General features: G+C 59.8%; 814 protein-coding genes, 15 tRNA genes, 1 other RNA gene, 15 pseudogenes and 2 riboswitches (2 of these 847 running past the window's edge). Of the genes and pseudogenes, 396 read left to right on the top strand and 449 right to left on the bottom strand.

Features of this window, described 5'->3' with window-relative positions; translation table 11 throughout:
- From ASG55_RS08750 to ASG55_RS08735, 4 genes are all read right to left on the bottom strand, one after another.
- Window positions 1–665, bottom strand: partial view of a universal stress protein gene (locus ASG55_RS08750; protein WP_056785564.1) — the 5' portion only. The gene continues 259 nt to the left of window position 1, outside the view; the window shows 665 of its 924 coding nt (coding positions 1–665); the start codon lies at window positions 663–665; its stop codon lies off the left edge, out of view.
- Between the two features lie 100 nt (window positions 666–765).
- A complete protein-coding gene (locus ASG55_RS08745) occupies window positions 766–2007 on the bottom strand; it encodes an MgtC/SapB family protein (protein ID WP_056785562.1) in 1242 nt (413 codons plus the stop codon).
- A 47-nt stretch (window positions 2008–2054) separates the two neighbouring features.
- Window positions 2055–2279 (bottom strand): hypothetical protein, encoded by a 225-nt coding sequence (locus ASG55_RS08740; RefSeq protein WP_056785559.1) that lies wholly within the window; start codon window positions 2277–2279, stop codon window positions 2055–2057.
- A gap of 35 nt (window positions 2280–2314) precedes the next feature.
- A complete protein-coding gene (locus ASG55_RS08735) occupies window positions 2315–3388 on the bottom strand; it encodes an NAD(P)-dependent alcohol dehydrogenase (protein WP_056785557.1) in 1074 nt (357 codons plus the stop codon).
- Window positions 3389–3643: 255 nt separating this feature from the next.
- Here ASG55_RS08735 and ASG55_RS08730 point away from each other — a divergent pair, with 255 nt between their 5' ends.
- The gene (locus ASG55_RS08730; RefSeq protein WP_056785554.1) at window positions 3644–4570 is read left to right on the top strand and encodes a universal stress protein; all 927 of its coding nucleotides are present in this window, start codon (window positions 3644–3646) and stop codon (window positions 4568–4570) included.
- Window positions 4571–5353: 783 nt separating this feature from the next.
- Here the strand turns inward: ASG55_RS08730 and ASG55_RS08725 are convergent.
- Window positions 5354–5719 carry a hypothetical protein gene (locus tag ASG55_RS08725; protein WP_056785552.1) on the bottom strand — a complete coding sequence of 122 codons (366 nt, stop codon included), beginning with the start codon at window positions 5717–5719 and terminating at the stop codon, window positions 5354–5356.
- 455 nt (window positions 5720–6174) lie between these two features.
- Here ASG55_RS08725 and ASG55_RS08720 point away from each other — a divergent pair, with 455 nt between their 5' ends.
- The 3 genes from ASG55_RS08720 (at window position 6175) to ASG55_RS08710 (ending at window position 8244) form a co-directional block, all read left to right on the top strand.
- Complete coding sequence (locus ASG55_RS08720) at window positions 6175–6897, top strand: XRE family transcriptional regulator (RefSeq protein ID WP_056786846.1); 723 nt, start codon at window positions 6175–6177, stop codon at window positions 6895–6897.
- A 16-nt stretch (window positions 6898–6913) separates the two neighbouring features.
- Complete coding sequence (locus tag ASG55_RS08715; protein WP_041478741.1) at window positions 6914–7495, top strand: hypothetical protein; 582 nt, start codon at window positions 6914–6916, stop codon at window positions 7493–7495.
- A 551-nt stretch (window positions 7496–8046) separates the two neighbouring features.
- A complete protein-coding gene (locus ASG55_RS08710; RefSeq protein WP_056785549.1) occupies window positions 8047–8244 on the top strand; it encodes a hypothetical protein in 198 nt (65 codons plus the stop codon).
- Between the two features lie 192 nt (window positions 8245–8436).
- Here the strand turns inward: ASG55_RS08710 and ASG55_RS08705 are convergent, their stop codons facing one another.
- Window positions 8437–8787 (bottom strand): hypothetical protein, encoded by a 351-nt coding sequence (locus ASG55_RS08705; RefSeq protein WP_041478739.1) that lies wholly within the window; start codon window positions 8785–8787, stop codon window positions 8437–8439.
- Window positions 8788–8918: 131 nt separating this feature from the next.
- On the opposite strand from ASG55_RS08705, the gene ASG55_RS27170 reads away from it, so the two are divergent.
- On the top strand, window positions 8919–9524 hold the full coding sequence (locus tag ASG55_RS27170; protein ID WP_056785546.1) for a hypothetical protein: 606 nt from the start codon (window positions 8919–8921) through the stop codon (window positions 9522–9524).
- A gap of 31 nt (window positions 9525–9555) precedes the next feature.
- A pseudogene (locus ASG55_RS27475) lies at window positions 9556–9702 on the top strand (integrase); the annotation flags it as partial.
- A 927-nt stretch (window positions 9703–10629) separates the two neighbouring features.
- Here ASG55_RS27475 and ASG55_RS08695 read toward each other — a convergent pair.
- The gene (locus ASG55_RS08695; protein WP_236708163.1) at window positions 10630–10773 is read right to left on the bottom strand and encodes a hypothetical protein; all 144 of its coding nucleotides are present in this window, start codon (window positions 10771–10773) and stop codon (window positions 10630–10632) included.
- Window positions 10774–11119: 346 nt separating this feature from the next.
- On the opposite strand from ASG55_RS08695, the gene dndB reads away from it, so the two are divergent.
- The 6 genes from dndB to ASG55_RS26235 all read left to right on the top strand — a co-directional run bounded on the left by dndB (window position 11120) and on the right by ASG55_RS26235 (window position 18049).
- A complete protein-coding gene (gene dndB, locus ASG55_RS08690) occupies window positions 11120–12202 on the top strand; it encodes a DNA sulfur modification protein DndB (protein ID WP_056785538.1) in 1083 nt (360 codons plus the stop codon).
- The gene (gene dndC, locus ASG55_RS08685; RefSeq protein WP_056785534.1) at window positions 12199–13725 is read left to right on the top strand and encodes a DNA phosphorothioation system sulfurtransferase DndC; all 1527 of its coding nucleotides are present in this window, start codon (window positions 12199–12201) and stop codon (window positions 13723–13725) included. The genes dndB and dndC overlap by 4 nt, the downstream gene beginning before the upstream one ends.
- On the top strand, window positions 13722–15734 hold the full coding sequence (dndD, locus tag ASG55_RS08680) for a DNA sulfur modification protein DndD (protein WP_056785532.1): 2013 nt from the start codon (window positions 13722–13724) through the stop codon (window positions 15732–15734). The genes dndC and dndD overlap by 4 nt, the downstream gene beginning before the upstream one ends.
- Window positions 15731–16096: a DndE family protein gene (locus tag ASG55_RS08675; RefSeq protein ID WP_056785530.1), complete on the top strand. Its 366-nt coding sequence runs from the start codon at window positions 15731–15733 to the stop codon at window positions 16094–16096. The genes dndD and ASG55_RS08675 overlap by 4 nt, the downstream gene beginning before the upstream one ends.
- Before the next feature lie 232 nt (window positions 16097–16328).
- Window positions 16329–17432: a hypothetical protein gene (locus ASG55_RS08670; protein ID WP_156388175.1), complete on the top strand. Its 1104-nt coding sequence runs from the start codon at window positions 16329–16331 to the stop codon at window positions 17430–17432.
- On the top strand, window positions 17396–18049 hold the full coding sequence (locus ASG55_RS26235) for a class I SAM-dependent methyltransferase (RefSeq protein WP_082530273.1): 654 nt from the start codon (window positions 17396–17398) through the stop codon (window positions 18047–18049). The genes ASG55_RS08670 and ASG55_RS26235 overlap by 37 nt, the downstream gene beginning before the upstream one ends.
- A gap of 777 nt (window positions 18050–18826) precedes the next feature.
- Here ASG55_RS26235 and ASG55_RS08665 read toward each other — a convergent pair.
- From ASG55_RS08665 to ASG55_RS08640, 6 genes are all read right to left on the bottom strand, one after another.
- A complete protein-coding gene (locus ASG55_RS08665) occupies window positions 18827–19717 on the bottom strand; it encodes a hypothetical protein (protein WP_056785525.1) in 891 nt (296 codons plus the stop codon).
- Between the two features lie 3 nt (window positions 19718–19720).
- On the bottom strand, window positions 19721–20851 hold the full coding sequence (locus ASG55_RS08660) for an AAA family ATPase (RefSeq protein ID WP_056785522.1): 1131 nt from the start codon (window positions 20849–20851) through the stop codon (window positions 19721–19723).
- Window positions 20851–22356 (bottom strand): FtsK/SpoIIIE domain-containing protein, encoded by a 1506-nt coding sequence (locus ASG55_RS08655; RefSeq protein ID WP_056785519.1) that lies wholly within the window; start codon window positions 22354–22356, stop codon window positions 20851–20853. Before ASG55_RS08655 ends, ASG55_RS08660 begins: the two co-directional genes overlap by 1 nt.
- The gene (locus tag ASG55_RS08650) at window positions 22356–24419 is read right to left on the bottom strand and encodes an AAA family ATPase (RefSeq protein ID WP_056785517.1); all 2064 of its coding nucleotides are present in this window, start codon (window positions 24417–24419) and stop codon (window positions 22356–22358) included. Before ASG55_RS08650 ends, ASG55_RS08655 begins: the two co-directional genes overlap by 1 nt.
- On the bottom strand, window positions 24416–24613 hold the full coding sequence (locus ASG55_RS08645) for a hypothetical protein (RefSeq protein WP_056785514.1): 198 nt from the start codon (window positions 24611–24613) through the stop codon (window positions 24416–24418). The genes ASG55_RS08650 and ASG55_RS08645 overlap by 4 nt, the downstream gene beginning before the upstream one ends.
- 738 nt (window positions 24614–25351) lie before the next feature.
- On the bottom strand, window positions 25352–25564 hold the full coding sequence (locus tag ASG55_RS08640; protein WP_056785513.1) for a hypothetical protein: 213 nt from the start codon (window positions 25562–25564) through the stop codon (window positions 25352–25354).
- A 395-nt stretch (window positions 25565–25959) separates the two neighbouring features.
- Between ASG55_RS08640 and ASG55_RS08635 the strand changes: the two genes are divergently transcribed.
- From ASG55_RS08635 to ASG55_RS08625, 3 genes are all read left to right on the top strand, one after another.
- On the top strand, window positions 25960–32484 hold the full coding sequence (locus ASG55_RS08635; protein WP_056785509.1) for a hypothetical protein: 6525 nt from the start codon (window positions 25960–25962) through the stop codon (window positions 32482–32484).
- The gene (locus ASG55_RS08630) at window positions 32471–37000 is read left to right on the top strand and encodes a hypothetical protein (protein WP_056785506.1); all 4530 of its coding nucleotides are present in this window, start codon (window positions 32471–32473) and stop codon (window positions 36998–37000) included. The genes ASG55_RS08635 and ASG55_RS08630 overlap by 14 nt, the downstream gene beginning before the upstream one ends.
- A 109-nt stretch (window positions 37001–37109) precedes the next feature.
- Window positions 37110–37829, top strand: a complete 720-nt coding sequence (locus tag ASG55_RS08625) for a hypothetical protein (RefSeq protein ID WP_056785503.1) — start codon at window positions 37110–37112, stop codon at window positions 37827–37829.
- A gap of 779 nt (window positions 37830–38608) precedes the next feature.
- Here the strand turns inward: ASG55_RS08625 and ASG55_RS08620 are convergent.
- Window positions 38609–39208, bottom strand: coding sequence for a hypothetical protein (locus tag ASG55_RS08620; protein ID WP_056785500.1), 600 nt, complete (start codon window positions 39206–39208; stop codon window positions 38609–38611).
- A 220-nt stretch (window positions 39209–39428) separates the two neighbouring features.
- Between ASG55_RS08620 and ASG55_RS08615 the strand changes: the two genes are divergently transcribed.
- On the top strand, window positions 39429–39629 hold the full coding sequence (locus ASG55_RS08615; protein WP_056785498.1) for a KTSC domain-containing protein: 201 nt from the start codon (window positions 39429–39431) through the stop codon (window positions 39627–39629).
- A gap of 138 nt (window positions 39630–39767) precedes the next feature.
- On the opposite strand, the gene ASG55_RS08610 is transcribed toward ASG55_RS08615, so the two are convergent.
- The 6 genes from ASG55_RS08610 to ASG55_RS26230 form a co-directional block, all read right to left on the bottom strand.
- Window positions 39768–40100 carry a phage holin family protein gene (locus ASG55_RS08610; protein WP_008080174.1) on the bottom strand — a complete coding sequence of 111 codons (333 nt, stop codon included), beginning with the start codon at window positions 40098–40100 and terminating at the stop codon, window positions 39768–39770.
- 529 nt (window positions 40101–40629) lie between these two features.
- Window positions 40630–40989, bottom strand: coding sequence for a PA0613 family protein (locus ASG55_RS08605; RefSeq protein ID WP_056785494.1), 360 nt, complete (start codon window positions 40987–40989; stop codon window positions 40630–40632).
- Complete coding sequence (locus ASG55_RS08600) at window positions 40982–43201, bottom strand: VapE domain-containing protein (RefSeq protein WP_056785492.1); 2220 nt, start codon at window positions 43199–43201, stop codon at window positions 40982–40984. The genes ASG55_RS08605 and ASG55_RS08600 overlap by 8 nt, the downstream gene beginning before the upstream one ends.
- Entirely contained in the window at window positions 43191–43415 is a 225-nt protein-coding gene (locus tag ASG55_RS08595; RefSeq protein ID WP_008080171.1) for a TraR/DksA family transcriptional regulator, read from the bottom strand. Before ASG55_RS08595 ends, ASG55_RS08600 begins: the two co-directional genes overlap by 11 nt.
- Window positions 43408–43926, bottom strand: a complete 519-nt coding sequence (locus ASG55_RS08590; protein ID WP_009049401.1) for a phage regulatory CII family protein — start codon at window positions 43924–43926, stop codon at window positions 43408–43410. Before ASG55_RS08590 ends, ASG55_RS08595 begins: the two co-directional genes overlap by 8 nt.
- 319 nt (window positions 43927–44245) lie before the next feature.
- Complete coding sequence (locus tag ASG55_RS26230; RefSeq protein ID WP_045123078.1) at window positions 44246–44470, bottom strand: helix-turn-helix transcriptional regulator; 225 nt, start codon at window positions 44468–44470, stop codon at window positions 44246–44248.
- 100 nt (window positions 44471–44570) lie between these two features.
- On the opposite strand from ASG55_RS26230, the gene ASG55_RS08585 reads away from it, so the two are divergent.
- The 7 genes from ASG55_RS08585 (at window position 44571) to ASG55_RS08555 (ending at window position 48700) form a co-directional block, all read left to right on the top strand.
- Window positions 44571–45320 (top strand): XRE family transcriptional regulator, encoded by a 750-nt coding sequence (locus ASG55_RS08585; RefSeq protein WP_056785489.1) that lies wholly within the window; start codon window positions 44571–44573, stop codon window positions 45318–45320.
- 253 nt (window positions 45321–45573) lie between these two features.
- Window positions 45574–46164, top strand: coding sequence for a hypothetical protein (locus ASG55_RS08580; protein ID WP_056785486.1), 591 nt, complete (start codon window positions 45574–45576; stop codon window positions 46162–46164).
- Window positions 46165–46174: 10 nt separating this feature from the next.
- On the top strand, window positions 46175–46456 hold the full coding sequence (locus ASG55_RS08575; RefSeq protein ID WP_056785483.1) for a phage antirepressor KilAC domain-containing protein: 282 nt from the start codon (window positions 46175–46177) through the stop codon (window positions 46454–46456).
- A 158-nt stretch (window positions 46457–46614) separates the two neighbouring features.
- Window positions 46615–46995 (top strand): pyocin activator PrtN family protein, encoded by a 381-nt coding sequence (locus ASG55_RS08570; protein ID WP_056785479.1) that lies wholly within the window; start codon window positions 46615–46617, stop codon window positions 46993–46995.
- Window positions 46995–47465, top strand: coding sequence for a hypothetical protein (locus ASG55_RS08565; RefSeq protein ID WP_236708162.1), 471 nt, complete (start codon window positions 46995–46997; stop codon window positions 47463–47465). The genes ASG55_RS08570 and ASG55_RS08565 overlap by 1 nt, the downstream gene beginning before the upstream one ends.
- Window positions 47462–47668: a DUF4224 domain-containing protein gene (locus tag ASG55_RS08560; protein ID WP_056785475.1), complete on the top strand. Its 207-nt coding sequence runs from the start codon at window positions 47462–47464 to the stop codon at window positions 47666–47668. The genes ASG55_RS08565 and ASG55_RS08560 overlap by 4 nt, the downstream gene beginning before the upstream one ends.
- Complete coding sequence (locus ASG55_RS08555) at window positions 47669–48700, top strand: site-specific integrase (protein ID WP_056785472.1); 1032 nt, start codon at window positions 47669–47671, stop codon at window positions 48698–48700.
- A gap of 93 nt (window positions 48701–48793) precedes the next feature.
- On the opposite strand, the gene ASG55_RS26795 is transcribed toward ASG55_RS08555, so the two are convergent.
- Window positions 48794–48871, bottom strand: a tRNA-OTHER gene (locus ASG55_RS26795).
- Window positions 48872–49280: 409 nt separating this feature from the next.
- Entirely contained in the window at window positions 49281–49448 is a 168-nt protein-coding gene (locus ASG55_RS26790; protein WP_156388174.1) for a hypothetical protein, read from the bottom strand.
- Between the two features lie 319 nt (window positions 49449–49767).
- Here ASG55_RS26790 and ASG55_RS08550 point away from each other — a divergent pair, with 319 nt between their 5' ends.
- From ASG55_RS08550 to ASG55_RS08540, 3 genes are all read left to right on the top strand, one after another.
- Window positions 49768–49977: a hypothetical protein gene (locus ASG55_RS08550; RefSeq protein ID WP_041481023.1), complete on the top strand. Its 210-nt coding sequence runs from the start codon at window positions 49768–49770 to the stop codon at window positions 49975–49977.
- A gap of 78 nt (window positions 49978–50055) precedes the next feature.
- Entirely contained in the window at window positions 50056–50421 is a 366-nt protein-coding gene (locus tag ASG55_RS08545) for a hypothetical protein (RefSeq protein ID WP_056785467.1), read from the top strand.
- A 54-nt stretch (window positions 50422–50475) separates the two neighbouring features.
- Window positions 50476–51168 carry an SOS response-associated peptidase family protein gene (locus ASG55_RS08540; RefSeq protein WP_056785464.1) on the top strand — a complete coding sequence of 231 codons (693 nt, stop codon included), beginning with the start codon at window positions 50476–50478 and terminating at the stop codon, window positions 51166–51168.
- 1 nt (window position 51169) lies between these two features.
- Here the strand turns inward: ASG55_RS08540 and ASG55_RS08535 are convergent, their stop codons facing one another.
- The 32 genes from ASG55_RS08535 to ASG55_RS08380 all read right to left on the bottom strand — a co-directional run bounded on the left by ASG55_RS08535 (window position 51170) and on the right by ASG55_RS08380 (window position 76928).
- The gene (locus ASG55_RS08535) at window positions 51170–51385 is read right to left on the bottom strand and encodes a hypothetical protein (protein WP_221264806.1); all 216 of its coding nucleotides are present in this window, start codon (window positions 51383–51385) and stop codon (window positions 51170–51172) included.
- Between the two features lie 195 nt (window positions 51386–51580).
- Window positions 51581–52084, bottom strand: a complete 504-nt coding sequence (locus tag ASG55_RS08530; protein WP_056785461.1) for a lysis system i-spanin subunit Rz — start codon at window positions 52082–52084, stop codon at window positions 51581–51583.
- Window positions 52084–52506, bottom strand: a complete 423-nt coding sequence (locus tag ASG55_RS08525) for a cell wall hydrolase (protein ID WP_056785458.1) — start codon at window positions 52504–52506, stop codon at window positions 52084–52086. The genes ASG55_RS08530 and ASG55_RS08525 overlap by 1 nt, the downstream gene beginning before the upstream one ends.
- Window positions 52507–52565: 59 nt before the next feature.
- Entirely contained in the window at window positions 52566–52934 is a 369-nt protein-coding gene (locus ASG55_RS26915) for a hypothetical protein (RefSeq protein ID WP_056785455.1), read from the bottom strand.
- Window positions 52931–53266, bottom strand: a complete 336-nt coding sequence (locus tag ASG55_RS26910; protein ID WP_056785451.1) for a hypothetical protein — start codon at window positions 53264–53266, stop codon at window positions 52931–52933. The genes ASG55_RS26915 and ASG55_RS26910 overlap by 4 nt, the downstream gene beginning before the upstream one ends.
- Entirely contained in the window at window positions 53266–54258 is a 993-nt protein-coding gene (locus ASG55_RS27165; protein ID WP_056785449.1) for a hypothetical protein, read from the bottom strand. Before ASG55_RS27165 ends, ASG55_RS26910 begins: the two co-directional genes overlap by 1 nt.
- 21 nt (window positions 54259–54279) lie before the next feature.
- The gene (locus ASG55_RS08505) at window positions 54280–54960 is read right to left on the bottom strand and encodes a hypothetical protein (RefSeq protein WP_056785447.1); all 681 of its coding nucleotides are present in this window, start codon (window positions 54958–54960) and stop codon (window positions 54280–54282) included.
- The gene (locus ASG55_RS08500; RefSeq protein ID WP_056786843.1) at window positions 54960–55271 is read right to left on the bottom strand and encodes a hypothetical protein; all 312 of its coding nucleotides are present in this window, start codon (window positions 55269–55271) and stop codon (window positions 54960–54962) included. The genes ASG55_RS08505 and ASG55_RS08500 overlap by 1 nt, the downstream gene beginning before the upstream one ends.
- An 8-nt stretch (window positions 55272–55279) precedes the next feature.
- The gene (locus ASG55_RS08495; RefSeq protein ID WP_056785446.1) at window positions 55280–58846 is read right to left on the bottom strand and encodes a phage tail protein; all 3567 of its coding nucleotides are present in this window, start codon (window positions 58844–58846) and stop codon (window positions 55280–55282) included.
- 58 nt (window positions 58847–58904) lie between these two features.
- Window positions 58905–59507 (bottom strand): tail assembly protein, encoded by a 603-nt coding sequence (locus tag ASG55_RS08490; RefSeq protein WP_056785443.1) that lies wholly within the window; start codon window positions 59505–59507, stop codon window positions 58905–58907.
- Between the two features lie 53 nt (window positions 59508–59560).
- A complete protein-coding gene (locus ASG55_RS08485; protein WP_056785440.1) occupies window positions 59561–59983 on the bottom strand; it encodes a hypothetical protein in 423 nt (140 codons plus the stop codon).
- 37 nt (window positions 59984–60020) lie between these two features.
- On the bottom strand, window positions 60021–61088 hold the full coding sequence (locus tag ASG55_RS08480) for a DUF6161 domain-containing protein (RefSeq protein ID WP_056785437.1): 1068 nt from the start codon (window positions 61086–61088) through the stop codon (window positions 60021–60023).
- 101 nt (window positions 61089–61189) lie between these two features.
- On the bottom strand, window positions 61190–61951 hold the full coding sequence (locus tag ASG55_RS08475) for a C40 family peptidase (protein WP_056785435.1): 762 nt from the start codon (window positions 61949–61951) through the stop codon (window positions 61190–61192).
- A gap of 1 nt (window position 61952) precedes the next feature.
- On the bottom strand, window positions 61953–62702 hold the full coding sequence (locus tag ASG55_RS08470) for a phage minor tail protein L (RefSeq protein WP_056785432.1): 750 nt from the start codon (window positions 62700–62702) through the stop codon (window positions 61953–61955).
- Window positions 62703–62711: 9 nt separating this feature from the next.
- Entirely contained in the window at window positions 62712–63050 is a 339-nt protein-coding gene (locus tag ASG55_RS08465; protein ID WP_056785429.1) for a phage tail protein, read from the bottom strand.
- Complete coding sequence (locus tag ASG55_RS08460) at window positions 63050–66100, bottom strand: phage tail tape measure protein (RefSeq protein ID WP_056785425.1); 3051 nt, start codon at window positions 66098–66100, stop codon at window positions 63050–63052. Before ASG55_RS08460 ends, ASG55_RS08465 begins: the two co-directional genes overlap by 1 nt.
- Window positions 66101–66127: 27 nt before the next feature.
- Entirely contained in the window at window positions 66128–66430 is a 303-nt protein-coding gene (locus ASG55_RS08455) for a DUF1799 domain-containing protein (protein ID WP_056785423.1), read from the bottom strand.
- A gap of 17 nt (window positions 66431–66447) precedes the next feature.
- Entirely contained in the window at window positions 66448–66828 is a 381-nt protein-coding gene (locus ASG55_RS08450) for a phage tail assembly chaperone (protein ID WP_056785420.1), read from the bottom strand.
- 2 nt (window positions 66829–66830) lie between these two features.
- Window positions 66831–67502 (bottom strand): phage tail protein, encoded by a 672-nt coding sequence (locus ASG55_RS08445; RefSeq protein WP_056785418.1) that lies wholly within the window; start codon window positions 67500–67502, stop codon window positions 66831–66833.
- A gap of 68 nt (window positions 67503–67570) precedes the next feature.
- Window positions 67571–67990, bottom strand: a complete 420-nt coding sequence (locus ASG55_RS08440; RefSeq protein WP_056785416.1) for a phage tail terminator-like protein — start codon at window positions 67988–67990, stop codon at window positions 67571–67573.
- Complete coding sequence (locus ASG55_RS08435) at window positions 67987–68571, bottom strand: hypothetical protein (protein ID WP_056785414.1); 585 nt, start codon at window positions 68569–68571, stop codon at window positions 67987–67989. The genes ASG55_RS08440 and ASG55_RS08435 overlap by 4 nt, the downstream gene beginning before the upstream one ends.
- A 1-nt stretch (window position 68572) precedes the next feature.
- Window positions 68573–68965 carry a hypothetical protein gene (locus ASG55_RS08430; protein WP_056785413.1) on the bottom strand — a complete coding sequence of 131 codons (393 nt, stop codon included), beginning with the start codon at window positions 68963–68965 and terminating at the stop codon, window positions 68573–68575.
- Between the two features lie 2 nt (window positions 68966–68967).
- Entirely contained in the window at window positions 68968–69345 is a 378-nt protein-coding gene (locus ASG55_RS08425; RefSeq protein WP_056785409.1) for a hypothetical protein, read from the bottom strand.
- A 10-nt stretch (window positions 69346–69355) separates the two neighbouring features.
- Window positions 69356–69661: a HeH/LEM domain-containing protein gene (locus tag ASG55_RS08420; RefSeq protein ID WP_056785407.1), complete on the bottom strand. Its 306-nt coding sequence runs from the start codon at window positions 69659–69661 to the stop codon at window positions 69356–69358.
- Between the two features lie 58 nt (window positions 69662–69719).
- A complete protein-coding gene (locus tag ASG55_RS08415) occupies window positions 69720–70697 on the bottom strand; it encodes a major capsid protein (protein ID WP_056785404.1) in 978 nt (325 codons plus the stop codon).
- Between the two features lie 3 nt (window positions 70698–70700).
- A complete protein-coding gene (locus tag ASG55_RS08410; RefSeq protein WP_047280233.1) occupies window positions 70701–71438 on the bottom strand; it encodes a hypothetical protein in 738 nt (245 codons plus the stop codon).
- Between the two features lie 81 nt (window positions 71439–71519).
- Entirely contained in the window at window positions 71520–72005 is a 486-nt protein-coding gene (locus ASG55_RS08405) for a DnaT-like ssDNA-binding protein (RefSeq protein WP_056785401.1), read from the bottom strand.
- A gap of 8 nt (window positions 72006–72013) precedes the next feature.
- Complete coding sequence (locus ASG55_RS08400; protein ID WP_177342712.1) at window positions 72014–73126, bottom strand: minor capsid protein; 1113 nt, start codon at window positions 73124–73126, stop codon at window positions 72014–72016.
- Window positions 73044–74504, bottom strand: coding sequence for a DUF4055 domain-containing protein (locus ASG55_RS08395; RefSeq protein WP_056785397.1), 1461 nt, complete (start codon window positions 74502–74504; stop codon window positions 73044–73046). The genes ASG55_RS08400 and ASG55_RS08395 overlap by 83 nt, the downstream gene beginning before the upstream one ends.
- Entirely contained in the window at window positions 74504–75823 is a 1320-nt protein-coding gene (locus ASG55_RS08390; RefSeq protein ID WP_056785394.1) for a phage terminase large subunit family protein, read from the bottom strand. The genes ASG55_RS08395 and ASG55_RS08390 overlap by 1 nt, the downstream gene beginning before the upstream one ends.
- Window positions 75798–76274 carry a DUF2280 domain-containing protein gene (locus ASG55_RS08385; protein WP_056785392.1) on the bottom strand — a complete coding sequence of 159 codons (477 nt, stop codon included), beginning with the start codon at window positions 76272–76274 and terminating at the stop codon, window positions 75798–75800. The genes ASG55_RS08390 and ASG55_RS08385 overlap by 26 nt, the downstream gene beginning before the upstream one ends.
- 30 nt (window positions 76275–76304) lie before the next feature.
- Complete coding sequence (locus tag ASG55_RS08380) at window positions 76305–76928, bottom strand: putative metallopeptidase (protein WP_056785389.1); 624 nt, start codon at window positions 76926–76928, stop codon at window positions 76305–76307.
- Between the two features lie 428 nt (window positions 76929–77356).
- Between ASG55_RS08380 and ASG55_RS08370 the strand changes: the two genes are divergently transcribed.
- Entirely contained in the window at window positions 77357–77845 is a 489-nt protein-coding gene (locus ASG55_RS08370) for a DUF6530 family protein (protein WP_056785385.1), read from the top strand.
- 54 nt (window positions 77846–77899) lie between these two features.
- On the opposite strand, the gene ASG55_RS08365 is transcribed toward ASG55_RS08370, so the two are convergent.
- The 15 genes from ASG55_RS08365 to ASG55_RS08295 all read right to left on the bottom strand — a co-directional run bounded on the left by ASG55_RS08365 (window position 77900) and on the right by ASG55_RS08295 (window position 86763).
- On the bottom strand, window positions 77900–78400 hold the full coding sequence (locus ASG55_RS08365) for a DUF2514 family protein (protein ID WP_056785382.1): 501 nt from the start codon (window positions 78398–78400) through the stop codon (window positions 77900–77902).
- Window positions 78397–78735, bottom strand: a complete 339-nt coding sequence (locus tag ASG55_RS08360; protein ID WP_056785380.1) for a hypothetical protein — start codon at window positions 78733–78735, stop codon at window positions 78397–78399. Before ASG55_RS08360 ends, ASG55_RS08365 begins: the two co-directional genes overlap by 4 nt.
- Window positions 78735–79106 (bottom strand): hypothetical protein, encoded by a 372-nt coding sequence (locus ASG55_RS08355; RefSeq protein WP_056785377.1) that lies wholly within the window; start codon window positions 79104–79106, stop codon window positions 78735–78737. Before ASG55_RS08355 ends, ASG55_RS08360 begins: the two co-directional genes overlap by 1 nt.
- A gap of 210 nt (window positions 79107–79316) precedes the next feature.
- Entirely contained in the window at window positions 79317–80171 is an 855-nt protein-coding gene (locus ASG55_RS08350) for a putidacin L1 family lectin-like bacteriocin (RefSeq protein WP_038861471.1), read from the bottom strand.
- An 8-nt stretch (window positions 80172–80179) separates the two neighbouring features.
- Entirely contained in the window at window positions 80180–80365 is a 186-nt protein-coding gene (locus ASG55_RS08345) for a Com family DNA-binding transcriptional regulator (protein WP_038861995.1), read from the bottom strand.
- 537 nt (window positions 80366–80902) lie between these two features.
- Entirely contained in the window at window positions 80903–81193 is a 291-nt protein-coding gene (locus tag ASG55_RS08340) for a hypothetical protein (protein WP_056785375.1), read from the bottom strand.
- A 152-nt stretch (window positions 81194–81345) separates the two neighbouring features.
- The gene (locus ASG55_RS08335) at window positions 81346–82026 is read right to left on the bottom strand and encodes a hypothetical protein (protein WP_056785372.1); all 681 of its coding nucleotides are present in this window, start codon (window positions 82024–82026) and stop codon (window positions 81346–81348) included.
- Complete coding sequence (locus ASG55_RS08330) at window positions 82023–82622, bottom strand: recombination protein NinG (protein WP_056785370.1); 600 nt, start codon at window positions 82620–82622, stop codon at window positions 82023–82025. The genes ASG55_RS08335 and ASG55_RS08330 overlap by 4 nt, the downstream gene beginning before the upstream one ends.
- Window positions 82622–83020 carry a recombination protein NinB gene (locus ASG55_RS08325; RefSeq protein WP_056785368.1) on the bottom strand — a complete coding sequence of 133 codons (399 nt, stop codon included), beginning with the start codon at window positions 83018–83020 and terminating at the stop codon, window positions 82622–82624. Before ASG55_RS08325 ends, ASG55_RS08330 begins: the two co-directional genes overlap by 1 nt.
- Complete coding sequence (locus ASG55_RS26780; protein ID WP_156388172.1) at window positions 83017–83424, bottom strand: hypothetical protein; 408 nt, start codon at window positions 83422–83424, stop codon at window positions 83017–83019. The genes ASG55_RS08325 and ASG55_RS26780 overlap by 4 nt, the downstream gene beginning before the upstream one ends.
- Window positions 83421–84218, bottom strand: a complete 798-nt coding sequence (locus tag ASG55_RS08315; RefSeq protein WP_056785366.1) for a hypothetical protein — start codon at window positions 84216–84218, stop codon at window positions 83421–83423. The genes ASG55_RS26780 and ASG55_RS08315 overlap by 4 nt, the downstream gene beginning before the upstream one ends.
- Entirely contained in the window at window positions 84205–85176 is a 972-nt protein-coding gene (locus ASG55_RS08310) for a hypothetical protein (RefSeq protein ID WP_056785363.1), read from the bottom strand. The genes ASG55_RS08315 and ASG55_RS08310 overlap by 14 nt, the downstream gene beginning before the upstream one ends.
- A gap of 1 nt (window position 85177) precedes the next feature.
- Window positions 85178–85900 carry a Rha family transcriptional regulator gene (locus ASG55_RS08305; RefSeq protein ID WP_082530289.1) on the bottom strand — a complete coding sequence of 241 codons (723 nt, stop codon included), beginning with the start codon at window positions 85898–85900 and terminating at the stop codon, window positions 85178–85180.
- Between the two features lie 151 nt (window positions 85901–86051).
- Window positions 86052–86477 (bottom strand): phage regulatory CII family protein, encoded by a 426-nt coding sequence (locus tag ASG55_RS08300; RefSeq protein WP_056785358.1) that lies wholly within the window; start codon window positions 86475–86477, stop codon window positions 86052–86054.
- 79 nt (window positions 86478–86556) lie between these two features.
- On the bottom strand, window positions 86557–86763 hold the full coding sequence (locus tag ASG55_RS08295) for a Cro/CI family transcriptional regulator (protein WP_056785355.1): 207 nt from the start codon (window positions 86761–86763) through the stop codon (window positions 86557–86559).
- A 107-nt stretch (window positions 86764–86870) separates the two neighbouring features.
- Between ASG55_RS08295 and ASG55_RS08290 the strand changes: the two genes are divergently transcribed.
- The 3 genes from ASG55_RS08290 to ASG55_RS27160 all read left to right on the top strand — a co-directional run bounded on the left by ASG55_RS08290 (window position 86871) and on the right by ASG55_RS27160 (window position 88960).
- Window positions 86871–87737 (top strand): S24 family peptidase, encoded by an 867-nt coding sequence (locus ASG55_RS08290; protein ID WP_056785351.1) that lies wholly within the window; start codon window positions 86871–86873, stop codon window positions 87735–87737.
- 97 nt (window positions 87738–87834) lie between these two features.
- A complete protein-coding gene (locus tag ASG55_RS08285) occupies window positions 87835–88194 on the top strand; it encodes a hypothetical protein (protein WP_056785348.1) in 360 nt (119 codons plus the stop codon).
- Window positions 88184–88960, top strand: a complete 777-nt coding sequence (locus ASG55_RS27160) for a hypothetical protein (RefSeq protein ID WP_236708161.1) — start codon at window positions 88184–88186, stop codon at window positions 88958–88960. Before ASG55_RS08285 ends, ASG55_RS27160 begins: the two co-directional genes overlap by 11 nt.
- Window positions 88961–88994: 34 nt before the next feature.
- On the opposite strand, the gene ASG55_RS08275 is transcribed toward ASG55_RS27160, so the two are convergent.
- Window positions 88995–89315 (bottom strand): DUF1654 domain-containing protein, encoded by a 321-nt coding sequence (locus ASG55_RS08275; protein WP_056785342.1) that lies wholly within the window; start codon window positions 89313–89315, stop codon window positions 88995–88997.
- 556 nt (window positions 89316–89871) lie between these two features.
- Here ASG55_RS08275 and ASG55_RS08270 point away from each other — a divergent pair.
- The 8 genes from ASG55_RS08270 to ASG55_RS08240 all read left to right on the top strand — a co-directional run bounded on the left by ASG55_RS08270 (window position 89872) and on the right by ASG55_RS08240 (window position 95128).
- A complete protein-coding gene (locus tag ASG55_RS08270) occupies window positions 89872–90651 on the top strand; it encodes a hypothetical protein (RefSeq protein WP_056785339.1) in 780 nt (259 codons plus the stop codon).
- A gap of 356 nt (window positions 90652–91007) precedes the next feature.
- Complete coding sequence (locus ASG55_RS08265; protein ID WP_236708160.1) at window positions 91008–91436, top strand: hypothetical protein; 429 nt, start codon at window positions 91008–91010, stop codon at window positions 91434–91436.
- Between the two features lie 192 nt (window positions 91437–91628).
- Window positions 91629–92033 carry a hypothetical protein gene (locus ASG55_RS08260; RefSeq protein ID WP_056785336.1) on the top strand — a complete coding sequence of 135 codons (405 nt, stop codon included), beginning with the start codon at window positions 91629–91631 and terminating at the stop codon, window positions 92031–92033.
- Window positions 92030–92236: a hypothetical protein gene (locus ASG55_RS08255; protein WP_056785334.1), complete on the top strand. Its 207-nt coding sequence runs from the start codon at window positions 92030–92032 to the stop codon at window positions 92234–92236. The genes ASG55_RS08260 and ASG55_RS08255 overlap by 4 nt, the downstream gene beginning before the upstream one ends.
- On the top strand, window positions 92218–92412 hold the full coding sequence (locus ASG55_RS08250) for a hypothetical protein (protein WP_056785331.1): 195 nt from the start codon (window positions 92218–92220) through the stop codon (window positions 92410–92412). Before ASG55_RS08255 ends, ASG55_RS08250 begins: the two co-directional genes overlap by 19 nt.
- Window positions 92409–92534, top strand: a complete 126-nt coding sequence (locus ASG55_RS27415) for a hypothetical protein (protein WP_269085000.1) — start codon at window positions 92409–92411, stop codon at window positions 92532–92534. The genes ASG55_RS08250 and ASG55_RS27415 overlap by 4 nt, the downstream gene beginning before the upstream one ends.
- Before the next feature lie 168 nt (window positions 92535–92702).
- On the top strand, window positions 92703–93509 hold the full coding sequence (bet, locus tag ASG55_RS08245) for a phage recombination protein Bet (protein WP_056785329.1): 807 nt from the start codon (window positions 92703–92705) through the stop codon (window positions 93507–93509).
- A complete protein-coding gene (locus tag ASG55_RS08240) occupies window positions 93506–95128 on the top strand; it encodes a YqaJ viral recombinase family protein (protein ID WP_056785326.1) in 1623 nt (540 codons plus the stop codon). Before bet ends, ASG55_RS08240 begins: the two co-directional genes overlap by 4 nt.
- A gap of 93 nt (window positions 95129–95221) precedes the next feature.
- Here the strand turns inward: ASG55_RS08240 and ASG55_RS08235 are convergent, their stop codons facing one another.
- Window positions 95222–96055, bottom strand: a complete 834-nt coding sequence (locus ASG55_RS08235) for a hypothetical protein (RefSeq protein ID WP_056785323.1) — start codon at window positions 96053–96055, stop codon at window positions 95222–95224.
- Window positions 96056–96373: 318 nt separating this feature from the next.
- On the opposite strand from ASG55_RS08235, the gene ASG55_RS08230 reads away from it, so the two are divergent.
- Entirely contained in the window at window positions 96374–96703 is a 330-nt protein-coding gene (locus ASG55_RS08230) for a hypothetical protein (protein ID WP_056785320.1), read from the top strand.
- Here ASG55_RS08230 and ASG55_RS08225 read toward each other — a convergent pair.
- Window positions 96696–97262 (bottom strand): hypothetical protein, encoded by a 567-nt coding sequence (locus ASG55_RS08225; RefSeq protein WP_056785317.1) that lies wholly within the window; start codon window positions 97260–97262, stop codon window positions 96696–96698. The two genes, ASG55_RS08230 and ASG55_RS08225, sit on opposite strands and share 8 nt — an antisense overlap.
- 80 nt (window positions 97263–97342) lie before the next feature.
- A complete protein-coding gene (locus ASG55_RS08220) occupies window positions 97343–97531 on the bottom strand; it encodes a hypothetical protein (RefSeq protein WP_056785315.1) in 189 nt (62 codons plus the stop codon).
- 91 nt (window positions 97532–97622) lie between these two features.
- Here ASG55_RS08220 and ASG55_RS08215 point away from each other — a divergent pair, with 91 nt between their 5' ends.
- Window positions 97623–98492: a hypothetical protein gene (locus tag ASG55_RS08215; protein ID WP_056785312.1), complete on the top strand. Its 870-nt coding sequence runs from the start codon at window positions 97623–97625 to the stop codon at window positions 98490–98492.
- Here ASG55_RS08215 and ASG55_RS08210 read toward each other — a convergent pair.
- Entirely contained in the window at window positions 98489–99169 is a 681-nt protein-coding gene (locus tag ASG55_RS08210) for a hypothetical protein (RefSeq protein ID WP_056785309.1), read from the bottom strand. The two genes, ASG55_RS08215 and ASG55_RS08210, sit on opposite strands and share 4 nt — an antisense overlap.
- Before the next feature lie 58 nt (window positions 99170–99227).
- Here ASG55_RS08210 and ASG55_RS08205 point away from each other — a divergent pair, with 58 nt between their 5' ends.
- A complete protein-coding gene (locus tag ASG55_RS08205; RefSeq protein WP_056785308.1) occupies window positions 99228–99878 on the top strand; it encodes a DUF4406 domain-containing protein in 651 nt (216 codons plus the stop codon).
- A gap of 47 nt (window positions 99879–99925) precedes the next feature.
- Here ASG55_RS08205 and ASG55_RS08200 read toward each other — a convergent pair whose 3' ends face one another.
- On the bottom strand, window positions 99926–100375 hold the full coding sequence (locus tag ASG55_RS08200) for a hypothetical protein (protein ID WP_056785306.1): 450 nt from the start codon (window positions 100373–100375) through the stop codon (window positions 99926–99928).
- A 106-nt stretch (window positions 100376–100481) separates the two neighbouring features.
- Here ASG55_RS08200 and ASG55_RS08195 point away from each other — a divergent pair, with 106 nt between their 5' ends.
- From ASG55_RS08195 to ASG55_RS08165, 7 genes are read left to right on the top strand one after another with little or no spacing between them, the layout of a single operon-like run.
- Window positions 100482–101045, top strand: a complete 564-nt coding sequence (locus ASG55_RS08195) for a hypothetical protein (RefSeq protein ID WP_056785303.1) — start codon at window positions 100482–100484, stop codon at window positions 101043–101045.
- A 4-nt stretch (window positions 101046–101049) separates the two neighbouring features.
- The gene (locus ASG55_RS08190; RefSeq protein ID WP_156388171.1) at window positions 101050–101424 is read left to right on the top strand and encodes a hypothetical protein; all 375 of its coding nucleotides are present in this window, start codon (window positions 101050–101052) and stop codon (window positions 101422–101424) included.
- A 49-nt stretch (window positions 101425–101473) separates the two neighbouring features.
- Window positions 101474–101806, top strand: a complete 333-nt coding sequence (locus ASG55_RS08185; RefSeq protein ID WP_056785299.1) for a hypothetical protein — start codon at window positions 101474–101476, stop codon at window positions 101804–101806.
- Window positions 101803–102120, top strand: a complete 318-nt coding sequence (locus ASG55_RS08180) for a hypothetical protein (RefSeq protein ID WP_056785297.1) — start codon at window positions 101803–101805, stop codon at window positions 102118–102120. Before ASG55_RS08185 ends, ASG55_RS08180 begins: the two co-directional genes overlap by 4 nt.
- A 53-nt stretch (window positions 102121–102173) precedes the next feature.
- Window positions 102174–102824: an HMG-box domain-containing protein gene (locus tag ASG55_RS08175; RefSeq protein WP_056785294.1), complete on the top strand. Its 651-nt coding sequence runs from the start codon at window positions 102174–102176 to the stop codon at window positions 102822–102824.
- A gap of 43 nt (window positions 102825–102867) precedes the next feature.
- Window positions 102868–103074 (top strand): DUF4224 domain-containing protein, encoded by a 207-nt coding sequence (locus tag ASG55_RS08170; RefSeq protein ID WP_056785291.1) that lies wholly within the window; start codon window positions 102868–102870, stop codon window positions 103072–103074.
- 1 nt (window position 103075) lies between these two features.
- The gene (locus tag ASG55_RS08165) at window positions 103076–104107 is read left to right on the top strand and encodes a site-specific integrase (RefSeq protein WP_056785289.1); all 1032 of its coding nucleotides are present in this window, start codon (window positions 103076–103078) and stop codon (window positions 104105–104107) included.
- A gap of 82 nt (window positions 104108–104189) precedes the next feature.
- Here the strand turns inward: ASG55_RS08165 and ASG55_RS08160 are convergent.
- Window positions 104190–104276, bottom strand: a tRNA-Leu gene (locus ASG55_RS08160).
- A 490-nt stretch (window positions 104277–104766) separates the two neighbouring features.
- On the opposite strand from ASG55_RS08160, the gene ASG55_RS08155 reads away from it, so the two are divergent.
- Window positions 104767–105300: a GAF domain-containing protein gene (locus tag ASG55_RS08155; protein WP_164488345.1), complete on the top strand. Its 534-nt coding sequence runs from the start codon at window positions 104767–104769 to the stop codon at window positions 105298–105300.
- Window positions 105301–105386: 86 nt separating this feature from the next.
- Here the strand turns inward: ASG55_RS08155 and ASG55_RS08150 are convergent.
- The 6 genes from ASG55_RS08150 to ASG55_RS08125 form a co-directional block, all read right to left on the bottom strand.
- Window positions 105387–105460 (bottom strand) — tRNA-Cys (locus tag ASG55_RS08150).
- 46 nt (window positions 105461–105506) lie between these two features.
- Window positions 105507–105582, bottom strand: a tRNA-Gly gene (locus ASG55_RS08145).
- Window positions 105583–105642: 60 nt separating this feature from the next.
- Window positions 105643–106203 carry a CDP-diacylglycerol--glycerol-3-phosphate 3-phosphatidyltransferase gene (gene pgsA, locus ASG55_RS08140; RefSeq protein ID WP_056785283.1) on the bottom strand — a complete coding sequence of 187 codons (561 nt, stop codon included), beginning with the start codon at window positions 106201–106203 and terminating at the stop codon, window positions 105643–105645.
- Between the two features lie 32 nt (window positions 106204–106235).
- Window positions 106236–108059: an excinuclease ABC subunit UvrC gene (uvrC, locus tag ASG55_RS08135; protein WP_056785282.1), complete on the bottom strand. Its 1824-nt coding sequence runs from the start codon at window positions 108057–108059 to the stop codon at window positions 106236–106238.
- A gap of 2 nt (window positions 108060–108061) precedes the next feature.
- Window positions 108062–108703: a response regulator transcription factor GacA gene (gene gacA, locus ASG55_RS08130; RefSeq protein WP_024012761.1), complete on the bottom strand. Its 642-nt coding sequence runs from the start codon at window positions 108701–108703 to the stop codon at window positions 108062–108064.
- 127 nt (window positions 108704–108830) lie between these two features.
- A complete protein-coding gene (locus tag ASG55_RS08125) occupies window positions 108831–109274 on the bottom strand; it encodes a GNAT family N-acetyltransferase (RefSeq protein ID WP_056785278.1) in 444 nt (147 codons plus the stop codon).
- A 605-nt stretch (window positions 109275–109879) separates the two neighbouring features.
- On the opposite strand from ASG55_RS08125, the gene ASG55_RS08120 reads away from it, so the two are divergent.
- Entirely contained in the window at window positions 109880–110953 is a 1074-nt protein-coding gene (locus tag ASG55_RS08120) for a 3-deoxy-7-phosphoheptulonate synthase (protein ID WP_056785275.1), read from the top strand.
- Window positions 110954–111007: 54 nt separating this feature from the next.
- Here ASG55_RS08120 and ASG55_RS08115 read toward each other — a convergent pair whose 3' ends face one another.
- A complete protein-coding gene (locus ASG55_RS08115) occupies window positions 111008–112087 on the bottom strand; it encodes a hypothetical protein (protein WP_056785272.1) in 1080 nt (359 codons plus the stop codon).
- A gap of 334 nt (window positions 112088–112421) precedes the next feature.
- On the opposite strand from ASG55_RS08115, the gene ASG55_RS08110 reads away from it, so the two are divergent.
- From ASG55_RS08110 to ASG55_RS08065, 10 genes are all read left to right on the top strand, one after another.
- Entirely contained in the window at window positions 112422–113291 is an 870-nt protein-coding gene (locus ASG55_RS08110; protein ID WP_056786840.1) for an esterase/lipase family protein, read from the top strand.
- Between the two features lie 95 nt (window positions 113292–113386).
- Window positions 113387–113668: a peptidylprolyl isomerase gene (locus ASG55_RS08105; protein ID WP_041478733.1), complete on the top strand. Its 282-nt coding sequence runs from the start codon at window positions 113387–113389 to the stop codon at window positions 113666–113668.
- A gap of 131 nt (window positions 113669–113799) precedes the next feature.
- Window positions 113800–115668, top strand: coding sequence for an extracellular solute-binding protein (locus ASG55_RS08100; protein ID WP_056785270.1), 1869 nt, complete (start codon window positions 113800–113802; stop codon window positions 115666–115668).
- Entirely contained in the window at window positions 115668–116729 is a 1062-nt protein-coding gene (locus tag ASG55_RS08095; protein ID WP_056785267.1) for a microcin C ABC transporter permease YejB, read from the top strand. The genes ASG55_RS08100 and ASG55_RS08095 overlap by 1 nt, the downstream gene beginning before the upstream one ends.
- Window positions 116729–117751 (top strand): ABC transporter permease, encoded by a 1023-nt coding sequence (locus ASG55_RS08090; protein ID WP_041478730.1) that lies wholly within the window; start codon window positions 116729–116731, stop codon window positions 117749–117751. The genes ASG55_RS08095 and ASG55_RS08090 overlap by 1 nt, the downstream gene beginning before the upstream one ends.
- A gap of 9 nt (window positions 117752–117760) precedes the next feature.
- Window positions 117761–119335: an ABC transporter ATP-binding protein gene (locus ASG55_RS08085; protein ID WP_056785265.1), complete on the top strand. Its 1575-nt coding sequence runs from the start codon at window positions 117761–117763 to the stop codon at window positions 119333–119335.
- Between the two features lie 133 nt (window positions 119336–119468).
- Entirely contained in the window at window positions 119469–120884 is a 1416-nt protein-coding gene (locus tag ASG55_RS08080; RefSeq protein WP_056785262.1) for a sigma-54 interaction domain-containing protein, read from the top strand.
- Window positions 120885–121159: 275 nt separating this feature from the next.
- On the top strand, window positions 121160–122551 hold the full coding sequence (locus tag ASG55_RS08075) for a GntP family permease (protein ID WP_056785258.1): 1392 nt from the start codon (window positions 121160–121162) through the stop codon (window positions 122549–122551).
- A gap of 7 nt (window positions 122552–122558) precedes the next feature.
- Window positions 122559–123332 (top strand): 3-hydroxybutyrate dehydrogenase, encoded by a 774-nt coding sequence (gene hbdH / locus ASG55_RS08070; RefSeq protein ID WP_056785256.1) that lies wholly within the window; start codon window positions 122559–122561, stop codon window positions 123330–123332.
- Between the two features lie 150 nt (window positions 123333–123482).
- Window positions 123483–125456 carry an acetoacetate--CoA ligase gene (locus tag ASG55_RS08065; protein ID WP_056785254.1) on the top strand — a complete coding sequence of 658 codons (1974 nt, stop codon included), beginning with the start codon at window positions 123483–123485 and terminating at the stop codon, window positions 125454–125456.
- Between the two features lie 18 nt (window positions 125457–125474).
- Here ASG55_RS08065 and ASG55_RS08060 read toward each other — a convergent pair whose 3' ends face one another.
- Both ASG55_RS08060 and ASG55_RS08055 read right to left on the bottom strand, forming a co-directional pair.
- Entirely contained in the window at window positions 125475–129164 is a 3690-nt protein-coding gene (locus ASG55_RS08060) for a hypothetical protein (RefSeq protein WP_156388170.1), read from the bottom strand.
- A 142-nt stretch (window positions 129165–129306) separates the two neighbouring features.
- On the bottom strand, window positions 129307–130416 hold the full coding sequence (locus tag ASG55_RS08055) for a PilT/PilU family type 4a pilus ATPase (RefSeq protein WP_056785248.1): 1110 nt from the start codon (window positions 130414–130416) through the stop codon (window positions 129307–129309).
- A 109-nt stretch (window positions 130417–130525) separates the two neighbouring features.
- Between ASG55_RS08055 and ASG55_RS08050 the strand changes: the two genes are divergently transcribed.
- Window positions 130526–133063: a PAS domain-containing hybrid sensor histidine kinase/response regulator gene (locus ASG55_RS08050; protein WP_041478717.1), complete on the top strand. Its 2538-nt coding sequence runs from the start codon at window positions 130526–130528 to the stop codon at window positions 133061–133063.
- 52 nt (window positions 133064–133115) lie between these two features.
- Complete coding sequence (locus ASG55_RS08045; RefSeq protein ID WP_007912322.1) at window positions 133116–133391, top strand: peptidylprolyl isomerase; 276 nt, start codon at window positions 133116–133118, stop codon at window positions 133389–133391.
- A gap of 116 nt (window positions 133392–133507) precedes the next feature.
- Here the strand turns inward: ASG55_RS08045 and ASG55_RS08040 are convergent, their stop codons facing one another.
- From ASG55_RS08040 to ASG55_RS08005, 8 genes are all read right to left on the bottom strand, one after another.
- The gene (locus tag ASG55_RS08040) at window positions 133508–134428 is read right to left on the bottom strand and encodes a sugar kinase (protein WP_056785245.1); all 921 of its coding nucleotides are present in this window, start codon (window positions 134426–134428) and stop codon (window positions 133508–133510) included.
- A gap of 133 nt (window positions 134429–134561) precedes the next feature.
- The gene (locus ASG55_RS08035) at window positions 134562–135776 is read right to left on the bottom strand and encodes an amino acid deaminase (RefSeq protein WP_056785243.1); all 1215 of its coding nucleotides are present in this window, start codon (window positions 135774–135776) and stop codon (window positions 134562–134564) included.
- Between the two features lie 38 nt (window positions 135777–135814).
- A complete protein-coding gene (locus tag ASG55_RS08030) occupies window positions 135815–136579 on the bottom strand; it encodes an IclR family transcriptional regulator (RefSeq protein WP_041478714.1) in 765 nt (254 codons plus the stop codon).
- Window positions 136580–136726: 147 nt separating this feature from the next.
- Complete coding sequence (locus ASG55_RS08025; RefSeq protein ID WP_016774497.1) at window positions 136727–137116, bottom strand: RidA family protein; 390 nt, start codon at window positions 137114–137116, stop codon at window positions 136727–136729.
- A gap of 31 nt (window positions 137117–137147) precedes the next feature.
- On the bottom strand, window positions 137148–137939 hold the full coding sequence (locus tag ASG55_RS08020) for an amino acid ABC transporter ATP-binding protein (RefSeq protein ID WP_041478713.1): 792 nt from the start codon (window positions 137937–137939) through the stop codon (window positions 137148–137150).
- Complete coding sequence (locus ASG55_RS08015) at window positions 137936–138598, bottom strand: amino acid ABC transporter permease (protein ID WP_056785240.1); 663 nt, start codon at window positions 138596–138598, stop codon at window positions 137936–137938. The genes ASG55_RS08020 and ASG55_RS08015 overlap by 4 nt, the downstream gene beginning before the upstream one ends.
- A 9-nt stretch (window positions 138599–138607) precedes the next feature.
- Window positions 138608–139270 (bottom strand): amino acid ABC transporter permease, encoded by a 663-nt coding sequence (locus ASG55_RS08010; RefSeq protein WP_056785237.1) that lies wholly within the window; start codon window positions 139268–139270, stop codon window positions 138608–138610.
- Window positions 139271–139321: 51 nt separating this feature from the next.
- Window positions 139322–140170: a transporter substrate-binding domain-containing protein gene (locus tag ASG55_RS08005; protein ID WP_041478710.1), complete on the bottom strand. Its 849-nt coding sequence runs from the start codon at window positions 140168–140170 to the stop codon at window positions 139322–139324.
- Window positions 140171–140628: 458 nt separating this feature from the next.
- Here ASG55_RS08005 and ASG55_RS08000 point away from each other — a divergent pair, with 458 nt between their 5' ends.
- A complete protein-coding gene (locus tag ASG55_RS08000) occupies window positions 140629–141060 on the top strand; it encodes a thioredoxin family protein (protein WP_056785234.1) in 432 nt (143 codons plus the stop codon).
- A gap of 136 nt (window positions 141061–141196) precedes the next feature.
- On the opposite strand, the gene ASG55_RS07995 is transcribed toward ASG55_RS08000, so the two are convergent.
- The 5 genes from ASG55_RS07995 to cobW all read right to left on the bottom strand — a co-directional run bounded on the left by ASG55_RS07995 (window position 141197) and on the right by cobW (window position 149922).
- Window positions 141197–142756: a TerC family protein gene (locus ASG55_RS07995; protein ID WP_041478708.1), complete on the bottom strand. Its 1560-nt coding sequence runs from the start codon at window positions 142754–142756 to the stop codon at window positions 141197–141199.
- Between the two features lie 357 nt (window positions 142757–143113).
- Window positions 143114–143806, bottom strand: a complete 693-nt coding sequence (locus ASG55_RS07990) for a vWA domain-containing protein (RefSeq protein ID WP_236708175.1) — start codon at window positions 143804–143806, stop codon at window positions 143114–143116.
- Complete coding sequence (locus ASG55_RS07985; protein WP_056785232.1) at window positions 143779–144789, bottom strand: ATP-binding protein; 1011 nt, start codon at window positions 144787–144789, stop codon at window positions 143779–143781. Before ASG55_RS07985 ends, ASG55_RS07990 begins: the two co-directional genes overlap by 28 nt.
- A 216-nt stretch (window positions 144790–145005) precedes the next feature.
- On the bottom strand, window positions 145006–148854 hold the full coding sequence (cobN, locus tag ASG55_RS07980; RefSeq protein ID WP_056785230.1) for a cobaltochelatase subunit CobN: 3849 nt from the start codon (window positions 148852–148854) through the stop codon (window positions 145006–145008).
- Window positions 148855–148857: 3 nt separating this feature from the next.
- A complete protein-coding gene (cobW, locus tag ASG55_RS07975; protein WP_056785227.1) occupies window positions 148858–149922 on the bottom strand; it encodes a cobalamin biosynthesis protein CobW in 1065 nt (354 codons plus the stop codon).
- 99 nt (window positions 149923–150021) lie between these two features.
- A riboswitch (cobalamin riboswitch) is annotated at window positions 150022–150233 on the bottom strand.
- A 904-nt stretch (window positions 150234–151137) separates the two neighbouring features.
- A riboswitch (cobalamin riboswitch) is annotated at window positions 151138–151356 on the top strand.
- A gap of 122 nt (window positions 151357–151478) precedes the next feature.
- On the opposite strand from cobW, the gene ASG55_RS07970 reads away from it, so the two are divergent.
- From ASG55_RS07970 to cobM, 4 genes are all read left to right on the top strand, one after another.
- Window positions 151479–151676 carry a CbtB domain-containing protein gene (locus ASG55_RS07970; RefSeq protein WP_016774486.1) on the top strand — a complete coding sequence of 66 codons (198 nt, stop codon included), beginning with the start codon at window positions 151479–151481 and terminating at the stop codon, window positions 151674–151676.
- An 11-nt stretch (window positions 151677–151687) separates the two neighbouring features.
- Window positions 151688–152389 carry a CbtA family protein gene (locus ASG55_RS07965; RefSeq protein WP_056785224.1) on the top strand — a complete coding sequence of 234 codons (702 nt, stop codon included), beginning with the start codon at window positions 151688–151690 and terminating at the stop codon, window positions 152387–152389.
- The gene (locus ASG55_RS07960) at window positions 152386–152799 is read left to right on the top strand and encodes a cobalamin biosynthesis protein (protein WP_056785220.1); all 414 of its coding nucleotides are present in this window, start codon (window positions 152386–152388) and stop codon (window positions 152797–152799) included. Before ASG55_RS07965 ends, ASG55_RS07960 begins: the two co-directional genes overlap by 4 nt.
- Before the next feature lie 78 nt (window positions 152800–152877).
- Complete coding sequence (cobM, locus tag ASG55_RS07955; protein ID WP_056785217.1) at window positions 152878–153624, top strand: precorrin-4 C(11)-methyltransferase; 747 nt, start codon at window positions 152878–152880, stop codon at window positions 153622–153624.
- Between the two features lie 144 nt (window positions 153625–153768).
- Here cobM and nfuA read toward each other — a convergent pair whose 3' ends face one another.
- Both nfuA and ASG55_RS07945 read right to left on the bottom strand, forming a co-directional pair.
- The gene (nfuA, locus tag ASG55_RS07950; protein WP_003225494.1) at window positions 153769–154353 is read right to left on the bottom strand and encodes a Fe-S biogenesis protein NfuA; all 585 of its coding nucleotides are present in this window, start codon (window positions 154351–154353) and stop codon (window positions 153769–153771) included.
- Window positions 154354–154456: 103 nt separating this feature from the next.
- Entirely contained in the window at window positions 154457–156751 is a 2295-nt protein-coding gene (locus tag ASG55_RS07945) for a fatty acid cis/trans isomerase (protein ID WP_056786837.1), read from the bottom strand.
- A 155-nt stretch (window positions 156752–156906) separates the two neighbouring features.
- On the opposite strand from ASG55_RS07945, the gene metH reads away from it, so the two are divergent.
- Window positions 156907–160617, top strand: a complete 3711-nt coding sequence (gene metH / locus ASG55_RS07940; protein ID WP_056785214.1) for a methionine synthase — start codon at window positions 156907–156909, stop codon at window positions 160615–160617.
- 54 nt (window positions 160618–160671) lie between these two features.
- Here metH and ASG55_RS07935 read toward each other — a convergent pair whose 3' ends face one another.
- Window positions 160672–167964 carry an NEL-type E3 ubiquitin ligase domain-containing protein gene (locus tag ASG55_RS07935; RefSeq protein WP_056785211.1) on the bottom strand — a complete coding sequence of 2431 codons (7293 nt, stop codon included), beginning with the start codon at window positions 167962–167964 and terminating at the stop codon, window positions 160672–160674.
- Window positions 167965–168121: 157 nt separating this feature from the next.
- Here ASG55_RS07935 and ASG55_RS07930 point away from each other — a divergent pair, with 157 nt between their 5' ends.
- The 3 genes from ASG55_RS07930 (at window position 168122) to ASG55_RS07920 (ending at window position 170949) form a co-directional block, all read left to right on the top strand.
- Window positions 168122–168340: a DUF2970 domain-containing protein gene (locus ASG55_RS07930; RefSeq protein WP_016774481.1), complete on the top strand. Its 219-nt coding sequence runs from the start codon at window positions 168122–168124 to the stop codon at window positions 168338–168340.
- A gap of 472 nt (window positions 168341–168812) precedes the next feature.
- Window positions 168813–170471 (top strand): nitrite/sulfite reductase, encoded by a 1659-nt coding sequence (locus ASG55_RS07925; RefSeq protein WP_056785207.1) that lies wholly within the window; start codon window positions 168813–168815, stop codon window positions 170469–170471.
- A complete protein-coding gene (locus ASG55_RS07920) occupies window positions 170455–170949 on the top strand; it encodes a DUF934 domain-containing protein (RefSeq protein WP_041478697.1) in 495 nt (164 codons plus the stop codon). Before ASG55_RS07925 ends, ASG55_RS07920 begins: the two co-directional genes overlap by 17 nt.
- A 65-nt stretch (window positions 170950–171014) precedes the next feature.
- Here ASG55_RS07920 and sohB read toward each other — a convergent pair whose 3' ends face one another.
- Window positions 171015–172046, bottom strand: coding sequence for a protease SohB (gene sohB / locus ASG55_RS07915; RefSeq protein WP_016774479.1), 1032 nt, complete (start codon window positions 172044–172046; stop codon window positions 171015–171017).
- 204 nt (window positions 172047–172250) lie between these two features.
- Here sohB and ASG55_RS07910 point away from each other — a divergent pair, with 204 nt between their 5' ends.
- Both ASG55_RS07910 and ASG55_RS07905 read left to right on the top strand, forming a co-directional pair.
- Window positions 172251–172961 carry a histidine phosphatase family protein gene (locus tag ASG55_RS07910; RefSeq protein ID WP_041478696.1) on the top strand — a complete coding sequence of 237 codons (711 nt, stop codon included), beginning with the start codon at window positions 172251–172253 and terminating at the stop codon, window positions 172959–172961.
- Window positions 172962–173024: 63 nt separating this feature from the next.
- The gene (locus tag ASG55_RS07905) at window positions 173025–173342 is read left to right on the top strand and encodes an SCP2 sterol-binding domain-containing protein (protein ID WP_056785204.1); all 318 of its coding nucleotides are present in this window, start codon (window positions 173025–173027) and stop codon (window positions 173340–173342) included.
- Between the two features lie 78 nt (window positions 173343–173420).
- Here ASG55_RS07905 and ASG55_RS07900 read toward each other — a convergent pair whose 3' ends face one another.
- The 5 genes from ASG55_RS07900 to ASG55_RS07880 all read right to left on the bottom strand — a co-directional run bounded on the left by ASG55_RS07900 (window position 173421) and on the right by ASG55_RS07880 (window position 176751).
- Window positions 173421–174026: a hypothetical protein gene (locus ASG55_RS07900; protein ID WP_056785201.1), complete on the bottom strand. Its 606-nt coding sequence runs from the start codon at window positions 174024–174026 to the stop codon at window positions 173421–173423.
- Entirely contained in the window at window positions 174023–175060 is a 1038-nt protein-coding gene (locus ASG55_RS07895) for a hypothetical protein (RefSeq protein ID WP_156388169.1), read from the bottom strand. The genes ASG55_RS07900 and ASG55_RS07895 overlap by 4 nt, the downstream gene beginning before the upstream one ends.
- 12 nt (window positions 175061–175072) lie before the next feature.
- The gene (locus ASG55_RS07890) at window positions 175073–175600 is read right to left on the bottom strand and encodes a PAAR domain-containing protein (RefSeq protein ID WP_041478692.1); all 528 of its coding nucleotides are present in this window, start codon (window positions 175598–175600) and stop codon (window positions 175073–175075) included.
- Window positions 175601–175783: 183 nt separating this feature from the next.
- A complete protein-coding gene (locus ASG55_RS07885; protein WP_056785195.1) occupies window positions 175784–176278 on the bottom strand; it encodes an RES family NAD+ phosphorylase in 495 nt (164 codons plus the stop codon).
- Window positions 176275–176751, bottom strand: coding sequence for an MbcA/ParS/Xre antitoxin family protein (locus tag ASG55_RS07880; RefSeq protein WP_041478690.1), 477 nt, complete (start codon window positions 176749–176751; stop codon window positions 176275–176277). Before ASG55_RS07880 ends, ASG55_RS07885 begins: the two co-directional genes overlap by 4 nt.
- Window positions 176752–177101: 350 nt before the next feature.
- Here ASG55_RS07880 and ASG55_RS07875 point away from each other — a divergent pair, with 350 nt between their 5' ends.
- The 3 genes from ASG55_RS07875 to ASG55_RS07865 all read left to right on the top strand — a co-directional run bounded on the left by ASG55_RS07875 (window position 177102) and on the right by ASG55_RS07865 (window position 180295).
- A complete protein-coding gene (locus ASG55_RS07875; protein WP_056785192.1) occupies window positions 177102–177965 on the top strand; it encodes a LysR family transcriptional regulator in 864 nt (287 codons plus the stop codon).
- A gap of 111 nt (window positions 177966–178076) precedes the next feature.
- Window positions 178077–179222 carry a sterol desaturase/SRPBCC family protein gene (locus tag ASG55_RS07870; RefSeq protein ID WP_056785190.1) on the top strand — a complete coding sequence of 382 codons (1146 nt, stop codon included), beginning with the start codon at window positions 178077–178079 and terminating at the stop codon, window positions 179220–179222.
- Complete coding sequence (locus ASG55_RS07865) at window positions 179219–180295, top strand: SMP-30/gluconolactonase/LRE family protein (protein WP_056785187.1); 1077 nt, start codon at window positions 179219–179221, stop codon at window positions 180293–180295. The genes ASG55_RS07870 and ASG55_RS07865 overlap by 4 nt, the downstream gene beginning before the upstream one ends.
- A 131-nt stretch (window positions 180296–180426) precedes the next feature.
- Here the strand turns inward: ASG55_RS07865 and ASG55_RS26975 are convergent, their stop codons facing one another.
- Window positions 180427–180591 carry a hypothetical protein gene (locus ASG55_RS26975; protein ID WP_016774471.1) on the bottom strand — a complete coding sequence of 55 codons (165 nt, stop codon included), beginning with the start codon at window positions 180589–180591 and terminating at the stop codon, window positions 180427–180429.
- Between the two features lie 98 nt (window positions 180592–180689).
- On the bottom strand, window positions 180690–180944 hold the full coding sequence (locus tag ASG55_RS07860; RefSeq protein ID WP_041478686.1) for a DUF465 domain-containing protein: 255 nt from the start codon (window positions 180942–180944) through the stop codon (window positions 180690–180692).
- 204 nt (window positions 180945–181148) lie between these two features.
- On the opposite strand from ASG55_RS07860, the gene ASG55_RS07855 reads away from it, so the two are divergent.
- Entirely contained in the window at window positions 181149–181670 is a 522-nt protein-coding gene (locus ASG55_RS07855) for a DUF4142 domain-containing protein (RefSeq protein ID WP_056785185.1), read from the top strand.
- A 56-nt stretch (window positions 181671–181726) separates the two neighbouring features.
- Here the strand turns inward: ASG55_RS07855 and ASG55_RS07850 are convergent, their stop codons facing one another.
- On the bottom strand, window positions 181727–181990 hold the full coding sequence (locus ASG55_RS07850; RefSeq protein ID WP_056786835.1) for a hypothetical protein: 264 nt from the start codon (window positions 181988–181990) through the stop codon (window positions 181727–181729).
- Window positions 181991–182250: 260 nt separating this feature from the next.
- On the opposite strand from ASG55_RS07850, the gene ASG55_RS07845 reads away from it, so the two are divergent.
- The 7 genes and pseudogenes from ASG55_RS07845 to ASG55_RS27585 all read left to right on the top strand — a co-directional run bounded on the left by ASG55_RS07845 (window position 182251) and on the right by ASG55_RS27585 (window position 187679).
- Window positions 182251–183102 carry an STAS domain-containing protein gene (locus tag ASG55_RS07845; RefSeq protein WP_041478684.1) on the top strand — a complete coding sequence of 284 codons (852 nt, stop codon included), beginning with the start codon at window positions 182251–182253 and terminating at the stop codon, window positions 183100–183102.
- Window positions 183103–183104: 2 nt separating this feature from the next.
- Window positions 183105–183467 (top strand): STAS domain-containing protein, encoded by a 363-nt coding sequence (locus ASG55_RS07840; RefSeq protein ID WP_056785183.1) that lies wholly within the window; start codon window positions 183105–183107, stop codon window positions 183465–183467.
- The gene (locus tag ASG55_RS07835) at window positions 183464–183868 is read left to right on the top strand and encodes an anti-sigma regulatory factor (protein ID WP_016774465.1); all 405 of its coding nucleotides are present in this window, start codon (window positions 183464–183466) and stop codon (window positions 183866–183868) included. Before ASG55_RS07840 ends, ASG55_RS07835 begins: the two co-directional genes overlap by 4 nt.
- Window positions 183865–184878 (top strand): ATP-binding protein, encoded by a 1014-nt coding sequence (locus tag ASG55_RS07830; protein ID WP_056786833.1) that lies wholly within the window; start codon window positions 183865–183867, stop codon window positions 184876–184878. The genes ASG55_RS07835 and ASG55_RS07830 overlap by 4 nt, the downstream gene beginning before the upstream one ends.
- Window positions 184871–185746: a sensor histidine kinase gene (locus tag ASG55_RS07825; protein ID WP_041478682.1), complete on the top strand. Its 876-nt coding sequence runs from the start codon at window positions 184871–184873 to the stop codon at window positions 185744–185746. The genes ASG55_RS07830 and ASG55_RS07825 overlap by 8 nt, the downstream gene beginning before the upstream one ends.
- Window positions 185736–186767, top strand: a pseudogene (locus tag ASG55_RS27590) (response regulator); the annotation flags it as partial. The gene ASG55_RS07825 and the pseudogene ASG55_RS27590, both read left to right, overlap by 11 nt.
- 165 nt (window positions 186768–186932) lie before the next feature.
- Complete coding sequence (locus ASG55_RS27585; RefSeq protein WP_409037442.1) at window positions 186933–187679, top strand: response regulator; 747 nt, start codon at window positions 186933–186935, stop codon at window positions 187677–187679.
- 123 nt (window positions 187680–187802) lie between these two features.
- On the opposite strand, the gene ASG55_RS07815 is transcribed toward ASG55_RS27585, so the two are convergent.
- The 19 genes from ASG55_RS07815 to ASG55_RS07725 form a co-directional block, all read right to left on the bottom strand.
- A complete protein-coding gene (locus ASG55_RS07815; RefSeq protein WP_056786831.1) occupies window positions 187803–190436 on the bottom strand; it encodes an excinuclease ABC subunit UvrA in 2634 nt (877 codons plus the stop codon).
- 38 nt (window positions 190437–190474) lie between these two features.
- A complete protein-coding gene (locus ASG55_RS07810; protein WP_056785178.1) occupies window positions 190475–192586 on the bottom strand; it encodes an ATP-binding protein in 2112 nt (703 codons plus the stop codon).
- A gap of 135 nt (window positions 192587–192721) precedes the next feature.
- Entirely contained in the window at window positions 192722–193411 is a 690-nt protein-coding gene (locus tag ASG55_RS07805; RefSeq protein WP_016774461.1) for a GntR family transcriptional regulator, read from the bottom strand.
- 517 nt (window positions 193412–193928) lie between these two features.
- On the bottom strand, window positions 193929–197006 hold the full coding sequence (locus ASG55_RS07800) for an error-prone DNA polymerase (protein WP_056785175.1): 3078 nt from the start codon (window positions 197004–197006) through the stop codon (window positions 193929–193931).
- Window positions 197003–198418 carry a Y-family DNA polymerase gene (locus ASG55_RS07795; RefSeq protein WP_056785172.1) on the bottom strand — a complete coding sequence of 472 codons (1416 nt, stop codon included), beginning with the start codon at window positions 198416–198418 and terminating at the stop codon, window positions 197003–197005. The genes ASG55_RS07800 and ASG55_RS07795 overlap by 4 nt, the downstream gene beginning before the upstream one ends.
- A 5-nt stretch (window positions 198419–198423) precedes the next feature.
- A complete protein-coding gene (gene imuA, locus ASG55_RS07790; RefSeq protein WP_041478676.1) occupies window positions 198424–199041 on the bottom strand; it encodes a translesion DNA synthesis-associated protein ImuA in 618 nt (205 codons plus the stop codon).
- Window positions 199041–199658 (bottom strand): transcriptional repressor LexA, encoded by a 618-nt coding sequence (gene lexA / locus ASG55_RS07785; RefSeq protein ID WP_041478675.1) that lies wholly within the window; start codon window positions 199656–199658, stop codon window positions 199041–199043. Before lexA ends, imuA begins: the two co-directional genes overlap by 1 nt.
- A gap of 179 nt (window positions 199659–199837) precedes the next feature.
- Complete coding sequence (locus ASG55_RS07780; protein WP_056785168.1) at window positions 199838–200125, bottom strand: DUF971 domain-containing protein; 288 nt, start codon at window positions 200123–200125, stop codon at window positions 199838–199840.
- Complete coding sequence (locus ASG55_RS07775; protein WP_056785166.1) at window positions 200122–201084, bottom strand: HEAT repeat domain-containing protein; 963 nt, start codon at window positions 201082–201084, stop codon at window positions 200122–200124. Before ASG55_RS07775 ends, ASG55_RS07780 begins: the two co-directional genes overlap by 4 nt.
- Window positions 201081–201929 carry an ABC transporter ATP-binding protein gene (locus tag ASG55_RS07770; RefSeq protein WP_056785164.1) on the bottom strand — a complete coding sequence of 283 codons (849 nt, stop codon included), beginning with the start codon at window positions 201927–201929 and terminating at the stop codon, window positions 201081–201083. Before ASG55_RS07770 ends, ASG55_RS07775 begins: the two co-directional genes overlap by 4 nt.
- Entirely contained in the window at window positions 201929–202708 is a 780-nt protein-coding gene (locus ASG55_RS07765) for an ABC transporter permease (RefSeq protein WP_056785162.1), read from the bottom strand. Before ASG55_RS07765 ends, ASG55_RS07770 begins: the two co-directional genes overlap by 1 nt.
- A gap of 445 nt (window positions 202709–203153) precedes the next feature.
- A complete protein-coding gene (locus ASG55_RS07760; protein ID WP_177342711.1) occupies window positions 203154–204578 on the bottom strand; it encodes an ABC transporter substrate-binding protein in 1425 nt (474 codons plus the stop codon).
- Window positions 204579–204789: 211 nt separating this feature from the next.
- A complete protein-coding gene (locus tag ASG55_RS07755) occupies window positions 204790–205035 on the bottom strand; it encodes a 4Fe-4S dicluster domain-containing protein (RefSeq protein WP_003225615.1) in 246 nt (81 codons plus the stop codon).
- Window positions 205036–205062: 27 nt separating this feature from the next.
- Complete coding sequence (locus ASG55_RS07750) at window positions 205063–206793, bottom strand: fumarate reductase/succinate dehydrogenase flavoprotein subunit (protein WP_056785159.1); 1731 nt, start codon at window positions 206791–206793, stop codon at window positions 205063–205065.
- Window positions 206790–207542, bottom strand: coding sequence for a GntR family transcriptional regulator (locus ASG55_RS07745; protein ID WP_056785156.1), 753 nt, complete (start codon window positions 207540–207542; stop codon window positions 206790–206792). The genes ASG55_RS07750 and ASG55_RS07745 overlap by 4 nt, the downstream gene beginning before the upstream one ends.
- A 225-nt stretch (window positions 207543–207767) precedes the next feature.
- A complete protein-coding gene (locus ASG55_RS07740) occupies window positions 207768–208733 on the bottom strand; it encodes a Gfo/Idh/MocA family protein (RefSeq protein ID WP_056785153.1) in 966 nt (321 codons plus the stop codon).
- Window positions 208734–208742: 9 nt separating this feature from the next.
- Window positions 208743–209630, bottom strand: a complete 888-nt coding sequence (locus tag ASG55_RS07735) for a Dyp-type peroxidase (protein WP_056785150.1) — start codon at window positions 209628–209630, stop codon at window positions 208743–208745.
- A 74-nt stretch (window positions 209631–209704) separates the two neighbouring features.
- Entirely contained in the window at window positions 209705–210442 is a 738-nt protein-coding gene (locus tag ASG55_RS07730) for a DUF72 domain-containing protein (protein WP_164488342.1), read from the bottom strand.
- Between the two features lie 10 nt (window positions 210443–210452).
- On the bottom strand, window positions 210453–212240 hold the full coding sequence (locus tag ASG55_RS07725) for a thiamine pyrophosphate-requiring protein (RefSeq protein ID WP_056785147.1): 1788 nt from the start codon (window positions 212238–212240) through the stop codon (window positions 210453–210455).
- Window positions 212241–212420: 180 nt separating this feature from the next.
- On the opposite strand from ASG55_RS07725, the gene ASG55_RS07720 reads away from it, so the two are divergent.
- From ASG55_RS07720 to ASG55_RS07705, 4 genes are all read left to right on the top strand, one after another.
- Window positions 212421–212924 (top strand): cupin, encoded by a 504-nt coding sequence (locus ASG55_RS07720; protein ID WP_082530268.1) that lies wholly within the window; start codon window positions 212421–212423, stop codon window positions 212922–212924.
- A gap of 229 nt (window positions 212925–213153) precedes the next feature.
- The gene (yghU, locus tag ASG55_RS07715; RefSeq protein ID WP_041478663.1) at window positions 213154–213993 is read left to right on the top strand and encodes a glutathione-dependent disulfide-bond oxidoreductase; all 840 of its coding nucleotides are present in this window, start codon (window positions 213154–213156) and stop codon (window positions 213991–213993) included.
- 268 nt (window positions 213994–214261) lie between these two features.
- Entirely contained in the window at window positions 214262–216430 is a 2169-nt protein-coding gene (locus ASG55_RS07710) for a TonB-dependent siderophore receptor (protein ID WP_056785140.1), read from the top strand.
- Window positions 216431–216557: 127 nt separating this feature from the next.
- A complete protein-coding gene (locus ASG55_RS07705) occupies window positions 216558–217751 on the top strand; it encodes a GAF domain-containing sensor histidine kinase (protein ID WP_056785136.1) in 1194 nt (397 codons plus the stop codon).
- Between the two features lie 8 nt (window positions 217752–217759).
- On the opposite strand, the gene ASG55_RS07700 is transcribed toward ASG55_RS07705, so the two are convergent.
- Entirely contained in the window at window positions 217760–218692 is a 933-nt protein-coding gene (locus ASG55_RS07700) for a helix-turn-helix transcriptional regulator (RefSeq protein WP_041478660.1), read from the bottom strand.
- 541 nt (window positions 218693–219233) lie between these two features.
- On the opposite strand from ASG55_RS07700, the gene ASG55_RS07695 reads away from it, so the two are divergent.
- The 4 genes from ASG55_RS07695 to ASG55_RS07680 all read left to right on the top strand — a co-directional run bounded on the left by ASG55_RS07695 (window position 219234) and on the right by ASG55_RS07680 (window position 223154).
- A complete protein-coding gene (locus ASG55_RS07695) occupies window positions 219234–220583 on the top strand; it encodes an MFS transporter (RefSeq protein WP_056785134.1) in 1350 nt (449 codons plus the stop codon).
- A 99-nt stretch (window positions 220584–220682) separates the two neighbouring features.
- Window positions 220683–221375: a fumarylacetoacetate hydrolase family protein gene (locus ASG55_RS07690; RefSeq protein ID WP_056785132.1), complete on the top strand. Its 693-nt coding sequence runs from the start codon at window positions 220683–220685 to the stop codon at window positions 221373–221375.
- 32 nt (window positions 221376–221407) lie between these two features.
- Window positions 221408–222166: an SDR family oxidoreductase gene (locus tag ASG55_RS07685; RefSeq protein ID WP_056785129.1), complete on the top strand. Its 759-nt coding sequence runs from the start codon at window positions 221408–221410 to the stop codon at window positions 222164–222166.
- Window positions 222167–222197: 31 nt separating this feature from the next.
- Window positions 222198–223154: a 2-hydroxyacid dehydrogenase gene (locus ASG55_RS07680; RefSeq protein WP_056785128.1), complete on the top strand. Its 957-nt coding sequence runs from the start codon at window positions 222198–222200 to the stop codon at window positions 223152–223154.
- Window positions 223155–223903: 749 nt separating this feature from the next.
- Here the strand turns inward: ASG55_RS07680 and ASG55_RS07675 are convergent.
- Both ASG55_RS07675 and ASG55_RS07670 read right to left on the bottom strand, forming a co-directional pair.
- Entirely contained in the window at window positions 223904–224245 is a 342-nt protein-coding gene (locus ASG55_RS07675; protein WP_041480431.1) for a hypothetical protein, read from the bottom strand.
- A gap of 85 nt (window positions 224246–224330) precedes the next feature.
- On the bottom strand, window positions 224331–224972 hold the full coding sequence (locus ASG55_RS07670) for a hypothetical protein (RefSeq protein ID WP_056786827.1): 642 nt from the start codon (window positions 224970–224972) through the stop codon (window positions 224331–224333).
- A gap of 167 nt (window positions 224973–225139) precedes the next feature.
- On the opposite strand from ASG55_RS07670, the gene ASG55_RS07665 reads away from it, so the two are divergent.
- From ASG55_RS07665 to ASG55_RS07650, 4 genes are all read left to right on the top strand, one after another.
- Window positions 225140–225388, top strand: a complete 249-nt coding sequence (locus ASG55_RS07665; RefSeq protein ID WP_056785124.1) for a hypothetical protein — start codon at window positions 225140–225142, stop codon at window positions 225386–225388.
- 105 nt (window positions 225389–225493) lie between these two features.
- Complete coding sequence (locus tag ASG55_RS07660) at window positions 225494–226651, top strand: GGDEF domain-containing protein (protein ID WP_056785122.1); 1158 nt, start codon at window positions 225494–225496, stop codon at window positions 226649–226651.
- A gap of 8 nt (window positions 226652–226659) precedes the next feature.
- Window positions 226660–227175 (top strand): PaaI family thioesterase, encoded by a 516-nt coding sequence (locus tag ASG55_RS07655; RefSeq protein ID WP_056785119.1) that lies wholly within the window; start codon window positions 226660–226662, stop codon window positions 227173–227175.
- Window positions 227176–227207: 32 nt separating this feature from the next.
- Window positions 227208–227612, top strand: coding sequence for a hypothetical protein (locus tag ASG55_RS07650; RefSeq protein ID WP_056785115.1), 405 nt, complete (start codon window positions 227208–227210; stop codon window positions 227610–227612).
- Window positions 227613–227676: 64 nt separating this feature from the next.
- On the opposite strand, the gene ASG55_RS07645 is transcribed toward ASG55_RS07650, so the two are convergent.
- Window positions 227677–229881, bottom strand: a complete 2205-nt coding sequence (locus ASG55_RS07645; protein ID WP_056785113.1) for an OsmC domain/YcaO domain-containing protein — start codon at window positions 229879–229881, stop codon at window positions 227677–227679.
- Window positions 229882–230101: 220 nt separating this feature from the next.
- Here ASG55_RS07645 and ASG55_RS07640 point away from each other — a divergent pair, with 220 nt between their 5' ends.
- Window positions 230102–232711 (top strand): bifunctional diguanylate cyclase/phosphodiesterase, encoded by a 2610-nt coding sequence (locus tag ASG55_RS07640; protein ID WP_056785110.1) that lies wholly within the window; start codon window positions 230102–230104, stop codon window positions 232709–232711.
- A gap of 3 nt (window positions 232712–232714) precedes the next feature.
- Here ASG55_RS07640 and cydB read toward each other — a convergent pair whose 3' ends face one another.
- From cydB to ppk2, 5 genes are all read right to left on the bottom strand, one after another.
- Complete coding sequence (cydB, locus tag ASG55_RS07635) at window positions 232715–233716, bottom strand: cytochrome d ubiquinol oxidase subunit II (protein WP_056785108.1); 1002 nt, start codon at window positions 233714–233716, stop codon at window positions 232715–232717.
- Window positions 233717–233728: 12 nt separating this feature from the next.
- Complete coding sequence (locus tag ASG55_RS07630) at window positions 233729–235078, bottom strand: cytochrome ubiquinol oxidase subunit I (protein WP_236708159.1); 1350 nt, start codon at window positions 235076–235078, stop codon at window positions 233729–233731.
- Between the two features lie 27 nt (window positions 235079–235105).
- A complete protein-coding gene (locus ASG55_RS07625; RefSeq protein ID WP_056785105.1) occupies window positions 235106–235495 on the bottom strand; it encodes a VOC family protein in 390 nt (129 codons plus the stop codon).
- A gap of 23 nt (window positions 235496–235518) precedes the next feature.
- Complete coding sequence (locus ASG55_RS07620) at window positions 235519–235734, bottom strand: hypothetical protein (RefSeq protein ID WP_041480440.1); 216 nt, start codon at window positions 235732–235734, stop codon at window positions 235519–235521.
- Window positions 235735–236441: 707 nt separating this feature from the next.
- The gene (gene ppk2, locus ASG55_RS07615; RefSeq protein WP_056785103.1) at window positions 236442–237257 is read right to left on the bottom strand and encodes a polyphosphate kinase 2; all 816 of its coding nucleotides are present in this window, start codon (window positions 237255–237257) and stop codon (window positions 236442–236444) included.
- A 190-nt stretch (window positions 237258–237447) separates the two neighbouring features.
- Here ppk2 and ASG55_RS07610 point away from each other — a divergent pair, with 190 nt between their 5' ends.
- The 3 genes from ASG55_RS07610 to msrA all read left to right on the top strand — a co-directional run bounded on the left by ASG55_RS07610 (window position 237448) and on the right by msrA (window position 241251).
- A complete protein-coding gene (locus ASG55_RS07610; protein WP_056785099.1) occupies window positions 237448–239574 on the top strand; it encodes a TonB-dependent receptor family protein in 2127 nt (708 codons plus the stop codon).
- A gap of 238 nt (window positions 239575–239812) precedes the next feature.
- A complete protein-coding gene (gene sseB / locus ASG55_RS07605) occupies window positions 239813–240598 on the top strand; it encodes an enhanced serine sensitivity protein SseB (protein ID WP_056785098.1) in 786 nt (261 codons plus the stop codon).
- A 146-nt stretch (window positions 240599–240744) separates the two neighbouring features.
- Entirely contained in the window at window positions 240745–241251 is a 507-nt protein-coding gene (msrA, locus tag ASG55_RS07600) for a peptide-methionine (S)-S-oxide reductase MsrA (protein ID WP_016774420.1), read from the top strand.
- A gap of 18 nt (window positions 241252–241269) precedes the next feature.
- On the opposite strand, the gene ASG55_RS07595 is transcribed toward msrA, so the two are convergent.
- A complete protein-coding gene (locus ASG55_RS07595) occupies window positions 241270–242487 on the bottom strand; it encodes an MFS transporter (RefSeq protein ID WP_056785096.1) in 1218 nt (405 codons plus the stop codon).
- A gap of 130 nt (window positions 242488–242617) precedes the next feature.
- On the opposite strand from ASG55_RS07595, the gene ASG55_RS07590 reads away from it, so the two are divergent.
- On the top strand, window positions 242618–243241 hold the full coding sequence (locus tag ASG55_RS07590; protein ID WP_056785092.1) for a TetR/AcrR family transcriptional regulator: 624 nt from the start codon (window positions 242618–242620) through the stop codon (window positions 243239–243241).
- A gap of 5 nt (window positions 243242–243246) precedes the next feature.
- Here the strand turns inward: ASG55_RS07590 and ASG55_RS07585 are convergent, their stop codons facing one another.
- On the bottom strand, window positions 243247–244473 hold the full coding sequence (locus ASG55_RS07585) for an MFS transporter (RefSeq protein WP_056785091.1): 1227 nt from the start codon (window positions 244471–244473) through the stop codon (window positions 243247–243249).
- Window positions 244474–244532: 59 nt separating this feature from the next.
- Between ASG55_RS07585 and ASG55_RS07580 the strand changes: the two genes are divergently transcribed.
- Window positions 244533–245534, top strand: coding sequence for a cupin domain-containing protein (locus tag ASG55_RS07580; RefSeq protein ID WP_442101729.1), 1002 nt, complete (start codon window positions 244533–244535; stop codon window positions 245532–245534).
- A gap of 40 nt (window positions 245535–245574) precedes the next feature.
- Here the strand turns inward: ASG55_RS07580 and ASG55_RS07575 are convergent, their stop codons facing one another.
- The 3 genes from ASG55_RS07575 to ASG55_RS07565 form a co-directional block, all read right to left on the bottom strand.
- Entirely contained in the window at window positions 245575–246207 is a 633-nt protein-coding gene (locus ASG55_RS07575) for a carboxymuconolactone decarboxylase family protein (RefSeq protein WP_056786824.1), read from the bottom strand.
- 141 nt (window positions 246208–246348) lie between these two features.
- Window positions 246349–246783, bottom strand: a complete 435-nt coding sequence (locus tag ASG55_RS07570) for a cyclophilin-like fold protein (protein WP_236708158.1) — start codon at window positions 246781–246783, stop codon at window positions 246349–246351.
- A gap of 24 nt (window positions 246784–246807) precedes the next feature.
- Entirely contained in the window at window positions 246808–247836 is a 1029-nt protein-coding gene (locus ASG55_RS07565; RefSeq protein WP_056785084.1) for an alpha/beta hydrolase, read from the bottom strand.
- 134 nt (window positions 247837–247970) lie between these two features.
- Here ASG55_RS07565 and ASG55_RS07560 point away from each other — a divergent pair, with 134 nt between their 5' ends.
- Window positions 247971–248879, top strand: a complete 909-nt coding sequence (locus ASG55_RS07560) for a LysR family transcriptional regulator (RefSeq protein WP_056785081.1) — start codon at window positions 247971–247973, stop codon at window positions 248877–248879.
- Window positions 248880–249079: 200 nt separating this feature from the next.
- Here the strand turns inward: ASG55_RS07560 and ASG55_RS07555 are convergent, their stop codons facing one another.
- Both ASG55_RS07555 and ASG55_RS07550 read right to left on the bottom strand, forming a co-directional pair.
- Window positions 249080–249322: a hypothetical protein gene (locus tag ASG55_RS07555; RefSeq protein WP_041480449.1), complete on the bottom strand. Its 243-nt coding sequence runs from the start codon at window positions 249320–249322 to the stop codon at window positions 249080–249082.
- A 223-nt stretch (window positions 249323–249545) separates the two neighbouring features.
- Window positions 249546–250463: a LysR substrate-binding domain-containing protein gene (locus tag ASG55_RS07550; RefSeq protein WP_024012668.1), complete on the bottom strand. Its 918-nt coding sequence runs from the start codon at window positions 250461–250463 to the stop codon at window positions 249546–249548.
- 194 nt (window positions 250464–250657) lie between these two features.
- Here ASG55_RS07550 and ASG55_RS07545 point away from each other — a divergent pair, with 194 nt between their 5' ends.
- The 9 genes from ASG55_RS07545 to ASG55_RS07505 all read left to right on the top strand — a co-directional run bounded on the left by ASG55_RS07545 (window position 250658) and on the right by ASG55_RS07505 (window position 272682).
- Window positions 250658–251407: an SDR family NAD(P)-dependent oxidoreductase gene (locus tag ASG55_RS07545; protein WP_024012667.1), complete on the top strand. Its 750-nt coding sequence runs from the start codon at window positions 250658–250660 to the stop codon at window positions 251405–251407.
- A 100-nt stretch (window positions 251408–251507) separates the two neighbouring features.
- Window positions 251508–252806, top strand: a complete 1299-nt coding sequence (locus ASG55_RS07540; RefSeq protein ID WP_041480451.1) for an MFS transporter — start codon at window positions 251508–251510, stop codon at window positions 252804–252806.
- 17 nt (window positions 252807–252823) lie between these two features.
- A complete protein-coding gene (locus ASG55_RS07535; RefSeq protein ID WP_056785078.1) occupies window positions 252824–253672 on the top strand; it encodes a transketolase in 849 nt (282 codons plus the stop codon).
- Window positions 253669–254697 (top strand): transketolase family protein, encoded by a 1029-nt coding sequence (locus ASG55_RS07530; RefSeq protein ID WP_056785075.1) that lies wholly within the window; start codon window positions 253669–253671, stop codon window positions 254695–254697. The genes ASG55_RS07535 and ASG55_RS07530 overlap by 4 nt, the downstream gene beginning before the upstream one ends.
- A gap of 61 nt (window positions 254698–254758) precedes the next feature.
- Entirely contained in the window at window positions 254759–255718 is a 960-nt protein-coding gene (locus ASG55_RS07525; RefSeq protein WP_056785072.1) for an alpha/beta hydrolase, read from the top strand.
- 408 nt (window positions 255719–256126) lie between these two features.
- Complete coding sequence (locus ASG55_RS07520) at window positions 256127–267850, top strand: BapA/Bap/LapF family large adhesin (protein WP_056785071.1); 11724 nt, start codon at window positions 256127–256129, stop codon at window positions 267848–267850.
- 43 nt (window positions 267851–267893) lie between these two features.
- Complete coding sequence (locus ASG55_RS07515; protein WP_143978997.1) at window positions 267894–269330, top strand: TolC family outer membrane protein; 1437 nt, start codon at window positions 267894–267896, stop codon at window positions 269328–269330.
- Window positions 269327–271489 (top strand): type I secretion system permease/ATPase, encoded by a 2163-nt coding sequence (locus tag ASG55_RS07510; RefSeq protein WP_056785069.1) that lies wholly within the window; start codon window positions 269327–269329, stop codon window positions 271487–271489. Before ASG55_RS07515 ends, ASG55_RS07510 begins: the two co-directional genes overlap by 4 nt.
- The gene (locus tag ASG55_RS07505; protein WP_442101727.1) at window positions 271486–272682 is read left to right on the top strand and encodes an HlyD family type I secretion periplasmic adaptor subunit; all 1197 of its coding nucleotides are present in this window, start codon (window positions 271486–271488) and stop codon (window positions 272680–272682) included. The genes ASG55_RS07510 and ASG55_RS07505 overlap by 4 nt, the downstream gene beginning before the upstream one ends.
- Here the strand turns inward: ASG55_RS07505 and ASG55_RS07500 are convergent, their stop codons facing one another.
- Window positions 272683–273279, bottom strand: coding sequence for a trypsin-like peptidase domain-containing protein (locus ASG55_RS07500; protein ID WP_156388168.1), 597 nt, complete (start codon window positions 273277–273279; stop codon window positions 272683–272685).
- 238 nt (window positions 273280–273517) lie between these two features.
- The gene (locus ASG55_RS07495) at window positions 273518–275407 is read right to left on the bottom strand and encodes a sigma-54-dependent Fis family transcriptional regulator (RefSeq protein ID WP_056785066.1); all 1890 of its coding nucleotides are present in this window, start codon (window positions 275405–275407) and stop codon (window positions 273518–273520) included.
- A gap of 246 nt (window positions 275408–275653) precedes the next feature.
- Here ASG55_RS07495 and ASG55_RS07490 point away from each other — a divergent pair, with 246 nt between their 5' ends.
- The 5 genes from ASG55_RS07490 (at window position 275654) to ASG55_RS07470 (ending at window position 280934) form a co-directional block, all read left to right on the top strand.
- Window positions 275654–277477: an NAD(P)/FAD-dependent oxidoreductase gene (locus ASG55_RS07490; RefSeq protein ID WP_056786821.1), complete on the top strand. Its 1824-nt coding sequence runs from the start codon at window positions 275654–275656 to the stop codon at window positions 277475–277477.
- A gap of 114 nt (window positions 277478–277591) precedes the next feature.
- A complete protein-coding gene (locus ASG55_RS07485; RefSeq protein WP_056785065.1) occupies window positions 277592–278596 on the top strand; it encodes a hypothetical protein in 1005 nt (334 codons plus the stop codon).
- Window positions 278597–278682: 86 nt separating this feature from the next.
- On the top strand, window positions 278683–279249 hold the full coding sequence (locus tag ASG55_RS07480) for a GNAT family N-acetyltransferase (RefSeq protein ID WP_056785063.1): 567 nt from the start codon (window positions 278683–278685) through the stop codon (window positions 279247–279249).
- 84 nt (window positions 279250–279333) lie between these two features.
- Complete coding sequence (locus tag ASG55_RS07475; RefSeq protein ID WP_024012654.1) at window positions 279334–280239, top strand: LysR family transcriptional regulator; 906 nt, start codon at window positions 279334–279336, stop codon at window positions 280237–280239.
- 137 nt (window positions 280240–280376) lie between these two features.
- Complete coding sequence (locus ASG55_RS07470) at window positions 280377–280934, top strand: flavin reductase family protein (protein ID WP_056785061.1); 558 nt, start codon at window positions 280377–280379, stop codon at window positions 280932–280934.
- Window positions 280935–280979: 45 nt separating this feature from the next.
- Here the strand turns inward: ASG55_RS07470 and ASG55_RS07465 are convergent, their stop codons facing one another.
- Window positions 280980–281195 (bottom strand): Atu4866 domain-containing protein, encoded by a 216-nt coding sequence (locus ASG55_RS07465; protein WP_056786820.1) that lies wholly within the window; start codon window positions 281193–281195, stop codon window positions 280980–280982.
- 235 nt (window positions 281196–281430) lie between these two features.
- Window positions 281431–282000 carry an NAD(P)H-dependent oxidoreductase gene (locus tag ASG55_RS07460; RefSeq protein ID WP_056785058.1) on the bottom strand — a complete coding sequence of 190 codons (570 nt, stop codon included), beginning with the start codon at window positions 281998–282000 and terminating at the stop codon, window positions 281431–281433.
- A gap of 204 nt (window positions 282001–282204) precedes the next feature.
- Between ASG55_RS07460 and ASG55_RS07455 the strand changes: the two genes are divergently transcribed.
- Window positions 282205–283113, top strand: coding sequence for a LysR family transcriptional regulator (locus ASG55_RS07455; RefSeq protein ID WP_056785056.1), 909 nt, complete (start codon window positions 282205–282207; stop codon window positions 283111–283113).
- On the opposite strand, the gene ASG55_RS07450 is transcribed toward ASG55_RS07455, so the two are convergent.
- Window positions 283107–284297 (bottom strand): MFS transporter, encoded by a 1191-nt coding sequence (locus tag ASG55_RS07450; protein WP_056785053.1) that lies wholly within the window; start codon window positions 284295–284297, stop codon window positions 283107–283109. The genes ASG55_RS07455 and ASG55_RS07450 overlap by 7 nt on opposite strands.
- Window positions 284298–284447: 150 nt before the next feature.
- The gene (locus ASG55_RS07445) at window positions 284448–285281 is read right to left on the bottom strand and encodes an oxidoreductase (RefSeq protein WP_056785051.1); all 834 of its coding nucleotides are present in this window, start codon (window positions 285279–285281) and stop codon (window positions 284448–284450) included.
- A 295-nt stretch (window positions 285282–285576) separates the two neighbouring features.
- Between ASG55_RS07445 and ASG55_RS07440 the strand changes: the two genes are divergently transcribed.
- On the top strand, window positions 285577–286008 hold the full coding sequence (locus tag ASG55_RS07440) for a DoxX family protein (protein WP_082228565.1): 432 nt from the start codon (window positions 285577–285579) through the stop codon (window positions 286006–286008).
- Between the two features lie 60 nt (window positions 286009–286068).
- The gene (locus ASG55_RS07435; RefSeq protein ID WP_056785049.1) at window positions 286069–287004 is read left to right on the top strand and encodes an NADP-dependent oxidoreductase; all 936 of its coding nucleotides are present in this window, start codon (window positions 286069–286071) and stop codon (window positions 287002–287004) included.
- Here the strand turns inward: ASG55_RS07435 and ASG55_RS07430 are convergent.
- The 5 genes from ASG55_RS07430 to ASG55_RS07410 form a co-directional block, all read right to left on the bottom strand.
- Window positions 286982–290041 (bottom strand): efflux RND transporter permease subunit, encoded by a 3060-nt coding sequence (locus ASG55_RS07430; protein ID WP_056785046.1) that lies wholly within the window; start codon window positions 290039–290041, stop codon window positions 286982–286984. The two genes, ASG55_RS07435 and ASG55_RS07430, sit on opposite strands and share 23 nt — an antisense overlap.
- Window positions 290038–291147 (bottom strand): efflux RND transporter periplasmic adaptor subunit, encoded by a 1110-nt coding sequence (locus tag ASG55_RS07425; RefSeq protein WP_056785042.1) that lies wholly within the window; start codon window positions 291145–291147, stop codon window positions 290038–290040. Before ASG55_RS07425 ends, ASG55_RS07430 begins: the two co-directional genes overlap by 4 nt.
- Window positions 291148–291247: 100 nt before the next feature.
- Window positions 291248–292519 carry an OmpP1/FadL family transporter gene (locus ASG55_RS07420; RefSeq protein ID WP_056785039.1) on the bottom strand — a complete coding sequence of 424 codons (1272 nt, stop codon included), beginning with the start codon at window positions 292517–292519 and terminating at the stop codon, window positions 291248–291250.
- Window positions 292520–292687: 168 nt separating this feature from the next.
- Complete coding sequence (locus ASG55_RS07415; RefSeq protein WP_016774383.1) at window positions 292688–293314, bottom strand: TetR/AcrR family transcriptional regulator; 627 nt, start codon at window positions 293312–293314, stop codon at window positions 292688–292690.
- A 134-nt stretch (window positions 293315–293448) separates the two neighbouring features.
- The gene (locus ASG55_RS07410) at window positions 293449–294771 is read right to left on the bottom strand and encodes an APC family permease (protein ID WP_056785036.1); all 1323 of its coding nucleotides are present in this window, start codon (window positions 294769–294771) and stop codon (window positions 293449–293451) included.
- A gap of 545 nt (window positions 294772–295316) precedes the next feature.
- Here ASG55_RS07410 and ASG55_RS07405 point away from each other — a divergent pair.
- Window positions 295317–295679 (top strand): DUF6124 family protein, encoded by a 363-nt coding sequence (locus ASG55_RS07405; RefSeq protein WP_056785034.1) that lies wholly within the window; start codon window positions 295317–295319, stop codon window positions 295677–295679.
- Window positions 295680–295807: 128 nt separating this feature from the next.
- On the opposite strand, the gene ASG55_RS26775 is transcribed toward ASG55_RS07405, so the two are convergent.
- The 3 genes from ASG55_RS26775 to ASG55_RS07395 form a co-directional block, all read right to left on the bottom strand.
- Window positions 295808–295939: a YHYH domain-containing protein gene (locus ASG55_RS26775; RefSeq protein WP_116657708.1), complete on the bottom strand. Its 132-nt coding sequence runs from the start codon at window positions 295937–295939 to the stop codon at window positions 295808–295810.
- A 237-nt stretch (window positions 295940–296176) separates the two neighbouring features.
- Complete coding sequence (locus ASG55_RS07400; RefSeq protein ID WP_056785032.1) at window positions 296177–297313, bottom strand: nickel/cobalt efflux protein RcnA; 1137 nt, start codon at window positions 297311–297313, stop codon at window positions 296177–296179.
- A gap of 7 nt (window positions 297314–297320) precedes the next feature.
- Entirely contained in the window at window positions 297321–297620 is a 300-nt protein-coding gene (locus ASG55_RS07395) for a metal-sensing transcriptional repressor (RefSeq protein ID WP_016774379.1), read from the bottom strand.
- Window positions 297621–298133: 513 nt separating this feature from the next.
- Here ASG55_RS07395 and ASG55_RS07390 point away from each other — a divergent pair.
- Window positions 298134–298871, top strand: coding sequence for a HupE/UreJ family protein (locus ASG55_RS07390; RefSeq protein ID WP_056785030.1), 738 nt, complete (start codon window positions 298134–298136; stop codon window positions 298869–298871).
- A gap of 12 nt (window positions 298872–298883) precedes the next feature.
- A complete protein-coding gene (locus ASG55_RS07385; protein WP_056785026.1) occupies window positions 298884–299549 on the top strand; it encodes a hypothetical protein in 666 nt (221 codons plus the stop codon).
- 70 nt (window positions 299550–299619) lie between these two features.
- Here ASG55_RS07385 and ASG55_RS07380 read toward each other — a convergent pair whose 3' ends face one another.
- Window positions 299620–300513, bottom strand: coding sequence for an AraC family transcriptional regulator (locus ASG55_RS07380; RefSeq protein ID WP_082530265.1), 894 nt, complete (start codon window positions 300511–300513; stop codon window positions 299620–299622).
- Between the two features lie 283 nt (window positions 300514–300796).
- Here ASG55_RS07380 and ASG55_RS07375 point away from each other — a divergent pair, with 283 nt between their 5' ends.
- From ASG55_RS07375 to ASG55_RS07345, 6 genes are all read left to right on the top strand, one after another.
- On the top strand, window positions 300797–301309 hold the full coding sequence (locus ASG55_RS07375; protein WP_056785021.1) for a nuclear transport factor 2 family protein: 513 nt from the start codon (window positions 300797–300799) through the stop codon (window positions 301307–301309).
- Window positions 301310–301483: 174 nt separating this feature from the next.
- Window positions 301484–301885 (top strand): hypothetical protein, encoded by a 402-nt coding sequence (locus tag ASG55_RS07370; protein WP_056785018.1) that lies wholly within the window; start codon window positions 301484–301486, stop codon window positions 301883–301885.
- 185 nt (window positions 301886–302070) lie between these two features.
- Window positions 302071–302673 carry a hypothetical protein gene (locus ASG55_RS07365; RefSeq protein ID WP_056785016.1) on the top strand — a complete coding sequence of 201 codons (603 nt, stop codon included), beginning with the start codon at window positions 302071–302073 and terminating at the stop codon, window positions 302671–302673.
- Window positions 302674–303156: 483 nt separating this feature from the next.
- On the top strand, window positions 303157–304785 hold the full coding sequence (locus tag ASG55_RS07360; RefSeq protein ID WP_056785013.1) for a DUF6119 family protein: 1629 nt from the start codon (window positions 303157–303159) through the stop codon (window positions 304783–304785).
- Between the two features lie 119 nt (window positions 304786–304904).
- Window positions 304905–305372, top strand: coding sequence for a hypothetical protein (locus ASG55_RS07355; protein ID WP_039593390.1), 468 nt, complete (start codon window positions 304905–304907; stop codon window positions 305370–305372).
- A 503-nt stretch (window positions 305373–305875) separates the two neighbouring features.
- Window positions 305876–306256, top strand: a complete 381-nt coding sequence (locus tag ASG55_RS07345) for a hypothetical protein (RefSeq protein ID WP_056785005.1) — start codon at window positions 305876–305878, stop codon at window positions 306254–306256.
- A 517-nt stretch (window positions 306257–306773) separates the two neighbouring features.
- Here the strand turns inward: ASG55_RS07345 and ASG55_RS07340 are convergent.
- Window positions 306774–307691, bottom strand: a complete 918-nt coding sequence (locus tag ASG55_RS07340; protein ID WP_056785002.1) for a LysR family transcriptional regulator — start codon at window positions 307689–307691, stop codon at window positions 306774–306776.
- A gap of 145 nt (window positions 307692–307836) precedes the next feature.
- Here ASG55_RS07340 and ASG55_RS07335 point away from each other — a divergent pair, with 145 nt between their 5' ends.
- The 4 genes from ASG55_RS07335 (at window position 307837) to ASG55_RS07320 (ending at window position 311866) form a co-directional block, all read left to right on the top strand.
- Window positions 307837–308883 (top strand): SDR family oxidoreductase, encoded by a 1047-nt coding sequence (locus ASG55_RS07335; RefSeq protein WP_056784999.1) that lies wholly within the window; start codon window positions 307837–307839, stop codon window positions 308881–308883.
- Between the two features lie 58 nt (window positions 308884–308941).
- A complete protein-coding gene (locus ASG55_RS07330) occupies window positions 308942–310252 on the top strand; it encodes an NTP/NDP exchange transporter (protein WP_056784995.1) in 1311 nt (436 codons plus the stop codon).
- Window positions 310253–310336: 84 nt separating this feature from the next.
- Window positions 310337–310882, top strand: coding sequence for an AAA family ATPase (locus ASG55_RS07325; protein ID WP_056784992.1), 546 nt, complete (start codon window positions 310337–310339; stop codon window positions 310880–310882).
- 81 nt (window positions 310883–310963) lie between these two features.
- A complete protein-coding gene (locus ASG55_RS07320; RefSeq protein ID WP_056784990.1) occupies window positions 310964–311866 on the top strand; it encodes a bestrophin family protein in 903 nt (300 codons plus the stop codon).
- 43 nt (window positions 311867–311909) lie between these two features.
- On the opposite strand, the gene ASG55_RS07315 is transcribed toward ASG55_RS07320, so the two are convergent.
- Window positions 311910–312209 (bottom strand): hypothetical protein, encoded by a 300-nt coding sequence (locus ASG55_RS07315; RefSeq protein ID WP_056784988.1) that lies wholly within the window; start codon window positions 312207–312209, stop codon window positions 311910–311912.
- 110 nt (window positions 312210–312319) lie between these two features.
- Here ASG55_RS07315 and ASG55_RS07310 point away from each other — a divergent pair, with 110 nt between their 5' ends.
- Entirely contained in the window at window positions 312320–312931 is a 612-nt protein-coding gene (locus ASG55_RS07310; protein ID WP_056784986.1) for a transferase, read from the top strand.
- Between the two features lie 117 nt (window positions 312932–313048).
- Here the strand turns inward: ASG55_RS07310 and ASG55_RS07305 are convergent, their stop codons facing one another.
- The 6 genes from ASG55_RS07305 to ASG55_RS07285 all read right to left on the bottom strand — a co-directional run bounded on the left by ASG55_RS07305 (window position 313049) and on the right by ASG55_RS07285 (window position 319100).
- Window positions 313049–313504 (bottom strand): hypothetical protein, encoded by a 456-nt coding sequence (locus ASG55_RS07305; RefSeq protein WP_056784984.1) that lies wholly within the window; start codon window positions 313502–313504, stop codon window positions 313049–313051.
- Between the two features lie 113 nt (window positions 313505–313617).
- Window positions 313618–313794, bottom strand: a complete 177-nt coding sequence (locus tag ASG55_RS26200) for a hypothetical protein (protein ID WP_177342710.1) — start codon at window positions 313792–313794, stop codon at window positions 313618–313620.
- Between the two features lie 1064 nt (window positions 313795–314858).
- On the bottom strand, window positions 314859–315983 hold the full coding sequence (locus tag ASG55_RS07300; RefSeq protein WP_056784981.1) for a hypothetical protein: 1125 nt from the start codon (window positions 315981–315983) through the stop codon (window positions 314859–314861).
- Window positions 315984–315986: 3 nt separating this feature from the next.
- Entirely contained in the window at window positions 315987–317159 is a 1173-nt protein-coding gene (locus ASG55_RS07295; RefSeq protein ID WP_056784979.1) for a hypothetical protein, read from the bottom strand.
- 341 nt (window positions 317160–317500) lie between these two features.
- Window positions 317501–318256 carry a class I SAM-dependent methyltransferase gene (locus ASG55_RS07290; protein ID WP_056784976.1) on the bottom strand — a complete coding sequence of 252 codons (756 nt, stop codon included), beginning with the start codon at window positions 318254–318256 and terminating at the stop codon, window positions 317501–317503.
- Window positions 318257–318302: 46 nt separating this feature from the next.
- Window positions 318303–319100, bottom strand: a complete 798-nt coding sequence (locus ASG55_RS07285; RefSeq protein ID WP_201783054.1) for a glutathione S-transferase family protein — start codon at window positions 319098–319100, stop codon at window positions 318303–318305.
- Window positions 319101–319130: 30 nt separating this feature from the next.
- Between ASG55_RS07285 and ASG55_RS07280 the strand changes: the two genes are divergently transcribed.
- Window positions 319131–320144 (top strand): AraC family transcriptional regulator, encoded by a 1014-nt coding sequence (locus ASG55_RS07280; protein ID WP_082530264.1) that lies wholly within the window; start codon window positions 319131–319133, stop codon window positions 320142–320144.
- A gap of 51 nt (window positions 320145–320195) precedes the next feature.
- Here the strand turns inward: ASG55_RS07280 and ASG55_RS07275 are convergent, their stop codons facing one another.
- Window positions 320196–320594: a hypothetical protein gene (locus ASG55_RS07275; RefSeq protein ID WP_056784974.1), complete on the bottom strand. Its 399-nt coding sequence runs from the start codon at window positions 320592–320594 to the stop codon at window positions 320196–320198.
- A 357-nt stretch (window positions 320595–320951) separates the two neighbouring features.
- Between ASG55_RS07275 and ASG55_RS07270 the strand changes: the two genes are divergently transcribed.
- Window positions 320952–321935 (top strand): helix-turn-helix transcriptional regulator, encoded by a 984-nt coding sequence (locus tag ASG55_RS07270; RefSeq protein WP_056784971.1) that lies wholly within the window; start codon window positions 320952–320954, stop codon window positions 321933–321935.
- A gap of 168 nt (window positions 321936–322103) precedes the next feature.
- Window positions 322104–323231: a mechanosensitive ion channel family protein gene (locus tag ASG55_RS07265; protein ID WP_056784968.1), complete on the top strand. Its 1128-nt coding sequence runs from the start codon at window positions 322104–322106 to the stop codon at window positions 323229–323231.
- A gap of 36 nt (window positions 323232–323267) precedes the next feature.
- Here ASG55_RS07265 and ASG55_RS07260 read toward each other — a convergent pair whose 3' ends face one another.
- Window positions 323268–325187, bottom strand: a complete 1920-nt coding sequence (locus tag ASG55_RS07260; protein WP_056784966.1) for a tyrosine-protein phosphatase — start codon at window positions 325185–325187, stop codon at window positions 323268–323270.
- Window positions 325188–325525: 338 nt separating this feature from the next.
- On the opposite strand from ASG55_RS07260, the gene ASG55_RS07255 reads away from it, so the two are divergent.
- The 3 genes from ASG55_RS07255 (at window position 325526) to ASG55_RS07245 (ending at window position 328490) form a co-directional block, all read left to right on the top strand.
- Complete coding sequence (locus ASG55_RS07255; protein WP_056784962.1) at window positions 325526–327064, top strand: class I SAM-dependent methyltransferase; 1539 nt, start codon at window positions 325526–325528, stop codon at window positions 327062–327064.
- 280 nt (window positions 327065–327344) lie between these two features.
- Entirely contained in the window at window positions 327345–328226 is an 882-nt protein-coding gene (locus ASG55_RS07250) for a manganese catalase family protein (RefSeq protein ID WP_041480494.1), read from the top strand.
- A gap of 51 nt (window positions 328227–328277) precedes the next feature.
- On the top strand, window positions 328278–328490 hold the full coding sequence (locus ASG55_RS07245; RefSeq protein ID WP_041480496.1) for a hypothetical protein: 213 nt from the start codon (window positions 328278–328280) through the stop codon (window positions 328488–328490).
- 73 nt (window positions 328491–328563) lie between these two features.
- Here ASG55_RS07245 and ASG55_RS07240 read toward each other — a convergent pair whose 3' ends face one another.
- Window positions 328564–328995 (bottom strand): hypothetical protein, encoded by a 432-nt coding sequence (locus ASG55_RS07240; RefSeq protein ID WP_056784959.1) that lies wholly within the window; start codon window positions 328993–328995, stop codon window positions 328564–328566.
- A gap of 160 nt (window positions 328996–329155) precedes the next feature.
- Between ASG55_RS07240 and ASG55_RS07235 the strand changes: the two genes are divergently transcribed.
- Window positions 329156–330727 (top strand): sensor domain-containing diguanylate cyclase, encoded by a 1572-nt coding sequence (locus ASG55_RS07235; protein ID WP_082530263.1) that lies wholly within the window; start codon window positions 329156–329158, stop codon window positions 330725–330727.
- A gap of 9 nt (window positions 330728–330736) precedes the next feature.
- On the opposite strand, the gene ASG55_RS07230 is transcribed toward ASG55_RS07235, so the two are convergent.
- Complete coding sequence (locus ASG55_RS07230; RefSeq protein ID WP_056784956.1) at window positions 330737–331831, bottom strand: GNAT family N-acetyltransferase/peptidase C39 family protein; 1095 nt, start codon at window positions 331829–331831, stop codon at window positions 330737–330739.
- Window positions 331832–331925: 94 nt separating this feature from the next.
- Here ASG55_RS07230 and ASG55_RS07225 point away from each other — a divergent pair, with 94 nt between their 5' ends.
- Complete coding sequence (locus ASG55_RS07225) at window positions 331926–333506, top strand: RimK family protein (RefSeq protein WP_056784954.1); 1581 nt, start codon at window positions 331926–331928, stop codon at window positions 333504–333506.
- A 3-nt stretch (window positions 333507–333509) separates the two neighbouring features.
- Window positions 333510–334421, top strand: a complete 912-nt coding sequence (locus ASG55_RS07220) for a magnesium transporter CorA family protein (protein WP_056784952.1) — start codon at window positions 333510–333512, stop codon at window positions 334419–334421.
- Between the two features lie 42 nt (window positions 334422–334463).
- Here ASG55_RS07220 and ASG55_RS07215 read toward each other — a convergent pair whose 3' ends face one another.
- On the bottom strand, window positions 334464–334730 hold the full coding sequence (locus ASG55_RS07215; protein WP_041480507.1) for a hypothetical protein: 267 nt from the start codon (window positions 334728–334730) through the stop codon (window positions 334464–334466).
- Between the two features lie 133 nt (window positions 334731–334863).
- On the opposite strand from ASG55_RS07215, the gene tspO reads away from it, so the two are divergent.
- Entirely contained in the window at window positions 334864–335307 is a 444-nt protein-coding gene (gene tspO / locus ASG55_RS07210; RefSeq protein ID WP_041480509.1) for a tryptophan-rich sensory protein TspO, read from the top strand.
- On the top strand, window positions 335304–336287 hold the full coding sequence (locus ASG55_RS07205) for an alpha/beta hydrolase (protein WP_056784949.1): 984 nt from the start codon (window positions 335304–335306) through the stop codon (window positions 336285–336287). The genes tspO and ASG55_RS07205 overlap by 4 nt, the downstream gene beginning before the upstream one ends.
- Here the strand turns inward: ASG55_RS07205 and ASG55_RS07200 are convergent.
- Window positions 336245–336820 carry a TetR/AcrR family transcriptional regulator gene (locus ASG55_RS07200; RefSeq protein WP_056784946.1) on the bottom strand — a complete coding sequence of 192 codons (576 nt, stop codon included), beginning with the start codon at window positions 336818–336820 and terminating at the stop codon, window positions 336245–336247. The genes ASG55_RS07205 and ASG55_RS07200 overlap by 43 nt on opposite strands.
- 141 nt (window positions 336821–336961) lie before the next feature.
- Here ASG55_RS07200 and ASG55_RS07195 point away from each other — a divergent pair, with 141 nt between their 5' ends.
- Window positions 336962–337657 (top strand): glutathione S-transferase, encoded by a 696-nt coding sequence (locus ASG55_RS07195; RefSeq protein WP_056784944.1) that lies wholly within the window; start codon window positions 336962–336964, stop codon window positions 337655–337657.
- A 48-nt stretch (window positions 337658–337705) separates the two neighbouring features.
- Here the strand turns inward: ASG55_RS07195 and ASG55_RS07190 are convergent, their stop codons facing one another.
- A complete protein-coding gene (locus tag ASG55_RS07190) occupies window positions 337706–338716 on the bottom strand; it encodes a zinc-dependent alcohol dehydrogenase family protein (protein ID WP_056784940.1) in 1011 nt (336 codons plus the stop codon).
- Between the two features lie 157 nt (window positions 338717–338873).
- Between ASG55_RS07190 and ASG55_RS07185 the strand changes: the two genes are divergently transcribed.
- The gene (locus ASG55_RS07185; RefSeq protein WP_056784938.1) at window positions 338874–339788 is read left to right on the top strand and encodes a LysR family transcriptional regulator; all 915 of its coding nucleotides are present in this window, start codon (window positions 338874–338876) and stop codon (window positions 339786–339788) included.
- Between the two features lie 37 nt (window positions 339789–339825).
- Here the strand turns inward: ASG55_RS07185 and ASG55_RS07180 are convergent, their stop codons facing one another.
- On the bottom strand, window positions 339826–340218 hold the full coding sequence (locus ASG55_RS07180; protein WP_370593534.1) for a carboxymuconolactone decarboxylase family protein: 393 nt from the start codon (window positions 340216–340218) through the stop codon (window positions 339826–339828).
- 70 nt (window positions 340219–340288) lie between these two features.
- Complete coding sequence (locus tag ASG55_RS07175) at window positions 340289–340675, bottom strand: MerR family transcriptional regulator (RefSeq protein WP_056784936.1); 387 nt, start codon at window positions 340673–340675, stop codon at window positions 340289–340291.
- A 281-nt stretch (window positions 340676–340956) separates the two neighbouring features.
- Between ASG55_RS07175 and ASG55_RS07170 the strand changes: the two genes are divergently transcribed.
- The 8 genes from ASG55_RS07170 to ASG55_RS07135 all read left to right on the top strand — a co-directional run bounded on the left by ASG55_RS07170 (window position 340957) and on the right by ASG55_RS07135 (window position 346987).
- The gene (locus tag ASG55_RS07170) at window positions 340957–341313 is read left to right on the top strand and encodes a metalloregulator ArsR/SmtB family transcription factor (RefSeq protein WP_056784934.1); all 357 of its coding nucleotides are present in this window, start codon (window positions 340957–340959) and stop codon (window positions 341311–341313) included.
- 64 nt (window positions 341314–341377) lie between these two features.
- Entirely contained in the window at window positions 341378–341848 is a 471-nt protein-coding gene (locus ASG55_RS07165; RefSeq protein WP_056784931.1) for an arsenate reductase ArsC, read from the top strand.
- A 47-nt stretch (window positions 341849–341895) separates the two neighbouring features.
- Window positions 341896–342609, top strand: coding sequence for an arsenical resistance protein ArsH (arsH, locus tag ASG55_RS07160; RefSeq protein ID WP_041480526.1), 714 nt, complete (start codon window positions 341896–341898; stop codon window positions 342607–342609).
- A gap of 68 nt (window positions 342610–342677) precedes the next feature.
- The gene (locus ASG55_RS07155; protein ID WP_056784929.1) at window positions 342678–343751 is read left to right on the top strand and encodes an ArsO family NAD(P)H-dependent flavin-containing monooxygenase; all 1074 of its coding nucleotides are present in this window, start codon (window positions 342678–342680) and stop codon (window positions 343749–343751) included.
- A gap of 211 nt (window positions 343752–343962) precedes the next feature.
- Entirely contained in the window at window positions 343963–344214 is a 252-nt protein-coding gene (locus ASG55_RS07150) for a hypothetical protein (RefSeq protein WP_056784925.1), read from the top strand.
- Between the two features lie 189 nt (window positions 344215–344403).
- Window positions 344404–345228 carry an oxidoreductase gene (locus ASG55_RS07145; protein ID WP_056784921.1) on the top strand — a complete coding sequence of 275 codons (825 nt, stop codon included), beginning with the start codon at window positions 344404–344406 and terminating at the stop codon, window positions 345226–345228.
- 284 nt (window positions 345229–345512) lie between these two features.
- Window positions 345513–346454, top strand: coding sequence for an AraC family transcriptional regulator (locus ASG55_RS07140; protein WP_056784919.1), 942 nt, complete (start codon window positions 345513–345515; stop codon window positions 346452–346454).
- Window positions 346455–346573: 119 nt separating this feature from the next.
- Complete coding sequence (locus tag ASG55_RS07135; RefSeq protein WP_056784917.1) at window positions 346574–346987, top strand: PaaI family thioesterase; 414 nt, start codon at window positions 346574–346576, stop codon at window positions 346985–346987.
- A 69-nt stretch (window positions 346988–347056) separates the two neighbouring features.
- Here ASG55_RS07135 and ASG55_RS07130 read toward each other — a convergent pair whose 3' ends face one another.
- Entirely contained in the window at window positions 347057–348634 is a 1578-nt protein-coding gene (locus tag ASG55_RS07130) for a GMC family oxidoreductase (RefSeq protein ID WP_056784914.1), read from the bottom strand.
- 26 nt (window positions 348635–348660) lie between these two features.
- Complete coding sequence (locus ASG55_RS07125; RefSeq protein ID WP_056784912.1) at window positions 348661–349434, bottom strand: alpha/beta fold hydrolase; 774 nt, start codon at window positions 349432–349434, stop codon at window positions 348661–348663.
- An 88-nt stretch (window positions 349435–349522) separates the two neighbouring features.
- Here ASG55_RS07125 and ASG55_RS07120 point away from each other — a divergent pair, with 88 nt between their 5' ends.
- On the top strand, window positions 349523–350962 hold the full coding sequence (locus ASG55_RS07120; protein ID WP_056786813.1) for an HD domain-containing phosphohydrolase: 1440 nt from the start codon (window positions 349523–349525) through the stop codon (window positions 350960–350962).
- A gap of 14 nt (window positions 350963–350976) precedes the next feature.
- Here the strand turns inward: ASG55_RS07120 and ASG55_RS07115 are convergent, their stop codons facing one another.
- A complete protein-coding gene (locus ASG55_RS07115) occupies window positions 350977–351876 on the bottom strand; it encodes a LysR family transcriptional regulator (protein WP_056784909.1) in 900 nt (299 codons plus the stop codon).
- A 208-nt stretch (window positions 351877–352084) separates the two neighbouring features.
- Between ASG55_RS07115 and ASG55_RS07110 the strand changes: the two genes are divergently transcribed.
- A complete protein-coding gene (locus ASG55_RS07110) occupies window positions 352085–352861 on the top strand; it encodes an SDR family oxidoreductase (RefSeq protein ID WP_056784906.1) in 777 nt (258 codons plus the stop codon).
- Window positions 352862–352909: 48 nt separating this feature from the next.
- Here the strand turns inward: ASG55_RS07110 and ASG55_RS07105 are convergent, their stop codons facing one another.
- On the bottom strand, window positions 352910–353803 hold the full coding sequence (locus tag ASG55_RS07105; protein WP_177342709.1) for a LysR family transcriptional regulator: 894 nt from the start codon (window positions 353801–353803) through the stop codon (window positions 352910–352912).
- Between the two features lie 95 nt (window positions 353804–353898).
- Here ASG55_RS07105 and ASG55_RS07100 point away from each other — a divergent pair, with 95 nt between their 5' ends.
- A complete protein-coding gene (locus tag ASG55_RS07100) occupies window positions 353899–355065 on the top strand; it encodes an MFS transporter (protein WP_056784905.1) in 1167 nt (388 codons plus the stop codon).
- A 13-nt stretch (window positions 355066–355078) separates the two neighbouring features.
- Here ASG55_RS07100 and ASG55_RS07095 read toward each other — a convergent pair whose 3' ends face one another.
- Window positions 355079–356254, bottom strand: a complete 1176-nt coding sequence (locus ASG55_RS07095) for a XylR family transcriptional regulator (RefSeq protein ID WP_016774329.1) — start codon at window positions 356252–356254, stop codon at window positions 355079–355081.
- Between the two features lie 283 nt (window positions 356255–356537).
- On the opposite strand from ASG55_RS07095, the gene xylA reads away from it, so the two are divergent.
- The 4 genes from xylA to ASG55_RS07075 all read left to right on the top strand — a co-directional run bounded on the left by xylA (window position 356538) and on the right by ASG55_RS07075 (window position 361855).
- Entirely contained in the window at window positions 356538–357854 is a 1317-nt protein-coding gene (xylA, locus tag ASG55_RS07090; RefSeq protein WP_056784902.1) for a xylose isomerase, read from the top strand.
- A gap of 148 nt (window positions 357855–358002) precedes the next feature.
- Entirely contained in the window at window positions 358003–359004 is a 1002-nt protein-coding gene (xylF, locus tag ASG55_RS07085) for a D-xylose ABC transporter substrate-binding protein (RefSeq protein WP_016774327.1), read from the top strand.
- 157 nt (window positions 359005–359161) lie between these two features.
- The gene (gene xylG / locus ASG55_RS07080) at window positions 359162–360718 is read left to right on the top strand and encodes a D-xylose ABC transporter ATP-binding protein (protein ID WP_056784901.1); all 1557 of its coding nucleotides are present in this window, start codon (window positions 359162–359164) and stop codon (window positions 360716–360718) included.
- On the top strand, window positions 360719–361855 hold the full coding sequence (locus ASG55_RS07075) for a sugar ABC transporter permease (protein WP_056784898.1): 1137 nt from the start codon (window positions 360719–360721) through the stop codon (window positions 361853–361855).
- 167 nt (window positions 361856–362022) lie between these two features.
- Here the strand turns inward: ASG55_RS07075 and ASG55_RS07070 are convergent, their stop codons facing one another.
- Both ASG55_RS07070 and ASG55_RS07065 read right to left on the bottom strand, forming a co-directional pair.
- Window positions 362023–363105: an alkene reductase gene (locus ASG55_RS07070; RefSeq protein WP_056784897.1), complete on the bottom strand. Its 1083-nt coding sequence runs from the start codon at window positions 363103–363105 to the stop codon at window positions 362023–362025.
- A gap of 28 nt (window positions 363106–363133) precedes the next feature.
- A complete protein-coding gene (locus ASG55_RS07065) occupies window positions 363134–363874 on the bottom strand; it encodes an SDR family oxidoreductase (protein ID WP_056784894.1) in 741 nt (246 codons plus the stop codon).
- A gap of 26 nt (window positions 363875–363900) precedes the next feature.
- Here ASG55_RS07065 and ASG55_RS07060 point away from each other — a divergent pair, with 26 nt between their 5' ends.
- Window positions 363901–364938, top strand: a complete 1038-nt coding sequence (locus ASG55_RS07060; protein WP_236708157.1) for a LysR family transcriptional regulator — start codon at window positions 363901–363903, stop codon at window positions 364936–364938.
- 338 nt (window positions 364939–365276) lie between these two features.
- Here the strand turns inward: ASG55_RS07060 and dctA are convergent, their stop codons facing one another.
- Together dctA and ASG55_RS07050 are read right to left on the bottom strand one after the other, a co-directional pair.
- Window positions 365277–366584, bottom strand: a complete 1308-nt coding sequence (gene dctA / locus ASG55_RS07055) for a C4-dicarboxylate transporter DctA (RefSeq protein WP_056784889.1) — start codon at window positions 366582–366584, stop codon at window positions 365277–365279.
- Window positions 366585–366686: 102 nt separating this feature from the next.
- Window positions 366687–367856 carry a mandelate racemase/muconate lactonizing enzyme family protein gene (locus tag ASG55_RS07050; RefSeq protein WP_056784884.1) on the bottom strand — a complete coding sequence of 390 codons (1170 nt, stop codon included), beginning with the start codon at window positions 367854–367856 and terminating at the stop codon, window positions 366687–366689.
- Window positions 367857–367954: 98 nt separating this feature from the next.
- On the opposite strand from ASG55_RS07050, the gene ASG55_RS07045 reads away from it, so the two are divergent.
- Window positions 367955–368830 carry a LysR family transcriptional regulator gene (locus ASG55_RS07045; protein WP_056784881.1) on the top strand — a complete coding sequence of 292 codons (876 nt, stop codon included), beginning with the start codon at window positions 367955–367957 and terminating at the stop codon, window positions 368828–368830.
- A 182-nt stretch (window positions 368831–369012) separates the two neighbouring features.
- Here ASG55_RS07045 and ASG55_RS07040 read toward each other — a convergent pair whose 3' ends face one another.
- Window positions 369013–369981 (bottom strand): oxidoreductase, encoded by a 969-nt coding sequence (locus tag ASG55_RS07040; protein ID WP_056784878.1) that lies wholly within the window; start codon window positions 369979–369981, stop codon window positions 369013–369015.
- Between the two features lie 88 nt (window positions 369982–370069).
- On the opposite strand from ASG55_RS07040, the gene ASG55_RS07035 reads away from it, so the two are divergent.
- Both ASG55_RS07035 and ASG55_RS07030 read left to right on the top strand, forming a co-directional pair.
- Window positions 370070–370990, top strand: a complete 921-nt coding sequence (locus tag ASG55_RS07035) for an AraC family transcriptional regulator (RefSeq protein WP_236708156.1) — start codon at window positions 370070–370072, stop codon at window positions 370988–370990.
- A gap of 51 nt (window positions 370991–371041) precedes the next feature.
- Window positions 371042–371494 (top strand): thiol-disulfide oxidoreductase DCC family protein, encoded by a 453-nt coding sequence (locus ASG55_RS07030; protein ID WP_056784876.1) that lies wholly within the window; start codon window positions 371042–371044, stop codon window positions 371492–371494.
- Here the strand turns inward: ASG55_RS07030 and ASG55_RS07025 are convergent.
- Window positions 371477–371974 (bottom strand): DUF2269 family protein, encoded by a 498-nt coding sequence (locus tag ASG55_RS07025; protein WP_056784873.1) that lies wholly within the window; start codon window positions 371972–371974, stop codon window positions 371477–371479. The two genes, ASG55_RS07030 and ASG55_RS07025, sit on opposite strands and share 18 nt — an antisense overlap.
- A gap of 1 nt (window position 371975) precedes the next feature.
- On the bottom strand, window positions 371976–373103 hold the full coding sequence (locus ASG55_RS07020) for a saccharopine dehydrogenase family protein (protein WP_056784871.1): 1128 nt from the start codon (window positions 373101–373103) through the stop codon (window positions 371976–371978).
- A 169-nt stretch (window positions 373104–373272) separates the two neighbouring features.
- Here ASG55_RS07020 and ASG55_RS07015 point away from each other — a divergent pair, with 169 nt between their 5' ends.
- The gene (locus ASG55_RS07015; RefSeq protein ID WP_056784868.1) at window positions 373273–373488 is read left to right on the top strand and encodes a PLD nuclease N-terminal domain-containing protein; all 216 of its coding nucleotides are present in this window, start codon (window positions 373273–373275) and stop codon (window positions 373486–373488) included.
- A gap of 258 nt (window positions 373489–373746) precedes the next feature.
- Window positions 373747–374223: a hemerythrin domain-containing protein gene (locus tag ASG55_RS07010; RefSeq protein WP_056784865.1), complete on the top strand. Its 477-nt coding sequence runs from the start codon at window positions 373747–373749 to the stop codon at window positions 374221–374223.
- 373 nt (window positions 374224–374596) lie between these two features.
- Here the strand turns inward: ASG55_RS07010 and ASG55_RS07005 are convergent, their stop codons facing one another.
- The 3 genes from ASG55_RS07005 to ASG55_RS06995 form a co-directional block, all read right to left on the bottom strand.
- Complete coding sequence (locus ASG55_RS07005; RefSeq protein WP_056784862.1) at window positions 374597–375523, bottom strand: LysR family transcriptional regulator; 927 nt, start codon at window positions 375521–375523, stop codon at window positions 374597–374599.
- Window positions 375520–376494 (bottom strand): quinone oxidoreductase family protein, encoded by a 975-nt coding sequence (locus tag ASG55_RS07000; RefSeq protein ID WP_056786806.1) that lies wholly within the window; start codon window positions 376492–376494, stop codon window positions 375520–375522. Before ASG55_RS07000 ends, ASG55_RS07005 begins: the two co-directional genes overlap by 4 nt.
- A gap of 153 nt (window positions 376495–376647) precedes the next feature.
- The gene (locus tag ASG55_RS06995) at window positions 376648–377139 is read right to left on the bottom strand and encodes an anti-virulence regulator CigR family protein (RefSeq protein WP_056784860.1); all 492 of its coding nucleotides are present in this window, start codon (window positions 377137–377139) and stop codon (window positions 376648–376650) included.
- A 126-nt stretch (window positions 377140–377265) separates the two neighbouring features.
- Here ASG55_RS06995 and ASG55_RS26195 point away from each other — a divergent pair, with 126 nt between their 5' ends.
- Complete coding sequence (locus ASG55_RS26195; protein ID WP_081932631.1) at window positions 377266–377424, top strand: DUF2986 domain-containing protein; 159 nt, start codon at window positions 377266–377268, stop codon at window positions 377422–377424.
- Between the two features lies 1 nt (window position 377425).
- Here ASG55_RS26195 and ASG55_RS06990 read toward each other — a convergent pair whose 3' ends face one another.
- Window positions 377426–378637: an MFS transporter gene (locus ASG55_RS06990; RefSeq protein WP_201783053.1), complete on the bottom strand. Its 1212-nt coding sequence runs from the start codon at window positions 378635–378637 to the stop codon at window positions 377426–377428.
- Window positions 378638–378768: 131 nt separating this feature from the next.
- Here ASG55_RS06990 and ASG55_RS06985 point away from each other — a divergent pair, with 131 nt between their 5' ends.
- On the top strand, window positions 378769–379671 hold the full coding sequence (locus ASG55_RS06985; RefSeq protein WP_056784858.1) for a LysR family transcriptional regulator: 903 nt from the start codon (window positions 378769–378771) through the stop codon (window positions 379669–379671).
- A 330-nt stretch (window positions 379672–380001) separates the two neighbouring features.
- Here the strand turns inward: ASG55_RS06985 and ASG55_RS06980 are convergent, their stop codons facing one another.
- Genes ASG55_RS06980 through ASG55_RS06970 form a run of 3 tightly spaced genes read right to left on the bottom strand, consistent with a single transcriptional unit; the run spans window position 380002 to window position 381889 of the window.
- Entirely contained in the window at window positions 380002–380814 is an 813-nt protein-coding gene (locus ASG55_RS06980) for a DUF3618 domain-containing protein (RefSeq protein WP_056784856.1), read from the bottom strand.
- Entirely contained in the window at window positions 380811–381239 is a 429-nt protein-coding gene (locus ASG55_RS06975; protein WP_052392217.1) for a phage holin family protein, read from the bottom strand. The genes ASG55_RS06980 and ASG55_RS06975 overlap by 4 nt, the downstream gene beginning before the upstream one ends.
- Entirely contained in the window at window positions 381239–381889 is a 651-nt protein-coding gene (locus ASG55_RS06970) for a hypothetical protein (protein WP_056784853.1), read from the bottom strand. Before ASG55_RS06970 ends, ASG55_RS06975 begins: the two co-directional genes overlap by 1 nt.
- Window positions 381890–382187: 298 nt before the next feature.
- Between ASG55_RS06970 and ASG55_RS06965 the strand changes: the two genes are divergently transcribed.
- Window positions 382188–384044, top strand: coding sequence for an ABC transporter ATP-binding protein (locus ASG55_RS06965; RefSeq protein ID WP_056784851.1), 1857 nt, complete (start codon window positions 382188–382190; stop codon window positions 384042–384044).
- A gap of 39 nt (window positions 384045–384083) precedes the next feature.
- Here ASG55_RS06965 and ASG55_RS06960 read toward each other — a convergent pair whose 3' ends face one another.
- From ASG55_RS06960 to ASG55_RS06925, 8 genes are all read right to left on the bottom strand, one after another.
- Entirely contained in the window at window positions 384084–385229 is a 1146-nt protein-coding gene (locus tag ASG55_RS06960) for a sensor histidine kinase (protein WP_056784849.1), read from the bottom strand.
- A gap of 274 nt (window positions 385230–385503) precedes the next feature.
- Window positions 385504–386205, bottom strand: coding sequence for a DUF695 domain-containing protein (locus ASG55_RS06955; protein ID WP_056784847.1), 702 nt, complete (start codon window positions 386203–386205; stop codon window positions 385504–385506).
- A 164-nt stretch (window positions 386206–386369) separates the two neighbouring features.
- Window positions 386370–386711 (bottom strand): antibiotic biosynthesis monooxygenase family protein, encoded by a 342-nt coding sequence (locus ASG55_RS06950; RefSeq protein ID WP_056784844.1) that lies wholly within the window; start codon window positions 386709–386711, stop codon window positions 386370–386372.
- 28 nt (window positions 386712–386739) lie between these two features.
- Window positions 386740–387714: a zinc-dependent alcohol dehydrogenase family protein gene (locus tag ASG55_RS06945; RefSeq protein ID WP_056784841.1), complete on the bottom strand. Its 975-nt coding sequence runs from the start codon at window positions 387712–387714 to the stop codon at window positions 386740–386742.
- A gap of 63 nt (window positions 387715–387777) precedes the next feature.
- Window positions 387778–388080 (bottom strand): ArsR/SmtB family transcription factor, encoded by a 303-nt coding sequence (locus tag ASG55_RS06940; RefSeq protein WP_024012559.1) that lies wholly within the window; start codon window positions 388078–388080, stop codon window positions 387778–387780.
- Window positions 388081–388187: 107 nt separating this feature from the next.
- Window positions 388188–388586, bottom strand: coding sequence for a nuclear transport factor 2 family protein (locus ASG55_RS06935; protein WP_056784839.1), 399 nt, complete (start codon window positions 388584–388586; stop codon window positions 388188–388190).
- Window positions 388587–388635: 49 nt separating this feature from the next.
- Window positions 388636–389232, bottom strand: a complete 597-nt coding sequence (locus tag ASG55_RS06930; RefSeq protein WP_201783056.1) for an NADPH-dependent F420 reductase — start codon at window positions 389230–389232, stop codon at window positions 388636–388638.
- Between the two features lie 7 nt (window positions 389233–389239).
- Window positions 389240–389992, bottom strand: a complete 753-nt coding sequence (locus ASG55_RS06925) for a 3-oxoacyl-ACP reductase family protein (protein WP_056784835.1) — start codon at window positions 389990–389992, stop codon at window positions 389240–389242.
- 112 nt (window positions 389993–390104) lie between these two features.
- On the opposite strand from ASG55_RS06925, the gene ASG55_RS06920 reads away from it, so the two are divergent.
- Window positions 390105–391031 carry a LysR family transcriptional regulator gene (locus ASG55_RS06920; RefSeq protein WP_056784832.1) on the top strand — a complete coding sequence of 309 codons (927 nt, stop codon included), beginning with the start codon at window positions 390105–390107 and terminating at the stop codon, window positions 391029–391031.
- 168 nt (window positions 391032–391199) lie between these two features.
- Complete coding sequence (locus ASG55_RS06915) at window positions 391200–392159, top strand: EamA family transporter (RefSeq protein WP_056784828.1); 960 nt, start codon at window positions 391200–391202, stop codon at window positions 392157–392159.
- Window positions 392160–392223: 64 nt separating this feature from the next.
- Here ASG55_RS06915 and ASG55_RS06910 read toward each other — a convergent pair whose 3' ends face one another.
- The 6 genes from ASG55_RS06910 to ASG55_RS06885 all read right to left on the bottom strand — a co-directional run bounded on the left by ASG55_RS06910 (window position 392224) and on the right by ASG55_RS06885 (window position 397459).
- On the bottom strand, window positions 392224–392514 hold the full coding sequence (locus ASG55_RS06910) for a hypothetical protein (protein ID WP_056784826.1): 291 nt from the start codon (window positions 392512–392514) through the stop codon (window positions 392224–392226).
- 80 nt (window positions 392515–392594) lie between these two features.
- On the bottom strand, window positions 392595–393251 hold the full coding sequence (locus ASG55_RS06905) for a DUF2931 family protein (protein ID WP_056784823.1): 657 nt from the start codon (window positions 393249–393251) through the stop codon (window positions 392595–392597).
- Entirely contained in the window at window positions 393251–394792 is a 1542-nt protein-coding gene (locus ASG55_RS06900; protein WP_056784821.1) for a phospholipase effector Tle1 domain-containing protein, read from the bottom strand. Before ASG55_RS06900 ends, ASG55_RS06905 begins: the two co-directional genes overlap by 1 nt.
- Window positions 394793–394930: 138 nt before the next feature.
- Window positions 394931–395290, bottom strand: coding sequence for a DUF6124 family protein (locus ASG55_RS06895; RefSeq protein ID WP_024012551.1), 360 nt, complete (start codon window positions 395288–395290; stop codon window positions 394931–394933).
- A 617-nt stretch (window positions 395291–395907) separates the two neighbouring features.
- Complete coding sequence (locus tag ASG55_RS06890; protein ID WP_056784818.1) at window positions 395908–396468, bottom strand: nucleotidyltransferase family protein; 561 nt, start codon at window positions 396466–396468, stop codon at window positions 395908–395910.
- Window positions 396469–396592: 124 nt separating this feature from the next.
- Window positions 396593–397459 (bottom strand): LysR family transcriptional regulator, encoded by an 867-nt coding sequence (locus tag ASG55_RS06885; protein ID WP_056784815.1) that lies wholly within the window; start codon window positions 397457–397459, stop codon window positions 396593–396595.
- A gap of 143 nt (window positions 397460–397602) precedes the next feature.
- On the opposite strand from ASG55_RS06885, the gene ASG55_RS06880 reads away from it, so the two are divergent.
- On the top strand, window positions 397603–398577 hold the full coding sequence (locus ASG55_RS06880; RefSeq protein WP_056784812.1) for a hypothetical protein: 975 nt from the start codon (window positions 397603–397605) through the stop codon (window positions 398575–398577).
- A 143-nt stretch (window positions 398578–398720) separates the two neighbouring features.
- A complete protein-coding gene (locus ASG55_RS06875; RefSeq protein ID WP_056784810.1) occupies window positions 398721–399488 on the top strand; it encodes a sulfite exporter TauE/SafE family protein in 768 nt (255 codons plus the stop codon).
- 12 nt (window positions 399489–399500) lie between these two features.
- On the opposite strand, the gene ASG55_RS06870 is transcribed toward ASG55_RS06875, so the two are convergent.
- Complete coding sequence (locus tag ASG55_RS06870; RefSeq protein ID WP_056784807.1) at window positions 399501–400445, bottom strand: GlxA family transcriptional regulator; 945 nt, start codon at window positions 400443–400445, stop codon at window positions 399501–399503.
- A 116-nt stretch (window positions 400446–400561) separates the two neighbouring features.
- On the opposite strand from ASG55_RS06870, the gene ASG55_RS06865 reads away from it, so the two are divergent.
- Window positions 400562–401326, top strand: coding sequence for an SDR family oxidoreductase (locus ASG55_RS06865; protein WP_041480578.1), 765 nt, complete (start codon window positions 400562–400564; stop codon window positions 401324–401326).
- A 57-nt stretch (window positions 401327–401383) separates the two neighbouring features.
- On the opposite strand, the gene ASG55_RS06860 is transcribed toward ASG55_RS06865, so the two are convergent.
- A complete protein-coding gene (locus tag ASG55_RS06860; protein ID WP_056784805.1) occupies window positions 401384–406846 on the bottom strand; it encodes a trifunctional serine/threonine-protein kinase/ATP-binding protein/sensor histidine kinase in 5463 nt (1820 codons plus the stop codon).
- A 56-nt stretch (window positions 406847–406902) separates the two neighbouring features.
- The gene (locus ASG55_RS06855; protein WP_056784803.1) at window positions 406903–407574 is read right to left on the bottom strand and encodes a response regulator transcription factor; all 672 of its coding nucleotides are present in this window, start codon (window positions 407572–407574) and stop codon (window positions 406903–406905) included.
- A gap of 199 nt (window positions 407575–407773) precedes the next feature.
- Here ASG55_RS06855 and ASG55_RS06850 point away from each other — a divergent pair, with 199 nt between their 5' ends.
- From ASG55_RS06850 to ASG55_RS06825, 6 genes are all read left to right on the top strand, one after another.
- Window positions 407774–408778 carry a GlxA family transcriptional regulator gene (locus tag ASG55_RS06850; RefSeq protein WP_056784802.1) on the top strand — a complete coding sequence of 335 codons (1005 nt, stop codon included), beginning with the start codon at window positions 407774–407776 and terminating at the stop codon, window positions 408776–408778.
- Window positions 408779–408874: 96 nt separating this feature from the next.
- Window positions 408875–409231, top strand: coding sequence for a response regulator transcription factor (locus ASG55_RS06845; protein ID WP_056784799.1), 357 nt, complete (start codon window positions 408875–408877; stop codon window positions 409229–409231).
- 223 nt (window positions 409232–409454) lie between these two features.
- Window positions 409455–410657: an NAD(P)/FAD-dependent oxidoreductase gene (locus tag ASG55_RS06840; RefSeq protein WP_056784796.1), complete on the top strand. Its 1203-nt coding sequence runs from the start codon at window positions 409455–409457 to the stop codon at window positions 410655–410657.
- A gap of 40 nt (window positions 410658–410697) precedes the next feature.
- Entirely contained in the window at window positions 410698–411630 is a 933-nt protein-coding gene (locus ASG55_RS06835) for an MBL fold metallo-hydrolase (protein WP_056784793.1), read from the top strand.
- A gap of 178 nt (window positions 411631–411808) precedes the next feature.
- Window positions 411809–412015, top strand: coding sequence for a hypothetical protein (locus ASG55_RS06830; RefSeq protein ID WP_435406087.1), 207 nt, complete (start codon window positions 411809–411811; stop codon window positions 412013–412015).
- Between the two features lie 84 nt (window positions 412016–412099).
- Window positions 412100–412348, top strand: a complete 249-nt coding sequence (locus tag ASG55_RS06825) for a DUF6555 family protein (protein ID WP_041480580.1) — start codon at window positions 412100–412102, stop codon at window positions 412346–412348.
- 169 nt (window positions 412349–412517) lie between these two features.
- Here the strand turns inward: ASG55_RS06825 and ASG55_RS06820 are convergent, their stop codons facing one another.
- Window positions 412518–413027 carry a nucleoside deaminase gene (locus ASG55_RS06820; RefSeq protein WP_056784788.1) on the bottom strand — a complete coding sequence of 170 codons (510 nt, stop codon included), beginning with the start codon at window positions 413025–413027 and terminating at the stop codon, window positions 412518–412520.
- Between the two features lie 33 nt (window positions 413028–413060).
- Window positions 413061–414401: a nucleobase:cation symporter-2 family protein gene (locus ASG55_RS06815; RefSeq protein ID WP_056784786.1), complete on the bottom strand. Its 1341-nt coding sequence runs from the start codon at window positions 414399–414401 to the stop codon at window positions 413061–413063.
- Between the two features lie 202 nt (window positions 414402–414603).
- On the opposite strand from ASG55_RS06815, the gene ASG55_RS06810 reads away from it, so the two are divergent.
- Window positions 414604–415518 (top strand): LysR family transcriptional regulator, encoded by a 915-nt coding sequence (locus ASG55_RS06810; protein WP_056786800.1) that lies wholly within the window; start codon window positions 414604–414606, stop codon window positions 415516–415518.
- Here the strand turns inward: ASG55_RS06810 and ASG55_RS06805 are convergent, their stop codons facing one another.
- Both ASG55_RS06805 and ASG55_RS06800 read right to left on the bottom strand, forming a co-directional pair.
- Window positions 415519–415944, bottom strand: coding sequence for a VOC family protein (locus ASG55_RS06805; protein WP_056784782.1), 426 nt, complete (start codon window positions 415942–415944; stop codon window positions 415519–415521).
- A gap of 168 nt (window positions 415945–416112) precedes the next feature.
- Window positions 416113–416565, bottom strand: coding sequence for a winged helix-turn-helix transcriptional regulator (locus tag ASG55_RS06800; RefSeq protein ID WP_056784779.1), 453 nt, complete (start codon window positions 416563–416565; stop codon window positions 416113–416115).
- A 107-nt stretch (window positions 416566–416672) separates the two neighbouring features.
- On the opposite strand from ASG55_RS06800, the gene ASG55_RS06795 reads away from it, so the two are divergent.
- On the top strand, window positions 416673–417899 hold the full coding sequence (locus ASG55_RS06795; protein ID WP_056784776.1) for an MFS transporter: 1227 nt from the start codon (window positions 416673–416675) through the stop codon (window positions 417897–417899).
- Between the two features lie 112 nt (window positions 417900–418011).
- Here the strand turns inward: ASG55_RS06795 and ASG55_RS26970 are convergent, their stop codons facing one another.
- The 5 genes from ASG55_RS26970 to ASG55_RS06775 form a co-directional block, all read right to left on the bottom strand.
- A complete protein-coding gene (locus tag ASG55_RS26970; protein WP_164488341.1) occupies window positions 418012–418158 on the bottom strand; it encodes a hypothetical protein in 147 nt (48 codons plus the stop codon).
- 108 nt (window positions 418159–418266) lie between these two features.
- Complete coding sequence (locus tag ASG55_RS06790) at window positions 418267–418494, bottom strand: PLD nuclease N-terminal domain-containing protein (protein WP_056784773.1); 228 nt, start codon at window positions 418492–418494, stop codon at window positions 418267–418269.
- Window positions 418495–418580: 86 nt separating this feature from the next.
- A complete protein-coding gene (locus tag ASG55_RS06785; protein WP_016774256.1) occupies window positions 418581–419036 on the bottom strand; it encodes a DUF421 domain-containing protein in 456 nt (151 codons plus the stop codon).
- Between the two features lie 7 nt (window positions 419037–419043).
- Window positions 419044–419562, bottom strand: coding sequence for a hypothetical protein (locus ASG55_RS06780; RefSeq protein WP_056784771.1), 519 nt, complete (start codon window positions 419560–419562; stop codon window positions 419044–419046).
- On the bottom strand, window positions 419559–420068 hold the full coding sequence (locus tag ASG55_RS06775) for a CinA family protein (protein WP_056784769.1): 510 nt from the start codon (window positions 420066–420068) through the stop codon (window positions 419559–419561). Before ASG55_RS06775 ends, ASG55_RS06780 begins: the two co-directional genes overlap by 4 nt.
- Window positions 420069–420233: 165 nt before the next feature.
- Here ASG55_RS06775 and ASG55_RS06770 point away from each other — a divergent pair, with 165 nt between their 5' ends.
- On the top strand, window positions 420234–422615 hold the full coding sequence (locus tag ASG55_RS06770) for a DUF3772 domain-containing protein (protein WP_056784764.1): 2382 nt from the start codon (window positions 420234–420236) through the stop codon (window positions 422613–422615).
- Between the two features lie 5 nt (window positions 422616–422620).
- Here the strand turns inward: ASG55_RS06770 and ASG55_RS06765 are convergent, their stop codons facing one another.
- Window positions 422621–423634: a LacI family DNA-binding transcriptional regulator gene (locus ASG55_RS06765; RefSeq protein ID WP_056786798.1), complete on the bottom strand. Its 1014-nt coding sequence runs from the start codon at window positions 423632–423634 to the stop codon at window positions 422621–422623.
- Window positions 423635–423837: 203 nt separating this feature from the next.
- On the opposite strand from ASG55_RS06765, the gene ASG55_RS06760 reads away from it, so the two are divergent.
- From ASG55_RS06760 to ASG55_RS06750, 3 genes are read left to right on the top strand one after another with little or no spacing between them, the layout of a single operon-like run.
- Window positions 423838–425001: a Gfo/Idh/MocA family protein gene (locus ASG55_RS06760; RefSeq protein ID WP_082530261.1), complete on the top strand. Its 1164-nt coding sequence runs from the start codon at window positions 423838–423840 to the stop codon at window positions 424999–425001.
- On the top strand, window positions 424991–426073 hold the full coding sequence (locus ASG55_RS06755) for a sugar phosphate isomerase/epimerase family protein (protein WP_056784758.1): 1083 nt from the start codon (window positions 424991–424993) through the stop codon (window positions 426071–426073). Before ASG55_RS06760 ends, ASG55_RS06755 begins: the two co-directional genes overlap by 11 nt.
- A gap of 42 nt (window positions 426074–426115) precedes the next feature.
- Window positions 426116–427354 (top strand): nucleoside permease, encoded by a 1239-nt coding sequence (locus ASG55_RS06750; RefSeq protein WP_056784755.1) that lies wholly within the window; start codon window positions 426116–426118, stop codon window positions 427352–427354.
- Between the two features lie 79 nt (window positions 427355–427433).
- On the opposite strand, the gene ASG55_RS06745 is transcribed toward ASG55_RS06750, so the two are convergent.
- On the bottom strand, window positions 427434–427730 hold the full coding sequence (locus ASG55_RS06745) for a hypothetical protein (RefSeq protein WP_056784752.1): 297 nt from the start codon (window positions 427728–427730) through the stop codon (window positions 427434–427436).
- A gap of 1033 nt (window positions 427731–428763) precedes the next feature.
- Here ASG55_RS06745 and ASG55_RS06740 point away from each other — a divergent pair.
- Window positions 428764–429600, top strand: a complete 837-nt coding sequence (locus ASG55_RS06740; protein ID WP_056784749.1) for an AraC family transcriptional regulator — start codon at window positions 428764–428766, stop codon at window positions 429598–429600.
- 54 nt (window positions 429601–429654) lie between these two features.
- Window positions 429655–430251, top strand: a complete 597-nt coding sequence (locus tag ASG55_RS06735; protein WP_056784746.1) for a LysE family translocator — start codon at window positions 429655–429657, stop codon at window positions 430249–430251.
- On the opposite strand, the gene ASG55_RS06730 is transcribed toward ASG55_RS06735, so the two are convergent.
- Entirely contained in the window at window positions 430248–431018 is a 771-nt protein-coding gene (locus ASG55_RS06730) for an AraC family transcriptional regulator (protein WP_056786795.1), read from the bottom strand. The two genes, ASG55_RS06735 and ASG55_RS06730, sit on opposite strands and share 4 nt — an antisense overlap.
- Window positions 431019–431239: 221 nt before the next feature.
- Between ASG55_RS06730 and ASG55_RS06725 the strand changes: the two genes are divergently transcribed.
- The 5 genes from ASG55_RS06725 (at window position 431240) to ASG55_RS06705 (ending at window position 437715) form a co-directional block, all read left to right on the top strand.
- The gene (locus ASG55_RS06725) at window positions 431240–432865 is read left to right on the top strand and encodes an APC family permease (protein ID WP_056784744.1); all 1626 of its coding nucleotides are present in this window, start codon (window positions 431240–431242) and stop codon (window positions 432863–432865) included.
- Window positions 432866–432887: 22 nt separating this feature from the next.
- The gene (locus ASG55_RS06720) at window positions 432888–433814 is read left to right on the top strand and encodes a 4-hydroxyproline epimerase (protein WP_056784741.1); all 927 of its coding nucleotides are present in this window, start codon (window positions 432888–432890) and stop codon (window positions 433812–433814) included.
- Window positions 433815–433868: 54 nt separating this feature from the next.
- Window positions 433869–434816 (top strand): dihydrodipicolinate synthase family protein, encoded by a 948-nt coding sequence (locus tag ASG55_RS06715; protein ID WP_056784739.1) that lies wholly within the window; start codon window positions 433869–433871, stop codon window positions 434814–434816.
- A gap of 63 nt (window positions 434817–434879) precedes the next feature.
- Entirely contained in the window at window positions 434880–436472 is a 1593-nt protein-coding gene (locus tag ASG55_RS06710) for an aldehyde dehydrogenase (NADP(+)) (protein WP_056784738.1), read from the top strand.
- The gene (locus ASG55_RS06705; protein WP_056784735.1) at window positions 436462–437715 is read left to right on the top strand and encodes an NAD(P)/FAD-dependent oxidoreductase; all 1254 of its coding nucleotides are present in this window, start codon (window positions 436462–436464) and stop codon (window positions 437713–437715) included. Before ASG55_RS06710 ends, ASG55_RS06705 begins: the two co-directional genes overlap by 11 nt.
- On the opposite strand, the gene ASG55_RS06700 is transcribed toward ASG55_RS06705, so the two are convergent.
- Window positions 437712–437921, bottom strand: a complete 210-nt coding sequence (locus ASG55_RS06700; RefSeq protein ID WP_041480600.1) for a DUF2945 domain-containing protein — start codon at window positions 437919–437921, stop codon at window positions 437712–437714. The two genes, ASG55_RS06705 and ASG55_RS06700, sit on opposite strands and share 4 nt — an antisense overlap.
- Before the next feature lie 164 nt (window positions 437922–438085).
- Between ASG55_RS06700 and ASG55_RS06695 the strand changes: the two genes are divergently transcribed.
- From ASG55_RS06695 to ASG55_RS06685, 3 genes are all read left to right on the top strand, one after another.
- Entirely contained in the window at window positions 438086–438313 is a 228-nt protein-coding gene (locus tag ASG55_RS06695; RefSeq protein WP_056784730.1) for a hypothetical protein, read from the top strand.
- Window positions 438314–438461: 148 nt separating this feature from the next.
- Window positions 438462–439511 (top strand): NAD(P)-dependent alcohol dehydrogenase, encoded by a 1050-nt coding sequence (locus ASG55_RS06690; RefSeq protein ID WP_056784726.1) that lies wholly within the window; start codon window positions 438462–438464, stop codon window positions 439509–439511.
- A gap of 129 nt (window positions 439512–439640) precedes the next feature.
- The gene (locus ASG55_RS06685; RefSeq protein ID WP_305382682.1) at window positions 439641–440339 is read left to right on the top strand and encodes a tRNA (adenine(22)-N(1))-methyltransferase; all 699 of its coding nucleotides are present in this window, start codon (window positions 439641–439643) and stop codon (window positions 440337–440339) included.
- Between the two features lie 190 nt (window positions 440340–440529).
- Here ASG55_RS06685 and ycaC (ASG55_RS06680) read toward each other — a convergent pair.
- Window positions 440530–441144 (bottom strand): annotated as a pseudogene (gene ycaC / locus ASG55_RS06680) (isochorismate family cysteine hydrolase YcaC); the annotation flags it as partial.
- 379 nt (window positions 441145–441523) lie between these two features.
- On the opposite strand from ycaC (ASG55_RS06680), the gene ASG55_RS06675 reads away from it, so the two are divergent.
- Both ASG55_RS06675 and ASG55_RS06670 read left to right on the top strand, forming a co-directional pair.
- Window positions 441524–442234, top strand: a complete 711-nt coding sequence (locus ASG55_RS06675) for an SDR family NAD(P)-dependent oxidoreductase (protein WP_016774234.1) — start codon at window positions 441524–441526, stop codon at window positions 442232–442234.
- Window positions 442235–442328: 94 nt separating this feature from the next.
- Window positions 442329–443258 carry a LysR family transcriptional regulator gene (locus tag ASG55_RS06670; protein ID WP_056784720.1) on the top strand — a complete coding sequence of 310 codons (930 nt, stop codon included), beginning with the start codon at window positions 442329–442331 and terminating at the stop codon, window positions 443256–443258.
- On the opposite strand, the gene ASG55_RS06665 is transcribed toward ASG55_RS06670, so the two are convergent.
- Both ASG55_RS06665 and ASG55_RS06660 read right to left on the bottom strand, forming a co-directional pair.
- Window positions 443259–444176: an AraC family transcriptional regulator gene (locus tag ASG55_RS06665; RefSeq protein ID WP_056784717.1), complete on the bottom strand. Its 918-nt coding sequence runs from the start codon at window positions 444174–444176 to the stop codon at window positions 443259–443261. It abuts the gene before it with no gap.
- Between the two features lie 173 nt (window positions 444177–444349).
- Complete coding sequence (locus ASG55_RS06660) at window positions 444350–445114, bottom strand: SDR family NAD(P)-dependent oxidoreductase (RefSeq protein WP_056784713.1); 765 nt, start codon at window positions 445112–445114, stop codon at window positions 444350–444352.
- Window positions 445115–445372: 258 nt separating this feature from the next.
- On the opposite strand from ASG55_RS06660, the gene ASG55_RS06655 reads away from it, so the two are divergent.
- Together ASG55_RS06655 and ASG55_RS06650 are read left to right on the top strand one after the other, a co-directional pair.
- Window positions 445373–446254: a helix-turn-helix domain-containing protein gene (locus tag ASG55_RS06655; RefSeq protein ID WP_082530287.1), complete on the top strand. Its 882-nt coding sequence runs from the start codon at window positions 445373–445375 to the stop codon at window positions 446252–446254.
- 127 nt (window positions 446255–446381) lie between these two features.
- Window positions 446382–447119, top strand: coding sequence for an SDR family oxidoreductase (locus tag ASG55_RS06650; protein ID WP_056784708.1), 738 nt, complete (start codon window positions 446382–446384; stop codon window positions 447117–447119).
- 516 nt (window positions 447120–447635) lie between these two features.
- Here the strand turns inward: ASG55_RS06650 and ASG55_RS06645 are convergent.
- Window positions 447636–447836: a hypothetical protein gene (locus tag ASG55_RS06645; protein WP_016774226.1), complete on the bottom strand. Its 201-nt coding sequence runs from the start codon at window positions 447834–447836 to the stop codon at window positions 447636–447638.
- Between the two features lie 143 nt (window positions 447837–447979).
- Window positions 447980–448595 (bottom strand): annotated as a pseudogene (gene ycaC / locus ASG55_RS06640) (isochorismate family cysteine hydrolase YcaC); the annotation flags it as partial.
- Window positions 448596–448915: 320 nt separating this feature from the next.
- On the opposite strand from ycaC (ASG55_RS06640), the gene ASG55_RS06635 reads away from it, so the two are divergent.
- Together ASG55_RS06635 and ASG55_RS06630 are read left to right on the top strand one after the other, a co-directional pair.
- Window positions 448916–449179, top strand: a complete 264-nt coding sequence (locus ASG55_RS06635) for a hypothetical protein (protein WP_016774224.1) — start codon at window positions 448916–448918, stop codon at window positions 449177–449179.
- Entirely contained in the window at window positions 449176–449913 is a 738-nt protein-coding gene (locus ASG55_RS06630) for a Fic/DOC family protein (protein WP_056784702.1), read from the top strand. The genes ASG55_RS06635 and ASG55_RS06630 overlap by 4 nt, the downstream gene beginning before the upstream one ends.
- A gap of 96 nt (window positions 449914–450009) precedes the next feature.
- Here ASG55_RS06630 and ASG55_RS06625 read toward each other — a convergent pair whose 3' ends face one another.
- Entirely contained in the window at window positions 450010–450936 is a 927-nt protein-coding gene (locus tag ASG55_RS06625; RefSeq protein WP_056784700.1) for a Gfo/Idh/MocA family protein, read from the bottom strand.
- Between the two features lie 273 nt (window positions 450937–451209).
- Between ASG55_RS06625 and ASG55_RS06620 the strand changes: the two genes are divergently transcribed.
- Both ASG55_RS06620 and ASG55_RS06615 read left to right on the top strand, forming a co-directional pair.
- Window positions 451210–451815, top strand: coding sequence for an SCO family protein (locus ASG55_RS06620; protein ID WP_016774221.1), 606 nt, complete (start codon window positions 451210–451212; stop codon window positions 451813–451815).
- The gene (locus tag ASG55_RS06615) at window positions 451815–452294 is read left to right on the top strand and encodes a copper chaperone PCu(A)C (protein ID WP_056784698.1); all 480 of its coding nucleotides are present in this window, start codon (window positions 451815–451817) and stop codon (window positions 452292–452294) included. The genes ASG55_RS06620 and ASG55_RS06615 overlap by 1 nt, the downstream gene beginning before the upstream one ends.
- A 220-nt stretch (window positions 452295–452514) precedes the next feature.
- On the opposite strand, the gene ASG55_RS06610 is transcribed toward ASG55_RS06615, so the two are convergent.
- Complete coding sequence (locus ASG55_RS06610; RefSeq protein ID WP_056784695.1) at window positions 452515–453531, bottom strand: ABC transporter substrate-binding protein; 1017 nt, start codon at window positions 453529–453531, stop codon at window positions 452515–452517.
- Window positions 453532–453856: 325 nt separating this feature from the next.
- Here ASG55_RS06610 and ASG55_RS06605 point away from each other — a divergent pair, with 325 nt between their 5' ends.
- Window positions 453857–456067 carry an LTA synthase family protein gene (locus ASG55_RS06605; protein ID WP_056784692.1) on the top strand — a complete coding sequence of 737 codons (2211 nt, stop codon included), beginning with the start codon at window positions 453857–453859 and terminating at the stop codon, window positions 456065–456067.
- A gap of 9 nt (window positions 456068–456076) precedes the next feature.
- Here ASG55_RS06605 and ASG55_RS06600 read toward each other — a convergent pair whose 3' ends face one another.
- The gene (locus ASG55_RS06600; protein ID WP_056784689.1) at window positions 456077–456505 is read right to left on the bottom strand and encodes a hypothetical protein; all 429 of its coding nucleotides are present in this window, start codon (window positions 456503–456505) and stop codon (window positions 456077–456079) included.
- A 260-nt stretch (window positions 456506–456765) separates the two neighbouring features.
- Here ASG55_RS06600 and katG point away from each other — a divergent pair, with 260 nt between their 5' ends.
- Complete coding sequence (gene katG, locus ASG55_RS06595; protein WP_056784686.1) at window positions 456766–459042, top strand: catalase/peroxidase HPI; 2277 nt, start codon at window positions 456766–456768, stop codon at window positions 459040–459042.
- A 107-nt stretch (window positions 459043–459149) separates the two neighbouring features.
- Here the strand turns inward: katG and pepN are convergent, their stop codons facing one another.
- From pepN to ASG55_RS06565, 6 genes are read right to left on the bottom strand one after another with little or no spacing between them, the layout of a single operon-like run.
- Window positions 459150–461807: an aminopeptidase N gene (pepN, locus tag ASG55_RS06590; RefSeq protein WP_056784682.1), complete on the bottom strand. Its 2658-nt coding sequence runs from the start codon at window positions 461805–461807 to the stop codon at window positions 459150–459152.
- A gap of 10 nt (window positions 461808–461817) precedes the next feature.
- Window positions 461818–462648, bottom strand: coding sequence for a DUF2797 domain-containing protein (locus ASG55_RS06585; RefSeq protein ID WP_016774216.1), 831 nt, complete (start codon window positions 462646–462648; stop codon window positions 461818–461820).
- Complete coding sequence (locus tag ASG55_RS06580) at window positions 462645–462905, bottom strand: YeaC family protein (protein WP_016774215.1); 261 nt, start codon at window positions 462903–462905, stop codon at window positions 462645–462647. The genes ASG55_RS06585 and ASG55_RS06580 overlap by 4 nt, the downstream gene beginning before the upstream one ends.
- 34 nt (window positions 462906–462939) lie before the next feature.
- Window positions 462940–463809: a rhomboid family intramembrane serine protease gene (locus tag ASG55_RS06575; RefSeq protein ID WP_056784680.1), complete on the bottom strand. Its 870-nt coding sequence runs from the start codon at window positions 463807–463809 to the stop codon at window positions 462940–462942.
- Window positions 463806–464777, bottom strand: a complete 972-nt coding sequence (locus ASG55_RS06570) for a metallophosphoesterase (RefSeq protein WP_024012499.1) — start codon at window positions 464775–464777, stop codon at window positions 463806–463808. The genes ASG55_RS06575 and ASG55_RS06570 overlap by 4 nt, the downstream gene beginning before the upstream one ends.
- The gene (locus ASG55_RS06565; RefSeq protein ID WP_041480619.1) at window positions 464777–465667 is read right to left on the bottom strand and encodes an NAD(+) kinase; all 891 of its coding nucleotides are present in this window, start codon (window positions 465665–465667) and stop codon (window positions 464777–464779) included. Before ASG55_RS06565 ends, ASG55_RS06570 begins: the two co-directional genes overlap by 1 nt.
- A 114-nt stretch (window positions 465668–465781) precedes the next feature.
- On the opposite strand from ASG55_RS06565, the gene ASG55_RS06560 reads away from it, so the two are divergent.
- Window positions 465782–466732 carry a DUF1853 family protein gene (locus ASG55_RS06560; protein WP_056784677.1) on the top strand — a complete coding sequence of 317 codons (951 nt, stop codon included), beginning with the start codon at window positions 465782–465784 and terminating at the stop codon, window positions 466730–466732.
- 115 nt (window positions 466733–466847) lie between these two features.
- Here ASG55_RS06560 and ASG55_RS06555 read toward each other — a convergent pair whose 3' ends face one another.
- On the bottom strand, window positions 466848–468131 hold the full coding sequence (locus tag ASG55_RS06555) for an arsenic transporter (protein ID WP_056784674.1): 1284 nt from the start codon (window positions 468129–468131) through the stop codon (window positions 466848–466850).
- 149 nt (window positions 468132–468280) lie between these two features.
- Window positions 468281–468838, bottom strand: coding sequence for an NADPH-dependent FMN reductase (locus ASG55_RS06550; protein WP_024012496.1), 558 nt, complete (start codon window positions 468836–468838; stop codon window positions 468281–468283).
- A 183-nt stretch (window positions 468839–469021) separates the two neighbouring features.
- Here ASG55_RS06550 and ASG55_RS06545 point away from each other — a divergent pair, with 183 nt between their 5' ends.
- Window positions 469022–469252 carry a hypothetical protein gene (locus ASG55_RS06545; RefSeq protein WP_056784673.1) on the top strand — a complete coding sequence of 77 codons (231 nt, stop codon included), beginning with the start codon at window positions 469022–469024 and terminating at the stop codon, window positions 469250–469252.
- An 85-nt stretch (window positions 469253–469337) separates the two neighbouring features.
- Window positions 469338–470231 carry a LysR family transcriptional regulator gene (locus ASG55_RS06540; protein WP_056784670.1) on the top strand — a complete coding sequence of 298 codons (894 nt, stop codon included), beginning with the start codon at window positions 469338–469340 and terminating at the stop codon, window positions 470229–470231.
- Here ASG55_RS06540 and ASG55_RS06535 read toward each other — a convergent pair.
- The 4 genes from ASG55_RS06535 to ASG55_RS06520 all read right to left on the bottom strand — a co-directional run bounded on the left by ASG55_RS06535 (window position 470197) and on the right by ASG55_RS06520 (window position 473401).
- Complete coding sequence (locus ASG55_RS06535; protein WP_016774208.1) at window positions 470197–470811, bottom strand: GNAT family N-acetyltransferase; 615 nt, start codon at window positions 470809–470811, stop codon at window positions 470197–470199. The genes ASG55_RS06540 and ASG55_RS06535 overlap by 35 nt on opposite strands.
- A 298-nt stretch (window positions 470812–471109) precedes the next feature.
- A complete protein-coding gene (dnaQ, locus tag ASG55_RS06530; protein WP_041480624.1) occupies window positions 471110–471868 on the bottom strand; it encodes a DNA polymerase III subunit epsilon in 759 nt (252 codons plus the stop codon).
- Window positions 471869–472080: 212 nt separating this feature from the next.
- Window positions 472081–472551: a ribonuclease HI gene (gene rnhA / locus ASG55_RS06525; protein WP_007910572.1), complete on the bottom strand. Its 471-nt coding sequence runs from the start codon at window positions 472549–472551 to the stop codon at window positions 472081–472083.
- Window positions 472552–472642: 91 nt separating this feature from the next.
- Window positions 472643–473401 (bottom strand): class I SAM-dependent methyltransferase, encoded by a 759-nt coding sequence (locus ASG55_RS06520; protein WP_041480625.1) that lies wholly within the window; start codon window positions 473399–473401, stop codon window positions 472643–472645.
- Between the two features lie 66 nt (window positions 473402–473467).
- Here ASG55_RS06520 and gloB point away from each other — a divergent pair, with 66 nt between their 5' ends.
- The 9 genes from gloB (at window position 473468) to ASG55_RS06475 (ending at window position 487601) form a co-directional block, all read left to right on the top strand.
- A complete protein-coding gene (gene gloB, locus ASG55_RS06515) occupies window positions 473468–474235 on the top strand; it encodes a hydroxyacylglutathione hydrolase (protein WP_056786790.1) in 768 nt (255 codons plus the stop codon).
- Window positions 474236–474334: 99 nt separating this feature from the next.
- Complete coding sequence (locus ASG55_RS06510) at window positions 474335–475798, top strand: transglycosylase SLT domain-containing protein (protein ID WP_041480626.1); 1464 nt, start codon at window positions 474335–474337, stop codon at window positions 475796–475798.
- A 334-nt stretch (window positions 475799–476132) separates the two neighbouring features.
- Entirely contained in the window at window positions 476133–477965 is a 1833-nt protein-coding gene (locus ASG55_RS06505) for an extracellular solute-binding protein (RefSeq protein ID WP_056784667.1), read from the top strand.
- The gene (locus ASG55_RS06500) at window positions 477962–479803 is read left to right on the top strand and encodes an extracellular solute-binding protein (RefSeq protein ID WP_056784665.1); all 1842 of its coding nucleotides are present in this window, start codon (window positions 477962–477964) and stop codon (window positions 479801–479803) included. The genes ASG55_RS06505 and ASG55_RS06500 overlap by 4 nt, the downstream gene beginning before the upstream one ends.
- 4 nt (window positions 479804–479807) lie before the next feature.
- A complete protein-coding gene (locus ASG55_RS06495) occupies window positions 479808–480881 on the top strand; it encodes a microcin C ABC transporter permease YejB (protein ID WP_016774154.1) in 1074 nt (357 codons plus the stop codon).
- A 1-nt stretch (window position 480882) separates the two neighbouring features.
- Window positions 480883–481902 (top strand): ABC transporter permease, encoded by a 1020-nt coding sequence (locus tag ASG55_RS06490; RefSeq protein ID WP_016774153.1) that lies wholly within the window; start codon window positions 480883–480885, stop codon window positions 481900–481902.
- 1 nt (window position 481903) lies between these two features.
- On the top strand, window positions 481904–483514 hold the full coding sequence (locus ASG55_RS06485; RefSeq protein WP_056784662.1) for an ABC transporter ATP-binding protein: 1611 nt from the start codon (window positions 481904–481906) through the stop codon (window positions 483512–483514).
- Window positions 483515–483533: 19 nt separating this feature from the next.
- Complete coding sequence (gene fabI, locus ASG55_RS06480; RefSeq protein WP_014339032.1) at window positions 483534–484328, top strand: enoyl-ACP reductase FabI; 795 nt, start codon at window positions 483534–483536, stop codon at window positions 484326–484328.
- A gap of 150 nt (window positions 484329–484478) precedes the next feature.
- Window positions 484479–487601, top strand: a complete 3123-nt coding sequence (locus ASG55_RS06475; RefSeq protein WP_056784658.1) for a hypothetical protein — start codon at window positions 484479–484481, stop codon at window positions 487599–487601.
- Window positions 487602–487868: 267 nt separating this feature from the next.
- On the opposite strand, the gene ASG55_RS06470 is transcribed toward ASG55_RS06475, so the two are convergent.
- The 4 genes from ASG55_RS06470 to ASG55_RS06455 are packed head-to-tail and all read right to left on the bottom strand — an operon-like array spanning window position 487869 to window position 492106.
- On the bottom strand, window positions 487869–488831 hold the full coding sequence (locus ASG55_RS06470; RefSeq protein ID WP_056784655.1) for a sensor domain-containing diguanylate cyclase: 963 nt from the start codon (window positions 488829–488831) through the stop codon (window positions 487869–487871).
- A gap of 54 nt (window positions 488832–488885) precedes the next feature.
- Window positions 488886–489464, bottom strand: a complete 579-nt coding sequence (locus tag ASG55_RS06465) for a hypothetical protein (protein ID WP_056784654.1) — start codon at window positions 489462–489464, stop codon at window positions 488886–488888.
- Between the two features lies 1 nt (window position 489465).
- A complete protein-coding gene (locus ASG55_RS06460; protein ID WP_056784651.1) occupies window positions 489466–491628 on the bottom strand; it encodes a xanthine dehydrogenase family protein molybdopterin-binding subunit in 2163 nt (720 codons plus the stop codon).
- Window positions 491629–491650: 22 nt separating this feature from the next.
- On the bottom strand, window positions 491651–492106 hold the full coding sequence (locus tag ASG55_RS06455; RefSeq protein WP_041478642.1) for a (2Fe-2S)-binding protein: 456 nt from the start codon (window positions 492104–492106) through the stop codon (window positions 491651–491653).
- 247 nt (window positions 492107–492353) lie between these two features.
- Here ASG55_RS06455 and ASG55_RS06450 point away from each other — a divergent pair, with 247 nt between their 5' ends.
- Window positions 492354–493184 (top strand): alpha/beta fold hydrolase, encoded by an 831-nt coding sequence (locus tag ASG55_RS06450; protein WP_041478641.1) that lies wholly within the window; start codon window positions 492354–492356, stop codon window positions 493182–493184.
- A 680-nt stretch (window positions 493185–493864) separates the two neighbouring features.
- Here ASG55_RS06450 and ASG55_RS06445 read toward each other — a convergent pair.
- A pseudogene (locus ASG55_RS06445) lies at window positions 493865–494065 on the bottom strand (GFA family protein); the annotation flags it as partial.
- Between the two features lie 164 nt (window positions 494066–494229).
- Here ASG55_RS06445 and ASG55_RS06440 point away from each other — a divergent pair.
- Window positions 494230–495063 (top strand): AraC family transcriptional regulator, encoded by an 834-nt coding sequence (locus ASG55_RS06440; protein ID WP_056784649.1) that lies wholly within the window; start codon window positions 494230–494232, stop codon window positions 495061–495063.
- 52 nt (window positions 495064–495115) lie between these two features.
- Here ASG55_RS06440 and ASG55_RS06435 read toward each other — a convergent pair whose 3' ends face one another.
- The 4 genes from ASG55_RS06435 to ASG55_RS06420 form a co-directional block, all read right to left on the bottom strand.
- Entirely contained in the window at window positions 495116–495703 is a 588-nt protein-coding gene (locus ASG55_RS06435) for a LysE family translocator (RefSeq protein ID WP_056784646.1), read from the bottom strand.
- A 299-nt stretch (window positions 495704–496002) separates the two neighbouring features.
- On the bottom strand, window positions 496003–498240 hold the full coding sequence (locus tag ASG55_RS06430) for an ATP-binding protein (protein WP_056784641.1): 2238 nt from the start codon (window positions 498238–498240) through the stop codon (window positions 496003–496005).
- Window positions 498237–498842: a biliverdin-producing heme oxygenase gene (locus ASG55_RS06425; protein ID WP_056784637.1), complete on the bottom strand. Its 606-nt coding sequence runs from the start codon at window positions 498840–498842 to the stop codon at window positions 498237–498239. The genes ASG55_RS06430 and ASG55_RS06425 overlap by 4 nt, the downstream gene beginning before the upstream one ends.
- A gap of 194 nt (window positions 498843–499036) precedes the next feature.
- Window positions 499037–499312, bottom strand: coding sequence for a hypothetical protein (locus ASG55_RS06420; protein ID WP_056784634.1), 276 nt, complete (start codon window positions 499310–499312; stop codon window positions 499037–499039).
- A gap of 161 nt (window positions 499313–499473) precedes the next feature.
- Here ASG55_RS06420 and ASG55_RS06415 point away from each other — a divergent pair, with 161 nt between their 5' ends.
- A complete protein-coding gene (locus ASG55_RS06415; protein ID WP_056784631.1) occupies window positions 499474–500592 on the top strand; it encodes a carboxylate-amine ligase in 1119 nt (372 codons plus the stop codon).
- Here ASG55_RS06415 and ASG55_RS06410 read toward each other — a convergent pair.
- Complete coding sequence (locus ASG55_RS06410) at window positions 500574–501005, bottom strand: VOC family protein (protein ID WP_056784628.1); 432 nt, start codon at window positions 501003–501005, stop codon at window positions 500574–500576. The genes ASG55_RS06415 and ASG55_RS06410 overlap by 19 nt on opposite strands.
- 109 nt (window positions 501006–501114) lie before the next feature.
- On the opposite strand from ASG55_RS06410, the gene ASG55_RS06405 reads away from it, so the two are divergent.
- Both ASG55_RS06405 and ASG55_RS06400 read left to right on the top strand, forming a co-directional pair.
- Window positions 501115–502197 (top strand): bifunctional transcriptional activator/DNA repair enzyme AdaA, encoded by a 1083-nt coding sequence (locus ASG55_RS06405; RefSeq protein WP_056784625.1) that lies wholly within the window; start codon window positions 501115–501117, stop codon window positions 502195–502197.
- A gap of 58 nt (window positions 502198–502255) precedes the next feature.
- A complete protein-coding gene (locus ASG55_RS06400; protein ID WP_056784624.1) occupies window positions 502256–502873 on the top strand; it encodes a DNA-3-methyladenine glycosylase family protein in 618 nt (205 codons plus the stop codon).
- 44 nt (window positions 502874–502917) lie between these two features.
- Here ASG55_RS06400 and ASG55_RS06395 read toward each other — a convergent pair whose 3' ends face one another.
- Window positions 502918–503853: a LysR family transcriptional regulator gene (locus ASG55_RS06395; protein ID WP_056784621.1), complete on the bottom strand. Its 936-nt coding sequence runs from the start codon at window positions 503851–503853 to the stop codon at window positions 502918–502920.
- Between the two features lie 225 nt (window positions 503854–504078).
- Between ASG55_RS06395 and ASG55_RS06390 the strand changes: the two genes are divergently transcribed.
- The 3 genes from ASG55_RS06390 to ASG55_RS06380 are packed head-to-tail and all read left to right on the top strand — an operon-like array spanning window position 504079 to window position 506660.
- Window positions 504079–504777: a CoA transferase subunit A gene (locus ASG55_RS06390; protein WP_016774135.1), complete on the top strand. Its 699-nt coding sequence runs from the start codon at window positions 504079–504081 to the stop codon at window positions 504775–504777.
- Window positions 504778–504801: 24 nt separating this feature from the next.
- The gene (locus ASG55_RS06385) at window positions 504802–505467 is read left to right on the top strand and encodes a CoA transferase subunit B (RefSeq protein WP_016774134.1); all 666 of its coding nucleotides are present in this window, start codon (window positions 504802–504804) and stop codon (window positions 505465–505467) included.
- An 11-nt stretch (window positions 505468–505478) separates the two neighbouring features.
- Complete coding sequence (locus tag ASG55_RS06380) at window positions 505479–506660, top strand: acetyl-CoA C-acetyltransferase (RefSeq protein WP_056784618.1); 1182 nt, start codon at window positions 505479–505481, stop codon at window positions 506658–506660.
- 219 nt (window positions 506661–506879) lie between these two features.
- Here ASG55_RS06380 and cobF read toward each other — a convergent pair whose 3' ends face one another.
- Entirely contained in the window at window positions 506880–507635 is a 756-nt protein-coding gene (gene cobF, locus ASG55_RS06375; RefSeq protein WP_056784616.1) for a precorrin-6A synthase (deacetylating), read from the bottom strand.
- Window positions 507635–508264 carry a histidine phosphatase family protein gene (locus ASG55_RS06370; RefSeq protein ID WP_236708155.1) on the bottom strand — a complete coding sequence of 210 codons (630 nt, stop codon included), beginning with the start codon at window positions 508262–508264 and terminating at the stop codon, window positions 507635–507637. The genes cobF and ASG55_RS06370 overlap by 1 nt, the downstream gene beginning before the upstream one ends.
- Window positions 508265–508522: 258 nt before the next feature.
- Here ASG55_RS06370 and ASG55_RS06365 point away from each other — a divergent pair, with 258 nt between their 5' ends.
- The 8 genes from ASG55_RS06365 (at window position 508523) to ASG55_RS06330 (ending at window position 516735) form a co-directional block, all read left to right on the top strand.
- On the top strand, window positions 508523–509377 hold the full coding sequence (locus ASG55_RS06365; RefSeq protein ID WP_056784613.1) for a MurR/RpiR family transcriptional regulator: 855 nt from the start codon (window positions 508523–508525) through the stop codon (window positions 509375–509377).
- A 2-nt stretch (window positions 509378–509379) separates the two neighbouring features.
- Window positions 509380–510024 carry an isochorismatase family cysteine hydrolase gene (locus ASG55_RS06360; protein WP_056784610.1) on the top strand — a complete coding sequence of 215 codons (645 nt, stop codon included), beginning with the start codon at window positions 509380–509382 and terminating at the stop codon, window positions 510022–510024.
- The gene (locus ASG55_RS06355) at window positions 510021–511352 is read left to right on the top strand and encodes a glutamine synthetase (protein ID WP_041478625.1); all 1332 of its coding nucleotides are present in this window, start codon (window positions 510021–510023) and stop codon (window positions 511350–511352) included. The genes ASG55_RS06360 and ASG55_RS06355 overlap by 4 nt, the downstream gene beginning before the upstream one ends.
- A complete protein-coding gene (locus tag ASG55_RS06350) occupies window positions 511336–512088 on the top strand; it encodes an N-formylglutamate amidohydrolase (RefSeq protein WP_056784608.1) in 753 nt (250 codons plus the stop codon). Before ASG55_RS06355 ends, ASG55_RS06350 begins: the two co-directional genes overlap by 17 nt.
- Window positions 512089–512142: 54 nt before the next feature.
- Window positions 512143–513492 carry an APC family permease gene (locus ASG55_RS06345; RefSeq protein ID WP_056784605.1) on the top strand — a complete coding sequence of 450 codons (1350 nt, stop codon included), beginning with the start codon at window positions 512143–512145 and terminating at the stop codon, window positions 513490–513492.
- 118 nt (window positions 513493–513610) lie between these two features.
- On the top strand, window positions 513611–514627 hold the full coding sequence (locus ASG55_RS06340; RefSeq protein ID WP_056784603.1) for an arginine N-succinyltransferase: 1017 nt from the start codon (window positions 513611–513613) through the stop codon (window positions 514625–514627).
- A gap of 49 nt (window positions 514628–514676) precedes the next feature.
- A complete protein-coding gene (astA, locus tag ASG55_RS06335) occupies window positions 514677–515711 on the top strand; it encodes an arginine N-succinyltransferase (protein WP_056784601.1) in 1035 nt (344 codons plus the stop codon).
- Window positions 515712–515865: 154 nt separating this feature from the next.
- On the top strand, window positions 515866–516735 hold the full coding sequence (locus tag ASG55_RS06330; RefSeq protein WP_016774123.1) for an isocitrate lyase/PEP mutase family protein: 870 nt from the start codon (window positions 515866–515868) through the stop codon (window positions 516733–516735).
- Between the two features lie 105 nt (window positions 516736–516840).
- Here the strand turns inward: ASG55_RS06330 and ASG55_RS06325 are convergent, their stop codons facing one another.
- The 3 genes from ASG55_RS06325 to ASG55_RS06315 all read right to left on the bottom strand — a co-directional run bounded on the left by ASG55_RS06325 (window position 516841) and on the right by ASG55_RS06315 (window position 520062).
- Entirely contained in the window at window positions 516841–517143 is a 303-nt protein-coding gene (locus tag ASG55_RS06325; RefSeq protein WP_056784599.1) for a hypothetical protein, read from the bottom strand.
- Window positions 517144–517544: 401 nt separating this feature from the next.
- The gene (locus tag ASG55_RS06320) at window positions 517545–518780 is read right to left on the bottom strand and encodes a M20/M25/M40 family metallo-hydrolase (RefSeq protein ID WP_056784596.1); all 1236 of its coding nucleotides are present in this window, start codon (window positions 518778–518780) and stop codon (window positions 517545–517547) included.
- A gap of 208 nt (window positions 518781–518988) precedes the next feature.
- Window positions 518989–520062, bottom strand: a complete 1074-nt coding sequence (locus ASG55_RS06315; RefSeq protein ID WP_056786785.1) for a diguanylate cyclase — start codon at window positions 520060–520062, stop codon at window positions 518989–518991.
- Between the two features lie 188 nt (window positions 520063–520250).
- Between ASG55_RS06315 and ASG55_RS06310 the strand changes: the two genes are divergently transcribed.
- The 7 genes from ASG55_RS06310 (at window position 520251) to ASG55_RS06280 (ending at window position 529200) form a co-directional block, all read left to right on the top strand.
- Window positions 520251–521705, top strand: a complete 1455-nt coding sequence (locus ASG55_RS06310; RefSeq protein ID WP_056784592.1) for a flavin-containing monooxygenase — start codon at window positions 520251–520253, stop codon at window positions 521703–521705.
- A 21-nt stretch (window positions 521706–521726) separates the two neighbouring features.
- Complete coding sequence (locus ASG55_RS06305; RefSeq protein WP_056784590.1) at window positions 521727–522653, top strand: alpha/beta fold hydrolase; 927 nt, start codon at window positions 521727–521729, stop codon at window positions 522651–522653.
- A 163-nt stretch (window positions 522654–522816) separates the two neighbouring features.
- A complete protein-coding gene (gene glcD, locus ASG55_RS06300; RefSeq protein ID WP_056784587.1) occupies window positions 522817–524316 on the top strand; it encodes a glycolate oxidase subunit GlcD in 1500 nt (499 codons plus the stop codon).
- Window positions 524316–525365, top strand: a complete 1050-nt coding sequence (glcE, locus tag ASG55_RS06295; protein WP_056784585.1) for a glycolate oxidase subunit GlcE — start codon at window positions 524316–524318, stop codon at window positions 525363–525365. Before glcD ends, glcE begins: the two co-directional genes overlap by 1 nt.
- 2 nt (window positions 525366–525367) lie before the next feature.
- Entirely contained in the window at window positions 525368–526588 is a 1221-nt protein-coding gene (glcF, locus tag ASG55_RS06290) for a glycolate oxidase subunit GlcF (protein ID WP_056784582.1), read from the top strand.
- A gap of 88 nt (window positions 526589–526676) precedes the next feature.
- Window positions 526677–528065: a 2-oxoadipate dioxygenase/decarboxylase HglS gene (hglS, locus tag ASG55_RS06285; protein ID WP_056784579.1), complete on the top strand. Its 1389-nt coding sequence runs from the start codon at window positions 526677–526679 to the stop codon at window positions 528063–528065.
- A gap of 307 nt (window positions 528066–528372) precedes the next feature.
- Window positions 528373–529200 (top strand): glycosyltransferase family 2 protein, encoded by an 828-nt coding sequence (locus ASG55_RS06280; RefSeq protein ID WP_056784574.1) that lies wholly within the window; start codon window positions 528373–528375, stop codon window positions 529198–529200.
- A gap of 323 nt (window positions 529201–529523) precedes the next feature.
- Here ASG55_RS06280 and ASG55_RS06275 read toward each other — a convergent pair whose 3' ends face one another.
- The 6 genes from ASG55_RS06275 to ASG55_RS06250 form a co-directional block, all read right to left on the bottom strand.
- On the bottom strand, window positions 529524–530108 hold the full coding sequence (locus ASG55_RS06275; RefSeq protein ID WP_056784570.1) for a hypothetical protein: 585 nt from the start codon (window positions 530106–530108) through the stop codon (window positions 529524–529526).
- 86 nt (window positions 530109–530194) lie between these two features.
- On the bottom strand, window positions 530195–530395 hold the full coding sequence (locus ASG55_RS06270) for a hypothetical protein (RefSeq protein WP_056784567.1): 201 nt from the start codon (window positions 530393–530395) through the stop codon (window positions 530195–530197).
- An 11-nt stretch (window positions 530396–530406) separates the two neighbouring features.
- Window positions 530407–530649, bottom strand: a complete 243-nt coding sequence (locus tag ASG55_RS06265) for a hypothetical protein (RefSeq protein WP_056784562.1) — start codon at window positions 530647–530649, stop codon at window positions 530407–530409.
- Window positions 530650–530786: 137 nt separating this feature from the next.
- The gene (locus ASG55_RS06260) at window positions 530787–531854 is read right to left on the bottom strand and encodes a lipocalin-like domain-containing protein (protein WP_056784558.1); all 1068 of its coding nucleotides are present in this window, start codon (window positions 531852–531854) and stop codon (window positions 530787–530789) included.
- Complete coding sequence (locus ASG55_RS06255) at window positions 531844–534312, bottom strand: FtsX-like permease family protein (RefSeq protein ID WP_442101722.1); 2469 nt, start codon at window positions 534310–534312, stop codon at window positions 531844–531846. The genes ASG55_RS06260 and ASG55_RS06255 overlap by 11 nt, the downstream gene beginning before the upstream one ends.
- Entirely contained in the window at window positions 534312–534965 is a 654-nt protein-coding gene (locus ASG55_RS06250; RefSeq protein WP_016774109.1) for an ABC transporter ATP-binding protein, read from the bottom strand. Before ASG55_RS06250 ends, ASG55_RS06255 begins: the two co-directional genes overlap by 1 nt.
- Window positions 534966–535104: 139 nt before the next feature.
- On the opposite strand from ASG55_RS06250, the gene ASG55_RS06245 reads away from it, so the two are divergent.
- Window positions 535105–537078: an alkyl/aryl-sulfatase gene (locus tag ASG55_RS06245; RefSeq protein ID WP_056784553.1), complete on the top strand. Its 1974-nt coding sequence runs from the start codon at window positions 535105–535107 to the stop codon at window positions 537076–537078.
- A gap of 207 nt (window positions 537079–537285) precedes the next feature.
- Here ASG55_RS06245 and ASG55_RS06240 read toward each other — a convergent pair whose 3' ends face one another.
- Window positions 537286–538137 carry a helix-turn-helix domain-containing protein gene (locus tag ASG55_RS06240; protein ID WP_056786782.1) on the bottom strand — a complete coding sequence of 284 codons (852 nt, stop codon included), beginning with the start codon at window positions 538135–538137 and terminating at the stop codon, window positions 537286–537288.
- Window positions 538138–538233: 96 nt separating this feature from the next.
- Here ASG55_RS06240 and ASG55_RS06235 point away from each other — a divergent pair, with 96 nt between their 5' ends.
- Entirely contained in the window at window positions 538234–539178 is a 945-nt protein-coding gene (locus ASG55_RS06235) for a LysR family transcriptional regulator (RefSeq protein ID WP_056784547.1), read from the top strand.
- Entirely contained in the window at window positions 539175–540194 is a 1020-nt protein-coding gene (locus ASG55_RS06230; RefSeq protein ID WP_056784544.1) for an AraC family transcriptional regulator, read from the top strand. The genes ASG55_RS06235 and ASG55_RS06230 overlap by 4 nt, the downstream gene beginning before the upstream one ends.
- A gap of 140 nt (window positions 540195–540334) precedes the next feature.
- On the opposite strand, the gene ASG55_RS06225 is transcribed toward ASG55_RS06230, so the two are convergent.
- Window positions 540335–542032, bottom strand: coding sequence for a sulfatase-like hydrolase/transferase (locus ASG55_RS06225; protein ID WP_056784542.1), 1698 nt, complete (start codon window positions 542030–542032; stop codon window positions 540335–540337).
- Between the two features lie 389 nt (window positions 542033–542421).
- Between ASG55_RS06225 and ASG55_RS06220 the strand changes: the two genes are divergently transcribed.
- From ASG55_RS06220 to ASG55_RS06145, 16 genes are all read left to right on the top strand, one after another.
- Window positions 542422–543774, top strand: coding sequence for a UDP-glucose dehydrogenase family protein (locus ASG55_RS06220; protein WP_056784540.1), 1353 nt, complete (start codon window positions 542422–542424; stop codon window positions 543772–543774).
- A complete protein-coding gene (locus tag ASG55_RS06215; protein ID WP_041478601.1) occupies window positions 543771–544805 on the top strand; it encodes an NAD-dependent epimerase in 1035 nt (344 codons plus the stop codon). Before ASG55_RS06220 ends, ASG55_RS06215 begins: the two co-directional genes overlap by 4 nt.
- A gap of 14 nt (window positions 544806–544819) precedes the next feature.
- Window positions 544820–545566, top strand: a complete 747-nt coding sequence (locus tag ASG55_RS06210; protein WP_041478600.1) for a sugar transferase — start codon at window positions 544820–544822, stop codon at window positions 545564–545566.
- On the top strand, window positions 545566–546213 hold the full coding sequence (locus tag ASG55_RS06205) for a CpsD/CapB family tyrosine-protein kinase (protein WP_024012451.1): 648 nt from the start codon (window positions 545566–545568) through the stop codon (window positions 546211–546213). The genes ASG55_RS06210 and ASG55_RS06205 overlap by 1 nt, the downstream gene beginning before the upstream one ends.
- A gap of 21 nt (window positions 546214–546234) precedes the next feature.
- Window positions 546235–547257 carry a polysaccharide biosynthesis/export family protein gene (locus ASG55_RS06200; RefSeq protein ID WP_016774099.1) on the top strand — a complete coding sequence of 341 codons (1023 nt, stop codon included), beginning with the start codon at window positions 546235–546237 and terminating at the stop codon, window positions 547255–547257.
- Between the two features lie 16 nt (window positions 547258–547273).
- Window positions 547274–548866, top strand: coding sequence for a GumC family protein (locus ASG55_RS06195; protein ID WP_056784537.1), 1593 nt, complete (start codon window positions 547274–547276; stop codon window positions 548864–548866).
- On the top strand, window positions 548863–549954 hold the full coding sequence (locus tag ASG55_RS06190; RefSeq protein WP_056784534.1) for a glycosyltransferase family 4 protein: 1092 nt from the start codon (window positions 548863–548865) through the stop codon (window positions 549952–549954). The genes ASG55_RS06195 and ASG55_RS06190 overlap by 4 nt, the downstream gene beginning before the upstream one ends.
- Window positions 549951–551318: an O-antigen ligase family protein gene (locus tag ASG55_RS06185; protein WP_056784531.1), complete on the top strand. Its 1368-nt coding sequence runs from the start codon at window positions 549951–549953 to the stop codon at window positions 551316–551318. The genes ASG55_RS06190 and ASG55_RS06185 overlap by 4 nt, the downstream gene beginning before the upstream one ends.
- Window positions 551315–552283 (top strand): glycosyltransferase, encoded by a 969-nt coding sequence (locus ASG55_RS06180; protein ID WP_056784528.1) that lies wholly within the window; start codon window positions 551315–551317, stop codon window positions 552281–552283. Before ASG55_RS06185 ends, ASG55_RS06180 begins: the two co-directional genes overlap by 4 nt.
- Window positions 552276–553412 (top strand): glycosyltransferase, encoded by a 1137-nt coding sequence (locus ASG55_RS06175; protein ID WP_056784525.1) that lies wholly within the window; start codon window positions 552276–552278, stop codon window positions 553410–553412. Before ASG55_RS06180 ends, ASG55_RS06175 begins: the two co-directional genes overlap by 8 nt.
- A gap of 13 nt (window positions 553413–553425) precedes the next feature.
- Window positions 553426–554427, top strand: coding sequence for a polysaccharide deacetylase family protein (locus ASG55_RS06170; protein ID WP_024012445.1), 1002 nt, complete (start codon window positions 553426–553428; stop codon window positions 554425–554427).
- Window positions 554424–555731, top strand: a complete 1308-nt coding sequence (locus ASG55_RS06165) for an oligosaccharide flippase family protein (RefSeq protein WP_056784521.1) — start codon at window positions 554424–554426, stop codon at window positions 555729–555731. The genes ASG55_RS06170 and ASG55_RS06165 overlap by 4 nt, the downstream gene beginning before the upstream one ends.
- The gene (locus ASG55_RS06160) at window positions 555728–557647 is read left to right on the top strand and encodes a hypothetical protein (protein WP_056784518.1); all 1920 of its coding nucleotides are present in this window, start codon (window positions 555728–555730) and stop codon (window positions 557645–557647) included. Before ASG55_RS06165 ends, ASG55_RS06160 begins: the two co-directional genes overlap by 4 nt.
- Window positions 557648–557708: 61 nt before the next feature.
- Window positions 557709–558398, top strand: coding sequence for a GNAT family N-acetyltransferase (locus ASG55_RS06155; protein WP_056784514.1), 690 nt, complete (start codon window positions 557709–557711; stop codon window positions 558396–558398).
- Window positions 558399–558402: 4 nt separating this feature from the next.
- The gene (locus ASG55_RS06150; RefSeq protein WP_056784511.1) at window positions 558403–559593 is read left to right on the top strand and encodes a GNAT family N-acetyltransferase; all 1191 of its coding nucleotides are present in this window, start codon (window positions 558403–558405) and stop codon (window positions 559591–559593) included.
- Window positions 559590–560282 (top strand): hypothetical protein, encoded by a 693-nt coding sequence (locus ASG55_RS06145; protein ID WP_056784508.1) that lies wholly within the window; start codon window positions 559590–559592, stop codon window positions 560280–560282. Before ASG55_RS06150 ends, ASG55_RS06145 begins: the two co-directional genes overlap by 4 nt.
- Window positions 560283–560419: 137 nt before the next feature.
- On the opposite strand, the gene ASG55_RS06140 is transcribed toward ASG55_RS06145, so the two are convergent.
- Window positions 560420–561217, bottom strand: a complete 798-nt coding sequence (locus ASG55_RS06140; RefSeq protein WP_056784504.1) for a class I SAM-dependent methyltransferase — start codon at window positions 561215–561217, stop codon at window positions 560420–560422.
- A gap of 308 nt (window positions 561218–561525) precedes the next feature.
- Between ASG55_RS06140 and relB the strand changes: the two genes are divergently transcribed.
- Window positions 561526–561717 carry a type II toxin-antitoxin system RelB family antitoxin gene (gene relB, locus ASG55_RS06135; RefSeq protein WP_056786779.1) on the top strand — a complete coding sequence of 64 codons (192 nt, stop codon included), beginning with the start codon at window positions 561526–561528 and terminating at the stop codon, window positions 561715–561717.
- A complete protein-coding gene (locus ASG55_RS26190; RefSeq protein WP_082228561.1) occupies window positions 561707–561976 on the top strand; it encodes a type II toxin-antitoxin system RelE/ParE family toxin in 270 nt (89 codons plus the stop codon). The genes relB and ASG55_RS26190 overlap by 11 nt, the downstream gene beginning before the upstream one ends.
- Before the next feature lie 72 nt (window positions 561977–562048).
- On the opposite strand, the gene ASG55_RS06130 is transcribed toward ASG55_RS26190, so the two are convergent.
- Window positions 562049–562948: a LysR family transcriptional regulator gene (locus ASG55_RS06130; RefSeq protein ID WP_056784501.1), complete on the bottom strand. Its 900-nt coding sequence runs from the start codon at window positions 562946–562948 to the stop codon at window positions 562049–562051.
- 160 nt (window positions 562949–563108) lie between these two features.
- Here ASG55_RS06130 and ASG55_RS06125 point away from each other — a divergent pair.
- Window positions 563109–564130: pseudogene (locus tag ASG55_RS06125) on the top strand (alpha/beta hydrolase).
- Between the two features lie 108 nt (window positions 564131–564238).
- Entirely contained in the window at window positions 564239–565666 is a 1428-nt protein-coding gene (locus ASG55_RS06120) for a mechanosensitive ion channel family protein (RefSeq protein WP_056784497.1), read from the top strand.
- Window positions 565667–565890: 224 nt separating this feature from the next.
- On the opposite strand, the gene ycaC (ASG55_RS06115) is transcribed toward ASG55_RS06120, so the two are convergent.
- The 6 genes from ycaC (ASG55_RS06115) to ASG55_RS06090 all read right to left on the bottom strand — a co-directional run bounded on the left by ycaC (ASG55_RS06115) (window position 565891) and on the right by ASG55_RS06090 (window position 571958).
- Entirely contained in the window at window positions 565891–566514 is a 624-nt protein-coding gene (gene ycaC, locus ASG55_RS06115) for an isochorismate family cysteine hydrolase YcaC (RefSeq protein WP_056784494.1), read from the bottom strand.
- A 68-nt stretch (window positions 566515–566582) separates the two neighbouring features.
- Window positions 566583–568421, bottom strand: coding sequence for an amidohydrolase (locus ASG55_RS06110; RefSeq protein ID WP_056784491.1), 1839 nt, complete (start codon window positions 568419–568421; stop codon window positions 566583–566585).
- Between the two features lie 40 nt (window positions 568422–568461).
- A complete protein-coding gene (locus tag ASG55_RS06105) occupies window positions 568462–569088 on the bottom strand; it encodes an antibiotic biosynthesis monooxygenase (RefSeq protein ID WP_041478579.1) in 627 nt (208 codons plus the stop codon).
- Window positions 569081–569494, bottom strand: coding sequence for a DoxX family protein (locus tag ASG55_RS06100; protein ID WP_024012430.1), 414 nt, complete (start codon window positions 569492–569494; stop codon window positions 569081–569083). The genes ASG55_RS06105 and ASG55_RS06100 overlap by 8 nt, the downstream gene beginning before the upstream one ends.
- A gap of 502 nt (window positions 569495–569996) precedes the next feature.
- Complete coding sequence (locus ASG55_RS06095) at window positions 569997–570920, bottom strand: LysR family transcriptional regulator (RefSeq protein WP_039762138.1); 924 nt, start codon at window positions 570918–570920, stop codon at window positions 569997–569999.
- A 54-nt stretch (window positions 570921–570974) separates the two neighbouring features.
- Window positions 570975–571958 carry an MBL fold metallo-hydrolase gene (locus ASG55_RS06090; protein ID WP_056784490.1) on the bottom strand — a complete coding sequence of 328 codons (984 nt, stop codon included), beginning with the start codon at window positions 571956–571958 and terminating at the stop codon, window positions 570975–570977.
- 236 nt (window positions 571959–572194) lie between these two features.
- Here ASG55_RS06090 and ASG55_RS06085 point away from each other — a divergent pair, with 236 nt between their 5' ends.
- The gene (locus ASG55_RS06085) at window positions 572195–572626 is read left to right on the top strand and encodes a helix-turn-helix domain-containing protein (protein WP_056784487.1); all 432 of its coding nucleotides are present in this window, start codon (window positions 572195–572197) and stop codon (window positions 572624–572626) included.
- A 134-nt stretch (window positions 572627–572760) separates the two neighbouring features.
- Window positions 572761–575610: an ATP-binding protein gene (locus tag ASG55_RS06080; RefSeq protein ID WP_056784483.1), complete on the top strand. Its 2850-nt coding sequence runs from the start codon at window positions 572761–572763 to the stop codon at window positions 575608–575610.
- On the opposite strand, the gene ASG55_RS06075 is transcribed toward ASG55_RS06080, so the two are convergent.
- Complete coding sequence (locus tag ASG55_RS06075) at window positions 575575–577047, bottom strand: ATP-binding protein (RefSeq protein ID WP_056784480.1); 1473 nt, start codon at window positions 577045–577047, stop codon at window positions 575575–575577. The two genes, ASG55_RS06080 and ASG55_RS06075, sit on opposite strands and share 36 nt — an antisense overlap.
- Before the next feature lie 90 nt (window positions 577048–577137).
- Entirely contained in the window at window positions 577138–578088 is a 951-nt protein-coding gene (locus ASG55_RS06070; protein ID WP_056784478.1) for a GlxA family transcriptional regulator, read from the bottom strand.
- A 220-nt stretch (window positions 578089–578308) separates the two neighbouring features.
- Between ASG55_RS06070 and ASG55_RS06065 the strand changes: the two genes are divergently transcribed.
- The gene (locus ASG55_RS06065; RefSeq protein ID WP_056784475.1) at window positions 578309–579031 is read left to right on the top strand and encodes a pirin family protein; all 723 of its coding nucleotides are present in this window, start codon (window positions 578309–578311) and stop codon (window positions 579029–579031) included.
- Between the two features lie 41 nt (window positions 579032–579072).
- On the opposite strand, the gene ASG55_RS06060 is transcribed toward ASG55_RS06065, so the two are convergent.
- Entirely contained in the window at window positions 579073–579510 is a 438-nt protein-coding gene (locus tag ASG55_RS06060) for a hypothetical protein (RefSeq protein ID WP_056784473.1), read from the bottom strand.
- Between the two features lie 249 nt (window positions 579511–579759).
- Window positions 579760–580635 (bottom strand): LysR family transcriptional regulator, encoded by an 876-nt coding sequence (locus ASG55_RS06055; RefSeq protein WP_056784468.1) that lies wholly within the window; start codon window positions 580633–580635, stop codon window positions 579760–579762.
- 111 nt (window positions 580636–580746) lie between these two features.
- Here ASG55_RS06055 and ASG55_RS06050 point away from each other — a divergent pair, with 111 nt between their 5' ends.
- The 3 genes from ASG55_RS06050 (at window position 580747) to ASG55_RS06040 (ending at window position 584064) form a co-directional block, all read left to right on the top strand.
- Window positions 580747–581946, top strand: coding sequence for a YbfB/YjiJ family MFS transporter (locus ASG55_RS06050; protein ID WP_056784465.1), 1200 nt, complete (start codon window positions 580747–580749; stop codon window positions 581944–581946).
- A gap of 60 nt (window positions 581947–582006) precedes the next feature.
- Entirely contained in the window at window positions 582007–583005 is a 999-nt protein-coding gene (locus tag ASG55_RS06045; protein WP_056784462.1) for an NAD(P)H-quinone oxidoreductase, read from the top strand.
- A gap of 114 nt (window positions 583006–583119) precedes the next feature.
- Window positions 583120–584064 (top strand): alpha/beta hydrolase, encoded by a 945-nt coding sequence (locus ASG55_RS06040; RefSeq protein ID WP_041478569.1) that lies wholly within the window; start codon window positions 583120–583122, stop codon window positions 584062–584064.
- 30 nt (window positions 584065–584094) lie between these two features.
- Here ASG55_RS06040 and ASG55_RS06035 read toward each other — a convergent pair whose 3' ends face one another.
- Window positions 584095–584424, bottom strand: coding sequence for a hypothetical protein (locus tag ASG55_RS06035; protein WP_041478568.1), 330 nt, complete (start codon window positions 584422–584424; stop codon window positions 584095–584097).
- Between the two features lie 196 nt (window positions 584425–584620).
- On the opposite strand from ASG55_RS06035, the gene ASG55_RS06030 reads away from it, so the two are divergent.
- Together ASG55_RS06030 and ASG55_RS06025 are read left to right on the top strand one after the other, a co-directional pair.
- Complete coding sequence (locus ASG55_RS06030) at window positions 584621–584896, top strand: hypothetical protein (RefSeq protein WP_056784459.1); 276 nt, start codon at window positions 584621–584623, stop codon at window positions 584894–584896.
- Between the two features lie 127 nt (window positions 584897–585023).
- On the top strand, window positions 585024–585239 hold the full coding sequence (locus ASG55_RS06025; RefSeq protein ID WP_041478566.1) for a hypothetical protein: 216 nt from the start codon (window positions 585024–585026) through the stop codon (window positions 585237–585239).
- An 82-nt stretch (window positions 585240–585321) separates the two neighbouring features.
- Here ASG55_RS06025 and ASG55_RS06020 read toward each other — a convergent pair whose 3' ends face one another.
- The 3 genes from ASG55_RS06020 to ASG55_RS06010 form a co-directional block, all read right to left on the bottom strand.
- Window positions 585322–585609, bottom strand: coding sequence for a hypothetical protein (locus tag ASG55_RS06020; RefSeq protein ID WP_041478565.1), 288 nt, complete (start codon window positions 585607–585609; stop codon window positions 585322–585324).
- A gap of 174 nt (window positions 585610–585783) precedes the next feature.
- On the bottom strand, window positions 585784–586809 hold the full coding sequence (gene rtcA / locus ASG55_RS06015) for an RNA 3'-terminal phosphate cyclase (protein ID WP_056784456.1): 1026 nt from the start codon (window positions 586807–586809) through the stop codon (window positions 585784–585786).
- Between the two features lie 161 nt (window positions 586810–586970).
- Entirely contained in the window at window positions 586971–588197 is a 1227-nt protein-coding gene (locus ASG55_RS06010) for an RtcB family protein (protein WP_056784452.1), read from the bottom strand.
- Window positions 588198–588392: 195 nt separating this feature from the next.
- On the opposite strand from ASG55_RS06010, the gene rtcR reads away from it, so the two are divergent.
- On the top strand, window positions 588393–589997 hold the full coding sequence (gene rtcR / locus ASG55_RS06005) for an RNA repair transcriptional activator RtcR (RefSeq protein WP_056784449.1): 1605 nt from the start codon (window positions 588393–588395) through the stop codon (window positions 589995–589997).
- Between the two features lie 419 nt (window positions 589998–590416).
- On the opposite strand, the gene ASG55_RS06000 is transcribed toward rtcR, so the two are convergent.
- From ASG55_RS06000 to thrS, 10 genes are all read right to left on the bottom strand, one after another.
- On the bottom strand, window positions 590417–590632 hold the full coding sequence (locus ASG55_RS06000) for a hypothetical protein (RefSeq protein WP_082530259.1): 216 nt from the start codon (window positions 590630–590632) through the stop codon (window positions 590417–590419).
- 209 nt (window positions 590633–590841) lie between these two features.
- Window positions 590842–590918, bottom strand: a tRNA-Pro gene (locus ASG55_RS05995).
- A gap of 89 nt (window positions 590919–591007) precedes the next feature.
- The gene (locus tag ASG55_RS05990; RefSeq protein ID WP_003179985.1) at window positions 591008–591364 is read right to left on the bottom strand and encodes a MerR family transcriptional regulator; all 357 of its coding nucleotides are present in this window, start codon (window positions 591362–591364) and stop codon (window positions 591008–591010) included.
- A complete protein-coding gene (gene ihfA, locus ASG55_RS05985; protein ID WP_002553164.1) occupies window positions 591345–591647 on the bottom strand; it encodes an integration host factor subunit alpha in 303 nt (100 codons plus the stop codon). The genes ASG55_RS05990 and ihfA overlap by 20 nt, the downstream gene beginning before the upstream one ends.
- A 3-nt stretch (window positions 591648–591650) precedes the next feature.
- Window positions 591651–594029: a phenylalanine--tRNA ligase subunit beta gene (gene pheT, locus ASG55_RS05980; RefSeq protein WP_056784444.1), complete on the bottom strand. Its 2379-nt coding sequence runs from the start codon at window positions 594027–594029 to the stop codon at window positions 591651–591653.
- Window positions 594030–594055: 26 nt separating this feature from the next.
- The gene (gene pheS, locus ASG55_RS05975; RefSeq protein WP_003226365.1) at window positions 594056–595072 is read right to left on the bottom strand and encodes a phenylalanine--tRNA ligase subunit alpha; all 1017 of its coding nucleotides are present in this window, start codon (window positions 595070–595072) and stop codon (window positions 594056–594058) included.
- Between the two features lie 109 nt (window positions 595073–595181).
- Window positions 595182–595538 carry a 50S ribosomal protein L20 gene (gene rplT, locus ASG55_RS05970; protein WP_002553161.1) on the bottom strand — a complete coding sequence of 119 codons (357 nt, stop codon included), beginning with the start codon at window positions 595536–595538 and terminating at the stop codon, window positions 595182–595184.
- 27 nt (window positions 595539–595565) lie between these two features.
- Window positions 595566–595760, bottom strand: coding sequence for a 50S ribosomal protein L35 (gene rpmI, locus ASG55_RS05965; RefSeq protein ID WP_002553160.1), 195 nt, complete (start codon window positions 595758–595760; stop codon window positions 595566–595568).
- Between the two features lie 60 nt (window positions 595761–595820).
- Complete coding sequence (gene infC / locus ASG55_RS05960) at window positions 595821–596372, bottom strand: translation initiation factor IF-3 (protein WP_169432615.1); 552 nt, start codon at window positions 596370–596372, stop codon at window positions 595821–595823.
- A complete protein-coding gene (thrS, locus tag ASG55_RS05955) occupies window positions 596372–598294 on the bottom strand; it encodes a threonine--tRNA ligase (protein ID WP_024012407.1) in 1923 nt (640 codons plus the stop codon). The genes infC and thrS overlap by 1 nt, the downstream gene beginning before the upstream one ends.
- A 370-nt stretch (window positions 598295–598664) precedes the next feature.
- Between thrS and ASG55_RS05950 the strand changes: the two genes are divergently transcribed.
- Window positions 598665–598967: a hypothetical protein gene (locus ASG55_RS05950; RefSeq protein WP_056784441.1), complete on the top strand. Its 303-nt coding sequence runs from the start codon at window positions 598665–598667 to the stop codon at window positions 598965–598967.
- Window positions 598968–599257: 290 nt separating this feature from the next.
- Window positions 599258–599470 carry a cold-shock protein gene (locus ASG55_RS05945; protein ID WP_003179963.1) on the top strand — a complete coding sequence of 71 codons (213 nt, stop codon included), beginning with the start codon at window positions 599258–599260 and terminating at the stop codon, window positions 599468–599470.
- A gap of 65 nt (window positions 599471–599535) precedes the next feature.
- On the opposite strand, the gene ASG55_RS05940 is transcribed toward ASG55_RS05945, so the two are convergent.
- Window positions 599536–599853, bottom strand: coding sequence for an I78 family peptidase inhibitor (locus ASG55_RS05940; RefSeq protein ID WP_016774047.1), 318 nt, complete (start codon window positions 599851–599853; stop codon window positions 599536–599538).
- A gap of 166 nt (window positions 599854–600019) precedes the next feature.
- Window positions 600020–600322 carry a hypothetical protein gene (locus tag ASG55_RS05935; RefSeq protein ID WP_056784439.1) on the bottom strand — a complete coding sequence of 101 codons (303 nt, stop codon included), beginning with the start codon at window positions 600320–600322 and terminating at the stop codon, window positions 600020–600022.
- 129 nt (window positions 600323–600451) lie between these two features.
- On the opposite strand from ASG55_RS05935, the gene ASG55_RS05930 reads away from it, so the two are divergent.
- Entirely contained in the window at window positions 600452–600652 is a 201-nt protein-coding gene (locus ASG55_RS05930; protein WP_056784436.1) for a hypothetical protein, read from the top strand.
- Between the two features lie 34 nt (window positions 600653–600686).
- Here the strand turns inward: ASG55_RS05930 and ASG55_RS05925 are convergent, their stop codons facing one another.
- The 8 genes from ASG55_RS05925 to ASG55_RS05890 all read right to left on the bottom strand — a co-directional run bounded on the left by ASG55_RS05925 (window position 600687) and on the right by ASG55_RS05890 (window position 608300).
- A complete protein-coding gene (locus ASG55_RS05925; protein ID WP_056784434.1) occupies window positions 600687–601715 on the bottom strand; it encodes a nucleoside hydrolase in 1029 nt (342 codons plus the stop codon).
- Between the two features lie 31 nt (window positions 601716–601746).
- Window positions 601747–602151 carry a D-ribose pyranase gene (gene rbsD / locus ASG55_RS05920; RefSeq protein WP_041478553.1) on the bottom strand — a complete coding sequence of 135 codons (405 nt, stop codon included), beginning with the start codon at window positions 602149–602151 and terminating at the stop codon, window positions 601747–601749.
- Complete coding sequence (rbsK, locus tag ASG55_RS05915; protein ID WP_056784430.1) at window positions 602148–603065, bottom strand: ribokinase; 918 nt, start codon at window positions 603063–603065, stop codon at window positions 602148–602150. Before rbsK ends, rbsD begins: the two co-directional genes overlap by 4 nt.
- A gap of 24 nt (window positions 603066–603089) precedes the next feature.
- Complete coding sequence (locus ASG55_RS05910; RefSeq protein WP_056784428.1) at window positions 603090–604109, bottom strand: LacI family DNA-binding transcriptional regulator; 1020 nt, start codon at window positions 604107–604109, stop codon at window positions 603090–603092.
- 3 nt (window positions 604110–604112) lie between these two features.
- The gene (locus tag ASG55_RS05905) at window positions 604113–605090 is read right to left on the bottom strand and encodes an ABC transporter permease (RefSeq protein WP_056784425.1); all 978 of its coding nucleotides are present in this window, start codon (window positions 605088–605090) and stop codon (window positions 604113–604115) included.
- Window positions 605087–606640: a sugar ABC transporter ATP-binding protein gene (locus ASG55_RS05900; RefSeq protein ID WP_056784422.1), complete on the bottom strand. Its 1554-nt coding sequence runs from the start codon at window positions 606638–606640 to the stop codon at window positions 605087–605089. The genes ASG55_RS05905 and ASG55_RS05900 overlap by 4 nt, the downstream gene beginning before the upstream one ends.
- A gap of 55 nt (window positions 606641–606695) precedes the next feature.
- Window positions 606696–607652 (bottom strand): sugar ABC transporter substrate-binding protein, encoded by a 957-nt coding sequence (locus ASG55_RS05895; RefSeq protein ID WP_056784417.1) that lies wholly within the window; start codon window positions 607650–607652, stop codon window positions 606696–606698.
- Window positions 607653–607850: 198 nt separating this feature from the next.
- Window positions 607851–608300 carry a hypothetical protein gene (locus ASG55_RS05890; RefSeq protein ID WP_041478549.1) on the bottom strand — a complete coding sequence of 150 codons (450 nt, stop codon included), beginning with the start codon at window positions 608298–608300 and terminating at the stop codon, window positions 607851–607853.
- 336 nt (window positions 608301–608636) lie between these two features.
- Here ASG55_RS05890 and ASG55_RS05885 point away from each other — a divergent pair, with 336 nt between their 5' ends.
- The 3 genes from ASG55_RS05885 to ASG55_RS05875 all read left to right on the top strand — a co-directional run bounded on the left by ASG55_RS05885 (window position 608637) and on the right by ASG55_RS05875 (window position 610886).
- Entirely contained in the window at window positions 608637–609725 is a 1089-nt protein-coding gene (locus ASG55_RS05885) for an asparaginase (RefSeq protein ID WP_056784414.1), read from the top strand.
- 197 nt (window positions 609726–609922) lie between these two features.
- Window positions 609923–610192, top strand: coding sequence for a DUF1654 domain-containing protein (locus ASG55_RS05880; RefSeq protein WP_016774035.1), 270 nt, complete (start codon window positions 609923–609925; stop codon window positions 610190–610192).
- 4 nt (window positions 610193–610196) lie between these two features.
- Window positions 610197–610886, top strand: a complete 690-nt coding sequence (locus ASG55_RS05875; RefSeq protein ID WP_041478547.1) for an endonuclease — start codon at window positions 610197–610199, stop codon at window positions 610884–610886.
- 85 nt (window positions 610887–610971) lie between these two features.
- Here the strand turns inward: ASG55_RS05875 and ASG55_RS05870 are convergent, their stop codons facing one another.
- Window positions 610972–611337 carry an SPOR domain-containing protein gene (locus ASG55_RS05870; protein WP_056784413.1) on the bottom strand — a complete coding sequence of 122 codons (366 nt, stop codon included), beginning with the start codon at window positions 611335–611337 and terminating at the stop codon, window positions 610972–610974.
- A gap of 250 nt (window positions 611338–611587) precedes the next feature.
- Here ASG55_RS05870 and csrA point away from each other — a divergent pair, with 250 nt between their 5' ends.
- Window positions 611588–611782, top strand: a complete 195-nt coding sequence (gene csrA, locus ASG55_RS05865) for a carbon storage regulator CsrA (protein ID WP_003179932.1) — start codon at window positions 611588–611590, stop codon at window positions 611780–611782.
- A gap of 219 nt (window positions 611783–612001) precedes the next feature.
- On the opposite strand, the gene ASG55_RS05860 is transcribed toward csrA, so the two are convergent.
- Both ASG55_RS05860 and ASG55_RS05855 read right to left on the bottom strand, forming a co-directional pair.
- The gene (locus ASG55_RS05860) at window positions 612002–612457 is read right to left on the bottom strand and encodes a DUF2214 family protein (RefSeq protein ID WP_056784409.1); all 456 of its coding nucleotides are present in this window, start codon (window positions 612455–612457) and stop codon (window positions 612002–612004) included.
- A 464-nt stretch (window positions 612458–612921) separates the two neighbouring features.
- Window positions 612922–612998, bottom strand: a tRNA-Val gene (locus ASG55_RS05855).
- Window positions 612999–613181: 183 nt separating this feature from the next.
- Here ASG55_RS05855 and ASG55_RS05850 point away from each other — a divergent pair.
- On the top strand, window positions 613182–614465 hold the full coding sequence (locus ASG55_RS05850; RefSeq protein WP_041478544.1) for an NAD(P)/FAD-dependent oxidoreductase: 1284 nt from the start codon (window positions 613182–613184) through the stop codon (window positions 614463–614465).
- Window positions 614466–614594: 129 nt separating this feature from the next.
- On the opposite strand, the gene ASG55_RS05845 is transcribed toward ASG55_RS05850, so the two are convergent.
- The 23 genes from ASG55_RS05845 to leuC form a co-directional block, all read right to left on the bottom strand.
- Entirely contained in the window at window positions 614595–615566 is a 972-nt protein-coding gene (locus tag ASG55_RS05845; RefSeq protein WP_056784406.1) for an XdhC family protein, read from the bottom strand.
- Window position 615567: 1 nt separating this feature from the next.
- Window positions 615568–616803, bottom strand: a complete 1236-nt coding sequence (locus tag ASG55_RS05840) for a c-type cytochrome (protein WP_056784403.1) — start codon at window positions 616801–616803, stop codon at window positions 615568–615570.
- Window positions 616804–616805: 2 nt separating this feature from the next.
- Window positions 616806–617345, bottom strand: coding sequence for a (2Fe-2S)-binding protein (locus ASG55_RS05835; RefSeq protein WP_016773947.1), 540 nt, complete (start codon window positions 617343–617345; stop codon window positions 616806–616808).
- Window positions 617338–620169 carry a xanthine dehydrogenase family protein molybdopterin-binding subunit gene (locus tag ASG55_RS05830; RefSeq protein ID WP_056784400.1) on the bottom strand — a complete coding sequence of 944 codons (2832 nt, stop codon included), beginning with the start codon at window positions 620167–620169 and terminating at the stop codon, window positions 617338–617340. Before ASG55_RS05830 ends, ASG55_RS05835 begins: the two co-directional genes overlap by 8 nt.
- A 475-nt stretch (window positions 620170–620644) precedes the next feature.
- Window positions 620645–620721, bottom strand: a tRNA-Asp gene (locus tag ASG55_RS05825).
- Between the two features lie 93 nt (window positions 620722–620814).
- Window positions 620815–620891, bottom strand: a tRNA-Asp gene (locus ASG55_RS05820).
- Window positions 620892–620946: 55 nt separating this feature from the next.
- Window positions 620947–621022, bottom strand: a tRNA-Val gene (locus ASG55_RS05815).
- A gap of 166 nt (window positions 621023–621188) precedes the next feature.
- Window positions 621189–621965 (bottom strand): SDR family oxidoreductase, encoded by a 777-nt coding sequence (locus tag ASG55_RS05810; protein WP_056784397.1) that lies wholly within the window; start codon window positions 621963–621965, stop codon window positions 621189–621191.
- A complete protein-coding gene (locus ASG55_RS05805; protein ID WP_056784395.1) occupies window positions 621962–623173 on the bottom strand; it encodes an O-succinylhomoserine sulfhydrylase in 1212 nt (403 codons plus the stop codon). Before ASG55_RS05805 ends, ASG55_RS05810 begins: the two co-directional genes overlap by 4 nt.
- Window positions 623174–623244: 71 nt before the next feature.
- Entirely contained in the window at window positions 623245–624750 is a 1506-nt protein-coding gene (gene purF, locus ASG55_RS05800) for an amidophosphoribosyltransferase (RefSeq protein ID WP_016773943.1), read from the bottom strand.
- A gap of 41 nt (window positions 624751–624791) precedes the next feature.
- The gene (locus ASG55_RS05795; protein WP_016773942.1) at window positions 624792–625352 is read right to left on the bottom strand and encodes a CvpA family protein; all 561 of its coding nucleotides are present in this window, start codon (window positions 625350–625352) and stop codon (window positions 624792–624794) included.
- Window positions 625353–625450: 98 nt separating this feature from the next.
- On the bottom strand, window positions 625451–626119 hold the full coding sequence (locus ASG55_RS05790) for an SPOR domain-containing protein (protein ID WP_056784392.1): 669 nt from the start codon (window positions 626117–626119) through the stop codon (window positions 625451–625453).
- Window positions 626103–627410 carry a bifunctional tetrahydrofolate synthase/dihydrofolate synthase gene (folC, locus tag ASG55_RS05785; RefSeq protein WP_056784389.1) on the bottom strand — a complete coding sequence of 436 codons (1308 nt, stop codon included), beginning with the start codon at window positions 627408–627410 and terminating at the stop codon, window positions 626103–626105. Before folC ends, ASG55_RS05790 begins: the two co-directional genes overlap by 17 nt.
- A complete protein-coding gene (gene accD, locus ASG55_RS05780) occupies window positions 627407–628327 on the bottom strand; it encodes an acetyl-CoA carboxylase, carboxyltransferase subunit beta (protein ID WP_016773939.1) in 921 nt (306 codons plus the stop codon). Before accD ends, folC begins: the two co-directional genes overlap by 4 nt.
- A 199-nt stretch (window positions 628328–628526) precedes the next feature.
- Window positions 628527–629159, bottom strand: a complete 633-nt coding sequence (locus ASG55_RS05775; protein WP_056784388.1) for a phosphoribosylanthranilate isomerase — start codon at window positions 629157–629159, stop codon at window positions 628527–628529.
- Window positions 629160–629223: 64 nt separating this feature from the next.
- On the bottom strand, window positions 629224–630048 hold the full coding sequence (gene truA, locus ASG55_RS05770; protein WP_056784385.1) for a tRNA pseudouridine(38-40) synthase TruA: 825 nt from the start codon (window positions 630046–630048) through the stop codon (window positions 629224–629226).
- Window positions 630049–630314: 266 nt separating this feature from the next.
- Window positions 630315–632975 carry a FimV/HubP family polar landmark protein gene (locus tag ASG55_RS05765; RefSeq protein WP_056784383.1) on the bottom strand — a complete coding sequence of 887 codons (2661 nt, stop codon included), beginning with the start codon at window positions 632973–632975 and terminating at the stop codon, window positions 630315–630317.
- A 209-nt stretch (window positions 632976–633184) separates the two neighbouring features.
- Entirely contained in the window at window positions 633185–634195 is a 1011-nt protein-coding gene (locus ASG55_RS05760) for an aspartate-semialdehyde dehydrogenase (protein ID WP_041478533.1), read from the bottom strand.
- A gap of 245 nt (window positions 634196–634440) precedes the next feature.
- Window positions 634441–635553, bottom strand: a complete 1113-nt coding sequence (gene asd / locus ASG55_RS05755) for an aspartate-semialdehyde dehydrogenase (RefSeq protein WP_016773934.1) — start codon at window positions 635551–635553, stop codon at window positions 634441–634443.
- A gap of 66 nt (window positions 635554–635619) precedes the next feature.
- Window positions 635620–636702: a 3-isopropylmalate dehydrogenase gene (gene leuB / locus ASG55_RS05750; protein WP_016773933.1), complete on the bottom strand. Its 1083-nt coding sequence runs from the start codon at window positions 636700–636702 to the stop codon at window positions 635620–635622.
- A 55-nt stretch (window positions 636703–636757) separates the two neighbouring features.
- On the bottom strand, window positions 636758–637525 hold the full coding sequence (locus ASG55_RS05745; RefSeq protein ID WP_056784380.1) for a class I SAM-dependent methyltransferase: 768 nt from the start codon (window positions 637523–637525) through the stop codon (window positions 636758–636760).
- Between the two features lie 132 nt (window positions 637526–637657).
- On the bottom strand, window positions 637658–638302 hold the full coding sequence (gene leuD / locus ASG55_RS05740; RefSeq protein ID WP_056784378.1) for a 3-isopropylmalate dehydratase small subunit: 645 nt from the start codon (window positions 638300–638302) through the stop codon (window positions 637658–637660).
- A 2-nt stretch (window positions 638303–638304) separates the two neighbouring features.
- A complete protein-coding gene (gene leuC / locus ASG55_RS05735; protein ID WP_041478531.1) occupies window positions 638305–639735 on the bottom strand; it encodes a 3-isopropylmalate dehydratase large subunit in 1431 nt (476 codons plus the stop codon).
- 139 nt (window positions 639736–639874) lie between these two features.
- Here leuC and ASG55_RS05730 point away from each other — a divergent pair, with 139 nt between their 5' ends.
- From ASG55_RS05730 to ASG55_RS05720, 3 genes are all read left to right on the top strand, one after another.
- Entirely contained in the window at window positions 639875–640765 is an 891-nt protein-coding gene (locus ASG55_RS05730; protein WP_024012384.1) for a LysR family transcriptional regulator, read from the top strand.
- A 63-nt stretch (window positions 640766–640828) separates the two neighbouring features.
- Window positions 640829–644107: a PAS domain S-box protein gene (locus ASG55_RS05725; RefSeq protein WP_024012383.1), complete on the top strand. Its 3279-nt coding sequence runs from the start codon at window positions 640829–640831 to the stop codon at window positions 644105–644107.
- 94 nt (window positions 644108–644201) lie between these two features.
- Window positions 644202–645893: a molecular chaperone HscC gene (locus ASG55_RS05720; protein ID WP_056784375.1), complete on the top strand. Its 1692-nt coding sequence runs from the start codon at window positions 644202–644204 to the stop codon at window positions 645891–645893.
- Here ASG55_RS05720 and ASG55_RS05715 read toward each other — a convergent pair.
- The 13 genes from ASG55_RS05715 to uvrB all read right to left on the bottom strand — a co-directional run bounded on the left by ASG55_RS05715 (window position 645890) and on the right by uvrB (window position 657701).
- Window positions 645890–648562, bottom strand: a complete 2673-nt coding sequence (locus ASG55_RS05715) for a DUF805 domain-containing protein (RefSeq protein WP_056784373.1) — start codon at window positions 648560–648562, stop codon at window positions 645890–645892. The two genes, ASG55_RS05720 and ASG55_RS05715, sit on opposite strands and share 4 nt — an antisense overlap.
- Window positions 648559–649254: a DUF1266 domain-containing protein gene (locus tag ASG55_RS05710; protein WP_056784370.1), complete on the bottom strand. Its 696-nt coding sequence runs from the start codon at window positions 649252–649254 to the stop codon at window positions 648559–648561. The genes ASG55_RS05715 and ASG55_RS05710 overlap by 4 nt, the downstream gene beginning before the upstream one ends.
- 192 nt (window positions 649255–649446) lie before the next feature.
- The gene (locus tag ASG55_RS05705; RefSeq protein ID WP_016773925.1) at window positions 649447–649893 is read right to left on the bottom strand and encodes an Hsp20 family protein; all 447 of its coding nucleotides are present in this window, start codon (window positions 649891–649893) and stop codon (window positions 649447–649449) included.
- A 119-nt stretch (window positions 649894–650012) separates the two neighbouring features.
- Window positions 650013–650972 (bottom strand): tRNA dihydrouridine synthase, encoded by a 960-nt coding sequence (locus ASG55_RS05700; protein WP_056784367.1) that lies wholly within the window; start codon window positions 650970–650972, stop codon window positions 650013–650015.
- A gap of 174 nt (window positions 650973–651146) precedes the next feature.
- Window positions 651147–651590 (bottom strand): acyl-CoA thioesterase, encoded by a 444-nt coding sequence (locus tag ASG55_RS05695; RefSeq protein WP_056784363.1) that lies wholly within the window; start codon window positions 651588–651590, stop codon window positions 651147–651149.
- A 46-nt stretch (window positions 651591–651636) separates the two neighbouring features.
- A complete protein-coding gene (locus ASG55_RS05690) occupies window positions 651637–652470 on the bottom strand; it encodes an alpha/beta fold hydrolase (RefSeq protein ID WP_056784361.1) in 834 nt (277 codons plus the stop codon).
- Between the two features lie 30 nt (window positions 652471–652500).
- Complete coding sequence (locus ASG55_RS05685) at window positions 652501–653040, bottom strand: TetR/AcrR family transcriptional regulator (protein ID WP_041478525.1); 540 nt, start codon at window positions 653038–653040, stop codon at window positions 652501–652503.
- 182 nt (window positions 653041–653222) lie between these two features.
- A tRNA-Glu gene (locus tag ASG55_RS05680) sits at window positions 653223–653298 on the bottom strand.
- 80 nt (window positions 653299–653378) lie between these two features.
- A tRNA-Ala gene (locus tag ASG55_RS05675) sits at window positions 653379–653454 on the bottom strand.
- Window positions 653455–653507: 53 nt separating this feature from the next.
- A tRNA-Glu gene (locus tag ASG55_RS05670) sits at window positions 653508–653583 on the bottom strand.
- Between the two features lie 79 nt (window positions 653584–653662).
- Window positions 653663–653738: transfer RNA gene (locus ASG55_RS05665), tRNA-Ala, on the bottom strand.
- Window positions 653739–653926: 188 nt separating this feature from the next.
- Entirely contained in the window at window positions 653927–655408 is a 1482-nt protein-coding gene (gene gltX / locus ASG55_RS05660) for a glutamate--tRNA ligase (RefSeq protein ID WP_056786776.1), read from the bottom strand.
- A gap of 277 nt (window positions 655409–655685) precedes the next feature.
- A complete protein-coding gene (gene uvrB / locus ASG55_RS05655) occupies window positions 655686–657701 on the bottom strand; it encodes an excinuclease ABC subunit UvrB (RefSeq protein ID WP_016773919.1) in 2016 nt (671 codons plus the stop codon).
- A gap of 337 nt (window positions 657702–658038) precedes the next feature.
- Here uvrB and ASG55_RS05650 point away from each other — a divergent pair, with 337 nt between their 5' ends.
- Both ASG55_RS05650 and ASG55_RS05645 read left to right on the top strand, forming a co-directional pair.
- Window positions 658039–659235 (top strand): amino acid aminotransferase, encoded by a 1197-nt coding sequence (locus tag ASG55_RS05650; protein ID WP_056784357.1) that lies wholly within the window; start codon window positions 658039–658041, stop codon window positions 659233–659235.
- Between the two features lie 227 nt (window positions 659236–659462).
- On the top strand, window positions 659463–659663 hold the full coding sequence (locus tag ASG55_RS05645; RefSeq protein ID WP_056784354.1) for a hypothetical protein: 201 nt from the start codon (window positions 659463–659465) through the stop codon (window positions 659661–659663).
- On the opposite strand, the gene ASG55_RS05640 is transcribed toward ASG55_RS05645, so the two are convergent.
- Entirely contained in the window at window positions 659660–659890 is a 231-nt protein-coding gene (locus tag ASG55_RS05640; RefSeq protein WP_024012377.1) for a hypothetical protein, read from the bottom strand. The two genes, ASG55_RS05645 and ASG55_RS05640, sit on opposite strands and share 4 nt — an antisense overlap.
- A 219-nt stretch (window positions 659891–660109) precedes the next feature.
- Between ASG55_RS05640 and ASG55_RS05635 the strand changes: the two genes are divergently transcribed.
- Window positions 660110–660185 (top strand) — tRNA-Asn (locus tag ASG55_RS05635).
- Window positions 660186–660384: 199 nt separating this feature from the next.
- Here the strand turns inward: ASG55_RS05635 and ASG55_RS05630 are convergent.
- The 11 genes from ASG55_RS05630 to ASG55_RS05580 form a co-directional block, all read right to left on the bottom strand.
- The gene (locus ASG55_RS05630; protein WP_024012376.1) at window positions 660385–661908 is read right to left on the bottom strand and encodes a nucleobase:cation symporter-2 family protein; all 1524 of its coding nucleotides are present in this window, start codon (window positions 661906–661908) and stop codon (window positions 660385–660387) included.
- Window positions 661909–662186: 278 nt separating this feature from the next.
- On the bottom strand, window positions 662187–663020 hold the full coding sequence (locus tag ASG55_RS05625) for an arylamine N-acetyltransferase family protein (protein WP_056784351.1): 834 nt from the start codon (window positions 663018–663020) through the stop codon (window positions 662187–662189).
- 100 nt (window positions 663021–663120) lie between these two features.
- Entirely contained in the window at window positions 663121–663915 is a 795-nt protein-coding gene (gene xth, locus ASG55_RS05620) for an exodeoxyribonuclease III (protein WP_056784348.1), read from the bottom strand.
- 83 nt (window positions 663916–663998) lie between these two features.
- Window positions 663999–665441 (bottom strand): mechanosensitive ion channel family protein, encoded by a 1443-nt coding sequence (locus ASG55_RS05615; RefSeq protein ID WP_041478518.1) that lies wholly within the window; start codon window positions 665439–665441, stop codon window positions 663999–664001.
- A gap of 330 nt (window positions 665442–665771) precedes the next feature.
- Window positions 665772–666638: a pirin family protein gene (locus ASG55_RS05610; protein ID WP_056784343.1), complete on the bottom strand. Its 867-nt coding sequence runs from the start codon at window positions 666636–666638 to the stop codon at window positions 665772–665774.
- A 158-nt stretch (window positions 666639–666796) separates the two neighbouring features.
- Window positions 666797–670003, bottom strand: a complete 3207-nt coding sequence (locus ASG55_RS05605) for a transporter substrate-binding domain-containing protein (RefSeq protein ID WP_056784340.1) — start codon at window positions 670001–670003, stop codon at window positions 666797–666799.
- 10 nt (window positions 670004–670013) lie between these two features.
- A complete protein-coding gene (locus tag ASG55_RS05600; protein ID WP_056784337.1) occupies window positions 670014–670646 on the bottom strand; it encodes a response regulator transcription factor in 633 nt (210 codons plus the stop codon).
- Between the two features lie 125 nt (window positions 670647–670771).
- Window positions 670772–671206 carry a hypothetical protein gene (locus ASG55_RS05595; RefSeq protein WP_056784333.1) on the bottom strand — a complete coding sequence of 145 codons (435 nt, stop codon included), beginning with the start codon at window positions 671204–671206 and terminating at the stop codon, window positions 670772–670774.
- A 230-nt stretch (window positions 671207–671436) separates the two neighbouring features.
- On the bottom strand, window positions 671437–674136 hold the full coding sequence (mgtA, locus tag ASG55_RS05590) for a magnesium-translocating P-type ATPase (RefSeq protein WP_056784330.1): 2700 nt from the start codon (window positions 674134–674136) through the stop codon (window positions 671437–671439).
- 675 nt (window positions 674137–674811) lie between these two features.
- Complete coding sequence (locus tag ASG55_RS05585) at window positions 674812–676149, bottom strand: lysine N(6)-hydroxylase/L-ornithine N(5)-oxygenase family protein (protein ID WP_041478512.1); 1338 nt, start codon at window positions 676147–676149, stop codon at window positions 674812–674814.
- Between the two features lie 133 nt (window positions 676150–676282).
- Window positions 676283–676765 (bottom strand): sigma-70 family RNA polymerase sigma factor, encoded by a 483-nt coding sequence (locus ASG55_RS05580; protein WP_016773904.1) that lies wholly within the window; start codon window positions 676763–676765, stop codon window positions 676283–676285.
- A 279-nt stretch (window positions 676766–677044) separates the two neighbouring features.
- Here ASG55_RS05580 and ASG55_RS05575 point away from each other — a divergent pair, with 279 nt between their 5' ends.
- Genes ASG55_RS05575 through ASG55_RS05565 form a run of 3 tightly spaced genes read left to right on the top strand, consistent with a single transcriptional unit; the run spans window position 677045 to window position 681581 of the window.
- Window positions 677045–678208: an efflux RND transporter periplasmic adaptor subunit gene (locus ASG55_RS05575; protein ID WP_056784327.1), complete on the top strand. Its 1164-nt coding sequence runs from the start codon at window positions 677045–677047 to the stop codon at window positions 678206–678208.
- Entirely contained in the window at window positions 678209–680179 is a 1971-nt protein-coding gene (locus ASG55_RS05570) for a MacB family efflux pump subunit (RefSeq protein ID WP_056784326.1), read from the top strand.
- A gap of 7 nt (window positions 680180–680186) precedes the next feature.
- Window positions 680187–681581, top strand: a complete 1395-nt coding sequence (locus ASG55_RS05565; RefSeq protein WP_056784323.1) for an efflux transporter outer membrane subunit — start codon at window positions 680187–680189, stop codon at window positions 681579–681581.
- 667 nt (window positions 681582–682248) lie between these two features.
- On the opposite strand, the gene pvdP is transcribed toward ASG55_RS05565, so the two are convergent.
- On the bottom strand, window positions 682249–683874 hold the full coding sequence (gene pvdP, locus ASG55_RS05560; protein WP_056784320.1) for a pyoverdine maturation tyrosinase PvdP: 1626 nt from the start codon (window positions 683872–683874) through the stop codon (window positions 682249–682251).
- A 207-nt stretch (window positions 683875–684081) separates the two neighbouring features.
- Between pvdP and pvdM the strand changes: the two genes are divergently transcribed.
- The 5 genes from pvdM (at window position 684082) to ASG55_RS05535 (ending at window position 692011) form a co-directional block, all read left to right on the top strand.
- Complete coding sequence (gene pvdM / locus ASG55_RS05555) at window positions 684082–685446, top strand: pyoverdine-tailoring dipeptidase-like protein PvdM (RefSeq protein WP_056784318.1); 1365 nt, start codon at window positions 684082–684084, stop codon at window positions 685444–685446.
- Window positions 685443–686729, top strand: coding sequence for a pyoverdine-tailoring periplasmic protein PvdN (gene pvdN / locus ASG55_RS05550; RefSeq protein ID WP_056784315.1), 1287 nt, complete (start codon window positions 685443–685445; stop codon window positions 686727–686729). Before pvdM ends, pvdN begins: the two co-directional genes overlap by 4 nt.
- A gap of 36 nt (window positions 686730–686765) precedes the next feature.
- Window positions 686766–687653, top strand: coding sequence for a dihydropyoverdine dehydrogenase (pvdO, locus tag ASG55_RS05545; RefSeq protein WP_056784312.1), 888 nt, complete (start codon window positions 686766–686768; stop codon window positions 687651–687653).
- Window positions 687654–687762: 109 nt separating this feature from the next.
- A complete protein-coding gene (locus tag ASG55_RS05540) occupies window positions 687763–689412 on the top strand; it encodes a cyclic peptide export ABC transporter (RefSeq protein WP_056784309.1) in 1650 nt (549 codons plus the stop codon).
- 115 nt (window positions 689413–689527) lie between these two features.
- Window positions 689528–692011, top strand: coding sequence for a TonB-dependent siderophore receptor (locus ASG55_RS05535; protein ID WP_177342708.1), 2484 nt, complete (start codon window positions 689528–689530; stop codon window positions 692009–692011).
- A gap of 790 nt (window positions 692012–692801) precedes the next feature.
- Here ASG55_RS05535 and ASG55_RS05530 read toward each other — a convergent pair.
- The 6 genes from ASG55_RS05530 to ASG55_RS05505 all read right to left on the bottom strand — a co-directional run bounded on the left by ASG55_RS05530 (window position 692802) and on the right by ASG55_RS05505 (window position 719330).
- A complete protein-coding gene (locus tag ASG55_RS05530; RefSeq protein WP_056784304.1) occupies window positions 692802–693764 on the bottom strand; it encodes an alpha/beta hydrolase in 963 nt (320 codons plus the stop codon).
- 69 nt (window positions 693765–693833) lie between these two features.
- Window positions 693834–706148, bottom strand: a complete 12315-nt coding sequence (locus ASG55_RS05525) for a non-ribosomal peptide synthetase (RefSeq protein WP_056784302.1) — start codon at window positions 706146–706148, stop codon at window positions 693834–693836.
- A 13-nt stretch (window positions 706149–706161) separates the two neighbouring features.
- Complete coding sequence (locus ASG55_RS05520) at window positions 706162–713985, bottom strand: non-ribosomal peptide synthetase (protein ID WP_056784300.1); 7824 nt, start codon at window positions 713983–713985, stop codon at window positions 706162–706164.
- Window positions 713982–717383, bottom strand: a complete 3402-nt coding sequence (locus ASG55_RS05515) for a non-ribosomal peptide synthetase (RefSeq protein ID WP_056784297.1) — start codon at window positions 717381–717383, stop codon at window positions 713982–713984. The genes ASG55_RS05520 and ASG55_RS05515 overlap by 4 nt, the downstream gene beginning before the upstream one ends.
- A 187-nt stretch (window positions 717384–717570) precedes the next feature.
- Window positions 717571–718554: a TauD/TfdA family dioxygenase gene (locus ASG55_RS05510; protein ID WP_056784293.1), complete on the bottom strand. Its 984-nt coding sequence runs from the start codon at window positions 718552–718554 to the stop codon at window positions 717571–717573.
- A gap of 35 nt (window positions 718555–718589) precedes the next feature.
- Window positions 718590–719330, bottom strand: coding sequence for a thioesterase II family protein (locus tag ASG55_RS05505; protein WP_056784290.1), 741 nt, complete (start codon window positions 719328–719330; stop codon window positions 718590–718592).
- Between the two features lie 136 nt (window positions 719331–719466).
- Here ASG55_RS05505 and ASG55_RS05500 point away from each other — a divergent pair, with 136 nt between their 5' ends.
- Window positions 719467–720600: a cupin-like domain-containing protein gene (locus ASG55_RS05500; protein ID WP_056784287.1), complete on the top strand. Its 1134-nt coding sequence runs from the start codon at window positions 719467–719469 to the stop codon at window positions 720598–720600.
- Between the two features lie 111 nt (window positions 720601–720711).
- Here the strand turns inward: ASG55_RS05500 and ASG55_RS05495 are convergent, their stop codons facing one another.
- The gene (locus ASG55_RS05495; RefSeq protein WP_056784284.1) at window positions 720712–721884 is read right to left on the bottom strand and encodes an MFS transporter; all 1173 of its coding nucleotides are present in this window, start codon (window positions 721882–721884) and stop codon (window positions 720712–720714) included.
- A gap of 234 nt (window positions 721885–722118) precedes the next feature.
- Between ASG55_RS05495 and ASG55_RS05490 the strand changes: the two genes are divergently transcribed.
- The 3 genes from ASG55_RS05490 (at window position 722119) to ASG55_RS05480 (ending at window position 725808) form a co-directional block, all read left to right on the top strand.
- Window positions 722119–722919 (top strand): glucose 1-dehydrogenase, encoded by an 801-nt coding sequence (locus ASG55_RS05490; protein ID WP_056784282.1) that lies wholly within the window; start codon window positions 722119–722121, stop codon window positions 722917–722919.
- The gene (locus tag ASG55_RS05485) at window positions 722912–724738 is read left to right on the top strand and encodes a glycoside hydrolase family 15 protein (protein ID WP_056784279.1); all 1827 of its coding nucleotides are present in this window, start codon (window positions 722912–722914) and stop codon (window positions 724736–724738) included. The genes ASG55_RS05490 and ASG55_RS05485 overlap by 8 nt, the downstream gene beginning before the upstream one ends.
- Before the next feature lie 182 nt (window positions 724739–724920).
- Complete coding sequence (locus ASG55_RS05480) at window positions 724921–725808, top strand: alpha/beta fold hydrolase (protein ID WP_056784275.1); 888 nt, start codon at window positions 724921–724923, stop codon at window positions 725806–725808.
- On the opposite strand, the gene ASG55_RS05475 is transcribed toward ASG55_RS05480, so the two are convergent.
- Entirely contained in the window at window positions 725777–726760 is a 984-nt protein-coding gene (locus tag ASG55_RS05475; protein ID WP_056784272.1) for a GlxA family transcriptional regulator, read from the bottom strand. The genes ASG55_RS05480 and ASG55_RS05475 overlap by 32 nt on opposite strands.
- An 89-nt stretch (window positions 726761–726849) precedes the next feature.
- Between ASG55_RS05475 and inhA the strand changes: the two genes are divergently transcribed.
- From inhA to ASG55_RS05455, 4 genes are all read left to right on the top strand, one after another.
- Entirely contained in the window at window positions 726850–727536 is a 687-nt protein-coding gene (gene inhA, locus ASG55_RS05470; protein WP_056784269.1) for an isonitrile hydratase, read from the top strand.
- Between the two features lie 209 nt (window positions 727537–727745).
- Window positions 727746–728537, top strand: coding sequence for a CPBP family intramembrane glutamic endopeptidase (locus ASG55_RS05465; protein ID WP_056784265.1), 792 nt, complete (start codon window positions 727746–727748; stop codon window positions 728535–728537).
- A 102-nt stretch (window positions 728538–728639) separates the two neighbouring features.
- Entirely contained in the window at window positions 728640–730205 is a 1566-nt protein-coding gene (locus tag ASG55_RS05460; protein ID WP_056784262.1) for a methyl-accepting chemotaxis protein, read from the top strand.
- Window positions 730206–730533: 328 nt separating this feature from the next.
- The gene (locus ASG55_RS05455; protein ID WP_052392185.1) at window positions 730534–731004 is read left to right on the top strand and encodes a hypothetical protein; all 471 of its coding nucleotides are present in this window, start codon (window positions 730534–730536) and stop codon (window positions 731002–731004) included.
- Window positions 731005–731176: 172 nt separating this feature from the next.
- Here the strand turns inward: ASG55_RS05455 and ASG55_RS05450 are convergent, their stop codons facing one another.
- Together ASG55_RS05450 and ASG55_RS05445 are read right to left on the bottom strand one after the other, a co-directional pair.
- Complete coding sequence (locus ASG55_RS05450) at window positions 731177–731530, bottom strand: DUF6124 family protein (RefSeq protein WP_056784258.1); 354 nt, start codon at window positions 731528–731530, stop codon at window positions 731177–731179.
- Window positions 731531–732449: 919 nt separating this feature from the next.
- Window positions 732450–733130, bottom strand: a complete 681-nt coding sequence (locus ASG55_RS05445) for an alpha/beta family hydrolase (protein WP_056784255.1) — start codon at window positions 733128–733130, stop codon at window positions 732450–732452.
- Window positions 733131–733220: 90 nt separating this feature from the next.
- On the opposite strand from ASG55_RS05445, the gene ccoN (ASG55_RS05440) reads away from it, so the two are divergent.
- From ccoN (ASG55_RS05440) to ASG55_RS05395, 10 genes are all read left to right on the top strand, one after another.
- Window positions 733221–734645 carry a cytochrome-c oxidase, cbb3-type subunit I gene (gene ccoN / locus ASG55_RS05440; protein ID WP_056784252.1) on the top strand — a complete coding sequence of 475 codons (1425 nt, stop codon included), beginning with the start codon at window positions 733221–733223 and terminating at the stop codon, window positions 734643–734645.
- 10 nt (window positions 734646–734655) lie between these two features.
- Window positions 734656–735264 (top strand): cytochrome-c oxidase, cbb3-type subunit II, encoded by a 609-nt coding sequence (ccoO, locus tag ASG55_RS05435; RefSeq protein ID WP_056784249.1) that lies wholly within the window; start codon window positions 734656–734658, stop codon window positions 735262–735264.
- A 3-nt stretch (window positions 735265–735267) separates the two neighbouring features.
- Window positions 735268–735465 (top strand): cbb3-type cytochrome oxidase subunit 3, encoded by a 198-nt coding sequence (locus tag ASG55_RS05430; RefSeq protein ID WP_016773878.1) that lies wholly within the window; start codon window positions 735268–735270, stop codon window positions 735463–735465.
- A complete protein-coding gene (gene ccoP / locus ASG55_RS05425; RefSeq protein ID WP_056784245.1) occupies window positions 735462–736418 on the top strand; it encodes a cytochrome-c oxidase, cbb3-type subunit III in 957 nt (318 codons plus the stop codon). The genes ASG55_RS05430 and ccoP (ASG55_RS05425) overlap by 4 nt, the downstream gene beginning before the upstream one ends.
- Window positions 736419–736896: 478 nt before the next feature.
- On the top strand, window positions 736897–738339 hold the full coding sequence (gene ccoN, locus ASG55_RS05420; protein WP_024012334.1) for a cytochrome-c oxidase, cbb3-type subunit I: 1443 nt from the start codon (window positions 736897–736899) through the stop codon (window positions 738337–738339).
- Complete coding sequence (gene ccoO / locus ASG55_RS05415) at window positions 738339–738947, top strand: cytochrome-c oxidase, cbb3-type subunit II (protein ID WP_007917161.1); 609 nt, start codon at window positions 738339–738341, stop codon at window positions 738945–738947. Before ccoN (ASG55_RS05420) ends, ccoO (ASG55_RS05415) begins: the two co-directional genes overlap by 1 nt.
- A 5-nt stretch (window positions 738948–738952) precedes the next feature.
- The gene (locus ASG55_RS05410; protein ID WP_016775513.1) at window positions 738953–739138 is read left to right on the top strand and encodes a CcoQ/FixQ family Cbb3-type cytochrome c oxidase assembly chaperone; all 186 of its coding nucleotides are present in this window, start codon (window positions 738953–738955) and stop codon (window positions 739136–739138) included.
- Entirely contained in the window at window positions 739135–740118 is a 984-nt protein-coding gene (gene ccoP, locus ASG55_RS05405; RefSeq protein WP_024012333.1) for a cytochrome-c oxidase, cbb3-type subunit III, read from the top strand. Before ASG55_RS05410 ends, ccoP (ASG55_RS05405) begins: the two co-directional genes overlap by 4 nt.
- Before the next feature lie 526 nt (window positions 740119–740644).
- Window positions 740645–740899 carry a type II toxin-antitoxin system Phd/YefM family antitoxin gene (locus tag ASG55_RS05400; protein WP_056786773.1) on the top strand — a complete coding sequence of 85 codons (255 nt, stop codon included), beginning with the start codon at window positions 740645–740647 and terminating at the stop codon, window positions 740897–740899.
- A complete protein-coding gene (locus ASG55_RS05395) occupies window positions 740899–741318 on the top strand; it encodes a type II toxin-antitoxin system VapC family toxin (RefSeq protein ID WP_056784242.1) in 420 nt (139 codons plus the stop codon). The genes ASG55_RS05400 and ASG55_RS05395 overlap by 1 nt, the downstream gene beginning before the upstream one ends.
- A gap of 38 nt (window positions 741319–741356) precedes the next feature.
- On the opposite strand, the gene ASG55_RS05390 is transcribed toward ASG55_RS05395, so the two are convergent.
- Window positions 741357–742361 carry a metallophosphoesterase family protein gene (locus tag ASG55_RS05390; protein WP_056784240.1) on the bottom strand — a complete coding sequence of 335 codons (1005 nt, stop codon included), beginning with the start codon at window positions 742359–742361 and terminating at the stop codon, window positions 741357–741359.
- Window positions 742362–742844: 483 nt separating this feature from the next.
- Between ASG55_RS05390 and ccoG the strand changes: the two genes are divergently transcribed.
- From ccoG to hemN, 6 genes are all read left to right on the top strand, one after another.
- Window positions 742845–744260, top strand: coding sequence for a cytochrome c oxidase accessory protein CcoG (gene ccoG, locus ASG55_RS05385; protein WP_016773872.1), 1416 nt, complete (start codon window positions 742845–742847; stop codon window positions 744258–744260).
- A 13-nt stretch (window positions 744261–744273) separates the two neighbouring features.
- Entirely contained in the window at window positions 744274–744813 is a 540-nt protein-coding gene (locus ASG55_RS05380; protein ID WP_056784237.1) for a FixH family protein, read from the top strand.
- A gap of 213 nt (window positions 744814–745026) precedes the next feature.
- Entirely contained in the window at window positions 745027–747480 is a 2454-nt protein-coding gene (locus ASG55_RS05375) for a heavy metal translocating P-type ATPase (protein WP_056784234.1), read from the top strand.
- Between the two features lie 23 nt (window positions 747481–747503).
- Complete coding sequence (gene ccoS / locus ASG55_RS05370) at window positions 747504–747716, top strand: cbb3-type cytochrome oxidase assembly protein CcoS (protein WP_039763029.1); 213 nt, start codon at window positions 747504–747506, stop codon at window positions 747714–747716.
- A complete protein-coding gene (locus ASG55_RS05365; RefSeq protein WP_041479091.1) occupies window positions 747709–748392 on the top strand; it encodes a sulfite exporter TauE/SafE family protein in 684 nt (227 codons plus the stop codon). Before ccoS ends, ASG55_RS05365 begins: the two co-directional genes overlap by 8 nt.
- Window positions 748393–748589: 197 nt before the next feature.
- Complete coding sequence (hemN, locus tag ASG55_RS05360; protein ID WP_056784230.1) at window positions 748590–749972, top strand: oxygen-independent coproporphyrinogen III oxidase; 1383 nt, start codon at window positions 748590–748592, stop codon at window positions 749970–749972.
- Here hemN and ASG55_RS05355 read toward each other — a convergent pair.
- The gene (locus tag ASG55_RS05355; protein WP_056784227.1) at window positions 749969–750451 is read right to left on the bottom strand and encodes a hypothetical protein; all 483 of its coding nucleotides are present in this window, start codon (window positions 750449–750451) and stop codon (window positions 749969–749971) included. The genes hemN and ASG55_RS05355 overlap by 4 nt on opposite strands.
- Window positions 750452–750605: 154 nt before the next feature.
- Here ASG55_RS05355 and fnr point away from each other — a divergent pair, with 154 nt between their 5' ends.
- Both fnr and ASG55_RS05345 read left to right on the top strand, forming a co-directional pair.
- Window positions 750606–751340, top strand: a complete 735-nt coding sequence (gene fnr, locus ASG55_RS05350) for a fumarate/nitrate reduction transcriptional regulator Fnr (protein ID WP_016773865.1) — start codon at window positions 750606–750608, stop codon at window positions 751338–751340.
- A 75-nt stretch (window positions 751341–751415) separates the two neighbouring features.
- The gene (locus tag ASG55_RS05345; RefSeq protein ID WP_024012326.1) at window positions 751416–751964 is read left to right on the top strand and encodes an adenine phosphoribosyltransferase; all 549 of its coding nucleotides are present in this window, start codon (window positions 751416–751418) and stop codon (window positions 751962–751964) included.
- A gap of 110 nt (window positions 751965–752074) precedes the next feature.
- Here the strand turns inward: ASG55_RS05345 and ASG55_RS05340 are convergent, their stop codons facing one another.
- From ASG55_RS05340 to dnaX, 5 genes are all read right to left on the bottom strand, one after another.
- Window positions 752075–753223, bottom strand: coding sequence for an acyl-CoA dehydrogenase family protein (locus tag ASG55_RS05340; RefSeq protein ID WP_056784224.1), 1149 nt, complete (start codon window positions 753221–753223; stop codon window positions 752075–752077).
- Window positions 753224–753430: 207 nt separating this feature from the next.
- Entirely contained in the window at window positions 753431–754033 is a 603-nt protein-coding gene (gene recR / locus ASG55_RS05335) for a recombination mediator RecR (RefSeq protein WP_056784219.1), read from the bottom strand.
- 66 nt (window positions 754034–754099) lie between these two features.
- Complete coding sequence (locus ASG55_RS05330; protein ID WP_056784217.1) at window positions 754100–755134, bottom strand: NADP-dependent oxidoreductase; 1035 nt, start codon at window positions 755132–755134, stop codon at window positions 754100–754102.
- A 262-nt stretch (window positions 755135–755396) separates the two neighbouring features.
- On the bottom strand, window positions 755397–755735 hold the full coding sequence (locus ASG55_RS05325; protein ID WP_003223337.1) for a YbaB/EbfC family nucleoid-associated protein: 339 nt from the start codon (window positions 755733–755735) through the stop codon (window positions 755397–755399).
- A gap of 66 nt (window positions 755736–755801) precedes the next feature.
- Window positions 755802–757886 (bottom strand): DNA polymerase III subunit gamma/tau, encoded by a 2085-nt coding sequence (dnaX, locus tag ASG55_RS05320; protein ID WP_056784214.1) that lies wholly within the window; start codon window positions 757884–757886, stop codon window positions 755802–755804.
- Window positions 757887–758031: 145 nt separating this feature from the next.
- On the opposite strand from dnaX, the gene ASG55_RS05315 reads away from it, so the two are divergent.
- Window positions 758032–758781, top strand: a complete 750-nt coding sequence (locus ASG55_RS05315) for a substrate-binding periplasmic protein (RefSeq protein WP_056784211.1) — start codon at window positions 758032–758034, stop codon at window positions 758779–758781.
- 107 nt (window positions 758782–758888) lie between these two features.
- Here ASG55_RS05315 and ASG55_RS05310 read toward each other — a convergent pair whose 3' ends face one another.
- The 8 genes from ASG55_RS05310 to ASG55_RS05280 all read right to left on the bottom strand — a co-directional run bounded on the left by ASG55_RS05310 (window position 758889) and on the right by ASG55_RS05280 (window position 771036).
- Complete coding sequence (locus tag ASG55_RS05310; RefSeq protein ID WP_056784209.1) at window positions 758889–760856, bottom strand: hypothetical protein; 1968 nt, start codon at window positions 760854–760856, stop codon at window positions 758889–758891.
- A gap of 36 nt (window positions 760857–760892) precedes the next feature.
- On the bottom strand, window positions 760893–761393 hold the full coding sequence (locus tag ASG55_RS27065; RefSeq protein WP_177342707.1) for a hypothetical protein: 501 nt from the start codon (window positions 761391–761393) through the stop codon (window positions 760893–760895).
- Window positions 761394–761597: 204 nt separating this feature from the next.
- Window positions 761598–761694, bottom strand: an RNA gene (ffs, locus tag ASG55_RS26175) — signal recognition particle sRNA small type.
- A 146-nt stretch (window positions 761695–761840) separates the two neighbouring features.
- Window positions 761841–763004, bottom strand: a complete 1164-nt coding sequence (locus ASG55_RS05300) for a zinc-binding metallopeptidase family protein (protein ID WP_056784207.1) — start codon at window positions 763002–763004, stop codon at window positions 761841–761843.
- Window positions 763005–763242: 238 nt separating this feature from the next.
- A complete protein-coding gene (ligA, locus tag ASG55_RS05295; protein WP_056784201.1) occupies window positions 763243–765600 on the bottom strand; it encodes an NAD-dependent DNA ligase LigA in 2358 nt (785 codons plus the stop codon).
- 162 nt (window positions 765601–765762) lie between these two features.
- The gene (gene zipA / locus ASG55_RS05290; protein WP_016773851.1) at window positions 765763–766626 is read right to left on the bottom strand and encodes a cell division protein ZipA; all 864 of its coding nucleotides are present in this window, start codon (window positions 766624–766626) and stop codon (window positions 765763–765765) included.
- Between the two features lie 259 nt (window positions 766627–766885).
- Window positions 766886–770374, bottom strand: a complete 3489-nt coding sequence (gene smc, locus ASG55_RS05285) for a chromosome segregation protein SMC (RefSeq protein WP_056784198.1) — start codon at window positions 770372–770374, stop codon at window positions 766886–766888.
- Between the two features lie 2 nt (window positions 770375–770376).
- Window positions 770377–771036 carry a GntR family transcriptional regulator gene (locus tag ASG55_RS05280; protein ID WP_039763015.1) on the bottom strand — a complete coding sequence of 220 codons (660 nt, stop codon included), beginning with the start codon at window positions 771034–771036 and terminating at the stop codon, window positions 770377–770379.
- A gap of 268 nt (window positions 771037–771304) precedes the next feature.
- Between ASG55_RS05280 and xdhA the strand changes: the two genes are divergently transcribed.
- From xdhA to guaD, 4 genes are all read left to right on the top strand, one after another.
- The gene (gene xdhA, locus ASG55_RS05275) at window positions 771305–772759 is read left to right on the top strand and encodes a xanthine dehydrogenase small subunit (protein ID WP_056784194.1); all 1455 of its coding nucleotides are present in this window, start codon (window positions 771305–771307) and stop codon (window positions 772757–772759) included.
- Window positions 772752–775151, top strand: coding sequence for a xanthine dehydrogenase molybdopterin binding subunit (xdhB, locus tag ASG55_RS05270; protein WP_056784191.1), 2400 nt, complete (start codon window positions 772752–772754; stop codon window positions 775149–775151). Before xdhA ends, xdhB begins: the two co-directional genes overlap by 8 nt.
- Before the next feature lie 118 nt (window positions 775152–775269).
- A complete protein-coding gene (xdhC, locus tag ASG55_RS05265; RefSeq protein WP_024012316.1) occupies window positions 775270–776127 on the top strand; it encodes a xanthine dehydrogenase accessory protein XdhC in 858 nt (285 codons plus the stop codon).
- 13 nt (window positions 776128–776140) lie between these two features.
- The gene (gene guaD, locus ASG55_RS05260) at window positions 776141–777445 is read left to right on the top strand and encodes a guanine deaminase (RefSeq protein WP_056784189.1); all 1305 of its coding nucleotides are present in this window, start codon (window positions 776141–776143) and stop codon (window positions 777443–777445) included.
- A 249-nt stretch (window positions 777446–777694) separates the two neighbouring features.
- Here guaD and ASG55_RS05255 read toward each other — a convergent pair whose 3' ends face one another.
- Window positions 777695–778459 (bottom strand): GntR family transcriptional regulator, encoded by a 765-nt coding sequence (locus ASG55_RS05255; RefSeq protein ID WP_007918375.1) that lies wholly within the window; start codon window positions 778457–778459, stop codon window positions 777695–777697.
- Between the two features lie 358 nt (window positions 778460–778817).
- Between ASG55_RS05255 and ASG55_RS05250 the strand changes: the two genes are divergently transcribed.
- On the top strand, window positions 778818–780008 hold the full coding sequence (locus tag ASG55_RS05250) for a benzoate/H(+) symporter BenE family transporter (protein WP_056784186.1): 1191 nt from the start codon (window positions 778818–778820) through the stop codon (window positions 780006–780008).
- 243 nt (window positions 780009–780251) lie between these two features.
- Here ASG55_RS05250 and ASG55_RS05245 read toward each other — a convergent pair whose 3' ends face one another.
- Complete coding sequence (locus ASG55_RS05245) at window positions 780252–780596, bottom strand: YggL family protein (RefSeq protein ID WP_056784184.1); 345 nt, start codon at window positions 780594–780596, stop codon at window positions 780252–780254.
- A 234-nt stretch (window positions 780597–780830) separates the two neighbouring features.
- Between ASG55_RS05245 and dacB the strand changes: the two genes are divergently transcribed.
- On the top strand, window positions 780831–782291 hold the full coding sequence (gene dacB / locus ASG55_RS05240; protein WP_056784182.1) for a D-alanyl-D-alanine carboxypeptidase/D-alanyl-D-alanine endopeptidase: 1461 nt from the start codon (window positions 780831–780833) through the stop codon (window positions 782289–782291).
- 159 nt (window positions 782292–782450) lie between these two features.
- Here the strand turns inward: dacB and ASG55_RS05235 are convergent, their stop codons facing one another.
- Both ASG55_RS05235 and rlmKL read right to left on the bottom strand, forming a co-directional pair.
- Window positions 782451–784835 carry a sensor domain-containing diguanylate cyclase gene (locus ASG55_RS05235; RefSeq protein WP_056784179.1) on the bottom strand — a complete coding sequence of 795 codons (2385 nt, stop codon included), beginning with the start codon at window positions 784833–784835 and terminating at the stop codon, window positions 782451–782453.
- Window positions 784836–784979: 144 nt separating this feature from the next.
- A complete protein-coding gene (gene rlmKL / locus ASG55_RS05230; protein WP_056784176.1) occupies window positions 784980–787250 on the bottom strand; it encodes a bifunctional 23S rRNA (guanine(2069)-N(7))-methyltransferase RlmK/23S rRNA (guanine(2445)-N(2))-methyltransferase RlmL in 2271 nt (756 codons plus the stop codon).
- 530 nt (window positions 787251–787780) lie between these two features.
- Here rlmKL and rmf point away from each other — a divergent pair.
- Window positions 787781–787996, top strand: a complete 216-nt coding sequence (rmf, locus tag ASG55_RS26165; RefSeq protein WP_003223300.1) for a ribosome modulation factor — start codon at window positions 787781–787783, stop codon at window positions 787994–787996.
- 300 nt (window positions 787997–788296) lie between these two features.
- Here rmf and ASG55_RS05225 read toward each other — a convergent pair whose 3' ends face one another.
- Window positions 788297–789316 (bottom strand): quinone-dependent dihydroorotate dehydrogenase, encoded by a 1020-nt coding sequence (locus ASG55_RS05225; protein WP_056784173.1) that lies wholly within the window; start codon window positions 789314–789316, stop codon window positions 788297–788299.
- A 218-nt stretch (window positions 789317–789534) separates the two neighbouring features.
- Between ASG55_RS05225 and ASG55_RS05220 the strand changes: the two genes are divergently transcribed.
- From ASG55_RS05220 to cobA, 8 genes are all read left to right on the top strand, one after another.
- Window positions 789535–790746 (top strand): CmpA/NrtA family ABC transporter substrate-binding protein, encoded by a 1212-nt coding sequence (locus ASG55_RS05220; RefSeq protein WP_056784170.1) that lies wholly within the window; start codon window positions 789535–789537, stop codon window positions 790744–790746.
- A 15-nt stretch (window positions 790747–790761) separates the two neighbouring features.
- Window positions 790762–791337 (top strand): ANTAR domain-containing response regulator, encoded by a 576-nt coding sequence (locus ASG55_RS05215; RefSeq protein WP_056784167.1) that lies wholly within the window; start codon window positions 790762–790764, stop codon window positions 791335–791337.
- Window positions 791338–791768: 431 nt separating this feature from the next.
- The gene (locus ASG55_RS05210) at window positions 791769–792980 is read left to right on the top strand and encodes a nitrate/nitrite transporter (RefSeq protein WP_056784165.1); all 1212 of its coding nucleotides are present in this window, start codon (window positions 791769–791771) and stop codon (window positions 792978–792980) included.
- A 7-nt stretch (window positions 792981–792987) separates the two neighbouring features.
- Complete coding sequence (locus ASG55_RS05205) at window positions 792988–794661, top strand: bifunctional protein-serine/threonine kinase/phosphatase (protein WP_056784160.1); 1674 nt, start codon at window positions 792988–792990, stop codon at window positions 794659–794661.
- Window positions 794662–795036: 375 nt separating this feature from the next.
- Window positions 795037–797490: a nitrite reductase large subunit NirB gene (gene nirB, locus ASG55_RS05200; RefSeq protein ID WP_056784156.1), complete on the top strand. Its 2454-nt coding sequence runs from the start codon at window positions 795037–795039 to the stop codon at window positions 797488–797490.
- Window positions 797487–797804 (top strand): nitrite reductase small subunit NirD, encoded by a 318-nt coding sequence (gene nirD, locus ASG55_RS05195; RefSeq protein ID WP_041479130.1) that lies wholly within the window; start codon window positions 797487–797489, stop codon window positions 797802–797804. The genes nirB and nirD overlap by 4 nt, the downstream gene beginning before the upstream one ends.
- On the top strand, window positions 797804–800515 hold the full coding sequence (locus tag ASG55_RS05190) for a nitrate reductase (RefSeq protein WP_056784153.1): 2712 nt from the start codon (window positions 797804–797806) through the stop codon (window positions 800513–800515). The genes nirD and ASG55_RS05190 overlap by 1 nt, the downstream gene beginning before the upstream one ends.
- 13 nt (window positions 800516–800528) lie before the next feature.
- Window positions 800529–801299, top strand: a complete 771-nt coding sequence (gene cobA, locus ASG55_RS05185) for a uroporphyrinogen-III C-methyltransferase (RefSeq protein WP_056784150.1) — start codon at window positions 800529–800531, stop codon at window positions 801297–801299.
- A gap of 69 nt (window positions 801300–801368) precedes the next feature.
- Here cobA and ASG55_RS05180 read toward each other — a convergent pair whose 3' ends face one another.
- The 8 genes from ASG55_RS05180 to ppsA all read right to left on the bottom strand — a co-directional run bounded on the left by ASG55_RS05180 (window position 801369) and on the right by ppsA (window position 809600).
- Window positions 801369–802403: an OmpA family protein gene (locus ASG55_RS05180; RefSeq protein ID WP_039762998.1), complete on the bottom strand. Its 1035-nt coding sequence runs from the start codon at window positions 802401–802403 to the stop codon at window positions 801369–801371.
- 107 nt (window positions 802404–802510) lie between these two features.
- Window positions 802511–803101: an RNA polymerase sigma factor SigX gene (gene sigX, locus ASG55_RS05175; RefSeq protein WP_016773832.1), complete on the bottom strand. Its 591-nt coding sequence runs from the start codon at window positions 803099–803101 to the stop codon at window positions 802511–802513.
- A gap of 90 nt (window positions 803102–803191) precedes the next feature.
- Window positions 803192–804016: a mechanosensitive ion channel family protein gene (locus tag ASG55_RS05170; protein WP_016773831.1), complete on the bottom strand. Its 825-nt coding sequence runs from the start codon at window positions 804014–804016 to the stop codon at window positions 803192–803194.
- Window positions 804017–804018: 2 nt separating this feature from the next.
- Complete coding sequence (locus tag ASG55_RS05165) at window positions 804019–804267, bottom strand: hypothetical protein (RefSeq protein ID WP_056784148.1); 249 nt, start codon at window positions 804265–804267, stop codon at window positions 804019–804021.
- Between the two features lie 63 nt (window positions 804268–804330).
- Window positions 804331–805326, bottom strand: coding sequence for a zinc transporter ZntB (locus ASG55_RS05160; RefSeq protein WP_016773830.1), 996 nt, complete (start codon window positions 805324–805326; stop codon window positions 804331–804333).
- A 21-nt stretch (window positions 805327–805347) separates the two neighbouring features.
- Entirely contained in the window at window positions 805348–805839 is a 492-nt protein-coding gene (rraA, locus tag ASG55_RS05155) for a ribonuclease E activity regulator RraA (protein WP_016773829.1), read from the bottom strand.
- Window positions 805840–806049: 210 nt separating this feature from the next.
- A complete protein-coding gene (locus tag ASG55_RS05150) occupies window positions 806050–807039 on the bottom strand; it encodes an alpha/beta fold hydrolase (RefSeq protein ID WP_041479138.1) in 990 nt (329 codons plus the stop codon).
- A 185-nt stretch (window positions 807040–807224) separates the two neighbouring features.
- On the bottom strand, window positions 807225–809600 hold the full coding sequence (ppsA, locus tag ASG55_RS05145) for a phosphoenolpyruvate synthase (RefSeq protein WP_056784146.1): 2376 nt from the start codon (window positions 809598–809600) through the stop codon (window positions 807225–807227).
- Between the two features lie 174 nt (window positions 809601–809774).
- On the opposite strand from ppsA, the gene ppsR reads away from it, so the two are divergent.
- Window positions 809775–810593, top strand: a complete 819-nt coding sequence (ppsR, locus tag ASG55_RS05140) for a posphoenolpyruvate synthetase regulatory kinase/phosphorylase PpsR (RefSeq protein ID WP_016773826.1) — start codon at window positions 809775–809777, stop codon at window positions 810591–810593.
- Window positions 810594–810726: 133 nt separating this feature from the next.
- Here the strand turns inward: ppsR and prpD are convergent, their stop codons facing one another.
- The 6 genes from prpD to ASG55_RS05110 form a co-directional block, all read right to left on the bottom strand.
- Window positions 810727–812211 (bottom strand): 2-methylcitrate dehydratase, encoded by a 1485-nt coding sequence (gene prpD, locus ASG55_RS05135; protein WP_056784143.1) that lies wholly within the window; start codon window positions 812209–812211, stop codon window positions 810727–810729.
- A 186-nt stretch (window positions 812212–812397) separates the two neighbouring features.
- Window positions 812398–813588, bottom strand: coding sequence for a 2-methylaconitate cis-trans isomerase PrpF (gene prpF, locus ASG55_RS05130; protein ID WP_056784140.1), 1191 nt, complete (start codon window positions 813586–813588; stop codon window positions 812398–812400).
- 53 nt (window positions 813589–813641) lie between these two features.
- Window positions 813642–816236 (bottom strand): Fe/S-dependent 2-methylisocitrate dehydratase AcnD, encoded by a 2595-nt coding sequence (gene acnD, locus ASG55_RS05125; RefSeq protein ID WP_056784137.1) that lies wholly within the window; start codon window positions 816234–816236, stop codon window positions 813642–813644.
- A gap of 198 nt (window positions 816237–816434) precedes the next feature.
- The gene (gene prpC / locus ASG55_RS05120) at window positions 816435–817562 is read right to left on the bottom strand and encodes a bifunctional 2-methylcitrate synthase/citrate synthase (protein WP_056784134.1); all 1128 of its coding nucleotides are present in this window, start codon (window positions 817560–817562) and stop codon (window positions 816435–816437) included.
- Between the two features lie 138 nt (window positions 817563–817700).
- Window positions 817701–818594, bottom strand: a complete 894-nt coding sequence (prpB, locus tag ASG55_RS05115; RefSeq protein WP_024012298.1) for a methylisocitrate lyase — start codon at window positions 818592–818594, stop codon at window positions 817701–817703.
- Window positions 818591–819313, bottom strand: coding sequence for a GntR family transcriptional regulator (locus tag ASG55_RS05110; protein ID WP_177180867.1), 723 nt, complete (start codon window positions 819311–819313; stop codon window positions 818591–818593). Before ASG55_RS05110 ends, prpB begins: the two co-directional genes overlap by 4 nt.
- Before the next feature lie 403 nt (window positions 819314–819716).
- On the opposite strand from ASG55_RS05110, the gene rloA reads away from it, so the two are divergent.
- From rloA to pabB, 4 genes are all read left to right on the top strand, one after another.
- Window positions 819717–820253, top strand: coding sequence for a retropepsin-like aspartic peptidase RloA (rloA, locus tag ASG55_RS05105; protein WP_016773819.1), 537 nt, complete (start codon window positions 819717–819719; stop codon window positions 820251–820253).
- A 5-nt stretch (window positions 820254–820258) separates the two neighbouring features.
- The gene (rloB, locus tag ASG55_RS05100) at window positions 820259–821794 is read left to right on the top strand and encodes an osmotic stress tolerance membrane protein RloB (RefSeq protein ID WP_024012295.1); all 1536 of its coding nucleotides are present in this window, start codon (window positions 820259–820261) and stop codon (window positions 821792–821794) included.
- Complete coding sequence (locus ASG55_RS05095) at window positions 821794–822780, top strand: alpha-L-glutamate ligase-like protein (protein WP_056784132.1); 987 nt, start codon at window positions 821794–821796, stop codon at window positions 822778–822780. Before rloB ends, ASG55_RS05095 begins: the two co-directional genes overlap by 1 nt.
- Window positions 822781–823083: 303 nt before the next feature.
- On the top strand, window positions 823084–824427 hold the full coding sequence (gene pabB, locus ASG55_RS05090; protein ID WP_056784129.1) for an aminodeoxychorismate synthase component I: 1344 nt from the start codon (window positions 823084–823086) through the stop codon (window positions 824425–824427).
- Window positions 824428–824599: 172 nt separating this feature from the next.
- On the opposite strand, the gene thrH is transcribed toward pabB, so the two are convergent.
- Complete coding sequence (gene thrH / locus ASG55_RS05085; RefSeq protein WP_016773816.1) at window positions 824600–825217, bottom strand: bifunctional phosphoserine phosphatase/homoserine phosphotransferase ThrH; 618 nt, start codon at window positions 825215–825217, stop codon at window positions 824600–824602.
- A 165-nt stretch (window positions 825218–825382) separates the two neighbouring features.
- Here thrH and ASG55_RS05080 point away from each other — a divergent pair, with 165 nt between their 5' ends.
- The 3 genes from ASG55_RS05080 to ASG55_RS05070 all read left to right on the top strand — a co-directional run bounded on the left by ASG55_RS05080 (window position 825383) and on the right by ASG55_RS05070 (window position 829018).
- Window positions 825383–826123: a phosphoadenylyl-sulfate reductase gene (locus tag ASG55_RS05080; RefSeq protein WP_056784126.1), complete on the top strand. Its 741-nt coding sequence runs from the start codon at window positions 825383–825385 to the stop codon at window positions 826121–826123.
- Window positions 826124–826697: 574 nt separating this feature from the next.
- The gene (locus ASG55_RS05075; RefSeq protein WP_056784121.1) at window positions 826698–828236 is read left to right on the top strand and encodes an NCS1 family nucleobase:cation symporter-1; all 1539 of its coding nucleotides are present in this window, start codon (window positions 826698–826700) and stop codon (window positions 828234–828236) included.
- A 53-nt stretch (window positions 828237–828289) separates the two neighbouring features.
- On the top strand, window positions 828290–829018 hold the full coding sequence (locus ASG55_RS05070; RefSeq protein ID WP_041479158.1) for an aspartate/glutamate racemase family protein: 729 nt from the start codon (window positions 828290–828292) through the stop codon (window positions 829016–829018).
- 131 nt (window positions 829019–829149) lie between these two features.
- Here ASG55_RS05070 and ASG55_RS05065 read toward each other — a convergent pair whose 3' ends face one another.
- On the bottom strand, window positions 829150–830073 hold the full coding sequence (locus ASG55_RS05065) for a LysR family transcriptional regulator (RefSeq protein WP_056786769.1): 924 nt from the start codon (window positions 830071–830073) through the stop codon (window positions 829150–829152).
- Between the two features lie 125 nt (window positions 830074–830198).
- Here ASG55_RS05065 and ASG55_RS05060 point away from each other — a divergent pair, with 125 nt between their 5' ends.
- The gene (locus ASG55_RS05060; RefSeq protein ID WP_056784118.1) at window positions 830199–830945 is read left to right on the top strand and encodes a 3-oxoacyl-ACP reductase family protein; all 747 of its coding nucleotides are present in this window, start codon (window positions 830199–830201) and stop codon (window positions 830943–830945) included.
- 62 nt (window positions 830946–831007) lie between these two features.
- On the opposite strand, the gene ASG55_RS05055 is transcribed toward ASG55_RS05060, so the two are convergent.
- The gene (locus tag ASG55_RS05055) at window positions 831008–831703 is read right to left on the bottom strand and encodes an HAD-IA family hydrolase (RefSeq protein WP_056784114.1); all 696 of its coding nucleotides are present in this window, start codon (window positions 831701–831703) and stop codon (window positions 831008–831010) included.
- A 239-nt stretch (window positions 831704–831942) separates the two neighbouring features.
- Here ASG55_RS05055 and ASG55_RS27155 point away from each other — a divergent pair.
- From ASG55_RS27155 to ASG55_RS05030, 4 genes and pseudogenes are all read left to right on the top strand, one after another.
- Window positions 831943–833964 (top strand): annotated as a pseudogene (locus tag ASG55_RS27155) (DUF6531 domain-containing protein); the annotation flags it as partial.
- A gap of 1 nt (window position 833965) precedes the next feature.
- Window positions 833966–834808 (top strand): annotated as a pseudogene (locus ASG55_RS27150) (type IV secretion protein Rhs); the annotation flags it as partial.
- Window position 834809: 1 nt separating this feature from the next.
- Window positions 834810–836529, top strand: a pseudogene (locus tag ASG55_RS27470) (RHS repeat-associated core domain-containing protein); the annotation flags it as partial.
- 329 nt (window positions 836530–836858) lie between these two features.
- Window positions 836859–837287: a DUF6896 domain-containing protein gene (locus ASG55_RS05030; RefSeq protein ID WP_056784098.1), complete on the top strand. Its 429-nt coding sequence runs from the start codon at window positions 836859–836861 to the stop codon at window positions 837285–837287.
- 76 nt (window positions 837288–837363) lie between these two features.
- On the opposite strand, the gene ASG55_RS26965 is transcribed toward ASG55_RS05030, so the two are convergent.
- From ASG55_RS26965 to ASG55_RS27125, 4 genes are all read right to left on the bottom strand, one after another.
- On the bottom strand, window positions 837364–837531 hold the full coding sequence (locus ASG55_RS26965) for a hypothetical protein (RefSeq protein WP_016773805.1): 168 nt from the start codon (window positions 837529–837531) through the stop codon (window positions 837364–837366).
- A gap of 118 nt (window positions 837532–837649) precedes the next feature.
- Window positions 837650–838069 (bottom strand): YMGG-like glycine zipper-containing protein, encoded by a 420-nt coding sequence (locus ASG55_RS05025; RefSeq protein ID WP_024012287.1) that lies wholly within the window; start codon window positions 838067–838069, stop codon window positions 837650–837652.
- Between the two features lie 135 nt (window positions 838070–838204).
- A complete protein-coding gene (locus ASG55_RS05020) occupies window positions 838205–838576 on the bottom strand; it encodes a hypothetical protein (RefSeq protein ID WP_016773803.1) in 372 nt (123 codons plus the stop codon).
- A gap of 312 nt (window positions 838577–838888) precedes the next feature.
- The gene (locus tag ASG55_RS27125; protein ID WP_024012286.1) at window positions 838889–839077 is read right to left on the bottom strand and encodes a hypothetical protein; all 189 of its coding nucleotides are present in this window, start codon (window positions 839075–839077) and stop codon (window positions 838889–838891) included.
- 221 nt (window positions 839078–839298) lie between these two features.
- On the opposite strand from ASG55_RS27125, the gene ASG55_RS05015 reads away from it, so the two are divergent.
- Entirely contained in the window at window positions 839299–839577 is a 279-nt protein-coding gene (locus ASG55_RS05015; protein WP_056784095.1) for a hypothetical protein, read from the top strand.
- Window positions 839578–839632: 55 nt separating this feature from the next.
- Here ASG55_RS05015 and ASG55_RS05010 read toward each other — a convergent pair whose 3' ends face one another.
- The 7 genes and pseudogenes from ASG55_RS05010 to ASG55_RS26750 all read right to left on the bottom strand — a co-directional run bounded on the left by ASG55_RS05010 (window position 839633) and on the right by ASG55_RS26750 (window position 843635).
- Window positions 839633–839953 carry a YbjQ family protein gene (locus tag ASG55_RS05010; protein WP_016773801.1) on the bottom strand — a complete coding sequence of 107 codons (321 nt, stop codon included), beginning with the start codon at window positions 839951–839953 and terminating at the stop codon, window positions 839633–839635.
- 68 nt (window positions 839954–840021) lie between these two features.
- Window positions 840022–841302, bottom strand: a complete 1281-nt coding sequence (locus tag ASG55_RS05005; protein WP_056784092.1) for a Y-family DNA polymerase — start codon at window positions 841300–841302, stop codon at window positions 840022–840024.
- Complete coding sequence (locus ASG55_RS05000) at window positions 841289–841720, bottom strand: LexA family protein (RefSeq protein WP_056784089.1); 432 nt, start codon at window positions 841718–841720, stop codon at window positions 841289–841291. Before ASG55_RS05000 ends, ASG55_RS05005 begins: the two co-directional genes overlap by 14 nt.
- A gap of 137 nt (window positions 841721–841857) precedes the next feature.
- A pseudogene (locus tag ASG55_RS26150) lies at window positions 841858–841974 on the bottom strand (toxin-antitoxin system HicB family antitoxin); the annotation flags it as partial.
- Between the two features lie 146 nt (window positions 841975–842120).
- On the bottom strand, window positions 842121–843206 hold the full coding sequence (locus ASG55_RS26755) for a hypothetical protein (RefSeq protein WP_156388166.1): 1086 nt from the start codon (window positions 843204–843206) through the stop codon (window positions 842121–842123).
- Between the two features lie 107 nt (window positions 843207–843313).
- Window positions 843314–843403 (bottom strand) — tRNA-Ser (locus tag ASG55_RS04995).
- Complete coding sequence (locus ASG55_RS26750; protein WP_156388165.1) at window positions 843399–843635, bottom strand: hypothetical protein; 237 nt, start codon at window positions 843633–843635, stop codon at window positions 843399–843401. The genes ASG55_RS04995 and ASG55_RS26750 overlap by 5 nt, the downstream gene beginning before the upstream one ends.
- Window positions 843636–843699: 64 nt before the next feature.
- Here ASG55_RS26750 and ASG55_RS04990 point away from each other — a divergent pair, with 64 nt between their 5' ends.
- The 3 genes from ASG55_RS04990 (at window position 843700) to ASG55_RS04980 (ending at window position 846435) form a co-directional block, all read left to right on the top strand.
- Complete coding sequence (locus tag ASG55_RS04990; protein WP_056784086.1) at window positions 843700–844389, top strand: crotonase/enoyl-CoA hydratase family protein; 690 nt, start codon at window positions 843700–843702, stop codon at window positions 844387–844389.
- A 219-nt stretch (window positions 844390–844608) separates the two neighbouring features.
- Window positions 844609–845331: a 1-acylglycerol-3-phosphate O-acyltransferase gene (locus tag ASG55_RS04985; RefSeq protein ID WP_056784083.1), complete on the top strand. Its 723-nt coding sequence runs from the start codon at window positions 844609–844611 to the stop codon at window positions 845329–845331.
- 132 nt (window positions 845332–845463) lie between these two features.
- A complete protein-coding gene (locus ASG55_RS04980) occupies window positions 845464–846435 on the top strand; it encodes a magnesium and cobalt transport protein CorA (protein ID WP_056784082.1) in 972 nt (323 codons plus the stop codon).
- A 69-nt stretch (window positions 846436–846504) separates the two neighbouring features.
- Here ASG55_RS04980 and ASG55_RS04975 read toward each other — a convergent pair whose 3' ends face one another.
- The 3 genes from ASG55_RS04975 to ASG55_RS04965 all read right to left on the bottom strand — a co-directional run bounded on the left by ASG55_RS04975 (window position 846505) and on the right by ASG55_RS04965 (window position 850699).
- Entirely contained in the window at window positions 846505–847233 is a 729-nt protein-coding gene (locus ASG55_RS04975; RefSeq protein WP_056784079.1) for an amidotransferase, read from the bottom strand.
- 91 nt (window positions 847234–847324) lie between these two features.
- On the bottom strand, window positions 847325–849469 hold the full coding sequence (locus ASG55_RS04970) for a 3-hydroxyacyl-CoA dehydrogenase NAD-binding domain-containing protein (RefSeq protein WP_056784076.1): 2145 nt from the start codon (window positions 849467–849469) through the stop codon (window positions 847325–847327).
- A 24-nt stretch (window positions 849470–849493) separates the two neighbouring features.
- The gene (locus ASG55_RS04965; protein WP_056784072.1) at window positions 849494–850699 is read right to left on the bottom strand and encodes an acetyl-CoA C-acetyltransferase; all 1206 of its coding nucleotides are present in this window, start codon (window positions 850697–850699) and stop codon (window positions 849494–849496) included.
- Between the two features lie 577 nt (window positions 850700–851276).
- Between ASG55_RS04965 and ASG55_RS04960 the strand changes: the two genes are divergently transcribed.
- Window positions 851277–852098 carry a c-type cytochrome gene (locus ASG55_RS04960; protein ID WP_056784070.1) on the top strand — a complete coding sequence of 274 codons (822 nt, stop codon included), beginning with the start codon at window positions 851277–851279 and terminating at the stop codon, window positions 852096–852098.
- Between the two features lie 121 nt (window positions 852099–852219).
- Here the strand turns inward: ASG55_RS04960 and ASG55_RS04955 are convergent, their stop codons facing one another.
- The 10 genes from ASG55_RS04955 to ASG55_RS04910 form a co-directional block, all read right to left on the bottom strand.
- A complete protein-coding gene (locus ASG55_RS04955; RefSeq protein ID WP_056784068.1) occupies window positions 852220–853023 on the bottom strand; it encodes a transglutaminase family protein in 804 nt (267 codons plus the stop codon).
- On the bottom strand, window positions 853020–853970 hold the full coding sequence (locus ASG55_RS04950; protein WP_016773788.1) for an alpha-E domain-containing protein: 951 nt from the start codon (window positions 853968–853970) through the stop codon (window positions 853020–853022). The genes ASG55_RS04955 and ASG55_RS04950 overlap by 4 nt, the downstream gene beginning before the upstream one ends.
- 12 nt (window positions 853971–853982) lie before the next feature.
- Window positions 853983–855392, bottom strand: a complete 1410-nt coding sequence (locus ASG55_RS04945; RefSeq protein ID WP_056784066.1) for a circularly permuted type 2 ATP-grasp protein — start codon at window positions 855390–855392, stop codon at window positions 853983–853985.
- A gap of 476 nt (window positions 855393–855868) precedes the next feature.
- Window positions 855869–856216 carry a ribonuclease E inhibitor RraB gene (locus ASG55_RS04940; RefSeq protein ID WP_003223226.1) on the bottom strand — a complete coding sequence of 116 codons (348 nt, stop codon included), beginning with the start codon at window positions 856214–856216 and terminating at the stop codon, window positions 855869–855871.
- Window positions 856217–856425: 209 nt separating this feature from the next.
- Window positions 856426–856659, bottom strand: a complete 234-nt coding sequence (locus ASG55_RS04935; protein ID WP_056784063.1) for a hypothetical protein — start codon at window positions 856657–856659, stop codon at window positions 856426–856428.
- Window positions 856660–856947: 288 nt separating this feature from the next.
- The gene (speE, locus tag ASG55_RS04930; RefSeq protein WP_016773785.1) at window positions 856948–857823 is read right to left on the bottom strand and encodes a polyamine aminopropyltransferase; all 876 of its coding nucleotides are present in this window, start codon (window positions 857821–857823) and stop codon (window positions 856948–856950) included.
- Between the two features lie 241 nt (window positions 857824–858064).
- On the bottom strand, window positions 858065–858256 hold the full coding sequence (locus tag ASG55_RS04925) for a PLDc N-terminal domain-containing protein (RefSeq protein WP_016773784.1): 192 nt from the start codon (window positions 858254–858256) through the stop codon (window positions 858065–858067).
- Between the two features lie 71 nt (window positions 858257–858327).
- The gene (locus ASG55_RS04920) at window positions 858328–858858 is read right to left on the bottom strand and encodes a hypothetical protein (protein ID WP_056784060.1); all 531 of its coding nucleotides are present in this window, start codon (window positions 858856–858858) and stop codon (window positions 858328–858330) included.
- Window positions 858859–859016: 158 nt separating this feature from the next.
- A complete protein-coding gene (locus ASG55_RS04915) occupies window positions 859017–859535 on the bottom strand; it encodes an ankyrin repeat domain-containing protein (protein WP_056784059.1) in 519 nt (172 codons plus the stop codon).
- A gap of 94 nt (window positions 859536–859629) precedes the next feature.
- Window positions 859630–861468: a long-chain-acyl-CoA synthetase gene (locus tag ASG55_RS04910; protein WP_056784056.1), complete on the bottom strand. Its 1839-nt coding sequence runs from the start codon at window positions 861466–861468 to the stop codon at window positions 859630–859632.
- Window positions 861469–861853: 385 nt separating this feature from the next.
- Here ASG55_RS04910 and ASG55_RS04905 point away from each other — a divergent pair, with 385 nt between their 5' ends.
- On the top strand, window positions 861854–862132 hold the full coding sequence (locus ASG55_RS04905) for a DUF3509 domain-containing protein (protein WP_016773780.1): 279 nt from the start codon (window positions 861854–861856) through the stop codon (window positions 862130–862132).
- A 175-nt stretch (window positions 862133–862307) separates the two neighbouring features.
- Here the strand turns inward: ASG55_RS04905 and mtnC are convergent, their stop codons facing one another.
- From mtnC to aroC, 5 genes are all read right to left on the bottom strand, one after another.
- Window positions 862308–862991, bottom strand: coding sequence for an acireductone synthase (gene mtnC, locus ASG55_RS04900; protein ID WP_056784055.1), 684 nt, complete (start codon window positions 862989–862991; stop codon window positions 862308–862310).
- 4 nt (window positions 862992–862995) lie between these two features.
- A complete protein-coding gene (locus tag ASG55_RS04895) occupies window positions 862996–863541 on the bottom strand; it encodes a 1,2-dihydroxy-3-keto-5-methylthiopentene dioxygenase (RefSeq protein WP_038861971.1) in 546 nt (181 codons plus the stop codon).
- A 92-nt stretch (window positions 863542–863633) separates the two neighbouring features.
- Window positions 863634–864260 (bottom strand): methylthioribulose 1-phosphate dehydratase, encoded by a 627-nt coding sequence (locus ASG55_RS04890; protein WP_024012225.1) that lies wholly within the window; start codon window positions 864258–864260, stop codon window positions 863634–863636.
- Window positions 864257–865402 carry an MFS transporter gene (locus tag ASG55_RS04885; protein ID WP_024012224.1) on the bottom strand — a complete coding sequence of 382 codons (1146 nt, stop codon included), beginning with the start codon at window positions 865400–865402 and terminating at the stop codon, window positions 864257–864259. Before ASG55_RS04885 ends, ASG55_RS04890 begins: the two co-directional genes overlap by 4 nt.
- Before the next feature lie 34 nt (window positions 865403–865436).
- On the bottom strand, window positions 865437–866528 hold the full coding sequence (gene aroC, locus ASG55_RS04880) for a chorismate synthase (RefSeq protein ID WP_056784052.1): 1092 nt from the start codon (window positions 866526–866528) through the stop codon (window positions 865437–865439).
- A gap of 130 nt (window positions 866529–866658) precedes the next feature.
- Here aroC and ASG55_RS04875 point away from each other — a divergent pair, with 130 nt between their 5' ends.
- On the top strand, window positions 866659–867612 hold the full coding sequence (locus tag ASG55_RS04875) for an alpha/beta hydrolase (protein WP_056786766.1): 954 nt from the start codon (window positions 866659–866661) through the stop codon (window positions 867610–867612).
- A 99-nt stretch (window positions 867613–867711) separates the two neighbouring features.
- Window positions 867712–868503, top strand: coding sequence for a hypothetical protein (locus ASG55_RS04870; protein ID WP_056784049.1), 792 nt, complete (start codon window positions 867712–867714; stop codon window positions 868501–868503).
- 134 nt (window positions 868504–868637) lie between these two features.
- Here ASG55_RS04870 and prmB read toward each other — a convergent pair whose 3' ends face one another.
- Window positions 868638–869546 (bottom strand): 50S ribosomal protein L3 N(5)-glutamine methyltransferase, encoded by a 909-nt coding sequence (prmB, locus tag ASG55_RS04865; RefSeq protein ID WP_056784046.1) that lies wholly within the window; start codon window positions 869544–869546, stop codon window positions 868638–868640.
- Window positions 869547–869785: 239 nt separating this feature from the next.
- On the opposite strand from prmB, the gene ASG55_RS04860 reads away from it, so the two are divergent.
- The 5 genes from ASG55_RS04860 (at window position 869786) to ASG55_RS04840 (ending at window position 872557) form a co-directional block, all read left to right on the top strand.
- The gene (locus ASG55_RS04860) at window positions 869786–870376 is read left to right on the top strand and encodes a cysteine hydrolase family protein (protein WP_056784043.1); all 591 of its coding nucleotides are present in this window, start codon (window positions 869786–869788) and stop codon (window positions 870374–870376) included.
- A 131-nt stretch (window positions 870377–870507) separates the two neighbouring features.
- The gene (locus ASG55_RS04855) at window positions 870508–870828 is read left to right on the top strand and encodes a hypothetical protein (protein WP_056784040.1); all 321 of its coding nucleotides are present in this window, start codon (window positions 870508–870510) and stop codon (window positions 870826–870828) included.
- 74 nt (window positions 870829–870902) lie between these two features.
- Window positions 870903–871460: a Smr/MutS family protein gene (locus ASG55_RS04850; RefSeq protein ID WP_016773770.1), complete on the top strand. Its 558-nt coding sequence runs from the start codon at window positions 870903–870905 to the stop codon at window positions 871458–871460.
- Between the two features lie 77 nt (window positions 871461–871537).
- Window positions 871538–872083: a GTP cyclohydrolase I FolE gene (gene folE, locus ASG55_RS04845; RefSeq protein ID WP_011062625.1), complete on the top strand. Its 546-nt coding sequence runs from the start codon at window positions 871538–871540 to the stop codon at window positions 872081–872083.
- 102 nt (window positions 872084–872185) lie between these two features.
- Window positions 872186–872557 carry a glutathione S-transferase N-terminal domain-containing protein gene (locus ASG55_RS04840; RefSeq protein WP_056784038.1) on the top strand — a complete coding sequence of 124 codons (372 nt, stop codon included), beginning with the start codon at window positions 872186–872188 and terminating at the stop codon, window positions 872555–872557.
- Between the two features lie 167 nt (window positions 872558–872724).
- Here the strand turns inward: ASG55_RS04840 and ASG55_RS04835 are convergent, their stop codons facing one another.
- Window positions 872725–873891 carry an aminotransferase-like domain-containing protein gene (locus ASG55_RS04835; RefSeq protein WP_056784035.1) on the bottom strand — a complete coding sequence of 389 codons (1167 nt, stop codon included), beginning with the start codon at window positions 873889–873891 and terminating at the stop codon, window positions 872725–872727.
- Window positions 873892–873972: 81 nt separating this feature from the next.
- Here ASG55_RS04835 and ASG55_RS04830 point away from each other — a divergent pair, with 81 nt between their 5' ends.
- From ASG55_RS04830 to ASG55_RS04810, 5 genes are all read left to right on the top strand, one after another.
- Window positions 873973–874419, top strand: coding sequence for a MarR family winged helix-turn-helix transcriptional regulator (locus ASG55_RS04830; protein ID WP_056786765.1), 447 nt, complete (start codon window positions 873973–873975; stop codon window positions 874417–874419).
- 289 nt (window positions 874420–874708) lie between these two features.
- Window positions 874709–876058, top strand: coding sequence for an NCS2 family permease (locus ASG55_RS04825; RefSeq protein ID WP_024012217.1), 1350 nt, complete (start codon window positions 874709–874711; stop codon window positions 876056–876058).
- Between the two features lie 85 nt (window positions 876059–876143).
- Window positions 876144–876773 carry a LysE family translocator gene (locus ASG55_RS04820; RefSeq protein ID WP_056784033.1) on the top strand — a complete coding sequence of 210 codons (630 nt, stop codon included), beginning with the start codon at window positions 876144–876146 and terminating at the stop codon, window positions 876771–876773.
- 193 nt (window positions 876774–876966) lie between these two features.
- Complete coding sequence (locus ASG55_RS04815) at window positions 876967–880488, top strand: calcium-binding protein (RefSeq protein WP_156388164.1); 3522 nt, start codon at window positions 876967–876969, stop codon at window positions 880486–880488.
- A 96-nt stretch (window positions 880489–880584) separates the two neighbouring features.
- Window positions 880585–882423 (top strand): hypothetical protein, encoded by a 1839-nt coding sequence (locus ASG55_RS04810; protein WP_156388163.1) that lies wholly within the window; start codon window positions 880585–880587, stop codon window positions 882421–882423.
- A 127-nt stretch (window positions 882424–882550) separates the two neighbouring features.
- On the opposite strand, the gene uraH is transcribed toward ASG55_RS04810, so the two are convergent.
- The gene (uraH, locus tag ASG55_RS04805; protein ID WP_041479332.1) at window positions 882551–882904 is read right to left on the bottom strand and encodes a hydroxyisourate hydrolase; all 354 of its coding nucleotides are present in this window, start codon (window positions 882902–882904) and stop codon (window positions 882551–882553) included.
- 420 nt (window positions 882905–883324) lie between these two features.
- Between uraH and puuE the strand changes: the two genes are divergently transcribed.
- From puuE to ASG55_RS04760, 8 genes are all read left to right on the top strand, one after another.
- Window positions 883325–884251: an allantoinase PuuE gene (puuE, locus tag ASG55_RS04795; RefSeq protein WP_056784025.1), complete on the top strand. Its 927-nt coding sequence runs from the start codon at window positions 883325–883327 to the stop codon at window positions 884249–884251.
- Window positions 884248–884763, top strand: coding sequence for a 2-oxo-4-hydroxy-4-carboxy-5-ureidoimidazoline decarboxylase (gene uraD, locus ASG55_RS04790; protein WP_016773760.1), 516 nt, complete (start codon window positions 884248–884250; stop codon window positions 884761–884763). The genes puuE and uraD overlap by 4 nt, the downstream gene beginning before the upstream one ends.
- Window positions 884764–884850: 87 nt before the next feature.
- The gene (gene alc, locus ASG55_RS04785) at window positions 884851–885846 is read left to right on the top strand and encodes an allantoicase (protein WP_016773759.1); all 996 of its coding nucleotides are present in this window, start codon (window positions 884851–884853) and stop codon (window positions 885844–885846) included.
- 119 nt (window positions 885847–885965) lie between these two features.
- On the top strand, window positions 885966–886469 hold the full coding sequence (locus tag ASG55_RS04780; RefSeq protein WP_016773758.1) for an ureidoglycolate lyase: 504 nt from the start codon (window positions 885966–885968) through the stop codon (window positions 886467–886469).
- Between the two features lie 51 nt (window positions 886470–886520).
- Window positions 886521–887834: a urate hydroxylase PuuD gene (locus ASG55_RS04775; RefSeq protein WP_056784023.1), complete on the top strand. Its 1314-nt coding sequence runs from the start codon at window positions 886521–886523 to the stop codon at window positions 887832–887834.
- Between the two features lie 161 nt (window positions 887835–887995).
- Window positions 887996–889348, top strand: coding sequence for a nucleobase:cation symporter-2 family protein (locus tag ASG55_RS04770; protein ID WP_039763799.1), 1353 nt, complete (start codon window positions 887996–887998; stop codon window positions 889346–889348).
- Between the two features lie 162 nt (window positions 889349–889510).
- Window positions 889511–890296, top strand: a complete 786-nt coding sequence (locus ASG55_RS04765; protein ID WP_056784021.1) for an outer membrane protein OmpK — start codon at window positions 889511–889513, stop codon at window positions 890294–890296.
- A 371-nt stretch (window positions 890297–890667) separates the two neighbouring features.
- Window positions 890668–891453, top strand: coding sequence for an outer membrane protein OmpK (locus ASG55_RS04760; protein ID WP_056784020.1), 786 nt, complete (start codon window positions 890668–890670; stop codon window positions 891451–891453).
- A gap of 91 nt (window positions 891454–891544) precedes the next feature.
- Here ASG55_RS04760 and ASG55_RS04755 read toward each other — a convergent pair whose 3' ends face one another.
- A complete protein-coding gene (locus ASG55_RS04755; RefSeq protein WP_041479321.1) occupies window positions 891545–892717 on the bottom strand; it encodes a patatin-like phospholipase family protein in 1173 nt (390 codons plus the stop codon).
- Between the two features lie 35 nt (window positions 892718–892752).
- Entirely contained in the window at window positions 892753–893685 is a 933-nt protein-coding gene (locus tag ASG55_RS04750; protein ID WP_041479319.1) for a lipid A biosynthesis lauroyl acyltransferase, read from the bottom strand.
- A 117-nt stretch (window positions 893686–893802) separates the two neighbouring features.
- Between ASG55_RS04750 and minC the strand changes: the two genes are divergently transcribed.
- The 9 genes from minC (at window position 893803) to ASG55_RS04710 (ending at window position 902733) form a co-directional block, all read left to right on the top strand.
- Window positions 893803–894540 (top strand): septum site-determining protein MinC, encoded by a 738-nt coding sequence (gene minC, locus ASG55_RS04745; RefSeq protein WP_041479318.1) that lies wholly within the window; start codon window positions 893803–893805, stop codon window positions 894538–894540.
- A gap of 169 nt (window positions 894541–894709) precedes the next feature.
- Complete coding sequence (gene minD, locus ASG55_RS04740) at window positions 894710–895522, top strand: septum site-determining protein MinD (RefSeq protein WP_056784017.1); 813 nt, start codon at window positions 894710–894712, stop codon at window positions 895520–895522.
- Entirely contained in the window at window positions 895522–895776 is a 255-nt protein-coding gene (minE, locus tag ASG55_RS04735) for a cell division topological specificity factor MinE (protein WP_003223146.1), read from the top strand. Before minD ends, minE begins: the two co-directional genes overlap by 1 nt.
- Before the next feature lie 169 nt (window positions 895777–895945).
- A complete protein-coding gene (locus ASG55_RS04730; protein WP_024012204.1) occupies window positions 895946–896581 on the top strand; it encodes an RluA family pseudouridine synthase in 636 nt (211 codons plus the stop codon).
- Window positions 896582–896733: 152 nt separating this feature from the next.
- Window positions 896734–897576, top strand: coding sequence for a hypothetical protein (locus ASG55_RS04725; RefSeq protein ID WP_056784015.1), 843 nt, complete (start codon window positions 896734–896736; stop codon window positions 897574–897576).
- A 94-nt stretch (window positions 897577–897670) separates the two neighbouring features.
- Window positions 897671–898765 (top strand): hypothetical protein, encoded by a 1095-nt coding sequence (locus ASG55_RS04720; protein WP_056784013.1) that lies wholly within the window; start codon window positions 897671–897673, stop codon window positions 898763–898765.
- 78 nt (window positions 898766–898843) lie between these two features.
- Window positions 898844–900133 carry a M18 family aminopeptidase gene (locus ASG55_RS04715; RefSeq protein WP_016773748.1) on the top strand — a complete coding sequence of 430 codons (1290 nt, stop codon included), beginning with the start codon at window positions 898844–898846 and terminating at the stop codon, window positions 900131–900133.
- A 192-nt stretch (window positions 900134–900325) separates the two neighbouring features.
- Window positions 900326–900502 carry a hypothetical protein gene (locus ASG55_RS26960; RefSeq protein ID WP_016773747.1) on the top strand — a complete coding sequence of 59 codons (177 nt, stop codon included), beginning with the start codon at window positions 900326–900328 and terminating at the stop codon, window positions 900500–900502.
- A 74-nt stretch (window positions 900503–900576) separates the two neighbouring features.
- Entirely contained in the window at window positions 900577–902733 is a 2157-nt protein-coding gene (locus ASG55_RS04710) for a mechanosensitive ion channel family protein (RefSeq protein WP_041479310.1), read from the top strand.
- A gap of 47 nt (window positions 902734–902780) precedes the next feature.
- Here the strand turns inward: ASG55_RS04710 and ASG55_RS04705 are convergent, their stop codons facing one another.
- The gene (locus tag ASG55_RS04705) at window positions 902781–903056 is read right to left on the bottom strand and encodes a bacteriocin immunity protein (RefSeq protein ID WP_290127533.1); all 276 of its coding nucleotides are present in this window, start codon (window positions 903054–903056) and stop codon (window positions 902781–902783) included.
- Window positions 903031–904938, bottom strand: coding sequence for an S-type pyocin domain-containing protein (locus tag ASG55_RS04700; RefSeq protein ID WP_056784010.1), 1908 nt, complete (start codon window positions 904936–904938; stop codon window positions 903031–903033). The genes ASG55_RS04705 and ASG55_RS04700 overlap by 26 nt, the downstream gene beginning before the upstream one ends.
- 304 nt (window positions 904939–905242) lie before the next feature.
- On the opposite strand from ASG55_RS04700, the gene ASG55_RS04695 reads away from it, so the two are divergent.
- Entirely contained in the window at window positions 905243–906577 is a 1335-nt protein-coding gene (locus tag ASG55_RS04695; RefSeq protein WP_041479306.1) for an amidohydrolase, read from the top strand.
- A 536-nt stretch (window positions 906578–907113) separates the two neighbouring features.
- On the opposite strand, the gene phnR is transcribed toward ASG55_RS04695, so the two are convergent.
- Window positions 907114–907827 (bottom strand): phosphonate utilization transcriptional regulator PhnR, encoded by a 714-nt coding sequence (phnR, locus tag ASG55_RS04690; RefSeq protein WP_016773745.1) that lies wholly within the window; start codon window positions 907825–907827, stop codon window positions 907114–907116.
- A 350-nt stretch (window positions 907828–908177) separates the two neighbouring features.
- Between phnR and ASG55_RS04685 the strand changes: the two genes are divergently transcribed.
- From ASG55_RS04685 to ASG55_RS04660, 6 genes are all read left to right on the top strand, one after another.
- Window positions 908178–909245 carry an ABC transporter substrate-binding protein gene (locus ASG55_RS04685; RefSeq protein WP_041479304.1) on the top strand — a complete coding sequence of 356 codons (1068 nt, stop codon included), beginning with the start codon at window positions 908178–908180 and terminating at the stop codon, window positions 909243–909245.
- A gap of 181 nt (window positions 909246–909426) precedes the next feature.
- Complete coding sequence (locus ASG55_RS04680) at window positions 909427–910233, top strand: alkaline phosphatase family protein (protein WP_056784007.1); 807 nt, start codon at window positions 909427–909429, stop codon at window positions 910231–910233.
- A 5-nt stretch (window positions 910234–910238) separates the two neighbouring features.
- Window positions 910239–911075 carry an ABC transporter permease gene (locus ASG55_RS04675; protein WP_162245414.1) on the top strand — a complete coding sequence of 279 codons (837 nt, stop codon included), beginning with the start codon at window positions 910239–910241 and terminating at the stop codon, window positions 911073–911075.
- Window positions 911062–911862 (top strand): ABC transporter permease, encoded by an 801-nt coding sequence (locus ASG55_RS04670; RefSeq protein WP_056784005.1) that lies wholly within the window; start codon window positions 911062–911064, stop codon window positions 911860–911862. The genes ASG55_RS04675 and ASG55_RS04670 overlap by 14 nt, the downstream gene beginning before the upstream one ends.
- Window positions 911859–912848, top strand: a complete 990-nt coding sequence (locus tag ASG55_RS04665) for an ABC transporter ATP-binding protein (RefSeq protein ID WP_056784001.1) — start codon at window positions 911859–911861, stop codon at window positions 912846–912848. The genes ASG55_RS04670 and ASG55_RS04665 overlap by 4 nt, the downstream gene beginning before the upstream one ends.
- 34 nt (window positions 912849–912882) lie before the next feature.
- Window positions 912883–913536 carry an HAD family hydrolase gene (locus ASG55_RS04660; protein WP_056783998.1) on the top strand — a complete coding sequence of 218 codons (654 nt, stop codon included), beginning with the start codon at window positions 912883–912885 and terminating at the stop codon, window positions 913534–913536.
- A gap of 96 nt (window positions 913537–913632) precedes the next feature.
- On the opposite strand, the gene ASG55_RS04655 is transcribed toward ASG55_RS04660, so the two are convergent.
- Entirely contained in the window at window positions 913633–914595 is a 963-nt protein-coding gene (locus ASG55_RS04655; protein WP_056783996.1) for a zinc-binding dehydrogenase, read from the bottom strand.
- A 138-nt stretch (window positions 914596–914733) separates the two neighbouring features.
- On the opposite strand from ASG55_RS04655, the gene ASG55_RS04650 reads away from it, so the two are divergent.
- Window positions 914734–916818, top strand: coding sequence for a carboxy terminal-processing peptidase (locus ASG55_RS04650; RefSeq protein WP_162245411.1), 2085 nt, complete (start codon window positions 914734–914736; stop codon window positions 916816–916818).
- A 118-nt stretch (window positions 916819–916936) separates the two neighbouring features.
- Window positions 916937–918709: a bifunctional diguanylate cyclase/phosphodiesterase gene (locus ASG55_RS04645; RefSeq protein ID WP_056783993.1), complete on the top strand. Its 1773-nt coding sequence runs from the start codon at window positions 916937–916939 to the stop codon at window positions 918707–918709.
- Window positions 918710–918740: 31 nt separating this feature from the next.
- On the opposite strand, the gene ASG55_RS04640 is transcribed toward ASG55_RS04645, so the two are convergent.
- The 6 genes and pseudogenes from ASG55_RS04640 to ASG55_RS26745 form a co-directional block, all read right to left on the bottom strand.
- On the bottom strand, window positions 918741–919160 hold the full coding sequence (locus tag ASG55_RS04640; RefSeq protein ID WP_056783991.1) for a hypothetical protein: 420 nt from the start codon (window positions 919158–919160) through the stop codon (window positions 918741–918743).
- Window positions 919157–920423: pseudogene (locus tag ASG55_RS27580) on the bottom strand (RHS repeat domain-containing protein); the annotation flags it as partial. The pseudogene ASG55_RS27580 and the gene ASG55_RS04640, both read right to left, overlap by 4 nt.
- Before the next feature lie 82 nt (window positions 920424–920505).
- Window positions 920506–921389: pseudogene (locus ASG55_RS27105) on the bottom strand (RHS repeat domain-containing protein); the annotation flags it as partial.
- 1 nt (window position 921390) lies between these two features.
- Window positions 921391–921677: pseudogene (locus ASG55_RS27100) on the bottom strand (hypothetical protein); the annotation flags it as partial.
- Window position 921678: 1 nt separating this feature from the next.
- Window positions 921679–921980 (bottom strand): annotated as a pseudogene (locus ASG55_RS27095) (hypothetical protein); the annotation flags it as partial.
- A 1-nt stretch (window position 921981) separates the two neighbouring features.
- Window positions 921982–922746: pseudogene (locus ASG55_RS26745) on the bottom strand (hypothetical protein); its annotated part runs 103 nt beyond the window's last position; the annotation flags it as partial.

Here is a 922746-nt window from a genome sequence, read left to right as displayed (position 1 = left end):
AGCGTTTCATGGATCCCGGTGGCCAATGTCAGTGCGCCGAACCCGATGTCCGTGGCGTAAGCCGCCGTCCAGTCGTAAACATGCACCACATCAAGACTGGCATCGCACTGCGCGGCCAGTTGGGTGGCGGCATCGATGATTTGATCGTTGAACAGGCAGTCCTGCTCTTCGCTGCGCAAGACATCGACGATGGCCAGCACACGGCGTGGGCGCGGATGAGTGTCGTCGGTCACCAAATGCACCGGCACCGGGCAATCGCGTAACAGTTGCCAGTCCAGCGGGGTGTAGAAAATACGCTCCAGCACGGACTCGTGCTGCACATCCTTGATGATCAATAGCAACGGCATCTCGTTGATGAACTGCAGGATCTCGGCGAAGGGATCCTGAACCCACATCACCTCGCTGGTGACCATGATCTGATGCCTTGCCAGCAACGACGCCTGCTCTGTGAGCCACTGCCGGTGAGTGCGCAGATAACCATCGCGGGCGAGGCGGATCTGCTCGGGGGCAAACAGCCCTGCCACTGCCAGCGCCTGCAAGTAATCGAAGGCCACGATGTGCAGCGGCAACTGCATGGCCTGGGCCAGCGCAGCCGCGCGCTCGAACGCAGGCGTGTGCTCCATGGCGCAGGGAGCGATCAACAGTAAACGCGGAATCTGTGACATGGGATACCTCGGCATGCGGCCAGCCAGGAGAAACAGACTTCAGGGTGAATGCTGTGGCCACTGGCAGCTTGATCTTTGTCAGCAAGAGCACCGATTGCGCTCAAAACAGCACAGTGCCCGCCCACATGGCCAAGGTCAGCAACAACTGCCCCGGGATCACGCAGGCAGCGAAACGCCTGCCGCCGCTGACCCACGCCACCACGCATTTGCTCAACGAGTTACTGCTGACGGCAATCAGCGCTGGCACGACTATCGAGTCATAAGGCACCTGGCCCGCCTTGGCCAGGCTTGCGATGGACGCTGTGGCAGAGTGCGCATCGGCAAAGCCCGAAAGCATTGCGGTAAGCCACAAGCCTGCCTGACCAAAGTGGCTGAGCATGGCCGAGGAGACGAATGTGATGCCGGTAAGCGTCAATGTCACGATGACCGCGAGTTTCAGATTGAACGCCCCTGCCGTATCGACCGGTTTGCTGCGGCTCCCTCGCGTGGGGTCGGGAAACATCAGGCAGGCGCCGTACAACAACGTAGCGATCAGGCCGAAAAGCAGAGGCGTCCATATACTGTTCAGCAGATTCGGATCAACCATCATGAGGATCAGTCCGACCTGTATCACCGTTGCCAGATTGGAGAAAATCGCGGCCGCGCTGAGGATGCGGATATTGCCCGGCTCATGGGCAAGGCGTTGGCCCATGGTCGCGATCGTCACGGTACTGGAGGCGAAGCCGGATGCAATCGCGCTGATGACGTAGCCATAGCGCGAGCCCAAAGCGCGCACGGCAACGTGGCCGAACGCGCCGACCAGCATCAGCAACACCGTCACGGTACAAATGGTGCGCAGATTGATCGCGGCGTACGGGCCGATATATCGGTCCGGTGCCAATGGCAGTATGACCAGCGCGGCGATCAGCAGGATCAGGCCATCACGCATTTCAGTTTCGGACAACTGGCTGTTGGCAAAGTGATGCAGCGTCTGGCGATACGCCAAAAGGCCCGCAATCACCACGCCAAGGGCAATGGCCAGCGCCGGCGCAGTTGCGCACAACGCGCCCAGGATCAGCACCGCGATCAACGCCACCTCGCTGGTCACCCCGGGATCGTCGCTCTGACTGCGCCAGTACGCGACGCTGGTCAGCAACGTGACACAGACGGCGATGAACCCCAGCAGCAGACCACCGCCGACTTGTAGCGCGACATATCCCAACAGTGCGGTAATGGCGAACGTGCGCAAGCCGGCGCAGTGTCGCGCATCGCCGGTGCCCTTGTGCCGTTCACGCTCAAGACCGATGAGCATGCCGATCCCCAACGCCGCAGCGGCGCCGGACAGATCAAAAACCTCATTCATGATGGGTAGCGTCCCGCAGGGTTTGCGCACCCTGCTCTGCACTTGGCTTATGGCGAGCATCCAGCACTTGCGCTGATGCGGCGAGCCGTTGCCGGCCTCGCTGGCAACGGCTGGGCAAACGCATTCGGCCACTCATGAGGAGCGTTGATACGGGCCTCAAGCACCTCGACAAACTCCTGCGCAGCCTTGAGGCTCCTGAAGCCCACATCCCAGTCATCCATGTGCACGACCCAGCCATGGGGAGCGTGTTTTTCAGCGATCTTGATGTTCATGCAAACCCCGGTTTCAGCGGCACGCCAAGGTGCTTTCAAGGAGTGATTGCGACTTTCATGACCCCGTCGCGTTGATGAGCGAACAACTCATACGCCTGCTCGATGTCGTCCAGCCTGAAACGGTGAGTCACCAGCGGTGACAGATCGACGGCGCCGCTCTGCACCACCGCCATCAGGCGCCGCATGCGCTCCTTGCCGCCGGGGCACAGGGTGGAAACGATGCTGTAATCGCCCAGTCCGGCGGCAAACGCGCCGAGCGGGATGTGCAGATCGCTGGAATACACCCCGAGGCTGGACAAGCGCCCACCCGGGCGCAGCACCCGCAATGCCGACTCGAACGTGCCTTGGGTGCCCAGCGCTTCGATGGACACATCCACGCCACGGCCATCGGTCAACGCCATGATCTGCTCCACCACATTGCCGTCCTTGAAATTGATGGTATGGGTCGCGCCCAGTTGGCGCGCCATGGCCATGCGTTCGGGCACCGCGTCGACACCGATAATCGTGGTGGCGCCCTTCAGGCGCGCTCCGGCCACGGCGCAGAGGCCGATGGGACCCAATGCAAATACTGCGACAGCGTCGCCGATGGCGATCTCGCCCCGCTCCGCCCCCGAGAACCCGGTGGACATGATGTCCGGGCACATCAGCACCTGTTCATCGCTCAACTCATCGGGGATCGGGCACAGGTTGGCCTGTGCATCCGGCACCAATACGTACTCGGCCTGGCAACCGTCGATCGTGTTGCCAAACTTCCAGCCGCCAATGGCCTTGAAGCCGTGCCGGGTGTCCGGGCCGTCCTGCGAGCCGCAGCCACACAGGCACGCGTAACTGTGCCCGCTGGGGGTGATGGCACCGGCGATCACTCGCTGCCCTTCGATAAAACCGCGTACTTGCGAGCCCAATCGCTCAATGATGCCGACCGGTTCGTGGCCGATGATCAGTCCTCTTGCCACAGGGTATTCGCCGCGCAGGATATGCACGTCGGTGCCGCAAATGGTGGTGGTGGTCACGCGGATCAACGCATCCAGCGGACCGACTTCGGGGATTGGCTTGTCATCGAGCACGATGCGGTTTTTTTCAACGAATATTGCGGCTTTCATGGTGGCCATGATGACTTTCCCTCCGCCGACAGGTGAGTGCAGAGCAGAGCTTGAGCCGCGGCGACAGGGTCGTAGTTGATAATGGTCAACTATCCGAGGATCAGTGGTCTTGCTCGACCGTACATCCGCTCACGACCACGCGCTGATGTCTGGTTGATAAATATCAACCCCGCCCTGCTGGCTCGCTCCAGGATAAGCGCATGCGCCACTACTCACTCCAGGCATGCAGCGCAATGCTTGGGTGACTGCCTCGGGAGTTCTGTCATGTCTGAGCAATCGCGTTTCATGCTGGTCGTGTCGCCGCTGATGAAAAACAGTCCCGCATTCGACGGCGCCGCCGCACTGGCCAAAGCGTCGGATGCCGCACTGCATATTGTCGCGTTTGATTATCTGGAGGGCCTGGCGACCGCAGGAATGGTCAACGAGCAAGCCCTGGAGCAGATGCGTCTGGGCTATGTCGAACGCCATCATCAATGGCTCGAAGACCAGGCCCGGCCGCTGCGCAAGATCGGAGTGACCGTCACCACCGAGGTCGTCTGGGTGGACAATCCTTTGAAGGAGATCCTCATCCATTTGAAGGAACAGCCGATGGCCGCCCTTGTAAAGGCTCTGGAGCACGAATCAGTTCTGTCGCGACTGATGTTCACCCCGCTGGACATCCACCTGTTGCGCGAATGCCCGGTGCCGCTGCATTTTGTCAGCCACGCTCAAAACGCACTGCCACGCCGAATCGTCGCGGCGGTCGACCCCTTCCATCGTGATGGCCAATACCAGGGCCTCAACGACCGGATCCTGCGCGAAGCAGCAAGACTGGCCGGTATCTGCAATGGCAGCCTGGACGTAATTTATGCTCATGACCTGTCATCGATCAGCGCTGCCGAATTCGGCTTCAATAACGCGTCCGCGATCTTTTCTTCCAGCGCAGCCAAGAAACTGTTCGATGCCCAAGGCGAAGCTTTCCAGGCGCTGGCTGCACGCAACAATATTCCGGCAGAAAACCAGCACATGATTGTGGGCGATCCCGCCAAGGTGCTTTCCAGCTATGCCGATGCTTACGACATCGATGTGATCGTAATGGGCCGCGTCACTCATCGAGGAATAGGCCGACTGGTTGGCAGCACGGTCGAGCATCTGTTGTACAAAATGCCCTGTAGCGTATGGGTGGTAGCGCCAGAAACGCTTACTCGCTGATGGATGCAGTCGACGCTGAAGAAAGGAGTGGAACTCCAGGCACCAGACGGCGACGGAATGGCCAGTCAGGAGCGTGGAAAACATTTCCACGGCACAAAAAATAAGGGCTTGCATGACATATGTCATGCAAGCCCTTGATATTTATGGTGCCCGAAGCCGGAACCGAACCGGCACGCCCTTACGAGCGGGGGATTTTAAGTCCCGCGCCAGAATCAAGCGCCTTGATAGGCGCGATTTTGGTGACTCCGTCTAATGGAGGCGTAATTCCCTTCGTTTTCACAATGGTTACTTTGCTTTGCACGATCACCGTCTGGCTGGGATCATATCAAGGCGGATACTTATTCCCAGAAGGGAAAATCAGAAGTATCTTGGCATATGTCGGCGCGCGATCTTTTGCAATATATCTTGTTCACAACCCGTCATTTTGGCTGACCAGAGAAATCTGGTCGCGAATTGAAGGGGTAGGATTCGAGTTCAACTCTCATTACAACATTAGATTTTGCGTAACCGCTATTATCCTAATCGCAGTCTTCGCTGAGCTGAACTACCGGCTTATCGAAACGCCACTCCGGAAGCGAGGCATTGAGAAGTCCAAAAGATATCTAGCTTCCAAAGCCAGCACTCGGGAGCCTGTACTTGCTTAGTCCGTGAACGGTATCCCTTAAGGGGCGGCGGCAAGTATGCCGGCGCTCCGCAGGACCAGCATAAACTTCAGGTGATTAATGAACAGCGTTTATTAACGCACCCAAATTCGCTCATTTCGTGTATCGGCATTCGATCCTTTTAGAGCTCATTCGACTCACTCAGCAGCGGCGCAGCAATGATTTCCGGGATGGGCGGTTCGATCGGCCATATCGGCGCCTGACACCAGGTCGGCTGCACAGTGACCTTGCCCAGTGCAAACTGATAGCTCTTCCACGCTTTCAGGTTCAGCGTCAGTGCGGCCTGCTCGGCCTCGTCTTCTGCAGCGGCTTCACCGATCTCAATGCCGAAATTGATCGTATCGATGCGGTCTTGTATTCGCGAGATCTGGGCGATCGCCTGTGCATTTCGTGAGGCGAGCAATGTCTTCGCGGCTGCCAGTTCAGCGGCCTGAATGGCGGCGTCCTTCATGGCCTTGGTGATCAGTTGAGTCCAGTCGATGTTCATGCTTGTTCTCCTGGCTCTGGCAGAGGCATGGGCAAGGGAATTACGCCGTCACGCACATCCTCAAGCGGTGACGGGAATGCCTGATCTGGGCTGTAATAGATCGGGAGCGGAAGGATCAGAGTAAGCTCAAGCTCCCCGTCGACGCGGCTGACATCGCCTGCAAACCATGACGATTTGATCGCGGCACTAGGCAAGGTGTCGCCTTCGCCCACGTTTTACAATTGAAGACTTCACCATTCACGGTTAGAACATCACCAGCACGCACGACCTCAAGACTGGCATCCATTCTGCTAGATGATAGCTTTATGCGCATCAGAACCACCTCCCGATGTGCGTTCTGTTCCATAGCGTCCTCGTTAAACTGGTAATTACAACGCACAGTTACAGATTTTAAATCGAAACTACAATTTATAATTGCAATGCTAGCTACAAGTTCGAGTTGTATTCTCGCTGCCATGACTATTACCTCCTCCCGAATCGCTGCGGCCCGCGAGGCTGCTGGGCTAAATCAGTCCGAGCTGGCGCGAAAGCTCGATGTGAGCCCGCAATCCGTCCAAGCCTGGGAATCCGGGCGAACTGTCCCGAGAAACCCGAAGATCAAAATGCTGAGCGACGTGCTTGGAGTTTCGGTCGCCTATCTGATGGGCGAGGCTGGCCCGCTCGAAAGTCAGAGCCGCACTGCCGACACTTCATTGGGCTCAATCGAAACGTGGGATGAAGAGACGCCACCTGGCGACGACGAGGTCTACGTCCCCTTCCTCAAGGAAGTCGAACTGGCGGCGGGCACTGGGCGATTCGCGATAGAAGAAAGCGACAGTGCAAGGCTTCGCTTCTTCAAGAAGGATTTACGCAACAACGGCGTTCAATTCAGCAACGCCAAGTGCGTGACGGTGAGCGGCAACAGCATGATGCCGGTGCTGCGGGATGGCGCCACAGTGGGCGTCAACATGGGCAAAAACTCGCTCGGCGATATCGTCGATGGCGAGATGTATGCGGTGAACCATAAGGGTCAGCTTCGTGTGAAGCAGGTTTACCGGACTCCGACGGGCATCAAGCTTCGCAGCTTCAACCACGACGAACATCCGGACGAGAACTACACCTTCGAGCAAATCCAGGAGCAGCAGATAGCGATTCTTGGACATGTTTTTTGGTGGGCGATGTACTCCCGCGCGAATTGAATTCAGAGGCTTCAACATGGAAGAAGCGGTAAAAGCCTGCCCCTATTGCGCAGAAACGATCAAAGCCGAGGCCATCAAGTGTAAGCACTGCGGTGCTGATGTTCCTTCGCAGGCAGTGGAGGGTGGTGTTTGCCACTCGCGGCCCGACGAGAAACCTCTTCTGAAAATTTTAGGCACTCACTGGACAGTGATTCTGTGTGCCTTCCTGGTTTGCGTGACCCTTTGTGCATTCGTCTACCGCGAGACCTCCGCTAGCTCAGCGGTTCCTGTTCAGCAAAAATCTGTCGCCTATAAGCTGAAGGCGAAAGATCTCATTCATCTCGACATAGAGGCTTTCGGCTGCATCACTCCTGACGATTTTGATCGAGCGTATTCCAGCTACACACATGGCGATTATGCGTTGAGCGCTGTTATGGTCACGCGCGGATTATGCTTTGAGCAGATGGATATCAGCCAAAATACCTCGTGGACGGTTGTACAAATGCGCGATGACCGAATGGAGATCGAACTGAAGAACGGGGCCGAGTATTCGAAAGCGCCCGGCCTAAGCCGATCTACTTACTGGACACATACCCGATGGGCCTCTCGCGCAAAATAATCTAGTGCCCTACAAAGCCCGCCAAGCGCGGGCTTTTTTACGCCTGCAGGAAATCCTTCCATGCATAAATGCAAAACCAATTACAACTCACGCCTGCATATTACAATTTTTGTTGTAGCTTGCCTCAACGCCAAAGCAATCCGGCGCCAGGGTCGACAGACCCGCCGCTCTTTAAAAACCCGCGGCATGAACCACTACCCGGCCAGTCCGGTTAGGTCACTCCCGGCTCCATCGGTGGGAGGTCAGTAAACCGATGAACAAAACGGCACTTGCCTCTACCGGCGACCGGCGATCCGACAGGCCCGAAAGCCTGCCCACGCGCAGCCCACTGCGACGGCGGACGAGGTGTTGACCGAACTGAGTGATGCCTCTACCGGCGACCGGCGATCCGACAGGCCCGAAAGCCTGCCCACGCGCAGCCCACTGCGACGGCGGACGAGGTGTTGACCGAACTGAGTGAATGACCTGTTAAGCGGGTGCGGAGAAACACGGAATTTTTCAGTGATGCACCTGGTGACGGGGGCATTGGGAAAACAACCGAGGGCAAGACAATGAACAAAATCATCCACATCACCCTGCGCGGAGAGCGGCAGGACTTCGCCGACGCCGACTTGAACGCCTGCATCCGAGAGGCGAACAGGCTCAACGCTGAACGTGGACTCACCAGCGGCGTGCGCGTAGTTGAGTGCGAAGACGGCCATCGAATGACGGCGGCTGATTGCAAGGCTGCTGCCCGATCCTCTCTATGAGAGCGCATCGGGGTGTGATCTGAGGCTAAGTCTGGGGCAGCGGATGTGCCAACCGGTCGCCTTCAGGGCTACCCCTTCCGCTGAATGCCGGTTGAGCCCCGGCCAGATCACACCCCGATGCGGAAAGACAGCGGCCTGTAACCGCCGACATGCATCAGGCATCGCTCTCAGCAAAGTAAGAAAGCGAGGCAATTACTTAGCAGTAATCAATCCACCGCAGAGGCTTTCCAGCAAATCCTGGCCGCCTTTGGAATTGAAAAATTCAGTCGACTGCTTCACTTCCATTTCGTACCGAGGATTTGTAGCAACATCACGGATGTGTTTCGCCATCTCGTCAGTCATGCCCTCTTTCTGCTCCGTCAGGAATTTTTCTAGAGTGATACCTGCTTCTGGATGTTTCTTTGCGCACGCCTGGGTGGATGCGACAGCCATAACCGCAGTGTTGTGGTCTGCGACAACGTCGGTGGTAGCCGAAGCTGGGACAGCATAAGCGAGGGCAATCACCGCGATGGCTGTCGCGCTGCGAACTTTACTCAGAAACATTCAGATCTCCAGATCTCAATTATTTGGCATTGATGCCAAGACGTATCGGCCAAGCTCGCTGGTTCCTTTAGCGATTTAGTCATCCTCCCCCGACACCACCCGAATGCACTCCCCTCGGCGTCGAGGCCAAGATGCAGTTGAACGCCAAAGTTGCCGACCAGATCCTGCCCTGTCGCGGCGACGACCTTTACGGGCGCGCCGGCCCAGATTATCGGCTGGTGATCGTGAGCAAAATCACCGATGCCAGCAAAGGCATCGTGAAGATGCTGGAACACCTCGGCGTCAGAGTGATGGTGCCGAGACAGAGCTGGACCCGACAAGGCAACTGCCTGACCTTCAGCCTCGACCATTCTCTGCTGGAGGTAAGCGGGCACAAGCCTTTCTACGACTGGTACATGTTCGACTGGAACCCGCCTGAGCGCTGCCAGGTGCCGGCTGGCGTGCCATCCCCTGTGCGCCTGACACCGTGGAAAGAGTCAGCGTTGAAGGTGCTGGCCCAGCTCCGGCGCCAAGGCTTCATCACCGCCAAACAGATCACCAGCCACGGCATCGGCGTCAGCGCGTGGACGCAGGCACCGGGAAGCAAACCGGCATGGCCGGCAGAGGGCGCCGTGCGCGGTACCTGGATCGAAACTGAACATCTGCCGGCCTTCGACAAGCAGCCCCCGGACGTGTACGCCTTGACCGTCCAAACCCTGGCCGCAACAGCGCCAGCAGAATTGGAGCTGTCGCCATGATCACCAAGTGCGCAATCGGCTGCACCCTCTTCTTCTGGCTTCCATTGGTACTGACCATAAGGCTGAATCCAGTGGCGATATCTTGCAAGCCAGAGATCAACTTGGGCATACGACGGTGGTTATGACCGAGCAGTACATCCGCAATCGAAAAGGCAAAAAGGTCATGCCTACCAAGTGAATTGCGGACCAAGTTCAAAATAGCGGACCAGAAACAAACAAGGGTTTGCATCAGCTTTCGCCCGCAAACCCTTGATTTAAGATGGTGCCCGAAGCCGGAATCGAACCGGCACGCCCTTACGAGCGGGGGATTTTAAGTCCGAGATTTTTTACTTATAAATCATAAACTTAGGACCTTACTCTTTCCGCACCCCACTAATTTTCTCTCCGTTTTAATCTAGTAAAACCAGCAGCTCGAAATAAATTGCGGAAAGAAATCGGCTGTAGTATCTCGCTTCTGAGACAAGACGGACGCCTCTATCTAAAACGGTCTAGACCCTCACCCGGCGCCGGTCGACTGTATCGTCAATCAGTTGAGTCCCACCTACGGCCCGTTAATCCTTGAGCACTGCGAACGTGGATCAACGAGGATGGGCCGGACGTGGTGGGTAAGCTGCAAATGGACTGCAAGCTGTCGTCGGTTTCAGCTCTACACTGAATCCACTCAATCCCACGTTATCAGCAAAGCGCCCCACCGCCCTCAGACTGGCCCGGGGGGCGCAGCAGTTGACGTCGCGAGCGCACCGGCCGAATCGAAGGCCTCAGTCGGGGCTGCCGTCGATCCTGGCCACGAGGTATTCCCGCACCGCGTGTTGTTAAATCAGGGCGCGCAACACCTCTTCGGGAATGCCTTCGCCGACCACTGTTCGTGCTCCTGACGCCGCGCCGTGACGGAACTGACGAAGAATTCATAAATCGCCTTATGCGCACCGCGTCTAGCGCCTCGACGGTCTCAAGGCCCAGCACGAAACCTTCGGCGCGAGCACTGACGCGAACAGATCGTCCGCCGTCTGCGCCTGGGCAATATACTGCAGAAGTTTCAGGGTTTACTCTCCGCAGCCTACGGCAGGTCTAGCGCGGCCCATTCTTTCTCAGGGTTATCTCTTTGCTAATCGGAGTCGTCCACCGGCGGCGCAAACTCCGGATCGTCGGATTCGACATCAATCAGCAACCAGCCGCCCAGCAGTGCGTTGCAGCTATTAACGATCGGGCCTTGCACCATCTTCCTGTCGGGCAGAATCACCCGCAACATATTGGCATCCTCGGGGCCTTTCAAATAGCGCGCGAGTTCGACGCGGGAATGGTCCGTGCCGGCCGTTTTCAAACGTACTGGAAATTCGAGGTCGTCAGTTCGGCCTGCGGCTTCCCCGCGTAGCGGGCAATCACGGTAAAAGTGGCTAAGCCTTCAAAGACGTGAAACATGAATCGAGTTCCTAGGCGAGTCTTTGCCCCCGCGTAGGTATCCGTTGTTTGCAGCTTCCCTGACTGACCCGTACCTCAAAGCCAACGAGCCAGACCTACCATCCGGTCATCCAGACTTGTGTGTATGTTAATATTATGCAAAATAACGTACCTACCGTGAAAAAACATGCGAACACATGATGACCTATATCCACTCTTTCCCCTGTGTTAGAGGCATTCAAGCCGGTAGGCCGTGCTACATAGCCATGTGCCCTATGCGCCTCGTGCCAAAGATCTTCATTTTTAACGAGGACAATGTGCCTGCGGATTTGCGCGCACAACGCACATTGAACTTGGCTAGAGTTCCCGAGATTTCCGCATATTTACTTGATAATCGCGACGACTACACCTTGTCCGCAATCACCGCATCGGTTGATGGAGTCGTCCAATTCAATCCTGCTTCCGACACGGGCCTAGAACAAAGTATTGGCACACTGACCATACCAATGGATGCTCAAATCCTTATCAACGATGGCCAGCACCGTCGGGCAGCCATTGAGCAAGCCATTCGGGAAAATCCAGAACTTGGCTACGACAACATCCCAGTCCTTTTTTTTATCGATGAAGGACTCAATCGCAGCCAGCAAATGTTCGCCGACCTCAACAAGCATGCCGTACGGCCAAGCAACTCAATCAGCACCCTGTACGACCACCGCGACCAGATTTCTGACTTGGCCAGGTATCTAGCAAAAAATGTAGAAGTCTTTTCCAGGATGACTGAGCTAGAGAAGTCGAGTCTCTCCCCTCGCAGCTCCAAGCTTTTTACCCTCAGTGCCATCAAAAATGCGTCCCGCGTGCTGCTGAAGAAAGGAAAAGGTGACCTCATCGCGCAAAACGAGAGAGAGCTCGCAAAGTCTTTCTGGGAAGAGCTCTCTCTGCAGATGCCCGATTGGATCAGGGCAAAAAACAAAGAGGTGTCGACTTCTGAGCTACGTGACAACTACATCCATGCTCACGGCGTGATGCTGCAAGCGATGGGACTTGTCGGGTCTGAGCTGATTATTCGCAAAGAATCCGAGTGGAAAAAAACCATCAGCCAGCTACACAGCATCGACTGGTCCAGAGCCAATCCTGAATGGGAAGGCCGGGCCATGGTTCACGGTCGAATCTCCAAAGCCACAACGAACGTTGCACTCACCGCCAGTCTCATCAAGAAGAAGCTTGGTGTCCCGCTGTCCACGGTTGAACGAGAGTTAGAAAACAGGTTTCCTCAACAATGAGTAATGATCAATTTCTCTATCCATCGCACGATGACTTCGTCCAAGAAGCGATCATTGCTGGTAGACCATTAGCGGACGCTCTCCGCGAGCTTCAAAGCATCTACAAGGCCGATAATCGCCCATGGGTAGTGGGTTTCAGCGGCGGCAAGGACTCTACCGTCATCCTGTCGCTCACCTACTATGCCCTGAAGATGTTGCCGCCTGAAGAACGCCATAAGCACGTGTATGTGGTCTCGTCCGACACTCGAGTGGAGACCCCTGTAGTTGTTGATATGATTCGCCAGGTGCTTGATTCGGTAAACGCCCAGGCGATTCAGGATCAGCTTCCCATGACAGCTCACTCTGTCACTCCCGAAGTCGGCGAGACGTTTTGGGCCAACCTGTTGGGCAAAGGCTACCCAGCCCCAACCAAAGCATTCCGCTGGTGTACTGAGCGGATGAAAATCGACCCTGTCAGCGAGTTCATCAAGGACAAGGTAGCTCGCTTCGGTGAAGTCGTGGTTGTGCTTGGCTCCAGGCGAGAAGAAAGCTCCACGCGTGCCCAGGTAATCACACGCCACAAAATCGATGGTTCTGCATTAGGTCGACACACGACATTGCACAATGCGTATACCTACATGCCCATTGAGCTCTGGCACGCTGATGATGTCTGGGAATATCTCATGAGCGCTGCCAGACCTTGGGGTGGCTCCAACCGAGTACTGTTTGAGCTCTACAAAGACTCCAATGCTGGAGAGTGCCCGCTCGTTATCGATACCAATACACCATCGTGTGGCAACTCGCGTTTCGGATGCTGGACCTGCACAGTCGTGACACACGACAAAGCGATCGAAGGACTAGTGAACAGCGGAGAGGACTGGATGCTACCGCTGCTTCAGTTCCGCAACCAACTGCACGCCAGCTCCCTGCCGGAAAATAAAACCGAATTCCGTAACTACAAACGTCGCACCGGGAAAGTGACCTTCGCAAGAGGGGCTATTGATGACGACTCCAGTACCGCCGCCAAGCACGTGCCTGGTCCGTACTGGATGAAATACCGCCGCGAGTGGCTAAAGCTACTTTTGGAAATTGAGAAGGGCATTCGTGAGTCCGATCGCGAGATTGAGCTGATCGGCCGCGACGAGCTGCAAGTGATCCGTCAGCAGTGGCTCAAGGATCCAAATGAACCGGACTGGATTGATTCGCTTCCTAAAATCTACGGAGAGGTTTACCCCGAAGAGACAGTCGACTGGATCAAAAATGATGCCGGCGCGTTTACTGAACCTGATGCAGCCATTCTCAACGCACTCGAGGCTGAGCGCGGCGTTCCAGCAGTGCTGATCATGAAACTCATCGATACAGAGTTGTCATTCTCCGGACTTTCACGCCGAAAAGGCATTCTGGACGAGCTGCAGAAAGTCTTGGAGCAAGACTGGGGTGGACTGGACGAAGCGATGGAACGACGCGCAATACCTAAAGTTACCGACACGTACAAGACAGCTTTCGAATCTCTGAAAGCTGACATAGATGGCTTGCTGCAATGATTATTGACTCCCTTTCAGTACTAGATTTCCGCGTGTTTAGCGGAGCCCATGACTTTGATCTGGTTCCGAAGATCAAAAGAGGAAAAAACGCACCTATCGTTTTGTTTGGCGGCCTAAACGGCGGCGGCAAAACAACTATCCTGAGCGCGCTGAAGCTTGCCTTGTACGGCAAAGGCGTACTGAGCTCCGGCGCAACCGTTGCCGAGTACCATCAGTATCTCCGCGAATGCATACATAGAGCTCATAACAGCATCGCCAAGCCTACGAGAGCTGCTGTCGAGCTAACCTTCCGTTACGCACAATATGGCGTTATTTCGAGCTATCAACTGACACGTGATTGGTTTGTTGATCACGCTGGCAAGGTAAAAGAAGGCCTGATCATTTCAAGGGACGGACACGCCTTGACCGAGCTTTCCTATGATCAGGCACAAGCATTTCTCAACGAGCTGATCCCGATCGGCGTTTCCGAGCTGTTTTTCTTCGACGGCGAAAAAATCGCGAGCCTTGCCGAAGAAACATCCGGAGATGCTTTGCGTGAGTCGATCAACAAGCTGTTGGGCTTGGATCTCATAGATAGATTGCACTCCGACCTCTCCGTTATTATCAGAGGGCGCTCGGTCAAAAAGGCTTCTGAAGATCGCAAGCAAAAAATTGCCGATGCAGAACGGACATATAACGATCTGAAGCAGCAACTGGCAAAAATACGCGAAAAGCTTCTCCTCATGCGCGTGAATACTGCCGAGGCCAGCAAGAACCTTGGCAACATCGAGGCGAGCATCAATGCACGCGGGGGCGCCTGGAGCGCCGCTAGGCAAGAGGAAACGGTCAACCTCGATGCATTGGTCAGCGAAAAAAAGGCTATAGAGCACACCCTGCATGACATGCTCAGCGGCCTGCTACCTTTCGCAATAACTCAAAGCCTCAACCAGAAGCTGCTAGCGCAGATAGACGCTGAGCAACGCGCAGAAAAAGCGCAAGTACTCTCCGAATACTTGCAACGTCAGCAAAGCAATTTTCTAGCAGAAGTCGAATCTGCCTTCGCTATGGCAAAGGATCAGCTCCCTGCCCTTCAAGATATTTTTCTAAGGACATTCGGCTCAGAAGTCTCGAACAGCGCGGAACAACAAACGCCAGTTCACGAGCTCTCGGACACCCAACGTTTCAGTATCTCCCACAGGCTGCTGAATGATGTTGGCTCACTGCAACAACGAGCCTCCGGCTTGGTGATGACGCTTCAGAAAACTGATAACCAAATCGAATCTGCCCGGGAAAATATCGCTAGAGCACCCGACGAAAAAATACTGATCCCATTGTTCAACGAACAAGGGCGGTTACAGGGACGGCTGTCCGCTCTTGAGGACCAGAGATCCGCAATGGCTGAGGAAGCAAAGGCCCTCCTCGCCCGTCTGTCGGTCGCGGCACGCCAGTTAGACGATTTCTATACCGAAATAGCTGAGTCCCAAGAAGAGGAGCGCCTGACCGGGCTCGCACAAAATGCCAAAGATGTACTGAAAGAGTTCTCTACGCGCGCCCGAATTGAGAAACTCAAAGAGCTCGAGTCGCAGTTTTACACGTCGTTCAATGGCCTGGCCCGCAAAGAAGATAGAAATCTCAGCATCCGGATTGATCCAAACTCCTTCGAGGTCGTTCTGATTGACGATGAAGGCGTAATACTCCGTAAAGAAGAGCTATCGGCCGGCGAGAAGCAGATATTTGCAATCTCTATTTTGGAAGCGCTGGCCCGCACTTCAGGGCGAAGCCTGCCAGTTGTGATCGACACGCCACTAGGTCGACTGGACTCGGTTCATCGGAAAAAACTCGTGGAAAACTATTTCCCCAAAACGAGTCACCAAGTCATCATTCTCTCGACAGATACGGAAATTGACTACGCCTTCTATGAAGGCCTGCAAGATAGCATTTCGCACTCTTATCATCTGGTATACAACCCAGAAACTCGCTCTACTCAAGCTGAGGAAGGCTATTTCTGGCGGTGGGCACAAGACGCATGAATTTATTTCCGCACAAATTTAAAATATCAGCCTCATCCACTGCGAAACTGAAGTTCCTAAAATCGAAAACAGGCCTGACGCCTAATATTTTGAGCAGATTTGCGATTGCGCTTGCACTGGCTGATGAGAATGGGCTCGGTAATGCCAGCGTATCAGACCTGGACGGGCAGGAATTCAATGCCCCAACTCTATTTGGCGAGCACTTGGATATCTACGAAGCACTACTTAGGCAGTTCACGCACCAAAGTTCATTAAATTGGGACCCAGTCAGGCATGTAGCGTCACTGATAGAGGTGGGCTTGCATAAAATGGGTCATGTCAGATCAGTTAAGGACGTCGCACTTTTGATTACCAAGGACTGAATAATCCTGGCCTTACTAGATGAGCGTTTCCTCGTACCAACCTAACGCTCACTTATTCTGAGGCCGCTCAGACTATCACCATTCGGCATCTTTTCTCTTTACACCTGCGATGCTCTATTTACCCGCTCCAATCGTTCAAGCGATCAGAAGCGGGTACAATCGCATCTATCATTTGTAGAAAAAATAGCGTAGCCATGGCTTAATATTAGCTCTTGCGGATAGGAGATTCTCTATGAAAATCGGATTCAGCTTACTGTCCTTTCTCTTAATCATCGGCGGCTCACTATCAGCCGCTGAGGTCTCGTCTCCAGGTAGTTCACTATCTAGTGTCCAGGTAGCTGGTTCGACGAATCCGCCTTCGGCATCTCAGCCAACGGAATCAAAGCCTCCATCGGCTACGCCGCAATCAACAGAGTCGCAATATCGATCTGCGGCACAAACGCCAGCCGAACCTGTACCTGTACCTGTACCTGTACCTGTACCTGTACCTGCCGCGCTATCACGAACTGAGACCGCCCCCCCAATAAAAGTGGGTCAGTTAATTCAAGCTCAGGACAGCCTCTTGGCAAAGCTGAGTTCGCTTTCACGCGAGAATGAAGAAATAAGCAAGAAAATTGATTCCTTGAAGCAATCCATGATTGAAAAACTTTACCCAGCAATCTTTGGCTTTATGGGGATTTTGTTTGGAGGATTGTTAAATTTCTATCTACACAGAAGCCAGCTTTCGTACAATCGAGAGGAACGCAAAGAAAACTTTTCGTTCGAAGTAAAACAAAAGATATTTGAATACAGAAACAAGCAAAATAATGAATTCTACGGCCCACTTCTAATACTTCTAGCTCAAAGCAAAGAACTTAGCTCTCAGCTGCATGATCAAATTCAAAAATTCGACGGTATTCGTTACGCATACAGAACAAACATAACTGAATCTCGACCCAAGAAAACCTTACATGTCTTTACTAGAGGAAGAGCAATCCCATTCCGGTTAATCGAAGAACTTCCTCACCTGGGCAAGTACATACAAGCTTCCCTTCCTCAGGTAGCAGTTATCATCGAAGTTGGAGAGCAGCTGTCTGCACTAATCGAGCGGTCATCCGGACTCGCAAATCCTAATAACCTGGAACTAATTGGATGCCTTGGCAATTATCTTGCACACCTAAGAGCATTGAAAGACTCATACATACAAGCCACAGAACCAACCTCTTCTGAGCCGACCAGGCTGTATAGTGCGGTATTTCCGCGCCAGATCTATGACCTAGCGAAAAAAGATTATGATGATATAAACACTCAAATCTCCGAATGGGAACTTCAATCCAAACCTGCTATAAAGGCCTAACATTGAAATCAATAATAGCAGATTCTGAAACCATAGACTATTATGAAAAATCATTCGAGATTTATGACTCAAAAACATTCAACTTAGACTTAAGTCCTCAATGGGATTATTTCGCCAATACAATAAGGCCTGGTGGTAAAATTCTAGATATCGGCTGCGGAACAGGCCGAGACATAATACATTTTAAAAATCAAGGGTTCTCAGTAGACGGCCTTGAACCTTCAAAAAACATGGCATCAATTGCCAGCAAAAGGACGCACGCCAATATTTTCAACATCCCGGTGGAGAGCCTTGACATTGTAGAACACTATGATGGTATATGGGCATGCGCCTCACTGTTACATGTTAAAAAGGAGTCATTCCCCTATGTTATCAAAGCAATCCTGAGAGCCCTTAAATATGATGGCTATCTGTATATTTCGCTAAAAAAAGGTGACGAACAAATTCGATTAGAGGATGGAAGACTATTCAGTCTTTTCACAGAAGAGCAAATATCTAGAATTTTTGAAAATCTTCCTAGTGCAAGCATAATTAAGTCTTGGTCGACTACAGATTCCGCAGGTCGCGGAGACGTAGCATGGTTAAATATAATGGTAAAAAAGGGACAACCACTTTAAATACGACTTAGGACTCACGCATTGTAGTAGAAATACCGACTGCATCTCTAGAGGCGTTCACTTGACCTCCCAGACAGCCCATCCGGTAATTTTGTAAATTTCAAAAACATATATAGACCGACCACATAGAACGAAATAATTGAAGGTATCGCGCCTCAAGCCTACTGGAGCAGCTCGGACCATATTGATTCGCATAGCTATGTGGCCAAAAGCCAAACTGGCTAGGTAAGTGTTTTTTTCCTTCAAATAGAAGGGCTCATAGCAGTGCACGGCACACGTCGTTTGACATCAGTGCAATAAAAGTACAGAAGTTTGAATAGTGATTTCCTGTACTGCAGCGGCCTCCAGTGGGCATAATTGTAATTATTCCTGGGCTTTAAAGGGTTTCGGGTAAGAGCTTCGTTGGCGCATGAACACTTGGCGATAAGGGTGACCGCGTCCCAAAAAATAGTCGGACATACATCGCCCTTAATGCAGTTTTTGTTACAGCAGTGTCGTGAAACCCAGCTTCACTCATCTTGTCGGAACTACCTATCCGATACGTGCACATCGTGTGACCGAAACCATCTACGTGCGCGGCTAGAAACCTATGGGAAATCACAACGTAAATCGTGTTCCTGAGCTACGAGCGAACCCGCTGCAAATCCGGTACAGCGCGCGCGTCCTGGCTACCATTCCGCTCGCGATAGAATATTCGAGCAGTTTCCGTGGGAGATTTTTATCAGGAAGCCTTCACCTTAGACCTAATAGTACTCCACCCCCTCCTACGCCATTATCTCAATAGACTGAAAGGCGCTGCCTTGCCTGCTCCAGCACCCTTTCAAACTCTTGAGGTCGACGTCCTAGAGTACCTTGCAGTGTAGAAAGCGTCCATTTTGACGCCTCTCTCAACGTGAGAGTATGCGTGAGGCGCTGCAGCAGGCGCTTGGTATCTACATACCGCAGATAAATTGGCAACTGTTCGGTTGGATCAGTAGGCATTTGCAATTTGATCGAATTTATTAAATCGATGACCTCGGTCGCCACGTTGTGCCCTTCTTGATCCAATGATTGCAGTTTCTGTGCAATACCCTCTCTTACAGCAGGATCGGCGACGCTGCACATGAATCCAGCAGGAACTTTTGTTCCCGCACGGTGACTGGCGGCAAAAAACGGTGAGGCATCGAGTAAGAGATTACAGTCTGCCAGGGTTCTGGAAAGTGCAGTATCCACCTCAACCTGTGACCCGGGTGGATTGCGGTGGCAAGCCTCAATCCATCGCCCAAGCAGATCATGATCTAGCAGATAAGCCTCAATCTCCCAGCGTGAGGAGACATGCACACTCCCATTAGCAGTATTATAGGTAAGTGCATCATTCTCAAACTGATATAGCGCAGCCCAGTTATGCTCGCGAAAAAAAACATCGCGATCAACAATACCAATTGTGGGAACGCCATCTACATTGATGCTGTGCTCAACCGCAGCCTGGACACTAGTACAACCACTACCAGCGACGACACTGCGGGCTTCAACAAACTCGAAAGAGTCAAGCAGCGACATGAACCAGAAGCGATAGAAAAGATCCACGTCATCTCTACCCTCCAATATTACTCGGATCAGACAAGATTGATGCGCCTCAATCTGGTCAACGGAATCAAACTCATCGAATGATTGGAGTTCAATAGACATGCTCTACACCTTAACTTTTGGTTTGAGCAGAACACCACCCTTGATAAGTCCGGGCTCAACAAGTTTCGGAGCCAGAACACGTAACGAGTCGACCTGGTGAGAAGTCAATACGAACGAAAGACCTGGATGCTCTTGTGCCCACTGTTTTATCAATTTCATAAGCCGACGTCGCATGACTAGGTGCAAATGCTGTTCGGTTTCATCGATAAGCACAATTGTCGATCCGGTCATGTGACTGGCGATACGAACGAGTAGTTGCACTAGTTGGCGTTCGCCGCTACTGAGTTGATCGATACGGTGCACACCGGATTCCACCTCCACTGGAACAGACAATGTGGGACGATCTACTGCTCCGAGCCTTTTTATCCCTCTGAAAATCAAACGGTTGACCAGCTCCCGGCACTCTTCCTCCCTGCCATCGTCTAGCCAAGCAAACCAGACGAACAGATTGTCAACTGAAGCGTCCCACCTTTCACCATCCGCACCAAAACGATGCGCGGCACGATATGACCAGCCGCTTGGGCGCGTAACCGCTCTCTCTGCCTCTGGCGGTCTACGAATGCCACGATCAGATGGAAAATAAAGAACTGACGGATATCCATTTGCCGAATCAAATAGTGCTGCCGGCGGTTCACCAGCACGTTCTAGAATCGCCTCAGCGAAGGCTAATGCTTCATGGTCCGATTCAGCACTGCGTTCCAACCCCGGTCCGTTGATGCGATTTTTGAACGATAAGAAAATTTGCTTTTCGACACCAACACCTTCTAGAGCTTCGGCTGTCCAGCGTTTCAACAGCCCGGGTCGACCAACAAATATGGACAGAAGATAAACCTTAGATCGAGCGCCATCATCGAGAGCAACTCGAGCGTCAAGCTGCAGCCCTCCATCCTTACTATCAATATCATCAATCCCGGTGCTTTCATGTTCACGCGCATCCAGTAAGCGCATGCCCGCATAAATTGACTCAAGGACCGTAGTCTTACCAGCCCCGTTGGTCCCCATGATCATGAAGATATTCGTGGCTCCCCCTTGTCCGTCCCTTAACAAGAACGACTTTTGCCCCCGAAGCGCTCCCAGGTCTAACAAGGTTAATTCCAACAATTCGAATCGGGTGGGCCTCAGCTTCATGGCCATTACTTGCTCCTTGTAGATAATGCGGCCCTGACTTCTGAAGGACTGACTTTTACACCGTGAACGCGCACAGTAGCGCGCCCAGAAAGTTTAACCAGCATGTCGCCGCGCATAAGCAGCTTCTCTGCGCCTCCCTCGTCAAGAATGATGCGCGAGTCCGAAGCCTTCTGAACCGTCAGGGCAATTCGTGCAGGCACATTTGCACGAAGCAACCCGGAAAACGTTGCAGCTTCAGGACGCTGAGTAGCAAGCACTAAATGAATGCCGGTCGCACGAGCCTTCTGAGCAAGACGCACGAGTGGTTCTTCTGCACCTGTCCGGCCCAACATAAAGTCTGCCAACTCATCGATAACAACCACCAAACGCTCCATGGGAACGCCCAGCGCCTGGGCCTCAGCGATGTTCCGAACGTTGTTTCTGCGCAATAGCTCCTGGCGTTCCTCCATCTCGATAACAACCTCCCGCAAGGCTTCAATTGCTATTGCCATGTCAGTAATAACCGCACCTGTTCTTAAACGGGAATAGCTGTTGAAATCGCTGAAGTCGACTCCCTTGGGATCGATCATCAAAAGCTCGGGGGGGCGAGCAGAGATCACCAAGGAAAGCAAAAGAGCATTCAGACACACACTTTTACCGCTACCAGTTGCCCCGGCAACAAATAAATGCGGAGCCTCTGCGAGATCGAAAATAATCGGCTGCCCTAGTACATCAACGCCAGGCGACACAGGCATGGCTTCAGCGCGATTGACTAGTGCCGCTCCAATGGACTGCCAAGTAACTTCATGCCATAGCGCACCAGGTCGGGGAACATCCAGTATCACACGTCGCTCACCGAAGTCTTTGGATAACCCGATACCTGTATTACCCAAGCCGATTGCAAATGCCAAATCATCTAGGCCACGCTTCAAGCGGTCGTAATCTTCAACTCCAGCCAGCGTCAACTGGAAGCGCGACAGTCGCGGCCCCTCTTGAACATCGGCAGCCGCTGTTGCAGCAATACCCAACTGCTTCAATCCCTGTGCCAAGGTCGCAAAATCCAAAACGCTTAAGCCATCAGCTTCGTCCTGCCCATGCTCGGCGCGCTCGGCATTTACGTATAGCTCGTCCAGAAGATAATCGTAGAAACTGCGAGCTGGGGTCCAAGCACCTCGCATGAACTCTAGGCCACGTCGAGCGTGTCGCTGTACAAGTTCGACGTAGCGCCGATTGTTGTCAAACAGCTCTTCATCATGAATCACACCCAAAAGAATTCTGAGTGCGTCGTCGTAATTTTGGCTTTCTTCTTTTCCCATGCCCGTAATCTGCTCGATACTGAGCTCACTGCCACGATCCCCTCTCTTTGTGGATGGCGGGCCATACCTCTCATCTGGCTCCCCTCCCAACTTCAATGATTGAGCAATCGCGAAGCGGACAACCCACCAGTAGTGCCCGCTAGGTTGATGTAGCCCGTCACGCAGAACGGTTTCAAAAAAAGACTTTTCATCAGAAGAGAAGTACAGGCTTATCATCAGCTTGAAATCCCGTTATAGCGCGCCCTATCGATCTCTTCGATCCTTGCTCGCGTCCCACCGTCATTTTTAATCTCGTAACGACGGCGAATACGCTCGCCTAAGTGACAAAGAACGTCTTCGTCCATTTCACTATTGGTTGGCAGCAGTAAAAGTGGCCTTCCGGCCTTTGGGAAGTACTCGCTCATAAGCAAAGCTCGATTCTCTCGATCAATTCTTCCCAAAGGGGTATCGATTACCACCGGGAGATCCCGCCCCGCCTCATCCCTTAGAGCCCAAAGCATTCCCATAGCAACAAGCTGTCGCATGCCTGCAGAGATGCTCCTACGTGCTACCTCCTCGAGTTGCTCATCGAAGTATTTCATCGCAAACAAGTCATCGAGAGTTACTGATTTGATCAGTTGACTAGGTGCCAGAAGGATTCCAATTCTTTCATTCAAATGCTGTTCCACCGATTGGCGGATGTATGTCCTGCGCCTATCGCGGTATGCCTCGAGGGCACGCCTCACCTTTACACTCAATTGATAGGCCTGGTTCTCTTTTGTCACTGATTCATACTTTTGCTCACATTGGCGAATGCGCTGCTTGGCTTGCTCTGCGTTTTCCAGAGTCTGCCGCTCCTTAACCCTAAGTTCGGCAAGCCTTTCAGTGAAGTCACGAATCTGCTGATCGAGCTCTAAAATCGTTTGGCTCAACGATTCAAACTGATTCCTGGCCTCGTCAGTGGTGAGCTCGGCTTCATCCAGATCCCGCCGTGCTTGCTCAGATTCTTGGGCGAGTTGTCGCAAAAGGCGAAGCTTCTCGACATGAGATGACACCAAGCTCGGGCCTCGCTCTGTCCATACCAAGTACCGATCTCGCAGGAGTTTTGCTTGGCGAGGACTCAACGCAGAAAGCAGGGGGCTCACATGTGCTCCGACTGCAAGCCCTCGCCTCACCAGAGCTTCTTTGATATCCAAAGAAAAATTTTCGTACTGTGAATTTGTCAGCATGACCGGAGGACTTAAATGAGCCAAGCTACCTTTTAGGGCTTCTGGCAGCTCTCCATGAAGCTTCGCGGACAACGATAAATCCGTGCTGGTTGAAAACTGATCATCCAACAAGTTATAGGCGTCTCGGACTGCCGATAGATTAGTTAGCCAAGGAGCTTCTGGTGCAAGCAGTTCGGAGAGCTCAGCATCTAGCTTTTCGGTCTGGGAATTTATAACTTCTATCCTATTGACCATACGACGACGGTCTGACTCGGATATTCCAGTACGCAAAGCGTTGCGCTGATCGTCAAGACGTGTCCGCCTTCGCTCGAGATCGGAGTACTCAGCTTCAATGTCCACCCGTGAACGTTGAAGCGACTCAATCTGGGCCTCGGCCGAGCGAAGGTCATTCTCTGCTTGTACAACCTGACTTTGAGCATCCGCCGGCAAACCTGAACGGCGTTTGATTTTGCCATAGCCCTCTAACTCGCGAAGAATGTCTCCGATGAAAGATAGCTTCAGTAAGCGCTCTATCTCGGCACGCTCACGCCCCTCCTCTGCATCTGCAAACGATTGGACTTGCTCGCCGTCAAAGAAGTAGAAAGGCACAATTTCGCTAGGGGCCAACCCTGAGAGGAATGAATCGGCCTCTTCAGGGCCGAGTTGCTCTGCACCTCGAATGACTATCAGCCGCTCGACAAATCCCGCGGTTGTGTTGGACCTGGAGAAGGTGCGTTCAATCTTTACTTTCAGCGTTCCTTGAGTCCAACAAAGCATCGCACGTGCATGATCGTCGGCATCGCGTGCACCTTTGTTGAATACACCATACCAGCGGCCCGGCTGACCTAGTACAAATTGCTTTGAGCTTAATGGAGCTCCACCAAAGCCTACCCTGCGAATCTCTTCGTTATCAGAACCTAAAAACAAGAGTTTGATCGCATTCAGCAGGCTCGTCTTCCCGGCACCATTGCGCCCAGATATGACGACCATGTTGCGCTCAGCGGTACAACCACTCAAGTCAATTTGGCTGAGCCCTTCGTATGCGAAGATATTTTCGACTTCCAGCGAAGTGAACTCAATAGGAGCACTCACGATTCACTCTGCCTTAAGGCTGCTTGGTCAAGGATATGACCAACTTGGCGGGAGAACTCTGCCTTCGCACCGTAAGTAGAAAAGGTGGTAAATTTTTCGGCTAGTCCAAGCAGCTCTTCAAGCACATATGGGTCAACGCCAAACTCCGCAGACGCTTCAGCGATCAGCTCGCGGTCCTTGTTCTCACCGGTCATCCGGCCCCCTCTAATCACCATGTCAGAACTGATGGAAATCCCTTTGAAACGGCGTGACACGTGTTATGAAGTAAAGCCGCCAAAGCATGATGCCACAAGACATTCAGCGCATAGGATGAACGGCAACCGTTTCTGCTGCAAGTCGCCTGAGTGGTTTACCATGCATGACGATTACCTAGCGTTCAAACAACATATCCGTGATAGGGGGCTATCGCACCACAGCTCCATCAAAAACCAACCCCATTGAACTGGCCGGTCACCCCACGGGCAAGGTTCCGAACGACCCAAACCTTATTTCGGCGTATGGCAGCGCATTTGAACAGCGAACCTAACTGCTTGCGGTAGGTTGGCGTTTCACTGTGCAGCCTTCCACTACTGATTCAGCCTCGGACATTGCCGTAGGTATGATGCGCCGATAGTTCAACCATGAGGGTTGCCTCGAGCTGAGCTGTTGCCAAATGTTGGCGCACACAGCAATGGCAACTCCTTCGTGTGACTGTTCGGGTTTAGCCGGTGACCTCACTATCGGGACATCGCAGACGCGGGGATACACCCCCGAATGTGTGGGTGGTAGCTATTGCGATGGTGGCGCCTAGCCTCGATGGGCGACGCGTGCCGCCCCCCCTGTCCCGGCGCTGGTTGAACATCATCTAGCGGAGTTGCCGGACCTAGCAGCAAACAGACGACGATGCCATGCAGGATCAGCGGTGCCAGGTGCTGGAACGGACAGCGGTATGCTCACGGGCATCGGGTACCTGGAGCGAATACCGGAATGGCGCCACAGGTTTTGGCTGCGGCATCGCACTGTCGGGAGGTCATATCGTCGAAACATGGCTGCACCGGGGCCTTGATCAGTGTGCAGCAGCCTTTGGGTGAGAGCAGGTCCTCGATGGCATCCTTGGCTTCTTTGGCCGCTTGACGCATTTCTTCGATGATGTCGGCATCGCTCATGATCGTTCACCTTGATATTTAGCCGTTGCCCGTAGGTGTTTGAAGTACTTTCACAATACAAGGCCGCTCCCACAGGTTCGATACTGCCGTGAAGAACAACGAGAACGCCGGATACTTCTGCAAGTAACTGTAGAACTCTTTGACACTTGTCACACCGTGCCGAATCATTTTTTAGTTAGCTAATTCGTCTCACAATTGAAACACCCGCTGTTCCCACACACTCTCCTTTGTCTTTTGACGCGCTGGGATAGCCTTATCCGCGCCATTTGACGCCCTGCCTTTTTCAGCTAGACCTAGATCGTAACGCGCTACGCAAACCCCGCGTGTCGTTATCGGAAGTTGGAATACACCTAACGCGTTGCCGCTCGAACAACGACAAGTACCAGGGAGCTTGCATGTTGTTTTCCAACTTGAGGCAACGCCTTGCCCACGCGCCCGAGCGCCTCTCCAGCGCCTGTCGCGACAATCTGAACTATCGCGCCGGGCTGATCGAAAAATTGATCGGCTCGCAGGTGTCCCGGCGCGACGTCTTGCGCCTTTCCCTGACTGCCACCCTCGTCGCACCGATCTTCGGCCCCCTCGCTCGGGCTGCCTCCCGCTTCGAGATCCAGGCACAGGCGCCGCAGCGTGCCGCCATTTTGGTGGCCAATGAAGTGCTCTTCGAAGTCCGAGCCAGGGATTTCGGCCCGGACGCGCGGGTCGAATTTCAACAGCCCAGCGCCGATGAGTTCGCGATCCGTCTACACAGCGGCTGGCTGCCTGGAACGCGGCTCGCCGCCGACTTCGAGCTGCGGGTCGCGCGCGGCAAAAGCGGTTGGCAGGCCGGACTAGTATGGCCGGCGCTGGGTTATGCCGCGTTCTTCGACTTCGAGCCCTGGCTGTTGGGTTTTCCGGTGGCCAGTGGTGCGCTCGATGCCTCCAGGCTGCTCTCGGGCCTCGATCTGGCCGGTGGCACGACAACCTCCGCAAACGCGGTATTCCTGCCCGACTGGACCTTCGAGATCAGCCTGGCTCCGGCGATCCAGGTCAGTCTGGCGGCGGGCACGATCGCCGCCGCGAACCTTCAGCTGGAGTTGGTCCGAGCCGATGCGCCGGTGCTGCTGGTAGACGGCTCGACACTGCGCACCCGCCTGTGGTTCGAAGGCCCGCTGCTCGGCGCCAAGCCGGTTCAGCTGGCGCACTGCCAGGCAGCCTTTGCCAATGGCCAGGTCGAGGCGGTCGTCGAGTGCCGCACGGACGCGCCCATGGCCTGGGCCATGGAAGCCTATGGTGGGGCACGCGATACCGGTTTCATCACACCGCACACCCTGGCCAACGGTCAAATGGAGGGATTTGGCACACGTCAGCTGCGCCTCATCAGCCTGGATACCGAGCAGTACCAGGTCCAGGCCTCGTTCACGACGCGCTCGCGCTGGTACGAGGCGCCGGGCATCCACATCGAAGTCACGGCTTCGAGCACGACTTTACAAGCCAGTTCGCAGCTGGACCAGGCGCAAGTCGATAGCTTCCGGGTCACCCGTATGATCGTTCCCCTGCGCGACGTCGACCAAGCGGTTTTCGTGCGTATGCCTAGGTCAGATAGCGGTGCGGCAGAGGTCGATCAGCTAGCTTGGTTCGACGGCGTACACCTGTTCGGGCGCAGTGTTCCCCTGGATGAGTTCGAACTACACCTGACCCGTGGCAGCGACGCCCTGCAGGTGATCGTGCGCTTTCATGACGTGCGCCTGAAAGTCACGGGTAGTAGCAGACAGCTGCTTTGCGCAGGCAACGCCAGACTGGAATTCGCCTTCGCCAGCCAGCATGTAAGTGAGCAAACCCTGTACGTGACGCAATTGCCGGACGCTGCCAACGTGGCCGATCACTTCATTGCCGACGACCAGATCTGCCAGTTGCTCAACCCCCAGGAGCCGAACTGCACGCAATGGCTGGCCGAGATTCGCGCCAAGGGCCTCTACGAAACCAAGCGCAAAGATGCCATCGCCCTGCGTGCGAAAAGCCCTAAGCAACTCCCCGAATTCATCGCTGCGCGCTTCGCCGACTCCTCCTGGCTGACCTTCGACTTCTCTCCTGTTAAGGGCCGCAGGCAACGTCGGGTGCCGCTCACCCTCCAGGCACTATTCGCCTGGGCAACCACCGGTGCAAGACCAGCAGCCACAGACCTGCAGCCCGTGCTTCACCCACTGGCTTTGCCTGCCGACGCGCCTTTGTGCAAGCAACTGCAAAACCGCGGCAAGAATGAGCAGCCCGCCAGGAGTCTGCGCCAAGCAATGGACGACCAGCTGGACTCGTTCGCCACCATGATCCAAGCCCCCTACCGCCTCGGTTTGTCACCGATTGGGCAACATCGCTGGCAAGCCCCGCCGCAGCTCAAGGAAGCCCCGGGGCGCCGTGAACTGTGGACTCTGCGCATTGAGCGCGCAGCCCTGAGGGCGATCTGGTCCCCCGATTATCAGAAGGGCTTTTGGCCGAGCAAGTATCCGCATTTCTCAGAGCTGGATGGCAGTTTCCGCACCCCCCTCGACGGACGCGATCGCCACGAGATCGTTGCCCTGTCGAGCGGCTTCGGCGAACCCGCCAAGCTTGGCAGCGCCCAAGTGGTGCCCTTTGCGTTTGGCGAAGACCAGCAGACCAGCTCGACAGAAGGTCTGTTCGTGCCCAGGCCGATCCAGGCGCAACTGCTGCAACTGAGCGCCTATGGTGCTTCCCTGCGGCTCAAGGCCAACTGGGCGCCTCCATCTACAGCCGGCAACCGGGGGGCCCTGACCATCTCCTTCTGGAACCAGAACAGCCAGTTGGGCCGAGATACCCTCCCCATCATCGAGTACAAGGGCTTCCTGTTCCCGCTGGGGTTGCCGGCCACGTTGGTCAAGGACACCCAGCGACGCCTGGTGTTCATCGACGGCAGCTATTGCGCGTGCCTGGTACAACGCTTCTATATCAAGGTGCCAGCGTTCAACCGTCCCACACCAATGCTGCAACAGCCCTTCGGCGGTCGAGGCTGGCCCTTCGCGAACATCCGCTGCCACGACTACCTCTCGCCGGACCTGGCTGTGCCTGAGCAATGCAGCCTCCAATGGCTCGATGGACGACTCACCGGCCAGCAGGTGTTCTGGCCAAGCGTGACGAAGCAAGGGGACGCTACACTGCCGGTGGACTTTGCCTTCGAGGATTCGGTCACCGGGGTGAAAGCCAGGGCGCCGCTGTTATTCATCGACAACGACGTAGTCCATGACCAAGAAAACCTGGCCAAGGTCGCCAGGGCCTACCGCAAAGGCGTGAACGCCATCTATTCTCCCGTCGATGGTAACAACGCCGGCCTGCGTGACGAAAGCGGCGCCAGCACGCCGCACCACTTCATCGCCCGGATCGACAGCGGCGCCATCCGTTTTGCACCGGAAATCAAGCCAGGCTCCACGCGCTTCAAGGCTTCGTGCCTGCTGCTGGACTTCGATGTCCCCGGACCGCCGCCGCTCGACAGCGTCTTCGACGCCGCGCCCAATAGCGGCGAAGACGCACTGGCAAAAGTGCTGTGCTTCTCAACTTCGATGGAGGCGCAGGACCAGCCGCCATTCTATCCCCATCTGCGTCAGGCCCTGGCCAATGCCGACAGCGTGACGCGCCTGGCGGGTACGCCGGCAGTGGAGTCTCAGGTGGAGATCTACGGGCCCTATCTGCGACATGGATTCGACGCTGACAACGTCGGCGAGATCTACCTGCGCTTCGTCGACGACCGGACCAAGCTGGCCTTCAGCAGCAATACGACCAATTCCGGCGCCTTTGCCAATGCAAGCACTGTGATCGCCGCAGCTTCGCGCAAGGACGGGCCAATTGGCGGCGCTGGCCCGCTGGTGCCGCAACGCGAGTTCTACCGCCATGAGCCACCCGCAGCCCCTCAAGGCCTCAGCGCGCTCACCAGCAGCAACATTACGATTGCAGACCCCGTGGCCAACGCCCGTAAAGGCACCGCCGACCCCAGGGAGTTCTTCGGCCAGACCCTGGGCGAAGCCAAGCTCTGCGGCGTGGTGGCCTTTGCCGACATCATCGACAGCGTTACCCAGGCGGCCGGCGCCCGCGCACCACGGATCCGCGAGGCGCTAGAGCATGCGGTACCACCTGAGCTGCTTACCCCCATTGCCGGCGCCCTGCGCAGCGCCCTGAAGCGCCTGCTCGACGCACTCGCCAAGCTCTCGGCAAAAGGCTTGCACGCCCCGGCGTTACTGGCGGCGGCCCAAACCCTGGACGGCAAGCTGGCCGAAGTGCCGGACGCGACAGGTGCGCGGTTGTTGCAGTTGGCCAGCGAAATCGTCAAGGCCGGCGAAACCTTGCGCGACCAAGTCAGTACCGCGATCGAATCACCTGCCAACCTGCTGCCACCCGATGTGCTGGAGCGAGTCGAGGCCCTGAAGGAGTTGAGCAAGAACTGGCAGGCTTTCCTGAAAGATGGGCCGATCCAGGAGATCAAGAACCAATTGCTCAAGGGACTGGGCGTGACGGAGGCCATTCAGAAACTGGCCTCCCTGAAAGCGACGCTGGAACAAACGCTCAAAAAAGACCCTCGGTATAAGGGGCTGGCGGCACAGGTTGAGCAGCTCCAGGCAGTCTACGCAGCACTTGAACAGGCCACCCGGCAAGCCCCCCAGGAGTTTCTGTCGACCCTGTTCGAGAAGCTGCAACCCCTGCTCGATGGCCTGGACAACTTCGCCGGCTGGTCGAGTTGGCTCGCCGTCAACAGCCAGAAGGTCCAGGAAATGCTGAGCAAAGGGGCTGAGCAATTCCTCGATAATGTCAAAAAATCCCCCTCTGCCCTGCTCGAGGACGCGCAGTCACTGAAGCGCCAGGCCGACACCTTCAAGCAGACCCTGGCCACGTATAGCCCGGTCGCTGACCAAGCCATCCTGCAAGTCTCCGAAATAACCCTGGCGGCCATTGCACACGCCGAAGCGGTTCAGACAACGTTCGAGCGTTATGAAAAGGAAAGCGCGGCAGATGTGCAGCAGCGGATCATGGCCGGACTGTTCACCGGCGCGCTGCGTTTTAGCCAGGAGACGCTAGGCAAGGTCTCGCGCCTGCTGGAACTGGAGCTCAAGCTCGAGGAGATCAAACCTGGACTAGCCATTACCTTTCAGGCGGCCTACCTAGCTTGGACCCGCGCGGTCGTCACATATAGCCAGCTCTCGTCTGTGCGGGAAAAAGTGACTGAGCTATCTCAGTCGGTTGTATCGATCAACCTACGGGCTGATCAGATCAAACAATTGCTGCGCAACCTGGACTCCGCGAACAAGCTCGCGGACCTGGCCCCGCAGCTACGAGCGCTCGACGCCTTCTCCCAACTCAACGAGCTGATCAACGCTGCACTGCTGCCAGAGCAAGCCATCCGTGCCGCACTCGACCAGTTCCACAATCTGGCCGAAGAGCAGCTCACTGTGGCACTCGTCCCGGTCTGCACTGCACTCCAGAGCGTTATCGAAGGAGTCGGAACGCTGGCCAACCCGGACCAAAGCCCCACTCCAACGTGGTTCTCCCCGGCTCTGCGAGCCCAGATCGACGAGCTGCGTGGCTTGCTGCAAGCGCTATCGAAGAAGCCTGCGCAGACCCGCGAGGCCATCAGGAAGTATCTTGCGGATTTCGACCAGGCTAGGGTGCTACTGACCACTCTGGTCGACGACGTGTCGCGCATGTTCTCGACGGGAGACCTTGCCGCACTTGTCGATATCCAGGGTGCGCTGGACGAAGCACTGGCCTCGATCGGTCTTCCAACCAAGGCGCGCCTCAACTATGACTGGGATACCCGGGTCAACCCCTATCCTGCCGGCAGCAACCCGGTCTTCGAGCCCATCGGCGAGGGACGCCTGACGGTGAGCAGCCTGCTCGAAGCCGACCTGCGCGGCACCACCTCGCCAGTGTTCAGCCTCAGCGCCAGCCTCGACCCATTCGCCATCAACCTGTTCGGAGCAGCGCCGTTCCTGAGCATTGTCTTCAAGCCGCTGTCATTCAGTGCGGGCACCGGCCGCGAGGCCAAGCTCGAGGTGAATATCGACCATGTCGACTTCAAGGGTGCACTGACCTTCGTCAAGACGCTCCAGGAGTACCTCAAGGAAACCTTCGGCATTATTGTCGAGCCGCGCAAAGCGGGCCCCGGGCTGGTGGTGGGGTACAGTTTCAGCAAGGATCTCATCACCCTCGCCGCCTTCCAGTTGCAAATGGTGAGTTTCAACATCACCTGCGATTTGCCGTTCGACAACGAGCCGGCGCGGTTCCGTTTCGGCCTGTCGCGCCCGGACCAGCCCTTCCTGATCTCCGCCGGTATCTATGGCGGTGGAGGCCATGTCGCCATTCAGTCCCGGGCCGATACCCTTGAAGCCCTCGATGCCTCCTTCGAGTACGGCGTGGTGACTGCGTTCCAGTTCGGCCCGGCGGTTGGCCGCGGACGTATCACTGCCGGCATCTACATCCGCCTTTCGGCCCGTGAGGCGACCCTGTCGGGGTACTTCAACGCCTCGGGGGTGGCCAATATCGCCGGCTTGATCACCGTCAGTGCGCAGTTTCGCGTACAGCTTTGGTACGACCTCAAGTCTGGGCGAACGGCAGGTGCGGCCACCTTCAGCATTAGCTTCTCCATTGGCTTCTTCGAATACGAGTACGACGTGAACGTGGCCTATGCCTCGCAGGGCGACAAGCCGGGCGCCGACAAAGGCTCGCGGGTCAGTGCATCGCTGCTGCCGCTGCCCGCAGCAGCGGCGCAACCTGAACAGGAGCAAAAGCAGACCTCGAAAGAGGCGAAGCTCGCTGCGCTGAAAACCAAGATCGCCAGCGGTATCGAACCGTCATCTTTCAAGCATGACAGCGACTGTCTGCTGGACTCATCTGTATGGCAAGCATACTGGGCCGCCTTCGAGGATCCTGCCGATGGATGCGCATGAACCCCGCGCTGTGTTGCAACAGGGATATCAGTGGTACGTGATTCCCCACGGATTGAACCCCGACGATCCGAAAAAACTGCGGATCAGCGTGCGCATTGTGCCGCAGTTCGCTCTAGGCGCCGACGAGACGGTGCACAGCTTTGCCCGCCGCGCCGCCGGACAGTTGCTACGTGACTGGCCGGCCTTCGTGGAGCGCGGCATCACGCTGCGCATCGCCGCCTGCGCAGCGGACGATGCGGCGCCCGCTACACCCGGCACCACCTGCCCGCTGGACCTCACGGCTGGATGGCGCGAATGCCTTGCGCAATGGGGCTTGGCGCCAAGACAGGCGAGCCGGCTGTGGAAAGCCATCGTTCGCCCCGAACTGCGTATCGCGGAACAAACCTCGGAACCGGCAAAGATATTTTCGGAATTGCCGCAATCCAAAGGCTCCAAGATTTTGCGCCATGTCCTGGGCGGGATATACGCGAAAGGGTTGGCCGAGGCGGACCTGCCGCGCGGCCTTGGCACACCGATGCCAGAGCAGATTGATCTGGCATTGCGCCAAGCCCAGGAGCACCTGTTGCGACCACTCAGCGCAAGCCTCGGCACCCTGGAGCCTGCCCGCGCGGAACAGCAGAGCAACCTTGATTGGTATCTCCAGCGCTTGCGCGTGGCGGGCTTGAATCTGAGCCAAGCCTGGCAGGAAAACCTTGTAGGCGGTCTGAGCTCCCTAAGCATGACGGGGACGGATCCCTACCAGTTGCGTGTGAACAGCGAAGCGCTACCGCACTACATCCTCCTTCGCTACCTGACCCTGATCCCTGAACTGCGCGCAGCTCATCCCCCTGCCCCGCAGGAGGATGAGCTGCATAGCGAGCTGTCCAAACTGACCCTGCATCCCTGGCTTTTGCAGAGCCTGGGCCTGAGTATTCCCGGCGAAATCCAGGCCGGCCTGCTGGACGCCAAAGCCGATGCCCTCTACGTGGCCTCGATCGACAGCGCATTCGGCACCGGGTTGGTGCCGGCACAAGGCGTGAAGGTGGTTTGCAGCCTTGACACGCAGAACTCCTACTACCCAGCTGAAAAGTCCACCGCCTCGCGCCGCTACAGCCACGGCTGCGTGAACCTTGCCGCGACAGATAGCGGCAAGGCGATCTTCACGCTGGAGCAGCTGGACACCGACAGTCTTGCGGAGAAGTTGGTCCAGGCCGCGCAGAACCTCAATTGCCAACTCGACGCTGGCGTCAGGGCCAGCCAGCGTGAGATCAGCATGCCGCCGTTGCCGACCACCGGCATTTCATTGCTGATGAGAGGCACCGCACAACAGATGGTCATCCAGCAGCGACAGCGCGCCAGCCTTCTAGCCGACACCTGGCAGACCTTCCACGCCGAAGACCTGGTCATTGGCTACCGCCCGGATATCGCCCCACTGGTTCCCGACAGCATGGGTGGCGCCTGCCTCGGCCCCTGGAAGAGCCTGGTAGGACGCAAGCTTGAATCCCTGCGCGCCGATGGTCACGACTGGACCGAGCGCTTCGTCCACCAGCCGCGCGACGAGGGCATCGTGACCCAGGCAGCGCGCAAGCTCCGGACGCCTGGCCAGCAGGAGTCCGACGAGCCGCAAGACACCCGCATTCCTTCCCAGGAGGTGTTTCGCTGGCAAGGCTGGAGCCTGGCAGCCAATACCCTGGAATGTCACCCGGGCCGCACGGCACTTGCCAACGCCCGCTTTGCGGTCGACTACCGCAGCGACGGCGGCCTACCCAGACAAAGGGTCGGCTGGGGCTACCGTGTTGGCCTGCGGGCGGTGTTCATGGATGGCCTCAGCCTGTCGCTTGACGAAGCACGCCAGGTCTACCAGCAGCATCCGCATCTGACCCTCGGCACCACGAAGACAGGCGGCGAGGACGGCGATTACTTCCTGCCGTTCTGGCGCTATGAACCGATCCTTGCGCCAAGCCTTTTGCTGCGCGGCAAACTCGATCGTCAGGCCCTGCCTACCCAACGCCTGGATTTCCTGGCGATCGCAAGCCAGCGCCGTGGCAAGCCTGACAGCACCGCCACCGAGCGGGTCTTGGTGCCGCCACGAGTGGACCTGCAGGCCGTCATTCGCCTAGGCATGTACGACCAGGATCACCAACACCTGCCCAAGGGTGCCTTCGCCGGCGTCAGGCTCAACCCTGACGGTAGCTTCCCCAGTACGGGCAACAAATGCCTGGCGGACCTGTTCGGCGAGGAACCGACTGGCGATACCTGTTACATCGAGGACAGCTCTGCCCCGCCAGCCAAGGTGCCCTATTTGCCAGATCCGTGGGCCCAGCGCGTGGTGATCGGTATCTATCGCAGCGACGGCAAGCTGTTGGCGCTGGAGTACCACGACTACTATTCGCCGCAGCGCCGCTGGCCCGACTGCAATCCACTGATGTTGCGCCTGGAGGCAGCCTCCTTCGATACCCTGCGCAGCGAGGGCTACGACCTCGAATGGCGTGGCTCGACCCTGGTGGTCAAGCTTGCCCCCGGCATCGCCCTGCGAGTGTGCTGCTGGCATGAGATCACCGAGCGCATGCTGGCCAACTCCGGCATCGTCGAAATGATGGCTCATTACATTAGCGGCGATAGAGCCTGCGCCGAGGCGCTGTGCCGAGCACCTGCCGTCGATGACATACCAGTCCCTGTGGGTGACCGCCGCGACCAGTTGATCCAGTGTCTGAGCCAGTGGCACCGGCGTCGCGCGTTTCAGTTGCAGCCATTCCTGGCCTCCGGCCGGCCTGCCCGCGACATCAACCTGACGTCGTTCTCCATGCTCAACCCGGCCTGCCGTCTGGAGCTTGCCCATCTGGTGCCGCTACCCGTGCGCGCCGCTCAGTTCTGCGAAGCCACTCCGCTGGACAAGCCCAGGGTCGCCTTACTGCCCACCCGGGACAGTCGCATTGCCCAGCGTTTCGGCGTAAAGCGCGAACTGTACGGGCAGACAGTGGCAACCTTCCATGGCGATATCGAGTTCCACCGTTCCAGTACCGTGCGCCTGGAATGCCTGGGACAGTGGCAGGAGTTCAACGACCAGGCTGCCAGCAAGCCGCAAGAGCAGACCCAGCGCCATTCGCTATTCACCTTTGAAGCCATCGCTCCAGCACTGGAAGAAGCAAACCTGTCCGGCGCCGGCGAACCTGCCGCCGACCAGGACCTGCTGCTGCTCGAAGGCGTGCGCAGTACCCTGGGTCGCACCAGCAACGCCGACCTGCAGGCGCGCTTCCCCGATGCGTTGCAGGATCGCTGGCTGCTACAGCATGACTTCGTCGACGCAAAGGCGCGCCGAGTGACGTTCAGCCTTCGGGCCACCAGCCGCTTTCTCAAGCACCTCACCAAAGCCGAGCAGGATGTGTTCAGCGACACGGGGCCGCAGACCTCGCACTGGGTCAAGGCGACCAAGCCGCCAGCACCGCCCGCCGTGGCCTATGTAGTGCCCCTGCTGCAATCGTCGGAACGCTCACAACCTGGCTTACAAGTACACAAGCGCCAGGGCAACTGGATCAGGATCTGGCTGGAGCGGCCCTGGTATAGCTCCGGCGAGGCCGAGCTGCTAGCCCTGGTGTGCTGGCCTGGCGACCTGCTGCGACCACGGGGCGGCGCCAAGGACTATCTGATGGACCAGGCCAACCGCGCCTGGGGCTCTGTTTCCTCGCCGGCCGGCGCCGGTAAGGCTGAACCCGTCATACCGGACCGTCTCAAGGAGCTCTACACCGGCTGGGGCCACGATCCGATCTGGGAGCAGAAAGGCAAGTTGCGCCTGATGCCGGCAGGCGCGTTCGCCAACCGCCTGGACACCGGTATGGTGCGTGTCGTGCCCTCGCAACTACTGGCAGGGCGCGCGCCCACCGATCGGGACGAACGGGTCGGCCTTGCCCTGTACCAACCGCAGTATCACAAAGCCGAGCAGCGTTGGTATGCCGACGTTTTGATCGCCCCCGATAAAGACGCCTACTTCCCATTCCTGCGCCTGTGCCTGGCGCGCTACCAACCCAATGCCATTGCTGGCTGCGAACTGTCGGAAATCGTCAACAGCGAATTCGTCCAGCTGCTGCCCGAGCGCGTGGCCTCGATCCAGGTGAGCAAGGTTGCCCGCAAGGTCACCCGCGTGCAGGTGAGCATTGCGGGGCCAGGGTCGCTACGCCTGAGCGAGTTCGCAAAGCCGGCAACCGCCAAACCTGACCGGGTAAACCGGATGCTGCTGCGCGTCGATCGTGCCCATGGCGATCCGCACCAGGGTACGGCCTGGCTTCCCGTGCTCGATGATCACGGGCGCGAAGTCACAGAGCTGGCCTATAAAGATGGCATCTGGACCCTCCCCCGCAGTCAGCAGCCACTCTATGAATTGGAGGACGATGCACTTTACTCGGTGTATCTCGAGGAGCGTCAACTCGTCATCGTCGATGGCGACGAGCCCACTGATGATCATTACCCACACCGGCCCAATGAGCGCTGCAGTGAACGCTTGGTGTATGTCGACCGACTCATGATGCCTGCACGCCAATGACCAGGGCTGGCTGTACTGCCAGGCATGTGCAAAGGCTATTTGTGCGCTCGGCAATGCCAACGATGGTCTTTACAGCTTCAAACTCACGCACCTTAGAGAGGGTTTAACAATGCTGGCCACCCAGTTGAAATATCAACAACGGATCCTTTCGCAAATTTTGCTCTGCAGGCAGATACTCCAAATTGGCCCGCACTCCAGCGAAGTAAGCGAGTGCCTAGAGCGGCTCTTACGGCTCCTGGACCTAACGCAGCAAGACCAGGTCTTTGCTGAATTCAAGGATCTGGGCTTAAACGAAGTTTTAGCGACCAAACCGATCGATTTCGAACTACCTCGCGCCCCGGACGAGCAGTTGCTCGTTGGCATGCTTTTCGCCGAGTCGTCATCAGGCTCAGCCGCCAGCGATGATGAGAAACGCTGCATCGCTGAATGCGTTGTAAATATGGCCTTTTACGCGACGTACGCCGTGCAGAATAAGAAGTGCTACAACTCATCCTTCGGCGACGGGAAAATACTCTCTGCGATCAAAATGGGTTCGCTCGCATACGCTGGTCCACAGTGGAATCGAGTGATGAATGGTAACGTCCTGTTATCAAAAGCTGAGCTCGAGAAGAAGCTGGTTCCGTCTGAAGTTGACAAACTTAAAATGTGCGTCTCTGCCGTACAAGGAACTGTCAACCTCGTGACACCTGTGACGGACGTTGGAAGCAACCGCGTCCTCATACAGTTCAACGGAGCGGAAAACGCTCCGCCTAGCCCTCGTCAGGAGAAAGCCGCTCGCTACAGTGGTCACAGCTTCTACGCTTTCAAATCTGGCCGGGAATGTCAGTAAACACCACGAAATCCTAGGTCTGCTTGAGGCATCTCATCGTTTTTGACGAGGATCGGTGGAGAGACAGAACGCCCTCTTGCATTCGCTTCTCGCATGCCCCGTAGAGCCCTCAGATTTACGCTTTCGGTAGCGGTTAGCCACGGCGCCCCTGAAAGTCTCTAACATTGGATCGCGTCCTCCAAAGGGCCCTCTCTGCGGGCTCCTGCATTACTCCCTAGCACCTGCAGGGAGGGATTACCCTCGATTCACATTGAGTCCAGGGTAGTAAATAGGGGCAGACACTTTTCATCGAAAAATGAATGCCCCGGCTATGAGACCTGCATGCGCAGTTGGCAGCTGGTCCGATTGATCAATGGATTACACGCTGGCCAGATGCACCTACTCATACTCATCCACTGCAATGAACTGCTCGTTACCATCACTGAGGTGCGCTAATCCTTCTGCCCCACCGTCAGCAATTCGCTGAAGTTCCTCAAGGGTGAAAATGATCAGGTCAAACTAACTGAGCCGAAAAGGCGGTTCCGCATCTCGAAAAAATTAAAGCACGCTTTCCGGTGCAGAAATGCGTCAACTCTCGATCAGATATCCATGTGCTCGATTCGTCTAAGCTGCTCGAACGTCAGATGTGTCTATTCGCATAAAAGGCGTATAACTCCGCGACCTGCTGCCGCCCCCCGCTTACAGGGATAAAGTCGTGCATCCAGGCACCTCGGCCTGGTACGCCAATGCGCAGCGCTCTCTACCGGCTCAATCTGCCGGCAAGGCTCGGCGTGATTCAGTCACTCGCTCAAAGCGAATCCAAAGTCGTCACTCGACACTTGAGCCGCTTCGTGGAGTCGTTGGCGAAGCGCAGCGGTCAGCTGCCTCTCTACCTCCCACGTATCCGACAGCGCAGCGAGCTGCGGGGCCAATTGAGGCGACAGGCTCATCAATGATTGATTGAGCGAACATGCCGTTTCATACGCGGCTTTCTGAACGAAGCTGATCTCGACCAGCTCGCCCTGGGCCTTGCGAAACTCCATTTCCGCCATCCGCGCAAGGTAATGCTCGCGATGCGCCCGCGCTTTCTGAAAATCCGAAGTCTGCCCGTGGGCGGGATCAGCGGGCGGCGGCGCAGCCATATTAGTCGGCTCGGATTGGGCTGCGACGTGACTGTACACATCACGCTGAAGCCGTTCCTGTTGGTGGCGAGCAGCGACGGCAGCCTTGCTCGGGTCGGCAGTCTCGCGGATCAACGCTTCAGTGGCAAGCACGTCCACCTGCTTGCCATTGGGCGACAGGACCAGTCGGCCGTTCTCTTTCAGCCAGGTGATGTAGCTCGGTGATCGGCCGATATGCGCAGCGAAGGCGCTCTTTGACAGGTATTCAGCTGTGCTCATAAGCCCTCCTTTTCAGTGGCTTTTCAATGAATCCTTTCAAGATTTCAGTGATTGAAATTTCAGTAACCTAGCGAGCCTCCCACTAACAAGATCCCGCGGGTTTCCGACCCCGTGTCCTTCGAAAGTCCTCGGGGTCCCCGGCGACTTTTCGGTGGCCTGGGCTGCAGATCCACCTCGCTCGACTAGCATCAGTGGACGATCCGTCAGAGGGAGAGCTGTTATGGAAATGATTGCCGTGCGTTCCAGTGCGATGACCGCCGTTGGCTATGACCCAGCAACGAGACGAATGAGGATCCGCTTTGAACAGGGTCACTCTTACGATTTCTGCGGAGTTCCATCGGCCATCCACAATGGCTTGATGGCCGCGGTGTCCAAAGGCGCTTACTACAACCAGCACATCCGTGATCGTTATCAGTGCTGAGACCCGTCTTCCACTTGGAAAGACGGACATCCCTGCAATGGTTTCAGCTAGAGAGAATCCGCGAGTTCGATAACCCGTGTAGGGGGCGGCCCTTGGGGAGGACCCGTAAAAATCGGCGCCCCATCCGGCCTGCCCGGTTCATGCCTTCGGCTCGGCCTCACTCAGGTCCAGCCGCTTGGCGACCCAGCGTTCGTACAAGCCGATGGCGACATCCGCGCCGGCCATTGCGGTCAGGCAACCCAGGGCGCCCGCTGTCCAGATCGACAGGCCTGCACCGAACAGCAACATCATCGCTGACACGCCGCAGACGATGCAGGCACCGGATCGAAGTGCGAGGCGGCGCAGTAAGGCCCAGCCTCGCGCCCCGTCCTTGTCGGCGCGCCACATCTCGCCAGACACACCACCAACCAATGACAGGGCAATCACCAACCAGATCGGCATCTCTGCCAGTGCCTGTTGCTCGTTCGTCATTGCCCTACCCCTTAAACAAAAAGACCCGGCGCATTGGCCGGGTCAGGTGGTGGGTTGCCTGCCGCGCTTTGCGGTCGCACCCATCGAAGATGGCCCCTTTTTACAGGTCGATTCTGGTGGCAGCAAGACCGTTTTAATGCCATCCGGTGAATGTGTGGCTTACGTCCGGTGAACGGCTGGCGAATGTCGGTGAATATCTCAACCCGGCTGTCTTTTGCTTTCTGGCGTCCCATGCGTCCCACCTCTCTAAAACTAGGTGGGACGTCTGAAAGCCCCGCAGATTGGGGCCTTGCCCCACCGTCCTACTTTTAACTCTCCTTTCTCGTGTATAGAGAGAATATTTAAAAACACGCGTGCGCGTGAACACGCGCATTGATGCCCGCTACGCATACACGGGCGGGATGCATGAAAAAGGTGGGACGGTGGGACAGCCCAGCAATGACGCGGCCTGCGCCCGTCCCACCACCGCAAAAAGCGGTGGGACGGATGCAGGCCGGTGGGACGGCGTGAGCCATAGGAATGCCCACGATCAAGCCGCCTCCCCCAGGAGGAAGTGCTCGACCACGATGTGAGCGTCATGCAGGCGCTGGTAGTAAAGGTTGCGTGTGCAGCCACTCTGAGCCAGACGCGCAGTCAAAGGCGCATGAGGCTGGAAGTAATGCACCTGCACCACTGTCATCAGCTCAGGATCGAGGCGTTTCTTGACGATGCGCTCGATGTCCAGAGAGGCTTCCAGCGGCACCCTGCTCCCGCGCCTGCCGCGCACGAGCTGACCACCGCTCTCCATCATCATGGCGACCATGTTGCCGCCCGAATAACCAGCGGCCACCTCGTCGCTGTGCAGTTCCTGCGCCCATTGCTTGAGGGCCATATCGATTGCCTTAATCATCGAAGCACGGCTCCTCGAACTCAGGTTGTTCCAGCGCAGGCGCCCTGCCCCAACCCTCCGGTTTCTTGTACGCCCATGGCCGCTGACCGCTCTTGCTCAAAGCGCCCAGACGGAACCGTCGCCAGCCCAGTCGATGGAGGATTGCTCCCACACGCATCTGCTCCGGTTTACCCCAGTGACCCGGATCGAGCTTGAGCGCCTGACTCATCACTTCACTGCCGGTGGTGGTCTCGCCGATCTGCGACTCTTCAAGCCAGGTCAGGATGGGCGTTTCCCATTCGTCCACCACAAAGCGTTCGTCCTGCTCCTCGCTGAACATTGGCGCTTCCTCTCGCGTCACCCACCAGAGGTCGCCGGCCTCAAAGCAGAACATCGCTTCAGCCCACAGCTGATCGCGGATCTCGCGCAGCAACGCCACGTCGACCTTGGTACAGGCCACCGGCCAATAACGTCGGTTGCCGGTGGCGTCCTTGAGGTACTCGTCCTGGTTGGTGGTACCGACGAAAACACACTGGCGTGGCACGTCCAGGGTTCTGCGGCCATAGCTTTCGCGGTAGGTGTCGGTCGACGCTGAGAAGAACTGCTTGGCCTTGGTGCTTTCAGCCTTGTTGAAGCTGTCCAGTTCGCCCAGCTCGACGATCCACTTGCCACGAATCGCCTGAAAGCCGTCCTTGTCGCCGAGTGCAAACGGCGTGTCCATGAACCACTCGCCGCCGAGCACACTCATGGCGGTCGACTTACCGGCGCCTTGTACGCCTTCGAGGATCATTACCGAGTCCGCCTTGCAGCCCGGCTTCATCACCCGCGCCACGGCCGAGATCATCCAGCGCTTGCCGACCTTGGACGTGTAGTCAGTTGTCTTCACCCCCATGACATCCGTCAGCCAACGCTCCAGGCGCGGCACGCGATCCCATTCCAGCGTTTTCAGGTACTCACGCACCGGGTGAAACGCGTGGTCGTGAGCAACTACACTCACTGCCTCAATTACGTGCGATGACTTCACGCGCAGGTTGTACTGCTGTGCAAGCCACTTCATCACACGCACGTCGTCAATGTCGGCCCACTCGCCGGTGCCACCGCCATAAGGCGCGGCACGCAACTTGACGATCTTCGAGCTGAAGGCGCAGTAGCTGATCACCCCGGCCCAGCGTTCGTCGTGAGCGAGGATCAATTCGACGTTCTGCATGTGCGCGATCAGGGCGCCGCTCTCGCTGCGGGCCAGCTGATCTTTCCAGCCACCGGCAGCGGGTGGGCGGACCACGGCGAGCACTTGTCGGCGAACCGCGTCCAAACCTTCGGCGACGTGCAGGTCGTTGAAGTCGGTCCACTTGTCGTGACGCTCGACCGAGAAGATCGGCGCAACGACCTGGGCACCGACGATCAGCGCGGCGTTGCTGGCCTTCTCCTCGCCCGGGTTCCATGCATCGCCGTTGGGCTTGATGGTCTTCCAGTCATCATCGCGGCAGATGATCAGCGGGCAGCCCGCAAAGCGCTCGCGCATGACCTTGCACACGGCCAGCAGGTTGCCCGCATCGAAGGCCACCGCCACAGCGAGCGACGTCGCCATGTGCAGGCTGGCGCCGGTGGCGTAACCCTCACAGACCAGCACCGGTTCGCCCGGTACTGGGTGCGGACCGAGCAGGTGGAAAGTGCCCTCCTTCGCCATCCCGTAAGGCCAGTAGGATTTGTCGCGGCCGGTGTCTTCCTGCTTTTTTGGGAAGATCACCTGAAGGCCCATGATCTGATCACGGGCATTGTTCATCGGCACCAGTACCGCACCGGTGCGCGGCGCGTAACGCACCTTGATGCCAACGATCTGCTTGCGGTCCAGGTATTCGCTGCGGCCGGTGGTCGGCATGCGCTCGAACAAACCCTGCGCCCTTTTCGCGGCCCGCCGCGCAGCGTTTCTCGCGATTTCGGCGGCGCGGCGCTTGGCTTCTTCCTGGCGAGCGCGCATCACTTCGCGCTCTTCCAGCGACATGCGCCCGGCCTTGACCTTGATCTTCTGCGTCTCACCCGAGCGCCAGTCACCGAAAGCGCCGAAGATCAGGGTGTCGCCCTTCTCCGTGCGCTGCTCGTGGACCACGTACCAGCCGTTCTTTTCCTTGCCCTTGTCCTGCGATGTCTTGCAGCGGGTCAGCTTGCCGAACACCAGCGGTTGCGCTGGCTCCAGACCGTAATCGGCGAATTGGCCCAATACCTCATCGAGCATGCTGAATACCCCGCTCAGAGAGGGACTGGCAGCTGATGCATTGCGAGCAACCCGGTTGAGCCAGGCGGCGTGCTTCCGGGATCGGATCGTCACAAGCCTCACAGAACAGCAAGGAATGGGCAGCGCTTTCTGCTTTGGCAGCGCTACGCGCGGCCATGGCCTGATCGATGCGTTCCTGCACCAGATCATTAGCGAAATCGGCGATGTCAGCCACGGTCGGCACCTCGCGTCGTCTGGTTGACGTAGGTGGCGCGGTTGAACAACCCGAGTAGCCCTTGAATGCCTCGGAACACCTGCAGACGAATCGCCGCGAGTTCCTGATCAGTCACCACACCGTCGCCGATGCTCTTGGCCCAGGTCTCGGCCAGATCGGCGACCTGGCGGAAGTATTCGGCGATGCCGGTGGTCAAGGTCTCGGGCATGTCGTTGGTATAGGTGTCGGCCAGCTCCTGCCAGATCGTGTCGCCGACCAGCGCATGCACCGCATCGAGAATGCGGCGATCCTTGGTCAGTTCGAGGATCTCGCCGAATTCCTGAATGTTTATGGAGTGGCTCGGGTGGGTCGGCGACAGTTTATGTTGCAGCGTGGTCGGGTTACGACCGGTCGTGGCTGCGATGGCAGCAGCGCCGCCCGGGTAATCGCGAGCGGCGTGGTACAGCGCTAAATCGAGCGGCAGGATTTCCCGCTGCGCCCGTTCCAGAGAACTGAGAGCGATACGGCTCATGGCATTAATCCTAAAAGTTGCCAGTGCCGCGCGACAGAAGTTGGTGATACATTTGCCGCGTGGTCTGGAGAGGCCCAAAGCCGGCTAGGTTCGTAAGACCAACACCGGCACCGTGCCGGGGCGAACAATCCGTTGTTCACCCCTGGCGCAACAGCTGCCAGCTCTGTGGTAAGAACGGCAGCAACACCAAGGCTTCCGAGCCTTGGAAACGCGATGAAAGTCGGCGGCATGTGGTGTGCTCGCCTGCTGACATCGCGACCCGATAGCATTGTGGTGATGCTATTGGGAGAAACTGGGCGACCCTTGGGTCGCCTTTTTTCTATGCGGCTTGGGACTCTTCCATTTCCGGAGGAAATACGTCATCAAGACTGCACGGCGCTCCTAACTTATTGAGCGCTCTGACTATGGCTCTGCACTCCGTAAGCCCTGCGATTCGACGTCCTGCTTCGTAATTGCTTATACGTGCCTGAGTCCATCCAAGAGCTACAACGAGTTCCTTTTGCTTGATCCCAGCTTTCTCTCGATGTTCAGCGATCAGATTCATGATGCCCTCCAATTAGCCGGAGCCATCTTAATCACGAATCGTAGATATTTCAACACGCAAAGTGATGATAAATAATTTCAGAGCGTGGTAAAAAAAGCACATGAACACACTCGGCGAACGTATTAAGCAATACCGCAAAGCCAAGGGCATGAGCCAACAAGCCCTTGCTTTCGCTTGCGGTTGGGAATCCCAGTCTCGGATAGGCAATTACGAGAAAGGGGCTCGTCAGCCCAATCTCCACGACTTGCAAAAGATAGCGACAGCACTGGGAGTATCTTTTCCAGACCTGGTAGCAGGAAAAAATCGTTCCGACGTTGAGTCGTACTCAGACGCCATTCAAGGTCGGATTCGGTCTGAAGACCGTCTTGTGAGGGACTACGGAAGATCGAAAGACAAAGACCAACCTGTTAGCAGCCTTGTAGGCTGGGCCAAGGATGGAAAGGTGCCTGTGCTATCAAACGCGCAGCTTGGGAATGAGGGCTTCTTCGACACGGTAGAACCGCCACCAGGGCAAGGTGACGGCTACCTAAACATACATAGCGATGACCCAGATGCCTATGGCATAAGAGTCATGGGCGATAGCCTGATGCCCCGCATAAAAAATGGCGAGTTCGTTCTTATAGAGCCGAACAAACGCTTCAGTAGCGGTGACGAGGTCATAGTTCGAACGTCCTCCGGCAAAGCGATGATCAGAGAGTTTATTTATCTCCGAGACGGAATGTACCGGTTGGATAGCGTCAATACCGATCACGAAACTCTTCACATTGCAGAACAAGAGGTGGAGGAAATCCATCTCGTAGGCGGAATATTGAAGTCATCACGTTTTCTACACAGTGCCGCGCTATTTTAATCACACTATGTGTTGACACAAACAAGCACATTGCGTGATATTTGCCTCACTCTTTACCACAGAGCGAGGCAACACCAATGCATACCACCGCAACCTTGCATGTCCATCCGGCATGCGTCAGCAATCGCAAACTGATCGAACAGTTGCAGCTCGCCACGGGCTGTCTGGTCGTCATTCATAACAGCAAACCCAAGCTTGTTGCCAAGTCCTGCCAGCCCTCTCCTATCGATCCAAACGGTGGAGGGCACGCGGCATGACCAAGTACAAAATCGACAACCGCACCCTGCAGTTGCTCAACGCCCAGGTCAACCTGACCGAGACCTTCAACCACGTCCTGCGCACAGCACCGAAGCGTGAATGCCTGGCATTCCGTCTCAAAGTTGAGCGCGGCGCAGTGGAAAGCACTTTTGTCGTCGAACTGGGCTGCGAACGCCACACGCTAACCCTGCCAAACGACAAGAAGATGCACCTCAAACTGGCCGACTTTATTGAAGAGATTGCCAACGGTCCGTTCGACGCGAGCAACTCCAGCGACCTGGTGCCTCTCCCGCATGCCGATCGTCAATACGGTCGCTTTGAAGTCCAGGACAAGCAGCGCGTGTTCGAACTGGTGCACACCGGCGGCGTGCTGAGCCTCGACATGGGTTTTGAACTTCCCCTGCATGTGGCGCTGCATCGCACCCATACACGCCGCGGCGTCACCGCGATCTTGAGCATCGGCAACAAGAGTCCGCACACACGCTGCTTCACCTTGTACGACTCCGATGCCGAGATTTACGCAAAGGTGATTGAGTCCATCAACCACCTTGCTGCAGCGGCCACTCCAGCTGCGCACGCAGCATGAGGAGGACGCTATGGAACGCACTCTCGCCCAAGCAGCCGCTCAACTCGGCCTCACTCGCCCCAAACTGATCGCTCTCATGCGGGAAAAAGGTTTGCTCAAGGGAAACCTGCCGGCGGATCCGAAGCGCGACAAAGCGTACCTGCGGGTCAAGGACAGTCCCTGGTATGACGAGAAACACGGAATGCAGTACAGCCAGTCGACTCGGGTGAAGCAGGCCGGTATCCGTTGGCTGGCCGAGCAGTTGGACATTGATCTTCCTGCCATCCCGGCAGATCGCCGTGACGTGGCCTAGGGAGTACGCCCGCCAGATCGTTGCCATGCGCACACGCGAGGAGCGTAACGCCGCGCTCCTCGAAGTGCCCGAACATCTGCGCGAGCTGACCAGACGCCACTGCCTGAACGCCTGGAACCACCCGGCACGACAACAACGCAAGGAGGCTCGACAAGGCCATGAGTAACACTGCACAGAATCCGCTTCGCCTGCATCCGGCGCCCGAATCGGCCACCGTCGAACTGCTCTATCGAATCTTCGGTGACGTCCTGATCCCGCTGGAAAAAGTCCGCGAACAGTACTTTCGCAACCTCAACGAGCAATCGTTCGTGACGGAGATCAACAGCGGCCGGATCCAGCTTCCCATAACCACACTGGACACCAGCCGCAAGGCGCTGAAGTACGCGCACATCCGCCATGTCGCCTCGCTGATCGATATCCGCGCCTACAAGGCGGATGAAGACATGCAGCGACAGCAGGACGGCCAACGCCCTGTTGCCCCCACACCACTGACGGCTGTCACCACCAGCCAACGACAATCCCAGGAGCACACCACTTGATGACCCCAATACAAATCGGTGCACTCGTCACCCTGATAGTTCTGGCCGCCCTGCTGCTCTGGGGCGGTTACATCATGGGCCGCAGCGATGGCCTGGAAACAGGCCTGCGCGAGGGTGAAGACATCCAGCGCGCTGCAAGCGCCAAAACCATCCGCGAGCTCCAGGCCTCCCTGCAGTTCATCCGGGCCGATCACACGCGCTTGGCACACACCTGCAAACGATTTGAAGCAGGTCCACTCTTCGGCCCGGCCGAGCACCAGACGCTGGTCGATATCGGCGAGCTGCTGCGGATCGCCGCCGAGACCTTCAGCGCCTTTCGTACCGGCAAGAAGCATGGGCGTGATGCCCGCTCCCTGCGCGAACAGGCGCTTGCAATGGCTGCGCTGCTGTACCCAGGAACCGGGGGCAGCGAGGCCGCAATGCAAGCGCATTCGAAGCGCTCTGCACTTCCTAGCAAGGAGCCAGCATGAGTATTCAATTTCTTAGCCATGAGCAAGTCTGCGAACTGACCGGAGCTAAAACTAAAGCCGGTCAGATTATGGTGCTGAAGCGCAATGGCATTCGTCATACCATCAAGCGCAATGGCTGGCCTTGCGTGATTACGTCCGCGTTGACAGGAGCAACTACCAACATGGCAGAAACTCCAACGTGGCAGCCGCGCCTGGTGGGATGAATGGGACGAAGACCAACAAAGCCGGGGAGCATTCCTCGCCTGCGCGAGAGAAAACGCGGCAACACAACCTATTACCTTTACGACACTGGCGGGAAACCACGCAAGGAAATCCCGCTAGGTACGGATTACGGCCTGGCCATCTTAGAGTACGCAAAGCTCGAAAAAAGCCGCGTCTCTCAAGCCCTGACACAAACCGTACTTACCTTTGCTTACGTAGCCGAGCTTTATATGAATGAGGTGGTTCCCACAAAAGCCCACGCCACCCAAAAAGACAACGCGCGCGAACTCAAAAACCTTCTTCTGTTCTTCAACGACCCGCCCGCCCCTCTAGAAGCTATCGAACCGAAACATGTCAGCCAGTACCTTCGTCATCGTGGCAAGACAGCACCTATTCGCGCGAATCGGGAGAAGGCATTACTCAGCTCCATCTGGAACTTTGCTCGCGAGAATGGCTATACATCCTTGGCAAATCCTTGCTCAGGCGTGAAAGGCAATAAAGAAACCGGTCGCGACATATATGTTGAAGACGACGTACTTGCCAGAGCCTACCGGCATGCCGATCAGCCATTGAGGGACGCTTTGGACCTGTTCTACCTAACAGGTCAGAGGATCGCAGACACATTGAAGATGGATGAGCGAGACATAAAAGACGGAAAGCTCTCCGTTCAGCAAGGCAAGACCGGGGCAAAACGAAGGATCGAGATCATTGGTGAGCTCAAAGTCGTAATCGATCGAATCATGACACGAAAGGCTGGACACAAAATCCGATCAACACGTCTGGTAGTTATCGACTCTGGGCAGCCAATGACGACCAGCATGCTCAGAAAGCGGTTTGATGACGCCAGGGAAGCAGCCGGAATTCCAAAAGCAGAATTTCAGATGCGCGACCTAAGAGCAAAAGCGGCGACGGATAAGGAGGAGTCAACGGGGAGCATCCGAGAAGCTAGGGACCAGCTAGGACATACAACCGTTGGGATGACAGAACAGTACATCCGAATGCGCAAGGGGATGAAGGTTACCCCTACGAAGTGACTGACGGTCACGAATTGCGGAAAAGATTTTTTGATTGCGGAAAAAAGAACAAAGGGCTTGCATGAGGTATGTCATGCAAGCCCTTGATATTCATGGTGCCCGAAGCCGGAATCGAACCGGCACGCCCTTACGAGCGGGGGATTTTAAGTCCCAAGAGGAAATCAATCAGGCCGCGCCTTGTGATAGATTTTCCGGTCCGCAATCAGGTTCCAGAGCCTGCCATACAGCCCAATGTTTCCGCATACCTTAGAATCATTGCGGCCCGAAAATTCACGTGTTTGAATTGTAAAAATTCGCTTCAACTAAGCCTAATAGCCAGGTCACATTATGCCGATTCTGCATATTACGAGCGATCCCTGAGTGCCTGTTCAGTCCCTAGCACCCCATGCTGGGGACTGTAGCGACCCAAGCAATTGTTTTGTAAGGATAAAGCCCTGTTTTCAGGGTAGCAAAACATTCGTTTTTTTGTGCTTATGCAAACGGAAACAAGCGGCCTGCAGAGGCGGTTTTGCGCAGAAATGAGAAATACGAATGACACATAGATTACTGGCGCGGCGGGTCAGACAGCGCCAGATCACACTCACTTTTTGGCCGGCGTAGGGGACGGTTCAACCTTGAAATCGTCGCCCGCTTTGTCAGCATCTTTAATCCCCTTAGCTGCTCCCGCATTCGAAGTACCTGTTTTTCCTTCCCGGACCTTCCCTTCAACCCCTGCTTTTACATCGCTGGGTAAATCTTTAGAGACCATTTCGCTGCTCCATATGTATTAACTACGCAATTAAGTTAATCAGGTATTGTCGAGGGTGCAGATAAAATTAAAGATTGTTTGGCTATCATTGAGATAGCGATGGCAAAAAACGCCACCATGTCAAGGTGACCCCGAAACACACGCAACCCATTGATGCATAAAGGAAACACACCGAAATTGGCAGGGTCAAAAACTGACCTTACCCGCTATAAGAATCAACAACTTAGCGCTGTATTTTCCTACAGTGCTCTACCCTTCTCCGGCGTTCTGCCGATCAAATTTCTCTCTGCTATTCTGGTTTCGTCCAAGGAGGAAACCAATGCCAAACTCTGATCTGCTCCCTTCCCTACTGTTCAAAATCAACGAAAACCAGCTCGCCCTTGAAGCCGCCATCATGGAGCTCACTTTATGGGTCGAGCAGCGCGGATCCGCCGATGTCGCCGAAAACGTCCGAAGCTCTCTCGCCGCGATCGATCGAAATGAAGAATTCATCAAAATGACGTTGGCTGTTTTGATGGCGCCGGACTGACAGTTCGTCGCCGCAGCCTCGCCTACGTTCCGCCTCTCGATTACTGTATATGCAACCAGTATCCAGTAAGGCACTCACGTGGACCCCCTCTATATAGAAGACACCGACGATTGGCTCGGCAACCCGACCCCGCTTGAAACCTGCCGACACCAGCTCAGGATGTATGAAAACGAATTCGAGGCTCTCATCCTAAAGCTCGCTCGCGCGCTGGCGAATATCGAAGGACTGGTCAGAGACAATGACGCCCTCACGCAGGAGAGAAACTCTCTCAAGGCCAAGCTTCAGCACGCCGAAGGGGCTTTGCTAAGCGAGAGGCGACGATTCGCCGACGTCGAGCACAACAGGAACCATCTGTTAAATGAAAACCAGCGCCTTTTCAGAGAAGCTCGAGATCGGGGGGAATTCGCAGGTCATTGCGAATGCTGCGCCGAAAAAGGTTTGTGACGAAGCCTTCCCTTATGGGTCTACGCTGAATCAGATCCAGCCGAGGGCATGGCAATGTGCGGACGACTTTCCCAGTACAGCGGCATTCACGACTTCGTGGCGGCGCTCAGCATGCCGAACGCGCTCATCAACTCGACCGGCGAGCAACCCTTTGAGCGGTACAACGCCGCGCCAACCACTCAGCTCGCCCTCTTCCATCAGGAAGGCGAGTTTCTGCATGCAGATATGGTCCGCTGGGGATGGCGACCGCATTGGGCAAAAGGCCGAGCCGCGCCAATCAATGCACGCGTCGAGAAAGTCGCCCATGGCCCTTTCTTTCGCGCGATCTGGCCGCACCGGGCAATCATCGCGATCAACAACTGGTTCGAGTGGGTAGACGAAGGTGGGCCGAAGAAGCAGCCCTACCTGATCAGGCATCGCGACCAGTCCCCGATCCTCTGCGCCGCGATCGGCCAGTACCCGAACGAAGAGCACGGCCCCGGCGAGCACGACGGCTTTGTAATCATCACCGCCGACAGCGCCGGCGGCATGGTCGACATCCACGACCGCCGCCCGGTCGCTCTTCCGCCAGAGCTCGCGCGGGAATGGTTGGACCCAGCCACGCCCAAAGAGCGCGCCGAACAGATGGTGCTGCATGAGGGCGAGCCATCAGAGGCTTTCGAATGGTTCAAGGTCGATCGCGCCGTGGGCAATGTACGCAATCAACAAAGCGGATTGATCAATCCGATTGATGAAAAAGCTGAATGATTTAATGCTGAGAAAGTGTCTTCAGGTGCTCCACCAGCGCAGATTCGAAAATGATATAGAGCCTTTCAGCATCGCCAGCGCGCAGGGCGCCGGCGGTTTCCAGCCCAAGCACGAAGCCTTCTGCCCGTGCTCCCGCCTTTACCGCCGTGATCATCGAATCCGTCCGGACGATCTGCGCCAGCAGGCGATCGGCCTCTCGCTGCATTTTGTCGCCCATCACTACGCCTTCCACAACGATTCACCCTTTGTATTCACTGCGACATCCAATACATCACCGCCAGGACGACCGTAACCCAAACGAGGGTCATCAAAAACGAAAGCCCTGCGAGTCGCTTGTCCACGTACATATCGCCATCATCAAAAAGGAATGATGGTTCAAGACCAAAGGCCCTGCAAGCGTGGCGGAGGGCCATCAATGTTGCAAGTTTCGCACATAGTCCTGGCACGCCTGCAGCGAGATCAGTCCGCGGTCACCGGTGTCGGTGATGGCGATAATTCGTTGAGCATGCGCCGCGTCAAGTCGGGCTCGTACGGCTGCATGATCCACGCCGCCGGCGCCGGAGGCTTTTGGCACGTCACTGCTACCGGCTGAATCCGCGTCGATGAGGACTGACATCCGCAGATCAGCAGTGGCAAGGCGATCGCGCAGGCGATTCTGGTCACGTTGGGCATCACTCAATTTCCTGTAATGGGTTTGCTCACTGGCTGCCAGCTTTTGTTCGAGCGCAAGTCGCTTGTCTTGCTCGGCCTTCTGCGCATCGGCGCCGGCCTTGGCAAGTTGGTTCAGGGTCTCGCCGTGCAGCCTGGACTGCTCGGCCAACTGCCTTTCATAGCGCCATCCCTGAAACTGCCATGCACCGCCGAAGCCGGCGAGCATCAGCGACAGCATGCCGATCAACCGCCAAGGCACGACCATCACGGCACATCCCTGAAGAAAACGTGGCCGCCGAGCCTCAGCGTCTGTTTCGCCTTTGCCGTCCAACCCGGTGCCTTGATGCTGGCGGCGTAATAGTGGGTGGCGCCGCCGGTAGGATCAGGCACCTTGCCGTCGATCACCTGGTCAGCCGCGATACGGCACTGCGCCAGCTCGCGGAACGGGATCTGCTTCACTCCGATCAGGAACTGATAGTTCGGGTCGGTCTTGTTCCAGCAACTGAACTGGTACGGCTTCTGGCACACGCCGGCGTAGCCCTCGCCCCACCACGACTTTTCCTTTCCATCGAACACGCGGTTGCGGATCGTCCAGGCCACGGCGACTTGGCCGGCCGCCCCTTCGCCTCGCGCCTCACCCCAAATCGTACGGGCGAGGATGTCGCGGTCTTTCTCGGTTACTGGCATCACTTTTCTCCAGGCAAAAAAATACCCGCTCGATGGCGGGTTGCAGTTTTTGATGCGGCTCAGATCGACTCGGCCTCACTCAGTAACGGCGCAGCAATGATTTCCGGGATGGGCGGTTCGATCGGCCATATCGGCGCCTGATACCAGGTCGGCTGCACAGTGACCTTGCCGAGTGCAAACTTATAGGTCTTCCACGCTTTCAGGTTCAGCGTCAGTGCGGCCTGCTCGGCCTCGTCTTCTGCCGTGGCTTCGCCGATATCAATGCCGAAATTGATCGTATCGATGCGGTCTTGAATTCGCGAGATTTGGGCAATCGCCTGTGCATTTCGTGAGGCGAGCAATGCCTTCGCGGCTGCCAATTCAGCGGCCTGAATGGCGGCGTCCTTCATGGCCTTGGTGATCAGTTGAGTCCAGTCGATATTGCTCATGCTCGCAGCCTACCTTCGTCAGTTGCAGGTTCGTCGGGCAGCGGCGCAGGAAACGCGACCGGGCCGTCAGCTACGTTTTCTAAAGGAACAGGAAATGCTTGTTCTTGGCTGTAGTTCCAAGGATTGGGCAGCAGAAGAGTGAGGATCAGCTGGCCATCAATGCGCTCCACACTGCCTGCAAACCAGATGGAGGAGATTGCTTCACGCGGGAGCGTGTCGCCCTCGCCGACTGGACTGAAGTCGAAGTCCTCCCCGTTGACGGTAAGAATGTCTCCCCTCTTCACAACTTCAAGGGTGTCGTCACGGCGCTGCGGACTCAAATAAAACTTCATTAGAACCACCTGCCGATCGCGATTAGAGGGACATCAAATTGAGTACCGCCTTCGGCTACCGCACTGATCATGAAATAGGACGGCCATTGCGTACTAGTGCCTTTGGCGCTTAGCACAGGCCAACCCAGTCCGAACGTGCATTTGATGCCGGGAAGAGGAAAGAACGGGGTTGTGCCAGATTTAAATGGGACTGGAAGGGTACCGCCGCCAAATGCGGGGCTGTTGAACAGCCCGGCCGCATAAGAGGAGTTCATTGTCAAAGAGGCTGTATTGAGCCTATAGGTACAAATCTGCGTACCGTCTGCCCAACGAATACATTCACCGTTGGTGTTCGACACAAATTCAACTATCGCCCCTGTCGGAATTCCCCCGGTTTGCGATACCGCGCCAACGATCGCAGCGACAGCGGCCGATCCGAGACCAAGACCCGAGCGAGCAGCGGCTTGGGTTTTCCCGCCAGTGCCTCCCATGGCGACCGGAACAGCAGTGGTGAGCGCAGTCAGCTCTGTGATATCTGAATTCTGACCGCTCTTGGCGGCAACAAGCGTCTCCCTGGCAGCTGAAGCGTTGACGTCGTCAACCATCGTCTTCATAAAGCTCGAGAAGCCAAGCCCGGTAAGGGCGTCACCTGAATTGCTCGCTCCAGTTCCGCCCTTCAAAAGCGGCAATATGTCGTAATTACCAGTGGTCCCCAAAGCTGCCAGCTTGTCGCCGTAGTCATTGAGGATTGCTCGCACTCGGTCGGATAGATCCTTCTGGTACCCCTGCACCGGCATGATCGAATAGAAGCCGCCAGTCACTGTCGGGCCTTCGTAGTTCGGCGAGATCGACAATGCAGTATTGCTGGCAATGTTGGTCACTTCGTACCAGCGACCGTCAGGCCCGCGAAACCCGTCGCCGACCCGGCTGTTGGCAATGAAGGCAGTGCCTGTGCCGATCACCGCATTGGAATTTTGGGTGACAGAAACCGTTCCCGTCTTGTACCAGGGCATGGAATGCATCCTATAAATGGGTTATGCGGCTTGTTTTGCGAACACTGCCGGCAGGAAGAAAGCGAAGGGGTTCGATGCCGCAATAGTGATGGCGTAGAGCGTGTTGTTTGGGAAATCCCACCAGCAATAAAGATCGCGAGGGATACCGCTTCCGGAAGTCATCGGCATGCCGAATGTGTTGAGCAACATGTACTCGTTCTCAGGGAAGTTGAACGGAACGCTATAGAAGATCCGCGTCAGGCCCTGAGGGGTGGTGTCGTAGCGAACATACGTCCAGTTCTGAAACGCGCGGGTAAACGTTGCGTTCGGCGTGCCGGAGTCAAACAGCAAATTGCTCGCACCATCCCACAAGCGCATCCCGTACTGAGCAACAGGCTGGGCACCAAAGGCGGCGACGAAATAACGCCCACTCAGGCCGGCAACGCTGACGTCGTACGCCCTGACATAAAAGCCAGTCCAGTTACCCGCAGAGCCGAGAAGACTCATCCGGCAAAGTCCTGCTACCCCGTTTATAGTGTCAGGTCGCACGAATACGAGCGGAGGCTCTTGCGAGGTGACGGGGCGTGCAAACGTGGTAACCGAGCCAAGCCCAGACTCTTGGTTTGGTGCATATCGCCCTGAAGCAATGACCATCAGCCGTGCATACTCTGAATCCAAAGTGACGACGTTATTGTTGTTTGTGAACTGAACGCCGTAGCTCATCAGCTCCACCTCATTACTATCAAGCGCATGGTTCCGGAAGACGTGGTACTCGCCGCGTACGTCCGGGTGTAGTTGTAGACGCGGACGACTCCGTCGAGCATCTCGGTTTCGAACTGCATCTGGTTCTGCGAATAGGTGCCGATCGGGATCACGATCGCCGTTCCGTTACCAGGGCCTACACCGGGAACGGCGAAATCCTGCGTTCCTTTGCTGGCTCCAAGCGCGAAGGTCACTTGCACTGAAAGCACGACTCGAATCGTGAATGAGTTCTCGTCCAGCTGGAGCGCCCCATCGGCGCCCCATATCCTTATGCCGAAGCTCATGCGTTCAAGTTCCCCCACTGATAGCGCTTCACGCCGTTCTCGTCGAACACTTTGCCGCCGTTGTTGTTGATGACTTGGCGAGCGCCACCACCCAGCGGGCTGTTCAACTCGAAGTTGCCGGCCTTGTCGATGCGCCAGCCCTGAACACCTGCGATGTAGTTGTCTGACTGGATGAAGAAACCGATCTTGGCGTTTCCGATAGAGGCGTCCTGAATGAACGCCGAGTTCATGAACACCTGTCCGCCCTGCACCGCAAACGGCACCGCGATGGCGCCGCCGGCGATGGTGTTGACGATGGCGAAGCGGTCGGCACTGACCAAGAACTGGCTCTGCAAGCCGGCACCAGTGTTCTCGATGCCAAGACCGATACCGGCCGCAACGTACTGCCCATTCGCCGTGACCTGCATCTTCACCGACCACATCGTGCTCAGCTTGCCAGTGGTGTCCGCATAGGCGGTCGAGGTTTGTTGAATCGCTGCCGAGTTCTCCCCGACAGAAACATTCAACTGGTCGATCTTCGTCGCGGTCGCCGATTCGTTCGTGGCCACCACCTGCTCAAGCTCGGTGATGTTCGCTGCGTTCTCGCCGATTTTCGCGTCGAAGGTCGTTACACGGCTCGCCATTGCCTCGTTTTGGGAGGCGCGAACCTTCGATTCGGACGCAATCGCCGCCGTGTTGGTATAGCTTTTGATGGCGTCCGCGAGATCGCCAGCGCCGTCGTCGTCTCGATAGGAGGCGCGAAGCGCTTCGAACGCTGTGGCTTGAGCGGTGACCACGCCGTCGAGTTCGGAGATCTCCGTGGTGTTGGTCGCTACCTGCTGCGCAAGACCATTCGCCGTCTCCACTGTCTGCCCAACGTCGAGCCAGTACAGCGGGTTCGGCGGCGGCGTTTCGATAGGTACCGGGCCGGTGGCTTGATAGATCCGCTTGCCCTGCACCACCAGGTCGTACTCTTCGTAAGTGGCGTCTGGGTTGTAGCCTTTCAGGCCGTCTAGGGCATCGATCTGCGCTTGCAGGCCCGGGATCTTGTCGATCTCGTCGAGGATGTCTTGCCCCAACTCGGTACGGCCGATCTCGCCCGCGATCATCTCCAGAATGGCCGCAGCATCCGAACTGGATTGCCCCTGCACACCAAGCCCGATCGGATACCACGGCCCGATGTTGCCGATCTTGTCGACGATGCGTCCCCAGAAATAGAAGGTAACCCCGGCGCGCAGGCCGAGCATGGAGAAATCACTCTGCGGATAGGCCAGGTCTGTCAGCTTGGTCGCAGCTTCCAGATCAGTCGTAGGCCCGTACCAGATTTCCGTGCGCTGGCTGTCCTCGGCGCCAGCTGGGAAACCCCACTTGAGATAGATGCCGAACAACAGCGGAGTCGCGGTCAGGAACGCAAGTGCCGGCGGCAGCCCTTGCTTACCGCTGAGGCTGGTCAGGATCGAGTTGCGCCACGGCGACGTGATGTCGAATGCACTTACCGCGCGGACGCGAGCCACGTAGGCGCCCGCGTAGATGCCGACCACGTCCGCGTTGGTCATGCCGGTGCGCTGCAGCTTGATCCAGTTGCCGCTGTCCTTGCGCCATTCGACGTCGTAGCCGACCGCGCCATCCACGGCCGGCCAGGTGATGGTCATGGTGGCCACGGCCAACCCCTGCACGACCGATGAAGTCGACGACAGCGAAACGCTGGCCGGCGCCGGCACAACGGTGATCGGGATCACGCTGATCGGGCGTTCCTCCAGGCGTGCGCCGGTGTCGATGAAAGCAAACTTGCTCGGCTCGAACTGGAGCGCGCTGATCTCGTAGTCGCCCTCGGTGGTGCGCTTGGTGCGCAGCACTCGGTACAGCGGAATGGCCAGATCGTCGGCATCAAGCGCCCATTGCAACTGCGCAACCGGCGGTTCGCTGTAGGCAACCGTGACTGTCACTGCGCGGCCGTTGGCGCTCTGCACGGTACGCCCTTCGGCGCGACCGCCCGGCAGATTAATGATCAGCCTGTCACCTGCCTTGGCCTGGGTGTCGCGATCGAGCGTAATTACCCGCCCCGCCACGGCCGAGATCCGGCCGCCCACTTCACGACCAGCCAGCAAAGAATCCGCCACCGGAATGATATGCCCCGGCAGTGGGATCACGCCTTCCATACCAGTCTTGAACGAGACGGTGCGGTCTTGGTTGTTGCTGAGAATCGCCCACTTGCCACGGCGCTGGGCCTCGGATGCGCGGGTGCAGCCTATGGCGCTCAGCTCGGTCGGACGATCGCCGTAACGGCGTTGCAGATCCAGGTCAGCGAACGGAATGACATCGGTGTCGTAGTTGTTCGCCGGGTTGTCGTAGCTGACCAGCGCCCGGGTGTAACGGGTTTTCGCCGAGGCGCTGCCGTAGGAGAACTTGCCGTCGATGACGTTCGACCGGGTGAACACGTAGTCGAAGTCCTGCGCGCGCGGCATGTCCGCCTGCATCACCAAATGGCCCTGCGCCCAGTACGTCATGCCCCGGTAGATCGCCGAGATATCGCGCAGCAGCGACCACGCATCAGCCTTGCCCTGCAGGTTCATATCGCAGAGGAAACGCGGCTCCTGACCGCCGAGCCCGTTCGGCACCAACTGGTCGCAGTATTGCGCGATGCGGTACAGCTCCCACTTGTCGACCATGAACGGCTTGATACGCTTGCCCAGGCCGAACCGGTCTTCGGTGCAGATGCCGTAGGTGATCCACGCCGGGTTATTGGTCCAGGCCGATTTCATCGAGCCGTCCCACGTCCCGGTGTAGGTGCGCGCGATCGGGTCGTAGTTGCTCGGGACCATCCAGCGGCGCGCCTTGCACTTCACGGTGACGGCCGGGATGTTGGTGAACTGCTCAGCGTCGAATTCGATGTAGAGCAGCGCAGTGTTCGGATAGCGCAGCTTGGCGTCGATGACTTCGGTGTAACCGGCCACCAGCATGGTGTCGGCGATTTTGTTGGTGTTCTGGTTTGGCGTCAGGCGGCGCACACGGATCTGCCAGCCAGTGGTGGCGTCAGGCAGATCGATGCGGCGCGAGCGCTCATAGCGCGTGGTGGTCTTGCCGTCGACGGCGTCCACCAGCACCTGCTGATAGGCGCCGCCGTCGGTGGCGACGTCGATTGCGTACTCGATGCGGTAGCCGCCGACGTTGCCTTGGTCATCCGAGCGTTGCAGCGCTGGCCAGGCCAAGCGCATGCGCACAGCCGAAAGTTGGGTATTGGTGATCGAGCGCACCCACGGCGAATCGCTGCGCAGCTCGATGTTCAGCGACGTCTCGTTCTCAACGGACGGGATGCCCGGGATGTAGGTCTGATCTACCGAGCCCGGGCGCCAATCCCACTTCACGTTGGGGAAGTTGTAGTTGCCGCTGGCATCGCGGATCGGCGTGTTGTCCAGGTAGATGTCGTAATCGGTCGGGACGCTGTCGAACTCACCCTCGCCTACGGCGATCAGCAGCTTTGCCAGGTTGGTCGAGCGCAGGCTGTCGCTGGCTTCGGTCGGCGACTTCGGCTTACTGCTGCCGCCCTTCTCGCCGTGGATATCGATCTGTGCTGCTGCGCCCATGCTTTCCTCCAGGCATAAAAAAACCGCCTCGCGGGCGGTCGCTGTGCTGCTGTCCTGATTACACTTTGTCTTCGGCCAGGATCGAGGCCGAGATGATCATCCCGCCCCACCGGCGTTCGCCGATGCAGATCGGTACCGGGTTTCCGCTGGCGGTGGTGTTCTTGGCGCTGCCGAAGGCGTAGGAAGGGGAGTTTTCGGGGGATGCGCTTTGCTTCAGGCCTGACGCCTGCGGGCTGAGCATCTGGATGACGCCGCCGGCGACCAAGCCAATACCAGCACCGATCAGAGGCGCACCGAATGGAGTGGTGGAAAGGAACGTACCTGCAACGATCAAGACTGCGCCAATAATGGTTTGGATGAGCCCGGCTTTTTTGCTCCCCTGAATGATCGGCACAATGCGGATATCAGTTGCTCCACCCAATCCAAATTCCGCCTCGCCGACGTTTTTTCGATTGCGAAACACGGCGAAGCGCATGCCCAGCCGATCGAGGCGCTGAATTTCTTCCTTAAATCCTACGAGCGTTGCCTTCAGCGCTCTGAATGCTTCCCATGCTTGGCCGGAGTCCAAGACTCGACGGTGAGCCCTGCCAAACTTCGACGCCAAGGATCCTGACAATTTGATCGTAGTCATTGGCTGATAGTGAGCGACGGTGCAATACATGCTTTTCTCCGGACATAAAAAAACCGCCCGAAGGCGGCTGTTTGAAAATTTACTTACTGATAATCGACGTATGGGCCAATAAAAAACCCGCTCATGTCCCCACTGATTCGGTAGAGGCTTTCTTTGCCGCTTTTCACATTGGCAGAGATCGTGCGGATGGCAGCCCCGCCACAAAGCCCAGAGCCAGCAAGACCCGCTCCGATACTTGGATTGCCCGGCGGTAGGTAAAAGGATGCGCGCTGCCCGGTGCCGATTTTCGCTGCCTTCCGGCCATCGACATACACGACTATGTCACAACCAGATCCCACCATTCCCGCGTCGCGGACTACCGTTACCTTGCCGCTTTCACCGGCAGGCCTGCTCTGAAACGCATATATCTCATCATTTGGTACCGGATCCGCCTGGAGTAGTGGAATTGCAGAAGACGCGCACCCGGCTAACAGCGCACCTGAAAACGCACTTATCAGAATTCGCATTCCAATTTTCCTTCTTGATTTTGATATAACGCTTTTACTAGACAGGCTTGTCTCCACCTCTACTTTTTAGGACCGCATCTAAAATCTTCCCATACTCTGGGGCAGTGGACTCTTCCGAAATAGTATTATTCGAAGGCCGAAACAACGTCGTATAGAATAGAAGCTGACTCTCGTGTGATATTGATGAGTCAAGCGCTTGCATCGCCACAAAAGTCTTTATCATAGTTGACCTTTCAAGCGACTCTGCCTCAGAAGTTAAATTCACCATCATCAGTTTAACAAAAATTCGAGTCGCCCAAATCCCTCCCGTGGTGACCAACAAAATCACAGCGACCCCGGCAAGCGTTTTTGGTAGAGTAATCTCATAATCAAAAACTGTGTGCGTCACGCCTGCTGCATACCCATAAAGCATAGAAAAAAATAATAAGATCGCAAACACACCGCCGGAAATTACAGCATATTTGCTATAGTTTTTTGCGTTATCCTTGTGGATTTTTCGTCGCTCCTCCCAAAACCGTACAGGTTCTGAAAGCGCTATTGCCGACGTTGCAGCCTCCACCAAACTCGATACTTTTGAACTTGCTGAATCAACTTGAAACTTTATATCTTTTGAAACTTCAATTGAGACTTCCTTAACGCTCTCAATTGATTTATCGATAATTTTCACATACTCCTCGAAACTAGCTGTCACTCCCTTTTCATAGCCTTTCAGATACCCTTCATCTAAAGCATCAGAAACAGAGCGATACGCATAGACGACGGGCATCGCCAACCCACCAACAAACGACGCACGAAATTCCTCCGCCTGTTTGTCATCATGCATCGGCAGCCTAGCTGTGCTATTTGCATCTACAAAATCAGAGTACGCCGCATCGTGAAATAGACTCTCCACAGCGCTAAATCTAGCAACTATTTTCTTTAAGCTTTCAATGTATGCGTCAACCACTCCATGAAGAAAGGGATGAACTTTATTACCGTTCATATTCGCCCCTCTAAAAATATCACTCCAGTATTTAACTTCCTCTTTTAGCCACCTCCCAAATTCCTCTTCAGTTAGATACTTTACATTGGCATACCGCGAACTGCCCGCCTCGAGATCAACCATTTCAACACCCTTAAACCCATCCTTGGCAACATGCCATCACACCTATTTACCACACCCTTCGATATTTTTGTATCGCTGAAGATGTGACGCATGAGCCAAACTTATGATTGCAGGACAAAACGATGCCGCAGCACCAGTCGAGTTCGCTCAAGCCACGGCCCACCGAAGACAATGACTTCGGAAGGCCGCCCGTACAGGTGGTGCAGCAAGAAAGGCCCGGGACCAAACGTGGCAGCACCCTCGCTAGGCAGCGCTGGATCACTGCCGAGGAAAATCCCGGCATGATTCGGGTAAACGGTGCGCCCCACTTCCATCACGATCATGTCGCCGCGCTGCGGTTGGTCGACGCGATAGAAGCCGGCGGACTCGTAGTTCGCTTCGTACAGGCTGGTGTTTTCCTTGTTCTCCCACCAGCCATCGGCGCGCTTGAAGGCTTCGAACTCCAGCCCCCACTCGCGCTTGTACCAGTCGGCGCAGACCTGCCAGCAGTCCCAGGCGCCGTGCACGAACGGTCGCTTCAGCAGCGGCACTTCACCGGTGGGAACAATGGTGCGCAGGTCGCCTTCCGGCCAGCTCAGAATGTGCCAGGGCATCGCCGTCGCTTCGCACATGGCGAGGTCGCGCGGTGACGGCCTGCTGGTTGCGTCCGGATGTGAATGCACCACGCCGATCACTTCACCGACGTCCTCGGCCGTCGCGTACTCCTCGGGATCGATTCGAAACTCTTCGTTCGGCTCCGTCGAGACGTTGATGCAGGGGAAGTATTGCTGCTTGCGCCCAATCGCCAGCAGGAGCCCGCAGCACTCTTTCGGGTACTCGGCGGCCGCGTGCGCCTGGATCGCGTTCAAGATGTGCTTTCGCATGTCAGCTCCGTGCGATCAGGGAAACGGCCGGGAAGCCACCGAACGGCAGCGGGTTGCCCTCGCCGAAGCGCGGAATGCAGCCCTTGCCCAGCGTGGCGTCGCATTGGTCCAGTTCAGGGTTATCGGTGATGACGCCGTCCTTCGTGACATACGGGCCGGTGTAGCCACAGTTCGGCCCGCGATACCCACCGGTGAGGCACCAGTGGCACAGCGTTGTCGCTTGCCGCCCGATCGACTCATTGCCCACGTCGCCCGGGCTGGCCAGCTCCCAACTGACATTCTCCCCGTCCTCGTTCGTTTTCTGGTCGATGTACCAGACCTCGATCGTCTCTTGGGTTGGGTCTGCTGTAGGGTTGCCGGCCGGGAAGTTCGCAGCGTCGAGGTAGCTGCCGAGCGTGTGCCGCATCGTCAGCTTGAATTCGAGCAGATCCTCGAAAGCAAGACAGAGCGCAGTGATGCGCCCGTTGACGTTGCCCACCGACAATGTCGGCCGGACCGCCGTGCCGTCGCCGTTCGCCTCGATGCCGTCGATCTGCATCGGCCAGGCGCTGTACTCGTTGCCCTGCCAGTAAATCGCCTTCGCGGGCAACTGGTCGGCATTGGCGCCGGCGGCGATCAGGTCGGCTGGCGTGTGCGGTATCGCGTGCCCGTGGAAGCGCAGAACGTCCGCCCCGTAGTCCGTGCCGTCCAATTCAAAGAGCAGCACTTCGCTGCCAGGCTCAAGCACCTGGATGTCACTGATCAGCGGCATGATCGCCCCTTATGGTTGGAATGCCCGCTCGAACGTGGCGGTGAGTTTGAAGACCCCGCCGCCCATTGGTGTGGGAGCGGGATTTTTGCAGGTGAACAGCCCGAGCTCGCCGAGCGGCGTTGTCCAAAGGAAGGCTTTCGCGCCGGCGTGCCGATCGAGGAACGCCATGATCTCTAGCACCTTGGCCTTTCGACCGGAGCAGGTGATTGGATAGGAATCCTCCTTGTTGTTCGGACCGTCGCCAACGTTCTGCGCGTAGCCGCCGCCGAACTTAGAGGTGCGCACCCGATAGGTGATTTCGGGTGCCTCACCGCGCTCGGTTGGCCAGGTGAATTTCTCGATGGCCATCAGGCCCTCCCATTGGCATTTCGAAAGCTGGTGCCGCCCGCTCGCCAAGAGTCCGCGACGGCTTTCTCGGCTACAGCCTGCATTTGCGATTGAAGGTTTTTCGAGAGCGCTTGCTGGTCTATCTGCATGCCTTCAGACCCACGGTCCTCAGTTAGCACCGTGACCGGTGCGCTGATGCTGATCGTAGTCCCCGAACCGCCACCAGCCGCGAGAACGCCGAGCTTGCCGCTGGAAGTCCGGGTAAGTGGCATGATCGCCTCCGGCCCTGCCTCCCCCATCACGCCCGTCCTGCCGCCGGCCATCCCGAAAGCTGTCGGCGTACTGACAATGCTGTTGGTGAAAGCGCCGCCGTTGGCAAACATCTGCACACCCGATGACCAGGCACCGCCGAGCGCCTGCGGAAAGTAGCTGCTGGAATAGCCCGCCGAGGAGGCGCCGAGATTGGAGGACGTCGCGCCCGCAGACCCAGCCGCCAGCCCATTGCCGCCACTCCCGCCGGTGAAGTAACTGGTGGCAGCACCGACGAGGCTGCTCAGCAATGCCGAACTGGCCTGACGGGTCGCGATGCGCGCCATATCCGCCAGAATCGACTTGGTGAAGTCAGCAAACGACAGCTTCCCGGTCATGGCGAAATTGACGACTGCGTCCTCCATGGAGCTGAAGGCGTTGCCGAACAGGGTTTTCGTCTGGCCCGCGATGTTGCTCGCCGAATCCAAATAGTTGGCCCAGGCCGATGTCGCGCCCTTCGTCCAATCACCCTGCGCTGCCTCCACATCCGCGTAGTTCTGCCGGATTTGGTCGGTTGCCGCCTTGTTCGCATCGGCGAGAGCCTGCGACTTCCGGGCGAACTCCTCCTCCGACATGTTTCGCGACGGATCTGATTTCTGGCTTGCCAGTTCCAGCGACTGCTGAGCGAACCGATCCTGCTGGCTGTTCAGCTCATTGTTGAGTGCGTTCTGTCGATCGCCCTGTCCGACGCCGAGAACGGCGCGCTGCCCTGCCAGTTCCAGCGCTCGCTGTTGCTGAGCCAAGGCCTGAACGTAGGTGGTGATTGAACGCTCTTGTCGGGCGAGACGGCCGGTCTCGTTTGTGGCCAGAACTTCGAGCTGGGTGTCCGCGTCTTTCTGCGCTTTGACCATGCCTGCGCGGGCGTCGGCGATCTTCTGATCGAGCTGGATGCCTTGCGCGGCAGAAGTGGTCTTCTTCGCCTTCGCGGCTTCCAGCGCAGCAATCTCCGCCTCGTACGCCGCAGTCACCTCGTCGCGCTCGTTGCCGATCTGCGCTTCGCGTTTCAGGGCGTAGTCGGCTTGAGAAACGAGCCCGGCCTTCTGCGCTGCCTCCAGTTCTTTCTGGGCGTTTTTGTACTCTTCGCTGATGGCTGCAAGGTTGTTCTTGGCGTTGTTGAAACTGGTCAGATCGACCTGTGAACCAGCCGCTTTCGAATCCTTAAACTGGTCGTTGATGTTCGCCAGGTTCTTGTCGATTGCCGCCTGATTCAGGCGTGGGTCGTTGGGTGCGACCTTGCGGATGTCTTCGAGCTGCCGTTTGTATTCCTTGATCGCGTCGGTGCGTTTCTGCTCATTCGTCAATGCTGACTTGGTGAGTGCGTCGACCTTCGCCATTGAGGAGACGGCATCGCCCTGAGCTTTCGCCTGCTCTCCTTGCCATTTGGCGATATCGGCTTCGGCAGCCTTCTGATCCTCCAGCATGTTGAGACGATTCTGGTAGAGATCAATCATCTCCTGCTTGTTCTGGAACAGGCCGATATCGCCAGCCTGAGCGCCGGCCAAGTCGCGACGAGCCTGCTCGATATCGGCGCCGATATCGCTGCGCCCGATATTCTTCAATCCATCAGCAGCCCGAGCAACGGCGTTGTAGCCCTTCTCCCAGAAACTCAGATTCTCGAGGATTCGCGGCGTGCGCTCGTTGATTGCATCAGCGAACGACTCGGTGGCCAGCTTCACGGCGCCTGCATGGTCGCCCTGCTTCTCCAGCGCGGTGATCTGCGAGTAAACCGACGCGGTCAGGTAGTGGTACTGCTCATTAAGCGCGGCAGAGGCTTTGACCGGGTCGTCGGCGAGCTTGGCGAACTCCGCTACCGTCTCGCTTACGGCCTTGCCGGTCGCTTCCTGCATCGACACGGCGGCTTGGGTGATGCCCGTAAAGCTTTCGCCAGCAATCTTTCCATTGCCGGCCAGCAGGGCGAGAACCTCAGCGGCTTGCCCGGTTGTGCCGACAGTTGCGCTCACCTGGCGCGCCATATCGCCGATCTGTCCAGCACTAGCACCGGCGTAATTGCCGGTCAGGATTAGCGATTTGTTGTAGCTGTCTTGTTCCTCGCTCCCCTTGTAGAAAGCGTATGCCAACCCACCCACCGCGGCGGTGGCCAGCGCCAGCGGGCCGAGAATGGCCAGCAGACCCGCCGCGCCCTCACCCGCACCTGCACCCAACTGCGCGACTGCGCGAACGCCGCTTCCCCAGTCTCCCGAGGAAAGCGCATTGCCCAACTGCACGACGTTTTCCTGCGCCTGGCGAGTTCCGAGGCGCAGCTTGTCGAAGCCGGTGGTGGTTTTGTTGAGCTTGTCGTAGTCCTTGTCGATCTTGCCCAGGGCGGTGTTGTACTCGTCCTGGCTGATCCGGCCGGCATCCAAGTGTTTGCCCAGTTGCTCGACCTGAGTATCCAGCTTCGCCAGTGCGGCACGGGCCGGGTCGATGGCGCCCAGAAGGCCGTTCAACGCCTTCTGCTCATCCATGGCCGACTTGGCCAGCGCTACCTGCTGCTTGTCGAGCTGCGCAGAAATCTTGGCGGCCTCAGCCTCGCCATAGGCGCCGGTCTTGGTCAGCTTCGCCAATGCTTCCCGCTGTTTTGCGAGATCCTGCGTGGTCTTGGCGTTGGTAGAGAGCGATTTCTCCAGCGCCTGCATTTCGTTCATCAACGAAACGGCGGACTGCTCGGCGCGGCCGCCGGCCTTCGCCATTTCATCCAGGCTGGTTTTGGCCTGAATAGCGTCGGCCGAGTCGATCTTGACGCCGAGTTCTGCAATGTTCATCGACTCACCTTGAATAGATGCCCGCGTTTACGGGCTGTTTTCCCTTTCCTCTGCCATGACGCGCAGGGCTTCGCCTTCCAGCACCTGAATGTCTGGGAAGATTTCAGCGAGTTTCTTTTTCTTGATGCCGAGGAATCCGGCCACGTCGCGGATACTGTTGTAGTCGAGACCGATAGCGCCGCCGGCGCCGACACGCCACTGAGTGGACATCCTGTTGAACAGGAGGAAAGAAGGCCAAAGGCACGGCCAAACCTCGAATTCCTCTTCAATGTCCTCAGCGTCCAACCCGAATGCGGCAAGTTGCTCCGCATTCGGAGGAGGCTCATACATGGCGCGGGCGGCGCGAATCAGTTTCCCGTGCGGGCCTTGGCGTAGGCCGCCTGGTAGGCATTTACCACGGCCTCGGTTGCACCGTGGCAAGACGTCACCAGCGCCTTGATGCCCTCGTCGTCGAACTTGTCATCGAACTCCCAGCCAACAACCAGATCCTTGATCTGCTGCATTTGGTTTTCGGTGTCGACCGCAACAATTTGAGACATCGTAGGCTTGTCGCCGAACTGGTCGAGGCTTTGCTTTTGTCGCTGATTCCATCCATCGAACAGCGCGGCAAGTTCGATGCGGTCTCGATATTTGAAGGTGAATTCCACCTTCACTGGGTCTTGGCCAACTACCGGGACCATCACTGCGCCGGGAAAAGTTGGCGCTTGCGCAATCTTGAATTTCGCCATGATCAGGCGCCGCCGCCAGCAGCAACCGGCGCGCGATACGCTGTGATTTCAGCGTTGATGGTGAAGCCAAAGGAAACGGCCGCACCTTCGTTGCGCACCAGCGTTGGGGTCTTATTGAAGGATGCATAACCGGCGTAGTAGATCGTTTTGCCGTTGGGCAGCGACATACGCAAGATGCGCACCTCCTTCTCTCGATCGGCCTTATCCAGCTCTTCGTACCAGGCCAGGCTGTCATCGTCAGCCAGTTGGAAAGCGAACGCCTGCGCATTTTTGGTGGTCGGGATCTGTTTGTCGCGGCGCGCCTCGAGAGGGGCGTAAGTCCAGTATTGCTGCTCACCTCCGGACATGGAGTTGCCGATAACCTGGTTGACGGCTACCCAGCCGGTAACTTTCTTCGCGGTACCGCCACTGATGCCATCGGGAAAGAAAGCCACGTTGGACGTGTCGATGCCTTCCAGGGTGAATGCACCGGCCGCCGCGTTGGATACACGCACGGCGCGCTCGTTGATGTCCTCCCAGCCGGAGGTGATCAGAAGAATATCGCCATTGGCGAAGCCGTTTGCGGCGCTGGTAGCTACACCCGGGTTCGCGTTGCTGATTGCCGAAATCAGCTTGGCGGCGGCGAATCCGCTGGAAATTGAAAGCGTCGCCCCGTTGGGGAAGTAAACAGACATGGGTTTTCCTCTTTGCAGAAATGACAAAACCCGCGCAGAGGCGGGTTCCGATTTGCCCAACGGGCGGGTTATGGCGTGGTGTCAGACCGGTATGAGAACGACAGCGGGACGGTGTAGGTTGAATCGCCTGTGATGCCTGGGCCGACATCCACAGGCGTCATGGGCGTTACGACGAAACCATTCTTCACGTCGCGCACATAAAGCGGAAATAACGCGATGATCTCGGCGGCAATGGGGTTGGCTTTTGCTTTACCTGTGCCTGCCGGGCAAATAATGCTGACCTGGAACACGCCGGTATAGAGCCGGTGCTCTCCGCCGAGCGTGTTGCTGGCCGTGTCGCCCGGAATGGTGAACGCCCGCAGGTAAGTCTCGCCCGCTGTGGGTGTGTAGGGCATGTTCTCAAAAACGATTTTCAGCTTCTCCGGCCTTGCATTGTTCCAGGCGATCAGCTTTGCCTCGTAGATCGAGGCGATGATGGCGTGACTCATACTTGGTTGTTCCTGATGGCGTCCAACACGATTTGCTGGAAGCGAGCCACGGTTACCCGAACCATGCCGCCGGGGGCCTGGGTCGAATGGCCGAACTCCAGCGGAATCGCATAGGGCAAATTGTTGATGATGTAGGCCATCTGGCCAGCGGTGAAGTCGCTCATTGCCGCGACCAGCGCGGCAGTGGTTTCGGCGCCGCTTGGGTCTACCTCGTCAAAGGTGACGCTTTCGACCACGCCGAGAGAGATGTGCCAGTTCGCACGGAACCGGCCGCCGACGTAGCCTTCGGGCGCTTTGACGTCCATGCCATCGTTGAGCTTGCGGTCTTTCTTGAGCCTGCCACCCTTCGTCAGATTGGCCGGGTCGCTGCGCAGCGCAGTATTGTGTTCGTCGACAGCCTTGTTGTACTCGGCCGCCACAGCGTTTTGCGCCCAGATTTCCGGGTTGCCAACGGGAGACATACGGATCAGGCTGCTGCCGACTTCGATGATGATCTCGCGCACACTGGCATCGATCGCTCCGCTGGTCTGCGCCGCGAACTCGGCCAAGCTCAGGGCGAAGCTGCCGGATTGAGCGGCCATGTCATTTCCTCAGTTGTGCTGTCCACGTCGCGTCAGCTGGATCGGCAGACACATTCATTACGCGCATGCCGTTGACGATATCGCCGATGGCGGGTTCGGCCGGTACCGCCGTCGGCACACCGGCCTCTGACACGAACAGCTCGTTTTGCAGCACCAGAAGCTTTTTGTCGGTGGTTTGGATCAGTGAGCCGTCGATTTCCTTGGACAGGTAGCTGCCCAAGACGCCGCGCCCCATGTAAGTGATGGTGGTCTCCGGCGTCTCGCCGCCCAGGTCGGGGTCATACTCGCCCGCGACCTTACGCACACCGGTCACCGGCTGGAGCGCGTCAGCGAGGCCGTCAGGATCGTCGAACGCCTCAGCCATTTCGGCCTGAATCTCTTCGCGCATACTCATGATCAGATCCTTTTGAGCATCATCACGCCGGAGCGCTTGATCCAAGGCTCCAGTAGCGCCAAGGCGAAGTTCACACCCGCCGACTGATCAGTAGATCCGGCCACGTAGGTCTTGCTCACAGACGTGCCGGACTGAGCCGAAACCGTCTTGCTCTGCACTTCCTTCTGAGTTGCCGCGTACAACTTGCCCGCCGCCGCCTCTTTGGCGACCTGGGCGCCGGCTGTTTTGATCTCGATCGGAACCGGATCTGGAACAACCCGCTTGATCTTGGCCGTGAGCCAGGCGTTGGCCATGGTCACAGCAAGGACCGGATCACCGGCGCCGGCCCAGCCAGGACCCAGCGAAGCGTCAACATCGGCAACGGTGATGAAGTCGGTCATGTGCTTGTCCTTATTCCGCTGGCACCAGGGCCTGCAGGTCTTCTTTCTTGGCGGCTGGGTCGAAGGCGATGCCCTTTGCCGTCAGCCAATCTTTCAGCTCCGGCACCTTCATCTTCAGAGGGTCGGTTTCGGCGATTTCTGGCTCCTTGCCGTCCGAAACCTTGATGCCCGCCGCTTCGTACGCATCGTAAATTTCAGGCGCATCGCCCTCGATGACCACCTCAGTGGCAGTGCCAATGACGCCGAAGAACTCGCTCAGCAGGCGGTAGCACACGCCGCGCTCTTTGCCCGGTTTGTCCGTATAGATAACTTTCATGAGTCACCTCAAATGCAGCCCGGCGCCTTTGCAGGCGCCAGGGTAAGTGAAGGCCGGATTACGGCGTGGTGGTACCGCTGATGACGGCGGCGAATGGGACCTGCTTGCGGCTGAACACGCGCTCCCAGTTCGCAGCAGCGGCATACTGGGTCGCGGTCGGGCTGAGGTTCTGAGCTTCGGAGCCTTTCCAGCTGAAGCCAGCAGGCTGGAGGATGTAGGTCTTCCGTTCCCACAGCACCTCTGCACCGCCGCCATTACCGCCGCCCGGTTTGCGCTCGATCTCCACCGGCACCTTCGGCGTGCCTTCGCCGTAGCCGAACGCGCCTTGGCCGAAGAACACCGACAGGTACTTGCCAGCGCCGTACACCAGGCCATCGTCCATGAACACCGGCTTACCCAGGTAGGTAGCCAGGATGATCTTGCCGTCGGAGTCGCGCAGATACTCGATGAGGTCCTGCTTGACCATCTGGTTCATCACCACCGAGTGCACGCCGATCGCGCCGAACTGGTCGGCCGCATCGCCGGCGGTAAACGCGGCATCCTGAAACGCGTTCGCGCTGATGGCCGCGCCCGCGTCGATGACCATGTCACCGCCGTTGTTGGCAATGTTCGAGGCGATGATGCCGCGCGCTGCACCGAGAGCGTAACGCTGCCACTGGCGAGTCCAGTAGGTGCCGAAGCGGTTGCGGATCTGCTGCTGAGGCTCGCTGTTCGCCAGTTCAGCAGTCAGGTCGGCCACGCCATAACCTTTGTTGAGGTACAGGACGCGAGCACGCATGCTGTCCTGAGTGACTTTGCCGACTTCGCCCTGGTCGTTCGGATCATCGTTGCTGATATTCGGGGCTTCATCAGCATTGAGATCCTGCCAGTAGCTAATCTCGGCGGTGCCTTGGCTGCCGGAAGCGATAGCGTCCAGGACAGGCGAGCGGGTCACGATCCCCGACTCGTATACAGCGGTTTTTTCCGGGCTATTTACCGGCTCCAGCGAGGCGTAGTAGTCACCGACGAAGATGTCGGTCAGTTGGGTAGTTGCCATGAATTAGGTTCCTTTGGTGGCCTGGATTTTCTTGAACAGCTCGGGGTTGTCACGGGCGATCGCAGCGCGTTCGGTTTCCGTGTACTCGCCCCACTTTTTCGTGGCCTTGCCACCGTTGTCGCCGGTCTGTCCGGCGCCCTGAGCCCTTGGCCACAGGTGTGTTGCTGTTTCACGCAGAGATTCCGCCCATTCGAGCGGCGACAGCGGAGTTTTCCCGTCCTTCCCGTAAACGACCTCGCCGTCACGGTCGGTGGCAATCGCCTCGCCGTCCTCACTGAGTTTGAAAGTGCCCCGGGCGCGCAGGATGATGTCCTCGGCAGCCTCAGGGAGCGCGCCGGCCTTGATGGCAGCCGCGCGAATAGAATCGGCCAGCACCTTGTCGCTGTACTTGGCAGCGAATTGCTCGGCCTTGTCGGCGCGAGCCTTCTCGGCAGCCAGCTTGGTGTCGTAATCGGTGCGCAGGCGCTCGGTACGGCGAGTGATGACCTCGTCCAGCTTGCCTTCGGCAATGAGCTTGGTTTCTTCGTCCTGGCCAACCTTGGTCAGCAGACCTTTCACGGCTGCGATATCCAACCCTTCGAACTGGGACTTGAATCCGTCCAGCTCAGTTTTGGTGGTCCGGAGCGAGCCAAGCAGCTCGGTGTTTTTGTTCTTGAGGCCCAGGGTCGCAGCCTCAACAGCAGCAGCAATGGCGGTCTGTACTGCCGGGTCTTCAAGATCAATCTGGTTTTCGTCTGCCACTTGGTGCACCCCTTGGGTTTGGTCGGCCCGCTTTGCAGGCATAAAAAAACCGCCCATTGGGCGGTTGGTGTGAGTTCTGATTTATTGGACTATCGAAAGCCCGCGCATGACCAGATAGTCGGCGAACTGAGTCCTGCTCGGCGCATACGGTGGAGGCCGAAGCATCGCTCCGGGATTGCTCCGGAGCAACGTCACGCGCTCTCCGTCTTTCTCGGTGCCGAAGGCAGGCTCAGGGATGCCGAACCCGTTATCCGCAGCGTAAAGCTCTACTGCCAGCCTGAGCTGACCCCATTCAATTTCGAACGGGACAAACGTTTCCGAAAGAATTTCCATTCCGACCTTGCACTGGCGCCTGGGCCAAGCCATCGCCTGCGCATCTCGCGTCTTGCGGCCCTTCCATTCCATGGAATTCATGGTGGCCGCAGCGCGCAACAGCAGAGCCCTTTGCTCGTTCTCGGTAGAAGGGAGCGGGAAGCCGTAGTAGTTTCGGTAGAAGACCAGTTTCTCCAACGGCACAAAGCTGTTGGCGTCTGGCCTCCCTGTTCCATCCTCGACGATGACAAGCATAGGTGTGCTCAGCCTGATTGAGCGCCGAGTGTAACGCCTGCCCGGCTGAACATGTCAGGCTCAAGATCCTTGAGTTGAGCAAGGGTCAGCGGCTTGAACGACTTGTCGAGCTGCAGCTTTGCGAACTTATCCGGCGTCAGTCCCCCATCGCGGAACAACCTGGCGCGCACAGGCCCGAGCGCATGATCCTGAAAGCTCGCCGGCTGCGTTGCCAGCCACTCGTAATAGTTCAGGCTGGCGTCGACCTGCGCCCCGCCATTGTCGCCCACCGAAGCGCGCGTGGCGTCCTTGGCAAACGTCTCCGAGAGCCTGGTGGTCGGCACCGTGGTCGACCGGCAGTTGATGTGCGCCGGCGGCAACGGCCCCTTGCCCAAATCGAAGCGCATACCGTCCAGGCCCTTGCACTGCTGCGAGGTCTTGCGGTCGAGCGTCGACACCCAGCGGTAGCCCAGCACCACGTCACTGTTGGCCTTCAGCGTCTCCATTCGCGCCGTGGTCGCCACGTGCTGGATTGCCGTCTGCACCACAGCAGCAGCGTTGCGATTGCTCACCGCGAGGACGCCGTCCGTGAAGTTCTGCGCCGCGGTACCGCGAATCGCCTGAATGATCTGGGCGTTGGTTTGGCCCTGGCCGAAGCCGAGCCTGATGGTGTTCGTCACACGCATCGTCTCAGTCCGCGTCCAGCCACTGACGAAACTTTTCAGCAGCTTGCCGCCATCGATGCCTTTCACCTGCAGCGGATAGGAAAACACCGCCGCGCGGATCACTGTGTTGCTCGGCACCACCGCATCGATGGACAGTGCATTACTCAGGCTGTTGGCCTCAAAGGTCGACTCGTACAGCGCAATATCGACCAAATCGGCCTGAACCAGATCACCGTAGGCTTTGTAGATCTCGAGCAGTTTGCCGTCCACTCGGGCCAGAAACTGCTCAAGACGGTCCCGGCTGTAGGTGGTCAGCTCCTTGCGGGTCAGTTGCTCCCGCACAAGCTTGTCGATCTGGCGCAGGTATTTTTCAAACTTCTTGACCTCGCCGGCCTTAAGCCGCTCCAGCATTACCGAGTGGCGCGTCGTCTGCTCCAGCAGTTGGCTGTCCGCCTGCGCCAGGTTTGTCGATGGCATCGTCTTTATCCAGGTTGATGCCGGCCGACTCGCGCTCATCGCTAATCAGGTCGGCTTCGTCTTCGTATGGCCGATCCGGCAGCTTTCCGGTCGTCAGGTACTGCCAATAGGTGTCGGCGCTGATCGTGCCAGCCATCACGCCCTTGAGAAGCTCAGCAAGCACCTGAGCATCGACCACTGGGGTCACAAATTCAGGACTCACCTTGAACTTGACCTGCTTGGGGTCGTAGCCCTTCCACTCGGCTGCGTACCGCAACCCCTGCTCCACTGCCTCTGCCACCGTGACGACAATGCTGTGCAACGTGGCGTGCTGGTCGTTCTGACGTGTTTTACGCGCCTCGCCCGACTCTGTGCCGCCTATGTCCATGACCTTGGCGCCGGCTTCAAGCGCGGCGTTCTTCTGGTCGTCCATCGCCTTGCGGACAGCTTCAATTCCGGCGCCCTGAAACTCCAGATAGCCACATTTGCCGTCTCGACCGAGATCCCATGCCGCAGATGGCCCGGTCACGCTCAGCTCTACAGAATCGTCGAGGCCAGACACCCATGGTTGCGGGTGGCTGGTCTGATGTAGGGCAGTGAAATAGTCAGCGCTCAACTGATAGGACTTCAGCGCGGCGCGCGCCATTGTGAGCAGCGGCACCTCGTCCACTTCCGGCGAATTGTCGGTCGAACCGCAGTAGATCACCGGCAAGTAGGACAGGCCTTTGACCAGTCGGTTGTCGGTGCCAGTGGTGCCCAAGGGTTTCTCTTCCTCGACGATCTCCCCACCTTCGTTCCGCACAGCGGTGTAACAGGTCTCGTCTTGCATGAAGAACTCACGAAACACCGTGTCGCAGTCGTGGCTGTAGCGGTCGCCGCCCTTCTTGCGGAACTCTCGGAACACCGAAAGGACCAGGTCTTGGCGACCGCCTTGATCAGCCGTGTCCCAGTTGATCGCGTTGCGCGTGGCGTACGTCGAGAAGTACGGCTCACCACGGTCATCGATGTTCACCACCAGCGGGACGCGGCCGTGTGAAATAGCCTGACGCACCATGCGGAAGAACAGTTGCTTTAGGCCGAAGCCGTCAGAGGTGGCATTCTCCTCGAGTCCCCTCAGGCCGGAAGGCAGCTCAATCTCTGGGATGAGTCGAGAAACAAGCCCCATCATCGACCGCAGAGAGTCGCGCACCCAATGCTCGTACTGAGCGCGGTTCGTATAGTTCTCGTAGAGATACTTATTGCCCGCGCCGTCGAGCTTCTCAGCTTCGACCATGCCGCTCGGCTTTGGCAGGTTGCGCTCGTTGCGCTTGACGGCGCACTCACCCTCGAGCGCGTCGTCCATCATCTCCCACTCGGCGATGTGCGCGTCGTAGTCGGGGTTTGTCGATTGCACTGGCATCAGGCCAAGCCTCCAATTCGGCGTGTTCCGCCTGTGCGTGTTTTGATCGGGTACCGCTTGGCAATGAAGTAGCCAGGGGCATCCACCAAGTGGTCGTAGCCGGCCTTCTTATCGGGCTCGCCCTTGTCCGTGTAAATCTGGCGCTCCAGGCACTGCGTGTATTTCGGACACTGGTCGACGTTGACCAGATATCGATGCTCGCCGTAGGTATTGGCGAACATCGCGCACATGGCGTTGACCCGGTCCTTCACAGCGGGGTTGGTCGAATCCACCACTACGGTAAAACCAGCCTTTTTCAGCAATGACAAGTCGGATTCGCTTGCGCTCTTGCTGCTTGTGTTCTGGCCGCTGGCGTCCGGGTAGATCGCAATGCTGTGGTCAGGAAAGCGGAGCTTGATCTTCTCGATCATCTCAGGCGTGTCACGCACATCTGAAAACTCGCTGAGCGCCAGTGGCAGGTCATCTCGAATGACGTGCACGACTGCCGCCATCTTCATGACGTTGAAGTCCATGCCGATGTGCAGGGCCTCGCCGCGCCTTATCGTTTCGCTGGTGCGGTTCGCCTCACGATTGAACGTGTAATAGACGACACCCGCGTAGTTCTCAAAGCTGGCTTCGTATTCCTGCCGAAAGGTGCGAGGGTCCATCTTGCGGCGCGCCGCATCCAGCTCTTCAGCCGGAACGTTGCCGCCATCGAGCGAGGTGTAGAGCCAGCTCTTGTGATCAGGCTCATGCCCCGGCCGGCCGTCTTGAAACGTGTCGTAGCAGTGATTGAATCCCTTGGGCGTGCCGATGCGTAGCGCGTGACCACCCTTCCGCATGCCGATGCCCGGTATCGAGTATTGGCAGGTCGAAAGCATCGGCCGCAAAACCTCTTCCCAAGCCTCCCATGGACAGTCAGCCCATTCATCCACTAGGACGAAGAACAGACCGGAGCCGCGCAAGTTGTCGTAGTTGTCGAGCCCTACCACGCGCATGACGTGGCCAGACTTGAGCGTGATTGAGCATTCCGTTTCGTTCGGACGGTGTGCACGCCACGCTTCAGGGATTGCCTGCTTCAGCCGACGCCAGAACACGCGCTTGGCCTGCTTGAAGGTCGGCGCACCGTACCAGATCTCGTCCTCGACGCTTACACCCCACTCAGCAGCCAGCCGAGCAGCTCGGCGCATCTCAGCTTTGCCCAAGAACGTCTTGCCGAACCGGCGACCACACACCGCATCGCGGAAGCGCGCCTGAGGCTGGAAGCCCCAGCAGTAAATGTTCGCCTGCTTCGGCGTCAGCTTTACCGGCGGGTCATAGGTACGGGGTAGCGGGGACATTCTCATCAGGCTCCAGGGTGTACTCAGCAACGGCGTGCTGCTGGTCCGCTTGGGAACCCAGAGGTTTTTCAGGTTCGAGGCGACGATTCACGTAAACGTCGCCCACTTCTTTGGCTGCCTGCTCCAGCAACTGGGCAGTCAGCGCCATGTTCTTCATGTTCTCGGCCTTCTCGGCCATTCGTCCCAAGGTGCGAAGTCGATACGCTCGGTTGGCGATCGGGATCTCTGCCGTCTCTTCGCGGAACCTCTTGCGGGTGTCGTTGAATAGCGTCTGCCACTTCACGTGCAGGTTGCGTCCAACGTACTTGGTTGGGTCGTATGCCTCGCACTGTTGGCGGGTAACTTCGAGCCCGAATCTTTCTTTGACGGACGCCACCACTTGAGATGGCGTGTCAAAGCAGGCGAGAGCCTGTACGACAAAGGCTTTCACCTCGTCTCTGAGTGCGGCCATAAGTGGGCATCCGTCAAAGTACTGTCAAAGTCAGGCCGACTTGAGCAGACAGGTTCCGCAGGCCCTCGATATGTTCAATTTCCCCACCTCAGCAGGATTGTTTGCAGCGTCCACCAGCTCTTGCACTTGAGGGCTCGCCCCATATCGACGCACCACACCGACGAACTCTTCAACGTCGTGTCCGCGCATCTCAAGCTTGGGTAATCCTTCCTGGGTGAACTTGGGTGCGCCGTACTGATCGGTCGCCTGAGCGATGTGGTACAGCTCATGCTCGACTAGTGCGCAGAAGTCAGCGTCGCTGCACTGAGCGCAGTAATCGGCAGCCAGGGTGATGATGTAGGCCGGCACATCGCCGAACCAGTCCAGCATCTGTTGCTCCATTCGGGCCTTCTGCCAGCCACCAGCGCGGAACGCTACCTGTTCGGCCTGGCCAACGACCGTACGCCCCTTCTTCGTGAAAGCGGCAGACGCCCACATCACACGAATGTCCGCATCGATCAGATGGGCATGGTCTTCGTTGTGGATGCTGCCGGTGTCGGCGAGGATCTCGGCTTGGAGCCATTCCCATACTTCAGGAGCTGGGGTCAGGCGGATCCCAAAGTCGGATAGCTCTGACAGCTCGAACAACGACGTCGGAGGGTATGGCCTGCTCATGACTCACCTTGTGCTTGAAACAGTGGCCAAACGCCGGTATTGATGTGGATCCAATTCAACAGAGGTACTTTTATGTTTAGCTTCAAAATCGGGCTTCTTAGCTTTGTTCTACCGCTTGCCATGTGCGCACTCTACTTAGTCGCGCGCCAACTTCGCCGTTTTGTCGCATATGCAGACAACACAACGCCTCCTAAAGAGCGCCCGAAAGTCTATCTAGTACTAGCAGCCGTGATGGGCTTCATCTGCGGTAGTGGCCTTCAGCCGACTTACGACAAAGCCATGCAGTGCAAGGCGGATAGCCTGCCTATTGTCGCATGCACGTTTTTCCCAAACGCTAGCCAGCGTTAAGCGGTTAGAGTGCAGTGCCGTGCTCACCTGCGGCACACCTACCTAGCGTCACCACTCATCAGCATAAGGAATGGCAGAGGATGCCTATCGAAGAGTTTGGCGGTAAGAACAACTACAAAATTACTCCACCGCTACCACAGCACCTTGAGCACCAACCGATTTACGCAATGCCATACCAACCATTCGATGGCATCTATCGTAAAAACACTGACGCACGATATCTATCAGTTGGATTGTCGCAATGGGGTCACGACGATCTATCCCTCAAAATCATGCGCTACAGAGACCAATGGTCACGGCAGTCTGAGGAGATCCCACTCCACAGAGTTATCGATTCGACTGTTTTTCTAGCGAAGGTTTTGCTGGATAGAGACCAGCAAAGCGTAGAAATAGAACGAAATCTTTTTGTAGATCAGCCAGAAGGATTTCGAGTACGAGAGGAATCCGTAACTGCCACTGACATCCAGAAGTTTGAGGTCTTTTTAGAGACTCACAATGACCAGCTGAAAGAACGCTTCAACAAGCTTTTTCAGCTGCTCAGTAGTCTCAAAACACAGGGTAAGCTCTAACTATTTAGTGTCAGATCGCGACACAATTTGCTGATTCGCGAAACGTGTCGCGACCTACTTGCTCCTCTGTGCGGCGGTGTATGCAGCCTCACACGCCAATCCAGCTATTCGGCTTCGATCAAGCGCTTCTGCCAGTCTTCCCGCTTCTTCGTCAGCGCTTCTACGCAGGTCGGCGAGCAGAACGGTAAGGTCGGCTCTTGCCTGGCTTCCGCTGGCAACCTCGGCAGCACAAGACTTTCGCTTTGCGAGGAGGTCGGTAATTTGCTGCTGCAGGCTGCGAGCCCGGTTATCAGCAACAACAACGGCAGCCGATACATGCTCAGTCTTGGCTTTCGCATCGTCGGAGACTCGGTTGATGTCATTGGTGATCTCGCGCTGAATGCGCAGCGTGTTGGTCAGCGAATCCACTCGAGCGGTCGCGGTGTCGCGCTCGGCGGTTATGGTTGCTCGATCGTCCTTCACGCTATCGAGACGCAGCGATAGGTAACCGACAGCTGCGAGCGCTGCCAGCACTACCCACACCCACGCAGGAACCAGCTTCAGCAACGCGTTCACGGGGTCTGCCGCTCTACGGCTTCGTTGACCTTCTCCGCTGCCTTGCTCGCGGTATCGGCTGCCTGGACTGCTGAGTTCGATGCCTCTTGCACCTTTACTGCCGCGTCCTGCGTCTTCTCGGCCAGACTGTTGAGGCGAACGTCTCGCTTGCCCAGCGCAGCGTCATAAGCACGGCGAACTTCGGCGAGCTGCTTGGTCTGCTCACCGCTGGCTGACCACACGCCAGCCTGGTAACCAAGGATCAGGCCGCCGGCCAGCAGCAGCGCGGCGATGACCCACACTTCTGCCCGACGCCACCAGCGGCGAGCAATGAATTCCATAGCGCATCTGTCCATCAGTTGATGCCTCCCAGCTTGGTACGCAGGCGGGCGATTTCTTCGCTCTGCGAGGTAACCGTTGCGGTGAGCTGTGCGACTTGGCTTGTGAGGGCTTCGATCTTCCCCTCCATCCGGCCTACCGCTGCGGCAAGCTCGTTGCGCTCTTTGGCGAACTGGTCAGCGCGGGCTTCAGCTTCCTTCCGTGCAACACGCTCGGAGTCCAGAAGCTCATTCAGCCGCCGAAGCGTGAAAATGTCGGCGTTATCCATCGCCCTGTCAGCAGCATCCTTCGAGAGGAATTTACGCAGCCAAAGGAAGCCGGCCAGCAACACGGTTCCGGTACCGCCCAGCCAGGTAGCTGTGCCTGGGCCGAGGTCAGTAGGATCCATCGCAACTCCATCATGAAAAGCTGACCCGTCAGGCCAGTGCAAATAGGTCGGCGTCCGCTGCACTCCCAGCTCGGGGCTATGGGTGTGGGGAGCCGAAAATGAAAAAGCTCCCGCGATTGCAGAAGCCTCGAATAGATGCGCGGGCGAACCCGCGCGGTTTAGCAAATGAAGGATCTCTCGACGCCCTTTAGTTCCGGCGTCATGCCAACATCAGAACGTCCAGATGAAATCCTTGAAGGTCGGCAGTGGCCCAGTCGTGTGATCTGGGTAGAACACATTTTTCGGTACCAGCGTAGGGGTGTAGCCGAAGCGTGCCCAGACCGGCTTTTCTTGCACGATGGACAAGTTACCATTCGCTTGAACGCGCAGAATTGCCCCTGGATTACCGCCAGTACCACTGTGCCAAAGCACTGAGTAATTTGCTCCGTAAATAACCAGGTTGCCATCGGTTTGCATAACCGCCCTTTCGGCACCCTTGTTCTGAGTCCAACTGGCCCACAACACACCCAGCGGACCATTAGAGATCACTAGATTCCCATCGGTTTGGAAGATGAAAGTCGTGCCACCGGACACATACTTTTTGTCGCGCTCCAGAGTAGTGCCAGGAGCAATGATGATCGAGTCTTCGGCGCCAGGTGACTGAGGAATCGCCGGATTACTGCTCCAGATCGAGATGGAGTCTGTAATGACGATATTGCCGTCATTTTGCACGCGCAGATAAGTGCGCTCGGAAGCAGCAGTTTCATCGCGATTCGGCGGAGTACTATTGAAGGTCGACCAAGTGCGAACGTGCTCGCGATCTTTCAAGATTGCGTAGTACAGAATATAGAAGGAGGTCGGGGTATTTTCGTAGACCTTGTTACCGTACGTGATGTAGGGCTGTCCGTCTTGCGCAGACCAAACTGCAGTCTGACCATCGTAGAGGACCAGATTCGAGTCAGCCTGGAGAATCAATCGGAAGCGCTTGTTGGGCGAATCCAAATACTGATTCCAAGTCATCTCATGTTTCGGCAGCAAAGTAGAGGTACCGTTCTGTGCGAACGGAATGCGTGCTGGAATAGCCATATGAGTACCTATTGAGTCGAATGAATGTTCGCGGAGGATTCCGCTTTCATGTCGCTCAAAGGCGATCGCTCAAGGCTCGTGGCCTTCTCATGATTCAACGTCCCGCATCGGGAGCATTTGATCTGGAGCTCGGTAAACTCACCCACGCGGGCGAGAAGTCTGTTGCACTTTCCACATCTGCAATCTTTAAGCATCTGCAAAGCCTTGTCGTTTTCTGCTAGGCTCCGCCCCGCTCGCGCGAGCAGTGAGGGCCTTGGCTGGCTTGCAGGCTGGTTCTGCGATCTGGCGTCTCCCTTGGGTGTTACCGCACCCTCTGGGGTCGCCCTCTCTTTTTCCCGCGCTAGAACGAAAAGCCCCGAATCTGTCGGGGCTTTTTTGTTTCTGTCGGGTATAAAAAGGCCCCTGCGAATGCAGAGGCCCTGAATAGGTGCGCTCGTCTTTCCGAGCTGTCGGCCAAAGACCATCCCAGCGTCGACGCCCCTTTGCATCGATCTCGCTGTTCCTGTCTCGCGCCACCCTGAAAGCATTGTGAGGTCAGAGTGCGCGGGCTGCCGGCGTTGATCCGTGCGTCGTACTATCCGGCTATCGACGTCCAGGCCTTCCCGAGGGCTGTCCTGGCTACAGGTGAAACTTGGTACATCTGGGAAAGCATCCACTTGAGTAGCGGCTTTCCTCAGCGGTACAAAAGCCCGGCGCATATGTCCGGGCTTTTTTGTTGCTTCCAGGCGTATTCAGCAGGGGGTCAGACCGACACCATCAGGTGCAGCCTTGGCCGAGGTCATCACGAAGTGATTGCTGGATGCGCGCAGATTAGAGGCCAAGCCATCATCACCGGACTGGCTACCCGTTCGCCACATGGCGAGGGTCAGCTCCATGCGTTGCAGCGCAACACCTTGCGGCTCAGCCACCACGTATGCGACGCGGTAAGCTCTAGTCAGTGGCTCGGCGAGCGCCGACATGGAGAAACAGGACAGGCAGGCGGCGAGCGCCAGCCCCAGATAAGCAGAGAGTCGCTTAACCATTCGGCATTCCTTCTGGTGGTTTTCTTTGGACAATAAAAAACCCGGCACGGTGGCCGGGTTTCGTTCGTCACTCCTACACACGCAGGAATGACAGGATGGGTGAATAATGCGACATGGCGACATGACATTGCAAGCCCTTTTGAGGGACTATTTTATGCCGCCTCGCCTTCCAGCACTCCGACTGCTTCAAGCATGTGTTGCGCCTCGACCAGGGCCTCGTTCACAAGTGACTCCAGCCCATCCTTGATGGTCTTGTTCCAGCGCTGGTAAGTGCGCTCTGTAAGTCCTTGGGAATCCCAGTTCGTCATGTCGTAGTTCGAGTCGGCCAGGACGATCATCTCGCCGGGCTTGTCCTCTGCTACGGCGCGCGCATGCTTGTTGGCCCGGGCAACGTCAGCGTCTGCTGCCGCGTTGCGCCAATCCCACTGCCCCTGCTCCTTGTTCTCCCGGTGCTTCGGCGCCTTGATCTGGGTTACCGCTCGCTGAATGCCCTTCACCTGCTGCGGTACAGCCCAAACGAGAACTGCCTGCTGAGTGAAGCGCTGCGGTGCCGGTGTCTTCACCACGGCGACCAGCCGGCCGATGGAATCGATCTTGCGGCCACGGTGGGTGCTGTACTTGGCGACGAGGGCGTTCCAGTGCCTAGGGGAAAGCTGGGCGTGCAGGAGCCTGTGCACGATGCAGTCAGCCAACAGCGCGGCATCCTTCCCGGATATCTCGCCCTTGAGCTTGCTGGCCTGCACCCGGGGCTCGACGTTGCATCCGCCGGAACTGTTGATCGTCTCGGCTGCCAAGGCCCGGACTACTGCGGAAATCACGTTGTGGTAGTTCATGCTGCAGCCCTCTTCAGTTCTCGGGTCTTGGCCCGGTATTCGGCCTTGATGGTTTTGATTTCTTCGACGGTGTACTTGCGGGGCTCATGAGGCCCTTCGAGCCATGCCACGGTTTCGGCGCCGATGCGCAGCACCAATCGGATGCGGTACTCGACGGCGTTACCGGACAGGTTGCGGTTGCACTTCACACACTGGCGGTGAATATTGAGCGGCTCGAAGCGCAGCTCAGGACAGGCGCCGACGGATCGGTAGTGGCCGGCGTCCCAGCGACTGCCCGTCATCAGGTCGTTGTCGTTCGGCATCGAATCGCAGCTGATGCATGGCAGGTGCGCGTCACGCAGGCGGACGTACTCGTTCACAGCTGCCTGGGCTTCGCGCAGGTGATCCGCCCTGCTCTTCAGCTTCTCCTTGCGCACCTGGATCTCGCGGCGGTCGCGCTGGTTGATCGCCTTGCGGGCTTTCTCGGTGTTTGCCGGCGCGTGAGCCAGCGCGCATTTCGGACTGCATACCACCTGTGTGGTGTTGAACAACGGGGCGAACTTCTCGCCGCAGGCCTTGCAGGTTTTCTGCTTCGCATCCTTGAGGGCAGTGCGCATCAATACCGCCCTCCCCACTTGTCCTGCTCAGTCCAGCGCACGTCATGCTCGGCACCGAAGGCATGCATCAGCTCGAACAGATCGCTGAACCACTTCTGCGACTGCTTGCGGGTCGATACGGCCATCACCACGAAGCCACCATCAAGGCCAGGCTCCGCACGCTGCTTCTCCAGCGAGGCACTGAAAAGGCACTTCCAGTCCTCACTGGTCAGCTTCTTGCCGTGCCAGACCACCTGCTCTGATACGTCCTTGAGCATTGCCCACATCTTGCGGTTGCAGACGTCAGGGCGCTTCTCGTCCTTGATGACCACGATCTTGGGTTTGGTGAAGTCGGTTGCATGCAGGACGCCCATGAGGCGGCTGATATCGCGCTGGCTGCGGATTGGGAATTCGATCATTGCCCGAACTCCTTGAGCAATTGGCGCGCACCCATGACGGCACCTTTGCCGCCGGAGGTGCGGCTAATGTCCTTGAGCCACCCCAGCATTCGGGTGTTCTGTGCTTTCAGGTCGATGACCATGCCGAGCAACTCATCGCCGTCTGCGTCCATGTCGGACTTGAGTGCTTCGCCAATCGCGTCAAGGTCGCAAACGGCCGCCAGAAGCATGCGCTTGTGTGATTCGAGATCCTTGCGAATCGCCTCGGTGTCAGCCAGCAGCTCCAGCGCCACCTCCTCCACGGTCTTTTCCCCGAGGAATTCTTGCAGCGCCTCAGTGTTGCGCTTCCAGTCTGCGCAGTCGGCACGGTACGACGCCGCCTCGGCCCACAGCAGCTTCTGGAGTTCTTGTTTGTCGATGCTCACTGAGCCGCACTCCTTGCTTCCAATTGTTCGGCCTGCTGAATGAGCAGCGCCCGGCGATCCGCCAGCTCATTGGCTGCCTGAATTCGCATTTCTGTTTTTTCCTCGGCTGATGCTTGGCGCATGGCGAGCATCGAATCCTTCACCGCGGCGAGCCTCTCGCGCAGTTTTGGCGAAGGCCGCGCAACCTCACCGGTGAGCAGTGCAACGACGGCCCGACCGTCTTCAGTGACCGGCACGACACTCAAGTCGGCCAGGTACTGCTGAGCTCGCTCTTGCGGGATCCGCTGCATCTGCACAGCCTTGGTGATCGCCTGCGTGCGGCGGTTGGCGTCGAAGCCGACGGACACATGCCAGTTGACGTGTTTGTTGTCCTCCCGGGCCTGACCCACCAGACGCTCATAAGCACTGTTGAACGCCATGCGCGCACCGACCTTGTCGCCGGCGTCGAGAACAGGTTTTGCGGCTGCCAAGGCGAGCTGGATTTCATCGGTTATCACCACGGTTTCGAACTCGTCGTTGGTGGTCATGGCGATCGCCCATGCTTCGTCCTTGCCCGGGCGCCCATCGGCGATCTGCACGCGCTGAAGAATGTCAGCCATTGCCAACTTGCCCTTCACCTCAAAGCGGCAGGCCTTCAGTGCGGCTTTCACCACCGGTACCGGGTAGGCACAGAGATCTTCGGCCATGATCGCCGCGGTGCCTGGGTTCATTTCCTGACCCATGGCCTCGGCGGTGGCGCAGATCGCAGCAGCGAGCCCGGCAACCTGTTGGTCATTCATTTCAAAGGTATTCATTGCGCTCCCCTGCTTGGCGCTTAGCCAAGACCATTTGCGCGGCCTGCTCTGCAGCAGAGACGTTCGCTTCGGTACGCTCCATCTGGCGGGCAGTTGTCCCGTTGATGCGCTGACCGGTAACCCACTGGGTGTGGTAGCTCTCGGCGTTTGACAGCAGTTCGTTGAGGCTGTGGCACTTGCGCAGAACAGAGGCATCGCTGGTTTTCAGGAAGTGAGCGGCGACGTGATGGGCGACATCGGCGCCGAGGCGGTCGACCAGTTGACCGAGCTGGCCACCGACCTTGGCGTTCCACACCGGCCAGGTGCTGTAACGCTTGCGGTAGGCCATGGCGTAGTTCGCCCAGACCTTGAAGGTTTTGCAGGACTGGTCTTTCGGGCCCGGCATGTCAGCGGGAATCTCAACCCGTGGCGTATCGGTGCGATCAACCACCAGCACCAGGTTGCGGGCCGGCTTGCCCGGGCTGCCTTGCAAGTCCTGATCGGTATCCTGATTAGTACCCTGATGATTGGTATCCTGATTTGTCGGAGATTTTTCCGACCCTTGCTCGGATTTTTCTCCGACCTTGCTCGGATTTTTTTCCGAGGTAGATCGGATTTTTTTCCGACCTTCGTTTTTTGGTGGGGTCGGATATTTTTCCGACCCGTCCAGCTTCTGGTTCCACTCGATCGCCTTCTCGGTCAGGCGGAACAGAGTGATATTTGAAGTGCTGGAAAGCTCAATCAAACCGGCCTCTTCCAGGGCCTTCAGCATGCGATAAGCAGTGTCCGGCTTGTCGGTGAGCAGCGGGAGCTCCTCGATGATTTTTGCCTTGCTCAGCGCGAAGAAGATCCCGTCGTCAGTCTTGATTGGCTTGGTCCAGCTCGGGCAGCCGTAGACGAAGGCGAACAGCAGGGCCTGCTGAGAGTTCAGCCCCCACTCCAACGCCTTCACCTGATTGATCGTGACGGTGAATTGCATATCAAGCCTTCCCGATCAATTTGGCCAGTTCGAGGAAGCGATCCACGTACCAGTGAGGCTGTGTCTCGCGTGGGCATTGCGGGCTGGTGAGGTTCTTGCCGTAGGCCAGCCCCTTGTCAGTGACCGACCAGAAGTCGACCATTTCCTGCTTGGAGTTTTTGCGCTGGAGCTGCTTGAGGAAGCCCTTGGCGGCCAGTGCGCGGTTGAATGCTGCTGGCGCAATGCGAATGCAGTTGTCTTTCAGCAAGGCCGTGGCCGACTTGGTGGGCATCGAAGAGCCGCCGGCGGCATCAGGTGCAGAGTCGACGGCGTAACCTGGGAGAAACTTCGGATCGAGCCCGTTGTTCTGGGCGATCTTCGTTAGCATGGCCATCTGGCAGGATGGAGCCGGCTTCAGCAGGCGCGTGAAGCACTCCATGATGGCGATCTCGCCGACGACCTTGGTGCCATTGAGCAGAACCTGCTGGCGGGCGCCCTGCTGCTGTTCAAGCTCGCGCCACCGGCGAATCACCTTCATGCGCATCGGGGCGCTGTAACCGGTGAGCAGGCAATCGGTGTGCTCGCGATCGAGCATGTACTCAACCTGTTCCCGGTTTTGGCCGTCCTGATAGATGTGCTCAAAACTGAGTACATCTAATTTCAGTTCTTTCAGCATCGCAGCGATGTCGCGCTTCACGTTGGCGTGCCGCTTGCCGGTGACGTTAGCAATCTCGCGAGACGACATCGTGGTACGCGACACGTTTTCAGAATTGGAAAAACGTGTCGCGACACGTCCGGTATTGTCCTGTTGTGGCTGTGCGTGCATAATTGGCTCCACTTGTTTTATTGCTGTAGAAAAAGCCGACCTCGTACGTCGGCTTTTTTGTGTCTGAAATTCAGGCTGCCTTCACGGACTGCTTGAACACTTCCAGGCTGACGATTACCTCCTCAGCCTCCTTGAGCAGGCTCGTTTTCTCGACCGAGCAGACTCGACCATCAGCCTGTGCGTCGAACGCAAGCCGGGTGACATCGGCAAGGTCGGCATGCAGTCGAAGCAGAGCGGCGTTGAGATTGATCCCTTCCGGCCGCTCTTTCTGGACTAGGTCGAAACCGAAGGACTCAGCCCAAGCCTTGAGCGGGCGGAAGTCTTGGGTGAACTTCATGATCCGGTGCAGCTCTTCCACGTTCATGCGGTGGGTGTCGTAGTCCGGGTTTGCCTTCTGCGAAAGCAACGTCCGGGATTTGAAGTCCGCGCCCTCTGCGATCTTTTTGGTGCCATGGTCGTCAACCACGTCGTAGATCGCTCTCATCAACTCCTGCATGTCACACCTCAAAAATTGTTACGTGGCTTTGCGCCACCAGCGGCGCGATCATTTGCTCAAGGGACGGCGGACTTTGATGTCAGGCGGCGGTTCTTTGAGCCGGCAGCTGGCACGGAAATGGACGAACCTCCTCCGCTGTCAGCTTCCCGTCCTCATGTTCAATGACCAGGATTTCCCTGGCCGCCTTCAAGGCTTTTGAAATGGCTGGAGCGCTGACGCCAAGGCCCTTGGCGACAGCGGACTGACCAATTCGCTCAACCAGTTCTGGCAGTGGCGTCTTCTTCATGTCGTTGCCTCAGCAAACTTTGTTAGATCCAATGTTAACCGCCGGTTAGCTTTCAGGCAACACCGGCGGTTGCCGCAATAAAATTAACCAACGGTTAAATTTCACGGATGAGCAGAAAGAAAGAGCTGTCCCCAGAACTGAAAGCTGAGTGCGACGCCGCCAAGGCGCTTTTCGTATCGAAAAAGAACGCGCTCGGACTGACTCAGGCGAGTCTTGCAGCGGAGGCTGATATATCGGCCGCTGCGGTAGCTATGTACCTGAACGGAACGAATCCTCTGAACGCCAAGTTCGCGGCGGTTCTATCGCGCTTACTCGGTGTTCCAGTCGAGCGCTTCAGTAAGCGACTTGCGCGCGAGATCAGCGGGCTGACAAGTGTCGCCGACACACCAGCGGTTTCGACGCTCTCAGCCGCCGACATGGTCCGCCAGATGCTTGACAAGCAGGGCAAAGGGCTAACCGACACAGCCAGACAAAGATTGATGGCAGCCGCTGAAGCAGATGATGCCGGGGGCGCCATCGAGATTGACTACTACCGGCCAGGAGTTGTGGGTGATGAGGTGTGGATCGCCCACTACGACGTCCGCGCCGCGATGGGCGGAGGTCAGATCCCGCATGACTATCCCGAGATGCTGCAGGATGTCCGGGTAAGCCCTCAGCATCTTCGCGAGATGGGTGTCGAGTTCAAAGAGCATTTTCACTTGAAGATGGTGACCGGTTGGGGCCAGTCGATGGCACCGACGATCAAGCATCGAGATCCGCTGCTGGTCGACATCAGCATCCGGGAATTCGTGGGGGATGGGATCTACATGTTCTCGTGGGAAGGTCACATCTACATCAAACGTCTCCAGTGGATCGGTGATGATCAGATCAAGATGATTTCCGACAATGATCGACACCCGCCTCAAACGATCAGAGCAGATGAGACCTTCATTCAAGCTCGAGTTCTGCTGGTATGGAACTCCCAGCTTGTGTAATTAAACCATCAAAAAATACGATGATTGATTTCGGAAGGTGCAATGCTAATAGCGAAAGCCTGCCGACACAGTGAATCTTGAGATAAATGGATTAAAAATGACTGACATTCCTGAAGACGCGCAAATCGAAGAGGCCGAGGAAAGCGTTGCGAAAACAAAGGATTTTGTAAGATTCCTTATCGCGAAACGCAGCGATGACTACAAGTGCAGCCAATGTGGTGCGAACACTTGGTCTATCCACAACGAATCAGGCCTAGCATTAGACAAGCCTTCTGGTGATGGGCTCAATGGCGAATCACCTGTCATCGAGTTTGAGCACGATATTAGAAATTATGAACTGGCAGGGATTACCTATGGGATTCATTGCTCTAATTGTGGATTTATCGTGTTCACACTTGCATCTATTGTAAATAACTGGGTCAAGGAAAACCCAGCGGATGAAGTACATGAAGAGTAACTTCATCGGGGGAGCTGGCGGTGCAGACCTAAAAAAAACCGAGCATAGCGAGCCACGACCTGTTGAGCTTCGTGGCCAACCAATCGTTCTCGCAGACGTAAAAAAAAGACTATCTGGCTACACCGACTCAAATTTTGCATCAGCATCATCGACTTCCGAGCGGGCGAATAAACGGGGTGACCAAGACGAGAAACCAGCGGATACTATCGTCATGACAGACCTAACGCGTGAAGAGCTAAAATCCACTTTGGCCGAAATCGAAGACCGGATGGATAAGCGTATCGAGAGAATGGAGCGTGCTGAAGACAGGCGTGCAGACGCATACCGACGCGAGCAAGAGGCCCGAGATACGCTCTACTCAGAAAGATTCGAAGCTACCAATCGACGGCTAGAAGACAGAGACAGAGTCATCGATTCAAAACTTGAGTCTATGGGTATAGCGATAGCCTCGGTTGCTTCCAAGGTTGATGGATTCGAGGCAAAACTGACAACCAATCTTGAGGGGGTTAAGGCTTCCAACAAAGAGTCCACCAAGCATATTTTGGGGATCGTAATCGCCTCTTTGTTTGGATTTCTAGCAATAAACGCAACCATGATCTATGGTGCGAAGAGCTTTTTTGACTCTGGTAAAGAGGTGGCGAGCCTGCAGTCGAGCATTGAAGATCTGAAAAAATCCATCGCTATCCAGCCAGCTCCAGCTCCAGCTCCAGCTCCAGCTCCAGATAAAAGCATCGCCCCACCCAGCTCTACGCCTAAGCAAAAATGACCAAGCCCGCCGATGAGCGGGCTTTTTTTGCCTTTTAGAACGGGGCCGCCTGCTCCATCGACACCTCAAACAGATTTTCCACCTCGGCGACTCTCTCCTCCTCGCCTTGAGGATCCCACCTGAGCGTAACCGACTCATCGTCGTTGAACGTCATGTCTATGCACTCCGTCTCGGATAGCAATCCCATCACCTCCTTCCATTCCCTTTCTCCATCCGTGTCCAGCCGATGGATCGTCACCCAGCGCTGAATCTGTGCGATCGGGTGGTTGATCATCGACGAGACGCGCAACTGAAGGCGCTCAAGGCCTGACATGCCACCGCTTTCGTGCCGGTTTTGTTTTTGTGCCGCTGCCATCTATTTCCCTCCTGATAGCTGTATATCCATCCAGTTTAACGAAGAATAACCAAATCTTTCGCAAATTAAATTAACCGGCGGTATTGACGGACAGGTAACCGCCGGTTAATTTACGCCCATCGCAGTGACACAAACCCACCGCGAAGGGCCTCAACAGACCCGCCGCTCTTTAACAACCAGCGCCATGAACGACTACCCGGCCAGTCCGGTTAGGTCACTCCCGGCTCCATCGGTGGGAGGTCAGTAAACCGATGAACAAAACCGCACTTGCCTCTACCGGCGACCGGCGATCCGACAGGCCCGAAAGCCTGCCCACGCGCAGCCCACTGCGACGGCGGACGAGGTGTTGACCGAACTGAGTGAAGCCTCTACCGGCGACCGGCGATCCGACAGGCCCGAAAGCCTGCCCACGCGCAGCCCACTGCGACGGCGGACGAGGTGTTGACCGAACTGAGTGAATGACCTGGTAAGCGGGTGCGGAGAAAAACAGATTTCACTGGCTGGCCTTGGCGACAGGGCCAGACGGGAAATCAACCGATCAAGCACGGAGCATCAAATGAGCGAACAAACGCTTCAGCAACTGCTGGCCGAACGTGTCAGCACTTACGCCCTGTCTGATCGCCCTCGCGAGCTGATCGATGAGGGCATCGACAAGATGTTCAAAAGCGTCGTCGAAGACGCCTTCAGATCTTACGGCACCATCGGCGAATCAATAAAAACGGCCGTGAAGGAAGCCTTTCCAGCCAATGTCACCGACATGTTTGAACTTCAGCGCTACAACGCACTGATCGCCAATGCTTTGCGGGAGCGCTGGGAGGCTGCAGGCATGGAGTCGGCAATCATGAAGCAGGCCGACGCATCCATTACTGAGGTGTTGACCGGTGAAGGTCTGCTCACAGGTGAGATTTCGCTGAAGGATTTGCTCGAAGCATTCATTGATGAACACAAAGAAGAGGCTGCGGACGAGCGATGGAGCGCCCCGGAAATCCGCATCACTGAAGACGACAGCCATTCTCACAAGTTCTACCACATCTACTTCGATCCGCAGCCAGAAGGTGGGAGTCGGTACAGCTATAGCAATGAGCGCCGCAGCGACTACACCCTTAAACACAACCTCCATGTGATGGTTGAAGGTGAGCGCGAAACCGGAGACCACTGGAGACCGAAAGTCGAATTCGGGAAGGTGTATAGCGCCCAACTCGATGCGAAAAAAGTCTCGATCAAAATGAATATCCGCTCGAAATGGGAGCGCATTCTGGCTTCGCTTTACTTCGGTGAAGCCGTTCTACTGATCGACTGCGAGGAAAGCGACTTCTCCTACGGCTTTGACGACTGAACAACCAGCGCCACGACAGCCTGTCGTTAACTGCCCGATCCTCTCTATGAGAGCGCATCGGGGTGTGATCTGAGGCTAAGTCTCGGGCAGCGGAAGTGCCAACCGGTCGCCTACAGGGCTAACCTTCCGCCGAATGCCGGTTGAGCCCCGGCCAGATCACACCCCGATGCGGACGAAACTGCGGCCTATAACCGCCCACCTGCATCAAATCCCAGAATCGGTTGTTATCGAGCGCTGGCGAACTGAACACGGCCGTGGAACTCGGCGCCGGAGACGTAGCCGGCAGCTCGGGCAACTTGAGATGGTCCCGCAGGCATGGTCAAATAAGTAATGGCCTTTTGCTACGGTAATCCCAGTTGAAACAGAATCGCGGAATAATCATATTTTTCTCGGCAGTGACTTTGCTCTTTATCTTGGTACAGGTATGGCATGCGAAGACTGCTCCTGAAGAGAAAATGCAGGAGCGTGAACGCCAGCTAAAGGGTCTCGCGCTAATCATGAGTGTTCAGTCCGGAAAAGCATCTGATGACTCAACTCGCATCGACTCGGTGACCTACAGCGATGAGGTCATGCGTATCTCTTACACGCTTACAAAAGTAGCAAAGGAAGAAATAGATACCGATGAGTTCACCAAGGACGCTAAAGCGCTTGCAGTTTCTGCATTCTGCAATGAAAAAGGTTTAGGACAGTTCGTAAAAACGGGTCTTTCCATTAACCTCCTGTACAAGGATTCAACCAGCTCACCGATAGTTGAGTTTCAGATAGGCAAGTCCGACTGCCTCTGAAGACTGCCTACTGAAGCCCGCCCCTCTCGCGGGCTTTTTTCTGCGTGTCGTACCGCAATGAGTCCGCGCAGCTAGTCATCAAACTACCGACCAATCCCGAATGCACTCCCCTCCGCGCCCAACGGCAACCAGCGGAGCGGACGAGTGCATCCGAGTTTTGTTGGATCAACACCCGCCACTCTGGAGGCGACCATGTCAGCTCTACGCAAACTCATCCCGGAAGACGACTTCCTCGATACGAAGGCAGGTCAGGAATGGCTGACCGAGTCGGTCGACGATCTGCTTTACCGGCGTCACGTCGAGGCGCCCAATCCGGTTGGAAGAAGCAAGGTCCTGGTCAACGCTGACCACTTGCCGGAGGCGCTGGCGGATCACATGGCTGCGAACCCGGATCCCGATCGGTACATCGAAAAGATTTTGATCGAGCTGATCTGTCGCGGGGACGGCGGGATTCTGCACACATGGGCCATTGAAGCCGTCGGCGGTGATGCGCAAATCGTTCGGTCGCTCGCTGCCGACCTTGTCGCGGTGCATGCCAACGAGTACCGAGATGCAGAGCGCGAAAGCGATCGGGTCGAGCAGGAGTGCGGGTTTTGAGCCCGCACGTCCTCATCGACGAGGAGCTGGAAACCTTAGCGGAACCAGCAACGCCGGTCAGCTGGTCGGTGATGATTCAGAAAACCCTGACTGAAATGATGGCCGACGAGCGCATCACCATCGAAGAATTCAACCACTACTGCGGACGCCTCAACAAGATTGTTGCAAGGCGCAAGGAGTCGTCATGGCTACCCCAATCGTGAAATCGCTGTTCGATGAACAGCTCGAGGATATCGAGCGTCGCATTGCGATTCTCGGCTTCGGCCTGCCCTTCAATGAAGTGATCGGCCGCAAGCGCGAGGATCTGGTCGACAGCCTCCCGCAGCGCCTGTCGGTGACCATGAAAGGCGGACGCATCGCTGTGAGGGCTCGGCCATGAAAATCACGTTCTGGTGTCTTGCCGCTGGCCTGCTGGTGGTTATGGCTGCATACAGTGCGGCTCGCGACTCGTCCGGCGTGTGCCAGGTGCTGCGCTCCACCACCTACAACGTGTTCCGATGACCAGCCTTCAGCGTGCACGCCGCATTCTGATTCGGCGCGGCTCGTTTCGAGTCCTCTCGATTTACACCTTCCTGATGCTGCTCAGCGCCCTCGCCGATCGCATCACTCAATAACCCAAGCATTCAATCGCTGCGCATGTCGCGGCAAGGATTTCCCGTGAGCGCAGTAATGAAGCAGGAAGACCAATTGCCTGCGATGTCTGAGGCGGCACTTGTTGAGGTGCTGAGCAACAGCCTCTACCCAGGCGCAGAAAAGAACTCGGTGGTAATGGTGTTGGCTTACTGCCAGGCCGCGCATCTGGACCCAATGCTGAAGCCTGTGCACATCGTGCCGATCTGGAACACCAAAGCGAAAAAGATGCAGGACACGGTAATGCCGGGCATTGGTCTTTATCGCATCCAGGCCGCGCGCACTGGGCAGTACGCAGGTATCAGCGATCCTGAATACGGACCGCCAATTACCGCAAAGCTGGGCGGCGTGGACGTCACCTATCCAGAGTGGTGCCGGGTAACCGTCAAGCGCCAAATGTCGAACGGCCTCGTTGCCGAGTTCACCGCAAACGAGCGCTGGCTTGAGAACTACGCAACGGCCGGCAAGGACTCGATTGCCCCAAACACCATGTGGAAGCGCCGCGCCTTCGCCCAGCTCGCCAAGTGCGCTGAGGCTCAAGCGCTGCGCAAGGCATTCCCTGAGGTCGGATCAGCGCCAACGGCCGACGAAATGGAAGGCAAAACATTCGAAGAGGCGCCGCGCGACGTGAGTCCCCAGCGGCAGCAAGGGCCTGAGCCCGAAGCTCTTCCGCCCTACTCCGATGATCTCCTGAAAGAGAACATCGCCAAATGGCAGCCACTGGTTGATGCCAACCGAACCAACCCCGAACACCTGATCGCGACCATCAGCAGCAAATACACGCTGAGCCCGGCCCAGATCGAAAAAATCCAGAACCTCAAAGCCATCGACGGAGACGCAGCATGAAAATTCACAACGTAGCTCAAGGCTCCGCCGAGTGGCACGCATTGCGCGCTCAGCACTTCACCGCCTCCGAGGCGCCCGCAATGATGGGTGCGTCGAAGTACCAAACCCGCACCGACCTGCTCACCATGAAGAAAACCGGCATCACGCCGGAGGTCACTCAGGCGCAGCAGTACATCTTCGACAAGGGCCATACAACTGAAGCGCTTGCCCGGCCGCTGGTTGAAGTCATGATCGGCGAGGAGCTGTATCCAGTCGTGGGCACCGACGGCAATCTGCTCGCCTCCATGGACGGCGCGACGATGCTGGGCGAGACCCTCTTCGAACACAAGCTTTGGAACGAGTCGTTGGTCGCCCAGGTGAAGGCCGGCGATCTGGATCCACACTACTACTGGCAGCTCGAACAACAACTGCTGGTGAGCGGCGCCGAGCGCGTGATTTTCGTTTGCTCCGACGGCACCGCCGAAAACTTCGTGCACATGGAATACCGACCTGTCGCCGGCCGCGCCGCGCAGTTGGTCGAAGGCTGGAAACAGTTCGAGGCCGACCTGGCCAACTTCGAAATGGTAGAGGCTCCGTCGATTATCGTCGGCAAGGCCCCGGACGAGCTGCCAGCGCTTCGTATCGAACTGACCGGCATGGTTACCGCGAGCAACCTCAAGGTGTTCGAGGATTCGGCTCTCGCTGTCATCGACTCTGTGAAAACCACGCTGCAGACCGACCAAGACTTTGCCGATGCCAAGAAGGCGGTCAAGTGGTGCGGCGATGTCGAGGAAGCGGTTGCGGTAGCGAAGAAACAAGCACTCTCCCAAACCCAAAGCATTGACGAGCTTTTCTCGTCTCTTGATCGAATCAGCGCACATGCTCGCGAGACGCGCTTGAAGGTCGACAAGCTCGTTAAGGCTCAAGAGCTGCTGGTGAAGACCAACATCAAGCAGAAGGCTGAGCAGGCGCTGGCGGATCACGTCGCGGCCATCAATAAAACACTGGGCCGGGTAACGCTGCCAGCGGTTGCTTCCGACTTCGCCGGCGTGATGAAGAACAAACGCACCATTGCCAGTCTGCAGGATGCTGTCGATACCGAGCTGGCTCGAGCAAAAATCGCCGCGAGCCAGTCAGCAGATGCGATTCGCTTGAATTTGACCAGCTTGGCCGAGCTCGCGCCCGACCATGCATTCTTGTTCAACGATATTCAGCAACTCGTCCTCAAGGCCAACGATGACCTGGTCGCGCTGATCAAGGTGCGAATCTCTGAGCACCAGAAAGCCGAGGAGGAGAAAGCTGAGGCGCAGCGCGAGCAGATCCGGCAACAGGAGCTGCAACGGATCGAAGCTGAGGCGAAAGCCAAGGCCCCTGTTGAGCCTGCACCAGTCGCCAGTCCAGCACCGGTAAAAGCAGCCTCGCCCGTTCAGTCTGCCTCGAAGCCAACGACCACAACTGCGGCGCCGACGAACCTGCAGGCCGAAGTGTTTGATCTGGAAGAGCTGATCAAAGCTGTCGCCTACGGCCAAGCCCCTATTTCGGTGCTGACCGTCGACTGGGAAAAGCTCGACGCGATGGTCGCAGCCCAGGGCACCAAGTTCAGCCTGGCAGGCGTGAAGCTAGTCAAGGTGGCCGCATGATCATAAATGCGATGACCTACTCAAAAGCGGTACGCAGCAGGAGCTTGATGAGCTGCGGGATCTCAAGCGGTAATGATAGATCTTCCCGCAGTCTTAACTACCGCCGTAGTAGCTGCAAACTGTCTGCGAAACGAAAAACTCGCTCTTCAAGGTAGCGGCCGGGGAATAAGCTTTTAGCTTCTTTCGAGTTTTTGGAGAAATAAAAGCCATCGTTATAAACATAACAATCTCACACGGCTCCATCGAGTCAAGAAGCAAGGAAAAATAATACTTTTTTCTTTTCAGAGAAAGGCTTGACCCATTCACAAAAGCAAAAACCTGAAGAGCCCTTAAAATTGCTTTTTTATCCCTGTCATTACCGAGATGCCTCCTTGCTGCATTACCAATCTCCTTTATTCTTTTTCTTGCAGGAAGAATGTCAACCTCACTCCTCTGCTTTTTCAATTCTAATACTTTGTTAATCCCCCGAGTATAATCCTCCCCCTCGGGGGTTTTCCTCCAATACTTTTCCGCGGAAACCTCATACCTATCAAGTAATTTATAAAAGCTTGACTCGAATCGCTCCTGCTCGAAAAGCCTTTGTTGCTCCAGCATTATCGAAGAAGTTTTTCGAGTCTCAACAGTTTGAATCAACGTAGTCCTTAAAAGAACTATCAGCGCAATAAAACTAAGAACTGGATTAGTGAGCCCTCCTACGAAATCTCCAACCTGGCCCAAATTATCAGATACTTTAAATTCATCACCAACAAAAATATAAAACAAAAATAAAATTACTAACGCAAAACCTAACGCACAAGCGCCTATCGAAAATTGACTATAAGGCTCAACATTATCGTCCCTCTTTTTTCTTGTTAAACCATATAGATATATTGCGATTATTATAGTGAACATCTGTAGGGTGATAAGAGCGATAATTGCGATATACATTACGCAGCGTCCTCGACATAGGCGACGCGATGATAGTGACGTTTGGCAACATTTCCAATCGCAATTTGCCATCACCCGACATGACCATGCTGTCTCTCAGTGGCCGGGGCGCTTGATCGTGGAAATTCATCAGCCCAGATGCTCTGCGAATACGTCCGACAGCACCACCGGATGCCAACCGAAAATGGACGTAACATGATAATCCACTGTACAAAATGAAATTCAGGTCCCTCCGTGACGCGACCATCAGCCGTGCGCAACAGCACAGACGACTGACCTGGCTGGACTTGCCGGCCAGCGGAATTGAAGAGGTAGCCCATGGCCAAGAGCAATGCAGATCGCTCTGCGAAAGCCGCGGCGAAGAGGAAGGAGCGCGGCGAAGAGGAAATCAGGCTGCACTGCCTGCCCGGCACTCGCCAAGCACTTGCTGAGCTGATGGCCTGGAGCGGCATCGAGGAACAAGGCGAGGCTATCACGCTGATGATTCACCACCTCCACGGACTTGGACCGGGCGGCGCCCTTCCCCTGCTCACACCACCGCGACACGAAATCACGATAAGCGAAAACGTGTCGCGTATTTTTGAGCTGGAATCACGCCGCGCGATTTCTCGCTATTCAGACGATGAGATACTGGATCCGATTAATTAGTGTTCAGGCGAATAATTTCGAAATATCCCAAGTAAAAAGAAATTCCAACGGCGCAGCTAGCTAAGAACACAACCGCCGAACCCCACTTGAGTATTTGAAAGGAAATCTCGCCTCTTTTAACACGCCTCCACTCGGACTTAAGTATTGCCTGACTCTCGACCACAATGCTTTCGATTAGGGCCTCATAACGCTCAGGATCAGAACCAACCCCATCGGTTTCCGAAATCAGTTTCAAAAATTCTTTATGTTCATCCTTGTTCATCCTCAATCGTATTCGGTTGATAAGAAGTGCTATCTCAATGAAGTCATTTTCTTTGGAGAGTACGTACTCAGAAATTTTCTCCTGAGATAGATTTTTGGTTATTTTCGATATGCTTGCCACAACCATAAAATGTGCGACCAGCTTTGACACATCGTCTCTCAGCCCGTCGATCCACGCCTGCCTGAACTCAGAGGTTTTCTGATCTTTTGCGAGGATCGCTAGCGCAAGCGAAATGCCCCCGCCTATCAGAGCAACAGCAATGGCCCCTATGAGAGGTATTAGTAGGTCCTCCTTCACGCTGTCCCTCCTGTTTAGTAATTGATTGGGCCCCATGCCGGGCCGAACCCAAATAACGCAACGGCGGGCAATGCCCCAGCTCAGACGAACCCCGGCGCTTCAACCAGCCGATGCTTCGATTCCATGTAGCTGGCCAGGTCGATCACCTCCCGAAGGAACACGACCACCTCCAGCTTCACTGCATCGTCAGGCAGCCCTATCCGTTTCAGCATCGCTTTAGCGTCCTCTTCGATAGCCGCTAGCGCATCTACATCGCTCTGCAACCTCATGTCGGCCTCCTGCCATTGTGAGATTACAGATACATACCCCACTTCTACGAATCACGCCAGCCGGCGAGGCAATCGGCTGTCTGGAGCAATTATGAACCCCTACCTGATCACCGGCCCTGCCCAGATCGGCATCAGCGGTGGTCGCACCAGCGGGCACATGGTCTACAAGATCCTCGAAGCGCATGGCGGAGTCCTGCCGCCAGACGTGCACCTGTTCTTTCAGAACACCGGTAAAGAGCGCGAGGAAACGCTAGTTTTCATCGACCAGATCGCGAAGCGCTGGAACGTGAACATCGTCTGGATGGAGTGGTGCCGCGTGTACGGTCAGCCGGATGATGCGCCCTGGTATAGGCTGGTGGATTTCGAAACTGCCAGCCGCAACGGCGAGCCCTTCACCATGATGCTCGAGTATTACGCCGCGTACCGCAAGGCGGAGAAAAACCTGCCACCGGTGCTGCCGAACTTCTCGAACAACATGTGCACCGCTTATCTGAAGGTGAAGATCGGCGAGAAGCACATGCGCGCCCTCGGATACACCGAATGGGATTGCGTAGTCGGCATCCGTTACGACGAGCCGAAACGCTACCACCGAATGATGGCCGCCAATGATCGCGGCGGCACACGTTGGGACAATGTTTGCCCCTCCTACACCGCCGGAGTCACGAAGGAAGATGTTGCCGAGTTCTGGAGGGTTCAGCCGTTCGACTTGGAAATGAATTCAGACTTCGGCAACTGCGACCTGTGCTGGAAGAAGAATGAACGCAAGCTGATCAAGACCATCATGGACGACCCGTCGCGGGTGATCTGGTGGTCAGGTACTGAGGAACGGTTCGGCCAGGTGTTCCGGCAAGATCGCGCCGACTACAAGACGATGGGTTGGTCTGCCGAGCAACGATCCCGGCAGACCGACTTTGATTTCGAATATCTCGCAGAAGATATAGATTGTTTCTGTGGCGACTAACTTTCTTCACGGACGAAGCCAATACCTCCTACGCTGATATCACAATCAGGGATAAACCTACAATTTCCTTCTGCGCCGTCGCGCTCGCTATAAATAACTTCAATAGCAGCTACATCACCCGGAGAATCCTTATGCCACATACAGTTAAAATCAGCACTACTGCCTCGATCCAAAGTTCTAAAAGTTGTGAAATGATGCTCATTTGCGCCTTTGTGAAGCACCAGCGTTAAACCGAATATTTGGGCGCCGTCATTGAACAGCCTACAGCTTACTTTCCAGTAGCCTTCCTCAAATTCAACTTTCACACTCTGCAGATGAAGAATCGGACGGAGGCTTTGACGATATCTAACAGCCTCTTCAAGTCGGGCTTCACGCTCATGCTCAAGCGTTTTCAGTGAAACTGTTGCCAACAGGCGCTGCTGCTCGACGGCGTTTCTTAATTCCTCGCCTTGGAAGTTCAAAGCAGCGGTACCTTGACGCAATTCTATACCCTGTTGAAAGTATCCAAGGACAAGCCAGAGGATTGCAACAGGGCCGAAAGCTCCGGCCAAAAAGTCTCCAACCTCATTGAGGCGCATTGACAGTAAGGTGTGAACGCGATCCCCAATTAGCCACCAACTGAAGACGGCATATAGAACCGTAAGCGAAATCCCTATTAGAGCAAGCAATCTTCCCATGAATCTCTCTCCTTTTTAATTATGCTTTTGAGTTTACCCTAAGCATCGAGGACGCCCCATGCCCATAGAAAACGTTATCGACTGTCCAGCCCTGCACGAGCGCAGTAAAAACTACCCGTTCGGCGACCGCGTGCCGCGCACGGTGAAGATGTTCACAACCGTCGTTGCTGATCCGATGCCGGGAATTGGGTCCGCACTCTTGCGGGGTGATGGCCCGATCTGCCGTGAAGGGCAAATCTTTCCCGTATGGACCAACAGCCACGGCGCGGTTGCGGCTGTGCTGCCAGATGGCAGGCGCCTTGGCCTGCGTCCTTCAGAGTTCGAAGTCGACACCTGGCACGAGCTGTCGCCAGCGCCAGCAGCGCCTGGTGTAACGCTCGCTGCTACCCGCGCCAAACGCCTGTACCTCGCAGGGCCGATGACTGGCTTCGAAGACTTCAACTTCCCCGCCTTCAACAAGATGGCCGCCGAGCTGCGCGCCCGTGGCTACGTCGTAGAGAACCCGGCAGAGCACGGCGTCGTCGACGGTGCGGACTGGGCGGACTACATGGCCTACGACCTGACCCGCCTCGGCCTTTGCGGCCAGGTCGCGGTGCTGCCCGGCTGGGAGAACTCGAAAGGCGCCCGGCTCGAAGTGCACATTGCCCGCGAGCTCGGCATGAAGGTTGTGAATGCCCATGATCTGGTATCGATGGAGGCAACACAGTAAGCAGCTAGAAAACGTCGCAACGCTTCGCCTCAAGAGCCGTATCGGGCCTACGACAGCTTCTGCATGCCTAGCACTACTAGATCTCCGAAACCGTTTATCAGGGTGCCAGCAATGAGGATGCTCAACTCCACGGACTTGAGCCGCTTGACCCGTCGCTCAATGTAATTGGCGAACATTGTCTCCAGCCCTTTATTTACCAGCGACTCCAAACCTTTCTTGTACGCGGCGTCTAGAGGGCGACCAAAAAAACGCTCATGCACCTCATAAAGCTCTTGCAACTGCTTTTCATCGCTCATTTCGCGGAAGCGACTTATTTGAGAGGTCAGCACTTCCTGAAGTCTGACAGACGCCGCGATCACCCCGATAACAATGATCACCGAGCCGGCCCTATTAAGCCATGGCGGATCATAGAAATAACCGGCTAACGCGCCACATATCGCGATCGCAACACATATTCCAACGATTATCCGCTCCAACCAGCTGGTTCTAACCTTCATCCTGATAACTCTCGCAGTAGATGCGGGATTCTCAGGCAGAAGGTCGACCAGCGCAAATTTCCCTCTCCCCCTTCAAAGTCAGCCGCTATAGCGGCAAGGACGACTCATGTCTCAAGTTCACCCAGATTTGGCCCGGATCTACAACGTGTTCGGCCTGAGCAGCAATCACTCCTTGTCGACTCTGCTCGCAAACGTCGAGGGCCTCAAGCGAAGTCATGACGAAGATCTCCCGCTTGCTGATCGGTACCGGTTTCTGCGCGAGCCAAAAGCCAGCGCGCCCATAACGCTCCCGGAAGAACAATGGATTGTCGTTGGCCTGGCCAGCCATGAAGACGTGCTGACCGGCGCCGCGCTGGACAAGGCCATCGACAACGCCATGAACTCCAAAAGCTACACCTTCGAGCCGGAGGATGGCCCGCTGCTCTGCTATCAGGTCGGCGATCAGGATTGGGTTGCCGCGCAGAACCCGGAACAGGCCTTAGCGGTATTGGCTGAATACAACGGCGATTGGCTGCACGAGCACTCCGACGATTACGACGTGTTTCTGACTGGCGATTCGGAGCTCGACCAGCAGTGGCAGGACGAAGATTCACCCGGTACTCCAGCGGGATCTCTCCGGCAGTGGCTGGCTGAAGCCACGGAACCTTGCTACCTGAATGGGGTGGAGTGACGCCATGAGCAAACGAGCGATTCACCTGTACCCATGGGACGGCGGCACCGAGGCTGATCAGGATCCGCCAGAGCACGTCTATTGCGGTACCGACGGCGTCATGACCGACGACCAGCTCACCAATGACTGGCGGTACGTCACCTGCAAGCGCTGCCTCAAGATCCACGAAAAAGAGCTGGCCGCGCGAGCAGCTGACGACCGAGACCTGAAGGTCAAACTGTTCGACGAAGCACAGGCCATCACCATCACCCTCGGCCACCGGAACATCTCAACCGCCATCAAGGCTTTGGTCAGGGAGCGCGACGAACTCAGGCATGAGCGCGACAACCTGCGCTTAGACCGAGACGGCCTACTCGAAGCAGGAGCGCACTTACTATGATCGCCCTCGCCTGGTTCGCCTACGTGTACTGCTACAAGGGGCCGCGGTGATGAACGATCAGAAACTTCTGGAACTGGCGGCAAGGGCTGCGGGTGTGAAGGGTGTTTGGCAAGAGTGGTGGGACGACCTCACCGACTCCAAATCCTGCGGAATAGCTCCGAATGGAGCCTGCGGGGGCGACTGGTGGAACCCGCTCGAAGACGACGGCAAGGCTCTTCGGCTGGCTATAAGGCTCGGGATCTGCATCGTTTTCATGGAAGAGTGCGACTCGGTTGTGGCCGAACACTCTGCGCACGGCGTGATGATCGTCGAAGCGATGGATGATTATGGAACTCGCCGCTCGATTGTGCGTGCCGCAGCAGAAATTGGCAGTCGGCCATGAGCCGCTTGGTCAGCGTCCGCACCGAGGAACTGGCCGGCCCGGCGCTAGACTGGGCAATCAACGCGATCGAGGGTGATCAGCAGCCCGCCGCCGGCCAGCTGGATCTCTTCGCCCTGCCCGACGCCGAGCAACTGATCACGAAGTACGGCGTCTGGGTCGACGCTGGCCACCGGCACCAATGGCTGGCCGACGCGACAAGCGACCCGTTCAACCGCCAGCCCGGCGAAACCAGAACCATCGCTGTGTTCCGCGCCGTGGTCTTCGCCAAGCGCGGCGCCGCGTTGAAGGTCCCCGCCGAACTGATCCAGCAATAACCCCAACCACTCAACAGCCTGCCGGCGTACGGCGGGCGAGGAATTCTATTGCCATGCCAAACCATGTGACCAATAAGGTGCGCGCGCCAGCGCACGTCCTGAAGTCGTTGATCAACGAAAGCGGCAAGATCGATTTCAACACCATCCTTCCATTTCGAGGGGCGTTCCCTTGGGACAGCATCAGCGGGCAGGCCGAGACTGCGGCGGAAGCGATCACTGCTCAGCCGCTCAACGATCATCCTTTAATTGCAGGGCTTGAGCGGCGTAACCGCACCGGGGCCAACGTGTTGCAACTGAGCGAAGAGTGCTTCGAACAGTTCATCCAGATGCTGCGCAACAAGCGATCGTCTGGGCACTTCCACTCGCTAGATTTCGCCCGAGATGTTTGGGGCACAAAGTGGAACGCCTACGACCAGGTGATTGAGTTGGATGCTGGTGAACTCTCGTTCGATACCGCTTGGTCGTGTCCGATTCCGGTTCTGACAGAGCTTTCGAAGCTCCATCCAGATGACGAAATCGTTGTTCGTTATGCGGACGAAGATCTCGGTAGTAACTGCGGAACCGTGCATCTCAAGTCAGGGGAAGTGGTTTCGTCGGAGGTTGCTGGGCGCTGGAACGAAATGAGCGACGAGCAACGCAAGCAGTGGACGACCTGGGCGCGAGACCTGAAGGGCTGGCCAGAAGACGAAGAAGACGCCGAATAACCCATCACCACCTTCTGCCGCCACGCGCGGCATGGAGCATCACATGACCATCCAGTTTCTATCTCATGAGGAGGTTTGCGAGCTCACAGGCGCGCGAACCAAGGCAGGACAGATCCTCAACCTGAAAAAGAACGGCGTCCGCCATACGATTAAAGTGAACGGCTGGCCGAGCGTCACCGCGATGGCGGTCACCGCCGTCGGTGCATTTGAATCTGAAAAGCCCGTATGGAAATCACGTAAGGCCAGCTGACATGGGAAGACGACCAAGTAAACCCGGCTCGATCGCCAGGCTGCGGGAGCGCAAGAAAGCCAGCGGCCGGGTGTTCTACTACTACGACACGGGCGGCAAAGACCGAAAAGAAATTCCACTGGGCAGCGACTACGGCTTGGCGATCATGGAGTACGCGAAGCTTGAGCGTGATCGCACCGCAACCGATCTGGTCGCCAAGGTCATCACGTTCCGCTACGTCGCCGAAAAATACATGGTCGACGTCGTCCCCACCAAAGGCACGGCGACCCAGGCTGACAACAAGCGCGAGCTGAAGAATCTGATCGCTTTCTTCGACGACCCGCCCGCGCCGCTGGAAACGATCGAGCCGTTGCACGTACGCCAGTACCTGACATGGCGCAAGGCCGCGCCGGTGCGCGCGAACCGCGAGAAGGCACTGCTTAGCGCCATCTGGAATTACGCCAGGGATAAAGGCTACACCTCCCTTGCCAACCCGTGCGCGGGCATCAAGGGCAACAAGGAAACCGGGCGGGACACGTATGTCGAAGATGCGTTGTTCAAGCGTGTGCACGACAAGGCAGACGTGGGCCTACAGGACGCAATGGACCTCGCCTATCTGACCGGGCAACGGGTGACCGATACCCGGCTGATGGACGAGCGGGACGTGCGCGACGGGCAGATTTGGGTGCTGCAGGGCAAGACAAAGGCGAAGCGTCGGATCGAGATAACTGGGGAGCTGAAGGTTTTGATTGATCGAATCATGTCCCGGAAGTCAGAACACAAGGTCCGCTCGACGCGGCTGATCGTTACGGAGGACGGCACACCGATGACGGTGGCGATGTTGCGCAGGAGATTCGACTTGGCCAGGGAGGCGGCCGGCGTGCCGAAAGCGGAGTTTCAGATGCGCGACTTGCGCGCCAAGGCGGGTACCGATAAAGCGGAATCCAGTGGTGATATCTTGCAAGCCAGAGATCAACTTGGGCATACGACGGTGGTGATGACCGAGCAATACATCCGCAATCGAAAGGGCAAAAAAGTCATGCCCACCAAGTGAATTGCGGACCAAGTCCAAAATTGCGGACCAGAAACAAACAAGGGCTTGCATCAGCTTTCGCCTGCAAACCCTTGATTTAAGATGGTGCCCGAAGCCGGAATCGAACCGGCACGCCCTTACGAGCGGGGGATTTTAAGTCCCATGCGTCTACCAGTTTCGCCATTCGGGCGGTAGCGCGGTATTGCTCTGTTCAGCCTTGCGGTTGGATCCTCACAGGATGACCGCTTGAAAAGCCGAGCGGGGAATATATACATCACGTCCCGGTGAAGCAAGTTTGGAGTGCGCGATTTGAGAACTAAATATCGCTGACCGCGGAAAATTAAAAAGCCCCAGAAATCAGGGAGCTACGAAGTTTGCTTGAAGTAGAGGCCGAGGTAACTGGCAAATCGCAGCAACCAGACTGGAAATTGTGGCGATAAACTCAAAAGATTCAGATGCTCACCATCACCTTGGCTGCACGGGTGACAGATGTTTCATCGATTGAGATTATGAGCAGGCAACCCAAGTTTGGACGGGATGTCTACGCTAAAGGTTGGCGCCGAAATCAATAATCAAAGGGTATCAGCACGCCCCCCTTCAACCACGATCACGCCTCACAGAACGTCACCAGAGCAGAGCTCAGGGATGTACAAGCAATCAGGAGATTTGATTCCATGCAAATGAGTGACACCGTTCTAAAAGCGTCTTTAAGCCAAGAGGAGCGCTCGGCGATCGCCGAGATCGAAGCGACCACCAATATCCTGCAGCTTGTCACCCGCCTGACCGGTACACGCTTTGCCGGAATCGCAAAATTCACTGAAACAGAGTGGATCGTCTGTTCGGCGTACGATCCGATTGAATTGGGAATAAATGTCGGCGATACGCTGGATCTGGAAACCACCCTTTGCAGTGAGTTTCGACGAAATCCTCAAGCCCTCTTCCTTCCACAAATCAGCAAGGATGGACGACTTTCGTCACGTCCTGTGGTGAAGCAGTATTCAATTGAAAGCTACGCAGGCGCGCCTGTTTTCCTGCCGGACGGAAGACTCTGGGGTGCCCTCTGTGCTCTGGATTCAAGGGCCGTTCTGTTTGATAACCCGGATCTTGCGGACACACTGACGTTATTCGCACGCCTTATTGGCTGCATCTTTTTCTCGAATCTGACGGTGGAAGGTGCCAGCCATATCAAGACCGGGGCGTGTCTGACTGAGTGACCCTCCATAAACGATGCGGAACACCACACTTTTTCCACAAGCAACAAAAAACCCCGTAGATCATTGATCTACGGGGTTTTTGATAGTGGAGGCCGAGGTCGGAATCGAACCGGCGTAGGTGGATTTGCAATCCACTGCATAACCATTTTGCTACTCGGCCTCAAAGTATTTGCTGTCAGTAGCGCAACAACAAACACTGTACAAATTGGAGCGGGAAACGAGACTCGAACTCGCGACCCCGACCTTGGCAAGGTCGTGCTCTACCAACTGAGCTATTCCCGCTTGGTGTGGCGCATTCTATAGAATTAAGAAGCCCCGTCAACCCCTTGATTCAAAAAACTTTTATTTCTTTTCTACATCAGTCTTCAGGTGCGGCCAGGCGGCGCGAAGGTATTGAACCATCGACCACAGGGTCAGCCCTGCCGAGACGATCAGCAGCGTATAACCGAGCACGACCCAGAAGCTCAATGCCTTTGGATGAGCCAGCAGAATCACCAACGCGAGCATTTGCGCCGCTGTTTTCCATTTGCCGAGATTGGAAACGGCCACCTGTGCCCGGGCGCCGAGTTCGGCCATCCATTCGCGCAGCGCCGAAATCACGATCTCGCGACCGATGATGACTGCTGCGGGCAGCGTAAGCCAGAGATTGCCGTGTTCCTGCACCAGCAAGACCAGGGCAACAGCGACCATCAGCTTGTCGGCGACCGGATCGAGAAACGCCCCGAACGGTGTGCTTTGCTCCAGTCGACGCGCCAGATAACCATCGAGCCAGTCCGTTGCGGCCGCGAAGGCGAACACCGAAGCGGAGGCCATGTAACTCCATTCGTAGGGCAGATAGAACAGCAAAATAAAGATCGGGATGAGCAGGACGCGTAGAACGGTAATCAGATTAGGGATATTCATCGGCACAACTGGCTACGAGGTGAAGGGGCATTCTACTCACTATGCAGGTTCGCATAAATCGACTCAGCGAGCTTTTTACTGATCCCCGGGGCTTTGGCGATCTCTTCGATGCTTGCACGAGACAGCTCCTGCAATCCACCAAAATGTTTCAACAGGTCACGGCGGCGCGTCGGCCCTACCCCTGCGACACCCTCAAGCGTCGAGGTTCGGCGGGTCTTGCCGCGACGGGCGCGATGCCCCGTAATTGCAAAGCGGTGTGCCTCATCGCGGATCTGCTGAATCAGGTGCAACGCGGGCGAATCGCCGCGCAAGGTGAACTCGTGCGCTGCATCATTCAGATACAACGTTTCGAAACCGGCCTTGCGCGTGGCGCCTTTGGCGACGCCCAACAGGATCAGATCCGGTACGGCCAGTTCGTTGAGCACATCGCGGGCCATCGACAATTGGCCCTTGCCACCGTCGACCAGCAGGATGTCCGGCAACTTGCCCTCGCCGTCCTTGAGTTTGCTGAACCGGCGGGTCAGCGCCTGGTGCATGGCCGCATAATCGTCGCCGGCAGTGACGCCTTCGATGTTGTAGCGGCGGTAATCCGACTTGATCGCACCTTCCGGCCCGAACACCACGCAGGAGGCAACCGTCGCTTCGCCGCTGGAATGACTGATGTCGTAGCATTCCAAACGTTGCGGCGGCTCATCCAGATTCAGCACTTCGGCCAGCGCGTCGAATCGCGCGGCGGTGTGCTGACGGTTGGCCAGACGCGCGCCCAACGCTTGCTCAGCGTTGGTCACGGCCAGTTGCTGCCAGCGCGCACGGGTACCGCGCACCCGGTGACTGATGGCCAATTCGCGGCCGCGCAAGGTATGAATCCCTTCGATCAACGCTGGGAAATCTTCATGAACCACGTTAACGATCAGTTCGCTCGGCAAATCGCGTTCGGGGCTGCTGATGTAGTACTGGCCGAGAAACGCCGCCATGACTTCGGAAACGTCTTCCTCGATGCCGACCTGCGGGAAAAAATTCTTGCTGCCCAGCACTCGCCCGCCGCGCACGCTGATCAGGTGGACACAGGCGCCGCCGGGGTTGACGAATGCGGCAATAACGTCGATATCGCCGGTGCCGCCTTCCATGCTCTGCTGGTCCTGTACCCGGCGCAGCAATCCGATCTGGTCACGCAATTCGGCCGCGCGCTCGAACTCGAGATTGATCGCTGCCTCTTCCATCGCCGTGGACAGCTCGTTGGTCAGCGCATGGCTGCGACCTTCGAGGAACATCACCGAGTGGCGTACGTCTTCGGCGTAGACGTCAGGCTCGACCAACCCCACGCACGGCGCCTTGCAGCGTTTGATCTGGTATTGCAGGCACGGACGGGTGCGGTTCCTGTAATAGCTGTCTTCGCACTGGCGAACGAAAAAGGTTTTTTGCAGGATACTCAGGCTTTCGCGTATGGCACCGGCACTCGGATATGGGCCGAAATACTTGCCCTTGGCCTTTTTTGCCCCGCGATGGATGCTCAGTCGCGGAAACTGCCCGTCGGAGAGAAACACGTACGGATAGGATTTATCGTCGCGCAGCAGGATGTTGTACGGCGGGCGCCACTCCTTGATCAGCGTTTGCTCAAGCAACAACGCTTCGGTTTCGTTGGCGGTGATGGTCGTCTCGACCTGAGCGATACGGCCGACCAGTGCGGCCGTCTTCGGCGCCAGCCCGGTCTTGCGAAAGTAGCTCGCCAGACGTTTCTTCAGGTTTTTCGCTTTGCCGACATAGAGCAGGCGCGCTTCGCTGTCGAACATGCGATAGACGCCGGGCCGACCGCTGACGGTCGACAGGAAAGCACTGGAATCAAATGTCTCGGTCATGGTCAGGCGCTGGCGTCCACCATGCCGTGACGCACCGCGAGCAGTGTCAACTCGACGTCGCTGCTGATCGAAAGCTTCTCGAAAATGCGGTAGCGGTAGGTATTCACGGTTTTCGGCGACAGGCACAACTTGTCGGAAATGATCTGGACCTTCTGGCAACCGACAATCATCAACGCAATCTGGATTTCCCGCTCGGACAACGCATCGAACGGCGAATCATTGGTGGGCTGGAATGATTTGATTGCCAACTGCTGAGCGATCTGCGGACTGATGTAACGCTGCCCGGCGAAGACCAGACGAATGGCCTGAACCATTTCCGGCAGACCCGCGCCCTTGGTCAGGTAACCAGCCGCCCCGGCCTGCAGCAAACGCGTCGGGAAAGGGTCTTCCTCGCACACCGTAACGGCAACCACCTTGATGTCCGGGTGGCTGCGCAGCAGCTTTCGCGTGGCTTCGAGGCCGCCAATGCCAGGCATCTTGACGTCCATGAGCACTACGTCAGGCTTCAATTCACGGGCCTTGATCAGGGACTCTTCACCTGACTCGGCCTGACCCACCACTTGCAGGCCATCGATATCGGCCAGCATTCGTGTAATGCCTGTGCGAACGAGATCATGGTCGTCGACCACTAGCACCCTAATCAAGCAGACACCTCGCGATATGGTCTTATTGGGATGCCGGACACCTTAGCAAAAAGTGCCAGACAGACCTAGCGGAAAGCCGCATTTAAAAAGTTTCAATTCATCATTCAGGGCTTGCCGGCTGTGGGTTTCAGAGCACAGCTGTACTCAAATCAAGCTGCATCCTGAGGAAACACTCATCCCTGCCCACGATGCGCAGTCCTTTGCGTGCATACAGTTCTTGCGCCCGGTTATTGTCAAACACTGTCAGTCGCAGTGCCGGTCGTCTTGCCTGACGAGCCATTTCGGTAACTTGACCAATGGCCCAGGAACCGGCGCCCTGCCCTTGCCAGAGATGATCAATCTGCAATTCGCGTATGTACAGCGCCCGCGCATCCTGGCTCAGACTGAAAAAACCGATCGCCAGTTCATCCTGGAGGATCATCCAGTTGTCACGATACTGCCAGCCTGCGTCGAACGCCTCGTCCTGCCACAACAGGTCGTGGTCAATGTAATAGCGCAGCATGTTGCGACAGGTCAGATCCCGCGCAAGAGCAAGATCATCACGGGTGGCATGCCGGATTCGATAACTCATTCAGCTTTCTCCATGACTGCAAAGTTGCCCTTCACCCGCATGGTTTGCCAGTGATAGGCGTTTCGAGCGGCGGGCAATAGCATTTTCTGATTGCTGATGCGTATCAGCGTCGAGTAAGCTCGGCGCATTCAACGGAGACAGCACATGTTCAACACCCTTCCACAGTCTTGCACCACCAGCGCCCTGCGCTCGGTCGCGGCTGCCCGGGTGAATCACACTTGCGCTCCTGACAATTTTTATTTTGGGTATTGGTTTAGCCACTGGCGCGCCTGATACCCAAACGGCGCCCATGATAACGGGTCGCCTACCAGAGATTTCTCAACCCCCGGTCGGCCTCCCGACCGGGGGTTTTGTTTTTTCAGGCCCATCACTTTCAGCGACACACCACATTTCGAGGATTACACCATGAACCACGCCACTTATTACCGTTACGACAGCTTTAGCGCCTGGCGATTTACCAGCCTCCGCTCGGGACAGCCTGCCGCCTCCGATCGGTCACCCACAGGTGGCAAACACACATGCCTAGCCAGTACGGCCATTTGTCGAACACCCCAGTAGGGCCGAGTGCGCGGGAAAAACCCGCCATCCGCCCAGGAAGACCGAACATGAACTCTTCAGTTTCCGCTTTGCCGCTGTCCACCCTCGATTCTGCCAACGAAGCACTGACCCTGCGTCTGCCCAGCTCGTTGCAGCTCAAACAGCAATTGCCGCTCAGCCATTCCCTGCATCAACAGGTCAACACTCATCGCCAGGCGGTGCGCGCCATCCTTGACGGTGAAGACCCACGCCTGCTGGTCATCGTTGGCCCCTGCTCTATCCATGACCCGCAATCAGCGATTGAGTACGCCAGCAAACTCGCTCGTCTGGCCGAAGATGTCAGCAGTGAAATGCTGCTGGTCATGCGCGCCTACGTCGAAAAGCCGCGTACGACGGTCGGCTGGAAAGGTCTGGCCTACGATCCGCATCTGGACGGCACTGACGATATGGCTGCCGGTCTGACGCTGTCGCGCGGACTGATGCTGGAAATGATCCAGCTCGGACTACCGGTCGCTACCGAACTCCTGCAACCCATGGCCGCCAGCTACTTTGATGACCTGCTGAGCTGGGTGGCCATTGGAGCCCGCACCACCGAGTCGCAGATCCACCGCGAAATGGCCAGTGGCTTGAACATGCCCGTGGGCTTCAAGAACGGCACCGACGGCGGCGCCGCCATTGCTGTCGACGCCATGCGCTCGGCAGGCCATCCGCATCGACACTTCGGCGTCGACAGCCAAGGGCATCCGGCGATCGTGCAGACAGCCGGCAACGCTGACACCCACATTGTGCTGCGCGGTGGCCATCAAGGGCCAAACTACGACGCAACCAGCGTAGCCAACATCAGCGCCGAACTCAGCCGACTGAAGATTCCCAGCCGGATCATGGTCGATTGCAGCCATGCCAACAGCGGCAAGGATCCCCTGCGCCAGCCAGCCGTCTTCAACGAGGTGCTTGAACAACGCCTGCGTGGCAACCACTCGCTGATCGGCGCGATGCTGGAATCTCATCTGTTCGAAGGCTGCCAGCCGCTGAGCACCTCTCTACGCTACGGCGTATCGATAACTGATGGCTGCCTCGGCTTTGACGCAACGGAACAGTTGCTGACCGACGCCGCACGGCGCCTCGCTAACGCCAGGGCCTGATCGCAGATCGCCCTCCCGTTCCATACGAAGCGCGGAGGGCTGACCTTCCCCAGGTTATGCCACTATGCTGATCCGCCTCACGGCAGATTGCTGACTGGTATCGTCCAGACGTTCGATGGTGTAGGCAATCTCCACCGTCGTGCCGTGGTGCTCGCGCCAGAACCGATGGGGAACAATGAAACTCTCCGGTTGCCCGGCCGCCTCCCGAGTGATTTCAAGATCATCGCGATGACTGAAAAAATCACCATCGCACTTGAGATAGACCAACTCGTCTTCCTGCACCAGCGGGTCTTCAATCAGAATGGAAACCCCCTCTATCGAGTCCTTCACCGACAGCACATCATCGATCGCCCCAACAATATCCGGCGCGGCCAGTTCAGCACGCACTGCCGGCCCAATGAAAACCGTCGCAGGCTCCGAGGTTCGAATGGCTCCACAGCATTGTTCAACACGGTAGGCGACCACCACCTCGCCACCACGATGCGCTTCGACGTAGCTGCCCGGCACCCAGAACGACAGGCTTTGCGCGACGGCGCAGGCCTCGACCTTCAACGAGTCGGTGAATATTTCGGGCGAAGCATCTCCATGCCACGACAGCATGATCCTGTCGCCCGCTGACATCCGAGCGTAAGGCTGCAGGGTCACCAGGGTGCCTTCGACCACTCGCGACGGCTCCAGCGCTCCGTTTACCGAGCCTTCTATTTGCGGCGCCAACAGATGCGGTCCAACGTCCCCGACAGACAGTTGCAGGCGAGCAGATTCCACTGCCTTGGGCGCGGACGCACTTTGAAGTGCCCAGTAAACCTCAAGCGAGCCCCCGTCCAGCGCAGCGACATGCATCGCCTTGATGACGAAGATGACGTCTTTGCCAACCTGGACCTGGCTGATGAATCGAACACTCTCGTATTGATAGGCAAAGCCTTCGATATCCAGCCCCTCCCAAGACAGCACGATCTGATCGCCGCAGCTCATGTTGGCATAAGGGGAAATGCGAACGATGGCCTTGGCCAGCGAAGGATCCAACACGCTCCCTTGGAGCCCGTCAATCGTTGGCGCGACCAGAGGTTCGATAGACACTTCGGCAACCATCGGCTGGCGCATCCGCCAGCAAAACTCGATTTCATGGCTATTCATTTTCGCTTCCACTCCCTGGAAAACGTGCCGCCCCGAATGACGACACTGACATCTACATTGAGGACCTATTTGAACGTTCCGGATGTCAGCCGAATCCACCGCGACAACGGCGTAACCGCTACTCGCAAAGTAGGCAACAGCAGAGGTCACGCGGTTATGCCGACAAACGACCCACTGAACTTCCGATTCGGATTTCACAGCTCTCCGAAATTTCGTACGCCTCGTAGTCCATTTTCAAACGCAATGTGAAGCCTCTTCGTACTTCTTCAACGGGATGAGTGTTTTAGAGTGGCCCGGTGATTTCCCGATGAACTTCTACGAAAAAGGTAAGAACATGCAACGGAATGCTACAACTCGTTATCCCATCCTGTTGGTCCACGGTCTGTTCGGGTTCGAGCATATCGGTCATTTCGAGCTGTTCCATGACGTCAAGTCCGCGCTGAAAACCGCCGGATGTCGATTGTTTGTTCCACACCTTTCGGCCACCCACGACAATGAAAAGCGGGGTGAGCAATTGCTGTCACAGATTGCTTGCGTGCTACGAGGCACAGGCGCGAAGAAAGTCAACCTCATAGGACACAGTCAAGGCGCACTCGCTGCACGCTATGCGGCGGCGCTTGCACCAGACGTCGTCGCTTCGGTCACCTCCGTCAGTGGCCCGAACCACGGCTCGGAGCTCGCCGACTTCCTGCGCAGGGCACTGATTCCAGGCAAGCTTCCCGAAGCCGTCGCACAGAATGTCGCAACGCACTTTGCCGACTTACTGTCGCTACTGAGCGGCAGCGCGACATTGCCGCAGAATGCGTTAGCCGCACTCAACGCATTGACCACGGTCGGCGTCGGTCAATTCAATGACAAATTTCCCCAGGGACTGCCGCAAACCTGGGGCGGGCATGGTCCTGAGCAAGTCAACGGCGTGCGCTACTACTCGTGGAGCGGGGTTGTTGCGCAATCCACGTTGCCAGTGCTGGATCCGGTTCAAGCAACCTGCCGGGTCCTGTCGCAATATTTCACCACCGAACCCCAGCAGAATGATGGTTTCGTCGGACGCTTCAGTAGCCATCTCGGCCAAGTGATCCGTTCCGATTACCCAATGGATCATTTGGCCAGCCTGCGGCGGAGCGCGGGCACAAAAGCGCCCTCGCCGGATCCGATCGACCTGTACGTCGAACATGCCCAGCGTCTGCAAGCGGCGGATCTATGAATCGGGCAAGGAACGCAGAATGGAACTTTGCCGAGAATTCGCCGACTGATTCCGGTACGCTCCACCTTTTATTGAAACAGTTCGGAGAATTCCCCATGGCCAAAGCCACTGCCCGCCACATCCTGGTTTCCAGCGAAGACAAGTGCAACGAACTCAAGGCTCAGATCGAAGCCGGCGCCGATTTCGCTGAAGTCGCCAAAGCCAACTCCACCTGCCCGTCCAGCCGTCAGGGCGGCGATCTGGGCTCGTTCGGTCCAGGCCAGATGGTCAAGGAATTCGACACCGTGGTATTCAGCGCGCCGATCAACGTCGTGCAAGGCCCGGTAAAAACCCAGTTCGGTTATCACCTGTTGGAAGTCACCAGCCGTCAGGACTGATTCGTCGTCCGATTGCTGACAACGGCCCGCCTTCTGGTGGGCCGTTGTGTTTCAGTTACATATACGGCTGGCGAGTGGCGCGCGGCTCGCGTACAACTTGCGCTTATCGATTTTGCGTTCCAAGGCTGACGATGCGACTGGTTTTTCCCACACTGATGCTCACCGCCCTCGCCTTTCTCATTGGCGCCGCTGGCGTGAACGCTGCCCCGCAACACGCACTGACCGTTTACGGCGAACCGGCCAAATACCCCGCCGGTTTCAGCCATTTCGACTACACCAATCCGCAAGCGCCGAAGGGCGGGACGATGCGGCGCTCGGCCATCGAGATCGGCCACTTCGACCATTTGCTGCCTTATATAGACAAAGGCATCGGCGTGACGCAGATCGACGGCCTGCTGTACTCGCCGCTGGCCCAACGCTCGCTGGACGAGCCTTACACCGTCTATGGTCTGGTTGCGCAGAAGATGGAACGTTCGGACGACGGTCTTTCGCTACGTTTCTTCATCAACCCGAAGGCGCGCTTTGCCGATGGCAAACCGATTACCGCCGAAGACGTGCGCTACACCTACAACCTGCTGATGACCCAGGGCAGCCTGCGTTATCGCACCCAGTTTGCCGACGTCAAAGGCGTCGAAATCGAGGCACCGCTGACCGTGCGCTTCGACTTCAAAAGCAACGAAAACCGAACTTTGCCGCTGGACATCGCGACCTTGCCGGTATTCCCCGAACACTGGTGGAAGAGCCGTGATTTCGCCAGCGGCGGTGGTTATGAACCGCCGCTGGGCAGTGGGCCGTACCGGGTTGGCAAGGTCGACTCCGGGCGCAGTATCACGTTCGAACGCAATGGCGACTGGTGGGGCAAGGACCTGCCGGTCAGCCGCGGCCTGTACAACTTCGACCATTTCAGCATCGAGTACTTCGGCGACACCGATGTCGCCCGCCAGGTGCTGCGTGGTGGCGCCTATGACTACAACCGCGAGTTTTCCGCGACCGGCTATTCGATCGGCTACGACAGCCCTGCCCTCAGCGATGGCCGTTTGCAGAAGGCCCACCTCGCCACTGAAGCGCCGCAATCGGCCCAGGGTTTCGTGTTCAACCTGCAAAAGCCGATGTTCCAGGACCGCCGCGTGCGCCAGGCACTGGCGATGCTCTGGGATTTCGAATGGAGCAACCGGCAGATGATGCGTAACGTCTATATCCGCCAGCAGAGTTACTTCTCCAACACCGACCTCGCCGCCCGACAGTTGCCCGACGCACAGGAACTGAAAATCCTTGAACCACTGCGCGATCAGATTCCCGAAGAAGTGTTCACTGAAGTCTTCGAAGCGCCGAAGACCGATGGCAGCGGCATCATCCGTGACAAGCAGTTGCAAGCCCTGCAACTGCTCGAGCAGGCCGGCTGGAAACCGGATGGCGACCAGTTGGTCAATAGCGCCGGCGAACCGCTGAGCTTCACTTTTCTGGTCAGCCAGAATGGCATGGATCGCCTGCTGTTGCCTTACAAGCGCACGCTGAAACAGATCGGCATCGAGCTCAATATCCGCCGCATCGACGCCTCGCAATACGTCAATCGCCTGATGAGCCGCGACTACGACATGATCGTCACCGGCTATCCCGTTACCACTTCTCCGGGTGGGGAATTGCTCAACTACTTCGGCTCGGCAGCGGCCAACGACCCGGGCGCGAACAACTACATGGTGCTGAAAAATCCGGCAGTCGACACTTTGATCAACGGCCTGATTCGCGCCTCGACCCAATCAGACATGCTGCATTACGCCCATGCGCTGGACCGGGTGCTGCAATGGAACTACTACTGGATTCCCAACTATTACCCGCCGGGCACCTCGACCGTCTGGTGGAACCGCTTCGGCATTCCCACGGTGCAGGCGAGCAATGACGAAGCCATCGAGAGCTGGTGGGAAATCAGCCGCACGCCACTGACCAATCAACAGATGACCGCTGAGAAAATCAGTCGCGGCAGACCCGGAGGACCGCACTGATGTGGGGTTACATACTGCGGCGCCTGCTGCTGATCATTCCGACGCTGGTGATCATCCTGCTGGTCAATTTCGTGATCATTCAGGCCGCGCCCGGCGGACCGGTGGAACAAGCCATCGCCCACCTGCAAGGCATTGGCGGTGCCAGTGTCGGCGGCGGTGCCAGCGAGACCTCGAGCTCTGCCTCGCGCGCCAGCCGTGGCCTTGATCCGCAGCTGATCAAGGACATCGAAAAGCAGTACGGCTTCGACAAACCGGCCCACGAGCGTCTGTGGCTGATGCTGAAGAATTACGCGCAACTGGACTTCGGCAAGAGCTTCTTCCGTGGCGCGACAGTCACCGACCTGATTCTGGAAAAGATGCCGGTGACCATTTCGCTCGGGCTGTGGGCGACGCTGATCACCTATCTCGTGTCGATCCCGCTGGGCATCCGCAAGGCTGTGCACCACGGCAGCCATTTCGATATCTGGAGCAGCACGGCGATCATCATCGGTTACGCCATGCCGGCGTTTCTGTTCGCGATGTTCCTGATCGTCGTATTCGCCGGCGGCACTTCGCTGAACTGGTTTCCGGTGCGCGGGCTGGTGTCGGACAACTTCGAATCGCTGTCGACACTGGGCAAGATTGCCGATTACTTCTGGCATCTGGTGCTGCCGGTCACGGCGCTGGTGATCGGTGGATTCGCGACGCTGACGATCCTTACAAAAAACTCGTTCCTCAATGAAATCACCCGACAGTACGTAGTGACGGCCCGCGCCAAAGGCTTGAGCGAACGCCGCGTGCTGTACGGACACGTGTTTCGCAACGCCATGCTGTTGGTGGTCTCGGGGATACCTCAGGCGTTCATCAGTGTGTTCTTCGCCGGATCACTGCTGATCGAAGTGATCTTCTCCCTCGATGGCCTTGGGCGCATGAGTTACGAAGCAGCGGTATCGCGGGATTATCCGGTGGTGTTCGGCTCACTGTTCATCTTCACCCTGTTCGGCCTGCTGATAAAACTGATCGGCGACCTGTGCTACACCCTGGTCGACCCGCGTATCGACTTCGCCGCGAGGAATGCCTGATGTTCAAGCTTTCGCCTTTGGGTCGTCGCCGTTTCGAACGGTTCAAGAAAAACCGTCGTGGCTGGTGGTCGCTGTGGCTGTTCATCGGCCTGTTCATCCTGACGCTGGGTGGCGAGTTGATCGCCAACGACAAACCGTTGATGGTCAGTTATCAGGGCCAGTGGTACTTCCCGGTGTTCAAGCGCCATACCGAACAGGAGTTCGGCGGGCAACTGCCGTTTCAGGCCGATTATCGCAGCGAGTACGTGCAGAATCTGATACGCAAGGACGGTGGCTGGTTGCTGTTCCCGCCGATTCCGTTCAGCGACGACACACCCAACTATGATCTGAACAAACCGGCGCCAAGTCCGCCGACCTCGGTGAACTGGCTGGGCACCGACGATCAGGCGCGCGATGTGCTGGCGCGGGTCATCTTTGGCGCTCGGGTGTCGATTCTGTTTGCCTTGATGCTGACTTTTGTCAGTGCGCTGATCGGTATCGCCGCCGGCGCATTGCAGGGGTATTACGGTGGCTGGGTCGACCTGCTCGGACAACGCGTGCTGGAGGTATGGTCGGGGCTGCCGGTGCTGTATCTGCTGATCATCCTCTCCGGTTTCGTCGAGCCGAATTTCTGGTGGCTGCTGGGGATCATGGCGCTGTTTTCCTGGTTGGCGCTGGTGGACGTGGTGCGCGCCGAGTTCCTGCGCGGGCGCAATCTGGAATACGTCAAAGCCGCACGTGCCCTGGGCCTGACTGACCGCAAGGTGATCTTCCGGCACATTCTGCCCAACGCAATGAACGCGACGCTGAGTTACCTGCCGTTCATTCTGACCGGAGCGATTTCGACGCTGACCGCGCTGGATTTCCTCGGCTTCGGCATGCCGGCCGGCAGCGCTTCGCTGGGTGAACTGATCGGTCAGGGCAAGCAGAACCTGCAAGCACCGTGGCTCGGGTTGACCGCGTTCTTCACTCTGGCGCTGATCCTCTCCTTGTTGGTATTCATCGGCGAAGCGTTACGTGACGCTTTTGACCCTCGATCCTGAAGCGTGACCATGACTGAAAACCTGATTGAAATCCGCCACCTCAATGTCGCCTTCCATGGTCAGACTGTGGTGCGTGACCTGTGCCTGGATATCCGCCCCGGTGAGTGCCTGGCTCTGGTGGGCGAATCGGGCTCGGGGAAATCGGTGACCGCGCATTCGATCCTGCAACTGCTGCCTGAGAGCGAGGCGCAAACCCGTGGCAGCATCCGCTATCGCGGGCAGGAACTGCTCGGTGCTGATCCGAAGGTCTTGCGAGAACTGCGCGGCAATCGTATCGCCATGATCTTTCAGGAGCCGATGACTTCGCTCAATCCGCTGCACACCATCGAAAAGCAGATCGGCGAGACCCTTTTGCTGCACCGCGGCCTCGGCGGCAAGCAAGCGCAGCAGCGCATTCTCGAATTGCTCGGGCTGGTCGGCATCCAGAAACCCAAGGAACGCTTGAAAGCCTATCCGCACCAACTCTCTGGCGGGCAACGGCAACGGGTGATGATTGCCATGGCCCTGGCCTGCGAACCGGAGTTGTTGATTGCCGACGAGCCGACAACGGCACTGGATGTCACCGTGCAACGCAAGATTCTCTTGCTGCTCAAGTCCCTGCAACAGCGCCTGGGCATGTCGCTGCTGCTGATCAGTCACGATCTCAATCTGGTGCGCAGCATCGCGCAGCGGGTGTGTGTGATGAAGGCTGGCGAGATCGTCGAGCAGGCACCCTGCGAAACCCTGTTCACCGAACCCAAACACCCTTACAGCTGCGTGCTGTTGAACGCTGAGCCGGAAGGTGAAGCCCTGCCCCGTGACGAACGTGAAAATGTGCTGGAAGTCGCTGACCTGCGCGTCGATTTCCAGGTCGGCGGCGGGCTGTTCGGGCGCAAGCAGTATCTGCGCGCAGTCGATGGCATCAGTCTGAATATTCAGCGCGGCAAGACCTTGGGCATTGTTGGCGAATCCGGTTCGGGCAAGTCGACGCTGGGTCAGGCGATCCTGCGCTTGCTGGATTCCGAGGGCAGCATTCGCTTTCAGGGCGAAGCGCTGGACGGCCTCAATCAAAAGCAGCTGCGGCCGTGGCGGCGGCAGATGCAGGTGGTGTTTCAGGACCCGTTTGGCAGCCTGAGCCCGCGCATGTCGGTGGCACAGATCATCAGCGAAGGTCTGGAAGTGCATTGCGAGTCGACCGCTAATGAATGTGATGAGCAAGTGATTCGCGTGCTCAAGGAAGTCGGCCTCGACCCGGAAAGCCGCCATCGCTACCCGCATGAATTTTCCGGCGGCCAACGCCAGCGCATTGCCATCGCCCGGGCCTTGGTGCTGAAACCGGCGCTGATCCTGCTCGATGAACCGACCTCGGCCCTCGATCGCACCGTACAGAAACAAGTGGTCGCCCTGCTCCGTGATTTGCAGGAAAAATACGGTTTGACCTACCTGTTCATCAGCCATGATCTGGCGGTGGTACGCGCGTTGGCGCATGACATGATCGTGATCAAGGACGGTCAGGTGGTCGAGCGTGGTGCCAGTCACGACGTGTTTGACAACCCGCAGCATCCCTACACCAAGGAGCTGTTGGCGGCGGCGCATCCGGGGTAGGTTTTTTTCTGCTAATTCGCGGCGCGGCATTCGCGAGCAGGCTCGCTCCCACATTTGGAATGCAGGCCCCTGTGAGAGCGAGCCTGCTCGCGAAGGGATGGGTACCGGCAACAAACAATCAGGATCAGCCTCCATGAACACCACCGAAAGCCTCAAGGACTACCAACGGGTGCGCACTCTGGCGATCCGTTCGCTGTTCGAGATCATCGAGCAATCCAGTGAGGGCACGGTGATTGTCGATCGCGATGCGAACATCGTCTGGATGAACGAACGCTATGCCCGGCGCTTTGGTCTCGAATCGGCGGCAGGCGCTATCGGCAAGCCTTGCGAAAGCGTGATCCCCGGGAGTTTGCTGCGCGAGGTGGTGCGCACCGGTCGGCCGATTCTGCTGGACATGCAGGACACCCCAAAGGAACCGCTGGTGGTGATGCGCCTGCCGATCCACGACGATGCCGGCAGCGTGATCGGCGCCATCGGTTTTGCCCTGTTCGACGAGTTGCGCACGCTGTCGCCGATGCTCAAGCGTTACCTGAGCATGCAGGAGGAACTGGCCTCGACCCGCTCACTGCTGCGTGCGCGGCAGACCAAATACAACTTCGCCCATTTCATCGGTACCAGCGCCGCCAGCCTTGAAGTCAAACGACGTGCGCGACGAAGCGCCAGCGCTGATTCGCCCGTGTTGCTGCTGGGAGAAACCGGCACTGGCAAAGAGCTACTCGCACAAGCCATTCACAGCGCTTCGCCACGTGCACACAAAGCCTTCGTCAGCATCAACAGCGCGGCAATTCCAGAGGCGCTGCTGGAAGCCGAATTTTTCGGCACGGCACCCGGCGCCTTCACCGGCGCTGACCGCAAGGGCCGCACCGGTAAATTACAAATCGCTCAGGGCGGCACGCTGTTTCTCGACGAGATCGGCGATATGCCGCTACCGCTGCAAAGCAAACTGTTGCGCGTGTTGCAGGAAAAGGAGTTCGAGCCGGTCGGCTCCAATGAAGTGATTCAGAGCGATGTGCGGGTAATCGCCGCGACGTCGACGGATTTGCAGGCAGCGATCAAGCGCGGCGAATTTCGCGCCGATTTGTACTACCGCCTCAATGTGCTGCCGATCCAGGTGCCGCCGCTGCGCGAACGTCTCGATGATCTGCCGGCGCTGAGCGAGGCGATTCTCGAAGAACTGCGCAGCCAGCATGAACTGCACCGCGATGCGCTGGCGCTGTTGGGCCAGCATGCCTGGCCGGGCAACATCCGTGAGTTGCGCAATGTGTTGGAGCGGGCGGCGTTGCTCAGTGATGACCTCATGCTGACCGAGCAGGATATTCGCGGGGCGATTGGCACGTTTACTCCCGTTGCGCGGACGTCCGAGCCGAGCACGCACGCATCGGCTCGGGAGACATTCGCGCAGGCGCGGGCGCGCTTTGATCGGCAGTTGATCGAATCGACCCTGGCGCAATGCGCGGGGAAGGTACCGGAGGCTGCGGTTCGGCTGGGTCTGGGGCGGTCGACGCTGTACAAGAAAATGGCTGCGCTGGGGATTGCCGAGTCTACATAAAGAGATATCGAATCTCTGTATGAAGACAAAACAAAAGCTTCGCGAGCAGGCTCGCTCCCACAGGGGAATGCATGTCAAATGTGGGAGCGAGCCTGCTCGCGAAGGCTCCGGCCCATTCAAAGAAAATCTCAACTAAGAGACAAAAACAGCTTCGAGAACTCGACCGAGATCTAATTTCCTTATATTTCAAACAGTTAGAAGATTGGCACAAATCTCGCTAACACCTCTCCACATCCGTTTCACCCACAAAAATAACAATCCTGGAGAGACACACCATGAGTGTGATCATTGCCTTGGCAGCCCTGACGCTGCTGATGCTCGCCGCCTACCGTGGCTACAGCGTCATCCTCTTCGCCCCGATCGCCGCCCTCGGCGCGGTGCTGCTCACCGATCCGTCCGCCGTTGCCCCCGCGTTCACCGGGGTGTTCATGGACAAGATGGTCGGTTTCATCAAGCTCTACTTCCCGGTATTCCTGCTCGGCGCGGTGTTCGGCAAGCTCATCGAACTGTCCGGTTTCTCGCGCTCGATCGTCGCCGCTGCGATTCGCCTGCTCGGTACCAAACAAGCAATGCTGGTGATCGTGCTGGTGTGCGCCCTGCTCACTTATGGCGGCGTGTCGTTGTTCGTCGTTGTCTTCGCTGTTTACCCGTTTGCAGCGGAGATGTTCCGCCAGAGCAATATTCCCAAACGCCTGATTCCGGCGACCATTGCCCTCGGCGCATTCTCGTTCACCATGGATGCCCTGCCCGGCACGCCGCAGATCCAGAACATCATTCCCAGCACCTTCTTCAACACCACCGCATGGGCGGCGCCGTGGCTGGGGGTGATCGGCACGATTTTCGTGTTCTGCGCCGGCATGCTGTTTCTGCAGCGCCAACGCAACAAGGCGCAACGTGTCGGCGAAGGCTACGGCACTGAACTGCGCAACGAACCGGAAACCGCCGAAGACCTGAAACTGCCCAACCCGTGGATTGCCCTGTCGCCATTGCTGGCCGTGGGCATCATGAACCTGCTGTTCACCCAGTGGATTCCGCATTGGTACGGCAAGACCCACAGCCTCGCGCTGCCGGGCATGGCCGCGCCGGTCACTACCGAAATCGCCAAGCTCACGGCGATCTGGGCGGTGCAGGCGGCGTTGCTGGTCGGCATCCTCATGGTGCTGGCGTTCGGCTTTAAGGCGATTAAAAGCAAGCTCGCCGAAGGCAGCAAAAGCGCAGTCAGCGGTGCGTTGCTCGCGGCCATGAACACAGCGTCTGAATACGGCTTTGGTGCGGTAATCGCTTCGCTGCCGGGCTTTTTGGTGCTGGCCGACTGGCTCAAGCAGATTCCCAATCCGTTGGTCAACGAAGCGATCACCGTGACGCTGCTCGCCGGCATCACCGGTTCGGCCTCGGGCGGCATGAGCATTGCGCTGGCGGCGATGTCCGAGCAGTTCATCAGCGCGGCGCACGCGGCGAATATCCCGCTGGAAGTGCTGCACCGCGTGGCCGCGATGGCCAGTGGCGGCATGGACACCCTGCCGCACAACGGCGCGGTGATCACCCTGCTGGCGGTGACCGGATTGACCCACCGCGAAGCCTATAAAGACATTTTCTGTATTACGCTGATCAAGACGCTGGCGGTTTTCGTGGTGATCGGCACTTTCTACGCCACTGGTATTGTGTGAGGTATTCATGACCACTCTTTCCGGCAAGACAGCTTTGGTGACCGGCTCCACCAGCGGCATCGGCCTGGGGATCGCGCTGACTCTCGCGAAGGCCGGCGCCAACCTGATCCTCAATGGCTTCGGCGACGCCTCGAAGGTGATCGCCGAAGTCGCTCAGTTCGGCGGCAAGGTCGGCCATCATCCCGCCGATGTCAGCGACCCGGCGCAGATTGCCGACATGGTCGCCTACGCCGAGCGCGAGTTTGGCGGCGTCGACATTCTGGTCAACAACGCCGGCATTCAGCACGTTTCGGCGGTAGAAGAGTTTCCGGTTGAGCGCTGGGATTCGATCATTGCGATCAACCTGTCATCGGTGTTCCACAGCACCCGTTTGAGCCTGCCGGGCATGCGCCGCAAGAACTGGGGGCGCATCATCAATATCGCCTCGGTGCACGGCCAGGTCGGCTCCACCGGCAAAGCCGCGTACGTCGCCGCCAAGCATGGCGTGATCGGCCTGACCAAAGTGGTCGGGCTGGAAACCGCGACCAGCAATGTCACTTGCAATGCGATCTGTCCAGGCTGGGTGTTGACGCCGCTGGTGCAGAAGCAGATCGACGATCGCGCGGCCAAGGGGGTCGATCCGCAGCAGGCGCAGCATGATCTGCTGGCGGAAAAACAGCCCTCGCTGGAGTTCGTCACACCGCAGCATCTGGGTGAGTTGGTGCTGTTCTTGTGCAGCGAAGCCGGCAGCCAGGTGCGCGGCGCGGCGTGGAACATTGATGGTGGCTGGCTGGCGCAATAAACACCTGGCCATTGTGGGAGCGAGCCCGCTCGCGAATGCGGTTTATCAGACACAGTTCGGGATACTGAGACAACGCTTTCGCGAGCAGGCTCGCTCCCACAGGGAATGATCTCCCTGGCCTGTACGAATCCGATAAGAAGAGGCAAACCCATGTCCGACATCCTCTGGCAACCCGACACCCAGCGTATCGCCGGTTCGCGTATGGATGCCTTCCGGCGCGATATCAATCAGCGGCATTCGCTCAAGCTCGACGGCTACCCTGCCCTGCACCAATGGAGCATCGATCAGCGCCCGGCGTTCTGGCAGGCGATCGTCGATTTCTTCGACATCCGCTTCCACACTCAGCCCGACGCCGTCTTGCGTGAAGGTGCAGAAATGCCCAGCGCCGAGTGGTTCCCCGGCGCGACCCTGAACTTCGCTGAACACCTGTTGCGCCGACGCGACGATGCCGTGGCCGTGATCGCAGTCGCAGAGAATGGTCAGCGCGAACAACTGACCTGGGCCGAGTTGGCCGAACAGGTCGCCGGGTTTCAGGCGAGCCTGCGCGCGGCGGGCGTTGGCCGGGGTGATCGCGTGGCGGCGTGCATGCCCAACACCTGGCAAACCCTGGTGGCGATGCTGGCCACTACCAGCCTCGGCGCGATCTGGTCCTGCTCGTCGCCCGACTTCGGCACCCACGGCGTGATCGATCGCTTTGGCCAGATCGAACCGAAAGTGCTGCTCACCTGTGCCGGCTATCAATACGCCGGAAAAACCCTGGATCAGACCGCCAAGCTCAACGAAATCCTTGCACAACTGCCGTCACTGCAGCAGTTGATCATCGTCCCGTACGCTCGCCCGCAAGCTCGCATCGAGGATTACCGAACCCTAGCCGATGTCTGCTTCTGGGAAGATTTTTATCAACCCGGTGGTGAACCGGATTTCACCCCGGTGCCGTTCAATCATCCGCTCTACGTGCTGTACTCCAGCGGCACCACTGGCGTGCCGAAATGCATCGTCCACAGCACCGGCGGCGTGCTGCTGCAACACGTCAAGGAACATGGTTTGCACTGCGACCTCGGTCCCGGTGACCGCTTGTTCTACTACACGACCTGCGGCTGGATGATGTGGAACTGGCTGGTTTCAGCGCTCGCGGTTGGCAGCGCCGTGGTGCTCTACGACGGCTCGCCGTTCCACCCGGATCACCAGCGCCTGCTCGACCTGATCGACGATGAACGCATCAGCGTGTTTGGCACCAGTCCGAAATTCCTCGCGACGCTGGAAAGCAGCGGCGCCAGGCCACGGGAAAGCCATGATTTGAGCAGTTTGAAAACCCTGCTGTGCACAGGCTCGGCTTTGTCACCGCAAAGCTACGATTTCGTTTATCGCGACTTCAAAACCGAGGTGTGTCTGGCCTCGATGTCCGGTGGCACCGACATCGTTTCGTGCTTCGTCAATGGCAATCCGCTGTCAGCGGTACGTCGCGGAGAAATCATGGGCAAGAGCCTGGGCATGGCCGTCGAGGTGTGGAACGACGCTGGCCAGCCGGTGATCGGTGAGAAAGGTGAACTGGTCTGCACGCGGCACTTCCCGGCGATGCCGATCGGCTTGTGGAATGACCCCGACGGCTCAAAACTGCACCAGTCTTATTTCAGCCAGTTCCCCGGTGTATGGGCGCAGGGTGATTACGCCGAGCAATTGTCCGATGGCGCAATGATGATCCATGGCCGTTCGGATGCGGTGTTGAATCCGGGCGGCGTGCGCATCGGCACGGCGGAGATTTATCGGCAGGTCGAGAAAATCAGTGAAGTGCTGGACTGCGTCGCCATCGGTCAGCAATGGCAGGAGGATGTGCGCGTCGTGTTGTTCGTGCGTTTGCGCGACGGCGTCGAGCTGGATGAAGGGCTTGAACAGCGAATCCGCGAAGTGATCCGCGCCAATACCACACCCAGGCATGTTCCCGCACGCATCGTCGCAGTAACCGATATACCGCGCACCATCAGCGGCAAAATCGTAGAGCTGGCGGTGCGCGATGTCGTGCATGGGAGGCCAGTGAAAAATACCGATGCACTGGCCAATCCCGAAGCGCTGGAGCAGTTTCGGGATCGGCGCGAACTGGCCATGACCGAAGTTATTCAACACTGAATTTCGTCTGGCGCAGCCTCAATTCAGCTGTATTACAACTTCACCGGTGAGGGGCTGATCTCCACTGGCTTCGATCGCTGCGCGCATGATGCTGAGATTCAGCGAAAACAACGCTTCGTTTGTTTTCAACAAACTGAGCAAGGCAATAACGAGCATCAGCGAGTCTGCATTGAGGAGCGCTTGAGCACTTTCGTGAAAACTGCCAGTGATAGGCTCAGATCGGGGCAAGCGTCCCTTTGCCAAGTTTAGTAAAGGCGCCACATCCAAACCGACCTTACCATCTCGGGTCGCCCCCTCGGCAGTGATCAGACTGGTCTTGGCGGGGTTGACCCGAATCATTTCGTGGATGAGGTCATCAGCGATTTCGCCGTAACCTGTCAGGCTGAATCGCTGGTTGAAGTTACGTGTATTGACCGTCATGTACTGAACACGCTTTTTATCTGTAGCTCCTGCGCTCTTCCATTTACTGTAATCGAATGGATTTACCTCAATGACGCCATCATCTAGTTTCAGGCTATCCAACAGGAAATTACTGGCGGACGTTCCGCCGAAATCCAGCCTGATGGCGCTTAGCAGATTGGACAATTCGTCACGCGCCGCCGCGGTACTGCCAAAAAACAATCCAATCGTGGGGTCGGTTTTGAAATTCAGCGCCGGCGCGCCCAGCACTTCAATTGCGCTGTCTATTTTGAAACGGGCCAGTGGCAGACTGCGCTCGAGAATGTGAGCTGTAAAAACACCCGGAACCGGTTTCTGCAGTAATGGCAGACTAAACTTCTCTTGCAGGTCGAAATTGACGAGTCGTTTTCCCCACGGCTTACCTAGCCGATTGGCCGCGTACCACTCACTGCTTTTCTTGATGGCACAGACATTGAAAGAAGACGCGGTGCTTCCAAGCGGGCGCCACCTCCCGAAACCAACATCGGTAGCATTCGCCAGCTTGTGAAATTCCCGCGCCGTACCGGTCAGTCTGCTCATCTGGACAACGGCAGATTCCACGACTTTTGCGCCCGACGCGCCCAAATGCATGACGCTTTTGAACAATGCTTTTGACGCTTGGTATCCAGCAGTTGGCAATCCATCAATCGGATTGAAAGTCGAGACTGTCAGAGAAATGCCAAACCTGACGAGGCTGCCGATTTTTGCCGTTAACGAAACTGTTTTGGCTGCGATATGCAGAATTTTAGCCGGGGCACCCAGTACAGTGAAGAAAATACCGATAGCATCCATCGTGCACGCGTAAATTCCGTCAACCACCTGATTTCTATTTCCGGAAGCCAAGTCTTCGATACATTTCTTGAACGGGACACACAGGTCAATAATATACGTCAGCACCTCGTTATAAGTGTTCTCCGCACGCTCTTTATCAGTGTATTCGGTGAAGACTTCCCTGAAATCCTGGAGGCTGCCCAATGGTCTGTTCTTCACAACAAATTGGGCAATATTTTCGATATGCTCATTTACGAAAAACTGATAATGATTACGAACGACCCGCGACGCAGAAGTCGGAGCCATAACAGTGCCAAGTTTCTCTATAACCATAATCCCAGAGGCATTCGGCGACGGCTTTTTTCCGACAATGTAGCTATCGAAATCAGTTGGAACGTTATGCGTGGGGGGCAAAGGGAAAAATGCATCATTGGGCTTCCCTGTATATTCAACCCTTCCAGGCATGTTCATTTTTTGGGTATAAATAATCAATTTGCCTAGCTCATCGTTTCTTCTGCACTCTCCCAGCAAGGTAAACATTTCATAGCATAAAGTCTGATTATTCCCGAAGGAAGCTATCATAATTACACCGAACCGCCCCACCGCCTGGTCTTTCTTGAGCTGAACTTCGATATTTTTGGGCGGCTGATTACCCGCGCCGACCAAGTTATAATTAGCCGATGACGGATAGTAAATCTCTGCAACCGAAGGACGTACAGTAAAAAACGTGATCTTGCTTGAGGCAAAGATATCTCGATCGGCTCGAGGCATTCCTGCTATCGCCAGCTTTATGTTTGAAGCCATCGCCTTATGAATATTGCAGTGATAGCTAACGAGCTCAGCTTCGAATGCTGGTTTGATGGCAGGCAAGGCCAAAAGCTGCGGATACTTATCAAAAATGCCGGGCTCTTTATTCCAATCCCATGTTCCGGACGCCAGCAACCCTTCGATATGAAGATCAAGCATCGACACTCTCATTGCAGAATAAGTCTCAGGACGCAAAAGAGGTTGTTCAATAACATCAAAATCAGCAACCGCCTGCTTCAATGCAGTCATCGCCAGTCGTTTCCGATTGGGCGGAGCCGCCCCAAATGCCTTGATTCCCAAAACAATATCATCCACGTGCGTTTTATACGCATTCAAAGCGTCTTGAGCTGCTGTAAGAGCAGACGTGCTCAGTTGCTCATGAGTGATGACTTCATTCATCAATGCCCAGTCAATGATAGGGTCGATCGCAGTAATACCTTGCAGCTCCCCCAGTACCGGGCTGACCGTTTCCATGCTTGCAAATTTGATGACTTGTTCATATGTCATGAAGCGAGAGACGCCTCGACAATTGATCTCGATAAAGCTCACCGCCTGGCAAAACGTCACCCAGCCGATCGAGCCAGCGTAAAGCTCTTGGGGCAGATTTTTAACCAAGAGACAAGGCGCTATATGAGCCAGGAGCAGGTGGGAAGCGAGAGGAATAATCGAGTGCGAATGGCCCTTTGCTACAAGGTAAGCCTCAAAATTTTCACGTATGGCATATAACGGCCTATCAGCCATGGTGCTCGAATCGTATATATCAAAGGTTCCGATGCAGTTGCGCTTGCCAGTAACGCCTATGGATGAATCCAACTGCAAAATTATTGCAGTGAGCAATACCTGAGCTAGATCGTCACTACTGATTTCCTCGGAATCCTTCGCCCCCCACCAGTCCAGTGCAATGACGTATTCCTTGGCAATTTTCTGCGACGCTGGATGACGAACCAGCATTGCAACGACCTCGTTAGCGCTGTCCCAATTAACGGTAGTAACGTTATACGGTCTTACGCTTCTGAAGATTGTGTTAAGTAGATTCTCATTCGCAGGGAAAAGTTTACTCGTCACTGCGCGAATCTCTGCACACTGCTGTGGTGTCAAGGTGATCGACGTATCATTTAGCCCAGTTATCTGCCCCCAGTAATTACCAAAATCATCTCCTTCAGGCCACTTCCACTCCAAAAAGCCAATCAAGCTTTCTAGTTTTTCTCTGTCATCCGGCACGTTGAACCCGTGAAAACGCAACCACTGCGACAACAGCACTGCGTTATCAAGGTGAACGAATCCACCAAGACCTGCTGCAATAGCAACTAACTTCTCGAACTTCTCATTCGCGTCGGGATTACTCTTGACGTTATCCGATACATCCATCCACCCTTCATGAGTAACGTATATGTGAATTTCACCCGAAGACGTAACCCTACTGTAGGTGCCGGAGCCAAGTAAGCTCATCAGATCCTGAAGCATCTCGCTGGCCGGTTTCTGTAAACGTCCAAAAGAGGATTCAGGCGAGAGCCAGATGATCTTTTGGTCGTCGTTTGAAATATCCCGTGCAACGTCTTCCGGAGCTTCAACAAGAAATCTTTTCAACTGGCCTAGAAGTGCCATTCGTTCTAATTCATCTGCGGCAGAACAACGCACATTATCGGCAGCGCTCAATTTGGAAAGAGCACCTGCACCACATCGATTTTTCATTTTATTGACCTGTTTATTTACATGGACTTGCTATCGAGATCGCAAATCTAATAAAAACAGGCGAAACCACAACTAACCAAGTATTAGTCTAGATTTCAAACATCTATCACCTGACCGCTCAGCCGCCTACAGACACGACAACTTACTCCACCAACCCCCAATCCCCTGTCGATGCTTTTTCGTTGATTGGAGAATCCAGTTTAAGCTTGATGCCTAACCGTAAGTTGTTTGTCGAATCCGCGTTTTTCAAAGCTTCTTCTACTGTAATAACACGCGCAAGGACTAACTGTAACAGTGCAGCATCGAATGTCTGCATGCCTGAGTCTTCGGATTTCTCCATGATACTTTTCAACTCAGCCAACTCATTGCGACGGAGCGCATCAGCAACAGTCGGCGTACCTAATAACACTTCCACGGCCGCCCTGCGCTGGCCGTCGACAGTGCGTACCAAGCGCTGCGAGACAAAGGCTTTCAGGTTGTTGCCCAATGTCTGCAACAGCTGCTCGCGCTTCTCCTCGGGAAACATATTGATGATGCGATCCAGCGCCTGATTGGCATTGGTCGCATGTAACGTGGACAACACAAGATGCCCTGTATCGGCAAACGAGAGCGCGTGCTCCATGGTTTCGCGGTCACGGATCTCACCAATCAGGACGACGTCCGGTGCCTGGCGTAAAGTGTTCTTCAGCGCGGCATGAAAGCTGCGCGTATCGACGCCAACCTCACGCTGATTGATGATCGAGCGCTTGTGCCGATGGATATATTCGATCGGGTCTTCGATGGTAACAATGTGTCCGGCACTGTGGCGGTTGCGATGATCGATCAGCGCCGCCAGGGAGGTCGACTTGCCCGAACTGGTAGCGCCGACAAAAAGAATCAGGCCACGTTTGAGCATCACCGTTTCCAGCAACACCGGCGGCAGTTTCAAGTCTTCGAACCGCGGGATGTCGAGCTTGACGTTGCGGATAACGATCGAAACGTCGTTGCGCTGCTTGAAAATGTTCACCCGGAACCGGCCGACGCCCGTTCGGGAGATTGCCAGGTTCATTTCAAGATCCCGGTCGAACTCCCGGCGCTGCTCGGCGTCCATCAGGGAGGTGGCGATGGCCGCGGTTTCGCCAGGTTTGAATGGCTGATCGCTGAGCGCCGTCAGCACACCATCAATGCGAGCGCTCGGTGGTGCGCCGGTGGAAAGGAAAAGATCCGAACCGTTTTTTTGCGACAATGTTGACAACAGTGCATCGATTTCCATGGCTGAAAGCACCCGCGAAGCATTGAATGAGCAGATTTGGCCTACGCTTGGCGCGGCTCCTGCAACAATGATAGTCCCCGTCTCACCGAACCACGCTCAGGATTGAAACATGAATGCTGTACCCACCACCGATGACGCCCAGGCCCTGATCGCCCGCACCGACTGGAGCCGCAGTCCGCTGGGCGCCGCCGGCACCTGGCCGCAGAGTCTGCGCACAGCGGTGGACATCGTGATTCATTCGCCGATGCCGATGCTGCTGTTGTGGGGGCCGCAACTCACGCAGATCTACAACAATGGCTTTGCCCTGCTCGCCGGCAGCAAGCATCCCGAAGCCTTCGGCCAGCCAACGCATGAGATCTGGCCGGAAGTACGGGATTTTGCCGAGCCGATATACCAAGCGGTGCTGCAGGGCCAGGTGCGCAGCTTCAGCGAGCAACGTTTCAGCGTGCAGCGCGACGGCAAAAAAACCGATTTCTGGCTGGATCTGACCTACAGTCCGATTCGCGATGAAACCGCACAGGTCGCTGGAATTCTGATCACTGCCATTGAGACCAACGAACGCCGCCGCATTGCCCTGGAATTGCAGCGCCGTTCCGAGGAAAGCCTCAAGGCTCAGCGCCAGTCCGAAGAGCGTCTGCAACTGGCCCTCGCCGCCGCCGACGCCGTCGGTACGTGGGACTGGGACATTGGCGAAGACCGATTCATTGCCGATGCGCATTTTGCCGAACTGCATGGCGTTGATCCGAGCAAGGCCGGGCAGTTGCCGATCAGCGAATATATGCACGGGGTGCACCCCGAAGACCGCGCAATGGTTGCGCGCGGCATCAAGCACTGCATCACCCACGGCACCGAGTACGCTGAGGAATATCGCTTGTTGCAGGCCGATGGCACGCTGCGCTGGGTGTTCGCGCGGGGGCGTTGCTACAAGGATCATCATGGTCGGCCGATGCGCTTTCTCGGCGCGGCGCTGGACCTGACCGAACGCAAACACACCGAACAAGCGCTGCGTCAGAGCCAGACCGAATTGCAGTTGATCATCAACGCCATGCCGATCCTGATCAGCTATGTCGACGCCGAAGAGCGTTTTCGCTTGAACAATGCAGCGTATCTCGACTGGTACGGCCTCACACCGCAAGAGTTGTACGGGCGCAAGATTCGCGAAGTCATCGGCGAAGAGGCGTATTTCCTGCGTGCGCCGTACATCGCCGAAGCGCTGGCCGGGCGCGCCTGTTCCTTCAGTTTCTACACACCGCACCGCGATGGCAGCACCCGTCATGCCCTCATGAATTATCTGCCGCGACATGGTGCGGACGGTGCAGTGAACGGCTTCTACATCTTTGTCATCGACGAGACCGAGCGCAAGAAAACCGAAGAAGCCCTGCGTAATCTCAACGAGACCCTCGAAGAGCGGGTCAGCGCGCGCACCGAGCAACTGGCTCAGGCCAACGAGCGTTTGCAGAACGAGATGTTCGAACGCGAGCGTGCCGAAGATGCCTTGCGCCACGCGCAGAAGATGGAAGCCGTCGGCCAGCTCACGGGTGGCATCGCCCACGACTTCAACAACATGCTGACCGGCATTATCGGCAGTCTGGACTTGATGCAGCGCTACATCGCCAATGGTCGTGCCGACGAGATCGGCCGTTTTACCGAAGCGGCCGTGTCATCGGCCAATCGCGCGGCGGCGCTCACGCATCGCTTGCTGGCGTTCTCGCGGCGCCAGTCGCTGGACCGCAAGCAACTGAACGTCAATGAGCTGGTGCACTCGCTGGAAGATCTGATCCGCCGCACCAAAGGCGATCCGATCGATCTGCAACTGCGCCTGCCCGAAGACGTTTGGCCGGTGAGCACCGACGTCAGCCAGCTGGAAAATGCCTTGCTCAATCTGGTGATCAACGCCCGCGACGCGATGCCCGAAGGCGGCACGTTGCTGATCCAGACTGCCAACGTTTACCTCGACAGCAGCGACATCACCATTCTCGAACCGGTCAAGGCCGGGGAATACGTCATGCTCGCGGTCAGCGATAACGGCACCGGCATGACTCCGTCAATTCGCTCCAAAGCGTTCGATCCGTTCTTCACCACCAAGCCGATCGGCCAGGGCACCGGGCTCGGGCTGTCGATGATCTACGGTTTCGCCCAGCAGTCCGGTGGTCACGTCAGCCTCGACAGCGTGCCGGGGCAAGGTACTTGCGTGCGCCTGTATTTGCCGCGCTTGCTTGAGCCGACGCCGGAAACTTCATCTGTGAAGAAAGCCGAACCGATTGCTGCTTCATCTTCTGGCGAAACCGCAATCGTGGTCGAGGATGACGCGGCGGTGCGCATGCTGGTGCTCGATCTGCTGAGGGAGCTGGGCTACAAAACCTTCGAAGCGGCAAACGCCAAAATCGCCCTGCCCTTGTTCGAGTCCGCGCAACGTGTCGATCTGCTGGTCACCGATGTCGGGCTGCCCGGCATGAACGGTCGCCAGTTGGCGGAAATTGCGCGCCAGCATCGTCCCGGCCTTAAAGTGCTGTTCATGACCGGTTACGCGCAGATTGCTGCCGAGCGCCAGGGCTTTCTTGAAGAGGGCATGGACATGGTCGCCAAGCCTTTTGTCCTGGAAGTGTTGGCGAGCAAGATTCGCAAGTTGAGCAACCCGACCCCGTGACTTGAGGCATAATCGCGCGCCCCGCTGTCACCCCGTTATCAGGTATTGCACGATGAAAGCCCAAGCCCGCCACATTCTGGTGAAAACCGCCGAAGAGGCCGAACAACTCAAACAGCGCATCGCCAAGGGCGAAGCATTCGATGTGCTGGCGAAGAAGTTTTCCACCTGCCCGTCCGGCAAACGCGGCGGTGATCTGGGCGAAGTACGTCCAGGACAGATGGTCGGCGCGATTGATGCGGTGATATTCAAGAAACCACTGCGCACCGTGCATGGACCGATCAAGAGCAAGTTTGGTTATCACCTGGTGCAGGTGTTTTATCGGGATTGATCGGCTGGCTGTCGAGCTTCTTCGCGAGCAGGCTCGCTCCCACATTTCGACCGGATTTTCATTGTGGGAGCGAGCCTGCTCGCGAACCGATTGCGCAGCAAGCGGCCATTCTCTGACTACCTGGGGATCAGCGCCCCTGGCACCTGTATCACCTGACTGGCCAATTCATGTCCCGCTTGGGCCGCCTCTGCCGGGCTGCCGCCGAGCAAGCGCCGGGCCAGATACGCCGCACTGAACGAATCCCCCGCCGCCGTGGTGTCGACGACCTTGTCGACCTTTTGCGCCGGCACCTCAAACGCCTCCCCCTGACAACGAATCAGGCACGCCTCGGCGCCACGCTTGAGCACCACTTCTGGCGTGCCAATCTGCGCATACGTCGCAAACACCTCAGCGCAATCGGCAAACCCGAACAACGCCTGTTCGTCATCCACGGTGAGCAACGCCAGATCGACATAAGGCAAGACGCTGCGATACGCCGCCCGCGCCTCTTCCACAGAAGCCCACAAGCGTGGGCGGTAGTTGTTGTCAAACACGATGCGCGCATCGCGCTGCCGGGCTTCGCTCAACGTCTTGATCAGGCGGGCACGGCCTTGCATGCCAAGTACGGCGAGGGTGATCCCGCTGAAATACAGCACGTCGTAGTCCGGCAAGGCCGCGAGAATCGGCTCGGCCGCAGGGGTAGTGAAGCAATCGCGTACCGCCGCTTCGTTGCGCCAGTACAGAAAGCGCCGCTCGCCGTTGGCGTCGGTCTGTATGCAATACAAACCGGGAAGCCGACCGGGCAAGCGCTGCACCAGATCGAGGCCGATGCCTTCGCTGCGCCAGATCTGGCACATTGCGTCACTGAAACTGTCATCGCCCAGCGCGGTGACGTAGTCGACTTGCGCCTTGTCGCCCAGCGCGCGGGACAGGTACACGGCCGTATTGAGGGTATCGCCACCGAAGCTTTGCTGCAGACTGCCGTCGGCACATTGTTGCAGTTCGATCATGCATTCGCCGATCAGGGCGATGCGCGGGGTGTTGCGGAGGATTTTCATCGGGTGGGATCTCGGGTGGTTCAGTGGTGGCTAAGCGGGCGTCTTCGCGAGCAGGCTCGCTCCCACATTCAAATGCGTCCTCTGTGGGAGCGAGCCTGCTCGCGAAATAGCCGCCGCAACGCAATCTCAAGCCTTAGAAACAAGTCGCCATGGTCTCGATGACCGCCAACTGCTCATCCACCAGCAACCCAACACGCCATTTGTCAAACGTCAGGCACGGATGCGAAGTACCAAAGGAAATGATGTCGCCGACCCGCAGTTCTACACCCGGCGCCACGGTCATGAACGCATGCTGATCCATCACCGCCGTGACCTTGCACGCACCGATATCATCACCTGTCGCCGGCACCACACCGGCCTTGTAGCGCAACAACGGCATTGGCAAACCGGCGTCGAATGCGACGTCGCGCTTGCCCAGGGCGATCACCGCGAAACCCGGTTCCGGCAGCGACTGCACATGAGCCCAGACTTCCAGCGCCGGGCGCAGGCCTTCGTGCAGATCGCTGCGACGGTCGAGCACGCAGCACTGCGCCTCTTTGTAGATGCCGTGGTCGTGCGCGACATAACTGCCCGGGCGCAACACACTGAGGAAGCGGCCAGCGGCGTTCTGGGTTTCGAAGGATTCGGCGATCAGGTCATACCAGGCTGAACCCGATGCGGTGATGATCGGTTTGGCAATGGCGAAAGCGCCGCTGTCCTGCAGCTGCACCGCCAGGCGCACCAGCGATGCGGCGAACTGGCGAATGCCACTAACCGCGTGATCACCATGAATCACGCCTTCGTAACCTTCGATGCCGGTCAGTGCCAGCGCCGGTTGCGCATCGATGGCCTTGGCCAGCTCGATGACTTCCTGCTCGCTGCGGCACCCGCAGCGCCCGCCGACCACGCCGTATTCGATCATCACGTTGAGCTTGACCCCACGGGAAGCGAAGTAAGCCCCGAGGTCGGCGACGTTGTCCGGGTGATCGACCATGCAATAGAAATCGAACGTCGGATCGGCGAGCAGATCGGCAATCAACGCCATGTTAGGCGTGCCGACCAATTGATTGGCCATCAACACCCGACGTACGCCGTGAGCATAAGCGGCGCGGGTCTGGGTGGCGCTGGCGAGGGTGATGCCCCAGGCGCCGGCGTCGAGCTGTCGCTTGAACAGTGCCGGGGTCATGCTGGTTTTGCCGTGGGGCGCGAGTTCGGCGCCGCTGTCGCTGACAAATTTCTGCATCCAGCGAATGTTGTGCTCGAGCGCCTCGCGGTGCAGCACCAACGCCGGCAGGCTGACGTCGCGGGTCAGTTGCGCGCCGATGGCGGCGTCGCCTTTTTCTACGGCAGAGTTGATGGCAGTGGTCATGGTCCAGTCCTCACAGTCGCGGCCGCAGGCAGCCGCGGTTATTCGTTGATCCGCCGGGCGAGGCTGTTGGCGCTCTCGATCAGCACCCGGCGATAGTCGTTGTAATTGTTTTTCGCATCGGCCCGTGGGGCGACGATGCACAACGTGCAAATGGCCACGCCTTGCGGGTCTTTCACCGGCGCGGCGAAGCAATGGGTGAACGTGTCGGCGACGCTGTCGAAGGAGAAGAAGCCATCGATACCGGCCTGACGAATCTCCGCCAGAAAGCGTTCCAGCGGCAGGCGTTCGCCGTCGGGCAGGATGTAGTCGTCCTCGTCGATCAGGTCGATGATCTGCTGATCGCTCAAGTGCGCGAGCAGCAAGCGCCCGGAGGCGGTCCACGGGATCGGCGCGTTTTCGCCGATATCCGATGAGATGCGGAAATGCCGCTCGCCCTCCTTCATCAACGCCACCGTGTATTTGCGCCCGTTGAGCAGGCACATCTGCGCGGTTTCGCGGGTCTGGCTGACGATCTCCTGCAAGGCGTGATCGGCCTCACGGCTGAGGTCGAAATGGCGCAGATGCGCTTGGCCGAGGAAGTACAACTGGCGGCCGAGATAGACGTGGCCGTCCTTGCCCACCGGTTCCAGAATCCGCCGTTCCAGCAAGGATGCGACCAGCTCGTAGACCGTGGATTTCGGGCCGCCGATGCCGTTGGCGATGTCGTTGGGGCGCAGGGGCTGGCCGATTTCCTTGAGAAAATCGAGGATATCGAACGCCCGATCCAGACCACGTGCCCGGCGCTTGATGGTGTCTTCGGTCATGTCAGTGGTTTCCATTCAAAGTCGCCGGGAGTTTACCGAGAGTCCAGTGTCGCCTGTTACATCGCTTTCGCGAGCAGGCTCGCTCCCACAGGAAAACGCATTCCAAATGTGGGAGCGAGCCTGCTCGCGAAGAGGGCTGCACTTGTTTCAGGCCTTCTTCTTGTAGGCAATGCAGTCGATCTCAACCTTGCAATCAACCATCATGCTCGCCTGCACGCAGGCCCGCGCCGGGGCGTGTTCGGGTTTGAAATACTCGGCGAAGACTTTGTTGAAGCTGCTGAAATCCCGTGGATCGTCCAGCCAGACGCCGGCGCGAACCACGTCCTCAAGGCCATAACCAGCCTCTTCGAGAATGGCGATCAGGTTTTTCATGGTCTGGTGGGTCTGTTCGACGATGCCGCCAACAATAATCTCGCCATCCACCGCCGGTACCTGGCCGGACACATGCAGCCAGCCATCCGCTTCGACTGCGCGGGCGAATGGACGAGGCTGGCCGCCGGCGGCGGTGCTGCCGGTGCCGTAACGCGTAATGCTCATGGGTGTTTCTCCTGATTGCAAAAGTGCAGATTCAAAACCGCGTGCTTTTGAGAAATTCCGCCAGACGCGGCGATTGCGGGCGTTCGAATAGTTCCTTGGGAGGCCCCTGCTCTTCGATCCGCCCTTGATTCATGAAAACGATCTTGTCCGAGACCTCGAAAGCGAAACGCATTTCGTGGGTCACCAGCAACATGGTCATGCCGTCCTCGGCCAGCCCCTTGATCACGTTGAGCACCTCGCCAACCAGTTCCGGGTCGAGGGCCGAAGTGACTTCGTCAAAGAGCATCAGGCTCGGGTTCATCGCAATGGCCCGGGCGATGGCTACGCGCTGTTGCTGACCACCGGACAACTGACCGGGAAAGTGATTGCGCCGCTCCAGCAGGCCGACACGCTCCAACCATTTTTCGGCAAGCACCACGGCTTCGTCCTTGTGCATCTTCTTCACCTTGAGCAGGCCCAAGGTGACGTTCTGCAACGCGGTCAGGTGCGGAAACAGGTTGAATTGCTGGAACGCCATGCCGGTCATCGCGCGATGGCGGGCAATGACCTTTTCCGGGTGACGTACGCGTTTACCGTTGACCTCGTCATAGCCGATGGATTCGCCGTCGAGCAGAATCTGCCCGCCCTGAAACTCTTCGAGCATGTTCACGCAACGCAGCAGCGTGGTCTTGCCCGAGCCACTGGAGCCGATCAGCGTAACGACGTTGCCGCGCTGCATGCTCAGGTCGACACCCTTGAGCACTTCCACCGCGCCGTACTGTTTGTGCAGGCCGCGAATGTCCAGCAGCGCCTGATTCTGTGAAGCAACTTGAGCTTGAGTCATGGCAAGGCCACCCGCTTTTCAATGTGCCGGCCGAGTAACTCGATGCCGTAGTTGATGACGAAGAACAGAAAACCGGCGAACAGGTAGAACTCCAGGGTCATGAAGTTTCGGGCGATGATCTGTTGCGTGCTGAGCAGCAATTCGGCGACGCCGATCACCGAGAGCAAGGTCGAAGCCTTGACGATTTCGGTGGACGAGTTGACCCAGGTCGGCAAAATCTGCCGCAGCGCCTGAGGCAACAGTACGTAGCCGAGGGATTGGTAGAACGTCAGACCGATGGCTTTGCCCGCCTCCATCTGCCCGCGCGGCAAGGCTTGCAGGGCGCCACGAACGATTTCGGCGACGTGCGAGCCGCAGAACAGCGTCAGGCCCAGGGCTCCGGCCTGAAACGCGCTGATCTGCCAACCGAGCGCCGGCGCCATATAAAAGCAGGCCAGCACCAGCACAAACACTGGCGTGCCGCGAATCAGATCGACGTACAGCCGAAACGGCGCGCGCATCCAGAATCTGCCGTAAGTCAGGACCAGGCCGGCAACCACGCCGAGCATGGTGCCCAACACAATGGCCAGCGCCGAGACCTGCACGCTGGTCAGAAAGCCCTGCCACAACGGCTCGCGGGCGAGCCACAATTCATGCAACCAACTGGGAGATTCGTACATCGCAGCCTCCTATCGGCGGATCGCCAGACGCTGCTCGAGGTAACGCAGCAGCATGGCAATGAGGTAACAGGCCGCGACATACAACGCCGTGGTCACCAGCCAGGTCTCGATCACCCGGTAGCTCTCGACGTTGATCTTGCGCGCGTAATAGGTCAGCTCCGGCACCGCAATCGCAGCCGCCAGCGAAGTGTCCTTGAACAGCGAAATGAAGTTGTTCGACAGCGCCGGCAGCACGTTGCGCAGCATCACCGGCACGGTGACGTAAGCCTTGACCTGCCACTCACCGAGACCGATTGCCAGCCCGGCTTCACGCTGCCCCTTGGGAATGCTCAGCAAGCCGCCACGAAAGACTTCGGTCAGGTACGCGCCGGCATACAGCGACAGCGTGATGATGAACGAAGGAATCTTGTCCAGACGAATGCCAAGGCTGGGCAGTGCGAAGTAGATCAACAGAATCAACACCAGGATCGGCGTGTTGCGCACTACCGTGACGTACACCGAGGCCGACACCCGCAAGGCGCGATGTTTGGAGAGCAAGGCAAACGCCATCAGCAGGCCGATCACGCAGCCGATGGCGATCGACACCAGCGCCAGCTGCAAGCCCAGCCCGAGCCCTGCCAGCAAGGTGTCGAAATCGCGCCACACGGCGGCAAAGTTCAACTGATAATTCATGGTCAGCAGTACCTTGAGCGGGGCGACTGAAATCGCCCCACTCTCACGGGATCATTTGAATTCGACTGGAAAACCGATCGCGGGCGACGGCAGATCGACACCGAACCATTGCTTGAAGGAGGCGGCGTAGGTCGGGAACTCAACCCCGGTCATGGCCTCATGCAGCGCGGTGTTGACGAAGTTCAGCCAGTCCTGATCGCCACGTTTGACTGCGCAGGCGTAAGTCTGCGGGCTCCAGGCATAGCTCGGGCTGCGGTAGCGGCCCGGGTTCTGCACCATCAGGTATTTGACCGAGGACTGGTCGGTTGCGGCGGCATCGGCACGGCCAGAGTTCACTGCCTGATACATCAGGTCGACGCTGTCGTACTGATCGACCTTGGCCTTGGGCAATGCCTGATGCACCAATTCTTCGGCGTAGACGTTTTGCAGCACCGCAACGGTAACGTCATCGCCCGCCGCCTGCAGGTCTTCGATTTCCTTGTACTTGCTGTTATTCGGCAACAGCAGGCCGACGCCTTCGCGGTAGTACGGCAGAGTGAATGCCACTTGCTGGGCGCGGCTCGCGGTGACGGTGATGAACTGGCAGCTCATGTCGACCTTGTCGGTCAGCAGGTTGGGGATCCGCGCATCGGAGGACTGCACCACGAACTCGACTTTACTCGGGTCGTTGAACAGTCCCTTGGCCACCATCCTGGCGATGTCGATATCAAAACCCTGCAACTTGCCGTCCGCGCCCTGAAAGTGCCACGGCGCATTGGTGCTGCCGGTGCCCACGATCAACTTGCCACGGGCGAGAACACTGTCGAGCTTGCTGTCGGCCGCCTGGGCCAGACCCATGACCGAGGAAGAAGCCGCAAGGACAAAAACACACGCTTTGAACAACGAAGGATGGCGACGCATGGCAAGCACTCCACAATTGTGTTTATTCCGCTATACCGGAACATGGTTTGTTACTACGGAATAGACAGCAGAAAGTGTGCCACAGGAATCTCGCGAAATCTGTAACTGCGTTGAACGCTATCAGAATCAACAAGATATGGTTCGTGGACCAAAGGGTTTGGCCCGACCAGGAACGAAGGAAACACCTGACAAAGCCAGGAAAGGGGTAATGCGTTCCCAACTTGGGTCAGATCGCGCCGTTGTGGTGCGAATCAGGGTGACAGTTGAGCAAAACCCGGTATCAGCGCTTTAGCGCCTGCCTGTAGACATCACCACCCTGCCGTTTCGCGACGGCTATCACCGTGACGACAGCACTTCTCGTGGTTACGCAGTCCACCTGTAATTTCTGACAGTAGACCCCGACATGCCTACTCCTTTAACGTCAAGCAACCTATCCGCTCGTTGAAAAGGACCCTTCGATGAACGTCACCAACACAACTGCCGCGCTGGCCCCGGTTTACCGCAAAGCCCTGAAAACCTGGCGTCCGGTCATTCTTTATTTCGCCAATGAACACTGCCCCGCCTGCGAATGGGCCGGGCCGATCTTTCGGCAGATTGCCGAGCCTTACCGACTGCGCGCCAACATCTATATGCTCAACACCAGCCAATCGCCCAAGCACCCGAATGTCACGGGCACGCCAACAGTGCTGTTCTATAAAAACGGCAGGCTGCTGAAAAAGCTCAAAGGTATCGGCACTGAAGAAACCCTCGCACGGGATTTCGCCGTGCACATCGGCAAGACCAAAGCCCCCTTTGCCGCGCGTAAACGGAAGCATGATCTGCCTTGGCTGCGTCAGACACTTCGTACTTTGCGTACCGTCCCACATGGGCGCCTACGGAGGATGTACTGAACGAGCCTCCTCAGAGGTATGGAGTGCCTGCCAAATTGCCTTCGCGAGCAGGCTAGCTGCCACATTGAACCGCGTTGCAATGTGGCAGCGAGCCCGCTCGCAAAAAGGCCGACACAGCTTTTAGAAAACGCAAGGATTACGCGGCAGCGCGCTCCAGCAACACCCGCGTCACCCGCCGCTCTTCCACCGCTTTGACAGTCAATTGCCAGCCCTCGTATTCCAGTTGATCGCCGGTCATCGGCAAGCGATCCAGAAGACTCATCACCAACCCGGCCATCGTCTGATAATCCTCGGTCGGCTCGGCATCGAAGCCGGTACGCTGGCGAACGCGAGCCAAGGGCAGCGCGCCGCTGACCAGAAACCCGCCGCGCTCCTCGACTACGTCCGGGCCTTCGATTTCGCTGGCATCGGGTAGTTCGCCAGCGATCGATTCGAGGATGTCGGTCATGGTCAATACGCCGACGAAATCGCCAAACTCGTTGACCACGAAAGCGATGTGGGTCGAGGCCGCGCGCATCTGCTCCAGGGCATTGAGGATTGAGTAACTGTCGAGCAGATTGACGGTCTTGCGAGCCAGATGCTCCAGGTTCGGCTCGTTGCCCGCCAGATATTCCTTGAGCAGTTCCTTCTTGTGTACGAAGCCCAGCGGCTCGTCCACCGCGCCATCGCGAATCAACGGCAAGCGCGAGTAGGACGAATGCATCAACTTCGTGCGAATGGTTTCGGCGTCATCCGCAAGATCAATCAGGTCAACGTCGGCGCGCACCGTCATCAGGTTACGAATCGGCCGTTCCGCCAGTTGCAACACGCCGCTGATCATCACCCGCTCACGGCGGTCGAACAGCTCGGCCACCGGCGCTTCACCGTTGTCCAGCAGGTCGGAGATTTCCTCGCCAACCTCCTCCGCCGCCAGCTTGCGCCCGCCGAGCAGACGCATCACCGCATGGGCCGTGCGCTCGCGCATCGGCCGCACGCCCTGCATCGAACGTTTGCGCCGTGCCCGGGCGATCTGATTGAACACCTCGATCAGGATCGAGAAACCGATGGCCGCGTACAGGTAACCTTTCGGGATATGGAAGCCCAGACCTTCTGCGGTCAGGGCAAAACCGATCATCATCAGGAAGCCCAGGCACAGCATGATCACGGTCGGGTGTGCGTTGACGAAACGGGTCAGCGGTTTGCTGGCGACGATCATCAGCCCGATGGAAATGATCACGGCGATCATCATCACCGCCAGTTCATCGACCATGCCCACGGCGGTAATCACCGCGTCGAGCGAGAACACCGCGTCGAGCACCACGATCTGCGCCACGATCGGCCAGAACAGCGCGTAGGTCGTGTTGGTCGAGCGCTCGCCGACATGGCCTTCGAGGCGCTCATGCAACTCCATCGTCGCCTTGAACAACAGGAACACGCCACCGAACAGCATGATCAGGTCGCGGCCGGAGAAGCTCTTGTCGAACACCTCGAACAACGGCTGCGTGAGCGTGACCAGCCAGGAAATGCTCGCCAACAGGCCCAGGCGCATGATCAACGCCAGCGACAAGCCGATGATCCGCGCGCGATCACGCTGATGCGGCGGCAGTTTGTCGGCAAGAATTGCGATGAACACCAGGTTGTCGATACCCAGCACCAGTTCCAGCACGATCAGAGTCAACAGGCCTAACCAGGCCGTGGGATCCGCTAACCATTCCATAAAACGTCTCGATCTCTCTTCAGTGAATTCAGGCAGCCGGACACGGCGAAGTGCAACGCGAAGGCTCAAGGGCCGCGTTATCAACCATAGTCGGGAGTCGGAAGACGGGATGCTGCGAATGGATCAAGACCGCGCGAAGGCGTGCTGGAGGATGCTGACTGGGAGGCTCCGAGAGGGTGTTCATGTAGATCCTGAATGAAAAATGGCCTTCGAGCGTACAGGGTCGACTGGTCCGCTCCACAGCGGTAAATCATTTCAAGATCTGTATGAATCAATGTAACCGAAGATTTTCAGCGTTGCCGAAAAAGCCTTCGCGAGCAGGCTCGCTCCCACAGGGTGCGAGCGGTGCGGCGGATTTCAGCGTGGACCCAGCTCATCGATATGCTGATACTGCGCTTGCAGCGCGGTCGCCAGATCCTTCGCCCGGCCCAGTCGAATCGGCCCGCGCTCGATGTCGATCAGCAATCCCGGACACGCCAGCACTGGCAACGCCGACAGTTCTTTCACGCGACCATCGGTCACGATCAGACAGCGTTGCTGTTCGGCGGGAAAGCGCTTGCGTCTAACCGTCAGCCATTGCTGCGCCTGCTCCAGCGCCGCGAGCAACGGCGTGCCGCCACCAGCGCCCAGGCCGGCGAGCCAGACGCTCAGGCCGCTTGAGGCCTTCAAGCCTTGCACCTGCCATTTCGGCGCAGAACCACTGGCGGTCAGCAACGCCAGCCGCGCCCGCTGGCGGTAAGCATCGTCGAACAACTGCGCGAGCAGGCCCTTGGCATCGCTCAAGGCCTGATGGCGACGGGTCGAGGCCGACGCGTCGACGATCACCAGCCAGATTTCATGGGGCGAACGGGTGCGCTGTTGAAACAGCAAATCGGCGCGGCGCTGCGGGCGGCCATTGAGCAGCGTGCCCGGCCAGTTCACCGAACCGCTGCTGGCACTCTGGCGTTGGCCCTGACGACCATTATCGAGTTGTCCGGCACGGGGTCTGGCATTCGCCCCCGCGTCGGATCGGGGGCGAATGCCTAGGGCTTTTTTGCCTGTGGCGGCCAGCTCGGAACTTCGCGGCGGGCACCGGTGGCTTGCGCCGTTGCCGGCATCTCGCCCCACTGGCCCTGGCCTTCGCCGGATTTGCTGTCAGTGCCTGAGGGAGATTGCGCTTGTGATTGGGCGCTGGACGAAGGTTGTTCGCGACGGCGATGGCGCAGGGCAAATTCGGCCACCGCCTCGATGTCCTCTTCAGCAATCGCATCGGCCCCACGCCACGCCGCATGGGCGCGAGCCGCGCGCAACCACACCAGATCAGCGCGCAAGCCATCGACGCCGGCGGCGAAACAACGCTCGGTAATCAACGCCAATGCCGCATCATCCAGCGGGATGGCTGCCAAGCGCTCGCGGGCGCTTTCACAGCGCGAACGCAGGCTGAGTTGCTCGCTCGCCCACTGCGCGCAGAACCCTTGCGGATTGCTGTCGAAATCCAGCCGCCGGCGAATGATCTGTCCACGTTCGGCGGGCGCAGTGTGGCCGCTGAGGGCAACGTTCAAGCCGAAGCGGTCAAGCAGTTGTGGCCGCAGTTCGCCCTCTTCCGGGTTCATGGTGCCGATCAGAACGAATTTGGCCGAATGCCGATGGGAAATGCCGTCACGCTCGATCAGGTTGGTACCGCTGGCGGCGACATCGAGCAGCAGGTCGACCAGATGATCGGGCAGCAGATTCACCTCATCGACATAGAGCACGCCACCGTCAGCCTTGGCCAGAACACCGGGCGAAAACTGCGCGCGACCGCCGCTCAGGGCAGCGTCGAGATCGAGGGTGCCGACCAGGCGCTCTTCAGTTGCGCCCAATGGCAACGTGACGAATTGGCCGCTGGCGAGCAGATCCGCCAAGCCCCGGGCCAGGGTCGACTTGGCCATGCCGCGCGGACCTTCGATGAGTACGCCGCCGATTTTCGGGTCGATGGCGGTCAGGCACAGGGCGAGCTTCAAGTCATCGGCGCCGACCACGGCGGAGAGCGGGAAATGCGGGGTGTCGGTCATGGGTTTCTCTTTCGTGGTCGTGGATGGTCGTGACGTTGTGGTGTGTCAGTTGTTGCCCTCACCCTAGCCCTCTCCCAGAGGGAGAGGGAACAGACCGTGATGGCCTCTCGAGTTCTGTCGACGTGATGCATCGGGTCGACGCAAACTTCGACAGCGCTAAAGATCGGCCCCCTCTCCCTCCGGGAGAGGGCTGGGGTGAGGGTAGCTTTTTAGCGGCTACATATCTTCCTCGATATCCAACAGCAAATTCTCCAGCGCTTCTTTATAAGCCCCCGGCTCCTGCCACATCCCGCGCTGCTGCGCTTCGAGCATGCGTTCGGTCATGTCGCGCAGCGCATGGGGATTATGCTCACGAACAAAATCCCGGGTCGCCGGATCGAGCAAATATGCCTCCGCCAGCAACGCATATTGATGGTCGTCGATCAATTGCGTAGTCGCATCGAAGGCGAACAGATTATCAACCGTCGCCGCCAGTTCGAACGCGCCTTTGTAGCCGTGACGCTTGACCCCGTCGATCCACTTCGGATTCGCCGCGCGCGAGCGCACCACGCGGTTCAATTCTTCCTTTAAGGTACGAATCTTCGGCAGATCCGGCTGGCTGTGATCGCCGTGATAGCTGGCCGCCGCTTCGCCGCGCAGAGTCTCCACCGCCGCGAGCATGCCGCCCTGGAACTGGTAGTAATCGTTGGAATCGAGCAAGTCATGCTCGCGGTTGTCCTGGTTTTGCAGCACGGCTTGCACCTGGCTCAGGCGCTGGCTGAATTGCGCGCGGGCGGCCGTGCCCTCGTCGGCACCGCCGTAAGCATAAGCGCCCCAGTTCAGGTAGACCTCGGCGAGGTCTTCGCGCGACTGCCACAGACGCCCATCGATGGCGCCTTGCACCCCGGCGCCATACGCCCCCGGTTTCGCGCCGAAGATGCGCCACCCGGCCTGACGCCGCGCGGTGTCCTCATCGACGCCCGATTGCACTAACGCCTCGCGTTCGGCACGCACCTTGGCTGCGAGTGGGTTCAAGTCATCCGGCTCGTCCAGCGCGGCCACCGCTTGCACGGCGGCGTCGAACAGGCGGATGAGATTGGCAAACGCATCACGGAAAAACCCCGAAACCCGCAGCGTCACGTCGACCCGCGGACGATCGAGCAGGCTCAGCGGCAGAATCTCGAAATCATCCACGCGCTGACTGCCCGTGGCCCAGACCGGACGCACGCCCATCAAAGCCATGGCCTGAGCGATGTCGTCGCCGCCGGTGCGCATGGTCGCGGTGCCCCAGACCGACAGGCCGAGCTGGCGCAAGTGATCGCCGTGGTCCTGCAGATGCCGTTCGAGAATCAGCGTTGCCGACTGGAATCCGATGCGCCACGCGGTGGTGGTCGGCAGATTGCGCACGTCCACCGAATAGAAGTTGCGCCCGGTCGGCAGCACGTCGAGGCGGCCACGGCTGGGCGCACCGCTGGGGCCGGCCGGGACGAAACGACCGCTGAGGGCGTCGAGCAGACCGCGCATTTCGGCGGGGCCGCAAGCGTCGAGGCGCGGGGCGACGACTTCGCGCAGATGGTCGAGTATCGAATCAACCTCAGCCCAACCCGCCCCTTGTGGGAGCGAGCCTGCTCGCGAACTCGGTGTGTCATTCAACAATGATTTACCTGACGCACCGCTTTCGCGAGCAGGCTCGCTCCCACAGGGGACATTCAGTGCTTGGAAGATCAGGTCTGCGGCGAAGAGTTCGAGGCGTTCGCGGGTGTCGCCGGCGGTGCGCCAGACTTCTTCGCTGATGGCCTGCAACTCGATCGGACACGGGCCATTCCAAGGATCGGCCAATGCACAATCCAAGGGGTCGAAGCCCAACTCAAACGCCTTGGCCAACGCTCGCAACAAGCTCGACTGCGCGCCTTTACCGTCACCGCGCGGGATGCGCAGCAACGCCAGCAACGTGTCGATACGCAAACGCCCGCTCGGTGATTCGCCGAAGATGTGCAACCCATCGCGAATCTGCGATTCCTTCAGATCGCACAGATAAGTGTCCAGACGCGGCAACCAGATCGCCGCATCGGCATCGCTGTCCAGCGCGGCATCCAGTTGCAATTCGCGGTCGATTTGCGTGTCTCGTACCAATTGCAGAATGTCGCGCTGCAACTCGCGGGCACGGCGCGGATCAAGCAGTTGCGCCTCGTAATATTCGTCGGCCAGCAGCTCCAGATTACGCAGCGGCCCATAGGTTTCGGCGCGGGTCAGCGGTGGCATCAGGTGGTCGATGATCACCGCCTGCGTGCGCCGCTTGGCCTGGGCGCCCTCGCCCGGGTCGTTGACGATAAACGGATAGATATTCGGCAACGGCCCGAGCAGCGCGTCGGGCCAGCAGTTTTCCGACAGCCCAACACCTTTGCCCGGCAGCCATTCGAGATTGCCGTGCTTGCCGACGTGGATCACGCCGTGGGCGCCGTAGGTGTTGCGCAACCAGAAATAGAAGGCCAGATAGCCGTGCGGCGGGACCAGATCCGGGTCGTGATACACCGAGCTGGGATCGACCTGATAACCGCGGGCCGGCTGGATGCCGACAAAGGTCAGACCGAAACGCAGACCGGCGATCATCAGCCGGCCGTCGCGACACATCGGATCGTTGTGTGGCGATCCCCAGCGCTCGAGTACCGCCGCGCGATTCGCCTCCGGCATCGCGTTGAACATTGCCAGGTAATCGTCCATCGCCAGGCTTTGCTGGCACGGGCGCAGGTCGAGACTGTCGAGGTCGTTGCTGACACCGCCGAGCAATTGCTGGATCAGCTCGGTGCCGCTATCGGGCAACTCGGCCGTGACCGGATAACCCTCTTCGCGCAAAGCGCGGAGGATGTTCAGCGCCGCCGCTGGCGTATCGAGGCCGACACCGTTGCCGATGCGGCCGTCGCGGGTTGGGTAGTTGGCAAGGATCAGCGCGATGCGTTTTTCGCCATTGGCCACACGCGCCAGATCAACCCAGCGCCGCGCCAGTTCGGCAACGAAATCCATGCGTTCAGGCTGGGCGCGATAGCAGACCACATCGGACTGACTGCGCTCGCTGCGCCAGGCCAGATCCTTGAAGCTGATCGGTCGGCTGATGATGCGTCCGTCAAGTTCCGGCAAAGCAATGTGCATCGCCAGATCGCGCGGCCCGAGGCCCTGTTCGCTGTCGCGCCAGCCAGGCTCGTTGTCCTGGGCGCAGATCGCTTGAATCACCGGGATGTTGCGGCGAAACGGGCGTAGATGCGGCGCCTCGGGACTCGATTGGGCAAAACCGGTGGTGTTGAGAATCACCCCCGCCTCGACTTCATCCAGCCAGTCCTCGACCACCGACAAGCAACCGGGTTCTTTCAGACTGGCCACCGCGATCGGCAGCGGATTGAGCCCGGCTGCCTGCAAACGCTGACAGAACACATCGATGAACGCCGTGTTCGCCGCCTGCAAATGCGAGCGATAAAACAACAGCGCCGCCACCGGTTGACCGGGCAGCCATTCGGCTTGCCAGTCGCTCAGGGCAGCGCTGTTTTTCTGTGGGTAATAAATCGCCGTGCGCGGCAGGGTTTGCGGCTCGCTCCACGGGTAATCGCGGGCGAACCATTGGTTGCCCAGGCAACGGAAGAAATCCAGCGCGTTACCCATGCCGCCCTGACGCAGGAATTGCCAGAGTCGATCGCGCACTTCGGCGCTGACCGTGCTCAAGTCGCTGAGTTCGGGATCCGGGCGGTCATCGCCGGGCACCAGAATCAGTTGCACGCCGCGTTCGGACAACTCGACCAGCCGCTCGACACCGTAGCGCCAATAGGCAATGCCGCCATGCAGGGAGATCAGAATGACCTTGGCGTGGCGCAGCACTTCGTCGACATACAGATCGACCGAGGCATGATTCTGCACCTGCATCGGGTTGGCCAGACGCAGGCTCGGATAGTCATCGGGCAGTTGCTGCGCAGCCTCGGCGAGCAGCGCCAGGCTGGAATCGCCGCTGCACAGGATCACCAGCTCGGCGGGGGTTTGTCCGAGGTCGGCAATGTTGTCGTCCGAGACGAATCCGCCCGGCTGGGTCCTGAGCAGGTGCATGGCTTAAACGCTGAGCGCAGCGCGCAATTGCGCTTCGAGTTGTGCCGCATCAAGCTCCTGACCGATGAGCACCAGACGCGTGACGCGCGCTTCGTCGGCGCCCCACTGGCGGTCGAAATGCTTGTCGAAACGCGTGCCCACGCCCTGGATCAGCAGACGCATTGGTTTGTTCGGGATGGCCGCGAAACCTTTGACGCGCAGGATGCCGTGCTGCACCACCAGTTGCGTCAGCGCGTCGAGCAGCAAGCTTTCGTCGGCTTGCGGCAATTCGATGGAGATCGAATCGAAGGCGTCGTGATCGTGGTCGTCGTCATCACCGTCGTGATGGTGATCGTGGTGACTGTGGCGGCTGTCGATATGCTCCTCAGAGCCGGCGCCGAGGCCGATCAGCACGTCCAGCGGCAGGCGGCCATTGCTGGCTTCGATGATTTTTACCGCTGGCGGCAGCTCTTCGGCGACTTCAGCACGCACCCGTGCGAGATCTTCCGCGCTGGTCTGGTCAGCTTTGTTGAGGATCACCAGGTCAGCGCTGGCCAGTTGATCGGCGAACAGTTCATGCAGCGGCGACTCGTGATCAAGGTTCGGATCGAGTTTGCGCTGGGCATCGACCTGATCCGGGAACGCGGCGAAGGTGCCAGCAGCGACGGCCGGGCTGTCGACCACGGTGATGACTGCATCGACGGTGCAGGCACTGCGAATTTCCGGCCACTGGAAGGCTTGCACCAGCGGTTTTGGCAGGGCCAGGCCCGAGGTTTCAATAAGGATGTGGTCGAGATCGCCGCGACGGGCGACCAGCTCGCGCATCACCGGGAAGAATTCTTCCTGCACGGTGCAGCACAGGCAGCCGTTGGCCAGCTCATAAACGCGGCCGCTGGCCTCTTCTTCGGTGCAGCCGATGGTGCATTGCTTGAGGATTTCACCGTCAATGCCCAGCTCGCCAAACTCGTTGACGATCACCGCGATGCGCCGGCCCTGAGCGTTGTCGAGCATGTGCCGCAGCAGCGTGGTTTTGCCCGAACCGAGGAAACCGGTGACGATGGTGACGGGGAGTTTGGCCAGTGTTTTCATCGGTATGCCCTTTGGCAAGCGGCGGGCATACGGGACGAGAACCGGCAGCGCGCATGCACGCCGGAAGCATTCGCCACCGGATCACCCCGCCCGGTTGTAGTGAGAATCTGTGACGAGGCAGGTCTCCTGGCTGACGGCGTTCAGGCGTTGGGCCTGGCGTCCATTGCGCCTTCCCGCTGGCTCATCGGTTGAGCTGGCAGTGGCGTGGCAACGAACATCACCGTTCACAGTTGCGGGGGCAGCCGCGGCTTTGACCGCGTTCCCTTCTTAGCTTCGGCGAGTGCCGAAGAACCTCGAAAGCGCAAGGCTACGCATGGGTCCGTCGTGGGTCAATGGTCGGTGAGTCTGAAACTGGGGGTATATCCGTTGCTGCGGTAACGGCTTCTTATGGTTTCGCTCTTACAGCGAGTCCCTTTTTCAAACGCCAAAAAGGAACCAAAAGGCTTTGCCCCGGCGTACGGCCCGCTCGCTGGGGCTCGGGGTACCTTCGTTATGGGACCGATCCGGGCGCAGCGGCTACGGTTTGCTTCGCTGCACCTCCTTCCGCTGTGTACGACTGCGTCGTACGGTCGCTGCGCTCCCACCCCCGGATCGATCCCGTAACGAAGCCTGCCGAAGGGGCAAAAGATCAAAAGCCAGAGCAAAAGCAAAGGCAAAGGCAAAGGCAAAGGCAAAAGCAAAAGATCGCAGCCTTCGGCAGCTCCTACAGTTGGATCGCGCACCAGCTCAAGAACAGGTCGGCTGTCAGGCCGCCTTCGCGAGCAGGCTCGCTCCCACAAAAGCAAAAGCAAAGCAGCGCAGCTGCCCGCGGCGAAGCCGCACCACTCAACAATGAGCGCAAGCTCGAGTGCTCTTGATCTTGATCCACCGGCGACGTCGGAAGGCTGAGTGGAGGGATTGATCCGGGCGTGGGAGCGCAGCGACCGTACGACGCAGTCGTACGCAGCGAGTGTAGGTGCAGCGAAGCAAACCGGAGCCGCTGCGCCCGGATCAGTCCCGGAGCGAAGGAACCCGAGCCTGCGAGGGCCGAACGTAGGAGCAAGCCTTTTTGGGTACTTTTTCGGCGTTTGGAAAAAGTGCCTCGCCGTAAGGGCGAAACCGTAATCAGCAACACCCGCAGCAACGGATATACACACAAAAACACCCGAAAAAAAGCCCCCCCCGCAGCAACGGATCCGCCCCCGGAAATTGACTAAAAACCCAAACCCATGTTCTCCTGCACACCTTGTTACGGGTGCCCTTCACAGGGTGAAACGGGAAACCGGTGAATCATGTGCTTTACTCAAAGCCATGTCAGTCCGGTGCTGCCCCCGCAACGGTAAGCGAGCGAAGCGTCAGATCCACTGTGCCCCGGCATGGGAAGGTGATGCTTGCAGGTCGGCGACCAGCCAACCCCTCGCGAGCCCGGAGACCGGCCCGCAACACCCAGCGCGCGCAAGCGCCGCTGAACACAAACAAACCCGCGGTGGGCGGGCGCTGTTCGAATCCCTGCGTGCCCGGCCCGCAGGGATTTTCATGCGCTCTGTTTACCCGCTGACATTTCAGAGGGAAGCGCTATGTCGATCATCAGTAACACCGTCAGCCACACTGACCACATCTCCAGCAGCACCACACTCGGCCAACGCGTCGCCGCCGCCCTCTTCGCCTCGATCCTCGGTGCCAGCCTGGTCTGGTTCGCCGGTTTCTCGCACATCGAAGCGGTGCACAACGCCGCCCACGATACCCGCCACAGCGCCGCGTTCCCGTGCCACTGAGGCCTGCCGAAATGATCAAACGTATCGCGCAAACCGCAGGCTTCACCGGCTTGCTGGCCGCCCTGCTGCTGACCCTGCTGCAGAGTTTCTGGGTATCGCCACTGATTCTGCAGGCCGAAACCTTCGAGAAATCCGAACCGGTCGCGCAAGTCCACGAACACGCCGCCGGCACCGCCGCCCACAGCCATGATGGCGAAGCCTGGGAGCCGGAAGACGGCTGGCAGCGTGTGGTCTCGACCACTGGCGGTAATCTGGTGGTGGCAGTGGGTTTCGCCTTGATGCTCGCCGGCCTGTACACCTTGCGCGCGCCGACCAAGACCTCGCAAGGGCTGCTCTGGGGTCTGGCCGGTTACGCCACGTTCGTTCTTGCGCCGACCCTGGGCCTGCCACCTGAATTGCCGGGCACAGCCGCCGCCGATCTGGCTTCGCGGCAGATCTGGTGGATCGGCACTGCCGCTTCGACCGCTGTCGGCCTGGCACTGATCGCTTTCAGCCGTCACTGGCTGATGAAGCTTCTTGGTGTAGCGATTCTCGCCGTGCCGCATGTGATCGGCGCGCCGCAACCGCAGGTGCATTCGATGCTCGCTCCAGAGGCACTGGAAACCCAGTTCAAAATCGCTTCGCAGCTGACCAACGTCGCGTTCTGGCTGGCCTTGGGCTTGATCAGTGCATGGTTGTTCCGCCGCAAAAGCGCAGGCCCATATCAAGCATGACCGATGACCGCGCAGCGCCGACCTTCGTGGTCGGCCTCGGCTGCCAGCGCGGCTGCCCGGCCAGTACGCTGCGTGCATTACTCGACCAGGCTTTGCAGGCACACCGCATCGAACTGCGAGCGGTCAAGGCTCTGGCGAGTATCGATCTCAAACGCGACGAACCGGGGTTGCTGGAACTGGCCACACAGTTGAACCTGCCGCTGCAGTATTTCAACAGTGCCGAGCTGGCGCCCTACCAGCAGCGCCTCAGCCATCAATCGCAAATCGCCTTTGAGCGCACCGGCTGCTACGGCGTGGCGGAAAGCGCCGCGCTGGCGCTGGCCGAGCAACTGATTCAGGCGCCGGCGAAACTGCTGATTCCTCGGCAGAAATATGCGCAGGCCACGCTGGCATTGGCCGGCGCTGCATAAAATCCCGATAATCCCCGCCATCGATCATGAGCACACTTCATCTGCAGTGTGCCTGCGCCTCTTCACAAGGATTCAACGATGACCGTCTACTTCATCGGCGCCGGCCCCGGCGACCCGGAACTCATCACCGTCAAAGGCCAACGGCTGATTCGCAGCTGCCCGGTGATCATTTATGCCGGCTCGCTGGTACCCGCAGCGGTGCTGGAAGGTCATCAGGCCGAAATCGTGGCCAACAGCGCCGAACTGCATCTGGAACAAATCATCGATTTGATCAGGAGCGCCCATGCCAAAGGCCAGGATGTGGCCCGTGTGCATTCGGGGGATCCAGGTCTGTACGGCGCGATTGGTGAGCAGATCCGCCACTTGCGTGAGCTGAGCATTCCTTTCGAGATCATCCCTGGCGTGACCGCCACAGCGGCATGCGCAGCACTGCTGGGCGCAGAGCTCACTCTGCCGGACATTTCGCAAAGCGTGATCCTGACCCGTTACGCCGACAAGACCGCGATGCCCGCCGGCGAAGAACTGGCGAGCCTGGCGCAGCACGGCGCGACCATGGCGATCCACTTGGGGGTCAATCATCTGGAAAAAATACTGGTTGAACTGCTGCCGCATTACGGCGCGGACTGCCCGATTGCCGTTATTCACCGCGCGACATGGCCGGATCAGGACTGGGTGGTAGGTACATTGGCGGACATTGCCGCAAAGGTCGAGGCCAAAGGCTTTCGGCGTACGGCGCTGATCTTGGTTGGCAGGGTGCTGGGCAGCGAGGTGTTCAGCGAGTCTTCGTTGTATCGGGCCGGGCATGCGCATCTTTATCGCCCTTGAAGACGCTTTCGCGAGCAGGCTCGCTCCCACAGGTGATTGCATTTCAATGTGGGAGCGAGCCTGCTCGCGAATGGGGGCGGCAAAAGTTACCCATAAAAAAACGGCGCTCACGGGGCGCCGTTTTTCATGTTCGCAGCGAACACCTTAGTAGTAGGCGTTTTCTTTCTGCGTGTGGTCGGTCACGTCGCGAACGCCCTTGAGCTCCGGAATGCGCTCGAGCAGGGTGCGCTCGATGCCTTCCTTCAAGGTTACGTCAGCCTGGCCGCAGCCCTGGCAACCGCCACCGAACTGCAACACGGCGATGCCGTCCTCGACCACATCGATCAGGCTGACCTGACCGCCGTGGCTGGCCAGCCCCGGGTTGATCTCGGTTTGGAGGTAATAGTTGATGCGCTCGTTGACCGGGCTGTCGGCGTTGACCATCGGCACCTTGGCGTTTGGCGCCTTGATGGTCAACTGGCCGCCCATGCGGTCGGTGGCGTAATCAACGACCGCGTCATCAAGAAACGCTTCGCTGAAGGAATCGATGTAGGCGGTGAAGCTTTTCAGCCCCAGCGCGGTATCTTCAGGTTTCTCTTCGCCCGGCTTGCAGTAGGCAATGCAGGTTTCGGCGTACTGGGTACCAGGCTGGGTAATGAAAACGCGGATGCCGATGCCCGGGGTGTTCTGCTTGGAGAGCAGATCGGCCAGGTAATCATGGGCGGCGTCGGTAATGGTAATAGCGGTCATAAAAACTCCTCGCAGGCGTGGGCGCAGTTTACGCCAATCGGCGCGGCTGACAAAGTCCTAGTATTTTTGTCGGGAAAGAATCTCGTAACACGCCTGCGAATCATCAAAGGTTCTCGTACCGATTCATATCCAGCACGCCCTCTTCCACCGGGTCGGTTTCGTGGATGTATTGGCTCAGATCGTGGAAATACAGCCAGAACTGCGGATGACTGCGCCGAATGCCCCAGCGTTCGACGATCTTTTCGAACCGACTGGCATCCCTGGCGTTTTCCATCGCATCGACAAACGCCGGCACCTGCTCGGCCGGTACGTTGAACATGAAGTTCGGGTAACTGCTGAGCACGCCCGGATAGATCGTCAGGGTGTCGAGCCCTGGCTGATAGCGCCGCGACTCACCGAGCAAAAACGCCACGTTGCTGTGGGCGCGGTTGCGCAGCAGGCTGTAGACCTCGCGCTTGCCGCTGGCGGTTTCAACGCGCAGCAAGGTCGCTTCGGGCAACTGGTCAATGACTTTCAGCCCTGCGGCCGGGCGCGAGGCCAGACGGCTCAGGGCCTGCTCGGCATTCTGCAACGCCGGATCGATATTCGGTCGCGAGCAATAAGCGCCGTCGCAGCGATTGATCGGGTCTGGCCGCGCGTTCAGATCACCGTAGCGCGCCAGCAACTGCATGGCGAAATCATGTTTCGGGTCTTTTTCGTCGAGTTTCAGCGCGGTCGGTTTGTCGTCATCGATGGCCTCGTAATCGAGCCACATCTTGAATTGACCGCCATCCTGGTACCAATCGTTGAGGTAGTCCTCGCGCGAGTCGGCGGGCATCAGGCGCAGGAAGTTCTGCTCCGCGCCGTTACGGATCAGGTCGAAATACAGACGGGTCTGCGCCTGATGGGAGACGTTGCCGAACACGTCGAAATTGACCGCGAGCTGGTAATAGGTGCGTTCCAGCAGCGGATAGTCGAACAGCCACATGGTTTGCGGCACCTCACCGATAAGCCCCTTGGTCACCGAAGCGCTGTCGAAGTGGCGGAAAATGCTCAGCAAGGCGTTGTCGTTGCCGGCCCACAGCGTCGACCAGCTCGGCGCCGGCAGATCGGCATAGCTGTCACGGCGCAGTGCCTCGTATTCGTTGCGCTTGTCGCGATAGTTGCGCCACAGACTCAGCACGCTGCCGACATCGTCGTTCTGCCCCGGCATCGCCAGCAGCGGCGTGGCCTGGCCGCGGTAGTTCGGGTCGGTGATATAGAGATCATGTTCCGGCGCCTGGAACAGCGCCCAGAAATTGTCGCGGATCACGTCGGTCGCGATCTGCCCACGGCACACCGGGCCGCGAATGAAGGTGCGGACGAAGTATTCAGCGTTATCGAGCATGAACTGATAGCGCGCCTGTGCCGGAATCGCCTCGAAGGTGGCAAACGGATTGGCGCGGCTTTGCGGCCCGTAACCCGGTAACGCGTTGACCTGCCAGTTGCCGCTGTAGAACAGGCTCTTGATCCGGGCCATTTTCGCCGCGCTCAGCGGATAAGTGATGTGCGTCTTGTGCACGATCACCCCTTGCACCGGCCACAAGCGGTAATACACCTGCGTGCCCGGGTCGTCGTTGGGGCGGCGAGTGGCGATCAGATCAATCGGCTGGCCGCTCGGCGTGCGCGAACGCACCCACTGGAAATAATGCCCCGGCTCGCCGTCCTTGAAATAGATGTGCGCCAGATACCAGTGCTCGAACAGCCAGCGCCCGACCAGACTTTGCCGAGCACCGGGAGCATTGAGCAGGTTCTCCCACTGCTGGATCTGCATGGCCTCTTTGGCACTCGGCGCCAGACTCTGTTCGTCGATCGGCGCGCCAGACGCCAGCCAGCGCTGCAAGGTCTGGTATTGCTGGTCGGTCAGACCGGTGACGGCCAGCGGCATACCCTCTTTCGGGTGCGCGCCGGCATATCCGTCGAACTCCGCAGGCATTGCGCATAGATTGTTGCGATTGAGCCCAAGAACAATCTCTTCTGGCAGCTTGGCGTTCGGCGTCAGCGGCGTCTTGTGGCCGAGTTCAAGCATCCGCGCCATCAGCGCGGCCTGACTGCCCTGGGCGTCGAGTACCGAATAGAAGTCTTTCTGCTGCCAGGCGCGCTTGCCGAAGGCGTCGTAAAACAATCGCGTGGTCGGTGCAGCCTGGGTACGTTCGCCGTCATATACCGGCATCTTGCTCGCGCCACGGGCGGCGCCTTCGCCGCTGCCGAGATTGAGCTGACAGGCCGAGTCATAGCACGCATGGCAGGCTACGCACTTCTCGGTGAAGATCGGTTGGATGTCTCGGCTGTAGGAGATGGAAGAAGAAATGGCAGGATCTTGCGCCGCAACGCTCCCGCTCAGGACCAGCAACCATAAACTGATGAAGCGGTGCGGCATGCTGCTGATCTCGATGATAAAAAAAGGCAGCGATTCTACCGTTATGACGCTCGTACCAACATGAGCGATATTCATGCAAAAGCTGCACATGCTCCAAAAGCGCACAGGTTTGCTATGATCGCGCTCCTTCGTAATGGTCTTTCCGAGTAGTCCACATGTCCGATCGCAGCGTCCGCCTTCAAGCTCTCAAGCAAGCCCTCAAAGAGCGCATCCTGATTCTCGACGGCGGGATGGGCACGATGATCCAGAGCTACAAGCTCGAAGAACAGGATTATCGCGGCAAGCGCTTCGCGGACTGGCCGAGCGACGTCAAGGGCAACAACGACCTGCTGGTGATCACCCGTCCGGACGTGATCGGCGGTATCGAAAAAGCCTATCTGGACGCCGGCGCCGACATTCTCGAAACCAATACCTTCAACGCCACGCGCATTTCCATGGCCGATTACGGTATGGAAGAGCTGGCGTACGAGTTAAACGTAGAAGGCGCACGTCTGGCGCGCAAGATTGCCGACGCCAAGACCGCCGAAAACCCGGCCAAGCCGCGCTTCGTTGCCGGCGTGCTCGGCCCGACCAGCCGCACCTGCTCACTGTCGCCCGACGTCAACAACCCCGGCTACCGCAACGTCACCTTCGATGAGCTGGTGGAAAACTACACCGAAGCCACCAAAGGCCTGATCGAGGGCGGCGCCGATCTGATCCTGATCGAAACCATTTTCGACACCCTCAACGCCAAAGCGGCGATCTTCGCCGTTCAAGGTGTGTTCGAAGAGCTGCACCTCGAATTGCCGATCATGATTTCCGGGACCATCACCGACGCCTCCGGCCGAACCCTGTCGGGGCAGACTACCGAAGCGTTCTGGAACTCGGTAGCGCACGCCAAGCCGATTTCCGTAGGCCTGAACTGCGCCCTCGGCGCCAGCGAACTGCGCCCGTACCTGGAAGAGCTGTCGAACAAGGCCAGCACCCACGTTTCGGCGCACCCGAACGCCGGCCTGCCCAATGAATTCGGCGAGTACGATGAACTGCCCTCGCAAACCGCGAAAGTCATCGAAGAGTTCGCCCAGAGCGGTTTCCTCAACATCGTCGGCGGTTGCTGCGGCACCACGCCGGGGCACATCGAAGCGATTGCCAAAGCTGTGGCCGGTTATGCGCCGCGGCAGATTCCGGACATTCCCAAGGCCTGCCGCCTTTCGGGTCTGGAGCCGTTCACCATTGATCGCAGCTCGCTGTTCGTCAACGTCGGCGAGCGCACCAACATCACCGGTTCGGCAAAATTCGCCCGCCTGATCCGTGAAGACAACTACACCGAAGCCCTCGAAGTCGCGCTGCAGCAGGTCGAGGCCGGCGCGCAGATCATCGACATCAACATGGACGAGGGCATGCTCGATTCGAAGAAGGCCATGGTGACCTTCCTCAATCTGATCGCCGGCGAACCGGATATCTCGCGCGTGCCGATCATGATCGACTCGTCGAAATGGGAAGTCATCGAAGCCGGCCTCAAGTGCATCCAGGGCAAGGGCATCGTCAACTCGATCAGCATGAAAGAAGGCGTCGAGCAGTTCATCCACCACGCCAAGCTGTGCAAGCGCTACGGCGCTGCGGTGGTGGTGATGGCCTTCGACGAAGCCGGCCAGGCCGACACCGAAGCGCGCAAGAAAGAGATCTGCAAACGCTCCTACGACATTCTGGTCAACGAAGTCGGCTTCCCGCCGGAAGACATCATCTTCGACCCGAACATCTTCGCCGTCGCCACCGGCATCGAAGAACACAACAACTACGCAGTCGATTTCATCAACGCCTGCGCCTACATCCGCGACGAACTGCCGTATGCGCTGAGCTCCGGCGGCGTGTCCAACGTGTCGTTCTCGTTCCGTGGCAACAACCCGGTGCGTGAGGCGATTCACTCGGTGTTCCTGCTCTACGCGATCCGCGCCGGGCTGACCATGGGCATCGTCAACGCCGGTCAACTGGAGATCTACGATCAGATCCCGGTCGAGCTGCGCGACGCGGTCGAAGACGTGATCCTCAATCGCACCCCGGACGGCACCGACGCCCTCCTCGCCATCGCTGACAAGTACAAGGGCGACGGTAGCGTCAAGGAAGCCGAGACCGAAGAGTGGCGTAACTGGGACGTCAACAAACGTCTGGAACACGCGCTGGTCAAGGGCATCACCACGCACATCGTCGAAGACACCGAAGAATCCCGCCAGTCGTTTGCGCGGCCGATCGAAGTGATCGAAGGCCCGTTGATGTCCGGCATGAACATCGTCGGCGACCTGTTCGGCGCCGGCAAAATGTTTCTCCCGCAAGTGGTGAAATCCGCCCGCGTGATGAAGCAGGCCGTGGCGCACTTGATCCCGTTCATCGAACTGGAGAAAGGCGACAAGCCGGAAGCCAAGGGCAAGATCCTCATGGCCACGGTCAAGGGCGACGTCCACGACATCGGCAAGAACATCGTCGGCGTGGTGCTCGGTTGCAACGGCTATGACATCGTCGACCTTGGCGTGATGGTCCCGGCCGAGAAAATCCTGCAGGTCGCCAAAGAAGAAAAGTGCGACATCATCGGCCTCTCCGGCCTGATCACTCCGTCGCTGGATGAAATGGTCCACGTTGCCCGCGAAATGCAGCGTCAGGACTTCCACCTGCCACTGATGATCGGTGGCGCGACCACCTCCAAGGCGCACACTGCGGTGAAGATCGAGCCGAAGTACAGCAACGATGCCGTGGTCTACGTGACCGACGCCTCGCGCGCCGTCGGCGTGGCGACACAATTGTTGTCCAAGGAACTCAAGGCCGGTTTCGTCGAGAAGACCCGCCTGGAATACATCGACGTGCGCGAGCGCACTTCCAATCGCAGCGCCCGCACCGAACGCCTGAGCTATGCCGCCGCCATCGCCAAGAAGCCGCAATTCGACTGGGCCAATTATCAGCCAGTGAAACCGACCTTCACCGGCAACAAGGTGCTCGACAATATCGATTTGAACGTGCTGGCCGAGTACATCGACTGGACGCCTTTCTTCATTTCCTGGGACCTGGCCGGCAAGTTCCCGCGCATCCTTGAAGATGAAGTGGTCGGTGAGGCCGCCACTGCGCTGTACAAGGACGCCCGGGAAATGCTCACCAAACTGATCGACGAAAAGCTGATCAGCGCCCGTGCGGTGTTCGGTTTCTGGCCAGCCAATCAGGTCAACGAAGACGACATCGAGCTGTACGACGACAACGGCAAGCCGCTGGCCAAGCTGCATCACTTGCGCCAGCAGATCATCAAGACCGACGGCAAGCCGAACTTCTGCCTCGCCGACTTCGTTGCGCCCAAAGACAGCGAAGTCACCGACTACGTCGGCGGCTTCATTACCACCGCCGGCATCGGCGCCGAAGAAGTGGCCAAGGCTTATCAGGACGCTGGCGACGACTACAACTCGATCATGGTCAAGGCCCTCGCCGACCGCTTGGCCGAGGCCTGCGCCGAATGGCTGCACCAGCAAGTGCGTAAAGAACATTGGGGTTACGCCAAGGATGAAACCCTCGACAACGATGCACTGATCAAAGAGCAATACCGTGGCATCCGCCCCGCTCCCGGCTACCCGGCCTGCCCGGATCACACCGAGAAAGCGGCACTGTTCACCCTGCTCGATCCAGAGGCTGCGGAAATGCGCGCCGGGCGCAGTGGCGTGTTCCTCACCGAACACTACGCAATGTTCCCCGCCGCAGCGGTCAGCGGCTGGTACTTCGCCCATCCGCAAGCGCAATACTTTGCGGTGGGCAAGATCGACAAGGATCAGGTGCAAAGCTACACCGCACGCAAGGGACAGGATCTGAGCGTGACCGAGCGTTGGCTGGCGCCGAATCTGGGTTACGACAGCTGAGGCTTGTTGCAAAGCCGATCCGGGAGTTTGCGATTCCCGGATCGGGTCAGTTCCTCAGTCCCGACGCGAGGACGGCCCCGGTTGCGGTGACGCCGGCCGTGTCTGCGAATCCCCTGCAGCGACCCGCGCAAGGTTTACCAGTTCCTGGCGAGACAGCTCCTTGAGTTTTTCGGTGCGTGCCTGCGCCAGCTCGATTTCCAACTGGCTCATCGCTTCCACGTACAGTCTTCGCGAGTCCTCGTCGTTCCACTTGTCTGGATGCGCATCCTCGACTTCTTCCTGACGATGTGTGGCGCTGCGTTCAAGCTCATCGAAGATGGCGGCGTGTCGGTCGCGCATGTAGCGAATCCAGTAATCGCGGGCAATCAAGTCCTCGAGGAACAGGTCTGACGCTTCGTCGGCCAGCACAGAAGCGCGTGCCTCGCTCAGCAGTTGTCCCTCGATCGGTGTCCTGTACAACATGTGATCCGGTTGCGCAGGCAGCTCTAACCCGTCGGGCCAGCCGCGCGTCATGCCGATTCGGTACTGCAGACGGATTTCGGCCCGGTCCTGGAACCTGCCAGCTGCTTCCGCCAGCCTGTCGACCCTTTCCAGTCGGAACAGGCGCCGCGTCAGCTCGACCAACGCCATGCCGCGCTGATCAGGCAGATGGCGTGGGATGTCGCGCAATGCGGTGTATTCATAGACCCGCGTTTCCAGCTCACTGAACGACAGTATTCGGCCATCGGGGCAGGTGCCGTGAGTCGCGGAGTTGAAGAAGAGCAACTCGCGCAACTCCGTGTTTTCGCTTGCCGCTTCTATCACCCGCCATACCCGTTGCGTCAGATCAGCGCCCGACACACTGAAATCGGCAGTGTCGTGCAACATCGACAGCAGGTGAAAGAACGCCTCATGGTTGGGTTCGCGCGCCAATTGCAGCCATAGCGCTTGCCGCGTTTCGCGCGTCTGGGTCCGGGTGTAATTGAGCCAAGTGTTCATTGCCTGCTCATCTACGTCTTGCTGCGGATTGGCGATGATTTCGTCTGCTTCTACGGCTTCATGCCTGTCCACGCGTCCGGCACCGCCGGCATTACTGTCATCGCTATCGCTACTGTCGGAATCAAAAGGCGTATCGGGCTCGCTTTCGGACGTCGCTTCATACTCGGTAATTGCGCGCTCGAGAGATGCAAACGAATACCCCATGACGCCACGGTTCGCGTTAGCCGCACTGTAGTCCCTGAGCTGTTCCAGACTCTCGAGAGGCAGTCGGTTTCCGCGCAGGTCGGTGCCTGCCACAAGTCGCTCATGGTTGCCATCCAGCAGCGTGTCGGGAAATAGGGAAATACGGTTGCCAAGAAGATTGAGAGTTTGCAAATGCTCCAGTGCCTGTACCCCATCAGGCCAGTGGCTTATCGAATTGAGAGACAGATTCAGGCGCTCGATCCGGGTGAGTGCGCTGGCGTTGAATTGGCTCAGTTGGTTATGACTCAGATCCAGCGAACGCAGGCGATTGCCCATTTGCTGCAAAACGCCAGGCGCTTCAGCAAAATAGTTAATGCGTAGCTCCAGATGCTCCAGCCTGTGCAATGTACCGACAGCCTCCGGTAGCCCCTCCAGATTGTTGGAGTTAAGCACCAGCGTGGTCAGTTCAGGGAAAGCGCTGCAAAAATCATTCAGGCTCTGCAAGGAAAACCCTACCGAAGTCAGGTCGAGCGTTCGTACTTGCGTAAACGCGTTCGACAGAGGCGGCAACTCAACAATGTACAAGCCGCTGAGGTCGAGCTTGCGACCCGCTTCTTCGGTATGACGGGTCAGTCCATCGACCCAGCAATCACGGATTCTCATCGCCGTGAAGACTCTGTCTTGCGTCGAAACCCTCGCGGCCGCCGGCTTGAAGATCCAACCGTTCAACTGACGCGTCAGCGCCTCGTCACTCTCTCGCCAGTCCTTGATCCGGGCATCAATCTGCGCTTCATCCAACCCTGCGCCGCCCAACCGCGCAATACAGTGCTGGGCCTGTTCCTGGGAAAGGTCCGGATTCAATTCCCGCAACCGCCTGACCAGACCTGCGCTACCTTCAGCCGCAGATGACGCAGTACGCAGTGGTAACAGAAACTCGTGGATCCGGGAAAACGCGGTGCCTGGCACCGAGGTGTTCGCAGCGACCAGGTAGCCGGCCGGCTGACTTTCATAGCTTTTCAATGCACCTCGAGGCAAACCGTTGCTCGCCTCGATACGCCCGCGCGCCGCCGTCAGAGCTGCCTCTGCCTCAGCGCTGAACGGGTTCCCGGTCAGATGGCTCTTGAGCAATACGCTGTCGATGGCAAGAACGCGCTCGGGCAGCGAATCGAGGCTGTTGTCTCGCAGATCCAGCCACTTCAACCCGGACAGATTTTCCGCCCCCGCTGGCCACGTTTGAAGGCTATTGCCACTCAAATCCACCACTTCGAGCTTCGGCATGGCCGTCACGTCCAGCGCCGTCAAACGGTTGCGCCGCAAGTTCAGAAACTCAAGCGCCTTGAGCTCGGCGAACTGGCTTTGAATTTCCCCCGTAGAGGTGATCTGGTTGCTGGACAGGTCCAGCCGCGTCAGCTGCGCAAAATCCGCCGGTTTCACCGGCAACTCGGTCAATCCGCAGCCTGTGATTTGCAGCGTCCGCACGCCGCTGAACGCTTGCAGAAAAGCCTGAATCTGTCCAGCCGGCACGTTCAACCGATCCAGACGTAAGGTCTGCACATGGGAAAATGTACCGGCCGGCAATGGCACGAGCTCGCTGATGGCCGCGCCATGGTTCAAACCGTCTGTGTCAGACAGCTCGAATACCAGAGAATCGTCCCCCAGGTCGAGCAGGCGATAGCGTTTGCGTACGCTCGCGCGCCAGTTTTCCTCAAGCTCACGCACCACCGCGCTGTTCGGCGGCGACTGCCAGCGCGGCTCGCGTGCAGCGCCACGCAGGCCATCGGACGTCGTCGGTTGATAAAACCGGCGGAAGATCCCGGCGTGTTCCAGGCGCAGCAGTTCGATCGCTTTCAACCGGGTTTCCGGGGTATTCCAGACAGTCATGATGTGCTCAGGCAATGGATCGAGAAAGCGGCCTTCACCCGTGAGGAATTTCAGCTCACCGAGGCAGTACTGGCGGACCATCAAGTTCAGGTCCATCAGATGCCCCATGGACCCCGAATAATTTTTGACGTACTCGAATGCTGGTTTGAATGCCTCATGGGAGAAGTTCGACCAATTCAGTGACAGGCCCGCCCACAGTTTTTCATGGCCGGTATAAAGCGCTGGAGGAATGGAAGCGATTGACGTCCGAAACAGATCCAGCCTCTGCAGCTCGGGAAGCGCTTGTACCGATGCTGGCCATTGCGTCATGCCGGGTGCTTCGATCTTGAGTCGTTTCAGGTGTTTGAGCGCGGCCAGTTCCAGTGCCGGCGGGTTCTCGTCAATGAATCCTTGAAAATCGAGTTCAAGGGCTTCGAGCGAGGTCAACATTTTCACCCGCTGAGGGAAATCTGTGGCCATTGCCGGGGCCGAGGTCCTCAGCTTGAGCGTTTTCAATGCAGGCATCCTGGCTAAGCTTGCGGGCAGAGAGGACAGCGACTGCTGGTGCATACCCAAATCAAAATAACTCTCGCGCTCACCCAGCGAGAGTTTTTCCAGGCCGGGAAACAGGGCAAGAAAAGCGTCGGCATTGCCATCAGTAATGCCATCTCCGCGAAGGGACAATTTACGCACGTGGGAAAAGTCTGCTGTCAGCGCGGGCAAAGCATCGTAAGTCACCAGGCGCAGTTGATCCGCATTGGGCACTTCATCGACCAAAAGGGCATTGCGCCAACTGGTTTTAAGCGCTTGCGCGACCAGCAGATTCTGAACAGTACCGGAAGGTTCCCAGGGAGCCATCGCGTTGGTCCCCGCCCACTCGTCCAGTGTTGCCTCAAGTTGTTGCCACTCTTCGCGTCGCGACTGCAACCACCGAAAAATCTCCCGGTTGTTTCTGCCCGCACGCACCTGCTCAAGGATCAATCCACTGGCCTGCTGATCGGTGAGGCCCGGGTAGAGGTCGCGCAGGTCGGCAACCAGATTGCGCTCCAGCCAACCCGCTCTTCCGCTGGCGGGATAGCCGATCAGCGCTTCGTTTACCCGTACAGGCGGTCTCATCCACTGCGCTGGCTGTTCCAGCAATGCGGCCGCCATGCCGTGGTGCTGGTCAGCGTGGGCGATGATTTTCTTTTGCAGTTCGGCCGACTGACTGACCTCGGGCACCCCCAGGGCGTGCCGCGCGTGATCCGGCAGAGCGTGCATGAGAGAGGCATAAAAGTTGTCGCCGTGGCGTGGCAGGCTGTTGAGCGTTTCGCCTCGGTCGTTGAATGCCTGAAATTGCTGGCCGCTTTTGATCAGGTACTTTCTCTCGAAGGCCGTCTGGCTGCCAATGCTCTCAAGCAACGGACCGCTGTCGCTGCCCTCGCGTATTTCAAGGCGCAAGTTGTCCGGCCAGCCGGGCAACCGCTCAAGCGTGTGCAACGCCAGGCGTCGACTGTCCGCCGAGGCAATATTCTCGCTGCGCAGCCCCGCATATGCCCGCACCTGCCGGCTGCGGCGCGCATACCAGCGAGCTTCCTCCAGCATGCGCAGCGGTATGGGACGAGTTGAGCCGAGCCGTTGCAGTTCATCCGGCCGCGCCTGCGCCAGCACTTGCTGTGCAGCTGACTCACTGAGTCCCGGACAGGCGTTCTGCAATTGCCTGACCTGATCGGCGACAGGCTCGGTGCCCTGATAAATACTGTCGTAAATGGCCGATTGGCGGGTTTGGGCATAGGCCGCAATTTGCTTGGCGAGTTCTGCAGGTCTCGCTTCTCGAACCCGCGCACCTTCACCTCCGAGCAGGTGGACGATTTCCGATTCATCCAGTCCGCCCAGAACAAGCTGCGGCAGGTCGCCGCTGAGGACGTCCGCCCGGGAAATCCGGATCGGTGCCTTGCCCCCGACACCCCGCACCCGATATCCGCCGCCATACTTGACGGATCTGCCGGTCAGTTGCGTCCCCTCAAAGACTTCCAGTACGCGATTGGCCGGCCAGCGCGGCATGTCAGTGACCAGTGGCAGGGCATACAGATACTTGTCATCGACCGGCGCCCCACCCTCCAGTTGCTCAATGACTTGCGCGGCTTGTGCATCGGTTTTCAACAAGCGCATGGCCTGAATCAGCTCCGGTGGCGGCACCCCATGGTCGAGGTGCATCTTGCGCAACATATCGTCGCTGACGCCGCTGATATCCATCGCTTTGAGCAGCTCCGTATCGGATAGCGGCTCGCAGATGTGGCCCATGCGCCGCAACAGCGTCAGACGATCCCATTCCAGAGGACGTTCCAGGGTATGGCGCCACGCTCCATGGCCATTACTTTGCAGAACAGGTTGATAGGCTGCAGGATCGGTCGGGTGCTTGATGCGCCACTGGTTGATCGAGTCGTCGAAGACCTGCTCATACACCTTGTTGTCCTGACGGATCCAGGTTTTGCCATCCACCGCATACTGCCCGGAAGGATTCGGGGTCAGGTGTGCGTCAAGGACAACAGCGGCCTCGTAGCCGCTGAGATCAGGTTTCCACAGGCGGGTTTCGCCATTGGGTAACGTGACCGGACTCAACTGTTCGATGACCGGTACAGCCCTGGCGGCCGAGAACTTCCTTACACCTGCTCCAACACCCGCCATCACGGCAACCTGAGCGAGATTCTCGGCCACGTCGACCAGGTGATCCCTGGCGGCCCTGCGATCACCTTCACTCCACTCGATAGCGCCTTCAAGGGTTTCATACAGCAGTTGTCCCGCCATCACGACCATCATTGTTTCGCCCAGCACAGGCACGAACATAGACACCAGATTCAAGCCCAGCATGCCGATCTGCATCAGATGGGCCAGTTTGGCATCTCGTGCGTTCGCATCGACATCGGCAGTGGGTACCGCGTGGCTTCGCGCGTCGGCCAACACCTTGGCGCGATTCTGCGCATAAAGGTATTGCCACAAGTCCTCGTTGGGCGCCCAAAGCCCCCTGCCCTTGCGTTCGACTGTCGAAGGCGCGATGTACGGATCAACCGCCGGCTCCCACTTGACTGTGCGTTCGGGTGGAACCTGTTCGATGGTGGTGAATGTAGAACCACCGGTAAAACCCTGTACGAAGGCCAGCCAAGGGGAACGCAGAACGTCCCAGGCATCGCCAGGTGAGTCGGCTGCCTTTTGCCTGAACTGGCTGAAATAGTACGGGCGCTGATCATAGGGCAGGAACTGACTTAAAAAACGCTGGTATGCGGTGGGCTCTGCGCTGGTCTGTTGCGACGCATCACGTGCGGTGAGCAAGCGCTTGAGCTCTTCGCGCATTTGCTCGAACGTGTAGCGCTTGAGCGGATGTTCCGGGTCGTTGGGGATGTAAAGGATCAGTTCATCGGTGTAACGGTATTTTTCGCAGATGACGAAAGCCACGCACCCGGTCAGCCTTTTTTTCATCAGGCCGAGGTCCTGGAACCAGACTTGCTTGCGCCCCATCCACGGGTGCATTTCGCCGTCGATGACCGAGAGGATCATCGCGTGATCTGCCGCCTCGATGTCATTGCGCAATAGCGCCTGCTCGGCTGCGGCGCGCATCGCTGCCTTCTGGCTGGCGATGAAGCGTTCGCTGAGCACCGCCTCTGCCACCGCGTCCCCCGGATGAAAAAAACCCTGCAGGTAAGTCTGGTATTGCTGACCTATATCCAGATTGCGGCAAAGGTGCAAAAACTGGCTGACCGAGAGGCCTGTGTCGACGTGCTTGAATGTGTCCGCAGCAGGCGTCGCCACAACAAAACCGGAGCTCGAATGATAAGTATCTTCACATTCGTCAGCTTCGAAGTTGTGCAGCGAGGCTTCCAGCAGCGTGATCTTGAGAACCTCGAACGAGGCCAATACGGTTCTCTGAATACCCATTTCGACCGGGCGCCGCAGACATAACAGAGTTTTGTCTACATCGATTTCCAGCGCGTATTGGCCCTTCAAGGCTTTGATCAATAACGGCCTGGCGAATGTTTCGACATCCACGAATTTCGCCATGCTCTTGTCGAGACTGTTCTGGGCGATAACGCTGGCCTTGAAAGTCTCGTCGAGGGTTTTACGCTGGGCCGGCGTCGCATGCTGATACCAGGCCGGTAACGCGGTCGGAACCGCCTTGAGCGCCTCGCGCCGATGCGGCAAAGCGCTGGTCAACCATTGCGGGATCGATGTCTCGAGAAACTCGCCGTGCAGGCTTTGTGTTGCGATGAGTTTTGCAGACCGTTTGGGGGCTGCCTGCTGAGCGGTGGACGCAGGCTGCGTCGACACTGGTTTGGGCGGGATAACGTTCATGGTCACTCCTTTTTCATGGAGCGGTCAGCAAACCATGTCGCGTTATCGCTTCTGCGTTATCCGGGTATCGCTCAAACTTGTCCGGGCTGCTTCGATGGCATCCCGGACCCAGCGGATTGGCTATGCTTCAGGAGGATGACTTTTCGCAGAGGGATTTATGGACGATCCAGTCGACAACAAACCGCCGAGTTTCTGGCAGATGCTGCACAGCGTCATGGCGGCGGCGTTCGGGGTGCAGAGCGGCAAGAACCGGGAAAGGGATTTTACCCACGGCAAACCCAGTCACTTTGTGATTCTGGGAGTTTTGTTCACGGCGGTGTTCGGCCTGACGCTGTTTGCCATCGTCAAGCTGGTGCTGTATCTGGCCGGGGTGTGATGGCACTGAACAGGCATCTGCCACAGGTTATCCGGGCCTTGGGAGAACGGCCCGGAAGCGCGGATGTTACTGGTGACTGACCCAGAAGACCGCTGTTCCTACTACGAGAATGATCAGGAACAAAATGGCCCACGCGTCGACACTGCTGTCGCTTTTTCTGGCTTTGGTCGGGTTGCTCATTGCATCGCCTCTTGTCGGTTTTATCGGTGATTGCACAAAGACTCGATCACAGTTAAGACGATGATTGTCCGCACGACAAATGTGGATTAGATGACCGGCATTCGCGTTAGGCGATTTGGTTCTTTACATATACTCAAACATCACTTTTGCGCATAACTGCAAACGGGTATATTGCCCCGGCTCCGTGACGGAGTGCGCGGCCGTGCGCGCAGAATTGCAGAGGCAACATCGGACTCCAGCAAGCGAAAACGCAGCGTTTTCCGAGAAGCCCAAGCCTGAGAACAGGACTTATATGTACGTATACGACGAGTACGATCAGCGGATCATCGAGGACCGCGTCAAGCAGTTCCGTGATCAGACCCGACGCTATCTGGCAGGTGAGCTGAGCGAAGAAGAATTCCGCCCCCTGCGCCTGCAAAATGGCCTGTATATCCAGCGTTTCGCGCCGATGTTGCGCGTGGCCGTGCCTTACGGCCAGCTGACTTCGCGCCAGGTGCGCATGATGGCGAAGATCGCCCGCGACTACGACAAGGGCTATGCCCACATCAGTACGCGGCAGAACGTGCAGTTCAACTGGCCGGCGGTTGAAGACATCCCGGACATCCTCGCTGAACTCGCGACCGTGCAGATGCACGCCATCCAGACCAGCGGCAACTGCCTGCGCAACGTCACCACCGACCAGTTTGCCGGCGTCGCCGCCGATGAAGTGATCGACCCGCGTCCATGGTGCGAAATCGTCCGTCAGTGGACCACGTTCCACCCGGAATTCGCCTACCTGCCGCGCAAATTCAAGATCGCCGTCAACGGTTCGACCAGTGACCGCGCAGCCATTGAAGTCCACGATATCGGTCTGGAACCTGTCTATAACGCTGCCGGCGAGCTGGGCTTCCGAGTGCTGGTCGGCGGTGGCCTCGGTCGTACGCCGGTGGTTGGCGCATTCATCAATGAATTCCTGCCGTGGCAAGACCTGCTGAGCTATCTCGACGCCATCCTGCGGGTGTACAACCGCTACGGCCGTCGCGACAACAAATACAAGGCGCGGATCAAAATCCTCGTCAAGGCGCTCACGCCTGAGGTGTTCGCGCAGAAAGTCGACGCGGAAATGGAGCACCTGCGCGGTGGCCAGACCACGCTGACCGAGGCCGAACTGCATCGCGTCGCCAAGCACTTCGTCGATCCGGACTACAAGACCCTCGACAACCAGACCGCGCAACTGGCCGATCTGGACAAAGAGCATCCGGGTTTCGCCCGCTGGCGCAGCCGCAACACCCTGGCGCACAAAAAACCGGGCTATGTCGCTGTGACGCTGTCGTTGAAGCCGACCGGCGTTGCCCCGGGCGACATTACCGACAAGCAGCTCGACGCCGTCGCCGATCTGGCCGAGCGCTACAGCTTCGGTCAACTGCGCACCTCCCACGAGCAGAACATCATTCTCGCCGATGTCGAGCAGAGCCAGTTGTTCACCCTCTGGGGCGAGTTGCGTGAAAGCGGTTTCGCCACGCCGAACATCGGCCTGCTGACTGACATCATCTGCTGCCCAGGTGGTGACTTCTGCTCGCTGGCCAACGCCAAATCGATTCCGATTGCCGAATCGATCCAGCGCCGTTTCGATGACCTGGATTACCTGTTCGACATTGGCGAACTGGACCTGAACATCTCCGGCTGCATGAACGCCTGCGGTCACCACCACGTTGGCCACATCGGCATCCTCGGTGTGGACAAGAAAGGCGAAGAGTTCTACCAGGTTTCCCTCGGCGGCAGCGCCAGCCGTGATGCGAGCCTGGGCAAGATCCTCGGCCCGTCCTTCGCACAGGAAGCCATGCCTGACGTGATCTCGAAGCTGATCGACGTGTACGTTGAACAACGTACCGAAGACGAGCGCTTCATCGACACTTATCAGCGTATTGGCATCGACCTCTTCAAGGAACGCGTCTATGCAGCGAATCATTAAGAACAACGAAGTCGTCGACGAAACCTGGCACCTGTTGCCGAAGGATTTCAACATCGATGAGATCAGCAACTGCGACGATCTGATCGTTCCTCTGCAGTTGTGGCGCGAGCACAGCCGCATGCTCAAAGCCCGCGACGGCGGTCTGGGCGTGTGGCTGGATGCTGACGAGGAAGCCGAAGAAATCGGTGAAGACGTCGGTGAGTTCCAGGTAATCGCGCTGAATTTCCCGGCGTTCACCGATGGCCGCAGTTATTCCAATGCCCGTCTGCTGCGTGACCGTTATGGTTTCAAAGGCGAGCTGCGCGCGATTGGCGACGTGCTGCGGGACCAGCTGTTCTACATGCACCGCTGTGGCTTCGACGCCTTTGCCATTCGCGCGGATAAAGACCCGTACGAAGCACTGGAAGGTCTCAAGGACTTCTCGGTGACCTACCAGGCCGCCAGTGACGAACCGCTGCCGCTGTTCCGTCGGCGCTAAGCCAGCGGGTTTATTGCGGACACAAAAACGCCGGTCATTGACCGGCGTTTTTTTATGCCTGGTGTTTACCAGAAACGTTGCTGAGTGAGGCGACTCCACCAGCTCAACAGCACGCGGTCTACCGAACCGCTGGCGGCCATGCCGATGCGTTCCTGCAGGCTTTTACGCTCGGCGTAGTGCAGGTGATAAACCTCAGCCTGTTTGGCTTTCTGCGCCAGGTATTCATCGCTGGTCTTGAGCTCATCCACCAGTTGGTTTTCCAGCGCAGCGATACCGAGCCACACCTCACCGGTAGCCACTTCATCGATCGCCAGTTGCGGGCGGTACCGCGCCACGAAGTTTTTGAACAAGCGATGAGTGATGTCGAGGTCTTCCTGGAACTTCTCGCGGCCCTTTTCGGTGTTTTCGCCAAACACGGTCAGGGTGCGCTTGTACTCACCAGCGGTCAGCACTTCGAAATCGATATCGTGCTTTTTCAGCAGGCGATTGACGTTAGGCAATTGCGCGACCACGCCGATCGAACCGAGGATGGCGAACGGTGCACTGATGATCTTGTCGCCGATGCAGGCCATCATGTAACCGCCACTGGCTGCGACCTTGTCGATACACACAGTCAGTGGCACGCCCGCATCACGGATTCGCGCAAGTTGAGACGACGCCAGACCGTAGCTGTGCACCATGCCGCCGCCACTTTCCAGACGCAGGACTACTTCGTCCTTCGGCGTGGCCAGGGTCAGCAGTGCGGTGATCTCGTGGCGCAGGCTCTCGGTGGCGGAAGCCTTGATATCGCCGTCGAAGTCGAGCACGAACACCCGGGATTTGGTCTCAGGCTTGTTCTTCTGTTTCTTCGCGCTTTTTTCCGTTTTCGCTTCGCCCTTGCGCAATGCCTTGAGCTGATCCTTGTCGAGCAAGGTCTGCTCCAGGCGTTCACGCAGCCCCTTGTAGAAATCGTTGAGCTTGCTGACCTGCAACTGCCCTGCCGATTTGCGCCGGCCCTTGCTGCGCAACGCGGCGAAACTGGCGAGCACCACCAGAATGGCAATCACCAGTGTGACGGTCTTGGCCAGGAAGCTGGCGTATTCGGTGAAAAAATCCACAGAGACTCCTCAAAGCAATGCGTGACGGTGTATTACACGCGGAATGGCTCCAGCATACCCATGCGTCGGCTCGTCGGCCAGCCGTGAAACCTCTGGCAACACGCCTGTAACGGGCATTTCAAACAAGCGTATGTTTTTTCATTGACAGCCTTACGCCATCCTCATAACCTCGCCTGACCTTCAACGTACCGGGACGACGCGGACGTGGGCAGCATCTACTTGATACGACATGGCCAGGCCTCCTTTGGTGCAGACGATTACGATGTCCTGTCGCCGACCGGTGTGCGTCAGGCAGAAATTCTCGGCCAGCACCTCGCCGACCTTGGTATCAGCTTCGATCGTTGCCTTGCCGGTGATCTGCGCCGCCAACAGCACACCGCCAGCAGTGCACTCGAGCAATTCAGCGCCAGAGGCCTGCCGGTTCCAGTCCTTGAAACCGATTCCGCCTTCAACGAATTTGACGCCGACGCGGTGATCCGCGCCCTGCTCCCGGCCATGCTGCCGGAAGAGCCGGAAGCCCTCGACATCCTGCGCAACGCCGCGCAGAACCGTGGTGAATTCCAGCGCATCTTCGCCCTGATCGTCGAGCGCTGGCTCGCCGGCACTTATGACACTCCTGGCCTGGAAAGCTGGCTGGGTTTCGTCGAGAGGGTTCAGGCCGGTTTGCACCGAATCCTCGACCTGGCAGAAAAGAACCAGAAAATCGCCGTGTTTACCTCCGGCGGCACCATCACTGCCCTGCTCCACCTGATTACGCAAATGCCTGCCAGACAGGCCTTTGAATTGAACTGGCAAATCGTCAACACCTCGCTCAACCAATTGAAGTTTCGTGGTCGCGAGGTGGCCCTGGCTTCCTTCAACAGTCACGCACACCTGCAACTGCTGAAGGCCCCGGAACTCATCACTTTTCGCTGAGTCCGGCTTACTGTGACCCTGGCTGTAACCACCCAGCTCCCATGACCAAGAAAGGATCGAACCATGACCTCCGTAGCTGATGCCGTAAAAGCAATGCAAGCCAAGTTCAACCCAGCCGCCGCTGCCGGTCTGGACCTGGTCTTCGGTTTCAACATCACCGACGAAGACAAGCAATACGCACTGATCGTCAAAGACGGCACCTGCAACATTCAGGAAGGCGAAAACCCGAACGCCAACTGCACGCTGGTGCTGGATAGCGAAACCCTGAAAGGTATCGTCAGTGGCGAGACAGACGGCATGCAGGCCTTCATGAGCGGCAAGCTGCGCGTTGAAGGCGACATGATGCTGTCGATGAAGCTGTCCGAGCTGTTCCCTTCGTAAGAAGCTTCTTGGTAAAACACAAATCCCGCTTATTGGCGGGATTTGTCGTTTCAACCATTGAAGTCATGGCAACGTGAGTTAACGCTTGGCTGAAGCCGTCCCATCAAGCTCTTTTTTTACCTGAAGGTATGCAGCCTCTTCATCACTTTTTTCGATCAGATTCGAAGCCATCGAGCGGGGCAGGAGTTTCTTTTCTGTCACGTCCCAATCGATCGTAACGACCACGGTCTTGTTTGCAAACGTGATGAAAAGCCAATAGGAATCCACCGGCCTGTCAGGCTCGGCAAATGAACTATAGGCATACCGTATCTGGCGGTGCAGGTCCGGCGTATTCAGAATGAGGTCTTCGGTGTCCAACTTCGGAAACTGTCGCCCTACAGCGAATAACGCTTCGGTCAAGAGAACATCATTCTCAATATGTCGCAAACTTTCAGGCTTATTGCGCAGCATGGTCACTGGGCTCTCTTCAGGCGGAGTACCCATGAGACGCGGGCGATACATACCTGAACTGAACCACCGGCTGGCATCGAAACGGTTTTCTTCCGGACTCCACGGGCCGTAATACATCATTGCTTTGGCTGGCATCTGGGCTTCCTTGGCGTAAATAAATAGTCCTGCAAAGCTGGCAGCAATCAACAAGACACAGAAGACGTGACGTTTGCCTATAAACTTCAGGAGCGTCATAGCGGTTTATAGGCAAGCAGGTGTTTGGGTACGCCGTCCGGTGTATCACCTGATCGAACGTCACGATGTGCGCCTAAGGCATCCAGCGGAAATCCAATCTTTCGTTCATACAATGCTCGGCTGTCATCGTGCGCCAGCAAATTGCGCTCTTCTTCAGAGACTGTTGGCGTCGGCGCCTGCGGCGCCTGTTCATCAGGTAATTGCGCCGTTGGGTCTTTGAGGGTCTTGCGATGTTCGATCAGCTTTCGTTCATAAGCGGTTTTTCGACTCAAATAATTCCGCATCGCTTGCCCATCAGCTGCTTCTCTTTCACGAATGCCCGGCACAGATCCCCGTTCCGCGGCAGTACCATAAGTTGTGTCGTAGTTGCTGCGTCTTGGAAATGCCCACACGGTGGTCCGGGTAGCATTAGCAAGAATCTGCGCCAGGCTGCGCTCGTAATGAGGATCTTCTGTTTCATTGACCTTGAAGTCGGCATCGATACCCAAACCTGTGCGACAAGCGTAGGAGTGAATTTTCGCACCATAGGCAAACGCTTCGGGTTTGAACATATACGCCTGTGCATCACGCAGACGGTAGCTATCGTTTTTATCCAGCTCGTAGCCCAACTCGATACTGCCCACCACACCATGGGAAAAAAAGTCGAGCTGTTTGATCTCGCGCCCGCGGCGTTGCCGAGCTGCGATGAAATCCACAAGACCGGATATCGAGTCCATCTCTCGGTACTGGGCCCCGTGCTGATTTTCGACAACGTCCTTCAAAGCCGTCAGCAAGTTCTCCGGATAGTCATTTTTGAAAATCAGAAATACACGCTGGATCGTGAAGTTTGGAGTGCCGGTTGGATACTTTGTGAGTTGGCGGATACCCTGATTGATAAAGCGCATCTTGTTGCCCTTCTGGCCACGAACCTTTTCATAAAGGGACATGTAAGACGCACCCACAACCGTTACGTAATCCTGTGCCAGCGTACCTTTCACTTGGGTCGTTGTATGTCGATCGCTTGTTCGAGCTTGATTCTTTTTGGGGGCTGCCACCTGCCACCTCCCTTAGTAATCTAGGCCGAGCGCGTCGAGATGGGCGGCGGCTTCCTTACCCCACTGCACAACTATCGAAGTCGGGTTGGCCGTAAACACTCGCGCGGCGTTACCATGACTGTCGGTATGGCCTACGAGACGCTGCCCGTCACCCGTTTCGATGCAATAGAGCATGTCGGGAATAGCTTCGCCAGTGGCCTCATCAACCAGTTGGAAGCGCTCGCTGTGTTTAGGAACAGTGATAATCGGGGAGAAAGGTGCGGAACCGACCTGGGTGCCGACAAAAACGTCGCCAGAGCCCGTGATTATCATGCCTCCGTGGGCCGTCGCACTGCCCAAGAAAGCAATAGGCTTGCCATTGATCAAAATATTGCTGATGCCTTCGGTGACAGTGTCTCCGCACGCTGTGGTGTCTCCGACACGCAAAACTGGCATTCCATTGATGTTTACATCACCGGAACCGCTGTTACTGGGATTGGTGCCATGGCCTGTGATCGGGCATGCATTAAGATCGCTGAGTCGAGCGGCAGGCTTTGCCATCTTTAACTTCCTTGTAGTAAGCGTGGGCGCGAAATGTACCGGATCTTTATATTGGTTGAAAGCTTCAATCCAGACGTAGAATGCGAGCCGCCGCGAATGTAGCTGGCAGCGACTCATCGGCCCTTGATCGCTCCCGGAACCTGGAAATTGTCGTGTCGGATTCGCAGGCCCACACAAATCCGATCAACCCTCCTGCAACAACCGCGTATCCAGCCCAAACCGCTCTTGCGAAACCATCCTGAACTGACCTTCCGCCAGATCGCAACTCACCAGCAAATTCCACGAGTGTCGGGTGGCCACCGAAGGCACCAGAATAAATGGATGTTCAGCCAGCAGTGCGTCGGCAAACTTTCGCTGGTTGGGCGAGGTTTTTATCGGGGTGAGCCAATGCGGATTGGGCACGTCTTCCGGTTGCACGATTCTGATGCTGGCGTCGTGGGTGATTTCAAAACAGGTCAATACGTAGGGCTCCTGATCAAGTGCATCGAAGCTGCCATGGGCGGCCACCTCCAGTATCGCCGTGGAGGGGTCGACCGACGCATAAACGACTCTGCGGCCGGGCGCATTCCAGCGACCGCCGTCCCGTTTCGACCCCAGGCCGCTGTCCCAGGTCTCGCTGTACACTTCGCGATCCAGCCGCCACGCGTACCAGCGATCATCCCAGGGCAAGGGATTCATTGATAAACCCCGTATTTGATCTGGTTCAGATACTCCTCCACCATCCTGAAGCCCAACGCATTTCCAACCAGATCGAGCGGCACATAACCGTAGAAGTAAGTGGCGCGTTGCTCCAGCCATGATTCGGCCTTGGCCTGTCGCCCGAACACCTCGATGGCCAGTTCCAGCGCTGCCGCATATTGGTAGGCGATGATGCTCTGCGGCGTGTCCAGGCGCACCGACGCGCCTTCCTTGAGCAGACGTCGCACGGTTCTCACAGATTTGCCGGTGATACGTTTGACCATCTCTCCCTGTTGGTACAGTTCGGAGGTTGCGATCATGTTGACCACATCGAGCAGCTCAAATCCTTCGCTTGTGCAGCGCAGGATGAGCATCGGATCGTCGCCGGTGTCCTGCCCTCGCAACAGCAATTCCAGAGGCTTGCCCTCAAGCCTCTTCAAGCCCGTGAGCCGGGGCACTTTGGCGCTCGGCATGGCAACGTCCTCCGAGGGGCATCTCGCGCGGTCGTCGCGCCAGTAATGGCGAGGCGAGTAAGCAGGCGTATGGCTTTCAATCAGTGGGATTCGCATAGTCCATCCTTTGTCCAGGTCCAGAGCGATCTGTGCGCTCGATGACTTCAATGTCAGGACTGATCCTATAGATCCGGCGTCCGACGACCAACCTGAAAAAGTCGTCAGAAATATCCCCTCATCTGATCAAAACGCTCCTGTTTCCGTAGGACTTAAACGGAATTTTCAGCGGCTTAATCCGTTGTGGCTTTCAAGTTGGGGAGAGGGACTTTTGACTTACAATGCGCGCCACCTTCAGATATCGGCCCCTCCCCATGGACATCGACCTCGCCCGCACTTTCCTCGAAATCGTCCGCCACGGCAGTCTTGCCGCCGCCGCGCAGAAGCTGTTCGTCACGCAAACGGCGATCACCGCACGGGTGCAGAAACTCGAGGGCCAGTTGGGCAGCACGCTGTTCGTGCGCAATCGCGCCGGGGCGAAGTTGACGGCCAATGGCGAAGCGTTCGTGGTCTACGCCAATCAACTGGTGCAGACCTGGGAAGCCGCGCGCCGCGACTTGCCGCTGCCGGAGGGTTATCACAACGTTCTGCACATTGGCGGTGAGGTCAGCCTGTGCAACCCGTTGATGCTCAGTTGGGCGGCGGAACTGCGCGAGAAAATCCCCGGCCACGCACTGCGCATGGAAATTCGCGACGGCGAAAATCTTTTGCGTCAGCTCGAACTCGGTGTGCTCGATGCGGCGCTGGTTTATCAACCGGAATACTGGCCGGGATTGCAGGTCGAGCAAGTGCTGGAGGAAAAACTGATTCTGGTGCGCGCGCCCGAGCGTCCGGAGCCTTACGTCTACATCGATTGGGGACCGGACTTTCGTCGTCAGCACGACGCCGCCCTGCCGGAAAAAGCCAAAGCCGCGCTGAGCTTCAACCTTGGCCCGCTGGCCCTGCAATACATCCTCGAACATGGTGGCAGCGGTTATTTCCGTACCCGGGTCGTGCGCACTTATCTGGAGACCGGCGCACTGGAAGCCGTCACCAAAGCCCCGGAATTCGGTTATCCGACCTACTTGGTGTATTCCCGCGATCGCGACTCGGCAGTGCTGCAACAGGCCTTCGATCTGTTGCGCGAGGTGATCCGCACCGATGACGACTGGTCGCAGCGCTGGAACCCGTTGAGCTGACGGGCAGCTTCAGTCCAGAGCATGGCGCTTAAGGCCGCAAGGTTCGCCCTGCACAAGTCAGCGGATCGGCTAATCTGCCGGGTATAACAACAATACCCGCAGGTGAAAGCGTTGAGGCAGACCACCGAGGCATTCCGCAGCCGCTACCGTGCGGCCATTCATCCTTTATACAACCCGTGGTTGCATGGCGCGTTCGTGTTGCTGTTCGGCATTTTCGCCGTCGCTGCGTTCTGGCGCACGGTGCATTCAGTGAGCTGGCTGGAATGGCTGACAGTGCCGCTGAGCCTGTTGTTGTTCAACTTCGGCGTGTACATGGTCCATCGTCATTTAGGCCATCACAAAAAAGCTTTCGCAAAGATGTTCTACGCACGACATGCCGGCGACCATCACAGCTTTTTCACCCCCGGCCATATGACCTACGACAGCGCGCGGGACTGGCGAGTGATTCTGTTTCCAGCCTGGCTGATCGTCATTCATACGCTATTGATCACCCTGCCCCTCTGGTGGCTGCTCGCGCAGGTCAACGCCAATGTCGCCGGGCTGTTTGCCGGGTGCATGGTGCTCGGTTATCTGCTCTATGAGGTATTCCATGCCTGTGAACATCTGCCACCGCAAAATCCGTTGACTCGTTTGCCGTGGATTCGCCAGATGCGCGGTCTGCACGAACTGCATCACCGCCGCGAGCGCATGCAGGAGCGCAATTTCAACATCGTTCTGCCCTTGATGGACTACCTGTTCGGCACGCTGTACCGCGAGCCGGAACCCGCCCCTTTGAGTGATTCGCAAATGCCCACGACGCGCATGCAGCACCAGATCGATATCGCCGGCGAACCGGTCGCCGTGCTGGCTTATGCCGCCAGCGTCAGTCACTGGCCGGACTGGCATCCCTCCTCATTGAAGATTGACGGTGCGCAAGGTCCACTGCATGCCGGTGCACGTTTCGAAGAGGACATCCATGCCGGCGGACGTGCCGGTCACTTGCGCTGGGAGGTTACTGAATATCTGCCGGGCCGGCGCTGGTGCGCACGCGCGCAAAGTGATCAGGGCTTGTCCCTGCGGTTGACTTACGAGTGCTCAGCGGAGGCTGGCGGCACGCGTTTCGTGCGCACGCTGGAATATCGCTTTGACGGTTTGCTCATGCGTCTTGCCAATCGCCTGCTGCTCAAGCGGCGCATCGAGCGCGAATCTGCCGCATCCATGCTCGCCCTGCGCGACATGGCTGCGCAGTTTATCGGCGCGGCGAGGGCCAGCGCGTGAAATTACGTTATGTGCTGTGCCTGCTGATCGTTCTCGTCATCGCCTTCTTGTTGTTGCTGCCGACCAAGGTCGAACCGGTCGCCTGGACGCCGCCACCGGCGCCCTCGCTGAAAGACGGGATCTACGCGGACAACCAGCGCCTCAAAGCTGTGGCGAAGGTCGGGCCGAGCGACATCGAAGGGCCTGAGGCGTTGCTACTGGAAGACGAATTCCTCATCACCGGATTGCATGACGGCAGGCTCATCCGTAGCAGCCTCGACGGTACGCAGCGCAAGGTCCTGGCCGACACCGGTGGCCGTCCACTGGGCCTGGCCCGTCATCCGAATGGCATGCTGGTAGTTGCCGATGCGGTCAAAGGCTTGCTGTCGCTGGATGCGCAGGGCCGCGTGATTCCGTTGACCACCGAGGCCAACGGCGTGCCATTTGGATTTACCGATGATGTAGCGGTCGACAAGTCAGGCCACTACGCCTACTTCAGCGATGCCTCGAGCCGCTGGGGCTATGGTCATGACGGCGAGGCGATCATTGAACACGGCGCCGACGGACGTCTGCTGCGCTACGACTTTCAAACCGGCAAGACCAGCGTCTTGCTCGACAAGTTGCAGTTTGCCAATGGCGTCACTCTTGGCCCCGACGAAGCCTATGTGCTGGTCAATGAAACCGGCGCTTATCGCATCAGCCGCTACTGGCTGAGCGGGCCGAAGGCCGGTACCCATGATGTGTTCATCGACAACTTGCCGGGGCTTCCGGACAACCTCTCGTTCAATGGCACCAATCGCTTTTGGGTAGCGCTGTATGCGCCCCGCAATGCCTTGCTCGATGGCACCGCTGAACACCCGTTCGTGCGTAAGATGATCGTGCGGGCTTTGACGGTTTTACCCAAGCCTGTCGAAAAGCGTGGGTTTGTGCTGGGACTGGATCTGGACGGCAAGGTGATTGCCAATCTGCAGGACGCGAGCGAAGGCAATTATTCGCCGATTACCACGGTGCGCGAGTATGGGCAGTGGTTGTATTTCGGCTCGTTGAAGGCGAGGCATATGGGGCGAATGGGGTTGGATGCGGCGCTTAAGTAAAACAGAAAAATTTTCACCGTATGGACCGACGATATCGCTGGCAAGCCAGCTCCCACAGTGTCCGTGTGAACTCCAAATATGTGTTCACCAGATGAACCTGTGGGAGCTGGCTTGCCAGCGATAGCGGTCTGTCAGTTGCCGGACCGGTCGAACTTCTCCGGATCTTCATCCTCCGGCAGTTCCTTCACGGTTTTTTCCGGATGCGCTGTGGTATGCGCCGGGCTGTTCGGTTCAGGACGGGTAGGAATCGGGTCGAAACCACCCTGCTCTTCACTGGGGAATTTGGGGTCGTTCATAAGGCACCTCGCAACGAGTCGATGGTTTGCAGACTCTGCACATTGGAGGTGCCATTGGCCGTAGCCGTTCCCTTCAAAAATGACCACGGGTCGGGCGACTACTGTCCCGTCAGCGGCTGCCCGGCGAGTTGAGCAACGATCTGTTCCTTGACGATCACGCGCTTCTCTTTGAGCTTTTTCAATTCGTCGTCAGTGGGGGCGTCTGACTGGGCGTTCTCGGCTTCGACCACGGCTTTATCCACGTCGAAATACTTGTTGAGCAGCGAATCCAGCTTCGGATCCTCGGAGCGTTTTTGCTCGATCTCTTCCTTCTTGCAGCCCAGGTCCTGATACAGATCATGTGAAACCGGCATGAAACACCTCCATCAATTTGATCGACAACCAGCGCGACCGATGCGCTGACTCATTATCAGCATGGCCTTGCCCGATGACTTCTGTCGACTCCCTGTCAGACCAGCGGTTGCCGTTCGTCGCCCTGTCGTAAATGCGATAAAACCTTTGGCGTCTGCGCTCGCTCCATTGGATAACGCTCACAAAAACCTGCGTGGAGATACCCAATGGACGGATTCAACCTGCGTCATCTCGCTCTGGCTGTTGCACTGTCTGCCGGCATGGGCAGCGCCTTTGCCGCAACCGACAACGACTTTGTCGACAATGCCGCCGCTGGTGGCATCGCCGAAATCGAAACCAGCAAGCTGGCACTGGAAAAAAGCCAGTCAGCCGACATCAAAGCCTTCGCTAACCAAATGATCGCTGATCACACCAAGGCCAATGAAGAGCTGAAGAAGATCGCGACCACCAATGACATCGAAGTCCCTGACGACACCACCCTGGTCAAGCAGGCCAAGGAGAAAATTCTCGACATGCGCGATGAATCCTTCGATGCGGCCTACGCCAACAACCAGGTCAAGGCTCACGAAGAGACCATCGAGCTGTTCAAGAAGCAGGCGAACACCGTGACCGATGACAAGGCCAAGGGCGCTACTGAGCTGAAAGCGTTCGCGCAGAAGATGCTGCCAGCGCTGGAAAAACACCTGGCCCACGCCAAAGAGCTGCAAGCCAAACATCCGAGCAAGTAACCGGCCGGCAATAAAAAGGCCGCATCCTTCGATGCGGCCTTTTTGCGTTTCAGCGATCAACCACCATCGGTGTCGATATCGGCGTCAGTGCTTTCGCCCGGTTCAGGACGGTCCGGGTCAGGCTTGAAGCCGGGGCTGAAGTCGTTGCTGTTGTCGTTGTGATGCTGCTTCTGATCGACCTCGGCAGCCGCGCTGTCCGCCTGCCCTTCTTCAGCCGGCGCGGGATTATTTTGCCCCGGCGTTTGCGGGTCGATGGCCGGGTCGTTGCGGTTAATTGACTCTGAGGACTGATTTTGCTGTTGCGGCGCTTGCTCGTTCATATCCACCTCATTCATAGTCCTGCCTCCTTCTTCCAGCACGACTGGAAAACGTCGGGCATGCAGATTCGAAGCCTGACGCCGTAGATTCGTTCAAAAGATCGTTGCCTGCCGCCACGCCGACTAGAGTTACCGGGGCGTTCGACGCGGCAGGCAGAAAAATTCATCGCTAGCTGAACAACTATTTCAAGCGGTAAATGTCAGTCAAATCGCGCCGGTCATTTCGCCGAGCCGGCCCATATACGTAACGGAGCGACACGCACATGGCAGCACTGCAGAACAGCACAGTTGAAGCAATCAAGAACAACCAGACTCAGCTGTTGAGCGAGTGGACCAAACGCCTCGAAGCCAGCGGCGCCACACGCAACCTCAAGGAACACGACCTCGCTCAGCAAACCCGCGACTTGCTGGGCCTGCTCTTGGCGGGTCTGGAAAACGGCAACGGCAGCAAGATTGCCGCTGCGGGTTGGGAGGATACCCGTCAGTTCCTTGAAAAACTGTCGCAGAGCCGCGCCCTGCTCGGCCAGGATTCCCAGCAAACCGCCAATTTCATCTTTGCCCTGAAAGGCCCGTTGTTCGCCCTGCTGCAAAACCATTATCAGGACCAGCCAGCACTGCTTGCCGAGCAATTGCTGGAAGTCTCCGAATTGCTCGACACCGTCGGTATGCACACCATCGGCACCTTCCAGAAATCCCGTGAAGCGGTGATCAAGCGTCAACAGGAAGAGCTGCTGGAACTGTCGACTCCGGTGGTCAAGCTGTGGGATGGCGTCCTCGCCCTGCCAATGATCGGCACCCTCGATTCGCAGCGCACCCAAGTAGTCATGGAATCGCTGCTGCAACGCATCGTCGACACCGGTTCGGAAATCGCCATCATCGACATCACCGGCGTGCCAACCGTCGACACTCTGGTCGCCCAGCACTTGCTGAAAACCGTGACCGCGATCCGCCTGATGGGCGCTGACTGCATCATCAGCGGCGTGCGTCCACAGATTGCGCAAACCATCGTGCACCTGGGTCTGGATCTGCAAGGCGTAGTGACCAAGGCCAATCTGGCCGACGCATTGAAACTGGCCCTGACCCGCTTGGGTGTCAGCCTCGTCAAGACGGCTTGACCATGGAACGTATTCCGATTCTTCAAATGGGCGATATCTTGCTGGTGACCATTCAGGTCGACATGCATGACCAACTCGCCCTGACCCTGCAGGACGATCTGTCCGAGCGCATCAGCCGGACATCCGCCCGGGGCGTGCTGATCGACATCACGGCGCTGGACATGGTCGATTCGTTCATCGGGCGCATGATCGGCGACATTTCCGGGCTGTCGAAAATCATGGACGCCAAAACCGTGCTGGTCGGCATGCAGCCGGCAGTGGCGATCACGCTCGTTGAGCTGGGCATGACTTTGCCAGACGTGAGCACCGCCCTGAACGTCGAACGCGGGATGAAACTGCTGCGGGAACGAGTACTTGCACAATGACCGTGCGCAGTAGCGGTACGCAACCCATTCTCATTGAACAGGACGTAGTGCTGGCCCGCCAGACCACGCGCAAACTCGCCACCGAATGTGGCATGCGCCTGATCGACCTGACCAAACTGGTGACCGCTGTCAGTGAGCTGGCGCGTAACACCATGGTCTATGGCGGCGGCGGCGACATGGACTGGCAGATTCTCGAGGAAAACGGCCGGGTCGGTTTGCGCATCACCTTCCGCGACGAAGGCCCTGGCATCCCCGACATCAAACTGGCGATGACCGACGGCTGGACCTCCGGCAGCGGGTTGGGCCTTGGCCTGACTGGCGCCAAGCGCCTGGTCAATGAATTCGAACTCGACACTGAGCCCGGCAAAGGCACGCGCATTACGATCACACGATGGACATGAATATCACCGGGTCGTTGACCCAGGTTCTGCCGATCGAGGACAGCAGCCAGATCGGCCACGCGCGGCGCACCGCGCAGAAACTCGCCGAGCAGCATGGCTTCGACGAAAACGATGCCGGCCGCGTGGCGCTGGTCGCGACCGAACTGGCGAGCAACGTGCTCAAGCATGCCCAGCGTGGTGAATTTCACCTGCGTGTACTGGCTCGGCCGGATAACGGCTTCGGCATCGAAATGCAGACCGTGGATCGGGCGCAGGGCTTTGATCTGGATGCCTGTCTGGCGGATGGCTTTTCCACTGGCGGCACACAAGGCATCGGCCTCGGCGCCGTATCGCGGCAGACCAGTGTCTTCGATGTCTACGCCGACCACCGTGGCGCGGTGTTGCTGGCGCGAATTTTTCCGCGCAGCGATCGTCAGGCCGATATCCGCTTCGGCGTCAGCCAGCATTCGCTGCATGCCGATCCAGCCTGCGGCGATGTCTGGCATCTGAAATATGAAGGTTCGCGGATCAGCGCGCTGGTGGTCGATGGCCTCGGCCATGGCGAAGACGCCGAACGTGCCGGCCTGGCCGGGGCGCAGGCATTCGCCCGGGCACCGTTTGCCGATCCTGTGGTATTGATGGAAGACCTGCATCAGGAAATGCTCGGCACGCGCGGTGGCGCCGTCGCTTTCGCGCAGTTTGACAGCCAGCGCGACGGCCTGACGTTCGCCGGTGTCGGTAACATCGGCGCCAGTCTGCTGGAGCCTGGCAAATCCCGCGGTCTGGCCTCACACCCCGGTATCGTTGGCGGCCAGTACCGTAAAGCCAAACCCTTTGACTATGCTCACGTGAACGGACATTTATTGATCATGTACAGCGACGGCCTACAGTCCCGTTGGAATCTTGCAGACTACCCCGGCCTGGTGCATCGCCATCCTGCCGTGATAGCCAGCGTCCTGCACCGCGACTTTTGCCGTGGTCGCGATGACGTGACGGTGCTGGTCGTGGCTCTGGAGGCCGCCCATGGCTGAATCGACTCACTTGAGCCACGCCGAACAGGCGGCGCTCATCGCTCAGTTGCAGCGCGAAACCACTGCCCTGCGCGAAGAACTCGATGAAACCAACCAGGGTGTTCTGGCGCTGTACGCCGAGCTCGACAATCAGGCCGAAGAACTGCGTCAGGCATCGGATCTCAAGAGCCGTTTCCTGTCGTACATGAGCCATGAATTCCGCACGCCGCTGGGCTCGATACTGAGCATCAACAGTCTGCTCGCTGACGAACTCGACGGTCCGCTCAGCCCTGAACAGCACAAGCAGGTAGCCTTCGTCAGCACCGCTGCCCGCGAGCTCAGCGACATGGTTGATGACCTGCTCGATCTGGCGAAGATCGAAGCCGGGCGCATCAGCATTTCCCCGGCCTGGTTCGACATGTTCGACCTGTTCTCCGCCCTGCGCGGGATGTTCCGGCCAATCGTCGACGCCTCGGCGGTGGATCTGATCTTCGAAGAGCCACTGGGCCTGCCGCGCCTGTATACCGATGACAAGAAGCTCGGGCAGATCCTGCGCAACTTCATTTCCAACTCGTTGAAATTCACCACCCGTGGCGAAGTGCGGGTATCGGCGCGAATGGAAGGTGAAGACAAAGTGCGCTTTGCCGTCAGCGACACCGGCATCGGCATCGCGGCCGAACTGCATGACACGCTGTTCGAAGACTTCTCCCAAGTCGATTCGCCATTGCAGAAACGTCTGCGCGGCACCGGTCTGGGTCTGTCACTGTGCAAGCGTTTCGCCGCCCTGCTCGGCGGTGAAGTCGGGGTAGACAGTACGCCGGGCGTCGGCTCGACGTTCTTTGTCATCATCCCGCTGGCGATCGCTCTGGAGAACGTCGATGAATCGTGACATCCGCCTGTTGATCGTCGATGACAACGTCGCCACCCGTTACGCCCTGCGCCGGCGCTTGGAGCGCCATGGCTACACGGTGCTCGAAGCCGGCACCGGCAGCGACGGCCTGGCCCTGATCGAGGGCGAAGCCCTCGATGCGTTGATCCTCGACGTCAACCTGCCGGACATGAGCGGTTTCGACATCGTCCGCCTGCTGCGCGCCGACCCGGGCACCGCGCTGCTGCCAGTGATTCATGTGTCAGCGGCGTCGATCCAGACCGGCGATATCATCACTGGTCTCAACGCGGGTGCCGATGCCTATCTGATTCACCCGGTCGACCCCGATGTGCTCTTGGCGACCCTGCGTACCCTGCTGCGGGTGCGCGACACGGAAAATGCCCTGCGCGAAAGCGAGGCGCGTTTCCGCGAGATTTTCGCCAACGTCTCGGCACCGATCGCCGTGCTCGACGCCAATCTGAAAGTGCATGAATGCAATCACGCATTCGCCCAATTGATCGTCGATAACCGCGATCCGCAGGCGCTGCGTGAATGCTTCGCCGAAGATCAATGCTCGATCCTCGATGAACTGCGTCTGCGTCTGGTCGACGGCGAGCGCTGGAAAGGCACGCTGAACATGCGCGTGCAGGGCGAGATTCGCGAGACGCAATGGCAGATTTCGCCGTATCGCACCCCGGAACTGAGTCTGGTGTTCGTCGAGGACGTCACCGAACACCGCCACCGCGAGCGCTCGCATCTGGCGCGGCTGGATGACACCACCACGCAGCTGGCCAAGGAAGTCGCCGAGCGCGTGCACGCCGAAGCGCAATTGCTGCAAGTGCAGAAAATGGATGCGCTGGGCAAGCTCACCGGCGGTATCGCCCACGACTTCAACAATCTGCTGACCGGGATCATCACCAGCCTGGAACTGATCCAGAAACGCGTGGCCGATGAGCGTCTGGACAAGGTGCAGTTCTATACCGAAGCAGCGCTGAACTCAGCCATGAGCGCGGCCTCATTGACCCATCGTCTGCTGGCATTTGCCCGTCAGCAGCCGCTCGATACACGGCCGGTGGACATCAACGATCACGTCCGCTCGCTGGAAGAATTGCTGGTGCGCACCATCGGTGAGCGCATCACCCTCAAGCTGGAACTGACCAACAAACCGGCGATTGCGCTGGTCGACCCGGTGCAGCTGGAAAGCGCGGTGCTCAATCTGGTGATCAACGCCCGTGATGCCCTGCCCTCGGGCGGCAATATCTGGGTCAATACTTACGCCGCTTATTCCCATGGCGATCCGAATCTGGCCGATGGCGCGTACGTGGCGCTGTCGGTACGCGACGACGGCACCGGCATCGAACACAACGTGATCGACAAGGTGTTCGAACCGTTTTTCACCACCAAGCCTTTGGGCCAGGGCACCGGGCTCGGGCTGTCGACGATCTACGGTTTTGCCCGTCAGTCCGGCGGTGACGCGCACATCCGCAGCGTCGCCCGACGTGGCACCGAAGTGACCATCATGCTGCCCGGCACCAACGACCCGACCGGGGCCGATGCGCCTGTGCCCGTGCCTGACGCGAAAGGTAGTGGTGAGCATGTGCTGATCGTCGAGGACATGGCCACGGTGCGCTTGTTCGTTACCGAAGTGCTGGAAGACGCCGGCTATCGCTGCACGCAAGCGGCGGATATCGAATCAGCGCTGGAGCGCTTGCAGAATGACCCGTCGATCGACCTGCTGCTGACCGACGTCGGCTTGCCGCGCATGAGCGGCCGTGAACTGGCGGATGTTGCCCGTGGCTGGCACGAAGGGCTGCCGATCCTGTTCATGACCGGCTACGCCGAAACCGCGCTCAACCGCCAGGTCTTCCTCGGCACCGGCATGGACATGCTGGTCAAACCGTTCCAGATCAGCGAACTGCTCGACAAGGTCCGCCGTACGCTGGATGGCGCCTGAACTGGCGCCATCGCTGGCAAGCCAGCTCCCACAGGGGGCATCAGTGTGCGCAGATTTTCGGCAACAACTTGAATTTCTGTGGGAGCTGGCTTGCCAGCGATGGCGGCCAGCAAGGCGCTGCAGTTATCGGCTCAAAGCCCGAGCCAGAAACGGCGCAGTCTTGCTCTTCTTGCTCGCGGCGACTTTCTGTGGTGTGCCGGCGGCGACGATCCTGCCGCCCTGATCACCGGCGCCGGGGCCGATGTCGATCACCCAGTCGCTCTGCGCGACGACACGCATTTCGTGTTCGACCACAATCACCGTGTGCCCCGCCGTTACCAGCGTATCGAGTTGTTCCAGCAACCGATCGACATCTCTCGGGTGCAATCCCGTGGTCGGTTCATCCAGTACATACAAGGTCGCACCACGCTGGCTGCGCTGCAACTCGGTCGCCAGTTTGATCCGCTGCGCTTCACCACCGGACAGTTCCGTGGCCGGTTGCCCCAGGCGCAGATAACCCAGGCCGATATCGCGCAGCACTTCCAGCGAACGACGAATCCCCGCCTGTTCGGCAAACACCGCTACCGCTTCATCGACTGTCAGTTGCAGGACTTGGGCGATGCTCAAGCCCTGCCAGAGAATCGCCAATGTCTGCGGGTTATACCGCGCTCCGTGGCAAGTTGGGCACGGCGCATACACGCTGGGCATGAACAGCAATTCCACACTGACAAAACCTTCGCCCTCACACGTGGCGCAACGGCCCTTGGCGACGTTGAAAGAAAACTGCCCGGCATCATAGCCCGCCGCTTGTGCCTCAGGTGTCGCGGCAAACAGCTTGCGCACGTTGTCGAACAACCCGGTGTAAGTCGCCAGATTGGAGCGCGGCGTGCGTCCGATGGGTTTCTGATCAACCTGCACCAGCCGTTTGATCGACTCCAGGCCGGCGCTGATCTGCCCGGTGCTGGGCGGCGGAGTGTCATCTTCCAGGCTCGGCTCTTCTGACTCGGCCTCGGCCACCGGACGGCCCAACTGCGCGCCGACCAGTTCCAGCAAGGCCTGACTGACCAGACTCGATTTGCCAGATCCCGATACGCCGGTCACCGAGGTGAAACAGCCCAAAGGGAATTCGGCGCTAAGATTATTCAGGTTATTGCGCGTCACGCCGTCGAGCTTCAGCCAGCCGCTCGGCTTGCGCGCGGCGCGCTCAGGGCGTTGGTTTTCGGCAAACAGATAAGCGCGGGTCTGCGAATCTGCAACATCAGCGAGTCCCGCAGGCGGACCGCTGTACAGCACGCGCCCGCCCTTCTCGCCCGCCGCTGGGCCGACGTCGATCAGCCAGTCGGCACGGCGCATGGTTTCGACATCATGCTCGACTACAAACAGCGTGTTGCCGTCCGCCTTCAAGCGCTGCAACGCTTCGAACAGCGCCTCACCATCCGCCGGATGCAGACCGGCAGACGGCTCGTCCAGGACATAAATCACCCCGAACAGCTGCGAACCCAATTGCGTGGCCAGGCGCAAACGCTGCAACTCGCCCGACGACAAGGTCGGCGTACTGCGTTCCAGCGCCAGATAACCCAGGCCGAGATCGGTCAGGGTGCTGACCCGCTCCAGCAAATCCTCAGCGATGCGCTGCGCCGCCAAGCGTTTCTCCAGCGACAGATTCGGCGTGTGGCGCACGTCCGGTGCGCTGGCATGACCGCTGGCGCCATGGGCGACCCGCTGCTGACGCGCCTCGCGGGTTTGCGCATGGCTGAGGGTGTCGCCGCTCTCCTCGGCCTGTTCCAGATAATTTGCCGCTGCTACAGGCCGCAGCACTTCGGCCACTTGCAGCAACGGCATCTGCGACAACTCGCCAATGTCGTAGCCGGCAAAGGTCACCGACAACGCCTCGCGCTTGAGCCGTTTGCCCTCGCACAATGGGCACGGGCTACCGCGCATGAACTGTGAAACACGCTTCTTCATCAGCGCACTTTGCGAGTGAGTGAAGGTGTGCAGGATGTAGCGCCGGGCGCCGGTGAAGGTGCCCTGATAACTCGGTTCCATCTTGCGCTTGAGCGCGACGCGGGTTTCTTCCGGGGTCAGCCCGGCGTACACCGGCACCGTCGGCGTTTCTTCAGTGAAGAGAATCCAGTCGCGCTGCTTTTTCGGCAGTTTCTTCCAGGGAATATCGACATCAATGCCCATGGTCACGAGGATGTCGCGCAGGTTCTGCCCCTGCCACGCCAAGGGCCAGGACGCCACGGCGCGCTGGCGGATGGTCAGGTTCGGGTCCGGCACCATCAGCGCTTCGGTGACTTCATAGACGCGACCAAGTCCATGACACTCCGGACAGGCGCCCTGCGGCGTGTTCGGTGAAAAATCCTCGGCATACAGCATTGGCTGCCCCGGCGGGTAACTCCCGGCGCGGGAATAGAGCATGCGGATCAGGCTCGACAACGTCGTCACGCTGCCCACCGACGAACGCGCGCTCGGCGTGCCGCGCTGCTGTTGCAAAGCGACGGCGGGCGGCAGTCCTTCGATGGAATCGACATCCGGCACGCCAACCTGATCGATCAGCCGCCGCGCGTAGGGCGCCACCGATTCGAAATACCGCCGCTGGGCCTCGGCATACAGCGTGGAAAACGCCAGCGACGACTTGCCCGAACCGGAGACACCGGTGAACACCACCAGCGCATCGCGCGGAATATCGACATCAACGTTCTTCAGGTTATGTTCGCGGGCGCCGCGCACACGAACCATGCCGGCGGGTGCTTTGGAATTGCGCTTGGAAATCATCGGCCTGCCTTGATTGAAAAACTGGGCAGCGCTCGGCATCAGGTGCCGAGCACCTCGCAAATCATCTGCAGTAAGGCTTGCGGGCTGTAGGGTTTGCCGAGCAGATGCGTATCGGGGCTGAGCTGGTGGTCGCGGGAAATGATGTCGCGGGTATGCCCGGAAGTGAACAGCACCGGTACCGGCGGTGTCTGCACCTTGGCCCACGCGGCCAGATCGGAACTCTTGATCAGGCCGGGCATGACCACGTCGGTGAAGATCAGATCGATCTCGATGCCTTCCAGCAGCATCTGCATGGCCACGTCGCCATTGCACGCGGTCATCACCCGATAGCCTTCTTCGCGCAGCAACTCCACCGCCGAAGCGCGCACCGCGTCATTGTCTTCCACCACCAGAATGGTTTCGTGGCCGCCGCTCTTGCGCTCTCCGACACTGGCGGTCTCTTCACGAACCGGACGCAGACTGCGCGGGAAATACAACTGCACCCGCGTGCCTTCGCCGAGCTTGCTGTCGATCTCGACGTGGCCGCCACTCTGTTTGACGAAGCCAAAGACCATGCTCAAACCGAGCCCGGTGCCCTGGCCGTCGGCCTTGGTGGTGAAAAACGGTTCGAAAACCTGTTCCAGCATTTGTGGGGCAATGCCCACGCCGGTGTCGGTGACCGCCACGCGCACATACTCACCGGACGCGATGCCCTTGCCGACGCAGTATTCGCTGTCCAGACAGACATTGGCGGCGCTGAGGCCGATAACGCCCTCGCCTTTCATCGCGTCGCGGGCGTTGATGGCCAGATTGAGAATCGCGTTTTCCAGTTGGTTGCGATCGACGTTGATGTGCCAGGGCTGCGGCGGCAGTTGCACGTCGATCTGAATGGTTTCGCCCAATGCACGTTGGAGTAATTCGCCCACGCCTTCGAAAATTTGCTCTGGATTGCACACGGCCGGTGACAGCGGTTGCCGCCGGGCAAAGGCCAGCAGTTGCGAAGACAGTTTGGCACCGCGTTCGACCGCCGCCAGCGAAGCCACGACCCGGCGTTGTACGTTGGCATTGTTGGGCTCATGTCGGGCGAGCAGATGCAGGTTGCCGGCGATGACTTGCAGCAGATTGTTGAAGTCGTGGGCAACGCCACCGGTCAGGCCGCCGATGGCTTCGAGCTTCTGCGATTGGCGAAGTTGTTCCTCGGCTGCCAGCCGCGCATTCACTTCGGTGGCCACTCGCTGTTCGAGATTACGGGTGAATTTGAGCAGTGATTCTTCGGCGTTTTTGCGCTCATGGATGTCGATCAGCACACCGGGAAAGCGAAACGGTTTGCCTTGCTCATCGAACTCGCAGGCACCACTGGCCAGCACCCACAAATACTGGCCGTCGGCCCGCTGCACGCGGTATTCAGCGTTGTACGGCTCGCCAGTGCGCACGCTATGGGCAACTCGCTCCTGCACCCACCGATGATCTTCGGGATGAATGCGCGATTCGGCGATCTCTTGTTGCAGATCGCTCAGGTCCTGATCCGGCGGGTAGGAAAAGGTGCGGGCGAAACGTTCGTCAGCGGAGAAGCGATTGTTCTTGATGTCCCAGACAAACGAGCCAAGCAGTGCGCCGGCATTCAGCGCCAGACGCACGCGCTCGTTGTCGGCGCGATAGGCATCTTCGGCCGCCTGACGCAGGCGTTCGGAATGCACCAGTTCGGTGGTTTCGACCACCATCGCCATGACGCCGCCGGGCACGCCTTCGTCGTTGGCCACCGGGCTGTAATACAAGTCCATCCAAACGTCTTCGGGCACGCCGTCGCGCAGCAATACCAGCTCTTTGTTGCGATAGGACAAGGTGCCGCCGGCCAGGCAAGTGTCAACGACGTGGCGGTTGAATTCGGCGACTTCCGGCCAGCCCAGCTCTACCGGCACGCCAAGCAGATAGGGATGGCGGCCACCGGCGAATTCGGAGTAGGCGTCGTTGTAGATCATGTAGCCGGCATGGCCCCAGAGCATCACCATCGGCAGCGGCGAAGCCAGCATCAGCTGCACGGTGTTACACAGGCTGGCCGGCCAGTCGGCGAGCGGACCCAGTTCGGTGAGGCTCCAGTCGAACGCACGGATGCGTCCGGCCATTTCGCCTTTCCAGCCCTCACAGCCGTGGCTTTCGGATAAAAACTGCATCGCCTGACTCAGTGTCCTTTTTTGCGGTTTTCCGATCTATCGCAACGCTACAACGACGCGACGCCCGTGTGTTTCGAGGCCCTGAAAACGCATTGGTTTCATTGGAGGTATAGCCGATTTGCGACACAGGGCCATTCAGACGCCAATCAAGTGTTTGAGTGGGTGATAGCCGGTTTTCATTTTTGCAGCAACGTCGAGAATCGCCTTCTCGATTCCGTTGAGGTGCGTGCAGGTCAGCTCGATCGCGGCGCTCTGATTACCGGCCTCGATGTACTCAAGCAAACGCAGGTGTTCATCGTCGCGGCAGGCTTGATGACTGTCGTCATCGAGCGCGGCGGCATACAGCGAAGCGCGCGAGATCAGCTTCTGGAACCAGTCAAGCAGCACCGGATTGTTCAGGCTGCGCGCCAGTTTGAGGTGGAATTCGCCGAGCAGATGGATCAGCCGTTCATGGTCGCCGGCCGCATGGGCGGCATCCTCCAGCAACAAGTGCTCACGCAGATCCTGCATGGCAACGCTGTCTTTGCGCCGGCACAGTTCGGTGACGATGCCGATTTCGATCAGCCGCCGGGTTTCGAACAGCGAACGCAGTTCTGCGTCACTGGGCAGCGACACCGATGCACCTTTGTTGGGCTCAGTGGTGACCAGACCATCGGCTTCCAATTGCTTGAGCGCAGCACGAACCGACGTGCGGCTGACATTGAACAACTCGGCCAGCGACGCCTCACCCAGCTTCATGCCCGGGCGCAACGAACGCTTGCTGATCGCCGCGTAAACCCCTTGGTAGACGCGATCGACCGTGGTTTCCAGTTTCTTTTCGCTCATTCGAACACTCCTTTGGCGTCGGGCAATTCATCCTGGCAGTGGCTGGCCATGGAGTTGATCGGGTTCCCGTACCGGTGTGAAGCGCAGAATATCTGCCTTCGGCCCAAAGGTGCAGCCTTTTGATTTATCTCGATTTTGGATAAACAGCCAAAACCTGTGGGAGCGAGCCTGCTCGCGAAGGCGGCGGCACGTTAGACATCGTCGTTGCCTGACACTGCGCTTTCGCGAGCAGGCTCGCTCCCACACTGATACGGGGTAAATCCACCATCTTCATCGCAACCAAATTCCCTGTGGGAGTGAGCTTGCTCGCGAAGGCGGCGGCACGTTCGACATCGTCATTGCCTGACAGCCCGCATTCGCGAGCAGGCTCGCTCCCACACTGATACGGGGCAGATCGACCATCTTCATCGCAACCAAAGTCCCTGTGGGAGCGAGCCTGCTCGCGAAGGCGGCGGCACAGTCAACATCGTCATTGCCTCAGACTGCGCTTTCGCGAGCAGGCTCGTTCCCACAAAGGTCAGTGGAAATCCCGGCTCTGCACGTGAATGCCGTTGAGCAGCGGGCTAAGGTCGCTCATGCGCCCGGCGATCAGGTGGCGCACATCGCCTTCGCGTTCCCAGCGGCCGTCGACCTTGAGCAATTGCGACCCCACCAGCACTTGGCGCTGACGCTCGGCCAGGTCACGCCAGACCACTACGTTGACGTTGCCGAACTCGTCTTCCAGGGTCACGAACGTCACGCCGCTGGCCGTACCGGGGCGCTGTCGGCCGGTGACCAGACCGGCCACGCTGACCGGCCGGCCATGTTCGATATCCATCAATTCCCGCGAGCTGCGGCAACGCCGGGCTTGCAACTCGCCACGCAACAACGCCAGTGGATGCGGCCCCAGCGTCGTCCCCACGGTCGCGTAATCAGCATGCAGGTCTTCGCCAACGCTGGGTTTGGGCAGGACGATTTTGACTTCTTCTTCGTTGGGCAGGCCGGCGAACAGGCCGAGTTGTTTCTGCACCCCGGCCACTTCCCAACGCGCACGATGACGGTGCCCGGCCAGACCGCGCAAAGCGCCGGAGTCTGCCAGCAAGGCCTGCGCACGACTGTCGAGGGCGGCGCGCTCACCCAGGTCAGCGACATCGGCAAACGCCCCGTGTCGGCGCGCGGCTTCGATGCGCCGTGCGTCCTCTTCGCGAAAACCCTTGATCATGCGCAGGCCCATGCGAATCGCCGGTTGCCCGGCACTCAGCGGCTCGAGGCTGCAATCCCAGTCGCTGGCGCGCACGTCCACCGGACGGATCTGCAATTGGTGCCGCCGCGCGTCCTGCAGAATCTGGTCCGGACTGTAAAAGCCCATCGGCCAACTGTTGATCAATGCACAGGCGAACGCCGCCGGCTCGTGGCATTTCAGCCAGCAACTGGCGTAGGTCAGCAAGGCGAAACTGGCGGCGTGGGATTCGGGGAAGCCATAACTGCCGAAGCCTTTGATCTGCTCGAAGATCTGCGCGGCGAATTCCGGTGTGTAGCCGTTCTTTTTCATCCCGGCGGCGAGACGCTCCTTATGCGGCTCCAGTCCGCCATGGCGCTTCCACGCGGCCATGGAACGGCGCAGTTGATCGGCCTCACCGGGGCTGTAGTCGGCAGCGACGATGGCGATCTGCATGACCTGTTCCTGAAACAGCGGCACGCCCAGGGTTCTTTTGAGTACGACTTCGAGCGCTGGCGACGGATAGGTTTCCGCCTCTTCCTTGTTACGTCGGCGCAGGTAGGGATGAACCATGCCGCCCTGAATCGGCCCCGGGCGGACGATCGCCACTTCAATCACCAGATCGTAGAACGTCTGCGGTTTCAGGCGCGGCAACATCGACATCTGCGCCCGCGACTCGATCTGGAACACGCCGACGGTATCGGCGCGACTGATCATTTCGTAGGTCGGTTTGTCTTCAGGTGGAATCGTCGCGAGTGTCAGGTTCAGATCACGATGCCGGCGCAGCAGATCGAAGCAGCGGCGAATCGCACTGAGCATACCCAAGGCGAGAATATCCACCTTGAGCAGGCCGACCGCATCGAGGTCGTCCTTGTCCCATTGGATGATGGTGCGATCGGCCATGGCTGCGTTTTCCACTGGCACCAGGGTGTCCAGCGGTTGCTCGGAAATCACGAAACCACCGGGATGCTGCGACAGGTGCCGGGGGAAGCCGATCAGTTGCCCGGTCAGGCTCAGTACCCGGCGCAGCACCGGACTGTCCGGGTCGAAGCCACCTTCGCGCAAACGTTCCAGCGGCGGCGTTTCATCGCTCCAGCGCCCGCAGCAATCGGCCAGCGCGTTGATCTGATCCGGTGGCAGGCCGAGGGCCTTGGCCACATCGCGCACGGCACCGGTGGCGTGATAGGTGCTGACCACCGCGGTCAGCGCCGCACGTCGCCGGCCATAACGGTTGAACACGTATTGCAGGACTTCCTCGCGGCGCTCGTGCTCGAAATCGACATCGATGTCCGGCGGCTCGTTGCGCTCTTTGGACATGAAGCGTTCGAACAGCAGCGTAGTGCGATCCGGATCGATCTCGGTGATGCCCAGGGCAAAACACACCGCCGAGTTGGCGGCCGAACCACGGCCCTGACAGAGGATGTTCTGCGTGCGGGCAAAGCGCACCACGTCGTGCACGGTGAGGAAGTAGCTTTCGTAGCCGAGTTCAGCGATCAATTGCAGCTCGTCATCGATCTGCTTGAGCACCTTGGCCTGAGGCCCTTTCGGCCAGCGCCAGGCAATGCCCTCCTCGGTCAGATGACGCAACCAGGAACTGGCATTGTGGCCCTTGGGCACCAGCTCTTTCGGATATTGATAGCGCAGCTCGCTCAGATCGAAGGTGCAGCGCTGGGCCAGGTTGACCGATTCCTCGAGCAAGGCCGGCGGATACAATTCGCGCAGCACATCAAGGCAACGCAAATGCCGCTCGCCATTGGGATGCAGGCGCAAACCCGCTTCGGCCACGGGGACGTGATGACGGATCGCGGTCATGGTGTCCTGCAAGGCACGGCGCCCCCGGGCATGCATGTGCACATCGCCGCTGGCCACGGCTGGAGTCTGCAGCTCAGCCGCCAGAGCCAACAATGCCGCGAGCCGCTGCTGATCGTTCTGCCCGCGATGCAGTTGCACCGTGAGCCACAGGCGGTCGCCGAAGGTTTGTTTCAGCCAGCGTCCTTCTTCCCGGTCATCCACTGAGTCCGGCACCCACAACACCAGCAAACCCGGCAGCGCTTCGGCGAAGTCTTCGCGCAGCAGCTGATACTGGCCTTTCTGCGTACGCCGCCGGGCCTGGGTGATCAAGCCGCACAGGGCCTGATAACCAGCAAGGTTTTCCACCAGCAGTACCAGTTTCGGGCCGTTGTCGATGCGCACCTCGCTGCCGATGATCAGCGGCAACTCCACGGACTTCGCCGCTTGCCATGCACGAACGATCCCGGCGAGGGTGCACTCGTCGGTGATCGCCAGTGCCTGATAGCCGTGCTTTTTCGCCCGCTGAAACAGCTCCAGCGCGCTGGAGGCACCGCGCTGGAAACTGAAATTCGACAGGCAATGCAGTTCGGCGTAATCGGCACTCATGCGAACCAGCCTTGCAGCCACAGCGCGCCGCCCTCACCCACAGCGCGCCAGGCCCAGCCCTGCTGACCGGCGCGGTTCTGGATCAGGTAGTAATCACGCCGCACGTCGCCACCGTCCCACCAACCGGATTCGATGCGCTCCGGCCCCATGAGAATCCGCGCCGAACCTTCCGGCACGCTCTGCGGTTCGTTGAGCAGCCAGCCCGGGCGCTGGACGCTGGGCAAACCTGTGCAAGGCTGTTTGTCGACGCCATTCTGCCACGCGCACTCGGGGCGATGATCGGCCTGAAAGCGCAAGCCCTGCACCGCGTCATCACCCAGCCGTGCGCGCAGACGTTCGCGCAATTGCTCCCAGGGCAAGGTCTGCTGCGGGCGGTCGTCGAACAGCTCCTGATATTGCGGAACGAAACTCGGCAGGTCTTCGGCGCGCAAGCGAAAACCACGCACCGGTGCCTCCACCTGAACTTGTTCCAGCCGGCCACGGGCCAGTTCGAAGAGCATCGCCGCGTCACGCTCGGCGCTGAGCAGGCCGACCTTGATCACTGTGTCCGGCAGCCCGGCGTGTTCCAGATGCAGGTCGAAACGCTGCACGCCACTGTCGCGCCCGCAGAGGAACGCCGACAAATCGCCGGTCAAGCGCCGTAACGGGAATAGCAAGGCTTGATGGGATTGCACGTCGAAATTCAGTTCGATGCGGATATCGAAACGGTCGGGCGGCAGATAGAACGCCAGCGCCAGAGGGCGTGCGCCGAACAGCGTGTCGAGGTGCTTGAGCATCTGCGCTTCGAAACGCCGGGCCAGTGCCTGGCGTGGCAGGCTTTGCACCTGACTGAGATTGCGCAGGCCCATGCGCGACAACGCCGTGGCGACATTCGGCTCCAGCCCGACGCGGTCGACCGGCAATTGCCCGAGATGATGCTGCAAGGCCTCGCCGTCCGGCACCACCAGGCCATCGTAGGCATTGGCCAGCACTCGCGCCGCCACCGGGTTCGGCGCGGCGACGATGCGATGACGAAAGCCCAGGTCTTTCAACTCCTGGCGCAGGCGAGCTTCAAATTGCGGCCAGGTACCGAACAGTCCGAGGCTGGATTCGATCTCGAACACCACGGTACGCGGGTAATGCACGCTGACTTGCGCGCTGAAACGGTAGGCCCATGCGGCGAGAAACTGCTGCCAGTGCTCGACCTCGGCCACCTCATAATCGGCGGTGGCAAAGCCTTTGCTCATGGCTTGCGCGGCGGTCATCGACATGCCAGGGCGCAGGCCGAGTTTGCGTGCCGCCGGATTAACCGCTTGCAGCACTCGCCGCTGGGCCGGGCCGCTGAGCAGCACCAGCGGCTCTTCAGGGTCGGGCCGCTGACGCAGCACAGCGTCGAGGGCCAGTTGCGGAAAGAGAATACATACCCAGCGCATGACGATCAGTGCCCCACGGCAAAGGCAATCGGCGCCGCACGCGCCAGCCCGCCACGGCATTTGAGTACGCGGAGTTGCGCCGGTTTGGCATCGATGGCTATGCGCAACGCTGCCGGTGACGGGTTGACCGCCTCGCTCAACGGGCGCCAGGCAAAGGCCAGGGTCTGGCCGGTTTCCGCCGCTACCTGCAAACGCCGCAAAGCACGGTCGTCGGCCTTGTTCGGCCAGCACAGCACCGCGCCGCAACTGCCCGAGCGCAGACACTGCTCCGCCGCCCACAAGGCATCGCGTTCGCTGGCCTGAATCACCGACAACTGGCGCAAATCGACCCCGGCATTGGCCCAGGCCTGCGGGTACGGCACGAACGGCGGCGCCACCAGCACGATGCGCTCACCGGCCGCGGACAATCGCGCCAGGGTTGGCCAGACCAGTTGCAGCTCGCCGACACCAGGGCCGGCGAGAAGGATTTCGCTCAGCGCCGCTTCCGGCCAGCCGCCGCTGGGCAGAGCTGCGTCCAGTCCCGCATGCCCGGTCGGCTGCGGACTCGCCGCCGGTGGCGCAGGCCTGCCGCGCCAGACCTGGCCGCCATTGAACAGCGTATCCAACGCAACGACGGCGCCCATCAGCCTTGCCTCACCAGACCACAGAACACGCCTTCAATGGCCAGATCCTGATCATCACGCACGACAATCGGCTTGTACGCCGGGTTGCGCGGCAGCAGGCGCACTTCATCCCCGACCCGTTCGAAGCGTTTGATGGTGACTTCACCGTCCAGACGCGCAACGACGATCTGGCCGTTCAGCGCCTCGGGATTGCGCCGCACACCGACCAGATCGCCATCGAGAATGCCGTCTTCGATCATCGAGTCGCCCTGCACCCGCAGCATGTAATCCGGGGTGCGGGAGAACAGCGCCGGGTCGAGCAGCAAACGGTTATGGATATCGGCATCGGCGCCAATCGGCGCGCCGGCGGCCACACGACCGAGTACGGGGATCTCCAGCAGCTCCGGACGCGATGGCTGGCCGAGCAAACGAATGCCCCGGGCCTGATGCGGATTGACCTCGATGAAACCGGCTTCGGTGAGCGCCAGCACATGCTTGCGCGCCACGCTGCGCGAGGCAAAACCAAAAGCCTCGCTGATTTCAGCGAGGCTTGGGGGCTGACCGTGCTCAGCGATGCGATCGCGGATAAAGGTCAGAATGGCGGTACGGCGGGGAGTCAGATTGGTCATGGAGTACATTTGTACTCCTGTGGGAATTTCCTGACAAGAACCGCCAGTCGGCGCATGCCGACGCAGGGAGCTGCAATCAGATGAATCTGATCGTTCCCACGCTCTGCGTGGGAATGCCTCAAGGGACGCTCCGCGTCCAGTGACGCGGAGCGTCACGGGCTGCATTCCCACGCGGAGCGTGGGAACGATCAAATAGGCGAAGAACCCAGTTGCGCCAGGTACTCCCACGGATAAATCCCGCGTTGATGCCCGTCGCTGAACACCAGTTGCACACCATACCCCTGCGGGTTGAGTTCGATCAGACGCACGCGCTCATCGACCAGCGGCGTGACGCCGCGCAGGCGAAATGCGCGGCATTGCGAGCAAGGGCATTGCCGGCGCAGATCGGCATGCTTGAGCAGCGATTCGCGCCCGTCCGGCCAGCTCAGGTGTAACGTGCGCTCACTCTGCGAGTTGCCCACCGACAGCGGAGTCATTGCAGCTGACTCAACGCGATGCGCACGGCTTTGCGCACTTCCGGGTCGCCGTCGTCCTGCGCTGCCTGCAACGCGGCCACGGCGCCGCGATCGTTCAACTCTCCAAGCGCCAGCGCGGCCTCCTTGCGCAGGTTGCTGATGCGGTGGCCGAGGGTGTCGATCAGCGCGTCCAGCGCCGGGACGAAACGTAGACGACCGAGGCTGCGAGCGGCGCGCAGGCGCACTTGCCAGTAATCATCGCTCAGCGCTTCGACCAAGGTCGGGCCGGCGTCGCTGTGGCCAACCTTGCCCAGTGTCGTCGCGGCTTCTTCGCGCACTTGCCAGGCGGGGTCGTGCAAGGCCTGGCTCAGCGCCGGCAACACTTCGGCGCCACTGGCCAGACCGAGCGCACCCGTCGCGGCGCGGCGCACTTCGGTGTCCGGGTCGTCGCTGGCCAGGCGCGCCAAGGCTGGCAGCGCGTCGAGCTGTTTGAGCCAGCCGAGCACGCCAACCGCTTCGCGCCGAACATGAGCATCGGCATCTTCCAATGCCGCGACAGCAGCCGGCGCGGCCTCGGCAAAGCGCAATTCTCGCAACGCCCGAAATGCGGCGATGCGCACACTGACATCGGCATGTTCGGTCCACGGCAGAATCACGCGCCCCGCCGCTGCAGTCTTGAGCAGGCTCAGGCTTTGCGCCGCTGCCGATTGCACAGCGGGCGACGTATCCGTCAGCGCTTCGCACAAGGCTTGCACGACCGCATCGTCCTCCCACGCTTCAAGCAATCGCGCAGCTTCAGCGCGAACATCCTCGGCAGGATCCTGACGAAGTCGATCAACCAGCCAGAGCAAGCCATCCGGTTCTTCGAGATCGGCCAGATCGATCAGGGCAATGCGCCGCACGCCGGCGTCTTCAGCCGTCAGGCGCGGATGCAGGGCGAGGATGTCTTCGTTGTCGGTCACAGCAAAAATAGAGGTCATAAGGCAAATCGCGGCAAAGGGTTTTCAGGAGGCAGGCCGAGCGGATTGAGGCGCGGCAGCGGTCGGTCGTTGTCGTGGCGCAGCAGGTCGAGGCAGTGGCGCTTGAGGCGAGCGAATTCCGGGCTGGTGACCAGTTCGCTGGTGCGCGGACGCGGAAAGTCCAGAGGCAAGTCTTCGATGATTCGCCCCGGTCGCGCGCTCATTACCAGCAAGCGGTCGGCTAGAAACAGCGCCTCGTCAATGTCGTGGGTGACGAAAACCACCGTGGTGCGGATGCGCGTCCAGATGTCCAGCAGCAGTTCCTGCATGTTCAGACGGGTCAGCGCATCCAGCGCGCCGAACGGTTCGTCCATCAGCAACAGTCGCGGGCGATTGACCAGCACCCGGGCGATTTCTACCCGTTGCTGCATGCCCCCAGAGAGCTGATCGGGCCAGCGCTCGGCGAAGCCTTCGAGGCCGACCAGTTTGAGAATGTCGTCAGCGGCGCGATGGCGCTCAGCCTTGCCGACCCCGCGCATCTTCAGGCCGAAGGCGACGTTGTCGCGCACCGTGCGCCACGGGAACAGCGTGTGGTGCTGAAACACCATGCCGCGCTGCGGCGACGGGCCGGTCACCGCGCTGCCGTCGACTTTCAAGCTGCCGGTACTGGCATTCAAGTGTCCGGCCAGGGCGCCGAGCAAGGTCGACTTGCCGCAACCGGAGGGGCCGAGAATGCACACGAACTGGCCGGATTCGATCTGGCAATCGAGGCCCTGCACCGCTTCGAAGGCTTCGCGGCCCTGGCCGAGGACGATGGACAACTGGCGAATGTCGATCCGCCCTGCCGGGGTTTGCATCACGCTCATCAGGCTTTGCCTCGCGGTCGATGCCAAGGCGTGAACAAGCCGCCCAGGCGTTTGATCAGCCAACTGCTGCCCATGCCCAACACGCCGATCAGGAGCATGCCGACGACAATGTCGGCGTAGTTCTGAATGGTGTAGGACTCCCAGGTGTAGTAACCGATGCCGAACTGCCCGGAGATCATTTCCGCCGTCACCAGACAGAACCACGACGTGCCCATGCCGATCGCCAGGCCAGTGATGATGCTCGGCGCAGCGCCCGGCAGGATTACTTCCAGCAGAATCGCCCGACGCCCTGCCCCGAGGCTCTTTGCCGAGGCGATCAGGCGTGGATCAACGCGTTCGACGCCGTGCACGGTGTTGAGCAGGATCGGGAACAGCGCGCCAGTGAAGGTGATGAAAACCATCGACAACTCCGAGGACGGAAACATCAGGATCGCCAGCGGAATCCACGCCACGGCGGGGATCGGGCGCAGGACTTCCAGCGGTGGCAGCAAAATGTCTTCAGCCCATTTCGACCGGCCGATGGCCAGGCCCAGGGCGATGCCGATGATCAGCGCCGCCAGATAGCCGGCGAAGACGCGGCCGAGGCTGCTGCTCAAGTGCTGCCAGAGTTTGCCCGAGTCGCCCAGGCCCAGTGCGGCTTCGATCACCGCCAGTGGCGTCGGCACGTTGGCAAAGGTGACCAGGCCGAGGTTCCAGTCGTGGCTGGCGGCGAGTTGCCAGAAGAGCAGGCAGAGCAGCAGTGAGGCGGCTCTTGATGTCCAGCGCAACGGTGTTTTCATAGTCCGGTTTCCAGTTCGGGTTCTGTGTGATGGCTGAGATTTACCCCCTCACCCCAGCCCTCTCCCCCAGGGGGGCGAGGGGGAAAGGGAGCCGATTTGCGTGCTTTTCACGACCTGAGTTCGACTCGGTACTTCACGTCGGCGTATCTCTCACCAACAACTTGGTCAGTCCCCTCTCCCTCCGGGAGAGGGTTAGGGTGAGGGGCTTTTGATCTCAGCGCTTGCAGACCTGAGTTCGACTCGGTACTTCACGTCGGCGTATCTCTCACCAACAACTCGGTCAGTCCCCTCTCCCTCCGGGAGAGGGTTAGGGTGAGGGGCTTTTGATCTCAGCGCTTGCAGACCTCAGTTCGACTCGGTACTTCATGTCGGCGTATCTCTCACCAACAACTCGGTCAGTCCCCTCTCCCTTTGGGAGAGGGTTAGGGTGAGGGGCTTTTGATCTTCAGCGCGCAGCAACAACCTGCGCAGTCGCATCGCTGAAGTCGAACACCTTGCCACCCTGCGCCGCAGCGTATTGCTGGGCCTGGCCCTTGAGCAGAAATGCGCTGAGGCGACCCTTGGCATCGCTGGCAAACCACGCTTGTTCGGCGAGCAACTTGATCCCGCTGTCACTGGCCTGCGCATACACCGCACGAATGTTCTTGCCCTCCTGCTTCAACCCCGCCAGCGCGGTGAACGCCGCTTCAGCCGAGCCGTAACGGCGGACTTTTTCCTCACCGCGCACCCAGATTTCCGCGACATGGCTGACGTCGGTGATGGCATTGCCCGTCGCCGCATCCACACCCGGCAATGGCGTCTGCGCGTAGTTGGCCAGTTGCGCGGTGTAATCTAGATTTGAGGCCTTGAAGGCGGCGCGGATGTACTGGTCGTCGATGAAGCTGTTCAGGTCGAGCCCGCGATCGGCTTTCTTCAGCAGCTTCAAGGTATCGATGGCGGTACCGACAGCCTGGCGGTATTCAGGTTTCCAGCTCAGGTCGCGGGTCTGTACGCCGAGCGGGCCGTGAAACAGGTAGTTGACCTCGGCATCGACGCCGGTGACTTTGGCGATCAGTTCGCTGTACTTCTCGGGTTCGGCGGCAAGCAGTTGGTTGGCTTCGATGCTCGCGCGCAAATAGGCGACGACGATTTCCGGGTACTTCCTGGCGTAGGCCTGATCCACCAGTGCGCCATGGAAAGTCGGCGCGTTGGCCTGGGCGCCGTCGTAGATCTTGCGGGCGAAACCACGGCTCGGGAACAGCTCGGCGAAGGGCACGAAATCGGCGTGGGCGTCGATCTTCCCGGCCTGCAATGCCGAGCCGGCGACTTCCGGTGGCTGGGCGATGATGTTGACATCCTTAAGCGGGTCCCAGCCCTGCTCTGCCACGGCGCGCAGCAACATGCCGTGAGCCGTCGAGGCGAACGGCACCGAAATGGTCTTGCCCTTGAGTTCGCTCAGGCTCTGCACCGACGAAGCGCTCGGCACGACGATGCCGTTGCCGCTGCCCTTGATGCTGCCCGACAGCACGCTGATGAACAGGCTGTGCTTGCCCGCTGTTTCGAACGCCACACCATTGAACGCACCGGGGAAATCGGCCATGGCGCCAAAGTCGAGCTTGCCGGCGACCATCTCGTTGGTCAGCGGCGCGCCACTGGTGAAATTCTTCCATTGCACGTCGTACTTCGCGTCTTTGTAGGCGCCATCGTGGGGCAGGTATTTTTCCAGCAGCCCCAGTTCCCTGATCAACAGGCCACCGGCGGCGCAGTTGATGGTGGTGTCCTGAGTGCCGATGGCGATGCGGATGGTTTCGGCCGAGGCCGACAAGGTGAATGAAGCCAGTACCAGACCGGCAAGTGCTGCACGCAACATGAGTGTTTCCCCTCGAATCATTTGTTTGAAGTTCGTCTCCGCCGCGATCAGGGCGCGGTGGGAAACGAGGGGTGTTTTGCATTCAGCGTCCGGGGTTCACCGGATGGCTATTGGATAATCACAATTGCAATGTGGGAGCGAGCCTGCTCGCGAAGGCGGCGGGTCAGTCACCATCATTGTTGAACGAACGATTGCTTTCGCGAGCAGGCTCGCTCCCACAATGGATTTGGGGTCAACGCAACAAATAGGGGATGTCGACCTTCACCGCCCCAGTCGGGCAATCCTTCTCGCACGGCATGCAGTACCAGCATTCATCGAACGCCATGTAGGCCTTTTGCGTGGCCGGGTTGATCGCCAGCAGGTCCATCGGGCAGACGTCGACGCACACGGTGCAGCCCTTTTCGGCGATGCATTTGTCCTCGTCCACGGTGACCGGCGCGTTGGAGCGGAAGAAGATTTCCTGAGCTTGATAAGCCATGGTTCGGACTCTCTTTCTAGTGATGCATCAAGCGGCGAAGGCGCCGACCCGCAGGCGGTGATAGGCCTGCATTTCTTCGGCATCGAGCGGGATGATGTAGGGCTCGACGGCTTTCTTGAAACTGGTCATCTGGCCGTCCTCGCCCTTTTTCAGATGGCAGTGGCAGAACCAATCGGCGTCGTTGCGTTGCGGGTGATCGACGCGATAGTGGTACAAGCCCCAGCGGCTTTCGGCGCGGAACAACGAAGCGCGGGCGGCCATTTCGGCGCAATCGCGGATCACGCTGGTTTCCATCGCTCGCATCAGTTCGTGAGCATTGCTGGCCTTCATCTGCTCAAGATCGCGTTCGATGTCGCTGAAACGCTGCAGGCCGATCTGCATCTTCTTGGTCACTTTCGGCGGTTGCAGGTAGTCGTTGACGAAGCGGCGCAGCTTGTATTCCACCTGCGCCGGTGGCAGGCCGTGTTCGCGGTCGAGCGGCGCGTAGACCCGGGCTTTTTCCTTGGCGATCTGCTCGCTGTCCAGTGCGGAAAACTCGCGGCCGGCGACAAACTCCGCCGCGTTGTGCCCGGCGAACCAGCCGTAAGTGAACGCGCCAAGCATGTAATTGTGCGGCACCGCAGCCATGTCGCCGGCCGAATACAAGCCTTTCACTGAAGTCTCGGCACGCTCGTTGACCCACACACCGGACGCCGAGTGGCCGCTACAAAAGCCGATTTCCGAAATGTGCATTTCAACCATCTGCGTGCGGTAGTCGGTGCCACGGTTGGCGTGGAACTGGCCACGGCTCGGGCGCTCATTGCTGTGCAGGATTTCCTCGATGTTCTGGATGGTTTCCTCGGCCAGGTGATCGAGTTTGAGGAACACCGGACCGTTGCCGCTCTCCAGTTCCTGATGGAACTCCCACATCATCTGCCCGCTCCAGTAGTCGCACTCGATGAAGCGTTCGCCCTTGTTGTTGGCGGTGTAGCCCCCCAGCGGGCCGGTGACGTAGGCGCAGGCCGGGCCGTTGTAGTCCTTGATCAACGGGTTGATCTGAAAGCACTCGAGATTGGCCAGTTCGGCGCCGGCGTGATAGGCCATCGCGTAGCCGTCGCCCGCATTGGTCGGGTTCTCGTAGGTGCCCATCAAGTAGCCAGACGATGGCAGGCCGAGGCGTCCGGCCGCGCCGCAGGCGAGAATCACTGCTTTGGCCTTGATCACATGGAAGTCGGCGGTGCGGCAATCGAAGCCCATAACACCGTTGACCGCGCCCTCCTTGTCGGTCAACAAACGCGTGCAGACCAGGCGATTGGTGATGCTCACCCGCGCACGTTTCAACTGCCGATACAGGACTTTCTTGATGTCGTGCCCTTCCGGCATCGGCAGCACATAGGCGCCCATGTGGTGGACCTTTTTCACCGCGTAGTCGCCGGTCTCGTCCTTCTCGAACTTCACGCCCCAGCGGTCGAGTTGTTCGATGGTTTCAAAACTGTGCGTCGCATAGGCGTAGACCGCCGCCTGATTGACGATGCCGTCATTGGCGATGGTGATTTCCTTGGTGTACTGCTCCGGTGTCGAGTGGCCGGGAATGATCGCGTTGTTCAGGCCGTCCATGCCCATGCTGATCGCGCCGCTGCGCTTGACGTTGGCCTTGTCGACCAGCAAAACGCGCAAATCGCGGTTCTTCTCTTTGGCCTTGATCGCCGCCATCGGCCCGGCCGTGCCGCCGCCAATCACGACGATGTCGTATTCCTGTTCTAGAACGTTGCGGGTCATGCCTGCTCCCCTTTTTGCCGGTCGATCCGCAGGCGGTACTGGAACGCATCGCCACGGTAATAAAGGTGTTCGAAGTCCAGCGGCTGGCCGTGGGCATCGTGGGTCAGGCGCTCGATGCGCATGATCGGCGAGCCCGCTTCGACGCTGAGTGCCTGGGTCAGGTCGCTGTCGGCCAGCACCGCATCGATGGCCAGATCGGCGTGGCCGAGGGCGATGCCGCAGTCGTTTTCCAGAATCAGAAAGATGTCGCGGGTGACCAGATCGGCCTTCTCCAGCCGCTCGCCGACGTCTTTGGGCAGGTAGGTGATTTCCAGCGAGATCGGCTCGCGGTTGATCAGGCGCACGCGTTTGATCTGCGCGACGATTTCACCCTCGGCCACCTGCAGACGCTCGGCCACACGCTTGTCGGCCGGAATGAATTTGAAACTGCGCAGGCGGTTGATCACTTCATAACCGCGCCCGGTCATCGACTCGGCGAGGCCTTGCAGGCTGCTGACGTTCTGAAAGGTTTTCGGCTTGGCGACGAAGGTGCCCTTGCCATGGATTTTGAAGATCAGCCCTTCTTTCTGCAGATCGCCCAAGGCCTGGCGCACGGTGATGCGGCTGACTTTGAACAGCGCACCGAGTTCGCTTTCGGAAGGCATTTGACTGTCTTGCGGGTATTCACCGTCGAGAATCCGCGCACGCAGAACGTCGCGCAGTTGGGTGTGCAGCGGAACGCTACTGAGGGAGAGAACGTTATCGGTCATCACGGGATCACTTGTCATAACGAGTTATGACGTGATCTTAGAGATGTGATGACGAGGTTGAGAAATATTGTTTGGGCATAACCTTAGATGCGTGTTGCGCCGGAAGACCTGTGGGACATCTGTGGGAGCGAGCCTGCTCGCGAAGGCGGTGTGTCAGTCACCAAAATACTGACTGACAGGATGCTTTCGCGAGCAGGCTCGCTCCCACAGGGGATCGTGAGCTATTCAGCGTTTGAGTATCCGGTCCATGACCCAGTCGGTCTTGACGGCTTGCTCGGCCACGGCGGGATGCTGTGAATCACCCCGAATATGCGCATTCATCCCCAGCACGTGATGCCACTGGATATGCTCATGGTGGACGATTTCCAGGCTGATCTGCTCATCGGCAAACAGCTGCACCGGATGCTCGTCAAACACCGAAAAACCGATCCGCCCTTTGCTGCCGATAATCTCGACGCGATCCTCACGGCGGTCCGCAACAAAGTTCCAGCAGCCCATGCCCAGCGCTCCGGAAGCGAACCGCCACGTGGCGCTGACCGCATCTTCGGCGGCGTACAGACCCGCCTGACGCGCGGTGAAACCGGCGACCTCAACGATGTCGCCAAGCAGATACTGGAACAGGTCCAGGCCATGGCTGGCCAGGTCGGCAAAGTAGCCGCCGCCAGCCACCGCAGGGTCGGTGCGCCAATTATCGCGACCCTCAAGATCAGCCGGCGACGGCGCTTTGGTCAGCGTCCAGCTCATATGCCGGACATCACCGATGCGGCCCTCCTCCAGCCAATGCCGCACCTGGGCAAAGCGCGGTAGCGAGCGGCGGTAATACGAGACGAACAAGTGCAGACCGGCAGCGACAAACGCTTGCTGCATCTCGCGGCTTTGCCCGGCGTTGAGCGCCATGGGCTTTTCCACGCAGCAATGCTTGCCGGCGGCGGCGACTTTCAGGCTGTAGGCATGGTGGCTGTCGGGCGGCGTGGCGATGTACACCGCGTCCACCTCGGGATCGTTGATCAGCGCATCGACATCGGTGTAGACGCGACTAATGCCGTGGCGCGCAGCGTAGTCGGTCACCGCTTCGAGGCGACGGCCCATTACCGCAATCAGCGCCGAACCGGGCGCCTTGTAAAAGGCCGGCCCGCTCTTGCGTTCAGCGACGCTACCGCAACCGATCATGCCCCAGCGCACCACGTTCATCTTCAGTCCTCAGCCGATGCGCAGCGCGCGCAGATCAAGGCGTCCGTCCTTGAGCGGCGGGCACCAGTAGTAGCCGCCGGTGATTGGTCGGCTGATCTGGTACAAGCCATCGGCAATACCGTCTTCCAGACCGCTCATACGGCGCAGCTGCGCTTCGAAGGCATCGAGGGAGAAACCGAAAGCGAGGAACATCAAACCGGCACGATCGCCTTCGATCCACGGCATCGAACGGCGCACGACGAACGCTTCCGGCGCGAAGCTTTCCTGCGCGGTGCGTTTAACGTGGGCGGAGATCGGCGCGTCGTCGATTTCTTCGTTATCGCTCAAGCGCCGCCCCATGATGTCGTCCTTGGCACCGGCAGACAGGCGATGAAAGCCCTTGAGGTCGTGCTGCCATTGCTGGATCGCGGCGAAGCTGCCACCGACCAGTCCATCAGCACCACTGCTTAGCAGTGCGGCGGCGACAGCGGCGTCATCGTGGGGGTTTTCCGTGCCGTCTTCGTAACCGGTGAGGTCGTGGCCGTCCATGTGGCGGAAGGCTTCCTGCATCTCGACCAGACGCAAGGCCGGGGCCAGCGCGGCTTCGATAGCGTTGCAGCGGTTGAGCAGCTCACCACGGTCAACACCGTGCAGCCAGATCCACAGGGCATGCTGGGTCGACGGGTTATTCACGCCAACTCCGGTCAGCGCCGGGAAGCTGCGCAGGCCATCGATCTCTACGTTCAGCGCCTTGGTCAACGACTCACCAAAGCCAACCACCGCCGACTTGCCATCCACCAGCATCAGCAGGTTGTCGATCGCCTGCGGCAAGGCTTCAACCGACGCCAGGGCGAAAAACAGATGACGTGCTTGCGCAGGAACAGGGGTAGCGAGAATGCCCGGCTGGTAGTAACTCATGTGAACTCCTTGAAAAAGTGCGCGGAGTTTACCTGTAGCCGGATCGTTTGTGTGGGTAACGAGAGCGTCGTCGTTCAGCGTTCACCGCCTTCGATCAACGCCCTCAATGCCAGCGCATCGGCGGTGGCGGCACCGCTGGCGGTGTTGTCGAAGATGCACCAGATGTCTCTGCCGTCGGCCTTCGCGCGCCGCAGGTTCTGAGCGAGCTGTTGCAGATAAGCCGCTTCATAAGCGCTGTGATAAATCCGTGGCGAGCCGTGCAGGCGCCAATACTGCAGGCCTTGCCATCCACCCGGCGCGGTGTCGCTGCTGATCCGCGAGGGATCGACCACTGCCTGGGCAATCTGCAAATCCACCAGCATTGCCTCTGCCTCAGTCCACGATTCGTGTCGTGGCTCAAGCACCACACTGCCTTTGTACCGCTCGCGCAGGGCACGAAAAAACGCCTCGGCCACCGGAGCATCGAAAGCAAGTTTCGGTGGCAGTTGCACCAGCAGGCAGCCGAGTCGATCACCCAAGCCCTGGCACTGTCCGAGAAACTCATCGAGCGCGGCCGCGCTGTCCGCCAGCCGCTGTTCATGGGTGATGAGCTTCGGCACTTTCACGGCGAAGCGAAAGTCCGGCGCCACCGAATCAGCCCAGCGCTCGTAGGTCTGACGCCGATGCGGGCGGTAGAACGAGCTGTTGATCTCCACACAGTTGAAGCGCGCGGCGTAGCGTTGCAGGTGCGTGCCCTCGGCGGGGAATGCCGGCCAGTGCTCGCGGCCGAGACTCCAGCCGGCGCAACCGATAAAGATCGCTGGCTCGTTCAAGCGCCCACCGTCATTTTTTCCCGGGCAACACGGCGCCGAGCACCTGCTTGGCGGTCTGCACAATCACCCCGGCTTCATCCGGATCACCCTTGAGCAGGGTCGTGGCGAACTTCTTCGCTTGCTCAAGCTTGATGTGCGGCGGCAGCGGCGGCACGTTCGGGTCGGTTTTGAACTCGATCAGCACCGGCACTTCCGAGGCGAGTGCCTGTTCCCACGCAGCGGCGACCTCTTCTTCACGATCAACAAAAATGCCCTTGAGGCCAATGGAGATCGCGAACAGGTGATACGGCACATCGGGAATGCTCTGCGACGCTTCGAACTTCGGATCGCCCTCCATCACCCGCTGCTCCCAGGTAACCTGGTTGAGATCCTCGTTGTTGAACACCGCGCAGATCCATTTCGGGCTCTGCCATTGCCGCCAGTATTTGGCGACGGTGATCAGCTCGGCCATGTTGTTCATCTGCATCGCGCCATCGCCGACCAGGGCAATGACCGGGCGTTCCGGGTAGGCAAATTTCGCCGCGATCGCATACGGCACCGCCGCGCCCATCGAGGCCAGACCACCGGACAACGAGCATTTCATGCCGCGACGGATTTTCAGGTCACGGGCGAACCAGTTGGCGCAAGAGCCGGAATCGCTGGTGATGATTGCCTGCTCAGGCAAGCGCGGTGACAACTCGTAGACCACTCGTTGCGGGTTGACCGGATCGGCTTTGGCCATGGCGCGTTTTTCCAGGGTTTTCTCCCAGCTGCTGCGCCAGCCTTCGATCTTCTTGCGCCATTTGTTCGAGGTTTTCTGTTCCAGCAATGGCAGCAACGCGGCAAGAGTTTCCGCTGAATCACCGACCAGATTGACCTCCATCGGATAACGCAGGCTGAGCATGTCCGGCTGCAGATCGATTTGAACCCCGCGCGCCTGGCCTTCCTTGGGCAGAAACTCGGAATACGGGAAGCCCGAACCGATCATCAGCAAGGTGTCGCATTCGCTCATCAGCTTGTAGCTGGGCTCGGTGCCAAGCAGGCCGATGCTGCCGGTCACCCACTGCAAGTCATCGGGGAGTGCCGCTTTGCCGAGCAGAGCCTTGGCGACACCGGCGCCAAGTTTTTCCGCCACGGCGATGACCAGATCGGTCGCCTCCAGCGCACCGGCACCGACCAGAATCGCGACTTTCTCGCCGCTGTTCAGTACCTCGGCGGCGCGTTGCAGATCGGCTGCATAAGGAACGACTTTCGGCTTGCTGTAGCCGACGCCGGAATGCGCGGTGCCATGGGCGCGCGCCGGTTGTTCGTAAGGCAGATCCTGCAAGTCATTGGGCAGAATCAGCGCGGTGACGCGGCGCTCGCCGACGGCGGTACGCACGGCGCGATCAAGCAGATGACGCACTTGCGATGGTGCCGAAGCCTGCTGCACAAAAGCCCCGGCGACGTCTTTGAACATCGACACCAGATCCAGCTCCTGCTGGTAGTGACTGCCCAGCGCCGTACGCGCCTGCTGACCGACAATGGCCAGCACCGGCATGTGGTCCATGCGCGCATCGTAGAGGCCGGTGATCAGGTGCGAAGCGCCGGGACCGGAGGTGGCGATGCACACGCCCAGCTCGCCGGTGAACTTGGCGTGGGCCGAGGCCATGAACGCAGCCATTTCCTCGTGCCGTGCCTGAACGAATTCGATCTTGCCTTTGGTCCGGCTCATGGCGCCGAACACGCCGTTGATGCCATCCCCTGGATAGCCAAAAATCCGCGTCACGCCCCATTCGCTGAGCCGCTCAACCAGAAAATCACCTACTGTCATCGTCATCTTGACCCTCGCCATTTACCGCTGCATGGACATGTAAGGGTCTGGACAGCCCGGTGCGCGATGAAGTTTCGCTGGATTTTCCGGGCATCAACATCGGCGCCGTGTTTGCGCGGCAATGATTTTTTGAGGCGTGCGCCCTGCTCTGTGGTCGATTGAGGAATGATCGAAGGAGGATGGGCCATGACTGAAGTACAAACCCTGCTGCTGCAACGCAATGACTGGGTGCCGAACAATCCGCGTCTGCCAGTGCTGATCTACCGCAGCGCGATTGCCGTTGAAGGCGACGATCCGGCGGCGCGCTTCGAGCAGACCTTCGGCGCCAATGGCTGGCCGGCGCAGTGGCGCTACGGCATTTATGACTATCACCACTATCACACTGAAGGCCACGAAGTGCTTGGCGTGGCGGCCGGTCAGGCGCGGTTGATGTTGGGCGGGCCTGACGGGCAAGCCGTCGACGTCAGCGCCGGGGATGTGTTGTTGCTGCCGGCGGGAACCGGGCACTGCAATCTGGGATCGAGTGAGGATTTTCTGGTGGTGGGTGCTTATCCGCCGGGGCAGCAGGCGGACATTTGCCGGGCCGCGCCGAGTGATGCGCAGTTGGCGCAGATCGCGGGGCTGGCGTTTCCTGAGACAGATCCGGTGCAGGGAGTCGGGGGTGCCGTTGGGCGGTATTGGAGCCATTAGGCGCGGCGACCCTGCCGACGCTTTCGCGAGCAGGCTCGCTCCTACAATGAATACGGGTGAACCCTGTTTCTCTGTCCAATACATACCCTGTGGGAGCGAGCCTGCTCGCGAAGGCGGCAGATCGGTTTACATCATTCAATATGAATAACCGCACTCACCGCTGGCACCCGCCGGAAATTTTCCCTACGGTGTCTACCTGTTCTCTCCCAGCATCGACGAGGTCCGTTTCATGAGCAATGCGTCTTACGTTCCGCCCAAGGTCTGGAAACACGAAGCCCCGTCCGGCGGCCACTTCGCCAGCATCAACCGGCCGATCGCCGGGCCGACCCACGACAAGGAACTGCCGGTCGGCAAGCATCCGTTGCAGCTGTATTCGCTGGCCACGCCCAACGGCGTCAAGGTCACCATCATGCTCGAAGAGTTGCTCGCACTTGGCCACAGCGAGGCCGAATACGATGCGTGGCTGATCCGCATTGGCGAGGGCGATCAGTTCTCCAGCGGTTTTGTCGAGGTCAACCCGAACTCGAAAATCCCGGCGCTGCTGGATCGCAGCGTCGAGCCGCCGATCCGGGTGTTCGAGTCCGGCTCGATCCTGCTGTATCTCGCGGAAAAGTTCGGCGCCTTGCTGCCCAAGGATCCGGCCGGTCGTACCGAAACCCTCAACTGGCTGTTCTGGCAAATGGGCTCGGCGCCGTATCTGGGCGGCGGCTTCGGGCACTTCTACGCGTATGCGCCAGAGAAGCTCGAATACCCGATCAACCGCTTCACCATGGAAGCCAAACGGCAGCTGGATGTGCTCAACCGCCGTCTCGCCGACAACACCTATCTGGCCGGCGACGATTACACCATCGCCGACATTGCCGTGTGGCCCTGGTACGGGCAACTGGTGCGCAACAACGTTTACTCGGCGGCGGAATTTCTCGCCGCGCACGAGTACACCCATGTGCAGCGCTGGGCGGAAGAAATCGCCAAGCGGCCAGCGGTCATCCGTGGGCAGCGAGTGAATCGCACCTGGGGTGATGAAGACAGTCAGGTACCGGAGCGGCATGAGGCGAAGGATCTGGACTGATTTCAAAAAAACCGCATAACCCTGTGGGAGTGCCTGCTCGCGAAAGCGTCGTATCAGACAACGCATCTGTTGAATGACACACCGCCTTCGCGAGCAGGCCCGCTCCCACATTTGCCTGCGGAGGCCATCAAATCCAATTGTGAAAAAATCATTAACTAACTGACTCGTACGGGTTTATTCCCCCGGAAACTTCCGACATACTAATGCGAATAATTCTTACATTCACTCGCATTAGTTTCGTTTGGGTAAATCTTGGGGAAGCAGATAGATGTCGTTTCACACCATTCACCGCCGCTCGAACCTTTCACCTAACCTCCTCGCACTCGCCATCGGCATGGCCAGCATCGCTCCTGCGTTGGCTGAAGAAACCGCAGCCACTGCGCCAGCCAATGGCCCGCTGGAACTGCAAGCGACCGAAATCGGCGCTACGCAGATGAGCAGCACCACCGAAGACACGCAGTCCTACACCACCGGCCCGATGCAGACCGCGACCAAGCTGTCGCTGACCATGCGCGAAACGCCGCAGGCGGTGACGGTAATCACTCGTCAGCGCATGGACGACCAGAACATGACCAGCGTCAACGACGTGGTGCGCGGTACGCCGGGGCTGTTCCTCAGCGAGGCCAGCGGCCCGGGCCGGCAGACTTACAAGGCGCGCGGTTTCGACATCGACAACATCATGTACGACGGCCTGCCCAGCTCGTATTCGCCGTACACCCTGGCGGTGCAACCGAACCTGGCGATGTTCGACCGGGTGGAAATCGTCCGTGGCGCGACCGGCCTGGTGACCGGTGCCGGCAACCCGTCGGCGGCGATCAACATGGTGCGCAAGCGTCCAACCGCCGATCAGCGCGTAACCCTCACCGGCGCCGCCGGCAGCTGGGATGACTACCGTGGCGAAGTCGATGCCTCCAGCCCGCTGAACGACAGCGGCACCCTGCGTGGCCGGGTGGTGACGTCGTATCAGGGCGCGGACAGTTTTCGCGACAAGGAAGAAAACGATCACGGCCTGTTCTACGCCATCGGTGAAGCCGACCTGAGTGACAGCACCACCGCGACCCTCGGTTTCTCCCGGCAGAACGACCAGACCAACTATTTCTGGGGCGGCCTGCCGATCGGCGAAAACGGCCACCACCTCGACCTGCCCCGCTCCACCTACCCGGGCACCGATTGGGAAAACCGCAAGCTGCAGGTCGACACCGTGTTCGGTGAAGTCGAACACCGTTTCGACAACGACTGGAAACTGCACCTCGGCGGCTCGACTTCGACAACCGAAGGCGAATTCTCCGGCACGTACCTGTCGCGTTACGACGGCCCGCTGGAAACCACCGCCTACCAATCGCACCACACCGACAAGCAACGCGCCTTCGACGGTTTCGCCAGCGGCCCGTTCGAAGCGTTCGGCCGCACTCACGAACTGGTGGTCGGCGCCAGCAACCGCGTGTACGACGCCACCACCAAGGAATACTCGCCCTACGACACCGGTCTGCCGATCGCCGCGCCCAAGCCTGACTTCGTCCGCAGTGGCAAGTCGCGTAACGTCACCACCCAGGACGCGGTTTACCTGACCACGCGCTTGAGCCTGGCCGACCCGCTGACGTTGATCCTCGGCAGCCGCCTGGACTGGTATGACTACGACGATCGCAGTGCCGACGGTGACTTCAAGGTCACGCGCAACCTGACCCGTTACGCCGGCCTGATCTACAAACTCGATGACCATCACTCGGTCTACGCCAGCTACACCGATATCTTCACCCCGCAAACCCAGAAGGACCTCGGCGGCAAAGTGCTCGAGCCGATCGTCGGTGAAAACTACGAAGTCGGAATCAAGGGCGAATATTTCGACGGCGCGCTGAACGGCAGCGTGGCGGTGTTCCAGATGGACCAGACCAACCGCGCCACCCAGGCGGCGACCCAGCTCGGCTGCCCGGAACTGACCTGCTACGAAACCTCCGGCAAGGTTCGCGCCCAAGGCGTGGACATGGAACTGCAAGGTGCGCTGACCGAGCAATGGCAAGTCGGCGCCGGCTACACCTACACCCGCGCCCACTACATCAAGGACGAAAACCCGGCCAACGATAACCAGAAATTCGACACCGACATGCCCGAGCACCTGTTCAAGGTCTCCACCGTGTACCGCTTCAAAGGCCCGCTGGAAAAACTGCGCGTGGGCGGCAACGTCTACTGGCAGAGCCGCATGTACAACGACATCGCTCTGGCCAATGGCGGCAGCTATCGCCTCGAACAGGGCGGCTACGCGGTCACCGACCTGATGGCCGGTTACGAGGTCAACAAGCACCTCGACCTGCAGGTCAACGCCAACAACATCTTTGACCGCAAGTACTATTCCTCCATCGGTACCGACGTGACCTGGGGCTCGACCGACAACTACGGCACCCCGCGCAGCTACATGATGACCGCCAAGTACAAGTTCTGAGGCGATAGCGCTCAGCAAGCACCGCACAGGGCGCCGGGACTTTTCCCGGCGCCCTTTTTTGCAGGTTCATTAGGCATGGCCGGCAATTACCGATAGTCTCTGGCGACACTTTCGCGAAGCGCCGGCCATGCCCCAGACAGATTTCTCCTCCGACCTCGAAGCCATCGGCAGCATTGACGCCGTGCCGGTGATCCTGAGCATGGTCAAGCACATGACCGGCATGCGCTTCGCCGCCGTAGCGCGGGTTACCGAGAGCAAGTGGATCGCCTGCGCCGTGGATGATTCGATTGACTTCGGCCTGTTGCCTGGCGGCGAGCTGGTGCTGGAATCGACGATTTGCCATGAAATCCGTCAGCACCATCAGCCGGTGATCTTCGGCCATGCCAGCCAGCACCCGGTTTTCTCCACGCACCACACGCCGAAAACCTATGGTCTGGAAAGCTACATTTCGATTCCGATCATCAAGGCCAATGGCGAGTTTTTCGGCACACTCTGCGCCATTGATTCGGTTCCGGCGAACCTCGACGACCCGGCCATCGAAAAGACCCTCACCCTCTTCGCCCAGCTGATTGCAATGAGCCTGGATACCCAGGGCCATTTGCACGCGACCAAAACCGCACTGGCCGATGCCAACGAATTGGGCCGTCTGCGCGAGCAGTTCATCGCCGTACTGGGCCATGACTTGCGCACGCCACTCAGTGCCATTCGCATGAGTGCCGACCTGCTGCAAAGCAAAGCCGAAGACAAGCGCTCGCGCACGCTGCTATCGGCGATCCGTACCAGTTCGGTGCGCATGGGCGTGCTGATCGAAAACATCCTCGACTTTGCCCGGGGTCGGCTCGGCAGCGGGATTCCGGTGCAACGCAAACTGGTCGATGACTTGCAGCAAACGCTGCGCCAGACCCTTGAAGAAATCCAGGTGGCGTACCCGCAGGCGAAGTTCATTGATTCGCTTGAGGTACCGACCGGGGTCTATTGCGACCCGTTGCGCATCAGCCAGTTGTTGTCGAATCTGCTGGGCAACGCGGTGACCCACGGTTCTACGGCCGAACCGATCGTGCTCAAGGCGTTTGCCGAGGGCGATGAGATGGTGATTTCGCTGACCAACCAGGGCGCGCCGATTCCACCCGCGCTGATGCCGCTGCTGTTTGAACCGTTCTCACGTTCCGAAGCCGGTCAGCGCAATGAAGGGCTGGGGCTGGGCTTGTACATTGCCGGGCAAATTGCCAATGCGCACAACGGCACCTTGACCGTGACGTCCGACAGCGAGGCAGGCACCTGTTTCGTGGCGCGCTTCCCTGCCCGCTTCAAATGGGTCTGAGCGCCGTTCTAAGTATTCAGTGGTGTCTGCGGCGTATCCGGATTGAGCTGGCGGCGACGAAACTGCCCCGGTGGCTGGCCATGAATCTGGCGAAAACGCCGGGAGAAATAGGCCTCATCAGCAAATCCACACAGCCGCGCGACCTCGCCCACCGAGCGCGTACTGTTGAGGAGGAAGTTGCGCGCCGCGTGCATGCGCCGCTCCAGCACCAGCTCGGTGAACGTTTTGCCGATCTCCTTGCGCAGCCAGTGCGTCAGGTAAGTCGGTGACAGATAGGTCGCAGCGGCGACTTTGATCAGGTTGAGATCAGGATCGGCGATGTTCTTCCGCAAGTATTCGAACATGCGGCTCAAGGCGTCGCGACGGCTGTTCTCGGCGGCATTCTCTTCCGCCAGGCGCTTGAGCGGCTCGGCATAAAGAAAACACACGCTGCCGATCATCTGCAGCAACAAGCCCTTGAGCATTTCTCGCGTGCCGAACTGACGGTTCTCATCAAGGCTGCGCATCTGCTCGATCAGGCCGCAGACCTGAGCGAAATCCTCATCGCCCAAAATGAAATCCAGATGCTCCTGAAAGCGGAACGGCGACAGTTCAGGCGCGAGCAGGATTGACACCTCTTCCAGATCCATCGGGTCGCACTGTAGATGCGGCAAGAGGAACGTCTGGGAAAAATTGATGACGATGAAATTGCTGTCTGCGGGATGCGGAATCACATGCACGCGGTGCGGCAGGATGAACGCCAGAGTGTTGCGCGGGAACGGCCGTTGCACGCTGCCGATGTGCTGCACGGTGTCGCCACCGAGGTTGATCTGGATTTGAAAATACTCATGCCGGTGAGGCGCGGTTTCGGCGCGCCGACCCTTTTTGTCGCGAATGTAGAAATCGGTCAATTCGCTGCGTTGCTGCATGACGTAGGTCGGGATACGGCTGGGTGAAGACATGGGCGGGAGGTCCTCCGGGCAGTGAGGTGGCGCCCGTCATCTTGCAGGGTTGTGCGGTGGGCGGCAACGAGTCATACGATGACGTTGTCTTTTTTGAAAGAAGCCTCGCGATGAGCCTGTCCAAAAACCGCATTATCGTAAAAGTAGAGATAGTCGTTATTTTTCAGTTATTTATGCTTTAAACCTGATCTTTATTATCAAGACAAATCGTATTTATCTTTTTGGACACGTTCGCCAAATCCACTTTTTTCAAGAAAAAACGTTCTAACCCATCGGTTGATTTAGAACCGTTGTACGACCACTGTAATGACCAACGCAGCCCAACCTCTTTCAAAAACAATCAAAGGTGCGCACGTCATGATCCTGCTATTTCCCCTCACCGCCCCGCCCGACCTCCCCTTGAAATCAGTCGCAGAAAGACGTTCCTGAACGTCTGAAAACCGCGCTGCAACCCGTTCGATTGCCTTGCCCCACACGTTGCGGGCAACGGCATCGGCTGCTCGAAAAATCTCGACTCTTCTAACAATAACGAGGTCTCCGCATGTCCAACTCCCATTCTTCCAGTGCCACGGTGCCGCCGGTGATCGCCGGTGCACGCGATGCCGTTTCGGCGCAGCGTCTGCCTACGCGGCGGCGCTGGTTCATGCTGTCGCTGCTGCTGATCGCGACGATCATCAATTACATCGACCGGGTGAACATCTCGATCGCCGCGCCGTTCATGGCCAAGGATCTGGGCTTGGACAAGATCGAGATGGGCCTGATCTTTTCCGCCTTCGCCTGGACCTATGCGCTGGCGCTGGTGCCGGCCGGCTTCATCGCTGATCGGTTTGGCTCGCGCTTCACCTACGGCGTATCGCTGATCAGTTGGTCGACCGTCACCGTTTGCCAGGGTTTCGCCACGGGATTTGCCTCGCTGTTCGGCCTGCGCCTGGCGGTCGGCGCCATGGAAGCTCCGGCTTTCCCGGCCAACAGCCGCGCCGTGACGGTGTGGTTCCCGGCGCGGGAACGCGGGATGGCCAGCAGCATTTACGTGTGCGGCCAGTACCTCGGCACCGCGCTGTTCACCGGCGCGCTGCTGTGGCTGGCGACCACTTTTGACTGGCGCCACGTGTTCTACAGCACCGGCGCACTCGGCATCGTCTTCGGTGTGCTGTGGCTGTACCTGTATCGCGATCCGCTGAACTGCAAGAAAGTCAGCCAGGAAGAATTGAAGTACATCGAAACCGGCGGCGGCCTGGTCAAGAGCAGCCAGGAGCGCACCCGTTTCAACTGGCGGCAGATTGCCGAGCTGTTCAGTTATCGGCAGATCTGGGCGATCTGCATCGGCAAGTTCGCCAGCACCTCGGCGCTGTACTTCTTCCTCACCTGGTTCCCGACCTACCTGATCGAAGAACGCAAACTGACCATGATCAAGGCCGGGATCTTCGCCGTGCTGCCGTTCGTGGGGGCGACGGTGGGGATTCTGCTGGCCGGCATCGTTTCCGACCTGCTGATCCGTCGCGGCTACTCGATGTCGTTTGCGCGCAAGTTGCCGCTGGTGGTCGGTTCGATGCTGGGCATGTCGATCGTGCTGGTGAATTTCACCGACTCCAACCTGATCTGCATCGCCGTGTTGACCATCGCGTTCTTCGCCCAAGGCATCGCGTCCTCATCGTGGGCGGCGGTATCGGAAGTGGCGCCAAAAGAGCTGATCGGCCTCACCGGCGGCATTACCAGCCTGGCGGCGAACATCGGCGGCATCGTCACGCCGATCGTGATCGGCGCCATCGTCCACGCCACCGGCACCTTCGCCTATGCCTTCTGGTTTATTGGCGGCGTCGCGCTGATCGGCACGCTCTCCTATTCGTTGTTGCTCGGACGTCTGTACCGCATCGAGCTGAAGGTGCGCTGAGGCGAAAAGCCCGGATTTGTCCAAACGCAGGCGGCTTTCGTCCAACTTCACCGACGCCAGCCGCCGTACGCTGCCCTTTCAAACAGGATGACCCGCAGGATGAACATGACCGAATACGTCTTTACCCCGGATCTGCCCGTGACCTTGCCGGTCCTCGGCACCGAGCAGCGCTTCCCCGTTGGCCGGGTGTTCTGTGTCGGCCGTAACTACCCGTGGCCGGACTCTCAAGGCCAGTCGCGCCAACCTCCAGTGTTTTTCATGAAACCGGCAAGTTGCGTGGTGGATGCCGTCGGCGACGTCGCCTTCCCCTCAGTGTGCGAGGACTTCGTTCACGAAATCGAACTGGTCGTGGCCATCGGTGAAGGCGGCGCCCATATCCCTGAAGATCAGGCTCTGGCCTACGTCTGGGGCTACGCTGCCGGCCTCGACCTGACCCGCCGCGATGTTCAACGCGCAGCCAAGAGCAACGGCTTGCCGTGGGAAGGCGCCAAGGTGTTCGACGGCGCCGCGCCGATGACTGCCGTCGTCCCGGTGAGCCGCAGCGGCCATCCCGAGGGCGAATTGTGGCTGAACGTCAACGGCGAAGAACGCCAGCGCGACAACCTCGACAGCCAGATCTGGTCGGTCAGCGAAGTGATCGCGCGCATCTCGCAATCCGTGGCCCTGCGCGCCGGCGACCTGATCATGACCGGCAGCCCCGCCGGCGTTGACAGTCTGCAACCCGGCGATGTGATCAGCGCTGGCATCGACGGCATCGGCCACCTGGAAATGCGCGTCGGCCCACGGCCCTGATCCTGCGGACTAAGAAAAAGGAGAACAACACTATGACGACCCCCTTGAAAGTCGCGCTGGTGACCGGCGCCGGCAGTGGCATCGGCCGCGCCGTGGCACTCGGCCTGATGGCCGACGGCTTTACCCTTGTGCTCGCCGGACGCCGGCCCGAGCCCTTGCAAGCATTGGTCGAACTGGCGCAGAGCCAAGGTCATCAAGCCTTGGCGGTACCCACCGACGTGCGTGACCCGGCCAGTGTCGACGTGCTGTTCGCGACCATTGCCGAGGTCTACGGGCGCCTCGATGTGGTCTTCAACAACGCCGGGGTCAACGCCCCCGCCGTGCCGCTGGACGAACTGACCTTCGAGCAGTGGCGCAACGTGATCGACACCAACCTCAACGGAGTCTTTCTGTGCGCTCGCGGCGCGTTTGGGCTGATGCGCAAACAACAGCCGCAGGGCGGGCGGATCATCAACAACGGCTCGATTTCCGCACACACGCCGCGCCCGTTCAGCAGCGCCTACACCGCGAGCAAACACGCCGTGCTCGGCCTGACCAAATCCCTGGCGCTGGATGGCCGTGAATTCAACATCGCCTGCAGCCAGATCGACATCGGCAATGCCCTGACCGAAATGTCGGTGCGCATGACCAAAGGCGTACGCCAGGCCAACGGCAGCATCGCCGTCGAGCCGATGGTCGACGTCAAACACGTCGCCGATGCAGTGCGCTACATCGCCGGCCTGCCGCTGTCGGCCAACGTCCTGAACATGACCGTCATGGCCAGCGCCATGCCGTTTGCCGGCCGCGGTTGAGCCGGCCTTTTTATTGCGTAACGAGGTAGCCATGAAGCCAGAAATCCTGCAACTGAGCCCGATCCTGATCCCGGCAATCAACGCGCGTCTGGACGAACTGTTCACCGTACGCCGCTACTTCCAGCAAGCGGACAAACCCGCCTACATAAAGGAACACGGCGCCAACATTCGCGGCGTCATCACCGGCGGCCACACCGGCATCAGCCAGGCGCTGATGGCGCAACTGCCGAACCTGGAAGTCGTCGCGGTCAACGGCGTCGGCACCGACGCCGTCGATCTGGCCTACGCCCGCGACCGCGGCATCCGCGTCACCGCCACCATCGGCGCCCTCACCGAAGACGTCGCCGACCTCGCCATCGGCCTGCTCATCTCGGTCTGTCGCGGCCTGTGCACCAGCGACCGCTACGTCCGCTCCGGCCAATGGCCGCAAAGCCCAACCCCACTCGCCCCACTGCCCCTGGCCCGACAAGTCTCCGGCATGCGCATCGGCATCGTCGGCATGGGCCGCGTCGGCCGCGCCATCGCCACCCGCGCCGCCGCCTTCGGCTGCCCGATCAGCTACACCGACCTGCAACCAATGAGCGACGTCCCCCACACCTTCGTCGCCGACCTCAAACAACTGGCCCGCGACAGCGACGCCCTGATCCTCGCCGCAGCGGCGGACAAGGGCGAAGCGATCATCGACGCGCAAGTGCTGCAAGCGCTGGGCAAGGACGGTTATCTGATCAACGTCGCCCGGGGCAAACTGGTGAATGAGAAGGCTCTGGTTGCCGCGCTTGCGGCTGGCGAGATTGCCGGGGCTGGGCTGGATGTGTTTGTCGATGAACCGAATGTGCCGGAAGCGTTGTTTGGTAATGAACAGGTGGTGCTGCAACCGCATCGGGCCAGCGCCACGCTTCAGACACGCACGCGGATGGGGGAAATGGTTGTGGCGAGTCTGGTAGATACGTTTGCGGGGAAAGTGCCGGTTGGGTGTGTGACTGGGTGAACGGGTTCCGGAGCGCTGTTCGTGATCGCGGCACACACCGCCTTCGCGAGCAGGCTCGCTCCCACAGGAAAGCAAAAGCAAACCAAGCAGGCCGTCCCGCCACCCAACACGATGAGCGCAAGCTCGAGTAGCTTTTGATCCTGGAGCCCGTCGGCAGGCTGAGTGGAGGGATTGATCCGGGTGTGGGAGCGCAGCGACCGTCTGGCGCAGCCAGACACAGCGGAAGGAGGTGCAGCGAAGCAAACCGGAGCCGCTGCGCCCGGATCGATCCCGGAGCGAANGGGAGCGCAGCGACCGTCTGGCGCAGCCAGACACAGCGGAAGGAGGTGCAGCGAAGCAAACCGGAGCCGCTGCGCCCGGATCGATCCCGGAGCGAAGGAACCCCGAGCCCCAGCGAGCGGGCCGAACGTCAGGGCGAAGACCTTTTGGTTCCTTTTGGGGCGTTTGCCAAAAGGGACTCGCCGTAAGGGCGAAACCGCCAGCCGCAACANCGAGCGGGCCGAACGTCAGGGCGAAGACCTTTTGGTTCCTTTTGGGGCGTTTGCCAAAAGGGACTCGCCGTAAGGGCGAAACCGCCAGCCGCAACACCACCAAAAAAGGATATACACCCAAAAACCCCAAAGCATGGTCGGCCCAAAGGCCGCCAAGTCCAAAAAAAAGCCCCACAACCGAAAACCAGTGTGGGGCGAAAAAATTGGTTGGTTGCGGCCAACCAAAGGAGCTCTGTCAAAACCCGTCAAGCGCTCAGATCAAATGCACTCCTGAGCCGCCCGCTCAAAACTCGAAGGCAACAAATTCGACGCCAGCAAATGCCGCTCATAAATGAACACCTTGCCACCCTTCCCCGCCTTGTACGCCTCCAGCACGTTGTCCGCCGACACCTTGCTCGGCACCACAATCCGATAACTGCGCTGACTCTGCGAAACCGTCGGATTCAACGCACTGCCCTGCAACTTCGGCACCACGCAATCGGCGTACTGCGCCGGCGTCTTGCTGGTCTGCAAGGTCAGGGTCGGATCGTTCGGCGCCGAAGCACAACCGCCGAGCAACAGGGAAACAAAAGCCATGGCTGGCACGAATAAAGGACGCATGGAGTAAATCCTGAAAATAAAGGTTCGGTTCAACCGGCAACAGTTCGACTTCACGGCGCCGCCGTTGCCATTTACGTTTTAAGAATCAGCTCGACGCCACCAGGGCCTTGAGCGACACATCGAATTGCTTCAGCGCGTTGAGTTGCAGGTCACGCTGCTGATTGATCTGCGCGGCGATTTGCGGCGCCGCCTGGTTGTGCACCCACACCGAAGGCAATTCTTGCTCGATCGCCCCCTCGGCCTTGCCGATGTACTGCAGATCGGCGTCGTAGAACCGTGCAGAGAAGCGCGCCTCGACCAGGCTGTTGCGCTGAGTCAGCAAGCGGTTGAAGGTATCGAGCTTGACCACCACATCCGGATGGGCCTGAAGCAGCACATCCAGATTGTCGTAAACGGTCACCGAGACGAACTGTCGCTGCAGCGAACTCACCAGCCAGTCGAGGGCCAGTTCTGGGTCGGAGCTGCCGACAAAGGCGTCGCGGATTCGCGAGTCCAGTGCGTCTTTGGCGCCGTTCAGCGCCATGTCGTGGTAGCGCTCCAGATATTGCAGGTTCTGCAGTGTGTTTTCGCTCAACAACACACCCACGGTCTGCGTGTGCTGCAAGGCCGATGCGCTGGCGGCGATGGGTTGCAGGTGACACGACCGGGAGTCGTCTGCGTAAGCCGGTGCGGTAACTACCCCGCCCATCAGCAGGGCGATCATTGCCAGTCGAGTCAGAATGTTCATCGCGCAATTTCCTTGAGCTGCGTCTTCGATGGAGGTGATTTTCCGCCGATCGCCGGCAAAGCAGAACTTGCGTTTCTTGATGGTCACTATTACTTCCAGCAATAGTTGCGCGTCGCGCAGACTGATGCACACTGAGCACATTCAAGAAAAATGATGAGGGTCTCGCCTTGAGAACGTTTGATCTGATCCGTGACGCCGTGCTGCCCGAATATCGCGACCGCGTAGCCGAATACCTGGTGCAGTACGAAAGCGTCCTGCTGGACAAAAACACCCGCGATGCGCAATTGATCCGCGATACCGCCCAGCAACTGCGCGGTTATCTGCGCGGCCTCAATACCACGCGGGTGCTGGGCATGGCCTATTGGGAAGAGCTCGATCGGCGCGTGGTAGACACCTGGCTAAGCCCGCAAGAGTGACCGCTGAAGCGCCAGTGGTCTGCCCGGCAACACGCCCCCTGCGAAAAACCTGACCAAACGCTTACAATCGCAGGCCTATTGCCATACAGACAGGCCTGCCCGGAAATGCCGCTCGACCCGCCAACGATGCTGACCATCACGATCGCCCTCGCAGCCGCTGCCGCGCTGTACCTGGCGGTCGAGTGGCGCAGCATCCGTGAGCCTTCGCTACTGTTCTGGAGCGCCGGTTTCGCCACCATCACCATCGGTTCCACCCTCGCGCTGCTGCGCAGCAGCGGTTTTCTGCTGCTGGGCATCTGGTTCGCCAACGGCCTGCTGGTGACCGCGCATTTCTTTTTCCTGCTCGGCGTGGCGCGCTTCACCCAGACCCGACTGTCGCCGGCGTGGTACCTGATTTTCGCGACGTGGCTGATCATGTTGATGTTGCCGGACGGCCCGCTGTGGTCCAAGGCCATGCTGGTGGCCAACTCAATGCTGGTGGCGATCCCGACCCTCAAGGCCAGTTCGCTGCTGCGCCCGCACGGCAAGTCGTTGAGCGTGGGCGCGGTGCAATTGCGTTATGTGCTGCTCGGCCACGGCATCTTTTATGTGGCCAAGGCCCTGACCGTGGTGATCCCCGGCACGCTGATCGATCTGGCGGCATTTCGCGGCGAGATCATTCAGATCTCGCTGGTCGAAGGCGCGATGGCGATCATGTTGATCGCCCTGTCGATGACCGGCACCGAGCGTTATCGCCGGGAAAAGCAGATCGCCCGCCTCGCCGAGCGCGATCCGCTCACGGCCCTCTACAACCGCCGCGCCCTGGAAAAGCGTACGCCACGCCTGCTGGCCGGCGTATCCGAGCAAAGACCGGGTGCGTTGCTGTTGATCGATATCGACAACTTCAAACTGGTCAACGACCAGTACGGGCATATTGCCGGTGATCGCTTGCTGATTGCTCTGAGCGAGATGATCCGCGCCCAGCTGCCGCCCCATGCGCTGACGGCGCGGCTGGGTGGCGACGAGTTTCTGATGCTGCTCAACAATGCCTCAGCCGAAGCTATCCTTGAACTGGGCAATGCTTTGCGCGAACAGTTTCTGGCCTTGGCGTCGCACACCTATCCCACGTCCGCTGCGGTGACCTTGAGCATCGGCGCCACCCTGTTCGACAAACCGCCGGCCAGTCTGGCGGCGCTGATCGAACTTGGCGACGCCGCGCTCTACGAGTCCAAACGCGGCGGACGCAACCGCTTGCGCCTGTCCGGCCTCGCCACTCCAGGATGAAACCCGCCATGTCCAGCCACGACACCCCACTGCAAGACCTCGCCGCCCCCGAAGGCGTTTGTTACGGCTGCGGCGGCCGCAATCCGCAAGGCCTGCACGTGAAAAGTCGGTGGGATGAGGACGGCAACCACGTCATCGCCGAGCATCTGCCCGAAGCTCAATACTGCGGCTGGCCGGATCTGGTTTACGGCGGGCTGATTGCCATGCTCGTCGACTGTCACTCCAACTGGACCGCCATGGCCTGGCACTACCGCGCAGAAAACCGCGAAGCCGGCAGTCTGCCGCGCATCGACTGCGTCACCGGTAACCTTGGGATCAAATTCATCAAACCCACACCGATGGGCGTGCCGCTGCTCTTGCGCGCGCGAGTCGAAGGTGAAGTCGGGCGCAAGACCCGGGTGATTTGCGAGGTGTATGCCGGGGAAGTGCTCACGGCGGTGGGTGATTCGGTGTTTGTGCGGGTGGATACGGGGCAGTTGGCGGATGCAGCGCATGGCCGCAAAAGCCAAAGCCCCTCACCCTAGCCCTCTCCCAAAGGGAGAGGGAACTGACCGAGGTGCTTGGTGCAGATACGCCGACCTGGGAAACCGAGCCGAACTCAAATCTTGAAAAAACCCTCACCCTAGCCCTCTCCCAGAGGGAGAGGGAATTGACCGAGGTGTCTGGTGGAAATAGGCCGACCTGGGAAACCGAGCCGAACTCAAATCTTGAAAAAACCCTCACCCTAGCCCTCTCCCAAAGGGAGAGGGAACTGACCGAGGAGCTTGGTGCAGATACGCCGACCTGGGAAACCGAGTCGAACTCAAATCTTGAAAAAACCCTCACCCTAGCCCTCTCCCAAAGAGAGAGGGAACTGACCGAGGTGTCTGGTGGAATAGGCCGACCTGGGAAACCGAGTCGAACACAAATTCTGAAAAGCTTGAAAATCGGCTCCCTCTCCCTCGGGAGAGGGCTGGGGTGAGGGGCTACGGTTCAAGCCACGCAGCCACACTCAAGCCGAAAGCGAAACGTTCTGAGCCAGCTCTTCAACGCGACAAAGCCACCACACCAGCCCGCGCCGCGTGCAGCTTTTTATAGCTTTCGATCAAGCGCAAATGCCGATCCAGCCCTTCCAGCTTCATGCTCGTTGGCGTCAAACCGTAAAAACGCACACTGCCATTCACCGACCCAATCGCCGCATCCATACGCTCGTCACCAAACATCCGGCGGAAATTGGCTTCGTAATCCTCAAGCTCGAGATCCTCGTCCAGCTCCATCTCCAGCACCACATTCACTGCCTGATAGAACAAGCCGCGCTCTACGGTGTTGTCGTTGTATTGCAGGAACGCCTCAACCAGATCCTTGGCCTCGTCAAACTTCTGCAGTGCGAGGTAGATCAGCAGGCGCAGTTCCAGAATCGTCAGCTTGCCCCACGGCGTGTTGTCATCGAACTCAATGCCGATCAGCGTGGTGATATCGGTGTAGTCATCCTGCTCGCTGCGTTCCAGGCCTTGGACCAGATTGCGCAGGCCAACCTTGCTGAGGTTGTGCAGATTGAGGATGTCGGCACGGAATTGCAGGGCTTTGTTGGTGTTGTCCCAGATCAGGTCTTCGATCGGGTAGATCTCCGAGTAGTCCGGCACGAGGATGCGGCAGGCTTTGGCGCCGATGTGCTCGTAGACCGCCATGTAGACTTCCTTGCCCATGTCTTCGAGGATGCCGAACAGGGTCGCGGCTTCTTCGGCGTTGGAGTTTTCGCCTTGGCCTGAGAAGTCCCATTCGACGAATTCGAAATCTGGCTTGGCACTGAAGAAGCGCCACGACACCACACCGCTGGAATCGATGAAGTGCTCGACAAAGTTGTTCGGTTCGGTCACTGCCTGCCCCGAGAACGTCGGCTGCGGCAAGTCATTGAGGCCTTCGAAGCTGCGGCCCTGGAGCAGTTCGGTCAGGCTGCGTTCCAGCGCGACTTCCAGGCTCGGGTGCGCGCCGAACGAGGCGAAGACGCCGCCAGTGCGCGGATTCATCAGGGTCACGCACATCACCGGGAATTCACCGCCCAGCGAGGCGTCCTTGACCAGCACAGGGAAGCCCTGCTCTTCAAGGCCTTTGATGCCGGCGAGGATGCTCGGGTATTTTTCCAGTACCTCTTGCGGTACATCCGGCAGGGCCATTTCGCCTTCGAGAATCTCGCGTTTGACCGCGCGTTCGAAAATCTCCGACAGGCACTGCACCTGCGCTTCGGCCAAGGTGTTGCCGGCACTCATGCCGTTGCTCAGGTAGAGGTTTTCGATCAGGTTCGACGGGAAGTACACCACTTCACCGTCCGACTGGCGCACGAACGGCAGCGAGCAGATGCCGCGCTGCGTGTTGCCGGAGTTGGTGTCGTAAAGGTGCGAGCCGCGCAGTTCGCCGTCGCGGTTGTAAATGCCAAGGGTGTAGTCGTCGAGAATCTCGCTTGGCAATTCGTCTTTCGGACCCGGCTTGAACCACTTCTCGTCCGGATAATGGACGAATTCGGCATTGGCGATGTCTTCGCCCCAGAACTGGTCGTTATAGAAGAAGTTGCAATTGAGGCGCTCGATGAACTCGCCCAGCGCCGACGCCAGTGCGCCTTCCTTGGTCGCGCCCTTGCCGTTGGTGAAGCACATCGGCGAATGCGCGTCGCGAATGTGCAGCGACCAGACGTTGGGCACGATGTTGCGCCACGAGGCGATTTCGATCTTCATGCCGAGGTCGGCGAGGATCTTCGACATGTTGGCAATGGTCTGTTCCAGCGGCAGGTCCTTGCCGGCGATGTAGGTGCCTGCCTGGGAATCGGACTGAGGCATCAACAAGGCCTGGGCATCGGCGTCGAGGTTGTCGACTTCTTCGATGATGAACTCGGGGCCGGTCTGCACCACCTTCTTCACGGTGCAGCGGTCGATGGAACGGAGGATGCCCTGGCGATCCTTGTCCGAGATGTCGGCCGGCAACTCGACCTGAATCTTGAAGATCTGGTTGTAGCGGTTTTCCGGGTCGACGATGTTGTTCTGCGACAGGCGAATGTTCTCTGTCGGAATATTGCGTGTGTCGCAGTACAGCTTGACGAAGTAAGCCGCGCACAAGGCCGACGACGCCAGGAAGTAGTCGAACGGCCCCGGTGCCGAGCCATCGCCCTTGTAGCGAATGGGCTGATCGGCGATCACCGTGAAGTCGTCGAACTTGGCTTCAAGTCGAAGGTTGTCGAGAAAGTTGACCTTGATTTCCATGCGGGATTACCAGAATACGGCTAAACGAATGGCGGCCATTATCCGGTTTTTGTGCGGGAAGTCTCGCCCTTTCGGGATTCGCCGCTGGCCGGCGCTGCTGGAAATTCCGGCAGATTCGCTACACTTTGAAAAAATCCAGGCGATACCAATAACAACAATCTGAACATTGTGCGCTCGCCATTGTTCTAGATTCAGAAGACACCGGATCAAGGACGAGCACATGGCCGTTATTCTCCCTGCGCAGCCAATCCCCACCCCGCAACGCGCCGTCACCCGGCGCCTGGCCATCGCCGTTGGCGCACTGTTCGTCGCTGGCGTTATTGCCGCGATCAGCACCCTGCTTGGCATTGCCAATACCCTTGACGCGAAAGATCTGGAACAGAACCAGTTCTACTCCGTGCGCGCCGTGGAAAACCGCATCACCGCGTCGAAAAACTACATCACCAGTTATGCCTACTGGACCCGCGCCTATGAGGCCTTGAGCGGGCCGATCGACGTCAATTGGGCCTACACCGAACAGAACATGGGCAAGACCCTGTTCACCAGCGACGGCTACGACGGCGTGTTCGTCCTTGATCGCAATCGCACCAAGTACGCGGTGATTCGCGGGCAGATGGTTGAAACCGACGTATCCAGCGTACTGCAAGCGCCCGCCTCGGCGCTGGTCGAGCAGGTGCTGAGTCAGCCTGATCTGACCAAGCCGATCAGCAGTTATTCATTGTTCGAAGGCTGGCCGGCGCTGATCACCGCTGCCGCGATCATTCCCAATGACGAGCGCCCGCTGGATGAATTGAGAAACACCTCGGTGCTGGTGTTCGTCGACAAGCTGACCCCGACCAAACTGCGCAAGATCGGCAGCGGTTATGGCCTGACGAACCTGACCCTGGTCCCGGATGAAACCATTGAGAAAGGTCATCCAAGCGTGCCCCTCGACAGCACCGGCTACAGTCTGGTCGCCGACCTGCAGCGACCCGGTCAGCAATTGCTGTGGACGCTGGTGCCGCCGCTCGGCGCGACGTTTCTGGTGCTGATGCTGCTCACCGCCTATTTTTTCCGCCATGCATTGCGCTCATCGCAATACGTCGACAACAGCATTTATGCCATGCAGGCCTCGAATCAGGCACTCGAGAAAGCCAATCATGCCCTCGAAGCCAGTGAAGAACGCTTTCGCGCCGTGGCCGAAGCGGCGTCGGACTGGATCTGGGAAGTTGATGATCAGTTGGCGCTGACCTATCTGTCGGCGCGCTTCAGCGAAGTCACCGGTTACCCGCAAGCTCTGTGGCTGGGCCAGGACATCGGCGAATTACTGACTTGCGACACCACGCCACTGGAGCTGTGGCTGCGCAAACTCAGCGAAGAAAACAGCGCCAGCGATTTGCGCTGCACTTATCGCGATCACTCCGGGCAGCCGCGCCACTGCCGGCTCTCGGCGCGGCCGATTTTCGACAAGAACAGCGTCGTCGGCTATCGCGGCACTGCCAGCGACATCACCGACGAAGTCGCCGCCCATGCGCAGATCCAGCACCTGTCGATGCATGACGCCCTGACCGGCCTGCCCAACCGCAACAAACTGGCGCGTTATCTCGACGACGTCCTGGTATTGAAGGAACACGCGCCGCCGCTGTCGCTGCTGATGATCGATCTGGACAACTTCAAGCCGATCAACGATTCCCTCGGCCATCCTGCCGGTGACGCGGTTCTCCAGGAAGTCGCCACGCGCCTGCGCGAATGCACCCGCGAGCACGACATCGTCGCCCGTCTCGGTGGTGATGAATTCGTCGTGGTGCTCAACGGCATGGACAGCCATAACGAGATCGACAAATTCTGCACACGGCTGATCGGCAGCCTGCATCAACCGATCAATTACGAACAACATCCGCTGCACATCGGCGCCAGCATCGGCATCGCCCTGAGTCGTCGACACGGTTTTGCCGCCAGCGATCTGATCCGCTACGCCGACATCGCGCTGTATCAGGCCAAATCCGACGGCAAGAACACCTGGTGCTTCTTCGAAGCGCACATGAGCGACCAGATCCAGACGCGCCGGCAAATGGAAGATGACCTGCGCCATGCGCTCAAGCACAACGAATTCGTCCTGCACTATCAGCCGCGCTACAAGGTTGATGGCAAGCACATCGTTTCGGTGGAGGCGCTGGTGCGCTGGCAGCATCCGACCCAGGGCCTGCTCGGGCCGGACGTGTTCATTCCGCTGGCCGAACAGACCGACCTGATCGTCCCGCTGGGCCGCTGGGTGCTGCGCGAAGCCTGTGAAACCGCGCTGGAATGGCCCCATGACATTCTGCTGTCGGTCAACCTCTCGCCTGCGCAGTTCGCTCTCAGCGACGTCGTCGAGGATGTTCGTGAAGTGCTGGTGGAAACGCGTTTCCCGGCCAGCCGTCTGGAGCTGGAGATCACCGAGAACGTGATGCTCAACGACACCGATGGCGCGCTGACTACCATGAATCAGCTCAAGGAGCTCGGCGTGCGTCTGAACATGGACGACTTCGGCACCGGTTATTCGTCGCTCGGTTACCTACGCGCCTATCCATTCGACGGGATCAAGATCGACAAACGCTTTATCGCCTCGATCAGCAGCGGCGCCAACGACCGTGCCGTGGTGCAGGCGATCATCGGTCTGGGCAAAGCCATGGGGCTGACGGTGACCGCCGAAGGCGTCGAGACCGAGGAGCAACTGGCGATTCTCGGCAAGGATCAATGCAACGAGGTGCAGGGTTATTTCATGAGTCGGCCGATCGACAAGGCGGCTTTTGCTGATCTGCTACGGGCTTCGCGCCTGTCGCTGGTGAGCAAAAAAGGTCGGGTGACGTGAATATCAGCCATCGCTGGCAACGCGCACTTTGCCGCTGAACACGCGGAAACCAAACGTGTTGTAGGCCAGGGTGATGGGGATCAGCACGGCGAATCCGACCAGCATGAAGATCTGGCTGGTGGGGCTTGAGGCTGCTTCGCTCAAAGTCAGATCCGGCGGGATGATGAATGGATACAGCGCGACCAGCATCATCGCGAAAGCCAGCACGAAAACGCCCAGTGCGGCGAACAGCGGGATGAAGTCGAAGCGGCAGTGAAAGCCTTTGCTGAACACCCATCCTAGAGCGCTGACGATCAGTCCTGTCGGCAACCACAGGCGAATATCGGCGAGCCTCCGGGCATATTGCGGCTGCAACGTCGCCGTCCATGCGATCAGCACCAGCAATAGTGCCGCGACGACCAGCGCCAGCATGCGGGCCTGACGAGCCGAGCGCTGCTGCAATTCATCCAGGGTGCGCCAGTACAACCAGCACGTCCCCAGCCAGACGTAACCGAGTACAAGCACCAAACCGCAAAACACCGGGAACGGATTCAGCCAGTCGCGGCCATCGCCAATGTATTGACCGCCCCGATGCGCAACGCCTTGCACGAGAGTGCCGAGCACCATGCCCTGGACCAACCCGGTCAGCAGCGAAGCCAGGGCCAGCACACCGTCGACGATGCGCTTGCGTCGCTCGTTCGGTGCGTAATCGCGAAATTCCAGCGCCATGGCCCGCGCGATCAAGGCGAGGAACATCACGATAAAAGGCACGTACAAGGCCGGCAGCAAGATCGCGTACGCCAGCGGAAACAACGCCAGCAGCCCGCCGCCGCCGAGCACCAGCCAGGTTTCGTTGGCGTCCCACACCGGCAGAATCGACACCGCCATGGCTCGTCGCTGGTGTTTGCAATCCGTGAGGCCCATGAGCATGCCGACGCCCAGATCGGTGCCGTCGAGCACCACGTAGTTCATGACCGAAAACGCCAATGCGGCGGCGCACAACAGAGTCAGCCAGTCCGTGTCCATGTCTGCTATTCCTCAGTGCCCGGTTTCGTCGGCAAGGGTGGGCTGCGGCCCGGGTTGATCCTGCTGCGGCGGCTCGCGCAACAGGCGCAGCAACACCCACAGACCGATGCCGAAGATCAGCAGATAAAACAGCAGAATCAGCCACGTCGACCCGACGACTTGAGCCCTGGACACCGATGACAGACTGTCCGCCGTGCGCATCAATCCGTAAATCGTAAACGGCTGTCGCCCCACTTCGGTGACGACCCAGCCGCTGAGCATTGCCAGAAATCCGGCCGGTGCCAGCAGCACGCACGCGCCCAGCCAGCGCCGCGCCGTGTACAGGCGATTCCGTCGGCGCAGGATCAGGCTGACCACACCCTGCCCAAACATCAACAGCCCCAGCCCGACCATCAGCCGGAACGCGAAAAACACCGGCGCCACGGGCGGGATGTCCTCAGCCGGAAATTCATCAAGCGCGGCGATGGTGCTGGTCAGGTCATGCTGCAGGTAGAGGGAACCAATGCGCGGAATCGCCACCTCCCAGTGGTTGCGGCGCTCTTGCATATCCGGCCATGCGAACAGCCGCAGTGGCTCCCCTGCCCCTTGAGCCGGGCGCGTCCACGAGCCTTCGATGGCCGCCACTTTCTGCGGCTGGGCTTGCAAACTGTGCCGGCCATGCAGATCGCCGATAACAATCTGCACCGGCATCAGCAGCGCAATCACCCACAGCGCCATGGAGAATTGCAGGCGAGCACGCGGGTTTTCCGGGGCCTTGCGCAATTGCCAGGCACTGATCCCGGCAATCAGCGTCGCGCTGCCGATGAGCACGGCAAGTAGCATATGCGCCAGGCGATAGGGAAACGAAGGATTGAAGATGATTGCCCACCAGTCCTCGGCAAGGAAACGCCCGTCCGCGCCAATCGAATAGCCGGCCGGGGTTTGCATCCAGGAGTTGGCAGACAGAATCCAGAACGCGCTGATCAGCGAGCCCACCGTCACCGCGCACGTGGCAAAAAAGTGCAGACGCGGGCCGACTTTCTTCAAGCCGAACAGCATGATGCCAAGGAAACCCGCTTCGATGAAAAACGCCGCCATCACTTCATAGAACATCAGCGGACCGAGGACATCGCCGGCTTGCACCGATAGCCGTGACCAGTTGAGGCCGAACTGATACTCCAGAATCAATCCCGACGCCGTGCCCACTGCGACATTTAGCGCAAACACCTTGAGCCAGTAGCGATAGACATCCAGATAAACCTGGCGCCCGGTCCTCAACCACAACGCTTCCAGCACCATGAGGAAATTCGCCATACCGATGCTGAACGCCGCCAGCACGATATGAAAGCTGATCGTGATCGCGAACTGGGCGCGGGCGGCCATCAGGGCCGAATCAACAGCCTCCATCCATCAGCCGCTGTAGAACACAGCAAGCTTGTTGCCTTCAGGATCGCGCAGATAGGCCACGTAAAAGTCCGGCGTATAGGCCTCGCGAGTGCCAGGCGCGCCTTCGTCGCTGCCGCCGTGGTCGAGCCCGGCCTTGTGCACCTGATCGACCTTATGCCGCGAGTCGGCGCGAAACGCCGGCATCATGCCGTTGCCGGGTGTCGCCGACTCACCATTGAACGGTTGCGAGATGTGCACACTCCCGGGGCCGTTGGACTTGTCGATGCAATCGGGCAGGTAAAAACAGTAGTGTTCTTCGCGATCATGCCGGTAGCCCAGCGGCGTCAGGATCGCCTTGTAAAAAGCTGCCGAACGCTCGACGTCGTTGGCGCCGATAAACAGATAACTGAGCATGGGACGTCCTCCGATGACAGCTGTCAGCGCTGTGGCTGTTCTTGGTTCAAGGTGAAAACGTTGCCGGCGTCACGCACCAACTGGCGCCATTCGGCACTGGTGATCAGGCCTTGCTCCTCCATCTGATCCGCAGCCTTGAGCAGCTCGTCATATTGCTGTTCCGGATCCAGATCGCCCTCGGCCTGCTCTGCCATCTTCCGCCATGCCGCCAGTGATGCCTTCTTTTGCTGATCGAACATACCGGTATCTCCTGAGGGACTTACCCGGTAGAAAAATCAGCGCGAGAGAGGTTCAGGGCAGACGACGGATGGACGGTTGATGCGCAAAACCTTGTCGGAGTGAGCCTGCTCGCGATAGCGGTATATCTGTCAAATTAAATTTGAATGTTCCTCCGTCATCGCGAGCAGGCTCACTCCCACAGAAAAGCAAAATCAAAAGATCGCAGCCTTCGGCAGCTCCTACAGTTGGATCGCGTACCACCTCAAGAACAGGTCGGCTGTCAGGCCGCCTTCGCGAGCAGGCTCGCCTACAAAGCAAACGCAAAGCAGCGCAGCTGCCCGCGGCGAAGCCGCACCACTCAACAATGAGCGCAAGCTCGAGTACCGCTTTTGATCTTGATCCACCAGCGACGTCGGAAGGCTGAGTGGAGGGATTGATCCGGGCGTGGGAGCGCAGCGACCGTACGACGCAGTCGTACACAGCGAGTGTAGGTGCAGCGAAGCAAACCGGAGCCGCTGCGCCAGGATCGATCCCGGAGCGAAGGAACCCGAGCCTGCGAGGGCCGAACGCAGGAGCAAAGCGTTTTGGTTACTTTTGGGCGTCTGCAAAAGTGACCCGCTGTAAGAGCGGAACCGCCAGCCGCAACACCCGAAAAAACGGATATACACCCAAAACCCCAAGAGCCTGGTCGGCCCAAAGGCCGCCACGCCCAAAAAACCCGCAAATGTCAAAACCGCTCCGCCACCCGCTTGTACGCATAATCCGGCTCCCGGTACTTGCCCGGCTTCTGCCGTTTCGGCAACTCGACCTTGTCGCGCTTCACCTCTTCATAGGGGATGCGACTGAGCAGATCAGTGATGATGTTCAGCCGCGCACGACGTTTGTCATTCGAGTCGGCAACCCTCCACGGCGCCCAATCGGTGTCGGTGTGCTTGAACATTTCGTCCCGCGCCCGTGAGTAGTCATACCAGCGGCTGTAGGACTTCAGATCCATGGGTGTCAGTTTCCAGATCTTGCGCCCGTCATTGATTCGCGCTTCAAGCCGGCGGGTCTGTTCCTCCGGACTGACCTCAAGCCAGTACTTGAGCAGGATCACCCCCGAATCGACGATGGCGTTTTCCACCCACGGGATCGACTTGAGAAACTTGTCGGCCTGCTCCTCCGTACAAAAACCCATGACCCGTTCGACACCGGCGCGGTTGTACCAACTGCGGTCGAAAATCACCACCTCGCCGCCCGCCGGCAGATGCGGCAGATAGCGCTGTACATGCATCTGACTTTTTTCTCGATCGGTTGGCGCCGGTAATGCCATCACGCGGAACACCCGTGGGCTGACGCGCTCCGTGATCGCCTTGATCACCCCGCCCTTGCCCGCACCGTCGCGCCCTTCGAAAACAATACAAACCTTGACACCTTTGGCGATGACCCACTCCTGCAGCTTGACCAGCTCAACGTGGAGCTTGCGCAGCTGTTCGAGATAGTCCTTGTTTTTCAAGCGCGGACGTTCGATTGCCTTTGCAGGTTTCTTCTTGTCTTTCGCCATGAACCTGTCCTCGCGCTTCAACAGCCCGCTGAATTTGTTTATTGACCCGAAGGGCCTGATCCGTGAGGTTAGTTCACGCCCGGTTGTTTGCCATTGCCGGGCAAAAAAGCCCTGTCGCCATGTGTTTCCTGAGGTTGTTCCGACGTCGCACTGTTCATTGCCCGATCCCCTGTTTGCTGGAGTTTTTTCGATGCCGTCGTCCAAATCATTGCCCACTGCCCTGCTCGGTCTGGCCCTGGCCTGCCCGGCGATGGCCGAGACCCAAGGTCTGGAGCTGGGGCAAGTGCTGATTTCGGCAGATGAGCGCAGTGGCAGCGATGCAGCGGTCGAAGAAGCGCGGCAACGCCTTGAGCAGGTTCCCGGCGGCGCCAACGTGGTCGACATGCGCCAGCCGTTGCAGGGCCGCGTTGCCAGCAATCAGGATGTGCTGGCCTATCAGCCGGGGGTGTATGCCCAGTCGGCGGGCAACGAAGGCGTAAAGATTTCCATCCGTGGTTCAGGCATCAACCGCGCACCCGGTGCCCACGCCTCGGGGCTGTACACGATGCTGGATGGCTTGCCGCTGACCGGCCCCGGCGGCACGCCGTATGAATTGCTCGAGCCGCTGTGGGTCGACCATGTCGAAGTGCTGCGCGGCGCCAACGGCTTCGATCGCGGCGCGCTGGCACTGGGCGGAGCTATCGATTACGTCAGCCACACCGGTTACACCGCGCCAAAGCTGCACGTGCGCTACGCCACCGGCAGCCATGGCTATCAGCAGCGCCAGGTCAGCTCCGGGCAAGTGCTGGGAGATTTCGATTACTACGTGTCTCTGACCGATGCCAACGCCGACGGCTATCAGGACCACACCGCCAGCGAGAGCAAAGGCCTGGTCGCCAACTTCGGCTATCGCTTCAACCCGAATCTGGAAACCCGCTTCTACTTCCGCTATCGCGAAACCGACAACGACCTCGCCGGTCGCGTGACCAAGCATTCCATCGAACACAGCCCACGGGCAGCCAACCCGGCGTATGTGGCCCGCGATGACAGCCGCAAGCAGCCCGGCAGTACGTTCATCGGCAACAAGACCACGTTCTACCTCGATGACGATTCGAGCATCCAGACCGGCCTCGCCTACCACGACTACCCGATGGATCTGCGCGAAGGCCCGAACCGGCTGAAGGTGGCTTATACCGACGTCAGCGGCACCTTCGACTACAAACGCCGCGACACTTTGTTCGGGATGGAAAGCCGCAGCAACGTCGGCCTGCGCGTGACCAAGCACCTGCCCAACGATGGCGCCAGCGAGTTCGTGCGCATCCCGAGTGGCAACACCGCCAGCTACGCCCCGGGCACGCGGATGCGTAATTTCACTTATCAGGGTTCAGATACCGTGCTGCATTTCGGCAATGACCTGGAAATTGCCGACGACCTGTGGCTGACCACCGGCCTTGCCGCCATCTACACCCGCCGCGAAAGCGCCGTGACCTATCCGCAGGGCGGCGGCAAAACAAGTCTCAGCGACTGGGACTATGCACCGCGCATCGGCCTGCGCTACCAGATCACCCCGGACGTGCAAGTGTTCGGCAACCTCAGCCGCTCCGTCGAAGCACCGCACCCGTGGTCGCTGATCTACAGCTCCAACGTGCGCTTCCCTGCCGGCAACGGCGCCGCCACCGGCACCCAGCGCGACCCGGTCGAACTGCAAAACCAGACCGCTACCACTCTGGAACTCGGCGGCCGTGGCGACAGCCATTTGGGCGAATGGAGCCTGGCCTGGTACTACGCGCAAGTTCGTCACGAACTGCTCTCGGTACTGCCGGACGCCAACGCCGTCACGCCCTACGAACTCAACGCCAGCCCGACCGTGCACCAAGGCATCGAGGCCAGCCTGAACAGCAAACTCTGGACCGCCGCCGACGGCCGCCAGTTGAGCTTGCGCCAGGCCTACACCTTCAGCGACTTCCACTACCGCGACGACGAACGCTTCGGCGACAACCGCTTGCCGGGCCTGCCGATGCATTATTACCAAGGCGAACTGCGTTACGACTGGCCGCAGGGCTTCTTTGCCGCCGTGAACACGCAACTGGTCTCCAAAGTTGCCGTGGACTACGCCAACAGCTACTACGCCGATCCCTACGCCCTGTTCGGCGCCACCCTGGGCTACAACGCCCCGAAGGGCGACTGGCAAGGTTGGGTCGACATGCGCAACCTGACCGGCAAACGCTACGCGGCAACGGTCACGCCGGGGTATGACGACAAAGGTCTGGATGCTGCGCGGTCGACGCCGGGTGAAGGGATGGGGGTTTATGTTGGGGTTTCGTGGAGTTTGCTATAAGACCCAACGCGAAATTCAAATGTGGGAGCGAGCCTGCTCGCGAAAGCGGTGTATCAGCCGTGAGTTATTTCAACTGACACGACGCCTTCGCGAGCAGGCTCGCTCCCACAGTTGGCTTTGTGGTGTTGGTTAGAACGACGCAGGATTCGAATCTCTGGACGAGTATCATCGTGACAGCACGTCTCCTCGGACCGACCAGATAATCATCGCTCTCCACTGAAAATAACGGACTGACCTCATGGATACTTCCCAAGAAAACCCATTGGAAACATCACTCCGGCTGGCCGCGGACGAACCCGCGCATCGCCCTGAGTTCTATCACACCCTGCTGGACTCGAACGTCTACATCCTCGGCACCGCCGGTGCGGCGCAAGGTCATGTCAATCTCGAAGCCGGCAGCAACATCAGCATCGCCCATTGGCAGAAGCCCGATGGCACGCCGGTCATTCCGTTCTTCTCCTCGCTGCCAACGCTGCAACAATCCATCGACAGCGAGCAGAGCTATGTAGAAATCCCTGCCCGATCATTGTTCGAAATCACGCTGGGCGCGCTGCTCTTTCTCAATCCGAAGTCGCCGTACGGCAAGGAATTCTTTCCGGAGGAAGTGCAACGCCTGCTCTCAGGCGAAATCGGCCGGCCCGCCACGCAGCGTACCGTTGAAAAAGAAACCAACGTCTTGCTTGGACAGCCTTCGGACTACCCATCGACGATGGTCCATTCGCTCTCGCAACTGCTGGCCAAACACGCCAATGTGAAACGCGCGTTCCTGGCGCTGATGCACGACCCCTCGGTTGATGAAAAACCGCACTTGATCGTCGGCATCGAAGCGGATGGCGATATCGAACAGGTCATGCGCGAAGCCGGCAATGTCGCTGCGGACACAGCCCCTGATGGCGGGCCGGTTGATTTTTGCCGCGTGCTGACGGGACAAGCCGGGCTGAGTGATTACTTCCTCAGGGAGACCAAACCGTTCTACGAGCGCAAGTCACCGAGCAAGCTGCGTTCGTTCTTTGGCTTTGGTTGAATACGATCTGATGAAAATCGCAGTCGCCTGCATGTCGCTTGATCAGCAGGCCAGTGGTCGATTCTCATGAGCGTGACCTTGGATTCTCTCAACCCGCCCTCATAACAGTGGGTATCCCCCCATCGTCTCGAGAGGAAGCACACACCATGACCACTCAAACCGAAACTGCCATTCTCGCCGGCGGCTGCTTCTGGGGCATGCAGGATCTGTTGCGCCGCTATCCGGGTGTGCTGAAAACCCGCGTCGGCTATACCGGCGGCGATGTGCCGAATGCGACCTATCGCAACCACGGCAACCACGCCGAAGCCATCGAGATCGAGTTTGATCCGGCCGTGATCAGCTACCGGCAGATCCTTGAGTTCTTCTTCCAGATCCACGACCCGAGCACGCCTAACCGTCAGGGCAACGATCTTGGCCCGAGCTACCGCTCGGCGATCTACTACCTCAACGACGAGCAGCGTGCCGTCGCTGAAGACACCGCCGCCGATGTAGACGCATCGAAGTTGTGGCCGGGCCGAGTGGTTACGGAAATAGAACCGGCCGGCCCGTTCTGGGAAGCGGAACCCGAGCATCAGGATTACCTGGAGCGGATTCCGAACGGCTACACCTGCCATTTCATCCGGCCTAACTGGAAACTGCCGAAGCGCGGTTGAAGAAACTGCTGGCGGGGTTCAATGCCCCGCCACCACCGAAGATTCTACAGAGCGCGGGCCCGACTTGAAACCGTGGGCCCGGGCACCCCAGGCAATGGCGAAGGCGATAGCGACCAGTGCCAGCATGGCCCACGGAAATGAGGTAACGCCCCACTGATCGAGCAGCACGCCGCCGACGACACCGCTGCCAGCGATCGCGCTGTTCCACGCCACTACGTTCAACGACAAGGCGACATCCGCTCCGTCGCCCGCCGCATCAGCCAGCGCCGTTTGCAACAGCGTCGCCGCGCCGCCAAAGGTTAAACCCCATGCCGCCACGCCGAGATAAATCACCTCTGGGCTGCCTCCGCCAAATCCCAGCGCCACGCAGACGGCGGCAAAGGTCGCCAAACTCAGCAGAACCGTCGAACGCAGCAGCGGCTCGACCAGCTTCGCCGTCAGCCATATCCCGACCAGAGCGGCGATGCCGAAGCTCAACAACACCACATCCACCCGCTCGGCCATGCCCGCCGGCGCCACGAACGGAGCGATATAGGTGTAGAGAATGTTGTGCGCCAGCATCCAACTGATCACCACTGCTAGCACAGGACGCACGCCCGGGGTAGTCAGGACTTTGCTCAGCGATAGGCGTTGATGGGCCGGCTGCGGCGGGTAGTCGGGCACTTTCACCAGTACCCAGACGATCAGTACCAAGGTCAGCGCCGACATCAGACCGAATGTAGTGCGCCAACCGACCAGCCCACCGAGCCACGTACCCAGAGGCACGCCCAGCGACAGCGCAATCGGTGTGCCGACCATCGCCAGCGCCAACGCCTTGCCCTGCTGTTCGGGCTCAACCATGCGTCGCGCATAGCCGGCCAGCAGACTCCATGCCAGACCCGCCGCAACCCCGGCGAAGAACCGCGCGACCAGCGTCACGCCGTAATGCGACGACAGCGCGGTAATCGAATTGAACAGCAGGAAACCGACAATCGTCAGCAGCAGCACGTTGCGGCGCCGCCAGCCCCGGGTGGCGATGGTCATCGGGATCACCGCCAGTACGGAACCCAATGCGTACGCGGTAACCATTTGCCCGGCCATGGACGGCGAAATCGCCAGGCCTTCACTGATCAACGGCAACAGGCCCGCCGGCAGGGTTTCGGTGACGATGCAGATGAAGCCAGTCATGGCCAGCGCCAGCAAAGCGCCGATGGGCAGACCTTTTGGCGTAGCCGTTAACGTGATTGAAGGTGTCACTGGAAGCTCCTCGAAAAAACCGACTCAGATTTAAATACCGATCGATCTAGATCCTGAGGGTGCATGCGCAGCGTTGTCAACAATTTCTGTATCGACTAGTCTTTATATTAAATCAATGAGGAGTCAGGTCATGGCGAGAACCGGTCGCCCCCGTCAGTTTGATCGCGACGACGCCGTCGATCAGGCTTTGCAACTGTTCTGGCAACACGGCTACGACGCGACATCGCTGGCCCAATTGAAGGCAGGCCTGGGTGGCGGTATCTCTGCACCTAGCTTCTACGCCGCGTTCGGTTCCAAGGAAGCGTTGTTCGATGAATGCGTGCAGCGTTATTTAACCACCTATGCGCAAGTCACCGAGTGCCTGTGGGACGACAGCCTGCCACCACGCCAGGCGATCGAGACCGCTTTGCGCCAGTCGGCACGCATGCAGTGCGACGACACACACCCCAAGGGCTGCATGGTTACCCTCGGCGTCATGAGCGCACCGAGCCCGGAAACCGCCCATGTGGCGCAAGCCCTGACCCACTCAAGGCAGCGCACCCGTGCCGGCATTCAAGCCTGCGTCGAACGCGCTGTGAATGCCGACGAGCTGGCCAGCGGCACAAGTGCGGCGGCGATGGCGACGGTATTCGACAGTTTCCTGCAGGGCATATCCATCCTCGCCAGAGACAACACCGCGCTGGATAACATTGATGCTGCTATCACTCAGATCATGCAAATCTGGGAAATTGCCGCCACGCGTAAGGCGGATTGATCAAATCACAAATGCACCGGTGCCACCGGCGCCGAACCCGGCTCCGGCACATCGACATTGACCTTCAGGGCAATCAGCAGCGCGGCCAGCAACATCAGAATTCCAGCTGCTACAAACACGCCATTGATGCCGCTGAAACTGAACACCGAACCGCCGGCGGCGGCGCCTGCGGCAATCGCCGACTGCACCGATGCGACGACCATGCCGCCTGCGCTTTCGGCCTGATCGGGTATCGATCGCGCCACCCAGTTCGACCATGCCACCGGCACGCCACCGAAGGCCATCCCCCACAGAGCCAGAAGCAACGCCTGCCCGGTGAGCGACGCCGGTAACCCGACCAACGCCAGAGCAGCAACGCCCACCAACACCGGCATCAGCACCAGTGTTGCGCGTGGATTGCGCTGCAACAGCCAGCCAGCGAACAGCGTGCCGGCAAAGTTCGCCACGCCGAAACCGAGCAGCATCAGCGCCAGCGTCTGCGGGCCGACTCCGGTGGTGCTTTCCAGAAATGGCCTGATATAGGTGAACAACGCGAAGTGGCCGGTGTGCACCAATACACAGCCGAACATGCCAATGGCAATGCCCGGTCGCAGCAAAACCTCAAGCACCGTACGCAGGCGTGACGGTCGATGCGGCGCCAGACTCGGTAACGTGAACATTTGAAAGACCAGCGTCACCACGCCAACCGCCGCAGCTGCGAAAAACGCACTGCGCCAGCCAAACTGGCCGCCGAGATAGCTGCCCAATGGCACCGCGACCACGGTCCCCACGGCGATCCCGCTGAAGATAATCGACAGCGCCCGTGGCAGCACCGCCGCCGGCACCAGGCGCATCGCCACGGCCGCCGCCATGCTCCAGAATCCGCCCAGAGCTATGCCCAAAAGGATGCGCATGATCAGCAACACTGCGAGGCTCGACGACAGCGCCACCAGCAGATTCGACGCGATCATCAGTACCGAGAAACCGAGCAAGACCAGCCGCCGATCAAGACTGCGCGTCAATCCAGGTACGAGCAATCCGGCAAAGAGCGCCACCACTGCGGTCACCGTCACTGCTTGCCCGGCCAGGGCTTCGCTGACGCCAAGGTCGAGCGCCATCGGCGTCAGCAGGCTGGCCGGCAGATATTCTGCGGTGAGTAAACCGAACACACCCAACGCCAGTGAGAAAACCGCCATCCACGCAGGAACCATCGGCTCCTCTTCAGCTCGCCCATCACCTACACGTTCATTCATTTCCAGACTCCCTCGGACATTTCGAGAGGGCAGTCTATTGACGGCAAACCGGATGATCTATGATGCGCAGTCTTGAAATTTTGATCGAAACCCCGAACATGAGCAGCACTGATTCCTTTTCACTGTCATCAGACCTGATCACTGAATTGCTGCGCAGCATGCGTCTGCGTGGCGTGCAGTATCGGCGGATCCACGCCGGTCCGCCGTATGGTCTGGGTTTCAGCGACAAATCGGGCCATGCGTATTTCCACTTCGTTGCCGCTGGATCGACGGTGTTGCGACTGGAGGACGGCAGCCTTTACGAGTTGGCGGCGGGCAATGCGGTATTCATTGCCCATGGTGCAGCGCACCAGTTGCTGTCACACCCAAACGCCGAAGTGCAGGACATTGACAGCGCCGTCGCCGCGCCACTCGGCGATACGGTCTGCGCGGTGCAGGTCGGTCACAGCGCCGTTTCGCCCGATAGCGCCCTGCTCTTCAGTGGCTGTATGGAGTTCGAGCTCGGCAGCCTGCAGGGCCTCGGTCGGCTGATGCCGGGACTGATGCTGATCGACGCCGGCGGCCAGCGTTATCCGGGGCTTATGCCAATTCTTGCGACCATGGAACGCGAAGTCAGCGCAGCGCGCATCGGCTTCGCCGGCATTCTCGCTCGCCTTGCCGACGTAGTGGCGGCAATGATTGTTCGTGGCTGGGTCGAATGCGCTTGCGGCAATGCCTCCGGTCTCGTCGCCGCCCTGCGCGACCCTCGTCTGTCGAAAGCTTTGCTGGCCCTGCACCAACAACCGGGGCGCGACTGGAGCGTCGCCGAACTCGCAACGCTGTGCAACACCTCACGCTCGGTCTTCGCCGAACGCTTCCAGACCACCCTCGGCACCCCGCCGCTGCGCTACGCCACCGAACTGCGCATGCGCCTGGCCAGTCAGTGGCTGACACTGGAAAGACTGCCGATCGAAGAAGTGGCGCAGCGCTTGGGCTACACCTCCCAAGCGGCGTTCAGTCGTGCGTTCAAGCGGATAACGGGAAGCTCGCCGGGAGCGAGTCGGCGCCAGCGCGCACTGTAGAAAATTGCGTTAACAGGGCGGCAATGAATCCGAGCCGCCCTCACCGCTGGATTTTCCCCAGCCCCGCGCCCACCCGTTCAGCAGCCTGCAAATCCCCACGCGCCTCCAACTCCTGCGCCACTTGCCGCAGTTGCTCAACAGTCAATCCCACATTCAGACTGATCTTCAAATGTGACTCCAGCTGCGATTCCACCCCAGCCATTGCCGCCAGCGCGCCAACCGTCGCCAGTTCCCGATCCGTCCATGCCAGGTTGTCGCGGGCGAAGATGTCGCCGAACAAGTGCACTTTCAGGAACTGATCGATCGCCGGGGCGAATTCGAAGAGCGGGCCGGACACTGGCGCGCCGACCAGACGGGTCTGATTGTCGGTGCCGAGTTCGGTAAGTGCATACCCCGACGGAACCGGACCCGGCTCGCGTCCCGGCACGTCTTCGATGCCCCGAGCAGCGCGTTCCTGCACAACCTTCATCAGCAATGACAAGGCGTTGAGGCTGCGCGGGAACCCGGCGTAGGCGTACAGCTGCACCAGAACTTCCTTGGTTTCGCTGATGCTCAACCCGGCATCGAGGCCGCGATTGAGTGCGTCGTGCAAACGCGGCATGTCACCGATTGCAGCGTTGGCGGCAATCGGGGCGATCGCCAGTTGCTTAAGCGTCAGAGGTTGTTCTTGCATGATCGGTTTCTCCGGTGATCGGGAAGGATTGGCGCAGAGAGGATTAACGCAGGCTGCACTGGCGAGGACCGCGCAGCCGAGGGCCACAATGCGCAGAAGGCGCGGCTGATGCAGGTTTTTCAGCTTCATCAATGAATCTCCTCACTCATCCAGCGTGAACGTCACCCGCACATCGCCGCGCCCCAAGGTCTCGGCCAAGTCCTGCGGCCGGTCGATGCGACCAAGACGCGAATAGCGGTAAGACGAATCGAAGGTTTTGTAGAAGACCACCAGCGTATCGTCGCCATACAAAAGGAAATCGCCGTTGTGGATCGTGCCCGGCCGATAGGGCTGGGTGGGCAAGGGCGGCTGCACGGTGGCGTATTTTTCGTTGCGGTGCAGGTCGACCATGTTCAGGCTCAGCGGCAATCGCGTGAGCAATTGCCGAGTGCTCGGGTTGTCCTCAAGAGCAATGGCAAAACGGTGTTCTCCGACGGTCATCCACATCGTGGTCTCCTCCGGGTTAGCAGCAGACTGAGCAAAGGGCAGCCATGCCATCAGTACGAATCCCTTCCAGCCGTGGGCAAAAAACCGCATCGCTTCGCTCCGTCGCGTTGAAAGTTACTTCAGGTTGCTCTTGAAGAACTGCGTCAGCTTGGCAAAAGGAATCAGCTCGACCCGGTCGTACAGATCGACATGGCCGGCATTCGGCACGATCACCAGTTCTTTCGGCTGCCCCGCCAACCGGAACGCCTCTTCGCTGAACTCACGGGAGTGCGCGTCGGCACCGGCAATAAACAACATCGGGCGCGGCGAGATGCTCTCGATATCGACGAATGGATAGAAGTTCATGAACTTGGTGTTGCTGCTCAGCGTTGGGCGCGTGGTCTGTTGCGGCGTCGAGCTGGCCGGGGTGAATTCGCCGCGCGGGGTGCGGTAGAAATCGAAGAATTCACGTTGGATCGGATGGGTGTCGGCCTTCAGCTCCAGCACCGTGCCGCCGGTGTATTCGACCTTGCCGCCGGTGAACTCGGCGTAACGCTGCTCGGCCGCTTGCGCAATGATCTGCTTGCGCTGCGCAAGGCTTTGCGAATGCTTTAGGCCGTCACGGTTGGCTGCGCCCATGTCGTACATGCTGACCGTGGCGATGGCTTTCATGCGCGGGTCGATTTTCGCCGCGCTGATCACGAAGCTGCCGCTACCGCAGATGCCCAACACACCGATGCGCTCGCGGTCGATGAATGGCCGTGTGCCGAGGTAATCGACGGCCGCGCTGAAGTCTTCGGCATACATGTCCGGCAGCACGGCATTGCGCGGCGCGCCCTCGCTTTCGCCCCAGAACGACAGATCCAGCGACAAGGTGACAAAGCCCTGCTCCGCCAGTTTCTGTGCGTACAGATTGGCGCTCTGCTCCTTTACCGCGCCCATCGGATGACCAACGATAATCGCCGCGCTGCGGGCTGCCGGGTCGAGTCCTTTAGGGACAAACAGGTTGCCGACCACGGTGAGTTGATATTGATTTTTGAAGCTGACCTTCTGCGCGGTCACCTTGTCGCTTTTGAAGAAATTGTCGGCACCGTGGGACATGTCAGCTCCGAATGCAGTGAATGAACTCAGGAGAAACCCGAGCAGTATGAACAGTCGTTTCATGGGGGCGTCCTTGATCGAGAAGCCAGGCGAGGCCGGGATGGAGGTATTGTTGCGCAGGCTCGAGGCTTTGATTAGCTAATGAGTGCTTAATGCGGTTATAAACTCTGCTAATCAATAAACCCGAGCGCGCGCCCATGGCCAAACCCAATTTCAACGACCTGCTTGCCTTCGTCACGGTTGCCCGCAGCGGCAGCTTCACCCGCGCGGCGGTGCAACTGGGCGTGACGCAATCGGCGGTGAGCCAGGTAGTCTCGGCGCTGGAAGCGCGTCTGAAAATTCGCCTGCTGACCCGCACTACGCGCAGCGTGTCACTGACCGCGGCCGGCGAACGCTTGCTGCACACCGTGGGTCATCGTTTCGATGAGATCGAAGCCGAGCTGGACGCCCTGACCGAGTTGCGCGACAAGCCCGCCGGCACGGTGCGCATCACCTGCGGCGACAACATCATCAAGACCACCCTGCTGCCGAAGCTGACGCCACTATTGCTGCAATATCCGGACATCAAGCTCGAGTTCGATATCAACTACGGTTTCCGCGACATCGTTGCCGACCGCTTCGATGCCGGCGTGCGTTTCAGCGATACCGTCGCCCAGGACATGATCGCCGTACCGATCGGCCCGCCACTGCGCATGGCCGTGGTCGCTTCGCCCGGTTACTTCGCCCAGCACCCCGCCCCGCAACATCCGCGCGATCTGGCGGCGCACCGTTGCATCGACATCCGCTTTCCGACCTACGACGGCGTCGATGCATGGGAATTCGAGCGTCAGGGCAAAAAGTTGAAAGTGCGAGTCGACGGGCAACTGGTGTTCAACTCCACCGTGCACATCGCCGACGCGGCTGTGAACGGGTTAGGGATTGCCTACCTGCCTGAAGACGAGTTCGGTACGCATCTGGCTGAAGGGCGTTTGGTCAGAGTGCTGGAGGACTGGTGCGAACCGTTCGGTGGCTTCCACCTCTACTACCCCAGCCGCCGACAACCGTCGCCAGCGTTTTCACTGGTAGTGGATGCGTTGCGCGTGGTGAGAGATCCAGCCCCGTTGTAGGAGCGAGCCTGCTCCGATAGCGTCGGCACATCCAACAGAGTAAGTGCCTGACCCAGGGCTTTCGCGAGCAGGCTCGCTCCCACAGGGTTTTGCATCAGATCCCGGAAATCAATCGATTCACAAATCCATTGTGGGAGCGAGCCTGCTCGCGAAGACGCCAGACCAGGCAAATCATCTCTGCATGCCACCCCGCGCGCGCCTCACAACTTCGACACATCCCCGGTAGCCTCGGCAATCGTCGCCAAGGTTTCCTCCATGCTGGCGATGTCTTCATGCAGCTTTTGAAACACCAGATCCAGCGACTCGGGAGCGTCCACGGTCTGATGGCCACGCAGCGACTCGACGCTACTGCTCTCTACGTGTTGAAGAATGTCCACGCTTTCTCGCAGTGCCAACAGCTGATCAAAGATCGCGGCAATCTGCGCCTGGCTGCGGGTGCTCATCGCTTCCCCGGCTTACAGATCAGTGATCCCCATCCCAGATATGTGATGACCATAAATCAGCCCCTTCTAAAGAAACGATGAACACAGAAAACAACAGCCTGCTCAGCCTTTGGTTTTTCGCGGATCGGCAGCGCGCGGGAAAGTGCGCTCTTGCGTGAATGATCAAGACCGATAATGGATTGACCTTGAGCGGTTCAGAGAGTTTGAAAGAATTAATCCCCACTCAATACGCGAACTCGTGGCCCAATTCGCTCTCCATCCACGCCAGAAAACGCCTCACCCGTGGAAAGCTGGAGTGCGCCTTGGGGAATACCAAATGGTGCGCCGCCACCGCAGCACTCAGTGATTCAGGCGCGACTTCAACCAGCGTGCCCGCGGCCAGATACTTCTGCGCCAGCAATGTGCTTTCCAGCGCGAAACCCAAGCCATGACTCGCCGCTTCCAGCGACATGTACGAGCGATCGAAGCTCAATGCATAAGGCCGTTCCGGACGCGCCAGACCATGCTGAGCAAACCATTGCGGCCATTTGAGCAGGGTGGCTTCCGACAGAATCAGATCGCACTCCAGCAGATCCGCCGCCCCGCGCACCGGGCGTTGCGCGAGCAGTTTCGGTGAGGTCAGCACCGCGAACGTCTCATTCCTGACCGTGCGCACCTCATAGCTTGGCCAGTTCGGCAGACCGTGGCGGATATCGACATCGATCTTGTCGCGACTGAAGTGCAGCGATTCATATGAGCACGACAGGTTGATCTGAATGTCCGGGTGACTGGCGCGAAACGCTTCCAGGCGCGGCATCAGCCAGAGCAGGCCGAAGCTTGGCGATGAGTGCAAGCGCAGGCAATCGAGGCTGACATCGCTGGCCGCACGCTCGGTGGCAACGGCGAGACTGTGCAGAATCCCGGAGACTTCCTTGAGGTATTGCTCGCCGACCGGCGTCAGCGAGACGCCCCGGGCAGCACGGACGAATAATTGCCGGCCGATCATCCCTTCCAGTTTCGCCAGTTGATGGCTGACTGCCGAGGGTGTCAGGTCCAGCACTTCCGCCGCTCTGGCGACGTTGCCGAAGCGCGCGGTTTGTTCGAAGGCCTGAATTGCTTTCAGCGGTGGCAGGATGATCGATGCCTCAGTGTCAGAGCGCATGGTGACTCCGTGGTGATTTCTTGTGATGTACGGACCGGTTTCATTCAAGCATTTGCGAAACGGCCTGACGAGTGCTGAATTTTTTTCAGCATTGAGTGACTTCCGCGTTATTGCTCACGCTCGCCCCGGAGGACAAGCTGAGTCATCGGTTACTTACACACCGACCCAATAAAAACAATTCGAGGGAATCCTCCATGCTTCTTCAAGGCAAAGTCGCAATCATTACCGGTGCCGCATCTGCCCGTGGCATTGGCCGCGCTACCGCCAGCACATTTGCGCAACACGGCGCTCGCGTGGTCATCCTCGATCTGGATGCATCCGCAGCACGTGACGCCGCCGCAGCACTGGGCGAAGGTCATCTGGGCCTGGCGGCCAACGTGGCCGACGAAGCGCAGGTTCAGCAAGCCGTCGCCGCCATCATCGAGCACTTCGGGCGCATCGATATCCTCGTCAACAACGCCGGTATCACCCAGCCACTGAAGACTCTGGATATTCGTCCTTCGGACTACGACAAGGTGCTGGACGTCAGCCTGCGCGGCACTTTGCTCATGTCCCAGGCGGTGATTCCGCTGATGCGCCAACAGTCTTCCGGCAGCATCGTCTGCATGTCGTCGGTGTCTGCCCAGCGCGGCGGCGGCATCTTCGGCGGCCCGCATTACAGCGCGGCCAAGGCCGGTGTGCTGGGGCTGGGCAAGGCCATGGCGCGGGAATTGGGGCCGGACAACATCCGCGTCAACTCCATCGCCCCGGGCCTGATTCACACCGACATCACCGGCGGTCTGATGCAGGATGAACGCCGCCACGCCATCATCGAAGGCATTCCGCTGGGGCGCCTGGGTCAAGCGCAGGACGTCGCCAACGCTGCACTGTTTCTGGCCAGCGACCTGTCCGCTTATCTGACCGGCATCACCCTCGATGTGAACGGCGGCATGCTGATTCACTGAGTAACTCTGGGCGGGCCTGCGTGGCCCGTGCGGTTCTGGATCGATGACGCAGCCGGGCCTGATGGCCTGGCGGTCAATAAAAACAAGAGATCAGACCATCATGACTACCCTGTCGCTCGAAGCGGTTTCGACCGTGCGTTCTTCTGCCTATCGCAAAACGGCGTGGCGCCTGATGCCGTTCCTGATGCTGTGCTACCTGTGCGCGTATCTGGACCGGGTCAACGTCGGTTTCGCCAAGCTGCAAATGATGAACGATCTGGCCCTCAGCGAAACAGTCTACGGACTGGGCGCCGGGGTGTTTTTCATCGGCTATTTCCTTTGCGAAGTGCCCAGCAACATCATCCTGCACAAGGTCGGCGCGCGAGTGTGGATTGCGCGGATCATGATCACCTGGGGCATCGTCTCGGCGCTGTTCGCCTTCGTCGAAACCGCCTGGCAGTTCTATGCCCTGCGCTTCCTGCTCGGGATTGCCGAAGCCGGTCTGGCGCCGGGCCTGCTGCTCTACCTGACCTACTGGTTTCCGTCCTATCGGCGGGCGCGCATGACGGTGTTGTGGTTTATCGCCATTCCGCTGTCAGGCATGGTCGGTGGCCCGCTTTCGGGCTGGATCATGAACCACTTTGCCGGTGTGCACGGCTGGGCCGGCTGGCAGTGGATGTTCGTTTTGGAAGCGGTGCCCACCGTGCTCGTCGGCCTGCTGGTACTGAGTTATCTGAAAGACGGCGTGCATCAGGCGACCTGGCTCAATGACGAGGAAAAAGCGCTGATCACTCGCGAACTGGCCGAAGACGACCAGCAAAAGGTCACCCATGCCTCGGTCGGCGAGTTCATCCGCGACCGGCGCTTGTGGCTGCTGGCGGCGATCTACTTCTGTGTGGTGATGGGCCAATACGCGATCACCTTTTGGCTGCCGACACTGGTGCGTAACGCAGGGGTTTCCGACCCGCTGCACATCGGGTTCCTGACCAGCCTGCCTTACCTGTGCGCCATCGCCGCCATGCTCCTGGTCGGCCGCAGTGGCGACAAACATCGCGAGCGCCGCTGGCACCTGATCGTGCCGATGATCGCCGGTGCGATCGGCTTGAGCCTGGCAGCAATGATGGGCGGCAACCCGACCTTGTCGATCCTCAGCCTGTGCCTGGCCGCCTCCGGCATTCTCTCCGCCACCTCGTTGTTCTGGATGCTGCCCACCACGCTGCTTGGCGGGGTGTCTGCGGCGGCCGGCATCGCGGCGGTCAACAGCTTCGCCAACCTCGCCGGATTCTGCTCGCCCTATCTGATCGGCTGGATCACTACCCTGACCGGTTCCAGCGCCATCGGCATGTACCTCATCACCGGGGTGCTGTTCCTCGGCGCGAGCCTGGTCCTGCGTATTCCCGCCGCTTTGGTCAATCGTTGAGTCAACGGAGTTTCATCATGACGACTAATCTTGCACACGCTGCATCGCTGAGCCTGACCCAGCGCGCGCACAATATTCGCCGCCATGCACTGCGCATGGGTCAGGTTCAGGGCCAGGGCTATGTGGGCCAGGCCCTCGGCGCGGCTGACCTGCTGGCGGTGTCTTACTTTCATGCGATGAATCATCGCCCCGCAGATCCCGAATGGGAGCAGCGCGATCGCTTCTATCTCTCCATCGGCCACTACGCCATTGCGCTGTACGCAGCGCTGATCGAAGCCGAGATCATTCCGCTCGACGAGCTGGAAACCTACGGTTCGGATGACAGCCGCCTGCCGATGTCGGGCATGGCCGCCTACACCCCGGGGATGGAAATCACCGGCGGCTCGCTGGGTCAAGGCCTGGGTATCGCGGTCGGTGCCTGCCTGGGCCTCAAGCGCAAAGGCTCGTCATCTTTCGTCTACAACCTGCTGTCCGATGGCGAACTCAATGAAGGCTCGACCTGGGAAGCGGTGATGTCGGCTTCGCACTGGCAGCTCGACAATCTGATCGCCATCGTCGACGTCAACAACCAGCAGGCCGACGGTTACTCCAGCGAGATTCTCTCGTTCGAACCCATCGTCGATCGCTGGCAAGCCTTTGGCTGGTTTACCCAGCGCGTCGATGGCAATGACCTTGACGCACTGGTGACTGCTTTCGATGCCGCACGCCAGCATTCGGGCAATCAACCGCGGGTGATCATCTGCGACACGAAAATGGGCAAAGGCGTGCCGTTTCTGGAGAACCGGGAAAAGAATCACTTCATTCGCGTCGAAGAACACGAATGGGACCTGGCACTGAGCAATCTTGCAGAAGGAAAAGACCAATGAGCAACGCCGCCAACACTGCGCCTTCGACTGCTACTGGCGCGCCGGTGAAAAAGCGCCTGACCACCTCGGCGATGATTGCCTCGATTGCCTCCGAGGGCCAGGCGACCCGTTCGGCACCGTTCGGCCATGCGCTCGCAGCGCTGGCAGACCAGCGCGCGGACATCGTCGGTCTCTCGGCTGACCTGTCCAAGTACACCGACCTGCACATTTTCGCCAAGGCGCATCCGGAGCGTTTCTATCAAATGGGCATGGCCGAACAGTTGCTGATGAGCGCTGCGGCGGGCATGGCGCGTGAGGGTTTCGTACCCTTCGCCACCACCTACGCGGTGTTCGCTTCGCGCCGTGCTTACGATTTCATCTGCATGGCCATCGCCGAGGAAAACCTTAACGTCAAAATCGTCTGCGGTTTGCCCGGCCTCACCACGGGTTACGGGCCGAGCCACCAGGCCACCGATGATCTGGCTATTTTTCGCGCCATGCCCAATCTGATGATTGTCGACCCGTGCGATGCACTGGAAATCGAACAGGCCGTGCCGGCCATCGCCGCTCACCAAGGCCCGGTCTACATGCGTTTGCTGCGCGGCAATGTGCCGTTGGTGCTGGACGAGTACGGCTATCAATTCGAGATCGGCAAGGCCAAGACTCTGCGCACGGGCAACGACGTGCTGATCATCTCCACCGGGCTGATGACCATGCGTTCGCTGGAAGCGGCCAAGCAATTGCAGGCCGACGGCATCGATGTGGCCGTGTTGCACGTGCCGACCATCAAGCCGCTGGATGAGCAAACCATTCTCGCCGAAGCGCGTAAATCCGGGCGTCTGGTGGTCACAGCCGAGAACAGCTCGATCATCGGCGGTTTGGGCGAGGCGGTTGCCGGGTTGTTGTTGCGCAATGGCGTGACGCCCACCTTCAGACAGATCGCGTTGCCCGACGCCTTCCTCGACGCCGGTGCCCTGCCGACGCTGCATGATCGCTACGGCATTTCGACGCCGGCTGTCTGCGCGCAGATCAAAGCCTGGCTGTAACTCCACCGTGGGCGGCGCTTCGATCAGAGGCGCTCGCTCATTCGAGAACAGGAGGCAGAACGTGAAAGCACATGAACTGCTGGATCCCGACTTCAAAAGCTTTTTAACCCCCGGCGCACAAGCCTGGACGTTGGAGACGCTGCCCGCGATCAGGGAGCGTGTCCATGCGACATTCAAATCCCGAGAACAAGCGCGCGGTGAAAGCCTATGGACCAAGGCCCACGACGGTGAGGATTTGCGCCTGTGTCTTTACCGGCCCGCCGCCGGGGCACCGGGCGGTAATTTTGCGGTGATCCTGTACATCCACGGTGGAGGTTTCGTCCTTGGTTGCCCCGAAATGGCCGATGACTATCTGGCTAACCTCGCCGAAGAACTTCAGGCGATCATCGTCGCTGTCGATTACCGTCTCGCGCCAGAGCACCCCTTCCCTATTCCCCTGGAAGATTGCTACACCGCCCTCGGCTGGGTTGTCGCCCACCGGCAAACGCTCAACATGGACGCCGACAACGTGATCGTCATGGGTCACAGTGCCGGTGCAGGTCTGGCAGCAGCGCTGGCAATTGTGGCGCGGGATCGCGGCGTATATTCCATCGCCAGCCAGGTGCTGGTGTATCCGATGCTCGATTACCGTTCGGGCAGCCCGGCCTCGCCTCACCAGAACAGCACGACCGGAGTGATTGGCTGGCCGGCGCAAGCCAACCAGTTCTGTTGGGATTGCCTGCGCGCTGACCAAGCGCTGGATGATCTGCCAATCGGCTGGTTTTCGCCGGCCCTGCAAGACGATCTGCGTGACTTGCCACCGACGTTTATGGCCGTCGGGGCGCTGGATCTGTTCCTGGAAGAGGACGTTGCATTTGCCATGCGTCTGTCGCGCGCCGGGGCTGCCGTCGAACTGCATGTCTACCCTGGGGCGCCACATATGTTTGATCAGTGCCCCGGCAGTGTTAGCGATCAGTCTGCGCTGGATATCGTCCGATCACTTCGGCGATCGATAGCTAGCGCATTAACTGCTGAGGGATAGAAAGAACCGCTGAAACGGTAAAACAGGATTTCTTATACAAAGCCTTCCCCCCCCTTCTACGCTTATTGATTAATACCTTCGCAGACAGGCAGCTGCGGAGGGTGGCGTGCGCTTTGAGAAATTCAATATCGCTTAGCCATCACCCTCGTCGATTCCGCCCGGACTTATTCCGAGGTGTCTTTGGATAATGTCGAAAACGACACATTTTGTTGCACCCAAAAACTGCTTGGATCCAACGTCCCGACAAACGGTAACGACCTGAATAGAACAGATTTTCAAAGAGATAAACGTGGGCAAATGGCCCATCCATACGCTCGTCAAAAATCAGGCAGCCCCATCTGACACTCCCTATCTATGGTTTTAAAACCATCCGTGGACGTCCGCCCCACCCATTTACAGGGAGTAGTAATGGACAACATCGTCATTGCCGACAAAGCCAATTCTCAGCTCACTGCCCAGAACTGGGGCAATGTTCAGCTCAATCAGCCTTCAGTTGTACAAATGCCGGTTCGGCCCGATCAATTGGCGTCGACCAGTCGCAGCGGTCAGGATTTGATTGTCAATCTGAAGTCTGGCGAGCAAATCAAAATCTCCAATTTCTTTGTCACCAGCCCTGACGGCGTGCCCAATGACATTGTCTTTCAGGGTGACGACGCGACGCTGTGGCAGGCGCGCTACAGCGCCGAGCCGTTCAATGGCTTTACCTTTGACGAAATCAATTCGCTGGACGAGCTGATCGCTGGCGTCGGTGTGGTGGATGGCGCGACGCCGGCATGGGCGATTGCCGGGCTTGGCCTGTTGGGCGCGGGTGGTGCGGCAGCCGCTGCCGGCGGAAGTGGCGGCGGCGGCGGTGGTGGTGGTGGCGATGGAGACGCGACGCCTCCTGCGCCTGCGACCGGATTAACCTTGTCGGCCGATGGCCGGGTGCTGAGTGGTTTTGGCGAAGCTGGCAGTGTCGTTCAGGTACGCGATGCAGCCGGCAACCTTTTGGGTTCCGGAACCGTTGGCGCCGATGGCAGTTTCCAGGTCGACCTGGGTACGCCGCAGAACAATGGCCAGCCGCTCGACGTCACGCTCACCGACCCCGCGGGCAACGTTTCGACGCCGGGTACGGTCACTGCGCCGGATACCACCGCGCCGACCGCACCAGGCAATCTCAGCGTGAGCCCTGATGGCACGCAACTCGGCGGCACCGGTGAAGCCGGCTCGACCATCCAGGTGCGCGCCGCCGATGGCACGCTACTCGGTAGCGCTGTGGTGGCGGCGGATGGCACTTTCAGCGTCGCCCTCAGCCCCGCGCAAACCGGCGGCCAGCCGCTGACCGTGAATGCCACCGATGCGGCTGGCAATATCTCGACCGGCGCAACGGTCAGCGCGCCGGAGATCGTCGAACCGACGACGCCAGGCAATCTCGATTTGAGCAGCGACGGCAGTCAACTCACCGGCACCGCCCGGGCCGGCACCACGATTGAAGTCCGTACCGCCAACGGCGAACTGCTCGGGCGTGCGGCGGTGGCTGCTGACGGCACTTTCCTGCTGACGCTGGTTCGTGCGCAGGCCAACGGTGAAACCTTCAGTATCGTGGCGGTCAACAGCGCCGGTGCGCAATCGCCGACCGTGACCTTCAATGCACCAGACATCACCGGCCCCGCTGCTGCAACGGATCTGGCCGTGAGCAGCGATGGCCTTTCGGTGACCGGCCGTGGCGAACCCGGCAGCACAGTCAGCGTCACCAATGCGCAAGGTACGCTGCTCGGCACAGCGCAGGTGGCAGCCGATGGCTCGTTCACTGTGCAACTCAATGCCGCGCAAATCGATGGTGAAGCGCTGAGCGTGCTGGTCACCGACGCCGCCGGCAACCCTTCGCCAGCAGCGACTATCATCGCGGTTGACCTCGACGGGCTGACCCAACCAAGTGACATCGCAGTGAGCATCGATGGCACGCAGTTGAGTGGACGCGGCCAGGTCGGTTCGACCGTAACGGTGCGCGACGCCAACGGCAATGTGCTCGGCACGGCCGTGGTGGCGGCGGACGGCACGTTCAGCCTGCAACTGAGCAGTCCGCAGAACAACGGCGAAACACTGCAGATCAGTGCCAGCGACGCCGCTGGCAACACTTCCGCACCACTGAACTACGTGACGCCTGACACCCAAGGGCCGACGGCCGTCTCCGATCTCGCGCTCGACGCTCAGGGGCAGACGCTCACCGGTAAGGGTGAGTTGGGTGCGTCGGTCACTGTGCGCGATCCGGCCGGCAACATCATCGGCACGGGCACGGTGGATGCCGATGGCAATTTTACCGTTCCACTTTCCACACCACAGAACGATGCGCAACAACTGCAAGTGATCCAGACCGACGCGGAAGGCAATCCTTCGGCGCCGGTCAACGTCACCGCACCCGATCTGACCACGCCGGTCGCCGTGACCGATGTGAGCATTTCTGCCAATGGCGCCGTAGTCTCCGGCGCGGGTCAGATCGGCGCCACCGTTACTGTCACTGACACCAACGGGACCGTGCTGGGAACAGCTTTGGTCGGCAGCAACGGCCGGTTCGAAGTCTCCCTGTCCTCGCCACAAACCAACGGCCAGAACCTCAGCGTTGTGCAGACCGATGGCTCGCCCACTGGCTCCCCGGCAGTTCCAGTTGAAGCGCCGGATATCCAGGCCCCCACTGCCCCTTCCAATCTGACGCTGAATGCAGGCGGCACTGAACTGAGTGGCACAGGCGAGTCCGGTGCCACGGTGTCGGTCAAGGATTCGGCCGGCAATGTGTTGGGCACCGCGATCGTCGACGGCAGCGGCGCCTTTACAGTGCCGCTGAACAGCCCGCAGATCGATGGCCAACAACTGCAAGTGAGCCAATCGGATGGCGTGAACGTCTCCCCCAACACGCCGCTGACCGCAGCGGACACCACCGCGCCGCTGGCGCCTGACAACGTCGTACTCGCCAGCAACGGCGTGACATTGACCGGCACCGGGCAAGCCGGCAGCACCGTAACCGTCAGCGCAGCGGACGGCACGGTGCTTGGCACTACGGTGGTCGCCAGCGACGGCAATTTCAGCGTCAACCTGAGCCCGGCTCAGCTCGACGGTCAGGTGCTGAGTGTGATCCAGACCGATGCGAGTGCCCTGCCCTCGCCGGCCACGCCGGTTACGGCACCGGACATCACCGCCCCACCTGCACCGAGCGGTCTGCTCATCGATCCTGCGGGTGCCACGGTCACCGGCACCACGCAGCCCAATAACACGGTGCAGGTGCTGGATGCCGACGGCAACGTCATCGGCACCGCGACCGCTGACGGCACGGGCGCCTTCACGGTCAACCTCGATACGGCGCAGACCAATGGCGAAGCCTTGCAAGTCGTGGTGTCGGACGGCGCCAACAGTTCGCTTCCCGGCAGCGTCACTGCGCCGGACAGCACCCCGCCGGCAGCGGTCAGCGATCTGGCGCTCAACCCGGCCGGCACGCAAGTGTCGGGACTTGCCGAACCGGGCACGACGGTCACCGTCAGCATCGCTGGCGGCGCTCTCGTGCTGGGTACCGCAACGGCGGGTGAGGACGGCCGCTTCGTCGTGACCCTCAGTCCACCGGCCGAGCCCGGCGGCAATCTGGAAGTCATCAGCACTGACGGCGGCGGCAATGATTCGCCCGTTGTGCCGCTGGCAGGACTGGACGGTACCCAGGTCGCGACCCCGACCGATCTGGCTTTGAGTGCCGATGGTTTCACCCTGACCGGCGCCGGTACGCCCGGTTGCACCGTGACGGTGACCAGCAGCAGCGGCACGGTGCTCGGCTCCGGGCTGATCAACAGCTTCGGCCGCTTCACCCTGTTGCTCAGTAGCAAACAGATCAATGCGCAAGTCCTCCAGGTGACGGCCACCAGTCCCGACGGTGACGTGTCGATTCCGGGCACGGTGACGGCGATCGATGGCACGGCGCCGGACGCGGTGACCAATCTGGCGCTGAATGCCAACGGCACGACACTCACAGGACGCGGAGAGGCCGGGGCGACGGTCACTGTCACCGACGCCACAGGTACCGTGCTCGGTACTGCACTGGTCGCCAGCAATGGCACGTTCAGCCTGACGCTGACGCCGGCACAACTTAATGGCCAGGCGCTTACCGCGATCCAGAGCGATGCCGCCGGCAACCTGTCGCAACCCGCTGGCATCATTGCCAGCGATCTGCAACCGCCCGCCGCAGCGACTGGCGTCAGCATCAATGACGTCGGCACCGTGGTCAAAGGCCAGGGCGAAGCCGGCAGCACCGTGACCGTGCGCGATGCCGCCGGTAACGTGTTGGCGACCGGCGTAGTCGATCAGAGCGGCAATTTCCAGGTCACCTTGCCCAATGCGCAGAACACCGGCGAAACCCTGCAGGTCACTCTGACCGACGCCAATGGTAACGCCTCGACTTCCACTGGCGTGATCACCGTCGACGGCACCCCGCCGGCCGCCGTGCAGAATCCACTGATCAGCGCCGATGGCAGCACCCTCAGCGGCACGGGTGAAGCTGGCGCGACGGTCAATGTCACCACCGCCAACGGCACCTTGCTCGGCAGTGCCGTGGTTGGCGCGGACGGCGCGTTCAGCGTGACCCTGGCGCCAGCGCCGACCAACGGCGAGGCGTTGGCGATCAGCCAGACCGACCCTGCCGGCAATGTCTCGCCGTCGACCAGCGTCAACGCACCCGACATCAGCCCACCAGCTGCACTGACCCAAGTCGCGGTGAATGCTGACGGCGTCACCGTCACTGGTCATGGCGAGCCAGGCGCCACGGTGTCTGTGCGCAGCGCCGACGGCACCTTGCTCGGCACCGCGCAGGTCGGCAGTGGCGGCGCGTTCACTGTCACCCTCAACGCAGCACAACTGAATGCCGAAGTGCTGACCGTCACTCAGGAAGATCCGCCGGGCAACGTTTCGACGGCGGTTGAAGTCATCGCCGCGGATCTGACCGCCCCGGCGATTCCGAGCGCATTGACGCTCAATGCTGCCGGCGTGCAACTGTCGGGCAACGCCGAGGCCGGCAGCACGGTGACCGTGCGCGACAGTCAGGGCAATCTTCTCGGCACCACCACGGCGGCCGCAAACGGCACTTTCCAGATTACCCTCAACAGCCCGCAAACCAATGGCCAGGCACTGAACGTGACGGCCACCGACGCGGCAGGCAATCCGTCGGCCCCGGCAATCGTCAATGCGGTCGATAGCACGGCGCCGTTGGTAGCGAGCGATCTGGCGGTGAGCGCCAATGGTGCCACCCTGACCGGCATTGGTGAGGTCGGCGCCAGCGTGGAAGTTCGCGATGCCGGCGGTGTTTTGCTGGGTACTGCGACCGTTGCCAGCAATGGCAATTTCAGCGTCACGTTGTCCCCGGCGGCGGTGGCTGGATCGAATCTTTCCGTGGTGCAGATCGATGCTGCCGGCAACACCGGACCGGCGGCGCCGGTGACTGCACCGGGCAATCTGGCGGAAAGTGCACCGACCAATCTGGCCCTCAGCGCTGACGGCCTGACCCTGACCGGCTCGGCCACCGCCGGCAGCACCGTGAGCATTCGCAATGCCTCGGGCGTGTTGCTCGGCAGCGCGCTGGTGGCGGCCAATGGCACTTTCAGCGTCACCCTCAACGCCGCGCAACTCAACGGCGAACAGCTGTCTGCCGTGGCGACGTCGAGCACCGGTATCAATTCATCCCCGACCGACTACACCGCTGCCGATATCGCCGCGCCAACGCCGCTCAGCGAGCTGAGCCTGGCACCGAACGGCACGGCTCTGACCGGGCGCGGTGAAGCCGGCGCCACGGTGACCGTGCTCGGCACGGGCGGAGTGGTTCTCGGCAGCGCCGTGGTGGCGGCCAATGGCACGTTCAGCGTCACCCTCAGCCCGGCACAGACCTCTGGTCAGACTTTGAGCCTGAGCCAGGCCGACACCGCCGGCAACGAATCGAACAGCGTCAACCTGATCGCCCCGGATCTGCTCGCGCCCAATGCGCCGGCTGCGCTGGTGGCAAGCACTGACGGCACCTTGCTCTCGGGTACCGGTGAGGCCGGCACCACGGTCAACGTGTACAACGCTGCCGGAGCGCTGGTCGGGACCGGCACCGTGAGCATCGACGGCACGTTTGCGATAACCCTGACTACGCCACAAGCCAACGGTCAGGCGCTGACCGTGTCACTGACGGATGCAGCGGGCAACACCTCGGCAGCCACGCCGTTCACTTCGGTCGACAGCACACCGCCAGCGGCCGTTTCGCAACTGAGCATCGGCGGCGACGGCGCAAGCTTGACCGGGCGCGGCGAACCGGGCGCGCAGGTGCGCGTCATCGACAGTGACGGCAACGTGCTTGGCACCGCCGTGGTCAGCGCGACCGGTACCTTCACGCTGCCACTGAACCCGGCGTTGACCAACGCCGAAGTGATCACCGTGGTCCAGGCCGACGCGGCGGGCAACGACTCGCCTGCGGTGAACCTGACCACGCCGGACTTCACTCCGCCTGATCCACTGGACAACGTCGATATCAACTCGTCCGGCGCGCTGGTCATTGGTACTGGCGAACCCGGCGCGACCGTGACCGTGCGCGATGCCAACGGCACTTTGCTCGGCACCAGCGTGGTACTCGGCGACGGCACCTTCAGCGTCACCCTCAATCCGCCGCAGATCAACGAACAGATTCTCAGCGTGCAGCAGGCCGATCCACCCGGCAACGTCAGCGCCCCGGTCACGGTCACCGCCCCGGATCTGACCCCGCCAGCGACGCCGGCCGATCTGCAACTGAATGCCGATGGCGGTCTGCTCACCGGTACCGGCGAAGTCGGCGCCATTGTCCGCGTGACGTCGGCCGATGGTACCGAATTGGGCACCGGCACCGTGGGCAGCGATGGCCGTTTCGAGGTCACGGTGACCCCAACACAGACCAATGGCCAAGCGCTGTTCGTGGTGTTGGCGGATGCAGCCGGCAATGCCTCGCCTGCCGGCACCCTGACGGCGCCTGACAGCACGCCTCCTGCCGCACTGACGGATGTCGAGATCGACGCCAGCGGCAGCCTCATCACCGGCTCCGGTGCGGCTGGCTCGCAGGTAGTCGTCACCAACGCGGTGGGCACCATCGTCGGCACCGGCACCGTCGCGGCCGATGGCAGTTTCAGCGTCACCCTCGACCAGCCGCTGCTCAATGGTGAAGCCTTGTCGGTGATCCAGCGTGATGCGGCGGGCAACCCTTCGCCGATCGTGCCCGTCACTGCGCCGGACATCACCCTGCCCGCTGCGCCCACCGACCTCGTTCTCACGCCTGATGGCCTGACACTGACCGGCAGCGGTGAAGCCGGCGCCACGGTGCGTGTACTCAGCGCGACTGGCACGGTACTGGGCTCGGCAACCGTGACCGGCAATGGCTCGTTCAGCGTGACCCTCAACCCGCCGCAAGTGAACGGTGAGCTGTTGAGCGTCAATCAGACCGATCTGGCATCCAACACATCGCCGACAGCGCCCGTGCAAGCGGGCGATATCACCGATCCACTGGAGGTGGCCGACCTCAACGTCAGCCAGGACGGCTTGACCGTCACCGGTACCGGCGAACCCGGCGCAACCGTCACCGTGCTTGACGGCGCGGTGGTGCTCGGCACAGCGACGGTGGCGGCAGATGGCAGTTTCAGCGTCACGTTGTCGGCTGCGCAACTCGATGGCCGCGCACTGTCGGTCGTGCAGGCCGACGCACAAACCAACCAGTCCGAGCCCGTTCTGGTCGACGCGCCGGACAGCACTGCACCGATCGCACCAACGGTGACATCGCTGACCGGCGCCGGCACCTTGCTCGCCGGGACCGCCGAAGCCGGTAGCACCGTGACTGTGCTGTCCGCCACCGGCGCCGTGCTCGGCACAGCGGTGGCATTGGGCGACGGCACCTACACAGTCACGTTGAATCCGGCTCAGGCCAATGGTCAGTTGTTGTCAGTGATCGCGACGGATGAGGCGCAAAACGCATCGCCAGTGCTGCTCTACCCGGCGGCTGATACTACCGCTCCAGATGCCGTCACCGGTCTGACCATCAGCGGCGATCTGAGCCAGCTCGCCGGTCGTGGCGAAGCCGGCGCGAGTGTCGAAGTGACCGATGCGCTGGGCAATATCGTCGGCACCGGCACAGTGGCCGCCAACGGCACGTTCCTGATCGATCTGGATCCGGGCATCACTGCCGGCCAGGTGCTGACGGTGAATCAAACAGACGTCGCGACTAATGTGTCCGCAGACGCCGACCTGACTGTTCCGGCAGTGCCAGCCCCGGCTGCGCCGGACAATCTTGTGCTGACAGCCGACGGCGTGACGCTGACCGGCACGGCGGCGATCGGCACCACCATCAATGTCTACGCGCCGGACAACAGCCTGATCGGCACCGGCGTCACCGGCGGGGATGGCACGTTCAGCGTGGTGCTGACGCCTGCGCAAACCAACGGCGAAAGCCTCGAAGTCACCGCCAACACTGCGTTCGGGGGTGCCTCGCTGCCGACTGAAATCACCGCAGGCGACACCTCGGCGCCGGCGCCACTCAGCGATCTGGCGGTCAATGCCAGCGGCACACTGGTCACCGGTCGCGGCGAAGTCGGCGCGTCGGTGACCATCACCGGCGCGGGCGGCGTGGTGCTGGGCAATGCGACGGTCGGCGCCAATGGCACTTTCAGCGCACAGCTCAATACGCCGCAGGTCAACGGTCAGGTGCTCAATGCGACACAGACCGATGCGGCCAACAACACCTCATCCGGTCTTAACGTAACTGCGCCCGATATCACTCCCCCGGCCGCTCCGACAGCACTGGTCCTCAGCGGTGCCGGTCTGGTGCTCGGCGGGCTCGGTGAAGCCGGCGCGACCGTCACTGTTCGCGGTGCGGGAGGCGCGGTGCTGGGCACGGCGACGGTGGCGGGCAATGGCTCGTTCTCGGTGACCTTGTCATCGGCGCAACTCAACGGCCAGCAACTGAGCGTCACGCAGAGTGATGCGGCGGGCAACGTTTCGCCGGTTACCAACCTCAGCGTCGCCGATACCACAGCGCCGGCGCCGCTGAGCAATGTCAGCCTGAACGGCACCGGCCTGGCGGTCAGCGGCACGGGTGAAGCCGGCGCCACAGTCAGCGTGACCAACGCGGCGGGCACCGTGCTCGGCACCGCCGTGGTCAATGCTGGCGGCACCTTCACCGTGCAACTGTCCAGCGCGCAACTGAACGGCCAACAGCTCAACGTCCAACAGGCCGACCCGACGGGCAATCTGTCGCCGGTTTTCAACCTGACGGCCCCTGACGTACAGGCGCCGATCGCGGCCAGCGGTCTGACGCTCGCTGCCAACGGTCTGACCCTGAGCGGTACGGGCGAAGCCGGTGCGACGGTCAACGTCTACGGCCCCGGCGGCGCGCTGATCGGCACCACCACCGTGGGCAGTGGCGGTACGTTCAGCTTCAACCTGAACACCGCGCAACTCGACGGGCAGCTGTTGACCGTGCGTCTGGTCGACCCGGCCGGCAATCTGTCGCCCAATGCCAGCCTGACGGCGCCGGACATTACCGCCCCTGGCGCGCCGACTGGCGTCAGCGTCAATGGCAGCGGCACCGTGCTCACCGGCGTCGGCGTGCCCGGTTCGACCATCAGCGTGCTCGGCGTCGGTGGTGCGGTGCTCGGCACCGCGACCGTCGCCGCTAACGGCAGTTTCTCCGTGGCACTAGCCTCAGCGCAGATCAACAGCCAGGTACTCAGCGTCACCCAGGCCGATCCGAGTGGCAACGTATCGGCAGCGGCGACCGCGACGGCGCCAGACCTGACACCGCCCGCTGCGGCAACGGCGCTGCTGGTCGGTGCCGATGGCCTGACCGTCACCGGTACCGGTGAAGCCGGTGCAACCGTGACCATCAAGTCGGCCAGCGGCAGCGTTCTGGGCACTGGCACGGTCGACAACCTCGGCGTGTTTAACGTCACCCTGAGCAGTGCGCAGATCAACGGTGAAAACCTCACCGTCAATCTCAGCGACGCACGCGGCAACGTTTCGGTGGCCGCCAACGTCATTGCGCCGGACGTCGACGTCAACGCGCCAGTGGTCGCCAGCGATAACCTCGCCGTCGGCACCGTCACCCTGGCACCGGTCACCGCGTCGCAGACCTTTAACGACTCGTTCACCACACTGCTGGCCGGGTTCTCGAAAACCTTCACCTTCACCGTGGCCGGCGGCACGCGTCTTGATCCGACCCTGACGCTGACCACCAGCAGTCTGATTTCGCTGATCGATGGCGTGGTCTACACCCTGCAAGTGAAAGATGCCAGCGGCAACTGGGTCACTCTGGATGTCAACGGCAGCGGCGGTCTGCTTGACCTGATCGCGCTCGCCGGCCAGGGTGTACGGGTCGACATCGGTAATTTGCTGTCAGGCGATTATCGACTGACGGTTTCGAGCACCGGTATCGGCGTGCTGACCACGGTCAATACCCAGCTGCAACTGGATGTCAGCAGCCTGACCCAGTTCAACGGCATTGCCGGGCCAGCGGTGACCGGCAACGTCATCACCAACGTCGGCGTCGATGGCACGGCCGATCAGACCGGCCCGGACAACGGCGCGCAATTGCAGATCTTCAAGAACGGCGCCTGGGTCAGCGCTGGGGCCGGCACCACGGTGCAAGGGTTGTACGGCACGCTGACCATCGACGCTAACGGCAACTACAGCTACAAACCGAACGGCAGTGTCGGCAGCGTCGGCAAAGTCGACGTGTTCAACTACCAACTGGTGCACCCGAACGGTTTGAGCGACACCGCCAATCTGTACGTGCGCATCGACAGCCCGCAAGCCAGCGAAGTGTGGAACGATGCCAACCTTGGCAGCCCGGCGCTGGTGGTGGATGCCACGCCAGACGTCGCCTCGACTGACGTCACCCTGATCAACCGCGAAGTCACCACCAACTCTGCCCTCGGCACCTTCAATGTGCTGCTGGGCGGCGGCAGCGGTAACTACAACACCGTGGTCGCGGCCGATACCGTCAGTGACCTGACCGTGGTGGTCAATTCGAGCAACCTGCTGGCGCTGCTCGGTTCGATGACGGTGGGCCTGTACAAGCTCAACACCGCCACCAATCAGTACGTGCTGGTCAAGAGCTACGGCGGCAACGCCCTGGTCAATCTCGGCGGCGGCAACTACGGGATCAAGTTCGACGACCAGACCGCCGGCAGTTATCAGGTGCGGGTGGCAGTGGGCGGCCTCGGCCTGCTGACCAGCGTCAACACCAGCCTGATCAACGTCGCGACCTACAACAATCAGTTCGTGGTCGGCAGCTACACACCGGTATCGGGCAACCTGCTCACCGACACCGCTGGCGGCGGCGCCGATGTGTTGGGCTCGGTCTACACCTTGCTCAGCGTGCTGGTCGCCGGCAGTTACGTCGCGCCGGGTTACAACGGCGTCTCGCTGGTCGGCAATTACGGCACCCTGGTGGTCCAGGCCAACGGCAACTACACCTACACGCTCAAGGCCGGCCTGACCGATGCAGTGATCGGTCAGGAAGACACTTTTACCTATCAGCTCACCCACCCCAACGGCACGGTCGATACCGCGACGCTGACCATCGACCTGAACAATGCCGGCGCATTCGCCAGCACCGCGTTCTCGGCACTGGCCAGCGATGACCTCGGTCTGGCCCATGTCGCTGGTAGCGAACTGATCCAGGGCACCGAAGGCAACGACACCCTCGACGGCTCGCACGGTGGCGCCGTCACGCTGCAAGGTGGCGGTGGCGACGACACGCTGATCATCGCCGATCAGCAGTTCACCTCGGTGGACGGCGGCAGCGGCACCGACACCCTGCTCTGGGCCGGTGGCGATGTGTCGATCAACCTCGGCGATCTGCAGAGCAAGATCCACAACGTCGAAATCCTCGACCTCAACCATTCCAGTGCGGTTGCGCTGACATTGAATCTCGGCGATCTGCTGGCGATTACCTCTTCGGACAACAACACCCTGCTGATCAAGGGTGACGACAGGGACAGCGTGCACATGACCGATGGCTGGGTCGCCGATGGCACGCAACAGGCCGACGGCATCGACTATGTTCAATACACGGCACAGGAGGATCCGAGCCACCACTTGTGGGTGCAGAACGGCATTCAAGTGGTTTGAAACAAGACATCAAACGTCGGTCTCTCAACAGTAAGGGAAGTCTGTGGAGTCAGTTTTTCGCCAGAAATGGCCGGTGGTCCTGTTGACCATCGGCCTCTACCCCGCTTTCACCGTCGGCGTTCGCGCCGACGACAACCTCGACAGTAGCTTGCGCAGCATCAGCCCGTCGCAACTGCAACAACCGGCAGGCAATGACAATCGTCAGCGCCCTGCCCCTGCTTCAAAAACGGCCGCCAACGCGGATACTTTGGGGCTGGAACAAGCGGTCAGGCTCGCCGTGGACTGGCACCCACGCATCGGCGAGGCCATCGGCACCCTGTTCCAGCAAGGCGAAGGGGTCAACGTCGCCGAGTCCGGTTATTACCCGCAGGTCACCGGCGGCATCAAGGGTGGTTACACCAGCGGTTACGGCAGCGATGCCGGCAGCCAGTCGGTGAACATTTCCCTCAAGCAGATGCTGTATGACTTCGGCAAGGTTTCCAGTTCGGTCGACGCCGCCCGCGCCCGGGTGGCGCGCAGTCAGGCCGGGATTCTGCTGGCGATCGACGACATCGCCCGCGACACCGCCAGGGCCTACATCGAAGTGCAGCGTTATCAGCGTCTGCTCGAGGTTGCCCGTGAACAGATTCAGGGCATCGGCGGCATCGTCGACCTGGCCAAACAGCGCAGCGACATGGGCGCCAGCACCCGCTCCGATATGGTCCAGGCGCAATCCCGCGCAGAAGGCGCGACGGCGACGTTGCAGGAATTCAAGGCGCAGTACGCACGCTGGCAAGCGACCCTGACCAGTCTGCTCGGACGACGCACGCCGCCAGCAGTCAGCGACGCCGCCGCGCCGACATTGACTCAGGCCTGTGACGCGTCGCAGATTTCCGACACCCTGCCCGCCGTTCTCCAGGCGGCTGCGCAACGCACCCAGGCCCAGGCCGAGCTGGCCCAGGCCAAAGCCGAGGCCTACCCGACCCTGTCGCTGCAACCGTCGGTCAACCAATATCTGGATGACCACTACGACGATCAGAACTCGCGCGCCGATCGCACTCAGGTCGGGATCTTTCTCAATCTCGAAGTGCCGATCTATCAGGGCGGTGCGATCAGTGCGCGCAGCCGCGCCGCCGGGCATGCGCTGACCGCAGCGGACTCGGCCGAAGACTTCGCCCGTCTGCAAGCGCGCCAGGGTCTGGCCGAAGCCCAGGCGCAAACCTCGGGCCTGAACCGGCGGCTGCGCTCGCTGGAATTTCGCCAGACCAGCATCACCGAGGCACGCATGTTGTATGGCCGCCAGTACCTGGAACTGGGCACGCGACCGCTGCTCGACCTGCTCAACGCCGAGCAGGAAATCCATCAGTCGCGCTTCGATCTGGTCAACACCCAGGCTGATCTGCAACGTCTGCAGATCGACTGCTTCTACAACAGCGGTGCGATTCGCCGGGTCTTCGGCATCGACCACAGCGCCATCCAGAATGTCGAGATCCTGCCATGACCGATGCCAGCATCACTGTTCCCGAACCCGCTGCTGCCGAAGCTCGCGAAGATTATTCGCCATGGCTGGAAGCGGTGCTCAAGGTCGCCCGCCACTATCGCCTCGACGTCTCGCCGGAAAGCGTGCGCCTGGCTTCGGTGCACAGCGAAGGCCGCGTCGAAGAAGTGGTTCGGCACATGGCGCGGCAGGCCGGTTTAAGCGTGAAATTCGCGGCATTCGACAACAAGAGCCTGAGTCGCTGGCGCACGCCGCTGGTGGTGCAACTGCGTGACGGTCAGGTCGGCGTGCTCGAAAGCATCGGCGAGACCGGCGAGCTGGGCATCTGCTTCAGTGGCGACCAGGGTTTGCAGAGTCGCATGGACGCCACCGCGCTCGCCGAGCAAGCCCTGCGCACGGTGATTCTGCGTCCGACGCAACCGGTGGCGGACGTGCGCACCAACGATTACATCAAGCCCTACGACGAGCACTGGTTCCGGCGCATCGTCCTCACCGATCTGCGGCCCTACAGCCAAGTGATGATCGCCTCACTGGTCGCCAACCTGCTGGGCATGGCCGGGGTGCTGTTTTCCATGCAGGTGTACGACCGGGTGATTCCGGCCGAGTCGCTGCCGACCCTGTACGTGTTGTTCGGTGGGGTGATGCTGGCGCTGCTGTTCGATTTCGTCATGCGCATTCTGCGTCTGCGCATCACCGATGTGCTGGGCAAACGCGCCGACTTGCGCGTCTCCGATCTGGTCTTTGGCCATGCCCTGCGCCTGCGCAATTCCGCGCGGCCGAAATCCACCGGCTCGTTCATTTCGCAGTTGCGCGAGCTGGAGCAGATCCGCGACCTGATCACCTCCAGCACTGCCACGGCACTGGCGGACATGCCGTTTTTTCTGCTGTTCCTGCTGGTGTTCTATTTGATCGGTGGGCCGCTGGTGTTGATTCCACTGGTGGCGTTGGTGTTCATGTTGCTGCCCGGGATCATCGCGCAACCGCGTCTGGCGCGACTCGCCAATGCGTCGATGCGTGAAGCGGCGCTGCGCAACGCCATGCTGGTGGAAAGTATTCAGGGCCTCGACGACATCAAGGCGCTGCAGGCCGAGCAGCGTTTCCAGCAACAGTGGAATCAGTACAACGCCGCCTCAGCGGACAGCAGCCTGCGCCTGCGCACCTTGACCAACAGCCTGGTGGCGTGGACGCAGAACGTACAAGGCGGAGTGTTCGCGGTGGTGATCGTGTTCGGCGCGCCAATGGTGATTGCCGGCGACCTGACCACCGGCAGTCTGGTCGCGGCGTCGATTCTGTCGTCGCGGATGATGGGGCCGATGGCGCAACTGACCCACGTGCTCACCCGATGGCAGCAGGCCAAGGTCGCGCTCGAAGGCTTGAACCGGATCATGCAGATGCCGGTGGATCATCCCGAAGGCAGTCAGCGCGTGCACCTGCCGGCGATTCGCGGCGACTACCGCCTGCGTCAGGCCAGTTTTCGCTACAGCGAAGAATCGTCCCCGGCGCTCAACAACATCGACCTGAGCATTCGCCCCGGCGAGCGCATCGCCCTGCTCGGCCGCAACGGTGCTGGCAAGTCGACGTTGCTGCAAGCACTGGGCGGCGCGATGGATCTGAGCAGCGGTGAAACCACTCTGGACGGCATCGCCCTGGCACATCTGGATCCGGCCGACCTGCGCCGCGACGTCGGCCTGCTCTCGCAACAGGCGCGACTGTTTCACGGCACCTTGCGCGACAACATCACCCTCGGCGCCGGTCAGGCCAGCGATCAGGAAATCATCGCCGCGCTGACTGTCACCGGTGCGCTGGACTTCGTTCGGCAGTTGCCCAAAGGCATGGATCATCTGGTACTCGAGGGCGGGTTGGGTTTGTCTGGAGGTCAGCGTCAAAGCCTGTTGCTGTCGCGCTTGTTGATCCGCCAGCCACAAGTGCTGCTGCTCGACGAACCGACGGCCGCGCTGGATGACGTCACCGAGCGGCTGCTGCTGGAAAAACTCGCGACCTGGACCCAGGGCCGAACGCTGGTGGTTGCCACGCATCGGGTCAGTGTGTTGCAACTGGTCGAGCGGATCATCGTCCTCGACAACGGCCGCATCGTCATTGACGACCATCGCGACGCGGCACTCGCGCGGCTGCGCGCACCGGGCAAAGGAGTGGCGGTATGAAGCCGATGATGACCGACGTGCCGGATCCGACGTCCTACCTCGATGGCCGCGATGAGCGCGCTCTTGCCGGTGGCGCAAAGGTGATCTGGGGTTGCGCGCTGATGCTCGCCTGCTTCATTGCCTGGGCGGCGTGGTTCGAGATCGTCGAGGTTTCGACCGGTACCGGCAAAGTCGTGCCGAGCTCGCGCGAGCAGGTGATTCAGTCGATGGAGGGCGGCATTCTCGAGCAGCTCAATGTCAGCGAAGGTGCTTTGGTCGAGCGCGGGCAGATCCTCGCGCAACTGGACCCGGTGAAGAACCAGTCCAACGTCGGCGAAAGCGCGGCCAAGTACCGCGCGGCGCTGGCCAGCGTCAACCGCTTGCAGGCCGAAGTCAGCGAAAAGCCCCTGACCTTCGACGCATCGCTGCAAGAGTTTCCTGATCTGATCCGCGCCGAAACCGAGCTCTACCAGACCCGGCGCAAAGGTCTGGCGGAAACCCTCGACGGCATTCAGAGCTCGCTGAAACTGGTACGTAGCGAACTGGCGATCACCGAGAATCTGGCGAAAATCGGTGCCTCGAGCCGAGTTGAAGTGCTGCGCCTGACCCGTCAGCGTTCGGAGCTGGAATTGAAAGCCACCGAAGCCCGCTCCGATTACATGGTCCGCGCCCGCGAAGACCTGGCCAAAGCCAACGCCGAGGCGCAGATGCTCGAAGCGGTGATCCGTGGGCGCACCGACTCACTGTCGCGCCTGACCCTGCGCTCGCCGGTGCGCGGCATCGTCAAGGACATCGAGGTCAGCACGATTGGCGGCGTCATTGCGCCCAACGGCCAGGTCATGCAGATCGTACCGCTCGATGAACAACTGCTGATCGAGACGCGCATCTCGCCGCGCGACATCGCCTTCATTCACCCGGGCCAGGCGGCGAAAGTGAAAATCACCGCCTATGACTATTCGATCTACGGCAGCCTCGACGGCGAAGTGGTGACGATCTCGCCGGACACCATCCAGGACGAAGCCAAGCCGGAAATCTTCTACTATCGCGTGTTCATCCGCACTGCGTCGGATGAACTGCGCAACAAGGCCGGCAAACGCTTCGCCATCGTTCCCGGGATGATCGCCACGGTGGACATTCGTACCGGCGAAAAAACCGTGCTCGACTACCTGATCAAACCACTCAACCGCGCCCGCGAAGCGTTGCGCGAACGCTGATCAGCGGCTGGCCAGTTTGGTCGCTGGTGGCGCTATGGGGGTGATGCTGGCCTGATAGCGCGACCACTCGCGATTGATCTCCGCGTACGGCAAAAAGATGCTTACGCGCGGTTGATCGAGCAAGTCCTTGCGCTTGAGGCGGCTGACATCATCGCGGGTGAGAAACGCCACGTTGATGCCAACCACTTTGCCATCGGCGGAAAACACCGGCCCTCCGGACATGCCTTTGGCCAGCGCGCCATTATGGGTGCCGTAGAGCACGTTGCCCTCTTTGACGTCGAGGCGAACCATGGCCGGCAGCGCCTGGCCGGTGCCCTTGACCGACATGTACAGCGAATTGAACCCCACCGAAGTCAGCTCCTCGCCCGGCTTGTAGCCGCGCCACGCCGGCACGCTATTGGCCTTGTGGCGGAAGAACTGCACGTCTGCCTGCCCTTGGAAAACCGTGCCCGACAAGTAAGGAATGTGCTTCACCGTCACGGCGAAGTCTTCGTTCCATTGCACAGCCGAACCCATCAGCAGGTAAGGCAAAGGCGCGCCGGAGTGGACGACAAAGGCTTGGTCTAAAACAGGATCCTGAACAAAAGCGACTGGCATTCCATTGCACCCGCTGAGCAGCAACGACGCTGCAACAAGTGACTTGAGGGGGCGCATTTTCGGTACATCTTGAGGTGAGGAAAGGTGCTGCAATATGTCATTGCGCCATCACTTTTAGCAATAGGCTCAGCCTACCGCTTGTCGGCGTGCGATATAGTGAGTTAATGATTGGATCCAAGCAATTTCCCGGCAATGCACGCAATCAACAGCGAATGAACGCAAATGATCGCGATTGTCTTCAACCAGGTCGAGTGATCCCATGCTGACGAAGCTTGCGGTACAGGGTATTGCGGCTAATCCCCAGACGACGGGCAACTCGCGCGATATGCCAGTGTTCAGCTTCAATCAAGCTCAGCAGAGTTTGCCGTTCGGATACGCCCAGTGGATCGTCAACAGGTTGGTCGTCACTTGCGGGCAGTAACTCATGCACGTCCTCCAGCGTGACCCGGCCTTCCACTGCCAACGCCACCAACGTACGCAAACAGGTGCGCAGTTGCCGGACGTTGCCCGGCCAGGGCTGCGCCAGCAAGCGCTCTCGAACTCCCGATTGCAGCCGCACAGTGGCGCCCGCCGCTTCTTCGCGCAGCAGGAGGTCGAGCAGACGGCCCTTGTCGGAACGCTCGCGCAGCGGCGGCAGTTCCACGGCGAAACCGCCAATGCGATAGAACAGGTCCTCGCGCAGGCGTCCGTCGGCCACGCAGGCTGGCAGATTCTGGTGACTGGCGCTGATCAGGCGTACATCAAGCGGTCGCGGCGTTGCGCTGCCCAGCGGCACAACCTGGCGCTCTTCGAGCACGCGCAGCAGACGGGTCTGTAGCGCGAGGGGCATGTCGCCGATTTCGTCGAGAAACAGAATGCCGCCATGGGCCTGCTCAAGCTTGCCGACCATGCCGTCCTTGCGCGCGCCGGTGAAGCTGCCGCCGCGATAGCCGAACAGCTCGCTTTCAATCAGCGTCTCGGGGATCGCCGCGCAGTTGATCGCAACAAACGGCTGGCCGGCGCGCGAGCTGGCGCGATGCAGCGCTGCCGCAAAGGCCTCCTTGCCGGTGCCGGTTTCACCCTGCAGAAACACCGGCACGTCACGCTCCAGTACACGCAACGCGCGAGCGAATCCGCGTTGCAGGCGCGGGTCTTCCAGGCACACGCGCTCATCCTTGATTGGCGGGACAGGCGCAAGGGTCAACGGCGCGGAGCGGATCGGTTCGCGCAACTGGCCGTAGAACAAGCGCCCGTCGGCCAGGCGCATCGGCCAGCAGACGTGCGCCTGAGCACTGGCCTGCTCGAGCAACTGCTCCATCGGCGTTTCCAGCAGCATCGTCAACGACTGCCCGACCATCTGCTCGCGGCTCAGGCCCAACAGATCGAGCGCCGCCGCATTCACCGAACAGATCCGCGCACTCTCATCGAAGCTGAGCAGGCCTTCACCCAGCAGCCCGACAAACCCGGCGTCGGGATGAAACCGCAGCAAATAGCGCTGCGGATCGTGGCCAAGGAAAAAACAGCTCTCGATCAACCTGGCCGACAGATTGGTCAGGGCCATGGCCTTGAAGCGTTGCTCAAGGCTGCTTTCCTCGCGCACGGAGGACAGGTTGAGCACCGCGAGCAACTCACCGCTGGCGTCGAATATCGGGCTGGCCGAACAGGTCAGGCCGACGTGCTGGCCACGGAAATGCTCGTCGCGGCGAATGGTCACGTGCTGGCGCTCGACCAGGCAGGTGCCGACGCCGTTGGTGCCCTCGTGCTCCTCGCTCCAGACCGAGCCGAGCCACAGCCCGGAGCGCTGGAACTCGCCGCGTTCGGCTTCGTTGAACACGCTGTCGATCGCCACGCCGCGCGCATCGGTGAGCAGCACGACATGGCCGTCACGTCCCAGTTGCTGGTGCAGGCTGTTCATCTGCCAGTGCGCAACGGAAATGATGTGTTCCAGCGGCGCACGGTGTTCGCGCAAACGCGCCTGTTCGAGCACATCCGGCGCGCGGCGGCTGGCCGGATCGAGCTGGTATTGATCCAGGCAACGCCGCCACGAACGGGTGATCGCCAGGTCTGCCGCCGCGCTGTGGCTGGCAACAGAGCCCTGCACGGCTTGCAGTACCTGGCGCGCGTGGGCGTTGATCGAGGCCGGTTTCATTGTTGTTGTTCTCCGCTTCGGTGAAGACACGGGTGTGTCCGCAGCTTAGATGAAAAGCTCGTTGCGGGGGAATTTCGCGCCGAGTGACACAGTGTCATCCGCGATTCTCGAATTTGTGACATGTCGCCTGTGCCAAGCCTTGTCGGCCTTTGCATCAAACGCTCTGGCCCGCGCCTTTCAAAGAGATGGCCCAAGCCTTGCTCTGATGCCATGGCTTACCAAAACAACAAGATCGGGAGTGGCCCCATGAACATCGCTATTGAAACCCCTTTGCAATCGCCAACAGCGCAACTCGCCGCTTGGGTCGAACGCCTCGGCGGACGTCTGGCGCAACGAGATGTGGACGGCACGCTGGAGCTGTTTGCCGAAGAATGCCACTGGCGTGACTTGCTGCTGTTCAGTTGGAACCTCGTCACCCTGGAAGGCAAACCGGCGATTCGCGACATGCTCGAAACACGCCTTGAGCAGACCCGGCCCGAACGCTGGCAACTCGAAGGTGAAGCCACGCTTAGCGATGGCGTGCTTGAAGGCTGGATGAGCCTGGAAACCGACTCGGCGCGCGGCAAAGGCTATGTGCGCCTGAAAGAAGGTTTGTGCTGGACGCTGCTGACCACCATGCGCGAACTCAAAGGCTTCGAAGAACCCAGCGGCCGCCGCCGGCCGATGGGCGCGAGCCACGGCCATGCCCACGCTGACAAGCGCAACTGGCTGGAGCGCCGCCGCGATGAAGAAGCGGCGCTGGGCATCACCACGCAACCGTACTGCCTGATCGTCGGCGGCGGTCAGGGCGGGCTCGGCCTCGGCGCAAGGCTCAAACGCATGGGCGTACCGACGCTGATCATCGACAAAGCCGAACGCCCCGGCGATCAATGGCGCGGCCGCTACAAGTCGCTGTGCCTGCACGACCCGGTCTGGTACGACCACATGCCCTACCTGCCCTTCCCCGACCACTGGCCGGTGTTCACCCCGAAAGACCAGATCGGCGACTGGCTGGAGATGTACACCAAGGTCATGGAACTCAACTACTGGCCCCGCACTGAGTGCCTCGGGGCTACGTTTGACGAAGAGACTGGCCGCTGGACCGTGGAGGTCCTGCGCAACGGCGAGCCCGTCACCCTGCAACCGACGCAACTGATCCTCGCCACCGGCATGTCTGGCGTACCGAATGTGCCGGTGTATCCAGGCGCCGAAAACTTCCAGGGCCAGCAACATCACTCCAGCCGTCACCCCGGCGGCGATGCGTGGAAAGGCAAGCGCGCAGTGGTCATCGGCGCGAACAATTCAGCCCACGACATCTGCGCCGATCTGGTGGAAAACGGCACCGAGGTGACCATGGTGCAACGTTCGAGCACGCACATCGTGCGTTCGGACAGCCTGATGGAACTGGTTTTCGGCGGGCTTTATTCCGAAGAGGCGCTCGAGTCGGGGCTGACCACGGACAAGGCCGACCTGCTGTTCGCCTCGATTCCGTACAAGGTCATGCCACAGTTTCATCGGCCGATCTTCGACGCGATCAAGGAGCGCGACAAGGACTTCTATGAACGCCTGAGCCGGGCGGGTTTCATGCTCGATTTCGGCGATGACGAATCGGGTTTGTTCATGAAATACGTACGCCGTGGCTCGGGTTACTACATCGACGTCGGCGCCTCGGAACTGATCGCCAACGGCACGATCAAGCTCAAGAGCGCGCCGGGCCTCGGTGTCGAACGCATCGAAGCGGATGCGGTGGTGCTCACCGATGGCAGCCGCTTGCCGGCCGATCTCATCGTTTATGCGACAGGTTATGGCTCGATGAACGGCTGGGCCGCGAAGCTGATTTCCCAGCAAGTCGCCGACAAGGTGGGGCGCTGCTGGGGCCTGGGTTCCGGCACCACCAACGACCCCGGCCCGTATGAAGGTGAACTGCGCAACATGTGGAAGCCGACCCAGCAGCAAAACCTCTGGTTCCACGGCGGCAACCTGCATCAGTCACGGCACTATTCACTGTATCTGGCGTTGCAGTTGAAAGCCCGTTTCGAAGGCCTCGACACCGATGTTTATCGCCTTGCAGAGCGCCATCATCTGGGCTGATTCCTCAAGTGGTCGTTCGTCGGTGCGCAGACCAAGCGCACCGGCGAACTGGAAAGTGCGTGCTAGGGTGTCTAGCCCAAGCACGTTTCAATCCAGGAAAAATGAGGAGGATTCATGCCACTTCATCCCATTCTGTTCATGGGCGGCTCCGGCGCCATCGGCCATCAGACGGCCCGCGCATTGCGCGCGGCGCATCCCGACGTCCCCTTGCTGATCGGCGGACGCGACCTCGCCAAGGCTGAGCAAACCGCCGAGCAAATCGGCAATGCCCAGGGTGTGGTCATCGATGCTCGCGCAGATGATCTGGGGCTGGGTGATCGCCCGGTCAGCGCCATCGCCCTGTTCTACATGGACCACGCCCTCGCCGGGCTGCGCTTTGCGCAAAAGCGCAAGGTGCCGCACTTGAGCATCTCTTCCGGCGTGTTCGAAATCGCCCCGCAGATCGCCAGTTTCATCCACTCGCCCGACGCGTCTCCCATTGTCCTCGGCTACGAATGGATGGTCGGCGCCACCACCGTGGCAACGCTGCACATCGCCAAGGCATTCGCCCGCGTGCACGACATCCGGATCCATGCGCTGGTCGACGAACAGGACGGCGGCGGCCCGACGGTAGCCGTCGATTTCGAGCACCTGAACAAAATGCTGCCCGCCGCGCTGACCCGCCGCGACGGCAAATTCATCTGGCGCGAAGGCGACGGCGCCAAGGTCAGCTTCCGCGCCGTCGACGGCACAATCATGCAGGGCGCCGGTTTTTCCTCCATCGACGTCACCGGCCTGGCCGCCGCCACCGACGCCCCGAACGTCGAGTTCAACCTCGCCAGCGGCGTCAGCTCGACCCGGCGTCAGGGCCAGCCGATGTCGACGGAAATACACATCGAACTTGAAGGCACGGATCACGATGGCCAGCCATTGCGCACCCGCCACGCCGTGGTTCACCGATCAGGCGCAGCAGCGTTGACCGGGCTCAGTGTGGCCATGTTGCTGGAGCGACTGGTTGGGCTGGATGGGCAAGTGCCGGTCAGGCCGGGGCTGTATTTTCCGTATCAGTTGCTGGAGGCACAGGTGTTTTTGCAGCGATTGAAAGAGGACGGTGGGGAGTTGATCGAACTGCTTGAGTGAGACCGCGCACAGGTCGCTCGACACTTGAACTGCTCGTTTGAGAGAGTACCGGTCCTGCCCGCCACTGCTCGCAAGGATTGATTGCCATGGATTGCATCCCCACGCTTTACACCCGCCGCTTGATCCTCACGCCGCTGCAACTGAGCGATGCAGCGGCGGTGCAACAATTGTTTCCGCAATGGGAGGTCGTGCGCTATCTCGACAGCCGCGTTCCGTGGCCGTATCCGGACGACGGCGCGCTTGTTTACGTCCGCGATGTCGCGCTCCCCGCGATGGCTGCCGCAAAGGAATGGCACTGGATGATCCGCACCCGCGTTCAGCCCGAGAGCTGCATCGGCAGTATCAGCCTGTTTGATCAACCGGGTAACCATCGAGGCTTCTGGCTCGCCCCTCAGTTTCAGGGCAACGGCTACATGCGCGAGGCCTGCAAGGTGATCAATGCCTTCTGGTTCGACACCTTGATGCGCCCATTGATGCAGGTGCCCAAGGCCGCCGCCAACCACGCTTCGCGCAAGATTTCCGAAGATGAAGGCATGCGGATGGTTGACAGACGGGACGGCCAGTTTGTGTCGGGGCCGATGCCTGTGGAGGTGTGGGAGATCACGCGCAGCGAATGGCTTGCCGAAGAAACAAACCGGTCAATTGATTGTTAGAGCCGATCAAGTGCTCAATCTTGCGTATATGCTGCTGTCTGCAAAATCAGGACAAGTACTCCCCAAACGTTCGAGACAGTAGAAATGATCTCCGATCCAGGAACACCAACGCTTGATCAACTGAAAGTATTTCTGACGGTTGTAGAAGTGGGCAGTTTTGCCGCTGCGGCCAGAAAACTGCATCGCGCGACATCGGTGGTGAGTTACTCCATTTCCAATCTGGAGATGCAGCTCGGGGTTTCACTGTTTGACCGCAAAACCACGCGCAAACCGCAACTGACGGAGGCAGGTCGAACCGTCCTGGCTGAAGCACGCACTATTACCAACGGCGTAAATGGGCTGCGCGCAAAAGTCTCCGGTTTGCTGCATGGGCTTGAAGCAGAAGTTCACCTCGCGCTCGATGTAATGCTCCCTGCCGAGCGAGTAGTCGATGCGTTAAGGACCTTCAGGGAAGAATTTCCTACCGTCACTCTGCACTTGCACATGGAAGCCTTGGGGGCAGTGACTCAACTGGTGATGGAGAAGAAAGCTGGAGTCGGCATCAGCGGTCCGCTGGACATTGGCCTGGACGGCATCGAGCGCATCGGCGTGGGCAGTGTTCAATTGATACCGGTCGCCGCGCCTGCACACCCGCTTGCAACCGAGTGTTCCAAATCCCCTGGCGCTGCCAGAGAGTTTGTTCAATTGGTGCTATCGGATCGTTCAACGCTTACGGGTGACAAGGACTTTGCCGTCGTGAGCACTCGCACTTGGCGACTGGCGGATCTGGGCGCCAAACACATGCTTCTCAAAGAGGGCATCGGATGGGGGAATATGCCGGTGCCCATGGTTCAGTCTGACCTGGACGAAGGACGCCTGGTCGAGCTTGATATGCCCGACTGTAAAGGCGGCACCTATGCCTTCGATGCGATTTATCGAACCGACTCGCCGCCCGGTCCGGCTGGGCAGTGGCTGATCAAGCGGTTCGGCGAACAGCTCTTGCCGACGTAAGCAATTCAGGGAAAAGAGCAAAAATCCGACAGCCTGAGCAAGGCTGCCGGAGAGATGCATGTCAAAAAGCAGGAAAGTTGAATTGTCGAAAGCGACTGACAACAACTGTTTATCCTCTTTTGATCCACGGAGGCGCCATGACCGCATTTCGAAAATCCGACTTCCCTTTGAGCGAGGTTCGCCAGCATCTGGAAACCGGACCCATCGTCCTGGTGACCTCCGCCTGGCAAGGTGAAACCAACATAATGACCATGGGTTGGCACATGATGATGCAGTTCTCCCCCGCCCTGTTTGGCTGCTACATCTGGAGTGCAAACCACAGCTACGAGCTGATCCACAACAGCCAGCAGTGCGTCATCAACGTGCCCACCGTCGAATTGGTGGACCAGGTTGTTGCCGTCGGCAACAGCAGCGGTGGCGCCATCGACAAGTTTGCCCAATTTGACCTCACAGCCGCCCCCGCAGAACGGGTAAAGGCCCCGTTGATCAAAGAGTGCTACGCCAATTTCGAGTGCAAGCTGTTCGACTCCAATCTTATCGGCGAGTACGGTCTGTTCGTGTGGGAAGTGGTCAAGGCGCATGTGGCTACGTCGGTGAAAAACCCCAAAACCCTGCATTACCGCGGGCAGGGGAAATTTATGGTGGCGGGCGAAACCCTGGATTTGCGCGATCAATTCCGCCCACAGAATCTGTAATACGACACTAATAAAAAAGCCGGAATGTTCATTCCGGCTTATGCGTCAGCGCTCGGGATATAACACCATGCCCGCGTGGTACAGCACGTTATCTCGAAACTCTCCGTCTGCGGTAAAGCCAGTATCGTCCACATACTCGATGTGGTCGCCTTCCAGCCAGTAGCGCCCTTGATAAGCGCTTTTTTGCCGACCGCGAGCCTCGTCATATCGCCCTCCTGGCAGCAACTCATGGCGAATATGACCGTCGGCTGTCACCCACATGCCAACGTACTTGCCCTGATCGCCGGCTGGATTTGCCGTGGCGTTTTCTTGCGCATCAGGGGTTACGCGAATTTCGACATCGGACATTTTAGAACTCCTGTTTTCAGATCATAGTTTCCTGCCGTTCAGCAGGATTTGAAGCAAGAGTAAAAAGTCGCGGCGCGGTGCCGTTATGTAATTCCTGCGCAGGTTTTGCCCAATGCTCCAGGCGCTCGCAGAACGTCTAAGCGAAGGACTACGCGAACTTCTGCAAAGGAGAGAAGGCCCGCGCATCTTTCAGCGCCCGTGCCCACCAGGCCAGCTGGATCAACAACTGCGCCATCGAAACCCGTGCTTGCGCAAAGTGCTCCAGTCCGAGGCCTTGTTCGAGACGCTCGGCAATCTCAGCGAACTTCACATAGCCACCAACAGGCATGGCCTGCAGCTTCAACAACTCGCATCCAAGCTCGTCGACCTCATCCTCCCCGCCGGTCGTGGTGCCATAACCAACAAATGAACAAGGTCGTCCCTGGAGGTGTTCAGGCCAGCGCGCCATCAAGACTTTCAATCCATGCTGGTAACCAAGGTGACGTGCGGGCACCAAGACGATATAGGCATCTGCTGCCGCTAGCGCTCTCAAGCACACTCGACGACCGGGTTGTTCCGAAAAATCGTCTATAAATCTCAGGTCAAACGGCTCTACCACGCTCAACGCAAATTCGCTGCGGTCTTGCACCACGGCGGTAATCCATTGCACCAACGCCGTGTCTACGCCGTTGGACTGGTTGCTGTTATGGATCAGTGCTAATTGCAGTGTGTGAGTCATTTCAGCCTCCGAGCAGCTATCAACTTGGCAATGTTCTACGGTTAGAGAAAACAACGTGACAGCAAGAGCGCGATGGTTGGAAGTGGCCACTTCTTTGCTTGCAAAGTCGGCAACCGTTCCATATCGCGTTGGCAAAATATTAGGCGCGCGAAATGGTAGATAAACAGCCCGTGCCCAGGCACACGATTTATGACGTGAGTTCACATGCGACGACTGGATATCAATTGCTTCGCCGAGATGAGCGTGTTCGTTAAAGTGGTGGAACGCGGAGGTTATTCAGCGGCCGCAAGAGCTTGCGCGATAACCCCCTCTGCCGTGAGCAAGCTCATGACGCGCCTGGAAAGCCGTCTTGGCGCACGTTTGCTGAACAGGTCCACGCGCAAGCAACTGCTGACGCCAGAAGGAATGGCTTTTTACGAACGCAGCGTTGCCATACTGGCCGATCTTGACGAAGCGGAACGCGAAGCATCTGCCAGTTCTGCACCGCAGGGAGTGGTCAGAATCAGCTCTAATGTGGGTATCGGCCGCCAGCTTTTTCTTCCCATCATCAACTTGTTCATGAATCAACATCCTGGGGTCAGCGTCGAACTTTTCCTCACCGATGAGGTGGTCGATCTCATCGAAGCACGTGCGGATATCGCCATACGCACCGGAGCGCTCAAGAACTCCAACCTTGTGGCGAAACGACTCGGGCAATCCAGAGGGCTGATCGTAGGATCTCCTGACTACCTGGCGGCCAAGGGCACTCCGCTGGTGCCTCAAGACCTTGCCGATCACAACTGTCTGGGTTTCACCTTTTCGCCTCCCGCCATGGAGTGGGCCTTGCTCGACGAGAGCGGCGAGCAACGTATGTACCCGGTAAAAGGCAATCTGCGCGTCAGCGATGGCGACGCCTTGCGTGAATTGACGGTGCTGGGCGCAGGGCTAGCCAGGCTGGGGTTCTGCCAGGTTGCAGATGACCTGGCTGCCGGAAGGTTGGTTTGCGTCCTGCAACCATTCGTGCCTGCAAGCGTCACGGAGATTCATGCGATTTACGTCGGCCAAGGCGGACATCTGCCCGCACGCGTAAGAGCCCTGATGGATTTCCTCGCCGCCCATTTGCATGTTCATTGAACCGCAACGCGGGCAAAGGGCCGTTCCTTCAATGCATAGGCCAGCACAAGAGCCGCGGGCAAAGCAGCGCCCAGTAGGCACAGCCCTTCCCAGCCGACATACCGAATACCGAAACTTGCAACTGCGGAGCCAATAGCGCCGCCAACAAAGTTGATACTGATAAACACCGCGGTAATCCGTGAGTTGGCTGCGGGGGCCAGTTTGTAGATGACCGATTGATGGGTGATCTGCAAGCCCATTACGCCAACGTTCAAGGCCATTGCGGCAGCGATAATTATCCAGAGCCCTGTCGCCGCAAAGCTCAGCACTGCCCAGGCCAGTATCATCAACGAGGCCAACCCGAATGCCAGCGCGTGCCGGTAGCCATGATCACAGAGCCGGCCAACCACACCGGGAATCAACGCGCCAGTCACTCCCGTGAGCCCGATCAGTCCGATGCTCGAAGTCGAAAAATTGAACGGCGGTTGCGACAACAGTATTGGTAATCCAGTCCACAACATGCTGAAGCTGGCCATTCCCAGCGCACCGTAAAGCGCCCGGCGAGCAAGCGCTGGGTACTCGAGGATGAGTTGCCACAACGAGCGCATCAACTGCTCATAACGCACGGGCTGGCCTCGGCGCTCGGGCTCGGTTGGCAAGGTGATTCTAAGCAGCATGAGCAGGATCAGCGCCGCGCACCCGGCGCTGGCGTACACCAAGCGCCAACCTGCCGCGTTGCCGATACCGCCGGAGACCAGCCACGACAGCGGTATCGCGAGCAAGGCCCCGGTCATCACCACGCCGATCACTTGACCGCGCCGATGCTCGGCTGCGATGGACGCTACATACGGCACAATCAACATGGCAGCGGATGCCGTGACTCCACTGATCAACACTGCGGCGCAGAACAGCAAGAAATTCGGGCTGGCCGCAGCCACAAGCAGCGCTAATGCGTTGATGGTAAACATCCGGCTCAGAAGCGCTCTTCTTTCGAGGACGTCACCGAGCGGGACGACCAGCACAATGCCCAGCGTGTAGCCAAGTTGAGCGCAACTCACCAGCAGGCCGGACGTGGCAAGCGGAATACCAAATGCCCCCGTTACCAACGACAGGATCGGCTGCAGATAATAGAGATTAGCGATCATGGCCCCCGCTGCGAATGCGCAGAGCCACATGAAAGGTCGGGACGGGGACGACGAATTCATACAAATACTCCTCGGTAAATGCCGTTCAAAATTGGGCGAGTCAACTCACTCGCCCAGTTTTTCCCGCACCGCGTCGTCCCCGTTAACTCACTCCTCTCAGGTGTTTGCCTGATTCTGTAGCGTCCATGCCATCAGTGCGGGCTTCGCCTGTCAGGCCGTCGGGAAGTCCGCGCCACGGGCGGTAGACTCCCATGCGCTGAACTCGCGGCCCATGGCGGCAAGCTTCGCCTGCGCTGCCTCATAGGCTTCATTGCCCAACAGCAGGCGCGCCGGCGGCGCTGCGCAGGTAACCGCGGCGTAGATCGCCGCTGCCGCCCTGTCTGGGTCGCCAGCTTGATTGCCAACAGATTGCTGGTACGCGCGCATCGCAGCGCCGGCGGTTGCCTGATAATCCTCGGCCACCGTTTGCGCAGCGCCCGAAGACCCCGCCCATTGGGTTCTGAAGGCGCTGGGCTGAACGGTCATCACGCCGATACCCAGTGGCGCAACTTCGGCGCGCAGACTTTCCGACAGGCCCTCAACGGCGAACTTCGTCGCGCAGTAGTGGCCGACCGCTTCGAACCCGACCAGACCGCCTACCGATGTGAGGTTGACGATCATGCCGGTGCGCCGCTTGCGCATGCCAGGCAGTACCGCGCGAATCATATGGGCCGTGCCGAAGTAGTTGACCTCGAACATCCGCCGAACAGCCCCATCGTCGCTGTCTTCTATCGATGAGAAATAGCCGACGCCGGCGTTATTGATCAGCACGTCCACTCGCCCGAAGCGATGCTCGGCCGCCTGTACGACCTGCATCGCCTGCGCCGGATCGGTCACGTCCAGAGGCAGAATCAAAGCGTCGCCGAGGGCGGCCAGATCCTCGATCTGCTGTGTGTTGCGCGCCGTGACCACCACACGCTCACCCTCATTCAGCAGCGCCGTGGCGATGTGGCGACCGAACCCGGTGGAACAGCCTGTAACCAACCAAACCTTAGTCTCGTTCATTGCAGTACTCCTCTAGATAGCGGCGGTTCAGGATTCGGCTGAACCGCGTTCGAGACCAACGTACCGAATCCGCCCCGCCACTGTTATCCGATTAATCCGCGACATTTGCCTGATCCTGCTCCCCAACACACGTCGCTGACCACAGTGGAAGGTCCACTTCGATTTCTGCTGCATTTCTAGTTTTTCGAACCTGATCATCGAAACTTGTCGGCTATTGCGCAAAGCCTCGCGATGACATCATCTGCTCCACAACGGCGCTTCATGGTGAAGCGCTGAAATCAGCGGAATCCACGTCATGTCCCACGCAGCCACAATTTCCAGCGTCACTGCTTCAACGTCTTCCAACCTCAACAGCACCGTTTCCTTGATCGGGCGGATTCTTCTGAGCGCGATCTTCATTCTTTCGGGCCTGTCGAAAATCGCGGCACCGGCCATGATGATTGGCTACATCGGCTCTGTCGGGTTGCCTTTTCCCGAACTGGCGTTGGGCGTGGCGATTGCTGTCGAGGTTCTCGGCGGCGTAGCGTTGATCGCCGGTTATCGCACACGTACCACCGCAGCGCTGTTGGCGATTTTCAGCGTACTGACCGCACTGATTTTCCATAACGCCCTGGCGGACCAGAATCAGTTCATTCACTTCTTCAAGAATATCGCCATGGCCGGTGGGCTCTTGCAGATCGTTTCTTTCGGCGCAGGGCGTTTCAGCCTCGACGCACGTCGCCACTAATCGAATCGCCGGCACGTCCATTCCTTCCGACGAGCCTTGACCATCACAACGGAGAGAATCATGAAAGCGATCCAAGTCGCGCAGTACGGCCAGGCAGAAGCGCTGGAGCTCAAAGAACTTGCGGATCTGAAACCCAATGACGATCAGGTGTTAATCAATGTTGCCGGTAGTGGGATCAATCCAATCGATTGGAAAATCCTCTCCGGTGCCATGCAGCAATTCATTCCTCTGCCACTGCCCTACACGCCTGGCGTGGAAGTCTCAGGCACAGTCGCCGCGGTGGGCAGGAATGTCAGAGACTTTGTCGTTGGCGACAAGGTGTTCGGGTTTATCGGGATTACCGGCGGATATGCGACCCAGGCCCTCTCAACGCCAGATCGTCTGGCCCACACGCCGACAACACTATCGTTGCAAGAAGCCGGCGGCGTGCCGGCGGCAGCGCTGACCGCTTGGCAAGCTCTGCATGAACACGCCGGAATTCAGGCAGGTCAAAAAGTCCTCATTCACGGCGGCTCAGGTGGCGTGGGCAGCTTCGCAATCCAGCTCGCCCGCCTTGCCGGTGCTTATGTGATCGCGACCAGCTCTGCGAAAAACCACGACTATCTGCGTTCACTTGGCGCCGATGAGGTGATTGACTACACCACGGCTAAATTCGAAGACAGCGTTGCTGACCTCGATGCGGTCATTGATCTGGTCGGCGGCGAAACTCAGAACCGTTCATGGAGTGTGATCAAGCGCGGGGGCGTTCTGGTTTCCCCCGTAAGCGCACCCTCTGCACAGAAGGCAAGCGAGCACGGTGTGAGTGGCAAAAATTTCGCCACCCGCTCCGATGGCAGCCAATTGGCCGAGATTGCCGCGCTGTTCACATCCGGCAAGCTCAGCCTTGAGGCTCAAGTGGTACCGCTGACAGAAGTTGTCGACGCGGTTAAACAAAGCTGGGCCGGACACACCCGGGGAAAAATCGTGCTCGATGTCAGCGCTCAGGCCGAATCCTGAACCAGATCGCATACATCGCCGGCAGAAACACCAGCGTGATGATGGTGCCAACAAACGTGCCGCCGATGAGCGTGTACGCCAGCGTGCCCCAGAACACCGAGTGGGTCAGCGGAATGAATGCGAGAATTGCCGCCAGCGCGGTCAACAATACCGGCCGCGCCCGTTGCACTGTCGCTTCGACCACGGCATGGAACGGCGCCAGCCCTTCTTGCTCGTTGTGATGAATTTGCCCTATCAGGATCAGCGTGTTGCGCATCAGAATCCCCGACAGCGCAATCAGCCCGACCAGCGCATTGATGCCGAAAGGCTGGTTGAAGATCAGCAGCGTCGGCACCACACCGATCAAGCCTAATGGCGAGGTGAGAAAGACCATGATCATCGCCGAAATCGAGCGTACCTGGACGATGATGATGAGCAGCGTCATGGCGATCATGATTGGCAGCAACGGCAGAATCGCCTTGCCCGCCTTGCCGGACTCTTCGATGGCGCCCGCCTGTTCAATCCGGTAGCCGGAAGGCAGGTTTTCGAGGATCGGCTGCAACTGCTGGATGATCGCGCCGGAAACGTCCGGCGGCTGCAAGCCTTCGGCGATGTCGCCACGCACGGTAATGGTCGGCGTGCGATCGCGGCGCCGCAGGATCGGGTCTTCCATGCGCACTTCGACCTCGCCGATCTGCGACAACGGGATGCGCTGCCCCGCCGCACCGACCAGGGTGAAGCCTTCGATCTGCGCCGGGTTCAGGCGGATATTGCCCGCCGCACGACCGACGACCTGCACAGAACGGATGTCTTCGCGCACCGCCGTGATCGGCACGCCGCTGAGCAGAAATTGCAACTGCTGGGCGACTGCGCTGGACGTCAGCCCCACCGCCTGCAAGCGGTCCTGATCCAGGTTGAAATGCAACGTCGGCGTCAGCGGCCCCCAGTCAGTGTTGACGGTTCTCATCATCGGGCTGTTCTGCATCACCGCCCTGACCTGCTCGGCGATGTCGCGCAATTTCGCCGGATCAGGCCCCATTACCCGGTAGGCCACCGGAAATGGCGAATACGGGCCAAATACGATCTGCGTCGCCCGAACGCGCGCCTCTGGAGCAAGCCCTGCGGCGACCGCTTCGCGCAAACGCAACTTGAGGGTTTCGCGAGCGTCCTGGTTGTCGGTCAGCACGACGATTTTGGCGAACGACGGATCCGGCAACTCCGGCGCCATTGCCAGGAAAAACCGTGGTGCACCCTGACCGATATAGGCGGTGACGATTTTGGCTTCATCCTGCTTGTGCAGCCAGGCTTCGACTTTGGCCGCCGCGGCGCTGGTCTGCTCGATGGACGTGCCGTAGGGCATCTGCACTTCGATCATCACTTCGGGACGGTCAGAGGTCGGAAAGAACTGCTTCTTCACCAGCCCCATGCCCGGAATCGCAACGGCAAACAGCGCGACCACCGCACCGGCCACCAACCATTTGCGCGTGATCACCCACGCCAGAACACGCCGGAAACGGTTATAGCGCGGCGTGTCGTAGATTGCCGCGTGCCCGCCTTCGACTTTCTTGATGTCCGGCAACAGCTTCACGCCCAGGTACGGCGTGAAAGCCACGGCGACGACCCACGAAGCAATGAGCGCGATGCCGACAATCCAGAACATGTTGCTGGTGTATTCGCCCGCCGTTGATTGCGCGAATCCGTTGGGCAGAAAGCCAATCGCCGTGACCAGCGTACCGGCCAGCATTGGCGCTGCCGTGTGGCTCCAGGCATAAGCGGAGGCCTTGATGCGGTCGTAGCCCTCTTCCATCTTCACCACCATCATTTCAATGGCGATGATCGCGTCATCGACCAGCAGCCCGAGCGCAAGAATCAGCGAACCCAAGGTGATCCGGTCAAAGTTCTTGCCAGTGGCCGCCATCACCACAAACACGATCGCCAGGGTCAACGGCACCGCCGCTGCGACGACCACGCCGACACGCCAGCCCATGCTGAGAAAACACACCAGCATGACCACCAGCAGCGCGACAAAGAACTTGACCATGAACTCGCCCACCGCCGAGTCGATATTCACCGCCTGATCGGTGACTTTCGACAGCGTCATGCCCAACGGCATTTCCCCGTTGATCCTGACTGTCTCGGCATCCAGCGCCTTGCCCAGATCGAGACCGTTCCAGCCCTCGCGCATGATCACGCCGAGCAATAAGGCTTCTTCGCCGTTGTTGCGCACGAGGAAGGTCGCCGGGTCTTCGTAGCCGCGTTCGACCGTGGCCACGTCAGACAGTTTGAGTGTTCGTCCCTGCGCCACCACAGGCGTGTCACGGATTTTCTGCAGCGTGTCGAACGCGCCGTCGACGCGCAAAAACACCTCTGGCCCTTTGGTTTCGACCGATCCGGCGGGCGTCAATACGTTCTGATTGTTCAGCGCGGCGAAGATGTCCTGTGGCGCCAAGCCCAGCGTCGCCAACCGATCATGGGAAAACGAGACGAATATCCGCTCGGCCTGCTCGCCGATGATGTTGACCTTCTTCACGCCAGGCACATGCAACAGCCGCTGGCGTAACCTCTCCGCATCACGCACCAGCAAGCGCTGTGGCTCGCCCCTGGCTTTCAAGGCGAACAGCGCGAAGGTCACGTCGGAAAACTCGTCGTTGACCATCGGCCCGATGACACCCGCCGGCAGCCTGATCGCTTCATCGTCGAGCTTCTTGCGTGCCTGGTAGAACTCTTCCTGCACCTGCGATGGCGGTGTGCTGTCGAGCAACGAAACCATGGTGAATGCCAGTCCCGGACGCGTGTAGGTTTCCGAGCGGTCGTACCACTTCAGTTCCTGCAAACGTTTCTCCAGGGGTTCGGCAACCTGATCCTGCATCTCCTGCGCGGTCGCCCCCGGCCACGCAGTAATCACCGTTAGCTGCTTGACCGTGAACGGTGGGTCTTCCGCCCGGCCCAATTTGAAGAACGACAGGACGCCGGCAACGGCGATGAGAAAAATAAGAAACACCGTGATCGCACGCTGGCGCACGGCGATGGCGGAAAGGTTGAAGCGGCCCTCGCTCATGGACGACTCCCGGCAATCTGGCCATCGTCGCGGGCAAGCAAGCGTACTTCTTCGCCATCGCGCAGCAGATGCGCGCCCAGCGCGACAATCGGTTCACCGACGTTGAGCTGGCCAGCGACACGGGCCGAGTCATCGCTCAAGCCCAGGACCTCCACCGGGCGCCAGCTCACTGTCGCCGGTGTGCCGGCGATGACCCACACGCCGGGGCCTTTGCCCGGGTCGTAGATCGCGGCGACGGGCACCTTCAGCGCTTGATCTGGCGAAGAACTCTGGGCAATTTCGACGGTGACCGTCGAGCCGATTGGCGCATTGGCCAAACTGCCTTCGAGCACATAGCGCGCCTCAAAAGTACGAGTTGTGCTGTCAGCCGAATCGGAAAGCAGACGCAGTTTTGCGCTCACGGTAGCCGACTTATCGCCATACAATTTTGCCTGAGCGGTCGAGCCCGGCGCGGGGCGCAAGGTCTCGGGCAGATGGACGATGGCCTCCCGCTGACCGGCCCGCGCCAGCCGCACCACCGGTTGTCCCGGGCTGACGACTTGCCCGGGCTCGGCGAGGGTTTCCACCACCACGCCATCAGCGTCCGCCACCAGAACCGCGTAGCCCGAGGCGTTGCGCGCGACGTCCGCTTGCGCCACAGCGGCATTGAGCTGCGCCCTGGCGGTGTCGGCTGCGGCTTTGAACTGATCGTAGGCCGATGCCGAAATAGCGCCGGCGGCGACGAGTTTGCGATTGCGTGTTTCGTCACCGGCAGTCTGTATGGCTCGGGCGCGAGCGGCGCTCACCGCTTCTTGCTGGGCTCGCGCCTGCAGGCCGAGGTCGATCGGGTCGAGGCGCATCAGTGGCTGGCCGCGCTTGACCGTCTGCCCGGTATCGACCAGACGCTCGAGCACCTTGCCCGAAACGCGAAAGCCCAGATCGCCCTGGGTGCGCGCGGCGACGACGCCGGTGAATGATCGAGATCCATTTTCTGCCGGTTGCACCGCCGCCGATCTGACAATCGGCGCCAAGGTACGTGGATCTTTTGCGCTGGAGGAATCCCCGCACGCCGTCAGGGCCAAGGGCAACAAACATACCGCGAGGGGGAAAGGTCGGAGCCGGCGCATGGAATTCCTTCACTGAAAATAGGATGATCATCATATTCTCAGTCTTGTGACCAATATCGTCAACAGTCACAGAGTCGCCGGCCCGATGTTCAGCGCTGAATCAGAAGCGATAGCTGACAGAAGTACCGAGCCCGCTGGCGCTGTTCTTGTATTTCGCGCTGTACGAACCCTTGCCAGCCGAGGTGTCGTTGATCTCCACGCTCTCTTCCCAGAGATAGGAATAGGCGACGTCGATGGTGACATTTTCCGCAGGCGTCCAACCGGCGCCGACGCTGAACACCTTGCGATCGCCCGTTGGAATACGCGGTCCACGATTGGTGTTGTTCGCCGGCGATTGATCAACCGAGAACCCGGTGCGCAGCACCCATTGGTTGTTCAACCGGTACGCCGCGCCGATGGCGTGAGCCCAGGTGTCATGCCAGTTCTGTTCTTCGCTGATCGTGCCCAACTGACCGGCGAGCAGTGGCGGCAATCCGCTGTTTTCGATGGTCAGCGCTTTAAAACGGCTCCAGCGCGTCCAGGTGCTGCCGGCATACAGCGTCCAGTCGTTGTTCAGTTGATGGGTGACCGAGAAGTCCACCGATTCCGGGGTGTCGACGTCCAGCGACGCGTCAAAGCTGCGGCCGCTGACGCCGAGCACGTTGAAGATGCCATCGCTGAGTTTGCTTTTCGCGTCGAGGTGGTAACTGACTTTTGAGTGATAGGTCAGGCCCAGGCGGGTCTGCTCGGTCGCCTGCACCATGACCCCGACGTTGAAGCCCAGCGCGGTATCGTCGCCCGTGCTTTTGACTTTGCCGTCATTGCGCCCGGGGCTCAGCGGATTGGCGACCATCCCCGACAGCTCGCCGCTGATGCGGTTGATGGTCGGGCCGAAGCCGATCGACACCTTGTCATTGAAGGCATAACTGATGGTCGGCTGGAACGTCAGCGTGGTGACTTCGCTTTTGTTGGCGTAATAGCGGCCAGCGAAACCAGTGCCGTAGTCGGTGATCAGGCCAAACGGCACGTAGAACCCCACGCCGAACGCCCAATGCTCGTCGATCGGTTTGACGTAATAACCCATCGGTACCGTGGTGGTCGGCACCATGTCGCCGTCTTCCTTGCCGCCGAACGTGCTGCGGGTCTGGCTGATATCAGACTTCGCAAACAGCGTCGCCTGCCCCACGCTCGCCTGCTCGCGCTTGAGCCGCGCCATGCCCGCCGGGTTGCCAAAAACGGTGCTGGCGTCTTCCGCCGAGGAAGAGCGACCGGCAAAGCCCGATCCCATGCCGCTGACGCTTTGCTCATTGAGCGCAAAACCACCCGCAAGAACATTCGACGAGGCAAGAACGACAGCCAGCCCCACCGGGCGCTTGAGCATTGTTTTTTTCATTGTGTGGACTCTATGGGTGACTCGGAATTGGATGAACTGCGGCGGCCATGTTATCCGAGTGACCATATCAGTCAACAGTCACGCTTTGGGCAATTATTCATCGTCCGCCCTGTACAGGCGAGGCGAGATCAGGCGGCGACTGATCCGAGTATTCGGATCAGCAGAGGGTCAAGGCATCAAGCTGCGCAGGATGAGGTTCGAAGTCAGCGTCGGCGCCACTTCGATAAAGTCGAGGTTGTGTTGCAGCATCAGTGGATTGACGAAGGGTCGCAACGCCAGGTGGATCGATTCGACCGTCTCGTCCAGCGGCGTCCTGCGCTCGAACTCACCGGCCTCGCGCCCTTCACGGACAATGTCGGTGATAAAGCGCTTGATCTGCGCATCGTAACGCTGCGCACTTGGCCAGTTCTCACCCGCTGCAAACGCAGCAATGTCGTAGAGCTTGCGGTCGTTGAAAAACAGGTTCACGCCCGTGGCGATCACGGTTTTCACCAAACGGCGGAAACGCTCGGTAGGCGTCAGGTCTTCCTCGTTGATCGCCTGCTCGACCGCCGCAACGATTTGCCCCAGACAGTTAGCGCAGATGGCTTCGCCAATCGCCTGCTTGGAATCAAAGAATTTGTAGATGTACGCCTTGGAGAAACCGATGGCCTTGGCCAGATCGGACACCGTGGTCTTGGCGTAGCCGTACTGGCTGAAATGCTCGTTGGCCGCCGCGACAATCTGATCACGAATGTCGTGATCAACGGGACCACGCGGGCCGGGGAAGGATGGGGAAACTGAGGACTGATTCATGTCGGCAGCTTACTCACCCGCCCGCCGACTGACAACGTGTGACACATTCTGAATATCACCACCCATCCACTGTGGGAGCGAGCCTGCTCGCGATGACACCTGCCCAAACGACACCAATCCCCCAAACCGGCGCACTACCCGGCCTTACTGATCGCGGAAAATCTGATGCGAGAACAGCCATGCAGCAACATCCCGACAATGATCAGCGCCCCCGCCCGCAACCACGTTTCCCACCCCTGCTGACTGAGCAGGACCAGACACGACATGATCGCAAGCACCGGAACGAAGGTCGGCACGCGAAAGTGATCCTCCTCTACCCTGTCCCGCCGAAGTACCAGCACGGCCACATTGGTACTCAGAAAAACGAACAGCAACAGCAAGACCACCGTCTCTGCCAGCGTTGCCAGCGTGCCTGTGAGTGTCAGGGCAATAGCGACCACGGTAGTTGCGACAATGGCAGCCCACGGAGTTTTTCGTTCAGGCAGCACCGCACCCAAAACACCCGGCAACAGCCCCAGATTCGCCATGCCATAGGTCAATCGGCTGGCCATGATCATGGTTAACAGCGCACCGTTGGCCACAGCAATCAGCGCAATGAAAGAGAACAGTGCCGGCGGGATTGCGAGGGTCGATGCGCGGACAACTTCGAGCAAAGGCGCCGACGTGGCCACCAACTTCTCGGTAGGCAACACCGAAGAAGCCGCCACACCCACCGCCATGTAAACCACGCCAGCCGTAATCAAAGCCGCGAACAAGGCGCGCGGATAGACCTTGCGCACGTCCTTGATTTCCTCGGCCAGATTGGCCGAAGTTTCGAACCCGACGAAGGAATAGAACGCCAACAATGCCGCCCCCAGTACCGCCAGCACGGGACTGACGCCCGGTTTGAACGTGAGCGTCCGCCCCAGATCCGCATCGCCTGTACGGAAATACCAGACCGCAGCCACGATCACCAGAATCAACCCGGACAGTTCAATCACGGTCATCACCAGGTTTGCCCCAAGCGACTCCTTGATCCCCCGCGCATTGAGCAGGCCGATAGCCAGAAGAAACACCAGCGCTGCAATCTGCGGCGATACGTCGACGAAGGCGTTCAAGTAATCACCGGCAAACGCCAGCGACAAACCCGCTGCACTGGTGACCGCAGCCGCCAGCATGCAAAAACCGACCAGGAAGGAAATGAGCGGTGACTTGAAGGCTTTTTCCGCGAATACCGAAGCAGCCCCGGCGTGGGGATATTTGGTCACCAGTTCTGCGTAGGAACCCGCCGTCAACATGGCGAAGAACAATGCGATCAGCAGCGGCACCCAAATCGCGCCGCCCACCTCCCCCGCGATCGTTCCGGCGAGTGCGTAAACGCCCGCCCCCAGAACATCGCCGAGAATAAACAGAAACAGCATCGGGAAAGTGATAGCCCGGCGCAGAGAAGTTTTATCAGTGGGAGCCGTCACGGTCATTCCTTGATTCAGGTGGGTAGGAGCTGGAGGGTTGTCACCTCAAACAATGGAAATGGCGCCGAAAGCAAAGTTCAAAATGTGTGACCGCCCGACTGGCACGACGCTGTAAACGTTGCCCACTCGACACCTGTGGGAGCGAGCCTGCTCGCGAAGACCCCAGCCCGATCAACACGAAACCTCAGCCAAAACCAATTCCCTAAACACCCCGTTTAAAACCGACATCCAGACTGTTCCAGCAAGCTACAACGCCTTGCGCCATTGCCTACGACTACGCCAGAATCCGCCGGCTTGTGCGCCTCGGGCCGTGGTTCTATCGTTGGCCGGTCACTGAAAACAGTGATCGGGTTTGGTAGCCCGCTTTCCACATGGCGCATAACGTCATTCTATGCAGATGCTTTCGCATCGGTTTTATGGTGGCCATGCGCAGGGCGTTTTCGAGCGCGCCGGTTTTTCCATGTGGGCCGGTCTACCAACCTTCGTATGGCCACCACCCTTCGTTTGGTAGCGAGAGTGATGGCTCCCTTGGTCACATATGGAGCTTCACCATGTTCAAAGTCACGCCAAACCCGCCACAGTCGGACGCAACCTCCCCCTACGAATCCCTCGACTCAAAAAAACTCCACGAAGCTGCCGACCGCGCCCTCGACCACTACCTCAAACCCACCGACACCCTCAAAACCACGCCCTACCAGACCAGCAGCATGTTCCTCGCCAACCCGAAAACCGCCACTGAAGAACTGCTGGTCAACGCCAGCGAATCGCTGGGCTCGGCTTCGGTGATGTTGAGTGATGTGATCGGGATGGTTGAAGGATCTGCGCGCAAGACACTGCAAGGTATCGCGCAGGTCGTCATGCTCGGCGAGCTGGCGGTTAATCAGGCGTTGGATAACGTCGTGCCGGTGGAGTAAGCGCAAACTCCCTGTCGCTGGTGAGGTACGAAGTTTCAAAGACCAGCGGTGAGCGTTGGCGTGGGCTCATGTCTCGCACCCTATCGCGCTCGTCTCAAAAGCCCAGCCTTGCGCTGGGCTTTTGCCGTTTAGTGGCAGTGGTAGTCGTTGGTTTTATGGTTGCGATGGCAACCCTTTGAATCAGTGCCACCGCTGTGCGCAAAGGCAGCAACGGATGTAATCGATAATATTGCGGCAATCAGAATGGCGGACAGTTTCATCAGGGCTTGCTCCATGCTCGTGTTGTTATTCTTTGTGAGATGTCTCACGCGGAGCAGCGTATGGCCAGGTGCCTTCATTGAGCAAGCGACTTCTCCGAGGATTCGATCAAAGGTCGATTGCTTACGATGGCTGGGTCACTGGGCGCGAACATAAGCCACACGGCGTCGTTTGTCGGGCTGGTTATGGTGGCAGGTGGCGGACTGAGTGCCGCAACGAAAAGCACCAACACTCCCGCCTTATGCGCTCAGGCCAATCCAGCCATGAAAGCCGACATACAGGCCAACGCCAATGATCAGCACGCTGGACAGGTAAGGAGCGCGGCGCGCTACGGTTCCCAGCCACGGCCAGCGATTGGAAGCCTGTCTGGCGCCAACGGCTGCTGCGGCACCGACAGTGACCAAAGTCAGCGCCAGGCCGATGCTGAAACACAGGACGAGCATGCCGCCGAGCGCGACCTCTTTGACTTGCAGGCACAGCAACAGGACAGTGATGGCAGCCGGACAGGGAATCAGGCCGCCAGTCAGCCCGAACATGACGATCTGACCCGTGGTCACTTCGCGGTTGGTGAAGCGCTTACGGATGTCGTTGGCATGAGCACGTTCGTGCGCATCCTGATAGCCATCAATCGACAGCTCCAGGCCTTCGAGTTCGGAATGCGCATGCCCGTGATCATGCTCCTGGAACGTCAGGTCGTAATCATGCGAATGCCCGGCATGTCCAAGGCTCAAGCGAGCGCTGAACTCGTGCGGTTCCGGAATATCCACCGTCGACTGCAGAAAACCCTCACGCTCGACGAACGCGAACGATTGGCTGCTGCCGTCCGGACGCGTCGTGGTCAGGCGAGCATCCGAGGCTGCCCAGGCGTGTCCGCTCAAGGTCTTCAGGCGCCAGTGCGGTGGCATGCCTTCCTCGAAGATCGACAGTTCAACACGGCCATGGCCGGTATCTATTCGGTGCGTTTCATCATGATGACCATGGTCGTGTTCGCCGTGATGGTGATCATCGCTTTGCTCGAACTTGAACATCTGCTCACCGCGCCAGGTACGCCACAGCATCCACAGGGCAATCGCGATGATCAGTGCAGAGGAAGCAAGCTGGAAATACGGCTCAGTGGTTTGAGCATCCAGGCCTTTGCCCAGGTACATGCCGCCGATGGCGACCAGCCACACCACGGCGGTGTGCGAAAGCGTTGCGGCCAACCCCAACAAAACAGCCTGTTTGACCGAGCCACGGATGGCCACGATGAAGGCCGCCATCATGGTTTTCGAATGACCTGGCTCCAGGCCATGCAAGGCACCGAGCAGAATCGCGCTCGGGAAATACAGCCAGGCGTGAGCCCCGCCTTGCTGCAACAGTTCAGCGAAATCGGGCATGTCAGACCTAAAGGTACTTGGTGATTTGTTTGAAGGCTTCCAGCGGTGCGCGCTCGCCATTGCCTAGCGCCGAAACGGTATCTTCGAGGCAGTGGTCGATGTGATCCTGGATGAGCGTGCGTTTGGCCTGGCAGATCGCTTTCTCTACCGCATGAAGCTGCTGGGCGATATCCACACACTGACGCCCTTCTTCGATCATGGTGATGATGCCGCGCAAATGCCCGTCCGCCCGTTTGAGGCGTTTGATGATCGCCTCATGGCTTTGGTGGGTGTGGGGATGGCTGTGGTCGTGTTCGTGTTCACTCATGAGTTGAGTCTCAGGGCTCGATGAATTACGCTGGCATCGTATCCCCCCAGGGGGGATTAGGCAAATCGCTTGAGCGCCCTGTCGACGAGTTGAAACCTTTAACGCCATGTACAGCAAAACACTGACAACGACGGCAGTAATCGCGCTTGCTCTCGCCATGTTCATGGCCTGGGCCGGGCATACCTATTCGTTGCCAGTCACCTCGGGGCAGCCAGCCTGGGAGATCGCTCAGGACGTCCACCATTCTCACGGCGAAGAGTCGTCATCCAGCCACTCAAGCTTTTCAGAACACTATCACTCGCCATTGACCCCTGATCATCAGCACGAAACGCCGCAACTCACAGCCGCGTTGATGTTGGCGACATCGCCGATGCCATCGATCCGGGTCGATGCACTTCGACACTCGGTTCCTCTGCCGCCGATATTTTTGATCGAGCGTCCACCTCGCCCTTCGTTCGCATCCTGACCACGGCCGCAATGCGGCCCACGATCATTGCAACGTAGGATTGCCCCATGCATTCGCACTCGATGAGCGGCACAGGCGTATTTACTGCGCCTTCGCACCGCCCGCTACTGCTGTTGTTTTTACTTGTCGCTGCACTTTTCCTCGGAACACCCGAGGCGATGGCTCACGCTGTTGCGGAAGGCGACAAAGGTTTCATCCAGGAAAGCTCAGGCGTCATGTTGCTGCCCTTCATCTATATGGGCGCCAAGCACATGATGACCGGCTACGACCACCTGCTGTTTCTGTTCGGGGTGATCTTCTTCCTCTACCGCCTGAAGGATGTTGGCCTTTACGTCACGCTGTTCGCCGTAGGCCACTCGGTCACGCTGCTGCTTGGCGTGCTGGCCGAGATCAGCATCAGCTCCTACATCATCGACGCCATTATCGGCTTTTCGGTGGTGTACAAAGCCCTCGATAACCTCGGCGCATTCCAGCGCTGGTTCGGTTACCAACCCAATACCAAAGTGGCCACGCTGATCTTCGGCTTGCTCCACGGTTTTGGTTTGGCGACCAAGATTCAGGAATACGAGATCTCACCAGACGGCCTGATTCCGAACCTGATCGCCTTCAACGTTGGTGTCGAGATCGGCCAATTGCTGGCCCTCAGCGCGATTCTCATTTTGATGGGGTATTGGCGGCGCACCGGCAGTTTCTGGCGCCACGCGTATACCGCCAACGTCGCCATGATGAGTGCCGGTTTCCTCTTGATGGGTTACCAGATCACCGGCCTGTTTGTCTCCGCCTAAGGAATTCCGACGATGTTCAATACTCCGCTTCCAACTGTTAATGAACTGCCCAGCACCCGCAAACTGCTGCGCTCGACCGTCATCGCGATACTGGTCGCCGCCGGCCTTTTGGTGACCGTTGTCATGCCGTCTGAATACGCCATTGATCCTACAGGTGTGGGCCGAACACTGGGGCTTACCCAGATGGGCGAGCTGAAACTCATCCTTGCTCAAGAAGCGTTGGCGGAAGCCGCTGCGCCTCAAGCAACCGCTCCAGCTCCGACTGCAACTTCTGCTCGAGCTCCGGTGCAGCAAGTTGCACAAGTCCAACCCATTGAGAAGCCTGTTACCAAGCCAGTAACCGCGCCCGCCCCGGCGCTGAGAACCAATCAGATGAGCGTAACGCTCAAACCTGGCGAAGGTACGGAAATCAAACTGGAAATGCTGAAGGGCAAGACTGTCAATTATGAATGGACGGCCACTGGCGGGCTTGTGAACTACGACACGCACGGCGAGCCCTACAACGGCGAAAAGGGTTACTTCCACAGCTACAACAAGGGCAAGCAGGTCGAAGGACATAAAGGCCAATTCACCGCGTTATTTGACGGCACCCATGGCTGGTTCTGGCGTAACCGCAGCAACAAGGACGTGACCATCTCGCTGAATACGAGCGGCGATTACCTGAGCGTCAAACAGTAGTCCGGAACACATGGAAAACGAGGCCGCAAATGCGGCCTCGTTTTTTTCTGCGCGAAGAAAAGTGCTGGATTCAAATCCCACAAATGTCCGTGCGCAGCCGCCAGGCGTCCTTCGCCGGCGGCATACCGAACAAGCGGGCGTAGTCCCGACTGAACTGCGAGGGGCTTTCGTATCCGACTGCATATCCCGCCTCTGCGGCGTCGACCGCTTCGGTGACCATCAGCCGGCGTGCTTCCTGTAGCCGCAACTGGTTGCGAAATTCCAGCGGGCTCATCGAGGTGATCGCCTTGAAATGCGTATGAAAAGAAGAACGGCTCATGCCGGCGATTTCGACGAGTTCATCTATCCGACACGCTTCGTTGTAGTGGCTGCGTAGCCAGGCAATAGCCTTGGCGATCTGGTTCAAGCGGCTGTCTGCTTGTGCCATCTGCCTGATGATGCTGTTGCCGTTTTCGGTTAGAAGGCGATAAAGCATTTCGCGAATCACCAGCGGAGCGAGCGCTTCGATATCCCGTGGCCTGTCGAGCAGCCCGGCCAGCCGAACCGCAGCATCCAGCAGTTCTGGAGTCGTATCGTTGAGCGTAATGCCTGCCGGCGGTGCACTGACGCTCTCTTCTCTTAGCGGATGGCGCAGCGCAAGTTCACTCAACACAGCGGTATCGAGATCCAGCGCCAGGCACAGATAGGGAACAGCCTCACTCGCCTCGATGACCGAGCCCATCACCGGAAGGTCTACCGATGCAATCAGGTACTTGGCCGGATCGTAAACATAGGCGGTAGTGCCCAGCATCGCTTGTTTACGTCCCTGAGCGACAAGGCAGAGTGTTGGCTCGTACACCACCGGCATAGGCATCGTGGGCGTAGCCGAGCGAATCAGGCTGACACCCGGAATCGCGGTGCTGTGGATGCCGTCATTCCGGGCGTGACGACCAACGATATCGACAAGCTTTGAAAGGGAATTCAAACACAACTCCATAACGCGGGGATGCGGCGGTTAAATATCTGGCCTATCGGATGATCAAGCAAGAAATCAGGACGATCCTGCAACAGCCCTCCTCCGCTCATAAGTCACACTTCAGATGAAGCCCAGAGAAACTGCCGTTCACTCCATGTCCGGCGTCGACGATTCTTTGCCAATGCCCCATATAGAACAACGGCACCGGAAAACGCAACTAGCGGCTTACATATAACAACAACGGCCCAGCCAACTCGACGGGGCTCATCGGATAGATCAAGGAGCACAGGAAATGACGCTTGTTCAACGCCTCTCTACAGCGCTAGCACTAGTCCTCACCGTTCTCATTGCAGGGCCGGCGCCCGCCGTGGCCAGCGAACCAACTACGGAACGCAATCGCCAATTCATTGCGCAAGCGTTCAACCAGTGGGCTCAAGGCGGCCGGACGTTCTTCACAGATGTGCTGTCTCCCGACGTGACCTGGACAATCAAGGGGACGAGCCCTTCAGCGGGTACTTACCGGGGCCGAGATGACTTCCTGAAACGCGCAGTCCAACCCTTCGCAAAACGGCTCGCCTCGCCCGTTCGCCCGACGGTGACGGATATCTGGGCTGAAGGCGATGACGTCGTTGTGCACTGGGACGGCACCGCCACCGCAGCCGACGGCGCGCCTTATCGCAACAGCTACGTATGGATCATGCGCATGCGAAATATGCAGGCAGTTGAAGTCGATGCCTTTCTCGATCTGGTGCCTTACGACGACGTTATCAGGCGAATTCCGCTTAAAGCGGGCGATGTTGAATAGATAAGCCTGCCAGGATCGGCTGAAGGATCTGTCTGTAGGAAACCGCGAGATATTACGTGTGGGCATGTCACCGGATGTGGGCTTTCGGCCAGAAGCGGACGATCAATTAGGAGTTGTTACTAAGAGCTGTCCGCCATTTAATGAGCGATCAAACATCAGGTTGATGAACCGAAAATGAGCAAACTGGGTTGCAAATGTGGCCATGTGATTACCGATCAGACCGACAGCTTGCCCTACAAGGCGAGCCTGCTTCGCGACGAGGTAGAAAATGAATTTTGGGATGAGGTGCACCGTGAACTCAAGCCTCTGGTCGAGTCGGCGGAGTCCGGAGACAAAGCTGCGATTGCCGATGCATTGGGCCAGTTTTCACCCTCGTTCAGCGCTGCTGACAAATTGCAAGAGCGGATATCCAGCCTCTACATTCAACGAAGGTCGACTGCCTACGAGTGCCAGATCTGTGGACGCCTTTGGGTGCAAAAACAAGACAGTGAAAAATTTGTTTCCTATGTCCCAGAAGAAGGCACATATGGCGCGATACTGGCAACGGCATCAGGTGAATCTGAAAATCTGGATTAGGTGTGCGCGATTGGTCGGAAGCGAAGAGTGCAATCGGCAGCAACCGGCCATTAGCCGACGTTCAGTGCGGCCTACTTCCGATAGATTTGAGCATCAGCGCATATCCTCTGCTCTGTTTCGAATGGAATTTGTCACATGGAGGCGTGCTATACAGCAAGCATCACCAAGAACGGAGAATCAACGAAATGAAACCGCCAGCATTCAAAGTCAATGCTTTGGGCGTAATGGTGGCCATCTCCGAACTTGGGGTGTCGGTTATCGCTCAGCAGAAAATTGGAACATTCGCAGTCGCATTCGGGCTTTTCGAGGCCCACCTAGAGCCAGCGGTTTGGGCACTAAAACGTGAAAGAGTAAAGGGGGTTAGGCCTTCGACTGATGGGCCACCTGCTTCTCAGTTAGTCACGATTGTAGGAAATGGCAGGGAGGACCTGAGCCCCGGTGCGAACGAAGTTCTGGCACGCGCTGCCGAAGCAGCTCACAAGTTGATGCACTATCGCCACTCTCTGCTCCACGGCTACTTAGTGCCTCTCGGGGAAACAGCATTTTTTATGCGGAATCCTCGGTGGAACGGTGAGGAGAGGAAGCGACCGTTCGGTGATGCTTCAATCGAGGATTACATTCTTGATATGGCAGCAGACGTCGCATGGGTACTGGTACGGATCATCGCCGTACTGCGAAAGATAAACGACGATGCAGAGACAGAGACGAAGCTCGAGTCCTTTGCTTCAGAACTCACTAGGATCAAACCATACCTGGGAGAGGTTGCACGTACTTATCGCACTACCTGAGCGTTATAGTTCCTGCGATGTCGTATGAAAAGGCGACACTTTCGTAGACTCCTTCGATTGATCGATTTTGGCCGGTTGCAGCCCTTCACGAGAGACAGCAATCGGCCAGAAGCAGATATTTGCGATTTCTTTCATGGGCCCCAGCATCGTCATCGTGGTCAGCGACCATGCCGAACTGCATCGTCTCTGGTTCTTTCAACACAAAATTCAATTCCACCACGTTGACGAGGCTCCGCTGAATTTAACGGATAAAGGCACGCGGCCAGCTTCAGTTTTGTCAGTTCCATATCCGGCACTTCCGCATAGCGTCTCGCTGGTAGAGGTGTCGCAGTGGGCGCGACGGCTCGGAGTAAGTGGTGTACTGAAAACTTCTAAACCACTGATTTTATTTAACAATATCCTTGCAAAAAATAAGGTGTTGCAGTCCATGCTAGCAAATGGCAATTTCTCATTCGGATCCGGCCATCTCCGAATGGAAACGACATGTCAAACACTTATAATATTTATAAAATTAAGCATCATAAGATTAAAGAACTAAAAGAAAAGCTTAAGTCCGTAGGGCTAGTTGAGCAAAAGACCCTTCAGGCTTTCAATTACTCTAATACTTTTTATTTCTCAGAAAATATTAAAGGGAATGATGTTTGGTGGTGGGAAACCTATAAAGAGTTTTTTAACGATAATATAAAGGAACCAAAAAATACTTTTAATTTTGGCGTTCTGCTGTGCCAAAACCTAGAGAACGAAGAGAAAGTTTATGCTGTGAGCTTAGGAAAGTCCCACTTTTATCTCTCCAAATTTATTCACCTCGATTTTGGGATCGATCTTGCGATTCATGTTGCAGATGAGAGCTCAATATTGCTGAAAAAAAGCCGCTACTTCACGGGCACAAAAAGACAAGACGTGTCTTCCTATCAACATTTTCAGAAAGATAGCTATGAGGCAGGCGAATCGGTCGACCACTTAAAGCTCAAGGCAGCTAACAAGGAAATATGGGGTGAGCGCAATATAATTTTTGCCGATTCCATTCAGATGGATATGGATAAACAACCTTTGGAGTTGTCCGCAATTTTCCAGCTGATTGATGAAAGTTTCTGCGGTGAAAAGATTATACATTTACCTAAGCTTGAATCAGTCGGAGCCGAGGCAACAAGTGAGCTTGACGAGCTACTGCTCGAACACCTCAACAATGCAAGCGGTGAAGTTCTAATTGAAGAGTTTCAGGTACATGGCATAGCCATTTGCTTTAGCTTTCATGATTACGATTATGAAATCAAGGCGAAGGGAGAAAATAGTAACTATCGCAAGGCTTTGGGTAATAGTATTGACGTTCAGTCTATCTCGGACTTCTTGGGAGAACATCCCGATATTACTGACATTAACAACGTTACTGTTCAATTCAAAAACGAAGATTCAGGACGTTTTACGCGATCCCTGAAGGAAATTCTTGACTGCCCAATCGAATACGAAGAGCAACAATATTTCCTAAAAAATGGAGAATGGTTTCTCTTTAATCAAACGTTCATGGAGTACCTGAGGCGCTCTTTAGGTAGTATTGAGATCAAGCTGGAAGAGCCATTGGTTGAATCCGCATTCATTGCTTGGCAAAAAGAGAAAAGGGAAAATGCGAAACCGGACGATGACAAAGTTGACTACCGAGAGGCGTATTTTAATCAGAAAATATGCGTCGAACGAGGTTGTCTGCTTTTAGATCGGGTCCTGACAGATATTAAATCACTCGAACAAAAAAGACGTAACTATCAGGTGGAAGTTGCCGACATCTATAAAGATGGAGAAATTATATCGGTAAAAATCTCAAAGAAGAAACCAGAACTAATTTACAATATCGAGCAGTCCAGAGATGCCATCACGCTGATAAAAAACAAAACAATAAAATTTGATGAAAAACTAAATAGCGCCGGGCTATGGTTTGTATTTGAAGATGATGTTAAAAAAATCACCGACGTCAACTCCATTCAGTTCCTTTTGGCTGTGGAGTCTTGGCACAAATTAGTCAAGAGTCATGGGCTCATCCCCAAGATCTATATATCCAAACACGAAAGAGATGTTGACAAAGAAGGAAAGAAAAAACGGAGGCCTCAACAATTAACTTGAATGTATTGCAGTTGAATTAAATTCTTAGACTCTAACCGTGAAGGCGTTTTTGTTTTGCTCGGCACTTTGCTCGAGTCGTTCCACTGGCTTGGATGAGAGAAACATTGAGGAAAGGAAGCATGGAAACCGATGAGGTCTATGAGATCCTAAGAGACGCGAAAGTTCTAGCTAAGCGCTATTACCATCTTACTAAAAAGCCTCTAGGTGTTACTGGAGAGGTCGCAGAGTATGAGGCTGCTCGGATTCTCGATCTCAAATTGGAGTTTGCCAGGCAAGCCGGCTATGACGCTACGGAGGTTAAGGACGGATCGACTATCAAAATTCAAATCAAAGGTCGGTATTTTTCCAATTCTCGGATGCGAGGGGGGCGGGTTGGATCGATCGATTTGAAGCAGTCCTTTGATACCGTTCTCCTAGTGCTACTTGATGCTGATTACGACGCGTTCCAAATTTTTGAGGCGGCTAGGCCTGCGGTTGTGGCGTTACTGACTAGGCCTGGATCAAAAGCTAGGAACGAGCGTGGATCGGTAGGTATCAGCCAATTCAAAGCAATCAGCACACTACGCTGGGAGCGGACAGGAAAATAGGAAAACTTCTTATGGCACGAAACATATCATTTGCGCTACTCGGATCTATCGCTCTTGCTTTCACTGAGCCGTCATTGGCTGAGTCAGGCGTCGTAGTTTTCTACAAATCCGGCTGTGACTACTACATCGTCTCGACGAATCAAGGTTTTTCTCTTTTGGAATGGTACGGAGGGGATGACCCTATGGAGGGCGATACGCTTACCGGGAACATGATGGCGTACGGCATGCAGTCGTTTGTGAACCAAAGAACAGAAAATGAAACTCAGGCATGGGTAGACGATTTCTTGCTTAATCAATACACCGTGCTGCAGTCGTACCAAGAGCAATGTCGCTAGGCAAAATTCCAGTCATGAGGGAAAAGACTGAAAGAGTGGGGATGGTTTTTTTGGAAATGAATCTGTCCCATTTTTAATTTTTTCAGCCAACTGGATGCCATGAAGCTATGCTTTTAGGCATCCGCGCTCAGGCGTTGTTTAATTAACTTTAGTGCATCAGGGAAGTTCATGGACATCATTACGACGATAAGCACATCGATAACGTTAGCCAAACGGCTACGGGAGATCTCCAAGAATATCGACGACGCCGAGTTCAAAAACTTGCTTGCAGACCTATCTAGTGAACTCGCCGACCTCAAACTAGAGGCCGCTGCTCTTAAGGAACGTATTGCAGAGCTACAGGAAGAGAACGCGCTGTTAAAGCAGACGTCTTCGCCTGCTGATGAAAAGCCTGTAGGTAGAAAATGGGGATGCTATCAATTCGAGGGGGATAGTGTCCTCTACTGTCCGGCATGTTGGGACTCCAAGCGTAAGAAGTCGTCAACCACTCGCGTGAACACTCGGTTTCGCCACTGTCCTGTTTGCAACGCGCCTATTGGTGCAGGCTAAGTACTCATCTACGGGTTAGGCTCTGTGCAAGTCACCTTCTCTAAATTCGAAGCAGCTTGTCGGCAGTTAAATGAAGCAATAAGCTTATTTTTTGCCAATCATGATCCATTGGCAGTGCGAACACTGGCAGCTGCCTCTCATGGCTTCAGCATTCCCTGGCATGGATAAGCTGGCACGAGAGGAACGTCTCAATGCCGGCCTGAATTTCTTGGCGTCAGCCATCACTAAAGACGGCGACAGTTCTATCAGAAAGAAAAAGCCTCTGGCCTAGAAACTTATCCTCCTGGCAAGAATGCCAAGCCTAATCGGTAGGGCAATCTAAGGCCCCAGCTCCGCTGTGGGGTATTTCGCCACGCTGCACCGGTGTTTGTGTGGTCACTCACTGATTTTCGATGCTCACTTTGATGCCTGCTTGGCCGGAAGGTGCCGCTCTCAAGCGTCCGCTACTGGCCGATTGCTGCCAGTCGCCATGGGCGCTCTGCTGCCAGGCCATGTATTCGCCTCACGAAACCGCGCTTCAAACACCTGCACTCTCCGCAATCTCCCCTTCCCCCCGCAAAAAATCCACAAACGCCCTCAGCGGCGAAGGCATGTGGCGGCGGCCGTGGTAATACAGAAACGGGCCGTCGAAGGCCTGCCACCAGTCCTCGAGAATCGGCACCAGTCGACCATCGGAGAGTGGCTCGCGTAGAAAGTCCTCGAAGGTATAGACGATGCCCAGTCCGTTGATGGCAGAGCGAATTTTCAGATCGTGCGACGACGTCAGCAGTTGCCCCTGAGGCGGGATACGCACGATACGGCCGTCTCGATGGAACTCGAACACGCCGACTTTGCCACTCTCGAAGCGATGGCCAAGCAGGTCATGGCTCGGCAGTTCTTCGGGGTGAGTGGGTGTCCCACGTTCAGCCAGATAGCCCGGGGCGGCGGCTGCAACGAAGCGTTGGCGACGCGGGCCGATGGGCACGGCGATCATGTCCTTGGCCAGGCTCTCTTCATAGCGCACGCCGGCGTCATACCCGCCAGCATTGACGTCGACAAAGGTGTTGTCCATGACGACTTCGACACTGACCCCTGGATAAAGGCGCAGAAAACGCGTCAGCAGGTCGGGCAACAGAAAGCGTGCCACCGGCACTGGCACATTGAGTTTGAGCGTGCCGACCGGGCGCTGAGCGTCGTCGTCGAGATCGTTGAAAGCGGCGTCGATTTCCTGCAAGGCCGGGCGCAGGCGCTCGAGTAATCGCTCGCCGGCGGCCGTCGGCGTGACGCTGCGCGTGGTTCGATTGAGCAGGCGCACGCCCAGGTCGCTTTCCAGCCGGCGCATGCAGTCGCTCAACGACGAGGCGGACAGCCCGCGCTTTTGCGCGGCAGCACGAAATCCTCCGGCCTCGACCACCGCAGCAAATATCGACACATCGGTAAGGTTTGGTTTACGCATGGACGCTTCCTCCGCAAGCGACTGACTGTACGCCATAGCGTACGGGCCATCCACCAATGCCCGACTTATCCTCGCGCACTCGTACACCGATACTGCTCACTCGCCCCGCCAAACGGGAACCTGTCACGCGAATGAGAATCCCCCGATGAGCCATTCACCCGCTACGCCGAGCAATACTGCGACCCAACGCCTCCTCAAGGCCGCCCGAACGCTGTTCGCCATTTCCGCGATGGCCGGCACACTGGCTGCGCAGGCGACTCCCCGAACGGAGCCGAAGCCGGACTGGTCAACCCACGACATGCCCAGCCAGAAAGGCCGCATCGTGCTGGTGACCGGGGGAACCAGCGGCATGGGCTATGAAGACGCGCTGGCGCTGACGCGCGCCGGTGCCGAGGTGATCATCGCCGCACGCAACGCCGAGCGCGGCCGCGAAGCGATCACGAAGATCAAGCAAGCCGTGCCCGAGGCGCGCGTGCAATTCGAAACGCTGGACCTTGCCAATCTGCAATCGGTGCGCGACCTCGCCAACCGTCTGCAAGGGCGCCTGCCGAGGCTCGACGTGCTGATCAACAATGCCGCGATCATGTCGCCGCCTGTTCGAGGCGTTTCCGCCGATGGCTACGAGATGCAGCTGGCGACCAATTACCTGGGGCATTTCGCCTTGACCGGTCTGCTGATGCCTCTGCTACGCAAAAGCGACGATGGTCGGGTGGTCAGCCTGTCGAGCATCGCCGCCGGGCGCGCAAGCCTGAACTTCGATGACCTGCAGGCTGAGCGCAGTTACGACCCTTTCGCCAGCTACAGCCAATCGAAACTGGCGGTTCTGAAGTGGAGTATTGAGCTGCAGCAGCGCAGCGATGCCGCCGGTTGGGGGATACGCAGCATCGCCGCTCACCCCGGCGTTGCCGTGACCGAACTGATCGCGCGTGGGCCTGGCCTGGACAGTCAATTCGGCAAACAATGGGCGGTAGAGCGGGACATGTATCATTCCGCAGCGCAGGGCGCGCTGCCCACCTTATATGCGGCGACGGCGCTGGAGGCGGTTGGCGGCGCCTACTACGGCCCTACCGGTGATAACGAAAAGCGCGGGCCGCTGGGCTTCGCCAAGATGCCGCCGGCCGCTGCCGATCGCTCGAATTCGGCCACACTGTGGCAACTCTCCGAGCGACTGACCGGCGTCACCTACCGCTGAGCCCGCTGGCACGGGGAGGCTCCGTGCCATTGCCCCGCCACTCCCACAGGAGCGCAACATGGATACGTCTCTTCTCGCCGACCGCGCCGGCGCCATCATCAATGCCGAGGCTGACGAGCTGCGCCCTGCGCTCAATGGCTTTCTGCTGTTCGTCTGCCTGTTCGCCGGCTATTTCATGCTCCGCCCGATCCGCGAATCAATGGGCATCACTGCCGGCGTGGAGAACTTGCAGTGGCTGTTCACCGCGACCTTCCTGGTCATGCTGGCGGCCGTTCCGCTGTTCGCCTGGCTCAGCGCAGGCGTGCCGCGCCTGCATTTCGTGGACTGGGTGTACGGATTTTTCTGCGCCAACCTGCTGTTGTTCGCCGTCTTGTTCCTGGGCGAGGAAAGCCCTTGGCTGGCGCGCGTGTTTTACGTGTGGATATCGGTCTACAACCTGTTTGTCGTATCGGTCGCCTGGAGCCTGATGGCCGATGTCTTCGACAGTGCCCAGGCCAAACGTCTGTTCGCGTTCATCGCGGCGGGCGCCAGCGTCGGCGGCCTGAGTGGCCCTGCGCTGAGCGCCTTGCTGATCGGTCCGCTGGATGAGTCCGGCCTGATGCTGCTGGCCGCTGTTCTGCTGGCCGCTGCGATGTGGTTCAAGCGCCAGCTGATGCGCTGGCGTGAACGGGGTGGCGCAGGACGCCCCGATGCCGCGCCGAGCGAAAGCCCTCGCAGGCCATTGCCGGGCAATCCGTTCAGCGGTATGACGGCCGTTCTGAAATCACCCTATCTGCTCGGCATCTGCGGTTTTGTGGTGCTGCTGGCAACAGTCTCCACCTTCCTTTACTTCGAGCAGGCACGCGTCGTCGCCGAACACTTCCCGGACCGCGAGGCGCAGGTGCGCGTGTTCGGCATCATCGACTTTGTCGTGCAGGCGGGCGCCCTGTTCTGTCAGCTGTTCATCACTGGACGCCTCGCGCAAAAACTAGGTGTCGGCGTGCTGTTGGCCATGGTGCCGCTGGTCATGTGTGCGGGGTTTATCGGGCTGATCTTCGCCCCCGGCTTTGGCCTGATCGCCGCGCTGATGATCGTGCGCCGCATCGGTGAATACGCCTTCGTGCGCCCAGGCCGAGAGATGCTGTTTGCCCCGCTCGATGCCGAAAGCAAGTACAAGGCGAAGAACTTCATCGACACCGTGGTCTACCGCGCCGGCGACGCCATCAGTGCCTGGGCGAAAAGCGCGCTGGACGCCCTCAGCCAAGGTGCAGGCATGGCAGCGCTGGTCGGCGCGTTGTGTGCACTGCTGTGGGGTCTGCTGGGATGGCGACTCGGCGAACGGGCGGACCGCCGAGCCAGTGTGGCGGGAGCGCGGCAAAACCCAGCGTAGCGCTCAAGAGTTATTGACGGAGACAGGCATTGCCGTAGAATCGCCCGCCCCAAAAAACAGCTTGCAGAGCGAGAAGGAGCTTCGATGCAACGGGTGATGATTGTTGGTCAGCCTGGGTCTGGCAAAAGTACGTTGGCGCGCAAGCTGGGTAAGCGCACCGGGTTGCCGGTCGTGCATATCGACACGATCCACTGGCAGCCAGGCTGGATCGAGCGAAGCCCGGATGAGAAGACCCGACTCTGCCTGGAGGTCGAGGCGCGTGATCGCTGGATATTCGAAGGTGGCCATTCGACAACTTGGGAAAATCGCGTCGCCCGTGCAGATCTGCTGATCTGGATCGATCGTTCGCCACCGCTTCGATTCTTGCGCGTCCTGCGTAGAACGCTGCTCAACCACGGTCAGTCTCGGCCCGACTTGCCGGAAAACTGCCCCGAACAGCTGGCGAACCTGCCGGAGTTTCTAAAGTTCATGTGGCGGACGAGAAAAACCTCGCGAGCCAAAATGCGCCAATTCGTGTCAACGGCGCCATCGGCTTGCCGGGTGGTTCATCTGCGGTCGAATCGAGAGACGAGGATTTTTCTTGAAAGCATTCGCCATGCACAGGGCCAGACTTTACAGACTGACGGCTGACCGCTCCACCAGGGAACTGCCGGTGCCATCCATCGTCCGAGCTTAAGCGTTTAAGCAAACAGCTCGCCACGAGGTTTCCGTTTGAAAGCTGCCATCGTCAAAAAATACCGTCTGATCATCAAGACCCTGGGTTACGTGGGCTGGTCTTTGTTCTGGTTGCTGCTCTGGGACATCGCCGTCACCGTCGACTTCATGCTATTTCTCAACGCCAAGCTGAACCTGCCGTTGATGCCGCTGACCTTGCTCGGTTCGGCGTTGATCGTGTTGATCAGTTTTCGCAACAGCAGCGCTTACAACCGCTGGTGGGAGGCGCGGACGCTGTGGGGGTCGATGATCAACAATTCCCGCAGCTTTGCCAGGCAGGTGCTGACGCTGCTGGACGACGCTGGTGGCGAGGTGAATCCGGTCAAATCCACGCTGTTGCGCCGCCACGTCGCTTACGTAAATTGCCTCGCCGCGCACCTTCAAGGCCAGCCATGTCCCGACGAGGTGCGGGCATTTATTCCCGCCGAAGAATTCGCCCGCAGTGGCACAACCAATAACTTTGCCAACGATATCCTCACCGGCTCGGCGACTCTGCTCGCTCGCGAATACAAGGCCGGGCATCTGGACAGTATTCGCCTGGCGCGGCTTGAGTCGACGCTGGTGGATCTGTCCAACAGCCAAGGCGGCATGGAGCGGATCGCCAACACCCCGCTGCCCTACCCTTATGTGTATTTCCCACGGCTGTTCATTTCGCTGTTCTGCCTGATCGTCCCGATAGGTCTGGTGGAATCCCTCGGCTGGTTCACGCCGCTGGCGTCGACTGTGGTCGGGTTCATGCTGCTGGCCATCGAGCGCATCGGCACCGATCTGCAAAGCCCGTTTCGCCACAGCGAACACCAGATTCAGATGGAAGCGCTGTGCGAAACCATTGAAAAGAACTTGCAGTCGATGCAGCGTGATTCCTTGGGGGATGTGCGCAGGGTTGAAGAGCACGCTTGAGGCGCTGCTTTAGCAGCAGCGCTTTTCATCAGCTGCGGAGCGGCTATTGACGAGTGTCCGCCTCCTCGGCCGGGTAAAACTCGCCCTGCTTGCCCATTTCTTCCAGTCGTTCGCGCGCTACCGCCTCAACACGGGCCACTGCATCTCGATCGTCAGGGTCAACCAACTGCAAGCACAGGCGTCGGACATTCTGATCATGGGTTCCCTCGCTGAGCATTTCGTGGGTGAAGACTTGTTCAGCACGCCATAGGCATAACTGGGTATGGGTCCCGCCGAGCCATATCTCGTTGATTGATCCAAGATCAGTGGTTGTCAGTTGATCCACGGTGATTGTCTTATCCATTGCGCCGTACCTTGAAAATGCTTGTACAGGTACGACTGGCAGGCATAGCGAGTCGTTCAAGTTGTCGACAGTCCACCCACGCCCCACTCTCACTTGTTCGGAAAATTCTTATGAAATCGCCAAAAATCGAAGATTACATCGCTCAATGGCCATTACTGGGCGTGGACTCCGCTGCCCCTTGGGCGGTGGTTCAGGATTGCGAGAGCCGGATTCTGGAATTGCTTGAAACGCTCGGCCCGGGATACCGGCGCCACGACTATTGTGCGATCCATGAAACCGCCATCGTTGAGCGAGGCGCCGTTCTCAAAGGCGCAATCATCATCGGCGCGGGCTGTTTCGTAGCAGCGGGCGCTTATCTACGGGGAGGTGTATTCCTCGGCAAAAACTGCATCGTTGGCCCCAGCTGTGAGCTGAAAAGTACCTTCATGCTCGATGGCAGCAAGCTTGCCCACTTCAACTTCGTCGGCGATTCATTGATTGGCGAAGCGGTAAATATTGAAGCCGGCGCGATCATCGCCAACTACCGTAACGAACTGGACGGAGCCGATATCAAGATCCGCCACGAAGATCAGGTGATCGAAACAGGCGTCAGCAAATTCGGAGCTCTGGTGGGTGACGGCTGCAAGATTGGCGCAAACGCTGTGATTGCTCCTGGCGCTTTGTTGCGGCCCGATACGCGTGTTCCTCGCTTGGGGTTGATTAATCAGTTTGCTTACGATTAAAACGAAATGTGTACTCAGGAATTGAATCGCCGTCGCGCGGGGCTGTCCAACTCAGCAAATCTCCCATACGAAAAGCCCGCAAAGCGGGCTTCTTCAGGCATCGACCAAGCATGCCGCTTACTTGTTCCTCAACAACACATAAGTCTCACCGCCCTTGCGGTCATGCTGAAGAATGAAGTTGTTGTCCTGAATACGCACCTTCGACGGCACACGATCAGCGACCGGCGTTTGCGAGTAAATCTGCGCGGCACTCAGCAATTGTCGGGTCAGGCTGTCATCCGACTGACTGGCAGTAGCGACGACGCATTCCTTTTCGGAGAGTTGCACGGAAAGATTTTTGTCTGCGGTGAAGCCGATGCGCGTGAAGCCCATGCCCACAAGCTCGGTAATGCCGTTCCTCTTGGCCGCTTCAGCCGAGCCGGCGAACGACGGGGCGGTTTTCAGACAAATGTCGATAAAAGCTTCAATGGCTTTGGAGGTGACAGGTGTCGGTGCGGTTGGCGTTGCGGTGGTGCAGCTGGCGAGCACGAACAGGCTGGACAAAGCCAGTGTGCGGAACAACGTATTGGACATGACGCGGGAATCCTTCCATTTGAAATTCGCAATGCAGCCGTCTGGCTGAAACCGCCGGACCGGGCGGCGTGCATGATAAATGAAAAACGCGATACTAGGCCCACCCCTGCAGCTTACTGTTCGCTTGTCAGATCACCTTTGAGTCCCATGAGACCCGGCGGGCTTGAATAGAGGTTCTCCAGAGCCGATATCTCAGCCAGTTGCTGCGGCGAAAGTGTTTTCTCTTCTTTCTCAAGCTGCTCGCGCATGGGGTCTGCAATATCGCTCAGCAGCGTCTGTTTAAGCGCCACACGCAACAATCCGCCTGCAACAGCCAGTGCTTGGCAAGTAGATAAGGCGCTCTCGGCCGAAACCTGCCCTTCACCGATGGCTGCTTTCGGCCAAATGTAGCCAGTCGAAGGCGTCTAGAAAATTAGGGGACGGCTCGCATCTGCCCTGAAAAAAAACTATAGGGCCTTCCAAACTATCACTCACTGATCCAGAATGGATCTGACTCTTAGAACTGAAGCATGGCCGCCATCTCGAATCCCCGTTTTATCCTACCTATCCTGATAACGCACGTTCGCGACCGAATTAATTGTCGGACTAATAACAAAGGGTTTGTTAAATCCTTCAGGCTGGGCTGAGGCCCTTTCTGGAATCGCTACGTTAGTAGCTCCAATTCTTACTGTCGTACATACATAGGGTGGCACAAGCAAAAGTTTAGAAAGGACGCATACCCCACAAAGAAATTATATATTGCAACGCTCGTATAGATACAATCAACAACGATTCAAATAGCAAATCTACATTTCAATCTTGCCCCAGAAGCTGGTATGTTGGCGCCTAGTGACTTGTAAGAAAAGTTTAATCTAGAAAAAGCAGCTCATAAGAACAGCAAACTGAAACTCTATGTTCAATCTCTTGCTTGCGTTAATAGCGAGCTTGGCTTTTGGGGGCTTTATTGACCCGAGACTCAGGCGCTGAGCACGTAAGACTGATGGACTCAATAAACGAATACTTAACGCATCTCCATTACCCTCATAATCATCTAAAAACCTTTACGCTCACTAATCAAACGATGACAGCATTCAGCAATGGAAAGCAAGATTTGTCGACACCAACAAGACCATATTTGGTTTGTTTAATTCAAAAAAGAGAAAAGCATAGTATAGTTTTTTCTAGAATAAATTGATTTCAGATGTACTGCGGTAATGTAAGTTACTGCTTCAAAGTTTTATATAGGCCTGATAGGCCCGTAGCGCGACAAGCCTATTAGGGTGGCTCTTATTTGCAGGGCCGTAGAGCTTAACCCTGAAGGGGCGCCCTCATACATCCCTTTTTATGAAGGTTTCGGACTTGAAAGAGTTTCATCCTAACTAGCTAAAATTCCTTCAAGGTCGGTGTTCGAAAAGATTTGCATAATGACCTCCTTTATTAGCCTTTCGCCAAACTCAACGATAAATTCTTCATGTGAGTCGCTAAAGATAAACTCTCCAATTTTGTTATGAGCAATCGAGCAGCGTATACGGTAAACCCAGTACGCTGTTAAATTCAATATAAAATGGTCGAGTGAACTGCTTGTGCTCTGCGAGATCAACGTTAGCTGCTTTGCTCTGGCGAAAGTATGGTCATTGCCTTGAAGGAAAGTGAGGAGGCTAGCCCATTTGGCCTGGTCAGAAGTTACAGGGTTTCCGTCTTTTGAGTAATCTTGGAATACAGATTCCATGATTTGGATATATGGCGTACAGGTTGCCATGATAGATAGTAGTGCTTGTGAATCGGTAACATAATCTTTAAAAATTCCTTTTAGCGACTCAAGTTCTTTTCTTTGATAATCCTTTACAACAGAACTAAATCCTTCAATGGAGTGTTTCGGTAAGCTTCTGATTTTTGACACAAAAATAACATCAAATAAAAGCTCAAGCTGATGATAGTACTTCAGGAATCGATCAAAGCCATTCGCCGCTGAAATCGCTCTTTCAAGGTCGGCATTGTGACGTATTGTAGGTGTGAACATCTTTCTTGAGATTATTATTTCTGTAATGGTTTTTTTGTATTTGGGGGATCGTTTTTTGTGAGTGAACCCACCCCAGATTGGAGCGGACTCTAAGAAATCTGTAGTGTATTGGGCAATGAAGTCTTTATGAACAAGTAGGTAATGACTTTTAAATGTATGTGACGGACTTAGCCCAAATTGGTCATCGTCGATATCGTGAATAAATGCATTGAGCTTATGAGTGCTCAACTCGTTTACTGAATAAATATCGCCTGGAGCTCCCATTGGGCAAAGAACTCCCAACAGGTTTCCGTGCTCATCATTTATATCAATGTCCTCCTCCGAGTTAATTGAGCATTCTAGCTCAAATACTGGCAAGGCAATAAAATCGTTAATAATAAAATGTTCTTCAGCATTCCATTCAGGACGAAAGTCACTTCCAGCATCTTCAAACAGCCGAATAATCGACTGAATATGTTTCGAAACTGCCATGATGTTCATTGATCACTCCGCCGCAGATGGCCAGCATCTATGCAGCTTTACTTCGCCGTCTTCGCGAAAAAACTCTTTAAATCCCGTTGCTATGAGTTTCCTTGTGGCAAAACCAACGTTAGTTTTCCTTGCATTCAAACCTGACTTCACTGTATTAAAGCTTACGATGCCCAGCGGGTCGGTCACGTCCGCATTCTTAGCGTCTTCAATTAATGAAGCGAGCGCATTGTCAACCCTGTTCTTTTTGCCAAGGTTAATGTATTGAGATATGGCCCCGAAAAAAGCTAGCATTACGTTTTCTGTGCCCAGCCACGGGGCGGCATCTTCCAGAGCATCTCGTTGAAGCTGGAGATTGTCATCGTCTCTTTCTGCAAAAAGCCCATCGAAATCTAGATTAGTATAGTGCTGCCAGCAAAGTTGATCCAGTTCATAAAATATCCGTAGATATTTTATATAGTCTTCGAATTGCTCTGTAAGTTCCTGCTCGGTGGAATCGAAAGCATCTTCATCAATTAAACGCTGTGCTACGAGGTTTTCCTTGTCGGTCTCGTGTTGCGCTGTAATGAAAGCGTGATACGACGAGGCGATATTGTTTAGAGAATACTTGTTTGGTTGAGTTCTCCTTTTTGCGTCTTTCTCTCTGATAATTTCGATCCCTTCAACTTTGTTGACAATAGTTTCTCGGAGCGAAAGAAACAGTAGCTCAACTTGGTGCCTCATGGACATTGCCTTTTGTCCGGAATTAAGCACTATCATTCGATAGATTAACTTACTGATTTCAGGCTCAAGCCAAAACTCCAAAAGAAGCTCTTGATTTTCTTTGAATTGTATTCCCTCTGATTTAATGTCGGAAAGAATAAATGTTCTTTGAAGTCCATCGAGAATGTCTACCACGTCATGCCCAGATAGCAGTCTTTCCAGCACAGCATCATCATCGAAACTTTTGGTGATTTCATCCACGAGATGATGCTTAACGGACAGTGTTATCGATGGGAGCAAAGAACCTTCAATTATATCGTTCTTCAGTCGTTTATAAGCTTTGTGAGTTTCTCTTTTGCGCTGTATAGAGAACTCTCCAAATCGCTCTCCGACAATGTCTAAATAGCGCTCTGGTGATGCCTGGCAGTATATTACGTGAGAGCCACTTTTCAGATCGATCGTTTTTCCGATAACTTTGAATGTCATTGAATGCTCCAAGAAAATTTTTATGCTTTAAATTTTATGCTGTGTTGGGTTATACGTCACTGCGGATGCCCTAAGCGAAATGTGATCTAGCTGCCTCTTGACTTGAGGTTATTTTTCGACACAGAAATCCATTTCGATTGGTGAGTGGTCTCAAGTTCTCAACCCGCAAGGTTCTTGTCAACTAGAAATCAAGATCGGGCTCATGCTGCTGATCGCTGAGTGAACTTAGGCGTGCAATCGCGGCGCCGATCCCTTGAGCCGCGCCCGTAATGACCGCGACTTTAGATATCAGTTTATTGTCCATAAATGATGCTTCCCCTTTGTATCCGTCTCTCAAAACGTCAACTTTTCCGAGCCCAACTCCCAAACATCACATCGCCGACGTAGATGCCCGAAGAGGCTGAACGCTCTTGATCCAGACGTGCCTGCAACGTTTCAATTTCTACCTCTTCTGCACTCGCCACCCCTAACGCAATGATTCGCGGGAAGCACGCTCGAACGATGGCGCCAAGGCTGTACGGCGCATCAGGCGTTTGCATCAGGCACTCAGCGCGCACGCTTTCAACGGTCAAGCCTGCCTGAGTGAAAATGCCGTGCAGGTTGAACCCGATGTGCAAATCCGCTCCTTCGCGAGCAAGCATTTGCTGTAACCAACGTTGCGCTTTTTCATGCAAAGGGAAAGGCTCGACGCTGGCGGGCGCCATCGTCGTATCGTGTTCCTGGAAGATCATGATCCCGCCGGGACGCAGACATCTCGACAGCGCTCGGATCGTCGCCACCGCATCCGGTTGATACATCAGAACGCGCCTGCCGACGATGGCGTCAAAACTGCCGATAGAGTCTGGCAATTCCAAGAGGTCTCCCTCAAGAAAGGTCGGCGCATGTCCTGCGGTGCGCTGGCGTGCAACGGCAATGGCAATGGCAATGGCAGCGGCATCGTGATCAACGCCGATGATCTCCCCGCCTCTTCCCACGAGATCACACAGCAAAAACGAAACATCACCCGAACCGCAACCTACGTCCAGGATTCGCATCCCTTCACCAATGCCCGCATCGATCAGCAAGCGTGTGGTGAAGTCGAGTCGGTTGAGCGGCATTATCAAATTCCCTGAGTTTTGCGAAAAATCATGGCAGGCGCATCAGTCATCTGGCCCCCAACAGCGCTTCATCCTTCGCCACCGCACGTTTGTAGGCGTCGCGGCTGGTCAACTTCTGGGCATAGGCGAGAAACGCAGGCCTGGGCGGCAAGGTTTGCAAGCCTAACCCCCAGCCAATGTGGGAGCCAACATAAACGTCTGCAGCGGTGAAGCGTTCCCCGGCGATAAACGGATGCGCCAATACCGCGCGCTCAAGCTGATCGACCGTGCGCTCATAGCTTCCGTAGCCAAAGAAAAACTCCTGATCCGGCGTCGGGTTGAAACTGGCGCGGTAGTTGGTGACCGCCTGCTCCAGCGGCCCCGCAGCGAAAAACATCCACCGGTAATAAGCGGCGCGCTCCGCTGCCACCGGGACCAGCCCGGCTTCGGGAAATGCCTCCGCCAGGTACGCACAGATGGCGGCAGTTTCTGTTATGGTTTGCCCGTTATGCACCAGGGCCGGGATCTTCCCCATCGGGTTCACGTCGCGAAAAAAGCCGACACGCCGATCATCAGCATCGGCCATCGTTGGCACTGCCAGCGCAGCACCGCCCCAACGGTCAGCCTGACTGCTCGACTGGTAATCCATGATCACCGTCTCATACGCGCAGCCGATTTCTTCGAGCATCCAGCGCACCATGCGCCCGCGAGAATTGGGGTTGGTATAGAAAGTCATTGTCATCGTGAGCTCCTTTTGGCTCAGTGTGTTGACGACAATGGTAAAAGCGAAGCGGTATGAGCCTGTGGGCGCCTTCCGCCAGAATACTTGCAGAACGCGCCATTTGCGGCGCATTGCATCACGCATCACCGCTATCCTGCAGTTCGGAGTCTGGAAATGCCGCACCTTCACACCAGCACCGAGCGGTGTAAATTTCCCAGGGTATTCTGGGAATCAATAGCGCAGCTGGGACTGGATCCCTCGTTGATTGAGCAACATGCTCAACTGCCCCATGACCTTCATCTGAACGAATCGACCTTTGTCAGCACACGGCAGTTGTTCGCTGTCTGGAACGCCATTGAGGCGCTTTCGGCGGATCCGGCTTTTGCGATAAAAATGGTTCGCGACACGCCCAGTGCGAAGCACAAAATGGCGTTCATCACGGCGTTATATGCTGCTGATTATCGCGACGGACTTGCGCGGTTGGCGCGCTTGCAGCGCCTGTGCAGTCCCGACAAATTATCCATGGTCGAGCGCCAGAACACTGTGTCATTCACGATTCAGTGGCCATCCGGCACGGGGCCTGCGCCCTATCTTTCAGTGGAGGCGTGTTTTGCCTTGGTACTGGAGCTCGGTCGACGAGGCACCGGAAAACACATCACGCCAATGTCATTGAGCTTTCGGCGGCCGAAGCCACCGCTGGAAACTCATTCGGATTATTTCGCCTGTCCCATCAACTGCGGTGCCAGCCATGACGAGATGATCTTGAGCGCCTCTGATCTTGACCGGCCGTTTCTGCAACACAATGCGCAGGTGCTGCACATGATGAGCCCCGGCCTCGATGCCGCATTACGCGCAATCGAGGCGCCGGTTGGCTTCTGTGAGCAGGTCATTGAAATATTCAAGCGCACGCTGGCGAACGGACGGCCAAGTTTGCAACACCTCGCCAGAGAACTGTTGCAGAGCGAGCGAACCTTGCAGCGCCGTTTGGCGTCCGAGGGCACGACCTTCAACGCACTGCTCAACGAGGCGAGGCGTCAAGTTGGGTTGCAGCTGCTGGCTGATACGAGCCTGGAGCTCAAAGAGGTGGCGTATCTTCTGGGTTATGACGACGTCAACTCTTACTATCGGGCCTTTCGGCAGGTGGAAAAGGCTACGCCCAGTCAGTGGCGTCGTTCTTTCAATACCTGATATGAACCAGGCGTGAAGCAGCCGCTACCCGCTCTCAAAATGATGTCCGCTCTAGTTGGCGATAAATTTGTTGTTGGTTTTATTCGTCGTACTGTCAACGAACCAAATCGAGCCCCCATCTGTTAACACTTTGCTGCATTCCTTACCGTATTTTTGATAGGCAACGCAGATCACATCCCCCGTAATCACCCAACTTCCTGACTGCATGGACTCGCTGGAGATTTGAATTTGTGCAGTTCCGTCAGCGCTTAATACTTGCGAGAAAGGATAACCAGTGGACGTTACGCTGGAATATTTTCGGCCTATGACCGTAGTTTTTATTTCGCTGCCCGTTAGCTGCTTTGCGGTCGCCGGCGCGTCCGCATGGGCTTCGAGCGCAGCTTGATTACCGGACGAAGCGCAGCCAATCATAAATAGCATGGCAAGCGCACAAAAAAGGAGCTTTTTCATAACTATCACCTTTTCGCTTATTGAAGCGCTATAGAAGTACCGGACTTATATTAGACACGGAACGGATCGACAATATATTCGATTACTATAAAGCCAATAGCACTCCCACCTATCCATCCCCAAACTGTAAAGCAATCGGACACAATTCGATTTAGTTCGGTAGCGTCGCCGCCATTCAATTTTGCGAACTCACACCATTCAACTTAACCATGTAGTGCTGGCGCCGAATTGGCGATTCATCAGAAGTCACCGCTGAAGTCGAAAGCAAACGATGCTCCAAAGCCTTGTCACCAGACAGTCACGCCAATTCACTAATCTTCCCATCCCTCCCGTCGCCCCAAGAGCCCGCATTCCAAAATGCCGCCCATCGCAACTGCATCCTCAACCCGGCAAAAAATTATCCTGCGCTCCGACAACCTCACCTCTTCCGACTTCGGCGCCCTGTTCTCCAGGCTCTTCGGCAACCGCTACGCCGATACTCCGCCGCCACCTTCCAGCATCATCATCGGCGGTGTCTACGGGCGGCACGACGGGGTGAGTTTTCGGCGTATGCATTACCACGGCGATTTCAGCGTCACCCTCCCCGACCCGCAGAACGAAATCACTTTCGTCATCCCCACCGCCGGCAAGATCGTTTTCAACCACGCCACCGAGTCCATCGGCATGGAGCATGTCGGTCTGGCAATCGACAAGGCGGATATCCGTTCGATGCGTTTTGTTGACGATCACGCGCATCACGGCATTTCGATCAATCGTCTGCAACTCACCGAGCGGTTGTCGGCGCTGCTGGAGAGACCGGTCGTGCAGAAGATCGTGTTTGAGCCAAGCGTGGATCTGAATGCCCCGGCATTTCAGGGCCTCAAGGCGTTGATCGATCTGGCCACGGGCACTGAGTTCGATGCCTTGATCAACAGCGGCACGTTGATGCCGTCACGGTTGCGCGAGATGTTGATCGATGCGGTGCTGGAGGCGTGGCCGCACAATTTCACCGAGGCATTACGGGGGCCGGCGCCGTGTGTGGCGCCGCGACACGTGAAGGTGGCGATGGAATTTATTCAGGCGCATCCGCAGCAGTTGGTCAGTGGCGTGGATCTGGCGCGGTTGAGCCATGTCAGCCAGCGCGCCTTGCAGGAAGGTTTTCGACGTTTTGTCGGGATGTCGATCGTGGCGTATCAGCGGCAGGTGCGTTTGCAGCGCGCCTATGAGGCGTTGGTGCGCGGGCATGCAGGCTCCGTGACGGAGGTGGCGTTGAGCTTTGGCTTCAGTAATATCGGGCGCTTTTGTCAGTATTTTCAGAGTGCTTATGGCGTTAGCCCAGCGGAGTTGAAGGCCAGGCGTTGACCATTCGGTCCGGCGAAACCTGCATTTGATTGAACAGCAGGAATCTCAGGGCGACTAACCCCAGACAGGTCGCTTGACGGCATAGCCGATTCAGGCGGCGTTTACCTGGCTGCGGCCGACGCTGCGCTTCTGCGCCAGCGTCGTCGCAGGCTTCGCAAGGGGGTTTCAATGACTGAGGATTTCATCGGCTTTTTCACGACGCACACACTTCTGGGAATTTCACTGGCGAACTGGGTCTTGGCGTTGCTCGCCGCAACGCTCAGTTATCTGCTGACCACCACGGCGATCCGCTTCGTTTTCCGCAAGGTGCAGGCGCGGGCCACTGCCGGCAATGGGCATCTGACGTACATGGCCAGCGAAGTGCTGGCGGCGACCAGCATCACGTTGCTGCTGTTGGCATCGATTCTGGTCGGCATCGGTTTGCTGGATTTGCCCGAGCGCTGGCTCGGGCGTGTCAGCAGTTTGTGGTTCGTGGTGGCGGCGTTGCAGGTCGGCCTGTGGACCAACCGCGCGCTGGCACTGGGGCTGCATCGCTATTTCTCGCGGCATAACGCGACCGGCTCCTTTCAAGCGAGCGCCTTGGCGACCCTGAGCCTGTGGGGCGTCAAGGTATTGCTGTGGGCGGTGATTCTGCTGGCGATGCTGTCGAACCTGGGCGTCAACATCACTGCATTCGTCGCCAGCCTGGGTGTCGGCGGTATCGCGGTGGCGCTGGCGGTGCAGAACATTCTCGGCGACGTGTTCGCCTCGCTGTCGATTGCCGTCGACAAGCCGTTTGAGGTGGGCGATTTCATCGTCGTCGGCACGCTGGCCGGTACGGTCGAGCACGTCGGCCTGAAGACCACGCGCATCCGCAGTCTCGGCGGTGAGCAGATTGTCATGGCCAACGCCGACATGATCGGCAGCACCATTCAGAACTACAAACGCTTGCAGGAGCGTCGAGTGGTGTTCGAATTTCGTCTGACTTACGAGTGCACCAGCGAACAGATCCGCCAGATCACCCAACGCGTTGAAAGCATCATCAAGAACGAAAAACAGGCGCGCTTCGACCGCTGCCATTTCCGCAGTTTTGGTGAGAGCGCGCTGGAATTCGAGACGGTGTATATCGTTCTGGACGCCAGCTACAACGTCTACATGGACGTGCAGCAACGCATCAATCTGGCAATCATGGAAGCGGTGGCCGAGCTGGACGCGACGTTCGCCTTCCCGGCGCGCACCGTGCATGTCGCCTCCCTGCCCGAACCCACCGCGCCACCGGCACGCACACAGCAACCTTCGCGTGCGCAGCATGCTTGAGCGCAAGAGCCCGGCAATTTGCCGGGCTCGCTGTGTTCAAAAGGCGTAACTGGCCTTTAGACCGCCATTGAAACCATGGCTGTCACCGCCACCGTTGGCGCCGACCTCAGCGCCTACACTCAGGGCGCCGAGGTTGGCCATCAAGTTGATGCCGCCGCTGAACTGGTCGCGATTGTCGAACGCCGCGCGCTGCTCGATATCCAGCCCCAGCAGGTGGCCTTCGCTGTCGACTTGCTGATCGCCGAGCGCACGTTCATAGCCCACGCGAACGCCCGGGACCAACTGCCACGCACCCACGGCCACTGGGGCGAATGACACGTCGAGATTAGCCACCGCGCTGCGGCGGGTTTGCTTGATGCCGTCGACGTCGAGCGCCAGCTCACTGCCCTTCTCTTTGAAACCTTGCAAGTCGAGATGACTGACGCGAAAGCCCAGGTTCGGTTCGACAATCACGCTGCTCAGCGGCAGGCGATAACCCAACGCCACGGTCGCGCCAGTGAGATTGCCGTGAGTGTCGCCCTTGGCAGTGCCGAGACCACCGCCGAGCTCGCGTTTGCTGTCGTAGTCGACGTAACCGGCGCTGGCGTTGGCATCGACAAACAAGCCGCGCTCAAGGCTGATGAGGCCGTAACGCGCACCGAGGTTGAGGAAGGTGAAGTCTGTATTGGCCTCGCCACCCGCGCCGCCCACGCTGCCCTTGCTGTAGCCAAAGCCGCCGCGCGCGCTGAGTTGTTCGTTGAAGCGCTGGGTAATGCCGATCATCAGGCCCTGGCTGTGTTCGTTGCTGCTGTCGGCGTGGGCCGAGCCGTCCGTGCCGAGGTAGCCGGCAAGCGCGGTGCTCCAGAGTCGGTATTGGCCGATCTTCAGATCGCTGCCGCTGACGAACGGTGCGGCGGCTTGTTCGATCATCGCGTTCTGCCGCAGCAGGTAGCTGGCCGCATCAGCGTGGACCTGACCGCCGACTTGAGATTCGACACCGACCAGACTGCCGGCGTCGATCGCCGATTGCAGGTAGTAGTTGTAGGCGCTGTAGGTGCCGGACAGCTCGGAGTTCTGCAACTGCCGCAGCAATTCGGCACCAGCGGCGGCGTTGCCGACCAGCCCGGCCTGCCCCGGCAGGCTGTTGTACTCGACCAGTTTGCCGCGCAGCACGTAAATGGTTTCCTGGGACAGACCGAGGCCCTGCTTGAGGTAGTTGTCCATGCTGCCGTACTCAGCGGCGACCTGGTCGAGACCGGCCTGCAAGTAACTGGCCTGCACGCCGAGCAGCGGCTCGTAGACAGCGGCCATGCTCGGCGGCAAGGCTTTCAGGGTCGCGGCGACACGGGCGGCGGTGTAGTCGTTGGTCGCCAGATAATTGGCCATGATCGTCGCCTCATCGACGCCAGCGATGCTCTGCAACACGGTGGCGGTCCAGCCGGTGCGGTCCTTGCCGGCGGTGCAGTGGAACAACTGCGCGGCGTCGACACTGGCCAACTCATTGAACAACTGGCCGAACTGCCCGCGCATGCCGGCATCGCTGACGAAAGCGCGGTTGGTTTCCTCCATCATCGCCACGGCCTCGGCGGCGCTGTGGAACGAGATATTGGTGATGTTCGCACCAGAGGTGGTGCTGCCGATGATGTCGATATTGCGATAGGCCGCGCCCGTGATCATCGTGTCGGGCGTAGCGGCAATTTCGCTGGGCGTGCGCAGGTCGTAAATGGTTTTGATGCCGAGACCATTGAGTGTCGCCAGATCCGCCGCCGACGGCGTCAAAGCGTTGGAGCGGTAGAACACGCCGCTGCGCATAACGCCGTCGTGGGCGGCGGAGTACGCGGTGGTGATGCCGGCGATGTCGCGAAAGTTGTCGATGCCGCTCAAGCGCGGCGTGTCGAGGCTGACAGGCTCGGCCGCGTGGGCAGCGGCGATGGACAGGCTCAGAAGGGACAGCGAACACAGAAGACGTTGGAACACAGTGCAGCCTCATGAAATCAGCGTTGGGCTGGTCACTATGGGCAGACGAGTGGGAGGGAATATGACAGTTTCGGCTGGCTACAAAATGCCTGCGCGAATGGGCCGTGGAGTGCGTGATCGGTCCATCAATCCTGCTTGGATGTGTTGAAGATCCCTGTGGCAGCGAGCCTGCTCATGAAAGCGGCGTGTCAGCCGATTATATTCAAACTGAAAAAAAGCTTTCGCGAGCAGGCTCGCTCCCACAGGGTTTGGGGAAGTATCCGTTTTTTCAATTTGTCGCGCGCAGCGACAACCCCTTATAAGACTGCCATCACTTTCAAGAACAAGAGACCGCCCCCATGAGCAACGCCTGGAACGAAGGTTATTTCACCGACGAAGGCTACACCTACAGCTATAGCCGGGAGATCAATCCGGTATTCCTGCGTTACTGCCTGTTGTTGCGCGGGTTCGCCACGCTGGAAAGCAACGACGGCGTGCACTGCGAACTGGGCTTCGGTCAGGGCGTGTCGATCAACATCCACGCCACCGCCAACCCGGGTTCGTTTGTCGGTACGGACTTTCACCCGGGTATGGCGGCCCATGCCATCGAACTCGCGACTGCCGCCAACAATGGCGCGCGTCTGTATGACGACAGCTTCGAACAGCTGCTGGCGCGCAATGATCTGCCGCAGTTCGACAGCATCAGCCTGCATGGCATCTGGACCTGGGTCAGCCGCGACAATCAGAAACTGATCGTCGAATTCGCCCGCCGTCACCTTAAACCGGGCGGCATGCTCTACGTCAGCTACAACTGCTTCCCCGGCTGGTCGCCGTCGGCGCCGCTGCGCAATCTGTTCAGCCTGCATGACCGCTTTGCCAATGCCTCGTCGCGCTCCGACCAGCGCATCGACGCCGCACTGCAATTTTCCGAAGCACTGCTCGCGGCCAACCCGAAATACGCCGCTGCGGCGCCGAGTCTCGGCGCGCGGCTGCAGAGCATCAAGGGTCAGGATCGTCACTACGTCGCCCACGAGTATTTCAACCGTGACTGGAATTGCATGTACTTCGCCGACATGGTCGACGCGCTGGCCTCGGCCAAACTCGACTACGCCACCACGGCAGTGCCGCTGGATTCGGTCGCCCCGCTCAACCTGAGCGCTGAAGGCATGGACTTTCTGGAAACCATCGAACATCCGATCATGCGCGAGCAAGCGCGGGACTACTTCGTCAACCAGCACTTCCGCCGCGACCTGTACGTACGTGGCGCGACCCGCCTGTCCGCTGCCGAACGCCGCGCGAGAATGCTGCACAGCCGTTTCGCGTTGCTGCAACCCTGGGAAACTGTCGCGGGTTCGGTCACCGGTCCTGCCGGCGAAGCGACCCTGCAAGCGGAAATCTACGGCCCGGTGCTCGATGCCTTGGCGGCGCAAAACTATGCGGCCAAATCCATGCGCCAATTGCTGTCCGAGACTGCGCTGGCTTACGACGACCTCGAACAAGCCCTGGCCGTGCTGATCGGTATGGGCGCGGTCGCTCCGTGCCAGAGCGAGGCCGCCGAGTCGCAGGTCAGCGGTCGCTGCGCCGCGCTCAATCTGCAACTGTGCAAACGCTCGCTGTACGGCGCCAACATCCAGACCCTGGCCAGCCCGGTCACTGGCGGTGGCGTGACGGTCAGCCGCTTCCAGCAGCTGTTCCTGATCTCGATCAAGCAAGGCAAACAGCAGCCAGCCGAGTGGGCGCAATTGGCGTGGAGTGTGATCAGCGAACAAGGTGAAGTGCTGGTAGAGAACGGCCAGCCGCTGCTCACTGCCGAAGCCAATATCGCCGCGCTGACCGCACAGGCGCAGGTCTTCGCCGAGCAGACGCTGGTGGTGCTGAGGGCGTTGAAGATCGCTTGATTGCCAACGAACCATTGTGGGAGCGAGCCTGCTCGCGAAAGCGCTGGATCAGCCGCCAAATCGGTGACTGACGTACCGCATTCGCGAGCAGGCTCGCTCCCACATTGGTCGTGGAACAGGGTCAAGCCAACCGTCCTGTTTTCGGAACTTTCCGCCCTCTGCCGTCCGTCCAGCCGGCCTGCAATAAACGAAATTTCCGCTCCACCCACTCCTCACAACTATGCATGCGCTAACGCCCACCAGGGCAAAAGCGCGATAGCCTGGTCTGAGGAAAATTTGAATGTTCATACATAACAAGCGACTTCAGTACACCGTTCGCGTGGCCGAGCCCAACCCTGGTCTGGCCAATCTGCTGTTGGAACAATTCGGGGGCGCCAATGGCGAACTGGCCGCAGCAGCGCGCTATTTCACCCAAGCCTTGGCCGAGGAAGATCCGGGACGCAAAGACCTTCTGCTGGACATTGCCACCGAAGAATTGAGCCATCTGGAGGTGGTCGGCTCGATCATCGTCATGCTCAACAGAGGTGCCAAGGGTCAACTCGCCGAGGGCGTTCAAGAGGAAGGCGAGCTGTACCGTGCGCTGAATGGCGCCGGTAATGACTCGCACATCACCAGCCTGCTGTACGGCGCAGGCGCGCCTCTGGTCAATTCCGCTGGCGTACCTTGGACGGCGGCGTATGTGGATTCGATCACTGAGCCTACTGCCGACTTTCGTTCGAACATCGCAGCCGAAGCGCGGGCGAAAATCCTCTACGAACGTTTGATCAACATCACCGATGATCCGGGCGTGAAAGAGGCGCTTGGCTTTTTGATGACGCGGGAAATCGCCCATCAACAGTCCTTCGAAAAAGCCCTGCATTCGATCCAGCCGAACTTCCCGCAGGGCAAATTGCCTGGCATGCCGGAGTTCACCAACAAGTACTTCAATATGTCTGGCGAGCCCAACGTGCGCGGTCCCTGGAACGAGGGCGGTGCGTGGGAGTACGTGGAAAACCCAGAGCCTGCGGTCGACGGCGGTGACGGTCTGGCGACCGTCAGCCTTCCGGCTGAAGACGAACAGGTGCTGGAAGCGATGAAGACCCGTACAGCCTCTGACCCACTCAGCGAGCCGGTGACCGGTGCTGACCTGGGCTCCGGCTATGTGCAAGGCAAAGATGTCTGAACCCGTCCGGCGGCCCCGGACCGGGGTCGCCACTTGCTCAAGGAAAACCACATGAAAAGCAGCAAAGTCCTGGCACTGACCTCTGAACATTTTCAACGTTTGATGGAACAGGCATCTGCGGGTTTCGAGCTCGACTGCAAACAGGCCTGTCGAGGATTGAAAGTCAGCATGGCGGTGAATGTATTCGGCTTGGGCACCCTTCTCCCGAATAATTTTGCCGATCAAGCCACAGTCCAGCAATCGGAGGTGGCAGCCATCCATTGACCGCGAACTGGCGGGAAGACTTGCTGCTCTGTGAGCCGAGTGTTGCCACCGTCTTCAATGCAGAACCGGGCGTTCAGAAAAGTACCGACGCAGCTTCCCTCATGAAGATCTCGACGGTCTTCGGCCCTATCCCCTCGAACTCGGACAGGCGCTTCTCCAGCGCCTTACGGTCCGCGCTCGCGGCCACGATGTTACTGACCTTACCGGCGTACTCGCTGTTGAGCTTGTTGGCCAGCGCGAGTAGTCGCGACGCCGTGCTTTCGTCGTAACGAACGTAACGCGCCTGCCCCAGCATCGACACCAGTTGACGGTGCGTACACTGCGCGAGCTTTTGCGGGGTGTCTTGGTGATGCTGCTCTACTATGACTTGATACGCCTTGGCGGCAATGGCGCCCTGAATCCTTTTGCCCATCAGAAAACTCGCCAGCAACCATTTGAACAGGCCGGTTTCGTTGGCATTGCGCAGGTCGATGTTCAAGTCACCGGCCGTGATGATTTCGCTCACAAGTCTCACCTCAAGGCGCGTTTCAATTACAGATGTTGACCCGGCACGGCTTTGAACGATCCAATCGCGACCGCCTGGCCAAGGCAGTAAATTGAATTCCAGGTGGAAAAGGATGGTCATCTTTCAAGAGATGAGAGATGACAAGCATAAGGACCCTCAGATGCTCGGTCGTAAGATGCCCAAAACCCGGGGGCATGACGCCGCAGAAACCGCTCCCATCAAAGCTGCCAGCGAGATAGCCGCTTTCCGCCTGACAGTCATCTTCATGCTGACGGTCATTCTGGCGTTTCTCGGCGTGGAGGGATGGCGAACCTGGCGTGACTATCATGCAGCCTTCTCGTCGGCGCGTGATTCGGTCACCAACCTCGCGCGGGCAACCGCGCAACATGCCGAGGACGCCATCCGCCAGGTCGATGTGTTGACCGCCGCCCTGGGCGAGCGCGTCGAAGGCGACGGTCTGCAGAACATCGACGTAGCGCGTATCCACAACCTGCTGGTCCAGCAGGCCAAACTGATGCCGCAGTTGCATGGACTGTTTATCTACGGCCCGGACGGCAAATGGATCGTCACCGACAAGGAAATGATCCCCGACCCTGCGAACAATGCCGATCGCGACTACTTCCAGTATCACCGCGCCAACACCGATCGAAACGTGCGTATCGGTGATGTCGTCAAAAGCAAATCCACAGACGACCTGATCATTCCGATTTCCCGCCGCTTGAATAACCCGGACGGCTCCTTCGCCGGCGTGCTGCTTGGCACCATCAAAGTCAGTTACTTCGTCGACTATTACGGCGATTTCAAAATCGACGACAAGGGTGCCTTGGTGCTGGCGCTGCGCAACGGCACCATTCTCGTGCGTCGTCCTTTCATCGCTTCGGTAATCGGTCAGAGCCTCGCCGACAGTGAGGTGTTCAAGAACTACCTGCCCTTTTCCAATCAAGGGATCGCCGAGGTCCGAGCCGTCGTCGACGGCACCCAGCGTCTGTACGGTTACAGAGCTTTGAGCACCTATCCGTTGGTAGTCGAAACCGGACTGTCCCGCGAATCGATCATTGCGCCGTGGCGCTGGGACCTGATCAAAACCGGCTTTGTGTTGATGTCGGTGATCACCGCGTTCACGGTCTTCGGACTGATCGTCTTGAGGCAACTGCGCCAACGGATGGTGATGGAAAAGGATTTGCGCAAGGCACACCAGGCCATGAAGGACATGGCTTTGACCGACAGCCTGACCGGACTGGCCAACCGTCGGCGACTGGACACTGCCTTGATTGACGAAATTCGTCTGGCCAGACGCCAGGGTTCGTCGATCTCACTGATCATGATCGATGTCGATCACTTCAAGCTCTACAACGACAGCTATGGGCACGCGGCAGGTGATGATTGCCTGAGCGCTGTCGGACAGGCCATTGCGCAAGCAGTAAAACGACCGGGTGATCTCGCCGTGCGCTATGGCGGCGAGGAGTTTTCCGTGTTGCTGCCCAACACGGATATTCGCGGGGCGGCGCTTGTGGCGCAGGAAATTCTTGAGGCCATTCGATCCTTGCGAATGGAGCACAAAGCCCATCCACTGGGTCACGTCACCGCCAGTGCAGGTATTGCGGTTGGCAAACCGGCCGAACATGAAGTGAGCCCTGCCACTCTTATCGAGTCGGCTGACAAAATGCTTTATGCCGCGAAGCAGAAAGGCAGGGATCGCTACTGTATCGGCGAGGAAGTGCTGGGCGCCTAGCCACCCTCCTCAACGGGAGCGCAGCATCACGGCTGCGCGAACCCGTTGTACGCCAAACACCGTCATGCGCAGGAATTCCTGGTGACTGACCGGCAAGTGCTGGCAGTCCAGGCCGCGCTTGAGTTTGCTGTGGTCGACATCAGGATCATGCAAGTAGACGAAGTCCTCGTCACACCCGGTGATGATGACCCAATGCGGCGCTTTCAAGCGGGTGAATCGGTAGCTGCTGATCAGCACCAGCGGTTTGTATCCGGCCGCCAACGCAGCGCCGATCTGCAGATAATCACCCAGAACCTGCTCGACTTGCGTGGCAGCCAGTTCCTGGGCAAACCCATCCTCGACCAGTTTCATGATCGACTTCTTCTCCGTGCTGCGTACGCCGTGAAGAAAAAGCGAGCCCGCGTGACTGACCTCAAGGCGCACATCGAAACCGCGCCGCCAGGCCGCCAGTGCGAGGCCCTGAGGACTGCAGCCACCGTGCCCCGCCGTCATGAAAATGGTGGTCGCCTCGCGCCACAGCTGGATTTCCTCCGCTCGGGTCATGGCACGGCTCGCGTCGATGGCGGACATGGCCATCAGCAGGCACGCGGCGCCGCAGGTGAACTCGGTGGTCTGCTGGTAATACGGCACTTGGCGCGCGGGGGCAGGTGTTTCGCGCAGGATGCGTTTCTCGTAGCGCAACGCTTCGCAGTGGTCTTCGTAGTAGTCCTCGACGCTGGCAAAGCGCTGATAGCCATTGGCTTCGTAGAGGCGGATGGCAGCGGTATTGTCAGCGCGCACCTCCAGGCGCAGCCATGCGCAGTTGCGCGCCAATGCGCAGGCCTGGGCCTGTTCCAGCAGACGCTGGCCAAGCTCATGTCCGCGCCATGCGGGGCTGACCGCAATCGAATACAGGCGTCCAAGTGAGGTGCCACGGTGAAAAAGCACCAGTGCATAACCGCAGAGGATTGCGCCCGAGGTGACGACAATCAACGCGGCATTGGCTCGACTGAGCATCCAGCTGAAGTTGCGCTGATTCAACCGGTCGAGGGTAAAACACATCCGCTCCAATTCGACCAGATCGTCGATATCGTCAGTGGATGCAAAGCGAAAATCAAAAGACATGACCGCACCGTAAAGTTTGAGTAACGAACCGGGACAGACCGAAAGGCCCGTGATTTATTGAAGCGGCGTCTTCTTCAACAGGGATTCATTACTCATGTCAGCGGTGCAAGCCAACGTGAACGAAGTATTAGACAAAACCGAGCATTCGACAATCTCCCTCAGCGAGGAACCTCCCAGTATCAAGCCCTCGGGAAGTCGATTGCTCATACTGGTCGAACGCAAGGATGACTGGGCTGATTACCTGCCCAGCGAGAGCCTGATGCTGGCTCAGGATTACCTTGAACACAGCGACGATTTTCCTCATCGCACCCAGGTCATAAACCTCTGCCGCAATTACAAATACCTCGGTCAGGGCTATTACTGCTCATTGCTGGCCGAAGCGCGCGGACACAAGGTTTTCCCCTCGGTACGCACCGTCAGCGAGCTGGCGCGCAAAGCGCTTTACGGGGTCGGGCTGAATGATCTGGAGCGCACCCTGGAGCGGGCGCTGGCCAACCATCCATACGGCGAAACCGAAGCCTTCACGCTGTCGCTGTACTTCGGCAAGGCCTCGATCGAGCCGCTGCAAGAGATCGGCCGTCAGCTGTTCGAAGCGTTCCCCTGCCCTATCCTGCTGGTGGAATTCCGCCGTGGTGAGAGCTGGCAGATCGCAGGCATCAAGGCCGGTGCACTGCACAAACTTCGTGACGAACAGCAGCATGTTTTCGCTGATGCACTGGATGCGTTCAATCGCAGGACATGGCGTCAGCCCGCCTCCAAACGTGTGGCCCGCTACGACCTGGCCATCCTGCATGATCCTGACGAAGCCCTGCCGCCGTCCAATCCCGAGGCATTGCAGCGTTTCATCGCTGCGGGCGAACAGCTGGGTATCGATGTCGAGCTGATCGAGAAAAAGGACTACGCGCGTCTCGCCGAATTCGACGCGCTGTTCATCCGCGAAACAACGCGAGTGGATGATCACACCTATCGGTTCGCCAAGAAGGCCGAAAGCGAAGGCCTTGTGGTGATTGACGATCCGTCGTCCATCCTGCGCTGCACCAACAAGGTTTATCTGGCCGATTTGCTGAAGCGTCGCGGGCTGGGCATGCCGGCAACGGAAATACTCTACAAGGATCGTCCGCAGGAACTCGAAAACGCAGGGCGTCGCCTCGGTTTTCCCTTGGTATTGAAAATCCCCGATGGCTGTTTTTCACGGGGTGTGATCAAGGTCGCCGATGCACAAGCGCTGGCCACGGCCGCGCAGGAGTTATTCGAACACTCGGTGCTGCTGCTGGCGCAGGAGTATTGCTACACCGAATACGATTGGCGCGTCGGGGTGCTCAATGGCGAAGCGCTGTATGCCTGCCGATACTTCATGTCCAAGGGGCATTGGCAGATTTACAACCACAAGGCGCTGCCCGGCGAGATCAACGGAATGTGCGAAGCGGTGCCCGTCGAGCAAGCCCCGCCCGCAGTCGTGCAGCTCGCCGTACAGACGGCGCGGCTGATCGGCGACGGCCTCTACGGCGTCGACCTCAAGCAGGCGGGCGATCGGGTACTGGTGATCGAAGTGAACGACAACCCCAACCTCGACGCCGGCATCGAAGATGCGGTGCTGGGCGACGAATTGTACCGGCGCGTATTACAGGCTTTTACCCAAAGGCTTGAGCTCAAACACCGTGGCCAAGCGTGGTGAGCAATGATTGAAGGCTATTGCATTGATTGCGGCGCCCTGCACAGGACATCGGAGGACCAGGCGACTGTCTGGCTGTGTGTCGCCCCGGACGCAGCCGAGCAACTGGATTTGCACAGACGCCTGGGCATTGGCGCACAAGCGATAGAGTCGTCGCTGGACCCAGATGAAGTGGCCCGCATCGAGGTCAAGCCAGATCACCTGTTCCTGATCTGGAAGCGTCCGGAAAGCTTCGACGGGCGCGCATTCAACGTTTCGTCCTTCGGAGTGGTGCTGAGCGAAAAACGCCTGGTGGTCATTTGCGCGAGCAACTCGCTGCTTTCGGGTCTTGAGCACGATGCGCAAATGACCGGGCCGCTGGACGTGCTGATGGCGTTACTCGCTGAAAGCGTTCATCACTATCTCGGGCATTTGCGCGTGGTCAAACAGATCGCCCGGGAGATTCAACAGCAATTCACGCGGGCAATGGACAATCAGCAATTGGCGCAGATGTACAACCTGAGCGAAAGCCTCGTGTACTACGTCAATGCGATTCAAAGTAACGGTGCGGTGCTGACGCTGCTGCGCAACCACGGCCAGCGTCAGGGCTTCAGCGACAGTCAACTGGCTGCGCTGAACGATCTGATCGTGGAAAACGAACAAAGCTTTCAGCAGGCCAGAATTCACGCCAAGGTGTTCGCCAACCTCATCGAATCCCATGGCAACCTTGCCAACAACAGCATGAACCGGGCCCTGCGCAAGCTGACACTGATCAACGTCGTATTCCTTCCTTTGAACCTGATCGCCGGCATCGGTGGCATGTCGGAGTTCAGCATGATGACGTCCAGCGTCCCATGGTGGATGTCCTTTCCCGTGCTGATCGCCTGCATGGGCCTCGTGGGCGCGGGGATGGTGCTGGTATTGCGGCGCATGGCCTGAATTCAGAGCACATTCTGCTAACGCCTGCGCCGCATGCGGGCGTCAATTGGTGCGGCTGACCACCCGGATATGCGTAATCCCTACCCGCTCAGCCTGCTCGAGAATCTGCTCTGGCGTCGAATCCGCCGTGGGCATGACCAGGCTGTTTTCGGCATCGCCCAGATGCAGTTCCAGCAGATGCATCGCCGCGTCGTGCTCGGCCAGTTGCGCTTCCTTGAGTTCGAGCAGATAAGTACGAGGCTCGCCGTTGAAACGGTATTCGATGTGATAGGTGTACATGTTGTCGTCCGCGTCGGTGGGAAAAGGCACTGTTTATCCTGACGCAGCGGTCAGCTTTTAGTTCAACCTGACTGCCAAATTGCATTTGCGAACAAACTTTTTGCGCAGCGAAGCGTCCTCTTCTTAACTCTCCACAACAGCTGATCACAGCTAAGGACTGGCAATGACCTTTTTCATCTTCCTCTTGGCCTGCGCGGCGGCGGCAACCACTGGCGTGATGTTCAAACCCGGCCCGTGGTACGAATCGCTGACCAAACCCTCCTTCACCCCGCCCAACTGGGCCTTTCCCGTAGCGTGGACGATCATCTACCTGCTGCTGGCCTGGGCCGGTTATCGCCTGAGCCTGATCCCCGGCAGCCAAACGGTGCTGGCCTTGTGGGCCGCGCAAATCGCCCTGAACACGCTGTGGACGCCGGTGTTCTTCGGCGCGCATCAGGTGCTGGCGGCGCTGGTGATTCTGGCGGTGCTGTGGGTGGTGGTCGCGGTGATGGTCGTGCTCGCCCTGCAACTGGACGTGGTCACCGGGCTGATTCTGTTCCCTTATCTGGCGTGGCTGTGCGTCGCGGCGGCGCTGAACTGCTCGATCCTGATGAAGAATCGCCTGTGAGCGACTTCCCATGGCCGCAAGGCGAGCGCGAGCTGGCGCAGGTGCGTGGGTTCAACAGAAAGCTCGCCTGGCTGCCACGCTTCAAGATCCGCAATCGGCTCACTCCACGGCTGATTCAGGCGTTGCTGCGGACGGGTCAGCTCGGCGGCGACGGCAAGCTGCGCCAGCATGGGCTGACCGCCGAACGGAAGATCATCGACACGGTGCCCGTGCGCATCATCCGCCCCAAGGGCAAAGCCAGAGGCGTGGTGCTGGATTTCCATGGTGGCGGTTGGGTGATCGGCAATGCACAGATGAACGACAACTTCAACATCGCCATCGTCAACACTTGCGACGTGGCGGTGCTGTCGGTGGATTATCGGCTGGCGGTGTCGACGCCAATCGAGGGCTTGCTGGAAGACTGTCTGCGCGCCACTCGCGGCATCTTGAACGATGGCGAATTTGCCGGACTGCCCGTGGTCGTCGTCGGTGAATCGGCCGGTGGGCATCTGGCGGCGGCCACCCTGCTCGCCCTCAAATATTCGCCGCAACTGCTGCAACGGATCTGCGGCGCGCTGCTGTATTACGGCGTCTACGACCTGACCGGCACGCCCAGCGTGCGCGCCGCGCCAGCCGATACCTTGGTGCTCGACGGCCCCGGCATGGTCGAAGCGTTGCGCCTGCTCACGCCGGATATCAGCGACGAACAACGACGCCAGCCACCGCTGTCTCCGCTGTACGGCGATTTCAGCGGACTGCCACCAGCACTGCTGTTTGCCGGCGACATCGATCCGCTGCTGGATGACTCGCGACTCATCGCTGAGCGCTGGCAGCAAGCGGCGCCGGTGGAGATGTACGTGCTGCCAGAGTGTCCGCATGGCTTCATTCACTTCCCGACCGCCACTGCTGACCATGTGCTGGCTTACAGCCGCAAGTGGATCTCGGCGCGAGTGGCAAGCTACTCAGTGAAATCCGCCGAGATCAGCCCGGCGCTTTCGTAGCTGCCGATCAACTCATCAAACAACGCAATATCCCCTCGGCTGCGTGCAATCAACTGCGCACCGGCCACCGCCGCGTAAATCGCCCGCGCCCGCGCCTCGCAGCTGTCTTCGTCGGCAGCTCCTGCAGCGATCAACACCTGGGTCAGCCACTCGATGTTGACCTCTGCGAACTTCTTCACCTGGTCCTTCACCGGGTCTGGCAGATCCTGGTATTCGGCAGCCATGAAGCTGACCAGGCACAGCCGATTACCGTTCTCCAGCGAAGTGCGGAATATCGACGGGTACAGCTTCAGGGATTGATGCGGCTCGGGATTGGCCTCACGAATACCGTCCAGCGCCTTGGCCGCGTCTTGCCAGTAACGCTCGGCAACTGCCGCGCCGAGGTCGGCCTTGCTGGGAAAGTGATAGTAGATGCTGGCGTTCTTGATACCCACCACTTCACCGATGCTACGGAAGTTGATGCCGTTGTAGCCGTGGGTCTGCGCCGCTGTTTTGGCGGCGTCCAGAATAGCTTCGCGTGCGTTCACGCTCATGTCTGTGTCCTCGCTGACTATCGGTCAATGGGGCGGAGTGTACCCGCGAAAGATTTACCTGCCAATTGGCAGGTAGGGGATTGACAGGAATAAATTCTGGTCGCAGTCTTTGCCTACCAACTGACAGGCAGGGCAACTGAAATGACCGCTAACTCGACTCAAAACGACGCTCACTCCATTTCCGCATTGAAAATCTACGACTGGTACAACGGCCCCTACCCGGCGCGCGTGCGCATCGCCCTGGCGGAAAAATCGCTTTTGGCCCGCACCGAATTCGTCTCGGTAAATCTGTGGAAAGGCGAACACAAGAACCCCGAGTTCTTGCGCTTGAACTACTCCGGAACGCTGCCAGTGCTGGAGCTGGAAGACGGCACGCTGCTCGCCGAATGCACGGCCATCACGCAATACCTGGACGTTCTCGATGGCAACCCTGTCCTCACCGGCCGCACACCGATTGAGCAAGGACGAATACACATGCTGACCAAACGTGCCGAGATCGAATTTCTCGATGCCGTCAGCGTGTATTTCCACCATGCAACCCCGGGACTCGGCCCGAAAGTGGAGCTGTACCAGAACGCTGAATGGGGCATGCGCATGCGGGACAAGGCTGTGCGCGGCATGCGCTATTTCGACAACTTGCTGCGTCAGCAGCCGTTCGTGGCCGGCACCAATTTTTCCATGGCGGACATCGCCGTGTTGGGCGGGATGATCTTCTCGGCGCTGGTTGAGCTGGAAGTCCCGGAAGACTGCACGGCACTGCGCGAATGGCACGCGCGCATGCAGCAACGTCCGAGTGTGCAGCAATGGCGCGCGATGGTTGAGCGAGGCGAGCCGTAAAAAACCAGACCAGCAAAAAAGGCGCCTTGATCGGCGCCTTTTTCGTTGTCAGCCTACCTTGATCACAACCTTGCCAAACGCCCCCTTCGCCAGATGCTCATAGGCATCGCGCGCCTTTTCGAATGGATACACATGGTCGATCACCGGCCGAATATCGTGCTCGGCGAGGAACACGTTCATCCGGTCGAACGATGAACGCGGTGCCACCGCAATGCCGCGAATGGTGGTCTGGCGGAAGATCAGCGGCATCAGGTTCAGCTCGACGGTCTGCCCTGTCAGAAAGCCAATCTGCGCTATCCGCCCCGAGGCCTTGGTCGCTGCTACCGACTGATTGATGCCATTGCCTCCCGCCACATCGAGCAGCAGGTCCACACCCTTGCCCTCGGTGAGTTTCAGCACCTCGTCCGCCCAGTTCGGCGTGCTGCGGTAGTTGATACCGGCGACCGCGCCCAGACGTTTTACCGCGTGCAGGTTTTCATCGCTGCTTGAGGTAGCGATGACTTTGGCGCCCAGCGCGGTGGCGATCTGCACGGCGAAAATCGATACGCCGCCGGTACCCTGCACCAACACAGTCTGGCCCGGTTGAATAGCGCCGAAATCCACCAGCGCATACCACGCAGTCAGTGCGGCGATCGGCAGTGTCGCCGCCTCTTCATCGCTCATGTTGGCCGGCGCGCCGACGGCGCTGTCCTGATGAATGATCATGTACTCGGCGAGGCCACCGGGCAGCGGCGAACCGAAGCAATAATCCGGCTCGCTCGGCCCCGGCTCGCCATCCAACCAGCGCGAGTACAGATGTGAATTGACGCGGTCGCCAACCTTGAAACGAGTAACACCGGCGCCGATTGCAACTACGGTACCGGCGGCATCGCTCACCGGAATCAGCGGTTTCGGCACCAGGTGCGGCTCGTAGATACCGTCAACGATGGCCTTGTCGCGAAAATTCAGCGAGACCGCGCCGACCTTGACCAGCAGCTCGCCAGCCTTGGGCTGCGGGGTTTGCGTCTCGCCCAGTTGCAGATTGTCGAGCCCGAAATCTTTCAGTAACCACGCTTTCATGATGTGTCTCCAAATGCATTATTGGCCGCAATCCCTCAGCGGGCTTGCCTTGGGGCCATGATTGGCTTTTACATCAGCGCAATAAATGCTTGGAAACAGACATGATTGTTCTATTCTCAGGCAACAAATCCAGATACTGAAGCTCACCGGAAAAGTCATGGAATTACTGCAATCAATGCGCCTGTTCGCCCGACTGGCGGAGCTGGGCAGTTTCACCAAAGCCGCTGAGTCGCTGGACATCGGCCGGCCGCAGGTCACTCGCTATATTCAGGAACTGGAAACATCGCTGGGCGTGCGCCTCTTCCAGCGCACTACGAGGAAAGTCGCACTCACCGCCGAGGGTGAACTTTTCTATCAGCGGGTCCAGGAAATTCTGGCCGAGATCACCGCCGCCACCACAATGTTCGATCGCACCGGAGCCACGCTGTCCGGCCGCCTGCGCATCGACATTCCCACGGCGTTCGCGCAGCTGGAATTCATCAAAAGCCTGCGCGAATTCACCGACACCTACCCCGGCATCGATATGGTGCTGGGCGTCACCGATCGTGCGGTTGATCTGGTCGGCGAAGGCATCGACTGCGCGCTGCGCATCGGCGAGCTGCCCGACTCAACCCTGATCGCCCGCCCTATCGCCTTGGCGACCATGGTCACCTGCGCCGCGCCCGAATACCTGCGCGAGCACGGCACACCGGAAACGCTTGGAGATCTGGCGAACCATCAAGGCGTGAACTTTCTCTCGGGCCAGAACAACCGCACCTTGCCCTGGCAGTTTTCAGTTGAGGGCAAACAGAAATCCTACGTCAGCCGCCAAGGTATTACCGTCACCGAGTCGAACGCCTACGTGCAGTGTGGCGTGTCGGGCTTCGGCATTATTCAGGCACCGGGTATCGCGGTGGCAGAGCATCTGGCTAACGGTGCTCTGGTGGAAATTCTGCAACCGCTGCGCCCGCTGCCTCGGCCAGTGACGCTTTTGTACCCGAGCCGCACGCATTTGCCGGCGCAGGTGCAGGTGTTTATCGAATGGCTGCAGGTGCGGTTTGTGCAGTTGCATGGGGGGTGGGTGGTAGGTTGAATCTGGCTTTATCCCGCAGTTTCTGCAGCGTGCGCACCTAGGATTTAACACTGATCCCGCGAGCAGCAAAGACTTCACGCGCAGCCGTTATACCGTTCAAGGCGCTGGGAAATCCTGCGTATACGGTCATTTGCAAGATCACATCGACCACCGCCTCCGGTGTGCACCCGACGTTCAGGGCGCCGCCGATATGCACTTTCAGTTGTGGCTGTGCATTGCCCAGTGCGGTCAGTGCCGCAACGGTTGCCAGCTCACGAGTGCAGTGATCGAGCCCGGGGCGGGCGAAGACATCGCCGTAGGCAAAACTCAGAATCCAGTCCGCAAGCTCTGGAGCAGTATCCTTCAATGAATCAACCACTGCCTGACCAGGTCCGCCAGTAATCTGCGTCAGAGCGGCTTCTCCGCGCGCTCGACGATCAGTCATGTCCACGGGCGCTGCCACACTGGTCACGCTTGCGCCAATCAATGTGGCGGACAGCAAGCGGTTGAAACCGGGAAGTTTACGGATCATGGTGATGCTCCTTTTGCTCGAGTTGGTGATAGATCTGAATCTTGTTATCCAGAACCTCCAGGGACTGGCTCAACTGGCTGATCTGCGCTTGCACGTCCCGGCGATGCTGCTCGAGAAGCTCGCGGCGTTCTGCCAGGGTCGAGTCGCCTGATCGGCGCAGTTCGGCATACCGCAGCATTTGCTGGATCGGCATTCCGGTCGCCTTCAACCGGAGCAGAAACTCGGCCCACAGCACATCCTTCTCGGCGTACACCCGGTGGCCATTGCCACCGCGCCCAACCGGGTCGAACAGCCCGATGCGCTCGTAATAGCGGATCGTGTGAGCGCTCAAATCAAGGCGCTTGGCCAACTGTGAAATTGTCAGTTCTGGATTCATGTCATCACCGTAAAGGTTTGAGCGTGCTCTAAGTCAATGGCTATTTTCAATCAGTTGGAATCAGACAAATCGCGGGCACTATCCGCGCGGTCCGTCGCTATCAGTCTCGACGGTTCAACCCCTGTTATATTCGCTTTACCGGATATATGACTATGCGTATATTCGGTTATCCGTATCCATTGCTCGGCAATCATCCCGCCGCCTTTCACCCTACGCGTCACGACATCCGCAAGCGCATCAGGCTCTTCGTTTTGGTCAAGACACAAGCTTCTGGAGGATGTATGACAGAACCCATGACCCCCACCACCTTGTTCAAGTGTCTGGCCGATGACACCCGGGCCAAAATTTCCCTGCTTGTCGTGCGCGAAGGCGAGTTGTGTGTATGCGAGCTGACGGCAGCGCTCGACCTGAGTCAGCCGAAGATTTCTCGCCACTTGGCGCTGCTGCGCTCCGCCGGTTTGCTGCTGGATCGTCGCCAGGGTCAATGGGTGTACTACCGACTGAATCCTGATGTGCCCGCGTGGGTGGCAGCAGTTCTGAAGGAAGTGGCAGACGCCAATCAGCCATGGCTGGAAACCGAGGCCAAGCGCCTGTGCTGCATGAGCGACCGACCGATCAATCAGGCCATGTGCAGCTGATTCATGCCCACCGGATCAACCACCCTGGCACTGCGCCTCAGTTTCTGAATGAAGGAATCGTCTGATGAAAATCTTGTTCATGTGCACCCACAACAGCTGCCGCAGCATTCTGTCCGAGGCGCTTTTCAACCATTTGGCGCCCGAGGGTCTAGAAGCCATCAGCTCGGGAAGCTTTCCCAGTGGCCGGGTGAATCAACGGGCACTGCAAACGCTGGAGGCGGCGGGCATCTCCACGGCGGGCTTGAGCAGCAAGGCTTCGGATGCTTTTGAGGGCTCGCCTCCGGACATCGTGATCACCGTCTGTGATCGGGCTGCGGGAGAAGCATGCCCGATCTTTTTCGGCCCGGCCCTGAAGGCGCATTGGGGTCTGGCCGACCCGTCTGAGGCTAGCGGGTCGGAAGCCGAGATCACCGCAGCGTTTGAAACCACACTCGCCAAAATCCACGAGCGCGTGAGCGCATTTCTTGCGCTGCCACTGAAGACCATCAGCGCTCAACAGTTGAAAGCTGAACTGAACCGCATCGGTTCGCTTTAAAGATCAACCGAGGCGCCCCCCCTCCAGGTGCAGCCGCAGGAGTTCATATGCAAGACACATTGCCAAACGTACACGCCGACCTGATCGACATTCCTACGCTGGAGCAGCTGTCTCCGCGTAATCCTTCGCCCCACAAACCTCGCATTTTGCTGCTATACGGATCGACGCGAGAGCGCTCGTTCAGTCGTCTGGTCACGCAAGAAGCGGCACGCCTGCTGAATGAGTTTGGCGCCGAAACCAGGATTTTTGATCCTGCGGGTCTGCCGCTGCCTGATGACGCACCCGACACGCATCCCAAAGTCGTGGAACTGCGCGAGCTGATGCAATGGTCCGAGGGTCAGGTGTGGTGCTCTCCTGAGCGTCACGGCTCCATGAGTGCCGTGTTCAAAGCGCAGATCGACTGGGTTCCGCTGGCGCTGGGCGCTGTACGACCTACGCAAGGCAAAACCCTTGCTGTGATGCAGGTCTGCGGCGGGTCGCAGTCCTTCAACGTGGTCAATCAGTTGCGGGTACTTGGCCGGTGGATGCGGATGTTCACCATCCCGAACCAGTCTTCCGTGGCCAAGGCGTTCACCGAGTTCGATGAAGCGGGTCGCATGAAGCCTTCTTCGTACTACGACCGCTTGGTGGACGTGATGGAAGAATTGATGAAGTTCACGCTGCTCTTGCGCGATCGTCAGGATTACCTGGTCGATCGTTATTCAGAGCGCAAGGAATCCGCCGAAGAGCTGTCCAGACGAGTCAACCAGCGTTCCATTTGATGCCTGAGTGGGACAACGGTATGGCCGGACCCCGATTTTTCACACGTTGAGGCCTTTGCGCCGGGAGGATGCTGGTGAGTCAGAATTCGACACTTGATGTTGTGGTCATTGGTGGTGGCCAATCCGCGCTGACAGTCGCCTATTTTTTGAAGCGCACAGGCTTGTCTTACGTGCTGCTCGATGCCGAGCCGGGACCGGGAGGCGCCTGGCGGCATGGCTGGGATTCGCTGCGGCTCTTCTCGCCGTCGGCATGGAGCTCGATTGCAGGCTGGCCGATGCCGGCCATATCCGAGGGGACGCCCGGGCGGGACGATGTTGTCGAATACCTGACTCAGTACGAGCGCCGGTATGACTTCCCCATCATCCGCTCCACGCGGGTGACCGGTGTCGAGAAGATCGAAGGCGGGTTGCGCGTTATCTCAAAGGACAATTACTGGGACGCCAAAGCGGTTATCAGTGCAACAGGCACCTGGAGCCGCCCGTTCGTACCGGACTATCCCGGCCAGGCGTTGTTTGCAGGCAGGCAGCTTCATTCCGCTCATTACGTCGGGCCGAACGGGTTTGCGGGTAAAACCGTCCTTGTCGTCGGTGGCGGCAACTCCGGCGCCCAGATTTACGCCGAGGTCTCCAAAGTGGCGCAGGCAACCTGGGTCACGCAACAGGCCCCAACGTTTCTACCTGATGAGGTGGATGGACGCGTCCTGTTCGAACGCGCTACTGCTCGACTGAAGGCGCAGCAGGATGGCGTCGAGCCTCAACAGCCCATTGGAGGGCTGGGCGACATCGTCATGGTGCCACCGGTGAAGGAGGCTCGCGAACGCGGTGTACTGAACGCAGTACGGCCGTTCACGCGTTTTACTTCGACAGGGGTTGTGTGGTCATCGGGGATCGAGACAAAGGTGGACGCTGTCATCTGGTGCACGGGCTTTTCTCCAGCGCTCGACCACCTGAACAACCTGGGCGTTGTAGGCCGGGATGGCAAAGTGATTGTTGACGAAAGCCGAAGCGTTGCGATACCCGATCTGTGGCTGGTGGGTTACGGCGACTGGACGGGGCTCGCTTCTGCCACATTGATCGGCGTAACCCGCACCGCCCGGGATGTAGTCAAGCAAGTGCAAAGCTATCTCACTGGCGGAACCTGATTGCTCGCGGCGCCGTGAAGCCATAAGGTCGCTAGCCTGTAAATCATCTTCAGCGAGCAGAATCAGGCAAGTCGCCAACAGTATCCGCCTAACGCCGACACCGCCCTGCCCCCTAATCTGAACCCATGCAGAACACACCACTGCAACGGGTTAACCAGATACGGATCTGAACGACCCGGACCTCAATCTCAACTTGACCGGAGTCACCGCCATGAAAACTGTAAGCCAACTGATCGCCGTCGCCACTTTCGCCCTCAGCGCCAGCGCATTCGCCGTACCGAGCAATCAGGAAGATCGTTTCTTCACCCAGGTCAACGAACCACAGCAGACTGTTGCTGCCGATGGCTCGGAACGTACGCCGCAGGGTCAGGCCATCGCTGCCGACGGCTCAGACCGCACCTCAATGGGCCAGGCCCTCGCCGCTGATGGATCAGACCGGACCCTAGGTCGTCGCGCAGCATAAGCGCGTGTCGCTGAAACAAGAAAAGTCCTGCAGGTTTGAAACCTGCAGGACTTTTCCGTTTTTTGAGGCAAGACCTGATCGAAAACCCTATTGATAGGAACAGGCAATACTCCGATCCGATTCGGCATCGTCCGCCAGCGTTATCCGCCCTAGCATGGCCTCTCCAATTGCCTGCTGGAGTACAGATCCATGAAGACCCTTTTCATCACCGGTGTCAGCAGCGGCTTTGGCCAAGCGCTGGCCAAGGAAGCACTTGCCCAAGGCCATAAGATCATCGGCACAGTGCGCAGCGAATCAGCGCTGGCAGCCTTCGAAGCGCTGTCGCCCGAACGCGCGCATGGGGTGGTGCTGGACGTTACCGATTTCGATGCCATCGATGGGGTGGTTGCGGCTGTGGAGGATCGTCACGGCCCGGTGGACGTACTGGTCAACAACGCAGGTTATGGCCATGAGGGGATTTTCGAAGAGTCCTCTCTGGAAGAAATGCGCCGCCAGTTCGACGTCAACGTGTTCGGCGCGGTGGCGGTGACCAAGGCGTTCGTCCCGTATTTTCGCCAGCGCCGCGCGGGGCATGTTCTTAATATCACGTCGATGGGCGGCCATATCACCATGCCCGGGATCGCCTATTACTGCGGCAGCAAGTTTGCGCTTGAGGGGATCTCCGACACCTTGAGCAAGGAGCTTGCGCCCTTCAATATTTTTGTCACCGCTGTGGCGCCGGGGTCATTTCGCACCGACTGGGCAGGCCGCTCGATGCAACGCACGCCGCGTAGCATCAGTGACTACGACGCAAGCTTCGATCCGGTGCGCAAGGCCCGGGAGGAGAAAAGCGGCCAGCAGCTGGGCGATCCGCTGAAAGCTGCACGGGCCATGCTGACCATCATCGACAGTCCAGATCCGCCGGCTCACCTGCTATTGGGCAGTGATGCGCTGGCGCTGGTGCGTGACAAGTTGCAGCAGACGGCGGAGAGTATTGAGCAATGGGCAGCGCTTAGTCGTTCGACGGATGGCTGAAAGATCAAAAGCACCCTCACCCCAGCCCTCTCCCGGAGGGAGAGGGAGCCGATCGCGGGTGGATTCAACTCCTGAGCCTGCCTCGAAGATTTCCGCAGGGCTTATTACGCTAGAACAGCGCGGTCAGCATTCGGCGCGATATTTCAGGTCGGCAGATCCCGATCTAACACCACGGTCAGTCCCCTCTCCCTCTGGGAGAGGGCTAGGGTGAGGGCTCTGTCTGACACCCCGCCAATCAGCCAGACAGGTTCGAACGCGCCTTTTCACAAGGAAACCCACAGCCCATGCCGAAACCGAAAGACCCAATCACAGCGCGCATGGTCCAGCTAATGAGCCAGCTCGCCCCGCTGGAAGGTTACAACCTGAGCCCGCTGGACGATGTACGTTTCCTGCGTTCCAACCGACCGCTGACCCGCACGCCGGTGCTGTATGAACCGGGCATCGTTATCCTCTGTCAGGGGCGCAAACGCGGCTATCTCGGCGATGAAATCTACGTCTACGACGCTCAGCACTATCTGGTGGTGTCGGTGCCGGTACCCTTCACCATGGAAACCTGCGCCAGCGAAGCCGAGCCGATGCTCGCGGTGTACGTGCGTCTGGATTTCGCCCTGGCTGGCGAGCTGATTCAGCAAGTGGATGAGCTGTGGGATTTCCCCACAGCGCAGCCGATGGGCATGTACGCCTCGCCTCTCGACGAACCGCTACGCCAATCGACCCTGCGCTTTCTTGAAGTGATGAGCAACGATGCCGACGCGCAAATCCTCGGCCCGGCGATGCTGCGCGAGCTTTACTACCGTATCCTCACCGGCGAACAAGGTGGCACCCTGCGCGCCGCCATCGCCCAACAAGGCCAGTTCGGCAAAGTGACCCGCGCCATCCACAAGATCCACAGTTGCTATCACCAGCATCTCGACGTAGAAACCCTGGCCGAGGAAGCGCAGATGAGTGTGCCGAATTTTCATCTGCACTTTCGCAAGGTTACCGATTCCTCGCCGATGCAGTATCTGAAGTCGACGCGGCTGCACCAGGCGCGATTGCTGATGCTGCGTAACGACCTGACCGCGGCAAAATCTGCGTTTCTGGTCGGTTACGAAAGCGCCTCGCAATTCAGCCGCGACTTCAAACGCCTCTTCGGCCGCACACCGCTAGCGGAAGTGGCGTGGATGAAAACGGCCTATGCGCTGCCGGCACCGACGAGTGCTTCGCCGTTTGTGTCGTCGCACTGATTTTCAGTGCCACGCTCCGCGCATTTATTGCAGCAAATTCCCCGTTCGCATAGTGCTTGCCCCCTCCTGCGTTTCCTCGCCCAATCATGCAGGTCAGTCGCCTGCATCAGGATGGGAACATGAACACCACAGCCATTCCCGAAGGTTTTACTCCGTTCACCCGCAGCAGTCCTTTGCTGGATCTGCTCGGCCCGATCTACGCCAGGGGTCAGGGGCTGCACTTGGAACTGGGTTTACTGACCGACTCCCGCCACGCCAATGGCCGTGGCACTTTGCATGGCGGTGTATTGGCGACACTGGCGGACGTGGGCATGGGTTACGCCATGGCCTTTTCCAGCGATCCGCCGCAGCCGTTGATCACCGCGAGCATGACCCTGGATTATCTCGGCGCGGTGCAAATCAACGAGTGGCTCGAAGTGCGTCTTGAGCACTCCAGAAAGGGCCGCCAATTGGCGTTTGCTGGCGTCAGTCTGCACGTCGGTGAGCGAACGGTTGCGCGCGCCAGTGCCGTGTTCGCCGTGCCGATGAATTGAATCGACTGACTCGACTCATCGTCACATCTGGACGGCAGGCTGGGATTTTCCGCCCCGCCCGCACGGTCATTACCTTGAAGGCATTGTGTTCGCCATCGTCACCCCATACGCAGCCAGAAGCATATCCGCCGCCCGCTCACCAATAACGACACACGGCGCCATCGTGTTGCCAACGGTAATGCGCGGCATGATCGAGGCATCTGCAACGCGCAGCCCGTCGATCCCGTACACGCGTAATTGGTGGTCAACCACCGACAGCGCATCGCGGCCCATTTTTGCCGTGCACGACAGGTGCCAGTAGGTCACGGCCGAATTGCGGATGAACTGCTCCATAGCGCGACGCTCTCTGGGACCGGGCACGACTTCGCGCTTGATCAGCGCATTGAAGGCCTGGCTGTTGCCGAGTGCGCGGCACAGTTCGATCGACGCATGGGCTGCGGCCATGTCCTCGGGCTCGCTCAGGGAGTTCGGCTCAATGATCGGTGCATCCAGCGGCCCAGCACCCGACAACCGCAAGCGTCCGCGACTGGCAGGTCTGGCCAGCCCGGCGAACATGGTCCAGCCATGCTCCGGCGGCTCGATGGCGACCTCAGGCGGAGACGGTACCGCGAATGCCAACTGGCACTGCAACAGGTCCGGGGCTTCCAGGCGGCTGTCGCTTTTCCAGTACAAGGTGGTTTCGCATCCGCTGCCAGCGACGGCCTGGGGTTGTCGATACTCCCACGTGCAAGCGAACGCCAGATGATCCTGCAAATTCTCGCCCACACCGGGTAGATGAACGACCGGTGCGATGCCGTGTTTTCGCAGTTCATCCGCCGGGCCGATGCCCGACTGCATGAGCACTTTCGGTGATTGCACCGCGCCCATGGACAGGATGACTTCAGCTGCGGCATGAAAGCAGCGCCGCTCGCCGGCAATCAACACTTCGACACCGACGGCCCGGGTGCCGTCCAGCAATACGCGGGTCACTAAGGCTCCGGTCAGCACCGTCAGATTTGGACATTGCAAGCGTGGCTGGATGTAGGCGTCATAAACCGATTCACGCTTGCCGTGTTTGATGCGCAAGTCGGTGATGGCGACCCCGCCCGGGCCTTCCATCATCTCGCCATTGGGACTGTCGAATCGGGGGATGCCCAGATCGCTGGCCGCCTCCAGCGTTGCCCACGCAAGGGGTTGAGGCGTGGCCGGCTGTTCGACATGTACCGGCCCACCTGAACCACGCCGAGTGGCGTCCGGGCTGCCTTGCCAGTTTTCGATCCTGCGGTAGTAATCGAGAACCGATGTGTAGCCCCAGGCCGGGTCGCCAGACTCGGCAGCAAAATGCTCCCAATCGGCGCGATGGCCGCGCGACCAGACCATCACGTTGATGCTCGAACCTCCACCGAGCCCCTTGCCCATGCTCAGCGGGAGCCGTCGACCGTTGAGGCGTGGATCGGATTGCCCCTCGAATGCCCAGTCGCGCGCGGAGCCCAGGTTCAGCGGCCATTGCGCCGGTTCGGTCACCTCGGGGCCTGAGTAACCTTCGCCGGCTTCAATCAGCAGAACCCGTGCGCCTGACTCATCGGCAAGCCGCGCAGCGACCACGCAGCCCGACGTGCCGGCACCACAGACAATGAAGTCATAGTCGTGATCGCTCCGAGGATTCATACGCCCGCTCACCTTCGATGCCGCGATCACTGCTCAGCAACGCTGTGCACGGCTTTGAGAATCACCGCCGCGACTTGCGCCGGCTGCGACTGCTGCGGGACATGGCTGGACTTCACCTCGGCGAGGGTCGCACTGATGCGCTTGGCGGCAGACCGCTGGACGTCGGGATGAATCATCCGGTCTTCGGTAGCGAGCAGGTACCAGGACGGCTTGGTTTTCCAGGCCGAAGCGGTGGTTTTATCTTCGAAAGCCGAGGCCTTGATCGGCCCCTGTGTGGCGGTCATGACGGCGGTCTGCGCGGCCGGCAGATCCTGAGCGAAATCCTTGGCCATGCCTTCAGCGGTGAGATAGAGGAAGCCGTTACCGTCGGCCTTGATCTGACTGATGCCCGGCGGCGTCGGCGCGCCTTTACCCTGCTCGCCGCTGGTTTGCCCGGCCTCTGGCGCGAACGCGGCGACATACACCAGAGCGCTGACTTTCTGGTCGTTGCCGGCTTCGGTGATCACCGTGCCGCCCCAGGAGTGACCGACCAGCACCACCCTGCCCTGCTGGTTGTTCAGCGCGCGGCGCGTGGCGGCAACGTCATCGGCCAGCGAGGTGAGCGGGTTTTGCACAACGGTAACGGCCACGCCTTTGGCTTGCAGCAGTGGCACCACTTTGGCCCAGTCGGAACCGTCGGCGAAGGCGCCATGTACGATCACCACCGAAGGCGTTGTATCCTGCGCGTGGCTGGCGCCGGCCATGAAGGTACTGGCCAGGGCAAAGGCGACGGTGGCGAATTTCGATTTGATTGTTTTCATTGGATGAGCTCCTGTTCGGGAGTTCAGAGTGTGCTGGCCGGCCTGCGATGTGGGCATCGGTCAATTATCCGACCCCGGGGCATTTTTCATGGATAGTGGCTTGCAACTGGACATCTCACTGGACGGCGCATTGGCAACCATCGCCCAGGTCGGTGACCTCAGCATGGGGCAACCGCTCGGTCACTCCCGGCGCGTTGCCGCTTTGGCGCGGATGCTCGCGCAGGCATGCCACGGCGACGGTGAGCATCTGCAGGTTGCAGAGCAGATTGCCTTGCTGCGCTGGTCTGGGTGCACGGCCAACGCCGAAGGCTTTGCCGACCTGCTAGGTGACGACGTCGATGGTCGCCGCGCAATGCTCGATCTGACCCTGGGCAATGAGCAGATGAACGCGGTGCATCAGGCAACCCCGCTGGCCGTGGTGCACTGTGAAGTGTCCGGTGCAATCGCCAAAACCCTCCAGCTCGGAACCGCCGTCGAAGCGGGCCTGTGTCGGGTGTTCGAAACCTACGACGGCACTGGCCGACCGCTCGGCGTGGCGCATGAACATATCCCGGAGGTGGCCTATCAGGTGGTCATGGCCGGTGATCTGGATATTCTCACTCGCGCTCACGGCCTGGACGCGGCGTTGCGCTGGATCAACGAGCAGTCGGATCGGCGCTATCCAGCGTCGCTGGTGTCGTTGCTGGTGGCCAATGCCAAGGCCTGGCTGGCGGATCTGGAAACGCTTTGCACAAAAGTTGAACCCGCGCCTGAGCAGCGTCGTGTCTCGCTGACTTTGGTCGGAGACGTCATTGACTTGAAGCTGCCATGGCTGGCCGGGCATTCGCGTCAGGTCGCGCATGTTGCCGTGGAAGCTGCGCGCCTGTGGGGGCTGGGTGAGCCGGCTTTGGCAAACATTGGCAAGTCCGCGCTGATTTACGGTCTCGGCCGCGCAGCCGTTTCCAATCACCTATGGAATAGCCCAGGGCCGCTGCCCTATGGGGCGGCGGAGCGAATTCGCCTGGTGCCTTACTGGACGCAACAGGCGCTCCGACCGATTCCTGAACTGGCCGCGCCCGCCGAGATAGCCACCCACGCGTATGAACGGCTCGATGGCAGCGGCTATTTTCGCGGCGTGGCCGGTGATGCACTGAATGCCGAACATCGGCTGTTCGCCACCTCGGTCGCCTGGGTAGCGTTGAGGCAAGCCCGGCCATGGCGAACAACCCACGACGAAGCCGCAGCAGCCACGCTACTCAAACAGGATGCTGGCCGTGGTCTGTTCGACAACGATGTCTGCGAAGCGGTCATTGCCGCCGCCAGTGGCGAGCGCCGCCTGCGGCAACCCAAGCCTTCGCTGCTGACAGCCCGTGAGTGCCGCATTCTTCTGGAGATCAGCCGTGGCGCCAGCAACAAACAAGTCGCGCAACTGTTGGCTATCAGTCCGAGCACGGTACGCACGCACATGGAAAGCATCTTTCGAAAATTGCAATGCTCGACCCGGGCAGCCGCCACCTTGAAGGGGCTGACGATGGGCTTGATCGCCTGAATACCGTGCCGGGGTCAAGCCTGACTGGCGCGCGCCAACTCAATGAATGCCCTGGCGGCCGCAGAGGGATTGCGGCGGTTCGGGTAGTACAGGCACAACCTGTCTCGGGGCGGGGTCCAGTCCTTGAGTACCTGCACGAACTCGCCGCTGCGGATTTCGTCACGAACGTCCTGCTCCATGAAAAAGCCCAGCCCCATATCCGCCTGCACCGCCACCTTGACCACGCTCGATTCATCCAGGGTCAGCGGCCCGTTCACATCCAGACGAATGACTTCGCCGTCGCGCTCGAAATACCAAGGGAAAATCGCCCCGTTCGGCAGTCGCACACGGATGCATCGATGCCCGGGCAGATCGGACGGCGTGCGCGGTTTGTCGTGTTGTGCAAAATACCCCGGCGAACCGACCACCGCGTACCGTTGCGGCGGCCCGACTGGCACCACAATCACATCGTTGGGCACCAGGCCTGCCGAGCGCACGCCGAAATCGAAGCCGTCAGCCACGATATCCACCAGGCGCCCTTCGGTCACAAGGTCAATGTGGACTTTCGGATGCTGCTGCAAAAACTCGATCACCAGTGGCAGCAGCGCCGAACGAGCAGCGCTGGCGAATGCGTTGATGCGCAGCGTTCCCGAGGGTCCGGCATTCTGCGATCGCACTGCATCCAGTGCGGCGCGCAAGTCGTGCAAGGCTGGCCCCACTTGCTCGAGAAACACCCTGCCCGCTTCGGTGATGGCGACGCTGCGGGTGGTGCGGTTGAACAGGCGCGATTCGAGGCGCGCTTCGAGTTGCGCAATGGTGTTGCTCAGCGCGGTGGTCGAAACGTCGAGATCAATGGCAGCCTGGCGGAACGACCCCCTGCGTGCCACCGCTATAACGGCATCCAGTTCATTAAGGGCTAAGCGATCCTGGGCCATGGATTGTCCTGTTTTCCGGGATGGGTCATTACGATTTGTCCCAGTTGAACAAACTATCTGCAGCGCAGCAAGATGACTCCAGACCATCAATCAGGAGTCAGGCAATGAACCTTCAACTTTCCAACGTCGTGCAAACGTATCTCACGGTCACCGACGAGAAAAAAATCTCCGACGCAATCCATCAATTCCTCGCGCTGGAGATCTCGCCATGCTGAATTCAGGATTGACTGGCAAGCGGGTGCTCGTCACCGGCGGTACCAAAGGAATCGGCAGAGCCGTTGTGGATTGGTTCGTAGCCGAGGGCGCGAAAGTCATCACCTCGGCTCGGCAAGTGGACGTCCAAATGCCAGGCGCACTGCTGGTCGCGGCTGATCTTTCGACCCGGGAAGGTTGTGACGCACTCATCGCTGCGGTCGAACAGCAACTGGGCGGCGTCGACATAGTGATCCATGTCCTGGGTGGCTCGTCGGCCCCCGGTGGTGGTTTTGCGGCGCTGGACGAGGAACAGTGGCATCGCGAGCTCAACCTGAATCTGCTGCCGGCGGTGCGCCTTGATCGCGCCCTGCTCCCGGACATGCTCGAGCGTCGTAATGGCGTGGTGATCCATGTCACATCCATCCAGAGTCGGCTGCCACTGCCGGAATCAACGACGGCGTACGCGGCGGCCAAGGCTGCGCTGTCAACCTACAGCAAAAGCCTGTCGAAAGAAGTGTCACCCAAGGGGGTTCGCGTGGTGCGGGTATCGCCGGGCTGGGTTGAAACCGAAGCGTCGGTGGCATTCGCCGAGCGACTCGCGCAGGAGGCAGGCACTGACTATCAAGGTGGCAAAGACATCATCATGCAGGCCCTGGGCGGTATCCCGCTCGGCCGCCCGTCGACGCCAGTTGAAGTGGCTGAGCTGATCGGGTTCCTGGCATCGCCGCGAGCAGCGTCGATCACCGGGAGTGAATTTGTGATCGACGGCGGCACCATCCCGACCATTTAGCCGCCAGTCTGCGGGTCATGGACGACCCGCAGAATCCGCACAGCACGTCTACATCCGATGCTGCTCCAGCAAAAAATCCACAAACAAGCGCACCCGCACCGGCATCGCCGCGCCGCCCACGAACACCGCATGAATCGGTTCCTCATCGCCCGGGTTGAACGCTTGCAGCAGCGGGATCAGCGCGCCGCGCTGCAAGTCTTCCCTGACGGTGAACTCGCCAATCCGCGCAATTCCGGCGCCGAGTCTGGCGAACTGGGCCAGTGCTTCGCCGCTGCTACATTCGATGTTGCCGCTGACTTTCAGCGAGAACTCCTTGCCGTCGCGGATAAACGGCCAATTGGCTTCGGCGCGGCGGAAGTTGAAGCGCAGGCAGTTGTGCTTGAGCAGGTCTTCGGGTTGCTGAGGCGTGCCATGACGTTCCAGATAGTCGGGCGATGCCACGACCACCTGGCCGGTGTGGCCGAGCCGGCGGGCGGTCAACGGGCTGTCGGGCAGATAGCCGAAGCGTATGGCGACGTCAGCCTGCCCGGCGAGGATGTCGACGACTTCATCGCCAAGGCTGAGGTCGACGACGATGTTCGGGTAACGGGCGGTGAAGGCTGCGACCAGCGGCACAATGGTCAGCCGTCCATGGCCAAGGGCGGCACTGACACGCAAGCGGCCCTTGGGTACGCCTTGATCGGTGATGGCCCCTTCCACTTCGTCCATGTCGGCGAGAATCCGCCGGGCACCGCGCAGGAAGGCCTCGCCCTCGGCGGTAAAAGTGAGTGCGCGGGTGGTGCGCAGCAGCAAGCGGGTACCAAGTCGTTGTTCCGCGCGGGCGATGATCCGACTGACCGCCGAAGGCGTCAGTCCCAGCGCACGCGCAGCAGCTGAGAGGCTGCCCTCCTGCGCCACGGTGACGAACACGCTCATTTCCCCTGATCTGCCGTTGAAGTCCATTCGTGCCTCTTACGCAAAGGTGATTGCCAAAATCGCCATCTACCGCCGGAAAACCATGGATCGTAGCATTGGCGGCATAGATGAGGAGACTTTCCATGCGTATCAATCCACCACTTGTTGCACTCGCTGTCGGCGCCTTTGGCATCGGCGTCACCGAGTTCGCGCCGATGGGCATGTTGCCCGGCATTGCCGCCGATCTCGGCGTTTCCATTCCCGCTGCGGGGTTGCTGGTCAGTGCCTACGCTTTGGGCGTGCTGCTCGGCGCGCCGCTGATGACCCTGACCACTGGCAAGATCCCCCGGCGCTATCTGCTGATCGGGCTGATGGCGATTTTCACCTTGGGTAACCTGATGTCGGCGTTGGCCACCGATTACTCCAGCCTGATGGTCGCCAGGGTGATCACCTCGCTCAATCACGGCGCATTCTTCGGAGTGGGCTCTGTGGTCGCCGCCAGCGTGGTCGCGCCGGAAAAACGCGCCGGCGCTGTCGCAGCGATGTTCATGGGCCTGACCCTGGCGACCATTGGCGGTGTGCCGCTGGCGGCCTGGTTCGGTGAGCTGTTCGGCTGGCGCACGGCGTTCTGGGGCATTACCGGCCTCGGTGTGCTGACCATGATCGCCTTGTGGTTCGCCCTGCCCAACCTGAAAGCAGAGCAAGGCGCGGGGGCGCTGGCGGAAATACGTGTATTGGGCCGCGGTCCGGTGCTGGCCGCGCTGGCCCTGACCGTGGTCGGCTCGAGTGCGATGTTCACCGTATTCACTTACATCGCGCCGATCCTCAGCAGCGAGACCCATGCCTCCGCCGCGTTCATCACCGCCATGCTGGTGTTGTTCGGAATCGGTTTGACGCTGGGCAACATGTGGGGTGGCAAGGCTGCCGACCGTTCGATTGACCGCACCCTGATCGTGTCGCTAAGCGCATTGATTGTGGTGTTGCTGGCGTTCACTGTGCTGATGCGCTGGCCGCTGCCGGCCGCCGTCGCCATTCTGATCTGGGGTATCGCCAGTTTCGCCCTGGTGCCACCGCTGCAAATGCGCGTGATGGAAGCGGCCAAGGACGCGCCGAATCTGGCTTCGGCGGTGAACATCGGTGCGTTCAATTTCGGCAACGCGATCGGCGCGGCGCTGGGTGGCGCGGTGATCAATGCCGGGCTGGGTTATCCGGCGATTTCCCTGGCCGGCGCGGCGATGGCCGGTCTGGGGTTGCTGATGGTGCTGACGTTTGCCTGGCGTTCCAGAGCCAATGCCGCTGCGCTGGCGTGAGCCATGCGCAGCGCTACGCCCCGCCCTGCTGATACTCACGCGGCGTGCAGCCGAACTCGCGACGGAACACCGTGTGCAGATATTGCGCAGACTTGAAGCCGCAGGCCTGGGCAATGTCGGCAATCGCCGCATCGGTGTTCTTCAAACCGCTGGTAGCCGCCGCCAGTTTGAAACGCAGAATCTCGTCATGCACGCTGCAACCGCGCTCGGCGCGGAAATGCGCTTCCAGCGATGAGCGCGACACGCCGACATACGCCGCCACTTGCGCGGTCTTGATGCCCTGGCAGGCATATTGGCGGATGAACAGCAGCGCTTGCATGACGTACGGATTGCCCAGCGGTTGGTGCAGGCTCGACACCTGCACATTGACCGCGTCCGGCGGAATCAGAATCTGCGTGCCGGTGGACGGCATGCCGTGGAGCATCTGGTGCAGCAATTGCGCGGCGGTGCGGCCCATGGTTTCGGTGCCTTGGATCACCGAACTCAGGGGCACGCGGGTCAGGCTGCGGGTCAGCGGGTCGTTGTCGATGCCGATCAGCGCGACCTGCTCGGGCACGGCAATGCCGGCGGTCAGGCAGGCTTGCAGCAACTGCCGAGCGCGGGCGTCGCTGACGGCGATGATGCCGATCGGTTTGGGCAGGCTGTGCAGCCAGGCTATCAGTTGCTCGACGGCACTGTCCCACAGCGGCGCGCTGGTGCCCATGCCGCGATAGATCTCGGCATGCAGGCCGTCGCGCTGCATCAGTTTGCGAAAGGCTTTCTCCCGCTCCTGCGCCCAGCGATTGGCCTGCGCCTCCGGCAGACTAAAACAGGCGAAGCGCTGCAACCCCGCCTCGACCAGATGCGAATAAGCCAGAGTGATCAGTGCGTTGTTGTCAGTGGCTACGTAGGGAATCGCTTTTGGATAAGCGCGTGCATCCTCGTAGGAACCGCCGACCGCCACCACCGGCAAATGAATGTCGGCCAGCGCCTCGCCAATCAGCGGATCGTCGAAGTCGGCAATGATGCCGTCACCCTGCCAACGCTCGATGCCCTTCAAGCGGCAAAGAAAGTCCTCTTCCAGAAACAGGTCCCAGGAAGCGCGGGTGCTGCTCAGGTAGTTGCCGATGCCGCTGATGATTCCACGGTCGTAGATCTTGCTGCCGTTGAACAACAGGGCGATGCGGTGCACGGGCGGTAGGCTTTTCATTCAGTATCCGGATTTTGCGTCAAGCCATTCGCGAGCAGGCTGGCTCCCACACGGTTTTGTGCACGACACGAATCAAATGTGGGAGCGAGCCTGCTCGCGAAAGCGGCCTCAAATTGTTTTTGTTCCGGGCGCCATGTCACGGCGACGATGGACACAGACTAGGCCTGCGCGCGCTGAAGCTCAATACGCAAAATCGCACTCGCAGTTGAGGCTTTTCATAATCAGCGGGCACGGGGGCGTTGCTAGTATCGAGACACCGCCAAGAACAACAAGGACAAGGTCCATGCAGTATTTCCCCAATATCGAGCCGGTTCGCTACGAAGGCCCGAACAGTGATTCGCCCCTCGCTTTCCGCCACTACGACGCCGACAAACTAATCCTCGGCAAACCCATGCGCGAACACCTGCGCATGGCCGCCTGCTACTGGCACACCTTCGTCTGGCCGGGCTCCGATGTGTTCGGCGCCGGCACCTTCAAACGCCCCTGGCAACGCAGTGGTGAGCCGATGCAACTGGCTATCGGCAAGGCTCAAGCCGCCTTCGAGTTCTTCAGCAAACTGGGCATCGATTACTACTGCTTTCACGACACGGACGTCGCCCCCGAAGGCAACTCGCTGAAGGAGTACCGCGAACACTTCGCACAAATGGTCGATCGCCTCGAACAGCATCAGGCACAAAGCGGCATCAAGCTGCTCTGGGGCACCGCCAACTGCTTCAGCAATCCACGTTTTGCCGCCGGTGCCGCAAGCAATCCCGATCCGGAAGTGTTCGCCTGCGCCGCCGCGCAAGTGTTCAGCGCAATGAACGCAACCCATCGCCTCAAGGGCTCCAACTACGTGCTATGGGGCGGTCGCGAAGGCTACGAAACCCTGCTCAATACCGACCTGAAACGTGAGCGCGAACAACTCGGGCGCTTCATGCGCATGGTGGTCGAGCACAAGCACAAGATCGGTTTCACCGGTGACCTGCTGATCGAACCCAAGCCCCAGGAGCCGACCAAGCACCAGTACGATTACGACAGCGCTACGGTGTTCGGCTTCCTCCAGCAGTACGGCCTGGAGAAGGAAATCAAGGTCAACATCGAGGCTAACCACGCGACCTTGGCCGGCCACAGCTTTCATCACGAAATCGCCACCGCCGCCTCGCTGGGGATTTTCGGCAGCATCGACGCCAACCGTGGCGATCCGCAGAACGGCTGGGACACCGACCAGTTCCCCAACAGCGTCGAAGAAATGACCCTGGCGACCTATGAAATCCTCAAGGCCGGCGGTTTCAAGAATGGCGGTTTCAACTTCGACTCCAAGGTGCGCCGGCAGAGCCTCGACGAGATCGACCTGTTCCACGGTCATGTTGGCGCCATGGACGTCCTCGCCCTGTCGCTGGAACGCGCCGCTGCGATGGTTGAGAACGATCAATTGCAAGTGCTCAAGGATCAACGCTACGCCGGCTGGCGTCAGCCGTTCGGGCAAGCGGTGATGGCGGGCGACTTCAATCTTGAGTCGCTGGCCGAGCACGCGTTCACCAACGAACTGAACCCGCAAGCCGTCAGCGGCCGCCAGGAAATGCTCGAAAACATCGTCAACCGTTACCTGTATCGCTGATGGCCAAGGGAGACTGCCGACGCAACGACGCTGTGACAATTGCACGACAATTCTGTGCCTGCTGCGTCGGCAGATTCTCTACAGTTCTACCCAGCCCGATTCATCGTCAGGCCGTGTCTTTCCAACAAAAATAAAAGGACGCACCACCATGAAGAACTTGAAACGTACGCTGTTGGCCAGTGCCCTGGCGTTGTTGGCCCTGCCGGTAATGGCTGACGCTACCCACCCGAAAATCGGCTTTTCCATTGATGACCTGCGTCTGGAACGCTGGTCGCGCGATCGCGATTACTTTGTCGCGGCGGCGGAAAAAATGGACGCCAAAGTCTTCGTGCAATCGGCCGACGCCAACGAGCAGAAGCAGATTTCGCAGATCGAAAACCTCATCTCTCGCGGCGTCGATGTGATCGTCATCGTGCCTTTCAACGCGACAGTGCTGACCAACGCCGTGGCCGAGGCGAAGAAAGCCGGGATCAAAGTGGTGTCTTACGACCGGCTGATTCTCAACGCCGATGTCGACGCCTATATCTCCTTCGATAACGAAAAGGTCGGCGAGATGCAGGCCGGCGGCGTGCTGAAAGCGGCGCCCAAGGGCAATTACTTCTTGCTGGGTGGCGCGCCCACCGACAACAACGCCAAGATCCTCCGTGAAGGCCAGATGAAAGTGCTGCAACCGGCCATCGACAAGGGCGATATCAAGATCGTCGGCCAGCAGTGGGTCAAGGAATGGAACCCGACCGAAGCGCTGAGCATCGTCGAAAACGCGCTGACCCGTAACAACAACAAAATCGACGGCATCGTCGCCTCCAACGACGCCACCGCTGGCGGCGCCATCCAGGCACTGGCCGCGCAGCAGCTGGCCGGCAAGGTGCCGATTTCCGGCCAGGACGCTGACCTCGCAGCGGTCAAACGCGTAATCGCCGGCACGCAAACCATGACCGTGTACAAACCGCTGAAACTCATTGCGTCCGAAGCGGCCAAGCTCTCGGTGCAACTGGCACGCAACGAAAAACCGGCCTACACCTCGCAGTACGACAACGGCAGCAAGAAAGTCGACACCATCCTGCTCACGCCAACGCCGTTGACCAAGGACAACATCGACTTGCTCGAACAGGATGGTTTCTACACCAAGGCGCAGATTGCCGGGCAGTGATCCGGTCGTAAATCTTGATCAGAGCTGTGGGAGCGAGCCTGCTCGCGAAAGCGGAGTGTCAGTCAGTAAAGCTCTGTCTGAAAAGGCCCCTTCGCGAGCAGGCTCGCTCCCACACAGGTTCAGTGGTGTTTGAGTCCCTGGTATACGAGCCTTTTCCATGTCCGACTATCTGCTGCAAATGAACGGCATCGTCAAAACCTTCGGCGGTGTCAAAGCGCTCAACGGCATCGACATCAAGGTCAGGCCCGGTGAATGCGTGGGCCTGTGCGGCGAGAATGGCGCCGGCAAGTCGACGCTGATGAAGATCCTCTCGGCGGTCTATCCCTATGGCACCTGGGACGGTGAAATCCTCTGGGACGGGCAACCGCTCCGGGCGCAATCGATCAGCGAAACCGAGGCCGCCGGCATCGTCATCATCCATCAGGAACTGACGTTGGTTCCCGACCTGTCGGTCGCCGAAAACATCTTCATGGGACATGAGCTGACGCTGCCCGGCGGACGCATGAACTACCCGGCGATGATCCACCGCGCCGAAGCCTTGATGCGTGAATTGAAGGTGCCGGACATGAATGTTTCGCTGCCGGTTTCGCAGTACGGCGGCGGCTATCAGCAACTGGTGGAAATCGCCAAGGCCCTGAACAAACAGGCGCGCCTGCTGATTCTCGACGAACCCTCCTCAGCCCTGAGCCGCTCGGAAATCGAAGTGCTGCTGGACATCATCCGCGACCTCAAAGCCAAGGGCGTCGCCTGCGTCTACATCTCGCACAAGCTCGATGAAGTCGCCGCCGTGTGCGACACCATTTCGGTGATCCGCGACGGCAAACACATCGCCACCACCGCCATGGCTGACATGGATATTCCACAGATCATCACGCAGATGGTCGGCCGCGAAATGAGCAACCTCTACCCCAGCGAGCCGCATGAAATTGGCGAGGTGATTTTCGAGGCGCGCCACATCACTTGCTACGACGTCGACAACCCCAAGCGCAAACGGGTCGACGACATCTCCTTCAGCCTCAAGCGCGGCGAGATTCTCGGCATTGCCGGGCTGGTCGGGGCCGGCCGCACCGAACTGGTCACCGCACTGTTCGGCGCCTACCCCGGACGCCACGAGGGCGAAGTCTGGCTGGACGGCCAGCCGATCGACACGCGCACGCCGCTGAAAGCGATCCGCGCCGGCCTGTGCCTGGTGCCTGAAGATCGCAAGCGCCAGGGCATCATTCCGGATCTCGGTGTCGGCCAGAACATCACCCTCGCCGTGCTCGAGAGCTATTCGAAAATGACCCGCATCGATGCCGAAGCCGAACTCGGCTGCATCGACCGGGAAATCTCCCGTCTGCATCTGAAAACCGCAAGTCCCTCCCTGCCGATCACCAGCCTGTCGGGCGGTAACCAGCAGAAAGCCGTGCTGGCGAAAATGCTGCTGGCCAAACCGCGCGTACTGATTCTCGACGAGCCGACCCGAGGCGTGGACGTCGGCGCCAAGTACGAGATCTACAAATTGATGGGCGCGCTGGCCGCCGAAGGCGTGTCGATCATCATGGTTTCATCGGAACTGGCCGAAGTGCTCGGCGTCTCCGACCGCGTGCTGGTGATCGGCGAAGGCCAGTTGCGTGGTGACTTCGTCAACCATGAGCTGACCCAGGAACAGGTACTCGCCGCCGCCCTCAGCCAGCCGGGCAGCCATAACAATAATGATCGGAAAACCGCGTAAATGAATCAGGTCAAACAACTGTTCACCCGCTACAAGATGCTCGCGCTGGTATTTGCCGTGGTGCTGATCTGGCTGTTCTTCAGCTGGCAGACCGAAGGCGGTTTCCTCACCCCGCGCAATCTTTCCAACCTGCTGCGGCAGATGTCGATTACCGGAATCCTCGCCTGCGGCATGGTGCTGGTGATCATCAGCGGCGAGATCGATTTGTCGGTGGGCTCATTGCTCGGCCTGCTCGGCGGCCTCGCGGCGATACTCGACGTGGTCTATCACATTCCGCTGCTGGCGAATCTCAGTCTGGTCGCCCTGTGCGGCCTGATGATCGGCCTCGCCAACGGCTACATGGCGGCGTACTTGCGCATACCGTCATTTATCGTCGGCCTCGGTGGCATGTTGGCGTTTCGCGGGATTTTGCTGGGGATCACCGGCGGCACCACCATCGCCCCGGTATCCCCGGAGCTGGTCTACGTCGGCCAAGGATATCTGCCTCACGCGATCGGCACCGGCCTGGGTGTGCTGCTGTTTGTGCTGACGGTGTTCCTGACCTGGAAACAACGACGCAATCGCGCCCTGCATGGCCTGGCGGCGCATTCGCTGGTGCGTGATGTTGTGCGCGTGCTGGTGATCGGCGCGGTGCTGGCGGGTTTTGTTCAGACCCTCAACAGCTATGACGGCATTCCCGTGCCGGTGCTGCTGTTGCTGATTCTGCTCGGCGTGTTCAGCTACGTCGCCAGCCAGACTGTGTTCGGCCGCCGGGTCTATTCGGTCGGCAGCAACATGGAAGCCACGCGCCTGTCGGGCATCAATGTGCAAGCGGTCAAGCTGTGGATCTTCGGCATCATGGGCGTGATGTGCGCCCTCGCCGGCGTGGTCAACACCGCACGCCTCGCCGCCGGCTCACCCTCCGCCGGCAGCATGGGCGAACTCGACGCCATCGCCGCCTGCTTCATCGGCGGCACCTCCATGCGCGGCGGCTCCGGCACCGTCTACGGCGCCCTCCTCGGCGCACTGGTGATCACCAGCCTGGATAACGGCATGTCGATGCTGGACGTCGACAGTTACTGGCAGATGATCGTCAAGGGCAGCATTCTGGTGCTGGCGGTCTGGGTGGATGTGAGCACGCGCACGGCGCGGCGTTGAAACGTTGCAGGTGAGTTGGTAAAACGCAAATGAGGCCTGATCACAGGCCTCACTTTTCATATCAACAGCGCGAACCGTCTCTTGCGACTGGCTTAAGCGTGCTTTTCCGGGTTCTGGCCAGCCCGTCAGGGCATCCACTGCCACGGCGGCTGGCACCGACGCTACATTCAAACGCCATCCACCGCCGGATAATCCCCATACCCTTCCCAACCCTGGCTGAACCAAGTGCTCATTTCGCTTTCCGCCAATGGCAACTGCCGAGCGAATCTCAGCGGCAGATCCGGATTGGCTATAAACGGCCGTCCAAACGCAATCGCATCGGCGAGCCCGGCATCCAGTTGCGCTTGTGCCCTGGCGAAACCGTAGTCCGAATTGAGGATCAGCACGCCTTTGAACACGTCGCGAATCATCCCGGCCAGTGGCGGGCGTTCGGACTTGCCGAAGGTGCCGTCCAGCGGTGGTTCGCGGACTTCCAGATGAGCGATGCCAATCGCTGACAGCACTTCGGCGGCGCGGATGAACAGCGCTTCGGGATCGCTGTCGCGGATGCCCTGCTCGCAGCTGCTTGGAGTCAAGCGCACGCCAGTGCGGTCGGCGCCGATGACTTCGGCCACCGCCTCGGTCACTTCCTTGAGCAAGCGGATACGGTTGTTGATCGAGCCGCCGTACGCATCGGTGCGAAAATTGTCGCTGTCGCGCAGGAACTGGTCGAGCAGATAGCCGTTGGCGGCGTGGATCTGCACGCCATCGAAACCCGCCTCGATTGCGTTGCGAGTGGCCTGACGAAAGTCTTCCAGCAGTGCGGGAATTTCTTCCAGCGGCAACGCACGCGCCGGTGTATACGGCTGCTTGCCGGCGTACGTATGCGCCTGTCCCGGCGCGGTGGTGACCGATGCGGAAACCGGCTGGCCGCCGCCAAGGAAACTCGGGTGCACGACCCGGCCCATGTGCCAGAGCTGCGCGATGATCCGGCCGCCAGCGCCATGCACGGCATCGGTGACCTTGCGCCAGCCGGCGACCTGTTCGGCCGACCAAATGCCTGTCGCATACGGCCAGCCCAGACCTTGCTGGCTGATGCCGATCGCTTCGGAAATGATCAGGCCGGCACTGGCGCGCTGGCGGTAATACTCGACCATCATCTCGGTCGGGACGTGCTCGCGAGTGCCGCGCGCGCGGGTCATCGGTGCCATCAGGATGCGGTTGGGCAAATCGAGCGCGCCGAGGCGCACGGAATCAAATAACGATGTCATGTTCAGGCTCTCAAAAAGGTGGGCAGGATCAAACCAGGCGTGCGCCGCCGTCGATGTTGAGCACGGCGCCGTTCATGAAGGTGTTGCTCATCAGGAAAACCACTGCCGCGCCCGCTTCTGCAGCTGTGCCGAGGCGATGCAGGGGCAGCACCTGCTCAAGAGAAGCGACAAATGCATCCCGCCCCTCGCCCAGTGCCTTGCCCAGAATCGGGGTGTTGATCGGGCCGGGCGAAAGCGTGTTGACTCGCACCGGTGCCAACTCAAGGGCCAGACCGCGAGCCAGTGCTTCCATGGCTGCCGAGGCGGCGGCGAGTACGGCGGTGCCGTAGGCATTCGGGCGATCAGCGAGAGAACCGGAGATAAACGTGATCGAGCCGTCTTTTGCCAGCCTGTCGCCAAGGACCCGAATCGCATTGATCGATGCCCAGATGCGTTCGTCGAACGCGCGGTGCAGATAATCGAGATCAGCCGCGCGCACGGTGCCAGCGACAAACGTGCCGGCGAGCAGAACGAGGTGATCGACCTGAAGGATATCGGCCAGTGCAGTATCGAGAGCCTGGCTATCGGTCACGTCGGCCGCGCGCCAGCCATCGAGCCCGTGCTCGCTGGCGGCCTGCTCGGCACGTGCAGCGTTCGAGCCGATGACGATGACCTTGGCGCCAGCGGCTTTCGCTTGCACCGCAGCGGCCAGGCCGATGCCGGAGGTGCCGCCGAAAATGACCACGGTTTTGTCGGTGAGTGTGGAAGGCAGGGTTTGGCTGATGTTCATGCTGAGTCTCCGTCTGGAACACCTGAATGGCGTTCGATGGCCAAAGACTACGTTTTGGAAGCCACATTGATAATTGGGCCAGAAGTCGCTTTACTAGTGCCATGAAGGCACAAATTGGATTGGATCGTTTAACCGGGCTCATCGCCTTTGCACGAGCGGCTTCGCTGGGCAGCTACACGGCTGCCGCTCGGGCACTGTCGGTGTCGCCGTCGGCCATCAGCAAAAGCGTGCAACGGCTCGAAGAGCATTTCGGCCTGATGCTGTTTACTCGCACCACGCGCTCGCTGGTACTCACCCCGGAGGGCCGTGATCTATACGAACGGGCGCTGCGGATTCTGCGCGAAGTCGAAGACATCGATCAGGCCGCCGTTGCTTCACGCGCTGAGCCATCGGGCGTATTGAAGGTCACCGCGCCGTTGCCGATTGGACTGAATATCCTCGCGCCGGCCCTGCCGAGATTTCGCGAGCAATATCCAAAGGTGACGATCGATCTACGACTCGGCGATCAGTATGCCGACCTCATCGAACAAGGCATCGACGTCGCGGTTCGGGTTGGCAATCTTGCGGATTCGCGACTGATTTCTCGCCCGCTGGGCCCGCATCGAATCGGTGCGTTCGCATCACCGGACTATCTGCAGCGCAAGGGTACTCCGCTTACGGCCGAGGATCTCGCCGAGCATGAGTGCGTGAATTTCCGCTATCAAAGCACCGGGCAGAGTTTGCGCTGGCCGTATCTAGCCGGTGACAGACAGTTGGAACTGGCACCCGACGCGGCCTTCACCGTTGATGCCAGCGATGCGGTCGCGGCGGTGCTGGCTGCCGGCGGCGGCATCGGTATTTCGCCGCACTACGTAGCGGCGGCGTATGTTCGTCGGGGCGAACTGGTCCCGGTGCTGCCACAGTTCACCGTCGAACGCTTCGCCATTACCGCGTTGTGGCCGGAGAGCCGTCGCGGTAGCCCGAATGTCAAAGCGTTCACGGCGTTTTTGCTTGAGTTGTTCCCTGCAACGCCGCCTTGGGATGAGGTCATCCAGACGTACGTAGAGGGTTCAGGTCCGGCCTGACGGTTCATAGCGAACGTTTTGCAATCCACTGCTTGTACTGTCCGGTGCGAAAGAACATCGCCAACTGTTGTGACAGCAATCGCGCAACCTACTGTGGAAACTGGCTTGCTCGCGAAAGCGCTCTGCCGGTCGCCATCCGTGTTGACCGTTCTGGCCCCTTCGCGAGCAAGCTCGCTCCCACAGGTTTTTTGGCATGGCTGGGGATTGGTGGCGTGCCAGCACCGACTGGTTTTCGTCAGTGCGCCAATTTTCATCGTCCCGCCCCCAGTCCATAACCTTTGAACTGACTTGAAACCTGTACGCGTCGGCAGGCCAATCAAGCGCTCACGTTGCCCGAATCACTTATGCACAAGCAGCGACTTGCGCGCTGCCTTGTCCTGCTTCATGGCGGCGATTTCCCGCTCGCACGCTTCGACATCGAACGACTTGTCCCATTTGGCGATGGCGATGGTGCCGATGCCGTTACCGATCAGGTTGGTCACGGCTCGCGCCTCGTTGAGGAAGCGGTCGATGCCCAGCAGCAACACCAGGCCCACCAGAGGTATGGAGTGAATGGTGGTGAGCGTGGCCGCGAGTGTCACGAACCCTGCTCCCGCCACTCCGGCCGAGCCCTTGGACGTGAGTAGAAATACGCCGAGCAGAATCATCTGATCCATGAAGGTCAGCGGCGTGTTGGTCGCCTGGGCAATGAAAATCGCCGCCATGGTCAGGTAGATGCAGGTGCCGTCTGCGTTGAAGGTGTAGCCCGTCGGCAGGACCATGCCGACCACGGATTTCTTGCAGCCGAGCTTTTCCAGTTTGACCATCATTCGCGGCAGCACCGCTTCGGTCGAACAGGTGCCCAGGGTGATCAGGATTTCATCTTTGAAATACCGCAGAAACTGCATCAGCGGCATGCCCGACCATCGCGCCACCGCGCCCAATACAACGACGATGAAAATCAGCGTGGTGATGTACAGCGCGACCAGCAACTGCCCCAGCGACAGCAACGTGCCGATGCCGTATTTGCCGATAGTGAACGCCATGCCAGCCCCCGCTCCCAACGGCGCCAGACGCATGACCATCGCGACGATTTTGAACAGGCCTTGCAGGAACAGGTCGATGGTGTTGATCAGCGGTTTGCTGGTTTCGCCCATTTGCACCAAGGCGACGCCCATCAGCACCGACAACAGAATCACCTGCAGCATCACGCCGTTGGAGAAGGCGCCGAGGAAGGTATGGGGGATGATATTGAGGAAGAATTCGACCAGACCGCCCTGCTCGCTCGCCGCCTGGCTGTATTTGTAGACAGCGCTGCCATCGAGGGTACCGGCGTTGATGTTCATGCCGGCACCGGGCTTGACCACGTTGACTACGATCAGGCCGACCACCAGAGCGATGGTGGAAAGAATCTCGAAGTAGATCAGCGCTTTCACACCGATGCGGCCGACCTCCTTGATGCTGCCCATCTTGGCGATACCGACCACTACCGTGCCGAAAATGATCGGCGCCAGGAGCATCTTGATCAGTTTGATGAAACCGTCGGCAAACGGCTGCAGCTTGGCGCCGATGTCCGGCACGAAGTATCCGATGGCAGCGCCGATGACGATGCCAATCAGCACTTGCACATAGAGCTGGCTGTACCAGCGTGATTTTGAAGTTTCCACGGAAGCACCTCATTTTATTGTTGTGGTGGGCATGTGGCTTTGGCGTCGAGGATGACGCCTGAAGGTGCGGCCTCGGAAATCGAGGCCGCAGATAAAACCGAATCAGCCCTCGCCCAGTTCGCGCATGACGGCATAGAGCGCAGATTTGGCTTCGAAGCCGACGCCCGGAATTTCCGGCAGCCCGACGTAGCCGTTTTCTACGCGGATGCCATCGGCAAACCCGCCGAAGGGCTGGAACACGTCCGGGTACGATTCGTTGCCGCCCAGGTGCAGACCAGCGGCGATGTTCAGCGACATCTGGTGACCGCCATGTGGCACCACGCGGCGCGAAGACCAACCCAGCTCTTCCATCACTTTCAGGGTGCGCATGTACTCGACGAGACCGTAGGACAGCGCACAGTCGAATTGCAGGTAATCGCGGTCAGGGCGCATGCCGCCGTGGCGCAACAGGTTGCGGGCGTCCTGATGGGAGAAGAGGTTTTCGCCGGTGGCCATCGGCAGTTCGTAGTGATTGGCCAGCTCGGCCTGGAGCGCATAATCCAGCGGGTCGCCGACTTCTTCGTACCAGAACAGGTTGTACTTTTTGATCGCTTCGGCGTAGGCGATACCGGTCTGCAGATCGAAGCGGCCGTTGGCATCGACCGCCAGGCGCTGGCCGTCGCCCACCACTTCGAGCACCGCCTCAATGCGGCGGATATCTTCGTCCAGCGGCACCGCGCCGATCTTCATCTTGACCACGTCGTAGCCACGGTCCAGGTAGCTCTGCATTTCGGCCTTGAGTTTGCTCTGGTCCTTGCCTGGGTAGTAATAACCGCCCGCCGCATACACCCAGACTTTGTCATCGGCCACACCGTTGCGATAACGATCGGCGAGCAGGCGATACAGCGGCTTGCCTTCAATCTTCGCCACCGCATCCCACACCGCCATATCGATGGTGCCGACCGCTACTGAACGCTCGCCATGCCCGCCCGGTTTTTCGTTGGTCATCAGGGTTTTCCAGATGGCGAACGGATCGAGGTTATTGTTCTCGTGATCGATCAGGGTTTCCGGGTCGGCTTCAGTGATCCGCGCCAGAAAACGGTCGCGCATCAATGCGCCCTGGCCGTAGCGACCGTTAGAGTTGAAACCGTAACCGATGACCGGCTTACCATCGCGAATCACGTCGGTAATGACCGCGACGACCGAGCAGGTCATCTTCGAAAAGTCGATGTAGGCATTGGCGATCGGGGAAGCGATGGAGACGGTTTTTTCACGGATATCGACGATACGCATGACGGGTTCCTCTTGTTGTGGTGGGCCAACGTTATGCGTTGCGACGACACCCGCCCAATGCTATTAATGCCGCGCCCTATGCACAGGAGGCATTGCCCTTGGAACTGGTTTGGCTTGAGGATTTTTCAGCGCTGGCCGAATACGGCAGCTTTGTCCGGGCCGCCGAAGCGCGCCATGTGACGCAGCCGGCGTTCAGTCGCCGAGTGCGCTCGCTGGAGAACTGGATGGGCGTGGAATTGTTCGTGCGCACTCCGCAGGGCGCGACGCTGACCGAGGCCGGCAGGCAGATTTTGCCCAGCGCTCAGGAAGCGGCCAGACGCCTGTACCGCATGCGCTCCGAGGCTCAGGAAGTGGCTGGCATGGCGGCGAAAACCTTGCAGTTCGCTGCCACTCACTCGCTGTCATTCACCTTCTTCCCGCGCTGGTTGCGCAGTGCCGAAAGTGGCGCGCCGATCGATGCGGTTCGCCTGCATTCCGACAGCATGGCCGTGTGCGAACAGATGCTGATTCATGGCCAGGTGCAGTTCCTGCTATGCCATCGCCACCCCGACGTTCCGCCATTACTGGCGCCTGATCAGTTCATTGGCAAGAAGGTCGGCGAGGACGTACTTGTGCCGCTGGCGAGTGCTTCAGCCCAGTTCGGCACGTCGCCTGAAACCCTGCCCTATCTGGCCTACACCCACGAATCCGGCCTGGGCCGAATCGTCGCCCACAGGCTACACGGCAAGGCCGATTATCTGCATTTGAAACCGCTGTTCAGCAGCCATCTGGCGGCAGTGCTGATGTCGATGGCGCTGGAAAGCAAAGGCGTCGCCTGGCTGCCGAAAAGCCTGACCGAACAGGAAATGGCCGACGGGCGCCTGGTCAGGGCGCTGGATGACAGTTGGGACATTCCACTGGAAATACACCTGACTCGCCCGACCGCACCGATCAGCCCTTCGGCGGAGGAATTCTGGGCGAAGCTGGGAGAGTAACTCTATCGAGCAGCCCCTCACCCCAGCCCTCTCCCGAGGGAGAGGGAGCCGATTTGGGTGCTGTTCAAGAACTGAGTTCGACCCGGTATTTCAGGTCGGCGAATTTCTACTAAACACCTCGGTCAGTCCCCTCTCCCTTCGGGAGAGGGTTTGGGTGAGGGGCTTTTGTCCTTTGACTCGATTTATGCCACCGTGAGCCCCGTCCATTGCTCCGAAACCGCCCAAAGTCGCTCAGCCAGCTCAGCATCCGCCGCCCATTGCGCAACGCCCTTGCGGCCCGCTTCAGGTTGATTGATCGGCGCAACATTGCAGTCTTCGCAATACACGCCACCCAAATCCGCAAGCAATGCACTGGTCGCACACCACAATCCCGTCGCGGCGCCCTGCTCCAGCGTTTTCAGACCGTTGTGGGCATCCAGCCGTGGCCGGCCCTGCTCATCCAGCGCATCGAATGCGGCAAGTTCCGCTGTGCTCAGGTGCCGTGCCAGATCCGTCAGAATCTGCCCGGGATGCAATGAGAACGCACGAACGCCATGACTGCGCCCGCGACGATCGAGCGCCATGGCGAACAAGGCATTGGCCGTTTTCGACTGACCATACGCGACCCATTTGTCATACGGCCGTTGCAGGAAATCGATGTCGGCAAAGTCCACCCCGGCAATCTGATGCCCGCGCGATGACACTGACAACACCCGCGCCTGTCCAGCTTTGACCAGCGCCGGCCAAAGGCCGCAGGTCAGGCGATAGTGGCCCAAGTGATTGGTCGCGAACTGGCTTTCATGGCCATCGGCATCGCGCAGCAACGGCGCGGCCATGACTCCGGCGCAGTTGATCAGCAATGACACTGGCTGACCCGCGCTGACCACGCTTTGGCTGAACGCCGCCACCGATTCAGCCTGCATCAGGTCCATGGGCAGCACGCGGACACCTTCAACACCCGCCAATGCCACCTCTGCCCGCTCCGTATCTCTGGCCGGCACAATGACCTGCGCTCCTGCCGCCGCGAGGCTTTTCACCGTCAGCAGACCCAGGCCGGAATAGCCGCCGGTGACCACCGCGAGCTGCCCGCGCAGATCGATGCCGGCCATGACTTCAGCCGCTGTGCTCGCGGCGTTGAACGGTGATTGCACAGGTTGTTGGAGCGTAGCCATGAGCGTTAATCCTGAGTGAGCTATCGAAGGTCTTCATTCTTGGTTAAGCTCTCGGGACAAACCAGTCTGATAAATCCAGGTTTCTGTCGTGATCATCCAAAATCCTGCTGGCGATCCGCTTTCTGCCGTATTGGCACTCTCCGAGTTGCAAGCAGCCTGCTCGGTGCGTTTGCAGGCAGGCGGCGTCTGGGCGCTGCGATTTCAACCCATCGAACTGAAATTCAACGTGGTGCGACGAGGCGAATGCTGGTTGCGCATGCAGGGCTTGCCGGCGCAGTTGCTGCGGGCCGGCGACTGCTTTGTGGTGTCGCGCACGCCGTTCATTCTGGCCAGCGGCGCCGACGTCGAGGCGGTGAATGCAGCGGATGTTTTTGCCCATGACGGCGTCTCGGCGACGTTTGGCGTCGGCGAGGAAGTCGAGCTGCTGGGCGGCAGCGTGTCGCTATCGGGACCCGGCGCAACCGAACTGCTCGACGTGCTGCCGACCTCGCTGATCATTCGCGCAGAGGCCACAGGTGCCTCGTCGTTCGGTTGGCTGCTGGATGAACTGGAGCGCGAGTGGCCATCACACCAGGCCGGCTCGCAGGCGATGTGCAACGACTTGCTGCGACTGATCTTCATCCATGCGCTGCGCCATCACATCAACAGCGCGGATGCCGAACAATTGTCTTGGCTGGGCGGACTGCGGGAACCGGCGATTGCCGGCGTCTTGCGCGCCGTTCACGCTGCCCCGGAAAAACCTTGGCGACTGACGCAAATGGCCGAGATTGCCTGCATGTCGCGCTCCGGTTTCGCCGCGTTATTCAAAACTTGCATGGGTGTAGCGCCGGTCGAATATGCCACGCGCTGGCGGATGCGCGTGGCCGCGTTTCGCTTGCGCAATGGTCGGGACAATGTGGCCACTGTCGCCGCGTCACTGGGCTACCTGTCCGACGCGGCGTTTGGCGCTGCCTTCCGCCGCGTGCACGGCATATCGCCGGGCCAATACCGCCGCGATCCACTCCTGTAGCCCAATGATCAAGGTTATGATCGCGACAACCGCCGCCAAGGACATCCGCCGATGCCTGCCATGAAAACCCGCCCGACCCCCGCGCCATTGCTCAAGCCAGGCGAAACCGTGGTGCTGTTCGACGGCGTGTGCAAACTGTGCAACGGCTGGGCGCGCTTTCTGATTCGCCATGACCATCAGCGCCATGTGCGTCTGGCGACCGTGCAATCGCCCGAAGGCCAGGCCTTGCTGGCGTGGGCCGGTTTGCCCCTGGATGAGTTCGACACCATGGCGGTGATCCGCGACCGCAATTATTGGGAGCGATCAGATGCATTCCTTGAAGTGGTCGGGCAACTGCCGATGCGCTGGCAGCCGCTGAAACTGCTGCGGATTTTCCCGCGCCGCCTGCGTGACTGGGCTTACGATCGAATCGCGCTGAACCGCTATCGGCTGTTCGGCAAGTACGACACTTGCCTGCTGCCAACAGCGGATCATGAAAGCCGCTTTCTAAAAGCCCACGGTTAACCCGACCAGTTGCACCGGTGTCATCTTCGTCACCATCATCAGCACGATGACAAACATCCCGGCGAACCCGGCGATGCCCATCCAGAACCACCAGCGGTAAGTGCTTGCAAAGCGATCATCCAGAGGCAGGCCGCCCTCGCCCGCGCTCAGCGCCATCTTCTGCAGACGCTTTTGCAATACCAGTACAGGCAGCCACAGTGCGCCTACGCAGAAGAAAATGATCAGCGACGTCAGCAGCCACTCACTGCTCATCGAAAGCCCGGAAAGCCGCATCAGCAGATAGCCGGTGATGACCTGCACAAACCCGGCCGGCGTGGTGATCCACGTATCGAAACGCACCACCATCCTTGCGACATGGGCGATCACTTGCGGGTTGCCGCTGCGGCTGGCGGCGATCAGGTAGAGGTAGGAGCCCATGCCGAAACCGAAGAGGAAAATCGCCGCGATTACATGCAGGTACTTCAGGCAGAGATAGAGCATCTCAACGCTGTCCATCGGAGAATTGAACCGACAGGCTCAAGTTGGCCGGATCGTTGATCGCCGCCAGATATTCATCGACGCTGATTTCGCCAACACACGGCCTCGCGCCAGGTTGCGGTGCATAACCCCGCGCCATTTTGATTGCCAGGGCGACGGCGGCGCAGCTGGGGATTTCCGGGCCTTTGTCATTCAGCGCGGTGAGTTGCGCGGTCATGCTCAGCGGCTGATCGTCAACCCCGATGCCCTGAACATCGATGTACATCGCGCTTTTGCCATCACCGAAGCGTTCGAACCACGTGCCCAGGCGATGCAGGCGCGCCGCCCAGCGCACATGATCGCGCACCAGCCCGAAGCGCAAGGCCTGCGCCAGCAAGGCGTTGGCAACGCCGCCGAGCTTCAGGCCGGCGCCAGCCTTGAAGCGCAGTGTGTGCGCACCATAGCGGCGGGCAAATATATCCATGTCCGGCACATCGACATTGGCCAGCACCCGCGTGCCCAGTTGCGGCATGCTGCGCAGGGTCAGATCGAGCCAACCCAATACTTCGTGAACCTGGCCGTTTTTCAACTGCCTGATCGGTTTGCCCGCATAAGCGAGCACGCCTTCGACCGTGGACAGCCCCGGCATCTTCGCCGAGGATGAAATGCCATGCTCGATCGAATCGATTCGCGCAAAGCGCTGGCGCTGCTGATCGATGATTGCCGAGGACAAGGTCGGCACCGAACTGCAACCGCTGAGCACGGCCACACCAGCCTCCCTGGCGCGGGCGTCGAGCACGTCAATGCCGTTGACGAAAGTGCGGCAGTCAGCCAGATCGCAATAATTCACACCGGCGCCGATGCAGCTTTCAGCAACTGCGTAGGATTGCCCCTGAAACGGCCCGCCGGTGTGCACCACCAACTGAACATTCAACTCTCGCAACGCCGCTTGAAAACCTGCGCCCATTGCATCGCCGCACCACCCTCCGCACGGACGGCCTGATTGCGCTTGCAGCTCAGCGACCTTGATTTGCAACTTGCGTGCATCGCGGCCCGACAACAGCAGTTCAATCTCTGGCATGAGCGCCAGATGCCGACACACGATACTGCCGAAATTGCCGTAACCACCGACAACCATCACCCTGAATGCCATTGCCCTGTCCCTGTTTCAGCCCAAACGTGGCGCAGAGGATATAGGCCGCAGCGGCGATCAGACATTTATTTTGCAACCGGGTATCACCCCGCCCGCTTGTCCAAGGCAAAAAGAATGAACCCAACGCCCCTATCGTCGCCTAACGCACAGACCATCAGGAGCTAAGCCTATGCAAATCGAAACCGTGTGGATCGTATTGGCGGTCATTCTTGTGCTGATCGAGCTTTGGGCCATCAATCGGGTGCGTAAAAGCGAAGGGAAATCCAGTAGTAAAGGCGTGTGGATCGTGCTGATCGTGTTCGTGCCGCTGTTCGGCCTGATCGCCTGGGCACTGGCGGGACCCAAGCATATCGGGCGTGTTTCGCCTTCACAGGCTAACCGTTGAAGCGGCTAGCGCTGCCCCTTTCCAAGCATCACCACAGCCCGGCATTTGCCGGGCTTGTTATATGCAATGTCCGCCGCTGCGATATCTTGCAGCCTGCATGAAGGCGTTCTGCCGGCTTTTGCGTCAACCCCTTGATTTACGCGGGTTGCGCTGGATCGGCGAGTTGGCACGAGTCCTGCGACAGCCTCTTCCTGAATACACAGCAGCGCGAAAAAAAGAACGCTGTGTTCAATCCGTGAAAAGCAGAGGCCTCAAAAAATGAATGCCATCGACCTTCTCAAAGCCGACCATGAAAAAGTAAAAGCCATCCTCAGCCAACTGAGTGAATCCACCGATCGCGCGCTGAAAAAACGCGTCGAGTTGCTAAGCAAACTGGAAATGGAAATCACCATCCACACCCGCCTCGAAGAAGAGATTCTCTACCCTGCGTTCAAGGAAGCCGGCAGCAAGGAAGAAGACATCATGTATTACGAAGCCAAGGAAGAGCACCGCACCGTGGATTCGCTGGTACTGCCTGATCTGAAAGAAACCGATCCAGGCAGCCCGGAATTTGCCGGTCGGGTCAAAGTGGTCAAGGAACTGCTGGAGCACCACATCGAGGAGGAAGAAGAGGAAATGTTCCCGAAAGCGCAGAAGCTTCTGGGCAAGGCCAAGCTCGAGGAACTGGGCGCGCAAATGGAAGCCATGAAGGCGAGCCACAAAAAGGAAATGGCGGCCAACAAAATCGCCGCTTGAAGTGTTGAAGACACCGAAGCCCGGCGGCAATGCCGGGCTTTTTTTGTGCGCCCAAACTGGCCCTCGCTCCCACATTGGATATACGTATGTTCGGCAATTCCTGAACAAGCCACGAAACCTGTGGGAGCGAGCCTGCTCGCGAAGGCGTCAGGTCAGCCAGATCATCCATGACTGACACTSCGCTTTCGCGAGCAGGCTCGCTCCCACAWTGGATATACGTATGTYCGGCAATTCCTGAACAAGCCACGAAACCTGTGGGAGCGAGCCTGCTCGCGAAGGCGTCAGGTCAGCCACATCAACTATGACTGACACTGCGCTTTCGCGAGCAGGCTCGCTCCCACAGGGTCAGTGTCGGTCTTGATGCAGGTTGTGATCAAACCGCCCAAGGTGGCGCCGGATCGAATTTCCCTTCAATCCACTCCTTGAACGCCACCACCGCCGCCGCTGGAAACCGCGATGACGGCCTGACCAGATAAACGCCGCCCGCCGAATCCAGATGCCAGTCGGGCAACACACGAATCAACCGACCTGCCGCCAGATCGCGGCTCATCAGCCAGTCGCCGGCACCGAGTATGCCGGCGTCGGCGCGGGCGGCGGCGAGCAGGGATTCGCTGTCGCTGGCGGTCAGGTTGCCGTGGGGCGTGATGGTCTGCACCTCGTTGCCGCGATGCAGGCGCCACAGCGGGAACGAGGCCAGCCCACTGAAGCGCAGGCAATTGTGCTGAAGCAGGTCCTGCGGGGTTTGCGGCATGCCGTGGGCCTCGATGTAGGCCGGCGATGCGCAGAGAATCCGTCGATGGTCGCTGAGCTTTTTCGCGATCAGCCGATTATCGTCCAGCTCGCCGATGCGAATAGCCGCGTCGAAGCCCTGCTCGATGATGTCGACCAGGCCTTCGCTGTAATCGGCCACCAGCGAAACCTGCGGATGGGCCTTGAGAAATTCGGGCAGCAGCGGCCCCAGCCACAAGCGCCCCATCGCCGCCGGCAACGCCAGGCGCAAGGTGCCGCGTACTTCGCTGGCGCCCTGCACCGCTTGTTGCTGCGCTTCGTTCATCAACTCGACGGCCGCGCGCAAGCGTTGTTCAAGTTGCAGGCCGGCCTCGGTGATACGCACGTGTCGCGTCGAGCGTTCCACCAACCGCACGCCCAGTCGCTTCTCCATCGCCGCCAGGCGCTTGGAAACAATGGTCGGATGGCGCTGCAACAAACGCCCCGCCGCGACAAACGAGCCTTGCGCGGCGACGGCCAGGAAAGCAGCGATTTCATCGCTGTGCGGGTTGCTCAGAACATCCAGATTCATGGTTTTAAAATGATCGCCCCTGATGATCTGCCCGATTCAAGATCGGCGTGCGCTTGTGCCACGTCGGCCAATGAATAACGCGCGCGAATTTGCGGGGTGATGATACCGGCGGCCACTGCGGCCAGCACATCTTGTGCGCGCTCCTGATATTCGGCTGTCGTAGCAGTGTGCGCGGCCAGCGACGGACGGGTCAGGAACAGCGAGCCCTTGGCGTTCAGCGTGGCCATTTCCACCGCCGCCGGCGCGCCGGTCTGCGCGCCGAACGAGACCATCAATCCGCGTGGGCGCAAGCTGTCCAGCGAGGCCTGAAAAGACACCCGACCAATCGGGTCATACACCACATCGACCTTGCGCCCCTCGGTGATACGCACCACATCGGCGGCGAGAGTCTCGGCATCGAACACCAGCACTTCGTCACAGCCCGAAGCGCGAGCCTTGTCGACACTGGCCTGCTTCGACACCACACCGATCACCGTTGCGCCAAGGTGTTTGGCCCATGGCACCATGATTTCCCCCAGACCTCCCGCGACACCGTAAAGCAGCATCGTCGTGCCCGGCCCGACCGGGTAAGTCGCCTTCAACAGATACTGCGCGGTGATGCCTTTGAACAAAACCGCCGCCGCATCTTCGAACGACAACTCATCGGGGATCTTCACCAGCCGCTCTGCCGGAAACAGCCGCGCCGAGGCGTAACCGCCCAAGGGGCCGGTGGCGTAAGCGACCCGATCACCGACGCGCACGTTGCTCACACCGGCACCGACCGCCGCCACCCGACCCGCGCCTTCCAGCCCCAGCCCCGACGGCAACGCCACCGGTACCGCACCTTTGCGCTGGCTGACATCGAGGTAATTGACGCCCACCGCCGCTTGCTCCAGCCAGACCTCGCCGGACCCGGGGGCCTGTTCGCTGACAGTGCGCAATTGCAGGACATCCGGTGCGCCGGTTGCGGTGAAGCGGATTGCATTGGCCATGGTCATCTCCATTCATTCGTTAGCCGTTGAGCTCAGTCTGAAAGCTCAGCATTCAACGAACAACCCAACCTGAATGCAGTTCATTGCTGCATCTGATGCAGCTATGCATGAATAAAAAAGGAGCGGCAGGTGCTGCCACTCCTCTTTGCAGAATCAATCGAACGCGCCGTTGAGCACCTCGTAGATCAGCCCGGTAGCCAGCGCGACGAGGATCAGGTCGGTGCCAACCTGTTGCCATTCGTAGCCGTCGTAATGAGGCAAATGGCCGAGCAGACGCCCGTCCAGCTTCTTGGCGATGCCTGGTGGCAGCGGTTTGCCCCGCGCCAGATTCTTCTGAACGCCAGGCGGCAGCGCTGGCCCCGGATTCCAGTATTCGCCGCGATAGCCGTCGACGATGCCGAGAATATTGCCGCGATCAATGCTCGGAGCACCGCCGCCATTGCCAGAGTGTTGCTGGCCTTTATTGCCATTGCCCTGACCGCCCCCACCCTGTTTACCATGATCCTGCATGTTCTGCGGTTTGCCCTTGCCGTTGCCCTGGCCGCCCTGGCCCTTGCCATTGCCGGGGTCGGCCAGTGCCGTCGTGCTGCCGACTACAAGCGCGAGGCAAGACAGCGCGACAATCAATCTGCGAGCTTTTCTCATGTGCGATTCCTTCGGTTTGGGGGGGCTTGAGTTGGGGGGAATGTGCTCAGCTTAGTGGATTTCTTCTTGCTGACCACTCGGCCTTGCGTCAGGATTCCCACCCTCTCCACCCCTGATCGAAAAATCATGAATCGTCAAAAGAAGCTGCAGCAGTTGTTCAAGGAAAAAGCCAAAAAGGCCAACGCCAAACTGGCGCCGAAAAAGCCCAAATACATCTGCAAGGCTGATCGCCTGAAGCTGGAAGCCGAAGCCGCGCAGGCTTCAGTGGAAAATACCGAGAGCTGAGTCAGGCTTTCTGCCGCGACGTCAGCCACGTCATCAGCGCCGCCAGCACCAGCAATGCCGCGCTGGCGAAGAAGGTCAGCCGATAGCCACTGCCGTCGAACAGCAGACCACCGACGGTCGACCCCGAAGCGATCGACAACTGCACCACCGCCACCATCAGCCCACCGCCCGCTTCGGCATCGTCGGGCAGCGTGCGCGCCAGCCACGACCACCAGCCCACCGGCGCCGCCGTGGCGATCAATCCCCACAAGCCGAGCAACACGAACGTCGCGACCACTGAACTGCCCATCCCAATGAGCGCCACTGCGATCATCGCCATCAACAGCGGGATGGCGATCACCACGCGATACAGCCCCTTCTTCAACACGGAACCGATGACCACGGTGCCGATAAAGCCGGCCACACCAATGACCAGTAAAATCATCGACAGCACCGAAACATCGACCCGGGTCACGGTTTCCAGAAACGGTCGCAGGTAAGTGAACAGCACAAACTGGCCCATGAAGAACAGGCCTGCGCCGAGCATGCCGAATGCCACCCGGCGGCTTTTGAACAACGCAAAGCCGTTGGCTGCGCTGGCTTTGCGTGGCGCGGCGGGGAGCGCGGGCAAGCTGATCCATTGCCAGAGCAGCGCAATCAACGCCACCGGTATCAGGCAGAAAAACGCCCCGCGCCAGCCAATCACACTGCCGAGATAACTGCCCAGCGGCGCCGCGACCACCGTAGCCAAAGCATTGCCGCCGTTAAAAATTGCCAATGCCTTGGGCACGCTGGCGGAGGGCACCAGACGCATGGCCAACGCTGCCGACATCGACCAGAAGCCGCCAATCACCACGCCGATCAATGCGCGACCGATCATGTAAACCGTGTAGTTTGGCGCCAGGCCCACCACCAGCCCGGACGCACACATCAGCGCCGTCAACAGCAGCAACAGGCGCTTGCGATCCATCGAACCGGCAAGCCTGGTGATCGTCAGGCTGGTCAGCACCGCGAACGCGCCGGAGATGGCGATGCCGTAGCCGGCCAGGCCTTCGCTGATGTGCAAGTCCGTAGCCATTGGCGTGAGCAGACTGACCGGCATGAACTCGGAGGCGATCAGCGCGAAGACACACAGGGTCATGGCGAACACGCCGCTCCAGTACGCCGGTTGCTCGCCGTCAGTGGACACGCCCATGGGCTGGTTTGTCGGGTTGTCGATTGCTTGGGCCGTCATGCAAAAACCTGTCTGGAAGAACAAATGGTCGAGGCACTTCTGCCCCGCTACTCAGGCTGCAAAGCTTGACGGATCGGGCTTAACTTGATTAGTAGCGGTAATCTTCATGTACTTTTGAGAAAAATTCAGCAATGAGCAACGCCAAAGTCAATGACCTGCAGGCCTTTCTGGCGGTGGCCCAGGATCAAAGCTTCACCAAAGCCGCTGCTCGCCTCGGCGTCACGCCCTCTGCGTTGAGTCATACGGTCCGCGCGCTGGAGCAGCGTCTGGGTATCCGCTTGCTGGCTCGCACGACGCGCAACGTCTCGCCGACCGAGGCTGGCGAGCGCTTGATGCATTCGATTGCGCCGCTGTTCGAGCAGATCAGCGCCGAGCTCGAAGCCCTTGGTGAACTGCGCGACAAGCCCAGCGGTACGATCCGGATTTCCTGCACGGACGACCAGATTGAGTTGTGCATTCGGCCGATGCTTGCAAAGTTTTTGCAGGACTATCCGGACATCACCTTGGAGTTTTACGTCGATTATGGTTTCACCAATGTGGTCAAGGAGCGCTTCGACGCTGGTATTCGTCTCGGTGAATCAATCAGCAAAGACATGATCGCCGTACGCATCGGCCCGGACTGGCGCCTGGCCGTGGTCGCCTCGCCCGATTACTTCGCCCGCCACCCGAAACCCGCCACGCCACATCAGTTGACGGAGCACACCTGCATCAACATCCGCCATCAACCGGCCGGCGCGATATACGCCTGGGAGTTTGCGCACAAGGGTCAGGATTTCAGCGTGAAGGTCGACGGACAGTTGGTGTTCAACAGCATCATGCACGTGCTCAATGCCGCCGTGGATGGCATCGGCGTGGCGTACGTGCCCGAGCAATTGGTCGCGCCGTATCTGGCCGACGGGCGACTCGTGGAAGTGCTGGAAGAATGGTGCCCGACGTTTCAGGGCTATCACCTGTACTACCCGAACCGGCGCCAGGGCTCGGCAGCGTTTGCGGCGTTTGTCGAAGCACTGAAGCTGAACACCGCGCCCCTGTAAGAGTGAGCCTGCTCGCGAAGGCGCCAGATCAGATACATCCACGTTGAATGACACACCGCTTCGCGAGCAGGCTCGCTCCCACAATGGTCCGGGGCAAGGCCAAAATCTTCAGCGCAACCAAAATCCCTGTGGGAGCGAGCCTGCTCGCGAAGGCGCCAGATCAGATACATCCACATTGAATGACACACCGCTTTCGCGAGCAGGCTCGCTCCCACAATGATCCGGGGCAAGGCTACGTTTTCACAGGCTGGCTCACCACAGCGGCACACCGAATTACCGCCGCACAACGACGAAGGGAGGCCCATTAAAGACCTCCCTTATCTCTCCCCGTCAGGATGTACCCAGACCCTGCGACAGATCCGAAGAAGACGGCCGCGCCGGATCCGGTTTGGTCTCGACTTCGGTTTGTTCAGTGGTTCGGGTCACCGTGTCACGCACGACTTCATAACCTTCCTGAGCTTTTTGCTTGGCTTTGTCGACCATGCCAGCGCTGGTGCGGCCCATGTAGCGCTGTTCAGTGGAGGTGGTCGGCAACGCCGCGCCGAGCAAGGCACCCAAAGCGACCCCAGCGGCAGCCACCATCAGCGGTTGCTCCTTGAGCAGGTGACTGAACTGCTGGCCAAGCACTTGCGAATTACGCGACAGTCGATCACTGGCGTCATGCATCGCATGGCTCAGATTTTCCTTCGCCGCACCGACGTTTTCCCCGAGGTGGCTGGCCTTGCCTTTCAGCGACTGGTAGCCGTCCTTCAGCGAGTCAGTGGTCGAATGCAAATGCGCGCGCGCACTGTCGATGCCGTCGGCCAAACCATCGGCCCATTCGCCGGCCTTGTCTTGGTCCGGCCCGCTGCGATAGGTCGGCTGCGGCACCGGTGGGCGATTCTGGCTGATCATCAGCCAGAGCAGGCCCACGGAAGTCAGCACCGCTGGCACCGGATTATTGCGCACGCTGGTGCCGAGATTGGTGAAGAATGTCGAGCCGTTGCTCTGCATCATCCCCCAGGCCTGATCGATCATCTGCCCGGGGGTGAACTTGCTCTCCAGTTGATCGACGATGTTGCCGATGCTCGCGCGCTGCGCATCGATTTCGCGCTCAATCTGCTCCGGGCTTTTTTCCGCTTCGATATCCAGTTCGCTTTTCATGAGACTTTCCTCCGCAGCGCTTCCTGATCCTTGTTCAAGGCGTCGAGGGTGCGATCAGGTTTGAAGTGAGATGGCTCGAATTGCTTTTTCCCGGATTGCAGCATGGCGAAGCCGATGATCATTACCACCACGCCGACGATCAGCGCGGCCAACCATGGCGCCATGAACATGCTCAGGCCGTACACAGCCGACATCAGCAGAATGATGAAGCCGGCGAGGAACACGATCGCGCCGCCGGCCACCGCAGCGATGCCCGCCTTCAGCGTGCTGAGGCTGTTGTGCAGTTCGGCTTTTGCCAGTGCCAGTTCCTTGGTGAACAAGGCCGGTACCTCGCGGGACAGTTGCCGCAACAGGCCGACCACGGAGGCGTCATCCGTTTGGCCGAGGGGCCTTGCCCCGCTCAGATCAGATTCATCTCTGTTCATCACAGTTCTCCTTTGGCGTCGGGTGCGTGCGGTACGGAAGCCGCGGCAAAATCAGAGGGGTGATCGCTGTCACTGGGCGAGGTCGGGGTGATGCCGGTGGCCAGTCCCGGATTGGCGTGGGCCGATGGCGGCACTGACGATTCATAGGGCCGCTTCGCGCCGTAATCGGCTGGCGGTGGCGTCGAGGTGGAGCCCGCCGCCGGATCGTGTTCGGCACTGACCGTCGCTGCTGCAGAGGTGCCTGCTTTGAGAAACCGCGACAGGCCAAAACCGATGGCAATGCTGCCGGCGATGAACAATCCCGGATTGCTGCGCGCCAGATCCGCTGCATCGTGCAGCAACTGTTCGGCACTCTTGCCACGCAGATCGCCTGCCAGCCCGGTCATGGAGTCCGCCATGTCGGTCAGGTAGTCGGACATGCCCAGCGTGTCCTTGTCCTGCAGCTCCGAGACAAAGCTTTTCGCCCCTTGCGCCAAGGCTTCGATCTGCTCGGCCGCGGTGTCGCGATACTGGCCGAATTGCGCATCGGCCTGCTGCCGCGCACCGCCCAGTGCTTCGCTGACGTTGTCCTTCAAATGATCAAAACTTTGCTCAGGCTTGCCGTTGGGATCACCTGATTCATACCCTGACCTGCTGTCTGAAGTATTCATGTCGCCCCTCGCCTTCTCACTGAAAACGTAAAAACGGAGCTACACGGCAACATTGCCTCGAGCCCCCACATAGGAGATGACGGAGCAGCTTGCGCGAGAGTTCAAAGAGGTTGATGAGCGTGCAGCATCAGGTCTGGATCAGCGACGAAAGGTTGCGCTTGGCAGGATTGTGTTGAGCTTCTGCGCCGGTCTGCGGTCAAGACAAGGCACGGGGGTTCATCCAGATGATGGCAGTGAAACCCTCAACGCCGCCGATAGATGGCAGAATCCCCACACCCTGATCACTTCGGAGACCGCAATGCTTCGCCTGTTTGAAGAAAGGCTCGACCCCTTCCCGCCCGATGAGGCGCCGCCACCGCCAGTCGGCCTGATGCGATTTCTGTGGGCCTGCACCCGGGGCGCGCGCGGTTACATCCTGGCCTTCGCCCTGCTCAGCGCCAGCGTGTCGATCTACGAGGCATGGCTGTTTTCGTTCCTCGGGCAAGTGGTGGATCTGCTCTCGACCTGGCAATCTGGCGGCGCTGCTGGTGACGAGGAAAGCCGCGTGTTGTGGGGCATCGGCATTGTGCTGGTAGTCAGCATCGGGCTGGTGGCGCTACGCACGATGGTCCAGCACCAGATCCTCGCGATCAATCTGCCGCTGCGCCTGCGCTGGGACTTTCACCGGTTGATGCTGCGGCAAAGTCTGTCGTTCTTCTCCGACGAGTTCTCCGGCCGGGTCACGACCAAGGTCATGCAGACTGCGTTGTCGGTGCGCGAGGTGCTGTTTACCCTGATCGAAATTCTCCCCGGCATTGGCGTGTACTTCATCGCGATCATTGCGCTGGCTGGTGGCTTTGCGTTGAAGTTGATGCTGCCGTTCCTGGCGTGGATCGTTTTGTTCGGGCTGGCGATGGTGTATTTCGTGCCGCGTCTGGGCAAGGTCGGCCAGGAACAGGCCGATGCGCGCTCATCGATGACCGGGCGGATTGCCGATGCCTACACCAACATCACCACGGTCAAACTGTTCTCGCACTCCAAGCGTGAAGCGCACTTTGCCCGTGCGGCGATGGAAGATTTCAAGCTCACCGGGTTCCGCCAGATGCGTCTCGTCAGCCAGTTCGAGATCGTCAATCAGGCGCTGGTGGTCGCGCTGATTCTCGGTGCCGGCGGTTATGCGTTGTGGCTGTGGCATCAGGGCGAAGTCGGCACCGGCGCTGTCGCGGCGATCACCGCCATGGCGTTGCGCATCAACGGCATGTCGCACTGGATCATGTGGCAAATGACTTCGCTGTTCGAAAACATCGGTACCGTGCAGGACGGCATGGCCACCCTGACCAGCGGCCCGAAAGTCCAGGACGCGCCGGATGCCAAAGTGCTGGAGCCGGCCGGCGGCGAAGTGGTTTTCGACAATGTCAGCTTCAACTACAACGGCGAACGCCAGGTGCTCGACGGCTTGACTCTGCACATTCGCCCCGGCGAAAAAATCGGCCTGGTCGGCCGCTCCGGTGCGGGCAAGTCGACCCTGATCAACCTGCTGCTGCGCTTCTATGACGTTGATCGCGGTGAGATCCGCATCGATGGGCAGAACATCGCCGAGGTCACCCAGGACAGCTTGCGCAGCGTGATCGGCATGGTCACCCAGGACACGTCGCTGTTGCACCGTTCGATCCGCGACAACATTGCCTACGGACGCCCGGACGCCACCGACGAAGACATCCACCGCGCTGCGGTGAACGCCCAGGCCGATGGTTTCATCAGCCAGTTGAGCGACAAGCAGGGCCACAGCGGTTACGACACGCTGGTCGGCGAACGCGGCATCAAGCTCTCCGGCGGCCAGCGCCAGCGCATCGCCATCGCCCGGGTAATGCTGAAGAACGCGCCGATCCTGCTGCTCGACGAAGCCACCAGCGCACTGGACTCGGAAGTCGAAGTCGCGATCCAGGAAAGCCTCGATGAAATGATGCAGGGCAAAACCGTGATCGCCATCGCCCACCGCTTGTCGACCATCGCGGCGATGGACCGGCTGATCGTCATGGACGAAGGCCGCATCATCGAACAAGGCACCCACGCGCAATTGCTCGAGAAGAACGGCACCTATGCGCGGCTGTGGCAACACCAGAGCGGCGGGTTCCTCGGTGAGGATCGGGGTTTGGTTGAGGTGATGGAGGAGTGATCAGGCTGGAGGGCCGGGGCCGGCCCTCCATCGATTGGCCTAGATGGTGACGGGGCTTTCTGCATTAACCGGAAGCTTTACGCGAAACACGGTTCCGCCTTCCAGGTCAGAGCTGACCTCGATCGAGCCGGCATGCGAGGCGACGATTTCCGAAGCGATAAACAGGCCTAGACCGAGCCCGGCAACCGGCCCGTGATCAACCACGGAGCGCTGCGAGAACCGCCCCATCGGGTTGAAGATGAACGGCAATACATCCCCCGGGATCGGTTCACCGCCGTTATGTACGGTGAACACCGCGCAATCCTCGCGGACCTGCAACTGGACCGAGACCGGAAACTTATTGTCGCCGTGGGTCACCGCATTGCTGATGATGTTGGAAAAGACCTGTTCCATCCTGGCGCCATCGAAGGCTCCCATCACCGCTTCCTTCGCATCGAACCGCACGTTGGCCTGCGGATGAAAGGCGCGGATTTCCTCGATCACCCGCTCGCACACAGGGCTGAGATCGATCAGGGATTTTTTCACCGGAATTCCCGGCCCCATCTGGCAGCGCGTCAGATCCAGCAGGTCGCCAACGATCTCGCTGGCGCGCTGCACGCTGGCGTAGATCTGCCGGGCCACCTTGCTGGTGCGCGGGTCGGCAGTCTCTGTACGCCGCAACATATCCGCACCAAGCAGAATCGCCCCCAGTGGCGTGCGCAAGTCATGGCCGAGAATCCCCAGAAACACATTGCGCGACGCCTCGACGGCGCGCGAGTAGCTGGCAATCGACTCGGCCAGCGCCTGATCAATGGCTTCGTGAAAACGCGTCATGTCGTCGACATTCACCGATTTGCCATCCTTGACCTGACGCAGCCACTGGCTCAGCACACTGGTGCGCAGCGCGCGGTATTCCGACACCATCTGATCGATGGTGAAACCGGCCATCAGCCGCGTCACCGCGTGGGTTTCCGCAGCCGTTTCTTCATCGTCGCGCGGCGCATGCCCCTGGGCCTTGGCAATTTGCTCGCTGATGGTCTGCTTGCTCCGCAGATCGATAACGATGGCGCGCAACATCTGCTCGGCGTGATCGCGCAGCGCAGCGTTATCGAGTTCCGCACCTGGTGTCTCGATGGTGCGGGCGAAATCTTCCCAGGCCTGCAGGATCGGCTCTAGGTTTTCGAGAATGAAATCTGGCAGGCGCATGGCTGTAGTCCGCAGGGGAAATTCATCAACGCCAGCAACTGAGCCGGCGCAGATTTCGGAAAGGGCAATTCAGGAGTACAGAAAGTACGGCTGAGGGGATGCAGCCTACCACCAAAGCGCTGGGCTAACGTCGGAGGAAAATCGGTATGCTGAAGAGGTTGCGGTCGGCATGAGATGATCGCTGCGCCCGCAACGAACGCCTCTGAAGCGACTACGGCTACGGACTCCTTGCGATGAGAGAAGTCCGTTTCAAGAGGTTATCCGTTGAGAGTCTTCACTCCAGGCATCGCTTGGGCGTAAGTCGAGTTTGCTCGGTGTTCGGCACCTCAGCATTCACATCCGTCTGTTTACGGCTGCTGAACTCGATCGGATAGGGCCCGGTCTGCGCCAGAGCTGCCTGCACACGGCTGACAAAGGCCGCGTCGTCCAGGGTGTAGAAAACCCACACCTGACGCTTTCCGCCGGTGACCGTGCACCCCCACTTTGCGAACCCATCCGCCGTTACGGCCGCCTTAATCAGGCGGTCTACCCGCATCATCCGCGCGGATTCCTTTGAACTCGGCAGGAAGCGATCCGACACGTATTTCCAGCTGATGCGAGCCTTGTAAGGAAATGCCCGGGTATCCTTGAGATTCAGGTCGGAAGGCATGCGAAAACTCGCTGGCATTGGGTCGTCAGGAAAATCAGACGGTTGGAAATCGCTGTCGCCTGTCACGGCCACTTGCCGTTGCGGATTGTCAGCAGGATCATCACTGAGCAGTATTCTGAGCGCTTCAGCGCGGCGCTCTTCCCGCTCGCTCACGCATTTGTTGTAGGCCGTTGTATGCGCTGGACCGGAATCCAGACACGGATCGCGCTCCACCAATTTTGGAGAATGGGAGCGCGTGCAGCCGGACGTGATCAGGCTTGCCAGCACCAATAAAACAACGGCTGGCCAGATTTCAGGGCGCAGGGAAGCGTGGGGAATGACTTTCAAGTGGCCTTCCTTGGATGAGTTGCAGTACGAGACATATGGAAAACGGCGCATTTTGCCTGCCACCCCTGCTCCATGAACAGGCCGAGGCGGAATTAATGTGGCAATTCATCACAAGCAGTGCTCGACCAGCCACAGCCGCTTCTGACGAACAGCCACATACTCACTCAGAGGCCTACGCTGGCTCCGCTGTCCGATACGCCAAAGTCGCCACCCGGAAAAGCACCACCCTCAATGTGGTACACCATCGGTTCCGCCGAAAAATAATCCTCCAACCCCAGCATGAACCGCTGGTGGTCGTCACTCTCTTCAAACCCCGGTGAGTGGTCCTCAAGTGACTGCCAGCGCACGATCAAATTGAATTGCTCGGGGGTTTCAATACCTTGCGCCAGCAAGTGGCCGCCGTATCCCTTGGCGCGGGTCAGCAACGGTTCGACTTCGGCAAATGCCCGTCGAAAGGCTTCAGTCTGTTGCGGGTGAACGGGCAGGACTGCGATTTCATAAACCATGCTGCTTCTCCAAAATCAGTGAGCGGATTCAGACGATGAGCGTAGGCTCGACGGCGATGGCGATTTTTCCCAGCAGACCGTTGTTGGCGCTCTCCAGTCGAGCGTGGGCGAGCGGGATGTCGGCGAGCGAATAGACGGCGCCCACATGTGGCCGCAACTGGCCGCGCTCGACCAACGCGCTCAATTCATCGAGCTTGCCGCGATTCTGCCGGGTGAAGACGAAGTGGTAACTGGCGTTCTTGCCCCAGGCCTGGACGAGGTTTTGTGGCTGCGCGATGTCGACGATCGAGACCACGCGGCCAAGCTGAGCGAGCACGTCGGCGCTGCGGGACAGGGTATCGCCGCCGATGGTGTCGAACACCACATCAACGCCATGCCCGGCGGTTTCGCGCATGATCGCTTCGACGTAGTCCTCTTGGGTGTAATCGATCACCACGTCGGCACCCAGGCTGCGGACGAACTCGGCGTTGGCCTCGCGCACGGTCGTAAAGACCCTGGCGCCCATGGCTTTGGCCACCTGAATCGCCACATGGCCGACCCCGCCGGCGCCGCCGTGGATCAGAATGCTTTCGCCAACGCGGAGCACGGCGCGCACGGTCAGCGCTTCCCAAACCGTACCGCCGACCAGACTCAGACTGGCCGCCTCGAGGTGGCTCAGAGAAGCAGGCTTCCTGGCGATGATGCTTTCGGCTGCGACGTGGTACTCGGCATAACTGCCCTGCCCGTCGAATATCTGCGGGGTGTACCAGACCTCGTCGCCCGGCGCGAAAGCGCTGACGCCCGGCCCGATGGCTTCAACCACGCCCGACACGTCGTGACCGGTAATGGCTGGCAGCGGCACCAGGTCGGGATAGTCACCGCGCCGAACCTGATAATCCAGCGGATTGATGGAAGTAGCGTGCACTCGGACCAGCACTTGGCCCGCTTGCGGAAGCGGTTTGGGCACTTCGCTGAGTTCGAACGAATCAGGACCGCCGAAGGATTTCAGAATCATCGCTTTCATGGCAAAACCTCGTATCGATAAAGAGGGATATCGAGATTTCTCGATATCCTAGAGTAAAAAAATTTACAGCTCTTTCCCTATGATCTCTGCAAGCGCGCTGATTGCTGCCTCATTGCGTTTGTAGTAGGTCCATTGACCGATGCGCCGCACTTCCACCAGCCCCACCCGCTGCAACGTGGCCAGATAACTCGACACCGTCGACTGCGACAGGCCGATACCTTCCTGGATGCTGCTGACGCAGACACCCTCGACGAGAACGTCACCCTCATCCTGCGGGGGGAAGTTCTTGACGGGATCCTTCAGGCCTTCAAGGATTTTGAGGCGCGTCGGGTTCGAGAGGGCTTTGAAGATTTCGATCAGTTCCATGCGCCGAGGATATCGAGATTTTTCGATATGTCAATGCGCGATATTAATCTGATCGGCAGTCGGCGACAGGCGGCAACGGGATCCGATTTGCCACCCTGCCGTGCGGCTCAGCCTTGGGGCGCATCCAGCAACACCCACAGTCGCACGATTTTCCCTTCGCTGATTTCTGCCACATCGACGCCGCTGACGATGACCGGCCCATCGCCCGGGCCCGCATGCCAGCGCAGGTAACCCAAGCCATGATGCCCAACCGCCGGCCCCTCCGGAACAAAAGCGAAGTCCGGCCCGAACTGATCCAGCAACGCACCGGCCACTGCCGAAATCGCCGCTGGCCCGGTGACGATGCCAGCCGGTTCATACATCGTCGGTGCTTCTGCAAAAAGCTCCTGCACCGCCGCCAAGCGCCTTTGTGCATCGCGTTGGTTGAACACCCGCTGCAGATTGGCCCGTAGCAAGGCGTCGTAGTTTTCAACTTCATCAGTATTTCGCGAATCTGAGCCAGCCATTTTTGATTCCTCGATTTGTGTGTGAAGCCCGGTTGCCCGGGCTCAGCGATTAACCATGTTTGACCAGGTTCAAGGCTGGCAGCGGTCCGCCCGGAAACTGCGCAAGCATTCCCTGCTGCACACCGCCGAGATCGATGCCGTAAAAACCCAATTGATCAATCAGCTCTGCAACTTGGGTTTTGCTCGCGGCATCTTCACCGGAATAAAACAGCACACGCTTGCCGCCCTCGGCGGAGGGATCGCTCAGCAGAGCCGCGAGCAAATGGTTGAAGGCCTTGACCACGTGCGCACCGGGCAGCATCTGCGCCACCACTTGCGAAGACGGCTGGCCGCCCAGATCGAACGGTTTGAACAGTGGTGCCTCGATCGGGTTGTTGGCATCGATCACGATACGTCCATCCCAAGGCCCGAGATCGCTTACCGCGTCGGGGATTTTCGACCAGTTCACCGCCAGAAAAACGATGTCTGCCTGGCTGGCTTGCTGAGCGGGCACCGCTTGTGCGAGTGGACCCAATTCGTCGACCAAAGCGGCAAGGCTCTGCGGCCCACGGCTGTTGGCCAGACTGACCGGCAGGCCTGCGTTGACGAGCAACCGAGCGATGGCGGTGCCGATGGAGCCAGTACCAATGATGCTGATAGTCATGATGCTCTCCTTACGCTGTGAAGCCGCCGTCGACGATTAATTCTGCGCCGGTGACAAACCCTGCCTCTGCACTGGCCAGGTACGCCACCGCGCTGGCAACATCCTTGCCCTCGCCGTACCGCCCCATGGCGATGTTCGGGCGTAGGAAGTCCGCAATAGGCCCGTCGGCCGGGTTCATGTCGCTGTCGGTCGGGCCAGGATGGACTGTGTTCACAGTGATGCCGCGCGGCCCCAGATCGCGCACCAGTCCACGACTGAAACCGGTCAGCGCACCTTTGCTCAGGGTGTAGACGGAGGCGGTAGCGAACGCAGCGTATTGCACCATCGAGCTGCCGATGTGAATGATGCGACCGCCCTGCCCCATGTGTTTGAGTGCTTGCTGAGTGGCGACGAAGACGCCGGTCACGTTCACCGCAAGGATGCGTTGAAAGTCCTCAAAGACGATGTCCTCGGGGGCACCGAGCAGGCTGATACCAGCGTTGTTGACCAGAATGTCGATCTTGCCAAAACGCTGTGCAACCTCGGCAATGGCTGCACGTACAGCCTCGGGGTTGCCCGCATCGGCCGCCAGCGCCACAGCCTGGCCGCCCGCCGCAACGATTTCCTGCACGACCGCTGCGGCGCGATCTGGCGATGCGTTGTAGGTGATAGCGACGGTTGCGCCATCTCCCGCGAGCCGTTTGGCGATTGCTGCGCCGATGCTGCGTGAGCCACCGGTAACGATGGCGATTTTGCCGGTCAGTGGAAGCGTGGATGTGTTCATGGTCGAGCCTCTGGGTGGTTGGAGTTGATGAGGCTATGAGACGCCTTTTGATCTTCCACCAGTAGTGGAAGCCAACTAGAATCACTTTCAATTATTAGTTGAAGGTGCACGGATGGAAACGTTGGGTAATTTGCTCTCATTCGTGCGCAGCGCCGAGGCGGGAAGCTTCTCTGCGGCGGGGCGCCGCCTGGGCCTGACACCCGCGGCGGTCAGCCGCAATGTCGCGCAACTGGAGGCCAACCTCGGCGTACGCTTGTTTCAGCGCAGCACGCGCAAACTCACGCTGACCGAAGCGGGAGAACGCTTTCTGGCCAATGTCGGTTCAGGACTGGAAAGTGTTCAAGCGGCGATTGCCGACGTGGCCGGCAATGCCGGAGAGCCTTCCGGCACCCTGCGTCTAAGTGCGGCACCGGGTTTTGCCAGGGATTTCCTGCTGCCGCTGATGCCGGAATTTCTCAAACGTTACCCTTCGATAACGCCCGAATGGCACGTCGACAATCGCCAGGTCGATCTCATCGCGGACGGCTTTGATGCGGCTATCGGCGGCGGCATCGAACTCGCGCAAGGTGTGGTCGCCAGAGCCATCGCCCCGGCGCATCTGATTCTGGTGGCCTCGCGGGAGTATCTGTCGGGGCGCCCGCGCGTCCAGCGCATTGAAGAGCTGTCGACGCTGAATCACCTGGCCATGCGCTCGGTGCAGACCGGCAAGGTGCGCAGCTGGATGCTGCAAGGCCCCGACGGGCAACGAGCACCACTGGAGTTGGCGCCGCGCCTGTTGGTCAACGATCCGCAAGCGCTGTGTCAGTGCGCGCGACTGGGGTTGGGGGTTGCGCTGTTGGCAGTTCCGGATGTTTTGCCTTATCTGCAGGACGGTACGCTGGAAAGGGTTTTGCCCGATTGGTATGTCGATGCAGGGCAGATCTATTTGTACTTTTCCAGCCAGAAACTATTGCCAGCAAAAACCCGGGCTTTTGTGGATTTTTTGGTCGGTCAGGCTCGAGAGGATGGGTGGGCAATTCGACTCGATGCTCGGGCTTAACGAGCAAGTTATACGACCTCTAAGATCTAAGCAGCACCACAACCAAGCGATTTTACAAGCCTTTCAAGCTTGCCGGCCCCGCTCGATTACGGTACAAATCTGGCAGTTGTACGACAACATAATAAAAACCTGAGCCACCCCGAGTGGCTATCATTTTTGAGATCTGCCATGTCCCGTCCTGAGTTTGCGCCAACCGTACCGCCGCCCTTCCCCCGTTATCTCGCCGTGATCATTCTCTTGTGCATGGGTTGTGCGTTCGCCGGCAATCATGTCGCGGCGCGGGTGGCGTTTGATGATGGCGCGGGCGTGTTGCTGGCGATCCTGATGCGCTCGGGCGGGACCTTGCTGGTGCTGGCCATTCTCGTTCTGTGGCAGCGGCAAAGTCTGCGTCTGCCGGCGGGCGCGTGGCGTTGGCAGTTACTGTTGGGGCTGTTGATCACTGCGCAGAGCCTATGTCTGTACTCCGCTGTCGCGCGGGTCCCGGTCGCTTTGGCGCTGCTGGTGGCCAACGTGTTTCCGATCCTGCTCGCCTTGCTGACCTGGGCGATGGGCGGCCCACGACCAAGCGCGCGCACCGCGATGTTGATGGGCTTGATTCTCGTGGGATTGGTGTTCGTACTGGACGTCCCCGGACGTCTGTCAGACAGCGCCAGCGTCGGCCCGGAATGGCTACTGGGCGTCGCACTCGCCTTCTGCGCCGCCAGCGTCTTCGCCTGCGCGCTGTGGATCACCGACCACAAACTGTCGCAAGTGCGCGGCTCGGTGCGCAGCCTGCTGACCATCTTCATCGTCTTCAGCAGCGTCAACCTGGCCGGCCTGACCGGCGCCCTCCCCGGCGGACTCAACCTCCCCGCCACCTCAACCGGCTGGCTGGCCCTTGCCACGCTCGTCGTGCTCTATGGGACCGGCTTCATTGTGTTGTTCATTTCCGTACCCAGGCTGGACATGCCACGCAACGCACCGGTGATGAACATTGAGCCATTGGCGACGTTGTTGATGGGCTGGATTGTGCTGGATCAGATGCTTAGCAGAGGACAGATCATCGGTGGCGTGATTGTGGTGAGCGGGATTGTTTTGCTGACGTATCGCAAAGCGGCGTTGAAGGTTGGGGTGAAGGCTGAGGTTTGAGGGGGTGTGGTGGCGGGACTCTTGGTTGGCGAGTCCTGCTTATCGCCCCCGGCTCGATACCGGATCAGCAGAATTGCAGGCTCTCGAGGTCTACCTGGACATAGCTTCCTATTTCACCCTTGTAGAGATAAATCGCAGTTACCTCCAGCTCCGTTCGTAAGAATTCCGCCAGCCTCCTGAGTCTGGTGCTTGTGGTCATGGCAGGGCGCACAACCGTCGCGCCACCGGGTTGGTCATCGTAAATTCTGACGAGAAACTCATCGACACCATCCAGAATCAGGTAATTGAAACCTCGATACTCATAGCCTGCGCCGTAGTCGACATCATCGAAACGGTCGGCCTTTTCTATTCTCAAGACGCCGCCCCGCTAATTCGACCCAGCGAAATTGAAACGGTCTGGCGCCTGAAAAGTAGATGCTGCTCCATCCACGTCATTTACCAGCTACCGTACGGGATGCCGAACTTATCAATGTATCGTTTGGCCTTTTCACTCACGGGATAGGCATACTGACCACCGTTCTTGCCCAACTCCGGCCCCAGCGGTTCCAACTCTGCTTGGGTGCGGGCGACTTTGATCGGGCGTCGACACTGATCTCTGACCCAGACCTGGACTATGCCACCTGGTGCGAGTCCCAAATACACAGAAGCCATGAAGCGCGCTGTCCTGTCGGGAGTTTCGGCGCAGCGCTGATGGGTAGATGTCATCATTACTCGTCTGGCTTCCTCAGGAAAATCCACCCAAGCCCGGTAGGTTTTTTGCTCGGGTATAGACTGCCAACGGACGAAAATTCGCTTGGGCAGATCTGCGCCAATAACCGGTTTCCCCGTACCTCCCACACCTACCCAACCGCGCGCGGATTCTTTGTCGTCATTTGGTTCAGCGCCGCTGGCGTTTCCTCCCCCGGCTCGCAGAAACGTTCGACCGTTGATGTCTTCCACTGAGCTGTCTTCGACCCAAACGTTCATGAAATTGGGCTTGATAAACGCCAGTTCCCACCAAGGATATTTGGGATCGTTTTCACCTGAATTGGAGCCTGTCGCGTGACAGCCGGTAAAGGCCAAAACGCCCAGTAGAGCCAAGAATATTCTCATTACCAAAGCTTCCAGTCAGCTACATGAGGATGCTGCATGCGAATGCCATTTTCCGTTGGTGAATTGATATAAACAGCTTTCAGGCCGCTGCCGTCCCGCCTTCCTTGCGGGTGATTCCAGTTGGCAGATGTGTGGATGTATTTCAATTGCAGCAATTTCTCCTCTTCAGCTGTGGTGCTGAAGTCACCGGCGATGAATCTTTCACAAAGCGGTTGCAGCTCCTGGGGAACGGCGTACTCGGGTCGTTCGGGAATATCGTGGAGAGGAACACCTTTTTCTTTGGCCAATTGATACATGACTCTCAAATAAACCCTTGAGAGTTTGCCACTGACCGGGCGTTTGAGCTGAAGCCCAGCGTATACACGTTTGTGTTTAGGCCCGAAACGATCTTGCGGATCGGGCGGCAAAGCAAGCGCGGGGGGCGTTACGATTTCCAACAGATCGGCAGGCCATCCTTTGGCGACCCATTGTTTTTTCACCATCGCGGCGTCCTGATAGATCGAAGTTGATTGAACGTCAGTGTTGCTCCATACATCAAGTCTCTGCATGGGACTGACCAATACGCATTCCTCGACTTCGTCGAGATAGCTACCACCGATATCCGAATGCACGCCCGGAAAAACATATTCTGGATAATCGGGATTGACATTGCTGAGGGCGAAATTGGCACGACATTCATCGCGCGCCACCAAGTGGACAACATCCTTGAAGAAGCGAGGGTCGAGATACAGTTTAATGCCCGGAGCAATGGGGCTTTGCACTCTACCGAAATTAGTGAAACCGGCAATAGACGGCACGGTGTCGAATAGACCGATGAAGCCCATTCGGATACTGCTGCCATATTGATCTAGAAAGGTGCGGCTGAAATTATGGGCGTAAGTGCTAAGCAGATCCCTTAACGGCCCCTGCTTGCCTCGTACAATTTCATTGCAGAAATGACGTGCCGCCGCTGCACCTCGACTGAATCCAAAAGTGTCAAAAGTTAGCGAGGCAATTTCACTGTTCGGATTTTCTTGCAGGGCGTCTTCAACAACCTGTTTGATGAACGTAAACGAAGTCTGCACCCTACCGGCTACTCCCGTCTCTCCACGTCCCGTGCTTTGACCGACGATACTGTCTTTCTCGTTGGATTGAGTACCGATGCCTTCGATATATAACGGGCGTGACACCTGTTTTATAGGCCCTTCTCCATCAGCAATCGGAGCCTCGTAATACAGATCGGCAAGTTTTTTGATATTCGTCGCGCCAGAGCCATAACTGCTGTCCGGATCTCCCATATAGGGCTGACAACTGGGAGGAATATCCTCAGGCGCAATCGGATGCTGAGCACCACACAACAACCCCGCAGCAGAGTTGTTCGCATTGTTGCCAGTGCCATCAAAGAAAACCCCGATCCTCAACGCAATGCCTATCTTCTCAGGCTCGCGCGCGGGCTCTTTCCCGTGCTTCTCATATTCGGCCCAGTGCTGGGCGTGCAGGTCGACGGGTTTGGCTTGTTCGTAGCGGTAGTTTTTCGGCGGGTTTGGAACGTAACCACTCAATCCTTGATTCCTTGTTCTGATCCTTGAAGAACGGCCCGAAGGGTGACAGTCGAGCCCGGGTGGTGCAAGCCGTGGCCGTGTGCCAGCCGTGGTGCGCCCGGGTGTTGCGACGAGGTTTTGCGCTCGTCGCATTGCGGGTTATTTGGCTATTTCGACTTTGTCCAAAGCCTGATTGACCGCGATTTCGCCGAGCATGACGACCTGGGCGATGCCTAGCAGGGTTTTGCGGCGCGGGTTGTCGAGCAGCGCGGCGAAGTCGTAGAGCATGGTGGTGGCCGAGCCGAGGGATTCGCTGGCGTTGGCCAGCAGGGATTCGGTGTCGTATTTCGGGTTGGCGAGGAACATCTGTTCCGGGGTGTTGGTGCTGGCCAGGATGTCTGCCGGGCCGAGGTAGTGATCGAGGGCGCGTTCGGCGGCTTCGTGTAGTTTTTTCGATGCACTTGATTCGTAGGGGGATGCGGGGTCGGTGGTTGGGGGATTGGGTGTGACTTTGAACATGGTGAAACTCCTAGTTAGCTAAAAGGAGCCTTCACATTCGCTACCAAACGAAGGTGGCGGCCATACGCGGGTTGGTAGACCGGTAACTAGGAACCGGCACACCCGAAGGTGTCCTGCGCATGGCCACCATTGAGCAGCGACCTGAAGCCGGTCTGCGAACGGTGCGCGATGCGACTAGTTATGGCGGGCTACCAAACCCGATCACTGTTTTTCAGCGACCGACAGACGATAGAACCCGCGACCTAGACGCACAAGCCGGCGGATTCTGGCGTAGTCGTAGGGAATGGCGCAAGGCGTTGTAGCCGCTTGCTTAAGGCTGGAGTTACTGTTTAAACGGGCTAAGGGTTTTCTGTTTATGTGGCGGTGAATGGGCTGGCGTCATCGCGAGCAGGCTCACTCCTACAAGGGGATCAGGCGATGGGCAGTCACAGCATTCTGCTCCTGCACATTCAACTGTCGCTTCTTAAGCAGCGGGTCAATCTCCATTTTGCTCCTCGGTCGTGTGCCGCTAGTTGTCCCTGGTACTTCAAAGCCTCAATCAAAAACCCGAGCGCTCTACGAAAGGTCAGGATGCATAAAGATTTCCTTATCGGTTTAAACGATCAATCGGGGCGGCATCAACCCTGCGTTACGAGCGTCAACTTCGGCCAGATCTCGAGCCATCTCTTCGACTGCACGCGCTCCAGAAACACCACGTATTTATCACTTTCAAATCGGGCGGTTGGCCGCACTTTCAGCGCAAACAAATCCTCCAGCCCCAACGGCGCCGAAACCTCTATCGCACCATGCCGATCAAGCCTGACACCTACTGCCGTAGCAGTTTCCGGCCAGAACGTCATTGCATCCGCAGCCGCCCCATAAGGCGCATCGGCATTTCGCTGGTGCATGCGTGCCTGGTTTTTCACCGACCACTTCAAGTCACTGCACAGTGCTGCAAGCTCGACCTCCAAGGCCAAATCCGTTTGATCACCGGGACGTGTTCTGTCAAACCATATGACATCAATGTCCTCGGGCAACGGCGAAGGTTGGCGCTGATGCAGATGATCCCAAACCAGGCTGCGCACAAAACCTGCGGCAACCCAGCAGTCCGGCAAGTTGAGAACCCTGACTATGCGCAAGATGTGCATGCGGACGGGATCTTCAGCAATCAGATCCCGCAGTTGCGCTTCCAGATTCATTTATTTCAATCCAATGACCATGGTTGCGAGAGCCTATCAGTGGTCTCTGTAAGCGCTCGGTCCCTTGTGCTGAATGACGAGTGCAGGCGAACTTTGCAGGATAGGGCCAACTGCCGCCCACTTCTCAAACCTTGAACTCTTCCTTGAGCAAATCGGCAAACTTGTCTTTTGCGCGATGAGATTCAACGTGTCTGTTCCAGATAAAATAATTCTGCACAGGCTTTAAGTCGTTGAAGAAGAATCCCTGAATACCGCCGAGCTGGCGGAACTGTTCAAACATGCCTCTCGGCACCAACGATATCCCGGCGCCTGAACTTACGCAGCCAAGGATGGTGCCATAACTGGCTATGCTTGTTATCGGGTTGAAAACTTTGTACCGCTCCAGCCAGGTTAACAAAGCTTTTCTGTAGGGACATCCTTCAGGCCACATGAATAAATCCACACCGCGCAGGTCCTCTGGCTGGTTTATCACCCCCGCGGACGGCGAGGCAATCACCACTAGATCCTCTTCATAGATCTCCAGACTCTCGATGTCCGGATGTTCTGGCCTGACGGCAATTATTGCCCCGTCCAACGTGTAGTTGACCACTTCTGCGGATAATTGTGACCAATCGCCAGTGCTGAATTGCATTTGTACAGCCGGATAAAGTTGATGAAACCTGGATAGCACTTTGGGTAACCGGCCGGTAGCGGATGATTCTATGGCACCAATCCTGAGTTCTCCCGAAGGAGCTGACGACGGATCAAGCGCTCGTTGCGATTCTTCGCACAAAGACAGGATTTTGTTGGTATAGCCGAGAAAAAGCCGACCTGAAGGGCTGATGATCAATCCTCTGCCTTTCCTTATAAACAGGTCAACTCCAAGCTCACGTTCCAGAAGCTTGATGCGGTTGGTGATGTTGGACGGCACGCAGTGCAATCGCTCCGAGGCACGGACGATACTGCCCAGATCGGCTACTGCCTTGAACATGACCAGTTGCGAAAACTCCATGTAAACGCTCATTAAAAATGAATGATTTGGTCAGTATAAGTCACTTGTCGCAGGCCAACAAATCGGGCTAATTTCGCCGCTGCAAGGCAAGAAAGTGCGTTAAAACCAAACATTTCATAGGTCTTTAGGGAGAAGGACACATCATGAGCTCAGCATCGCCACAGAGTCGTTTGGAACCGCTTGAACATAAATCCATGCAAGAATTTGGCGAGACATTTATCCAGGCCCTGCCCAAGCACATACGCAACTTGAAAATTCCCGGACGTACCTTAGAAGAAAACCAACGGCGTCAACCGTTGCTGGCCTGCGTCGGCAACGTTGCTGAGATACAGGACGCCATGCTTGAGGTACTCAATCATTCCATCACGCAAGACGCGCAACTGGCGGCTGAAAGCGCATTCAGGGCGTTCCTCGAAAAGCCAGTAATAGACTCGTCGGTATTGAGCTTTTTCAATGGGTGGAATGAAACCCATAAAACCACCAGCCTTGTCTCGGCAAAAATCATCATGCGCCTGTCGGCGGATGCGATATCGGTATCTGCCGACAGACGTGAGGGTTACCACAATGTCATGGCGCATATGCATGAAGTGGCGAAAGATGATTTCGGTCTTGGACATCAGGGCCATGACGGAATGTACAACTACATGACTGCAGCTTTTGGTGCGTCAGCCTGGGTTGAAGAACAATTCAAAATTGCTGAATGCAATGACTTCGCGGACTTCCTATACAACACCGGGGTCGCCAAGCATAAAACGGCACTAAACTCGCAGGAACACAAATCTTCAATTATGGATGCGATGATGGTTTCAATCTCATCTGAACTGTGGAACGGTCGTGAATACAATTTCATCGCTCAATATATTGAAGCAAAGCTCCTCGCGGCCAATCCGTTCTTGAGGACAAGCACGCAAAACCTGCGTAACGCCAAAGGCTACGTAATGGGGCACTCCGGAGAAGTTGAGAACAAACACGGATTGCATGCCTTGGCGGCCGCGCAAGCTTACGGTCAGACGGTAGGTCTGGAATTCAAGCCTGCGCGACTGAAGGGCATCATGCTCAATTACAATGAAAGAGTCGGCAATGCATTCTCCGCCATGCATCGGATTATGACCTGTTGATCTCTATGGATTAACGAAGCATGCCGATGAACTCTCATAATGTGAGCTTGGAGAATGATCGGCATGTTTTGACGATATTTAAACCAAACCACGAGCGACTCATGAACCTTCCGGCCAAATGACGTTCCGCAGGGATCTATCGCATGGATGTTGAACACGCTGTTCTTGCATTGGGTTTCTTCGCGTTTTGTGGTGGCCTGATAGACGCTGCGGTCGGTGGCGGGGGCCTGGTACAGGTGCCGGCACTTCTACATGCTCTACCCCAGTACAGCCTTGCCACCATTTTCGGCACCAACAAGCTGGCCGTTCTGGCAGGCAATATTTCATCAATATCGGGTTACCTGAAGCGCATAAAAATTCGCTGGAATTTAATGCTTCCGACCATGCTCGCCGCTTTTTTATTTTCTTTTCTCGGAGCTCTCTCGGTATCCCTTGTTCCTAAAAGATTGATGGAGATCGTTGTCTTTTTCATATTGATAGTCATGGCTATCTACACGTTTATGGAAAAAAAACTTGGTTTGGCAGGCAAAGACCGCCACTTCGGAACGAAAGACATTTGCCTTGGAGTTTTCTTTGGCAGCCTGATCGGTTTCTACGATGGTGTCTTCGGCCCGGGCAGTGGCAGCCTGCTGCTGTTTATCTTCGTCAAGGTCTTTGGCTTTGATTTCCTCAATGCATCAGCCTCTGCAAAACTGGTCAACCTGGGGACGTTCAGCGCTGCGCTCATATTTTTTATCCCCTCCGGTAATGTCTTGTGGGCGATTGGCGGCATAGTTGCTTTATGCAATATGGCCGGTGCACTGACCGGTGTCTTTTTGGCATTACGTTATGGAAGCAGTTTCATCAGAGTTTTTTTCCTGATCCTGCTCGTATTCCTGATCGGCAGAATGGGGGTCAACATTTTTTCGTAGACCCTGGTCACGTCATACCATCCGCCGCGAATCGCGCCGCACCGCCTGCGGCGGCACGCCAAACCCGCGCATGAACACCTCGCGCATGTGCCGGCGGTCACGAAACCCGGTTTCTCTGGCGACCACATCCAGACTGTGACTACTTTGCTCGATCAGCAAACGCGCTGCTTCCAGCCTTAGGCTCTCTATCGCCTTGGCTGGAGACTGGCCGGTTTCGGCGGTAAACACCCGGGTGAATTGCCGCGGACTCAGGTGCACCACCTCGGCCAGTTCTTCGACACTCAGCGGGCGATTGAGGTGCTTGCGCGCGTAATCCAGCGCACTCTGAATGCGATCGGATTTGGGTGACAGCGACAGCAATTCCGAGTGCTGCGACTGCCCGCCCGAGCGGCGCTGATGCATCACCAGCCGATGGGCCACCGAGCGCGCAATGTCGCTGCCCAGATCTTTTTCAACCATGCCCAACGCCATGTCGACACCAGCGGTCATGCCCGCCGACGTCCACACCGGGCCGTCGATAATAAAGATCCGGTCGTCCTCGACATTCACCGAGGGATGCATCCTGCGCAGCGCCGGGGCGAACGCCCAGTGCGTGGTCACGCGGCGATTATCCAGTACACCGGCCTGCGCCAGTACGAACGAGCCGGTGCAGATGCCGGCCACGCGGCGTGCGCCGTCGGCGAGCCCGCGCACGCTGTGCAGCACGTCAGCATCGGGCGGCGTCAGCGGTGTCAGCGTTCCCGCCACCAGCCAACTGTCGGCCAGCCCCGCTTGCGTCAGCGGCAACGTATCGACGTGCAAGCCCAGCGAGGAGCTGACGATGCCGCCGGCCTGGGAAAAGTTCTGCACCTTGTACACGGCTTTGCCCGTGACGATGTTGGCGAACTCGAACACCGACTGGGTCGCCAGCGCCATCACCTGAAAACCTTCCGTGAGCAGATAGCCGACTCGATGCATGGTCGCGCTCCGTTTGTTGAATGTCCTGAAACACTACCACATACGTCATTCAGGTCGGAGCAGGTTTTCTCCATCATGGCTTGCATTCCAATCAATCCACTCGCGGGACGCAGCTCATGAAACTTGAAGCCAACACGATCTTCATCACCGGCGGCACTTCCGGCATCGGCCGCGCACTGGCCGAGGCCCTGCATCAGCGCGGCAACAAGGTCATCATCGCTGGTCGTCGCCAGACCCTGCTGGCAGAGATTGCCCAGGCGAATCCGGGCATCGACACCGTGCAGCTGGACATCAACGATGCGCAGCAGATCAAGGACGTCGCCGCCGAAGTCATCCGCCGCCATCCGTCGTTGAACGTAATCATCAACAACGCCGGGATCATGCCCTTCGACAACGCGGGTTCCGGCGACTACGACGATGAGCAGGCAGTAGGTCTGTTGCAGACCAACCTGCTCGGCCCGGTGCGCGTCAGCGCCGCGTTCGTCGAACACCTCAAGCGCCAGCCCGAGGCCTACATCATCAACAACAGCTCGGTGCTGGCCTACCTGCCGCTGGCGACCACGGCGCTGTATTCGGCGACCAAAGCGGCGATCCATTCCTACTCGCTGTCGCAGCGTTTCATGCTGCGCGACACCAGCGTCAAGGTCCTGGAAATCGCGCCCCCTTGGGTCGATACCGACCTGATCCACAAGAGCGGCGACGAGCGCGCCATGCCGCTGGGCGAGTTCATCGAGGAAACCCTGATCAAGCTGGAAACCGCCACCACCGAAGTGCTGGTCGACCGAGTGCTGCCGCTGCGAGCCAACCAGGGCGCGAACGAGCACGGGTTGATCGAGCAGTTCAACCTGTCGCTGCTGGAAAATCCTATTCCGGTGGCCTGAACTCACCGACAGAAACATCCGGGCTCAATGCCCGGGTAGCCTGGCTGTTGATCATGTTCATTCACAACGCGGCAAGCCAAACACCACCCGCGCCCCCCTCGGCTCATTGCGCTCGGCCCACAATTTGCCGCCATGTCCTTCAATGATCGTGCGGCAAATCGACAGGCCCATGCCCAGCCCGGTGGATTTGGTTGTGAAGAACGCCGTGAACACTTGCTCCGCCCGCTCGCAGGCAAAGCCCGGCCCCGAATCGCTGACGCTGATGTGCACGTTATCGCCCAGCGCCTCACTGCGAATCAGCAGACGTCGCTGCCCCTCTGCCATGATCGTCATGGCTTCGAGGCTGTTGATGATCAGGTTGAGCAACACCTGTTGCAGTTCGACCCGGTCCGCCACTACGAAAGGCAAATCTGCCGCCAGCTCAACGCTGACTTCGGCGCCGTGCTTGAGCGCTTCGCCCCGGCTGAAACCGACCATTTCTTCAATCAGCAGATTGAGGCTGACAGGCTGACGCTGCGGTGGCGTTTTGTGAATCAGCGCGCGGATGCGCCCGAGTACGTCGGCGGCGCGGTTGCCGTCGAGAATGATATGCCGCAGGCCCTGCTCGACCTCGTTGATATTTGGTGGCTTTGCACCGAGCCAGCGCAACGCGGCATTAGCATGGGTCACCGTGGCGGCGATCGGCTGATTGACTTCGTGGGCAATCGATGCGGCCAACTGACCCATGGTTGCCACACGATTGGCGTGGGCCAGTTCCGTTTGCACCTGACGATAACGACGCTCGCCTTCGCGCACTTGCTCTTCAGCCAGCTTGCGTTCGCTGATATCCAGCACAAAGGCCAGGCCCTGTTGCTGACTCGCTTCGAAGGCAGCCAGACCGACAATCACCGGCAGCCGACTGCCGTCCTTGCGGATGTACTCCTTTTCGAATGGCTGGGCCCGGCCAGTGTGGATCGCCGTTGCCAGTGCAATATCGCTGTTAGCGCGCATCGCCGGCGGGGTCATGTCACGCCAATGGACACTGCCCGAAAGCAACTCATCACGGGTGTAACCGACCATGCGCAGGAACGCGTCATTGGCCTCGATGATTTCCCCTTCCACGCCCCAGACGATGATGCCGATGATGTTGGCGTCGACCAGCCGACGGATCTTCGCTTCTCGCTCGGCGAGGTCGCGGTACAGGCGCGCGTTGTCCAGCGAGATCGCTGCCTGCGACGCCACCAGGCGCAACACGGCGAGACGCGTCGGGCTGAACACCCCGGCGGACAGGTTGTTTTCCAGATACAGCGCCCCGGCGACCCGCGCCTGATTCATCAATGCCAGGCACAGGATCGAGCGCGCGCCTCGTTGCTGAACGTATGGATCAGCGGCGAACAGCGGATCGGCAACCGCGTCGTCCAGGCACAGGTTTTCGCCGGTGCGCAGCGTCTGGTAGAGCACTGACTCTGCCAGCGCCACCGTGTGCAGCGGCGCGTTGCACAGCTGCGTGGCACCGTCGCCGATACGGGTTCGCGCAGCGACATAGGGAATGTCGGCGTTCAACAAAATGAGCAGGCCATGCTCGGCCCCGGCCTGTTCGATCGCGGTGCGCATCACCGTTTCGATCAAACGGTCCAGGACGATCTCGCCGGAGACTGCTTGAGAGACCTTGAGCACCGTTGCCAGGTCGAGATGTTCAACTGGCGTAATGAGCGTGGTGACCGGATTCGGTTGCGCCTCTTCGGCACGCAGAAAACGATGACGTCGCTCCAGCTCCCGCACCTTGCCAGCAGCCCCCCAACGCAGATAGGCGTAGCGTGCGTCGCGCAGGTAAACCCGGGATATCCTGACCAGCCCGCGAGCGCCGTAGAACCGTGCGGCCAGTTCGTTGGCCAGCGCTTCGATATGGAGCAAACCATTGTCCTGAGCCAATTGAATGGCTTGCTCGTACTGCAATTCGGCTTCGAGCAACTGTCCGGTGACGCGCGCCATTTCCGCGCCGACCAGCGCCACCTGACTGGCGAAGGTCTCTGCACACAAGCGCGCCCACGTCTGCAACTGTTCATGATGTTGACCCAGACGCTGCAAAGCACCGGCGTCAGTTTCGCCGTGGGCCGCCAAGGTCAACGCCGCGTAGAAATGGTATTCGGCCTCCTCGAAAAACGCCGAAACCACCCACAAAAGTCCCTGCGCCTGGGCCGCGCACTCAGCGGCCGCCGCGTAATCCCCGGCCAGATAGCGCGCCTGCAACTTGCGTACCCAGTACTTGCCGCGCGCCAGCGCCAGATCCGCCGAACCGGCCAGATGCGCCTCGACAGCTGTTTCATCGAACCCGTCATCGTCGAAACAGCCGAACGTCGGCGTCTGCCCGCGCAGCATGCGGATCAGCGTCAACTGGCAGCGCATGAAATCCGCCACCAGACCGAAACCGACCTTTTGTGCATAGACCAGCCCTGATTCCGCTTGCGCCTGCACCTCGGCCAGCGGCTCGCCGATAAACAACAGATCGGAAATCAGGCTGTTTCCGGCGAACGCGGCATACGGCAGATCGCCGCTGCGATGGGCCGCGTTGAGCGCACGGCGCAACAGTTCGCGGCACTCGCGCACTGGCCGCATCCAGCGCACCACGAAGATCGAGAAGCACAACCAGGTGCTCGCCTCATAACGCGTGAGCCCGCGCCGATCAACCAGATCGCAGCCCAGACGGCCAAATCGATAACCAGCGGCATAGTCGCCAAAACGCGGCCCCGACACGCGCCCGAAGTTGGCATAGAGCAGGCAGGAGGCGTCGCAGTTGCCATATTGCAGGCTCAGGCTGATCGCTTTGCAAATGGTCAGGCTGGCGAGGTTCAGATCCGACTGCACCGCCGGCGCGAAGAGTTTGCCCAGCGCATCGAGGGTGGCCCGCGCGGCAGGATCCTCCATCAGCGGCAAGTCGATCATCTGCTCGATACTGCGCCCGCGCAGGCTGGTCCAGACCTGCTGATATTCGTCGCGCACCTGAATATCGTCCGGACGCGCTGGCCAATCGATGCCGACCTGACGCAGAAAGGCCAGACACACCGTCACCGCCCGGTCACTGCGATCAAGCAGCAAGTAGACATCCATCTGCAGGCACGCCACCGCCGCGCGCTCGACGGTGGTCACGGCGCGCTCGGCCAATGTCGCCAGGCGCGAGTCGGCAAGCTGCAGTTGGCCGGTGAGAAATTCGCACTCGGCACGGTTCAGCTCCAGAGCGAAACCCAGTTCATGCCGACTGTCATAACCCTGCTCGCCCAACAGTTCTGCGCCGGCGCCCAGATAGGTCAGTGCTGAGGTATAAGCGGTCGAGGCCTTCGCTCGCTGGCCGGCGAGCAGGTTGAACTCGGCCAGTTGCTCGCGCTCGGCACGCAGGCTGATCAGATGCGCACCGCGATTGAGCTGGCCGACAATCTCGAAGATCGCCTCCTCGCGCCGCTCACCCTGGGTTTGCAGTGCCAGCAGCCGGCCGATGCGCAAGTGCATTTGCGCCCGTTCGGTTTCAGCGATCAGCGAATACGCCGCCTCATGGATGCGATCATGCACAAACCTGTAGGCACCGTCCTGACGCTCGACCAACTCAAGCCGCACCGCCGGCCACAATGCGGAGTGAACGTGAGGCACCGGCACATCAAGGACTGTGGCCAGCGTGTCGAGACGCGCGACGTTGCCCAGGCAGGCCAGTTGTTGCAGCGCCTGGCGGGTTTCCTGGGGCAGCCGCGCCAGTTTGCCGACCATCAAATCGACGACATTGTCGGTGTAGCCCTTGCCGTTGATCAGGTGCACATCCCACCGCCAGCGCTGGCACGCAGGCTCGTATGTCAGCAGCTTCTCCTCGGCCAGGGCGTGCAGAAACTGGATGACGAAGAACGGATTGCCAGCGGTCTTGTCCAGCACCAGCCGCGCCAGCGCGACAATGCTCGCCGGCGGGCAGCGCAGTGACTCGCTGATCAGTTGTTCGATGTGCGCGCCAGCCAGTGGCGCCAGACGAATTTCGTCAATGTGTACGCCGGCGTGATGCAGGGTCTTGAGTGTGCGGCTGAGTGGGTGATCGCCATCTACCTCGTTGTCGCGATAAGCACCGACCAGCAGCAGATGAGGGGTCTCTGCGCGACTGAGCAAATCTTCGAGCAGATCAAGGGTGGCCGCGTCGAGCCATTGCAGGTCGTCAAGGAACAGCGCCAACGGATGCTCGGACTGAGCGAACACGCCGATAAAACGCTGCAAGACCTGAAGGAACCGCTGCTGCGCCTGTTGCGGCTCCAACTCAGGCACGGGCGGCGGCTCGCCGATGATCAGCTTGAGTTCGGGGATCAGATCGGTGATCAACCGCGCATTCGCTTCCAGTGCCCGCAACAGTGCTTCGCGCCAGCCCGCCAGTACGTCGGTGCGCTTGCCCAACAGCGTCCGCACCAGCCCCTGAAAGGCCTGAACCAGAGTCGAATAAGGCACGTCGCGCTGGTACTGGTCGAACTTGCCGGCGGCGAACAAGCCACGCGACGGCACCAGCACCTTGTGCAGTTCACTGACCACCGACGATTTGCCGATGCCGGAATAGCCGGATACCAGCACCAGTGTCGGCGCGCCTGTCTGCACCACATTGGCGAAGGCATCGATCAACGTTTGCACTTCGTGTTCGCGGCCGTAGAGTTTTTCCGGAATCAGCAAGCGCTCGCAGGCGCCCTGCTCGTCCAACGTGAACGTCTCGATCTGCCGCATACGGCGCCAGTCATCGAGGCAACGGCGCAAGTCATGCTCGACACCGACTGCGCTCTGATAGCGCTCCTCGGCAGTTTTCGCCAGCAGTTTCATGACCACTCGCGAGAACATCGGCGGCACCGTCGCCACCCGTTCACACACGGGCATTGGCAGCCGCGCGATATGGCAATGCACCCACTCCATCGGTTCACTGGCACTGAACGGCAGCGAGCCGGTGAGCATCTGGTACAGCGTCACGCCAAAGGCATACAGATCACTACGCGAATCGATCGAACGATTCATCCGCCCGGTTTGCTCCGGCGCCATGTAAGCCAGCGTGCCGGCGATAGATTCCGGTGGCGTGGGCGCTTGCCGTTCCCGTGGCAAGCGCGTGGCCAGGCCGAAGCCGGTCAGCCGCGCCTGCCCGTCATGGCAATGGACAAAGACATGCTGCGGTTTCAGGTCTTTGTGCACCAGACCACACTGATGCATATGGCCCAGTGCCTTGGCGATGTTCGTGGCCAATTCCAGACAGGTTTCGATATCCAGCGGAGCGACCAGCAATCGCGACAACGGCTCGCCACCCGGATCGTCGAACAGCAGACGAACTCGGGTGCCCGTACGCTCGAAAGCTGTCGGCTGCAACGCCCAGGCAGGATTGAGGTCGTCCCTGAGGCTGTATTCATGCGCCAGACGCTCCAGGGTGCTCGGCAATGGCTGGCCCATCGCCGGACGCACCGCCAGTAGGCTGCCATCATTCGAACCGCGCTCACGGGACAGCACCCGCTCGCCGTCGTCCCACAAAATCTGTTTTCTGCTGGCCATCTGCGTCAACACTGCTCAGGTTTTTTGCCGCACGGTGAGTTGCACGTCGCCAGCGCTCAGGGGTTGCGCTGGACAGGCTCGATGCCCAGCGCTTCTGCGATACGCACCAGATCGGCCACTGAACGTGCGGCCATTTTGCGCATGACCTGGCCACGGTGGACCTTGACCGTGACCTCGCTGAGGTTGAGCTGTCCGGCAATCTGTTTGTTCATCAGCCCGGCAATGACGAAGCCGAGCACTTCGCGCTCACGTGCGGTCAGGGTTTGGTAAGCCCGACACAAAACGGCGCCGGAGTGTTCGGCTGCTAGCCGCGCACGGTCGCGAGCCAACGCACTGGCCACGGCGTCGAGCATGTCCTGATCACGGAACGGCTTGGCCAGAAAATCCACCGCGCCGGCCTTCATCGCCTTGACGCTCATGGCGATGTCGCCGTGGCCGGTCATGAACACCACAGGGATGCGCAAGCCATTTTTTTCCATCTGTTCCTGAAACGTCAGGCCACTTTCGCCGCGCAGGCGCACGTCGAGCACCAGGCAACCGGGTACCTCACGTTGCGCTTGCGCGAGAAAATCTCCGGCGCTGTCGAAGGTTCGCACCTGCAAGCCGATCGAGCGCAGCAAGCTGTCGAGCGCCTGGCGCATCGAGGCATCGTCATCGACCACGTACACCACTGGTTCGCCGAGCACATCGGGACTTTGCGCAGGGCTGGAATGCGACCACAAGGTCATTGTGTCTCCTCGGCGAGATCGCAGCACGCATTGGGCTGGTCAATAAATCTAGTTCAGGATGGCCACCGCAGCCAGACACCGGCCGGACGGTCAGCAATCAGGCTAACAGTCAGCACCATTGCCGGCCGGCCAGAAACCCCTGAAAATCGGCCAGGCTGAGGCAGTCCCGCCTCTAGCGCTGCAAACAGGCAGGCCCGCGATGTCCACTCATCCCGCTTTTACAACGGCCCCGCGCGACGTGGTGTTTATCGCCTACCCACGGCTGAGCCTGCTCGATCTCAGCGGTGCGCAGACCGTGTTCTGGGCGGCGAGCAAAGCCTTGGTCGAGCGCGGGCAGCCCGGTTATCAACTGCACACCGCCAGCCTCAGCGGCGGCTTGATCCCGACCGTCGAAGGGCTGGCCATCGACACCCAAGCGTTAACCACGCTCGACACCACCGCGCTGGACACGCTGGTCGTGCCCGGCGCCCCTGACATCTGCCAGACCCTTGAGGAGCACCGCGAACTGAGCGACTGGCTGCAGGACCATGCTCACCTCGCCCGCCGCGTGGTCTCGGTGTGCAGTGGTGCGTTTCTGCTGGCTCAGGCCGGATTGCTCGACGCCCGCCGCGCTGCCACTCACTGGGCGATGTGCGACGCTTTGCGCGATCGCTTTCCAGCGGTCGAGGTAGATGCCGACGCGATCTTCATTCAGCAAGGCAAGGTCTGGACCTCGGCCGGAGTCACCGCCGGGATCGATCTGGCGCTGGCGCTGGTAGAGGCCGATTACGGCCGTGAAGTGACGTTGCAAGTCGCGCGGGAATTGGTGGTGTACATCAAACGCCCCGGCGGCCAGGCGCAATACAGCACGCTGCTGCAATCGCAGGCGCAGGACGCTGCGATGTTCGATGATCTGCACCTTTGGCTCATGGAGCGCCTCGGCGACCCGAATCTGACGGTGGAGCGCCTCGCCGAGCAAGCCGCAATGAGCCTGCGCAACTTCACGCGGGTCTATAAAGCGCGCACCGGGCGCACACCGTCGAAAGCGCTCGAGCTGTTCCGGCTCGAAGCGGCCAAACGCCTGCTGGAAAACTCCCCGCACAAAATCGAACGAATCGCCCGCCTCTGCGGCTTCAACGATGAAGAACGCCTGCGCGCCTGCTTCCAGCGCCACCTGTCGATCTCCCCGCGCGACTACCGCAGTCGCTTCAGCCGCGATGGCTGAACCGCTATACCTACGTATAGTTTTGCCCGCTGGCCATCAGCGTATGGTGCAAGAACGACAGGAGTCACCAGCTCGGCCGCCCGGCCCGGGAGCTTTATGTACAAGACGCATGTCATTGCGGTAGTGGACGACGACGAGGCAATGCGCACATCGCTGAGCAGCCTGCTGCGAGCGTCGGGGTATCAGGTGTTCTGCTATGCGGCGCCAGCGGACTACCTTGACTCGGACGGGCCGGCGCAGACTGATTGTTTGATTTCCGATATTCAGATGCCGGGCATGGGTGGTTTGCAGATGCTGGATGCACTGCGGGCGCAAGGCTGGCGGATGCCGGTGATTTTTGTGTCGGCGCATGCGGGCAAAATGCCCAACAGCGTACCCGGGGTCATCGCGTGTCTGGCCAAGCCATTTCAGGCTGAACGTTTGCTCGCCTGCCTGGAAAAAGCGCTGGGTTGATCCTTTTTCCCCATACCTTCGTATACCCCCCTTCCACCCATGCGTACCCCACGCACACCGATGGACAACTGCGCTCGTAGCCTCCCCGCCCTAGCATGGCTCTACACAGCGGGCGATTGAGCGCCAGGCAGTACGGCAAGCAGTTACGGCGGCCAGTGATCGTCACGCCAGAGTCCGCATCGGACTCGGGTGTCATCCATCCATCAGCGTCAGGGAGCACATTATGAAACAGCAATTATTGGTGATCGGTGCAGGGTTCGGCGGGCTGTGGAGTGCGCTGAGCGCTGCGCGTTTGCTGGATATGCATGCCCGTCAGGATGTCGAGATCACGCTGCTCGCCCCGCAAGCGGAATTGCGTATTCGCCCGCGCTTCTACGAGCCGGACGTGCACAGCATGTACGCGCCGCTCGACGCGCTGTTCGATGCGGTGGGTGTGCGCTTCGTCAAAGGCACCGCTGAAAGCATCGACGCCCGGGCGCGCCGAATCGGTTACCGCGACGAGGCCGGGCGTCCGGGTGAACTGGCCTACGATCGGCTGGTTCTCGCCAGCGGCAGCCAGCTCGCTCGGCCTCCGGTGCCTGGCCTCAAGGAGCATGCGTTCGATGTCGATCAGATCGAATCCTCGGCGCGTCTGGAACGCCATCTCATCGCCCTCGGCAACCAACCGCCCAGCGTTGCGCGCAACACCGTGGTGGTCGCCGGTGGCGGTTTCACCGGGATTGAAACTGCGACGGAAATGCCGGCGCGCCTGCGCGCGATTCTCGGTGAGGATCAAGACCTGCGCGTGATCATTGTCGATCGCAGCAAGGACATCGCTGCGACCATGGGCGATGGCATTCGCCCGTCGATCATCGAGGCGTCCAATGACCTGGGTATCGAATGGATCGTCGATGCCAGCGTTGCCGCTGTGGATGCCAATGGCGTCACCCTCGCCGATGGCCGCCACATCGAAAGCCACACCGTGATCTGGACCGTAGGTTTCCGCGCCAGCCCGCTCACCGAACAACTCGACGCCGAACGCGATGGCCAGGGCCGCTTGCATGTCGATGGCAACCTCAAGGTGCACGGCATCGATCACGTCTTTGCCGCCGGTGATGTCGCTCGCGCCGCCACTGACGACCTCGGCAACTATGCCGCGATGTCTTGCCAGCATGCGATCAGCCTGGGTCGCTACGCCGGCAACAACGCCGCCGCCGATATCCTCGGCGTCGCTCCGACAATGTATCGCCAGCCCAAGTACGTGACTTGCCTGGATCTGGGCGCCTGGGGCGCGGTGTACACCGAAGGCTGGGATCGTCAGCTGAAACTGGTGAAGGCCGAAGCCAAAGAGCTGAAGACGCAGATCAACACGGTGTGGATCTACCCGCCCGCCGCCGAACGTCGCGCCGCCCTCGCGGCCGCCGATCCGCTGATCCCTGTAGCCTGATTTCACCCTCCGCTTTAGCCCTGAGAACAAGGAGAACACCATGACCCTGCATCTGGATTCCTTCACCGCCAACCGCGCGGTGGCCCTGCAAACGCAAAGCGAAGAACTGGTGCCGTCGCGCTACGCCCTGCGCCTGGGCGACATTGACGTGATGGTGATCAGCGACGGCGTGTTGCCGTTGCCGACCCAGACCATGTCAACCAATGCCGACCCCGCCGACCGTGCCGCCTGGTTCAAGGAAATGTATCTGGGCCCTGACGCCTTCGACTGGGCGCTCAACGTGCTGGTGGTGCGTAGCGGCGAACAAGTCATCCTCGTCGACGCCGGCCTCGGTGGCCAATTCCCCGGTTTCCCGCGCGCCGGGCAGTTCCCCAAGCGCCTGGCCGCTGCCGGGGTGGACCTCGCCGACATCACTGATATCGTCATCACGCACATGCACATGGACCATATCGGCGGCCTACTGGTCGACTCGGTGAAGAGCCGTCTGCGCCACGACGTGCGCATCCACGTCACCGCTGCCGAAGTGAATTTCTGGTCCACGCCAGACTTCACCAGCACCGACATGCCCGCACCAGTACCAGACGTCCTGCGCAGCACCGCCAACGCGTTCATCAACCACTATGAAAGCAAGTTGCACATATTCGAAGACGAATGTCAGGTTGCACCGGGCGTAGTTGCAAAACTCACCGGTGGTCATACGCCAGGGCACTGCGTGGTCTACGTCAACTCCGGTGGCGAGCGCCTGACCTTTGCCGGTGACGCGTTGTTCCCGGTGGCGTTCGATCACCCTGACTGGCACAACGGTTTCGAACACGATCCGACCAAATCGGTGGAAGTGCGCGTGCGCATGCTCAAGGAAGCCGCCGCCAGCGGCGAGCTGTTTATCGCCACGCATCTGGCCTTCCCTTCGGTGGGTAGGGTCGCGATCAATGGTGCTGCTTTCCGTTGGATACCTGCGATTTGGGATTACTGATTGCGCGCCTGAAATCTTCGCCCGGCTTCTGCCGGGCGAAACCTTTTTCACCGCCATTGCTACGCAGAACCGTGCGGGCGGTGACCATACTTCGGTTGCTGTGTACCCTTTCTGCATCAAGCAAATCTGAGCAGAGGATGGAGTGTTGGCATATCTGGATTGGGTGCAATGGCCGGCGATGCTGGTCACCGTTCTGGCCGCGTGGCTGATCGGTTCGCAACAACCGCAACGGCGCATGAGCGGCTTCGTTTGTTTCAGTCTGAGCAATTTGCTGTGGGTGATCTGGGGCGTCCATGCCGGGGCTTACGCGCTGATCGTTCTGCAGCTTTGCCTGTTCCTGATGAACCTGCGCGGCTTCATGAAGAACCGCGTTTCAGAGCGCTGAGTGACGATGATCATCTGGCCAGAAAATCCTTTGAATTTTTCTTGTCGGACAAAATCATTTACGTATGAGCGTAAGGAGGAACTCATGCGTAGCACCGATATTTTCGTCATCGAATACAAACATCACGACCAGCCAAAATCATTCGTCATCCGCGCCAAGAGTATGCGCAACGCCGACGCTTGGCATTGGGCGAGCTGTGACGCCGGTATTGCGCCGATTCCGAAACCGGGTAAACCACCGTTGAAAGTGGTTTCCAAACCCCAGGCCGAGCGCTATGGGATTACGGAGGTGAAGTGGCGCGAGACGGCAGCGCTGGACTGGACGGAGGCTTAGGCAAATCGGGTCGCCTGGCTGAGCTTGCAAGTCAGCCAGGCGCCCCACAACAGACCATGGGGGGCATTCCGCTGGGGAATGTGCGGTTATCGTCCCGGTGAAGTGACCAGTACCTGACCGCGCGAAACTGATCGTTCCTCACGCTCCGCGTGGGAACGATCAATAACAACTAAGACCAGAACCCTTTATGCGGCTCAGCCGCCTCTTCCTCCAGCATCGGCCCGAAAACGCTCACCGTGCGCTGCCCTCTGGCAAACACTTCGCGACACGGCAACGAGAACGTCGGGTTCTCGGGATGATCGCCGGTCAGCCCGAGCAAAGCATGTTCCGATAACGCATACACCACTCGCCCGACACCGGTCCAATACACCGCGCCCGCGCACATGCAGCAAGGTTCGGCGCTGGTGTACAGCGTGCACGCCTCCAGCTCCGGGGGTGACAACCGCTTCGCCGCCGCAGCGACCGCGACCAGTTCGGCGTGCTGGGTGGGATCACCTTCCGGCGGCATCGAATTGTTGCCCGCTTCGGCAATGACGTTGCCGTCGCGGTCCGCCACCAGCGCCGCAAACGGGTGCCGGCCACGTTGTTTCGACGCCTGTGACAGGGCGATGGTCTGGCGCAGCAATGCCAGGTCCAGATCGCTGACGCCGGCCGGGACAAGCTGAGTGAATTGATTCATGGGTAACTCCTGGGCAGTGAGAAAAGACAAAAGTCAGTCGGCCAGTTCGGCCGTGGAAGCGCCGACGGCGTCGGTCGATGGTTTTTGTTTGTTGAGCAAGAGGTTGAGCAGAATGGCGGTGATCGCACCGAGAAAAATGCCGCTGTCGAGCACCAGTTTCAGCGTCGGGCCGACATGTTCGAACAGGGCCGGAAACGACATCGGCAGGACGCCGACGCTGACCGACACCGCAACAATAATGGCGTTGCGTGTGCCCTCGAACTGCACCCGTGACAGTTCCTGAATGCCCGCCACCGTGGTCATGCCGAACATGACGATCGCGCAGCCGCCCAGCACCGGCGTCGGCACCGCCGCAATCAGCGCGCCGAGCTTTGGAAACAAGCCCATCAACACCATGATCGCGCCAGCGGCCGCAACGACGAAGCGGCTCTTGATGCTGGAAAGCGCAATCAGGCCGGTGTTTTGCGTGAAGGCGTTATAGGGAAAGCTGTTGAACAGACCACCGAGCATGGTCGACAAGCCGTCGGCGCGGAAGGCGTTACCGAGGGTCTGCTGCGTAGTCGGTTTGCCGACCAGTTTGCCGATGGCCAGGCAGTTGCCAGTGGTCTCGGCCATGATCACCAGCATCGCCAGGGTCATGATCAGAATCGGTACCAGAGAAAATTCCGGCGCACCGAACGCCATTGGCGCGCTCAACTCGAACCACGCCGCCTCGCTGACCCGATTGAAGTGCGTCATGCCGCAGGCGGCAGCGATCAGGCTGCCGACAAACAAGCCGATGAGCACACTGAGGTTACCGATGAAGCCGCTGAATTTCGCATAAATCACCAGCGTCACACTGACCGTGGCCAGACCCAGCAGCAGATTGGCCGGGCGACCGAAGTCAGGCGAATCGGGATTGCCGCCACCCAGCCAGATTGCCGCCGCCGGCATCAGTGAAATACCGATGATGGTGATCAGGCTGCCAATCACCACGGGCGGAAAGAATCGCAGCAAGCGGCTGAACACCGGCGCCAGTGCGATGGTCAGGAAGCCGGCGGCGATCACCGCCCCGAAGATCTGGCTGAGGCCGAACTCCTTGCCGATCATGATCATCGGCGCCAGCGCAATGAACGAGCAGCCCTGAATCAACGGTAAACGCGCGCCAAACTTCCAGAAGCCGAGGGTCTGAATTAACGTCGCCACACCGGACGTCAGCAGGTTGGCGTTGATCAGTAAAACCACCTGAGCCGACGTCAGCCCCATCGCACTGCCGAGAATCAGCGGCACCGCCACCGCTCCCGCATACATCACCAGAACATGCTGCAGACCGAAGGTGAAAAGCTGCCGCAGGGGCAACACCTCGTCGACCGGGTGAACGCGTTGTGTAGTCATGGCACAAGCTCCTGAAGGGGCAGCGTTGGTTGTAATCGCGGGCGCTCAGGGACAGACGCACAAACAGAATCGGCCCCGGCGTTCGAAGACGCGGGGTCATCCTTGAATGTTTTTAACGATGAAACAAATTGGCAACCATCGCTTTTTTCGATGGCAAAGACGCGGCACAATCGCCGTCTCGCTCAAGCTCGGAGTACACCGCGTGCGCTTCTCACTCGATCAGTTGCTGATGTTCGTCCAGGTGGTGAAAAGCGGCTCGTTCTCCGCCGCCGGGCGCAAGCTGGGCAAGACGCAATCGACCATCAGCGCGGCGATCGCCAATCTGGAAACCGACCTTGGCGTCGAGTTGTTCGACCGCAGCAATCGCAGCCCTGCCCTCACCGCCAGCGGGCATAAATTGCTGGTCCAGGCAGAGGCGGTACTGGAGCGCTGCATGACCTTCGAGGCCCACGCTGATTGCCTTTCCGATAGCGTCGAACCGAGCCTGACCCTGGCGATTGAAACGCCGTACGGCCCGATCATGCCGGTGCTGCAAGCGTTCGAGCAGGCCTTTCCGTTTGTCGATCTGATCATTCGCCACCCGGTCTACGGCGATGTCAGCGAACTGGTCAGCAGTGGCGAGGCGGTGCTGGGCGTGGCGTTTTCGCAGCCGGGCTATCCCCGGGAACTGGCGTTCCAGCAACTGGGCAAACTGATCATGCTGCACGTCTGTCATCCCGATCATCCGCTGGCGCAACTGGACATCGTCACGTTCGACGATTTGCACGTGCATCGGCGCCTGGCGTTCAGTGCGCACGCCAGCAAACTGCCGAGCAGTGAATACCTGCGTTCGACGCAGCTGTGGCAAGCGGAAAGCTATCTGGCCCTGCTCGAAATGGTCCGCGCCGGCCTCGGCTGGGCGACCCTGCCGCGCCAGCTGATCCAGCGTGAACTGGGCAATGGCGAACTGGTCGAGTTGCAGCTGTCGGCGTACCCGCATACCGACTGGCAAATCGGCGTCGACCTGTTATGGGCACGCCAACGGCCACTAGGGACGGCCGAGCGCTGGCTTAAGGAAAAGCTGCAGGCCAACAAGGTCTATGAGCGCGATCGCAACGGGCAGATCACTACGCTGTGATCATTTGGCAAACACCTGACTCATGTCTTTGAACGCCTTGAATTCCAGCGCATTGCCGCAGGGGTCGAGCAGAAACATGGTCGCCTGTTCGCCGACCTGCCCCTTGAATCGAATGTAGGGCTCGATCACAAATCGCGTGCCGAATGACTTCAGTCGCTCGGCCAGTGCTTCCCTTTGCTGCCACTCTAAAATGACACCGAAGTGCGGGACCGGTACGTCGTGACCGTCTACCGGGTTGCTATTAACGCTTTCCTGGGCAGCCGTTTTCGGCTGTTCGTGGATGACCAACTGGTGGCCGTAGAAGTTGAAGTCGACCCATTGCGCGCTGGACCGGCCCTCGTCCAGGCCGAACACTTCACCGTAAAAACGCCGGCAAGCGGCAAGGTCGTAAACCGGGATGGCGAGGTGGAAAGGCGAAAGACTCATCAGGCACTCCGGCAATCGCGTTGGTTAAACCAATCTGGCAACGGCGCACCGCTGCTGCTCGAGGTTGGAAACAGCCTAGATCAGAAACTCGCCAGATGCCGACCCGACGTTCCATGCCCTGAGATAGCGCGTCTGTGAATACGCGCCACGACTATCTGCTCGGCTTCTTTACCGGCGCGTCACCACTTTTCGGTGACAGTCTGCCGGGGCCAGCACCGCGCCGGCGCTGGAGCGCACGACGATAGTTTCGACGGGCTCGGCCCGTTCGTTGTCGAGCAGGATCGAGTGCTCCTCCCCCTCGACAAACAGAAAACGCTCGCCCCACTGCCGCAGGCTGACGACGATGGGGAACACCGCCCGGCCCATGTCGGTGAGCACGTATTCCTTGTAGGCGCTGCCATCGGACGCGGGCTGAATCTGCAACACGCCGAGCTCGACGAGCATTTTCAGTTTGACCGTGAGGATGTTCTTGGCCAAGCCCAGACGTTTCTGGAATTCACTGAAACGGCGCACGTCATCGAACGCATCGCGAATGATCATCAAGGCCCAGCGATCGCCAATGGCTTCGAGTGTTCGGGCCACCGGGCATTCGCTCTGCGCCAATGTTTGTTGTCGGGCCATGTGATTCCTGATGGATCGGCTATTGAATGTGGTTGCATTTAACAACCCGATTGAATAAAGATCAACGTATCGGTTTCAATTCAAAACCACACTACGAGGAAGCAAGGATGCCGTGTCAGACGCAAACCCTGATCAATGCGCAAGCCGCAGCTGACAGCGCAAGGACCGAGCTGAGTCGTTTGCAGACTTTTCTCTTTGCAATCACCTGCGCGATGGCAGTGGCCAATGTTTATTTCGCACAGCCATTGTTGGAATCGATGGCCGCCAGCCTCGGCGTTTCACCCGGTGCAATCGGCGTTGTGGTCACGGCCACGCAAGCCGGGTATGCGGTCGGGCTGCTGTTCATTGTGCCGCTGGGTGATCTGCTCGATCGCAAGAAACTCATCGTCAGCCAACTGCTTTTGTCTGCAACGGCGCTGTGTGCCGTGGGCCTGTCCGAGAGCTGGGGAGTGTTGCTCGGCGCCATGATGCTGGTGGGTCTGCTGGCGGTGGTGGTGCAAGTGGTGGTCGCCTGCACCGCCAGCCTTGCTCGTCCGGAACAGCGCGGCGCCGCCGTAGGCACCGTCACCAGTGGCGTGGTGCTGGGCATTTTGCTGGCGCGTTTCGTTTCCGGCGTAGTGGCTGATCTGGCCGGTTGGCGCGGCGTGTATTTTGTCTCGGCAGTCATGATGATCGGCATGGCTCTGCTGTTATGGCGCACCCTGCCCGCCTCGGCAAAACCGCCCGCACAGGGCAGCTATCGGCAATTGCTGCGCTCGATGTTCCAACTTTTTTTGACTGAGCGGGTATTGCGCATCAGAGGTATCTTCGCCCTGCTGATCTTCGCCGCGTTCAGTGTGTTGTGGACGTCGATGGTGCTGCCGCTCAGCGCCCCGCCCCTGTCGTTGTCCCACACGCAGATCGGCCTGTTCGGACTGGCCGGAGTGGCGGGCGCGCTCGCCGCCGCACGGGCTGGGCGCCTGGCCGATCGCGGCTTGGGCAATCGCACCACCGGCATCGCCCTGGCGCTGTTGACGCTGTCCTGGCTACCCATCGCATTTGTCGACAGTTCGCTGCTGGCGATGGCCGTCGGAGTAATCCTGCTCGACTTCGCCGTGCAAGCGGTGCACGTCACCAATCAAAGCCTGATCTTCGCCGCACGGCCCGATGCGCAGAGCCGACTGGTCGGTGCGTATATGTGTTTTTACTCGGTGGGCAGTGGTTTGGGCGCCATCGCGGCGACGTATACCTATGCGCACTCTGGCTGGGTGGCGGTGTGTTTTCTCGGGGGCGGGATCAGTGCTGTGGCACTGATGTATTGGGTGTGGCTGGAGTACGTTTATTCACACGACTGAACCAATGTGGGAGCGAGCCTGCTCGCGAAGACTAAGCATCAGTCAGCAGCGAATTGTCTGACCTGACGCCTTCGCGAGCAGGCTCGCTCCCACAGGGATTACTCGCCAGCAGTTACTTGCCCTCCTCAGGCTTCTCGGTCTGCATCTGCACCGACGGTTTGCTTTTGTCACCATCCTTGTTGGGTGCATCGTTGGAATCGAAGCAGCCGCTCAACAGAAACACTGAGCAGAACCCCAGACATACGCAGATTTTCTTCATGACAATCTCCTTTCAGCAGTGGTATTGCTACCCGGTTCAAGCTTGACCTAGCATCGTTTACCTTCTTCCGGAATGTGCGCAAATTCATTGCAGGACTGCATCGGGCTCTCAGCCCTTACTGTGCTCCGGCGACGAAGGCCCTTCCTTGACGCCGCGCGGGCCAGCGATGCCCCACACGATCAGGCCGAGCACCGGGAAGACAATCAAGCCGATCGCCCAGGCGGCTTTGATGCCGACGCTCTTGTTGCTGCGAAACACACTGACAATCGCCCACAGGTCGACCAGCAGAATGATCACCGCCACGGCGATGGAGAAGTAACTCGCTGCCTCGTTCATTTCGCAATCCTCCGATGACTTGTAAGCATTGGGCTGCGGGGCTTTTTCAGCGTTCAAAAAAATTGCGCGTGCGCGGCGCCAAAGGCTCAGCCGCCTTCCGGATCCTGGCGGATCACGGAAATCTTGCCGTTGCGCTCGATGATCGCGAACTTGATCTGGTCGATGGTTTCAATGCCCTGACTGGAGCGCGCCGCCTCCATGACATCCGCCTCGACCAGCCGCGCATGGCGCAGACGCCGCTGCAACAGCTTGCCGTTCTCGACAATGATCGTTGGTTCACCATCGATCAGCCGCGAGATCCAGCTGGACCGCTGCTTGAGCAAAGAGAACCCAACGTCGATGGCGATCAGGGTGATGATCACCAGAAACGCATTGGTCAGGGAAAAATCATCACCAAGCAGCGCTTGCTGGGTGGCTTCACCGATGATCATCAGCAAGACGAAATCAAACGTCGTCAGCTCGGCCAACGAACGCCGACCGGCAATTTTGAACAGCACCATCAGTGCCAGATACATCGCGAGTGCGCGCAACACCGAGTCCATGGGTCACCTATGGATAAATGAATTGAGTGAGCATCACTTCGCTCGAGCCCGGCGCGCGGATATGACTGCGAAACAGCCCCAGTCCGTCGCCGCGCAGGGTCAGATAAAGCGTTGCCTGGCCCTGCGTATCCGCCTGCAACCACAAACGCATGCCCTGCGCTGAGCTGCGCATACGCACCGGCGCCGGCTGCATGGTTTCGATGCTGAAGCCATTGAGCATCTCGCCGCCGATGTCCAATTCGACGGTAGCTTCAGGCGTCGCGTGCACGCTGAGTTTCAGCGGGTTGGTCGAGCCGTTGCGGTGGAACATCTCGTACTCGACCTGGACTTTGCCATCGTCGCTGCGGGCGTCCTGCGAACTGAGCACGCCCCGGGAAAACAGCCCCAACAGACCCAGCAGCATGCACAGCACCAGCAGATACCAACCGATGCGCTCGAAGCGCCAGACCTTCAGTTGATAGGCCATGTCCTCCTGCACCGGGAATCGTCGGCTTTGCAGATCGGGATGCTCAGCGTCGGGCTTCATCGGCGCCACCCTCCTTCGCCGCGCAAGGCGCGACGGTGATAGGCCGGCAACTGCTGCAAGGCGAATTCACAGGCCAGGGTCTGCACTTCACTCCGCGATCCGGGAAACCATTGCCGGGTGCTGAACAGAAAATGTCGGTCATCGAACTGAAACGCCCAGGCGAAACACACCGTGCCGGCCTTGATGCCATCCATATCGTCGGGGCCGAGAATGCCGGTGGTGGCGACGGCGACGTTGGCCGTGCTGTCGCGCAACGCACCAATGGCCATTTCACTGGCAACTTCCACGCTGGTCAGATTGAAGGTTTCCATGGTCGCCGGGCTGACGTGGAGCAAGCGCTGCTTGGCCTGCGGCGAATAGACCACGTAGCCGCATTCGATCAGCTCGCCGCTGCCGGGCACTTCCGACAGCAACATGACGATTTCCCCGGCCGTGCAGGATTCGGCGGTGGTGATGATCAGCGAATGTTGGCGCAGGTATTCAATCGTTTCCTTGGCGATGGACATGGCACGCTCTCGAAGCTGTTATTGCCGGTTGACCGCTCGCTGTGCGGATCATTCCGCTGGACTGGATGAGCGTATACCCGCCTCTTCCAGTGAAAGTTTTCCGCCCTGTTCGGCACGATCACCTACCCTCATAGACTGTGTGATCCACTCGAGCCCGCCGCCCCCATGCGTTGTTCATTCAAGTCGTTGTTTTTGATTCTGTTCCTGCTGCTGATGCCGGGCAGCGCTGCGCCGTGGGCAGCGGAGCCTGCCGCGCCGGCGAACTCAGGCGCAGCGCCGCTACCTGTGATTTCGCAAAGCGATCTGCAAGCCCTGCAACAACGCCTCGACGGGCTCAAGCAGCAGATCTCGGCAGCGAACAATTACAACCAGCTCGAAGGCCCGCAGGATCGGGTGCAGGCGTTCATTCTCGATGTCGATCGGTTGTCGGCAGCGCTGTTGCCGCAACAGGCGCAACTGGCGGTGCAACTGGGCGTGCTCGGCACCGCTCCAGACGCTGAGGTGGCTGCCGAGCAAGCCGATATCGTCGCGCAACGGGCTGCGCTGGCGGAACAGAAAAGCAAGGTCGACGGCACCCTGAAAAGCCTCGCCGCACTGAAACAGAATGCCGCCGACCTGATCACGCAAATCGCCGGCATCCGCCGCACGCTACTGGAAAGCGAACTGACCCTGAGCACGCGCAGTGTGTTGAGTCCGCAGTTCTGGGCGCCACTGATCAATCCAAGCGAGGACGACCGCCAGCGCCTGCGACTGTTCGTCGAGCAGGTGGCTGACGTATGGGCCACGGTCTGGGCGCCGGGCGAGCGGTTTTACACCTGCGTACTGGTGCTGCTGGCGCTGCTGATCTGGACCTTCGGCCGACGTCTGGCTGAGCGCGGGCTGACCTGGTTCTGCATTCATCGCGTGGCGGAGGGCCGACTGCGCCGCAGTGCCTTGGCCTTCGCCTCAGCCATAGCGACCTTCATCACCACCGCCATCGCCCTGAAGCTGCTGTTCTACGCCTGCACCCGCCACGACGCCCTGCCGCCGGTGCTGGAAACCTTCTCCGAAGAGTTCGAAAAAGTCGTCTATGCCTGCGTGCTGATCACCGGGCTCAGCCGTGCATTGCTGTCCACCGAGCACCCGTCGTGGCGCCTGCCGGCAATTGCTGATCCAGTGGCGCTGGCCCTCAAGCCTTATCCGCGAATCCTCGCCTGCGCGTTGCTGGTGTTGGTGACGCTGGTACAAGTCGCCAATGCCACAGGCATGAGCAGCCACATCGTGATGGCCGGGCGCGGCGTGATTTCCATGGTGGTGCTGGCGATCATCGGCACGATGCTGGTGCGCGTGGGCAAAGTGCGCAAGGCCTTGGTCGCCGCCAACGACGCTTCGGCGACGAACAGCGTGTTCGCCGGGCTGATCTACAGCGTCGCCAGCGTCTCGATGTTTGTCACGGCCATTGCCCTGCTTGCCGGCTATGTTTCGCTGGCGCGGTTCATCAGTTATGAACTGGTGTGGAGCTACGTCGTGCTGTCGGGCTTCTATTTGCTCATTCAGTTGGTCAAGGACGCATGTGAACACTTGTTTTCACCGAAACACGCGAGCGGCCAGGCGCTCAAGCAATTGCTCGGGGTCAGCGATCGACGCCTTGAGCAAACGTCGATCCTGTTGTCCGGCGTCAGCCGCGCCGGCCTGATGCTGATGGCGCTGATTTCGTTGTTTGTCGGCGGCATCGGCACCACGCTCGGCCAACTGGTCACCAACATCATGTCGATTCTTGGCGGCGCCGGTTTGCGCAAGCTGAATATCGTCCCCGGGCACCTGCTCAATGCGCTGCTGGCGCTGCTGATCGGCATCTGGCTGATCCGTACATTGAGCCGCTGGCTCGACAACGAATTCCTGCCCAAGACCGACATGGACCCGGGCATGTGCGCGTCGCTGAGCACGCTGTTCTCCAATATCGGCTACGCCTTCGTGATTCTGCTGACGCTGTCGTCGCTGGGCGTGCAGTGGACCAATCTGGCGTGGATCGTCAGTGCGCTATCCGTCGGTATCGGCTTTGGCTTGCAGGAGATCGTCAAGAACTTCGTCTCCGGCCTGATTCTGCTCACCGAGCGCCCGGTCAAGGTCGGCGACCTGATCAGCATCAGCGGCGTCGAGGGCGACATCCGCCGGATCAACGTGCGCGCCACGGAAATCCAGCTCAGCGACCGCTCGATCGTGATCGTGCCCAACTCGCAGCTGATCTCGCAGAACCTGCGCAACGTTACCCTCGGCGGCAGCGCTCAGGGCGTGGCATCGCTGGAGCTGTTGTTTCCGCTGGATATCGATCCTGAGCAGGTCAAACAACTGCTGCTGGATGCGTATCACGAGAACGAAACCATCCTCGATAAACCGGCGCCATTCGTGCGCTTCAGCAAGTTGTCCCAGGACGGAATAACTCTCACGGTCACCGGATATGTCGGCAGTCCAAGGATCGTCGGGCTGACCAAGAGTGATTTGTTGTTTGAGGTCCTGAAGCGTTTGGGTGCGGCGGGGATTGCGCTGGCGAAACCGCCAGCGGCGTGATCAGGTTAGCGCTTGCCCGTGTTGTCGATGCGGGCCGTGCTGCTGCGTGGCGTCAGCTCGAACGGCAGGACGACATGCCTTTCTGCCAGCGGCCGCTTTTCGATCAGGGCAATCAGCATCTCGACCGCCTTGGCCCCGAAGGCCTCGGCTGGTTGCGAGATGGTGGTCAGCGGCGGATCGCAGAACGCAGCCATGGGAATGTCATCGAAACCCACCACTGAAATATCTTCGGGCACACGCAGCCCAGCCTGCCGGATGCGCTTGAATGCACCAATGGCCATTTCATCGTTTTCACAGAACAGCGCACTCGGTCGTTCGGCCAATGCGAGCATCTTTTGCGCGCCGGCAAAACCGGCCTCGAGGCTGAAATTGCCATGGCAGATCAGTGCTTCATCGATGGCAATCCCGGCTTCGCGCAGTGCCGCTTCGTAACCCGCCAGTCGATCCAGAGTCAGCGGGCTGTTTTTCGAGCCCTTGATCAGGCCGATGCGTCGGTGCCCCAATGCGATCAGATGTTCGGTCATGGCTTTGGCGGCGGCAACGTTGTCCAGGCTGATGGTTGGATAACGTCCGGCCTTGAGCACTTCGCAGGCGTTCACGATCGGCGGCACATCGGCGTCGGCCGGAGCGTTTTCGAAAGGATCGTAGGCGCGCAACTGAATCACCCCGTCGGCCTGATAGGCGTACACCAGCTCGGCGAATTGTCGCTCCAGTTCTTCCCGGCCCTGAGTGTCGCAGAGCAGCAAGCGATAGCCAGCCGCCTGCGCCGCTTGCTGCGCGCCGCTGATGACCCGGGCAAAGAAGGTATTGGCGATGGTCGGCACCAGAATCACCAGATTGCCGGTGCGCCGCGAGCGAAACTGCACGGCCATCAGGTTCGGCCGATAGCCGGCCTGCTCCACGGCGGCCATGACGCGCTCACGGGTTGGCGCGAGCACACGCTCGGGCGATTTCAAAGTCCTCGAAACCGTCGCCACGGAAACCCCGGCCAGCCGAGCCACTTCGCGAATATTGGACAAAACCACCTCGTTGTTTCATGCCGATCAGGCGCGGAGCTTACCGCAGGCGACGAGCGATCGAAACGCTGTCGATCATCCGCTGGCATTTGACACCCGGCTATTTCACGCCTAGATTTCGCCCACGATGTAACCGGTTACATCACTCATCAACATTGCATCCAGCTACCGAGACGACTGCCATGTACGCTGCCGCAAAAATAAGAATGGGTTTTGTCGGAGGCGGTGAAGGTTCATTCATTGCCCGTGCCCACCGGCAAGCCGCCGGCCTCGACGGACGCTTCGAACTGGTCTGTGGCGCGTTCAGCCGCGACTCGGAGAATAATCAGCGCACCGCTGCGACCCTGGGAGTGTCCGCCGAACGTTGTTACGACGATTGGCAAACCCTGCTTACCCGCGAGGCCGCCCTGCCCGCCGAGCAACGCATGCAACTGCTGGTCATCGTCACCCCCAATCATCTGCACGCACCGATTGCCCGTGAGGCATTGAGCGCCGGTTTTCACGTGTTCAGCGAGAAACCCGCGGCGCTGAATCTCGCCGAGGTGCAGGCGCTGCATTCGGTGGTGATCAACAGCCAGCGAATTTACGGGCTGGCGCACACCTACCTCGGTTACGCGATGGTCTGGCAGGCCCGCGAAATGGTCGCCAGCGGCGTGCTCGGGCACGTGCGCAAAGTCATCGTCGAGTACCCGCAAGGCTGGCTCAGCACCGATGTCGCCGGGCAAGGCAACAAGCAGGCCGGCTGGCGCGACGATCCGGCGCAATCCGGGATCGGCGGCTGCATTGGCGACATCGGCACCCATGCGTTTTCCCTCGCCGAGTTCGTTGCCGGCCAGTCGATCCAGTTCATCAGCGCAATGCTCGGTTCGCATGTCGAGGGTCGGCAACTGGATGACGATGTGGCGATGCTGTTCAAAATGAGCGACGGCGCCAGTGGTGTATTGCTCGCCAGCCAAGTCTGCGCCGGTGAGGAAAACCCGCTGAAGATCCGCGTCTACGGTGACAAGGGTGGGCTGGAATGGCGTCAGGAAGAGCCGGCCAGTCTGATTCATCGACCGTTGAATGAACCGATGCGTATTCTGCGATCCGGAGTCGGTCAGCCGTGGTTGTGTGACGCTGCCAGTCAGCGCATGCGCCTGCCCGCCGGGCATCCCGAGGGTTATCTGGAAGCGATGGCCAACCTGTACGGCGATCTCGCCGAGGCGATTGTTCAAGGCGTCGAAGGCCATCAGGCCCCGGGCATACCGGGCATCGAGACCGGCCTGCGCGGCATGGCCTTCATTGAAACCGCCATCGCCAATCACCTTGGCAATGAAAAGTGGAGCGAGATACCCGGCCCACTGACAGGAGCCCAGCACAATGAACAGTGATCAGCAAAATTTGACTGGCCTGAAAGGTCCGGGGATTTTCCTCGCGCAATTCATCGCCGACGAAGCGCCTTTCGACTCCCTCGCCAACATCGCCGAGTGGGCAGCCTCGCAAGGCTATAAAGCCATTCAGGTACCGACCCTCGGCACGCGGTTCATCGATTTGCAGCGCGCCGCTGAAAGTCAGGATTACTGCGACGAACTCATCGCCGTCTGCGCCCGCGCCGGTGTGGTGATCAGTGAGCTGTCGACGCACCTGCAAGGGCAATTGGTCGCTGTGCATCCGGCGTTCGACAGTCTGTTCGACGACTTCGCCCCGCCAGCGCTGCGCGGCAAGCCGCAGGAGCGCACCGAGTGGGCCATCGAGCAGTTGAAACTGGCGGCCCGTGCCAGCCAGCGTCTCGGACTCAAGGCCCATGCGACCTTCTCCGGCGCCCTGCTCTGGCCATACGTCTATCCATGGCCGCAACGTCCGGCCGGTTTGGTCGAGCAAGGTTTCGCCGAACTGGGCAAGCGCTGGCTGCCGATTCTCGACTGCTTCGAAGAGGCTGGCGTTGATCTGTGCTACGAAATCCATCCCGGCGAAGACTTGCATGACGGCGCGTCGTTCGAGCAGTTTCTTGAGGCGGTGAATCATCACCCCCGCGCCGCAATTCTCTATGACCCGAGCCACCTGCTGCTGCAGCAAATGGATTACCTCGGCTTCATCGACCGTTACCACCAACGCATCCGCATGTTCCACGTCAAGGATGCCGAGTTCCGCCCCGATGCGCGCTCCGGCGTCTACGGCGGCTATCAGGGCTGGGTCGAGCGTCCCGGGCGCTTCCGCTCGCTGGGCGACGGCCAGATCGATTTCAAATCGATCTTCAGCAAATTGTGCCAATACGACTTCAACGGCTGGGCCGTGCTCGAGTGGGAATGCTGCCTGAAAGACTCTGCACAGGGCGCGGCGGAAGGCGCGGCGTTCATCGAGCGACACATGATCCGCAAGACCGCCAAAGCCTTCGACGACTTCGCCGGGGTCAGCGCCGATGCCGCTTCCAACCGGCGCTTGCTCGGCCTGACTGACGACTGATTCATCCGCGTTACCGACATAAAAACAATACGGTGATCTGAAATGAACGTAATGAATGCGCGACTTAGCGTGATGATGTTTTTGCAGTTCTTTATCTGGGGCGGATGGTTCGTCACCCTCGGCACTTTTCTGGCGACAACGCTCGCTGCCAGCGGCGGCCAGGTCGGCATGGCCTTCGCCACGCAATCCTGGGGTGCGATTCTGGCGCCGTTTGTCATTGGCTTGATTGCCGACCGGTGTTTCAATGCCGAACGCATTCTGGCGGCGCTCCATCTGCTGGGCGCGGTGCTGCTCTATCAGCTCTATCGCGCGGCAGACTTCAGCGCGTTTTATCCCTATGTGCTCGCCTACATGATGGTCTACATGCCGACATTGGCGCTGGTCAACGCCGTTGCGTTCCGCCAGATCAAAGACCCGGCGCTGGAGTTCTCGCGCATTCGCGTATGGGGCACAGTGGGCTGGATTGTCGCCGGCGTGGTGATCAGCTTCGTGTTCGCCTGGGACTCGCAACAAAGCATCGCGGCGGGAAGCTTGCGCAATACGTTCCTGATGTCCGCCGTCGCATCACTGCTGTTGGGGCTTTACAGCTTCAGTCTACCGAACACTGCGCCGCTGAAAAGCGCAGCGGGCTCATCAAGCCTCAAGCAGATGCTCGGCGTCGATGCGTGGGGTTTGCTCAAGGATCGCAGCTATCTGGTGTTCTTCCTCGCCTCGATCCTGATCTGCATTCCGCTGGCCTTCTATTACCAGAATGCCAACCCGTTTCTCGCGGAGATCGGCGTGACCAACCCGACAGCGAAGATGGCCATCGGTCAGGTCTCGGAAGTGCTGTTCATGTTGCTGTTGCCGCTGTTCATCCATCGTTTCGGCATCAAGATCGCCCTGCTGGTCGGCATGGCTGCCTGGGCGTTGCGTTACGTGCTGTTTGCCTTCGGCAATAACGACGATCAGGCATTCATGCTGCTGATCGGCATTGCCCTGCACGGCGTGTGCTATGACTTCTTCTTCGTGTCCGGGCAGATCTACACCGATGCAAAAGCACCGGAACGCTTCCGCAGTTCGGCGCAAGGTCTGATCACCTTGGCCACGTACGGGTTGGGCATGTTGATTGGCTTCTGGATTGCGGGACGGATTACTGACCACTTCACTTCGAGTGCGGGCCATGACTGGAGAAGTATCTGGCTATTTCCAGCCGGTTTTTCCGTGGCGGTGCTGCTGTGTTTCTGGGCGACGTTCAAGGGCCGCGATCGGGACAAGGCTGTGTTGCCGAGTGCGGTTTAGAGCAGAGTTCTGATGCATGAACAGAACGAATGCCGCCTGTGGTTGAGGCGGCATTCGCTATCGATGCTCATGGTTGCGCTCAAGCGGTGCGACGTTCGAGCAGACGGTCAGCGCCACCTTCGGCGACCCGATTGCCTTGCAGATGATCGGAACCGTCAGAGGCTACTGCATCGCTGAACAGTGGATCGGTTTCGGTGGCGGCAACTGCGTCGCTGAATAGCGGGTCGGTTTCGGTGGCGGCTACTGCGTCGCTGAACAAGCGGTCCGTTTGAGTGGAGGCGATCGCGTCGCTGAACAGTGGGTCGGTTTCGGTGGCGGCGAAGGCATTCAGTGCAAAAACCGAGAAAGCGATACCGAGGATAGTCTGGCGTTTCATGATGATGTGCTCCGAGGTGCAGTGGTTGGGTATGGAGCCGATCTTACGCTGCACCGTGGATATGAGAACTTCATTGACTTAATGGTTGTTATTGACGCAATCAATGATGAGTTGAGTAAAAGCAGCTGCTTACCTAACCGTTAAGCTGGTGCTTACGCGTCCAGACGAAACGCCCTACAAAGTCTAAAGCACAAAACTGACAAATCGTATTTCTGACAGCTTTACGCAAGCAAAAAAAGACCCGAATCGATCGAAACCGAAACGGGTCTTTCCCACTCAGACGACCCTTATTTCAAGTCGTCAAAGTGATCTCGCAGGAACTCGTAAAAGCGCAAAGCTTTCAACAATCTCCATACAAGGCTCAGCGTACGCAGCAAAAGCTTCATACGTTTTGGCCTCCAGGGCTGGCGGCCAAACCTCCAGCAAACTTACCGGACCATGCGTGCCTTCAGCCTACATGCTGGTGTGGCTAGTGAGGCGGCCGGTTGAAATCCCTCCGAGACAACATTCCGGCGCAGGTGCGAATCCGCGTCAGAGGGCGTGAAACCTTTTGCGCCCCCAGCCAAACCTCACTGCTCTACCAACAAGATGAGCGCAGGCATCTTAACGCAGAAATCAGAAGAGAAAACCCGAGTAACCAAGGTTATCCTGCGGCTACGCCTGAACCTTTGTAAAATCGTATTTCTGACAATGTTTATTGACAGATCCGATTTCAGTTGCATGCGCTGGAAGCTCCGGAAAAAACCTCCCACATCACGCTAAACCTACGTTGCACTGACGGGAGAAAATCAATACCATGCGCGGACATGTTGGTGTGGCTAGTGAAGCACATGGCCTCGGCTCCAAACCGAGGATTGAAAAACCGCCCCGCGAAGGCGGTTTTTTTTCGTCTGTGTTTTCTGGTCCCCCTCCCATCCAAGGCACATTGCCTGACTCGATCCCCCTGCGCCCCTGCACAAATCTTCTAAACACTCTTCTCCCCCACGCGGTATTTTAGAAACGCCCCTGCTCAACCGCCCTATGGAATCGTCCCATGGACAAACGCAACTGGATCTCTCTCTCCCAGGATGTCGATACCGGGATCGAGTCGATTCGTGCGCATTTCCGTGGGCATGCCTACGATCCGCACTGGCATGACAGCTTTCTCGTCGGCGTTACCGAGCAAGGCGTCCAGCAATTCAACTGTCGCCGGGTGCGTCATCGCAGTACGCCGGGGCATGTGTTTCTGCTCGAGCCGGGAGAAATCCACGATGGCCATGCGCCGACCGAGGACGGCTTTACCTATTCGATGCTGTATCTGGATCCGCACTGGCTGGAGCGCGAACTGCACGCGCTGTTCGAAGAGGCGCCCGCCGACAGTCAGCCAGGCTTTGCCGACACCCTGAGCCACGATCCGCGCCTGTCGACTGCGATCGTGCAAGCCTTCCACGCGTTACATGACGGCGATCTGCGCATCGTCCGGCAGACTGCGCTGGATGGCCTGCTGGCGTCCCTCACCCGCCACCTCGACTGGCGCAAGCGTCAGCACTTCGATCCGCGCCTGCCACTGGTTGCCCAGGTTGCGCGGGACTATCTGCATGCCCACACCTATGAAGACATCGGCCTCGACGACCTAGCGCAAGCCTGTGGCGTTGATCGCTTTCGCCTGACACGCGCGTTCAAGGCGGCGTTCGGTCTGGCACCGCACGCTTACCTGATCCAGTTGCGCCTGGCCAAGGCGCGGCAATTGCTCGCGCGCGGCGAGACGCCAGCGCAGGTGGCCAGCGTGCTCGGTTTTGCCGATCAGAGTCATCTCGGTCGCTGGTTCCGCCGCGCCTACCAACTGACCCCGGCGGACTACCGCAGACGCTGCTCAAATCTTCCAGACTGAGGCCTTCGCGCTGACGATCATGGTGTCCTGTTTCGACATTCAGGAATTTGCACCATGGCGTCTTTACTGCCCTTTCTGCTGTTTGCTTTCGTTGCCTCGATCACCCCGGGGCCGACCAATATTCTGGTGCTGAGCCACAGTTCCCGGCGCGGATTGATTGCCACATTGCCGATCATTTTTGGCGCCTGTGCGGCGGCGGCGCTGATTGTGCTGGTGGTCGGGCTCGGTGCTGGCGAAACCCTGTTGCGCTTTCCGCGCGTGCAACAAGCGATGGCGTGGGGCGGTGTGCTCTGGCTGAGTTGGCTGGCGTGGCAGATCTTTCGCAGCCCGCCGCCATCGCTGGACCCGAATGCCGCGCAGGAACAAGGCTTGAGCGTCTTCGGCGCGGCGCTACTGCAACTGGTCAACCCGAAGGTGTGGATGATGGCTGTGGCGGTGGTCAGCGTATTCGTTGGCGGCGGCGACAAGACGCTACGCCTGCTGGTGTTGTCGCTGGCATTTCTGCTGGTGTCACTGCCGTGCATGACGCTCTGGGCGCTGCTCGGCGTTGGCAGCGCGCGGTTGCTCAGCACACCGCAAGCGTTCAAGCGAATGAACGCGGCACTGGCCCTTCTTCTGCTGCTCTCGGCCTGGCTGGCCGTGTTGGTCTAATGCCCGGTGGCTTGCCGGTATTCGCGTGGTGTAAACCCGGTCGAGGCCTTGAACTGACGGGTGAAAGCGCTGTGATCGGTGTAGCCGCATTGCAGCGCAACCTCGGTAATCGGCAAGTCGCTGTGCAGCAATCGATGCGCGTGTTCCAGGCGGACTTTCTGAATCATCTGCCGTGGTGTCAGGTGGAAAACGCGTTTGCAATAGCGCTCCAGTTGCGCCACGGATATCCCGGCGATCCGCGTCAGTTCACCCAGCGTCACCCGCCGGTTGAAATTGCCGCGAATGTATTCATCGACCGCCGCCAGACGCTCGAACGCCGGGTGGGTTTCGCTGGCTGATTGCAGATCCACCGAAATCCCCACCAGGCCGATGATCGTCCCGTCACGGTTGTAGATCGGCCGCTTGTGGGTCAGGCACCAGCCCGGCTCGCGACTGCCATACAGGTGCAGTTCGAGCTGATCCTCCAGCACAAATCCTTCCTCCAGCACCTTGCGATCCTGCTCGGTATAACCCGGGCCCAACTGCGCCGGGAACACCTGCGCACTGGTTTTGCCGAGCAACGGGCGCAGGTGCTTCAAGCCACAGCGCTGCACCAGCGTACGGTTGGCCAGCACATAGCGCGCTTGCAGATCCTTGATGAAGATCGCCGCATTGGGGATCACATCGAGTATCGGCAACAGCTGCGCGGCACCGGCGACCATCTCTTCGAGGGTCTGCGCACGCAAGCCGTCAGTGCCCTGGCACAGGATCGAAAACGCTGACTGCATCAAACACTTCCCCTCGAGCTGAACCACCGCAAATATCACTCGCCAGCAGATTGCAGCAACGTCGCGGCCCTGTCGAGGCCGCGCATTCACCGGCGCCATTGTGCTGAATTCGTCATCGATCCCGGCATAAAACATCAATCGCCGCCACTGCCGGGCGGTGCAAAGTCTGCTCGTCCCCGTGACACAACTGCCTATCCAATAACTCACAAGAAGGCGATGCCATGTCAGGCCAAGGCAAGTTCAAAAAACAGCTTTCATTGATCGACCTCACCTTTATCGGACTCGGCGCGATCTTCGGCTCCGGCTGGTTGTTCGCCGCCAGCCATGTCTCGGCGATTGCCGGTCCGGCGGGGATTTTCTCCTGGTTGCTGGGCGGTTTCGCCGTGTTGCTGCTGGGCATCGTCTACTGCGAACTGGGCGCGGCATTGCCCCGTGCCGGCGGCGTGGTGCGCTACCCGGTTTATTCCCACGGCCCGCTGCTCGGCTACCTGATGGGCTTCATTACGCTGATTGCGTTTTCCAGTCTGGTGGCGATCGAAGTGGTCGCCTCGCGCCAATACGCGGCGGCGTGGTTTCCCGGCCTGACCAAGGCTGGCAGTGGCGATCCGACGATCCTCGGCTGGCTGGTCCAGTTCGGCCTGCTCTGCGTGTTTTTCCTGCTCAACTACCGCAGCGTGAAGACCTTCGCCAAGGCCAACAATCTGGTCAGCGTGTTCAAATTCATCGTGCCGCTGCTGGTCATCGCGGTGCTGTTCACCTTCTTCAGACCGGAGAACTTCCAGGTTCAGGGATTCGCTCCATTCGGCCTGTCCGGCGTGGAGATGGCGGTCTCCGCCGGCGGGATCATCTTTGCCTATCTGGGCCTGACGCCGATCATTTCCGTCGCCAGCGAAGTGAAGAATCCACAGCGCACCATTCCCATCGCGCTGATTCTTTCGGTACTGCTGTCGACCTTGATTTACGTGCTGCTGCAAATGGCTTTTCTCGGCAGCATCCCGACGGAAATGCTCGCCAACGGCTGGGCCGGTATCAGCAAGGAATTCGCCCTGCCCTATCGCGACATCGCCCTGGCGCTCGGTGTCGGCTGGCTGGCGTATCTGGTGGTTGCCGATGCGGTCATTTCGCCGAGCGGCTGCGGCAACATCTACATGAACGCCACGCCGCGAGTGATCTACGGCTGGGCGCAGACCGGCACCTTCTTCAAGGTCTTCACCCACATCGATGAAAAGTCCGGCATCCCGCGTCCGGCGCTGTGGCTGACTTTCGCCCTGTCGGTGTTCTGGACCTTGCCGTTTCCATCGTGGGAAGCGCTGATCAACGTGGTCTCCGCCGCGCTGGTGTTGAGCTATGCGGTGGCGCCGGTGTCGGTTGCGGCGTTGCGGCGCAATGCGCCGGACATGCCGCGCCCGTTCCGGGTCAGGAGCATGGGCCTGCTCGGGCCGGTGTCGTTCATCATCGCCGCGCTGATCGTTTACTGGTCGGGCTGGAACACCGTGTCGTGGCTGCTCGGCCTGCAGATCCTGATGTTTGTCATCTACCTGTTCTGTGGCCGCTTTGTGCCCACCGCCCATCTGAGTCTGGCGCGTCAGGTACGTTCATCGGCGTGGCTGATCGCCTTCTACGCGGTGACCATCGTGCTGTCGAAACTCGGCACCTTCGGTGGCCTGGGCATCCTCGCCCATCCGTTCGACACGATCGTCGTCGCCGCTTGCGCCACCGGCATTTACTACTGGGGTGCAGCAACCGGCGTGCCTGCCCATCTGCTGCGCCTGGACGACGAGGACGAAGAAAGCGAAAGCCCTGCGCCCTCGTCCACCGTCAACGCCCGCCCTGCCGGCGCCTACTGAAATCATCCAACGGGATCTCTTCATGAAACGAGTACACGTCATTGATTCCCACACCGGCGGCGAACCGACACGGCTGGTGATGAGCGGCTTTCCCGAGCTGTCCGGCAACAGCATGGTCGAGAAACGCGATGCCTTGCGCAACCAGCATGACCAGTGGCGGCGCGCCTGTCTGCTCGAGCCACGCGGCAACGATGTGCTGGTCGGCGCGCTGTATTGCCCGCCGGTCTCGCCTGATGCCACCTGCGGAGTGATCTTCTTTAACAACGCCGGCTACCTGGGCATGTGCGGCCACGGCACCATTGGCCTGATCAATTCGTTGCAGCATCTGGGGAAAATCCAGCCGGGCGTGCACAAGATCGACACACCGGTGGGGCAAGTCAGCGCGACGCTGCACGACGATGGCTCGGTCACTCTGGGCAACGTGCCCGCTTACCGTTATCGCAAACAGGTACCAGTGGACGTGCCCGGTTTTGGTCGCGTAGTCGGTGATATCGCCTACGGCGGCAACTGGTTTTTTCTGGTTTCCGAGCATGGCCAGACCCTGACCATGGACAACGTCGAACACCTGACGGCGTACACCTGGGCGATGCTCAAGGCGCTGGAAGATCAGGGCATCTTCGGCGAAGACAGTGCGGTCATCGACCACATCGAATTGTTCGCCGATGACGATCAGGCCGACAGCCGCAACTTCGTCATGTGCCCCGGCAAAGCCTATGACCGCTCACCGTGCGGCACCGGCACCAGCGCCAAACTTGCCTGCCTGGCAGCCGACGACAAGCTGCAACCGGGCGCACCGTGGATCCAGGCGAGCATCACCGGCAGCCAGTTCGAAGGCCGCTTCGAATGGGAAGGTGAACGCATTCGCCCGTTCATCACCGGCCGCGCCTACATGACCGCCGACAGCACCTTGCTGATCGACGACAGCGACCCGTTCGCGTGGGGCATCTGAGCCGCCACGCCGATTTTTCACTTCGAATCAAACGAAATGCCAAGGAGTTGAACCATGAGCGACAACATCTTCACCGGTTGCATGCCGGCCCTGATGACCCCGTGCACCGCCCAGCGCAAACCGGACTTCGATGCGCTGGTGAGCAAGGGGCGCGAGCTGATTGATATCGGCATGAGCGCCGTGGTCTATTGCGGCTCGATGGGCGACTGGCCGCTGCTGACTGAAGCCGAGCGTCAGGAAGGTGTGGCGCGCCTGGTCGCCGCCGGGGTGCCGACCATCGTCGGCACTGGTGCGGTGAATACCCGTGAAGCGGTTTCCCACGCAGCGCATGCGGCGAAAGTCGGCGCGCAAGGCTTGATGGTCATTCCGCGCGTGCTGTCCCGTGGTGCTTCGGCGACGGCGCAAAAGGCCCACTTCGCTGCCATCCTGCAAGCCGCACCGAACTTGCCGGCGGTGATTTACAACAGCCCTTACTACGGCTTCGCCACCCGCGCCGATCTGTTTTTCGAACTGCGTCGCGAATACCCGAACCTGATCGGCTTCAAGGAATTTGGTGGGGGCGCAGACCTGCGCTACGCGGCTGAGAACATCACCTCCAAGGACGATGACGTGACCCTGATGGTCGGTGTCGACACGCAAGTGGTGCACGGTTTCGTCAACTGCAACGCTACCGGCGCCATCACCGGTATCGGCAACGCCCTTCCTCGCGAAGTGCTGCAACTGGTCGCGCTGAGCAAGCAGGCCGCGCAAGGCGATGCCAAGGCCCGACGTCAGGCGCGGGAGCTGGAATCGGCATTGGCAGTGCTGTCATCGTTCGACGAAGGCTGTGATCTGGTGCTGTATTACAAGCACTTGATGGTGCTCAACGGCGACAAGGAATACACCCTGCACTTCAACGAAACCGATGCGCTGAGCGACTCGCAACGGCGCTATGCCGAGAAGCAGTATTCGCTGTTCCGTCACTGGTATGAAAACTGGTCTGCCGAACAGAATTTCGCCTGACCACCACCTGCTGCGAGTCATCACGATTCGCGGCAGGCCTCGCTCATTTCACAGGAAGACACCATGACTCTGACGGGCAACATGCTGATCGGCCAGCAAGCCGTGACCGGTAATCGTCCAGCCTTTCGCGCGATTGATCCGGCGACCAACCAGGCACTTGAACCGCAGTACGCCGGGGCATCAGCCGAACAGGTGGAACAAGCCTGCGCCCTGGCCTGGGCGGCGCTAGACGCGTATTGCGAAACCAGCCTGAGCAGCCGTGCGGCATTTCTCGAAAGCATTGCCGAGCACATCGAAAACCTTGGCGATGAACTGATCGAACGCGCCCACGCCGAAACTGGTCTGCCACCTGCACGCCTTCAAGGCGAGCGTGGCCGCACCTGCTCGCAATTGCGCCTGTTCGCCCGTACGGTGCGCGCGGGTGAATGGCTGGATGTGCGCGTCGACAGTGCGCAACCGCAACGCCAGCCACTGCCGCGCTCCGACCTGCGCCAGCGGCAGATTGCCCTGGGGCCGGTCGCGGTGTTTGGTGCGAGCAACTTTCCCCTGGCATTTTCCGTGGCCGGTGGCGACACCGCTGCGGCATTGGCGGCTGGTTGCCCGGTGATCGTCAAGGCGCACAGCGCGCATCCCGGCACCAGCGAACTGGTCGGCCGCGCAGTCGCGCAAGCGGTCAGGGCCTGCGCTCTGCCCGAAGGCGTGTTTTCCTTATTGTTCGATTCGGGGTACGAAGTCGGCATCGCATTGGTCAGTGATTGGCGCATCAAAGCCGCTGGTTTCACCGGCTCACGGGCTGGTGGACTGGCCTTGATGAAAGCCGCGCAAGTGCGGCCGGAGCCGATTCCGGTGTATGCGGAAATGAGCTCGATCAACCCGGTTTTGCTGTTTCCCGCCGCGCTGGAAAATCGGGCGCAGGCGTTGGCCGAAGGGTTTGTCGCGTCGCTGACACTGGGCGCCGGGCAGTTCTGCACCAACCCGGGATTGCTGATTGCCCGCAAAGGCCCTGCGCTCGACGGGTTTCTCGGCGCGATAGCGGAACTGATCCCGCGCAGCGCGGCGCAAACCATGCTCACGCCCGGCATCTTCGGCGCCTATCAAGCAGGCGTGACCGCTCTGCAAGGCAATCCCCGTGCACGCGCGGTAGCGGTTGGCCAAGTCGGCGGCGCCCCGAATCAGTGTCAGACGCATGTCTTCAGCACCGATGCAGCGGATTTTCTTGCCGATCAAAGCTTGCAAGCCGAGGTCTTCGGCGCGACAGCGCTGATCGTGCAATGCAGCAGTGACGAGGAAATTCGTCAGGTCTGCGAACATCTGGAAGGTCAACTGACCGCGACCTTGCACATGGACGACGCCGACCTTGCACTGGCGCGCGCGTTGTTGCCTACCCTGGAGCGCAAGGCCGGGCGCTTGCTGGTCAATGGCTGGCCGACCGGCGTGGAAGTCTGCGATGCGATGGTGCATGGCGGGCCTTACCCGGCAACCTCGGATGCGCGCAGCACCTCGGTGGGCACTGCGGCGATCCTGCGTTTCCTGCGGCCGGTGTGCTATCAGGATTTCCCCGACAGCCTGCTGCCGACGGCGCTGCAACAGACCAATCCGCTAAACCTTCGGCGCTTGCTCGATGGCCAACGGGAAGCGACACACCATGGCGAATAACCCTTCGCACGACATCGCGGTGGTCGGCGCGGGGATCATCGGCGTCGCTTGCGCACTGCGCCTGGCCCGCCAGGGTTTGCGTGTGGTGGTCATCGATCAGCAGGAACCGGGGCACGGCGCTTCATTCGGCAATGCCGGGCATCTGGCCACCGAGCAGGTGTTTCCGATTGCTGATGTTTCGATCCTCAAGCGCTTGCCAGCCATGCTGATGGACCCGATGGGGCCGCTACGTCTGGACTGGAAATATCTGCCGCGCGCCATGCCGTGGTTCACCCGGTTATTGCTGAATCTGCGGCCTGAGCCTTTTCAGAAAACCGTCGCTGGCTTGCGCGCGCTCAACGAAAGCAGCCTCGACGCGTGGCAGCGCTTGCTCAGCGATATCCAGCGCACCGATCTGCTCAAGGTTGACGGCTCGTTACTGGTCTTCGAAAAACCTGAATCCCGTCAGGCCATCGAAGCCTTGCAGGCACGACTGCATCAGCAGCAGGTGCCGGTGGACTATTGGCAAGCGGGGGCGATCCGCGAAACGGCGCCGCAGCTCAGCGAGCAAATTCAGGGCGGACTGTTTTTCCCGCGAACCGGGCATTTCCTTGACCCTTATCGCGTGGTGCGTGCGCTGGTCGAGTCGGCTCGCAGCAGCGGCGTGAGTTTTCTCAAACAGCAGGTTCAGGGCGGCTACGTGCAGGAAAACGGTGTCTTGTTGATGACCGGCAATGGCGGCGTAACGGCCAGCCGCTTGTTACTGGCCTGCGGTGCGCATTCGGCGAAACTCACCGCCGCGCTGACTGGCAAGCAAGTACCGTTGGACACCGAACGTGGCTATCACCTGATGCTGCCCAACGAGCATGATCGCCTGCCCTTCCCCGTCACCTCGCTGGAACGCAAATTCATCATGACGCCGATGCGCGATGGGCTGCGCCTGGCCGGCACGGTCGAATTCGCCGGATTGGAGCGGCCAGCGAACATGGCGCGCGCCTGGCAGTTGCAGCGCCTGAGCCAAGGCCTGTTTCGCAAGGACCTGAACGCTGATGGCGCCACACCGTGGATGGGCTTTCGCCCGTCGCTGCCGGATTCGCTGCCAGTGATTGATCAGGTTTGCGCCGGCAAGGTCTTGCTTGCCTTCGGTCATCAGCATCTGGGCCTGACGCAGGCGGCGGTGACGGCGGAATTGATCGGGCAGATGGTCTCAGGCGCCGCTCTCGCGTTGCCAAATGTCGATGCCTACCGACTGGCACGTTTCTAAGCGTGCTTCAGCGCGTCGCCGTGATGCATGGCCAAGTGGCCGGTCTTGTCGCTCTTGACCTCGTATTGCGGCGCGTCTTTCGAGGCTGGCCGGTGGCGGCCCATGAACTCGGTGTCGCGGGTGTGCACCTTGACCACTTTGCCGTCGATCTCGCCGGCCTCGGAATTCCAGCGCACCGCATCGCCGACTTTGAATGAGCTGCTCATCATTGCGTCCTCGCCTCTGGCTGTTGGTTTATGGAGCCGCGCGCGTCGGAGAAATTCCGCTTTTTTGCGAGGCGACCGAAGGCAGACAAAAAAATCGAACGGCGAAAATCACCCGCACCTCCAATCTGCACAAGCCGTAGAAAACGGCCATGACGAGGTGTGAGATGAATAACGATCAAGGCAAGCAAGGTGACGATCCGCTCCCAACCACGCCCGACCCGCTGAGTCCGGGGCGTACCGAGGTCGATCCGATGAAGGAACGCGGCATCGACGAACTGCCCGACAACGAAGGCGAAATCCCGCTGGACGATGACAGTACCGGGCTGGATCCGGAGCGCGTACGTCAGGAAACCGATAACGCCGAAATGGACGATCAGCCCAATCCGCGTTGAGCCTGAACAGGCAGCCGTCGCCATACGGCTGCCTGTCGGTTGCGCAATCAACAGCAGAATCAGGCAAGCATTTCACAGAAATGCACTACTTCGCGCTCCGACCCAGGCGCAACAATAGGCGTCCGACAACCCCATGGAGGATGCTCACATGCTCGTACAAGCCTACGGCGCCCACGCTGGCGACAAACCTCTTGAGCCCATGCAGATCAACCGCCGCGCCCCGGCGGCGCACGACGTACAGATCGATATCGCCTTCTGCGGCATCTGCCATTCCGACCTGCATCAGGTGCGCGCGGAATGGGCCGGCACGCAATTCCCTTGCGTCCCGGGCCACGAAATCGTCGGCCGCGTCTCGGCGGTCGGCGATCACGTCAAGGACTACAAGGTCGGCGATCTGGTCGGTGTCGGCTGCATCGTCGACAGCTGCCAGCACTGCGATGACTGCGAGTCCGGTCTGGAAAACTACTGTGACGGCATGATCGGCACCTACAACTTCCCGACCCCGGACGCACCGGGCTGGACCCTCGGCGGTTACTCGCAAAACATCGTCGTGCACGAGCGCTATGTGTTGCGCATCCGTCATCCCGAGGCGCAACTGGCCGCCGTCGCGCCGCTGCTCTGCGCCGGCATTACCACCTACTCGCCGCTGCGCCAGTGGCACGCTGGCCCCGGCAAGAAAGTCGGCGTGGTCGGCATCGGTGGCCTGGGCCACATGGGCATCAAACTGGCCCACGCCATGGGCGCCCATGTCGTCGCATTCACCACTTCCGAATCCAAGCGTGAAGCGGCCAAGGCACTGGGCGCGGACGAAGTGGTGGTGTCGCGCAATGCCGAGGAAATGGCGGCACACACCAAGAGCTTCGACTTCATCCTCAATACCGTCGCAGCGCCGCACGATCTCGACGCCTTCCTCGTCCTGCTCAAGCGCGACGGCGCGTTGACCCTGGTCGGCGCGCCCGCCTCGCCGCATCCGTCGCCAAACGTGTTCAACCTGATCACCAAGCGGCGCACCATTGCCGGCTCAATGATCGGCGGCATCCCTGAAACCCAGGAAATGCTGGATTTCTGCGCCGAGCACGGCATCGTCTCCGACATCGAGTTGATCCGCGCCGATCAGATCAACGAGTCCTACGAGCGCATGCTCAAGGGCGACGTGAAATACCGCTTCGTCATCGACAACGCAACGCTCGCCGGCTAAGCGCAATCCCCCATCGGCAGCGCAATGCTGCCGATGGTTCGAGTAATTCCATCGCGTAATTGACAGCGCCAGCGTTGCTCGCCAGAGTCGCACCCCTTTTTTCCACCGCAGGGTGAACAGGGGTTTGCGTTGAACCAACAGACATTGTCCATGCGTCTTGAGCGCGTCGCCGCCCATGTGCCGCTCGGCGCGAGACTGGCCGATATCGGCTCCGATCATGCTTACCTGCCGGTGGCCTTGCTGCGCCGGGGCCTGATAACAGCAGCGGTCGCTGGCGAGGTCGCGTTGACGCCGTTCCACGCGGCGCAACGCACTGTCAATGACAACGACCTGCTCGGCCAGATCAGCGTGCGCCTGGCCGATGGTCTGGCGGCAATCAAACCTGACGACGCCATCAGCGCCATCACCCTGTGCGGCATGGGTGGCGAAACCATTCGCGATATTTTCGACAGTGGTAAAGCCCATCTCAGCGGCCACGAACGATTGATCCTGCAGCCCAACGGCGGCGAGCAAGCGCTGCGCCAGTGGTTGATGGATAACAGTTACCGGATCGTTTGCGAAGAAGTGCTGCACGAAAACCGTTTCGACTATGAAATCATCGTTGCCGAGCCAGCCATTGAACCGCTTACTTACAACGCCAGGGAACTGTTTTTCGGACCGCTGCATCTGCAGGCGCGCGGCTCGGCATTTCTGCACAAATGGCAACGCAGGCTCAAGCAGCGGCAAAAGACGTTGGGGCAGTTTACGAGAGCGCAACAGACGTTGCCGGAGGACAAAATTCTTGCGCTGAAGCAAGAGATGCAGTGGATCAGTGAATTGCTCGGGTGACTGTGCCGCCGTCTTCGCGAGCAGGCTCGCTCCCACAGGAAATTGCATTTCTCCTGAGCGAACACAGTCAACTGTGGGAGCGAGCCTGCTCGCGAAAGCGGTGGGTCAAGCTACAGAGCAACCAAGTTGGCCGCAGCCGTCGGAAAAAAAAGCCTGCTGTTAAAAGCAGGCTTTTTCGTGGGTGGTGAACTTACTTCTGCTGCGTCAGCGCCGAGTAGCTGTTCATCAGGTTGCGGTAGTTGGGAATGCGCTGCGACAGCAGGTTACCCAGACCTTCGATGTCGTTGCGCCAGTCGCGGTGCAGCTCGCAGGCTACAGAGAACCAGTTCATCATCTGCGCGCCAGCCTGAGTCATGCGGCTCCACGCGGCTTGCTGCACGGTCGTGTTGAAGGTGCCGGACGCATCAGTCACTACGAACACATCAAAACCTTCCGCCAGCGCCGACAGGGTCGGGAACGCTACACACACATCCGTTACCACACCGGCAATGATGATCTGCTTGCGCCCGGTGGCCTTGATCGCCTTGACGAAATCTTCGTTGTCCCAAGCGTTGATCTGACCTGGGCGAGCGATGTACGGCGCGTCCGGGAACATTTCCTTCAACTCCGGTACCAGCGGGCCGTTCGGGCCTTGTTCGAAGCTGGTAGTGAGGATGGTTGGCAGGTCGAAGAACTTGGCCAGATCCGCCAGCGCCAGCACGTTGTTCTTGAACTCGTTCGGCGAGAAGTCCTGCACCAGCGAGATCAGACCGGTCTGGTGGTCAACCAGCAGCACGATAGCGTCGTCTTTGTTCAGGCGGTTGTANTTGAACTCGTTCGGCGAGAAGTCCTGCACCAGCGAGATCAGACCGGTCTGGTGGTCAACCAGCAGCACGATAGCGTCGTCTTTGTTCAGGCGGTTGTAAGTTGGAGTGGTCATGGTGTGCGTCCCTTTTCAAGTTTGAAGTTTTGTTGTTGCGTTCAAGTTGGGTACAGATTACTGACGCACAGCAAAGGGATAAATCGGCTGAAAAGCGTTTCACCGTCCACTCAAACGGGACAATCATTCGAGACCCGCTCTGATTAGATACACCACAGTACAAATGATGTACCTCAGCCCCCATTTATCAACTCGGCACAACTTCCTAAAGTCTCCTCCAACAGCCACCCGCCATCCTGACGGGCCAGCGACAGAGGAAATCATCATGAGCACATCGAAAAAAGTAGTTGTCATCACCGGCGCCTCGCAAGGCATTGGTGCAGGTCTGGTCGAAGGCTTTCGCGCCCTTGGCCATCAAGTGGTCGCAACCTCGCGCTCGATCAAAGAGTCGAGTGACCCGGATGTGCTGACCGTTGCCGGCGACATTGCCGATCCGCAAACCGCCGAGCGCGTGATTCGCGCCGCCGTCGCCCGCTTCGGTCGCGTCGATACGCTGGTCAACAATGCCGGGATCTTTCTGGCCAAGCCGTTCACCGCTTACAGCCAGGCGGACTATGCCCAGGTCGTGGCGACCAACATGAGCGGCTTCTTCTACATCTCGCAACTGGCCATCGCCGAGATGGAAAAACACGGCAGCGGCCACGTCGTCAGCGTCACCACCAGCCTGGTCGATCATGCAATCGACGGCGTGCCTTCGGTTTTGGCGTCGCTGACCAAGGGTGGCATCAACGCCGCGACCAAATCCCTGGCGATCGAGTACGCCAAGCGCGGCATCCGGGTCAACGCGGTATCGCCGGGCATCATCAAAACGCCGATGCACGCTGAGGAAACCCATCAGGCGCTGGGCAGCCTGCACCCGGTCGGCCACATGGGTGAAATCGACGACATCGTGCAAGCGATCCTCTACCTCGACGGGGCGAATTTCGTCACTGGCGAGATCCTGCATGTCGACGGTGGCCAGAGCGCCGGCCATTGATCGAAACCCTGCAACGCCGCCGGTGGATACCGGCGGCGTCGTTGGTTGTGGTACACAGAGGATGAACGTCCGTCGATCCTCGGTGCGAGCCACAATGAAACGCCATTTTGAAGATTTGCAGTTAGGCAGTATCGAACTGTTCTGCCTGGCCGCCGAAGCCGGCAGCTTCACCGCCGCCGCGCAACTGGCCGGGGTCACGCCCGCTGCGGTGAGCCGGTCGATTCTGCGTCTGGAGCAACGCCTGGGTTCGCGACTGTTCGCGCGCACCACGCGCAGCATTCGCCTCACCGACGCCGGACGGAGCTTCTTCGAACAATGCAGCCAGGCGCTGACGCAACTGGTCGAAGCGCAGCAGGAAGTCATGGGCGCGCAGACTTCGCCATCAGGGCGACTGCGCATCAGTCTGCCGACCACCTACGGGCATCACCGCATCCTGCCGCTGCTGCCGAAATTTCGCGCGTTGTACCCCGAGGTCACGGTCGACGTGCACTTGGGCAATCGCAATATCGACTTCGTCGATGAAGGCTACGACCTGGCGATACGCGTACGCGCGCAACCGGACTCGACCCTGATCGCGCGCCTGCTGGAAGACGCCGCCCTGGTGGTGGTCGCCGCCCCCGAATATCTGCATAGAGCCGGCACGCCGCAGACGCTGGACGATCTCATCGCGCATGAGTGCATCCAGTTCGAATTGCCCAGCAGCGGGCGGCGAATTTCCTGGCTGTTTCAGGAAAACGGCCGAGACCTGGAAGTGATTTCCGACGGTGGCTATTCCTGTTCCGACGATGTGCTCGGTGGTGTGACGCTGGCCAAGCACGGCGCCGGGCTGTTTCAGACTTACCGTTTCATCGTCGAGCAAGAACTCGCCGATGGCCGCCTGATTGAAGTGCTGCAGCCGTACGCCGGACGTTCGCGCCCCTACACCCTGCTCTACCCGCACGGCCGCTACGTGCCGCAGCGGGTGCGGGCGTTTGTGGATTTTCTGTTGGGGTTTCGTGAGGAATGGGCGGGACTCCCGAGGTAATCAGCCGGTCTGACGCAGGCGGCTGAGCTCCTTGGATGGCGGGCAGCCGAACTGGCGGTTGTACTCGCGACTGAACTGCGAGGCGCTTTCGTAGCCGACGCGGTAGCAGGCGCTCGAGACGTCCAGCCCTTCATTGATGATCAGCCGCCGCGCCTCTTGCAGGCGCAGCTGTTTTTGATATTGCAGCGGGCTCATGGCGGTGACGGCTTTGAAGCGGTGATGCAGCGCCGAATTGCTCAGATTGGCCACCTGCGCCAGCGCGTCGATGCGCAGTGGCTCGGTGAAGTTCTTGTTCAGCCAGTCGATGGCCCGCGTGACCCGATGGGTCTGCGAATCGCTGACGGCGATTTCATACAGCAGATGCCCGTGCTGGCCGCGCAGCAGGCGGTAATACAGCTCACGCAACACCATCGGTGCGAGCATGCCGATGTCGCGCGGGTTATCCAGCAGGCGCACCAGACGCAGCATGGTGTCGAGCAATGTCACGTCGATCTTGTCGAGAAACATGCCGCGCCCGGCGTCTTGCGGCATGCCGGTCAGCGGCGACTCGGCAATCAGTTGCGTCAGTTGCGCCGGATCGAAATCCAGCCGTACGCAAAAATACGGCGCCTCGGGCGAGGCTTCGATCACCCGTCCCGACACCGGCAACGTCACTGACACCACCAGGTAATTCAACGGGTCGTAGAGGAAACGTTCGTCGCCCAGCCCGACTTCCTTGCGCCCCTGCACGATCAGGCACAGCGCCGGGCGGTGCACGACATGGATCAGCTCGGACGGCCCATCGAGACGGATCACGTGCAGCGGCGCAATCGCGGTTTCGTAGGTGCCCGGCGCATCAAAGCGCTGGGTCAGCAGGCGCACCAGCTCGGCGCGATACACCGCCGTGTCGTGGAGGATGGAAGCGTCGTGTTTATCCATGCAAAGGGCCTCGAAAGCAGACGAAGGTGGGTCAACTGCCCAGGAAGATTAGCCAGTTTTACCCAGCGGCGACTAGATCAAAGATGCTGCAGATTTGCCTGATTCTGCGTCGGTCAGATCGGGGTAAACCATGGGCACATCTTCTTACGTGCCCATGGTTTGCCGCACTGCTATCAGCCTGCCGTTACCGTCATGCCGCCATCGGCCATGACTACCGAGCCGACCATGAAACTGGCGCGGTCGGAGGCCAGAAAGGTCACGATCTCGGCGATCTCTTCCGGCTGCGCCGCCCGACCGATCGGCGCCGCTTCGCCGTGTTGCGCGAGGAAGCCCGGGCCGTCCTCGACCACATCATTAAGGATATTGGTCACCACATCGCCGACGCCGATCGCGTTGACGCGAATGCCGTGCTCGATGACTTCCAGGGCCAGCGTGCGGGTCAGTTGTGCCAGCGCACCTTTGGAAGCGGTGTAGGCGGCGATGGTCGGGAAGGCAAAGTACGAGGCATAGGAGGCGATATTGACGATCGCACCGGACTTGTTCGGGATCATCGCTTTCACCGCTTCGCGACAGTGCAGGAAGGCTGCCGTGGCATTCACTGCCTGGATCTTTTCCCAGTCGTCGCGGCTCATGTCGATCACGGCTTTGTTGATGATGATCCCGGCGTTGTTGACCAGAATATCCAGGCGCCCGAACTGCTCGACGGCAAGGCCTACTGCGCGTTCGGCGGCGCCGTCCTCGGTGATGTCCGCCACCAGCGGCACCAGATCGGGACGAGCCAGTGCTTCGACAGCCGGGTTGAGGTCTTCGGCAATCACCTTGGCGCCGCGAGCGTGCAGCATCAGCGCAATCGCCTTGCCGATGCCACTGGCCGCGCCAGTGACCAGTGCAACTTTGCCGGCGACTTCTTGGGGCAGGGTGTGGTTGAAATCAGTCATGGTTTTAACTCCTCGATAGCGAATCGGTGTTGCGCCTGATGGCGCGGTCGTGAACACGGCTTCACTGTCGCGCACTGGCCGCCGCCGGGCTTTCGGGCGATTGCCGGGACTGTCGGAGTTTTGCGCTGGAGTTTCTCGTTCGCCCGCCCTAACCTTCAAAATCATTCGCAGCCGAAGCTTTTGATGGAGCGTCCTGTGCCCTCTGCCAGCCCTGCTACACCGACAATCAGCCAGCCCGCGCGCATCGCCGCCGAGGCCATGCCGGAGCATCTGCCCGGTGTTGCGGAAACGACCACGCCGCGACCGCAGATCAAGGATGCCGTGGTGCAGCTGTTCCACCATCAAACCCTGCTTGAGCCGATCCGCGTGCCGTGCGTGGCGGAACCGCTGCTGGTGCTGGTACTGGCCGGCACTGCCCGGGTCGAAGAACGTTCGTTGGGCGGAGAGTGGCAGGCGAGCCAGGTCACGGCGGGCGATTTTTTCCTGACCAACACCCGGGAACCCTACGAAATGCGCTGGCAGACCGAAGGTTGCGAGGTCTTCGAAGTCATGCACCTTTATCTTGGTCTGGGCTTGATCGAACACGCGGCGCGCGAAGCCTTCGGCGAACAGGCCGGTGCAGTGACGTTTGTCGACGTGTCGGGTGCGCGTGACGAGCAGGTCAGCTTCATTCTTGAGCAACTGCGCGTCGAACTGACCGAACAGCGCCATCCCAGTGCACTGCTGGTGCACAGCCTGGCCCAGGCGTTGGCGATCCATTTGCTGCGTCATTATCTCGACCCCGACAGCAACCCGCGCCGCGACAACGCCCTGCCCGCCTACAAACTGCGCCGGGTGATCGAAGCCATGAATGCGAATCTGGCGGAGGATTTCAGTCTCAGTCATCTGGCCGCCATCGCCGGGCTGAGCGACTACCACTTCAGCCGCACCTTCAAACGCGCCACCGGTTTATCGCCCTCGCAATACTTCATCCGCCTGCGCATGAGCCGCGCGCGTCATCTGTTGCTGGAGACCGCACGCAGCGTGATCGACATTGGCCTGGAAGTCGGCTACTCCAGCCCCAGCCACTTTTCCCAGGTGTTCCGCCGTGAAGTCGGGGTCACTCCGAGTGCCTACCGGGACGCGCCACGCGGGGCCTGAAAACCTTTCGAAAAGCGATGCAGCAGAATTGGGCAAATCCCGAGGAGGAATCGATTAATAGCCCATGAGCCGCCGCACTTAATCTTCTTCCAAGCCCACTCACGGGCACACAGAAGAGGACGACATCATGCTGAACATTCAAGAAAAAGTGATCGTGATTACCGGCGCCAGCAGCGGCATCGGCGAAGCCACCGCACGCCTGCTCGCCGAACGTGGCGCCAAAGTGGTGTTGGGTGCACGGCGCACCGAGCGTCTGGCCGTGATTGCCGAAGGGATCAATAGCGCCGGCGGCCACGCGCAGTTCCGCGCACTGGACGTCACCGATCAGCAGGATGTGCAGCGCTTCGTTGATTTCGCCGTCGAGCATTACGGCCGCGTCGATGTGCTGGTCAACAACGCCGGGGTCATGCCGTTGTCGCGGCTGGACGCGCTGAAGGTCGATGAGTGGAACCGCATGATCGACGTCAACATCCGTGGCGTACTCCACGGCATCGCCGCCAGCCTGCCGTTGATGCAGCGCCAGCGCGCCGGGCAGATCATCAACATCGCCTCGATCGGCGCTTACGCGGTCAGCCCTACTGCGGCGGTGTACTGCGCGACCAAATACGCCGTACGGGCGATTTCCGAAGGCTTGCGTCAGGAGGTGGGCGGCGATATCCGCGTCACCGTCATCGCACCGGGCGTGACCGAATCGGAACTGGCCGAGAGCATTTCCGATGAAGGCGGCCGCGCCGAGATGAAGTCATTCCGCAAGATCGCCATCCCCGCCGAAGCCATCGCCCGCGCGATTGCGTATGCCGTCGAACAACCGGCGGATGTCGACGTCAGCGAACTGATCGTGCGCCCGACCGCGAGCCCTTACTGAGACCAGATGAATCACAATCAACTGTAGGAGTGAGCCTGCTCGCGATAGCGGTAGACCAGTCAATGAAAATGCTGAATGTGCCGCCGCCTTCGCGAGCAGGCTCGCTCCCACCGGGGATTTGTGGCACCACCAAATAATTGGTCAACACGGAACATTGTGGGAGCTAGCCTGCTCGCGAAAGCGCTGGGTCAGTCGGCGAAGATGCTGGATGTGCCGCCGTCTTCGCGGGCAAGCCCGCTCCCACAGGGTTTTGTGGCGCAACCAAATCAATGGACAACACGGAACATTGTGGGAGCGAGCCTGCTCGCGAAAGCGCTGGGTCAGTCGGCAAAGATGCTGGATGTGTCGCCGTCTTCGCGAGCAGGCTCGCTCCCACCGGGGATTTAGCGCACGGATATTCCAACCCTGGCCGGTCGATACTGGTTTTCACGATGTCGGTGACTGAACTGCATAAGGGTGCGCGGGAGAGCCTCTCACTCTAATTCCAGAGTGGGAGGCATCGATTAAATCGCTCGATCAGCGTGACGGCGGATGTTCGGTTGACACCGAGTTGGCCGCATCCACATCTGACATATCTTCCTCGACCGGTGCCTCATCGTCCGGCGGCAAAGGCACCTCGGGATTTTCCCGCTTGGGATCGTGCCCCGTCTCGTTGTCGGTGGTGCGCGTCACGGCTTGTTGCGACTGGTTGCCCGGTGCGTTTTCATCAATGTCCATGTCGTTCTCCGAGGTGTTCAGCGATAGGTACCTGAACGTGTGAAATGCCCTTGCGTGACAAGTGCCCGACAATGGACGAACGGCGTTCTGTAGAAAACGCAAAAGCCTGCTTTCGAAGCAGGCTTTCGCTTTGGATTTAACGCTTACTTCTGCTGCGTCAGCGCCGAGTAGCTGTTCATCAGGTTGCGGTAGTTGGGAATACGCTGCGACAGCAGGTTACCCAGACCTTCAATATCGTTGCGCCAGTCGCGGTGCAGCTCACAGGCCACCGAGAACCAGTTCATCATCTGCGCGCCAGCCTGAGTCATGCGGCTCCACGCGGCTTGCTGAACAGTGGTGTTGAAGGTGCCGGACGCATCAGTCACCACAAACACATCAAAACCTTCCGCCAGCGCCGACAGGGTCGGGAACGCTACACAGACATCCGTTACGACACCGGCAATGATGATCTGCTTGCGCCCGGTGGCCTTGATTGCCTTGACGAAGTCTTCGTTGTCCCAAGCGTTGATCTGACCTGGGCGAGCGATGTACGGCGCGTCCGGGAACATCTCTTTCAACTCCGGTACCAGCGGGCCGTTCGGGCCTTGTTCGAAGCTGGTGGTGAGGATGGTTGGCAGGTCGAAGAACTTGGCCAGATCCGCCAGCGCCAGCACGTTGTTCTTGAACTCGTTCGGCGAGAAGTCCTGCACCAGCGAGATCAGACCGGTCTGGTGGTCAACCAGCAGCACGATAGCGTCGTCTTTGTTCAGGCGGTTGTAANCTTGAACTCGTTCGGCGAGAAGTCCTGCACCAGCGAGATCAGACCGGTCTGGTGGTCAACCAGCAGCACGATAGCGTCGTCTTTGTTCAGGCGGTTGTAGGTTGGAGTGGTCATGGTGTGCGTCCCTTTTCAAGTTTGGAGTTTTGTTGTTGCGTTCAAGTTGGGTACAGATTACTGACGCACAGCAAAGGGATAAATCGGCTGAAAAGTGTTTCACCGTCCACTCAAACCGGACAATGGCAAACGTTGAAATGCTCGACGGTTAATCCGCCAGAACGGCGCCATGCTATGCTCCGACAGAGAAAACGAGGGGTTAACAATGAGCGAATCAGCCACTGACAGCGTCGCGAGCGAAGTATGCAAGCTTGCAGAAAAACACCGCATTGGCGCCGAGCGTGACGGCCTGAGCCGCATGGCGGCAACGATAACGCAACTGGCTGGTGATGCCGTCGAGCTAGATAATGTTGAGCAGTTGCTGGTTAATCTGAAGCGAAAGGGTGTGTTGAACAAGGCAGAAATCATGGCCTTGCAAGGACGTTACCTTCAGGAAAAAAGGCGTTCGAAAAAGCAGCTCAGCGCATGACGTTCGACCCCTTCGGCGATTTCGAAACTGAAGGCTACCTTCGCAACTCGCTCAAGCTGAAAGACCCGGTTGAAGTAAAGGAATCGGAACATCTCTCTTTCGAAGCCAGTATCGAAGAAGCCCTTGCTCATCTGGCAAAAAAGAGATCCATCGACTATCAAGCGATACTCAAAACTCATGAAATCCTGTTTGCCGGTTTCTACCCATGGTCAGGCAAAGACAGGAATGAGCTTGTTCCCCACCTCGCGGTTTTCAAAGGATCAAAAGACGATCCGCATCACACACCTTTCGAGCGACCTGAGCTGATTAAAAGATCCGTCGAATATGCGCTGGAGCTCGCTGCAAACAAAAAACGCTTCCACGAGCGCCCTGGCGAGGTGATGGGCCAATTGGCTTTCGCTCATCCGTTTCTGGATGGTAATGGGCGGACCATCCTGCTCGTTCACATGGAACTATGCTATCGAGCCAAGTTCGCCATCGATTGGTCGAAGACCAACAAAGATGCGTATTTACGGGCGCTCAGCGACGAGATCCGCGATCCTTCCAGAGGCCACCTGGACGACTATCTGAAGCCCCACGTCGTAGATATCTCAAGCCGTGAGGAATGGCCCGAAGTGATTGGCGGTATCAAAGGGTTGGACGGTTTGGACAAGGAAGGAATCGTCTACGCGAATCTGGACAATCCCGACATTCAGCAACTGTATGAAACCTACAGAACGCAGCCAATAAAGTGACCAAGAAGCCTGCTGTTAAAAGCAGGCTTTATTTGTCTGGCGGCCTGCGCGACGCAGACCTGCTTACGCGCTATGACGACTCAAGCTGAAATTCACTCAATCGTAAAACGGCTCAACCAACGTCCGGCTGCCGACAAAGAAACTGTCCGCCACCAGGCGCAACGGCTGCAGATCCAGGTCGCTGGCCTTGTCGCTGATCAATTGCTGGAAGTGGCGGTAGACCGCTGCGTACTCGCCCTCCTCCGACACACTTTGGCGCACGCCGTCGATACTCAGCACGGCGCCGCCGTTGTCCAGGCGCAGAACGCCCTCGGCGCAGCGGATTTCGATGCTCCACAGTTCGTCGTGGCCATGGTCGAAATCGAACTCGGCGCGTACGTCCAACTGATGCGGGTCAGACATTTTGATCGAGGCGGCAATCGGCGACTGGCAGTTGCTCGGCACCCGCAGTTCGGCGGCTTCGACAAACAGCGGCAGCGCCAGCAAGTGGGTGATGATCGACAAAGCGTTGATGCCCGGATCGAAGACGCCGAGGCCGCCCGGTTGCCAGATCCATGCCTGACCCGGATGCCACTTGCGTACGTCTTCCTTCCAGTCGATCTGCACGCTTTGCAGGGTGCGGCTGGCAAGCCAGTCGCGGGCGGCGGCGATGCCCGGTGCGTAGCGCGAGTGCCAGGCGAACAAAGCGCTGACGCCTTGTTCGGCGACTTGATCGACCAGGGCCATGGCCTCGCCCAATGTCGCACAGGGCGGTTTTTCCACCAGCACGTGCTTGCCGGCCGCCAACGCCTGTTGCACCAGTGCGAAGCGCCCTTGTGGCGGCGTGCAGAAAGCAATGGCATCGACGCTCGGGCCGTTCTCGAGCAGCTCGCCCAGCGACTGGAAGTTTTCCACCCCGGCGCAAGGTTTGCCTTGGGTGGCGACCGCCACCAACTGAAACGCCGGGTTGGCGAGGATGGCGGGGACGTGTTGATCCTGGGCGATCTTGCCGTAGCCCACCAGGCCGAGACGAATCGGTTGCATTACAGACTCCTGTTGTTGTTTTGGTCTTTGCAGCGCAGCGGCAAGAGTACGTGTTTCTGCGCCCGCCTCCAATCGTCATACTATTTAAATCGAGTTTGGTCGCGGCGAACGCATGGCTTATTCGTCATTTCTTCTTACACCTTTTGTCGTCCGATCCGGCACCGCGCGGCGATCGGCAGCCGGCGATCAGCCTCAGTTTGCTATCATGCGGCGCTTTTACGGTTAACCCCCCGCCAGTCCTGCCGACTTGCGGGCTGCAAAAGGCGGTATTAGATGACGGCTTTGTTGACTCGCCGCAAGGTACTTGCGGGAATGGGCGTGCTCGGGCTCGGCCTGCTCGCCGGTTGCGATACCCGTGGCCAACTGTCGTACAAGTACGGCAAGGATCTGAGCGACAAGATCCTCGGACGCACCTTCAAGCTGAAGAATCCCGAAGGCGAAACCATGTCGCTGTCGAGCTTTCGCGGAATGATGCCGATGATCTTCTTCGGCTTCACCCAGTGCCCGGCCGTTTGCCCCACCACCCTGGCCCGCGCCGCGCAGATCAAGAAACTGATGGGCCGCGACGGCGATCGTTTGCAAGTGGTGTTCATCACCCTCGACCCGGAACGCGACACGCCGCAGATCCTCGACGCCTACGTCAAAGCCTTCGACCCGAGCTTCGTCGCGCTGTACGGCACGCTTGAGGAAACCAAGGCCACCGCCAAGGAATTCGACGTGTTCTACGAGAAAGTCCCGGCCGGCGACACCTACACCATCTCCCATACGTCCACCAGCTACGTCTACGACTCGCGTGGTGAGTTGCGCCTGGGCCTGTCCACTTCGCTGACAGCCCAAGAGTGCACGGAAGATTTGCTTACTGTTATGGAGGTCTGCTGATGCATCCCGTTCTGAATCACCTCAAACGCACCGTATGTGCACTGTCCCTGCTCGGCCTGGCCTTTCAGGCGTCGGCGCAGACCAAAGTCGACGACGCCTGGGTCCGTGCCACCGTGCCGACCCAGTCCGCCAGCGGCGCGTTCATGACCGTCACTGCCGACAGCGACAGCAAACTGCTCAGCGTTGCCTCGCCAGTGGCCAAGGACGTTCAGATTCATGAAATGAGCATGAAGAACGATGTGATGACCATGGGCCCGGTGAAGTCGGTTGAGTTGCCTGCCGGCAAAGCCGTGAGCTTCGACCCGAACGGCTACCACGTCATGCTGATGGGCCTGACCGGTCAGTTGAAGGAAGGCGAAAACGTGCCGCTGACCCTGACCGTGGAAAACGCCAAGGGCGAGAAAGAAACCATTGAAGTCAAGGCACCGGTCCGCGCGCTGACCAACATGGGCGGCCACGATCACAGCAAGATGCATTGATCGCTGACTGAAAGACTGTTCGCCTGACAGAAAAACGGGGCGGCCTGATCGATGATCAGGCCGCCCCTTTTTTTATTGGCCGGAAGAAGGCTTACGCCCCTAAACCTGTGGGAGCGAGCCTGCTCGCGAAGGCGTCAGGTCAGTCCAATCATCTGTGGCTGAAACTCCGCTTTCGCGAGCAGGCTCGCTCCCACATTAATTCTGGGTGATACCAAAGCCCTCAGCTCCCCGCCCCACCATGCGCCTCTTCAAAGAAGTAATCCTTCCAGCTCGCCGCTTTGTTTTTCAACACGCCCAGTTCCTGCAATTTCTCGGCATAGATGAACGTGCGTTGCGGTACGACGGTGAAGTCGATTTCCGGGTCTTTGACGATTTGCTCGACCAGAGCCAGCGGCAGTTTCGATTGCTCTACACGAATGTAGGCCTGGGCGGCGGCGGGTTTGTCGGCTTTGATGATGTTCTCGGCTTCGGCCAGTGCGTCATAGAAAGCTTTGTAGGTTTTCGGGTTTTCGTCGTGGAATTTTTCCGTGGTGTAGAGCACGTTGAACGTCGCCGGGCCGCCGAGGATGTCGTAGGAGCTCAGCACTTTATGCACGTTGGGGTTTTGCAGCGCCTGGTACTGGAAGGGTGGGCTGGAGAAATGCGAGTTGATTTCCGAGCCGCCGGCAATCAGCGCAGCGGTGGCGTCAGGGTGCGGCAGGCTGACCGAAATGTTATCGAACTTCTTGAACTGGTCATCACCGAACTCCCTGGCGGTTTCTATCTGCAGGGTACGCGACTGGAAGCCTACACCTGCGGCCGGCACGGCGATACGGTCCTTGTCGCTGAAGTCCTTGAGGGTTTTGATGTTCGGGTTGTTGGTCAGCAGGTAATTGGGCATCGACCCCAGCGCGGCGATGGCTTTGACGTTCTGCTTGCCCTTGGTGCGATCCCACACGGTGAGCATCGGCGGCACGCCGGCCGAGACGACGTCCAGCGCTCCGGTGAGCAGCGCCTCATTCATGGCCGTAGCGCCGGAAATGCTGTTCCAGTCGACCTTGATCTCCAGGCCCTGGGCCTTGCCGTGTTTCTCGATCAGCTGTTGATCGCGCACGACATCGAGGATTAGATAACCGATACCGAATTGCTGGGCGATGCTGATCTTGCCCTCGGCCTGGGCGCCGCTGCTGAACAGCGCGCCCGCTGCCAGAGTTGCGGCCAACAGAGTCAGCGCAGAACGTTTGAACGGTGTGGCCATGACAACCTCGCAGCATGGGTGGGCTGAAAGGCCTGACTTTATAGCTATAAAAAACATAAATTAAATATCTTTATCGCATATCTATAGCACTCCGCGATTTAGCGTCTGCTGCTGAAATTCAGGAGCAGTGGATGAACCTACAACAGTCTGAAACAAAAAACTGCCCTCGGGAAAAATGGCACTACTTCCCACAACCCACGCCCGCTATGGGCACGCGCCGTTTCGGGGATCGCCGGCCGCAGGTTTAAAAAGCCGATCAGCCTTCCTGCCCTTGATATCATCACCCACACTTTTTTGACCCTTTGATGACAAGCAGGCCTTTTTTGTGAGCGCTCTTTTCAACTGGCTGCGGCGGCCGAATGCCCGCCTTCTTTCTCTAATCGTTTTGGTATTGATCGTGCCGGTGTGCCTGCGTGCAGCGTTGGGCTGGTCGTCACCGCTGGGCTTTTTGTCGGATCTGGCCGTGGGTAGTCTGCTGCTGGTATCGCTGCATCGCCGTACGTGGTGGCTGGCCTTGCCGGTGCTGGTGTTTTGGGCGCTGCTGGCGATCGCCACGGCAGAATTGGTCAGCGCCGTCGGCCGCCTGCCGACGCCTTCGGATATTCACTACCTGATCGACCCGCAGTTCGTCGAGAACTCCACTGGCGGCGGACTTGCGCACCCTGCCCTGGCCATTGCTTTGCTGGGTGCGTTGGTTTTCTGGCTGCTGGCCCAATTTGTGGGGCGCGGTCTGGCTCGGCCGGCATTGCCGCGCGCTGCCTGGGCCGCGCCGATCGTTTTGTTCGCCGCGCACTGGGGCGCGCAAAACCTGTGGCCGAATGACGGCGACGCCTGGCGCCTGTACAACCTGCCGCATCAATTGCTCGCCAGCGAAGTGGCCGACCTGCAGATCCAGGCCGAGGAATGGCTGGACGGCGACGTCGAAGAACCGACACCGGCGATGGCCGGGCTCACCGATGTCGATCTCATTGGCCAGAAGCTGCTCGCCGCGCCGGGTCAGGCGCGCAATGTGTTGATCATTGCCCTGGAAGGCATTCCCGGCGCCTACATCCGCGCCAACCGCGAGGCGATCGGCAGTCATTACCAGGAAGACCTGATGCCCAACCTCAGCCGCTGGGCCGAGCGCGGCATGAACACACCGGATTACGTGCTGCACACCCATCAGACCATTCGCGGTTTGTACGCCATGCTGTGCGGTGACTACGATAAGCTCAACAACGGCACGCCCAAAGGCGTGGAAATGCTCACCCTCAACGAACGCAATCAGGCCTGCCTGCCGGCGCAGCTGCGCGAACACGGCTTCAGCACTCATTATTTGCAGGGCGCCGGCCTGCGCTTCATGGCCAAAGACAAGATCATGCCGCACATCGGTTTCGATGCGACCCACGGCCTGGAATGGTTCAGCAACAGCAACTATCTGGAGTTCCCGTGGGGCAAGGATGACAAGGCGTTTTTTGAAGGTGCGCTGGATTACGTCGGCCAGTTGAAAAAGCAAAAGCAGCCGTGGATGTTGACTCTGCTGACGGTCGGCACCCATCAGCCCTACTCCGCACCGGAGGATTATCTGCAGCGTTATGAGACGCCCAAGCAGGCTGCCGTCGGTTATCTCGACGATGCGCTGGATCAGTTTCTTTCAGGGCTGGAGCGCCAGGGCGTTCTCAAGGACACACTGGTGGTGATCACCTCGGATGAATCCCATGGCATCGACGGCGTGCGGCTGGCCTCCTCGTGGGGTTTCAACCTGACGCTGGCACCGGAGCAGGCGCAACTGCCGCGTCTGAATGCCGGGGTCTACGGCCACGTCGATCTGAGCACCTCGATCCTCGACTATTTCGACCTGCCGGTGCCGACTGCGCTGAGCGGGCGGTCGCTGTTTCGCGACTACGATTCGGGGCGAGAAATCATGTCGTTCACCAACGGCAAACTGCGCTACCACAACGGTCAGGGCATCTTCTCCGAGTGCGATCTGCCGCGCCGCTGCCGCTATTACCAAAGCACCGGCTTCATCGCCGAAAGTGCCACATACAAAGGCACCTACAGCGGCCACCCGGCCCGGCAGATCGCCGCGCGCGCCGATGCGCTGGACCTGTCCTTGCTGCGCACACCGCTAAATCATCGCTACCAGTTCGGCAGCAACAACATCATCCCTCTGCAAGCGCAGATAAAGGATGACTGGGCCGACAACCTGATCGGCGCGCAATACCTGGAAATGCCCAAAGGCTCGCACACCCGCGTGCGCCTGACCGTGCGCTCGGTCGATCCGCAGCAGGCGGCGTACATTCAGCTCAAGGCCAAGGAATTTGAACAGGACGTGCAACTGGGCCTGCCAGCAGAAATGGTCGCCACGGCGGATCAGCCGCTGGAGATGGATTTCAGCTTTGAAAACCCGCAGCCGCGCAAAGCCTTCTCGTTTCATTTGCTGGGCTACGGCAATGGCGCGGTTGAAGTATCGGACTTCAGCGTGATCACTGAACTGCCTGGGCAGGATGACATTCTTGATGACGTGCCCGAGGACGACACCGCGCAATCGAGTTGACGTCTTTATTTATAAAGGCTGCACTCGCCTGTCACTTTGCTTCGGGGTATCGAGTGTAAGATCGAATTTGCCTGTCACTTTCCTGGCTTTTCCCAGATCCAGAGCAAAAGTGCCTGCTACGTTTTTGCGAAAATTGGCAAAGGTGACGATGAGTTCACCCTCAATAATGGGTTGGTCAAAATGATTGATCATAACCTTCCAATACCGTCCCATGGTTGGAAAAGTCACTGTGTGAGGACCATCTCCCTCCAACGCATTCGGCACAGACAACTCGACCGTGTGTATAAAATCGTCAGTTCCGATGATGATAAATTCCGTCTCGGTCTCTGCATAAACACATAACTTGCTCTCCAAAAATTTAACGTCATCGAGAAACGCGACAAAGCTACCGGTAGCATTTCGTTTGTTCAGAAGGTCACTTGTTTTGTCCTGAGACATGTCGATATTCCCTTGAGGTAAAGGTGACGGTGCGTTGACTCCAACGTATTGGGATTGCGTGGTATCAACCACTGTCAAAGCTGACAGTTTTTAAGATCGCTTCGAAATAACGCTGCTTTTTCATCACGATATCGCGCTAGCAAAAGAGCCTGCCTATCGCCTGCCAAGACTGCGGCTATTAGCCGACTTGCCAACTCGGGTCTAGCCTTACCAGTCCGAAGTCGGCACGAGCCGGCCGCAGACCTGATAGGGATCCGAACATGGCAAACGAATCGAAATGCCCGTTCAACCACGCCGCCGGCGGCGGTACGACGAACCGTGACTGGTGGCCGAATCAACTCAATCTGAAAATCCTCAGCCAGCATTCCCCCAAGTCCGATCCGCTGGGCCAGGACTTCGACTACGCCAAAGCCTTCAAAAGCCTCGACTTCCAGGCGCTGAAACAAGACATCAAAGCACTGATGACTGATTCTCAGGACTGGTGGCCAGCCGATTTCGGCCATTACGGCCCACTGTTCGTGCGCATGGCCTGGCACAGCGCCGGGACCTATCGCACCGCCGACGGCCGTGGCGGCGCCGGCTCCGGTCAGCAACGCTTCGCCCCGCTCAACAGCTGGCCGGACAACGTCAGCCTCGACAAGGCCCGCCGTCTGCTGTGGCCGATCAAGCAGAAATACGGCCGCAACATTTCCTGGGCCGACCTGATCGTGCTCACCGGCAACGTCGCCCTTGAATCCATGGGCTTCAAGACCTTCGGTTTTTCCGGGGGCCGCGCCGATGTCTGGGAACCGGATGAAGACGTGTACTGGGGTTCGGAAACCGAGTGGCTGGGCGGCGACAACCGTTACGGCAAGAGTAATGGCCCAGTGCAAGAGCCCGGTGACGGCACGCTGGTGGCTGAGCCCGATTTGCATGGCCGTGAAGAAAGCCGCACCGATCAGGGCGAACGCAATCTGGAAAATCCCCTCGCCGCCGTGCAGATGGGCCTGATCTACGTCAACCCTGAAGGCCCGGAAGGCAACCCGGATCCTGTGGCCTCGGCCAAGGACATTCGCGAAACCTTCGGCCGCATGGCCATGAACGACGAAGAAACCGTGGCGCTGATCGCCGGCGGCCACGCGTTCGGCAAGACCCATGGCGCTGGCCCGGCTGACAATGTCGGCCCCGAACCGGAAGCGGCCGGTCTGGAGCAACAGGGTCTGGGCTGGAAAAACGCCTTCGGCACCGGTAAAGGCGCCGACACCATCACCAGTGGTCTGGAAGTGACCTGGACCACCACGCCAACGCAGTGGAGCAACAACTATCTGGAAAACCTGTTCGGCTTCGAGTGGGAGCTGACCAAAAGCCCGGCGGGCGCCAATCAGTGGCAACCGAAAAACGGCGCGGGTGCAGGCACCGTTCCCCACGCTCACGATCCGAACAAGAAGCTCTCGCCGACCATGCTCACCTCCGACCTGGCGTTGCGCTTCGATCCTGCATACGAGCAGATTTCCCGGCGTTTCCTGGCCAATCCCGATCAGCTCGCCGACGCATTTGCCCGCGCTTGGTACAAGCTGATCCATCGGGACATGGGGCCGCTCTCTCGCTACCTCGGCCCGGAAATGCCACAAGAGGAATTGCTCTGGCAAGACCCGCTGCCCGACGTGACGCACCCGCTTATTGATGACAGCGACGCTGCGGCGCTGAAAAACAAGGTGCTGAATTCAGGACTGTCGGTGTCGCAACTGGTCTCGACCGCGTGGGCGGCGGCGTCGACGTTCCGCGGCTCGGACAAACGCGGCGGCGCCAATGGCGGGCGCTTGCGTCTGGCCCCGCAGAAGTTCTGGCAGGCCAACCAGCCCGAACAACTGGACAAAGTGCTGAGCACACTGGAAAGCATTCAGAACGAGTTCAACGGTTCTGCTGCCAATGGCAAGAAGATCTCGTTGGCGGACCTGATCGTCCTGGCCGGTAATGCCGGGGTGGAAAAAGCCGCGCAGAACGCCGGGCATTCGGTGTCGGTGCCGTTTTCACCGGGCCGCGTCGATGCTTCGCAGGAGCAGACCGATGTCGAATCGTTCGGCTTCCTCGAACCGATCGCCGATGGTTTCCGCAATTACAGCAAAGGCAAATACACGGTTGCGGCGGAAACCCTGCTGATCGACAAGGCGCAGTTGCTGACTCTCACGGCACCAGAAATGACCGTGCTGCTGGGTGGTTTGCGGGTATTGAACACCAATGTCGGCCAGACGCGGCATGGCGTGTTCACCGATAAAACCGAAACGCTGAGCAATGACTTCTTCACCCACCTGCTGGACATGGGCGTGGAGTGGACCCCAACGTCACGGGATGCTGATGAGTTTGAAGGCCGTGACCGCAAGACCGGGGCGCCAAAGTGGACGGCGACTCGGGTGGATCTGGTGTTCGGCTCGAATGCGCAATTGCGCGCATTGGCCGAGGTCTATGCCAGTTCCGACGCGAAGTCGCAGTTCGTCAATGATTTCGTCAAGGCCTGGACGAAGGTGATGAATCTGGATCGGTTTGATCTGCGTAAATAGCTGTTTGTTGTGCCAATAAAAATGCCGCTCGTTGAGCGGCATTTTTTGTTGATCGTCCCCACGCAGAGCATGGGAACGATCAACTCGACGGTTCCTACCGGATCGGGTTACGCCAGGCTTTTGCTCACCACTTCATACACATCACTGGACAGCGACCCGGACGCCAGAATCCGCTCCAGCTCAGCCTTCATCAACGCCTGACGCGCGCTGTCGTATTTGCGCCAGCGGGTCAGCGGGGCCAGTTGGCGCGAGGCGATCTGCGGGTTGAAGCCGTTCAGTTCGATCACCAGATCGGCAAGGAAGCGATAACCGGAACCGTCCGCCGCGTGGAAGTTGATCAGGTTCTGCCCGGCGAACGCGCCGATCAATGCCCGCACCTTGTTCGGGTTCTTGATGTTGAACGCCGGGTGCTGCATCAACGCCTTCACCCGCTCCAAACCGCCCGGCAAGGTGCTGCCGGCCTGCACGCTGAACCACTGGTCCATGACCAGCGGATTGTCCTTGAAGTGCTCGGCGAAGCTGGCCAGTGCCAGGGCCTTCTGCTCTTCGAACGGCGAGTTGACCAGCACCGCCAGCGCGGTCAGGCGCTCGGTCATGTTGTCGGCAGCCTCGAATTGCTCCAGCGCCGCTGCCAACACTTCCGGCTTGCCGCTGAGCATCAGGTACGACAGGGCGATGTTCTGCAAGGCGCGACGGGCGAAGTGCTCGGCCTCAGCCACGTACGGAGTTTTCTTCGACAGATCGCGGTTGGCCTGATAACGCAGCCACAGCGCTTCGAACAAACCTTCGGCGAGTTGCTTGCGGGCGAATTCGCGCGCGACATGAATCGCCTCGACGTCGGCCACTTCGCTGATCTCGGTGAGATAAGCCTCACCCGGCAGCGAGAGCATTTCGGCAACCATCGCCTGATCCAGCGAGTCGTCGGACAGCACCGTGCGCAGCGCCGACACCAAACGCGGATCGAGCTTCAGGCTCTCGCCTTTCTGATGCTGGCCGATCAACTCTTGAAGCACTTGCACCGACAATTGCTGACCGGCATCCCAGCGATTGAAACCGTCGCTGTCGTGCTGCATCAGGAACATCAGTTGATCGCGGTTGTACGGGAAGCTCAGTTTCACCGGCGCCGAGAAGCCACGCAGCAGCGATGGCAGCGGCTGTTCGTTGATGTCGACGAAGGTGAAGGTCTGCTCGGCTTCGGTCACCGAAATCACCCGAGTGGTGCCTTGTGCCGAGGCTTCACCAGCCAGACGCAGGGCGATTTCGTTGCCCTGGCTATCAAGCAGCCCGAGCTCGACCGGAATCACGAACGGCAGTTTTTCTACCTTGTCCGGGGTCGGCGGGCAGCTCTGGCGGAAGGTCAGGCTGTAGGTTTTCGCCGCAGCGTCGTAGGACTCGCTGACGGCCAGACGCGGTGTGCCGGCCTGGCTGTACCAGCGTTTGAACTGGCTGAGATCAACGCCATTGGCATCTTCCATGGCCTTGACGAAGTCGTCGCAGGTCACGGCCTGACCGTCGTGGCGTTCGAAATACAGATCGCTGCCCTTACGGAAGCCTTCGGCGCCCAGCAGGGTGTGGATCATGCCGACCACTTCCGAACCCTTTTCGTACACGGTCAGGGTGTAGAAGTTGGAAATCTCGATGAAGCTGTCCGGACGCACGGCGTGGGCCATCGGCCCGGCATCTTCGGCGAACTGGTGAGTACGCAGGTACGCCACGTCCTGAATGCGCTTGACCGTCGCCGAGTTCATGTCCGAGGAGAAACCGGCATCGCGGAACACCGTGAAGCCTTCCTTGAGCGACAACTGGAACCAGTCACGGCAGGTCACGCGGTTGCCCGACCAGTTGTGGAAGTATTCGTGGGCGACGATCGCCTCGACCCGCTGGTGCGCGGCGTCGGTGGCGGTTTCAGCGCGGGCCAGCACGGCGCTGGAGTTGAAAATGTTTAGGCCCTTGTTCTCCATCGCGCCCATGTTGAAATCGTTGACGGCGACGATCATGAAGATGTCCAGATCGTACTCGCGACCGTACACCTCTTCGTCCCAGCGCATGGATTTCTTCAGGCTGTTCATCGCGTGCTGGCACTTGTCGATGTTTTCCGGCTCGACATAAATGCGCAGCGCGACATTGCGCTGGCTCATGGTGGTGAAGGTGTCTTCGACGCACCACAGATCACCGGCGACCAGCGCAAACAGGTACGCCGGTTTCTTGAACGGATCTTCCCAGGTCGCCCAGTGCCGGCCGTCTTCGCCGGGGCCGGAAGCGATCGGGTTACCGTTGGAGAGCAACACCGGGTAGCTGTGCTGTTCGGCCACGACGGTGGTGGTGAACTTGCTCATCACGTCCGGGCGGTCGAGGTAATAGGTGATCTTGCGGAATCCTTCGGCCTCGCACTGAGTGCAGAACATCGTGCCGGACTTGTACAGGCCTTCCAGCGCGGTATTGGTTTCCGGATGGATGCGCACGCTGGTGTCGAGGGTGAAGGTTTCACTGGTTGGCTGCAGAGTCAGGTGGCTGTCCGAGACTTGATAGTCAGCGGCGCTCAGCTCCTGGTCCGCCAGCGTCACCGACAGCAGCTCCAGTTGCTGGCCGTCGAGCACCAGCGGCGGCAGGCCGGCGCCGCGTTCCGGGTTGCGGCGCATCACCAGTTGCGCGTGAACCAGGCTGTGGTCCTCGAACAACTCGAAGGTCAGGTGGGTTTCGTCGATCAGGTACTCGGGTGCCTGATAGTCCTTGAGGTAAATCATCTTCGGTTGTTCGGTGCGCATGCTGGAATCCTTATTGATGCACGGCGAGCTGGTACGCCGTGTATTTACGAATGTTGATCACGCCGGTGTCGAAGATCAGGTACTGGCCCTTGATCCCCAGCAGCGTGCCTTCGGCAATCGGGTTCTTGTCCAGGTTGAAGCTGACGATTTTCGCCGGGTATTGCTCGACGGGATAGCGGATTTCCAGCGGTTCGACATCGGCAATCGTCTGAATCGCCTGTAGGCCGAATCGCTCCTGCAACCCTTGCAGGCCTTCGGCGCAGCTTTCGAACAACTGATCGCGCACCTGCGCCAGATCCACCGCCGCCGCATCACCTTTGAGCAGCGCGCGCCAGTTGGTCTTGTCCGCCACCTGGCTGCGGAACAGGTCCTCGACAAACCCCGATTGCTGGCGTGTCGATACACGCATGATTGGCAAGGCTTGACTCGCACCCTGGTCGAGCCAGCGGGTCGGCAACTGCGTAGCACGGGTGATGCCAACCTTGATGCCTGACGAATTGGCCAGGTAAACCACATGGTCGGTCATGCAGAACTGCTGGCCCCACACCGGATCACGGCAGGTGCCGGCGTCGAAGTGGCAGCGTTCCGGGCTCATGATGCACAGGTCGCACTGCGCCAGTTTGGTCATGCACGGGTAGCAATAGCCCTGACTGAAACTGGTTTTGGTTTTGCGCCCGCAATGGGTGCAGTGAATCGCCCCCAAAAACTCCAGACGCAGCGTGCTGCCGATCAACGGATTGACCGGCACCTCGACGTCATCCAGACGAAACGCGTACTGCACGTTCGACCCGTCCAGACGCGCCGACATTTTGCTGATTGCACCGCGGCCAATCTCGATCAATGGATGGCATCCGACTTGAACAGGATGTTCGGCACTTCGATCGACTTCGACGCACACTCTTGCGGGCCCATGTAGCCAGTGCGCTGGTCTTCCGGCAGGTTCTGGATTTCCCAGGCAATCATCGCCTGCAACGACAGCTCGCGCTGTTCGGCAGTGAGTTTGTTGCCGTCGGACCATTTACCGATTTCCACGGCCAGTTTCAGGCTTTCGTAGATGTCCGGGGTGATGTTGTTGATCATGTCGTTGAAAGAGGACATCAGGGTCTCCGTGCTCTTTGCTGAAACAAAAATGTTAGGCGGCCAGTTTACGGCGGTTATACAAACCGCCCAACAAACCGGTAAAGCATCCGATGAGTAACCCGCTCAGGTGCGCGGCGTTGGCGATCTGGCCGAAACCGATCAGCGAGATCAGCCCGGACATGCACACCACCAGCCATACCAGCATCATCACCAGCACGCCGCGCGGCAGACGATAGGCCGGGTTCGGCGCCAGCAACTGGAAGATCCAGCAATGCCCGAGCAAGCCGTAAAGCACACCGGACAGCCCACCAAACAGGCTCGGGCCGCTCCAGACGAACTGCGCGTAGTTGGACACCAGACTGAACAACAGCGTCAAACCGATCAGGTTGATGCTGCCCTGGCGTGACTCGATGCGCCGCCCCAGCTCCCAATACCACATGCCGTTCATGGCCAGATGGAGGATGCCGAAGTGGATCAGCATCGGCGTGACCAGCCGCCACCACTGCCCCGCCGCGAGGCTGTCGGCCAGCGGCGTGAAGTGGATGTACTCACCGATCACGCGAAAATCGAGGAAGGTCAGCCAGCGCAGCGTTTCCAGGTTTTCGCCGAGAAAGGTCAGGCCACCGACGATGAGGCTCAACAGCAGAATCAACCCGGTGGCTTTGGCGTGTTTCAGCTGTTCGGCGAAACCCGGGCGCTTGAAGGTCTGGCCCACGGGAATGTCCAGTTGCTGATCCGGGTCGCCTGCCGGGAAGCGCTCGTACAAGGAACGCACGTCCTCGCTGATTTCCTCCGGCGCCCACAGCACCTGCTCGCCCGCCTCTTCGCTGACCCGATGGGGCACTTGCATGCGTTGCAGCAGCTTGACGAAACCGCTCAAATCCACCGCCAACGGCAGGCGCAATACCGCTATCGCACTCATTGCAGCACCTCCGGCCGCTCGACATCGACCCAGACGAATTTTTGCGGATCCAGGCGCGTTTCCTGGTCCAGACGATAGGCCACCAGTTTGCCGTAGAGCACGGCGCTGTAATCCAGGCACGCGAGGTTCGGGCGGATCGGCGCCGGTTTGCCGCTGCGCCAGTAGTGGCCGACGAACAGCAACGGCTCGTCGACGCCATAGCGCAGCAGGGAATTCTTTTCAGTGGACGTCAGCGGCGTCTGCGCGACAGGTTCCGGCAGTGCATCGGGCTGAAACACGATGTCGCCATAGGTTTTCGGGTCGTCCTCCCAGAACTTGGTGCGGAAAAACGAACGCACCAGACCGTCGCCGCTGGTCATGGTCAGGCCACCCGGCAGGCGCATGTCAGTGCCGCGCAGCAAGCGATCGAACACAGTGCAAGCGAAGCTGCCGGGCACCGCCGAGGCCTGGAGGAAATGCTCATCGACGCAGCCATTGGGGAACAGCGCCCGCAGCGGCTCGATCAGCCCGGCATCCCAGCATGCATGGACGACGCGAAACCGCCCGGCATCGACGAACAGCGGCAGCTCGTAGAACCACTGCTGGAAGTCATGCCAGTCGCCGGGATGGTCTTCAAATTGAGTCAGGGTTTCCTGCAACAGCCGCGCATGGCGCTTGGTGTGTTCGCGCACGAACTGCTTGCCGCTGCCCGGTGGCGCCGGGGTGACCCAGCCGAGCGCATTGAATTCATGGTTGCCCATGATGCACAGCGCCTGCCCCGCCTCGACCATGTCGTGAACGATGTGCAACGCCTCGCGAATGCGCGGGCCACGGTCGATGATGTCGCCGACGAACACCGCCATGCGTGACGGATGCCGCCAGACCCCGCCCTGCTTGTGATAACCGAGACGGTCCAGCAAGTGTTCGAGGGTCATGGCGCATCCGTGCACGTCACCGATCAGGTCGTAACTGCGCGCGGGATCGAGCATCAGTCGCCTCCGCCCCCCAGCTTGCTGCCCCAGCCAAGCTTGGTGCGGCACACCTCGTAGTAATTGTGATCGAGCGGATGAATCAGGCGCAGCTTCTGCGCTTTCTTGCTCACGGTAATGGTGTCGCCCGGTGCGCAGGTGAAGTGGTTCTGGCCGTCGCAGGACACCTGCGGGTAGATCTGCATATCTTTGGACACGACGATTTTCAGCTCACTGTTGCCATCGACCACGATCGGCCGTCCCGACAAGGTATGGGGGTACATCGGCACAATCACAATAGCGTCGAGCTTGGGATGCATGATCGGCCCGCCGGCAGACAACGCGTAGGCAGTGGAGCCGGTCGGCGTCGCGACGATCAGGCCGTCGGCCTTCTGGCTGCAGACGAACTGGCCGTCGATGTACAGCTCGAATTCGATCATCCGCGTCGATTTGCCCGGGTGCAGCACCACATCGTTGAGCGCATCGCCCTGGCCGATGGCCTCGCCATGGCGACGCACTTCGGCTTGCAGCAGGAAACGGTTTTCTACCAGATAGTGGCCGTCGAGCACTTCGGCGACCTTGATTTCCAGCTCGTCGGGGCGAATGTCGGTGAGGAAGCCAAGGCTCCCGCGGTTGATGCCCAGCACCGGAATATTGTGCCTGGCCAGCGCCCGCGCAGCGCCAAGCAGGCTGCCGTCACCGCCGACGACGATGACCATGTCACAAACTTCGCCGAGCATCTTGCGCGACGAGGTTTGCAGGCCATGGCCGGGCAGGACTTCAGCGATGGTGTCTTCGAGGATCACATGCAGGTGACGGTCGAGCAGAAAGCGTTTCAGTCGGCGGACGGTATCCAGCACCTGGGAACTGCCCAGGCGACCGATGATGCCGATATTACGAAATTGCTCCATGGGACCTCTGCGGACAATCGAAAACGCGAAAAGCCGATTATGGGCGAAAGCGCCAGATAGACAAAATCCTTTCAGCCTCAAGGGTGCACTCAGGTTTAAGGCTATGCTCGCAAGATGATCCTGTTCCCCGACTTGTTGCAATTGCCCCATCGATTACGCCATCCCGAAGTGCGGGACCTGGCGTGGGTGATCCTCGCGCCGCCGATGCTCGCTGCCACGCCGTGGCCCCAGCGCCATCCGCTTGCCGGCAGCGAATGGGTGCACGACCCGCAGCGCCTCGAACATTGGCTGCACCAGCTCGACCGCGACAGTTACGGCCTGCTGCAATGGCTGTCTCAGGCGCGCACCCGGCGTCTGGGTCTGTATTACGAGCGTCTTTGGCAGTTCGCCGTCTCGCATGCGCCGGGCATCGAACTGATCGCCGCCAACCTGCCGATTCGCCGCGCCGGGCACACCCTCGGCGAACTCGACATGCTGCTGCGTGACCGCGACGGCGTGCATCATCTGGAACTGGCGATCAAGCTCTACCTTGGCCCGCAGGATGGCGATGGCCGCGATCCCGCGCAGTGGCTGGGGCCGGGTTGTCATGACCGGCTGGATCGCAAACTGGCACATCTGGCCGAGCATCAATTGCCGATCTCGGCGCGCCCGGAAAGCCGCGAGGTGCTCGCGGCACTGGATATCGAAACCTTCAGCGCGCAGTTGTGGCTGGGCGGTTATCTGCTGTATCCGTGGCCAGGGCAGGCCGACTCACCGAACGGCGCGCATCCACAACATCTGCGTGGCAGTTGGCTGCATCAGAGGGACTGGCCGGCGTTTGTCGCGCAGCGCCCGCCGGGCCGCTGGCAACCCCTGCCCCGCCATGCGTGGCTGGCGCCGGCGCATTACCCGGCGGATCAGGTCTGGACAGATGAGCACCTGCGTTTGTGGCTGGCAGACCTGCCAGCACTGGCCCCGGCGCAGTTGATGGTACGCCTGACCGAGAATGCCCAGGGCGAATGGGAAGAGGCGGAGCGGTTGTTTCTGGTGGCGGATCTTTGGCCGAATGTCCCCGGCCAAACCTGAGATTTGTGGTGTCCGACCCAATTCGCGAGCAGGCTCGCTCCCACAGAGAATGCATTTCAAATGTGGAATGCGATCCCTGTGGGAGCGAGCCTGCTCGCGAAAAGAGCAACTCGGTCTATAGGGATAACCGCACCGCCAATGCCGCCAACGTCACCAGCAACACCGGCACCGTCAACACAATCCCGACACGGAAGTAATAGCCCCAGCCGATATGGATGCCTTTGCGCTCCAGCACGTGCAGCCACAGCAAGGTCGCCAGGCTGCCGATCGGAGTGATCTTCGGCCCCAGGTCGCTGCCGATCACGTTGGCGTAGATCATCGCTTCCTTGATCACGCCGCTGGCCTGACTGGCGTCGATCGACAGCAAGCCGATCAGTACCGTTGGCAGATTGTTCATGATCGACGACAGCAGCGCCGTCAGCACCCCGGTGCCCATCGCCGCGCCCCACACGCCGTGACCGGCGAATACGTCCAGCCACCCGGCGAGGTAACCGGTGAGTCCGGCATTGCGCAGGCCGTACACCACCAGATACATGCCCAGCGAGAAAATCACGATCTGCCACGGCGCTGCTTTCATCACTTTGCGCGTGGAGATTTTGTGGCCGCGCGCGGCAATACCCAGTAGCAGCGCGGCGCACACAGCGGAAATAGCGCTGATCGGAATCCCCAGCGGTTCCAGGGCGAAGCAGCCGATCAACAGGATCACCAACACCGCCCAACCAGCATAGAACGTCGCCTTGTCGTGGATTGCGGTTTGCGGGTTTTCCAGTTGTTCCGGGTCGTAAGCCGCCGGGATGTCGCGACGGAAAAACCACAGCAACATGCCCAGCGTCGCCGCCACGCTGACGAAGTTCACCGGCACCATGACCGCTGCATAACGGTTGAAGCCGATGTGGAAGAAGTCCGCCGAAACGATGTTGACCAGGTTCGACACCACCAGCGGCAGGCTCGCCGTGTCGGCAATGAACCCGGCGCCCATGACGAAGGCCAGCGTCGCCGCCGGTGAAAAGCGCAGCGCCAGCAGCATCGAAATCACGATCGGCGTGAGAATCAGCGCCGCGCCGTCATTGGCGAACAGCGCAGAGACCAGCGCGCCGAGCAGCACCATGAAGGCAAACAATTTGCGCCCACTGCCCCGCCCCCAACGCGCCACGTGCAGCGCCGCCCAATTGAAAAAGCCAGCCTCGTCGAGCAACAGGCTGATGATGATCAGCGCGACGAAGGTGCCGGTGGCGTTCCAGATGATCTGCCAGACCAGCGGGATGTCCGTGAGGTGAACGACGCCAAAAATCAACGCCAGCACGGCGCCCAACGTTGCACTCCAGCCGACGCCGAGCCCCTTGGGTTGCCAGATGACGAGGGTGATGGTCAGCAGGAAAATCAGTGACGCAGCGAGCATTCGCAGAAGCCTTCAAATAGCGAAACGGGTGGAAATCGAACAAATGTGGGAGCGAGCCTGCTCGCGAAAGCGGTGTGTCAGACGCGAAATTGTTATCTGACAGTCCGCCTTCGCGAGCAGGCTCGCTCCCACAGTGAGTTTCGGTAAGTTTATTTCTTGTGTTGCTCGACGAACTGGCCGTACGCATCGATGAATTTCTGCAGGAACGGTTTCACCGAGTCGCTCAGTTTGCCCGCTTCGTCGAACGCGTTGCCGGCGCCGCCCAGGTAGGCTTCCGGCTGTTGCAGGCAATGGATATCAAGGAAAACAAAGGTCTGGCGCAGGTGCTGGTTGGCGCCGAAGCCGCCGATGGCGCCTGGCGATACGCTGATCACCGCGCCGGGTTTGCCACTCCACGCGCTCTGGCCATAAGGGCGCGAACCGACGTCGATGGCGTTCTTCAACGGTGCCGGGATCGAGCGGTTGTACTCGGGGGTAACAAACAGCACCGCGTCGGATGACGCCACTTTCTGACGGAAAGTGCTGTAGGCTGCCGGCGGAGAAGCGCCGTCGATGTCTTCGTTGTACAGCGGCAGTTCACCGATTTCGACAATCTCGAGCTTGAGATTGGCCGGTGCCAGTTCGGCGAGGGCCAGTGCGACTTTGCGATTGATCGATGCTTTGCGCAGGCTACCGACCACTACAGCGACGTTGTAGACATTGCTCATGGATGACTCTCGATGGTCCGTGGGAAGAGTCGCTAGTTATAGATGATCCAGTGACATTTTCACCAGTGGTCATTGGTTTTTCCTGCGCGAGGAATATTTTTTTCATGTAGGAAAACTTACCGAGCTTGCTGACGGTCTACAAAGCCGCAAATCAAGAGTTTTATCTCCAGAGGTTCTAAGCAGATGGCAGCAGTACTCGTCGGTCAGTTTCATGCAAGAGATGCGGAAGGCCGCGTTTATTCCGTGCATGAATTCCAGGAATCGAACCCGTCTGCAGACGGATCCACTGGCTCGGAGCCCATTTACAAACTCGCCATTGGCGATCGGGTCAACAAGGTCAGTGACAGCGAGTTTCTCCTGGTTCAGTCAGGCATTACCCTGATCCGCGAACCCGAGCCAAGCGTTGCTTCATAACCCTGCATTATGAGCAGAAGTCATGCGAGCGGACTTGGGGTAGGATTCAGCCTCTGACCCCACCTGCTGAACATGGACTTCACGCATGCGTTTACGCCACATCGAAGTGATCCAGGCGCTCTTGCAGACCGGTCACCTGGGCACCGCCGCCGAATGGCTGCAACTGCCGGTGACCGAGGTCGAAGAGCGTTTGCGCGAAGCCGAGAGTCAGTTGGGGTTCATGCTGTTCGCCAGCGTTCGCGGGCGCCTGCAATCGACCCCCGAAGCGCGCGCCTTGCAGGTGGAAATCGCGCACATCTATGAGGCGCTGGAGCCGGTGCAGCGTCTGGCCAGCAGCCTCAAGCAATACCTCGCCCCGCCCTTGCGCATCATCGGCACCCCGCCGCTGGCTCAACAATTATTGCCACAAAGCCTTGCGACCCTGCGTCGACGCCTGCCCGACGCACCGTGCAGCCTGCTCAGCGCGCCGACTCGCGACATCGTCCGCAGCCTGTTATTGCGCGAAAGCGATCTGGGCCTGAGCCTGCAGGACCCCGAACATCCCGATATCCATTGCCAGCCGTTGGCCCAGGGCAAGCTGCAATTGCTCGCTCCGCACGGTTGGCTGCAGCCGAAACAGAAATATATATCCCTCGCGGATCTGGCCGGTCAGGCCATGGTCGGTCTCGAAGGTCAGGATCCGCTGAGCCCGGCGCTGGAAAACAAACTTCAGGCCTTGCGCCCGGCGCCAAGCATTCAGACCCGCGTGCAGACCCATCAGATGATGCGCAGCATGGTCGAGGCCGGCGAAGGTCTGGCCATCGTCGATCCGTTCACCGCTCTGGGCGCCCGCGCCGGTGGCCTGGACGTCTGCCCATTGTCACCGGCGGTGCCGATCAGCCTCTACGCCCTGACCTTCAAACATGCCGCGCCGTCGGCGGCGATTCAGACCTTGCTGGCGATCGTCACGGAACAAGCCGAGGCGATGTTGTCGAGCTGAGTGGTTTTTCCAGCGGATTATCGAACAGGCGATACCAGAACAACGCGACTTCAGCGGTATGCGGATCGATGCCGCGATAGCGTAACTGGTCGATGCCGCCGATCACATAACCGCAGCGCTCATACAGCCGACAGGCGCCGAGGTTGTTGTTCTGGGTTTCGAGCATGATGCCCGGCAGCTTCTTCTTGCGACTCCAGAACTGCGCGACATCGAGCAACGCCTTGGCCACACCGTGGCGGCGGGCCGGGGCGTGCACCGCCAGTTCATCGATATGGGCAAAGCCGTTCCAGTTGGTGCTGATCACCAGGTGACCGACCGGCTCGTCGTCCAGGTACGCCATGAAAATCGCACTGTCGGGCGCGTTGTGAAAGGCGCTGAATTCTTCGGGATCAATACCGTAGCACTTGCGGTACGGCACGATCGGCGTCACCGGCCACTGCTCGACCGGTTTGCCGATCACGGCAGCGCCGTAGGCAGCGACCTCGAAACTGAAGTCGCTGCCCCAGATATACGGCGCAAAACCTTCGTCGGCTACACGCACCGACAACCCTGGGTATTTCGGATTCATGACCGGTTGCATACTGGGAAAAGTCCTCATTCCTTGACGCAGCCGACGGTGTCGACCTTACCGTCGCGATGGATGATTGCCAGCGCAAATTTCAACTCTTTGTACATGAGGCTCAGTGTCCTGAGGCGGCAGATTTGCACCTGACCAGTGCACTCAGGGTAGAGGGTTGCGACGAATGTGGCGAGAGTGGCAACTTGGCTCCATGTCGCCAAACGCAAAAAATCGCTGCCTTCCTGGCCCCCACTATGGAATGCAATCCCTGTAGGAGCTGCCGAAGGCTGCGATCTTTTGATCTTTGATCTTCAGGTTTTCAGACCTGCGCATCAGCCTCGGCAATCTGCGTCCACAACGCCGGCGCTCCCGCCGATTTGGCGATGATTTCCAGCCGCACCAGATGCGCCGCCAGTTCTTCTTCGGTCGCCCGGATGATGCGTGCTGGCTGGCGATCGACCGGCAGGCGGCGGATTTCGGTAGCCGAGTTGTCGGCGCCCTCGCCCGTGCCATTGCCGTCAGACGCGTTGCCAGCCAGCGACAGGCTGGTCTGGCCGCCGGTCATGGTCAGGTAGACGTCGGCGAGAATCTCCGAGTCGAGCAAGGCGCCGTGGAGTTCACGGCCGGAGTTGTCGACGCCGTAACGTTTGCACAACGCATCGAGGCTGTTGCGCTGCCCCGGGTGACGTTCCCGGGCCATCATCAGGGTATCGAGGATGGTGCAATGCTGGGTGATATCGGCGCGATCGTGCTGGCCCATCAAGGCAAATTCGTTGTTGATGAAGCCAACGTCGAACGCCGCGTTGTGGATAATCAGCTGCGCGCCCTGGATGAACTCGAAGAACTCATCGGCAACTTCGGCAAAGCGCGGCTTGCCGACGAGGAATTCGTTGGTGATGCCGTGCACACCGATCGCGCCTTCGTCGCTCTCGCGATCCGGTTGCAGATAAACGTGAAAGTGCCGGCCCGTCAGGCGCCGACCGATCAGTTCGACGCAACCGATTTCAATGATCCGGTGACCATCGGTCACCGGCATGCCGGTGGTTTCGGTATCGAGTACAACGGATCTGGTGGCCATCAGTGCTCAGCTCTCAACGGGTCAATCATGCAAAAGCGCGGATGTTAACACGCTGGACTCGAACCCTGTAGGAGCTGCCGAAGGCTGCGATCTTTTGATTTTTCCTACAACAAGATCAAAAGATCGCAGCCTTCGGCAGCTCCTACAGGGGAATGCATTCCAATGTGGGAGCGAGCCTGCTCGCGAACGGCCACGCCACGGTTAGAAGCGAATCAGCTCTGCTTGTAACCGCGAACTTCATCGACCCCACGGTTAGCCAATTGGTCAGCCCGCTCGTTACCGTGATGGCCAATGTGCCCGCGCACCCATTTCCAGGTGACTTTGTGGCGGTTGACCTGCTCGTCCAGCTCTTTCCACAGATCGGCATTCTTCACCGGCTCTTTCGCAGCCGTTTTCCAGCCGCGCTTCTTCCAGTTGGCCATCCACTCGTTGATGCCTTTCATCACGTATTGCGAGTCGGTGACCAGCAGCACTTCGCAGGGGCGCTTGAGCGCTTCGAGGCCACGAATCGCGCCGAGCAGCTCCATGCGATTGTTGGTGGTGTTGGCCTCGCCGCCCCACAGTTCCTTTTCGACGCCCTTGCACACCAGCAGCGCGCCCCAGCCGCCGGGACCGGGGTTGCCCTTGCAGGCGCCGTCGGTGAACAGTTCTACGGTGTCGACGCTTTCCACGCTTTCGCTCATGCCAGTCTTTCCAGAAAAAATGCCTGTCCTGCCAATCACGGATCGACAATGACCGCGGCCGGAACAAGCCCGGCCACAAATAAAAGAAGATTTACGGTTCGATGCGGCGGCGGTTGACCTTGGCCATCGGCAGCGGAATCAGCTTGCCCATCGGCTCGCGGCGTTCCTGGCGCAACGGCCTGAGCCCCACCACGATCTTGCGCGCCACCAGCAGATAGAAGCCACCGCCGGACAATTGCCAGTCACCGGCCTTGCGTTCCCAGCCGGCCAGACGGTTCTGCCACTTGGGTGACGCGAGCGGCGGACGATAGCACCCGAAGCGGCGTTTCTCCAGCGCGAAGCCCAGCAGATTGAGCCAGTCGGCGACCCGCGACGGCGAGATGCAGCGCGCCTTGCGCAGGGCATCATTGGCGAAGAAATGCCGCAGCCCCCAGGTGCTCCAGGGGTTGATGCCGATGATCAGCAGATGCCCGCCGGGGCGCACGCTGCTCGCCGCTTCACGCAGCAAGCCGTGGGGCGACAGGCAGAAATCCAGGCCATGCTGCATCACCACCACGTCGGCGGCGTGCTCGCTCAACGGCCAGGCCTGCTCTTCGCAGACGATCTCGACCCCGGGCAACGGCGCGCCAAGACGCACGTTGCGCTGCACTTGCGGCGCGGCCGGCGGGGTTTCGGCGGACGGCCCGTAATGCACCAGATAACCGCCGAAGAACCGGCCGAGCTCGTCATCGAGCATGCGCCGCTCTTCATCCAGCAGAAATTGCCCGAGCGGCCCCGACAGCCATTCGCGGGCGGCGCTGATCAATGCCAGCCAGTCGGGATCGGCCTGAGCGAACGCTTTATCGGTCATGTCATTCTCCAACGCGCCAGGAACTACTAAGATGCGCCAATGTTTTCTGCTTGGCGAATTCCGACGATGATACAGATCAGTGCCCTGCCCGCGTTCACCGACAACTACATCTGGTTGTTACAGGATCATCAGACCCAGCGTTGCGCGGTGGTCGATCCGGGCGACGCCACCCCGGTGCAGGCGTGGCTTGACGCGCATCCGGGCTGGGTGCTCAGCGATATTCTGATCACTCACCATCACCATGACCATGTCGGCGGCGTCGAGCGCCTGAAAGCCGCGACCGGCGCCAAGGTCTACGGCCCGGCCAGCGAAAGCATCCCGGCGCGCGACGTAGCGCTCAAGGACAACGACAGCGTCAGCGTGCTCGGCTGGGACTTCGACGTCTATGCGGTGCCCGGTCACACCCTGGGGCACATCGCCTATTACCACCACGGCCTGCTGTTCTGCGGCGACACCCTGTTCGCCGCCGGTTGCGGCCGGCTGTTCGAAGGCACACCCGAGCAGATGTACCGCTCGCTCAGCCGTCTTGCGGCCCTGCCGGAAGATACGCTGGTCTACTGCACCCATGAATACACCTTGAGCAATCTGAAATTTGCCGCCGCCGTCGAGCCGGGCAACCCGGAAGTCGCCGCCCGTCTGGAAAAGGTCACGCAGCAACGGCAGAACGGCGTGATGACGTTGCCGTCGACTCTGGCCCTGGAAAAGCTTACCAATCCGTTTTTACGCACTTCTGAAACATTGGTTACACAAAAAGTGGACGAACGGGAAGGCGCTCAAAACCGGGCGCCGAGCGAGGTATTTGCGGCTCTGCGGGCATGGAAAGACAAGTTCTGACGACCGCGCCGGCCGGGGCAAAAATTCTCAATGGTTGACCGCAGGGGGTGCGCTTTCTAGAATCGCCCGACATTTTTGCCCGGAACTTACTTCCAGCCAATGTCGTCATCCATACGTAAGTCCGTCAATTCAGATGCTTTGACCCGCCTGGCGCAAGCCATCGCGGTGGCTGTGTCCGCCACGCTGGCGGGTTGCTCCAGCCACGCTCCGCAGACTGAAGCGACGCATACGCCGAACATTGCTGCGCGAGCCAAGCAGAAGCCGATCTGGCTGACCGAGAAGCCCACTCCAGTGGCGCCCCAGGACATCTGGGAACGCATGCGTCAGGGCTTCCAGTTGCAGGAAGGCCTTGGCGTCAATCCGCGCATCGAGCAACAACGCCTGTGGTTCGCCAGTAACCCCTCCTTCCTCGAGAATGCCGGCGAACGCGGCAGCCTCTACATTCATTACATTGTCGAACGCCTCGAAGAGCGCAACATGCCGCTGGAACTGGCCCTGCTGCCAGTGATCGAGAGCGCCTACAACCCGATGGCCTATTCCCGCGCCGATGCGGTGGGCCTGTGGCAGTTCATTCCGTCCACCGGGCGTTATTTCAACCTGCGCCAGACGCGTTTTTATGATGGTCGTCGCGACATTACCGCCTCGACCACGGCCGCGATGGACTACCTGACCCGCCTGCACGACATGTTCAACGGCGACTGGCTGCTGGCGCTGGCAGCCTACAACGCTGGTGAAGGCACCGTCAGCCGGGCGATCGAACGCAACGAAAAGCTTGGCCTGCCCACCGACTACTGGAACCTGCCGCTGCCGGCGGAAACCCAGGCCTATGTGCCGAAGCTGCTGGCGCTGTCGCAAGTGGTGCTGGCGCCGGAAGCCTATGGCGTCAACCTCAACCCGATCGCCAACGAACCGTACTTCCAGGTCGTCGAAATCAACCAGCGCATGGACCTGTCCAAGGTCGCTGCGGTGGCGAACATCGATGAAGACGAACTGTTCCAGCTCAACCCCGCGTTCAAACAGCGCACCACCATCGACGGTCCGCAGCATTTGCTGGTGCCGACGTCCAAGGCACAACTGCTGACTGCCAGTCTGCAGACCATGCGCCCGGACGAACTGATCAGCCCGCGCTCGCTGAAACCGGTGTTCGAAGGCGCCGATCCGTCGGAAGTGGCGCAGCTCAAACGTGCTTATCGGGTCAAGCGTGGCGACAACCTCGGCTCCATCGCCAAGGCCAACAAGGTCGAAGTCAAGGATCTGCAGCGCTGGAACAAGCTGACCGGCAAGAATCTCAAGGTCGGCCAGACCCTGGTCATGCAGGACAACACCAAGCGTGCCCCGGCGCGCAAGTCCGGCCGGGTCAACACCGTGGTCGCGGCGAATACCAAGACCAAAGGCAAGGACGAGAGCAAGCAGCAGACCCAGTACAAGGTCAAGCGCGGCGACACCCTGTATGTGGTGGCCAAGCGCTTCAACGTTGAGATGCAACATCTCAAGCGCTGGAATCCGGGTGCTGGCAAGGCGTTGAAGCCGGGGCAGATGCTTACGGTTTATCAGCCGCACTGATTGAAGAGCCCCTGATATTTCAGGGGCTTTTTTTGGATGAAGTTTTTGTGGTGTGCTTTATATCCATCCCCCTCACCCCAGCCCTCTCCCCCAAGGGGGAGAGGGGGAAAGGGAGCCGATCGGGGGCTTTTCAGAAACTGACTTCGACTCGGTATCGCACGTCGGTGCAACTCGCCCAGACACCACGATCAGTCCCCTCTCCCTCCGGGAGAGGGTTAGGGTGAGGGGCTCTTCGCGCAAACGATTAACCCGCCATTAACCCGCATCTTTTTCCTGTCCAGACAAGCTGTTACTGTACGGCCCACAAAGCCCAAGCCGCTGGATCGGATCTGACTTGAAGCGTGCCCTCTCCCTGCTCCTGATCAGCCTGGCCTTGAGCTCACCCGCAAGCGCGACGATTACCGAAAGTCATGGTTATGCGCAGTTCGGCACGCTCAAGTACCCGGCCAGATTTACCCACTTCGACTGGGTCAACCCGCAAGCGCCCAAAGGCGGTACGTTGCGGGTGATGGCGTTCGGCACCTTCGATACGGTCAATCCGTATACCTTCAAGGGCACCAGCCCGGTTACCACCGCCAATTTTCTCCAGTACGGCATCAACGAGCTCAACGAGCCGCTGATGGTCGGTACCGGGCAGTATTCGCCGTCCGGCGACGAGCCGGCGTCGAGCTACGGTTTGATCGCACAATCGGTGGAGTACAGCGAAGATCGCAGCTGGGTCGTCTTCAATTTGCGCCCCGAAGCACGCTTTCACGACGGCGCGCCGATCACCGCCTACGACGTGGCGTTCTCCTATCGAACGCTGCTCAAGGACGGTCATCCGCTGTATCGCACGGCCTTGCAGGAAGTGCTACGGGTCGACATCCTCAACAAACAACGCATTCGTTTCGTGTTCAAGCGCTCGGGCAATCCGCTGCTGATCCTGCGCCTTGGCGAGTTGCCGGTGCTGCCGCAGCATTACTGGAAAGACCGCGACTTCAAAGCCACCACCTTCGAACCGCCGCTGGGTAGCGGGCCGTACCGCATCACGTCGGTCACGCCGGGGCGGCAGCTGATTTTCGAGCGGGTCAAGGATTACTGGGGCAAGGACCTGCCGGTCAATCGCGGCAAGTACAATTTCGATCGCATGGAAGTCGAGTTCTACCGCGACAGCGATGTCGCCTTCGAAGCGTTCAAGGCCGGTGAGTTCGACATCTACATCGAGCATCAGGCGAAGAACTGGGTCAACGGCTACAACTTCCCTGCTGTACGTCGTGGCGAGGTGATCAAGGCGCAGATCCCGCATCAGATCCCGACCCAGACTCAGGGCCTGTTCATGAACAGCCGCCGCGCGACCTTCGCCGATGTCAGGACGCGCGAAGCGTTGGGCCTGATGTTCGATTTCGAGTGGACCAACCGTGCGCTGTTCAGCGATGCCTACAAGCGCACAAGCAGTTACTACCCCAACAGCGAATTCACTGCGTCCGGCCTGCCGGTCGGCCATGAATGGCTGATGCTCAAGCCTTACAAGGAGCAGTTGCCAGCCCGGCTGTTCACCGAGCCGTTTACCCTGCCGAAGACCGACGGCCGAGGCATTCCCCGGGAAACCATGCGCAAGGCGCTGGCCCTGCTCGCCGAGGCCGGTTGGAAGCTCCACGGCCAGCGCCTGCAAGACAAAGACGGCCAACCGCTGCGTTTCGAACTGCTGCTGGTCAACCCGAGCCTGGAGCGGCTCTATCAGCCGTACATCGAAAACCTCAACAGCATCGGCATCGACGCGCGCCTGCGTACCGTCGATCGCGCCCAGTACAAACAGCGCCTCGACCAATTCGATTTCGACATGATCTCGATGACACTGGGCCAGACCTTAAGCCCCGGTCTTGAGCAGTGGCAGTACTTCCACTCCAGCCAGGTGAACGTCAAGGGCAGCAAGAATTACGCGGGCATCGCCAATCCGGTGGTCGATCACCTGCTCGAACAGTTGCTCGCCGCTCGCACCCGCGACGAGCAGGTCGCCGCCGGCAAAGCGCTCGACCGCGTGCTGCTCTGGCAGCACTACAGCATTCCCAACTGGTACCTCAATTATCACCGTCTGGCCTACCGCAACCGGTTGGCCTTTGTCACCACGCCGCCCTACACCCTGGGCCTGAGCGCATGGTGGCTGAAGTCTTCGGAGAAAGATCGATGAACGCTGTTCGCACCCTGCTCGTGCAGGCCGGCGGCTTGCTGTTCGCCGGGCTGGCCTGGGCCGCCCCGCAACACGCCGTGACCCTGTACAACGAGCCGCCGAAATACCCGGCCGATTTCAAGCATTTCGACTACGTGAACCCTGATGCGCCCAAGGGCGGCGTATTCCGTCAGGCCGGCTTCGGTGGCTTCGACAGCCTCAACCCGTTCATCAACAAAGGCGTGCCCGCCGATGACATCGGCCAGATCTACGACACCCTGACCAAACACAGCCTCGACGAGCCGTTCACCGAATACGGCCTGATTGCCAGCAAGATCGAGAAAGCCGACGACAACAGTTGGGTGCGTTTCTACCTGCGCCCGGAAGCACGCTTCCACGACGGCCACCCGGTGCGCGCCGAAGACGTGGTGTTCAGCTTCGAGACGTTGACCAAGGAAGGCTCGCCGATGTTTCGCGGCTACTACAACGACGTCGCCGAAGCCATCGCCGAAGACCCGTTGAAAGTCTTGTTCAAGTTCAAGCACAGCAACAACCGCGAGCTGCCGCTGATCCTCGGCCAGTTGCCGGTCCTGCCGAAACACTGGTGGGCCAGTCGCGACTTCAACAAGGGCAACCTGGAAATCCCGCTGGGCAGCGGCCCGTACAAGGTCACCCAAGTGAAGGCCGGCCGTTCGGTACGTTACGAGCGGGTCAAGGATTACTGGGGCAAGGACTTGCCGGTCAACCGTGGTTTCTACAACTTCGACACGATGACCACCGACTATTACCGCGACAACACCGTCGCCCTCGAAGCGCTGAAGGCCGGGCAGTTCGATTACTGGCTGGAGATGACCGCGAAGAACTGGGCTAGCGCCTATAACGTTCCGGCGGTCACCGAGGGCCGTTTGATCAAGGAACTGATCCCCAACAGCAACCCGACCGGCATGCAGGGCTTCGTCTTCAACCTGCGCCGCCCGGTGTTCCAGGATGTGCGCGTGCGTCAGGCTCTCGGGCTGCTGTTCGACTTCGAATGGACCAACAAGCAATTGTTCAACGGCGCCTACGTGCGCACCCGCAGTTACTTCGAGAACTCGGAAATGGCCGCCACCGGCCTGCCCGACGCCGAGCAACGGACGATCCTCGAACCGTTTCGCAGCAAACTGCCGGCCCAGGTGTTCAGCGAAGCCTTCGAAAATCCCAAGACCGACGCCAGCGGCATGATCCGCACCCAGCAGCGTGAGGCGTATCAACTGCTGCAAGAGGCCGGCTGGAAAATCGTCGATGACAAAATGGTCGACGCCACTGGCAAACCGGTGGTAATCGAATTCCTCCTCGCCCAGACCGAGTTCGAACGGGTGCTGCTGCCGTTCAAGCGCAACCTCAGCGACCTCGGCATCGATCTGGTCATCCGCCGCGTCGACGTCTCGCAGTACATCAACCGCGTGCGCTCGCGGGATTTCGACATGATGGTCGGCAGCTTTCCCCAGTCCAATTCGCCGGGCAACGAGCAACGCGAGTACTGGATGAGCGCCGCCGCCGACAAACCGAGTAGCCGCAACAGCATGGGCCTCAAAGACCCGACCGTTGACCAACTGGTGGAAAGCCTGATCAACGCCGACTCGCGCAAAAGTCTGGTTGCCCACGCTCGCGCCTTGGACCGGGTGCTGCAATGGGGCTACTACGTGGTGCCGAACTGGCACATCAAGAGCTGGCGCGTGGCTTACTGGAACCACATCGGCCACCCGAAAACCTCGCCCAAGTATGACATCGGCATCAATACCTGGTGGGTCAAGCCTGACGCCAAGCCTGCCGTAGAAGTCGAAACCCAACTGCAAGCCGACCCTGCGGGCACGGAGTAATCAGATGCTGGCGTATATCTTTCGGCGACTGCTGCTGATCATCCCGACCCTGTTCGGCATTCTGCTGATCAACTTCGTGATCATCCAGGCCGCGCCCGGCGGGCCGGTCGAGCAGATGATCGCCAAGCTCGAAGGTTTCGAAGGCGCCACCAGCCGGATTGCCGGCGGCGGTGCCGAAGTGGCGGTGGCCGGTTCGTCCTACCGTGGTGCGCAGGGGCTGGACCCGGCGCTGATCAAGGAAATCGAGCACATGTACGGGTTCGACAAATCGGCCCCGGAACGTCTGTGGATCATGGTCAAGAACTACGCGCAGCTGGATTTCGGCGACAGTTTCTTCCGCGACGCCAAGGTCATCGACCTGATCAAGGAAAAGATGCCGGTGTCGATCTCGCTGGGGCTGTGGAGCACGCTGATCATGTACCTGGTGTCGATCCCGCTGGGCATCGCCAAGGCCACGCGGCACGGCAGCCACTTCGATGTCTGGACCAGTTCGGCGATCATCGTCGGCTATGCGATCCCGGCGTTCCTGTTTGCGATCCTGCTGATCGTGGTATTTGCCGGCGGCAGTTATCTGGACTGGTTCCCCCTGCGCGGGCTGACTTCGAACAACTTTGATGAGCTGAGCCTGGGCGGCAAGATCCTCGATTACTTCTGGCACCTGGCATTGCCAGTCACCGCGCTGGTGATCGGCAACTTCGCGACCATGACTCTGCTGACAAAAAACAGCTTTCTCGACGAGATCAACAAACAGTACGTGGTCACCGCCAAAGCCAAGGGCCTGACCCGCCATCGCGTCCTTTACGGCCACGTGTTCCGCAACGCCATGCTGCTGGTGATTGCCGGTTTTCCTTCGGCGTTCATCGGCATTTTCTTCACCGGTTCCCTGCTGGTGGAAGTGATTTTCTCCCTCGACGGCCTCGGTCTGATGAGTTTCGAAGCGGCGATCAACCGCGATTACCCGGTGGTGTTCGGCACCTTGTTCATCTTCACCCTGCTCGGGCTGGTGGTGAAACTGATCGGCGACCTGACCTACACCTTTGTCGATCCGCGTATCGACTTCGCCAGCCGGGAGCATTGAGATGAACCTGTCCCCTCTCAACCGCCGGCGCTTCGAACTGTTCAAGGCCAACAAGCGTGGCTGGTGGTCGCTGTGGCTGTTTCTGATTCTGTTCGGCCTCAGCCTGGGCGCCGAGCTGATTGCCAACGACAAGCCACTGGTCGTGCATTACGACAACAACTGGTATTTCCCGGCGATCAAGCGCTACCCGGAAACCGCGTTCGGCGGCGAATTCCCGCTGGAAGCCAACTACAAGAGTCCGTACATCCGTGAGCTGCTCAAGGCCAAGGACGCGTGGATTCTGTGGGCGCCGATCCCCTACAGCTACCAGAGCATCAACTACGACCTGAAAGTCCCGGCCCCGGCGCCACCCTCGGCGGACAACCTGCTGGGCACCGACGATCAGGGCCGCGACGTGTTGGCGCGGGTGATCTACGGTTTCCGCATTTCCGTGTTGTTTGCGCTGACGCTGACCGTGCTGAGCTCGATCATCGGCGTGATTGCCGGGGCGCTACAGGGGTTCTACGGCGGCTGGGTCGATCTCGCCGGGCAACGTTTTCTGGAGATCTGGTCGGGGCTGCCGGTGCTGTATCTGTTGATCATCCTCGCCAGTTTCGTCCAGCCGAATTTCTGGTGGCTGCTGGGCATCATGCTGCTGTTCTCGTGGATGAGCCTGGTCGATGTGGTGCGCGCCGAGTTCCTGCGCGGGCGCAATCTGGAATACGTGCGCGCCGCCCGCGCGCTGGGCATGCAGAACGGCGCGATCATGTTCCGCCATATCCTGCCCAACGCCATGGTCTCGACCATGACCTTCATGCCGTTCATCCTCACCGGCGCCATCGGCACCCTGACCGCGCTGGACTTCCTCGGCTTCGGCTTGCCGGCCGGCAGTCCGTCGCTGGGCGAACTGGTCGCGCAAGGCAAATCCAATTTGCAGGCGCCGTGGCTGGGCATGAGTGCGTTTGCCGTGCTGGCGCTGATGTTGAGTCTGCTGGTGTTTATCGGCGAGTCCGCTCGCGATGCCTTCGACCCGAGGAAGTGAAATGAATCAGGACAATCTGATCGAAGTGCGCGACCTCGCCGTCGAATTCGGTTTCGGCGAGCGCGTCCACCGCGTGGTCGAGGGCGTGAGCTTCGACATCAAGCGCGGTGAGACCCTGGCGCTGGTCGGTGAATCGGGCTCGGGCAAATCGGTCACGGCGCATTCAATCCTGCGCCTGCTGCCCTACCCCATGGCGCGGCATCCGGCCGGCAGCATCAATTACGCCGGGCAGAACCTGCTGGATTTGAGCGAGAAGACCATCCGCCATATTCGTGGCAACCGCATCGCCATGATCTTTCAGGAGCCGATGACTTCGCTCAATCCGCTGCACTCGATCGAAAAGCAGATCAACGAAGTGCTCGGCATCCACAAGGGCCTGAGCGGCAAAGTCGCGACCAAGCGCACTTTGGAGCTGCTGGAGATGGTCGGCATCCCCGAGCCGCACAAGCGTCTCAAGGCCCTGCCCCATGAATTGTCCGGCGGCCAGCGCCAGCGGGTGATGATTGCCATGGCCCTGGCCAACGAGCCGGAATTGCTGATTGCCGACGAACCGACCACCGCGCTGGACGTGACCGTTCAGCTGAAAATCCTCGATTTGCTCAAGGATCTTCAGGCTCGATTGGGCATGTCGCTGTTACTGATCAGTCACGATTTGAACCTGGTGCGAAGAATTGCGCATCGCGTATGTGTCATGCAGCGCGGTTGCATCGTCGAACAGGCATCGTGCGCAGAGCTGTTCCGTTCGCCGCAGCATCCGTACACTCGGGAATTGCTCGGCGCGGAGCCCAGCGGCGGCCCGGCAAGCAATGAAATCGGCGCGCCGCTGCTCGAAGTCGAGGACCTGAAAGTCTGGTTCCCGATCAAGAAAGGCCTGCTCAAGCGCACGGTGGATTACGTCAAGGCAGTGGACGGCATCAATTTCAGCCTGCCTCAGGGGCAGACCCTGGGGATCGTCGGCGAAAGCGGTTCCGGCAAATCCACCCTGGGTCTGGCGATTTTGCGGCTGATCGGCAGCAAAGGCGCGATCCGCTTTGAAGGCAAGCAGCTAGACTGCCTGACGCAGAGCGAGGTTCGCCCGCTGCGGCGGGAGATGCAGGTGGTGTTTCAGGACCCGTTTGGCAGCCTGAGCCCGCGCATGTGCGTCAATGACATCGTTGGCGAAGGCCTGCGCATACACAAGATGGGCACCGCAGCCGAACAGGAAGCGGCGATCATTGCGGCATTGAAGGAGGTAGGTCTGGATCCGGAAACCCGGCACCGCTACCCCCACGAATTTTCCGGAGGGCAACGGCAGCGAATCGCCATTGCCCGGGCCTTGGTGCTGAAACCGGCGCTGATCCTGCTGGACGAGCCGACTTCGGCGCTCGACCGCACGGTGCAGCGGCAAGTAGTGGAGCTGTTGCGTTCACTGCAAGCCAAGTACAACCTGACGTATTTGTTCATCAGCCATGACCTGGCTGTCGTCAAAGCGCTGAGCCACCAACTGATGGTGGTCAAGCATGGCCAAGTGGTCGAACAGGGAGACGCGCAAAGTATTTTTGCCGCCCCCCAACATCCGTATACACAGCAGTTGCTGGAAGCCGCTTTTCTGGCACCAGCCACTGCGCAATAACCTGAAAGAGGAGCAACACATGGGTTTTCTCGCCGGTAAGCGCGTACTGATCGTCGGTGTCGCCAGCAAGCTGTCCATCGCATCCGGCATCGCTGCCGCCATGCATCGCGAGGGCGCTGAGCTTGCCTTCACTTATCAGAACGACAAACTCAAGGGTCGCGTCGAAGAGTTCGCACAAGGCTGGGGTTCGAGCCCTGAGCTGTGCTTCCCGTGCGACGTGGCCAGCGATGAAGAAATCGCCAAGGTCTTCGAACAACTGAGCAAGAAGTGGGACGGCCTGGACTGCATCGTGCACTCCGTCGGCTTCGCCCCGGGCGACCAACTGGACGGCGACTTCACCGAAGCCACCACCCGTGAAGGTTTCCGCATCGCTCACGACATCAGCGCCTACAGCTTCGTGGCGCTGGCCAAGGCCGGTCGCGAAATGATGAAAGGCCGCAACGGCAGCCTGCTGACCCTGTCGTACCTGGGCGCCGAGCGCACCATGCCGAACTACAACGTGATGGGCATGGCCAAGGCTTCGCTGGAAGCCGGCGTCCGTTACCTGGCCGGTTCCCTGGGCCCGGACGGTACCCGCGTCAACTGCGTATCGGCGGGCCCGATCCGCACCCTGGCCGCTTCCGGCATCAAGAACTTCCGCAAGATGCTGGCCGCCAACGAAGCGCAGACTCCGCTGCGCCGCAACGTCACCATCGAAGAAGTCGGCAACGCCGGCGCCTTCCTGTGCTCCGACCTGGCGTCGGGCATCAGCGGTGAAATCATGTACGTCGACGGCGGCTTCAACACCACCGCGATGGGCAACATCGAAGAGTGATCTTCCTGTAGCCGATAGAAAACCCGCCAAATCCGGCGGGTTTTTTTATGCCTGCAGAAAAGCTCGCCCAACTACATATGTACCGCCAACCACCCTGCCCTGCCTTCGATACTCGGCGCTCGATGCTTAGCAGCCGCCAGGGAGGCGCAGATGGACGACACACTGGTACATGAACAGACGCTGATTCAGAATCTCATTGCAGAATTGACCGCCGTGCCGGTGGTCAGCGCCACCGCGCCAGAGCGAACGCTGGAGGTTCCCCGTGCATGCCGGCTGCGCGAGTGGATGGAGCTTTACTGGAGCGCCCTCGAACGTCCTGAATTTCTCGATTGGGCAAGTCGCTTTCACATCGATCTGGACACCCTGCAGATCAAGGGCGATACCCTGCAAGCGCAAATACCCTCGAACGGCTCCGGCAGTGTCCGCACGTTCACGCTGGAAGATGATTCAGGCTGGTGGCAGATGGCGCCGATGCTGCTGTCGATTTCCCAGCGTATCGATCCTGCGGGGCTGGGCCTACCCTATATCGGCGGTAAATCCGCCAACCCGCTGTATCGCTTTCCACGGCAAGTGGTGCTGGCGTTCTATGGTTACCCGGAACCGCAAAACCAGATTCAGGCCCGAGTCATCCTCACCGAACTGAAGAAAACCGGGCTGGCTGCCATCGATGAAAACGGCCACAGCACGTCGGCTGTGGTGAAGGAACGCGACGCGCAACTGGAGGACTTCCGGGCGATTGCCGATCGAATCGATGAGCTCTTGCTGGCGAGCGACCCTTTCGAGCAGCGAGCCTTTCTCGACTCGCCGGTAACCCTCACTTCGGCCTCTGTTTCTGCACCCTCCAGAGGGCCGCGGCTCAAACTGGGCGAGCTTTTGCGGCGCTATGAATTCGCGTTGCCGCTGGATGCTCACGAAGCCAAGGCACTTGCGCAACGCCTGCGCCAGCAAAGCTGGCCGGCGCTGCCCTACGTCAGCGATTACGTGCAAAGCAACGACCCCATCCGCAGTTATCGTGAAGAATTTGGCGCTCTGGAAGATAACCGGCACATCGTGCGACGCCTTGAAGCGCTGAGCTGGAACAAAGCGCCCAAGGCCAAGATCGATTACGAGGAAATCAGCGAGCCCCATCCGGATTCCGCGCTGGCGGGACGGATGAAGTATGGCCAGCGTCAATTGCAGACACTCAGCGCCGATGAGGATTTTCAAGCCATCCTGCAGCAGCACGGACTGCCCGCCGACAGTCAATTGCTCGTCACCGAATCCGGTCATGTCGGTACTGCCAGCGTAAAAGGCTGGGTCACCCTGACGGCGCAGGTGGAAAAACAGGCTGATCTGAAACTCTTTCGCGACCAGCTCAAGGCCAAGGCAAGCAAAGCCGGCGGCGCCTTGCGTTCAAGCGGTAAAGTCACCCTTGGGCAAATGCTGCGCTTCTACAATCTGCTTTTGCCGAATACTGTCGAGCAAGCCCTCGCGCTGGTGAAATGGTTCAGGATCAATCTGCACACCCGTCCCGGACATATGAATCACTGGTATCTGCTGGGCCAGCCCTGGACACAAACCGAGCGGTTCACGGCGCAACAGCGTCAGAGCATCGTCGACACCACACAGGCGTTTTTACCCGTAGACTCGCCGCCGTTGATCGACTACCTCAGTGAGGGTGTCGATACCGATCTGCCGCTCAAAACGCTCCAGGCAAAAGCCGACTACCTGATCAGCCGTATTCTGATCACACCGCGCGCGCAAACGCTGGGCAATCTGCTGGTGAAGACTCTGGGCGCTCCGGCGCAGGAGAAACGCCTGCTGGCCACCAACCGCGATCGCCTGTTGCTCGCTGCATTGATTCTCAGCCTGGAGCCGAACGCGGGTGAGGATTTGAACCGTATTGTCGAGCAACGTCTGGAGGGGCGTGATTTCTGGGGCGACAGCTATGACGAGGTACGCCGCTTCATTGATCGGCAGCCCGCTCTTGCATCGGTCAAAAACAAGACGTTGGCCACCCATCTGTTGTTGTCCGGTATAGCGCCGGAGTTTCTGACCCGGCATATTCCGCCATCACTCTGTTACATGAGTTGTTCGCGTTGGGTCAGGCTGAAGCAGGTCGTGCTGTATATCGAAAGCCAAATGCCGGGTGTGGCACGCCTGATGAGCTATGAGCAACTGAACCAACTGACCAAAGGCCCGGCCCCCACGCACTTCTACAAATTTCTGCGCGAGGATTCCTGTGCCTCACTGGTCGTTGACTGGGCGGTTGCCAGAGGGCTGATCCAGCGCAACGCCGAATTTCCGGTGACTGTTTATGACGCCACGACGCTGAAGCAGGCCGATGTCCTGTTCCGCAACCACAATCGCCTGTTGAACGATCTTTATCGGCGGGCGTTCCTCTCGGCACCGCCCACTCCCGTCACGGTTGCCCTGGCCGATCTGCGCAAGGTGTTCAGCGATTCCCCCTACCTCACGGAGAAGGCGCTGTTTGCTCCCGACTCCAACACGCAGACCTCTGCAGCGCACTATTCGCTGAGCGAACTGCATGTCGCCGGCAAGCTGACAGGTGACCTGCAAGGATGGCAATCGAGCAATGCACAGTTGCAACTGGCCCCCATGCTTGCCTCGTTGCCCAGACTGCACAATGTGGCGACCTACTTCCATGCGGCACTGAGCGCACGCCTGAGGCAAATGAAAGACGCACATATCGCATTTCTCAAGGAAGCGCTCTGTCGCTTGCCGTTCGCGCAGCGAATCGACATCGAAGACCACGAGCTGGAACTGCTCGCCCTGCGGCCAGTATCGGCAGCCACGGACAAGCTGGCTGACGCCAGCACTGCGCCATTCGGCATCTTGGCGCTGCTGCGTGGGAGTCCAGCCAGAGTCTTCGAGATTTTCACTCGCAGGAATGAAGTGGTGCTGCGTCGCGATATCGACCTTGCATTACTCAAACCATCGGGGGCAAATGATGCGGCGAAATCGCTGCCCGTCGACGCCGAAGCCTACAGGCACGGCTCCCAGCCTCGCTTGAATGCCACTTGTAACGCGTTCATTACTCGCCTCGATATTCAGGGCGCACCCCTGGCGCAACAGGAGCGCGCCGCCGTGCCCGATACTTTCGCCTCCAACACAGTCAACGCCATCGCCAGCACTGCCGTCAGGCATCTGTTCGATGCTTTCAAAGCGCAAGCCTTGCAAGACGCATTGCGCGTGCCCGAACTCGAGGATGCCGCTGCGAGTCACGAGAAATGGCTGGCGTTTTACCAGAAGCTGAGCCCGCCCAAGCGCTGAGCACTGGCGAATCCGGCGATAGATCGGCTGACGCGTTCGCGAGCAGGCTCGCTCCCACATAAATGGTGCTGAACTGAAAAATCCTCCGCGCCATCGAGGCCTGTGGGAGCGAGCCTGCTCGCGAAGACATTCCATCAGCCAGCATCAAATTGCCTGACCCACCGCCATCGCGGGCAAGCCCGCTCCCACAGGAATTCAAGGTGAACTCACACCTCATTAACGTCACTGGACTCTGTGGGAGCTGGCTCGCCAGCGATGGGGCCGTTACTAACAGCCTTTCAGAGCTTGCTTGTGCGCATACATTGCGCCATCCGCATCGGCGAGCAGGCGATCAACGCTTTCGTGGCGTGTGGGGTCGTATTCGATCTGGCCGACGCTGAAGCGAATCGCGTAACCACGGTGCAGCGTGGCGTTGCGCTCTTCGAGGATTTCCTTGAGCCGCGCCATGATCCGCGTGGTTTCAACGTGGCTCGAGCCGGTCAGCAACGCGACGAACTCATCACCACCCAAGCGCCCGACCACATCGCTCTCGCGAAAGGCAATGCGCAACACATCGGCGAAGGTCTTCAGCGCACTGTCGCCTTCGGCATGCCCGTACAGATCGTTGATCTGCTTGAAGTCGTTGAGATCGAAAAACAGCAGCGTCGCCGGTCGGTTCAAACGTGCGCAGGCATCCAGCGCATGCTGGGCCAGTTGCTTGAAACCACGGCGATTGGACAGCAGCGTCAGTTCATCCATGCTTGCCATCTGCACCGCCGTCAGCTCTTGCTCGGCCATCTCCGCGAGGTCGCGCAACAAGGCACGCTCTTCGTCGTCGAGATGGCGGGGTTTGGTATCGATCAGGCACAAGGTGCCCATTTTGTTACCGTCCGGCACGGTCAGCGGATAACCGGCGTAAAAGCGAATATTCGGTGCGCCGGTGACCAACGGGTTGTCATGAAAGCGCAAATCTTCCAACGCATCGGGCACCAGCATCAGCTCGTTTTGCAAAATCGCATGGCCGCAGAACGAGACATCGCGGGATGTCTCGCTGACATCCAGACCCACACAGGACTTGAACCACTGGCGATCCTTGTCGACCAGCGTGACCAGGGCGATCGGCACGTTGAACAGGCGCTTGGCCAGGCGCGTCAGACGATCGAAACGCTCTTCAGGGGCCGAGTCGAGGTTGAGGCCGTGCAAGGCGTCGATTCGTGCAGCTTCATTGGCAGGTTTTCCGGGCACCAGCATGCGCACACTCCGTAGACAGTAATGCGTTCAGCGTAGCGCTTAATCGTCGGGGCATCACATTTGCGCCACCGGACACGGCCCGCCGGCATCGGCCCAGAGTTTGAACTGCGCGACGAAAATATCGTGCGGCACCGGCACCGGTGCGCGCCCTGCCCCGGGATTCCAGCCCCAGAGCACCAGTTTGTCTTCGCTGACGTGTTTTAACAGTGCGGCAAAATCCCGATCGCCGTTGCTCGCGCGGTCCTTGATCATCGCGCAGAGCTTGTCCGAGGGCAGGCCGATCCAGGCCATTTTGTGTGCCGCTGGCGGCAGGCTCCAGTGCGGCGCACCCGGCGGCGCATGGGGGCCATAACTGGCCGGCGGATTGCTTTCAGCGTGACAGGTGGCGCAGGGCAAACCGGCGGCGCCCTTGCCATCCATGCCGCGCACTACATTCATCGCGTGAGGGATGCCAGCGTCGAACTGCAACGGCGAATCGCCGGGGATGTGGCAGTTCTGGCAGCGCGGGCTCTGAAAGACTTTCTGCACCGTGGCGAAGGCTTTCAACGCCTGCTGATCCTCGGCAAACAGGTCCGAGGCATAGCCACCGAGGCCCAGCAACACGACGGTGCCCAACACAAGATGTCGTTTCATCTCACACCCCCGACAATTGCAGTGGCAGTTCGCGCAGGCGTTGCCCGGTCAAGGCGAACACTGCGTTGGCCACCGCCGGCGCGGTCGGTGGCACGCCGGGCTCGCCGATGCCGCCGGGTTTTTCACTGCTGGGGACGATGTGCACTTCCACCACCGGCATTTCGTTGAGCCGCAGCACCTGATAATCGTGATAGTTGGACTGCACGACGCCGCCGTCCTTGACGGTGAGCTTGCTGTGCAACGCCATGCCGAGACCGAAGGTGATGCACGATTCCATCTGCGCGGCGATGCTCTGCGGATTCACCGCAATGCCGCAGTCCACCGCGCAGACCACGCGATGCACGCGGATCGCCAGATTGTCCTGCGACACCTCCGCCACTTGCGCCACGTAGCTGCCGAACGACTCGTGCACCGCCACGCCCAGAGCATGCCCGTCCGGCAACGGCGCGCCCCAGTTGGCCTTCTCCACCGCCAGATTGAGCACGCCGAGATGGCGCGGGTGCGCTTTGAGCAGCGTTCGTCGGTACTCCACCGGATCCTTGCCCGCCGCCGTCGCCAGTTCATCGATCAGCGATTCCATGACAAAACCCGTGTGGGTGTGGCCCACCGAACGCAGCCACAACACATTGATGCCGGTCTGCGGCGAATGCAGCTCGACCTGATGATGAGGCAGATCCTTGATGTACGGACTGTCGGCCACGCCCTCGACCGAGGTGGCATCGATGCCGTTCTTGACCATCGCTGCCTCGAGCATCGTCCCGGCCATGATCGACTGGCCGACCAGCACATGCTCCCAGCTCATCGGCAAACCATCAGCACCCAGTCCGACCTGCGCCTTGTGCAGGTACATCGAGCGGTAGTAGCCGCCGCGAATGTCGTCCTCGCGCGCCCACACGGTTTTCACCGGCAGGTCCGCCGCTTTCGCCACTTGCACCGCTTCGGCGACGAAGTCCGAAGTCGGATTGGCACGGCGACCGAAGCCACCGCCGAGAAATTCCGTGTGAATTTCGACCTGTTCGGGCTTGAGCCCGGTGATCTTGCTGGCGACCATTTGGTCCAGCGTCTGAAATTGCGTGCCGGTCCAGATCTCGCATTTTCCGGCGCTGATTTTCACCGTGCAATTGAGCGGTTCCATCGGCGCGTGGGCCAGATACGGCACGCTGTATTCGACCTCGATTTTTTTCGCGGCTTTGCCGAAATTGGCCTTGGCATCTCCAGCCTGCGTGGCCGAGGTGCCCGGCGTCGCCGCCAGTTTGCGGAAACTCTCCAGCAGCTTTTCACTGCTCATGTCGGCCAACGGCCCAAGGTCCCAATCGACCTTCAGCGCATCACGGCCCAGCTTCGCCGCCCAGAAATGCTCGGCCACCACCGCCACGCCGCTGGGCACCTGCACCACCTTGTGTACGCCGGGAATGGCCAGCGCTGCGGCGCCTTCGAAGGATTTCACCGTGGCGCCAAACACCGGCGCGCGGGCGACCATCGCGGTCATCAGGCCTTCAAACTGCACGTCCATGCCGAACTTGGCGCGGCCGGTGATCTTCTCCGGGGTATCGAGGCGCTTGGTCGGTTTGCCGATGACTTTCCAGTCCTTGGCTTCCTTGAAAGTGATGGTTTTCGGGTCAGGCACCGGCAGTTGCCCGGCGGCATCGGCCAGTTCGCCGTAGGTCGCGCGTTGGTCCCCGGCGATGACCACGCCGGACTCCGTGCGAATCGTCGACGGCGCGACGTCGAAGCGTTTCGCAGCCGCTTCCACGAGCATCTGCCGCGCCGTCGCCCCGGCCAGTCGATAGCGGTCGAATTCCATCCAGGTCGACGTCGAGCCACCGGTGATCTGCATGCCGCCAAAAGCCGGCAAGCCGTAATCCGCCGCTGAGGCTGGCGAGTGCTCGACGCGGATTTTCGACCAGTCGGCGTCCAGTTCTTCGGCGATCAGCATGGTCAGGCCGGTCCAGATGCCCTGGCCCATTTCCGAATGACCGAGCAGGACAGTGACGCTGTTGTCCGCCGCGATGCGCAAAAACGCGTTGGGTGCGAAGGTCTTGTTTTCATTTTCTGCCGCCCGGGCAAAGCGGTTGGCCCCGGGCACCACAAACGCCACCATCAGACCGCCGCTTAACAGTGCGCTGCCCTTGAGAAACCCGCGACGCGATACAGGACTGTTCATCGTTCCTCTCCCAGAGAATGAATCAGCCGATTTCGGCGGCGCGTTTGACCGCAGCGCGAATGCGCGGATAGGTGCCGCAGCGGCAGATATTGCCGGAGAGCGCCTGATCGATATCGCTGTCGGTGGGCTTGGGAATTTTCGCCAGCAATGCGGCGGCGGACATGATCTGCCCGGACTGGCAATAACCGCACTGCACCACGTCCAGCTCGGCCCAGGCCTGCTGCACCGGGTGCGAGCCATCGGTGGACAAGCCCTCGATGGTGAGGATTTTCTGCCCATGGGCGACGGCAGTCGCCGGGGTGATACAGGAGCGTAATGGCGCGCCGTCGACGTGCACGGTGCAGGCGCCGCACTGGGCCATGCCGCAACCGAACTTGGTCCCGGTCAGGTGCGCGATATCGCGCAGAACCCAGAGCAGCGGCATGTCGGCGGGTACATCGAGCTCTTGGTCCTTGCCATTGATATTCAGGGTCAGCATCGGGTGATTTCCTCAGACTCACGTATTGCAAAGGGGCGTCGCTGTGGTCGCAAAAACCTACGGACGCCCGCGCTTATCCCTTTCAGCAAAGCCTAATTTGCGCTTGAAGCCAGACGTTGTGACCAGCGGTCATGCAGACCCCGGCTTTGCTCCTACAGTTGATAACGGCTCGCACTGAGTCGTCGTATCTCTGCGCAACCGGCCCGCGAACCTCGCGGTTGTCCATCACAGGTCAGGAGTAACGAATATGGGCTTTGTCACCACTCGAGACGGCGTCGACATCTTCTACAAGGACTGGGGGCCGCGCGACGCGCCGGTGATCCACTTCCACCACGGCTGGCCGCTCAGCTCGGATGACTGGGATGCGCAAATGCTGTTTTTCCTGGCACAGGGCTTTCGGGTGATTGCTCATGATCGACGCGGACACGGCCGCTCCAGCCAGGTCTGGGACGGCCACGACATGGATCACTACGCCGACGATGTGCTGGCAGTGGTCAATCATCTGGGTACGCGCGACGTTGTCCACGTCGGCCATTCCACCGGCGGCGGCGAAGTGATCCATTACATCGCCCGACATGGTCAGGACAAGGTCAGCAAAGCGGTATTGATAAGCGCCGTACCACCGCTGATGGTGCAGACCGAAAGCAACCCGGGCGGTTTGCCGAAATCGGTGTTCGATGGCTTTCAAGAGCAGTTGGCGGCGAATCGCGCGCAGTTTTATCGCGATGTGCCGAGTGGACCTTTCTACGGCTACAACCGCCCTGGCGCCGAGCCGGCGGAAGGAATCATCGCCAACTGGTGGCGCCAGGGCATGATCGGCGGGGCCAAGGCGCATTACGACGGCATCGTCGCGTTCTCGCAGACTGACTTCACCGAAGACCTGAAAAAAGTCACCGTGCCGGTGTTGGTGATGCACGGCGAGGATGACCAGATCGTACCTTACGCCAACTCCGCACCGTTATCGGCGAAACTGCTGCCCAACGGCACACTTAAGTCGTACCCGGGATTTCCGCATGGCATGCCGACGACGCAGGCTGAAACCATCAATGCTGATTTGTTGGCGTTTATTCGCGGTTAACCGCCTCAATCAGGCTTACTGCAATTGGCAAACACTGATCCCCTGTGGGAGCGGGCTTGCCCGCGAGGCGTCTCTCCAGTCCAATTATCTGCGAATGACACTCCGCTTTCGCGAGCAGGCTCGCTCCCACAGTTGGGATTGGGTATATCCGTCAGAGACTGGTCGGCTGGAAGGCCGCCATCGCTGGCAAGCCAGCTCCCACAGGGATCAGGGTAGATCCGCTGCTCATTTGTATCTCTGAGATAGCTATCGCGAGCAAACTCACTTCCACAGAAAAGCAAAGCAGCGCAGCTGCCCGCGGCAAAGCCGCCCCACTCAACAATGAGCGCCAGCTCGAGTGCTTTTGACCTTGCTTTTGATCCACCGGCGACGTCGGAAGGCTGAGCGGAGGGATTGATCCGGGCGTGGGAGCGCAGCGACCGTCTGGCGCAGCCAGACACAGCGGAAGGAGGTGCAGAGCCTGCGAGGGCCGAACGCAGGAGCAAGCGTTTTTTTGCTTACTTTTTTTAGGCGTTTGTAAAAAAAGTGAGTCGCCGTAAGGGCGAAACCCTAAGCAGCCGTTACCGCAGCAACGGATATGTACTCGGTCAACCAGAACAAATCATCGCTCGACAACAAGCCTTCGCGAGCAGACTCGCCCCCACAGAAATCGCAAGCGTGCTGAAGGCTGAATCAATCCCCTACCCCTCTGCCCGCCCTTCGCCTTCACGATCACCACGGTAATGCCTGGCCAGCGGAAAATCCGGCAGCCACGATTCACGCCGCACAATCCAGCTCTCATAGGTCGGCTTCAACTGATCCGGCGCATCCAGCGCGCCGAGGCTCACCTCGACCTCATCAACACTGCGGTTGAACACCGACGAACCACATCGCGGGCAGAAATCTCCATCGCGCCCGTGGTGTCACGCCCCCCCAGAGCCTATAACAGCCGGCGCTGCAATGCAGGCGATGTTTCAGATGAAAGAACTCGATGTTGCCGCACTGCAACGGGCATTCGACGGCCAGAGCTAATACACTCAGGCGCTGACCTGCCGGGACAATCACGATGAAACACGCCGCTGCGAAAAACCCCGAGAAAGCCCCGCGCTTCTGGCGCGACGACGCCCTGCCCTTCATCGAAGCGCGGGCCATCGCGGATGGTCGTGAAGTCTGTTATGCGCGGCATTCCCATGCGCACTTTTCCATCGGCGCAATCACCGCCGGGCGCAGCACCTATGTGCATGAGCAGGCGCAGTATGAAGTGGCAGCAGGCACCGTGGTGCTGATGAATCCCGGCGATGTACACGCCTGCAATCCGATCGATGATCAGCCTTGGTCGTACGTGATGTTGTATGTCGAAACGCCGTGGCTGACGGATTTGCAGCGTCAATTGGGGTTTGCCGGGGAGCTGGAATTCCGGCGATTTTCCGACACGCATCTGGCTGATGCCGAGCTGTTCGGCAAATTGATGGGGTTGTATGAGGTTTTGCTCGACGACCAAATGGAGGCGCTGGCGAAACACAGCGCGGCGGTAGAGTTTTTCAGTGATTTGCAGGTCCGCCTCAATCCGGCGGATGAGCCCGTCGATGAGCCGAATTTCAAGCTGGAACGCGCCGCTGATTTCATCCGTGGACATTGCACCGAAGTGCTCAGCCTCGAGGCGATTTGCGCGGCGGCGCAGCTGTCGCCGTCATACCTGATTCGCGCGTTCAAGCAGCGCTACGGGATGACGCCCCATGCGTTCGTGGTCAACCAGCGCATCCAGTTCGCCCGCGAGCGCTTGCGCAGCGGCCAATTGATTGCCGATGTCGCGCTCCAGGCCGGGTTCGCCGATCAGGCGCATTTTCAGCGAGCGTTCAAACAACATCTGGCGGCAACGCCGGGGCAGTATCGCGGCTGACTTTTATCTCCCGTACATGCAAACCCCTGCACTCGTCAGCTCCTACAGCAAATCAGGTGAACAGCAAATAAAGCGCACTCACCGCCAGCAACAACGCCATCAACCGATTGAACCAGCGCATCCCGGCGGCATTGCTCAGATAACCGCGCAAAAACGTCCCGGCATACGCCCAGCAGCCCACCGACAGATAGCAGATCACCAGATACACCGCCGCAAACTGCCAGACCAGCCGCGCCTCGCCGTCGGCGACAAATGCGCCCATGCCGGCTACGCATGCCAGCCAGGCCTTGGGGTTGAGCCATTGCATCACCGCACCATAGAGCATCGACGGCGCGCGGCCGGACTCGCTAGCGTGCAGCTGGCCGTCATCGCTGGCCAGTTTCCAGGCCATGAACAACAGAAACGCCACTCCGGCCCATTGCACCACGCGCGTCATGAACGGCCACAACTGCAGAACTTCATGCAGGCCCAGCCCCATCAGCACCAGCAACAGCACAAACCCCAACGTCGCCCCGGCCACGTGCCGTTGACTGGCGCGAAAGCCGTACTGCGCGCCGGAACTCAAGGCGACGATATTGACCGGCCCGGGGGTGATGGATGCGGCGAGGGCAAACGCCGCCATGGAAAGAATCAGACTCATTGCACACCTGCTTCAATCGCGGAACGAGGTGGCTACGGTAGCGAGCGGGGGATTTGCAGTATTGAAGAAAATGACCCTGAGGCTGCGAATCTTCTGAGGGAGCGGTGGGTCAGTCGCCCAGTGTTGGCTGAGCTGACGTCTTCGCGAGCAGGCTCGCTCCCACAAGTTTTGCGTGAGACTCAAATCTCGCCCCCCCACAAGACCTGTGGGAGCGAGCCTGCTCGCGAAAGCGTTCGGTCAGTCACAACAGACTTGTCAGGACTGACGCCATCGCGAGCAAACTCCCCCTACAGGGGCACTCAGGCCAGGCGCGGCACGGTGAAGCGGAATTCGCTGCCCTGCCCCGGCTCGCTCTCGGCGACGATCTGGCCGCCATGGGCTTCGACGATGCCTTGGGTGATGTACAAACCCAGGCCAGTGCCGGTCGGGTTGCCTTCCTTTATCGTCCAGTAGCGGTCGAACACATGCGGCAAGTGCTCCTTGGGAATGCCTTCACCACTGTCACGCACGATGAACACGATCTCGTCGCCCACCGATTTCGCGTGTACGCCGACGGTGCCCATGCGCGGGGTGAACTTGATGGCGTTGCCCACCAGGTTCGACAGCACCTGAAACAGCCGCTCGGGGTCGGCGTGGATGCGCAGGTCAGGATCGGCCTGGAAGGAAATGCTGATGTCCTTGTCATGGGCCAGCGGCGACAGCAACGCTTGGGCCTCTTCAAAGATGTGCCCGACCTCCAGCGCCTGCGGGGTGATCGAGTAGCGCCCGGCATCGATTTTCGAGGTATCGAGCAGGTCTTCCAGCAGCGTGTTCATCCGCGCCGTGGCCTGCTGCATGGTGTCGATTGCAGTGGAGATACGCCGCGAAGTGTGCGCGCCTTCCGAGCTGAAGGCTTTCTGCATCATGCCGCAGAGCATCGAAATCACCGTCATCGGGTTGCGTAGGTCGTGGGAAACCACCGCCACCAGATCATCGCGCGCCTGCACAGCCGCCTGCTCGCGACGTACCTGACGGGCCAGGTCGTTTTCCAGCGCCGAACGGCGCAGGTCATTGGCGGCGAACCGGTCACCGTGGCTCCACTTGGTGGAGATCCCGGCCATCTCGACCTTCCAGATTTCGAACGAGGTACGCGGACGCAGGCGCATCCCGGCATCGGAGGTTTCCAGATCCAGCGGTTTGCGCGGATCGCCACTCCAGTTGATGTTTTCCTTCACTTCCGGACGGAACCACAGCACACCGTTGTCCACCGGTTTGGGCAGGCTCATGGCGAGCACACCGCTGGCCACAGACTGATACTGCGCCGCCGGCGGGTAAACGCTGGACAGGTGATGGCTGGCGAACACCGGCTCGCCGCGCGCCTGCAACCACTTGTGCAGCGCGCGAATTTCTTCCGGCGCCGGGCAGTTGCCGTAACGGTGCAGTTGCTTGTCTTCGATGATCGCGATGCCGCCGGCATTGACCAGCGCCATCAGCGTCGCTGGCTGCTGGGCGAGGCCGTCGAAAACGTTCTGCGGCGAATCGATCATCGCCTGGTTGAGCCGCGACAGCGCCTCGACCTTCTCTTCACGCTGGCGGGTCAGTTCAAGGGTTTCCATGGCACTGATCTGCAACGACAGGACCTGGCCGATGGTCTGGCAAGCCATGCGCAATTCATGCGGCACGTGCAGCGGCTGGCGATTGCCGCAGCTGATCAGGCCCCAGAGCTTGTCGCCCTTGAGCAGCGAAATGCTCATCGACGACAGCACGCCCATGTTCTTCATGTACTGACAGTGAATCGGCGAGACGCTGCGCAGCGTGGCGAAACTGAGGTCCAGCGGCGTCTGCGTGTCCGGGCGCAGCTTCGGCACCAGTGGCACTGGCTGATAATCGGCGTTGGGGATGATCCGCAACCAGTTGGTGCGATACAGCTCGCGCGCCTGCTCGGGAATGTCCGAAGCCGGGAAGAAAAGGCCGTTGAACACTTCCATCGACGGATCGGACGCTTCGGCGATGACCTGACCGTGGCCCTCTTCCTCGAAGCGATAGATCAGCACCCGGTCGTAACCGGTCATCGCCTGGATTTCCTTGACGCTGATGTCGTACAGGGCCTGCAGCGTGGTCGCCGCTTGCAGGCGCTGGAGCATGCGGCCCAGGTGGGTATTGACCCCGGCGACGTTGCGCGGCTGGAAATTCTTCACATGGATTTCCAGCTCGAGAATCAGCACGCCCTGATGGCGGTGCAGCAAACCTTCGAATTCAGTGCCGTTGAGCTCGAATCGTAGCGGCGCCGCCTCGGAAAACGCTGTCTGCTGCAAGGCTTCGAGCACGTGCGCGGTGTGTTCGGCGCCGATCAGGCTGTGCAGCGGCTGGCCGATCAGCGATTCGGGCGCGCGGGCCAGCAGGGTTTCGACGTTGGCGCTGACCTGAATGATCTGCAGCGCAGGCTCGGTCAGGGTCAGCAGCAAACCATGGGGCTGGATCGCGCCAGGAAAGCGGATCGGCTCGTCGGCACAGTTGGCCAGCAGTTCTTCAAAGGCTTGTGGGTCTTGCGGGTTCATGCCAGTACCTCCTGGCGCTCGAGCCACTGCTCGAAACAGCTGAATGTGGTTTGTGCTGCGCTGACCACGGCCGCGCGTTCGCTGGCCGCCATGGGCCGGTTGCTCAGGTATTCGATGAACTCGCGCCAGCGCCGCCCGGTGGCCGCGCCGTAGACATCGAGGAAGGCAGCGCCATTGTCGGCGTCCAGATTCAGCCGCGCGGCGATCTCCCGACGCAGGATCTGCCCGCCGAGAGTCGCGCCTTCGAGCACGTACAAAACACCGAGACTGGCGGCGCTGGAGTCGATCACCGGCAAGTCCTTGCACAGCGGCAAATCATTGGTCGTCGCGCCCAGCGCGCGCAGGTCGGCGTGCAAGGTCTCGGCCTTCAAACGAGGCGTCAGATCGAAATCATCCGGGACAGCGCCACTGGCGAGCAGCGCCCGTTCCAGCGGCTGATAAAAACCGTAATAGGCCGCCATCAAGCGCTCGAATGCGGGGGTATCGAGGGTATCGGTAAAAAAAGGAAGGCGTTTTTCCAGTGCGATGTGCAGTTCGGCTGTGCCGGCCCGCAGATCTTGCAGCACCGGTGGCACATAAACCTCACGGGCCTTTGCTTGCATGTAGATCGCTCTTGGTGGGACCCGGCAGGGGCCATTCTGGGTGGGCTCGACGTGGGGGGAATTTATCACGCCACGCGGCTTTTTCTGCCTGCCGAAGCGTTTTTTCTGTCGAACTGCGACCCTATGACAGGTTCAGAGTGGCGCCGGATCAGAAAAGTTCGACCGACGCCACTATCCCGCCACTGCTGACCACCTCAATCAGCGCCGTCGTTCTGCACCGATGGGTCGCCGTTGGCCGGTACGCTGCTGTCGGCAACAGGTTTCGAAGGATTGTTTTTTTCGGCCCCGGGATAACCGGGCAGACCGCGAGTATTGTCCGGCGTCATGACATCTTCGTTGTCACGGCTGACATCCCAGTCGGTGGTGGCGTTAGGGTCTTCATCACGCCCGGCCGTGCCGATGGCGAAGCCGTCGTCGTTGGGATTGACGGTTTGCTCAAGCGCTTTGTCGTTGCTGGATGGGTTGCTCATGTCTGCCTCCAGAACACGTTGATCGGACTTGTTTGGAAACGCCTTGGCCGCTCAAGTGCAATGGACAAGACCAACGGTGCATTCGCGGGGCACTGGTCGCCTGGCGTGAACCACCGCAACGGCGCACGGTTCTCAAGAGAACCACTTGCTCGAGCACTGTCATGAGCCACCCGCGATTCGGCATTGAGGAGGAGTACTTTCTCACTGACCTGCAGAGCCTGCGCATGGTCGGCAGTCCGCCCCCACAGGCCATCGAGGCTTGCCGGGCGGCGCTGGGTGTGTGGTTTGCCACGGAGATGTTTCAGGGGCAGATCGAAGTGGCTTCGCCGGTGTTCAGCGACTTTGTGCACGCTGGCGATTTTCTCCGTGGCAGCCGTCAGGCCTTGGGTGCAGCCCTTGAACCGTTTGCTCTGGGCGTGCTCAGCGCCGGCAGTCATCCGCTGGCCGACTGGCGCGAGCAGGTTCCGACCGACGAGGAACATTTCCATCATCTGTTCGAGCGCTACGGCCATGTTGCCCGGCGCAGCGTGCTGTCGGGGCTGCATGTGCACGTCGAGGTGATCGAGCCGCTGGATCGCATCGCCGTGATGAACGAAGTCCTGCCGTGGACGCCGCTGCTGTTGGCGCTGAGTTGTTCGTCGCCGATCTGGGATGGCGCCGCCAGCGATTTCATGAGCTATCGGCAGGCCGCGTGTGACGAGTGGCCACGCATGGGCATCCCGCCGCTGTTTGCCGATCAGCGCCATTACGACGAACACTTGGCGTTTCTCATGCGTATCGGCGCGATCAGCCAGCCCGGCGAGTGTTGGTGGGGCGTGCGCCCGGCCGCGCGTTTTCCGACCCTGGAACTGCGCATGACCGACGCCTGCCCTCGGGTCGACGATGCGCTGACCCTGGCGGCGTTTTTCCGGGTATTGGTGGCCCATGCCAGTACACAGCGACGGCCCGGATTGCTGTACGACCAGACCGCGCGTTCGATGCTGGAGGAAAATCGCTGGCGGGCCAAACATCAGGGGATTCATGCGCGCTTTTTGGTCGAAGGCATCGACGGCGACTGTTCGCTCGCGCAATGGCTGGAACTGGCCGAGCAGCGTTTTGCCGAAACGGCACAGGTATTGGGCGCGGCGCAGTTGTTCGAACGTGCCCGGGCGATCATCGACAGCGGCACCAGCGCCGATCGGCAACTGGCGCTGTTCAATCTGGCGTCTGAACAACCGCAAAACGGCCGCTCGGCCCTCGGGCAAGTGGCCGAGCTGCTGCTTCAGGAAACCGCTGGCTGATCGCTCTCGGACGGGCCTTTGAGTTCGACCTGATTGCCGTCCGGGTCGAAACAGTAAAGCGACAAGCCGTAACCCTCGGCGCCAAAACGCCTGGCGGCTTGTTCAACGGTCAGCCCGAACGATTGCAGATGGGCGATGAGCGCGGCTTCGTCGAACGGCTCTATGCGCAGACAGAAGTGATCGACGTTGCGCTTGTGCGCATCAGCGGCGCCGCCGCCCTTGCGCCCGAGTTCGCCCGCCAGGTCGACGAGATCGATCATCGACGTACCGGCCCGCAGGTGCACCAGCCCCAGCGGCTGGTTATGCCTGACCACTTCGGCGCCGAACACCCCGGCGTAGAAATCGATGCTGCGTTGCAGGTCGGCGACGCGCAGAACGATGTGATCAATGCGCTGAATGGAAAACGGATGCATGGGTTGGCTTCCTCGAAAGCGGCGACCCGCCCATTGTGCTGCACAAGGGAAAAAATTCACTGTCGATTTTTCGGTGGAGCCATCGACAAAGCGGATTTACTCTCTGGCTATGAACATACCAGCCGCTGCCCTGCCGCCCCACGCCGAAATGGTTCGCGCCATGCTCGAGCGCGACACTGCCTATGAAGGCGTGTTCTTCACCGCCGTGAAAACCACCGGGATCTTTTGCCGCCCCAGTTGCACGGCGCGCAAGCCGAAACCGGAAAACGTCGAATTCTTCGCCCACGCCGACGAATGCCTGTGCGCTGGTTACCGCGCCTGCCTGCGCTGCAGACCGCTGGACGCAGCGGCCATCGCCCCGGACTGGGTGCAGCGCCTGCTCAATGCGGTGGACGCCGATCCCGAACGGCGCTGGAGCGATGCGCAATTGCTCGCCGAGGGCATCGAACCGCTGAAACTGCGACGCTGGTTCAAGCAGCACTTCGGCATGACCTTCCACGCCTGGCTGCGCACACGTCGCCTTGGCATGGCCTTGGGCGGGATCAGGCAAGGCACGTCGATCGATCACGCGGCGTTCGACTCCGGCTACGAGTCGCTCAGCGGTTTTCGCGATGCGTTTCAGAAGTCCTTCCACATCACCCCGGGCCGTGCGGCCAACAGTGAGCCGTTGCTGTTCACCCGCCTGACCACGCCGCTGGGGCCGATGATTGCCATGGCCGAGCGGCGCGGGCTGGTGTTGTTGGAGTTTCTCGATCGACCGGCGCTGACCCGCGAAGTCGAAGCGCTGCAAAACCGTTACGGCTATGCGGTTGCACCGGGGCATAACGCCCACTTGCAGCAGATCGAGGTGCAACTGGCGGATTATTTCGCCGGCAAACTGACTCAGTTCAGCGTGCCGCTGCACCTGCCCGGCAGCACTTTCGCCCGTGAGGTGTGGGCGGCGCTGCTGCAAATTCCCTATGGCCGCACGAGCACGTACGGCGCCATCGCGGCAGGCTTGGGCAAACCCGGCGCCAGCCGTGCCGTCGGCCTGGCCAACGGGCACAATCGGTTGTCGATTGTGGTCCCGTGCCACCGAGTGATCGGCGCAGACGGCTCGCTGACCGGTTATGGTGGCGGACAACCGCGCAAGGCGTTTCTACTCAGACTGGAAAACGCCGCACTGCAAATGACTCAACAATTGGCTTTTTGAGCCGTGCGATCCAACACGCAAACAGGGATTTCGATGAGTACGTTCGAATCACCGCAACATGGCTGACATGTATGAGATGGCCAGCGCTTTTCTGGCCGCGATAGACACTGACTGGCAGCGCCATGTCAGCGCCGTCGGGCCATGTCTGCATCAGCCACATCCGGCGCGCGACCCGTATGAATCGCTGGTACGGGCGATTGCCTATCAGCAACTGCACGCCAAGGCCGGCGATGCGATCCTTGGGCGTTTGGTGGAGTTGTTCCCCGGCCAGTCGTTTCCGCATCCGCAGCAGATTCTGGCTACCGAGGTCGAGCGACTGCGTGCTTGTGGTTTTTCGGCGAGCAAGATTGCGACGATTCAAGGGATCGCCCAGGCGTCGCTGGACGGCGTGGTGCCGGATTACCCGACTGCACGGGCGATGGACGATGAAACCCTGATCGAACGCCTGACCAGCCTGCGCGGGGTCGGCCGCTGGACCGTGGAGATGCTGTTGATCTACAGCCTGGAACGTATGGACATCCTGCCGGCGGATGATTTTGGCGTGCGTGAGGGATATCGGCGCTTGAAGGGACTGGAGGTGCAGCCGACGCGCAAACAGATGATCGAGATTGGCCAGGCGTGGAAACCTTATCGGACGCTTGCGGCCTGGTATCTGTGGCGCGTGGCCAAGGTTTAGACCGCGTTATCGTTCTTCGCGAGCAGGCTCGCTCCCACACTGAATCAGCGTTCGGCGCTCTGTTTCCGCGCTCCCAGGGTGGGGGGAAAATCGAACTGGCGCTGCAAATCTTCAGCCTTGAGAATCTCGAACAACGCCTGCGCCGCCGCCGACAGGTCATTGCCCGGCTCGGTCAACACACCAATCGCCCGTTCCACCGAATCATTCAAGGTCAGGCAATGCGCGCCCAGCTCACGCATTTGCCCCGCGCACAATGCCGGCACCGCGCTGACCCCAAGCCCGCTGGCAACCATTCGCCCTACCGTCGCCAATTGATGGCTCTCGAACTCCACCGGCAACTTCATTCCGCGCGCCTGCAAATGCTCTTCCAGCATCACCCGCACCGTTGATGGCCGCTGCAGGGTGATGAACGGTTGCTCCAGCAAGGTCTGCCAATCGATGTCGGCGCGACCGGCCAGCGCTGAATCGGCCGGCACCACGGCGACAAAGCGATCGACATACAAAGGCGTGAACGTCATCGACGTGCTCTGCATCGGCGCGAACGCCACACCGAGTTCAACCTGACGATCGCGGACCATTTCCAGCACTTGCTCGTTGATCACGTCGTTGACCGTCACGTTGACGTTCGGATAACGCGCGCGAAAGCTTTTGAGGATCGGCGGCAGCAGATTGCCGGCAAATGACGGCATCGCCGCCAGCGTCACGCGTCCGCGCTGCAGGCTGAAACGCTGGCGCATTTCGTCTTCGGCATTGTCCCAGTCGGCGATCAAGCGGCGCGCCAGCGGCAGCAGGGACTCGCCTTCCGGGGTCAACGCGACATTACGCGTGTTACGGCTGAACAGACGCCCTCCCAGGCCCTCTTCCAGCGCCTTGATGGTCAGGCTGAGCGCTGACTGCGACAGGTGCAGACGCTCGCAGGCCACAGCAAAACTGAGGCTGTGAGCCACGGCGAGAAAGGCCCGGATCTGTTTGATGGTCATGGTCGCTTTGCTCCAGTTGCAAGCTGCAAGCGTCAAGCTGCAAGCCGTGATGCGATGGCCCTGATCGTTCCCACGCTCCTGCGTGGGAACGATCATCGCCGAACGCGTATTGGTGAGATTTATCAATCAATCCACCTTAAAAATCAACTTAACAAATATATCCAGCAGAGAGACACTCCAGTCATTCGGCTAGCCAGCCGCCCGCAAATAATAAAAGAGGTGCCTATGGCAGGTTTCGACAAGCGTGTGTATTCCTACGAGGAAGCGATGGCCGGGCTGGAAGACGGCATGACAGTCATCGCCGGCGGCTTTGGTCTGTGCGGCATTCCGGAAAACCTGATCGCCGAGATCAAGCGCAAGGGCACCCGTGACCTCACCGTGGTTTCCAACAACTGCGGCGTTGATGGTTTCGGCCTTGGCGTGCTGCTCACCGACCGCCAGATCAGCAAAGTCATCGCCTCTTACGTCGGCGAGAACAAGTTGTTCGAAGAGCAACTGCTCAAGGGCGAGATCGAAGTCATCCTTACCCCGCAAGGCACCCTCGCCGAAAAAATGCGCGCGGGCGGCGCCGGCATTCCGGCGTTCTTCACCGCCACTGGCGTTGGCACCCCGGTTGCTGAAGGCAAGGAAGTGCGCGAGTTCAAGGGCCGCAAATACCTGATGGAAGAATCCATCACCGGCGATTTCGCCATCGTCAAAGGCTGGAAGGCCGACCATTTCGGTAACGTCGTTTACCGCCACACTGCGCAGAACTTCAATCCGCTGGCCGCGACCGCCGGCAAGATCACCGTGGTCGAAGTCGAAGAAATCGTCGAGCCCGGCGAACTCGACCCGACGCAGATCCACACCCCGGGTATCTACGTCGATCGAGTCATTTGCGGCACGTTCGAAAAACGCATCGAACAGCGCACCATCCGCAAATAATTCAGGCCTTCGGAGAACAACAACATGGCACTTACCCGCGAACAAATGGCTCAGCGCGTCGCCCGCGAAATGCAGGACGGCTACTACGTGAACCTCGGCATCGGCATTCCGACCCTGGTCGCCAACTACATCCCCGAAGGCATGGAAGTCATGCTGCAATCGGAAAACGGCCTGCTCGGCATGGGCCCGTTCCCGACCGAAGAAACCATCGATGCCGACATGATCAACGCCGGCAAACAAACGGTGACTGCGCGGATCGGCGCGTCGATCTTCAATTCCGCCGAATCCTTCGCGATGATCCGCGGCGGCCATGTCGACCTGACCGTGCTCGGCGCGTTCGAGGTCGACGTCGAAGGCAACATCGCTTCGTGGATGATCCCCGGCAAACTGGTCAAGGGCATGGGCGGCGCGATGGATCTGGTGGCCGGCGCCGACAACATCATTGTCATCATGACCCACGCCTCGAAGGATGGTGAGTCCAAGCTGCTGGCCAAATGCAGCCTGCCGCTGACCGGTGCCGGCTGCATCAAGCGCGTGCTGACCGACCTCGCGTATCTGGAAATCGAAAATGGCGCTTTTGTCCTCAAGGAACGCGCACCTGGCGTCAGTGTTGAGGAAATCGTCGCCAAAACCGCTGGTAAACTGATCGTCCCGGATCACGTACCGGAAATGCAGTTCGCTGCCCAGTGAGGAATTCGAAAATGCAAGACGTCGTCATTGTTGCCGCCACGCGTACTGCGATCGGCAGTTTTCAGGGCTCCCTGGCCAATGTATCCGCAGTAGACCTGGGCGCGGCGGTGATCCGCCAGTTGCTCAAGCAGACCGGCCTCGACGGTGCGCAGGTCGATGAAGTGATCATGGGCCAGGTGCTCACCGCTGGCGCTGGCCAGAACCCGGCACGTCAAGCCGCAATCAAGGCTGGCCTGCCCCACGCCGTACCGGCCATGACCCTGAACAAGGTTTGCGGTTCCGGCCTCAAGGCTCTGCACCTGGGCGCGCAAGCGATCCGTTGCGGCGACGCCGAGGTGATCATCGCCGGCGGTCAGGAAAACATGAGCCTGTCCAACTACATCATGCCGGGTGCGCGCACCGGCCTGCGCATGGGCCACGCGCAAATCGTCGACACCATGATCAGCGATGGCCTGTGGGATGCGTTCAACGATTACCACATGGGCATCACTGCCGAGAATCTGGTCGACAAATACCAGATCAGCCGCGAACAGCAGGACGCCTTCGCTGCCGCCTCCCAGCAGAAAGCTGCCGCTGCGATCGAGGCCGGGCGCTTCGTTGATGAAATCACGCCGATCCTGATCCCCCAGCGCAAAGGCGATCCGGTGGCGTTCAAGGTCGACGAGCAGCCACGCGGCGATACCACCGCACAATCTCTGGCGAAACTGCGTCCGGCGTTCAAAAAGGACGGCAGCGTCACCGCAGGCAACGCCTCGTCGCTGAACGACGGTGCCGCCGCCGTGATTCTGATGAGTGCCGAGAAAGCCAAGTCGCTGGGCCTGCCGGTTCTGGCCAGGATTGCCGCCTACGCCAACGCTGGCGTCGATCCGGCGATCATGGGTATCGGCCCGGTATCGGCCACCCGCCGCTGCCTGGACAAGGCCGGCTGGAGCATCGATCAGCTCGACCTGATCGAAGCCAACGAAGCGTTCGCTGCGCAATCGCTGGCCGTGGCCAAAGACCTGCAATGGGATCTGGACAAGGTCAACGTCAACGGTGGCGCCATCGCCCTCGGTCACCCGATCGGCGCATCAGGTTGCCGCGTGCTGGTGACATTGCTGCACGAAATGCTCAAGCGCGATGCGAAAAAAGGTCTGGCGACCTTGTGCATCGGCGGCGGTCAGGGTGTGGCTTTGGCGCTGGAACGCGGCTGATACGGAGTTCAAGGTTGACGGCGGATCCACGACATCCGCTGTTGGCTGGCAACAAAAAACCCGGTGCGATTTGCGTTGCACCGGGTTTCTTTTTGCCTGTCTACAATCGGTGGTGAATGTTCTGGCCCCTTCGCGAGCAGGCTCGCTCCCACATTCTGCAACGCATTTCCCTGTGGGAGCGAGCCTGCTCGCGAAAGCGCTTGTTCAGGCGCCAACCACTCAAGGCTTGCGCAACAGATAGGTATCCATGATCCAGCCATGCTCCGCTCGCGCCGCCTTGCGCACCCGTTCGATCTCATCGGCCACTTCCGCCAGCCGGCCGCTGAGGAGAATCTCGTCCGGTGTGCCCAGGTAAGCGCCCCAGAAAATCTCGGTCTGCCGATCCGCCACCCGCTGGTAGGAATCCTCGGCATCGAGCATTACCACCAGACTGTCCGCTTCACTCACCTGCCCCGCCGCCAATCGCCGGCCTGTGGTGATTTCTACTGAGCGACCAATCGTGTTCAAAGGTATTTTGTGCTGCGCAGCCAGGGCTTGAACACTGGTAATCCCGGGGATGACTTCATAGTCGAATTCACAGCGGCCTGATGCCTGAATCGCCTGAAGGATCCGCAGTGTGCTGTCGTACAACGCCGGATCGCCCCAGATCAGGAATCCGCCGCACTGGCCGTCGGACAATTCTTCATTGATCAGCCGTTCGAAGGTCTGCTGCTTGGCGAGGTTCAGTGCATCGACGCTCGCTGTGTAGTCGACATCGCCGCGCTCCCGCTCCGGGCTGCTGGCTTCGACAAAGCGATAAGCGTGGTCAGTGATGTAGCGCTCGCAGATCTCCCGGCGCAGGTCGATCAGCGTCTGCTTGCTCTGGCCTTTATCCAGCAGAAAGAACACATCGACCCGATTCAGCGCTTTCACCGCCTGCATGGTGATGTAGTCCGGATTGCCGGCGCCAATGCCGATGACCAGCAGCTGTTTCATCAGAATTCCTCGTCAAGGGCCATGCCCGGCAAGCGTAGCCGCCAGATGCCATTGAAGCGAAAGTCGATCATCGCCAGTGGCTCGACGTCGATTGCGTGGAACGCCGCGCCCTGCAGCACCTGCATTAGCGCCGCGCGCATGACGAACGGATGCGTGACTGCCACTACATGTACTGGGGTTTCGGCAATGGAGTCCAGCCACATTGAGACCCGCTGCGTCAGTTGCCTGACCGATTCGCCGCCGTGGGGTGCGGCTTCAGGATCGGCCAGCCAGGCTTGCAAAGCCTGGTTTTCATTGGCTTGCAGATCCTTGATCGATTGCCCGTGCCAGCGTCCCCAATCGCAATCGCGCAGAGCTTGATCAATCTGCGCATCGACGCCAAACCATGCTGCCGTTTGCTGAGTTCTCAACTCCGGGGCACACACCAGCCGCCGTGTTACCGCCAATCGCGCCCTGAACGCGTCGGACGGAACAGCCAGATTTTCAACAGGCTCGTCCGTAGGAAAACGCGCCAGTTTCTGTGCGATGGTTCGCGCATGGCAAATCAGTGTCAAACGGCTACTTGGCACAAGCAGGTTCTCGGTCGAAAGATAAAACAAACAATGGCACACAGCCGATACGCGTCGCATTGTGCCGTAAAACCTCGGCGTTCAGGGTTGTCACCGGCCAGTCGCTGAGCTTGGGATAGGCAATGTCTGACACAGCAATCGGCAAAGGACTACAACAGCGCGTTACTTCGACGTAGCCCTTATTACACGGGCACCTTGCACACTTTTGGTGCTCGAAAAACCTGTACAAAAATTCGCTAGACATGTAGCACCCATTACATAAATACTCTTTTAACGGAATGTGAAACAAATTCGACACCCCATCCAGCAGGAGCCCGGATGCCCCCTCTCAGAGACCTGATCACCGATCCCGGCCTGGACCTGACGCCGTCGGAACGCAAAGTCGTTCGCGCCCTGCTTGATCAGTATCCACGCAACGGTCTCGGGCCTATGGCGCGACTGGCCGAACATGCCGGTGTCAGCGATCCGACCATCGTGCGTCTGGTGAAAAAGCTCGGTTTCGGCGGTTATGCCGAATTCCAGGAAGCCCTGCTCAGCGACATGGACCATCGCCTGCGTTCACCGCGCACGCTGTTGCAGCCGCGCTCGCAGCAGAACAAGGACGATGCCTGGGCGCATTACCTGGCGGACAGCCAGCGTTTGCTGATCGACACCCAAGCCCTGACCCAGCCTGAAGATGTGCGCATCCTCGTCGAATGGCTGCTCGACAGCCGCCATCAGGTCTACTGTTTCGGAGGCCGCTTCAGCATTCTGCTGGCCAATTACCTGCTCAACCACTTGCGCCTGCTGCGTCCCGGCTGTTTCGCCCTGGAAGATAACGCCCTGCTGCCCGACCGTTTGTACGATCTGCAACGTCAGGACGTGGTGCTGGTGTTCGACTACCGGCGCTACCAGACCCAGGCTTTGCGCGTTGCGCAGGCGGCGAAAAACAACAACGCGCGAGTGGTGTTGTTCACCGATGTCTACGCCTCGCCGCTGCGCGAATTGGCCGACCTGATCATCAGCGCGCCGGTGGAATCGGCGTCGCCGTTCGACACCATGGTGCCGGCGCTGGCGCAGGTCGAGGCGTTGATTGCCTGCCTGACCTTGCGCGTGCCAGACCCGGCCGATCGCCTGGAAGGCATCGATGCCCTGCGCAACGATTTTGCGACTCACCTGCTGGAGGACAAATAAGGATGTTCAGCCTTCCCCACCGCTCGCCACGGGACCTGCCGTTTGCGACCGACCACACCGCTTTGCTGCTGGTGGACATGCAGCGCGCCTGGCTCGAACCGCAATTCGACCCACACCTGAGCGGGGCGGATGCCGAATATTTTCTTCAGCGCACGCGCAGCCAGGTGGTACCCAACCAACAGCGCCTGCTCGGCGCCTTTCGTCAGGCGCAGCAGAACGTGCTGCACACGATTATCGAAAGCCTGACCGCCGACGGTCGCGACCGCTCGCTGGATCACAAACTGTCTGACATGCACCTGCCCAAGGGCAGCGTGCAGGCTCAGGTCATCGCTGAGCTGACCCCGACCGAAAACGAAATCGTGCTGCCGAAGACCTCCTCCGGGGTGTTCAATTCAACCAACATCGATTACGTGCTGCGCAATCTGCAAACCCGCCATCTGATCATCGCCGGCATCGTCACCGACCAATGCGTGGACATGGCCGTGCGCGATGCCGCCGACCGTGGCTATCTGGTCACGCTGGTGGAGGATGCCTGCGCTACTTACACAGCTGAACGCCATCACGCCTGCCTCAACGCGATCAAGGGTTACTGCTGGATCACCGACACCGACACCGTGCTCGGTCGTCTGCGGGAGATGCAGCCATGAGCCCGCGCCTGACCCCGTTGCCGATGACCACACTGGTCACCACCGACCTGATCGGCATCACCCGGGGCCGCTCGTTTCCTAGCGATGAGCTGGAGCATTACCAGGCGGCGGGTTGCGGCTGGGTCCCCGCCAACAGCGCGTTGACGCCGCAGGACATCATCGCCTCGAGCAGTCCGTGGGGCGCGTACGGCGATCTGCGGCTGATTCCGGATCTGAGCAGCCGCGTCACTGTCGGCAGCGGCCCGGACGCCAATGCACCGGTGCTGGATTTCATCCACGCCGATATTCGCGAGACCGACGGCCAGGCCTGGGGCGCCTGCCCACGCACATTGCTGCGCGATGAAATCGAGCGCTATCACGATGAGTTGGGGTTGCAGGTCAACGCCGCCTTCGAACATGAATTCAACCTGCACGCAGGCATTGCCGAACACGCGGCGTTCTCTCTCGAAGCGCAGCGCCAGGGCGCCGAATTCGGCGGCTGGCTGCTCAGCGCCCTGCGCGCCGGCGGCGTCGAGCCGGAAATGTTTCTGCCGGAATACGGCAAGCACCAATACGAAATCACCTGCCGCCCGACTCTTGGCGTAGCGGCGGCGGATCGTGCGGTCAACGTGCGCGAAATCACCCGGGAAATCGCCCGGCAAATGGGCCTCGACCTGAGTTTTGCGCCGAAGACTGCCGCCGAAGCGGTGTGCAACGGTGTGCATCTGCACGTCAGCCTGCTCGATCTGGCCGGCCAGCCGATGTTGTACGACGCCGGCACCAGCAACGGCCTGTCGAGCATCGGCCAGCATTGGGCTGCCGGAGTCCTGCATTTTCTACCGGCGCTGTGCGCGTTCACCGCGCCGACGCCGCTGTCATACCAGCGTTTGCAGCCGCACCACTGGAGCGCGTCGTATGCGTGTCTGGGGCAGCAGAACCGTGAAGCGGCGCTTCGCATCTGCCCGACCGTGACCCTGGGGGGTAAATCCGCTGCGCAGCAGTTCAACCTGGAATTCCGCGCCATGGACGCCACCGCCTCGCCGCATCTGGCCATGGCCGCACTGCTGATTGCCGGGCGGCTGGGCATCGAACAACGTCTGGCGCTGAACGCGATCACCGACGAAATTCCCGATTCACTCAACGACGAGCAACGCAAGGCCCGGGGCATCGTCGCCCTGCCCGCCTCGCTGGCCCAGGCGCTGGATTGCCTGCGTGACAGTGCAGCCTTCAATGAATGGCTGCCCAAGCCGTTGCTCGACACGTATTACGCCCTGAAAACCGAGGAACTGGCGCTGACGGAACAGCTCTCGCCCGCTGACCTGTGTGAGCACTATGCACGCCTGTACTGAATCCGCCGAGCTGGGGTTATACACCCGCCCGGTCTACACCCTGAGCCGCGAGGACTCGACGAATCCGTTGATCCTCGTGTGCGAACACGCCAGTCGATACATCCCCGACGCCCTGAACAATCTGGGCCTGGACGAGGCGGCCGCACGCGAACATATCGCCTGGGACATCGGCGCGCTGCAACTGGCCGAACAGTTGTCGGAACAGCTTGGCGCTACCCTGCTCAGCGCCAACTATTCACGGCTGCTGATCGACCTCAACCGACCGCGCCATGCGCCGGACAGCATCCCGCTGCAGAGCGAGATCTACCCGATACCCGGCAACCGCGAGCTGGATGAGGCGACCCGCGAGTACCGTCGGCAGACCCTGTTCAAGCCGTTTCATGCGCGCTTGCAGATGTTGATCGACGAGCGCATTGCCAAAGGTCTGCCGGTGCGTGTGGTCGGCATTCACAGTTTTACCCCGGTGTATTACGGCCAGCCGCGACCACTGGAAGTCGGCGTGTTGTTCGGCCAGGCCAAAGACTATGCCCTGCGTTTGCTCGACGGGCTGCAAGTGCATCCGCTGAAGGTGGCGGGCAACCAGCCGTACAGAATTGATCCCTTGGGCGACATGACCGTGCCGGTGCACGGTGATGCCCGGGGCCTTGAGGCAGTACTGATCGAGGTGCGCAACGATCTGCTGCGCAGCCCCGAAGCAGTGTCGCGCTGGGCCGGCTACCTCGCACCTTTGCTGTAAATGACGGACCGATAAAACATAAACCGACCGATGGCTGACAAGGAGTTGCGCTTCATGGAAATTGAAGAATTCGGCTACAAGCAAGAGTTGAAACGTAGCCTGACGCTGACCGATCTGGTGGTGTACGGGATGATCTTCATGATCCCCATCGCCCCGTTCGGTGTGTATGGCTACGTCAACGCCGAAGCACCGGGGATGGTGCCGCTGGCGTACATCATCGGCATGGTGGCGATGCTGTTCACCGCGCTGAGTTACGGCAGCATGGCCAAGGCCTTTCCGGTTGCCGGCTCCGTATATTCCTACGCCCAGCGCGGCCTTAATCAACACGTCGGCTTCATCGCTGGCTGGCTGATGCTGCTCGATTACCTGCTGATTCCGCCGCTGCTGTACCTGTATTCGGCGATGGCGCTCAACCATTTGTACCCGGACATTCCCAAGGTCGGCTTCATCCTGGCGTTTCTGGTCAGCGCAACATTCGTCAACCTGCGCGGCATCACCTTCACCGCGCGGATGAACATGCTGTTCCTGCTGGCACAACTGGTCGTGCTGGGCATCTTCCTGTTCTACGCCTGGAACGCCCTGCACAACGGTGGCGGTAACGGTGAGCTGACGCTGGCGCCGCTGTATCACCCGGAAACCTTCAACTTCGCTCTGCTGATGCAAGCGGTGTCGATCGCCGTGCTGTCGTTCCTCGGCTTCGACGCGATCTCCACCCTCGCCGAAGAAATCAAGGAAGATCCGGGCCGCAGCGTCGGCAAGGCAGCGCTGATCACCCTGGCGGTGATGGGCACGATTTTCGTCGTACAGACGTGGATTGCCACCGATCTGGCGGCGGGCATGGGCTTCAAATCCGCCGACACCGCGTTCTATGAAATCGCTGAAATCGCCGCTGGCAGCTGGCTCGCGACCCTGACAGCCGTCGCCACGGCGCTGGCCTGGGGCGTGGCCGTGGCAATCACCTCGCAGGCCGCCGTATCGCGCCTGCTGTTCGGCATGGCCCGCGACGGCAAGCTGCCGAAGGTGCTGGCCAAGGTCCACCCGAAACACAACACGCCGTACCTGAGCATTTATCTGGTGGCGGTGTTGTCGCTGCTGATCTGCTACCTGTTCATCGACGCGGTCGACATCCTCACCTCGCTGATCAACTTCGGCGCCCTCAGCGGTTTCATGCTCCTGCACCTGACGGTGATCAACCACTACTGGCGTCGGCAGAAGTCGGGGCAGTTTGTGCGCCATCTGCTCTGCCCGGTGATCGGCTTCATCATCGTCGCCGCCATCATGTGCAACATGGGCGTCGATGCGCAGAAACTCGGCCTGATCTGGATTGCCCTGGGCCTGGTGTACCTGTTCTTCCTCAACAAGCTCGGCGCCAGCACAGCGCTGCCCGATCCGAGCAAAGGCTGACAAGAAAAAGAGCGGCGTCTGACAACAAATCAGGCGACCGCCGATTCAACGCGTGGACACCGACAGTGATAGTCAGGTTCGGCGAATCGGCCGAACCTTTTGATACAGGAGTACATCCATGCTGGTCTTACGCCCAGTCGAGCAGAATGATCTGCCCCAGCTACAGCGCCTGGCCCGCGAGAGCCTGATCGGGGTGACTTCGCTGCCGGATGACAGCGAACACCTGCGCGAAAAAATCGCCGCGTCGTGCGCGTCTTTCGACAGCGCCGCCACAGCCCAGGGGCCGGAAAACTATTTCTTTGTACTGGAAGATCTCGAACGCCAGCAATTGGTCGGCTGCTCGGAAATCCTTGCCACCGCCGGTTTCAAGGAGCCGTTCTACAGCTTGCGCAATCGCCACTTCACCAGTGCTTCGCGGGAATTGAACATCGAGCATGGCGTGCCGGCGTTGTCGCTGTGCCATGACCTCAGCGGGCATACCTTGCTGCGCGGTTTCCACATTGACGCCGCGCTGGTGCGTACGCCGTTTTCCGAACTGTTGTCGCGAGCGCGCCTGCTGTTCATTGCTGCGCATGCACAGCGGTTCTCCGAAGCGGTGATCACCGAGATCGTCGGCTACAGCGACGAGCAGGGTCACTCGCCGTTCTGGGATGCGCTGGGCAAGCATTTCTTCGACCTGCCGTACGCGGAAGCCGAGCGCCTGTGCGGGTTGCAGAGCCGCACGTTCCTCGCCGAACTGATGCCGCAATACCCGATCTACGTGCCGATGCTGCCGCAAGCGGCGCAGGATTGCATCGGCCGCGTGCACCCGGACGGCCAGGAAGCGTTCGACATCCTCGTGCGGGAAGGCTTCGAAACCAACAGCTACATCGACCTGTTCGACGCCGGCCCGACGCTGTATGCGCGCACCGCGAACATTCGTTCGATCGCTGGCAGCCAGACCGCTATTGTCCGCCAACAAGTATCGACCGACGCCCGTGGCCGTTACCTGCTCAGCAACGACGCCCTGCATGACTACCGCGCGATTGTCACCGAACTCGACTATCACCCTGATCAACCGCTGCCCCTGACACCCGCCATCTGCGCGGCACTGAAAGTCAGCGAAGGCAGCTCGATACGGCTGGTCGCTCTGTGAGCCGCGTTAGCCATCCGCGCCTGAATCGGTACGCCAAAGGAGTTGGAGCATGATTGTCCGTCCGGTAAAAGTCAGCGACCTGCCAGCCTTGATGACCCTCGTCGAACAGGCTGGACCAGGTTTCACCACCCTTCCGGCCAACGAGGACCGACTTGCGCACCGGGTGCGCTGGGCGCAACGGGCGTTCGCCGAACAGGTCGAACGGGCCGATGCTGATTACCTGTTTGTCCTCGAGGATGATGAGCAGCGCGTGGTCGGTGTCAGCGCGATGGCCGGCGCCGTTGGCCTGCGCGAGCCCTGGTACAACTACCGGCTCGGGGTGACCGTCAGTTCGGCACCGGACCTGGGCATTCAGCGGCAGATCCCAACGTTGTTCCTCAACAACGAACTGACCGGCCAATCGGAGCTGTGCTCGCTGTTCCTGCGCCATGACCAGCGCAGCGGCAGCAATGGTCGACTGTTGTCGCTGGGGCGCCTGCTGTTCGTCGCCGAATTTCCGCACCTGTTTGGCGAGAAGATGATCGCCGAGTTGCGCGGCAGTGCCGATGAAAACGGTTGCTCGCCATTTTGGGACAGCCTTGGCCGGCACTTCTTCCAGATGGATTTCACCCACGCCGATCACTTGTCCGGCCTGGGCAACAAAGCCTTTATCGCCGAACTGATGCCGCGCCAGCCGCTGTACACCTGCCTGCTCACCGAACAGGCGCAGGCGGCGATAGGCCAGACTCACCCGAACACCCAGCCGGCGTTGAAGATTCTTCAAGCCGAGGGTTTCACGCACAAAGGCTATATCGACATTTTCGACGGTGGCCCGGTCATCGAAGCGCCGATCCGCAGCATCCGCACGGTGCGCGACAGCCTCGAACTGACCTTGAGCCTCGGCACCCCGGACGAGCAGGCGCCGCTATGTCTGATTCACAACCGCCGGCTGGAAAACTGCCGTATCACCGTGGCCCCCGGGCGACTGGTGGGCAACAGCCTGGTTGTCGATCGTCTCACTGCCAAACGCCTGCAACTGCAGCCGGGCAATTCAGTGCGCGCAGTGCTCCTGCCCCATCAACAGCAACATGCCGTGGCGGCCTGATATTTCCGGCACGGGAGATTAAACCTTTCAGCCGCCAGTCCTGCCGCGCAAATTCGTCATGATTCTTGACCCATTCGCGTGATAGCCTTTTCACTCTTCGGCGTTGACACCTTTGCTCAAGCCTTTCCATTCCTTATGTATTGGTGGAACTCGTATGACCAGGCTTTCCCATCAAGATTTGCGCCGTAACTTCCGTCAGCTGCTGGCCTCCGACACCTGCTACCACACGGCTTCGGTATTCGACCCGATGTCCGCCCGCATCGCCGCTGACCTGGGTTTTGAAGTGGGTATCCTCGGCGGTTCCGTGGCCTCCCTGCAGGTGCTTGGCGCGCCGGACTTCGCCCTGATCACCCTCAGCGAATTCGCCGAACAGGCCACGCGCATTGGCCGCGTCGCCCAATTGCCAGTGATCGCCGACGCCGACCACGGCTATGGCAACGCTCTTAACGTGATGCGCACCATCGTCGAACTGGAACGCGCGGGCGTCGCTGCACTGACCATCGAAGACACCCTGCTGCCCGCGCAATTCGGGCGCAAATCCACCGACCTGATCACCGTGGCCGAAGGCGTCGGCAAGATCCGCGCGGCGCTGGAAGCCCGGGTCGACACGGAAATGGCAATCATCGCCCGCACCAACGCTGGCATTCTGCCGAACCAGGAAATCATCAGCCGCACCCGCCAATATCAGGCGGCGGGCGCTGACGGTATCTGCATGGTCGGCGTGCAGGACTTCGATCAGCTGGAACAGATCGCCGAACATCTGACCGTGCCGCTGATGCTGGTCACCTACGGCAACCCGGCCCTGCGCGACGACAAACGCCTGGCCGAACTGGGCGTGCGCGTGACCATCGACGGCCATGGCGCCTACTTCGCCGCGATCAAGGCCACCTACGACAGCCTGCGCGAACAGCGGCAGATCTTCACCCAGGCCTCCGATTTGAGCGCGACCGAGTTGACGCACACCTATACCCAGCCGGAGGAATACATTCTCTGGGCCAAGGAGTACATGAGCGTCAAGGAGTGATGCACACGCTGCACCGGCCCCTTCGCGAGCAGGCTCGCTCCCACAGTTGAAATGCGGTCCCCTGTGGGAGCGAGCCTGCTCGCGAAAGCGTCTATTGCGGCACCGCTAAACCGGCGTCTTATACCCCTCCTCCCGCTGCGCCGCCCGCGCCTGAATCACATTCAAAATCGCACAGCCCTCGCGCATCAGCAGATGAACCGCGCTGGTCACCCGCGTCAGATCACAATCGGAGATGCCCTTGAGGTTGAGGCTGGCGAAAGTGTCGGCCAGATCGCGCACGACCAAAAACCGGTGCATCGCACAGGCGGCCATGTCGCTGAGTTCAGTGTGGGTATTGATGAAGAGCACCGGCGATTCGGCGTCGTAGGTGTCGATGGGGAGATAGCGCGGCATTACCTGGTCGGTCATAGAGTTCACTCCAGAAAGGTCAGGTTCTGTATTCGACCGGCCAAGATCGTCGCAGAGTTATCTGCGAACGGAGACTATAAAAGTCGCGCCCAACGGCCGCAACCAGAGCTTCTGTCGGACTTTTCGGTATTTTTTGTACGCCGTCCTCGACTGCCACTTTTCCCACAAAAGCCCCTCACCCTAGCCCTCTCCCAGAGGGAGAGGGGACTGATTGGGGGATGCTCTGGATCTGCGCCGACGTGGTGGACCGTGTTGAATGCGAAATTGAATTCAGCAGAAAATCTTAAGCTTGCCGCATTGACTATAAACAACACGGTCAGTCCCCTCTCCTGGGGGAGAGGGCTAGGGTGAGGGGTGAGTCAACTGACACCCCGCCCCAAACATTCACACCACCAATCCCATCACCGCGGCTTCGCCAACTCCATGATCATCCGCGACAACAAATAAATCCGCGGCGCCACGCTCGCCACTTCGGCATATTCCTCAGGCGTGTGAATATTGCCGCCGACAATGCCGAAGCCATCCAGCGTCGGCGTGCCAACGCCTGCGGACAGACTGGCATCCGCCGCGCCACCACTGCCCTCCTCAGTCAGCTTGCGGCCAATCTCGCCGTAAATTCCCTGGGCCATGGCCATCAGGCGATCCGACTCGGCCGTTTGTGGCATCGGCGGCAAACCGCGCTGCAAGGACGTTTTCACTTCGGTATCGGCAATCAACTTGTCCTGCGACACCCGCGCCAGATCCTTCTCGATACGATCGAACTCCTCCGGCACTGCCGCGCGCACATCCGCCTTGGCCGTGGCCTGATCAGGAATCACGTTGGTGCGATCGCCGGCCTTGAGCACGGTGAAGTTGATGGTGGTCTTCTTCGCCTCGTCACCGAGCTTGCCCAGTTGCAGAATCTGATGCGCCGCTTCCATCGCCGCGTTCCGTCCCAACTCTGGCGCGACGCCGGCGTGGGCGGCCTTGCCTTTGACTTCGACCAGCGCCGTCGCACTGCCCTTGCGCCACACCACCAGGCCATCGGCCGGGCGCCCCGGTTCGAGGTTGAGGGTGACGTCGTGCTGTTTGGCGGTTTTCTTGATCAGGTCGGTGGCGACGTCCGAGCCGGTTTCTTCGCTGGCATCCAGCAGGAAGGTGATCTGCGCGTAATCCTTGAAGTCGAGGTTCTTCAGCACTTTCAATGCGTAGATGCCGGCGACGATGCCGCCCTTGTCGTCCATTACACCCGGCCCGTAGGCGCGGCCGTCCTTGATGTGGAAAGGCCGCTCGGCGGCGGAGCCTTCCTTGAACACAGTGTCCATGTGCGCCATCAGGAGAATCTTCGCTTTCCCGGTGCCTTTGAGCGTGGCCAGCACGTGGTTGGATTTTTCCGGGGTGTTGGGCACCAGTTCGATGGTGGCGCCGAGTTTTTTCAGTTCATCGATGGCAATGTCGCTGACCTGTTTCAGGCCCGGCTCATAACCTGAGCCGGAGTCGATATTGACCAGTCGCTCCAACATTTTCAGGGCTTCGGGCTGATACTGCTCGGCATCGGCGAGCACTTGTTTGTGCGGTTCGGCGGCGTTTGCGGCCGAGAATGCGAGGGAAAGACCGAGGCTGGCGGCCAGTAGAGAGCGGGGAAAGGAGAACGTCATGAAGCAGTCCTTGTTTCGTGTCGGAGGGATTCAACCGTAACCGACATCGGCGCAAGGCTCTATAGCGGATGCGACACTGATCTAACCGACAACACATACCCCGGTGGGAGCGAGCCTGCTCGCGAAGGCGTCGTGGCAAACGATATTGATACCGCCTGACCCAGCGCTTTCGCGAGCAGGCTCGCTCCCACAGGTATCAGCTCGCCCGTCAGACCGAATCCAGCAGCGCCTGCCTCGGCTTGTTGTCGCTGTTGCAGATCACCCGATTGCGCCCACTGGCCTTGGCTTCGTACAACGCCTGATCGGCCTCATCCAGCCAACGCGTGGCGTCGGCATGGCTCGGGTCGTACGCGGCCAGGCCAATGCTCAGACTGACCTTCAACGCCGGGTTCTGCTCGTAGCCCATCACCGCAAAACGCTCGCGCAAGGCTTCCATCGCCTGAGCCGCGTTGAACAGTGGCAGCTCCGGCAGAATCACGCAGAACTCGTCCCCGCCATAGCGCCCCGCCACATCCGTGGCGCGCAGATTCTGTTTGAGCAGTTTGCTCAACTGGCGCAGGACGATATCGCCAGCGACATGCCCATAGGTGTCATTGATCGCTTTGAAGTGGTCGATGTCGATCAGCGCAATCGCCGCGCCCTGCTGCTGGCGTTTGCAGCGCTGGAACGCGAGGTTCAGCTGATCCTTCCACGCGCCATGATTGAGCAGGCCGGTCAGGCTATCGGTGCGACTCAACGCCAATAGCTCGCGCTTGTGCCGACCGAGGGTCGAGGCCTGGCGAAAGCAGATCCAGCCCAGCGCCAGCGGATACAGCAACAGCAACGGCAAACAGGCGTACAGCTGCAGCGGCGTTGTTGGCGGGATGAACGCCGGCGCAAACACCACCAGCCCCACGCCCATACCGAATAGCTGTGCCGCCGTGCCCGCCAGCAAAAAACGCCCGCCACCGATGGCGACGTTGTTCATCGCCATCATCGAAATCGTGGTAGCGCTGGGCAAGGGATTGAACTGCATGGCGGCGACCCAGAAGCCGCCCATGAATGCATCGATCAGCAAATTGCGGTGTTCGGCGCGAAACGGCACGCTCGAGCTTCGCGCCCATAGAAAGGCCAGATGCGGCCAGACCAGGCCGTTGAACAGCATCAGGCCCCACACCCACAGCGGCGGATCGAGCGCGTGCATCGCCACGCTGACACACATCAGCCCGAGCAGCAGCCCGAACACCCGCGACCTGTACAGCCTCCTGGCCAGTGAAAGTCCCTTTCCTCGCGTATTTCCCATAAGGGCCTCGACCGCGCGATGCATGGTTACATCCCGACAAGGATGTGTCCGGAGTCTATGAGGGCGCCGCTAAATAGCCATCACCGGCCAGCGGCCTGAATAGAGCGCTATCAGCGCCGCACGCGCGGCCCAGAGTTGGCTATAAATGAAAGAGGGGAAATGGAAAAACAACTATAAAAAGGGGGCACATGCATACCTACGCTGTGTTGATCATCGGCAGCGGTTTCGGCGGCCAGTGCGCGGCGGTCAACCTGCTCAAGGCCGGAATCGACGATTTTCGCATTCTTGAGCGACGCGACTTCTTCGGCGGCACCTGGTGCCAGAACACCTACCCCGGCGCAGCGGTGGACGTCCCGTCGCCGCTGTATTCGCTGTCATTCGCGCCCTACCGCTGGTCGCAGATGTTCGCCGAACAGGCGGAACTGCGTCGCTACACCGAACAGCTGATCGAGCAGTTCGGTTTACGCGAGCGCGTGGAACTGGGGGCGGATGTCGAGCGCGTCGAGTGGGACGAAGCGGAAAAGCATTGGTTGGTGCACACCCGCGCCAGAGGTACTTTCCGAACCCAATTCCTGATCAATGCTTCCGGGCCGTTGAGTCAGCCGGTCATCCCCAACTTTCCTGGGATGGATCGCTTTCAAGGCAAGACTTTTCACACAAACAATTGGGATCACAGCTACGACTATCGCGGTAAACGCGTGGCGATCGTCGGCAGTGGTGCCAGCGCCGCGCAGGTGATCCCGGCGATTGCGCCACAAGTCGAACACCTGCATGTATTCCAGCGCACGCCGCATTGGGTGCTGCCGCGTGCCGATCGCAAATTCGGCCGTTTCCAGCGCTGGCTGCTCGGTCTAAAGCCGGCGTACAAGCTGCTGCGCTGGCTGATCTACTGGCAATTCGAAACCCGGGTGATCGCCTTCAAATACTCGAGACCGGCGATTCATCTGGTCCAACAACATGCGCTGCGTTTTCTCAAGCGCCAGGTTCCGGACCCGCTGCTGCGGCAAAAACTCACTCCGGACTTCACCATCGGCTGCAAACGCGTTTTGGTGTCCAGCACGTACTACCCGGCGCTGAGCCGCGCCAACGTCACGTTGCACAGTCGCGAGCACGGCATCGCTTCGATCGACGAAAGCGGGATCAACACCGTGGACGGTAAGCATCTCGATGTTGATCTGATCGTCTGGTCGACCGGTTACGACGCCACCGACGGGGTAATTTCCTACCCGGTCAGCGGCAAAAACGCGGTGCAACTCAGAGATGTCTGGGCCGAATATCCCCGCGCCTACCTCGGCACCAGCCTGCCAGATTTCCCCAACCTGTTTATCGTCACCGGGCCGAACACCGGCATTGGCCACACTTCGGCGCTGTTCATCATCGAATCGCAGATGAACTACATCCTCGACTGCATCCGCACCGTACGAGCCAAGGGCCTGCGCAGCATCGAAGTGCGCCGTGACGCAGAACGTACCTACACTGCAATGATCCACCGGGAAATGCAGCGCACGGTGTGGAAGTCCGGTGGTTGCCACAGTTGGTACCAGAGCAAGAGCGGTCATGTGATCGCGATGTTTCCCGGCTTCAGTTTCAGCTATCACCTGCTGACCCGGGCGCTGAAACCGGCCGACCATATTTTGTCCTGAACACGTAAAAGGAAGACGTCGATGCTTTTGCTGTTTGTCGCACTCGCGGTTTTCGTGGCCTGGAGCTGGTTGAGTTACCCGGCGGTCGGCCATTGGCTGTACGACCTGGCCATGGCCAGCGAGGCCAGGTTGTACAAATTGCACAAGATCGAAGTGCCGATCGCCGAGATGACCGTGTCGACCTGGCAAGGCGGGCCGTACGAGGCGTCCAGCGCGATCCTGATGCTGCACGGCTTCAGCGCCGACAAAAACCTCTGGCTGCGCTGCGCCCGGCATTTCGTCCGTCAGTATCGGGTGATCATTCCGGATCTGGCCGGCCACGGTGAGACTGGCTTCAAGGCTGGCGGCGGTTACGACATTGCGGTTCAGGCCAAACGCATGATTCAACTGCTCGACGTCTGCGGCGTGGAGAAAGTCCATGTCATCGGCAACTCCATGGGCGGCTATATCGCCGCGTGGCTGGCGGCAACCTATCCCGAGCGCATCGCCTCGCTGGCGTTGATCGACCCGGCCGGCGTCACTGCACCGGAGCCGAGCGACATGGAGCGCCATCTGGCGCGCGGGCACAATCCGTTCCTGATCAACTCCCGCGAAGAATTTCAGCGCTTCTACGCGATGACCATGGAGTCGCCGCCGTGGGTGCCGAAGCTGGTGCTGGACGCCGTCGCCCAGCGCTACGAGCAACAACGTGACGAGCTCGAAGAAATCTTCCGCGACTTCCGCGCCAGCCCGCCGATGGAGCCGAAACTGGCCGAGATCAAATGCCCGGCGCTGTTGCTGTGGGGGCGCAAGGATCGCCTGATCGACGTCAGCAGCGTGCCGGTGTGGAGCAAAGGCATCGCCAATCTCGAAGTGGATGTGTGGGATCACGTCGGGCACATGCCGATGGTCGAACAGCCGGGAAATACCGCGCGGCTGTACGGGGAGTTTCTGGAACGACAGCGATGAAGATGGATACTCGCAATGCCCCAGGTTGCGCAACTGATCGTTCCCATGCTCTGCGTGGGAATGCCTCAGGGGACGCTCTGCGTCCAGTGACGCGGAGCGTCACGGGCTACATTCCCACGCAGAGCGTGGGAACGATCAACGGAGACAGAAGGTTGGCGTTCCCATGAACATTCTTTACGACGAACGCCTCGACGGTCCGTTGCCCGAGGTGAACAAGGGCGAATTGCTCAAGGCTCTGCAACAAGCCCTGCCGGACCTGGACATCCTCTGGCGCGAAGATGAACTCAAACCCTACGAATGCGACGGCCTCTCCGCCTACCGCACCACGCCAATGCTGGTCGCCCTGCCCCGTCGACTCGAACAAGTGCAAACCTTGCTGAAACTCTGCCATCAAAACAACGTGCCTGTCGTCGCGCGGGGTGCCGGCACTGGGTTGTCCGGCGGCGCGCTGCCACTGGAAAAGGGCCTGCTGCTGGTGATGGCGCGGTTCAACAACATCCTGCACATCGACCCCGCTGCACGTATCGCGCGGGTTCAGCCGGGGGTGCGCAATCTTGCTATCTCCCAGGCGGCGGCCCCGTTCGGCTTGTATTACGCACCGGATCCGTCATCGCAGATCGCCTGTTCAATCGGCGGCAACGTCGCGGAAAACGCTGGTGGCGTGCATTGCCTCAAGTACGGCCTGACCGTGCACAACGTGCTGAAAATCGAAGTGCTGACCATTGAGGGCGAACGTCTGACGCTGGGCTCCGAGGCGCTCGATTCAGCCGGTTTCGACCTGCTCGCCTTGTTCACCGGCTCCGAAGGCCTGCTGGGGATCATCACCGAAGTCACGGTGAAACTGCTGCCCAAACCGCAAGTTGCCAAGGTCCTGCTCGGCAGTTTCGACTCAGTGGAAAAGGCCGGCCGTGCGGTCGCTGAAATCATCGCTGCCGGGATCATTCCCGGAGGCCTGGAAATGATGGACAACCTGGCCATCCGCGCCGCCGAAGACTTCATCCACGCCGGCTATCCGGTCGACGCCGCGGCGATTCTGCTGTGCGAACTCGACGGTGTCGAAGCCGACGTGCACGACGATTGCCAGCGCGTACGGGAAGTCATGACAGCGGCCGGCGCCACCGAGGTGCGCCAGGCCCAGGACGAAGCCGAGCGCGTGCGTTTCTGGGCCGGGCGCAAAAATGCGTTTCCGGCGATCGGCCGGTTGTCGCCGGATTATTACTGCATGGACGGCACCATCCCGCGCCGCGAATTGCCCGCTGTGCTGCAAGGTATCGCCAGCCTCGGCGAGGAATATGGCTTGCGCGTGGCCAACGTGTTCCACGCCGGCGACGGCAATATGCACCCGCTGATTCTGTTCGACGCCAACCAGCCGGGGGAGCTGCATCGCGCCGAGGCATTGGGCGGCAAGATCCTCGAATTGTGCGTGAAAGTCGGCGGCAGCATCACTGGCGAGCACGGCGTCGGCCGCGAAAAAATCAATCAGATGTGCGCGCAGTTCAACAGCGACGAGTTACTGCTGTTTCATGCAGTGAAAGCCGCGTTCGATCCGCAGGGCCTGCTCAATCCCGGCAAGAACATTCCGACCCTGCACCGCTGCGCCGAATTCGGCGCGATGCACATTCACGCCGGGCAACTGCCCTTCCCCGAGCTGGAGCGATTCTGATGGCTGATTTCGACGCCGCCAACGCCCTGCTCGATCAGGTCAACGCCGCGCGGGCCAATGCCACGCCGCTGAAGATTCAGGGCGGCAACAGCAAGGCGTTTCTCGGTCGCGAGGTGGCCGGCGAAGTGCTCGACACCCGTGCTCATCGCGGCATCGTTCAATACGATCCGACCGAACTGGTGGTCACCGCACGTGCCGGCACGCCGTTGTCCGAGCTGCTCGCGGCGCTGGATGAGGCCGGGCAAATGTTGCCCTGTGAACCGCCGTACTTCGCCGACAGCGCCACGGTCGGCGGCATGGTCGCCACGGGACTGTCCGGACCTCGCCGGCCATGGTCCGGCTCGGTACGCGACTTCGTTCTCGGCACGCGGGTGATCACCGGCCTCGGTCAGCATCTGCGCTTCGGTGGCGAAGTGATGAAAAACGTCGCCGGTTATGACCTTTCGCGACTGATGGCCGGCAGTTTCGGTTGCCTCGGCGTGCTCACCGAAGTGTCGCTGAAAGTCCTGCCGAAACTGCGCCAGTGCCTGAGCATTCGCCTCGATATCGACTGCGCTCGGGCCTTGAGCAAACTTGCCGAATGGGGCCAGCAACCGCTGCCGATCAGCGCCGCGTGCCACGATGGCCGGAGCCTGTACCTGCGCCTGGAAGGTGGCGAAGGTTCGGTGACGGCGGCGCATCAACGGCTCGGCGGCGAGCCGCTGGATTCGGGTTTCTGGCGCGACCTCAACGAACAGCGCCTGAGTTTTTTCGACGAAGGTTTGCCGCTGTGGCGCCTGTCATTGCCGAACAATCTCGGCCCGCTCGAGCTGCCCGGCGAGCAACTGATCGACTGGGCCGGCGCGCAACGCTGGGTGAAATCCGAAAGCTCTGAGATTCACGCACTCGCCCATTCCTTGGGCGGCCATGCAACGTGCTTTACCCATGGCGCCACGGATTCGCCGTTTCAACCCTTGGCGCCAACCCTGCTGCGCTACCACCGGCAACTCAAGGCGCAACTCGACCCGCAAGGGCTGTTCAACCCCGGACGCATGTACGCGGAGGTCTAGCCATGCAAACCACCCTCAGCGAGCAATCGCGAAAATTGCCCCGGGCTGGCGAAGCGGAAAAGATCCTGCGCACCTGCGTGCATTGCGGCTTTTGCAACGCGACGTGCCCGACGTACCAATTGCTCGGCGATGAACTCGATGGGCCGCGCGGGCGCATTTATCTGATCAAGCAAGTGCTGGAAGGCGCACCGGCCACCGAGCAGACGCAGCTGCATCTGGACCGCTGCCTGTCGTGTCGCAACTGCGAAACCACCTGCCCGTCCGGCGTCGATTATCACAACCTGCTCGACATCGGCCGTGCGGTAGTCGACAGCGCGGTGCCGCGCCCTGCCGCTCAGCGCTTGCTGCGCGAAGGCTTGCGTGCGTTGGCGCCGAATCCGGCTGTGTTCAAAGGCTTGCTGCGCATGGGCGCGACCTTTCGACCGCTGCTGCCGCGCCTGCTGGAAAGCAAACTGCCGCAACACTTGGGTGTTATGGGGTCGCGCCCCGCTCCTCGGCATCCGCGCCGGGTGTTGTTGCTCGAAGGTTGCGTGCAACCGGGTCTGTCGCCGAACACCAATGACGCGACGGCGCGGGTGCTCGATCGTCTGGGCATCAGCGTCACTCCGGTGAGCGAGGCGGGTTGCTGCGGCGCGCTCGACTATCACCTCGACGCTCAGGGCAAAGGTCTCGACCGCGCTCGACAGAACATCGACGCCTGGTGGCCGCACTTGCAGAATGGCGCCGAAGCCATCGTGCAAACGGCCAGCGGTTGTGGCGCGTTCATCAAGGATTACGGGCATTTGCTTGCGGACGACCCGATCTACGCCTCGAAAGCACGGCGGATCAGCGAAATGACTCGGGATCTGGTGCAAATCATCGCCGAGGAACCGCTGGAGCAAGTGTGCGCCGCCAGCGAACGACGCATCGCCGTGCATTGCCCGTGCACTTTGCAGCACGCACTGAAACTCGGCGGCGCCGTGGAAGCCGTGCTGACCCGACTCGGCTTCAACCTCACACCAGTGCCGGACGGCCATTTGTGCTGCGGCTCGGCGGGCACCTACTCGCTGACCCAACCGGTGCTGGCGCGGCAACTGCGTGACCATCGACTCAACGCTCTGGAAAGCGGCCGGCCCGAGTTGATCGTCACTTCCAATGTGGGCTGTCAGAGCCATCTGGCGAGCGCCGGGCGCACGCCGGTCAGGCACTGGATCGAGCTGGTGGATCAGTCGTTGGCAGAATGAAGTTCGTAGGATTCTTCGTTTGCCCGCGTGGGCGAAGGCTGCGATCTTTTCCGGCATCCATTTCGTCACCGTGGCAGGAATTTTTTTCATGACCGTGCAGCCGTTCGTCAACCCCGACCTGATCCGCCAACGCTTCTCCCGAGCGATGTCCGACATGTACCGCGAAGAGGTGCCGCTGTACGGTGCGCTGATGGAACTGGTGGAAAAAACCAACCGCGAAGTGCTGGCAGGTCAGCCAGACATCGCCGGGCAACTCAAGCGCACCGGCGAAATCGATCGGTTGGACATGGAGCGCCACGGCGCTATCCGCGTCGGCACCGCGAGCGAACTGGCCACCCTCGCCCGCCTGTTCGCGGTGATGGGTATGCAACCGGTGGGTTATTACGACCTGACCCCAGCGGGTGTGCCGGTGCATTCAACGGCGTTTCGCGCGGTGCATGAAGAAGCGCTGCAGGTCAGCCCGTTTCGCGTGTTTACCTCGTTGCTGCGCCTGGAGCTGATTGAAGACGCTGAATTGCGTTCGTTTGCCGAGTCGGTACTGGCCCGTCGTTCGATTTTTACTGAAGAGGCGTTGCGCCTGATTGAACAGGCGGAAACGGCTGGCGGACTGAATGACGACGAAGCCGCAGAATTCGTCCGACAGGCCCTGGAGACTTTTCGCTGGCACCACAGCGCCACCGTCAGCGCCGCGCAGTACCAGAAACTCAGCGCCCAGCACCGCTTGATCGCCGATGTCGTTGCGTTCAAAGGCCCGCACATCAACCACTTGACCCCACGCACGCTGGACATCGACACCGTTCAGGAGCAGATGCCTGCCCATGGCATCACACCCAAAGCGGTGATCGAAGGTCCACCACGCCGCAATTGCCCGATCCTGCTGCGCCAGACCAGCTTCAAAGCGCTGGACGAGCCGATCGCCTTCACCGATCAGCCCGAAACCCGTGGCAGCCACAGCGCGCGCTTCGGCGAAATCGAACAACGCGGCGCAGCTCTGACACCCAAGGGTCGCGCGCTGTATGACCGCTTGTTGAATGCCGCTCGCGATGAACTGGGCGACTTCCCCAATGAAGCCAATGCCGCACGCTACGACGCGCTGATGACGCAGCACTTTGCCGAATTTCCTGACAGCATCGAGGGCATGCGCGAACAGGGGCTGGCGTACTTTCGTTATTTCGCTACGGAAAAGGGCATCGCGGCGCACGGACTTGGCGAATCGTCACTGGAGGATTTATTGCGCGAAGGCTACGTGAAAGCGGAGCCGCTGGTGTACGAAGATTTCCTGCCGGTGAGCGCGGCGGGGATTTTTCAGTCGAACCTGGGGGATGCCGCACAGGCGCATTACGCCGAACAATCCAATCGACATGCTTTCGAACAGGCGCTGGGGCGTTCGACCATTGATGAGTTGGGGTTGTATGCCGAGACGCAACGGCGGTCGATTGAGGAATGTGCCGAAGTGCTGCGGATCAAACTGACCTGAATTTGCGCCGTTCTATTGTAGGAGTGAGCCTGCTCGCGATAGCGGTGTAACAGTCGCCGATGATGTGAGTGGAAAGACGCCTTCGCGAGCAGGCTCGCTCCCACAGGTTTTGCGGATGGACCGCCGTTCAGGACAAGCGACAAAACCAAATGGTCGCTGCATCTATTGGAAAACAATGTCGGATCTGAATTATCCCGCTTGTTTTCACAAACCAATCAGATCGGCAAATTAAGCTTCACCTAAGCTTCCCTCGCTAGCATCCCGGCTCATCAACCTGTCGTCTTGAGCCGTGATGAGTCCCTCCGACATGAAAGCCTTCGATCTGCCTACCCAGCCGCATCCCGACTTCAGTCTTGTTCTGGTCAATTACAAAACCCCGGACATCACCCGCATGTGTCTGGAACTGTTGCGCGAGCATGTTCAGGCGCAGGGCATTCCAGTGTGGGTGGTGGATAACGATTCGGCGGATGCCAGCCTCGATTATTTGCGTTCGCTGGACTGGATCAATCTGATCGAGCGGCCGTCGCCCGGTAAGGAAATGGGGCATATTGCCCATGGCAAGGCGCTGGATCTGGCCTTGGCGAAAGTTGAGACCGATTATTTGTTTCTGCTGCACACCGATACCTTTGTCTACGACATGGAAGTGTTCGCGATGATGATGCGCGAATGCACGAAAAGTGCGGACATGGCGGCGGTCGGTTGTGTTGAGCAACTTGATCGTGGGTTACTGCGTGATACCTGGCGGTTAACTTCGCGGTTCTGCAAACATCATGTTCGTCGGCTAAAAGTTCATTTCGGCCTGCGTTCGAAACCACCACGCCCGTATAAAGAAACGCATCTGAAAAGTTTCTGTACGCTGTGGAATGCGCGTTTGATGAAGTCGCTCGGGCTGCACTTCTGCATGGATGAGGAGGTGCCTGGTTACACGCTTCAGGATCGAATGGTCGGGTTGGGCTATGGCGTCAGGTTTCTCTCGCCGCGGAAGATCTTCCGCTACCTTGATCACATCCAGGCCGGCACCGTCGCGGCGGCAGGCACATATGGCAAGGATCATCGCCGTACAAAAATGTACCAGCAGACACTCAAGCGCTTGCAGGGGCAGCATGGCAAAACCGGTATGCAGGCTTCGACTTGATCGAAAACAATAAAAAAGGGCGACTGCAAAGTCGCCCTTTTTGTTTGCAGATTCTGTATACAACTTTCGCCAGTAGTGGAGTTCGCCCAGTGTTACGGCCTGGCAATCCTTGCACCGGTAAAGAGCCCTGACACTGGGCGAACGCCGAGGATTTTAATTCAAACAAGTGGACCTGTCGTCATGGGCAAACATGAAATTTTTGCACTGAAAAGTTAAAAACTGTGTTTTACCGATTTATCCCGGGAATTGTCTTACAAAAAACTTTATATGATTGCTCTCATACATAAAGTTGTACAAGAGCAATAAACTTGTAGAGTTAATACTCAACTATCGTGCTGACTGGTCACTTTCAGGATATCGGTATAAGTGACAATAACGCTCTGCCCTACTTTCAGATCTTTCAACTTGGCCTGAATCTCCGGCTTCTTCACATCGAGCGTCTTCGATTGTCCGGACGGATCTTGGAGGGTGACCTGATTGGTCTTCAAATCGATTTTGCTGATTTTCAGCTGCACCTGAACCTGACGATAGGCCTCGCCGCCCGGGTTATCGCTGCCCGGGGCCTTGCGCAGTTCGCCGGTACGTTCGGTGGTGCCTGGCAGACCTTTATCCACGTCTGTATCGAGATAAGCGGCGACAGATCGCTGCACCTCGATCTTCACCAGGTCCCCTACTTTGAGATTGGCAAGATTTTTCGCTTTGTCGCTGAGCTGAACGTGGACCTGACGTCCCTCGGGGCCTTCCAGCACGACCTGGTGATGGGCCGGGTCGACGGCGAGCACTTTGGTGGTAACGGAATCGGCCTCAACGACGGCAGATAACGGAATATCGGCAGCCAGAGCGCCGAAACTGGCAGCAGAAAGCAGCGTTGCGAGAGTGATGGCCTTGGCCAGAGCGTCGAGCTTCATATGCATTACTTTCCCTGTGATGAAATGGCGACGCCCGCCACCGAAACGACTTCAGCAGCAGGCGTGCCAGTGAGCATAGACGCTGTTCAGGGCTTGACTTGGGTTTGTGGCCCACGGGTATGTGGCTTGGCAGTCTCTTGGGCGGTGGATTCGCCACTCGGCGTGCCTTTGCCGCTGTCCTGCCGCTGCTTGGGATCGGTCGGGCGCAGGGCATCATTGTCGCGCTCGGTTTCACCGGCCGGGCGTGGTTCGTCGGGGTTGTCGTTCTGGTTGCTGGTGGTATTCATGGCAGGAGTCCTCAGGCTTCGGGATCTTCGAGTTCGCGGGCGACGTTGACCTCGGGTGACTGCTTGTGCAGATCGTCGGCTTTGGCGCGCATCAACTGCCATTGCTCAAGATCGATTGCGCCTTGGCCGAGCAGGTCATCGGCGATGCGTTGCAGATCGAGGTAGTGAGCGTCAGGGGAGTTCTGCCAGTAGGCTTGATCGTCGAACAGACGCTGCCAGGTGTCGAGGTCTGGGGGTTGCAGGTCGTCGCTCATGGGTGAGTCCGAAAATGGCGGGTTTCTGGGTAGAGCGGAGAGCGCTGGCGAGAGTTCCAGTCAGTTAACTCAGCGGTCACAGCGCTGACGCTTTCGCGAGCAGGCTCGCTCCCACAGGGAAGAAAGCGGTGCCGCCGTTAATACCCGGTCATTTCCAGATAGCCCTGGCCAGGATGGCTGCCATCGACCTTCACCGGCCCTTCCCAATAGGGAATACGCAAATCCATCCACGCATTGCGGTTGATCGCGTCAACGCTGATATCGAGTTTCTTGTCAGGAATGCGGATCGACCATTTCACCGGCATCGGCCGATCAGCAACCTTGGCCGTATCCTGCGGCACAAGGCTGATCTGCTCGCTGCGCAACGTCTGAATCTGCCCGTCAGCGGCGATCCAGGTGCCGGTCAGATAAGGCGCGCCGGTCTTCTGCCGCATGCGATAAAGCATCACGTGTTCGCCGCTGTCCAGATGCAGCGAGAACCAGTCCCAGCCAGTTTGATTGGCGGTGAGTGGCTGACTGCTCCACTCGCGATCGAGCCACGCCGGGCCGCTAACGGTGTAGGTCTGGCCGTCGATCTGCAGCGTGCCGCTGGCCTGGAAAAATGGCTGGCTGTAGTAATACGACGCCTGGCCTTCTTCGGATTTCTGGCTGAAACCCTGGTCGCCTTGCAGCACCAGCGGTCGGCTGGAGGTAAGGCGCAGTTGATAAGCGAAATTCTTGTCACGAGCACTGAGTTGCATGTCGCGCAACGGATCCTGCGCCTGACTGGCAAACATCCAGTCATCGATCCACGCCTCGAACGGCGCCAGGCGCACGCCGGCCTGGCCTACTCCGCCCCGGGCGTAGCGCTCGGCGGCATGATGCACCGAGCGCGAAGTGACTGCCGCATGGCCCAGCCAGATCGTTTGGTTGCCCCAACCGGCCTGCTCGGCGACGGGTTTCAGGGCGCTGCGAAACAGCGTCCATTGCACGCCGAAATCATTGCCCTGCTGATCCTTGAGGTTGGCGGTGACGTACCACCACTCAATGCGAAAACCATCATGCGCGCCATGATCGGCCGGGAAGCTGAATACCCGTCCGGGCACCACCGGGGTGAACGATTGCGCCTGATCGCCCATGCCGGCAAAGCCCTTTTCCTCCGGTGCAGGCTGATCGCAGCCAGCGAGCAGCAGCGCAATCATCAGCACGAGCCATTTAGTCCTCATGGGCAAACGTCCTCAGCAAGTCCGCCGGTTGTGTGCGGTACAGCGAATACAGCGGCCATGCCGAAGCCAGTAAAGTCGCGAGCAAGGCCAGGCCCATCAGTTGCAACAACTGCAACGGGAACACCCGCAGCGGCAGTCGCCAGCCGAACGCCTGCACGTTGATCACCGCATCGAGGCACCACGCCAGGGCGATGCCCAACGGCAGCGCCAACAGCAACGTCAATACGGCAAGCAGCCAGGTCTGACCGAGGTTGAGCAGCATCAATTGTTTGCGTGTAACGCCCAGCGCCCACAGCGGTGCGAGCTGACTGAGGCGACTCTGGCTCTGAGTGAGCAGACTGATGAACAGCGCCACACCCGCCACGGCCAGGGTCAGGCTGTTCAAAGCTGCTGTCGCAGCAAATGTGCGTTCAAAGACTTGCACCGACCAGCCCTTGAGCCGCGCCTGATCGACGATGCGGTTGTCATCCAGCGCAAAACGCGCCTGCAAGGCGTTGAGCAGCGCCGGAATCTGCGCTGGGTCGATACGCAGATTGAAGCGGTTCGGCGTGAGTTGCGGCCATCCGCGCAGCAGGTGCTCACTGCTGATCAGCACGTGCCCCTTCGGATTGCCGTAGTCGGCGTAGATGCCGACGATGCGCGGCGACCATGTGCCGTTCGGCGTGGGAATGTTCAGATGCTCGCCCGGCTTCACTTTCAGGCGTCGCGCCAGTTGTTCGCTGAGCATCACCGCATCGTCCGTGGCCAGTTTGCCCCACGGATCGCTGCCACTGCTGTCGAGCAACGGCCAATGCTGGCGATAGTACGAGTGGTCGATGATGCCGTAGACATCGGCCGGCCAGCCTTGCAGCGTCACCGAAACCTGCCAGTTGGGCAGCACAGCGGTCACGTTGCGCTGCTGCTTGAGCCAACTGTGCATCTCGCGGGCCTGCGCCGGGTTGGCCGGGTTGACGTACAACTCGGCGCTCAGGCGTTGTTCGAGCCAGTCGTTGAAGGTCTGGCGAAAACCGGCGGTCATGCTGCCGGCGCCGATGTTGGCGGCGAGCGCCAACAGCAGCGCCATCAGCGCCAGACTCAGGGCTGGCAGTTGCTGGCGGCAGTCGGCGAGAAACCACTGGCCGAGCACCGAACGACTGCGCCCGAGCAACGGGTTCAACAACGCGCTGAGCAACACCGGCAAGGCCAGCGCGGCACCGAGCAACAGCCCGGCCATGAGCACGAAACCGCTGCTCAGGCTGTCGCCCCAGATCAGCGCTGCCAGCGCAATTGTCAGCAGCGCTGTCGCCAGCCAACCCTGTCGGCGCAACCAGCGCGAATACTGTTGATGCCAGGCCTGCGGATCGGCCACCGCCAGCAACGGCAGGCGCGCCGCCCGCAGCAGACTGTTGGCCCCGGCCAGCAACGCGCCGAGCAGGCTCAGCCCTATGCCGCTGAACCACCACCAGGGACTCAAACGCAACTGCCCCGCCACTTCCGCGCCATACAAACCGCGCAGGCTGGCGGCGACGTCCGGCAGCAGCACGCTGGCCAGCCAATAGCCGCTGATCACACCGAACAATCCGCCGATCAGCGCCAGCACACCCAGTTCAACCGCCAGACATGCGATCAGCATTCGTGCACTGACGCCACAGGCGCGCAAGGTGCGCAGCAAACCTCGGCGCTGTTCCAGAGCGAGGCCGATGGCGGCGTGGACGATGAACAGGCCAACCAGAAACGACAGAAATCCAAGGGCATCGAGATTGAGGTGAAAGCTCTCGGTCAGCCGCGCGAGATTGTTTTCTTCGCCGCTGCTCTTGAGCTGCAAGCGATCGTTGAAACTCGCTGGTAATTCTTGATGAAAGTCCTTGGGTAGCAGCAGTCGCGACAATTGCTCGGGTTGTTCGAGCAGGCGCTGCGCTACGCCGATGTCGACCAGCAACAGGCCCGGCGCCATGTCCTTCTGCGCGAGCAGTGGCGGCAGGGTTTGGCCGTTTACGGTTTGCGGTGTATCACCTTCGCGCAAGCCGAGCATTTGCAGGGTGTCCGGAGAAATCCAGGTGCTGCCCGGCGGGCTGAAAAATTCGACGATGCGCTCGATCGGCATCGCCTGCCCGGCCACTGCCGAATCCGTCGGCAGCGACACCGGCTCGATGCCCATCACCTGAATCCGCTGGTCTTCGTGGCCCTTGAGCGTCAGCCGGCCCTGCAACACCGGCGACACCGGCCAGCCCTGACGGCGCAATTCGATAAACCAGCGCTGGGGAAACAGTGCCCCATTCGGCGTGCTGAGGCTGGCCTGCGGTTCGCCGCCGATCATCTGGCTGGCCCGCGCGTAGCTGTCACGTGCCTGACTGTTCAGCGCCTCGACGCCAGTGAGCAGACTGGTGGCCAGCCACAACCCGGTCAGCACGCTGAAAAACTGCACGGGATGGCGCCGCCAGTGGCTGAGCAGCGCGCGCAGGGTTTGCCGCCAGATCATCAGGCGACCCGCCCGTTCGACAACACCACACGCTGGGCCAATCGCGCCGCGACGCGCTGACTGTGGGTGACCATCAGCAGGGTCGTCGGCGTGTCATCGAGCAATTCCAGCAACAGCCGCAGCACTTCATCGCTGGTCGCTTCATCGAGGCTGCCGGTGGGTTCATCGGCCAACAGCAATTTCGGCTGCGAAGCCAATGCTCGGCCCAAAGCGACTCGTTGCTGCTGACCGCCGGAGAGTTGCTCGGGATACCGCGAGAGCAGATCGCCCAGACCCAGACGCTGCACCAGATGCGCTTGCCAGCGCGGCTCATGGCGCCCGGCCAGGCGCGCCTGAAAGGCCAGATTGTCTTCCACGCGCAGACTGCCGATCAGGTTGAACTGCTGAAACACCAGACCGATTTCCGTACGTCGCCAGTTGGCCAGTTGCGCTTCGCTCATGGCTTCCAGACGATGTTCACCGCTGCGGATGCTGCCGCTGTCGACCTTGTCCAGCCCCGCCACCAGATGCAGCAGCGTGCTTTTGCCACTGCCCGATTCGCCCATCAGCGCCAGGCTGCCACCGGCCTCCAGCGTCAGGTCGACGCCTTGCAGCACCGGCAACAATCCCTGTGGCGTGGCATAGCTTTTGAAAACGTCGCGAACCTCAAGCATGGGCAAACCCGATCAGTGAACCTGGGCCTAGGATAGCGGCCCTGAATGGTTTTTGTCCGCTGATGATCATCGTCAACCCAGCGCCGCGCCCTAAGCTGCTGGCTGTTCGGCCATAACGATAAAAAAACCGGAGACACCCATGCCCCGTTTCATCCTGAGCCCGCGTGGCCTGCTGACCTGCCTGATCACCGCTTGCCTGAGCCAGCCGTTGCTCGCTGCTGACGGTCCGGTGGCGCCAAGCGTGCAAACCGCCGCAAGCAACGCTGCCGTGCTGCAAACCCTGCCTTTCAGCGACCGCACCGATTTCGAATCCGTCAGCAAAGGCTTGATCGCACCGTTCAAGGGCCAGATCAAGGATGCCGCCGGCAAAGTCATCTGGAACGTCAATGCCTATGATTTCCTCGCCAAAGACAAGGCGCCGGAATCGGTCAATCCGAGCCTGTGGCGACTGGCACAGCTCAATGCCCACGCCGGTCTGTTCGAGGTCAGCCCCAAGCTGTATCAGGTACGCGGTCTCGACCTCGCCAACATGACCATCATCGAAGGTGACGACGGGCTGATCATCATCGATCCGCTGACCATGGCCGAAACCGCCAGGACGGCGCTGGATCTGTACTACGCCCATCGCCCGCGCAAACCCGTCGTCGCGGTGATCTACAGCCACACTCATGTCGATCATTTCGGCGGCGTGCGCGGGGTGATCGACGAGGCCGATGTCAAGTCCGGCAAGGTCAAGGTGTATGCGCCAGCGGGATTCATGGAACACGTGATGAGCGAGAACGTCATGGCCGGCAATGCCATGAGCCGCCGCGCGCAGTACCAGTTCGGCAGCCTGTTGCCGCGCAGTGAAAAAGGCCAGGTCGACGCTGGCCTCGGCAAGAGCGCGCCCAGCGGTGGCACGGTCACACTGATCGCGCCTACCGATCTGATTGCCGAGCCGTTGGAAACCCGCACCATCGCTGGCCTGCAAGTCGAATTCCAGCTGACCCCAGGCACCGAAGCGCCAGCGGAAATGAACCTTTATCTACCGCAGCTGAAAGCCTTGTGCATGGCCGAAAACGCCACGCAGATGATGCACAACATCCTCACCCCGCGCGGTGCGCAGGTGCGTGACGCCAAAGCCTGGTCGCAATATCTCGATGACAGCCTGGCGCGCTATGGTGACAAGGCCGACGTGCTGTTCGCCCAACACAACTGGCCGACCTGGGGTGGCGAGCGGATTCGTACTTTGCTCGCCGATCAGCGCGACATGTACGCCTTCATCAACGACCGAACCCTGCACTTGCTCAACCAGGGCCTGACGCCGCTGGAAATTGCCGAAGCAATCAACAAACTGCCCGGCTCACTCGATCAGAAGTGGTACACCCGTGGTTATTACGGCTCGCTGAGTTTCAATACGCGCGCGGTGTATCAGCGCTACATGGGTTTCTACGACGGCAACCCGGCCAACCTCAATCCGCTGCCGCCGGTGGATGCGGCTAAACGCTCGGTCGAGGCCATGGGCGGTGCCGCATCGGTGCTGGAGAAAATGCGCAGTGCGATGGCCAGCGCTGACTACCGATGGGCCGCGCAGTTGGGCAACCAGTTGCTGTTCGCCGATCCGGACAACGCGGATGCCCGCAACGCTCAAGCCGAGACGCTGGAGCAGTTGGGTTATCAAAGCGAGAACGCCACCTGGCGCAACATGTACCTGACCGGTGCGATGGAACTGCGCAACGGCGTACCACCGCAGTCTGCCAATACCGTATCGGTGGACATGGTCCGGGCGATGAGTCCGGAAATGTTCTTCGATTACCTCGCGGTACGCCTGGACAGCGACAAAGCCGTGGCCCATGACCTGACGCTGAACTGGACGTTCGACGATGTGCAAAAGGATTTCACCCTGACCCTGCGCAACGGCGTGCTGACTCACCGCGCCGGCTTGAATCCGGCGGCGGATGCGAGCGTCAGCCTGAGCCGCGATACGCTGGAGAAGATCAGCCTGAAGCAATTGGACTTCCCGACGGCGATGCAAAAAGGACTGGTGAAGTTGCAGGGCAATGGTCAGAAATTCGGATTATTGATGGGCAGCCTGGATACGTTCGGGCCGCAGTTCAATATCGTCACGCCGTAAGTCAAAAGCCCCTCACCCTAGCCCTCTCCCAAAGGGAGAGGGGACTGACCGTGTTGGATGTACGAGATACGCCGAGGTGGGATACCGAGTAGAACTCAGATTCCGAACGCCATGAAGATCGGCTCCCTTTCCCCCTCGCCCCCTTGGGGGAGAGGGGGGAAAGCTTGCTGGCACCCTCAATAACGATCAATCACCTCAATCCTGCTTTCAACAAACCTGCCCCGGATTCAACCGGAACTGCTTCGGCGTAATCCCGAACTGTTTGCGAAACGCGCGGATAAAGTTGCTCGGCTGGCGATAACCCAGCCGCTCAGCGATCCGTTCGATCGGTTGATCGCCCGCCGTCAGCCAGTGCCGCGCCATCGTCAGATTGTCCTCACGCGCAGGCGCGCAAGTTGCAGCGTGCCAGTGGCGCAGCATGCTCTGGTGCAGAAACGAGTTGGCGCCCAGCAAGGCCTGATCGAGCCTGGAGCGCGGCAAGGTCAGGCACAGATGCTCGCCTTGCTCCACCGCGATACCCACTCCACGCAGCCAGCCACCGGCCATTTGCGCGGGGCGCAGGCTGACACTCACAAACAAATCTCCAGGCGCCCCGCCGAGTCGACGGGCAATGTTGCGCACCAGCGTTATCGCCGCCGCATCCAGAGCGAAATGATGGAGCTGCCCCTGCAGCGAACGCAGGCGCAAACGAGCCACGTCGCCTGCCTCGACCAACTCCACCGCAACGTAATTGATCACCCTTGGCAAGCAGTCAATGAAGCACTTCAGACTGGCCCGCAGGGTCGCGGCCGAGTCGAGCAGAATATTCAGTCCTTGCAGGCAATCGGTCGCCATCCCGTCGGACAGTTCGCAGCCAAACGTCGGCGCTACCCCGGCCCATTCACACTCACGCCACAACCGTTCAAGCGCTTGTGCGGCGATCAATTGATGCTGTCCGGCGAGCACTGACGGGCAGATCCCGACGCGCGTCATCAAGCGTTGCGGGCACAGCCCGGACTGGCGAGCATGCGCGAGAATCGTGCGGGTGAACGCGCTGGAGGCGAACAGAGGCTGAGACATGAAGGCGGCCATCGAAGAACAGGCGTGTACTTATGCCAGCGGACGTGCTATCGATCCAATGCATTAAAAGTATTCGCAAAATGCAGGAGACGCATGATGGATCTTCGCCAGCTTCGCCACTTGGTCGCCCTCGCTGATTACCGCAACTTCGGGCGCGCCGCCGAGGCGATCAACCTCAGCCAACCGGCATTCAGCCGCAGCATCCAGACTCTGGAACGGGATCTCGGCTGCGAACTGGTCGAGCGCAGCAGCCGTGAGTTTCGCCTGACCGGGCAAGGCCAACTGGTGCTGCAACATGCGCGGCGCCTGCTCGCTGGCAGTCAGGCGCTGCACAACGAATTGACGCAATACAACGGTCTCACCGGCGGCGAACTGCAATTCGGTTGCGGCCCGTATCCGGCGCAAGTGCTGGTGCCGGAAGCGCTGGCCGATTTCATTCAGGCGCATCCGGCAATTCGTACGCGCTTTCATCAGGGCGACTGGCAGCAATTGACGCTGTGGTTGCGCGAGCAGCAGATCGAGTTTTTCGTCGCGGACGCGCGGCACTTTGTCAGCGATCCGCAGTATCAGGTGCACCTGCTGCGCACGCGGCCGGGACGGTTTTTCTGTCGCGCCGGCCATCCGCTCCTCGCGCAACGAGACCTGCGATTGCGCGCCCTGCTCGATTACCCGATCGTCGGCACGCGCATTCCACCGATGATCCGCAAGGTGCTCGCCGATATCCTCGGTGAGCAGGACTTCACCCCAAGCGTCGAGTGCGCACAATTTGACGCGATCCAGCGCGTAGTGCTGCGTTCAGACGCGGTGGGGCTCGCCACGCTTGAGGCCTTGCGTGAACAACTTGATCGAGGCCTGATCGAGCTGCTCGACTTTGTCGACGTCCCCCATGACGAGCCTGCGCTGCAACTGGGTTACGGCATCGTCAGCCGCGCCGGTTTTACCCTGACGCCAGCAGCGCGGGCGATGATCGAGGCGATCCTCAGCGTCGATCAGCGTTTGCTGGCGGCTAACGGAGCTACGGGAGACGCGCGCACAACATGAGCAAAATCGATCCGCAACCCGTCAACGCTTTTTACGCGCCGACCCTGCTGCCGGCCATTGAAGAATTGCTCGCGCGCGGCGTTACCCAAGGCGCAATCGAAGCGCAGCTGCGCCGCAGCCTGTTCGATCTGCGCACGCCGTTCACGCGCATGCCGCTGCTGATGTCGCGGCGCTTCTGGGCGTTTGCCGTGGAACAGAGCGGGGATCCACTGATCGGTCTGGCGGCGGGTGAACGTTTCGTTTCGACGGCCACCAACGGGCTGACCTATCTGTTCGATGTCGCCGTGTCGCTGGAACGTGCCTGTGCGTTTTTCGCCGAGTACTTTGCGTTTTTCAACGGACATTTCCGTGTGCAAATCCTGCGTGAAGATGACGGCGTAACACTGCGTCTGGTCGAAGCCGGCAGTCTGGGTGCTCCGGCGGCGCTGACCGATTACATCCTTGTCAGCCTGTGCAGCCTGGTACGACGCAAATTGCTCGCCAGCGGCGTGAATCGTGATCCGGTGCTAGGTGTGGCATTGGCATCGGCAAGCCGCGAGCAGCATCAATCGGCATTGCGCGCCCCGGTGAGCGCAGAGCAGTCATGCGCGGCGATTTATCTGGATCCTCAGCTGTTCGTGATGCCGTTGACACCGGGCAATCCGGCATTGGAAACAACGCTTGTCGATCTGCTGGAACAGACCCGTCGTCTCAGTGAATCGACCTTGCTCGGACAGCTCAGCGATTATCTGATCGAAGATCTGGCTTCAGCGGATTGGCAGCAGTTCTGTGCTACACAGCATGTGCTTGAGCGCACGGCGGCAAGGCGCTTGAAGGCGTTGGGCTGGACTTTCAGCGAACTGCTTGATGAGCATCGCCGCTATCGTGCCGAGGACCTGTTGCAATCCGGGGCGCTGGAGCTGGTCGAAGTGGCGGATCGGTTGGGTTACAGCGATGTGCAGGGATTCAACCGGGCTTTCGCGCGCTGGCTGGGGTGCGCGCCTGGGGAGTATCGGGCGCGGTGGCTGAAGCTTTGAATTGGCTGGTGTCAGTGCTGGCCCCATCGCTGGCAAGCCAGCTCCCACGGAGGCCAGTGCTGACACAGGATTTGTGAACAACCTCGAACCCTGTGGGAGCTGGCTTGCCAGCGAAGAGGCCCGCCCGAGCAATCAAAAACTCACTGCCCCGCAGCCACACTCGCCGGCGCTCGTTCCGGGGTGACGATGCTGCCCAGATCGATATGCTTCCACTCAGGCTTGGCACCCAAGCGCGCATTGAAGCGGTAGTTGAAAGTGAACTCATCCGCCGTCGGCACGCTCAGCGGTTTGCCATATACCGCTTCAATCCCCGCAAGGTCATAACCCATCACCTGCAACAGCGTCGGGAAGATGTTGTAGTGGCTGGAGCGGTCCTTGTTTGCCGGCAGATTCGCTGCCCAGTCCGGCGTCTGCAATCCACGGCCCTGAATCACCACCAGCGGCACCAGCCCCTCCTCTTCCACCGGGTCGCCGCCGCAGTGGGTATTCAAGCCCGGGTTGCCGCGCTCATGCAGATCCTGGCCATGATCGGAGGTGTAGATCAGCAGCGCATTGTCCAGATTGGCCTGGGCAAACACCCGGGCGAAGAACTCGCCGACGTTCCACAACAGCGTGTTCTTGTAGGCGTTGCGATACAGCACCCAGTCATCCGGCTGGCCATTGAAACCGGGGCGTTCGCCAGTGTCGGCGACTTCGGTGAACTGCCCGCGCGGCAGCGTCGGCCGGTAGGCCATGAACGCGTCCGGGTATTTGTCATGCACCGGAAAATGCGCGCCGACCTTATTGATCACGATCAGCTCGGGGCGATCGTCATTGAGCAATTCGATCAGCTTCGCCGCTGCCGCCATATCGCGGTCGCGCACGCTGGTCTGGTCGAATTGCACGAAACTGTCGATGTCGTTTTTCTCGGCGGCGGTCATCAGGTTCTGCAGGTTGCCGGCCGTGCGTTGGGCGTCGATGTAGACCGTGCCGAGCCCGGCCTTCTTCGCGTACTGCCAGATCGACGGCAACGTGCTGTTGATGCGCCTGTAATCGGCGCGTGTGCCGCCGTAGCGCAAGGTGACGTTGGTGTCGGCGCTGCAGTTGGCAATGGACGCGGCATAACCGAAGTTGAAGACATCGACCCCGGCCGGCGCTTGCTTGAGGTTGCTGTGCACGCCGAACGGCGCGTTGATGTCGAGGTAATTGCCGGAAATGCTTTCGTCGATGATCAGCACGATATCGTGGCCGACGGCAGGCGTGGCGCGCGCAAGCGTCACCGATTCACGCGGGCCGACGGTGTCATGCAACGCTTCGTAGGCAAACAGGTTGAGGTAGGCCAGCGGCGTGTACATGATCGGCAGACCGCGCGCGCCCTCACCCGCACGTAAAAAAAGCAAAGCGCTGAGCATGAACACGCCGATGACCGGAGCCGCTACCCGCAACGTGTTGGGTATGAACAGCGCATGACGCGGCTTGAGCCCGATGCCGAACAACAGCAGCAAGCCACTGAGCAGCGCGCGCAGGATCGCGTCGCGATACTGATAGGCCGCTTCCTGAATGAAGCCGCCGGAGTACACCAGCGAGACAAAATCGCTGTACCTCAGGTAATCCGCCGTGACCCGGGTATAGACATCGAAAAAAACCGCCGCAGCAAACAGCGTTAATGCGAACGCATGTCGAACAAGAGCCTGACGTATATAGGCAGTTAGATATAACGCGAAAGTAAGCGCCAAAAACATCGCGCCAAAAACAAGTACATTAAAACCCCACCCGATAGCATTTAACCGGTCCAGATAGTAGTCGGAAAAGAGCAATAAGTAGGCAACTAAAAGCAGTTCCTTGGCGTATTTGAACATGGCGATACCGGCCGTCCGAAATGGGAGGTTGTCAAAGCTTTGTCGGTCAGAACCTGACACTAGCACCCGGCCATCAAAGCGCAAGAAATGACTGATAGCCGGGTAAAGCGTCAAAAAAACGGTGACTCAAATCTGACACACCCGGGGGGATGAAAGCCTTTAATTTCGGGGACTTAGACCGTCTGTCGGTTAAATTGAATCTGAACAAATCTGCAAAGAAAGAACAAATTCAATCGCAGCAATGACTTGATGGCCAATCGCCAAAAACGCCTCAAGTGTTATACCCGTGCAACATGTCATTTTGCTGACACGCTTTTCAAACCCTGCGCTATACCCCTTTAACAATCTCATTCCGTAGTTAACTTTTCTGGTTTTATTGAGGTGCGCAGATGGACGTGAGCGTATTTGGCACTGGCTATGTCGGACTTATACAAGCCGCTGCACTTGCCGATGTCGGCCATCGGGTTTTATGCATTGATATTGATCCCAACAAGATCAAACAACTGCAACAAGCGGTACCGCCCATCAGTGAGCCAGGCCTGTCCGCAACACTTGAAGAAAACATCAAGGCCGGGCGCTTGTTGTTCAGCACCCAGGCCAGTGATGCGGTGACTCACGCCGAGCTGATTTTCATCGCCGTCGGCACCCCGGCGGACGAAGACGGCTCAGCCGACCTCAGCCATGTACTCAACGTCGCCCGGCAGATCGCCGGCCTGATGGAGGCCGATCGCACGCTGATCATCAAATCCACAGTGCCGGTCGGGACTGCCGATCAGGTTCTGGCCACGGCCACCAGCGAATTGCTGCAGCGCGGAAAAACCGAGCTGCAGGTGCGTGTGGTTTCCAACCCGGAATTTCTCAAGGAAGGCAGTGCCCTCGCCGACTGCATGCGCCCGGACCGGATCATCATCGGCACCCGCGACGACGCTGCCCGCGAGCAGATGAGCGAGCTGTACGCGCCGTTCTGCCGCAACCACGAAAAACTGATGTTCATGGACAACCGCAGCGCCGAGCTGACCAAATACGCGGCCAACGCGATGCTCGCCACCCGCATCAGTTTCATGAACGAACTGGCCAATCTCACCGAGCTGCTCGGCGCCGACATCGAAGCGGTGCGCAAAGGCATCGGCTCCGACCCGCGCATCGGCTATCACTTCATCTATCCGGGCTGCGGCTTCGGTGGCTCGTGCTTTCCCAAGGATCTGCGGGCCTTGCTGCACACCGCCGAACACAACGGCATGCCGCTGAAACTGCTGCGCAGCGTCACCGACGTCAATGACAGCCAACGGCACATCCTGTTCAGCAAATTGCGCGCGCAGTTTCCGCAAGGCCTGGCCGGCAAATCCATCGCCGTCTGGGGCCTGGCGTTCAAACCGAACACCGACGACATGCGCGAAGCCCCCAGCCGTTACCTGATGGACGCGTTGTGGGCCGAAGGCGCCAGCGTGCAGGCTTATGATCCGGAAGCCATGTCCGAGTGCCGGCGCATCTACGGCTACCGCAACGACCTGCACCTGTGCGCGACCCGCGACGACACCCTTGAAGACGCCGACGCGCTGGTGATCTGCACCGAGTGGAAAAACTTCCGCGTGGTCGATTTCGAGCTGCTCGCCGAGAAGCTGCGTTCGAAGGTAATCATCGATGGGCGCAATCTCTACAACCCGGAACAAGTAGCCGCCGCCGGCCTGCATTACAGCGGCATCGGCCTGCGCCACATCGCCCCCGAAGGGCTGCGGCCATGAAGATTCTGGTGACCGGTGCCGCCGGTTTCATTGGTGCCCATTGCGTCCTGCGCTTGCTGCGCGACGGGCATTCGGTGGTCGGCCTGGACAATTTCAATCACTACTACGACCCGCAGCTCAAGCACGACCGCGTGCAGTGGGTGCGCGAGCAGGTCGGCGATTTTCCGCTGGCCACGGTGGATCTGGCCCACGCTTCGGCGATCGATGCGCTGTTTGCCCGCGAGCAGCCACAAGTGGTGATCCATCTGGCTGCGCAGGCCGGGGTGCGTTATTCGCTGGACAATCCACGGGCGTATCTGGACAGCAACCTCAACGGTTTCCTGAACATTCTCGAGAGCTGCCGCCACCACCCGGTCGAACACCTGATCTACGCCTCGTCAAGTTCGGTGTACGGCGCCAATCAACACACGCCTTACTCGGTCAAGGATGGCGTCAACCATCCGCTGTCGCTGTACGCCGCGACCAAGAAAGCCAATGAACTGATGGCGCACAGCTACAGCCATCTGTTCGGCATTCCCTGCACCGGCCTGCGCTTTTTCACCGTGTACGGGCCTTGGGGTCGGCCGGACATGTCGCCGATCCAGTTCGCCCGGGCGATCAGCGAAGGCGAGCCGCTGAAGCTGTTCAATTACGGCGAGCACCAGCGCGATTTCACCTACATCGACGACATCATCGAAAGCATCGCACGCCTCATCGATCAGCCACCGCAAGCCAATCCGCAGTGGGATCGCGAGCAGCCCGACCCGGCCAGCAGCATGGCGCCGTGGCGTCTGTTCAACATTGGCGGGCAGCAGCCGGTTGCACTGAAAACCTACCTCGCGCTGATGGAAAAACATCTCGATCGGCAAGCCATTGTCGAGCTGCTGCCGCTGCAACCGGGCGACGTGCTCAACACCTGCGCCGAGGCCAGCGATCTGGCCCAGGCCACCGGATTCCAGCCCCGGATAGAACTGGATGAAGGACTGGGCCGCTTCATCGCCTGGTTCCGCGACTACTACCCCACTGCCCGTGCGCCGCTTGCGGCTGATTGAATGCGGAGGACGCCATGACTGGACATGAAAGAAGTGTGTCGATTGCACAGATGCGCCCTGACAAGCGCGTCGACCCGGAACATCGCATGCGCCTCGACGCAGCGATTCACCGTCAGGGTCGCGGCTGGCTCAGCGGCCGCGATGGCGGCCGCCCATGGCAGCTGTCGCGGACCAATCGGGTGGTCGCCTGCCTCGGCGCGCTGACGATTCTCGTGCTGATCTCGCCAGTGCTGCTGGGCCTGGCCCTGGCCATCAAGCTCACCAGCCCGGGGCCGGTGCTGTTCGTGCAGAAACGCACCGGTTATCGCGGGCGCAAGTTCGGCATGTTCAAGTTCCGCACCATGGTCAGCAACGCCGAAGACCTCAAAGAGTCGCTGCGCCACCTGAACAAACACGGGGCCGACGCCATCGACTTCAAGATCGACAAGGATCCGCGCGTCACCGGCATCGGCAGTTTTCTGCGGCGCACCAGCCTCGACGAACTGCCCAATCTGATCAACGTAGTGACCGGCGACATGCGCCTGGTCGGCCCTCGCCCGACCTCGTTCAACGCTTACCGCTACAAGGACAATCACCTCGCGCGTCTGGCGATCTACCCCGGTATGACCGGTCTGTGGCAGATCTCCGGACGCAGCAACATCGACTTCGACCAGCGCGTTGAGTTGGACCTCAGCTACATCGCCGAGCAGAGCCTTCTGCTTGATCTGAAGATTCTGTTGAAAACCCCCTTCAAAGTATTCAGCGGCCACGGAGCAAGCTAATGGACGGTTCAACCAATAAAAGCCTGAGCATCGCCAGCCCCAGCGAATCGAATCTGACTTCGACCGTGCTGGATCTCGATCTGCGCATTCTGTTCCTGACCGCCGCCAACCCCGGCGCCGGCACCACCACCAGCGCTCTGGCACTGGCCAGTCAGCTGGCGCAGATGAGCAGCGGCCAGGTGCTGCTGGTCGACGCCAGCCAGTCGGCGAACAACCTCACCCAGCAGATGAACCTCGGCAAGGAGCGCGGCCTGCGCGACCTGCTGTTCAACCCGGGCAACCCGCCGCTGTTGCAGGACTGCGTGGTGCAGGTCTCGAGCCTGCCCTTCCATGTGCTGCCCAACGGCCGGCCGATCCGCACGCTGGAACACCTGACCGCCGAGCGCCTGAGCCCGTTGCTCGACCAGTTGGGCAGCCAGTACCGCTTTGTGGTGATCGACGGCGACGCGGTGTATTCCGCCGCCGACACCCTGGTCATCAGTACTCAGGTCGACGGTGTGGTGTTTGTCGTGCGCGCCGAAGACACCCGCTGGGAAGTCGCCCAGGCCGCTGTGCAACGCCTGACTCAGGCCGGGGCGAAAGTGGTCGGCAGCGTGTTCAACCGGCGCAAGTACTACATGCCCAAATGGCTTTACAAAAACCTGTAAGCGAACGCAAAGGATGACGCCATGAACGCCAGAATGCTTGTCCTGCTGTTGCTGCCGCTTGCGGGCTGCACCAGCACTTCCGAGACCCGCAACATGCCGGTGAATATTCTCACCGCCACACCGGCCAACGCCCAGGCCACCGACATGCCGCGGGTCGAACAGACCCTGCGCCCGAAAGACGTGCTGGATGTGATCTTTCACATCAGCACCAGCGGTTCGGACGCTTACCGCGTGCAATCAGGTGACCAGATCGGCCTGAATTTCACCGCCGCCAGTCAGCTCAACGGCACGCAACTGGTGCTGCCCGACGGCACTATCGAACTGCCGGGCGCCAACACCTCGGTGAAAATCGCCGGGCTGACCAGCGAAGAAGCCCGTCAGGAAATCCAGCGTGCGTATCAGCGTAAGCAATTGTTCCAACCCAACCGCAATCAGCTCTCGGTACAGATTCTCAGCCCGCTGAGCAACGAGCAGAACCTTAAAAGTGCGCTGAACCATCCGGCCACCGGCATGAGCCGCGAGATCACCGTCGGCACTGATGGCTACGCGAGTTTTCCGGAAATCGGCGCGGTGCCGCTGCAAGGCATGACCGTCAATCAGCTGGAAACCTTCCTCAATCAGAGATACGCGCAACTGCCGGGCCGCATGACTGTGGATGTGCTGCTCAAGTCCACCGCCGGCAACGAGATCTACGTGCTCGGCGAAGTCGCACAACCGGGCTCCTACCCGATCCGCCGGCCAGTGTCAGTGCTTGAGGCGCTGACTCTGGCGCGCGGCACCAACGTCAAGGCGCGGCTGGATTCGGTAGTGATCATGCGGCGCAACGGCAATCAGGTGCAGGCGATGAACTACGACGTCGAGAAAGCACTGTCCGGTGACGCGCCACAAATCGCCTATCTGCAGCCGGATGACATGCTCTACGTGCCAAAAACCAAACTGGCCAGCGCCGGCGAACTCGCCCGCCAACTGGCTGATGTGGTGCTGTTCCAGGGCGTCGGTTTCAGCTTCGGCTACCGCGTCGACAACAAAGGCAGTGACAACTGACTCTCAGGTGACCGACATGAACCCAAAAGAAAATTACCTGCACGAGTTCTTCAGGATTTTCTTCGCCAACAAGCAAACGGTGAAGCGCATCTTCCTGACCTTTGCAGTGATCGCCCTGCTCCTGCCGTTGCTGCTCAAACAGAGCTTCGATATCACCGCGCAGGTCATCGTGCAGTCGAAAAAGCTGTCTCAGGGCGATGCGACCACCTCGCTGACCCAGGACAGTGCCACCTTCATTCCGCCATCGCTGGCGGACATGGAAACCGAAAGCAATATCCTCCGTTCGCCGGCGCTGATCCGTCAGACCATCAGCGAACTGCGCGACATGGGTCAGTACAACCCGCCGCCGGGGATGCTCAGCAAGCTGGCGGGCGAGCCGTTCAAGCGTTACGTCAGCACGCCGCTGCGCGAATACGTGATCAATCCGCTGCGTGATGCGCTGGGCATGCAAACCGATCCGGTGCGCGACACGGCACTGGACGGTTTGACCCAGGACGCCATCGACAACCTGAAGATCGAAACCCTGCCGGGTTCCAATGTGATCTCGATCGTCTACAGCTTTCCCGATCCGGCCCAGGGCACAACGTTTGTTGCCGCGTTGCTGCAGAACTATCTGGTCGATCGTCAAGCGTTGCAGTCGATCGAGCTGCCGCATTCGTTCTACGAAACCAAGAAGCATCAGTATCAGGTGCGGCTCGATGGTCTAGAAGGCGCGCGGCTGAGCCTGCTGGAAAGCGTCGGTTCTTCCGACCCGAAAGAGGAAATCACCTTTCGCCTCAACGCGATCAACACCGAAGAGCAGGCACTCAACCTGTATCGCGATCGCTTGCTGCAAAGTCAGCGCTGGCTCGATTATCTGAAAACCAGCCTGGCCGCCGCCAACACCAACAAACTCAACGACTACACCTTCCCGTTCACCTTCACCACGACGGTGGACAACATTGCCTTCGAGGACCGCGAGATCAGGCAGATGGGCGAGGCGCTGACCACTCAGGTCAGCCGCTATATGAATGACCTGGCGGTATTCCAGCCTGGCAGCGAGCCGATGTTGCTGGCCCGCGAGCAAATTGCCCGCACCCGCCAACAGTTCCTCAAAGTGGTCAACAACCGCATCCAGGAACGCACGATCGACCTGTCGGTGGTGAGCCAGGTCATCGAGCAGAAAACCGCGCGCATTGCCGAGTTCAAGAATCGCATCCATCAGTTGCAGCAGACCCAAAGCAAGCTGCGCCAGATGGACACCGAGATCGGCGCGTTGCACGCCGCGTTTTCTACCTATGCGCAACGCTTTGCCGAGAGCAGTACGACACGCGCGCTGGACAACGACCTGTCCAACGCCCGGGTATTGAGTCCACCGTTCGAGCCGACCGAGGCGGCTTTTCCCAAGCCGATGCTGATCATTCCGTTCGGGCTGTTCACCGGGCTGCTGCTGGCAATCGCGTTCGTATACGTGCGTGAGTTCTTCGACCATCGGTTCAAGCATCCGGCGCAAATAAGCCATGAACTGGGCGTGCCAGTGTTGTTGGTGCTCAACGAAGAAACGTCGCAGCCGGGCAATCCGCACAAGAACTGGACCATGCCGAGCCTGGTGCACTGGGTGCGCAATTGAACGCGGTGTCCACCCCAATCGTCGCCCTGCCGATCATTCATTTGCTCAGCAGCGGCGGCTTCTACGGGGCCGAGCGGATGTTGCTGGATCATTGCCTGGCCACGCCGGGGCAGCACCAAGTGCTGTTCCTCGACGCGCCGCCTGAGCTGATCTCGCGCTTTCGCGAGGCTGGGGTGGACGCTCGCGCTTGTGCCGGGCTCGGCGAATTGCTGCGGCACTTGCGTCAGCGCCGTGGCGACCAACCGTTGCTCAACACCCACAACTTCAAAGGGCTGCTGTTCGGCTGGGTCGGCGCCTCGCTGCTGCGCCTGCCGCTGGTGATCACTCAGCACGGCTTCACCCCACGCAGTCGCAAGCAGAAGTTCTACACCTGGCTGAGCCTGCAACTGTGCCGCACGGCATCGGTGAAACGGGTGGTTTGCGTGGCGCAAAGCATCGCCACGCTGCATCTGAAGGCCAGCGTGCGCGCGGAGAAGTTGCAGGTGATTCCCAACGGTTTGCCAGCGGCGCCAGCGATGCCGTCGCTGGCAGAGCGGCAACGCTGGCTGGCCGGTTACGTCGGGCGGTTGAGCAGTGAAAAAGGCCCGGACCTGTTCCTCGATGCGCTGATCGCGTTGTGTCACCAGCATCCGCAACTGGACGCGGTGATGCTCGGTGACGGACCGGAACGCGAGGCCTTGCAGGCGCGCATCGATGCTGCCGGGTTGCAGCAGCGGATTCGCCTGCCGGGCTATCAGACGGCGATGCAAGGCTGGTGGCAGCAACTCGATGCGCTGGTGATCAGCTCGCGCACCGAGGGCACGCCGATGATTCTGCTCGAAGCGATGCAGGCCGGCGTGCCGGTGGTGGCGTTCGCGGTCGGCGGCATTCCCGATGTCTTGCAGGATCGTCACAACGGCCTGCTCGCAGCGCCGACGGATACCGCCGCCCTCGCCCGCCAGCTCGACACCTTGCTGGCCGAACCGAAGCTGGCCGCGCAGTTGCGCGACAACGCCAGACGCACCCAACAGGAGCGCTACGACCTCAAGGCTTTGGCCGAACGCTGGTCGCAGCTGTACATCCAAACGGCACGGGAGACACGCGCATGATTTTCCCGCTCTCGATCGTCAGTCTGTTCGCCCTGGTCAGCCTCGGTCTGCTGGCCAGTCCCTGGCCGTATCTGGCGCCGGGGGCGGTTATTGGGCTGGTCGGTTTCACCGTTCTGTACCGCAAGCCGACCTGGGGCCTGCTCGGCATTGCCGCGCTGGTGCCGTTCGAAGGTTTCTTCAAGGACAGCTCGGTATCGGGCAGCAAATTGATCGGTGCCTCGCTGGCAGTAATCGTGATGCTGCAACTGGCGCTGCACCAGATTCCGTCGCAGCGCCTGCGCAGCAATCTGTGGCGTTACCTGATCGGTTTCATGGCGCTGTACCTGCTGAGCCTGTTCGCCAGCGACAATCTGGGCATGTCGCAGACTCATCTGCGTGAACTGAGCGTGGGCCTGGTCTTGTTCGTGATCACCCTGTTGATCGGCCGTGAGTTGAATCTGGATCTGTTCGCCCGACTGGTCACCCTCAGCGTCAGCACGACCTGCGCGATGGCGATGTTTTCCAGCCGATTCCAGGACAAGGGCCGCGCCGCCGGCCTGCTCGAAGACCCGAATGCCTTTGCCCTGCTGATCGCTTTCGCCGTGCCGCTGGGCCTGCTGCTGGTGATTCGCAGCCCGAACCTGCTGCACCGTTTGTTCTGGGCTGGTTGCTGTCTGTTGCTGCTCGGCGGCATGACCAAAACCGAGTCGCGCTCAGGGCTGGTCGTACTGGCGTTGAGTCTGGCAATCGGGATCTGGCACTACCGCCAGCAGTTGACCCGCATTCGTCCACGGCATTTCGGCTTCGCCATGCTCGGTGCTGCGATCATCCTGCCCTTGGCGATCTATGCGATGCCGGCCGGTTATCTGGCACGCATTCAATCGCTGAGCATCCTCAGCGCCGGGGCCAAGGCCCAGGACGAATCCCTCGGCCGTCGCGCCTCCTACATTGTCGTTGGCAGCCAGATCATTCGCGAGCATCCGCTGCTCGGCTCCGGCCCTGGCACCTTCCCGCTGCACTACGCGACCACCGGTTATGCCAAGGCGTTCTCGGCCAACCGCAAGATCGGCGACCTGTATCGCCGGGCGCATAACACTTATCTGGAGATCTTCAGCGAACTGGGGATTCCCGCCGGCCTGCTGTTTGTCGGCATGCTGGTGCAGGGTTTCTATAACCTGATCCGTGCACGACGCACGTGGCTGGAACGGCGCGAGTGGCAGCACGCAGGCATGGTTACCCATCTGGGCATGAGCTTTCTGTCATTGACGCTGTTCCTGATGTTCCTCAGTGCGCCGAACCTGAAATACCTGTGGATCATGCTGGCGCTGACCTGGGTGCTGCGCCTGAAAGCCGAGCAGGCAGCGCTGACGGAGGCCAAAGCATGAGCCGGATCAGCATTGTCATTCCGATGTTCAACGAAGCCCGGCATATCGGCCGAACGCTGCTGGCCGCCAGCAAGGCCGCGCTCGCAGCCGACATCGACTGTGAATTGATAGTCGTCGACAACGGCTCCACCGACGAAGGGCCGCAGATTGCCCGCGCATTCGGCGCGCAGGTTCTGCTGCTGCCCGGCCTGCTGATCGGCGCCTTGCGCAATCGTGGCGCAACGGTTGCCCGTGGTGAATGGCTGGCGTTCATTGATGCCGATATCGAGATGCCGGAAGACTGGCTGAAGCAGATGTTGGCTTTGGCTGCGGGCGACCAGGGCGACGTCTTCGGCCTCGACCTGCACACCCCTGCTGCCGCGCCATGGTTCGCCGCCGCGTGGCAGCGCCGCTCTTTGCGCCCGTCGGGTGGCGCCACGCGCACTGTGCAATGGCTGCCCAGTGCCAACCTGCTGATGCGCAAGCAGTGGTTCGACAAGGTCGGCGGATTCAACGAAACCCTGCGCACCGGCGAGGACAAGGAATACACCCTGCGTCTGCACAGACACGGTGCTCGTCTGCTGTCGGTCAATACCAGCGTCGCTCTGCATTGGGGCTACGAAATGACCTGGCGCGAATGGGTCGGCAAGGAACTGTGGCGTCAGGGCAGTCATCTGCAATTGGTCCGGGCCCACGGCATGAGCTTGCGTCTGCTGCGGTTTCCGCTGCTCTCGTTACTGGTGTGGCTGCTTGATGCTCTGGCGATTCTTGCGTTGCTGGGCGGCTACGCGCAGCAGGCGTTACTGCTGCTGATGGCAGGCCTGCTGCCCAGTCTGCTGCTCAGCCTGCGGCAAAGCATTCGCCAGCATAACCTCAGCCTGACCTTGCAGCTCTGGGGCCTGCACTGGGTGCGCCTGCACTTGGCAAGCGCAGCATTGATTCTCGGTCTGTGTCATTGGAATGCAAGGAGGCCTGCCCGTGGCTGAACTCATTTTTTGCCTGTGCCTGTTGTTGCCAGCGTACGCCTACATCGGCTATCCGCTGCTGCTCACCTTGCTCGCGCCACTGTTCCCGGCCTGGCGACATGCCCCCGCACCGCCGCTGAACGTCAGCATCGTGATTGCCGCGCACAACGAGGCACGCCATATCGAGCACAAGCTGCGCACGCTGCTGGCGCAGGACTATCAGCCGGCCGCGTTGCAGATCATTCTGGCCAGTGACGGTTCGACCGATGACACCGTGGCTTGCGCGCACAAAGTGATTGATCCGCGCATCACCGTGCTCGACCTGCCGCGCCAGGGCAAAGCCGCCACACTGAATGCCGGCGCCGCCCTGAGCAGCGGCGACATTCTGGTGTTCACCGATGCCGACAACCAGTGGTCGCGCGACACCCTCGGCCACTTGCTCGCGCCGTTGAGCGATCCACAGGTAGGCGCCTGCGCGGGGCACATGGTGATCCCGGTTACCGGTGGCGGCCTGAGCATCGGCGACAGCCTGTATCGGCATTACGAAGGCTGGTTGCGCCGGGTCGAGAATCGCACCGGCTGCATGGTCTCCGCCGACGGCGCCCTGCTCGCCTTGCGTCGCGAGCTGTTCCAGACCGTGCCGGCCGAGGTCAACGATGATTTCTTCATCAGTACCTGCGCACCGGTGGCGCATAAACGCATCGTCTACGTGCCCGAGGCGCAGGTGATCGATCAGGGCGTCGACGAAGCGGACAAGCAATGGCGTCGCCGCCAGCGGGTCACCGTCGGTGGCCTGCAGAGCCTGGCGCAACGCCGTGAACTGCTCAATCCCTTCAAGCACGGCCTGTATTCGATCGCGTTGATCAGCCACAAACTGATTCGTCGACTGGCGCCGGTGCTGTTGTTGCCGCTGCTGCTGAGCAATTTCTGGCTGTGGAACCAGCACGGTTTCTATCGCCTGAGCCTGCTCGCGCAATTGCTCGGTTACTCGATTGCCATCGCCGGCCTGCTGGATTCGCAACACCGTTTACCGAAACCGTTCCGCCTCGCGGCCTTCCTGCTGGTGACGCTGGCAGGCATGAGCGTCGGCCTGTGGCAGTTCCTGCGCGGGCAACGGTACGCACAGTGGAATCCTGACCAGAATCGTTGAGAGGGCGCATGCCATGGCTATCAAACAACTGATAAAACGCACCAGCGGCTGGCTCTATCTCAACTCGTCCGTAGGGCGCAGCCAGTTGCACGGGGCCGGAGTCATCCTGATGCTCCACCGAGTGCTGGCCAACGACCGTGCCGCCAACCTGCCGCACCGCAATGAACTGTGTGTCGGCCCGCAGGCGTTCGAACACTTGCTGATATGGCTGCGCAAGCATTTCGATTGCGTGCCGCTAATGGAGTTGTTGCAGCCCAACGCCCTGCGCACCGAGCGCCCGCGCGTGGCGCTGACCTTCGATGACGGCTGGCGTGACAACGCGGTCAATGCCTATCCGCTGCTGCAAAAATATCAGGTGCCGGCGAGCATTTTTCTTTCCACCGATTTCATTGGCAGTCGGCAACGGTTCTGGTGGGAAAGCGTCGGTGAAACGCTGTGGGGCAGCCATGGCGAAAAGGCGCGCATGCACCTGATCGAGCACCTGCGCATCACCGGTCATCCGCTGCCGGTGCTGCTCGACGATATCGATGTCGACCGGCGCAGCCTGGCACTGCTGCATTACCTGCAAGGGCTGAAGAGCCTCGATCCGCAGGAACTCGAACGTCTGACCAATGAGTGTCCGCCGGATTCTCTGCCACAAGCGCTGGACTGGCATCAGGTGCGCGCCATGGAAGCGTCCGGTCTGGTGCGCTTCGGCCCCCACGGCGCCAGTCATGCGATCCTCACTGGCCTGGATGACATGCGTCTGCACGAAGAAATCAGCCGCAGCCGCGACGCCCTGCACAACGGCTGCAATCGGCCACTGCCGGTGTATTGCTACCCCAACGGCGACAACGATGAGCGCGTGCGCGAGCAGGTCGCCAATCACGATTATCCGTTTGCGCTTGGCACGTCCACCGGACTCTATCGCGGCGCCGGCGACCCGCTGAACCTGCCGCGCTTCGGCGTCAGCCAACGTACCGCGCGCAATCCGGAGCTGCTGTCGCTACGGATCTTTCGCGGGGCACGGCCATGAGTCGCGGCAGCTACATCAAGCACCTCGCCCTGAGCATGGGCACCAAACTGGCGATGATCGCCCTGCGCCTGCTGCGCAATGTGTTGCTGGCGCGGATTCTCGGGCCGAGCGAACGCGGTCTGTTCGCGCTGCTCAGCACCCTGCCGGATCTGATCAGTGCGGCGACCAGCGGCGGCCTGAATTCAGCGGTCGGTTATCAAGCGGCTAACCAGCGGCCGATGGGGCTGTTGCTCGCCCAGGTGCTGGTGTTCGGTTGTCTGCTGGCCGGGCTGCTGACGTTGCTGGTGGTGGCGCTGGCGCGAGAATTCGGCAGCGAACTCGACGTCACGATGCAGCTCGGTCTGCTGGCGTGGCTGTTGCTGCTGGCGGTACCGCTGACCGTGCTCAAAAGCGGCCTGCTGACCTTGCACAACGCGTCGGGTGGCGTGGTCGCCTTCAATGTCCTGCGTCTGATCGAATCGCTGGCACCATTACTGCTTTTTGTTGCGCTGTTCTGGATGTGGAAAGAGGCGGCACTCGAAGCGGCGCTCATCAGTTGGCTGGCCGGTATCAGCCTGGTGGTACTGGTGGGCTGGATGTGGCTCAAACGCGCACAGCCGCTGCAACTGCAATGGGATCGTGCAAGCCAGAAGGAGCTGCTGAAATTCAGTGCACGCAGCCATCCGGACCTGCTGTTCCAACAGGTGATCCTGCGCTCCGATTACTTGTTCATCGGCGCCCTGCTCGGTAGCAGCGCGCTCGGCCATTACGCCATGGCCAGCGCCGCTGCTGAACTGTTGCTGATCGTTCCGGAAGCAGTCACCACACCGCTGATGAAGCGTCTGCTGCAACAGGACAAGGGCATGGACAAGGTCACGCCGCTGGCGCTGCGCCTGACCGCGACGGTAATGCTCTGCGCCTGCGTCACGATGGCGCTGATCGGCGAATGGCTGATCATCATCCTGTTCGGCGTCGCCTACCAACCCGCGTATCCGGCGCTGCTGGCTTTGCTGCCGGGGCTGTTGGGCCTGTGCTACGCAAGCATTCTGCGCCTGGACCTGATCGGCAAGAATCGCCCTGCCACCGTCTCGCTGATGATGGGGGTGGGCGCGTTGCTGAATCTGGGCCTGAATCTGCTGCTGATCCCGAGCTACGGCATCGTCGGCGCAGCGGCGGCGTCCTCGATTGCCTATCTGGCAGTGACCCTGGCGATGCTGGTGCTTTATTGCAGGCTGAGCGGCGTACCGTTCTGGCACACGCTGTTCATTCTGCCCGGCGACCTCAGCCCGATGTGGCTGATGCTGCACCGCAGGAAAGCCGCATGAAGCGCCTGGCCCTGCTGTTCGGACTCGGCATGACGCTGAATGCCTTCGCTGCGCCCATGCAGTGGGGCGACATCCGCGATGGCAGCCTGTATCTGCAAGCCGACCGCCCGGATACAGTCACCGTGCGCTGGGTTCCGGCGTGGCAGGCCGAGGCCAATGAAGAGCATATCTACCTGCTTGACGGCCATGGCCGCTTGCAAGGTGATCGCTTCATCAAGGCCAGTGAGGTTCGCGGTTCGCAAAGCTGGCCGCTGGTGCCGGGAGCTGCCGGTTATCGCCTGGAGATTCCGGGCTACAGCTTCCGTAGTTACCGCGTCGAGCATGACGCAACCACCGTGGCGCTGTTCAGTCCGGCCAAAGTGCATTTCAGCGTCGAAACCCGCAATGGTACTGAGCTGTTTTTCCAGGTCGCACCGGGAGAGCATGCGGTGCTGAACGGCAAATACCATGGCGGCGTCAACGCGCTGCAAGCACAGCGGGTGGACGATGGACAACAGCTGTCGCTGGCCCTCAAGCCCCACCGCGCCTATTGGCAATTCGATCAAGTGGCCTTGCCGGTCAGTGACCGGCCTCAGGTCTGGCGCTTGCGCCTGCAGGGCAGCGGCAAAGCGGCGTTCTGGCTCGATGGCACGGCCAACCTGTTTGCGCAGAATCCGCAGCAGCTGCAGCCAGTGCATGAAGAATCGGGTGAGGTCCGCCTGACCCTGCACGCCATGGTGCTCGGGCGCACTCCGGATCTGGGCATCGCGCTGCCCAATCTGATGCCGCCCGCGAGCAGTCATGCCGCATTGGATGCGTTGAAACCGAGTGCGGCGAGCTACTACAGCTACGTTGACATAACGTCGAAAAGTGCCCGCTTCGAAGACCCGGTTCGTCAGCTTTATCAGACGCGCTTCGGCATCCGCCAGGACATCACCCTGCTCGCCGGCACCGGGCGTCAGGCCAATCTGCGCGCCGATGTGCAAAGCAGCAACGGCCTTGAGACGTGGCTCGCCGGCACTCGTGCCTTGGGTGGTCAAGGCACGCATTACATCGGCTTCGCCGACGAGCCGAACCTCAACTATTCGAGCTACGACGAATACCGCTCGATTTTTGTCAGCATGGCCCGCCAGGTGCGCAGCGATCCCGCCAACGCCAGGGCCGGCGTGCGCATCGCCATGCCGGCCAGTTCGCGCCTGGTCAACGGCCCGTTCGCCAATAACGCCGCAGACAAACGCGGGATCGATTGGGCACGGCGTCTGCTCAGTGAAGCGCCCGATCAGATTGACGCGTTGGCCTGGCACGAATGGATGATCCGCGACCTGCTCGCCACTCGCGTCTACCGCGACAGCGTGCGCCGCGCCGCGCAACTGGTCGGCCTCGACGCAAAGGGTCAGCCGCGCAAAGCCTTGCTGCTCGATCAGACCAATCTGTCCAGTGGCTCGAGCCTGAGCCCGTACGACCAGGAAACTCATTACGCCGCGCTGTGGTGGGCATCGGTGGTCATCAATGCTTCTCAGGACGGTTTGCTGAGCATGCTCAACTGGTTTCAGGCGGCCGACGAACCGCCCTACGCCAAGGGCATGGTGCGCGTGTTGGCCGGCGATCGCTTCGAGCTGAAACCGGTGGGCCTGGCCCAGCAATTCATCGCCCGGCATTGGCTGCCGCACGTGCTGCAACTGGATAACGACGCCTTCGAAGTGGACGTACTGGCGATGGCCGGCGACGAGCAGCGCACGTTGCTCGGGGTGAACAAAGGCACGCGCCTGCAACGCGTTGCTCTGAGCGGTGCCAAGTGCCCGCTCAACCAAGGCGCCCTGCATTTCTTCGGCGCTGACAATCGCGCCCGCGACGCACCATTTGCCTGCGAACACGGGCGCGTGCGTTTCGAATTACCCGGGCAAACCCTGTTTGCCCTGAACTGGAACGCTTCATGAACCGCCCCTCCGCCCTGCGAGCGTGATGCTGCGCGCGGCACTTTCATCAGGAGAAGAGACCATGGATATCTTTAAAAAACTCAGCGGACATATCCGTCGCAAAGGTCTGCGAGCGACCTTGGGGAAGATCCGCAGAATGTACATTTTTGCCCATCAGCAACTGCTGTGGATGGAACGTGATCTGGTCAGCCCCGTGCCGCCGCATAGCCTCAAACCCTACCCGCCGCTGCGCGTAATGGAGATCACCGCAGACAACGCCAGCGCCTTCACCCGTTACTTCGGCGACCGTGTCGGCGTCATGGCCGAGCTGGCCAGTGAGGGTCATACCGGGCATATGCATGTCGACGAGCAAGGTGATGCCGTTGCGTTCATCTGGGGTACGCCGCGCGACTATTTTGATCGGCATTACTACGGTTGCCGGTTCCCGGTGAAACCTGGCGAGTTCTTCGAATTCGGTGGCGAAATGACCCGTGCCTACTGGGGCAGCGAATTGTCAGTCGATGTGCAAGTGCGCCTGTGGCAAGCCATGGCTGAGAAAGGCTGCCGCAAAGTGGTCGATGTCTGTGACTCGAGCAACATCCCGGCGCTCAAGCTGCACCTGCGCATGGGCTATACCGAGCAACAGCGGATCATGAATATCTACACGCTGTTCGGTCGCTGGCGCTTTTATCGCGAAACCCGCTACAGCGGCTCGCGCCTGGAGGCACTGCGGAAAAATTCTCGTCCACCTGTCCCAGCAACGGCGGTCTGAACCTATGGTGATGCGATTTGAATGGCGCACCTCCCTGTGCGCTGCCGACTTCCCGGCAACCGCGTATGAAACGCTGCGCCTTCACGTAGCCGATCACACGCCGTTCAACCACCTCGGCTGGTTGTGCGCAGCAGAGCAGGCGTTGGAAGAGAATCAGTGCCTGCACGTTCTGCTCGGCTGGGAAGCAGAGGCTTTGCGCCTGTGCCTGCCCCTGGTGTCCAGCCGCGAACGCTTCGCGGGCGTGCCATTTCGCGTCTTGCGCCACTTGGGTTATCCGCTGGCCGATCGGTTGGCCCTGCTGTCGTTGCTCGGCGCAGAGGATATGCGCGATGCGCTGATGCTGATCCGTCAGCGCCTGCCCCATGCGCTGCTGCAACTCAACGAACTGTCGGAACCTGCCGGGGAAGAAAGTGCCCTCACCGATTGGATGGCGCGTAGCTCCACCGCTGAACGGCGCCTGAGTTGCCGGGTGCCGGTGCATCTGATCAGCGACGCCGACCAGCAGGAAGTTTCCGGCGACCCGCGCTACAAACTGCGTCGTGCGCGCAAACGGATTGCCGCGTGCGGCGCTCAAGTACGGCGAATCACCCCCGATGCGCTGTCGATGCCTCCGGTTTTACAGGCGTTGCAAGAAGTCGAGTCGGTCAGTTGGAAAGGCGACGAGGGCGTCGGCATTTTCGCAAATGACCACAGTCGTCAATGGATACAGAACGCCTTCACCGCCCTCGCCGCTCAAGGGCTGGTGCGAGTGGTGACACTGGAGCTGGACGGCCGCTGCATCAGTTATCGGCTGGGCCTGCTCGAGCAGGGCCGCCTCTACGACTACAACCTGGCGTTCCTGCCGCAACATGCCGATCTGGGCAGTGGTCGAGTGCTGCTGGAGGAATGGATTCGCTGGGGCCTGGACGAGCAATGGCACTGGATCGATGCCTCGCGGGTCAGCCTGGAAAACTCCAGTCATCAACTGCACGAGCGCATGACCGGACAACTGGAACACTGGCGCTGGAGCTTCTACTCATGGCGCCCCAGTGGCTTGCTGCTGGGCCTGGGCCTGCGTCTTTGGTACTGCGTCAAACCGGCCCTGCAAAAATGGCGCGCACAGCGTGCCGGCAAACCGAAAGCGGTAAATACCTGCGCAACTCAACCGGCAACATCATCCACCACACCAGGGCTAGCGCCTCGGAGAGCATCATGAACGTCATCGACAAACTGCTTCTGCGCATCAAACAAAAAGGCCTGCGCCGCACCCTTGGCGCTTTCGGCAAACGTTATGTCTTCGCTCACCGTGAATTGCTGTGGATGGAGCGCGATCTGGTCACGCCGATCGCGCCGAACAAACTGCGCCCCTGTGAAGGTTTACATAGAGTCGACATCACCGAGGACAACGCCAAGGCTTTCGGCAAGTACTTTGGTGACCGTGTGCAGACCATGGCCGAATTGGCCGCTGAAGGGCACACGGGGCACATGTACCTGGACCAGGAAGGCCACACCGTCGGGTTCGTCTGGGCCAGTACCCGCGACTATTACGATCGGCACTTCTACCGCTACACGTTCACGATCCAGCCCGGTGAGTACTTCCAGTTCGGTGCCGAAATTGCCCGGCCCTATTTCGGCAGCACCTTGACCGTCGACGCACAGACCGCACTTTGGCAAGTCATGGACGCCGGGGGGTATAAAAAGGTGGTGGATATCTGTGACAACGCCAATATCCAGGCCCTGAAGATGCATGTGCGTCTGGGCTATAAGGAACAAGGGCGGATCACGCATGTTTACGACCTGTTCGGCCACTGGCGCTTCTTCCGCGAAACGCGCTACAGCGAGTCGAGGCTGGAGGCGCTGCGCAAGCCGGAAAGACCAGTAGTAAGTACGCCCGCGCAGGCTTGATTCAGGCTGAATATTTGCGGCGGTTTTGATACCGCCATCGCGAGCAGGCTCGCTCCCACACTGGATAGTCGCCGTACGCGAAGCCAATGTGGGAGCGAGCCTGCTCGCGAAGAGGCCAGCCGTCGCAATAAAGGCTCTCAGGCCTTGCTCGCCACCAGGCTAAAGCACATCGGCAGCTGCGCCTGCTGGTTCAGGTAGCAGTCATACACCTCTTCCCGGTTCGAATGCGCATATTCCTTAAAATCCACAATGCTCAGCCCCGCTCCAATGGCGCCGCTGAAGATCGCGCCCAGCGTATGCACGAACCAGTACGACTTTGCCGCCGGCTGCTCGACTTTACCTACGTAAACGATCGGCTCTTGCTGCACAAACGGCTCGGCACGGAAGTACGAGCTGGCGAGGCGGTAGGGATCTTCAGCCTGCGGATCAACCATTTCCAGAAACGGATGGGTTTCGTAGATCACCAGCTTGCCGCCCGGCTTCAGCACCTGCGCGACATGACGGAAGAATTCGCCGATGTCAGGCATCCAGTTGAGTACCCCGATGGTGATCAGGGCGACGTCGAAGCGGTTATGCAGCGATGCGGGCAGATGGTGGATGTCGCTCTCGACGAATTCGGCAGTATGCGGCGAGCGGCTGTTGAGCTCGCGGGCCTGCTCAAGAAACGCTGCCGATTGATCGACGCCGACGACACTGCGCGCACCCAGCGCAAACAGCGACAGGCTCTCCCGACCGTTATTGCAGCCCAGTTGAATCACGTCTTTGCCGTCGACGTCCAGCAAGCCACGCAAGGTGTCGTCAAGGCAGCAAAACTCCCCCTGCGCAACATCGCTGAGCAATGCCTGCCAGTCCGGTGAATCCTGATGATGGCGAGCGGAATCGTTCCACGCCTGTCGATTGCTTTCGATGGCGGTTTTGGGGTTGGGCACTTCCATGGCGCTACTCCGGGTGAAGCTCGTGATTGAGCGGCGTGAGTGTAGAACAGACGCGGGGTGGCGGTTGTTCCAATGTTGTAATCACACTGCGCAGTCCTCTTCAGCGAGTCCTACAGAAAAAGGAAGGAACTCGGGAAACCCCAACCGTTTTCCTACATCTTCCGTCGGTTGGCCGTCGGAAGCGCTCAGTCTAGGATTTGTCGAACTACAAGTACTCATGGAGCTCGACCAAGATGCAGTTCATCCAGACAACGACGACAGCAATCCCTGTACCGAATAGACTGCCAGGCATTGATCCCGGAGGCACTATGGACGGCAAAATCTTTCCCGACGATTCAGGGTTTAAAAACAACGAGCAGGCTGCCAGTCATGATCGCTGGTTGCGAGCCAAGGTGCAGGCGTCCAGAGATGATCCCCATCCGAGTCTCCCCCATGAGGACGTGATGGCGGACATGCATGCCTTGATCGAATCCATGCGAAAAAAGGTCGATGCAGATTGAGTGGCGGCCCGAAGCCAAGGCCGATCTTTCGAACATCCTCAGATACATTGGCGAGAGAAACTTTGCAGCCGCAGTGAGTCTCTCGAAATCCATCGAAGAATCCACAACCTCACTCTCCGTTCATCCCCATCTCTACCGTAAAGGTCGATCTCCCGGCACCCGGGAAATCGTTGTACATCCTAACTACGTAGTGATTTATGAGGTGACGGATCGAATCGAGATACTTAGCGTTTTGCATACCCGACAGGAATATCCATAAAGACATCGCAGGAAAAAACGGTAGGACGTTCGCCCGATCGATAACACGCCGTTTGCCCAGCAGGCCCCACTATCAAAGATTCACATGACTCTGGTTAAGCCGCTCACGCAAAAACTCCACCAGCGCCTGTACCGGCCGCGAAGCCTGGCGATGCTGCGGATAAACCGCCGACAGGGTCAACGGCTCCGGGCGCAACTCATCCAGCACTGGCACCAGCCGCCCGTCCTTCAGTGCCGCGCCGACGATAAAGGTCGGCAGATAGGTAATGCCCATCCCCTGCACCGCTGCGTCCCGCAGCAGTTCGCCGTTGTTGACGCGCATGCGGCCGGTGACGTTGATAAGTAGCGGTTTGCCCGGCGCTTCGTTGAAACGCCATTGCACCGAGCGACCGTGGCCGTAAGGCAGGCAGTCGTGGCTGTGCAGGTCTTCGGGTTTGAGTGGTGTGCCGCGTTCGGCGAGGTAGGCCGGGCTGGCGCAATAGACCCGTTCGATGCTGGCGATGCGCCGGGCGATCAGTGTCGAGTCTTCCAGTACGCCGATGCGCAGGGCCAGGTCGTAACCTTCGCCGAGCAGGTCGACCGGGCGATCGCTTAAATCGACCTCGACGGTGACTTCGCGATAACGCTGCAGGAATAACGGCAGCAGACAACCCAGATGCGCCACCGCGAACGACAGCGGCGCGCTCAGGCGAATCGTGCCGCGCGGCTCGGCGGTTTCGCCGGCGATGCCCTGCTCGACCTGCTCTACCTCGCCGAGCAAACGCAACGCCGATTCGTAATAGCTCTGCCCCAGGGGGGTGACGTCGAGGCGGCGGGTCGAGCGATTCAACAAGCGCACACCGAGGCGCTCTTCCAGTTGCATCAAACGGCGGCTGACGAACTGCTTGGACAGGCCCAACTGATCGGCCGCAGCGGTGAAGCTGCCGGAGTCCATGACCTGGCAAAAAATACGCATGTCTTCGAACGGGTTCATTGTCACTCTCTGGTGGACAGTTAAACGCTTTATAGCCGCTTTTTCGCTTTTCAGCAGCCCATTAATCTGTGCTCACGGTGTTGCTGAGGCCGCAAACCCAGTGCCACAGCAGCCCGCAACTCAGGCAAAAAAATCAAAATCATTCAAAAGGATTTCCACCATGAACATCGTCAAGAAAACCCTCGCCGCGTCGCTCCTCGCCCTCTCCGTCAGCAGCGCTTTCGCCGCTGGCAGCCCTGGCGTCGAACACAATACCCAAGCATTCCTCGATGCCCTCGCCGCTGGCGGTGGTCGTCCGCTGGAGCAACTGAGCCCGAAGGACGCCCGTGCAGTGCTGACTGGTGCCCAAGCTTCGGTAAAGGTTGATCTGTCCGGCGTGGAAGTCAGCGACAAGGCGATCAAGGTCGACGGCCAGACCATCAACCTGAAAGTGGTGCGCCCGGCCAAGGTCAAGGGCGAGTTGCCGGTGTTCATGTTCTTCCACGGTGGCGGCTGGGTGCTGGGTGACTTCCCGACGCATCAGCGCCTGATTCGTGATCTGGTGGTCGGCTCTGGCGCTGTTGCGGTGTATGTCGATTACACGCCATCGCCCGAAGCGCAGTACCCGACCGCGATCAACCAGGCGTACGCCGCGACGAAATGGGTGGCCGAGCACGGCAAGGACATCGGTGTCGATGGCAAACGTCTGGCGGTGGCCGGCAACAGCGTCGGCGGCAACATGGCGGCGGTCGTGGCGTTGATGGCCAAGGAGCAGAAAGCCCCTGCCCTGCGCTTCCAACTGTTGATGTGGCCGGTAACCAATGCGCAATTCGATGACGGTTCGTACCAGCAATTTGCCGAGGGCCACTTCCTTACCAAGGGCATGATGCAGTGGTTCTGGGACAACTACACAACCAACCCGGCCGAGCGTGCGCAGATCCATGCCTCGCCGCTCAAAGCCAGCGCCGAACAGCTCAAGGGCCTGCCCGCTGCGCTGGTGCAGACCGCCGAGTTCGACGTGCTGCGTGACGAAGGCGAAGGCTATGCGCGGCATCTGGATGCGGCCGGCGTGCCGGTGACCTCGGTGCGTTACAACGGGATGATTCATGACTTCGGCCTGCTCAATCGCTGAGCCAGATTCCGGAAGTCAAAGCGGCGGTGCGTCAGGCGGCGGCTGAACTGAAGACTCATCTGAATCCATAAAAGCGAAAGATCGCAGCCTGCGGCAGCTCCTACAGGAAAACGCATTCCAAAGTAGAAGTTGTCGCAGGCTGCGATCTTTTCATTTGCAGCCATTGCGGAGCTTCGGTCATGACCCTTTTCTACGCCCACCTGCTGTCCTGGAGCGCCGTCCTGTTGCTGCTCGACGCCGCGCTCTGGCATTTCTCGCCCTTCAGCCATCGCGCGCCGCGAGTCTGTGTGCGTCTGGCACTGTTTCTGGCGTTCAGCGCGCTGGTGATCAATGCCGGTGTCAGCCCCTTGCAGGCGCCGCTGTTCGCCGCTGATCGTGTGGCGCAACTGGGGGCGACGGCGCTGGGGATTCTCTGGTGGTTGTACGCAGCACGGGTGCTGACCGAAGTGATCGGCCTGGCGCTGATGCGCCGCATCGGTCACAGCGGTCGCTTGCTGCAGGATGTCATCGGTGCGCTGGTGTTTCTGGTCGCGATTGTCGCGGCGGCCGGTTACGTGCTGGAACTGCCGGTCAAAGGTCTGCTGGCCACTTCCGGGGTGGTCGCCATCGTGGTCGGTCTGGCGCTGCAAAGCACCCTCGCCGATGTGTTTTCCGGCATCGTCCTCAACACCACCAAGCCGTATCAGGTGGACGATCTGGTGATGATCGACGGCGTCGAAGGCAAGGTCTTCGATATCGACTGGCGCGCCACGCACCTGCTGACCAGCGCCGGCACCATGGCGGTTGTACCGAACTCGGTGGCGGCCAAGGCAAAAATCGTCAATCTCAGCCGGCCGAGCAACATGCACGGTGTCTCGATCAGTATCAAAGTGCCGAACCACATTCGTCCGCGTCGGGTATTGGATGCCCTTGATCGCACTCTGCAGGGCAGCAGTTCGCTGTTGCTCAGCCCGGCGCCGAAAGCCGTACTCAAAGAAGCCGGCGAAACCATGTCGGAATACGTTGCCAGCGGTTTCATCGCTGAGCTGGGCAAGAAGAGCGAAGTGCGCAATCAACTGTTCGACCTCGCCCATCGCCATCTCGAAGCCGCAGGTATTTCGCGCCATCCCGACGGCGTGATCGAACCGTCGAGCCGCGCCCGTGCGTTGCTGGATGAGGTGAAGATTTTCCGCTCGCTGAGCAGTGAAGAGCGCGATCGCCTCGCTGAATCGATGGTCGCGCAGCAGTACACGGCCGGTCAGGTGGTGCTGGATCTGGACGAGGTGCCGGACAGTCTGTTCGTGATCGCCACGGGCGTGGTCAGCGCGACGGTGCCGGACGGCAATGGCCAGACCGAGGCCGGGCGCATGGGGCCGAGCGAAGTCATGGGCGAACAGAGCATTCTTGCCGATACACCGTCGCAGGCGACGTTCACAGCGCTGACGTCGAGCATCATCTATCGTCTCGACAAACAGTTGACCCGTGAGTGCATGGACAAGCGCAGCGAAGTCGGCCGGGCCTTGAACAAGTTGCAGGCGGTGCGTCAGCAGAACAGTCGCCTCGCGTTGATGGCCAAACCGGTGGCGGTGAAAAAAGGTGGTTTTTTGGGGTGGTTGCAAAAACGCTGATCTGAAACTTTGAAGATCAAAAGCTCACCCCCTCATAGGAACGCCGCCCGCCCAGCCCTCTCCCCCTAAGGGGGCGAGGGGGGAAAGGGAGCCGATCTCCATGCGTTTCAAGAGCGGAGCTCGGCTCGGTATTGCAGGTCGATGCAACTCTAGCAAACAACGCGGTCAGTCCCCTCTCCCTCCGGGAGAGGGCTAGGGTGAGGGGCTTTTGACTTTCGACCAGATTACTTGGCAGTGAACTTGGTGTAGCTGTTGATCAGGTTGCGATAGTTAGGCAGACGCTCGGACAGCAGATGCGCCAGGCCTTCCATGTCGTTGCGCCAGTCGCCTTGCAGCTCGCAAGCCACAGCGAACCAGTTCATCAGGTGTGCACCGGCGGCCGACATCCGCGCCCACGCCGCTTGTTGCACGGTGGTGTTGAAAGTACCCGACGAGTCGGTGACCACGAACACTTCGAAGCCTTCAGCAATCGCCGACAGGGTCGGGAAAGCTACGCAAACGTCGGTCACTACACCGGCGATGATCAGTTGCTTGCGGCCGGTGGCCTTGATCGCCTTGACGAACTCTTCGTTGTCCCAGGCGTTGATCTGGCCTGGACGCTGAATGAACGGCGCGTCAGGGAATTGCTCGAGCAGTTCCGGCACGATCGGGCCGTTTGGACCGGCGTCGAAGCTGGTGGTCAGAATGGTCGGCAGCTTGAAGAACTTGGCGATGTCGCCCAGTGCCAGCACGTTGTTCTTGAACTCGTTCGGCGAGAAATCCTGCACCAGCGAGATCAGACCGGTCTGGTGATCGACCAGCAGGACGACGGCATCATCTTTGTTCAGACGCTTGTAAGGAACGCTCATGGCAAAACTCCTGGATGGATGGTTGTTGCGGGAAGCGCCGGCCCTGATGACCGGCGCTTTTTTCAAACTCAGAACGCGAAGCAGGAACAGCCGAACGCGCCCCAGAAACCGGCGAAATCGCTGACCGGCGCATTCGACATCCGCGCTTTTTCATGGCTGTGGGTGTGCACGGCGCACGGCCCGCTGCACTGGTGCACCTGCGCCTGCAACGGCGAGTTCGGGCGCCAGTGGCCCGGGACTTTGACTACCGGCGACCAGTCCGGCAGCACCGGAATCGAACGCGGGCCGAGGTCTTCGAAGTCGAAGGCGGCGTAGACGATCTTGCCGCCGACCACGGTCATCACCGACTCGATCCACTTGATCGCTTCTTCCTCAACGCTGAAGAAGTCCGCGCTCAGTGCCGCGAGGTCTGCCAGTTGGCCGACGCGGATCTGGCCCTTCTTGCCCTGCTCCGAAGAGAACCAGGCGCTGCCGTGGGTGAACAGTTCCAGCGCGGTGCTGCGTGGCAAACCTTCTTCGTAAAGCGCCAGACCGCCAACGGTACGGCCGCTGACCATCCAGTACAGCGAGGTCCACGGGTTATAACTGGACACACGGGTGGCGTCGGTGCCAGCGCCGACCGGCACGCCTTCAGCGAGCATGCGCTTGATCGGTGGCGTGGCTTCGGCCGCTTGTTTGCCATAGCGATCGACAAAGTATTCGCCCTGGAACGCCATGCGATCCTGAATCGCGATACCGCCGCCTAGCGCCTTCACGCGCTCGATGTTTTGCGGGGTGATGGTTTCAGCGTGGTCGAAGAACCACGGCAGACCGTTGAACGGAATGTCGCGATTGACCTTCTCGAACACATCGAGCATACGGCTGATCGATTCGTTGTACGTGGCGTGCAGACGGAACGGCCAGCGCTGCTCAACGAGGTGGCGTACCACCGGCTCGAGTTCCTGTTCCATGGTCTGCGGCAGGTCCGGACGCGGTTCGAGGAAATCCTCGAAGTCGGCGGCGGAGAACACCAGCATTTCGCCAGCACCGTTGTGGCGCAGGTAGTCGTCGCCCTGATGCAACTTGACGCTGCCGGTCCAGTTCTGGAAATCGGTCAGCTCTTCTTTCGGCTTCTGGGTGAACAGGTTGTAAGCGATGCGTACGGTCAACTGGTCGTCTTTGGCCAGTTGCTCGATCACTTGGTAATCGTCCGGGTAATTCTGGAAACCACCCCCGGCGTCGATTGCACTGGTCAGGCCCAGGCGATTGAGCTCGCGCATGAACTGACGGGTCGAGTTGACCTGATATTCCAGCGGCAGCTTCGGTCCCTTGGCCAGTGTCGAGTAGAGGATCATCGCGTTCGGCCGCGCGACCAGCATGCCGGTCGGGTTGCCGTTGCTGTCGCGGACGATTTCGCCACCCGGCGGGTTTGGCGTGTCGCGGGTGTAGCCGGCCACGCGCAGGGCAGCGCGGTTGAGCAGCGCACGGTCGTAGAGGTGCAGGATGAACACCGGGGTGTCCGGCGCGGCCTGGTTGATTTCTTCCAGGGTCGGCATGCGTTTTTCGGCGAACTGGAATTCGTTCCAGCCACCGACCACGCGCACCCACTGCGGGGTGGGCGTGCGATCGGCCTGATCCTTTAGCATGCGCAGCGCGTCGGCGAGCGATGGCACGCCTTCCCAGCGCAGTTCGAGGTTGTAGTTCAGACCGCCGCGAATCAGGTGCAAGTGCGAGTCGTTGAGGCCAGGGATGACGCAGCGGCCCTTCATGTCGACCACTTGTGTGGCGCTGCCCTTGAGGGCCATGGCCTCGGCATCGTTACCGACGGCGACGAAGCGGCCATCCTTGATCGCCACCGCACTGGCCAGTGGTTTTTCCCGGTCTACGGTATGAAATTGGCCATTGAATAAAATCAGATCGGCGCTCATCGCAGTTCCTCAAGCGAAAGTGAAAAGAAGCAAACCCCGCTTAACGCGGCGAGGTTTCTTGGGAATCGAGGTGTTCGTGGGCCTGACTGGCTTCCAGCCACGGGGTAAACAAACGGGTGACCGGCGGCATCACCACGTAGACCACCGAGAGGACGATGGTCAGGGTGATCAGGAACGTGGCGACCACGTAGTTGGACAGAAGCGGATGCAGCGCCAGCAGCGGGCCCCAGATCAGCGGCACCAGCAGGGTGTGCGGCAGAATCACCAACAGTGTGACGACAGCCTGCTTCCAGCGCGGCGGCGGCGAGCCGGCCTCGGCCAGCGGTGTGAACCAGAATTCATTGACCGGTGCGACTTCGGTCTGATCACCGTCGGCCAGCATCGGTGCGGCTTCAGCCACCAGCGCCTGACGCTCGGAGGACTCCAGCCAGCCCTGCATCGCTTCGGTGGAGCTGAAGCGCAATACGCAAGTGTAGAAATCCAGACGCCCGCGCTTGCCGCGCACCACGTCGACACCCAAATGCCCTTCGCGCTGCCCGGCGACGCGCACGATATTGCGCAGCCATGCTTCATAGGCCGACTCGAAACCGGCCTTGACCGAGTGTTTGATGATCAACGTGACGGTCTCATCGGCCCCCGGTGCTTGTGAATTGAGGACTTCAGGCATAACGCAGCACTCCGGGCAAACGAACAGGAATCGCCAGCCGTCCCGGCCCGGCGATCAAGACGGTGGTGAAAAGAATCAATAGCAACCAGCCAAACTGCCCCTCAGCCACACTCCATTGCGGATGCACGACCAGCAACGCCACGAGCAGTACAAAGAGAATAGGCAAACAAGCCAATCGCGCCAGCACACCGGCGACGATCAGCAACGGGCAGAGGACTTCGGCGAAAATCGCCAGGATCAGGGTCAGGTGGGCGCCGAGGTGGAACGGGTCTTCGATCAGTTGCAGCTGCGCGGTGAAGTCCAGCAACTTCGGCAAGCCGTGCACCCACAACAGAAACAACCCGCCGCTGACCCGCAGGAACAGCAACCCGATGTCGCGCGCCTGTTCATCCCTCGTAGCAATCATGACCCGACCCTTTGAATGTCATTGACGGGAATCATGCCAAGGCCGGCGCGGGAGAAATTGGATGGGTGTGCTTAGTTGCTTTTCAGGTCTTTGATGTTCTGCCGCCAGCCACAAAACAATGTGGGAGTGAGCTTGCTCGCGAAGGTGTCAGGTCAGCCACATCCACATTGACTGACACACCGCTTTCGCGAGCAGGCTCGCTCCCACAGGTTTTTGTGGTGACCAACAATGTTCATTCCACCCCGTATCCCTGTGGGAGCTGGCTTGCCAGCGATTGGTCGGCACATCCACCACCTTCTTTGACGGACCCACCGCAATCGCTGGCAAGCCAGCTCCCACAAGTCTATGTGCCGAATCACAAAGCCCGGTCAGCCCCGAATTTCTCTGTGGGAGCGAGCCTGCTCGCGAAGGCGTCAGGCCAGTCACATCCACACTAACTGACCCACCGCTTTCGCGAGCAGGCTCGCTGCCACAGGAGAACTGCTTGTGTAATCGAGGGCGGTTAAAGCGCCGGAATATCCAGCGGCGCCGCCATGAACTGGCTAATGCGCGAGCGCAGCCATTTCTCTGCCGGGTCGTTGTCATGCACCCCGCTCCAGGCCATGGACAATTGCGCGGCATCGATCGGGAATGGCGGATCTTCGGCACGCAGGGCGCAGCCTTCGACCAAGGCACAGGCGGCGTAGTCCGGGACCGTCGCGATCATCTCGGTACCGGCGAGCAAGGCGCGCAAGCCGCTGAACTGCGGTACGCCGAGAACGACTCGGCGGCAACGGCCGATCTTGGCCAGATCCAGATCGATATTGCCGCTCAGGTCACCGGAGAACGACACCATCGCGTGCGGACGCTCGCAATATTCGTCCAGGGTCAACGGCCCCGGACGGTCGTCGCCGCGCAGCACTTTGCAGGGAATATCACGCAGCTTCTTGCGCTTGGCGTTGGCCGGCAGATCCGTGGTGTAGCTGACGCCCACGGAGATTTCCCCCGAAGCCAACAGCGCCGGCATCAACAGATAGTTGGCGCGGCGCACCACCACGACGATCCCCGGCGCCTCCTGCTGAAGCTGGCGCAACAGCGGTGGAAACAGACCGAACTCGGCGTCGTCCGACAGACCGATGCGAAATACGTCACAACTGCTGGCCGGTTCGAACTCCTTGGCGCGGCTGACTGCGCCGGAAATCACGTCCATTGCCGGTTGCAATTCCTTGAGGATCGCCAGCGCCCGCGCTGTCGGTTCCATACCGCGACCGTTGCGCAGCAGCAACGGATCGTCGAACAGATCACGCAAGCGCCCCAGCGCAGCACTGACCGCCGGCTGGCCCATGAACAGTTTTTCCGCCACACGGGTCAGATTCTTTTCGAACATCAGCGCTTCGAAAATCACCAGCAGGTTCATGTCGACGCGGCGCAGATCGTTACGGTTCATGGGTGTGGTTTCCTTATCGGTGTCAGACGCTTTTTGCCACAGGCGTTGGGCACTTTACTCGATCAATGGCACTTTCGCCGCGCGTTTGTACGGACCGTACTCCACCGGCACCCATTGGAAATGTTTGCCCTCGGCGGTGATGTGGCCGATGCCCGGGAACGGCAGATGCGCTGCCGTCACCCAGGTCTTGCTCGCTGCCGCAGCACTGAACACTGCCTGACGACTGCTGATCGCTTGCTGACTGTTGACGTCGAAACCGATCGACACTTCCGGGTGCAAAAACTGCACCGCCAGGTTATGCACCAGATCGCCCATGAACACGATGCTCTGCTGCTGCGAATTGAAGCGATATGTGGTGCTGCCCGGCGTGTGGCCGGCTTCCAGGGTTGCTTCGACCAGTCCCGGCAGTGGCGACTGCCCGGCGGCAAACGTCTTGAAGCGACCGGCGGCAACATAGGGCGCCGTAGAGTCCCGGGCTATCTTGAAAAACTCTTTTGCGCCCGCTGGGGCCTTGGCCAGCGCTGCCGGATCGAGCCAGTAGTCGGCCTCGGCTTTGGCTGCAAACACGGTGGCGTTGGCGAACACCGGTTTCTTTTCGGCGTCGACCAGACCGCAGACGTGATCGAGGTGCAGGTGCGTCAGCAGAATCGTGTCGACCTGTTCAGGCTTGTAACCGGCGGCCTGCATGTTGGCCGAGAGTTGGCCTGCGGTGGCGCCGATGCACTGTCCTGCGCCCGTGTCGACCAAAATCAGTTGTTTGCCAGTGTTGACCAGAAAGGCATTGAACGCCGTCTGCACGCCAGGGGTTTCAATCGAACGGCGCGCAAGCAGCGCGCGAATCTGACTCTGGCTCATGCCCTGCAACAACTTCGGCGACAAATCGTTGTAACCGTCGAACAACGCGGTGACTTCGTAATCGCCGACAGCCAGCCGGAAATAACCCGGCGCCTGAGTGCCAACCTGCGGTGCCTGCGCCATGGCGCCGGACATTGCCAGCACGACCGCCAGCGTCGTTGCCGCTTTCACCAAGCTTTTCATTGCATTCCCCTTTGAACCTGGCCAACGGCGGCCGTGCTTTGTCGACATCGTCGCGCAAAGCGCCGGGCGCTGACTTGCAAGGATGTGCTGAGTTCCAGCCTGAGCGAGGAAATTAACAACGATTAACTCGTCAGCCTCAAGGCATCGCCCAACAATGAAGCCCTCTGCGCAGCGTTGCTTTTTTGACCTGAGGGAATGCGCCGACCGTGCCTTCCCCACCGACACGGACCTTGGCCATGGCTTATCCACAGCAAACCGTCGCCCTCGCCCCTGCCAGCGAACCGCGTAAAAACACGACTGGCGGACTCAGTCCGCAGCGCGAACGCCAGATCAAACAGTTGATCCTCGATCGCTTGGGCGAAAGCCTCGAAGTGGCTGAACTGGCCCGGGCATGTGCACTGTCACGCAGTCATTTCTCCCGCGCATTCAAGTGCAGCACCGGCCTGTCGCCACAGGACTGGATCCGCGCCCAGCGCCTGGCCCGGGCCAAGTTGCTGATCCAGCACACCGACTTGAGCCTGACGCAAATCAGCCTCGAATGCGGCTTCTGCGATCAGGCGCACTTCTGCCACATGTTCACCCGCAGCGAGGGCATCAATCCCTTCGCCTGGCGCTGTCGAGTCATGGATAAACCGAAAAACACCGCAGCGCAGCCTGCGGTGTTTTGACTGCTGCCGTTACGCCACCCGTTGCACTGATGCTCAAACCTGAGGATTATGCCCGGACACCCCGGATCAGACGGCCTGCGCTTGCGCCAGGCACTGATTCGCCCTGTCCGCCGCATCACCGCAGGAGCGCGCTGTTGAGTTTTTCCCCGAATCAGGCCATTGCGTTTGGCCCCTATCGGATTCACCCCGGGCAACGACTGCTGCTTGAAGGCCAACAGCCTTTGCGCCTGGGACGGCGGGCGATGGACATCCTCCTGATTTTGCTGGCCCATGCCGGTGAAGTGGTGAGCAAACAGCAATTGATGGCCGGGGTCTGGCCAGACAGTGTCGTTGAAGACATCAACCTGCGCGTGCACATGGCGGCGCTGCGCAAAGCGCTTGGCGACGGGCAGAACGGCCAGCGCTACATCGTCACCGTGGCGCAGCGCGGCTACAGCTTTGTCGCACCGTTCGTGCTCGACAGCATCGAAGCAACGCCTGCGGTCGCCGCGCCCCGGCACAACCTGCCGCTGCGTCGTACGCGGATGATTGGTCGCCAACCCCTGATCGATCACTTGATTAAGCAACTGCCGCGCCGACGCTGCATCACTCTGGTCGGCCCCGGCGGCATTGGCAAGACCACCGTCGCCCTGCGCGTCGCCGAACAATTGCTCGACCAGTATCGCGACGGCATCCGCCTGGTGGATCTGGCGCCCATCGCCGATCCCGCGCTGATCGGCTCGCATCTGGCGACGCTGCTTGATCTGTCCGCAGCTGAAGGCGATGCGCAGGCTGGTCTGGTCGACGGCCTGCGAGAACAGCAAATGTTGTTGGTGATCGACAACTGCGAGCACTTGATTGATGCGGTCGCCGCGCTCAGCGAGCAGATTCTGCGGGGGGCACCAAAGGTGCATATCCTGGCGACCAGCCGCGAGAGCCTGCGCGCTGAGGGTGAGTTCGTGCAGCGTCTGGAATCGCTCGAATGCCCGTCCATGTCGACCCCGATGGAGCCGGCCCAAGCACTGGGCTTTGCTGCGATGCAGTTGTTTGTCGAGCGCGCCACCGCAGCCAGGGAAAACTTCCGACTAAGCCACGCCGAGCTGCCGCAAGCGATCGAAATCTGCCAGCGCCTGGACGGCATTCCGCTGGCACTGGAACTGGCCGCCGCGCAGGTCAGCGAATTGGGCATGGACGGATTGCTCAAGCAATTGCGCGAGGGTTTGCCGCCATTGTCGGCCGGACACCACAGCAGCGCCGAACGCCACCTGACCCTGCGCGCGACGATGGACTGGAGTTTCAACCTGCTCAACGTCTGCGAGCAAACCTGTCTGCGGCGACTGGGGATTTTCCGCGGCAGCTTCACCCTCGCCTCGGCGGCAGCGGTGGTCATCGGCCAACAGATTGATCCCGGCGCGGTGTTCACCGCCGTCACACAATTGGTGGCCAAATCCCTGCTGAGCGTCGAAGTGGGCGACGAAGATGTTTTCTATCGCTTGCTCGACACTACCCGCCACTACGCACTGGAAAAACTCGAACAGGCCGACGAGCTCAACGCAACCCGCCAACGCCACGCCGAGCGATGCCTGACACTGATGCAGCAGGCGCAGGCGGATTGGGACAATACTCCGACTGTATTGTGGATGGAGCGCTATGCCCGGGGTCTGGAGGATTTGCGCGCGGCGCTGGACTGGAGCCTCAACGGGCCGGGACCGGATGAGCTGGGGGTGCAACTGGCAGCCGCGTCGGCGCCTTTGTGGCAGGAGCTGTCGTTGCTGCGCGATTACAGCCGCTATGTGCGCCGGGCACTGAGTCTGCTGGAGGCTTCGCCAGCAGACTCGCTGCTACCGCCCTGCCCTCGCCTGCAAATCGCCTTGAAACTGGCGCTCGGTAGCGCCAGCTATCACACCTGGGGCGGCACGCCACAAACCATTCAGGCCTTCGTCGACGCCTGCCAATTGGCCGAGGAACACGGCGATCTGGCCGGGCAACTGCGTGCGATATCGGGGCATATGGCGGTCAATCTGAGTTGCGGGCATTACCGCATGGCTTTGGCCCAGAGTGAGCAATTCGACCGCATCGGCCTGCACGGCGAACCGCTGCTGTCACTGAGCACACATCGCTTGCGGGTGCTGGCCCTGCATTATGCCGGCGACCAGCCGCAGGCACGCGTACATGCCGAGCAGGTGCTGCAACGCATGGCGCACAGCGGCCATCTCAATCGTTTCACCCATGGTTTTGGCGTGCAATACGACCAGAGCGTCGCTTCGCTGACAGTACTGGCCCGAGTGCTGTGGTTGCAGGGTCTGCCCGAGCAAGCCTGGCGCGCCGCACGGCAGGCGCTGGACATCGCCGTGCAGATCAATCACGGCACATCGATCTGTTACACCCTGGCGCTGGCCAGTTGTCTGATCGCTCATTACAACGGCGACCATGTAAACGCCCGCGCGCTGCTGCAGTTGCTGCTGGAACAATCGCAGAAGCACTCGGTGCTGCTGTTCAATAACTGGGGCCGGCAGTATGCGCAGGTGATCGATCCGGATAATGCCATGCCCGTACCAGCACAGAGCAGCGGTCTGATTCGGGAAGTGATGGTTACGCTGGATGAGCGTTTTGTCGATGATGCACTGGTGGAGCGCGCGCGCAATGGCGATGCGGGATGGAGTGCAGCGGAGATATTGCGGGCGCGGGCGGCGGCATTGTTGAAGGGTTCATCCTGTGGGAGCGAGCCTGCTCGCGAATCGGCCCGCTCAGACACCGCTGAAACCCGAGAAGCCGAACAAACCCTGCAACAAGCTCTGGCCATCGCCAGAAGCCAGGGCGCCCTCGCTTGGGAACTGCGCAGCGCCACGGACCTCGCCCGATTATGGCAGCGCCAGTCCCGCCATCGCGAAGCATGGGATTTGCTCAGCCCCATTTACCAGCGCTTCACCGAAGGCTACGCCACACCGGACTTGCGCAAGGTCCGCCTGCTACTCGACAGCCTCCACGAGCAGTGCCCGGCCTGAAGCGTTGCGCGTTCTGCTGAGATAGCGCGCATGGCGCTGTTTCAGTTCGAACTTGTCGTCACTGCGCTCGAACTGATCACGAGCATAGCGGCGCACGGTGTTGAGCATCCAATAGCGGGCCGTCGCACGGTTGGGTTCTCGAACAAGCAACGATTTGCGCGCCAACCCTTCGATTATCGCGGACAGTCTGGAACCCGCCACATCCGCGCTGCTGATCACACTCAGTGCGGCCTCCAGGGTAAAGCCCGCGCTGAATACCGACAGACGCAGCAGCACACGCTGTTCCATCTCCGTCAGGTACTGGAAGCTCCAATCGATCGCAGCGGCCATCGACTGATGGCGCGGTTCCGCGGTGCGCCGGCCTTGGCCAAGCAACTGCAGGCCGTTTTCAACCTGTGCCTGCAAGCCGATCAAGCCAAGCGCGTCGATCTGCGCAGCGGCGAGCTCGATCGCCAGCGGCAGACCGTCCAGTTGACGGCAGATCTCGCGCACACCTGGCAAATCCTGCTCACGCAAACAGAAGCCATGCTGCCGTGCCCGCGCGCGATTGACGAACAACTGCACCGCCGGATAGCCCATGGCTTCTTCGACGGTGTTCAATGTCGAGCGCTTGGGAATCGCCAACAGCGGCACGTAATGAACGGTCTCCTGCGCGACTTGCAAGGCTTCGCGGCCGGTGACCAGAATCGACAGGCGAGGCGCAGCATGCAACAGCGTTTCCGCCAGTGCCGCACAGCTGTCGCGCTGGTGGTCGCAGTTATCCAGTATCAACAAGGCGTGCCGGCCGGTCAGTGCGAAAAAGTCTGTCTTCAGGGTGTGCAACAGGCGCTCGAGCAATGGAATGTCATCTTCGAGGCTGGCAAGGTCGACCCACCAGGCGCCATCGCGAAAGTATTGCAGGAGCAATTCCGCCACGCGCAATGCCACAGTGGTCTTGCCAACACCCGGCGCACCGGTAATCGTCATCAAGCGGCATACCGGCATTTGTCGAACCAGACTACCAATCAGGGCGTCGCGCCCACTGACTGGCGTCAGTCGTGCCGGAAGATTGTGCAGGGGCATGAGCGCGGCAGCGGGCATGGTCAGCGCATCACTGGTGCCCTGCTCCACCGGGGCGACAAAACTGTAGCCGCAGTGCGCCACGTGAATGATGAAACGCTGCCCGTTTACGCCGTCACCCAGTGCGCGGCGCAACGCCGCAATGTGCACCCGCAGGTTGATCTCTTCGACGATCGAGGTCGGCCATACTCGAGCAATCAACTGCTCTTTGCTGACCACCTCACCCGCGTGTTCTAGCAGCGCCTGAAGGATGTCCATGGCGCGCCCGCCCATGCGCAACGGCTGCTCTCCTTCAAGGACCAGACGTTGGCGCACATGAAAGGCGTAGGGGCCGAAACGCAGCACTGAACCGTGGCTTGTGTCGTTGTGATTATTCATGCCAAACATCTTGGCACTCTCGCGTGACGATACAACCGCCAGAGCCGACGCAGCACGGACATCCGACTGCGTCAGACGGACAGAACCGCTCTAGCTGAACTGTTCGCGGTATTGTAACGGTGTAAGACCGAGCTTTTCGGCGAACAACGAGCGCATGTGCCGGACACTGCCAAAGCCGCTTTTGTAGGCGATGGTCTTGAGCGGCAGATCGCCGGTTTCCAACAGGTTTCGCGCGCAGTCAATGCGGGCATTCTGCAAAAACTCCATCGGCGTCATATTGACGTCACGGGCGAACAGGCGAGCAAAGTGCCGTGCGCTCATGTTCGCCAATCCAGCCATGCGCTCGACGGTGAACGCTTCATCCAGATGTTCAAGGACGTAATTCTGTGCGCGGGTGATGGGCGTTTCTTGCGGTGAGACTGCCGCCATCAACGGGCTGAACTGCGCTTGACCGCCCTGGCGCTTCATGACCACCAACAAGACCTTGGCAACGTCCTGGGCGATTTTCTTGCCGTGATCTCTGGCCACCACCGCCAGCGCCAGGTCGATGCCGGCCGTAACGCCACCGGAGGTGATGAGATTACGATCCTCGACGTAGATCTGATCGGTGGTCACCGTGGTTTTCGGGAAAGCCTCGATCAGCCGTTCGGTGTAGTTCCAGTGCGTGGTGACGCGATAACCATCAAGCAGGCAGGCGTGGCCGAGGATGAATGCGCCAGTGCAAATCGAACCGTAACGCTCCGCGCGCGGCACGGCTTTTTTCAACCAGCCAAACAGCTCGGGAAATCTCTGGTTATAGGCGCCGGGTCCGCCCGGCACCAATAGCAGGTCATAGCGCTCGGCCGCTTCGTCGATGTGCAAGTCAGCCTGAACCTGCACGCCGTTGGACGCCCTCAGCAAGCCGCGCTCTGTGCCGAGAGTCGTCAATTGATAGTGCAGATCAGGTTTCAGATAACGGTTGGCGACTGAAAACACCTCCAGCGGCCCCGCCATGTCGAGCATCAGAAAGTCAGGGAACAGCACCATTGCCACGGTTTTCATGGGAGGTTTCACACATATTCAAGGGTCAATACGCACGCTTCAGCCAAGGCATTATGGCGGACCGAGTGTTCAGGAGCGTGATCGAATGGGTGAACCATAACGCAAAACTGTCAACCTGAGCCGGACAGTCTTTCAATTTCCATCTACTTATTGCCTCACCGGGTAACCAGTAACCTTCTCCTCACTCGGACGAATTCACGTCCCGCCAGGAGATTTCATCATGCTGACTCTTCGCAAAGCCTCCGATCGCGGCCTCGCCAATCACGGCTGGTTGAAGTCGTTTCACACCTTTTCTTTCGCCAGCTACCGCAACCCGCGTGAACAGGGTTTCTCCGATCTGCTGGTGATCAACGATGACCGGGTCGCCGCCGGCAAAGGCTTTGGCCAGCACCCGCACCGCGACATGGAGATCTTTTCCTATGTGCTCGAAGGCGCGCTGGAACACAAGGACACCCTCGGTACTGGCTCGGTGATCCGCCCCGGGGACGTGCAATTGATGAGTGCCGGCAGCGGCGTGGCGCACAGTGAGTTCAACCACTCGGCCACCAAGCCCGTGCACTTTCTGCAAATCTGGATCGTGCCGGATGTCAGTGGCGCCAAGCCGCGCTATCAACAGGAACACTTCAGCGCGCAGAAAAAACGTGGTCGCCTGCAACTGATCATCTCGCCGGACGGTAGCAATGGCTCCCTGAAAGTCCGTCAGGATGCGCGGGTCTACGCCGGGTTATTTGACGGCGAGGAAAGTGCCACGCTGAAATTGCCGGCCAATCGTTACGCTTACGTGCACGTTGCGCGTGGCAGCGTCGAACTCAATGGCCAAGCCTTGCAGGAAGGCGACGGCGTGCGGGTTCGTGAAGAACAGCTGCTCACCTTGAGCAACGGGGTCGATGCCGAAGTGCTGGTGTTCGACTTGCGGCCTCAGGAGTTGCCGGAAATGCCATGATCTGGCGCGATGCAGAACGGCCTTCCACTGAAGGCCGTTTTTTATTGCGGCGGCTCTGCTGAGGGTTGTACGACAGGTTTGGGTGACGATACCTCTTTGCCAATCTGAATCGCTGCCAGCGTGGTTTGTATCGTGGTCAACACCGCCGCCTGATTGGCAAAATGTGCGCCAACCAGCAAGGAAGCCACGCCGAGGAAATGCACAGTGGTGGCAGCCCAGTAATTGGCCTTTACCGTCGATGCCTGTCTGATCGCTTCCCGCGATTCGTCGGCGATTTTCTGCACGCCCATCCACATCAGGTCATAACGCTTGTCCCGTTCCTGCAGGGCCTTGTCCCGTTCAAGATAGACCTTGTCCCGCTCTGCCTGAGCAGCCAGGAACCCGCGAATGTCGGCGCGCATTTCTGCCACGCGGCCATCCATCCTCGTCTCGATGGTTTCTATCCTGGCATCGAATTCTTCGCGACTTATGCTGCTCATGATTTACCTGTCCCGCCCCGCGTCCGATCTGTCCGTGACTGCATATTGATTCACTTCCCTGATTTTCAATTCGACACCTTTCTGCGGCTACGCGGCCTTCCCTGGCTCTTCGTTTCGATGCATCACTGAGGTCTGCATCGAGCTGCAGTGACAATAGAACTCATCACGGACTACAACAAGCCGGCCCATTCTGTCTCGGACGTAGGCTGTTTCGTCAGCAGTTGTAGCCTCGGCAAAACCCTGAACCACTTATTCGTTTTCCAGCGCAAAAGCCTCAACGATCTGCTCGATGACCGCCCGTACCCGCGCGGTGTGACGCAGGTCGGCGTGGGTGACCAGCCACACTTCATACGGCAGCGGCCGGGTCCGCTCCGGCCAAAGTCTGACGAGGCCATCGCGTTCGCCCATGTATACCGGTATCTCGCCTATCCCGAGGCCTGCGGCAAGGGCTCGACGCACCAAAAGGCTGGAGCTGAGCGTGGCGACGATGCGTCCGCGGGTCAACGGTTCAGAGACCAGCGTCAGGTCTTTTTTGCTCTGTAAGTACGGCTGATACACCACCAGATCATGGCCCTCGAAAGCGTTGCCGGGCTGCGGTTCTCCATGGCGCTCGACATAGGCCTGTGCTGCGAAAAGTCCTACAGGCCAACGGGCGATTCGCCGAGCGATGAGATCCGGGTTATCCGGCCGAGTATTGCGCACCGCGATATCGGCTTCGCGCTTGGCCAGACTGAGAATCTGCGTCGATGCATCCAGCTGAATCTGCACGTCGGGGTGCTGGTCATGCAGGCGCGCCATCGCCGGGATGATGAAGTCGATGGCCATCGAGTCGGTGGTGCTGACCCGTACGTTACCGGTCAGACGATCGTCCAGCCCGTGGATGTGCCGCTCCAGTTCCAGTGCCGAATGTTCCATTTTTTCCACACTTTTACGCGCCGCTTCACCAACACTGGTCAGCGCGTAGCCATCGGAGGTACGCAGGAACAGCGTCGCGCTCAAAGACTTTTCCAGCGCGGTAATACGCCGCCCGACAGTGGCCTGGTCCACGCCCAGAACTCGTGCAGCTCCGCGCAAGGTGGACTCGCGACAGACCGCCAGAAAAACCCGCGCATCATCCCAATTCATGCTGATCCTCATCGAAGCATTTTTGCATCACTCTGCCGCTTAATCGCTGCATATGCGCAGCCAGGATAGCCGATAAGCTGAGCGCCATACACCTCTTGTGAGATCGCTATCATGCGTACTGCAAATTCCTCCGGCATCTGGCTGCCGATCTTCGCCGGGCTTTGCGCCAGCCTGGTCAGCATTGGCCTGGCGCGTTTCGCCTACACGCCGCTGATCCCTTCGCTGATTCAGGCACAGTGGTTTTCCGCCAATGATGTCGTCTATCTCGGCGCGGCCAATCTGGTCGGCTACTTGATCGGCGCCCTGCTCGGTCGGCCCATGGCCCATCGACTAGGTAACCGCAACGCCTTGCGCCTGATGATGCTGGCGGTCACGGGAGCATTTTTTGCCTGTGCTTATCCGCTCTCGGTGAGCTGGTTCTTCGGCTGGCGTTTGCTGTCCGGCATTGCCGGTGGCGCGATCATGGTGCTGGTGGCGGCAACCGTGCTGCCTCACGTTCCGGTGGCGCGCAGAGGTCTGGCCAGTGGCGCAATCTTCCTGGGCATCGGCCTCGGAATCGCCGGCTCCGGGACCATCGTGCCGCCGCTGCTGAGCCTCGGCTTGCAAGCGACCTGGCTGGGACTGGGCGCGCTGGCGTTGTTGCTGACCGCGTTGAGCTGGTTCGGCTGGCCTGCGGATACCGCGCACCCTGTGGCTGCGCACGCAACGTCGGCTGATGAGCCGACACCGTCGGGCGTTTACCTGTTGTTCGCTCAATACGCGTTCATGGCCGCCGGGCTGGTGCCTGCCATGGTGTTTCTGGTGGATTACGTGGCTCGCGGACTGGGCGCCGGGGCGCATATCGGCGCAATGGTCTGGGTGATGTATGGCCTGGGAGCGATTGTCGGGCCGGTGACTTACGGCTTCCTGGCCGACCAGCTTGGCGCCCGCACTGGTATTCGACTGGTGTTGGTAGTTCAAGCCATTGCCCTCGGTTTGCTCGCCGTCTCCCATGCGTTTCTGGCGCTGGCTTTACTGGCGGTGATTCTCGGCTCGTTCCCGCCGGGCATCGTCCCTCTGGCTTTGGCCCGCGTGCATGAGCTGGTGCCGTCGCATCACCGTCAGCAGATCGCCTGGAGCCGTGCCACTGTGTCATTCGCAACCTTTCAGGCGCTGGCCGGGTTTGCCTATTCGGCATTGTTCAATGCCTCGGGCGGCCAGCACACGCTGCTGTTTGTGATCGCCGCTGGCGCGATCGTCGTGGCTCTACTGCTGGAGCTAGCCATGCGCTGGCTGCCCTCTGCTAATGAAACGCGCTGCGCGGCGAACTGAGGGGAATCATTGCACCCTGTCTGCGCTCCCATCTACACGACCTTCTCCACAGGAATCGACATGTCACTGCCTAAAGAAATGACCCGTATCGAAATCACCCAACCCGGCGGCCCTGAAGTATTGCAAGCCAGGCGCGTACCTCTGCCCACCGTTGGCGAAGGCCAAGTGCTTATCCGCGTTCACGCTGCCGGCATCAATCGCCCGGATGCCTTGCAGCGCGCCGGCAAGTACCCGATGAAGCCCGGCATGGACCCGATCCCCGGTCTGGAAGTGGCTGGCGAAGTGGTCGCGGTTGGCACCGGAGTAACGCGTTTCGCGGTCGGCGATCGGGTCTGCGCGCTGACCAATGGCGGCGGTTACGCCGAGTATTGCGCGGTTCCGGCCGGCCAGACTTTGCCTGTGCCGGATGGAGTCGATTGGGTCCAGGCCGCCGCGATTCCGGAAACGTTTTTCACCGTCTGGGCCAACCTTTTCGGCCTCGGCGCCGCCAAGGCCGGGCAGCGCGTGTTGATTCACGGTGGCACCAGCGGTATCGGTACCACCGCGCTGATGCTCTGTCGTGAATTTGGCATCGAGGCGTTTGCTACCGCAGGCAGTGCTGAAAAATGCGACGCGATCCGTCAGCTTGGCGGGCAACCGATCAACTATCGTGAGGAAGATTTCGCCGAGGTCATTGCCCAGAAAACCGCAGATCAAGGCGTGAACGTGATTCTCGACATCATGGGTGGCTCGTATCTGAACGGCAACATCAGCGCACTGGCAATGGATGGCCGACTGGTGATGCTCGGCTTTCTCGGCGGCGCCCGCGCCAACGACATCGATCTGCTGGCGATCCTCGGCAAACGCGCAGTGGTCACCGGCTCGCTGCTGCGCGCGCGTACCGCTGAGGAGAAAGCCGCCATCGCCGATCAACTGCAAGAACACGTTTGGCCTGCCCTCAGCGCCGGGCGCTGCCTGCCGATCATCGACAAGGTTTACCCGCTGGCTGACGCGGCTCAGGCCCATGCCCGCATGGAGGGCGGCGATCATATCGGCAAGATTGTGCTGCAAGTGGGGTGATCGATTGCAGCATCTTGTAATCGTTGGGCGTGCACGGTGGTCGAAAAACAGTCACGCGCAGACCGAGGCATCTGGTAAAAAGCGTTCTTTGTCTGCGCTGTGGTGAAACGATTAATGTTCCTGTCCTTCCTGACCCGCCTGCGACGCCGCCGCTTGGCATTCGCCATGATGGCCGCGCTGATCATTGGCGTGCCGACGAGTTGTGCGGTGCTGGAACACACCGAGCGCAAACTGTTGTTTCGCATCGAGCCGGGCACCGCCGGCTGGTATCGCGGTCTGCCCGGCAGCGTTCAGGAACTCGATCTGCAACCGAAGAGTTTCAAGGCCGGGCAGAACATCCATGCCTGGTGGTGGCCGGCGGAACGTGCCAATGCCCCGGCAATCCTTTATTTGCATGGCGTGCGCTGGAACCTCACCGGACAGTTGTTCCGCATAGAACAACTACGCGCGGCGGGCTATTCGGTGCTGGCCATCGATTATCGCGGGTTCGGCCAAAGCAAGGGTGATCTACCATCCGAAAGCAGCGTTTATGAAGATGCCCGCGTGGCCTGGGAGCGCTTCCAGCTGCTGCAACCGGACCCGAACAAGCGCCTGATCTACGGCCACTCTCTCGGCGGTGCGGTGGCGATTGATCTGGCGGCCGAGCTCGGACAGAACGCGGCGCGCAACAACACACCTCTGCCGGTTCGCGGTCTGGTCATCGAATCTACCTTCACTTCTCTCGCCGACGTAGCTGCCGCCGTGGCCAACACCTCGCTTCCTGTGCGTTGGCTCCTGTCGCAGAAATTCGATTCCATCGACAAGATCGCCGACATTCACATGCCACTGCTGGTGGTGCATGGCCTGGCTGATGCCTTCGTGCCGCCGCGCTTCAGCGAGCAGCTATTCAATGCCGCAGAGCAGCCCAAACGCCTGCTGCTCGTGCCCGGCGCGACGCACAACAACAGCATGGCGCTTGGCGGCCAGGGCTATCGCAAGGCTCTGGATGCACTGATGCAGACCAAAGCGGCGCCGCGGGTTGCCGGGCCGGCAGTCGCCAAGGGCTCTCGCGATTCCTGAGCTGTGTAAATCAGTCCTGAGAAACCGGCATCAGCGCCGAGCCAACTCATGGCGTACGCATTGTTCGTAATAGGTCTGCTTGACCGCTGCCGGTTTGAGCTTCGAACTGCTGTTGTAGGTCTGCTCGGTAATCCCCATCGCTGTCATGCGCATCCAGGGTTGCTGGAATCGGCGAACCTGCAATTGCTTGCGCGCGCCATACAGCGAAACCCCGGACAGTTTTGATCGCTGCGCCCCGGCAGCAATATCCGAGCCCCAGGTGCAGGCAAAGCGATGGCCCTTGCTCAACTCTTTTGCCTGCACTCCCGAGGCGATCAAAGCCAGGGAAAGCGTCACAACGGTGATGACAATCGTGCGCATATAGCCAACCTAACCTTTTGAAAAAAGGCGATTTTGCCGGTGCGAAATACCTATGGGGGCCAGCAATTTGCCTGCTGTCGCGAGATTTTTGATCCGGCTGAATACAATCAGGCTTCGCCGCTCGTCCAGTACTGCGCACCTTTGGCAGACAGGCTTATCCAAAGCAGTACATCCCACCGCGTAGAAGGCCCACGTGATGAACAAGAAAATCTTCGCAATGTCGTTTTTCAGTCTGTGCTTGATTGGCCCGCTCTACGCTTGGGCAGCCGAAACGACAGCGGGCGCTGCCACCCCCGCCACCGCCCTGCCCGGTGTCAATCATGCACAAAGCTCTAGTGACCATGATGAGAAGGCCAACAAGAAAGGTGAAGAGTCTTCAGGCGCCAATGCGGGCTCAGAACCGCACGAGACGGAGAAGGATGCGGCGACGTCGAGCGACTCCGAAGATCTTGAGAAAAAACCCGTTCAGTAACCACGGACTTTGCTATTTATAACGAAATACCGACGCCGAACTAGCGCAATCCACGGTGATATCAATATGATGCGCGCACTGGCCACCATAGAAGGTGGCCAGAGGAAAATACATCCAAGGAATGCAAATGAAAGATTTCGTCATCGGCGTCAACAACATCGTTCTCTACATCGCACTGGCGGTCATCCTGATCGTTTCCCTCTTCATGATGAGCCAGAGCTTTCTTTCAGGTCTCGGCATGTTCGTAGGCGGCACCCTGGGCTGGTGCATCGTCTCCGGCTTCTGGTTCGTGCAATCGGCGACCTACGAAGAACTGCGCAAGCTGAACTCGAAAACCAGCTGATCTGCGCCGAGCATTCGTTAAAGAAAAAGGCCAATGTCATCGACATTGGCCTTTTTATTTCAGCTTCGAAAGGACTGATTAGTCATTGCTTGGTGCACTGAGCGCCCAGTCCCATGCCCATGGAACCCAGGGCAACCATCGGGCCGCTCGGCAGTTCGCACGTATATTCGCCACTTTCGGTTTGCGCGGTGTAGAAGGTTGTATTGAAGTCGCTGCGGATATTTGAAACCTTGATTACGGGTTTACCGATGGTGGTCTGTGCGCGATTCTTGAGATCACTCTCTCCCGGTTTGACGGTCTGGCATCCAGTAACTGCGAGCGCCATTGTTGCGAATAAAGCGAGAACCGGGATAGTCCTTGATGAGTTCATTGCAGATCGACCTTTTTGATTTTCATACCGGAGAAATACTGGCAATAACCTGCCAAGCGAAAGGACTTTAAGGTCGAGCCAGACCGGGGGCAATTAGGTCGGATGTGCTAATGGCTGAAGGCTAGCCTCACCTGCGATGAGGTTGTGCAACTGCTTTCCGGTTGCCGGCCGCTGTTAATCGGTTTGGAAAACGTCTACCCGCAAGCGATCGCCGCCCTCCTCTCGGCAATCGATACGGACCGGCAAAAACAGGTGAATGACTTCGATGTTGCTGCGCAGATGATCAGTCATGCGCGGCGTGGTGAACGATCCGCCACCGGCCAGCGCCATCGGCAACAGCAACTGATCGGCCAGATGCTCAGCGACCGCAGCATCACTGCGCAACCAGTCGACAGCCTGATTGATTGCGGCATCGGCCACCTTCTCGGCGCGTAACGACACTTGGCCAAATGCGCTGAACACCTCAGTGACATGCTCGAAAACATACTCCAGCAATAACACATTGCCCGGACCGCGTGCCGGGTCAAGCGCCACAGGTTGCAGCGCCTCCACTGGCCAGTTCAAACGCTTGGCCACCTGACTCAGCTCTCGCTGAGCGACAGTGGGTGCGAGACCTGCGGTCAGCGCCAATGCGCGTCGTGAGACTGCCTCGCCGCGCTCACACAGGTCCAGGCGCGTGAGGCGCGAGGGCTGCACCTTCACCGCAATTTCGCCACCGCCAGCCGGTACGAACCCATAACGCAGCAACTCCAACTCGACATCGCCGCCCATGCGCCGCAGCAGCGGCAACCAACTGCGCGACAGGAAATCCGTCGGCGGCGCCAGCGGATTATGCGTGCCACCGGAGATTGTCACTCGACTGGCCTGCGGCGCCTGCAACAAGGCTGGCAACAGCGTCTGTAGCACCAGCGTGCAACTGCCCGCCGTGCCAATAGCGAACTGAAAGTTGCCTCCGCTAATCTCGCCCGGTTCGAAGCTCAGGGCTTGCGACCCCAGATGCGCACCAGATATCTCTGCACCACAAACCTCGGCCGCCGCCATCACGGCTGTCAGATGCTGACGCAGCAATCCCGGACGACTGCGTCTGGCGCGAATCTGTTTAATGCGAAACGCCCGACCTGTCACCATCGACAGGCTCAACGCACTGCGCAACACCTGGCCGCCACCGATGGCGCCGTCCAGTTCGATTATCTCTTTCATTGCAAATCCTTACGCGTATAGCCCGACGGTGTCTCTGAGGTACCGTTAAACCGTCGTGGGTCTTCCTGAGTTACGATCAATATTGATAATTCGCGCTTCAGCTCAGCCGCGATGAACCGGGGCAGCGCCGGATGCAGAATTCTCGCCAGCGCTGTAGCTCCTTATCCTTTGACGCACACCACCTGACGCAGGGTGTGCAGCACTTCCACCAGCTCACGCTGGGCGTGCATGACTTTGTCGATGTCCTTGTAGGCCATCGGAATTTCGTCAATCACCGCTTCGTCCTTGCGGCACTCCACATGGGCGGTGGCGCGGATCTGATCGGCAACGGTGAAGGTATTCTTGGCCTTGGTTCGGCTCATGGTGCGGCCGGCGCCGTGGCTGCAGGAACTGAACGACTCTGCGTTGCCCAGACCGCGAACGATAAAGCTCTTGGCGCCCATCGAGCCCGGAATAATCCCCAGCTCGCCCTTCTTCGCTGACACCGCGCCTTTGCGGGTAATCAGCACGTCTTCACCGAAATGCCGTTCCTTCTGCACGTAATTGTGGTGGCAGTTGACCGCCTCCAGCGCCACTTCGAACGGCTTGCGGATGATCTGCCGCGTGGCCTGAACCACCGCGCGCATCATCAGTTCGCGGTTCTGTCTGGCGAAGTCCTGCGCCCACCCCACTGCTTCCACGTAATCATCAAAGTGCTGGCTGCCTTCTTCGAAATAGGCCAGGTCACGGTCCGGCAGGTTGGCAATGTGCTGACGCATATCGGCTTGGGCCATCTGGATGAACAGGTTGCCGATAGCGTTGCCGACGCCACGCGAACCGCTGTGCAGCATGAACCACACCCGGTTGGCTTCATCCAGGCACACTTCGACGAAGTGGTTGCCACTGCCGAGCGTCCCCAAGTGCCCACGGTTGTTGGTGTTGGCCAGTTTCGGATACTTGTCGGTGATCAGTTTGAAGCGCGGCTGCAACCCCGCCCAGGCCTGATCGGCTTGCTGAGGAATCTCGTCCCAGGCGCCTTTGTCTCGCCGCGAACGATTCGAACTGCGGCCATGTGGCACCGCTTGCTCGATGGCGCTACGCAGTCCGTGGAGGTTGTCCGGCAGATCCGAAGCCATCAGCGATGTACGCGCAGCGATCATTCCACAACCGATGTCGACGCCCACCGCTGCGGGAATGATCGCGCCGACCGTTGGAATAACGCTGCCAATTGTCGAGCCCTTGCCCAAGTGCACATCGGGCATCACCGCCAGATGCTTGAAGATGAATGGCATTTTTGCCGTGTTCATCAACTGTGCGCGGGCTTCGCTTTCAACCGGGACACCTTCGGTCCAGAGTTTGATTGGCTTGCCGTTGGCGACTTCGAGAAGCTGGTAGGTTTGGTCTTTCATCTCTTGGTGTCCATGTTCGTTTCCACCAGCATTGCAGCCGCAGTGCCAGCTTTGGATGCGGCTATGGTTTTTTCTGCTATGTTTCTGATTTTAATAGCTTTTATCTCTTATGCGACGAGTCTCGATAATCTATGGAAGACAAATCAGACCAGCAAAATTATCATTGCATATCGTCATTTATCTTATGAGATAAGCATGCCCAACAAACGCACGGTCGCCATCGGATTTATCGGAGCCACCCTGGATCGTGTCGGCAAAGGCGCCAGCCGATGGAATTATTGGCGACCAAGCGTAGGCCTGTGCCAACAAACAGACCTCCCTATCCACCGACTTGAATTGATTCACGGCCTGGACGCGCGCGACGTCAGCCTCGCCGAGCGCGTTCGAGAGGACATCCAGCAGATTTCTCCAAGCACCGAAGTGCGCCTGCATCCAATGTCGCTGCGCAACCCTTGGGATTTCGAGGAGGTGTACGGCGCCCTGCACGACTTCACCACTGCGTACAATTTTGACACTGAGCACGAGGATTACCTCGTCCACATCACCACCGGCACCCACGTCGCACAGATCTGCTGGTTCCTGCTGACCGAGGCGCGCTATATGCCAGCCCGGCTGATTCAGACCTCCCCGGCCAAGCGCAAGAACGATAACGAGCCCGCCTGCGGCACTCACGCGCTGATCGATCTCGATCTGTCGCGCTATGATCGCATCGCCTCACGCTTCGCCAGCAAACGTCTCGAAGGCCTCGAATTTCTCAAGTCCGGCATCGCCACGCGCAACCCGGCCTTCAACCGCTCCATCGAACAGATCGAGCGCGTTGCGCTGCGCTCGAAAGCCCCCATGCTGCTGATCGGCCCGACCGGCGCCGGCAAATCCTTCCTGGCGCGGCGCATATACGAACTCAAACGCAATCGCCATCAGATGCAGGGACGCTTTGTCGAAGTCAACTGTGCAACCTTGCGTGGCGACGGCGCGATGTCGGCCTTGTTCGGCCACGTCAAAGGCGCCTTCACCGGCGCGCAAAACGCTCGCGATGGCCTGCTGCGCGCCGCAAACGGCGGCATGCTGTTTCTCGATGAAATCGGTGAGCTCGGCGCGGACGAACAAGCGATGCTGTTAAAGGCAATCGAAGAGAAACGCTTCTTCCCGCTGGGCTCGGACAAGGAAGTCGAGAGTGATTTTCTGATAATCGCCGGCACCCATCGCGACCTGCGCAGCCGCGTCGCCGAAGGCCTTTTTCGCGAGGATCTGTACGCAAGGATCAACCTCTGGACATTCGACCTGCCCGGCCTCGCCGGCCGCCGCGAGGACATCGAGCCAAACATCGATTTCGAACTGGAACGCCACGCGCGCGAACATGGGCAACGCGCGCGCTTCAATCTCGAAGCACGCCGACGCTACCTGGCCTTCGCCAGTTCACGTGAAGCAGCGTGGCTGGGCAACTTTCGCGAACTGTCTGCGTCGATTACACGGATGGCGACTTTGGCCGACAGCGGGCGCATCGATGAAGCGCAGGTAGACGATGAGATCGATCGATTGCGATATGCGTGGGGGTTGGCGCAACCCACTGCTGTATCAACCGAGTTACCGGGAGATAGCGAGAGCATGGACTTGTTCGATCGCTTACAGCTGAAGGCGGTTATTGAGGTATGCCGGCAGGCGGACAGCCTGTCGGATGCCGGTCGACAGCTGTTCGGCATTTCCCGGCAGGCCAAGGCGCAGCCTAATGATGCCGATCGCTTGAGGAAGTACCTGGCGCGGTTCGGACTTGAATGGGGCAAGTTAGTGGACACGAAGTGAAGCACAGCGCTCTTGATCGCACTACTTCAATGATGACTGTAGAAAAAATGAATTAGCCGCCTGATCTCTCGGTCAAGAATTATGAACGCAGTAAATCTGACGAGGTGACAGCAATGACTATCCAGGCAGAGACACTCGTACAACTGACCGAAGCGCTCCAAGAGCGAGGCATGAAAATGGTCTCAGACGTCCATTTCACCCGCGCACCCTATCGATACAACCATCGCTGGATCTGCATCGTAGAGTGAACATGCTTGTTGCCGGCGCCTGGATCGAAGCTTCCAGCCGCCGGCGCCGCTCGGCTTCGCCCACCCAAGCCCAAATAACCGTCTGCGCCCAAGGATGTCGATAGAGGGTTGGGCGGCAATAAAAACCCGGCGCGATGGCCGGGTCTCGTGAACTATTACAATTGATCGGGCTTACTTAGCGCCGCCATTATCTCGGCCCGTCTGGGCGTCCTGATCAGAGCCAGGATTGCCGGGTGGCGGATTCCAGTCCTCTGGTCGTTCGTCGGTGCCCTGCTTCGGCTCAGAATCAGCCTGCTCCAGGCCGGAATCATGACCCGCGCCAGAATCAGGTGTTTGTTCGTCTGGTCCCGGATATGGCGCTTCAGGGCCATTGTTGTCGTCGATCATCATTCTCTCCCGTCAGTGGCGCAGGGGCTGCGCTTAATAAGTAAGAGAAGATCGGCGCACAGAGAGTGCTATTTGCTCGACGAGCGGACTTTCTTACTAATCCAAACACTTGGTGATGCGAGTCGCAGGCGTGATCGAGTAGCCCCGCAAATCTCACACACATGAAAAAGGCCAATGCTGTGAACATTGGCCTAGATCATTGAAAAATATGGTCGGGACGGAGTGATTCGAACACTCGACCCCTAGCACCCCATGCTAGTGCGCTACCGGACTGCGCTACGCCCCGACTGATGTTGCATCCCGTTCTTCACCTCGAAGAACGCTCAAGAATATATCGCAAGCTTTTGAAAACTGGAAGTATTCAAACGCAGCTTTTTATTTCTTGAGTACCACCAGCACATCTTCCAATTCAGCAATCATCTGCCGAATCATCTGTTTGTACTGCGTGGTGTCATCTTTGGCTTCGTCGCCGGACAGACGCAGACGTGCGCCGCCGATGGTGAAACCCTGATCGTAAAGGAGCGCGCGGATCTGCCGGATCATCAGCACGTCCTGGCGCTGATAATACCGGCGGTTCCCGCGGCGTTTGACGGGGTTGAGCTGAGGAAACTCCTGCTCCCAGTAGCGCAGCACGTGTGGCTTTACGGCACACAGCTCGCTGACTTCACCAATGGTGAAGTAGCGTTTGCCCGGGATGACGGGTAGTTCGTCGTTATGACTTGGTTCCAGCATAAGCCTCAACTCGGGCCTTCAACTTCTGCCCTGGACGAAAGGTGACCACACGGCGAGCCGTGATCGGGATTTCTTCCCCCGTTTTCGGGTTGCGGCCAGGCCGCTGGCGTTTGTCCCGAAGGTCGAAATTGCCGAAACCGGACAATTTGACCTGCTCGTTGTCTTCAAGAGCGTGCCTGATTTCCTCGAAAAACAGTTCGACCAATTCCTTGGCTTCCCGCTTGTTCAGGCCCAGCTCTTCATACAGACGTTCCGCCATCTCAGCTTTCGTCAAAGCCCCCATACGTCACTTCCTTAACGTGGCGTTCAACCTTTGTTCGAGCGAGGTGAGGATATTTTGCGTCGTCGAATTCACCTCATCGTCATTAAGAGTGCGCGATGGATGCTGCCAGGTCAAGCCGACTGCAAGGCTTTTTCTATCAGGATCAATACCTTTACCCTGATACACGTCAAACAGCCTGAGCTCTGTGAGCCATTCGCCTGCATTTTCACGGATTACGTCCAGCACAGCCGAAGCCGCGACGTCTTTGTGCGCGATCAGTGCAAGGTCACGACGCACTTCAGGAAAGCGCGACAACTCGTGGAATTTCGGCATTTTACCGAGCGCCACTTCCGCCAGAACCAGCTCGAAGACAAACACCGGACGATCCAGCCCCAAGGCTTTCGACAATTCTGGGTGGATCGCACCAATGAAGCCTACTTCGCGACCTTCACGCTCGATGCGCGCGGTCTGACCCGGATGCAGCGCCGGGTGCTTGCCCGGAGCAAAGGTGAACGAATCCAGGGCACCGGCGAAACCCAGTACCGCTTCCACGTCAGCCTTTACGTCGAAGAAGTCGACGGTATCCCGACCCTGCGCCCAGCCTTCCGGCAAGCGACTCCCGCACACAACCCCGGACAGCATCGGTTCTTGCTTCAAGCCTTCAAGCTGACCAACGAAGCGCAGGCCGCTCTCGAACAGACGCACGCGATCCTGCTGACGGTTGAGGTTGTGCTGCAACGCCTTGACCAGACCTGGCCACAACGACGAGCGCATGGCGGCCATATCGTTGGAGATCGGATTGGCCAGCAACAGCGGCTCGACACCTGGATTGAACAGTTCGAACTGACGCGGATCGATGAAGCTGTAAGTGATCGCTTCCTGATAACCACGAGCAACCAGCAGACGACGCAGCTCAGGCAGATCACTACGCGCTTCTGCCTTGGCTTGCGGCGCCAGACGCGCTTGGGGGTAGCGAACCGGCAGACGGTTGTAACCGTACAGACGTGCCAGCTCTTCGATCAGGTCGACTTCCAGGCTGATATCGAAGCGGTGGCTTGGCACTTCAACTCGCCATTGGCCTTCGCCATCAGCGGTAATGCTCAGGCCCAGGGCACTGAGCAGACGCTCGACCTGTGCCGAATCCATCTCCATGCCGAGCATCTGAGTGATGCGCTGAGCACGCAAAGTGATCGGTGCAATCGATGGCAGGTGTTGCTCGCTGACGGTCTCGATGATCGGACCAGCTTCGCCGCCAGTGATTTCCAGCAGCAGGCCAGTGGCGCGCTCCATGGCTTCACGGGCCAGTTGCCAGTCAACGCCACGCTCGTAGCGATGCGAAGCGTCGGTGTGCAAGCCGTAGGAACGTGCCTTGCCGGCAACAGCAATCTGATCGAAGAACGCAGATTCGAGGAACACATCGCGCGTGGTCGCGGAAACACCGCTGTGCTCGCCACCCATGACGCCAGCGATCGCCAGTGCACGAGTGTGGTCAGCGATGACCAGCGTATCGCTACGCAGGCTGACTTCCTGACCATCAAGCAGAACCAGCTTTTCGCCCTCTTCAGCCATGCGCACACGAATGCCGCCATTGATTTCGGCGAGATCGAAAGCGTGCAGCGGTTGGCCGAGCTCGAGCATGACGTAGTTGGTGATGTCGACGGCAGCGTCGATGCTGCGCACGTCGGCGCGACGCAGACGCTCAACCATCCACAGCGGGGTTGGCTTGGACAGGTCGACGTTACGGATGACCCGACCCAGGTAACGTGGGCAGGCAGCTGGGGCCAGCACCTCGACCGAGCGGACTTCGTCGTGTACCGCTGCAACCGCAGCCACCACAGGACGGGTTACCGGCACGGCGTACAGCGCGCCGACTTCACGAGCCAGACCGGCCAGGGACAGGCAGTCGCCACGGTTCGGGGTCAGGTCGACCTCGATGCTGGCGTCTTCCAGATCCAGATACACTCGGAAATCTTCGCCCACCGGCGCATCGGCCGGCAGCTCCATCAGACCGTCGTTGCCCTCACCGACCTGCAGCTCTGCCTGCGAGCACAGCATGCCGTTGGACTCGACGCCACGCAGCTTGGCCTTCTTGATCTTGAAGTCGCCCGGCAGCTCTGCGCCAATCATGGCGAACGGAATCTTCAGGCCCGGGCGCACGTTTGGCGCTCCGCACACGACCTGGAAGGTTTCCGCGCCATTGCTGACCTGGCATACGCGCAACTTGTCGGCGTCCGGATGCTGCTCGGTGCTCAGCACCTCACCCACCACCACACCACTGAATACGCCGGCGGCCGGAGTAACGCTATCGACCTCAAGACCGGCCATCGACAGACGGGCAACCAGCTCGTCGCGATCTACCTGCGGGCTGACCCAGCCACGCAGCCATTGTTCACTGAATTTCATCCTGCTCTCCTAAGAATTCGTTACGACTAGCGAAATTGCGCGAGGAACCGCAAGTCGTTGTCGAAGAACAGACGCAAGTCGTTCACGCCGTAACGGAGCATGGCCAGACGCTCGACACCCATGCCGAAGGCAAATCCGGAGAACTCTTCCGGATCGATGCCGGACATGCGCAGCACGTTCGGGTGAACCATGCCGCAGCCCATCACTTCCAGCCAGCCGGTCTGCTTGCAGACGCGGCAGCCTTTGCCGCTGCACATCACGCATTCCATATCGACTTCAGCGGATGGCTCGGTGAACGGGAAGTACGAAGGGCGAAAACGCACGGCCAGTTCTTTCTCGAAGAACACCCGCAGGAACTCTTCGATGGTGCCTTTGAGATCGGCAAAATTGATATCGCGATCGACCAGCAGGCCTTCGACCTGGTGGAACATCGGCGAATGGGTGATATCGGAGTCGCTGCGATAGACGCGGCCCGGGCAGACGATGCGGATCGGCGGCTGCTTGGATTCCATGGTGCGGACCTGTACCGGCGAGGTATGGGTGCGCAGCAACATGTTGGCATTGAAATAGAAGGTGTCATGCATCGACCGGGCCGGGTGATGGCCTGGGATGTTGAGCGCTTCAAAGTTGTGGTAGTCGTCTTCGACCTCAGGGCCTTCGGCGATGCCGTAGCCAATGCGGGTGAAGAATTGCTCGACGCGCTCCAGAGTCCGGGTGACCGGATGCAGACCGCCAGAGGTCTGGCCACGGCCCGGCAACGTCACGTCGATGGATTCGGCAGACAGTTTGGCAGCCAGTTCGGCTTCTTCAAACAATGCCATGCGCGCATTGAGAACGCCTGTAACACGTTCCTTGGCAACATTGATCAGCGCACCGACTTGCGGACGCTCTTCGGCCGGCAGATTCCCCAGGGTCTTCATCACCTGAGTCAATTCGCCCTTCTTGCCAAGGTATTGAACCCGGATTTGCTCCAGGGCATTGATATCTTCAGCGCTTTGCACAGCCTCTAGTGCTTGAGAGACCAGCGCATCCAGGTTTTCCATGTACAGACTCCAGATACAAAATAGGGGAAGAGCTTGAAGGCTCTTCCCCTATTTATGACGTTTAACACCTGGCCCCACAGAGGTGAGGCCGGGTGACTGTCGGGGGTACTTAAGCCAAGGTGGCTTTAGCTTTCTCGACAATCGCAGCAAACGCCGCTTTTTCGTTCACTGCCAGATCAGCCAGAACCTTACGGTCGATCTCGATGGACGCTTTTTTCAGGCCAGCGATGAAACGGCTGTAGGACAGACCGTTAACACGAGCACCAGCGTTGATACGAGCGATCCACAGAGCGCGGAACTGACGTTTTTTCTGACGACGGTCACGGTAGGCGTATTGGCCTGCCTTGATTACCGCTTGCTTGGCAACACGGAATACGCGGGAGCGTGCGCCGTAGTAGCCTTTAGCAAGTTTCAGAATTTTTTTGTGACGCTTACGGGCAATGACGCCACGCTTTACACGAGCCATGAGTTACTTCCTCTATTCTTGACTAAATTAACGAAGGCGCAGCATGCGCTCGACTTTTGCCACGTCAGACGGATGCAGCAAGCTGCTACCGCGCAGTTGACGCTTACGCTTGGTCGACATTTTAGTCAGGATGTGGCTCTTGAAAGCGTGCTTGTGCTTGATGCCGTTAGCAGTTTTCAGAAACCGCTTGGCAGCACCACTTTTGGTTTTCATTTTTGGCATGTTCGGATACTCCGCATTCAGTTGATAAACATAATCAGAAGGCCTGCCGTGCCCTGTTGATTACTTCTTCTTTTTCGGGGCGATGACCATGATCAGCTGGCGTCCTTCCATCTTAGGATGCTGTTCGACCGAACCGTACTCGAGCAGGTCTTGTTCAACCCGCTTGAGGAGTTCCATCCCCAGCTCCTGGTGGGCCATCTCACGGCCGCGGAATCGCAAGGATACCTTGGCCCTGTCCCCGTCACTCAGGAAACGTACCAGGTTGCGCAGTTTTACCTGGTAATCCCCTTCCTCCGTCCCTGGACGAAACTTGATTTCTTTAACCTGAATCTGCTTCTGGTTTTTCTTCGCCGCGGCAATCTGCTTCTTCTTCTCGAAGATCGATTTGCCGTAGTCCATCACCCGGCAAACAGGCGGGACTGCATCTGCGGAAATTTCCACCAGATCAAGCTTTGCTTCTTCAGCGATACGAAGCGCTTCATCAATCGAGACGATGCCAATCTGCTCGCCATCAGCGCCAATTAACCGAACCTCGCGTGCCGAGATATTCTCGTTGATCGGGGCTTTCGGTGCAGCTCGTTTATCTTGTCTCATTTCACGCTTAATAATAATTACTCCGAATCTGGGCGACCACGCCGGGAAACCGCTTGCGCGAGAAACTCAGCGAACTGGGCGACGGGCATCGAGCCCAGGTCAGCACCTTCACGAGTACGCACAGCGACAGTCTGCATCTCGACTTCCTTATCTCCGATAACCAAAAGATAGGGAACCTTGAGCAAAGTATGCTCGCGGATTTTAAAGCCGATCTTTTCATTTCTCAAGTCGGACTTGGCACGAAATCCGCTTTCGTTGAGAGTTTTTTCAACCTCTGCAACAAAATCTGCCTGTTTATCAGTGATATTCATGATCACCGCCTGGGTCGGCGCGAGCCAAGCAGGGAAAGCACCTTCGTAGTGCTCGATCAGAATCCCGACGAAACGCTCGAACGAACCGAGGATCGCGCGGTGCAACATCACCGGGTGTTTGCGGCTGTTGTCTTCGGAGACGTATTCAGCGCCCAAACGGACAGGCAGGTTAAAATCGAGCTGCAAGGTACCACACTGCCAGACTCGACCGAGACAATCTTTCAGCGAGAACTCGATCTTCGGCCCGTAGAAAGCACCCTCGCCCGGCTGCAGATCGTACGGCAGGCCAGCAGAATCAAGGGCTGCAGCCAATGCAGCTTCAGCGCGATCCCACAGCTCATCGGAGCCGACGCGTTTTTCCGGACGAGTGGACAGTTTCATCTCGACTTCGGTAAAGCCGAAATCGCGATAGACATCCATGGTCAGCTTGATGAACGCAGCGGACTCGGCCTGCATCTGCTCTTCGGTGCAGAAGATATGCGCGTCGTCCTGAGTAAACGCTCGCACGCGCATGATGCCATGCAACGCACCCGACGGCTCGTTACGGTGGCAAGCACCGAACTCGGCCAGACGCATCGGCAACTCGCGGTAGCTTTTCAGGCCCTGATTGAACACCTGCACGTGGCATGGGCAGTTCATCGGCTTGATGGCGTAGTCGCGGTTTTCCGACTGAGTGGTGAACATGTTGTCGGCGTAGTTGGCCCAGTGCCCGGATTTTTCCCACAGGCTGCGGTCGACGACTTGAGGAGTCTTGATCTCAAGGTAGCCGTTGTCGCGCTGGATCTTGCGCATGTACTGCTCGAGCACCTGGTATAGAGTCCATCCATTCGGGTGCCAGAACACCATGCCCGGCGACTCTTCCTGAGTGTGGAACAGGCCCAGACGCTTGCCGATCTTGCGGTGATCGCGCTTCTCGGCTTCTTCGATGCGCTGAATGTAAGCCGCCAGCTGTTTCTTGTCCGCCCAAGCGGTGCCGTAGACGCGCTGCAATTGCTCGTTCTTGGCGTCGCCACGCCAGTAGGCGCCCGACAGCTTGGTCAGCTTGAAGGATTTCAGGAAACGCGTGTTCGGCACGTGCGGACCGCGGCACATGTCGACGTATTCTTCGTGATAGTACAGACCCATGGCCTGCTCGTTCGGCATGTCTTCGACCAGACGCAGCTTGTAATCTTCGCCGCGGGCCTTGAACACTTCGATCACTTCCGCGCGCGGAGTGACTTTCTTGATGACGTCATAATCCTTCTCGATCAGCTGCTGCATGCGCTGCTCGATGGCCGCCATGTCTTCCGGCGTGAAAGGACGCTCGTAGGCGATGTCGTAATAGAAGCCTTCGTCGATGACCGGGCCGATGACCATCTTCGCGGTCGGGTACAGCTGCTTGACCGCGTGGCCAACCAGGTGCGCGCAAGAGTGGCGAATGATCTCCAGCCCCTCTTCATCCTTTGGCGTAATGATTTGCAGGGTCGCGTCGCTGCTGATGATGTCGCTGGCGTCGACCAGTTGGCCATTGACCTTGCCCGCGAGCGTGGCTTTGGCCAGACCTGCACCAATGGATGCGGCGACCTCGGCTACGGAAACCGGGTGATCGAATGAACGTTGACTGCCGTCGGGAAGAGTAATAGTTGGCATGGCGCCTCCTCTCCTAGTGGTGACCCCTACCAAAGGTCACGTGGGTTGGGATGAGCCAGTACAAGATCCGATCCAGGCCATTCAATGACGAACGCCTGCCTTACAGCGGCAGGAGCCTTGCGGCCAACCGAAAAACCGAACCAGAGTGACTGGGATTCAAATCGGAAAAATTCGCACGCCGACCGCTTCGGGACTGAAGGTCATCCGAAGCCTGAGAACGCTTGAGCCCGGCATGCTAGCACAGATGAGCGGTCGCTTACGTCCTGATTTGGCAGAAGGCCAAATGTCCGTTTTTATGCCAGAGTGCTGAACTTGATAGGCCCTTGCGCCCTCAGATAACAAGACATTGACCCACAAGGAGCATCCTCGCATGCGTCTGAAAAGCTTATTCGCCCTCGTCGCCCCCGTCGTTCTGCTGCTGCCACTGAGCGCCCATGCCGACTGGCCAAAAGGCGAGCGCGAGAAGTACATGGCCCAGTGCACTGAGGCTGCAACCCAGCAAATCGGTGCTGCCGCGGCGAAATCCCACTGCGCTTGCGGAGCTGACGCCATCAAGTCCTATCCGGCCAGCGACATTCAGGCGCTGATGGACAACAAGGCGACGCCTGAATTGCAAAAGAAAGCCCTTGGCCAGATCACCAAATGCAAGGCAAATACCGCCCCGAAAAAATAAGAAAACCGGTCATTAACATCGGCTGAAAGGCGGAAAAAAGTGCTGGAAATGAGGCTTTTCAGACGATTTATGCAGGTTTTACAGGTTTTTTTATCGTCTTTACGTTTCGCTGAAAGCCTTTCAAACCGGGGCTTTCAGCGCAACAAGGTGGTAAAGAAAACACGACTGATTGGCAAACAGCACGTCCGGGGGGCTACCAAAGCGAACATTTCGACTATGATACCCGGGTGTGCCCAGTTGGCCTGAGCAGCACAGCACTACTGAAAATATATGTTTCTTGGAGATACACCATGTCTAATCGCCAAACCGGCACCGTTAAATGGTTCAACGATGAAAAAGGCTTCGGCTTCATCACTCCTCAAGGTGGCGGTGACGACCTGTTCGTACACTTCAAAGCTATCGAATCCGACGGTTTCAAAAGCCTGAAAGAAGGCCAGACCGTCTCTTTCGTGGCTGAGAAAGGCCAAAAGGGTATGCAAGCTGCACAGGTTCGCCCAGAGTAATTTCTCGGCGCACTAAAAAAACCCCGTCCTGGTGACGGGGTTTTTTATGCCTGACACAAAAGGACTCAGCCGCAGTTGACGCGAGTAACTACCAGGTTGTTATCGGTGTTCAGGTTCAGGCGATCGGAGCGGTATTCCAGGGTGATCATGTCGTTCGGCTTGAGGAAACGCGCATTTTGCGCCCCAGCCTTGGCACGCGCCTGATCCAGCAACTCAGGGGATGCCTTCTTGCCGATGGCAAATTGCGCTGCCGATGCTTCGCAGCGGCTATTTCCTGATTCAGCCGCCACGGGCTCCTTTGCCGACTCGCTGGAGGTTGTGCTGCAACCAGCCAACAGAGCAGCGGCCATAAGTGCACCCAGTGTCGCGAACTTCAAAGGCATGAAGCCTCCTTGTTTTCAAATGTTTAAGCAGAGATCGTGCGACCGCCAATGCGGCGTTTGGTTTCAAGGCTCAAGCCATGCCCTGCCCCACGAGCGGAAAAATGCCGAGTGTGCCTGAGCCGCCCTGTCCGGCTCATCAAACATTCGTGACTGAATATTAACGACCTCAATAAACGTCGATGTAGTCGTAGGGCGGATTCGGCCAGTTGTCTTTGAGTGCGTTGAAAATCTGCATCACCCAGACTTCATCGCTGGCTGCGACGTTACCCACATAGCCCGACCCCTTCGCCCAGGTTTCCAGGCGAAACAGCAGACCCTCGATATCCTGCCCACCGGTCACCGTAGACAGATAGGCAATGCCATCTTTGGTCACGCGCAATTGGTTGTGCACGTCGTCACTGCCCGAGGCAAGCAATTGGCGCACTGCTTCGAGTGTGAGGCCGTCAGGGGTATTCAGATCAATCTGCACAGCGGGGTCCTTTGCAAGCCGGAAAAGACCAAGTGTCGCATAGCGCTCCGCTCATGCCTAAGTCGCAGTGCCAAATGCCGCACAAAATGGTTAACTCGAAAACAGACATCCTGACCTTTCGAGCCTCCCATGACCAGTGTAAGCATCGACGCCGCCATCAACGCCAAATGGGCCGAAGGACACAGCTCTTACAGCCCCGGCACGACGGAAGAATTGGCGCTGATCGGCATTGATTTACTGGTCAAGGAGTTGGGGATAGAAGCGGCGCAGCATTTTATCAATCAGGTATTCGAACGCTATCCGATCAGCCAGGCTGAACAGCCGCAGTGAAAACCCGCAGGCAAACCGCCTGCGGGTTGACGAATTATTTCAGGCGTTTCAGGCGCTCGGTCAGCAGATCAAAGAATCCCTGGGCGTCGCCATTTTCGACCCAGAATGCATTCTTCGGTGCTTTCAGGCCGTCATACCAGTCAACAATGGTCTGGCCGAATGTCGGTCCTTCACGGCTATCCACCACGACGTTGACCGCCCGACCGGTAAACAACTCAGGCTTGAGCAGATACGCCACAACCGTCGCGTCATGCACCGGGCCACCGGGAATGCCGTAGTGCTCCATATCGCCCTTGATGTATTCGTTGAGAATGTCGCCGACGATCTTGCTCGCATTGTTGTTCAGCGCGGCGATCTGCTTCAGGCGTGCATCGCTGGTCAGGATCTTGTGGGTCACGTCCAGCGGCAGATAGGTGAGCTTCACCCCGCTCTTGAGCACCACCTCGGCAGCCTGCGGATCGGCGAACAAGTTGAATTCAGCCACAGGGGTGATGTTGCCACCGTTGAAATGCGCCCCGCCCATGATCACCACTTCCTTGATGCCCTGAACGATTTCCGGCTCCTGGATCAATGCCAGAGCCAGGTTGGTCTGCGGACCGAGCATGGCAATGGTGATGCTGTGCGGTTTGGCCGATTTAAGAGTGTCGATCAGGTAATTGACCGCATTGCCTTTCGCCAGGCCTTTCTTCGGTTCGTGAACCGTGACGCCTGACAAACCTTCCTTGCCATGAATGTTCTCGGCGTAGATCGGCGTGCGCATCAGCGGCTTCGGTGCGCCAGCGTAAACCGGCACGTCTTCGCGCCCTGCCCATTCGCGAGCGAGTCGCGCGTTACGCGAAGTCTTGTCCAGGCGCACGTTGCCGGCGACAGTCGTTAACGCGCGAATATTCAGTTCATCCGGCGACGCCAGCGCGAAGAGCAAAGCGACAACGTCGTCAGCGCCTGGATCGGTGTCGATGATCAAATCGATTTTTTCAGCGGCCTGAACGCCGGTCGCAGTTATCACAGACAAAAGCAGCAGGCTCCGGACCAGTTGATGAAGTTTTGCAGCATAGCGTTGCATAGCGCATTCCTTGTGCAGGTGATATCGGAAATCAGAATGTAACCCCGGCGACCAGAACGATGTTGCAGTACGGCTGACATTCTCCTGTACGAATGATCGCCCTGGCTTGTCGGCTAAGCACCTTGAACTGCTCGTGGGTGAGCAGATCCCTACGGCCCAGCGCGCCCTCTTCGTTCAACGCGTCCAGATCGGCAAGTGCCGTGGGTTGTTTGTCGAAGATCTCTTTGGCCAGCACATGGCTTTCTACCTGCATCTCGCTGAGTACAACTTTCAGCGTGCTGACGAAATCAGGGATGCCATGGGTCAGCGCCAGATCAATCAACTCGACACCCGGTGGCACGGGCAAACCGGCATCGCCAATCACGACCATGTCACCGTGGCCAAGAGAAGCGATCAGTCGCGACAGCGCGACGTTAAGCAGAGGAGTCTTTTTCATGCGGGTTTGAACGCCTGTACTTCGGACATGGTTGGAATCGACGGTTGCGCACCGGCGCGGGTAACCGACAGTGCAGCGGCGATCTGCCCGTAGCGAATCGCCTCGGCCTCAGTCTTGCCATCGGCCAGCGCAGCGGCAAAACCGCCGACGAAAGTGTCGCCCGCCGCCGTGGTATCGACCGCCTTCACGGTCGGCGCGGGAAAATGTTCGAAGCCGTTACCGTTGGCGAACAATGAGCCTTGCGCGCCTAACGTGACGATGACTTTGCCCGCGCCCATGGCAATCAACTGAGTGGCAGCCGTTTCTGCCGACTGCAGCGAGTCGACAGCGAGCCCGCTCAATGCGGCGGCTTCGCTTTCGTTGGGAATCAGATAATCGATGGCGGCAAACCAGTCTGCCGGCAGAGGACGGCTGGCCGGCGCCGGGTTGAGGATGACGGTTTTGCCCAGTTCACGCGCACGCTTGAGCGCATGCCCGACCGTCGCGTCGGGAATCTCGAGCTGACAGATCACTACATCGGCGGCCTGTAAAACCGCATCAAAGCGGTCGATCACTGCCGGCGTCATCGCGCCGTTGGCACCGGCGACAATCACGATGGCGTTCTGGCTGTTGTCATCCACCACAATCAGCGCTACGCCACTGGAATCCTCTACGACACTGACAGCCTCGCAGTCGATGTGCTCGGCGAGCAAGGCATCGCGCAATCGCACACCGTAGTCGTCATTTCCGACGCAACCGATCATTGCCACCTTAGCGCCCAAGCGCGCAGCAGCAACCGCCTGATTGGCGCCCTTGCCGCCAGACACCGTGGCAAAGGAATGACCGATCAGCGTTTCACCGCCGCGTGGCAGCCGTGGCGCCCGGGTGACCAGGTCCATGTTCAGGCTGCCTATTACCACTACATTTGCTGGCATACATCACTACTCATCAATTCGGTTTCAGCGATATTCGGTGAACACGCCGGACAGCGGCGCGGTCGATTCGCGCAGGACAATGCTCGGGGTCACGATGCGTTGATCGGTGCCCGAATCCGGCGCAGCAATTCTGCGCAACAGCACTTCGGCGGCCATCTCGCCCAGTTGCAGGATCGACTGGCCGACCGTGGTCAGCGCCGGATAGACATAACGGCTCATCTGAATGTCATCGAAGCCGATCACCGACAGCTCGGCCGGTACCCGGACATTACGTTCAGCCGCCGCACGCAGCACACCGATGCCAATCATGTCGTTACCGGCAAAAATCGCGCTCGGCGGATTGATCTCGAGCAGCCGGGCAGCGGCGTTGTAACCGCCAGTGCTGGTGAAGTCGCTTTCGAGCATACGCTCCTCGCGCACCTCGATTCCCGCTTCTCGCAGCGCTCGGCAATAACCGGCCTGACGCATTTGCGCCACGCTGGTACTGGCCGGACCGCCGATGGTGGCGATGTCGCGATGCCCCAACTCGAGCAGGTGACGGGTTGCCAGATAAGCGCCGTATTCGTGGTCGATGCGCACCAGATCGGCATTTACACCCTCCAGGCCTCGGTCGACGATGACCATCGGCGTCTTCACGCCCGCCAGCCCTTGCGCCAGACCACTGTCACCGCCGGCGGAGGCGACGATCAAACCGTCGATGCGTTTTTCCAGCAACACGCGCAGATAACTGCGCTGCTTGTCCGGATTGTCGTCGGAGTTACAGAGGATCACGCAGTAACCGTTGCGCTCGCAGTAATCCTCGATTCCGCGCGCCAATTCAGCGAAGTACGGGTTGAGGCTGTTAGGCACCAGCAGGCCGATGGTCGCCGTGGTTTTGGCTTTCAGCGAGCGCGCCACGGCACTGGGAACGTAGTCGAGGCTCTTGATCGCCGCCTCGACTTTGCGCCGCACTTCTTGACTCACCGGGCGGGTGTTGTTCACCACGTGCGACACGGTCGTGTAGGAAATACCCGCAAGCGCCGCTACATCCTTGATCGTTGCCATGGTTCAGCCCCGGCGACTGGCGCGTTGACTGCGATAGGTGTCGAGCACCACGGCGATAACAATTACCGCACCGGTGATGATGCGCTTGGTCGGCTCCGTCGCACCAATCTGCGCGAGACCGGCCGCGAGCACGGAAATGATCAGCACGCCAAAGAAAGTACTGATTACCGAACCGCGTCCACCCATCAGGCTGGTACCGCCGATAACCACCGCCGCGATCACTTGCAGTTCCAGACCCGAACCTGCGTTCGGGTCAGCCGCTTCCAGGCGCGAAATCTGAAACAGAGCGGCAATGCCCGCCAGCAGCCCCATAAGGCTGAACACCAGAATCTTGTAGGGCTTGGGATTGATCCCGGCCAGCCGCACGGCTTCTTCGTTGGTGCCGATGCCGATCAGGTAGCGGCCGAAAACCGTGCGGGTCAAAACTGCCTGCGCGATGAAGATCACCAGCAAAGCGATGATGAACGACGGGGAAATGCCCAACGCGATCGGATTCGACAGCCAGGCGAACGCATCGCCGATGTACGCAGTCCGCGACCCGGTCATCTGATACGCCACACCGCGGGCCATTTCCAGCACGCCGAGAGAGACGATGAACGACGGAATCCGCCAGGCCACGGTGATCGAGCCAGTGATGGTCCCGGCTAGCGCCGCCACCGCCATGCCGAGCAGCGCCGCTGGCAAAACGCTCCAGCCCCAGCCGAGAATCGCAACGCTGACCGTCGATGCGGCCAACGCCAGCACCGAGCCGACGGACAAATCGATGCCGCCGATGATCAGCACAAAGGTCATGCCCACGGCCAGCACCATCAGGTCGGGAATCTGGTTGGCCAGGGTGCTGAAAGTGTTGTACGAAAGGAAATGGCTGCTCAGAACCGAGAACAGCGCAATCATCGCCAGCAATGCACCGGCCAGGCCCAGATAAGTACCCAGGCCAAAGAAATTGCCACTACGTTTACTGGCAGAAGATGCAGTTTTCATGGGAGATCCCTAGGCGCTGCCTCATTGAGCAACGCATCACGTTTCTGGTAGCCGGCGAATGCGGCGGCAAGCAAATCATCCTGGGTCCAGCTGTCGCGCTCGAAGGTGTCGATCAGACGCCCCGCCGAAAGCACGCCGATCCGGTCACAGATCAGCATCAACTCGCGCAAGTCACTGGACACCACCACCAACGCCTTGCCCTGGCGGGTCAACTCACCGAGCAAACCGTAAATATCGAACTTGGCGCCGACATCAATCCCGCGAGTCGGCTCGTCGAACAGCAGCACCGAACAGTCGCGCTCCAGCCAGCGACCGATCACGACCTTCTGCTGATTGCCGCCGGACAGTTCCGAAACCAACTGCGTCGGGCTCGAGCTGCGGATGCGCATGGCTTCGATCTGACGCTTCGCCAGGGAGATTTCGTCGCCGTTGTTGACGAAACCGCCACTGGAGATTTCCGGCATGTTACCCAGGGCGATGTTGGCGCTGATCGACTGACTGAGCAGCAGCCCTTCGCCCTTGCGATCCTCGGTGATCAACGCGATGCCATTGCGTACGGCATCGACTGGCGAGCGAACACTCACGACCTTGGCCGGGGAGCCGAGCGCGATGGTGCCGCTGTCGGCAGCATCGGCACCGAATATCAGCCGCAGCAATTCCGTGCGCCCTGCCCCGATCAATCCGGAAATGCCGAAGATCTCCCCGGCACGCACCTCAAAAGAGACGTCGCGGACTTTGTCAGAGCGGGTCAGGCCTTTGACCGTCAACGCCGGAGCGCCGATCTTGCGCGGCCCCATGTCGATGTGTTCACCCAGTTCGCGACCGACCATCAAGGTGACCAGTTGCTCGCTGTTGTAGTTGGCCATCGGCTCGACGCAGACCAGGTTGCCGTCACGCAGCACGGCAATACGCTGCGCCACCCGCGCCAGTTCTTCGAGACGGTGAGAGATATAGATGATGGAAACGCCGCGGGCCTGCAATCGGCTGATCTGCTCGAAGAGCATTTCGACTTCGCGCGCCGTGAGCATCGCGGTCGGCTCGTCAAGGATCAGCACATGGCAGTCGCCGATCAGGTTGCGCGCGATTTCAACCATCTGCTGATGGCCGATACCGAGTTCGCCGACCAGCGTGTCCGGATCGATCGCATCGAGGCCGACTTGCGCCATGGCTTCGATCGCGGCCTTGCGCAACTGCTTGCGGCTGATCCAGCCAGCGCTGCTCGGCAGATTATCCAGAAAGAGGTTTTCCGCCACCGACAGCGTCGGCAACAGATTGAGTTCTTGCATGACCATCCGCACGCCAAGCTCTTCGGCCTGGGTACGGCTGCCCGGACGATAATCCTTGCCGTGGAATTGCATCTGGCCGGTAGTGGGTGTGACCAGACCACCAATAATCTTCGACAGGGTACTTTTGCCGGCACCATTTTCGCCGGTCAGCGCCAGTACTTCACCGCGCATCAGCGTCAGATCGATGCCGGTGAGCACCGGTTGCGCATAGGTCTTGCCGATACCGCTGACCGAGAGGACAGCGTTCGGAGCGGAAACTGACATAGGAATCTCCACGCGCTCGCCCGGACGGACGAGCGCCGTTGTGTCGCCAGATGACTTACTGGGTGATCAGCTCGACCGGTGTTTCGATCACGCCGTTGGCACCGCTGTCGACTTTCTCGCCTTTGATGATCTTCAGCGCGGTTTCGATGCCGAACACGGCCTGCTTGGCTGCAAACTGATCAGCCGTCGCCAGCACGCGGCCGTCCTTGAGCATTGGCTTGATGGCATTGATATTGTCGTAACCGACGACTTTCACCTGCCCAGCCTTACCAGCGGCACGGACTGCGGAAACGGCACCGACCGCCATGCTGTCGTTACCGGCCAGCAGCGCTTTGACATCCGGGTATTCACTGAGGATCGAAGCCGCAACCTTGTTGCCCTTGTCGATTTCCCAGTCACCGGACTGCAGCGAGACCACTTTGATCTGCGCGGCTTCCATCGCGTCCTTGAAACCGGCCGTGCGCGCCTGCGCGTTGGTGGTGGTGGACACGCCTTCGATGATGCCGACCTCGTCGCCCGCCTTCAGTTGCTTGGCCAGATATTCGCCAACCAGACGTGCACCCTTGCGGTTGTCCGGACCTACGAACGGCACGTTGATGTTCTTGCTTTTGACCACGGCGGGATCAAGCTGGTTGTCGATGTTGATCACCGTGATACCGGCGTCTACGGCCTTCTTGATCACAGGCACCATGGCCTTGGAGTCAGAAGGCGCGATCACCAGTGCATTCACCTTGGCCAGGATCATCTGTTCGACGATGCGAGTCTGGCCGGCAGTGTCGGTTTCGTCCTTGATACCGTTGGAGATCAGATCGAAATCGGCGGAGTGTTCTTTCTGGTAGGCCTTGGCGCCGTCTTCCATGGTCAGGAAGAATTCGTTGGCCAAGGATTTCATGACCAGCGCGACTTTGGGCTTTTCTGCAGATTCGGCGAACGCCGAGGAGACAGGTAGTGCGGCGGCTGTGGCAGCCAGCATAGCGACAGCAAGAAGACGTGCGGCGAATGGCAGCTTCATGGGTTCACTCCGATCTTATGATTATTGTGAGCAACGTTTGCGCTGACGTAAGCTACGTCACGACTCCGGGAGCAGATGCCCTTCCAAGTCGCGCAAACGTTTGCGTAGACCGAACTATGAGAATCCCGCTGACATTTGTCAACAATCAGAAATCGTCTTTTGTTGTAGGCCGAATCGCTGAGTCGGCCATCAGACGCTTCAGGCGGTCGTGTTGACCAGGCCACCGCTGGTAGCGCTTTTCGACATCTCCTTGACCAACGCACCCGCCACTTCTGCCAGTGCGGCGCTGGTTTGCGCGATCTGGCCCTGAATCGACATCACTGCCTGGGACTTCGCTTCGGGAGTCGGATAGCTTGCAGCCTGAGCCGCAGCCAGTTGCTGTTGCTGCTCCTGAAGTTGCTTCTGCAATTCCTTCATCCGCTTGAGCAACGTCTTGACGGTGATGCTGAGATTGCTGTCAGCCTCGGTTTCACTGTTTTCCTGCACAGGCCCGCCACCGGTTCTGACCTGATTCTTCTCAGTCTTTTCGGTACCCAGCGCCTGCGCCGAAGTCTCATTGGTCGCATCGTTCAGGCTGTTGATCGTCGCTGCAGTTTTACCGCCAATGGTGACTGCAGCGGGATTGGCAAAACCGACCGTCAGTGACATGTGAACTCCTAAGATTTGGTTTCCTTGAGGACGCATCGGCCTGAGAGCACATTTCTTTAGCGGGGATTTGTCACCCGCCTGGCTTTTCAGAGATTGCCTATCGGCGAGCCGAACACGAATCCGCCTGTCGTTCGGAATCCCGGATGGATGGATCCTCAACGATGCTCCAGCCCTCGACAAATATTGATTTAAATCATTGGGTTAAACATTTTCCGCCAGCACATTACGCATGGTATGAATCCTGCTCCCGTCCTTGCACCTCGAGCATTCAGATCGGCTTGGGGCGCATCTAGATGAACCTGCATCAGCACCGTCTCACGACTAGAGAGAAAAATAATGAAATCTGCTTTCAATACTTTGATTCCGGGCGCATTGGCCCTCCTCCTGCTCCTGCCTGCTGCCCTTCAGGCAAAAGAAGCCGAAACCCAGACGAAACTGGCCAACGTCGTCGTCCTCGCCACAGGCGGCACCATCGCTGGCGCCGGCGCCAGTGCTGCCAACAGCGCCACTTATCAGGCAGCGAAAGTCGGTATCGAACAACTGATTGCCGGCATTCCCGAGTTGAGCAAACTGGCTAACGTGCGTGGCGAACAAGTCATGCAGATCGCTTCGGAAAGCATCACCAACGACAACCTGCTGCAATTGGGTCGTCGCGTTTCCGAACTGGCTGACAGCAAGGACGTGGACGGCATCGTTATCACCCACGGCACCGACACCCTCGAAGAAACCGCTTACTTCCTGAACCTTGTCGAGAAGACCGACAAGCCGATCATCGTCGTAGGTTCGATGCGTCCGGGCACTGCCATGTCGGCAGACGGCATGCTTAACCTGTACAACGCCGTCGCCGTGGCGAGCAGCAAAGAAGCACGCGGCAAAGGTGTGCTGGTGACCATGAACGACGAGATCCAGTCCGGTCGCGACGTCAGCAAAATGATCAACATCAAGACCGAAGCATTCAAAAACGCCTGGGGTCCGCTGGGCATGGTGGTCGAAGGCAAATCCTACTGGTTCCGCCTGCCGGCCAAGCGTCACACCATGGATTCGGAATTCGACATCAAGGACATCAAGAGCCTGCCTGACGTAGAAATTGCCTACTCCTACGGCAACGTCAGCGATACCGCCTACAAGGCACTGGCTCAAGCCGGCGCCAAAGCCATCATCCACGCCGGCACTGGCAACGGTTCGGTATCCTCTCGCGTGGTTCCATCCCTGCAAGCGCTGCGCAAGGATGGCGTGCAGATCATTCGCTCGTCCCACGTCAACGCCGGCGGCTTTGTCCTGCGTAACGCCGAACAGCCCGACGACAAATACGACTGGGTTGTCGCTCACGACCTGAACCCTCAGAAAGCCCGCATCCTGGCGATGGTTGCACTGACCAAGACCAACGACAGCAAAGAGCTGCAACGGATGTTCTGGGAATACTGATTGAACATCGCCTGATCACTTCTCGATCGGGCAATTGCGCATCACCTGTCAGCTTGACAGGTGGTGCCCCGCTTACACCCTTCCAATACTTTTCCCACAAAAATCTCGACAAGTCCTACACCAAAATCGGAAACCCGCTGTCAGAGGATTTTCTTGAATTTTAAGCAGTTGCGAAATCGCTTACAGTTAAATACTGTATGCACGTACAGCTTAATAAGGATAACCTCGTGGCCACCTCTCCTGCTGCTCCTGACGCTTATGAACGCATGGGTATGCGCGTTCAGAAAATCATCAATTCCCCCACCGCACAAAAAGCCAAAGCCGCACTGATTTTCCGTCTGCCGGATGAGCCGATGGACGACTGGGAGCGCTTGCTCGAGGAAATCGACGAGAACGACAACGTCACCCTCGCCTATCGCGATGACGGTGGCGTGCAGATTTTTTGGGTTGTGCCGAAGGAAGATTGATTCAATGAGTGTCCGCTGTGTTGCTTTGCTGTTGTTGTTTTTCGCCGTGGGCGCCCAGGCTGGCGCCCCACGTACATTTTCCGAAGCCAAGAAAGCCGCATGGAAACTTTATGCGCCGCAGTCCACGGAGTTCTACTGCGGCTGCAAGTACACCGGCAACCGCGTCGATCTCAAGGCTTGCGGCTATGTGCCGCGCAAGAACGCCAAGCGTGCATCGAGGATCGAGTGGGAGCACATCGTGCCGGCCTGGCAGATCGGGCATCAGCGGCAGTGCTGGCAGCAAGGCGGACGCAAGAATTGCACGCGTTACGATCCGGTTTATCAAAAGGCCGAAGCTGACCTGCACAACCTGGTACCGAGCATCGGTGAGGTCAACGGTGATCGCAGCAACTTCAGCTACGGCTGGTTGCCGGTGCAGTCCGGTCAGTATGGATCCTGCCTGACGCAGGTCGACTTCAAGGCCAAGAAGGTCATGCCCCGCCCTTCGATCCGCGGCATGATCGCCCGCACGTATTTTTACATGAGCAAACAATACGGACTGCGCCTGTCGAAGCAGGATCGGCAGTTGTACGAAGCGTGGGACAAGACCTATCCAGTGCAGGACTGGGAACGTCAGCGCAACCAGAGCGTGGCGTGCGTGATGGGGCGCGGCAACGAGTTTGTCGGCTCGGTAAATCTTAAAGCCTGCGGCTGATCGCAGCACAAATAAAAAGGCCTCGAGCGTTATGCTCGAGGCCTTTTTCACGTTTGGCGTTCAACCTGTTTTGAAGGCGCTACGCTTATGGCGTGAGGGGATGCTCAATCACCACCGACTCGATATTTTGTTTCTTGGCTTTTACCAATGCCGCATCCACCTGCACCTTGCGCGCCTCGGCGTCAGCCTGGGAATTGAACGGACCGATCAGAATTCGTGTTTTACCGCTGCCGTCCTTGACGACCGTCGGAACGAAAGCATGCTCGATCAACCAGCCGCTCAGGTCACTGACAGCCTGCGGAGTTTCGCCACGCACTTCCAGATCCCACTGTGGCGCGGCGGCCGCCGGCGCTGCCGCGACCTTTGTCTCAGGCTTTGGCGCATCTACACTCTTGCCTTCACCGCAGCCTGCCAATGCCAGTGCCGCTACCAGCCAAACCAATTTGCGCACAACGCTTTCCTCGGAATTCACAAAGCGGCGATCTTATCATTCATAAATACTTCGCGAGCCCCGCAAAATGGGCACAAAACAACGAGAATGATGATTGCAGCCTCTGTATAGTTACGCCCTGGGAATTAATGCCGCATCTGCGCGTCAGAAAGAGGCACCCAAACCGTGAGACTTCGCACTAATCTATAGATACCACCGACCTCTGCACTGTCTGAATCAGGTGCCCTACAAAGCAATCAAGGAGAAGACCATGCTGATACTCACCCGCAAAGTCGGTGAAAGCATAAACATTGGTGATGACATCACGATCACCATCCTCGGAGTCAGCGGCCAACAGGTTCGCATCGGCATCAACGCTCCGAAAAACGTGGCAGTGCACCGTGAAGAAATTTACCAACGCATCCAGGCCGGCCTGACCGCTCCGGACAAGCCGCAAACGCCCTGAGCCACTTTGCATTACGTAGCCAGTCCTATTGCCGTCGCGCAAGACTGGCTAAAGATTCACGCGCCGTTTAGCCATCCGCATTTCACCCCGCTGGGCACGGCGCCTGAAGCACACTGACTCCTTTCACTTGTCACTCCCTCCTTTCTTACGCCGATATTACCTTTCACTCCCGGAGCTGGCTGTCGGACGTTTCCGATAGAGCGCGGAGAATTTCGCCTTCTAAGCGAATATCACGCCACGCGCCATGCCCGTCGCCGCGACCATCATCAGGATCAGCAGCAGCGCTTCAACATGACTGATTCGCGCGTACAACTTCGCACGCCCGGCATCAGGCGCTACCCCGCGCGACGATGCGATGCGCCATTTGATCAGCGTGATCATGGGTGCAAGCTCTACCAGCAGGATCAGCACTAACAACGTCATCTTCAGATGAAACAGCGGCTGATGCAGGTAATAGTCAGAGCCTTTCTCGTAACCACCAAACGCACGCATCGCTCCGGTTATAAGCAGCGTCAAAGCTGAAAGCCCCCAGAGGTTATCCGCGAGCAGCACGCGCTTGAGCTCTCCCGTGCCCGCCGAGAGCTGGCTGAACGCTGTGCCGCGCGTCAGTACCGCCCAGAAAGCCAAGGCAAACGCGAATAGATGAACAGCCGCAAGGATCCACTGACTCAGCATCGACGCACTCCCTTACAAAGAGTTGAAAATCGGCCAGTCAGTAGTAGACGAAAAAGCGGGGCCTCGCTTGGAGGTGACGGCGAGACAGATGCCAAACGCCAAATCGCAGGCAAAAAAAATCCCAAGCAGCTGATGGAAGCTTGGGATTTAAAAATGCATAAACCGTGGTGGTGAACGCAGGTCGGATGCTACTTAAATTCCCAACATGCAACAAGGCTTTTTCGATAACCGGCTGGAGAAAAATAGCTGTAAGCCTTTGGATATTCAGGTGTTTTCAACAACGAAATGGTAGAAAAACGCACCAAAATGGCGCTTGATCACTTTGCCCAAATAGTAATGAATGGAGAGCTGATCAGAGCGAAGCGGAAATGACTGGGAACAAGCGTTGCGCAAATCGCAGACAACAAAAAAGGGCTCACCTTTCGGTGAGCCCTTCTAGACCGCCCAGCAGAGCGGATTTTGTTTGGTAGGCGCGATTGGACTCGAACCAACGACCCCCACCATGTCAAGGTGGTGCTCTAACCAACTGAGCTACGTGCCTGCTGTGAGGCGGCATTCTACGGAATTCCGGAGGGGTGTCAACACCTTTTTTTCACCTAACCCTATGAATATGCAAAATATTTAATTTCGCCTCAGCGACGAAGATTTTCCGGTGGCTGGCGGAGGTTTTTCAACTCGGGTAGGATCGGCACACTCGTAAAATATATTAAACAGAGGCGGCAGGATGGCGAACACCCAATACCCAGAGTCTTATTACGCTGCGTCGGCCAATGCCGTACCACCACGCCCTGTGCTGCAGGATGATGTGGAGACGGACGTCTGTGTGATCGGCGCCGGGTATACCGGGCTGTCGTCCGCCCTGTTCCTGTTGGAGAACGGTTTTCGCGTAACCGTGCTGGAAGCGGCGAAAGTCGGTTTTGGCGCCTCTGGCCGAAACGGTGGGCAGATCGTCAACAGCTATAGCCGCGACATTGATGTCATCGAACGCACGGTCGGCCCCAAGCAGGCGCAACTGCTCGGCGAAATGGCCTTTGAAGGCGGCCGGATCATTCGCGAGCGCGTGGCCAGATACAACATCCAGTGCGACCTGAAAGACGGTGGTGTATTCGCCGCCCTTTCCGCCAAACAAATGGGCCACCTTGAATCGCAGAAACGGTTGTGGGAACGCTTTGGTCACACTCAGCTGGAACTGATGGACCAACGCCGCATCCGTGAAGTGGTGGGTTGCGATCAATACGTCGGCGGCATGCTCGATATGAGCGGCGGCCACATCCATCCGCTGAATCTGGCGCTCGGTGAAGCGGCGGCAGTCGAGTCTCTCGGCGGCACCATCTATGAGCAATCACCTGCCGTGCGCATCGAGCGCGGGGCCAATCCGGTTGTGCATACACCGCAAGGCAAGGTCAGGGCCAGGTTCATCATCGTCGCCGGCAACGCCTATCTTGGTAATCTGGTGCCCGAGCTGGCGGCCAAATCGATGCCGTGCGGCACTCAGGTGATCACCACCGAGCCCTTGGGTGATGAGCTGGCGAAAGCATTGCTGCCGCAGGATTACTGCGTGGAGGATTGCAACTATCTACTCGACTACTATCGCCTGACCGCCGACAAACGCCTGATCTTCGGCGGCGGTGTAGTCTATGGCGCTCGCGATCCGGCGAACATCGAAGCGATCATCCGCCCGAAGATGCTCAAGGCTTTCCCGCAACTCAAGGACGTGAAGATCGACTACGCCTGGACCGGCAACTTCCTGCTGACCCTTTCGCGCTTACCGCAGGTCGGGCGCCTGGGCGACAACATCTATTACTCGCAGGGCTGCAGCGGCCACGGCGTCACCTACACGCACCTGGCTGGCAAAGTCCTCGCCGAAGCGTTGCGCGGTCAGGCCGAGCGTTTCGATGCCTTTGCCGACCTGCCCCACTACCCCTTCCCCGGCGGGCAACTGCTACGCACACCGTTTGCCGCGCTGGGCGCCTGGTATTACGGGCTGCGCGATAAGTACGGCCTATAAACACCATTGTGGCGAGGGGATTTATCCCCGTTGGGGGTGCGAAGCGCCCCCTCTTGAGCAGGAGGGGACTGCTGCGCAGTCCAACGGGGATAAATCCCCTCGCCACAGCAGATTCAGCAAGGCTTAGGATCAGAGCTGATCCCGAGCGATCCCGCTGCGAATCCGCAGGATATCCGCCAGCACCGCCAGCGCAATTTCCGCCGGTGTCTTGCTGCCGAGGTTGAGGCCGATCGGCGCATGAATCCGCGCCAGCTCCGCCTCGCTCAAACCACCAATGCGACGTAAGCGCTCAAAGCGTTTTTGCGACGTCTGCAGCGATCCCATCACACCGATGTAAAACGCCTTGGTGCGCACCGCCTCCATCATCGCCAGATCATCGAAACGCGGATCGTGGGTCAACGCCACTACCGCCGTATCGCGATGACAACCACCGTCGGCAATAAACACCGAAGGCAACTGCCGACGGATTTCCACGCCATTGAGCACCACACCTTCCAGCACCTCCTCGCGCGGATCGCAGAGAATCACTTCGAAGCCAAGTCCTACCGCGAACTCGGCACAGACCTGCGCCACACTGGAGTAGCCGGCGAGCAACAAGCGCTGTGCTGCACCGATACGGATGCGCACCCGATCAATCTCACGCTCGATCCGTGCACCCTGCTCGCGATCAGCCAACAGAACGCGAGCACCGCTGGCCAGATCGACTTCGCGAAGCAGACGACGCTGACCCAGCAGCGCTGATTCCAGTTCACGCAGATGCGCCTGCACCGCGCAGTCGGCGTCAAGTTTTTCCACCAACACATCGAGAATGCCACCGCAAGGCAGACTGACCCGCGAGCGCGGATCATCGCCTTCGCCGTAACGCACGACGCTTACTGCTTCGAGAAACGCACCTTCGGCAACGCGCTGAAGAAAATCCTCCTCAACGCAACCGCCCGACAGCGAACCGATCCACTGCCCGCCTTCGTTCACCGCGAGCAGCGAACCCGGCGCGCGCGGTGCCGAGCCGTAAGTGGTCAGCACCGTGCACAGCCAGATTCGCTGCCCGGCCACCGACCATTCCAGCGCCTTACGCACCACTTGCAGATCGAGATGCTGCATATCAGTGGGCCTTGTGCTCGACGCTCGGCGCGTCGGCTTGCAGCTTCTGCACTTCACTTACTGCCAGCTCAGCGCTCTGGCCGCCCCAACCCTGACGCAGGTAGTTGAGCAGATCGGTCAATTGCTCAGGACTGAGCTTTTCAGCAAACCCCGGCATCGGCTGCATGCGCTCGAAGCCGGAGAACTTCTGTTCGCCGATGCCGTCCTCGATCACTCGCAACAGATTGCGCGGATCTTCCAGACGCAACGTCGTGTTGCCACGCATGGCCACTGCAATGTGCGGTTTGCCTTCACCGCCAACCGCGTGACAACCGGCGCAGACGTTCAGATATTCCTGACGGCCGCGCTGGGCACTCGGGCTGAGCTTGTCCAGCGGTACTTCGACGAGCTCTTTGGCTGGTGGCGGTTGCTCGCCAAGCAGGAACGTCGCCATTGCCGCCAGATCAGCATCGCTCAGACCTTGAGTGCTGTTGTGAAACACCGGGAACATTTCGTTGAACATCGTTCCTTGCGCGCTCATGCCATGCTTGAGAAACGTGCTTAGATCCTGCTGATTCCAGCCGCGCGCGGCCAGGTCGGTAGCCAGCAGGCTCGGCGCCAGATAACCATTGAGGATGCCGCCGGTCATGCGCTTGTCCATTTGCATCGCGCCGGGCAGGCCGCGTGGCGTATGGCATTCACCGCAATGGCCGAGGACGTCGACCATATACTGGCCACGCTTCCACGCCGCACTTTTGCCTTCGGCGGGCTCCAGCTTGACGTCTTTGCCGTAGAGCATGTTCCAGCCGGTCAGGCCCAGACGCACATTGAACGGAAAGCTCAGGCTGGTCACCGGCGCGGCGCGTTCGATCGGCTCGATGGTTTTCAGATACGCGTGAATCGCATCGGAATCGGCGCGCGGCATCAGGTGATACGAAGTGTACGGCATCGCCGGATACAGATTCGCACCGTCGCGCCGTTTGCCTTCGGTCAGCGCAGCGAAGAACTCGTCATCGTTGTACAGACCGATGCCGTGCTCTTTGCTCGGGGTGATGTTGGTGCCGTAGATCGTGCCGAACGGCGACACGATCGGCAGGCCGCCGGCATAGGGCGCGCCACCCGGTGCGGTGTGGCAGGCCATGCAGTCAGCGGCGCGGGCGAGGTATTCGCCGCGCTTTACCTGTTCATCGGCGTGGACCGCCAAAAACGGCGCAGCCAGTCCGACCGCAAAAGTCAGGCGGGTCAGTAAACGCTTCATGCTCAACCCTCCTTGACCAGACCAAGATCGGTCAGCACGTTGCGCGTGGCGTTGTAATAACGCACGTACCCGGTGCAGCGGCAGACGTGATGGCCGAGGCTGTCCTCGATCACCTGTTCCAGCTGACTTTTGACAATCGGCTGGCGCTGCAGCTTCTCGACCAACACCGTCGCGGCGTTGACGAAGCCTGGCGCGCAGTAGCTGCACTGGAAGGCGAACTCGTCGACAAAGCGCTGCTGAATCGGATTGAGCTCGGTGACCTGGCCCTGCTCGTCGCGAGTGGCGTGGCCTTCGATGGTGCGGACTTTCTTGCCCTCGAAGTAGTGCGCGCCGGTGATGCAGGTGCGCACTTCTTCGCTGGTACCGTCGGGGTTATCGACGATCACCACGCAGGCGTGGCAGATCCCCTGACCGCAGCCCAGCCGCGAGCCGGTGAGGTTTTTGTATTCGTGCAGGTAGTCGATCATCGGCAGGTCATCAGGGATGTCCACCGGGCCGACGGATTGACCATTGAGGGTCAGTTGAAGCGGACGGTTAGCCATTGAGGGCCTCCTTGATGCGCGCAGCAGTGATGGGCAGGTCGCGAACACGTTTGCCGATGGCATGCGCCACGGCGTTACCGATGGCACCGACAATCGGGATCATCACCACTTCGGCGATGCCCTTGGACGGATCGCTCGGCGACAGCGGCGGCAGGATCTCCGCAGTCTGCTTCCACACCGCAACGTGACGCGCCATCGGCAGACGGTAACGGTTGAAGTTCCAGTCACCCTCCCCCGGCCCGCCTTCGTACAACGGCATCTCTTCCATCAGCGCATGACCAATACCCATGGCGATACCGCCTTCGAGCTGGCCCTTGACCAACTCTTCAACCAACACGCGCCCGCACTCGATCCAAGAATGGTGGTTGAGCACCTGAACCTCCGCCGAGCCTTTGTTGACCTTCAGCTCGACCAGCGTCGCGACCGGGCTGTAATAGGTCACGGCAGCGTTGTTCAACTGCACTACCGGGTAGTTGACGTTCTGCCGATCGAGCAGGTGGAAGCCGGCACTGTTCATCTGTGCTTTCTTCGCTTGTGGCGCGCCATCGCCGTATTTCACCGCCAGACCGTCGAGCGGCAAGCGCTCGCGCACGCCGTCGATGCTGTACTCGGCCTCGGCCCAACTCCAACGGTTGAAACCGTGCACCGTGGCGCCAGTCACCAGACCGCGTTCGTGGGCGCGTTTGGCCAGTTCTTCGAAACTCAGCGGCTGCATGCCGTTGGCGGTCAGCTTGCCGTCGACCCAATGCGCATCTTCGCGACGCACCACGTAAGGGTTGGCCTGGCCGCCGTACGGCCCCTGACGCCATATCTCCAGCGCCGCCGGCCACAAACCATGGTTGAACAGCACCCGCGCCGCTTCACGGGTCGCATGACTGAAGTAATAGGCGGAGTTGGTCGCCGAGGACGCCGACGCCAGCTTGCCGACCCAGCGCGGGTTGCGCAGCAGATTGTCCTGTTCGGCCTGACTCATGATGTACGGGTTGCCGCTGGTGATCAGCTGCATTTCCTGCCACTCGGTTTCGCCGGTCTTCACATCATGCGCCGGGCTGCCGAGGAAATCGGCGACGACCAAGGCTTGCGAAGTGGACATGCCGGTGCCGATTTCGATACCGATGTGGCGCAGGGTGATGCGCCCGTCTGCGGTGAATTCGATGCTGGCCATCGGCGCTTCGGAGCCGGTACCGAAGTCTTTCTGGCAGATGGCGAAACCGACGCCGTACCAGTTATCCGGGTCTGCCGCTTCACGTTGTTGCTTGATCGTGTCGCGGTTTTTCCAGACTTCGTGCACCGAGGCCTTGTCGAGAATTTCGTGCAGGCGCAGTGCACCGGCCGGGATTGCGCCCTGGGTATTTTTCATACCGGAACGCAGGGCATTCCTGCGGCGCAAATCGATGGCGTCGACACCCAGACGATTGGCGATCTCGTCGACCATCATTTCGGTCGCCGCCATGCTTTGCAGGGTGCCGTAACCGCGCATCGAACCCGCCTCGACCGCGCGCGAGTGATACGCGGTGACTTGCAGGTCGTTCTGCGGCATGTAGTAGATCGACTGCGCAGCCGTGGCGCCAACCGCTGCCACCGATGGGCTGTAGTTGACCCGACCGCCGCCGTCGACGCTCATTTCCGCGCGGAAAATCTTGAAGGTGTAGTCATTCTTGTCCACGGCCAACTGGTAGCGGATGTCGAACGGGTGACGCTTGATGCCGCTCTGGAATTGCTCATAGCGGTCGTTGGCCAGACGCACCGGCACACCGGCGCCGTACAGCGCGGCCAGGGCTGCGTAGTAGACGAAAATGTTGTGGTCTTTGGAGCCATAGCCGACGGTATAGCCCGGGTGCATGTTCAGATTGGCCAGGCCGAAACGCGACGGCCCGATCATCTTCGCTGTCTCGGTCGCGACTTCCAGCGGGCACTGGGTCGCCACGACGAAATGCAGGGTTTTGGTTTTCGGGTCGTACCAGCCGTTGCCGTTGTCCGGCTCGAGGGCGGCCGGTTCGATCGACGGCGTCTTGTAGCGCTCATCGAACACCAGCCAGTTGTCTGGCGGCGTGTCGATCTCCTGCTTCATGCGATCGGCGTAGAACAGACCGCGCTCGGTGAGGTTGCCATGCAGGTTCGGCGATGCATTCCACACTGGACGGCGGTTCTTCAGCATCGGGAACAGAATCGAATCCTTGAGGCTGGCGAACTCGTCTTCATCCGCCGAGGTCGCGCCACCGACGCGCACATAGCGGAAGCTGCCGTAGGGATCACCTTCGTAGAACGGCACTTTGGCGCCGTAACGAATCGCTTTGTCATTGAATTTGAGTTGGTTCTTGGCCCGACGGAAACGCTCGAAATCGTTCCAGATCAGGATCGCCACCGGGTGACCGATGAACATCGGTACCTTGCCTTCGGGCAGCAATGGATCAGGCGCGTGCTCTTCGGGGAAGTGGATACCGTCCTTGTCCAGATCGGCAGCGGTGACGATGCGGTCCGGCTGCAGATCGGCGCCGAGCCACGACAGGTCGTAACCTGCGTAGATATGGTCGGCCTTGATGGTTTTCAGCAGCATGGCGTGGCCTTGTTGCTCAGGCCAGCCAGGCATGTCCTTGGCGCGGATGTCGCGGGCAAACACCTTGCTGCCGCAGACCTTGGACAAGGCATCGTTGCGTTGACGGGCCTTGCCGTTATTGCCGAGCCATTTCTCGGACGGCACGGTGACGCTGTTTTCCATCAAGGCAGCCAGCGCCTGACTGCTGAGCGGCGTAAGCGTAACGCTCACACCCGCGACCAGCCCGCCCTGGAGGAACGAGCGCCGGGATATTTCACGGTTGGACATGGATCATCCTCTGGGCGGTTATAGGTCCGCCCTTGTGGTTATCTACTGGGGATCTCGAGTCGTGCAGAAGCTCTTTCTGGCGAAGCAAAGAGCTGTGTTGACAGTGCAAAGCTGACCGAAAGGTTAACTTTAAAGGTTTCTGCGCCCACAGCAAACAACCAGTTACAAAAACCTGACTAAATAATCAAAAAATCAATGCGACGTAGCACCGCAGAAGGCTTGCAGAGATTCTTGCAGGAGCTGTCGAGTGAAAAGAGGCTGCGATCTTCTGATCTTGCTTTTTAAAATCAAGATCAAAAGATCGCAGCGTGCCGCAGCTCCTACAGGACGATTTGCGTAGGAGTTCGAGAGAGGAATAGCTAAATTTCAGACACAAAAAACCCCGGTCTTTCGACCAGGGTCTTTGCTATCGATCCGATTCAGCCAATGGCTGATTTCGGCGCTTCAAGGCGTTCAGTGGTCCTTGAAACAGATATGGCGCAGCGGACGGGACTCGAACCCGCGACCCCCGGCGTGACAGGCCGGTATTCTAACCGACTGAACTACCGCTGCGTATCGCTTTGAGCTTGCGCTCAAGTAACTCGTTTTGATTGCCGGCTTCGGTGCCTTGCAATCGCGAATCAGATGAATCTGACTCGTAAAATATGGCGCAGCGGACGGGACTCGAACCCGCGACCCCCGGCGTGACAGGCCGGTATTCTAACCGACTGAACTACCGCTGCGCGTCGGTGCAGGCACTTTCAGCCTACTCTCTTGCTTGCGCAAGCTTCTCGGGAGTGGTGGGTGATGACGGGATCGAACCGCCGACATTCTGCTTGTAAGGCAGACGCTCTCCCAGCTGAGCTAATCACCCGTTTGCATCTCCGAGGCCGCGAAATTTACGCAGGTGGCGAAGCTAAGTCAATAGCAGGATTGGAGTTTTTCTGAAAAAGACGAAATTGCTTCATTCCTGAAGAAGCCATCGACCGATGGACCGCATTCGCGAGCAGGCTCGCTCCCACAGGACGCGGCTTCGCTTGTTATTCCGTGTAGATCATCTTCTTGGTCATGCCGCCATCGACGACGAATTCCTGCCCGGTGACAAATCCCGCATTGCGCGACAGCAACCACGCCACCATCGCCGCCACGTCTTCGACCGTCCCCACCCTGCCCGCCGGATGCTGGGCGTGATCGGCATCGGCCAACGGTTCGGCGCGACGCACAGAGGGATCACGAGTATCGATCCAGCCCGGACTGACCGCATTCACGCGGATTTCCGGCCCAAGGCTGATTGCCAGCGCATGGGTCAGCGCCAACAGCCCCCCCTTGCTCGCCGCATACGCCTCGGAGTCCGCCTCCGACTGTCGCGCACGGGTCGAGGCCAGATTGACGATCGAACCGTTGTGCGCACGCAGATAAGGCGCACAGTGCTTGGCCAGCAACATCGGCCCGCTCAGATTCACCGCCAGCACCCGATTCCAGTACGCCAGATCGAGGCTTTCCAGAGTGATGTTGTGCGGATCTGCCACCGCCGCGTTGCAGACAAGCGCATCAAGGCGACCAAACTGCCCCAGCACTTCGGCCACGCCCAGTGCGACCTGATTTTCCTCGGCGACGTCCATGGCGATGAACCAGGCATTCTCGCCGAGCACCTTCGCCACTTTCGAACCACGCACCCGATCAAGATCGGTCAGCACCACTTGCCAGCCTTCGCTGATCAGCCAGGCGGCAATTCCGAGGCCGATACCGCGTGCAGCGCCAGTGACCAGCGCCACGCGGCCATGGGTATTGGCCGCCGGTGTGGACAACTCGATCACAATGCCGCCAGACCGCGCGCCAGGTCAGCCTGCAGATCAGCGACATCTTCCAGACCAACCGCGACGCGGATGAGGCTGTCGCGAATCCCCGCTGCTTCACGCTCCTGCGGCGCCAGACGGCCGTGGGAGGTGGTGCTTGGATGGGTGATCGTGGTTTTGCTGTCGCCGAGATTGGCAGTGATCGAAATCAACCGAGTAGCATCGATAAAGCGCCAGGCGCCTTCTTTGCCGCCCTTGACCTCGAAGCTCACCACCGCACCAAAACCCTTCTGCTGGCGCTGGGCCAACTCGTGCTGCGGATGGCTCTTCAGACCGGCGTAATGGACCTTCTCGATGCCGTCCTGCTGCTCCAGCCATTCGGCCAGCGCCTGAGCGTTGGCGCAATGCGCTTTCATGCGCAGGTTGAGGGTCTCGAGGCCTTTGAGGAAGATCCACGCATTGAACGGGCTGAGGGTCGGCCCGGCGGTCCGCAGGAAACCCACCACTTCTTTCATCTGCTCACCGCGACCGGCGACAACGCCGCCCATGCAGCGACCCTGACCGTCGATGAACTTGGTCGCCGAGTGCACGACAATGTCCGCGCCGAGCTTCAGCGGCTGCTGCAACGCCGGGGTGCAGAAGCAGTTGTCGACCACCAGCTGCGCGCCCTTGGCATGAGCGATTTCAGCCAGGGCGGCGATATCCACCAGCTCGGCCAACGGGTTGGACGGCGACTCGACAAAAAGCAGTTTGGTGTTGGACTTGATCGCCGCGTCCCAGGCCGACAGATCGGCCAGCGGGACGTAATCGACTGCGACGCCGAAGCGTTTGAAGTATTTCTCGAAGAGGCTGATGGTCGAGCCGAACACGCTGCGCGACACCAGCACATGATCGCCAGCACTGCACAGGCTCATCACCACCGCCATGATCGCGGCCATGCCGGTTGCCGTGGCGACGGCTTGCTCGGCGCCCTCCAGCGCGGCAATGCGTTCTTCGAACGCGCGCACGGTCGGGTTGGTGTAGCGCGAATAGACGTTGCCAGGCACTTCGCCGGCAAAGCGCGCCGCTGCATCGGCAGCGGTGCGGAACACGTAACTGGAGGTGAAGAACATCGGGTCACCGTGTTCGCCTTCCGGCGTGCGGTGCTGACCGGCACGGACGGCCAGGGTATCGAACGCTACGCCTTCGAGGTCGCTGTCCAGCCGACCGGCATCCCATTCCTGACTCATGCTGTCTCTCCTTGCTGTTCTCGAACAATAAATATCAGATACAAAACCGGCCCCTCAGGGCCGGTGGAAACTCAGTTGTTGTACAGATCGATGATCGCACTGACTGCCTGGGTCTTGACCTTCGAGGCATCGTTGCGCGCCTGTTCGATCTTGTTCAGGTAAGCCTCGTCGACGTCACCGGTCACGTACTTGCCGTCAAACACTGCGCAATCGAAGTGCTCGATCTTGATCTTGCCGCCGCCGACCGCTTCGATCAAGTCAGGCAGATCCTGATAGATCAGCCAGTCTGCACCGATCAGGTCGGCCACGTCCTGAGTCGAACGGTTGTGCGCGATCAGTTCGTGGGCGCTCGGCATGTCGATACCGTACACGTTCGGGAAGCGCACCGCAGGTGCCGCCGAGCAGAAGTAGACGTTTTTCGCGCCGGCTTCGCGGGCCATCTGAATGATCTGCTTGCAGGTGGTGCCGCGCACGATCGAGTCATCGACCAGCATGACGTTCTTGCCACGGAATTCCAGCTCGATGGCATTGAGCTTCTGGCGTACCGACTTCTTGCGCGCAGCCTGGCCCGGCATGATGAAGGTGCGACCGATGTAACGGTTCTTGACGAAACCTTCGCGGAATTTCACGCCCAGGTGATTGGCCAGCTCCAGCGCTGCGGTACGGCTGGTGTCCGGAATCGGGATGACCACGTCGATATCGTGTTCAGGGCGCTCGCGCAGGATCTTCTCGGCAAGCTTCTCGCCCATGCGCAGACGCGCCTTGTAAACCGACACGCCGTCGATGATCGAGTCCGGACGCGCCAGGTAGACGTGTTCGAAAATGCACGGGGTCAGCGACGGGTTGGTTGCGCACTGACGGGTGTGCAGCTTGCCGTCTTCAGTGATGTACACCGCTTCACCCGGCGCGAGGTCGCGGATCAGGGTGAAACCGAGCACGTCCAGGGAAACGCTTTCCGAGGCGATCATGTACTCGACGCCTTCGTCGGTGTGACGCTGGCCGAACACGATCGGGCGGATGCCGTGCGGATCGCGGAAACCTACGATGCCGTAACCGGTGACCATCGCCACCACGGCGTAGCCACCAACGCAACGGTTGTGCACGTCGGTCACGGCGGCGAACACGTCTTCTTCGGTCGGCTGCAGCTTGCCGCGCTGGGCCAACTCGTGGGCGAACACGTTGAGCAGCACTTCCGAATCGGAACTGGTGTTGACGTGACGCAGATCGGATTCGTAGATCTCTTTGGCCAACTGTTCAACGTTGGTCAGGTTACCGTTGTGCGCCAGTGTGATGCCGTACGGCGAGTTGACGTAGAACGGCTGGGCTTCGGCCGACGTCGAGCTGCCGGCAGTCGGGTAACGGACGTGGCCGATACCCATGTGGCCGACCAGACGCTGCATGTGACGCTGCTGGAACACGTCACGCACCAGACCATTATCCTTGCGCAGGAACAACCGGCCATCATGGCTGGTCACGATACCGGCAGCGTCCTGGCCGCGGTGCTGGAGCACGGTTAGCGCGTCATACAGCGCCTGATTGACGTTCGACTTACCGACGATACCGACGATGCCACACATGCGACGCAACCCCTACTTAATGGATCTGAACTGAGCAACACTCACTGAGGCGTTTTCGCCGTCGGCAAGAGCTGCTCCTTGAACGGAATCTCAGCGGGTACGCTGATTCCGCTGGCAAGCCACTGACTGCTCCACCCCAGTATCAGGTTTTTGGACCAGTCGGCGACCAATAGAAACTTGGGCACGAGCTGTGATTCTTTCCACCACCCGTCCTGCTGTACCGGCCCCAGGCTCAACAGCCCGACCGCCACGACCACCAGCAACACGCCACGCGCTGCGCCGAAGGCCATGCCGAGGAATCGATCGGTCCCGGACAACCCGGTGACGCGAACCAACTCGCCGATAAGATAATTGATCATTGCGCCCACGATCAGTGTGGCGACAAACATGATGGCACAGCCCGCGATCACGCGAGCCGATGGGGTTTCGATGTATCCGGCGAGGTACTCGGACAGTGAGCCACCAAACATCCAGGCAACCGCTCCTGCGATGATCCAGGTCAGCAGCGATAAAGCTTCCTTTACGAAGCCGCGGCTCAGACTGATCAAAGCGGAGATGGCGATGATTGCAACGATCGCCCAGTCAACCCAGGTAAATGGCACAGTGCAGCCTACAGACGGATAAGGCGGCGCATTTTAGCAGAGCGCATGGCTGTCGGTAAGCTGCGATTGTCAGTGCTTTTCAATCGAAGTGATAGATTTCAGCCACGTTCAGGCTGAAAACGGACAACGAAGCCCTTGAGGTTCTGCTGACGACTCAGCAGATCACGCAAACGATCGGCCTCGGCACGCTCGATCAGCGGACCGACGAACACCCGATTCTTGCCATCGGCAGAACGAATGTAGGCGTTATAGCCCTGGCTGCGCAGGTTCTTCTGCAGGCTTTCGGCGCTGGCGCGGCTCGACAGACTGGCCAGTTGCACCGACCAGCTCACCGACAGACCGTTGGCATCGACGCGGCTCTGCGTGGTATCCGGCTTGCTCGTTGCGGATGTGATCGGCTGAGCCGGCGCCGGAATCGGCTTGGCCACCGGTGGCGGCGTTGCCGGACGGGCTATCTGCGCAGGGATGGTCGGTGCTGGCGCAGCCGGTGCAGCCGGTGCAGCCGGGGCCGCAGGCACCGCTTCTTCAGCGACTTCTTCGTCAGTCGGCACAGGCTCTTGCGGCAAGGCTTGCGGCTCGGGCACGGCCACCGGGTCAATTTGCACCTGCGGCATGGCCGAAGGCTGAGGCGCAGCCGGGGCCTCGACGGTCACCTGACGCTGCTCGTCCTGGCGGGAAAACAGCATCGGCAGGAAGATCACCGCCAGCGCCACCAGCACCAGCGCGCCAACCATGCGCTGCTTGTACGCTTTATCCAGCAAAGCCATTTGCCGCTTCCTCCGTGGAGCGCCGGGCCAGCCATTCAAGGGCCTCGGCGACACAATAAAATGATCCGAACAAGAGAATCTCGTCGTCGCTGGTTGCTATAGCGCACTGCCCTTCCAGAGCGGCCGCAACGCTGGCATAGGACGTAACCGAAGCACCAAGGTTCTGCAGCGCTGCCTCAAGTTCAGCCACCGGACGCGCGCGCGGCGAATCCAGCGGCGCGACAGCCCAATGCGCGACACTAGCATTCAATTCGCCAACAACACCATCCAGATCCTTGTCCGCCAGCAACCCGAACACCGCCAGACGCTTGCCAACCGGCGGCCGCGCGGCCAGACGACGGGCGAGATATTCAGCGGCGTGCGGGTTGTGACCAACATCCAGCAACAGGTTCAGGCGCTTGCCATTCCATTCGAATGACCGACGATCGAGGCGTCCGACCACGCGCGTCGCCTGCAACGCCGCGACAATCTGTTCGGCATTCCACGGCAAACCTGTCAGCAGATAGGCTTGCAGCGCCAGCGCGGCGTTTTCCATCGGCAGATCGAGGAGCGGCAAGTCGCGCAACTCGACCACTTGGCCCAGGGCATCGGTGCCGCGCCATTGCCAGTGCTGGTCAGTGATGCCGAGATCGAAATCGCGTCCACGCAGGAAGAACGGGCAAGCCAGTTCGTGCGCCTTGTCGAGCAGTGGTTGCGGAGGATTCAGGTCGCCACACAGAGCAGGCTTGCCCTGGCGGAAAATTCCGGCCTTCTCGAAGGCCACGGATTCGCGGGTATCGCCCAGATAATCGGCGTGATCGACGCCAATGCTGGTGACCAGCGCAATATCGGCATCGACTACATTGACGGTATCCAGACGCCCGCCCAACCCGACTTCAAGCACCACAGCGTCAAGCGCCGCCTGCTGGAACAGCCAGAACGCTGCCAGAGTGCCCATTTCGAAGTAAGTCAGGGAAGTCTCGCCGCGGCCCGCCTCGACCGCAGCAAAGGCTTCGCAGAGCTGCACGTCAGTGGCTTCGACGCCGTTGAGCTGCACCCGCTCGTTGTAACGCAGCAGGTGCGGAGAATTGTAGACACCAACGCTCAGGCCCTGCGCACGCAGCAATGAAGCCACGAACGCGCAGGTCGAGCCCTTGCCGTTGGTGCCGGTGACCGTGATCACCCGAGGCGCCGGCTGGCCCAGCCCCATGCGGGACGCTACCTGTTGCGAACGCTCCAGGCCCATGTCGATGGCCGACGGATGCAACTGCTCAAGGTAGGCGAGCCATTCACCAAGGGTGCGCTGGGTCATACGTTGGCAGGCACCGGCGGCACCACGATCGGTTCGATCGGCGCGGCGACGAACTTCGGCGTCGGCTTGCCGGTCATCTGTGCCAGCAGGTTACCCAGACGCGGACGCAATTCCTGACGGTGAATGATCATGTCGATCGCGCCGTGCTCCAGCAGGAACTCGCTGCGCTGGAAGCCTTCCGGCAGTTTCTCGCGGACGGTCTGCTCGATCACACGCGGGCCGGCGAAGCCGATCAGGGCTTTCGGTTCGCCAACAATGACGTCACCGAGCATCGCCAGACTGGCGGAGACACCGCCGTAAACCGGGTCGGTGAGTACGGAAATGAACGGAATGCCTTCTTCACGCAGACGCGCAAGCACGGCCGAAGTCTTGGCCATCTGCATCAGCGAGATCAGCGCTTCCTGCATGCGTGCACCACCGGAGGCGGCGAAGCAGATCATCGGGCAGCGGTTTTCCAGTGCGTAGTTGGCAGCGCGAACGAAGCGCTCACCGACGATGGCGCCCATGGAACCGCCCATGAAGTTGAATTCGAATGCCGAAACCACTACCGGCATGCCCAGCAAAGTACCGCTGACCGAGATCAGCGCGTCTTTTTCGCCGGTCTGCTTCTGCGCGGCAACCAGGCGATCCTTGTACTTCTTGCCGTCACGGAATTTCAGACGATCAACCGGCTCCAGGTCAGCGCCCAGTTCGTTACGGCCTTCCGGGTCGAGGAAGATGTCGATGCGGGCACGTGCGCCGATGCGCATGTGGTGGTTGCACTTGGGGCAAACGTCCAGGGTCTTTTCCAGTTCCGGACGGTACAACACCGCCTCGCAGGACGGGCATTTGTGCCACAGACCTTCAGGCACCGAGCTCTTCTTGACCTCCGAGCGCATGATCGAAGGGATCAGTTTGTCTACTAACCAGTTGCTCATGCTTTCTTTCTCCAGTACCGGCGGCCCGAACGCTCTGGTTCGCAGCCCCGCGTATGCCCTTGAGCTAAATTCATGTGTGTGGCGATGGTTGCCGAACAGTGGCGGTCAGCGCGGAACATGACCTGCGTACGATTCAGCAACCCTCAGCCGCGCCTGCTTTGTGCAAGTGCATTGATGGACGGCGGCAGACTGCCAGCCGTCACATCGACGATGTATTGCCGCGCACCGCGTTGATGAATGCGCGAATCTTGTGGTGATCCTTGATGCCTTTGCTCGCTTCTACCCCGCCGCTGACATCCACCGCGTAGGGCTTGACCCGTGCTACCGCGTCGGCAACGTTCTCCGGCGTCAGGCCGCCGGCCAGAATCAGCGGCTTGCTCAAGTGTTGCGGAATCAGTGACCAGTCAAACGCCTCGCCGGTTCCACCGGGCACCCCTTCGACATAGGTGTCGAGCAGTACGCCACTGGCGCCGGGAAAGGCATCGCAGGCAGCAGCAATGTCATCACCCGCCTTGACCCGCAGCGCTTTGATGTACGGACGATGCCAGCCTTCACACTCCTCCGCACTTTCGTCGCCATGGAACTGCAGCAGATCCAGCGGCACCGCATCGAGGATTTCCCCCAGCTCGCAACGACTGGCATTGACGAACAGCCCCACGGTGGTAACGAACGGCGGCAGCGCCTTGATGATCGCCCGCGCCTGCTGCACGTTCACCGCTCGCGGACTCTTGGCGTAAAACACCAGGCCGATCGCGTCGGCACCGGCTTCGACGGCGGCCAGCGCATCTTCGATGCGGGTAATGCCGCAGATCTTGCTGCGAACGGCTGACATGTCAGGAAAACCTCAAGGCAAAATCCGAAAACGTCCCGGATGGTAACAAAAGCGTTCGAGGGCGTCAGCCGTCAAGTTCGGAGAAACCCGTAAGGAAATGTGGCCCGATAAAGCGCTCGGGCAACGGAAATTCGTCGTGGTACTCGACCTGCACCAGATACAACCCGTAGGGATGCGCCGTGACCCCGCCGGAGCGACGCTCGCGACTGTCCAGCACTTCCTTCATCCACTCCACCGGACGCTCACCGGCACCGATGGTCATCAGCACACCAGCGATATTGCGCACCATGTGATGCAGGAACGCGTTGGCCCGAATGTCGAGCACGATCATCTTGCCGTGACGGGTCACGCGCAGGTGATGCATCTTCTTGATCGGCGACTTTGCCTGGCACTGACCGGCCCGGAACGCGCTGAAATCGTGGGTACCGATCAGGTACTGCGCGGCCTCGGCCATGCGCTCGGCGTCGAGCGGACGGTGATTCCAGGTGATTTCTTCATTGAGGTGCGCCGGGCGGATCTGATCGTTGTAGATCACATAGCGATAACGCCGGGCAATGGCTTTGAAGCGCGCATGAAAATGCGCCGGCATGACCCTGGCCCAACTGACGCTGATGTCGTGGGGCAGATTGATGTTGGCGCCCATGACCCAGGCTTTCAGCGAGCGATCAACCTGGGTGTCAAAGTGCACCACTTGGCCGCAGGCATGCACGCCGGCATCGGTACGCCCGGCGCATTGCAGGGAAACCGGCGAATTGGCGACTTTCGACAGGGCTTTTTCAAGCTCTTCCTGCACCGTCGCCACTCCGGTCAGCTGCCGTTGCCAGCCGCTGTAGCGCGAGCCTTTGTACTCAACGCCCAGCGCGACGCGGTAAAAGCCGTCGGGCGCCATTTCGGCGACCGGGTTATCTATGTTTGCCAAGGTGGGACAGCCTGCTGATTTGCAAAGGCGGGCATTATAAGGCGGTGGGCTGGGGATGCCAGAGTTCTCTATCGGCAGTACCGCCCCCTTCGCGAGCAGGCTCGCTCCCACATTTGCAATGCGCCCCCCTGTGGGAGCGAGCCTGCTCGCGAAAGCAATCGATCAAACACCGCCGAATCCGGCACAAACAAAAACGGCAGCCCCACCGGGCTGCCGCTTGTTGTTTACCGCTGAACTTACGCCAGGTTGGAAAGCATTTCCTTGGCCTCGCCCCGCTGCTTCTCGTCACCCTCGGTCAACACTTCGTTGAGGATGTCACGCGCACCGTCAGCGTCGCCCATGTCGATGTAAGCCTGGGCCAGATCGAGTTTGGTCGCTGCTTCGTCGGTGCCGGCGAGGAAGTCGAAATCATCTTCACCCAGGTCATCACCCAACGCTGCGTCCGCTTCGGTGAAGCTCGGTTCGGCCATGCTTTGCGACAGGCGATCCAGCTCGGCATTGACGTCGTCAAGCTCGGCCGCGAAAGCATCCGGCTCGGCGGCTGGGTTGGTGTCCATTTCGTCGGCCAGCGACAGGTCGAAATCGGCTGGGAGTTCCAGATCGTCCTGCGGCACGTCAGCAACTACCGGCGTCTCGACCGGCGGCAAGTCCTTCACGCCGTCGTCAAGATCCAGCAGGAAGTCATCTTCAGCCAACGTGGCCGGCGATGGTTCGGCGCCCAGATCCATGTCCAGATCGAAGTCCGACAGATCGTCGAGATTGTCTTTCATCTCGGTCTGCTCTTGCAGCACCGAAGCGAAGCTCAGATCGTCTTCGGCCGGAAATGCGTCGAGCTCGACAGGCGCTTCTGGCTCGACCGCTGGCGCAGGATCGACCGGGGTGATGTTGTCGAGGTCGTCCAGGCTCAAATCGAACGCGGTGTCGAGATCGTCAGCGGCAGCCTCGGGCGCTTGCGGCTCGTCTTGCAGCAATTCCTTGACGTACTGCGCGTCCAGTTCGGCAGCGACGGCGGCAGCTGCCAGCCCACCGGCAGCGACCACAGCCATGGCTGGGAAGCGGCTTTTCAGCGCTTCGACCTTGGCGAAGTTATCGCCATTGGCCACCAGTTGACGCTCTTGCGCAACGAACGCATCGCGGTCGCCCTGCTGACCGTAGACTTCCATCAGCTTCAGGCGCAGATCGCTGCGTTCCGGCTCAAGGCTGACGCCCTCTTCCAGCAGCGCAGCGGCCTGATTAAGGCGGCCGGCATTGATGTGCGATTGCGCTTTGTCGAGCACATCATCAGAGCGTTCGCCGGCCGGGGCCACCAGTGGTGCGGCAATCGGCGCAGCCATCACCACCGGAGTGACGACCGGTGCAGGGGCTGGCGCAGGTGCCGGAGCTGGCGTGTTGAGCTTGACGCTGGCTGCCGGGGTTTCCAGGCCGGAGAAGCTGCTTTCCGGCAGATCCTGCTCAGCGGAGAACTCTTGCTCTTCAGCCAGAGCGCGGGCCATGCGCAGGTGCTTTTCGGCTTCCTGCTGGGCTTTGCGGCGACGTGCCAGCAGCAACAGCAGAAGCAGCAGAACCACCGCACCGCCGCCGATCAGGCCGAGCAGGATCGGATTGGTCAGCAGTTCATTGAAGGCTTTGTCGTCATCGGCGGCAGCAGGCGGCGTAGTTTCGACCACCGGCTCGACGACTGGCTCAACCGGGGTTTCCGCTGGCGGCGCGATGGCTGACTCTGGAGTCGGTGAAGCCGCTGCGGCGTCGGCCGGAGTGGCTGGCGGGGTCGCCGCCAGTTCGGCAGTGATCGCCGGCACCGGCGGCACAGCAGCAGTGGCGCCAGGCGCAGCGCCGGCGCCGTCGGCTTGCATCTTCGCCAGTTGATTGTTCTTCAGCTCGATGAGCTTTTGCAGCTTGTCCAACTGGCTCTGCAGATCAGCCATGCGGCTTTTCAGTTCCTCGTTGTCACGACGGGTCGTGTCGAGGTTTTCCTGAGTGATTGCCAGTTTGTTGCTCAGCGCCTTGGCGTCGCCGGCCGGGCCTTTCGCACCGGGCTTGGCGCTTTCCGCCGAGACCAGGCTCAGATTGTCCTGGGTGTTGGCCGCTGCACCGGTATTGCCACGGCCACGATTGGTCGCATCCAGCTGCTGCTGACCGGTGCCAGGCTTGCCTACATAACGACGGCCCTGACGCCAGGCTTCGTTCTGCGCCGCCACTTCAGCAATGGCAGCCGACTGCGGCAGCGCTGTGCTTTGTACCGGGTCCGGCAGACGCAGCACCTGGCCGGTTTTCAGACGGTTGATGTTGCCGTCGATAAAGGCATTCGGATTGAGCGCCTGAATCGCCAGCATGGTCTGCTGCACCGAGCCGCCGTTGCGCGCCTTCGCGGCGATTTCCCACAGGGTATCGCGCGGCGTGGTGGTGTATTGATTGCGATGGGTGGCGCCAGTGGTGGGCGCAGTGATGGTCTGCGACGGCGCCGGTTGCGCGGCGGCGTCTGCGGTCTGCGGCGAGAACTTCGACGGATCGAGCAGCACGCTGTAATCACGCAACAAGCGGCCATTGGGCCACATCACCTGCACAAGGAACTTCACCATCGGTTCCGACAGCGGTTGGCTCGAGGTCACGCGCAACACGCTTTTGCCGTTGGCGTTGAGTACCGGGGTGAACGTCAGGTCATTGAGAAAAGCCTGACGGTCGACGCCGGCCTTGGCGAAATCTTCAGGGGAAGCCAGGCTCGGCACCACTTCGGCAGCGGTGAGATCCTTGACGTCGAGCAGCTCGATTTCAGCCACCAACGGCTGGTTCAGGGTCGACTTCAGGGTCAGCTCCCCGAGCCCGAGGGCATGCGCCATACCGGAGGACAGCGCCGAGGCGGCCGCTATTGCTAACACCAGTTTGCGAACTTGAACCATAGCCTCATCCTTTGTTTGAACGTTCCTCGGCCAGCGAGAAGCTTTTGAATACCGCTGCCGTAAGGCATTGCGCGCGACGACGGGGGTCGCCGCGCGCGATCATTTCGGTGCTGCCCCGGAAAGTCCCGGAGGGTGACTCGTCATCGACGCGCTTCGGGCAAGCATAGCGCTCACCTAGAATCAGTCGACAAATTGTTGCCAAGTATCTTTTACAGCAGGTCTTTTATCAACAACTCAGCCAGTTGCACGGCGTTGAGCGCCGCGCCTTTGCGTACGTTATCTGACGTCAGCCAAAGATTTAGTTCCGCCGGGTCGTCGACGCCCGTCCGCACGCGGCCTACGTAGACCACGTCCTGCCCCACCGCATCGCCGACCGCGGTCGGATAATCACCGGCCTCGACCAGCTCGATGCCCGGTGCAGCCTCAAGCGCTGCGTTGACCTTTTCCAGGTCAACAGCGCTGCCTGACTGCAAGGTCACGCTAAAGCTATCGCCAAAAAACACCGGGGCTTGAACGCAAGTGGCAGAAATCTTCAATAAAGGTTTTGCCAGAACCTGGCGCAGCTCTCGAACCAATCGTTTTTCCAGCAGCGTGTGGCCCTGCGCATCAGGCGTACCGACTTGTGCCAGCAGGTTGAAGGCCATCTGCCGGTCGAAGAACGTCGGTTCCAGCGGACGCATGTTGAGCAGCTCGGCGGTCTGCCGCGCGAGCTCGGTGACCGCCTCGCGGCCTTGCGCCGAAACGGCCAGATTGGCGGTGACGTTGACGTATTGCAGATCGAGCAGATCGAGCAGCGGCGCCAGCACCACTGCAAGCGTCGTAGCAGACGGGCTTGGGCTGCTGACCTGGAATGGGCTTTTCAGACTGGCGAGAATATCGGCATTGGCCTCCGGCACCACCTGTGGCGCCTGATCGGTGGACAAGGCGCCGGACAAGTCGATCAACGAGCAACCGGCAGCATGGGCGCGAGCGGCGTAGCTCAGCGACACCGCAGCGCCGGCGGCGAAGAACACCAGTCTGACCTTGCTGAAATCGAACTCGTCGACCTCGCGCACGCGGACGTTTTTGTTGCGGAACAGCACCGAGCTGCCGGCCGATTCACTGCTGGCCAGCAGGTGCAGGTTGCCGACCGGGAAGTCGCGTTCTTCGAGAATCTGTACGAGGGTTTCGCCGACAGTACCGGTGGCGCCGATAACGGCGATATCGAAAGTCTGGGTCATGGAGCTACCTCTGGCAAAACGGGGGGAGCGGCACTTTACCGGGTGGGTGGCGCGCAGGCAATTTCTGCGGGATTTGCGGCGGCTGTGCCGGCCCTTTCGCGAGCAGGCTCGCTCCCACAGGGACCGCATTTCAATGTGGGAGCGAGCCTGCTCGCGAAAAAGGCAGTACAGACACCGGAGAAATCCTTGGCATAAAAAAACCCGCACCTCTTTCAAGGCACGGGCTTCTTCATGGCTTCAAGCGATCAACGCTCGAGCAGGATTCGCAGCATGCGGCGCAGCGGTTCGGCCGCACCCCACAGCAGCTGGTCGCCGACGGTGAAGGCGCCGACGAATTGCGAACCCATGTTCAGCTTGCGCAGACGACCGACCGGTACATTCAGGGTGCCGGTGACCTTGGTCGGGCTCAGCTCCTGCATGCTGATCTCGCGGTTGTTCGGTACCAGCTTGACCCAAGGGTTGTGCTGGCTGATCAGCCCTTCGATATCAGCGATCGGTACGTCCTTGTTCAGCTTGATGGTCAGCGCCTGGCTGTGGCAGCGCATGGCGCCGATGCGCACGCAGATGCCGTCGACCGGGATCGGGCTCTTGAAGCGACCGAGGATCTTGTTGGTCTCGGCCTGGGCCTTCCACTCTTCGCGGCTCTGGCCGTTCGGCAGTTCCTTGTCGATCCACGGGATCAGGCTGCCGGCCAGCGGTACGCCGAAGTTTTCGGTCGGGTACGCGTCGCTGCGCATGGCTTCGGCCACGCGACGGTCGATGTCGAGGATCGCGCTGGCCGGATCGGCCAGTTGATCGGCGACAGCGGCGTGGGTCGCGCCCATCTGCTTGATCAGTTCACGCATGTTCTGCGCGCCGGCACCGGAGGCCGCCTGATAGGTCATGGCGCTCATCCACTCGACCAGACCGGCCTCGAACAGACCGCCCAGACCCATCAGCATCAGGCTGACGGTGCAGTTGCCGCCAATGTAGTTCTTGGTGCCCGCGTCCAGTTGCTGGTCGATGACCTTGCGGTTGACCGGATCGAGAATGATCACCGCGTCATCGTTCATGCGCAGGCTCGACGCCGCGTCGATCCAGTAACCCTGCCAGCCGGCTTCACGCAGCTTCGGGAATACTTCGCTGGTGTAGTCGCCGCCTTGGCAGGTCAGGATCACGTCGAGGGTCTTCAGCTCGTCAATGCTGTAAGCGTCCTTGAGAGGAGCAATGTCCTTGCCCACGGACGGGCCTTGGCCACCGACATTGGACGTGGTGAAAAACACCGGCTCGATAAGATCGAAATCCTGCTCTTCCAGCATCCGCTGCATGAGCACGGAACCGACCATCCCGCGCCAACCGATCAGACCTACACGTTTCATCGCAACTACACCTTCTTGAAAAGTGGGCCGCTGCTTTGTATTGAATTTCGCAGCGGGCCCGAGAGATTACAGATTCCGCAGCGCGGCGACTACTGCGTCGCCCATTTCCTGCGTACCGACTTTGGTACAACCGGCCGAGTGGATGTCGCCGGTGCGCAAGCCCTGATCGAGCACGACGCTGACAGCTTTTTCGATGGCATCGGCAGCGTCGTGCAGATTGAAGCTGTAACGCAGCATCATCGATACCGACAGGATCGTCGCCAGCGGGTTGGCAATGCCTTTACCGGCAATGTCCGGGGCCGAACCGTGGCAAGGCTCGTACATGCCCTTGTTGTTGGAATCCAGCGAGGCCGACGGCAGCATGCCGATCGAGCCGGTGAGCATCGACGCTTCGTCGGAGAGGATGTCGCCGAACATGTTGTCGGTGACGATCACGTCGAACTGCTTGGGTGCGCGCACCAACTGCATGGCGGCGTTGTCGACGTACATGTGGCTCAGTTCGACTTCCGGGTAATCCTTGGCCACTTGCTCGACCACTTCGCGCCACAACTGGCTGGATGCCAGGACGTTGGCCTTGTCCACCGAGCAGAGCTTCTTGCCACGAACCATGGCCATGTCGAAACCGACACGGGCGATGCGGCGGATTTCGCTTTCGCTGTACGGCAGCGTGTCGTAGGACTGACGCTCGCCGTTGTCCAGCGTACGGGTGCCACGCGGCGCGCCGAAGTAAATGCCGCCGGTCAGCTCACGGACAATGAGGATGTCCAGACCGGCAACGATTTCCGGTTTCAGGCTCGACGCGTCGGCCAGTTGCGGATAGAGGATCGCCGGGCGCAGGTTGCCGAACAGGCCCAGTTGCGCGCGGATTTTCAGCAGACCGCGCTCAGGGCGGATGTCACGCTCGATGGTGTCCCATTTCGGGCCACCGACCGCGCCCAGCAGCACGGCGTCGGCAGCGCGGGCGCGATCAAGGGTTTCGTCGGCCAGCGGCACGCCATGCTTGTCGATGGCCGCGCCGCCGATCACGTCGTGGCTCAGCTCGAAGCCCAGGCTGTACTTGTCATTGGCCAATTCCAGCACCTTGACCGCTTCGGCCATGATTTCCGGACCAATACCGTCACCCGGGAGAATCAGAATCTGCTTGCTCATGCTTTCCTCGTGTCTTCAAGCGGTGCGCCAGTGAACGGCGCGCCGGGAAAAATTCCTATCGCTCGGCCATCAGTACGATCACATCGGTACTGAACGAGCCGTCGGCATCTATCTCAAAATACTCACGCACTTCGTTGCCCATCGACTGCTGCAACTGGCGGATCGCCGCGCGCATCACGTCAGGTGTGCGCATGCGCTCGACCCAGCTGCTGTACTCCAGACGCAGGCGCTGCCGGGTGGTACTGCGCACATGCAGACCAGCCTCGCTGACCTGGCGCAGCCACTCGGCGGCGGAGTAGTCGCGGACATGGCTGGTGTCGCGCAGCACTTCGACGCTTTGCAGGTAAGTGTCGAACAACGCACTGCCCGGTGACAACACGTCAACGAAAGCCGCCACCCCGCCCGGCTTCAGCACCCGGCGCACTTCGCGCAAGGCGAGACCGAGGTCGCTCCAGTGATGCGCCGAGTACCGGCTAAACACAAAATCGAACTCGCCATCAACGAACGGCAAGCGCTCGGCAGCGCCGTTGACGGTAATGATGTTGTTCAAGCCGCGATCAACGGCAGCGCCGGCAACCACATCAAGCATTTGCTGCGACAGGTCGTAAGCCACCACTTCCTTGACCAATGGAGCGACGTGGAAACTGACATGGCCTGCGCCGCAACCCAAGTCCAGCAAACGAGCCTCGCCCTGCCCGGCCAGCTCAGCCTGTAGCAATGCGAATTCGGTGCCTTGAGCGTGCACGGCGCTGCTCAGGTAGGCGGCGGCCTGTTCACCGAATTGCTTTTGTACGACCTGAGTGTGTTGGGCGGTGCTGGTCATGGGCACATCCTGGTATCTATGTTGTTTGCGCTGCCGTCTTCGCGAGCAGGCTCGCTCCCACAGGGGAATGCATTCCAAGGTGGGAGCGAGCCTGCTCGCGAAGGGGCCAGCCCCGACTACATCAATTTCGAATCACACGTCGCGAAACAACCACGGCTGGCTAACCCGATGTTTCGCCTCGAACGTCGCAATCGCATCGCCGTCCTGCAAGGTCAGGCCGATATCGTCCAGACCGTTGAGCAGGCAGTGCTTGCGGAACGCATCGATCTCGAAGCTGTACACCTTGCCATCCGGGCGGGTCACGGTCTGCGCTTGCAAGTCGATCTGCAATTGATAACCCGGCTCGGCTTCAACCTGCTTAAACAGTTCATCAACTTCTGCATCGCTGAGAATGATCGGCAGCAGGCCGTTCTTGAAACTGTTGTTGAAGAAGATGTCGGCGTAACTCGGCGCAATGATGCTGCGGAAACCGTACTCTTCCAGCGCCCACGGCGCGTGTTCACGGCTCGAGCCGCAGCCGAAGTTCTCGCGGGCGAGCAATACGCTGGCACCCTGATAACGCTCGGCGTTGAGGACGAAATCCTTGTTCAACGGGCGCTTGGAGTTGTCCTGATACGGCTGGCCGACATCCAGATAACGCCACTCGTCGAACAGGTTCGGACCGAAACCGGTGCGCTTGATCGACTTCAAGAACTGCTTGGGAATGATCTGATCGGTGTCGACGTTGGCACGATCCAGAGGCGCGACAAGACCAGTGTGCTGAGTAAATGCCTTCATCTTTACTGTGCTCCTTGGATCAATTCACGAACGTCGATGAAACGGCCGTTCACCGCTGCTGCCGCCGCCATGGCCGGGCTGACCAGGTGGGTACGGCCACCGGCGCCCTGACGGCCTTCGAAGTTACGGTTGGAAGTCGAGGCGCAATGCTCGCCGGACTCCAAACGGTCCGGGTTCATCGCCAGGCACATCGAGCAACCCGGCTCGCGCCATTCGAAACCGGCCTCGAGGAAAATCTTGTCCAGCCCCTCGGCTTCAGCCTGCGCCTTGACCAGACCCGAGCCCGGCACGACGATTGCCTGCTTGATGGTCGAGGCGACCTTGCGGCCCTTGGCGATGACCGCAGCGGCGCGCAAGTCTTCGATGCGCGAGTTGGTGCAGGAACCGATGAATACGCGATCAAGCTGAATGTCGGTGATCGCCTGATTGGCGGTCAGACCCATGTATTTCAAGGCGCGAACGATCGAGTCACGTTTGACCAGATCCATTTCCTTGGCCGGATCCGGCACGTTCTGATCAACAGCCAAAACCATCTCAGGCGAAGTGCCCCAGCTGACTTGCGGCTTGATTTGCGCGGCGTCGAGCTCGACCACGGTGTCGAATTTGGCATCGGCGTCGGAGACCAGGTCTTTCCAGGCTTCGACGGCCATGTCCCACTGCTCGCCCTTCGGCGCGAATGGACGACCTTTGACGTAGTCGATGGTCTTCTGATCTGCCGCCACCAGGCCCACGCGGGCGCCGGCTTCGATGGACATGTTGCAGATGGTCATGCGGCCTTCGACGGACAGATCGCGGATCGCGCTGCCGGCAAATTCGATGGCGTGGCCGTTACCGCCGGCGGTGCCGATCTTGCCGATCACCGCAAGGACGATGTCCTTGGCGGTCACGCCGAACGGCAATTGGCCTTCGACGCGCACCAGCATGTTTTTCATTTTCTTGGCCACCAGGCACTGCGTGGCGAGGACGTGCTCGACCTCGGAGGTGCCGATGCCGTGGGCCAACGCACCGAATGCGCCATGGGTCGAGGTGTGCGAGTCGCCGCAAACCACGGTCATGCCCGGCAAGGTCGCGCCCTGCTCCGGGCTGATCACGTGAACGATGCCCTGACGGACGTCGTTCATCTTGAATTCGACGATGCCGTATTCATCGCAGTTGTCGTCGAGGGTCTGCACCTGCAAACGCGAAACCTGGTCGGCAATGGCTTCGATGCCGCCCTTGCGCTCCGGAGTGGTCGGTACGTTGTGGTCCGGGGTCGCGATGTTGGCATCGATGCGCCAAGGCTTGCGCCCGGCCAGACGCAAGCCTTCGAAGGCTTGCGGCGAAGTCACTTCGTGGATGATGTGACGATCGATGTAGATCAGCGCCGAGCCATCGTCGCGCTGCTTGACCAAATGCGAATCCCAGAGCTTGTCGTAGAGCGTTTTGCCGGCCATCAGACGGTTCCTCATCAGCTTGTTTCTATGCCCTGGGCTTATCAATAACCCTTTGGCTTGTGAGGCCGATCCTATGGGGTTAGATTAAATAACTCAAATTCATATTTTTTATGCTTTGGATAACCAACTGGAATGCGACATGGATCTGGCTAACCTGAATGCTTTTATTGCCATCGCCGAGACCGGCAGCTTCTCCGGCGCCGGCGAACGCCTTCATCTGACACAACCGGCGATCAGCAAGCGCATCGCCGGGCTTGAGCAGCAATTGAAAGTGCGCCTGTTTGATCGACTAGGTCGCGAAGTCGGTCTGACCGAGGCGGGTCGCGCCCTGCTGCCAAGGGCCTATCAGATTCTCAATGTGCTCGACGACACCCGCCGCGCCCTGACCAACCTGACCGGTGAAGTCAGCGGCCGCCTTACGCTGGCCACCAGTCACCACATCGGCCTGCACCGCTTGCCGCCTCTATTAAGGGAGTTCACCCGCCGCTACCCACAGGTTGCGCTGGATATTCAGTTCCTTGATTCGGAAGTGGCCTACGAGGAAATTCTCCACGGCCGCGCAGAACTGGCGGTCATCACCCTCGCGCCAGAGCCGCACACCCTGGTCAAAGCCACGCCGGTGTGGGACGACCCGCTGGATTTCGTCGTCGCCCCGGAGCATTCGCTGATCAACAACGGTGCCGTCAGTCTGGCGGACATCGCCGGCCATCCGGCGGTTTTCCCCGGCGGCAACACCTTTACCCACCACATCGTCCAGCGCTTGTTCGAAGCCCAGGGCCTGACGCCGAACATCGCCATGAGCACCAACTACCTGGAAACCATCAAGATGATGGTCTCCATTGGCCTGGCCTGGAGCGTGCTGCCGCGCACCATGCTCGACGAACAAGTGGCAAGCATCGCATTGCCGGGCATACAGCTCACTCGCCAGCTAGGCTATATCTTGCACACCGAACGGACGCTATCGAATGCAGCACGCGCCTTCATGGCCCTGCTGGATGCACAAATCGATCGGCCAGGGATCCCGGCCTGACTTGTGCTACTCCTATAGAGCCGCTCCTGTGCCTAACGCCACTCAGCTCAAGGCCCGCTGACAATGCCGAAATCTGTTGACCGAACTCCGCCGATGCCGCGAATCCAGGCTGTCGATCCGCGCCATTCCGAGCAGAGCTGGGAAAGCGCGCCGCAATTGCTCGCCGCGCTCAACGGCGCGCGGCTCGGCGCCTGGTATTGGGACATCGAGCGCGGGCAAATCAGCTGGTCGCGGGGCACTCAGGCATTGTTCGGTTTCGATCCACGGCAGCCATTACCCGCCGATTTGGAATACCTCGACCTGTTGCCGCCGGAAGACCGCGCGAAAACCGTGCGCGCCTTCCACGCGGTGATCGCCGGCGCCCCGCTGGAGCAGGCGATGCATCACCGTATTCGCTGGCCCGACGGCAGCCTGCACTGGCTGGAGATCAGCGGCAGCCTGCTGCCAGACAAGAACGGCCGGCCCCGAATGATCGGGGTGATTCGCGAAATCACCCACCAACGCCAGCGCGAGCAGGCCCTGAGCAGCTCGGAGAAACGTTTCGCGACACTTTTCCACCTGTGCCCGAACATGGTTCTGCTGACCCGTCAGGATGACGGTCTGATCAGCGAGGCCAACCAGTATTTCGAAAGCCTGTTCGGCTGGCCGGTGCAAAGCGCAATCGGCCGCACCACCCTGGAACTGGGCCTGTGGGTGCATCCCGAGCAACGCGCCGAACTGGTGAAGAAAACCAAAGCCAAGGGCGAGCTGATCAGCATGGAAGTGCAGTTTCGCGCCAGCAATGGCCAAGTGCACGACGGCATCCTCAGCGCGCAGAAGGTCGAGCTCGAAGGTCAGCCCTATCTGCTCAGCACCTTCCTCGACACCACCGAACGCAAAGCCGCCGAACTGGCCTTGAAGGACAGCCAGGAACGCCTCGACCTGGCGCTGGACTCGGCGCAACTCGGCACCTGGGACTGGCACATCCCCAGCGGCATGCTCTACGGATCGGCGCGCGCTGCGCAATTGCACGGGCTGGAGCCGATTCCATTCCATGAATCATTCGAGGAGTTTTTCGAAGGCGTGCCGGGCGAGGAGCGCGACAGCATGCGCGACGCCTACCGCAGCCTGCGCGAAGGCCCCGCCGGCAATTATCAACTGACCTATCGCGTGCAATTGCCCGACGGCAGCTCGCGCTATCTGGAAAGCCGCGCGCGTCTCTATCGCGACGACAACGGCGCACCGCTGCGCATGGCCGGCACGTTGCTGGACATCACCGATCAGGTCGAGCGCGAGCAGCGGCTGGTAGCCTCGGAAGAGAAATTCGCCACGCTGTTTCAGGTCAGCCCCGATCCGATCTGCGTGACGCGCCAGGAAACCGGGGAATTCATCGAGATCAATTCGAGCTTCAGCCAGACCTTTGGCTGGAGCGCCGCCGATGTGATTGGCCACACCGCCGAAGAAATCGGCCTGTGGGACGCCTCGGCAAAGAGCCTGCAACGCATCGAACGGGTGATTCGCGAACAAGGCCTGAGCAACGTGGCCATTCTCGTCCAGCACAAGGACGGCCAGTCGCTGACCTGCGTGATTTCCAGCCGGCAGATCAGCGTCGGCGATCAGCCGTGCATCGTCACCACCCTGCGCGACATTACTCAGCAACAGCGCTCGGAAGCGGCGCTGAAGGCCAGCGAAGAAAAATTCGCCAAGGCGTTCCACTCCAGCCCCGACGCCATCACCATCACCGAGCGCGACACCGGGCGTTATCTGGAGGTCAACGACGGTTTCTGTCGCCTCACCGGCTACCGCGCCGACGAAGTGGTGGGCAAAACCGTTTATCAGGTGGGGATCTGGGCCGAAGAGAAACAGCGCTCGACCTTACTCGCCGAGTTGCAGATCAAGGGCCGCGTGCATCATCAGGAAATGCTCGGGCGCAACAAGCGCGGCGAATTGCTCACGGTGGAAGTCTCGGTCGAGCCGATCACGCTCAATGAAACCGCGTGCCTGCTGCTGACCGCGCGCGACGTCAGCCTGTTGAAGAACGCCGAAGCGCAGATTCGTCACCTGGCCTATCACGACCCGCTGACCAACCTGCCCAACCGCGCCCTGCTGATGGATCGCCTGAGTCAGCAGATCGCCCTGCTCAAGCGCCACAATCTGCGCGGCGCCTTGCTGTTTCTCGACCTCGATCACTTCAAGCACATCAACGATTCCCTCGGTCACCCGGTCGGCGACACCGTGCTGAAAATCATCACCGCGCGGCTCGAAGCCAGCGTGCGCATGGAAGACACGGTGGCGCGCCTCGGTGGCGATGAGTTTGTGGTGTTGCTCAGCGGTCTCGAAGGTTCGCGCAGTGAGGTCAGCGAACAAGTGCGCGCGCTGGCCGACACCATTCGCGAATTGCTTTCGGAGCCGATGTTCCTCGATGGCCAGCGCCTGCAAGTGACGCCGAGCATTGGCGTGGCGCTGATTCCCGATCACGGCTCGACCCCGACCGACCTGCTCAAACGCGCCGACATCGCCCTGTACCGGGCCAAGGATTCCGGGCGCAACACCACGCAGATGTATCACAACACCATGCAGAAAGCGGCCAGCGAACGCCTGCGCATGGAGACCGACCTGCGTCTTGCGCTGTCGCGCGGCGAGTTCAACGTGCATTTTCAGCCACAGGTCGATGCCCGCGACAACCGCATCATCGGCGCCGAAGCCCTGGTGCGCTGGAACCATCCTGAACTTGGCGCGCAATCGCCTACCGAGTTCATCAAGGTGCTGGAAGATAGCGGCCTGATTCTCGAAGTCGGCACCTGGATCCTCGATGAAGCCTGCAACGCCTTCAAACAATTGATCGCGTTGAAACTCGTTGACCCGCTGAACTTCAGCCTGTGCGTGAACATCAGCCCGAGGCAGTTCCGCCAGAACGATTTCGTCGAACGCATCGAACACAGCATGACCAGCCACGGCCTGCCCTGCTCGCTACTGAAACTGGAAATCACCGAAGGCATCGTCATCCAGAATCTGGAAGACACCATCAGCAAAATGCGCCGCCTGAAAAAGCTCGGCGTGAGCTTCGCCATGGACGATTTCGGCACCGGTTATTCATCGCTGACGTATTTGAAGCGGCTACCGGTAGACACCCTGAAGATCGACCAGTCGTTCATCCGCGATGCAACCACTGACTCCAATGTTGCAGAGATCATTCGCGCAATTGTCGCGATGGCCCGCAGCTTGGAATTGGAAGTGATTGCCGAGGGCGTGGAGACGCCCGCGCAACTGGCGTTTTTGCAGGGCCTGGAATGCCATTTGTATCAGGGCTATCTGCATAGCCGGCCGGTGGGGTTGGAGGATCTGAAAAAACTGCTGCCCTGAACCGGTCGTCGCACAGCCTGGCAACAGAGCAACAATTGCCACGCTTTGCCTCAGCCTGTAGGGTTGCGTTTTTTGCGCCGCTTCGAGATCAACCATGCAGGATGCATCCCTTCCCCGCCCGGCCCTGCTGGGCATCGACCTTGGCACCACCAACAGCCTGATCGCCGTCTGGCGTGAAGGCCGCGCCGAACTGATCCGCAACGCCCTCGGCGATGTGCTGACACCGTCGGTGGTCAGCCTTGATGAAGACGACACGATTCTGGTCGGCAAAGCCGCCCGCGCCCGCCTGACCACGCACCCGAAACGCACTGCCGCCGCGTTCAAGCGTTTCATGGGCAGCGACAGGCAAATCCAGCTCGGCTCTCGCCAGTTCAGCCCGGAAGAGTTGTCGGCGCTGGTACTTGGCTCACTCAAGCAGGACGCGGAAGCCTTTCTCGGCCAGGCGGTCACAGAAGCGGTCATTTCCGTACCGGCATATTTCAGTGACGAGCAGCGCAAGCGCACCTTGTTCGCCGCCGAACTGGCCGGGCTGTCCGTGACGCGCCTGATCAATGAACCGACCGCTGCCGCCATGGCGTACGGCCTGCACGAACAGAAGTTCGAACGCACGCTGATTTTCGATCTCGGCGGCGGCACGTTCGACGTCACCGTGCTCGAATACGCATTGCCGCTGATTGAAGTGCATGCCTCCACTGGCGACAACTTTCTCGGCGGCGAAGACTTCACCGCCGCCCTGTTGCAGGCCTGCCTGAAACATTGGCAACTCACACCCTCAACGATCGATGCACAAGCCATGGCCAGCCTCGGTGATGCCCTCGAACAGCTGAAATGCAAACTCGGCGAAGGCGCACAGCAGTTGAGCTGGCGGTATGCCGAGCAGACATTCAAATGGGAACTGGATGAAGCCGCTGCAGTAAAAATATGGGAGCCGTTGCTGGCCCGCTTGCGCGCGCCAATCGAACAGGCTCTGCGCGATGCCCGACTGAAACCGCGCGACCTCGACAGCCTGGTGCTGGTCGGTGGCGCCACGCGCATGCCGGCGGTACAGCAAATGGTCGCCACGTTGTTTGGACGCCTGCCTTATCGGCATCTTGATCCAGACACTATCGTGGCGCTGGGGGCGGCGACGCAGGCGGCATGCAAGGCGCGGGACGGTGCGGTTGAGGAATTGATTCTGACGGATGTCTGTCCGTATACGCTGGGGATTTCGACTAATCGTGGCGAAGGCGTCAGTGGCGCGTTCTCGCCGATCATCGAGCGCAACACCATCATCCCGACCTCAAGGGTGGAGCGTTACCACACGACATCTCCACGACAGGAAGTCATCCGTATTGCGGTCTATCAGGGCGAACGTCCGTGGGTACGCGACAACATTTTTATCGATGCTTTCGATGTCACGCTGACGCCGAGCGATGATATCCAGGCGCTGGATGTGCGGTTCAGTTATGACATCAACGGTTTGCTCGAAGTTGACGTCACCCTGCCAAGGACGGGCGAACGCCACAGCCACAGCATTGACCGCAGCCCGACCGGACTCGATGCGCAATCGCGGCAAACCAGTCATGAACGCTTGAGTACGCTGAAAATTCACCCCCGCGACACTCTGCCCAATCGAACCCTGCTGGCTCGACTGGAACGGGCGTGGACGCAAAGTCTGGGTGAAGAACGCCAGCGGATTGCCGACTGGCTGGACAGTTTCACCACGGTGCTGGGCGACCAGCGATCGGAAGAAATCGCCAGCCACCGCTCACAACTCAACAAGGTTCTGGATGAGTTACGCCTCTAGCCGATAAGTCGCCGTAAGGTCGCCTGCAAACCACCGGACAAGGTATCTTCACCGCCACTGTCCGGTGGCACGCCATAACGATTGGGCAGCTTCTCTCCGGGAAAACCGAACAGTATCAGCGGCAGAAACGGCAATACCGGCGACAGCATTACCAAAATCAGCAACATCGGAATGCCCCGCCCCATGTCATGCAAACGGCGCAGGACCGCACCGAGCAGAAACGCCAGGCCCAGTAGCAACACGACGATGCCGGATAAGGGCGTACCGCTGAGCAACGCCGCCACGGGCGTCACCAGCAACGCGCCAATGACCTGCCAGATAAACGCCCCGCGCCCCAGCCGGGTACCCAGGCTCCAGAACGCAGCGGCGGGGGTTGGACGGGTCGTTGCCTTGGCTAACAGCAAACGCTCAGACCACGACAGCAATGCACTGAATGCGAAGCGCAAACCGAGTCCATTTTCCGAGTCATCCTTGGCCCGCTGCATGCGTAACAGAACCTTCTGCCTTGGCAAGCCCAGATTGCCAAAACGCACCAGATCCTTCAGCACATCCAGCGCCAGGTAAAAGGCGTCGCTGACACCCTCCTCCGCGAGAGCCTCACGGGGCGGGTGAACAGGCTCACCCTTGATCAGACTGTGACGGAAGCCGTCGAACCAGTCCTGTGGATTGACCACCTCGGTGATACTTTCCAGCAGGTATTTACGCTGTTGCGCAGTGAGCAACGGATCGTGGTAAAGGACTCCACCCAAGAGCATGCGCCCGAGCAAATCTTCGTTGAAGCTGGCGATGTCGCTGCGCATGCACTCGAACAAACGGTCATTACCCAACAGCCGAGTGCTATCGAGCGCCTCATGCACACTGAACAACTTGCGCGCGAGCAGCGAGTGCACCGGATCCGCCGCTTGCAGCCAGCCGAGCAGGCCACTGGCGCTGCCCTGCTCGCGACTCAGGCGACAGAGCAGCGGCTGCAAACGGGCCAAGGGGTGTTCACGCGCAATGCTCATGGCGTCGACGCAGTGTCCCGATTGCGCGCCCAGCCAACGCGTCGGATCGTCGAGGGTGGCCAGCAGGTAAATCGCCTGACGATGCCATTCCCAGACATCAGAGTAGCTATCGACCGCCGGAAGCAGCATGCCTTGCGCGGCCAGTTGCGCTTGCAACTTGAGCCCCGCAAGCCGTTCGTCACGCTTGTCGAGACTGAACGCTTCGGCAAGCCGCGCCAGCGATCGGGCGTCGTAAGCACGCAAACGGCGCATCCACAGCAGACTGAGCTCAAGCGGTTCGCCCTTTTCCAGCGCCGACGGCAGTGTCGATGCCGAGTCGCTGGCCAGAAACGCTTCCAGGGCCTGAGGAATCGGCGCTCGGGTCAACCAGCAGATCTGCTGCCCGGCCTGATACTGCAAGCCTTCCAGCACCAGTTGATCGAGCACATCCCCCGGCTCGGATGCCTGCATGATGCGTCGCAGCAATGGCACATCACCACGGTGCAAAGCCCAGGCATGCTGGTAGAGCGTTTGCAACGGACGGTCATCACTGTCAATGATCAGCGCCGCCAACAACGGCAACTCGTCACCACTGACACGCCATTCGACAAATGCACCGGCAATGTCCTGCAACTCGAGCTGCTTGGCCCTGAACCAACGCCCGAGTGTTTCCGGGCGCTGTGATGGACTGCCGTACTCTTGAGTGACATCACCTAGATCCTCGGACCAGTCGCGGAAGTTTTCCAGACGATCAAAGGCCTGAATCAGCAGCGGCAGGCGCTGAGGCTGATGTCGCGCGCACAACGCCAGTAACCACGTCGCCGCTTTCGGATGCTGATGTTCGCGCCAGAGCCGCACCCATGCCTGCAGTGCCAACTCTTCCATTCCCAGCGCACTGCGCTGACAGGCCAACAGATACAGCCAGTCGACATCTTCAGGCGCAAGCCGATGCTGCTCGCTGATAATGTCGAGAAAGTCTTTGTTGGCGATATCAGCCTGACTGAACTGTATGGCCAAGCGTTGCAATAACCCGTCATCAGCAGGCAGGGGGATGCAAGTGTGCAGGCCGGCGAAATGACGGTAGTCGTCGAGCGACGCCTCTCGGTGCAGGTGATTCAGGGTTCGCACATACCAGAGAGTTTCCAACTGCGCGACAGCGGGCCAATGGCTCATCAACGAGGTGTCGAACGGATCAGCCGCGCTGATCCGCTGCAAAAACTCGTCGACATGCCGTGCGTTGTCGAAATCCAGATCCAGCATGCGGCTCGCCCAGCCCAGGCGCTGGGCCAACAAACGGGCGCAGACATGGGAAATCGGGCCGGCGTCGAGCAACTCGCGCAGCAATGGCCAGCAAACTTCGTCCAGCACCTCCAGCGGCAGGCGGTCCAGCTCAAGGTTGAATGCCTGCCAGGCCACCGGTTGGAAGCGACGCGCTGGATCAAGCAGCAATGCTTCAAAGTCGGCCATCGTCTGATCGGCAGGACTGATCTCATCGGCAACCGGTTGATCCGGCTCCCCGGCTTCCTCGCGGGCAAAGCGTAATGCCAGCTCATAAGCCTCACGCAGCGCCTGAAAACCTTCCGGATCGGTTTCCGGATGGTGCTGCGGCAAGCGTGCGCGATAGGCGCCGCGAATGACGTCGTTGTCTTTGGTGGGCTCGATACCCAAGCGAATCCAGCAGCTCATGACCAGTCGAACTCCCCTAGCGAATCAGGCCGCTCGGGTGGATACAAGGGCATGTCCCAAGGCAATTGTGCGAACAGCGCGCGCGCATCACGATCAAGCTTTCTGATGACCACGGTGGTGCCTATGTAATCGCCTTGCCGGTCATATTCGTGCTCCAGCTCTTCATCCTTGTTGCCCAGGCAATGCCAGAAGGCTTTGCCGAAGACAAAGCCGTTAAGGTAGCTCGTCCAACTGTCGTAGTAGTAGCGCGCGCGTGCCGCCATGCGACCATGCAGCCAAAGGCTTTCGGTGAGATCAATCCAGCCGTGCAGCACTGCAGAACGCAGCAGAAAACCCATGCGACCAAGGTCCCAGGCACGGATGCCACCTGAACCGCACTCGCCAAATGTGCGACTGGCGAATTCGTAGAAAGCTCGCTGGCGAGTGTCGAGTGTTGCGAGCAAGGCCTGCCATTCGGACGGCAGACACCTCTGCCACTGCCGATAGGCTTCGTTCAACTGCGTAGCGTGGCCGTCATCGGCAGTACGCAGCATGTCCAACAGCTGTTCGCGCGTAGTGATGCCCCAACCACCTTCGACATCGACATGTTTGAGGTCAAAGCAATAGGTGGGTGCGGTGTAATCGGCGTCGGGATTGAGGGCGACCAAAGGCGCAGAAAGCGCGTATAGCCAGCGCTGTTCCATTTCGTCCATGAACAAAGGCTCCGGGGCCAGCGGGAATTAAGGGGGGGGCTGGCCTTGATGGCGCGGATTGTAAAGAGCCACAAAGCCAGCAGCAAACGTTGCGTCGGCTTTCTTTGCGCGCACAAAAAAGGCCCCGACGTATCGGGGCCTTTCGTTCAGCGGCTTATCGCCGGTTCGGGCGATTGTGTGTCAGCACATGAATCAATGCTGCAATGCCGGCTGCTGCGCTCCATTGATCGGGATGCGCTTGGCTTTCGCTTCTTCCGGGATCACACGGAGCAGGTCGATGCTCAGCAGGCCGTTGCGCAGCGCAGCGTCCTTGATCTCGATGTGATCGGCCAGACGGAACGACAGCTTGAAGGCTCGCTGGGCGATGCCTTGATGCAAGAACGTGACGCTTTCGTCAGTGTCACGCTTGCCGCCACTGATGGTCAGCACACCCTTTTCGACTTGCAGGTCCAGGTCTTCTTCCTGGAAACCGGCGGCCGCGACGACGATACGGTATTGGTCATCACCGTGTTTTTCGACGTTGTAGGGTGGATAGCTGCTGCCAGGCTCGTTACGCAGGGCGGTTTCGAACAGGTCGTTGAAACGGTCGAAACCTACCGAGGAACGGAACAGTGGCGCGAGAGAAAATGCAGTACTCATGATTCAAATCTCCTGAAAACAATCAGCAAGGTTTTGTGTCTCCGCGACCCGAATTCGGCATCGCGTAACCCTTAGATAGGGACCGCTGTTTTGATTTCAAGAGAATATTTTGAGATTTTTTATGCGGCTTCGACGAGCGGCAATCCGAGCAAGCGCGAGACTTGATCCGGCTCGGTTTCGCGACGCAGAACAGTGAAAAGCTCGGCGGCTTCCGGGTAGTTGCGCGTCAACATGGCCAGCCATTGCTTGAGGCGACCGGGCGATTGGCGCGCGGTCATCTGCGCCTTGGCCTGCAGCCAGAAGTCCTGAATCAGCGGCATCAGCTCGGCCCAGGTCATCTCGACGACCTCTTCACCAGCGCGAGCGGCAGCGATCTGCCGAGCGAGATCCGGGCGGGAGACCAGCCCCCGACCGAGCATGATGTCTTCGACGCCGCTGATTTCGCGGCAACGGCGCCAGTCTTCGACGCTCCAGATGTCTCCGTTGGCGAAGACCGGGACCTTGACCACATCCTGCACACGCGGGATCCACTCCCAATGCGCCGGCGGTTTGTAGCCGTCCAGTTTCGTCCGCGCATGTACGACGATGTGCTCTGCCCCGCCTTCGGCCAGTGCCGTGGCGCAGACCAGCGAGCCGTCCGGGCTGTCGAAACCCAGGCGCATTTTCGCGGTGACCGGGATGTGCGTCGGTACGGCGCGACGGACATGCTCGACGATCTGGTTGAGCAGCTCCGGCTCCTTGAGCAGCACGGCGCCGCCACGGGATTTGTTGACGGTCTTGGCCGGGCAGCCGAAGTTGAGGTCGATCACTTCCGAGCCAAGCTCGCAGGCCAACGCCGCGTTTTCCGCCAGGCACACCGGATCGGAACCGAGCAATTGCACGCGCAGCGGCACGCCGGACGCGGTGCGAGCGCCGTTGAGCAGCTCGGGGCCGAACTTGTGGAAATAGGCCGGCGTGAGCAACTGGTCGTTGACCCGAATGAATTCGGTCACGCACCAATCGATGCCGCCAACGCGGGTCAGCACGTCGCGCAGGATGTCGTCGACCAACCCTTCCATGGGCGCCAGAGCAATTTGCATGGGGAAACACTACTTGAAAAAAAACGTGCGGCAGTTTACTGGATATCGCACAAATCCGCAGAACTACACATATCTCTGTGGGAGCGAGCCTGCTCGCGAAGGCGGTCTGTCAGTTGACGCATGCGTAACTCACGCGATGCTTTCGCGAGCAGGCTCGCTCCCACAGGGTGAGATTCACATGGCTTCTGCGATCTGGATCGCCGGGCCATAGCCTTCGATAAATTCCGCCGGCATACGCTTGGGCTTGCCGGTCGACAGTTCGATGCACACAAACGTGGTCTGCGCGCGCAACAGGATGGCGTTGTCGCTGGGGCGTTTGAGCTGGAAATGCCGGGTCATTTTCAGGCGCTGATCCCAATCGACGATCCAGGTCGCCAGTTGCAGTTCATCGCCTTCATAGGCGGCGGCCAGATAATCGATTTCGTGGCGGACAACGGCCATTGCTCGGTCCAGACGCCGGTATTCGACCAGGTCCAGGCCGAGGCGCTGCGAATGGCGCCAGGCGCAGCGCTCGAGCCAGGTGACGTACACCGCGTTATTGGCGTGCCCGAGCCCGTCGATGTCTTCGGCGCCTACTTGCAGATCAATGGTAAACGGCGTTGCCCGATCCCAGCCCATGCCCCACTCCCGGTCAAAGTATTCAACCGAGGCAGTGTAACGGAGCTCAGGCCGATTGGCGCGCCTGAAGACTGCGACCGGCGAGCAGTGATAACACGCCATCAATCACTCGAGGGTCGGCCAGCACGCGTTGATGGCCGCCGCTTTCCAGGCGCAGCAGGCGGCTGTCGAACCAGGCTTCGTGAATCAATTGCGATTCTTTGACCGAGACAAAATTGTCGTCCTCGGCATGGACGATCAGGCCGGGCATATCCAGTTGATAGTGGGCCACGTCCAGCGTCGCGGCGCGCATGCCGACGTCCTGCTCGACCTGACGAATGAACGCCGAACGCGCGCGCGGCGGCATGCCGACCATTCGCGCGAAACCGCGCAGCACGCCGAGAATCCGCGACGGTGCGGCGATGCTGACCAGGGTTTCGGTGCGCAGCCCCAATTGCACGGCGAGCATCGCGCTGGCGCCGCCCATGGAATGGCCGATAACCGCTTGCAGCGGCGGCAATTCGGCAGCGGCTTCAAGCATGGCGCGGGCGAACAGCACTACATTGGCTTCTCGCCCAGGGGAGCGACCGTGTGCCGGGCCATCGAGCGCGACGACGGTATAGCCGGCATCAACCAAAGCGTTTATCAGCGAAGCGAATTGCGTTGGCCGCCCTTCCCAACCATGCATCAGCAACACTGTAGGACCTTGGCCCCAACGCAGCGCCGACAGACCGAAGCGCAATGTGATGCGTTCGGAGCTGGCCAACAGCGGCAGCTCCCAATCGCGCAGCGGTAGCGCGCGGGGCGTCATGAACGCCAGACGCATTTTGCTTGCCACCAGTCTCGGTGCAAACCAGCCCAAGGTACCGTTAACGCCACGAACCCACTTCAACGCGTTCATCGCACTCTCCTCAGGCTTGTTGCCTTCAGGTCAACGCACCGCCGACTTGGCAGCGCGCAGCAATCGATCGGATAAATCTCCCGGACCCAGCGCTCTGGCCAAGGCCAGACCACCGACCATCAACGCGACATCGGCCAAAGCCTTGTCGGTGTCTTCAGGGCTGGCCGCCAGTTGCGCGACCATCAATTCCAAATGCTCGTTCAGCGCAATGCGGAACGACTCCGGCAAACGCCCCAGCTCCCCAATCGAGGCCGGGATCGGGCATGCAGCCTCGCTGGAATCCCGGTGTTTGCGTGACAGGTAGAACGCAGCCACCAAAGCGCGACGCTCTTCGCCGGTCAGATCGGCGTCCATGTCGGCAATCAGGTCGCGACGGCGGCCCAGCAGCTGTTTGAACGCCTCGAGCATCATCGCGTCCTTGCTTTCGAAGTGGGCGTAGAAACCGCCAACCGTCAGGCCGGCGGCGCCCATCACTTCGCCCACGCTCGGGTCTGCCGGGCCGCGCTGAATCAATGCGGCGCTGGCAGCCTTGAGGATGCGTTCGCGGGTTTGAGCTTTTTTATCGTTCATCGTTGCCTCCGAATATTACGACTAGAATATTATTCGCATAATAATATTCCGCAAGTCATGAATATGACCGCTGGTCTGAAGCACAGTGTAAGGAAAAAGGAGAGTTGGCCAAACGCCAGACAAACAAAAGGGCCATTCAATAATTGAATGACCCTTATAAAATCCCGCAGAGCGGGTAATCGTGGCGTCCCCTAGGGGACTCGAACCCCTGTTACCGCCGTGAAAGGGCGGTGTCCTAGGCCACTAGACGAAGGGGACACAAACCCTTCTATACAACTGATCAGTGCTGAGAGCTGATCGATTCAAGGCCGGTGTGGCCAGACCTTGAACTGTAAAATTGGTGGAGCTAAGCGGGATCGAACCGCTGACCTCCTGCATGCCATGCAGGCGCTCTCCCAGCTGAGCTATAGCCCCGGATTTTTCGCCTCGCGGCGGAGTGATCTCTTGCAACATCACTTCTGTAAAACTGGCGTCCCCTAGGGGACTCGAACCCCTGTTACCGCCGTGAAAGGGCGGTGTCCTAGGCCACTAGACGAAGGGGACGCAAACCCTTCTATACAACTGATCAACGCTGAGTGTTGATCGCTTCAAGGCCGGTGTGGCCAGACCTCGAAGTGTAAATTGGTGGAGCTAGACGGGATCGAACCGTCGACCTCTTGCATGCCATGCAAGCGCTCTCCCAGCTGAGCTATAGCCCCTCATCGCTGAGGACGGGGCGAATCTTAAGGGCGTATCGAAAGCCTGTCAAACTTATTTTTGAAAAATTTCAAAATTTTTTGCCGGGATAACAATCACTTACCGCCCTCCCCCGTAAATTCGGGAGAAACGCCGAAGGCAGGATCAAAAGATCGCAGCCTTCGGCAGTCCTGCAAAGAAGCAAAAGCAATCAGGCGATGGCGCCCAAGAGCTTTTCCCATTCCTTGTTTTCTTTCTTCGACACGCCGCCCAGCAGGTCAATCGCCTGGCGCAGACGGAAACGGGTCAGGTCCGGGCCGAGGATTTCCATCGCATCGAGCACCGACACCGAACTGGCCTGCCCGGTGATCGCAGCAAACATCAGCGGCATCGCATCGCGCAGTTTCAGCTCGAGGGATTCGACCACCGCCTGAATCGTCGCGGTGATGCTGTCCTTCTCCCACTGCCGCAGGCTTTCCAGTTTCCACAGGATCAATTGCATCAACTGGCGAACCTGATCGCCGGAGAGCTTTTTCGACTCAAACAGCTTGGCATCCGGATTCACGCCGCCGGCAAAGAAGAACCCCGCCAGCGGTGCGACCTGACTGAACGTTTCAACACGGCCCTGAACGTGCGGCGCGATTTTCATCATATAGTCGGAATTGAACGCCCACTTCTGCACGCGGGCGGCAAACTCTTCCACCGGCAGATCGCGCAGCCACTGGCCATTGAGCCACGACAGCTTCTCGATATCGAAGATCGGCCCGCCGAGGGAAACGCGCTTGAGGTCGAAGTTGTCGACCATTTCCTGCAGCGAGAACTTCTCGCGCTCGTCCGGCATCGACCAGCCCATGCGCCCGAGGTAGTTGAGCATCGCTTCCGGCATGAAGCCCATGCGCTCGTAGAACGTCACCGAGGTCGGGTTCTTGCGCTTGGACAGCTTGCTCTTGTCCGGGTTACGCAGCAGCGGCATGTAGCACAGCTCCGGTTGTTCCCAGCCGAAGTATTCGTACAGCAAAATCAGTTTCGGTGCCGATGGCAGCCATTCTTCGCCACGCAGCACGTGGGTGATGCCCATCAGGTGATCGTCGACCACGTTGGCGAGGAAGTACGTCGGCAGGCCGTCGGTCTTCATCAGCACTTGCATGTCCATGCGATCCCACGGGATCTCGACGTCGCCACGCAGCATGTCCGGCACCACGCAGACGCCTTCGCTCGGCACCTTCATGCGGATCACGTGCGGTTCGCCAGCGGCCAGGCGCGCCGCGACTTCTTCCTTCGACAGCAGCAGTGCGCGGCCGTCGTAGCGCGGAGTTTCGCCACGAGCCATTTGCTCGGCGCGCATCTGATCGAGTTCTTCAGCGGTGCAGAAGCACGGGAACGCATGGCCCATGTCGACCAGTTGCTGGCAGTACTTCTGGTAGATGTCGCCGCGCTCGCTCTGCCGATACGGGCCGTGCGGGCCGCCGACATCCGGACCTTCGCTCCAGTCGATGCCGAGCCAGCGCAGGGCGTCGAAGATCTGCTGTTCGGACTCGCGGGTCGAACGCAACTGATCGGTGTCTTCGACGCGCAGGATGAACTCACCGCCATGCTGCTTGGCAAAGCAGTAGTTGAACAATGCGATGTAAGCGGTACCTACGTGGGGGTCCCCGGTAGGCGATGGCGCGATGCGAGTGCGGACGGTGGTCATGGCTTGTCTCGAAAAAATGAAGAGCAGAACAATCAAGCGGCGAATGGTAACAGGCGACACCCGCCCCGCTCCAGCGGGCAGGGTATTTAAGCCGGATGCGCTAGGCCGTCCGATTTGTGGGAAGGCCATTCGCGAGCAGGCTCGCTCCCACAGAGATACACAATGATCGTTCCCACGCTCTGCGTAGGAAAGCATCCTGTGACGCTCTGCGTCACGCGAGCGATGGGACGCAGAGCGTCCCGGGCGGCATTCCCACGCAGAGCGTGGGAACGATCCCTTAAACCGTAAGCAATCGTTCGCGCAGTTTGGCAATCTCGTCACGCATCTGCGCCGCCGCTTCAAACTCCAGATCCCGCGCCAATTGGTACATCTTCTCTTCCAGCGCGCGGATGCGTTTGGTGATTTCGCTTGGCGAGCGCAGTTCGGCTTCGTACTTGGCGTTCTCTTCGGCGGCCTTGGCCATGCCTTTGCGCTTCTTGCTGCGCGAGCCCGGTACGGTGGCGCCTTCCATGATGTCGGCGACGTCCTTGATCACACCTTTCGGGGTGATGCCGTTCTCAAGGTTGAAAGCGATCTGCTTCTCGCGACGGCGCTCGGTCTCGCCAATCGCGCGCTCCATCGAACCGGTCATGCGATCGGCGTAGAGAATCGCCCGGCCATTGAGGTTACGCGCCGCGCGGCCGATGGTCTGGATCAGCGAGCGCTCGGAACGCAGGAAGCCTTCCTTGTCAGCATCGAGAATCGCCACCAGCGACACTTCCGGCATGTCGAGGCCTTCACGCAGCAGGTTGATCCCGACCAGCACATCGAACACGCCGAGGCGCAAATCGCGGATGATCTCGACGCGCTCGACGGTATCGATGTCCGAGTGCAGATAACGCACGCGCACGCCGTGGTCGGCGAGGTAATCGGTCAGGTCTTCGGCCATGCGCTTGGTCAGCGTGGTGACCAGCACACGCTCTTCGATCGCCACGCGCTTGGTGATTTCCGATAGCAAGTCATCGACCTGAGTCAGTGCCGGCCGCACTTCAACCTGCGGGTCGACCAGGCCGGTCGGCCGCACCACTTGTTCGACCACGCGCCCGGCGTGCTCGGCTTCATAGTTGCCGGGGGTCGCCGAAACGAAAATGGTCTGCGGGCTGACCCCTTCCCACTCGTCGAAACGCATTGGCCGGTTGTCCAGCGCCGAAGGCAGGCGGAAGCCGTACTCAACGAGGGTTTCCTTGCGCGAACGGTCGCCCTTATACATCGCGCCGACCTGCGGCACGCTGACGTGGGATTCGTCGATCACCAGCAAGGCGTCGGCAGGCAGATAGTCGTAAAGCGTGGGTGGCGCCGCGCCGGATGGACGCCCGGAAAGGTAGCGCGAGTAGTTTTCGATGCCGTTGCAGTAACCCAGTTCGAGGATCATCTCCAGGTCGAAACGGGTGCGCTGCTCCAGGCGCTGGGCCTCCACCAGTTTGTTGTTACTGCGCAGGTATTCGAGGCGCTCCTGCAATTCGACCTTGATGCCTTCGATGGCGTCGAGCAGGGTTTCCCGAGGCGTCACGTAGTGGCTCTTCGGATAGAAAGTGAAGCGCGGCATCTTGCGGATGACTTCGCCGGTCAGCGGATCAAACGCGGAAATGCTCTCGACCTCGTCGTCGAAAAGCTCAATGCGGATCGCTTCCAGATCGGATTCCGCCGGGAAGATATCGATCACATCACCGCGCACGCGGAACGTCGCCCGGGCAAAATCCATGTCGTTGCGGGTGTATTGCAGGTCAGCCAGGCGCCGCAGGAGCGCGCGCTGATCGAGCTTGTCGCCGCGATCAACGTGCAAGACCATTTTCAGATAGGTTTCCGGGCTGCCCAGACCATAGATGCACGACACCGTGGTGACGATGATCGCGTCCTTGCGCTCCAGCAACGCTTTGGTCGCGGACAGTCGCATCTGCTCGATGTGGTCGTTGATCGACGCGTCCTTCTCGATGAAGGTGTCGGACGACGGCACATAGGCTTCGGGCTGGTAGTAGTCGTAATAGGAAACGAAGTATTCAACGGCGTTGTTGGGGAAGAACGCCTTGAACTCACCGTACAACTGCGCGGCCAGGGTCTTGTTCGGCGCCAGCACCAGCGTTGGCCGCTGTACCTGCGAGATGACGTTGGCAATGCTGAAGGTCTTGCCCGAGCCGGTCACACCGAGCAATGTCTGGTGCGCCAGCCCGGCGTCAATGCCCTCAACCAATTGGCGAATGGCTTCCGGCTGATCGCCGGCGGGCTCGAAGCGGGTGACTAGCTGGAATTCCGACATACACACCTCTGGAATCGCGGCGTTCCGCGTCAGGCGGAGCACCACGAGGACGACCGCAAACGACCGATGTCGCGCAAGAAAAAACCTGGATTGTGCTGAATGTGGTGGCGATTGCCTGACCTTTCAAGGCAAACGTCCTACATCCGGTAAAGAGTCTGACAAAGTCAATCGACTAACGGTCCAGAAATAATCGGAAAAACTTACCCCAAAAGCCGATTCGCCTGTCGCCATTGCGCGGTGATGGCCTCTATACTAGCTCCCCGTTTGTGCACCGCTCTAGTGCATTCGGCTGGAGCGCTACACGTCCCTCCACTCTCCATTCAGAGCCGCCGTAATAATGAGCCTGTTCTCCGCTGTCGAAATGGCACCCCGCGATCCAATCCTGGGCCTCAACGAAGCATTCAACGCCGATACCCGGACCACCAAGGTCAACCTGGGCGTAGGCGTGTACTGCAACGAAGAGGGGCGAATTCCACTGCTGCGCGCGGTGATCGAAGCCGAGACGATTCGCGTCGCGCAACACGCTTCGCGCGGTTACCTGCCGATCGATGGCATCGCTGCCTACGACCAGGCCGTGCAAAAACTGCTGTTCGGCAACGACTCGCCGCTGATCAGCGCCGGTCGCGTCATCACCACTCAGGCCGTCGGCGGGACCGGCGCGCTGAAGATCGGTGCCGACTTCCTCAAGCAACTGCTGCCGAACGCCGTCGTGGCGATCAGCGACCCGAGCTGGGAAAACCACCGCGCGCTGTTCGAGACCGCTGGTTTCCCGGTGCAGAACTATCGTTACTACGACGCTGCCACCCACGACGTGAACCGTGCCGGCATGCTCGACGACCTCAACACCCTGCCGAACGGCTCGATCGTTGTCCTGCATGCTTGCTGCCACAACCCGACCGGCGTCGACCTGACCCCGGCGGACTGGAACAAGGTGCTGGAAGTGGTCAAGGCCAAAGGTCACGTGCCGTTCCTCGACATGGCTTACCAGGGTTTCGGCGACGGCATCGATGAAGACGCCGCCGCTGTGCGCCTGTTCGCCGAATCCGGCCTGACCTTCTTCGTCTCGAGCTCGTTCTCCAAATCGTTCTCGCTGTACGGCGAACGCGTTGGCGCACTGTCGATCATCAGCGAATCGAAAGAAGAAAGCGCGCGCGTGCTGTCGCAGGTCAAGCGCGTGATCCGCACCAACTACTCCAACCCGCCGACCCATGGCGCCAGCATTGTTGCTGCGGTGCTGAACAGCCCGGAACTGCGCGCACAGTGGGAAGCCGAGCTGGCCGAGATGCGCCTGCGCATTCGCGGCATGCGCGAGCAGATGGTTGCCCTGCTGGCGGAAAAAGCCCCGGGCCGCGATTTCAGCTTCGTTGGTCGTCAGCGCGGCATGTTCTCCTACTCCGGCCTGACCACTGAACAAGTGCATCGCCTGCGCAACGAGTTCGGCATCTACGCCCTGGACACCGGCCGCATCTGCGTGGCTGCGCTGAACCAGAGCAACATCAAGGCTGTGACGGACGCGATCGTTCAGGTCATCTGATTTCGCCGCGCGATGAAAAACGGGAAGCCTTTGGGCTTCCCGTTTTTATTTGTCCCTGGAACCGCCGTGCAACCTCTAGACTGCACACAATTCAAAGCGCAGGAGCTGACGAGTGCAACGAGGCTGCGATCTTTTGATCTTGTTTCCAAGATCAAGATCAAAAGATCGCAGCGTTCCGCAGCTCCTACCGGTTTTGTGTACACCCGAGATTTTTGAAGAGAACCCACATGAAAAACGACAACCTGCGCGCCGACCGTGACGACCTGGATGATTTCGTCCCGCGCGCTCCGGCCAAGCGTGAAAAGAGCCTGGTGCTGCAAGTCGCCACCGGGGTATTCCTCGGTGGCCTGGCCCTGTGGCTGGTGCAACTGGCGGCGACAGCGGTCTATGCCAAGCTGATGCTCGGCACGATTACTTTCGGCAGTTAAGCCAGTTCAGCCGAGCGCTGGGTGGCGGCATCGTCGTAAATCACATACAGCGATTCGGCGACCTGGCTTTTGATGGCCTTGCTGCTTTCGAGACCGAGGACGAAACCTTCGGCCTTGCCGCCGGCGCGGTTCAATTCTTCGGCGGTACTTGCCCCGGTGATTGCATCGAAAAGTTTTTCGGCGTGCGGGCCGATCCCTTTGGGCAGGCTGATCTGTGCGGTGCTCATGCGAGCACCTCGGTGTTGCGGGTGATTTGAATCATGGCGCGTACCTTTGCGGCTAATGGCCGGCAGCGCGTGTGACCACTTCCGGGCTGCCATGGTAGACCTCTGAGGCCTTCCTGGTAACCGCCAATCGCTGACAAAATGCCGTCCGTCCCCATGAATCGCAAAAGTTGCCAGGCGATGCTTGACTTCTCTTTTTGAATCAGTAACATACGCACCAATTCCGCAATAGCTCAGTTGGTAGAGCAAGTGACTGTTAATCACTGGGTCCCTGGTTCGAGTCCAGGTTGTGGAGCCAAATAGCAAAGCCCCTGAATCGCAAGGTTCAGGGGCTTTTTTGTGGGCGCCTGAAAAGATCAAAAGATCGCAGCCTTCGGCGGCTCCTACAGGGAAACGCTGATCCCGATGTAGGAGCTGCCGAAGGCTGCGATCTTTTAATCTGCAAACGAAAAGGCCGATCTGTACAACCAGATCGGCCCTTCTGTATTCAGCAGCGGTCAGACATGTTCGCTGCTTTTCACCTGCACCTTCGGCGCGCCGTGGCCATGATCATGGTCATCCGGCTCGATCACCGGCACTTCCTTGCCATCGCAATCATGCAGCTTGCCGTCACTGAAGTAATCGCCTTCACGCAGCGCGGCGAGATCGCGATAACGCAGCGTGCGCTCTTCGGCTGCGGCGAACACCGACTGTTGATCCGAGTTGCCGGTTGTGAAGTGGTTGAAGGCCAGATTGAGCAGGATCGCCATGATTGCCGATGAACTGATGCCCGAATGGAAAATCGTCGCGAACCAGCTCGGGAAGTGATCGTAGAAGTTCGGCGCTGCGATCGGGATCATGCCGAAACCGATCGAAGTGGCGACGATGATCAGGTTGACGTTGTTGCGGTAGTCCACCTTCGACAACGTGCGAATGCCACTCGCCGCCACGGTGCCGAACAGCACGATCCCGGCGCCGCCGAGGACAGAAGTCGGCACGGCGGCAATCACCCGGCCCATGAACGGCAGCAGCCCGAGGACGACGAGAAACAGACCGCCGGTGGCCACCACGAATCGGCTCTTGATCCCGGTCACCGCCACCAGGCCGACGTTTTGCGCGAAAGCACTTTGCGTAAACGAACCGAAGATCGGCGCAAACATGCTCGACAGCATGTCGGCGCGCAGGCCGTTGCCCAAGCGTTTGGAATCTACCTTGGTGTCAATGATTTCGCCCACGGCAAGGATGTCTGCCGAGGTTTCCACCAGCGTCACCATGACCACAATGCACATCGACAGGATCGCGGCGAAATGGAAGGTCGGCATGCCGAAGTGGAACGGTGTCGGGAAGCCGAACATGGGACCGGTGGTGACACTGGAGAAATCCGCCATGCCGAGGAACACCGCCAGCACCGTGCCGATGACCATGGCCAGCAGAATCGACAGCCGAGAAATGGTCGCGCTGCCAACCTTGCTCAGCAGCAACACCAGCACCAGCGTCACCGCTGCCAGACCGATGTTCTGCATGCTGCCGAAGTCCGGCGCGTGGCTGTTGCCGCCCATCGCCCAGCGTGCGGCCACTGGCATCAGCGTCAGGCCGATGGTGGTGATCACAATGCCGGTGACCAGCGGCGGGAAGAACTTGGTGATGCGCGAAAACACTGGCGTGATCAGCAAGCCGATCAACGAGGCGGCAATCACCGCGCCCAGCACCGATTGGAAACCGCCCTCCCCGCCACTGCTGACGATCGCGACCATGGTCGCCACACCAGAGAACGATACGCCCTGGACCAGCGGCAGCTGACAGCCAAAAAACGGCAGACCCAGGGTTTGCAGCAACGTCGCCAGCCCCCCCGCAAACAATGAAGCAGCAATCAACAGACCAATGTCCGCCGGCGACAGACCGGCCGCCTGGCCAATGATCAGTGGCACCGCAACGATACCGCCGTACATGGTCAGAACATGTTGCAGGCCGTAAGCCATATTCGCGCCGACCCCGAGGTTTTCGTCCTCGGGCCGTTGGTGTGAAACATGGGGCGTTTTCATGGTGGGGGGTTCCCTGGTTTTTGTTATGCGCACACTGTATTCAATACTCAGGACAAATGTCCATAGAGTTGTATACAACTTGTCAGTCACATAATGGTTAGGTAGCCATCCAACCTTCTAGTCTGCGCTTCTTGCCCCAACAAATTCGGCAACACATCCCCGCTGCGTCCGCGCCAGTGCCCACCAGGCTGAAGTGTTCAAGGCGACCGACGGTGCAGTCGCGCTCTTTCAGCGGCAATCGGGGAGATCCGTCGCGTATTGGAGCCTGATGTAAAGCCTTAGATGGAGGCTGGCGCGATTACCCGAGCCAGCGCTTGCCGCACACGCGGTGAATCAGGCACTTGAAGATCAAACTCACGCCGCAGCAATTTCATCAGCTCGTCGACATCCGCCACCTCGCGCCGCTCACTGTCCGCGCCCATGTGATGAATGGCAAAACTGCCGTTGTTCAGGGTTTTGCGCCAGCCAGCGCCGGTGCGCGCCAGCATCAGGCGCTGGGCAAAAGGTGACTCGGGATGCGTCGAGACGTACCAGTTGCCGACGGTGTAATCGATGTCTTCCTGGCGCTGCAGATCAAACAGGTACATCGGCCGCCACTCGCCTGCGACCTGGGCGCGCAGCAGGTAGCCATCGGCGTGCTTGTCGATGCGGTAAAGCTCATGCGGAGTCGGTTGTTCACCTTCGCTGTCGAGCAGCAGCGGTGCGGTCGGCACCATGCCGCCAAAGCCGACGTCGGCGATGTAGCGAGTGCCGTCGATGGTGACCAGGCTCAAACGATGGGTTCGCGCCGTCCAGCTGCCTTCCGGTTGATTCATCACGACGCGCCCGCTGATCGCCCGCGCGTCGAAGCCCAATTCAAGCAGCAGCGCATAAAACAAATGGTTGAGTTCGTAGCAGTAGCCGCCCCGCCCTTGCTGCAGCACCTTGCTTTCGATGGAGTCCAGGTCGATCGACACCGGTTCACCCATGATCGTAGCCAGATTTTCGAAAACAAATTCGGCGGTATGGCGCAGTTGCAACTGACGCAACGTATCCAGTGTCGGTGGCGGCGGCGCATCGAAACCCAGACGTTGCAGATACAGATTGGTATTGCTCAGCCGTGGCGCACTCATTGCTCGATCCTTATGCATGGGCCGCAGAACACTGCGTGGATATTGCCCTGTATACGGGATCAGGCACGGCTTCCGACAATTGATTTCGCCAATCGCCCGCTCAGCGCTTTTTCCGCGAAGCGATGCGAATCCATGTCGGTGCATGGTCGCTGGCGTGCGGTTCGTTGCGCACCCAGGCGTCGACGCCGGCATCGTGCAGATACGGGCTCAATGCCGGGTTGAGCAGCAGGTGGTCGATGCGCAGGCCGGAGTTGGTTTGCCAATGGTTACGGAAATAATCCCAGAAGGTATAGATGCGTTCTTCGGGATACACGTGGCGCAGGGAATCGGTCCAGCCCTGATCCAGCAACCGCTGGTAGCACTCGCGGCTTTCAGGTTGCAACAAGGCGTCCTTGAGCCAGGATCGCGTGTTGTAGATGTCCATGTCGGTGGGCACGACATTGAAGTCACCGGCGAGCACCACCGGGTGATCGCTGCGTTGCAGGTCTTTGGCGTAATTGATCAGACGCTCGAACCAGGCCAGTTTGTAATCGAATTTCGGCCCCGGCTGCGGGTTGCCGTTGGGCAGATACAGGCAACCGACCAGCACACCGTGCACCGCCGCTTCGATATAGCGGCTGTGCGTGTCATCGGGATCGCCGGGCAAACCGCGTCGACTCTCCAGCGGCTGCGCATCACGCGCCAGAATCGCCACGCCATTCCATGACGCCTGGCCCTGCCAGATCGCGCCGTAACCGACGGCCTCCAGTTCGGCGGCGGGAAATGCGCTGTCCACCGACTTGAGCTCTTGCAGGCAGACGATGTCCGGTTGGTCGCGCTTGAGCCATTCCAGCAGATTCGGCAGCCGCGCGCGCATGCCGTTGACGTTGAAGGTGGCGATCCGCAGGTTTTTCATCGTCTGCAACTCCTGCCCGGTGGGATTGCAAATTGTGACCCTGAGAACGCCGCGCAGGTTGCATCGAATGACAATGCGACAGCTCAGACGCGATTACGCAGCCATTGCAGGAAGCCTCTTTTCGGCGCGACCACGGGCGCTTCCTCGGTCAGCGACTGCGCCTTGTGCAGGCGGAAATCGAGCAACGCCTGCATCGCATCGTGGATGTCATGGCGCGCATCCAGGCACGGTTTCAGGTAGGACTTCTCGATGCGATACAGGGCGCAGAAAGTCTTAGCGGAAAAATCCGCCGGCAGCGCGGTGTCGGAGAGAATCCCGGCCTCGCCGATCACCTCGCCCGGCCCCATGCGCCCGGATTCCAGTGGCGCACCATGGCGCTTGAGCGTCACCGATACCACGCCGGATTCAATGATGAACAGATGATCGCTGACCTCCCCGCCCGCCAGAATCGTCTCGCCGGCGCGGAAGGTTTGCAGGGTCATGTTCTGGCTGAAGGTGTCTTTTTCTTCCTCGCGTAGGGTCGAGAAGATCGGTGAGCTTTCCAGCAGCGCCCGTGGCCGCGACAACTGCGGCGCGGCGCTGGTCTCGTTGCTCGACAGCAGATTGACCCCGGACGCCTGCAAATGCCGGTAAGCGAGGTCGAACAACTGATTGCGCACCACGCGCTTCTCGCCCATCGAGGCGACAAATCCACTGATTTCGTATTCCGCGCCGCCGCTGGCAGAACTCTTCAACGATACGCTCGGCGCCGGCGTGTCGAGCAATTGCCGACAACCCTGCATTGCCCGCTCCAGCGCCTCGATTACCGAACTGGGCCGGGCGTGGGGGCTGACGGGCACGCTGACGGAAACGCCGAACATATTGCTCGGTCGGCTGAAGTTGATGATTTTGGCTTTCGCCGCCAGCGAGTTGGGTATCACGGCCATGCTACCCTGACTGGTTTGCAGACGCGTGGCGCGCCAGTCGATGTCGGTGACGCGGCCCTCGGTGCCGTCGATGGAGATCCAGTCATCGAGTTGATAGGGCTTGGTGGTGTTGAGGACGATGCCGGAGAACACGTCGCTCAAGGTGCTCTGCAAGGCCAGACCGACAATGATCGCCAACGCGCCGGACGTCGCCAGCACGCCCTTGACCGGCAGATCGAGCACGTACGCCAGCGCCGCAATGATCGCGATGAGGAAAATCACCGCGCCGAGCAAGTCCTGCAACAGCCGGCCGGTATGGCCGACCCGCTGCATCATCACCGCGCCGATCAACACCGTCAGGGTGCGCGCACCAAACAGCCACCAGCCGATCTGCAGCCCGGTTGCCGCCAGATGCAGCGGCACGTTGTCGGCCCACGGCGCCGGTTCCATCGGGTTGAGACCTTCGTTGAACAGCACAATGCTGAACAGGGCGAAAATCAGCACCCGCACCAGCAGCTTCCATTCGCTGCCGCGAGAGCTGATCAGCCGCCACAGGCCAAGATCGAGCAGGATCAGGATCAACGCGCTAAACAACGGGTGTTCGGTCAGCAGAGACAGCATCAAACAACTCCGACAAAGGCCAATCGCGAGAAGATCGCACAGATTGGCACAGTGTAGGAGCAATTGATTTCGGTGGATGAACCGCCACTTGAAAACACTGCGAAACCCTGTAGGAGCTGACGAAGGCTGCGATCTTGAAGATGTGGGACGCGGAGCGTCCCCGGCTGCATTCCCACGCAGAGCGTGGGAACGATCAGACGCTGAAAAACCTGTGGGAGCGAGCCTGCTCGCGAAGGCGTCCTGTCAGTCACTACCTCTTCGACTGAATCAGAGCATTCGCGAGCAGGCTCGCTCCCACAGGGGAGTTTCAGTTGCCAGTAAAGCTCGGGGTCAGGCGTGCATCCGGCCAAAACGCCCGGACTGGAAGTCGGCGAAGGCCTGATGAATTTCCTGCTCGGTATTCATCACAAACGGGCCGTGACCAACGATCGGTTCGTCGATCGGCTCGCCGCTGAGCAGCAATACCACCGCGTCTTCGCTGGCCTGGAGAGTGAGTCGATCACCGTCGCGTTCGAACAGCGCCAACTGCCCGACCCCTACCGATTCCGCACCGTTGACCTGCACCGAACCTTTCAGCACCACCAGTGCGGTGTTGCGTCCTTCGTGCAGATCAAGCGTCAGCAACTTGCCGGCATTGAGGTGCAGATCCCACACGTCGATCGGCGTAAAGGTGCGCGAAGGTCCGGTGTGCCCGTCGAATTCACCGGCGATCAGTCGCAGGCTGCCGGCGTTGTCCTTGAGCGCGATGTTCGGAATGTCGCGGTCGAGAATGGTCTGGTAACCCGGCGCGGCCATTTTGTCCTTGGCCGGCAGGTTGACCCACAGCTGAACCATTTCCAGCTTGCCGCCGGTTCTGGCGAAATTCTCCGAATGAAACTCTTCATGGAGGATGCCGGACGCTGCGGTCATCCACTGCACGTCGCCCGGGCCGATAGTGCCGCCGCTGCCGGTGGAGTCACGGTGCTGCACTTCGCCGTCGTAAACGATGGTCACGGTTTCGAAACCGCGGTGCGGGTGCTGGCCGACGCCACGCTGTTCAGTGGTCGGGGTGAATTCGGCGGGACCGGCGTGATCGAGCAGCAGAAACGGGCTGATGTGCTTGCCCAGGTTGTCGTAGGAAAACAGCGTGCGCACCGGGAAACCATCGCCGACCCAATGGCCGCGCGGGCTGGTGTAAATGCCGATGATGTTTTTCATGGGGTCTCCAATGGGTAAATGCATTGGATTAAGCCTAAAGGCATATCGAATATTCGACTAGATGGCGGAAATCGGCTTGAGTGTTCCATGTGCAGAACAATTGGGTCAGCAGCGCGCATTTCGCGAGCAGGCTCGCTCCCACAGCAGACTGCATTGGTTCAGAGGCACCGTGCGAGGCCGTGCATGGCTTCGCGCAACCTGTCGATGGCACGGTTGATAACTGCGTTTTCACTGCCTCGGCAAGCCGTTTCCAGCTCAACACACGCCGCAACAACCCGCGCAGCGCCGACCATTTGCGCGCCGCCCCTGATGCGATGGGCCAGCTCACGCAGGCCGTTGCGGTCGCCGACGTGGATATGATCCAGAGCCTGGAGATCATCACGCAGGCTGTTGCCGACTTCCTTGCGCAAACGCTCGATCAACGAGTGATCGGTCCCGGCCATCTGCTCCAGGGCACTCAGGTCAATCTCGACCGACTCGGCGCCAGGCGGTTCATCTTCGTGAAGCTCGCAACGGCGGGCGCCGTTCATGGCTTCAGCCAGATCGTGCAAGCGAATCGGTTTGAACAGGCAGCCGTCCATGCCGGCATCCAGACAACGCAGGCGCTCTTCGATCTGCGCGTTGGCCGTAAAACCGAGGATCAGACAGGGCCTGCGGCCGCTGGCGGCTTCTTCGTTGCGAATCGCCTGTGCCAGCTCATAGCCATTGCGTCGCGGCATGTTGCAGTCGGTGATCACCACATCGAAGGCCTGGGTTCGCCAGCGGTCCAGCCCCTGTTCGCCATCGCCCACATCTACCGTGCGATGCCCGAGTTCGCTCAATTGCCAGCACATCAGCAAGCGGTTGACCGGGTGATCGTCCACCACCAACACGCTTAATACACACGTCGCGGCCGCCGCCTCGGGCGTTGCCAGTGTGGTCGTCACCGACGTCAGCAGCGGCAACTGGATATTGATTTTTACTCGCGTGCCTTGCCCGAGATCACTATCGAGACCCAGCGTGCCGCCCATCATTTCGCAGAGGTTACGGCTGATCACCAGCCCCAGGCCGGAACCGCTGCGCGCCGCTTGAAGGCTATTGCTCGCTTGAACGAACGGGCTGAACAGGCGCTTTTGATCCTCGGCACTTATACCGATGCCGCTGTCTTCGATAAGCACCTGCACATTCACTTGCTCGTCCGATATTGCAACGACCTGCAGTCGCAGGCTGACCTCGCCTGCCTCGGTGAATTTGATCGCATTGCTCAACAGGTTGGACAGTACTTGTTTGAAGCGCGTCGGATCGACCAGCACATCCACGTCGGCGCGCGGATCAAGCTCGATGCGCCACAACAAGCGTTTCTGCCTCGCCAGCCCTTCGAAAACCCGACACACCGATAACACCGTCTCGCGCAGGTTGGCCCGCTCGGGCGCGAGGGACAAATGCCCGGACTCGATACGAGCGATATCGAGAATGTCGCCAATCAACGCCAATAATTGCTGGCCGGCATTCGACGCCACCTGAATGGCGAGTCGATCGGTGACGCCCTCCTCTGCGCGCTTGAGGGCCAGTTCGAGCATGCCGATCAGGGCGTTCATCGGCGTGCGGATCTCGTGGCTCATGGTCGCCAGAAAAGTGCTCTTGGCCCGACTGGCTTCGTCCGCCGCGTCCTTGGCCTGTTGCAGTTGCAGCAACCATTGCTGACGCTGGTGGATCTGCCGGCGCTGCCAGCCAATCCACAACAGTGCCAACAGAAGCAAGGCAGCTGCGCTGGCGAAACCCAGCAGAATCTCCTGACGGTGGCGCAGCCAGTAGCTGTTCTCGACCACTACATCGTGGCTCCAGCGCTCCACCAGTTCATCCATTTGCTGCGGCGCAATGCTCAGTAACGCCTTGTTCAGGATCGAGTGCAGCAATGCCGATTGCGGCGCCGTGGCCAATGCGATGCGCGCCGGCTGATCGCCAACGGTGCCGGTAATTCGCAGGCGATCGCGGTACTGCCGGGCAATCAGAAAACGCGCCACCAGCAACGAGCTCACCGTTACGTCGACCTGTCCTCGGGCAATCAGCGCCATGCCTTCGGCGGGGCTTTTCACTTCGACCAGACGTAGTCCGGGCACGCGTTGCAGCAGGTATTCGCGCAACGGGTGGCCGCGATAGATGGCCAGGCGTTTGCCCGCCAGGTCGTCGAGCGGCAATGGATGTGGCCCGTTCGCCGCACTGACCAGCACGAACGGATTGTTCAGATAGGCGCGGGTGAATTGCAGCTGCGCTTCCCGCTCGGTGCTCGGCGTCACCACCGGCAGGACATCAAGTTCACCCGCCTGGAGCTGCTCGAACTGATCGTTCAACGAGGTGCCACGCACGATCTCGAAATTCAGCCCGCTGCGCTGAGCGATGAGGCTCAACAACTGCGCTGCCAGGCCGTTGAAGCGTCCCTCGGCATCGAAAAACGCCAACGGCGCGAAGTCTTCGACCGCGCCCACCCGCACCACCGGGTGCTGATCAAGCCACTGCTGTTCAGCGGCGCTGAGCTGTACCCGCGACTGTTCGGCCATCTCGGCGAGGCCGACACTCCAGCGCTGTTCGATCAGATGCCGACGCTCCATGGGCACGGCCAGCAAGGCCTTGTCGACGATGCGTTTGAGCACCACATCGCTGCGCAATAACGCAAAGGCGAACGGATTGGCATCAAGCCCCGACGGCCCGGCCAATTGCAGGTCGTTGCGATAGTTGGTGTTGATCAGATAATTGGCGCTGATGAAGTCGCCCAGGTACACGTCGTCGGCACCGAAGGCGACCGCGCCGAGTGCATCCATGGCCGAAGCATAAAGCTGCACGTGGGCGCCGGGGTAGAACGCCTGAACATGGGCCAGTGGCAGGTAATCCTCGACCATGGCGATGCGTTTGGCCGTCAGGTCGGCGTTCAGCTTCTCGTCGTGACGCGTGACCAGCATCGGCTGATCTTCAGCATACGGCCGCGACAGAACAAAGGCCGGATCCGCCGCTTCGAAACTGTTCGAGGTGCCCAAGAGATCAACGTCGGCGCGCTTGAGTGCGGCCATCAGTGCCGGCCGATCGGCGAAACGCCGCACTTCGATCCTGATGCCGAGCAGTTGCGCCATCAGGTCGGCGTAATCGGCGGTCAGCCCTTCCAGCTCATGCTGTTGGCGGGTGATTTCGAAGGGCGGGTAATCCGGGCCGGAGATGCCCATGCGCAAAACTGGATGCTCACGCAGCCACTGGCGCTCCCGATCATCGAGGCGGACCTGGATACCCCCAGGTTCGAGGCGCGCCAGCACCTCCAGTGTCTGCGGTTGGTCATTCGCCCCGACCGAGGCAACAAGCCCCAGCCACAGTCCTAAAACCCGCAGTCCCTGCGTCATGTCGAGGTACTCAGATCAAGTGATTGCGCTTGGCGAACTCACGCAGAAGCACCAGCGAACCCAGGCCAAGTTTCGCCATCATGCGGGTCTTGTAGGTGCTGACAGTCTTGTGACTCAGGTGCATCTCCTGGGCGATGGCTTTGTTTGGTTTGCCCAACGCCAGGTTCACGAAAATGCATAACTCTCGATCGGACAGCTGAGCGATCAGCTCCTGTTCAGTGCGTTGCACCGCGTTGTACAGACCGCTGGTATTGGGCAACGCGGAGAAATAGGTGTGGCCGGACATCAGCGCCTTGATAGCGTCGTGCAGCAGCGTCAGATGATTGCTCTTGGTCACGTAACCCCGCGCGCCCGCGCGCAAACAGCGCTCCTGGTAATGCGTGGGCTCATGCATGCTGAACACCAGGATCCGGCAGCGTGCCGTCGGCGCTTTGATCTGGATTCGCGTCAGCACTTCCAGCCCGTCCATGGACCCCAAGCCGAGATCGAGCACGACCAGGTGTGGATCATGCGCGCAAATCAACGGCACGACTTCATTGCCATTGGACGCTTCATGAATCTGCGTGAAGCCTTGAGCCTGCAGGACAATGCGAATGGCCGCGCGCACGACTGGGTGATCATCGACGATCAGCGCTGACTTCATTGGTACTCCTGCAAAATCGAAGACACCGCAACAGTCTGTCCCGGAGTCGGTGGCCGCGCCGGCACTGTTACATGGATGAGCAAGAGAATCACCTGTCAGGTCTGACAGTTGTGCAGAGTGGTTTTTTATGCATTGGCATGGCGCAACGACGCGTGAGAGTCGGGCGGTGCCTGGCGTTCGTCGCAAGCTTCGACTCTCGCCATCACCTGCCCGATGAGCTGTGAATTGGGCAATGGCGTCGGGCTGATCTGCGCGTTTTCCTGAGCAAACCCCGCAACCGCCAGCAAGGGCGCCGACGGTTCGTTGTAGATCAGAGCGTGGCGAACCTGTGGGTGATCGAGCAGAAAGCCCGACAGATCGAGGGAGCCTGCCGCCAGCTCGGCATTGATCACCAATACATCGAACGGCTCGCAGCCGTAGTCGACCAGGGTCAACAATTCGCCGAGATTCTGCACCGGGGCGACGCGGTAGTAGCCGAGCGAGTTGAACAGGCGCTCGATTTTCATGCGATGAAAATGCTGCGGGTCGGCGATCAGGATGCGCATCGCTTTGTTGCTCATGGTCATTCTCCCGGTGAGGTTTGGGGAGGGCAAGACTACGCAAGCGCCGGGGATAGCTCTGTAGGACTTTTCCTAAAAATCCGCTCATTCATCCGGCGGCCCCGACGCACCAATATCCCCTGTGGGAGCGAGCCTGCTCGCGAAGGGGCTATACCAGTCAGAGACGTATTGACTGACACGGCGCCTTCGCGAGCAGGCTCGCTCCCACAGGGGAGAGCATTCCATGGCTGCTATTGCCAGCCGAATCGACGGATGTAGAAGCCTTTCACCGCTTGGGTCAAAGCCATGTACGCGAGCAGAATCATTGGCAGAAACGCGAAATACAGCGACGGCAGCGCCTGCAATTTGAAGTAATGCGCCAGCGGCCCCATTGGAAGGAAGATGCCGACTGCCATGATAATCGCCGTCATCACCATCAGCGGCATGGCTGCACGGCTTTGCAGGAACGGAATCTTCGGCGTGCGGATCATGTGCACGATCAGCGTCTGGGTCAGCAACCCGACCACGAACCAGCCGGACTGGAACAGTGTCTGGTGATCCGGGGTATTGGCGTCGAACACGTACCACATCAAGGCGAATGTCGTGATGTCGAAGATCGAACTGATCGGGCCGAAGAACAGCATGAAACGCCCTACGTCAGCCGGCTGCCAGCGCTGCGGCTGTTTCAGCATCTCTTCGTCGACGTTATCGAACGGAATGGCAATCTGCGAAATGTCGTACAGCAGGTTTTGCACCAGCAGGTGCATCGGCAGCATCGGCAGGAACGGGATGAATGCACTGGCCACCAGCACCGAGAACACATTGCCGAAGTTGGAACTGGCAGTCATCTTGATGTACTTGAGCATGTTGGCGAAGGTACGCCGCCCCTCGAGCACGCCCTCCTCCAGCACCATCAGGCTTTTTTCCAACAGGATGATGTCCGCCGCTTCCTTGGCGATGTCCACCGCGCTGTCCACGGAAATGCCGATGTCGGCGGTGCGCAGCGCCGGCGCGTCGTTGATACCGTCGCCCATGAACCCGACCACATGGCCGTTGCCCTTGAGCACACGGACGATGCGCTCTTTGTGCGACGGCGTGAGTCTGGCGAAGACGTTGGTCGTCTCGACCGCCATAGCCAGCTCAGCATCGCTCATGCGCTCAATGTCATTGCCCAGCAGCAAACCCTGTTGGGCGAGGCCGACCTCGCGGCAGATCTTTGCTGTGACCAGCTCGTTGTCACCGGTCAACACCTTCACCGCCACGCCGTGCTCGGCCAAGGCCTTGAGCGCTGGCGCGGTGCTTTCCTTCGGCGGATCGAGGAACGCCACGTAACCGATCAGCGTCAGTTCCTGCTCATCGGCCAGGCTGTAAATCTCGCGGCCTGCTGGCATTGAGCGAGCCGCGACCGCCACCACGCGCAGACCTTCAGCGTTGAAGGCGCCGGTGACCTGGCGAATTCGCGCCAGCAATTCATCGCTCAATGCCTCATCAACTTCGCCGTGACGCACCCGGCTGCACACCGCCAGCACTTCTTCCACCGCACCTTTGCAGATCAATTGGTGGGGCTGACCGCGGCCCTCCACGACCACCGACATGCGCCGGCGATTGAAATCGAACGGGATTTCATCGACCTTGCGAAACGCACTGCCGACTTTCAATTCGCGATGGATTTCCACGTGTTCCAGCACCGCCACATCCAGCAGGTTTTTCAGGCCGGTCTGGTAGTAGCTGTTGAGGTAGGCCAGTTCCAGCACAGCGTCAGAATCCTCACCCCAGACGTCGACATTACGCGCGAGAAAGATCTTGTCCTGAGTCAGGGTGCCGGTCTTGTCGGTGCACAGCACGTCCATGGCGCCGAAGTTCTGGATCGCGTCGAGGCGTTTGACGATGACCTTTTTGCGCGACAGAAATACGGCGCCTTTGGCCAGGGTCGAGGTGACGATCATCGGCAACATTTCCGGAGTCAGGCCGACGGCAATCGACAGCGCGAAGAGCAGCGCTTCGGTCCAGTCGCCCTTGGTGAAACCGTTGATGAACAGTACCAGTGGCGCCATGACGAACATGAAGCGGATCAGCAGCCAGCTGACCTTGTTGACGCCCTGCTGGAACGAGGTCACCGCCCGGTCCGTCGCGCCGACCCGTTGCGCCAGCGCACCGAAATAGGTGCTGTTGCCGGTGGTGAGAATCAGCGCAATCGCGCTGCCGGAGACAACGTTGGTGCCCATGAACAGAATGTTGTCCAGCTCCAGCGGGTTACGCGTGTCGCGATCGGTCTGCCGGGTGAATTTCTCCACCGGCATCGATTCACCGGTCATCGCTGCCTGGCTGACGAACAGGTCCTTGGCGCTGAGCACGCGGCAATCGGCGGGAATCATGTCGCCGGCCGAGAGTACGATCAGATCGCCGGGCACCAGTTGCTTGATCGGCAGCTCCCGGCGTGGGCCATCGCGGCGCAGCACCGTGGCGGTGTTGCTGACCATGGCTTTGAGCGCATCGGCGGCCTGATTGGATTTGCTCTCTTGCCAGAAGCGCAGCAGCGTCGACAGCACCACCATGGAGAAAATCACCACGGCCGCCTTGAGGTCTTCGGTCAGCCAGGAGATCACCGCGAGCAAGGTCAGCAGCAGGTTGAACGGATTTTTGTAGCAGTGCCACAGATGAGTCCACCACGGCAGCGGTTGCTCATGCTCGACCTCGTTGAGGCCATGTTGCGCGCGCAGTGCATCGGCCTCGACCTCGGTGAGCCCCTCGCCGTGCGTGCCCAACGACGACAGCAACGCGGCGCTGTCGGCATGGGCGGCAGCCACCAGCGTACTGGCCAGCGTCGGCGGCACTTCACGGCTGACCCTGGTGTCGTTGATCGAATCCAGCAACGCGAGGCGACGGAAGTGCCGGGCGATGTGACGGCTGCGCAGAAAGCCTGCGAAAAATTCCTTGAGCGTGAGTTTCATGGCTGTGTCCCCTGTGGTCAGCCGGGAAACCGTCGAGCAGGTACCGCCGCGCCCTGGCACCGGGACAACCGGCGCGGCAAGGCTTGGCGCGCCCGTCGGGAATGACAGGCGTGTCGATAGGCGGCGATGACGATTGAGGTCGTCAGCACGCTTGGTTCAGCGTCGTTGAGAAGGACGTCGAGACACGTTCCGGAACGGGTCGTGCACGGGATGCCGCTGCTCGCTGTTACGGCGAGACAACGGCAGGGAAAGACTGCGCGTTATCTTGCCGAGAATCTGCCGGTGATCGAGACCGGCCGACAACTGTCACTCGAACAAGTACCCACTGTGGGTCTCCGCAATTGATGAAAACGCGCGCAGCTTACGCCTGCAGCTAAACCGCTGGAAGAGGTGTTTGCCGGGAATGTGGGGGGTGTTCAGGAAGGGTTCAGAATTTCCCCGCGAGCGTTCCTACGCTCAGCGTAGGAACGCCTCATCGGACGCTCCGCGTTCGGCTTCTGAAAGGGACGCGGAGCGTCCCGGCTGCATTCCCACGCAGAGCGTGGGAACGATCATATGTGGGGCTTTCCATGGCCCCTTCGCGAGCAGGCTCGCTCCCACATTCTGGCCTGCGTTCACAGATCCATTGTGGGAGCGAGCCTGCTCGCGAAAGCGGTGTGACAGGCGCCGCATACTTCAGCTGGCAGTCGCCAACAACAGCTCCGCCACGGAACGGCTGTGCCCGCGCTGTTTGCCATGCTCGTACAACGAGCCAGCGATTTCATCGGCGCGAATCGGCAGCACCGACAGCAGCGTATCGCTCAGGCCATGGCTGGCCTGGCAGAAGCCCTGCATATATATGCCGGCCTTGCAGCGCTCGTCGGTGATCAGTTTGTAGTTGCGATCGACTTCGAATTCGCCGAGGTATTCCTCCAGCGGCGCGAGCAATTTGCGGTGCATCTGCCGCTCGTAACCGGTGGCCAGCACCACGGCGTCGTAAATCCGTACTGTGACTTCGCCAGTGGCATTGTTGCGCACCGCCAGTTCGATGCCATTTGCCGTCGCAGTGGCGCTCTCGACGGTGGTCAGGGTGCGGAACGCATGGCGGGCAATCCCGGAAACCTTCTGCCGGTAGAAGATGCCGTAGATGCGTTCGATCAGGTCGATGTCGACCACCGAATAGTTGGTGTTGTGGTACTCGTTGACCAGACGCTCGCGCTCGACGCTGTTCTGCTGGAACACCAGATCAGTGAATTCCGGCGAGAACACTTCGTTGACGAACGGGCTGTCGTCCGCAGGCTTCAAGGCCGAGCCGCGCAGGATCATGTCGACCTGCACCGACGGGAATGAATCGTTCAGATCGATAAAGGCTTCCGCCGCGCTCTGTCCGCCTCCGATGATGGCGATGCTCATCGGTTGATTGTTCACGCAAGGCTGTCTGGCCATTTGCGACAGATACTGCGAATGGTGGAACACGCGATGATCGCCCTTCAGCGCCTTGAACGCCTCCGGAATGCGCGGTGTGCCGCCAGCGCTGACCACCACCGAACGTGTGGTACGCACGAATTGCTGGCCGTCGCTGCCCCGAGAAATTACCCGCAGCGCTTCAACCTGCTGGTTGTGCAACACCGGTTCGATAAACTGCACTTCTTCACCATAACGGCTCTGCTCGGTGAACTGCCCGGCCACCCAGCGCAGGTAGTCGTTGTACTCCATGCGGCATGGATAAAAAGTGCCGAGGTTGATGAAGTCGACCAGACGCCCGTGGTGCTTGAGGTAATTGACGAAAGAATACGGGCTGGTCGGATTGCGCAGGGTCACCAGGTCCTTGAGGAAGGAAATCTGCAACTCGCTCTGCGTCGACAATGTATTGCCGTGCCAGCTGTAGGTGGCCTGCTTGTCGAGGAACAGCACATCCAGTTCGCCCTGGATCCGGCCGCGCTCTTGCAGGGCGATGGCCAGTGCCAGGTTCGAAGGGCCGAAACCGACGCCGATCAGGTCGTGAACGATGGGCGATGCAATTGCCTGTGTCATTTCCAGTGTCCTCTGGATGAACCCCTCAACGCGGGGAAATAAAGCCTGGGTGGCCTGACCGGCCTGAATCAGGTCAGCAGGTCGTCTGTTGAGTAGGAACGAGGACGATGAAAGGAAATTTAACCGGCGCGGATCACTGGCCATCCCATTGCTGGATGCGCAAGCGGCAATGTTTCATGGCGTTGACGATGTGTTTTTCCACCAGCGCCCGGGAGATGCCGAGGGTCTGGGCGATTTCCGGATGGGACATTCCTTCGATCTTGCGCAGCAGAAAACTGTCGCGGCACAGCGGCGGCAGCTCGGCCAGTGCGCGCTGGAGCATTTCCAGACGCTGGCCGTGATCGAGGGTGCCGTGGGGGGACGGGGTGAAATAGCGCTCTTCGTTGTCGAGCACGTCCAGCGATTCGACCTGACGCAGCGCGTTACGGCGGTGATCGTCAATAACCAGGTTCAACGCGGTGCGATAAAGGAAGGCCCGGGGTTGTTCGATCGGCACCTCGCTGGAGCGCTCCAGCACGCGTACATAGGCGTCATGCACCACATCCTCGGCGACCTGACGGTTGCCCAGTCTGGCGTTGAGGAAACACACCAGCTCACGATAGTAGTTTTCCAACATGACTCCCGACCGCATCGATGCCGTTTCTGTCCTTGAGCGCACTGATCAGACCTGCGGATCACGCAGTAGCAAGATAGTGGCAACTTGAGGTGCGTAATTTATAGTAATTCTCATATAGATTTAAAGAGTTGATTCCATATCCCGGACAAATAGTCGTCGCCCGGCTACGGTAACTCGATGTGTCTGCGGCTAAATTCCGTCGCCCATGCCTCGTTTACAGGACAGCCCCTGTGTCTGTCGTGCCTTGCGACGGGCCGCAACCACTGGCCGGAACCCTGCATGAATCGTCCCCGCCCCGCCCGTCGCGCGCTGTTTGCCGCCCTCTGTCTGATTCCCGTGATCGCCGTTGCTGCCTGGCAGGTTTTGCCACCCGGTCGCGACGCCGTTGCCACTGTGCAGGTCAGCCGGGGCGATATCGAAAACAGCGTGACGGCGCTCGGTACCTTGCAGCCGCGCCGCTATGTGGATGTCGGGGCGCAGGCTTCGGGGCAGATTCAGAAGATTCACGTCGAGGCTGGCGATACGGTCAAGGAAGGCCAGTTGCTGGTGGAAATCGACCCGTCGACGCAAAAAGCCAAGCTCGATGCCGGGCGCTTTTCCATCGAAAACCTCAAGGCGCAGTTGCAGGAGCAACGCGCCCAGCACGATCTGGCGCAGCAGAAATACCAGCGCCAGCAGAAACTCGCCGCCGGTGGCGCCACCCGCGAGGAAGACGTGCAGACCGCCCGCGCCGAGGTTCGCGCAACCCAGGCGCGCATCGACATGTTCCAGGCGCAGATCCGCCAGGCCCAGGCCAGCCTGCGCAGCGACGAAGCGGAGCTCGGTTACACGCGCATCTACGCGCCGATGAGCGGCACCGTGGTCGCAGTCGGTGCGCGCGAAGGCCAGACCCTCAACGCGCAGCAACAGACCCCGCTGATCCTGCGCATCGCCCGGCTGTCGCCGATGACGGTGTGGGCCGAGGTGTCGGAGGCCGACATCGGCCACGTCAAACCCGGCATGACCGCCTACTTCACCACCCTTAGCGGTGGCACTCGGCGCTGGAGCAGCACCGTGCGGCAAATCCTGCCGGTGCCACCACGTCCGCTTGAACAGAACCAGGGCGGCAGTCCTACCAGTGGTCGCAGCGGCAGCGAACGCGTGGTGCTCTACACCGTGCTGCTCGACGTCGACAACGCCGACAACAGCCTGATGACCGACATGACCGCCCAGGTGTTCTTCGTCGCCGAACAGGCGCAAGACACTCTGACCGTGCCGACTGCTGCCCTGCAACCGGGCTCGCGTCCGCAGTGGCAGCGGGCGCAGATCGTCGCTGCCAACGGTGATATTCAAACGCGGGAAGTGCGCACCGGCATCAACGATCGCCTGCGCACCCAGGTGCTGGAAGGTCTGGCCGAGGGCGAGCATGTTCTCAGCGCGCCGGCCGCTGGTCATGGAGGCTGAATGCACACGCCCCTGATCGACCTGCGGCAAATCCGCAAAGCCTACGGCGGTGATGACAGCCCACTGGTGGAGGTGCTGCGCGGGATCGATCTGTCGATCCATGCCGGCGAATTCGTTGCGATTGTCGGCGCCTCCGGTTCAGGCAAATCGACGCTGATGAACCTCCTCGGCTGCCTCGACCGACCGACCAGCGGCGAATACCGCTTCGCCGGGGAAAACGTCGCTCATCTGGACAGTGATGAACTGGCCTGGCTGCGCCGCGAAGCCTTCGGTTTTGTCTTTCAGGGCTATCACCTGATCCCGTCCGGCTCGGCGCAGGAAAACGTCGAGATGCCAGCGATCTATGCCGGCACCCCGGCCGCCGAGCGGCATGCCCGAGCTCACGCGCTGCTGGAACGTCTCGGTCTCGGCACTCGCACCGGCAATCGTCCGCATCAGCTTTCCGGCGGCCAGCAACAGCGGGTGTCGATTGCCCGTGCGCTGATGAACGGCGGCCACATCATCCTCGCCGACGAGCCGACCGGCGCCCTCGACAGCCACAGCGGCGCCGAAGTGATGACCCTGCTCGACGAACTCGCCGATCAGGGCCATGTGGTGATCCTCATCACCCACGACCGTGAAGTGGCGCAACGGGCCAAACGCATCATCGAAATCCGCGACGGCCTGATCATCAGCGACAGCGCCGAGCACGCGTGCGCGCCGCCTGCGGCCAATCCCGGGGCGTTGCAAGCGGTCGACCTGCGCCAGCGCCTGAGCAGCGGCAGCAACCAGACCGGCGCCTGGAAAGGTGAACTGGTGGACGCTGTACAAGCGGCGTGGCGAGTGATGTGGATCAACCGCTTTCGCACCGCGCTGACCCTGCTGGGCATCGTCATTGGCGTGGCCTCGGTGGTGGTCATGCTCGCCGTCGGCGAAGGCAGCAAGCGCCAGGTCATGGCGCAAATGGGCGCGTTCGGCTCGAACATCATTTACCTCAGCGGCTCGGCGCCGAACCCCCGCACGCCGGAGGGCATCATCACCCTCGACGACGTTGCCGAACTGTCCGCCCTGCCCCAGGTGGAACGGATCATGCCGGTCAACGGCTCGACCGCCGGGGTGCGCTTTGGCAACGCCGACCACAGCAGTTACGTCGGCGGCAATGACACCAACTTTCCGCAGATTTTCAACTGGCCGGTGATTCAGGGCAGCTACTTCACCCAGGCCGACGAGGACAGCGCCGCCGCCGTCGCGGTGATCGGCACCAAGGTCCGCGACAAGTTACTCAAGGATGTCGCCGACCCGATCGGTCAATACATCCTCATCGAGAACGTGCCGTTCCAGATCCTCGGCGTGCTCGCTGAAAAAGGCGCCAGCTCCGGCGACTCCGATAGCGACAACCGCATCGCCGTTCCCTACTCGGCGGCGAGCACGCGCCTGTTCGGCAGCCGCAATCCACAATACGTGGTGATTGCCGCCAAGGACGCGCGCAAGGTCAAGGACGCCGAACAGGCCATCGAACAGGCGATGTTGCGTCGACACCACGGCAAGAAGGATTTCGAGCTGACCAACAATGCCGCGATGATCCAGGCCGAAGCGCGCACGCAAGGCACGCTGTCGCTGATGCTGGGGGCGATTGCGGCGATTTCCCTGCTGGTCGGCGGTATCGGCGTGATGAACATCATGCTCATGACCGTGCGCGAACGCACCCGCGAGATCGGTATTCGCATGGCCACCGGCGCCCGTCAGCGCGACATCCTCCGTCAGTTTCTCACTGAAGCATTGATGCTCTCGCTGGTCGGCGGTATCGCCGGAATTGGCCTGGCGCTGCTGGTCGGCGGCGTGTTGTTGCTCAGCGGCGTGGCGATTGCCTTTCAAGCGCTGGCAGTGATCGGTGCGTTTGCCTGTGCGCTAGTCACCGGTGTCATCTTCGGCTTCATGCCGGCCCGCAAAGCTGCCCGGCTTGACCCGGTCACGGCCCTTACCAGTGAATGATCGACCTATGAAAGTGCGACTGACGTTCCTCGCCGCCAGCCTGTTGCTGGCAGCCTGCAGCAGCCCGGCGCCGCGCCTGGACAGCGGCGTGCAACCACCGAGCGCGTGGCAGTCCGCCGACAGCCACGGCGCGCTGCAGAGCAATCGACAATGGTGGACGCAATTCGGCAGCCCCGAGCTGGAGCGGCTGGTGGAACAGGCGCGGCTGGGCAGCTACGACCTCGCCGCCGCCGTGGCTCGGGTCAGACAGGCCGAAGCCAGCGCAACCATCGCCGGCGCCCCGCTGCTGCCCGAACTCAAGGCCGGGCTGAATGCCAATCGGCAGAAACTGATCCACGGCAAGGGCTACAGCCAGTTGGATGTCAGTCCCGAGAATCGCTCGCTGGATTATTACGACACCGAGCTCAGCGCCAGTTACGAAATCGATTTCTGGGGCGGCAAGCGTGCCGCGCGTGACAGTGCCGTGTTCGGTGTGCAGGCCAGCGAGTTCGACCGCGCCACCGTCGAGCTGACCTTGCTCAGCGGCGTCGCCAACAGTTACACCCAGGCCCTGGCCTTGCGTGAGCAGGCGCGGATCGCCGAACTCAATCTGGCTAATGCGCAAAACGTGCTGCATCTGGTGCAGACCCGTTTCGACGCCGGCAGCGCCACTGCGCTGGAACTGGCCCAGCAGAAAAGCCTGGTGGCGGAACAACAGCGTCGCCTGCCGCTGGTGCAACAACAGGCCCGCGAAGCACTGATCAGCCTCGCCGCCCTGCTCGGCCAACCGGTGCAAGCGTTACCGTTGCCCGAGCAATCCTTCGCCCAATTGCACTGGCCGGACATCGCCAGTGGCGTGCCGAGCGACTTGCTCAGCCGCCGCCCGGACATTGCCAGCGCCGAGGCCAAGCTTGCGGCAGCCCAGGCTGATGTCACCGTCGCCCGCGCCGCGATGCTGCCGAAAATCACCCTGACCGCCAGCCTCGGCAGCGGCGCCGACCTTGCCGCCGACCTTCTGCGCACGACGTTCTACAACCTGTCCTCGGGGCTGACCGCGCCGATCTTCAACAACGGCCGCCTCAGCGCCGAACGCGACAAGGCCAAGGCCCGACAGGATGAACTGCTGGAAACCTATCGCGGGGCAATCATCAACGGCTTCGCCGACGTCGAAAAAGCCCTCAGCAGCATTCGCGGCCTCGACGAACAGCGGCAATGGCAAAGCGAAGAACTGAACCAGGCACAGACCGCCTTCAACATCGCCCAGAGTCGCTACCAGGCCGGCGCCGAAGACCTGCTCACCGTCCTGCAAACCCAGCGCACGCTATATGCGGCGCAGGACATGAACGTGCAACTGCGCCTGTCGCGGTTGCAGGCGAGCATTGCCTTGTACAAAGCGCTGGGGGGTGGTTGGGAAGTGATCTGAGGGCGATGCGTCGACTGAACTGACGCCTTCGCTGGCAAGCCAGCTCCCACAGGGATCAGGGTAAATCTGCTGTTCATTCGTATCTTTGAGATAGCTATCGCGAGCAGGCTCGCTCCCACAGAAAAGCAAAGCAGCGCAGCTGCCCGCGGCGAAGCCGCCCCACTCAACAATGAGCGTTAGCTCGAGTGCTTTTGATCTTGATCTACCGGCGACGTCGGAAGGCTGAGCGGAGGGATTGATCCGGGCGCGGGAGCGCAGCGACCGTCTGGCGCAGCCAGACACAGCGGAAGGAGGTGCAGCGAAGCAAACCGGAAACGCTGCGCCCGGATCGATCCCGCAGCGAAGGAACCCGAGCCTGCGAGGGCCGAACGCAGGAGCAAGCGTTTTTTTGCTTACTTTTTTTAGGCGTTTGTAAAAAAAGTGAGAGCGAAGGAACCCGAGCCTGCGAGGGCCGAACGCAGGAGCAAGCGTTTTTTTGCTTACTTTTTTTAGGCGTTTGTAAAAAAAGTGAGTCGCCGTAAGGGCGAAACCTTAGGTAGTCGTTACCGCAGCGATGGATATGTACTCACTCAAAATGCCCCCACCGCCCCAAAAAAAGCCTCCGCGAGCAAGCTCGCTCCTACAAGGGATTGCGACCAATTCAGAGAGTGTGTGTGTTTGAACCAATCTAGAGCTGTCGGCCCTTGACCTTCAGGTGTCGCGCATACCAAGGGCGCTGTGGCACTTTGCGGAACAGCTCGGTCATGTTGTCTTCGTCGCCAAAAGTGATACGCAGCGCCAGCTTCATGGTCTCCGGGTCCATCTCCACTGAGCGTCCGACTTGCAGCCCGGGCACGGTGCTGCAGCCGTGGGTGTCGGGGCCGAGCCAGGGGTCGGCGACTTCCACCCAGCGTCCCGGTGCAAACCACGGAACGCCGTTGACTTCCAAACGACTCACTTCGCCCGGGTGAAAACGTTCATGGGCGCGGAACCAGTCTTCCAGGCGGTCATCAATCCAGCCATGGAAACGCCAGAACACCGGGTTTACATGGGAGGAAAACGGGTCGCCGAGAAAGTCGTTTTCCGGCGCATACCAGCGCGCAGCGAAGTCCGCCTGATCGCGCGCCATCGGCACTGGAATGTCGTTGGATGGGTCACGCGCCACCGAGGCCCAGCGCATGTGCAGCCAGTCGTGCAGGCCCAGTTCGACTTCCGAGCCGAACTGGCCAAGGGTCAATTTCGACAAATAACGCGGATCACGGTACTGCGATTCCCAAACCAGAAAATTGCTCTGAAAAGTCTCGGCCGCTTTGATGTCGCTGACCCACTTGGTGTACTCGTCATCGCCCTCGGCCAGCCAGGTCGGCGGCAGCGAATTGCCGTCATGATTGTCGAAGTAACGGGCGAAACCCTGGCGGTCCCGCTCCAGCTCAGGCTGCGGCTGCGGGAACGCCGGCCAGGAAGGCAAATCCTGCATCGAGCGGGCGATGCCTAGCATGTGCCGATGCATAAAGAAAAAATCCACGCCCGAGCCATTGCGATCCTTGCTTGGCCCACGGGCGTCGCGCTCCTTGTCACGCGGCCCGGGCTGCCAGCCGATGCCGCGCAGCGCTTCGCGTTTTTTCTCCGGGAGCTTGTGCCACTTGTCGCGGGTGGCGTGCCAGAGCTGGTGGAACAACCGATGCTCGGGCGCCACCAGCCAGGCCAACAGTTGCGGATTAAGCCCGGTGCGTTCACGGGCCTCGGGAAAACGCCGCTTGATAGCGATGAACTGATTGTCCAGCTCGGGCAACGCCAACGGCCGATCCAGGCGCAAGACCTGCCCGGTGAACGTGGCGCTGCCGGCATTGCCGAACGCCGCCCAGACCTCATCCAGTTTGACTTTTAATTCATACACCGGCGGTGCAAGTGGCGCATCGGTGCGCAGCAGGCGCCAATACATCTCGGCGCCGTTGCCCGGTGCCAGATCGCCGATCACTTGATAACGCGCAGGTCCCTCGGCACGCAGATTGGTGCCGGTGTCGAGATAACCGCGCAGGCCGCGACCACGGTGGGCGATGTCGAGAAACAGCTCCAGGCCTTGCGCCGGCAAACCATCAAGCCCGGCCGCCGCACCGGTAAAGCGAATGTCCCAGACCCCACGCAAATTGTCCGCCAGCTGTTGCCCGGCGGTGTCCGCCAGATCGACCGTGGCCTCGCCCGGGGTGATCGGAAACTCCTCGCGGGTCAATTCACGATGTGCATAAAAAGCGGCAGGCAGCGCGGCGCCCGTGAGTGCCATGCCCGCCATGAACCAGCGTCGAGAGATCGTCATTGCCCTACCTGTGTCAGCCATGAAGCAGGCTTTATCCAAGCTAGAACGTTTGCTCGGCGGGGAAATTTACGCCGCCGGCAAAACATCCCTGCGCCGCTGCCGGGCATTTGTAACGCACACCTAAATTAGCCGTGCAGCCACTCGTTCTTCCCAGATAGCAAAGGCCCCTGCGCCTGTACCTCGACGGCGAACCTGAATGAGATGGCAATGACAAAACCGCGTTGGAAAAAGGCTCTATTCATCGGCCTGCCGCTGGCCCTGGCGATCAGTGCCGGCGCAGGATTTCTGGCCTGGGATTACTGGAACAACCCCGGCTATCCGGTGAAGGTGATGAAACAGGCGACGGAGTTGCAGGATCGCCTGCTGTCGTTCGACAGCCACATCACCGTACCGCTGAGTTTCGGCAGCCACGACCACGAAGCCGACAAGGATGGCTCGGGCCAGTTCGACCTCATCAAGGCCAATCGCGGACGCCTGTCCGGCGCCGCGCTGACGGTGTTCGGCTGGCCGGAAATGTGGAACGGCCCGAACGCCCCGCACCGTCCCACCGAGGGTTTTGTCGAAGAAGCGCGCAATCAGCAGGAGGTGCGCTACAAGATCATTTCCGGGATCGTCCGCGACTTCCCCAATCAGGCCGGCATCGCCTACACGCCGGATGACTTCCGCCGCCTGCACGGCGAAGGCAAGTTTGCGATTTTCATCAGCATGCTCAACGCCTACCCGCTGGGCAACGATCTGAGCAAGCTCGATCTGTGGGCCGGGCGCGGCATGCGCATGTTCGGTTTCAGTTACATCGGTAACAACAGCTGGGCCGACTCGTCGCGGCCGCTACCGTTTTTCAATGATTCGCCGGACGCCCTCGATGGTCTGTCGGACATCGGCAAACAAGCGGTGCAGCGCTTGAACGATCTGGGCGTGATCATCGATGTTTCGCAGATGTCGACCAAGGCCCTCGAGCAAGTCGCCGAACTGAGCCGTACACCGCTGGTGGCCTCGCACTCGGTGCCACGGGCGGCGGTGGATATCCCGCGCAACCTCAGCGACAAAGAGCTGCAACTGATCAAGAACAGTGGCGGCGTGGTGCAGGTCGTCGCCTTCTCGCAGTACCTGAAACCGCTGACCCAGGGCACGCAGGACAAACTCAATGCGTTGCGTGCGCGCTTCGATCTGCCGCCACTGCCCAATCTGGCCATGGCACTGATGCCGGGCGATCCGATCATCACCGCCTGGTCGGAACAGAAGCTCGGCCAATACGCCAGCGGCCTCTACGCGATCCTCGAAGAAGAACCGAAAGCCACCCTAAAGGACTTCGGCGACGCCATCGATTACACAGTGCGCAAGATCGGTATCGACCACGTCGGCATCGCCTCGGACTTCAACGACGGCGGCGGCATCAAGGGCTGGGAAAACGTCGGCGAGATTCGCAACGTCACCGCCGAACTGCTGCAGCGCGGCTACTCCGAAGCGGACATCGCCAAGCTCTGGGGCGGCAACTTCATGCGCGTCTGGGATCAGGTGCAAAAAGCCGCGAAACCAGCGCTGGCGTCGCGCCAGGAGGTGGCCCGGCCATGACTGATCGCCGCACTTTTCTCAAGCAGGCCGGCCTGCTCGCCGCCGCCCTGCCCCTGGGCGCCAGCCTGAGTGCTCCGGCGGCCATCGCTGCCGTGCCGACTGCGTCGCGAGACAAATGGGCGCAGTTGCGTCAAATGTTCGATCAGGATCCCCAAGCGATTCACTTCGCCAATTTCCTCGTCACCTCGCACCCCAAACCGGTGCGCGAAGCGATCGAACGCCATCGCGCGGCGCTGGATCTGAATCCGGGTCTGGCGATGGATTGGGATCTGGGCGTCACCGAGAAGCGCGAAGAAAACGTGCGCCACTGGGCCGGCCAGTACCTGCAAGCCAAACCGGCGCAAATCGCCCTGACCGGCAGCACCACCGAAGGCCTGGCGATGATCTACGGCAGCGTACAGGTGCGCGCGGATCAGGAAATCCTTACCACGGTTCACGAGCACTACTCGACGCGCAATATTCTCGATTTCCGCAGCCGGCGTGACGGCACGCGCGTGCGCAAACTCAAGCTGTTCGAAACCCCGCAGAGCATTTCTCTGGATCAGGTGCTCGACACGATCAATCGCAATATCCGCCCCGAAACCCGCGTGCTGGGCATGACCTGGGTGCATTCGGGCAGCGGCGTGAAGCTGCCGATCAGCGACATCTCGCGGCTGGTCGACGAGCACAACCGCCAGCGCGACGACCAGGATCGGCTGATTTACGTGGTCGATGGTGTGCACGGTTTCGGTGTCGACGACTTGAGTTTCCCGCAGATGAACTGCGACTTTTTCATCGCCGGCACGCACAAGTGGATGTTCGGCCCGCGCGGCACCGGCATCGTCTGCAGCCGCACCGAAGAACTGAAATACGTCAGCCCCAGCGTGCCGACCTTCTCCGAGGCCACGGCCTTCTCGACCATCATGACCCCGGGCGGCTACCACGCCTTCGAGCATCGCTGGGCGCTGGACGAAGCCTTCAAGTTGCACCTGCAGCTGGGCAAAGCCGAGGTGCAGACGCGCATTCATCAGCTCAACAGCTACCTCAAGCAACGCTTGCAGGAGCACCGCAACATCGAATTGGTCACCCCGCTCGCCTCGCAGTTCTCCGCCGGTTTCACCTTCTTCCGGATCAAGGGCCAGGACAGCGATGAAGTAGCTGCCTGGCTGATGCAGAACTGGGTGATCTGCGACGCGGTCAGCCGCGACGTCGGGCCGGTGATTCGCACCGCGCCGGGCTTGCTCAACAGCGAAGCCGAAGTGGATCGCTTCATGGACATCCTCGGCACCAAGCTGCGTGCCTGACCCTCGACTGCCGTTTTCCTTTCAAAGAGACGACCCATGAAAAAGCCTCACGCGTCACTCCTCTCCAAAGCCCTGCCCGCACTGGCGCTAAGCGCCCTCTGCGCTGCCCTGTTGCCCGGCACCGCGCACGCGGCGACAGCACCCGCTGCGGGCAAAGTGTTCAAGGATTGCAAGGACTGCCCGCAAATGGTCGTGTTGCCGACCGGCAGTTACACCATGGGCACGCCGGACGATGAGGTCGGCCGCCAACCCGACGAAGGCCCGCTGCACACGGTGACGTTCAGCAAACCATTCGCTATCAGCCGCTCGCAGGTGCTGGTGGGCGAATGGGACGCCTATGTGCGCGAAACCGGCAACAAGCCCTACGACTTCGATGACCGCCCCGGCCGCCGCTGCACCGCCGGCAAGCCGGAATTCAAACAGACGCCACGCGACCCGGCCGTGTGCATGAACGTCGCCGAAGCCCAGGGCTACATCGACTGGCTGTCGAAAAAGACCGGCCACGCCTATCGCCTGCAAAGCGAATCGATCCGCGAATACGCCGCCCGGGGCGGCAGCACCGGGCCTTTCCCCTTTCCGTTCGATGAGGGCAAGGATTACCAGATTTCCAGGCACGCCAACACTTACGGCGCGGCCGATGGCTACAACTTCACCTCGCCGGCCGGCACCTTCCCGGCCAATGCGTTTGGTGTGTTCGACGCCCACGGCAACGTCTACGAATGGACCGCCGACTGCTACCACCCGGACTACTCCGGCGTGCCCGCCGACGGTCGCCCATGGACCCAGGAAAACTGCGAACGCCAGGTCATGCGCGGCAACGACTGGGGCGAGGCGCCGATCTTCTCCCGCTCGGGCAACCGCAACAGCAGCTGGCCGACCAGCAAGGGCGACTGGCTGGGCTTTCGCGTAGTACGCGACCTCTGATCCCGCCCTCGACGAGCGCAGCCACGCCTGCGCTCGGTTAAAGAAACTCCGCGACCATTCGTTTTCCTTAAGTACCGGCACTCCCTCCGCATCGAAGCAGGAATCCTCCATGACCAAGCCTACGCGTGGGGCGATCAACGAATTGTTCGCCCTGCTCAAGCCCTTCCGCCTGATCGTCTCGGCGTCCATCGTGCTCGGCATGCTCGGCGGCCTGAGCGTCACCGTGCTGCTGGCGACCATCAACAACGCCCTGCATTCCGATGACGGCCTGACCCGCACCGTGGTGATGATCTTTGCCGGCCTCTGTGCCCTGGCCCTGCTGACCACGATCCTGTCGGACATCGGCACCAACTACGTCGGCCAGCACATCATCGCCAAACTGCGCAAAGAGCTGGGGGAGAAAGTCCTGTCGGCGCCGATCGACCAGATCGAACGCTATCGCAGCCATCGCCTGATTCCGGTGCTGACCCACGACGTCGACACCATCAGCGACTTCGCCTTCGCCTTCGCGCCGCTGGCGATTTCCATGACCGTGACCCTTGGTTGTCTCGGCTATCTGGCCATGCTGTCGTGGCCGATGTTCCTGATGATGCTGGTGGCCATCGCCATCGGCACCACCATCCAGGCCATCGCCCGGGCCAAAGGCATGCGCGGTTTCTACGCCGCCCGCGATTCCGAAGACGAACTGCAGAAGCACTACAACGCAATTGCCGAAGGCGCCAAGGAACTGCGCATTCACCGCCCGCGCCGCCAGCGCATGTTCGTCGCCGGCATTCAGAAAACCGCCGAGAAAATCTGCGACACCCAAATCAGATCGATCAACACCTTCGTCATCGCCAAGTCGTTTGGCTCGATGCTGTTCTTCGTGGTCATCGGCATGGCCCTGGCCCTGCAATCGCTGTGGCCGAGTGCCGACAAAGCGGTGATGAGCGGATTCGTTCTGGTGCTGCTGTACATGAAGGGGCCGCTGGAACACCTGATCAGCACCCTGCCGATCATCAGCCGCGCGCAGATTGCCTTCCGCCGCATTGCCGAACTCAGCGAACAGTTCTCCTCACCGGAACCGCACCTGTTGCTGCAGGATCAGGGCAGCAAGCCGGCCGCCGTCAACAGTCTGGAACTGCGCAACGTGCGCTACGCCTTCCCGCCCGTGGAAGGCAGCGAGCCGTTCCGCCTCGGCCCGGTGAACCTGCGCATCGAACAGGGCGACATTGTGTTTATCGTCGGTGAGAACGGCTGCGGCAAGACCACGCTGATCAAATTGCTGCTGGGCCTGTACGCGCCGACCGAGGGCGAAATTCGCGTTAACGACAAGCCGATCACTGCGGTCAATCGCGATGACTACCGGCAGAACTTCACGACGATCTTCGCCGACTACTACCTGTTCGATGATCTGATTCAGGGCGATCGTGAAGTGCCGCAGGATGCCACCCGCTACCTCGAACGTCTGGAGATTGCGCACAAGGTCAGCGTGCGCGACGGCGCCTTCAGCACTACCGACCTGTCCACCGGCCAGCGCAAACGCCTGGCACTGGTCAACGCCTGGCTCGAAGAGCGCCCGGTGCTGGTGTTCGATGAATGGGCGGCGGATCAGGACCCGACATTCCGGCGGATCTTCTATACCGAGCTGCTGCCCGACCTCAAGCGTCTGGGCAAGACCATCATCGTGATTTCCCACGACGACCGTTACTTCGACATCGCCGATCAACTGGTGCGCATGGAGGCCGGCAAGGTCAGAAGCGAACTGCAAACCGCTTGATCGAGGCAGCCGCGACCGGGCCGGAGAAAAAACTTTTCCGGTTTGCCGCGGCTTCCTCGTCTTAATGAGATGAATAAGAACCATTAACAACTATACCTGCCAAGGTCTTAACCTCATGTCCGCATCCCGTTTCATGCTTCGCCCTCTGACTCGAGCCCTGCTGATGCACGGCGCGACCCGCACACGCCTGGCCGGTAGCGGCCTGGGTCTGGCACTGACCCTTGCAGCAGCGCCGTATGTCCAGGCCCAGGAATGGACCCTGAACATCCCGGCCCAACCGCTGGCCCAGGCCCTGCAAACCCTCGGTCAGCAGACCAGCCTGCAAATCATCTACAGCCCGGAAAGCCTGCAAGGCCTGCGCTCCAGCGCCCTCAACGGCCGCTACCAGGATGACGAGTCACTGAAGGCGATGCTCAGCGGCACCGGCATTCGCTATCAGCGTGACGGCAACACCGTCACCGTGCTCGGCCCGGCCACCAGCGGCAACGCGATGGAACTGGCGCCGACCAACGTCAACGCCAACCGCCTCGGCGCCACCACCGAAGGCAGCAACTCCTACACCACCGGCGGCGTGACCATCGGCAAAGGCGTGCACTCGCTGAAGGAAACGCCGCAGTCGGTCACGGTGATGACCCGCAAGATGCTCGACGACCAGAACCTCAACACCATCGAACAGGTGATGGAGAAGACCCCGGGCATCACCGTCTACGACTCGCCCATGGGCGGCAAATATTTCTACTCGCGCGGTTTCCGCATGACCGGCCAGTACCAGTACGACGGCGTGCCGCTGGACATCGGCAGCAGCTACGTGCAGGCGGACAGCTTCAACAGCGACATGGCCATCTACGACCGCGTGGAAATCCTCCGCGGCGCGGCGGGCATGATGAAGGGCGCGGGCGGCACCGCCGGCGGCGTCAACTTCGTGCGCAAGCGCGGCCAGGACACCCCGCACACGCAGCTGTCGCTGTCGGCCGGCACCTGGGACAACTACCGCGGCCAGGTCGACACCGGCGGACCGCTGAACGACGCCGGCACTGTCCGTGGCCGCGCAGTGGTGACCCAGCAGACCCGTAAGTATTTCTACGATGTGGCTGAACGCCGCGACCAGATCTACTACGGCGCCCTGGACTTCGACCTCAGCCCCGACACCACCCTCGGTCTGGGCATGGCCTATGAAGACGTCGACGCCACCCCGTGCTGGGGCGGCCTGCCGCGCTACGCCGACGGCTCCGACCTGCACCTGAAACGCTCCACCTGCCTGAACACCTCGTGGAACAACCAGCGCAGCAAACGCGCCACCTACTTCGCCGACGTCAAACACCAGTTCAACGATGACTGGTCGCTGAAAGTCGCCGGTGTGTACTCGCGCAACACTCAGGACATGGAATATTCCTTCCCGAGCGGCACAGTGCCCTTGGGCGCCACCGCCACCAACACGCTGATGCTCGGCAGTACCTATGATTACGATCAGCGCGACTACGGGTTCGATGCCTACGTCGATGGCAAATTCGACGCCTTCGGCCAGCAGCACGAACTGATCGTCGGCGCCAACGCCAGCCGTTCGCACAAGGACGACTTCTACGCGGTGGCGGCATTGCCACAGCGCCAGAACGTGTTCAACCCGAACCACAACATCCCGCAGCCGGATGAAAGCTACTACCTGGCCAACGCCTCCCGTGGCGGCCCGGTGGACATGCACATCAAGCAATACGGCGCCTACTCGATCGCCCGCCTGAAACTCGCCGACCCGATGACGCTCGTGCTCGGCAGCCGAGTCAGCTGGTACAAATCCGATACCGATTCGGTGCAGTACTTCCGTGGCGAAGGCACCGAGGTCAACACCCAGTCCACCGAAACCGGCCAGGTCACGCCCTTCGCCGGCCTGCTCTACGACCTCAACGACAACCTGACCGCCTACGCCAGCTACACCGACATCTTCACCCCGCAAGGCTCGTACAAAACCATCGACGGCAGCACGCTCAAGCCGCTGATTGGCCAGAGCTACGAGCTGGGGATCAAGGGTGAGTGGTACGACGGTCGTCTGAACACCACGTTCAACCTGTTCCGCACCATCCAGAAAGATGCGGCCCAGGATGACCTGCGGTGCGAAGACAGTTCGTGCCAGATCAACTCCGGCAAGGTCCGCGCCCAGGGCTTTGAAGCTGAAGTCAGCGGTGAAGTGATCGACCGCCTGCAATTGCTGGCCGGTTATACCTACACCCAGACCAAAGTGCTGGAAGACGCCGATGCTACTCAGGATGGCGCGGTCTACAACTCCTACGTGCCGCGTCACCTGTTGCGCGTCTGGGGTGATTACGCCCTGAGCGGGCCGCTGGACCGTGTGACGATTGGTGCGGGGGTCAATGCGCAGACGGGCACCTACCGGGTTTCGCCTCTGGGCGGGGACAATGTCGATGGCGCGGGTTATGCGGTCTGGAACGGTCGCATTGGTTATCGGATCGATGACACCTGGTCGGTGGCGTTGAACGGCAATAACCTGTTCGACAAGCGTTATTACGCGACTATTGGTACCGAGGGGTTCGGTAACTTCTACGGGGATCCGCGCAATTTTGTGATGTCGGTGAAGGCTGATTTCTGATTGCTCTTAGTTGTGTGGAAGCCCCGCTTTGGCGGGGCTTTTTGGTTTTTGGGATTGGGGGGCATATCCGTTGCTGCGGTGAAGGCTACTTAGGGTTCCGCCCTTACGGCGGGTCACTTTTTCCAAACGCCGGAATGCCGGCCCAGCGAAAAGTAACCAAAAAGGCTTTGCCCCGGCGTACGGCCCGCTCGCTGGGGCTCGGGGTACCTTCGTTACGGGACCGATCCGGGCGCAGCGGCTCCGGTTGGCTTCGCTGCAAGGGGCAAAAGATCAAGAGCCAGAGCAAAAGCCCCTCACCCTAGCCCTCTCCCGGAGGGAGAGGGGACTGACCGAGGTGTTCAGGCGAAATACGCCGACTTGCGATATCGAGTCGAATGCAGATTCTGGAAAGCCCGCAAATCGGCTCCCTCTCCCTCGGGAGAGGGCTGGGGTGAGGGGCGAATCCAACACAGATCCAAAGCAGACCACACGCTTTTCACCACTCAACAATGAGCGTTAGCTCGAGTGCTTTTGATCTTGATCCACCGGCGACGTCGGAAGGCTGAGTGGAGGGATTGATCCGGGGGTGGGAGCGCAGCGACCGTTTGGCGCAGCCAAACACAGCGAGTGTAGGTGCAGCGAAGCAAACCGGAGCCGCTGCGCCCGGATCGATCCCGGAGCGAAAGAACCCGAGCCTGCGAGGGCCGAACGCAGGAGCTAGCGTTTTTTGCTTACTTTTTTAGGCGCTTGTAAAAAAGTAAGTCGCCGTAAGGGCGAAACCGCCAGCAGCAACACCAAAAAAAACGGATATTCACCCCATCCAAAAAACCCGCGCAAGCGCCCCACCAACCCGCGAATAAACCTCCAGAACCCCAGGCACCACCGCCCCCAACCGCAACAAATCATGAGTCAACCCGGCACAAACCTCGACCTCGACCTCAACCCCCTGCCCACGCAGCCTGTCGACATAAGCCTGCCCCTCATCCAGCAACGGATCAAACCCGGCCAATACGACAATGGCCGGCGCCACCCCACGCAGATCCTCCGCCAGCAACGGCGAAAAACGCCAATCCAGATAATCCTCCGGCCCTCGCGCATAGTGCTGATAAAACCACTCCAGCGTATCGTTCTCGAGCAGGTACCCCTCGCCAAACAACAGCCGCGAATCATGCACCCGCGAAGCATCGGTCACCGGATAACACAACAACTGCACCTTGGGCGCGATAGCCACCGTGTGCGGCTGCACCACTGCCTGAATCGCCAGCACCGTCGCCAACGTGGCACCCGCGCTGTCGCCACCAAACGCAACGCGCGAACCATCCAGGCCGAGGCTCGCAGCCTGTTCGGCCAGCCAGGCCAAAGCGTCCTCGCCATCCTCCAGCGCCGTCGGAAAGCGATGCTCCGGCGCCAGTCGATAACCGACCGAGAGCACCGCACACGGCGTGCGCTGGCAAAACTCGCGGCAGACGCCGTCGTGGGAATCCAGACTGCCAACCACGAACCCGCCACCGTGGAAATACACCAGCACCGGCAGCGGCGATTCAATACCGTTGGGCCGATACAAACGCAACGCCAGCGCCGCACCATCGCGGGCCAGTGTCTCAATCTCGCTGACTTCAACATCCTGCGGCGCCGGCCAGCGCAGTTGCGCGGTGGTCTGCTCGAAGGTGGCGCGGGCCTCGCTCGGGGTCAGTTGGTGCATGGCCGGCAGGCCGGCGTCCTGGCTGTCTTGAGCGAGGTCGAGGAAAGCTTCCAGATCAGGGTGTAACGACATCGTTAAAAATCCTTGTATCCGCAATAAGACGGGCGCGCCTGGGCAGCGCCCGCGCAAAAGACCGGGCGATCAACCCACCCGCGCCATGCAATGCTCGATCAACGCTTCAAGCTCGCGCTGGTAATCGCTCATCAGCGCATCCATGGTGCCGGCGCGGTAACGCTGGCTGCTGTAGATGCAGCGCAAGGCCAGTTGCCCGTCATAGACCTGACCGACAATTTCCAGCCAGTTGCCCAGATTCGCCTTGAGACTGTAGTTGTCGCCGGTCTCTTCCAGTGCCGGCACCAGCAACGCCTGTTCATCGAAGCTCTGGTCGAACTGCCCGAGGTAGTTGAACGTCACCCGTGCCTGCGGCAATGCAGCCAGTTGCGCCGAGACTTCCGGCCCGGCCAGATGACGCAGCACGCCATAGCCGATGCCCTTCTGCGGTACGCCCGCCAGTTGCGCCTGCACATCGATGATCGACTGGCCGATGTCATCGCTGTCCGGGCGCAAACGCACCGGGAACATGCTGGTGAACCAGCCGAGGCTGCGGCTCAGGTCGATCGATTCGAAGAGGTCTTCGCGCCCGTGCCCTTCGAGCAGAATCAACGCCGACGGTTGCTCGCTCCAGCGGCACAGGGCGCGGCTGAGCGCTGACAACAGCAAGTCGTTGATCTGCGTGCCGTACACCGCCGGGGCCTGTTTGAGCAGTTGTTCGGTGTGCTCGCGGGACAGCTTGAGCCGCGCCTGCGCCTGTTGCCGCACGAGGTTCTTGCCGCGCGGGTTGTCGCACGGCAGATCAACGCCGGGCTGATCCAGTTGCTCCAGCCAATAGCTCAATTCCTGCTCGGCAATCACTGGGGCCTGCGCCTGCAATGCCTCGGCAAACGAACGATAGCTGCTGGTGCGAATCGGCAGTTGCGGCGCCAGCCCCTGCACGCACGCCTCATAAGCGACTTTCAGATCGTCGAGCAGAATCCGCCACGACACGGTGTCGACCACCAGGTGATGAATCACCACCAACAACCGCGCCTGACCATCCGGCAACGCCACATGCATGACCCGCCAGACCGGCCCGTCATTGAGTTTGAGGCTGCGCTGCGCGAGGTTGGCCAAGGCTTCGACCTCTTCGCTGCTTTGCGCTTCACGGCGCCACAGCACAGCCTCGTCGGACGCGCTGCTGCTATAGCGCTGCAACCAGCACCCGCCGTCATTGGAAAAACGCAAACGCAACGAATCGTGATGCTGTTCGATCAAGCCCAGCGCCTGTTCCAGGGCATCGAGATCCAGCGGCTGACGTGCGCTGAGCAGCAACGACTGGTTGTAGTGATGCGCCTCGGCCATGCCTTCGGCGAAGAACCATTGCTGGATCGGCAGCAAATTGAACGCACCCTCTGCAGCAACCTGTGTCAGGTCCGGCAGCGCTTGCCCGGCGCCCTCCTTCGCCACCTGCTGCTCGACGATGCCGGCGATGGTTTGATAGCGCATCAGATCACGCAGCTTCAGCTCCATCTGCAGGGTCGGGTGGTTTCTCACCCGCGAGATCACTTGCAGGCTGAGGATCGAATCGCCGCCCAGTTCAAAGAAGTTATCGCTGATACCGACCTGCTCGACCTGCAACACCTGCGCCCAGATCTCGGCCAGCAAGGTTTCCTGCTCGGTGCGCGGCGCAACATATTCGTCGCTTTTGAACTCCGGCTCCGGCAAGGCCTTGCGATCGAGTTTGCCGTTGGGCGTGACCGGGAACGCGCTGAGGCAGACGATCTGCGCCGGCACCATGTATTCCGGCAGCGAAGCGCGCAGCCCGGCCTTGAGTTCATCGCCGATGTCTTCACCGCTGGCGGTGACCACGTAGCCGATCAGTTGCTTGCCGGAGGCATTGTCGCGGGCAATCACCAGCGCATCGCTGACCGCCGGCAACTGACGCAGGCTGGCCTCGACTTCGCCCAGCTCGATGCGGAAGCCACGCACCTTGACCTGATGGTCGATGCGCCCGACGTAATCGACCACGCCGTCCGGGCGACGGCGCACCAGATCGCCGCTGCGGTACAGGCGTTCGCCGGGCGCAAACGGGTTGGGCACGAAGCGCTCGCCGGTCAGATCGGGGCGTCCGTAGTAACCACGGGCGACGCCGTAACCGCCGATGTACAACTCACCGGCAAAACCCGGCGGCAGCGGATTCAGATCGTCGTCGAGCACGTACAGCGAACGCGCACCGACCGCGCGGCCGATCGGCGCGTACGCCGCTTCGCAGTGCTGGCTGATGGCGACTTTCCAGAGCATCGGCGTGACCACGGTTTCGGTCGGGCCGTAGCCGTTGGTGAAGTATTGCGGACGCAACGCCGCTTTCACCTGTTCGAAAGTCTGTTCCGGCACCGCGTCGCCACCGAAGCAGTAGATGCGCACCGGCGGCGGTGCAATGCCGCTGGCGGCCGCGTACTCGGCCAGTTGCTTGAGATAGGCCGGTGGGAAGCAGGCGATGGTCACGCCGTAATCGTGCAGGGCCTGATAGGTCTGCTCCGGCGTCCACAGGCATCCGTCACGGATCACCAGACGACCGCCGCTGTACAGCGTACTCAGCCAGCGTTCGTGAGCGCCGTCGAAAGCGAACGACATGAAGTGCAGCTCGCAACTGCTCGCGTCCATTTCGTACAACTCGGCGATCGCCTGGCAGTGCATGCTCAGCGGTCCCTGAGTCACGGCCACGCCTTTCGGCCGTCCGGTGGAGCCGGAGGTGTAAACCAGATAGGCCAGGCTCTGCTCGTGAACATCGCAGACCGGTGCGGCATCGCTGTAAAGACTGCGATCGAGTTGATCGATTTCCAGACGCAACACGCCATGCGGCGCCGGTAACGTCGCGCGCAGGCTGGTTTGCGTCAGCAGCAGGGCCATGCGCGAATCTTCGATCATGTACGCCAGACGCTCCGGCGGGTAATCGATGTCCAGCGGTACGTACGCCGCACCGCTCTTGAGCACGGCGAGGAAACTCACCAGCATTTCCAGCGAGCGCGGCAACGCCACGCCGATCACCACTTCCGGCCCGGCGCCATGGGCGATCAGGCACTGCGCGAGTCGATTGGCCTGCCGCTCCAGTTCGGCGTAGGTCAGGCTCTCGTCGGCGCATTGCACCGCGATCGCATTCGGTTGCTGTTGCGCATGACGACTGATCAGCTCCGGCAGCAACTGCGGCGCGTGGCGGTGGGAAGGCTCGGCGCTCCAGGTCTGCGCCGCTTGCCATTGCTCGGCGGACAGACGCTGCAAGTTACCCAGCCGCTCATACGGCGCGGCCATCATCGCCGCGAGGGTGTTTTCCAGGGTCAGGCGAATGCCTTCTACCGCCTCGGCGCTGAAGTGGCTGCGCAGGTACAGGTACTCGATCGACAATTCGTCGCCGAGCATCACCGCAAGGTCCATCGGCACGTTGGTCACGCCGTGGCCGATGGATTTGCCGAAGGTCAGCTCGGTGTCGGTTTCTTCCTGCAAGCGCTCGTCGATCGGGAAGTTCTCGAACACCACGATGCTGTCGAACAGCGCCTGACCACCGAGGTTCGACCAGCGCTGCACATCGGCCAGCGGCGCCTGGGAGTAATCACGAATGTCGAGGTTGTAGGCCTGCACTTCGCCCAGCCAGTCGGCCAGGCGCTGATCGGCCTGCGGCGTCTGAATGATCGGCAACGTGTTGATGAACAGGCCGAGCATGTTGCCGACGTTCGGCAGACTTTCCGGACGCCCCGATACGGTGGCGCCGAAGGTCACCGTCTGCTGGCCGGTGTAGCGTTGCAACAGCAGCAGCCACGCGCCCTGAATCAGCGTGTTGGGGGTGATGCGCAAATCGCGGCAGAACTCCAGCAGGCGCGCGGTTTGCGCTTTGTCCCAATTTGAATAGAGCGCATCGTGACCGGTAACGTCGGCACTGTGGCGCGGGTGCATCGCCTGACTCAGCGCGGTCGGTTCGTTGACCACCGCCAGACGCGCCTTCCAGAACAGCTCTTGGGCATCCTGATCCTGCGCCTGCAACCAGGCAATAAAGTCGCGATAGCGGCCGTTTTCGCCAGTCACCTGGCCCGTGGAATAGAACTGCAAGACCTCGCCGAACAACCGCGAACTGCTCCAGCCATCCATCAGAATGTGGTGGCTGGTCCAGATCATCTGGTACTGCTCGTCGCCCAGCTGCAGCAGGGTCACCCGCTGCAAACGCGCCTCGGACAAGTCGAAGCCCAGCGCGCGGTCGGCACTGGCAAATTCGGCAATCGCCGCCTCGCTGCAGTCCTGCCCACGCCAATCGAGCACCTGCATCTGCAACGGCGCCTGGCGATGCACTACCTGCAGCGGCTTGGCCAGCCCATCCTGCCAATGGAAACTGGTGCGCAGGATCGCCTGACGGACAATGATGAATTCCCAGGCCTTGCGGAAACGCTCAACGTCGAGGCCCTTGATCGGCAGGCTGACCTGTTGCACGTAGAGGCTGCTGCCGTTATCCGACAGCGTATGGAACAGCATGCCTTCCTGCATCGGCGACAGCGGATAGACGTCTTCGATCAGTTCCGCCGGCACCGGCAAGGCATCGAGTTGCGCCTGATCCAATTGCGCCAACGGGTAGTCGCTGACGCTGGCGGATTGCGCGTCTTCAAGCGAAACCACTGCGGCCAGTTTCTGCACCGTCTGCTGCTGGAACAGGTCCTTGGGCGTGAAGCAAATGCCCTGCTGCCGAGCGCGGCTGACCAGTTGAATCGAGATGATCGAATCGCCGCCGAGGGCGAAGAAGTTGTCGGTCACGCCGACCTGCTCGATCTTCAGAATGTCCTGCCAGACCTCGGCCAACTGCTGCTCCAGCGGCGTCGAAGGCGCGACGTAATCGCGTTGCGCCTGACTGGCGTCCGGTGCCGGCAGAGCCTTGCGATCAAGTTTGCCGTTGGGTGTCAGCGGCAACTGTTCGAGGAACAGCCACTGCGCCGGCACCATGTAGTCCGGCAGATGCGCCTTGAGCGCGGTTTGCAGCGCAGTGCTCAGCGCGTCCAGTTGCGCAAGACTCTGATCAGCCTCGGCCGGCACCACATAAGCGACCAGTTGCTGGCCGCCAACGCCGTCCACCGCCAGCACCACGCCTTCGCGCACGCTGGCCTGGGCCAGCAGACGCGCTTCGATTTCCCCCAGTTCGATACGGAAGCCGCGCACCTTGACCTGATGGTCGATGCGGCCGACGTATTCGATACGGCCGTCGTCCATGAAACGCGTCAGGTCGCCGGTGCGGTACATGCGCTCGCCGTTGCTCGCCAACGGGTTGGGCACGAAGCGCTCGGCGGTCAGGCCCGGGCGCAACAGATAGCCACGGGTGATGCCGCCACCGGCCAGATACAGCTCCGCTGCGATGCCGAGCGGTGCTGCCTGCAATTGCCCGTCGAGCAGGTACGCGGTGGTGTTGCGCAGTGGCCGGCCGATATTGGCCTGGCCGCCGAGTTCGCGACGGGTCCAGGTCGAATACGTGGTGTCTTCGGACGGCCCGTACAGGTCGTAAACGTGGGCAACCGAAGTCTCGCGGTACAGCGTGTCGACCAGCGCCTGCTTGAGCGGCTCGCCGGCCAGATTGATGATGCGCACGCCCGCCGGGATCTGGCCGATGCGTTGTAGCGCGGCAATCGCCGATGGCACGGTGTTGATCAGGCGCACCTGATCACGCTCGGGCAAGTCCGCCAGCTCCAGGGCATTGCGCGCCATGACCATGGACCCGCCGCGCGCCAGGGTGACGAAAATCTCCCACACCGACAAGTCGAAGCACACCGACGTCGAGGCCAGTACGCCTTGCAGATCGTCCTCGCTGTAGACCTCGGCGGACCAGTGAATCAGCGCCTGTACGTTGCGATGGGCGATGGCCACGCCTTTCGGTTTGCCGGTGGAACCGGAGGTATAGATCACGTAGGCCAGATTGGCCGCGTCGGCGCGCGCCGGCAGGTTGTCCGGCGCTTGCGCGGCGAACGCCTCACCGCCGGCCTCGACCAGCACCACGTGGGCTTCGCTGGACGGCAGTTGCGCCAGCAACGCTTGCTGGGTCAGCAGGACTTTCGCCTGGCTGTCGTCGAGCATGTAGGCCACGCGGTCGGCCGGGTAGTCCGGGTCCAGCGGCACGTAGGTGCCGCCGGCCTTGAGCACTGCCATCAGGGCGATCACCAGTTCCGCCGAACGCGGCAGCGCCACGCCGACGCGCACTTCGGCGGTGACACCCAGCGTCACCAAATGCCGGGCCAGCTGATTCGCCCGCAGGTTCAGTTCGCCATAGCTCAGGGCCACGCCGGCATGACTCAACGCCAGTGCCTGCGGATGCGCTGCGACCCGTGCTTCAAAGCTCTGCGAGATCAACCGCTCGGCCGGATAAGCCGCGTGATTGTCGTTCCACTGCGCCAGCGTCTGCCGTTCGGCCAGCGGCAGCAGACCGATCTCGCCGAGTGCCCGCTGCGGCGCTGCGATAAATTGCTCGAGCACTTCACGCAAATGCGCCGCCAGACCAAGCACGCTGCGCTCGGCGAAGTGTTCGGTGAGGTAGTTGAAATCGAGGTTGAGCACTTGGCTGGCGCCGGCGATCAGGGTCAGACCGTAGTTGGTCTGCTCGCGATGCTCCAGACCGGAAAAGCGCAGCCCGCCCGGATTGGCCTCCAGCGCTTCGGATACCGGGTAGTTCTCGAACACCAGCAAAGTGTCGAACAGCGCTTCGCCACTCAATGCGGCCAGACGCTGAATGTCCTGCAACGGCGTCTGTTCGTAGTCGCGCAACAGCAGGTTCTTGTCCTGCACGCTGCGCACCCAGTCGCCGACGCTGAGGGTGGCCTGCGGGCTGGCGATCACCGGCAAGGTGTTGATGAATAGCCCCAGCTGTTCTTCGATGCCCGGCAAATCCACCGGCCGCCCGGATACCGTGGCGCCAAACGCCACGGTGGCCTGGCCGGTGTAGCGCTGCAACACCAGCAGCCATGCCGCCTGCACCAGACTGTTGAGGGTCACCTGTTGCTGACGGGAGAAGCTGTTCAGACGCTGGGTCAACGCTTCATCGAAATGCAGACGATGCATCTGTTTGCCCGGCCCCGGCACGGTGCGTCCGTGGCAGGCCGAGGCCAGTCGGGTCGGCTCGTCGAGTTCGGCCAGTTGCCCGCGCCAGAATTCCTGCGCGGCCGCCTTGTCCTGGCCTTGCAGCCAGACCAGAAAATCCCTATAGCGGCCCTGTGCGCTCGGCACCGGCTGGCCGGCGTAATCCTGCAGCACTTCGCCGAACATCCGCGAGTTGCTCCAGCCATCCATGAGAATGTGGTGACAGGTGAAAATCAGCCGATGCCGATCGTCAGCAGTGCGCAGCAGGCACAGGCGCAACAACGGTGGATTCTGCAGATCGAAGCCGCGCTCGCGGTCGGCCTGCGCCCGTGCTTCAAGCACCGCCGGCAGATCGGCGGCATCACGCACATCGATTTCCGGCATTTCCAGGGTCAGTTGGCGGTTGATCACCTGCAACGGCGCATCGAGGCCATCGCGGCCCCAGATGAAACCGGCGCGCAGCACTTCATGGCGATCGACCACGCGCTGCCAGGCTTGCTGGAACCGCGCGACGTCGAGGCCGTCGATGTCCAGCAGCATCTGATAGACGTAGGCGCTGGCGTCCGCGTCGTACAGGCTGTGGAACAGAATGCCCTGCTGCATCGGCGCCAGCGGATAAATGTCCTCGATGCGCTGGGCGGCAATCGGCAGGCTGTCCAGATGCGCCTGGGACAAACCGGCCAGCGGCACGTCGGACGGAGTCAGCCCCCCGGAATGACTAAGGCAGTGGTCGATCAATTCGCTCAGCGCCACTTCGTAGGCGCGGGCCAAACCGACAATGGTCGCCTCTTCGAAAACGTCGCTGCTGTAGGTCCAGGTCAGGCTCAACTGGCCCTGATAAACCCGACCATCGATGGTCAGCCAGTTGGCCATCGGCGCATTTGCGTCCTGACCGGCGCCCTTGTCTTCGGTGGCCGGCCGCCACAAGGCGTCTTCGTCGAAGTTGCTATCGAACTGGCCGAGGTAGTTGAACGTCACCTGCGGTTGCGCCAGTTCATGCAGTGCCGCTTGTGCTTCGGCGGTACCGAGATAACGCAGCAAGCCGAAGCCGATGCCCTTGTTGGGGATCGCGCGCAGTTGCTCCTTGATGCCTTTGATCGAGGTTTCCAGGCTGGCGTTTGGTGTCAGGCGCACCGGGAACATGCTGGTGAACCAGCCCACGGTGCGGCTCAGGTCGATGTCATCGAAGAGGTCTTCGCGGCCATGGCCTTCGAGCTGCACCAGCGCACTGTCGCTGGCGGTCCACTCGCACAGCACCCGCGCCAGTGCGGTCAGCAGCAGGTCGTTGACCTGGGTGCGGTAGACCGCCGGAGCCTGTTGCAGCAATTGGCGGGTACGTTCGGCGTCCAGCCGCGTGTCGACGCTGCGTTCGAAGCGGTTGTTCAATTGGCCCTGCGGATTATCCAGCGGCAAACCGAGCGGAACATCGCGCAACTGCTCGCGCCAGTAGCTCAGTTCGCTGCCCAGCGCCGCGCTGCGCGCATGTTCTTGCAGGCGCAAGCCCCAGTCCTTGAACGCGCTGGTCTTGGCCGGCAGATGCACGCTCTGTCCGCTGCTGATCTGCTGATAGGCGCTTTGCAGGTCTTCGAGCAGGATTCGCCACGACACGCCATCGACCACCAGGTGATGAATCACCAGCAGCAGACGCTGACTGGCGTCCGGCATATCGACCAGCGCCGCGCGGATCAGCGGGCCGTTGTGCAGGTCGAGGCTGCGTTGCAGGTCCAGGCACAGCGCTGGCAGTGCCGCGCTGTCGTCCAGCGTGAAAGTGCGCAACAACGCCTGTGGCTGATCTGCCGCGCCGTGACTTTGCTGCCAGCCCTGCTCGGTTTGGCGATAACGCAGACGCAAGGCGTCATGCTGTTTTTGCACCTGCGCCAAGGCCTGTTGCAGCGCTGCGGCTTGCAGGGTTTTCGCCGGGGTCAGCAGGATCGACTGGTTCCAGTGATGCCGCGCCGGGATGTCGCTGTGGAAGAAATACTGCTGGATCGGCGTCAGCGGCGCATCGCCAAGCACCTCGCCCTGCTCCGTCTGCACGGCATCGCTCTGCTGCGCGACGGTGGCCAGACGCTGCACGGTCTGATGCTGAAAAATGTCCTTGGGCGTAAAGCGAATGCCAGCCTGCCGAGCGCGGCTGACCACTTGAATCGAGATGATCGAGTCGCCGCCCAGCTCGAAGAAATTATCGTGAAGCCCGACCCGCTCGACCTTGAGCACGTCCTGCCAGATCTCCGCCAGACGCTGTTCCAGTTCGCTGCGCGGCGCGGAGTAGGCCTCTTGCACCTGCGCAACGTCCGGCTGCGGCAGCTGCTTGCGGTCGAGCTTGCCGTTGGCGGTCAGCGGCAGCCGGTCAAGGAACGCCCAACTGACCGGGACCATGTAATCCGGCAGGGTTTCGCGCAGGTGCGCCTTGATCGAATCACGCAGCGCGCCCTGCTCGTCCGCGTTCAATGTCTCAACCGGCACGACCCAGGTCGCCAGTTGCTGACCGCTGAGACCGTCCACCGCCAGCACCACCGCTTCGCGCACCTGTGGATGCTTGAGCAGTTGCGCTTCGATTTCGCCGAGCTCGATGCGGAAACCACGGATCTTCACTTGGTGGTCGATACGACCGATGTACTCGATCACCCCGTCGCCGCGCAGGCGTGCGAGGTCGCCGGTACGGTACAGACGCTGGCCGGCCTTGCGGTTGAACGGGTCGGGCACGAAGCGGGTAGCGCTCATGCCAGCCTGATTCAGATAACCACGAGCGAGACCGGCGCCAGCGATGTACAACTCACCGATGCAGCCTTGCGGCACCAGGTTGAGCGAGCTGTCGAGCAAGTACCACGACAGGTCGACAATCGGCGCGCCAATCGGGCTGCTGTGATTGCTGTGCAGATCCGCCAGCGACAATGGCCGGTAGGTCACGTGCACGGTGGTTTCGGTGATGCCGTACATGTTGATCAGCGTCGGCGTGCGATCGCCAAAACGTTCGAACCACGGGCGCAGATTCTGTACTTCCAGCGCCTCGCCGCCGAACACCACGTAACGCAGGGTATTACTGCGGCTCGACTCGCAGGCGACCTGCATCAACGGCTTGAACGCCGACGGTGTCTGGTTCAGCACCGTGACATTTTCATCGCACAGCAGCGTGTAGAAATCCTCTGGCGAACGGCTGACATCGTGGGGCACGACCACCAGTTTGCCGCCGTACAACAGCGCGCCGAAAATCTCCCACACCGAAAAGTCGAACGCGTAGGAATGGAACAGCGTCCAGCTGTCCTGCGCGCCGAAATCGAACCAGTGCGCGGTGGCGCTGAACAGGCGCATCACGTTGCCGTGCGGCAGCAACGCGCCCTTGGGTTTGCCGGTGGAACCGGAGGTGTAGATGACGTAGGCCAGATTGTCCGGCGTGGTCAGGCATGGCGGGTTACTCGAGATGCCGTGTTCCGGCGCCTGATCCAGATCGAGGCAGACCAGCCCCGGCGGCAGCGGCAATTGCCCGAGCAAATGGCCCTGGGTCAACAGCAATCGAATACCGCTGTCGTCGATCATGTAGCCCAAGCGGTCATCCGGGTAGCTCGGGTCCAGCGGCACATAGGCGCCGCCCGCTTTCAGCACCGCGAGAATGGCGACGATCATGTCCAGCGAACGCTCCACCGCCACGCCGACGCGCACGTCCGGGCCGACGCCCTGCTCGAGCAGCGTATGCGCCCACTGGTTGGCGCGGCGATTGAGTTCAGCGTAGGTCAGGCGTTGTCCTGCGAAGGTCACGGCCACCGCATCGGCATGCCGCTCGGCCTGGGCCTCGATGGCTTGCTGGATGCACTGGGTCAGCGGTTGTTCGATCAGCGACGGATTCCATTGCGCCAACAGCTGTTGCTGCTGGCCGGCGTCGAGCATCGGCAATTGGCCGATGCACCGGGTCGGCTCGGCGACGATCGCCTGCAACAGCGCGGTCCAGTGTTGCGCCAGTCGCTCGATGGTCGCTGCGTCGAACAGGTCGGTGGCGTACTTGAGTACCGCTTCGATGCCGTGCGCCTGTTCGGTAGTGTTGAGGGTCAGGTCGAATTGCGCGGTCTGGCTCTGCCATTCCAGCGGTTCGATGTTCAGGCCGTTAAGGCGCGTCGCAACGCTCGCACGGCGCTCGGCCTGGTGGTTGAACATCACCTGGAACAGCGGACTGTGGCTGAGGCTGCGGCCCGGCTCCAGCGCTTCGACCAGTTGCTCGAAGGGCAAGTCCTGATGCGCCTGCGCCTCCTGGGCGGTCTGTTTGACCTGACGCAGCAGTTCGACAAACGGCAGCTCTGCGTCGATGTCCGCCTTGAGCACCTGGGTGTTGACGAAGAAGCCGATCAGGCGCTCGATTTCTACCCGGCCACGGTTGGCCACCGGCACGCCGACACGGATGTCGCTTTGCCCGCTGTAGCGATGCAGCAAGGCCTGAAACGAAGCCAGCAGCAATACGAACAGGGTGACGTTTTCCTGCCGGGCGAAGGCCTTGAGGGCATGGCTCAGCGCCGGATCAAGAATCAGGTTATGGCTGGCGCCGGCGAAGCTTTGATCGACCGCGCGCGGGCGATCCAGCGGCAACTCCAGCACCGGTTGTTCGCCGCCGAGTTTTGCCTGCCAGTAGGCCAGCTGCCGCTCCTGCTCACCGGCCTCCATCCACTGGCGCTGCCACAAGGCGTAATCGGCGTATTGAATCGGCAGCGCCGGCAGACCGGCGTCGTGACCGAGGTTGAAACCGGCATAGAGCTGCACCAGTTCCTCGATCATCACTTGCAGCGACCAGCCATCGGAAACGATGTGATGCAGGGTCAGCACCAGGACATGCTCAGCGGGGTTGACCTGTAGCAGCGCGGCACGCAGCAACGGGCCGTGCTGCAGGTCGAAAGTCTTCTGGCTCTGGGTCTGGACGAAAGCCTCGATCGAACGCTCCGGGTCATTCGCCAGATCAGCGCTCAGGTGATGAATATCGAGGGTAAAAGGTCCTGCGGGCAGGACCACTTGCAAGGGTTGCGCGCTGTCTTGAGAGAACACCGTGCGCAAGGTTTCGTGGCGCTCGATCAGCGCCGCAATGCTGCGTTCCAGTGCCGGCACATCCAGCGGCCCTTGCAAGCGCAGGGCCGTCGGAATGTTGTAGGCCGCGCTGTGCGGTGCCCACTGCCAGAGGAACCACTGGCGCTGCTGAGCGTAGGACAGCAACAACGGCTCTTCAGCCGTGCGCTTGAAAACCGGGGCAATGTCAAAGAGGTTGACGCCTTTCTGCTTGAGCAGAACCGCCAGAGCCTTTCTTTGCTTAGCCGAAAGTTGTCCTACCGACTCGATTAACTCTTGCACGCGTTTTTCCCTCTCAAGAAATCAGTTTTTCCAGATCATCGAGGGATAGACGTTTGAGGGCCTCCAGTGATTTAGCCAATTCATCCTGAACGGGCGACATTTCGACGCGCAGGGCTTCGATCCGCGCGCAGAAATCCTTGAGGGTGTCGGTTTCGAACAGCGCCTTGAGCGGCACCTTGTCGCCGAGACGCTCCTGCACCCGGGTCACCACCAATGTCGCCAGCAACGAATGGCCGCCGAGCTGGAAGAAATTGTCCGCCAGCCCTACCCGCTCGACTTCCAGCACTTGCTGCCAGATCGTCGCGACCTCCCATTGCAGATCGCTTTGCGGCGCCTGGTATTGCTCCTGCGTCGGGCTCTCGCCCAACGTCATAAGCGCCTTGCGATCGAGCTTGCCGTTGGGCGTCAGCGGGACCGCTTCGATCAGGTGCAGGTGCCCCGGCACCATGTGCGCCGGCAAGCGGCTGACCAGGGCACTGCGCACCCGCTCGGTCAGCGTCGACTGATCGCTGGCCGATGCGGCGACGAAATAGGCATGCAGGTGTTTGCCAGCGGCGCCGTCCTGCGCCAGTACCACCGCTTCGCCGATATCGTCGAGTTCCAGCAGACGCGCCTCGATCTCGCTGAGCTCGATGCGGAAGCCGCGAATCTTCACCTGATGGTCGGCGCGACCGATGTACTCGATGTTGCCATCGTCGCCCTGGCGCACCAGATCGCCGGTGCGGTACAGGCGCTCGCCATTGCTCGCGTAAGGATTCGGCACAAAGCGTTCGGCGGTCAGCGCGGCACGACGCAGATAGCCGCGCGTCACCCCGGCACCCGCCAGATACAGCTCGGCCGCCACGCCCTCGGGCAGCGCCTGCAACTGACTGTCGAGCAGGTAGGCCACGGTGTTGTCCAGTGACCGGCCAATGTTCGCCCGGCCCTGCGGCGTGCGCAGGGTGAAGGTTGAATAAGTGGTGTCCTCCGACGGCCCGTAGAGGTCGTAGACCTGCTGCACCTGAGTGCTGGCGTAGAGGCTGTCGACCAGACTCTGCTTGAGCGGCTCGCCGGCCAGATTGATGGTGCCGACCGAAGTCGGGATCTGCCCGGCCCGTTGCAACGCGGCAATCGCCGACGGTACGGTGTTGATCAGCGTGACCTGATCGCGCGCCGGCAAATCCGCCAGCGTCAGAGCGTTGTCGGCCAGCACCAGGCAGCCACCGCAGGCCAGCGTGACGAAGATTTCCCACACCGACAGATCGAAGCAGATCGAGGTCGAGGCCAGCACACCGCGCAATTGTTCTTCGCGATAGACACCCGCAGACCACTGAATCAGCGCCGACAGATTGCCGTGGCTGATGGCTACGCCTTTCGGCTTGCCGGTGGAGCCGGAGGTGTAGATCACGTACGCCAGATTGTCTGCCGCGAGATTAACCAGTGGCGCAGCATCCGGGTATTCGCTGGCGACGTTCTCGTCCACCAGCAGCACCTGCGCACTCAAGGTTTCGGGCAGCATCGCCAAGGCCGCTGGCTCAGTGAGCAGCACCGCCGCGCGGCTGTCGTCGAGCATGTGCAGCAAGCGTTCCTGCGGGTAATCCGGATCGAGCGGCACGTAGGCGCCACCGGCCTTGAGGATCGCCAGCAAGCCGACCAGCATGTCCGGCGTGCGGCGCATGCACACGCCGACGCGCACTTCCGGCCCGACGCCCATGCCTTGCAGCTTGTGCGCCAGACGATTGGCTCGGGCATCGAGGTTTTGGTAAGCGATGGATTGCTCAGCGAACAGCACCGCGTTCGCCTGTGGCTGTCGCTGCACCTGCGCGGCGATGTGCGCCAGCACCGTGCATTGATCCGGCGTGGTAACCGGCGCCTTGCCCCACTCGATCGCTTGTTGCCGTTGTGGCTCGGCGAGCAGTTGCAGCGCGCCCAGCGGCTGCGCGGCGTCGGCGAGGAACTGCTCGAGCAGGCCTTGCAACTGCGCACTCAACGCATTGATCGCTTGAGCGTCGAAACTGGCCTGATCGTAACTCACGCCCAGACTCAGCTCACGGCCGGTGATCGCCACCAGGGTCAGCGGATAATTGGTCTGCTCCTGACGGCGGATCGCCGAGAATTTCAGGCCGGTCTGCGGACCCTGAGCCAAGGCCTCGGCCATCGGGTAGTTTTCGAACACCAGAATGCTGTCGAACAACGCCCCGGCGCCCATACCGGCCCAGCGCTGAATGTCATACAGCGGCGTGTGTTCGTGCTCGCGCAAGGCCAGGTTGAGGTCTTGCACCTGTTGCAGCCATTGGCTGACGCCGATCTCCGGCGATGGCGCCGCCACCACCGGCAAGGTGTTGATGAACAGACCGATCTGCTGCTCGACACCCGGCAAATCCGTCGGCCGCCCGGCGACAGTCGCGCCGAACGCCACGTGATCCTGGCCGGTGTAGCGCTGCAACAGCAGCAGCCACGCCGCTTGTACCAGCGTGTTGAGGGTGACTTTCTGCTCGCGGGCGAAGCGGTTCAGTTCCGCGGTCAGCGGTTCGCTGAACACATGCTGGTGATCGGCATAGCCGCTGGCCGCGAGCCTGACCGGCATGGCACTGGCCAGTCGCGTCGGCTCTTCGAGATCCGCCAGCGCCGTGCTCCAGAACTGCCGACTGGCTTGCGGATCGCGCTGGCCGAGCCATTCGATGTAATCGCGATAACGCCCCTGCCCTGTGCTCGGCACGATGCCGGCGTAACGTTGCAGCACTTCGCCGAACAACTGCGAAGTGCTCCAGCCGTCCATGAGGATGTGATGGCAGGTGTAGATCAGGTGATGAGTGTGCTCATCGATGCGCACCAACGTCACGCGCAACAGCGGTGCGTCGAGCAGATCGAAACCGTTGTGCAGATCTTCAGCGGCGAGATGATCAAGCGCGGCATCCAGGCCGGCGCGACCGCGCCAGTCCTGCACCTGCCACGGCATCTGCACACGGCTGCGGACCACCTGCACCGGCGCGGCGGCATCCTGCGGCCAGACGAACGCCGTACGCAGAATATCGTGGGCTTCGAGGGTCTGCTGCCAGGCCTGGCGGAAGCGCTCGACGTCGAGCTGCTCGACGTCGACGCGCAGCTGATTGGTGTAGGCCGGGCTGTCCGGCTCGTTGCGGCTGTGGAACAGAATGCCTTGCTGCATCGGCGACAGCGGGTACAGATCGACGATGTCACGCGGCGCAATCGGCAATGCCGACAGCTGCGCCTGGGTCAGGTTGGCGAGGTTGAAATCCGAGGGTGTCACGCCACCTGCGCCGCTCGCGCAGCAATGTTCGATCAGGCGTTGCAGTTCGCGGCGATAAGCCTCGGCCAATGCCTCGATGGTTTCGGCGCGATACATGCCGGTGCCGAAGGTCCAGGTCAGTTCCAGCTCTCCGCCGAGAACCTGACCGTCAACGCTCAACCAATTGCCCAGCGGCGCTTGCCCATCCTGATTGGCGCCAGTGCCGTCGCTGCTTGGCAAGAACAACGCGCCTTGCTCAGCGCTGAACGCGCCATCGAACTGGCCGAGATAATTGAAGGTTACCCGTGGTTGCGCCAGCGTCTGCAACTCGGCAGCACGCGTGAGGTAACGCAGCACGCCATAACCGATGCCTTTGCCCGGCACAGCGCGCAGTTGCTCCTTGATCGCGCACAGCGACGCAGCGGGACTCGTCTGCGGGGTCAGGCGCACCGGGAACAGGCTGCTGAACCAGCCGACCGTGCGGCTCAGGTCGATGTCGTCGAACAGGTCTTCACGACCATGGCCTTCGAGCTGGATCAACACCGAAGGCTGCTCGCTCCAGTCACACAACACCCGCGCCAATGCGGTCAGCAACAGGTCGTTGATTTGCGTGCGGTAGGCCGCCGGGGCGACTTTCAATAGCTTGTCGGTCAGTGTCTGGCTCAGGCGCGTACTGGCGCGGGCGGCCTGGCCGCGGGTTTGGTTGTCCACGGCAAAATCTTGTGGCAGTGCCGCGTCTTCCGCCGCCAGAGTCTGGCGCCAATAATCGCTTTCGGCCGCCAACGTTTCGCTCTGTGCATAACGATGCAACTGCTCGGCCCAGTTGTGCAGCGAACTGCTCTGGCCTGGCAACACCGGCGCCGTCCCCGCCGCCCATGCGTGGTAAGCCTGCTGCAAGTCTTCGAGCAGAATGCGCCACGACACGCCGTCGACCACCAGGTGATGAATCACCAGCAACAAGCGCTGCTCGGCGTTCGGCAGGTTGACCAGCACCGCGCGCAGCAAGTGCCCGCGTTGCAAATCCAGGCTGCGCTGCGCCGCGTCGGCCACGGCCGGCAAGGCATCGAGGCTGTCCAGCTCGCGTACCCAGAGCAATTCGGCATCACCCTGCGGCTGGGGCAGTGCCTGCCAGTGATCGCCCGACTGCACAAAGCTCAAGGCCAGCGCTTCGTGCTGTTCGACCAACGTCGCCAGCGCCTTGCGCAAATGCGCGGCATCCAGCGCCAGGGTCGGTTGCAGCATCACCGACTGGTTCCAATGCTGGCGCTGGGCAAGCGGCGTCTCGAAGAAGCGCACCTGAATCGGCAGCAACGGCAACGGCCCGCGTGCCACAGGTGCGGCGACGGCAGCCGGTTTGGCTTCGATCAGTTTGGCCACGGCAGCCAATTGGCCGATGGTCTGTTTTTCGAACAACTGCTTGGGGCTGAGCTTGATGCCCTGGCGCTTGGCCCGGGCGATGATCTGCAAGCTGAGGATCGAGTCGCCGCCCAGTTCGAAGAAGTTATCGCTGCTGCCGACCCGCTCGAGCTTGAGCACCTCGGCCCAGATCGCGGCCAGTTTTTCCTCGATCTCACCGACCGGCGCGACGAACTGCTGGCTGACCACGCCGGGCACTGGCAAGGCACGCTTGTCGAGCTTGCCGTTGGCAGTCAGCGGCAGCTTTTCCAGCAACAGCAACTGCGCCGGCACCAGGTAATCCGGCAGCCGCGCCTGCAATTGCTCGCGCAGCTCCTGCGCCTGCACCTTCGCGCCCACTGCCGGCACGCACCACGCCAGCAGTTGCAGGCGCGCCGGATCGTCATCCAGTGGCAGCGCGAGCACGGCGGCTTCGCTGACGTCATCGAGGCTGAGCAACACCCGCGCGACTTCCGCAGGCTCCACACGGTAGCCGCGCACTTTGACCTGATCGTCGGCACGACCGATGAACTCCAGCGCCTGCTCGCGATTGCGCCGGACCCGGTCGCCACTGCGGTAGACCCGCGCGCCCGCTGCGCCGAACGGGTCGGGCAGGAAGCGTTCTGCGGTCAGCGCTGGCTGATTCAGGTAGCCAAGGGCAACGCTGTCGCCACCGATGTACAACTCACCAGCAACCTGATCGGCTACCGGGTTGAGCACATCGTCGAGCACATAGACATGGGCACCGGCCAACGCCGTGCCGACCGGAACACTGCGTGCTTGCGCGGCAAGCACTTCGACCTCATGGGTCAGCACGCCCACGGTGGTTTCGCTCGGCCCGTAGTGGTTGATCAGGCGGCAGCCCGGCTTAAGTTGCTGAACGCGCTCGACCAGCGCCGGCGAACAGGCTTCGCCGCCGACGATCAGCGCGTGTTCCGGCAACGCATCGGCAGGCTTGGCCGCCTGCAACAGCGCGGCGAGATGTCCGGGGACGATTTTCAACACGCCAACGCGATGGCGGGCCATGTATTCGGCAAAGCGATCCGGATCGAAGCCGAGTTCTTCCGGCAGCACATGCAGCAATCGGCCCGAGCACAACGCGCCGAACAGCACCGTGAAGCCAAGGTCGGCGGCGATGGTCGAGACCAGCGCCATGCTCGCCTCCGGCGCCGGCGCCAGACGCTCGAGTACACCGCGCACATAACTGCCCAGCGCGCCGTGGCTGACCAGCACGCCCTTGGGTTGCCCGGTGGAACCGGAGGTGTGAATCACGTAGGCCGGCGACTGCGCATACAGCGTCAGCTCAGGCGCGGACGTCGGCAGCGAGTGCCATTGCCCCGGCGCAAACTCCAGACCCTGACAGCCCTCCCCCGCCAGTTCGCTGAGCCGTGCGTCGCCTTCAGCACCGATCAGCGCCCGCGCCTGGGCAGCGCCGAGCATCTGCTTCAGGCGCGCGCTTGGCGCCTTGACGTCGAGCGGCATGTACACCGCGCCAGCCTTGAAAATCGCCAGCAGGCAAGTCAGCCAGTCCAGCGAACGCTCCAGCAGCACCGCCACCGGTTCGCCGACACTGACGCCCTGCGCACGCAAATAATGGGCGAGACGGTTGGCTTGTTCATCCAGCGCCTGGAAAGTCACCGTTTGCTTGAGATCCCGAGCGGCCAGCGCCAGCGGCTGCCGGGCCACTTCACGCGCCCAGTGTTGCAACACCGTCAACGCCGGTTCGCGGTGAATGGCAAGCACAGCAGGCCGCCGCGTGGCCACGGTGTGCAATGGCGCCTGCGGCGAGTTGAGCAACTGTGTAAACAGGTCCAGCAACATCGGCACAAAACCGGCGACCGTTTCAGCCCGGTAGAGATCGCTGGCGTAGGTCATCTGACCGTGGATCAGTGCGCCGTCGTCGGTGATGTCCAGGGCCAGATCGAAATGCGTGCCGTCCTTGGCCAGCGGGTATTCGCTGACGGTCAGGCCGGGCAAGGCCATCGAGCGTTGTTTCTGCATGCCGACGTTCTGGTTGAACTTGGCCTGGAACAGCGGGTTGTGGCCCAGGGTGCGTTCGGCGACCAATTCGTCGACGAGTTGCTCGAACGGCAACTCCTGATGTGCCTGTGCGCCGAATGCCGCTTCACGCACATGCGCGAGCAAATCCGTGAAACTGCCGCGCTCATCGATCTGGCAACGCAGCACCTGGGTGTTGACGAAGAAACCGATCAGCCCCTCGACTTCGGCGCGGCCACGGTTGGCATTCGGCACGCCGACACGAATGTCGCGCTCGCCGGCCAGACGCGAAAGGAACAGCGAGAACCCGGCCAGCACCAGCATGAACAGACTGATCCCCTGGCTGCGCGCGAAGGCATTGAGCTGCTGCGAAAGGTCAGCACCGAAATCGAAACTCAGGGTCTGTCCTGCAAAGCTTTGCGTCAGCGGTCGGGCAAAGTCCGCTGCCACTTCCAGCAGCGGATGCTCGTCGCCCAGTTGCTGACGCCAGTAGTCGAGCTGGCGTTCGCCCTCGCCGGCTTCCAGCCAGCGCCGCTGCCAGATCGCATAGTCGGCGTACTGCAATGGCAACGCCGGCAACTGCGGCTCGCGCTGCAGGCTGAACGCCTGATAGCACTGCACGAATTCCTTGACCATGACGTCCATCGACCAGCCATCGGAGACGATGTGATGCATGCTCACCACCAGCACGAACTCATCGTCGGTCAAAGCAAACAGGCTGGCGCGCAACAGCGGGCCGTGGCGCAGATCGAACGGTTGCGCGGTGACGTCTTGCACGTGTTGCGCGAGCACTTCTTCGCGCTCTTGCGCGGCGGTGCCAGTCAGATCGAAGCGTGCCAGCGCAATACTTTGTTGCTCGAGAATCAGCTGATGCGCTTGATCACCGTCGGTGTGAAACACCGTGCGCAATACTTCGTGGCGCGCCAGCAGATGATCGAACGAGCGGCTCAAGGCAGACTCGTCCAGCCGGCCTTTCAGACGCAAGCCAGCGGCCATGTTGTACGCGGCGCTGTGCGGCTCCAGTTGCCAGAGAAACAGCAGGCGCTGCTGGGCGAACGACAGGGGAATCTGCGCACAGTCGTGGCGGCTGACCGGCAGCGGCAACAGGCTGAAATCCTTGCCCTCCTCGCGCAATTTGGCCAGAAACAGCCGACGCTGTTCCAGCGGCAGGCCGACGAACCTTTTTGCAATACGTTCCGCCATCGTGCCGCTCATACTTCTTCTCCTTGCAAAGCATTCATGAACTGATCCAGGTCGGACCAGTCGTCGTCGCCGCTCGCCTCGGCCAGTTGCCCGAGCACCTCGGCCAGATCCGCCAGCAGCGGTTTTTCGAACAGGCTGCGCAGCGGCAGCACCACGCCCATCTGCTCCTTGACCCGGGCAATCACCTGCGCGGCCAGCAACGAATGGCCGCCCAGTTCAAAAAAGTGATCGTCCAGGCCCACACGCGGCACGTGCAGCACCTCGGCCCAGACCTGCGCCAGACATTGTTCGGCCGGTGATTGCGGGGCGCGGTAATCGCCCTGCAACTGCGCCGGATCCGGCGTCGGCAAGGCCTTGCGGTCAAGCTTGCCACTCGGTGTCAGCGGCAGGTTCGCCAGCAACAGCAGATGCCCCGGCACCATGTAATCCGGCAGGCTGGCTTGCAGCGCGGCGCGGGTCTGCTGACGGAATGCCGCTTGCGTCGCCGCGCTGGCGAGCACCGCAGGTTCTGTCACAACGTAGGCGACCAGTTGCGCACCGCCGGCGAACGGCACCGCCAGCACCACTGCTTCGCGAACGCCCGGAGATTGCTGCAAGCGCGATTCGATCTCGCCCAGTTCGATGCGGAAGCCGCGAATCTTCACCTGATGATCGACCCGGCCGACATACTCCAGCGCGCCATCCGCGCGCAGCCGTGCACGGTCGCCAGTGCGATACAGGCGCTGGCCGTCGGCAAACGGGTCGGCAATGAAACGCTCGGCGCTGAGGCTCGGCTGACGCTGATAACCGCGCGCCAGACCCGGCCCACCGATGTACAACTCGCCCACCGCGCCTTGCGGCAGCAGGTTCAGATCATCGTCGAGCACGTACAGGCGACGCGCTGCAAGTCCGTGGCCGATCGGCATGCCACGCCACGACACGTCCTGCGCGGTCAGCGCGGTGCAGTCATGAATCGTCGAGACCACCGTGGCCTCGGTCGGGCCGTAGGTATTGAGCAGGCGCACATGCCCCAGCCCGGCCTGCTGCCACAGGCGCAAGCCGTCCACCGCCATGGCTTCGCCGCCGACGTGAATCTGCCGCAGCGCGCCGAAACTTGACGGCGGTTTCGCCGCGTATTCCTGCACCAGCCAATACCAATAAGCCGCTGGCAGATCAGCCAGGGTAATGCCCTGATCGATGATCACCTGATGCAGCGTCGCGCTGTCCCACAACGGCGCATCGCGCATGACCACGCTGGCGCCATGGCACAGCGGCGGGAAAAACTGCTCGACGAAACCGTCGAAACTGCTGGTGGCGAATTGCAGAACCCGGTCGCCTTCACGCAAATCGCTGTAGTCGATGGCGCGGGCAATGAACTCGCTCAGCGCGCCATGACTGACCGCCACGCCTTTCGGCCGCCCGGTGGAACCCGAGGTGTAGATCACATAAGCGAGGTTGTCGGCTTCGACCGTGACCGGCAGATTTTCGCTCTGTTCGCTGGCGGGCAATTGCTCCAGACACAGGCATTCGATGCCGTCGAGCGGCGGTAGGCTGGCGAGGCTTTGCCGGTCGCTGAGCAACAGGTTCAAACCGCTGTCAGCGAGCACATGGCGCAAGCGTTCGGCCGGCGTCTGCGGATCCAGCGGCACGTAGGCGCCGCCGGCCTTGAGCACCGCCAGCAGCGCCACCGCCAGTTCCAGCGAGCGGCCCAGCGCAACACCGACCAGCACGTCCGGGCCGACACCCTGTGCGCGCAACTGATGGGCCAGACGATTGCTGCGGGTGTTGAGTTCGTCGTAGCTGAATGCCGGCGCAGGCGCTGTGGCCAACCGCACCGCCGGCGCTTGCCCAGTGCGTGCTACTTGCGCTTCGAACAGGCTTTGCACGCTAGTGAAACGAGGCGCTGGCGCGGTGGCCTGGATCAACCCGTGGCGTTCGCTGTCGGCGAGCATCGCCACTTCGCCGATCAACTGCTGCGGATCGCGGCACACCGACTGGAGAATGTTGCGCCAATGCCCGGCCAGCGCGGAGATGGTTGAAGCATCAAAAATATCCGTGGCGTAAGTGAAGGCAGCAAACAATTGCTCGCCCTCCTCGCGAGTGTCGAGCATCAGGTCACTGGTGGCCGCATGTTGCCGGCCGCTGCCGGCCAGTTGCTCCTCGCTCAGATAACCCACGCGCAAGCCTGAAGCGAGTTGCGCCTGGTGCAAATCGGTGACCAGCGGCTGATGGTTGAACATCACCTGAAACAGCGGATTGTGGCTCTGGCTGCGCGCCGGTTGCAGGGCTTCGATCAGGGCGTCGAACGGCAGATCCTGATGGGCCTGGGCGCCGAGGGCGGCCTGGCGCAGGTTCTGCAGCAACTCGGTGAAGGGCGTTTGTGCGGTGACCACGCTGCGCAGAATCTGCGTGTTGACGAAGAAGCCGATCAACCCTTCGGTTTCACTGCGGGTGCGGTTGGCGATCAGCCCGCCGACACGAATATCGGTCTGGCCGCTGTAGCGATGCAACAGGGTCTTGAACGCTGCCAGCAACACCACGAACAAGGTTACGCCCTGACGCTGGGCAAGGTTTTTCAGCTCTTCGCGCAGGGGTGCGTCGATCACCGTTTCCAGGCGTGCGCCCTGATGACTGGACTGCGCCGGATAGGCGCGATCGGTGGGCAATTCCAGCACTGGATGTTCGTCGCCCAGTTGCGTGCGCCAGTAGTCCAATTGCCGCTCGCGCTCACCGGCCTCCAGCCAGCTGCGCTGCCACAGTGCGTAGTCGCGGTAATGCACGCTCAACGGCGCCAGCGTCGGATCACGCCCGGCGACCAACGCGTCGTAAGTGCGCATGAATTCGTCGATCAGAATGTTCATCGACCAACCGTCGGCGATGATGTGATGCAGGGTCAGCAGCAGCACATGTTCCTGCTCGGCCAGGCGCAACAGACGCAGACTCAGCAGCGGGCCGTTCTGCAGGTCGAAGGCCTGGGTCGTCTCGGCCATCATGTGCTGCTGCGCCAGCGGCCAGCGCTGCGCTTCGGGCACCGTGCTCAGGTCAGTGACGGGCAGTTTTAGTGGCTTTGGTTCGGCCACACGCTGGAAGGCACACTCGCCGTCCTGGCCGAAGGTGGTGCGCAAACATTCGTGGCGCGCCGCCAGACGGCTGAAGGCCTGCTCCAGTGCCTCGACTTGCAACTCACCATCCAGACGCACAGCCATCGGCAGGTTGTAGGCGGCGCTGGTCGGCTCCAGTTGCCAGAGAAACCACATGCGCTGCTGCGCGTAAGACAGGCCGTCACGCTCGGCGATGCCGTCGCAGGCGGTCATGGGCAGCTGCGCAAAATCGATACCTTCGCGGGCCATGCCGGCGAGGAACAGACGGCGTTTGTCCTGGGGCAATTCGATAAAGCGGCGGGCTAGTTTCTGTGCGTCTGCGGCATTCATGCGTGGAGTCCTTGCTGATCGGCGGCGTGACCTGGAGACCCGGTCGTATCAACAAGAACGAATGGCCCGCGCGATGATTTAGCGCACCGGCGGCAATCGCGGCCCGACGGTACGAAGGCCAGACACGCAAATGCCGAAGCCGGTACAGGCCCGGATTCGGCATTTGAGTTGAAGGGTTGCGAACAGGTCAGCGCACGTCCTGCGAATGCCCCTCGGCCATGGCCACGATGACTTTGCGCGGCCCTTCGAACGGTGAGCGCGCGTGAGCCGAGAGCATGTTGTCGAGCATCAGCACATCGCCCTCCTGCCAGGGGAAACTGATCGCACAGTCGTCGAGCACCGCGCGAATCTGCGCCAGCACTTCGTCTTCGATCGGCGAGCCGTCGCCGTAGTAGACGTTACGTGGCAGGTCTTCTTCGTCAACGATGTCGAGCAGGCTTTCGCGCACGTCCGCTGGCAGGTTGGAGATGTGAAACAGGTGCGCCTGATTGAACCAGACGTGCTCGCCCGTGACCGGGTGCACCGCCACCGCCTGACAGGTCTGGCGCGTGCGCAGCTCACCGTCGTCCTTCCACTCGCAGACAATGCCGTGAGCCTTGCAGTAGGCCTCGACGACTTCACGGTCTTCGGTGTTGAACACGTCTTCCCAGGCCACATCGAGGCCATTGCCGAAGTTGCGCACGTACATCAGGCCTTTGCTGACGAAACGCTCGCGGATCGCCACCGGGATGCGCCGGTACACTTCGCGGCTGTCGGCAATCGGCGTCTCACCGCCGGACCTGGCGGCGATCATGCTGTAGAACCAGATCTTCATCGGCCAGTCGCGGGAATAAGCCTGTTCGTTGTGCAGCGGAATGCTTTGGTGCGCCGGGTATTCGGTGGAGGTGTACACGCCTTGGGTGACGTTGGTACGCGGCGTCGAGCCGAACTCGTAGTTGAGCAATGGATGGCCGAAACTCGCGGCAAACTGGCGAAACTGCTCGGCGCCGTCGAGGCGGAAGCCGCGAAACAGCACGCCACCGTCGCGCAGCAGATGCTCGTCGACCAGCGCCTTCAATTCATCGAATACCGCCAACAGATCGGTGTCGGCATCGTCCGCCTCGACCAGCAGCGGCAAACGTCCGCGCTGCGGCAGCAACGGCCGCACGGAAAACCCCAGAGCAACAGCCATGACTGGCCTCCTGAAAATGATAGATGAGTCGCGTCTCAGAACGCCGGTTGCGCGGCCTGCGCATGGCGCCGGTGATGCACTTCCAGATGCGTCTTGATCGTGCGAATGACCCGCGCTTCATGTTCATGAATGAAGAAATGCCCGCCGGTCATCATGTCCACCGAGAAACTGCCCAGGGTCTCTTTGCTCCAGCCGATCAGTTGTTCGGTGGTGGCGCGGTCTTCCTTGCCACCGAGCACGTGCACCGGGCAATTGAGCAAGGGCCGCTCGGCAGGCGTGAAGCGCCCGCACATCATGAAATCGGCGCGCAGCACCGGCAGGGTCAGGCTCATCAGCTCTTTATTGGCGAGGACTTCTTCGCTGGTACCCTGAAAAGTGCGCAACTGTTCGATGAGTTCTGCATCGCTGCGCGGTTCGGCAAAGCCTCGGTCGTAATCGCTGCGCATGGACGGTGCGGCGGTGCCGGAGGCGAACAGCGCCAGCGGCTCCGGCACACCCAATTCGCGAAAGGCATGGGCCATTTCGCAGGCGAGCAACGCACCGAGGCTATGCCCGAACAACGCATACGGGCCTTGCAGCCCCGGCTTGTGCTCGCGCGCCAGTTGCCGCGCCAGTGCGCGCATGTCGGTTTGCAGCGGTTCATCGAACCGCGCGCCACGTCCCGGCAGTTCCACCGGTTGCAATTGCAGCCACGTCGGCAGTTGACGCCGCCAGCGACTGTAAACCATGGCGCTGGCGCCCGAATAGGGCAGGCACAGCAATGTCAGCTTGGTCACCGCGCTTTCCTTGAAAAATGTGTCTGCAAGAAAGACGGATCACTCGCCGGACAAATTAGTCGCCCGGTCGCTAAATTCCCCCGCCAGCCGCTCGTTGCCTGTTCAGGAAAAAAACAACAATCGCGAGGGAATCACCGTGGACCTGCAGAGCATTCTGGGCAAGTTGTTCGCCAACGCCGGCGCGGTCGGCATCGAGGGGGTTTTCCAGTTCATCTTCAGTGCGCAACAGGCGTACTGGTACGACATCAAGACCAGCCAGCGCACGGAAGTCGGGCGCCACCCGCGTCCGGACGTGACCATCGAAGTCGCGCAAAAAGACTTTCTCGGGATCATGGCCGGCGTGGTCAACGTCGAGGAACTGTTCGCCAGCGGGCGCCTGAAGATCGGCGGCAACATGGGCCTGGCGACGATGTTGCCGCAGATCATCGACCACGCTCGCCAGGGTGGCGGCACGGTGGAAAAGGTTGACATGAACAAGCGCTACCCGACGCCACCGCGCTTCAGCGAAAAGCTCACTGCCGCGCTGCCTCGGCAGACCAGCATCGAACGCCGTGCGCGCGCCGAGTTGAGCCGGCACGAATTCGAAACCCGGTATCTGCCCAACGGCATTCCATTGGTGATCAGCAATGCCCTGCACGACTGGCCATTGTTCAGCCTGAGCCGCGAGGAATCGCTGGTGCATTTCGCCGAACTGCAGGGCATCACCCGCCATGGCGATTATGTGAAGAAGACCTTTTCCACCGAGCGTGATTTCCGCTCGACCTCGATGGCCGAATTCATCGCCTCGCTGGACAGCCCGGCGGTCAAAGGCGCGGATGGCGAGCCGCCGGCGTACATGGGCAACAACATCCTGCCCGCGCAATTGTTGCAGCAGATCCAGTACCCGCCCTACTTCGACACGTCGCTGTTCATTCCGCCACGTATCTGGATCGGCCCCAAGGGCACGCTGACGCCGTTGCACCGCGATGACACCGACAACCTCTTCGCCCAGGTTTGGGGGCAGAAAAAATTCACCCTTGCCGCGCCGCATCACCGCGAGGCACTGGGCACTTGGTCGACCGCGCCCAAGGGTGGCCTGGATGGCTGCGATTTCAACCCCGATGCGCCGGACTATGAACGCTTCCCGGCAGCGCGGGAGGTGACGTTTTTGCGGGTGACGCTGGAGGCTGGGGATCTGCTGTTCCTGCCCGAGGGCTGGTTCCATCAGGTGGAGTCCGTGTCGACTTCGTTATCAGTCAACTTCTGGGTCAACTCAGGACGCGGCTGGTAACACCGCAAAATAACTGTGGGAGCGAGCCAGCTCGCGAAGGCGTTGTATCAGGTATGAAGATATTTACTGACACACCGCCTTCGCGAGCAGGCTCGCTCCCACAGTGGAATTTCATTTCAAGTGACGGAAACTTTGAAACGCGGAAATCAGCACCACCGCCCCCGCCGCTATCGCCAGCCAAAACCCGCTGCGCGCACCAAACGCGTCCACCAGCGCGCCGGAACCAGCTGCGCCGATCGCCACGCCGATGCTCAGCCCGGTCACCAGCCAGGTCAGGCCTTCGGTCAGTTTGGCTGGTGGCACGATGCGTTCGATCAACGCCATCGCGACGATCAGCGTCGGTGAGAAGAACAGCCCGGCGATAAATACCGCGATCGACAAGCCGAGGATATTGCTCGCCAAGAGCAGCGGCAGCGTGGTCACTGCCGTCGCCACGCCGCCGTAGAGAAACAGGCGCGGCAGCGGCAGTTTCGAACGCATCGCACCGAAGGCGATGCCAGCCAGGCATGAGCCGATCGCGTATACCGACAAAACAATACTCGCCGCTGCCGGCTGGCCCTGATGTTGAGCGAAGGCGACGCTGACCACATCGATGACCCCGACGATCACGCCCATCGCCAGCATCAACGCCAGCAGCCATTGCACGTCGGTCGAGCGAATGATCGAGCCCCGATGCTGCGACTCCTGCGCGTGCACGGGTGGCTCGGTGCTGCGCTGGGCGACAAACACCGTTACCCCTATGGCCAGGGCCAACAACGCCGCCAGCGGCCCGGCCTCGGGAAACACCGCGACCGACAAGCCCACCGACAGCGGCGGCCCGACGATAAAACACACTTCGTCGAGCACCGACTCCAGCGCATACGCCGTCTGCAATTGCGGCTGGCCACGGTAGATTTCAGTCCAGCGCGCCCGCACCATCGCCGACATGCTCGGCATGCACCCGGCCAGCGCGGCGAACACGAACAACGTCCAGTTCGGCGCCTGCAGACGCGTGCACAGCAGCAACATCAACAACCCGCCGCCACCGGTCAGCGCTGCAATTGGCAGCACCCGCCCCTGCCCATAACGGTCCACCAATCGCGATACCTGCGGCGCGCAAAACGCCGTGGCCAAGGCAAAGGTCGCCGCCACCGCCCCCGCCAGCGCATAACCGCCGTTCAACTGCGCAAGCATGGTGATGAGGCCGATGCCGGTCATGGAAATGGGCATGCGCGCCAGCATCCCGGCCAGCACAAACGCACGGGCGCCGGGGGCGGTGAACAATTCGCGGTAGGGATTTGCCATCGATTGCAGCCTCATCAGGGGCGGCCAAGTTGCCATAGCCTTGAATGCCGTGGAAGCGCGCAATTGTTAGCGGTCTGTGAAGGCCCCTTCGCTCGCACATTCGAAATGCCGTCCCCCGGTGGGAGCGAGCCTGCTCGCGAAGGGGCCGGCGCAATCACCGCATCCAGCAAATGAACTCTCAGCGTCTGCCATCAGTCAGCTACTTAAGTCTCTGGAACCAAGGCGCGAATCGTCATGCAGATTTCCCTCGCTCATCAGGTGGCGCTTGTCACCGGTGCCAGCTCCGGCATCGGCCATGCCGCCGCCAAAGCACTCGCTGCAGCCGGTGCTGCGGTCGTGATCAACTACAACAGCAGCGCCGAACCTGCCGAAGAACTGGCCGCGCAAATCAACGCTGAGGGCGGCAAGGCCCTCGCCATCGGCGCGGATGTTTCGAAAGAAGAAGATGTCGAGCGGCTGTTCAAAGAGACCGTCGAAGCCTTCGGCTCGCTGGACATTCTGGTGGCCAACTCCGGTCTGCAAAAAGACGCTGCCGCCGTGGACATGACCCTCGACGACTGGAACACGGTAATCGGCGTCAACCTCACCGGGCAGTTCCTCTGCGCACGGGCGGCGTTGCGGATTTTCCAGCGTCAGGGCGTGCGCGAAGGCGTGTCGCGCGCGGCGGGCAAGATCATTCACATGAGTTCGGTGCACCAGCGGATTCCATGGGCCGGGCATGTCAATTACGCGGCGTCCAAGGGCGGCGTCGATCAGTTGATGCAAAGCCTTGCCCAGGAAGTCAGCCACCAGCGCATCCGCATCAACAGCATCGCGCCCGGTGCGATCAGCACGGCTATCAACACAGAAGCCACTGAAGGCGCGGCCGGCGACAAACTTCTTGAGCTGATTCCGTACGGGCGCATCGGCGATGTCGAGGATGTCGCCAACGCAGTGGTTTTCCTCGCTTCCGACCTGTCCGATTACATCGTCGGCACCACCCTGTTCATCGATGGCGGGATGAGCCTCTATCCGGAGTTTCGCGGCAATGGCTGAGCCTAAAGTGGAACAACAAAGTCCCATCGGTGCCCACGGCATCATCGGCGACATGCGCAGCGCCGCACTGGTCAATGACAAGGGCAGCGTGGATTTTTTCTGCTGGCCGGAGTTCGACAGCCCGACGATCTTCTGCTCGCTGCTCGACACCCCGCAAGCAGGGATTTTCCAGCTCGCGCCAGACTTGCCGGACGCGCGCCGAGAACAGATTTATCTGCCCGACACCAACGTCTTGCAGACCCGTTGGCTGAGCGAACACGCGGTGGTGGAAATCACCGATCTGTTGCCCATCGGTGACGATGTCGACGCACTGCCGCTACTGATGCGCCGGGTGCGCGTGGTCAGCGGCTCGGCGACGTTCAATCTGCGTTGCGCGGTGCACCACGACTACGGCCGCGCCGACACCCGGGCAGAAATGGACGAAAAAGACGTAACGTTTCACGCCGCTGGCCAGCCGTCGATACGCCTGGCTTCAGATCAGGCACTGCAAATCGATGCACAAGCGGCCGTCGCGCAGTTCACCCTCAAGCACAATGAAACCGCCGCGTTCATGCTCGGCGGCAGCGACGATCCGCGTTTTGCCAAAGGCGCCGGCGAGTTGTGCATGGAGCGCACCCTCAAATACTGGCGCGGCTGGATCGGCCAATCCAACTATCGCGGGCGCTGGCGGGAAATCGTCAATCGCTCCGCCCTCGCCCTGAAACTGCTGACCTCGCGTCGCCACGGTGCGATTCTCGCCGCCGCCACCTTCGGCCTGCCGGAAACTCCCGGCGGCGAGCGCAATTGGGATTACCGCTACACGTGGATCCGCGATGCCTCGTTCACGGTTTACGCGTTCATGCGCCTGGGCTTTGTCGATGAAGCCAACCACTACATGCAATGGCTGCGCGGACGGGTGAGCGATTGCTGCGGCAAACCGATGAAACTCAACATCCTCTATGCCATCGACGGCCAGCAGGAATTGCCGGAAACCGAGCTGACGCATCTGGCCGGCCACGGCGGCGCGCAACCGGTGCGCATCGGTAATGGCGCTTATGACCAAATCCAGCTCGACATCTTCGGCGAGTTGATGGACGCGGTGTATCTGGTCAACAAGTACGGTGATGCGATTTCCCACGAAGGCTGGCGGCATGTCGGCGAAGTGGTCGATCAGGTCTGCGAAAACTGGCAGAGCGAAGATGTCGGCATCTGGGAAATGCGCGGTGAGACCCATCATTTCCTGCACTCGCGGCTGATGTGCTGGGTGGCGCTGGACCGGGCGATCCGTTTGGCTTCCAAGCGTTCGCTGCCGGCGCCGTTCGCCCGTTGGGATGACACCCGGCAAGCGATCTACACCGACATCTGGGACAACTTCTGGAACGAAGAACGCGGGCATTTCGTCCAGTACAAGGGCGGTACCGCACTGGATGGCTCGATGCTGCTGATGCCGCTGGTACGCTTCGTCAGCGCCAAGGATCCGCGCTGGCTGTCGACTCTGGAAGCAATCGAAAAAACCCTGGTGCGTGACGGCATGGTCTATCGCTATCGCAACGAGGACGCCAACATCGATGGCCTCAGTGGCACTGAAGGCGCGTTCGCCGCGTGTTCGTTCTGGTACGTCGAATGCCTGGCCCGCGCCGGCCAGGTGGAAAAAGCCCACCTGGAGTTCGAGCAATTGTTGCGATATGCCAATCCGCTTGGGCTGTACGCCGAAGAGTTCGACAGCCATGGGCGGCACCTGGGCAACACGCCGCAAGCGCTGACGCATCTGGCGTTGATCAGTGCGGCGAGTTTTCTTGATCGCAAGCTGAGTGGCGAGAAGAGTTCCTGGCAGCCGTAGGGCTGTTTTTTCGTCAGCGCATGTCAGACCGATCCCTGACTGGACGGGATTTTTCCACAACGGGCCTGCATGCCAGACAACTGGCTCAGGCCCATATTCATGGTGAAACCTGCGCAGCGGTGACCCGCATTCCGTTCGCAGATCCAGAGTGTCTGAATACGATTCAAACGGAGTGGTTCGTCATGATCGAGAGCGTTCTTACCCCAACCCTGACCATTGCCTACGAACAGCACGGTCCGAACAACGGCGCCCCGGTAATTCTGCTCCACGGCTTCCCCTATTCCCCGCGCACCTTCGACGAAGTCGCCCCGGCGCTGGCCGCGCGAGGCTACCGCGTCATCGTGCCGTACTTGCGCGGTTACGGGCCGACCCGGTTCAACAGTGCGCAAACCCTGCGCTCCGGTCAGCAAGCTGCGATGGCGCAGGACTTGCTCGATCTGATGGATGCGCTGGGCATCGAACAGGCCACGCTTTGCGGTTATGACTGGGGCGGTCGGGCAGCGTGTATTGTCGCGGCGTTGTTTCCGGCGCGAGTGCGCGGGCTGGTCAGCGGCGACGGCTACCTCGTGCAGGACATCGCCCATGCGAACCAGCCGTTGGACCCGGAAGACGAGCATCGGCTCTGGTATCAGTACTATTTCCACACGCCGCGTGGCGCCGAGGGCCTTAAGCAGAATCGCCGGGCGTTGTGTCAGTTGCTTTGGCGGCTGTGGTCGCCGACATGGGCGCGAAAGGACGAACGCTACCCGCTGACCGCTGGCGCTTTTGATAATCCTGACTTTGTCGACGTGGTGATTCATTCCTATCGGCATCGCTTCGGCTACGCCCCGGGCGATCCAGCTCTGGAGTGGATGGAAGAAGCGCTGGCCACAAAGCCGGTGATCAGCGTGCCGAGTATTTCGCTGTGCGGTGGCGATGATGGCGTCGGCCCGCCTTCGCTGATTGATGAAGATGCCGAGCATTTCAACGGCTTTTATGAGCGGCGCGTGCTCGCGGGTGTCGGCCACAACATTCCCGAAGAAGCGCCGCAGGAAACCCTCAAGGCAATACTGGATCTGCTGCAACGCTGACCGAAAACCGCTCCCGATAAGCCTGCGGCGTCACGCCAATCGCTCGCAAAAAACTGCGCCGCAGCGTCTCTTCGCTGCCAAACCCGCAATTGGCGGCGATGCGTTTCACCGGCAAACCGGTATCGCTGAGCAGTCGCCGCGCGGTTTCGACGCGGATCAATTCGATCGCCCGCGCCGGGGTCTGGCCGGTGTCGGCGCGGTAGTGGCGGATGAAGCTGCGTTCGCTCATGCCAGCCTGTTCGGCGAGGGTCGGGATGCCGAGGTCGCAGGTCAGGTTCTCGGCGATCCAGGCGTGCAGTTCATCGAAGCGGTTGCCCTGTTGTTGCAGCGACAGCGTCACGCTGAACTGCGACTGTCCGCCCGGGCGTTTCAGGAAGACGACCAAGTGCCGGGCGACGTCGAGGGCGATGTCGCGACCGAGGTCTTCTTCAACCATGGCCAGCGCCAGATCGATGCCTGCCGTGACCCCGGCGGACGTCCACACCGGGCCGTCGTTGATGAAAATCGGATTGGCTTCCACGTGCAGATTCGGATGCTTCGCGGCCAGTTGCTCGCAGCGCGTCCAGTGGGTGACCACGCGGCGACCATCGAGCCAGCCGCTGGCCGCGAGTAGAAAGGCCCCGGTGCATACCGAAGCCACGCGCCGGCAGCCGCGCGCATGTTCGCGTACCCAGTCGACCAGTTGCAGATCTTCCGATGCCGCATAAATGCCCCAGCCACCCGAGATGATCAATGTGTCGCTGGGCGTTTGCGGCAACGGTTCGGCGAGCACCGCCAACCCCGCCGATGACATCACCGCCCCTCCGCCGCTGGCGATCACGCTCGGCGCATAGGGCGTCGACAAGCCGCGCTGGTGGGCGAGATCGTTGGCCGAGGCGAACACCTGCAACGGCCCGGTGACATCAAGAATCTGCATATTGGCAAACGCGAGGACGTGAATGGCTTTAGGCATTTGGCGTAATTCGTGGGGTGATTGGCGTATGCGCCAGAACCTACCCGCCTACAGTGAAGTCGTCCACTTCTTTCAACGGAGCAAGAACGATGACGCTGCAGATCGGTTTTCTGTTATTCCCGCAGGTCCAGCAACTCGACCTCACCGGCCCTTACGACGTCCTCGCCTCGTTGCCCGGCGTGCAGGTCCACCTGATCTGGAAGGATCTGATGCCAGTGACATCCAGCACCGGGCTGCTGCTGAAACCGACTACGACTTTCGAGGATTGCCCGGATCTGGACGTAATCTGCGTACCCGGCGGTGGCGGCGTCGGGCCGTTGATGGAAGATCAGCAGACGCTGGACTTCATCAAACGCCAGGCCGCCCAGGCACGTTACGTGACCTCGGTGTGCACCGGCTCGCTGGTGCTTGGCGCGGCGGGCCTGCTGCAGGGCAAACGTGCGACCACGCATTGGGCGTATCACGAGTTGCTGCCGACGCTGGGCGCGGTTGCGGTGAAGGATCGGGTGGTACGCGACGGCAATCTGTTTACCGGTGGCGGAATCACTGCCGGGATCGATTTCGCCTTGGTGCTGGCGGCGGAACTGGTCGATGCCGACACGGCGCAACTGGTGCAGTTGCAACTGGAATATGCCCCGGCGCCGCCGTTCAATGCCGGCAGCCCGGACGTGGCACCGAGTGCGGTGGTCGATGAAGCGCGGTTGCGCGCGGCGCCGTCGTTGAAGCTGCGCACCGAGATTACTGAACGCGCGGCGGCCAAACTGGGCCTGCGCTGATATCCAGCCGAATGCAAAACCTGTGGGAGCGAGCCTGCTCGCGAAAGCGGAGTGTCAGTCGCCAGTGACGTCATCTGGAAGACCGCTTTCGCGAGCAGGCTCGCTCCCACATTTGATTTGTGTCTGGCATGACTGCCACACCTTCACTTGTCCCACCTCCCTCGCCCGTGTAGAAAGCCCCTTCCAGAAATCTCGCACAAGGACTTTCGATGAAGGCGCTGCCCTGGCTCTATCTCGCGCTGCTCGGCCTCGGTTACGGACTGGCCCTGAGCTACGGCCAGCTCGGTTGGCTGGCATTGATCTCCGTGGGGCTTTTGCTGTTCGCCGCGTTCGCCGTGCGTCAGCAAGAGGTGCCGGTCGCGCGTTGGCTCGGCCATGGCCTGTTCATCGTTCTGGCCGTGGCACTGGCGCTGCACTGGCTGCCGGGCTTCGCCAACGGCCGCGTGATCAATCCGCAACGTTTCACTGACAACGCCGTGCCGTTCGCGATGTACCTCAATCTCGACAAACCGCTGGTGGGCTTCTGGTTGCTGCTGGTTTGTCCGTGGATCGTCGCGCGGCGATCGTTGCGCCTGACGGTCTATGCCACCGCCCTCGCCCTGACGCTGTGCGCGATTCTCGCCCTCGGCGGCGCGCTTTTACTTGGCGTGATCGCCTGGGCACCGAAATGGCCGGATCAGGCCTGGCTGTGGGTGCTGAACAATCTGCTGCTGGTGACGCTGGTCGAGGAAGCGCTGTTTCGCGGCTATATACAGGGCGGGCTGAGCCGTCGCCTCAAGCACCTGCCCTACGGCGACAACCTCGCGCTGCTGTTGGCCTCGCTGTTGTTTGGTCTGGTGCATGTCGGCGCTGGCTGGACCTGGGTGTTGCTGGCGGGACTGGCCGGGGTCGGCTATGGTCTGGCCTACCGTTTCGGCGGACTGGGCGCGGCGATCGCCACCCATTTCGGCCTGAACCTGTTGCACTTCGGCCTGTTCACCTATCCGATGCTGGCCAGTTGACGCAAGCGCGGTTTTGCGACGGCGTACTTAAATCTGAAAAAAAACTTCAATAAAAACCTGTCGGCGCCGACAACCATTCAAAGCCTTGCGGATTGAAAAACCATGCGTAACAACCAGCCCATTACACAACGCGAGCGGACCTTTCCAGCTCAGCAACGGTTGATTTCCACCACCGATGCCAAGGGCGTGATCACCTACTGCAACGACGACTTTGTCGAGATCAGCGGGTTTTCGCGGGAGGAACTGATCCGGGCGCCGCACAATCTGGTCCGTCACCCTGACGTGCCGTCGGCGGTGTTCTCGCACATGTGGGGCACACTGAAACAAGGCTTGCCATGGATGGGCATCGTTAAGAATCGCTGCAAATCCGGTGACCACTATTGGGTTAACGCCTACGTCACACCGGTGTTCGATGGCAGCCAGGTGATCGGTTACGAGTCGGTGCGCGTCAAGCCCACCGCCGAACAGATCCGCCGCGCCGAAGCGCTCTACCAACGCATCAACCAGGGCAAGTCGGCGATTCCTTCGACGGACAAATGGCTGCCGCTCCTGCAGGACTGGCTGCCGTTCATTCTGGTCAGCCAACTGAGCTTCATGATCGGCGCGACGCTGAACTCGCAGTGGGGCTTCGCCCTCGCCGCCGGTTTGTCGGTGCCGCTGGGCCTGATGGGCCTGCAATGGCAGCAACGCGGGCTCAAGCGCCTGCTGCGCCTGGCCGAACAGACCACCTCCGACCCGCTGATCGCGCAGATGTACACCGACAGCCGTGGCGCCCAGGCGCGTCTGGAAATGTCGATCCTCAGCCAGGAAGCGCGCCTGAAAACCTGCCTGACCCGCCTGCAGGACACCGCCGAGCACTTGACCGAACAGGCCAAGCAGTCCGACGCCCTGGCACACAACAGCTCAACCGGCCTGGAACGCCAGCGCGTGGAAACCGAACAGGTCGCCACCGCCGTCAACCAGATGGCCGCCACAACCCAGGAAGTCGCCAGCCACGTACAGCGCACCGCTGACGCCACCCAGGAAGCCAACCGCCTGACCGGCCGCGGCCGCGACATTGCCGGGGAAACCCGCGAAGCGATTCAGCGCCTGTCGGTGGTCGTCGGCGAAACCGGCCTGACCGTGACGCAACTGGCCAAGGACAGCGACGAAATCGGTGGCGTGGTCGACGTGATCAAAGGCATCGCCGACCAGACCAACCTCCTCGCCCTCAACGCTGCGATTGAAGCGGCGCGTGCCGGTGAAATGGGCCGTGGTTTTGCGGTCGTGGCTGACGAAGTCCGCCAACTGGCGCAACGCACCAGCGAATCCACCGGGCAGATTCACGCCCTGATCGCCAAGTTGCAGCAGACTGCCTCCAGCGCCGTGCAAACCATGGAAGCCGGGCATCGCCAGGCTGAAGAAGGCGTGGCGCGGGTCCTGGAAGCGGATCAGGCACTGGTCGGCATCAGCGAAGCGGTGGCCAACATCACCGACATGACCACCCAGATCGCCGCCGCGACCGAAGAGCAAAGTGCCGTGGCTGAAGAGATCAGCCGCAACATCAGCAATATCTCGGAACTGGCCGATCAAACCTCGGAACAAGCGCACAACTCGGCGTTGCTCAGTGAAGAACTGACGAAGACGGCCAACACGCAGTATTCGTTGGTGGCGCGGTTTAATCGCTGATTGGAAGGCTGGAATGAAAAAACCCGGATGGCGTGAGCTTTCCGGGTTTTTTGTTGTGTCAATGAACTACTCAATAGGATTTGAGTAGGTTGAGACTGCGCTTGAGTAGTTCAGTCGTGCATTGCGCCGCCTGCCAAACCGAGACATCTAATATTGAACTTCATCAGAAAGTTTTGCGCTGCACATTCGGAAATCCTGGCGAAAATCCACAGAATACAGCGCATGTCTACTGTCAGGTCTTACAGTAGACATTCAAGTTTCAGGGGCATATCTATAAATCGTTGAACAGATGGTTTTCATTATCACGATATGACCAAGGAGCTAAAAAATGAGCAAACATAGCATCCTCATCCCAAAACCAGGTGCCATTGCAAAACAGTCTAATGTCTTCACTTGGCAATTCGGCACCAACCCTGAAACCACGGCCACTATAATTTCTTTTGAGCTACGTCATTTTATTCCGACGGGCGAAAAGAGCTGGTCAATCTCAGGGTCCACAGGAACGCTGGAGGAGAAGAACATCTTTCTCTACTCTTTCTCGATCCCCTATACCAGTGACGCCCCGTTCCATAAAACTTATACGTTGGAAGACGGGCTGACATTCCAGCACGGCCACTCGTCACCTGGACCCTCTGGGTTTTATGGATTTACTTATGTTGATGCTGATGAAGCCACGGTCACTATCGACATCCATCCCACCAAGGGGATTGCTAAAGGTACATTTGAAGCAAAGTTCAAAAGCCATGGATACCGAACGCAGCCTATAGGTACTTTCAACTTGCTTAGGGATGATTTGTGATTTTTCGCGACAACGTTTCGATCAGATTGCATCCCCGCCCTTTCAGCCGTATGGCGCTTCGCGAGCAGGCTCACTCCAACATTGGATCTGCGCTGATCACAGACTAGGTGCCAGACACCAATCCCCTGTGGGAGCGAGCCTGCTCGCGAAGAGGCCATAACAGCCAGCGAAATTATTGAGGCAACTTCAGCTTATCCAGCAGTCGATTGACCAACAGTTCGTTGAGCATGATTACCTGTTGCAGCGCCAGCAGTGGTTTGCGTTCCGGGCCGCCTATCGAGTTGGCGATGTTACCGGCCATGGCATGCGCGTATGAAAGCGACTCGCAGGCTTGGATCAACAGGGTTTCGTCATCCAGCGTGGGGTCCACGACATAGATCGGGCGATATTTTGGAGAGCTTGGTGGAGCGGCCAGATCTTCGGGTTTGAGGTAGTAATCGAGGGCGCGGTCGGTGGCTTCCTGGATTTTTTGCGGATCGAGAGCGCGGTCGTGGGGGGGTGGCGGGTTGGGGGTGACTTTGAACATGGGCGTACTCCGGTTTCGAATATTGGGAGCCAACACCCTCGCTACCAAACGAAAGGTGGTGGTCATACGCAGGTTGGTAGACCGGTCGAAACAGGAAACCCGGCGCTCACAAAGGAGCCCCACGCATGCCCACCATAAAAGTCGAGCCCCGAAACGGGACTGCATACGGTGACGCTATACAACGGTTTCGACGCGGGCTACCAAACCCCATCACTGTTTCTCAGTGACAGACAAACGATATAGCCCGCCGCCTAGACGCGTAAGCCGGCGGATTCTGGCGTAGGCGTAGGCAATGGCGCAAGGAGTTGTAGCCGGGATGGCGTAACGGGTCGTGTAGTTTAAACATTGGTATTTGATGATGTTTAAGTTCAGAGATTGCCTCTGACAGGCAGGTGGTTTGATGTCGTCTGGAAGGGAGCTTTCGCGAGCAGGCTCGCTCCCACAGAAAAGCAAGGCAGCGCGGCTGCCCGCGGCGAAGCCGCACCACTCAACAATGAGCGCAAGCTCGAGTGCTTTTGATCTTGATCCACCGGCGACGTCGGAAGGCTGAGCGGAGGGATTGATCCGGGCGTGGGAGCGCAGGGGAGCGCAGCGACCGTACGACGCAGTCGTACACAGCGAGTGTAGGTGCAGCGAAGCAAACCGGAGCCGCTGCGCCCGGATCGATCCCGCAGCGAAGGGACCCGAGCTTGCGAGGGCCGAACGCAGGAGCTAGCGTTTTTTGCTTACTTTTTTTGGCGCTTGTAAAAAAGTAAGTCGCCGTCAGGCGAAACCGCCAGCCGCAGCTCCCGAAGCAACGGATATGCCCCCAAGAGCAAGATCAAAAGCTAGCCCCCTCACCCCAACCCTCTCCCCCAAGGGGGCGAGGGGGAAAGGGAGCAGGTCTTCATGCAACGCAAAATCCCGGCCCGGCTCAAAATCAGTCACCGAGAAATTCAGCCACCTTCTGCGCAGCACCCGCCAAATGATCGGAATGCGTAAAGCCAGAAGCCTTGAGCGGCTTCAAATCATGATCCCCCCCCACCAACCAAAACACCTCAATCCCCGGCGCTAACGAATACCCCTCAACCGCCTCGCGATTCCCCAGAGCATCCCGCTCCCCCTGCACAATCAACGTCCGAGTCTTCAAACCAGCCAAATGCTCAACCCGAGGCTTCTCCGGCTTCCCCACCGCATAAAACGGATATCCCAGACACACCAACGCATCCACCCCCAGCTCATCCGCCACCAGACTCGCCATTCGCCCACCCATCGACTTACCGCCAACAGCCAAAACCCCAGCGACATGATGCCGCACAAGCGCAAACACCTCCCGCCAGCAATCCAACAGTTTCGGCGCAGGATTCGGCGGCCGCTTAACCCCATCCACCCGCCGCTGCGCCATATACGGAAACTCAAAGCGCAACACGTTGACCCCAAGCCCGGCAAGGCGCCCAGCCATGTCGTTCATCCAGTCGCTATCCATCGGCGCCCCCGCCCCGTGCGCCAGAATCAGCGTTGCCGAAGCCTCACCAACAGCGGCATCCCAAAGCCACCCATGATCGAGCACACACTGCGCCCATTGATCCCCGTCAATACTGGCCTTGTGCTGTTTGTCCATGCTTGCCTCGCTTTTAGTCTGCCTATAACTCCAGGCGAAGGATTCGCGTCGTTTGCGCGCTCACTTCGGCTGAACCGTGGATGGGGAACCATGAACACTTCTATCAGTACCGCCTACAACTACAAGGTGGTCCGCCAATTCGCCATTATGACGGTGGTGTGGGGCATCGTCGGCATGGGCCTCGGGGTTTTTCTCGCGGCGCAATTGGTCTGGCCGGAACTCAACTTCAATTTGCCCTGGACCAGTTTCGGCCGTCTGCGCCCGCTGCACACCAACGCGGTGATCTTCGCCTTCGGTGGCTGCGCGCTGTTCGCCAGCTCTTTCTATTCGGTGCAACGCACCTGCCAGACGCAATTGTTCGCGCCGCAAATCGCCGCGTTCTGCTTCTGGGGCTGGCAACTGGTGATCCTGTTGGCGGCGATCAGCCTGCCGCTGGGTTACACCAGCTCCAAGGAATACGCCGAACTGGAATGGCCGATCGACATCCTGATCACCGTCGTCTGGGTCGCCTACGCGATCGTGTTCTTCGGCACGATCATGCAGCGCAAAACCAAACACATCTATGTGGGCAACTGGTTCTTCGGCGCGTTCATCATCACCGTGGCGATCCTCCACATCGTCAACAACCTTGAGTTGCCGGTGAGTTTCACCAAGTCCTACTCGGTGTACGCCGGTGCAACCGACGCGATGGTGCAGTGGTGGTACGGCCACAACGCTGTGGGCTTTTTCCTCACCGCCGGTTTCCTCGGGATGATGTATTACTTCGTGCCGAAACAGGCCGAACGTCCGGTGTATTCGTATCGCCTGTCAATCGTGCACTTCTGGGCCTTGATCACCCTGTACATCTGGGCCGGCCCGCACCACTTGCACTACACCGCGCTGCCGGACTGGGCACAGTCACTGGGCATGGTGATGTCGCTGATCCTGCTGGCACCGAGCTGGGGCGGCATGATCAACGGCATGATGACCCTCTCGGGCGCCTGGCATAAGTTGCGCAGCGACCCGATTCTGCGTTTCCTCGTGGTCTCGCTGGCGTTCTACGGCATGTCGACCTTCGAAGGTCCGATGATGGCCATCAAGACTGTCAACGCCCTCTCCCACTACACCGACTGGACCATCGGCCACGTACACGCCGGCGCACTCGGCTGGGTGGCGATGATCTCGATCGGCGCGCTGTACCACATGATCCCGAAAATCTTCGGCAAAGCGCAGATGCACAGCGTCGGCCTGATCAATGCGCATTTCTGGCTGGCCACCATCGGCACCGTGCTCTACATCGCCTCGATGTGGGTCAACGGCATCGCCCAGGGCCTGATGTGGCGCGCAGTCAACGAGGACGGCACGCTGACGTATTCCTTCGTCGAAACCTTGGTGGCCAGCCATCCGGGCTTTGTCGTGCGGCTGATCGGCGGGGCGATTTTCTTAAGCGGCATGTTCCTGATGGCTTACAACACCTGGCGCACCGTGCGGGCCTCGCAGCCTGCCGACGTCGTCGCTGCCGCGCAGATGGCCTGAGGAGTCCGCCATGAAACACGAAACGATTGAAAAGAACGTCGGCCTGCTGATGCTGTTGATGGTGTTCGCCGTGAGCATCGGCGGCCTGACCCAGATCATCCCGCTGTTCTTCCAGGACGTCACCAACAAACCGGTGGAGGGCATGAAGCCCTATACCGCGCTGCAACTGGAAGGTCGCGACATCTACATCCGCGAAGGCTGCGTCGGTTGCCACTCGCAGATGATCCGTCCGTTCCGCGCCGAAACCGAACGTTACGGGCACTACTCGGTTGCGGGCGAAAGCGTTTGGGATCACCCGTTCCTGTGGGGCTCGAAACGTACCGGTCCGGACCTCGCCCGGGTCGGCGCGCGTTACTCGGATGACTGGCACCGCGCGCACTTGTACAACCCGCGCAACGTCGTGCCGGAGTCGAAGATGCCGGCCTACCCGTGGCTGGTCACCCAAGCGGTCGACAGCAGCCACACCGAAACCAAGCTCAAAACCATGCGTACCCTCGGCGTGCCGTATACCGATGACGACATCAGCGGCGCAGTCGCCAGCCTCAAGGGCAAGACCGAAATGGACGCCCTCGTTTCCTATCTGCAAGTGCTCGGCACTGCAATCAAGAGCAAGAGGTGAGCCATGGTCATTGAAATGAGTGCAGGCCTGATTCGCGGCCTCGGCACGGTCGTGGTGTTCGTCGCCTTCGTCGGCCTGACCTTGTGGGTGTTCAACCGCAAGCGCACCCCGGAATTCGCCGAAGCACGCCTGCTGCCGTTCGCCGACGAGCCACTACCCGAAACAATTTCAGCCCCTGAAACAAGGAGTACCCGGCCATGACCACCTTCTGGAGTACGTGGATCTGCGTACTGACCATTGGCAGCCTGATCGGCCTGACCTGGCTGCTGATCGGCACCCGCCGGGGCGAGACCAAGGGCAGTGTCGACCAGACCATGGGCCACAGCTTCGACGGCATCGAGGAGTACGACAACCCGCTGCCGCAGTGGTGGTTCATGCTGTTCGCCGGCACGTTGGTGTTCTCGGTGGGTTATCTGATTCTCTATCCGGGCCTGGGCAACTGGAAAGGCATCCTGCCCGGCTATGAGGATGGCTGGACCGGCGTGCACGAATGGGAAAAGGAAATGAACAAGGCGGACGCCCGGTTCGGTCCGATCTTCGCCAAATTCGCGGCGATGCCACTGGAAGAAGTGGCCAAGGATCCGCAGGCGCTGAAAATGGGTGGTCGTCTGTTCGCCTCCAATTGCTCGGTGTGCCACGGCTCGGATGCCAAGGGCGCGTTCGGCTTCCCTAACCTCGCCGACAGCGACTGGCGCTGGGGCGGCGATGCCGAGACGATCAAGACCACCATCATGGGCGGCCGCATGGCGGCCATGCCGGCCTGGGGCGAAGTGCTCGGTGAGGCCGGGGTGAAAAACGTTGCCGCCTACGTGCGCCACGAACTCGCCGGCCTGCCGCTACCCGCCGACAGCAAGGCAGACCTGCAAGCCGGACAGCAGGCGTTCAGCACCACGTGCGTGGCTTGCCACGGCGCAACTGGCCAAGGCACCCCTGCCATGGGCGCACCGAATCTTACCCACCCGGCCGGCTTCATTTATGGCACCAGCCTGACCCAACTGGAGCAGACCATTCGCCATGGTCGTCAGGGGCATATGCCAGCGCAGAACGAATTGCTGGGCAACGATAAAGTGCAATTGCTAGCCGCTTATGTGTACAGCCTGAGCCACGGATTGAACACAGAAAAACTGATAACTGAAGACACCAAGAAACAGTAATTGCGTACACCACTGCCGCAGCTTTCTCGCTGCGGCAGTTTCCCGCCCCTTTGCGACGCATTGTCGCACCCCTTGGATCCTCTCCTTTCGGAACCCCGGATTCGGGTCTACGCTTCATCGAAGCGGACCGGCTGAAGTCGGTTTCCAGATCAATCCCGAACGATGCGCGCCGTGATCCGGTTGATGGATTCGCCGCAAACGCAGGTAGATAACGGCTGTTGCGCCGATTGCCCGCAATTTCCCGATCACGACCTGTGAACGGGCACCGTTGACGGCGATCCGGATTGCGAGCTTTTTACGCGCACTGCGACATTTTGTCAGAGGCCATTTTTGACCCTACGCGGCGCATGGAAAGGCCGCAGAATCAGCGTTGGAAAGCATTGACCCAGGTCATGGCGCGTTGCAATGACCCCCTGCTTTATACATACTTGCGGCCGATTTTATCCCTATAAAAATACCCAAACCGTGGAACCTTAGAATGAGCACAGCAATCAGTCCGACTGCTTATAACTATAAGGTAGTCCGCCAGTTCGCCATCATGACGGTGGTCTGGGGGATCCTTGGCATGGGGCTCGGTGTCTTCATCGCCTCGCAACTGGTCTGGCCGGAACTGAACTTCGGTCTGCCGTGGACGAGCTTTGGACGCTTGCGCCCGTTGCACACAAACCTGGTGATTTTCGCCTTCGGCGGTTGTGCACTGTTTGCCACTTCCTATTATGTCGTGCAGCGAACCTGCCAGACGCGACTGATTTCCGACAGCCTCGCGGCCTTCACCTTCTGGGGCTGGCAAGCGGTCATCGTCGGCGCAATCATTACCTTGCCGCTGGGTTACACCACCACCAAGGAATACGCCGAACTGGAATGGCCGATCGCGATTCTGCTGGCAATTGTCTGGGTCACTTACGGTCTGGTGTTCTTCGGCACCATCACCAAGCGCAAAACCAAGCACATCTACGTTGGCAACTGGTTCTACGGCGCGTTCATCGTCGTCACCGCGATGCTGCACATCGTCAACCACATGTCGCTGCCGGTCAGCCTGTTCAAGTCGTACTCGGCCTACTCCGGCGCCACTGACGCGATGATCCAGTGGTGGTATGGCCACAACGCGGTGGGCTTCTTCCTGACCACCGGCTTCCTCGGGATGATGTACTACTTCGTGCCGAAACAGGCCGAACGCCCGATCTACTCCTATCGTCTGTCGATCGTGCACTTCTGGGCGCTGATCACCCTGTATATCTGGGCCGGCCCGCACCACCTGCACTACACCGCCCTGCCGGACTGGGCGCAATCGCTGGGCATGGCGATGTCGATCATCCTCTTGGCGCCAAGCTGGGGCGGCATGATCAACGGCATGATGACCCTGTCGGGCGCCTGGCATAAGTTGCGCACCGACCCGATCCTGCGCTTCCTCGTGGTGTCGCTGGCGTTCTACGGCATGTCGACCTTCGAAGGGCCGATGATGGCGATCAAGACCGTCAACTCGCTCTCGCACTACACCGACTGGACCATTGGCCACGTACACGCCGGCGCCCTCGGTTGGGTAGCGATGATCTCGATCGGCGCGATCTACCACATGATCCCGAAACTGTTCGGCCGGGCGCAGATGCACAGCACCGGGCTGATCAATGCGCACTTCTGGCTCGCCACCATCGGCACCGTGCTCTACATCGCGTCGATGTGGGTCAACGGCATCACCCAGGGCCTGATGTGGCGTGCAATCAACGATGACGGCACCCTCACCTACTCGTTCGTCGAAGCGCTGCAGGCCAGCCACCCGGGCTTCATCGTCCGCGCGCTGGGCGGTGCTTTCTTTGCCAGCGGCATGCTGCTGATGGCTTACAACGTGTACCGCACCGTTCGCGCGTCGGATCCGGTTGAAGCCGAAGCCGCCGCCAAGATTGCCGTCGTTGGAGCTCACTGATGAAGCATGAAGCTGTCGAGAAGAATATTGGCCTGCTGGCCTTCTTCATGGTCATCGCCGTCAGCGTCGGTGGCCTGACCCAAATCGTTCCGCTGTTCTTCCAGGACGTCACCAACAAGCCGGTCGAGGGCATGAAGCCGCGCTCGGCGCTGGAACTGGAAGGCCGCGACGTCTACATCGCCAACGGTTGTGTCGGCTGCCACTCGCAGATGATCCGCCCGTTCCGCGCTGAAACCGAACGCTATGGCCACTATTCGGTCGCCGGTGAAAGCGTCTGGGACCACCCGTTCCTGTGGGGTTCCAAACGTACCGGTCCGGACCTGGCCCGCGTGGGCGGTCGTTACTCCGATGACTGGCAACGTGCGCACTTGTACAACCCGCGCAACGTGGTCCCCGAGTCGAAAATGCCGGCTTACCCGTTCCTCGTGGAAAACAAGCTCGACGGCAAGGAAACCGCGAAAAAAATGGAAGTCTTGCGCACCCTCGGCGTGCCGTACACCGACGAAGACATCGCCGGTGCACAGGATGCCGTGAAGGGCAAAACCGAAATGGACGCGCTGGTGGCCTATCTGCAAGGCCTGGGCACCATCATCAAAAGCAAACGGTGAATCTGATGGATATCGGGATGATTCGAGGCCTGGGCACCGTGGTCGTGATGGTGGCCTTCATCGGTCTGGCCTTGTGGGTGTTCAGCCCCAAGCGCAAGTCAGAGTTTGACGACGCGACCATGCTGCCTTTTGCGGATGATCCCGAAGCCATCAAGCACGTCGAGCAAGCTTCTAGGAGTAACAAAGAATGACTACATTCTGGAGTCTGTACGTCACAGTCCTCAGTCTCGGTACGATCTTCGCCCTGACCTGGCTGCTGCTGTCGACCCGCAAGGGCCAGCGCAGCGAACAGACGGACGAGACGGTCGGCCACTCCTTCGACGGGATCGAGGAGTACGACAACCCGCTGCCGAAATGGTGGTTCATGCTGTTCGTCGGCACCATCATTTTTGCCCTGGGTTATCTGGTGCTGTACCCAGGTCTGGGCAACTGGAAAGGTCTGCTGCCGGGCTACAACTATCTGGATACCGAGAAACAGACCGCGTTCGCCAACGGCCAGACTGGCTGGACCGGCGTCCACGAGTGGGAAAAGGAAATGGCCCGCTCGGACGCGCGCTTCGGTCCGATCTTCGCCAAGTTCGCGGCGATGCCGATCGAAGAAGTTGCCAAGGATCCGCAAGCACTGAAAATGGGCGGCCGTCTATTCGCGTCCAACTGCTCGGTGTGCCACGGTTCCGACGCCAAGGGCGCCTATGGCTTCCCCAACCTGACCGACGCCGACTGGCGCTGGGGCGGTGAGCCGGAAACCATCAAGACCACCATCATGGGCGGCCGCCACGCGGTGATGCCGGCATGGGCGGAAGTGATCGGTGAGCAAGGCGTGGCTGACGTAGCGGCCTTCGTGGTGACCAATCTCGACGGGCGCAAACTGCCGGAAGGCACCAAGGCCGACCCGGCCAACGGCCAGAAACTCTTCGCCGCCAACTGCGTGGCTTGTCACGGCCCTGCCGGTAAAGGCACCCCGGCCATGGGTGCGCCCGACCTGACCCATCCGGGCGCATTCATCTACGGCTCGAGCTTCGCGCAACTGCAGCAGACCATCCGTTACGGTCGTCAGGGCCAGATGCCTGCGCAGGAACAACTGCAGGGCAATGACAAGGTGCACCTGCTGGCGGCGTATGTTTACAGTCTGTCTCACGGTGAAAAAGCACCGGAGGCGAAGGCTGAGTAAGGCCAACGCTTGAAGCAAAAAAGGCCCCGCCAATGGGAATTGGCGGGGCCTTTTTTCATGCTGGCATTCACGATTCGAAACGGTTGCTCGATGGACCTGAGCTGAGATGCACGGTAGGTTTTTTTCGCCCCCGATAATCCATATCGGGCCACTTCAAGGATGAAGCCCAATGTCGAAAGATCACCAAAGCGCACTGCAAAATCAGCCTCAACCCGGCTCTACCCACAGGGCAGGGTTCGAACGAACATCTGTGAAACCGTTACTCAAGGTTTCGCAGCAAACCATGAACAGCCCCGGCGACGGTGGCGGACTCGACGGCCTCGGCGGCGGTAGATTGCTCTGACAAGGGCAGCAAAAACACCGAATTTACGCCCTGTATCCAGCGCCTCACGCCTTGGCGGGAGGCGTCTTCGCCGGCGCCCTTATGAAAGTGACAAACCGATCGTCCCCGACCTGCCTTTCCGATTGCGGTGAAAACCTCAAAATAGTAACGTTCCTACATCAGAATTTCTGGAGGCCAAACATGATGGCCATCACCACCATTTCCAGCCGCGAGTTCAATCAGGACACCAGTGCAGCCAAAAAAGCCACGCGTCAAGGTCCAGTAATCATTACTGACCGAGGCAGGCCTGCCCACGTATTGCTCAGCATTGAGGAGTACCAGAAACTGACCGGTTGCGAGACCAGCATCGTTGAGCTGCTGGCGATGCCGAATGCGCTTGAAATCGAATTCGAACCCGAGCGCGCTGTAATTACTCCTCGCAGCGTGGACCTTTCCTGATGTTCCTACTGGATACCAATGTAGTTTCCGAGCTTCGGAAAAACCAAGCCGACAGACATGTGGTGAAATGGGCAAACAGCGTTTCCCCAGCCAGCCTGTATCTATCTGCAATCACTGTGCTGGAACTGGAAACGGGCGTCCTGCGTATCGAACGTCGTGACCCTTCACAAGGCCAGCTGCTGCGCAACTGGCTGGAACATCACGTCAAACCGGCGTTCTCTGGAAGAATCCTGCCTGTCGATACCAGCGTCGCCACCCGGTGCGCACGATTGCATGTTCCCGACCGCAGCAGTGAATGCGACGCCTTGATCGCCGCCACCGCGCTTGTGCACGGGCTTACGCTGGTAACTCGCAACATTGCGGACTTTCAACTCAGCGGCGTCAATGTGATCAACCCATGGATCGCTGCGAATAACTGACTGCTGAACACCCCGCCCTATCACCGGCGGGGCTTTTTTCATGGGCGTTGGGCAAAGATTGAATGCACAACCGTGGTATCGATCAGCGTCCGCTCACGCCACTGGTTGTTCTTCACCAGATAGATCTGCAAATGCTTGCGATCCTCGGTGAAATTCGCAGTCAGGTAGGTTTGCTGAGAGGTGCTTCCGCTGAGATACATGGGGACGCTGCCCTCCCAGTAGGAACTTCCTCCCTCGGTATGCAGGTGGCCGGCGAAAATGGCCGTCACCTGGTACTTGTTGACCATGTCATGGAAACGCTTCTTCTGCTCGGGGCTGCCCTGGTGCCGCAAGGGTTTATGCATATTGATAATGATGGCGTAGCCAGACGCTCGCGCCAGTCGCAGATCGGTCTCGAGCCAGTCCAGTGCGTCGTTGATTTCGAACGTCGTCGGGTTCAACGGATGAGCAATCCGGGTGGTGTAGGTCGGCTCGTTATTGAGCTGAACCATATGCACTTCGCCGATATTTTTCGAATAGGCGAGGCTACCGGCATACGTCTTGCTCAGAAAACCGTCAGTGATTTTCAGATCAAAGTTATCGACTTTACCTTCATGATGTTCTTTGAACTCGACAATACTTCCTGCAGCACAGTTATTGGTAAAGCAATCATCAACATTGTTTTCATAGTCGTGATTGCCCAAGCCGTAAAGATATTCACCCTTGAAGTGCCTGTTCAGCGAATCCTTCATGAACGAGCGCTGCCAGCCATGACCAAAAGCGGTTATATCGCCATTGATCATCAAAGGAACCTGCGCTTGGGAGCCGTGTAGATTTCTGAATTCGGCAATGCTTGCAAGTTGGGTTTCAATCAGCCATTTCGAGCGCGCCGTGAATTCTGAATCCGATTCGGGCTCGCGGATATCGGTCTTGTCTGTCCACGGATATTGAGTATCCGAAGCAAAGACCATATGTTTCGGCATGCCAGTTGTAGCCTGAGCGGTAATAGCCGAAGCTACCAGACAAGCACCCATAAAGATGCTCATGAATTTATTCAAAGCCATGCTTGAAATTCCATTTCAATTAATTTTCGGTACGCAAAAGAAGTTTCGCGCGAACAGAACTTATTCGAATACCGCGAAAACTTCAAAGCCTTCACCTACAACAATCGAGTGAATATATTTCAGACCCAACAACTTACAACATACGAATCAATAGAAGCCCGTAGCGTCCGGCCTGAGTTGTCGCCTGGACGAAAACAATCACGGGTGTTATTCAACTTGCGAAATCAACGGCAGTGGCGTGAACAAACAATTGAAAGGATGAACTAGCCACTTCGGCAAAAACGTCCATACTCAACAAGTCAATTGATCTGCGTCAGGCTTTTGCGCAATCGCTACACCATCCGCATTTTTTACCCAACGCGACCAAAGGTCGCACCCTTGAGCCAGAGCGGCAGGCGTATCATCGCGCTACTGCAACAGCCTTTTTGACCTCGGTTGGCACGTATCGACCGAGGCATTTTTCCACTGCCGTGGGATGCAATGATGAGCAATCAGATTCCGGTACACGACGTCACGCCACCGAGCAAGAACGCGAACAACAGCGTCGATCTTTATGCCTCACGAGAAAAAATCTACACCCGGGCTTTCACCGGCCTGTTCCGCAATCTGCGGATGCTCGGCGGTGCGGCGTTGTTTCTGCTGTATTTCGGCACGGTGTGGCTGAACTGGGGCGGTCATCAGGCGGTGTGGTGGAACCTGCCGGAGCGCAAGTTCTTCATCTTCGGCGCGACTTTCTGGCCACAGGATTTCATCCTGCTCTCGGGCCTGTTGATCATTGCCGCGTTCGGCCTGTTCTTCATCACTGTCTATGCCGGGCGCGTCTGGTGCGGGTATACCTGCCCGCAGAGCGTGTGGACGTGGATTTTCATGTGGTGCGAAAAGGTCACCGAAGGCGACCGCAACCAGCGCATCAAGCTCGACAAGGCGCCGATGAGCGCCAACAAATTCCTGCGCAAACTGGCCAAGCACTCGCTGTGGCTGTTGATCGGTTTTGTCACCGGCATGACCTTTGTCGGCTACTTCTCGCCGATCCGCGAACTGGTCATCGAGTTCTTCACCGGCCAGGCCGATGGCTGGTCGTATTTCTGGGTCGGTTTTTTCACCCTTGCCACGTACGGCAACGCCGGTTGGTTACGTGAGCAGGTGTGCATCTACATGTGCCCGTATGCGCGCTTCCAGAGCGTGATGTTCGACAAGGACACGCTGATCGTTTCCTACGACCCGCGCCGTGGCGAAAGCCGTGGGCCGCGCAAGAAAGGCATCGACTACAAGGCGCTGGGGCTGGGCGATTGCATCGACTGCACGATGTGCGTGCAGGTCTGCCCGACCGGCATCGACATCCGCGATGGCCTGCAGATCGAATGCATCGGCTGCGCGGCGTGCATCGACGCTTGCGACAGCATCATGGACAAGATGGATTACCCGCGCGGGCTGATCAGTTACACCACCGAACACAACCTCTCCGGGCAGAAAACCCATAAACTGCGACCGCGCCTGATCGGTTACGCCGTGGTGCTGCTGGCGATGATCAGCCTGTTGGTCGCCGCGTTCTTCATGCGTTCACTGGTCGGCTTCGACGTCAGCAAAGACCGCGTGCTGTACCGCGAAAACGCTGAAGGCCGGATCGAAAACGTCTACAGCCTGAAGATCATGAACAAGGATCAGCGCGACCACACTTACCTGCTGCAAGCCGAGGGGCTGCCGGACCTGCGCCTGCAAGGCAAGCGCGAGATCAAGGTTGCCGCCGGCGATATCGTCAGCATGCCGGTCGAGTTGTCGAGCGCACCGGAACAACTGCCATCGAGCACCAACGAGGTGAAATTCATCCTCAAGGATGCCGATGACGAAAGCGTCCACGTTGAAGCCAAGAGCCGATTCATCGGCCCACAAATCCGTTGAGAGAATTTTGAACATGCCCGCTGCAAACGCCGCAAGTCCCTGGTACAAGCACCTCTGGCCGTGGATCATCATCGCGATTCTGGCCTGCTCGGTGGCCTTGACCCTGTCGATGGTGACCATCGCGGTGAACAACCCGGACAACTTGGTCAACGACAACTACTACGAGGCGGGCAAAGGCATCAACCGTTCACTGGATCGCGAGCTGCTGGCGCAAACCCTGAAGCTGCGTGCGGCGGTGCATCTGGATGATGTGACCGGTGAAGTCGACTTGCGCTTGAACGGTGACAGCCAGCCGCAAACCCTGGAACTGAACCTGATCTCGCCGACCCAGCCGGAAAAGGATCGCAAGATCGTGCTGACCCGCAGTGGCAGCGAGAGCGGGCGCTACATCGGCCAGCTAAGCGACAAGGTCGAAGGGCGGCGCTTTGTCGAGTTGCTCGGCAGCCAGGACGAGCACGTGTGGCGCATGTTTGAAGAAGAGCTGGTCAGCCATGACAAGGAACTGCTGCTGGGTGATGAGCCATTGCAGGGTGCCGAAGATCTGAAGAAGTGAATCAAAATCAAGAGCCCCTCACCCTAGCCCTCTCCCGGAGGGCGAGGGGACTGATCTCGGTTGCTTGGAAGCGGGGCGTATGACAGTGACAATGTCAGCGACTGAAGCCGCTCTTCAGGCTTACACCGATCGGCTCCCTCTCCCTCCGGGAGAGGGCTGGGGTGAGGGCAAGCGAACACCCCCAATGCAAGGGCTCATACCCTCATCAATGCCATGACCACCCCAGTTCCCTGCTACCACTGCGCCCTGCCCGTCCCGTCCGGCAGCCGCTTCACCGCCGTCGTCCTCGGGCAGGCCCGCGAGTTCTGCTGCCCGGGCTGTCAGGCGGTAGCCGAAGCCATCGTCGCCGGTGGTCTGGAAAGCTATTACCAGCATCGCAGCGAAGCGTCGGCCAATCCCGAAGCGCTGCCGGTGCAACTGAGCGATGAACTGGCGCTGTACGACCGCGCCGACGTGCAGCAGCCCTTCGTGCGCCACGAAGGCGATCTGGCTGAAACCACGCTGTTGATGGAAGGCATCAGTTGCGCCGCCTGCGGCTGGTTGATCGAGAAACACCTGCGCACCCTGCCCGCCGTCGCCGAAGCGCGGTTGAACCTGTCCAACCATCGCCTGCACGTGCGTTGGGCCGACGCACAATTGCCGCTGAGCCAGATCCTCGCCGAGCTGCGCCACATCGGTTACGCCGCCCACCCGTACCAGGCCGACCGCGCCAGCGAACAGCTGGCCAGCGAGAATCGCCTGGCCCTGCGCCAGCTCGGCGTCGCCGGGTTGCTGTGGTTTCAGGCGATGATGGCGACCATGGCTACCTGGCCGGAATTCAACATCGACCTCAGTCCCGAGCTGCACACGATCCTGCGCTGGGTCGCGCTGTTTCTGACCACACCCATCGTGTTCTACAGCTGCGCGCCGTTCTTCAAAGGCGCGATGCGCGATTTGCGTACGCGCCACCTGACCATGGACGTTTCAGTTTCACTGGCGATCGGCAGCGCTTACATCGCCGGGATCTGGACGTCGATTACCGGGGTCGGCGAGCTGTACTTCGATGCGGTCGGCATGTTCGCGCTGTTTCTGCTCGCCGGACGCTATCTGGAACGCCGCGCCCGCGAACGCACCGCTGCTGCCACCGCGCAACTGGTCAACCTGTTACCGGCCTCGTGCCTGCGCCTGGATAGCGATGGCCAGAGCGAACGCATCCTGCTCAGCGAGTTGCGTGTGGGCGAGCGGATTCTGGTGCAACCGGGCTCGATTCTGCCGGCTGACGGCAAGATCATCGACGGTCAGTCGAGCATCGACGAATCGCTGCTGACCGGCGAATACCTGCCACAGCCACGCACGCTGGGCGATGCGGTAACAGCGGGGACACTTAACGTCGAAGGCGCATTGACCGTCGAAGTGCAGGCGCTGGGACAGGACACGCGTCTCTCCGCGATCGTGCGCCTGCTCGATCGCGCTCAGGCGGAGAAGCCGCGTCTGGCAGAAATCGCCGACCGCGCCGCGCAATGGTTCCTGCTGCTGTCGCTGATTGCCGCAGCAGTGATCGGCGTGCTTTGGTGGCAACTGGACTCAGCGCGGGCGTTCTGGATCGTCCTCGCCATGCTGGTGGCGACCTGCCCGTGCGCGCTGTCACTGGCGACGCCGACCGCCCTCACCGCCGCCACCGGCACCCTGCACAAACTCGGCCTGCTGCTGACCCGCGGCCATGTGCTGGAAGGCTTGAACCAGATCGACACGGTGATTTTCGACAAGACCGGTACGCTCACCGAAGGCCGCTTGGTGCTGCGCTCGATTCGCCCGCTCGGCGCGCTCGACAGCGAACAATGCCTGAGCCTTGCCGCTGCGCTGGAAAACCGTTCCGAACACCCGATTGCCCGCGCTTTCGGACGTGCGCCGCTGGCCGCTGAGGACGTGCACAGCACACCGGGCCTGGGCCTGGAAGGCGTGGTCGGTGAGCAACGTTTGCGCATCGGTCAGGCGCCGTTCGCCTGCGCCCTGAGCGGCGCGGCGGCGCTGCCGTCAATGCCTGATGAAGCCGGGCAATGGCTGCTGCTCGCTGACACTCAGGGGCCGCTGGCATGGTTCGTCCTCGACGATCGCCTGCGTGACGACGCCCCCGCCCTGCTCGCGGCCTGCAAAGCGCGGGGCTGGCGCACCTTGCTGTTGTCCGGCGACAGTTCGCCGATGGTCGCCAGTGTCGCCGCCGAACTGGGCATCGACGAGGCCCGTGGCGGCTTGCGCCCCGATGACAAACTGCAAGTGCTGCAACAACTGCACAAGGAAGGGCGCAAGGTGCTGATGCTCGGCGACGGCGTCAATGACGTGCCGGTGCTGGCTGCGGCCGATATCAGCGTAGCCATGGGCTCGGCCACCGATCTGGCGAAAACCAGCGCCGATGCAGTGTTGCTGTCCAATCGCCTTGACGCTCTGGTGCAAGCCTTCACGCTGGCGCGACGCACGCGCCGGGTAATCATCGAAAACCTGCTGTGGGCGGCGCTGTACAATGGCCTCATGTTGCCGTTCGCCGCCCTCGGCTGGATCACTCCGGTGTGGGCGGCGGTCGGCATGTCGATCAGTTCGCTGACCGTGGTGCTCAACGCCCTGCGCCTGACTCGTCTGCCGAGCGCACCGGCCGCCAGCACCGCAACAGCAACCCGCCCGCTCCCGGCCTGAGCCGCGCGGGCCTGGAGTTACCGATGCCAGCTCTCTATGTGATGATTCCCGCTGCCTTGCTCATCGTCGCCATCGCCGTGTACATCTTCTTCTGGGCGGTGGACAGCGGTCAGTACGACGACCTCGACGGCCCGGCACACAGCATCCTTTTTGACGATCAGGACCCCAACCACACCGCTGCGGTGGACGAAGCCAACGCCGGCAAACCGGACGACAAGGCGCCACCCCATGCTTGAACTGGCGCCGCTGCTGGTCTCGGCGCTGATCCTCGGCCTGCTCGGTGGCGGCCACTGTCTGGGTATGTGCGGCGGTCTGATGGGCGCGCTGACCCTGGCGATCCCCAAGGAGCAGCGCAGCCGGCGCTTTCGCCTGTTACTGGCGTACAACCTCGGGCGGATTCTCAGTTATGCCACGGCGGGACTGCTCATCGGTCTGGCCGGCTGGGCCGTCGCCAACAGCCCGGCGGCGCTGTTCATGCGCGTGCTGGCCGGTTTGCTGCTGATCGCCATGGGTTTGTACCTCGCCGGCTGGTGGAGCGGGTTGACGCGTATCGAAGCGCTCGGGCGTGGCTTGTGGCGTTTTATTCAACCCGTGGCGAATCGTTTGCTGCCGGTTTCCAGCCTGCCGCGTGCCTTGCTGCTCGGTGCGCTGTGGGGGTGGCTGCCGTGCGGACTGGTTTACAGCACCTTGCTGTGGAGCGCGAGTCAGGGCAATGCGCTGGACAGTGCGTTGCTGATGCTCGCTTTCGGCCTCGGCACCTGGCCGGTACTGCTCGCCACCGGGCTGGCGGCTGAGCGGGTTACGGCGATCCTGCGCAAACGCAGCGTGCGCATGGCGGGTGGCTTGCTGGTGATCCTGTTTGGCCTGTGGACCCTTCCCGGCCCGCATCAGCATTGGCTTATGGGCCATTAAATGTGTGGCGCGGCCTTCGCGAGCAGGCTCGCTCCCACAGGTCTTGAGTACGCTGCAAATCCAATGTGGGAGCGAGCCTGCTCGCGAAGACGCCCGCACGAACAACACAAATCCTCGCCGTTGATGCAAATCAAGATGCCCTGTAACGCCCTCCCCTAGACTCGCCACACTGCCAGCCTATCCGGGGGAATGCCCGCATGCTCGACGCCATTCGTTGGGACTCTGATCTGATCCGCCGCTACGATCTGGCGGGGCCACGCTACACCTCGTACCCGACTGCCGTGCAATTTCACGGTCAGGTCGGCACTTTCGACCTGTTCCACGCCCTGCGCGACAGCCGCAAGGCGCAGCGGCCGTTGTCGCTGTACGTGCATGTGCCGTTCTGCGCGAACATTTGCTACTACTGCGCCTGCAATAAGGTCATCACCAAGGATCGCGGTCGTGCGCAGCCGTATCTGCAACGGCTCGAGCAGGAAATCCAGTTGATTGCCTGCCACCTCGACCCGGCGCAAACCGTCGAGCAACTGCATTTCGGTGGCGGCACACCGACCTTTCTCAGCCACGACGAGTTGCGTCAGTTGATGGCGCACCTGCGCAAGCATTTCAATCTGCTCAACGATGACTCGGGCGATTACGGCATTGAAATCGACCCGCGCGAAGCCGACTGGTCGACCATGGGCCTGCTGCGCGAACTGGGTTTCAACCGGGTCAGCATTGGCCTGCAGGATCTTGACCCGGCGGTGCAGCGCGCGGTCAATCGCCTGCAAAGCCTGGAAGAAACCCGCGCGGTGATCGATGCGGCGCGAACGCTGCAATTTCGCTCGATCAACATCGATCTGATTTATGGCCTGCCCAAGCAGACACCCGACAATTTCGCCCGCACCGTCGAGGAAGTGATCAGCCTGCAACCGGATCGCCTCTCGGTATTCAACTACGCGCACCTGCCGGAACGCTTCATGCCCCAACGGCGAATCAACAGCAGCGAACTGCCGAGCCCGGCGCACAAGCTGGAAATGCTCCAGCGCACCATCGAGCAACTGACCGCTGCCGGCTACCGTTACATCGGCATGGACCACTTCGCCCTGCCTGATGACGAACTGGCGATTGCCCAGGAAGAGCACACCCTGCAACGCAACTTCCAGGGTTACACCACCCACGGCCATTGCGACCTGATTGGCCTGGGCGTGTCGGCGATCAGCCAGATCGGCGATCTGTACTGCCAGAACAGCAGCGACCTCACTGCCTATCAGAACAGCCTGGCCAGCGCGCAGCTGGCGACCAGTCGCGGCCTGGTGTGCAACGCCGACGACCGCGTGCGCCGCGCAGTGATTCAGCAGCTGATCTGCAATTTCAAACTCGAGTTCGCCGAGATCGAGCAGCAGTTCAACATCGATTTTCAAGGCTACTTCGGCGCGCTCTGGCCGCAGTTGCAAGGTATGGCCGAGGATGGCCTGATCAGGCTTGAGCGCGAGCGCATCGAGGTGTTGCCAGCGGGCCGATTGCTGGTGCGCTCGGTGTGCATGGTCTTCGATGCGTACCTGGAGCAGCAGAACCGCCAGCGTTTCTCGCGGGTGATTTAAGGCTTGGTCAGCAACAAGCCGACTTTGAGGTTCTGATCAGGATTGAGCGCCGACTGGTTCATGACTTTCGACAGGGCGAGGTTGGCGGTGATCAGGCCACTGTTGAGGGCGGCGATGGCGCCCCGCAGTGCGGCGAGCTTGTTGATCTTTTCCTCGGTGGAGAGGGTTCTGTCTGACATGACCGCCGCCATCCGGGCTTTTTTCTCGATGATTTCTTTTTGGATCTTGCGAATCATCTTCAGCAACTGCTGGATGTTCTCCGGCAAGCCACTGTTGTCGATGTCACTGTTTTCGCCGCCGACAGCGGCGGATTTGGCGATGGCCGCGCCGGACAGCGACACTTTGACGCCCTCGACCAAGGTCGGGGTTGCCGTGTGCGACAAGTCTTCATCGCGATCGATTGCAGCGTCGGTGCTGGTCATCTCCGGCGAAGCAGCAACGCCGCTGCTGCCGGGGCTTAGCGTACCAATGGCGGTCATCGGGGCCTTCCTTGGTTGAGTGCTGATAGCGGGTTATCGGCCGCCGGTGCTGCGGCTTTATGTCTGTAGGACAACGCCGCCACGTGCTGGCCTGAATGTCCTCCCGTGGGTTACCCTTACGGCTTATGTGTGTTTTCCCACAAGGATTGAAGAAATGTCCGAGCCAGTCAAACTGCGCGCTCACAACCAGGCCCACTGCAAGGATTGCAGCCTGGCCCCGCTCTGCCTGCCACTTTCTCTGAATCTGGAAGACATGGATGCGCTCGACGAAATCGTTAAACGCGGCCGCCCGCTGAAGAAAGGCGAATTCCTGTTCCGCCAGGGCGACACCTTTGATTCCGTTTATGCAGTCCGCTCTGGTGCCCTGAAGACTTTCAGCCTGAGCGATGCCGGCGAAGAACAACTGACCGGTTTCCACCTGCCGAGCGAACTGGTAGGACTGTCGGGCATGGACACCGAAAAACACCCGGTCTCGGCCCAGGCGCTGGAAACCACTTCGGTTTGCGAAATCCCCTTCGAGCGCCTTGATGAACTCGCGCTGCAATTGCCACAACTGCGCCGCCAGTTGATGCGGGTGATGAGCCGCGAGATTCGTGACGACCAGCAAATGATGCTGCTGCTGTCGAAGAAAACCGCTGACGAGCGCATCGCCACTTTCCTGGTCAACCTGTCGGCACGCTTCCGCGCTCGCGGCTTCTCGGCCAACCAGTTCCGCCTGAGCATGTCGCGCAATGAAATCGGTAACTACCTGGGCCTGGCGGTGGAAACCGTGTCGCGGGTGTTCACCCGTTTCCAGCAGAACGAGCTGATTGCCGCCGAGGGCAAGGAGATCCATATCCTCGACCCGATCCAGCTGTGCGCGTTGGCCGGCGGTTCGATCGAAGGCTGATCACGACCCGCGGTTGAGCGAATCGTTTCAGCCGCGGGTATACTGCGCCGTTTGCAGCCCTGCCAGGACACCCCGATGGTCTTCGACTCCTTCGACATCAAATCCCTGATCCGCCCCGTGATCGACTTCCCGAAACCGGGCGTGATCTTTCGCGACATCACCCCGCTGTTCCAGTCGCCGACGGCCCTGCGCCTGGTGATGGACAGCTTCGCCCATCGCTACGTCGAAGCCGACTTTACCCACATCGGCGCCATGGATGCCCGTGGTTTTCTGATCGGTTCGGTACTGGCCTATCAGTTGAACAAGCCGCTGGTGCTGTTCCGCAAGCAAGGCAAACTGCCGGCGGACGTACTGGCCGAAGGTTATGCGACCGAGTACGGCGAAGCGTTTCTGGAAGTGCACGCCGACAGCCTGTGTGAAGGCGATTCGGTGGTGATGTTCGATGACCTGATCGCTACCGGCGGCACGCTGATCGCAGCAGCCAACCTGATTCGCCGCATGGGCGCGCGGGTACATGAAGCGGCGGCGATCATTGATCTGCCAGAGCTGCAAGGTTCGCAGCGCTTGCAGGACATGGGCATTCCGACGTTCTGCCTGACGCAGTTTGCGTTGACTGATAAATAAGCAGCGTCTGACAGGCCGCTTTCGCGAGCAGGCTCGCTCCCACAGGGGAATGCATTTCAACTGTGGGAGCGAGCCTGCTCGCGAAGGGGCCGGCAGCTACACCGCAGGACTTAGAGCCCCATCTGCTTGCTGATGATTTCGTTCATCACTTCCCGCGTTCCGCCGCCAATCGACAGAATGCGGTTATCCCGATACAGCCGCTCCACCAGGCTTTCACGCATGTAACCGAGCCCGCCAAGAATCTGCACGGCCTCGGTGGTGATCCGGTCCGAGGTGTCGGTGGCGAAGTTCTTCGCCATGGAAATCTCCTTGATCACGCTCTGCCCCGCCGCCATTTTCGCTGCTTGCCGATATGTGAACTCCCGCGACACTTCCAGCGCCGTGGCCATTTCGGCGAGGCGATGCTTGATCACCTGAAACTTGCCGATGGGTTTGCCGAACGCCTCACGCTCGCGCGCCCACTTCAGGCTCTCCTCCAGCGCCAATTGCGCCGTCATGTTGGCCATCAGCGCCAGCGCCAGGCGTTCGCTCTGGAAATTGCCCATGATGCAGGCGAAGCCCATGTTCTCGGCGCCGATGAGGTTTCCTACAGGCACGCGGCAATCGTCGAAGAACAATTCAGCCGTGTCCGACGCCCACCAGCCCATTTTCTTCAACTGCCTACCGACACTGAACCCCGGCGTGCCCTTCTCGATCAGCAACAAACTGATGCCGCCAAACCCCGGCGCACCGGTACGCACCGCGACAGTGTAGAAGTCCGCGCGAACGCCGCTGGTGATAAAGGTCTTGCTGCCGCTGACCCGGTAGACGTCGCCGTCACGCACGGCGCGGGTTTGCAGGTTGGCGACGTCGGAACCGCCACCGGGTTCGGTAACCGCCAAGGCGCTGATCTTTTCGCCGCTGAGCACTTGGGGGACGACCCGCTCTCGCACTTCAGGCCGCGCCCATTTGACGATCGGCGGCAAACCGATATCCAGCGACCCCAACCCCGCCACCAGCCCGCCTGAGCCACAGCGCATCAACTCTTCACTGGCGGCGACCTTGGCGAACAGATCGCCTTCATGGCTGCCGCCAAGCGCCTCGGGATAGCCGATACCGAGAATGCCCGCCGCACCGGCCTTGAGGAACAGCTCACGGGGAAAGCTTTCGGCTTCTTCCCACTGATCGATGTCCGGCAGGATCTCGCGTTCGACAAAACGTCTGACGCTGTCACGGACCAATTGGTGGCTGGGGTCGAAGTATTCCTGAAAGGCAGGCATGGGCGAGCTCCACGGAAGGGTTCGCCGACGTTAACCGAGCGCTTGCTTGGTTATCAATGAAATTGTGTGAATCAGATGGACCGCGGCGCGGCCATCGCTGGCAAGCCAGCTCCCACAGGGTTCGGTGTGGACACATATGCTGTGGGTCACATCCAACACTGTGGGAGCTGGCTTGCCAGCGATGTGGCCCGAAAGGGCGATAGAGACTTACAGGGAGATAGGTTTACGCCCGGCAAACGAATGCGCCAGCGTGCCGCCGTCGACCAGCTCCAGCTCACCGCCCAGCGGCACGCCGTGGGCAATCCGCGAGGCGACCAGGCCTTTGTTGCTGAGCAACTGCGCGATGTAGTGCGCCGTCGCTTCGCCTTCCACCGTCGGGTTGGTGGCGAGGATGACTTCGGTAAAGGTCCCCGCCTCTTCAATCCGCGCCATCAGTTGCGGAATGCCGATCGCTTCCGGCCCCAGGCCATCCAGCGGCGACAAGTGCCCCTTGAGCACGAAATAGCGGCCACGGAAGCCGGTCTGCTCCACCGCATAAACGTCCATCGGCCCTTCGACCACGCAGAGCAGCGTGTCATCGCGGCGCGGGTCGGCGCATTGCGGGCAGAGGTCGTCTTCGGTCAGCGTGCGGCACTGGCGGCAATGGCCAACGCCTTCCATGGCCTGGCTCAAGGCCTGGGCCAGACGCGTACCGCCGCTGCGATCACGTTCGAGCAACTGCAACGCCATGCGCTGAGCGGTTTTCTGACCCACGCCTGGCAAGGTGCGCAGAGCGTCGATCAGTTGGCGAATCAAAGGGCTGAAGCTCATGGGTAAACAGTCCGACTAAACAACGAGACGCGGTTTATACCCGCGCCTCTGGCCAGCGTCAAATCCTCAGTCCTGGGCGACCCGGACCACCAGTTTGCCGAAGTTGCGCCCTTCCAGCAGACCGATGAACGCCTCGGGTGCCTGCTCCAGGCCTTCGACCACGTCCTCGCGGAACTTCACCTTGCCGTCGCGTACCCACGGCACCATGTGGCTGATGAATTCCGGCTGACGATCACCGTAATCGTCGAAGACGATGAAGCCTTGAATCCGCACACGCTTGGTGAGCAAAGTGCGTTGCAGCATCGGCAGGCGATCCGGGCCGGTCGGCGCCTCGGCGGCGTTGTAGCCGGCGATCAGGCCGCACAACGGGATGCGCGCCTTGGGGTTGAGCAGCGGCAAGACCGCGTCGAAGACATGGCCGCCGACGTTCTCGTAGTAAATGTCGATGCCGTTGGGACAGGCTTTGGCCAGTTGCTCGGCAAAGTCATCGGCCTTGTGGTCGATGCAGGCATCAAAACCCAGCTCCTCAACGACGTATTTGCACTTCTCGGCCCCACCGGCCACACCGACCGCGCGCAGGCCTTTGATCTTCGCCACTTGCCCGACCACCGAGCCGACGGCGCCGGACGCCGCGGCCACCACCAGGGTTTCGCCCTCTTTCGGCTGGCCGATGTCCATCAGGCCCATGTACGCGGTCATGCCCGGCATACCCAGCACCCCGAGGGCCATCGACGGGCTCGGCAGGCCGGCCGGGATCGGCATGATGTTGCGACCGTCGCTGATGCTGTGGCTCTGCCAACCGGTGGCGCCAACCACCAGATCACCGGTGTGGAATTTCGGGTGATTGGACTGCTCGACGCGGCTGACCGCACCACCGGTCATGACTTCGCCGATTTGCACTGGCGCAGCGTAGGACGGAGCGTCGCTCATGCGCCCGCGCATGTACGGGTCGAGAGAGAGGTACAGGGTTTTCAGCAGGACTTGACCGTCCTGCAGATCGGGCAATGCCTCGCGCTCCAGACGGAAGTTCTCCGGGGTCGGCGCGCCGCTCGGGCGCGAGGCGAGGACGAAGCGTTGATTGAGGGTGAGAGGGTCGGACATGTCAGCGTCTCCTGTGAATGGGGAATTCGGTGTATAGGGAGCAGACCTTGGTAGCGGTGGTGTGTTCGATGTTTCTTCAGTTTTGCCGAGGTGACTTCATTCGCGAGCAGGCTCGCTCCCACAGGGGAATGCATTCCAAATGTGGGAGCGAGCCCGCTCGCGAAGGCGTCAGTCCAGCCGGCATATGTCCATCAGGCAGAAACAAAAATGCCAGGCGCAATGCCTGGCATTTTGTGTAGCTCATCTGCCGCGCAATGGCGAATCAGAACGGCAGCTTCATACCCGCCGGCAGGTTCATGCCGGCGGTCATGCTGCCCATTTTTTCCTGGCTGTTGGCTTCGATCTTGCGCACGGCGTCGTTGACGGCGGCGGCGACCACGGCTTCCAGCATCTCTTTGTCGTCTTCGCTCAGGCCTTCGACCAGGCTTGGGTCGATGCTCACGCTCTTGACGTCGTGACGACCGGTCATCACCACGGTGACCATGTCGCCGCCGGCCTTGCCGGTGACTTCGGCGTTGGCCAGTTCTTCCTGCATCTTGGCCATTTTTTCCTGCATCTGCTGCGCCTGCTTCATCAGGCCGGCCATGCCACCTTTCATCATGGGAATCACCTCAAACGTACTTGGAAAAAACAGCGCCCGGCCATCTTGGCCGAGCACCTTCAGTTATTAGCCTTGGGTGACCAAGGCGTCGACAGGTTCAATAGTATCGCTTCGCACCACCGCGCCGAACTGCTGAACCATCTGCTGGATGAACGGATCACCGTGGATCGATTCCTCGGCCTCGCGCTGGCGATTGGCGCGGCGGCGCGAGGCGGCCTGGGCCGGGGTTTCCTGCTCGGGCTTGATCAGCTCGATGGTCAGCGTCAGCGTGCGCCCGTGGAACTGGTTCAACGCGTCGTTGAGACGACGCTGCTGCGTGGCGTTGAACAGCGCGCTGTGGGCCGGATCGAGGTGCATCAGCCAGTGATCGCCATCGACCGCAATCAATGTGCAGTTGGCGGCGATGCTGCCGGTCATGCCGGAAATCGGCAGCTTCGGGAACAGCTCCAGCCATTGCAGGGCCAGGCCGGTGGCCGGCGCGGCGGCAGGTTCCGGCTCGGGCTCAGGCTCGGGATCGGCGGCGTGTTCGCTGGCCAGTTCGTCGAGGTAGCTGTAGGCCGAATCCATGTCCGGCTCGATGTAGTCTTCATCCAGCGGCGGTTCGTCGTCCATGTCCATGCCCGGCGTAGCGGCATCGACGTCGGCGACGGACGGCTCGGGAATTGGCGCAGCGGCCCACTCCGGCGCATCCGGGACCACGCTGTCCGGGGTCGGCAGCGGCATCGGCGGCAGTTCAGGCTGCTCGCCGGCGGTTTCCAGCACCGGTTCGACGGCGGGTTGCTGAACTGGCGCCGGCTCGGCCTCGGCTTCCACCGGGTCGTTCCATGGCAGATCGACCACGGTTTCGACGGCGACTGGCTCAGGCTGCGGGTGCGCTTCGACAACCGGCACAACCGGTTCTGGCTCGGCAGCCGGCGCTGCTACTGGTGCGGGCGCGGGTGCTGGCGCAGCAGCCGCAGCGACCACCGGCGCAGGCTTCGGCGCGGCAGCCACTGAGTTTGCGGAATCAACTGTGGCCTGGCTGATCCCCACTGGCTTTAGCGGTTGCCTCGGCGCGTCCGCCGTATCCGCCGGGCGGAACGCGAGCATGCGCAGCAAGACCATCTCGAAACCGCCGCGCGGGTCCGGCGCCAGCGGCAAATCGCGACGACCGATCAGGCCCATCTGGTAATAGAACTGCACGTCTTCGGCCGGCAACGCCTGGGCCAGGGCCAATACGCGATCACGGTCGCCGTGGCCATTGTCGACGCCTTCCGGCAACGCCTGAGCGATGGCCACGCGGTGCAGCACGTTAAGAATTTCCGAGAGCACGCCGTTCCAGTCCGGACCTTGCTCGGCCAGATGCCGCACGGCTTCGAGCAGCGCCTTGGCATCGCCTTCGATCAGCGCATGCAGCACGTCATAGACCTGACCGTGATCCAGCGTGCCGAGCATCGCGCGCACGTCGGTAGCGAGCACTTTGCCTTCACCGAACGCGATGGCCTGATCGGTCAGGCTCATGGCGTCACGCATCGAGCCGTCAGCAGCGCGACCAAGCAGCCAGAGTGCGTCGTCTTCGAACGGTACGTTTTCTGCGGTCAGCACGTGGGTCAAATGCTCGACCACACGCTCGGGCGTCATGTTCTTCAGGGAGAACTGCAGGCAGCGCGAAAGAATCGTTGCCGGAAGTTTCTGCGGATCGGTGGTCGCCAGGATGAACTTGACGTAGGGCGGCGGCTCTTCGAGGGTTTTCAACAGCGCATTGAAGGAATGGCTGGAAAGCATGTGCACTTCGTCGATCAGGTAGACCTTGAAGCGCCCACGGCTTGGCGCGTACTGCACGTTATCGAGCAGTTCGCGGGTGTCTTCGACCTTGGTGCGGCTGGCGGCGTCGATCTCGATCAGGTCGACAAAACGGCCTTCATCGATCTCGCGGCACACCGAACACTCGCCGCAGGGGCTGGAGGTGATACCTGTCTCGCAGTTCAGGCACTTGGCAATAATCCGCGCGATGGTGGTCTTGCCGACCCCGCGCGTCCCGGTGAACAGGTAGGCGTGGTGCAGCCGTTGGCTGTCCAAGGCATTGATCAGAGCCTTGAGCACATGGGTCTGGCCGACCATTTCGCGGAACGAGCGCGGACGCCATTTACGTGCAAGAACCTGATAACTCATCGAAAACCGTCGCAGCGAAGGAAGCAGAAGCGGCTAATGCTAGCGGAGCAAGGGCAAAATTGCATCCGGTGTCCTCGTCTAATATGGCTAAGCTGCATCAGCAGAGGCTTTTATCAGCTCGGGATGGGGAATTACCGGAGCGTCTATGCGGTGGGCCGTGGCGGCATTGCTGGGTATCAGCCTCAACGCGATGGCAGCGCAAGCGCCGTTGCGCTTCGCCGTGCCGGACAGTTGGGCGATGCCGATGATGCAACTGCAAGGCGGCAGACCGACCCAAGGCATCCTGCACGACGCCCTGCTCAGCCTGGCGACCCAGGTCGGCGCGCCGGCGCAATTCGTCGTCCTGCCGCGCGCGCGGGTACAGAGCGCCATGGAACACGGCGACATCGATGTGCGCTGCTATGCCGCACAGTCGTGGTTGCCGAATCAGTCCGGCGATTACATCTGGAGCGTGCCGTTGTGGTTTCAGCGCGACCTGCTGGTCAGCCGCAAGGAGCAACCGGCGCAGATCGATCCCGCCCGGCTGCCGCGCCAGGCCATCGGCACCGTCCTCGGTTACAGCTACCCTACCCTGCAACCGCTGTTCGACGCTGACCAGTTGCAACGCGAAGACGCGCGCAATCAGGAACAGGTACTGGAAAAGCTGCTGGCCGGGCGATACCGCTATGCGGTGAGCAATCAGTGGACACTGGACTGGATCAATCAGCGCCTGCTGCCGGAGCAGCAGTTGCAAGGGGTCGCGGTGCTGCAGGAACAGAATATCGGCTGCTATGTGAGGAACGACCCGAAGGTGCCGGTGCAACGGATCCTGCGCACGCTGCTGCGAATGAAAATGTCCGGCGAGATCGACGACATTATCCGGTTGTACACCGGCGCCTCTTCAACCACACCCTAACCGCCTGTGGGAGCGAGCCTGCTCGCGAAAGCGGTATGTCAGGCGACACAGTTGTTGAACACGCCGACGCCTTCGCGAGCAGGCTCGCTCCCACAGGGTTGGCCGGGTCAATAACCGTGCGATTCGCGGAATTTCGGCTCGCGGCTGTGGTGATAATCGATCCATTCCACCACGTCATAAGGCAGATAAAGCTGCTGCCGGGCACGGGACACGGCGATGTACACAGCACAAATGCGCTGATCGAACTCGTAGGCGTCCTTGAATTTCTCGTTACTGAGCAACGTCCGGGTCAACAGCACGCGCTTGAATTCCATGCCGCCGGCCTGCTCGGCCATCATCAACAGACAGGCCTTGCCCGGCTCGATGATCTTTTGGCTCAGTCGCGTCAGGTCGGCAATCATGAAGCCGTTTTGCAGTTGCGCTTCGATCCACAAAAAAGCTTCATCGAAACGGTTGGCCTCACGCACTTGCCGCCAATCGGCCATGTCGCTGAAATACGGATGCGGCCCCTTTTCGCTGGACCCGGCGTTGTAGAAATCGCGGCGGAACAGTTCGATGGCGGTGGTCATGAAATGTTTGATGTCGTCCTGCGCTTCCCTGTCGGGAAAACTGAAGGCGCAACTGGAGTCGTGCAGATGGATGGCCCACATCATCGTGTCCCACGGTGACGCGGTCAGCACCACGCAACCTTCGGGCGGTACGAAGGCTTGCGGGTAGTACTCGATATCGACGTCAGCGTGTCGAGCGCCTTCAAACGGCACTTTGCTCTTCTGCGTGTGGCGCGAGATCAGCGGATTGACCAAGCGCTCGACATTGCGCCCCGAACGCACCGAATAGCAGATATCGCTCTGACGAACTTCACGCTTGCGCTTGGGCGCCTCGCCCGTGGCCTGCTGATACTCATCGCCGAGGGTGATCAGTACCTGCTGCCCGCGCTCGATGATTTGCAGCAGCGACGCCGGCACGTCCTGGCTTTCGTCGATGATCACATGGGTGTAGCGCGGCGGGACGCGGCAACCGGCCAGACTGGCGCGCTTGATCATGAGCAACGTCGGAAAACCGCTCTGGCTGGCCCACGCCGGATTGGCCTCGAGATATACCCACAGGCGACTGGAATATTCCAGCAGCGCCTGTGAGTCTGCGCCGCTCAACGGCTGCTGAAAATGCGGCAGGTGCCTGGCGGATAGCGTGTGATCTCTTGAGGCGCAATACAGCTCCAGCACGCGCAGACAAACCTCCAGAGTGCCCTGCCCATCGTGGTGGCGAAAGCCGAACATATTCAGTTCCTGCGCCAGCGCCTGCCTGCTCGGGATCCGCGCTGGCGTCCTGGCCATGTGCGATCGGGGGCCGAGCAACTGGGCCTGGGCAAAATCGTAGAAGGTCTGGCCAATTTCCGTGTCGTGCACTTGCACGATGTGCTTGCGCAACGTCGCCAGTTTCGCCGGGGTGCGCGCCAGTACCAGGGTGCGTTTCGAGCGCAGGCATTCGATCAGCGCGCTGAGCATGTAACTCTTGCCGATGCCCGCATAACCCTGCACGTGCAGGTCTTCGTCGAGGTTGGCACGAAAGGTTCGCAGCAGCTTGTCCTGCGCCGCGCTCAACCAGTGCTCGCGCTCGCGTGGCGTGACCATTTGCTGGCGAAACGGGTTGTTCTGTTGCTGGTGGCGGACTTTGTAGTCCACATCCCACTGCCCGCCGGGCAACAGATATTCCTGTGCGGCGACTTCATCGACCATGAGAAACCGCAGGTTCAGGCCTTTGAGCGCATTGAGGCCGAAGTACAATTTGCGCGAATCGAAAAGACGCCGCGCCTCTGCAAGCAGTCCCGCCGATCCGGAGCGCCGGGAGGTGACAGACCAGTCAATGAGTCTGGCGAGAATTTTCTCCGCTGCGCTGGCACTCAGGTCCTTTTCCGTGGCCTGGGCAAGGTTCTGGATGACCAGCACCGCCGCCAGTTCCGGGTCGCTCAGGTTGGCCAGTGCCGCGTCACCCTCGGGCTGCAACAGCGCCGTACACACATCATGGGTGATGGGCAGAAATACCGGGGTGGCCAAATCAAAATGTTCCGGGTGCATACAACCTCGCCGCCTGGGCTTTAATACAACACCAGATCAGTCCTGGTCATTCTCGTCGTGCATTTCATGGGACTGCGGCAAGTTTCCTTCACTGCCGGCCTCGGGGCTGATGCGCAGCTCGAAGGAGTAACCGCCGAGCGTGCCGGACATGCCGCGTCGTTCAGTGCCGCTGGCCACCGCCGCTGCATCGATCTGCGCCTGCACTTCGTAGAGGGCCATTTCGAGCAGTTTGCGCAGGTGTTCAGGGTTTTGAGCGGTGGCTTGCAGTTGCAGGTCGTACTTTGCGGTAGGCGAGGCTGATGCGTGCTCGACGATCGCCGATTGTGCCTCGACCGGGATCGACTGTTCAGGCTCGTCTGCCGCGTTGAAAACAGCAGATGCCGCCAGAATCGCAGCGTGTTCTTCATCCATCAGGTCGAGCACTCGCGACAGCTCCAGCGTGCGCTCGGGCTGATCCTGCATCTGTGCTTTGACTTCCAGACGACGTAACTGCCATTCGCGCAGCTTTTCCCGGGTCAGATCGTCAATTTCACCCACTTGCCTTACCTCTCGTTGCCAGGCGGGGGAGTATGCCACTGTTCGCTGTCGACAGCCGCACGGGCACTGGAAGCTGCCCGGCTGATCCGAGCATTTTTGCTGGCGGAGCAACGCCAATAGCCAAATCGCAGGCATAAAAAAACCGCAGTGGGCGAAACCCATGCAGTTCTGTCTGAAGCCTTGGCTGGTTCGTTAAGGTGGTGCCCCCACCAGCCACACCCCGGCACACAATGTTCCCGCTGTGGCTGCTTCCTTCCGGATCTGACCAGGTTCACGGGTAATCGTTGCGGGGGGACCGATGGGGTCACCATAACGACGCTTGCCTGTCGGCGAGCCGCGCCATTGTACCTGTCTGAGATGAAGTTACAACCGTTGGTTGCAGATAAAAAATACCAACAGGTTCAAGGACATGCGGTGACGCCAAAAGATCGCAGCCTGCGCCAGCTTCTACAGGGCCAGGACTTCGTCTGCGCGACCGCCCGCATCCTGGATCACCAGATGAATGAAGTGCAGCTTGGCGATCGCCGCTGCCGGCAGTACGAACGGATAGAAATCCGGCTGGCCCATGCTGCGCGACAGTTCGTTGAGCATGCCCGCCAGCTCGATCCACGCATTGACGAATGACAGGAAAGCGCCACCGCCGGGGTGCTCCGGGTCGTACAGGGTGCTGGTCGGAAACGGCTGATAGTCAAAGTCCATTTCCCGCGCGCTCATGCCGAAGCCCAGCGCGGTATCCACGGCGTCCATCATGTGCAGGTAGTGCGCCCAGGTTTCCGCCCAGTCTTCCCATGGGTGCATGGTCGCGTAGGCGCTGACGTAATGCTGCGGCCAGTCCAGCGGTGCGCCTTGCTGGTAGTGCCGGTCCAGCGCGTCGGCGTAACTGGCGCGTTCGTCGCCGAACAGATTGCGGAACGCGTCCAGCCAAGGGCCATTGGCGATGAGGCGATCCCAGTAGTAGTGGCCGACCTCATGGCGAAAATGCCCGAGCAGCGTGCGGTAAGGTTCGTGCATCGCGGCCCTGACCTGTTCACGGTGAGCGTCGTCGGCCTCTTTGATATCGAGGGTGATCAGGCCATTGGCGTGGCCGGTCATCGGCGCGTTGCCTTCCAGGTCGACACCGATGAAGTCGAACGCCAGCCCGGTTTCTTCATCCGTGGTTTTCGGGATGACCGGCAAGCCGAGGGTGATCAGTTGCGCGACCAGTCGACGCTTGGCGATTTCGACCTTGCGCCAGCGTTCGGGATTTTCCGCGACGGACAGGTCGGGAATGGTGCGGTTGAGGCTGCAAGCGATGCACAAGGTGTCGTGATCGTTGGCCGGCAGCAGCCAGTTGCACGCGGCGGGCATGTCGAGGTTGGCGCAGCGGCGGAACAGTCCGGCGTCGGGATCGGCGTCGAGCGTCCAGGTGCCCTCTTCCGGCCCCGGCTGCAGCGAGGTCAGGCGACTTTGTTCAGGTTGATAGCCGAGCAAGGCGTTACAGGCCAGGCACTGACTGTTGCGAAAGAACAGCGACTGGCCGCAACGGCACGGCCAGACTTTGCTGTTGCGCGAGGATCCGGCCACGAACGGCGCGATGATGCGGGAACTGAGCTGCTCGAAAAAACGGTGCATGGCGATCTCTCCCTGGGACTGGCCAAGACTAGATCATTCTGAAGACAACATCGTTCCCACCCATAACCGCGCAGCCGGGTGATAGCACCATTGTGGTGAGGGGATTTATCCCCGCTCGACTGCGCAGCAGTCGCAAAAAACCGTACACGCGATACAGATAAAATGATCGGCTGCAGGGTTTTGGGGTCGCTGCGCAACCCAGCGGGGATAAATCCCCTCACCACAGGGGTTCATCCGGTCAGACGGCGACGCCGTGGGTTTTGAGGAAGGCGATAAACGCTTCCTCGTCCATGACCTTCACACCCAGCTCGTTGGCCTTGGTCAGTTTCGAGCCGGCACCCGGGCCTGCGACCACGCAATGGGTTTTCGCCGACACCGAACCGGCGACCTTGGCACCCAGGCTTTCCAGATGATCCTTGGCCACATCCCGGCTCATCAGTTCGACCTTGCCGGTCAGCACCCAGGTTTCCCCGGACAGCGGCAGACCTTCGACGACTTTCTTCTCGCTCTGCCAATGCATGCCGAAATCGCGCAACTGCTGCTCGGCCCGCTCGGCCAGTTGCCGATGCTCAGGCGAGGCGAAGAACTCGCGCACGGAGTTGGCCTGCTTCTCTGGCAATGCCTGGCGCATATCCAGCCAGTCAGCGTTCATCACCGCTTCCAGCGAGCCAAAGCGGTCGGCGAGTTTTTGCGCACCACCGGGGCCGACGAAAGGAATGTGCAGTTTGTCGAGCAAGCCGCCCAGCGTGGTACTGGCGGCGAATTCGGCGCCCAACTCGCCTTGATCCTGAATCTGCAAACCATGGCCGAGCAATTCGCTGATGACCTGCTGGTTGTGCGCATCCTCAAAGAAACTGTGAATCTCGTGCGCCACTTCCAGGCCGACATCCGGCAGATAGGTCAGCACATGCGGCAAAGCCTGTTGCACGCGCTCCAGTGAACCCAGCGAACGCGCCAGCACCTTCGCCGTCTCTTCGCCGACATCGGGAATGCCGAGGGCGTAGATGAAACGTGCCAGGCTCGGTTGCTTGCTGTCTTCAATGGCTTTGAGAAGCTTGTTGCTCGATACCTCGGCGAAGCCTTCCAGATCGACGATGTCGTCGAACTTCAGCGCATACAGATCGGCCGGCGAGCTGACCAGGCCTTCGTCGACCAGTTGTTCGACGCTCTTGTCGCCCAAGCCTTCGATGTCCATGGCCCGGCGCGAGACGAAGTGAATGATCGCCTGTTTCAGTTGCGCACCGCAGGCCAGTCGGCCGACGCAGCGATACACCGCGCCTTCGCTGAAGGTTTCCTTGCCCTTGCTGCGCTTGACCAGTTGCGTGCGTTCAACGTGGGAGCCGCACACCGGGCAACTTTCAGGAATGGCCACCGGGCGCGCGTCATCGGGGCGACGCTCGGTAACTACCTGCACCACTTGCGGAATCACATCGCCGGCGCGGCGAATGATCACCGTGTCGCCGATCATCAGGCCCAGACGCGCGACTTCGTCCATGTTGTGCAACGTGGCGTTGGCCACGGTGACGCCGGCGACTTTCACCGGTTTCAGGCGCGCCACGGGAGTTACCGCACCGGTGCGGCCGACCTGGAATTCCACGTCGAGCAGCTCGGTGAGTTCTTCCATCGCCGGGAATTTGTGCGCGATCGCCCAGCGCGGCTCGCGCGCACGAAAGCCCAGTTCACGCTGGTCGGCAATGCTGTTGACCTTGAACACCACGCCATCGATTTCATAGGCCAGCGAGTTACGGCGCGCGCCGATGTCGCGGTAATACTCCAGGCACTCGTCGATGCCCTTGGCCAGCTTCAGTTCGTGACTGATCGGCATGCCCCACTTCTGCAACTGCTTGAGGTTACCGATGTGGGTGTCGGCGATATCGTGAGACACCTGGCCAATGCCGTAGCAACAGAATTCCAGCGGACGATTGGCGGTGATCTTCGAATCGAGCTGGCGCAGGCTGCCTGCTGCCGCGTTGCGCGGGTTGGCAAAGGTCTTGCCGCCGATTTCCAGCTGCGAAGCATTGAGGCGCTCGAAACCGGCCTTGGACATGAACACTTCACCGCGCACTTCCAGCGTCGCCGGCCAGCCTTCGCCATGCAGCTTCAGCGGAATATTGCGCACAGTGCGCACGTTGACGCTGATGTCTTCGCCGGTGGTGCCATCGCCACGGGTGGCGCCGCGCACCAGCAGACCATCCTGATACAGCAGGCTGACCGCCAGGCCATCGAGCTTCGGCTCGCAGCTGTATTCCACCGCCGCGCCGCCACCAAACAGATCGCCGGCCGGCACGTCGAGGCCTTCGTTGACGCGGCGATCGAACTCGCGCATGTCGGATTCTTCGAAGGCGTTGCCGAGGCTGAGCATCGGGATTTCGTGACGCACCTGAGTGAACGCAGTCAACGCCATGCTACCGACGCGCTGGGTCGGCGAATCGCTGGTGATCAGTTCCGGGTTGGCCGCTTCCAGTGCCTTGAGCTCGTGAAACAAGCGGTCGTATTCGGCATCGGGAATGCTCGGCTCGTCGAGAACGTGATAGCGATAGTTGTGCTGATCCAGCTCAGCGCGCAGCTCTAGAATGCGGGTTTTGGCGGCGGTCATGGGTGTTCTCTCATAAAGCAAAAGAGCAGCCGAGGCTGCTCCAGTTTTATTCCATTATCGGCGGCGGGGCCAGAAGATCGCAGCCTCGTTGCACTCGTCAGCTCCTACAGTATCGCGATCCTCTGTAGGAGCTGCCGAAGGCTGCGATCTTTTGATCTGGCCTTAGCGCTTCTGGGTCAATGCGCGGCGTTCGAATTCGACGATGCGCTGACGGTAATGCTCAATCGTCTGCGCGGTCAGTACGCTGCGCTGATCGTCTTTCAATTCGCCGTTCAATTCCTGGGACAGCTTGCGGGCTGCCGCAACCATCACGTCGAAGGCCTGCTTTGGATGACGCGGGCCTGGCAGACCGAGGAAGAAGCTCACCGCCGGAGTGCTGAAGTGGTCGATGTCGTCCAGATCGAAGATACCCGGCTTGACCGCGTTGGCCATGGAGAACAGCACTTCGCCGTTGCCGGCCATGCTTTCGTGGCGGTGGAAAATGTCCATCTCGCCGAAACGCAGGCCGCTTTCGAGAATATTCTGCAGCAGCGCCGGGCCTTTGAAGCCGGCCGGGTCGCGGCAGATCACGCTGATCACCAGGACTTCTTCGGCTTGCGGCTGATCTTTTTCCGCCACGGCCGCTGCAGGCTTGCTGTCTTCGGCGAAATCGTCGTCACGGCTGCTGAAGCTCGGGCCGCCGTCCAGATCGAGGTCGAGGTTCAAGTCGCCCTGCGCCGGGCCGTTGCTGCCGCGCTTGCCACGTTTCGAACCGGACTCGCGCGGCTCGCGGGCTTCGCGGTTGGGCATGCTCACCGACGGCAGATCGTGCTCGTCCAGTTGCGGCTCTTTGTGCGTGTCCAGGACGCGGGCCGGGCCCAACAGCTCGGCGCTGGTGTCCTCGTCCGGCAGATTGGACAGGCTCCGGTCGAGACGGAATTTCAGCTTTCCCTTGCCACCGCGCATACGGCGCCAGCCATCGAAAAGAATACCGGCTATCACAATGATGCCGATGACGATCAGCCACTCGCGCAGACCGATTTCCATGTAATCCCGTGCCTCTATAAAAAATGCTGAAAAATAAGGGGTTTACACTGCGTAAACCGCTTTAAAACGTGGCGCCAACTCTATGTTCTGACAGGCGTTTTGCCCACGTATACGAAAAATTGACATTAAACTAGCACGACCAAAGACAACTTTACACCGTCTGTCTCATTTGGCTTGCGCGAATATGTCGATTGGCCATCCGGCCGATGTCAGTAAAAAGTCCTACAGACCTCCAAAACTATTCCGACACCACACCGACTCAGGCGTCCACCATCGCCATCGCCTCCTCGACATCCACCGCCACCAGTCGCGAGCAGCCCGGCTCATGCATCGTCACACCCATCAACTGCTCGGCCATTTCCATGGCGATCTTGTTGTGGGTGATGTAGATGAACTGCACGGTCTGCGACATCTCTTTGACCAAGCGTGCGTAGCGTCCAACGTTAGCGTCATCCAGTGGCGCGTCAACCTCATCGAGCATGCAGAACGGCGCCGGGTTCAACTTGAAGATGGCAAAAACCAGGGCCAGTGCAGTCAGGGCTTTTTCGCCGCCGGAGAGCAAATGGATGGTGCTGTTCTTCTTCCCGGGCGGCTGCGCCATGATCGTCACCCCTGTATCGAGTAGATCTTCGCCCGTCAGTTCCAAATACGCGCGCCCGCCACCGAAAACTTTCGGGAAAAGTGCCTGCAAACCACCGTTGATCTGATCAAAGGTATCTTTGAAACGGTTGCGGGTTTCCTTGTCGATCTTGCGGATGACGTTTTCCAGCGTCTCCAGCGCCTCGACCAGATCGGCGTCCTGCGCATCCAGATAACGTTTACGCTCCGATTGTTGCGTGTATTCATCGATGGCCGCGAGGTTGATCGCACCCAGGCGCTGAATTCGCGCGTTGATGCGTTCGAGTTCTTCTTCGGCTTCGCGTTCACTGGCTTGTGCGGTCAATGTGGCGAGCACGCCATTGAGATCGTAGCCATCTTCGAGCAATTGATCCTGCAAAGCCTTGCGCCGTACGGTCAGCGCCTGCCATTCCATGCGCTGTTGTTCGAGCTGGCCGCGAATCAGCTGCGATTGCTGTTCGGCCTGGGTGCGGCGTTTTTCCGCGTCGCGCAATTCACGATCGGCGTCTTCCAGGGCGATCTGCGCAGTCTTGAGTTCTTCATCGACGGTCATGCGCTTGTCGAGCAACTCTTCGAGCTTGAGGCGCAGCTCTTCCAGCGGCGCCTCGCCCTCCTCCAGATTCAGGCTCAACTGCTCGCGTTTTTCAGTCAGACGCTCGGCCTGCATTTCCAGACGTTCCAGCGCCTGCCGCGTGGAGTCGTGCTGAGCACGCAACGAGCCGAGACGCACGGCCAATTGGTGGGCATGATCCTTGTGCTGCCGCGCTTCCTGACGCACGCGATCAAGGCGCTCGCGCAGGCTGTCGCGTTGGGCCAGCAGCAACTCGCGCTGCTCGGTGTCGAGCGCCATGGAATCCAGCGCTTCCTGCAAATTCATGCGCGCTTCGCCGACCTGTTCGTGCTCAAGCTCGCGCTGTTCGGCGAGTTCGACCAGTTCTTCATCGAGACGGGTGCGGCGCAATGTCAGCTGTTCGGCTTTGGCCTTACCAGCAGACAACTGCGCTTTCAGTTCGCCTTGCTGGCGCGCTTCGTCCTGCAGCAAGCGGCGCAGATGTTCGCGGCCGTTTTCCTGCTGGCGCTGTTGCGCGCGCAGGGTTTGCAGGCGGGTTTCCATGGCCTCGACAGTGGCTTCGCGCTCTTCACGCTCCAGTTGCAGGTCTTCGATTTCCTGGCCACGGGCGAGCATGCCGCTTTCCGCTTCGCTGGCGCGACGTACACGCAAGAAGTGCCGACCGACCCAATAGCCATCGCGACTGATCAGGCTTTGCCCGGCGCTCAACTGGCCACGCAAGGCCAGCGCCTGTTCAAGGCTGTCGACCGGTTTGACCTGGCCGAGCCACGGCGACAGATCGATCTGCGCCTCGACTTTGTCCAGCAGACTGCCCGCCACCCGCACGCCATCGCTGGCCGGGCTGAGCAGGCGCAAATCGCCTTGGGTGAAACCGGACAGATCGAAGCCGCTGAAATCGTCGACCAGCACCGCTTGCAGATCGGCACCAAGCACGGTTTCCACCGCCAGCTCCCAACCGGCCTCGACCTTCAGGCCTTCGGCCAGACGCGGACGCTCGGCGAGATTGTGTTCCTTCAACCATTCGGCGGTGCCGGTGCCCGGATCGAGCGCGGCCTGCTGCAAGGCTTCCAGCGACGCCAGACGCCCATTGAGCCGCTGCAGATCGCCCTGCGCCTCCTGCTGCGCGCTCAGCGCCTGCTGCAATTCCTGACGCAGTTGTTCGAGCTTTTCGACCTGTGCTTCTTCGCTGGTCTGCAAATCTTCGAGGGTCGCTTCGGACTCGGCGAGCTGCTCGTTGAGCGCCATGATCGCCGCGTCTTCCGGGTCGGCGGACAGCAACGCACGTTCTTCGGCGAGGCGTTTCTGCCGATCGGCCAGACGCTCCATGCTGCTTTCCAGCTGCTGAATCCGCGACTGCTGGACTTCAGCCTGACGGCGCGGTTCGGCAGCGGTCAGGTTGAAAGCATCCCACTGCTCCTGCCAGCCGTGCATGGTGGTTTCGGCTTCTTCAAGCGCAGCGGCGGCTTCCTCGGCGGCGGCGCTGGTGACTTCCTGCTCGGGGGTGAGCATGTCCAGTTCTTCGCCGAGGGTCAGCAGCAACGTGCGGTCGTGGCCCAGGTGCGATTCGGTTTCCAGACGCGCGCGCTCGGCTTCTTTCAGATCGTCCTGCAACTGACGCAAACGCTGCTGGCCGTGCTGGATGCTCTGCTCGACCCGGGCGATGTCGCCGCCGACCGAATAGAAGCGGCCCTGCACCAGATTGAAGCGTTCGGACAGGTCGTGGTGACCGTCACGCAGGCGTTCGATGGCGGCGTCAGCGTTACGCTGTTCAGCGACCAGCGCTTCGAAGCTGACTTCCTGGTTGCCGATGATCGACTCGCGCTGGCCGACCTGCTCGTTGAGGTCCTGCCAGCGCAGCGCCGACAGTTGCGCCTTGAGCTGACGCTCTTCGGCCTTGAGTTCCTGATACTTTTTCGCCGCCTCGGCCTGACGGTGCAGTCGTTCGAGCTGGCGCTCCAGTTCTTCGCGCAGGTCGGTGAGGCGGGCGAGGTTTTCGTGGGTGCGGCGGATGCGGTTCTCGGTCTCGCGGCGGCGCTCTTTATATTTCGAGATGCCGGCGGCTTCCTCGATGAAGTTACGCAGGTCTTCGGGCTTGGATTCGATCAGCTTGGAGATCATCCCCTGTTCGATGATCGAGTAGCTGCGCGGACCGAGGCCGGTGCCGAGGAAAATATCGGTGATGTCGCGCCGACGGCATTTGGTGCCGTTGAGGTAATAGGTGGTCTGGCTGTCGCGGGTGACTTTGCGGCGGATGGAAATTTCCGCGTAGGCGGCGTATTCGCCGAGCAGCGTGCCGTCGGAGTTGTCGAACACCAGCTCGATACTGGCCTGGCTCACCGGTTTGCGGCTGGTCGAGCCATTGAAGATGACATCGGTCATCGACTCGCCACGGAGGTTCTTCGCCGAACTTTCGCCCATCACCCAGCGCACGGCGTCGATGATGTTCGACTTGCCGCAACCGTTCGGCCCGACGACCGCCGCCATGTTACTGGGGAAGTTCACCGTGGTCGGGTCGACGAAGGATTTGAACCCCGCCAGTTTGATGCACTTCAGCCGCACGCTCAGGCAACCGTCAGCGCAGACACCACCAGATCGCAGCTGCGCTGGGCATACGCCGTGAGCACGATGCGGATCTGCGGCAAATCACGGGCGAGTACGGCGGCGAGCAAGCGTTCGAACAGTTCGAGGAATTCGCTCATTTCCGCCTTGCGCTGTTCGAGGGCGAGGAAATACGCGCGGCTCATCGCCGGCTGGAGGTTCTCGACGGTTTCTTGCAGGTACGGATTGTTGGCAAACGGATAGGCGGCGCGCATCACCGCGAAGCTGTCATCGACGAAGCTGCGGATATCGCCGCGTTCGTAATTGGCGGTCAGGCGCTGCTGGATCTGCACGAACGGCGCCATGTCCGACTGCACTTGCCAGCCATTGGCCACGGAATTGCCGAGCAGGATGTACAGCTCGCTCATCAGCGTGCACAGGCTCTGCACCTTGTGCGGCGTCAGCTCGGTAACGTGGGCGCCACGACGCGGCAGGATCGCGATCAGGTGACGGCGCTCGAGGATCAGCAAGGCTTCGCGGACCGAACCGCGGCTGACGTTGAGCGCCAGCGTGACCTTCTGCTCCTGGATGCGCTCTCCTGGCTTCATTTCGCCACGAATGATGCGTTCGGCGAGGTGGTGAGCGATTTGCTCGGCGAGGCTGTCCGGCGCCTTGAACGTCATGGTTGTCCTTCAAACTCTATCGATCTGCACAAGCGGCGCAGTGTAGCGCAAATGCGCGGTCATGGCGGAGTGCCCACTCAGCGGTTTTTGGCACGAATCCCGCAAAAAAGCGCGGTGACCGATGAAGGTCAATACTGAATAGACACGCTGTTGATCGACGAAACGGATTTTCCTGACCTTTAAGTCAGAAAACCATTGACCGAAAAGTCAGACCTGCTAAATTCGGTTCACGTCGGTTAACAACAATAATGAGTCTGCGAGGCCTTCCGTGATCCAGTTTTTACTTAACCAGGAACTCCGTAGCGAGCACGCCCTGGACCCGAATCTGACTGTGCTCAATTACCTGCGTGAACATGTGGGCAAGCCCGGCACCAAAGAAGGTTGCGCCAGCGGCGACTGCGGCGCCTGCACCGTGGTGGTTGGCGAGTTGCAGACCGATGACACCGGGCGTGAACATATTCGCTATCGCAGCCTCAACTCGTGCCTGACCTTCGTTTCGTCGTTGCACGGCAAACAACTGATCAGCGTCGAAGACCTCAAGCACAAGGGCGAACTGCACAGCGTGCAGAAAGCCATGGTCGAGTGCCACGGTTCGCAGTGCGGTTTCTGCACCCCCGGTTTTGTGATGTCGTTGTTCGCCCTGCAAAAGAACAGCGATGCGCCGGATCAGGCCAAGGCCCACGAAGCGCTGGCCGGCAACCTCTGCCGCTGCACCGGCTACCGGCCTATTCTCGCCGCAGCCGAACAATCCTGCCTCGGCAAGCCAGCGGATCAGTTCGACGCCCGCGAAGCCGAAACCATCGCCCGCCTCAAGGCTATCGCGCCGACCGATATCGGTGAACTCAACAGCGGCGACAAACGCTGCCTGGTGCCGCTGACCGTGGCCGATCTGGCCGACCTCTACGACGCTTATCCGCAAGCGCGGCTGCTCGCCGGCGGCACCGATCTGGCGCTGGAAGTCACCCAGTTCCACCGCACCCTGCCGGTGATGATCTACGTCGGCAACGTCGCCGAAATGAAGCGCATCGAAACCTTCGATGACCGCATCGAAATCGGCGCCGCCACCGCCCTTTCCGACTGCTACGAGGCGTTGAATGCCGAGTACCCGGACTTCGGCGAATTGCTGCACCGCTTCGCCTCGTTGCAGATCCGCAATCAAGGCACCCTCGGCGGCAACATCGGCAACGCATCGCCGATCGGTGACTCGCCACCGCTGCTGATCGCCCTCGGCGCGCAGATCGTGCTGTGCAAAGGCGAAACCCGCCGCACCTTGAACCTGGAAGATTACTTCATCGACTATCGCGTCACGGCGCGGCAGGAAAGCGAGTTCATCGAAAAAATCATCGTCCCGCGCGCCAGCGCCGAGCAGCTGTTCCGCGCCTATAAAGTGTCGAAGCGTCTGGACGACGACATCTCCGCCGTCTGTGCTGCGTTCAATCTGCGTGTGGAAAACGGCGTGATCAGCGACGCCCGGGTGGCCTTCGGCGGCATGGCGGCGATTCCGAAACGCGCCGCGCATTGCGAAGCCGTGCTGCTCGGTCAGCCGTTCAACAACGCCGTGATCGAACGCGCCTGCGCCGCGCTGGCCGAAGACTTCACGCCACTCTCGGACTTCCGCGCCAGCAAGGAATATCGCCTGCTCAGCGCGCAGAACCTGCTGCGCAAATACTTCATCGAACTGCAAACACCGCACATCGAGACTCGGGTGACCGCTTATGTCTAACCATCACGCCGTAGAGAAGACCCAGGCTGAATTGGCCGAATTGTTCGCCAAGGATCTGACCACCGGTGTCGGCCGCAGCGTCAAGCACGACAGCGCCGCCAAGCATGTGTCCGGTGAAGCGCAGTACATCGATGATCGGCTGGAATTTCCCAACCAATTGCACCTGTATGCGCGCCTGTCGGACCGTGCCCACGCGAAAATCCTCAGCATCGACACGTCGCCGTGCTACGCCTTCGAAGGCGTGCGCATTGTCATCACCCACGAAGACGTGCCGGGCCTGAAGGACATCGGCCCGCTGATGCCGGGTGACCCGCTGCTGGCCATCGATGACGTGCAGTTCGTCGGCCAGCCAGTGCTGGCAGTCGCGGCGAAAGATCTGGAAACCGCGCGCAAGGCAGCGATGGCGGCGATCATCGAATACGAAGATCTGGAACCGGTGCTCGACGTCGTCGAAGCCCTGCGCAAGCGCCATTTCGTGCTCGACAGCCACACCCATCAGCGCGGCGACTCGGCTTCGGCGCTGGCCACGGCTGAACACCGTATTCAGGGCACGCTGCACATCGGCGGCCAGGAGCACTTCTATCTGGAGACACAGATCTCCTCGGTGATGCCTACTGAAGACGGCGGCATGATCGTCTACTGCTCGACGCAGAACCCGACCGAAGTGCAGAAACTGGTCGCCGAAGTGCTCGACGTGTCGATGAACAAAATCGTCGTCGACATGCGCCGCATGGGCGGTGGTTTTGGTGGCAAGGAAACCCAGGCCGCGAGCCCGGCGTGCCTGTGCGCAGTGGTCGCGCACCTCACCGGCCAACCGACCAAGATGCGCCTGCCGCGTGTCGAAGACATGCTGATGACCGGCAAGCGCCACCCGTTCTACGTTGAATACGACGTCGGCTTCAACAGCAGCGGCCGTCTGCACGGGATCAACATGGAGCTGGCCGGCAACTGCGGCTGCTCGCCAGACCTGTCCGCCTCGATCGTTGACCGGGCGATGTTCCACTCGGACAACTCCTACTATCTCGGCGATGCGACCATCAACGGTCACCGCTGCAAGACCAACACCGCGTCGAACACTGCTTATCGCGGCTTCGGCGGCCCGCAAGGCATGGTCGCCATCGAGGAAGTGATGGACGCGATTGCCCGGCACCTGAAGCTCGACCCGCTGGCGGTGCGCAAGGCCAACTACTACGGCAAGACCGAGCGCAACGTCACCCACTACTACCAGACCGTCGAGCACAACATGCTCGAAGAGATGACCGCCGAACTGGAAGAAAGCAGCCAGTACGCCGAGCGCCGCGAAGCGATCCGTCGCTACAACGCCAACAGCCCGATCCTGAAAAAAGGCCTGGCGCTGACTCCGGTGAAATTCGGCATTTCCTTCACCGCCAGTTTCCTCAATCAGGCCGGTGCGCTGATCCACATCTACACCGACGGCAGCATCCACTTGAACCACGGCGGTACGGAAATGGGTCAGGGCCTGAATACCAAAGTCGCCCAGGTCGTGGCGGAAGTGTTCCAGGTCGAAATCGATCGTGTGCAGATCACCGCGACCAATACCGACAAGGTGCCAAACACCTCGCCGACCGCTGCTTCCAGCGGCGCCGACCTGAACGGCAAAGCCGCGCAGAACGCAGCACAGACCATCAAGCAACGCTTGGTCGAATTCGCCGCGCGGCACTACAGGGTCAGCGAAGAAGACGTCGAATTCCGCAACGGCCACGTGCGGGTGCGCGAGCAGATCCTGACCTTCGAAGCGCTGATCCAGCAGGCGTATTTCAATCAGGTCTCGCTGTCCAGCACCGGCTTCTACAAGACCCCGAAAATCTATTACGACCGCAGTCAGGCCCGTGGGCGTCCGTTCTATTACTTCGCCTTTGGCGCAGCCTGCTGCGAAGTGATCGTCGACACCCTGACCGGCGAGTACAAGATGCTGCGCACCGACATCCTGCATGACGTCGGCGCCTCGCTGAACCCGTCGATCGACATCGGTCAGGTCGAGGGCGGTTTCGTCCAGGGCATGGGCTGGCTGACCATGGAAGAGCTGGTCTGGAACAACAAGGGCAAGCTGATGACCAACGGCCCGGCCAGCTACAAGATCCCGGCGGTGGCGGACATGCCGCTGGATCTGCGGGTGAAACTGGTGGAAAACCGCAAGAACCCGGAAGACACGGTGTTCCATTCCAAAGCCGTCGGTGAACCACCATTCATGCTCGGGATCGCCGCGTGGTGCGCAATCAAGGACGCGGTGGCGAGCCTCGGTGATTATCAGCATCAACCGAAAATCGACGCCCCGGCCACGCCGGAGCGGGTGTTGTGGGGCTGCGAGCAGATGCGCCAGCTCAAAGCGGTGAAGGCTGTCGAAGCTGAAACCGAGCTGGCTCCGCTCTAGGACCGAGGCGCGGCCATTCGCGAGCAGGCTCGCTCCCACATTTGGAATGCATTGCCAATGTGGGAGCGAGCCTGCTCGCGAAGAGGCCGGCACAGACAACGAAGATGTCGAGGTGAACATGTACAACTGGATCGACGCCCTCGCCGACCTGCAGAATCAGGGCGAGCCCTGTGTGCTGGTGACGATCATCGAAGAACTCGGTTCGACGCCACGCAACGCCGGCTCGAAAATGGTCGTCAGTGCCGACCGCCTGTTCGACACCATCGGTGGCGGGCATCTGGAATTCAAAGCCATGCAGATCGCCCGCGAGATGCTCGCCAGCGGCAAGCAGGACACCCATCTGGAGCGCTTCAGCCTCGGTGCCAGTCTCGGCCAGTGCTGCGGCGGCGCCACGGTGTTGCTGTTCGAACCGATGGGCCAGGTCCAGGCGCAGATTGCCGTGTTCGGTGCCGGCCATGTTGGTCGCGCCCTCGTGCCGCTGCTGGCCAGCCTGCCCTGCCGGGTGCGCTGGATCGATTCGCGCGAGGCCGAGTTCCCTGAACACATCCCCCACGGCGTGCGTAAAATCGTCAGCGAAGAGCCGGTGGATGAAGTCGATGACCTGCCCGCCGGCAGCTACTGCATCGTCATGACCCACAACCATCAGCTCGATCTGGAACTGACCGCCGCGATTCTCAAGCGCAACGATTTCACCTGGTTCGGCCTGATCGGCTCGAAAACCAAACGCGCCAAATTCGAACACCGTCTGCGCGATCGTGGTTTCGACCCGAGCGTGGTGCAGCGCATGCGCTGCCCGATGGGCATCGGCGAAGTCAAAGGCAAACTGCCTGTGGAAATCGCCATCTCCATCGCCGGCGAAATCATCGCCACTTACAACGCCAATTTCGGCCAGCACAGCGCCCGCGCCGAACCGATTGCCCGACTGCTGCCCGCTTCGCGCCGCAGTCAGGCCGCCAAACTCAAAGCCTCAAACTGATTAGAGAACCCTCATGCCTCTGACTCGCAAAGCCTACCGAGCCGCCATCCTGCACAGCATCGCCGACCCTGCCGAAGTCGGCATCGAAGCCTCGTATGAATATTTCGAGGATGGCCTGCTGGTGGTCGACGACGGCAAGATCAGCGCCCTCGGCCACGCCAGCGAACTGCTGCCAACCCTGCCGGCGGATATCGAGATCAACCATTATCAGGATGCGCTGATCACCCCCGGCTTTATCGATACGCACATTCACCTGCCGCAGACCGGCATGGTCGGCTCCTATGGCGAGCAACTGCTCGACTGGCTGAACACCTACACGTTCCCCTGCGAAAGCCAGTTTGGCGACAAGGCCCACGCCGACGAAGTGGCCGATATTTTCATCAAGGAACTGCTGCGCAACGGCACCACCACGGCGCTGGTGTTCGGCAGCGTGCATCCGCAATCGGTGAATTCGTTTTTCGAGGCGGCCGAGAAGCTCGACCTGCGCATGATCGCCGGCAAGGTGATGATGGACCGCAATGCCCCGGATTATCTGGTCGATACCGCTGAATCCAGCTACGTCGACAGCAAGGCGCTGATCGAGCGCTGGCACGGCAAGGGCCGTTTGCACTATGCGGTGACGCCGCGCTTCGCCCCCACCAGCACCCCGGAACAACTGACCCTCGCCGGGCAACTGCTCACGGAATATCCGGATCTGTACATGCAGACCCACATCAGCGAAAACCTCAAGGAAATCGAGTGGGTCAAAGAGCTGTTTCCGGAGCGCAAGGGCTACCTCGACGTCTACGATCACTACCAGTTGCTCGGCGAACGCTCGGTGTTTGCCCACGGCGTGCACTTGTGTGACGAAGAATGCGCGCGACTGGCAGAAACCGGCTCGGCGATCTCGTTCTGCCCGACCTCGAACCTGTTCCTCGGCAGCGGCCTGTTCAATTTGCCGATGGCCGAGAAGCACAAGCTCAATGTCGGCCTCGGCACCGACGTCGGCGGCGGCACCAGTTTCTCCCTGCTGCAAACCCTCAACGAAGCCTACAAGGTGATGCAGCTGCAAGGCGCGCGGTTGAGCCCGTTCAAGTCGCTGTACCTGGCGACGCTGGGTGGCGCGCGGGCGCTGCGTCTGGAAGACAGGATCGGCAATCTGCAACCGGGCTCCGATGCCGACTTCCTGGTACTGGATTACAACGCCACGCCGCTGCTGAGTTATCGCTTAAAGCAGTCGAATAACATTGCCGAGACATTGTTTGTGTTGATGACCTTGGGCGATGACCGGACGGTGCAGCAGACTTACGCTGCGGGGGCGCTGGTGCATCAGCGCTAACCTCTTCGCACTGATCGTTCCCACGCTCTGCGTGGGAATGCAGCCCGTGACGCTCCGCGTCACTGGACGCGGAGCGTCCCTAGAGGCGTTCCCACGCAGAGCGTGGGAACGATCATCCCCGGTGGTGTTTACCACGGAGGATTTTTGTTACCGGTCAGGTTGTCTTCGCGAGCAGGCTCGCTCCCACCTTTGAAATGCATTCCCCTGTGGGAGCGAGCCTGCTCGCGAAAGCCGCGACTCGGTTTCAGCTTAGAGCTTGGCCGCTGGACGCCCCGGCTTCTTGGTCTGCAACAAGTGCGAGAACACCGCATGCAGATCATCCGACGCGCCTTCCTCGTCGAGGTTGAGCTTGCTGTCGATGTGATCCATGTGATGCATCATCAGGTTCACCGCCAGTTCACCGTCGCGCTTTTCAATGGCGTCGATCAACTGCGTGTGTTCATCGTACGAGCAGTGCGAGCGGTTGCCGCTTTCATACTGGGCGATGATCAGCGAGGTCTGCGAAACCAGGCTGCGCTGGAAGCTGATCAACGGTGCGTTCATCGCCGCTTCCGCCAGTTTCAGGTGGAATTCGCCTGACAGACGAATACCGGCACCGCGATCGCCGCGCGAGAAACTGTCCCGCTCATCGTTGACCATCTGCCGCAATTCGGCGATCTGCTCGGCCGTGGCGTGCTGCACGGCCAATTCAGTGATCGCACGCTCGACCAGACGGCGGGCGAGGAACACTTGACGCGCTTCTTCAACACTCGGGCTGGCGACCACGGCGCCACGATTCGGCCGCAACAGCACCACGCCTTCATGGGCCAGACGCGACAGCGCGCGGCGAATGATGGTGCGGCTGACCCCGAAGATTTCCCCCAGCGCCTCTTCGCTCAACTTGGTACCGGGCGCCAGACGCTGTTCGAGGATGGCCTCGAAGATATGCGCGTAGACAATATCGTCCTGGGTTCCGCTGCGACCGGCTTTGCCTGCTCGCGGTTGTTTCTTGAGGGGTTGCAACTGTTCGTTCATGGGCACTCGAGTCGGGAAAACTGCGGCGAATAGACCGTGACTGTAATACGGCACAGTAGGTCGCTGGCAAGTATCGCGTAAAAAACAGCGCGATTGTACACAATGAATGGTGGCAACACGACTGTACGGCTATTTGCGCCTGCGGCTGTATTGCAACGGTTTGTCAGGTTTGAGTTTAGGCTTGATCGCAGAATCCGCTGCATGACCGCAATCCCCCGTGGGAGCGAGCCTGCTCGCGAAAGCCATTTCACATTCACTATGAATGTTGACTGACATAGCGCTTTCGCGAGCAGGCTCGCTCCCACAGAGGTTCTGTGTTGTGGCGGACATCTCCATTGGTATAAGGAACACCGCCGTCATGACCGACGCCACCCACGCCCGCCTGCGCCCTCTGGCCGACACTTCGCCTTCCGCCATCGTTGCCGGTTTCATCGCGATGATGACCGGTTACACCAGTTCGCTGGTGCTGATGTTCCAGGCCGGGCAAGCGGCCGGCCTGAGCAGCGGGCAGATTTCTTCGTGGATCTGGGCGATTTCTATCGGCATGGCGGTGTGTTCGATCGGCCTGTCGCTGCGCTATCGCACGCCGATCACCATCGCCTGGTCGACCCCCGGCGCAGCGTTGCTGATCACCAGCCTGGGCGGAGTCAGTTACGGCGAGGCGATCGGCGCATACATCACGTGCGCGGTGCTGGTGACGATCTGCGGCCTGACCGGCAGCTTCGAACGGCTGGTAAAAAAGATCCCGGCCTCTTTGGCGGCAGCTCTGCTGGCAGGGATTCTGTTCAAGATCGGCAGCGAAATCTTCGTCGCCGCGCAACACCGTACCGGTCTGGTGTTGGGGATGTTCTTCACTTATCTGCTGGTCAAGCGCCTGTCGCCGCGCTATGCGGTGCTCGCGGCGCTGCTGATCGGCACCGCGCTGTCGGGCTTCATGGGGCTGCTGGATTTCAGCGGCTTTCACCTGGAAGTGGCCACCCCGGTCTGGACCACGCCGCACTTCTCCCTGGCCGCAACCATCAGCATCGGCATTCCGCTGTTCGTGGTGGCGATGACCTCGCAGAACATGCCCGGCATCGCCGTGCTGCGCGCCGATGGCTATAACGTCCCGGCCTCGCCACTGATCACCACCACCGGCATTGCCTCGCTGTTGCTGGCGCCGTTCGGCTCACACGGTATTAACCTCGCGGCGATCAGCGCGGCGATCTGCACCGGTCCGCATGCCCATGAAGATCGCAACAAGCGTTACACCGCAGCGGTGTGGTGCGGGGTGTTCTACGGGATTGCCGGGGTGTTCGGTGCCACGTTGGCGGCGTTGTTTGCCGCGTTGCCGAAAGAACTGGTGCTGTCGATAGCTGCGCTGGCGCTGTTCGGCTCGATCATCAATGGCTTGAGCATTGCCATGAGCGAGGTGAAAGAACGGGAAGCGGCGTTGATCACCTTCATGGTCACGGCGTCCGGGCTGACGCTGTTTTCCATTGGTTCGGCGTTTTGGGGGATCGTGGCGGGGGTTTTGACGTTGGTGATTTTGAATTGGCGCAGAGCTTAAGATCAAAAGCCCCTCACCCTAACCCTCTCCCAAAGGGAGAGGGGACTGACCAAGGTGCTCGGAAGATATACGCCGACGAGGGATATCAAGTCGAACTCACATCCCGAAAAGCCCACAGATCGGCTCCCTCTCCCTCGGGAGAGGGCTGGGGTGAGGGGCGAGTCCACCATCAAATCCAAGCCGTATCACCTAAACACCAGACGAAAAAAAACGGCGACCCTCAGGTCGCCGTTTTTTTCAGTATCACTTGGCCGCGTTGATCGGCTTTTCCGGATACCACACATCCAGCAGCGGGCTGACTTCGTACTTGGTCAGCTCGGAGCGGTTTTTCAGCCAGGCTTCAACGGCAGCGCGCTGCTCTTCGTTGACCGAGCCACGCTTCTGCAGGCATACCAGACCGAAGTCGTCGCCGCCAACATAACCCAGACCGTTGGCTGCCATGGCTTCTTTGATGAATGCTTCGAGGAAAGCGTCAATGGCTTCTTCGGACAAGTCTTCTTTGAAGTCCAGGTTCAGTTCGAAACCCAGCTCTTGAAATTCATCTACGCACAGTTTTTTGCGCAGACGCTGGGAACGGTTAGTCGCCATTGGAACAATCCTCTTAAGTAATAACGGCCGGCACTTTACCAGTTTAAGCCAGCGATTGCCCGACTCTCTGGTCGCTGCGGCCGACCGCCTGTAAAAAAATAAGCGATTGGCCGGTCGCGACACGGCACAAGCTGTTACAGCTTGGGGCATAATGCCGACACTTTCATGACCACTGAGGGCCTTTTCATCCATGTCCTCGTCTTTTTTCCCCTCTTTTGCAGGGTTTTATTGCATATGATCAAATCGTTGCGTCCACTGTTTCTCGCCGGCCTTCTTCTGCCTCTGGCCCTGCCTGTCTCCGCTGCCACCATCAACACTTCCCTCACCCCGAACGTCGAAAAAGCCCTGAAGGCCAGCAAGTTGCAGCCCACTGCGCTGTCGCTGGTGATGGTACCGCTCGACGGTCCGGGCACGCCGACGGTGTTCAACGCCGACGTCTCGGTCAATCCGGCCTCGACGATGAAACTGGTCACCACTTATGCGGCGCTGGAAATGCTCGGCCCCAACCATCAGTGGAAAACCGAGTTCTACACCGATGGCACCCTGAGCGGCGGCATTCTCAACGGCAACCTCTACCTCAAGGGTGGCGGTGACCCGAAGCTGAACATGGAAAAACTCTGGCTGTTGATGCGCGACCTGCGCGCCAACGGCGTGACCCAGATCACCGGCGACCTGATCCTCGACCGCAACTTCTTCGTGCAGCCGCAATTGCCGGAATTCAACGATGACGGCAACGACGACAACAAGCCGTTCCTGGTCAAACCCGACTCATTGCTGGTCAACCTCAAGGCCCTGCGCTTTGTTGCGCGCAATGACGGTGGCCGCGTACTGATTTCGGTTGAGCCGCCGATTGCCAGCATCCGCATCGAAAACACCGTCAAGGCGCTGCCGTCCAAGCAATGCACCGGCGGCGTGCGCTATAACCCGGTGCCGCAGGCCGATGGCAGCGTGACCGTAACCGTCGGCGGCCAGTTGGGTGAAGGCTGCAGCTCGCAGACTTACCTGTCGCTGCTCGACCACGCGACCTACACCGCTGGCGCCGTCCGCGCGATCTGGAAGGAACTGGGTGGCAGCATCCAGGGCAAGGATCGTCTGGCACCGACGCCGAGCAGCGCCAAACTGCTCGCCCGCGCGTACTCGCCAGATCTGGCCGAGATCATCCGCGACATCAACAAATACAGTAACAACACCATGGCCCAGCAGCTGTTCCTCAGCCTTGGCCAGCGTTTCCGCAACGATGCCGACGGTGACGACGCCCGGGCAGCGCAGCGCGTGGTACGTCAGTGGCTGGCGAAGAAAGGCATCACCGCGCCGCATCTGGTGATGGAGAATGGCTCCGGTCTGTCGCGGGCCGAGCGGGTCAGTGCACGTGAGATGGCCAACATGCTGCAAGCCGCCTGGCACAGCCCGTACGCCGCCGAGTACATCAGCTCGCTGCCGATTGCCGGCACCGACGGCACCATGCGCAAACGCCTGAAAACCACGGCGATGCGCGGCGAAGCCCACGTCAAGACCGGCACCCTGAACACCGTGCGCGCGATCGCTGGCTTCAGCCGTGACGTGAACGGCAATACCTGGGCGGTGGTAGCGATCCTCAACGACAAGGCCCCGTTCGGCGCCTCGTCGGTGCTCGATCAGGTGCTGCTGGATCTGTACAAACAGCCGAAACTGCCGCAGACCGCTTCGGTGCTGTAAGCGCAGCAGGTGCAATTGTGGGAGCGAGCCTGCTCGCGAAGGCGTCGGTTCAGTAAGCATGTTCAGTGACTGTCACACCGCTTTCGCGAGCAGGCTCGCTCCCACAGAAAATCAGCGCCAGGTCCCCTCTGCCCCACAGGGTCAGGTGTCAGGTTCGAATCAGCACATCTCCCGCTCAACCCGATCCCGGCCATTCTGCTTCGCCGCGTAGACCCCTGAGTCAGCGCGCAGCAACAAGGCATCTGCGCCCTCCCCCGGGCGCCAGCTGGCGATGCCGAAACTCGCGGTGACCAAGCCGACCACGTCCACCGGCGCGCCGCGCAAACCTTCCCACAATTCCCTCGCCAGCATGTAGGCGTGTTCACCGTCGATGTCCGGGCACAGCACCATGAATTCTTCGCCGCCCAAACGGCAGAATACGTCGGTGCGGCGCAAGCGATGGCCGATCCGCTCGCAAACTGCTTGCAGCACGCGGTCGCCGACGGCGTGGCCGAACTGATCGTTGATGCGTTTGAAGTGGTCGATGTCGAGCATGATCACCGACAACTCACCGCCGCCACGCTCAACCCGGGCCATTTCGGTGGTCAGGCGTTCCTGGAAATAGCGGCGATTGTGAATGCCGGTCAGCGAATCGGTGATCGACAACGCGCGCAATTCTTCTTCCACGCGCTTGAGATCGGAGATATCCGAGATGTAACCGTGCCACAGCACCCCGCCGCCCGGCAGTTCTTCAGGCGTCGCCTCGCCGCGCACCCAGCGCAGGCCGCGTTCAGGCAGTTGCACGCGGTATTCCTCGCGCCACGGGCTGAGGTTTTCCGCCGATTCGCGGATCGAGCTGCGCACGCGAATCGCATCCTGCGGATGAATGCGGCTGAAAATCGCCTCGGAGTCGAGCAGCAGCACATCCGGCTCCAGCTCGTAGATCTCGCGGATGCCATCGCTGGCGTAGATCACGCTGAAGCGTCCGTCGAATTCCATTTTGAATTGGTAAATGCCACCGGGAACATGGGCGCTGAGCTTCTTCAGCAACGTGTCGCGTGCTGCCAGCACTTCGTGCACGCGTTTGCGCTCGGTGATGTCGATGCAGATCGCCAGATGACCGACCCACAGGCCTTGCTCGTCAAGCACCGGCGTGGCGAGCATGTTCACCGGCAGATGACTGCCATCGCTGCGCACCAGGGTCCATTCGCGTGCTTCATGACCGCCGACTTCGCCGCCCTCGACCAGCATCGCGTGGCAGGTCGGAATGCTTTTGCCGTAGCGCGCGCTCAGCTCCGCCGAACGCGCCGCCAGCTCCCGGGGTAAATGCAGGTTCTCCAGGGTCATGCGCCCGACCACTTCGGCGCTGCTGTAGCCGAGCATTTGCTCGGCGCCGGGGTTGAAGGTGTTGATCACGCCGCGCAGGTCGGTGGCGATGATCGCGACCTGAGTGGCGGCATTCAGCACGCCGCGCAACTGACCGTGGGTGCCGCGCAGTTCCTGCTCGCGCTCGTGCAATTCCTGGGTGCGCACCTCGACCAGCCGCACCGCGCGCTGGCGCTGGCTGACCAGCACGTAAAGCAAGGCGCTGAGCAATGCGCTGAGCAAGCCGCCAAGAATGATCACGCTGCCCACCGACGAATGGTTGGCCTGCATGAACGCTTCGCTCGGAAGGATATCGACCTGATAGTCGTGGTCGGCCATGCGCAGCAAGCGCGTCGCCGCCAGATCGCCGGTCACCGCCTCGTTGCTCGATTCGAACAGCGCCTCGTGCTGATCCTGGGTCGACAGGTCGAGAATGCGCACCGACAGGTAATCGTGCAGGGCATCGGGCAAACCGTCGGCGAGCAACTGGCGCATGCTGATCACCGCCATCACATAGCCGAACGGCTGCGACTCTCCAGCGCGACTGACCGGCGCCAGTAGCAACACCCCACGCGCGTAGGACGGCTCAATCCCGACCAGGTGCATCGGTTGCGACACCGCCATGCTGCCGAGCTGGTCGGCGCGTTGCAGGGTTTCGCGGCGCAAGGGTTGGGCGAGCAAGTCATAACCCAGTGGTGGCGCCAATCGGCTTTGGGTCTGGGTGTACAGCACCGGCACATATGCGTCGCGCGCTGCCGCCAGTTGCAGCTCGCCATTGGCGTCGAGCTCGCGAATGGTGAAGTTGCTCAGGCCTTCGTCACGCACCTGCTGTTCGAACGCGGCGCGTTCGGCACCACTGACTCTCGGGGCATAGGTATAGGCTTGGGTGCGCAGCAATAAAGGGCGGGAGTAGCCGTCGAATTCGGCGCGGGACACCGATTCGGAGTTGGCGAAGAACCGGCGCAGACTATCGAGACGTTGCTCCTGGTCCTGAAAACGTTCGGCGATACGGCTGTAGCGTTCGTTGGCCAGCAGTTGAAAGCGCTGACGCGATTGTTGCTGAAACTGGTTGAAGGTGCCCCACGCGAGCAGCCCGGTGAGAATCCCGCCGGCAAGCAACACCAGCAAAGCGACCAGCCAGGCTGAGACGTCTTCACTGATGAAACCGAGGATTTTCGGGCGCACGGGGTGCAACGGCATAAGCACGACTCACTCCGCCAGATTCACGGGAAAACCCCATTGGCGGTGTGTGAGTTATAGCTATTAGCCACTAATTTAGCCAGCACCGCTGGATCCACCGAGCCGTTAAAAATCAAGGCTCTGTGGATCCAACCAGTGAAAGCGTCAACGAGCCGTGATTTTCCAGGCGCGGTGGATCTTGGTATTGCGGGCGAAATCCGGATCAATGGTCTGCGCACTGATTTCCTCGACCGCATAACGCTCGGCGAGGTTTTCCTCCAACTGGAACTTGCGGAAGTTGTTGGAGAAATACAGCACGCCACCCGGTGCCAGCCGCGCCATCGCCAAGTCGATCAACTGCACTTGATCGCGCTGTACGTCGAAGATGCCTTCCATGCGCTTGGAGTTGGAGAACGTCGGCGGGTCGATGAAGATCAGGTCGTATTCGTCACGGCTGCTTTCCAGCCACGCCATCACATCACCCTGCTCCAGACGATTCTTGTCCGAGAAGCCGTTCAGCGACAGGTTGCGTCGCGCCCAGTCCAGATAGGTTTTCGACAGGTCGACGCTGGTGGTGCTGCGCGCGCCGCCCTTGGCCGCGTGCACGCTGGCGGTCGCGGTGTAGCAAAACAGATTGAGGAAGCGTTTGCCGGCCGCCTCTTTCTGAATGCGCATGCGCATCGGCCGGTGATCGAGGAACAGGCCGGTGTCGAGGTAATCGGTGAGGTTGACCAGCAGCTTCACGCCACCTTCATTGACCTCGACGAACTTGCCCTGCGCAGCCTGACGCTCGTACTGCTTGGTGCCGCTCTGCCGCTCGCGGCGCTTGACCACCACGCGGTTCTTGTCGACGTTCAACGCCTGCGGAATGGCCGCCAGCGCATCGAACATGCGCGCCGAGGCTTTTTCCGGGTCGATGGATTTCGGCGCGGCGTATTCCTGAACGTGCACCCAGTCGTGGTACAGGTCGATGGCCATCGCGTATTCCGGCATGTCGGCATCATAGACGCGGTAGCAATCGATGCCTTCGCGCTTGACCCACTTGCCCATCGCCTTGAGATTTTTCTGCAAGCGATTGGCAAACATCTGCCCGCCTTCGCTCAGGCGCGGCTGTTCGATCACTGGCGCCGGGGCTGGCGTCGGCTTGATCGGGTTGCCGTTCTTGTTGAACTTGCGCTCTTGCGGCTCGTCCGGGGTCTGGTCGTAAGCCGTTTGCTCGCGCTCGGCCTGGCGCTGTTCCGGGGTGCGACGTTCGCCAGTGACGAACTGATCCGGCAGAACCTTGATCAGCAGCAGTTTGCACGGCAGCGCGCCGTTCCAGAACGAATACTGCTTATGGCTGCGGATACCCATGCGCTTGCCTAGATCCGGGGCGCCGGTGAACACCGCCGCTTCCCAGTTCAGGCAGGCCTGACGCAGACGCTCGCCCAGATTCTGGTAGAGATACAGCAGGCTGGCTTCGTCACCGAGACGCTCGCCGTACGGCGGGTTGCAGATGACCAGACCTTTCTGGTTCTGATCCGGGCGCGGCTCGAAGGTCGCCACTTCGCCCTGGTAAATATTGATCCACTCGCTGAGGCCGGCGCGCTCAACGTTATTGCGGCCTGGCTGAATCAGTCGTGGATCGGCTTCGTAACCGCGAATCCACAGCGGCGGTTTGGCCAGACCGGCGGCGGCACGCTCGACGGCTTCTTCGTGGAGTTTTTTCCACAGTGCCGGCACGTGACCGAGCCACGCGGTAAAGCCCCACTGCTCGCGACGCAGGTTCGGCGCCATGTCGGCGGCGATCATCCCCGCTTCGATGAGAAACGTACCGACACCGCACATCGGGTCAGCCAGCGCGCCGCCCTCGGCAGCAATACGCGGCCAACCGGAACGAATGAGGATTGCCGCCGCGAGGTTTTCCTTCAGCGGCGCGGCGCCCTGCTGCAAGCGATAGCCGCGCTGGTGCAGGCTGTGGCCGGAGAGGTCGAGGGAGAGAATCGCTTCGCCGCGATCCAGACGCAGGTGAATGCGCAGGTCCGGGTTGAGCTTGTCGATGGATGGACGATCACCCTGTGGCGTGCGCAGTTTGTCGACGATGGCATCTTTGACTTTCAGCGCGCCGAAGTGGGTGTTGTCGATGCCCGAGCCGTGGCCGCTGAATTCGACGGCCAGGGTGCCGTCGCTGAGCATGTGATCCTGCCAGTCGATGTCGAGCACGCCGTGGTAGAGGTCTTCGGCGTCCTTCATCGGGAAACGCTTGAGCACCAGCAACACACGGTTGGCCAGACGCGACCAGAGGCACAGGCGATAAGCGGTTTCCATGGTCGCCATGCCACGCACGGCGGAGGTGTGCTCGCGCGCTTCTTCAAGGCCAAGCCCGACGGCTTCCTCGATGAGCAGGCCTTCAAGGCCTTTGGGGCAAGTGAGGAAGAGTTCGAAACGATCGGACATGGTAATTCCAGAGCCTTTGGCTAGTGGGCCGGCAACGCATTGCCGACCCGGTTTTCAATCAGGCGCTTTTCTGAAAGAGCGCCCGCGTGGCACGAAGGTGTGCCGTTCCATCCCCGCTGCTCGGGTTAAAAGAGCTTAGATGCCGGGACAGATAAAAAAGTTGGTGAAACAAAAAGACTGAAAGCGACCCTTCGTCGAATATTACCCAAGCGCAAACGTGGGTCATTCTCACTAAAGGATTAACCCCCTGAGTCAGCGGGGCGCCGATCATACCGGGGTTTGCGCAATGAACGTTGAATAAATACGCGGTTACTTATTGCCATAGCATCCTTTACGTTACGTGCTTATGACAAAACGATCATTCCCTCGGTGTGACTCATTGGTTAGAACTGAACACAGGTTGACGTCGCAACGGCGTCAACACCTTGGCTCGCCACGCCGGCAGCGAGCCGCACGATGGCAGGTTTTTTCTGCCAGACCTCAATTGAGGTCAACGCGACACTACAGTCAACAAGTGAGGGAAACACCCTATGAGAAGACTTAAGCGTGATCCGTTGGAAAGAGCATTTTTGCGCGGATATCAATATGGCGTTGGTGGCAAATCCCGTGAGCTTTGCCCATTTACTCTACCGTCGGTACGTCAAGCCTGGATCAACGGCTGGCGAGAAGGACGCGGCGACAACTGGGACGGTATGACCGGCACTGCGGGAATCCACAGACTCAACGAACTTCACGCCGTCGGCTGACACAGGGCATTTATTCCGACACGACAATCTGAATTTGCATTGAATTAACCACGCACGTCCCTCCCGGACGGCGGGCTACGGCCCAGGGGCTCCTTCGAGGAGCCCTTTTTTATGCCTGCAAAAAGGGTTAACCGGGATCCACGTGGCGAGGGGATTTATCCCCGCTCGGCTGCGCAGCAGTCGCGAAGTCCGAATTTCAATTTACCTGGCGTATCAATGTGCAAGGCTTTGGGGCTGCTGAGCAGCCCAGCGGGGATAAATCCCCTCGCCACAAAGGCTCCGACAAGTCCTCGGCAATCCTCAGCGCAACGCGGCGATGGCGTCTACCGATTCACGAATCAGCGCCGGGCCTTTGTAGATGAAGCCCGAATAGATCTGCACCAGGCTTGCACCGGCCGTGATCTTCTCCGCCGCGTGTTTGCCCTCGGTAATCCCGCCCGCAGCAATGATCGGCAAACGCCCGGCCAATTCGCCCGCCAGCACCTTCACGGTATGGGTGCTCTTTTCACGCACCGGCGCACCCGACAGACCGCCCGCCTCGTCACCATGCTCCATGCCTTCGACGCCGACACGGCTCAGAGTCGTATTGGTGGCGATCACCGCATCCATGCCGGTTTCGATCAACGCCTGGGCGACCTGCGCAGTTTCTTCGTCGGTCATGTCCGGCGCGATCTTGATCGCCAGCGGCACATGCTTGCCGTGACGCAGAGCCAGTTCGGCGCGGCGCGTGGCCAGGTCCGCGAGCAATTGTTTGAGCGAGTCGCCGAACTGCAGGCTGCGCAGGCCCGGGGTGTTTGGCGAGCTGACGTTGACGGTGACGTAGCTGGCGTGGGCGTAAACCTTGTCCAGGCAGATCAGGTAATCATCCACCGCGCGCTCGACCGGGGTATCGAAGTTCTTGCCGATGTTGATGCCCAGCACGCCTGTGTATTTCGCCGCAGCGACCCGCGCCAGCAGGTTATCCACGCCGAGGTTGTTGAAGCCCATGCGATTGATGATCGCCTCGGCTTCCGGCAGGCGGAAGATGCGTGGTTTCGGGTTGCCCGGCTGCGGACGCGGGGTCACGGTGCCGATCTCGACAAAACCGAAACCCAGTTGCGCAAAGCCGTCGATGGCCGCGCCGTTCTTGTCCAGACCTGCCGCCAGCCCTACCGGGTTCGGGAACTCCAGGCCCATGACGGTCACCGGCATTTTCGCCGGAGCCTTGCACAGCAAGCCGTTGAGGCCCAAACGTCCACCCGCGCCGATCAGATCCAGCGACAGATCGTGGGAGGTTTCCGGGGAAAGTTTGAACAACAGCTGACGGGCCAGGGTGTACATGGGCGGCAATGACTCGGGCGGCGAAAAGAGGCGGCGATTATAGCCGGGCATCGTCCCCCGGCGCGAGGCGCCTGCGCGAATCAGGCGACTGGCATATGCCTTGCACCACCCCTCCCATCAGTCTGCCGACCAATGACGGCGCGCAGGCCAGGACAATGGCGTCGTCCCCGGGTTTCGCCTGCGCAGAATCCGGGACGACGTTTTTTTTGAGGTAGCGTATGAACGAAACGTCCTTGGGGCCTTTGGCCTGGGTCAATGGCAGCGATGCGCCGGAGAAGAGCGCGATCAATCTCGGCTTCATGGCGCTGAGCGACTGCGCCTCGGTGGTGGTCGCCGCCACCCAGGGCTTCGCCCAGCCCTACGGCCTGACGCTGAACCTCAAACGTCAGGCCTCATGGGCCAACCTGCGCGACAAACTGGTCAGCGGCGAACTGGATGCCGCGCACAGTCTGTACGGGCTGATTTATGCGGTGCACCTGGGCATCGGCGGCGTCGCCCCGACCGACATGGCGGTGCTGATGGGCCTGAACCAGAATGGCCAAAGCCTGAACCTGTCCCATGGTTTGCAACAGGCTGGCGTGAACAGTCCTGAAGCGCTCGATCGGCACGTGCACCAAAGCCGCGCAAAACTGACCTTCGCCCAGACCTTTCCCACCGGCACCCATGCGATGTGGCTTTATTACTGGCTGGCGAGCCAGGGCATTCATCCGTTGCAGGACGTCGACAGCGTGGTCGTGCCGCCGCCGCAAATGGTTGCGCACCTGCAAGCCGGGCGCATCGACGGCTTTTGCGTCGGCGAACCGTGGGCGGCCAGCGCCGTGCAGCAGAATCTCGGTTTCACCATGGCGACCAGCCAGAGCATCTGGCCCGACCACCCGGAAAAAGTCCTCGGCTGCACTCGCGAATTCGTCGAGCAATACCCCAACACCGCGCGGGCGCTGGTCATGGCCATCCTTGAGGCCAGTCGCTTCATCGAAGAAAGCCCGGAAAACCGCCGCAGTACCGCGCAATTACTCAGCGCCGCCGAATACCTCGACACCCCCGCCCCGTGCATCGAGCCGCGTTTCATGGGGGATTACGCCGATGGCCTCGGCAATCGCTGGCAGGACCCGCATGCGCTGCGTTTTCACGGCGGTGGCGAGGTCAATCTGCCGTACCTCTCCGACGGCATGTGGTTCATGACCCAGTTTCGTCGCTGGGGTCTGTTGCGCGAGGATCCGGATTATCTGGCCGTAGCCCGCCAGGTTCAGCGTCTGGATCTGTATCGCGAGGCCGCCAGCGCTGTCGGTGTTGCGACTTCGTACGCAGACCTGCGCAGCAGCCAGTTGCTCGACGGCAAGGTCTGGGACGGCAGCGACCCGGCGGGTTATGCGCGCAGTTTCAAACTGCATGCCCTGAGCGACACCGCCCCCCTTCTCGCCCAGCGCTGACAGGAGACCGCGAACATGTTGCGCATTCTGCTGATCAACGACACCGCGAAAAAAGTCGGACGCCTGAAAGCGGCGCTGACCGAGGCCGGCTTCGAGGTAATCGACGAGTCCGGCCTGACCATCGACCTGCCGGCGCGCGTCGAAACGGTGCGCCCCGACGTGATCCTGATCGATACCGAGTCACCGAGCCGCGATGTCATGGAGCAAGTGGTGCTGGTCAGCCGCGACCAGCCCCGGCCGATCGTGATGTTTACCGACGAACATGACCCGGGGGTGATGCGTCAGGCGATCAAGTCCGGGGTCAGTGCCTACATCGTCGAAGGCATTCACGCACAACGGTTGCAGCCGATTCTCGACGTGGCGATGGCGCGCTTCGAGAGTGACCAGGCTTTGCGCGCGCAATTGCAGGCGCGCGATCAGCAACTGGCCGAGCGCAAGCGCATCGAACTGGCCAAGGGGTTGCTGATGAAGATGAAGGATTGCAACGAGGAACAGGCCTACACGCTGATGCGCCGCCAGGCGATGAGCCGCCAGCAGAAGCTGATTCAGGTGGCGGAGCAGATCATTGCCATGAGTGAGTTGCTGGGCTGAAATTTTCGCTGCAAATCAAGAGCCCCTCACCCTAGCCCTCTCCCGGAGGGAGAGGGGACCGACCGCGTTGTCTGGCGCTGTCCGCCGACCTGAACGACCGAGTCGATTATGGATTCACTCGAAATCGTTCAGATCGGCAAATGATTCGGCCATCCCCCGCTCGGTTCCCTCTCCCTCTGGGAGAGGGCTAGGGTGAGGGGCTTTTGCTTTTCAGCTGTTGGCACAAATCTCGCTAAGTAAACCGCACAGGTAACCAACGGCGGTTGCCCCACCTACGACAAAGACGTCGCTCACCCCGTTCGCCCCTCGGCGAATCAGGTAGCGGCGTTTTTGCGTTTTGGCCCCACAGAACGGGGCCGGTGGTGCGGCCGTGAGGCGCTCCACCTGCTGTGCATGACTCCTTTCGAGACTCTTTTCAGCCGAGGTGCGCGATGAATTCAAGCTTCTGGAAATCCGGCCATACCCCGACCCTGTTCGCGGCCTTTCTGTATTTCGACCTGAGCTTCATGGTCTGGTACCTGCTCGGCCCGCTGGCGGTGCAGATTGCCGCCGACCTGCACCTGACCACCCAGCAACGCGGCCTCGTCGTCGCCACGCCGATTCTGGCCGGCGCGGTGTTGCGCTTCGCCATGGGCATGCTCGCTGATCGCTTGTCGCCCAAGACCGCCGGGCTGATCGGCCAGGTCATCGTCATCTGCGCGCTGTTCGGTGCCTGGAAACTCGGCATCCACAGTTATGAACAGGCGCTGATCCTCGGCCTGTTCCTCGGTATGGCCGGCGCGTCGTTCGCCGTGGCCCTGCCGCTGGCCTCGCAGTGGTACCCGCCAGAGCACCAAGGCAAAGCCATGGGCATCGCCGGTGCGGGCAACTCCGGCACCGTGTTCGCCGCGCTGCTGGCGCCAGTGATTGCCGCCGCGTTCGGCTGGAGCAATGTCTTCGGGTTTGCCCTGATCCCGCTGGTCCTGACTTTGGTGCTGTTCGCCCTGTTGGCAAAAAACGCCCCGCAGCGGCCAAAACCGAAAGCCATGGCCGACTACTTCAAGGCCCTCGGTGATCGCGACAGCTGGTGGTTCATGTTTTTCTACAGCGTCACCTTCGGCGGCTTCATCGGCCTGGCCAGCGCCCTGCCCGGTTACTTCAACGATCAATACGGTCTGAGCCCGGTGACCGCCGGCTACTACACCGCTGCCTGCGTGTTCGGCGGCAGCCTGATGCGGCCATTGGGTGGCGCGCTGGCCGACCGCTTCGGCGGCATTCGTACCTTGCTGGCGATGTACACCGTCGCTGCCATCTGCATCGCAGCGGTGGGCTTCAATCTGCCAAGTTCCTACGCGGCGCTGGCGCTTTTCGTCTGCACCATGCTCGGCTTGGGCGCCGGCAACGGTGCGGTTTTCCAACTGGTGCCGCAGCGTTTTCGTCAGGAGATCGGCGTGATGACCGGGCTGATCGGCATGGCCGGCGGAATTGGCGGCTTCGCCCTGGCGGCCGGCATGGGCGCGATCAAGCAAAGCACCGGCAGCTATCAACTGGCGCTGTGGTTGTTCGCCAGCCTCGGCGTGCTGGCATGGTTTGGCCTGCACGGCGTCAAGCGTCGCTGGAGAACCACCTGGGGCTCGGCGGCGGTGACGGCGGCGCGGGTCTGAGGCCCCAATGGCCCTGCAACTGAGCTTCGCCGAAGCCAGCGCCACCGGCCCGCGCGCGGAGAATCAGGACGCCCTGCGTTCAGTGACACCGGCGCCGGCACTGGCGGTGAGCAAGGGTTATCTTTTCGCCATCGCCGACGGCGTCAGCCAGTGCGCCGATGGCGGCCTCGCCGCGCGTTCGACCTTGCAGGCCCTGGCGCTGGACTACTTTGCCACGCCGGAAACCTGGAGCGTGGCCCAGGCGCTGGATCGCCTGCTGCTCGCGCAAAATCGCTGGCTGCAGGCCAACGGCGGCGGGCAACCGCTGCTGACCACGGTCAGCGCGCTAGTGATGCGCGGTCGGCGATTCACCCTCGCCCATGTCGGCGATTGCCGGGTCTATCGCTGGCACGCCGAGCGCTTGCAGCGCATCAGCGAGGATCACGTCTGGGAGCAACCGGGCATGCAACACGTGCTCAAACGTGCGCTCGGGCTCGATCAGCATCTGGTCCTGGATTTCCTCGACGGCGAACTGCGTGAGGGCGAAAGCTTCGTGCTGCTCAGCGACGGCATCTGGTCGACCCTGGGCGATACCGCGATCGCGGCGATTCTGCGTGATCAAGCGGATCTGCCCAGCGCCGCGCAAACCTTGGTCAACGCCGCGCATCTGGCCGGCAGTCAGGACAACGCCAGTGCCCTGCTGGTGCGCGTCGATGCGCTGGGCGAAGCGAGCATTGGCGATGCGCTGGTGCAATTGCAGCAATGGCCGCTGCCGCCAGCGCTCAAACCCGGGCAAGCGTTTGAAGGATGGCAGGTGCAAGGCATCATCGGCCAGAGCCAGCAATCATTGCTGTATCGCGTGCTCGATAGTCAGGGCCAGCCTTGGCTGTTGAAAACCTTGCCGACGCGGCTGGCCGACGACCCGCAAGCCGGGCAGGCGCTGCTGTCCGAGGAATGGTTTCTCAAGCGCGTGGCCGGCCGGCATTTTCCGCAAATCCATGCCTGCACTCAGCGTCAGCATTTGTATTACGTCATGCGCGAATACGCCGGGACGACGCTGGCCGAAATTTTTCAACACAGCGGCCCGTTGCCACTGGCGCAGTGGCAGGACATCGCCGAGCGGCTATTGCGCGCGGTCGGGCTGCTGCATCGGCGGCAGATTCTGCACCGCGACATCAAACCGGAAAATCTGTTGCTGGGGGATGACGGCGAGCTGCGCCTGCTGGATTTCGGCCTGGCTTATTGCCCGGGATTGTCGGAGGACGCGCCGTCGACCCTGCCGGGAACGCCAAGTTTCATCGCCCCGGAAGCGTTTCGCGGCGAGTCGCCAAGTGCGCAGCAGGATTTGTATTCGGTGGGCGTCACCCTGTATTTCCTCCTCACCGGGCATTTCCCCTACGGCGAAATCGAAGCGTTTCAACGGCCCCGATTTGGCGTGCCGGTGAATGCCAGTCGCTATCGCCCGGACTTGCCGGACTGGCTGGCGCAAAGTCTGGAACGCGGCGTCGCCGCCGATCCGCAGCAACGCTTCGAAACCGCTGAAGAGTGGCTGCTGGTGCTGGAACAGGGTGAGCGGCAAAGTTTGAGTGTGCGGCCCCGGCCTTTACTCGAGCGAGAGCCGTTAAAGGTCTGGCGGACCATGGCGTTGGTGGCGTTGCTGGGGAATGTGGTGCTGCTGGTTTTGTTGTTTCATCAGCCCTGAAAAGATCGCAGCCTTCGGCAGCTCCTACAGTTGGTTGCGTACACCTGTAGGAGCTGCCGAAGGCTGCGATCTTTTGATCTTGCGCTCCAAAAAAGCGCAACACGCCTCGAGAAAGTGCATCGAGCCAGCTCCAATCGGGCAAAAAAACCAGCAATTGCGGCGCCATAACAAGTTGGCACAACCACTGCATTACCCTTTTCACCATACATAAAGCCCAACCTTCAACGACGAAGGCTGCGCTTCCCGAGAGAACGGGACCAGGACAAAGGCGTCCTCGCTAGGCAACTAGCGGGACGCCTTTTTTTGTTTGCGCAAAATTTGTCGAGCAAGGCCCGACGGCCCACCAGAGGCCAGCCGCAGCTCCCGGAGAACCTGATGAAAAAACTCAAACTGGTGATGATCGGCAATGGCATGGCCGGGGTCCGTACCCTGGAAGAACTGCTCAAGCTGAGCGACGAGCTCTACGACATCACCGTCTTCGGCGCCGAACCGCACACCAACTACAACCGCATCCTGCTGTCGCCGGTGCTAGCCGGTGAGCAGACCTTCGAAGAGATCGTGCTGAACGACCTCGACTGGTACCTGGAAAACAACATCAAGTTGCTGCTCAACCGCAAAGTGGTGGAGATCGACCGGGTCAAACGCCGAGTGATCGCCGAGGACGGCACCGAAGCCGAGTACGACCGTCTGCTGATCGCCACCGGCTCGACTCCGTTCATCCTGCCAATCCCCGGCAACACCTTGCAGGGCGTGATCGGTTATCGCGACATCGCCGACACCCAGGCCATGATCGACACCGCCAGGACCCACAAGCACGCCGTGGTCATCGGCGGCGGTCTGCTCGGCCTCGAAGCGGCCAACGGCCTGATGCTGCGCGGCATGCACGTGACCGTGGTGCACCTCGGCGAATGGCTGCTGGAGCGGCAGCTGGACAAGACCAGCGGCCAGCTTCTGCAATCGGCGCTGGAATCCCGTGGCCTGCATTTCCGCCTGTGCGAACAGACCCAAGCCCTGCATGACGCCGGCAATGGCCGGGTCGGCTCGGTGCAGTTCAAGAACGGCGACATCATCCCTGCCGACCTGGTGGTGATGGCCGCCGGCATTCGCCCCAACACTGAGCTGGCGGAAAAGGCCGGCATCCCCTGCAATCGCGGGATTCTGGTCAATGACACCCTGCAAACCTACGACCCGCGCATCTACGCAATCGGCGAATGCGCCAGCCATCGCGGCATCGCCTACGGTCTGGTCGCGCCGCTGTTCGAACAAGCCAAGGTCTGCGCCAATCACCTCGCGCAACTGGGTTTCGCTCGCTATCAGGGTTCAGTGACCTCGACCAAATTGAAAGTCACCGGCATCGACCTGTTCTCCGCCGGCGACTTCATGGGCGGCGAAGGCACCGAAACCATCACCCTCTCCGACCCGATCGGCGGTGTGTACAAAAAACTGGTGATCAAGGATGACGTGCTGGTTGGCGCCTGTCTGTACGGCGATACGGCAGATGGCGGTTGGTATTTCCGGCAGATTCGTGAGAATCACGCCATCGGCGAGATCCGCGATCACCTCATGTTCGGCGAAAACGCCCTAGGCGACGTAGGACATCAGGGCCAGGACAAAGCCATGGTCATGGCCGACAGCGCCGAAGTGTGTGGCTGCAACGGTGTCTGCAAGGGCACCATCGTCAAGGCGATTCAGGAACACGGCCTGTTCAGCGTCGACGAAGTGAAGAAACACACCAAGGCTGCCAGCTCCTGCGGTTCCTGCGCCGGTCTGGTCGAGCAAATTCTGATCAATACCGTGGGCGGCGCGGCGGACGTCAAACCGAAAAGCGAAAAAGCCATCTGCGGTTGCAGCGACCTCAACCACGGGCAGATTCGTCAGGCGATCCGCCAGGAACACCTGCTGACCATCGCCGAGACCATGAGTTACCTGAACTGGCGCACGCCCAATGGCTGCGCGACCTGTCGCCCGGCGCTCAACTACTACCTGATTTCCACCTGGCCGGGCGAGGCCAAGGACGATCCGCAATCGCGCCTGATCAACGAACGCGCACACGCCAACATTCAGAAGGACGGGACCTATTCGGTGGTGCCGCGCATGTGGGGCGGCGTGACCAATCCATCGGAACTGCGGCGGATCGCCGATGTGGCCGACAAGTACAACGTGCCGATGGTCAAGGTCACCGGCGGTCAGCGCATCGACTTGCTGGGGATCAAGAAGCAGGATCTGCCCGGCGTCTGGAGAGACCTCGACATGCCGTCCGGCCACGCCTACGGCAAATCCATCCGCACGGTGAAAACCTGCGTTGGCAGCGAGTTCTGCCGTTTCGGCACGCAGAACTCGACGCAACTGGGCATCGAGCTCGAGCACGACCTGTTCAACATGTGGTCGCCGCACAAGGTGAAGCTGGCGGTGTCCGGTTGCCCACGCAACTGCTCGGAAGCCGGCATCAAGGACGTAGGAATTATCGGCGTCGACTCCGGCTGGGAGATGTACATCGGTGGCAACGGCGGGATCAAGACCGAAGTCGCCGAGTTCTTCGTCAAGCTCAAGACCGCCGAAGAAGTCCGCGAATACAACGGCGCGTTCCTGCAGCTCTACCGCGAAGAAGCCTTCTACCTCGAACGCACCGTGCATTACCTGCAACGGGTCGGCATGGAGCACATCAAGAAGAACGTGCTCGAAGACGCCGAGCGGCGCAAGGCCCTGAACGAGCGGCTGCAATTCTCCCTGTCGTTCGAACAGGACCCGTGGAAGGAGCGCCTGGCGCAGCCGCAACTGAAGAAAGAATTCGACGTGATCCCCGTGAAAAACCTGGAGGTGCCGGCATGAACTGGCTCGATATCTGTGCGCTGGAAGAGATCAACGCCCTCGGTTCGCGGATCATTGCCGGACCGAAAGGTGACATCGCGATTTTTCGTACAAGCGACGACGAGGTTTTCGCCCTCGATGATCGCTGCCCGCACAAGGGCGGCCCGCTGTCGCAAGGTCTGATCTATGGCAAGCGCGTGGCCTGCCCGCTGCATAACTGGCAGATCGACCTCGCAACCGGCGAAGCCCAGGCGCCGGACATCGGCTGTGCGCACCATCATCCGGCGCGGGTCGAGAATGGCCGGGTGCAACTGGCCCTGCGGGACGCCATCTGATGAACCGCCAGACGACCGCCTCGACCTGCTGTTACTGCGGGGTCGGCTGCGGCGTACTGATCGAGCATGACGGCGAGCGCATCCTCGGCGTCAGCGGCGATCCGGCGCACCCGGCCAACTTCGGCAAACTGTGCAGCAAAGGCTCGACGCTGCACCTGACCGGCGACCTCGCCGCCCGCGCCTTGTACCCGGAACTGCGCCTGGGCAAAGGCCTGGCGCGCAGCCGTACTGACTGGGATACCGCCCTCGACCACGCGACCAATGTGTTTGCCGAAACCATCGCCGAACACGGCCCGGACAGCGTGGCGTTCTACATCTCCGGACAGTTGCTCACCGAGGACTATTACGCCTTCAACAAACTGGCGCGGGCGCTGGTCGGCACCAACAACATCGACAGCAATTCGCGGCTGTGCATGTCCTCGGCGGTGGTCGGTTACAAACGCAGCCTCGGCGCCGACGCACCGCCGTGCAGTTACGAAGACCTGGAGCTGAGCGACTGCGTGATGATCGTCGGCAGTAACATGGCCTACGCCCATCCGGTACTTTTCCGTCGGCTGGAGGAAGCCAAATCCCGTCGCCCGCAGATGAAAGTCATCGTTATCGACCCACGTCGCACCGACACCTGCGATTTGGCTGACCTGCATCTGGCGATTCTTCCCGGCACCGATGTCGCCTTGTTCCATGGGATTTTGCATCTGTTGCTGTGGGAAGACTGGGTCGATCGCGATTTCATCAAGGCGCACACCGAAGGCCTCGCCGAACTCAAGACGCTGGTCCGCGATTACACCCCGCAGATGGTTGCGCAACTGTGCGGCATCAGCATCGAGCAACTGCAGCAATGCGCAGAATGGGTCGGCACTGCGCCGAGCTTCCTGTCGCTGTGGTGCATGGGCCTGAATCAGTCCACCGCCGGCAGCGCAAAAAACAGCGCGCTGATCAATCTGCACTTGGCCACCGGGCAAATTGGCCGTCCCGGTGCAGGACCTTTCTCCCTGACGGGTCAGCCAAATGCCATGGGCGGGCGGGAAACCGGCAGTCTGTCGAATCTGCTACCGGGCCATCGCGATGCCGCCAACCCGGAACATCGCGCCGAAGTGGCGGCGTACTGGGGCGTGGAGAGCTTGCCCGAGGCGCCGGGCCTGAGCGCCATCGAACTATTCGAAAGCGTGAGTAGCGGCAAGATCAAAGCGCTGTGGATCGCCTGTACCAACCCGGCGCAATCGATGCCTGATCAGAGCGCAGTACGCGCAGCGCTTGAGGCCTGCCCTTTTGTGGTGTTGCAGGAAGCCTTTCGCACCACCGAAACCGCAGCGTTTGCCGACTTGTTGTTGCCCGCCGCCAGTTGGGGCGAGAAGGAAGGTTCGGTGACCAACTCCGAGCGGCGCATTTCCCACGTGCGCAAAGCGGTTGTCGCACCGGGCGAAGCGCGGCCGGACTGGGCGATCACGGTGGATTTCGCACAGCGTCTGGAGAAACGTCTGCGTCCTCGGCAGCCAAGTCTGTTCGCTTTCGATCAGCCTTCGCAGTTGTTTGATGAATTCAAACTGCTGACCCAAGGGCGAGACCTGGATCTGTGCGGAATCAGTCATGCCTTGATCGACGAGATCGGTCCGCAGCAATGGCCCTTCCCTGCCGGCGCCCGGCAAGGCACCACACGACTCTACGAAGACGGCGTCTTTCCTACGCCTAGCGGCCGCGCGCAATTCATTGCCGATCCTTATCGCGCCGCCAAGGAACAACGCGACGCGCGCTTCCCGCTGACTTTGATCACCGGTCGCCTGCGTGACCAGTGGCACGGCATGAGCCGCACCGGCACCGCCGCGCAATTGTTCGGCCACGTCAGCGAAGCCGTGCTGAGCCTGCACCCGGACGAAATGCGGCGGCACCGCTTGCAGCCCGGCGATCTGGTCAATTTGAAAAGCCGCCGTGGCGCGGTGATTGTTGCGGTCGGCAGCGACGACAGCGTGCGTCCGGGCCAAGCGTTTCTGCCGATGCACTGGGGCGATCGCTATCTCAAGGGCGGTGTTAACAAGCTGACCTTGCCGGCGTTTGATCCGCTGTCCAGGCAACCGGAGCTCAAACACGCCGGCGTGCGTCTGGAGGCAGTCAACCTGCCGTGGCAATTGTTCGCCTTGATCGAGGGTGATGTTCAGCGGCATTTCGAGACGCTACGACCGCTGTGCGAGGCGTTTTCCTACGTCAGCCTCAGCCTTGTCGGGCGTGAGCGGCCAGCGTTGCTGATACGTGCTGCACACGCTGAGGCGCCCGATCCACAGCTGCTGGGCGAGATCGACCAGTGCCTCTCGCTGCTGGATGGCCCGGTTCTGGCCTACGACGACCCTCGCCGAGCCATCGGCAAGCGGGTGCGTATCGAAAACGGCCGTATCACTGCGATTCGCCTCGCCGGCGAAACCCTGGCGCAACACTGGCTGCAAAGCCTGTGGCTGGAGGGCCGTGCCGACCAACAACTGCGGCGCTGGCTGCTCGCGCCGATGAGCGCGCCGCCGGGCACTGTCGGAGCGATCGCCACCGACAAGACCTTGTGCAATTGCGAAAACGTCAGCCTCAACGCAGTCTGCGCCGGCATTCGCCAGGGCCTGGATCTGCAAGGCCTGAAAAACAATCTCCGATGCGGCACGCAATGCGGTTCCTGCGTGCCGGAAATCAAGCGTCTGCTGGCTGCCGAAGCGCGGCCGGTCGCGGTCATTTAACGAGGACAACACCATGAATGCGAAAGTCTGGCTGGTGGGCGCAGGCCCTGGCGATCCGGAGTTGCTGACGCTCAAAGCGGTGCGTGCATTGCGCGAGGCCGATGTGGTGATGATCGATGATCTGGTCAACGACGCCGTGCTGGAACACTGCCCGACTGCGCGGGTTATTCCCGTTGGCAAGCGCGGCGGCTGCCGTTCGACGCCACAGGCATTCATTCATCGGCTGATGCTGCGTTATTCACGCCAGGGCAAATGCGTAGTGCGCCTGAAGGGCGGCGATCCGTGCATTTTCGGCCGCGGTGGCGAAGAAGCGCAGTGGTTGCGCGAGCGCGGGGTTGAAGTGGAATTGGTCAATGGCATTACCGCCGGGCTGGCCGGGGCGACGCAGTGCGATATTCCGCTGACGTTGCGTGGCGTCGCGCGCGGGGTAACGCTGGTGACTGCGCACACTCAGGATGACAGCCAGTTGAACTGGCAGGCGTTGGCGCAAGGCGGAACGACGCTGGTGGTTTACATGGGCGTGGCCAAGCTGGGCGAGATTCGTGATCAGCTGCTGGCGGGAGGGATGGCGGCGCATACGCCGGTGGCGATGATCGAAAACGCTTCTTTGGCGCATCAGCGTGAATGTCGCAGTGATCTGACTGCGATGGCTGAGGATGCGTCGGCGTTTGAGTTGAAAAGTCCGGCGATTCTGGTGATTGGTGCGGTGGCGGCTGTTGCTCAAGAGCAAAAGATCGCAGCCTTCGGTAGCTCCGGGACGGCGTACAACGCGCAGGCGCTTTAAGCGGCGAAGCCAAATCGCAGACAAAGAAAAGCCCGGCCTGAGCCGGGCTTTTCCATCAGCGGCAGCTAATTACTTAGCTTGAGCTTCAACCTGCGCTTCTACGCGACGGTTTACAGCGCGGCCAGCTTCAGTTTTGTTGTCAGCAACTGGGCGGGATTCGCCGTAGCCAACAGACTGAACGCGGGACGATTCAACACCGTACTGGTTGGTCAGAACTTGCTTAACGGCGTTTGCACGACGCTCGGACAGTTTCTGGTTGTAAGCGTCAGGACCGACGGAGTCAGTGTGACCTTCAACAGTAGTGGTGGTGGATGGGTACTGCTTCATGAAGTCAGCCAGGTTTTTGATGTCGCCGTAGCTGTTAGGCTTGACTACCGACTTGTCGAAGTCGAATTTCACGTCCAGCTCAACACGAACAACTTCAGCAACTGCTGGGCAGCCATCAGCGTCAACGGTTACGTTGGCTGGGGTGTCCGGGCACTTGTCAACGTTGTCGCAAACGCCATCGTTGTCGCTGTCGGAGCAGACTTCAGCAGGTGCTGGAACTGGAGCAGCAGCTGGCTTGGAGCCGCCACCGAAGTTCACACCGATACCGACGCTAGGAGCCCACTCGGTGTCGCCCTGGTCGATGTTGTACTGAGCTTCAACGCCGGCACGGGCGTAGAAGTTCTCGGTGAAGTACAGCTTGGCACCGCCGCCAACGTTGGCGAAGGTGGAACGGTTACGACCGTTCGAACCGTTCTGGTCGATGCTCTGGTCAGAGAAACCGGCCGAAACGTATGGACGAATCATGTCGCCTGGGTTGTTGAAGTGGTACAGAGCGTCCAGAGCGGTGTTAGCGCCTTTGACGTTCTTGCCATCGTCGGCACGTACGTTGTGCACTTCGTCGTAGCCCAGACGCAGTTCAACGTCGTCGGTCAGGAAGTAACCGATCGAACCGCCGAACAGGTTGCCGTTGTTCTTGAAGTTACGAGCGCTGTCGAATTGTTCTTTCTTAGCGAAGCCTTCGATTTCAACTGCGCCTTGGCCTTGTGCCAGAGCGCCGAACGAAGTGGCGGCAATCAGAGAACCAATGGCCAAGCCCAAGGTGTTTTTCAGTTTCATCCGTTAAATCCCCATCTGGTGATTGTGAAGCAGTCCCGCAAACCGGGGGACAACTCGGCGGCAAGTCTATCAGAACTTGCCTACACGTAAGAGATATTTGCGCTGAACTAAGTTTCAGCAATGCCTGCAAATTTCTCACGCAATTTATCTAGAGCGCGTTTGTAACGCATTTTTGTCGCACTCAAACCCATGTGCATGATGTCTGCGATCTCCTGAAACTCCAGCTCTGCGACAAATCGTAGCACCAGAATTTCGCGGTCAATCGGATTCACATACACCAGCCAGCGATCAAGCCCACCCTTCTCCTCCGGCTTCGGCGCCTTTTCTTCAGACGCTTCTTCAAGAGGGTCCAGACTGAGAGCGTCCATCAAGCGACGCTTACGCCGTTCCTTCCGATACTGCGTGATGCATTCGTTGTAAGTGATGCTGTAAAGCCAGGTTTTGAACTTCGATTTCCCCTCGAAGTTCTTCAGGCCGTACAGCACCTTCAGCATCACTTCCTGACAGACATCGTCTGCGTCGCGATCGTTCCCAAGATATCTCGCGCAGACGTTAAATAATGTTCGCTGGTAACGCCGCATCAACTCTTCGTAGGCGCGCGTTACGTGAAACAGCTCGGTATGCGAGCGCGCGACCAACTCCTCATCAGAGAGCTCGCGGGGGTCGTAGCGCGTGGATAGCGGTTGGGCTTTATTCAAAACAAGTCGTGCCGACAGTCAGGTCAATGTCCGCCACAACCAGCCTTGGCTGGCATTTTGCGGCGGCATACATTAGCAGGGTTTGCCGGTTTAGCGGCTACTCACATGCTGTTCCAGCAGGATCCGATTGGAGAGAGAGACTAGCTCACCCTCATCGGTCAGCAATGTGGTTTTAACCGTGCCGATCTCTTCGATCTGGCCTTCGACCTCGCCAACACGCACTTGTTGCCCAACCTCATACAGCTCACGCACATAGATTCCCGCAAGAATCTGACCGGCGATTTCCCGGCTTCCCAAACCCATGGCCAGCGCAACTGCCAGACCAACGGTAATCAATACGATGACAATCACATGGTTCAGCAGGTCGGTCTTGACCTCGAGCTGGCTGATCGCTACCGAGATGCTGATGATGATCACCAGCCCCTGCGCGATCCGTCCCAACCCGGAAGCGTAGTCCAGGCCTACGCCTTCTGCTGCGCCGCGCACCAGCCCGTTGGCCAGTTGCGCCAGCAGGACACCGACCAGCAACACCAGCGCGGCGCCGAATACTTTCGGCAGATACAACGCCAGCATGTCCAGCGTAGCTGAAACTCGCTCAAGGCCAAGGGATTCTGCTGCGGAAACCAGAAAAATCAGCAGAACGAACCAGTAGACGATTTTACCGATCAGCGTCGAGATCGGCACTTGCAGCCCGGCCCGCGACATCAGTTTGGTCAGCCCGGTACCGCCCATCAGGCGATCAAGGCCCAGTTTTGCGAGCAATTTGGAGAGCAAGGTGTCGAGCAGCTTGGCCACGACGAAACCCAACAGCAGCACAACCAGTGCGCCGAACAGGTTCGGAATGAAATTAGCGACTTTGGTCCACAACGCAGTCATTGCAGTGACGAGGCTCTGAGTCCAGAGATCAAGTTCCATATTCAATCAGCCTTATCAGCAATGCGAGCAGTGGTTTTACGAAGACGGGAAACCGGCGAGACATGCGCCGAGCCATTGTTCAGGGCGATCATCAGCGCGGGCAGCCAGCGGCCCAGCAGGCTGAACAGATCACCGGCGCCGACCTGGCGGTTGGCGGTTTTGAGTACGCGGCCCAGGCACGCATCGTCGTCGCGGCTGGACGGCGAAGCGTTGAGCATGTCGCGCAAAGACTGTTCAAACGGATCGTGCATACGCACCTCTCGTGATGTCTGTGAAAGACGCGGGCAGTTTTACTCGGGTCACATGCGCCATGTTCACACCCAGCGCAATCGACGGAACAACCACCACTGGCCGAACGCCAGGGCGAGTACCGTCAGGCAGGCAATCAGGAAACCATACGGGCTTTCGGCAAACGGAATACCGCCGACATTGATGCCCAGCAGACCGGTGATGAAACTCATCGGCAAGAAGATGCAGGTAATGATGCCGAAGCGGTACATGGTGCGATTCATGTGCACGCTCAAACGCCGGTCTTCGGCCTCCAGCACAAGCCCCACACGCTCTCGAGTCAATTCGAGCTCTTCCAGATAACGGGTCAGGCTGTTGTTCAATTCGTTCCAGTAGTCGGCGTCGTCTTCGACGAACCACGGCAATTTTATCCGCGTCAGCTGTCCGAAAATATCCCGCTGTGGCGCAAGAAAACGCTTCAGCCCGGCCGCTCTACGGCGGATGTGCAAAATCGCCCCGTGCTCGGGCGTATACCGTTCGTCGGCGTCGAGTTTTTCTTCCTCTTCATCGACCACTTCCGACAGGCACGTGACCAGATCCTGCACTTTATTGGTGAGGAACTGCGCCAGATACAGCATCAATTCAGAAGACGTTTTCGGACCTTTGCCCTCCCCCAGCAGCGCCAGCAACTCATCTGTAGCGCGCAACGGACGCAAGCGCAGGGAAATCACGCGCTGAGCGGAGGCAAAAATCCGCACCGAGACCATGTCTTCCGGCTCGGCGCCCGGGTTGAGATTGACCCCGCGCAGAAACAGCAGCAGCTCGGAGTCGGGCAATGGCAACAGACGCGGGCGGGTGTTCTCTTCCAGCAGCAGATCGCAGGTGAATTCGTTGAGCCCGCTGGATTTGCGCAGCCAGGTTTGGGTCTGCGGATGGCTGCGATCCCAGTGCAGCCACAGGCTTTCATGGGCCTGCAGCTGCAAATCGTCGAGCTCAGTCCGGGCTATCGAACGCGCACCGCCCTTGCCGTCCAGCACCAGGGCATGCACCAGCCCCCATTGCGCGTTTTCTTCCTCGAACATCCGCATCCCTTGTCGAAAAGCTTATTCAGGCATCTTCAGCGGGCTCGGCGACACGATCACGCCGTTGTTGTCCGCATAAATGTATTGGCCTGGGTGGAACGTCACGCCGGCGAAAGTCACCGGGACGTTGAGGTCGCCGATGCCGCGCTTGTCGGTTTTCATCGGGTGGCTGGCCAGCGCCTGCACGCCGAGATCGGTCTGGGCGATGACGTCGACGTCACGGATGCAACCGTAGATCACCAGCCCTTCCCAGCCGTTCTGCGCGGCCTTGGCGGCGATCATGTCGCCCAGCAGGGCGCGGCGCAGCGAACCGCCGCCATCAACCACCAGCACTTTGCCTTTGCCGTTGAGTTCGGCCTGCTCCTTGACCAGCGAATTGTCTTCGAAGCACTTGATGGTCACGATTTCGCCGCCGAAGGAATCCCGGCCGCCGAAATTGCTGAACATCGGTTCCAGCACCTGCACCAGCTCCGGGTAGGCGTCGCACAGGTCAGGCGTAAGGTAATGTTCCATCGAAAAACTCCTGTAACAAGGAAGACGATCAAGGATGCCGCATTCTGATTAGACGAGTTCCGGCGGTCGCTGTTTACCTTAGTCCATGCCATGGTCGCTGAGCGAACCTGAACCGCGGCTGAAACGTTATCGCTAAACAGTCACGAAATATGACCGGAACCGCACAATGCGTCATATCTTAGCCGCAAGCCAGGCTGAACGGAACGCCCCTCACACTGCAGCGGCCAGATTCGCTGGCTGCGCAAGCAACGGTGTCTGCTGATCCTTCAACCAGCGCGCCACCAGCGGCCACACTTCAGCCTGCGCAGCTTTGCTCACCAGCATTTCGACATGGCCGAAATTATCCGAGAAGCCCTGCTCGCGGCCCAGGTTGATGAACTGCTTGTGCTCGGCGCCGATCTGCTCGAACAGCTTGCGGCAAGCCCACGCCGGATCCTGATGATCGCCCGCTGCCGTCACCGCCAGCACCGGTACCTGAACCTCGGCAAGTCCGGCCCACCAGTCCTTGTCCTTGTCGCCGAAGCGACCGAACAAGCCGTACCAGCGCATGCTTTCGATGGCCAGGCCAATCGGTTCGTCTTCCGGGCCGCGCTTGAGGCGTGAGCCGGACAACTGCGCGAAACGCTTGAGAATAAAGCGCCCGCCCCACTCCACCGGTGGGATTTTCAAAGGCCAATAGGTGCGGCTGACCTGGGTGCCGAAAAACGCCGCCGAGGCCACGGCCGGTTCGCCGAGATACTCGCCGCCGAGCGCTGCTGCCAGGGTGATGCCGCCCAGCGAATGGCCGATCCAGTGCGGGATCTGTCCGCTTTGCTCACGCACGAACGCGGCAATCGCCGGCAGATCGTAACGGGCGTAGTCGGCCACGCGGTTGCGCCGATAGTCTTCGTTGCGCTGGGACAGGCCGTGACCGCGCATTTCCGGAATCCACACGTCGAAGCCAAGCCGGGTCAGATACGCGCCGAGACCGAGGCCTTTGGGGGAAAACCAGAAGCGCCGATTGGAAAAGCTGCCGTGCAACAGAATCACCGGCACGCCGCGTGGCGCCGTGTCATCGGCCATGCCCAGGCGGGTGACGGCGATCTCTACGGACCAGTCCGGGCTGTTGCCGGGTTTCAATCGATAGACGTCTTCGCTCAGATCGCCGCGCCGCTCGGCGCTGATCAGCGCGACAGGAAACAGGTTGCTGCTGCTTTGCATAATGCTCTTGCACAAAAAAGGGCGGCATCCGATGGAGCCCGCCCTACTTCAATCTCAAGGCCCGGCCCCTGTGGGAGCGAGCCAGCTCGCGAAAGCGGTGTATCAATCAACATCCATGGTGAATGTTGCTCCGTCTTCGCGAGCAGGCTCGCTCCTACAGGGGGCGCGGCCCGTTCACATGTTGATCAAGCCTGTGCCTGACCTTCGGCGAGGAAGAACCAGGTTTCCAGCACGGTGTCCGGGTTCAGCGACACGCTCTCGATGCCCTGTTCCATCAGCCACTTGGCCAGATCCGGGTGGTCCGAAGGACCCTGACCGCAGATGCCGATGTACTTGCCAGCCTTGTTGCAGGCCTGAATGGCGTTGGCCAACAGCTTCTTGACCGCTGGATTACGTTCGTCGAACAGGTGCGCGATGATCCCCGAGTCACGGTCCAGACCCAGCGTCAGTTGGGTCAGGTCGTTGGAGCCGATCGAGAAACCGTCGAAGAATTCGAGGAATTCCTCAGCCAGAATCGCGTTGGATGGCAGTTCGCACATCATGATTACGCGTAGACCGTTCTCGCCACGCTTCAAGCCGTTCTCGGCGAGCAGATCGACCACCTGGCTGGCTTCGCCGAGAGTACGGACGAACGGCACCATGATTTCCACGTTGGTCAGGCCCATCTCGTTGCGCACGCGTTTCAGCGCGCGGCATTCGAGTTCGAAGCAGTCGCGGAACGATTCGCTGATGTAACGCGAAGCGCCACGGAAGCCCAGCATCGGGTTTTCTTCTTCCGGCTCGTAGAGCTTGCCGCCGATCAGGTTGGCGTATTCGTTGGACTTGAAGTCCGACAGACGCACGATGACTTTTTTCGGCGTGAACGCTGCAGCCAAGGTGCTGATGCCTTCCACCAGTTTGTCGACGTAGAAGTCAACGGGGTCGCTGTAACCGGCAATACGCTTGTCGACGCTGTCCTTGATTTCCTGGGGCAGGCCGTCGTAGTTCAACAGCGCTTTCGGGTGCACGCCGATCATGCGGTTGATGATGAATTCCAGACGCGCCAGACCGACGCCGGCGTTCGGCAATTGGGCGAAGTCGAAGGCGCGATCCGGGTTGCCGACGTTCATCATGATCTTGAACGGCAGCTCCGGCATGGCGTCGACGGAGTTCTTCTTGATGTCGAAGCCCAGTTCGCCTTCGAAGATGTAACCGGTGTCGCCTTCGGCGCAGGATACGGTCACGCCCTGGCCATCCTTCAGCAGCTGGGTGGCGTTGCCGCAACCGACCACCGCCGGAATGCCCAGCTCACGGGCAATGATCGCCGCGTGGCAGGTACGTCCGCCACGGTTGGTGACGATGGCGCTGGCGCGCTTCATCACCGGTTCCCAGTCCGGGTCGGTCATGTCGGAAACCAGCACGTCGCCCGGCTGGACCTTGTCCATTTCCGAGACGTCTTTGATGATCCGCACTTTGCCGGCGCCGATGCGCTGGCCGATCGCCCGACCTTCCACCAGCACGGTGCCGGTTTCTTTCAGCAGGTAACGTTCCATGACGTTGGCCTGGGTGCGGCTTTTCACGGTTTCCGGACGGGCCTGCACGATGTACAGCTTGCCGTCGTCACCGTCCTTGGCCCACTCGATGTCCATCGGGCAGCCGTAGTGCTTCTCGATGATCATCGCCTGCTTGGCCAGCTCGCTGACTTCGGCGTCGGTCAGGCAGAAACGCGCGCGCTCGGCCTTGTCGACATCGACAGTCTTGACCGAACGACCGGCCTTGGCCTCGTCGCCGTAGATCATCTTGATGGCTTTGCTGCCCAGATTGCGACGCAGGATCGCCGGACGACCGGCCTCCAGCGTGCCTTTGTGTACGTAGAACTCATCCGGGTTGACCGCGCCTTGTACGACGGTTTCGCCCAGGCCGTAAGCGCCGGTGATGAACACCACATCACGGAAACCCGATTCGGTATCGAGCGTGAACATCACGCCGGCGGTGCCGGTTTCCGAGCGCACCATGCGCTGCACGCCAGCCGACAGGGCGACCAGTTTGTGGTCGAAACCCTGGTGCACGCGGTAGGAAATCGCACGGTCGTTGAACAGCGAAGCGAACACCTCTTTAGCGGCGCGGATTACGTTTTCCACACCACGGATGTTCAGGAAGGTTTCCTGCTGACCGGCGAACGAGGCGTCCGGCAGGTCTTCGGCGGTGGCTGAAGAACGCACGGCAACGGCCACATCAGGATTGCCGGCCGACAGCGCGGCGAACGCGGTGCGGATCTCGGTGTTGAGCTTTTCAGGGAATTCGGCGTCCATGATCCATTGGCGGATCTGCGCGCCGGTCTTGGCCAGGGCATTGACGTCGTCGACGTCGAGCGCGTCGAGGGCCTTGTGGATCTGCTCGTTCAGGCCGCTCAGTTCGAGGAAGTCACGATAGGCCTGAGCCGTCGTGGCGAAGCCGCCGGGGACCGAAACACCGGCGCCTGCCAGGTTACTGATCATCTCGCCCAGGGATGCGTTCTTGCCCCCCACATGCTCAACATCGTGTTTGCCGAGCTTATCGAGGGAAACTACGTACTCTACCAAGGTGATCTCTCCACTAACTGTGTTGGAAAAGCTCAGAAACCGGCGGCCCGGGGGAGCCTTGGCCGGTTGTATGGCCTGGACCTGGAAAATAAGTGAGAATGCGGGCCAATGGCGGCCGGCAAATCGCGCCTATCATATCCAAGATTCGTTACTAGCTTAAGGCCCAAGGTGCAAATGAAACGATCTGCTTTCTTCATCTCCGATGGCACCGGCATTACCGCCGAAACCCTGGGTCAAAGCCTGCTGGCGCAGTTCGAAAACATTACCTTCAGCAAATTCACGCGGCCCTACATCGACAGCGTGGAAAAAGCGCGGGCCATGGTACAACAAATCAACAAAGCCGCTGAAACCGACGGCTTTCGGCCGATCATCTTCGACACCATCGTCAATCAGGACATTCGTGAGATTCTCGCAACGTCCAATGGTTTCATGATCGACATTTTCTCGACCTTCCTCGCGCCGCTCGAACAGGAGCTTACCGAGCATTCTTCCTACACCGTCGGCAAGTCCCATTCCATTGGGCACAACTCCAATTACATGGAGCGCATCGAGGCGGTGAACTTCGCCCTCGACAACGATGACGGCGCGCGCACCCACTATTACGACAAAGCCGATCTGATACTAGTGGGCGTGTCGCGATGCGGCAAAACGCCGACGTGTCTGTACATGGCCATGCAGTTCGGTATCCGCGCGGCCAACTATCCGCTGACCGAAGACGACATGGAGCGCCTGACCCTGCCGACGGCCCTGCGCGCCCATCAGCACAAGCTGTTCGGCCTGACCATCGACCCGGACCGCTTGACCGCGATCCGCAACGAGCGCAAGCCCAACAGCCGTTATTCGAGCTACGCCCAGTGCGAATTCGAAGTGCGCGAAGTGGAGAACCTGTTCCGCCGCGAGAACATTCCGCACATCAATTCCACGCATTTCTCGGTGGAAGAGATTTCGGCGAAGATTCTGGTGGAGAAAGGGGTTGAGCGGCGGTTCAAGTAGGTTTGCGGTGCCTGATCTGACGCTATCGCGGGCAAGCCCGCTACCACAGGTTCTGAAGGTGTTCACAATTTCTGTGTTCATCACCATTCCCTGTGGGAGCGGGCTTGCCCGCGAAGAACGATAACGCGGTCCGTCAGATCACAAACAGGTCGATGAATCGATTCACCGCTGTGGCTTCCAGCCGCGCCTGATCCTCACAGAGCGCAAATATCTCAGCGCAACGCTGCCCGGCAAACCGCGTGGCCAGGTTGGCCTTGAACTTGTCCTCCAGCAACGGAATACCTTCGGCGCGGCGGCGGCGATGGCCGATCGGGTACTCCACCAGCACGTTATCGGTGCTGCTGCCGTCCTTGAAAAACACCTGCACGGCATTGGCAATCGAGCGCTTGTCGGGCTCAAGGTATTCGCGAGTGAAACGCGGTTCTTCGACGATGACCATTTTTTCGCGCAGCACATCGATGATCGGATGCGCCTTGTGGAAGTCGTCTTCGTAGTGCTCCGCCACCAGATTGCCGAATGCCAGCGGCACGGCGGTCATGTATTGCAGGCAGTGGTCGCGGTCGGCGGCATTGCCCAGCGGGCCGACCTTGGAAATGATGCGGATCGCCGATTCATGGGTGGTGATGACGATGCGGTCGATCTCATGCAGGCGATTGCGCACCTGCGGATGCAAGGTCACCGCCGCCTCGCATGCCGTCTGCGCATGGAATTCGGCGGGGAAACTGATCTTGAACAGCACGTTTTCCATCACGTAACTGCCGAACGGCCGGGAAAAGCTGAAAGCGCGTTTGTCCGCGGGTTTCAGCGCCAGATCGTTGTTGGTGTGGCTGAACGAAACGTCATAGAAGCCCCACTGCTTCGCGCTCAACACGCCGGGAATGCCCATCTCACCGCGCATGGCGATGTCGGCCAGCCTTACGCCGCGACTCGCCGCATCCCCCGCCGCCCAGGATTTGCGCGAGCCAGCGTTCGGCGCATGGCGATAGGTACGCAGCGCCTGACCGTCGGCGAAGGCATGGGACAGCGCCGACAACAGCTGCTCGCGATTGGCACCCATCAGTCTGGCGCTGACGGCGGTCGAGGCGACTTTCACCAGAATGACGTGGTCGAGTCCAACCCGGTTGAAGGAGTTTTCCAGAGCGATCACGCCTTGAATCTCGTGGGCCATGATCATCGCTTCAAGCACATCACGCAGGGTCAGCGGCGCCTCACCGTGGGCGACGCGTTTCTGCGACAGGTGATCAGCAACGGCGAGGATGGCACCGAGGTTGTCCGATGGATGCCCCCACTCAGCGGCAAGCCAAGTGTCGTTGTAGTCGAGCCAGCGGACGATGCAGCCGATATCCCAGGCGGCCTTGACCGGATCGAGGCGATAACTGGTGCCCGGCACTCGTGCGCCGAACGGTACAACCGTGCCTTCGACGATCGGGCCGAGATGTTTCGTGCATTCGGGAAAACGCAGAGCCAGCAGACCGCAGCCCAGCGTGTCGATCAGGCAGTTGCGCGCGGTGTTCAGCGCTTCGGCGGATTCGGGCTTGAAGGTGAGGACGTAGTCGGCGATGTCCTGCAGAACTGCGTCGTAATCGGGGCGGTTGTTCAGGTCGACGTTGGCGCTCATGTTCGATTCACTCGTGAAGTGGTTCGTTGATGGGACCTCGGTTCAGGGCTAACGATTTCTTATGATTGAAATGCAATCCACTGTGGGAGCGAGCCTGCTCGCGAAGGCTGAGCGTCAGTCAACATTTGCATGTCTGATGCATCGCTTTCGCGAGCAGGCTCGCTCCCACAAGGATATTGCTGTTGCTTAAAAGCAATCGCCGGGCACGCGGACATAGCCTTCCATGAGCACCCGCGCACTGCGACTCATGATGGCTTTCTTCACCACCCATTCGCCATTCTCCAGCGTCGCTTCAGCGCCCACGCGCAAAGTCCCCGACGGATGGCCGAAACGCACCGCGTTGCGTTCAATGCCTCCCGCAGCGAGATTCACCAACGTGCCGGAAATCGCTGCCGCCGTGCCGATCGCCACTGCCGCCGTGCCCATCATGGCGTGGTGCAGCTTGCCCATCGACAACGCGCGCACCAGCAGGTCCACATCACCAGCAGCGATCGCTTTACCACTCGACGCTACGTAATCCGCAGGCTTGGCGACGAACGCAACTTTCGGCGTGTGTTGCCGCTTGGCGGCTTCTTCCAGATTGGCGATCAGCCCCATCCGCAACGCACCGTAGGCACGAATGGTCTCGAACATCAGCAGCGCTTTTGGATCGCCGTTGATCGCGCCCTGGAGTTCGGTGCCGGTGTAGCCAATGTCTTCGGCGTTGACGAATATCGTCGGGATCCCGGCGTTGATCATGGTCGCCTTGAACGTGCCGACACCCGGGACCTCAAGCTCATCGACCAGATTGCCGGTGGGGAACATCGAGCCACCGCCGCCCTCTTCTTCCGCCGCCGGATCCATGAATTCAACCTGCACTTCGGCCGCCGGAAAGGTCACGCCGTCGAGTTCGAAATCACCGGTTTCCTGCACTTCGCCGTTGGTGATCGGGACGTGGGCAATGATGGTCTTGCCGATGTTGGCCTGCCACACGCGCACCACCGCCACGCCGTTGTGCGGAATGCGGCTGACGTCGACCAGACCGTTGCTGATGGCGAACGAACCGACCGCCGCCGAAAGGTTGCCGCAGTTGCCGCTCCAGTCGACGAACGGCTTGTCGATCGACACCTGGCCGAACAGGTAATCGACGTCGTGATCGGCGCGGGTGCTTTTCGACAGGATCACGGTTTTGCTAGTGCTCGACGTCGCGCCGCCCATGCCGTCGATTTGCTTGTCGTACGGGTCGGGACTGCCGATCACCCGCAGCAGCAGCGCATCGCGTGCCGGGCCAGGAACCTGCGCGGCTTCGGGCAGATCGGTCAGGCTGAAGAACACGCCTTTGCTGGTGCCGCCGCGCATGTAGGTGGCAGCGATTCTGATTTGTGGTGCGTGAGCCATGGTGCTCCTTACCGAAGGCATGGGACTTGAAAATCCCATGCCCACAAGTTGATTTAGACGGCTACCGCCGAGCCTTCGAGGAAGTCCTGCGCGAAGCGCTGCAACACGCCGCCGGCCTCGTAGATCGACACTTCTTCAGCGGTATCGAGACGGCAGGTCACCGGCACTTCGACACGCTCGCCATTCTTGCGATTGATCACCAGCGTAAGATCCGCACGCGGCTTGCGCTCGCCGATCACGTCGTAGGTTTCGCTGCCATCAATGGCCAGAGTGTGGCGGTTGGTACCGGGTTTGAATTCCAGCGGCAACACGCCCATGCCCACCAGGTTGGTGCGGTGAATGCGCTCGAACCCTTCAGCGGCAATTGCCTCGACACCGGCAAGGCGCACGCCTTTGGCCGCCCAGTCGCGGGACGAACCCTGACCGTAGTCAGCGCCAGCGATGATGATCAGCGGCTGCTTGCGCTGCATGTAGGTTTCGATGGCTTCCCACATGCGCATGACCTGGCCTTCCGGCTCGACACGCGCCAGCGAACCCTGCTTGACCTTGCCGTTTTCCACGACCATTTCGTTGAACAGCTTCGGATTGGCGAACGTCGCGCGCTGTGCCGTCAGGTGGTCGCCACGGTGGGTGGCGTAGGAGTTGAAGTCCTCTTCCGGCAGGCCCATTTTTGCCAGGTATTCGCCGGCGGCGCTGTCGAGCATGATCGCGTTCGATGGCGACAGGTGATCAGTGGTGATGTTGTCCGGCAGCACCGCCAATGGGCGCATGCCCTTCAGCGGACGAGCGCCGGCCAGCGCGCCTTCCCAGTACGGCGGACGGCGGATGTAGGTGCTCATCTCGCGCCAGTCGTACAGCGGCGCGACTTTCGGCCCGGTGTCTTCATGCACGGCGAACATCGGAATATAGACCTGACGGAACTGCTCAGGCTTGACCGAAGACTTCACCACCGCATCGATTTCTTCATCGCTCGGCCAGATGTCTTTCAGGCGAATTTCCCGGCCATCGACCACGCCCAGCACATCCTTCTCGATATCGAAACGGATGGTCCCGGCGATCGCGTAGGCAACCACCAGCGGCGGCGAGGCGAGGAATGCCTGTTTGGCATACGGGTGAATGCGGCCGTCGAAGTTGCGGTTGCCGGAAAGCACGGCGGTTGCGTACAGATCGCGGTCGATGATCTCTTGCTGGATCAGCGGATCGAGCGCGCCGGACATGCCATTGCAAGTGGTGCAGGCAAACGCCACGACGCCGAAACCGAGCTGTTCCAGCTCAGTGGTCAGCCCCGCTTCATCGAGGTACAGCGCCACGGTTTTCGAGCCCGGCGCCAGCGAAGATTTGACCCACGGCTTGCGGGTCAGGCCGAGCTTGTTGGCATTGCGCGCCAACAGGCCGGCGGCGATGACGTTGCGCGGGTTGCTGGTGTTGGTGCAACTGGTGATCGCGGCGATGATCACCGCGCCGTCGGGCATTTGCCCCGGCACGTCATCCCACTGGCCGGAGATGCCTTTGGCCGCCAGATCCGATACCGCAACGCGGGCGTGCGGGTTGCTCGGGCCGGCCATGTTGCGCACCACCGAGGACAGATCAAAAGTCAGGCCGCGCTCGTATTGCGCGCCTTTCAGGCTGTCAGCCCACAGGCCGGTCAACTTGGCGTATTGCTCGACCAGTTGCACTTGCTGGTCTTCACGACCGGTCAGTTTCAGGTAATCGATGGTCTGCTGGTCGATGTAGAACATCGCCGCCGTGGCGCCGTATTCCGGGGCCATGTTGGAGATGGTCGCGCGGTCGCCGAGGGTCAGCGCTGCTGCACCTTCACCGAAGAATTCCAGCCACGCGCCGACGACTTTCTGTTTACGCAGGTACTCGGTCAAAGCCAGGACCATGTCGGTGGCGGTGATGCCCGGTTGCAACTTGCCGGTCAGTTCGACGCCAACGCTTTCCGGCAGGCGCATCCACGACGCGCGACCGAGCATCACGCTCTCGGCTTCGAGGCCGCCGACGCCGATGGCAATCACACCCAGCGCATCGACGTGCGGCGTGTGGCTGTCGGTGCCGACGCAAGTGTCGGGGAACGCCACGCCTTCGCGCACCTGAATCACCGGCGACATTTTCTCCAGGTTGATCTGGTGCATGATGCCGTTGCCCGGCGGGATCACATCGACGTTCTTGAAGGCCTTTTTGGTCCAGTTGATGAAGTGGAAACGGTCTTCGTTGCGGCGGTCTTCGATGGCGCGGTTCTTCTCGAAGGCCTGGGCATCGAAACCGCCGGCCTCGACGGCCAGCGAGTGGTCGACGATCAATTGCGTCGGCACCACCGGGTTGACCTGCGCCGGGTCACCACCCTGCAAAGCGATGGCGTCACGCAGACCGGCGAGGTCGACCAGCGCGGTCTGGCCGAGGATGTCATGGCAGACCACCCGCGCCGGGAACCACGGGAAATCGAGATCGCGCTTGCGTTCGATCAGTTGCTTGAGCGAATCGGTAAGCGTGGCCGGGTCGCAGCGACGCACGAGGTTTTCCGCCAGCACGCGGGAGGTGTACGGCAGGGTATCGTAGCTGCCAGGCGCAATCACCTCGACCGCCGCGCGGGTGTCGAAGTAATCCAGCGGCGTGCCGGGCAGGTTCTTGCGGAATTCTGTGTTCATCGGGTCAGGACTCGGGTCACGGTGGTTGCAAAGGGTGGGCCAGAAACCTGAGTTACACACCGTCCACTGTGGGAGCGAGCCTGCTCGCGAAAGCGGTATATCAGTCGACATCAATGTTGAATGTCAGTCCGTCTTCGCGAGCAGGCTCGCTCCCACAGGGTCTAGCGGTGTTCTCTGGTTCCGGGTCAGCCCACCATTTCAGCGACGTTCGATTGGCACGAACTTGCGCTGTTCGACGCCGGTGTACTCAGCGCTCGGGCGGATGATGCGGTTGTTGGCGCGTTGTTCGAACACGTGCGCGGCCCAGCCGGTCAGGCGCGAGCAGACGAAGATCGGCGTGAACAGCTTGGTCGGGATGCCCATGAAGTGGTAAGCCGAGGCGTGATAGAAGTCGGCATTCGGGAACAGTTTCTTCTGCTCCCACATGGTCTTGTCGATGGCTTCGGAGACGGGGAACAACACCTTATCGCCGACCTCGTCCGCGAGTTTTTTCGACCAGCCCTTGATCACCTCGTTGCGCGGGTCGCTGTCCTTATAGATCGCGTGGCCGAAGCCCATGATCTTGTCCTTGCGCTCGAGCATGCCGAGGGTGCCTTTGATCGCCTCTTCCGGCGACGAGAAGCGCTCGATCATTTCCATCGCCGCCTCGTTGGCGCCACCGTGCAATGGACCGCGCAGCGAACCGATTGCCGCTGTTACGCAGGAATACAGATCGGAAAGGGTCGAGGCGCAAACCCGCGCGGTGAAGGTCGAGGCATTGAATTCGTGTTCGGCGTAGAGGATCAGCGACACGTTCATGACTTTGACGTGCAGTTCGCTCGGTTTCTTGCCGTGCAGCAAATGCAGGAAGTGGCCGCCAATGGTCGGCTCGTCGCTGACGCAGTCGATGCGCTTGCCGTCGTGGCTGAAGCGATACCAGTAGCACATGATCGCCGGGAAAGCGGCGAGCAGGCGGTCGGTCTTGTCGCGCTGTTCGGAGAAGTCCTTCTCCGGTTCGATGTTGCCGAGGAATGAGCAACCGGTGCGCATGACGTCCATCGGATGCGCGTCAGCCGGGATGCGCTCAAGCACTTCCTTGAGCGCTTGCGGCAGGTCGCGCAGCTTGCTCAGTTTGCTTTGATAGTCGGCCAGTTGCGCTTTGGTCGGCAGTTCGCCGTACAGCAGCAGATACGCGACTTCTTCAAATTGCGCGTCGGCGGCCAGTTCACGCACGTCGTAGCCGCGATAGGTCAGCCCGGCACCGGCCTGGCCCACGGTGGACAGTGCGGTTTGCCCGGCTACCTGGCCACGGAGCCCGGCGCCACTGAGTACTTTTGCTTCGGCCATTGTGTTCTCCAATCTTCTTGAATTTGTATGGGGAAAACTTGTGGGAGCGAGCCTGCTCGCGAAAGCGCTGGATCAGTCGACATCAATGTTGGATGTCAGTCCGTCTTCGCGAGCAGGCTCGCTCCCACAGGGTTTTGTTCAGCCTTTCTTCTGTGCAAACAACGCATCGAGCTTCTGCTCGAACGTGTGGTAATCGATACGATCGTAGAGCTCCATGCGAGTCTGCATGGTGTCGATGACATTCTGTTGCGTGCCATCGCGGCGGATCGCCGTGTAGACATTTTCCGCCGCCTTGTTCATCGCGCGGAATGCCGACAGCGGATACAGCACCAGAGAAACGTCGGCGCCGGCCAGTTGTTCGGTGGTGTACAGCGGCGTTGCGCCGAACTCGGTGATGTTGGCCAGGATCGGCGCTTTCACGCGATTGGCGAAAAGCTTGTACATGTCCAGCTCGGTAATCGCCTCAGGGAAAATCATGTCAGCGCCGGCCTCGATGCACGCCGCCGCACGATCGAGTGCCGACTCCAGACCTTCCACCGCCAGTGCGTCGGTACGCGCCATGATCACGAAGCTGTCGTCGGTGCGCGCATCGACGGCGGCTTTGATGCGATCGACCATTTCCTGCTGGCTGACAATTTCTTTATTCGGGCGATGGCCGCAGCGCTTGGCGCCGACCTGATCCTCGATGTGAATCGCCGCCGCGCCGAACTTGATCATCGACTTGACCGTGCGCGCGACGTTGAAGGCCGACGAGCCAAAACCGGTGTCAACATCCACCAGCAGCGGCAGGTCACAAACATCAGTGATGCGGCGCACGTCGGTGAGCACGTCGTCCAGCCCGGTGATGCCCAGGTCCGGCACGCCGAGCGAGCCTGCGGCCACGCCGCCACCGGACAGGTAGATCGCCTTGAAACCGGCGCGCTTGGCCAGCAGCGCGTGGTTGGCGTTGATCGCGCCGACCACTTGCAAAGGATGCTCGCTGGCGACCGCATCGCGGAAGCGCTGGCCCGGCGTGTTCAGGTTGGAAGTCATGCATCACCTCGTTCAGTGGCTGTCTTGTTGTGGGCGCCGTCCTCGTAGTGACGGGCGATGTTGCGTTTCGAGGCGCCGATGTGGCGGCGCATCAACAATTCCGCGAGCTCGCCGTCACGGTCGGCGATGGCATCGAGAATGCGGTGGTGTTCGGCGAAGGCCTGGTGCGGGCGATTCGGCGTGGTGGAAAACTGGATGCGGTACATGCGCACCAATTGATACAGCTCGCCGCAGAGCATCTGCGTCAGCGTGCGATTGCCGCTGCCCTGGATGATCCGGTAATGAAAGTCGAAATCGCCTTCCTGCTGGTAATAACCGACGCCGGCCTGAAACGCCGCATCGCGCTCGTGGGTTTCCAGGACCCGGCGCAGTTCGTCGATTTCCTCGACGCTCATGCGCTCGGCGGCGAGGCGGCAGGCCATACCTTCGAGGGATTCACGGATTTCGTAGAGTTCGATCAATTCGGCATGGCTGAGCGAGACCACCCGCGCACCGACGTGCGGCACGCGCACCAGCAGGCGCTGGCCTTCCAGACGATGGATCGCCTCACGCAGCGGGCCTCGGCTGATGCCATAGGTGCGCGCCAGCTCCGGCTCGGAGATCTTGCTGCCCGGGGCGATTTCGCCTTTGACGATTGCGGCCTGGATACGCCGGAAGACATTTTCCGACAGCGTCTCGGAATCGTCGCCACTGATGACCGGGGGATCGAGTTGATCCAGCATGATTGTCGACACCTTTAAATCCAATGCGGCAAAAACTAGCCAATCTGGCCCGATGAGTCAAAGGATAAATAGGTATTGTCGACAATCGTCTAATAACCGCAGCCAATCGATCATCTATTACTGTGGGAGCGTGCCTGCTCGCGAAGGCGGCACATCAGCCGGCTTCTGCATCGAATGACACAGCGCTTTCGCGAGCAGGCTCGCTCCCACAAGAGTGGCATCCCTTGCAGCTCATGGGTCGGCGCAAGCGCTGGCGCCATAAAACCACCGTGCTAGAATGCCGCCCGCATTTGCGGGTCTTTGTACGGCTTGCCATAAAAAGCTGCCAGGCACACGCAGGGGCTTGCGCACGGTTGTGCGGGCACCTGAACCGATAACGGAACGCTGCGCACCAGGATTTATGAGACTCAAGCCTTTCCCCACCTTTTTTGCTCTGTTTTGCCTGCCCGGCCTCGCCGCCGCGGGGGAAAAAACCGTGTACGGCCTCAACGAATACGCTTCGCTTGACGGCATCAATCTCGAAGTTGCGGCCAAACTCGACACCGGGGCGAAAACCGCCTCGCTGAGTGCCCGCGACATCAAACGCTTCAAACGCAACGGTGAATCCTGGGTACGTTTCTACCTGGCGATCGACACCGCGCATTCGCACCCCATCGAACGGCCGCTGGCGCGGGTCAGCAAGATCAAGCGCCGCGCCGGCGACTACGATCCGGAAGAAGGCAAGCAGTACACCGCCCGTCCGGTGATCGAGCTGGATATCTGCATGGGTTCGGCAATGCGCAGCATCGAAGTGAACCTCACCGACCGAAGTGCGTTCCAATACCCGCTTTTGATCGGCTCCGAGGCGCTGAAACGCTTCGACGCGCTGGTCGACCCCAGTCTTAAATACGCTGCCGGCAAACCTGCCTGCACCATCGCCGCTCACACCGCCGAGTAATTTCCATGCGTTCTCTAACCTTCCACCTGAAAATCCTGATCGCCGTGCTGGTGCTGCTGGGCGTTTCGGTTACGGCCTATCAGATTTTCGTGCTCGGCATCCCGGTGACCGAAGACGCCACCGACGACCTGTGGAACATCGACGCCAAGGTCGAGTTCGTCGCCAGCACCAAAGATCCGGTGAAGATCCAGATGTTCGTGCCGCCGTTGAGCCGCGATTACGTGAGCCTCAACGAAAGCTTCATCTCCAATAACTACGGCGTCGCGGTCAACCGCATCGACGGCAACCGCAAGGTGACCTGGTCGGCCCGTCGCGCCAAGGGCAACCAGACGCTGTATTACCGTCTGGTGCTGACCAAGCGCTACACCGCGGAAAAATCCAAGGTCAAAGGCCCGACCTTCCGTGACAGCATGGTCATCGAAGGCCCGGAAAAAATCGCCGCCGAAGCTCTGCTCGCGCCGATCCGCCAACATTCGGCCGACGTCGAAACCTTTATTGGCGAGGCGATCAAGCGCGTCAACAATGTCAACGACGACAACGTCAAATTGCTGCTGGCCGGCGATCCGTCGACTTCGCACAAAGCCAAGATCGTCGAACTGCTGCTGTCGATTGCCCACGTTCCGGTAGAAAAAGTCCACACCATCCGCCTCGTCGCCGATCAGCCTCAGACTCCCGAACTGTGGCTGCGCAGCTTCAACGGCAACGACTGGCTGTACTTCAACCCGGAAACCGGTGAGCAAGGCCTGCCGACCGATCGCCTGCTGTGGTGGACCGGCGACGAAAACCTGATCACCGTCGACGGTGGCAAGAAAGCCAACGTGACCTTCAGCTTGAACAACAGCGAGATGAACGCGATTCGTCTGGCCAAGCTGACCGACGAAAACACTGACGCCAACTTCCTCGATTACTCGCTGTACGGCTTGCCGCTGCAGACCCAGCAGACCTTCATGATCATGGTGATGATCCCGATCGGTGTGCTGGTGATCCTGATCCTGCGCAACCTGGTCGGCCTGCAGACCCTCGGCACATTCACCCCGGTGCTGATCGCCCTCGCCTTCCGCGAAACGCAGCTGGGCTTCGGCATCCTGCTGTTCACAGTGATCACGGCGCTGGGCCTGTCATTGCGCTCGTATCTCGAACATCTGAAGCTGCAAATGCTGCCGCGCCTGTCGGTGGTGCTGACGTTCGTGGTGGTGTTGATTGCGGCGATCAGTCTGTTCAGCCACAAGCTGGGGCTTGAGCGTGGCTTGTCGGTGGCGCTGTTCCCGATGGTGATTCTGACCATGACCATCGAACGTCTGTCGATCACCTGGGAAGAACGCGGCGCCAACCATGCGCTGAAAGTCGCCATCGGCACGCTGTTCGCCGCCTCCCTGGCGCACCTGATCATGACCGTGCCGGAGCTGGTGTACTTCGTGTTTACCTTCCCGGCGATCCTGCTGATTCTGGTCGGTTTCATGCTGGCGATGGGTCGCTATCGCGGCTACCGCCTGACCGAACTGGTACGTTTCAAGGCCTTCCTGAAGAAGGCTGACGCCTGATGTTCGGTTTTTGGAAGACCTGGAAGGCCCTCGAGGCGCGCGGCATCATGGGCATCAACCGCCGAAACGCGGACTACGTGCTCAAGTACAACAAGCGCAGCCTGTACCCGATCGTCGATGACAAGATCCTGACCAAGGAACGCGCCATCGCCGCCGGCATTCATGTGCCGGAGCTGTACGGGGTGATCTCCACCGAGAAGGAAATCGACAAGCTCGACGAGATCATCGGCGGGCGCAGCGACTTCGTGATCAAACCGGCGCAGGGCGCGGGTGGCGACGGCATCATCGTCATCGCCGACCGCTTCGAAGGCCGTTATCGCACGGTGTCGGGCAAGATCCTCGCCCACGAGGAGCTGGAACATCACATCTCCAGCATCCTCACCGGCCTGTACTCGCTGGGCGGCCACCGCGACCGCGCGCTGATCGAATACCGTGTGACCCCGGACCAGATCTTCAAAAGCATCAGCTACGAAGGCGTGCCGGACATCCGCATCATCGTGCTGATGGGTTACCCGGTGATGGCGATGTTGCGTCTGCCGACCCGCCAGTCCGGCGGCAAGGCCAACCTGCACCAGGGCGCCATTGGCGTCGGCGTCGATCTGGCCACCGGCCTTACGCTGCGCGGCACATGGCTGAACAACATCATCACCAAACACCCCGACACCACCAATGCGGTGGATGGCGTGCAACTGCCCTACTGGGACGGTTTCATGAAACTCGCCGCCGGCTGCTATGAGCTGTGCGGGCTGGGTTATATCGGCGTGGACATGGTGCTTGATCAGGAAAAAGGCCCGCTGATCCTCGAGCTGAATGCGCGGCCGGGGCTGAACATTCAGATCGCCAACGATTGCGGCCTGACCTTGCGTACCCACGCGGTTGAAGCGCGGCTGGAAGAGCTGAAGGCGCGGGGCGTGACGGAGTCGGTTGAAGAGCGGGTGGCGTTTACCCAGGAGATGTTTGGGCATATTCCAGCTGTCGAAGGCTAAAAGCTCAAGAGCCCCTCACCCTAACCCTCTCCCAAAGGGAGAGGGGACTGACCGAGGTGGATGTTGGAGGTACGCCGACCTGAACGTCTTGAGTCGAACTCAAGCTTTGAAAAGCATGAAGATCGGCTCCCTCCCCCAAGATATCGAGCCGAACCCAAGTTTTGAAAAGCCCCCGATCTGCTCCCTTTCCCCCTCGCCCCCTTGGGTGAGAGGGTTGGGGTGAGGGGGAGGCTTTTGACTTTGATCTGGCAGCGCAGAGGACTACAATCCCCACCCCGCCTCAACGGCCGATCTGCCCCGCCCATGCTGACCTGCTCCGTACACCCACTGCCCTACCGCGCCAATCCGGCCGACTATTTCGCGGCCATTCGCAACGCACCCGGCGCCGTGCTGCTCGACAGCGGCCGGCCGAGCGCTGAACGCGGCCGTTATGACTTGCTCAGCGCCTGGCCGCTGGAACAACTGGCGGTGTTGCCGGACGAAAGCGGTGCGCATTTCCTCCAGCGCCTGCGTGACCACCTCAGCCGCTTGGGCGAAGCGCAGTTGCCTGCCGGGTATGAATTACCATTCGCCGGCGGACTGATCGGTTATTTGAGCTACGACTTCGGCCGGCATCTGGAAAACCTGCCGAGTCAGGCACTGGATGACCTGCAACTGCCCGATGCGCGTTTTGGCCTGTACGACTGGGCGCTGATCAGCGATCACCACGCGCAAACCAGCCAACTGGTCTTTCATCCTTCGCTTGTCGACAGTGAACGGCAGCGATTGGTCGCGCTGTTCACCCTGCCTCAAGTTGACGCGCTGGCGCCATTCAAACTGAACGCCCCCATGGCCGCTGATCTCTCGGCCGACGACTACCGTCAGGCCTTCGAGCGTATTCAGGATTACATCCAGGCTGGTGACTGCTATCAGGTCAACTTCGCGCAACGCTTTCGTGCTGAATGCCAGGGCGATCCGTGGCTGGCTTACTGCGCTTTGCGTCAGGCCTGCCCGACGCCGTTCTCCGGTTTCCAGAGCCTGCCCGACGGCGGCGCGGTGCTGAGCCTGTCACCGGAACGTTTCGTCAGAGTCAGCCAGCGCCAGGTTGAAACGCGTCCGATCAAGGGCACCCGCCCTCGCGGCCTGACTCCAGCCGAAGACGCCGCCAATGCCGCCGAACTGCTGGCCAGCCCCAAGGATCGCGCGGAAAACCTGATGATCGTCGACCTGCTGCGCAACGACCTCGGGCGCACTTGCCGCATCGGCTCGGTGCGGGTGCCGGAGTTGTTCAGTCTGGAGAGCTATCCGAATGTGCATCATCTGGTCAGCAGCGTGACCGGTGAACTGGCGGCGGATCGTGACGCGCTGGACCTGATCGCCGGCAGCTTCCCCGGCGGCTCAATCACCGGCGCACCGAAGATTCGGGCGATGCAGATCATCGACGAGCTGGAGCCGACCCGGCGCGGTCTGTATTGCGGCTCGTTGCTGTATCTGGACGTGCGCGGCGAGATGGACAGCTCCATCGCCATTCGCAGTCTGCTGGTCAAGGATGGCCAGGTGTGCTGCTGGGGCGGCGGCGGGATCGTCGCCGATTCGGACTGGCAGGCGGAGTATCAGGAGTCGATGACCAAAGTCAGAATTCTCTTGGAAACCCTGCAAAACCTCTGAGGAATGATCGTTCCCACGCTCCGCGTGGGAATGCAGCCCGGGACGCTCCGCGTCCCATCCAAAGCCGAACGCGGAGCGTCCGTTGAGGCATTCCCACGCAGAGCGTGGGAACGATCATCAATGCATTTTCTTGTGGGAGCGAGCCTGCTCGCGAAGACGTCCTTCCAGACGACTACAAACTCAGCTCTCTATTAGAGGCCTTGAGAAATTCCTGCTTCAGCTCTTCAAACGTATGCACCGCCGGAAACTGCGGAAACTCGCGAATCACGTTGTCCGGCGCATGAAACAGAATCCCCGCGTCCGCCTCGCCGAGCATGGTCGTGTCGTTGTATGAATCCCCCGCCGCGATCACCCGGTAGTACAGGCTCTTGAACGCCAGCACCGACTGGCGCTTGGGATCTTTCTGACGCAGTTGATAGCCCGTCACCCGACCGCTTTCGTCAGTGATCAAGCGATGGCAGAGCAAGGTCGGGAAGCCCAGCTGGCGCATCAGCGGCTGCGAGAATTCATAAAAAGTGTCCGAGAGAATCACCACCTGGAAACGCTCGCGCAGCCAGTTGACGAACTCCACTGCGCCATCCAGCGGTTTCAGCGTGGCGATCACTTCCTGAATGTCCGAGAGTTTGAGGCCGTGCTCATCGAGGATGCGCAAACGCTGCTTCATCAATACGTCGTAATCGGGAATGTCCCGGGTGGTGGCCTTGAGGGAGTCGATTCCGGTTTTTTCGGCGAAGGCGATCCAGATTTCCGGTACCAGTACCCCTTCAAGATCCAGGCAAGCAATTTCCACAAGACACTCCCGTTTGTAGTGATTATTTGAGTCAAGCGAGGCCGAACTCTAGCGTCTGCACCAGACGCGCGCAACGCAGAGGACGCCCCGGCCGCGGCAGCTTTTTGTTACCATCGGCCCCCTATAGAGCGCCCGAGCGCCATTGACCTGTAGGAAGCCGACCTGATGAGCCCAACGTTCGACGTCGTGGAACTCGCCACGACCTATGCCAACAAATCCGCCCAGGACATCCTCAAGCTCGCCTTCGCCGAATTCGGCGATGACTTGTGGATATCTTTCAGCGGCGCCGAGGACGTGGTGTTGGTGGACATGGCGTGGAAGCTGAACAAGAACGTCAAAGTCTTCAGCCTCGACACCGGCCGCCTGCATCCGGAGACCTACCGTTTCATCGAGCAGGTGCGCGAGCATTACAAGATCGATATAGAAATCGTCTCGCCGGACTACACGAAACTCGAACCGTTCGTGAAGGAAAAAGGCCTGTTCAGTTTCTACAGGGACGGCCACGGCGAATGCTGCGGCATCCGCAAGATCGAGCCGCTGCGCCGTAAGCTGTCCGACGTCAAAGCCTGGGCCACCGGCCAGCGCCGCGATCAGAGCCCGGGCACCCGCAGCGCTGTGGCGGTGCTGGAAATCGACACGGCGTTCTCGACACCGGAACGCACCCTGTACAAGTTCAACCCGTTGGCGCAGATGACCAGCGAGGAGATCTGGGGTTACATCCGCATGCTCGAACTGCCCTACAACAGCCTGCACGAGCGCGGTTTCATCAGCATCGGCTGCGAACCCTGCACCCGCCCGGTGCTGCCGAACCAGCACGAGCGCGAGGGCCGCTGGTGGTGGGAAGAAGCCACGCAGAAAGAATGCGGACTGCACGCGGGGAATATCATCAGCAAGAGCAAGGTCTGATCCCCCATTTATAGAAAGACCTGCGGGAGCGAGCCTGCTCGCGAAAGCGCAGTTCCAGTCAACGTTTCAGTTGCCTGATACACCGCATTCGCGAGCAGGCTCGCTCCCACATTGATATGTGCCAGGCACACAAAAGGTGTACACAAGGTTGTCACCATCGGTGCCATTTATGTGTGCACTTTCTGTTTTTACGCCCTGAAAAGTTACATCCCCCAGCAGAATCCCCTCTGCGTGCGCCCCCTGCAAAATCCCTCCCCCAAAAAAAATACCTGTTCAATCGATCACTTTATATCGCCGGTTTTTCAGTCACTTACCCCGCATTGATAACTATTCGAAATGAGGCCTGGCGCTTATAGATTCGCAACTGGCACAAATCTGGCTTTATCGCATACATGTTTTGTATACAAAACTGCAAAACATGCACACTTTCGATCCGCAAGCCTGAAGCGCCCTATCCCGTACAGGCTGCAGATGCCCCGTAACCAGTGATGTTTTCACCGCCGCGACGAAGATTTGTCGAGCCTGAGCGCTCATGCACAGTCATCGCGGGAGTGAACGTCAGGAGCCTGCCGGAATGCGTACAAGTCTTTCGAATAACATCGCGCTGAATCTGCCCTCCTCCACGCTTGATCAACCGTTGCCCGATGACGGACTGAGCGAGCCGCTGCAACTGAGCCCGCGTCTGCACAACAGCGATCTGGCGCCGACCAAAGCCGAAGGGCGGCGCTGGGGCCAGTACAGCATCTTTGCCCTGTGGACGAATGACGTGCACAACATCGCCAACTATTCGTTCGCCATCGGCTTGTATGCACTGGGTCTGGGCGGCTGGCAAATCCTCTTGTCACTGGGGATCGGCGCGGCGCTGGTGTACTTCTTCATGAACCTGTCCGGGTACATGGGGCAGAAAACCGGGGTGCCGTTCCCGGTGATCAGCCGGATCAGTTTCGGCATCCACGGTGCGCAAATTCCTGCATTGATCAGGGCGGTTATCGCCATCGCCTGGTTCGGTATTCAGACGTACCTCGCCTCGGTGGTATTCCGCGTCCTGCTGACCGCCGTGCATCCCGGCTTTGCCGAATACGATCACGACTCAATTCTGGGCCTGTCGAGTCTGGGCTGGGTGTGCTTTGTAGCAATCTGGCTGGTGCAACTGGCGATCCTCGCCTACGGCATGGAGATGGTGCGCCGTTACGAGGCATTTGCCGGGCCGGTGATTCTGCTGACCGTAGCCGCACTCGCCGGGTGGATGTACTTCCAGGCCAACGCGACCATTGCCTGGTCGATCCGCGAGCCGCTGACCGGGGGCGAGATGTGGCGCAACATTTTTGCTGGTGGCGCGTTGTGGCTGGCGATCTACGGCACGCTGATCCTCAATTTCTGCGACTTCGCCCGTTCTTCGCCGTGCCGCAAAACCATCAAAGTAGGAAATTTCTGGGGCTTGCCGGTGAACATTCTGGTATTCGCCGCGATTACCGTACTGCTGTGTGGCGCGCAGTTCCAGATCAACGGGCGGATCATCGAAAGCCCGACCGAGATCATCGCTTCGATCCCCAACACGTTCTTTCTGGTGCTCGGCTGCCTGGCTTTTCTGATTGTCACCGTTGCGGTGAACATCATGGCCAACTTCGTTGCCCCGGCGTTCGTCCTCAGCAACCTGGCGCCGAAGTACCTGACCTTCCGCCGCGCCGGATTGATCAGCGCGACCATCGCCGTGCTCATCCTGCCGTGGAACCTCTACAACAGCCCGCTGGTGATCGTGTATTTCCTGTCGGGCCTCGGCGCCCTGCTCGGCCCGCTGTACGGGGTGATCATGGTCGACTACTGGCTGATCCGCAAAGGCCGGATCAATGTGCCGCAGCTCTACAGCGAAGACCCCAACGGCGCTTATTACTACAGCCGCGGCATCAATTTCCGCGCGGTGGCGGCGTTTATTCCTGCGGCGCTGATCGCCATCGTTCTGGCATTGGTGCCCGGTTTCCACAGCGTCTCGCCGTTCTCCTGGCTGATCGGTGCCGGCATCGCCGGCATGCTTTACCTGATCATCGCCAAGCGCCAGACCCATTACGCCGAAGTCAGCGGTGAATGCATCGCTGTGGATAACGTCAGCCACTGATCCCTTCGCGGCCCGGTTTCGGGCCGCACCACTGCCCGCAATAAGGATTTTCCATGCGTATTCTCGTGGTCAACGTCAACACCACCGAATCCATCACCGACGCCATCGCCCGCTCGGCGCAGGCCGTCGCTTCGCCCGGTACCGAAATCGTCGGCCTGACGCCGTACTTCGGCGCCGAATCGATTGAAGGCAATTTCGAAAGTTACCTGGCCGCCATCGCCGTGATGGATCGAGTGATGTCTTACGATCAACCCTTCGATGCGGTGATCCAGGCCGGCTACGGCGAACATGGCCGCGAAGGCTTGCAGGAACTGCTCAACGTGCCAGTGGTGGATATCACTGACGCGGCGGCCAGCACCGCGATGTTTCTCGGCCATGCCTACTCGGTGGTGACCACACTGGATCGCACCGTGCCGCTAATCGAGGATCGGCTGAAATTGTCCGGTCTGTGGGATCGCTGTGCCTCGGTGCGCGCCAGTGGTCTGGCGGTTTTGGAGCTTGAACACGAACCGCAGCGCGCGCTGGAAGCGATCGTGCAGCAGGCCGAACTGGCGGTGACCCAGGACAAGGCCGAGGTGATTTGCCTGGGCTGCGGCGGCATGGCCGGGCTGGACGAGCAGATTCGCCGGCGCACCGGCGTGCCGGTGGTGGATGGCGTGACAGCGGCGGTGACGATTGCCGAGTCGCTGGTGCGTTTGAAGTTGTCGACGTCCAAGGTGCGCACTTATGCGACGCCACGGCCGAAGAACATTGTTGGTTGGGCGGAGCGCTTTGCTCGATAGACCGAGTGATCGTTCATCGCGGGCAAGCCCGCTCCCACAGGGTTTTGTGTTGTTTGCAAGATGTGTGAACAACTCAAAACTTGTGGGAGCGGGCTTGCCCGCGATAGCCGCAACTCGGTTTGATGCCTGGCTCAGATAGCACTAAACCGACGCCCCAGTCCCTGCTCAGCAAACTGTTCAATCACGAAATCCACAAACGCCCGGGTCTTGCCCGGCAACAATTTGTGCTCGGCGTAATAGATCGAAATGTTGCCGTCATCGACAAACCATTCCGGCAGCACTCGCTGTAACGTCCCTGCCTGAAGATACGCGACCGCAAACGGCATGCTCACCAGCGCAATGCCCAAACCTTGCATCGCCGTTGCACAGGCAGCCTCGGAATCACTCATGGTCATCCGCGCCCGCAATGTCAGCGGACTGTGTTGCTGATCGCGGTGAGTCAGTTGCCAGGAACGCACGCGCCCGGTCTGCGGTGAGCGAATCAGAATGCCGTCGTGTTGCCTGAGGTCATCGGGATGGCTGATCGGCGCATGTTTTTGCAGATAGTCCTCCGATGCCACCAACACCCGATGTGCCGGCGTCAGCTTGCGCGCAACCACGCCTTGTGGCAGTTCAAAGCCGCCACCAATCGCCGCGTCGAAGCCCTGCCCGATCAGGTCGACCTGGCGGTTATCGAAATGCCAGTCCGGGTTGATCGCCGGATAGCGCCGCAAGAACTCACCGAGCAGCGGCACGATATACAGACGACCGAACACCGTGCCCATGCTGACTTTCAGCGTGCCGGCCGGTTGCCCGCCGGCACTGGCCAGATTGGCCACGGCATTCTGGATGGTGGTCAGGCTGGCGCTGACTTCATTCAAAAACAGCTGCCCCGCTTCGGTCAACGTCAGGCTGCGGGTACTACGCTGGAACAGCCGCACGCCAAGCCGCGCTTCCAGTTTCGCCACGCTCTTGCCGACCGCCGCCGGGGTCAGGCTCAAGCGTCGCGCGGCTTCGGCAAAGCTGCCGACTTCGGCGCTGCGCACAAAGCATTCGATACTGCTGAACGTTTCCATGATCGCCACTATAAACTTCTGGTTTACACAGACTATAGCAATCATGGTCTACCCGGTTGTCGATGCCAGGCCGATACTCGGCACCAACACCAAGGCATTCCGCCTTGAACACTTGGAGATCGAACATGACCACTCAACACCTCAGCGGCAAGGTCGCTCTGATTCAAGGCGGTTCGCGCGGCATCGGCGCGGCCATCGTCAAACGTCTGGCCGCTGAAGGCGCCGCTGTCGCTTTCACCTACGTCAGCTCCGCCGCCAAAGCTGAAGAACTGCAGAACAGCATCACCGGCAACGGCGGTAAAGCCTTGGCGATCAAGGCTGACAGCGCCGACGCCAGCGCGATTCGCCACGCCGTCAGCGCCACCGTCGAAGCGTTTGGACGCCTGGATATTCTGGTCAACAACGCCGGCGTGCTAGCCATCGCGCCGCTGGAAGATTTCAAACTCGAAGATTTCGATCAGACCCTGGCCATCAACGTGCGCAGCGTGTTCATTGCTTCGCAGGAAGCGGCGAAACACATGGGCGAAGGCTCGCGGATCATCAACATCGGCAGCACCAACGCCGACCGCATGCCTTTCGGCGGTGGCGGTGTCTACGCGATGAGCAAATCGGCACTGGTCGGCCTGACCAAAGGCCTTGCCCGCGATCTCGGCCCTCGCGGCATCACCATCAACAACGTGCAACCTGGCCCGGTCGACACCGACATGAACCCGGCCCATGGCGAATTCGCCGACAGCCTGATCCCGCTGATGGCCGTCGGTCGTTACGGCACCGCCGATGAAATCGCCAGCTTCGTCGCCTACCTGGCCGGGCCTGAAGCCGGCTACATCACCGGTGCCAGCCTGACCATCGACGGTGGTTTCGGCGCCTGACAGACCGGCAAGAAAAAACGCCGCCCTTCTTTACAGGAAGGACGGCGTTTTTGTGCGGACGGTCAAGCCAGTTCCAGCGTCGGCAAGCCAAAGGCGCTGGGCATAAATGCTTTCAGCGAGCGGATAATGCCGTCAGCGTGAGCATATTTCTCATCAGCCATCGCTGCGTCGGGGATGGCGATTGCGGTCATGCCTGCCGCTTTCGCGGCGGTGACGCCGAACGGCGAATCCTCGAACACCAGACAATCCCCGGGCGCGATGCCCAGGCGCCGGGCGGCGGTGAGGAAGATATCCGGCGCCGGTTTGGCCGCGCCGACTTCCGGATCGTCCGCCGTGACGATGAAATCGAACAGCGCAAACCACTCACGGTGCAAGGTGGTTTTCTGCCCGAACGACTGGCGCGACGAACTGGTGCCGACTGCGATCGGGATGTTGTGCGCCTTGAGGTGACGCACCAGCGCTTCGGCCCCCGGCATCGCTTGCGCCTTGGGGAAACGCTCGCGCATCAGCGGCTCGCGGATCTGCAGAAATTCTTCCGGAGTGATCGGTAACTCCAGCGCCTGCACCACGTAGTTGGCCAAGTCATTGGCACCGCGACCAATGATGTTCTGCTTGACGCTCCAGTCGAAGGTTTTCCCGTAGCGCCCGGCAATCAGCGAGGTGACCTCGGTGTAAATGCCCTCGGTGTCGAGCAGCAAACCGTCCATATCGAAAATCACGGCCTTGATCGGGCCGAACGTCTTCAGCGGTGCATTCATCATCGGATCCGTTAACAAAGACATCCCGGGCGACAGGCAACGTGCCGCAACGCGGATCTGATTAATGGGTTCAGCAGCATAGCGAGGCCGATGGACATTGAGCAACGGGCAATGCCATCGACGCCTTTTCGCATTTAGCGAAAACTCCTACAGACACTGCCTACTTCCCCGACTTCTTTCCTTTTTGATCCCCCGCAAAGTCCGCGCTCCCGTTTCTTCATATGCGCGAGCGACTGCGAATGTTTCAACCCGATCAGCTCCTGGCCCTGAACAACAGCATCGGACTGCTGGTGGTGGCCGCCCTGAATCCGAAGCAGCCAGATTTTGAAGCGCTGATCGACGAGTTCCGCCTGTGCCTGAACAACTACGACGCCTGGGCCGAGCAATTCTGGACGGGGACGGCGCTGGACATCGAGCAGGTGTTCAAGGTTGGCAATGACGTACAACTGAGCGCGCCGATCACTTCGCGCGCACCTGTCAGTTCATCGGTGGTCATGTGTTCGGCCAGCGGACCGCTGACCCTGGTGCATCTGTTTGAAGCAGCGCGCTTCGTACCGATCGGCGACACCCCGGTGACCCTCGAACCGCTGCTCAGCGACGTCGACGGCGTGCTGACCTTCGGCGAACCAAAGCGCTACACCATTGGCCCGAGCGGGATCCTCGAGGTGACCGATTGCATGCGCGGCCAGCGCTATCGCATCACCTTCTTTCCCAACGTTTCCTCCGCCCATGTCCGCGCCCTGTATGCCTCATATGAAGGGGTCATTGCCGGTCTTGAAGGCTGGCTGCGCAGCGAATGGACAGGCTTCCAACCGCAATGGACGGAGTTTTCCAGCGCCGGCTTTCTTGATCGTTACGGACAGTTGCAACGGGCCGATTGGCGCGGCCTGGAAAAAGCCCTGAATGGCGTCTGGGATGACATTCAACAGCTGTTTGCCCTCCTCGCCGACCTGCAGGAGCACAGCGCAAAGCTCCTCGAATACCTGAGCGAAGTCGAACTTGAGGCGCTGCTGGCGGCTTCCAGCGAGGCGATTGCCAATGCCTTGTTGATGCTCAGCGACGAGCCGTTGTTGTTCATTCATCTGGCCGCGTTCACCAGTTGGCTGAAGATGCTGCCGCCGCAATACCTCGCCGAGGTGGTGGCCGAAGTTCGCACCGAGTTGCTCATCAGCTTCCTGTTGATGCGCGTGGCGGGCGGTGCTGGCGTATCGCTGCGTTTGAGCAGCAAGGTCTTGGCGAAGATCAAGTCGCCAAGGGCGCGGGAGTGGCTGGCCGCGTCAGCCTTGCGTCTGGCTGAGCTGACTTCGACACCGGAACTCAAGCAGCACGCGAGCACGCTGAAGCCGCTGATGTTTCATGCGCGCGAAGTGGAGCTGAAGCCGACGCCATCGATTCCGCTGAACATTCGTCAGGCCGACGCGGTGGTATTGAGCGTGCCGAATCCCGCGCCGCTCGCGCGGGAAAAATCCCAGGGCATGGCGCGCCTTGAGCGCCACGAGCCCCACGACGACGTCCCTGATCAAGCGAAAAACCCCAACGGCGACGCCGCCGACTGCGTCGCCAATACCTGCAAAAACGGCTGCCCGGTGTCGATGGTCACCGGCGAAGAACTGCTGACCCTGACCGACGCGGTGCTCGATGGCGTACTGCCCTTCGAGTTCACCCGCTTGTACCGCAGCAGCGCGGTCGAGATCGATATGGGCCTGGGTTTCGGCTGGAGCCACACGCTGGCCCATCGCCTTGCCTTCGACGGCGATGGCGTGATCTGGATCGACCACGAAAACCGCCGCACCCGCTTTCCCCTGCCCAACGTCGCGCGCCCAGCGATTCACAACAGCCTGTCGCGGGCGGCGATCTTTCTCGGCGATGAGCCGGAAGAACTGATTCTGGCGTTGGCCGGCGACAGTGCGCGCTTCTACCACTTTCGCGCCGGCCGGCTGACGGCAATCAGCGATGTCTACGGCAATCGTCTGACCCTGCAACGCGATCGCTCCGACCGCATTCAGTGTCTGGACAACGGCGCCGGCCGCTCATTGCTGTTGCGTTATGACCGCGCGCAACTGGTGGCGATCGATTATCAGGTGTTCGTCCAGGGCGAGTGGACCACCGAGCAAAACCTCGCCACCTACAGCTTCGATGCCCGGCAACGCCTGCTGACCGCGACCAACGCGGTCGGCGACAGCGAACGCTACGACTACGACGACCATCACGTCATCCTCCAGCGCCAGCTGACCGGCGGCGCCGGGCGGCTTCAAGCTTGGNGCGATGTTCTGTGCCACGGTCATGTGCGGGAACAGCGGGAGTGGCAGCGCGAGGGCAAAGCGGCGCGCTGCGTGAGGCACTGGGCGTCGTTCTCGCAGATGAACACCCGTTACGTCTGGAACGATGACGACGCCAGCGTGACCGTGCATTACGTCGACGGCACCGAAGAAGTCTACGTCCACGACGAGCGCGCACGGCTGGTGCGCCAGGTCGCGGCCGATGGCGGCGAGCAGCTCAAGGCTTATGACCAGCAGGGCCGCTTGATCGCCGAGCAGGATGCATTGGGCGCGGTTACCGAATACCGCTATGACGAAATCGGACGGCTGATCGCGCTGATTCCGCCGGACGATGCACCAACATCCTACGAGTACCGCAACGGTTTTCTCTACAAGCGTTGCCGTGGTGATGCGGTGTGGATCTTCCGGCGCAACGCTGAAGGCGCCGTTACCGAAGCGGTCGATCCCGACGGCCAGGTCACCCATTACTACTACAACCTGCGCGGGCAATTGCTGTCGCTGCGTTATCCGGACAGCAGCCGCCACCGCTGGGTGTGGAACGAGCTCGGTCAGCTCATCGAAGAAACCTTGCCCGATGGTGGCGTGCGGCGCTTTTCCTACGATGCGCTGGGCCGGCGGATTACCACCCAGGACGAATTTGGTGTTGTCAGTCGTCAGCAGTGGGACGCGGCCGGCCGACTGATCCTGACGACTTCTCCTACGGGCAGCACGCGCGCCTACAGCTACGGCGCCTACGGCCAGATCACCGCTGAGCGCGATGAACTCGGGCGCATTACCCGCTACGAATATGACGATGATTTGCACCTGGTCTCGCGACGGATCAATCNAAGACCTACGGCCAGATCACCGCTGAGCGCGATGAACTCGGGCGCATTACCCGCTACGAATATGACGATGATTTGCACCTGGTCTCGCGACGGATCAATCCCGACGGCACCCGCGTGCAGTACCGCTACGACCATGCGCGGTTGCTGCTGACCGAAATTGAAAACGAATCGGGCGAAAAATACCGACTGGATTACACGCCGACCGGATTGATCCGACAGGAAACCGGGTTTGATGGGCGGCGCACGGCTTATGCCTACGACCTCAACGGGCACCTGCTGGAGAAGACCGAGTTTGGCGAGCAGGGTTTATCGCTGGTCACCCACTACCAGCGCGATAAGGCCGGGCGCTTGCGGGTCTGGAGAAGACCGAGTTTGGCGAGCAGGGTTTATCGCTGGTCACCCACTACCAGCGCGATAAGGCCGGGCGCTTGCGGGTCAAAACCCTGCCCGATGGCGCCAAGATCCGCTACGACTACGATCGCCTCGGTCGGTTGATCGGCGTCGATGACGGGCAAAACCATCCGCTGGCCTTCGAGTACGACCGTCAGGACCGGCTGATCACCGAGCATCAGGGCTGGGGCACCTTGCGCTACGCCTATGACGCCTGCGGTCAGCTCAAGCGCCTGCGCCTGCCGGACAACAGCAAGCTCGATTACCACTACGCCAAGGGCGGTGCGCTGTCGGCCATCGACCTTAATGGCACGCCGCTCACGCGCCACGTCTACCAGTCCGGTCGCGAACAGCAACGCCAGCAAGGTTTGCTGCTCAGCGAATATTCTTACACGGATCCTGTCAACATCGGGTTGACATCGCCGCCGCCTCGACCCGGCCGGCAACCTGCTGATGCAGGATCGTCCCGGCCCTGCGCAGATCAAGGGCAATCGCCTGCTGATGCAGGGCGACCGTCATTACGACTACGACGCCTTCGGCAACCTGATCCGCGAACGCCGAGGCCACGGCCAGACCCTGGTCACCGAATACCGCTACGACTGCCAGCACCGCCTGATCGGCCTGACCCGCCCCGACGGCCAGACCGCCACTTATCAATACGATGCCTTCGGCCGGCGCATCCGCAAAAGCGTAGACGGCGCCGTCACCGAGTTCTTCTGGCAAGGCGAACACCTCGTCGCCGAAAGCAGCGCCAGCCAATACCGCAGCTTCCTCTACGAACCCGGCACCTTCCGCCCGTTGGCGATGCTCGACGGCAAAGGCCCGAAAAAAGCCTGCCCGTTCTACTACCAACTCGACCACCTCGGCACCCCGCAGGAACTCACCGACTACAGCGGCGAAATCGAAAAAAGCCTGCCCGTTCTACTACCAACTCGACCACCTCGGCACCCCGCAGGAACTCACCGACTACAGCGGCGAAATCGTCTGGTCCGCGCAATACGACGCCTACGGCAAAGTCGCCGCCGTCACCCTCGCCGGCGAAGACTACCTGGATCAACCGCTGCGCTTTCAGGGGCAGTATTTCGATGTTGAAAGTGGGCTGCATTACAACCGGCATCGGTATTACGACCCAAGGCTTGGACGGTATTTAACGCCGGACCCGGTGAAGCTGGCGGGTGGGTTGAATCAGTACCAGTACGTGCCGAATCCGACGGGGTGGGTGGATCCGTTGGGGTTGACGTCCAACTGCCCTCCGCCGAATAAGCCTGGGTGTGAGGTGCCGGGGGCGAGTGATAGGGTTAAGGTTGATGAGGGGGAGCCGGACCTACCGGCCATTGCTCACAATATAGATCCAAACACTCTGAAACGAGTACATGCAATCGCGGGTAAGACCTCAACTAGGACAGTAGATGGGTATAAGGACAAAATGCGTGACGGATTCAATTCAGTACGCCCCATTGACGTTCTAGAACATAACGGCAGTTTATATATTCTGGATGGACACCACCGCGCAGCAGCTGCACGACAAACTTCGACCAATGTGACGATTAAACTCATAACAAATCTGAAAGCGTACGAAGGATCTCTAAGAAGCATTGAAGATATATTAGAGTCAGCAAATAATGTAGGCTTCGACAGATTGGAGCACCGGAGAAGAAGATGAGTGATCAAAGTGAAAATCTGGAGACCCTGATAAATGATTTTATCTCCATGGTAGATTCCAGCACGTTGATACTTGAAAGAAAATTTGGCACTCGAGATATTCGAAAGCTCTGGTATACCAAGGCGATCAAGCGATGCGGGAGAGTCACTCGAGGCGTTAAATATGAATTGCACGGCATTGGCTGCCGCATCAATCTATCGACAGGAACCGTAGATTTTGACTATGGACCTAATGGTGAAATCAATGGATTCGACACTTGGCGCTTATACAACTTTGCTTGTGAACGACCATCTAAGCATAGAAAGTATTGCAACGAAGAAACTATCGAAAAAGAATTCGCCGAATACATCAATCTAAAAAAAATCAAAAAAATTTCAGCCATAAGTAATCTATATATCTGGGCCGACTCGAAAGAAACGACCTAAACACGACCACAAAGAGGGCCTGTGGACTCAGGCCCTTTAAACCAATATTCAAAATCTCCATTCACCAAGAACACTCTCACTGCTCATCCCCATCCTCCTCATACTCCATATCCGCCTCATCCGCATCATTCAACGGCACCGTCGCATCATCCATCAGCGAGCCGGGATCTTCATTCCCCGGATCATTGATAAACGGCAATCCACTCGGGCCCTTCTCTTCTTTGCCTTCGGTTTCGGGAGTCATGGCGCACCTCTTGAGCGTGTGGGATGTATGACGTTCGAAAAGCCCTGCCGCCAATCGTTCCTCTGCCTGACGGCCAGACACGAAAAACCCGGCGCCAGGCCGGGTTTTCGTTGATCAATCAGCGATGTTTATTTTTGTGTTTGTTCTTGTGCTTGTGGCCGCCGGAATGAGATCCGCCGTCGTCGTCGCCAAGATTGTTACCTACCGCGCCGCCTGCTGCGCCGCCCAGGCCTGCGCCAATGGCGGAGCCGGTGGAGCCGCCGAGGCTGTTGCCGACGACCGAGCCGCCTGCTGCGCCAAGACCGCCGCCAATCGCGGCTTCGGTGCGGTTGCGTTTGTTCGCGCCGACGGCACTGCCGGCCGCGCCGCCAACACCTGCGCCGACCGCTGCGCCCGTGCTGCCGCCAAGTTGTCCGCCAACCACATTACCCAGCGCACCGCCGAGACCACCGCCTACGGCAGCGGTGCCGTCTCCGGCCGCCATCGCGCCCTGCGCCACGACCAAGCCAAAAAACAGTGCAGATAATGACAATCGCATATGAACCTCGCAGTTCCCGAATCGGGACAGTCCGCCCAAGCGGGGCGTATGCAGATTGGAGATGATTTCTGACGAAACGTTCAGCCATGAAAAAGCCCGACATCGAGTCGGGCTTTTTCTGACAGGCCATCAGTCTCAGTGGCGCTTGTGACCTTTGCCCAGATTGCTGCCGACGGCACCGCCGGCCGCGCCGCCCAGACCTGCACCGATGGTGGCGCCGTTGCGGCCGCCCAGGCTGTTGCCGATCACCGAGCCACCGGCTGCACCGACACCGCCGCCGATCGCCGCTTTGGTGCGGCTGCCCTTGCGTGCGGCGACGGCACTGCCTGCTGCGCCCGCGACGCCAGCGCCAATGGCGGCACCGGTGCTGCCGCCCATTTTCTGACCGACCACGTTACCCAGCGCGCCACCCAGGCCACCGCCCAGCGCAGCGGTGCCATCACCGGCAGCCATCGCACCTTGAGCAACCAGAAGGCCAAGAACCAGAGCAGGCAGTGTTAAACGCATGACGAAAACCTCAAATAAACGGGATGACGAAAAGGAGCGGGATTTAATGCGCTCGGCCCAGGAAAGTCCAGACGCAGGCGACAGCGTCGTTTGGACCGCGATCAGGGAAAAGGTTTTATGCCGGGCAAAAAAAAGCCCGCTGGGGAGACGGGCTGGAGACTTGCTTTCTAACGGATGGCTTCACACTACGTTGGCCAACGTGAAAAGTTTGTGAAAAAAAACCGACATTAATGTCAATGCTTGCCAGAGATTTCAAACCCCTATTCTTGCGCACATAAAAAACCCCGTTCAGTGACGGGGTGCAGGATGAAATCACTTTCTGGTCCTTGCCGTGACCTTGGGTAGGAATTTCGCTTTCGGCCCTTTGGGGGCTGTGGATTTGATTTTGCCGATGCTCACCGGATCCTCGCCAAACCCCGACTGATACTCCGACTGACCGCAGCGCACACAATTGTTGAATGAAAACTCTGCGCCATCATCTTCGATAAATGGACCTGACATAGACTCTCCCCTACGCAACTGGGTCGACACCGACAAAACAGTTTTGCCTGGAAAATATCGCCCCTCAGCGCTTTTGAGACTAGCTGGTCACTACTGGACTTGCCGTTCAGAAAGACTGATCACCGACGAATGGAAAAAAGCGTCGTGAACGATCATTCGCTAAAGATTTCCATCGAACGGCCGCTGCCCTTACTCCTACAAATGAATCTCAAGGAGAGATCATGCAGATCAATGGATTCCCGAACATGCCAGTCGTAAAACTCACGGACGAGCAGATCGCTGCCGGCAAGGCCGGTGCGGAAAAACTCAAGGAAAAGATCGCCTCGGGTGAAATCACCATCAAATACCCAGACAAACCGCTTCTGCAACCGGGCGTCGTCTACCATCCCAGCGAGCCCGCACCATCGGCGCAGCCTGACGGGACGCCGCCCCTCGTTGCCATCGATACACCGCTGACCTATGACTCAAGAGGCGCTGTGTTGCTCAAGCCACAAGGCTGATTGACGCGAAAAAGCCCATTCGTTGTGCGAGTGGACTTTGCCTTGAACACAATGATCAGCGCAGCTTGACCGCAGTTCCGGTGACGAACACCACGACCATGCCGCCCTTGCCTGCCGGCATGCTGATCTCGAAGTCCACGCCGACCACCGCGTCAGCCTGCAATGCCCGCGCTCGATCTTTCAGTTCGTCGGTGGCCTGAATGCGTGCTTCTTTAAGAGCCCGCTCCAACGTCTGCGACCGCCCGCCAAAGAAGTCGCGCATGCCGGCGAACATATCGCGGATCACGTTGACGCCCTGCACAGACTCGGCGCTGACGATGTCCAGATAGGCAGTGATCTGCCGCCCCTCGACGGAATGAGTGGTGGAAATGATCATGAAAGTCGTCCTTTTACTGCATAAGTGAAGGCAGCGATTGTAACGCGGCACCAGATCTGGCCCGTGCCTCAATTGGATTTAACCACCCACAATTGATCCAGCTTCGTCGTAAAACTCGAACTCATCATCTCCCGCCGCATGCCCCAGGCCGGATCCGCCGGCACACTCCCCGCTCGCAACGTTCCATGCCCCCAGCGCTGATTGATCTGGTCGAGCACCCCCATCACCTTCTCCGCCGTCTGCGGTTGCGACTGGGCAAACAAGTCTTCGGTAAACTCTCCGGGCTGCCGAAGATCCATCAATAACACTTCAGCCTTGCTGTACTTGAAGCCCGGCCGGAACAATCGATCAACCGCCTCGCTCGCCACCTTGCTCAGCAATCGCACATCATTGGTCGGATAAGGCAACTCGATCAGCGCGCCATTGGCGTACTTCGCCTCTTCCGGATTGAACATGCCGGTGCGGATACTCACGCGGATCTTTTTGCACAACGAACTCTGCGCACGCAGCTTTTCCGCCGCTCGATGCACATAAGTAGCAACGGCTTCCTTGATCGGCTCGATGGTAGTCAAACGGTTGCCAAACATGCGGCTGCTGCAAATTTCCTGCTTCGGCGGTTCCGTTTCCGACAGTTCCAGACAGGATGTGCCACCCAGTTCGCGCGCGGTCTTCTCGATCACCACGCTGAACTTGCGCCGCAGTGTCCACGGATCGGCCTTCGCCAGGTCCATCGCACTTCTGATTTGCATGCTTTCCAGATGAGCTTTCATCCGCCGTCCGACGCCCCACACTTCACCGACATCGGTATTGCGCAGCACCCAGTCGCGTTTGGACGGATCGCAGATGTCGACCACGCCGCCGGTGTGCGCCTGTAGGCGCTTCGCAGTGTGGTTGGCGAGCTTGGCCAGCGTTTTCGTCGGGGCGATGCCGACGCCGACCGGGATGCCGGTGCGCTTATAAACAGCAGAGCGAATGGTTCGGCCAAAACCTGTCAGGTCCCCAGGAATGCCGCTGAGATCGGCGAACGCCTCATCAATGCTGTAAACCTCGACCGCCGGCACCATGGATTCGATGATCGTCATCACCCGTTCGCTCATGTCGCCGTACAACGCGTAATTACTGCTGAACACCTGAATGCCGTGGCGGCGCAGATCATCACGAATCTGAAAGTACGGCGCGCCCATTTTCACAAAAGGTTTGGCATCGTAGCTGCGCGCGATCACGCAGCCATCGTTGTTGCTCAGCACGACAATCGGCGTCTTCGCCAGATCGGGCCGGAACACTCGCTCACAGCTGGCATAGAAGCTGTTGCAATCGATCAGCGCGAAGACCTGCTCACGATTTGCCATGGTCGCGCACGCTGTAAGTCACCACACCCCAGATCACCAGCTCATCCCCTTCCATCACATAGCGAGGCGGGTATTTGCTGTTGGCCGAAAGAAGAATGATGGTGTTGGCGCGCATGTGCAGGCGCTTGCAGACAGGTTCGGAGTTGAGACCGGCGATGACGATATCGCCGTGCTCGGCATTCAGGCTGCGATCAACAATCACCAGATCACCGCAAAATATCCCGGCGTCCTGCATGCTCTCGCCTTCGATCTTCGCCAGATAAACGTGCGGCGCACGAATATCAAAAACCTCGTCCAGAGAGATGTGCTTTTCAATGTGATCAGCCGCTGGCGAAGGAAATCCGGCGGGAATCCGAAACGAATACAGCGCAAGCTGTTCGCCCGCGCCTGACAAAGGGCCGAGGATGGTGACGCTCATGATACGAACCTGATAGTGAATTTACTGTATGCACATACAGTAAACTCGGGACGGTTCGGGGGGTCAATGAGGCGTGTAGGAGATTTCGACGGGTGACAGGGTTTTGTACAACTTCTGCCGAAAATTGGATTTCGCGGCTACGCGTGGACTTCATGATCGAGCACGTCTGCAACCCATTGATTGATGCTCTTGTGAGCAAGCTGCGCCTTTACAGCGACAGTTGCATGCAGCGCTGGTGCCAAACGCAGGCTCAGATGCTCGTCTGTGCCTTCGGGGACCTTCTACGGTTCACTTGAAAGTACCATGCATATTTGATGCGAGCCACTTCAAATCAAACCACTGAAGGCTCGAACCTAACACTGGACTACCGCTAGCATAAAAAACATCGATATCCTACTCACTAGTGACGACCATCTAACTCCGCAGGACAATCATACATATCATTCATCCTACGAGGATAGGCTGAATTTTTCAGCGCGACATCATAGTCATCTTCCGAAATCTGCACTAGAGAAAAAGACGCCGGAATTATTTCGGCCCCCACCAACAGAAATTCTTCTTTTGGTACAGACTCAGAAAATTCACTTTTGACAGATTCAAAGAGGACATCCCACTCTTTATCCCTATTTTTGCGCTTTAGCTCTTTTAAAGTAATGAGCTGCTGTTTGAATCGAGTATCAGAACCTACGACAGCCGTATGCCATGCTCGAAGAGTTTCTATATGAGAATGGCTAGCAAGCACACGAAAAGCTTGAACCAAACGGAAGTGAGCCCCCACGACGTTTTTAAAATGAATAACTACAAGTATCGCTGGAAGCTGCCTTGGATCATTCTGCCGCAAAGAGTCAAATAGTCGCCCGGTAGTATCTCCATTAAACAAAAAATCTTGCATTTCAGACGGATCATTCAGAGCAGCACCCGGCGCAAGTATCGACATGTAACTATCCGACCATCCTAAAGCCTTCCGCGGCACCCCAACTTGAATCGAACAGCTTAGACTTAAACCCACCGCTGGGTATTGCGTAGGATTACTCAGATCCGCATGGACAAAATACCGAGACTGAACACTATGCTCATCTTCCGGAGGCGAATAATAAAATCGCGGGCGCTCGATTTTTAAGGCAGTGATTTTAGGTATTGGAAGCGGCTGCGCAAGTAGCTCCCTGGATATTTTCATTTCGGCTAATTGAGCCTCAGATACCGCCCGGGTCGCTAGCATCTCTTCGCGCTGATAAGTAAGCTCCCTGCGCTGCAAATTCAACGCATAAATTACCCCAGCGAATGCGAGCCCTGAAAACAGCGCATTAACTGCACCAAAAGAATCTCCTACTGTTCCACGTGCTTGCCAATCAGGAAGCAACAGATAGATCACCAATGTGCAACATGCCCATAGGGCCGCGACCCCTGTACATAGCCATACAAAACCGATGTATACAGATTTTTCTGATTCCGCCTTCTGCGTATCAGGCTTTTTCTCATTATTCATGCTTGCATCCTGCAGTAAGGCGCGTCAGATGATTGGATAAATCGACACCAAAAACCACAAACCCCCGACTTTCTCTAAGAAAATCAGGGGTTTGTGTTTACAGAATGTGGCGGTGAAGGAGAGATTCGAACTCTCGATACAGTTTCCTGTATACACACTTTCCAGGCGTGCTCCTTAAGCCACTCGGACACTTCACCGTATCTCTGCAGACATGTTCTGTCTGTCGAGGCGCGCTAATGTAGTCGAAAGCTTTTCCGATGGCAAACTTTTTTTCAGAATTTTCATGCGCTTAAGAGAGGCCGTTGCGTTCAGCCAGAGCGGACGATGGCAAACCCGCCAATCTCGGGTAAACCGTGCGCTTCCTTTATAGAAGGCAACACGCGCGCAGCGCTGGCCGAAGCGCAAAACGGTGACTGGCAGGTCAGTCACGGCGCTTTACCTGGCCTGCGGCGGTGGGTAACGTCTGCCCATCTTTCTAATAAGGAATAGCGTCATGAGCGAGTTGATTGCCTACCACCTCGAAGACGGTATCGCAACCCTGACCCTGAACAATGGCAAGGTCAACGCGATTTCTCCGGATGTGATTGCGGCGTTTAACGCGGCGCTGGATCAGGCGGTGGCGGATCGCGCCGTGGTGATCATTACCGGGCAGCCGGGGATTCTTTCGGGTGGTTATGACCTGAAGGTGATGACGGCCGGCCCGAAAGAGGCCGTTGCGCTGGTGACAGCCGGTTCGACCCTGGCCCGCCGCCTGCTCTCTCACCCGTTCCCGGTGATCGTTGCTTGCCCGGGGCACGCCGTGGCCAAGGGTGCTTTCCTGCTGTTGTCCGCCGATTACCGCATCGGTGTCGACGGCCCGTTCAGCATCGGTCTCAACGAAGTGCAGATCGGCATGACCATGCACCATGCCGGTATCGAGCTGGCACGCGACCGCTTGCGGCGTTCGGCTTTCCATCGCTCGGTAATCAATGGCGAGATGTTCGATCCGCAAAGTGCCGTTGATGCAGGCTTCCTCGACACAGTCGTCACTGCCGAAGAATTGCAGGGCGCCGCCCTGGCTGCCGCGCGTCAGTTGAAGAAGATCAACATGCTGGCGCACAAGAACACCAAGCTCAAAGTGCGCAAGCAACTGCTGGAAACCCTCGACGACGCGATCCTGCAGGATCAGCAACATCTGGGCTAACTCGTCCAAAATCTGCCGGTAAGAGAATAGCCCGACCTTGGTCGGGCTTTTTCTTACGTTCAGCGTTGAAGATTCGCTGAAAGCTCTAGGACGCGCCTGACAGGCAATGCTGAAACATGCGCTTAAACATCGGCCATCTCCGGACTCTATAGCGGCAATTGCCGAAAACAGTGCACATCCGTACACTGCGCCACCTTTTGTCCCGGTGGGCCTGCAAAAATGCTGTTTGTGTTTCGTATGTTGTTGATGGGCCTGCACTTTATTCTGGCCGGCGTGCTCGGCGTGATCCTTGGATTGTGCCGCCCGTTCAACCCGGACAACAGTCGACTGTGCGCCCGCCTCTACGCTTTGCCGGCGATGTGTATCTTGCGTTTGCGGGTCAGATCAGAGGTCAACGGCTTGATGAACAAGCCCGACAGTTGCGTGATCATCGCCAACCATCAGTCCAACTACGATTTGTTCGTGTTCGGCAATGTCGTCCCTCGTCGCACCGTTTGTATCGGCAAGAAGAGCCTGAAGTGGGTGCCGTTGTTCGGCCAGTTGTTCTGGCTGGCCGGCAATGTGTTGATCGACCGTGGCAATGCGCAAAAGGCGCGGCAGTCGATGCTGACGACGACCCACACCTTGCAGAACGAAGACACCTCGATCTGGGTGTTTCCGGAAGGCACCCGCAACCTCGGTGAAGATCTGTTGCCGTTCAAGAAAGGCGCGTTCCAGATGGCGATTGCTGCCGGCGTACCGATCGTTCCGGTGTGCGTGAGCAGCTATATAAAGCACATGCGCCTGAATCGCTGGCGCAGCGGCAACGTTCTCATACGTTCCTTGCCGGCGATTCCTACAGTCGGAATGACCATGGACGACATGCCCATGCTCATCGAGCGATGCCGCGAGCAGATGCGCGAGTGCATCGAGTCGATGGATCGGCAACTGCAAGCCGCGTGAAACCAAACCCGCCCTGTGCGGGTTTTCTTTTGCCGGGTGAACTGTAGAAGTTTCACTGACTCTCAAGCAGCGACACGGCTAAGCTGAAGCCTAGTTTCCCTGCCATCTGCCAAGAAGAAGTGAATCACCACCATGGGTCGAGTTGTTGCTGCTGCGGTGTACAGCGAGGGTAAGAAAGTCACCAATATTGCGCTGGACGAAGGTGCTGCCTGGGCCGCCAAACCCGGTCACTTCGTCTGGATCGGTCTGGAAGAACCGGACGCACAGGAATTATCCAACCTGCAACGACAGTTCAACCTGCATGAACTGGCCATCGAAGACGCGCTGGAAAAACACAGCCGACCAAAACTGGAAACCTTTGGTGACGCTCTGTTTATCGTCACCTACTCACCGGTTCGCGAAAACGGCGTTTTGCAATTCATCGAAACGCATATCTTCGCCGGCAGGGGTTACATCATTACCGCACGCAACGGCCATTCCGCGTCGTACGCCTATGTGCGTCAACGCTGTGAAGCGCGTCCGCTGTTGCTCGAGCACGGAGAGGATTTCGTCCTGTATGCGCTGCTCGATTTCGTCATCGAAAACTATCAGCCGGTGGGCGAAGCGATCCACGCCGAGATCGATGAGCTGGAGCGCAATGTGCTGTGCAGCGCCCTCAACGAGCGCGACATCCAGAAGCTGCACGGTCTGCGCCGCGATGTGGTGCGCTTGCGTCGGTACGCGGCACCGATGGTGGAGATCGGCGAGGAGCTGCAAAAGCTCAGTTTCCCGTTCATCGACAAGAACATGCGCCCGTACTTTCGCGATGTGCAGATTCATGTAACGCGGCAGATGGAAGATCTGACCACGCTGGCGGACATTGCCAGCCAGACCATCGAGATTGGCGTGTTGCTTGAGGCATCACGGCAGAGCGTGGTGCAGCGCAAGTTTGCAGCGTGGGCGGCGATTCTGGCGTTCCCGACTGCGGTAGCGGGGATCTACGGGATGAATTTCCAGAACATGCCCGAGTTGACCTGGCACTACGGTTATTTTGCAGTGCTGGGGTTTATTGCGGTGGGGTGTGTGAGTTTGTGGGCGAGCTTCAAGCGGTCCGGGTGGCTGTAGCCGGGACCGCGTTGCCCCGGAGATTCGCGAGCAGGCTCGCTCCCACAGAGATTGTGGGAGCAGGCCATTTTAGCGTTGAGCCGTTTCTGGCTTGTGCGCCACGAAGCGCATCATCCACTCCGCAACCGTAGCGCCATGATGTTCCTGCTCAAGGCTGGCCATGCCTTTGCTGTAAATCTGCGGGCCCAGCGCTTCCTGGCGCAGATCAAGGAGCGCGCGGGAGTAATCGTGAATGAATTCCGGGTGACCCTGGAAGCACAGCACTTGATCGTTGATGTGATACGCCGCGAACGGGCAGAAATCGCTGGAGGCGATGACCGTGGCGTTTTCCGGTAGCTCGGTTACCTGATCCTGATGACTGATCAGCAATGTCAGCTCTTCGCGCACCGGGCTCATCCACGGTGCCTTGGCTGCCAGCTTGTAATTGTGAGTACCGACGCCCCAACCCTGGGAGGCCCGCTCGCTCTTGCCGCCAAGCAGCAACGCCAGCAATTGGTGGCCGAAGCACACGCCGAGCAGTTTGTCGCCGCGTTCGTAGCGATTCAAAAGGTAGGTCTTGAGGGTCTGGATCCACGGATCCGTACCGAACGAATCGGCCTTGCTGCCAGTGACCAGGTACGCATCGAAAGTCTCGTCGTCACTTGGGTAATCCCCTTTCACCACGTTATAGACAGTGAAATCAGCGGCGATCGGTTGCTGCGAGAACAGGCGCTGGAACATCTGCCCATAGCCCTGATATTGGTCAATCAATTCGGGCCGCAGGATGTCGGTTTCGAGAATGCAGATGCGCAGCGACATAAAAAATACCTGACACGTGATGGGAATAATGAACACCCAGAGCCTGCCCTGAAACACCCGGCCAAGGCAAGCCCCGAAGTGCTCGCCGGCCCTAGAACATTTCACCTTTCGCCGCTTTGTCCAGCAGCAGCGCTGGCGGGGTAAAACGCTCGCCGTATTGCTCGGCCAGATACTGCGCGCGGGCGATGAAGTCCTCCAGGCCATACTGGTTGATGAACTGCAGCGCACCGCCGGTCCACGCGGCGAAACCGATGCCGAAGATCGAACCGACGTTGGCATCCGCCGTCGAGGTGAGCACGCCCTCCTCCACGCAACGCACGGTTTCGATGGCCTGCACAAACAACAGCCGATCACGCACATCCTTCGCAGAGATCTGTCCGCCGGCCTTCTCGAAGCGCGTTTTCAGCTCCGGCCACAAATCCTTCTGCGCGCCCGCTGGATACTCATAAAAACCGCCTCCGCCAGCTTTGCCCGGTCGCTTGAATTCATTGAGCATCAAATCGATCACGGCGAAGGCCGGGTGCTCAATCAGCGGTTTGCCTTCTGCCTGCAAGTCCTTGGCCGTCTGCTGACGGATATGGCTCATCAGGCTGAGGGAAACTTCATCGGAGATTGCCAGAGGCCCGACCGGCATCCCGGCCTTGCGCGCTTCGGTCTCGATCATCGGCGCACTGACACCCTCGCCGAGCATGGCGATGCCCTCGTTGGTGAACGTGCCGAAAACCCGCGAGGTAAAGAAGCCGCGACTGTCATTGACCACGATCGGAGTCTTTTTGATTTGCAGGACGAAGTCGAAACCGCGAGCGAGAGTTTCGACGCTGGTCTGCGCGCCCTTGATGATTTCCACCAGCGGCATTTTTTCCACCGGACTGAAGAAATGCAGGCCGATGAATTTACTTTGATCGGGTACCGCCGTCGCCAGACCGGTGATCGGCAGGGTCGATGTGTTGGAGGCGATGACAGCGTCGCCACCCACCACCTGTTGCGCGGCGGCAGATACCTTGGCTTTGAGCTGGCGATCCTCGAACACCGCTTCGATGATCAGATCGCAACCGGCCAGATCGCCATCGCTTTCGCTCGCAACGATGCGCGCCAGCACCGCTTCGCGCTGTTCGGCAGTCATTTGGCCACGGGCAACTTTCTTGTCCAGCAGCGCTGCGGAATGCGCTTTGCCCTTCTCGGCTGCGGCAAGGTTGATGTCCTTGAGGACGACTTCGATACCGGCCGAGGCGCTGACAAACGCGATGCCCGCGCCCATCATTCCGGCGCCGAGCACGCCGACTTTCCGGGCTTTATAGGACGCAAAACCTTGCGGTCTGGAACCGCCGGCGTTGATTTCGTTCAACTGGAACCAGAACGTGCCGATCAGGTTTTTCGAAATCTGCCCGGTCGTCAGCTCGGTGAAGTAGCGGGTTTCGATCAGGTGCGCGGTGTCGAAATCGACCTGAGCGCCCTCCACCGCCGCGCATAGAATCTTCTCCGGCGCCGGCAGGGTGCCTTGAGTTTTCGCGCGCAGGATCGACGGCGCAATCGCCAGCATCTGCGCCACTTTCGGGTTCGATGGCGTGCCGCCAGGTATCTGGTAACCCTTGACGTCCCAGCGTTGCACTGCCGCCGGATTGGCGAGAATCCACGCGCGCGCCTTGGCCAGCAGCTCATCGCGATCCGATGCCAGTTCATCAATCAGCCCGGCCTGCAACGCCTGTTGCGGGCGCATCTTCTTGCCTTCAAGCAAGTACGGCAGCGCTTTTTCGATGCCGAGCATGCGCACCATGCGCACCACCCCGCCGCCGCCCGGCAACAGGCCAAGGGTCACTTCCGGTAGACCGAGTTGCACCGAGGCGTCATCAACAGCAATGCGGTGGTGACAGGCCAGACAGATCTCCCAGCCGCCGCCCAGCGCAGCGCCGTTGATCGCCGCGACAACCGGTTTGCCGAGGGTTTCCAGGCTGCGCAATTGCGCCTTGAGAGTCAGCACCATGTCGTAGAAAGCTTTGGCTTCGGGCTTGCCAACCTTGATCAATTCATTGAGGTCGCCGCCGGCAAAAAAGGTTTTCTTCGCGGAGGTGATGATCACTCCGGCGATGCTGTCTTTGTCCGCTGACAAACGAGCAACGCAAGCGGCCATGGCCTCGCGATAAACGGCGTTCATGGTGTTGGCGCTCTGGCCCGGCATGTCCATGGTCAGCACGACGATAGCGTCCTGGCCTTTTTCGTAACGAATGGCTTCGCTCATAACAGGGTTCCTTGAAGTCGGGGCTCAGAGGCGTTCGATGATGGTGGCAATGCCCATGCCGCCGCCGACACACAGCGTCGCCAGGCCGTAGCGCAAGTTGCGCGCTTCCAGTTCATCAAGCAGGGTGCCGAGGATCGCGCAACCGGTGGCGCCCAGCGGGTGGCCCATGGCGATCGAGCCGCCGTTGACGTTGACCTTGCCCGGGTCGACGGCCATGTCCTTGATGAATTTCAACACCACCGAAGCAAACGCTTCGTTGACCTCGAACAGATCGATGTCCTCCACCCGCAGTCCGGCCTTGGCCAAGGCTTTGCGGGTCGCCGGCGCTGGGCCGGTGAGCATGATGGTCGGATCTGTGCTGGTGACGGCCGTGGCGACAATACGCGCGCGTGGCTGCAGCCCCAGCGCGCGGCCCTTGGCTTCGGAGCCGATGAGCATCAGCGCCGCACCGTCGACAATGCCGGAACTGTTGCCCGGCGTGTGCACGTGGTTGATCCGCTCGACATGGCTGTAGACCCGCAACGCCGTGGCGTCGAAGCCCATTTGCCCGATCATTTCGAAACTCGGCTTGAGCTTGCCCAGGCCCTCGAGGGTAGACTCGGCGCGGATGAACTCATCGTGGTCAAGCAGGATGATGCCGTTCTGATCCTGCACCGGCACCAGCGACTTGTTGAACGAGCCGTCGGCCAGCGCTCGTGCGGCTTTTTGCTGGGAGTGCAGTGCGTAGGCATCGACATCCTGCCGGCTGAAGCCTTCGAGGGTGGCGATCAGATCGGCGCCGACGCCTTGCGGAGTGAAATGGCTGTGCAGGTTGGTCTGCGGGTCCAGTGCCCAGGCGCCGCCATCGCTGCCCATCGGCACCCGCGACATCGACTCGACGCCGCCAACCACCACCAGATCCTCGAAACCCGAGCGCACTTTCATCGCGCCAAGATTCACCGCTTCCAGACCCGAAGCGCAGAAACGGTTGATCTGCACACCGGCGACGCTGACGTCCCAGTCGGCCACTTGCACCGCCGTCTTGGCGATGTCCGAACCTTGATCGCCGATCGGCGTGACGCAGCCAAGGACGACGTCATCGACCTGACTGGTATCCAGCGCGGTGCGCGCCTGCAAAGCGCTCAGCAAACCGGCCACCAGGTTGACCGGCTTCACGCTGTGCAGCGCGCCATCGGCCTTGCCTCTGCCACGCGGAGTGCGTAACGCATCGAAAATCAAAGCTTCAGTCATGACGTCCTCGAACCTGATTTATTGTCACTTCACTTTCGCCCTGCGCCGACTGGCAAGCAATGACCACATTGCTCAAAGCGCTTGACGCACACGCTCAGACGGACGGTCATCGGACCTCAGGTGAACCGGTTCAGGTCGTCGAGTTGTCTAGCCAGCGGGCGGCAAAGAAGCTGGCAATACGCCTCATGCCGTTTTAAAAGCTTTTTTCAAGATCCCCATATGAAATGGATCTAAGCGAAGGGTGACGCGGGCTCTAAGGTGAACATGTACGCCATCGTCGTCGGGTTTTGCCGAGACGGGCGTGCTTCAACAGGAAGTGCAACGCGTGCCGTCAGGGAAATGCAGTCAGGCACGCATCAGGAAATAACAATAAAGGCGGTCAAGCCATGTTCAAACAACCGAAAGTACGTCAAGCAGGACTCATTCTTTTCGCCACGACGCTGTTGTTGATCTTGCCGAATCTGACCAAGGTCATCGGCTGATTCAAACGTCGCGTGCTGTATGTCGCCGCTGAAAATGTGACTGGCCCGCTACCCGGGCCAGCGCGGTTGTGCCAACCTTTGCGCACTACCACGACATGGACGGCGATCATTTGAAAACCCTCATTGCGCTCGGTGCCTTGCTACTGAGCTTGCCCTTGGCTGCCGCACAACTGGATCTGCAGTTGGGCGCAAACAGCCGCACCTGGCAGACCGAAGAGCTGCTCAGACATCCTCAGCTGCAAACTCTCACGATCGACAATGATGTTTCCTACAAGAAGGACATGACTTATCAGGCTGTGCCTCTGGCCGCATTGCTGAAGGGGGTCAAGCCGGAGGATCACTTGCAAGCGGTGGCGCTGGACGGCTTTGCCGCAGAGTTGGCCGCTGCGCCATTGCTGAACAAGGACGGCGCGCGGGCATGGCTGGCGATCGAGGATCCGGCGCAGCCGTGGCCACCGCTGTCAGCCGGCAAGCACAGCGCCGGGCCGTTCTATCTGGTCTGGACCGATCCGCAGGCGGGCAATATCAGCCCCGAACAGTGGCCGTTCGAAGTCGCCAGCATCAAGCTGATGGCGCCGGTGGCCCAACGCTTTCCTGCCCTGCTGCCCGATCCTGCCTTGAAGGCCGATGATCCGGTGAACCAGGGTTTTGCCCTGTTTCAGAAAAATTGCCTGGCCTGCCACCGGCTGAATGGTGCCGGAGACGCGCAGTTCGGTCCGGATCTGAATATTCCGTATAGCCCGACCGAGTATTTCGGGGCGGATTTCTTGAAGCGCTACATCCGCGATCCGCAGAGTTTGCGTCAGTGGCCGCAGGCGAAGATGCCGGGGTTTTCTGCTGAGGTATTGCCGGATACAGATCTTGAAATGCTGGTGGGCTATCTCAAGCACATGGCCGGGCGCAAAGTTAAGCCGTAAGCCTTAGGGTGTTATTACTGGCCTCTTCGCTGGCAAGCCAGCTCCCACAGGGTATGCGCAGAGTTCGAATCAGCGGTCATCCTGTGGGAGCTGGCTTGCCAGCGATAGCGGTATCCCGAATCTATTGTTGCTGCACGGAAATAACCGGTGTCGGCGAGACGAACACCTTCGCATGCATCTGCTCGCAGCCACCGCCCCGGCGCATGCCACGGACCGGGCAGGCATCGAGATAATCCAGGCCCACCGCCAGCTTCAGGTGTCGCTCCGGGCGCGCCAGCTGGTTGGTCACGTCGAAGCTGTACCACGCGTCATCCAGCCACGCTTCCGCCCAGGCATGGCTGGCCAGATGCTCGCAATCTTCGCTGTACAGATAACCCGACACGTAACGCGACGGCACGCCGAGACTGCGCGCGCAGGCTAGAAAGGCGTGGGCATGATCCTGACAGACCCCGGCCCGACCGGCGAAAGCTTCGGCGGCGCTGGTGTCGACTTCGGTAGAGCCCGGCGTGTAGCTCATGTGCTGATTCAGACCGTGCATCAAGTCGATCAGCGCGGTGCGGTCTCGCCGCTGCTTGCAGTTCTTCGCGGCAAACTCGCGCAAGGCTTCGTCGGCTTCGGTCAGGCGCGTGAAGCGCAGGAACGGCAGCGCCGACTGGCTCTCATGTTCGGCCTCGCGCAATTCATCGATATCGACCTGACCCCGGGCGCCAATGATGATCGCTTCGTGAGGCTCGTCCATGGTCAGCACATGCAGGATGTTGCCAAACGGATCGAGCTGCGCACGCACCGGACGCGGCAAGTCGAGTTGCCAACTGAGGACATGCTGACGCTCGCTGTCGTGGGGTGTCAGGCGCAGGTACTGGATGCTCGCGCGCACCTGATCTTCGTAGTGATAGGTGGTCTCGTGGCTTATGGAAAGTCTCATGCAGCCTCCAGGTAGGAACTGTGAATGGCGTTGCCCAACTGGCGCACCAGCGGGATGAATTCGGTCAGCCAGGCGTGCAGGCCTTCTTCGAGAATTTCGTTGATGCCGGTGTAACGCAGGCGCGCGTCCATTTCCGCCGCCAGGCGTTGTGCCGGTCGGCCGTTGGCGCCTGGCAGTTGCGCGAGGATCTGGTCGATCTCTTCGGTACAGGCACGCAGCGAACGCGGCACATCGGCGCGTAACAGCAGCAGTTCGGCGACATGCCGGGCGCCGGGCGCGTCGCGGTAGATTTCGGTGTAGGCCTCGAATGAGGACAAGGCGCGCAGCAGCGCACTCCATTGGTAATAGGCGTGCGCCGTGCCGTCGCTGACTGCTTCGGCCTGATCGCCGGCCATTTCGTAACGGGCATCAAGCAGGCGCAGCGTGTTGTCCGCGCGCTCGATAAACGTGCCCAGACGAATAAAGCGAAACGCGTCGTTGCGCATGATCGTGCCGTAAGAGGCGCCGCGAAACAGGTGCGAACGCTCCTTGATCCATTCGCAGAAACGACTCATGCCATAGCGGCTCAAGCCCTGTTCGGCGATGCCGCGAATTTCCAGCCAGGTCGCGTTGATGTTTTCCCACATGTCCGCAGTGATTCGCCCGCGCACGGCATGGGCACTGGCCCGCGCTGCACCAAGGCAGCTGTAGATACTGGCCGGGTTGGCCGCGTCCAGTGCGAAGAAATGCAGCAAGCGTTCAGCGTGCAGGTCGCCGTGGCGTTCAAGGTAATCGTCCAAGGTGCCGGTGATCAGCAACGGCATAGCGAGTTCATGCAGGCCATCGCCGCGCCCGTCCTGCGGCATCAGCGACAGCGAATAGCTGATGTCGAGCATGCGCGCGAGATTCTCCGCACGCTCCAGGTAACGCGACATCCAGTACAGATCCGAGGCAGTTCTACTTAACATGGCAAGCTTCCTTCAATCCTCGACTACCCAGGTGTCCTTGGTCCCGCCGCCCTGGGAGGAGTTCACCACCAGGGAGCCTTCACGCAACGCGACACGGGTCAAACCGCCAGGCACCACACGGGTTTCGCGGCCGGACAGCACGAACGGACGCAAGTCGATATGGCGCGGCGCGATGCCGTTTTCGACAAAGGTCGGACAGGTCGACAGCGATAGTGTCGGTTGCGCAATGTAGGCATGGGGTTTGGCTTTGATGCGCTCGCGAAAGGCATCGATTTCCGCCGTCGTCGCGGCCGGTCCGACCAGCATCCCGTAACCGCCGGAGCCCTGGGTTTCCTTGACGACCAAATCCGCAAGATTGGCCAGTACGTGGGACAGCTCGGACGGGTTGCGGCATTGCCAGGTCGGCACGTTTTTCAGGATCGGCTCTTCGTCGAGGTAAAAACGGATCATGTCGGTGACAAACGGGTAAACCGATTTATCGTCCGCGACCCCGGTGCCGATGGCATTGGCCAGCACCACATTGCCGGAGCGATAAGACGACAGCAGCCCCGGCACGCCGAGCATCGAGTCCGGGTTGAACGCCAGCGGATCAAGGAACGCGTCGTCGAGGCGGCGATAGATCACGTCGACCGCTTTCGGGCCATCGGTGGTGCGCATGAATACCTTGTCGTCACGCACGAACAGATCTGCGCCTTCCACCAGTTCAACGCCCATCTCCCGCGCCAGAAACGCATGTTCGAAGAACGCGCTGTTGAAGCGTCCCGGCGTCAACACCACCACGCTCGGGTTGTCGATCGGGCTTGAGCTTTTCAGGGTGTCGAGCAGCAGATTGGGATAGTGATCGATCGGGGCGATGCGCTGGGCGGAGAACAGTTCGGGGAACAGACGCATCATCATCTTGCGGTCTTCGAGCATGTAGCTGACGCCGCTGGGGGTGCGCAGGTTGTCTTCGAGAACGTAATAAGTGCCATCGCCGTCGCGCACCAGATCGACGCCGGAGATGTGCGAGTAGATGTCGCGGTGCAGATCCAGGCCTTGCATCGCCAACTGGTATTGCTCGTTGGCCAGCACCTGTTCGGCGGGAATGATCCCGGCCTTGATGATGCGCTGCTCGTGGTAGAGGTCGGCGAGGAACATGTTCAACGCTTTGACCCGCTGGATGCAGCCGCGCTCGACAATCCGCCATTCACTGGCCGGAATGCTGCGGGGAATGGTGTCGAACGGAATCAGGCGCTCGGTGCCCTGCTCGTCGCCATAGAGCGTGAAGGTGATCCCGGCACGGTGGAACAGCAGATCGGCCTCGCGGCGGCGCTGCGCGAGCAGCTCGTCGGGCGTCTCGGCCAGCCAGCGGGCAAATTCCCGGTAATGCGGGCGGACCAGGCCGCCGGCATCGTACATCTCGTCAAAATAGGTGCGGATCATGCCGTACTCCTTGTCACTCCGGACATACAGGCCTTCGCAAGGCCCGTGCCATCGGCATAAACGCTTTGATTTCAATCGGTTGTAGATCCACGCCGAAGGCTGCGCACCATTCCTGTGCGGCAAATGCCCCGGCCCGATTGCCCCCGCTTCATTGCGACGCACTGCATCGCCTATCACCAGCATAGTCAGAGTTGATTTCACTGCCCGGCCACGACCGCGGATAATCCGCGCATTCGCTGCAAAACTTCCCCGGCAAGCCGCCGCGAAGTAGACAGCTCAACTGATCTGAACTGCCTTGGCAGCCCCGTACCGACAGGACTTTACTGCACACCCGTCTTCCCTTTTAGCCACCCTCTCCGGTGGTTTTTTTTGCCCGGGATTCTTGTTTCAGGGTTTTGCCACTGCGATGTGCAGAAGCCAGAAACGACAACGGCCGACCCGAAGGTCAGCCGTTGTCCGACAAACAATGCGCAATATCAATTCAACCGGTAACGATTGCGCACCTCCTGCTTCACGCCCCAACCCTCGATAATGCCGCCCAGCGGTTCGACCACGGCAGAAAAGCCTTGCTCGAAATCGCCGATGTCGTCATAGGTTGCGTACATCACTTTGCTCAATTCCAGCGACCAGGCGCCGTCGTCTCGCGCACTGACCTGGGCATTGATGGATTCACCGCGAAATTTGCCTGCTGCCCTGCGCGCCCGCTCCTCGTCCGGGAAAATCGCGTAGAACTCGATGGGATGGAACCGGGAAAAATCGAAACCGCCTTCTTTCATGCGGCGCAGAACGTTGCTGCTGATGTCTTCTTGATAGGCTGTGCTCATGAATCGTCCCCCTCGATTGATGGATAGACTTTCCGTATTCCCGCCCCGGGCCTTTTGGCCTAAGTACTACGGCAACGTGGTTGCGCGCGGGAAACAAGCATGTAGCTGACAAGACCAGACCTTAGCGATCCATTCGCTGATCTCGCTTGCAGAGTAGCCCCAAGAGAGCGCCGCTGCCAAGGCCTGGTTTACGAGATGACAGGAAGTGTTCAGACAGGGGTGATGCTGAGGATTTCGATGCCGTTCTGGGTCTTGAGGTTTTTCACCTCGGCATCGGTGGTGCGCCCTTGCAGGTCGTTGAGATCCAGCTGGGCGGCGACCGGAAGAAGCCGCTCCTTGATCAGCCGCGCGGCTTCATCATCGGACGGGCATTCCTCACGTTCGAAGACTTCATCAACAATTTCGCCGTGATCATCCACGAAAGTGACTTTCCACTTTTGCATCAGTGCCTCCTCGATCAACCCGTAAATGGGCTTACCTCTATCTCGACTTTTTTCCGCGATAGTTGGTTCAAAAGGATTACAGCCGCCAACGGTGAAAATAACCATCCGATCGATAGGGCGGACTCTGTGGCGAGGGGATTTATCCCCGTTCGGCTGCGCAGCAGTCGTAATGCCGTCCATTGCGGTTTAACGGAGACACCGCGCAGGCCGGTTCACGGATGCTGCGCATCCCAACGGGGATAGATCCCCTCGCCACAAAAGCTCCCTTGCAGAGCGACTTCAGAGTGATCAGTCGTTGCTTGGCTTGTTGACCGCTTGCAGCACGTATTGCGGCAAGGCGAACGCGCCGATGTGGATTTCCGGATTGTAGTAACGGGTGACGATGCCGCTGCCGATGAAGCGCTGTTGCAGGGTTTCACGGCTGAGCTTGCGGTAGGCCGGGTTGGTCGAGCCCCAGGCGAAGGTCATCGAGCCGCCGATGTAGGTCGGCACGGCGGCCTGGTAGAAGTGCCAGTCCGGGAACAGGCTGCGCAGGCGACCGGCGGTGGTTTTGACTTCGTCGATTTGCATGAACGGCGTGCCGTTCTGAGTCACCAGGATGCCGCCTTCGTTCAGGCAGCGGTGGCACGCCTGGTAGAAATTCTCCGAGAACAGCACTTCGCCCGGGCCGATCGGGTCGGTGGAGTCGGAGATGATCACGTCGAATTTTTCAGTGGTGGTGGCGACGAAACGCATGCCGTCATCGATCACCAGGTTCAGGCGCGGATCGTCGTAGGCACCAGCAGAATGGTTCGGCAGGAATTCCTTGCACATGTCGACCACGGTGCCGTCGATCTCGACCATGGTGATGTGCTCGACGCCGGCGTGTTTGGTCACTTCGCGCAGCATGCCGCCGTCACCGCCGCCGATGATCAGCACGCGCTTGGCGGTGCCGTGAGCAAGGATCGGCACGTGGGTGAGCATTTCGTGGTAGATGAATTCGTCGGCTTCGGTGGTCTGGATCACGCCGTCCAGCGCCATCACCCGGCCCATGCGCGGGTTCTGGAAGATCACCAGGTGCTGGTGTTCGGTGCGCACTTCGTGCAGCAGTTTTTCCATGCGAAAACGCTGGCCGTAGCCTTCGTAGAGGGTTTCCAGGTACTCGCTGGTCTTGGTGACGGTCATGGTCAAGTGCTCCGATAAATGCGCGGGCGCCATCGTGGGGACGATTGCCCGGGAAAGGCGCGCATTCTACGTTGCCGAAGATGACAGGTCGAACCTCCGGTTGTTTTTTACCAGCGCAAACCAATGTGGGAGCGAGCCTGCTCGCGAAAGCGGAGTATCAGTTGCCGGTGATGGCGACTGACACAACGTCTTCGCGAGCAGGCTCGCTCCCACAGGGATGACCGTGTGATCGAAAATCAGCTCAGATCCGGACGTTACCCCGTGGCCCGGCAATAGCCCAGATGATCAGGCCCAGCACCGGCAGGAGGATAATCAGCAACACCCAGACGATTTTCATCCCGGTGGAGGCGCCGCTTTTGAGCACATTGATGATGGCCCAGATATCGAGGGCAAGGATGATCAGGCCAATCAGACCGTTGAACGTGGAACCCATGGTGTCGCTCCAGAATAGTGGCATGCACTTTTAGGATAGACGGTCGCGCGCAGGGTTCCCTTTTATTGCGTTCAGACGTGAACAGCGACCTTCAAGGCTTCCAGTGCCGGCGCAGCGGCGATGCCGACCTCGGCGCACAACTCCAGCACGCGGGGTACGTCGTTGCCGTAGACCAGGACCATTTGCAATTCATCGTCGAGCAACTGGCTGAAGTTCATCAACGTGTAACCGCCGTTTTCCTTGTTCAGGCTGCTCATCTGCACCTGGATGCGGTTGAGTGCGGTCAGTGCTTCGGTCTTGGCCAGTTGTTTGGGCTTGAGGTTGAAATCCACGCCGGGGCCAAACGAAGCAACGATTTGTGCGAACAGATCGACATAGGTATCGGCCTGGAACAGCACAGTTTCCGGCAGGCTGCCGACCACTACCCACTCACCCAGCGGGATCGGGAATGTGTCGTCGTAGTTGATGTCCGGATTGGCGGCCAGAAAAGCATTGGCATCGGCGTAGGCCTGCGCGGCTTCGTCGGCCACTTTCAGGATCTCGTCCTCGCCCATGCAGCCGGAGCTGATTTTGCTGATGAGTTCGACGAGTGCGGCTTTCATGAGGGCGGATCCTGTAGTGACAGTAGAATTTCGGGCGCGAAGAATAGCGCAGAAAAGCAAAAGATCGCAGCCTTCGGCAGCTCCTACAGGTCCTGCGTTCACTTGGCGAACGCATCAAGTGTAGGAGCTGCCGCAGGCTGCGATCTTTTGATCGTTTATCAGGCCAACAACTTTTCCAGCTGCGCAGTGGTATCGACTGCACCCATGGTCCGCGCCGCATCCAGCGCGGTCACGCCATTGGCGTCCTTGGCTCTCGGGTCAGCACCCTGGCCGATCAGGTAATCGACGATTTCAACGCGATTGAACATCGCCGCCATCATCAGCGCCGTGCGGCCGTCGAAGGAAGAACCTTCAATCTCGGCGCCCGCCTCAACCAGCGCCTTGACCACCGCCAGATCGCCTTTGAACGCGGCGCCGGCAATCGGGCTCTGGCCGTTGCCATTGCGCATTTCCGGATCGGCTTTGTGTTTAAGCAGAACCTTCACCGCATCAACATGGCCGTAGTAGCTGGCGAGCATCAACAAGGTGTCGCCCTTGCTGTTTTTCAGGTTCACCGGCAGCCCGGCGGTGACCAGGCGATCAAGCATCTCGGCATCACCGTCGCGCGCCTTGTTGAAAACCTGCTCGGTGAATTCGGCAGCTTCTTCAGGGGTCATCTGGCGGCTTTGGTCAGACATGTGGCACTCCATTTCGGTCTATCGGAAGCCGACAGTTTCCCGAGCGCGACGGTGCCTGTCACTCGGTTTTTTCCGAGCGTCCCGATAGCCACGCTCAATACCGATGTTTGCCTTGTTGAATTTCAGCGAGGATTTGCTCACTGACATGCACATAAGTTTCGCTGCCCGGCAGCCAGGCGAAGATCGGGTCATCGCCCGTGAGGCCGGGATCGAAGCCTTCTGTTTTCAGGCGAGTCTTCTGGTACTTGAACGTGCCGGTGGTTTCCATTTTCACTTTCACCCGCAGGAACAACGGCACGGCATAAGCCGGCATACGTTGCCGGACGAAACTCAGCAATTCAGCGAAATCCAGCGTGGCCAAGGATTCCGCAGGAGTGATGGCGGCCATTCCGGCGCGCCCGTTGGTGTTGGGGATTTCGACACCGTAGGCCACGGCTTCAGCAATCAATGGATGTTGCAGCAACAGGTTCTCGACTTCGGTGGTCGACACGTTTTCACCCTTCCAGCGATACGTATCGCCGAGGCGATCAACAAATTGAGCATGGCCGAAACCGATGTTGCGCAGCAGGTCGCCGGTGTTGAAAAAGCGATCGCCCTTGTTGAACACATCGTGCAATACGACGCGGGCGGTTTTCTGCGGATCGGTGTAACCGTCCAGCGGCGCTTTTTCGTCGATCCGCGCCAGCAGCAGGCCTTGCTCGCCCTTGCCGACCTTGCGCATGAAACCATCTTCGCCGCGCAACGGCTCGCCACTGTCATGGTCGTAAGCGACCAGTTCCCAGGCCATCAGGGAAAACCCGACGGTGTTGTCGAAATTGAGGATGTTGGTGAAACCGATGTTGCCGTCGCTGGCCGCGTACAGCTCACAGATATGCTCCACCGCAAAACGTGATTTGAACTCGGCCCAAGCACCAGGACGCAGGCCATTGCCGATCATCTTGCGCACATCGTGACGGCTGTCATCGACGCTGACCGGTTGCTCGACCAGGTAGCGGCACAATTCGCCAACATAGCCGATGGTGGTCGCGCGATAGCGGCGCACATCATTCCAGAACTGGCTGGCGCTGAATTTGCGGCGGATGGCGAAACCCGAGGCGCCGTTGATCGCCGATCCCCAACACACGCACAGACCTGTGGCGTGATACAGCGGCAAGGTGCAGTAAACGACATCATCCGGGCGCATATCGAGGGCGATCATGCCGAAGCTCGCCGAACTGCGCATCCACCGTCCGTGCTTGAAAACCCCGGCCTTGGGCAGACCGGTGGTGCCGGAGGTGTAGATGTAGAAACACGGATCGTCGAAGAATACTTGCGCGCTGCTCGGCGGGTTATCGCTGCTGGCGTCAGCACTGGCGCTGATCAGATTGACGTAATCCTCGGGCGCGATGCCCGGGTGGCTGTATGTGTCCTGATCAGCGACAAACCAGGTGCGGGGCGCTGCGATCGCTACCTGATCACGCACGCCGGCATAGGCAGCGGTCAGTTCTTCCCCGACCACGATGGCCGCAGGCGCAACCAGATTGATGCTGTGAACAAGCGTGTCGCGCATCAATGAGGTGTTGAGCAGCGCACTGACCGCGCCGAGCTTGGCCAGCGCCAGGATTGTCACCAGTAATTCCGCACGGTTCTCGATGAACACCGCGACCACATCGCCTTTGCCGATACCTTGCTCGCTCAGATAATGCGCAATGCGATTGGCCCACTGGTTGACCTGTGTGTAGGTCAACGCCACGTCGCCCTGCAATAACGCCACACCATCGGGATTGCGCAGCGTCGCCTGCTCGAACGTCCAGCCCAGGCCACACGTTTGGGTCGGATCCGTAACGTTGGCCACTTTCATGCCTTTGACCACCCGGGGGATGGCCTTGGCGATCATCGGCAGTTTGCGGAGCATCATGCCCCAGGTAATCGTGTCGCTTGGTGCGTGACGCATGAAAGCTCCCCGTTCGATCTTGACGTGCAGACCGCTGTTCTTGTTATCGGGTAATGACTGCGACCGACGCGTTTACGCCATGGGTCGAGAAGGAAAGTACGTCAGTGCTCGCGGGGCTGTACACGCGGTTTTTGCAATGATTTGTATCCCGTCGCGCCTCCGGGGAAGAGCGGATTCTGGTACGGACGTTTGGTTCCGTTGTACGGAGAAAAATCACGCAAAATGCAGGATGCACGATGGCCATTCATGCAGATTGCACGACGCCTGCAAAATGCACTACTTTCAACTCGTTGATTTTAAAGGGAATTTATTCGCATCAATACTGGCACAAACGCTGCAACTACCTCCGCATGCTTGCCATTCAAGTACATACGGAGCTGATGACATGAGCCTGATTCAAGAAAAATTTACATCGCTGTTCTCCAACTACGAAGTCAGCACTGCCCCGCGTCCTGACGGTGGCATCCTGCTCACACTGCGTAGCAGCGACGGCAAAGTCTTCAAACGCGCCCTCTCGTATCAGCAACTGCATGCCGGTGACCAACTGTCGTGGGCGATCAGCGCGATCCGCCGCGACCTGGCCGAACAAGCCAGCGAGCTGCCGCAAATTGCGATGCTGCAGAGCCAGCAGCGTTTTGCTCTGCCGACCTATCACTCGCTGTAATTGGCTTTAAACAAAAACAGGCCGTGGAGCATGCGCTTCACGGCCTGTTTTTATGTGCGCATGATTTTTGTAGGAGCTGCGGCACGCTGCGATCTTTTGATCTTGATTTCATGCGTAAATCGAAAGATTGCAGCCTCGTTTCACTCGACAGCTCCTACAGGGATGTGTGCAATGGTCAGAACGCTTCCGGTTCGATCCCGGTAAAGCTGTCCACCGTCACGTGTCCTGCCAACTCACCGCCTTCACGCGCCAGGCCACAGGTTTTCATGCCGGCTGACTGGGCAGCGTCGAGCTCTTCGACGATATCCGAGAGGAACAGGATTTCATCGGCTTCAACACCCACCGCCTGTTGAATGTTGCGGTAGGACTGCGCCTCACGCTTCGGCCCTGATGTGGTGTCGAAATAGCCGCTGAACAGCGGTGTCAGATCCCCCGCCTCCGAGCAACCGAAAATCAGTTTCTGCGCCTGGATCGAGCCGGATGAGTAAACAAACAGTTGATAACCGGCCGCATGCCAACGTTGCAGCGCTTCAACAGCATCCGGATAAACATGCCCTTTCAGCTGCCCGGCCTGATAGCCCTGCGCCCAGACCATGCCTTGCAACGCCTTGAGCGGCGTGGCTTTGCGGTCTTCAGCGATCCAGCTCAAGAGGATTTCAACAACCCGCTCGACATCGGCCTGCGGCTCGTTGCTGTCTCGGCGCACGGCGTCGAGCTGTTCGGCGACATCAGCACGCGAAGCGTTCTGGCGCACAAAGTCGGGCAAATGTTCGGCGGCGTAGGGAAACAGCACGTCGAAGACGAAACTCACCGCGCTGGTGGTGCCTTCGATGTCGGTGAGGATGGCTTTGATCGACACGGTTTCAGTCCTCCAGACGCGGGAAACGACCGGCGATGTCTTCGCCGGTGAAATTGGCAACCCAGCCTTCCGGGTTGTTGAACAGACGAATCGCTACGAAATGCGGATGCTCGCCCATGTCGAACCAGTGCTTGGTGCCGGCGGGAACCGAGATCAGATCATTTTTCTCGCAAAGCACGGCATAGACGTAATCGTCGATATGCAGGGTAAACAAGCCACGACCGGCGACGAAAAATCGCACTTCGTCTTCGCCATGGCGGTGCTCTTCGAGGAACTTGGCGCGCAGCTCGGCTTTTTGCGGATGATCACTGTTGAGGCTGATCACATCGACCGTAATGTAACCGCGCTCAGTCATCAGTTTGTCGATCTGCTCTTTATAAGCGCTGATGACCTCTTCCTGACTGGCGCCGGGCTGAATCTTCGCGGCGGCCTGCCAGCGGTCGAAACGCACGCCCTGCTCGGCCAGCGTCGAGGCGATATCTTCGAAATGGGTCAGCACCTTATTGGGAATCTCAGGGCTGGAAACGTGATAAACGGACAGGCTGCTCATGGGCAATTCCTCGGTAGCGGCGGCGCCGTCCGGCTCTTGAAGACCGGTCGGGCGCCGCATGGCATCAGGCAAACAGGCTGTTTCAGATGAACTCAGCCTTGGCGGTTCATGACGCTGCGGGTTTTCAACTCGCATTCAAACAGGAATTCAAAAGCCTCGATCTGCCGCAGCGCGTCGCTCATCTGCGCGCCCCAGGTATAGAGACCATGGCCGCGGATCAGATAACCGACGCAATCGGGATGGGCGTCGAGCCAAGGCTGCACCTTGGCGGCGAGGCGCGCAATGTCCTGATCGTTGTCGAAAATCGGCACACGCACCCGTGATTCGTGGGTGGAAATGCCGCTGAAGGCTTTCTGCAATTCGTAGTCTTCAAATTCGATGAAATCTTCCGGGGTCAGGCGCGACAGCACCGTGGCATTCACCGAATGGGTGTGCAGCACCGCGCCGATTTCCGCGCGCCAACTGTAGAGCTGGGTGTGCAGCAAGGTTTCGGCGGAGGGTTTCTTGCCCGGCTCCAGGCTATTGCCGGACAGATCGGTAGCGAGCACGTCATCCACACCCAACTGGCCCTTGTGCTTGCCCGATACGGTCAACAGCGCTTCGCTCGGCGACAGGCGTGTCGAATAGTTGCTGCTGGTAGCTGGCGACCAGCCACGGCCATATAGAAAACGCCCGGCGTCAACGATCTGCTGGGCGAGCTGTTCACGACTAAGGCTCATGGCCTGTCCTCTTGCATACATGTGGCAATGATAACGGCAGCGGCAAGCGCTGCGAGACTGGCAATACTAAAGGTCAATGTTGCGCCGAGGGCATTCCAGCTGTAGCCGGAATACAGCGCGCCGAGCGCCCCGCCGGTGCCGGCCAGTGCCGCATACAGCGCCTGGCCCTGGCCTTGCTGGCGGGCGCCGAAACTACGTTGCACGAAAGCGATGGCAGCCGCATGAAAGCTGCCGAATGTCGCTGCATGCAACACCTGGGCGAACAACAACACCCAGAGAAACTCCGCAAACGAACCGAGCAGCACCCAACGCAACGCCGCCAGAAGGAAGCTCGCCAGCAGCACCCGGCGCAGGGAAAAGCGCGCCAGAATGCGGCTCATGGCCATGAACATCAGCACTTCGGCCACCACGCCCACGGCCCAGAGCATACCGATGACGCCACGGCTGTAACCGAGGCGTTCAAGGTGCAAAGTCAGAAAGGTGTAATACGGCCCGTGGCTGACCTGCATCAGCGCGACGCAAGCATAAAACGCCAGCACGCCGGGATGACGCAATTGCTTGAGGAAGCCCTCACCCGTCGGCCGATTGCCTTGCGCCGGCTGTGCATTCGGCACCCACAGGCTACTCAGGACGATACCGGCCATGATCAGCACCAGCGCCGCCGGATAAATGTCCAGACTGAGCCATTCGAACAGCCGCCCCAGCACTACCACAGTGATGATGAAACCGATCGAGCCCCACAGGCGAATCTGGCTGTAGCGCGATGTTTGCCCCTGCAGATGCGCGAGGGTGATGACTTCGAACTGCGGCAGCACCGCGTGCCAGAAGAACGCATGCAGGGCCATGACCATCGCCAGCCAGGCGTAGGTCTGACTGACGAAGATCAGCGAAAAGGTCAGCAACGTGCACACCGCACCAAAGCGCACGATGGCCAGACGCCTGCCGGTGTAATCGCCGAGCCAGCCCCAGATGTTCGGCGCCACGCAGCGCATCAGCATCGGAATCGCCACCAGCTCGCCGATGCGTGCGGCGCTGAAGCCGAGGTGATCGAAGTACAGCGCCAGAAATGGCGCTGTCGATCCGAGCAAGGCGAAATAGAACAGATAGAAACTGGACAACCGCCAGTAAGGAAGCGCCGCCACGCCGGCTATGCCGCGACGGCTTTGAGCGCGGCCATCAGAGCTGGCCCAGCACCGGCGTGCTCACGCGCACATCGGCGTTCTGCCCACGGTGGCGCAGCAGGTGATCCATCAGCACGATGGCCATCATCGCTTCGGCGATCGGCGTCGCGCGGATGCCGACACAAGGATCGTGACGCCCCTTGGTGATCACATCGACCGGGTTGCCATTCACGTCGATCGAATGCCCCGGGGTGGTGATGCTCGAGGTCGGTTTCAATGCCAGATGCGCAACGATTGGCTGGCCGGACGAGATGCCACCGAGGATGCCGCCGGCGTTGTTGCTGAGGAAACCCTCCGGCGTCAGTTCATCGCGGTGTTCGGTACCACGCTGGGCGACACAGGTGAACCCGGCGCCGATCTCCACGCCTTTGACCGCGTTGATGCTCATCAGCGCGTGGGCCAGTTCGGCGTCGAGGCGGTCGAAAATCGGTTCGCCAAGACCCGGCATCACGCCTTCGGCGACCACGGTGATCTTCGCTCCGACCGAGTCCTGATCGCGGCGCAACTGGTCCATGTACGCTTCCAGCTCCGGGACCTTGTCCGGGTCAGGACTGAAAAAGGCGTTTTCTTCGACCGAATCCCAGGTCTTGAACGGAATTTCGATCGGGCCGAGCTGGCTCATGTAACCGCGAATGACGATGCCCTGACTGGCCAGATACTTCTTGGCGATCGCACCGGCCGCCACGCGCATGGCGGTTTCCCGCGCGGAACTGCGGCCACCGCCGCGATAATCGCGTTCGCCGTATTTATGGTGATAGGTGTAGTCGGCGTGAGCCGGGCGGAACAGGTCCTTGATCGCCGAGTAGTCCTTGGACTTCTGGTCGGTATTGCGAATCAGCAGGCCGATCGAGCAACCGGTGGTGCGGCCCTCGAACACGCCGGAGAGGATTTCGACTTCATCGGCTTCCTGGCGCTGGGTGGTGTGGCGGCTGGTGCCAGGCTTGCGGCGATCAAGGTCGCGCTGCAGATCTTCCAGGGAAATCTCCAGGCCCGGCGGGCAGCCGTCGACAATGGCGACCAACGCCGGACCATGGCTTTCGCCAGCGGTGGTGACAGTGAACAACTTGCCGTAGGTATTGCCGGACATGCAGGACGCTCCGTGAAATCAAACCCGAATTCTTGATGCGCGCCAGTATACGCAGGCTAACCGAGTAGTTCATCCTCGAACCTTAGTGGTGCTGGCGAGTCCAACCGGCACCTTGACCAATGATGGCGTGATGATGCTGCGAGTTCTGATCTTGAGTCTTACCCTCTTTACCGGCTTTGCCCAAGCGACAGTCCTACAGCGCCCGGTCACTCTGGACACCGGCAGCGGCGAACTTTTCGGTTCGCTGTTGCTGCCCAAGTCCGACAGCCCGGTGCCGATTGTTCTGATGATTTCTGGCTCAGGTCCTACAGATCGCGATGGAAACAACCCCGACGGCGGACGCAATGACAGCCTCAAGCGCTTGGCCTGGGTGCTGGCCAAACACAACATCGCCAGCGTGCGCTACGACAAGCGTGGCGTTGCGGCAAGCTTGGCGGCCGCTCCCGATGAACGTGATTTGTCTGTAGAAGGCTATGCGGCGGACGCCGTGGCGTGGGGGCAGAAGCTCAAGGCCGATCCGCGTTTCGGCAAACTGATTCTGCTCGGCCACAGCGAAGGCGCGCTGATTGCCAGCCTCGCCGCGCCGAAGCTGGACGCAGCGGCGGTGATCTCGCTGTCCGGCAGCGCGCGCCCGGTCGATCAGGTAATCCGCGAACAGTTGGCGCGCAGCCTGCCGCCGCCACTGATGCTGCGCAGCAACGAACTGCTCGACAGCCTCAAGGCCGGCCATACCGATGACAACGTGCCGCAGCCGTTGCAGGTGATCTTTCGCCCGAGCGTGCAGCCGTACCTGATTTCGCTGTTCCGTCAGGACCCGGCGCAGGCCTTTGCCCAGTTGAAAATGCCGGCGCTGATTGTCCAGGGCAGCAACGACATTCAGGTCGGCACCGAGGACGCGAAGCTGCTCAAGGCGGCGAAACCGGAAGCGCAACTGACGGTGATCGACGGTATGAATCACGTGCTGCGCATCGTCCACAACGACATGAAGCGGCAATTGGCCTCCTACAAGGACCCGAATTTGCCCCTGGCCGCCGAACTGGGCGCCGCCGTCATCGAATTTATTGACGGAATTCGTGCAAGTTAACTGCGTTTTACCCTCCAGCCTCACAGAAAACGGCCGATAAGCCTTTGTCGCCAGCGCAACGTCTGGCGGCAAGCAGGGCTTGGACAGGATCTCGCCGTTATGACTGAAACCCAGACTTCACCCGACACCAGCGCTGAAAAAGACGCATCGCCAGCGGTCGAACTGCCGTGGGCGGACGTTCAGGCCGAGCACCACAAGATGCTCCGCCTGGCGCCGCTGCAGACCGACCGCAATACCGGCGGCCGGCCGTTGCGCTTTGTCGAATTCGGTTACGCCGAGCGCAACAGCAAAGAGCGCAGCCTGATGCGCATGGCGATCAAGCTGCCCAACCAGCGCGTGCGCAAAGAGCAGAATCATCTTGATGTGTGGGTAGACCACGCGAGCAAACGGGTGAGCTTCGGTCCCGATAGCGGCTTGCAGATTGAACCGCTGAATCGCGGTATCGGCCGCTTCATGGCTGCGCAAGGCATCAATTGGGCGAAAAAGCGCTGGCCCGGCTACACCGTCGACGGCATGGACCTGAACAACAAGGACGCGCTCAACGAAGACACTCGCTTGCGTCGCGACCATTTCCTGCGCGTGCACGGTTTCGATGTGGCTTACGCCGACGCCCAGCATTTGAAAGGCAGCATCAAGGCCGTGCAGGTCGGTGATCTGCTCGGTGACTGGAACAGCGAAAAGCTGCAGATCGTCGAAATTCTTGAAGCCGCGCAGATGCTGCAGCAGGCCGAACAGAACCTGGCCGAGCAGGAAGTGAAACTGAAGAAGCAGGAAGAAAAAGTCAGCAAGTTCAAGCGTGAAGACGCCGGGCTGCGTTTCACCATTACGTGTCTGGTGGCATTTGCGGTGTTTCAGGCGGGGTTGTTGATCTGGATTGCTACGCACCGCTGAGGGCTTGAGCGCGTACTGATCGTTCCCATGCTCTGCGTGGGAATGCAGCCCGGGACGCTCCGCATCCCAAAAGCGGACGCAGAGCGTCCATTGATGCATTCCCACGCGGAGCGTGGGAACGATCTGTCACAACCTTAGACGCGGGACGCGAACAGGGCCTGATGCGCGCGGCACTGCTCCGCTGTCAGCATGAACACACCATGCCCACCACGCTGGAACTCCAGCCAGGCGAAATCGACTTCCGGGTACAACGCCTCGACGTGCACTTGGCTGTTGCCCACCTCGACAATCAGCAAACCCTTCTCGGTCAGGTGATCCGCCGCTTCGGCGAGCATGCGCCGGACCAGATTCAGACCATCATCACCGCAGGCCAGACCGAGTTCCGGCTCGTGCTGATATTCGTCCGGCATGTCGGCGAAATCTTCCGCATCGACGTAGGGCGGGTTCGACACGATCAGGTCGAAACGCTGACCCGGCAAGCCATCGAAGCCATCACCCTGCACGGTATAGACGCGCTCATCGACGCCATGGCGCTCGATGTTCTGGTTGGCCACTTCCAGCGCTTCGAACGACAGGTCCGCGAGCACTACCTCGGCATTCTGAAACTCGTAAGCACAGGCAATGCCGATGCAGCCGGAACCCGTGCACAGGTCGAGAATCCGCGCCGGTTCGTTGCCGATCCATGGTGCAAAGCGGTTTTCGATCAGTTCACCAATCGGCGAACGCGGGATCAACACGCGCTGGTCGACGATGAACGACATGCCGCAGAACCACGCCTCGCCGAGCAGATAGGCGGTCGGAACGCGATCTTCGATGCGGCGCTTGAGCAGGCGCTGCAGATTGACCAGTTCGTCGTCTTCCAGCGCGCAATCAAGATAGCTGTCGGCGATTTCCCAAGGCAGGTGCAAAGCGCCCAGCACCAGCTGACGCGCCTCGTCCCAGGCGTTGTCGGTGCCATGACCGAAAAACAGATCCTCCCCATGGAAGCGGCTGACGGCCCAACGGATGTGGTCGCGCAGGGTACGAAGTCGGGAAGTGATCACGGCGTAGAACTCCAGAAAAAACGACTGGCGATTCTAGCAGCCAAAACGCGCGACGACGACGCAGGAAAAACCGCGTGGCAACGGTAGGAGATTTCTTTTTTTTGCATCAGGCATTGAACGGAACGTGTAACTTGACAAGGCTGCAGGCCAAGAACGACGGCGCCTACGATGGTAGCGATTCACAGAACCGCTCAGCCAGAGGACAATGTCGCAAAAGCCCCACCCCGAGGAGCCCCAGAATGTCCGTTCCAAAAACGATGTTTCAACTCAGCGGCCGCGGTTACGCAGCGGCCACCCTGAGCCATGCCACCGTGGTCATCATCGATGCCCAGAAGGAATACCTCAGTGGCCCGCTGGCCCTGAGCGGCATGGACGCGGCCGTCGCGAACATCAAACAAGTGGTTGCCGCAGCCCGTGCCGCCGGTCGGCCGATCGTGCACGTGCGTCATCTCGGCACCGTGGGTGGCCTGTTCGACCCGCAGGGCGAACGTGGCGAGTTCATCCCTGGTCTGGAACCACAGGGTGATGAAACCATTATCGGCAAACTGCTGCCGAGCGCGTTCCATGGCACCGAACTGCTCGAGCGCCTGCAGAACCTCGGCTCGCTGGACCTGATCGTTTGCGGTTTCATGAGTCACTCCAGCGTCAGCACCACCGTGCGCGCGGCGAAGAATCTCGGTTTCCGCTGCACCCTGGTCGAAGACGCCTGCGCGACACGCGATCTGCCGTTCAAGAGCGGCGTACTCAGCGCCGAACGCGTGCAGGAAGCGGAAATGGCGATCATGGCCGACAACTTCGCCACGCTGGCCAAGACTCAGGACCTGATCTGATCCTGCCCTCGCGAGCGGTGCGTTGGCGCCGCTCATCCGCTATATCCGCTGATTTGCCGCAAATGCCATAGCCTCAGGAACAACCCGGTCAACTCCCGGTCGAAGGGCCGATACCATTGAGGAAGGTCGGAATGAAGTTATCCGATGGATTTGACGCACGCCGTTTGCGGCCCAAAGGCCAAAGCAACTGGCGTTTTCGATTTGGCGCGGCGATCTCGGCCATTCTGGCGACGTTCGGCGTGCTGCTGGCGATGGCTGGGGCAGCCAGCCTGCTCGGCCGTCCGCCGGCGCTGGGTGACCTGAACGCGTCACCGCTGGGCTCGGCAATCATGCTCGCCATCGGCTTGCTGTTTCTGTATTTCGGCGTTGCCCTGTGGCGCCGCTGCCGCCGTCGCGCACGGCAATCGCGGGAACTGAACATGGCCCCGCATCTGATGAAAAAACACGACTGACCCAACGGCCTGGCTTTTTGCCGGGCCGTTTTCTGTCGACTTGGGTAAACTGGCCGCCCTTCGCGGAGGCTGACATGCAAGACGACGATTTTTCTCTGTTCAAAAGTGCGATCCAGGGCGTCAAGCCGATCAAGCACGACCGCGCCGACACCGGCAAACCCAAGGCTGACCGCGCGCAGATCGCCAAGCTGCGTCAGTCCGCCACCGTGCGCAGCGACACCACTATCATTGATGGCTTGTCCGACCAGTTCGTGATCGACGTCGGCCCGGAAGACGAACTGATGTGGTCCCGCGACGGCGTGCAGGAAAGCCAGATGCGCAAGCTCAAGGTCGGGCAGATCCCGTTCGAAGGCAGCCTCGACCTGCACGGCATGAGTGTCGAGAAGGCCCGCGAAACCCTTTGGGCGTTTCTCGCTGAGGCGACCAAATTCGAAATCCGCTGCGTGCGCGTGACTCACGGCAAGGCCGTGCGCCTCGATGGCAAGCGGCCAATGATCAAAAGCCATGTCAACACCTGGCTGCGCCAGCACGCCCAAGTCCTCGGCTTTTGCTCCTGCCAGGCCCGTCACGGCGGCGCCGGCGCGGTTTATGTGATGCTGAAACGGACGATGATGGAAGGTCGCGACGAATAAAGCCATCACACCGAACTTGCAGGGTTGTGTCCGCCACCGTACCCTTGCCCTTTGCGAAAATCCCCACAGGTAGTTTCATGTCCCTGGAACAGAATTACACCGCGATTCTCGGCCAATTGGGCGAGGACGTGTCCCGCGAGGGCCTGCTCGACACGCCAAAGCGTGCCGCCAAAGCCATGCAGTACCTCTGCCGCGGTTATGCACAGACGCTCGAAGAGGTCACCAATGGTGCCCTGTTCAGCTCCGACAACAGCGAAATGGTGCTGGTCAAGGACATCGAGCTGTATTCGTTGTGCGAACACCACTTGCTGCCGTTCATCGGCAAGGCGCATGTCGCCTATATCCCGAGCGGCAAAGTGCTGGGCCTGTCGAAGGTTGCGCGGATCGTCGATATGTACGCCCGTCGCCTGCAGATTCAGGAAAACCTCAGCCGCCAGATCGCCGATGCGGTGCAGCAAGTCACCGGCGCGCTGGGCGTGGCCGTGGTGATCGAAGCCAAGCACATGTGCATGATGATGCGCGGCGTCGAAAAGCAGAATTCGTCGATGATCACTTCGGTGATGCTCGGTGAATTCCGTGAAAACGCGGCAACCCGTAGCGAATTCCTCAGCCTCATCAAGTAATTCGCAACAGAAAAGAGCCGGCGTTGATCGCCGGTTTTTTTTCGCCCGTGAAAAATCGGGTAAGCTGCGCGCCTTCTTCATTTGCACCGTGAGGCTTTCAACGTGTTCGTCAAAGCGCTTCGTGTCGGCCTCGGCCAACTGGTTATCTTCATCGACTTTATTACCCGCCCGGGGAAGAAAAAACGCCCCACCGCTGCTCAGGCGCAAGTCGACGCTGCCGCGAAGGACCTGACGCTGTATCAATTTCACGCCTGCCCGTTCTGCGTGAAAACCCGCCGCGCTCTGCATCGCCTGAATGTGCCGGTGGCGCTGAAAGACGCGAAGAACAACGAGCAGGATCGCCAGACCCTGCTGGAACAGGGTGGCCGAATCAAAGTGCCTTGCCTGCGAATTGATGAGAATGGGCAGACAACCTGGATGTATGAATCCAAGGTGATTATTGATTATCTGGATAAGCGGTTTGCGGCGGTCTGACATTGATGTGCTGTGGCTGATGGCGCCATCGCTGGCAAGCCAGCTCCCACATTGATCTCAGGTTGTAGACAAGAATTGTGGGAGCTGGCTTGCCAGCGATGAGGCCCGTCAAATCATCACAAAACTCAGACAATGATAAACCGGCCCTCCAGCCGGTTTATTGCTTATCAGGCCGCCCTCTCCATCTGCGCCCGCCGCACCACCGCCGCCAACCGCTTCAACCCCTCATCCAGCCGCGACGGATCAATGTGGCTGAAGTTCAAGCGCAAATGCCCATGATGCTTGTCCGGCTCGGGAAAGAACGGTTCACCGGGCATGAATGCCACATCATTGGCCAACGCCTCGTTGAGCAAAGTGCGCGTATCCAGCGGTTGCTTCAGCGTCAGCCAGAAGAACAGCCCGCCCTGGGGCATGTTCCACTCAGCCAGATCTGCAAAATGCTCTTCCAGCGCCAACTGAAACGCATCTCGCCGTAGCCGGTAGAAATCCCGCAACTCACTTAAATGCTGGTGATACTTCTCTGAGCCGATCCATTGCAGCGCCTGCCACTGACCGATGCGATTGGTGTGCAGATCCGCCGACTGCTTGAGTTTGAGCAGGTGGGGGAACAGATCCGCACTGGCGATCAAGTAACCGACACGCAGACCCGGGAGCAAGGTTTTCGACACGGTACCGGTGTAGATCCAGCTGGCTTTTTTCAGGCGCGCCACAATCGGTTTTGCGCTGCCACCATCGAAAGTCAGTTCGCGGTATGGCTCGTCTTCGATGAGGGTGACGCCAAATTCATCAAGTAATGCCGCGACCGCTGCGCGCTTGGCCTCGCTGTAGCGCACGGCGGATGGATTCTGGAACGTCGGGATCAGGTAGATAAACGCCGGGCGGTGTTGTTCCAGACGTTTGCGAAGTTGCGCCAAGTTAGGTCCGTCCGCTTCCTGCGGCACGGTCAGGCAATCGGCGCCGAAAAGCTGGAAGATTTGCAGCGCGGCCAGATAAGTCGGCGCCTCCAGCAAAATTTCCGTGCCCTTGTCGATATACAGTTTTGCCGCCAGATCCAGAGTTTGCTGGGAACCACTGACCACCAGCACCTGACTCGCATCGCACTCGAGGCCCAGCGCCCTCGCCTCTGCCGCCAAAGCTTCGCGCAAGGCCGGCTCGCCTTCGCTCATGCCGTACTGACCCAGCGATAACGGCATCTCGTCCCACTCCACCTTCGGCAACATCGCCTCAGCGGGCAAACCGCCGGCGAACGACATGACCTCCGGAAGCTGGGCCGCCGCGAGGATTTCTCGGATCAAAGAACTTTTAAGGCGCGAGACACGTTCGGAAAAAGCCATGGAGGTCACCGTAGCAAGGCATGCAGGAAATGAGTCAAACTGGTTGACTGAAATTACGACAGCTTGAGCGAGTACGTCAACATGCTTGACCTTAAAAACCCCTCCACTCAGCAACAGGCCATGGAAGCGTTTTTCTTCGGCTATCAGGCATTCACTGCCAAGGCTGATGAAATGCTCGAGCGTCGCGGCCTCTCGCGGGTGCATCAGCGCATCGTGTTTTTCATCGCGCGCTATCCGAACCTCAGCGTAAAAGAGTTGCTGGCCCTGCTGGGCGTGAGCAAACAAGCGTTGAACATGCCCCTGCGCCAGTTGCAGGAAATGCACCTGGTCGACAGCGTCGCTTCGCAGACGGACAAGCGTAAGCGCCTGCTTGAGCTGACGGCGGAAGGCGCGAAGTTCGAGCAAGCGCTGCGCCGTGAGCAGGTGAAATTGCTCGAGCGGGTATTTGCCGAGGCTGGGGAAGCGGCGGTGAATGGGTGGTTGGCGGTGAATCTGGCGCTTGGGGGGAATCAGCTGCAACTCGATTGACAGGACCGCCCTCTTCGCGAGCAGGCTCGCTCCCACATTGGAACGCATTCTCCTGTGTGAGCGAGCCTGCTCGCGTAGCCATCCTGATAGCCATATATCCCTATCCGCAAAAAAATCGCCGACAAAACAAAAAACAATATTTGCTTTATTTGTACACAAAAGCATAATCCACTGCGTGCGAGTTCCTGACTATACGGTCAACAAATTCGCGTATGCCTCAAAGGGCCGCTGCCACCCCTCATGGGTCCGGCCCTGGAAATAACAATAAAACTCTTGAGGAGTACTCGCTGTGGAAAGCCGCAAATCCGAAGCACCGCCGCTCGAGCTCACGCCGCCATTACGCAATGGCCTGCTGGAGCGTCTGTTCAAACTCAGCTTGCATGGCACCACGGTGAAGACCGAGCTGATTGCCGGTCTGACAACCTTCATCACCATGGCTTACATCATTTTCGTCAACCCGAACATCATGGCCGACGCAGGCATCGATCACGGTGCGGCCTTCGTCGCCACCTGCATCGCCGCTGCGCTCGGTTGCCTGTTGATGGGGCTCTATGCCAATTGGCCGGTCGGCCTGGCGCCGGGCATGGGCCTCAACGCCTTCTTCACCTACACCGTGGTCGGCACCATGGGCTACAACTGGGAAACCGCCCTCGGCGCGGTGTTTGTCTCGGGCGTGCTGTTCATGTTCCTGACCTTTTCGCGGATCCGCGAGTGGCTGCTCAACAGTATCCCGGTCAGCCTGCGGTTCGCGATGGGCGCCGGTGTCGGTCTGTTTCTGGGCCTGATCGGTCTGAAGACGGCCGGTATCGTCGTCGACAGCCCGGCGACGCTGATCAAGCTGGGTTCGCTGCGTGAACCTGGCCCGCTGCTCGCTGCGATCTGCTTCCTGATGATCGCGATCCTCAGTTACCACCGCGTGTTCGGTGCGATCCTGATCAGCATCATCACCGTCACCCTCGCCGGCTGGGGCCTGGGTCTGGTGCACTACGAGGGCATCATGTCCGCGCCGCCGAGCCTGGCACCGACCTGGATGGCAATGAACGTCGCCGGCGTGTTCAACGTCAGCATGATCAGCGTGGTGCTCGCGTTCCTCTTCGTGCACATGTTCGACACCGCCGGTACGCTGATGGGCGTGGCCCAGCGCGCCAACCTTGTCGCCGCTGACGGTCGCATCGAGAATCTTTCCCGAGCCATGAAGGCTGACAGCGCATCCAGCGTATTTGGCGCCGTGGTGGGGGTTCCACCCGTGACAAGTTACGTGGAAAGTGCCGCCGGCGTAGCCGCTGGTGGTCGGACTGGTCTTACCGCCGTCACCGTGGGTGTGCTATTTATAGCGGCCATGTTTTTCGCACCGCTGGCTGGCATGATTCCCGCTTATGCCACGGCAGGTGCACTGATCTACGTGGCGATGTTGATGATGGGCGGTATGGCCCACATCGAATGGGACGAAGCGACCGACGCCATTCCGGCGATCGTCACGGCGATCATGATGCCGCTGACCTTTTCGGTCGCCGACGGCATCGCCCTGGGCTTCATCACTTACGTCGCGTTGAAGGCCGGCACCGGCAAGTACAAGGAAATTTCCGTCAGCCTGTGGGTGCTCTGCGCGATCTTCATCGCCAAGTTCATCTTCCTGTAAACGCTGCGCGGTTCAGGCTTCAAACCAGCCTCACCCTCACCGGTGGGGCTTTTGCACATCTCGATAACAACAAAGGAGCAATACGATGAGTCTGGAAACCTGGCTGCTGTTCAGTGGCGCTGCGCTGGTGGTGATCCTGATCCCGGGACCGCTGTCATTGCTGATGATCAGCAACAGTCTGAATTACGGTTTGCGCCGGTCGTACCCCGCGTTCCTGGGTGGCGTGATCGCCTCGATCTGCCTGCTCAGCGCGTCGGCACTTGGCCTCGGCGCATTGCTAATGGCTTCGGAGCATTTGTTCAGCGCACTGAAAATAGTCGGTGCGCTGTACCTGTTCTACCTCGCCTGGCAGAGCTGGCAGCAGTCGCGGCAGCCATCGACGGGCGCCGAAGTACCTGAGGCTGCACCGGTGCCGCGTTTTCGCACATTGTTCGGACGCGCTTTTGTACTGGGTGCGAGCAATCCGAAGGACATCCTGTTTTTCGCCGCGTTTCTGCCGCAGTTCCTCCGCGCTGAGCAACCTTTTCTGCCGCAATTGCTGATCATGATCGCGACCTGGGTAGTGCTCGATCTGTGCTGCAAGCTGGCCTATGGCCTGGGCGCCCATGGCGCCGCACGTTATCTGCGCAGCGGCAAAGGCCAGAGTTGGTTCAATCGGGTCAGTGCCGGACTATTTGGTGGTGCTGGCGCCGCGTCGTTGCTTGGCAGCCACTGAAAAGCGCCACTATTGATCATCCTGCCGGAACGGACCTCGGGCGGGATGATGTGTTGTTTTGAATCAATTCAACTCGAACAACATTCAATCTTTGATATGCAATAGATAGCAACAACCCCCCGATATACAGCTCTGGAAAAGCCAACGTAATATTCTTCGCCTTAACGACAATTGCCGGAACAAGGAAGTTCTAATGGCCACACTGATAAGCGAAGCAACAGCACAAACCGACCCTTCAATACATGCGGACCTGCAACCTGTTTCCGATACCGTAATAATCATGGATCTGGGCTATGAAGCCAACGAATACAAGCCCTCAACCATCGATCAGAGCCGAACTAACGAAAAATCGAGTCAGTTGCAAATGGTGGACGAAGTTTTCGGCCCTTTCGAAATTGGCGACATTTCGATTACCCGTACTGCACTCGACGGATTAGGCGCGACCATTGATGGTCATCCGTTGAATGGCGAGAACAGTTTCTTTCGCCGCCCCAAACGCTCTTTTATCAATAGCCTGCAGTTCGACGCCAATAAAGTTGAACACTACCTGAAAACTTCAACGGGCAGCGATAGCTACTTGTTGCCCACGCTCCTGTTTGAAATGGCCAGCCAGCGCCCGCTCACCGCTCCCCGGCTCTTGAGGGAGAGTGCTGCAGATACTGTATCCGGCAATTACCGCGACAAACTTGTCAAACTTCTGAGTGCCGCACAGTCGCTTGATCTGCAACACGTGCACGTCCCCAAACATCATCCCCGCTGGGCCGCATTGACCAAAAGTTACGCGACGCTGGGCTCCAGCGTGGGCATCCAGGGCTTCGGCATCTTTATGGGAATTCGCGGCGTTGTCGATGCGATCAAAGCCGAAAACACTGCTGAAATAGCGATAAACAGCGCAGGCATTGTATCGGAGCTGGGCTCCATCGCGGCCGATGTCGCGGTGAGCAAGATAGCCACGCAGATGCTCACAGCCGGGCAAAGTGCTTATCGGGACTTCGCCAAAACCCGCTTTGCACTCAGATTGGGTCGATCGGGAGGGTTGGTCGGCGGCATGCTGACGCTGCCCTTCGACATCTTTACCGCCGTGAGGTCGATGAACGCCGCTCAGAATGCCACCGGCAAAGAAGCGATGGATCATTACGTCAGCGCTGGCCTGAGCATTACCAGTGCAGCCATGACTGTCATCCTCGGGTCCGCCGCGATGGCCGGGTTCTCGTTTGCCGGCCCTGTCGGACTTGCAGCCGGCGCGATTCTCGCCATCGGCTCACAGGTCTACGGCGCAGTACGTATCGTTGACGATATAGATGACTACATTGAATTGACTGTCGATGAACGGTGGCGTAGCGGTTGGTTTTCGTTCTGCATGATGGAGGTCGATCAAAGCGTTCAAAACCGCTATATCAAGGCAAAGACGCTGTTGCAGCACTCTCTGCAACTGAAAAAGTCCGCCAGAGCGCTGCTCGACGGCCCCTTGAAAGAGACCACCGAAGCCATCGTCAACGGCAAGTTCGATGTGCGCCTGAAACCAACCCGGGTCTGGAAACGAAACTGGTGGACCAAACAGGATGCGTGGGAATCGGTCAATGTCCCTGAAGTGGTAGGCACCGATGACATCATTGATGCACGCGCAGGGGTTACAAAAGATACACCCGGCGCGGAGTTGGGGGTCGCCGCAGAGGGCAAGAACGTTCTCTGGTTCATCAGCGAGGGCAACGACTCGATCAAAGGGGTAGAAAAAAAACCCAACACCTTCCATTACAAGTCAGGAAAAAAACAACTTTCGGGCGGCGAAGAAAATGACCAGTTCCTGTTTGAGAACGCAGCGGACTTCCTTGAAAGGGGTCGCCATGTCGCAGATCATTCGACGCTGAGCGGCGGCGCAGGAAATGACACACTGGTACTCGGCGGCAGCTACTCCTCCCGTAATACCAACAGAACTGGCTATGACGTAGATCTGCTGGCTGGAACATTGCAGATCATCACGAGCGATGTCGATGCCGACAATAACCGGATATTTATCCTGCACAGTTTGCTGGACAGCATCGAAAACGTTGAGACAGTCCATCGCGCGGCAAGCGTGGTAACGGGCTCCGCGCAAAACAACATCATCAAATCCCGGGGCAGCGACAGCATTGAAGCTGGCGCTGGGGACGACCAGATATTTCTCTCTCACGAAAGAGCAAAAGCGTCGGGAGGCGCCGGCACCGATCAATATTACATTGCGCATGTGGCGGGCCGTTTTTCCATTGTCGATGATGGTGAACAGACCAGCTACATCGTCATGAACTGGCGCAAGGAGTTGATTGAATCCTTTGATATCGAGGGTAACGACCTGGTCATCCGCTCAGGTTTCGAAACGTCTGACCACCTCAAAAACGTGTTGACCATTCATGACGTTTATACGAACACCGAACACACTAGAAAGCTGAGCAACAAAAACCTGGTTTTCGTAACCAGCGATGATTTCCATTTCAGACTTGATCTGCCAGACACAATCCCGGACGGCCACACCGTAGAAATAACCGAAATTTTCCTCAAACGAGGAAAACCGGTAAACCCGATCATTATTTATGCAGCGGAATGCTGGATCCGCCACCGCAAAACCGCTGCCTATTACGTCCCGAGAACCGGCAAGACAACCACTTTTTACGCAGTTTTACGTTCTGATGTCATTACCCGGATATATCTGGATTTCCGCAGCGACGAGCTGACAAAAGCGGAGGCGCATTTTTTCTCGGACAAACCCAAGTCATATCACCTGACTGTTGGTTGCCATCTCGTCTATCACTTCGGCGCGAAAAGCATCAAGCTCAATTATTACTCCGCTGCGCGTAACGAAGACGATCACGACAATATTACGAAGATCCTGCGCACCATGGCTGTTCGTCCGTTCAGCCGTTACGTATTGATTTTCAAGGACGGTGTCGTTGCAGATGCCGAGCTTACAGCGCAAACCGAAATCGCACCTGCCTTTACGGATTTCACGGTATCGCGGGATTGGGTGACCCAGATGAAACTGCCGCTCGAGATTCGCTCTCAGCGTTACTTTCACAATCTGGCTGAAAAAGCAGCTGAACCGATGGGCCGTACAAGAGTTTGCGCAACGCCGATTCGACTGGCCGTGCAAACCGACATGGACAACTACGAAGGAGAAGGTTCGAGTTATCTCATCCACGTACTCCCGGACATGACCATCAAACTCTCGACTCCCGGCGCACTTGCCGATGCCAAAGTTCGCCTGCCCTATTCATCCACTTGGGAACTTGATGCAACGCAGCTCGGCAAGGTCGAAATAAGGCTGGAAGAAAACCGGCTCTCCATCGGCACAACCACTTTCTATCTGCCGGTCTATGGAAGCGAAGATCTGATAGATCAAATCCGCGTTATTACCACCGGTGGAGTTGTGCACACGGTCGATCTGGTCTTTGATCGCATTTATCTGGATGGGCTTGATGCACGTTTTTTCGAAGAGCCCGACGCCTCAAAAGCGCTCCCGCCATATCTTGCCGCATTGGCCAACGACGAAGTCAAAGTCTGGAACGTTATCTGCGTCAACGACGAAACCGCGCGCGTGGGCTACAACCTGGCCGCCCATGGCTGGGTATTGCGTGCCGACAAATCCCGCATCGAAAAGTCTGCGTTAAGAGTAGTAAATCGCTGCAGTCACCAGACCAACATTTTCCGCCCTGTTTCGCTGATGAAAGTGCCTCCCGCGTAATTCGCGGTAACCCGTCAACAAACACCCTTTTTTTATCAGCGTACTGTCTACGCGGCACCCGCACGCGTCTGCGCGCTCTTTTTCCGAGTATTTCCCATGGCCAAATCACCCAAAAAAATCCCGACCATAAAATCGCCCGATTCGCCCGATGCCACACATCCCGGATCACCGCCCCTCGTCAAAAATGTGGGCCTGGACATGCCTGACGCCCTGCTCCTGGGCATCGATTCGCCGGCGATCAGCCAAGCGCCAGCCACCTCTGCCGCAGCCAACGCAGTGCCCACGGTCAGCCTTCATGCCTTGCCAGATGCAGCGCATGATTTCAGCGCCACTCGGAACGCAATCGCCTGGCCGCAAGAGCGTTTCCACGAATTGGTGCCGGTGACGCAAAACGATGGCTTGTTCACTGGACCGGATCAGCGCACCTACGCTCAAATCGCCAATGAAGGCCAGTTTGTCGTCGAGCAGGACGGGCAAGGCAACTACCATGTGCCACTGACCTTCGCGCCCGGCGTGCCCGGCCTGCCTCTGACGCGAACCGAGGGTCAGGCGATCTGGCAAATCCAGCGGCCCGCGAGGCCCTCCAACCGGCCTGCGTCCTCCACGCCACATTTGCCCTCATACATCTCGCCGGCCGACGCCATGACGTTGACCAAGCCGGAAATGGCGACAGAAGGCCTTCGTTACAACAGACTCAGGCAGACCTTCGTAACCACGGTAGACGGCACCGTCATGGTGCGCAAAAACCAGGACGGTGAATATCAACAAGCGTTTGCCTCAACGACCAATGCACCCGACGTTTTCTTCGAGCAAATCCCCGGCACCGTTTTCTGGCGGCGAAAAACACCCGGGACGAAGCCATCAGGTACCAAGCCCGAAGCCAGCCAGTCCGACAACGCAGTCCCCGGCCCGAGCAAGCGTCCACGACTTGCCGAGGCCACAGAAACGCTAACCGCGCCGAAAGCCACGACTCCGCCTGAGGAGCTGACCCCGTATTTCTGGCTGCCCTGGGGGCACCTGAACAAACCTGTGCACATCGAATCGGTACAGCTTGGCTGGCTGCATTATCCAATCGTCCCTGTCGGCTCGAACACGACACCCAAAGTGTATTTCGTATGTCATCCCGAGTTTGTCCCGACAGATTTCAATACTTTCGAAAGCATGCTGATAAACATGCCCGAGCGACAGCCGGTAGCGACTTTTCGCATCGGCAGTGATCCGGGTGAGGTCCATCCGGGCAAACGTTTTTTTGAAGAGCCGATATCAACGTCCGTCGCTCGCGCGTTCCCCGATTTCTCTGAAGCAACAGCAAGGGCCGTCGCCCGCAGGTTGTTCGAACTCGCCGATCACTCCGAGACGATTACCGGCACCGGATTGATCAATGTCCAGGCCGTTCTGCATCAGTGGAAACAACTGCCGTTTTCCACAGCTCCAGATTTTGCCGACCCGCTGAACATGCTGGCCGTTGCGCCGGACATCGACCTGGGAAGCAAACGGCTTATTCCGATGCCTTCCCAGACCGACAGCGAATTGCAACGCCTGAGCTTCGATCCGCAGCATTTCCCCTCTGCCTGGAATCATTACAAGACCTATCCCTCGGATCTGAATCTGCGGCGATTGCTCGGCGCGTTGCTGGTCGGCTGTGGTTACGAGCTGTTTCCACTGACTTATGAGCACAGAATGCCGACGCTGGTCTTCAAACGAGCCGGTCACGATCAGATCTTCTTTTTGAAACTGGGAGCGATCAGTCAGGCCGGCCTGACTCATGTGCCTGGCAACGAACTGGCGGAACCGGGCTTGCCCGCCAGAATCGGTCAGGACGCCTTCAAGGCACTGACCGATGCAGCCGCGCAGAACAAAGTGGTATGGCTTATCGGGGGCGTATTGAAGGTCGCGTCCACGCCAGATTCGGTATTCATTATCCGCGAGCGCTGAGCCGCTACCCGCCTGCACCGGCAGTTGAGCTGTAAACAGGCATAAAAAAAGCCCGCAGTGTGAGCGGGCGAAAGACCAAAGAAGCTATATGCGCAGTCGCTTCCCGGTGGGGGCAGCTGCTTGGGGGTCAGCTGCCCCGATACGTGGAATAGCTGTAAGGCGAAATCAGCAGGGGCACGTGATAGTGCTCCTGCTCGGCGGAGATGCCGAAACGTAGCACCACCACGTCCAGGAAGGCCGGCTCGGGCAGTTGCACGCCCCGGGCGCGGTAGTAATCGCCGGCATGGAACTGCACCTGATAAACCCCGGTGCGGTAATCATCGCCCTGCAGCAGCGGCGCATCGACCCGGCCATCGCTGTTGGTTGTCGCACTGGCGACCAATTCCAGGTGCGAACCTTCAACGCGGTACAGCTCGACCTTGATCGAGCTGCCCGGGCAACCGTGTGCAGCGTCCAAAACGTGTGTTGTCAAACGTCCCATTGATTCTGCGCGCCCGGCCGCAACAAGCGGTCAGACTTCGCGCCTCCCGAAGTCAGTTGAAAAGGAGACCGCACCGTTTCGGAGCACGAAACGCTGCGGCGAGCGACTGATTAAGACACTTTTCAAAAAAATTGTACACAATAAAAACGACATTTTTCGCTTCCCCCCCGCCATCCGGGCCTTAATCGCCAATTCGCAGGCAAAGCGCCTGATCATTGAACCTTCTATTCATTAGCTGACTGGTCAGGCAGGTTTCTTGCAGGCCGGAACCATTAACAGCAAAAGATGACAACCGGTGAAAAATGCGAAAATTCAGGCTTACAAAATGTAAATAAAGTTGTATACAATCAGCCCATCGCTGTGACGCCAGCCTGCCAGGCCGCCACACCAATCTGTCAACGTACAAGAAGGAAGACTGCAGTGAGCGCTGACTACCCACGCGACCTGATCGGTTACGGCAGTAACCCTCCTCACCCACACTGGCCGGGCAATGCCCGGATCGCCCTGTCCTTCGTGCTCAATTACGAAGAAGGTGGCGAGCGCAATGTTCTGCACGGCGACAAGGAATCCGAAGCCTTCCTGTCGGAAATGGTCGCTGCCCAGCCGCTGCAGGGCGCGCGCAACATGAGCATGGAATCGCTTTACGAGTATGGCAGCCGCGCCGGCGTCTGGCGCATTCTGAAGCTGTTCAAGGAATTCGACATTCCGTTGACCATCTTCGCCGTGGCCATGGCCGCCCAGCGTCACCCGGACGTGATCCGTGCGATGGTCGAAGCCGGCCATGAAATCTGCAGCCACGGCTACCGCTGGATCGACTACCAGTACATGGACGAAGCGCAGGAACGCGAGCACATGCTCGAAGCGATCCGCATCCTCACCGAACTGACCGGCGAGCGTCCGCTGGGCTGGTACACCGGCCGTACCGGGCCGAATACCCGTCGCCTGGTCATGGAAGAAGGCGGTTTCCTCTACGACTGCGACACCTACGACGACGACCTGCCCTACTGGGAACCGAACAACCCGACCGGCAAGCCGCATCTGGTGATCCCCTACACCCTCGACACCAACGACATGCGCTTCACGCAAGTGCAGGGTTTCAACAAGGGTGACGATTTCTTCGAATACCTCAAAGACGCGTTCGACGTGCTTTACGCCGAAGGTGCCGAGGCACCGAAAATGCTTTCGATCGGTCTGCACTGCCGCCTGATCGGCCGTCCTGGTCGCCTCGCTTCGCTCAAGCGCTTTATCGAATACGCCAAAAGTCATGAACAGGTGTGGTTCAGCCGTCGCGTCGACATCGCGCGTCACTGGCAAGAAACCCACCCGTACCAAGGGACTGCAAAATGAGCCGCTTTCAAACCCTGCAACCGTCGACCCTGAGCCGCGACGCTTTCGTCAAAGCCTTCGCCGACATCTACGAACATTCGCCATGGGTGGCCGAAAAGGCCTACGACCTCGGTGCGGACGCTTCGATCGACGAGATCGAAACCCTGCACCAGCGCATGAGCGATATCCTGTTGAGCGCCGATCATGCCAGCCAGCTGGCCCTGATCAACGCTCACCCGGACCTGGCCGGCAAAGCTGCCGTCCAGGGCCAACTGACCGAAGCCAGCACCAATGAACAGGCTGGCGCCGGTATTCACCAATGCACGGCCGAAGAGTTCCAGCGCTTCACCGAGCTGAACGACGCCTACAAAGCCAAGTTCAAGTTTCCCTTCATCATGGCGGTAAAAGGCAGCAACCGGCATCAGATCCTCGCGGCGTTCGAAACGCGCATCAACAATTCGGTGGAAGCCGAGTTCAAATGCGCGCTGGCGGAGATCAACAAGATTGCCCTGTTCCGTTTACTGACTCTTTAGCAAGCCTGGCCCGAGCGTGAATGAACGCGCAAACGCCCAGGGCCCTGCGAGCGTCCCCAGCCAACTTATCAAAGGCAGACAAGAAGAATGAAAGCTTACGCCGTACCTTTCGAAAAATACGTCAACCTGGCCGACGCCCGTCTGGGCACCAAGATCATTTCGGTCACCGATGACTGGTTCGCAGACGCCAATCGTCTGTTCCAACCGACCCCGGCCGTATGGAAGGAGGGCGTGTTCGATGACAACGGCAAGTGGATGGACGGCTGGGAGTCGCGCCGCAAGCGCTTCGAAGGTTTCGACAGCGCGGTGATCCGTCTGGGCGTACCGGGCTCGATCAAAGGCGTGGACATCGACACTTCATTCTTCACCGGCAACTACCCGCCATCGGCCTCGCTGGAAGCGTGCTTCCTGGCCTCGGGCGAGCCGGATGAAAACACCCAGTGGACCGAAGTGCTGTCGGCCGTCGAGTTGCAGGGCAACAGCCACCACTACCATGAAATCAGCAACGACAAAGCGTTCAGCCACCTGCGCTTCAACATCTACCCGGACGGCGGTGTTGCCCGTCTGCGCGTGTACGGCATTCCGTTCCGCGACTGGTCTGCTGTTGGCGACAACGAACAAGTGGACTTGGCAGCAGCCCTCAATGGTGGCCGCGCCCTCGCCTGCTCCGACGAACACTTCGGCCGCATGAGCAACATCCTCAACCCGGGCCGCGGCATCAACATGGGCGACGGCTGGGAAACCGCACGTCGTCGCACGCCGGGCAATGACTGGGTAATCGTCGCCCTGGGTCATCCAGGCGAGATCGAGAAGATCGTCGTCGACACCCTGCACTTCAAAGGCAACTACCCGGACACCTGCTCGATCCAGGGCGCGTTCGTCAAGGGCGGCACCGACAGCCAGATCGAAACCCAGTCGCTGTTCTGGCGCGAACTGCTACCAAGCCAGAAGCTGGAAATGCACGCCGAACACACCTTCGTCGAGCAGATCAAGGCACTCGGCCCGATCACCCACATCCGCCTGAACGTGTTCCCGGATGGTGGCGTGAGTCGCCTGCGTGTACTCGGCAAGGTGGCTAAATAGGGTTGAATCCGTTCGCGAGCAGGCTCGCTCCCACAGGGGATTGCATTCCAAATGTGGGAGCGAGCCTGCTCGCGAAGGCATCAAAACAGTCAACACAGAATCCGGATAAGAAGAACAGCATGCGCACATTGACGATTGAACCGCTGACCAAAGAAGCCTTCGCCCCTTTCGGTGACGTGATCGAAACCGACGGCAGCGATCACTTCATGATCAACAACGGTTCGACCATGCGCTTCCACAAACTGGCGACGGTCGAAACCGCTACGCCTGAGGACAACGCGATCATCAGCATTTTCCGCGCCGACGCGCAGGACATGCCGCTGACCGTTTGCATGCTGGAACGCCATCCGCTGGGCAGCCAGGCTTTCATTCCGCTGCTCGGCAACCCCTTTCTGATCGTGGTCGCGCCAGTTGGCGATGAACCTGTATCAGGCTTGGTCCGCGCCTTCGTCACCAACGGCAGGCAGGGCATCAATTACCATCGCGGCGTCTGGCACCACCCGGTGCTGACGATCGAAAAGCGGGATGACTTCCTGGTGGTTGATCGCAGTGGCACAGGCAATAACTGCGATGAGCATTTTTTCAAAGAGGATGAGCGGTTGATCCTCGCCCCCCACCAATAAGAGAAGGTCTGATCACTCGACAACAAGAGTGACAGGCGAGAGGTAAAGACTGTGGAAGCACATCTGTTGGAATGGCTGAACCTGAGCGTGCGCTGGGTTCACATGATCACTGGCGTGGCCTGGATCGGCGCGTCGTTCTACTTCGTCTGGCTGGAGAACAACCTCAACCGCGTCAACCCGAAAACCGGTCTGGCCGGTGATCTGTGGGCGATCCACGGCGGCGGCATCTACCACCTGGAAAAATACAAACTGGCCCCACCGTCCATGCCGGACAACCTGCACTGGTTCAAGTGGGAAGCCTACTTCACCTGGATGTCGGGGATCGCGCTGCTGTGCGTGGTGTTCTACTCCAACCCGACGCTGTACCTGCTGGCACCGGGCAGCAGTCTGACCGGCCCTGAAGGCGTGGCACTGGGCATTGGCTCTCTGTTCGTCGGCTGGTTCGTCTACTCCTTCCTTTGCGACTCGGCGCTGGGCAAACGCCCTGCCCTGCTCGGTTTCATCCTGTTCGTGCTGATCATTGCCGCCGCCTATGGCTTCAGCAAAGTGTTCAGCGGTCGTGGTGCGTACCTGCACGTTGGCGCGATCATCGGCACCATCATGGTCGGTAACGTGTTCCGCATCATCATGCCGGCGCAACGGGCACTGGTCGCGGCGATCGCCGAGAACCGCACGCCTGATCCGGCCCTGCCGGCCAAGGGCCTGCTGCGTTCGCGACACAACAACTACTTCACCCTGCCGGTGCTGTTCATCATGATCAGCAACCACTTCCCGAGCACTTACGGCAGCCAGTACAACTGGTTGATCCTCGCCGGGATCGCAGTGTTGGCGGTGTTGGTGCGTCACTACTTCAACACCCGTCACGACAGCCACAAGTTTGCCTGGACCCTGCCGGTGGCAGCGGTGGGCATGATCTGCCTGGCCTACGTCACTGGCCCGGCGCCGATGTCGAGCGCACCTGAAGTGGCCAAGGCACCGGCGAAAATCGAGTACCAACCGCTGCCGGAAACGGCACTGGGCGGTGGCGCGAAACCGGCCGAAGCGGCGCAACCTGCGGCACCCGCAGCCCCTGCGGCGGCACCCGCGCAAGCCTCCAATGCCGGCCCCGGTTTCGACAAGGTGCACAACGTGATTCAAGAGCGTTGCACGGTGTGCCATTCGTCCAAGCCGACCAGCCCGTTGTTCAGCGCAGCCCCGGCCGGTGTGATGTTCGACACCCCCGAGCAGATCCGCCAGAACGCCGCGCGCATTCAGGCGCAAGCCATCACCACGCAGATCATGCCACTGGGCAATATCACCCAGATGACCCAGCAGGAACGTGACCTGATCGGTGCCTGGATTGCCCAGGGAGCGCAAACCAATTAATCGTTAAAAGCATCGCGAGCAGGCTCACGCCTACAGAGATCCTGTGGGAGCGAGCCTGCTCGCGAATAGCCGCCGCAACGCGGTCCCCCTGATGCAAAGAAACAGCTGCAAGCAACCCGGCAGCTGTTAATCACAAGAATAAAAAAGATCCGAGGTGTTGCATGTCCGAGCTGTCCAAAGCGCGCATCCCCGACGCACCCGCCATTCAGCGTTTGCCCCTTTTGCAACTGATCCTGGTCGGTCTGCAACATGTTCTGCTGATGTACGGCGGTGCCATCGCGGTGCCGCTGATCATCGGACAGGCCGCTGGCCTGAGTCGTGAAGAAATCGCCTTCCTGATCAACGCCGACCTGCTGGTCGCCGGCATCGCCACCATCGTGCAGTCGCTCGGCATCGGCCCGATGGGCATTCGCATGCCGGTGATGATGGGCGCCAGTTTCGCTGCGGTCGGCAGCATGGTGGCCATGGCCGGCATGCCCGGCATCGGTCTGCAAGGGATCTTCGGTGCGACGATAGCTGCCGGTTTCTTCGGCATGCTGATCGCGCCGTTCATGTCCAAGGTCGTGCGTTTCTTCCCGCCACTGGTGACCGGCACGGTCATCACCTCGATCGGTTTATCGTTGTTCCCTGTGGCCGTGAACTGGGCCGGTGGCGGTGTCGACGCCGCGCAATTCGGTTCGCCGATTTATCTGGCCATCGCTGCGCTGGTGCTGGCGACGATTCTTCTGGTTCATCGTTTCATGCGCGGATTCTGGGTCAACATTTCCGTGCTGATCGGCATGTGCCTGGGCTATGTACTGTGCGGCGTGATCGGCATGGTCGACCTCAGCGGCATGGCCAGCGCACCGTGGATTCAGTTCGTCACCCCGCTGCATTTCGGCATGCCGAAATTCGAGCTGGCACCGATTCTGTCGATGTGTCTGGTGGTGGTGATCATCTTCGTCGAGTCCACCGGGATGTTTCTCGCGCTGGGCAAGATCACCGGCCAGGAAGTCTGCCCGCGCATGCTCCGTCGTGGCTTGTTGTGCGATGCCGGCGCGTCGTTCTTCGCCGGTTTCTTCAACACCTTCACCCACTCCTCGTTCGCGCAGAACATCGGCCTGGTGCAGATGACCGGTGTGCGCTGCCGTTCGGTGACCATCGTTGCCGGTGGCCTGCTGATCGTCCTCAGCCTGTTGCCGAAAGCGGCGTTTCTGGTGGCATCGATTCCACCGGCGGTGTTGGGCGGCGCGGCGATTGCGATGTTCGGCATGGTCGCGGCCACTGGCATCAAGATCCTCCAAGAGGCCGACATCGGTGACCGCCGCAATCAGTTGCTGGTCGCGGTAAGCATCGGCATGGGCCTGATCCCGGTGGTACGTCCGGAATTCTTCGCCCACCTGCCGCTGTGGATGAGCCCGATCACCCACAGCGGCATCGCCATGGCCACCCTCAGCGCGCTGACGCTGAACCTGCTGTTCAACATCCTCGGCGGCAAGGAGCGTGCGGCGATCAACGATTGCCATGCTCACTGATTGAAACCACCACACCACCTGTGGGAGCGAGCCTGCTCGCGAAAGCGCTGTGTCATTCAACATTGATGGCGACTGACACAACCCCTTCGCGAGCAGGCTCGCTCCCACAGGGACTACGCAACTGCTTGTGCCTCAAACAATAAAAACAACAGGGAGCAACAGATGATCCGCACGCAAAGCAACGTTCTGTTGAGTGGCGGCCTGCTGGCCGCGAGTCAGGCCATGGCCGGCGATCTGCTGCTGTGGCAGAGCAACAGCCTCAGCTATCTATACGGCAAGAATTTCGCGATCAACCCCTCGTATCAGCAGACGGTCACCTTCGAGCACGCCGACAAGTGGAAGTACGGCGACAACTTTCTGTTCGTCGACAAGATCTTCTACAACGGCAAGGAAGACCCGAACAAAGGGCCGCATACTTTCTACGGCGAGTTCACCCCGCGTCTGTCCTTCGGCAAGATCCTCGACCGCAAGATCGAGTTCGGCCCGATCAAGGATGTGCTGTTGGCGATGACCTACGAGTACGGCGAAGGCGAAAGCGAGGCCTATCTGATCGGCCCCGGCTTCGACCTGAAAGTGCCCGGCTTCAACTACGTCACCCTGAACATTTTCCGCCGCCAGACCGAAGGCCCGCGGCCCGGCGATGGTGTCTGGCAGATCACCCCCGCATGGTCCTACAGCTTTCCGTTGGGCAATTCCGATGTGCTGATCGACGGCTACCTCGACTGGGTCGTCGACAACGACGAAAACTCGCGCGGCACCTACCACGCCAACCTGCACATCAATCCGCAGATCAAATACGACCTCGGCAAAGCCATGGGCTGGAGCCAGAAACAGCTGTACGTCGGCACCGAGTACAGCTACTGGAAGAACAAATACGGCATCGAAAACAGCCACGCGTTCGATACCAACCAGAACACCGCCAGCCTGCTGCTGAAGGTGCACTTCTGAGATGGCTCGCAACCGTGCGCCATGCCTGCTGTCGGTGCTCTGTTGCGGGGCACTTGAGCGTTGGCCGAGGAGTCAGTATTCTCCGCGGCCTTCCGAATTCGCTCTAAAAAAAAGCCTGAATTCAATTTCTGACCGAAAAGCCAACTTATCCCGGCTGCGGTCAGTCCTGAGGCATCCCGAAAACACGCTCGTCGACTGTTTTTCAGCAGCCGAACGGGCGTTTTTTGGTTTTTCAAAAGCCTTGGCGCAGCTTTTGCTACCAGCATTCAAAGCTGACCGATCGGATGAAATTTGCGGTACGAAAAAAGGCGCCACATCAGAGCGCCGATCTTAAAAAAATAACGTGGAACACCTACTTTGGGAGCAACCGAATGAAACGTATGTGCACCAGCCTGATGCTGGCCGGATCGATGTTCGCCGGCGGCCAGGCGATGGCCGAAGGCCTGCTGCAGTGGCAGAACAACAGCCTGACCTACCTGTATGGCAAGGACTTCCAGGTCAACCCGCGCATTCAGCAGACCGTGACCTTCGAGCACGCCGATGCCTGGAAGTATGGGGACAACTTCCTGTTCATCGACAAGATCTTCTACAACGGCAAGGATGATGGCGGCGTCGGCTCCAACACCTACTACGGCGAGCTCAGCCCGCGCCTGTCGTTCGGCAAGATCTTCGATCAGAAACTGGCCTTTGGTCCGGTGACTGACGTGCTGCTGGCCATGACCTACGAGTTCGGTGAAGGCGATACCGAGTCGTACCTGATCGGTCCGGGCTTCGACCTGGCGATTCCAGGCTTCGATTACTTCCAGCTGAACTTCTACCAGCGTCACACCCAGGGCGCACGCGCCGGTGACAATGTCTGGCAGATCACCCCGGTGTGGTCCTACACCATCCCGGTGGGCAAATCGAACATCCTCATCGACGGCTTCATGGACTGGGTGGTCGACAACGACTCCAATTCCAAGGGCGACTACCACGCCAACCTGCACTTCAACCCGCAGGTCAAATACGACCTGGGCAAGGCGCTGAATTTCGGCGAGAAGCAGTTGTATGTCGGTGTCGAGTACGACTACTGGTCGGACAAATACGGGATCAAGGACAGCCAGTACTTCAAGACCGATCAGAGCACCACGAGCTTCCTGGTCAAGTTCCACTTCTGACCCTGAAAGCTTCGCGAGCAGGCTCGCTCCCACATTCAGACCGAGTTCCAATGTGGGAGCGAGCCTGCTCGCGAAGGCCTCACCGCAGATTTCAGGCAGGAGCCACCGCTTCAGATATCCGCAAAAACCGGCACAGCTCCTCGCGCTTGGCCAACGCATCCCGCCGTCCCAACTCGATCAACTCGCTGCAATACCCCGCCTCGAACAGCAGATAACTGAGCACCCCCGCCCCGCTCGTCTTCGTCGCCCCCGGCCCGCGCAGAAACAGGCGCAACGCCGCCGGTAACTCCTGGCGATGCCGCGCGGCGATTTCGTCGATCGGCTGACTTGGCGCAATCACCAGCACTTCCACCGGCGCCACACCCAGCGCACGAGTAGGTGTGCCGGCCGGGAGCAAATGACTGAACTGATTCAGACGCTGCAGCAACTCGATATCGCTCTCCAGACTGTCGATGAACGTGCTGTTGAGCATGTGCCCGCCAATCTGCGCCAGAGTCGGTTGCTGGCCGCTGTAGGCGCGCTCCAGCGGCTGCTGCGGATCGACGCCGCGCGGGTTGCCGCTGACGCCCACCACCAGCACGCGACTGGCCCCCAGATGCAGCGCCGGGCTGATCGGCGCCGACTGGCGCACTGCGCCGTCACCGAAATATTCCTCGCCGATTTTCACTGGCGCGAACAACAGCGGAATCGCCGAACTGGCCAACAGGTGATCGACCGACAATTGCGTCGGCACGCCAATACGGCGGTGCCGCAGCCAGGCGTCGATGGTGCCGCCGCCCTGATAGAACGTCACCGCTTGCCCCGATTCGTAGCCGAACGCGGTCACCGCTACCGCGTGCAATTGCTTGCGCGCGATGGATTCGGCGATGCCGGGCAGGTGCAGTTTTTCCTCGAGCAGCTCGCGCAGCGGCGAACTGTTGAGCAACGCCACCGGCATCTGCCGACCGAGGCCGAGCAGGCTGTGGCTGACGAAACGGCTGGCCTGATGGATCACGCCCGGCCAGTCGCTGCGCAACACGCGGTGGCTGCGAAAGCCCTGCCAGAACTGGGTCAGGCGTTCGATGGCAGCGCGAAAATCCATGGCACCACTGGCCAGGCTGACCGCATTGATCGCCCCGGCCGAGGTGCCGACGATCACCGGAAACGGATTGTCCGCGCCGACCGGCAGCAACTCGGCAATCGCCGCCAGCACCCCGACCTGATAAGCCGCCCGAGCCCCGCCGCCGGAAAGAATCAAACCTGTGACCGGTTCAGCAGGACTCATCGCAACACTCCACAGTGCTTGTCAGTACGGGTGAATCAACGACGCTTGGGATAAAGCTTCGGCTCGCCCGGTGGGCGACTCTTGAAGCGCCGATGCGCCCACAGATACTGCTCGGGGCAGGCACGCAAAGCGCTCTCGACCCACTGATTGATGCGGATGCAATCGGCCTCCTCGCTTTCGCCGGGGAAGTCTTCCAGCGGCGGATGAATCACCAGGCGATAACCACTGCCGTCGGCCAGACGTTCCTGAGTGAACGGCACCACCAGCGCTTTGCCCAGCCGTGCAAACTTGGTCGTCGCAGTGACGGTGGCGGCCTGAATGCCGAACAGCGGCACGAAGATGCTCTGCTTGGCGCCGTAATCCTGATCCGGCGCATACCAGATCGCCCGTCCCGAGCGCAGCAGTTTGAGCATGCCGCGCACGTCATCGCGCTCCACCGCCAGCGAATCGAGATTGTGCCGCTCGCGGCCACGGCGCTGGACGAAGTCGAACAAGGGGTTTTTGTGTTCGCGGTACATGCCGTCGATGGTGTGCTGCTGGCCGAGCAGTGCCGCGCCGATTTCCAGGGTGGTGAAATGCGCGGCCATGAGAATCACGCCTTTGCCTTCGCGCTGGGCCTTCTGCAGATGTTCAAGGCCTTCGACGTGGGCCAGTTTCGCCAGACGTTCGCGCGACCACCACCAGCTCATCGCCATTTCAAAAAAGGCGATGCCGGTGGAGGCGAAGTTTTCCTTGAGCAGGCGTTTGCGTTCGGCGGCGGATTTTTCCGGGAAGCACAATTCCAGATTGCGCCGGGCGATGGTTCGCCGGTCGCTGGCGACGCGATACATCAACGCGCCCAAAACTCGACCGATGGTCAGCAGCGCCGGATACGGCAACTGCACGATCAGCCACAAAAGCCCCAGGCCGCACCAGAGCGGCCAGAAGCGCGGAGCAAGATATGCTTTTCGAAAACGCGGGCGATCCATTAAAGCTTCCGTAAATACAGTGGCCGCGCATTCTACATCGTTCGACCCGGCTTGCGGCTCGCGGGCGTTCTCGTTATAAGTCTCGGCACTTTTAGTGACAAGCCGTTGTATGCCGACATGAGCCAAACCGACCCGTTAGACCAAGATCCCGTATTCCAGCTCAAGGGCAGCATGCTGGCCATCACTGTGCTGGAACTGGCCCGTAACGACCTCGAAAGCCTCGATCGGCAATTGGCCGCCAAAGTCGCCCAGGCGCCGAATTTTTTCAGCAATGCACCGCTGGTTCTGGCGCTGGACAAACTACCGCCGAATCAGGGCGCGGTTGACCTGCCGGGGCTGATGCGCGTCTGCCGTCAGCACGGTCTGCGTACCCTGGCCATTCGTGCCAGCCGCATCGAAGACATCGCCGCCGCCATCGCCATCGACATCCCCGTGCTACCGCCCTCCGGCGCCCGCGAGCGTCCGCTGGAGACGCCGGAAGCCGAAGTCAAAAAGAAGCCGGAAAAGCCGCCTGAGCCGACCGTCAAACCGACCCGCGTAATCACCACGCCAGTACGTGGTGGCCAGCAGATATATGCCCAGGGTGGCGATCTGGTCGTGGTCTCATCGGTCAGTCCGGGGGCGGAACTTCTCGCCGATGGCAACATCCATGTATACGGCCCGATGCGCGGCCGTGCGCTGGCCGGCGTCAAAGGTGACACCAAGGCACGGATTTTCTGTCAGCAATTGAGCGCTGAACTGATCTCCATCGCCGGTCATTACAAGGTCTCCGAGGATTTGCGTCGTGATCCGATGTGGGGCTCGGGCGTCCAGGTCAGCCTGTCAGGCGACGTGTTGAACATCATTCGGCTTTAACGGATACTGCCGCATTTTCCAAGCATCTCTAAAACGTAGCGAAAACGGCTCAAACGAAGTAGGAAAAAGGCTCAAAGCCAAATTCCAGCCAAGGCTGTCCGACTGCAGTAGTTTTCAAGAGATGTTTTTCAGGGGCTGAACAGTCCTTCTTCCTTAGGGGTGAAACACCTTGGCCAAGATTCTCGTGGTTACATCCGGCAAGGGTGGTGTGGGTAAGACCACCACCAGCGCCGCTATCGGTACCGGTCTCGCTCTGCGCGGCCACAAAACAGTGATCGTCGACTTCGACGTGGGCTTGCGTAACCTCGACCTGATCATGGGTTGCGAGCGCCGCGTGGTGTATGACTTCGTCAACGTGGTAAACGGCGAAGCCAACCTGCAACAGGCACTGATCAAAGACAAGCGCCTGGAAAACCTCTACGTACTGGCGGCCAGCCAGACCCGCGACAAAGACGCGCTGACCGTCGAAGGCGTGGAAAAAGTCCTGATGGAGCTCAAGGAACAATTCGAGTTCGTCGTCTGCGACTCCCCGGCGGGCATCGAGAAAGGTGCGCACCTGGCCATGTATTTCGCCGATGAAGCGATCGTCGTGACCAACCCGGAAGTCTCCTCGGTACGTGACTCGGACCGCATGCTCGGCCTGCTGGCGAGCAAATCGCGCCGCGCCGAACGTGGCGAAGAGCCGATCAAGGAACACCTGCTGATCACCCGCTACCACCCGGAGCGTGTCGAGAAGGGCGAGATGCTTGGCGTTGAAGACGTCAAGGAGATCCTCTCGGTGACCCTGCTCGGCGTCATCCCGGAATCCCAGGCGGTACTCAAGGCTTCCAACCAGGGCGTGCCAGTGATTCTCGACGACCAGAGCGATGCCGGTCAGGCTTACAGCGATACCGTCGACCGCCTGCTGGGCAAAGAAAAAGCCCACCGATTCCTCGATGTCGAGAAGAAGGGATTCTTCGAGCGCCTGTTTGGAGGTAGGTAATGAACCTTTTTGACTTCTTTCGTGCCAACAAAAAGCCAAGTACCGCCTCGGTAGCGAAAGAGCGTCTACAGATCATCGTGGCGCATGAGCGCGGCCAGCGCAGCACGCCGGATTACCTGCCAGCCTTGCAGAAGGAACTGGTCGACGTGATCCGCAAGTACGTCAACATCGGCAACGACGACGTACATGTTGCACTGGAAAGCCAGGGCAGTTGCTCGATTCTGGAACTCAACATCACCCTGCCCGATCGCTGAGTCGATTTGGCAGTCGCTACGGCGGCTCGGGCTGTTGATGCTCGTGTAGGAGCTGCCGAAGGCTGCGATCTTTTGATCTTCAAAGTCAAAAGATCGCAGCCTTCGGCAGCTCCTACAGAGTTATCAGCAGTCCCGAGCCGCCGTTGGCATTTGTTACGAGGCTGTTTTAATGCCGCTGTCCAACATCCGCATCATCCATGAGGACGCCGCCGTACTGGTGGTCGACAAACCGACCCTGCTGCTCTCGGTGCCCGGTCGCGCTGACGACAACAAGGACTGCCTGATTACCCGCTTGCAGGAAAACGGCTACCCGGAAGCGCGCATCGTTCATCGCCTGGACTGGGAAACCTCCGGCATCATCCTGCTGGCCCGTGACGCCGACACTCATCGCGAACTGTCGCGGCAGTTTCACGACCGCGAAACCGAAAAAGCCTACACCGCTTTGGCCTGGGGTCAGCCTGAGCTGGACAGCGGCAGCATCGATCTGCCCCTGCGCTACGACCCACCGACCAAGCCGCGACACGTGGTCGATCACGAATTCGGCAAACACGCGCTGACCTTCTGGAAGGTGCTGGAACGTTGCGGCGACTGGTGCCGTGTCGAACTGACACCGATTACCGGCCGCTCGCATCAATTGCGCGTGCACATGTTGTCGATCGGCCATCCGTTGCTCGGTGACGGACTCTACGCCCACGAGCAAGCGCTGGCGGCCTGGCCGCGTCTGTGCCTGCACGCGAGCATGCTCAGCTTCACTCATCCGCAGACCGGCGAGCGCCTGCGCTTCGAGTGCCCGGCTCCGTTCTGAATTGCGTGAATACTTTGGAAGCCCTTCCTGGTGAAGGGCTTTTTTTGTCCTGCCAAAAATCCACCGGCAATAGATTGACGTAAAGAACTGTCATAAAATTGTAATCAAATATAAAATCATGGCACTTCGATATCAGGCAGGAGGCCTTTCCCGTGTTCTGCAGCAAAACACTTCAATCCGAATACCCGATCATCTACGCATTCGGTAACACGACCCTGCACTTGAGCGAAGCACCCAGCATCCAGGCACGCCAGGCCCTGGAGCAGCTCATTAAAAAACGCCGCGCGCACAAACTGACCCGGGCCAGCGCACCGTTATCGTCCTGTGAAACACCACTATTTGCCAAGGTCCAGCCATTGGACACGTTCAAGGCAAAGGTGCGGGTGAGCCTGAACAAACCGCAACGCAACGGGCGCTTCGACTGGCCTCTCGAAGAGCTGATGAATTCCCTCGAAGCTCAGCGCCGGGGCGTGGAGATGCCTCCACTGAAGGGCTATGGCTATACCCGCAGCAGACTCGGCCTGACCGAGGAGTTCTTCCTGCTGACTCACCTGCTCGAAGGCCATATGGATGGGGCCGAGTGCATCAGACGCAATCCCGAAAACATCGAAGCCTTTATCCTCGACGCGTTTCAACTGCTCAGCTCGCTCGCCAGCAAGAACATCACCCACATGGATTTCTGGGTGGGCAACATCATGGTGCCCGAGCAAACGCAAAGGCCACTCAAAGCCATCGACTTTGAAAACTGCTTCGCAGGCCCGACCGCGCACGCAAGTGAAACACTCGGTTTTCAACTCGGCTTCTTCTATCGTCGGGATATCTACAAATTCATCACCGAAGCCGCCTACGATCGCCTGGTAGATCAATACCTCAGTGCACTGCCTGGCTTATCGAGAGACAGGTTCGAGGCTGTCTATCAGTTGAGCAAACATGAATACGTCGGTCGCAAGCAACGCCGTGAAGTCTTCCTCTCTGGCAGATTGATCACCGGTTGACGCCCTCCCTGGCAACACTTTGAAGCAAGTGCCCGGCCTGCAAATCAGCGGAGCAATACGGTAAACTCGCGCCCCCCGCCGTATGGAGCCGCTTATGCGCGAAGCCTTCCCCCCCCTGGAAAAAGTACCGCACCAGCTGCTCTACCTGATCTATGGCGACAAAGACGTTTATCGGCGCGAGGCTAAATTCAGCATCCTCACCGCCCTTGCACAGCTGCAGCCAGATGAATCGTTGTGCATCCGAGTGCTGACCGATCGTCCGCAGGACTATGCCGGCTGGCCGGTCGAGACCGTCCCTTTGAGCGAGCAGACCCTGATCCAGTGGCAGGGCGAGAACGGCTACCACCACCGCCGCAAAGCGTGCGCCATTGCGCTGGGCCTGACACTCGCCGAAAAAACCCTGTTCGTCGACACCGACACGCTGTTTCTCGATTCGCCGCACCGGTTGTTCAGCATGATCACGCCCGGCCGTTACGTGATGGACCGCTTCGAATATGACTGGAGTTACGTCTGTAACCGGGCGGACTACGAAAAACTCGCGCGCTGCCTGCAAGTCCACGGCATCTCGTCGACGAACAGCTTCAAGCTCTACAACAGCGGCTTGTGCGGCGTCACCGATGGCGATGCAGCGCTGCTGGAGAAATCGATCCGGCTGATCGATGAGTGGACGCAGGGTTCGTTCGACATCCATACGATCGAACAGATTGCACTGTCTTTTGCCATGCGCGACCAGCCGATCCAGGAAGCGAAGAAATTCATCTATCACTACTTCGCCGACAAGAACTTCTTCCACGCCATGCAGAAACATTTTTTCGCCCGCTATGGCGAGGCCTTCCACCTCGAACTGCCAGCGCTGTGCAACGAGGTTCCGCGCAGCAAACCCGTTCCCTCAACCTGGGAGCGCCTGCGCATCAAGTGGAAGCTGCGCAAAAAGCGCGGCGGCATGAAGAAAGTCGGCCGGGCGTTGCTGTTCGGCAGTGCTGCACCTGCCCACCCGTATTACGAGATCTGCCGTCACGAATGGTGGGAATCGGCGTCGCGGGAAATCCTGCGTTGGGACAGCGTCACGCAAAAGGCCTTCTTCGGCAGCGGCAAGGGCTGGCCGAAGCACCTGCCGAAACCCGCCAGAAAGGATGATCAACAAGCTATCATTGCCTACCTGCGCAAGCGCATCGATCAGCACTCCTGAGCGTGCTTGCGCAAACCACTTGCCCAATGGCGCTGAGTGATGCGTTAAACTGCCGCCGATTGCTGTCTGGAGTTTCTTATGCGCGCAGAGTTGAACCAGGGCCTGATCGACTTTCTCAAGGCCTCCCCTACCCCGTTCCACGCCACCGCCAGCCTCGTTCAGCGTCTGGAGGCCGCCGGTTATGTGCGCCTCGACGAGCGCGAGCCATGGTCCACCGAGGCCAACGGCCGCTATTACGTTACCCGTAACGACTCCTCGATCGTCGCGATCAAAATGGGCCGCAACTCGCCACTGCACGACGGTATCCGTCTGGTCGGCGCTCACACCGACAGCCCGTGTCTGCGGGTCAAGCCGCAACCGGAACTGCAACGTCAGGGCTTCTGGCAACTGGGCGTCGAAGTCTACGGCGGCGCGCTGCTGGCGCCATGGTTCGACCGCGATCTGTCGCTGGCCGGCCGCGTGACCTTCCGCCGTGACGGCAAGGTCGAGAGTCAGTTGATCGACTTCAAGGCACCCATCGCGATCATTCCCAACCTGGCCATTCACCTCAACCGTGAAGCCAACCAGGGCTGGGCGATCAACGCGCAGACCGAACTACCGCCTATCCTGGCGCAATTCGCCGGTGACGAGCGCGTCGATTTCCGCGCCGTGCTCACCGATCAACTGGCTCGCGAACACGGCCTGAATGCCGACGTGGTGCTGGATTACGAGCTGAGTTTCTACGACACGCAAAGCGCTGCGGTGATCGGCCTGAACGGCGATTTCATTGCCGGTGCGCGTCTGGACAACCTGCTGTCGTGCTACGCCGGCCTGCAAGCGTTGCTCACCGCCGAAACCGACGAGACCTGCGTGCTGGTCTGTAACGACCACGAAGAAGTCGGCTCGTGCTCGGCGTGCGGTGCCGACGGCCCGATGCTCGAACAGACTCTGCGCCGCCTGCTGCCAGAAGGCGACGAGTTCGTCCGCACCATTCAGAAATCCCTGCTCGTGTCGGCCGATAACGCCCACGGCGTGCATCCCAACTACGCAGACAAGCACGACGCCAATCACGGCCCGAAACTCAACGCCGGCCCGGTGATCAAGGTCAACAGCAACCAGCGCTACGCCACCAATAGCGAAACTGCCGGTTTCTTCCGCCACCTGTGCATGGCCGAAGAAGTCCCGGTGCAAAGCTTCGTGGTGCGCAGCGACATGGGCTGCGGCTCGACGATTGGCCCGATCACCGCCAGCCATCTGGGCGTGCGCACCGTCGACATCGGCCTGCCGACCTTCGCCATGCATTCGATTCGCGAGCTGTGCGGCAGCCATGACCTGGCGCATCTGGTCAAAGTGCTCAGTGCGTTCTATGCCAGCCGTGAATTGCCGTAACGGCTGACAAGCTTCGCGAGCAGGCTCGCTCCCACAATGGAATGCCATTCACCTGTGGGAGCTAGCCTGCTCGCGAAATCGCCTGTGCAGACAGCAGAATCCTCCCGGCCTGATGCATTCCTGAGCCACATCACACCCCGCCTCGAAAACCCGCCTAGACTGCAAACATCCCCCACAGACAAGGCAGTCTTCATGATCTCGATGTCCTCCTTCCACGCCATGCTCATTCCCATCCTCAGCGGAATGATCCTGCTGGCCATCGGCTTCAACTTCCGCGACAAGAACGCCGGGGTGTTCGCCATGTGGATCGGTATGCTGATGATCCTCGCCACGGTGGTCTACAAGATCCTCGCCAAACTCAACGAATGACCGCGCCCGGCTCGCATTGAGCCAAAGGGCCTCGTACACTCCAGCGCATCCGCCTATCGCGAGGTTGTCTTCTGGTGTTCGCTCGTCTTTTTGCTTTGCCCGGTCTGCTGCTTGTCTGCCTGATGACGCTGCTGCCGCTGGCGCCCGCCCAAGCGGTCGGTCTGCCCGGCCTGCTCAACACTTCCAAACCGCAGCCTGAAGCCGTGGAACCCCTCGGCCAGTCACTGGACGAAGTGATCAAGTCGCTGGAAAACGACAAGCAACGCGCGCAGTTGCTCAGCGATCTGAAGAAGCTGCGCGACGCTACGAAGAAAGCTCAAGCCACCCCGGAAGAAGGCGTGCTGGGCCTGATCGGCGGCACCCTCGCCAGCTTCGAAAAACAGTTTTCCGGCGCCGACAGCCCGCTCACCCGCTGGTCCAACGAATTCGATCTGGCCAAGGACGAACTGACCAGCAAGCTGCTGCCGGCCAATGAATGGCTGCCGATCATCTTCGGTTTCGCAGTGATCCTGATGGTCTGGAGCCTGCTCGCCGCCGCGCTGATCTGGCTCAGCCACCGCGTGCGTCTGCGCTTCGGCCTCACCGAAGAACTGCCGCAACACCCCAAGGCCCTCGACATGCTGCGCTTTGCCCTGCGCAAGCTCGGGCCGTGGCTGATCGCATTGGTGATGACGGTGTACATGAGCTACGTGCTGCCGTCTTCGCTGGGCAAAAGCCTGGCGATGGTGCTGGCCTATGCCTTGGTGGTCGGCACCTGTTTCTCGGCGATCTGCGTGATCGCCTTCTCCCTGCTCGACGGCCCGCATCGCCATCGCGCGCTGTACATCCTGCGTCATCAGGCGTTTCGGCCGCTGTGGCTGATCGGCAGCTTCGCCGCGTTTGGTGAAGCGCTGAGCGATCCGCGTCTGGTCGAGAGCCTGGGCGTACATCTGGCGCACACCGCCGCGACCACCGCCAATGTGCTTGCGGCGCTGTCGACCGGCCTGTTCATTCTGCGATTCCGCCGACCGATCGCGCACCTGATCCGCAACCAACCGCTGTCACGCCGCCTGACCCGCCGCGCCCTCAGCGACACCATCGAAATCCTCGGCACTTTCTGGTACGTGCCGGCACTGGTGCTGGTCGGCATCTCGCTGTTCGCCACGTTTGTCTCCGCCGGCGACACCAGCACCGCGCTGCGCCAGTCGCTGATCTGCACGGTGCTGCTGGTGTTGTGCATGGTGATCAACGGCCTCGTGCGCCGCCATTCGCTGAAACCGCAACGCGGGCCGAAACGCCATGCGCTGTATTCGGAGCGACTGAAAAACTTCTTCTACACCCTGACGCATTTGCTGGTGTGGCTGATCTTCATCGAACTGGGCCTGCGCGTCTGGGGCCATTCGCTGATCGCGTTCGCCGAAGGCGATGGCCATGACATCAGCGTCAAACTGTTCAGCCTGATCGGCACGCTGATTTTCTCCTGGCTGATCTGGATCCTCGCCGACACCGCCGTGCACCACGCCCTCACCCGCTCGCGCAAAGGCCTGGCGAATGCACGGGCGCAGACGATGATGCCGCTGATCCGCAACGTGCTGTTCGTGGCGATTTTCATCATCGCGCTGATCGTCGCGTTGGCGAACATGGGCATGAACGTCACACCGCTGCTGGCCGGTGCCGGCGTGATCGGTCTGGCCATCGGCTTCGGCGCGCAGTCGCTCGTCGCTGACCTGATCACCGGCCTGTTCATCATCATCGAAGACTCGCTGGCCATCGACGACTACGTCGACGTTGGCGGCCACCTCGGCACCGTCGAAGGCCTGACCATCCGCACCGTGCGCCTGCGCGACATCGACGGCATCGTCCACACCATCCCGTTCAGCGAAATCAAAAGCATCAAGAACTACTCGCGGGAATTCGGCTACGCGATCTTCCGCGTCGCCGTGCCATACAACATGGAAATCGACGACGCGATCAAACTGATGCGCGACGTCGGCCAGAAGATGCGCAGCGATCCGTTGCAGCGCCGCAATATTTGGTCGCCGCTGGAGATTCAGGGTGTGGAAAGTTTCGAGTCCGGCAGCGCGATTTTGCGCGCACGGTTCAAGACTGCGCCGATCAAGCAGTGGGAAGTTTCCCGGGCGTTCAATTTGTCGCTGAAAAGGCAACTGGATGAGGCGGGGCTGGATCTGGCGACGCCAAGGATGAGTGTGCAGGTGATTACGCCTGGGGTGGAAATCAAAAAGGAAAGCTGAACAGAGATGGCCCCCTATTGGCAGGTAATACCAATAGGGGGTTGCTTTTATTTATCTTTGAAACCGGGTTTACCATTAGCGGAACGCCAGTTTTTTACCTCCAAGACAACATTTTCAGGCCCATCCTTACCTTCCTCCGGGTAGTAAATCAAATCGTAACCAGATGGATGTTCAACTAGCCGAGAGAACTCAAGAATGGCAGCAATTTGTTGCTTCTCTGTTGTAAACCCGGAATCATATATTTTCCTGACAAACTCAAGAAAATCTTCCTCTCTCATATCCTGTATCGACCTCATATCAAAGCCCTTTATGAATTTCAACATGCGCTTTCGGGGTAACGATATTTATGTTGTCAGCATTATATAAATCCCCTCCCTCGGCCAAGCCGACCTTATGATGCAGTTCGTATTTCACTCTTGCTCCCGCTGAGTCGTTCATTCTAACTATCGGGGCTTTGCCCTTTTTCATTTCGTTCAAACTTGTTTCATTAAATAAGCCAGCCAGTTTTTCGTCATTGAAAACAGCTTTCCAGAATGTTTCTCTGAATGATCTGAAACTGTTGAACTGACGACCCCGTAACTGATCAGCAATGTGCGATGGGATTGGCGCCCCATCACCCTGCGCAGCAGCCCCTAGCCATCCACCCGCAACCGGCGCTCCATGACCACTCGCCACCCCTGGATCATTGCGTCGATCCCGGAACATGACGTACTGCGGTGGCAGGCCCGATTCCGACGGGAAGACCAGAATGAAGTCGTCGAAACGAATGCTGCCCCGCCCTGGGTGAGCGTCGATCCGTCCTTCAATCGGCACGAGGTTGCCGCCGATATATCGCGGTGGGGACGGATTCTCGATGGGGAACAGCGTTGAACTGTCTGCCGGCGTTACTGCGGGAGTCCAGACCGCGGTTGTCGGCGGGATGTCAGTGAGGGTCGCGCTGTAAGTGTTGTTCCCTGCGTTGAAATCAGCTGCAACCACGCGAACGCCGGAAGGCCGTTTTGTCCCCGCTACCGGAACGACAAGCAGTTCGGCGAGAGAGCCCGTCAGCGGCCGGGCGCTCAAACGTACCGGCAGATTCAGTCGTGCTCTTTCGCTTGCCAGCTTGCCCAGATCAGGCAGTTGACCGGGCAGCAGATCTGCCAGTGGGAGGCTGAGCAGAAAGCGTTCAGGCAATTCCCCATTACCCAACACCGGGGAGTAGACAAACGCACTTACCCCTACCATCAGACCGGACGCCGTGCCGGCAGCCAGCCCCGATAAACCGGCCACCGCCGCGCGAATCGAAGCGGCAAAACCCGCCATCAGGTTGTCGGCAATCGCGACCGCACCAGCGGACGTCGCAAATACCAGTTGGGCGTGGCTGGTATTGCCCTGAAAGCGCAACAGGCTACTGTGCCCACCGGAGGTGTCCTGCCGGCGCTTTTCCTCAGCAACCCTGCGTGCTTCGGCCTCAGCCTCAAGCGCTGCCTGTTCCTCGGCACGCTTGCGCTCTAGTGCCTCAGCCGCCAAACGGGCCTGTTCCTCTTCGAGCCGCCTGATTTCATCGGCCGCGGCCTGCCGCGCCAGCTCCTCCGCCTGCCGCCGCGCCTGCTCCTGAGCGACGCGGGCCTGTTCCTGTGCAACCTGCCTGGCGTATTCCGCCGCCAACCGCGCCTGCTCCTGAGCGATCCGCTCGGCTTCCTGCGCTTGCACCACGGCAATCATGCCCTTGACCGTGGCCGACTGGCTGTTCAGCACGCCAATGCCTTCAACCAGTAACTTGGCGTTGAACAGAGCGCTATAAGCCTGCCGTACGCTGACGCTGGCGCTTCGCCGATTGACTTGCGGTAAGCGGCCTCCGTTGAAAAAGGTTTCAACCTGGGCGTGGCCGAAACGTTCGATGGCCACGTCCTTGGCCACCAAAAGCGCACCAAACTTCCTGGCGATCAGGGAATCCCTGAATTGCATCTCCCGCGCCAGCGCATCCAAAGGCGGCAAGACACTTTGATCACCTGCTGCCCGCGCTTCTGCCAGTTCCTTTTCAATGACCTGAGCAATATTCCTGGAAGTATCTTTATAGATACTTTCCATATCGAGTATTTCACCCAACGGCGCAAAGTTAATGCCTGGTCCCGAGCCGTCCCCGGCACCTAAATAATGTAAATATTCATCTTGTTTATCCGGACGCACAACAATCGGCGGAAGCGTTATTCCATTACGCTGCATTTATAAGTCCTCCATGGACAATAGTTTTGTCGCACTGACCCGTTACCCTCAAACAGCCAATAACGTGACCGGCACCTGGAGAAATTTATGGAAATGGATGTTGTGCGGTGCGGTACATGGTTATCGCCCGCGTTTTATCTGTCACGCCGGACGAAACTGATAAAGCGGTAGGAGTTTTCGCTGATAACTTATGCTCAAACGTAAATCTGTCGGAGCGCATAGCGCTTTCCGGACCCGATCGCACTTGCGTGCAAAGCCTTTGTCACAGGCAAGGAAGCCAACAACAATAATCAAGGAGAAGCCCATGCAACTGACGCGCATTGCCCAGACCCTTTTGCTCACCCTGGTCGCCAGCCACGCCAGCGCCGCGACGATGGACAGCGCCCGCACACGCATCGCCGAGCAGGCGCAGAAGCTCGAACCGGAGCTGCTGGAAACCCGCCGCGACCTTCACGCTCATCCGGAGCTCGGCAACACCGAAAAACGCACCGCTGAACTGGTCGCCAAACAGCTGCAAGCCATGGGTCTGGAAGTGAAAACCGGCGTCGCCCGCACCGGCGTGGTCGCCATTCTCAAAGGCGCCCTGCCCGGCCCGACCGTGGCCCTGCGCGCCGACATGGACGCGCTGCCGGTCAAGGAAGTCTCCGACTTGCCGTTCGCTTCGAAAGCCAAAGGCACGTATCTCGACAAGGAAGTCGACGTCATGCACGCCTGCGGCCACGACGCCCACACCGCAATCCTGCTCAGCGCAGCGAAAATTCTGACCGGCATGCGCGACACCCTGCCCGGCACCGTGGTGTTCTACTTCCAGCCCGCCGAGGAAGGCCCGAGCGATTTTATTCCCGACGGCAAAAACACCTGGGGCGCGAAGATGATGGTCGAGGAAGGCGTAATGAAATCGCCGAAACCAGACGCGGTGTTCGGGCTGCACGTCTGGGCCGGCGTCCCCGCCGGCCAGATCGCCTACCGCCCCGGCCCGACCCTGGCCAGCTCCGACGACCTGCGCATCAAGATCCACGGCAAACAAACCCACGCCGGCCGCCCCTGGGATGGCATCGACCCAATCACCGTCGGCGCGCAAACCATCGTCGGCCTGCAAACCGTGGTCAGCCGCCGCACCGACATTTCCTCTTACCCGTCGGTGGTCAGCATCGGCACCATCAACGGCGGCACCCGCTACAACATCATCCCCGAATCACTCGACATGACCGGCACCATCCGCTCCTACGACTACGGCATCCGCCAGAAACTGCACAGCGACGTACGCCAGACCATCGAGAAAATCGCCGAAAGCGGCGGCGCCAAAGCCGACGTCACCATCATCGAAAAATACGACCCGACGATTAACAACCCTGCACTAACCGAGAAAATGCTGCCGACATTGAAGTGGGCGGCCAAGGATGATGTGGTGCAGGGACCGCTGGTGGGTGGGGCGGAAGATTTCTCGTTCTTCGCCAAGGAAGCGCCGGGACTGTTTGTGTTTCTTGGAGTGACCCCGAGGGACCAGGACATGAGCAAAGCCGCGCCGAATCACAATCCGGGGTTCTTTGTGGATGAGTCGGCGCTGGTGGTTGGGGTGAGAACATTGGCGTCGTTGGCGACGGATTATCTGTATGGGAATGCGGCGGTGGGCAAGTAGGAAGGGGTGACTGTGGGGGCGCTTTCGCGAGCAGACTCGCTTCCCACAGAAAAGCGAAAGCAAAAACAAAAGATCGCAGCCTGCGGCAGCTCCTACACACGATGAGCGTTAGCTCGAGCACCGCTTTTGATCTTGATCTCGGAGCCCGTCGGCAGGCTGAGTGGAGGGATTGATCCGGGCGTGGGAGCGCAGCGACCGTACGACGCAGTCGTACACAGCGAGTGTAGGTGCAGCGAAGCGGAGGGATTGATCCGGGCGTGGGAGCGCAGCGACCGTACGACGCAGTCGTACACAGCGAGTGTAGGTGCAGCGAAGCAAACCGGAGCCGCTGCGCCAGGATCGATCCCGCAGCGAAGGAACTCCGAGCCCCAGCGAGCGGGCCGAACGTCAGGGCGCAGCCTTTTGGTTACTTTTTGGTGTTTGAAAAAGTGACCCGCCGTAAGGGCGGAACCATAAGAAGCCGTTACCGCAGCAACGGATATTCACCCAACCCCCCAAAACCTGGTTGGCCCAAAGGCCGCCAAGGTCAAAAAAGATCAAACCACATCAACCCCTACGTGAATCGCATCATGCCGCCAAAACTCCAGATCACAATCAATCAGCCGCCCATGCTGATCATAGTTGACCCGAGCAATCCTCAATCCCGGACTCCCCACCGACACCCGCAAAGCCGCCGCCGCATCGACAGATAAAGACGTAGGCACAATCTCAAACCGCACCCGCCCATAGTGCAAATCGAAATGCCGCGCATACAACTCAGTGATCGACTGATTCAAATCAAACTCAAGAATCCCCGGAAAAAACTGTGGATTCAGATAGTGCTCCACATACAACACCAGTCGGCCATCAATCCGCCGCGAGCGGCAAATCTGGATCACGCTCGACAACGCCGGCAGCTGCAACCACGCACACACCGCCGCCGAAGCCGGCTGCAACCGCGCCGAAATCACCTCGGTCGACGGCTCACGCCCCTGCGCACTGACCATCGCGTGAAAATGACTGCGCTGCATCAGGTTGTACGCCAGACGCGGCGGCGACACGAACCAGCCACGCCGCTCCTCACGGTAAATCTGCCCCTGTGCCTCAAGCTGCAACAGCGCTTCACGCACAGTGATCCGCGTCGTCCCGAACAGCTCGCTCAGCTTGCGTTCAGCGGGCAACTTGCTCCCGGCCGCCAGCAAACCGTGATCGATTTGCTCCTGCAACACTTGGCCAATCGCTGTCACCGCTTTCGTTGCCTCATCGCGCATCAACGTTACCTATCTGGACTAGACCAGCACTGTTTCGGGGCAAATCCGAACGCCGATCAAAGCGCCTTCGTATGTTGCAAGCCTAGGCAGTGCAGATGACCGACAGATGACAAAACTACCGAACGGTCGCTTTCACGGCTTGCAATACATCGGCCAAGTCCCCTGCTCCACGGGCTTTTGAGCATGGTCTACGCTGATCTGGCACCTTCCTGATAATGGCTGATGGAAGATCAGCCACGAGGCCATCGACATCAAAATGTCATCCAGCCCGCCTAAATTGGCTCAGGTATTGCTGACCTAGACCAACCCAACCGCAATCGCAGCGTTGAACACGACCAAGGAGCTTCGGAATGAAACAGCTTTTCCTGGCAACACTGTTAGGCTCGACCATTGCAATGTGCAGCGCCGCCATGGCGGCCGACACCGATCTGAAAACCCTCGAAGCCGCTGCGAAAGCGGAAGGCGCCGTCAATAGCGTCGGCATGCCCGACAACTGGGCCAACTGGAAAGGCACCTGGGATGATCTGGCTGCGAATTACGGCTTGAAACACATCGACACCGATATGAGTTCGGCTCAGGAAATCGCCAAGTTCGCCGCTGAAAAAGACAACGCCACCGCCGATATCGGCGACGTCGGTGCTGCCTTCGGCCCGATCGCGGTCAAGCAAGGCGTGGTGCAACCGTACAAGCCAAGCACTTGGGATCAGATTCCGGACTGGGCCAAGGACAAGGACGGCAACTGGGCACTGGCCTACACCGGCACCATCGCCTTCATCGTCAACAAGAAGCTGCTGAACGGCTCCGACGTGCCGACCAAATGGGCTGACCTGAAAACCGGTAAATACAAAGTCTCCATCGGCGACGTGAGCACTGCTGCCCAGGCCGCCAACGGTGTCCTCGCTGCCGCACTGGCCAATGGCGGTGACGAGAAAAACATCAAGCCTGCACTGCTGTTGTTCGCCGACCTCGCCAAACAGGGTCGTCTGTCGATGGCCAACCCGACCATCGCCACTATGGAAAAAGGCGAGATTGAAGTCGGCGTGGTCTGGGACTTCAATGGCCTGAGCTACAAAGCCAAGATGGCCAACCCGGATGATTACGTAGTGCTGATTCCATCCGACGGCTCGGTGATTTCCGGCTACACCACGATCATCAACAAGTACGCGAAAAACCCCAATGCCGCCAAGCTGACGCGCGAATATATCTTCAGCGACGCCGGCCAGACCAACCTCGCCCGCGGCAACGCCCGGCCGATCCGCGCCGAACACCTGCAACTGCCGGAAGACGTGAAAGCCAAACTGCTGCCGAACGAGCAATACAAAAACGTTACGCCAGTCAAGGACGCCGACGCGTGGGAAAAGACCTCCAAAGCCCTGCCGCAGCAGTGGAACGAAGAAGTCATCGTAGAGATGAAGTAATCCTGTGATCCCCCTGTTCGGGATCCGCTGAAGATCCGAATGTGGGAGCGAGCCTGCTCGCGAAGGCGGCGCGTCAGTCGACATCACTGTTGAATGATGTATTGCATTCGCGAGCGGGTTCGCTCCCACAGGGGATCGGGTTGATTTCGGAATATCTGAATTTCGCGGAGTTCTTGCCCCTATGAAGCACAACGTCATCCTTGTCGTGCTCGACGGCCTCAACTACGAGGTTGCGTGTCACGCCATGGGGCATCTGCAGGCTTATGTTGGCGCAGGACGCGCGGCGCTCTATCAACTGGAGTGCGAATTGCCCGCCCTGTCCCGACCGCTTTACGAATGTATCCTCACCGGCGTGCCACCGATCGGCAGCGGCATCGTCCACAACAATGTCTCGCGCTTGTCCAACCAGCGCAGCATCTATCACTACGCCCGCGATGCCGGGCTGAAAACCGCCGCTGCGGCGTATCACTGGGTCAGCGAGTTGTATAACCGCTCACCGTTCGTGGCCGCGCGCGACCGCCACACCGACGATCCGACATTGCCGATCCAGCACGGGCATTTCTACTGGATCGATCATTATCCGGATTCGCACCTGTTCGCCGACGCGGAGAACCTGCGCCTGCGTCATGCGCCGGATTTCCTCCTGATCCACCCGATGAACATCGACGACGCCGGGCACAAGCACGGCCTCGACAGCTCGCAATACCGCAACAGCGCGCGCTCGGCTGACGTCATCCTCGCCGACTATCTGCAGACCTGGCTCGACGCTGGTTATCAGGTGCTGGTGACCGCCGACCACGGCATGAACAACGATCGCTCGCACAACGGCCTGCTGGCGGAAGAACGTCAGGTGCCGCTGTTCGTCCTCGGCGAGGCGTTCAGCCTCAACCCTGATGTCACACCGAAGCAGACCGAGCTCTGCGGCACGGTTTGCGAGCTGCTCGGCGTGCCCCACGACAAACCTGTGTGCCGGGAGCTGCTCAAGTGAATGCCATGACTCGCGGCAAATGGCTCGCGGCGCTGTGTCTGGTGCCTTTCGCGCTGTTCTTTATCGTCTTCGAAATCGCCCCGCTGGTCTGGGTGATGATCAACAGCCTGCAATCGGAAGAGTCCGGCTGGGGCCTGGCCAATTTCAGCAAGATCTTCGGTTCGAAGTTCTATCGGCAGGCAATCCAGTACAGCCTGGAGATCAGTTTCTGGTCGAGCGTATTCGGCATCATCATCGCCGTGCTTGGTGCGTATTCACTACGCCGCGTCGATTCGAAGCTGCGCAACTTCGTGAATGCCTTCGCCAACATGACCAGCAATTTTGCCGGCGTGCCGCTGGCGTTCGCGTTCATCATCCTGCTCGGTTTCAACGGCAGCATCACCATCATGCTCAAGCAGTCGGGGATCATTCAGGACTTCAACCTGTATTCGAAAACCGGCCTGATCATCCTCTACACCTACTTCCAGATACCCCTTGGCGTGCTGCTGCTCTACCCGGCGTTCGACGCTCTGCGTGAAGACTGGCGCGAGTCCGCCGCACTGCTCGGCGCCAACGGCTGGCAGTTCTGGCGGCACATCGGCCTGCCGGTATTGACCCCGGCGTTGCTCGGCACGTTCGTGATCCTGCTGGCCAACGCCCTCGGCGCCTACGCCACGGTTTATGCGCTGACCACCGGCAATTTCAACGTTCTGCCGATCCGTATTGCGGCGATGGTCTCCGGGGACATTTCCCTTGACCCGAACCTGGCCAGCGCCCTGGCCGTGGTGCTCGTGGCGCTGATGACCATCGTCACCGTCGTGCATCAATTGCTGTTGAAGAGGAGCTACCATGTCTCGCGCTGAATCCGGCCCGGCCGGCGTCTACCACCGCGTCGTGGTCTATCTGCTGTTCGCCATCCTGTTGTTGCCGCTGCTGGGCACGCTGGTCTATTCGATCGCCAGCAGTTGGTCGGCGACCATTCTGCCGAGCGGCTTCACCTTCAAGTGGTACATCCAGTTGTGGAGCGATCCGCGCTTTCTCCACGCATTCGGGCAGTCGCTGATCGTCTGTGTCGGCGCGCTGGTGTTATCGGTGGTGCTGATCCTGCCGCTGCTGTTTGTCGTGCATTACTACTTTCCGAAACTCGATGCGCTGATGAACATCCTCATCCTGCTGCCCTTCGCGGTGCCGCCGGTGGTGTCCTCGGTGGGGCTGCTGCAGCTCTACGGTTCCGGGCCGATGGCGATGGTCGGCACACCGTGGATTCTGATCGGCTGCTACTTCACCGTAGCGCTGCCGTTCATGTACCGCGCGATCACCAACAACCTGCAAGCGATCAACCTGCGCGATCTTATGGATGCTGCGCAACTGCTCGGCGCCAGCACCTTTCAAGCGGCGTTTCTGGTGGTGCTGCCGAACTTGCGCAAAGGCCTGATGGTGGCGCTGCTACTGTCTTTCTCGTTCCTCTTCGGTGAGTTCGTGTTCGCCAACATCCTCGTCGGCACGCGCTACGAAACCTTGCAGGTGTACCTGAACAACATGCGCAACAGCAGCGGTCACTTCACCAGTGCGCTGGTCATTTCGTATTTCTTTTTCGTGCTGGTCCTGACCTGGATCGCCAACATCTTGAACAAGGACAAAAGCGAATGAGCTACGTCAGCGTCCGACACCTGCAGAAAAGTTATGCCGGCACCACGGTATTCAGCGACATCGATTGCGAGATCAACAAAGGTGAGTTCGTCACCCTGCTCGGCCCGTCCGGGTGCGGCAAGTCGACTTTGCTGCGTTGCATCGCCGGGCTGACCCCGGTGGATGGCGGCAAGATTTTGCTCGATGGCGTCGACATCGTGCCGTTGAGTCCGCAGAAACGCGGTATCGGCATGGTCTTTCAGAGCTACGCGCTGTTCCCCAACATGACCGTCGAACAGAACGTCGCCTTCGGCCTGCGCATGCAAAAGGTCAACGCCGATGACAGCCACAAGCGCGTCTCTGAAGTGTTGAAACTGGTCGAACTGCACGACTTCGCCAGCCGCTATCCGCATCAACTGTCAGGTGGGCAGTGCCAACGTGTCGCCCTCGCCCGATCGCTGGTGACCCGCCCGCGCTTGTTGCTGCTGGATGAGCCGCTGTCGGCGCTCGACGCAAGGATTCGCAAACACCTGCGCGAACAGATTCGTCAGATCCAGCGCGAACTCGGCCTGACCACGATCTTCGTCACCCACGATCAGGAAGAAGCGCTGACCATGTCGGACCGGATTTTCCTGATGAATCAGGGAAAAATCGTCCAGAGCGGCGACGCCGAAACCCTCTACACCGCGCCGGTCGATGTATTCGCCGCCGGCTTCATCGGCAACTACAACCTGCTCGATGCCGATGCCGCCTCAAAGCTGTTGCAACGGCCGGTCAACCACCGCATCGCCATCCGCCCGGAAGCCATCGAACTGAGCCTTGACGGCGAACTCGACGCGCAGATCCGCAGCCACAGCCTGCTCGGCAACGTCATTCGCTATCGCGTCGAAGCGCGCGGGGTGGAACTGGTGGTCGACGTACTCAACCGCTCCGCCGCCGATCTGCATCCCGACGGACAACGCCTGGCACTTTCCATCGATCCGACGGCCCTGTGTGAGGTAGCCTGATGACTTTGCTGACGTTGAAGAGAGAACTGCACTGATGGCCCTGGCAATTTTTGATCTGGACGAAACGTTGATCCACGGCGACTGCGCCACCCTCTGGAGCGAGCAGATGGGGCGCCTGGGCTGGGTCGATCCCGAGTCGTTCATGCGCAAGAACAACGAACTGATGGACGCCTACAGCCATGGCAAATTACGCATGGAAGATTACATGGCGTTCAGCCTCGAACCGCTGATCGGCCGTACGCCAGAAGAAGTCGAGCACCTGGTCGGGCCGTGGGTTGAAGACTTTATCGAACCGATCATCTTCAGCGACGCGACCAAAACCATCGCCGCGCACCGCAAGGCCGGCGACCGGATTCTGGTGATCTCGGCGTCGGGCACGCACCTGGTCAGACCGATTGCCGATCGACTCGGCATCGACGAGATTCTAGGGATTGAACTGGAAGTCGCGCACGGCGTTTACAGCGGCCATACCGTGGGCACGTTGACCTACCGCGAAGGCAAGATCACTCGCCTGCTGGAATGGCTGGACGCCGAAGAAGAAAACCTAGAGGGCGCGAGTTTCTATTCCGATTCGCGCAATGACTTGCCGCTGCTGTTGAAAGTGGATTTTCCACACGTGGTCAATCCGGATCCGGTGCTACTCGAGCACGCGGAAAAATCCGGCTGGCCGATCCACTTCTGGAAATAAAAGCAAAAGATCGCAGCCTTCGGCAGCTCCTACTTTTGGAATGCGTGCCTCTGTAGGAGCTGCCGAAGGCTGCGATCTTTTGACCTTGCTTTGCTGTCAGCTCAAACCCTCATTGATCACCAGCACCAACTTGCCCGCCACCGTATTGCTCGCCAGTTCGGCAAACGCTGCTTCGGCATCCTTCACCGCAAAGGCTCTGGCCAATTGCGGACGCAAGCGGCCCTCGGCAAACAGCGGCCACACATGCTGGCCCAGATCACTGAGCAGATCGGCCTTGAATTGATCGCTACGGCTGCGCAACGTCGAGCCGAGCAGTTGCACACGCTTGGCCAACACCTGCGCCAGATCCAGTTTCGCCTCGCGCCCGCCCATCAAACCGATCAGCACCCAACGTCCGTCCAGCGCCATCAGCTTGAGGTTCAGCGCCGCATAATTGCCGCCCACCGGGTCGAGAATCACATCGAACGGCCCGAAGTCGCGCAGGCTTTCAATTTCATCGGTGCGCACCACGCCGCCCTGCGCACCCAACGCTTCGCAGTAAGCCAGGCGTTCGGCGGAACCGACGCTGACCCAGCACGGGTTGCCGAAGGCTTTGCACAGCTGAATGGCGGCTGAACCGATTCCACTTGCGCCGGCGTGCAGGAGAATTTTCTCACCGGGTTTCAGCGCTGCAAGTTGAAACACATTCAGCCAGACGGTGGCGTACACCTCGGGCAATGCCGCCGCCTCGATCAGCGAAACACCTTCGGGCACGGGCAGCACATGCCGTCCGTCGACGACCACCTCTTCGGCCATGCCGCCCCCGGCCAGCAAGGCGCAGACCCGGTCACCGACTTGCCAGGACGAGCCCGCGCCGACCTCGCTGATCACCCCGGAGCACTCAAGACCAAGCACTTGGCTGGCCCCGGGTGGTGGCGGATAAAGCCCTGCTTTCTGTAATAAATCGGCGCGATTGAGGCCGGCTGCCGCCACCCGGATGCGGACTTGTCCTACATCGCACGTCGGACTCGGCTCTTCAACCCATGCCACTTGACCTTCAACGCCTTGCAATGCCTTCACACTGCCTCCATAGTGAGTCTGGACTGAGCCCGAAGCTGTAGCGCCGGGCTTTTTGCATTATGCGACCGGCTCTCAAAGAACCGGCGACTTCAAAGACGGCCTAATATGCGTTATCAATTGTCCCCGCGTCGAATCAGCATGAAGCATCTGCTCCCCAGCACCGCCCTCGCTCTTTTCATCGGTATCGGCCTGTTGCCGGTGTCGGGCACCACATTCGCAGCCAACAGCTGGGACAAGTTGCAGCCTGATCGCGATGAAGTCATCGCCAGCCTGAACGTCGTCGAGTTGCTCAAGCGTCACCACTACAGCAAGCCGCCGCTCGATGATGCGCGCTCGGTGATCATCTACGACAGCTACATCAAGCTGCTCGACCCGTCGCGCAGCTATTTCATGGCCAGCGACATCGCCGAATTCGACAAGTGGAAGACCCAGTTCGACGACTTCCTCAAAAGCGGCGACCTCAACGCCGGGTTCACCATCTACAAGCGCTATCTGGACCGCGTCAAGGCGCGTCTGGACTTCGCCCTTGCCGAGCTGAACAAAGGCGTCGACAAGATGGACTTCAACACCAAGGAGACCTTGCTGATCGATCGCAAGGACGCGCCTTGGCTCAAGTCCACCGCAGAACTCGACGACCTCTGGCGCAAACGCGTCAAGGACGAAGTGCTGCGCCAGAAGATCGCCGGCAAAGAGCCGAAGCAGATCCAGGAAACCCTGACCAAGCGCTACAAGAATCAGCTGGCGCGCCTCGACCAGACCCGTGCCGAAGACATTTTCCAGGCGTACATCAACACCTTCGCCATGTCCTACGACCCGCACACCAACTATCTGTCGCCGGATAACGCGGAAAACTTCGACATCAACATGAGCCTGTCCCTCGAGGGCATCGGTGCCGTGTTGCAGAGCGACAACGATCAAGTGAAGGTCGTGCGTCTGGTGCCGGCAGGCCCGGCGGACAAGACCAAGCAAGTCGCTCCGGCCGACAAGATCATCGGCGTCGCCCAGGGCAACAAGGAAATGGTCGACGTGGTCGGCTGGCGTCTGGACGAAGTGGTCAAATTGATTCGCGGTCCTAAAGGCACCGTGGTGCGTCTGGAAGTCATTCCGGCGAGCAATGCGCCGAACGACCAAACCACCAAGATCGTGCCGATCACCCGTGAAGCGGTGAAGCTCGAAGATCAGGCCGTGAAGAAGTCGATCCTCAGCCTGAAACAGGACGGCAAGGACTACAAACTTGGCGTGATCGAGATCCCGGCCTTCTACCTCGACTTCAAGGCATTCCGTGCCGGCGATCCGGACTACAAGAGCACCACTCGCGACGTCAAGAAGCTGCTCACCGAGTTGCAGAAGGACAAAGTCGACGGCGTGGTCATCGACCTGCGCAACAACGGCGGCGGCTCCCTGCAGGAAGCCACCGAGCTGACCAGCCTGTTCATCGACAAAGGTCCGACCGTGCTGGTGCGTAATGCCGATGGCCGTGTCGACGTCCTCGAGGACGAAAACCCGGGCGCGTTCTACAAAGGCCCGATGGCGCTGCTGGTCAACCGTCTGTCCGCTTCGGCTTCGGAGATCTTCGCCGGCGCCATGCAGGACTACCACCGTGCGCTGATCATCGGTGGCCAGACCTTCGGCAAGGGCACTGTGCAAACCATTCAGCCGCTGAACCACGGCGAACTGAAACTGACCCTGGCCAAGTTCTACCGTGTCTCCGGGCAGAGCACCCAGCATCAGGGCGTACTGCCGGACATCGACTACCCGTCGCTGATCGACACCAAGGAAATCGGCGAAAGTGCCCTGCCGGAAGCCATGCCGTGGGACACCATTCGCGCGGCGATCAAGCCGGCGGCCGATCCGTTCAAGCCGTTCCTCGCCCAGTTGAAGTCCGAACATGACTCGCGCACCAACAAGGATGCCGAGTTCGTGTTCATCCGCGACAAGCTGGCCCTGGCGCAGAAACTGATGGAAGAAAAAACTGTCAGCCTCAACGAAGCCGATCGTCGTGCCCAGCACGCCGACATCGACGCCAAGCAACTGGCGATGGAGAACATCCGTCGCAAGGCCAAAGGCGAAGAACCGCTCAAAGAGCTGAAGAAAGAAGACGAAGACGCACTGGCCGCTGCCGAGCCGGACAAGGTCAAACCAGAAGACGATGCCTACCTGAGCGAAACCGGGCGCGTGCTGCTGGATTACCTGAAACTGAGCAATCAGGTGGCCAAGAAGTAAGTGATGGCAATTTAGTGATGACGATCCCCGGATCGTCATCAAACAGTCATCATTCTGTCGTGCAATAAAGGACCGGGAGCAAGCGCTCCCGGTCCTTTTTTTATCGCCAGAGACTGCCATGACCACAACCGAACAGCTGAGCGCCTTGAGCTCGATCCTGACTCAAAGCGGTTTACACAGCCTGTTCCAGCCGATCATCTGTCTTTCCGAACGCCGCATTCTCGGTTACGAAGCCCTCACCCGTGGCCCGTCCAACAGCCCTCTTCACTCTCCGATTGCCCTGTTCGCCGTGGCGCGACAGGCTGGTCGATTGAGTGAACTGGAAATCGCCTGCCGACAAAGCGCCTGCCGACGGTTCAATGAGCAGCAACTGCCGGGCAAGCTGTTCCTTAACGTGTCTCCAGAATCCTTGCTCGAAGCCGCGCACCAACCCGGGCGTACGTTGCAACTGCTGCAGGACTTGGGCATTGCGCCGAGCCAAGTGGTCATCGAGCTCACCGAGCAGACGCCAATCGATGACTTCCAGTTGCTGCAAACCGCCCTGCATCACTACCGGGCGATGGGTTTTTCCATTGCGCTGGACGACTTGGGCGCAGGGTATTCGAGCCTGCGCCTGTGGTCGGAATTGCGTCCGGATTACGTGAAGATCGACCGGCACTTCATTGATGGCATTCATCAGGATGCGTTGAAAAGAGAGTTTGTCGGTTCGATTCTGCAAATTGCCAAAGCCTCGCGCGCGCAAGTCATCGCCGAGGGCATCGAGCTACCGGAAGAACTCGCGGTGCTGACTGAAATGGGCGTCGACCTGGTGCAGGGCTACCTGCTCGGCCGCCCTCAGGAACATCCGTCCCGCGACGCTCGCGCGATGATGCCCAAACACGACAGCAGCGCCGTCGCACTGAATGACGAAGGCAGCGACCTCAGCGCCCTGCTCAACGACCAGCCCGCCGTGCAACGCGATACGCCCACCGCGACGGTACTGGAAGCCTTTCGCCGCCAGGCCAACCTCAATTCGCTCGCGGTGCTCGACGAACAAGGCCAGCCTTGTGGCATCGTCCATCGCCATTCCCTGTCCGACGCACTGCTCAAACCGTTTGCCACGGACTTGTTTGCACGTAAACCGATCAGCCGCCTGATGAACGATGATTTCCTCGCCGTGGAAATCAGCCAGTCGCTGCAGCAAGTCAGCCGCCTGATCACCAGCCGCGCCCGCCAGCGCATCGAAGAAGACTTCATCATCACCCTCAACGGCGGTTATCTAGGCCTCGGCCGAGTGATCGACGTGCTGAAACTGATCACCGAACTGAAAATCCAGCAGGCGCGCTACGCCAATCCCCTCACCCTGCTGCCGGGCAACGTACCGATCCAGCAGTGCCTCACCCGCCTGCTGCAACAGGCCCGCGAATCGATCATCTGCTACGTCGACATTGACAGCTTCAAACCCTTCAACGACATCTACGGCTACGGTCGCGGCGACGAAGTCCTGCTCTGCCTCGCCCAATGCCTCAACGAACGCATCGACCCCACCCGCGACTTCGTCGGCCACATCGGCGGCGACGACTTCCTCCTCGTCCTCGGCCCCGAAGACTGGCGCAAACGCCTCAACCAACTGCTCGACGATTTCCAAAGCCAATGCCGCCGGTTCTATCGGCCCGAGCATCTGGAAGCCGGTTGTTTTGTAGCGCCAAACCGACAGGGTGTGCGGCAAGAATTTGCGTTGTTGTCGTTATCGATTGGGGTGGTGCATTTGCGACCTGAAGCTTGTGCAACGCTTGATGCCAGCCAGCTTGCGGAGATGGCTTCGCAGGCTAAGCATCATGCGAAGGGGGTTGTGGGGTTTAGTGTGTACGTGATTGATAGTTTCGTCGCTGCCGAGCTACTTCCGTCATAGCTTACGGACCAACGTCAACTTGGCTTTTAGTTTACCAAGTTGATCTATCCTCATTAGTTGCCATCAATAGATCCTCTTTCCAAATTTCCTGCGCCAGTCGAAAGACATCTTGAAAAAAGCAACGGGGATTTTCTAATGAGTACCATTCCTCACGCGGCCAACTGTTTGTCTCGCATTCATCAATTTCGAATACAGCTTGAAAATCGAAGCTTGAATCCTTAAGCACTGCTTCCAGATTTTCAATGAGAACCAGTTTATGCCTAAAGGAGAGATAGGGCTGATTTAAGCAATATTTCGTTATTAGCACGCTTCTATCAGCTCGATCATTCGGATCATATATCTCGAGCTCCACACCCTTGGTTTCCTCTCTATCATAAACATCAAATACACCAACGAACCACATCAAATCAGGTTCAAAAGGCTCATTTAAAAATGGGTCTTTAAGCATCATTTGCCCTCCGACGGGAAGCCCGTAAAAGGCTTCTGTGTATTGTCTTTGTCGAACTTAACCTCAAACCAATTCATATCCTCATTCAGCCGAGGATTTTGTGCATCTTTTTTATTAGGCCTGTAGCCGCGCCCAGCTCCAGGCAGTTCCAATCGAACTATAGGATTTTTCTTTTGATCCTTCCCTGTATGTTTAATCAATCTGTTTTCATCCTTCGTCATCGCTTTATTCAAGGCCCCCAGATGCATACGCCAACTATGAAACTGAGAGCTTGGATTACCTTTGGCATTTTTAGGAACCTCGCCAGTATGAGGATCCGCGCCATTTATCGCTCGCTGCTTGAGAGCCGGGCCAGTAATTTCCGAACTATGTTTTTTCACAGTGTGCATGTCATAAAGTTCTTCATACTCACTCACACGCCGTTTCGCATTCTCCTCAGCCACTTCATCAATCCTCGCCCGTCGTTCCTGCGCCGTCATCTTTGGCAGCGGGGGCGCTCCCTCTTCGACGACCACGCGACCAGCCTCGTACCGCATAGGACGTCGCGGCGCTGACGGTGGACAAATGCAACTCAACCCCAACGGATCAACCCACCCCGTCGGATTCGGCACGTACTGGTACTGATTCAACCCACCCGCGAGCTTCACCGGATCCGGGGTTAGATACCTTCCCAATCTCGGGTCGTAATACCGATGTCGGTTGTAATGCAGGCCACTTTCAACATCGAAGTACTGCCCCTGAAAACGCAGCGGTTGGTCCAGATAGTCTTCGCCGGCGAGGGTGACGGCGGCGACTTTGCCGTAGGCGTCGTATTGCGCGGACCAGACGATTTCGCCGCTGTAGTCGGTGAGTTCCTGCGGGGTGCCGAGGTGGTCGAGTTGGTAGTAGAACGGGCAGGCTTTTTTCGATTTCGCCGCTGTAGTCGGTGAGTTCCTGCGGGGTGCCGAGGTGGTCGAGTTGGTAGTAGAACGGGCAGGCTTTTTTCGGGCCTTTGCCGTCGAGCATCGCCAGTGGGCGGAAGGTGCCGGGTTCGTAGAGGAAGCTGCGGTATTGCGTGGCGCTGCTTTCGGCGACGAGGTGTTCGCCTTGCCAGAAGAATTCGGTGACGGCGCCGTCGATTGTTTTGCGGATGCGCCGGCCGAAGGCGTCGTAGTGATAAGTGGCGGTCTGGCCGTCGGGGCGGGTCAGGCCGATCAGGCGGTGCTGGCAGTCGTAGCGGTATTCGGTGACCAGGGTCTGGCCGTGGCCWCGGCGTTCGCGGATCAGGTTGCCGAAGGCGTCGTAGTCGTAATGACGGTCGCCCTGCATCAGCAGGCGATTGCCCTTGATCTGCGCAGGGCCGGGACGNCGGCGTTCGCGGATCAGGTTGCCGAAGGCGTCGTAGTCGTAATGACGGTCGCCCTGCATCAGCAGGCGATTGCCCTTGATCTGCGCAGGGCCGGGACGATCCTGCATCAGCAGGTTGCCGGCCGGGTCGTGGGCGAAGGATTCGGGCAGCTCGTCGCGTGAGTGACGTACGCGGATCAACCGGTCGAGGGCGTCGTAGCCATAAGTGCGCTGGCCGTGGCGGCTGTCGGCAATGTGCTCGAGATTGCCGTTGGCGCTGTAGGCATAATCGCGGCGGTACAGCGAAGCGTGGCGATGACCTACAGCGTGGGCAAGCAAGCGGCCCTGATCGTCGTAAGAATATTCGCTGAGCAGCAAACCTTGCTGGCGTTGCTGTTCGCGACCGGACTGGTAGACGTGGCGCGTGAGCGGCGTGCCATTAAGGTCGATGGCGTAAGAATATTCGCTGAGCAGCAAACCTTGCTGGCGTTGCTGTTCGCGACCGGACTGGTAGACGTGGCGCGTGAGCGGCGTGCCATTAAGGTCGATGGCTGACAGCGCACCGCCCTTGGTGTAGTGATAATCGAGCTTGCTGTTGTCCGGCAGACGCAGGCGTTTGAGCTGACCGCAGGCGTCATAGGCGTAGCGCAAGGTGCCCCAGCCCTGATGCTCGGTGATCAGCCGATCCTGACGGTCGTACTCGAAGGCCAGCGGATGGTTTTGCCCGTCCTCGACACCGATCAACCGACCGAGGCGATCGTAGTCGTAGCGGACTTTGAGCCCATCGGGCAGGGTTTTGACCCGCAAGCGCCCGGCCTTATCGCGCTGGTAGTGGGTGACCAGCGATAAACCCTGCTCGCCAAACTCGGTCTTCTCCAGCAGGTGCCCGTTGAGGTCGTAGGCATANCCCGCAAGCGCCCGGCCTTATCGCGCTGGTAGTGGGTGACCAGCGATAAACCCTGCTCGCCAAACTCGGTCTTCTCCAGCAGGTGCCCGTTGAGGTCGTAGGCATACGCCGTGCGCCGCCCATCAAACCCGGTTTCCTGTCGGATCAATCCGGTCGGCGTGTAATCCAGGCAGTATTTTTCCCCTGACTCGTTTTCAATTTCGGTCAGCAGCAACCGCGCATGGTCGTAGCGGTACTGCACGCGGGTGCCGTCGGGATTGATCCGTCGCGAGACCAGGTGCAAATCANTCGTTTTCAATTTCGGTCAGCAGCAACCGCGCATGGTCGTAGCGGTACTGCACGCGGGTGCCGTCGGGATTGATCCGTCGCGAGACCAGGTGCAAATCATCGTCATATTCGTAGCGGGTAATGCGCCCGAGTTCATCGCGCTCAGCGGTGATCTGGCCGTAGGCGCCGTAGCTGTAGGCGCGCGTGCTGCCCGTAGGAGAAGTCGTCAGGATCAGTCGGCCGGCCGCGTCCCACTGCTGACGACTGACAACACCAAATTCGTCCTGGGTGGTAATCCGCCGGCCCAGCGCATCGTAGGAAAANCGTCAGGATCAGTCGGCCGGCCGCGTCCCACTGCTGACGACTGACAACACCAAATTCGTCCTGGGTGGTAATCCGCCGGCCCAGCGCATCGTAGGAAAAACGCCGCACGCCGCCGTCCGGCAGGGTTTCTTCGATGAGCTGGCCGAGCTCGTTCCACACCCAGCGGTGGCGGCTGCTGTCCGGATAGCGCAGCGACAGCAATTGGCCGCGCAGGTTGTAGTAGTAATGGGTGACCTGGCCGTCGGGATCGACCGCTTCGGTGACGGCGCCTTCAGCGTTGCGCCGGTAGATCCACACCGCATCACCACGGCAACGCTTGTAGAGAAAACCGTTGCGGTACTCGTAGGACGTTGGTGCATCGTCCGGCGGAATCAGCGCGATCAGCCGTCCGACCTCGTCGTAGCGGTATTCGGTAACCGCGCCCAACGCATCCTGCTCGGCGATCAACCGGCCCTGCTGGTCATAGGCCTTGAGCTGCTCGCCACCATCGGCCGCGACCTGCCGCACCAGCCGTGCGCGCTCGTCGTGGACGTAGACTTCTTCGGTACCGTCGACGTAATGCACGGTCACGCTGGCGTCGTCATCGTTCCAGACGTAACGGGTGTTCATCTGCGAGAACGACGCCCAGTGCCTCACGCAGCGCGCCGCCGTCGACGTAATGCACGGTCACGCTGGCGTCGTCATCGTTCCAGACGTAACGGGTGTTCATCTGCGAGAACGACGCCCAGTGCCTCACGCAGCGCGCCGCTTTGCCCTCGCGCTGCC

Source organism: Pseudomonas sp. Leaf434, assembly GCF_001425545.1.
In the GTDB taxonomy this organism is placed as follows: Bacteria; Pseudomonadota; Gammaproteobacteria; order Pseudomonadales; family Pseudomonadaceae; genus Aquipseudomonas; species Aquipseudomonas siliginis.
The sequence above is the reverse complement of the archived record's forward strand: the minus strand, read 5'-3'. Positions and strand labels throughout refer to the sequence as shown.

What these genes read in the sequence shown, in the direction of transcription:
- ASG55_RS07130 (WP_056784914.1), bottom strand. Translation starts at nt 348,634, where the DNA reads ATGAATCCTCGGAGCGATCACGACTATGACTTCATTGTCTGTGGTGCC.
- ASG55_RS05615 (WP_041478518.1), bottom strand. Translation starts at nt 665,441, where the DNA reads ATGCTGTCTCTGCTGACCGAACACCCGTTGTTTAGCGCGTTGATCCTG.
- ASG55_RS05460 (WP_056784262.1), top strand. Translation starts at nt 728,640, where the DNA reads ATGCGTAACAACCAGCCCATTACACAACGCGAGCGGACCTTTCCAGCT.
- ASG55_RS07745 (WP_056785156.1), bottom strand. Translation starts at nt 207,542, where the DNA reads ATGACCGATAACGTTCTCTCCCTCAGTAGCGTTCCGCTGCACACCCAA.
- fabI (WP_014339032.1), top strand. Translation starts at nt 483,534, where the DNA reads ATGGGTTTTCTCGCCGGTAAGCGCGTACTGATCGTCGGTGTCGCCAGC.
- ASG55_RS07490 (WP_056786821.1), top strand. Translation starts at nt 275,654, where the DNA reads ATGAACATCGCTATTGAAACCCCTTTGCAATCGCCAACAGCGCAACTC.
- ASG55_RS08335 (WP_056785372.1), bottom strand. Translation starts at nt 82,026, where the DNA reads ATGAACTACCACAACGTGATTTCCGCAGTAGTCCGGGCCTTGGCAGCC.
- ASG55_RS08620 (WP_056785500.1), bottom strand. Translation starts at nt 39,208, where the DNA reads ATGAGCACAGCTGAATACCTGTCAAAGAGCGCCTTCGCTGCGCATATC.
- ASG55_RS08465 (WP_056785429.1), bottom strand. Translation starts at nt 63,050, where the DNA reads ATGGCCATCGAGAAATTCACCTGGCCAACCGAGCGCGGTGAGGCACCC.
- ASG55_RS07805 (WP_016774461.1), bottom strand. Translation starts at nt 193,411, where the DNA reads ATGAGCGAAAAGAAACTGGAAACCACGGTCGATCGCGTCTACCAAGGG.
- ASG55_RS26975 (WP_016774471.1), bottom strand. Translation starts at nt 180,591, where the DNA reads ATGAACGACCCCAAATTCCCCAGTGAAGAGCAGGGTGGTTTCGACCCG.
- ASG55_RS05830 (WP_056784400.1), bottom strand. Translation starts at nt 620,169, where the DNA reads ATGTCCAACCGTGAAATATCCCGGCGCTCGTTCCTCCAGGGCGGGCTG.
- ASG55_RS04645 (WP_056783993.1), top strand. Translation starts at nt 916,937, where the DNA reads ATGACCACAACCGAACAGCTGAGCGCCTTGAGCTCGATCCTGACTCAA.
- ASG55_RS05395 (WP_056784242.1), top strand. Translation starts at nt 740,899, where the DNA reads ATGTTCCTACTGGATACCAATGTAGTTTCCGAGCTTCGGAAAAACCAA.
- ASG55_RS08425 (WP_056785409.1), bottom strand. Translation starts at nt 69,345, where the DNA reads ATGACCGACTTCATCACCGTTGCCGATGTTGACGCTTCGCTGGGTCCT.
- ASG55_RS08305 (WP_082530289.1), bottom strand. Translation starts at nt 85,900, where the DNA reads ATGTCGTCTCGCGAGATTGCTAACGTCACCGGCAAGCGGCACGCCAAC.
- imuA (WP_041478676.1), bottom strand. Translation starts at nt 199,041, where the DNA reads ATGGGCGCCGTCGTTGCGTTGGATACGCTGTTCAATGGCGGCCAGGTC.
- ASG55_RS05325 (WP_003223337.1), bottom strand. Translation starts at nt 755,735, where the DNA reads ATGATGAAAGGTGGCATGGCCGGCCTGATGAAGCAGGCGCAGCAGATG.
- ASG55_RS06920 (WP_056784832.1), top strand. Translation starts at nt 390,105, where the DNA reads ATGGAAACGTTGGGTAATTTGCTCTCATTCGTGCGCAGCGCCGAGGCG.
- ASG55_RS07510 (WP_056785069.1), top strand. Translation starts at nt 269,327, where the DNA reads ATGACCGATGCCAGCATCACTGTTCCCGAACCCGCTGCTGCCGAAGCT.
- ASG55_RS06030 (WP_056784459.1), top strand. Translation starts at nt 584,621, where the DNA reads ATGAACAAGAAAATCTTCGCAATGTCGTTTTTCAGTCTGTGCTTGATT.
- ASG55_RS06450 (WP_041478641.1), top strand. Translation starts at nt 492,354, where the DNA reads ATGGGCTTTGTCACCACTCGAGACGGCGTCGACATCTTCTACAAGGAC.
- ligA (WP_056784201.1), bottom strand. Translation starts at nt 765,600, where the DNA reads ATGACCGCCGCCAAAACCCGCATTCTAGAGCTGCGCGCTGAGCTGGAT.
- ycaC (WP_056784494.1), bottom strand. Translation starts at nt 566,514, where the DNA reads ATGAGCGTTCCTTACAAGCGTCTGAACAAAGATGATGCCGTCGTCCTG.
- ASG55_RS07815 (WP_056786831.1), bottom strand. Translation starts at nt 190,436, where the DNA reads ATGATTTCCAAGCGCAATTCCAAAGCACCCGCCGGCATGGTTCGTGTG.
- xylA (WP_056784902.1), top strand. Translation starts at nt 356,538, where the DNA reads ATGCAGTATTTCCCCAATATCGAGCCGGTTCGCTACGAAGGCCCGAAC.
- ASG55_RS07695 (WP_056785134.1), top strand. Translation starts at nt 219,234, where the DNA reads ATGTCCAACTCCCATTCTTCCAGTGCCACGGTGCCGCCGGTGATCGCC.
- ASG55_RS07405 (WP_056785034.1), top strand. Translation starts at nt 295,317, where the DNA reads ATGTTCAAAGTCACGCCAAACCCGCCACAGTCGGACGCAACCTCCCCC.
- ASG55_RS07365 (WP_056785016.1), top strand. Translation starts at nt 302,071, where the DNA reads ATGAAACCGCCAGCATTCAAAGTCAATGCTTTGGGCGTAATGGTGGCC.
- ASG55_RS04715 (WP_016773748.1), top strand. Translation starts at nt 898,844, where the DNA reads ATGCGCGCAGAGTTGAACCAGGGCCTGATCGACTTTCTCAAGGCCTCC.
- ASG55_RS08505 (WP_056785447.1), bottom strand. Translation starts at nt 54,960, where the DNA reads ATGAGCTACGGCGTTCAGTTCACAAACAACAATAACGTCGTCACTTTG.
- ASG55_RS05475 (WP_056784272.1), bottom strand. Translation starts at nt 726,760, where the DNA reads ATGCCTAAAGCCATTCACGTCCTCGCGTTTGCCAATATGCAGATTCTT.
- ASG55_RS08670 (WP_156388175.1), top strand. Translation starts at nt 16,329, where the DNA reads ATGAAAATCGGATTCAGCTTACTGTCCTTTCTCTTAATCATCGGCGGC.
- msrA (WP_016774420.1), top strand. Translation starts at nt 240,745, where the DNA reads ATGACCACTCAAACCGAAACTGCCATTCTCGCCGGCGGCTGCTTCTGG.
- ASG55_RS07505 (WP_442101727.1), top strand. Translation starts at nt 271,486, where the DNA reads ATGAAGCCGATGATGACCGACGTGCCGGATCCGACGTCCTACCTCGAT.
- ASG55_RS06025 (WP_041478566.1), top strand. Translation starts at nt 585,024, where the DNA reads ATGAAAGATTTCGTCATCGGCGTCAACAACATCGTTCTCTACATCGCA.
- ASG55_RS08170 (WP_056785291.1), top strand. Translation starts at nt 102,868, where the DNA reads ATGACCATCCAGTTTCTATCTCATGAGGAGGTTTGCGAGCTCACAGGC.
- ASG55_RS05150 (WP_041479138.1), bottom strand. Translation starts at nt 807,039, where the DNA reads ATGCAAAGCAGCAGCAACCTGTTTCCTGTCGCGCTGATCAGCGCCGAG.
- ASG55_RS26195 (WP_081932631.1), top strand. Translation starts at nt 377,266, where the DNA reads ATGAATCGTCAAAAGAAGCTGCAGCAGTTGTTCAAGGAAAAAGCCAAA.
- ASG55_RS08100 (WP_056785270.1), top strand. Translation starts at nt 113,800, where the DNA reads ATGCGACTGGTTTTTCCCACACTGATGCTCACCGCCCTCGCCTTTCTC.
- pgsA (WP_056785283.1), bottom strand. Translation starts at nt 106,203, where the DNA reads ATGAATATCCCTAATCTGATTACCGTTCTACGCGTCCTGCTCATCCCG.
- ASG55_RS05000 (WP_056784089.1), bottom strand. Translation starts at nt 841,720, where the DNA reads ATGAGCGTCACCATCCTCGGCCCTTTGTCAGGCGCGGGCGAACAGCTT.
- ASG55_RS05745 (WP_056784380.1), bottom strand. Translation starts at nt 637,525, where the DNA reads ATGACCAGCACCGCCCAACACACTCAGGTCGTACAAAAGCAATTCGGT.
- ASG55_RS05580 (WP_016773904.1), bottom strand. Translation starts at nt 676,765, where the DNA reads ATGTTGGAAAACTACTATCGTGAGCTGGTGTGTTTCCTCAACGCCAGA.
- ASG55_RS05250 (WP_056784186.1), top strand. Translation starts at nt 778,818, where the DNA reads ATGACCGACGCCACCCACGCCCGCCTGCGCCCTCTGGCCGACACTTCG.
- nfuA (WP_003225494.1), bottom strand. Translation starts at nt 154,353, where the DNA reads ATGACCGCTATTACCATTACCGACGCCGCCCATGATTACCTGGCCGAT.
- ASG55_RS05190 (WP_056784153.1), top strand. Translation starts at nt 797,804, where the DNA reads ATGAACCGCCAGACGACCGCCTCGACCTGCTGTTACTGCGGGGTCGGC.
- ASG55_RS07385 (WP_056785026.1), top strand. Translation starts at nt 298,884, where the DNA reads ATGTTCAATACTCCGCTTCCAACTGTTAATGAACTGCCCAGCACCCGC.
- ASG55_RS06320 (WP_056784596.1), bottom strand. Translation starts at nt 518,780, where the DNA reads ATGACGTTCTCCTTTCCCCGCTCTCTACTGGCCGCCAGCCTCGGTCTT.
- ASG55_RS06880 (WP_056784812.1), top strand. Translation starts at nt 397,603, where the DNA reads ATGAGCTCAGCATCGCCACAGAGTCGTTTGGAACCGCTTGAACATAAA.
- ASG55_RS08380 (WP_056785389.1), bottom strand. Translation starts at nt 76,928, where the DNA reads ATGAGCAGGCCATACCCTCCGACGTCGTTGTTCGAGCTGTCAGAGCTA.
- ASG55_RS07685 (WP_056785129.1), top strand. Translation starts at nt 221,408, where the DNA reads ATGACGACCCCCTTGAAAGTCGCGCTGGTGACCGGCGCCGGCAGTGGC.
- ASG55_RS05410 (WP_016775513.1), top strand. Translation starts at nt 738,953, where the DNA reads ATGGATATCGGGATGATTCGAGGCCTGGGCACCGTGGTCGTGATGGTG.
- ASG55_RS07890 (WP_041478692.1), bottom strand. Translation starts at nt 175,600, where the DNA reads ATGGCAAAGCCTGCCGCTCGACTCAGCGATCTTAATGCATGCCCGATC.
- dnaQ (WP_041480624.1), bottom strand. Translation starts at nt 471,868, where the DNA reads ATGGCCACCAGATCCGTTGTACTCGATACCGAAACCACCGGCATGCCG.
- ASG55_RS27160 (WP_236708161.1), top strand. Translation starts at nt 88,184, where the DNA reads ATGAAGAGTAACTTCATCGGGGGAGCTGGCGGTGCAGACCTAAAAAAA.
- ASG55_RS04675 (WP_162245414.1), top strand. Translation starts at nt 910,239, where the DNA reads ATGACTCGCGGCAAATGGCTCGCGGCGCTGTGTCTGGTGCCTTTCGCG.
- ASG55_RS26235 (WP_082530273.1), top strand. Translation starts at nt 17,396, where the DNA reads ATGGGAACTTCAATCCAAACCTGCTATAAAGGCCTAACATTGAAATCA.
- ASG55_RS04975 (WP_056784079.1), bottom strand. Translation starts at nt 847,233, where the DNA reads ATGTCGCTGCGCATCTGCATTCTCGAAACCGACATCCTGCGGCCCGAA.
- ASG55_RS08205 (WP_056785308.1), top strand. Translation starts at nt 99,228, where the DNA reads ATGCCCATAGAAAACGTTATCGACTGTCCAGCCCTGCACGAGCGCAGT.
- ASG55_RS07485 (WP_056785065.1), top strand. Translation starts at nt 277,592, where the DNA reads ATGCCACTTCATCCCATTCTGTTCATGGGCGGCTCCGGCGCCATCGGC.
- ASG55_RS06475 (WP_056784658.1), top strand. Translation starts at nt 484,479, where the DNA reads ATGGACGACACACTGGTACATGAACAGACGCTGATTCAGAATCTCATT.
- ASG55_RS07355 (WP_039593390.1), top strand. Translation starts at nt 304,905, where the DNA reads ATGGAAACCGATGAGGTCTATGAGATCCTAAGAGACGCGAAAGTTCTA.
- ASG55_RS07275 (WP_056784974.1), bottom strand. Translation starts at nt 320,594, where the DNA reads ATGAAAAAGCTCCTTTTTTGTGCGCTTGCCATGCTATTTATGATTGGC.
- xdhB (WP_056784191.1), top strand. Translation starts at nt 772,752, where the DNA reads ATGTCTAACCATCACGCCGTAGAGAAGACCCAGGCTGAATTGGCCGAA.
- ASG55_RS06660 (WP_056784713.1), bottom strand. Translation starts at nt 445,114, where the DNA reads ATGACTGATTTCAACCACACCCTGCCCCAAGAAGTCGCCGGCAAAGTT.
- ASG55_RS06195 (WP_056784537.1), top strand. Translation starts at nt 547,274, where the DNA reads ATGAACCCAAAAGAAAATTACCTGCACGAGTTCTTCAGGATTTTCTTC.
- ASG55_RS05930 (WP_056784436.1), top strand. Translation starts at nt 600,452, where the DNA reads ATGACCAGTGTAAGCATCGACGCCGCCATCAACGCCAAATGGGCCGAA.
- ASG55_RS08200 (WP_056785306.1), bottom strand. Translation starts at nt 100,375, where the DNA reads ATGAAGGTTAGAACCAGCTGGTTGGAGCGGATAATCGTTGGAATATGT.
- ASG55_RS06075 (WP_056784480.1), bottom strand. Translation starts at nt 577,047, where the DNA reads ATGAATAATCACAACGACACAAGCCACGGTTCAGTGCTGCGTTTCGGC.
- astA (WP_056784601.1), top strand. Translation starts at nt 514,677, where the DNA reads ATGATTGTCCGTCCGGTAAAAGTCAGCGACCTGCCAGCCTTGATGACC.
- ASG55_RS07520 (WP_056785071.1), top strand. Translation starts at nt 256,127, where the DNA reads ATGGACAACATCGTCATTGCCGACAAAGCCAATTCTCAGCTCACTGCC.
- ASG55_RS05025 (WP_024012287.1), bottom strand. Translation starts at nt 838,069, where the DNA reads ATGCGATTGTCATTATCTGCACTGTTTTTTGGCTTGGTCGTGGCGCAG.
- ASG55_RS07345 (WP_056785005.1), top strand. Translation starts at nt 305,876, where the DNA reads ATGGACATCATTACGACGATAAGCACATCGATAACGTTAGCCAAACGG.
- rloB (WP_024012295.1), top strand. Translation starts at nt 820,259, where the DNA reads ATGCGTTCTCTAACCTTCCACCTGAAAATCCTGATCGCCGTGCTGGTG.
- ASG55_RS06095 (WP_039762138.1), bottom strand. Translation starts at nt 570,920, where the DNA reads ATGAACCGTAACGATCTGCGCCGCGTCGACATGAACCTGCTGGTGATT.
- ASG55_RS06410 (WP_056784628.1), bottom strand. Translation starts at nt 501,005, where the DNA reads ATGCATCCGTTTTCCATTCAGCGCATTGATCACATCGTTCTGCGCGTC.
- ASG55_RS06965 (WP_056784851.1), top strand. Translation starts at nt 382,188, where the DNA reads ATGCTTCGCCTGTTTGAAGAAAGGCTCGACCCCTTCCCGCCCGATGAG.
- ASG55_RS08485 (WP_056785440.1), bottom strand. Translation starts at nt 59,983, where the DNA reads ATGCGAATTCTGATAAGTGCGTTTTCAGGTGCGCTGTTAGCCGGGTGC.
- ASG55_RS06240 (WP_056786782.1), bottom strand. Translation starts at nt 538,137, where the DNA reads ATGTCTCAGCCTCTGTTCGCCTCCAGCGCGTTCACCCGCACGATTCTC.
- ASG55_RS04755 (WP_041479321.1), bottom strand. Translation starts at nt 892,717, where the DNA reads ATGAGTCCTGCTGAACCGGTCACAGGTTTGATTCTTTCCGGCGGCGGG.
- ASG55_RS06780 (WP_056784771.1), bottom strand. Translation starts at nt 419,562, where the DNA reads ATGAAGCCCGACGCTGAGCATCCCGATCTGCAAAGCCGACGATTCCCG.
- ASG55_RS06045 (WP_056784462.1), top strand. Translation starts at nt 582,007, where the DNA reads ATGTCACTGCCTAAAGAAATGACCCGTATCGAAATCACCCAACCCGGC.
- ASG55_RS06260 (WP_056784558.1), bottom strand. Translation starts at nt 531,854, where the DNA reads ATGAGGACTAAATGGCTCGTGCTGATGATTGCGCTGCTGCTCGCTGGC.
- ASG55_RS06860 (WP_056784805.1), bottom strand. Translation starts at nt 406,846, where the DNA reads ATGGCCAGCAGAAAACAGATTTTGTGGGACGACGGCGAGCGGGTGCTG.
- ASG55_RS08470 (WP_056785432.1), bottom strand. Translation starts at nt 62,702, where the DNA reads ATGCCGCTGATCAGTGACATCCAGGTGCTTGAGCCTGGCAGCGAAGTG.
- leuC (WP_041478531.1), bottom strand. Translation starts at nt 639,735, where the DNA reads ATGGCCGGCAAAACGCTCTACGACAAGCTCTGGGATTCGCATTTGGTC.
- ASG55_RS06355 (WP_041478625.1), top strand. Translation starts at nt 510,021, where the DNA reads ATGAGCCCGCGCCTGACCCCGTTGCCGATGACCACACTGGTCACCACC.
- ASG55_RS08435 (WP_056785414.1), bottom strand. Translation starts at nt 68,571, where the DNA reads ATGGCCGCTCAATCCGGCAGCTTCGCCCTGAGCTTGGCCGAGTTCGCG.
- ASG55_RS07395 (WP_016774379.1), bottom strand. Translation starts at nt 297,620, where the DNA reads ATGAGTGAACACGAACACGACCACAGCCATCCCCACACCCACCAAAGC.
- ASG55_RS06745 (WP_056784752.1), bottom strand. Translation starts at nt 427,730, where the DNA reads ATGAAACGCCAGACTATCCTCGGTATCGCTTTCTCGGTTTTTGCACTG.
- ASG55_RS07825 (WP_041478682.1), top strand. Translation starts at nt 184,871, where the DNA reads ATGGCTGAATCGACTCACTTGAGCCACGCCGAACAGGCGGCGCTCATC.
- ASG55_RS07070 (WP_056784897.1), bottom strand. Translation starts at nt 363,105, where the DNA reads ATGACATCGTTATTTGATTCCGTGCGCCTCGGCGCGCTCGATTTGCCC.
- ASG55_RS07610 (WP_056785099.1), top strand. Translation starts at nt 237,448, where the DNA reads ATGCCGTCGTCCAAATCATTGCCCACTGCCCTGCTCGGTCTGGCCCTG.
- ASG55_RS07655 (WP_056785119.1), top strand. Translation starts at nt 226,660, where the DNA reads ATGTCCAGCCACGACACCCCACTGCAAGACCTCGCCGCCCCCGAAGGC.
- ASG55_RS07075 (WP_056784898.1), top strand. Translation starts at nt 360,719, where the DNA reads ATGAATCAGGTCAAACAACTGTTCACCCGCTACAAGATGCTCGCGCTG.
- ASG55_RS08015 (WP_056785240.1), bottom strand. Translation starts at nt 138,598, where the DNA reads ATGTACGAATCTCCCAGTTGGTTGCATGAATTGTGGCTCGCCCGCGAG.
- ASG55_RS04925 (WP_016773784.1), bottom strand. Translation starts at nt 858,256, where the DNA reads ATGGGTTCCACGTTCAACGGTCTGATTGGCCTGATCATCCTTGCCCTC.
- rpmI (WP_002553160.1), bottom strand. Translation starts at nt 595,760, where the DNA reads ATGCCAAAAATGAAAACCAAAAGTGGTGCTGCCAAGCGGTTTCTGAAA.
- ASG55_RS08695 (WP_236708163.1), bottom strand. Translation starts at nt 10,773, where the DNA reads ATGTTGCGGGTGATTCTGCCCGACAGGAAGATGGTGCAAGGCCCGATC.
- ASG55_RS07440 (WP_082228565.1), top strand. Translation starts at nt 285,577, where the DNA reads ATGTCCCACGCAGCCACAATTTCCAGCGTCACTGCTTCAACGTCTTCC.
- ASG55_RS07530 (WP_056785075.1), top strand. Translation starts at nt 253,669, where the DNA reads ATGAGCAACGCCGCCAACACTGCGCCTTCGACTGCTACTGGCGCGCCG.
- ASG55_RS04730 (WP_024012204.1), top strand. Translation starts at nt 895,946, where the DNA reads ATGCCGCTGTCCAACATCCGCATCATCCATGAGGACGCCGCCGTACTG.
- ASG55_RS07670 (WP_056786827.1), bottom strand. Translation starts at nt 224,972, where the DNA reads ATGAACATTCTGACTCGACTGGCAATGATCGCCCTGCTGATGGGCGGG.
- ASG55_RS06145 (WP_056784508.1), top strand. Translation starts at nt 559,590, where the DNA reads ATGAACGTCATCGACAAACTGCTTCTGCGCATCAAACAAAAAGGCCTG.
- ASG55_RS07370 (WP_056785018.1), top strand. Translation starts at nt 301,484, where the DNA reads ATGAGCAAACTGGGTTGCAAATGTGGCCATGTGATTACCGATCAGACC.
- ASG55_RS04770 (WP_039763799.1), top strand. Translation starts at nt 887,996, where the DNA reads ATGTCCGAGCTGTCCAAAGCGCGCATCCCCGACGCACCCGCCATTCAG.
- ASG55_RS06390 (WP_016774135.1), top strand. Translation starts at nt 504,079, where the DNA reads ATGGCAGGTTTCGACAAGCGTGTGTATTCCTACGAGGAAGCGATGGCC.
- ASG55_RS08390 (WP_056785394.1), bottom strand. Translation starts at nt 75,823, where the DNA reads ATGTCCCCGCTACCCCGTACCTATGACCCGCCGGTAAAGCTGACGCCG.
- ASG55_RS07400 (WP_056785032.1), bottom strand. Translation starts at nt 297,313, where the DNA reads ATGCCCGATTTCGCTGAACTGTTGCAGCAAGGCGGGGCTCACGCCTGG.
- cobW (WP_056785227.1), bottom strand. Translation starts at nt 149,922, where the DNA reads ATGAAAACACTGGCCAAACTCCCCGTCACCATCGTCACCGGTTTCCTC.
- ASG55_RS08610 (WP_008080174.1), bottom strand. Translation starts at nt 40,100, where the DNA reads ATGACGAACGAGCAACAGGCACTGGCAGAGATGCCGATCTGGTTGGTG.
- ASG55_RS05235 (WP_056784179.1), bottom strand. Translation starts at nt 784,835, where the DNA reads ATGCCGTTGCACCCCGTGCGCCCGAAAATCCTCGGTTTCATCAGTGAA.
- ASG55_RS05540 (WP_056784309.1), top strand. Translation starts at nt 687,763, where the DNA reads ATGACCAAGCCTACGCGTGGGGCGATCAACGAATTGTTCGCCCTGCTC.
- ASG55_RS06870 (WP_056784807.1), bottom strand. Translation starts at nt 400,445, where the DNA reads ATGCATCGAGTCGGCTATCTGCTCACGGAAGGTTTTCAGGTGATGGCG.
- ASG55_RS04705 (WP_290127533.1), bottom strand. Translation starts at nt 903,056, where the DNA reads ATGTTGAAATTCATAAAGGGCTTTGATATGAGGTCGATACAGGATATG.
- ASG55_RS06220 (WP_056784540.1), top strand. Translation starts at nt 542,422, where the DNA reads ATGGACGTGAGCGTATTTGGCACTGGCTATGTCGGACTTATACAAGCC.
- ASG55_RS05495 (WP_056784284.1), bottom strand. Translation starts at nt 721,884, where the DNA reads ATGGCAAATCCCTACCGCGAATTGTTCACCGCCCCCGGCGCCCGTGCG.
- ASG55_RS06840 (WP_056784796.1), top strand. Translation starts at nt 409,455, where the DNA reads ATGAAACAGCAATTATTGGTGATCGGTGCAGGGTTCGGCGGGCTGTGG.
- ASG55_RS06710 (WP_056784738.1), top strand. Translation starts at nt 434,880, where the DNA reads ATGACTCTGACGGGCAACATGCTGATCGGCCAGCAAGCCGTGACCGGT.
- ASG55_RS07415 (WP_016774383.1), bottom strand. Translation starts at nt 293,314, where the DNA reads ATGAATCAGTCCTCAGTTTCCCCATCCTTCCCCGGCCCGCGTGGTCCC.
- ASG55_RS04875 (WP_056786766.1), top strand. Translation starts at nt 866,659, where the DNA reads ATGATGCTGCGAGTTCTGATCTTGAGTCTTACCCTCTTTACCGGCTTT.
- ASG55_RS07100 (WP_056784905.1), top strand. Translation starts at nt 353,899, where the DNA reads ATGCGTATCAATCCACCACTTGTTGCACTCGCTGTCGGCGCCTTTGGC.
- ASG55_RS06700 (WP_041480600.1), bottom strand. Translation starts at nt 437,921, where the DNA reads ATGAGCAGCTCATTCAAAGTCGGCGATGCGGTGCGCTGGAATTCCGAG.
- ASG55_RS05725 (WP_024012383.1), top strand. Translation starts at nt 640,829, where the DNA reads ATGCCGAAATCTGTTGACCGAACTCCGCCGATGCCGCGAATCCAGGCT.
- ASG55_RS06345 (WP_056784605.1), top strand. Translation starts at nt 512,143, where the DNA reads ATGGAAATTGAAGAATTCGGCTACAAGCAAGAGTTGAAACGTAGCCTG.
- ASG55_RS04700 (WP_056784010.1), bottom strand. Translation starts at nt 904,938, where the DNA reads ATGCAGCGTAATGGAATAACGCTTCCGCCGATTGTTGTGCGTCCGGAT.
- pabB (WP_056784129.1), top strand. Translation starts at nt 823,084, where the DNA reads ATGCTGACCTGCTCCGTACACCCACTGCCCTACCGCGCCAATCCGGCC.
- ASG55_RS08025 (WP_016774497.1), bottom strand. Translation starts at nt 137,116, where the DNA reads ATGAGCATTACGCGTTACGGCACCGGCAGCACCGCCGCCGGCGGCCAG.
- ASG55_RS05020 (WP_016773803.1), bottom strand. Translation starts at nt 838,576, where the DNA reads ATGCGTTTAACACTGCCTGCTCTGGTTCTTGGCCTTCTGGTTGCTCAA.
- ASG55_RS07455 (WP_056785056.1), top strand. Translation starts at nt 282,205, where the DNA reads ATGCGACGACTGGATATCAATTGCTTCGCCGAGATGAGCGTGTTCGTT.
- ASG55_RS08355 (WP_056785377.1), bottom strand. Translation starts at nt 79,106, where the DNA reads ATGGATCCTACTGACCTCGGCCCAGGCACAGCTACCTGGCTGGGCGGT.
- ASG55_RS05640 (WP_024012377.1), bottom strand. Translation starts at nt 659,890, where the DNA reads ATGAGCACCGCACAGATCAGCCTGCCCAAAGGGATCGGCCCGCACGCC.
- mgtA (WP_056784330.1), bottom strand. Translation starts at nt 674,136, where the DNA reads ATGAAACTCACGCTCAAGGAATTTTTCGCAGGCTTTCTGCGCAGCCGT.
- ASG55_RS05705 (WP_016773925.1), bottom strand. Translation starts at nt 649,893, where the DNA reads ATGAGTACTGCATTTTCTCTCGCGCCACTGTTCCGTTCCTCGGTAGGT.
- pvdO (WP_056784312.1), top strand. Translation starts at nt 686,766, where the DNA reads ATGAAAAAGCCTCACGCGTCACTCCTCTCCAAAGCCCTGCCCGCACTG.
- ASG55_RS04665 (WP_056784001.1), top strand. Translation starts at nt 911,859, where the DNA reads ATGAGCTACGTCAGCGTCCGACACCTGCAGAAAAGTTATGCCGGCACC.
- ASG55_RS07360 (WP_056785013.1), top strand. Translation starts at nt 303,157, where the DNA reads ATGTCAAACACTTATAATATTTATAAAATTAAGCATCATAAGATTAAA.
- ASG55_RS04965 (WP_056784072.1), bottom strand. Translation starts at nt 850,699, where the DNA reads ATGACTGAAGCTTTGATTTTCGATGCGTTACGCACTCCGCGTGGCAGA.
- prpB (WP_024012298.1), bottom strand. Translation starts at nt 818,594, where the DNA reads ATGACTTCCAACCTGAACACGCCGGGCCAGCGCTTCCGCGATGCGGTC.
- ASG55_RS05310 (WP_056784209.1), bottom strand. Translation starts at nt 760,856, where the DNA reads ATGCACCCGGAACATTTTGATTTGGCCACCCCGGTATTTCTGCCCATC.
- ASG55_RS06665 (WP_056784717.1), bottom strand. Translation starts at nt 444,176, where the DNA reads ATGGATAAACACGACGCTTCCATCCTCCACGACACGGCGGTGTATCGC.
- ASG55_RS06935 (WP_056784839.1), bottom strand. Translation starts at nt 388,586, where the DNA reads ATGGCTGGCTCAGATTCGCGAAATACTGATGAAGTTGAAAACTACGAC.
- ASG55_RS06120 (WP_056784497.1), top strand. Translation starts at nt 564,239, where the DNA reads ATGACCCTTTTCTACGCCCACCTGCTGTCCTGGAGCGCCGTCCTGTTG.
- accD (WP_016773939.1), bottom strand. Translation starts at nt 628,327, where the DNA reads ATGAGCAACTGGTTAGTAGACAAACTGATCCCTTCGATCATGCGCTCG.
- ASG55_RS08370 (WP_056785385.1), top strand. Translation starts at nt 77,357, where the DNA reads ATGCCTATCGAAGAGTTTGGCGGTAAGAACAACTACAAAATTACTCCA.
- nirD (WP_041479130.1), top strand. Translation starts at nt 797,487, where the DNA reads ATGAACTGGCTCGATATCTGTGCGCTGGAAGAGATCAACGCCCTCGGT.
- ASG55_RS08325 (WP_056785368.1), bottom strand. Translation starts at nt 83,020, where the DNA reads ATGATCGAATTCCCAATCCGCAGCCAGCGCGATATCAGCCGCCTCATG.
- ASG55_RS05565 (WP_056784323.1), top strand. Translation starts at nt 680,187, where the DNA reads ATGAAAGTGCGACTGACGTTCCTCGCCGCCAGCCTGTTGCTGGCAGCC.
- ASG55_RS08285 (WP_056785348.1), top strand. Translation starts at nt 87,835, where the DNA reads ATGACTGACATTCCTGAAGACGCGCAAATCGAAGAGGCCGAGGAAAGC.
- ASG55_RS04920 (WP_056784060.1), bottom strand. Translation starts at nt 858,858, where the DNA reads ATGAAAGCCGCACTCGTCGAACTCATCAGCAAAATCAGCTCCGGCTGC.
- ASG55_RS05520 (WP_056784300.1), bottom strand. Translation starts at nt 713,985, where the DNA reads ATGAGCGGCACGATGGCGGAACGTATTGCAAAAAGGTTCGTCGGCCTG.
- ASG55_RS07625 (WP_056785105.1), bottom strand. Translation starts at nt 235,495, where the DNA reads ATGCTCAGTTATCTGTTTATCGGCGCCAACGACGTCGAGCGTTCGGCA.
- ASG55_RS05345 (WP_024012326.1), top strand. Translation starts at nt 751,416, where the DNA reads ATGGTCTTCGACTCCTTCGACATCAAATCCCTGATCCGCCCCGTGATC.
- ASG55_RS06415 (WP_056784631.1), top strand. Translation starts at nt 499,474, where the DNA reads ATGAGCCACCCGCGATTCGGCATTGAGGAGGAGTACTTTCTCACTGAC.
- ccoS (WP_039763029.1), top strand. Translation starts at nt 747,504, where the DNA reads ATGCCAGCTCTCTATGTGATGATTCCCGCTGCCTTGCTCATCGTCGCC.
- ASG55_RS06090 (WP_056784490.1), bottom strand. Translation starts at nt 571,958, where the DNA reads ATGAAAAGCTTGGTGAAAGCGGCAACGACGCTGGCGGTCGTGCTGGCA.
- ASG55_RS07690 (WP_056785132.1), top strand. Translation starts at nt 220,683, where the DNA reads ATGAACATGACCGAATACGTCTTTACCCCGGATCTGCCCGTGACCTTG.
- ASG55_RS08075 (WP_056785258.1), top strand. Translation starts at nt 121,160, where the DNA reads ATGAGTGTGATCATTGCCTTGGCAGCCCTGACGCTGCTGATGCTCGCC.
- ASG55_RS26970 (WP_164488341.1), bottom strand. Translation starts at nt 418,158, where the DNA reads ATGAAGAAAATCTGCGTATGTCTGGGGTTCTGCTCAGTGTTTCTGTTG.
- ccoP (WP_024012333.1), top strand. Translation starts at nt 739,135, where the DNA reads ATGACTACATTCTGGAGTCTGTACGTCACAGTCCTCAGTCTCGGTACG.
- ASG55_RS06645 (WP_016774226.1), bottom strand. Translation starts at nt 447,836, where the DNA reads ATGGACATTGATGAAAACGCACCGGGCAACCAGTCGCAACAAGCCGTG.
- ASG55_RS04780 (WP_016773758.1), top strand. Translation starts at nt 885,966, where the DNA reads ATGCGCACATTGACGATTGAACCGCTGACCAAAGAAGCCTTCGCCCCT.
- ASG55_RS07265 (WP_056784968.1), top strand. Translation starts at nt 322,104, where the DNA reads ATGACTGAGGATTTCATCGGCTTTTTCACGACGCACACACTTCTGGGA.
- ASG55_RS07225 (WP_056784954.1), top strand. Translation starts at nt 331,926, where the DNA reads ATGTCAGCGGTGCAAGCCAACGTGAACGAAGTATTAGACAAAACCGAG.
- ASG55_RS06630 (WP_056784702.1), top strand. Translation starts at nt 449,176, where the DNA reads ATGACGTTCGACCCCTTCGGCGATTTCGAAACTGAAGGCTACCTTCGC.
- ASG55_RS07065 (WP_056784894.1), bottom strand. Translation starts at nt 363,874, where the DNA reads ATGAACATCAGCCAAACCCTGCCTTCCACACTCACCGACAAAACCGTG.
- ASG55_RS05860 (WP_056784409.1), bottom strand. Translation starts at nt 612,457, where the DNA reads ATGCTGAGTCAGTGGATCCTTGCGGCTGTTCATCTATTCGCGTTTGCC.
- ASG55_RS06435 (WP_056784646.1), bottom strand. Translation starts at nt 495,703, where the DNA reads ATGAGTCTGATTCTTTCCATGGCGGCGTTTGCCCTCGCCGCATCCATC.
- ASG55_RS06740 (WP_056784749.1), top strand. Translation starts at nt 428,764, where the DNA reads ATGGACAAACGCAACTGGATCTCTCTCTCCCAGGATGTCGATACCGGG.
- leuB (WP_016773933.1), bottom strand. Translation starts at nt 636,702, where the DNA reads ATGAGCAAGCAGATTCTGATTCTCCCGGGTGACGGTATTGGTCCGGAA.
- ASG55_RS05330 (WP_056784217.1), bottom strand. Translation starts at nt 755,134, where the DNA reads ATGTCCGACCCTCTCACCCTCAATCAACGCTTCGTCCTCGCCTCGCGC.
- ASG55_RS07150 (WP_056784925.1), top strand. Translation starts at nt 343,963, where the DNA reads ATGAAAACTGTAAGCCAACTGATCGCCGTCGCCACTTTCGCCCTCAGC.
- ASG55_RS05875 (WP_041478547.1), top strand. Translation starts at nt 610,197, where the DNA reads ATGAGTGTCCGCTGTGTTGCTTTGCTGTTGTTGTTTTTCGCCGTGGGC.
- ASG55_RS06330 (WP_016774123.1), top strand. Translation starts at nt 515,866, where the DNA reads ATGACCAGGCTTTCCCATCAAGATTTGCGCCGTAACTTCCGTCAGCTG.
- ASG55_RS04860 (WP_056784043.1), top strand. Translation starts at nt 869,786, where the DNA reads ATGTCCGTTCCAAAAACGATGTTTCAACTCAGCGGCCGCGGTTACGCA.
- ASG55_RS06905 (WP_056784823.1), bottom strand. Translation starts at nt 393,251, where the DNA reads ATGAGAATATTCTTGGCTCTACTGGGCGTTTTGGCCTTTACCGGCTGT.
- speE (WP_016773785.1), bottom strand. Translation starts at nt 857,823, where the DNA reads ATGACCGTCACCAAGACCAGCGAGTACCTGGAAACCCTCTACGAAGGC.
- ASG55_RS05080 (WP_056784126.1), top strand. Translation starts at nt 825,383, where the DNA reads ATGAGCCCAACGTTCGACGTCGTGGAACTCGCCACGACCTATGCCAAC.
- ASG55_RS06735 (WP_056784746.1), top strand. Translation starts at nt 429,655, where the DNA reads ATGGCGTCTTTACTGCCCTTTCTGCTGTTTGCTTTCGTTGCCTCGATC.
- ASG55_RS07585 (WP_056785091.1), bottom strand. Translation starts at nt 244,473, where the DNA reads ATGAATGAACGTGTAGGTGATGGGCGAGCTGAAGAGGAGCCGATGGTT.
- ASG55_RS08030 (WP_041478714.1), bottom strand. Translation starts at nt 136,579, where the DNA reads ATGACCGAAGACACCATCAAGCGCCGGGCACGTGGTCTGGATCGGGCG.
- ASG55_RS07095 (WP_016774329.1), bottom strand. Translation starts at nt 356,254, where the DNA reads ATGAAAAGCCTACCGCCCGTGCACCGCATCGCCCTGTTGTTCAACGGC.
- ASG55_RS08165 (WP_056785289.1), top strand. Translation starts at nt 103,076, where the DNA reads ATGGGAAGACGACCAAGTAAACCCGGCTCGATCGCCAGGCTGCGGGAG.
- ASG55_RS06325 (WP_056784599.1), bottom strand. Translation starts at nt 517,143, where the DNA reads ATGACCGACCAGGTAATGCCGCGCTATCTCCCCATCGACACCTACGAC.
- ASG55_RS06940 (WP_024012559.1), bottom strand. Translation starts at nt 388,080, where the DNA reads ATGGAACTGATCGAAATCTTCAAAGCCCTCTCGAACCCGACGCGCCTC.
- ASG55_RS06885 (WP_056784815.1), bottom strand. Translation starts at nt 397,459, where the DNA reads ATGGAGTTTTCGCAACTGGTCATGTTCAAGGCAGTAGCCGATCTGGGC.
- ASG55_RS06255 (WP_442101722.1), bottom strand. Translation starts at nt 534,312, where the DNA reads ATGATCTGGCGGCAAACCCTGCGCGCGCTGCTCAGCCACTGGCGGCGC.
- ASG55_RS05095 (WP_056784132.1), top strand. Translation starts at nt 821,794, where the DNA reads ATGTTCGGTTTTTGGAAGACCTGGAAGGCCCTCGAGGCGCGCGGCATC.
- ASG55_RS07640 (WP_056785110.1), top strand. Translation starts at nt 230,102, where the DNA reads ATGGCCGTTATTCTCCCTGCGCAGCCAATCCCCACCCCGCAACGCGCC.
- ASG55_RS06615 (WP_056784698.1), top strand. Translation starts at nt 451,815, where the DNA reads ATGCATCCCGTTCTGAATCACCTCAAACGCACCGTATGTGCACTGTCC.
- ASG55_RS06210 (WP_041478600.1), top strand. Translation starts at nt 544,820, where the DNA reads ATGACTGGACATGAAAGAAGTGTGTCGATTGCACAGATGCGCCCTGAC.
- ASG55_RS08630 (WP_056785506.1), top strand. Translation starts at nt 32,471, where the DNA reads ATGGATGCGCATGAACCCCGCGCTGTGTTGCAACAGGGATATCAGTGG.
- ASG55_RS04695 (WP_041479306.1), top strand. Translation starts at nt 905,243, where the DNA reads ATGCAACTGACGCGCATTGCCCAGACCCTTTTGCTCACCCTGGTCGCC.
- ASG55_RS07770 (WP_056785164.1), bottom strand. Translation starts at nt 201,929, where the DNA reads ATGAGCGTGATGCAAACCCCGGCAGGGCGGATCGACATTCGCCAGTTG.
- ASG55_RS04855 (WP_056784040.1), top strand. Translation starts at nt 870,508, where the DNA reads ATGAAGTTATCCGATGGATTTGACGCACGCCGTTTGCGGCCCAAAGGC.
- ASG55_RS07855 (WP_056785185.1), top strand. Translation starts at nt 181,149, where the DNA reads ATGGACGGATTCAACCTGCGTCATCTCGCTCTGGCTGTTGCACTGTCT.
- ASG55_RS05165 (WP_056784148.1), bottom strand. Translation starts at nt 804,267, where the DNA reads ATGCACGATCCGTTTGAACAGTCTTTGCGCGACATGCTCAACGCTTCG.
- ASG55_RS07430 (WP_056785046.1), bottom strand. Translation starts at nt 290,041, where the DNA reads ATGAGCGAGGGCCGCTTCAACCTTTCCGCCATCGCCGTGCGCCAGCGT.
- ASG55_RS06155 (WP_056784514.1), top strand. Translation starts at nt 557,709, where the DNA reads ATGGATATCTTTAAAAAACTCAGCGGACATATCCGTCGCAAAGGTCTG.
- ASG55_RS07765 (WP_056785162.1), bottom strand. Translation starts at nt 202,708, where the DNA reads ATGAAAACACCGTTGCGCTGGACATCAAGAGCCGCCTCACTGCTGCTC.
- ASG55_RS06510 (WP_041480626.1), top strand. Translation starts at nt 474,335, where the DNA reads ATGTCGTCATCCATACGTAAGTCCGTCAATTCAGATGCTTTGACCCGC.
- ASG55_RS07285 (WP_201783054.1), bottom strand. Translation starts at nt 319,100, where the DNA reads ATGCGTGATGCAATGCGCCGCAAATGGCGCGTTCTGCAAGTATTCTGG.
- ASG55_RS08525 (WP_056785458.1), bottom strand. Translation starts at nt 52,506, where the DNA reads ATGCCAGTAACCGAGAAAGACCGCGACATCCTCGCCCGTACGATTTGG.
- ASG55_RS07110 (WP_056784906.1), top strand. Translation starts at nt 352,085, where the DNA reads ATGCTGAATTCAGGATTGACTGGCAAGCGGGTGCTCGTCACCGGCGGT.
- ASG55_RS06540 (WP_056784670.1), top strand. Translation starts at nt 469,338, where the DNA reads ATGCGTTTACGCCACATCGAAGTGATCCAGGCGCTCTTGCAGACCGGT.
- ASG55_RS08020 (WP_041478713.1), bottom strand. Translation starts at nt 137,939, where the DNA reads ATGACTCAAGCTCAAGTTGCTTCACAGAATCAGGCGCTGCTGGACATT.
- csrA (WP_003179932.1), top strand. Translation starts at nt 611,588, where the DNA reads ATGCTGATACTCACCCGCAAAGTCGGTGAAAGCATAAACATTGGTGAT.
- ASG55_RS07795 (WP_056785172.1), bottom strand. Translation starts at nt 198,418, where the DNA reads ATGCGCTGGGTATGTATTCTCTTTCCGCAACTGGCCCTCGACGCTGTG.
- ASG55_RS07645 (WP_056785113.1), bottom strand. Translation starts at nt 229,881, where the DNA reads ATGGAAATCAAGGTCAACTTTCTCGACAACCTTCGACTTGAAGCCAAG.
- ASG55_RS08110 (WP_056786840.1), top strand. Translation starts at nt 112,422, where the DNA reads ATGCAACGGAATGCTACAACTCGTTATCCCATCCTGTTGGTCCACGGT.
- ASG55_RS04850 (WP_016773770.1), top strand. Translation starts at nt 870,903, where the DNA reads ATGCAAGACGACGATTTTTCTCTGTTCAAAAGTGCGATCCAGGGCGTC.
- ASG55_RS05625 (WP_056784351.1), bottom strand. Translation starts at nt 663,020, where the DNA reads ATGAGTGCGCCACGGCTGAGCAATACCAATCTGTATCTGCAACGTCTG.
- ccoO (WP_056784249.1), top strand. Translation starts at nt 734,656, where the DNA reads ATGAAACACGAAACGATTGAAAAGAACGTCGGCCTGCTGATGCTGTTG.
- ASG55_RS05355 (WP_056784227.1), bottom strand. Translation starts at nt 750,451, where the DNA reads ATGACCGCCATTGGTACGCTAAGCCCCGGCAGCAGCGGCGTTGCTGCT.
- ASG55_RS07340 (WP_056785002.1), bottom strand. Translation starts at nt 307,691, where the DNA reads ATGCGTAAACCAAACCTTACCGATGTGTCGATATTTGCTGCGGTGGTC.
- ASG55_RS05945 (WP_003179963.1), top strand. Translation starts at nt 599,258, where the DNA reads ATGTCTAATCGCCAAACCGGCACCGTTAAATGGTTCAACGATGAAAAA.
- ASG55_RS08250 (WP_056785331.1), top strand. Translation starts at nt 92,218, where the DNA reads ATGGCTACCCCAATCGTGAAATCGCTGTTCGATGAACAGCTCGAGGAT.
- ASG55_RS08455 (WP_056785423.1), bottom strand. Translation starts at nt 66,430, where the DNA reads ATGTATGAGCCTCCTCCGAATGCGGAGCAACTTGCCGCATTCGGGTTG.
- ASG55_RS06470 (WP_056784655.1), bottom strand. Translation starts at nt 488,831, where the DNA reads ATGCTGGTGCCCGGAAAACCTGCCAATGAAGCTGCACGAATCGACGCC.
- rbsD (WP_041478553.1), bottom strand. Translation starts at nt 602,151, where the DNA reads ATGAAAAAGACTCCTCTGCTTAACGTCGCGCTGTCGCGACTGATCGCT.
- ASG55_RS05390 (WP_056784240.1), bottom strand. Translation starts at nt 742,361, where the DNA reads ATGGCTTTGAATAAATTCATGAGCATCTTTATGGGTGCTTGTCTGGTA.
- ASG55_RS26755 (WP_156388166.1), bottom strand. Translation starts at nt 843,206, where the DNA reads ATGAATAATGAGAAAAAGCCTGATACGCAGAAGGCGGAATCAGAAAAA.
- ASG55_RS06430 (WP_056784641.1), bottom strand. Translation starts at nt 498,240, where the DNA reads ATGAACCCGCAAGACCCACAAGCCTTTGAAGAACTGCTGGCCAACTGT.
- ASG55_RS06225 (WP_056784542.1), bottom strand. Translation starts at nt 542,032, where the DNA reads ATGTTCAAATACGCCAAGGAACTGCTTTTAGTTGCCTACTTATTGCTC.
- ASG55_RS07570 (WP_236708158.1), bottom strand. Translation starts at nt 246,783, where the DNA reads ATGCGGTTTTTTGCCCACGGCTGGAAGGGATTCGTACTGATGGCATGG.
- hemN (WP_056784230.1), top strand. Translation starts at nt 748,590, where the DNA reads ATGCTCGACGCCATTCGTTGGGACTCTGATCTGATCCGCCGCTACGAT.
- ASG55_RS08220 (WP_056785315.1), bottom strand. Translation starts at nt 97,531, where the DNA reads ATGAGGTTGCAGAGCGATGTAGATGCGCTAGCGGCTATCGAAGAGGAC.
- guaD (WP_056784189.1), top strand. Translation starts at nt 776,141, where the DNA reads ATGCCTCTGACTCGCAAAGCCTACCGAGCCGCCATCCTGCACAGCATC.
- ASG55_RS06235 (WP_056784547.1), top strand. Translation starts at nt 538,234, where the DNA reads ATGGATCTTCGCCAGCTTCGCCACTTGGTCGCCCTCGCTGATTACCGC.
- ASG55_RS07850 (WP_056786835.1), bottom strand. Translation starts at nt 181,990, where the DNA reads ATGAACGAGCAAGCGCCGCAACAGCAAAATCAGTCCTCAGAGTCAATT.
- ASG55_RS07020 (WP_056784871.1), bottom strand. Translation starts at nt 373,103, where the DNA reads ATGGCATTCAGGGTGATGGTTGTCGGTGGTTACGGCAATTTCGGCAGT.
- ASG55_RS07710 (WP_056785140.1), top strand. Translation starts at nt 214,262, where the DNA reads ATGTCGTTTCACACCATTCACCGCCGCTCGAACCTTTCACCTAACCTC.
- truA (WP_056784385.1), bottom strand. Translation starts at nt 630,048, where the DNA reads ATGGCGCCCGACGGCTTTTACCGCGTCGCGCTGGGCGTTGAGTACAAA.
- ASG55_RS04980 (WP_056784082.1), top strand. Translation starts at nt 845,464, where the DNA reads ATGGGTCGAGTTGTTGCTGCTGCGGTGTACAGCGAGGGTAAGAAAGTC.
- ASG55_RS06465 (WP_056784654.1), bottom strand. Translation starts at nt 489,464, where the DNA reads ATGAAACGACATCTTGTGTTGGGCACCGTCGTGTTGCTGGGCCTCGGT.
- ASG55_RS07175 (WP_056784936.1), bottom strand. Translation starts at nt 340,675, where the DNA reads ATGAATCCAGAACTGACAATTTCACAGTTGGCCAAGCGCCTTGATTTG.
- ASG55_RS04955 (WP_056784068.1), bottom strand. Translation starts at nt 853,023, where the DNA reads ATGAGACTTTCCATAAGCCACGAGACCACCTATCACTACGAAGATCAG.
- ASG55_RS05315 (WP_056784211.1), top strand. Translation starts at nt 758,032, where the DNA reads ATGCGGTGGGCCGTGGCGGCATTGCTGGGTATCAGCCTCAACGCGATG.
- ASG55_RS08430 (WP_056785413.1), bottom strand. Translation starts at nt 68,965, where the DNA reads ATGAGTATGCGCGAAGAGATTCAGGCCGAAATGGCTGAGGCGTTCGAC.
- asd (WP_016773934.1), bottom strand. Translation starts at nt 635,553, where the DNA reads ATGAAACGTGTAGGTCTGATCGGTTGGCGCGGGATGGTCGGTTCCGTG.
- ASG55_RS08445 (WP_056785418.1), bottom strand. Translation starts at nt 67,502, where the DNA reads ATGTCTGTTTACTTCCCCAACGGGGCGACGCTTTCAATTTCCAGCGGA.
- glcF (WP_056784582.1), top strand. Translation starts at nt 525,368, where the DNA reads ATGCAAACCACCCTCAGCGAGCAATCGCGAAAATTGCCCCGGGCTGGC.
- ASG55_RS05465 (WP_056784265.1), top strand. Translation starts at nt 727,746, where the DNA reads ATGAAGGCGCTGCCCTGGCTCTATCTCGCGCTGCTCGGCCTCGGTTAC.
- ASG55_RS07750 (WP_056785159.1), bottom strand. Translation starts at nt 206,793, where the DNA reads ATGACCCGCAACGTTCTAGAACAGGAATACGACATCGTCGTGATTGGC.
- ASG55_RS07335 (WP_056784999.1), top strand. Translation starts at nt 307,837, where the DNA reads ATGAGCCATTCACCCGCTACGCCGAGCAATACTGCGACCCAACGCCTC.
- minC (WP_041479318.1), top strand. Translation starts at nt 893,803, where the DNA reads ATGAGCCAAACCGACCCGTTAGACCAAGATCCCGTATTCCAGCTCAAG.
- ASG55_RS05445 (WP_056784255.1), bottom strand. Translation starts at nt 733,130, where the DNA reads ATGGACAAACAGCACAAGGCCAGTATTGACGGGGATCAATGGGCGCAG.
- ASG55_RS06165 (WP_056784521.1), top strand. Translation starts at nt 554,424, where the DNA reads ATGAGTCGCGGCAGCTACATCAAGCACCTCGCCCTGAGCATGGGCACC.
- ASG55_RS07705 (WP_056785136.1), top strand. Translation starts at nt 216,558, where the DNA reads ATGCCCCAGACAGATTTCTCCTCCGACCTCGAAGCCATCGGCAGCATT.
- uvrC (WP_056785282.1), bottom strand. Translation starts at nt 108,059, where the DNA reads ATGACCGAGACATTTGATTCCAGTGCTTTCCTGTCGACCGTCAGCGGT.
- ASG55_RS07425 (WP_056785042.1), bottom strand. Translation starts at nt 291,147, where the DNA reads ATGCGCCGGCTCCGACCTTTCCCCCTCGCGGTATGTTTGTTGCCCTTG.
- ASG55_RS04935 (WP_056784063.1), bottom strand. Translation starts at nt 856,659, where the DNA reads ATGCAAAAGTGGAAAGTCACTTTCGTGGATGATCACGGCGAAATTGTT.
- ASG55_RS06610 (WP_056784695.1), bottom strand. Translation starts at nt 453,531, where the DNA reads ATGGCCACACCGTTCAAACGTTCTGCGCTGACTCTGTTGGCCGCAACT.
- ASG55_RS08405 (WP_056785401.1), bottom strand. Translation starts at nt 72,005, where the DNA reads ATGCTTGTCATCGTCGAGGATGGAACAGGGAGGCCAGACGCCAACAGC.
- ASG55_RS06550 (WP_024012496.1), bottom strand. Translation starts at nt 468,838, where the DNA reads ATGAGCAATGTCTACAACGTCGCTGTAGTGGTCGGTAGCCTGCGCAAA.
- ASG55_RS05515 (WP_056784297.1), bottom strand. Translation starts at nt 717,383, where the DNA reads ATGAATGCCGCAGACGCACAGAAACTAGCCCGCCGCTTTATCGAATTG.
- ASG55_RS04915 (WP_056784059.1), bottom strand. Translation starts at nt 859,535, where the DNA reads ATGTCTGACCAAAGCCGCCAGATGACCCCTGAAGAAGCTGCCGAATTC.
- ASG55_RS07830 (WP_056786833.1), top strand. Translation starts at nt 183,865, where the DNA reads ATGAATATCACCGGGTCGTTGACCCAGGTTCTGCCGATCGAGGACAGC.
- ASG55_RS05905 (WP_056784425.1), bottom strand. Translation starts at nt 605,090, where the DNA reads ATGAAAACTGCATCTTCTGCCAGTAAACGTAGTGGCAATTTCTTTGGC.
- ASG55_RS07030 (WP_056784876.1), top strand. Translation starts at nt 371,042, where the DNA reads ATGCCTGCCATGAAAACCCGCCCGACCCCCGCGCCATTGCTCAAGCCA.
- ASG55_RS04765 (WP_056784021.1), top strand. Translation starts at nt 889,511, where the DNA reads ATGATCCGCACGCAAAGCAACGTTCTGTTGAGTGGCGGCCTGCTGGCC.
- ASG55_RS06380 (WP_056784618.1), top strand. Translation starts at nt 505,479, where the DNA reads ATGCAAGACGTCGTCATTGTTGCCGCCACGCGTACTGCGATCGGCAGT.
- ASG55_RS06105 (WP_041478579.1), bottom strand. Translation starts at nt 569,088, where the DNA reads ATGCCTGAAGTCCTCAATTCACAAGCACCGGGGGCCGATGAGACCGTC.
- ASG55_RS04815 (WP_156388164.1), top strand. Translation starts at nt 876,967, where the DNA reads ATGGCCACACTGATAAGCGAAGCAACAGCACAAACCGACCCTTCAATA.
- ASG55_RS08590 (WP_009049401.1), bottom strand. Translation starts at nt 43,926, where the DNA reads ATGAGCCGTATCGCTCTCAGTTCTCTGGAACGGGCGCAGCGGGAAATC.
- ASG55_RS06160 (WP_056784518.1), top strand. Translation starts at nt 555,728, where the DNA reads ATGAAGCGCCTGGCCCTGCTGTTCGGACTCGGCATGACGCTGAATGCC.
- rnhA (WP_007910572.1), bottom strand. Translation starts at nt 472,551, where the DNA reads ATGAGCGAAAGCGTGGAAAGCGTCGACACCGTAGAACTGTTCACCGAC.
- dacB (WP_056784182.1), top strand. Translation starts at nt 780,831, where the DNA reads ATGATCAAATCGTTGCGTCCACTGTTTCTCGCCGGCCTTCTTCTGCCT.
- cobN (WP_056785230.1), bottom strand. Translation starts at nt 148,854, where the DNA reads ATGCACCTGCTCAGGACCCAGCCGGGCGGATTCGTCTCGGACGACAAC.
- ASG55_RS06715 (WP_056784739.1), top strand. Translation starts at nt 433,869, where the DNA reads ATGAGCGACAACATCTTCACCGGTTGCATGCCGGCCCTGATGACCCCG.
- ASG55_RS06755 (WP_056784758.1), top strand. Translation starts at nt 424,991, where the DNA reads ATGAACAGTGATCAGCAAAATTTGACTGGCCTGAAAGGTCCGGGGATT.
- zipA (WP_016773851.1), bottom strand. Translation starts at nt 766,626, where the DNA reads ATGGAAATCGGTCTGCGCGAGTGGCTGATCGTCATCGGCATCATTGTG.
- ASG55_RS06580 (WP_016774215.1), bottom strand. Translation starts at nt 462,905, where the DNA reads ATGTCCTCTTTCAACGACATGATCAACAACATCACCCCGGACATCTAC.
- metH (WP_056785214.1), top strand. Translation starts at nt 156,907, where the DNA reads ATGTCCGATCGCAGCGTCCGCCTTCAAGCTCTCAAGCAAGCCCTCAAA.
- ASG55_RS06050 (WP_056784465.1), top strand. Translation starts at nt 580,747, where the DNA reads ATGCGTACTGCAAATTCCTCCGGCATCTGGCTGCCGATCTTCGCCGGG.
- prpC (WP_056784134.1), bottom strand. Translation starts at nt 817,562, where the DNA reads ATGGCCGAAGCAAAAGTACTCAGTGGCGCCGGGCTCCGTGGCCAGGTA.
- ASG55_RS08665 (WP_056785525.1), bottom strand. Translation starts at nt 19,717, where the DNA reads ATGTCTATTGAACTCCAATCATTCGATGAGTTTGATTCCGTTGACCAG.
- ASG55_RS08580 (WP_056785486.1), top strand. Translation starts at nt 45,574, where the DNA reads ATGACCAAGTACAAAATCGACAACCGCACCCTGCAGTTGCTCAACGCC.
- ASG55_RS04905 (WP_016773780.1), top strand. Translation starts at nt 861,854, where the DNA reads ATGAGCCTGATTCAAGAAAAATTTACATCGCTGTTCTCCAACTACGAA.
- ASG55_RS06635 (WP_016774224.1), top strand. Translation starts at nt 448,916, where the DNA reads ATGAGCGAATCAGCCACTGACAGCGTCGCGAGCGAAGTATGCAAGCTT.
- ASG55_RS04835 (WP_056784035.1), bottom strand. Translation starts at nt 873,891, where the DNA reads ATGGCTTTTTCCGAACGTGTCTCGCGCCTTAAAAGTTCTTTGATCCGA.
- ASG55_RS05765 (WP_056784383.1), bottom strand. Translation starts at nt 632,975, where the DNA reads ATGGTTCAAGTTCGCAAACTGGTGTTAGCAATAGCGGCCGCCTCGGCG.
- ASG55_RS06830 (WP_435406087.1), top strand. Translation starts at nt 411,809, where the DNA reads ATGCTGGTCACCGTTCTGGCCGCGTGGCTGATCGGTTCGCAACAACCG.
- purF (WP_016773943.1), bottom strand. Translation starts at nt 624,750, where the DNA reads ATGTGTGGCATCGTCGGTATCGTCGGTAAGTCGAACGTCAATCAGGCG.
- hglS (WP_056784579.1), top strand. Translation starts at nt 526,677, where the DNA reads ATGACCGTGCAGCCGTTCGTCAACCCCGACCTGATCCGCCAACGCTTC.
- dnaX (WP_056784214.1), bottom strand. Translation starts at nt 757,886, where the DNA reads ATGAGTTATCAGGTTCTTGCACGTAAATGGCGTCCGCGCTCGTTCCGC.
- ASG55_RS08540 (WP_056785464.1), top strand. Translation starts at nt 50,476, where the DNA reads ATGTGCGGACGACTTTCCCAGTACAGCGGCATTCACGACTTCGTGGCG.
- ASG55_RS07200 (WP_056784946.1), bottom strand. Translation starts at nt 336,820, where the DNA reads ATGAGCGTGAACGCACGCGAAGCTATTCTGGACGCCGCCAAAACAGCG.
- ASG55_RS04670 (WP_056784005.1), top strand. Translation starts at nt 911,062, where the DNA reads ATGTCTCGCGCTGAATCCGGCCCGGCCGGCGTCTACCACCGCGTCGTG.
- ASG55_RS06855 (WP_056784803.1), bottom strand. Translation starts at nt 407,574, where the DNA reads ATGACCTTGTGGTCGCATTCCAGCCCTGCGCAAAGTCCCGATGTGCTC.
- pheS (WP_003226365.1), bottom strand. Translation starts at nt 595,072, where the DNA reads ATGGAAAACCTGGATGCGCTGGTCTCTCAAGCACTAGAGGCTGTGCAA.
- ASG55_RS07885 (WP_056785195.1), bottom strand. Translation starts at nt 176,278, where the DNA reads ATGAATCCCTTGCCCTGGGATGATCGCTGGTACGCGTGGCGGCTGGAT.
- ASG55_RS05535 (WP_177342708.1), top strand. Translation starts at nt 689,528, where the DNA reads ATGTCCGCATCCCGTTTCATGCTTCGCCCTCTGACTCGAGCCCTGCTG.
- ASG55_RS08330 (WP_056785370.1), bottom strand. Translation starts at nt 82,622, where the DNA reads ATGCGCACTGCCCTCAAGGATGCGAAGCAGAAAACCTGCAAGGCCTGC.
- ASG55_RS08340 (WP_056785375.1), bottom strand. Translation starts at nt 81,193, where the DNA reads ATGGTTAAGCGACTCTCTGCTTATCTGGGGCTGGCGCTCGCCGCCTGC.
- glcE (WP_056784585.1), top strand. Translation starts at nt 524,316, where the DNA reads ATGGCTGATTTCGACGCCGCCAACGCCCTGCTCGATCAGGTCAACGCC.
- ASG55_RS07760 (WP_177342711.1), bottom strand. Translation starts at nt 204,578, where the DNA reads ATGATTCGAGGGGAAACACTCATGTTGCGTGCAGCACTTGCCGGTCTG.
- ASG55_RS07565 (WP_056785084.1), bottom strand. Translation starts at nt 247,836, where the DNA reads ATGAAACGACTGTTCATACTGCTCGGGTTTCTCCTGAGTTCATTCACT.
- ppsR (WP_016773826.1), top strand. Translation starts at nt 809,775, where the DNA reads ATGAAACGATCTGCTTTCTTCATCTCCGATGGCACCGGCATTACCGCC.
- ASG55_RS07475 (WP_024012654.1), top strand. Translation starts at nt 279,334, where the DNA reads ATGATCTCCGATCCAGGAACACCAACGCTTGATCAACTGAAAGTATTT.
- ASG55_RS06055 (WP_056784468.1), bottom strand. Translation starts at nt 580,635, where the DNA reads ATGAATTGGGATGATGCGCGGGTTTTTCTGGCGGTCTGTCGCGAGTCC.
- ASG55_RS05910 (WP_056784428.1), bottom strand. Translation starts at nt 604,109, where the DNA reads ATGGCAACGATCAAGGATGTAGCGGCGCTTGCGGGTATTTCCTACACG.
- ASG55_RS06085 (WP_056784487.1), top strand. Translation starts at nt 572,195, where the DNA reads ATGGCTTATCCACAGCAAACCGTCGCCCTCGCCCCTGCCAGCGAACCG.
- alc (WP_016773759.1), top strand. Translation starts at nt 884,851, where the DNA reads ATGAAAGCTTACGCCGTACCTTTCGAAAAATACGTCAACCTGGCCGAC.
- ASG55_RS07325 (WP_056784992.1), top strand. Translation starts at nt 310,337, where the DNA reads ATGCAACGGGTGATGATTGTTGGTCAGCCTGGGTCTGGCAAAAGTACG.
- ASG55_RS06455 (WP_041478642.1), bottom strand. Translation starts at nt 492,106, where the DNA reads ATGCTGACCCTGAATATCAATGGCAAGGACCAAGAGCTCGATGTACCC.
- ASG55_RS06725 (WP_056784744.1), top strand. Translation starts at nt 431,240, where the DNA reads ATGTCAGGCCAAGGCAAGTTCAAAAAACAGCTTTCATTGATCGACCTC.
- ASG55_RS05075 (WP_056784121.1), top strand. Translation starts at nt 826,698, where the DNA reads ATGCGTACAAGTCTTTCGAATAACATCGCGCTGAATCTGCCCTCCTCC.
- ASG55_RS04945 (WP_056784066.1), bottom strand. Translation starts at nt 855,392, where the DNA reads ATGATCCGCACCTATTTTGACGAGATGTACGATGCCGGCGGCCTGGTC.
- ASG55_RS07720 (WP_082530268.1), top strand. Translation starts at nt 212,421, where the DNA reads ATGACTGAAGTACAAACCCTGCTGCTGCAACGCAATGACTGGGTGCCG.
- leuD (WP_056784378.1), bottom strand. Translation starts at nt 638,302, where the DNA reads ATGAAGGCATTTACTCAGCACACTGGTCTTGTCGCGCCTCTGGATCGT.
- xdhC (WP_024012316.1), top strand. Translation starts at nt 775,270, where the DNA reads ATGTACAACTGGATCGACGCCCTCGCCGACCTGCAGAATCAGGGCGAG.
- ASG55_RS08565 (WP_236708162.1), top strand. Translation starts at nt 46,995, where the DNA reads ATGACCCCAATACAAATCGGTGCACTCGTCACCCTGATAGTTCTGGCC.
- relB (WP_056786779.1), top strand. Translation starts at nt 561,526, where the DNA reads ATGGACGGCAAAATCTTTCCCGACGATTCAGGGTTTAAAAACAACGAG.
- ASG55_RS07135 (WP_056784917.1), top strand. Translation starts at nt 346,574, where the DNA reads ATGAACACCACAGCCATTCCCGAAGGTTTTACTCCGTTCACCCGCAGC.
- ASG55_RS05170 (WP_016773831.1), bottom strand. Translation starts at nt 804,016, where the DNA reads ATGGAACTTGATCTCTGGACTCAGAGCCTCGTCACTGCAATGACTGCG.
- ASG55_RS05400 (WP_056786773.1), top strand. Translation starts at nt 740,645, where the DNA reads ATGGCCATCACCACCATTTCCAGCCGCGAGTTCAATCAGGACACCAGT.
- ccoP (WP_056784245.1), top strand. Translation starts at nt 735,462, where the DNA reads ATGACCACCTTCTGGAGTACGTGGATCTGCGTACTGACCATTGGCAGC.
- ASG55_RS05280 (WP_039763015.1), bottom strand. Translation starts at nt 771,036, where the DNA reads ATGACGTTCAAGGCGCCGGACAGCCTCGCCGAGCAAATCGCTCACCAC.
- ASG55_RS08675 (WP_056785530.1), top strand. Translation starts at nt 15,731, where the DNA reads ATGAATTTATTTCCGCACAAATTTAAAATATCAGCCTCATCCACTGCG.
- ASG55_RS06625 (WP_056784700.1), bottom strand. Translation starts at nt 450,936, where the DNA reads ATGCAACCGATTCGTCTCGGCCTGGTGGGCTACGGCAAGATCGCCCAG.
- ASG55_RS04950 (WP_016773788.1), bottom strand. Translation starts at nt 853,970, where the DNA reads ATGTTAAGTAGAACTGCCTCGGATCTGTACTGGATGTCGCGTTACCTG.
- ASG55_RS05510 (WP_056784293.1), bottom strand. Translation starts at nt 718,554, where the DNA reads ATGGCTGTTGCTCTGGGGTTTTCCGTGCGGCCGTTGCTGCCGCAGCGC.
- ASG55_RS04940 (WP_003223226.1), bottom strand. Translation starts at nt 856,216, where the DNA reads ATGAGCACAGCCTATCAAGAAGACATCAGCAGCAACGTTCTGCGCCGC.
- ASG55_RS07105 (WP_177342709.1), bottom strand. Translation starts at nt 353,803, where the DNA reads ATGGACTTCAACGGCAGATCAGGGGAAATGAGCGTGTTCGTCACCGTG.
- ASG55_RS07630 (WP_236708159.1), bottom strand. Translation starts at nt 235,078, where the DNA reads ATGGCCGCCCGCGCCCAGTTCGCGATCACGATCAGCTTTCATATCGTG.
- ASG55_RS07115 (WP_056784909.1), bottom strand. Translation starts at nt 351,876, where the DNA reads ATGGCCCAGGATCGCTTAGCCCTTAATGAACTGGATGCCGTTATAGCG.
- ASG55_RS04680 (WP_056784007.1), top strand. Translation starts at nt 909,427, where the DNA reads ATGAAGCACAACGTCATCCTTGTCGTGCTCGACGGCCTCAACTACGAG.
- ASG55_RS07330 (WP_056784995.1), top strand. Translation starts at nt 308,942, where the DNA reads ATGGATACGTCTCTTCTCGCCGACCGCGCCGGCGCCATCATCAATGCC.
- ASG55_RS05885 (WP_056784414.1), top strand. Translation starts at nt 608,637, where the DNA reads ATGAAATCTGCTTTCAATACTTTGATTCCGGGCGCATTGGCCCTCCTC.
- ASG55_RS05700 (WP_056784367.1), bottom strand. Translation starts at nt 650,972, where the DNA reads ATGCAAATTGCTCTGGCGCCCATGGAAGGGTTGGTCGACGACATCCTG.
- ASG55_RS04810 (WP_156388163.1), top strand. Translation starts at nt 880,585, where the DNA reads ATGGCCAAATCACCCAAAAAAATCCCGACCATAAAATCGCCCGATTCG.
- ASG55_RS08600 (WP_056785492.1), bottom strand. Translation starts at nt 43,201, where the DNA reads ATGCTCGATGAGGTATTGGGCCAATTCGCCGATTACGGTCTGGAGCCA.
- phnR (WP_016773745.1), bottom strand. Translation starts at nt 907,827, where the DNA reads ATGCGCGATGAGGCAACGAAAGCGGTGACAGCGATTGGCCAAGTGTTG.
- gloB (WP_056786790.1), top strand. Translation starts at nt 473,468, where the DNA reads ATGATACAGATCAGTGCCCTGCCCGCGTTCACCGACAACTACATCTGG.
- ASG55_RS07420 (WP_056785039.1), bottom strand. Translation starts at nt 292,519, where the DNA reads ATGAAAAAAACAATGCTCAAGCGCCCGGTGGGGCTGGCTGTCGTTCTT.
- ASG55_RS06250 (WP_016774109.1), bottom strand. Translation starts at nt 534,965, where the DNA reads ATGCTTGAGGTTCGCGACGTTTTCAAAAGCTATGCCACGCCACAGGGA.
- ASG55_RS05880 (WP_016774035.1), top strand. Translation starts at nt 609,923, where the DNA reads ATGCACGTACAGCTTAATAAGGATAACCTCGTGGCCACCTCTCCTGCT.
- bet (WP_056785329.1), top strand. Translation starts at nt 92,703, where the DNA reads ATGAAGCAGGAAGACCAATTGCCTGCGATGTCTGAGGCGGCACTTGTT.
- ASG55_RS05685 (WP_041478525.1), bottom strand. Translation starts at nt 653,040, where the DNA reads ATGAACGATAAAAAAGCTCAAACCCGCGAACGCATCCTCAAGGCTGCC.
- acnD (WP_056784137.1), bottom strand. Translation starts at nt 816,236, where the DNA reads ATGAACACAGAATTCCGCAAGAACCTGCCCGGCACGCCGCTGGATTAC.
- ASG55_RS07465 (WP_056786820.1), bottom strand. Translation starts at nt 281,195, where the DNA reads ATGTGGGTGACAGCCGACGGTCATATTCGCCATGAGTTGCTGCCAGGA.
- ppk2 (WP_056785103.1), bottom strand. Translation starts at nt 237,257, where the DNA reads ATGGCGAAAGACAAGAAGAAACCTGCAAAGGCAATCGAACGTCCGCGC.
- ASG55_RS06815 (WP_056784786.1), bottom strand. Translation starts at nt 414,401, where the DNA reads ATGACTACACAACGCGTTCACCCGGTCGACGAGGTGTTGCCCCTGCGG.
- ASG55_RS05950 (WP_056784441.1), top strand. Translation starts at nt 598,665, where the DNA reads ATGCGTCTGAAAAGCTTATTCGCCCTCGTCGCCCCCGTCGTTCTGCTG.
- ASG55_RS05940 (WP_016774047.1), bottom strand. Translation starts at nt 599,853, where the DNA reads ATGCCTTTGAAGTTCGCGACACTGGGTGCACTTATGGCCGCTGCTCTG.
- ASG55_RS05730 (WP_024012384.1), top strand. Translation starts at nt 639,875, where the DNA reads ATGGATCTGGCTAACCTGAATGCTTTTATTGCCATCGCCGAGACCGGC.
- ASG55_RS07165 (WP_056784931.1), top strand. Translation starts at nt 341,378, where the DNA reads ATGAAAATCTTGTTCATGTGCACCCACAACAGCTGCCGCAGCATTCTG.
- ASG55_RS05840 (WP_056784403.1), bottom strand. Translation starts at nt 616,803, where the DNA reads ATGAAGCGTTTACTGACCCGCCTGACTTTTGCGGTCGGACTGGCTGCG.
- ASG55_RS08270 (WP_056785339.1), top strand. Translation starts at nt 89,872, where the DNA reads ATGAGCGAACAAACGCTTCAGCAACTGCTGGCCGAACGTGTCAGCACT.
- ASG55_RS06975 (WP_052392217.1), bottom strand. Translation starts at nt 381,239, where the DNA reads ATGAACAGAGATGAATCTGATCTGAGCGGGGCAAGGCCCCTCGGCCAA.
- ASG55_RS04760 (WP_056784020.1), top strand. Translation starts at nt 890,668, where the DNA reads ATGAAACGTATGTGCACCAGCCTGATGCTGGCCGGATCGATGTTCGCC.
- ASG55_RS06775 (WP_056784769.1), bottom strand. Translation starts at nt 420,068, where the DNA reads ATGTCCATCGCCAAGGAAACGATTGAATACCTGCGCCAACATTCGCTG.
- ASG55_RS07125 (WP_056784912.1), bottom strand. Translation starts at nt 349,434, where the DNA reads ATGAAAACAATCAAATCGAAATTCGCCACCGTCGCCTTTGCCCTGGCC.
- ASG55_RS06670 (WP_056784720.1), top strand. Translation starts at nt 442,329, where the DNA reads ATGAAACGCCATTTTGAAGATTTGCAGTTAGGCAGTATCGAACTGTTC.
- ASG55_RS08060 (WP_156388170.1), bottom strand. Translation starts at nt 129,164, where the DNA reads ATGAAAAATCGATGTGGTGCAGGTGCTCTTTCCAAATTGAGCGCTGCC.
- ASG55_RS05300 (WP_056784207.1), bottom strand. Translation starts at nt 763,004, where the DNA reads ATGCACCGTTTTTTCGAGCAGCTCAGTTCCCGCATCATCGCGCCGTTC.
- uvrB (WP_016773919.1), bottom strand. Translation starts at nt 657,701, where the DNA reads ATGTCGGAATTCCAGCTAGTCACCCGCTTCGAGCCCGCCGGCGATCAG.
- ASG55_RS08560 (WP_056785475.1), top strand. Translation starts at nt 47,462, where the DNA reads ATGAGTATTCAATTTCTTAGCCATGAGCAAGTCTGCGAACTGACCGGA.
- ASG55_RS06365 (WP_056784613.1), top strand. Translation starts at nt 508,523, where the DNA reads ATGCCCCCTCTCAGAGACCTGATCACCGATCCCGGCCTGGACCTGACG.
- ASG55_RS06020 (WP_041478565.1), bottom strand. Translation starts at nt 585,609, where the DNA reads ATGAACTCATCAAGGACTATCCCGGTTCTCGCTTTATTCGCAACAATG.
- ASG55_RS07920 (WP_041478697.1), top strand. Translation starts at nt 170,455, where the DNA reads ATGCAGCGAATCATTAAGAACAACGAAGTCGTCGACGAAACCTGGCAC.
- ASG55_RS07700 (WP_041478660.1), bottom strand. Translation starts at nt 218,692, where the DNA reads ATGTCTTCACCCAGCCGTATCCCGACCTACGTCATGCAGCAACGCAGC.
- ASG55_RS05215 (WP_056784167.1), top strand. Translation starts at nt 790,762, where the DNA reads ATGTTGCGCATTCTGCTGATCAACGACACCGCGAAAAAAGTCGGACGC.
- cobM (WP_056785217.1), top strand. Translation starts at nt 152,878, where the DNA reads ATGACCGTCTACTTCATCGGCGCCGGCCCCGGCGACCCGGAACTCATC.
- ASG55_RS07775 (WP_056785166.1), bottom strand. Translation starts at nt 201,084, where the DNA reads ATGACCTCTATTTTTGCTGTGACCGACAACGAAGACATCCTCGCCCTG.
- ASG55_RS05845 (WP_056784406.1), bottom strand. Translation starts at nt 615,566, where the DNA reads ATGCAGCATCTCGATCTGCAAGTGGTGCGTAAGGCGCTGGAATGGTCG.
- ASG55_RS06230 (WP_056784544.1), top strand. Translation starts at nt 539,175, where the DNA reads ATGAGCAAAATCGATCCGCAACCCGTCAACGCTTTTTACGCGCCGACC.
- ASG55_RS05245 (WP_056784184.1), bottom strand. Translation starts at nt 780,596, where the DNA reads ATGGCGACTAACCGTTCCCAGCGTCTGCGCAAAAAACTGTGCGTAGAT.
- ASG55_RS06305 (WP_056784590.1), top strand. Translation starts at nt 521,727, where the DNA reads ATGCTTTTGCTGTTTGTCGCACTCGCGGTTTTCGTGGCCTGGAGCTGG.
- ASG55_RS06520 (WP_041480625.1), bottom strand. Translation starts at nt 473,401, where the DNA reads ATGACCGATAAAGCGTTCGCTCAGGCCGATCCCGACTGGCTGGCATTG.
- ASG55_RS06960 (WP_056784849.1), bottom strand. Translation starts at nt 385,229, where the DNA reads ATGCGCCTGCCAGATTTCATTCTCGAAAACCTAGAGCCGATCCTGCAG.
- ASG55_RS06275 (WP_056784570.1), bottom strand. Translation starts at nt 530,108, where the DNA reads ATGAAGCTCGACGCTCTGGCCAAGGCCATCACTCTCGCAACGCTGCTT.
- ASG55_RS07970 (WP_016774486.1), top strand. Translation starts at nt 151,479, where the DNA reads ATGTCGATCATCAGTAACACCGTCAGCCACACTGACCACATCTCCAGC.
- ASG55_RS06995 (WP_056784860.1), bottom strand. Translation starts at nt 377,139, where the DNA reads ATGAGAAAAGCTCGCAGATTGATTGTCGCGCTGTCTTGCCTCGCGCTT.
- rplT (WP_002553161.1), bottom strand. Translation starts at nt 595,538, where the DNA reads ATGGCTCGTGTAAAGCGTGGCGTCATTGCCCGTAAGCGTCACAAAAAA.
- ASG55_RS07725 (WP_056785147.1), bottom strand. Translation starts at nt 212,240, where the DNA reads ATGACGATGACAGTAGGTGATTTTCTGGTTGAGCGGCTCAGCGAATGG.
- ASG55_RS07875 (WP_056785192.1), top strand. Translation starts at nt 177,102, where the DNA reads ATGGACATCGACCTCGCCCGCACTTTCCTCGAAATCGTCCGCCACGGC.
- ASG55_RS06555 (WP_056784674.1), bottom strand. Translation starts at nt 468,131, where the DNA reads ATGCTCGCTGCGTCACTGATTTTCCTGCTGACCATCACCCTCGTCATC.
- ASG55_RS06650 (WP_056784708.1), top strand. Translation starts at nt 446,382, where the DNA reads ATGCTGAACATTCAAGAAAAAGTGATCGTGATTACCGGCGCCAGCAGC.
- ASG55_RS07190 (WP_056784940.1), bottom strand. Translation starts at nt 338,716, where the DNA reads ATGAAAGCGTGGTTACTGAAAGATTTCGGGCTCGACAATCTGCAACTG.
- ASG55_RS06350 (WP_056784608.1), top strand. Translation starts at nt 511,336, where the DNA reads ATGCACGCCTGTACTGAATCCGCCGAGCTGGGGTTATACACCCGCCCG.
- ASG55_RS26775 (WP_116657708.1), bottom strand. Translation starts at nt 295,939, where the DNA reads ATGAAACTGTCCGCCATTCTGATTGCCGCAATATTATCGATTACATCC.
- ASG55_RS05225 (WP_056784173.1), bottom strand. Translation starts at nt 789,316, where the DNA reads ATGTACACCCTGGCCCGTCAGCTGTTGTTCAAACTTTCCCCGGAAACC.
- ASG55_RS05375 (WP_056784234.1), top strand. Translation starts at nt 745,027, where the DNA reads ATGACCACCCCAGTTCCCTGCTACCACTGCGCCCTGCCCGTCCCGTCC.
- ASG55_RS05710 (WP_056784370.1), bottom strand. Translation starts at nt 649,254, where the DNA reads ATGGACGAAATGGAACAGCGCTGGCTATACGCGCTTTCTGCGCCTTTG.
- ASG55_RS08385 (WP_056785392.1), bottom strand. Translation starts at nt 76,274, where the DNA reads ATGGCCGCACTCAGAGACGAGGTGAAAGCCTTTGTCGTACAGGCTCTC.
- prpF (WP_056784140.1), bottom strand. Translation starts at nt 813,588, where the DNA reads ATGGCTCACGCACCACAAATCAGAATCGCTGCCACCTACATGCGCGGC.
- ASG55_RS07755 (WP_003225615.1), bottom strand. Translation starts at nt 205,035, where the DNA reads ATGGCTTATCAAGCTCAGGAAATCTTCTTCCGCTCCAACGCGCCGGTC.
- ASG55_RS08000 (WP_056785234.1), top strand. Translation starts at nt 140,629, where the DNA reads ATGAACGTCACCAACACAACTGCCGCGCTGGCCCCGGTTTACCGCAAA.
- ASG55_RS07435 (WP_056785049.1), top strand. Translation starts at nt 286,069, where the DNA reads ATGAAAGCGATCCAAGTCGCGCAGTACGGCCAGGCAGAAGCGCTGGAG.
- ASG55_RS08090 (WP_041478730.1), top strand. Translation starts at nt 116,729, where the DNA reads ATGTTCAAGCTTTCGCCTTTGGGTCGTCGCCGTTTCGAACGGTTCAAG.
- ASG55_RS07250 (WP_041480494.1), top strand. Translation starts at nt 327,345, where the DNA reads ATGTTCATACATAACAAGCGACTTCAGTACACCGTTCGCGTGGCCGAG.
- ASG55_RS08195 (WP_056785303.1), top strand. Translation starts at nt 100,482, where the DNA reads ATGTCTCAAGTTCACCCAGATTTGGCCCGGATCTACAACGTGTTCGGC.
- folC (WP_056784389.1), bottom strand. Translation starts at nt 627,410, where the DNA reads ATGACCCAGCGCACCCTTGGTGAATGGCTCGCCTACCTTGAGCAGTTG.
- ASG55_RS05380 (WP_056784237.1), top strand. Translation starts at nt 744,274, where the DNA reads ATGCCCGCTGCAAACGCCGCAAGTCCCTGGTACAAGCACCTCTGGCCG.
- ASG55_RS07120 (WP_056786813.1), top strand. Translation starts at nt 349,523, where the DNA reads ATGGATAGTGGCTTGCAACTGGACATCTCACTGGACGGCGCATTGGCA.
- ASG55_RS08055 (WP_056785248.1), bottom strand. Translation starts at nt 130,416, where the DNA reads ATGGAAATCGATGCACTGTTGTCAACATTGTCGCAAAAAAACGGTTCG.
- ASG55_RS05695 (WP_056784363.1), bottom strand. Translation starts at nt 651,590, where the DNA reads ATGGGCTGGGATCGGGCAACGCCGTTTACCATTGATCTGCAAGTAGGC.
- ASG55_RS07155 (WP_056784929.1), top strand. Translation starts at nt 342,678, where the DNA reads ATGCTGGTGAGTCAGAATTCGACACTTGATGTTGTGGTCATTGGTGGT.
- ASG55_RS05890 (WP_041478549.1), bottom strand. Translation starts at nt 608,300, where the DNA reads ATGTCACTGACGGTCGGTTTTGCCAATCCCGCTGCAGTCACCATTGGC.
- cydB (WP_056785108.1), bottom strand. Translation starts at nt 233,716, where the DNA reads ATGGACACGGACTGGCTGACTCTGTTGTGCGCCGCCGCATTGGCGTTT.
- ASG55_RS07840 (WP_056785183.1), top strand. Translation starts at nt 183,105, where the DNA reads ATGGAACGTATTCCGATTCTTCAAATGGGCGATATCTTGCTGGTGACC.
- ASG55_RS05210 (WP_056784165.1), top strand. Translation starts at nt 791,769, where the DNA reads ATGAATTCAAGCTTCTGGAAATCCGGCCATACCCCGACCCTGTTCGCG.
- thrS (WP_024012407.1), bottom strand. Translation starts at nt 598,294, where the DNA reads ATGCCAACTATTACTCTTCCCGACGGCAGTCAACGTTCATTCGATCAC.
- ASG55_RS07880 (WP_041478690.1), bottom strand. Translation starts at nt 176,751, where the DNA reads ATGCCGAGCGCCAAAGTGCCCCGGCTCACGGGCTTGAAGAGGCTTGAG.
- ASG55_RS08045 (WP_007912322.1), top strand. Translation starts at nt 133,116, where the DNA reads ATGAAAGCCCAAGCCCGCCACATTCTGGTGAAAACCGCCGAAGAGGCC.
- ASG55_RS06545 (WP_056784673.1), top strand. Translation starts at nt 469,022, where the DNA reads ATGGCAGCAGTACTCGTCGGTCAGTTTCATGCAAGAGATGCGGAAGGC.
- ASG55_RS06065 (WP_056784475.1), top strand. Translation starts at nt 578,309, where the DNA reads ATGCTGACTCTTCGCAAAGCCTCCGATCGCGGCCTCGCCAATCACGGC.
- ASG55_RS06925 (WP_056784835.1), bottom strand. Translation starts at nt 389,992, where the DNA reads ATGAACACATCCACGCTTCCACTGACCGGCAAAATCGCCATCGTTACC.
- ASG55_RS08295 (WP_056785355.1), bottom strand. Translation starts at nt 86,763, where the DNA reads ATGAAGAAGACGCCACTGCCAGAACTGGTTGAGCGAATTGGTCAGTCC.
- ASG55_RS07555 (WP_041480449.1), bottom strand. Translation starts at nt 249,322, where the DNA reads ATGAGCACCCGCAGCCAGGCGCAGATTGCCGCGATCTTTGATCAGCTG.
- ASG55_RS05160 (WP_016773830.1), bottom strand. Translation starts at nt 805,326, where the DNA reads ATGTTCGAGGAAGAAAACGCGCAATGGGGGCTGGTGCATGCCCTGGTG.
- ASG55_RS07295 (WP_056784979.1), bottom strand. Translation starts at nt 317,159, where the DNA reads ATGACATTCAAAGTTATCGGAAAAACGATCGATCTGAAAAGTGGCTCT.
- ASG55_RS07740 (WP_056785153.1), bottom strand. Translation starts at nt 208,733, where the DNA reads ATGAACGTGGTGCGCTGGGGCATGATCGGTTGCGGTAGCGTCGCTGAA.
- inhA (WP_056784269.1), top strand. Translation starts at nt 726,850, where the DNA reads ATGACGCTGCAGATCGGTTTTCTGTTATTCCCGCAGGTCCAGCAACTC.
- ASG55_RS08615 (WP_056785498.1), top strand. Translation starts at nt 39,429, where the DNA reads ATGGAAATGATTGCCGTGCGTTCCAGTGCGATGACCGCCGTTGGCTAT.
- ASG55_RS07300 (WP_056784981.1), bottom strand. Translation starts at nt 315,983, where the DNA reads ATGAACATCATGGCAGTTTCGAAACATATTCAGTCGATTATTCGGCTG.
- ASG55_RS27125 (WP_024012286.1), bottom strand. Translation starts at nt 839,077, where the DNA reads ATGTCAGGTCCATTTATCGAAGATGATGGCGCAGAGTTTTCATTCAAC.
- ASG55_RS05490 (WP_056784282.1), top strand. Translation starts at nt 722,119, where the DNA reads ATGCAGATTTCCCTCGCTCATCAGGTGGCGCTTGTCACCGGTGCCAGC.
- ASG55_RS08720 (WP_056786846.1), top strand. Translation starts at nt 6,175, where the DNA reads ATGACTATTACCTCCTCCCGAATCGCTGCGGCCCGCGAGGCTGCTGGG.
- recR (WP_056784219.1), bottom strand. Translation starts at nt 754,033, where the DNA reads ATGAGCTTCAGCCCTTTGATTCGCCAACTGATCGACGCTCTGCGCACC.
- ASG55_RS08260 (WP_056785336.1), top strand. Translation starts at nt 91,629, where the DNA reads ATGTCAGCTCTACGCAAACTCATCCCGGAAGACGACTTCCTCGATACG.
- ASG55_RS04960 (WP_056784070.1), top strand. Translation starts at nt 851,277, where the DNA reads ATGGACGGCGATCATTTGAAAACCCTCATTGCGCTCGGTGCCTTGCTA.
- ASG55_RS06100 (WP_024012430.1), bottom strand. Translation starts at nt 569,494, where the DNA reads ATGATTGCTACGAGGGATGAACAGGCGCGCGACATCGGGTTGCTGTTC.
- ASG55_RS06825 (WP_041480580.1), top strand. Translation starts at nt 412,100, where the DNA reads ATGCGTAGCACCGATATTTTCGTCATCGAATACAAACATCACGACCAG.
- ASG55_RS07040 (WP_056784878.1), bottom strand. Translation starts at nt 369,981, where the DNA reads ATGGCTACGCTCCAACAACCTGTGCAATCACCGTTCAACGCCGCGAGC.
- ASG55_RS06980 (WP_056784856.1), bottom strand. Translation starts at nt 380,814, where the DNA reads ATGAAAAGCGAACTGGATATCGAAGCGGAAAAAAGCCCGGAGCAGATT.
- ASG55_RS07545 (WP_024012667.1), top strand. Translation starts at nt 250,658, where the DNA reads ATGCTTCTTCAAGGCAAAGTCGCAATCATTACCGGTGCCGCATCTGCC.
- ASG55_RS06600 (WP_056784689.1), bottom strand. Translation starts at nt 456,505, where the DNA reads ATGTCTCAGGACAAAACAAGTGACCTTCTGAACAAACGAAATGCTACC.
- ASG55_RS08475 (WP_056785435.1), bottom strand. Translation starts at nt 61,951, where the DNA reads ATGCGAAAGCACATCTTGAACGCGATCCAGGCGCACGCGGCCGCCGAG.
- ASG55_RS07945 (WP_056786837.1), bottom strand. Translation starts at nt 156,751, where the DNA reads ATGCCGCACCGCTTCATCAGTTTATGGTTGCTGGTCCTGAGCGGGAGC.
- ASG55_RS08175 (WP_056785294.1), top strand. Translation starts at nt 102,174, where the DNA reads ATGCCAAACCATGTGACCAATAAGGTGCGCGCGCCAGCGCACGTCCTG.
- ASG55_RS06265 (WP_056784562.1), bottom strand. Translation starts at nt 530,649, where the DNA reads ATGAGCGACGACCTGCAACCCCCAGACCTCGACACCTGGCAGCGTCTG.
- ASG55_RS08490 (WP_056785443.1), bottom strand. Translation starts at nt 59,507, where the DNA reads ATGTATTGCACCGTCGCTCACTATCAGCCAATGACTACGATCAAATTG.
- ASG55_RS08535 (WP_221264806.1), bottom strand. Translation starts at nt 51,385, where the DNA reads ATGGGCGACAAAATGCAGCGAGAGGCCGATCGCCTGCTGGCGCAGATC.
- ASG55_RS08415 (WP_056785404.1), bottom strand. Translation starts at nt 70,697, where the DNA reads ATGGCAACTACCCAACTGACCGACATCTTCGTCGGTGACTACTACGCC.
- ASG55_RS07170 (WP_056784934.1), top strand. Translation starts at nt 340,957, where the DNA reads ATGACAGAACCCATGACCCCCACCACCTTGTTCAAGTGTCTGGCCGAT.
- ASG55_RS06245 (WP_056784553.1), top strand. Translation starts at nt 535,105, where the DNA reads ATGCCCCGTTTCATCCTGAGCCCGCGTGGCCTGCTGACCTGCCTGATC.
- pepN (WP_056784682.1), bottom strand. Translation starts at nt 461,807, where the DNA reads ATGCGCACCGAACAACCGAAGATGATTTACCTCAAGGACTATCAGGCA.
- ASG55_RS08230 (WP_056785320.1), top strand. Translation starts at nt 96,374, where the DNA reads ATGGCCAAGAGCAATGCAGATCGCTCTGCGAAAGCCGCGGCGAAGAGG.
- ASG55_RS05015 (WP_056784095.1), top strand. Translation starts at nt 839,299, where the DNA reads ATGCAGATCAATGGATTCCCGAACATGCCAGTCGTAAAACTCACGGAC.
- ASG55_RS06865 (WP_041480578.1), top strand. Translation starts at nt 400,562, where the DNA reads ATGAAACTTGAAGCCAACACGATCTTCATCACCGGCGGCACTTCCGGC.
- ASG55_RS08310 (WP_056785363.1), bottom strand. Translation starts at nt 85,176, where the DNA reads ATGCAATTCACCGTCACGATCAATCAGGTGAAGGCGTTGGAGTGGGGG.
- ASG55_RS07540 (WP_041480451.1), top strand. Translation starts at nt 251,508, where the DNA reads ATGACTACCCTGTCGCTCGAAGCGGTTTCGACCGTGCGTTCTTCTGCC.
- ASG55_RS06040 (WP_041478569.1), top strand. Translation starts at nt 583,120, where the DNA reads ATGTTCCTGTCCTTCCTGACCCGCCTGCGACGCCGCCGCTTGGCATTC.
- ASG55_RS04685 (WP_041479304.1), top strand. Translation starts at nt 908,178, where the DNA reads ATGAAACAGCTTTTCCTGGCAACACTGTTAGGCTCGACCATTGCAATG.
- pvdP (WP_056784320.1), bottom strand. Translation starts at nt 683,874, where the DNA reads ATGACGATCTCTCGACGCTGGTTCATGGCGGGCATGGCACTCACGGGC.
- ASG55_RS06875 (WP_056784810.1), top strand. Translation starts at nt 398,721, where the DNA reads ATGGATGTTGAACACGCTGTTCTTGCATTGGGTTTCTTCGCGTTTTGT.
- ASG55_RS05850 (WP_041478544.1), top strand. Translation starts at nt 613,182, where the DNA reads ATGGCGAACACCCAATACCCAGAGTCTTATTACGCTGCGTCGGCCAAT.
- ASG55_RS06370 (WP_236708155.1), bottom strand. Translation starts at nt 508,264, where the DNA reads ATGCGACGCGTATCGGCTGTGTGCCATTGTTTGTTTTATCTTTCGACC.
- ASG55_RS07495 (WP_056785066.1), bottom strand. Translation starts at nt 275,407, where the DNA reads ATGAAACCGGCCTCGATCAACGCCCACGCGCGCCAGGTACTGCAAGCC.
- ASG55_RS08290 (WP_056785351.1), top strand. Translation starts at nt 86,871, where the DNA reads ATGAGCAGAAAGAAAGAGCTGTCCCCAGAACTGAAAGCTGAGTGCGAC.
- ASG55_RS08585 (WP_056785489.1), top strand. Translation starts at nt 44,571, where the DNA reads ATGAACACACTCGGCGAACGTATTAAGCAATACCGCAAAGCCAAGGGC.
- uraH (WP_041479332.1), bottom strand. Translation starts at nt 882,904, where the DNA reads ATGGGACGTTTGACAACACACGTTTTGGACGCTGCACACGGTTGCCCG.
- ASG55_RS08625 (WP_056785503.1), top strand. Translation starts at nt 37,110, where the DNA reads ATGCTGGCCACCCAGTTGAAATATCAACAACGGATCCTTTCGCAAATT.
- ASG55_RS07675 (WP_041480431.1), bottom strand. Translation starts at nt 224,245, where the DNA reads ATGCGTCCTTTATTCGTGCCAGCCATGGCTTTTGTTTCCCTGTTGCTC.
- ASG55_RS08125 (WP_056785278.1), bottom strand. Translation starts at nt 109,274, where the DNA reads ATGAGTTATCGAATCCGGCATGCCACCCGTGATGATCTTGCTCTTGCG.
- ASG55_RS26915 (WP_056785455.1), bottom strand. Translation starts at nt 52,934, where the DNA reads ATGAGCAATATCGACTGGACTCAACTGATCACCAAGGCCATGAAGGAC.
- ASG55_RS05600 (WP_056784337.1), bottom strand. Translation starts at nt 670,646, where the DNA reads ATGAAGTCAGCGCTGATCGTCGATGATCACCCAGTCGTGCGCGCGGCC.
- ASG55_RS06310 (WP_056784592.1), top strand. Translation starts at nt 520,251, where the DNA reads ATGCATACCTACGCTGTGTTGATCATCGGCAGCGGTTTCGGCGGCCAG.
- ASG55_RS06460 (WP_056784651.1), bottom strand. Translation starts at nt 491,628, where the DNA reads ATGAACAGTCCTGTATCGCGTCGCGGGTTTCTCAAGGGCAGCGCACTG.
- ASG55_RS08450 (WP_056785420.1), bottom strand. Translation starts at nt 66,828, where the DNA reads ATGGCGAAATTCAAGATTGCGCAAGCGCCAACTTTTCCCGGCGCAGTG.
- ASG55_RS06750 (WP_056784755.1), top strand. Translation starts at nt 426,116, where the DNA reads ATGAACGTAATGAATGCGCGACTTAGCGTGATGATGTTTTTGCAGTTC.
- ASG55_RS08065 (WP_056785254.1), top strand. Translation starts at nt 123,483, where the DNA reads ATGTCCGACATCCTCTGGCAACCCGACACCCAGCGTATCGCCGGTTCG.
- prpD (WP_056784143.1), bottom strand. Translation starts at nt 812,211, where the DNA reads ATGAGCGCCAACGTCGACCTGAACAACCGCCCCGATTACGACGCAGTT.
- ASG55_RS06280 (WP_056784574.1), top strand. Translation starts at nt 528,373, where the DNA reads ATGAAAGCCTTCGATCTGCCTACCCAGCCGCATCCCGACTTCAGTCTT.
- dndB (WP_056785538.1), top strand. Translation starts at nt 11,120, where the DNA reads ATGATGACCTATATCCACTCTTTCCCCTGTGTTAGAGGCATTCAAGCC.
- ASG55_RS06485 (WP_056784662.1), top strand. Translation starts at nt 481,904, where the DNA reads ATGAATCAGGACAATCTGATCGAAGTGCGCGACCTCGCCGTCGAATTC.
- ASG55_RS06490 (WP_016774153.1), top strand. Translation starts at nt 480,883, where the DNA reads ATGAACCTGTCCCCTCTCAACCGCCGGCGCTTCGAACTGTTCAAGGCC.
- ASG55_RS05255 (WP_007918375.1), bottom strand. Translation starts at nt 778,459, where the DNA reads ATGAACGAACAGTTGCAACCCCTCAAGAAACAACCGCGAGCAGGCAAA.
- tspO (WP_041480509.1), top strand. Translation starts at nt 334,864, where the DNA reads ATGACCTTTTTCATCTTCCTCTTGGCCTGCGCGGCGGCGGCAACCACT.
- rloA (WP_016773819.1), top strand. Translation starts at nt 819,717, where the DNA reads ATGAGACTCAAGCCTTTCCCCACCTTTTTTGCTCTGTTTTGCCTGCCC.
- ASG55_RS07845 (WP_041478684.1), top strand. Translation starts at nt 182,251, where the DNA reads ATGGCAGCACTGCAGAACAGCACAGTTGAAGCAATCAAGAACAACCAG.
- ASG55_RS07960 (WP_056785220.1), top strand. Translation starts at nt 152,386, where the DNA reads ATGACCGATGACCGCGCAGCGCCGACCTTCGTGGTCGGCCTCGGCTGC.
- uraD (WP_016773760.1), top strand. Translation starts at nt 884,248, where the DNA reads ATGAGCCGCTTTCAAACCCTGCAACCGTCGACCCTGAGCCGCGACGCT.
- ASG55_RS06315 (WP_056786785.1), bottom strand. Translation starts at nt 520,062, where the DNA reads ATGGGAAATACGCGAGGAAAGGGACTTTCACTGGCCAGGAGGCTGTAC.
- ASG55_RS05605 (WP_056784340.1), bottom strand. Translation starts at nt 670,003, where the DNA reads ATGACGCAGGGACTGCGGGTTTTAGGACTGTGGCTGGGGCTTGTTGCC.
- fnr (WP_016773865.1), top strand. Translation starts at nt 750,606, where the DNA reads ATGTCCGAGCCAGTCAAACTGCGCGCTCACAACCAGGCCCACTGCAAG.
- ASG55_RS07195 (WP_056784944.1), top strand. Translation starts at nt 336,962, where the DNA reads ATGACCGCTAACTCGACTCAAAACGACGCTCACTCCATTTCCGCATTG.
- ASG55_RS06270 (WP_056784567.1), bottom strand. Translation starts at nt 530,395, where the DNA reads ATGAATACCACCAGCAACCAGAACGACAACCCCGACGAACCACGCCCG.
- ASG55_RS06420 (WP_056784634.1), bottom strand. Translation starts at nt 499,312, where the DNA reads ATGAGCAACCCATCCAGCAACGACAAAGCGCTTGAGCAAACCGTCAAT.
- ASG55_RS08050 (WP_041478717.1), top strand. Translation starts at nt 130,526, where the DNA reads ATGAATGCTGTACCCACCACCGATGACGCCCAGGCCCTGATCGCCCGC.
- ASG55_RS05480 (WP_056784275.1), top strand. Translation starts at nt 724,921, where the DNA reads ATGATCGAGAGCGTTCTTACCCCAACCCTGACCATTGCCTACGAACAG.
- ASG55_RS08645 (WP_056785514.1), bottom strand. Translation starts at nt 24,613, where the DNA reads ATGACCGGTGAGAACAAGGACCGCGAGCTGATCGCTGAAGCGTCTGCG.
- ASG55_RS05925 (WP_056784434.1), bottom strand. Translation starts at nt 601,715, where the DNA reads ATGCAACGCTATGCTGCAAAACTTCATCAACTGGTCCGGAGCCTGCTG.
- ASG55_RS27170 (WP_056785546.1), top strand. Translation starts at nt 8,919, where the DNA reads ATGCAGTTGAACGCCAAAGTTGCCGACCAGATCCTGCCCTGTCGCGGC.
- ASG55_RS04910 (WP_056784056.1), bottom strand. Translation starts at nt 861,468, where the DNA reads ATGCGTCACGCACCAAGCGACACGATTACCTGGGGCATGATGCTCCGC.
- ASG55_RS06150 (WP_056784511.1), top strand. Translation starts at nt 558,403, where the DNA reads ATGGTGATGCGATTTGAATGGCGCACCTCCCTGTGCGCTGCCGACTTC.
- ASG55_RS06720 (WP_056784741.1), top strand. Translation starts at nt 432,888, where the DNA reads ATGAAACGAGTACACGTCATTGATTCCCACACCGGCGGCGAACCGACA.
- ASG55_RS08040 (WP_056785245.1), bottom strand. Translation starts at nt 134,428, where the DNA reads ATGAAAATCCTCCGCAACACCCCGCGCATCGCCCTGATCGGCGAATGC.
- ASG55_RS07235 (WP_082530263.1), top strand. Translation starts at nt 329,156, where the DNA reads ATGCTCGGTCGTAAGATGCCCAAAACCCGGGGGCATGACGCCGCAGAA.
- ASG55_RS08740 (WP_056785559.1), bottom strand. Translation starts at nt 2,279, where the DNA reads ATGAACATCAAGATCGCTGAAAAACACGCTCCCCATGGCTGGGTCGTG.
- ASG55_RS07905 (WP_056785204.1), top strand. Translation starts at nt 173,025, where the DNA reads ATGACCTCCGTAGCTGATGCCGTAAAAGCAATGCAAGCCAAGTTCAAC.
- ASG55_RS08275 (WP_056785342.1), bottom strand. Translation starts at nt 89,315, where the DNA reads ATGGCAGCGGCACAAAAACAAAACCGGCACGAAAGCGGTGGCATGTCA.
- ASG55_RS06185 (WP_056784531.1), top strand. Translation starts at nt 549,951, where the DNA reads ATGATTTTCCCGCTCTCGATCGTCAGTCTGTTCGCCCTGGTCAGCCTC.
- ccoO (WP_007917161.1), top strand. Translation starts at nt 738,339, where the DNA reads ATGAAGCATGAAGCTGTCGAGAAGAATATTGGCCTGCTGGCCTTCTTC.
- ASG55_RS05595 (WP_056784333.1), bottom strand. Translation starts at nt 671,206, where the DNA reads ATGAGCAACAAAGCGATGCGCATCCTGATCGCCGACCCGCAGCATTTT.
- cobF (WP_056784616.1), bottom strand. Translation starts at nt 507,635, where the DNA reads ATGAAACAGCTGCTGGTCATCGGCATTGGCGCCGGCAATCCGGACTAC.
- ASG55_RS06385 (WP_016774134.1), top strand. Translation starts at nt 504,802, where the DNA reads ATGGCACTTACCCGCGAACAAATGGCTCAGCGCGTCGCCCGCGAAATG.
- ASG55_RS08710 (WP_056785549.1), top strand. Translation starts at nt 8,047, where the DNA reads ATGAACAAAATCATCCACATCACCCTGCGCGGAGAGCGGCAGGACTTC.
- rbsK (WP_056784430.1), bottom strand. Translation starts at nt 603,065, where the DNA reads ATGCCAGCAAATGTAGTGGTAATAGGCAGCCTGAACATGGACCTGGTC.
- ASG55_RS05205 (WP_056784160.1), top strand. Translation starts at nt 792,988, where the DNA reads ATGGCCCTGCAACTGAGCTTCGCCGAAGCCAGCGCCACCGGCCCGCGC.
- ASG55_RS06205 (WP_024012451.1), top strand. Translation starts at nt 545,566, where the DNA reads ATGGACGGTTCAACCAATAAAAGCCTGAGCATCGCCAGCCCCAGCGAA.
- aroC (WP_056784052.1), bottom strand. Translation starts at nt 866,528, where the DNA reads ATGTCCGGCAATACCTACGGCAAGTTGTTCACTGTCACCACCGCTGGC.
- ASG55_RS08215 (WP_056785312.1), top strand. Translation starts at nt 97,623, where the DNA reads ATGAACCCCTACCTGATCACCGGCCCTGCCCAGATCGGCATCAGCGGT.
- ASG55_RS06985 (WP_056784858.1), top strand. Translation starts at nt 378,769, where the DNA reads ATGAGCAACGCCAAAGTCAATGACCTGCAGGCCTTTCTGGCGGTGGCC.
- ASG55_RS05805 (WP_056784395.1), bottom strand. Translation starts at nt 623,173, where the DNA reads ATGAGTCAGGAATGGGATGCCGGTCGGCTGGACAGCGACCTCGAAGGC.
- ASG55_RS08635 (WP_056785509.1), top strand. Translation starts at nt 25,960, where the DNA reads ATGTTGTTTTCCAACTTGAGGCAACGCCTTGCCCACGCGCCCGAGCGC.
- ccoN (WP_056784252.1), top strand. Translation starts at nt 733,221, where the DNA reads ATGAACACTTCTATCAGTACCGCCTACAACTACAAGGTGGTCCGCCAA.
- ASG55_RS05610 (WP_056784343.1), bottom strand. Translation starts at nt 666,638, where the DNA reads ATGAAAAACATCATCGGCATTTACACCAGCCCGCGCGGCCATTGGGTC.
- ASG55_RS07935 (WP_056785211.1), bottom strand. Translation starts at nt 167,964, where the DNA reads ATGAACGTTATCCCGCCCAAACCAGTGTCGACGCAGCCTGCGTCCACC.
- ASG55_RS07735 (WP_056785150.1), bottom strand. Translation starts at nt 209,630, where the DNA reads ATGAGTTACTACCAGCCGGGCATTCTCGCTACCCCTGTTCCTGCGCAA.
- ASG55_RS08315 (WP_056785366.1), bottom strand. Translation starts at nt 84,218, where the DNA reads ATGAATACCTTTGAAATGAATGACCAACAGGTTGCCGGGCTCGCTGCT.
- rlmKL (WP_056784176.1), bottom strand. Translation starts at nt 787,250, where the DNA reads ATGTCCGATCGTTTCGAACTCTTCCTCACTTGCCCCAAAGGCCTTGAA.
- ASG55_RS07220 (WP_056784952.1), top strand. Translation starts at nt 333,510, where the DNA reads ATGATTGAAGGCTATTGCATTGATTGCGGCGCCCTGCACAGGACATCG.
- ASG55_RS26965 (WP_016773805.1), bottom strand. Translation starts at nt 837,531, where the DNA reads ATGACTCCCGAAACCGAAGGCAAAGAAGAGAAGGGCCCGAGTGGATTG.
- ASG55_RS05070 (WP_041479158.1), top strand. Translation starts at nt 828,290, where the DNA reads ATGCGTATTCTCGTGGTCAACGTCAACACCACCGAATCCATCACCGAC.
- ccoG (WP_016773872.1), top strand. Translation starts at nt 742,845, where the DNA reads ATGAGCAATCAGATTCCGGTACACGACGTCACGCCACCGAGCAAGAAC.
- ASG55_RS04650 (WP_162245411.1), top strand. Translation starts at nt 914,734, where the DNA reads ATGAAGCATCTGCTCCCCAGCACCGCCCTCGCTCTTTTCATCGGTATC.
- ASG55_RS06835 (WP_056784793.1), top strand. Translation starts at nt 410,698, where the DNA reads ATGACCCTGCATCTGGATTCCTTCACCGCCAACCGCGCGGTGGCCCTG.
- ASG55_RS07025 (WP_056784873.1), bottom strand. Translation starts at nt 371,974, where the DNA reads ATGCTCTATCTCTGCCTGAAGTACCTGCATGTAATCGCGGCGATTTTC.
- ASG55_RS08440 (WP_056785416.1), bottom strand. Translation starts at nt 67,990, where the DNA reads ATGAGTCACGCCATCATCGCCTCGATCTACGAGGCAAAGCTGATCGCC.
- minE (WP_003223146.1), top strand. Translation starts at nt 895,522, where the DNA reads ATGAACCTTTTTGACTTCTTTCGTGCCAACAAAAAGCCAAGTACCGCC.
- ASG55_RS06565 (WP_041480619.1), bottom strand. Translation starts at nt 465,667, where the DNA reads ATGGAGCAATTTCGTAATATCGGCATCATCGGTCGCCTGGGCAGTTCC.
- ASG55_RS05835 (WP_016773947.1), bottom strand. Translation starts at nt 617,345, where the DNA reads ATGGCTAACCGTCCGCTTCAACTGACCCTCAATGGTCAATCCGTCGGC.
- ASG55_RS27165 (WP_056785449.1), bottom strand. Translation starts at nt 54,258, where the DNA reads ATGCCCTGGTACAAGACGGGAACGGTTTCTGTCACCCAAAATTCCAAT.
- ASG55_RS05005 (WP_056784092.1), bottom strand. Translation starts at nt 841,302, where the DNA reads ATGGCAAATCGTGAGCAGGTCTTCGCGCTGATCGATTGCAACAGCTTC.
- ASG55_RS06785 (WP_016774256.1), bottom strand. Translation starts at nt 419,036, where the DNA reads ATGGACTCGGTGTTGCGCGCACTCGCGATGTATCTGGCACTGATGGTG.
- ASG55_RS08655 (WP_056785519.1), bottom strand. Translation starts at nt 22,356, where the DNA reads ATGATAAGCCTGTACTTCTCTTCTGATGAAAAGTCTTTTTTTGAAACC.
- ASG55_RS05055 (WP_056784114.1), bottom strand. Translation starts at nt 831,703, where the DNA reads ATGAATGCACCGCTGAAGACGTTCGGCCCGATCAAGGCCGTGATTTTC.
- ASG55_RS07810 (WP_056785178.1), bottom strand. Translation starts at nt 192,586, where the DNA reads ATGCAGTTTTTATCCGAAAGCCACGGCTGTGAGGGCTGGAAAGGCGAA.
- ASG55_RS06170 (WP_024012445.1), top strand. Translation starts at nt 553,426, where the DNA reads ATGGCTATCAAACAACTGATAAAACGCACCAGCGGCTGGCTCTATCTC.
- ASG55_RS07580 (WP_442101729.1), top strand. Translation starts at nt 244,533, where the DNA reads ATGATGCGCAGTCTTGAAATTTTGATCGAAACCCCGAACATGAGCAGC.
- ASG55_RS07535 (WP_056785078.1), top strand. Translation starts at nt 252,824, where the DNA reads ATGACGACTAATCTTGCACACGCTGCATCGCTGAGCCTGACCCAGCGC.
- ASG55_RS07835 (WP_016774465.1), top strand. Translation starts at nt 183,464, where the DNA reads ATGACCGTGCGCAGTAGCGGTACGCAACCCATTCTCATTGAACAGGAC.
- ASG55_RS07305 (WP_056784984.1), bottom strand. Translation starts at nt 313,504, where the DNA reads ATGTCCAATACGTTGTTCCGCACACTGGCTTTGTCCAGCCTGTTCGTG.
- ASG55_RS08085 (WP_056785265.1), top strand. Translation starts at nt 117,761, where the DNA reads ATGACTGAAAACCTGATTGAAATCCGCCACCTCAATGTCGCCTTCCAT.
- ASG55_RS07230 (WP_056784956.1), bottom strand. Translation starts at nt 331,831, where the DNA reads ATGTCTTTTGATTTTCGCTTTGCATCCACTGACGATATCGACGATCTG.
- katG (WP_056784686.1), top strand. Translation starts at nt 456,766, where the DNA reads ATGGCAAACGAATCGAAATGCCCGTTCAACCACGCCGCCGGCGGCGGT.
- ASG55_RS07060 (WP_236708157.1), top strand. Translation starts at nt 363,901, where the DNA reads ATGGCGTTCGATGGCCAAAGACTACGTTTTGGAAGCCACATTGATAAT.
- ASG55_RS26790 (WP_156388174.1), bottom strand. Translation starts at nt 49,448, where the DNA reads ATGGTCTCTAAAGATTTACCCAGCGATGTAAAAGCAGGGGTTGAAGGG.
- ASG55_RS08730 (WP_056785554.1), top strand. Translation starts at nt 3,644, where the DNA reads ATGTCTGAGCAATCGCGTTTCATGCTGGTCGTGTCGCCGCTGATGAAA.
- ASG55_RS08460 (WP_056785425.1), bottom strand. Translation starts at nt 66,100, where the DNA reads ATGAACATTGCAGAACTCGGCGTCAAGATCGACTCGGCCGACGCTATT.
- ASG55_RS06110 (WP_056784491.1), bottom strand. Translation starts at nt 568,421, where the DNA reads ATGAGCGCCGATCTGATTTTATTCAATGGCCAATTTCATACCGTAGAC.
- rtcA (WP_056784456.1), bottom strand. Translation starts at nt 586,809, where the DNA reads ATGAAAGAGATAATCGAACTGGACGGCGCCATCGGTGGCGGCCAGGTG.
- ASG55_RS05365 (WP_041479091.1), top strand. Translation starts at nt 747,709, where the DNA reads ATGCTTGAACTGGCGCCGCTGCTGGTCTCGGCGCTGATCCTCGGCCTG.
- ASG55_RS07185 (WP_056784938.1), top strand. Translation starts at nt 338,874, where the DNA reads ATGGAATTACTGCAATCAATGCGCCTGTTCGCCCGACTGGCGGAGCTG.
- ASG55_RS06675 (WP_016774234.1), top strand. Translation starts at nt 441,524, where the DNA reads ATGAGCACATCGAAAAAAGTAGTTGTCATCACCGGCGCCTCGCAAGGC.
- ASG55_RS04870 (WP_056784049.1), top strand. Translation starts at nt 867,712, where the DNA reads ATGACTGAAACCCAGACTTCACCCGACACCAGCGCTGAAAAAGACGCA.
- ASG55_RS05575 (WP_056784327.1), top strand. Translation starts at nt 677,045, where the DNA reads ATGAATCGTCCCCGCCCCGCCCGTCGCGCGCTGTTTGCCGCCCTCTGT.
- ASG55_RS08360 (WP_056785380.1), bottom strand. Translation starts at nt 78,735, where the DNA reads ATGGACAGATGCGCTATGGAATTCATTGCTCGCCGCTGGTGGCGTCGG.
- ASG55_RS05570 (WP_056784326.1), top strand. Translation starts at nt 678,209, where the DNA reads ATGCACACGCCCCTGATCGACCTGCGGCAAATCCGCAAAGCCTACGGC.
- ASG55_RS07470 (WP_056785061.1), top strand. Translation starts at nt 280,377, where the DNA reads ATGACCGCATTTCGAAAATCCGACTTCCCTTTGAGCGAGGTTCGCCAG.
- ASG55_RS05060 (WP_056784118.1), top strand. Translation starts at nt 830,199, where the DNA reads ATGACCACTCAACACCTCAGCGGCAAGGTCGCTCTGATTCAAGGCGGT.
- ASG55_RS26230 (WP_045123078.1), bottom strand. Translation starts at nt 44,470, where the DNA reads ATGAATCTGATCGCTGAACATCGAGAGAAAGCTGGGATCAAGCAAAAG.
- ASG55_RS04970 (WP_056784076.1), bottom strand. Translation starts at nt 849,469, where the DNA reads ATGAGCGAAGCCATTCGTTACGAAAAAGGCCAGGACGCTATCGTCGTG.
- ASG55_RS07780 (WP_056785168.1), bottom strand. Translation starts at nt 200,125, where the DNA reads ATGACTCCGCTGTCGGTGGGCAACTCGCAGAGTGAGCGCACGTTACAC.
- ASG55_RS05340 (WP_056784224.1), bottom strand. Translation starts at nt 753,223, where the DNA reads ATGCCTGCCTTTCAGGAATACTTCGACCCCAGCCACCAATTGGTCCGT.
- ASG55_RS07290 (WP_056784976.1), bottom strand. Translation starts at nt 318,256, where the DNA reads ATGCCGCTCAACCGACTCGACTTCACCACACGCTTGCTGATCGATGCG.
- ASG55_RS08735 (WP_056785557.1), bottom strand. Translation starts at nt 3,388, where the DNA reads ATGGCCACCATGAAAGCCGCAATATTCGTTGAAAAAAACCGCATCGTG.
- xylG (WP_056784901.1), top strand. Translation starts at nt 359,162, where the DNA reads ATGTCCGACTATCTGCTGCAAATGAACGGCATCGTCAAAACCTTCGGC.
- ASG55_RS05900 (WP_056784422.1), bottom strand. Translation starts at nt 606,640, where the DNA reads ATGTCAGTTTCCGCTCCGAACGCTGTCCTCTCGGTCAGCGGTATCGGC.
- ASG55_RS06340 (WP_056784603.1), top strand. Translation starts at nt 513,611, where the DNA reads ATGCTGGTCTTACGCCCAGTCGAGCAGAATGATCTGCCCCAGCTACAG.
- dndC (WP_056785534.1), top strand. Translation starts at nt 12,199, where the DNA reads ATGAGTAATGATCAATTTCTCTATCCATCGCACGATGACTTCGTCCAA.
- ASG55_RS07310 (WP_056784986.1), top strand. Translation starts at nt 312,320, where the DNA reads ATGAAATCGCCAAAAATCGAAGATTACATCGCTCAATGGCCATTACTG.
- ASG55_RS07965 (WP_056785224.1), top strand. Translation starts at nt 151,688, where the DNA reads ATGATCAAACGTATCGCGCAAACCGCAGGCTTCACCGGCTTGCTGGCC.
- ASG55_RS07900 (WP_056785201.1), bottom strand. Translation starts at nt 174,026, where the DNA reads ATGACGCTCCTGAAGTTTATAGGCAAACGTCACGTCTTCTGTGTCTTG.
- ASG55_RS05715 (WP_056784373.1), bottom strand. Translation starts at nt 648,562, where the DNA reads ATGAGCTGCTGGATTCGCTTGGGTATCGAGCCCACCAAAGACAACGAC.
- ASG55_RS05645 (WP_056784354.1), top strand. Translation starts at nt 659,463, where the DNA reads ATGAAAAACGACAACCTGCGCGCCGACCGTGACGACCTGGATGATTTC.
- ASG55_RS06070 (WP_056784478.1), bottom strand. Translation starts at nt 578,088, where the DNA reads ATGAAAACCGTGGCAATGGTGCTGTTCCCTGACTTTCTGATGCTCGAC.
- ASG55_RS06180 (WP_056784528.1), top strand. Translation starts at nt 551,315, where the DNA reads ATGAGCCGGATCAGCATTGTCATTCCGATGTTCAACGAAGCCCGGCAT.
- ASG55_RS06570 (WP_024012499.1), bottom strand. Translation starts at nt 464,777, where the DNA reads ATGCTCGATCCCGCGCGCAGTTACGACCTGATCGGTGACGTGCACGGA.
- ASG55_RS08210 (WP_056785309.1), bottom strand. Translation starts at nt 99,169, where the DNA reads ATGGGAAGATTGCTTGCTCTAATAGGGATTTCGCTTACGGTTCTATAT.
- ASG55_RS05180 (WP_039762998.1), bottom strand. Translation starts at nt 802,403, where the DNA reads ATGAAACTGAAAAACACCTTGGGCTTGGCCATTGGTTCTCTGATTGCC.
- ASG55_RS07015 (WP_056784868.1), top strand. Translation starts at nt 373,273, where the DNA reads ATGCAAATCGAAACCGTGTGGATCGTATTGGCGGTCATTCTTGTGCTG.
- ASG55_RS04750 (WP_041479319.1), bottom strand. Translation starts at nt 893,685, where the DNA reads ATGGATCGCCCGCGTTTTCGAAAAGCATATCTTGCTCCGCGCTTCTGG.
- ASG55_RS07005 (WP_056784862.1), bottom strand. Translation starts at nt 375,523, where the DNA reads ATGAATCTGGATGTTCTGAGCAACCCGCACAGCGATGAAATCGCTGCT.
- ASG55_RS08570 (WP_056785479.1), top strand. Translation starts at nt 46,615, where the DNA reads ATGAGTAACACTGCACAGAATCCGCTTCGCCTGCATCCGGCGCCCGAA.
- ASG55_RS06990 (WP_201783053.1), bottom strand. Translation starts at nt 378,637, where the DNA reads ATGACGGCCCAAGCAATCGACAACCCGACAAACCAGCCCATGGGCGTG.
- ASG55_RS07480 (WP_056785063.1), top strand. Translation starts at nt 278,683, where the DNA reads ATGGATTGCATCCCCACGCTTTACACCCGCCGCTTGATCCTCACGCCG.
- ASG55_RS07390 (WP_056785030.1), top strand. Translation starts at nt 298,134, where the DNA reads ATGCATTCGCACTCGATGAGCGGCACAGGCGTATTTACTGCGCCTTCG.
- ASG55_RS06535 (WP_016774208.1), bottom strand. Translation starts at nt 470,811, where the DNA reads ATGCAACCGGTCATGAATCCGAAATACCCAGGGTTGTCGGTGCGTGTA.
- ASG55_RS04720 (WP_056784013.1), top strand. Translation starts at nt 897,671, where the DNA reads ATGCGCGAAGCCTTCCCCCCCCTGGAAAAAGTACCGCACCAGCTGCTC.
- ASG55_RS08395 (WP_056785397.1), bottom strand. Translation starts at nt 74,504, where the DNA reads ATGCCAGTGCAATCGACAAACCCCGACTACGACGCGCACATCGCCGAG.
- sseB (WP_056785098.1), top strand. Translation starts at nt 239,813, where the DNA reads ATGGATACTTCCCAAGAAAACCCATTGGAAACATCACTCCGGCTGGCC.
- ASG55_RS07560 (WP_056785081.1), top strand. Translation starts at nt 247,971, where the DNA reads ATGGCCAAACCCAATTTCAACGACCTGCTTGCCTTCGTCACGGTTGCC.
- ASG55_RS07460 (WP_056785058.1), bottom strand. Translation starts at nt 282,000, where the DNA reads ATGACTCACACACTGCAATTAGCACTGATCCATAACAGCAACCAGTCC.
- ASG55_RS06805 (WP_056784782.1), bottom strand. Translation starts at nt 415,944, where the DNA reads ATGAGTCTTTCGCCTTTCCACCTCGCCATCCCGGTTTACGACCTTGCC.
- ASG55_RS07995 (WP_041478708.1), bottom strand. Translation starts at nt 142,756, where the DNA reads ATGGAATGGTTAGCGGATCCCACGGCCTGGTTAGGCCTGTTGACTCTG.
- ASG55_RS08120 (WP_056785275.1), top strand. Translation starts at nt 109,880, where the DNA reads ATGAACTCTTCAGTTTCCGCTTTGCCGCTGTCCACCCTCGATTCTGCC.
- dndD (WP_056785532.1), top strand. Translation starts at nt 13,722, where the DNA reads ATGATTATTGACTCCCTTTCAGTACTAGATTTCCGCGTGTTTAGCGGA.
- ASG55_RS06820 (WP_056784788.1), bottom strand. Translation starts at nt 413,027, where the DNA reads ATGAATCAATTCACTCAGCTTGTCCCGGCCGGCGTCAGCGATCTGGAC.
- ASG55_RS08235 (WP_056785323.1), bottom strand. Translation starts at nt 96,055, where the DNA reads ATGTATATCGCAATTATCGCTCTTATCACCCTACAGATGTTCACTATA.
- xylF (WP_016774327.1), top strand. Translation starts at nt 358,003, where the DNA reads ATGAAGAACTTGAAACGTACGCTGTTGGCCAGTGCCCTGGCGTTGTTG.
- ASG55_RS07450 (WP_056785053.1), bottom strand. Translation starts at nt 284,297, where the DNA reads ATGAATTCGTCGTCCCCGTCCCGACCTTTCATGTGGCTCTGCGCATTC.
- ASG55_RS07925 (WP_056785207.1), top strand. Translation starts at nt 168,813, where the DNA reads ATGTACGTATACGACGAGTACGATCAGCGGATCATCGAGGACCGCGTC.
- ASG55_RS08190 (WP_156388171.1), top strand. Translation starts at nt 101,050, where the DNA reads ATGAGCAAACGAGCGATTCACCTGTACCCATGGGACGGCGGCACCGAG.
- ASG55_RS07410 (WP_056785036.1), bottom strand. Translation starts at nt 294,771, where the DNA reads ATGACCGTGACGGCTCCCACTGATAAAACTTCTCTGCGCCGGGCTATC.
- ASG55_RS04660 (WP_056783998.1), top strand. Translation starts at nt 912,883, where the DNA reads ATGGCCCTGGCAATTTTTGATCTGGACGAAACGTTGATCCACGGCGAC.
- ASG55_RS06850 (WP_056784802.1), top strand. Translation starts at nt 407,774, where the DNA reads ATGTCCACTCATCCCGCTTTTACAACGGCCCCGCGCGACGTGGTGTTT.
- ASG55_RS06705 (WP_056784735.1), top strand. Translation starts at nt 436,462, where the DNA reads ATGGCGAATAACCCTTCGCACGACATCGCGGTGGTCGGCGCGGGGATC.
- ASG55_RS05690 (WP_056784361.1), bottom strand. Translation starts at nt 652,470, where the DNA reads ATGAACGCGTTGAAGTGGGTTCGTGGCGTTAACGGTACCTTGGGCTGG.
- ASG55_RS07050 (WP_056784884.1), bottom strand. Translation starts at nt 367,856, where the DNA reads ATGCGTATCGTCGATATCCGTGAAAAAACCGTCTCCATCGCTTCCCCG.
- ASG55_RS07245 (WP_041480496.1), top strand. Translation starts at nt 328,278, where the DNA reads ATGAAAAGCAGCAAAGTCCTGGCACTGACCTCTGAACATTTTCAACGT.
- ASG55_RS08300 (WP_056785358.1), bottom strand. Translation starts at nt 86,477, where the DNA reads ATGCAGGAGTTGATGAGAGCGATCTACGACGTGGTTGACGACCATGGC.
- gltX (WP_056786776.1), bottom strand. Translation starts at nt 655,408, where the DNA reads ATGACCACCGTCCGCACTCGCATCGCGCCATCGCCTACCGGGGACCCC.
- ASG55_RS08745 (WP_056785562.1), bottom strand. Translation starts at nt 2,007, where the DNA reads ATGAATGAGGTTTTTGATCTGTCCGGCGCCGCTGCGGCGTTGGGGATC.
- ASG55_RS04820 (WP_056784033.1), top strand. Translation starts at nt 876,144, where the DNA reads ATGAGTCTGGAAACCTGGCTGCTGTTCAGTGGCGCTGCGCTGGTGGTG.
- ASG55_RS07620 (WP_041480440.1), bottom strand. Translation starts at nt 235,734, where the DNA reads ATGTTCGATCAGCAAAAGAAGGCATCACTGGCGGCATGGCGGAAGATG.
- ASG55_RS06215 (WP_041478601.1), top strand. Translation starts at nt 543,771, where the DNA reads ATGAAGATTCTGGTGACCGGTGCCGCCGGTTTCATTGGTGCCCATTGC.
- ASG55_RS05720 (WP_056784375.1), top strand. Translation starts at nt 644,202, where the DNA reads ATGCAGGATGCATCCCTTCCCCGCCCGGCCCTGCTGGGCATCGACCTT.
- ASG55_RS08495 (WP_056785446.1), bottom strand. Translation starts at nt 58,846, where the DNA reads ATGGGCGCAGCAGCACAGATCGATATCCACGGCGAGAAGGGCGGCAGC.
- ASG55_RS06560 (WP_056784677.1), top strand. Translation starts at nt 465,782, where the DNA reads ATGATCCTGTTCCCCGACTTGTTGCAATTGCCCCATCGATTACGCCAT.
- ASG55_RS08005 (WP_041478710.1), bottom strand. Translation starts at nt 140,170, where the DNA reads ATGCGTCGCCATCCTTCGTTGTTCAAAGCGTGTGTTTTTGTCCTTGCG.
- ASG55_RS07315 (WP_056784988.1), bottom strand. Translation starts at nt 312,209, where the DNA reads ATGGATAAGACAATCACCGTGGATCAACTGACAACCACTGATCTTGGA.
- ASG55_RS26960 (WP_016773747.1), top strand. Translation starts at nt 900,326, where the DNA reads ATGATCTCGATGTCCTCCTTCCACGCCATGCTCATTCCCATCCTCAGC.
- ASG55_RS06395 (WP_056784621.1), bottom strand. Translation starts at nt 503,853, where the DNA reads ATGACCATCAAACAGATCCGGGCCTTTCTCGCCGTGGCTCACAGCCTC.
- ASG55_RS05585 (WP_041478512.1), bottom strand. Translation starts at nt 676,149, where the DNA reads ATGACACAGGCAATTGCATCGCCCATCGTTCACGACCTGATCGGCGTC.
- ASG55_RS06575 (WP_056784680.1), bottom strand. Translation starts at nt 463,809, where the DNA reads ATGAGTGCGATAGCGGTATTGCGCCTGCCGTTGGCGGTGGATTTGAGC.
- ASG55_RS07985 (WP_056785232.1), bottom strand. Translation starts at nt 144,789, where the DNA reads ATGACCGACACCCCGCATTTCCCGCTCTCCGCCGTGGTCGGCGCCGAT.
- ASG55_RS07255 (WP_056784962.1), top strand. Translation starts at nt 325,526, where the DNA reads ATGAGCAACGCCTGGAACGAAGGTTATTTCACCGACGAAGGCTACACC.
- ASG55_RS08555 (WP_056785472.1), top strand. Translation starts at nt 47,669, where the DNA reads ATGGGACGAAGACCAACAAAGCCGGGGAGCATTCCTCGCCTGCGCGAG.
- ASG55_RS06915 (WP_056784828.1), top strand. Translation starts at nt 391,200, where the DNA reads ATGTCCCGTCCTGAGTTTGCGCCAACCGTACCGCCGCCCTTCCCCCGT.
- ASG55_RS07000 (WP_056786806.1), bottom strand. Translation starts at nt 376,494, where the DNA reads ATGGCCAATGCAATCCGCTTCACCGCAACCGGCGCACCGGATGTCCTG.
- ASG55_RS06760 (WP_082530261.1), top strand. Translation starts at nt 423,838, where the DNA reads ATGGGTTTTGTCGGAGGCGGTGAAGGTTCATTCATTGCCCGTGCCCAC.
- ASG55_RS06800 (WP_056784779.1), bottom strand. Translation starts at nt 416,565, where the DNA reads ATGGCCCGACAACAAACATTGGCGCAGAGCGAATGCCCGGTGGCCCGA.
- ASG55_RS27415 (WP_269085000.1), top strand. Translation starts at nt 92,409, where the DNA reads ATGAAAATCACGTTCTGGTGTCTTGCCGCTGGCCTGCTGGTGGTTATG.
- ASG55_RS05455 (WP_052392185.1), top strand. Translation starts at nt 730,534, where the DNA reads ATGAGCAAACATAGCATCCTCATCCCAAAACCAGGTGCCATTGCAAAA.
- ASG55_RS05530 (WP_056784304.1), bottom strand. Translation starts at nt 693,764, where the DNA reads ATGTCGTTACACCCTGATCTGGAAGCTTTCCTCGACCTCGCTCAAGAC.
- pheT (WP_056784444.1), bottom strand. Translation starts at nt 594,029, where the DNA reads ATGAAATTCAGTGAACAATGGCTGCGTGGCTGGGTCAGCCCGCAGGTA.
- ASG55_RS06360 (WP_056784610.1), top strand. Translation starts at nt 509,380, where the DNA reads ATGTTCAGCCTTCCCCACCGCTCGCCACGGGACCTGCCGTTTGCGACC.
- ASG55_RS04895 (WP_038861971.1), bottom strand. Translation starts at nt 863,541, where the DNA reads ATGAGCAGCCTGTCCGTTTATCACGTTTCCAGCCCTGAGATTCCCAAT.
- ASG55_RS06795 (WP_056784776.1), top strand. Translation starts at nt 416,673, where the DNA reads ATGCCGTGTCAGACGCAAACCCTGATCAATGCGCAAGCCGCAGCTGAC.
- lexA (WP_041478675.1), bottom strand. Translation starts at nt 199,658, where the DNA reads ATGTACTCCATGACCAATCTGACTCCCCGCCGTACCGCCATTCTGACC.
- ASG55_RS08095 (WP_056785267.1), top strand. Translation starts at nt 115,668, where the DNA reads ATGTGGGGTTACATACTGCGGCGCCTGCTGCTGATCATTCCGACGCTG.
- ASG55_RS06000 (WP_082530259.1), bottom strand. Translation starts at nt 590,632, where the DNA reads ATGATCGACGACAACAATGGCCCTGAAGCGCCATATCCGGGACCAGAC.
- ASG55_RS06695 (WP_056784730.1), top strand. Translation starts at nt 438,086, where the DNA reads ATGAATAACGATCAAGGCAAGCAAGGTGACGATCCGCTCCCAACCACG.
- cobA (WP_056784150.1), top strand. Translation starts at nt 800,529, where the DNA reads ATGAATGCGAAAGTCTGGCTGGTGGGCGCAGGCCCTGGCGATCCGGAG.
- pvdM (WP_056784318.1), top strand. Translation starts at nt 684,082, where the DNA reads ATGACAAAACCGCGTTGGAAAAAGGCTCTATTCATCGGCCTGCCGCTG.
- ASG55_RS08480 (WP_056785437.1), bottom strand. Translation starts at nt 61,088, where the DNA reads ATGGTTGATCTCGAGGCGGGCAGTTCGCGGTATGCCAATGTAAAGTAT.
- ASG55_RS08345 (WP_038861995.1), bottom strand. Translation starts at nt 80,365, where the DNA reads ATGCTTAAAGATTGCAGATGTGGAAAGTGCAACAGACTTCTCGCCCGC.
- ASG55_RS04985 (WP_056784083.1), top strand. Translation starts at nt 844,609, where the DNA reads ATGCTGTTTGTGTTTCGTATGTTGTTGATGGGCCTGCACTTTATTCTG.
- ASG55_RS05485 (WP_056784279.1), top strand. Translation starts at nt 722,912, where the DNA reads ATGGCTGAGCCTAAAGTGGAACAACAAAGTCCCATCGGTGCCCACGGC.
- ASG55_RS07660 (WP_056785122.1), top strand. Translation starts at nt 225,494, where the DNA reads ATGCCGCTCGACCCGCCAACGATGCTGACCATCACGATCGCCCTCGCA.
- ASG55_RS06890 (WP_056784818.1), bottom strand. Translation starts at nt 396,468, where the DNA reads ATGAATCTGGAAGCGCAACTGCGGGATCTGATTGCTGAAGATCCCGTC.
- ASG55_RS07550 (WP_024012668.1), bottom strand. Translation starts at nt 250,463, where the DNA reads ATGCGCTCTGACACTGAGGCATCGATCATCCTGCCACCGCTGAAAGCA.
- ASG55_RS07800 (WP_056785175.1), bottom strand. Translation starts at nt 197,006, where the DNA reads ATGAGTGCCGATTACGCCGAACTGCATTGCCTGTCGAATTTCAGTTTC.
- ASG55_RS06405 (WP_056784625.1), top strand. Translation starts at nt 501,115, where the DNA reads ATGAACATACCAGCCGCTGCCCTGCCGCCCCACGCCGAAATGGTTCGC.
- ASG55_RS07445 (WP_056785051.1), bottom strand. Translation starts at nt 285,281, where the DNA reads ATGAACGAGACTAAGGTTTGGTTGGTTACAGGCTGTTCCACCGGGTTC.
- ASG55_RS05065 (WP_056786769.1), bottom strand. Translation starts at nt 830,073, where the DNA reads ATGGAAACGTTCAGCAGTATCGAATGCTTTGTGCGCAGCGCCGAAGTC.
- ASG55_RS07140 (WP_056784919.1), top strand. Translation starts at nt 345,513, where the DNA reads ATGCCGAAACCGAAAGACCCAATCACAGCGCGCATGGTCCAGCTAATG.
- ASG55_RS08010 (WP_056785237.1), bottom strand. Translation starts at nt 139,270, where the DNA reads ATGAATTATCAGTTGAACTTTGCCGCCGTGTGGCGCGATTTCGACACC.
- arsH (WP_041480526.1), top strand. Translation starts at nt 341,896, where the DNA reads ATGCAAGACACATTGCCAAACGTACACGCCGACCTGATCGACATTCCT.
- ASG55_RS06035 (WP_041478568.1), bottom strand. Translation starts at nt 584,424, where the DNA reads ATGCGCACGATTGTCATCACCGTTGTGACGCTTTCCCTGGCTTTGATC.
- ASG55_RS08575 (WP_056785483.1), top strand. Translation starts at nt 46,175, where the DNA reads ATGGAACGCACTCTCGCCCAAGCAGCCGCTCAACTCGGCCTCACTCGC.
- ASG55_RS07590 (WP_056785092.1), top strand. Translation starts at nt 242,618, where the DNA reads ATGGCGAGAACCGGTCGCCCCCGTCAGTTTGATCGCGACGACGCCGTC.
- rmf (WP_003223300.1), top strand. Translation starts at nt 787,781, where the DNA reads ATGAGAAGACTTAAGCGTGATCCGTTGGAAAGAGCATTTTTGCGCGGA.
- ASG55_RS06945 (WP_056784841.1), bottom strand. Translation starts at nt 387,714, where the DNA reads ATGAAAGCGATGATTCTGAAATCCTTCGGCGGTCCTGATTCGTTCGAA.
- yghU (WP_041478663.1), top strand. Translation starts at nt 213,154, where the DNA reads ATGAGCAATGCGTCTTACGTTCCGCCCAAGGTCTGGAAACACGAAGCC.
- ASG55_RS06495 (WP_016774154.1), top strand. Translation starts at nt 479,808, where the DNA reads ATGCTGGCGTATATCTTTCGGCGACTGCTGCTGATCATCCCGACCCTG.
- ccoN (WP_024012334.1), top strand. Translation starts at nt 736,897, where the DNA reads ATGAGCACAGCAATCAGTCCGACTGCTTATAACTATAAGGTAGTCCGC.
- ASG55_RS06060 (WP_056784473.1), bottom strand. Translation starts at nt 579,510, where the DNA reads ATGAGCAGCATAAGTCGCGAAGAATTCGATGCCAGGATAGAAACCATC.
- ASG55_RS06620 (WP_016774221.1), top strand. Translation starts at nt 451,210, where the DNA reads ATGACGGCTTTGTTGACTCGCCGCAAGGTACTTGCGGGAATGGGCGTG.
- ASG55_RS08185 (WP_056785299.1), top strand. Translation starts at nt 101,474, where the DNA reads ATGAACGATCAGAAACTTCTGGAACTGGCGGCAAGGGCTGCGGGTGTG.
- ASG55_RS08115 (WP_056785272.1), bottom strand. Translation starts at nt 112,087, where the DNA reads ATGAATAGCCATGAAATCGAGTTTTGCTGGCGGATGCGCCAGCCGATG.
- rraA (WP_016773829.1), bottom strand. Translation starts at nt 805,839, where the DNA reads ATGGAACATTACCTTACGCCTGACCTGTGCGACGCCTACCCGGAGCTG.
- ASG55_RS05790 (WP_056784392.1), bottom strand. Translation starts at nt 626,119, where the DNA reads ATGGCTTTGCTGGATAAAGCGTACAAGCAGCGCATGGTTGGCGCGCTG.
- ASG55_RS06500 (WP_056784665.1), top strand. Translation starts at nt 477,962, where the DNA reads ATGAACGCTGTTCGCACCCTGCTCGTGCAGGCCGGCGGCTTGCTGTTC.
- ASG55_RS07860 (WP_041478686.1), bottom strand. Translation starts at nt 180,944, where the DNA reads ATGCCGGTTTCACATGATCTGTATCAGGACCTGGGCTGCAAGAAGGAA.
- ASG55_RS07010 (WP_056784865.1), top strand. Translation starts at nt 373,747, where the DNA reads ATGAATGCCATCGACCTTCTCAAAGCCGACCATGAAAAAGTAAAAGCC.
- ASG55_RS06770 (WP_056784764.1), top strand. Translation starts at nt 420,234, where the DNA reads ATGCGTTGTTCATTCAAGTCGTTGTTTTTGATTCTGTTCCTGCTGCTG.
- folE (WP_011062625.1), top strand. Translation starts at nt 871,538, where the DNA reads ATGTCCCTGGAACAGAATTACACCGCGATTCTCGGCCAATTGGGCGAG.
- ASG55_RS08715 (WP_041478741.1), top strand. Translation starts at nt 6,914, where the DNA reads ATGGAAGAAGCGGTAAAAGCCTGCCCCTATTGCGCAGAAACGATCAAA.
- ASG55_RS06200 (WP_016774099.1), top strand. Translation starts at nt 546,235, where the DNA reads ATGAACGCCAGAATGCTTGTCCTGCTGTTGCTGCCGCTTGCGGGCTGC.
- ASG55_RS05010 (WP_016773801.1), bottom strand. Translation starts at nt 839,953, where the DNA reads ATGATCATTTCCACCACTCATTCCGTCGAGGGGCGGCAGATCACTGCC.
- ASG55_RS08640 (WP_056785513.1), bottom strand. Translation starts at nt 25,564, where the DNA reads ATGAGCGATGCCGACATCATCGAAGAAATGCGTCAAGCGGCCAAAGAA.
- xth (WP_056784348.1), bottom strand. Translation starts at nt 663,915, where the DNA reads ATGAAAAACCTGCGGATCGCCACCTTCAACGTCAACGGCATGCGCGCG.
- ASG55_RS08420 (WP_056785407.1), bottom strand. Translation starts at nt 69,661, where the DNA reads ATGAAAGTTATCTATACGGACAAACCGGGCAAAGAGCGCGGCGTGTGC.
- ASG55_RS08350 (WP_038861471.1), bottom strand. Translation starts at nt 80,171, where the DNA reads ATGGCTATTCCAGCACGCATTCCGTTCGCACAGAACGGTACCTCTACT.
- pvdN (WP_056784315.1), top strand. Translation starts at nt 685,443, where the DNA reads ATGACTGATCGCCGCACTTTTCTCAAGCAGGCCGGCCTGCTCGCCGCC.
- ASG55_RS05630 (WP_024012376.1), bottom strand. Translation starts at nt 661,908, where the DNA reads ATGAAAACGCCCCATGTTTCACACCAACGGCCCGAGGACGAAAACCTC.
- ASG55_RS06140 (WP_056784504.1), bottom strand. Translation starts at nt 561,217, where the DNA reads ATGGAAGTGCCCAACCCCAAAACCGCCATCGAAAGCAATCGACAGGCG.
- ASG55_RS07375 (WP_056785021.1), top strand. Translation starts at nt 300,797, where the DNA reads ATGACGCTTGTTCAACGCCTCTCTACAGCGCTAGCACTAGTCCTCACC.
- ASG55_RS06655 (WP_082530287.1), top strand. Translation starts at nt 445,373, where the DNA reads ATGCCGGAGCATCTGCCCGGTGTTGCGGAAACGACCACGCCGCGACCG.
- ASG55_RS07145 (WP_056784921.1), top strand. Translation starts at nt 344,404, where the DNA reads ATGAAGACCCTTTTCATCACCGGTGTCAGCAGCGGCTTTGGCCAAGCG.
- ASG55_RS07500 (WP_156388168.1), bottom strand. Translation starts at nt 273,279, where the DNA reads ATGCCAGTCGCTTTTGTTCAGGATCCTGTTTTAGACCAAGCCTTTGTC.
- ASG55_RS08180 (WP_056785297.1), top strand. Translation starts at nt 101,803, where the DNA reads ATGAGCCGCTTGGTCAGCGTCCGCACCGAGGAACTGGCCGGCCCGGCG.
- ASG55_RS08400 (WP_177342712.1), bottom strand. Translation starts at nt 73,126, where the DNA reads ATGCCATCGACAAACCTGGCGCAGGCGGACAGCCAACTGCTGGAGCAG.
- ASG55_RS04830 (WP_056786765.1), top strand. Translation starts at nt 873,973, where the DNA reads ATGCTTGACCTTAAAAACCCCTCCACTCAGCAACAGGCCATGGAAGCG.
- ASG55_RS26910 (WP_056785451.1), bottom strand. Translation starts at nt 53,266, where the DNA reads ATGAAGTTTTATTTGAGTCCGCAGCGCCGTGACGACACCCTTGAAGTT.
- ASG55_RS04640 (WP_056783991.1), bottom strand. Translation starts at nt 919,160, where the DNA reads ATGATGCTTAAAGACCCATTTTTAAATGAGCCTTTTGAACCTGATTTG.
- ASG55_RS08240 (WP_056785326.1), top strand. Translation starts at nt 93,506, where the DNA reads ATGAAAATTCACAACGTAGCTCAAGGCTCCGCCGAGTGGCACGCATTG.
- ASG55_RS07270 (WP_056784971.1), top strand. Translation starts at nt 320,952, where the DNA reads ATGCCGCCCATCGCAACTGCATCCTCAACCCGGCAAAAAATTATCCTG.
- nirB (WP_056784156.1), top strand. Translation starts at nt 795,037, where the DNA reads ATGAAAAAACTCAAACTGGTGATGATCGGCAATGGCATGGCCGGGGTC.
- ASG55_RS06440 (WP_056784649.1), top strand. Translation starts at nt 494,230, where the DNA reads ATGAAACACGCCGCTGCGAAAAACCCCGAGAAAGCCCCGCGCTTCTGG.
- ASG55_RS05030 (WP_056784098.1), top strand. Translation starts at nt 836,859, where the DNA reads ATGAGTGATCAAAGTGAAAATCTGGAGACCCTGATAAATGATTTTATC.
- ASG55_RS08705 (WP_041478739.1), bottom strand. Translation starts at nt 8,787, where the DNA reads ATGTTTCTGAGTAAAGTTCGCAGCGCGACAGCCATCGCGGTGATTGCC.
- ASG55_RS08660 (WP_056785522.1), bottom strand. Translation starts at nt 20,851, where the DNA reads ATGGCCATGAAGCTGAGGCCCACCCGATTCGAATTGTTGGAATTAACC.
- ASG55_RS06845 (WP_056784799.1), top strand. Translation starts at nt 408,875, where the DNA reads ATGTACAAGACGCATGTCATTGCGGTAGTGGACGACGACGAGGCAATG.
- ASG55_RS06130 (WP_056784501.1), bottom strand. Translation starts at nt 562,948, where the DNA reads ATGAACCCGTTCGAAGACATGCGTATTTTTTGCCAGGTCATGGACTCC.
- ASG55_RS08530 (WP_056785461.1), bottom strand. Translation starts at nt 52,084, where the DNA reads ATGGTCGTGCCTTGGCGGTTGATCGGCATGCTGTCGCTGATGCTCGCC.
- ASG55_RS05775 (WP_056784388.1), bottom strand. Translation starts at nt 629,159, where the DNA reads ATGTCAGCCGTTCGCAGCAAGATCTGCGGCATTACCCGCATCGAAGAT.
- ASG55_RS08725 (WP_056785552.1), bottom strand. Translation starts at nt 5,719, where the DNA reads ATGAACATCGACTGGACTCAACTGATCACCAAGGCCATGAAGGACGCC.
- ASG55_RS05760 (WP_041478533.1), bottom strand. Translation starts at nt 634,195, where the DNA reads ATGACCCAGACTTTCGATATCGCCGTTATCGGCGCCACCGGTACTGTC.
- ASG55_RS05430 (WP_016773878.1), top strand. Translation starts at nt 735,268, where the DNA reads ATGGTCATTGAAATGAGTGCAGGCCTGATTCGCGGCCTCGGCACGGTC.
- ASG55_RS06425 (WP_056784637.1), bottom strand. Translation starts at nt 498,842, where the DNA reads ATGCAAGCAAAGGCCCGTGAGGTTTATGTGCCACCGGTGCTGCAAGAT.
- hbdH (WP_056785256.1), top strand. Translation starts at nt 122,559, where the DNA reads ATGACCACTCTTTCCGGCAAGACAGCTTTGGTGACCGGCTCCACCAGC.
- ASG55_RS05220 (WP_056784170.1), top strand. Translation starts at nt 789,535, where the DNA reads ATGAACGAAACGTCCTTGGGGCCTTTGGCCTGGGTCAATGGCAGCGAT.
- ASG55_RS08080 (WP_056785262.1), top strand. Translation starts at nt 119,469, where the DNA reads ATGAACACCACCGAAAGCCTCAAGGACTACCAACGGGTGCGCACTCTG.
- ASG55_RS05450 (WP_056784258.1), bottom strand. Translation starts at nt 731,530, where the DNA reads ATGTTCAAAGTCACCCCCAACCCGCCACCCCCCCACGACCGCGCTCTC.
- ASG55_RS07575 (WP_056786824.1), bottom strand. Translation starts at nt 246,207, where the DNA reads ATGCAAGAACAACCTCTGACGCTTAAGCAACTGGCGATCGCCCCGATT.
- ASG55_RS05650 (WP_056784357.1), top strand. Translation starts at nt 658,039, where the DNA reads ATGAGCCTGTTCTCCGCTGTCGAAATGGCACCCCGCGATCCAATCCTG.
- ASG55_RS06950 (WP_056784844.1), bottom strand. Translation starts at nt 386,711, where the DNA reads ATGGTTTATGAAATCGCAGTCCTGCCCGTTCACCCGCAACAGACTGAA.
- ASG55_RS08550 (WP_041481023.1), top strand. Translation starts at nt 49,768, where the DNA reads ATGCCAAACTCTGATCTGCTCCCTTCCCTACTGTTCAAAATCAACGAA.
- rtcR (WP_056784449.1), top strand. Translation starts at nt 588,393, where the DNA reads ATGCCCAACAAACGCACGGTCGCCATCGGATTTATCGGAGCCACCCTG.
- ASG55_RS06790 (WP_056784773.1), bottom strand. Translation starts at nt 418,494, where the DNA reads ATGAACGAGGCAGCGAGTTACTTCTCCATCGCCGTGGCGGTGATCATT.
- ASG55_RS08155 (WP_164488345.1), top strand. Translation starts at nt 104,767, where the DNA reads ATGAGTGACACCGTTCTAAAAGCGTCTTTAAGCCAAGAGGAGCGCTCG.
- ASG55_RS06690 (WP_056784726.1), top strand. Translation starts at nt 438,462, where the DNA reads ATGCTCGTACAAGCCTACGGCGCCCACGCTGGCGACAAACCTCTTGAG.
- ASG55_RS06895 (WP_024012551.1), bottom strand. Translation starts at nt 395,290, where the DNA reads ATGTTCAAAGTCACACCCAATCCCCCAACCACCGACCCCGCATCCCCC.
- ASG55_RS04890 (WP_024012225.1), bottom strand. Translation starts at nt 864,260, where the DNA reads ATGAGCCTTAGTCGTGAACAGCTCGCCCAGCAGATCGTTGACGCCGGG.
- ihfA (WP_002553164.1), bottom strand. Translation starts at nt 591,647, where the DNA reads ATGGGGGCTTTGACGAAAGCTGAGATGGCGGAACGTCTGTATGAAGAG.
- ASG55_RS05895 (WP_056784417.1), bottom strand. Translation starts at nt 607,652, where the DNA reads ATGAAGCTGCCATTCGCCGCACGTCTTCTTGCTGTCGCTATGCTGGCT.
- ASG55_RS07930 (WP_016774481.1), top strand. Translation starts at nt 168,122, where the DNA reads ATGGACGATCCAGTCGACAACAAACCGCCGAGTTTCTGGCAGATGCTG.
- ASG55_RS08605 (WP_056785494.1), bottom strand. Translation starts at nt 40,989, where the DNA reads ATGATTAAGGCAATCGATATGGCCCTCAAGCAATGGGCGCAGGAACTG.
- ASG55_RS08105 (WP_041478733.1), top strand. Translation starts at nt 113,387, where the DNA reads ATGGCCAAAGCCACTGCCCGCCACATCCTGGTTTCCAGCGAAGACAAG.
- ASG55_RS06730 (WP_056786795.1), bottom strand. Translation starts at nt 431,018, where the DNA reads ATGCAGTCAGCGTTTTCGATCCTGTGCCAGGGCACTGACGGCTTGCGT.
- ASG55_RS06400 (WP_056784624.1), top strand. Translation starts at nt 502,256, where the DNA reads ATGGCTGACATGTATGAGATGGCCAGCGCTTTTCTGGCCGCGATAGAC.
- ASG55_RS26190 (WP_082228561.1), top strand. Translation starts at nt 561,707, where the DNA reads ATGCAGATTGAGTGGCGGCCCGAAGCCAAGGCCGATCTTTCGAACATC.
- ASG55_RS08035 (WP_056785243.1), bottom strand. Translation starts at nt 135,776, where the DNA reads ATGACCACTGCCATCAACTCTGCCGTAGAAAAAGGCGACGCCGCCATC.
- ASG55_RS05990 (WP_003179985.1), bottom strand. Translation starts at nt 591,364, where the DNA reads ATGCTGGAACCAAGTCATAACGACGAACTACCCGTCATCCCGGGCAAA.
- ASG55_RS06010 (WP_056784452.1), bottom strand. Translation starts at nt 588,197, where the DNA reads ATGAAAGACCAAACCTACCAGCTTCTCGAAGTCGCCAACGGCAAGCCA.
- ASG55_RS07680 (WP_056785128.1), top strand. Translation starts at nt 222,198, where the DNA reads ATGAAGCCAGAAATCCTGCAACTGAGCCCGATCCTGATCCCGGCAATC.
- ASG55_RS04990 (WP_056784086.1), top strand. Translation starts at nt 843,700, where the DNA reads ATGAGCGAGTTGATTGCCTACCACCTCGAAGACGGTATCGCAACCCTG.
- glcD (WP_056784587.1), top strand. Translation starts at nt 522,817, where the DNA reads ATGAACATTCTTTACGACGAACGCCTCGACGGTCCGTTGCCCGAGGTG.
- ASG55_RS06970 (WP_056784853.1), bottom strand. Translation starts at nt 381,889, where the DNA reads ATGAATACTTCAGACAGCAGGTCAGGGTATGAATCAGGTGATCCCAAC.
- ASG55_RS07280 (WP_082530264.1), top strand. Translation starts at nt 319,131, where the DNA reads ATGCCGCACCTTCACACCAGCACCGAGCGGTGTAAATTTCCCAGGGTA.